Source organism: Lysinibacillus telephonicus (assembly GCF_039654155.1).
GTDB classification, from domain to species: domain Bacteria; phylum Bacillota; class Bacilli; order Bacillales_A; family Planococcaceae; genus Ureibacillus; species Ureibacillus telephonicus.
In genome coordinates this window covers 1,903,358-2,826,103 of record NZ_CP155468.1, presented here as the reverse complement: position 1 = coordinate 2,826,103, position 922,746 = coordinate 1,903,358, and the positions used below count along the sequence as shown (strand labels likewise).

922 protein-coding genes, 1 tRNA gene, 18 pseudogenes, 11 riboswitches and 6 other annotated features are annotated in these 922,746 nt (G+C 34.5%); of the genes and pseudogenes, 595 read left to right on the top strand and 346 right to left on the bottom strand.

Annotation, left to right across the window (positions count from 1 at the left end; all coding sequences use genetic code 11):
- Window positions 1-236: 236 nt before the first annotated feature.
- Window positions 237-2,069 carry a translation elongation factor 4 gene (gene lepA / locus MKY04_RS13655; RefSeq protein ID WP_346234589.1) on the top strand — a complete coding sequence of 611 codons (1,833 nt, stop codon included), beginning with the start codon at window positions 237-239 and terminating at the stop codon, window positions 2,067-2,069.
- 210 nt (window positions 2,070-2,279) lie between these two features.
- Here lepA and MKY04_RS13650 read toward each other — a convergent pair whose 3' ends face one another.
- Window positions 2,280-2,540, bottom strand: a complete 261-nt coding sequence (locus tag MKY04_RS13650; RefSeq protein ID WP_126292789.1) for a hypothetical protein — start codon at window positions 2,538-2,540, stop codon at window positions 2,280-2,282.
- An 816-nt stretch (window positions 2,541-3,356) separates the two neighbouring features.
- Here MKY04_RS13650 and MKY04_RS13645 point away from each other — a divergent pair.
- The 10 genes from MKY04_RS13645 to MKY04_RS13600 all read left to right on the top strand — a co-directional run bounded on the left by MKY04_RS13645 (window position 3,357) and on the right by MKY04_RS13600 (window position 13,899).
- Window positions 3,357-3,683, top strand: a complete 327-nt coding sequence (locus MKY04_RS13645) for a hypothetical protein (RefSeq protein WP_126292788.1) — start codon at window positions 3,357-3,359, stop codon at window positions 3,681-3,683.
- Window positions 3,684-4,097: 414 nt separating this feature from the next.
- A complete protein-coding gene (gene hemW / locus MKY04_RS13640; protein WP_346234588.1) occupies window positions 4,098-5,237 on the top strand; it encodes a radical SAM family heme chaperone HemW in 1,140 nt (379 codons plus the stop codon).
- A gap of 94 nt (window positions 5,238-5,331) precedes the next feature.
- Complete coding sequence (gene hrcA, locus MKY04_RS13635; RefSeq protein ID WP_126292836.1) at window positions 5,332-6,366, top strand: heat-inducible transcriptional repressor HrcA; 1,035 nt, start codon at window positions 5,332-5,334, stop codon at window positions 6,364-6,366.
- A gap of 13 nt (window positions 6,367-6,379) precedes the next feature.
- Window positions 6,380-6,952, top strand: coding sequence for a nucleotide exchange factor GrpE (gene grpE, locus MKY04_RS13630; protein WP_126292786.1), 573 nt, complete (start codon window positions 6,380-6,382; stop codon window positions 6,950-6,952).
- Between the two features lie 86 nt (window positions 6,953-7,038).
- The gene (dnaK, locus tag MKY04_RS13625; protein WP_126292785.1) at window positions 7,039-8,874 is read left to right on the top strand and encodes a molecular chaperone DnaK; all 1,836 of its coding nucleotides are present in this window, start codon (window positions 7,039-7,041) and stop codon (window positions 8,872-8,874) included.
- A gap of 1,001 nt (window positions 8,875-9,875) precedes the next feature.
- Window positions 9,876-10,997, top strand: a complete 1,122-nt coding sequence (gene dnaJ, locus MKY04_RS13620) for a molecular chaperone DnaJ (RefSeq protein ID WP_126292784.1) — start codon at window positions 9,876-9,878, stop codon at window positions 10,995-10,997.
- A gap of 54 nt (window positions 10,998-11,051) precedes the next feature.
- A complete protein-coding gene (gene prmA / locus MKY04_RS13615; RefSeq protein WP_126292835.1) occupies window positions 11,052-11,990 on the top strand; it encodes a 50S ribosomal protein L11 methyltransferase in 939 nt (312 codons plus the stop codon).
- Window positions 11,991-12,072: 82 nt separating this feature from the next.
- Complete coding sequence (locus MKY04_RS13610) at window positions 12,073-12,816, top strand: 16S rRNA (uracil(1498)-N(3))-methyltransferase (protein WP_126292783.1); 744 nt, start codon at window positions 12,073-12,075, stop codon at window positions 12,814-12,816.
- A 274-nt stretch (window positions 12,817-13,090) separates the two neighbouring features.
- Window positions 13,091-13,273, top strand: a complete 183-nt coding sequence (locus MKY04_RS13605; protein WP_126292782.1) for a hypothetical protein — start codon at window positions 13,091-13,093, stop codon at window positions 13,271-13,273.
- 11 nt (window positions 13,274-13,284) lie between these two features.
- Window positions 13,285-13,899, top strand: coding sequence for a GNAT family acetyltransferase (locus MKY04_RS13600; RefSeq protein WP_126292781.1), 615 nt, complete (start codon window positions 13,285-13,287; stop codon window positions 13,897-13,899).
- A gap of 20 nt (window positions 13,900-13,919) precedes the next feature.
- On the opposite strand, the gene MKY04_RS13595 is transcribed toward MKY04_RS13600, so the two are convergent.
- Complete coding sequence (locus MKY04_RS13595; protein ID WP_346234587.1) at window positions 13,920-15,848, bottom strand: recombinase family protein; 1,929 nt, start codon at window positions 15,846-15,848, stop codon at window positions 13,920-13,922.
- Between the two features lie 327 nt (window positions 15,849-16,175).
- Between MKY04_RS13595 and MKY04_RS13590 the strand changes: the two genes are divergently transcribed.
- From MKY04_RS13590 to MKY04_RS13380, 43 genes are all read left to right on the top strand, one after another.
- Window positions 16,176-16,412, top strand: coding sequence for a hypothetical protein (locus MKY04_RS13590; RefSeq protein WP_346234586.1), 237 nt, complete (start codon window positions 16,176-16,178; stop codon window positions 16,410-16,412).
- Complete coding sequence (locus MKY04_RS13585) at window positions 16,409-16,723, top strand: hypothetical protein (protein WP_126292778.1); 315 nt, start codon at window positions 16,409-16,411, stop codon at window positions 16,721-16,723. The genes MKY04_RS13590 and MKY04_RS13585 overlap by 4 nt, the downstream gene beginning before the upstream one ends.
- Entirely contained in the window at window positions 16,723-18,189 is a 1,467-nt protein-coding gene (locus MKY04_RS13580) for a phage tail sheath family protein (RefSeq protein WP_126292777.1), read from the top strand. Before MKY04_RS13585 ends, MKY04_RS13580 begins: the two co-directional genes overlap by 1 nt.
- Before the next feature lie 2 nt (window positions 18,190-18,191).
- Entirely contained in the window at window positions 18,192-18,710 is a 519-nt protein-coding gene (locus tag MKY04_RS13575) for a phage major tail tube protein (RefSeq protein WP_126292776.1), read from the top strand.
- A gap of 19 nt (window positions 18,711-18,729) precedes the next feature.
- Window positions 18,730-19,029, top strand: coding sequence for a phage tail assembly protein (locus MKY04_RS13570; protein WP_126292775.1), 300 nt, complete (start codon window positions 18,730-18,732; stop codon window positions 19,027-19,029).
- A 175-nt stretch (window positions 19,030-19,204) separates the two neighbouring features.
- The gene (locus MKY04_RS13565) at window positions 19,205-21,865 is read left to right on the top strand and encodes a phage tail tape measure protein (protein ID WP_126292774.1); all 2,661 of its coding nucleotides are present in this window, start codon (window positions 19,205-19,207) and stop codon (window positions 21,863-21,865) included.
- Between the two features lie 12 nt (window positions 21,866-21,877).
- The gene (locus tag MKY04_RS13560) at window positions 21,878-22,087 is read left to right on the top strand and encodes a tail protein X (RefSeq protein WP_126292773.1); all 210 of its coding nucleotides are present in this window, start codon (window positions 21,878-21,880) and stop codon (window positions 22,085-22,087) included.
- Window positions 22,087-23,109 (top strand): phage late control D family protein, encoded by a 1,023-nt coding sequence (locus MKY04_RS13555; protein WP_346234585.1) that lies wholly within the window; start codon window positions 22,087-22,089, stop codon window positions 23,107-23,109. The genes MKY04_RS13560 and MKY04_RS13555 overlap by 1 nt, the downstream gene beginning before the upstream one ends.
- Complete coding sequence (locus tag MKY04_RS13550; protein WP_126292771.1) at window positions 23,110-23,544, top strand: phage baseplate assembly protein V; 435 nt, start codon at window positions 23,110-23,112, stop codon at window positions 23,542-23,544. It abuts the gene before it with no gap.
- A gap of 8 nt (window positions 23,545-23,552) precedes the next feature.
- Window positions 23,553-23,951 (top strand): phage tail protein, encoded by a 399-nt coding sequence (locus tag MKY04_RS13545; RefSeq protein ID WP_126292770.1) that lies wholly within the window; start codon window positions 23,553-23,555, stop codon window positions 23,949-23,951.
- A complete protein-coding gene (locus MKY04_RS13540; protein WP_126292769.1) occupies window positions 23,951-24,250 on the top strand; it encodes a hypothetical protein in 300 nt (99 codons plus the stop codon). The genes MKY04_RS13545 and MKY04_RS13540 overlap by 1 nt, the downstream gene beginning before the upstream one ends.
- Entirely contained in the window at window positions 24,240-25,409 is a 1,170-nt protein-coding gene (locus MKY04_RS13535) for a baseplate assembly protein (RefSeq protein WP_126292768.1), read from the top strand. The genes MKY04_RS13540 and MKY04_RS13535 overlap by 11 nt, the downstream gene beginning before the upstream one ends.
- Window positions 25,402-25,968: a phage tail protein I gene (locus MKY04_RS13530; protein WP_346234584.1), complete on the top strand. Its 567-nt coding sequence runs from the start codon at window positions 25,402-25,404 to the stop codon at window positions 25,966-25,968. Before MKY04_RS13535 ends, MKY04_RS13530 begins: the two co-directional genes overlap by 8 nt.
- Before the next feature lie 2 nt (window positions 25,969-25,970).
- Complete coding sequence (locus MKY04_RS13525; RefSeq protein WP_346234583.1) at window positions 25,971-26,597, top strand: phage tail protein; 627 nt, start codon at window positions 25,971-25,973, stop codon at window positions 26,595-26,597.
- Window positions 26,597-27,163 (top strand): hypothetical protein, encoded by a 567-nt coding sequence (locus tag MKY04_RS13520; RefSeq protein ID WP_346234582.1) that lies wholly within the window; start codon window positions 26,597-26,599, stop codon window positions 27,161-27,163. The genes MKY04_RS13525 and MKY04_RS13520 overlap by 1 nt, the downstream gene beginning before the upstream one ends.
- Window positions 27,164-27,178: 15 nt before the next feature.
- Complete coding sequence (locus tag MKY04_RS13515) at window positions 27,179-27,385, top strand: hypothetical protein (protein ID WP_346234581.1); 207 nt, start codon at window positions 27,179-27,181, stop codon at window positions 27,383-27,385.
- A gap of 14 nt (window positions 27,386-27,399) precedes the next feature.
- Window positions 27,400-27,567, top strand: a complete 168-nt coding sequence (locus MKY04_RS13510; RefSeq protein WP_346234580.1) for a hypothetical protein — start codon at window positions 27,400-27,402, stop codon at window positions 27,565-27,567.
- 109 nt (window positions 27,568-27,676) lie between these two features.
- Window positions 27,677-28,111, top strand: a complete 435-nt coding sequence (locus tag MKY04_RS13505; protein WP_346234579.1) for a phage holin family protein — start codon at window positions 27,677-27,679, stop codon at window positions 28,109-28,111.
- Entirely contained in the window at window positions 28,108-28,866 is a 759-nt protein-coding gene (locus MKY04_RS13500) for an N-acetylmuramoyl-L-alanine amidase (RefSeq protein WP_346234578.1), read from the top strand. The genes MKY04_RS13505 and MKY04_RS13500 overlap by 4 nt, the downstream gene beginning before the upstream one ends.
- A gap of 398 nt (window positions 28,867-29,264) precedes the next feature.
- Window positions 29,265-30,386, top strand: a complete 1,122-nt coding sequence (locus MKY04_RS13495; RefSeq protein WP_346234577.1) for an endospore germination permease — start codon at window positions 29,265-29,267, stop codon at window positions 30,384-30,386.
- 10 nt (window positions 30,387-30,396) lie between these two features.
- On the top strand, window positions 30,397-31,860 hold the full coding sequence (locus tag MKY04_RS13490) for a spore germination protein (RefSeq protein WP_126292759.1): 1,464 nt from the start codon (window positions 30,397-30,399) through the stop codon (window positions 31,858-31,860).
- Window positions 31,853-32,992 (top strand): Ger(x)C family spore germination protein, encoded by a 1,140-nt coding sequence (locus MKY04_RS13485; protein WP_185807618.1) that lies wholly within the window; start codon window positions 31,853-31,855, stop codon window positions 32,990-32,992. The genes MKY04_RS13490 and MKY04_RS13485 overlap by 8 nt, the downstream gene beginning before the upstream one ends.
- Window positions 32,993-33,192: 200 nt before the next feature.
- Complete coding sequence (mtaB, locus tag MKY04_RS13480; protein ID WP_346234576.1) at window positions 33,193-34,542, top strand: tRNA (N(6)-L-threonylcarbamoyladenosine(37)-C(2))-methylthiotransferase MtaB; 1,350 nt, start codon at window positions 33,193-33,195, stop codon at window positions 34,540-34,542.
- A gap of 250 nt (window positions 34,543-34,792) precedes the next feature.
- On the top strand, window positions 34,793-35,461 hold the full coding sequence (deoC, locus tag MKY04_RS13475; RefSeq protein ID WP_126292756.1) for a deoxyribose-phosphate aldolase: 669 nt from the start codon (window positions 34,793-34,795) through the stop codon (window positions 35,459-35,461).
- Window positions 35,462-35,571: 110 nt separating this feature from the next.
- Window positions 35,572-35,745 carry a 30S ribosomal protein S21 gene (gene rpsU / locus MKY04_RS13470; protein ID WP_004227078.1) on the top strand — a complete coding sequence of 58 codons (174 nt, stop codon included), beginning with the start codon at window positions 35,572-35,574 and terminating at the stop codon, window positions 35,743-35,745.
- 274 nt (window positions 35,746-36,019) lie between these two features.
- A complete protein-coding gene (locus tag MKY04_RS13465) occupies window positions 36,020-37,351 on the top strand; it encodes a nodulation protein NfeD (RefSeq protein ID WP_346234575.1) in 1,332 nt (443 codons plus the stop codon).
- A complete protein-coding gene (gene floA, locus MKY04_RS13460; protein WP_126292754.1) occupies window positions 37,348-38,346 on the top strand; it encodes a flotillin-like protein FloA in 999 nt (332 codons plus the stop codon). Before MKY04_RS13465 ends, floA begins: the two co-directional genes overlap by 4 nt.
- 36 nt (window positions 38,347-38,382) lie before the next feature.
- Window positions 38,383-38,877, top strand: coding sequence for a hypothetical protein (locus MKY04_RS13455; RefSeq protein ID WP_126292753.1), 495 nt, complete (start codon window positions 38,383-38,385; stop codon window positions 38,875-38,877).
- A gap of 90 nt (window positions 38,878-38,967) precedes the next feature.
- Window positions 38,968-39,222 carry a hypothetical protein gene (locus MKY04_RS13450; protein WP_126292752.1) on the top strand — a complete coding sequence of 85 codons (255 nt, stop codon included), beginning with the start codon at window positions 38,968-38,970 and terminating at the stop codon, window positions 39,220-39,222.
- Complete coding sequence (locus tag MKY04_RS13445; protein ID WP_126292751.1) at window positions 39,206-40,330, top strand: sporulation protein YqfD; 1,125 nt, start codon at window positions 39,206-39,208, stop codon at window positions 40,328-40,330. Before MKY04_RS13450 ends, MKY04_RS13445 begins: the two co-directional genes overlap by 17 nt.
- Before the next feature lie 3 nt (window positions 40,331-40,333).
- Window positions 40,334-41,290, top strand: coding sequence for a PhoH family protein (locus MKY04_RS13440; RefSeq protein ID WP_126292750.1), 957 nt, complete (start codon window positions 40,334-40,336; stop codon window positions 41,288-41,290).
- A 315-nt stretch (window positions 41,291-41,605) separates the two neighbouring features.
- A complete protein-coding gene (locus MKY04_RS13435) occupies window positions 41,606-43,723 on the top strand; it encodes an HD family phosphohydrolase (protein ID WP_346234574.1) in 2,118 nt (705 codons plus the stop codon).
- A 14-nt stretch (window positions 43,724-43,737) separates the two neighbouring features.
- Window positions 43,738-44,223, top strand: coding sequence for an rRNA maturation RNase YbeY (gene ybeY, locus MKY04_RS13430; RefSeq protein WP_126292748.1), 486 nt, complete (start codon window positions 43,738-43,740; stop codon window positions 44,221-44,223).
- A complete protein-coding gene (locus MKY04_RS13425; RefSeq protein ID WP_126292747.1) occupies window positions 44,210-44,560 on the top strand; it encodes a diacylglycerol kinase family protein in 351 nt (116 codons plus the stop codon). The genes ybeY and MKY04_RS13425 overlap by 14 nt, the downstream gene beginning before the upstream one ends.
- A gap of 181 nt (window positions 44,561-44,741) precedes the next feature.
- Window positions 44,742-45,164, top strand: coding sequence for a cytidine deaminase (locus MKY04_RS13420; RefSeq protein WP_185807617.1), 423 nt, complete (start codon window positions 44,742-44,744; stop codon window positions 45,162-45,164).
- Window positions 45,142-46,056 (top strand): GTPase Era, encoded by a 915-nt coding sequence (gene era / locus MKY04_RS13415; RefSeq protein ID WP_126292746.1) that lies wholly within the window; start codon window positions 45,142-45,144, stop codon window positions 46,054-46,056. The genes MKY04_RS13420 and era overlap by 23 nt, the downstream gene beginning before the upstream one ends.
- Before the next feature lie 146 nt (window positions 46,057-46,202).
- The gene (locus tag MKY04_RS13410) at window positions 46,203-47,288 is read left to right on the top strand and encodes a zinc-binding dehydrogenase (RefSeq protein ID WP_126292745.1); all 1,086 of its coding nucleotides are present in this window, start codon (window positions 46,203-46,205) and stop codon (window positions 47,286-47,288) included.
- A 97-nt stretch (window positions 47,289-47,385) separates the two neighbouring features.
- Window positions 47,386-48,156: a DNA repair protein RecO gene (recO, locus tag MKY04_RS13405; protein ID WP_126292744.1), complete on the top strand. Its 771-nt coding sequence runs from the start codon at window positions 47,386-47,388 to the stop codon at window positions 48,154-48,156.
- A gap of 260 nt (window positions 48,157-48,416) precedes the next feature.
- Window positions 48,417-49,562: an acyl-CoA dehydrogenase family protein gene (locus MKY04_RS13400; RefSeq protein WP_126292743.1), complete on the top strand. Its 1,146-nt coding sequence runs from the start codon at window positions 48,417-48,419 to the stop codon at window positions 49,560-49,562.
- A complete protein-coding gene (locus tag MKY04_RS13395; protein WP_346234573.1) occupies window positions 49,559-50,635 on the top strand; it encodes an acyl-CoA dehydrogenase in 1,077 nt (358 codons plus the stop codon). Before MKY04_RS13400 ends, MKY04_RS13395 begins: the two co-directional genes overlap by 4 nt.
- On the top strand, window positions 50,628-51,434 hold the full coding sequence (locus MKY04_RS13390; protein ID WP_126292741.1) for an enoyl-CoA hydratase/isomerase family protein: 807 nt from the start codon (window positions 50,628-50,630) through the stop codon (window positions 51,432-51,434). Before MKY04_RS13395 ends, MKY04_RS13390 begins: the two co-directional genes overlap by 8 nt.
- Before the next feature lie 21 nt (window positions 51,435-51,455).
- Window positions 51,456-52,610, top strand: coding sequence for a CoA transferase (locus tag MKY04_RS13385; protein ID WP_346234572.1), 1,155 nt, complete (start codon window positions 51,456-51,458; stop codon window positions 52,608-52,610).
- A 52-nt stretch (window positions 52,611-52,662) separates the two neighbouring features.
- A complete protein-coding gene (locus tag MKY04_RS13380) occupies window positions 52,663-53,433 on the top strand; it encodes an IclR family transcriptional regulator (RefSeq protein ID WP_126292740.1) in 771 nt (256 codons plus the stop codon).
- A gap of 85 nt (window positions 53,434-53,518) precedes the next feature.
- Here the strand turns inward: MKY04_RS13380 and MKY04_RS13375 are convergent, their stop codons facing one another.
- Both MKY04_RS13375 and MKY04_RS13370 read right to left on the bottom strand, forming a co-directional pair.
- Window positions 53,519-53,998: a hypothetical protein gene (locus tag MKY04_RS13375; RefSeq protein WP_126292739.1), complete on the bottom strand. Its 480-nt coding sequence runs from the start codon at window positions 53,996-53,998 to the stop codon at window positions 53,519-53,521.
- A 263-nt stretch (window positions 53,999-54,261) separates the two neighbouring features.
- Window positions 54,262-55,650: a glycine--tRNA ligase gene (locus MKY04_RS13370; protein ID WP_126292738.1), complete on the bottom strand. Its 1,389-nt coding sequence runs from the start codon at window positions 55,648-55,650 to the stop codon at window positions 54,262-54,264.
- Between the two features lie 407 nt (window positions 55,651-56,057).
- Between MKY04_RS13370 and MKY04_RS13365 the strand changes: the two genes are divergently transcribed.
- The 9 genes from MKY04_RS13365 (at window position 56,058) to MKY04_RS13325 (ending at window position 65,351) form a co-directional block, all read left to right on the top strand.
- Window positions 56,058-56,696 carry a helix-turn-helix transcriptional regulator gene (locus MKY04_RS13365; protein WP_126292833.1) on the top strand — a complete coding sequence of 213 codons (639 nt, stop codon included), beginning with the start codon at window positions 56,058-56,060 and terminating at the stop codon, window positions 56,694-56,696.
- An 11-nt stretch (window positions 56,697-56,707) separates the two neighbouring features.
- Window positions 56,708-57,520, top strand: coding sequence for a pyruvate, water dikinase regulatory protein (locus tag MKY04_RS13360; RefSeq protein ID WP_126292737.1), 813 nt, complete (start codon window positions 56,708-56,710; stop codon window positions 57,518-57,520).
- A 317-nt stretch (window positions 57,521-57,837) separates the two neighbouring features.
- Window positions 57,838-59,658 (top strand): DNA primase, encoded by a 1,821-nt coding sequence (gene dnaG / locus MKY04_RS13355; protein WP_126292832.1) that lies wholly within the window; start codon window positions 57,838-57,840, stop codon window positions 59,656-59,658.
- A 31-nt stretch (window positions 59,659-59,689) separates the two neighbouring features.
- On the top strand, window positions 59,690-60,817 hold the full coding sequence (gene rpoD / locus MKY04_RS13350; RefSeq protein ID WP_126292736.1) for an RNA polymerase sigma factor RpoD: 1,128 nt from the start codon (window positions 59,690-59,692) through the stop codon (window positions 60,815-60,817).
- A gap of 207 nt (window positions 60,818-61,024) precedes the next feature.
- Complete coding sequence (locus tag MKY04_RS13345; protein ID WP_126296222.1) at window positions 61,025-61,582, top strand: hypothetical protein; 558 nt, start codon at window positions 61,025-61,027, stop codon at window positions 61,580-61,582.
- Between the two features lie 124 nt (window positions 61,583-61,706).
- Entirely contained in the window at window positions 61,707-62,849 is a 1,143-nt protein-coding gene (locus tag MKY04_RS13340) for an acyl-CoA dehydrogenase family protein (protein ID WP_126296223.1), read from the top strand.
- 146 nt (window positions 62,850-62,995) lie between these two features.
- Complete coding sequence (locus MKY04_RS13335) at window positions 62,996-63,364, top strand: c-type cytochrome (protein ID WP_126296224.1); 369 nt, start codon at window positions 62,996-62,998, stop codon at window positions 63,362-63,364.
- Between the two features lie 171 nt (window positions 63,365-63,535).
- Complete coding sequence (locus tag MKY04_RS13330; protein ID WP_126296225.1) at window positions 63,536-64,243, top strand: tRNA (adenine(22)-N(1))-methyltransferase; 708 nt, start codon at window positions 63,536-63,538, stop codon at window positions 64,241-64,243.
- Window positions 64,230-65,351 (top strand): Nif3-like dinuclear metal center hexameric protein, encoded by a 1,122-nt coding sequence (locus tag MKY04_RS13325; protein ID WP_346234571.1) that lies wholly within the window; start codon window positions 64,230-64,232, stop codon window positions 65,349-65,351. The genes MKY04_RS13330 and MKY04_RS13325 overlap by 14 nt, the downstream gene beginning before the upstream one ends.
- Before the next feature lie 179 nt (window positions 65,352-65,530).
- Here the strand turns inward: MKY04_RS13325 and MKY04_RS13320 are convergent, their stop codons facing one another.
- Both MKY04_RS13320 and MKY04_RS13315 read right to left on the bottom strand, forming a co-directional pair.
- Entirely contained in the window at window positions 65,531-66,784 is a 1,254-nt protein-coding gene (locus MKY04_RS13320; protein WP_126296227.1) for a dicarboxylate/amino acid:cation symporter, read from the bottom strand.
- 282 nt (window positions 66,785-67,066) lie between these two features.
- Window positions 67,067-68,128: a DctP family TRAP transporter solute-binding subunit gene (locus MKY04_RS13315; RefSeq protein WP_126296228.1), complete on the bottom strand. Its 1,062-nt coding sequence runs from the start codon at window positions 68,126-68,128 to the stop codon at window positions 67,067-67,069.
- 94 nt (window positions 68,129-68,222) lie between these two features.
- On the opposite strand from MKY04_RS13315, the gene MKY04_RS13310 reads away from it, so the two are divergent.
- From MKY04_RS13310 to MKY04_RS13295, 4 genes are all read left to right on the top strand, one after another.
- A complete protein-coding gene (locus MKY04_RS13310) occupies window positions 68,223-69,821 on the top strand; it encodes an ATP-binding protein (RefSeq protein ID WP_126296229.1) in 1,599 nt (532 codons plus the stop codon).
- 15 nt (window positions 69,822-69,836) lie between these two features.
- The gene (locus MKY04_RS13305; protein ID WP_126296230.1) at window positions 69,837-70,538 is read left to right on the top strand and encodes a response regulator; all 702 of its coding nucleotides are present in this window, start codon (window positions 69,837-69,839) and stop codon (window positions 70,536-70,538) included.
- 240 nt (window positions 70,539-70,778) lie between these two features.
- A complete protein-coding gene (gene vrrA, locus MKY04_RS13300; protein ID WP_126295631.1) occupies window positions 70,779-71,276 on the top strand; it encodes a VrrA/YqfQ family protein in 498 nt (165 codons plus the stop codon).
- Window positions 71,277-71,366: 90 nt separating this feature from the next.
- Window positions 71,367-72,335: a 4-hydroxy-3-methylbut-2-enyl diphosphate reductase gene (locus MKY04_RS13295; RefSeq protein ID WP_126295632.1), complete on the top strand. Its 969-nt coding sequence runs from the start codon at window positions 71,367-71,369 to the stop codon at window positions 72,333-72,335.
- Between the two features lie 305 nt (window positions 72,336-72,640).
- Here MKY04_RS13295 and MKY04_RS13290 read toward each other — a convergent pair whose 3' ends face one another.
- Window positions 72,641-73,114 carry a hypothetical protein gene (locus tag MKY04_RS13290; RefSeq protein ID WP_346234570.1) on the bottom strand — a complete coding sequence of 158 codons (474 nt, stop codon included), beginning with the start codon at window positions 73,112-73,114 and terminating at the stop codon, window positions 72,641-72,643.
- Window positions 73,115-73,263: 149 nt separating this feature from the next.
- Here MKY04_RS13290 and MKY04_RS13285 point away from each other — a divergent pair, with 149 nt between their 5' ends.
- The 4 genes from MKY04_RS13285 (at window position 73,264) to MKY04_RS13270 (ending at window position 78,246) form a co-directional block, all read left to right on the top strand.
- Complete coding sequence (locus tag MKY04_RS13285; protein ID WP_126295634.1) at window positions 73,264-74,562, top strand: DEAD/DEAH box helicase; 1,299 nt, start codon at window positions 73,264-73,266, stop codon at window positions 74,560-74,562.
- Between the two features lie 67 nt (window positions 74,563-74,629).
- Entirely contained in the window at window positions 74,630-75,517 is an 888-nt protein-coding gene (locus MKY04_RS13280; RefSeq protein ID WP_126295635.1) for a deoxyribonuclease IV, read from the top strand.
- A gap of 298 nt (window positions 75,518-75,815) precedes the next feature.
- Complete coding sequence (gene dacB / locus MKY04_RS13275) at window positions 75,816-77,246, top strand: D-alanyl-D-alanine carboxypeptidase/D-alanyl-D-alanine endopeptidase (protein ID WP_126295636.1); 1,431 nt, start codon at window positions 75,816-75,818, stop codon at window positions 77,244-77,246.
- A 502-nt stretch (window positions 77,247-77,748) separates the two neighbouring features.
- Window positions 77,749-78,246: an SRPBCC domain-containing protein gene (locus tag MKY04_RS13270; RefSeq protein ID WP_126295653.1), complete on the top strand. Its 498-nt coding sequence runs from the start codon at window positions 77,749-77,751 to the stop codon at window positions 78,244-78,246.
- 406 nt (window positions 78,247-78,652) lie between these two features.
- On the opposite strand, the gene MKY04_RS13265 is transcribed toward MKY04_RS13270, so the two are convergent.
- On the bottom strand, window positions 78,653-79,930 hold the full coding sequence (locus MKY04_RS13265) for an IS110 family transposase (protein ID WP_126296408.1): 1,278 nt from the start codon (window positions 79,928-79,930) through the stop codon (window positions 78,653-78,655).
- Between the two features lie 481 nt (window positions 79,931-80,411).
- Here MKY04_RS13265 and dacB (MKY04_RS13260) point away from each other — a divergent pair, with 481 nt between their 5' ends.
- Window positions 80,412-81,851, top strand: coding sequence for a D-alanyl-D-alanine carboxypeptidase/D-alanyl-D-alanine endopeptidase (gene dacB, locus MKY04_RS13260; protein ID WP_346234569.1), 1,440 nt, complete (start codon window positions 80,412-80,414; stop codon window positions 81,849-81,851).
- Between the two features lie 548 nt (window positions 81,852-82,399).
- Here dacB (MKY04_RS13260) and MKY04_RS13255 read toward each other — a convergent pair.
- Window positions 82,400-82,648 (bottom strand): DUF2624 family protein, encoded by a 249-nt coding sequence (locus tag MKY04_RS13255; protein ID WP_126295638.1) that lies wholly within the window; start codon window positions 82,646-82,648, stop codon window positions 82,400-82,402.
- Between the two features lie 142 nt (window positions 82,649-82,790).
- Between MKY04_RS13255 and MKY04_RS13250 the strand changes: the two genes are divergently transcribed.
- The 15 genes from MKY04_RS13250 to ltrA (MKY04_RS13180) all read left to right on the top strand — a co-directional run bounded on the left by MKY04_RS13250 (window position 82,791) and on the right by ltrA (MKY04_RS13180) (window position 95,554).
- A complete protein-coding gene (locus MKY04_RS13250) occupies window positions 82,791-83,537 on the top strand; it encodes a metal ABC transporter ATP-binding protein (protein WP_126295639.1) in 747 nt (248 codons plus the stop codon).
- Between the two features lie 16 nt (window positions 83,538-83,553).
- Window positions 83,554-84,405 carry a metal ABC transporter permease gene (locus MKY04_RS13245; RefSeq protein WP_126295640.1) on the top strand — a complete coding sequence of 284 codons (852 nt, stop codon included), beginning with the start codon at window positions 83,554-83,556 and terminating at the stop codon, window positions 84,403-84,405.
- A 6-nt stretch (window positions 84,406-84,411) separates the two neighbouring features.
- Complete coding sequence (locus MKY04_RS13240; protein WP_126295641.1) at window positions 84,412-84,822, top strand: Fur family transcriptional regulator; 411 nt, start codon at window positions 84,412-84,414, stop codon at window positions 84,820-84,822.
- 85 nt (window positions 84,823-84,907) lie between these two features.
- A riboswitch (cobalamin riboswitch) is annotated at window positions 84,908-85,082 on the top strand.
- A gap of 140 nt (window positions 85,083-85,222) precedes the next feature.
- On the top strand, window positions 85,223-86,161 hold the full coding sequence (locus MKY04_RS13235; RefSeq protein WP_126295642.1) for an ABC transporter substrate-binding protein: 939 nt from the start codon (window positions 85,223-85,225) through the stop codon (window positions 86,159-86,161).
- 111 nt (window positions 86,162-86,272) lie between these two features.
- Entirely contained in the window at window positions 86,273-86,839 is a 567-nt protein-coding gene (locus MKY04_RS13230) for a bifunctional adenosylcobinamide kinase/adenosylcobinamide-phosphate guanylyltransferase (RefSeq protein WP_126295643.1), read from the top strand.
- Window positions 86,840-86,873: 34 nt separating this feature from the next.
- A complete protein-coding gene (gene cobS / locus MKY04_RS13225; RefSeq protein WP_126295644.1) occupies window positions 86,874-87,647 on the top strand; it encodes an adenosylcobinamide-GDP ribazoletransferase in 774 nt (257 codons plus the stop codon).
- Window positions 87,620-88,219 carry a histidine phosphatase family protein gene (locus MKY04_RS13220; protein WP_126295645.1) on the top strand — a complete coding sequence of 200 codons (600 nt, stop codon included), beginning with the start codon at window positions 87,620-87,622 and terminating at the stop codon, window positions 88,217-88,219. Before cobS ends, MKY04_RS13220 begins: the two co-directional genes overlap by 28 nt.
- Entirely contained in the window at window positions 88,171-88,584 is a 414-nt protein-coding gene (locus MKY04_RS13215; RefSeq protein WP_126295646.1) for a bifunctional adenosylcobinamide kinase/adenosylcobinamide-phosphate guanylyltransferase, read from the top strand. Before MKY04_RS13220 ends, MKY04_RS13215 begins: the two co-directional genes overlap by 49 nt.
- Before the next feature lies 1 nt (window position 88,585).
- Window positions 88,586-89,080 (top strand): ECF transporter S component, encoded by a 495-nt coding sequence (locus MKY04_RS13210; RefSeq protein WP_126295647.1) that lies wholly within the window; start codon window positions 88,586-88,588, stop codon window positions 89,078-89,080.
- Complete coding sequence (locus MKY04_RS13205; protein WP_126295648.1) at window positions 89,077-89,757, top strand: hypothetical protein; 681 nt, start codon at window positions 89,077-89,079, stop codon at window positions 89,755-89,757. The genes MKY04_RS13210 and MKY04_RS13205 overlap by 4 nt, the downstream gene beginning before the upstream one ends.
- Window positions 89,758-89,829: 72 nt before the next feature.
- A riboswitch (cobalamin riboswitch) is annotated at window positions 89,830-90,012 on the top strand.
- A 131-nt stretch (window positions 90,013-90,143) separates the two neighbouring features.
- Window positions 90,144-90,374 carry a glutaredoxin family protein gene (locus MKY04_RS13200; RefSeq protein WP_126295649.1) on the top strand — a complete coding sequence of 77 codons (231 nt, stop codon included), beginning with the start codon at window positions 90,144-90,146 and terminating at the stop codon, window positions 90,372-90,374.
- Window positions 90,371-90,739, top strand: a complete 369-nt coding sequence (nrdI, locus tag MKY04_RS13195; RefSeq protein WP_126295650.1) for a class Ib ribonucleoside-diphosphate reductase assembly flavoprotein NrdI — start codon at window positions 90,371-90,373, stop codon at window positions 90,737-90,739. The genes MKY04_RS13200 and nrdI overlap by 4 nt, the downstream gene beginning before the upstream one ends.
- A gap of 2 nt (window positions 90,740-90,741) precedes the next feature.
- The gene (gene nrdE / locus MKY04_RS13190; protein WP_126295651.1) at window positions 90,742-92,835 is read left to right on the top strand and encodes a class 1b ribonucleoside-diphosphate reductase subunit alpha; all 2,094 of its coding nucleotides are present in this window, start codon (window positions 90,742-90,744) and stop codon (window positions 92,833-92,835) included.
- On the top strand, window positions 92,823-93,821 hold the full coding sequence (gene nrdF, locus MKY04_RS13185; RefSeq protein ID WP_126295652.1) for a class 1b ribonucleoside-diphosphate reductase subunit beta: 999 nt from the start codon (window positions 92,823-92,825) through the stop codon (window positions 93,819-93,821). Before nrdE ends, nrdF begins: the two co-directional genes overlap by 13 nt.
- A 602-nt stretch (window positions 93,822-94,423) precedes the next feature.
- Complete coding sequence (gene ltrA, locus MKY04_RS13180) at window positions 94,424-95,554, top strand: group II intron reverse transcriptase/maturase (RefSeq protein WP_421662332.1); 1,131 nt, start codon at window positions 94,424-94,426, stop codon at window positions 95,552-95,554.
- 127 nt (window positions 95,555-95,681) lie between these two features.
- On the opposite strand, the gene MKY04_RS13175 is transcribed toward ltrA (MKY04_RS13180), so the two are convergent.
- Both MKY04_RS13175 and MKY04_RS13170 read right to left on the bottom strand, forming a co-directional pair.
- Window positions 95,682-96,278: a hypothetical protein gene (locus MKY04_RS13175; RefSeq protein ID WP_346234568.1), complete on the bottom strand. Its 597-nt coding sequence runs from the start codon at window positions 96,276-96,278 to the stop codon at window positions 95,682-95,684.
- Window positions 96,279-96,679: 401 nt separating this feature from the next.
- Window positions 96,680-98,062: an L-cystine transporter gene (locus MKY04_RS13170; RefSeq protein WP_346234567.1), complete on the bottom strand. Its 1,383-nt coding sequence runs from the start codon at window positions 98,060-98,062 to the stop codon at window positions 96,680-96,682.
- A 195-nt stretch (window positions 98,063-98,257) separates the two neighbouring features.
- On the opposite strand from MKY04_RS13170, the gene MKY04_RS13165 reads away from it, so the two are divergent.
- A complete protein-coding gene (locus MKY04_RS13165) occupies window positions 98,258-98,908 on the top strand; it encodes an alpha/beta hydrolase (protein ID WP_126296145.1) in 651 nt (216 codons plus the stop codon).
- Window positions 98,909-99,217: 309 nt separating this feature from the next.
- Here the strand turns inward: MKY04_RS13165 and MKY04_RS13160 are convergent, their stop codons facing one another.
- The 4 genes from MKY04_RS13160 to MKY04_RS13145 form a co-directional block, all read right to left on the bottom strand.
- Entirely contained in the window at window positions 99,218-99,646 is a 429-nt protein-coding gene (locus tag MKY04_RS13160; protein WP_126296144.1) for a hypothetical protein, read from the bottom strand.
- A 381-nt stretch (window positions 99,647-100,027) separates the two neighbouring features.
- Window positions 100,028-101,305 (bottom strand): IS110 family transposase, encoded by a 1,278-nt coding sequence (locus tag MKY04_RS13155; RefSeq protein WP_126296408.1) that lies wholly within the window; start codon window positions 101,303-101,305, stop codon window positions 100,028-100,030.
- A 440-nt stretch (window positions 101,306-101,745) separates the two neighbouring features.
- Complete coding sequence (locus tag MKY04_RS13150) at window positions 101,746-103,896, bottom strand: EAL domain-containing protein (RefSeq protein WP_346234566.1); 2,151 nt, start codon at window positions 103,894-103,896, stop codon at window positions 101,746-101,748.
- 185 nt (window positions 103,897-104,081) lie between these two features.
- Window positions 104,082-104,579, bottom strand: coding sequence for a 23S rRNA methyltransferase (locus MKY04_RS13145; RefSeq protein ID WP_126296142.1), 498 nt, complete (start codon window positions 104,577-104,579; stop codon window positions 104,082-104,084).
- 187 nt (window positions 104,580-104,766) lie between these two features.
- On the opposite strand from MKY04_RS13145, the gene MKY04_RS13140 reads away from it, so the two are divergent.
- Entirely contained in the window at window positions 104,767-104,895 is a 129-nt protein-coding gene (locus tag MKY04_RS13140) for a hypothetical protein (RefSeq protein WP_281274644.1), read from the top strand.
- A 76-nt stretch (window positions 104,896-104,971) separates the two neighbouring features.
- Here the strand turns inward: MKY04_RS13140 and MKY04_RS13135 are convergent, their stop codons facing one another.
- From MKY04_RS13135 to MKY04_RS13120, 4 genes are all read right to left on the bottom strand, one after another.
- Window positions 104,972-105,553 (bottom strand): hypothetical protein, encoded by a 582-nt coding sequence (locus MKY04_RS13135; RefSeq protein WP_346234565.1) that lies wholly within the window; start codon window positions 105,551-105,553, stop codon window positions 104,972-104,974.
- Between the two features lie 17 nt (window positions 105,554-105,570).
- Window positions 105,571-106,677: a flavodoxin-dependent (E)-4-hydroxy-3-methylbut-2-enyl-diphosphate synthase gene (gene ispG, locus MKY04_RS13130; protein ID WP_126296140.1), complete on the bottom strand. Its 1,107-nt coding sequence runs from the start codon at window positions 106,675-106,677 to the stop codon at window positions 105,571-105,573.
- 389 nt (window positions 106,678-107,066) lie between these two features.
- Window positions 107,067-107,402 carry a hypothetical protein gene (locus MKY04_RS13125; protein WP_126296139.1) on the bottom strand — a complete coding sequence of 112 codons (336 nt, stop codon included), beginning with the start codon at window positions 107,400-107,402 and terminating at the stop codon, window positions 107,067-107,069.
- A 51-nt stretch (window positions 107,403-107,453) separates the two neighbouring features.
- On the bottom strand, window positions 107,454-107,963 hold the full coding sequence (locus MKY04_RS13120) for a DUF1189 family protein (protein ID WP_126296138.1): 510 nt from the start codon (window positions 107,961-107,963) through the stop codon (window positions 107,454-107,456).
- 162 nt (window positions 107,964-108,125) lie between these two features.
- Here MKY04_RS13120 and MKY04_RS13115 point away from each other — a divergent pair, with 162 nt between their 5' ends.
- Window positions 108,126-108,605, top strand: coding sequence for a DUF456 domain-containing protein (locus MKY04_RS13115; protein WP_346234564.1), 480 nt, complete (start codon window positions 108,126-108,128; stop codon window positions 108,603-108,605).
- Window positions 108,606-108,818: 213 nt separating this feature from the next.
- Window positions 108,819-109,424: a superoxide dismutase gene (locus MKY04_RS13110; protein ID WP_126296136.1), complete on the top strand. Its 606-nt coding sequence runs from the start codon at window positions 108,819-108,821 to the stop codon at window positions 109,422-109,424.
- A 137-nt stretch (window positions 109,425-109,561) separates the two neighbouring features.
- Here the strand turns inward: MKY04_RS13110 and MKY04_RS13105 are convergent, their stop codons facing one another.
- On the bottom strand, window positions 109,562-110,383 hold the full coding sequence (locus MKY04_RS13105; RefSeq protein WP_126295751.1) for a uroporphyrinogen-III synthase: 822 nt from the start codon (window positions 110,381-110,383) through the stop codon (window positions 109,562-109,564).
- A 242-nt stretch (window positions 110,384-110,625) separates the two neighbouring features.
- On the opposite strand from MKY04_RS13105, the gene nirB reads away from it, so the two are divergent.
- The 5 genes from nirB to MKY04_RS13080 are packed head-to-tail and all read left to right on the top strand — an operon-like array spanning window position 110,626 to window position 115,809.
- Window positions 110,626-113,043: a nitrite reductase large subunit NirB gene (gene nirB / locus MKY04_RS13100; protein ID WP_346234563.1), complete on the top strand. Its 2,418-nt coding sequence runs from the start codon at window positions 110,626-110,628 to the stop codon at window positions 113,041-113,043.
- 18 nt (window positions 113,044-113,061) lie between these two features.
- Entirely contained in the window at window positions 113,062-113,382 is a 321-nt protein-coding gene (gene nirD / locus MKY04_RS13095; RefSeq protein ID WP_346234562.1) for a nitrite reductase small subunit NirD, read from the top strand.
- 57 nt (window positions 113,383-113,439) lie between these two features.
- Complete coding sequence (locus tag MKY04_RS13090) at window positions 113,440-114,291, top strand: formate/nitrite transporter family protein (protein WP_346234561.1); 852 nt, start codon at window positions 113,440-113,442, stop codon at window positions 114,289-114,291.
- Window position 114,292: 1 nt separating this feature from the next.
- Window positions 114,293-115,063: a uroporphyrinogen-III C-methyltransferase gene (gene cobA, locus MKY04_RS13085; RefSeq protein WP_126295755.1), complete on the top strand. Its 771-nt coding sequence runs from the start codon at window positions 114,293-114,295 to the stop codon at window positions 115,061-115,063.
- The gene (locus MKY04_RS13080) at window positions 115,063-115,809 is read left to right on the top strand and encodes a sirohydrochlorin chelatase (RefSeq protein WP_346234560.1); all 747 of its coding nucleotides are present in this window, start codon (window positions 115,063-115,065) and stop codon (window positions 115,807-115,809) included. The genes cobA and MKY04_RS13080 overlap by 1 nt, the downstream gene beginning before the upstream one ends.
- A gap of 508 nt (window positions 115,810-116,317) precedes the next feature.
- On the opposite strand, the gene qoxD is transcribed toward MKY04_RS13080, so the two are convergent.
- Genes qoxD through qoxA form a run of 4 tightly spaced genes read right to left on the bottom strand, consistent with a single transcriptional unit; the run spans window position 116,318 to window position 120,132 of the window.
- The gene (qoxD, locus tag MKY04_RS13075) at window positions 116,318-116,599 is read right to left on the bottom strand and encodes a cytochrome aa3 quinol oxidase subunit IV (protein WP_126295757.1); all 282 of its coding nucleotides are present in this window, start codon (window positions 116,597-116,599) and stop codon (window positions 116,318-116,320) included.
- 1 nt (window position 116,600) lies between these two features.
- Complete coding sequence (qoxC, locus tag MKY04_RS13070; RefSeq protein ID WP_126295758.1) at window positions 116,601-117,197, bottom strand: cytochrome aa3 quinol oxidase subunit III; 597 nt, start codon at window positions 117,195-117,197, stop codon at window positions 116,601-116,603.
- Entirely contained in the window at window positions 117,163-119,145 is a 1,983-nt protein-coding gene (qoxB, locus tag MKY04_RS13065) for a cytochrome aa3 quinol oxidase subunit I (protein ID WP_126295759.1), read from the bottom strand. Before qoxB ends, qoxC begins: the two co-directional genes overlap by 35 nt.
- Before the next feature lie 60 nt (window positions 119,146-119,205).
- Complete coding sequence (gene qoxA / locus MKY04_RS13060; RefSeq protein WP_126295760.1) at window positions 119,206-120,132, bottom strand: cytochrome aa3 quinol oxidase subunit II; 927 nt, start codon at window positions 120,130-120,132, stop codon at window positions 119,206-119,208.
- 963 nt (window positions 120,133-121,095) lie between these two features.
- Here qoxA and MKY04_RS13055 point away from each other — a divergent pair.
- The 4 genes from MKY04_RS13055 to MKY04_RS13040 all read left to right on the top strand — a co-directional run bounded on the left by MKY04_RS13055 (window position 121,096) and on the right by MKY04_RS13040 (window position 123,650).
- Window positions 121,096-121,656: a hypothetical protein gene (locus MKY04_RS13055; RefSeq protein WP_126295761.1), complete on the top strand. Its 561-nt coding sequence runs from the start codon at window positions 121,096-121,098 to the stop codon at window positions 121,654-121,656.
- Window positions 121,657-121,776: 120 nt separating this feature from the next.
- A complete protein-coding gene (locus MKY04_RS13050) occupies window positions 121,777-121,950 on the top strand; it encodes a hypothetical protein (RefSeq protein WP_185807804.1) in 174 nt (57 codons plus the stop codon).
- Between the two features lie 132 nt (window positions 121,951-122,082).
- Window positions 122,083-122,964 carry a patatin-like phospholipase family protein gene (locus tag MKY04_RS13045; protein WP_126295762.1) on the top strand — a complete coding sequence of 294 codons (882 nt, stop codon included), beginning with the start codon at window positions 122,083-122,085 and terminating at the stop codon, window positions 122,962-122,964.
- A 230-nt stretch (window positions 122,965-123,194) separates the two neighbouring features.
- A complete protein-coding gene (locus tag MKY04_RS13040) occupies window positions 123,195-123,650 on the top strand; it encodes a hypothetical protein (RefSeq protein WP_346234559.1) in 456 nt (151 codons plus the stop codon).
- 36 nt (window positions 123,651-123,686) lie between these two features.
- Here the strand turns inward: MKY04_RS13040 and MKY04_RS13035 are convergent, their stop codons facing one another.
- Window positions 123,687-124,736, bottom strand: coding sequence for an NAD(P)/FAD-dependent oxidoreductase (locus tag MKY04_RS13035; protein ID WP_346234558.1), 1,050 nt, complete (start codon window positions 124,734-124,736; stop codon window positions 123,687-123,689).
- 321 nt (window positions 124,737-125,057) lie between these two features.
- Here MKY04_RS13035 and MKY04_RS13030 point away from each other — a divergent pair, with 321 nt between their 5' ends.
- Both MKY04_RS13030 and MKY04_RS13025 read left to right on the top strand, forming a co-directional pair.
- A complete protein-coding gene (locus tag MKY04_RS13030; protein ID WP_126295765.1) occupies window positions 125,058-126,323 on the top strand; it encodes a M48 family metallopeptidase in 1,266 nt (421 codons plus the stop codon).
- Window positions 126,324-126,725: 402 nt separating this feature from the next.
- The gene (locus tag MKY04_RS13025) at window positions 126,726-127,826 is read left to right on the top strand and encodes a 5-methyltetrahydropteroyltriglutamate--homocysteine S-methyltransferase (protein ID WP_126295766.1); all 1,101 of its coding nucleotides are present in this window, start codon (window positions 126,726-126,728) and stop codon (window positions 127,824-127,826) included.
- A 111-nt stretch (window positions 127,827-127,937) separates the two neighbouring features.
- Here MKY04_RS13025 and solA read toward each other — a convergent pair whose 3' ends face one another.
- Window positions 127,938-129,050, bottom strand: coding sequence for an N-methyl-L-tryptophan oxidase (solA, locus tag MKY04_RS13020; protein ID WP_346234557.1), 1,113 nt, complete (start codon window positions 129,048-129,050; stop codon window positions 127,938-127,940).
- Between the two features lie 150 nt (window positions 129,051-129,200).
- Between solA and MKY04_RS13015 the strand changes: the two genes are divergently transcribed.
- The 13 genes and pseudogenes from MKY04_RS13015 (at window position 129,201) to MKY04_RS12955 (ending at window position 141,881) form a co-directional block, all read left to right on the top strand.
- Complete coding sequence (locus tag MKY04_RS13015; RefSeq protein WP_346234556.1) at window positions 129,201-129,740, top strand: sigma-70 family RNA polymerase sigma factor; 540 nt, start codon at window positions 129,201-129,203, stop codon at window positions 129,738-129,740.
- Window positions 129,733-130,491, top strand: coding sequence for a hypothetical protein (locus tag MKY04_RS13010; protein ID WP_126296363.1), 759 nt, complete (start codon window positions 129,733-129,735; stop codon window positions 130,489-130,491). The genes MKY04_RS13015 and MKY04_RS13010 overlap by 8 nt, the downstream gene beginning before the upstream one ends.
- A gap of 208 nt (window positions 130,492-130,699) precedes the next feature.
- A complete protein-coding gene (locus tag MKY04_RS13005) occupies window positions 130,700-132,913 on the top strand; it encodes a penicillin-binding transpeptidase domain-containing protein (RefSeq protein WP_346234555.1) in 2,214 nt (737 codons plus the stop codon).
- A gap of 182 nt (window positions 132,914-133,095) precedes the next feature.
- A pseudogene (locus tag MKY04_RS13000) lies at window positions 133,096-133,473 on the top strand (transposase family protein); the annotation flags it as partial.
- Window positions 133,469-133,645: pseudogene (locus tag MKY04_RS12995) on the top strand (transposase); the annotation flags it as partial. The pseudogenes MKY04_RS13000 and MKY04_RS12995, both read left to right, overlap by 5 nt.
- 588 nt (window positions 133,646-134,233) lie before the next feature.
- Entirely contained in the window at window positions 134,234-135,211 is a 978-nt protein-coding gene (locus tag MKY04_RS12990) for a PstS family phosphate ABC transporter substrate-binding protein (protein WP_126296160.1), read from the top strand.
- 297 nt (window positions 135,212-135,508) lie between these two features.
- Window positions 135,509-136,456, top strand: coding sequence for a phosphate ABC transporter permease subunit PstC (gene pstC, locus MKY04_RS12985; RefSeq protein WP_126296161.1), 948 nt, complete (start codon window positions 135,509-135,511; stop codon window positions 136,454-136,456).
- A gap of 1 nt (window position 136,457) precedes the next feature.
- Entirely contained in the window at window positions 136,458-137,336 is an 879-nt protein-coding gene (pstA, locus tag MKY04_RS12980) for a phosphate ABC transporter permease PstA (RefSeq protein WP_346234553.1), read from the top strand.
- A 52-nt stretch (window positions 137,337-137,388) separates the two neighbouring features.
- Window positions 137,389-138,195, top strand: coding sequence for a phosphate ABC transporter ATP-binding protein PstB (gene pstB / locus MKY04_RS12975; RefSeq protein WP_221766342.1), 807 nt, complete (start codon window positions 137,389-137,391; stop codon window positions 138,193-138,195).
- 16 nt (window positions 138,196-138,211) lie between these two features.
- Window positions 138,212-138,871 carry a phosphate signaling complex protein PhoU gene (gene phoU / locus MKY04_RS12970; RefSeq protein ID WP_126296164.1) on the top strand — a complete coding sequence of 220 codons (660 nt, stop codon included), beginning with the start codon at window positions 138,212-138,214 and terminating at the stop codon, window positions 138,869-138,871.
- A 179-nt stretch (window positions 138,872-139,050) separates the two neighbouring features.
- Window positions 139,051-139,306, top strand: a binding site (T-box leader).
- A gap of 229 nt (window positions 139,307-139,535) precedes the next feature.
- A complete protein-coding gene (gene trpE / locus MKY04_RS12965) occupies window positions 139,536-140,924 on the top strand; it encodes an anthranilate synthase component I (protein ID WP_346234552.1) in 1,389 nt (462 codons plus the stop codon).
- Window positions 140,921-141,508 (top strand): aminodeoxychorismate/anthranilate synthase component II, encoded by a 588-nt coding sequence (locus MKY04_RS12960; protein ID WP_126296166.1) that lies wholly within the window; start codon window positions 140,921-140,923, stop codon window positions 141,506-141,508. Before trpE ends, MKY04_RS12960 begins: the two co-directional genes overlap by 4 nt.
- 10 nt (window positions 141,509-141,518) lie before the next feature.
- The gene (locus MKY04_RS12955; RefSeq protein WP_185807828.1) at window positions 141,519-141,881 is read left to right on the top strand and encodes a DUF5071 domain-containing protein; all 363 of its coding nucleotides are present in this window, start codon (window positions 141,519-141,521) and stop codon (window positions 141,879-141,881) included.
- A gap of 133 nt (window positions 141,882-142,014) precedes the next feature.
- Here MKY04_RS12955 and MKY04_RS12950 read toward each other — a convergent pair whose 3' ends face one another.
- Window positions 142,015-142,485, bottom strand: a complete 471-nt coding sequence (locus MKY04_RS12950; RefSeq protein WP_126296168.1) for a glutathione peroxidase — start codon at window positions 142,483-142,485, stop codon at window positions 142,015-142,017.
- Between the two features lie 18 nt (window positions 142,486-142,503).
- A complete protein-coding gene (locus MKY04_RS12945; RefSeq protein ID WP_126296169.1) occupies window positions 142,504-143,718 on the bottom strand; it encodes an MFS transporter in 1,215 nt (404 codons plus the stop codon).
- 135 nt (window positions 143,719-143,853) lie between these two features.
- Between MKY04_RS12945 and MKY04_RS12940 the strand changes: the two genes are divergently transcribed.
- The gene (locus tag MKY04_RS12940) at window positions 143,854-144,792 is read left to right on the top strand and encodes a LysR family transcriptional regulator (protein WP_126296170.1); all 939 of its coding nucleotides are present in this window, start codon (window positions 143,854-143,856) and stop codon (window positions 144,790-144,792) included.
- Window positions 144,793-144,838: 46 nt separating this feature from the next.
- Here the strand turns inward: MKY04_RS12940 and MKY04_RS12935 are convergent, their stop codons facing one another.
- Both MKY04_RS12935 and MKY04_RS12930 read right to left on the bottom strand, forming a co-directional pair.
- Window positions 144,839-145,369 carry a hypothetical protein gene (locus tag MKY04_RS12935; protein ID WP_126295608.1) on the bottom strand — a complete coding sequence of 177 codons (531 nt, stop codon included), beginning with the start codon at window positions 145,367-145,369 and terminating at the stop codon, window positions 144,839-144,841.
- Window positions 145,366-145,785 carry a hypothetical protein gene (locus MKY04_RS12930; protein WP_126295609.1) on the bottom strand — a complete coding sequence of 140 codons (420 nt, stop codon included), beginning with the start codon at window positions 145,783-145,785 and terminating at the stop codon, window positions 145,366-145,368. The genes MKY04_RS12935 and MKY04_RS12930 overlap by 4 nt, the downstream gene beginning before the upstream one ends.
- A 340-nt stretch (window positions 145,786-146,125) precedes the next feature.
- On the opposite strand from MKY04_RS12930, the gene rpmG reads away from it, so the two are divergent.
- The 4 genes from rpmG to MKY04_RS12910 all read left to right on the top strand — a co-directional run bounded on the left by rpmG (window position 146,126) and on the right by MKY04_RS12910 (window position 149,532).
- Complete coding sequence (gene rpmG, locus MKY04_RS12925; RefSeq protein ID WP_008408521.1) at window positions 146,126-146,275, top strand: 50S ribosomal protein L33; 150 nt, start codon at window positions 146,126-146,128, stop codon at window positions 146,273-146,275.
- An 89-nt stretch (window positions 146,276-146,364) separates the two neighbouring features.
- Window positions 146,365-146,946, top strand: a complete 582-nt coding sequence (locus tag MKY04_RS12920; protein ID WP_126295610.1) for a 5-formyltetrahydrofolate cyclo-ligase — start codon at window positions 146,365-146,367, stop codon at window positions 146,944-146,946.
- 3 nt (window positions 146,947-146,949) lie between these two features.
- Entirely contained in the window at window positions 146,950-147,165 is a 216-nt protein-coding gene (locus MKY04_RS12915; protein ID WP_126295611.1) for a YqgQ family protein, read from the top strand.
- 462 nt (window positions 147,166-147,627) lie between these two features.
- The gene (locus MKY04_RS12910) at window positions 147,628-149,532 is read left to right on the top strand and encodes an LTA synthase family protein (protein ID WP_126295612.1); all 1,905 of its coding nucleotides are present in this window, start codon (window positions 147,628-147,630) and stop codon (window positions 149,530-149,532) included.
- 112 nt (window positions 149,533-149,644) lie between these two features.
- Here MKY04_RS12910 and MKY04_RS12905 read toward each other — a convergent pair whose 3' ends face one another.
- Window positions 149,645-149,824, bottom strand: a complete 180-nt coding sequence (locus MKY04_RS12905) for a DUF2759 domain-containing protein (RefSeq protein WP_126295613.1) — start codon at window positions 149,822-149,824, stop codon at window positions 149,645-149,647.
- Between the two features lie 163 nt (window positions 149,825-149,987).
- Between MKY04_RS12905 and MKY04_RS12900 the strand changes: the two genes are divergently transcribed.
- Entirely contained in the window at window positions 149,988-150,635 is a 648-nt protein-coding gene (locus MKY04_RS12900; RefSeq protein ID WP_400194672.1) for an MBL fold metallo-hydrolase, read from the top strand.
- A gap of 120 nt (window positions 150,636-150,755) precedes the next feature.
- Here the strand turns inward: MKY04_RS12900 and MKY04_RS12895 are convergent, their stop codons facing one another.
- On the bottom strand, window positions 150,756-150,998 hold the full coding sequence (locus tag MKY04_RS12895; RefSeq protein WP_126295615.1) for a DUF2626 family protein: 243 nt from the start codon (window positions 150,996-150,998) through the stop codon (window positions 150,756-150,758).
- Between the two features lie 124 nt (window positions 150,999-151,122).
- Window positions 151,123-151,824, bottom strand: coding sequence for a helix-turn-helix transcriptional regulator (locus MKY04_RS12890; RefSeq protein ID WP_126295616.1), 702 nt, complete (start codon window positions 151,822-151,824; stop codon window positions 151,123-151,125).
- A 300-nt stretch (window positions 151,825-152,124) separates the two neighbouring features.
- Between MKY04_RS12890 and comGA the strand changes: the two genes are divergently transcribed.
- The 7 genes from comGA to MKY04_RS12855 are packed head-to-tail and all read left to right on the top strand — an operon-like array spanning window position 152,125 to window position 155,861.
- Window positions 152,125-153,138: a competence type IV pilus ATPase ComGA gene (gene comGA, locus MKY04_RS12885; protein ID WP_126295617.1), complete on the top strand. Its 1,014-nt coding sequence runs from the start codon at window positions 152,125-152,127 to the stop codon at window positions 153,136-153,138.
- Entirely contained in the window at window positions 153,119-154,186 is a 1,068-nt protein-coding gene (comGB, locus tag MKY04_RS12880) for a competence type IV pilus assembly protein ComGB (RefSeq protein WP_281274633.1), read from the top strand. Before comGA ends, comGB begins: the two co-directional genes overlap by 20 nt.
- A gap of 5 nt (window positions 154,187-154,191) precedes the next feature.
- The gene (gene comGC, locus MKY04_RS12875) at window positions 154,192-154,506 is read left to right on the top strand and encodes a competence type IV pilus major pilin ComGC (protein WP_126295619.1); all 315 of its coding nucleotides are present in this window, start codon (window positions 154,192-154,194) and stop codon (window positions 154,504-154,506) included.
- A gap of 52 nt (window positions 154,507-154,558) precedes the next feature.
- Entirely contained in the window at window positions 154,559-155,002 is a 444-nt protein-coding gene (locus MKY04_RS12870; RefSeq protein ID WP_246020444.1) for a prepilin-type N-terminal cleavage/methylation domain-containing protein, read from the top strand.
- Window positions 154,995-155,306 carry a hypothetical protein gene (locus MKY04_RS12865; protein WP_126295621.1) on the top strand — a complete coding sequence of 104 codons (312 nt, stop codon included), beginning with the start codon at window positions 154,995-154,997 and terminating at the stop codon, window positions 155,304-155,306. Before MKY04_RS12870 ends, MKY04_RS12865 begins: the two co-directional genes overlap by 8 nt.
- Window positions 155,279-155,740 (top strand): competence type IV pilus minor pilin ComGF, encoded by a 462-nt coding sequence (comGF, locus tag MKY04_RS12860; RefSeq protein WP_346234551.1) that lies wholly within the window; start codon window positions 155,279-155,281, stop codon window positions 155,738-155,740. The genes MKY04_RS12865 and comGF overlap by 28 nt, the downstream gene beginning before the upstream one ends.
- Window positions 155,718-155,861, top strand: coding sequence for a hypothetical protein (locus MKY04_RS12855; RefSeq protein ID WP_346234550.1), 144 nt, complete (start codon window positions 155,718-155,720; stop codon window positions 155,859-155,861). Before comGF ends, MKY04_RS12855 begins: the two co-directional genes overlap by 23 nt.
- A 73-nt stretch (window positions 155,862-155,934) precedes the next feature.
- On the opposite strand, the gene MKY04_RS12850 is transcribed toward MKY04_RS12855, so the two are convergent.
- The 5 genes from MKY04_RS12850 to MKY04_RS12830 all read right to left on the bottom strand — a co-directional run bounded on the left by MKY04_RS12850 (window position 155,935) and on the right by MKY04_RS12830 (window position 160,837).
- Complete coding sequence (locus MKY04_RS12850) at window positions 155,935-157,146, bottom strand: tyrosine-type recombinase/integrase (RefSeq protein ID WP_346234549.1); 1,212 nt, start codon at window positions 157,144-157,146, stop codon at window positions 155,935-155,937.
- Window positions 157,147-157,229: 83 nt separating this feature from the next.
- Window positions 157,230-157,718: an ImmA/IrrE family metallo-endopeptidase gene (locus MKY04_RS12845; RefSeq protein WP_346234548.1), complete on the bottom strand. Its 489-nt coding sequence runs from the start codon at window positions 157,716-157,718 to the stop codon at window positions 157,230-157,232.
- Window positions 157,719-157,802: 84 nt separating this feature from the next.
- The gene (locus MKY04_RS12840; protein WP_346234547.1) at window positions 157,803-158,654 is read right to left on the bottom strand and encodes a DNA adenine methylase; all 852 of its coding nucleotides are present in this window, start codon (window positions 158,652-158,654) and stop codon (window positions 157,803-157,805) included.
- A gap of 51 nt (window positions 158,655-158,705) precedes the next feature.
- The gene (locus MKY04_RS12835) at window positions 158,706-160,373 is read right to left on the bottom strand and encodes an AAA family ATPase (protein WP_346234546.1); all 1,668 of its coding nucleotides are present in this window, start codon (window positions 160,371-160,373) and stop codon (window positions 158,706-158,708) included.
- A gap of 95 nt (window positions 160,374-160,468) precedes the next feature.
- Window positions 160,469-160,837 carry a helix-turn-helix transcriptional regulator gene (locus MKY04_RS12830; RefSeq protein ID WP_346234545.1) on the bottom strand — a complete coding sequence of 123 codons (369 nt, stop codon included), beginning with the start codon at window positions 160,835-160,837 and terminating at the stop codon, window positions 160,469-160,471.
- Window positions 160,838-160,991: 154 nt separating this feature from the next.
- Here MKY04_RS12830 and MKY04_RS12825 point away from each other — a divergent pair, with 154 nt between their 5' ends.
- The 67 genes from MKY04_RS12825 to MKY04_RS12495 all read left to right on the top strand — a co-directional run bounded on the left by MKY04_RS12825 (window position 160,992) and on the right by MKY04_RS12495 (window position 202,011).
- Window positions 160,992-161,210, top strand: a complete 219-nt coding sequence (locus tag MKY04_RS12825; protein WP_346234544.1) for a helix-turn-helix transcriptional regulator — start codon at window positions 160,992-160,994, stop codon at window positions 161,208-161,210.
- An 11-nt stretch (window positions 161,211-161,221) separates the two neighbouring features.
- The gene (locus MKY04_RS12820) at window positions 161,222-161,980 is read left to right on the top strand and encodes a phage antirepressor (RefSeq protein WP_346234543.1); all 759 of its coding nucleotides are present in this window, start codon (window positions 161,222-161,224) and stop codon (window positions 161,978-161,980) included.
- Between the two features lie 48 nt (window positions 161,981-162,028).
- Complete coding sequence (locus tag MKY04_RS12815; RefSeq protein WP_346234542.1) at window positions 162,029-162,262, top strand: hypothetical protein; 234 nt, start codon at window positions 162,029-162,031, stop codon at window positions 162,260-162,262.
- Window positions 162,263-162,442: 180 nt separating this feature from the next.
- Window positions 162,443-162,730, top strand: a complete 288-nt coding sequence (locus MKY04_RS12810) for a helix-turn-helix transcriptional regulator (RefSeq protein WP_346234541.1) — start codon at window positions 162,443-162,445, stop codon at window positions 162,728-162,730.
- Window positions 162,721-162,972: a hypothetical protein gene (locus MKY04_RS12805; protein ID WP_346234540.1), complete on the top strand. Its 252-nt coding sequence runs from the start codon at window positions 162,721-162,723 to the stop codon at window positions 162,970-162,972. The genes MKY04_RS12810 and MKY04_RS12805 overlap by 10 nt, the downstream gene beginning before the upstream one ends.
- A gap of 263 nt (window positions 162,973-163,235) precedes the next feature.
- The gene (locus MKY04_RS12800; RefSeq protein WP_346234539.1) at window positions 163,236-163,520 is read left to right on the top strand and encodes a hypothetical protein; all 285 of its coding nucleotides are present in this window, start codon (window positions 163,236-163,238) and stop codon (window positions 163,518-163,520) included.
- Between the two features lie 280 nt (window positions 163,521-163,800).
- The gene (locus MKY04_RS12795; RefSeq protein WP_346234538.1) at window positions 163,801-164,043 is read left to right on the top strand and encodes a hypothetical protein; all 243 of its coding nucleotides are present in this window, start codon (window positions 163,801-163,803) and stop codon (window positions 164,041-164,043) included.
- Between the two features lie 66 nt (window positions 164,044-164,109).
- Complete coding sequence (locus MKY04_RS12790) at window positions 164,110-165,048, top strand: lambda-exonuclease family protein (RefSeq protein WP_346234537.1); 939 nt, start codon at window positions 164,110-164,112, stop codon at window positions 165,046-165,048.
- Window positions 165,049-165,051: 3 nt separating this feature from the next.
- Window positions 165,052-165,864 carry a recombinase RecT gene (locus MKY04_RS12785; protein WP_346234536.1) on the top strand — a complete coding sequence of 271 codons (813 nt, stop codon included), beginning with the start codon at window positions 165,052-165,054 and terminating at the stop codon, window positions 165,862-165,864.
- A gap of 38 nt (window positions 165,865-165,902) precedes the next feature.
- A complete protein-coding gene (locus tag MKY04_RS12780) occupies window positions 165,903-166,781 on the top strand; it encodes a phage replisome organizer N-terminal domain-containing protein (RefSeq protein WP_346234535.1) in 879 nt (292 codons plus the stop codon).
- Window positions 166,666-167,562: a DnaA ATPase domain-containing protein gene (locus tag MKY04_RS12775; protein WP_346234534.1), complete on the top strand. Its 897-nt coding sequence runs from the start codon at window positions 166,666-166,668 to the stop codon at window positions 167,560-167,562. Before MKY04_RS12780 ends, MKY04_RS12775 begins: the two co-directional genes overlap by 116 nt.
- Window positions 167,563-167,565: 3 nt before the next feature.
- A complete protein-coding gene (locus MKY04_RS12770) occupies window positions 167,566-167,820 on the top strand; it encodes a hypothetical protein (protein WP_346234533.1) in 255 nt (84 codons plus the stop codon).
- Entirely contained in the window at window positions 167,817-168,011 is a 195-nt protein-coding gene (locus tag MKY04_RS12765) for a hypothetical protein (protein WP_346234532.1), read from the top strand. Before MKY04_RS12770 ends, MKY04_RS12765 begins: the two co-directional genes overlap by 4 nt.
- Complete coding sequence (locus MKY04_RS12760) at window positions 167,992-168,147, top strand: hypothetical protein (protein WP_346234531.1); 156 nt, start codon at window positions 167,992-167,994, stop codon at window positions 168,145-168,147. Before MKY04_RS12765 ends, MKY04_RS12760 begins: the two co-directional genes overlap by 20 nt.
- A 1-nt stretch (window position 168,148) precedes the next feature.
- Window positions 168,149-168,379, top strand: a complete 231-nt coding sequence (locus tag MKY04_RS12755; RefSeq protein WP_346234530.1) for an IDEAL domain-containing protein — start codon at window positions 168,149-168,151, stop codon at window positions 168,377-168,379.
- Window positions 168,376-168,612, top strand: a complete 237-nt coding sequence (locus MKY04_RS12750) for a hypothetical protein (RefSeq protein WP_346234529.1) — start codon at window positions 168,376-168,378, stop codon at window positions 168,610-168,612. Before MKY04_RS12755 ends, MKY04_RS12750 begins: the two co-directional genes overlap by 4 nt.
- A complete protein-coding gene (locus MKY04_RS12745; RefSeq protein ID WP_346234528.1) occupies window positions 168,609-169,004 on the top strand; it encodes a YopX family protein in 396 nt (131 codons plus the stop codon). Before MKY04_RS12750 ends, MKY04_RS12745 begins: the two co-directional genes overlap by 4 nt.
- Entirely contained in the window at window positions 169,001-169,522 is a 522-nt protein-coding gene (gene ssb, locus MKY04_RS12740; RefSeq protein WP_346234527.1) for a single-stranded DNA-binding protein, read from the top strand. The genes MKY04_RS12745 and ssb (MKY04_RS12740) overlap by 4 nt, the downstream gene beginning before the upstream one ends.
- Window positions 169,523-169,535: 13 nt before the next feature.
- Window positions 169,536-169,937, top strand: coding sequence for a hypothetical protein (locus MKY04_RS12735; RefSeq protein WP_346234526.1), 402 nt, complete (start codon window positions 169,536-169,538; stop codon window positions 169,935-169,937).
- A 2-nt stretch (window positions 169,938-169,939) separates the two neighbouring features.
- Entirely contained in the window at window positions 169,940-170,569 is a 630-nt protein-coding gene (locus MKY04_RS12730; RefSeq protein ID WP_346234525.1) for a dUTP diphosphatase, read from the top strand.
- A complete protein-coding gene (locus MKY04_RS12725; protein ID WP_346234524.1) occupies window positions 170,569-170,817 on the top strand; it encodes a hypothetical protein in 249 nt (82 codons plus the stop codon). The genes MKY04_RS12730 and MKY04_RS12725 overlap by 1 nt, the downstream gene beginning before the upstream one ends.
- Window positions 170,818-170,860: 43 nt before the next feature.
- Window positions 170,861-171,010 (top strand): hypothetical protein, encoded by a 150-nt coding sequence (locus tag MKY04_RS12720; protein ID WP_346234523.1) that lies wholly within the window; start codon window positions 170,861-170,863, stop codon window positions 171,008-171,010.
- A 78-nt stretch (window positions 171,011-171,088) separates the two neighbouring features.
- Window positions 171,089-171,409: a hypothetical protein gene (locus MKY04_RS12715; protein WP_346234522.1), complete on the top strand. Its 321-nt coding sequence runs from the start codon at window positions 171,089-171,091 to the stop codon at window positions 171,407-171,409.
- A gap of 30 nt (window positions 171,410-171,439) precedes the next feature.
- Window positions 171,440-171,700, top strand: a complete 261-nt coding sequence (locus tag MKY04_RS12710; RefSeq protein ID WP_346234521.1) for a hypothetical protein — start codon at window positions 171,440-171,442, stop codon at window positions 171,698-171,700.
- An 89-nt stretch (window positions 171,701-171,789) separates the two neighbouring features.
- The gene (locus MKY04_RS12705) at window positions 171,790-172,212 is read left to right on the top strand and encodes a RusA family crossover junction endodeoxyribonuclease (protein WP_346234520.1); all 423 of its coding nucleotides are present in this window, start codon (window positions 171,790-171,792) and stop codon (window positions 172,210-172,212) included.
- A gap of 13 nt (window positions 172,213-172,225) precedes the next feature.
- Entirely contained in the window at window positions 172,226-172,498 is a 273-nt protein-coding gene (locus MKY04_RS12700; RefSeq protein ID WP_346234519.1) for a hypothetical protein, read from the top strand.
- Between the two features lie 33 nt (window positions 172,499-172,531).
- Window positions 172,532-172,834, top strand: a complete 303-nt coding sequence (locus MKY04_RS12695) for a hypothetical protein (protein ID WP_346234518.1) — start codon at window positions 172,532-172,534, stop codon at window positions 172,832-172,834.
- Window positions 172,835-173,083: 249 nt separating this feature from the next.
- Complete coding sequence (locus MKY04_RS12690) at window positions 173,084-173,491, top strand: hypothetical protein (RefSeq protein ID WP_346234517.1); 408 nt, start codon at window positions 173,084-173,086, stop codon at window positions 173,489-173,491.
- 37 nt (window positions 173,492-173,528) lie between these two features.
- Window positions 173,529-173,684, top strand: a complete 156-nt coding sequence (locus MKY04_RS12685) for a hypothetical protein (protein ID WP_346234516.1) — start codon at window positions 173,529-173,531, stop codon at window positions 173,682-173,684.
- A 1,012-nt stretch (window positions 173,685-174,696) separates the two neighbouring features.
- Complete coding sequence (locus MKY04_RS12680) at window positions 174,697-174,870, top strand: DNA strand exchange inhibitor protein (RefSeq protein ID WP_346234515.1); 174 nt, start codon at window positions 174,697-174,699, stop codon at window positions 174,868-174,870.
- Window positions 174,871-175,151: 281 nt separating this feature from the next.
- On the top strand, window positions 175,152-175,427 hold the full coding sequence (locus tag MKY04_RS12675) for a hypothetical protein (protein WP_346234514.1): 276 nt from the start codon (window positions 175,152-175,154) through the stop codon (window positions 175,425-175,427).
- 67 nt (window positions 175,428-175,494) lie between these two features.
- Entirely contained in the window at window positions 175,495-176,334 is an 840-nt protein-coding gene (gene terS, locus MKY04_RS12670) for a phage terminase small subunit (protein WP_346234513.1), read from the top strand.
- Complete coding sequence (locus MKY04_RS12665) at window positions 176,327-177,598, top strand: PBSX family phage terminase large subunit (RefSeq protein ID WP_346234512.1); 1,272 nt, start codon at window positions 176,327-176,329, stop codon at window positions 177,596-177,598. The genes terS and MKY04_RS12665 overlap by 8 nt, the downstream gene beginning before the upstream one ends.
- A 10-nt stretch (window positions 177,599-177,608) precedes the next feature.
- Window positions 177,609-179,057, top strand: a complete 1,449-nt coding sequence (locus MKY04_RS12660; RefSeq protein WP_346234511.1) for a phage portal protein — start codon at window positions 177,609-177,611, stop codon at window positions 179,055-179,057.
- A complete protein-coding gene (locus MKY04_RS12655; RefSeq protein ID WP_346234510.1) occupies window positions 179,044-180,573 on the top strand; it encodes a minor capsid protein in 1,530 nt (509 codons plus the stop codon). The genes MKY04_RS12660 and MKY04_RS12655 overlap by 14 nt, the downstream gene beginning before the upstream one ends.
- 1 nt (window position 180,574) lies before the next feature.
- Entirely contained in the window at window positions 180,575-180,793 is a 219-nt protein-coding gene (locus MKY04_RS12650) for a hypothetical protein (RefSeq protein ID WP_346234509.1), read from the top strand.
- Window positions 180,794-180,872: 79 nt separating this feature from the next.
- Window positions 180,873-181,163, top strand: coding sequence for an ImmA/IrrE family metallo-endopeptidase (locus tag MKY04_RS12645; RefSeq protein WP_346234508.1), 291 nt, complete (start codon window positions 180,873-180,875; stop codon window positions 181,161-181,163).
- 111 nt (window positions 181,164-181,274) lie between these two features.
- A complete protein-coding gene (locus MKY04_RS12640) occupies window positions 181,275-181,871 on the top strand; it encodes a phage scaffolding protein (RefSeq protein ID WP_346234507.1) in 597 nt (198 codons plus the stop codon).
- 15 nt (window positions 181,872-181,886) lie between these two features.
- Complete coding sequence (locus MKY04_RS12635; RefSeq protein WP_346234506.1) at window positions 181,887-182,201, top strand: hypothetical protein; 315 nt, start codon at window positions 181,887-181,889, stop codon at window positions 182,199-182,201.
- A 36-nt stretch (window positions 182,202-182,237) separates the two neighbouring features.
- Entirely contained in the window at window positions 182,238-183,290 is a 1,053-nt protein-coding gene (locus MKY04_RS12630) for a major capsid protein (RefSeq protein WP_346234505.1), read from the top strand.
- Window positions 183,291-183,305: 15 nt separating this feature from the next.
- A complete protein-coding gene (locus tag MKY04_RS12625; protein ID WP_346234504.1) occupies window positions 183,306-183,602 on the top strand; it encodes a hypothetical protein in 297 nt (98 codons plus the stop codon).
- An 11-nt stretch (window positions 183,603-183,613) separates the two neighbouring features.
- Window positions 183,614-184,009, top strand: coding sequence for a hypothetical protein (locus tag MKY04_RS12620; protein ID WP_346234503.1), 396 nt, complete (start codon window positions 183,614-183,616; stop codon window positions 184,007-184,009).
- 47 nt (window positions 184,010-184,056) lie between these two features.
- Window positions 184,057-184,365: a hypothetical protein gene (locus MKY04_RS12615; protein WP_346234502.1), complete on the top strand. Its 309-nt coding sequence runs from the start codon at window positions 184,057-184,059 to the stop codon at window positions 184,363-184,365.
- Window positions 184,365-184,796 (top strand): HK97 gp10 family phage protein, encoded by a 432-nt coding sequence (locus tag MKY04_RS12610; protein ID WP_346234501.1) that lies wholly within the window; start codon window positions 184,365-184,367, stop codon window positions 184,794-184,796. Before MKY04_RS12615 ends, MKY04_RS12610 begins: the two co-directional genes overlap by 1 nt.
- Window positions 184,786-185,217, top strand: a complete 432-nt coding sequence (locus MKY04_RS12605; protein ID WP_346234500.1) for a phage tail terminator family protein — start codon at window positions 184,786-184,788, stop codon at window positions 185,215-185,217. The genes MKY04_RS12610 and MKY04_RS12605 overlap by 11 nt, the downstream gene beginning before the upstream one ends.
- Window positions 185,218-185,221: 4 nt before the next feature.
- Complete coding sequence (locus MKY04_RS12600) at window positions 185,222-185,449, top strand: hypothetical protein (RefSeq protein ID WP_346234499.1); 228 nt, start codon at window positions 185,222-185,224, stop codon at window positions 185,447-185,449.
- Window positions 185,449-186,759 carry a phage tail sheath subtilisin-like domain-containing protein gene (locus MKY04_RS12595; RefSeq protein WP_346234498.1) on the top strand — a complete coding sequence of 437 codons (1,311 nt, stop codon included), beginning with the start codon at window positions 185,449-185,451 and terminating at the stop codon, window positions 186,757-186,759. The genes MKY04_RS12600 and MKY04_RS12595 overlap by 1 nt, the downstream gene beginning before the upstream one ends.
- Window positions 186,760-186,773: 14 nt before the next feature.
- A complete protein-coding gene (locus MKY04_RS12590; protein ID WP_346234497.1) occupies window positions 186,774-187,286 on the top strand; it encodes a phage tail tube protein in 513 nt (170 codons plus the stop codon).
- Between the two features lie 59 nt (window positions 187,287-187,345).
- The gene (locus tag MKY04_RS12585) at window positions 187,346-187,774 is read left to right on the top strand and encodes a phage tail assembly chaperone (protein WP_346234496.1); all 429 of its coding nucleotides are present in this window, start codon (window positions 187,346-187,348) and stop codon (window positions 187,772-187,774) included.
- 250 nt (window positions 187,775-188,024) lie between these two features.
- On the top strand, window positions 188,025-188,549 hold the full coding sequence (locus MKY04_RS12580) for a hypothetical protein (protein ID WP_346234495.1): 525 nt from the start codon (window positions 188,025-188,027) through the stop codon (window positions 188,547-188,549).
- 57 nt (window positions 188,550-188,606) lie between these two features.
- Entirely contained in the window at window positions 188,607-190,727 is a 2,121-nt protein-coding gene (locus MKY04_RS12575; RefSeq protein ID WP_346234494.1) for a tape measure protein, read from the top strand.
- Complete coding sequence (locus MKY04_RS12570; RefSeq protein ID WP_346234493.1) at window positions 190,720-191,385, top strand: LysM domain-containing protein; 666 nt, start codon at window positions 190,720-190,722, stop codon at window positions 191,383-191,385. The genes MKY04_RS12575 and MKY04_RS12570 overlap by 8 nt, the downstream gene beginning before the upstream one ends.
- Window positions 191,378-192,340, top strand: coding sequence for an XkdQ/YqbQ family protein (locus tag MKY04_RS12565; protein ID WP_346234492.1), 963 nt, complete (start codon window positions 191,378-191,380; stop codon window positions 192,338-192,340). Before MKY04_RS12570 ends, MKY04_RS12565 begins: the two co-directional genes overlap by 8 nt.
- Window position 192,341: 1 nt before the next feature.
- Complete coding sequence (locus MKY04_RS12560; RefSeq protein WP_346235881.1) at window positions 192,342-192,647, top strand: DUF2577 domain-containing protein; 306 nt, start codon at window positions 192,342-192,344, stop codon at window positions 192,645-192,647.
- Between the two features lie 4 nt (window positions 192,648-192,651).
- The gene (locus tag MKY04_RS12555; RefSeq protein ID WP_346234491.1) at window positions 192,652-193,059 is read left to right on the top strand and encodes a DUF2634 domain-containing protein; all 408 of its coding nucleotides are present in this window, start codon (window positions 192,652-192,654) and stop codon (window positions 193,057-193,059) included.
- Entirely contained in the window at window positions 193,059-194,147 is a 1,089-nt protein-coding gene (locus MKY04_RS12550) for a baseplate J/gp47 family protein (protein WP_346234490.1), read from the top strand. The genes MKY04_RS12555 and MKY04_RS12550 overlap by 1 nt, the downstream gene beginning before the upstream one ends.
- Window positions 194,140-194,685 (top strand): putative phage tail protein, encoded by a 546-nt coding sequence (locus MKY04_RS12545; RefSeq protein ID WP_346234489.1) that lies wholly within the window; start codon window positions 194,140-194,142, stop codon window positions 194,683-194,685. Before MKY04_RS12550 ends, MKY04_RS12545 begins: the two co-directional genes overlap by 8 nt.
- Window positions 194,685-196,721 carry a hypothetical protein gene (locus MKY04_RS12540; protein ID WP_346234488.1) on the top strand — a complete coding sequence of 679 codons (2,037 nt, stop codon included), beginning with the start codon at window positions 194,685-194,687 and terminating at the stop codon, window positions 196,719-196,721. The genes MKY04_RS12545 and MKY04_RS12540 overlap by 1 nt, the downstream gene beginning before the upstream one ends.
- Before the next feature lie 14 nt (window positions 196,722-196,735).
- On the top strand, window positions 196,736-197,089 hold the full coding sequence (locus MKY04_RS12535; RefSeq protein ID WP_346234487.1) for a hypothetical protein: 354 nt from the start codon (window positions 196,736-196,738) through the stop codon (window positions 197,087-197,089).
- Entirely contained in the window at window positions 197,090-197,230 is a 141-nt protein-coding gene (locus MKY04_RS12530; protein WP_346234486.1) for a hypothetical protein, read from the top strand.
- A 123-nt stretch (window positions 197,231-197,353) separates the two neighbouring features.
- Window positions 197,354-198,127, top strand: a complete 774-nt coding sequence (locus MKY04_RS12525; RefSeq protein ID WP_346234485.1) for a DNA-methyltransferase — start codon at window positions 197,354-197,356, stop codon at window positions 198,125-198,127.
- A gap of 51 nt (window positions 198,128-198,178) precedes the next feature.
- A complete protein-coding gene (locus MKY04_RS12520; protein WP_346234484.1) occupies window positions 198,179-198,424 on the top strand; it encodes a hemolysin XhlA family protein in 246 nt (81 codons plus the stop codon).
- Between the two features lie 12 nt (window positions 198,425-198,436).
- Entirely contained in the window at window positions 198,437-198,700 is a 264-nt protein-coding gene (locus tag MKY04_RS12515) for a phage holin (RefSeq protein ID WP_346234483.1), read from the top strand.
- Window positions 198,697-199,452, top strand: a complete 756-nt coding sequence (locus MKY04_RS12510; protein ID WP_346234482.1) for an N-acetylmuramoyl-L-alanine amidase — start codon at window positions 198,697-198,699, stop codon at window positions 199,450-199,452. Before MKY04_RS12515 ends, MKY04_RS12510 begins: the two co-directional genes overlap by 4 nt.
- 128 nt (window positions 199,453-199,580) lie before the next feature.
- Entirely contained in the window at window positions 199,581-200,180 is a 600-nt protein-coding gene (locus MKY04_RS12505) for a cupin domain-containing protein (RefSeq protein WP_346234481.1), read from the top strand.
- A gap of 142 nt (window positions 200,181-200,322) precedes the next feature.
- Window positions 200,323-200,712, top strand: coding sequence for a hypothetical protein (locus tag MKY04_RS12500; protein ID WP_346234480.1), 390 nt, complete (start codon window positions 200,323-200,325; stop codon window positions 200,710-200,712).
- 189 nt (window positions 200,713-200,901) lie between these two features.
- Complete coding sequence (locus MKY04_RS12495; protein ID WP_346234479.1) at window positions 200,902-202,011, top strand: hypothetical protein; 1,110 nt, start codon at window positions 200,902-200,904, stop codon at window positions 202,009-202,011.
- Window positions 202,012-202,355: 344 nt separating this feature from the next.
- Here the strand turns inward: MKY04_RS12495 and MKY04_RS12490 are convergent, their stop codons facing one another.
- From MKY04_RS12490 to MKY04_RS12480, 3 genes are read right to left on the bottom strand one after another with little or no spacing between them, the layout of a single operon-like run.
- Window positions 202,356-202,673 (bottom strand): hypothetical protein, encoded by a 318-nt coding sequence (locus MKY04_RS12490; RefSeq protein WP_346234478.1) that lies wholly within the window; start codon window positions 202,671-202,673, stop codon window positions 202,356-202,358.
- Between the two features lie 12 nt (window positions 202,674-202,685).
- A complete protein-coding gene (locus tag MKY04_RS12485) occupies window positions 202,686-202,976 on the bottom strand; it encodes a YolD-like family protein (RefSeq protein ID WP_346234477.1) in 291 nt (96 codons plus the stop codon).
- Window positions 202,977-202,991: 15 nt separating this feature from the next.
- Window positions 202,992-203,294: a DUF1827 family protein gene (locus tag MKY04_RS12480; RefSeq protein ID WP_346234476.1), complete on the bottom strand. Its 303-nt coding sequence runs from the start codon at window positions 203,292-203,294 to the stop codon at window positions 202,992-202,994.
- 523 nt (window positions 203,295-203,817) lie between these two features.
- Here MKY04_RS12480 and MKY04_RS12475 point away from each other — a divergent pair.
- The 4 genes from MKY04_RS12475 to gcvPB all read left to right on the top strand — a co-directional run bounded on the left by MKY04_RS12475 (window position 203,818) and on the right by gcvPB (window position 208,797).
- Complete coding sequence (locus MKY04_RS12475; protein WP_126295624.1) at window positions 203,818-204,342, top strand: shikimate kinase; 525 nt, start codon at window positions 203,818-203,820, stop codon at window positions 204,340-204,342.
- A 119-nt stretch (window positions 204,343-204,461) separates the two neighbouring features.
- Window positions 204,462-204,555: riboswitch (glycine riboswitch) on the top strand.
- A gap of 299 nt (window positions 204,556-204,854) precedes the next feature.
- On the top strand, window positions 204,855-205,958 hold the full coding sequence (gene gcvT, locus MKY04_RS12470) for a glycine cleavage system aminomethyltransferase GcvT (RefSeq protein WP_126295625.1): 1,104 nt from the start codon (window positions 204,855-204,857) through the stop codon (window positions 205,956-205,958).
- A 24-nt stretch (window positions 205,959-205,982) separates the two neighbouring features.
- Window positions 205,983-207,329: an aminomethyl-transferring glycine dehydrogenase subunit GcvPA gene (gene gcvPA, locus MKY04_RS12465; protein WP_126295626.1), complete on the top strand. Its 1,347-nt coding sequence runs from the start codon at window positions 205,983-205,985 to the stop codon at window positions 207,327-207,329.
- Complete coding sequence (gene gcvPB / locus MKY04_RS12460) at window positions 207,322-208,797, top strand: aminomethyl-transferring glycine dehydrogenase subunit GcvPB (protein WP_346234475.1); 1,476 nt, start codon at window positions 207,322-207,324, stop codon at window positions 208,795-208,797. Before gcvPA ends, gcvPB begins: the two co-directional genes overlap by 8 nt.
- Before the next feature lie 367 nt (window positions 208,798-209,164).
- Here gcvPB and MKY04_RS12455 read toward each other — a convergent pair whose 3' ends face one another.
- A complete protein-coding gene (locus tag MKY04_RS12455) occupies window positions 209,165-209,551 on the bottom strand; it encodes a rhodanese-like domain-containing protein (RefSeq protein ID WP_126295628.1) in 387 nt (128 codons plus the stop codon).
- Between the two features lie 102 nt (window positions 209,552-209,653).
- Here MKY04_RS12455 and MKY04_RS12450 point away from each other — a divergent pair, with 102 nt between their 5' ends.
- Window positions 209,654-210,487 (top strand): lipoate--protein ligase family protein, encoded by an 834-nt coding sequence (locus MKY04_RS12450; protein ID WP_126295629.1) that lies wholly within the window; start codon window positions 209,654-209,656, stop codon window positions 210,485-210,487.
- 256 nt (window positions 210,488-210,743) lie between these two features.
- Entirely contained in the window at window positions 210,744-213,317 is a 2,574-nt protein-coding gene (locus MKY04_RS12445) for a vitamin B12-dependent ribonucleotide reductase (protein ID WP_126295630.1), read from the top strand.
- A gap of 284 nt (window positions 213,318-213,601) precedes the next feature.
- Here MKY04_RS12445 and MKY04_RS12440 read toward each other — a convergent pair whose 3' ends face one another.
- The 3 genes from MKY04_RS12440 to MKY04_RS12430 all read right to left on the bottom strand — a co-directional run bounded on the left by MKY04_RS12440 (window position 213,602) and on the right by MKY04_RS12430 (window position 217,156).
- Complete coding sequence (locus tag MKY04_RS12440) at window positions 213,602-214,960, bottom strand: IS1182 family transposase (RefSeq protein ID WP_346235861.1); 1,359 nt, start codon at window positions 214,958-214,960, stop codon at window positions 213,602-213,604.
- Window positions 214,961-215,240: 280 nt separating this feature from the next.
- Window positions 215,241-216,005, bottom strand: coding sequence for a TSUP family transporter (locus MKY04_RS12435; protein ID WP_346234474.1), 765 nt, complete (start codon window positions 216,003-216,005; stop codon window positions 215,241-215,243).
- Between the two features lie 215 nt (window positions 216,006-216,220).
- The gene (locus tag MKY04_RS12430; RefSeq protein ID WP_346234473.1) at window positions 216,221-217,156 is read right to left on the bottom strand and encodes a DUF1385 domain-containing protein; all 936 of its coding nucleotides are present in this window, start codon (window positions 217,154-217,156) and stop codon (window positions 216,221-216,223) included.
- Between the two features lie 131 nt (window positions 217,157-217,287).
- On the opposite strand from MKY04_RS12430, the gene MKY04_RS12425 reads away from it, so the two are divergent.
- The 17 genes from MKY04_RS12425 to MKY04_RS12345 all read left to right on the top strand — a co-directional run bounded on the left by MKY04_RS12425 (window position 217,288) and on the right by MKY04_RS12345 (window position 229,789).
- On the top strand, window positions 217,288-217,740 hold the full coding sequence (locus MKY04_RS12425; RefSeq protein WP_346234472.1) for a hypothetical protein: 453 nt from the start codon (window positions 217,288-217,290) through the stop codon (window positions 217,738-217,740).
- Window positions 217,741-217,774: 34 nt separating this feature from the next.
- The gene (gene aroQ / locus MKY04_RS12420) at window positions 217,775-218,206 is read left to right on the top strand and encodes a type II 3-dehydroquinate dehydratase (RefSeq protein ID WP_346234471.1); all 432 of its coding nucleotides are present in this window, start codon (window positions 217,775-217,777) and stop codon (window positions 218,204-218,206) included.
- 13 nt (window positions 218,207-218,219) lie between these two features.
- Window positions 218,220-219,281: a Xaa-Pro peptidase family protein gene (locus tag MKY04_RS12415; RefSeq protein WP_346234470.1), complete on the top strand. Its 1,062-nt coding sequence runs from the start codon at window positions 218,220-218,222 to the stop codon at window positions 219,279-219,281.
- Between the two features lie 13 nt (window positions 219,282-219,294).
- Window positions 219,295-219,852, top strand: a complete 558-nt coding sequence (gene efp, locus MKY04_RS12410; protein WP_126294453.1) for an elongation factor P — start codon at window positions 219,295-219,297, stop codon at window positions 219,850-219,852.
- A gap of 234 nt (window positions 219,853-220,086) precedes the next feature.
- Window positions 220,087-221,301: an ISL3 family transposase gene (locus MKY04_RS12405; RefSeq protein ID WP_346234469.1), complete on the top strand. Its 1,215-nt coding sequence runs from the start codon at window positions 220,087-220,089 to the stop codon at window positions 221,299-221,301.
- 173 nt (window positions 221,302-221,474) lie between these two features.
- A complete protein-coding gene (locus tag MKY04_RS12400) occupies window positions 221,475-221,681 on the top strand; it encodes a stage III sporulation protein AC (protein WP_122971858.1) in 207 nt (68 codons plus the stop codon).
- A 7-nt stretch (window positions 221,682-221,688) separates the two neighbouring features.
- On the top strand, window positions 221,689-222,066 hold the full coding sequence (locus MKY04_RS12395) for a hypothetical protein (RefSeq protein ID WP_346234468.1): 378 nt from the start codon (window positions 221,689-221,691) through the stop codon (window positions 222,064-222,066).
- Between the two features lie 12 nt (window positions 222,067-222,078).
- A complete protein-coding gene (locus tag MKY04_RS12390; RefSeq protein WP_346234467.1) occupies window positions 222,079-222,990 on the top strand; it encodes a stage III sporulation protein AE in 912 nt (303 codons plus the stop codon).
- Window positions 222,987-223,124 carry a hypothetical protein gene (locus MKY04_RS12385; RefSeq protein WP_346234466.1) on the top strand — a complete coding sequence of 46 codons (138 nt, stop codon included), beginning with the start codon at window positions 222,987-222,989 and terminating at the stop codon, window positions 223,122-223,124. Before MKY04_RS12390 ends, MKY04_RS12385 begins: the two co-directional genes overlap by 4 nt.
- A 239-nt stretch (window positions 223,125-223,363) precedes the next feature.
- Window positions 223,364-223,768, top strand: coding sequence for a hypothetical protein (locus MKY04_RS12380; protein WP_346234465.1), 405 nt, complete (start codon window positions 223,364-223,366; stop codon window positions 223,766-223,768).
- Window positions 223,765-224,304, top strand: a complete 540-nt coding sequence (locus tag MKY04_RS12375; protein WP_346234464.1) for a SpoIIIAH-like family protein — start codon at window positions 223,765-223,767, stop codon at window positions 224,302-224,304. Before MKY04_RS12380 ends, MKY04_RS12375 begins: the two co-directional genes overlap by 4 nt.
- A 188-nt stretch (window positions 224,305-224,492) precedes the next feature.
- Complete coding sequence (accB, locus tag MKY04_RS12370) at window positions 224,493-225,002, top strand: acetyl-CoA carboxylase biotin carboxyl carrier protein (protein WP_346234463.1); 510 nt, start codon at window positions 224,493-224,495, stop codon at window positions 225,000-225,002.
- Between the two features lie 14 nt (window positions 225,003-225,016).
- On the top strand, window positions 225,017-226,390 hold the full coding sequence (gene accC, locus MKY04_RS12365; RefSeq protein WP_346234462.1) for an acetyl-CoA carboxylase biotin carboxylase subunit: 1,374 nt from the start codon (window positions 225,017-225,019) through the stop codon (window positions 226,388-226,390).
- 162 nt (window positions 226,391-226,552) lie between these two features.
- Window positions 226,553-227,530 (top strand): LLM class flavin-dependent oxidoreductase, encoded by a 978-nt coding sequence (locus MKY04_RS12360; RefSeq protein ID WP_346234461.1) that lies wholly within the window; start codon window positions 226,553-226,555, stop codon window positions 227,528-227,530.
- Window positions 227,531-227,681: 151 nt separating this feature from the next.
- Window positions 227,682-228,086 carry an Asp23/Gls24 family envelope stress response protein gene (locus MKY04_RS12355; protein ID WP_346234460.1) on the top strand — a complete coding sequence of 135 codons (405 nt, stop codon included), beginning with the start codon at window positions 227,682-227,684 and terminating at the stop codon, window positions 228,084-228,086.
- Window positions 228,087-228,293: 207 nt separating this feature from the next.
- Window positions 228,294-228,524 carry a small acid-soluble spore protein Tlp gene (tlp, locus tag MKY04_RS12350; protein ID WP_346234459.1) on the top strand — a complete coding sequence of 77 codons (231 nt, stop codon included), beginning with the start codon at window positions 228,294-228,296 and terminating at the stop codon, window positions 228,522-228,524.
- 332 nt (window positions 228,525-228,856) lie between these two features.
- Entirely contained in the window at window positions 228,857-229,789 is a 933-nt protein-coding gene (locus MKY04_RS12345; RefSeq protein ID WP_346234458.1) for a protein kinase family protein, read from the top strand.
- 31 nt (window positions 229,790-229,820) lie between these two features.
- Here the strand turns inward: MKY04_RS12345 and MKY04_RS12340 are convergent, their stop codons facing one another.
- Window positions 229,821-231,836, bottom strand: coding sequence for a VWA domain-containing protein (locus MKY04_RS12340; RefSeq protein WP_346234457.1), 2,016 nt, complete (start codon window positions 231,834-231,836; stop codon window positions 229,821-229,823).
- Window positions 231,837-232,215: 379 nt separating this feature from the next.
- Here MKY04_RS12340 and MKY04_RS12335 point away from each other — a divergent pair, with 379 nt between their 5' ends.
- From MKY04_RS12335 to MKY04_RS12195, 29 genes and pseudogenes are all read left to right on the top strand, one after another.
- Window positions 232,216-234,387, top strand: coding sequence for a transcriptional regulator (locus MKY04_RS12335; protein ID WP_126294461.1), 2,172 nt, complete (start codon window positions 232,216-232,218; stop codon window positions 234,385-234,387).
- A gap of 142 nt (window positions 234,388-234,529) precedes the next feature.
- The gene (locus MKY04_RS12330; protein WP_126294441.1) at window positions 234,530-234,955 is read left to right on the top strand and encodes a membrane-associated protease 1; all 426 of its coding nucleotides are present in this window, start codon (window positions 234,530-234,532) and stop codon (window positions 234,953-234,955) included.
- Window positions 234,956-235,041: 86 nt separating this feature from the next.
- Window positions 235,042-235,470 carry a J domain-containing protein gene (locus MKY04_RS12325; RefSeq protein WP_126294440.1) on the top strand — a complete coding sequence of 143 codons (429 nt, stop codon included), beginning with the start codon at window positions 235,042-235,044 and terminating at the stop codon, window positions 235,468-235,470.
- Between the two features lie 15 nt (window positions 235,471-235,485).
- Entirely contained in the window at window positions 235,486-236,049 is a 564-nt protein-coding gene (locus MKY04_RS12320) for an FHA domain-containing protein (RefSeq protein ID WP_185807719.1), read from the top strand.
- 28 nt (window positions 236,050-236,077) lie between these two features.
- Complete coding sequence (locus tag MKY04_RS12315) at window positions 236,078-236,617, top strand: FHA domain-containing protein (protein WP_126294439.1); 540 nt, start codon at window positions 236,078-236,080, stop codon at window positions 236,615-236,617.
- Window positions 236,618-236,622: 5 nt separating this feature from the next.
- On the top strand, window positions 236,623-237,462 hold the full coding sequence (locus MKY04_RS12310) for a PP2C family protein-serine/threonine phosphatase (RefSeq protein ID WP_126294438.1): 840 nt from the start codon (window positions 236,623-236,625) through the stop codon (window positions 237,460-237,462).
- Window positions 237,463-237,652: 190 nt separating this feature from the next.
- Window positions 237,653-239,419, top strand: a complete 1,767-nt coding sequence (locus MKY04_RS12305) for a serine/threonine protein phosphatase (RefSeq protein WP_126294437.1) — start codon at window positions 237,653-237,655, stop codon at window positions 239,417-239,419.
- A gap of 17 nt (window positions 239,420-239,436) precedes the next feature.
- Window positions 239,437-240,720, top strand: coding sequence for a normocyte-binding protein (locus MKY04_RS12300; RefSeq protein WP_126294436.1), 1,284 nt, complete (start codon window positions 239,437-239,439; stop codon window positions 240,718-240,720).
- A complete protein-coding gene (locus MKY04_RS12295) occupies window positions 240,717-241,406 on the top strand; it encodes an iron-dependent peroxidase (RefSeq protein WP_126294435.1) in 690 nt (229 codons plus the stop codon). Before MKY04_RS12300 ends, MKY04_RS12295 begins: the two co-directional genes overlap by 4 nt.
- Before the next feature lie 14 nt (window positions 241,407-241,420).
- On the top strand, window positions 241,421-244,066 hold the full coding sequence (locus MKY04_RS12290; protein WP_126294434.1) for a molecular chaperone: 2,646 nt from the start codon (window positions 241,421-241,423) through the stop codon (window positions 244,064-244,066).
- 20 nt (window positions 244,067-244,086) lie between these two features.
- The gene (locus MKY04_RS12285) at window positions 244,087-244,863 is read left to right on the top strand and encodes a DNA and RNA helicase (RefSeq protein ID WP_126294433.1); all 777 of its coding nucleotides are present in this window, start codon (window positions 244,087-244,089) and stop codon (window positions 244,861-244,863) included.
- A 301-nt stretch (window positions 244,864-245,164) separates the two neighbouring features.
- Window positions 245,165-245,806, top strand: a complete 642-nt coding sequence (locus MKY04_RS12280) for a hypothetical protein (protein ID WP_126294432.1) — start codon at window positions 245,165-245,167, stop codon at window positions 245,804-245,806.
- Window positions 245,806-247,437: a phage baseplate assembly protein V gene (locus tag MKY04_RS12275; protein ID WP_148103511.1), complete on the top strand. Its 1,632-nt coding sequence runs from the start codon at window positions 245,806-245,808 to the stop codon at window positions 247,435-247,437. The genes MKY04_RS12280 and MKY04_RS12275 overlap by 1 nt, the downstream gene beginning before the upstream one ends.
- Before the next feature lie 14 nt (window positions 247,438-247,451).
- Complete coding sequence (locus tag MKY04_RS12270) at window positions 247,452-248,549, top strand: pentapeptide repeat-containing protein (RefSeq protein WP_126294430.1); 1,098 nt, start codon at window positions 247,452-247,454, stop codon at window positions 248,547-248,549.
- Window positions 248,550-248,623: 74 nt separating this feature from the next.
- Window positions 248,624-249,127: a hypothetical protein gene (locus MKY04_RS12265; protein ID WP_126294429.1), complete on the top strand. Its 504-nt coding sequence runs from the start codon at window positions 248,624-248,626 to the stop codon at window positions 249,125-249,127.
- 99 nt (window positions 249,128-249,226) lie between these two features.
- Entirely contained in the window at window positions 249,227-249,625 is a 399-nt protein-coding gene (locus MKY04_RS12260) for a DUF4280 domain-containing protein (RefSeq protein WP_126294428.1), read from the top strand.
- A 30-nt stretch (window positions 249,626-249,655) separates the two neighbouring features.
- Window positions 249,656-255,136, top strand: a complete 5,481-nt coding sequence (locus MKY04_RS12255; protein ID WP_126294427.1) for a DUF6531 domain-containing protein — start codon at window positions 249,656-249,658, stop codon at window positions 255,134-255,136.
- 20 nt (window positions 255,137-255,156) lie between these two features.
- Window positions 255,157-255,768, top strand: a complete 612-nt coding sequence (locus MKY04_RS12250; RefSeq protein WP_126294426.1) for a hypothetical protein — start codon at window positions 255,157-255,159, stop codon at window positions 255,766-255,768.
- Window positions 255,769-255,842: 74 nt separating this feature from the next.
- Window positions 255,843-256,169 carry a DUF5713 family protein gene (locus MKY04_RS12245; RefSeq protein WP_221766327.1) on the top strand — a complete coding sequence of 109 codons (327 nt, stop codon included), beginning with the start codon at window positions 255,843-255,845 and terminating at the stop codon, window positions 256,167-256,169.
- A 312-nt stretch (window positions 256,170-256,481) separates the two neighbouring features.
- A complete protein-coding gene (locus MKY04_RS12240) occupies window positions 256,482-258,428 on the top strand; it encodes an RHS repeat domain-containing protein (protein WP_126294425.1) in 1,947 nt (648 codons plus the stop codon).
- 16 nt (window positions 258,429-258,444) lie between these two features.
- Window positions 258,445-259,254 (top strand): hypothetical protein, encoded by an 810-nt coding sequence (locus MKY04_RS12235; RefSeq protein WP_126294424.1) that lies wholly within the window; start codon window positions 258,445-258,447, stop codon window positions 259,252-259,254.
- Between the two features lie 232 nt (window positions 259,255-259,486).
- On the top strand, window positions 259,487-260,467 hold the full coding sequence (locus MKY04_RS12230) for an RHS repeat domain-containing protein (RefSeq protein WP_281274605.1): 981 nt from the start codon (window positions 259,487-259,489) through the stop codon (window positions 260,465-260,467).
- A complete protein-coding gene (locus MKY04_RS12225; protein WP_126294422.1) occupies window positions 260,455-261,096 on the top strand; it encodes a hypothetical protein in 642 nt (213 codons plus the stop codon). The genes MKY04_RS12230 and MKY04_RS12225 overlap by 13 nt, the downstream gene beginning before the upstream one ends.
- 715 nt (window positions 261,097-261,811) lie before the next feature.
- Window positions 261,812-263,125, top strand: a complete 1,314-nt coding sequence (locus MKY04_RS12220; protein ID WP_185807718.1) for an RHS repeat domain-containing protein — start codon at window positions 261,812-261,814, stop codon at window positions 263,123-263,125.
- Window positions 263,126-263,137: 12 nt separating this feature from the next.
- Window positions 263,138-263,281: pseudogene (locus tag MKY04_RS12215) on the top strand (RHS repeat-associated core domain-containing protein); the annotation flags it as partial.
- Window positions 263,282-263,368: 87 nt separating this feature from the next.
- On the top strand, window positions 263,369-263,626 hold the full coding sequence (locus MKY04_RS12210) for a GIY-YIG nuclease family protein (RefSeq protein ID WP_126294458.1): 258 nt from the start codon (window positions 263,369-263,371) through the stop codon (window positions 263,624-263,626).
- Between the two features lie 20 nt (window positions 263,627-263,646).
- Entirely contained in the window at window positions 263,647-264,507 is an 861-nt protein-coding gene (locus MKY04_RS12205; protein WP_126294421.1) for a hypothetical protein, read from the top strand.
- Between the two features lie 368 nt (window positions 264,508-264,875).
- On the top strand, window positions 264,876-266,378 hold the full coding sequence (locus MKY04_RS12200) for an RHS repeat-associated core domain-containing protein (protein WP_346234456.1): 1,503 nt from the start codon (window positions 264,876-264,878) through the stop codon (window positions 266,376-266,378).
- Window positions 266,379-266,406: 28 nt separating this feature from the next.
- A complete protein-coding gene (locus MKY04_RS12195) occupies window positions 266,407-266,910 on the top strand; it encodes a hypothetical protein (RefSeq protein ID WP_346234455.1) in 504 nt (167 codons plus the stop codon).
- Between the two features lie 35 nt (window positions 266,911-266,945).
- Here the strand turns inward: MKY04_RS12195 and istB (MKY04_RS12190) are convergent, their stop codons facing one another.
- Entirely contained in the window at window positions 266,946-267,698 is a 753-nt protein-coding gene (istB, locus tag MKY04_RS12190; protein WP_126296391.1) for an IS21-like element helper ATPase IstB, read from the bottom strand.
- Entirely contained in the window at window positions 267,698-269,242 is a 1,545-nt protein-coding gene (gene istA, locus MKY04_RS12185) for an IS21 family transposase (protein WP_221766347.1), read from the bottom strand. The genes istB (MKY04_RS12190) and istA (MKY04_RS12185) overlap by 1 nt, the downstream gene beginning before the upstream one ends.
- 29 nt (window positions 269,243-269,271) lie before the next feature.
- Here istA (MKY04_RS12185) and MKY04_RS12180 point away from each other — a divergent pair, with 29 nt between their 5' ends.
- The 10 genes from MKY04_RS12180 (at window position 269,272) to MKY04_RS12135 (ending at window position 278,684) form a co-directional block, all read left to right on the top strand.
- On the top strand, window positions 269,272-269,724 hold the full coding sequence (locus tag MKY04_RS12180; RefSeq protein ID WP_346234454.1) for a hypothetical protein: 453 nt from the start codon (window positions 269,272-269,274) through the stop codon (window positions 269,722-269,724).
- A gap of 69 nt (window positions 269,725-269,793) precedes the next feature.
- Window positions 269,794-270,297, top strand: coding sequence for a DUF6630 family protein (locus MKY04_RS12175; RefSeq protein WP_126294418.1), 504 nt, complete (start codon window positions 269,794-269,796; stop codon window positions 270,295-270,297).
- Between the two features lie 131 nt (window positions 270,298-270,428).
- Window positions 270,429-272,339 (top strand): DNA/RNA non-specific endonuclease, encoded by a 1,911-nt coding sequence (locus MKY04_RS12170; RefSeq protein WP_126294417.1) that lies wholly within the window; start codon window positions 270,429-270,431, stop codon window positions 272,337-272,339.
- A 47-nt stretch (window positions 272,340-272,386) separates the two neighbouring features.
- A complete protein-coding gene (locus tag MKY04_RS12165) occupies window positions 272,387-272,926 on the top strand; it encodes an SMI1/KNR4 family protein (protein WP_185807717.1) in 540 nt (179 codons plus the stop codon).
- 404 nt (window positions 272,927-273,330) lie between these two features.
- Complete coding sequence (locus MKY04_RS12160) at window positions 273,331-273,570, top strand: DUF5713 family protein (protein WP_428833882.1); 240 nt, start codon at window positions 273,331-273,333, stop codon at window positions 273,568-273,570.
- A gap of 161 nt (window positions 273,571-273,731) precedes the next feature.
- Window positions 273,732-274,292, top strand: coding sequence for an SMI1/KNR4 family protein (locus MKY04_RS12155; protein WP_126294415.1), 561 nt, complete (start codon window positions 273,732-273,734; stop codon window positions 274,290-274,292).
- Window positions 274,293-274,744: 452 nt separating this feature from the next.
- Window positions 274,745-275,230, top strand: coding sequence for an Imm26 family immunity protein (locus MKY04_RS12150; protein ID WP_346234453.1), 486 nt, complete (start codon window positions 274,745-274,747; stop codon window positions 275,228-275,230).
- 173 nt (window positions 275,231-275,403) lie between these two features.
- Window positions 275,404-275,901, top strand: coding sequence for a hypothetical protein (locus MKY04_RS12145; RefSeq protein ID WP_126296374.1), 498 nt, complete (start codon window positions 275,404-275,406; stop codon window positions 275,899-275,901).
- 258 nt (window positions 275,902-276,159) lie between these two features.
- Window positions 276,160-276,306, top strand: a complete 147-nt coding sequence (locus MKY04_RS12140) for a hypothetical protein (RefSeq protein WP_185807848.1) — start codon at window positions 276,160-276,162, stop codon at window positions 276,304-276,306.
- A 656-nt stretch (window positions 276,307-276,962) separates the two neighbouring features.
- Entirely contained in the window at window positions 276,963-278,684 is a 1,722-nt protein-coding gene (locus MKY04_RS12135; RefSeq protein WP_346234452.1) for an RHS repeat-associated core domain-containing protein, read from the top strand.
- On the opposite strand, the gene istB (MKY04_RS12130) is transcribed toward MKY04_RS12135, so the two are convergent.
- Both istB (MKY04_RS12130) and istA (MKY04_RS12125) read right to left on the bottom strand, forming a co-directional pair.
- Complete coding sequence (gene istB, locus MKY04_RS12130; protein ID WP_036180664.1) at window positions 278,655-279,380, bottom strand: IS21-like element helper ATPase IstB; 726 nt, start codon at window positions 279,378-279,380, stop codon at window positions 278,655-278,657. The genes MKY04_RS12135 and istB (MKY04_RS12130) overlap by 30 nt on opposite strands.
- The gene (istA, locus tag MKY04_RS12125) at window positions 279,373-280,803 is read right to left on the bottom strand and encodes an IS21 family transposase (protein ID WP_346234451.1); all 1,431 of its coding nucleotides are present in this window, start codon (window positions 280,801-280,803) and stop codon (window positions 279,373-279,375) included. Before istA (MKY04_RS12125) ends, istB (MKY04_RS12130) begins: the two co-directional genes overlap by 8 nt.
- A gap of 597 nt (window positions 280,804-281,400) precedes the next feature.
- On the opposite strand from istA (MKY04_RS12125), the gene MKY04_RS12120 reads away from it, so the two are divergent.
- From MKY04_RS12120 to MKY04_RS12100, 5 genes are all read left to right on the top strand, one after another.
- A complete protein-coding gene (locus MKY04_RS12120; RefSeq protein ID WP_126295047.1) occupies window positions 281,401-283,584 on the top strand; it encodes an AHH domain-containing protein in 2,184 nt (727 codons plus the stop codon).
- 7 nt (window positions 283,585-283,591) lie between these two features.
- Window positions 283,592-284,170, top strand: coding sequence for an imm11 family protein (locus tag MKY04_RS12115; RefSeq protein ID WP_148103519.1), 579 nt, complete (start codon window positions 283,592-283,594; stop codon window positions 284,168-284,170).
- Window positions 284,171-284,525: 355 nt separating this feature from the next.
- The gene (locus MKY04_RS12110; RefSeq protein ID WP_346234450.1) at window positions 284,526-285,668 is read left to right on the top strand and encodes a GH-E family nuclease; all 1,143 of its coding nucleotides are present in this window, start codon (window positions 284,526-284,528) and stop codon (window positions 285,666-285,668) included.
- Entirely contained in the window at window positions 285,665-286,105 is a 441-nt protein-coding gene (locus tag MKY04_RS12105; RefSeq protein ID WP_126295053.1) for an ankyrin repeat domain-containing protein, read from the top strand. The genes MKY04_RS12110 and MKY04_RS12105 overlap by 4 nt, the downstream gene beginning before the upstream one ends.
- 397 nt (window positions 286,106-286,502) lie before the next feature.
- Window positions 286,503-287,693 (top strand): RHS repeat domain-containing protein, encoded by a 1,191-nt coding sequence (locus MKY04_RS12100; RefSeq protein WP_185807759.1) that lies wholly within the window; start codon window positions 286,503-286,505, stop codon window positions 287,691-287,693.
- Window positions 287,694-287,870: 177 nt separating this feature from the next.
- Here MKY04_RS12100 and MKY04_RS12095 read toward each other — a convergent pair whose 3' ends face one another.
- Window positions 287,871-288,644 (bottom strand): DUF1266 domain-containing protein, encoded by a 774-nt coding sequence (locus MKY04_RS12095; RefSeq protein WP_126295057.1) that lies wholly within the window; start codon window positions 288,642-288,644, stop codon window positions 287,871-287,873.
- Window positions 288,645-289,451: 807 nt separating this feature from the next.
- Here MKY04_RS12095 and MKY04_RS12090 point away from each other — a divergent pair.
- Both MKY04_RS12090 and MKY04_RS12085 read left to right on the top strand, forming a co-directional pair.
- Complete coding sequence (locus tag MKY04_RS12090) at window positions 289,452-289,790, top strand: DUF3221 domain-containing protein (protein ID WP_126295059.1); 339 nt, start codon at window positions 289,452-289,454, stop codon at window positions 289,788-289,790.
- A gap of 248 nt (window positions 289,791-290,038) precedes the next feature.
- Window positions 290,039-291,073, top strand: coding sequence for a trypsin-like serine peptidase (locus MKY04_RS12085; protein WP_126295061.1), 1,035 nt, complete (start codon window positions 290,039-290,041; stop codon window positions 291,071-291,073).
- A gap of 283 nt (window positions 291,074-291,356) precedes the next feature.
- Here the strand turns inward: MKY04_RS12085 and MKY04_RS12080 are convergent, their stop codons facing one another.
- Complete coding sequence (locus MKY04_RS12080) at window positions 291,357-292,055, bottom strand: hypothetical protein (RefSeq protein ID WP_346234449.1); 699 nt, start codon at window positions 292,053-292,055, stop codon at window positions 291,357-291,359.
- 92 nt (window positions 292,056-292,147) lie between these two features.
- Between MKY04_RS12080 and nusB the strand changes: the two genes are divergently transcribed.
- The 10 genes from nusB (at window position 292,148) to MKY04_RS12030 (ending at window position 302,400) form a co-directional block, all read left to right on the top strand.
- Window positions 292,148-292,531, top strand: a complete 384-nt coding sequence (nusB, locus tag MKY04_RS12075) for a transcription antitermination factor NusB (protein ID WP_126295064.1) — start codon at window positions 292,148-292,150, stop codon at window positions 292,529-292,531.
- Between the two features lie 22 nt (window positions 292,532-292,553).
- Window positions 292,554-293,414, top strand: coding sequence for a bifunctional methylenetetrahydrofolate dehydrogenase/methenyltetrahydrofolate cyclohydrolase FolD (gene folD / locus MKY04_RS12070; protein WP_126295066.1), 861 nt, complete (start codon window positions 292,554-292,556; stop codon window positions 293,412-293,414).
- Window positions 293,415-293,548: 134 nt separating this feature from the next.
- Window positions 293,549-294,898, top strand: a complete 1,350-nt coding sequence (xseA, locus tag MKY04_RS12065) for an exodeoxyribonuclease VII large subunit (RefSeq protein ID WP_126295068.1) — start codon at window positions 293,549-293,551, stop codon at window positions 294,896-294,898.
- A gap of 3 nt (window positions 294,899-294,901) precedes the next feature.
- Entirely contained in the window at window positions 294,902-295,132 is a 231-nt protein-coding gene (locus MKY04_RS12060) for an exodeoxyribonuclease VII small subunit (RefSeq protein WP_126295069.1), read from the top strand.
- 2 nt (window positions 295,133-295,134) lie between these two features.
- Entirely contained in the window at window positions 295,135-296,019 is an 885-nt protein-coding gene (locus MKY04_RS12055) for a polyprenyl synthetase family protein (RefSeq protein ID WP_126295071.1), read from the top strand.
- A gap of 223 nt (window positions 296,020-296,242) precedes the next feature.
- The gene (dxs, locus tag MKY04_RS12050; protein ID WP_126295073.1) at window positions 296,243-298,147 is read left to right on the top strand and encodes a 1-deoxy-D-xylulose-5-phosphate synthase; all 1,905 of its coding nucleotides are present in this window, start codon (window positions 296,243-296,245) and stop codon (window positions 298,145-298,147) included.
- Complete coding sequence (locus MKY04_RS12045; protein WP_126295074.1) at window positions 298,144-298,962, top strand: TlyA family RNA methyltransferase; 819 nt, start codon at window positions 298,144-298,146, stop codon at window positions 298,960-298,962. Before dxs ends, MKY04_RS12045 begins: the two co-directional genes overlap by 4 nt.
- A 122-nt stretch (window positions 298,963-299,084) precedes the next feature.
- Window positions 299,085-299,534, top strand: a complete 450-nt coding sequence (gene ahrC, locus MKY04_RS12040; protein WP_126295075.1) for a transcriptional regulator AhrC/ArgR — start codon at window positions 299,085-299,087, stop codon at window positions 299,532-299,534.
- Between the two features lie 13 nt (window positions 299,535-299,547).
- A complete protein-coding gene (recN, locus tag MKY04_RS12035) occupies window positions 299,548-301,251 on the top strand; it encodes a DNA repair protein RecN (protein WP_126295076.1) in 1,704 nt (567 codons plus the stop codon).
- A gap of 198 nt (window positions 301,252-301,449) precedes the next feature.
- Window positions 301,450-302,400: a SpoIVB peptidase S55 domain-containing protein gene (locus MKY04_RS12030; RefSeq protein ID WP_346234448.1), complete on the top strand. Its 951-nt coding sequence runs from the start codon at window positions 301,450-301,452 to the stop codon at window positions 302,398-302,400.
- A gap of 68 nt (window positions 302,401-302,468) precedes the next feature.
- Here MKY04_RS12030 and MKY04_RS12025 read toward each other — a convergent pair.
- A protein-coding gene (locus MKY04_RS12025; protein WP_428833881.1) for an IS3 family transposase occupies window positions 302,469-304,042 on the bottom strand; the annotation gives its coding sequence in 2 pieces (ribosomal slippage) (window positions 302,469-303,400 and window positions 303,400-304,042; 1,575 coding nt in all).
- 325 nt (window positions 304,043-304,367) lie between these two features.
- Here MKY04_RS12025 and spo0A point away from each other — a divergent pair.
- The 20 genes and pseudogenes from spo0A to MKY04_RS11925 form a co-directional block, all read left to right on the top strand.
- On the top strand, window positions 304,368-305,159 hold the full coding sequence (gene spo0A / locus MKY04_RS12020; protein ID WP_126295080.1) for a sporulation transcription factor Spo0A: 792 nt from the start codon (window positions 304,368-304,370) through the stop codon (window positions 305,157-305,159).
- A 186-nt stretch (window positions 305,160-305,345) separates the two neighbouring features.
- Window positions 305,346-306,317: a tyrosine-type recombinase/integrase gene (locus tag MKY04_RS12015; protein WP_428833906.1), complete on the top strand. Its 972-nt coding sequence runs from the start codon at window positions 305,346-305,348 to the stop codon at window positions 306,315-306,317.
- Between the two features lie 606 nt (window positions 306,318-306,923).
- Window positions 306,924-307,319 (top strand): hypothetical protein, encoded by a 396-nt coding sequence (locus MKY04_RS12010; protein ID WP_346234446.1) that lies wholly within the window; start codon window positions 306,924-306,926, stop codon window positions 307,317-307,319.
- Between the two features lie 13 nt (window positions 307,320-307,332).
- Window positions 307,333-308,193 carry a hypothetical protein gene (locus MKY04_RS12005; protein ID WP_346234445.1) on the top strand — a complete coding sequence of 287 codons (861 nt, stop codon included), beginning with the start codon at window positions 307,333-307,335 and terminating at the stop codon, window positions 308,191-308,193.
- Window positions 308,183-308,710, top strand: coding sequence for a hypothetical protein (locus MKY04_RS12000; protein WP_346234444.1), 528 nt, complete (start codon window positions 308,183-308,185; stop codon window positions 308,708-308,710). The genes MKY04_RS12005 and MKY04_RS12000 overlap by 11 nt, the downstream gene beginning before the upstream one ends.
- A 4-nt stretch (window positions 308,711-308,714) precedes the next feature.
- Window positions 308,715-309,002, top strand: coding sequence for a hypothetical protein (locus MKY04_RS11995; RefSeq protein ID WP_346234443.1), 288 nt, complete (start codon window positions 308,715-308,717; stop codon window positions 309,000-309,002).
- 12 nt (window positions 309,003-309,014) lie between these two features.
- Window positions 309,015-309,266, top strand: a complete 252-nt coding sequence (locus tag MKY04_RS11990; protein ID WP_346234442.1) for a BhlA/UviB family holin-like peptide — start codon at window positions 309,015-309,017, stop codon at window positions 309,264-309,266.
- Between the two features lie 2 nt (window positions 309,267-309,268).
- Window positions 309,269-309,733, top strand: coding sequence for a hypothetical protein (locus MKY04_RS11985; protein WP_346234441.1), 465 nt, complete (start codon window positions 309,269-309,271; stop codon window positions 309,731-309,733).
- A 32-nt stretch (window positions 309,734-309,765) separates the two neighbouring features.
- On the top strand, window positions 309,766-310,647 hold the full coding sequence (locus MKY04_RS11980) for an SU10 major capsid protein (RefSeq protein ID WP_346234440.1): 882 nt from the start codon (window positions 309,766-309,768) through the stop codon (window positions 310,645-310,647).
- Window positions 310,648-310,724: 77 nt separating this feature from the next.
- Window positions 310,725-310,898 (top strand): XRE family transcriptional regulator, encoded by a 174-nt coding sequence (locus MKY04_RS11975; RefSeq protein ID WP_346234439.1) that lies wholly within the window; start codon window positions 310,725-310,727, stop codon window positions 310,896-310,898.
- A gap of 156 nt (window positions 310,899-311,054) precedes the next feature.
- A complete protein-coding gene (locus MKY04_RS11970; RefSeq protein WP_346234438.1) occupies window positions 311,055-311,912 on the top strand; it encodes a hypothetical protein in 858 nt (285 codons plus the stop codon).
- Entirely contained in the window at window positions 311,913-312,122 is a 210-nt protein-coding gene (locus MKY04_RS11965) for a hypothetical protein (RefSeq protein WP_346234437.1), read from the top strand.
- A 75-nt stretch (window positions 312,123-312,197) separates the two neighbouring features.
- Window positions 312,198-313,601 carry a hypothetical protein gene (locus MKY04_RS11960; protein ID WP_346234436.1) on the top strand — a complete coding sequence of 468 codons (1,404 nt, stop codon included), beginning with the start codon at window positions 312,198-312,200 and terminating at the stop codon, window positions 313,599-313,601.
- 67 nt (window positions 313,602-313,668) lie between these two features.
- Window positions 313,669-314,064, top strand: a complete 396-nt coding sequence (locus MKY04_RS11955; protein WP_346234435.1) for a hypothetical protein — start codon at window positions 313,669-313,671, stop codon at window positions 314,062-314,064.
- 11 nt (window positions 314,065-314,075) lie between these two features.
- A complete protein-coding gene (locus tag MKY04_RS11950; protein WP_346234434.1) occupies window positions 314,076-315,644 on the top strand; it encodes a terminase large subunit domain-containing protein in 1,569 nt (522 codons plus the stop codon).
- A 21-nt stretch (window positions 315,645-315,665) separates the two neighbouring features.
- Window positions 315,666-317,042 (top strand): phage portal protein, encoded by a 1,377-nt coding sequence (locus MKY04_RS11945; protein WP_346234433.1) that lies wholly within the window; start codon window positions 315,666-315,668, stop codon window positions 317,040-317,042.
- An 835-nt stretch (window positions 317,043-317,877) separates the two neighbouring features.
- Entirely contained in the window at window positions 317,878-318,216 is a 339-nt protein-coding gene (locus MKY04_RS11940; protein WP_346234432.1) for a hypothetical protein, read from the top strand.
- Window positions 318,217-318,292: 76 nt separating this feature from the next.
- Entirely contained in the window at window positions 318,293-319,369 is a 1,077-nt protein-coding gene (locus MKY04_RS11935; protein ID WP_346234431.1) for a hypothetical protein, read from the top strand.
- 116 nt (window positions 319,370-319,485) lie between these two features.
- The gene (locus MKY04_RS11930; RefSeq protein WP_346234430.1) at window positions 319,486-320,376 is read left to right on the top strand and encodes an SHOCT domain-containing protein; all 891 of its coding nucleotides are present in this window, start codon (window positions 319,486-319,488) and stop codon (window positions 320,374-320,376) included.
- Window positions 320,377-320,719: 343 nt separating this feature from the next.
- Window positions 320,720-320,815 (top strand): annotated as a pseudogene (locus MKY04_RS11925) (sporulation initiation factor Spo0A C-terminal domain-containing protein); the annotation flags it as partial.
- 323 nt (window positions 320,816-321,138) lie between these two features.
- Here the strand turns inward: MKY04_RS11925 and MKY04_RS11920 are convergent.
- The 3 genes from MKY04_RS11920 to MKY04_RS11910 all read right to left on the bottom strand — a co-directional run bounded on the left by MKY04_RS11920 (window position 321,139) and on the right by MKY04_RS11910 (window position 323,570).
- Complete coding sequence (locus MKY04_RS11920; RefSeq protein WP_346234429.1) at window positions 321,139-322,320, bottom strand: MFS transporter; 1,182 nt, start codon at window positions 322,318-322,320, stop codon at window positions 321,139-321,141.
- Between the two features lie 20 nt (window positions 322,321-322,340).
- Window positions 322,341-322,811, bottom strand: coding sequence for a MarR family transcriptional regulator (locus MKY04_RS11915; protein ID WP_126295082.1), 471 nt, complete (start codon window positions 322,809-322,811; stop codon window positions 322,341-322,343).
- 408 nt (window positions 322,812-323,219) lie between these two features.
- Complete coding sequence (locus MKY04_RS11910; protein ID WP_126295084.1) at window positions 323,220-323,570, bottom strand: hypothetical protein; 351 nt, start codon at window positions 323,568-323,570, stop codon at window positions 323,220-323,222.
- A 333-nt stretch (window positions 323,571-323,903) separates the two neighbouring features.
- On the opposite strand from MKY04_RS11910, the gene MKY04_RS11905 reads away from it, so the two are divergent.
- Window positions 323,904-325,475 (top strand): DUF342 domain-containing protein, encoded by a 1,572-nt coding sequence (locus tag MKY04_RS11905; protein ID WP_126295086.1) that lies wholly within the window; start codon window positions 323,904-323,906, stop codon window positions 325,473-325,475.
- The gene (locus MKY04_RS11900) at window positions 325,475-326,200 is read left to right on the top strand and encodes a glycerophosphodiester phosphodiesterase (protein ID WP_246020379.1); all 726 of its coding nucleotides are present in this window, start codon (window positions 325,475-325,477) and stop codon (window positions 326,198-326,200) included. The genes MKY04_RS11905 and MKY04_RS11900 overlap by 1 nt, the downstream gene beginning before the upstream one ends.
- Window positions 326,201-326,391: 191 nt before the next feature.
- On the opposite strand, the gene MKY04_RS11895 is transcribed toward MKY04_RS11900, so the two are convergent.
- On the bottom strand, window positions 326,392-326,655 hold the full coding sequence (locus MKY04_RS11895) for a DUF2627 domain-containing protein (protein WP_126295087.1): 264 nt from the start codon (window positions 326,653-326,655) through the stop codon (window positions 326,392-326,394).
- Between the two features lie 267 nt (window positions 326,656-326,922).
- On the opposite strand from MKY04_RS11895, the gene bcd reads away from it, so the two are divergent.
- The 10 genes from bcd (at window position 326,923) to MKY04_RS11845 (ending at window position 339,809) form a co-directional block, all read left to right on the top strand.
- On the top strand, window positions 326,923-328,017 hold the full coding sequence (gene bcd / locus MKY04_RS11890; RefSeq protein ID WP_346234428.1) for a branched-chain amino acid dehydrogenase: 1,095 nt from the start codon (window positions 326,923-326,925) through the stop codon (window positions 328,015-328,017).
- A gap of 70 nt (window positions 328,018-328,087) precedes the next feature.
- Complete coding sequence (gene lpdA, locus MKY04_RS11885) at window positions 328,088-329,506, top strand: dihydrolipoyl dehydrogenase (protein WP_346234427.1); 1,419 nt, start codon at window positions 328,088-328,090, stop codon at window positions 329,504-329,506.
- A gap of 118 nt (window positions 329,507-329,624) precedes the next feature.
- Window positions 329,625-330,635 carry a thiamine pyrophosphate-dependent dehydrogenase E1 component subunit alpha gene (locus tag MKY04_RS11880; RefSeq protein WP_346234426.1) on the top strand — a complete coding sequence of 337 codons (1,011 nt, stop codon included), beginning with the start codon at window positions 329,625-329,627 and terminating at the stop codon, window positions 330,633-330,635.
- On the top strand, window positions 330,635-331,618 hold the full coding sequence (locus MKY04_RS11875; RefSeq protein WP_126295092.1) for an alpha-ketoacid dehydrogenase subunit beta: 984 nt from the start codon (window positions 330,635-330,637) through the stop codon (window positions 331,616-331,618). Before MKY04_RS11880 ends, MKY04_RS11875 begins: the two co-directional genes overlap by 1 nt.
- A gap of 19 nt (window positions 331,619-331,637) precedes the next feature.
- Window positions 331,638-332,927, top strand: coding sequence for a dihydrolipoamide acetyltransferase family protein (locus tag MKY04_RS11870; protein WP_346234425.1), 1,290 nt, complete (start codon window positions 331,638-331,640; stop codon window positions 332,925-332,927).
- A gap of 119 nt (window positions 332,928-333,046) precedes the next feature.
- Window positions 333,047-334,750, top strand: coding sequence for a methylmalonyl-CoA mutase family protein (locus MKY04_RS11865; protein ID WP_126294073.1), 1,704 nt, complete (start codon window positions 333,047-333,049; stop codon window positions 334,748-334,750).
- Window positions 334,747-336,897, top strand: a complete 2,151-nt coding sequence (gene scpA, locus MKY04_RS11860; RefSeq protein ID WP_346234424.1) for a methylmalonyl-CoA mutase — start codon at window positions 334,747-334,749, stop codon at window positions 336,895-336,897. The genes MKY04_RS11865 and scpA overlap by 4 nt, the downstream gene beginning before the upstream one ends.
- Window positions 336,897-337,979 carry a methylmalonyl Co-A mutase-associated GTPase MeaB gene (meaB, locus tag MKY04_RS11855; protein ID WP_346234423.1) on the top strand — a complete coding sequence of 361 codons (1,083 nt, stop codon included), beginning with the start codon at window positions 336,897-336,899 and terminating at the stop codon, window positions 337,977-337,979. Before scpA ends, meaB begins: the two co-directional genes overlap by 1 nt.
- Before the next feature lie 131 nt (window positions 337,980-338,110).
- Window positions 338,111-338,551 (top strand): BrxA/BrxB family bacilliredoxin, encoded by a 441-nt coding sequence (locus MKY04_RS11850; RefSeq protein WP_126294070.1) that lies wholly within the window; start codon window positions 338,111-338,113, stop codon window positions 338,549-338,551.
- A gap of 265 nt (window positions 338,552-338,816) precedes the next feature.
- Window positions 338,817-339,809, top strand: a complete 993-nt coding sequence (locus tag MKY04_RS11845) for an aromatic acid exporter family protein (RefSeq protein WP_126294069.1) — start codon at window positions 338,817-338,819, stop codon at window positions 339,807-339,809.
- 14 nt (window positions 339,810-339,823) lie between these two features.
- Here the strand turns inward: MKY04_RS11845 and prli42 are convergent, their stop codons facing one another.
- Entirely contained in the window at window positions 339,824-339,916 is a 93-nt protein-coding gene (gene prli42 / locus MKY04_RS11840) for a stressosome-associated protein Prli42 (RefSeq protein ID WP_153062698.1), read from the bottom strand.
- Window positions 339,917-340,041: 125 nt separating this feature from the next.
- Here prli42 and mce point away from each other — a divergent pair, with 125 nt between their 5' ends.
- The 5 genes from mce (at window position 340,042) to MKY04_RS11815 (ending at window position 344,828) form a co-directional block, all read left to right on the top strand.
- Entirely contained in the window at window positions 340,042-340,455 is a 414-nt protein-coding gene (gene mce, locus MKY04_RS11835) for a methylmalonyl-CoA epimerase (protein WP_126294068.1), read from the top strand.
- Window positions 340,456-340,458: 3 nt separating this feature from the next.
- Window positions 340,459-342,006 (top strand): acyl-CoA carboxylase subunit beta, encoded by a 1,548-nt coding sequence (locus MKY04_RS11830; RefSeq protein WP_126294067.1) that lies wholly within the window; start codon window positions 340,459-340,461, stop codon window positions 342,004-342,006.
- Window positions 342,007-342,181: 175 nt separating this feature from the next.
- Window positions 342,182-343,141 carry a hypothetical protein gene (locus tag MKY04_RS11825; RefSeq protein WP_346234422.1) on the top strand — a complete coding sequence of 320 codons (960 nt, stop codon included), beginning with the start codon at window positions 342,182-342,184 and terminating at the stop codon, window positions 343,139-343,141.
- Between the two features lie 68 nt (window positions 343,142-343,209).
- The gene (locus tag MKY04_RS11820; RefSeq protein WP_346234421.1) at window positions 343,210-344,322 is read left to right on the top strand and encodes a M20/M25/M40 family metallo-hydrolase; all 1,113 of its coding nucleotides are present in this window, start codon (window positions 343,210-343,212) and stop codon (window positions 344,320-344,322) included.
- A 20-nt stretch (window positions 344,323-344,342) separates the two neighbouring features.
- On the top strand, window positions 344,343-344,828 hold the full coding sequence (locus MKY04_RS11815) for a chemotaxis protein CheW (RefSeq protein ID WP_126294064.1): 486 nt from the start codon (window positions 344,343-344,345) through the stop codon (window positions 344,826-344,828).
- Between the two features lie 85 nt (window positions 344,829-344,913).
- Here MKY04_RS11815 and MKY04_RS11810 read toward each other — a convergent pair whose 3' ends face one another.
- Window positions 344,914-345,570, bottom strand: a complete 657-nt coding sequence (locus MKY04_RS11810; RefSeq protein ID WP_126294063.1) for a VTT domain-containing protein — start codon at window positions 345,568-345,570, stop codon at window positions 344,914-344,916.
- A gap of 314 nt (window positions 345,571-345,884) precedes the next feature.
- Here MKY04_RS11810 and MKY04_RS11805 point away from each other — a divergent pair, with 314 nt between their 5' ends.
- From MKY04_RS11805 to MKY04_RS11790, 4 genes are read left to right on the top strand one after another with little or no spacing between them, the layout of a single operon-like run.
- Window positions 345,885-346,244, top strand: coding sequence for a fluoride efflux transporter FluC (locus tag MKY04_RS11805; protein WP_185807689.1), 360 nt, complete (start codon window positions 345,885-345,887; stop codon window positions 346,242-346,244).
- Window positions 346,232-346,576, top strand: coding sequence for a fluoride efflux transporter CrcB (crcB, locus tag MKY04_RS11800; RefSeq protein ID WP_126294061.1), 345 nt, complete (start codon window positions 346,232-346,234; stop codon window positions 346,574-346,576). Before MKY04_RS11805 ends, crcB begins: the two co-directional genes overlap by 13 nt.
- A gap of 31 nt (window positions 346,577-346,607) precedes the next feature.
- A complete protein-coding gene (locus tag MKY04_RS11795) occupies window positions 346,608-347,099 on the top strand; it encodes a nucleoside 2-deoxyribosyltransferase (RefSeq protein WP_126294060.1) in 492 nt (163 codons plus the stop codon).
- Window positions 347,099-347,563 carry a DUF4064 domain-containing protein gene (locus tag MKY04_RS11790; protein WP_126294059.1) on the top strand — a complete coding sequence of 155 codons (465 nt, stop codon included), beginning with the start codon at window positions 347,099-347,101 and terminating at the stop codon, window positions 347,561-347,563. Before MKY04_RS11795 ends, MKY04_RS11790 begins: the two co-directional genes overlap by 1 nt.
- Before the next feature lie 62 nt (window positions 347,564-347,625).
- Here MKY04_RS11790 and MKY04_RS11785 read toward each other — a convergent pair whose 3' ends face one another.
- Window positions 347,626-348,141 carry a methylated-DNA--[protein]-cysteine S-methyltransferase gene (locus MKY04_RS11785; RefSeq protein WP_126294058.1) on the bottom strand — a complete coding sequence of 172 codons (516 nt, stop codon included), beginning with the start codon at window positions 348,139-348,141 and terminating at the stop codon, window positions 347,626-347,628.
- Window positions 348,142-348,389: 248 nt separating this feature from the next.
- Between MKY04_RS11785 and MKY04_RS11780 the strand changes: the two genes are divergently transcribed.
- From MKY04_RS11780 to MKY04_RS11750, 7 genes are all read left to right on the top strand, one after another.
- A complete protein-coding gene (locus MKY04_RS11780) occupies window positions 348,390-350,297 on the top strand; it encodes an FUSC family protein (protein WP_126294057.1) in 1,908 nt (635 codons plus the stop codon).
- Between the two features lie 168 nt (window positions 350,298-350,465).
- A complete protein-coding gene (locus tag MKY04_RS11775) occupies window positions 350,466-350,894 on the top strand; it encodes a MarR family winged helix-turn-helix transcriptional regulator (RefSeq protein WP_126294056.1) in 429 nt (142 codons plus the stop codon).
- A 124-nt stretch (window positions 350,895-351,018) separates the two neighbouring features.
- Window positions 351,019-351,627 (top strand): NADPH-dependent FMN reductase, encoded by a 609-nt coding sequence (locus tag MKY04_RS11770; RefSeq protein ID WP_126294055.1) that lies wholly within the window; start codon window positions 351,019-351,021, stop codon window positions 351,625-351,627.
- 538 nt (window positions 351,628-352,165) lie between these two features.
- Window positions 352,166-352,732, top strand: coding sequence for a GNAT family N-acetyltransferase (locus MKY04_RS11765; RefSeq protein ID WP_126294054.1), 567 nt, complete (start codon window positions 352,166-352,168; stop codon window positions 352,730-352,732).
- A gap of 17 nt (window positions 352,733-352,749) precedes the next feature.
- Window positions 352,750-353,538, top strand: a complete 789-nt coding sequence (locus tag MKY04_RS11760; RefSeq protein ID WP_126294053.1) for an ABC transporter ATP-binding protein — start codon at window positions 352,750-352,752, stop codon at window positions 353,536-353,538.
- Window positions 353,539-353,619: 81 nt separating this feature from the next.
- Window positions 353,620-354,177 carry a signal peptidase I gene (gene lepB / locus MKY04_RS11755; protein WP_126294052.1) on the top strand — a complete coding sequence of 186 codons (558 nt, stop codon included), beginning with the start codon at window positions 353,620-353,622 and terminating at the stop codon, window positions 354,175-354,177.
- A 162-nt stretch (window positions 354,178-354,339) separates the two neighbouring features.
- A complete protein-coding gene (locus tag MKY04_RS11750; RefSeq protein WP_126294051.1) occupies window positions 354,340-354,828 on the top strand; it encodes an SRPBCC family protein in 489 nt (162 codons plus the stop codon).
- 398 nt (window positions 354,829-355,226) lie between these two features.
- Here the strand turns inward: MKY04_RS11750 and guaC are convergent, their stop codons facing one another.
- Window positions 355,227-356,210, bottom strand: coding sequence for a GMP reductase (gene guaC / locus MKY04_RS11745; RefSeq protein ID WP_126294050.1), 984 nt, complete (start codon window positions 356,208-356,210; stop codon window positions 355,227-355,229).
- Between the two features lie 291 nt (window positions 356,211-356,501).
- Between guaC and MKY04_RS11740 the strand changes: the two genes are divergently transcribed.
- Both MKY04_RS11740 and MKY04_RS11735 read left to right on the top strand, forming a co-directional pair.
- Window positions 356,502-356,735, top strand: a complete 234-nt coding sequence (locus MKY04_RS11740; RefSeq protein ID WP_126294049.1) for a hypothetical protein — start codon at window positions 356,502-356,504, stop codon at window positions 356,733-356,735.
- 110 nt (window positions 356,736-356,845) lie between these two features.
- Window positions 356,846-357,061: a hypothetical protein gene (locus tag MKY04_RS11735; RefSeq protein WP_126294048.1), complete on the top strand. Its 216-nt coding sequence runs from the start codon at window positions 356,846-356,848 to the stop codon at window positions 357,059-357,061.
- A 46-nt stretch (window positions 357,062-357,107) separates the two neighbouring features.
- Here MKY04_RS11735 and pdxA (MKY04_RS11730) read toward each other — a convergent pair whose 3' ends face one another.
- From pdxA (MKY04_RS11730) to MKY04_RS11715, 4 genes are all read right to left on the bottom strand, one after another.
- Window positions 357,108-358,103, bottom strand: coding sequence for a 4-hydroxythreonine-4-phosphate dehydrogenase PdxA (pdxA, locus tag MKY04_RS11730; protein ID WP_126294047.1), 996 nt, complete (start codon window positions 358,101-358,103; stop codon window positions 357,108-357,110).
- 1 nt (window position 358,104) lies between these two features.
- The gene (locus MKY04_RS11725; RefSeq protein WP_126294046.1) at window positions 358,105-359,394 is read right to left on the bottom strand and encodes a four-carbon acid sugar kinase family protein; all 1,290 of its coding nucleotides are present in this window, start codon (window positions 359,392-359,394) and stop codon (window positions 358,105-358,107) included.
- Window positions 359,395-359,469: 75 nt separating this feature from the next.
- Window positions 359,470-360,459, bottom strand: a complete 990-nt coding sequence (locus tag MKY04_RS11720; protein WP_126294045.1) for a 2-keto-3-deoxygluconate permease — start codon at window positions 360,457-360,459, stop codon at window positions 359,470-359,472.
- A gap of 167 nt (window positions 360,460-360,626) precedes the next feature.
- Window positions 360,627-362,300, bottom strand: a complete 1,674-nt coding sequence (locus MKY04_RS11715) for a sigma-54-dependent transcriptional regulator (protein WP_346234420.1) — start codon at window positions 362,298-362,300, stop codon at window positions 360,627-360,629.
- A gap of 272 nt (window positions 362,301-362,572) precedes the next feature.
- Between MKY04_RS11715 and MKY04_RS11710 the strand changes: the two genes are divergently transcribed.
- From MKY04_RS11710 to MKY04_RS11670, 9 genes and pseudogenes are all read left to right on the top strand, one after another.
- On the top strand, window positions 362,573-363,412 hold the full coding sequence (locus MKY04_RS11710) for a 3D domain-containing protein (RefSeq protein ID WP_281274601.1): 840 nt from the start codon (window positions 362,573-362,575) through the stop codon (window positions 363,410-363,412).
- A 676-nt stretch (window positions 363,413-364,088) separates the two neighbouring features.
- The gene (locus tag MKY04_RS11705) at window positions 364,089-365,387 is read left to right on the top strand and encodes an ammonium transporter (RefSeq protein ID WP_126294043.1); all 1,299 of its coding nucleotides are present in this window, start codon (window positions 364,089-364,091) and stop codon (window positions 365,385-365,387) included.
- A gap of 75 nt (window positions 365,388-365,462) precedes the next feature.
- A complete protein-coding gene (locus tag MKY04_RS11700) occupies window positions 365,463-366,425 on the top strand; it encodes a DUF294 nucleotidyltransferase-like domain-containing protein (protein WP_246020268.1) in 963 nt (320 codons plus the stop codon).
- A gap of 27 nt (window positions 366,426-366,452) precedes the next feature.
- Window positions 366,453-367,172, top strand: coding sequence for an exonuclease domain-containing protein (locus MKY04_RS11695; protein ID WP_126294042.1), 720 nt, complete (start codon window positions 366,453-366,455; stop codon window positions 367,170-367,172).
- A gap of 362 nt (window positions 367,173-367,534) precedes the next feature.
- Window positions 367,535-368,275 (top strand): GTP cyclohydrolase II, encoded by a 741-nt coding sequence (locus MKY04_RS11690; protein ID WP_126294041.1) that lies wholly within the window; start codon window positions 367,535-367,537, stop codon window positions 368,273-368,275.
- A gap of 11 nt (window positions 368,276-368,286) precedes the next feature.
- Window positions 368,287-369,396, top strand: a complete 1,110-nt coding sequence (ribD, locus tag MKY04_RS11685) for a bifunctional diaminohydroxyphosphoribosylaminopyrimidine deaminase/5-amino-6-(5-phosphoribosylamino)uracil reductase RibD (RefSeq protein ID WP_126294040.1) — start codon at window positions 368,287-368,289, stop codon at window positions 369,394-369,396.
- On the top strand, window positions 369,393-370,475 hold the full coding sequence (locus MKY04_RS11680; protein WP_126294039.1) for an FAD-dependent monooxygenase: 1,083 nt from the start codon (window positions 369,393-369,395) through the stop codon (window positions 370,473-370,475). Before ribD ends, MKY04_RS11680 begins: the two co-directional genes overlap by 4 nt.
- 17 nt (window positions 370,476-370,492) lie before the next feature.
- The gene (locus MKY04_RS11675; protein WP_126294038.1) at window positions 370,493-371,050 is read left to right on the top strand and encodes a 5' nucleotidase, NT5C type; all 558 of its coding nucleotides are present in this window, start codon (window positions 370,493-370,495) and stop codon (window positions 371,048-371,050) included.
- 42 nt (window positions 371,051-371,092) lie between these two features.
- Window positions 371,093-371,423: pseudogene (locus MKY04_RS11670) on the top strand (YybH family protein).
- A gap of 224 nt (window positions 371,424-371,647) precedes the next feature.
- Here MKY04_RS11670 and MKY04_RS11665 read toward each other — a convergent pair.
- A complete protein-coding gene (locus MKY04_RS11665) occupies window positions 371,648-372,199 on the bottom strand; it encodes a biotin transporter BioY (protein ID WP_410799071.1) in 552 nt (183 codons plus the stop codon).
- A gap of 209 nt (window positions 372,200-372,408) precedes the next feature.
- Here MKY04_RS11665 and MKY04_RS11660 point away from each other — a divergent pair, with 209 nt between their 5' ends.
- The 3 genes from MKY04_RS11660 to MKY04_RS11650 all read left to right on the top strand — a co-directional run bounded on the left by MKY04_RS11660 (window position 372,409) and on the right by MKY04_RS11650 (window position 375,032).
- Window positions 372,409-373,656 carry a DNA polymerase IV gene (locus MKY04_RS11660; protein ID WP_126294075.1) on the top strand — a complete coding sequence of 416 codons (1,248 nt, stop codon included), beginning with the start codon at window positions 372,409-372,411 and terminating at the stop codon, window positions 373,654-373,656.
- Window positions 373,657-373,683: 27 nt separating this feature from the next.
- Entirely contained in the window at window positions 373,684-374,622 is a 939-nt protein-coding gene (gene rnz, locus MKY04_RS11655; protein WP_126294037.1) for a ribonuclease Z, read from the top strand.
- 116 nt (window positions 374,623-374,738) lie between these two features.
- Window positions 374,739-375,032, top strand: a complete 294-nt coding sequence (locus MKY04_RS11650) for a hypothetical protein (protein ID WP_126294036.1) — start codon at window positions 374,739-374,741, stop codon at window positions 375,030-375,032.
- A 304-nt stretch (window positions 375,033-375,336) separates the two neighbouring features.
- On the opposite strand, the gene MKY04_RS11645 is transcribed toward MKY04_RS11650, so the two are convergent.
- From MKY04_RS11645 to fdhF (MKY04_RS11635), 3 genes are read right to left on the bottom strand one after another with little or no spacing between them, the layout of a single operon-like run.
- Window positions 375,337-376,383, bottom strand: a complete 1,047-nt coding sequence (locus MKY04_RS11645; protein ID WP_126294035.1) for a P-loop NTPase — start codon at window positions 376,381-376,383, stop codon at window positions 375,337-375,339.
- A 15-nt stretch (window positions 376,384-376,398) separates the two neighbouring features.
- A complete protein-coding gene (locus MKY04_RS11640) occupies window positions 376,399-376,875 on the bottom strand; it encodes a DUF1641 domain-containing protein (RefSeq protein ID WP_346234419.1) in 477 nt (158 codons plus the stop codon).
- Window positions 376,876-376,890: 15 nt separating this feature from the next.
- Window positions 376,891-379,815, bottom strand: a complete 2,925-nt coding sequence (gene fdhF, locus MKY04_RS11635; RefSeq protein ID WP_126294033.1) for a formate dehydrogenase subunit alpha — start codon at window positions 379,813-379,815, stop codon at window positions 376,891-376,893.
- Window positions 379,816-380,428: 613 nt separating this feature from the next.
- On the opposite strand from fdhF (MKY04_RS11635), the gene MKY04_RS11630 reads away from it, so the two are divergent.
- The 3 genes from MKY04_RS11630 to moaA are packed head-to-tail and all read left to right on the top strand — an operon-like array spanning window position 380,429 to window position 382,630.
- Window positions 380,429-380,776 carry a DUF2294 domain-containing protein gene (locus MKY04_RS11630; protein WP_126294032.1) on the top strand — a complete coding sequence of 116 codons (348 nt, stop codon included), beginning with the start codon at window positions 380,429-380,431 and terminating at the stop codon, window positions 380,774-380,776.
- Window positions 380,777-380,788: 12 nt separating this feature from the next.
- The gene (gene fdhD / locus MKY04_RS11625) at window positions 380,789-381,592 is read left to right on the top strand and encodes a formate dehydrogenase accessory sulfurtransferase FdhD (protein ID WP_126294031.1); all 804 of its coding nucleotides are present in this window, start codon (window positions 380,789-380,791) and stop codon (window positions 381,590-381,592) included.
- A gap of 21 nt (window positions 381,593-381,613) precedes the next feature.
- Window positions 381,614-382,630 (top strand): GTP 3',8-cyclase MoaA, encoded by a 1,017-nt coding sequence (moaA, locus tag MKY04_RS11620; RefSeq protein ID WP_126294030.1) that lies wholly within the window; start codon window positions 381,614-381,616, stop codon window positions 382,628-382,630.
- Between the two features lie 41 nt (window positions 382,631-382,671).
- Here the strand turns inward: moaA and moaC are convergent, their stop codons facing one another.
- From moaC to MKY04_RS11605, 3 genes are read right to left on the bottom strand one after another with little or no spacing between them, the layout of a single operon-like run.
- Window positions 382,672-383,154 carry a cyclic pyranopterin monophosphate synthase MoaC gene (moaC, locus tag MKY04_RS11615; RefSeq protein WP_126294029.1) on the bottom strand — a complete coding sequence of 161 codons (483 nt, stop codon included), beginning with the start codon at window positions 383,152-383,154 and terminating at the stop codon, window positions 382,672-382,674.
- Window positions 383,147-383,737, bottom strand: a complete 591-nt coding sequence (mobA, locus tag MKY04_RS11610) for a molybdenum cofactor guanylyltransferase (protein ID WP_126294028.1) — start codon at window positions 383,735-383,737, stop codon at window positions 383,147-383,149. The genes moaC and mobA overlap by 8 nt, the downstream gene beginning before the upstream one ends.
- On the bottom strand, window positions 383,734-384,228 hold the full coding sequence (locus tag MKY04_RS11605) for a MogA/MoaB family molybdenum cofactor biosynthesis protein (protein WP_126294027.1): 495 nt from the start codon (window positions 384,226-384,228) through the stop codon (window positions 383,734-383,736). The genes mobA and MKY04_RS11605 overlap by 4 nt, the downstream gene beginning before the upstream one ends.
- A gap of 122 nt (window positions 384,229-384,350) precedes the next feature.
- On the opposite strand from MKY04_RS11605, the gene MKY04_RS11600 reads away from it, so the two are divergent.
- Genes MKY04_RS11600 through moaD form a run of 5 tightly spaced genes read left to right on the top strand, consistent with a single transcriptional unit; the run spans window position 384,351 to window position 387,855 of the window.
- Complete coding sequence (locus tag MKY04_RS11600; protein WP_126294026.1) at window positions 384,351-385,367, top strand: thiazole biosynthesis adenylyltransferase ThiF; 1,017 nt, start codon at window positions 384,351-384,353, stop codon at window positions 385,365-385,367.
- A gap of 13 nt (window positions 385,368-385,380) precedes the next feature.
- Window positions 385,381-386,670: a molybdenum cofactor synthesis domain-containing protein gene (locus MKY04_RS11595; RefSeq protein ID WP_346234418.1), complete on the top strand. Its 1,290-nt coding sequence runs from the start codon at window positions 385,381-385,383 to the stop codon at window positions 386,668-386,670.
- A complete protein-coding gene (mobB, locus tag MKY04_RS11590; protein ID WP_346234417.1) occupies window positions 386,634-387,155 on the top strand; it encodes a molybdopterin-guanine dinucleotide biosynthesis protein B in 522 nt (173 codons plus the stop codon). The genes MKY04_RS11595 and mobB overlap by 37 nt, the downstream gene beginning before the upstream one ends.
- Complete coding sequence (locus MKY04_RS11585) at window positions 387,152-387,625, top strand: molybdenum cofactor biosynthesis protein MoaE (protein ID WP_126294023.1); 474 nt, start codon at window positions 387,152-387,154, stop codon at window positions 387,623-387,625. The genes mobB and MKY04_RS11585 overlap by 4 nt, the downstream gene beginning before the upstream one ends.
- A complete protein-coding gene (gene moaD, locus MKY04_RS11580) occupies window positions 387,622-387,855 on the top strand; it encodes a molybdopterin converting factor subunit 1 (RefSeq protein WP_126294022.1) in 234 nt (77 codons plus the stop codon). Before MKY04_RS11585 ends, moaD begins: the two co-directional genes overlap by 4 nt.
- 209 nt (window positions 387,856-388,064) lie before the next feature.
- Here the strand turns inward: moaD and MKY04_RS11575 are convergent, their stop codons facing one another.
- Window positions 388,065-388,286, bottom strand: a complete 222-nt coding sequence (locus tag MKY04_RS11575) for a PCI domain-containing protein (RefSeq protein WP_126294021.1) — start codon at window positions 388,284-388,286, stop codon at window positions 388,065-388,067.
- A gap of 247 nt (window positions 388,287-388,533) precedes the next feature.
- Between MKY04_RS11575 and fdhF (MKY04_RS11570) the strand changes: the two genes are divergently transcribed.
- The 4 genes from fdhF (MKY04_RS11570) to MKY04_RS11555 are packed head-to-tail and all read left to right on the top strand — an operon-like array spanning window position 388,534 to window position 392,396.
- Entirely contained in the window at window positions 388,534-391,515 is a 2,982-nt protein-coding gene (gene fdhF, locus MKY04_RS11570) for a formate dehydrogenase subunit alpha (RefSeq protein ID WP_346234416.1), read from the top strand.
- On the top strand, window positions 391,490-391,987 hold the full coding sequence (locus tag MKY04_RS11565; protein WP_126294019.1) for a DUF1641 domain-containing protein: 498 nt from the start codon (window positions 391,490-391,492) through the stop codon (window positions 391,985-391,987). Before fdhF (MKY04_RS11570) ends, MKY04_RS11565 begins: the two co-directional genes overlap by 26 nt.
- A gap of 17 nt (window positions 391,988-392,004) precedes the next feature.
- A complete protein-coding gene (locus MKY04_RS11560) occupies window positions 392,005-392,214 on the top strand; it encodes a heavy-metal-associated domain-containing protein (RefSeq protein ID WP_126294018.1) in 210 nt (69 codons plus the stop codon).
- Between the two features lie 35 nt (window positions 392,215-392,249).
- Window positions 392,250-392,396, top strand: a complete 147-nt coding sequence (locus MKY04_RS11555; protein WP_346234415.1) for a hypothetical protein — start codon at window positions 392,250-392,252, stop codon at window positions 392,394-392,396.
- Between the two features lie 254 nt (window positions 392,397-392,650).
- Here MKY04_RS11555 and modB read toward each other — a convergent pair whose 3' ends face one another.
- Complete coding sequence (gene modB, locus MKY04_RS11550) at window positions 392,651-393,331, bottom strand: molybdate ABC transporter permease subunit (RefSeq protein WP_126294017.1); 681 nt, start codon at window positions 393,329-393,331, stop codon at window positions 392,651-392,653.
- Entirely contained in the window at window positions 393,312-394,127 is an 816-nt protein-coding gene (gene modA / locus MKY04_RS11545) for a molybdate ABC transporter substrate-binding protein (protein WP_126294016.1), read from the bottom strand. Before modA ends, modB begins: the two co-directional genes overlap by 20 nt.
- Window positions 394,128-394,576: 449 nt before the next feature.
- Here modA and MKY04_RS11540 point away from each other — a divergent pair, with 449 nt between their 5' ends.
- The 5 genes from MKY04_RS11540 to MKY04_RS11520 all read left to right on the top strand — a co-directional run bounded on the left by MKY04_RS11540 (window position 394,577) and on the right by MKY04_RS11520 (window position 398,451).
- Window positions 394,577-395,299 (top strand): helix-turn-helix transcriptional regulator, encoded by a 723-nt coding sequence (locus tag MKY04_RS11540; protein ID WP_346234414.1) that lies wholly within the window; start codon window positions 394,577-394,579, stop codon window positions 395,297-395,299.
- 69 nt (window positions 395,300-395,368) lie between these two features.
- The gene (istA, locus tag MKY04_RS11535) at window positions 395,369-396,913 is read left to right on the top strand and encodes an IS21 family transposase (protein ID WP_221766347.1); all 1,545 of its coding nucleotides are present in this window, start codon (window positions 395,369-395,371) and stop codon (window positions 396,911-396,913) included.
- Complete coding sequence (gene istB / locus MKY04_RS11530; protein ID WP_126296391.1) at window positions 396,913-397,665, top strand: IS21-like element helper ATPase IstB; 753 nt, start codon at window positions 396,913-396,915, stop codon at window positions 397,663-397,665. The genes istA (MKY04_RS11535) and istB (MKY04_RS11530) overlap by 1 nt, the downstream gene beginning before the upstream one ends.
- Before the next feature lie 58 nt (window positions 397,666-397,723).
- Window positions 397,724-397,966 carry a substrate-binding domain-containing protein gene (locus tag MKY04_RS11525; protein ID WP_346234413.1) on the top strand — a complete coding sequence of 81 codons (243 nt, stop codon included), beginning with the start codon at window positions 397,724-397,726 and terminating at the stop codon, window positions 397,964-397,966.
- A 254-nt stretch (window positions 397,967-398,220) separates the two neighbouring features.
- Entirely contained in the window at window positions 398,221-398,451 is a 231-nt protein-coding gene (locus MKY04_RS11520; protein WP_126294014.1) for an acyl-phosphate glycerol 3-phosphate acyltransferase, read from the top strand.
- Between the two features lie 271 nt (window positions 398,452-398,722).
- Here MKY04_RS11520 and namA read toward each other — a convergent pair whose 3' ends face one another.
- Window positions 398,723-399,736, bottom strand: coding sequence for an NADPH dehydrogenase NamA (gene namA / locus MKY04_RS11515; protein ID WP_126294013.1), 1,014 nt, complete (start codon window positions 399,734-399,736; stop codon window positions 398,723-398,725).
- A 69-nt stretch (window positions 399,737-399,805) separates the two neighbouring features.
- Window positions 399,806-400,612, bottom strand: a complete 807-nt coding sequence (gene proC, locus MKY04_RS11510; RefSeq protein ID WP_126294012.1) for a pyrroline-5-carboxylate reductase — start codon at window positions 400,610-400,612, stop codon at window positions 399,806-399,808.
- Between the two features lie 86 nt (window positions 400,613-400,698).
- Window positions 400,699-400,916: a binding site (T-box leader), on the bottom strand.
- Window positions 400,917-401,063: 147 nt separating this feature from the next.
- Between proC and MKY04_RS11505 the strand changes: the two genes are divergently transcribed.
- Window positions 401,064-402,005, top strand: a complete 942-nt coding sequence (locus MKY04_RS11505) for an MBL fold metallo-hydrolase (protein ID WP_126294011.1) — start codon at window positions 401,064-401,066, stop codon at window positions 402,003-402,005.
- A 90-nt stretch (window positions 402,006-402,095) separates the two neighbouring features.
- Here the strand turns inward: MKY04_RS11505 and hmpA are convergent, their stop codons facing one another.
- The gene (gene hmpA / locus MKY04_RS11500) at window positions 402,096-403,268 is read right to left on the bottom strand and encodes an NO-inducible flavohemoprotein (RefSeq protein ID WP_126294010.1); all 1,173 of its coding nucleotides are present in this window, start codon (window positions 403,266-403,268) and stop codon (window positions 402,096-402,098) included.
- Window positions 403,269-403,471: 203 nt separating this feature from the next.
- Between hmpA and MKY04_RS11495 the strand changes: the two genes are divergently transcribed.
- The 6 genes from MKY04_RS11495 (at window position 403,472) to MKY04_RS11470 (ending at window position 409,766) form a co-directional block, all read left to right on the top strand.
- Window positions 403,472-403,909, top strand: coding sequence for an RrF2 family transcriptional regulator (locus tag MKY04_RS11495; RefSeq protein ID WP_126294074.1), 438 nt, complete (start codon window positions 403,472-403,474; stop codon window positions 403,907-403,909).
- A gap of 82 nt (window positions 403,910-403,991) precedes the next feature.
- A complete protein-coding gene (locus MKY04_RS11490; protein ID WP_126294009.1) occupies window positions 403,992-404,741 on the top strand; it encodes an SDR family NAD(P)-dependent oxidoreductase in 750 nt (249 codons plus the stop codon).
- 251 nt (window positions 404,742-404,992) lie between these two features.
- Window positions 404,993-406,207 (top strand): argininosuccinate synthase, encoded by a 1,215-nt coding sequence (locus tag MKY04_RS11485; protein ID WP_126294008.1) that lies wholly within the window; start codon window positions 404,993-404,995, stop codon window positions 406,205-406,207.
- Window positions 406,208-406,275: 68 nt separating this feature from the next.
- Complete coding sequence (gene argH / locus MKY04_RS11480) at window positions 406,276-407,646, top strand: argininosuccinate lyase (protein ID WP_126294007.1); 1,371 nt, start codon at window positions 406,276-406,278, stop codon at window positions 407,644-407,646.
- A gap of 403 nt (window positions 407,647-408,049) precedes the next feature.
- On the top strand, window positions 408,050-409,264 hold the full coding sequence (locus MKY04_RS11475) for an ISL3 family transposase (RefSeq protein ID WP_136292374.1): 1,215 nt from the start codon (window positions 408,050-408,052) through the stop codon (window positions 409,262-409,264).
- 160 nt (window positions 409,265-409,424) lie between these two features.
- Complete coding sequence (locus tag MKY04_RS11470; protein ID WP_246020521.1) at window positions 409,425-409,766, top strand: DUF3889 domain-containing protein; 342 nt, start codon at window positions 409,425-409,427, stop codon at window positions 409,764-409,766.
- Between the two features lie 61 nt (window positions 409,767-409,827).
- On the opposite strand, the gene MKY04_RS11465 is transcribed toward MKY04_RS11470, so the two are convergent.
- Entirely contained in the window at window positions 409,828-411,093 is a 1,266-nt protein-coding gene (locus MKY04_RS11465) for a glutamate-5-semialdehyde dehydrogenase (RefSeq protein WP_346234412.1), read from the bottom strand.
- A gap of 34 nt (window positions 411,094-411,127) precedes the next feature.
- Window positions 411,128-412,213 (bottom strand): glutamate 5-kinase, encoded by a 1,086-nt coding sequence (gene proB, locus MKY04_RS11460; protein WP_346234411.1) that lies wholly within the window; start codon window positions 412,211-412,213, stop codon window positions 411,128-411,130.
- A 764-nt stretch (window positions 412,214-412,977) separates the two neighbouring features.
- Here proB and MKY04_RS11455 point away from each other — a divergent pair.
- Together MKY04_RS11455 and MKY04_RS11450 are read left to right on the top strand one after the other, a co-directional pair.
- Entirely contained in the window at window positions 412,978-413,361 is a 384-nt protein-coding gene (locus MKY04_RS11455; protein ID WP_126296352.1) for a VOC family protein, read from the top strand.
- Between the two features lie 172 nt (window positions 413,362-413,533).
- Window positions 413,534-413,830 (top strand): DUF5316 domain-containing protein, encoded by a 297-nt coding sequence (locus MKY04_RS11450; protein ID WP_346234410.1) that lies wholly within the window; start codon window positions 413,534-413,536, stop codon window positions 413,828-413,830.
- A gap of 113 nt (window positions 413,831-413,943) precedes the next feature.
- On the opposite strand, the gene MKY04_RS11445 is transcribed toward MKY04_RS11450, so the two are convergent.
- The gene (locus MKY04_RS11445; protein ID WP_185807609.1) at window positions 413,944-414,081 is read right to left on the bottom strand and encodes a hypothetical protein; all 138 of its coding nucleotides are present in this window, start codon (window positions 414,079-414,081) and stop codon (window positions 413,944-413,946) included.
- A 413-nt stretch (window positions 414,082-414,494) separates the two neighbouring features.
- On the bottom strand, window positions 414,495-415,373 hold the full coding sequence (locus MKY04_RS11440; protein ID WP_126292616.1) for a DMT family transporter: 879 nt from the start codon (window positions 415,371-415,373) through the stop codon (window positions 414,495-414,497).
- A gap of 214 nt (window positions 415,374-415,587) precedes the next feature.
- On the opposite strand from MKY04_RS11440, the gene MKY04_RS11435 reads away from it, so the two are divergent.
- The gene (locus MKY04_RS11435) at window positions 415,588-416,289 is read left to right on the top strand and encodes a YetF domain-containing protein (protein ID WP_126292615.1); all 702 of its coding nucleotides are present in this window, start codon (window positions 415,588-415,590) and stop codon (window positions 416,287-416,289) included.
- A gap of 106 nt (window positions 416,290-416,395) precedes the next feature.
- Here the strand turns inward: MKY04_RS11435 and MKY04_RS11430 are convergent, their stop codons facing one another.
- Window positions 416,396-416,578 (bottom strand): hypothetical protein, encoded by a 183-nt coding sequence (locus MKY04_RS11430; RefSeq protein ID WP_126292614.1) that lies wholly within the window; start codon window positions 416,576-416,578, stop codon window positions 416,396-416,398.
- Between the two features lie 119 nt (window positions 416,579-416,697).
- On the opposite strand from MKY04_RS11430, the gene MKY04_RS11425 reads away from it, so the two are divergent.
- On the top strand, window positions 416,698-417,135 hold the full coding sequence (locus tag MKY04_RS11425; RefSeq protein WP_126292613.1) for a hypothetical protein: 438 nt from the start codon (window positions 416,698-416,700) through the stop codon (window positions 417,133-417,135).
- Window positions 417,136-417,364: 229 nt separating this feature from the next.
- On the opposite strand, the gene MKY04_RS11420 is transcribed toward MKY04_RS11425, so the two are convergent.
- Window positions 417,365-417,829 (bottom strand): MarR family winged helix-turn-helix transcriptional regulator, encoded by a 465-nt coding sequence (locus MKY04_RS11420; RefSeq protein WP_126292612.1) that lies wholly within the window; start codon window positions 417,827-417,829, stop codon window positions 417,365-417,367.
- A 102-nt stretch (window positions 417,830-417,931) separates the two neighbouring features.
- Here MKY04_RS11420 and MKY04_RS11415 point away from each other — a divergent pair, with 102 nt between their 5' ends.
- The 26 genes from MKY04_RS11415 (at window position 417,932) to MKY04_RS11290 (ending at window position 443,798) form a co-directional block, all read left to right on the top strand.
- Window positions 417,932-418,723: a nitrilase-related carbon-nitrogen hydrolase gene (locus tag MKY04_RS11415; RefSeq protein WP_126292611.1), complete on the top strand. Its 792-nt coding sequence runs from the start codon at window positions 417,932-417,934 to the stop codon at window positions 418,721-418,723.
- A 148-nt stretch (window positions 418,724-418,871) separates the two neighbouring features.
- Window positions 418,872-419,258, top strand: coding sequence for a retropepsin-like aspartic protease (locus MKY04_RS11410; protein WP_126292610.1), 387 nt, complete (start codon window positions 418,872-418,874; stop codon window positions 419,256-419,258).
- Between the two features lie 109 nt (window positions 419,259-419,367).
- Window positions 419,368-420,039, top strand: coding sequence for a GNAT family N-acetyltransferase (locus MKY04_RS11405; protein WP_126292609.1), 672 nt, complete (start codon window positions 419,368-419,370; stop codon window positions 420,037-420,039).
- Between the two features lie 330 nt (window positions 420,040-420,369).
- Window positions 420,370-421,434, top strand: coding sequence for a branched-chain amino acid aminotransferase (locus tag MKY04_RS11400; RefSeq protein ID WP_126292608.1), 1,065 nt, complete (start codon window positions 420,370-420,372; stop codon window positions 421,432-421,434).
- Window positions 421,435-421,651: 217 nt separating this feature from the next.
- Window positions 421,652-422,401 (top strand): SDR family NAD(P)-dependent oxidoreductase, encoded by a 750-nt coding sequence (locus MKY04_RS11395; RefSeq protein ID WP_126292607.1) that lies wholly within the window; start codon window positions 421,652-421,654, stop codon window positions 422,399-422,401.
- A 128-nt stretch (window positions 422,402-422,529) separates the two neighbouring features.
- Window positions 422,530-423,186, top strand: a complete 657-nt coding sequence (locus MKY04_RS11390; protein WP_126292606.1) for an MOSC domain-containing protein — start codon at window positions 422,530-422,532, stop codon at window positions 423,184-423,186.
- 1,027 nt (window positions 423,187-424,213) lie between these two features.
- Entirely contained in the window at window positions 424,214-425,149 is a 936-nt protein-coding gene (gene gnd, locus MKY04_RS11385) for a phosphogluconate dehydrogenase (NAD(+)-dependent, decarboxylating) (RefSeq protein ID WP_126292605.1), read from the top strand.
- Between the two features lies 1 nt (window position 425,150).
- The gene (locus MKY04_RS11380) at window positions 425,151-426,113 is read left to right on the top strand and encodes a sugar kinase (RefSeq protein WP_346234409.1); all 963 of its coding nucleotides are present in this window, start codon (window positions 425,151-425,153) and stop codon (window positions 426,111-426,113) included.
- 10 nt (window positions 426,114-426,123) lie between these two features.
- Window positions 426,124-426,777 (top strand): bifunctional 4-hydroxy-2-oxoglutarate aldolase/2-dehydro-3-deoxy-phosphogluconate aldolase, encoded by a 654-nt coding sequence (locus tag MKY04_RS11375; protein ID WP_126292603.1) that lies wholly within the window; start codon window positions 426,124-426,126, stop codon window positions 426,775-426,777.
- Entirely contained in the window at window positions 426,767-427,915 is a 1,149-nt protein-coding gene (gene dgoD / locus MKY04_RS11370) for a galactonate dehydratase (RefSeq protein ID WP_126292602.1), read from the top strand. The genes MKY04_RS11375 and dgoD overlap by 11 nt, the downstream gene beginning before the upstream one ends.
- Window positions 427,909-428,592, top strand: coding sequence for a ribose 5-phosphate isomerase A (gene rpiA, locus MKY04_RS11365; protein WP_346234408.1), 684 nt, complete (start codon window positions 427,909-427,911; stop codon window positions 428,590-428,592). Before dgoD ends, rpiA begins: the two co-directional genes overlap by 7 nt.
- A gap of 172 nt (window positions 428,593-428,764) precedes the next feature.
- Window positions 428,765-429,826 (top strand): TRAP transporter substrate-binding protein, encoded by a 1,062-nt coding sequence (locus tag MKY04_RS11360; RefSeq protein WP_126292600.1) that lies wholly within the window; start codon window positions 428,765-428,767, stop codon window positions 429,824-429,826.
- 50 nt (window positions 429,827-429,876) lie between these two features.
- Window positions 429,877-430,449 (top strand): TRAP transporter small permease, encoded by a 573-nt coding sequence (locus MKY04_RS11355; protein ID WP_126292599.1) that lies wholly within the window; start codon window positions 429,877-429,879, stop codon window positions 430,447-430,449.
- 24 nt (window positions 430,450-430,473) lie between these two features.
- On the top strand, window positions 430,474-431,739 hold the full coding sequence (locus MKY04_RS11350) for a TRAP transporter large permease (RefSeq protein WP_126292598.1): 1,266 nt from the start codon (window positions 430,474-430,476) through the stop codon (window positions 431,737-431,739).
- 21 nt (window positions 431,740-431,760) lie between these two features.
- Complete coding sequence (locus MKY04_RS11345; protein WP_126292597.1) at window positions 431,761-433,956, top strand: dihydroxy-acid dehydratase; 2,196 nt, start codon at window positions 431,761-431,763, stop codon at window positions 433,954-433,956.
- 13 nt (window positions 433,957-433,969) lie between these two features.
- On the top strand, window positions 433,970-434,731 hold the full coding sequence (locus MKY04_RS11340) for an IclR family transcriptional regulator (protein ID WP_126292596.1): 762 nt from the start codon (window positions 433,970-433,972) through the stop codon (window positions 434,729-434,731).
- A gap of 24 nt (window positions 434,732-434,755) precedes the next feature.
- Complete coding sequence (locus MKY04_RS11335; RefSeq protein ID WP_126292595.1) at window positions 434,756-435,631, top strand: fumarylacetoacetate hydrolase family protein; 876 nt, start codon at window positions 434,756-434,758, stop codon at window positions 435,629-435,631.
- Window positions 435,632-435,643: 12 nt separating this feature from the next.
- The gene (gene gucD, locus MKY04_RS11330) at window positions 435,644-437,089 is read left to right on the top strand and encodes an alpha-ketoglutaric semialdehyde dehydrogenase GucD (RefSeq protein ID WP_126292594.1); all 1,446 of its coding nucleotides are present in this window, start codon (window positions 435,644-435,646) and stop codon (window positions 437,087-437,089) included.
- A gap of 15 nt (window positions 437,090-437,104) precedes the next feature.
- A complete protein-coding gene (locus tag MKY04_RS11325; protein WP_346234407.1) occupies window positions 437,105-437,365 on the top strand; it encodes a dihydrodipicolinate synthase family protein in 261 nt (86 codons plus the stop codon).
- A gap of 40 nt (window positions 437,366-437,405) precedes the next feature.
- Window positions 437,406-438,017, top strand: a complete 612-nt coding sequence (locus MKY04_RS11320) for a dihydrodipicolinate synthase family protein (RefSeq protein ID WP_346234406.1) — start codon at window positions 437,406-437,408, stop codon at window positions 438,015-438,017.
- Window positions 438,014-438,976 (top strand): U32 family peptidase, encoded by a 963-nt coding sequence (locus MKY04_RS11315; RefSeq protein WP_126292591.1) that lies wholly within the window; start codon window positions 438,014-438,016, stop codon window positions 438,974-438,976. Before MKY04_RS11320 ends, MKY04_RS11315 begins: the two co-directional genes overlap by 4 nt.
- On the top strand, window positions 438,966-439,925 hold the full coding sequence (locus MKY04_RS11310) for a C-terminal binding protein (protein WP_346234405.1): 960 nt from the start codon (window positions 438,966-438,968) through the stop codon (window positions 439,923-439,925). The genes MKY04_RS11315 and MKY04_RS11310 overlap by 11 nt, the downstream gene beginning before the upstream one ends.
- A 396-nt stretch (window positions 439,926-440,321) precedes the next feature.
- On the top strand, window positions 440,322-441,746 hold the full coding sequence (locus tag MKY04_RS11305) for a DHA2 family efflux MFS transporter permease subunit (protein WP_346234404.1): 1,425 nt from the start codon (window positions 440,322-440,324) through the stop codon (window positions 441,744-441,746).
- Between the two features lie 128 nt (window positions 441,747-441,874).
- A complete protein-coding gene (locus MKY04_RS11300; RefSeq protein WP_346234403.1) occupies window positions 441,875-442,957 on the top strand; it encodes a sorbosone dehydrogenase family protein in 1,083 nt (360 codons plus the stop codon).
- Window positions 442,958-443,013: 56 nt separating this feature from the next.
- Window positions 443,014-443,409 (top strand): metallophosphoesterase, encoded by a 396-nt coding sequence (locus tag MKY04_RS11295; RefSeq protein ID WP_346234402.1) that lies wholly within the window; start codon window positions 443,014-443,016, stop codon window positions 443,407-443,409.
- A complete protein-coding gene (locus MKY04_RS11290; RefSeq protein WP_346234401.1) occupies window positions 443,409-443,798 on the top strand; it encodes a hypothetical protein in 390 nt (129 codons plus the stop codon). Before MKY04_RS11295 ends, MKY04_RS11290 begins: the two co-directional genes overlap by 1 nt.
- A gap of 161 nt (window positions 443,799-443,959) precedes the next feature.
- Here the strand turns inward: MKY04_RS11290 and MKY04_RS11285 are convergent, their stop codons facing one another.
- Window positions 443,960-444,349, bottom strand: coding sequence for an RDD family protein (locus MKY04_RS11285; protein ID WP_126292586.1), 390 nt, complete (start codon window positions 444,347-444,349; stop codon window positions 443,960-443,962).
- A gap of 421 nt (window positions 444,350-444,770) precedes the next feature.
- Here MKY04_RS11285 and MKY04_RS11280 point away from each other — a divergent pair, with 421 nt between their 5' ends.
- On the top strand, window positions 444,771-445,229 hold the full coding sequence (locus tag MKY04_RS11280) for a helix-turn-helix transcriptional regulator (RefSeq protein ID WP_126292585.1): 459 nt from the start codon (window positions 444,771-444,773) through the stop codon (window positions 445,227-445,229).
- 332 nt (window positions 445,230-445,561) lie between these two features.
- Here MKY04_RS11280 and MKY04_RS11275 read toward each other — a convergent pair whose 3' ends face one another.
- The gene (locus tag MKY04_RS11275; RefSeq protein ID WP_126292584.1) at window positions 445,562-445,726 is read right to left on the bottom strand and encodes an aspartyl-phosphate phosphatase Spo0E family protein; all 165 of its coding nucleotides are present in this window, start codon (window positions 445,724-445,726) and stop codon (window positions 445,562-445,564) included.
- Between the two features lie 582 nt (window positions 445,727-446,308).
- Here MKY04_RS11275 and MKY04_RS11270 point away from each other — a divergent pair.
- From MKY04_RS11270 to MKY04_RS11250, 5 genes are all read left to right on the top strand, one after another.
- A complete protein-coding gene (locus tag MKY04_RS11270; RefSeq protein ID WP_126292583.1) occupies window positions 446,309-446,758 on the top strand; it encodes an SRPBCC family protein in 450 nt (149 codons plus the stop codon).
- A 226-nt stretch (window positions 446,759-446,984) separates the two neighbouring features.
- Window positions 446,985-448,505 carry a DEAD/DEAH box helicase gene (locus MKY04_RS11265; protein ID WP_346234400.1) on the top strand — a complete coding sequence of 507 codons (1,521 nt, stop codon included), beginning with the start codon at window positions 446,985-446,987 and terminating at the stop codon, window positions 448,503-448,505.
- Between the two features lie 173 nt (window positions 448,506-448,678).
- Window positions 448,679-449,461, top strand: a complete 783-nt coding sequence (locus MKY04_RS11260) for a YqhG family protein (protein ID WP_346234399.1) — start codon at window positions 448,679-448,681, stop codon at window positions 449,459-449,461.
- Window positions 449,462-449,688: 227 nt separating this feature from the next.
- On the top strand, window positions 449,689-450,507 hold the full coding sequence (locus MKY04_RS11255) for a carbonic anhydrase family protein (RefSeq protein WP_346234398.1): 819 nt from the start codon (window positions 449,689-449,691) through the stop codon (window positions 450,505-450,507).
- A 143-nt stretch (window positions 450,508-450,650) separates the two neighbouring features.
- Complete coding sequence (locus MKY04_RS11250; protein WP_346234397.1) at window positions 450,651-450,995, top strand: DUF378 domain-containing protein; 345 nt, start codon at window positions 450,651-450,653, stop codon at window positions 450,993-450,995.
- A 107-nt stretch (window positions 450,996-451,102) separates the two neighbouring features.
- Here the strand turns inward: MKY04_RS11250 and MKY04_RS11245 are convergent, their stop codons facing one another.
- Complete coding sequence (locus tag MKY04_RS11245; protein WP_346234396.1) at window positions 451,103-451,750, bottom strand: hypothetical protein; 648 nt, start codon at window positions 451,748-451,750, stop codon at window positions 451,103-451,105.
- Window positions 451,751-452,014: 264 nt separating this feature from the next.
- On the opposite strand from MKY04_RS11245, the gene MKY04_RS11240 reads away from it, so the two are divergent.
- Entirely contained in the window at window positions 452,015-452,416 is a 402-nt protein-coding gene (locus MKY04_RS11240) for a hypothetical protein (protein ID WP_126292577.1), read from the top strand.
- A 124-nt stretch (window positions 452,417-452,540) separates the two neighbouring features.
- Here the strand turns inward: MKY04_RS11240 and MKY04_RS11235 are convergent, their stop codons facing one another.
- Window positions 452,541-452,759, bottom strand: a complete 219-nt coding sequence (locus tag MKY04_RS11235; RefSeq protein WP_126292576.1) for a hypothetical protein — start codon at window positions 452,757-452,759, stop codon at window positions 452,541-452,543.
- Window positions 452,760-453,035: 276 nt separating this feature from the next.
- Between MKY04_RS11235 and MKY04_RS11230 the strand changes: the two genes are divergently transcribed.
- The gene (locus tag MKY04_RS11230) at window positions 453,036-454,514 is read left to right on the top strand and encodes an aldehyde dehydrogenase family protein (RefSeq protein WP_126292575.1); all 1,479 of its coding nucleotides are present in this window, start codon (window positions 453,036-453,038) and stop codon (window positions 454,512-454,514) included.
- Window positions 454,515-454,584: 70 nt separating this feature from the next.
- On the opposite strand, the gene MKY04_RS11225 is transcribed toward MKY04_RS11230, so the two are convergent.
- The gene (locus MKY04_RS11225) at window positions 454,585-455,409 is read right to left on the bottom strand and encodes an EcsC family protein (RefSeq protein ID WP_126292574.1); all 825 of its coding nucleotides are present in this window, start codon (window positions 455,407-455,409) and stop codon (window positions 454,585-454,587) included.
- 334 nt (window positions 455,410-455,743) lie between these two features.
- On the opposite strand from MKY04_RS11225, the gene MKY04_RS11220 reads away from it, so the two are divergent.
- The 3 genes from MKY04_RS11220 (at window position 455,744) to MKY04_RS11210 (ending at window position 458,152) form a co-directional block, all read left to right on the top strand.
- Window positions 455,744-456,211 carry a DUF3291 domain-containing protein gene (locus tag MKY04_RS11220; RefSeq protein ID WP_126292573.1) on the top strand — a complete coding sequence of 156 codons (468 nt, stop codon included), beginning with the start codon at window positions 455,744-455,746 and terminating at the stop codon, window positions 456,209-456,211.
- Between the two features lie 174 nt (window positions 456,212-456,385).
- Complete coding sequence (locus MKY04_RS11215; protein WP_126292572.1) at window positions 456,386-457,042, top strand: reverse transcriptase-like protein; 657 nt, start codon at window positions 456,386-456,388, stop codon at window positions 457,040-457,042.
- Between the two features lie 153 nt (window positions 457,043-457,195).
- Window positions 457,196-458,152: a TRM11 family SAM-dependent methyltransferase gene (locus MKY04_RS11210; protein WP_246020125.1), complete on the top strand. Its 957-nt coding sequence runs from the start codon at window positions 457,196-457,198 to the stop codon at window positions 458,150-458,152.
- A gap of 492 nt (window positions 458,153-458,644) precedes the next feature.
- Here MKY04_RS11210 and MKY04_RS11205 read toward each other — a convergent pair whose 3' ends face one another.
- The 3 genes and pseudogenes from MKY04_RS11205 to MKY04_RS22285 all read right to left on the bottom strand — a co-directional run.
- Complete coding sequence (locus MKY04_RS11205) at window positions 458,645-459,808, bottom strand: MFS transporter (RefSeq protein ID WP_126292571.1); 1,164 nt, start codon at window positions 459,806-459,808, stop codon at window positions 458,645-458,647.
- 159 nt (window positions 459,809-459,967) lie between these two features.
- Window positions 459,968-460,270: an ArsR/SmtB family transcription factor gene (locus tag MKY04_RS11200; RefSeq protein WP_126292619.1), complete on the bottom strand. Its 303-nt coding sequence runs from the start codon at window positions 460,268-460,270 to the stop codon at window positions 459,968-459,970.
- Window positions 460,271-460,457: 187 nt separating this feature from the next.
- Window positions 460,458-460,523: pseudogene (locus MKY04_RS22285) on the bottom strand (transposase); the annotation flags it as partial.
- A gap of 226 nt (window positions 460,524-460,749) precedes the next feature.
- Between MKY04_RS22285 and MKY04_RS11195 the strand changes: the two are divergent.
- Window positions 460,750-461,283 (top strand): dihydrofolate reductase family protein, encoded by a 534-nt coding sequence (locus MKY04_RS11195; RefSeq protein WP_126292570.1) that lies wholly within the window; start codon window positions 460,750-460,752, stop codon window positions 461,281-461,283.
- Between the two features lie 77 nt (window positions 461,284-461,360).
- On the opposite strand, the gene MKY04_RS11190 is transcribed toward MKY04_RS11195, so the two are convergent.
- Complete coding sequence (locus MKY04_RS11190; RefSeq protein WP_126292569.1) at window positions 461,361-461,540, bottom strand: small acid-soluble spore protein H; 180 nt, start codon at window positions 461,538-461,540, stop codon at window positions 461,361-461,363.
- 187 nt (window positions 461,541-461,727) lie between these two features.
- Between MKY04_RS11190 and MKY04_RS11185 the strand changes: the two genes are divergently transcribed.
- Together MKY04_RS11185 and MKY04_RS11180 are read left to right on the top strand one after the other, a co-directional pair.
- A complete protein-coding gene (locus tag MKY04_RS11185) occupies window positions 461,728-462,492 on the top strand; it encodes a YqjF family protein (protein WP_126292568.1) in 765 nt (254 codons plus the stop codon).
- Window positions 462,493-462,586: 94 nt separating this feature from the next.
- Complete coding sequence (locus MKY04_RS11180) at window positions 462,587-463,366, top strand: alpha/beta fold hydrolase (protein WP_126292618.1); 780 nt, start codon at window positions 462,587-462,589, stop codon at window positions 463,364-463,366.
- Between the two features lie 117 nt (window positions 463,367-463,483).
- On the opposite strand, the gene MKY04_RS11175 is transcribed toward MKY04_RS11180, so the two are convergent.
- Window positions 463,484-465,229 carry a B12-binding domain-containing radical SAM protein gene (locus tag MKY04_RS11175; protein WP_126292567.1) on the bottom strand — a complete coding sequence of 582 codons (1,746 nt, stop codon included), beginning with the start codon at window positions 465,227-465,229 and terminating at the stop codon, window positions 463,484-463,486.
- Window positions 465,230-465,571: 342 nt separating this feature from the next.
- On the opposite strand from MKY04_RS11175, the gene MKY04_RS11170 reads away from it, so the two are divergent.
- Together MKY04_RS11170 and bioB are read left to right on the top strand one after the other, a co-directional pair.
- Window positions 465,572-466,168 carry a biotin transporter BioY gene (locus MKY04_RS11170; protein WP_410799034.1) on the top strand — a complete coding sequence of 199 codons (597 nt, stop codon included), beginning with the start codon at window positions 465,572-465,574 and terminating at the stop codon, window positions 466,166-466,168.
- Window positions 466,165-467,175 (top strand): biotin synthase BioB, encoded by a 1,011-nt coding sequence (gene bioB / locus MKY04_RS11165; RefSeq protein WP_126292566.1) that lies wholly within the window; start codon window positions 466,165-466,167, stop codon window positions 467,173-467,175. Before MKY04_RS11170 ends, bioB begins: the two co-directional genes overlap by 4 nt.
- A gap of 52 nt (window positions 467,176-467,227) precedes the next feature.
- On the opposite strand, the gene MKY04_RS11160 is transcribed toward bioB, so the two are convergent.
- Window positions 467,228-467,833, bottom strand: a complete 606-nt coding sequence (locus MKY04_RS11160; protein ID WP_126292565.1) for a methyltransferase — start codon at window positions 467,831-467,833, stop codon at window positions 467,228-467,230.
- 219 nt (window positions 467,834-468,052) lie between these two features.
- On the opposite strand from MKY04_RS11160, the gene MKY04_RS11155 reads away from it, so the two are divergent.
- The 3 genes from MKY04_RS11155 (at window position 468,053) to MKY04_RS11145 (ending at window position 469,734) form a co-directional block, all read left to right on the top strand.
- Entirely contained in the window at window positions 468,053-468,745 is a 693-nt protein-coding gene (locus MKY04_RS11155; RefSeq protein ID WP_126292564.1) for an AIM24 family protein, read from the top strand.
- A gap of 227 nt (window positions 468,746-468,972) precedes the next feature.
- Window positions 468,973-469,401, top strand: coding sequence for a VOC family protein (locus MKY04_RS11150; protein WP_126292563.1), 429 nt, complete (start codon window positions 468,973-468,975; stop codon window positions 469,399-469,401).
- Window positions 469,402-469,506: 105 nt separating this feature from the next.
- Complete coding sequence (locus MKY04_RS11145) at window positions 469,507-469,734, top strand: YdbC family protein (protein ID WP_126292562.1); 228 nt, start codon at window positions 469,507-469,509, stop codon at window positions 469,732-469,734.
- Window positions 469,735-469,910: 176 nt separating this feature from the next.
- Here MKY04_RS11145 and MKY04_RS11140 read toward each other — a convergent pair whose 3' ends face one another.
- Window positions 469,911-470,051 carry a hypothetical protein gene (locus tag MKY04_RS11140; protein ID WP_185807608.1) on the bottom strand — a complete coding sequence of 47 codons (141 nt, stop codon included), beginning with the start codon at window positions 470,049-470,051 and terminating at the stop codon, window positions 469,911-469,913.
- Window positions 470,052-470,227: 176 nt separating this feature from the next.
- Between MKY04_RS11140 and MKY04_RS11135 the strand changes: the two genes are divergently transcribed.
- Entirely contained in the window at window positions 470,228-470,743 is a 516-nt protein-coding gene (locus tag MKY04_RS11135; protein ID WP_126292561.1) for a hypothetical protein, read from the top strand.
- 95 nt (window positions 470,744-470,838) lie between these two features.
- On the opposite strand, the gene MKY04_RS11130 is transcribed toward MKY04_RS11135, so the two are convergent.
- Complete coding sequence (locus MKY04_RS11130; protein ID WP_126292560.1) at window positions 470,839-471,039, bottom strand: hypothetical protein; 201 nt, start codon at window positions 471,037-471,039, stop codon at window positions 470,839-470,841.
- A gap of 171 nt (window positions 471,040-471,210) precedes the next feature.
- On the opposite strand from MKY04_RS11130, the gene MKY04_RS11125 reads away from it, so the two are divergent.
- Window positions 471,211-471,606 carry a gamma-glutamylcyclotransferase family protein gene (locus MKY04_RS11125; protein WP_126292559.1) on the top strand — a complete coding sequence of 132 codons (396 nt, stop codon included), beginning with the start codon at window positions 471,211-471,213 and terminating at the stop codon, window positions 471,604-471,606.
- Between the two features lie 169 nt (window positions 471,607-471,775).
- On the opposite strand, the gene MKY04_RS11120 is transcribed toward MKY04_RS11125, so the two are convergent.
- On the bottom strand, window positions 471,776-471,952 hold the full coding sequence (locus tag MKY04_RS11120; RefSeq protein WP_185807607.1) for a hypothetical protein: 177 nt from the start codon (window positions 471,950-471,952) through the stop codon (window positions 471,776-471,778).
- Window positions 471,953-472,097: 145 nt separating this feature from the next.
- On the opposite strand from MKY04_RS11120, the gene purU reads away from it, so the two are divergent.
- The 8 genes from purU (at window position 472,098) to MKY04_RS11080 (ending at window position 480,735) form a co-directional block, all read left to right on the top strand.
- Complete coding sequence (gene purU / locus MKY04_RS11115) at window positions 472,098-473,003, top strand: formyltetrahydrofolate deformylase (protein WP_126292558.1); 906 nt, start codon at window positions 472,098-472,100, stop codon at window positions 473,001-473,003.
- A 173-nt stretch (window positions 473,004-473,176) separates the two neighbouring features.
- The gene (locus MKY04_RS11110) at window positions 473,177-473,380 is read left to right on the top strand and encodes a small acid-soluble spore protein Tlp (RefSeq protein ID WP_126292557.1); all 204 of its coding nucleotides are present in this window, start codon (window positions 473,177-473,179) and stop codon (window positions 473,378-473,380) included.
- A gap of 144 nt (window positions 473,381-473,524) precedes the next feature.
- Window positions 473,525-473,956 carry a DinB family protein gene (locus tag MKY04_RS11105; protein ID WP_246020123.1) on the top strand — a complete coding sequence of 144 codons (432 nt, stop codon included), beginning with the start codon at window positions 473,525-473,527 and terminating at the stop codon, window positions 473,954-473,956.
- 73 nt (window positions 473,957-474,029) lie between these two features.
- A complete protein-coding gene (locus MKY04_RS11100; RefSeq protein WP_126292555.1) occupies window positions 474,030-475,022 on the top strand; it encodes an NADPH:quinone oxidoreductase family protein in 993 nt (330 codons plus the stop codon).
- Window positions 475,023-475,157: 135 nt separating this feature from the next.
- Window positions 475,158-475,724, top strand: coding sequence for a DNA-3-methyladenine glycosylase I (locus MKY04_RS11095; protein WP_126292554.1), 567 nt, complete (start codon window positions 475,158-475,160; stop codon window positions 475,722-475,724).
- Between the two features lie 136 nt (window positions 475,725-475,860).
- Entirely contained in the window at window positions 475,861-478,002 is a 2,142-nt protein-coding gene (locus MKY04_RS11090) for an S-layer homology domain-containing protein (RefSeq protein ID WP_126292553.1), read from the top strand.
- A gap of 231 nt (window positions 478,003-478,233) precedes the next feature.
- On the top strand, window positions 478,234-478,974 hold the full coding sequence (locus tag MKY04_RS11085; RefSeq protein WP_126292552.1) for a glucose 1-dehydrogenase: 741 nt from the start codon (window positions 478,234-478,236) through the stop codon (window positions 478,972-478,974).
- Between the two features lie 255 nt (window positions 478,975-479,229).
- Window positions 479,230-480,735, top strand: coding sequence for a succinate CoA transferase (locus MKY04_RS11080; protein WP_126292551.1), 1,506 nt, complete (start codon window positions 479,230-479,232; stop codon window positions 480,733-480,735).
- A gap of 300 nt (window positions 480,736-481,035) precedes the next feature.
- Here the strand turns inward: MKY04_RS11080 and MKY04_RS11075 are convergent, their stop codons facing one another.
- Complete coding sequence (locus tag MKY04_RS11075) at window positions 481,036-481,425, bottom strand: hypothetical protein (RefSeq protein WP_126292550.1); 390 nt, start codon at window positions 481,423-481,425, stop codon at window positions 481,036-481,038.
- Window positions 481,426-481,974: 549 nt separating this feature from the next.
- On the opposite strand from MKY04_RS11075, the gene MKY04_RS11070 reads away from it, so the two are divergent.
- The 13 genes and pseudogenes from MKY04_RS11070 to MKY04_RS11010 all read left to right on the top strand — a co-directional run bounded on the left by MKY04_RS11070 (window position 481,975) and on the right by MKY04_RS11010 (window position 497,170).
- Entirely contained in the window at window positions 481,975-484,224 is a 2,250-nt protein-coding gene (locus MKY04_RS11070; RefSeq protein ID WP_126292549.1) for an S-layer homology domain-containing protein, read from the top strand.
- Window positions 484,225-484,375: 151 nt separating this feature from the next.
- A pseudogene (locus tag MKY04_RS11065) lies at window positions 484,376-484,843 on the top strand (GTP-binding protein); the annotation flags it as partial.
- A gap of 108 nt (window positions 484,844-484,951) precedes the next feature.
- Complete coding sequence (locus MKY04_RS11060; RefSeq protein WP_126296408.1) at window positions 484,952-486,229, top strand: IS110 family transposase; 1,278 nt, start codon at window positions 484,952-484,954, stop codon at window positions 486,227-486,229.
- Between the two features lie 450 nt (window positions 486,230-486,679).
- A complete protein-coding gene (locus MKY04_RS11055) occupies window positions 486,680-488,083 on the top strand; it encodes an elongation factor G (RefSeq protein ID WP_346234395.1) in 1,404 nt (467 codons plus the stop codon).
- An 87-nt stretch (window positions 488,084-488,170) separates the two neighbouring features.
- Window positions 488,171-488,271, top strand: a riboswitch (TPP riboswitch).
- 69 nt (window positions 488,272-488,340) lie between these two features.
- Window positions 488,341-488,440: riboswitch (TPP riboswitch) on the top strand.
- A 121-nt stretch (window positions 488,441-488,561) separates the two neighbouring features.
- Window positions 488,562-489,245 (top strand): thiaminase II, encoded by a 684-nt coding sequence (gene tenA, locus MKY04_RS11050; RefSeq protein WP_126292547.1) that lies wholly within the window; start codon window positions 488,562-488,564, stop codon window positions 489,243-489,245.
- Window positions 489,232-489,990 carry a hydroxyethylthiazole kinase gene (gene thiM / locus MKY04_RS11045; RefSeq protein ID WP_126292546.1) on the top strand — a complete coding sequence of 253 codons (759 nt, stop codon included), beginning with the start codon at window positions 489,232-489,234 and terminating at the stop codon, window positions 489,988-489,990. Before tenA ends, thiM begins: the two co-directional genes overlap by 14 nt.
- Window positions 489,981-490,808, top strand: coding sequence for a bifunctional hydroxymethylpyrimidine kinase/phosphomethylpyrimidine kinase (thiD, locus tag MKY04_RS11040; protein ID WP_126292545.1), 828 nt, complete (start codon window positions 489,981-489,983; stop codon window positions 490,806-490,808). The genes thiM and thiD overlap by 10 nt, the downstream gene beginning before the upstream one ends.
- Entirely contained in the window at window positions 490,795-491,424 is a 630-nt protein-coding gene (gene thiE, locus MKY04_RS11035) for a thiamine phosphate synthase (protein ID WP_126292544.1), read from the top strand. The genes thiD and thiE overlap by 14 nt, the downstream gene beginning before the upstream one ends.
- A 162-nt stretch (window positions 491,425-491,586) precedes the next feature.
- Window positions 491,587-492,801, top strand: a complete 1,215-nt coding sequence (locus tag MKY04_RS11030) for an ISL3 family transposase (protein WP_346234394.1) — start codon at window positions 491,587-491,589, stop codon at window positions 492,799-492,801.
- Window positions 492,802-493,045: 244 nt separating this feature from the next.
- Window positions 493,046-493,303: a DUF3953 domain-containing protein gene (locus tag MKY04_RS11025; RefSeq protein ID WP_126292543.1), complete on the top strand. Its 258-nt coding sequence runs from the start codon at window positions 493,046-493,048 to the stop codon at window positions 493,301-493,303.
- 342 nt (window positions 493,304-493,645) lie between these two features.
- Window positions 493,646-495,370 carry a methyl-accepting chemotaxis protein gene (locus MKY04_RS11020; protein WP_346234393.1) on the top strand — a complete coding sequence of 575 codons (1,725 nt, stop codon included), beginning with the start codon at window positions 493,646-493,648 and terminating at the stop codon, window positions 495,368-495,370.
- Between the two features lie 168 nt (window positions 495,371-495,538).
- Window positions 495,539-496,351, top strand: a complete 813-nt coding sequence (locus MKY04_RS11015; RefSeq protein ID WP_126292541.1) for an MBL fold metallo-hydrolase — start codon at window positions 495,539-495,541, stop codon at window positions 496,349-496,351.
- Window positions 496,352-496,429: 78 nt separating this feature from the next.
- Window positions 496,430-497,170, top strand: a complete 741-nt coding sequence (locus MKY04_RS11010; protein WP_126292540.1) for a hypothetical protein — start codon at window positions 496,430-496,432, stop codon at window positions 497,168-497,170.
- 210 nt (window positions 497,171-497,380) lie between these two features.
- Here MKY04_RS11010 and MKY04_RS11005 read toward each other — a convergent pair whose 3' ends face one another.
- Window positions 497,381-499,372, bottom strand: a complete 1,992-nt coding sequence (locus tag MKY04_RS11005; protein ID WP_346234392.1) for a methyl-accepting chemotaxis protein — start codon at window positions 499,370-499,372, stop codon at window positions 497,381-497,383.
- A gap of 291 nt (window positions 499,373-499,663) precedes the next feature.
- Window positions 499,664-499,898: a binding site (T-box leader), on the top strand.
- Window positions 499,899-500,053: 155 nt separating this feature from the next.
- Here MKY04_RS11005 and proS point away from each other — a divergent pair.
- From proS to MKY04_RS10985, 4 genes are all read left to right on the top strand, one after another.
- Window positions 500,054-501,490: a proline--tRNA ligase gene (proS, locus tag MKY04_RS11000; protein ID WP_126292538.1), complete on the top strand. Its 1,437-nt coding sequence runs from the start codon at window positions 500,054-500,056 to the stop codon at window positions 501,488-501,490.
- Between the two features lie 426 nt (window positions 501,491-501,916).
- On the top strand, window positions 501,917-502,903 hold the full coding sequence (locus tag MKY04_RS10995) for a TAXI family TRAP transporter solute-binding subunit (protein ID WP_126292537.1): 987 nt from the start codon (window positions 501,917-501,919) through the stop codon (window positions 502,901-502,903).
- Complete coding sequence (locus tag MKY04_RS10990) at window positions 502,887-503,363, top strand: DUF1850 domain-containing protein (RefSeq protein WP_126292536.1); 477 nt, start codon at window positions 502,887-502,889, stop codon at window positions 503,361-503,363. Before MKY04_RS10995 ends, MKY04_RS10990 begins: the two co-directional genes overlap by 17 nt.
- Window positions 503,360-505,387: a TRAP transporter permease gene (locus MKY04_RS10985; RefSeq protein ID WP_126292535.1), complete on the top strand. Its 2,028-nt coding sequence runs from the start codon at window positions 503,360-503,362 to the stop codon at window positions 505,385-505,387. The genes MKY04_RS10990 and MKY04_RS10985 overlap by 4 nt, the downstream gene beginning before the upstream one ends.
- Before the next feature lie 184 nt (window positions 505,388-505,571).
- Here MKY04_RS10985 and serC read toward each other — a convergent pair whose 3' ends face one another.
- Window positions 505,572-506,669 (bottom strand): 3-phosphoserine/phosphohydroxythreonine transaminase, encoded by a 1,098-nt coding sequence (gene serC, locus MKY04_RS10980; protein ID WP_346234391.1) that lies wholly within the window; start codon window positions 506,667-506,669, stop codon window positions 505,572-505,574.
- 314 nt (window positions 506,670-506,983) lie between these two features.
- Between serC and MKY04_RS10975 the strand changes: the two genes are divergently transcribed.
- The 5 genes from MKY04_RS10975 to MKY04_RS10955 all read left to right on the top strand — a co-directional run bounded on the left by MKY04_RS10975 (window position 506,984) and on the right by MKY04_RS10955 (window position 510,656).
- Window positions 506,984-507,751, top strand: a complete 768-nt coding sequence (locus tag MKY04_RS10975; protein WP_126292533.1) for an NRDE family protein — start codon at window positions 506,984-506,986, stop codon at window positions 507,749-507,751.
- Window positions 507,752-507,982: 231 nt separating this feature from the next.
- Window positions 507,983-508,132: a YjcZ family sporulation protein gene (locus tag MKY04_RS10970; protein ID WP_126292532.1), complete on the top strand. Its 150-nt coding sequence runs from the start codon at window positions 507,983-507,985 to the stop codon at window positions 508,130-508,132.
- Between the two features lie 146 nt (window positions 508,133-508,278).
- Window positions 508,279-508,398, top strand: coding sequence for a YjcZ family sporulation protein (locus MKY04_RS10965; protein WP_126292531.1), 120 nt, complete (start codon window positions 508,279-508,281; stop codon window positions 508,396-508,398).
- 162 nt (window positions 508,399-508,560) lie between these two features.
- Window positions 508,561-509,343 carry an SDR family NAD(P)-dependent oxidoreductase gene (locus MKY04_RS10960; protein WP_346234390.1) on the top strand — a complete coding sequence of 261 codons (783 nt, stop codon included), beginning with the start codon at window positions 508,561-508,563 and terminating at the stop codon, window positions 509,341-509,343.
- 200 nt (window positions 509,344-509,543) lie between these two features.
- Window positions 509,544-510,656 (top strand): toxic anion resistance protein, encoded by a 1,113-nt coding sequence (locus tag MKY04_RS10955; RefSeq protein ID WP_246020129.1) that lies wholly within the window; start codon window positions 509,544-509,546, stop codon window positions 510,654-510,656.
- A gap of 63 nt (window positions 510,657-510,719) precedes the next feature.
- Here MKY04_RS10955 and MKY04_RS10950 read toward each other — a convergent pair whose 3' ends face one another.
- Complete coding sequence (locus MKY04_RS10950) at window positions 510,720-511,028, bottom strand: CotD family spore coat protein (protein ID WP_126292528.1); 309 nt, start codon at window positions 511,026-511,028, stop codon at window positions 510,720-510,722.
- Between the two features lie 362 nt (window positions 511,029-511,390).
- Between MKY04_RS10950 and MKY04_RS10945 the strand changes: the two genes are divergently transcribed.
- From MKY04_RS10945 to MKY04_RS10925, 5 genes are all read left to right on the top strand, one after another.
- Window positions 511,391-512,323 carry an alpha/beta hydrolase gene (locus tag MKY04_RS10945; RefSeq protein ID WP_126292527.1) on the top strand — a complete coding sequence of 311 codons (933 nt, stop codon included), beginning with the start codon at window positions 511,391-511,393 and terminating at the stop codon, window positions 512,321-512,323.
- 259 nt (window positions 512,324-512,582) lie between these two features.
- A complete protein-coding gene (locus tag MKY04_RS10940; RefSeq protein WP_346234389.1) occupies window positions 512,583-513,377 on the top strand; it encodes an N-acetylmuramoyl-L-alanine amidase in 795 nt (264 codons plus the stop codon).
- A gap of 187 nt (window positions 513,378-513,564) precedes the next feature.
- Entirely contained in the window at window positions 513,565-514,464 is a 900-nt protein-coding gene (locus MKY04_RS10935; RefSeq protein WP_126292525.1) for an ABC transporter ATP-binding protein, read from the top strand.
- On the top strand, window positions 514,457-515,692 hold the full coding sequence (locus MKY04_RS10930) for an ABC transporter permease (protein WP_126292524.1): 1,236 nt from the start codon (window positions 514,457-514,459) through the stop codon (window positions 515,690-515,692). Before MKY04_RS10935 ends, MKY04_RS10930 begins: the two co-directional genes overlap by 8 nt.
- 234 nt (window positions 515,693-515,926) lie before the next feature.
- The gene (locus MKY04_RS10925) at window positions 515,927-516,541 is read left to right on the top strand and encodes a transglutaminase-like domain-containing protein (protein WP_126292523.1); all 615 of its coding nucleotides are present in this window, start codon (window positions 515,927-515,929) and stop codon (window positions 516,539-516,541) included.
- A 68-nt stretch (window positions 516,542-516,609) separates the two neighbouring features.
- On the opposite strand, the gene MKY04_RS10920 is transcribed toward MKY04_RS10925, so the two are convergent.
- A complete protein-coding gene (locus MKY04_RS10920) occupies window positions 516,610-518,340 on the bottom strand; it encodes an S-layer homology domain-containing protein (RefSeq protein ID WP_185807605.1) in 1,731 nt (576 codons plus the stop codon).
- 254 nt (window positions 518,341-518,594) lie between these two features.
- Here MKY04_RS10920 and MKY04_RS10915 point away from each other — a divergent pair, with 254 nt between their 5' ends.
- The 7 genes from MKY04_RS10915 (at window position 518,595) to MKY04_RS10885 (ending at window position 525,971) form a co-directional block, all read left to right on the top strand.
- On the top strand, window positions 518,595-520,355 hold the full coding sequence (locus MKY04_RS10915) for an ABC transporter transmembrane domain-containing protein (RefSeq protein ID WP_346234388.1): 1,761 nt from the start codon (window positions 518,595-518,597) through the stop codon (window positions 520,353-520,355).
- On the top strand, window positions 520,348-522,117 hold the full coding sequence (locus MKY04_RS10910) for an ABC transporter ATP-binding protein (protein WP_126292520.1): 1,770 nt from the start codon (window positions 520,348-520,350) through the stop codon (window positions 522,115-522,117). Before MKY04_RS10915 ends, MKY04_RS10910 begins: the two co-directional genes overlap by 8 nt.
- Before the next feature lie 158 nt (window positions 522,118-522,275).
- Window positions 522,276-523,199, top strand: coding sequence for an EamA family transporter RarD (gene rarD, locus MKY04_RS10905; protein ID WP_126292519.1), 924 nt, complete (start codon window positions 522,276-522,278; stop codon window positions 523,197-523,199).
- Between the two features lie 117 nt (window positions 523,200-523,316).
- Window positions 523,317-523,937 carry a hypothetical protein gene (locus MKY04_RS10900; protein ID WP_126292518.1) on the top strand — a complete coding sequence of 207 codons (621 nt, stop codon included), beginning with the start codon at window positions 523,317-523,319 and terminating at the stop codon, window positions 523,935-523,937.
- A gap of 213 nt (window positions 523,938-524,150) precedes the next feature.
- Window positions 524,151-524,861 (top strand): cytochrome c biogenesis CcdA family protein, encoded by a 711-nt coding sequence (locus MKY04_RS10895; RefSeq protein ID WP_126292517.1) that lies wholly within the window; start codon window positions 524,151-524,153, stop codon window positions 524,859-524,861.
- Between the two features lie 54 nt (window positions 524,862-524,915).
- Complete coding sequence (locus tag MKY04_RS10890) at window positions 524,916-525,287, top strand: response regulator (RefSeq protein WP_126292516.1); 372 nt, start codon at window positions 524,916-524,918, stop codon at window positions 525,285-525,287.
- Window positions 525,288-525,479: 192 nt separating this feature from the next.
- Complete coding sequence (locus tag MKY04_RS10885) at window positions 525,480-525,971, top strand: CcdC family protein (protein WP_126292515.1); 492 nt, start codon at window positions 525,480-525,482, stop codon at window positions 525,969-525,971.
- A gap of 56 nt (window positions 525,972-526,027) precedes the next feature.
- Here MKY04_RS10885 and MKY04_RS10880 read toward each other — a convergent pair whose 3' ends face one another.
- Window positions 526,028-526,459 carry a DUF2621 domain-containing protein gene (locus MKY04_RS10880; protein WP_126292514.1) on the bottom strand — a complete coding sequence of 144 codons (432 nt, stop codon included), beginning with the start codon at window positions 526,457-526,459 and terminating at the stop codon, window positions 526,028-526,030.
- A gap of 122 nt (window positions 526,460-526,581) precedes the next feature.
- Here MKY04_RS10880 and MKY04_RS10875 point away from each other — a divergent pair, with 122 nt between their 5' ends.
- The 5 genes from MKY04_RS10875 (at window position 526,582) to MKY04_RS10855 (ending at window position 528,571) form a co-directional block, all read left to right on the top strand.
- Window positions 526,582-526,800: a DUF1659 domain-containing protein gene (locus MKY04_RS10875; RefSeq protein WP_126292513.1), complete on the top strand. Its 219-nt coding sequence runs from the start codon at window positions 526,582-526,584 to the stop codon at window positions 526,798-526,800.
- A gap of 39 nt (window positions 526,801-526,839) precedes the next feature.
- Window positions 526,840-527,064: a DUF2922 domain-containing protein gene (locus MKY04_RS10870; RefSeq protein ID WP_126292512.1), complete on the top strand. Its 225-nt coding sequence runs from the start codon at window positions 526,840-526,842 to the stop codon at window positions 527,062-527,064.
- Between the two features lie 94 nt (window positions 527,065-527,158).
- Window positions 527,159-527,287: a YvrJ family protein gene (locus tag MKY04_RS10865; RefSeq protein ID WP_126292511.1), complete on the top strand. Its 129-nt coding sequence runs from the start codon at window positions 527,159-527,161 to the stop codon at window positions 527,285-527,287.
- Between the two features lie 117 nt (window positions 527,288-527,404).
- Window positions 527,405-528,019, top strand: a complete 615-nt coding sequence (locus MKY04_RS10860; protein ID WP_126292510.1) for an SCO family protein — start codon at window positions 527,405-527,407, stop codon at window positions 528,017-528,019.
- 120 nt (window positions 528,020-528,139) lie between these two features.
- Complete coding sequence (locus MKY04_RS10855; RefSeq protein WP_126292509.1) at window positions 528,140-528,571, top strand: CBS domain-containing protein; 432 nt, start codon at window positions 528,140-528,142, stop codon at window positions 528,569-528,571.
- A 192-nt stretch (window positions 528,572-528,763) separates the two neighbouring features.
- Here the strand turns inward: MKY04_RS10855 and MKY04_RS10850 are convergent, their stop codons facing one another.
- The gene (locus MKY04_RS10850; protein WP_126292508.1) at window positions 528,764-529,870 is read right to left on the bottom strand and encodes a methionine biosynthesis PLP-dependent protein; all 1,107 of its coding nucleotides are present in this window, start codon (window positions 529,868-529,870) and stop codon (window positions 528,764-528,766) included.
- Between the two features lie 310 nt (window positions 529,871-530,180).
- Entirely contained in the window at window positions 530,181-530,567 is a 387-nt protein-coding gene (gene mscL, locus MKY04_RS10845) for a large conductance mechanosensitive channel protein MscL (protein ID WP_126292507.1), read from the bottom strand.
- Between the two features lie 115 nt (window positions 530,568-530,682).
- Between mscL and MKY04_RS10840 the strand changes: the two genes are divergently transcribed.
- A complete protein-coding gene (locus MKY04_RS10840; RefSeq protein ID WP_126292506.1) occupies window positions 530,683-531,399 on the top strand; it encodes a lytic transglycosylase domain-containing protein in 717 nt (238 codons plus the stop codon).
- Between the two features lie 115 nt (window positions 531,400-531,514).
- Here MKY04_RS10840 and MKY04_RS10835 read toward each other — a convergent pair whose 3' ends face one another.
- On the bottom strand, window positions 531,515-531,772 hold the full coding sequence (locus MKY04_RS10835; RefSeq protein ID WP_126292505.1) for a GlsB/YeaQ/YmgE family stress response membrane protein: 258 nt from the start codon (window positions 531,770-531,772) through the stop codon (window positions 531,515-531,517).
- A gap of 1,093 nt (window positions 531,773-532,865) precedes the next feature.
- Between MKY04_RS10835 and ilvD the strand changes: the two genes are divergently transcribed.
- The 8 genes from ilvD to leuD all read left to right on the top strand — a co-directional run bounded on the left by ilvD (window position 532,866) and on the right by leuD (window position 543,178).
- Window positions 532,866-534,536 (top strand): dihydroxy-acid dehydratase, encoded by a 1,671-nt coding sequence (gene ilvD / locus MKY04_RS10830; protein ID WP_126292504.1) that lies wholly within the window; start codon window positions 532,866-532,868, stop codon window positions 534,534-534,536.
- 418 nt (window positions 534,537-534,954) lie between these two features.
- The gene (gene ilvB, locus MKY04_RS10825; protein WP_126292503.1) at window positions 534,955-536,718 is read left to right on the top strand and encodes a biosynthetic-type acetolactate synthase large subunit; all 1,764 of its coding nucleotides are present in this window, start codon (window positions 534,955-534,957) and stop codon (window positions 536,716-536,718) included.
- On the top strand, window positions 536,715-537,230 hold the full coding sequence (ilvN, locus tag MKY04_RS10820) for an acetolactate synthase small subunit (RefSeq protein WP_126292502.1): 516 nt from the start codon (window positions 536,715-536,717) through the stop codon (window positions 537,228-537,230). Before ilvB ends, ilvN begins: the two co-directional genes overlap by 4 nt.
- Window positions 537,231-537,303: 73 nt before the next feature.
- Window positions 537,304-538,317: a ketol-acid reductoisomerase gene (ilvC, locus tag MKY04_RS10815; protein WP_126292501.1), complete on the top strand. Its 1,014-nt coding sequence runs from the start codon at window positions 537,304-537,306 to the stop codon at window positions 538,315-538,317.
- Window positions 538,317-539,861, top strand: coding sequence for a 2-isopropylmalate synthase (locus MKY04_RS10810; RefSeq protein ID WP_126292500.1), 1,545 nt, complete (start codon window positions 538,317-538,319; stop codon window positions 539,859-539,861). Before ilvC ends, MKY04_RS10810 begins: the two co-directional genes overlap by 1 nt.
- 185 nt (window positions 539,862-540,046) lie before the next feature.
- A complete protein-coding gene (leuB, locus tag MKY04_RS10805; RefSeq protein ID WP_126292499.1) occupies window positions 540,047-541,144 on the top strand; it encodes a 3-isopropylmalate dehydrogenase in 1,098 nt (365 codons plus the stop codon).
- Between the two features lie 15 nt (window positions 541,145-541,159).
- The gene (gene leuC, locus MKY04_RS10800; protein ID WP_126292498.1) at window positions 541,160-542,569 is read left to right on the top strand and encodes a 3-isopropylmalate dehydratase large subunit; all 1,410 of its coding nucleotides are present in this window, start codon (window positions 541,160-541,162) and stop codon (window positions 542,567-542,569) included.
- An 18-nt stretch (window positions 542,570-542,587) separates the two neighbouring features.
- On the top strand, window positions 542,588-543,178 hold the full coding sequence (gene leuD, locus MKY04_RS10795) for a 3-isopropylmalate dehydratase small subunit (RefSeq protein ID WP_126292497.1): 591 nt from the start codon (window positions 542,588-542,590) through the stop codon (window positions 543,176-543,178).
- 137 nt (window positions 543,179-543,315) lie between these two features.
- Here the strand turns inward: leuD and tnpA are convergent, their stop codons facing one another.
- From tnpA to MKY04_RS10775, 4 genes are all read right to left on the bottom strand, one after another.
- Window positions 543,316-543,789, bottom strand: a complete 474-nt coding sequence (tnpA, locus tag MKY04_RS10790; RefSeq protein ID WP_346234657.1) for an IS200/IS605 family transposase — start codon at window positions 543,787-543,789, stop codon at window positions 543,316-543,318.
- Window positions 543,790-543,970: 181 nt separating this feature from the next.
- Window positions 543,971-545,839 carry an asparagine synthase (glutamine-hydrolyzing) gene (gene asnB / locus MKY04_RS10785; RefSeq protein ID WP_346235859.1) on the bottom strand — a complete coding sequence of 623 codons (1,869 nt, stop codon included), beginning with the start codon at window positions 545,837-545,839 and terminating at the stop codon, window positions 543,971-543,973.
- A gap of 180 nt (window positions 545,840-546,019) precedes the next feature.
- Window positions 546,020-547,129, bottom strand: coding sequence for a radical SAM/CxCxxxxC motif protein YfkAB (yfkAB, locus tag MKY04_RS10780; RefSeq protein WP_126296098.1), 1,110 nt, complete (start codon window positions 547,127-547,129; stop codon window positions 546,020-546,022).
- Between the two features lie 125 nt (window positions 547,130-547,254).
- Complete coding sequence (locus MKY04_RS10775) at window positions 547,255-549,177, bottom strand: right-handed parallel beta-helix repeat-containing protein (protein ID WP_126296097.1); 1,923 nt, start codon at window positions 549,175-549,177, stop codon at window positions 547,255-547,257.
- Between the two features lie 262 nt (window positions 549,178-549,439).
- Here MKY04_RS10775 and MKY04_RS10770 point away from each other — a divergent pair, with 262 nt between their 5' ends.
- The 7 genes from MKY04_RS10770 to MKY04_RS10740 all read left to right on the top strand — a co-directional run bounded on the left by MKY04_RS10770 (window position 549,440) and on the right by MKY04_RS10740 (window position 559,653).
- Entirely contained in the window at window positions 549,440-550,273 is an 834-nt protein-coding gene (locus MKY04_RS10770) for a DUF2785 domain-containing protein (protein ID WP_126296096.1), read from the top strand.
- A 21-nt stretch (window positions 550,274-550,294) separates the two neighbouring features.
- Window positions 550,295-550,849, top strand: coding sequence for a hypothetical protein (locus MKY04_RS10765; RefSeq protein WP_126296095.1), 555 nt, complete (start codon window positions 550,295-550,297; stop codon window positions 550,847-550,849).
- Between the two features lie 217 nt (window positions 550,850-551,066).
- Window positions 551,067-553,769, top strand: coding sequence for an aconitate hydratase AcnA (gene acnA, locus MKY04_RS10760; protein ID WP_126296094.1), 2,703 nt, complete (start codon window positions 551,067-551,069; stop codon window positions 553,767-553,769).
- A 592-nt stretch (window positions 553,770-554,361) separates the two neighbouring features.
- Window positions 554,362-555,636: a group II intron reverse transcriptase/maturase gene (ltrA, locus tag MKY04_RS10755; RefSeq protein ID WP_346235040.1), complete on the top strand. Its 1,275-nt coding sequence runs from the start codon at window positions 554,362-554,364 to the stop codon at window positions 555,634-555,636.
- Window positions 555,637-555,860: 224 nt separating this feature from the next.
- Window positions 555,861-558,095: an S-layer homology domain-containing protein gene (locus tag MKY04_RS10750; protein ID WP_126296093.1), complete on the top strand. Its 2,235-nt coding sequence runs from the start codon at window positions 555,861-555,863 to the stop codon at window positions 558,093-558,095.
- A 250-nt stretch (window positions 558,096-558,345) separates the two neighbouring features.
- The gene (locus tag MKY04_RS10745; protein WP_126296092.1) at window positions 558,346-558,615 is read left to right on the top strand and encodes a hypothetical protein; all 270 of its coding nucleotides are present in this window, start codon (window positions 558,346-558,348) and stop codon (window positions 558,613-558,615) included.
- Window positions 558,616-559,053: 438 nt separating this feature from the next.
- Window positions 559,054-559,653, top strand: coding sequence for a nitroreductase family protein (locus MKY04_RS10740; RefSeq protein ID WP_126294843.1), 600 nt, complete (start codon window positions 559,054-559,056; stop codon window positions 559,651-559,653).
- 332 nt (window positions 559,654-559,985) lie between these two features.
- On the opposite strand, the gene MKY04_RS10735 is transcribed toward MKY04_RS10740, so the two are convergent.
- Entirely contained in the window at window positions 559,986-560,279 is a 294-nt protein-coding gene (locus tag MKY04_RS10735; protein ID WP_126294842.1) for a YxcD family protein, read from the bottom strand.
- Window positions 560,267-560,728, bottom strand: coding sequence for a hypothetical protein (locus MKY04_RS10730; RefSeq protein ID WP_126294841.1), 462 nt, complete (start codon window positions 560,726-560,728; stop codon window positions 560,267-560,269). The genes MKY04_RS10735 and MKY04_RS10730 overlap by 13 nt, the downstream gene beginning before the upstream one ends.
- A 220-nt stretch (window positions 560,729-560,948) precedes the next feature.
- Between MKY04_RS10730 and MKY04_RS10725 the strand changes: the two genes are divergently transcribed.
- From MKY04_RS10725 to MKY04_RS10715, 3 genes are all read left to right on the top strand, one after another.
- Window positions 560,949-561,212, top strand: a complete 264-nt coding sequence (locus MKY04_RS10725; protein WP_126294840.1) for a YhdT family protein — start codon at window positions 560,949-560,951, stop codon at window positions 561,210-561,212.
- On the top strand, window positions 561,212-562,651 hold the full coding sequence (gene panF, locus MKY04_RS10720; RefSeq protein ID WP_346235880.1) for a sodium/pantothenate symporter: 1,440 nt from the start codon (window positions 561,212-561,214) through the stop codon (window positions 562,649-562,651). Before MKY04_RS10725 ends, panF begins: the two co-directional genes overlap by 1 nt.
- Window positions 562,652-562,737: 86 nt before the next feature.
- The gene (locus tag MKY04_RS10715; protein ID WP_346235858.1) at window positions 562,738-563,325 is read left to right on the top strand and encodes a hypothetical protein; all 588 of its coding nucleotides are present in this window, start codon (window positions 562,738-562,740) and stop codon (window positions 563,323-563,325) included.
- A 44-nt stretch (window positions 563,326-563,369) separates the two neighbouring features.
- On the opposite strand, the gene MKY04_RS10710 is transcribed toward MKY04_RS10715, so the two are convergent.
- Entirely contained in the window at window positions 563,370-563,741 is a 372-nt protein-coding gene (locus MKY04_RS10710; RefSeq protein ID WP_126294845.1) for a nucleotide excision repair endonuclease, read from the bottom strand.
- 234 nt (window positions 563,742-563,975) lie between these two features.
- On the opposite strand from MKY04_RS10710, the gene MKY04_RS10705 reads away from it, so the two are divergent.
- The 11 genes from MKY04_RS10705 (at window position 563,976) to MKY04_RS10655 (ending at window position 577,273) form a co-directional block, all read left to right on the top strand.
- Complete coding sequence (locus MKY04_RS10705; RefSeq protein WP_346235857.1) at window positions 563,976-564,398, top strand: hypothetical protein; 423 nt, start codon at window positions 563,976-563,978, stop codon at window positions 564,396-564,398.
- Between the two features lie 127 nt (window positions 564,399-564,525).
- Window positions 564,526-564,945 (top strand): acyl-CoA thioesterase, encoded by a 420-nt coding sequence (locus MKY04_RS10700; protein WP_126294836.1) that lies wholly within the window; start codon window positions 564,526-564,528, stop codon window positions 564,943-564,945.
- 297 nt (window positions 564,946-565,242) lie between these two features.
- Complete coding sequence (locus MKY04_RS10695; RefSeq protein ID WP_126294835.1) at window positions 565,243-566,745, top strand: malate:quinone oxidoreductase; 1,503 nt, start codon at window positions 565,243-565,245, stop codon at window positions 566,743-566,745.
- A 189-nt stretch (window positions 566,746-566,934) separates the two neighbouring features.
- Window positions 566,935-570,711, top strand: coding sequence for an AAA domain-containing protein (locus MKY04_RS10690; RefSeq protein WP_246020346.1), 3,777 nt, complete (start codon window positions 566,935-566,937; stop codon window positions 570,709-570,711).
- 18 nt (window positions 570,712-570,729) lie between these two features.
- Window positions 570,730-571,491: a hypothetical protein gene (locus MKY04_RS10685; RefSeq protein ID WP_126294833.1), complete on the top strand. Its 762-nt coding sequence runs from the start codon at window positions 570,730-570,732 to the stop codon at window positions 571,489-571,491.
- Between the two features lie 66 nt (window positions 571,492-571,557).
- Window positions 571,558-571,667: riboswitch (SAM riboswitch) on the top strand.
- A gap of 104 nt (window positions 571,668-571,771) precedes the next feature.
- Window positions 571,772-572,710, top strand: a complete 939-nt coding sequence (metA, locus tag MKY04_RS10680) for a homoserine O-acetyltransferase MetA (protein WP_126294832.1) — start codon at window positions 571,772-571,774, stop codon at window positions 572,708-572,710.
- Between the two features lie 253 nt (window positions 572,711-572,963).
- The gene (locus MKY04_RS10675) at window positions 572,964-573,470 is read left to right on the top strand and encodes a sigma-70 family RNA polymerase sigma factor (RefSeq protein WP_126294831.1); all 507 of its coding nucleotides are present in this window, start codon (window positions 572,964-572,966) and stop codon (window positions 573,468-573,470) included.
- Window positions 573,467-574,792, top strand: a complete 1,326-nt coding sequence (locus tag MKY04_RS10670; protein WP_346235856.1) for a DUF4179 domain-containing protein — start codon at window positions 573,467-573,469, stop codon at window positions 574,790-574,792. The genes MKY04_RS10675 and MKY04_RS10670 overlap by 4 nt, the downstream gene beginning before the upstream one ends.
- A gap of 75 nt (window positions 574,793-574,867) precedes the next feature.
- Window positions 574,868-575,722: an MBL fold metallo-hydrolase gene (locus tag MKY04_RS10665; RefSeq protein WP_246020344.1), complete on the top strand. Its 855-nt coding sequence runs from the start codon at window positions 574,868-574,870 to the stop codon at window positions 575,720-575,722.
- Window positions 575,723-575,869: 147 nt separating this feature from the next.
- A complete protein-coding gene (locus MKY04_RS10660; protein ID WP_126294829.1) occupies window positions 575,870-576,310 on the top strand; it encodes an Rrf2 family transcriptional regulator in 441 nt (146 codons plus the stop codon).
- 63 nt (window positions 576,311-576,373) lie between these two features.
- A complete protein-coding gene (locus MKY04_RS10655; RefSeq protein ID WP_346235855.1) occupies window positions 576,374-577,273 on the top strand; it encodes an NAD(P)/FAD-dependent oxidoreductase in 900 nt (299 codons plus the stop codon).
- A gap of 100 nt (window positions 577,274-577,373) precedes the next feature.
- Here MKY04_RS10655 and MKY04_RS10650 read toward each other — a convergent pair whose 3' ends face one another.
- Both MKY04_RS10650 and MKY04_RS10645 read right to left on the bottom strand, forming a co-directional pair.
- The gene (locus tag MKY04_RS10650) at window positions 577,374-578,768 is read right to left on the bottom strand and encodes a hypothetical protein (RefSeq protein ID WP_126294827.1); all 1,395 of its coding nucleotides are present in this window, start codon (window positions 578,766-578,768) and stop codon (window positions 577,374-577,376) included.
- 214 nt (window positions 578,769-578,982) lie between these two features.
- Window positions 578,983-579,603 (bottom strand): phosphatase PAP2 family protein, encoded by a 621-nt coding sequence (locus MKY04_RS10645; RefSeq protein ID WP_126294826.1) that lies wholly within the window; start codon window positions 579,601-579,603, stop codon window positions 578,983-578,985.
- Window positions 579,604-579,992: 389 nt separating this feature from the next.
- Here MKY04_RS10645 and MKY04_RS10640 point away from each other — a divergent pair, with 389 nt between their 5' ends.
- A complete protein-coding gene (locus MKY04_RS10640) occupies window positions 579,993-580,202 on the top strand; it encodes a hypothetical protein (RefSeq protein ID WP_346235854.1) in 210 nt (69 codons plus the stop codon).
- A 12-nt stretch (window positions 580,203-580,214) separates the two neighbouring features.
- Entirely contained in the window at window positions 580,215-581,093 is an 879-nt protein-coding gene (locus MKY04_RS10635) for an alpha/beta hydrolase (RefSeq protein WP_346235853.1), read from the top strand.
- Window positions 581,094-581,299: 206 nt separating this feature from the next.
- On the opposite strand, the gene MKY04_RS10630 is transcribed toward MKY04_RS10635, so the two are convergent.
- Complete coding sequence (locus MKY04_RS10630; protein ID WP_126294823.1) at window positions 581,300-581,719, bottom strand: helix-turn-helix domain-containing protein; 420 nt, start codon at window positions 581,717-581,719, stop codon at window positions 581,300-581,302.
- A 355-nt stretch (window positions 581,720-582,074) separates the two neighbouring features.
- Between MKY04_RS10630 and MKY04_RS10625 the strand changes: the two genes are divergently transcribed.
- The 11 genes from MKY04_RS10625 (at window position 582,075) to MKY04_RS10575 (ending at window position 598,462) form a co-directional block, all read left to right on the top strand.
- On the top strand, window positions 582,075-582,284 hold the full coding sequence (locus MKY04_RS10625) for a helix-turn-helix domain-containing protein (RefSeq protein ID WP_126294822.1): 210 nt from the start codon (window positions 582,075-582,077) through the stop codon (window positions 582,282-582,284).
- A 744-nt stretch (window positions 582,285-583,028) separates the two neighbouring features.
- Window positions 583,029-583,739, top strand: a complete 711-nt coding sequence (locus MKY04_RS10620; RefSeq protein ID WP_346235852.1) for a PAS domain-containing protein — start codon at window positions 583,029-583,031, stop codon at window positions 583,737-583,739.
- 253 nt (window positions 583,740-583,992) lie between these two features.
- Window positions 583,993-586,071: an EAL domain-containing protein gene (locus MKY04_RS10615; RefSeq protein WP_126294820.1), complete on the top strand. Its 2,079-nt coding sequence runs from the start codon at window positions 583,993-583,995 to the stop codon at window positions 586,069-586,071.
- A gap of 35 nt (window positions 586,072-586,106) precedes the next feature.
- On the top strand, window positions 586,107-589,334 hold the full coding sequence (locus MKY04_RS10610) for a response regulator (protein ID WP_346235851.1): 3,228 nt from the start codon (window positions 586,107-586,109) through the stop codon (window positions 589,332-589,334).
- Window positions 589,335-589,356: 22 nt separating this feature from the next.
- Window positions 589,357-590,208: a CheR family methyltransferase gene (locus tag MKY04_RS10605; RefSeq protein WP_126294818.1), complete on the top strand. Its 852-nt coding sequence runs from the start codon at window positions 589,357-589,359 to the stop codon at window positions 590,206-590,208.
- 268 nt (window positions 590,209-590,476) lie between these two features.
- Window positions 590,477-592,489, top strand: coding sequence for a methyl-accepting chemotaxis protein (locus tag MKY04_RS10600; protein ID WP_126294817.1), 2,013 nt, complete (start codon window positions 590,477-590,479; stop codon window positions 592,487-592,489).
- Between the two features lie 246 nt (window positions 592,490-592,735).
- On the top strand, window positions 592,736-594,268 hold the full coding sequence (locus tag MKY04_RS10595; protein ID WP_346235850.1) for a spore germination protein: 1,533 nt from the start codon (window positions 592,736-592,738) through the stop codon (window positions 594,266-594,268).
- Between the two features lie 2 nt (window positions 594,269-594,270).
- A complete protein-coding gene (locus MKY04_RS10590; RefSeq protein WP_346235849.1) occupies window positions 594,271-595,392 on the top strand; it encodes a GerAB/ArcD/ProY family transporter in 1,122 nt (373 codons plus the stop codon).
- Window positions 595,379-596,494 (top strand): Ger(x)C family spore germination protein, encoded by a 1,116-nt coding sequence (locus MKY04_RS10585; protein WP_346235848.1) that lies wholly within the window; start codon window positions 595,379-595,381, stop codon window positions 596,492-596,494. The genes MKY04_RS10590 and MKY04_RS10585 overlap by 14 nt, the downstream gene beginning before the upstream one ends.
- A gap of 121 nt (window positions 596,495-596,615) precedes the next feature.
- Complete coding sequence (locus MKY04_RS10580; protein ID WP_346235847.1) at window positions 596,616-597,572, top strand: VanW family protein; 957 nt, start codon at window positions 596,616-596,618, stop codon at window positions 597,570-597,572.
- Between the two features lie 239 nt (window positions 597,573-597,811).
- Window positions 597,812-598,462 (top strand): glycoside hydrolase domain-containing protein, encoded by a 651-nt coding sequence (locus MKY04_RS10575; RefSeq protein WP_126294812.1) that lies wholly within the window; start codon window positions 597,812-597,814, stop codon window positions 598,460-598,462.
- Between the two features lie 49 nt (window positions 598,463-598,511).
- On the opposite strand, the gene MKY04_RS10570 is transcribed toward MKY04_RS10575, so the two are convergent.
- Entirely contained in the window at window positions 598,512-599,405 is an 894-nt protein-coding gene (locus MKY04_RS10570) for a 3-hydroxyacyl-CoA dehydrogenase (protein WP_346235846.1), read from the bottom strand.
- Between the two features lie 179 nt (window positions 599,406-599,584).
- On the opposite strand from MKY04_RS10570, the gene MKY04_RS10565 reads away from it, so the two are divergent.
- The 4 genes and pseudogenes from MKY04_RS10565 (at window position 599,585) to MKY04_RS10550 (ending at window position 603,597) form a co-directional block, all read left to right on the top strand.
- Window positions 599,585-600,145, top strand: a complete 561-nt coding sequence (locus tag MKY04_RS10565) for a flavodoxin family protein (RefSeq protein WP_126294810.1) — start codon at window positions 599,585-599,587, stop codon at window positions 600,143-600,145.
- Window positions 600,146-600,345: 200 nt separating this feature from the next.
- A complete protein-coding gene (locus tag MKY04_RS10560; protein ID WP_346235845.1) occupies window positions 600,346-600,828 on the top strand; it encodes a DUF2798 domain-containing protein in 483 nt (160 codons plus the stop codon).
- A gap of 167 nt (window positions 600,829-600,995) precedes the next feature.
- Window positions 600,996-603,058, top strand: a pseudogene (locus MKY04_RS10555) (thioredoxin domain-containing protein).
- Window positions 603,059-603,228: 170 nt separating this feature from the next.
- The gene (locus MKY04_RS10550) at window positions 603,229-603,597 is read left to right on the top strand and encodes a hypothetical protein (protein ID WP_346235844.1); all 369 of its coding nucleotides are present in this window, start codon (window positions 603,229-603,231) and stop codon (window positions 603,595-603,597) included.
- Between the two features lie 168 nt (window positions 603,598-603,765).
- On the opposite strand, the gene MKY04_RS10545 is transcribed toward MKY04_RS10550, so the two are convergent.
- Window positions 603,766-604,059 (bottom strand): HesB/YadR/YfhF family protein, encoded by a 294-nt coding sequence (locus MKY04_RS10545; RefSeq protein ID WP_126296233.1) that lies wholly within the window; start codon window positions 604,057-604,059, stop codon window positions 603,766-603,768.
- Between the two features lie 38 nt (window positions 604,060-604,097).
- Complete coding sequence (gene plsY / locus MKY04_RS10540) at window positions 604,098-604,700, bottom strand: glycerol-3-phosphate 1-O-acyltransferase PlsY (RefSeq protein ID WP_346235843.1); 603 nt, start codon at window positions 604,698-604,700, stop codon at window positions 604,098-604,100.
- A 390-nt stretch (window positions 604,701-605,090) separates the two neighbouring features.
- Here plsY and parE point away from each other — a divergent pair, with 390 nt between their 5' ends.
- From parE to MKY04_RS10525, 3 genes are all read left to right on the top strand, one after another.
- The gene (parE, locus tag MKY04_RS10535; RefSeq protein WP_346235842.1) at window positions 605,091-607,070 is read left to right on the top strand and encodes a DNA topoisomerase IV subunit B; all 1,980 of its coding nucleotides are present in this window, start codon (window positions 605,091-605,093) and stop codon (window positions 607,068-607,070) included.
- A complete protein-coding gene (gene parC, locus MKY04_RS10530) occupies window positions 607,067-609,508 on the top strand; it encodes a DNA topoisomerase IV subunit A (protein WP_346235841.1) in 2,442 nt (813 codons plus the stop codon). Before parE ends, parC begins: the two co-directional genes overlap by 4 nt.
- Window positions 609,509-609,887: 379 nt before the next feature.
- A complete protein-coding gene (locus MKY04_RS10525) occupies window positions 609,888-610,781 on the top strand; it encodes an EamA family transporter (protein WP_346235840.1) in 894 nt (297 codons plus the stop codon).
- Between the two features lie 160 nt (window positions 610,782-610,941).
- Here the strand turns inward: MKY04_RS10525 and MKY04_RS10520 are convergent, their stop codons facing one another.
- The 20 genes and pseudogenes from MKY04_RS10520 to MKY04_RS10425 all read right to left on the bottom strand — a co-directional run bounded on the left by MKY04_RS10520 (window position 610,942) and on the right by MKY04_RS10425 (window position 630,366).
- On the bottom strand, window positions 610,942-612,486 hold the full coding sequence (locus MKY04_RS10520; RefSeq protein WP_126296373.1) for a solute symporter family protein: 1,545 nt from the start codon (window positions 612,484-612,486) through the stop codon (window positions 610,942-610,944).
- Complete coding sequence (locus tag MKY04_RS10515) at window positions 612,486-612,809, bottom strand: DUF485 domain-containing protein (RefSeq protein ID WP_346235839.1); 324 nt, start codon at window positions 612,807-612,809, stop codon at window positions 612,486-612,488. The genes MKY04_RS10520 and MKY04_RS10515 overlap by 1 nt, the downstream gene beginning before the upstream one ends.
- Before the next feature lie 960 nt (window positions 612,810-613,769).
- Window positions 613,770-614,174 (bottom strand): annotated as a pseudogene (locus MKY04_RS10510) (GNAT family N-acetyltransferase).
- 244 nt (window positions 614,175-614,418) lie between these two features.
- Window positions 614,419-615,195 carry a TerC family protein gene (locus MKY04_RS10505; protein ID WP_126296403.1) on the bottom strand — a complete coding sequence of 259 codons (777 nt, stop codon included), beginning with the start codon at window positions 615,193-615,195 and terminating at the stop codon, window positions 614,419-614,421.
- Window positions 615,196-616,246: 1,051 nt separating this feature from the next.
- Complete coding sequence (locus MKY04_RS10500) at window positions 616,247-617,230, bottom strand: DUF3231 family protein (protein ID WP_346235838.1); 984 nt, start codon at window positions 617,228-617,230, stop codon at window positions 616,247-616,249.
- A 214-nt stretch (window positions 617,231-617,444) separates the two neighbouring features.
- Complete coding sequence (locus MKY04_RS10495) at window positions 617,445-618,152, bottom strand: ZIP family metal transporter (protein ID WP_346235837.1); 708 nt, start codon at window positions 618,150-618,152, stop codon at window positions 617,445-617,447.
- A 157-nt stretch (window positions 618,153-618,309) separates the two neighbouring features.
- A complete protein-coding gene (gene istB, locus MKY04_RS10490) occupies window positions 618,310-619,062 on the bottom strand; it encodes an IS21-like element helper ATPase IstB (protein ID WP_126296391.1) in 753 nt (250 codons plus the stop codon).
- Entirely contained in the window at window positions 619,062-620,606 is a 1,545-nt protein-coding gene (istA, locus tag MKY04_RS10485; protein ID WP_221766347.1) for an IS21 family transposase, read from the bottom strand. The genes istB (MKY04_RS10490) and istA (MKY04_RS10485) overlap by 1 nt, the downstream gene beginning before the upstream one ends.
- A 461-nt stretch (window positions 620,607-621,067) precedes the next feature.
- Window positions 621,068-622,975 (bottom strand): endonuclease MutS2, encoded by a 1,908-nt coding sequence (locus MKY04_RS10480; RefSeq protein WP_346235836.1) that lies wholly within the window; start codon window positions 622,973-622,975, stop codon window positions 621,068-621,070.
- A gap of 638 nt (window positions 622,976-623,613) precedes the next feature.
- Window positions 623,614-624,096 carry a CBO0543 family protein gene (locus MKY04_RS10475; protein ID WP_126295897.1) on the bottom strand — a complete coding sequence of 161 codons (483 nt, stop codon included), beginning with the start codon at window positions 624,094-624,096 and terminating at the stop codon, window positions 623,614-623,616.
- The gene (locus tag MKY04_RS10470; RefSeq protein WP_126295896.1) at window positions 624,086-624,589 is read right to left on the bottom strand and encodes a CBO0543 family protein; all 504 of its coding nucleotides are present in this window, start codon (window positions 624,587-624,589) and stop codon (window positions 624,086-624,088) included. The genes MKY04_RS10475 and MKY04_RS10470 overlap by 11 nt, the downstream gene beginning before the upstream one ends.
- Window positions 624,590-624,820: 231 nt before the next feature.
- Entirely contained in the window at window positions 624,821-625,597 is a 777-nt protein-coding gene (locus MKY04_RS10465) for a sulfite exporter TauE/SafE family protein (RefSeq protein ID WP_346235835.1), read from the bottom strand.
- Window positions 625,598-625,678: 81 nt separating this feature from the next.
- The gene (locus tag MKY04_RS10460) at window positions 625,679-625,906 is read right to left on the bottom strand and encodes a sulfurtransferase TusA family protein (RefSeq protein ID WP_126295894.1); all 228 of its coding nucleotides are present in this window, start codon (window positions 625,904-625,906) and stop codon (window positions 625,679-625,681) included.
- A gap of 88 nt (window positions 625,907-625,994) precedes the next feature.
- Window positions 625,995-627,122, bottom strand: coding sequence for an MBL fold metallo-hydrolase (locus tag MKY04_RS10455; RefSeq protein WP_346235834.1), 1,128 nt, complete (start codon window positions 627,120-627,122; stop codon window positions 625,995-625,997).
- Between the two features lie 81 nt (window positions 627,123-627,203).
- Window positions 627,204-627,599, bottom strand: coding sequence for a DsrE/DsrF/DrsH-like family protein (locus tag MKY04_RS10450; protein ID WP_126295892.1), 396 nt, complete (start codon window positions 627,597-627,599; stop codon window positions 627,204-627,206).
- Window positions 627,600-627,627: 28 nt separating this feature from the next.
- On the bottom strand, window positions 627,628-628,191 hold the full coding sequence (locus tag MKY04_RS10445) for a sulfurtransferase TusA family protein (protein ID WP_126295891.1): 564 nt from the start codon (window positions 628,189-628,191) through the stop codon (window positions 627,628-627,630).
- A 50-nt stretch (window positions 628,192-628,241) separates the two neighbouring features.
- Window positions 628,242-628,538 carry a rhodanese-like domain-containing protein gene (locus MKY04_RS10440; RefSeq protein ID WP_346235879.1) on the bottom strand — a complete coding sequence of 99 codons (297 nt, stop codon included), beginning with the start codon at window positions 628,536-628,538 and terminating at the stop codon, window positions 628,242-628,244.
- A 9-nt stretch (window positions 628,539-628,547) separates the two neighbouring features.
- Window positions 628,548-628,895, bottom strand: coding sequence for a rhodanese-like domain-containing protein (locus tag MKY04_RS10435; RefSeq protein WP_126295890.1), 348 nt, complete (start codon window positions 628,893-628,895; stop codon window positions 628,548-628,550).
- 62 nt (window positions 628,896-628,957) lie between these two features.
- Entirely contained in the window at window positions 628,958-629,221 is a 264-nt protein-coding gene (locus MKY04_RS10430; protein WP_126295889.1) for a metal-sensitive transcriptional regulator, read from the bottom strand.
- 704 nt (window positions 629,222-629,925) lie between these two features.
- The gene (locus tag MKY04_RS10425; protein WP_346235833.1) at window positions 629,926-630,366 is read right to left on the bottom strand and encodes an SRPBCC family protein; all 441 of its coding nucleotides are present in this window, start codon (window positions 630,364-630,366) and stop codon (window positions 629,926-629,928) included.
- Window positions 630,367-630,802: 436 nt separating this feature from the next.
- Between MKY04_RS10425 and brnQ the strand changes: the two genes are divergently transcribed.
- Window positions 630,803-632,155 (top strand): branched-chain amino acid transport system II carrier protein, encoded by a 1,353-nt coding sequence (gene brnQ, locus MKY04_RS10420; protein ID WP_346235832.1) that lies wholly within the window; start codon window positions 630,803-630,805, stop codon window positions 632,153-632,155.
- A gap of 533 nt (window positions 632,156-632,688) precedes the next feature.
- Here brnQ and MKY04_RS10415 read toward each other — a convergent pair.
- From MKY04_RS10415 to MKY04_RS10330, 18 genes and pseudogenes are all read right to left on the bottom strand, one after another.
- Window positions 632,689-633,741 (bottom strand): DUF3231 family protein, encoded by a 1,053-nt coding sequence (locus MKY04_RS10415; RefSeq protein ID WP_346235831.1) that lies wholly within the window; start codon window positions 633,739-633,741, stop codon window positions 632,689-632,691.
- A gap of 365 nt (window positions 633,742-634,106) precedes the next feature.
- On the bottom strand, window positions 634,107-634,481 hold the full coding sequence (locus tag MKY04_RS10410; RefSeq protein ID WP_346235830.1) for a hypothetical protein: 375 nt from the start codon (window positions 634,479-634,481) through the stop codon (window positions 634,107-634,109).
- Entirely contained in the window at window positions 634,459-635,184 is a 726-nt protein-coding gene (istB, locus tag MKY04_RS10405) for an IS21-like element helper ATPase IstB (protein ID WP_036180664.1), read from the bottom strand. The genes MKY04_RS10410 and istB (MKY04_RS10405) overlap by 23 nt, the downstream gene beginning before the upstream one ends.
- Complete coding sequence (gene istA / locus MKY04_RS10400) at window positions 635,177-636,607, bottom strand: IS21 family transposase (protein ID WP_346234451.1); 1,431 nt, start codon at window positions 636,605-636,607, stop codon at window positions 635,177-635,179. The genes istB (MKY04_RS10405) and istA (MKY04_RS10400) overlap by 8 nt, the downstream gene beginning before the upstream one ends.
- 91 nt (window positions 636,608-636,698) lie before the next feature.
- Complete coding sequence (locus tag MKY04_RS10395; RefSeq protein ID WP_346235829.1) at window positions 636,699-637,019, bottom strand: hypothetical protein; 321 nt, start codon at window positions 637,017-637,019, stop codon at window positions 636,699-636,701.
- Between the two features lie 315 nt (window positions 637,020-637,334).
- Window positions 637,335-637,778 (bottom strand): YfmQ family protein, encoded by a 444-nt coding sequence (locus MKY04_RS10390; protein WP_126296048.1) that lies wholly within the window; start codon window positions 637,776-637,778, stop codon window positions 637,335-637,337.
- A gap of 251 nt (window positions 637,779-638,029) precedes the next feature.
- The gene (locus MKY04_RS10385) at window positions 638,030-639,460 is read right to left on the bottom strand and encodes a PLP-dependent aminotransferase family protein (RefSeq protein ID WP_346235828.1); all 1,431 of its coding nucleotides are present in this window, start codon (window positions 639,458-639,460) and stop codon (window positions 638,030-638,032) included.
- Window positions 639,461-639,921: 461 nt separating this feature from the next.
- Window positions 639,922-641,355: an MFS transporter gene (locus MKY04_RS10380; protein ID WP_346235827.1), complete on the bottom strand. Its 1,434-nt coding sequence runs from the start codon at window positions 641,353-641,355 to the stop codon at window positions 639,922-639,924.
- Window positions 641,356-641,502: 147 nt separating this feature from the next.
- Window positions 641,503-642,126 carry a nitrite reductase gene (locus MKY04_RS10375; RefSeq protein ID WP_346235826.1) on the bottom strand — a complete coding sequence of 208 codons (624 nt, stop codon included), beginning with the start codon at window positions 642,124-642,126 and terminating at the stop codon, window positions 641,503-641,505.
- 98 nt (window positions 642,127-642,224) lie between these two features.
- On the bottom strand, window positions 642,225-644,651 hold the full coding sequence (locus MKY04_RS10370; RefSeq protein WP_346235825.1) for a heavy metal translocating P-type ATPase: 2,427 nt from the start codon (window positions 644,649-644,651) through the stop codon (window positions 642,225-642,227).
- A gap of 75 nt (window positions 644,652-644,726) precedes the next feature.
- Window positions 644,727-644,933, bottom strand: coding sequence for a copper chaperone CopZ (copZ, locus tag MKY04_RS10365; RefSeq protein WP_126296053.1), 207 nt, complete (start codon window positions 644,931-644,933; stop codon window positions 644,727-644,729).
- 74 nt (window positions 644,934-645,007) lie between these two features.
- The gene (locus MKY04_RS10360) at window positions 645,008-645,328 is read right to left on the bottom strand and encodes a metal-sensitive transcriptional regulator (protein ID WP_126296054.1); all 321 of its coding nucleotides are present in this window, start codon (window positions 645,326-645,328) and stop codon (window positions 645,008-645,010) included.
- A 491-nt stretch (window positions 645,329-645,819) separates the two neighbouring features.
- Window positions 645,820-646,062 (bottom strand): annotated as a pseudogene (locus MKY04_RS10355) (VOC family protein); the annotation flags it as partial.
- Window positions 646,013-646,975: an MFS transporter gene (locus MKY04_RS10350; RefSeq protein ID WP_346235878.1), complete on the bottom strand. Its 963-nt coding sequence runs from the start codon at window positions 646,973-646,975 to the stop codon at window positions 646,013-646,015. The gene MKY04_RS10350 and the pseudogene MKY04_RS10355, both read right to left, overlap by 50 nt.
- A 117-nt stretch (window positions 646,976-647,092) precedes the next feature.
- Complete coding sequence (locus MKY04_RS10345) at window positions 647,093-647,683, bottom strand: TetR/AcrR family transcriptional regulator (RefSeq protein ID WP_346235824.1); 591 nt, start codon at window positions 647,681-647,683, stop codon at window positions 647,093-647,095.
- Window positions 647,684-647,951: 268 nt separating this feature from the next.
- A complete protein-coding gene (locus MKY04_RS10340) occupies window positions 647,952-648,119 on the bottom strand; it encodes a hypothetical protein (protein WP_185807821.1) in 168 nt (55 codons plus the stop codon).
- Window positions 648,120-648,222: 103 nt separating this feature from the next.
- Entirely contained in the window at window positions 648,223-648,597 is a 375-nt protein-coding gene (locus MKY04_RS10335; protein WP_126296056.1) for a peptidylprolyl isomerase, read from the bottom strand.
- A 535-nt stretch (window positions 648,598-649,132) separates the two neighbouring features.
- Window positions 649,133-650,173 carry an NAD(P)-dependent alcohol dehydrogenase gene (locus MKY04_RS10330; protein ID WP_126296057.1) on the bottom strand — a complete coding sequence of 347 codons (1,041 nt, stop codon included), beginning with the start codon at window positions 650,171-650,173 and terminating at the stop codon, window positions 649,133-649,135.
- A 310-nt stretch (window positions 650,174-650,483) separates the two neighbouring features.
- Between MKY04_RS10330 and MKY04_RS10325 the strand changes: the two genes are divergently transcribed.
- Window positions 650,484-650,894 carry a MerR family transcriptional regulator gene (locus MKY04_RS10325; protein ID WP_346235823.1) on the top strand — a complete coding sequence of 137 codons (411 nt, stop codon included), beginning with the start codon at window positions 650,484-650,486 and terminating at the stop codon, window positions 650,892-650,894.
- Window positions 650,895-650,959: 65 nt separating this feature from the next.
- On the opposite strand, the gene MKY04_RS10320 is transcribed toward MKY04_RS10325, so the two are convergent.
- From MKY04_RS10320 to MKY04_RS10230, 19 genes and pseudogenes are all read right to left on the bottom strand, one after another.
- Window positions 650,960-651,538 carry a sugar O-acetyltransferase gene (locus MKY04_RS10320; RefSeq protein ID WP_346235822.1) on the bottom strand — a complete coding sequence of 193 codons (579 nt, stop codon included), beginning with the start codon at window positions 651,536-651,538 and terminating at the stop codon, window positions 650,960-650,962.
- Between the two features lie 524 nt (window positions 651,539-652,062).
- Complete coding sequence (locus MKY04_RS10315) at window positions 652,063-652,830, bottom strand: amidohydrolase family protein (RefSeq protein WP_346235821.1); 768 nt, start codon at window positions 652,828-652,830, stop codon at window positions 652,063-652,065.
- A 9-nt stretch (window positions 652,831-652,839) separates the two neighbouring features.
- Window positions 652,840-654,060: pseudogene (locus MKY04_RS10310) on the bottom strand (SLC13 family permease); the annotation flags it as partial.
- A 305-nt stretch (window positions 654,061-654,365) separates the two neighbouring features.
- Window positions 654,366-655,088, bottom strand: coding sequence for a GntR family transcriptional regulator (locus MKY04_RS10305; protein WP_126296404.1), 723 nt, complete (start codon window positions 655,086-655,088; stop codon window positions 654,366-654,368).
- A gap of 392 nt (window positions 655,089-655,480) precedes the next feature.
- Window positions 655,481-655,942 (bottom strand): hypothetical protein, encoded by a 462-nt coding sequence (locus tag MKY04_RS10300; RefSeq protein WP_346235820.1) that lies wholly within the window; start codon window positions 655,940-655,942, stop codon window positions 655,481-655,483.
- 1,193 nt (window positions 655,943-657,135) lie between these two features.
- The gene (gene aspA, locus MKY04_RS10295) at window positions 657,136-658,554 is read right to left on the bottom strand and encodes an aspartate ammonia-lyase (RefSeq protein WP_421664586.1); all 1,419 of its coding nucleotides are present in this window, start codon (window positions 658,552-658,554) and stop codon (window positions 657,136-657,138) included.
- A 419-nt stretch (window positions 658,555-658,973) separates the two neighbouring features.
- On the bottom strand, window positions 658,974-660,182 hold the full coding sequence (locus MKY04_RS10290; RefSeq protein ID WP_126295912.1) for an RtcB family protein: 1,209 nt from the start codon (window positions 660,180-660,182) through the stop codon (window positions 658,974-658,976).
- A gap of 60 nt (window positions 660,183-660,242) precedes the next feature.
- A complete protein-coding gene (locus MKY04_RS10285; protein ID WP_346235818.1) occupies window positions 660,243-660,845 on the bottom strand; it encodes a hypothetical protein in 603 nt (200 codons plus the stop codon).
- A 68-nt stretch (window positions 660,846-660,913) separates the two neighbouring features.
- Window positions 660,914-662,743: a hypothetical protein gene (locus tag MKY04_RS10280; RefSeq protein ID WP_346235817.1), complete on the bottom strand. Its 1,830-nt coding sequence runs from the start codon at window positions 662,741-662,743 to the stop codon at window positions 660,914-660,916.
- A gap of 135 nt (window positions 662,744-662,878) precedes the next feature.
- Window positions 662,879-663,451: a delta-aminolevulinic acid dehydratase gene (locus tag MKY04_RS10275; RefSeq protein ID WP_126295907.1), complete on the bottom strand. Its 573-nt coding sequence runs from the start codon at window positions 663,449-663,451 to the stop codon at window positions 662,879-662,881.
- Between the two features lie 64 nt (window positions 663,452-663,515).
- Window positions 663,516-663,950 carry a hypothetical protein gene (locus MKY04_RS10270; RefSeq protein ID WP_126295906.1) on the bottom strand — a complete coding sequence of 145 codons (435 nt, stop codon included), beginning with the start codon at window positions 663,948-663,950 and terminating at the stop codon, window positions 663,516-663,518.
- Between the two features lie 244 nt (window positions 663,951-664,194).
- On the bottom strand, window positions 664,195-665,931 hold the full coding sequence (locus MKY04_RS10265; RefSeq protein WP_126295905.1) for an ABC transporter ATP-binding protein: 1,737 nt from the start codon (window positions 665,929-665,931) through the stop codon (window positions 664,195-664,197).
- A 703-nt stretch (window positions 665,932-666,634) separates the two neighbouring features.
- A complete protein-coding gene (locus MKY04_RS10260) occupies window positions 666,635-667,411 on the bottom strand; it encodes an AraC family transcriptional regulator (RefSeq protein WP_346235816.1) in 777 nt (258 codons plus the stop codon).
- A 25-nt stretch (window positions 667,412-667,436) separates the two neighbouring features.
- Window positions 667,437-668,017 (bottom strand): annotated as a pseudogene (locus MKY04_RS10255) (LysE family translocator).
- 381 nt (window positions 668,018-668,398) lie between these two features.
- Window positions 668,399-668,980: a pyridoxamine 5'-phosphate oxidase family protein gene (locus tag MKY04_RS10250; protein WP_126295903.1), complete on the bottom strand. Its 582-nt coding sequence runs from the start codon at window positions 668,978-668,980 to the stop codon at window positions 668,399-668,401.
- Between the two features lie 445 nt (window positions 668,981-669,425).
- Window positions 669,426-670,259 carry an SPL family radical SAM protein gene (locus MKY04_RS10245; RefSeq protein ID WP_246020476.1) on the bottom strand — a complete coding sequence of 278 codons (834 nt, stop codon included), beginning with the start codon at window positions 670,257-670,259 and terminating at the stop codon, window positions 669,426-669,428.
- Window positions 670,260-670,523: 264 nt separating this feature from the next.
- Entirely contained in the window at window positions 670,524-671,972 is a 1,449-nt protein-coding gene (locus tag MKY04_RS10240; RefSeq protein ID WP_126295902.1) for a UDP-N-acetylmuramoyl-L-alanyl-D-glutamate--2,6-diaminopimelate ligase, read from the bottom strand.
- Between the two features lie 221 nt (window positions 671,973-672,193).
- A complete protein-coding gene (gene tyrS / locus MKY04_RS10235; RefSeq protein WP_126296265.1) occupies window positions 672,194-673,408 on the bottom strand; it encodes a tyrosine--tRNA ligase in 1,215 nt (404 codons plus the stop codon).
- Between the two features lie 84 nt (window positions 673,409-673,492).
- Window positions 673,493-673,744 (bottom strand) — a binding site (T-box leader).
- Between the two features lie 229 nt (window positions 673,745-673,973).
- Complete coding sequence (locus tag MKY04_RS10230) at window positions 673,974-675,320, bottom strand: amino acid permease (protein WP_126296266.1); 1,347 nt, start codon at window positions 675,318-675,320, stop codon at window positions 673,974-673,976.
- 81 nt (window positions 675,321-675,401) lie between these two features.
- Window positions 675,402-675,651, bottom strand: a binding site (T-box leader).
- A 215-nt stretch (window positions 675,652-675,866) separates the two neighbouring features.
- A riboswitch (TPP riboswitch) is annotated at window positions 675,867-675,978 on the top strand.
- A gap of 99 nt (window positions 675,979-676,077) precedes the next feature.
- Here MKY04_RS10230 and MKY04_RS10225 point away from each other — a divergent pair.
- On the top strand, window positions 676,078-676,839 hold the full coding sequence (locus MKY04_RS10225) for a 3-oxoacyl-ACP reductase (protein WP_126296267.1): 762 nt from the start codon (window positions 676,078-676,080) through the stop codon (window positions 676,837-676,839).
- Window positions 676,840-677,059: 220 nt separating this feature from the next.
- Here MKY04_RS10225 and MKY04_RS10220 read toward each other — a convergent pair whose 3' ends face one another.
- A complete protein-coding gene (locus MKY04_RS10220) occupies window positions 677,060-678,016 on the bottom strand; it encodes a proline dehydrogenase family protein (RefSeq protein ID WP_346235815.1) in 957 nt (318 codons plus the stop codon).
- Window positions 678,017-678,908: 892 nt separating this feature from the next.
- Window positions 678,909-679,124: a hypothetical protein gene (locus MKY04_RS10215; RefSeq protein ID WP_148103528.1), complete on the bottom strand. Its 216-nt coding sequence runs from the start codon at window positions 679,122-679,124 to the stop codon at window positions 678,909-678,911.
- Between the two features lie 246 nt (window positions 679,125-679,370).
- Between MKY04_RS10215 and MKY04_RS10210 the strand changes: the two genes are divergently transcribed.
- A complete protein-coding gene (locus MKY04_RS10210; protein WP_126296270.1) occupies window positions 679,371-680,045 on the top strand; it encodes a response regulator transcription factor in 675 nt (224 codons plus the stop codon).
- Window positions 680,042-681,079 carry a HAMP domain-containing sensor histidine kinase gene (locus MKY04_RS10205; protein WP_126296271.1) on the top strand — a complete coding sequence of 346 codons (1,038 nt, stop codon included), beginning with the start codon at window positions 680,042-680,044 and terminating at the stop codon, window positions 681,077-681,079. The genes MKY04_RS10210 and MKY04_RS10205 overlap by 4 nt, the downstream gene beginning before the upstream one ends.
- Window positions 681,080-681,265: 186 nt before the next feature.
- Here the strand turns inward: MKY04_RS10205 and MKY04_RS10200 are convergent, their stop codons facing one another.
- Window positions 681,266-681,667, bottom strand: coding sequence for a DUF6157 family protein (locus MKY04_RS10200; RefSeq protein WP_346235814.1), 402 nt, complete (start codon window positions 681,665-681,667; stop codon window positions 681,266-681,268).
- 407 nt (window positions 681,668-682,074) lie between these two features.
- Here MKY04_RS10200 and MKY04_RS10195 point away from each other — a divergent pair, with 407 nt between their 5' ends.
- From MKY04_RS10195 to MKY04_RS10175, 5 genes are all read left to right on the top strand, one after another.
- The gene (locus tag MKY04_RS10195; protein ID WP_346235813.1) at window positions 682,075-683,586 is read left to right on the top strand and encodes a tetratricopeptide repeat protein; all 1,512 of its coding nucleotides are present in this window, start codon (window positions 682,075-682,077) and stop codon (window positions 683,584-683,586) included.
- A gap of 296 nt (window positions 683,587-683,882) precedes the next feature.
- On the top strand, window positions 683,883-684,533 hold the full coding sequence (locus MKY04_RS10190; RefSeq protein ID WP_346235812.1) for a hypothetical protein: 651 nt from the start codon (window positions 683,883-683,885) through the stop codon (window positions 684,531-684,533).
- Window positions 684,534-684,702: 169 nt separating this feature from the next.
- Window positions 684,703-685,446: an RNA polymerase sigma-I factor gene (sigI, locus tag MKY04_RS10185; protein WP_126296262.1), complete on the top strand. Its 744-nt coding sequence runs from the start codon at window positions 684,703-684,705 to the stop codon at window positions 685,444-685,446.
- Window positions 685,443-686,357: an anti-sigma factor domain-containing protein gene (locus MKY04_RS10180; protein WP_346235811.1), complete on the top strand. Its 915-nt coding sequence runs from the start codon at window positions 685,443-685,445 to the stop codon at window positions 686,355-686,357. Before sigI ends, MKY04_RS10180 begins: the two co-directional genes overlap by 4 nt.
- Window positions 686,358-686,629: 272 nt before the next feature.
- Window positions 686,630-688,021: a nucleoside-diphosphate sugar epimerase gene (locus MKY04_RS10175; RefSeq protein WP_126296260.1), complete on the top strand. Its 1,392-nt coding sequence runs from the start codon at window positions 686,630-686,632 to the stop codon at window positions 688,019-688,021.
- A gap of 50 nt (window positions 688,022-688,071) precedes the next feature.
- On the opposite strand, the gene MKY04_RS10170 is transcribed toward MKY04_RS10175, so the two are convergent.
- Window positions 688,072-689,742: a putative bifunctional diguanylate cyclase/phosphodiesterase gene (locus MKY04_RS10170; protein WP_346235810.1), complete on the bottom strand. Its 1,671-nt coding sequence runs from the start codon at window positions 689,740-689,742 to the stop codon at window positions 688,072-688,074.
- A 338-nt stretch (window positions 689,743-690,080) separates the two neighbouring features.
- Window positions 690,081-690,251, bottom strand: a complete 171-nt coding sequence (locus MKY04_RS10165; RefSeq protein ID WP_126296258.1) for a transcriptional regulator — start codon at window positions 690,249-690,251, stop codon at window positions 690,081-690,083.
- A gap of 594 nt (window positions 690,252-690,845) precedes the next feature.
- Between MKY04_RS10165 and MKY04_RS10160 the strand changes: the two genes are divergently transcribed.
- Window positions 690,846-692,204, top strand: coding sequence for an IS1182 family transposase (locus MKY04_RS10160; RefSeq protein WP_346235867.1), 1,359 nt, complete (start codon window positions 690,846-690,848; stop codon window positions 692,202-692,204).
- Between the two features lie 159 nt (window positions 692,205-692,363).
- Here MKY04_RS10160 and MKY04_RS10155 read toward each other — a convergent pair whose 3' ends face one another.
- Window positions 692,364-692,792: a GatB/YqeY domain-containing protein gene (locus tag MKY04_RS10155; protein ID WP_126294413.1), complete on the bottom strand. Its 429-nt coding sequence runs from the start codon at window positions 692,790-692,792 to the stop codon at window positions 692,364-692,366.
- Window positions 692,793-693,124: 332 nt separating this feature from the next.
- On the opposite strand from MKY04_RS10155, the gene MKY04_RS10150 reads away from it, so the two are divergent.
- Window positions 693,125-694,153 carry a PTS sugar transporter subunit IIC gene (locus MKY04_RS10150; protein ID WP_346235809.1) on the top strand — a complete coding sequence of 343 codons (1,029 nt, stop codon included), beginning with the start codon at window positions 693,125-693,127 and terminating at the stop codon, window positions 694,151-694,153.
- Between the two features lie 120 nt (window positions 694,154-694,273).
- On the opposite strand, the gene MKY04_RS10145 is transcribed toward MKY04_RS10150, so the two are convergent.
- Window positions 694,274-695,128 carry a patatin family protein gene (locus MKY04_RS10145; protein WP_346235808.1) on the bottom strand — a complete coding sequence of 285 codons (855 nt, stop codon included), beginning with the start codon at window positions 695,126-695,128 and terminating at the stop codon, window positions 694,274-694,276.
- 11 nt (window positions 695,129-695,139) lie between these two features.
- Window positions 695,140-696,033 (bottom strand): tyrosine-type recombinase/integrase, encoded by an 894-nt coding sequence (locus tag MKY04_RS10140; protein WP_346235807.1) that lies wholly within the window; start codon window positions 696,031-696,033, stop codon window positions 695,140-695,142.
- Window positions 696,034-696,267: 234 nt separating this feature from the next.
- Between MKY04_RS10140 and MKY04_RS10135 the strand changes: the two genes are divergently transcribed.
- Window positions 696,268-697,059 (top strand): enoyl-CoA hydratase/isomerase family protein, encoded by a 792-nt coding sequence (locus MKY04_RS10135; protein WP_346235806.1) that lies wholly within the window; start codon window positions 696,268-696,270, stop codon window positions 697,057-697,059.
- A 44-nt stretch (window positions 697,060-697,103) separates the two neighbouring features.
- Here the strand turns inward: MKY04_RS10135 and MKY04_RS10130 are convergent, their stop codons facing one another.
- A complete protein-coding gene (locus tag MKY04_RS10130) occupies window positions 697,104-697,907 on the bottom strand; it encodes an ATP-binding protein (protein WP_346235805.1) in 804 nt (267 codons plus the stop codon).
- A 209-nt stretch (window positions 697,908-698,116) separates the two neighbouring features.
- On the opposite strand from MKY04_RS10130, the gene MKY04_RS10125 reads away from it, so the two are divergent.
- Window positions 698,117-699,280 (top strand): aminotransferase class I/II-fold pyridoxal phosphate-dependent enzyme, encoded by a 1,164-nt coding sequence (locus MKY04_RS10125; RefSeq protein WP_126294408.1) that lies wholly within the window; start codon window positions 698,117-698,119, stop codon window positions 699,278-699,280.
- Window positions 699,281-699,407: 127 nt separating this feature from the next.
- Here MKY04_RS10125 and MKY04_RS10120 read toward each other — a convergent pair whose 3' ends face one another.
- Window positions 699,408-700,634: an AI-2E family transporter gene (locus MKY04_RS10120; protein ID WP_126294407.1), complete on the bottom strand. Its 1,227-nt coding sequence runs from the start codon at window positions 700,632-700,634 to the stop codon at window positions 699,408-699,410.
- Window positions 700,635-700,706: 72 nt separating this feature from the next.
- A complete protein-coding gene (locus tag MKY04_RS10115; protein ID WP_126294406.1) occupies window positions 700,707-701,660 on the bottom strand; it encodes an LCP family protein in 954 nt (317 codons plus the stop codon).
- 177 nt (window positions 701,661-701,837) lie between these two features.
- Between MKY04_RS10115 and msrA (MKY04_RS10110) the strand changes: the two genes are divergently transcribed.
- The 4 genes from msrA (MKY04_RS10110) (at window position 701,838) to MKY04_RS10095 (ending at window position 703,432) form a co-directional block, all read left to right on the top strand.
- The gene (gene msrA / locus MKY04_RS10110) at window positions 701,838-702,362 is read left to right on the top strand and encodes a peptide-methionine (S)-S-oxide reductase MsrA (RefSeq protein WP_126294405.1); all 525 of its coding nucleotides are present in this window, start codon (window positions 701,838-701,840) and stop codon (window positions 702,360-702,362) included.
- A 193-nt stretch (window positions 702,363-702,555) separates the two neighbouring features.
- A tRNA-Val gene (locus tag MKY04_RS10105) sits at window positions 702,556-702,628 on the top strand.
- Window positions 702,629-702,849: 221 nt separating this feature from the next.
- Window positions 702,850-703,020, top strand: a complete 171-nt coding sequence (locus MKY04_RS10100; protein WP_346235804.1) for a hypothetical protein — start codon at window positions 702,850-702,852, stop codon at window positions 703,018-703,020.
- 37 nt (window positions 703,021-703,057) lie between these two features.
- Complete coding sequence (locus tag MKY04_RS10095; protein ID WP_185807716.1) at window positions 703,058-703,432, top strand: hypothetical protein; 375 nt, start codon at window positions 703,058-703,060, stop codon at window positions 703,430-703,432.
- Between the two features lie 637 nt (window positions 703,433-704,069).
- On the opposite strand, the gene MKY04_RS10090 is transcribed toward MKY04_RS10095, so the two are convergent.
- Together MKY04_RS10090 and MKY04_RS10085 are read right to left on the bottom strand one after the other, a co-directional pair.
- Window positions 704,070-704,771 (bottom strand): hypothetical protein, encoded by a 702-nt coding sequence (locus tag MKY04_RS10090; protein WP_126294400.1) that lies wholly within the window; start codon window positions 704,769-704,771, stop codon window positions 704,070-704,072.
- A gap of 179 nt (window positions 704,772-704,950) precedes the next feature.
- Window positions 704,951-706,165 carry an ISL3 family transposase gene (locus MKY04_RS10085; protein ID WP_346234469.1) on the bottom strand — a complete coding sequence of 405 codons (1,215 nt, stop codon included), beginning with the start codon at window positions 706,163-706,165 and terminating at the stop codon, window positions 704,951-704,953.
- Between the two features lie 223 nt (window positions 706,166-706,388).
- Between MKY04_RS10085 and MKY04_RS10080 the strand changes: the two genes are divergently transcribed.
- Window positions 706,389-706,598: a hypothetical protein gene (locus MKY04_RS10080; RefSeq protein ID WP_346235803.1), complete on the top strand. Its 210-nt coding sequence runs from the start codon at window positions 706,389-706,391 to the stop codon at window positions 706,596-706,598.
- Between the two features lie 423 nt (window positions 706,599-707,021).
- Here the strand turns inward: MKY04_RS10080 and nhaC are convergent, their stop codons facing one another.
- A complete protein-coding gene (gene nhaC, locus MKY04_RS10075) occupies window positions 707,022-708,398 on the bottom strand; it encodes a Na+/H+ antiporter NhaC (protein WP_346235802.1) in 1,377 nt (458 codons plus the stop codon).
- 485 nt (window positions 708,399-708,883) lie between these two features.
- Here nhaC and MKY04_RS10070 point away from each other — a divergent pair, with 485 nt between their 5' ends.
- From MKY04_RS10070 to MKY04_RS10055, 4 genes are all read left to right on the top strand, one after another.
- Window positions 708,884-709,057: an asparagine synthase gene (locus tag MKY04_RS10070; RefSeq protein WP_126294397.1), complete on the top strand. Its 174-nt coding sequence runs from the start codon at window positions 708,884-708,886 to the stop codon at window positions 709,055-709,057.
- Between the two features lie 876 nt (window positions 709,058-709,933).
- Entirely contained in the window at window positions 709,934-710,971 is a 1,038-nt protein-coding gene (locus MKY04_RS10065; RefSeq protein ID WP_126294395.1) for an AbrB family transcriptional regulator, read from the top strand.
- A 49-nt stretch (window positions 710,972-711,020) separates the two neighbouring features.
- Entirely contained in the window at window positions 711,021-711,605 is a 585-nt protein-coding gene (locus tag MKY04_RS10060; protein WP_126294394.1) for a GNAT family N-acetyltransferase, read from the top strand.
- A 403-nt stretch (window positions 711,606-712,008) separates the two neighbouring features.
- Window positions 712,009-713,367, top strand: a complete 1,359-nt coding sequence (locus MKY04_RS10055; RefSeq protein ID WP_346235867.1) for an IS1182 family transposase — start codon at window positions 712,009-712,011, stop codon at window positions 713,365-713,367.
- Window positions 713,368-713,545: 178 nt separating this feature from the next.
- Here the strand turns inward: MKY04_RS10055 and MKY04_RS10050 are convergent, their stop codons facing one another.
- Window positions 713,546-714,358 (bottom strand): CAP domain-containing protein, encoded by an 813-nt coding sequence (locus MKY04_RS10050; protein WP_346235801.1) that lies wholly within the window; start codon window positions 714,356-714,358, stop codon window positions 713,546-713,548.
- A gap of 516 nt (window positions 714,359-714,874) precedes the next feature.
- Between MKY04_RS10050 and MKY04_RS10045 the strand changes: the two genes are divergently transcribed.
- The 3 genes from MKY04_RS10045 to MKY04_RS10035 all read left to right on the top strand — a co-directional run bounded on the left by MKY04_RS10045 (window position 714,875) and on the right by MKY04_RS10035 (window position 716,175).
- On the top strand, window positions 714,875-715,189 hold the full coding sequence (locus MKY04_RS10045; protein ID WP_346235800.1) for a metalloregulator ArsR/SmtB family transcription factor: 315 nt from the start codon (window positions 714,875-714,877) through the stop codon (window positions 715,187-715,189).
- A 79-nt stretch (window positions 715,190-715,268) separates the two neighbouring features.
- Window positions 715,269-715,697: a DMT family transporter gene (locus MKY04_RS10040; RefSeq protein ID WP_126294391.1), complete on the top strand. Its 429-nt coding sequence runs from the start codon at window positions 715,269-715,271 to the stop codon at window positions 715,695-715,697.
- Window positions 715,698-715,710: 13 nt separating this feature from the next.
- On the top strand, window positions 715,711-716,175 hold the full coding sequence (locus MKY04_RS10035; protein WP_126294390.1) for a DMT family transporter: 465 nt from the start codon (window positions 715,711-715,713) through the stop codon (window positions 716,173-716,175).
- 242 nt (window positions 716,176-716,417) lie between these two features.
- Here MKY04_RS10035 and MKY04_RS10030 read toward each other — a convergent pair whose 3' ends face one another.
- Entirely contained in the window at window positions 716,418-717,626 is a 1,209-nt protein-coding gene (locus MKY04_RS10030) for an iron-containing alcohol dehydrogenase (protein WP_346235799.1), read from the bottom strand.
- A gap of 628 nt (window positions 717,627-718,254) precedes the next feature.
- On the opposite strand from MKY04_RS10030, the gene MKY04_RS10025 reads away from it, so the two are divergent.
- From MKY04_RS10025 to MKY04_RS10015, 3 genes are all read left to right on the top strand, one after another.
- Window positions 718,255-718,674 (top strand): HXXEE domain-containing protein, encoded by a 420-nt coding sequence (locus MKY04_RS10025; RefSeq protein ID WP_126294388.1) that lies wholly within the window; start codon window positions 718,255-718,257, stop codon window positions 718,672-718,674.
- A gap of 157 nt (window positions 718,675-718,831) precedes the next feature.
- The gene (locus MKY04_RS10020) at window positions 718,832-719,014 is read left to right on the top strand and encodes an aspartyl-phosphate phosphatase Spo0E family protein (protein ID WP_346235798.1); all 183 of its coding nucleotides are present in this window, start codon (window positions 718,832-718,834) and stop codon (window positions 719,012-719,014) included.
- A gap of 137 nt (window positions 719,015-719,151) precedes the next feature.
- Complete coding sequence (locus MKY04_RS10015; RefSeq protein WP_126294386.1) at window positions 719,152-719,487, top strand: L,D-transpeptidase; 336 nt, start codon at window positions 719,152-719,154, stop codon at window positions 719,485-719,487.
- Window positions 719,488-719,860: 373 nt separating this feature from the next.
- Here MKY04_RS10015 and MKY04_RS10010 read toward each other — a convergent pair whose 3' ends face one another.
- The 11 genes from MKY04_RS10010 to ahlS form a co-directional block, all read right to left on the bottom strand.
- The gene (locus tag MKY04_RS10010) at window positions 719,861-721,429 is read right to left on the bottom strand and encodes a 2-isopropylmalate synthase (RefSeq protein ID WP_346235797.1); all 1,569 of its coding nucleotides are present in this window, start codon (window positions 721,427-721,429) and stop codon (window positions 719,861-719,863) included.
- Between the two features lie 55 nt (window positions 721,430-721,484).
- Window positions 721,485-721,725 (bottom strand) — a binding site (T-box leader).
- A 162-nt stretch (window positions 721,726-721,887) separates the two neighbouring features.
- Window positions 721,888-723,033 carry a UxaA family hydrolase gene (locus tag MKY04_RS10005; protein WP_346235796.1) on the bottom strand — a complete coding sequence of 382 codons (1,146 nt, stop codon included), beginning with the start codon at window positions 723,031-723,033 and terminating at the stop codon, window positions 721,888-721,890.
- A 14-nt stretch (window positions 723,034-723,047) separates the two neighbouring features.
- A complete protein-coding gene (locus MKY04_RS10000) occupies window positions 723,048-723,347 on the bottom strand; it encodes a UxaA family hydrolase (RefSeq protein WP_246020310.1) in 300 nt (99 codons plus the stop codon).
- A 34-nt stretch (window positions 723,348-723,381) separates the two neighbouring features.
- On the bottom strand, window positions 723,382-724,497 hold the full coding sequence (locus tag MKY04_RS09995) for a UxaA family hydrolase (protein WP_185807715.1): 1,116 nt from the start codon (window positions 724,495-724,497) through the stop codon (window positions 723,382-723,384).
- Window positions 724,490-725,647, bottom strand: a complete 1,158-nt coding sequence (locus MKY04_RS09990; protein ID WP_126294381.1) for a 2-keto-3-deoxygluconate permease — start codon at window positions 725,645-725,647, stop codon at window positions 724,490-724,492. The genes MKY04_RS09995 and MKY04_RS09990 overlap by 8 nt, the downstream gene beginning before the upstream one ends.
- A 147-nt stretch (window positions 725,648-725,794) precedes the next feature.
- Complete coding sequence (locus MKY04_RS09985) at window positions 725,795-726,580, bottom strand: IclR family transcriptional regulator (RefSeq protein WP_126294380.1); 786 nt, start codon at window positions 726,578-726,580, stop codon at window positions 725,795-725,797.
- Between the two features lie 454 nt (window positions 726,581-727,034).
- Window positions 727,035-728,792, bottom strand: a complete 1,758-nt coding sequence (gene recQ, locus MKY04_RS09980) for a DNA helicase RecQ (protein WP_346235795.1) — start codon at window positions 728,790-728,792, stop codon at window positions 727,035-727,037.
- A 136-nt stretch (window positions 728,793-728,928) separates the two neighbouring features.
- Complete coding sequence (locus tag MKY04_RS09975; protein WP_346235794.1) at window positions 728,929-730,272, bottom strand: MmgE/PrpD family protein; 1,344 nt, start codon at window positions 730,270-730,272, stop codon at window positions 728,929-728,931.
- 10 nt (window positions 730,273-730,282) lie between these two features.
- Window positions 730,283-731,410 (bottom strand): zinc-dependent alcohol dehydrogenase family protein, encoded by a 1,128-nt coding sequence (locus MKY04_RS09970; RefSeq protein ID WP_126294377.1) that lies wholly within the window; start codon window positions 731,408-731,410, stop codon window positions 730,283-730,285.
- 14 nt (window positions 731,411-731,424) lie between these two features.
- Window positions 731,425-732,861: an aldehyde dehydrogenase family protein gene (locus MKY04_RS09965; protein ID WP_346235793.1), complete on the bottom strand. Its 1,437-nt coding sequence runs from the start codon at window positions 732,859-732,861 to the stop codon at window positions 731,425-731,427.
- Between the two features lie 71 nt (window positions 732,862-732,932).
- Entirely contained in the window at window positions 732,933-733,766 is an 834-nt protein-coding gene (gene ahlS / locus MKY04_RS09960) for an AhlS family quorum-quenching N-acyl homoserine lactonase (RefSeq protein WP_346235792.1), read from the bottom strand.
- Window positions 733,767-734,408: 642 nt separating this feature from the next.
- On the opposite strand from ahlS, the gene MKY04_RS09955 reads away from it, so the two are divergent.
- Window positions 734,409-736,013: an ABC-F family ATP-binding cassette domain-containing protein gene (locus MKY04_RS09955; protein ID WP_126294374.1), complete on the top strand. Its 1,605-nt coding sequence runs from the start codon at window positions 734,409-734,411 to the stop codon at window positions 736,011-736,013.
- Window positions 736,014-736,245: 232 nt separating this feature from the next.
- On the opposite strand, the gene MKY04_RS09950 is transcribed toward MKY04_RS09955, so the two are convergent.
- Entirely contained in the window at window positions 736,246-736,884 is a 639-nt protein-coding gene (locus MKY04_RS09950) for a type 1 glutamine amidotransferase family protein (protein WP_346235791.1), read from the bottom strand.
- A gap of 317 nt (window positions 736,885-737,201) precedes the next feature.
- Between MKY04_RS09950 and MKY04_RS09945 the strand changes: the two genes are divergently transcribed.
- Window positions 737,202-738,560, top strand: coding sequence for an IS1182 family transposase (locus MKY04_RS09945; RefSeq protein WP_346235877.1), 1,359 nt, complete (start codon window positions 737,202-737,204; stop codon window positions 738,558-738,560).
- A 153-nt stretch (window positions 738,561-738,713) separates the two neighbouring features.
- Here the strand turns inward: MKY04_RS09945 and MKY04_RS09940 are convergent, their stop codons facing one another.
- The 3 genes from MKY04_RS09940 to MKY04_RS09930 form a co-directional block, all read right to left on the bottom strand.
- Entirely contained in the window at window positions 738,714-739,676 is a 963-nt protein-coding gene (locus tag MKY04_RS09940) for a YafY family protein (RefSeq protein WP_346235790.1), read from the bottom strand.
- A 259-nt stretch (window positions 739,677-739,935) separates the two neighbouring features.
- Window positions 739,936-740,841: a S16 family serine protease gene (locus MKY04_RS09935; RefSeq protein ID WP_346235789.1), complete on the bottom strand. Its 906-nt coding sequence runs from the start codon at window positions 740,839-740,841 to the stop codon at window positions 739,936-739,938.
- 340 nt (window positions 740,842-741,181) lie between these two features.
- On the bottom strand, window positions 741,182-741,616 hold the full coding sequence (locus tag MKY04_RS09930) for a hypothetical protein (RefSeq protein ID WP_346235788.1): 435 nt from the start codon (window positions 741,614-741,616) through the stop codon (window positions 741,182-741,184).
- Between the two features lie 231 nt (window positions 741,617-741,847).
- On the opposite strand from MKY04_RS09930, the gene MKY04_RS09925 reads away from it, so the two are divergent.
- Window positions 741,848-742,267, top strand: a complete 420-nt coding sequence (locus MKY04_RS09925; RefSeq protein WP_346235787.1) for a DUF3888 domain-containing protein — start codon at window positions 741,848-741,850, stop codon at window positions 742,265-742,267.
- A gap of 215 nt (window positions 742,268-742,482) precedes the next feature.
- The gene (locus MKY04_RS09920; protein ID WP_126294368.1) at window positions 742,483-743,067 is read left to right on the top strand and encodes a hypothetical protein; all 585 of its coding nucleotides are present in this window, start codon (window positions 742,483-742,485) and stop codon (window positions 743,065-743,067) included.
- 495 nt (window positions 743,068-743,562) lie between these two features.
- Here the strand turns inward: MKY04_RS09920 and MKY04_RS09915 are convergent, their stop codons facing one another.
- The 3 genes and pseudogenes from MKY04_RS09915 to MKY04_RS09905 form a co-directional block, all read right to left on the bottom strand.
- A complete protein-coding gene (locus tag MKY04_RS09915; RefSeq protein WP_346235786.1) occupies window positions 743,563-743,919 on the bottom strand; it encodes a hypothetical protein in 357 nt (118 codons plus the stop codon).
- A gap of 590 nt (window positions 743,920-744,509) precedes the next feature.
- Window positions 744,510-744,974: a phage tail protein gene (locus MKY04_RS09910; protein WP_346235785.1), complete on the bottom strand. Its 465-nt coding sequence runs from the start codon at window positions 744,972-744,974 to the stop codon at window positions 744,510-744,512.
- 22 nt (window positions 744,975-744,996) lie between these two features.
- Window positions 744,997-745,474: pseudogene (locus MKY04_RS09905) on the bottom strand (GyrI-like domain-containing protein).
- A gap of 111 nt (window positions 745,475-745,585) precedes the next feature.
- On the opposite strand from MKY04_RS09905, the gene MKY04_RS09900 reads away from it, so the two are divergent.
- A complete protein-coding gene (locus tag MKY04_RS09900; RefSeq protein WP_126294365.1) occupies window positions 745,586-746,545 on the top strand; it encodes a helix-turn-helix transcriptional regulator in 960 nt (319 codons plus the stop codon).
- A 253-nt stretch (window positions 746,546-746,798) separates the two neighbouring features.
- Here the strand turns inward: MKY04_RS09900 and MKY04_RS09895 are convergent, their stop codons facing one another.
- From MKY04_RS09895 to MKY04_RS09885, 3 genes are all read right to left on the bottom strand, one after another.
- Window positions 746,799-747,119: a MazG nucleotide pyrophosphohydrolase domain-containing protein gene (locus tag MKY04_RS09895; protein ID WP_126294364.1), complete on the bottom strand. Its 321-nt coding sequence runs from the start codon at window positions 747,117-747,119 to the stop codon at window positions 746,799-746,801.
- 257 nt (window positions 747,120-747,376) lie between these two features.
- Window positions 747,377-748,351 (bottom strand): alpha/beta fold hydrolase, encoded by a 975-nt coding sequence (locus MKY04_RS09890; protein WP_126294363.1) that lies wholly within the window; start codon window positions 748,349-748,351, stop codon window positions 747,377-747,379.
- Window positions 748,352-748,502: 151 nt separating this feature from the next.
- Complete coding sequence (locus MKY04_RS09885; protein WP_126294362.1) at window positions 748,503-749,321, bottom strand: hypothetical protein; 819 nt, start codon at window positions 749,319-749,321, stop codon at window positions 748,503-748,505.
- Between the two features lie 1,324 nt (window positions 749,322-750,645).
- Between MKY04_RS09885 and istA (MKY04_RS09880) the strand changes: the two genes are divergently transcribed.
- Both istA (MKY04_RS09880) and istB (MKY04_RS09875) read left to right on the top strand, forming a co-directional pair.
- Window positions 750,646-752,076, top strand: a complete 1,431-nt coding sequence (gene istA / locus MKY04_RS09880; protein ID WP_346234451.1) for an IS21 family transposase — start codon at window positions 750,646-750,648, stop codon at window positions 752,074-752,076.
- Complete coding sequence (gene istB / locus MKY04_RS09875) at window positions 752,069-752,794, top strand: IS21-like element helper ATPase IstB (RefSeq protein WP_036180664.1); 726 nt, start codon at window positions 752,069-752,071, stop codon at window positions 752,792-752,794. Before istA (MKY04_RS09880) ends, istB (MKY04_RS09875) begins: the two co-directional genes overlap by 8 nt.
- Window positions 752,795-752,955: 161 nt before the next feature.
- On the opposite strand, the gene MKY04_RS09870 is transcribed toward istB (MKY04_RS09875), so the two are convergent.
- From MKY04_RS09870 to MKY04_RS09860, 3 genes are all read right to left on the bottom strand, one after another.
- Window positions 752,956-753,468: a hypothetical protein gene (locus tag MKY04_RS09870; RefSeq protein ID WP_346235784.1), complete on the bottom strand. Its 513-nt coding sequence runs from the start codon at window positions 753,466-753,468 to the stop codon at window positions 752,956-752,958.
- Window positions 753,465-753,632 (bottom strand): hypothetical protein, encoded by a 168-nt coding sequence (locus MKY04_RS09865; RefSeq protein WP_185807710.1) that lies wholly within the window; start codon window positions 753,630-753,632, stop codon window positions 753,465-753,467. The genes MKY04_RS09870 and MKY04_RS09865 overlap by 4 nt, the downstream gene beginning before the upstream one ends.
- Window positions 753,633-754,319: 687 nt before the next feature.
- The gene (locus MKY04_RS09860; RefSeq protein ID WP_346235783.1) at window positions 754,320-754,715 is read right to left on the bottom strand and encodes a carboxymuconolactone decarboxylase family protein; all 396 of its coding nucleotides are present in this window, start codon (window positions 754,713-754,715) and stop codon (window positions 754,320-754,322) included.
- A 118-nt stretch (window positions 754,716-754,833) separates the two neighbouring features.
- Here MKY04_RS09860 and istA (MKY04_RS09855) point away from each other — a divergent pair, with 118 nt between their 5' ends.
- Together istA (MKY04_RS09855) and istB (MKY04_RS09850) are read left to right on the top strand one after the other, a co-directional pair.
- The gene (istA, locus tag MKY04_RS09855; protein WP_221766347.1) at window positions 754,834-756,378 is read left to right on the top strand and encodes an IS21 family transposase; all 1,545 of its coding nucleotides are present in this window, start codon (window positions 754,834-754,836) and stop codon (window positions 756,376-756,378) included.
- Complete coding sequence (gene istB / locus MKY04_RS09850; protein ID WP_126296391.1) at window positions 756,378-757,130, top strand: IS21-like element helper ATPase IstB; 753 nt, start codon at window positions 756,378-756,380, stop codon at window positions 757,128-757,130. Before istA (MKY04_RS09855) ends, istB (MKY04_RS09850) begins: the two co-directional genes overlap by 1 nt.
- A gap of 162 nt (window positions 757,131-757,292) precedes the next feature.
- Here istB (MKY04_RS09850) and MKY04_RS09845 read toward each other — a convergent pair whose 3' ends face one another.
- On the bottom strand, window positions 757,293-757,487 hold the full coding sequence (locus MKY04_RS09845) for a DUF6366 family protein (protein ID WP_126296031.1): 195 nt from the start codon (window positions 757,485-757,487) through the stop codon (window positions 757,293-757,295).
- A 262-nt stretch (window positions 757,488-757,749) separates the two neighbouring features.
- On the opposite strand from MKY04_RS09845, the gene MKY04_RS09840 reads away from it, so the two are divergent.
- Together MKY04_RS09840 and MKY04_RS09835 are read left to right on the top strand one after the other, a co-directional pair.
- Window positions 757,750-758,592, top strand: coding sequence for a hypothetical protein (locus MKY04_RS09840; RefSeq protein WP_126296030.1), 843 nt, complete (start codon window positions 757,750-757,752; stop codon window positions 758,590-758,592).
- 150 nt (window positions 758,593-758,742) lie between these two features.
- Window positions 758,743-759,246, top strand: coding sequence for a DinB family protein (locus tag MKY04_RS09835; RefSeq protein ID WP_126296029.1), 504 nt, complete (start codon window positions 758,743-758,745; stop codon window positions 759,244-759,246).
- A 301-nt stretch (window positions 759,247-759,547) separates the two neighbouring features.
- Here MKY04_RS09835 and MKY04_RS09830 read toward each other — a convergent pair whose 3' ends face one another.
- A complete protein-coding gene (locus MKY04_RS09830; RefSeq protein WP_126296028.1) occupies window positions 759,548-760,093 on the bottom strand; it encodes a TetR/AcrR family transcriptional regulator in 546 nt (181 codons plus the stop codon).
- Window positions 760,094-760,306: 213 nt separating this feature from the next.
- On the opposite strand from MKY04_RS09830, the gene MKY04_RS09825 reads away from it, so the two are divergent.
- The 3 genes from MKY04_RS09825 to MKY04_RS09815 are packed head-to-tail and all read left to right on the top strand — an operon-like array spanning window position 760,307 to window position 762,427.
- Complete coding sequence (locus tag MKY04_RS09825) at window positions 760,307-761,062, top strand: carboxymuconolactone decarboxylase family protein (protein WP_346235782.1); 756 nt, start codon at window positions 760,307-760,309, stop codon at window positions 761,060-761,062.
- 56 nt (window positions 761,063-761,118) lie between these two features.
- Complete coding sequence (locus MKY04_RS09820; RefSeq protein WP_126296026.1) at window positions 761,119-761,982, top strand: aldo/keto reductase; 864 nt, start codon at window positions 761,119-761,121, stop codon at window positions 761,980-761,982.
- A gap of 37 nt (window positions 761,983-762,019) precedes the next feature.
- Window positions 762,020-762,427 carry a cupin domain-containing protein gene (locus MKY04_RS09815; protein ID WP_346235781.1) on the top strand — a complete coding sequence of 136 codons (408 nt, stop codon included), beginning with the start codon at window positions 762,020-762,022 and terminating at the stop codon, window positions 762,425-762,427.
- A 322-nt stretch (window positions 762,428-762,749) separates the two neighbouring features.
- Here the strand turns inward: MKY04_RS09815 and MKY04_RS09810 are convergent, their stop codons facing one another.
- Window positions 762,750-762,950 (bottom strand): cold-shock protein, encoded by a 201-nt coding sequence (locus MKY04_RS09810; RefSeq protein WP_036179813.1) that lies wholly within the window; start codon window positions 762,948-762,950, stop codon window positions 762,750-762,752.
- Between the two features lie 255 nt (window positions 762,951-763,205).
- Window positions 763,206-763,478 carry a DUF1033 family protein gene (locus tag MKY04_RS09805; RefSeq protein ID WP_126296024.1) on the bottom strand — a complete coding sequence of 91 codons (273 nt, stop codon included), beginning with the start codon at window positions 763,476-763,478 and terminating at the stop codon, window positions 763,206-763,208.
- A 228-nt stretch (window positions 763,479-763,706) separates the two neighbouring features.
- On the opposite strand from MKY04_RS09805, the gene MKY04_RS09800 reads away from it, so the two are divergent.
- The 3 genes from MKY04_RS09800 (at window position 763,707) to MKY04_RS09790 (ending at window position 765,862) form a co-directional block, all read left to right on the top strand.
- Window positions 763,707-763,985, top strand: coding sequence for an acylphosphatase (locus tag MKY04_RS09800; protein WP_126296023.1), 279 nt, complete (start codon window positions 763,707-763,709; stop codon window positions 763,983-763,985).
- Between the two features lie 141 nt (window positions 763,986-764,126).
- Entirely contained in the window at window positions 764,127-764,774 is a 648-nt protein-coding gene (locus MKY04_RS09795; protein WP_126296022.1) for a 5-bromo-4-chloroindolyl phosphate hydrolysis family protein, read from the top strand.
- Window positions 764,774-765,862 carry a toxic anion resistance protein gene (locus tag MKY04_RS09790; protein ID WP_126296021.1) on the top strand — a complete coding sequence of 363 codons (1,089 nt, stop codon included), beginning with the start codon at window positions 764,774-764,776 and terminating at the stop codon, window positions 765,860-765,862. The genes MKY04_RS09795 and MKY04_RS09790 overlap by 1 nt, the downstream gene beginning before the upstream one ends.
- Before the next feature lie 52 nt (window positions 765,863-765,914).
- Here MKY04_RS09790 and MKY04_RS09785 read toward each other — a convergent pair whose 3' ends face one another.
- The 4 genes from MKY04_RS09785 to MKY04_RS09770 all read right to left on the bottom strand — a co-directional run bounded on the left by MKY04_RS09785 (window position 765,915) and on the right by MKY04_RS09770 (window position 768,960).
- The gene (locus MKY04_RS09785; RefSeq protein ID WP_126296020.1) at window positions 765,915-766,112 is read right to left on the bottom strand and encodes a DUF6501 family protein; all 198 of its coding nucleotides are present in this window, start codon (window positions 766,110-766,112) and stop codon (window positions 765,915-765,917) included.
- 339 nt (window positions 766,113-766,451) lie between these two features.
- On the bottom strand, window positions 766,452-767,186 hold the full coding sequence (locus MKY04_RS09780) for an amino acid ABC transporter ATP-binding protein (RefSeq protein ID WP_126296019.1): 735 nt from the start codon (window positions 767,184-767,186) through the stop codon (window positions 766,452-766,454).
- Between the two features lie 21 nt (window positions 767,187-767,207).
- Complete coding sequence (locus MKY04_RS09775) at window positions 767,208-767,939, bottom strand: amino acid ABC transporter permease (RefSeq protein WP_126296018.1); 732 nt, start codon at window positions 767,937-767,939, stop codon at window positions 767,208-767,210.
- 169 nt (window positions 767,940-768,108) lie between these two features.
- Window positions 768,109-768,960: a transporter substrate-binding domain-containing protein gene (locus MKY04_RS09770; protein ID WP_126296017.1), complete on the bottom strand. Its 852-nt coding sequence runs from the start codon at window positions 768,958-768,960 to the stop codon at window positions 768,109-768,111.
- 101 nt (window positions 768,961-769,061) lie between these two features.
- A riboswitch (Lysine riboswitch) is annotated at window positions 769,062-769,248 on the bottom strand.
- Between the two features lie 474 nt (window positions 769,249-769,722).
- Between MKY04_RS09770 and MKY04_RS09765 the strand changes: the two genes are divergently transcribed.
- A complete protein-coding gene (locus tag MKY04_RS09765) occupies window positions 769,723-770,703 on the top strand; it encodes an alpha/beta hydrolase (protein WP_346235780.1) in 981 nt (326 codons plus the stop codon).
- A gap of 53 nt (window positions 770,704-770,756) precedes the next feature.
- On the opposite strand, the pseudogene MKY04_RS09760 reads toward MKY04_RS09765, so the two are convergent.
- The 7 genes and pseudogenes from MKY04_RS09760 to dapF form a co-directional block, all read right to left on the bottom strand.
- Window positions 770,757-771,960 (bottom strand): annotated as a pseudogene (locus MKY04_RS09760) (ISL3 family transposase).
- 211 nt (window positions 771,961-772,171) lie between these two features.
- Entirely contained in the window at window positions 772,172-773,311 is a 1,140-nt protein-coding gene (locus tag MKY04_RS09755) for an IS110 family transposase (RefSeq protein ID WP_346235219.1), read from the bottom strand.
- Window positions 773,312-773,672: 361 nt separating this feature from the next.
- Window positions 773,673-774,929 carry a 2-oxoglutarate dehydrogenase complex dihydrolipoyllysine-residue succinyltransferase gene (odhB, locus tag MKY04_RS09750; protein WP_346235779.1) on the bottom strand — a complete coding sequence of 419 codons (1,257 nt, stop codon included), beginning with the start codon at window positions 774,927-774,929 and terminating at the stop codon, window positions 773,673-773,675.
- 108 nt (window positions 774,930-775,037) lie between these two features.
- Window positions 775,038-777,836 carry a 2-oxoglutarate dehydrogenase E1 component gene (locus MKY04_RS09745; protein ID WP_126295592.1) on the bottom strand — a complete coding sequence of 933 codons (2,799 nt, stop codon included), beginning with the start codon at window positions 777,834-777,836 and terminating at the stop codon, window positions 775,038-775,040.
- A 231-nt stretch (window positions 777,837-778,067) separates the two neighbouring features.
- Window positions 778,068-779,465, bottom strand: coding sequence for a HAMP domain-containing histidine kinase (locus MKY04_RS09740; protein ID WP_346235778.1), 1,398 nt, complete (start codon window positions 779,463-779,465; stop codon window positions 778,068-778,070).
- Window positions 779,462-780,142, bottom strand: coding sequence for a response regulator transcription factor (locus tag MKY04_RS09735; protein ID WP_346235777.1), 681 nt, complete (start codon window positions 780,140-780,142; stop codon window positions 779,462-779,464). The genes MKY04_RS09740 and MKY04_RS09735 overlap by 4 nt, the downstream gene beginning before the upstream one ends.
- A gap of 132 nt (window positions 780,143-780,274) precedes the next feature.
- Window positions 780,275-781,240, bottom strand: a complete 966-nt coding sequence (dapF, locus tag MKY04_RS09730) for a diaminopimelate epimerase (protein ID WP_346235776.1) — start codon at window positions 781,238-781,240, stop codon at window positions 780,275-780,277.
- 341 nt (window positions 781,241-781,581) lie between these two features.
- Here dapF and MKY04_RS09725 point away from each other — a divergent pair, with 341 nt between their 5' ends.
- Window positions 781,582-782,130: a GNAT family N-acetyltransferase gene (locus MKY04_RS09725; protein WP_126295596.1), complete on the top strand. Its 549-nt coding sequence runs from the start codon at window positions 781,582-781,584 to the stop codon at window positions 782,128-782,130.
- A gap of 98 nt (window positions 782,131-782,228) precedes the next feature.
- Here the strand turns inward: MKY04_RS09725 and MKY04_RS09720 are convergent, their stop codons facing one another.
- The 4 genes from MKY04_RS09720 to MKY04_RS09705 all read right to left on the bottom strand — a co-directional run bounded on the left by MKY04_RS09720 (window position 782,229) and on the right by MKY04_RS09705 (window position 787,545).
- Window positions 782,229-783,308, bottom strand: coding sequence for an undecaprenyldiphospho-muramoylpentapeptide beta-N-acetylglucosaminyltransferase (locus MKY04_RS09720; RefSeq protein ID WP_346235775.1), 1,080 nt, complete (start codon window positions 783,306-783,308; stop codon window positions 782,229-782,231).
- A 602-nt stretch (window positions 783,309-783,910) separates the two neighbouring features.
- Entirely contained in the window at window positions 783,911-784,795 is an 885-nt protein-coding gene (locus MKY04_RS09715; RefSeq protein WP_126295598.1) for a CAP domain-containing protein, read from the bottom strand.
- Window positions 784,796-785,028: 233 nt separating this feature from the next.
- Complete coding sequence (locus MKY04_RS09710) at window positions 785,029-785,931, bottom strand: CobW family GTP-binding protein (protein WP_126295599.1); 903 nt, start codon at window positions 785,929-785,931, stop codon at window positions 785,029-785,031.
- An 84-nt stretch (window positions 785,932-786,015) separates the two neighbouring features.
- Window positions 786,016-787,545, bottom strand: a complete 1,530-nt coding sequence (locus MKY04_RS09705; RefSeq protein ID WP_346235774.1) for a S41 family peptidase — start codon at window positions 787,543-787,545, stop codon at window positions 786,016-786,018.
- 616 nt (window positions 787,546-788,161) lie between these two features.
- Between MKY04_RS09705 and MKY04_RS09700 the strand changes: the two genes are divergently transcribed.
- On the top strand, window positions 788,162-788,500 hold the full coding sequence (locus tag MKY04_RS09700; protein WP_126295601.1) for a hypothetical protein: 339 nt from the start codon (window positions 788,162-788,164) through the stop codon (window positions 788,498-788,500).
- A 370-nt stretch (window positions 788,501-788,870) separates the two neighbouring features.
- Here the strand turns inward: MKY04_RS09700 and deoD are convergent, their stop codons facing one another.
- Entirely contained in the window at window positions 788,871-789,575 is a 705-nt protein-coding gene (gene deoD, locus MKY04_RS09695) for a purine-nucleoside phosphorylase (protein ID WP_126295602.1), read from the bottom strand.
- A gap of 116 nt (window positions 789,576-789,691) precedes the next feature.
- On the bottom strand, window positions 789,692-789,913 hold the full coding sequence (locus tag MKY04_RS09690) for a YozE family protein (RefSeq protein WP_126295603.1): 222 nt from the start codon (window positions 789,911-789,913) through the stop codon (window positions 789,692-789,694).
- A 124-nt stretch (window positions 789,914-790,037) separates the two neighbouring features.
- Between MKY04_RS09690 and MKY04_RS09685 the strand changes: the two genes are divergently transcribed.
- From MKY04_RS09685 to MKY04_RS09670, 4 genes are all read left to right on the top strand, one after another.
- Window positions 790,038-791,855, top strand: a complete 1,818-nt coding sequence (locus MKY04_RS09685) for a methyl-accepting chemotaxis protein (RefSeq protein ID WP_246020440.1) — start codon at window positions 790,038-790,040, stop codon at window positions 791,853-791,855.
- A gap of 117 nt (window positions 791,856-791,972) precedes the next feature.
- Window positions 791,973-793,097: an endospore germination permease gene (locus MKY04_RS09680; RefSeq protein ID WP_126295605.1), complete on the top strand. Its 1,125-nt coding sequence runs from the start codon at window positions 791,973-791,975 to the stop codon at window positions 793,095-793,097.
- Window positions 793,098-793,107: 10 nt separating this feature from the next.
- Window positions 793,108-794,562 carry a spore germination protein gene (locus tag MKY04_RS09675; protein WP_126295606.1) on the top strand — a complete coding sequence of 485 codons (1,455 nt, stop codon included), beginning with the start codon at window positions 793,108-793,110 and terminating at the stop codon, window positions 794,560-794,562.
- Window positions 794,552-795,697: a Ger(x)C family spore germination protein gene (locus MKY04_RS09670; protein WP_185807791.1), complete on the top strand. Its 1,146-nt coding sequence runs from the start codon at window positions 794,552-794,554 to the stop codon at window positions 795,695-795,697. Before MKY04_RS09675 ends, MKY04_RS09670 begins: the two co-directional genes overlap by 11 nt.
- 150 nt (window positions 795,698-795,847) lie before the next feature.
- On the opposite strand, the gene MKY04_RS09665 is transcribed toward MKY04_RS09670, so the two are convergent.
- The 6 genes from MKY04_RS09665 to MKY04_RS09640 all read right to left on the bottom strand — a co-directional run bounded on the left by MKY04_RS09665 (window position 795,848) and on the right by MKY04_RS09640 (window position 801,387).
- Window positions 795,848-797,206, bottom strand: coding sequence for an IS1182 family transposase (locus MKY04_RS09665; RefSeq protein WP_346235867.1), 1,359 nt, complete (start codon window positions 797,204-797,206; stop codon window positions 795,848-795,850).
- Between the two features lie 278 nt (window positions 797,207-797,484).
- Window positions 797,485-797,913 (bottom strand): peptide-methionine (R)-S-oxide reductase MsrB, encoded by a 429-nt coding sequence (gene msrB / locus MKY04_RS09660; protein ID WP_346235773.1) that lies wholly within the window; start codon window positions 797,911-797,913, stop codon window positions 797,485-797,487.
- Window position 797,914: 1 nt separating this feature from the next.
- A complete protein-coding gene (gene msrA, locus MKY04_RS09655) occupies window positions 797,915-798,439 on the bottom strand; it encodes a peptide-methionine (S)-S-oxide reductase MsrA (RefSeq protein WP_346235772.1) in 525 nt (174 codons plus the stop codon).
- Between the two features lie 12 nt (window positions 798,440-798,451).
- Window positions 798,452-799,027: a YpmS family protein gene (locus MKY04_RS09650; protein ID WP_346235771.1), complete on the bottom strand. Its 576-nt coding sequence runs from the start codon at window positions 799,025-799,027 to the stop codon at window positions 798,452-798,454.
- A gap of 87 nt (window positions 799,028-799,114) precedes the next feature.
- A complete protein-coding gene (locus MKY04_RS09645) occupies window positions 799,115-800,026 on the bottom strand; it encodes a GDSL-type esterase/lipase family protein (RefSeq protein ID WP_346235770.1) in 912 nt (303 codons plus the stop codon).
- 518 nt (window positions 800,027-800,544) lie between these two features.
- Entirely contained in the window at window positions 800,545-801,387 is an 843-nt protein-coding gene (locus tag MKY04_RS09640; protein WP_346235769.1) for a DegV family protein, read from the bottom strand.
- 200 nt (window positions 801,388-801,587) lie between these two features.
- On the opposite strand from MKY04_RS09640, the gene trhA reads away from it, so the two are divergent.
- Complete coding sequence (trhA, locus tag MKY04_RS09635; RefSeq protein WP_346235768.1) at window positions 801,588-802,229, top strand: PAQR family membrane homeostasis protein TrhA; 642 nt, start codon at window positions 801,588-801,590, stop codon at window positions 802,227-802,229.
- A 220-nt stretch (window positions 802,230-802,449) separates the two neighbouring features.
- Here trhA and MKY04_RS09630 read toward each other — a convergent pair whose 3' ends face one another.
- The 4 genes from MKY04_RS09630 to MKY04_RS09615 all read right to left on the bottom strand — a co-directional run bounded on the left by MKY04_RS09630 (window position 802,450) and on the right by MKY04_RS09615 (window position 806,021).
- On the bottom strand, window positions 802,450-802,794 hold the full coding sequence (locus MKY04_RS09630; protein ID WP_346235767.1) for a hypothetical protein: 345 nt from the start codon (window positions 802,792-802,794) through the stop codon (window positions 802,450-802,452).
- A 406-nt stretch (window positions 802,795-803,200) separates the two neighbouring features.
- Window positions 803,201-804,706, bottom strand: a complete 1,506-nt coding sequence (locus tag MKY04_RS09625; RefSeq protein ID WP_346235766.1) for a flotillin family protein — start codon at window positions 804,704-804,706, stop codon at window positions 803,201-803,203.
- An 11-nt stretch (window positions 804,707-804,717) separates the two neighbouring features.
- The gene (locus MKY04_RS09620; RefSeq protein ID WP_346235765.1) at window positions 804,718-805,257 is read right to left on the bottom strand and encodes a hypothetical protein; all 540 of its coding nucleotides are present in this window, start codon (window positions 805,255-805,257) and stop codon (window positions 804,718-804,720) included.
- A gap of 287 nt (window positions 805,258-805,544) precedes the next feature.
- Window positions 805,545-806,021: a dihydrofolate reductase gene (locus tag MKY04_RS09615; protein WP_126295918.1), complete on the bottom strand. Its 477-nt coding sequence runs from the start codon at window positions 806,019-806,021 to the stop codon at window positions 805,545-805,547.
- Between the two features lie 156 nt (window positions 806,022-806,177).
- Between MKY04_RS09615 and MKY04_RS09610 the strand changes: the two genes are divergently transcribed.
- Window positions 806,178-806,984: a hypothetical protein gene (locus MKY04_RS09610; protein WP_346235764.1), complete on the top strand. Its 807-nt coding sequence runs from the start codon at window positions 806,178-806,180 to the stop codon at window positions 806,982-806,984.
- A gap of 135 nt (window positions 806,985-807,119) precedes the next feature.
- Here MKY04_RS09610 and MKY04_RS09605 read toward each other — a convergent pair whose 3' ends face one another.
- The 3 genes from MKY04_RS09605 to MKY04_RS09595 form a co-directional block, all read right to left on the bottom strand.
- The gene (locus MKY04_RS09605) at window positions 807,120-807,908 is read right to left on the bottom strand and encodes a 4-hydroxy-tetrahydrodipicolinate reductase (RefSeq protein WP_346235763.1); all 789 of its coding nucleotides are present in this window, start codon (window positions 807,906-807,908) and stop codon (window positions 807,120-807,122) included.
- Between the two features lie 110 nt (window positions 807,909-808,018).
- A riboswitch (cyclic di-AMP (ydaO/yuaA leader) is annotated at window positions 808,019-808,142 on the bottom strand.
- Between the two features lie 128 nt (window positions 808,143-808,270).
- The gene (locus MKY04_RS09600; protein ID WP_346235762.1) at window positions 808,271-809,410 is read right to left on the bottom strand and encodes a zinc-dependent alcohol dehydrogenase; all 1,140 of its coding nucleotides are present in this window, start codon (window positions 809,408-809,410) and stop codon (window positions 808,271-808,273) included.
- Between the two features lie 155 nt (window positions 809,411-809,565).
- Complete coding sequence (locus MKY04_RS09595; protein ID WP_346235761.1) at window positions 809,566-810,546, bottom strand: thymidylate synthase; 981 nt, start codon at window positions 810,544-810,546, stop codon at window positions 809,566-809,568.
- Between the two features lie 228 nt (window positions 810,547-810,774).
- On the opposite strand from MKY04_RS09595, the gene MKY04_RS09590 reads away from it, so the two are divergent.
- Entirely contained in the window at window positions 810,775-811,896 is a 1,122-nt protein-coding gene (locus MKY04_RS09590; protein ID WP_346235760.1) for an NADH-dependent flavin oxidoreductase, read from the top strand.
- Window positions 811,897-812,010: 114 nt separating this feature from the next.
- On the opposite strand, the gene MKY04_RS09585 is transcribed toward MKY04_RS09590, so the two are convergent.
- Together MKY04_RS09585 and MKY04_RS09580 are read right to left on the bottom strand one after the other, a co-directional pair.
- On the bottom strand, window positions 812,011-812,232 hold the full coding sequence (locus MKY04_RS09585) for a cold shock domain-containing protein (protein WP_346235759.1): 222 nt from the start codon (window positions 812,230-812,232) through the stop codon (window positions 812,011-812,013).
- A gap of 82 nt (window positions 812,233-812,314) precedes the next feature.
- Window positions 812,315-813,514 (bottom strand): GGDEF domain-containing protein, encoded by a 1,200-nt coding sequence (locus MKY04_RS09580; protein ID WP_346235758.1) that lies wholly within the window; start codon window positions 813,512-813,514, stop codon window positions 812,315-812,317.
- A 619-nt stretch (window positions 813,515-814,133) separates the two neighbouring features.
- Here MKY04_RS09580 and MKY04_RS09575 point away from each other — a divergent pair.
- Window positions 814,134-815,594: an IS1182 family transposase gene (locus MKY04_RS09575; protein WP_346235190.1), complete on the top strand. Its 1,461-nt coding sequence runs from the start codon at window positions 814,134-814,136 to the stop codon at window positions 815,592-815,594.
- Window positions 815,595-815,744: 150 nt separating this feature from the next.
- Here the strand turns inward: MKY04_RS09575 and MKY04_RS09570 are convergent, their stop codons facing one another.
- The 7 genes from MKY04_RS09570 to MKY04_RS09540 form a co-directional block, all read right to left on the bottom strand.
- Entirely contained in the window at window positions 815,745-816,887 is a 1,143-nt protein-coding gene (locus tag MKY04_RS09570) for a BMP family ABC transporter substrate-binding protein (protein ID WP_346235757.1), read from the bottom strand.
- A gap of 94 nt (window positions 816,888-816,981) precedes the next feature.
- Window positions 816,982-817,911, bottom strand: a complete 930-nt coding sequence (locus MKY04_RS09565) for an ABC transporter permease (protein ID WP_126295817.1) — start codon at window positions 817,909-817,911, stop codon at window positions 816,982-816,984.
- Window positions 817,912-817,955: 44 nt separating this feature from the next.
- On the bottom strand, window positions 817,956-819,074 hold the full coding sequence (locus MKY04_RS09560) for an ABC transporter permease (RefSeq protein WP_126295816.1): 1,119 nt from the start codon (window positions 819,072-819,074) through the stop codon (window positions 817,956-817,958).
- Window positions 819,052-820,611 carry an ABC transporter ATP-binding protein gene (locus MKY04_RS09555; RefSeq protein ID WP_342774126.1) on the bottom strand — a complete coding sequence of 520 codons (1,560 nt, stop codon included), beginning with the start codon at window positions 820,609-820,611 and terminating at the stop codon, window positions 819,052-819,054. Before MKY04_RS09555 ends, MKY04_RS09560 begins: the two co-directional genes overlap by 23 nt.
- 29 nt (window positions 820,612-820,640) lie before the next feature.
- Complete coding sequence (locus MKY04_RS09550; RefSeq protein WP_126295815.1) at window positions 820,641-821,168, bottom strand: (2Fe-2S)-binding protein; 528 nt, start codon at window positions 821,166-821,168, stop codon at window positions 820,641-820,643.
- On the bottom strand, window positions 821,159-823,417 hold the full coding sequence (pucD, locus tag MKY04_RS09545) for a xanthine dehydrogenase subunit D (protein ID WP_126295814.1): 2,259 nt from the start codon (window positions 823,415-823,417) through the stop codon (window positions 821,159-821,161). Before pucD ends, MKY04_RS09550 begins: the two co-directional genes overlap by 10 nt.
- Window positions 823,407-824,312, bottom strand: coding sequence for an FAD binding domain-containing protein (locus MKY04_RS09540; RefSeq protein WP_126295813.1), 906 nt, complete (start codon window positions 824,310-824,312; stop codon window positions 823,407-823,409). The genes pucD and MKY04_RS09540 overlap by 11 nt, the downstream gene beginning before the upstream one ends.
- A gap of 324 nt (window positions 824,313-824,636) precedes the next feature.
- Between MKY04_RS09540 and MKY04_RS09535 the strand changes: the two are divergent.
- Window positions 824,637-824,732 (top strand): annotated as a pseudogene (locus MKY04_RS09535) (cyclic pyranopterin monophosphate synthase MoaC); the annotation flags it as partial.
- A 601-nt stretch (window positions 824,733-825,333) separates the two neighbouring features.
- Here MKY04_RS09535 and MKY04_RS09530 read toward each other — a convergent pair.
- The 6 genes from MKY04_RS09530 to MKY04_RS09505 all read right to left on the bottom strand — a co-directional run bounded on the left by MKY04_RS09530 (window position 825,334) and on the right by MKY04_RS09505 (window position 831,615).
- The gene (locus MKY04_RS09530) at window positions 825,334-826,113 is read right to left on the bottom strand and encodes an ABC transporter ATP-binding protein (RefSeq protein ID WP_126295812.1); all 780 of its coding nucleotides are present in this window, start codon (window positions 826,111-826,113) and stop codon (window positions 825,334-825,336) included.
- Window positions 826,110-826,823, bottom strand: a complete 714-nt coding sequence (locus MKY04_RS09525) for an ABC transporter ATP-binding protein (protein WP_126295811.1) — start codon at window positions 826,821-826,823, stop codon at window positions 826,110-826,112. Before MKY04_RS09525 ends, MKY04_RS09530 begins: the two co-directional genes overlap by 4 nt.
- A 4-nt stretch (window positions 826,824-826,827) precedes the next feature.
- Window positions 826,828-827,655, bottom strand: coding sequence for a nickel transporter permease (gene nikC / locus MKY04_RS09520; RefSeq protein ID WP_126295810.1), 828 nt, complete (start codon window positions 827,653-827,655; stop codon window positions 826,828-826,830).
- Window positions 827,656-827,662: 7 nt separating this feature from the next.
- Window positions 827,663-828,592: a nickel ABC transporter permease gene (gene nikB / locus MKY04_RS09515; protein WP_126295809.1), complete on the bottom strand. Its 930-nt coding sequence runs from the start codon at window positions 828,590-828,592 to the stop codon at window positions 827,663-827,665.
- Window positions 828,593-828,601: 9 nt separating this feature from the next.
- A complete protein-coding gene (locus MKY04_RS09510) occupies window positions 828,602-830,149 on the bottom strand; it encodes an ABC transporter substrate-binding protein (RefSeq protein WP_126295808.1) in 1,548 nt (515 codons plus the stop codon).
- A 197-nt stretch (window positions 830,150-830,346) separates the two neighbouring features.
- Window positions 830,347-830,540: riboswitch (cobalamin riboswitch) on the bottom strand.
- A gap of 88 nt (window positions 830,541-830,628) precedes the next feature.
- Window positions 830,629-831,615, bottom strand: coding sequence for an arsenic resistance protein (locus tag MKY04_RS09505; RefSeq protein WP_346235756.1), 987 nt, complete (start codon window positions 831,613-831,615; stop codon window positions 830,629-830,631).
- A 594-nt stretch (window positions 831,616-832,209) separates the two neighbouring features.
- On the opposite strand from MKY04_RS09505, the gene MKY04_RS09500 reads away from it, so the two are divergent.
- The 3 genes from MKY04_RS09500 (at window position 832,210) to MKY04_RS09490 (ending at window position 836,621) form a co-directional block, all read left to right on the top strand.
- Window positions 832,210-832,530, top strand: coding sequence for an ArsR/SmtB family transcription factor (locus MKY04_RS09500; protein WP_126295806.1), 321 nt, complete (start codon window positions 832,210-832,212; stop codon window positions 832,528-832,530).
- 11 nt (window positions 832,531-832,541) lie between these two features.
- On the top strand, window positions 832,542-834,986 hold the full coding sequence (locus MKY04_RS09495; RefSeq protein ID WP_346235755.1) for a heavy metal translocating P-type ATPase: 2,445 nt from the start codon (window positions 832,542-832,544) through the stop codon (window positions 834,984-834,986).
- Window positions 834,987-835,262: 276 nt separating this feature from the next.
- Complete coding sequence (locus MKY04_RS09490; RefSeq protein WP_346235867.1) at window positions 835,263-836,621, top strand: IS1182 family transposase; 1,359 nt, start codon at window positions 835,263-835,265, stop codon at window positions 836,619-836,621.
- 213 nt (window positions 836,622-836,834) lie between these two features.
- On the opposite strand, the gene MKY04_RS09485 is transcribed toward MKY04_RS09490, so the two are convergent.
- Window positions 836,835-837,731, bottom strand: coding sequence for a LysR family transcriptional regulator (locus MKY04_RS09485; protein ID WP_346235754.1), 897 nt, complete (start codon window positions 837,729-837,731; stop codon window positions 836,835-836,837).
- A gap of 172 nt (window positions 837,732-837,903) precedes the next feature.
- Between MKY04_RS09485 and MKY04_RS09480 the strand changes: the two genes are divergently transcribed.
- Both MKY04_RS09480 and MKY04_RS09475 read left to right on the top strand, forming a co-directional pair.
- The gene (locus MKY04_RS09480) at window positions 837,904-838,863 is read left to right on the top strand and encodes a threonine ammonia-lyase (protein ID WP_126296034.1); all 960 of its coding nucleotides are present in this window, start codon (window positions 837,904-837,906) and stop codon (window positions 838,861-838,863) included.
- A complete protein-coding gene (locus MKY04_RS09475; protein ID WP_126296035.1) occupies window positions 838,860-839,231 on the top strand; it encodes a RidA family protein in 372 nt (123 codons plus the stop codon). The genes MKY04_RS09480 and MKY04_RS09475 overlap by 4 nt, the downstream gene beginning before the upstream one ends.
- Before the next feature lie 222 nt (window positions 839,232-839,453).
- On the opposite strand, the gene MKY04_RS09470 is transcribed toward MKY04_RS09475, so the two are convergent.
- The 3 genes from MKY04_RS09470 to MKY04_RS09460 all read right to left on the bottom strand — a co-directional run bounded on the left by MKY04_RS09470 (window position 839,454) and on the right by MKY04_RS09460 (window position 841,622).
- Window positions 839,454-839,780, bottom strand: a complete 327-nt coding sequence (locus tag MKY04_RS09470) for an antibiotic biosynthesis monooxygenase family protein (protein WP_126296036.1) — start codon at window positions 839,778-839,780, stop codon at window positions 839,454-839,456.
- 197 nt (window positions 839,781-839,977) lie between these two features.
- Window positions 839,978-840,583: a nucleotidyltransferase family protein gene (locus tag MKY04_RS09465; RefSeq protein ID WP_346235753.1), complete on the bottom strand. Its 606-nt coding sequence runs from the start codon at window positions 840,581-840,583 to the stop codon at window positions 839,978-839,980.
- Window positions 840,576-841,622, bottom strand: coding sequence for an XdhC family protein (locus MKY04_RS09460; RefSeq protein WP_126296038.1), 1,047 nt, complete (start codon window positions 841,620-841,622; stop codon window positions 840,576-840,578). Before MKY04_RS09460 ends, MKY04_RS09465 begins: the two co-directional genes overlap by 8 nt.
- 959 nt (window positions 841,623-842,581) lie before the next feature.
- On the opposite strand from MKY04_RS09460, the gene istA (MKY04_RS09455) reads away from it, so the two are divergent.
- The 5 genes from istA (MKY04_RS09455) to MKY04_RS09435 all read left to right on the top strand — a co-directional run bounded on the left by istA (MKY04_RS09455) (window position 842,582) and on the right by MKY04_RS09435 (window position 848,977).
- Window positions 842,582-844,012 carry an IS21 family transposase gene (istA, locus tag MKY04_RS09455; protein ID WP_036176596.1) on the top strand — a complete coding sequence of 477 codons (1,431 nt, stop codon included), beginning with the start codon at window positions 842,582-842,584 and terminating at the stop codon, window positions 844,010-844,012.
- Window positions 844,005-844,730, top strand: coding sequence for an IS21-like element helper ATPase IstB (gene istB / locus MKY04_RS09450; protein ID WP_346234634.1), 726 nt, complete (start codon window positions 844,005-844,007; stop codon window positions 844,728-844,730). The genes istA (MKY04_RS09455) and istB (MKY04_RS09450) overlap by 8 nt, the downstream gene beginning before the upstream one ends.
- Before the next feature lie 278 nt (window positions 844,731-845,008).
- Window positions 845,009-846,292: an IS21 family transposase gene (gene istA, locus MKY04_RS09445; RefSeq protein ID WP_346235252.1), complete on the top strand. Its 1,284-nt coding sequence runs from the start codon at window positions 845,009-845,011 to the stop codon at window positions 846,290-846,292.
- Between the two features lie 8 nt (window positions 846,293-846,300).
- Window positions 846,301-847,053 carry an IS21-like element helper ATPase IstB gene (istB, locus tag MKY04_RS09440; RefSeq protein WP_346235865.1) on the top strand — a complete coding sequence of 251 codons (753 nt, stop codon included), beginning with the start codon at window positions 846,301-846,303 and terminating at the stop codon, window positions 847,051-847,053.
- A 463-nt stretch (window positions 847,054-847,516) separates the two neighbouring features.
- Window positions 847,517-848,977, top strand: coding sequence for an IS1182 family transposase (locus MKY04_RS09435; RefSeq protein WP_346235190.1), 1,461 nt, complete (start codon window positions 847,517-847,519; stop codon window positions 848,975-848,977).
- A gap of 476 nt (window positions 848,978-849,453) precedes the next feature.
- Here MKY04_RS09435 and MKY04_RS09430 read toward each other — a convergent pair whose 3' ends face one another.
- Window positions 849,454-851,022 carry an IS1182 family transposase gene (locus tag MKY04_RS09430; protein WP_346234597.1) on the bottom strand — a complete coding sequence of 523 codons (1,569 nt, stop codon included), beginning with the start codon at window positions 851,020-851,022 and terminating at the stop codon, window positions 849,454-849,456.
- Window positions 851,023-851,122: 100 nt separating this feature from the next.
- The gene (locus MKY04_RS09425; protein ID WP_346235752.1) at window positions 851,123-851,455 is read right to left on the bottom strand and encodes a hypothetical protein; all 333 of its coding nucleotides are present in this window, start codon (window positions 851,453-851,455) and stop codon (window positions 851,123-851,125) included.
- 223 nt (window positions 851,456-851,678) lie between these two features.
- On the opposite strand from MKY04_RS09425, the gene MKY04_RS09420 reads away from it, so the two are divergent.
- A complete protein-coding gene (locus tag MKY04_RS09420) occupies window positions 851,679-851,954 on the top strand; it encodes a hypothetical protein (RefSeq protein WP_346235751.1) in 276 nt (91 codons plus the stop codon).
- Window positions 851,955-852,300: 346 nt separating this feature from the next.
- Here the strand turns inward: MKY04_RS09420 and MKY04_RS09415 are convergent, their stop codons facing one another.
- Window positions 852,301-853,410, bottom strand: coding sequence for a hypothetical protein (locus tag MKY04_RS09415; RefSeq protein WP_346235750.1), 1,110 nt, complete (start codon window positions 853,408-853,410; stop codon window positions 852,301-852,303).
- A 624-nt stretch (window positions 853,411-854,034) separates the two neighbouring features.
- Between MKY04_RS09415 and MKY04_RS09410 the strand changes: the two genes are divergently transcribed.
- Complete coding sequence (locus tag MKY04_RS09410) at window positions 854,035-854,280, top strand: helix-turn-helix domain-containing protein (protein ID WP_346235749.1); 246 nt, start codon at window positions 854,035-854,037, stop codon at window positions 854,278-854,280.
- 148 nt (window positions 854,281-854,428) lie between these two features.
- Here the strand turns inward: MKY04_RS09410 and MKY04_RS09405 are convergent, their stop codons facing one another.
- From MKY04_RS09405 to MKY04_RS09245, 33 genes are all read right to left on the bottom strand, one after another.
- Window positions 854,429-855,160, bottom strand: coding sequence for a peptidoglycan recognition protein family protein (locus MKY04_RS09405; RefSeq protein WP_346235748.1), 732 nt, complete (start codon window positions 855,158-855,160; stop codon window positions 854,429-854,431).
- Window positions 855,160-855,438: a phage holin gene (locus MKY04_RS09400; RefSeq protein ID WP_346235747.1), complete on the bottom strand. Its 279-nt coding sequence runs from the start codon at window positions 855,436-855,438 to the stop codon at window positions 855,160-855,162. Before MKY04_RS09400 ends, MKY04_RS09405 begins: the two co-directional genes overlap by 1 nt.
- A 33-nt stretch (window positions 855,439-855,471) precedes the next feature.
- A complete protein-coding gene (locus tag MKY04_RS09395) occupies window positions 855,472-855,696 on the bottom strand; it encodes a hemolysin XhlA family protein (protein ID WP_346235746.1) in 225 nt (74 codons plus the stop codon).
- Between the two features lie 111 nt (window positions 855,697-855,807).
- Entirely contained in the window at window positions 855,808-856,335 is a 528-nt protein-coding gene (locus tag MKY04_RS09390) for a hypothetical protein (protein WP_346235745.1), read from the bottom strand.
- A 115-nt stretch (window positions 856,336-856,450) separates the two neighbouring features.
- Window positions 856,451-856,591: a hypothetical protein gene (locus MKY04_RS09385; RefSeq protein WP_346235744.1), complete on the bottom strand. Its 141-nt coding sequence runs from the start codon at window positions 856,589-856,591 to the stop codon at window positions 856,451-856,453.
- Window positions 856,592-856,963, bottom strand: coding sequence for a hypothetical protein (locus MKY04_RS09380; RefSeq protein ID WP_346235743.1), 372 nt, complete (start codon window positions 856,961-856,963; stop codon window positions 856,592-856,594).
- A gap of 10 nt (window positions 856,964-856,973) precedes the next feature.
- Window positions 856,974-859,121 (bottom strand): hypothetical protein, encoded by a 2,148-nt coding sequence (locus tag MKY04_RS09375; RefSeq protein ID WP_346235742.1) that lies wholly within the window; start codon window positions 859,119-859,121, stop codon window positions 856,974-856,976.
- Between the two features lie 14 nt (window positions 859,122-859,135).
- Entirely contained in the window at window positions 859,136-859,783 is a 648-nt protein-coding gene (locus MKY04_RS09370) for a hypothetical protein (protein WP_346235741.1), read from the bottom strand.
- Window positions 859,776-860,954, bottom strand: a complete 1,179-nt coding sequence (locus MKY04_RS09365; protein ID WP_346235740.1) for a baseplate J/gp47 family protein — start codon at window positions 860,952-860,954, stop codon at window positions 859,776-859,778. The genes MKY04_RS09370 and MKY04_RS09365 overlap by 8 nt, the downstream gene beginning before the upstream one ends.
- Window positions 860,947-861,300 carry a DUF2634 domain-containing protein gene (locus tag MKY04_RS09360; RefSeq protein ID WP_346235739.1) on the bottom strand — a complete coding sequence of 118 codons (354 nt, stop codon included), beginning with the start codon at window positions 861,298-861,300 and terminating at the stop codon, window positions 860,947-860,949. Before MKY04_RS09360 ends, MKY04_RS09365 begins: the two co-directional genes overlap by 8 nt.
- Complete coding sequence (locus MKY04_RS09355) at window positions 861,300-861,677, bottom strand: Gp138 family membrane-puncturing spike protein (RefSeq protein WP_346235738.1); 378 nt, start codon at window positions 861,675-861,677, stop codon at window positions 861,300-861,302. The genes MKY04_RS09360 and MKY04_RS09355 overlap by 1 nt, the downstream gene beginning before the upstream one ends.
- On the bottom strand, window positions 861,674-862,474 hold the full coding sequence (locus MKY04_RS09350; protein WP_346235737.1) for a phage protein: 801 nt from the start codon (window positions 862,472-862,474) through the stop codon (window positions 861,674-861,676). The genes MKY04_RS09355 and MKY04_RS09350 overlap by 4 nt, the downstream gene beginning before the upstream one ends.
- Window positions 862,467-862,784 carry a phage baseplate plug family protein gene (locus MKY04_RS09345; RefSeq protein WP_346235736.1) on the bottom strand — a complete coding sequence of 106 codons (318 nt, stop codon included), beginning with the start codon at window positions 862,782-862,784 and terminating at the stop codon, window positions 862,467-862,469. Before MKY04_RS09345 ends, MKY04_RS09350 begins: the two co-directional genes overlap by 8 nt.
- 6 nt (window positions 862,785-862,790) lie before the next feature.
- Entirely contained in the window at window positions 862,791-863,348 is a 558-nt protein-coding gene (locus MKY04_RS09340) for a LysM peptidoglycan-binding domain-containing protein (protein WP_346235735.1), read from the bottom strand.
- 41 nt (window positions 863,349-863,389) lie between these two features.
- Window positions 863,390-864,361 (bottom strand): hypothetical protein, encoded by a 972-nt coding sequence (locus MKY04_RS09335; protein ID WP_346235734.1) that lies wholly within the window; start codon window positions 864,359-864,361, stop codon window positions 863,390-863,392.
- Between the two features lie 27 nt (window positions 864,362-864,388).
- On the bottom strand, window positions 864,389-865,903 hold the full coding sequence (locus MKY04_RS09330) for a hypothetical protein (RefSeq protein ID WP_346235733.1): 1,515 nt from the start codon (window positions 865,901-865,903) through the stop codon (window positions 864,389-864,391).
- 180 nt (window positions 865,904-866,083) lie between these two features.
- Complete coding sequence (locus MKY04_RS09325) at window positions 866,084-866,365, bottom strand: hypothetical protein (protein ID WP_346235732.1); 282 nt, start codon at window positions 866,363-866,365, stop codon at window positions 866,084-866,086.
- A 98-nt stretch (window positions 866,366-866,463) separates the two neighbouring features.
- A complete protein-coding gene (locus MKY04_RS09320) occupies window positions 866,464-866,856 on the bottom strand; it encodes a phage structural protein (protein WP_346235731.1) in 393 nt (130 codons plus the stop codon).
- Between the two features lie 16 nt (window positions 866,857-866,872).
- Window positions 866,873-867,430 carry a DUF3383 family protein gene (locus MKY04_RS09315; protein WP_346235730.1) on the bottom strand — a complete coding sequence of 186 codons (558 nt, stop codon included), beginning with the start codon at window positions 867,428-867,430 and terminating at the stop codon, window positions 866,873-866,875.
- A 13-nt stretch (window positions 867,431-867,443) separates the two neighbouring features.
- The gene (locus MKY04_RS09310; RefSeq protein ID WP_346235729.1) at window positions 867,444-867,890 is read right to left on the bottom strand and encodes a hypothetical protein; all 447 of its coding nucleotides are present in this window, start codon (window positions 867,888-867,890) and stop codon (window positions 867,444-867,446) included.
- A 3-nt stretch (window positions 867,891-867,893) separates the two neighbouring features.
- Window positions 867,894-868,373 (bottom strand): phage neck terminator protein, encoded by a 480-nt coding sequence (locus MKY04_RS09305; RefSeq protein ID WP_346235728.1) that lies wholly within the window; start codon window positions 868,371-868,373, stop codon window positions 867,894-867,896.
- Window positions 868,370-868,729 carry a hypothetical protein gene (locus MKY04_RS09300; RefSeq protein ID WP_346235727.1) on the bottom strand — a complete coding sequence of 120 codons (360 nt, stop codon included), beginning with the start codon at window positions 868,727-868,729 and terminating at the stop codon, window positions 868,370-868,372. Before MKY04_RS09300 ends, MKY04_RS09305 begins: the two co-directional genes overlap by 4 nt.
- Window positions 868,729-869,208, bottom strand: a complete 480-nt coding sequence (locus tag MKY04_RS09295; protein ID WP_346235726.1) for a hypothetical protein — start codon at window positions 869,206-869,208, stop codon at window positions 868,729-868,731. The genes MKY04_RS09300 and MKY04_RS09295 overlap by 1 nt, the downstream gene beginning before the upstream one ends.
- Before the next feature lies 1 nt (window position 869,209).
- Window positions 869,210-869,539: a DUF4054 domain-containing protein gene (locus MKY04_RS09290; protein WP_346235725.1), complete on the bottom strand. Its 330-nt coding sequence runs from the start codon at window positions 869,537-869,539 to the stop codon at window positions 869,210-869,212.
- Window positions 869,540-869,552: 13 nt separating this feature from the next.
- On the bottom strand, window positions 869,553-869,891 hold the full coding sequence (locus MKY04_RS09285; protein WP_346235724.1) for a hypothetical protein: 339 nt from the start codon (window positions 869,889-869,891) through the stop codon (window positions 869,553-869,555).
- Entirely contained in the window at window positions 869,891-870,790 is a 900-nt protein-coding gene (locus MKY04_RS09280; RefSeq protein WP_346235723.1) for a DUF2184 domain-containing protein, read from the bottom strand. The genes MKY04_RS09285 and MKY04_RS09280 overlap by 1 nt, the downstream gene beginning before the upstream one ends.
- Window positions 870,791-870,804: 14 nt before the next feature.
- The gene (locus tag MKY04_RS09275) at window positions 870,805-871,257 is read right to left on the bottom strand and encodes a structural cement protein Gp24 (protein ID WP_346235722.1); all 453 of its coding nucleotides are present in this window, start codon (window positions 871,255-871,257) and stop codon (window positions 870,805-870,807) included.
- Window positions 871,258-871,271: 14 nt separating this feature from the next.
- Window positions 871,272-872,348 carry a DUF2213 domain-containing protein gene (locus MKY04_RS09270; RefSeq protein ID WP_346235721.1) on the bottom strand — a complete coding sequence of 359 codons (1,077 nt, stop codon included), beginning with the start codon at window positions 872,346-872,348 and terminating at the stop codon, window positions 871,272-871,274.
- Window positions 872,349-872,431: 83 nt separating this feature from the next.
- Window positions 872,432-873,523 (bottom strand): PIN domain-containing protein, encoded by a 1,092-nt coding sequence (locus tag MKY04_RS09265; RefSeq protein WP_346235720.1) that lies wholly within the window; start codon window positions 873,521-873,523, stop codon window positions 872,432-872,434.
- 66 nt (window positions 873,524-873,589) lie between these two features.
- Entirely contained in the window at window positions 873,590-874,372 is a 783-nt protein-coding gene (locus MKY04_RS09260) for a phage minor head protein (protein ID WP_346235719.1), read from the bottom strand.
- A complete protein-coding gene (locus MKY04_RS09255) occupies window positions 874,365-875,705 on the bottom strand; it encodes an anti-CBASS protein Acb1 family protein (RefSeq protein WP_346235718.1) in 1,341 nt (446 codons plus the stop codon). Before MKY04_RS09255 ends, MKY04_RS09260 begins: the two co-directional genes overlap by 8 nt.
- Window positions 875,706-875,715: 10 nt before the next feature.
- Window positions 875,716-877,179, bottom strand: coding sequence for a phage terminase large subunit (terL, locus tag MKY04_RS09250; protein WP_346235717.1), 1,464 nt, complete (start codon window positions 877,177-877,179; stop codon window positions 875,716-875,718).
- Window positions 877,157-878,086 carry a terminase small subunit gene (locus MKY04_RS09245; protein WP_346235716.1) on the bottom strand — a complete coding sequence of 310 codons (930 nt, stop codon included), beginning with the start codon at window positions 878,084-878,086 and terminating at the stop codon, window positions 877,157-877,159. The genes terL and MKY04_RS09245 overlap by 23 nt, the downstream gene beginning before the upstream one ends.
- A 141-nt stretch (window positions 878,087-878,227) precedes the next feature.
- Here MKY04_RS09245 and MKY04_RS09240 point away from each other — a divergent pair.
- Window positions 878,228-879,585, top strand: a protein-coding gene (locus tag MKY04_RS09240) for an IS3 family transposase (RefSeq protein WP_428833898.1) whose coding sequence is annotated in 2 segments (ribosomal slippage) — window positions 878,228-878,714 and window positions 878,714-879,585 — 1,359 coding nt in all. Because the reading frame shifts where the segments join, the coding sequence is not laid out codon by codon here.
- Window positions 879,586-879,879: 294 nt separating this feature from the next.
- Here MKY04_RS09240 and MKY04_RS09235 read toward each other — a convergent pair.
- Window positions 879,880-880,164: a hypothetical protein gene (locus tag MKY04_RS09235; RefSeq protein ID WP_346235714.1), complete on the bottom strand. Its 285-nt coding sequence runs from the start codon at window positions 880,162-880,164 to the stop codon at window positions 879,880-879,882.
- Window positions 880,165-880,972: 808 nt separating this feature from the next.
- Here MKY04_RS09235 and MKY04_RS09230 point away from each other — a divergent pair.
- Window positions 880,973-882,025: a beta family protein gene (locus tag MKY04_RS09230; protein ID WP_346235876.1), complete on the top strand. Its 1,053-nt coding sequence runs from the start codon at window positions 880,973-880,975 to the stop codon at window positions 882,023-882,025.
- Here the strand turns inward: MKY04_RS09230 and MKY04_RS09225 are convergent.
- The 5 genes from MKY04_RS09225 to MKY04_RS09205 form a co-directional block, all read right to left on the bottom strand.
- Entirely contained in the window at window positions 882,001-882,885 is an 885-nt protein-coding gene (locus MKY04_RS09225; RefSeq protein WP_346235713.1) for a sce7726 family protein, read from the bottom strand. The genes MKY04_RS09230 and MKY04_RS09225 overlap by 25 nt on opposite strands.
- Window positions 882,886-883,025: 140 nt before the next feature.
- Window positions 883,026-883,436: a LuxR C-terminal-related transcriptional regulator gene (locus tag MKY04_RS09220; protein WP_346235712.1), complete on the bottom strand. Its 411-nt coding sequence runs from the start codon at window positions 883,434-883,436 to the stop codon at window positions 883,026-883,028.
- Window positions 883,437-883,512: 76 nt separating this feature from the next.
- A complete protein-coding gene (locus MKY04_RS09215) occupies window positions 883,513-883,773 on the bottom strand; it encodes a hypothetical protein (RefSeq protein WP_346235711.1) in 261 nt (86 codons plus the stop codon).
- A gap of 13 nt (window positions 883,774-883,786) precedes the next feature.
- A complete protein-coding gene (locus MKY04_RS09210; RefSeq protein ID WP_346235710.1) occupies window positions 883,787-884,209 on the bottom strand; it encodes a RusA family crossover junction endodeoxyribonuclease in 423 nt (140 codons plus the stop codon).
- Between the two features lie 85 nt (window positions 884,210-884,294).
- Window positions 884,295-884,555, bottom strand: a complete 261-nt coding sequence (locus MKY04_RS09205; RefSeq protein WP_346235709.1) for a hypothetical protein — start codon at window positions 884,553-884,555, stop codon at window positions 884,295-884,297.
- Window positions 884,556-884,959: 404 nt separating this feature from the next.
- Between MKY04_RS09205 and MKY04_RS09200 the strand changes: the two genes are divergently transcribed.
- Window positions 884,960-885,511 carry a DUF3231 family protein gene (locus MKY04_RS09200; protein WP_346235708.1) on the top strand — a complete coding sequence of 184 codons (552 nt, stop codon included), beginning with the start codon at window positions 884,960-884,962 and terminating at the stop codon, window positions 885,509-885,511.
- Window positions 885,512-885,571: 60 nt separating this feature from the next.
- Here MKY04_RS09200 and ssb (MKY04_RS09195) read toward each other — a convergent pair whose 3' ends face one another.
- The 8 genes and pseudogenes from ssb (MKY04_RS09195) to MKY04_RS09160 all read right to left on the bottom strand — a co-directional run.
- A complete protein-coding gene (gene ssb, locus MKY04_RS09195; protein ID WP_346235707.1) occupies window positions 885,572-886,111 on the bottom strand; it encodes a single-stranded DNA-binding protein in 540 nt (179 codons plus the stop codon).
- Between the two features lie 88 nt (window positions 886,112-886,199).
- Window positions 886,200-886,637 (bottom strand): ASCH domain-containing protein, encoded by a 438-nt coding sequence (locus MKY04_RS09190; protein WP_346235706.1) that lies wholly within the window; start codon window positions 886,635-886,637, stop codon window positions 886,200-886,202.
- Complete coding sequence (locus MKY04_RS09185) at window positions 886,634-886,828, bottom strand: DUF6877 family protein (RefSeq protein ID WP_346235705.1); 195 nt, start codon at window positions 886,826-886,828, stop codon at window positions 886,634-886,636. The genes MKY04_RS09190 and MKY04_RS09185 overlap by 4 nt, the downstream gene beginning before the upstream one ends.
- Window positions 886,825-887,067 (bottom strand): hypothetical protein, encoded by a 243-nt coding sequence (locus tag MKY04_RS09180; RefSeq protein ID WP_346235704.1) that lies wholly within the window; start codon window positions 887,065-887,067, stop codon window positions 886,825-886,827. Before MKY04_RS09180 ends, MKY04_RS09185 begins: the two co-directional genes overlap by 4 nt.
- Window positions 887,058-887,519: a hypothetical protein gene (locus tag MKY04_RS09175; RefSeq protein ID WP_346235703.1), complete on the bottom strand. Its 462-nt coding sequence runs from the start codon at window positions 887,517-887,519 to the stop codon at window positions 887,058-887,060. The genes MKY04_RS09180 and MKY04_RS09175 overlap by 10 nt, the downstream gene beginning before the upstream one ends.
- A complete protein-coding gene (locus MKY04_RS09170) occupies window positions 887,519-887,674 on the bottom strand; it encodes a hypothetical protein (protein WP_346235702.1) in 156 nt (51 codons plus the stop codon). The genes MKY04_RS09175 and MKY04_RS09170 overlap by 1 nt, the downstream gene beginning before the upstream one ends.
- Window positions 887,655-887,849, bottom strand: coding sequence for a hypothetical protein (locus tag MKY04_RS09165; RefSeq protein ID WP_346235701.1), 195 nt, complete (start codon window positions 887,847-887,849; stop codon window positions 887,655-887,657). The genes MKY04_RS09170 and MKY04_RS09165 overlap by 20 nt, the downstream gene beginning before the upstream one ends.
- 4 nt (window positions 887,850-887,853) lie before the next feature.
- A pseudogene (locus tag MKY04_RS09160) lies at window positions 887,854-888,306 on the bottom strand (DnaA ATPase domain-containing protein); the annotation flags it as partial.
- Between MKY04_RS09160 and MKY04_RS22280 the strand changes: the two are divergent.
- Window positions 888,293-888,424 (top strand): ImmA/IrrE family metallo-endopeptidase, encoded by a 132-nt coding sequence (locus tag MKY04_RS22280; protein ID WP_428833905.1) that lies wholly within the window; start codon window positions 888,293-888,295, stop codon window positions 888,422-888,424. The pseudogene MKY04_RS09160 and the gene MKY04_RS22280 sit on opposite strands and share 14 nt — an antisense overlap.
- Window positions 888,379-888,675, top strand: a pseudogene (locus MKY04_RS22275) (tyrosine-type recombinase/integrase); the annotation flags it as partial. The gene MKY04_RS22280 and the pseudogene MKY04_RS22275, both read left to right, overlap by 46 nt.
- A gap of 149 nt (window positions 888,676-888,824) precedes the next feature.
- Here MKY04_RS22275 and MKY04_RS09155 read toward each other — a convergent pair.
- From MKY04_RS09155 to MKY04_RS09135, 5 genes are all read right to left on the bottom strand, one after another.
- Entirely contained in the window at window positions 888,825-889,436 is a 612-nt protein-coding gene (locus tag MKY04_RS09155; RefSeq protein ID WP_346235700.1) for a YpjP family protein, read from the bottom strand.
- Between the two features lie 784 nt (window positions 889,437-890,220).
- Window positions 890,221-890,658, bottom strand: coding sequence for a hypothetical protein (locus tag MKY04_RS09150; RefSeq protein WP_346235699.1), 438 nt, complete (start codon window positions 890,656-890,658; stop codon window positions 890,221-890,223).
- 336 nt (window positions 890,659-890,994) lie between these two features.
- Window positions 890,995-892,584 carry an S-layer homology domain-containing protein gene (locus MKY04_RS09145; RefSeq protein WP_346235698.1) on the bottom strand — a complete coding sequence of 530 codons (1,590 nt, stop codon included), beginning with the start codon at window positions 892,582-892,584 and terminating at the stop codon, window positions 890,995-890,997.
- Between the two features lie 257 nt (window positions 892,585-892,841).
- Window positions 892,842-893,633 (bottom strand): class I SAM-dependent methyltransferase, encoded by a 792-nt coding sequence (locus MKY04_RS09140; protein ID WP_346235697.1) that lies wholly within the window; start codon window positions 893,631-893,633, stop codon window positions 892,842-892,844.
- Window positions 893,621-894,052, bottom strand: a complete 432-nt coding sequence (locus MKY04_RS09135) for a BrxA/BrxB family bacilliredoxin (protein WP_346235696.1) — start codon at window positions 894,050-894,052, stop codon at window positions 893,621-893,623. The genes MKY04_RS09140 and MKY04_RS09135 overlap by 13 nt, the downstream gene beginning before the upstream one ends.
- A gap of 481 nt (window positions 894,053-894,533) precedes the next feature.
- Here MKY04_RS09135 and MKY04_RS09130 point away from each other — a divergent pair, with 481 nt between their 5' ends.
- Both MKY04_RS09130 and MKY04_RS09125 read left to right on the top strand, forming a co-directional pair.
- Window positions 894,534-895,091: a hypothetical protein gene (locus MKY04_RS09130; protein WP_346235695.1), complete on the top strand. Its 558-nt coding sequence runs from the start codon at window positions 894,534-894,536 to the stop codon at window positions 895,089-895,091.
- Between the two features lie 171 nt (window positions 895,092-895,262).
- The gene (locus MKY04_RS09125; RefSeq protein WP_346235694.1) at window positions 895,263-895,415 is read left to right on the top strand and encodes a uroporphyrinogen-III decarboxylase; all 153 of its coding nucleotides are present in this window, start codon (window positions 895,263-895,265) and stop codon (window positions 895,413-895,415) included.
- A gap of 170 nt (window positions 895,416-895,585) precedes the next feature.
- On the opposite strand, the gene MKY04_RS09120 is transcribed toward MKY04_RS09125, so the two are convergent.
- The gene (locus tag MKY04_RS09120; RefSeq protein WP_346235693.1) at window positions 895,586-895,822 is read right to left on the bottom strand and encodes a hypothetical protein; all 237 of its coding nucleotides are present in this window, start codon (window positions 895,820-895,822) and stop codon (window positions 895,586-895,588) included.
- Between the two features lie 247 nt (window positions 895,823-896,069).
- Here MKY04_RS09120 and MKY04_RS09115 point away from each other — a divergent pair, with 247 nt between their 5' ends.
- Genes MKY04_RS09115 through MKY04_RS09105 form a run of 3 tightly spaced genes read left to right on the top strand, consistent with a single transcriptional unit; the run spans window position 896,070 to window position 898,840 of the window.
- On the top strand, window positions 896,070-896,981 hold the full coding sequence (locus tag MKY04_RS09115) for a helix-turn-helix domain-containing GNAT family N-acetyltransferase (RefSeq protein ID WP_346235692.1): 912 nt from the start codon (window positions 896,070-896,072) through the stop codon (window positions 896,979-896,981).
- A 19-nt stretch (window positions 896,982-897,000) separates the two neighbouring features.
- Complete coding sequence (locus MKY04_RS09110) at window positions 897,001-898,263, top strand: MFS transporter (RefSeq protein ID WP_346235691.1); 1,263 nt, start codon at window positions 897,001-897,003, stop codon at window positions 898,261-898,263.
- Between the two features lie 46 nt (window positions 898,264-898,309).
- Window positions 898,310-898,840, top strand: a complete 531-nt coding sequence (locus tag MKY04_RS09105) for a hypothetical protein (protein ID WP_346235690.1) — start codon at window positions 898,310-898,312, stop codon at window positions 898,838-898,840.
- Window positions 898,841-898,924: 84 nt separating this feature from the next.
- On the opposite strand, the gene MKY04_RS09100 is transcribed toward MKY04_RS09105, so the two are convergent.
- Both MKY04_RS09100 and MKY04_RS09095 read right to left on the bottom strand, forming a co-directional pair.
- Complete coding sequence (locus MKY04_RS09100) at window positions 898,925-899,296, bottom strand: hypothetical protein (protein WP_346235689.1); 372 nt, start codon at window positions 899,294-899,296, stop codon at window positions 898,925-898,927.
- Window positions 899,296-899,517, bottom strand: a complete 222-nt coding sequence (locus MKY04_RS09095) for a transcriptional regulator (protein WP_346235688.1) — start codon at window positions 899,515-899,517, stop codon at window positions 899,296-899,298. Before MKY04_RS09095 ends, MKY04_RS09100 begins: the two co-directional genes overlap by 1 nt.
- 246 nt (window positions 899,518-899,763) lie before the next feature.
- On the opposite strand from MKY04_RS09095, the gene MKY04_RS09090 reads away from it, so the two are divergent.
- Window positions 899,764-900,294: a GNAT family protein gene (locus MKY04_RS09090; RefSeq protein ID WP_346235687.1), complete on the top strand. Its 531-nt coding sequence runs from the start codon at window positions 899,764-899,766 to the stop codon at window positions 900,292-900,294.
- 121 nt (window positions 900,295-900,415) lie between these two features.
- On the opposite strand, the pseudogene MKY04_RS09085 reads toward MKY04_RS09090, so the two are convergent.
- Window positions 900,416-900,499 (bottom strand): annotated as a pseudogene (locus tag MKY04_RS09085) (YjcZ family sporulation protein); the annotation flags it as partial.
- Window positions 900,500-900,921: 422 nt separating this feature from the next.
- Here MKY04_RS09085 and MKY04_RS09080 point away from each other — a divergent pair.
- Both MKY04_RS09080 and MKY04_RS09075 read left to right on the top strand, forming a co-directional pair.
- Window positions 900,922-901,170, top strand: a complete 249-nt coding sequence (locus tag MKY04_RS09080) for a hypothetical protein (RefSeq protein ID WP_246020326.1) — start codon at window positions 900,922-900,924, stop codon at window positions 901,168-901,170.
- 354 nt (window positions 901,171-901,524) lie between these two features.
- Window positions 901,525-901,794 carry a Parvovirus coat protein VP1-like protein gene (locus MKY04_RS09075; protein ID WP_126294612.1) on the top strand — a complete coding sequence of 90 codons (270 nt, stop codon included), beginning with the start codon at window positions 901,525-901,527 and terminating at the stop codon, window positions 901,792-901,794.
- 227 nt (window positions 901,795-902,021) lie between these two features.
- Here MKY04_RS09075 and MKY04_RS09070 read toward each other — a convergent pair whose 3' ends face one another.
- From MKY04_RS09070 to MKY04_RS09010, 13 genes are all read right to left on the bottom strand, one after another.
- Entirely contained in the window at window positions 902,022-902,678 is a 657-nt protein-coding gene (locus MKY04_RS09070) for a potassium channel family protein (RefSeq protein ID WP_126294611.1), read from the bottom strand.
- Window positions 902,679-902,703: 25 nt separating this feature from the next.
- Entirely contained in the window at window positions 902,704-904,041 is a 1,338-nt protein-coding gene (locus tag MKY04_RS09065) for a TrkH family potassium uptake protein (RefSeq protein ID WP_346235686.1), read from the bottom strand.
- A gap of 138 nt (window positions 904,042-904,179) precedes the next feature.
- Window positions 904,180-904,319, bottom strand: a riboswitch (cyclic di-AMP (ydaO/yuaA leader).
- A 65-nt stretch (window positions 904,320-904,384) separates the two neighbouring features.
- Window positions 904,385-905,362, bottom strand: a complete 978-nt coding sequence (locus MKY04_RS09060) for a D-glycerate dehydrogenase (RefSeq protein WP_346235685.1) — start codon at window positions 905,360-905,362, stop codon at window positions 904,385-904,387.
- Window positions 905,363-905,485: 123 nt separating this feature from the next.
- Window positions 905,486-906,544: a tartrate dehydrogenase gene (locus MKY04_RS09055; protein WP_346235684.1), complete on the bottom strand. Its 1,059-nt coding sequence runs from the start codon at window positions 906,542-906,544 to the stop codon at window positions 905,486-905,488.
- A gap of 23 nt (window positions 906,545-906,567) precedes the next feature.
- The gene (locus MKY04_RS09050; RefSeq protein ID WP_346235683.1) at window positions 906,568-907,332 is read right to left on the bottom strand and encodes an SDR family oxidoreductase; all 765 of its coding nucleotides are present in this window, start codon (window positions 907,330-907,332) and stop codon (window positions 906,568-906,570) included.
- A gap of 26 nt (window positions 907,333-907,358) precedes the next feature.
- Window positions 907,359-908,804 carry an aldehyde dehydrogenase family protein gene (locus tag MKY04_RS09045; RefSeq protein ID WP_346235682.1) on the bottom strand — a complete coding sequence of 482 codons (1,446 nt, stop codon included), beginning with the start codon at window positions 908,802-908,804 and terminating at the stop codon, window positions 907,359-907,361.
- Entirely contained in the window at window positions 908,788-909,270 is a 483-nt protein-coding gene (rpiB, locus tag MKY04_RS09040) for a ribose 5-phosphate isomerase B (protein WP_126294605.1), read from the bottom strand. The genes MKY04_RS09045 and rpiB overlap by 17 nt, the downstream gene beginning before the upstream one ends.
- 13 nt (window positions 909,271-909,283) lie before the next feature.
- Window positions 909,284-910,129, bottom strand: coding sequence for a phosphogluconate dehydrogenase C-terminal domain-containing protein (locus MKY04_RS09035; protein WP_346235681.1), 846 nt, complete (start codon window positions 910,127-910,129; stop codon window positions 909,284-909,286).
- Window positions 910,113-910,946 (bottom strand): sugar phosphate isomerase/epimerase family protein, encoded by an 834-nt coding sequence (locus tag MKY04_RS09030; RefSeq protein ID WP_346235680.1) that lies wholly within the window; start codon window positions 910,944-910,946, stop codon window positions 910,113-910,115. The genes MKY04_RS09035 and MKY04_RS09030 overlap by 17 nt, the downstream gene beginning before the upstream one ends.
- 16 nt (window positions 910,947-910,962) lie before the next feature.
- Window positions 910,963-911,733, bottom strand: a complete 771-nt coding sequence (locus tag MKY04_RS09025) for a triose-phosphate isomerase (RefSeq protein WP_346235679.1) — start codon at window positions 911,731-911,733, stop codon at window positions 910,963-910,965.
- The gene (gene dhaL, locus MKY04_RS09020; protein WP_126294601.1) at window positions 911,726-912,418 is read right to left on the bottom strand and encodes a dihydroxyacetone kinase subunit DhaL; all 693 of its coding nucleotides are present in this window, start codon (window positions 912,416-912,418) and stop codon (window positions 911,726-911,728) included. The genes MKY04_RS09025 and dhaL overlap by 8 nt, the downstream gene beginning before the upstream one ends.
- Window positions 912,419-912,420: 2 nt before the next feature.
- Entirely contained in the window at window positions 912,421-913,419 is a 999-nt protein-coding gene (locus MKY04_RS09015; protein WP_346235678.1) for a dihydroxyacetone kinase subunit DhaK, read from the bottom strand.
- Between the two features lie 147 nt (window positions 913,420-913,566).
- Window positions 913,567-914,352 carry a DeoR/GlpR family DNA-binding transcription regulator gene (locus MKY04_RS09010; RefSeq protein WP_126294599.1) on the bottom strand — a complete coding sequence of 262 codons (786 nt, stop codon included), beginning with the start codon at window positions 914,350-914,352 and terminating at the stop codon, window positions 913,567-913,569.
- Window positions 914,353-914,711: 359 nt separating this feature from the next.
- Here MKY04_RS09010 and MKY04_RS09005 point away from each other — a divergent pair, with 359 nt between their 5' ends.
- From MKY04_RS09005 to MKY04_RS08990, 4 genes are all read left to right on the top strand, one after another.
- Window positions 914,712-915,722, top strand: a complete 1,011-nt coding sequence (locus MKY04_RS09005) for a DctP family TRAP transporter solute-binding subunit (RefSeq protein ID WP_126294598.1) — start codon at window positions 914,712-914,714, stop codon at window positions 915,720-915,722.
- 31 nt (window positions 915,723-915,753) lie between these two features.
- Window positions 915,754-916,236 (top strand): TRAP transporter small permease, encoded by a 483-nt coding sequence (locus MKY04_RS09000; RefSeq protein ID WP_126294597.1) that lies wholly within the window; start codon window positions 915,754-915,756, stop codon window positions 916,234-916,236.
- Complete coding sequence (locus MKY04_RS08995) at window positions 916,233-917,507, top strand: TRAP transporter large permease (protein ID WP_126294596.1); 1,275 nt, start codon at window positions 916,233-916,235, stop codon at window positions 917,505-917,507. Before MKY04_RS09000 ends, MKY04_RS08995 begins: the two co-directional genes overlap by 4 nt.
- Window positions 917,508-917,863: 356 nt before the next feature.
- Entirely contained in the window at window positions 917,864-918,901 is a 1,038-nt protein-coding gene (locus tag MKY04_RS08990) for an alpha/beta hydrolase (protein WP_346235677.1), read from the top strand.
- Between the two features lie 152 nt (window positions 918,902-919,053).
- Here the strand turns inward: MKY04_RS08990 and pdxA (MKY04_RS08985) are convergent, their stop codons facing one another.
- The 4 genes from pdxA (MKY04_RS08985) to MKY04_RS08970 all read right to left on the bottom strand — a co-directional run bounded on the left by pdxA (MKY04_RS08985) (window position 919,054) and on the right by MKY04_RS08970 (window position 922,628).
- The gene (gene pdxA / locus MKY04_RS08985; protein ID WP_126294594.1) at window positions 919,054-920,073 is read right to left on the bottom strand and encodes a 4-hydroxythreonine-4-phosphate dehydrogenase PdxA; all 1,020 of its coding nucleotides are present in this window, start codon (window positions 920,071-920,073) and stop codon (window positions 919,054-919,056) included.
- Window positions 920,063-921,373: a four-carbon acid sugar kinase family protein gene (locus MKY04_RS08980; protein ID WP_126294593.1), complete on the bottom strand. Its 1,311-nt coding sequence runs from the start codon at window positions 921,371-921,373 to the stop codon at window positions 920,063-920,065. Before MKY04_RS08980 ends, pdxA (MKY04_RS08985) begins: the two co-directional genes overlap by 11 nt.
- Window positions 921,374-921,859: 486 nt before the next feature.
- A complete protein-coding gene (locus MKY04_RS08975; RefSeq protein ID WP_126294592.1) occupies window positions 921,860-922,087 on the bottom strand; it encodes a thymidylate synthase in 228 nt (75 codons plus the stop codon).
- Between the two features lie 16 nt (window positions 922,088-922,103).
- Window positions 922,104-922,628: a tubby C-terminal domain-like protein gene (locus MKY04_RS08970; RefSeq protein WP_126294591.1), complete on the bottom strand. Its 525-nt coding sequence runs from the start codon at window positions 922,626-922,628 to the stop codon at window positions 922,104-922,106.
- Between the last annotated feature and the right edge of the window lie 118 nt (window positions 922,629-922,746).

The window sequence follows — 922,746 nt, the reverse complement described above, 5'->3', positions numbered from 1 at the left end:
GGTGTACGTTCACGAGCAGACGCATTTTTTTGGGGCGGGCTTACGCTTTTCTAAGTAGGGTTTTAACAACATGAGTTATAAGTAACAGTAATTGAAATATTCAGCAGTGCTGACTTTATACTGATGAAGGTTAAAGCCTCCAGCGTATGCCTTTGACTGTTATCACCTAAAAGGCATTAATTCTACAATTTTTAGTAGAATACGCGGAGGCGTATTTGATTAGGAGTGGACACGACATGAATCGAGAAGAACGTTTAAAACGACAAGAAAACATACGGAATTTTTCAATCATTGCACATATCGACCATGGGAAATCTACTTTAGCTGACAGAATTTTAGAGAAAACAAAAGCATTAACAGCTCGAGAAATGAAAGCGCAGCTATTGGATTCAATGGATTTAGAACGCGAACGTGGTATTACAATTAAGTTGAATGCCGTACAGTTAAAATATCAGGCTAAGGATGGACAAACATATACTTTCCACCTAATTGATACACCAGGACACGTCGACTTCACATATGAAGTATCAAGAAGTTTAGCTGCATGTGAAGGAGCGGTACTGGTCGTCGATGCGGCACAAGGAATTGAAGCACAAACTTTAGCAAACGTATATTTAGCTCTAGATAATGATCTTGAAATTTTACCTGTAATTAATAAAATTGATTTACCAGCAGCAGATCCTGAACGTGTACGTGGTGAAGTTGAAGATGTAATCGGCCTTGATGCATCTGAAGCAGTACTTGCATCTGCAAAAGCAGGGATTGGCATCGATGAGCTGTTAGAGCAAATTGTCGAAAAGATTCCTGCACCAATGGGAGATCCTGATGCACCATTACAAGCTCTTATTTTTGATTCGCTATATGATGCTTATAAAGGGGTAGTTACTTCTATTCGAATTGTCAACGGTACCGTAAAACCAGGAGACAAAATTCGGATGATGGCAACTGGTGCTGAATTTGAAGTAGTAGAGGTTGGTGTACATACTCCAAAAATTACTCCGGTGGCGGAATTAACTGTAGGGGATGTTGGATATTTAACTGCCTCTATTAAGTCTGTAGGCGATACACGAGTAGGGGATACTATTACTTCGGTAATGAATCCTGCAAGCGAACCATTGCCAGGTTATCGTAAATTAAATCCAATGGTTTACTGTGGTCTTTATCCGATTGATACTGCAAAATACAATGACTTGCGCGAAGCCCTTGAAAAATTGGAATTAAATGATTCGGCTCTGCAATTTGAACCTGAAACGTCTCAAGCACTTGGCTTTGGTTTCCGCTGTGGCTTCTTAGGATTGCTTCATATGGAAATCGTTCAAGAACGTCTTGAACGGGAATTTAATATTGATTTAATTACAACTGCTCCATCCGTTATTTACGATGTAAAATTAACTGATGGCACGTCTTTAAGAGTGGACAACCCTTCAATGATGCCGGATCCACAAAAAATTGATCATATAGAAGAGCCTTATGTAAAGGCAACAATTATGGTGCCAAATGATTATGTTGGTGCGGTAATGGAATTGTGTCAAATGAAGCGTGGAACTTTTATTGGAATGGACTATATTGATACAACGCGTGTAAGCATTCAATATGAAATTCCACTTTCAGAAATCGTATATGATTTCTTTGATTATTTAAAATCAAATACAAAAGGCTATGCTTCTTTTGATTATGAATTAATTGGCTATAAACCATCAAAATTAGTAAAAATGGATATCCTGCTAAATAGTGAACAAGTCGATGCTTTAAGTTTCATCGTACACCGTGACTTTGCATATGAAAGAGGTAAAGTTATTGTTGAGAAGCTAAAAGAACTCATTCCACGTCAACAATTTGAAGTACCTGTTCAAGCAGCTATTGGGCAAAAAATTATTGCACGCTCAACAATAAAAGCGATGCGTAAAAACGTGCTTGCAAAATGTTACGGAGGAGATATTTCACGTAAACGTAAACTTCTTGATAAACAAAAAGAAGGTAAAAAACGTATGAAGCAAGTAGGTTCCGTTGAAGTTCCTCAGGAAGCATTCATGGCTGTGTTGAAGATGGATGACAATAATAAAAAGTAATATACCAAGGTTTTATCGAGTTTTCACTCATTTAAATATTTCTAAGGCAGCGGATATATCCCGCTGCTTTATTAATTAAGGAATTAATAATATCGGCAGTTTTCTATTACCATCCTATTAGATAAATGGACATAGCAATCTTCAGTTACAGTTGATTTGCTATGTCCAAATTTTTTATGTACGGTTTTATTTTTATACCATTTTATACATTTAAATTCCCATGCTTTCAAGTCGCTTCTTTATTTGTTTTATTTCTCTAGAGAGATGATCAATCTGCGATTGAAGATTGCTATTATTATTGTTATTAATGTTTTGGTTACTTTGCTGTGCTTCCTGTATTGCAAGGGCGGCAGCAACTGTTGCAAGGCCATCACCAAGAGTAGTTATTAATGCTGCGATTAGTGCAAGTTGTGCAGCTTGACTTTCAGAATTAGTATTTTGAGTTTCTTGGTTAAAATTTTGATTTTTCATTGAACATCCCCCATAACCCAAATATATAGTCATCATATTCAATCAAACTTTTTTTTAGTGGGTGATTCACCAGGGAATAGCGAAACAGTTGGATAATCAAATCAAGTACATTAAATAATGGTAAAATATTATCATATTTGGTTTAGTGGGAGTGCAGTAGTTAAGACATTTATGCTTGAAGTTCATATCAAGGGGTGACTATTGATGCTGGCATTATTGACCTGCAAAGAAATAAACAATAAGACCGCCTTATCCAGCGGGAGGAGCGGTCTTTTGGTAAATAGTCAAACGTCAAATTATTAATTTGAATCTTCTCCAGTTCGAAGGAGTACATAAATCATAAGAACAAAAAGACTTAGAAGTATTAAAGTTATAATTACAATAAATATTACTGTCCCATCCATCCTAAACACCTCGTTGGAATTAATCCGAAATTTTTAGCCACTAAAAGCTGCTATATTTATTCTTTGCAATAATAAGTCCTAATTAAACTATTTAATTATATGACAAAATCAGTTGCCAAATAATAAAGGGCTATCATTAAGAGTTAGTAGAAGTTGAAAAATAATACTATAAAATGGTGGCTCATTACTTTTGAATTAGGTGGAATGGGAAAACATTGAGATAGGTTGTTTTTTATTGCAACACATTTATAAAATAAGGAAAAAGTGTAGTAAAAATCGTTTAAATATTGCCCTTCTAAAGGAGAAAGTATTGTAGTAAAATATATCTAACAAAATCAACTATTTTACTAAGGAATGTTTAATCTTGGTTTTTTAATACTTCATAAAATTACAGCCAAGGAGATACGAAACGATGAGAAAAAACATTGAAGTCAATATTCCAGAATGGTTTAAACAAGACGAGTTATTTGTACTTAATACAGTTGTTGATGAGGAAAATGAAGCAATTGGTGTTTTATTTGCAAGTGATAATTTTGAACAAACACGGCCATATAATCCAGTAGTAAGAGTTTATTCTATTCGTTTAAACAATGGACAATATGAACTTGAACGTGAAATTAGTGCATTTTCATTTAAATCAAAAGCTGAGGCCATTGCATTTTCGAAAAATGTAGTCTCTTATTCAGCAACAGAATTATTATTAGATATACATAAAAATCAAGTAAAAGCAGTGATTTAACTTATTGCGCAAAGTATTTTAAAGCAAACTATCCGGCTCTATTAAATATTTTAATATAAAGGGGTGCCCAGAAAGATTGATTTTCTGGACATCCCTTTTATTCTATGGTTAAGTGAATGTTTAGACAAAGTCCTATTGAGATTTCTCACACTTAACAATATTATCATCGTCTTAGAAAGGCCTTTAGCTTTGTGCGGTAAAATTGAATTTTTAAACTGAAAGGGTACAATAGAGGGAAAATGATATAATATTCGTTTAGCAGTTCGTCAAATCCGTGCGACAACGGATAACTTATTAGTACCATGCTGATCTAAAATAAAGTTGAAACGAAAGAAAAGTGACAGATGCGATAGAACTTCTGTACGAAAGTGAAGCGACAAGCATAAATGATTAAAAAGAAAGAAGGGATTACACATGGCGCGAGGTGTCTACATACATATTCCTTTCTGTCATCAAATTTGTAATTACTGTGATTTTAATAAAGTATTTTTTAAAAATCAGCCAGTTGACGAGTATATTGAAGCAATTGGAAAAGAAATTGCTTTGGCAGTTCAACAAATGCCAGAACAATTTAACGAAATAGAAACAATCTACCTTGGAGGTGGAACTCCAACAGCACTATCTGCAAATCAAATCACAAGGCTTTTGCAGCTTATAAATACATTTTTACCGACAAAACAGCTGATTGAATTTAGCTCAGAGGCAAATCCGGATGAATTATCAGAAGATAAATTACAAGCTTTAATAAATGGCGGTGTGAATCGCTTAAGTATGGGAGTTCAATCTTTTGATCAAAGTTTATTAAAAAAGTTGGGTAGAACACACTCCAATGAGCACGTTTATGAAACGATTAATAAAGCAAAACAGGTTGGTTTTCATAATATAAGTATTGATTTGATGTATGGTTTACCAGGTCAAACATTTGCTCAATGGGAAGATACTTTAGAAAAAGCGTTGCAATTAAATTTACCGCACTATTCGGCGTACTCATTAATCGTCGAACCAAAGACCATTTTTTATATACAATACGCAAAAGGGAGGTTAAACCTACCGACAGAGGATTCTGAAGCAGATATGTATGACTTATTGATGAAAAAAATGGATGAAAAGGGAATTCGTCAATATGAAATTAGTAATTTTGCGTTAGATGGACATATTTCAACACATAATAAAATCTATTGGGATAATGATGAATATGCGGGCTTTGGAGCAGGAGCACATGGCTACTTGAACGGGATTCGCTATTCAAATCATGGTCCAATAAAAAGATATTTAGAGGCGATTACAGAAGGAAAAAGACCTGTCATACATTCCCACCAGGTTTCTCAAGAAGAAAAAATTGAGGAGCAAATGTTTTTAGGGTTGCGAAAAAACGAAGGGGTATCTTTTAAAGAATTTGAAAATAAATATCTAATCCCTATGAAAAGCATTTATGGAGATATCATTCGCCAACTTGTAAATGATGGATTATTAGTTGAAGATGAAGCAGGAGTGAGACTAACTCGAAAAGGGCGCTTTGTAGGAAATGAAGTCTTTCAACATTTTTTAATGTAGAATGTGCGATTCCGTTGACATAATATGAGAGATTTGATAATTTAATTATAGCATTAGCACTCTGAACAAGAGAGTGCTAACAGAGGTGATGACAATGTTAACAAATCGACAATTGCAAATTTTGCAAGTTATCGTTGATGATTTTGTTTTTTCAGCTCAACCAGTTGGATCACGCCAAATTTCAAAAAAGGAATGGATCACATATAGCCCTGCAACGATAAGAAATGAGATGGCTGATTTAGAGGAATTAGGTTTTTTAGAAAAAACACATACTTCTTCTGGTCGTGTCCCATCAGAAAAAGGTTATCGTTTTTACGTTGACCATTTATTGCAGCCAAAAACGATGTCTATTCAAGAGATTGGATTAATTCAATCTTTATTTCAAAATCAAATTGTTGAAATGGAGCAAGTGATTCGTGAATCTGCTAACATTTTATCAGATTTAACATCTTATACTACGATATTACTCGGACCAAATGTAGGTAAGCATCGTGTAAAAAGATTTCAAATTGTTCCATTAACTGAACAAACTGCGGTTGCAATTATCGTAACGGATAACGGTCATGTAGAAAACCGTACGATTACGCTACCGAAAGGGTTTGCTCCGTCAGATATTGAAAAAACGGTTAATATATTAAATGAGCGTTTAGTAGGAGCTCCTTTAATAGAGCTGCAAAAAAGATTGGAATTAGAAACTTTTGAAGTGTTAAGACAGCATATTAATACGGCGGATTCCATAATCCAGTCATTAAAAAATGTTGTAACCGTTCAAAATGAAGGGAAAATTTACTTCGGCGGAAAAACAAATATGTTAAACCAACCCGAGTTTCACGATTTAAATAAAGTTCGCGCACTGATGGAACTAATGGATAAGGAAAGCCAAGTAATTTCATTATTCCACCCTGGTGATACTGGAATCCATATTCGAATAGGGTCTGAAAATAATCATTTAGCAATGGAGGATTTAAGCGTCATTACAGCTACTTATTCAGTAGGCAAAGAGCAGGAGGGTTCCATTGCAATCATTGGACCAACTCGGATGGATTATCAACGGGTAGTTTCGTTGCTGGATATTATTCGTAGCGGACTTTCTCGTGTGCTTTCTAATAAACTTAATGATGGGTTATAAGGAGGAGACATTCGTGTCTGAGACGACAGAAAACAAAGAACAATTAGAAGAAGTAACTGAACCAACTAATGAAGAGGTTGCTGAAAAGGTAAATGAGCAATCAGAGCAACAAGTTTTATCTGTAGAAGAGGAATTACAGGCGAAAATTAAAGAACTTGAAGCAAAACTGGAAGAAGAAGAAAATCGCTTTTTACGTCTGCGGGCAGATTTTGATAACCTGCGACGCCGTTCTCAGCTAGATCGCGAAGCGGCGGAAAAATATCGTGCACAAAAACTGCTTACAGAATTACTTCCTGTTCTTGATAATCTTGAACGTGCACTGCAGGTTGAGGTTACTTCTGAAGATGCCGTTTCATTATATAAAGGAATTGAAATGGTATATCGTACATTTATTGAAGCTACAAAACAAGAAGGTTTAGAAGCAATCGCTGCAGAAGGTGAAACTTTCGATCCTACTGTTCATCAAGCCGTAATGCAAGAATCAGATTCTGATAAAGAATCAGGAATTGTATTGCGCGAGCTTCAAAAAGGTTATAAATTGAAAGACCGCGTGCTACGACCTTCAATGGTTTCAGTAAACGAATAATAAAGCCTTTGGCTGATTTCGTAAATGTGTAATTGATAGTAAACAACACTAAATGGTGTTTAAATAATTAGGAGGCAAAATTTAATATGAGCAAAATTATTGGTATTGACTTAGGTACAACAAACTCTTGTGTTGCGGTATTAGAAGGTGGGGAACCAAAAGTAATCCCAAATCCTGAAGGTAACCGCACTACTCCATCTGCTGTTTCATTTAAAAACGGTGAACGCCAAGTAGGTGAAGTAGCAAAACGCCAATCTATTACTAACCCAAATACTATTTTGTCAATTAAATCAAAAATGGGTACTTCTGAAAAAGTGAAAATTGAAGATAAAGAATATACTCCACAAGAAGTATCAGCAATGATTTTACAATATTTAAAAGGTTATGCTGAAGATTATTTAGGTGAAAAAGTAACAAAAGCAGTTATTACTGTTCCAGCTTACTTTAACGATGCACAACGCCAAGCAACAAAAGATGCTGGTAAAATTGCAGGATTAGAGGTAGAACGTATTATTAACGAGCCTACTGCAGCTGCCCTTGCTTATGGTTTAGATAAACAAGATCAAGACCAAAAAATTCTAGTATTTGACCTTGGTGGTGGTACATTTGACGTATCTATCCTAGAATTAGGGGATGGCGTATTCGAAGTACTTGCTACTGCAGGTGACAACAAACTTGGTGGAGATGACTTCGACCAAAAAGTTATAGATTATTTAGTACAAGAGTTCAAAAAAGAAAATGGCATTGATTTATCTAAAGATAAAATGGCAATGCAACGTTTAAAAGATGCAGCTGAAAAAGCGAAAAAAGATTTATCAGGTGTAACTTCTACTCAAATTTCATTACCATTCATTACAGCAGGAGCTGAAGGTCCACTTCACTTAGAAGTAAACTTAACTCGTGCTAAGTTTGATGAAATTACACGTGATTTAGTAGAGCGTACAATTATCCCAACTCGTCAAGCGTTATCAGATGCTGGTCTTTCAGCTTCAGATCTTGATAAAGTAATTTTAGTTGGTGGATCTACTCGTATCCCAGCAGTACAAGAAGCTGTGAAAAAGGAAACTGGCCAAGAACCACATAAAGGTGTTAACCCTGACGAAGTTGTTGCAATGGGTGCAGCAGTTCAAGGTGGCGTATTAACAGGTGATGTTAAAGATATCGTATTACTTGACGTAACTCCACTTTCACTTGGTATTGAAACAATGGGTGGCGTGTTCACAAAATTAATTGAACGCAACACAACAATTCCTACTTCAAAATCACAAGTGTTCTCAACTGCAGCTGACAATCAGCCAGCAGTAGACATCCACGTACTGCAAGGTGAACGTCCAATGGCTGCTGACAATAAAACTTTAGGACGCTTCCAATTAACAGATATTCCACCAGCTCCACGTGGTGTACCTCAAATCGAAGTAACGTTCGATATTGATAAAAACGGTATCGTATCTGTTAAAGCGAAAGACCTTGGTACTCAGAAAGAACAAACTATCGTAATTCAATCAGATTCAGGATTAAGTGATGAAGAGATTGAACGTATGGTTAAAGATGCAGAAGCTAATGCAGAAGCAGATGCGAAGCGTAAAGAAGAAGCTGAATTACGCAATGAAGCTGACCAATTAGTATTCCAAGTTGACAAAACAATTGCAGATCTTGGAGAGCAAATTACTGAAGAAGAGAAAAAATCAGTTGAAGATGCTAAAGAAGAATTGAAAAAAGCATTAGAAGCTGGAGAAATCGAAGCAATCAAAACATCTAAAGAAAAATTAGAAGGTGTCTTACAACCACTTATTATGAAAGTGTATGAACAAGCAGCAGCTGCTGCACAAGCTGCACAAGGCGGTCAAGACGCTGGTTCTGAGAAAAAAGAAGACGGCGTAGTAGATGCTGACTTTGAAGAAGTAAAAGACGACAATAAATAATAAGAAAAGCGAAGGCGGCTCGCTAAACTCCGACAGGCACTGGAGACTTCCGCCAAGCGTGCTTGCACGCGCAGAAGAAAGTTGAAGTGACCGAGGAGTTAGCCGCCGCAGCTAGACAATAAGAAAAGCGAAGGCGGCTCGCTAAACTCCGACAGGCACTGGAGACTTCTGCCAAGCGTGCTTGCACGCGCAGAAGGAAGTTGAAGTGACCGAGGAGTTAGCCGCCGTAGCTAGACAATAAGAAAAGCGAAGGCGGCTCGCTAAACTCCGACAGGCACTGGAGACTTCCGCCAAGCGTGCTTGCACGCGCAGAAGGAAGTTGAAGTGACCGAGGAGTTAGCCGCCGTAGCTAGACAATAAGAAAAGCGAAGGCGGCTCGCTAAACTCCGACAGGCACTGGAGACTTCCGCCAAGCGTGCTTGCACGCGCAGAAGGAAGTTGAAGTGACCGAGGAGTTAGCCGCCGTAGCTAGACAATAAGAAAAGCGGAGAACGCTCGTTAAGCTCCGACAACAACTGGAGGGGTTGGCAAAAGGGCTCGTTTTGCCCTTGTAGCCAGCACCGAAGTTGTCGAGGGGCTAGCGTTCATAGCTAGACATTAGAAAAGCGAACGAAGGCGGCTCGTTAAGCTACGCGTCGACGAAAGCCACACTTCCTTGTGGCACTCGTCGACAATTCATCTGTATCGAAAGCGAAGCGTCAGATGCATGACTCACATCGTGTGAGCCCCAACAACTGGTCGGCTATTTTGTGATTACTCGTCGCAAAAGGATTTTGTGGCAATGTCGACACAAGCAAATCCAAGTGTGTCGAAGGTACGGACGTTGTTAGCTTAAAAATTAGAGGAGCGGGTAACCGCCGACACTAGAAATGTATTTGCACTGTATAACTAAGAAAAAGAAAAAGTCAAAGACCGTTTCTCGGCTTTGACTTTTTCAATGTACAGACCTAATTGTATATGTGGTACAATATACGTTATGTAAAAAGAGCGGAGTGTGAGCGATGAGTAAACGCGATTATTATGAAGTGCTTGGAGTCAGCAAAAGTGCCAGCAAAGATGAAATAAAGAAAGCCTATCGTAAGCTTTCAAAACAATATCATCCAGATCTTAATAAAGAAGCTGGTGCTGACGAAAAGTTTAAAGAAATTGCAGAAGCATATGAAGTATTAAGTGATGATAGTAAACGTGCTCAATACGATCAATTTGGACACGAAGGACCAAATCAAGGCTTCGGCGGTGGCGGATTTGGCGGAGCTGGATTTGGAGGATTTGAAGATATTTTCAGCTCATTCTTTGGCGGCGGTGGACGTCGTTCAGACCCGAATGCACCAAGAAAAGGGGATGATCTTCAATACCGAATGAATATTTCCTTTGAGGATGCAGTATTTGGGAAGCAAACTGAGATTGAAATTCCTAAGGACGAAACTTGCGATACGTGTAGCGGCTCTGGTGCAAAACCGGGCACAAGTCCTAAAACATGTTCAACATGTAACGGCTCTGGGCAAATTAATCAAACCGTTGATACGCCGTTTGGTCGTATGGTAAATCGACGTACATGTAGCACATGTCGTGGTACAGGTAAAATTATTGTTGAAAAATGTTCAACATGTCATGGAGCTGGTACAGTTCAAAAACGCAAGAAAATTAAAGTTACCATTCCTGCAGGTGTAGATGATGGCCAACAACTACGAGTTTCTGGTCAAGGTGAACCAGGCATAAATGGCGGCCCTGCTGGAGACTTGTATATCGTCTTCAACGTGAAAAATCATGAGTATTTTGAACGAGACGGCGATGATATATATTACGAATTAAAATTAACATTCCCTCAAGCTGCACTGGGCGATGAAATTGAAGTTCCGACGATTCACGGTAAAGTCAAATTAAAAATACCAGCAGGAACGCAATCAGGTGCTCAGTTCCGTATTAAAGATAAAGGTGTTAAAAACGTTCATGGATATGGAACAGGACACCAGTATGTAATTGTGAAAGTAGTAACACCTACTAAACTAACAGAAAAACAAAAACAATTATTACGTGACTTTGCAGAAATTAGCGGTGATATACCAGAAGAACATGGTAGCTCACTATTTGATAAAATAAAAAAAACATTAAAGGGTGAATAAATGGATACGATTGTTATCCATTTTGACAAAATGAATAAGAGGAGCTGATTGCAAGTGAAATGGACGGAGTTGTCATTTTTAACAACTAACGAAGCGGTTGAAGCGATTTCAAATATTTTTCATGAAGCAGGCGCAAGCGGTGTTGTCATTGAAGATTCAACAGAAATAAACAAAGAAAGAGAAGATCAATTTGGTGAGATTTATGAACTAAATCCAAATGATTTTCCATCAAAAGGTGTAGTGGTAAAAGCATATTTGCCAGCCTCTAGTTTTTTAGCTGAAACTGTTGAAGAAATAAAGCTTGCAATCGCAAATCTTATCAATTTTGATATTAACCTTGGGGAAAATATTTTTACAACTTCTGAAGTAAATGAAGAAGATTGGGCTACTGCATGGAAGCAATATTATCACCCTGTAAAAATTTCTGAACGCTTTACAATCGTTCCGACTTGGGAAGAATATACACCTGTAAGTACGGACGAATTAATTATCGAATTAGATCCAGGTATGGCATTTGGTACGGGTACACATCCAACAACTGTTATGTGTTTGCAAGCTTTAGAAAAGGTTGTCAAAACAGGTGACGTCGTTGTAGACGTTGGAACAGGCTCTGGCGTATTATCCATCGCAGCAGCTTTGCTTGATGCGAAAAAAGTGCATGCACTAGATTTAGATGAAGTAGCTGTAAAGGCGGCACGTGAAAATATTGAATTAAATCAAGTCCAAGATATAGTGGAAGTTTTCCATGGAAATCTATTAGATACTGTTAAAGAGCAAGCTGATGTTGTCGTGGCAAATATATTAGCTGAAATCATTATGACATTTACAGATGATGCCTTCTCTATTGTTAAACCAAATGGATTATTCATAACATCAGGTATCATCACAGCGAAGAAAGACGACGTCAAAGCAGCGCTTGAAAACTCAGGCTTTACTATTGAGGAAGTATTAATGATGGAAGATTGGGTTGCGATTATTGCTCGCCGACCATAAATGCGAGGAGTTGTCCTATAGGAGGTCAACTCCTTCTCATTTTATTTATATAATTTAATTTAAATCTCCTTGGAGGTATAAAATGCAGCGTTATTTTGTACAGGATACTTTTAATGAAAATAATGAAGTTACGATTACGGGTGACAATGCCCGCCATATTTTAAAAGTAATGCGAATGCAAATAGGCGATCAAATTATTATTGTACAAAATGGAATTGCCCATATATGTGAAATTGCCGAAGCAGGTCAAGAAGTGGTAGCAAAAAGCACTGGGGAAACGATTCCATCACCGGAAATGCCAATTAAAGTTGATATTGCGTGTGGCCTTCCAAAAGGTGATAAATTAGATTTGATTACCCAAAAAGGAACAGAGCTTGGAATGCATGCTCTAATCCCATTTGCGGCTGAACGTTCCATCGTCAAGTGGGATGATAAAAAAGGTGTAAAGAAGACAGAGCGGCTTCAAAAAATCGCTCAAGAAGCGGCTGAGCAATCCCATCGTACACATATTCCCGAAATTATGAATCCCATTTCGTTTAAAGAATTAATATCCATCTTTTCAAAATATGATGCAGTTTTTATTGCAGATGAAGAGGATGCTAAAAAAGAAGAACGCACAAGATTTGCGGATAAACTAAAAAAAGTGTATGATAATGAATCGAAGTCTATTTTATTAATTTTTGGTCCAGAGGGTGGTATATCTCGTAAGGAAGCACAAAGCTTTATAGAAGCCGGTGCAATAACAATGTCTTTAGGACCTAGAATATTACGTGCAGAAACAGCTCCACTTTATGCGTTGTCTGCAATTTCATATGAATTTGAATGAAAGAGGTGTACTAGCCTTGTCAACGGTGGCTTTTCATACATTAGGCTGTGCGTGAGTAAATTATATTATGATTGCGTACAAATTCAATGAGGACAAGGTTTGAAGGCTTGGGCAATTTCTTTAAATAATGAATTGGATTACAGATATTTAGCCATATGTATTGCAAAATTACCACTTTTATTGTTTAATTAAACGTAAGTTAAAGTTATATTTACCAAAATAACCCGAATTTTATTTTTAATATTACGTATACTATTTATGAGGTGAAGCGGGTATGGCAACTAAAAGTTTTCTTACTGAATTTAAATTTTCAGCTAAGTCAGGCAAGAAAATAGTTGATGCAATTGAAAATTCTAAAACACGTGAACATGTTTTGCAGCAAAAAGTAGAGATAGTACGAGACACTGGATCTATTAACAATTTAATGGACTCTTTTTTAGGTGCTCGTAAAAACTAGGTGATGTTTAAGTGGCATTAGAAATTGTTCAATTGTATGATATGCTCCGATCCGGTAGAAGAGAGGAAGAAATTAAACAAATTCTCCTCTCTTTTTGTTCACTTCGGAACGGCGATCAAATACACGACGTTGAAGACTTTTTACATAATAAAGCAATAGAATTTGAAAAAAATGATATTGCTAGAACGTATTTAGTATTTTCCTCATATAAAGGTTATCCAGTATTAGTTGGATACTATTCACTATCCAACAAACCATTGATTATTTCAAAAAGAAACTTCTCTAAATTCAGTACAAGCCTTAAGAAGAGATTATTAGGGTTTGGTCATAAAACTGAAAGAGAAAATTATGAAATAAAAGGATATTTACTAGGTCAACTGGGGAAAAACTATTCTGAAGATGCTATAGCAACGAGAGCAGTTTCAGGAAGAGACTTGTTGGCATTAGCCACTGAATCAATGCTCCAAATACATAAGCTTGCTGGTGGACGGATATTTTACTTAGAATGTGAAGATATAGAAAAACTAAAGCAGTTTTATCATGGAGAAGGATTCCGGGAAATAGAAGATTATAAATCTGAAAATGGATACTGTATTTTTATAAGAAGAATCCATGATAAAAAGTAGATTCCTAATATTAAAGGAATCTACTTTTTATTTATAATAAAATACCTTATAGCAACAGAATTTCCACGTTTCTCAACTAAATTTTTCTCCATCAATTCATTAAGAAGTGCGAGCGTGCTGCTGCGTTTCATATTGGTAAGATTTTCGATTTCAGTACGACTGGCAGAACCATGCTCTCTTAAATAATTAAGTACTACTTCCTCGTATGACTGATATAAAAATTTCTCTCGTCCGTGTGCTTTGCGTTCCTGAAGTGGCTTATAAGCAAATTTATGAGTAATCCCATTCTTGAATGTAATAGCGGCCACTTTTTTATCTTTAATAATGATTCTATCGATAACTGATTGAACGAAATCTGCCAACACTTCAATTCCAACTACATCTAACATTTCGCGATAATCAACATCTCTACTTTGTTGTAGTTCTTGTGTGATTAAGAAATATTTCGCGTTATCAACAAATTTATTATGGGTTTCGTTCACTGAATTCTGATATATTACGTTTATTTCTGCATCTAATTTTTCTACACGATCAATTAATTCGCGTTTCTTAAAAATATAATCCTTTTGACTAATCCCCTCATCGCTAAATAAATACAAATCTTCTAGGCGGCTAAGAGCCTTTTCGAATTTGGCCTTTTCTTTTTTTAATTCTTCGAGTTCAAAATTGATATTTATGGATTCACTAGTTGAGTTTTGAGAGTACACTTGTTTGCTTGAACTGTTTATGAGTATAGTAAGTGTTTCTTTTAATGCATCTTTGTCAATTCCTAGTACATCCACAAAAGCTCCGCCTCGTAGCAACGCTCTTTCCATATCTTTTACGGTGTGTTTAGGTGTCGCTTTATCCTGAAACCTAATGAGATTAGATATATAATTCAATATAAAAGGAGTAATTGTAATATCACTCACGAAGTTGTTACAGTTGTGTATGTTTTCTACTTGTTTATTTGTTGAACAAGTATACCTTGAGGGGCGATAACCATCTTTTCGAGCAACGTCTAAACCAGAAGTGAGTAACATACCACATTTACCACAATAGAGCATTTTCGAAAAGATATGAGTATGAATATTTGCTCGCTGTGCATCTCCAATACCTTTGTAATTATCATCTAGCATTTTATTTACACGATAGTATTGTTCTTTAGAAACAATGGGTGTATGATTATCCTTTTTAACTACCCACTCTTCTTTATCTTTTAAGCGTCTGCTACCTTCACTCTCTCTTTTGTTATATTCGTATGTTCCGATGTAAAAAGAGTTCCGTAGAACATCCCTAACAGCCTTGGCCGTCCAATTACTACCTTGTTTAGTCGTGATTTGTTTGTTATTTAGTACAAAAGCCACTTTTGATGTAGAAGCAAGTTTTTCGTACAAATTAAAAATATAACGAACAACAGAAGCTTCTTTTTCACAAACAACTGGGAATGGCTTCTCGTTATCACCTTCGCTTACACTCGGTAATTCGTATCCGATAGGTACAGAACCACCGTTCCACAAACCTTGTTCAGCACGGGAAAGCATGATAGAAAATACACGTTCAGCAGTTATTTTACGTTCCAATTCTGCGAAAACAAGAATAATTTTAAGCATTGCTTCTCCCATCGCTGTAGAAGTGTCAAATTGCTCGTTTTTCGAAACAAAAGTAACTTTATATTTTTTTAATTCATCGTACATCTCTGAAAAGTCTTTTAAATTCCTCGAGATCCTATCAATCTTCCAAACTAGCAAATGAGAGAATTCGCCTTGCCGAATACGATTCATCATTTGCTGGTATTTAGGTCTATCCGTATTTTTTGCGGAATACCCAGCATCCTCAAATATTTCACACTGATCAATACCCAGAGCGTACTTAGCATAATTTTGCAACTCCTGACGTTGGAAAGGCAAAGAATCTTTGTCGATTTGGTGCATCGTACTTACACGGACATATAATGCTGCTTTCTTCATTGTTTCTACCACCTTAATAAGAAAAGAGCGAGACTTGTTTGTCTGCTCCTTTTGCGAATTTTAGTAATTATTTTAGAGTGTTTTAGATTTGTTTCTTAACCTGCGTTCCCTTTTCGCTCTTCGGAAGCTAATGATGTTACCCCTTTTGCTCTGCTTCTAGTTCTAGCCGGTAGCTTTCAAGTTCTTCGTTAATATACTCTTCTTTCGTATGATTTTCATAAAAATAAAAGCACTGATGTATCTCTATATCCATATCTTTGCATACGATTTGCGGATGTAGAAGGTTTAACAGAAAGTGAACCAGGTCAAAGTAGGATACTTTTCATAGTGGGGGTATTTGATCGTTCTGAAGATAATCAAGGGTACACAGATGCACTAACTGTTATCCAAAAAGTTTATGAGAGTCTAATTAGAAATCCCATAATAAAAGATCAATTTCAATTAGTGTACCCAATTCGTGCAACCTATCAAGAAGAGGACTCAGCTCCTTACTATTTTGCAGGTCTTGAAACCAATTGGGAGGTACCTATACCATTACGAGAGGATGTTGAACATCTAATATGAATAAAAATGAAACAATACTAAAAAATGCAAAGGCAACTACTGAGCAAGTGTCTAAGGTTTTATCTAAACCTAAGACACTTATTTATTGTGGACCCACAATAAATAACGGGGAAATTTCACAATATGCTGTTTTTCAAGGGAATTTACCTGAACATGTAAAAAAACATCTTGAAGCAGAAGCAGCAGTTAAAGAACTTCTAATTCCTGTACAAGATTTTGCTGCAGTAAAAAACAGAATTTATCAAAAGGGCACTCGAGAACAACTATTGTTCGAAAAAGCTCTTAATTATGCAAATGGAGGTAATAAATAATGGTCTATCAACACGGTATTGGGGTTATTGAAAAGCCAACTTCCATTCCACAACCGGAAGAGTCACTTTCTGCAGTCCAAGTGGTTTTCGGGACAGCGCCAATCAATTTAGTAGAAAATCCAACTGATGTATGTAATAAACCGTTACTAATTCGAAGTTTTGATGAAGCAAAAGAAAAACTCGGATATTCGGACAATTGGAAGGATTTCACTCTTTGTGAGGTTATGGACGCGAGCTTTAAGAAATTCAAAGTAGGACCTGTTGTATTTATTAACGTGTTAGATCCTTCAATTCATAAAAAGAGCTCTGAACCTACTTCAATTAAAATTACCAACAAAGAAGGATTAATCGATAAAGAAGGTGTTCTTTTATCCACGCTAGTTGTTAAAAGCGCGGACGGAGCGACTACTTATATGAAGGGCCAAGATTATTTAGTCTCTTTTAATCAAAATGGAAAACCTTTAATTTCTGTGCTGTCATCTGGACAAATGGCGAATGTAACAGAAATTCAGGTAACGTTCGATGAGTTAAATCCGAGTGCAGTAACTAATGCCAACATTATTGGAGGTTATGATGCTGCTACGAATAAATATAAAGGATTTGAGCTTATCCAGACGATTTATCCAACATTAGGTGTTGTTCCAAATACTTTGTTGGCTCCTGGATTTTCACAGCAAGCCGAAGTAGGAAACGTATTGGTTGCAAAATCTACTAAGATTAATGGAAGTTTTAATGCCACTAATATTTTAGATGTGCTTGGAACAACAAAAGAAATTGCAGGAGAAAACAAAAAAGCCAACGGATTCAACGATAAAACATCAATCGTTTGTTGGCCAAAAGCAAAAATAGGAGAAAAAACATATCGATTTAGCACGATTGTTGCAGCAGCTATTGCAAAAAGAGACTCAGAAAACGAAAACGTTCCGTATAAATCACCTTCTAACTTAAAAATCGCTATTAGCGATATGGTGAATGATAATGGCGATTCAGTATTTTTAGACCAAATTCAAGGAAACGTCTTGAATGGTATGGGTATTGTTACTGCTATTAATATGGGCGGTTGGAGAACTTGGGGTAATAATACAGCTGCTTATTCGTTTGACCCTAACGACTCGAGTGTGATGGATCCTAAAGATCGCTTTATAGCTGTACGACGTATGTTCGATTGGTGGGGAAATTCTTTCATCCAGGAATACTTCGATAAAGTCGATGATTCTACTAATTATCGTTTAATTGAGAGTGTAGTAGACAGCGAGAATATTCGAGCAAATGGATTTAAGGCGAAAGGGCAAATTGCCGGAGCTAAAATTGAATTTAACCAAGAAGAAAACTCAATTTCAAATATCCTAAATGGGAAAATTAAATTTGTTCAAAAAATGGCGTTTTATACACCTGCAGAATTAATAGAAAACGAATTAGAATTTGATCCTAATATGCTTAGTGAAGCAATTTTCGGAGGTGAGTAATAATGAGTAATCCAATTCCAGAGAAAGTCCATAGTTATAACGTATATGATGATACAGAAAAATTAGTTGGAGTATCTGCAGAAGTTACATTACCGACATTAGAGTTAATGTCTGAAGCTGTTTCGGGTGCAGGTATGCTAGGTGAGTATGAAAGTCCAACCCCTGGACACTTCGGTAGTATCACGATGGAAATTCCGTTTAGAACATTAACGGATAAATCATTTAGTCTTCTAAAAAATAAAGGAAGATCTATAGTACTAAGAGCTGCACAACAAAGTTACGATGTATCCGGCGGAGGTATACGACAAAGAGGTTTAAAAATTACCATTAGAGGTATTCCAAAGGCCTTGGAATTAGGAAAGTTAGCGGCAGGTACTCAAACAGAAACTAAAAATACCATTGAGGTTCTTTATCTAAAAGTAGAAGAGAATGGAAAAGTACTTTTAGAACTGGACAAGCTCAACTCTATTTATATTGTAGACGGCGAAGATCTACTTGCTGATGTTAGAAATCTAATTTAAGAAGGAGAATGATTGAATTATGAACGCAGTAAATGAAAATATGAAAGTTGTATTTAAAAAACCTGTTTCTTTTGAAGGAAAAGAGTATACAGAAGTTGATTTAAGTGGCCTTGAAAATCTAACTACGAGTGACTTAATTGAAGCTGATAAACAATTTAGTACGTCTGGACAGTTTTCTGTAATGAATGAAGTAACAATCGGATATGCCGTAATTGTTGCTGCAAAAGCTTCAAGTAAGCCAATAGAGTTCTTTGAGCATCTTCCGGCAAGTGAGGGCTTAAAAGTGAAAAATATGGTGATGGGTTTTTTGAACGCCTAGGAATTATAAAAAGAGAAGGGCACAAATATATAAAGCAAATTGATGGACGAATGTTAAGGAAACTTTGCATTCGTCTTTCTATTTCTCTAAAAACGAGCTTGGATTACTTTGTCAAAATGAATTTCTTTGAACTCGGAGAAACCATTGAAGATGCAGAGGCGGTGTTGAAGAAAAAATGAGTAATACAACTACTTATCAAATTGCTTTTCAACTCGGCGCTTCAATGAATTCATCCATGAGAAAAGCTTTTGCTAATACTACCCGTAACTTTCAAAATACCCGAAATGAAGTTAATGATTTAAACGGTGGTTCGGTAAAACTTAACAAAACCATGGGAGTGTTAAGTGCGACAGCGATTGCTGCTGGCGCAGCTTTTGTAACCTTATCAGCTGGCATAGGAGCTGCGATTTCGGCAGCAAGTGAATACGAAGATGCCATGAGGCAAGTAGAAGCTTCAACTGATGTTTCAGCGTCTAAGATGGCCGAAATGAGAGAAATATCAAAGAATCTTTATAATCAAAATCTTGGTGAGAATTGGGAAGATATTGCTCAAGCGATTTCTACTGCAGAAAGTGTAACAAAGTTAGCTGGTAAAGAATTAGAAACTGCAACAGCAAATGCGATTATCTATCGGGATGTCTTTGGAGAAGAAATCAATCAATCTATCAAAGCTTCAGACACCATGATGCGTAACTTTGGAATTACTAGCCAACAAGCTTATAACTTACTTGCTCAAGGTGCGAAGAATGGTCTAAATAAATCAGATGAATTGATTGATTCAGCAAATGAATATGCACCATATTTTGCGAAACTAGGCTTTAATGCAAATCAAATGTTCGACATTTTTTCAACAGGTTTAGCAAATGGTGCATTTAACCTCGATAAAGTTGGAGATGCAGTAAAAGAATTCGGTATACGGTCCAAGGATGGATCCAAAACGAGTATGGAAGCCTTTGAAATGTTAGGAATGAGTGGAGAAAAAATGACTCAAACCTTTGCTGCAGGAGGCCCAGCGGCACAGAAAGCATTTAATCAGGTAGTTGAAGCAATAAAAAAAGTGAAAGATCCGGCAAAACAAAATGCTATCGCAGTCGGTTTATTTGGTACTCAAGCAGAAGATTTGGAAATGAACGTAATTACTTCCATGGCCAACGTCAGAAGTCAGTTTGATATGACGAAAATGACAATGGAACAAATTAAGAATATCAAATACGATTCGTTAAGTTTGGCATTTCAAGGGATAAAAAGGCAGGTAGAAACGGGTGTATTAATACCTATTGGTCAAAAATTATTACCAGTGCTTACCAACGTTTCAAAAGGATTCGCAACCCATATGCCTAAAATCGAAAAGTTTGTGAAAGGTTCTTTAGACAAAGCTGGGAAAGCATTTTCAAAATTTTCAAGTTTTGCGGGTTCGATAAGCAATATATTACCTGACGCAAGCAAAATACAGGGAACTCTCTCTAAAATTAAAGACGCATTTTTGAATACTGTAAGCAAATTAGCGCCGATAATTAAATCTATTGCGGGCATTATAGGTCCTATTTTATTAGATGCAGTTAACTTTTTTACTAGTATATGGGGGCAAATACGAGAGTTTTTTGAAAAAGATGGTGCCCAAATTGTCAAGGCTGTCCAAAATGTTTTTGGATTTATAGCAAAAGTTGTTCAAGTTTTAGCTCCTATAGCTCTTTTTATCCTGAAATCTTTATGGGCAAATGTAAAAGGGGTAATCCAAGGAGCTCTAAACGTTATCCTTGGTCTGGTTAAGATTTTCGCTTCCTTATTTACAGGTGATTGGTCTGGATTGTGGGAAGGAGTGAAGCAACTTTTAGGTGGAGCCATTCAATTACTTTGGAATCTATGGAATTTACTTATTGTTGGTAAATTAATAGGTTCCATTAAAGCGTTGGCCAAAACTTTCTGGGGTTTCTTAAAAGGTTTAGGACAAAAAATAGCAACCAATGTTCAATATTACTATCATCAATTTGTTTCAGGATTTTATAGAATTGCAGGAAATATCGTTCAAACCATATTTAAAGCCATTGGAAAAATGATAGGCATAGTAAAAAATGGAGTCACTTTATTTATTCAGGTGTTCAATATAGCGCGTACTTTTGGAGTAAATATTTTTATGTCTATTGTTAGTGCCGTTAGAAATGTCTTTGCTGCGGCTTTTGGAGCAATTCGAAATGTTTTTGGTAGTTTAGTTTCTACAGTAGGTGGATTTTTCGGCAAGATATGGAGCTCCTTGCAATTATTATGGTCCAATATTGTTTCGATTTTTGGACAACTAAAATCAGTGATGTCAAGTCCATTCTCTTCCCTAAAATCTATCGTAAGTACGATTGTGAGCTTTATTTCTGGATTAATCCGGGGAATGTTTAACGGTGTGGTTTCGGTAGGCCGTGGAGCCATAAATGGTTTAATTTCGGCTGCTAATACTGTAATAGGTGGGTTGAATGATTTAAGTGTAGACATTCCAGATTGGGTACCAAAAGTCGGAGGTAAGTCATTTGGATTGAGCATTCCGAAAATCCCAATGTTGGCGAAAGGCGGTATTACAACAGGTCCAACTTTAGCAATGATTGGGGAGGGGGCAGAACAGGAAGCTGTACTACCACTATCCAAATTAGATGCCCTTCTAAATGGAGGCAATAAAACAGGAGATTCATACAGTGATAGCGATGAACGATATGAATTTCATTTTCATTATCATGGTAATGGGAAAATTGATGAATCGGAAGTTAAACAAGCTGCAAGGATTGGCTTTAATGAGTTTAAAAAATTTATGAAGCAATACGAGGCAGAAAAGAAACGTTTAAAATTTAGCTAGGAGGTAATTGTATTGGGTACTTATACAACGGTTTCCGGTGACACATGGGATTCAATTGCCCATTTTCAAATGGGAGACGCACTTCAGACAGCTAAGTTAATGCAGCAAAACATCGATTATGTACATTACACAATTTTCCCTGCAGGTATTACGTTAATCATTCCGGAAATAGAGGCCTCGATTTCTGAAAATCTACCTCCTTGGAAGCGAGCTGTTGATTAATGGATGCTAGAAAATCGTATATAGAGATAAATTACTCCGGCATTGACATAAGCAAAGAGGTGTCGTCGGATCTTATTAGTTTCTCTTATACCGATAATGCATCGGGTGAAGCTGATAATATTAGTATTTCGCTCAAAGATGAGAAGAAAAAATGGAGTGGACCCTGGTTTCCTACTAAAGGGGATGTTATCAACACTGTTATTCACACAACTAACTGGAGAAAAAACGGCGACAAGCAGCATTTACCTTGTGGTCGTTTTTTTGTAGATGAACCAGAGTTCTCTGGTCGACCAAGAGTTATAACTATAAATGCGATATCTTCACCACTAAACAGTAACTTTTCAAATACAGAGCGAAGTAAGTCGTGGCGGAATATTACTTTAAAAGCCATTGCTACAGATATTGCGAAACGGGCAGGTTTGACAGTTCAATTTATTGGTATCAATAACCCTCGTTATCCAAGTGTTCAGCAAACAGAAAAAACAGATTCTGCCTTTTTATCTGAGTTGTGCGAAAAAGAAGGTTTGGCCATGAAGGTAACTGATCGCAAAATCGTTATCTTTGATGAAGAAGAGTTCGAAAAAAGAAAGGCTGTTGCTACTTATGATGAATCCAGCTCGACAGTGTTGGATTATTCATTCAAAACCACTCTTTCCAACACAGCCTACGCAGGTGTAAATGTAAAATACTATGATTCGAAGCTCGGTAGAAATATCGAGTTTCTTTTTAGTATTCGTGACATTGATAAGGAAAAGGACAAGGTATATCAATTAAATGCCAAGGTAAGAACCGGAGATGAAGCTAGAAGGTTAGCACAGAAAACTCTCAGAAAATTAAATAAAACAGAGTATACAGGCTCACTTTCTGTAACATTAAATATTGAATTGCTCGGTGCTTCTTGTATCAATTTAAAAGGATTTGGAGTCTTTGACGGAAAGTATTACATTACCAAGGCAACACATAACGTTGGTGGTGGATCAACAACAGATTTAGAAATCAGAAGAGTATTGGAGGGTTATTAATTGAGTAATGAAGCCCTAGCGTTAGTTAGAAATCTAATTAGAGTAGGAAAAATCAATTCAGTAAATGCAGTAGCAGGTACTGTAGATATTCTCTTTGAAGATAAGGACAATCAAATCATTAGTGACTTACCTCTAATGGCGTCTGATTATGATATACCTGAAATTGGTCAACAAGCATTATGTCTCTTTTTAGGCAATGATATTGAACAAGGTTTTTGTCTAAAGACCTTTTATTCGGATGTTCATCATCCCCCTGTAGCAAATGAAAAAATATATAGAAAACAGTTTAGCGATGGAACATTTATTGAATATAAGAAGGATTCTAGTGAACTGATTATCCAATCGAGTAAACCACTCACAGTAAAAGGGGATTTTAATGTAGAAGGAAATATTGTTGCCACTGGGACCGTCAGAGCAACCAATATTGGAAGTTAGGTGATTTTATGATTGGATTTTATGGAGATATAGTTTTTGAAACAAGTAACTCTCGTATTTTAACTTTTTCGGAATTACAGCGAAGTACTGCCAGTAGGTGGGCTAAACATGAAGTTATTGGGAAAAAGCCGACATCTGAATTTATAGGTCCGGACTTAGATACGGTTTCATTTACGGTAAACCTCAATGGGCAATATGGAGTACATCCACGCGATGAGATGAATAGATGGTTAATTAAGGCTAGATCTGGCACTGCTGAAACGTTTGTCATTGGAAATAAAAGGATAGGTGTTGATAAATGGGTAGTGAAGTCTGTTTCTCAAATGTGGGGAGTCATACTGAATAAAGGTGAAGTTGTCACAGGCAAAGTTGATATCGAATTAGAAGAGTATGTGGAGAGATTATGATGATAGATTATACATTGGTAAATATAGATTTTGGAGCTGAGGGAAATACGGAAATCTATCAAAATTTAAAAACACTTTACACAACTCCGGCAGGTACTGTCCCATTTGATAGAGATTTCGGCATAAACATAGAATTGTTGGATGCACCAATACCTCTTGCTCAAGGTAGATTGATAGTCGAATATACGGAAAAAACAGAAAAATATGAACCGAGAGCAAGTGTAAAAGAGGTGAATTTTGAGGTTAATCCTAAAAACGGCAAGATTTTTCCTAAGGTGGTGATTGAAATTGTCCCTTAATCTTAACGATTTACCAGAAGTGAATTTTATTGAAACAGATGTTAACCAAATTCTTAATGATGCAATTGCTGGTTATGAAGCTGCTTATTTTGAGCAGACGGGGGAAGTGAAAAAACTTTACCCTGGGGATCCGATTCGAATTTTTTTGTACTCACAAGCATTAAAAGAAATGCAATTGAGAGTTATGCTGAATGATACAGCTAAACAAAATCTATTGAAATATGCTCGAGGAGCGAACTTAAAGAACCTTGGTGCTTTTTTCAGAACTGATCAACTAGAAGCGCGAGCTGCTAAAGTTTTAATGCGATTTGTATTAAGTAGTGCGCGGCCGACTGATGAAACAATCCCTGCAGGTACAAGGGTAAGTCCTGGTAATGAGATATATTTTGCTACGAAAGAGAATACTGTTATCCCAGCAGGTGCAACGTTTGTTGACGTTTTAACAGAGTGCACTCAGCCAGGAACTATAGGAAATGATTTCACCCCAGGGCAAATTAATATTTTAGTAGATCCTTTACCTTACAATGCAACTGTTGAAAATATCGAAACTAGTGGCGGTGGAGTAGAGGAAGAAAGTGAAGAAAATTATAAAAATAGAATTCATCTTGCTCCCGAAGGTTTTTCGACAGCTGGTCCAGAGGGGGCATATGAATATTTTGTAAGGCAATATAGTCCGCTGGTTGCAGATGTTAAAGTAACTTCCCCTAGCGATGGTGTTATAGATATTCGAGTTCTTTTGCAATACGGTCAAATTCCCGATCAAACATTTTTAGATGGACTACTTGAATATTTAAGCGCCAAAAACAGAAGACCTTTAACTGATAAAGTGCAGGTAGGGGCACCGGAGATTGTCAATTACGATTTAGATGTGGTTTACTATCTTAACTCTTCAGATATCAGCGTAGAGCAAGATTTGAGAAATAGAGTGGAAGCTGCAACTGATGACTACATCATTTGGCAACGCTCAAAAATAGGAAGGGATATAAATCCATCCGAGGCAATAGCAAAAATGATTTTTGTAGGTACACAGGATAATAAACAACAGCGAGGAGCTAAACGAGTTGAAATTGTTTCTCCAACATACATGACATTGAACGATAATCAAGTGGCCGTGGCCAATATAAAAACAGTGACATTTGGAGGTTTTGAGGATGAGTAAAACCATTTATGAAGTTCAATTAATGGACCTTCTTCCTGAAAGTCTAAAAAATAATCCTGATATTATTGCTGCTTCAAAAGCGGTGGATTTAGGTTTCTCTGTGGTTGTAAATGCTGTTGATAAATCTTTGATTTTACCTCGAATAGATCAGTTAGAAAGTGACGTGTTAGACCACGTTGCTTATTTTTTTCATGTCGATTTTTACGATAGATCACTAGATATCGAGACAAAGAGAAAATTAATTAAAGAGAGTGTCTATATCCATCAAATTAAAGGTACACCTGCAGCAGTCGAGATTTTAATAGAAACGCTCTTTGATGAAGGCACTGTCGAAGAATGGTTTGATTATGGCGGTAATCCGTACCGATTCAGAGTAGTCACAAGTAATCAATCTGTAACTCAAGAGCGAGCTGAGGAATTTTTACGAGCATTGAATACTGTGAAAAATACTAGATCGCATTTAGATAGTGTTATTATTCTTCAAACTGAGCAGATGGACTTTAAGCTTGCTGGAATAGTACACCAAGGAATACATGAAGTTTATGGGCAGGTGAATTAAGTATGGGGGCATTCGGAGGATTAATTTTTACTAATAAAGGTAAACTCCTTCAATCAAAAGCTCAAACAGGTGTTAATTTACACTACACAAGAATCGCAATGGGTGATGGTCAATTAGGCTCTACACCAATTTTGGCTTTGAACGGACTTATAAGTGAAAAGAAATCACTAAGCATTTCAAAGCTAAAAGTACAATCGGATGGCAAAGCTACAGTCGGAACGACTTGGTCCAATAATGATTTGACTGAAGGATTTTATTTTAGAGAAATCGGGGTATTTGCCCAGGATCCAGATCTAGGAGAAATTTTATACTGTTACGCAAACGCAGGTGCACTAGCAGAATATATTCCTGCAGGTGGCGGAACGGACATTATTGAACGTAACCTAGATATTGTTACAATTGTTGGTAATGCAACAAACGTCACAGCAACAATCGACACTTCTTTGGTATTTGCAAGCGTAGCTGAATTGCAAAATCTAGAGAGAGAAATATTATTACAGATAAATGAGATAAAACAAGAAATAAAAAATATTAACACATTCGTGCATGAAAGTGTGTTATACCGCTGGGGATTTTCTTTATCAGCAGCTGGCGAACCACAAATTTGGTACGAGGAGGTTGTTGAGTAATGGCTACGATTATTGATTTGGCGACAAAAGCAATGCAAGATGCCATAAAAGCTGTAGTCGATGCAACAAAAACGGTTGTTGATGGAATTAAGACCAAAACAGAAACTATTGATACACGTACCAATACAATGAACACCAATATAAATACCATAAATACAAACGTCTCTACAGCGAATGCAAATATAAATACAATAAAGTCCGATGTAGCAACAATTAAAGCTAATAATAGTCCAAGAAAAAGAACAATGTTTTATTCAGGGTCGAAGGCGTCTAGTCTTGATACGGGAACATGGTCTGTATTAAAAATAACTGGTTCTGGTAAAGTAACAGTATTAAATACAGAATATATAGGTACTACAAATCCGAATTATGTAAGGATGGAATTATATATCGATGGTATATTAATGGGTAAACTCCAGGATTTATTCGGGGGATTTAGTGGGAATTTGGTTGATGAAAGGGCTGTCGATATTTCATTCACATCGAGTTTAGAATTAAAATACACAGTTATTGAGGCTGGCACTCCCAGAGGCGCTACAGCTAAAATTGCAGTTCAATTTGATTAGAAGAGAGGTATTACGGTGATGGAGGAATTGAGAAGATATATAGAAGGCGACTATGAGATAATAGAATATACAAAAGACGGTGAGACAGTATCACATAAAGTTGAACAACGTATATCTGCGGAGCCTGTTCCAATAATGGAGCCTGGTACAACTGTAGTAGAACTAATTTACGCAGAAACAACATATCAAACAGCATTGTTAGAAGTAATGTCATTAGGGTAAAGGAGAGAGTGTAAATGAAAATATGTGACATTTGGAAGAAAATTATCAGTGCACAAACTTATTCAAAAGAGGTTTGTGAAACTCGAGTAAATACTATTTACACAGTAGGACAATTAAGCGATCCAGAGTATACAGAACTAATTACCCTTATTAATTCGACGTACGGAAGCACTAAATCGTAAAAGGAAAAACGCAGCATAAAGCTAGCGTTATTTTTTATGCATTTTTTACATTATGTAACAGCAATGCACTGTGTCGAGCAGTGCTATTTTTATTTTATGAGGTGAGAAAATGGAGAATAAAATAGCTTTAGCATCAGGAGTTTTAGGTGCAATAATTTCATATATGTTTGACTTAGTGGGGGTTGCAGTGTCAATCCTCATTTTATTTATGCTTGCAGATTATACAACAGGCCTTGTAGCTGCAGGAATAAATAAAGAACTTAATAGTCGTGTGGGCTGGACTGGATTTGTTCGAAAGCTTTATATCTTGTTGCTTATTGGCATGATATATGCACTAGAATTTATGACAAGGCAATATGTAGATTTTGATATATTCGGTGGTTACATCGGTGATGGTGCAGCCTTTGCTTATATTGCAATTGAGTTTATTTCAATTGCTGAAAATGGAGTAAAGATGGGCGCTCCAATGCCTCCATTCGTTAAAAATCTCTTAAAAATAGTTAAAGAAAAAACAGGTATCAATGAGGAAGGAGAATTAAAATGATAACAATTAGTCCAGGACACTGGTTGCCGGGCACAGGGGCAAGTGATTTAATCGATGAAGTAACAGAAGCGCGAAAAGTAGTTAAAAGAGTCGTAGAAATACTACGAGTAAATAAAATCACAACTAACCATGTTGTAGACGACTCATCGAAAAATCAATCCCAAAACCTAAAATATCTGGTCAATGAGCACAACTCAACTAGTCGAGAACTTGATGTATCGGTACATTTTAATTCATCCAGTCGTACTGATAGAGGGGTAGGTGTTGAGGTACTTTATCTAACAATAAAAGATGTTGCTGCTAAAATTTCAAAAGCGATTAGTGATGTAAGTGGATTAATCAATCGAGGAGCTAAATTGCGTAAAGACTTAGCCTTTTTAAATGGGACGAACAAACCAGCAATACTTATCGAAGTATGCTTTGTATCCTCTACAGCTGACACAGCCATTTACAAACGGAAATTCGAGGAAATCTGCTATGCAATTGCCGAATGTTTAGTGGAATTCGTTGGTAAGTCTTTGAACGCAAATGCAAAGGAAAGCGATGAAATAATGGCATTTAGTAGCCCCTCTTTAAAAGCTGAAACAGAATTAACGCTAAATAGTAAAGCCCGCTTAACTATGATTGTGGAAGCCGCTATTAAAGCAGGTGCTCATGAAAGTTGGCGTCAAAAACATGAAAATCGTGAAATGACAGAAGACGATTACAAAGGACTTGCGTTAAAAGCAATCATTGATCCGCAGTTAAAAAAATAACCAAATCAGACCGCCTTTTCCATCGATTGTGGAGGGTGGTCCTTTTTCATTTATTCATCATAAGGTCTGTACTTAGAATGTAACTCTTTTGATTCATCTTTACGACGCTCTACATCTTTCCTCAAAAATAACTTATCACGACTTAATTCTATAATTGGAGCGAGTTTACCTCACCTTTCTTCTTGAATAGGTGCTTAAAAATTATTTAAAAAGCATCACACATTCCCACAACGTACGTTTCTTTGAAGTTTCTTCCAAAATAAAGTACCACGAGCTTTTTCTTATCTAAAAAAAGGATGTTTTTTGCTTTGTCCTGACTTTTCATCTCCAAATTAATACTAATTTTCTGCAATTATGTCAAAACTAATAATTTAACTAATTAGTTTTAGGGGGATTGTATGAGTAGGGTTGGGAAAATTAGTATTTTACATGTTGTTTTTTTAGTTATGACATTTATTGGGTTGAAAAATCACGTGACCATCCTACCACCTATTATAGACAATGTAAAAAGAGATGGATGGGCTTCTGTTATATTGGCAGTTTTATGTATGTTACCATGGCTATTTTTAATTATCTATATACAAAATAAATCAAATCAGCAACCAATTAAGCATTGGTTAAAGGAAAAAATAGGTCAAATAGGCTCATCTATTATTTTATACAGCACTGTGCTATTTCTATTTATTTTAGCTGCATTCACGATGCGTGAAACCGTTTTATGGATTTCTACAACATTTTTAGTTCAAACACCTCCCCTGTTACTATTATCGATTTATATAATTGTTTGTCTATTACTCGTTTCTACAAACATTGTAACACTTGTTATTGTGAATGCTTTTGTATTATTTTTTGTTGTGGTCTTTGGTTTTTTTGTCGCTTTTGCAAATATTCAAGTGAAAGATTACAATTACCTGTTTCCTTTATTTGAAGATGGTTTATTGCCTGTCATAAAAGGAATAGTGTATCCGGTTTCTGGATTTATTGAGTTAACTTTACTTCTTTTTCTGCAGCATCATTTTAAACAAAAATTCAAATGGTATCATCTTGCAATTATGGTCTTTATTTTAATGGGGTTAACATTGGGACCACTCATAGGTGCAATTACAGCATTTGGACCAGAAGAAGCAACTAAGCAACGATATCCTGCTTATGAAGAATGGTCACTTGTTACAATTGGTCGTTTCATTGAACATATGGATTTCTTATCAATTTATCAATGGTTAACAGGTACATTTATTCGAGTTGGGTTATTATTATTCATTGCAGCGGACATATTAAATATAACTGGAAACAGAAAAAAAATATGGTCTTATTTAGCTCCTCCTTTTTTCATTATTAGCTTAATCATCTTTTTATTAGATGACAATTTGTTTATTGATTTAAACAGTGGTGGAATGCTAATTACAACATTGATTTATTTCTTTACTCTTTCTCTTATATTAGGAGGAATTGCTGCATTCAGTAAAAAGAATAACAAAAAGACTCGTCCAACGTCCAAGATAAAACTAAACAGAAGGTAGTGAAACATTAATGAACACAGCTGGACAATCATTACCAATGGTTACAAAATTGAAGCAACTTTTTCAAAAATCTGAAGATGTAATATTCCAAGAATACTTTTTTCAACAATCAAAGGTTTTTACAATAAAATGTGAATCAATGATTGATCAGCAAATTTTATATACTGTCGTTCTTCCTAATATTGAAAATCTTTATCTAAATTCTTCAAATCAAACAATCACTGAAGAAGCTATTGAGCAGTTACCTATTCCAGAAATAAAAAAATTAACTAAAAATGATGATATCATTACAGCTGTTTTCAACGGTAATCTCATCCTATTTTTCGAGGAATCTCAGTTGTTATATTCTTGCAATATAGCACAAAAACCGAATCGTAATCCCGAAGAAACAAATATGGAAGTAATGGTGAGAGGGGCTAGAGATAATTTCATCGAGGATCTCGCTACAAATATTGCGCTCATTCGGAAACGTATTCCAACAAATTCATTATGTGTAGAAAAAATGGAGCTAGGTAGACGTTCTAAAACGAAAATTGCCCTGCTCTATTTTGACGATATTGCCAATAAGGATATTTTAACTGAATTAAAAAAACAGTTAAAAAAAATTGATACAGATATTATTATTAGCGCTGATTCATTAATGGAATTTGTAAACGAAAAAAATTGGCTATTACCGGCTACAAACTATACGGGAACACCTGACTTTGCCATACAATCATTAATTCGCGGAAGGTTTTTAATTTTAGTTGACGGTGTAGCATATGGCGTTATTACACCTGTAAATATTTTTTATTTATTAAAAACAGGGGAAGATTACGAAAGCTCAATTATTTATGGGACATTTGAAAGATTTATTAGACTAATTGGTGGTATAGTTGGAATTCTCCTCCCTTCATTTTGGCTTGCATTGACACATTTTCATCAAGATCAATTACCTTTACAATTACTTGCAACAGTTGTTATAACAAACATTGGATTACCGTTTCCAGCAGTTTTAGAAATGCTTATCATTCTTATGATGTTTGAAATACTCCGAGAAGCTGGTTTACGTCTCCCATCAAAAGTTGGCGGCATTATCGGTGTGATTGGCGGACTAATTATTGGGGATGCTGCAATTCGTTCTGGTATTACAAGCCCGGCATTGGTAGTAGTGATCGCAACTTCAACAATTGCATCCTATACCCTAGTAAACCAACAATTTGAGAACTTTGTTATCATAATACGAATACTTTTTATAATTGTAACCGCATTTTTAGGATTGTTTGGATTTTTTATTTGTTTTTATCTTTTCATTCTATATGTCGCGAATACTCGTGTATTTGGAGTACCATATTTAAATATTTCAGCAGATTTAAGCTTTAATAATTTGAAAAAAACTTTATTCAGACTTCCAAAGTATAAATATAAATTTAGACCTAATTTTTTAGACCCTCAAGATGAAAGTCGTAATAATGAGAGGAACTCCAATGACTAAAAAATATTTACTTGTTATTTTAATCCCCTTTTTACTAGCTGGCTGTTGGGATTTGGATGAAAACGAACGTATGTATTATGTTTTCGGTGCTGGTATCGATTTTAAAGATGGAGAATATAAAGCAACGATTCAAATTATTAGTTTTGCAAATGTCGCCAAAACAGATCAACCTAATCAAGATCTTTTTCAATCACAAGTGTCATCTGCATCAGGAAAAACTTTTGATGAAGCACTTTTCAAACTTTATCACGGAATCGATGAAAAGGTTTATTGGGGACATTTTTCATTTATTATTTTTAGTGAATCGGCTTTAAAACAAGGGAGAATTGACTCTGTTATTAATACAATAACTGGTTTTAGTGATACGAGGTACAATATTTGGCTTTATTGTACAGATGAACCTTTAGATGAATTTTTGCTTGCACTTCCATTATTAAAAAAATCGATTACATTGACGAAAATTGCAGATCCTTTAAATTCTTTCGAACAGGAATCATATATAGAACCTTTAGATATAAGAAACTTAATTATTAATCTTAACGAGCCTGCTCACGAAGCGAATATTCCATATATAAAATTAAAGGAAGACTGGAAAACTCAGAACGAACCGCTTTCTTCCGTTGAAATAAGTGGTATTGGCATTATTACACCAAATGAATTTAAAGGTTATATTAAAGATGATCAAGCGAACGGTCTTCAATGGATATCAAATAAAACGATAAGAGGAGAAATTACAACCATTTATGAGGAAGATAAATATTTTTCTGCAGTTCTTCGCAATGTAAAAGTAAAAATAGATCCTATTATTAATGGAAATGATGTCAAATTTGATATAAATGTTCGCTTAACGGCCTCATTAGGAAGCTTTGAAGGGAATTTAACATCTGATAAAATTAAGAATCTTATTATGAAGAAAGTAAAAAAAGAAATTGAACAAACCTACCAGACTGCTATTGAAATGAATGTCGACGTTTTCAAATTATCAGAAATTTTATATCGTAAGGAAATAAAGACATGGAAGAAACTACAAAAAGATGGTCAGATTGAATTAGATGAAGATTCAATTAATATAAAAATAAACATTGAGAAGCTAACATCGGGTAGAAAGAACTTTAGGGACACAATTGAATAAGAGAATGGGATAAAATAGATTTTTTAAAAAATTGCTTATACCAGTAATAATAATCAGATACGGATACTTTAACCAGAAAACAGAACGAGTAATAGGGTTTTCTTTTAAAATGATGCAAAAGTAGGCTCAACACAAAATTTTATGTTATTATTAAAAACGTTATTATTTGTAGGTGAACTATTGAAAGGATGATATAGATTATGAGTTACGAGCGTCCGAAAACCGTATCTCTATATACTTTAGGTTGTAAAGTAAACCATTACGAAACAGAAGCTATATGGCAGCTTTTTAAAGAACAAGGATATGAGCGTACTGATTTTGAACATCAAGCAGATGTTTATGTAATCAATACATGTACTGTAACTAATACAGGAGATAAAAAATCACGTCAAGTGATCCGTCGTGCAGTTCGTCAAAATCCTGATGCTGTAATTTGCGTAACAGGGTGCTATGCACAAACATCTCCTGCAGAAATTATGGCAATTCCAGGTGTTGATATTGTAGTCGGCACACAAGATCGTCAAAAAATGCTTGGCTACATTGATCAATATAGACAAGAACGCCAACCAATAAATGCAGTGCGCAATATTATGAAAAATCGTGTTTACGAAGAATTAGATGTACCTTATTTTACAGACCGTACACGAGCATCACTTAAAATCCAAGAAGGATGCAATAACTTCTGTACATTTTGTATAATCCCTTGGGCACGTGGTTTAATGCGTTCACGCGATCCACAAGAAGTGATTAAACAAGCACAGCAACTTGTAGATGCTGGTTATTATGAAATCGTCCTTACAGGTATTCATACAGGCGGTTATGGCCAAGATCTTAAAGACTATAATCTAGCGCAATTGCTTCGTGATTTAGAAGCAAATGTAAAAGGTTTAAAACGTTTACGTATTTCATCGATTGAAGCTTCCCAATTAACAGACGAAGTAATTGAAGTATTAAAAAATTCAAATATTGTTGTTAGACATTTGCACATTCCAATTCAATCTGGATCAGATACAGTGTTGAAACGGATGCGTCGCAAATATACGATGGATTTCTTTGCTGAACGTTTAGAACGTCTAAATGAAGCTTTGCCTGAGTTAGCTATTACATCTGATGTAATTGTTGGTTTCCCTGGCGAAACGGAAGAAGAATTTATGGAAACGTATAATTTTATAGCAAAACATAAATTTGCAGAACTTCATGTATTCCCATTCTCAAAACGTACAGGAACTCCTGCAGCACGCATGGAAGACCAAGTAGATGAAGAAATTAAAAATGAACGCGTACATCGTTTGCTAACATTAAATGATCAATTAGCAAAAGAATATGCTTCTCGCTTTGAAGGAGAAGTACTAGAAATAATTCCTGAAGAGCAATATAAAGAATCCGATCAAGACAATCTTTTCGTTGGCTACACAGATAACTATTTACGTGTTGTGTTTGAAGGCAATGAGGAGTTAATCGGAAAGCTTATTAAAGTGAAAATTGTAAAAGCTGGCTATCCATACAATGAAGGTCAGTTTGTAAGAGTTTTAGAAGAACAAGTTCAATAAAAAACTAGAAAATTCTTAGCTTCATAAGTTGAGATTATCTATTAAAAACAATTAGATTACTACTAAAAACAGGTAAAACCGAATTATGGTTTTGCCTGTTTTTATGAATAAAATTATTAATAAGCGTAAAGGTTGTCATTAGAACTAGCTTATTTAATTTCTTTTAAATTTCTGTCATTTCGCAATTCTATAAAATAATGGTATTATAGGAGAGGTACGGACAACTTAAAAATAAAAAGGAGTAATATCTATGACTCAAAATTATGCTTCAATGATCGATCATACACTTTTAAAAGCAGATGCAACTCGAGATCAAATTGAAAAATTATGTGAAGAAGCAAAAAAATATGAGTTTGCTTCAGTTTGTGTAAATCCAACTTGGGTTAGTTTAAGCTCGCAGCTATTAGCAAATACAAATGTAAAAGTTTGTACTGTTATTGGCTTCCCATTAGGTGCGACAACGTCTGAAGTAAAAGCGTTTGAAACAAAAAATGCAATTGCCAATGGTGCGCAAGAAATAGATATGGTTATCAACATCGGCGCCTTGAAAGATAAAGAATTTGAAGTCGTTCGTGATGATATTAAAGCTGTAGTAGATGCGGCAAATGGTACTTTAGTGAAAGTAATTATTGAAACTTGTTTACTTACAGATGAAGAAAAAGTAAAAGCATGTGAACTTTCTGTAGAAGCTGGTGCTGATTTTGTTAAAACTTCAACAGGGTTTTCAACTGGCGGTGCAACTAGTGAAGATGTAGCGCTTATGCGTAAAACTGTTGGGCCAGAACTCGGTGTTAAAGCTTCTGGTGGAGTGCGAAGTCTAGAAGATATGCAAAAAATGATAGAAGCAGGTGCTACTCGAATTGGTGCAAGCTCTGGTGTAGCAATCATGAATGGCTTAACTTCCGAATCTAACTATTAAATCGAATTCTTACTATTGACTGTAGGTAGAGGATACGATATAATTCTTTAGTACACAAGTAACCAGAGTTTTTTGTGTATTGACGTGTGTTCGGAGGGAGGGAAAGAGAGATGTCAAAAACTGTCGTTAGAAAAAACGAATCGCTTGAAGATGCTCTTCGCCGCTTCAAACGTACTGTATCTAAAAGTGGTACAATTCAAGAGGTAAGAAAACGCGAATTTTATGAAAAACCGAGCGTAAAACGTAAAAAGAAATCAGAAGCTGCACGTAAACGTAAGTGGTAATTTCCTAGACAATCCCTACGTTCATAACACGCAATTTTATGATTCACTAAGGAAAAAAATGATATACCCTAGTATTTGTAGATCTACAGATACTAGGGTATTTTACATTTATGGAAAAATTAAATGATTGATCTTTTTATAGATATATTATAGATAATTTTAGAATTTATATTGAAAAATGTATAAAATAAAGTAAGATAAATACTTTTTGAAACCTTTTCAATTTTAATCCGTAAATAAACTATCAGCGGGTTTCTATGGAAGGAGGGTGGAAATGAGACATTCAAAAGGCATACATTGGATTATATTATTATTTATTTCTTTTTTATTATTATCACCAACCTTAACTGCTCATGCAGATGGAAAAGTTTATCATGTTAAAATTGAGAATGAAGTTGAAAAAGGTTTAAAAGCTTTTTTAGAAAGAGCTTATAAGGAAGCGATTGATTCGAATGCAGAAACAATTGTTTTAGAAATACATACCCCTGGCGGCTATGTTGATGCTGCAGAAGACATTGCAAAATTAATCGATGAAGCTGATATTGAAACTATTGCATTTATTAATTCGAAAGCGTATTCAGCAGGTGCCTTCTTAGCTCTTCATGCTGATGAAATTTATATGGTGCCAAATGGAACAATTGGTGCAGCTGCAATTATTGATGGACAAGGAAATACTGCACATGAAAAGGCGAATAGTGCATGGATTAGTGCAATGGTAGCAGCAGCAGAATCCTCAGGGAAAGATACTAGATATGCTCAAGCAATGGCTGATAAGTCAGTGCATTTGCCTGAATATCGTGCTCCTTCAGGAAAACTTTTGACATTATCAGCAGAAGAAGCATTTAAAGTAGAATATTCAAAAGCAACTGTTGCAAATTTTGATGAGCTTCTTGAAAAAATAGGGCATTCTAATAGTGAAATTGTGTCCATTGAACCGACCTTTGCAGAAAAATTGGCAAGATTTATAACAAACCCTATTGTTGTAACAGTTCTATTATCAATTGCGAGCCTTTGTTTAGTAATTGAATTGTTTTCTCCAGGGTTCGGTATACCCGGACTAATTGGACTTTTGTCTTTCGCTGCATTCTTTTTTGGTCATACAGTTGCTGGGTTTGCAGGATATGAATCTATTTTAATATTTGTTATTGGGTTTATATTGCTTATTGCTGAATTATTCGTACCAGGAGGAATTATTGGTATAATTGGCGGGGCGCTTATGATTATTAGTTTATTATTTGCAGGTGAAAGTGTGGTTCATATGGCGTATTCAATTTTAATCGCACTGTTTATTGCAGTAATAGGGATGGTGATAATAATGAAGTTTTTAGGGAAAAACTTACATGTCTTTAATAAGCTCATTTTGAGGGATGCTACAACTACTGAGGAAGGATATGTTTCCAATGTGAATCGTATCGACTTGCTAGGAAAAGCAGGCACAACAATAACACCTCTTCGCCCAGCGGGAACGATTGTAGTTGATAATGAAAGAATCGATGCAGTGTCAGAAGGAAGCTTTATCGGTTCCAATAAAAAAGTTGAAGTGATTCAAGTAGAAGGTTCACGCATTGTAGTAAGAGAAATAAATAAGGGAGTTGAAGAAGAATGATTATCGATGCAGCAGCAATTAGTTTAATTATAACAATCGTTTTAATTATCATTGTATTATCTGTAATCCTAACATTTGTTCCAATTGCACTATGGATTAGTGCTCTTGCAGCTGGTGTGCGAGTTAGTATTTTCACATTAATTGGGATGAGATTACGTCGTGTAATTCCAGCACGTATAATTAACCCATTAATCAAAGCACATAAAGCAGGTTTAAATGTTACAATAAACCAATTAGAATCACATTATTTAGCTGGTGGTAATGTAGACCGCGTAATTAACGCTTTAATAGCAGCTCAGCGTGCTAATATTGAATTATCCTTTGAGCGTTGTGCAGCTATAGATTTAGCTGGACGTGATGTATTAGAAGCTGTTCAAATGTCAGTAAACCCAAAAGTAATTGAAACACCTTTTATTGCTGGTGTAGCAATTAACGGGATTGAGGTAAAAGCTAAGGCTCGTATTACAGTACGTGCAAATCTTGACCGATTAGTTGGTGGTGCTGGTGAAGATACAATTATTGCTCGTGTTGGTGAAGGTATTGTTAGTACAATCGGGTCATCTGAAAGTCATTCCAAAGTATTAGAAAACCCAGATTTAATTTCACAAACTGTTCTATCGAAAGGTTTAGATTCTGGAACAGCTTTTGAAATTTTATCCATTGATATTGCAGATGTTGATGTCGGCAAAAATATTGGTGCAGAATTACAAATAGAACAAGCGCAAGCAGATAAAAACATTGCACAAGCAAAAGCTGAAGAACGCCGAGCAATGGCTGTTGCAAAAGAGCAAGAGATGGTTGCAAAAGTTCAGGAAATGAAAGCAAAAGTAGTCGAAGCTGAAGCTGAGGTTCCAATGGCGATGGCAGAGGCATTGCGTTCTGGTAATTTTGGAATTATGGATTACATGAATTATAAAAATATTCAAGCAGATACTTCCATGAGAGATTCAATTGCAAAGGTAACGAACGATAAACCTGATGCACCTGAAAAATAATCACAATACACACCTTTGAAGGGAGTGTTTAGCGAGATGGGAACTATATTGTTAATGGTGGCGCTTTTTGTCATTAGCTCTTTATTAAGTGGAAATAAAAAGACGAAACAGCAAAAGCCTATGCCTCCATTTAATAATAAACCAAATACCCAAATGTTCGATCAACCGAAACAAAAAGAGACCGGTCGAACGACAACAAAGTCGCTCGAGGATTTTGCCAGTGAAATTTTTCAGAAGCTAAGTGATACGACAAATACACAAACTTCTGGAAAAGCAAAAGAAAAACTGGAGGATGCAAAATCTCATAATTCCTTCAATGAAGTAGAATCGAATCAAACTAGATCTGTTACTAGACCAACACTTGATGTTAATCGTTCGGTTCGGTCAACGAAAGAAGCACCTTCAAATCATTCATTGGATAAGATTAAACAGAAAGAAATTGGAAGCATTGTCCCAACTACAAGAGAAGCATTGGTGCAAGCAATTATTACTACAGAAATATTAGGTCCTCCAAAGGCAAAGCAGCGGTAATGATGAAGAGGTTTCGAAACTATTATTTACATTATTAAATTCATGCCCCCCTTTTTCAAAGCATATACTTTGCGAAAGGGGGCATTTTAATTGAAAAAGTTATTTCAAACTGATCCATTAATTGAAATGATAAATTGTCGCCAATTGCGAATAATTGGAACATATAAATTTCTGGAGGCTTCAGAAAAACATTGTTCATTTCTTTATGAGGATTTTTCTGTGTTAATAAAAGCAAAACGTGTACATATAGATGTGTTAAAAGAAGAAGAATTTATAATACATGTAGAAGAGCTGTTAAATATTGAAATGAAACGACAGGTGAGTCCATATGAAAAAATACGATAATCGTCCTGTTGAAATAAGTGTTACAAGAAAAGGAGCAGCAAATGCTTTTATACAGCATCTACATTCAAAAAAAGTTAAAATTAAAAATATAACACATCTAGAGAATGAGATAAAATTTGAAATTGCGAGAAAGGATCTTTCAATCGTACGTGCTTCAAGAAAAAAGTATGAACTTAAGGTTAAAATTCGTTATTTACAAGTATCTCGAATTTTTCAAAAAAATAGCTGGACAGTAATTGGATTATTATTGTTAATTAGTATTCCGATTATTTGTTCACAAATTGTTTGGAAAATAAGTGTTGAGGCAGAAACACCTGAAATGAGAGTTGCGGTTGAAGAGGTTATTGAAGAGAAGCTAGCTTTAAAAGGGCCTATTTTTAAACATCAAGTGAAGTCGGATTTTGAAATTAGACAAACTATTATGGAAGAGATTAGAGATCTATCTTGGGTGCATATTCTAAAAAATGGCAGCAGCATGACGATAGCACCACAGCTCGCACCAATAACTGATAATAAAGATAATATAAGCAATAAGAAAAATCATTTAGTGGCTGCAAAAAGCGGTGTTATTACACATTTCGAAATTTCTAGTGGAGAACGTCGCGTTTCACCGAATACAACTGTATATGAAGGGGATACACTTGTTTCAGGGGTAATTACAGTTGGAGATAAATCTATAGTAGTTGGTGCTGAAGGTGAAGTGTATGCTGATTACTGGCTAGAAACAGAATTTACGATTCCTAGAACTGTAAAATTCATTTCAGCTAGTAATAGAGAGTGGACATTTGATTTCAAAATTAATAATGAAAAGGAGCAGGGAAAATCGTTTCAAAAAGTCGATTTACCAGAATGGCTTTCAAGATTTATCGAAATCAAAAGGACTCAAAAGTATATTGCTGTTACGGAAGAGATAACAGAAGAACAAATCGAATCGTTTATCTTGCCACTATTGCACGAAAAAATTTTAAAATCTTTACCACCGAAAACGGTTATAAAAAAAGAAAACATTTTGCACGTTACATTCGATGATGATAAAGTTAAAGGGAAAGTCCTATTTTTGGTAAATGAAAATATTGCGAGAAATTACCCAATTGACCAAGGAGATTGATTTATGTCAGAACAATTATCGGAATTACAAGTTGAAAACCCAAATGAAGCAGTAATGTTACTTGGTATGTCTGATGCGAATTTAAAACTAATTGAAGAAACATTTCATGTTCAAATTATTACTCGTGGTGAAGTAATTCAAATAGCTGGAGAAGAAGCTCATAAGCAGCAGGTTACCGAACTTATGCTGGCACTGCTTAAAGTAATTCGAAAAGGAATTAATATAGATTTGCGTGACGTTGCAACCGCAATTGAAATGGTGAATAAAGGGACAATTGAATATTTTGCTGAATTATATGAGGAAGAAATAGCAAGAAATCATAAAGGAAAGCCAATTCGAGCAAAAACAATTGGTCAGCGCGAGTACATAAAAGCGATTCGTCATAATGACCTAGTTTTTGGTATCGGTCCAGCAGGTACAGGAAAAACGTATTTAGCTGTTGTAATGGCAACACAAAGTTTGAAAAATGGCCATGTTAAACGAATTATTTTAACACGACCTGCTGTAGAAGCAGGGGAATCACTAGGATTTTTACCAGGTGATTTAAAGGAAAAAGTGGATCCTTATTTACGTCCCCTATATGATGCGCTGCATGATATATATGGGTCAGAACAAACACAACGGCTAATAGAACGTGGAACAATTGAAATTGCACCACTTGCTTATATGCGCGGCCGTACGTTGGACGATGCATTTGTTATTTTAGATGAGGCACAAAATACAACACATATGCAAATGAAAATGTTTTTAACACGTTTAGGTTTTGGCTCAAAGATGGTCATTACGGGAGATAAATCACAAATTGATTTACCAAAGAATACCGAATCAGGCCTAATTGTTGCGGAACGTACATTGAAATATGTAAAGGATATACATTTTCAAACTCTCGAAGCTGGAGACGTTGTTCGTCACCCACTCGTAGCAAAAGTAATCCAAGCCTACACAGAGCAGGAACTATAAAATTAAAATGAAGCAATCCAAGATTTTGAAATGGGTAATCAAATAAGTCCAGTTCAAAAAAATTACAAACTCGTTAATAAGAATCTGCTCATTCTAATTATGGAGAAATGAGCAGATTTTTAATTATTGTTAATAAAATGCAGCGAATTTACATGACAGTACCTTTCAATTTAAGTAAATGTGATATTAAAACAAAAATTCAAAAAGCAAAAAAGTACAATTTATATAAGTCTCTTTTCACTTTCTGTCAACTATCCATGAAATTATCCTCATAAATTGGTAAACTAGTACATATAGACTTGGTGGGGGTGCACAATGAACAGGCACTTTAATAAATTAATGAATATGTTCAGTTTTAGAACTTTAATAATAATCGTTCTTTTATTGACTGGATTACTGCAATTCTTTTTAATGCTAGGAAATGTGCGGAGTACTACATATGATATTCAACCATTTCAGCTTGCACCTGAAACAATACGAGCAGTAAAAACAGTAGAAGATACTGTGAAAACAGAAGAAGAACGGAAACAAGCTGAAAATGCAGTGGAGCCTGTTTACGTGTTCAATGAAGAAACAGCAGGGCATCGAGTTTCACTTGTTGAATCACTTTTTGATATAGTAACCGATGTTCGAGAAGATATAAAATCTAAAGAAAAAGAACCGACACTGGAAGAGCAAGTCAAACTATTGCAAGAAAAATTAAAAGATATTACAGATAGCCAATCACAACTTATTTTTACAAAAAGCCAATTACAATCATTATTAACTGCAGATGAATCAAGTTTAACTAGTACAAAAAGTATTCTTGTTAATCTTGTAGATACGTTATTATCAGAATCTATTAGGGCTGATGAAGTAACACAAAAACGAAATGAAATAGAAACAAAAATCCGTCAAAATACATCGATTGATGAACATATTTTAAATTCTGTAATTGTTATAGGACGAGCTGCAATTACTGAAACAGAGGTTTTAGATAAGGTAAAAACGGATGAATTAATACAACAAACCCGTGAAGAAGTTGAACCAACTCGTATTTTACAGGGGCAAATTATTGTTCAAGAAGGGGAATTAATTGACCGTGAAGTATATCGACAGCTTGAATTATTAGGATTGCTTAATAACAATACGACAAATGAACCACTTATAGGGCTAGTAATATTCATTATTTTACAAATGATCTTTTTGTATATTTTATTTGATCGTTCGGAAATGGATATTACGAAAAGAAGAAATGCCTTGTTTGTTACAGCTATAGTGTATTCTATGTCCATTATTCTTATGAAGATATTAAGCATGTTGTCCAACGAATTCGATACTACGATTGCATTTTTATATCCGACTGCATTAGCAACGATGCTTTTACGACTTTTAGCAAATGAAAAAGTCGCAATATTAGTGACGATATTAACAGCTGCTTCAGCAGGTGTTATTTTCCATCAAGGTTACGCTGCGGTACTGCAGATGGATATTGCACTTTATATTATTTTTGGTGGGTTGGCAAGCATTTTCTTTATGAGAAGTATTGAGAAAAGATCGGATTTATTAAAAGCCTGCATTATAGTATCCATTGTTAACACATCATTTATTGCATTTTATCTTTTAATGGCACAATCAGATTTTGAAGTATTTGAACTGCTATTTTATGGCATTGCGGGTATTACGTCTGGTTTATTATCTGGCGCCTTAACAATGGGATTATTGCCATTTTTTGAATCAGCATTTGGATTATTGTCGACAATGAAGTTAATCGAATTATCGAATCCAAATCATCCGTTACTAAAAAAATTATTAACGGAAACTCCAGGAACTTACCATCATAGTGTCATGGTTGCAAACCTCGCAGAAGCTGCTTGTGAGGCGATCGGAGCTGACGGTTTACTTGCTCGGGTAGGCTGCTACTATCATGATATTGGAAAAACGAGAAGACCTGCGTTTTTCATTGAAAACCAAATGTCTGGCATAAATCCGCATGATTCTTTACCGCCGGAAAGAAGTGCAGAAATCATCATATCTCATACTACAGATGGGGCGGCGCTATTACAAAAACATAAAATGCCTAAAGAAATTGTAGATATTGCATTACAGCATCATGGAACAAGTACATTAAAATATTTTTTATTTAAAGCAAAAGAACAGGGAAAAGAGATTGACGAAAGTAAATTTAGCTATCCAGGACCAAAGCCTCAAACAAAAGAAGCAGCTGTAATTAATATTGCTGATAGTGTTGAAGCTGCAGTTCGATCTATGAAACAGCCAAATATCGAAAAAATTCAGGAACTTGTACATTCCATCATTCAAAGTCGTGTACAAGAACATCAATTTGATGAATGTGATGTATCAATAAAAGAACTAAAGATTATTGAAAAAGTACTATGTGAAACATTAAATGGAATTTTCCATTCTCGAATTGAGTATCCGAAAGAGGATTAAATTAGGAGGAAGTCATGTTAAATATTGATTTTTTAGATGAAACAAATGAAGTAAAAGAAGAACATCTCGAACTGGTTGAAAAACTTCTTCAACATGCAGCAGACACTTTAAATATTGAGGATGGAAGTGAAGTATCAATTACATTTGTAACGAATGAAGCGATTCATGAAATCAACCGTCAATATCGGGATAAAGATCAGCCAACAGATGTTATTTCATTTGCTTTAGAAGAATTAGGGGAGGGTGAAGTGGAAATCGTTGGAGAGGATATTCCGAGAATATTAGGAGATATCATTATTTCGACTGATCGCACAAAAGAACAGGCAAACGAGTATGGACATTCTTTTGAACGAGAACTAGGCTTCCTAGCAGTTCATGGTTTTCTCCACCTTTTAGGGTACGACCATATGACACCAGAAGATGAGAAAGTTATGTTTGGCAAACAGGATGAAATTTTATCTTCATTTGGTTTAGGCCGTGATTTTAATGGACGTTCGTAAACTTTTTAAGTCTTTTGGTTATGCACTTTATGGCATTTTTTCAGCAATGAAAGAACAGAATATGCGCATTCATATTTTAAGTGCATTTATTGTTGTAGCAGCAGGGTTAGTTACTGGGTTAAGCTATTTAGAGTGGCTAGTATTAATTATTATCATTGTCTTAGTTATTGGCGCTGAGATGATGAATACTGCTATTGAGAGTATAGTCGATTTAGCTTCACCTGAAATTCACCCACTTGCAAAACAAGCAAAAGATATTGCGGCAGGCGCTGTACTTGTATTTGCGCTTGCAAGTGTTATAATCGGTTTACTTATCTTTCTTCCTAAATGGTTCTAAGAAAAGCGGGAAGCGTCTGATTAGCAATAAGTTGGTGCAAGTGTCACGTGTGCCGTTGTTGGTACATGCACATCCATGTGCGGATAAAAGCCCGAATCGATAAGCTTTCCACCCGAGATGGCTGGGTTCTTGCGCTAACATCTAAAAATAAAGAGTTTATAAAGAGGGGGTATCCATTATTATGACAGTGGATATGAAATCATTAATTGAGCAATCTAAAATAGCACGACAAAAAGCTTATGTACCGTATTCAAAGTTTCCGGTAGGAGCAGCTTTATTAACTGAGGATGGACAAGTTTATCTTGGCTGTAATATTGAAAACTCTAGTTATGGTTTAGCAAACTGTGCAGAAAGAACAGCTATCTTTAAAGCAGTTTCCGAGGGAGTAACTAAATTTACTGGGCTTGCAGTCGTAGCAGATACTGACCGTCCATGTTCCCCATGTGGTGCATGCCGACAAGTGATTTCAGAGTTTTGTTCACCAGATATGCCGGTTTACTTAACGAACTTAAAAGGAGACTTACAACAAACGACAGTGGGCGAGTTATTACCAGGCGCCTTTACACCGGAGGATTTAGATAATGCAGGAAAACAAAAGCTTTAAATCAGGGTTTATTTCCATTATTGGTAGACCGAATGTCGGTAAATCAACTTTTTTAAATCGAGTTATTGGCCAAAAAATTGCCATAATGTCAGATAAACCTCAAACAACAAGAAATAAAATTCAAGGTGTTCTTACACGTGAACATTCTCAAATGATATTCATTGATACACCTGGGATTCATAAACCAAAGCATAAACTGGGTGAATTCATGATTAAAGTATCAAAGGATACTTTAAGAGAAGTTGACTTAATTATGTTTATGGTTAATGCTGAAGAGGAACTTGGAAAAGGTGATGAGTTCATTCTTGAATTACTACAGGGAACTGAAACACCTGTTTTTCTCATAATAAATAAAATCGACCAAATTCACCCTGATGAGATTATTCGCATCATTGAAACATATAAAGAAAAGCTTCCTTTTGCAGAAATTATCCCTATTTCTGCACTACAAGGAAATAATGTGGAAAACTTATTAGAAACAATTGAGAAATATTTGCCTGAAGGGCCTCAATATTACCCATCAGACCAAGTAACAGATCATCCCGAACGTTTTATTATTTCGGAGTTAATTCGTGAAAAGGTTCTCCATTTAACACGTGAGGAGATTCCACATTCGATTGCTGTTGTTATTGATAAAATTAAACGTGATGAAGAAAATGACAACAAGATCCGAGTACAGGCAACAATCATGGTAGAACGGGACTCCCAAAAAGGAATTGTTATTGGAAAACGTGGTGCACTATTAAAAGAAGTAGGTACACTTGCACGTAAAGATATAGAGATGCTTCTCGGCTCAAAAGTATATTTGGAACTTTGGGTAAAGGTTCAAAAAGATTGGCGCAATAAATCTACGTTTTTACGCGACTTTGGCTATAGAGAAGATGAATACTAAAAATTAAAAGAAAGTCTCAAAAGTTTGGAATGCATACTTTTGAGGCTTTTTTTGTTGAACAAATCTTGAAGTATATCTACTTTGAAAAATAATTGTTTCATTTCATTCATATGTTAGAAGAAAGACTATTGCATGGGGGTATGGGAATGAAAGGGAAAGTTGCAGTAATGACTGAGCCGGAAAAAATGATTTTTGAGGAGTATGATCTGCCAAAAGCTTCAAAAGGTTCTGTTTTAGTGAAAGTAATTAGAACAAATGTATGCGGTTCAGAGCTTCATATTTGGAAAGGGTTTCATCCGACAAAAAAATCAGGTGTAATGGGTCATGAAATGGTTGGCGAAATTATAGAATTAGGTGAAGATGTAACGACTGATTATGCTGGACAACCTATTAAAGTGGGAGATCGAATAGCAGCCGCTTATTTTTTAACATGTAAAAAATGCAAAAATTGTCTGCAGGGATATTTTAATATTTGTGACAATGCATATGAATATTGGAGCAAAGAAGCTCATGAATATCCTCATTTCCATGGATCTTTTGCAACACATTACTATATCCATCCATACCAATATTTTTACAAAGTACCGGATAATATTCCAAATGAAGTAGCAGCTAGTGCCAATTGTGCGCTGTCTCAAGTATATTATGGAATTGAACAATCCGGGTTGAAATATGGAGATACAATTGTCATCCAAGGGGCAGGCGGATTAGGGTTGAACGCAACCGCAGTAGCAAAGACTTTTGGAGCAAATGTTATTGTAATTGATGCAGTCGAGAACAGACTAGAATTGGCGAAAAAATTCGGTGCGGATATAACTTTATCCATGACAGATTACTCTTCATTGGAAGAACGTGTCGAAAAGGTATTAGCATATACAAATAACATTGGTGCGGATGTAGTCATGGAGCTCACAGGTGTACCTGCTGCTTTTGCAGAGGGAATCCATTTAATTAAATCTGGTGGTAAATATATTTCTATAGGGAATATATCTCCTGGGAAATTAACTGAATTTGATCCGGGTCTTATGACTAGAAAAGGCGTAGAAATAAAAGGAATTATTCGATATCAGCCATGGTATTTATATAAATCATTGCAATTTTTGAGTAACAATATAAACCAATATCCATTTAGTAATATTTTAAATTGCAATTTTACCTTGGATGATATTTCAGAAGCATTAGAGGCATCTTTCAATAGAGGAGTAACTCGCGCCTCAATTGAAATACAATAACAAAAATAATTAATAAATATGAATACCTGAATTTCTTGCAGGTGTTCTTTTTTATGTATAATAGAAAGTAGAAATTCAATTGAAGGAAGTGCCGCCAATGCTAAACAAATGGGAAGGCATTGTATTAAAATCCCGTTCCTATGGGGAATCAAATAAAATCGTTACGCTGATGACGAGAGAGGCGGGCAAAGTTGCAGTAATGGCGCGCGGAGCAAAAAAGCCGACAAGTAGGTTAGCTGGTATAACGCAAACCTTTATGCATGGAATGTTTGTCGTTCAGAGAACTAGTGGTATGGGGACGTTGCAGCAGGGGGAACATATTAGCTCCATGCGCAATATACAAACAGAAATTATGGCAACCGCCTATGCGAGTTATATTGTAGAACTTATGGATAGACTAGTAGATGAGGGAAGTCCGCAGCCTTTTGCTTTTGAAGTATTACAGCAAGCACTACATGCTATTGAAGAAGGTTATGATCCAGAAGCAATCGCTCTTTTTGTAGATTGGAAACTGTTGCCCTACACAGGTGTTCAACCAGTTTTGCATGCATGTGCTTCATGTGGACAAGTAGAAGGTGAATTTGCCTTTTCGTTTTCTCAAGGCGGTTTTTTATGCCATCGATGCTTTCACTTAGATCCATATATTATTCGATTAACCCCAACACAATTAAAATTAATCCGAATGTTTTATACTGTACCAATTGAACAGGTTGGCAAATTAGATTTAAAAAAAGGAACGAAGCATTTTATTAAAAAAATTGTTACAACAATTTATGAAGAGCAAACCGGAATTCGATTAAAATCCCGCTCCTTTATTGAACAGCTGGAACGCACACCGGAATTACAAAATAAGAAGAATGATAATTAGTAAAAAAATTTATAAAACAACCAAAACATCACTCACTTTTGTGAGGTTATCGCCCTGATTTGTGGCAATATCGCCCTCATTTGTGAAGTAATCGCCCACATCTCAATTAAGAAGGAAAAAAGCAATTCAGATACATACTGAATTGTTTTTTTATTTTGTAAATGATTCTCATAAAACTGAAAATTTACTTTGGTGACATAAATCAAAAATATACGCATATATAATAATAATTACCGTAATCGTGTAAAGGGGATGTGGAAATGAAGTTACCGACAGTTCAGTTTACTGAACAACAAGAGAAATTTCGTTTAGAGGTTCGATCTTTTTTAAAAAAGCAAATCGAGCTGGGAACATTTAATACAAAATGTGATTCATGGTTAAGTGGAAGTGATCCTTCTTTCTCCAAAATAATTGCTAAACAGGGCTGGATTGGAATGACATGGCCGGAGGAATATGGTGGAGGGGGGAGAAGTTCAATTGACCGCTATATTTTGACAGAGGAATTTTTAGCAGTTGGTGCACCAGTAGCGGCGCATTGGTTTGCAGATCGTCAAACAGGGCCACTTTTATTGCGATTTGGAACAGAAGAGCAGCGAAAGTTTTTCCTGCCAAAAATCGTAAAGGGTGAATGTTTCTTTGCCATTGGTCTTAGTGAACCAAATAGCGGCTCTGATTTAGCATCAGTCAGTACTCGCGCAACAAAAGTAGAAGGTGGTTGGCTTGTAAATGGTGCAAAAACATGGACGAGTAACGCACATGATGCACACTACATGGTGACGCTCGTTCGTACGGAACCTCTTGATCCAGAGAAAAAGCATAAGGGGCTTAGCCAACTTATAATTGACTTACATGCAGACGGGGTAGAAATAAAACCGATTCGTTATTTAACTGGCGAAAACCATTTCAATGATGTATTCTTTGAAAACGTTTTTGTGCCAGATAATATGGTTGTTGGAACCTTAGGAAACGGGTGGGTGCAGGGTTTAGCGGAGCTTGCCTATGAACGAAGCGGTCCTGAACGAATTTTAAGTACTTTCCCTCTATTAAATGAATTAGTAGAAGAGCTAAAAAAGCAAGGAGATTTGATTGGGCTAGGGGAAGCATCAAAACTAATTGCTGAAATGTGGGGATTACGAAATTTATCAATTGGTGTTGCAAAGATGTTAGAGGAAGGCGGCGAGGTTGCAATTCCAGCAGCACTTGTTAAAAGTATTGGCACTAAATTTGAGCAAAAAGTTCCTGAAGTGGCACGTTTGCTAGTTCAAACAATGCCATGTTTAGAAGCACATAAAAATTTTGACCGATATATGGCTGAAGCAATTTTACATTCGCCTGGATTTACAATTCGTGGAGGTACTTCTGAAGTTTTATATGGCATAGTAGCGAAGGGAGTTGTCGCTGGATGAGTGAAATGAAAGATATGCTTATTGAAGTAATTGATAAAATTTTTAAAGATTGTGCTGATAAGGAAACAGTTGATTTACTTGAAGAAGGAAAATGGGCAGAAAATTTATGGGAGCTATTGGCTGAAAATGAAATGCTGAATTTCGCTCTTTTAGAAGAGCATGGAGGGGTTGGAGGGGACCTCGATTGCATTTTTAATGTTTATAGATTAGTAGGAAGGTATGCAGTTCCTATACCATTTGTTGAACATACATTAGCTAATTTCACACTTGAAACTAGCGGGTTATCACCTATTACTGAAAGAGCTACGATACTAATCGATGAAGAGCAGATGTTAGAATTGCAAGAAGATCGTCTATCAGGTCTGCTGCACAATGTACCATGGGCTAGGCATATGCAGCAACTTGTTACTGCCGCGAAACAACAAGACGATTACTATATCGTTCAAATACCTTTAGAAAATGCAGCCATAACTAAACAAATCAACCTTGCAGCTGAACCTAGAGATAGCATTACATTTAATAATGCTGCAGTTATTCAAAAAATTGTTGTGCCATATGAGCTCATTCAAAGCTTAAAGAAAATTAATACAGCAGCAAACATTGCGAAAATGAGCGGTGCCCTTGAAAAAGCAAATGAATTAACCGTGCAATACTCAAAAGAAAGACAGCAGTTTGGACGTCCAATACATCGCTTTCAATTAATTCAACAGCATATTGCGATTCTAGCAGGAGAAACAGCTATCACAAATACTTCCGTAGATAATATGATTAGTGCGTTAGCAGAAGGTAGAGAAGAATACGAGGTTGCTTTAGCGCGCTTACGCATCGATGATTCCAGTAGAATTGTTGCAACTTCCGCACATCAAGTACATGCAGCGATTGGTGTTACACATGAGCATAACTTACATTACTATACACGAAGATTGTGGTCATGGCGTGAAGAAGGCTATACATCATACTATTGGAAAAAAGTCTTAGCTCAAACTCTATTGCAATCAGAGATGGATTTATGGGAATTCATTACAAAGTCCAATAATGTGATTCAACCAATAGGAGGAGAAACAAATGGCTGATTTATTATTTGAAATTAAGGATTATGTTGCCACGATAACATTAAATAGACCGGAAAGTATGAATGCATTTAGCGAAGAAATGATTATAAGCTGGATTAAAGCGTTGGAAGCTGTGCGAGATTCTGACGAAATTCGAGCACTGATTGTAAAGGGTAACGGCAAATGCTTTTGCGCTGGGGGAGATGTAAAAGCAATGGCTGCCGGGAAAGGTTTTTACGAAAGTTCAGAAGACATTGCATCTACTGCTCTTGCACGCAAAAATTCATTGTGGAAAAAAGTTCAACGTGTACCCCTTTTACTTGAAGAGATTGATAAGCCGGTTATAGCTCAAGTACACGGATTTGCATTTGGGGCAGGACTCGATATGGCGCTTATGTGTGACATTCGGATTGCAGCAGAGTCTACCAAGTTTTCGGAAAGCTATATCAAAGTAGGTATTGTACCTGGAGATGGTGCTGCCTACTTTTTACCGAAGCTCGTTGGTATTGACCAGGCTCTCGATATGCTTTGGACAGCACGGGTAATAACAGCCGCAGAGGCGAAAGAAAAAGGCTTGGTTACATTCGTCGTTCCAGATGGTGATCTCGAGCATTTCACACAAGAGTATGTAAAAAAATTAGTTCAAGGTCCACAAACTGCTATTCAAATGATTAAACGTGCAGTTTATCAGAGTCAAACGATGTCACTGCGTTCTTCTCTAGATTATATTTCTTCAAACATGGGGTTAGTTACAGAATTGCCGGATTATAAGGAAGGTGTTCAGGCTGTACTTGAGAAAAGAAAGGCGGAATTTAATTAGAATAGAAAAGGTAGTGATACGATGCCACAACCAATAGAGGATATTCGTATTTTGGATTTATCAAGAATTTACGCAGCACCTGCTGGCTCAATGATTTTAGGTGACTTGGGTGCTGAAGTGATTCGGATAGAGCATCCAGATGGATCAGATAGCATGCGTGACTGGGGCCCATATATGAATGGTCAAAGTACGTATTATTTATGCGCAAATCGAAATAAGAAATCAATTTTGCTGAATTTAAAAGATGAGAAAGATGTTCATATATTCCTAGAACTTATAAAAGACGCGGATGTCGTTTTGGAAAATTTTAAAGCAGGCGATATGGAAAAAATGGGTTTAGGATACGAAGTGTTAAAATCGATAAATCCGCGCATCATTCATTGTGCTGTTACGGGATTCGGACAATCAGGAGCACTTTCAAAGGAACCGGGATTTGATCCTGTTATTCAGGCAATGAGTGGGCTTATGTCTGTCACAGGTGATAAGGACGGAGAGCCGATGAAAGTAGGTATTCCAATCGCAGATATTTTAACCTCTCTCTATGTAGTGATTGGTATTTTATCTGCACTTAGGATGAGAGATATTACAGGTAAAGGTCAATTTATCGATATATCGTTGCTAGATGTACAAATTAGTAGTTTAGCGAATGTCGCAAGCAGTTATCTAAATGGTGGATTTATTTCTAAAAGACTCGGCAACAGTCATAATAATGTGGCGCCATACCAAGTATTTGAGTGTGCTGACGGACCGTTAATGGTATGTGTAGGTACAAATCGACAATTTGTTCAGTTTTGCAACATGATTGATCGAACAGATTGGATAGAAGATAAACGATTTTACACCAATATAAAGCGGAAGGAAAATGAAGACGAACTTATAGGTTATATTTCTGAAATAATGAGGCGAAAAACACGAGATGAGTGGATTGAGCTGCTAAGGGATCATAAAATTCCGGCTGGCCGAGTAAATACAATTGAAGAGGCTCTTGCCCAGCAACAAGTTGAAGACCGAAATTTAATAGGTGAAATTGAACATTTACAATATGGAAAAATGAGGTTTATAAAAAATCCATTACAATATTCAGACCTAAACATTCAATATAATCGAGCTGCACCACTGCTTGGAGAAGATACGAAAGATTTTTTAGCTTGCTATCTAAACAAAGATGGTAATTAACTTAAAACTTTTTTATGGAAATAAAAAGCTGGTAAATAGACAGGGTGAGAAGATGGATCAAATAACCTTCCAAAAGAACTATACAATGCAATCAGTTCATAAGGCGATACATGTGCTGCGTGCATTTAGCAAAGAGCAACCAAGACTGTCCTTAACTGAATTGCATAAAAAAACAGGTATTGGTATTTCAAGTTTACAGCGGTTTGTTTCGACTTTAGTTTACGAAGGTTTTTTGCATAAAGACGAAAAAACAAAAGAATATCAACTGGGCCTTTCACTATTGTATTTAGGTTACTTAGTAGAGCAGGAATCCAGTTTACTAACAATTTCTAAGCCAATTTTACAGAGAATCAATGATGAGACCGGGGAGAGTGTTTGCATAAATATTATTGATGGTGATGAACGTAGGTGTATATTCAACCTTGACACTACACATCCATTAAGTGCAAAAACATTTGTTGGCCATACATCACCTCTATATGCAGGCGCTTCTGCAAAATGCTTATTAGCATGTTTAACAGACCAAGAGTTGAACGAATACTTTGAACGCGTTCAATTAATTCCGATTACCAATCAAACAATTATTGATGTGGATGCATTAAAAAAAGAGCTGACAGCCATACGTAGTCAAGGGTATGCATTATCCCGCAGTGAACGTGTTGTAGGAGCGTATTCTGTAAGTACAGCAATTTTGCTGCCAACAAACAGGCCTCTTGCTTCGATTTCAATTGTTATTCCAGAAGCTCGGGTTGAACAATATTCAGAGAGACAATTAATTGATTTGATTTTAAGTGCAAAATTACAAATTGAACGACAGTTATAAAAAAGCGTAACACCTATGATCAATCTTTAGGTGTTACGTTTTCATAGCAAATACCTTATTTTATTTGTTGTGTAATGAATACTTGTTATCTCAATTCAGCTAAAATTGGCATTATATCTTCTTTTATTGCATACCAAAATTTTTCCTCTAAAAATGGTAGTATATGTTGGTTATTAAACTCTGTTATTTCTTTCGAAAGTTTTTCTATAAAATGTTCTTTAAACGATAATCGGTGGTTTATTTGCTGCCGATTTTCTTCTATATTTAGAGAAATATAAGCATCAACTAAAAGCTGTAGCTGATTAAAATATTTGAACGTTTCTTCATAAGCCTCTTTATGGTAAACACCTACTGCTGTTGTAAGAGTGATATGTTTGCGATGGTATGAATAGGTGATTCTTAGCTGTTCGAGTTTCATATTTGCATGATATAACAAATGATGCATTGTATTTGAAGATGGAACTTCACGTTTGAGTAGAATGTTGACGATTGTTTGTAATTTCTCAAATGAATCGCAACTTTTTTTATTTTCTTTTTTAAGTTTTGAAGCAGATTGAAAGAACATCTCTTTATCCCCCTTTTTTATGATCCCCCTACCAGTAGTATACAAAATTGAAAAAAAGTAATCATTAAAGGAATAGAATGGAGACTAGAATTTTCGGTCACAATAAAAAAAGAGCTTACCTCGCACAGCGAAATAAGCTCCAAGTCATACTAAAATTGTAAGTGTTTTTCTGTAAATGAAATAGCTTCGGATAAAGCGGGATTTGCACCTGTCGCTTCACTTTCGGTGCAGAACTCGCATAGCTATATTAAAAATTATAACTTTTAGAATTGAAGATGTTTTTCAATATACGCTTTAACTTCCGAAATCGGCATGCGAGTTTGTTCCATGCTGTCGCGGTGGCGTACTGTTACTTGCCCGTCTTCTTTTGAGTCGAAGTCGTATGTGATACAGAATGGTGTACCGATTTCATCTTGACGTCGGTAACGTTTACCGATTGATTGTGATTCATCATAATCCACAGGGAATGATTTACGTAATTCAGCCCAAACTTCGCCTGCTTCATCAGCTAGTTTTTTAGATAATGGCAATACAGCTGCTTTGAATGGTGCTAGAGCAGGGTGGAAGCGAAGTACTGTACGTGAGTCGCCGCCTTCTAGCTCTTCTTCATCATATGCATCACATAAGAATGCTAATGTAACGCGGTCTGCTCCAAGTGATGGCTCGATGCAGTATGGTACGTAACGCTCATTTGTTACTGTATCGATATAAGTGAAATCTTCACCAGAATGTTCCATATGCTGTTTTAAGTCGTAATCTGTACGGTCTGCAATACCCCACAATTCACCCCATCCGAATGGGAAGCGGAATTCAATATCAGTAGTTGCATTAGAGTAATGAGATAATTCGTCTTGCTCGTGGTCGCGAAGACGAATGCTGTCTTCTTTCATTCCTAAATTTAATAACCAGTTTTTACAGAATTCTTTCCAGTAGTTTTGCCATTCTAGATCTTCTCCAGGCTTACAGAAGAATTCAAGTTCCATTTGTTCGAATTCACGAGTACGGAAAGTAAAGTTACCTGGTGTAATTTCGTTGCGGAATGATTTACCGATTTGGGCGATACCAAATGGTGTACGTTTACGCATAGAACGTTGTACGTTTTTGAAGTTTACGAAAATTCCTTGTGCAGTTTCAGGACGTAAGTAAATTTCATTTGTTGAGCTTTCAGTTACACCTTGGAATGTTTTGAACATTAAATTGAATTGACGTATATCTGTAAAGTCGCTAGCTCCACATTCAGGACAAGTAACAGAAAGTTCTTCCATTTTCGCTTTCATTTGGTCGAAACTCATTCCATCTACAATGATTTCTTTACCTGTTTTTTCAAGTGATGCTTCCTCGATTAATTTATCAGCGCGGTGACGAGCTTTACATGATTTACAGTCGATCATTGGGTCGTTGAAGTTACCAACGTGGCCTGATGCAACCCAAGCTCGAGGGTTCATTAATATTGCAGCATCTAATCCAACGTTATATTCAGATTCTTGAACGAATTTTTGCCACCATGCTTTTTTTACATTGTTTTTAAGTTCAACACCTAATGGACCGTAATCCCAAGTGTTTGCAAGACCGCCATAAATTTCAGATCCAGGGAAAACAAAGCCTCGATGTTTCGCTAAGTTAACGATTGTTTCCATTGATTTTTGTGCCATGAAAATGCCTCCTAGTTTTGTATAAAATAATAAAGCACCCGTCTCCGGGCTTTTGAACGCCCGGGGACGAGTGCGTATGTACACCCGCGGTTCCACCCCGCTTGATTGTTTGGTTGAAGTTAAGCGCTCGCATTCTGCGAAACATATCATTTGCCAAACAATCCTCTTTTATCTAAAATGGCTCAAGGGTGCCGTTTCACTTTTCATGTAGGCTTTCACCAATTCCTACTCGCTGGTGTTGAAAAGATACTTATTGTCCTGTCATTGCCTTATATGAAGTTCTATATGATATTTTATGGTAAGCACCATAAGTGTGTCAATATTGTAGCATGTAGTTTATTTCTTCGCAATGAGCTTTAAAATAGTATATAATATTTTAGTATTCAGTATAACACTATTTGAAGCGGGTGAGTCCAATAGAACTCAATAAACGTCAGGACACGATTCTGCAAATCGTTAAGGAGAATGGTCCAATTACAGGTGAGCAAATTGCAGAACGTCTAAATTTGACCAGGGCTACTCTACGACCAGATTTAGCAATATTAACTATGGCAGGGTTTTTAGATGCTAGGCCGCGTGTTGGCTACTTTTATTCTGGTAAAAAATCGATGACATCACTAACAGAGTCAATGTTAAATTTAAAAGTAAAAGATTTCCAGTCATTGCCTGTTGTTGTATCCGAAAATATGACAGTTTATGATGCAATTGTTCATATGTTTTTAGAAGACGTCGGTACACTTTTTGTAGTTGATGATAATTCTTTTTTACAAGGTGTATTATCACGTAAAGACTTGTTAAGAACAAGTATTGGAACGCAAGCATTAACTACAATTCCTGTTCATATTATTATGACGCGAATGCCTAATATTGTGTATTGTCATAAAACAGATTCATTAATTATGGCTGCCAAAAAGTTGATTGACAGACAAGTAGATTCATTGCCTGTTGTTAATGAAACAGAAAAAGGCCTTGAAATAATTGGTCGATTAACTAAAACGAATATTACAAAAGCATTTATTTCTTTAGCAGAAACGCATGATTTATAAGGAGTGCTAATTTGAAAAATTTAAAAATATTTGTTGTTTCCGATTCAGTTGGAGAAACTGGTGAGCAAGTTGTAAAAGCTGCTGTATCACAATTCCGTCCAGATTTCGATAACACAATTATTCGAAGATTTCCTCATATCGAAAATAATGACCATATTGAAAAAATTGTAGAAATAGCCAAAGTACAAGATGCAATAATTGTGTTTACTTTAGTTGAAGAAAAGAAGAGACGATTACTAATAGACTATTGTCATCAACAAAATGTTTCATATATTGATTTATTAGGTCCAATCATTGAGCTTTTTGAGGAAAAGCTCGAACAAAAGGCGCTAGAGGAAGCGGGAATCGTTCATAAATTGGATGAGGACTATTTTAAAAAGATCGAAGCCGTTGAGTTTGCAGTTAAATATGACGATGGGCGTGATCCTAGAGGACTATTATTAGCTGATGTCGTTTTAATTGGTGTATCAAGAACATCAAAAACACCTTTATCTCAGTATTTAGCCCATAAACGATATAAAGTAGCAAACGTTCCGCTTGTTCCAGAGATTAATCCGCCTGAAGAATTATTTTTAGTAAATCCTAAAAAATGCTTTGGATTAGTCATTTCACCAGAAAAGTTAAATATCATTCGAAAAGAACGATTAATCGCATTAGGTTTAAGTGATGATGCAAGCTATGCAAAAAAATCTCGCATTGAACAAGAAATAGCTAATTTTTATAAAATAGTTGAACAAATTGGTTGTACAGTAATAGATGTAACAAACAAGGCCGTAGAAGAAACGGCAAATGATATTATTGAAAAAATAGAACAAAATAAATAAACTTGAAGGGGCTGTCTAGAAAAGTGAAATTTCTACACTGCCCCTATAGTACGTTCGTAAGAAAATACTATCAAAAATAAATTTTCATGGGAGCCTTAATTATTCCTAACTAGTAACTGTGTACTATGAAAGAACTTTTTTATATTTTTTTAAAAAAAGTGGAAATTTTCATCTAGTTGTTTTATAATAAAAAAATTGTGGTAAAAATATTTTTAAGAGTTAAATTTGATAAAAATCATTATTTTTTTGTCGTAATTTAAAGGATTTTTTTTATTTATCTCGAATTGTGTTATTTAGCAATTGAAGTTGGTGATAAAGTGAACCAGAAAATACCTGAAGAAACGATCGAACAAATTCGTTCTCAAGTAGATATAGTCGACTGTATTAGCGAGTATATTCAATTAACTAAACGAGGGCGAAACTGGTTTGGATTATGCCCATTTCACGGTGAAAATACACCTTCTTTTTCAGTGTCTCAAGATAAGCAAATTTTCCATTGCTTTGGATGTGGTGCTGGTGGTAATGCTATTACTTTTGTCATGGATATTGAAAATATACCATTTCCAGATGCTGTTGCTAAGTTAGGCGAACGTGTCGGTATACATTTAGATATCCAAAGCAATAGTATGCAAAACTCTGGCCCATCTTATTCAAAAAAAGAAGAAAAAATGCTTGAGGCACACGAATTTGCTGCCGATTTTTATCATCATTTGTTGGTGAATACGGAAGATGGTGAACTTGCTTTAAATTATCTTCTAAAAAGAGGATTTACAAAGGAACATATCGAAACGAATGGTATAGGTTGGTCTATGCCAGCATGGGATACTCTGTCTGTTTTGTTAAAGAGAAAAGGCTTTTCACTAGAGGAAATGGCTGAGTGCGGACTCATCATCCATAGGGAAAGTGACCATACTTATTATGATCGCTTTAGAGGAAGAATCATGTTTCCAATACGAGATGAAAATGGAAAGGTGATTGCATTTTCAGGTCGTATTATCGATTCAGCGGATGAGGCTAAATATTTAAACAGTCCAGAGTCGCCAATTTTTCATAAAAGCCAGGTACTTTTTAATTTGGACAAGGCAAGAACTTCAATCCGAAAAAATCGTCAGGTTATTCTGATGGAAGGATTTATGGATGTTCTTGCAGCCAATCAAGCTGGTGTATATAACGCAGTTGCAACAATGGGTACTTCTTTAACAACCCAGCACATCACAAAGTTAAAGCGCTTGAGTGAGCAAATTATAATTTGTTATGACGGTGATAATGCTGGTTGGGAAGCAGCAAAACGTGCAGCTGAAATGTTATATGTGGAGCGGTTAAAAGTTGAAGTCGCTCTTTTGCCAGAAAAATTAGATCCCGATGAATACATTCGTAAATACGGATCGGAATCTTTTGTTCAGCAAATTTTAGACAAGCCACATGCATATATCACTTTTATGATGATGCATGCGAGACGCAATAAAAATTTTCAATTTGAAAATGATGTGTTGCAATATATCCAGGAAGTACTTGAACAACTTGTTGGCAGATCTTCACCAATAGAACGGGATTTATATATTAAACAGCTTGCAAGTGAGACGAATATTTCTGAGGAAGCAATTTATGCACAGTTTCGAAAATTCGAAGCTAATAATGCCAAGAATTTTAACCGAGTAGAACAAAGAAATCAAACAAAACAAATTGATCTTCAACCGAAAAAAACTTTATCTGCAACTGAAAGAGCAGAACGATTACTATTATCACATATGCTAAACAATTTCGAAATTGTAGATAGAGTATTGAAAAGTGATGAACCTCAACCATTTGCCCGCGACGAATACGCAGCAGTATTTGTGCGTTTAATCGGTTTTTATGAGGAACACGCTTCTCCTGATTATCACCGATTTTTAGAAATACTCGAGGATCAGGAATTAAGAAAAATTGTGATGGAAGCTGCGTTAGTAGAAAGTGATCCAGATCATGCCGAAGCTGAAATCGCGGACTGTCTGAAACAATTAAAAAAATATCGCATTGAAGCTGAAATAAAAAAATTGCTTCATGATTCACAGGAAGCGGAAAAAATGCATGAGCATAAACGTGCACTTGCAATCGCCCAACAAATCATTCAATTAAGAAAATCATTATCGGCGATTTAACCCGATTCGGTTGTTAGAAGGAGGAAGTTTTATGGCGGACAAGTCAGAACAGTCAAAAGATGTATTAAATGAGCAATCAGTTGAAGAAGTAAAAACACTTCTACAACAAAAAGCAAAAAAAGATAATGAAATTTCAATGAATGAAATTTCAAACAAACTTGCTCCATTCGAGTTGGAAAATGAAGAAATTTTTCATTTTGCAGAAGATATCGAGAAAAGCTTCGGTATTCAAGTGGAAGGCAAAGAAGAGTTTGAAGATGAAGTGTTATCTAAGCAAGAAGAGAGCGAAGAAGCATTTGATTTAAACGACTTAAGTGTTCCTCCTGGAGTAAAAATTAATGACCCTGTTCGAATGTATTTGAAAGAGATTGGTCGGGTAGATTTACTCACTGCTGATGAAGAAATTCAACTAGCTGAACGTATTGAACAAGGTGATGAAGAAGCACGTAAACGTTTGGCAGAAGCCAACCTACGACTTGTTGTATCCATTGCAAAACGGTATGTAGGTAGAGGGATGTTATTCTTGGATTTAATTCAAGAAGGAAATATGGGGCTTATTAAAGCTGTTGAAAAATTTGATTATCGTAAAGGCTTTAAATTTTCAACATACGCTACTTGGTGGATTCGTCAAGCTATTACTCGTGCAATAGCTGACCAAGCACGTACAATTCGTATTCCAGTACACATGGTGGAAACAATTAATAAATTAATACGTGTTCAAAGACAATTATTACAAGATTTAGGTCGTGAGCCATCTCCAGAAGAAATTGGGGAAGAAATGGATTTAACACCTGAAAAAGTGCGTGAGATTTTAAAAATAGCACAAGAACCAGTATCTCTTGAAACGCCAATAGGGGAAGAAGATGATTCTCACTTAGGTGATTTCATTGAAGACCATGAGGCGCAATCACCATCTGACCACGCTGCTTATGAATTGTTGAAAGAACAATTAGAGGATGTTTTAGACACATTAACAGACCGTGAAGAAAATGTACTTCGCCTTCGTTTCGGTTTAGATGATGGTCGTACTCGTACTTTGGAAGAGGTTGGGAAAGTATTTGGGGTAACACGTGAACGTATTCGCCAAATCGAAGCCAAAGCCCTAAGAAAACTACGCCATCCGTCTCGTAGTAAACGTTTAAAAGATTTCTTAGAATAAAACTAAAATTGAATTATTAATAAAGCTAAGGCATCCTTTTGAAGGGTGCCTTATTTACTTAAAATTATCGAAAATAAAATTGAAGTTGGCTTACATAAAAAAGTAATTCTAAAGCTTGAGTAATACTTTCTATGGATGTGTTTTCATGATTATTAAGTTAAAATATAAATATACATACAATATTAAACAATTTTGGAGAAAAAGCTTATGCCAAATCCGCGAAAAAAAATAATTTTAAATGAAATACTATTTTGGAAACAAAATAAACTATTACCTGATCAATATTGCGACTTTTTAATGACACTTTATTCAGAAGGCAATGAGCTTGAGTTGGAGGAAGAAGTAAGTTATAAAAAAGCAGTTAAAGCAAAAGAAAAGCGAAATAATAATATTTTTCTTATTAGTATTAGCATCATTATAATCCTACTTGTTCTTGGGCTATTTATGACAACAGAATTTGTATGGCTCATCGTATTATTTGTTGGCATTATTGCTCTTGTACTTATGTTAAGCGCCTTTACGTTTGCAAAAAAACATGGCTTAATTGCACCTGTTTTACAAATAGCAGCTGCTCTCTTAATATTCGCTCTTTCAGTTAAAATTAGCCTTGAATATTTTGCAAATAATACTGTCGTTTTATTTTCATTGCTAATTTCAAACTGTGTAATTTGGTTAATAACTGGATTAAAATTGAAATTATTATATTTTACCTTATCGGGTTCTTTAGGTCTTGTAATTTTAATCGGATATCAATTTCTATACTAAAATAATATTTCGTTATCGTTTGTATTAAATCATTTCAATGGTCGCTCCAATAAAAAGCTAATTTTTCATCACTTACAAGAATATATCTATGATGATATGGAAAATTTCGAAATGGGGTGTCCAGATGAATTTTGATTTAACTGAAGAACAAAAGATGCTTTATAAAATGATAAGAGAATTTGCTGAGGAAGTTGTTGCTCCTGGTGCAATAGAAAGAGATCGCACAAAAACATTTCCGATTGACGTGTTTAAACAACTTTCTGAAATGGGTATTATGGGATTACCGTTTCCAGAAAAATACGGTGGAGCTGGAGCTGATACTATTAGTTTCACTATTGTCACTGAACAGTTAAGCAGAGCCTGCGCATCTACCGGTATAACTTATTCTGCCCATATCTCTTTAGGTGGTGCACCAATTCATTTATTTGGCACAAAAGAACAAAAAGAAAAATATTTAATTCCAATTTGCACAGGAGAATCTTTTGGAGCATTCGGCTTGACTGAACCGAATGCTGGCTCTGATGCTGGAGGAACAGAAACGAAAGCGCAACTACAAGATGGTCACTTTACCATCAATGGCACGAAAATTTTTATAACCAATGCTAGCTTCGCTAAGCATCTAGCATTAACAGCTATTACAGGAGTTGAGGACGGTAAAAAAGAAATAAGTGCAATTATCGTTCCAACAGATTGTGAAGGATTTACTATTAACTGTCCATATGAAAAAATGGGTTTAAATGCTTCAAATACAACAGAACTTATATTAGAAGATGTGAAAGTTCCTGAGGAAAACTTACTCGGAAAAAGAGGCAACGGCTTTAAACAGTTTTTAACAACTTTAGATGGTGGAAGAATAGGAATTGCTGCAATGGCTGTAGGAATAGCGCAGGCAGCTTTTGACAAAGCTCTTGCCTATTCTAAACAAAGAAAACAATTTGGGAAAGCCTTATCTGATTTTCAAGCCACACAATTTAAACTCGCAGATATGGCAGTAAAAATTGAACTTGCAAGGAATATGGTGTATAAAGCTGCATGGTTGAAAGATGAGGGAAGAGTTTTCAGTAAGGAAGCATCGATTGCAAAATACTATGCTTCAGAAGTAGCGATGGAAATTTGCGACGAAGCAATACAAATTCATGGTGGATATGGGTATATGAAAGAGTTTGAAGTGGAAAGATATTTAAGGGATGCAAAGTTGTTAGAAATAGGTGAAGGAACGTCCGAAGTACAAAAATTAGTAATTGCCCGCCAAATTTTACAACTTTGACTTAATATTGTCGAATTTGTTACAAACCTCATAAAAGATGTCGTTTAGGGCTTTTCGTTTTTCGGATAATGCAGTACAATAATGATTGTTGACTAGATTCTATATTAATAGATGTAGAAGAATGAAACTAAAAGGGAGGGTAACCTATGAAAAACAATCCAATTATTCCTTATATTCTTATCATGGCATTCGGTATCGGACTCATCTTTTTCATGTCATTAGAAGGTGTAGGAAATAAAGAAGAAATTGCGCAACATGGTGAAGAGGGTACTACTGAAGAAGAAGGCGGCGGCGCTACTGCTGAAGGTGCTGGCGGTGAACAATTAGTTAGCACATGTATCGGCTGTCACGGTGGTGACTTAACTGGTGGTATGGGGCCAAGCCTTGTTGATAAAGATGCTGAACATATTGTTGATGTTTTAGTAAACGGTATCGAAGGCACTCCAATGACTCCAGGTATGAAAACTCCAGAGGAAGCTCAAGCAATCGCTGACTATATTACTTCATTACAATAATATTTTCTCAATCCTTAGCCGTTAGACGACTAAGGATTTATTTTTTTTCGGATAGGAAAGTATAAGTTTATGGATATCCACATAAGTAAGCATTGATTTTCGCATGATTTTCGACAAATCGTGTTTTTTTAATATAATATAATCGACAAATATAGAAAAAGGCGGTAATTTATGAACGCGCAAAAGTTATCAAAACGTTTAGAAGCGGTAGCATCATTTGTTCCAACTGGGGCGGTAGTAGCCGATATAGGGAGCGACCATGCATACTTGCCGTGCTATTTGATTCATCATGAAATTATTAATAAAGCGGTTGCAGGTGAAGTGGTAAAAGGTCCGTATGAATCAGCAGTTCGTCAAGTGAAATCAGAAGGTTTGGATAAACAAATCTCAGTTCGTCTTGCTGATGGACTAAAAGCAATTGAAGAGCAAGATAAAGTAGATACGATTACAATTGCTGGCATGGGTGGACCTTTAATTGTTTCAATATTAGAAAAGGATCCACAGGCATTAAAACACGTTACACGTCTTATTCTTCAACCTAATATCCATGCAAAGACTATTCGGCAATGGGCCTTAAAAAATGGATGGGCGATTTTAGATGAAGTGATACTAGAGGAGGATGGAAAAATCTATGAAATCCTCGTACTGCAAAAGGGAGTAATGACATTAACGGAAGCTGAGATACTGTTAGGCAAATTTTTAATCGCTGAGAGATCAAAGGTATTTATAGAAAAGTGGTCAAGGGAAATCGAAAATTGGAAGCGAGTTTTAGCATCAATACAAGACGCAGAGCAAACATCCGAAATTGTTGCAAAAAGAGGAGAGCTATTGCATTTAATAGGACTTGTTGAGGAGGTATTAAATAATGAAAACCGCTAATGGACAAGAAATCATCCAACTGTTTGAGAGCTGGTCGCCTAAAAAAATTGCCTGCATGGAAAATGACCCTATTGGACTTGCTATCGGTACATTAAATAAACCGATATCCAAAGTGCTTGTAACACTCGATGTAAATGAACAAGTTGCTGATGAAGCTATTGCAAAAGGGTGTGAACTAATTATTGCCCATCACCCTCCAATTTTCCGTAAATTGTCAAATATTCGAACAGATACACCTGCGGGAAAATTATATGAAAAGTTAATAAAAAATGATATCGCGGTTTATGCAGCTCATACGAATTTGGATGTTGCAGAAGGCGGTGTAAACGATTTATTAGCAGATGCACTGCAGCTTGAAAACCGTCAAATACTAGAAAAGACGTATCATGAAAATTTAATGAAGCTGGCAGTTTTTGTACCTGATGATTATGCAGAAAAGGTTCGTTTTGCATTAGCAAAAGCGGGAGCTGGACATATTGGAAATTATGATTCATGCAGCTTTTCAACAAATGGTCAAGGGCGATTTAGAGCACTTGAAGGGGCAGATCCTTTTATCGGCAATATTGGAGAAATGGAAAAAACGGATGAAGAAAAAATTGAAGTTGTTTTTCCGCACTCTTTAAAAAACAAAATTTTAAAAGCGATGCTAAACGCTCATCCATACGAGGAACCAGCATATGATTTATATACACTTGCAGTTGAAACGAATGAAATGGGTTTAGGACGCGTTGGAACTTTAAAACAACCAATGACATTAGAACAGTTTGCACAACACGTTAAAACTCAATTAGACGTACCATGTGTTCGTGTAGTTGGTAATGTGGCAACAATGGTTTCCAAAGTAGCGGTCGTCGGCGGGGATGGCAATAAATATATCTATGCTGCTAAAAGGGCTGGGGCAGATGTTTTTGTAACAGGAGATATGTATTTCCACGTTGCACAAGATGCACAAAGTATCGGGTTAAACATTGTAGATCCAGGTCATCACGTTGAAAAAGTTATGATAAAAGGTGTTGCTGAAAAAATGACAACACTATGTGAAAGTGCAAAAATATCTGTTCAATTTATACAATCTGAAATTAATACAGAACCTTTTATTTTTATTTAAGACTAAATTGGGATTTATGAGCAGTTTTTATTATAAGCCTTAAGAGTAGGTACATGTCTTTTGTGCGATTTTCTGAAATTTATGTGCGATTTTTCAAGGTTTATGTGCGAAATTAATACCGGATTAGCAGTGACCACAAAAAAGCACAATTCAGATCATAATCTGAATTGTGCTTTTTCTTAATTTGAATGTGCCGCCATTACTTTCTCGTTTACTGATTCGTCAAATTCTTTTTCTGATTTCGAAACAACAACAGTTGCAACACCATTACCAATTAAATTAGTCACAGCGCGGGCTTCTGACATAAAGCGGTCAACACCAATTAATAATGCGATACCTTCAACAGGAATCATTGGGAAAGCCGCAAGCGTTGCAGCTAAAGTAATGAAACCTGAACCTGTTACACCAGCTGCACCCTTTGAAGTAATCATTAAAATACCAAGAAGAGTGATTACTTGAATCCATGTTAAATCTACACCGTAAGCTTGTGCGATAAATAAGGCAGCCATTGATAAGTAAATAGCCGTACCGTCAAGGTTAAATGAATAGCCAGTTGGAACAACCAAACCAACTACCTGTTTAGAACATCCGAATCTTTCTAATTTACGCATCATTGAAGGTAATGCAGATTCAGATGAAGACGTACCAATTACTAAGAAAATTTCATCTTTAATATAGGCAATAAATTTAAAAATATTGAATCCGTAGAATTTAGCAATAGATCCTAAAATAACAATAATGAATATAGCCATTGTTAGGTAAACAGAAGCCATTAATAAACCTAGGTTACCTAATGATTCTAATCCAAAGTTGCCAATTGTATATGCCATAGCACCAAAAGCACCAATTGGCGAGAATTTCATTACCATTCCAACGATTTTAAAGAATATTTCTGAAACCTGTTCAAATAATTGAATAACTGGTTTTGATTTTTCCCCTAATGAAGCTGCTGCTAAACCGAATAATACAGCTGCAAATAATGTAGGTAATAATTCACCATTAGCAAGTGCTCCGATAAAGTTATCAGGTATAATACTTGAAATGAAAGCTCCAATACCATGTTCAGATTCTGCTGCAGCAGTCGTATATTGTGAAATATCTGACTCGCCAGCATGTGAAGTATCTAAGCCACTACCAGCATGAATAATAAGTGCAACTGCAATACCAATTGCTAAAGCGATTGTAGACACAATCTCAAAATAGATTAATGCCTTACCACCGATTTTACCAACTTTCTTCATATCTCCCATGCTGCCGATACCGATAACAACAGTTAAGAAGATAATAGGAGCAATTAACATTTTAATTAATTTAATAAATAAGTCTGCTAATATTTTTAAACCTGCTCCGAATTCAGGCCAGATTGCTCCGACAATAATACCTAAAATGATAGCAGTTATAACTTGAACTGTTAAATTTTTAAATATTTTCATTTCTATCCATCCTCCTTATTTCCTTGCTGCGAAAAATAATGTTATCGCTTTCATTGAAACTATCATAACTGATAGTTTTCAGAAAAAGCTGTTTAGTTTTTAAAGTTTATATCGTTCATTTCGTTCAATATCATGCGACTGCATTTGAAAATGTTATAATATCAAGCTTTCAACTGTTATATTACTGCTTTAGAAGGGGTGATTTTTGTTATAGTACAAAATAAAAGTGACATAAAAAATACTGCCTAATTAAAATAGGCAGTTAAATTTTGTTCATTTAGTTCATTTGGATAGAAAAGTATCTTTATTTAGTTCATGTAATAATTCATCTAAATACTCACCATTTACTTCATTATTATATATTTCATAAATTGGTTGTAATTTGGCTTGCCATTGATGTTTATGCGCATCGGTCAATTCATAAATTTGAATCGAGTCATCCATTTCAAGCAGCTTCAGGTTTTCCGTATTTATTTTTTCTGCTTGGTCGTATTGCCATTGCTGCATTTCTTCAAGTGATTCTATGATGATCTCTTGGATTTGTTCATCCAAGCTATTCCAAAAATCTTCATTCATCATCACTGCATAGCAAAGTATTCCATGGTTCGAAAGAGTAATATGATTTTCCATCGTGTGAAATTGTTTAGAGTATATATTTGATATAGTATTTTCTTGTGCATCAATGATTTTATTTTCCAGGTCATAATATACATCACCGAATGAGGAAGCATAAGGCTCTGCACCGAGCAATCTAAATTGCTGTCTTAGTATACTGCTAGGCATCATTCGAATGCGTTCTCCTTCAAAATCTTCAACTTCAGTAATTGGTTGATTTGAAGCAATCTGTTTAAAGCCATTGCTCCAAAACGTTAACCCCTTTATATTCATTAATTCTAATTCATCTAGTAATTTTTTACTAAGTGGTCCACTTAAGACTCTTTTTAATTCATCATTATTTTCTATGATAAAAGGTAAATCAAGAACTTGCCAATTTGGTAGAGAGTTTGTCATCTTAGAGAAAGTAGGTGCTATCATTTGGATTTCATTATTTAATAGAGCTTCTACTTCATTATTATCGCTATACAACATTCCATTTGGATACACTTGTACAACAACACGACCATTGCTTTTCTTTTCCACAAGCTCAGCAAATTTTTCTGCAGCCATCCCTTTTGGTGTATTCTCTGCTACAACATGACTAAAATGGATAGTGATTTGATCTTTTAAACCTATTTGTTCATCATCATAAGGCATTTCAGATGTTGAAAAAATATTTTGACGATACCCGAATAGTACGATTAATATAATGATGGTAATAAAGGAACCAGTTAGAAAGTATTTCATAGACTTCACCACAAGATTATCAGATTTAATATATATTTCATTATAAACAGAAGTAAAAGGAAGTAACAATTTATTAATGATAGGGAGGATGAAAATGAAAAAACAAAGACTATCTGTGAATGGTAAAATAATGTTTTTAACATTTTTCATCATTGCCTTTTCATTTTTAGTGGCAGGTACATTTGTAATGGGGAGTTTATTAAAGGAAAATGAAGAAAATATCGGCCAAAACGCAATGCTTGTTGCCCGAACTGTCGCATACTTGCCCGAAATAAAAACTAATTTGCAGAGTGAAGATGTTGCAGAAGCATCCCAAAATATAAACAATATTATTGAAGAAATACGCTATATTAATAAAGCGGATTATATCGTCATTATGAATATGGACCGTGTGAAATATTCTCATCCTTCAAAAGAACAGATTGGTGAAATTAGTAAATCTACGGATATCAATGCTGCATTTGCTGAGAATTACTATTTATCTAAAGCACAGGGTGCGGAAGGAACAATGATTCGTGCATTTGTTCCGATTATGAATAATCATAATAAGCAAATTGGAGTAGTCGTGGTTGGCTTCTCATTACCATCCTTTATCCAAATAGTGGCTGATTATAAAAATGAAATAATTATTACGATTGGAATATCAATCCTCTTTAGTATATGGGGTGCCCATACATTAGGGCGGCATATTAAGAAGCAGATGTTTGGATTAGAGCCTCATGAAATATCGAAAATGTATGTCGAAAGAACTGAAACATTTAACGCCATGCATGAAGGAATTATTGCAATTGATAAAGATTTTAATATTACAATCTTTAATAAAAAGGCGAGTGAACTTTTAGGAGTTGCTGGTGATCCCGCTAAAAATATAGGTAAAAATATTTTCGATGTATTGCCCGATACAAGATTACCGGAGATTGTCATATCCGGGCAGCCAGTTTATGATCAGGAACTCTACGTAAATAACCATAGTATTATTAGTAATCGAATCCCGATTATTGTTAATGGCAAAAAAGTAGGAGCACTTGCAGTATTTAAAGATTTAACCGAATTTAAACAGCTGGCGGAAGAACTTACTGGAGTTAAAGCGTTTGTACAAGCGTTACGTGTACAAACACATGAGTATAAAAATAAACTTCATACAATTGCAGGACTTCTACATTTAGGCCATACAAAACAAGCTTTACAATATTTATCACAAGTAAAAGATGAACATGATAGTGTAACGAAATTTTTAAATGAAAGAATTTATAATGAAAATATATCTGGTTTACTTTTAAGTAAAATAAGCAGAGGCAAGGAATTGGGAATAACAGTAACGATTGATAAAGAGAGCAGGTTTACAAAATTTCCTGCAAAACTTGATCACCATGACTTTGTTGTTTTATTTGGAAATTTAATCGAAAATGCCTTTGATTCGTTAGTTGCTGTTGATAAAAAAGAGAAAGAGATTACTATTTCAATTGATGATAATGATGGAATATTGGCGATATTAGTAAGTGACAACGGAATAGGAATGTCCGAGGAAGTGCAATCTCACATTTTTGAAAGCGGATTTTCTACAAAGGCAAAGGAAAATAGAGGGATTGGTCTATTTTTAGTAAACGAAATTGTAAATAAAGGAAACGGTACGATTGAAGTCATAAGTGAACAACATAAAGGGACGACATTTATTATTACATTTGAAATATAGTTAGGGGAGTAAAAGTTGGATAAAATTAAAGTACTACTTGTAGAAGATGACCCTATGGTAAGAGAAGTGAATAGGCAATTTATTGAACGGGTTGATGACTTCCAAGTGATTGCGATGAGCAGTAATGGGGTGGAAGGATATAAAAAAATCGTTGAATTAAAGCCCGATTTAGTAATTATGGATATTTTTATGCCAGAGCAGGATGGTCTCAATACACTTCGGAAAATTCGTTCAAATAACTTGCCGGTAGATGTTATTACAGTAACTGCCGCTAATGATATGCAGACTATTCAGCAAATTTTACATCTTGGTGTATATGATTATATTATGAAGCCATTTACCTTTGAACGTATTCAACAAACATTGTTAAATTATTATAAATTTAAGTTAAAGACAAAAGATGTGCAGGATTTAACCCAAAAGGAACTGGATGAAATGATTCACCCCTATTTAGTAGAAATAGATGAAGCTGTTGAAAGTAACACAGTTCTAATGACAGACTTGCCGAAAGGATTTAATCGTTCGACTTTAGATAAAGTGCTGAAATTTGTAAAAGATTCAAAAGATGGCGCATCTGCAGATGAGGTTGCTGCCGGAATCGGCGTTGCGCGGGTGACAGCACGACGTTATTTAGATTTTCTCGAAAAGCACAATTTCATTAAAGTTGATGTACACTATGGTGGAGTAGGTAGACCTATAAATCAATATTTTGTTTAAGTATTAAGAGTCTTTCCAGAGAATAAAATCTGTGAATAGACTCTTTATTTTATTAATAAGTATTTGGATAAATGTATAAACCTTACTACCTTAAACACCACTATCTTTTCAAAAAATGTAAGCCAAATTATGGACGTCACCTTCACTTTTAAATACTTCTTTTGTACAAAATTAAGCCCATTTGCATATGATAGATTTTAGAATAACCTTCGACAAAAGTATCGAAGAAAGGAGTATCATATGCGTCCTCAAAGTTTTAGACCACCAATGCCACAAGGTCGTCCATTTAATAGTTTCCCTGGTCCGATGCAAAACTTTGGATATCAACAGCCTCCTCAGTTTCCACCAAATATGGGTCCAGGAATAATGCAGGGTGTAACACAAGGTATGCAGGGAATACAAGGCATGCAAGGTATGACGCAAGGCGGATTACCTACCAGAGGCTCTACACCTAAACTTGACTCATTTATGGAAACGGCTAATCGATTTTTATCAACTGCACAAAGCTTTCAACCATTAATTCAACAGGCAACACCAATGTTCAGGAATTTACCTGCTATATGGAAGTTATATAAAGGTTTTCAAAGTTTACCTAAATCACAAGGCAGTCAAGAACCATCTAGGAAAAGCGAAAAGACTTCTACATCAGTAAAATCAAAAGATAAATATAGACCTGAACCACTCACTACACGTCCTTCAGTTCCACGTATTTATCAACCACCTTATAATTTTGATTAATGCTTTTAGTGAAAAATTAGTAGGAAGTTTTGTATAAACCGTGTCGCTCCGTTATAATAAATTTATGTAACCGCAAAAGGAGTTGACATGATGCAAGTCATTAAGATAAATCCAAGAGGCTATTGCTATGGAGTAGTCGATGCAATGGTGATTGCACGCAATGCCTCATTAGATAAAACATTGCCAAGACCTATTTATATATTAGGAATGATTGTACACAATAAGCATGTTACGGATGCTTTTGAAAAGGAAGGAATCATCACATTAGATGGTTCTGACCGTAAACAAATTATTGAGCAAGTTGACAAAGGTACTGTAATTTTTACAGCCCATGGAGTTTCACCTGAAATTCGTGAAATTGCTAGAAAGAAAGGGCTTGTTTCAATAGATGCCACTTGTCCAGATGTTACAGTAACTCATGATTTAATTCGTGAAAAGTCTGCTGAAGGTTATGACATCATTTACATCGGTAAAAAAGGGCACCCAGAACCAGAAGGGGCAATAGGTGTTGCGCCAGACCATGTTTTTCTAGTTCAAAACATGGATGATGTAGATGCACTAGAATTAAAGAATGATAAATTATTAGTGACGAACCAAACTACGATGAGCCAATGGGATGTAAAGCATATAATGGATAGCTTAAAGGAGAAGTTTCCACATATCGAAGTTCATGAAGAAATTTGTCTTGCAACCCAAGTTCGTCAAGAAGCCGTTGCTAATCAAGCTGGCTCAGCAGATTTATTAATCGTTGTAGGGGATCCAAGATCAAATAATTCAAATCGATTAACTCAAGTGTCTGAAGAAATTGCCAATACACCTTCTCACCGTATTGCAGATTTATCTGAACTAAAATTAGAATGGCTAGAAGGGGTTGAAACAGTTGCTGTAACTGCAGGAGCTTCAACACCAACGCCAATTGTAAAAGAAGTCATTTCGTTTTTAGAAAAATACGATCCAAAAGATCCATCAACACATGAAATCAACAGAACAGTTACATTAGACAAAATCCTACCGAAAATTAAAGAACCAAAGCCGGTAGAGAAGATTATGCCTTATTAATTTAATTATCCGAAAGTACAATTCAACAGCTAGATTGAATTGTACTTTTTTGTTTTAATAAATTACATTGGAGTATTTATAATGATTTATAGTGTAGGGATGTGAGCGGGCTAAGCACATAAGCCGCAGCGCCACGTTGTATCTGTACGACTTGTTTTTGTGCTTTGTGTAATGCCTGCTCACCAAATTAGCCGTGCTTCTAATTCTTCTAATATAATTCGCAGCTCACAGTGGGATGCTGCGTTTACTTATATTTCTTAAAACTACTTTGACAAAAGAAATAACATTTTGTTTAAAAATATATGTTAGATGCCTTTTCCTATTTCGATAATTTCAACTGAAAATGTATTAAGACCATTTTCTTTTGAAATTGTATTAATAATGTCGTTAATTTTAAGTATATTTTTATCATCAATGTCTTTGCTTGGTAATGAAATTGTAAGGACTTTTTCATCAGAGGAGTAAACTGTATACTGTATTCTTCTTTGTGGAGAGTAACCGCTTTTTATTAACTCATAAATTATTTTCTTAGTTAATTTAACTTCTTCAATTTTCGTGTATATTTCTTCAATTTCCTTTAATTCCTCAGCAGTAGCGTAAGAAGGGAGATTCTCATTTTTTTGATCGTAAGGGAAATTTAATAAAATAATAATGCCGATAATAATTAAAAAGGCTAATAATATGTAATATCTTCTCGTTTTAATTCTTCCTTCTTTAAAAAGTATGATAATAAGTTTTTTTATAAAACATTTTTTTATAAAACAATATTTTAATTGCAACTTCACTCTCTTCAATAAGGTATATTTTGCATAACCTGAATTAATTAAATATTCTAAAAGCCTTGCGTTTATTGGGCTTCGGCAGTGGATTTGTTGTGCTTTATATTACCAAGATGATACAATATGAAGCATATTAGGAGGTACGAAATATGTCGAAATATACGGATTATGATTTTAAGCCATTTTTAAGAGATGCAATAGCGAAACTTGGCTTTACAGAACCCACCCCTATTCAAAAGGAAATGATTCCGCTTATTTTAAGAGGAAAAAGTGCGATTGGACAGGCACATACGGGAACAGGTAAAACACATAGCTTTTTATTGCCAATCGTGCAACGTATTAACGAAGAGAAACAAGAAGTACAAGCAGTGATTACATCACCAACTCGTGAATTGGCTCAACAAATATTTGATGCATTAAGTCAGCTAATTGAAGAAACAAACATCCAAGCGAAATTATTAATTGGTGGTACGGACAAACAACGAACAATCGATAAATTAAAAACACAGCCACAAATTGTTGTTGGAACACCTGGACGTATTCGTGATTTAGTTGCTGAAGGAGCATTGCTTGTCCATACGGCGCCAATTCTAGTTGTAGATGAGGCAGACTTAGCATTTGATATGGGTTTCATCGAGGATATTGATGGATTTGCTTCACATATGCCTGAGAATCTTGAAATGTTTGTATTCTCTGCAACGATTCCAGTTAAATTACAGCCGTTCTTAAAAAAATATATGGAATCTCCAATTCATATTCATATGAATGATAAAAAACCAGTGGCAGAAAACATTGATTTTGTATTAGTTCCAGTTCGCTCGAAATCACGCAATCGTAGGTTATTGGACGTCATTGAGGCGATTAATCCTTATCTTGCTGTAATCTTCTGCAACACGAGAAAAACAGCAGAATCAGTAGCTGGATTTTTAGCAGAACAAGGAATTCGAGCTGGTCAAATACATGGTGATTTAAGTCCGCGTGACCGTAAAAAAATGATGAAACAAATAAGAGATCTAGAGTTTCAATATATCGTTGCAACGGATTTAGCAGCACGCGGTATTGATATACAAGGGATTTCTCATGTTATCAATTATGAAATTCCAGATGATCTTGAATTTTTCATTCACCGTGTGGGTCGGACAGCTCGTGCTGGCAATAGAGGAACTGCCATTACTCTTTTCCAGCCAGAGGATGAAGATGCATTAATTCGAGTTGAAAAAATGGGTATACCATTCGAACAAAAAGACGTAAAAAATGGTGAATGGATTGAATTAAAAGAACGCCACGCCCGAAAAAATCGAGAAAAACATGAAAACGAGATAGACGTTATTGCAAAGGCAAAAGTTCGTAAACCAAAAAAGGTAAAACCTGGTTATAAACGAAATATGCGTTGGGAAATGGAAAAAATTAAAAAGAAAGAACGTAAAAAAAGAAATCGTATGAAATAAAAGCTTTGAGGATGCTTAAGGCCTAATATCAAAAAAGCATACGAAGATAATGGGAGGAAACTTGAGAATGTTGATTGGTTCACACGTTTCGATGAGTGGGAAAGAAATGCTTCTTGCTTCAAGTAAAGAAGCAGCTTCATACGGTGCATCTACATTTATGATTTATACCGGTGCGCCGCAAAATACTCGTCGTAAACCTATTGAAGAATTAAATATTGAAGCAGGCCTTGCGCATATGAAGGAGCATGGGCTTTCAAATATTGTAGTACATGCACCATATATTATTAATATTGCGAATACAACAAAGCCAGAAACATTTGCACTTGGCGTTGATTTTTTACAAAAAGAGATTGAACGTACAGCAGCAATTGGCGCAACACAAATAGTATTACACCCAGGAGCCCATGTTGGAGCAGGGGTTGATGCAGGTATTGCGAAAATAATTGAAGGCTTAAATGAAGTGTTAGCTACGAATCATCCTGTACAAATTGCACTAGAAACGATGGCGGGAAAAGGCTCTGAAATTGGGAGAACATTTGAGGAATTAGCACAGATTATTGATGGTGTAAAAAATAATGAACGTTTATCCGTTTGCTTTGATACATGTCATACACACGATGCTGGTTATGATATTATTAACGATTTTGATGGAGTATTAGAGCAATTTGATAAACTAATAGGGATAGACCGCATTAAAGTAGTTCATGTAAATGATAGTAAAAATGTTTGTGGTGCTGCAAAAGACCGCCATGAAAACATTGGGTTTGGACATATTGGATTTGAAGCATTATATAATATCGTTCATCATGAACAGTTTAAGGAAATCCCTAAAATTCTAGAAACACCTTGGGTTGGAACTGACTCAAAAAATAAAAAAGCACCTTATAAATATGAAATTGCCATGCTTCGTACAGGCAACTATAAACCTGAAGAAATTGAAGCATTAACTGTTTAACAAAAAATGCACTGAGCAAACTAAGCTTAGTGCATTTTTTTATTAGAAAAGCGTAAGCGCCCCGTAAGCCCCGTGCCGCCTCTTGTCGCGTCCATGCGACAGGCGGCATGATTCACATCGTGTGAACCTCAAGCGCTGGCCGACAAAAACGCCACATCGTGTGGCATTGTCGGCACTTGCACATCCGTGTGCTTCGGAGGGCCCTCTGTCGAAAGCATCTTTTTAGCTTTCGACAGAGGGGCAGACCGCGACCTCGAGGGGCTGGGCGCTGGAGCTAGACCTTACTCAGGAGGATTAGGTGAAAAAGAAATTAGTCGTCATTTTACTTCTAACACTTTTACTTATTAATCATGACAAGATTGTTTCTGCAAATTCGAACTTAGAAAACATCGTTCAATCACAACTCGGGAATGACAATATTAGTGTTTCTGTAAGAAGTTTAGAAACAGGGGAAGTCATATATATGAAAAATGGAGATGTTGGAATGAAACCTGCTTCTACTTTAAAGCTTCTTACTGCAGCGGCAGCACTTAATGTTCTTGGTTCCAACTATCGCTTCGATACGATGGTTTATATCGATGGTTTGGTTGTGGATGGTGTATTAAGAGGAGACGTTTATATAAAAGGAGGAGGCGATCCAACTTTACAAAAGAAAGATTTTGTTGCCTTTGCAGACACGTTAATGCATCAAGGTATAAAAATGATTGATGGAAATTTATATGGGGATGATACTTTGTTTTCAGGCCCACAACTAACTCCAGGTGTAGCAAGTGCGGATGAAAGTTATTATTTTGCATCAAGAACAGCAGCATTAACGATGTCGCCTGACAATGATTATGATGCTGGTACAATAATAATTGATGTATCTCCGTCTTCAGTAGGAAGGCAGCCTATAATAAGTGCTAGGCCGAATGAAAGCGGGATGATCATTCAAAACAATGCGGTAACTGTAAATGCGAACCAGTCAAACACAATACAAATTGAGAGGCAATACCGAACAAATACTATAGTTGTTACTGGGAATATACCGATTGGCAGCTCCTTTAAAGACTGGGTAACACTTTATGATCCAACGATTAATACTCTTCATGCGATTAAAAATACATTTAGACAACGTGGTATCGATTTTTTAGGTAATTCAGCAGTAGATCGAAAAGAAGTGCCTGCTGATGCTTCAATGATTTATACTAAGCATTCTTTACCGCTAAAGGTTTTGATTAATCCATTTTTAAAGCTTAGTAACAATAGTATTGCAGATATATTAATAAAGACTCTGGGCAAAGAAGCTTCTGGAAAAGGTACGACTGAAGCTGGAGTAAGTGTTTTAAAAGATTATGGAATAATGCTGGGTCTGGATGCAAATCAATGGTCGCTCGAGGACGGATCGGGAATCTCACATAATAATCGAGTCACTGCAAATGAGCTAACAAAGCTTTTATTTAAAATGCAGGGGGAACCCAACTATAAAGAGTTTTATGCAGCTTTGCCAATAGGAGGAGAGAAAGATCGTTTACAAGGTGGTTCACTTAGTAAACGATTTAATTCAAAGCCTTATACAGAGCGAGTTGTTGCGAAAACAGGGAGTATTTCCGGAGTATATACGTTGGCAGGCTATGTAAAAGCAGCTAGTGGGCAAACCTATGCATTTGCAATTATGACACAAAATCAGTCTTCAATAGCAATCCCTTCAATTGATGAAGTTGTAAAATATATGATTAATTCGTACTAAATTAAGTAAAGAGTGAGTAAAGTCGTTATTAAAATGACTTTTCTCACTTTATTTTTTAAAATATTTTAAGCACTATACCTAAATCTTAACAGTTATTTGCGTTTCGAAATTAGGAAGCTGCGTTTTCACAAAGGTAGTTGTAGTTTTATAAAAGAAATTAATCATTTAAAACAAAATTAGATTAAAAATATAGAGTTTTTTCTTATTTCACAAACATCCAGACATCTCTGTGCACTTAGTGAATCTGGACTCGTCTAGGTGAAAACATGCTAGTCGGCGAAAATATAAGCTTCGGCAGCATCCATTCCAAAATCTAGATCATTAGCAGGAGTTTTTCTATAGTGTCTGGTATGAAAGAATTCAATGCCTTGGATTATTATTTACATAAATTGCAAGGAAAAGTCTGATATTGTGACGAAATAGATTACTACGGAAAAGAAGTACTTATTACAAAAATATAGTAGGAGGAATTGAAGTGTCCGAAAACAAAGTAACAAACGGTATGACAACTAACGTAGAAGGGCGAGTTCTTGTCATAGAACGAGTCTTCAACGCGCCACGAGATCAAGTATTTAAAGCGTTTTCGGAACCTGAACGCTTGGAGAGCTGGTGGGGTCCAAAAGGATGGCAAACGGAAAATCGCAAATTTGATTTTAAACCTGAAGGCGTATGGCACTATTGCATGCGTTGTACAGATGAGAACCAAGGTGAGTTTTTTGGCCAAGAATCATGGGGGAAATTTGTCTATCAAGAGATCATTGCACCTGAGAAGATTGTCTATACAGATGTTTTTGCAGATCAAGAAGGTAATGCTGTCGATGGTATGCCAGAGATGCTAATTACGGTGGATTTTGTTGAACATGAAGGAAAGACAACACTTATTACACGTTCTCAATTCGCGTCAATCGAGGCTCTTCAGCAGGTAATGGATATGGGTGTAGTCCAAGGTATGGCCTCACAATTTGACCGCCTCGATGATCTTCTAAAAGAGCTACAGTAGATAAGATAACAAGTATTAGGAGTTGTTAAGTCAACTCCCTCTATAAATGTTGATATATCAACGGTTTGACCCGTTTTATCTAATAGAAAAAATATTTTTTAAAGAATAATATTTTAGTATTTTACAATACTTCAATTCATTTACAGTTTGAGGATACGCTTCGCTAAAGTTAATTGGTAGTAATTAACTTTCCGTTCCAATATGTGATGCACAATTGGATCTCTGCAATGCTTATGATGACGTACCCTCCCATGTCTCTTGGCGTCTAGCGCATACATTCCTTCGTTCGGTCTATTCATAAGGCAGAGGCTGGCGATGCTCCTTTAGGGACTCGTAGTCGGATGGAATAAATAATGCCGGCTTCTCCGTGTCATCCTTTTGTAATTTAATCGAGCTAAGGTGTAGCTTAGGCTGCCTCTACGAGACAATAAAGGTCTTTCATCATAAGTTGTTCATCAAACTGTACTTTCTTCTTGCATAGAGCGTGTAAAATCTTCAGTAACTTACCACAAAGGACAACCATCGATTGCTTCTTTCGAAGTGGATTAACTGTGCGTGTGGTGTAATATTCATGTAATTGCTTAAAGGCTTCATTATGGCGAATCAACGGTATCATAACTCGGAATAAGAGAGAACGAAGCTTTCTTCTTCCTCGCTTTGAAATGCGTTTCTGACCTTTGTGTTGCCCAGATGAGTTTTCACGTAATGTGAGTCCCGCTAGTTTGATTAATTGGCGTGGATGCTCATATTGAGTGAAGGAACCAATCTCTGAAAGAAGATCGACGATTGTTACATCGCCAATACCAGGCACAGTGGCTAGATACTCATAATCCGTCATTTGTTTCGTTAATTCAATTAATTGTTCTGTTAGACTATCGAGCTGTTGTTGCATCAATTTGCGTTGACTAAGGAGTGTGGCAATTTCTATTCGTGCCATCGTAAGACCTTCTGTCAACCCGATTGAAGATTGAGCAGCCTCGACTAATTGTTTTGCCTTCGGCAATTGAGGTGATTTTAATCCCTCTACCTGACGGTATAAAAACAATAATTCTTCGGGAGATTTACCGAGAATATCAGCGGGTAGAGGTGTCTTTTCAAGAACCGCATACGCCATCTTTCCGAAACTTTTAAAAACAGACATAAATTCTGGGAAAAAGCGATCCAACCATCGAATGAGACGATTTTGTAATGCATTGAGATCTTCTTGTATCTTTGAACGTAACGTGGCACCGTTTCGTAATTCCGCTTCCACGCCTTCTAGAATACGTGGATAGCTAAAACGTCCATCACGTATTAGACGCGCAATTACAAGTGCATCCTTTTGATCGTTCTTCGTTTGGAGATTATCGTCCAATTCTTTGGATTTGTTCACATGGCTCGGATTCACCATGATAAACGGAATCCCATGTTCAAAAAGATAGACAGCGAGATTCATCCAGTAGTGGCCTGTAGGCTCAAAACCAACTAATATTTCGCTTTTATCATGCGTAGTAAGTAAAGTTAATAACTTTTCATAAAATGCATCAAACCCATTTCTTGATTGCGTGAAAGGGAATGACTTTTGAAGCACACGGCCTCGTTCATCAATTGCGCAAGCATAATGTTTGTGCTTAGCGATATCGATACCTACGACGAGTGTATTTTCAGTGACTTGATTAATTTTCTGGTTCGTATTAAAATTCATAGACGGAGTCCTCCTGTGTGATGATGGGTCAATGGCTGTTGACACTCATGCATCATACTAGAGGGCTTTTTTTATTTCAAGACCCTGAAAATCCTTCTAACAGGAATGCTCCTTTATTATTTTTCTAAAAGGTTTAAATAAGAATAAAAGTTTTATAGAGACATTGATCTTCAACAACAAGGCGCATTTGTGCAGCAACAGCATATTAAATGATCCAATTTTAAAAATCTCATATATAAGTAAAATAAAAAACTCCATTTTGATCAATCTTTTATCAAAATGGAGTTTGCATTTACTGTTAAATAAGAATTGAATAGCATTTTTAAGCAAATTTTATTCCAAGCCAACTGCAGTCTGTTGCCTTTCTTCTAATGTTTTAAAAATAGTAGTCTATTAATTATGTTAAAAATATGCTATAAGAGTAAATGATAGCACTTTTATAATAAACTGATAGTTATTAATAGCTATATTGGAGGCATCTATGAAGAACAAAATATTCACATACATATTAATTTTTACTCTTATTGTTAGTAATTTTATATTTTTACATTCAGCCTCAGCAGCATCAAGCCTGGATCAAACAGTACAATCCCAATTAGGAAATTCGAATATTGGTGTGTCATTAAGGTCATTAACAACAGGTAAAGTGTTATATGAAAAAAACGGGGACATTGGAAGAAAACCCGCATCCACTTTAAAGCTATTAACAGCATCAGCAGCACTAGACGTTCTTGGTCCAGACTTCCGTTTTGAAACACAAATATATATTGATGGGGATATACAAAACAACATATTATATGGTGATTTATACATAAAAGGTGAAGGCGATCCAACACTTAATAAAAATAATTTCTTAACTTTTGCAAAAGTTTTAAAACGTAATGGCATTCATAAAATAACAGGAAATATTTATGGAGACGATACTGCATTTTCAGGTTCTCAGCTTACTCCAGGTATAGCTGTTGAAGATGAAAGTTTTTATTATGCAGCACGAACAACTGCTTTAACTATGTCGCCAAACAGCGACTATGATGCAGGGACAATGATTGTTAATGTTAAACCGACAAAAGTAGGGCGCTCCCCACAAATAAATGCTGAGCCTAATACGAGTGGAATGCGTATTCAAAATCGCGCAAAAACAGTAAGTAAAGGTCAGAGGAATACAATTAATATTGTACGAAGATATAATACGAATCAAATTATTATTACCGGTAATATTCCAATTGGAAGCTCAGCGAAAGAATGGGTAACATTATTTGATCCAACAATTAATACGCTGCATGCATTAAAATTAACGCTTGCCGGTACTGGTTTAAAATTTCCTTCTACATCTACAGTTAAACGGAAAAAGGTTCCAGAAAGCGCTGAGCTTATATATACTAATCAATCCATCCCATTGAAGACCCTTATGAACACTTTTGTAAAATTAAGCAATAATAGCATTGCAGATATTTTAGTTAAAACAATGGGTAAAGAGGTATATGGCAATGGCCATATAAATGAGGGATTGAAAGTAATAAACGAATATGGTGAATCACTAGGATTACATATGGATCAGTGGAGCTTTGAAGATGGCTCTGGGATGTCTCATAAAAATCGTGTTACTCCAAATGAGCTAACTTACTTGTTATTAAATGTAAGAAACGAACCAAATTATCGTATTCTATATTCAAGTTTACCAATCGGTGGTCAGCAAGATCGCTTAATAGGTGGTTCTCTTAGAAAAAGATTTACCTCAACAGCGCTGCAAAACCGTGTTGTCGCAAAAACAGGTAGTATTACTGGAGTCTATACATTAGCGGGATATGTAACAGCAAAAAGTGGAAGAACATACACCTTCGCGATTATGACGCAAAATCAAACATCAAATAAAGTGGACGAAATCGATCAAGTTGTCAAAAAAATTATAAATGACTATTAATAATTTATAGGCTTCAAAAAATAGAAAAAGAACATGTCTTGAATATTAAGACATGCTCTTTTTAATTTAATAAAAACTAAGAATTTGCTAATTTCTATTTTTATACTTTAGAATACTGGACCATATTACATATATAATAATAGTATCTAATATCAAATACAAAACATTAAATAAAATACCCTGTATTCCGATTTCAAAAACTTTTAGAAAACTGATTCCTTCACCTTTATATTGAATCCATTTTAAAGGTAATCCTAAAATAAATGCTATTATAAAACTGGCTAAAATCCTTGTATTTTTAGTCATCATATTCCCCTAATAACAGTTTATATTCATTGCCACAATTTAAATATTTATTTTGAGGAGCATATTATTTTAATGAATTACTAATATTCCTAAAAAGAAAAGTTTAGAAAAATTTATATATAGTATTGAACATTTTAACTGATTACGCAATTAATTCCTTTTTGTATTTTGACTCTAAAGTTTGTTGAGTAGTTCATTAGTTACAACCCAAATAATAGATATAAACTATTAAGAAAGATAGTCTATTGTGTATATGAATCATAAAGTTTCAGTAGCTTCTTTAACTTTTTCTTACCAATAATTTTTTCAACTTCTTTTAAAAATGCTTTAGGTATACCTGTTATAATCCAAGTAAAAGAAGCTTTATCTACTAGTGGACGCAATTTTCGAACTTCATCAATAGATAAATCAACATCGTATTGCTTTGCATATTGAATAATTTCCTTATCCGATTTTGATAAGAACGCTTCAATAAATTCAATCTGTTTCAATAAATCATCCTTTCAATACTAATCAATTAAGAATTCTTCCACACCCAAGATTTCAAGCTTGCTCACTTTACATTTTGCTATGAATCAACTATACTAACAAGTTGTAAATCGTAATGATTATGAATTAGAAAGAAGAGAAAAAATGAGCGAAACAATAATCGAAATGAAAAATGTATCTTTTCAATATGAATATACACAAGTATTGAATGATATTTCCTTTCAAGTTAAAGAAGGAGATTTTCTTGCCATCCTTGGCCCTAATGGCTCTGGAAAATCTACCCTTCTAAAATTATTACTTGGTATAATTAAACCGATGGCTGGAGAAATCAAATTGTTCGGTCAGCCTAATGATTCATTTCGTGAGAGGGAATGGATCGGCTATGTTTCTCAAAAGTCCAATGCTTTTAATTCAGGTTTTCCTGCTACTGTCGAAGAAGTAGTGAAAAGTGGATTATCAAAGAAAGTTGGTTTATTTAAACGAATGCCAAAGGATGCAAAAGAAAGAGTACATCAAACATTAAAATCAGTAGGAATGGAAAAGTTCAGCGACCGCAATATTGGCCAGCTTTCCGGCGGGCAGCAGCAGCGTGTTTTTATCGCACGGGCACTTATTTCAGAACCTAAAGTTTTAATTTTAGATGAACCTACTGTTGGTATTGACCATGAAAATGTTCAATCATTTTATGATATGTTAGCAACATTAAACAAGGAACAAAATATAACAATTATTTTAGTAACACACGACGTTGATACTGTGTCAAATCGAATTAGCCATGTTGCTTGTTTAAATCAAACGATTCATTTCCATGGATATAAGGAAGATTTCGATTCAATATCACAAGAACAGCTCGACAAGTGGCAAGGCCATGCAGTAAGAAAGATTCATTAAAGAGGAGAAGGCATAAATGATCGCAGCTATATTAAATTATGAATTTTTACAAAATGCCTTTTACTCAGGGCTTATCATTGGTGTGATTGCACCTGTTTTAGGGGTATTTATCGTTGTTAGGAGAATGTCTCTAATCGCCGATGCACTTTCTCATGTTACGCTGGCTGGTATTGCAGGAAGCTTATATTTAAGTCAATCGATTTCTTCACTTGCATTATTAAATCCAATCTACCTTGGAATTGCTGCTTCAGTTAGCGGCTCAATATTGATCGAACGCTTAAGGAGCCTGTATAAGCACTATGAAGAACTGGCGATTCCAATCATTATGAGCGGTGGTATTGGACTGAGTGCGATTTTTATCTCGTTGGCAAGTGGATTTAATACTGATATGATGAGTTATTTATTTGGCTCTGTTTCTGCAGTATCAAGGCATGATTTGTGGATTGTTATTTTTATCGCAATTGTTGTTTTTGTATTTCTATTTACATTTTTCAAGGAAATGTTTGTATTATCATTTGATGAAGAATATGCAAAGGCAAGTGGATTGCCTGCAAAATGGATTCATTTGCTATTTATGATTGTAGTCGCATTAGTTATTGCAGCAAGTATGCGTATTGTCGGCATTTTATTAGTTTCTTCTTTAATTACGCTTCCTGTTGCAGCAAGTATGCGTATAGCAAAAGGGTTTAAGCAAACGATATTTTATTCGATTTTATTCGGGGAAGCAGCAGTCATCATTGGATTGGTGAGTGCGTTTTATCTTAATCTAGCTCCAGGTGGTACAATAGTCGTAACATCAATTATCATTTTATTTTTAGTTATCATCGGTAAAAAGAGCGTATTAAAAATAAAGGCGGAAAGGGGTTAGTTTTTTGTGAATCTTTCGCGAGCTTGGGAAAAATTAAAAGAAAACGGTTATAAAAAAACAGATAAACGAGAGCTTATCTTAAATATGTTTGAAGAAACTGATAAATATTTAACTGCCAGGGACCTATTGACAGTTTTGAAAAAAGATTTTCCTGGAATGAGCTTCGATACAATTTATCGTAATTTAGCAACATTTGTTGACTTAGGAATATTAGAAGAAACAGAGCTCAATGGTGAAAGAAACTTTAGAATGCAGTGTGAATCAGAACACCACCATCACCACTTTATATGTATGGAATGTGGAAAAGTAAAAGAAATACCTATTTGTCCAATGGAAATGATTAACGAAAAGTTGCCAGATTGTACAATTGAATCTCATAAATTTGAAATTTACGGTAAATGTGCAAATTGTAAATAATACTTTTATTTTGTTGCAAACTACTAGTAGCCAAAAATAACTATTCAATTATTGAGGGCAGTATGGTACATTGCATATTAAGTGAATAAGTTTGCAGGGAAAAGACGCGCAAAAAACGCTAAATTGGGAATTCGGTTAAAGGCCGAAGCTGTGTCCGCAACTGTAAGTGTAGTTTTTAAGGGTGTGCTCTTAGTCAAATTAGAAATCATCTATTAGAAAAACACACAAGCCAGGAGACCAGTCTTTTTCTGATCGTAACAAACCTCTTCGGAACTAAAGAGAATGTACGGCAAAATTTGTTGAATATCCATGTGAATATTCTGTAAGTTAATGCCATCCATTCTCGGATGGCTTTTTTATTGTAGAAGGCTCTTTAACGACAAAGAAATGAGGAAGTAAGATGAAATATTTTAAAAATTTATGGTTTGCACTACTTGTAATATCATTATTATTAGTTGGGTGTGCATCTAATGAAGAAACAACGACTACACAAAAAGATAGCAAAAATGAACAACAACAGTCTTATACTGTGGTTGATGATCGAGGTATTGAACTAACATTCGATAAAGTACCTGAAAAAGTAGTATCGTTATTGCCAAGTAATACAGAAATTTTATTTGAACTAGGTGCTGGGGACAAAGTTATCGGTGTAACACAAAATGATACATATCCCGAAGAAGTACTTGAAATTGAGCAAGTAGCTGATTTTGAAACAGTGAATGCCGAGCGAATTGTAGAAATGAATCCGGATATTATCTTTGCATCTAGCAGTAATGAAGGACAAATTGAGCAATTAGAAAGTACAGGGCTTAAAGTATTCGTCATCGAATCTGCCCTTACAATTGAAGATGTTTATGGAGATATTCAACAAATCGCACAAGTTATGGACGTAGAAGAACAAGGACAACAAATTGTAGAGACGATAAAATCACAAATTGCCGCGGTACAAGAAAAAACTGCAACTATTGAAACAAAGAAAAAAGTATACTTTGAAATTTCACCAGCTCCAGAAGTATGGTCAGTTGGTTCTAATACATTCCAACAAGAGTTGATGGATGCTGCTGGTATTGAAAATGTATTTTCAGAGCAAGAAGGTTGGTTTTCAGTTACAGAGGAAGATATCATTAATGTAAATCCGGAAGTAATTCTTACTACAGTAAATTATGCAGAAAACCCAGAAGCTGAAATATTATCACGTGCAGGCTGGTCAACAATAACAGCAATCCAAAATAAACAAGTTTATTTAATAGACCCTGATATTGTTAATCGCCAAGGTCCACGAATTGGTGAAGCAATTGAGTTAATGGCAAAAACCGTATATCCGGAATTATTTAAATAATCATTTGATGGTGAGCAGAGCCGTTTCAATAAACTGAGACGGCTTCTTAATTACGTCTAAAGGACAATCCTAATTAGTCCATAACGCAGGATCTTGAATAGGAGATTTTCCATGGGAAGAGTACTTTTTATTACAGGTGGTGTTCGAAGTGGTAAAAGTGCATTTGCAGAATACTATGCTAAAGAATTATATACAAAATATAACAGCAGCCATTTAATTTATATTGCGTCTGGTGTTGCATTCGATGAGGAAATGAAAAGTCGTATTACAAGACATAAGCAAGATCGTGAAGTTTCAGAAATAGAGTGGATAACAGTGGAACTTGCTGATGAAGTTCCAACAAAACTCGACAAGTTTCAAAATAATTCTATCGTTTTATGGGATTGTATTACAACATGGTTATCCAATGTTCTATATAAAACACAAGGTTTAAATAAAATAAATCGTTTAAATCAAATAGAACACCATTTAAATGAATTTAAACAACAAATTATATCATGGAAAGGCCAAGATATAGTTGTAATTTTGGTGTCAAACGAGGTGTTGGATGAACAGCTTTCCGACTTTTCTGAAGTGAATTTATATCGACAAATTTTAGGTGATTTACATCAATGGATTGTAGCAATTAGTGATGAAACTTACGAAATAGATTACAGTTTAAAACGACAGTGGAAATAGCAGGAGAAAATTCAAACAACGGGGAGGCAGCTTTTTGAAAAACAGTTTAAATGGTCTTTTATTATCCTTTCAATTTTTTACATCCCTTCCGATTCAAAAGCAACTCCCGATGAATAAAAAATCTGTGACGGCAATGTATGTAACAATGCCCATATTAGGTTTATTAATGGGTAGTACAATTGCTATTATTATTTTTATAAATGAACATTTTCTGCAGTTTTCCAGTTTATTATTAGCAGTTTGTATCGTTGTAGCAAATATCGTTATGACTGGCGGCCTTCATTTGGATGGTTGGATGGATATGGGGGATGCCTATTTTTCATATCAAGCCAAAGAAAGACGACTGGAAATTTTAGAAGATTCACGGATAGGTGCATTTGGTGCAATTTCCTTAGTTGTGCTTGTCCTATTAAAGATTGCTTTTATTTATGAAGTGTTAAACAAGTTGGAATCCGTCTCCTATCTATTTTTTATTTGTATTCCATTTTTAAGTCGTATTGCAGTACTCATCTATTTTCTCAGTACTGGACCTGTAAAAGAAAAAGGGCTGGCCGCATATTTTAAAGCACAAGTAATACATAGGAGAGTATGGATTTCGATTGCCATTTATATTTTATTGTTAATTCTTGCATCCTATTTTTTTTCTACTAGCTGTTTACTTATCCTCTTTGGTGCTATGCTATTCTTCATATATTTATATCGACAGTGGACAAACAGAAATTTTGGTGGTATGACAGGGGACTTAATTGGTGCACTTTATGAGGGGGCTGAATTGTTTTTATGGGGCATTCTGTTACTGTGCATTTAATTCGACACGAAAAAACAGCTGCAAATATAGAAAGAAAATATATTGGCTGGACAGATGAATCAATTGTTATAAATAAATGTGAATATCAGCTTCCAATACAGCCTGCAAATGTATATGGAAGCGATTTAAAGCGTTGCAAGGAAACTGCCAAGCTTTATTTCCCAACAGCTTATTTTCATCCATTGGAAAAGTTTAGAGAAATAAATTTTGGCGATTTTGAAATGAAGACATATGAACAATTAAAAGAAAACCCGATGTATCGTCAATGGATTGATTCTCCGGAGACAGTCATCCCCCCTAACGGAGAATCATTTGCTAATTTTACCGAAAGAATAGTTCATCAATTTCGTCAAATTGTATCAGCAGCTGGCGACTATTGTTTTATTGTTCATGGAGGTGTGATTCGAGTTTTACTTTCAATGATCGGTCCAAAAGAAGAGTCTTTTCAACAAATTGATGTCCAGCATCGTTTGATTTATACATTACAATGGTCAACTTGGGCAAATTTCGAAGGGGGAGCAAGATGCGAGTCATTATCGGTGGAGCCTATAATGGAAAAAGAAAATTTGTAAAAGAATATTTGGATAAGTTAAACGTAAAAAATCGATATGTTTTTGAAGGCGAAATACCAGTTTCAACCTTTTCGCAAGAAGATTATGTTATCATAGGGAACTTTGAAAAAATAATTTTACAATCAATTGAGCTAGATGAAGAGGAACATGCTGCAAAAATTTTCGATAAACTATCAATATTAGATAAACAAACAAATGTCATTTGTATTTGTACGGATATTGGAAGAGGTATTGTACCCCTTGAAAAGGAAAATAGAAAACTTAGAGATACATGCGGAAGATTGTATCAAAAATTATTTGCTGAAAGTGAACAGGTTATTAGAATTTGGTATGGGCTTCCTGAAATACTAAAAGGTGGGGAATAAGATGAAAAAAAATAATTTAAGATTCATTACGCTTACTGCTTTAATTTCAGCAATATGTGTAATCGGGAGCTTTATTAAAGTTCCAGGCTTCATCACAACAGCAGCTTTAGATTCTGCACCTGCATTTTTAAGCGTTGCCTTTTTACCGCCTCTTTTTTCCGGTATTGCAGGTGGACTAGGTCATCTTGCCAGTGCTTTAACTTCAGGTTTTCCTTCAGGTCCACTTCATATCATAATCGCCATTGAGATGTTTATTATCGTCTTTATTTTTAATATGTTACATAAAAAAGGCTTCAATATTATAAAATGGTTGTTTCTAATTGTGGCAAATGGAATACTGTCCGCTATCCCATTTTATTTTATAATATCACCTGCATTTTTTATCGGTGCAGTTCCAAATTTGTTGGTTGCAACAGTCATTAATGCTGTTATCTCAATGCTAGCAATGCCGATTATTGCTAAAGTTTTTAATGAACGAAAGGTTTCGAATGTATGAGAAATGCCATCAAAATTGATCATAACACGGTTGTAACAATTGATAATGCAGGATGTATTGGTGAGAAAGAATTTGATATTGTTAATGTGTCTAATAGTTTGACTGCTTATTATACTGCGCGTGTAGCAATACTAGAGCAATGGTGCGCGGGAGCACATCCTACTCATATTTTTTTATCAAACTTTACAGGTGATGCTGCATGGAGTGATTATGAGAAGGGAATTCAACAAGTATTTGAGGAAATTGGGGAGAACTTGCCGCCTATAAAAGGCTCAACTGAGTCTAATTTTGAATCAATGCAATCAGCCTTAAGCATTATGATGATTGGAAAAGTTGCATTTGAAGTGAGTACAAATCATCTCTATCACTGGTTTGTAGTAGGGAAGCCATTAGTAGGTCAAGAGGTAGTGGAGCAAGCACAGCATGTAGCTAAGTTGCACGAGTTATATAAACTATTAAAATTAGGTATTGCAAAACAAATATGGCCAGTTGGATCAAAAGGTATCGCTGCAGAATGTGAAAGAATTTTCGAAGGAAAACATTTCTCCTGTAAGTTGCCTTTAGAGAAGACAAGTGGACCTTCAACCTCTGTAATCGTCGCCGTAGATAAAGAACAAGTTCATCTATTCAAAGAAATAATGACTGTACATTATGAAGCAATCCATATAAAACTCTAATATTTATATGAAATGCTAGTTTTTTCTTGTTAAGTTTAATTCAATATGATAATATGATGACATATACAATATATAGTGTTTTGTTTATATTGGTTCTACTATATGTAGATTAAAAGGGAAATCAGTGAAAATCTGATGCTGTCCCCGCAACTGTAAATGTGAACGAAAGTCGGATACCACTGTGCTGCCAGCATGGGAAGGTGATGAGTAGGAAGAAGCATAAGCCAGGAGACCTGCCAAATAAACAAATTCTACATTTCTTCGGGGACTGGGAAATGGAGGCAAGCTGGGTATAAATAGTACCCGTCTGTTTCCGTTTACATAAAAAGCTATCCCTAGTCAATTAGGGGTAGCTTTTCTATTTATATAAGAAAGGGAGAACATAGATGAAATTATATACAAAAACAATTTGTCCTAAATGCATGTTAATGAAATTCGAACTAAATAAAGCTGGTTTTGAAGGGGATTATGAAATCATTAATATCGAACAAAACGAGCAAGCTAAAAATAAATTAGTAGAAGCTGGTATTCTATCAGTTCCAGTATTAGAGATTAATGGACGACTAATTCAAGACATAACTGAAATGAAAGATGCCATCAGCAGGATTTTAGTATGATAGCATTCGCAAGTCGAACAGGCAATGTTAGGTATATTATAAGTAAATTAGGTTTGCCCAACATTGAAATTTCACAAGGGTTAGTAGTCAATCAACCTTTTTTGCTTTTTACCTATACAGATGGGTTAGGTCAAACACCTAATATTGTTGAACAGTTTCTTTTACATAATTCTCAATTGTGTAAAGGAGTTATCGCAAGTGGGAATTCAAATTTTGGACAAGCAGTCTTTTGTAAACCAGCAAATACAATTAGTGAAAAGTATAATATACCAATTGTACGAAAAATTGAATTGCGGGGATTCCAAAGTGATTATGATGCAATAATTGAATTCTATAACAAAGTTATTGGATTGGTGGGAGTTTAGAAATGAATGAATACTTAAACTTGAACAATAAAGTTTTAAATACGTATAGCACTACAGGCGTGCTAGATTTAGAGCAAGATAGAGAAGCTACCCGCAAATATTTCTTGCATAGCATCAATGTGCGAATGCACAACTTTAATGATTTAGAAGAAAAAATAAACTATTTAATTAATGAAGGCTATTATGAAAAAGAATTCCTAAGCTTATATACGATGGATTTTATTAAAAAAATATATAAAATCGCTTATTCATATAAATTCCGTTTTCCTTCCTTTATGAGTGCAAGTAAATTCTATGAGGGGTATGCGCTGAAAAGCCGCGATGGAAAGGAAATTCTTGAGAGATATGAGGATCGAATTGCAATTATTGCACTTTATCTTGCACAAGGTGATACAAATTTAGCAGAAAGTGCTGTTCGCCATATGATGGAAGCCTACCAACCAGCAACTCCAACTGCTTTAAATAGCGGAAAGAAAGCTCGAGGAGAATTAGTAAGCTGCTTCAAGCTTTCAATGGATGATTCAATGAATTCCATTGCAGAAAATATCGGCTATTGCTTAGAATTATCTCGGCTAGGAGGAGGGGTAGGAACATTACTTACAGACATAAGACCTTTAGGAGATCCTATTAAAGGCATATTAAACCGTGCAAGCGGCGTTATGCCAGTTGCAAAGTTACTTGAAAATGCATTTTCTTATTCTAATCAGCTCGGTCAACGTAATGGCTCAGGTGTTGTCTATTTAAATATTTTCCATGCAGATATTGAAGAATTTATTTCCTCAAAAAAGCCGAATGCAGATGAAAAAATTCGACTAGCTACTCTCTCAACCGGCATTATTATCCCTGATATTTTCTTCGGGTTAATGAGAAAAAATGAAGATATTGTATTGTTTAGCCCTTATGATATTTACAAAGAATATGGACTGCGAATGTCAGAAATTAGCATGACAGAAATGTATTACGAGCTATTAGATAACCCAAATATTCGTAAATTGAAGAAAATAAATGCACGAAAATTATACACAGAAATAAAGAAAACTCAATTCGAATCAGGCTATCCATTTGAGATTTTTGACGATAATGTAAATAATCATCATTCACTAAAGGGCGTAGGCAGAGTTAAAATGTCTAACCTTTGTACAGAAATTTTACAAGTTCAAACAACAAGCAATATTACTGATATGGACCAGCCAAACGAGTATGGCTTAGACGTTTCCTGTAATTTAGGGTCTCTTGATATTCATCGTGCAACAAAATCAACTAGCTTTGAAGATCTTGTAGATACTTCAATGCGCTTGTTAACGAGTGTTTCCGAAATGACAAACATCGTTAACGTTCCATCTGTTGTAAAAGCAAATAATCTTATGCATTCAGTTGGATTAGGTGTCATGAATTTGCATGGCCATTTAGTAACAGAAAACGTTGTTTACGGGTCACCTGAATCAATCGAATTTATTGACGCCTTCATGGAGGCTTTAAATTATTATTCATTAAAAACATCCATGACTATTGCAAAAGAAAAAGGGATTTGTTTTGAAGGATTTGAAAAAAGTGAATATGCAAATGGAAATTACTTTGAAAAATATGTTCAAAAATCTAATACAACACCTTCCGATAAAGTAAAAAAAGCATTAGGAAACGTACCAATTATTACTGCAGCCATGTGGAGTCAATTAAAAGAAGATGTAATGAAATATGGAGTTTACAATGCATATCGATTAGCGATTGCGCCAACTGGCAGCATTTCTTATATCAGATCATGTACTGCCTCTATTCAGCCGATCACAGAACGTGTAGAAATTCGTGACTATGCGGATAGTAGAACAATTTATCCAATGCCATTCCTTAATAATGACAATATGCATTTATATGAGGAAGCATATAATATCGATCCATATAAATTAATAGATTTGTATGCAGCTGCACAGAAGCATGTCGATCAAGGAATATCTATGACATTATATGTGACAAATAATTGGACTACTGAAAACTTGGCGAAAATTTATATTTACGCTTGGATGCGCGGAATCAAGTCTGTTTATTATGTTCGTCAACGTTTACAATCATTGGAGGATTGTGTATCATGCTCAATTTAAAACAATTTGAAGCAATCAATTGGAATAAACCAACTAGTGAATTAGCAAAAATTTTTTGGGACCAGCAATGGAAGCAAATGTGGTTTCCAGAAGAAATTGCAGTAAGTAAAGATATTAAGCAATGGAAAGAGTTTGAACATCAAAATACTTATAAAAGAGTGTTTGGTGGACTTACATTACTTGACACGATTCAAACAAATATTGGCATGAATGAAATTGCTAAATATAATCCAGACCTTCAGGAAAAGGCGGTACTTACTGTATTTGGTGCATTTGAGGCTATTCATGCAAAATCCTATTCCTATATTTTTACGACACTATGTAACAATGATGAAATCGATGAAATATTTGAATGGGTAAAAACAAATGAATTTCTTCAATTTAAAGCAAATCGCATAAGCGAGATATACGAAGGTATACAAGAAAATGACGAAGAATCATTGTGGAAAGCGATGTTTGCTTCTGTTATGCTAGAATCCTTTTTATTCTATTCCGGATTTTTCTATCCATTATATTTAGGTGGTCAAGGTATTTTAAGAAATAGTGCTGAAGTAATATCGCTTATTTTAAGAGATGAATCCATACATGGAGTAGCAACCGGCTTCTTTGCACAAAATCTCTTTAAAAAGCTGTCAGGGGAAAAGCAGGAAAAATGCAAAATTTGGGGCTATGAACTTTTATTAGAACTTTATGAAAATGAAATGAACTATACGGACGATCTATATGCAGACACTGGCTTAAGTTCGGAAGTTAAAGCATATGTCCGCTATAATGCCAATAAAGCATTAATGAATTTAGGGCTAGATACGATGTTCCCAGAGGAAGAAATTAATCCAATCGTCATGAACGGTATACGTAATGAAGGTTCAACCTATGATTTCTTTTCACAAAAAGGCTCGACATATACACTTGCGAAGGTAGAACCAATTACAGATGATACGTTTAATTTCAGTCAAATTCTATCCTTTAAAGATGACTCAAAGTAATGATTTGATGTAAGTAATAAAAAATCCGCAATAGTGCGGATTTTTTTTATAGGCGTGCGCCCGGCATGCGTATGAACTATAGGGTGCAAGTCCCGAACTCCGAAGACAGAAGTAGAGGTTAGCTAAGAGCAAGGGTGTCCGTGGCGACGCGGAATCTGAAGGAAGCTGGAGGCAAAACACCGGTCCGAGGAACACGAATCTCATATAAGGCTAGGTATGATTGAATGAGTTTGCGCTACAAAACAAAGTTCCTTCTGTCGAAGGTCATATCAAGTAAATGAGGCGGATAGATGGTGTGAAAGTGCATGCGCTTACCCGGGGAGGTCTGACAGAAACGTGAAGTACCCTTCATAACCTACTTGGAGACAAGTAGCTGAACTGTCAGAAGTCAGCAGAGGTCATAGTACGAGTAGGTCTAGAATTACTCGGAAGGACTGAACAATTGAGAGAGATTAGCCCTTGGCTTTCCATCTAGAATGAATAAGCACAGAAAACAGAGAAACCTCACGCTTAGAAAGTAGTGGTGAATCCCACGAGGGTATTTGCGGAGGGTGGAGTTCAGATGGGCATAAGAAGATAAGCTAATCACGGAAAGGAACGAAATGGTGATGTTGGATCAAATTCTCGAACGGCAAAACATGATACAAGCGCTAAAGCGAGTTGAAGCGAATAAAGGAAGCCATGGAGTAGATATGATGCCCGTACAAACCTTACGACAGCACATTCTCGAAAATTGGGAAAGCATTAAATCGCAGATTTTGAATGGAACCTATGAACCGCAACCAGTACGTCGAGTCGAAATCCCGAAACCAGATGGTGGTGTGCGTTTACTAGGTATCCCAACCGTGACAGACCGTTTGATTCAACAAGCTATCTCGCAGATTTTATCGAAGGAATATGACAAAACATTTTCGGACCAGAGTTATGGATTCCGTCCAAACAGGAGCGCCCATGACGCCGTTCGGAAAGCAAAGGGTTATATAAAGGAAGGTTATCGATGGGTGATTGATATGGATTTAGAGAAATTCTTCGATAAGGTCAATCATGACCGACTAATGGCAACATTAGCGAAACGAATTTCAGATAAACCTTTATTAAAACTTATTCGTAAATACCTCCAAGCCGGTGTCATGATAAATGGAGTGGTTTCAAGTACAGAAGAAGGAACACCACAAGGTGGACCTTTAAGTCCTTTACTTTCAAACATAGTTCTAGATGAACTCGATAAAGAGTTGGAGGAACGTGGACATAAATTCGTTCGATACGCAGATGATTGTAATATTTATGTGAAAACAGAACGTGCGGGACTAAGAGTAATGGCGAGTGTACAAAGATTTATCGAAGGAAAACTTCGTTTAAAAGTAAACGAAAAGAAATCAGCAGTAGACCGTCCTTGGAATCGGAAGTTCTTAGGTTTTAGTTTCACGAATCATAAAGAACCAAAGGTTCGTCTTGCGAAAACAAGTTTAGTTCGAATGAAGAAGAAAATACGAGAGATTACCTCAAGAAAGATGCCATACTCCATGGAATACAGAATCGAGAAGTTAAACCAATATCTAATGGGGTGGTGTGGTTATTTTGCATTAGCAGATACGAGTTCCATATTCAAATCACTAGATAGCTGGATTAAAAGAAGATTAAGGATGTGTCTATGGAAGAATTGGAAGAAACCTCAAACAAGAGTCAGAAATCTTACTCGGTTGAAAGTTCCTATTGGGAAAGCCAAGGGCTGAAAAGTCTGAAAGTTCGTTACGAAACTTTGCGTTATTCATCTTAATTGAACCGCCGTATACGGAACCGTACGTACGGTGGTGTGAGAGGTCGGGAGTTAATCACTCCCTCCTACTCGATTCTTATTTGTTAACTTTTTGACTTTAAAAACTTTTCCTTATATAAAAAATAGGCGTCGTCACAGCATTTTTTAATAGTCTCTGACAATGAATTCGTTGATAATTCCATTACTGCTGCTTTAACAAACTTTGCTTGATCAACGATAAACATTTCGATTTCTTTTTCAGTTCGCTTATGAGCATCAAAATATTTACTTTTTTTCAATCTATTTAACATTTCTATTAGATTATATTTTTTTAAAACTAACAATATCCATTCATTGATCCCTGTTGCTATATATAAAGAAGATAGATAAAATAACTCGGGAGTAGCATCTTTTCTATATTTTAAGTTTTGAAAGTGAACATCCTTTTTTACAGCATTATAAATGAGAAAGTTTGCTGAATAATATATCATTTTATCAACAGATTGAATAATATGATATTCATCTGGCAGTAGCATAAGCCAGGCATTAAAAGCGATAATCCATGCATCCTCTTTACTAATGGCGCCTTCTTTAACGAGGTAACTATACTCATCCAATTTTTTTGCTATTGATTGGAAAGTGTCAACATGATGCTGTTCGATGTATAATAAGCTCCGGTCAACTGTAATTTCTTTATACATCACTTCAACACTCCTTTAGAACCATAATAATAGAATAGTATCTTTAAATATTATATTTGGATCTTATAATTAGTTTATCGAAATATTCAACATTTACAATCGAAATATTTGAAAAAGTCCAAAATAGATAAATTTAGTAAAAAAGAAATGGAATCATTTTGTGACTTAAGTATATAAACATATTTAAAATGAGACTGTACAGAGAGTAAAACTTCTGTACAGCCTCTATATTTCATAGAAGGTTATATTCTTAAAAATAATAGCTCGATTTATACATACCGAGCTTTGTCTTAGAGGAATGCCTTTTTGATTCTTCGATCCCTCCTTGCAAGATAGGGAAATAAATACAAATAACAAATACTCCTATACAAAATCGTCCATTTCAAATTGATTGACATTTTTTACGATTCACCTAGTTCTTTTAAAGCAGGATTGCTATATACACTTTTATTTAAATCACCTGTTATTCTTGAAGTTGCAACGCCAGCAACCATTGATCCACTAACATTTAAAGCAGTGCGTCCCATATCAATTAGAGGTTCTACGGAAATTAAAACACCAGCTAGTGCGACTGGCAAATCAAGTGCTGATAACACGATAATTGCTGCAAAGGTTGCGCCACCACCTACACCAGCTACACCAAATGAGCTGATTGCAACAACAACAATAACTGTTAAAATAAAACTAGGTTCAAATGGATAGATGCCAACAGTTGGTGCAATCATCATCGCAAGCATTGCTGGGTACACGCCAGCACATCCGTTTTGACCGATTGACAGACCAAATGAGCCTGCAAAGTTTGCTATGCCGTCTGGAACGCCTAATCGATTAACTTGTGTTTTTAAATTTAATGGCAATGTCCCTGCACTAGAACGAGAAGTGAATGCAAACAATAATGTTTCAGCTGTTTTTTTAATATAAGTAATTGGATTTAAACCAGATAATGTAATAATGAGTAGATGGATAATGAATACGATTATTAATGCCAAGTATGAGGCAATTACAAACTTCCCTAAATTATAAATTGCATCAAAATCACTTGTTGCTACAGTGCGTGCCATAATTGCTAATATTCCATACGGGGTTAACCGTATCACAATTGTAACTACGCCCATTACTAAAGAATAAATTGCATCGATTGCTTTTTTTATCGTTTTGGATGTTTCTTCATCTTTACGAACAACTCGTAAATAGGAAAATCCTAAAAATGCAGCAAAAATAACGACAGCAATTGTTGATGTAGAGCGAGCCCCTGTTAAATCAAGGAAAGGATTAGCTGGGAATAGCTCGATAATTTGCTCAGGCAACGAAACAACTTCTGCAGAACTTTCCTCTAAAGAAGCGCCACGTTCTTTTTCCGCTACCCCCTGAACAAGCTCAGAAGCATCTAGATTAAAGAGTGAAGCTGAAAAAATACCAACAGCTCCAGCAATAGCAGTTGTTCCAACTAAAATTAACAATATCAGACCTGCGATTTTTCCTAAATTATTGCCTAGCTTCATCTTCGTGAAGGCTGATAATATAGAAATAAAAACAAGAGGCATGGCAATCATTTGTAAAAGCTTCACATAGCCCGTCCCAATAATATTATACCAAAGCACAGTGTTTGTAATTTCGTCTGAAGTTGCACCATAAAAAAGTTGCAGTACCAGTCCTAAAAGTATTCCTAAAGCTAAGCCGATAAAAACTCTACTTGAAAATTTGATATGTTTTTTATTGAGGTAATACAAAAATACTGCCAACAATAGTAAAACAGCAACATTTATTACTGTATAGAACGCCATATATAGTATTCCTCCTAAGAAAACCATGAATGTTTGTGTTTCAGTAGTAATTTAAATGATAAAACTATTTTCCTTATGTTGAGGAATTAATATGTTTTTATTCATACAATTGAGGAGACATTTTAAGATACATATAGACTAAAATTTTGATACAATGTTCTGTATGATGATTTTCATTTAGAAAGGAACAAAAATATGAACTCACCTTATACATTTAAACACCTTACTCCTTCTATGAATAATGGGAAAAGTCGTCCCGCTATTTTTTTATTTCATGGATTAGGAAGTAATGAGGATGATTTACTGCAGCTTGTTGAAGAATTTAAAGACCAATGTCATATATTTAGCTTAAGAGGTCCCATTACACATCCACCAGGATATGCTTTCTATACATTTGAAGAAGAGGGAAAACCGACAAGAGAAGTATTCGACAAAGTGATTGTGTTTACTCAAAGTTTTATTATGGAAGCGATTAAAACATTCAATTTAGATAATGAAAAAATATATTTAATTGGATTTAATCAAGGAGCAGTTGTTGCTGAAACTTTATCTCTAGTAATGGGGCAAATGATTCGAGGAACTGTTGCATTGAGCGGCTTTTTACCCGATTTTGTTATAGACGAGTATAAAAAAATGCCCATGGATCGCTTGAAGATATTCATTTCTCATGGCGAGTATGATTATGTCTATCCAATTCAATGGGGACAAAAGAGTCAAAAAGTTTTTACTGACTATGGTGCAACTGTTACATATAAAACATATCCGGATGGCCACGGTGTTACCCAAGATAATCTAAGAGATTTAGTAAACTTTATCGCAGAGGATTTAATTGACAAAATAAATTAAAAAACTCCGCATGGATAAGAAATTTGTTATCCATGTGGAGTTTTTTTAATGAATAAGAGAGTGTTCAGTGCGAGCCACCTATAGCTTTGGAGTATAGATTGATTAAAAATATCCCTCAATACTTATCTAACAGTAACTTCAAAAACTCTATTTTGAAAAAATAGTTCAAAATGGAAATAGTCTTTTTTAATAAGTATGAGATTTTTATAAAAAACTTTGATCATTTTCCACCTATGTTATTCAAGAATCATCCCTATTGTTAAATAAGAAATAATAACATTTATTCATAAAGGATATTCCCAGTGTTAATCATACTAAATTGGGTTTCTTAAGTGAAAATACAGCGGCAATAAACATCATCAAAGATAACGATGATATAATAATCGATGTTATTATGAAATTATCTACCAATAGTTCAATTCCATAAAATTGAGTTAATAACAGTGCTACAAAAGGTGTTGCCCAGTCAACATTAACCCCTGTCACATTAACAAAACCCGTTAAAATAGTGAAAAGTAGTGTTAGTAACCAAAACGTTGAATAGTACTTCATAACCCTACGATTCTTACTCTTTAAAGTAATTATTAAAATAAAAATCCAAATTGTGAAATATACAAACGTGACAATCAAGTTCTTAACGGTTGCTGGACTACCCATTAGAGATTCTTGAAAGTTCAATACAAGACCAACAATAATAGAAAAAATAGGAACGATAATAAAAATGACTTTATTCTTCATTTTTTGTCCCTCCCTCTATAAATGTTGATATATCAACGGTTTGACCCGTTTTATCTAATAGAAAAAATATTTTTTAAAGAATAATATTTTAGTATTTTACAATACTTCAATTCATTTACAGTTTGAGGATACGCTTCGCTAAAGTTAATTGGTAGTAATTAACTTTCCGTTCCAATATGTGATGCACAATTGGATCTCTGCAATGCTTATGATGACGTACCCTCCCATGTCTCTTGGCGTCTAGCGCATACATTCCTTCGTTCGGTCTATTCATAAGGCAGAGGCTGGCGATGCTCCTTTAGGGACTCGTAGTCGGATGGAATAAATAATGCCGGCTTCTCCGTGTCATCCTTTTGTAATTTAATCGAGCTAAGGTGTAGCTTAGGCTGCCTCTACGAGACAATAAAGGTCTTTCATCATAAGTTGTTCATCAAACTGTACTTTCTTCTTGCATAGAGCGTGTAAAATCTTCAGTAACTTACCACAAAGGACAACCATCGATTGCTTCTTTCGAAGTGGATTAACTGTGCGTGTGGTGTAATATTCATGTAATTGCTTAAAGGCTTCATTATGGCGAATCAACGGTATCATAACTCGGAATAAGAGAGAACGAAGCTTTCTTCTTCCTCGCTTTGAAATGCGTTTCTGACCTTTGTGTTGCCCAGATGAGTTTTCACGTAATGTGAGTCCCGCTAGTTTGATTAATTGGCGTGGATGCTCATATTGAGTGAAGGAACCAATCTCTGAAAGAAGATCGACGATTGTTACATCGCCAATACCAGGCACAGTGGCTAGATACTCATAATCCGTCATTTGTTTCGTTAATTCAATTAATTGTTCTGTTAGACTATCGAGCTGTTGTTGCATCAATTTGCGTTGACTAAGGAGTGTGGCAATTTCTATTCGTGCCATCGTAAGACCTTCTGTCAACCCGATTGAAGATTGAGCAGCCTCGACTAATTGTTTTGCCTTCGGCAATTGAGGTGATTTTAATCCCTCTACCTGACGGTATAAAAACAATAATTCTTCGGGAGATTTACCGAGAATATCAGCGGGTAGAGGTGTCTTTTCAAGAACCGCATACGCCATCTTTCCGAAACTTTTAAAAACAGACATAAATTCTGGGAAAAAGCGATCCAACCATCGAATGAGACGATTTTGTAATGCATTGAGATCTTCTTGTATCTTTGAACGTAACGTGGCACCGTTTCGTAATTCCGCTTCCACGCCTTCTAGAATACGTGGATAGCTAAAACGTCCATCACGTATTAGACGCGCAATTACAAGTGCATCCTTTTGATCGTTCTTCGTTTGGAGATTATCGTCCAATTCTTTGGATTTGTTCACATGGCTCGGATTCACCATGATAAACGGAATCCCATGTTCAAAAAGATAGACAGCGAGATTCATCCAGTAGTGGCCTGTAGGCTCAAAACCAACTAATATTTCGCTTTTATCATGCGTAGTAAGTAAAGTTAATAACTTTTCATAAAATGCATCAAACCCATTTCTTGATTGCGTGAAAGGGAATGACTTTTGAAGCACACGGCCTCGTTCATCAATTGCGCAAGCATAATGTTTGTGCTTAGCGATATCGATACCTACGACGAGTGTATTTTCAGTGACTTGATTAATTTTCTGGTTCGTATTAAAATTCATAGACGGAGTCCTCCTGTGTGATGATGGGTCAATGGCTGTTGACACTCATGCATCATACTAGAGGGCTTTTTTTATTTCAAGACCCTGAAAATCCTTCTAACAGGAATGCTCCTAATAGGTTTAATAACAGCGTTTTTTTCCTATAACTCTTCTGTTCGATAATTTAAGTGCATTAATACAAAAGCTCAGTTAAATTTTAACATAAATGTACTTTTTTAAATACCTATGTTATTCAATTAAATGGCCCGAGTGAATAAATAAAAATCCTGTATTTCAACACAGGATTTTTAATCAAACTTTATTAAATTATTAGTCTTTATTTTAAACTATCAAATTTTATTTTAAATGATCAATCTCTTTTATAAAACTACACCACCCAGTTTTCATCGTCGCCTGTCGTCTTGCTATCGAAAGAGGGGGAAGAGGGGAGCTTGTTTACCTTATTTTATAGAATTTAATAGCTTTTTAGCATCTTCAAAGGACATGGGCTTATGGAAATAATATCCTTGCCCAGTACGACAGCCCATCTTTTGCAGCAAAACAAATTGTTCTAAAGTTTCAATTCCTTCTGCAACTGCATGCATATTTAGATTTGAAGCGAGTTGAACGATTGTTTGTACAACTGCATACATTCCTGAGTCGTTAATATCGTTAATAAAGCTGCGATCGATTTTTATTTCTGAGAATGGAAGTTGCTGCAAATAACTTAAGCTTGAGAAGCCAACGCCAAAATCATCAATTGAGCTTTCGTATCCAAACTGTTTTAACTCAAGTAGTATTTCCTTTGCCTTTTGAAAATCAAATAACTCAACACTTTCTGTCACTTCAATTTTGATAAATTGTGAGCTGACATTATATTGATTTACCAGCGTAATAAAATCATTTACAAATGATTCGTGATAAAAATGTACAGGGGAAATGTTCACTGCAATTGGTACCATTTTTAACCCCTTCATCTGTCTCTCGTTTTGGAATTGCAGTACCTTCTTTAAAATTATATTGTCTAATTCACGTATTTTACCTGCTTGTTCAGCAACTTTAATAAATTCTGCAGGAGAAACGTTGCCTAAAACAGGAGAATACCATCTTGCAAGGGCTTCAAATCCTTCAATTTCAGCTGTCATTAAATTAACTTTAGGTTGTAAATGTACGGTAAATTCTTCATTCTGAATACCAAATCGTAGCTGATTCAATATGTCGAGCTCCCGTTGAATTTCTCCATCTGTTTCAGCTTCGAAAAAGGAAACAACTGCCCCTTTTTGATAACGTGCTTTCGTTAGAGCAGTATCTGCGCGGCGAACGCTTTCATCAATAGACATTGTATTGTCAAAAGGGGAGATGCCAATTTTCAATGTAATAAATATTTCACGGTTTGCAATAGGGATAGGTGCTGCTGTAACTTGCAGCAATTGACTTATAAATTGATCCAGTTCATACTCTGGCAGTGTCACAGCTAATATAAAGGAAGAGTTAGAAAATCTCCCGTATATTACTTGATTTTTATTATTTATGAACGGTTCTATTCGATTGATTAGTTGGCGTATTAATTCATCTCCAATTTTCCTGCCATATAAATCTACAATGCTTGAATATTCACTTGGTTGAATTAGTAATATTGACCCCTCAATATTTTTCTCCACCCACTGGGTTAAAGTATTATGAAAATAGTTGAAATTTGGAATTCCTGTACTCATATCAATATATGCAAGCTGCTTTAGTTCCTGTTGCTGTTCAACATACTTCATTGACAATGCAATAATGGGTGATAGTTTTTTTAAAAATTCAAGATCTGCACTTTTCAATTCAAAATAATCTTTTATATAAATTGAAAAGTAGCCTAGCAATTGCTTTTCTTTATTAAAAATCGGCTTCGACCAGCAGGAAGTAAGGTTATATTTTTTAAAAGAATCACTTAATGCTAAATTTTTAATATACACTGCACTTTGGTTATAGGCGGTAACGGTACTTATTTCGATATCATTTATCGAATCGATTACGGCTAATGGTAGGGAACCACTTGCAAGAGCTTTTAGTTGATAATCGGGTTGAAGAACGTGAATTGCACAATAGATGTCCCGTATATAATATTTTTCAACTTTTTCTGTGATAAGTTGTAAAATCGTATTTAACTCTCCACTTTTTTCGAGTTCAAGATATACTTCATGCTCCAATTTAGAGAGCATTTTACTTAACATTTGCTCTGTAATATCTTTACAATGAACTATAGCAAATGTACGCTCCCCATCATCCCCTTGAATCGGCTGACATGTAATACTATTCCACAAAGCACTACCATCCTTTTGATAATGTAAAATGTTCAGTTCAAATGGGGATTTAGTAGAAAAGTGGTATCTTATTTCCATATCAATTTCAGCGTCTGTTTTGATGCCGTTGAATGAGCTTATAGTTTTGCCGATTAATTCATGTTCTTCATATCCAGTTAGTATTGAAAAAGCTTTATTCGTATAAACAATTGGATAGTCAGGATGTTCCAAATTAATCATGGCGACGCCTGTCTGATACTGATCACTTATACTACAGAGAAATCGAAATAATTTTTCCTTTGTTAGGGACTTTATTTTATCGAACATTCTCGTTTCCACCTTATTATTGTCAGTTCTTTATCTACTAGTAAGTATATCAGAATTATGTATTTATGGAGAGTATTGTTTTTTTAGGAGGAAATTTTATTCACAGGTAACTATTTGAAAATAATTGACTTTTTACCGTGAACAATTAATTGAAATGTTGATGCTATTTAACGAAAGTCTGTAATTTAAAGTGATGTATAATAGTCAAGTAAATAAATATATGCTTTTTCACCATTTTCTTCAACAATCGTTTTGTTATTAAGAGTCATACTAAAGGAAGTAGATTCAGGATTAATTTGTCCATTAATAAATTCAAGCTCAATTGTTACGTTTCCATTCTCATCAAGCCCAGATTTTTGTATATCCGAATTTATATAGCCTTCAAAAAGGGATTCCTGCCATTTACCATTAACTTTTAAACTTTGTATAGTGTCTATTTCATCATATTCCCATTGTACATCGCGTAAAATGGTTATAAAAAGATCATTAATTGTAAAAGTCTTATTATTGTGGTCAAGTTCAACTGCTCGAATCGTATGTGCATCTAAGGAAATTGCTTTTGCAGCCTTTTCTGCTGTCGCATCAATCTCTAAAGCAGCTTCTTTAATTTCGTTTAGCTTATCCGAGCAGCCACTTGCAATTTGTAAAAATACAAGCATTACGAAAATAGTTAATAGTCGCATTATAAAAGCCTCCAATTCAACAACATTCTTCACATTTCATCTTAAAGAAAAATTCACATATGAAATATGATATTTTTCACAGTGTTTATGAATATTTTGTAAAAACTACTTCGTTTTCTTTAAAAATGTACAAGTTAACGGTTTTAAGGCAATGAGTAGTAAATTTTTACGGTGAAGGGAAGATGGAATGAAAATTGATGATGACATTTTAGAGCGATTAGGAGTCTATTTTGTTTATCATGAAATTTATGAACGTTATGGAATATCATTTGAAATATTTGTTGACCGATGGAGCAGGGGAATATTAGAAATTTGATTATATGGACAAGCAAGGGACCGTCCCAAATACTATTCGGAACGGCCCCTTTACTATTAGATAAAAAAGTATAAAGTTAAAAATTGTTTTTAATCCATTGATTTGCTTCCAACCAATTGTTTATTCTTACAACATTGGATGGTATAGGTTTTCTATTATATGGAGTATCAAACAAAAGAACTGGAATTTTTAATTCTTCTGCCAACATGACAGCATTATCATGTTTATCCTCAAAGAAAACATCTACATTATATTTTTTTGCAGCACTAAGTTTGTCGTGGTTTCCAATTAACTCAATATGGTGGAAGGGGACTTTATTTTCTTCAAACCATTTTTGAGTTATATGATATACATCTGCGTCACGGGCAGATATATAGTAAAGCTCATAATCATGCTGCCACGTATTTAATATGAATTGAGCGTCCTTCGCAATGTCGCTTACCGAATACATATGTGCTTCATTTTCCTTAAACCAGCGTGAAAATTCATTGCGGTCGACTGGTTGGGGAAAAGCACATAAAAAATCATACTCAATCACATCATCTAATACAATATTCGTGTTATAGCGTTTGTTAATATGCGGAATGAGTGTATCGGGTGTAGTGACTGTTCCGTCAATATCTATCCCAAAGCGAGGCTTATTATTAGACGATGTCATTTTAAAAACCTCCTAGCTTAGAGATTAGTTTCTTGTTTTGCCCGTTCTTCAGCCATTTCAGCGGCTAATTTGTCGATTTCTTTTTTCAATTCTTCTACCATTGTTTCCTCAGGTACTTTTCGTACTGTTTTACCTTTCATGAATAAAAGGCCTTCACCGCGTGCACCAGCAATACCGATATCAGCTTCACGCGCTTCTCCAGGACCGTTAACAGCACAACCTAAAACCGCAACTTTTAAAGGTACATTTAATTTTGAAATATATTCTTCAACTTCATTTGCAATTGAAATTAAGTCAATTTCAATACGACCGCAAGTTGGACAAGAGATTAAAGTTGCCATATTTGATGCAAGACCAAATGATTTTAATAATTCACGAGCAACTTTTACTTCTTCTACTGGGTCTGCGGATAATGAAATGCGCAACGTGTTGCCAATTCCTTTTGATAGGATTGCACCAAGACCAGCCGCAGATTTTACAGTACCAGCAAATAATGTACCAGATTCTGTAATACCTAAGTGAAGTGGGTAATCAAAAGCTTTTGCAGCTTTTTCATAAGCTTCGATTGCTAAATTTACATCAGAAGCCTTCATTGATACGATAATATCATGGAAATCTAGGTCTTCTAATATTTTAATATGGTGTAGTGCAGATTCAACCATACCATCTGCAGTAGGGTAGCCATATTTTTCTAAAATGTGGCGTTCTAAGGATCCTGCATTTACTCCAATACGAATTGGAATCCCTTTCGCTTTAGCGGCATTGACTACTGCTTCTACTTTTTCACGGCGACCAATATTCCCTGGGTTGATACGTACTTTATCAATCCCATTTTCTATCGCCTTTAGTGCTAACTTATAATCAAAATGAATATCCGCTACTAACGGAATATGAATGCGTTTTTTAATATCAGCAATTGCATTTGCTGCTCGTTCATCTGGAACGGCTACGCGAACAATTTGACAACCAGCTTCTTCTAATCGTAAAATTTCAGCTACTGTTGCTTCTACATCATGTGTTTTTGTTGTACACATACTTTGGATGAATAGTTCATTACTACCACCTATCGTTAAATTACCTACACGAACTGGACGTGTTTTTGAACGGTGAATAAGTTCACTCATGAAGATTCTCTCCTTTAAAAAGGTACGTAATAAATTCGAATCGTACCATCACATAGTTATTTTATCAGTGTAGGAAAGTAAGGACAAGGAAGAAACTCTATTTTTTTATTTCTACAAGTTATTACTATAAGTATTTTTAAGAATTCTGAAAAAGTATGTGTGGTGAGCGGGCAAAGGGATTAATAGGAAGTTCGTTAAGATGACAAGACATACGATGCAGAGTTTTTGTCACCGACTTTGTGTAAGACTCGCTCACAAAAAGGATATGCTTCTAGTTCTTCTTGTATTGCGCAGCTTATTGATAAAAAGAGGAGGCTGCGCCTTCTTTATATAGTTTAATCAAATGGATGGAACCATTTGGGATTAATATTAATATTTTAACCTTATCGTTATGAGCAGTTACTTTCTGCTTCGTCATAGATTGGTATTTTTACTAGTTCACCTGGTATCATTGCTTGTTTTATTAGGTGAGGGTTGAGCTCGTAAAAATGTGCCATTCTTTCAGGGAGTGAAATGTTGATTTTTGATGGATATGCTGCAAATAAACTTTGTACAGAATCTCCATCAGTTGTAATGACTGAAACTGTTCTTACTGCTATTTGCTGATTACATTCTAATTCCTCTTCACCATTAAAGGCTGCTAATGGAACAGTACCTTCCGTTAAATCTATTTTAATAACAGCTGCTATAAGAAAAAAGACAACCGTAAAAATTAGAAATCTCAAAAAAATCCCTCCTTTCTCTCACTATATGAAGAGAAGAGGGATTCATGCATATTATTTCATTGGTATTTTAGGATATTTTGTTACTGCTAAACTTAATATAGCAATGGTAGTTAATATTCCTATTATAGTAGAAATGGATGAAGGGACATTAACAATAGAAAATATTACTGTTAAAAGAGTGGACCAGGTGATGGCAAGAGAAGCAGTTCGCCACATATGTCTATATTCTCCACGACGCTTCAATATTTTTAATAGAACAATTCCTACTAGCGCATAGAGACTTATTCTTATAAAAAGTAAAAAGGTTGATGTTATAGTTAATAGAAGAAGCGCAAATGGGTATAGGAGCCATTGTATATCTTTTACGTACTCTGTTAATCCTACTAATTCTACGGAATTCTCTGAGACACCTGTTATAAATTGAATAAATGAAAAAATTGTAATAACAGCAATTAATAGAAAAACATATTGAATAATTTTGCCGATTGATAATAAACGGTATGCTGCTAATTTTTTTGGATGTATTAGACTATCAATAAAAAGTTGCGAGTGTTTGACCATATTTTCTCCTCCAAAGGAAAGTGTATCATGAAATATACACAGCGAAAAAGAGACTAGTTGTATTTTAAAAGGTTTTATTTATAGGAAATTATAGAAATGAGTGAAACGTTTTATTAAATATTTACGTATAAACTTGTAATAATGAATTAGGAGATGTTGTTTTTGGAAATAATTGCTTGGATACTAATTATAGCTAGTTTTGTAATTGCGTTTATTGGTCTGGTTTATCCAATAATCCCATCTGTATTGTTTATTTTGCTCGGGTTCATCATGTATGGTCTATTTTACTCATTTGCAGACTTAGGATGGTTGTTCTGGGTAATTGAAATTTTATTTGTCGTACTTTTGTTTGCTGCAGATTCGGTTTCAAATTTAATAGGTGTTAAAAAGTTCGGCGGAACTAAGGCGGGCATGTGGGGAAGTACAATTGGGTTAATTGTTGGACCCTTTATTATTCCGGTTGTAGGTATTTTAGTAGGTCCATTTTTAGGGGCGGTTATTGGAGAACTACTAGTAACGAAAACAGGTTTTCGCCAAGCTGTTCAATCTGGGCTTGGTTCTCTTGTAGGTTTTTTAACTTCAGTAGTAACAAAAGGGATTATACAAGTTATTATGATAATTATTTTTATAATAGCTATTTAAATTGTAATGAAAAAATGTTTAATTATCATACTAAATGTGTAAAGTATAATCGTGGGATATGTACCATTCTATTAATTGAAAGTAATTTGCAGCTAGTTTTTCCGTCTAAAGGCTGAATTGTAATTGTTTTGGATTAATTGATTGAATGGTTTACTTAATTTTGATAACCTAGAAATGTAATCAAGATTACTTATTTTGAGGGAGGAAATTTCAATGGCTTTTGAATTACCAAAATTAACTTATGCATACGATGCATTAGAACCAAACATCGATGCAAAAACAATGGAGATTCATCATACTAAACATCACAATACTTATGTAACAAACTTAAACGCAGCTGTTGAAGGCACTGAATTTGCAGGTAAAGATTTACTAGAATTAATTTCAAACATTGACGCTCTACCAGCTGACAAACAAACAGCTGTACGTAACAATGGTGGTGGACATGCTAACCACTCTTTATTCTGGGAAATCCTAACTCCTGGTGGTGCTACAACTCCAACTGGCGAATTAGCTTCTGCAATTGATGCTAAATTCGGTAGCTTCGATGCTTTCAAAGATGAATTTGCAAAAGCTGCAGCTGGACGTTTCGGTTCTGGTTGGGCTTGGTTAGTAGTAGATGGTGGAGAACTTGCTATCACTTCAACTCCAAACCAAGATTCTCCTGTAATGGAAGGTAAAACACCAATCCTAGGCTTAGACGTTTGGGAACACGCATACTACTTAAACTATCAAAACCGTCGCCCTGACTACATCGCTGCATTCTGGAATGTAGTGAATTGGGACGTTGTAGAATCTAAATATCAAGCTGCTAAATAATTCAGCTGAGTAAACAAATGAATTATTTCTACGACAAAAGCGAAACAGCAGTCGTAAAATTAGTTAAAAAAGGCAAAATCCAATTTTGGATTTTGCCTTTTTGTTATCTTTCAAACTTTATATAAAAGAGGTGGTAATCAATTTACTCTTACATTTGATTCCTTATAATATTTGTTTAAAGTCATCAGCGCACTGCCAATTCTTTCATCCTGGGGAACTAGCATTCTATTGACTCCTTGCTCTTTCAATGCATTACCTGTTACTTTCCCTATTGGGAGTGCAATTACATTATTTTCAAATGCGCTTAGTAGTTCATATTTTAAATTGCGTTGTTTTGCATATTTGAATAAAAACTGAACTTGTTGAATACTTGTAAAACTTACTGCATCTAGTTTTTTGTTAATCACTTCATTCAATAGTTGTTCTAAAACATCTTTGTCGGGTGAGATATGTTGATATGGAATAATTTCTTGGTAATTTGCTTCTTGCACCTTGAGCCAATTGATTAATTCAACTGAAGGAGCTCCATATAATTGGACCGCAACGGATTGATTTTTCAAATTATGCCCGGCAAATGCTCGAATTAGTCCAGCAATACTCCCATCATCATCCCGTACTATAGGTGTTAATCCTCTACTTTTCAAGGAATTCATCGCTTTATAGCCTCGTACTGCTATGTTCATATTAGAAAGTGCTAATTGCAGATCCTGTTCATAGTCCATTTCGTTTGCAATCTCAAATAATTTTTCTATTCCAATACCAGTTGTAAAAATTATCCATTGAAAACTCCCGTTAATCATCTCCTTAATTTCAGTTCCGATAAAGCTAGAATCGAAGAAAACTGTACCTTGGGCAGGACGATGTACGGCAGTTCCCCCAAGCTGTCGGATGATATTTACTTGTTCCTCGATTTTTCTTGTTCCTAATAATGCAATGCATTTATTATCTAATCCACCCATTTGAGCTCCTCCTTAATAATTGTTACCTCTATTTTAACAGAAATGAAGATAAAAGATGTTTTATGTTAGAAAAAATAACATAAATAACATTAAAAATTGCGAAAAGTTTGAAAAAACGACTAAAGTGAAACCGTTTACTTTAAAAAGACGAAAAAAGATGCTTTACAAATACATCTTATGTGATATTATCTGACATATGGAGTTTTGAATTTTCAGTCAATTTAAATTAGAGGGGGATTACGATGAGTAAAAAGCGATTAGTTCTTGTAGGCAATGGAATGGCAGGAGTAAAAACGATAGAAGAAGTGCTAGAAATCTCAAAAGATTTGTTTGATATTACGATTATTGGAGAAGAGCCATATCCAAATTACAATCGAATTTTATTATCAAAAGTACTACAGGGTGATACTACGGTAGAAGATATAACGTTAAACGACTGGTCTTGGTACAAAGACAATAATATTCAATTATATACAAATGAAAAAGCGGTTCAAATTGATATAGAGAAGCGAGTAGTAGTTACAAATACTGGGACATTGATCTCATACGACAAACTAATTTTAGCAACAGGATCAAGGCCTTTCATTTTGCCAATCCCAGGGACTGACAAAGAAGGCGTTACAACATTTCGCGACATAAAGGATACAGATGAAATGCTTGCAGCTTCCAAACTTTATCATAAAGCAGCGGTAATTGGTGGTGGTTTGTTAGGATTGGAAGCTGCAAGAGGGTTATTGAATTTAGGAATGGATGTTACGGTTGTGCATTTAGGGAGCAGTTTAATGGATCGACAGCTAGATGAAACGGCAGCAGCTTTATTAAAAGCAGAATTAGAAAATCAAGGGATGAAATTTTTACTTCAAAAAAATACAACTGAAATACTTGGTGATGAACGAGTTAAACGGTTAAAATTCTCAGATGGCGATGAGTTGGATTGTGATTTAGTCGTTATGTCGGTCGGTATATTACCTAATATCGAGCTAGCAAAAAATACCGGTCTAGCTGCAAATCGAGGAATTATTGTAAATGATTTTTTACAAACGAGCGAACCTAATATTTATGCAGTTGGCGAGTGTGCGGAACATCAAGGAATTGCTTATGGTTTAGTTGCTCCCCTTTTTGAACAAGCAAAAGTGCTTGCTAAAGATATTTGTGGACTCGAAACCGAACCGTATAAAGGGTCTATAGTATCTACTCAATTAAAAGTGTCGGGTGTTGAAGTTTTCTCTGCAGGTGAATTTATAGAAGATGGGAACAAAAAAGCTCTACGTGTATTTGATGAACAAGATGGTATTTATAAGAAAATGGTATTCTACGAAAAGAAATTGGTTGGGGCTGTGTTGTTTGGTGATAGTAGAGAAGGAAATCGTCTGTTTTCAATGATTAAAAAACGAGCAGATATTTCGGATACAGTAAAGGTGAGCTTGCTTCAGCCAGTTAGTGGAGAAACGGGTGAAAGTATTGTTTCTTCAATGGCTTCAGATGAAATCATTTGTGGTTGTAATGGAGTATCCAAAGGTAAAATCGTTCAAGCAATCCACGAACAAGGTTGTACATCGGTAGAAAGCATTAAAGCATGCACAAGTGCTTGTAGATCATGTGGCGGTTGTAAATCAATGATTTCAGAACTACTTGAAATAACACTCGGCGACAACTTTGATGCTAGCGCACATAAAGAGACGTTATGCGGCTGTACGACTTTATCTCGTGACGAAGTAGTTGAAGAGATTCGAGAGAAAAAGTTAATGCACACTCGAGAAGTAATGAACGTATTAGGATGGAAAACGAGTGATGGCTGCTCAAAATGCCGTCCCGCACTGAATTATTATTTAGGAATGATTCATCCGTTGGAATATGAAGATGAAAATGAGTCGCGATATGTAAATGAGCGTTTGCATGCAAATATACAAAAAGACGGATCGTTCGGAGTAGTACCACGTATGTATGGCGGTGTTACAAGTTCAGATCAATTACGAAAAATTGCAGACGTTGCTGATAAGTATAATGCGAAACTACTTAAAATTACAGGAGGTCAACGGATTGATATTTTCGGAATAGAAAAAGACGATTTACCAAAAGTTTGGGAAGAACTTGATATGCCTTCTGGGTACGCTTATGGAAAAACACTTCGTACTGTAAAAACATGTGTTGGTGAAACGTTCTGCCGCTTTGGTACACAAGATTCTATGAGTTTAGGAATTGCTTTGGAGAAGCGTTTAGAACGTGTTGGTTCTCCTCACAAATTCAAAATGGCAGTTTCAGCCTGTCCGCGTAATTGTGCTGAATCTGGGATTAAAGACTTTGGTGTTGTTGGTGTTGAAGGTGGCTTTGAAATGTATGTTGGCGGAAATGGTGGTACACATCTTCGTGCTGCGGACTTACTTGGCAAAGTAAAATCAGCTGAAGAAGTCATTGAATATGCATCAGCATACTTCCAATATTATCGTGAAACAGGCATTTATTTAGAACGAACTTCAAAATGGTTAGAGCGCATGGGCTTAGAAAATATTAAAGCAATTATTGAGGACCAAAAACAACGAAAAGAATTAAATGAGCGTTTGGATCTGGCTTTATCAGTTCAGGAAGATCCATGGAAAAAGATTATTCGAAGTGAAAAGTTAAAAAATGAACTGTTTGAAAGAGTAACAGTACAACAATAACAAATTGGAGGGAAAGCGATGAAACAAGTTGCAGAACGTGTAAAGCTAGTTAAAGTTGAGGATGTTGCAAAGGATTTTGGAAAGACAGTTAGAATTGGTGAATTAGAAATCGCATTATTTCGTTTAAAAAACGGTGAGTTTTATGCGATTGAAAACCGCTGTCCGCATAGAGGCGGTGTACTAGTAGAAGGTTTAATTAGTGGTCAGCATGTCTTCTGTCCAATGCATGATTGGAAAATTGATATTACAACAGGAAAAGTACAAGAACCGGATCATGGATGTGTAAAAACCTTTGAAGTCGAAGTTGATGGCGATGATGTTTACTTACTTCTTCCTTAAACAGAACAGGAAGATAATCCCGAATATTTAAATGAACCCGTTTAGGAGGATGCACATATGTCATATGTAAAACCAAAGCAAGTAATAGAAAATATGATTCAGGCTGGAATTGACAAGGCGAAATTACCTGTTAAAGATATGGTAATTCGGGGAATTTTATCTGGTGCATTATTAGGGTTTGGAACCACATTAGCATTTACAGCTGAAATGCAAACAAAACTGGGGATAGTGGGGGCGCTTCTGTTTCCAACTGCCTTTGTCATTATTATTTTATTAGGACTTGAACTAGTTACAGGAAATTTTGCATTAATACCACTTGCTGTACTAGAGAAAAAAGCAACGGTAAAAGAAATGTTTAGTAATTGGTTTTGGGTTATTGTTGGCCATTTAATCGGAGGTTTTATTTACGCAATATTATTTGTTATTTCAATTACTAATTTTGGCGCTACTACAGACAGTGTTGTAGCCCAAAAGATCATTGCTGTAGCTGAAGCTAAAACGCTTCATTACCAAGCGCTAGGTGCTTCAGGGTTTATCGTTGTTTTTATAAAAGCAATCCTATGTAATTGGATGGTGACACTTGGTGCAGTTATGGCGATGACTTCACAATCGACTATTGGAAAAATTGCTGCCATGTGGCTGCCGATTTTAATCTTTTTTGCTCAAGGATTTGAACATGCTGTAGTGAATATGTTTGTGATTCCAGCAGGTATGCTGCTTGGTGCTAATGTTAATGTTTTTGACTGGTGGATATGGAATCAGATTCCGGTGCTATTTGGAAATATTGTTGGGGGACTTATTTTTACAGGTTTAGCACTATATTCAACGTATCAAACATTACCAAAGAACCAACTAGAGCTTGCAAAACTAAAGCATAAAAATAATATAAGCGAAGCGGAGGGTGTCTAGTATGGGAATCGTTTATATTGTTGGTGCTGGTCCTGGAGATATAGATCTCATTACGATGAAAGGGCTAAAATGTATTGAGCAAGCAGATATTCTTTTATATGATCGCTTAGTTAATAAGGAACTGTTGAAATATGCAAAACCAGGAGCCGAATTAATTTCATGTGGGAAATTGCCGAACTGTCATACGATGCAGCAAAATACGATTAATCTTGAGTTAGTTAAGTACGCAAAGCAAGGTAAAATTGTTACTCGCTTAAAAGGTGGAGATCCATTTATTTTCGGACGCGGTGGAGAAGAAGCTGCTGCATGCCAGGAGGCCGGAGTTCCTTTTGAATTAGTACCGGGAATCACTTCTGGCATTGCGGCTCCGGCTTATGCAGGAATCCCTATTACCCATCGAGATTATAGTTCATCCTTTGCTATGATTACTGGACATCGCAAGGAAGGGTTAGAGGATAATACGGATTGGGAGTCTTTAGCTAAAGGTATAGATACATTAGTAATCTATATGGGAATAAAAAATTTGAAATATATTACACAACAACTAATCACTTCTGGAAAAAGTAAAAACACACCTGTCGCTCTTATTCATTATGGAACGACAATAAATCAACGTACTATTACTGCTACTTTAGAGACAATTTATGAAGCGGCCGAACATGAACAAGTGAAAAACCCGAGTATAATTATCATCGGAGAGGTAGTTCGTCTAAGGGAACAGTTAAAGTGGTTTGAACAAGACAAAGATTTACTTGCAGCAGGTGGAATGTAATGGAGGCGGTACTTTATATTTGCCATGGCAGCCGCATTAAAAGTGCGGTTTCTCAGGCGATTGAATTTGTTGAAAGTTGTAAAAGTTTAAGAAATGAACCAATTCAGCAATATTGTTTTTTAGAACTATCACAACCAACAATAGCTCAAGCACTTGAGAAATGTGTGGCTCTTGGAGCAACACAAATTCGTGCAATCCCAGTTCTACTATTAACAGCTGCTCATGCAAAGATCGATATTCCGTTAGAGTTAGAAAAAGCAATGCAATACTATTCGCAAGTAAAGTTGCAATTAGGTAAACCAATTGGGGTAAACAATGAATTAACAAATCTTTTATATGAAAGAATTCAGCAAACATATCAACCGATTACTGCAAATTCTAAAATACTGCTGGTAGGGAGAGGTTCTTCTGATTTAGATGTGAAAAGGGATTTATCACTCATTGGAAAGCTATTAGAACAAAAAATAAATCACCCTGTTCATATTTGTTTTTTGACAGGGTGTAAACCTTATTTCAGAGAACTAATCGCGGAACTTAACGATTCAGAAATAGACCGTATATTTATAGTTCCTTATTTTTTATTTACGGGCTTATTAATAAACGGAATAAGAAAAACTGTTAAAGAATACTCACAAAAAAATAATACCAAATATGTTCTTTGCGATTATTTAGGAAATGCATCGGTTGTAGTACATGCACTAAATAATCGAATTAACGAAATTAGTTTTAATAAAGTATTGTCATAGAGCTGGTTTTTGATTTCTATTGTAAGGTTTATATAAATGCGGAGTAGAAGCTAAAATGCTTTTTCTCCGTATTTTTTTGTCAATAACTACTTTGTTTAATTATTGGGGGTCTTAAAATGGAATCAATTAGTTTTTTGAAAAATGTAGAAAAAAATGTAATATTCGAAGAAAAATGAGAAAAAATAGAATTTGTCTATTGTGTGAACTTTTTTCATACTCTATAATAAAGACAAATAGTTCGATTATGGGGAGGGGTTAAGATGTTCAAGTTTTTTACAAACATTTCTATAGTGCTTTGTATTTTAGGTATCATTCTTTTCACTTCAAGCTTTTTTGTAAACGTTTCCATGTGGTATGGAGTTGAAATAATTAAAGCTGCGGGGTGCCTATTCATCTTTGGTCTCTTTATACGCTTAACCGACAAAAATTTAGTGAATTCCAGTAATAATTTAAACAACTTTTAATAAAAAGAAAAAGCTTGAGAGGTTACTCTCAAGCTTTTTTGTTACTACATATCCCAAATCAGTATCAATAATGAACCGAATACAGTTACAACTGCGATAATGACACCGTAAAGGATATTTGTATATATCGCTGTACCTTCTTTTGATTCACCGGCATGCATGAATACAACAAGCTGTAAAAATGCTTGTATAAAAGCGGTAACTAACAAGATTGTCATACCGACTGCGAATGACATATCTGTGTAGTAAACTAACAGGGCAATAACAGTTAGAATTAATGAAAAGACAAAGCCCATCACCTGTTTAGCAGGAAATAATTCTTTCATATTACATCATTCCTTTCAGATAGATGAAGCTAAAGATAAAGATCCAAACTACATCTAAGAAATGCCAGTAAAGAGAGAAGATAAATGCTTTATTCGCTGTTTGTGGCGTTAACCCACGTTTAATTACCTGGATGATAATAAATGTTCCCCAGAATAAACCTAGTGTAACGTGGCCACCGTGTGTTCCTAATGTTGTCATTAGGGCAGCTGTAAAGGCACTTGTTTGATAAGTTGCACCAACATGGTAGTAGTGCATGAATTCAAAAACCTCTACTCCAAGGAAGACTAACCCAAGAAGAAGGGTAATCGCAAAGAAAGAAACCATCGCATTTTTACGACCAAGTCTCATTGCATGAATCCCTAGACCAATTGTAAAACTACTTGTTAAAAGCACGAATGTTTCAATAAGAACAGGCGTGATTTCAAAAATTTCCGCTGGAGTTGGTCCACTACCTGTACGGTGTGATAGCGTGAAATATGCTGTAAAAAGTGTTGCAAACAGCATAATTTCGGCCCCAAGGAAAATCCAAAAACCTAAAATATTTAACTGATTTTGATCAGTACTATACTCGAGTGGTTGTGCGTGGTCGATCTTCACTGTTTAGCACCTCCCCATATTTTGCTTCTGTTTCTTTAATTTCTTTCACATGAATATGGTATCCGTGATCTTGTTCGAACGAACGAAGAGTCATACATACGAAAACGCCGATTAAAGCGATTACTGCTGGAACCCATAACGCAAAGACAAATGAGAATCCTACGATGAAGAAAATAATACCCATTACGAACGGTACTCCGCTCTTATTTGGCATATGGATGTCTTCAATTTCACCTTTAAATAATGCATGACCATTTTTCTTTGAATCCCAGAAAGTTTGGCTTGAGCTAATTTGTGGAACTCTAGCAAAATTGTATTCTGGTACTGGTGTATGAGTAGCCCATTCTAATGAGCGAGCATCCCAAGGGTCACTACCAATATTTCTTGGTGAATTTTTGAAACTATAGTAAATGTTATAGACGATTGTAACAAAACCAATGGCCATTAATGCTGCACCGACAAACGACACCATGTTTAATGGTCCAAATCCAGTTGCTTCAGAATAAGTGTACATACGACGTGCTTGACCGTCTAAACCAGTGATATACATTGGGAAGAAGGCAAGTACAAAACCTACAGTAAGTAACCAGAAAGTTAATTTACCAATTTTTTCATTTAATATAAAACCAAAGAATTTTGGCCAATAATAAGTTAAACCAGCTAGCATCGCAAATACGACACCAGGAATAATTGTGTTGTGGAAGTGAGCTACCAAGAACATTGTATTATGGTATTGGTAGTCAGCTGCTGACATCGCAAGCATTACCCCAGTAACCCCACCAATTGTGAAGAGTGGGATGAAGCCGATTGAGTAAAGCATAGGAACAGTAAAGCGGATTTTCCCTTTCCACATTGTAAATAACCAGTTAAAGATTTTAACCCCTGTTGGAACAGCAATCGCCATTGTTGTAATAGAGAAGATACTGTTTGTAAGGGCACCTTGACCCATTGTAAAGAAGTGGTGTGTCCATACTAAGAATGATAGTAGGGAAATAAGCACCATCGACCAAACCATGGATTTATAACCATAAAGGTTACGGCCTGAGAATGTTGAGATAATTTCACTGTAAAGACCGAATGCAGGCAAGATTAAAATGTATACCTCTGGATGTCCCCAAACCCAGAAGAAGTTTGCCCAAAGCATATCCATACCGCCGTTAGCAGTAGTAAAGAAATTTGCACCAAATAATCTGTCAGCTGTACCCATTAATAGGGCAACAGTTAATACTGGGAACGCAAATACAACAATAATGTTCGCAATGAAAGCTGACCAAGTAAACATTGGCATTTTCATTAATGTCATACCAGGTGCACGCATTTTTAAAATAGTCGTACAGAAGTTAATACCTGTCATTAATGAACCGATACCTGAAATTTGAATAGCTAACATGTAGTAGTTCGTTCCGACTGATGTGCTGAAATCATTCCCTGCAAGTGGGAAATACGATGTCCAACCTGCATCAGGAGAACCACCAATTACGAATGAAATGTTAAATAGCATAGCTCCGGCAAAGAATAGCCAAAAGCTTAGTGCGTTTAGGCGTGGGAATGCTACGTCACGCGCCCCGATTTGTAAAGGAACAATTAAGTTCATGAAAGCAAAGATAAATGGCATTGCCATGAACAGGATCATAACAACCCCGTGTGTTGTAAAGATTTCATTATAGTGTTGTGCATCTAATAATTTAGCTTCCGGCGTAGCAAGCTGTGCACGCATCATAATTGCGTCTGCGCCACCACGGAAAAGCATAAGTAGGGCAGAGATTAAGTACATAATCCCGATTTTTTTATGGTCGACAGTTGTAAACCATTCATGCCATAAATAGCCCCATTTTTTGAAGTATGTTAAGCCAACAACAATTGCGATACTAACTAGCGCAATAGCAACCATTGAGGCATAAATAGCTGGACTTGGATGAGGTATGGCAAATCGTTGAAAGAATTCCATCCTTTTTTCTCCTTTCAAGAGTAAAAGCTAGTTTATTAAACTAGTTTATTTCTTTTAGATTTAATGACTACTGTGGTCAGTATGTTCTGCATGACCTTCATGTTGTGAATGATCATGTGTTTCTGATTCAGAATCTACTTCTGTATCAGATTCTGCATGGTGCTCGTGTTCTGGAGCAGGACTAAATTCTAGATGTGTACCAGTGAATGTCATTTGTCCAAGATGACCTGGTTCTAATAATTTTTCAAATTCGTTTTCTGTAATTGGTTCTGCAGTTTCGTGAACTTCTTCAACCCATTCATCAAAATCAGCTTGTGACATTGCTGTTACATTGAATGTGTTTTCTGCAAAACCTTTACCGCTAAAGTTAGCATTTCGACCCATATATTCACCCGGCTCATCAGCTGCTAAATGTAAAGTAGTTACCATGTCCGCCATAGCGTACTTTTGTCCACCAAGTTGTGGAATCCAGAAACTTGTGATTGGTCCATATGAGTATAGTTTAAATTCAAGTGGACGATCAGTTGGAATATACAAGTAGTTCACTGTTTCGATACCTTCTTCAGGATAGCTAAAATGCCACTTCCAATCTGATGAAGAAGCGTATACTACTAACGGTTCTTGATCTTCATACCCTACTGGGGCAGATTCAACAATATAGTTACTTTTTACAGATACAAATGATAGGTAAGCAACAATTAATACAGGAACACCTACACAAATTGCTTCTACAATATGATTTCCCTCAATATGAGGTGGTTCGTAGTCATCACTTTGATTTGAAGCTCGATACTTAATTAATACATAGGCTAAAATTGCCATGACTACGACTACAATAACTGCCATAATGCCAATGGATAACATAATGTCACTTGCTTGTCTTTCAGCTTGTGGTCCTTTTGGGTCTAATACTAATAGAGGCTCACAGCCAGAAAGTAAAAGAACAAGTGCCATCATGGACGTTAAAAATGCCCATTTTTTTTTCATCTAGATTTTCACCTTCCCTTATTTGTTGAAAGAACATTACTTGTTTTTCGTCCGTTCAACAATATAACTCTATTTTAATCATTAGTATAGTAAAAACATTATTTGTGAATTAGATTTCACAAAAGGTTTATAAGTTATTCAAAAGTTATTCACGAAAGGTTCACGAAATAGCAATAATTAGTAAGTTGAGGGGATATGTGGATTAAAATTTTCTGCTTAAATAAAAGGGGTGAACGATTAAATACTATTTAGTCAAAATGAATTTATTATATTAGTAAAAAATATTTGTGGTTAGAAATATTTGTTATAAACGATGGAAAGTTGAGTTTGTTCGAGAAGTAACATTGGAGGATAAATTTTTTTTCGAGCATATTTTTCTAGGAAGTATGGAGAGTATCAATACTCTTTATCATAACAACTATATAATGAAAACACTTTATTTTCTTTCATCCATCAGTTTATAACTTCATAAAGGTGTGTAACTGAAAATTCACAATTAAAATGAATGTTAGTTGTTGACAACATTGAATATGTAAAAAACATAAAGAAAAGGAGATAGGAATGACAAATAGTTTCAGCCTAATCAATTAAAAAATCGGCAATTTGTTAACCTTAATCTGGCTCGACCTTAAAAATAACTTCATCTAAATATGCTTTTCCCTCTTCAAACTCATAATCGAATATTTAGTTCGGTGGTTGAATACAATAAATAGTCTTGAAAATAATAACTTTTGCTGCATTTTATAATAGAGATAGAAAATTTAATTTACATGCAGAAGGCAGGGTCATTTCAACAGTTGTCCTTTCAATTAATTTACAAGAATTATTAGTTGATTTTTTTCTCATTTCTCCGGCAAGCTTGACAACTCTATTCTTCCCATCATTAAAATTGGTCACTGGATTCAAGAAATGTTCGAGAAATTAAAATCAACATAGCGTATTAAGTGATTGGAGTGGAATATTATGGTGGTAAAAGCTAGTTTTCTCATCATAATAATGTTGTCATTGTTATTAAGTTCTGTTTTTCGAAAACAATTTAAAGAAAGTCATATTTTAAATTGTTTAGCCATGTTAGTGGCCATGACAAAAAGTACGCTCATTGGGTTAATTGTAGCCATTTGGATTCCAGATATCGTTTTTTCAACGATTATTGCAATGTTATTGAGTATCATTTTTGTCAGTTTAGTAACCTATCAACTATCAATAAAGGTTTTTGTAGAAAGCTTAAGTGCTTTATTTATGGGTTCCATGATGGGAACAATGCTTAGTCTAATGACAACTAAATATGAACTTGTCTGTATTTTATTTTTCACATTATTATATATCATCAGTACAATTACAGCAGCCGCATTATTGAATAAAGAAAAATATCAAAAACTCCTTAAAGCAATTCCTATTAAAGTTGTGATTATCTCTATTTTTGCTGTCCTGTTGCTTGTTATATCTACGTTTTTAGATACTGTTTTATTTAATGAGATCGAATCAGAAAGTGATATAAACCATGATCACCATAACCATGAATAGAGAATTGATTAATGCATGGGGCAAACGCTTTATGCATTTTTATTTTTTAATCAATTTTTCGATTGCAAGCATAATAGAACGTTAAATCGTCCACATTAGAATTGACGGAGGTGAAATGTTTTGAACAATAAAAAGAAAAATAATGTTGATCGTGAAGAATACGGGCATGGGTTTGATTTAAACCCGGATGACTTCGACGTAATCGGACAAAATGATCAAGCAAAAAAACAAAACCAAAATGAAAATAAAGACAAGCCTGATAATAAACATAATCCTTCAAGATTAAACGAATAAATGATGCAAAGTATTTAGTATAGAAACTTTTGTTTTTATACTGAATACTTTTTTTATTTTCCTCGACAAAAAGTTCTAAATTCCTTTTGTTTTTCTTAAAGTATAATGAGACAAACTTGAGGGAGAGGGTACATGCTTATTGATGGTGTGTTTTCCGGCGGCGGAATAAAAGGCTTTGCTTATGTAGGAGCACTTCAAGTGTTTGAAGAAAAGGGCTACCGTTTCAAACGAGTAGCAGGAACAAGTGCAGGTGCAATTCTAGCTTGTTTTATAGCTGCAGGTCATAGTGCCAAGGAAATAGAAGACATACTTGATGAACTTGATTTAAAATCATTGCTTGATCCTCCAAATTTGGCACGTACTCTTCCATTTTTAAAATGGGTAAATTTATATTTTCGACTTGGTTTATATAAGGGGAAAGTGTTAGAAAAGTGGTTTTATAAAAAATTAGCTGTCAAAGGCATATACACGTTTAATGATTTACCTAAAGGATCATTAAAACTTGTTGCATCGGATTTAACGAATGGTCGAATGATTGTTATTCCTGATGATTTAGCATCATACGGCATTAATTGGAGAACATTTTCCGTTGCCAAAGCATTGCGTATGAGCTGTGGAATTCCATTTTTCTTTGAACCTATAAAATTAAAGGGAAGAGATGGTGAAAATATTATCGTCGATGGTGGAGTCCTAAGTAATTTTCCGTTATGGATTTTTGAAAATGGTCATAAAGAAAGACCTTTAATTGGATTAAGTCTAAATAATCCACGAGAAGATATGGAGCCGCAAAAAATTTATAATGGACTTAACTTATTTGAGGCTCTTTTTATTACGATGAAAAATGCTCATGATAAGCGTTATATTTCTCGAAAACATGAAAAGAATATCGTTTTCATTCCCGTCGAGGATTATAGTGCGACACAATTTGGTATAGATGAAGAAACTAAGAAAAAATTAATGCAAATTGGTAGAGAACGTACAGTTAAATTTTTAGAAACATGGAATCCACCTTAAAAAAGAATGGATAGAAAAACAGAGCTGTTTAGAGTAGTAAATCTAAGCAGCTTTATTATTTTTATATACTTCACTCCAGACCATTAGAGTTATTAAGGAAATAAACAAAATCCACCGAAAAATAATAATTCGTAATTAATGGCTGTTAAATATATGGAAATATTTGTTATGATATTTTTATAGTTAGAAATAGGTAAAGGGAATAAAGAATATTGAAGGAGGATAATTGGGTGATGAATCGTTTTTTTATCTATGTAAATCTTACAGAGACAAATGTTGACTTTCATAATTATAAATATTGGTTCTTTTTGATTGACTACTTCATTAAATTTGCAGATTTTATAGAATTTCACATATGGAATGAAGAAGTTGAAATTATTGAAGAATTAAGTTTAAAAACTGATCTTGAAAAGGGTAGTTTACATCCTATAGAAATGGTCTGTTTTCAAGGAGAAGTAAATCAACAATTAATGAACTTCATATTAAATGAAAGTTTAAATGAACTAGGAGAAATTAAATGGTTTTCAATCTTTCTGAAAAAGAAGGATTATACCTTCTTTGAATCGTCTCATTGGGGTTCAGAAATATATATTGAAGATCTTAATGAACAGGAAATTACATTGATTAAAAGTAAGATGCCGGCAAATGCGAGTTTTCATCATTTTAATGAAAAACAGAGTGAATAAAAATCACTCTGTTTTTTTATGAATAATTATATTATGTTATTGTACTAGCATTTGCTTAATAAGCTGACGATTTTTTTCTTGGAATTTCTCGTTGTGGGAGGATACCATACCAATTTTGTCAGCAGTAGGCTCAATATAAGTTTTAGCACTGTTTACGGCGTTTACCGCATCTTGAAAAGCACCTACTAATAAATTAACTTTACCCTCATAAGAAAGGATGTCTCCTGCAGCAAAAATTCCTTCTTGTGATGTTTTTCCTGTTGCAGTGCCTTCATAATAATAATTGTCTTTTAATTTTAAAGCAGAATTATTTGCAAATTCTAATGAAGCATCGCGATTATATCCATGACTTACAATGATATGGTCTATCCCATGAAGCAATGTTTGGTCTGTATCATGTTTTTTTAGTACGACTTGCTTTACTTTTGTTTTTTCTTTATTTGCAATAAGTCTTTCAATTGTTGTGTTTAACAAGAACGTAACTTTTTTGCTTTCTTGTAGGCGTACAACCTGTGCTTCATGTGCAGATAATTGATCTTTGCGGTAGGCTACGATGATTTCTTCCGCAATATCTAATAATTCAACAGCCCAATCAATTGCACCATTACCGCCGCCGGAAACTAATACACGTTTGTTATGGAATTGTTTAAGGGATTGTACTGTGTAATGTAAATTGGCCATTTCATATTTTTCAGCGCCCTCGATTTCTAATTTTTGAGGATTAATAATTCCGCCGCCGTTTGCCATAATAATTGATTTTGAGTAGTGTTTTGATCCATCGTTTGTCGTAATGACAAACACATTGTTCGAATCTTTTTCAATAAAGTCAACTTTTGTGTTAGTTAATATTGTCGGGTGGAATGTTTTTGCCTGGTTAATTAACTGTTCAGCAAACTTATGTGCCAAAATAGGTGGTTGGCCGCCAGCATCCCAAATCATTTTTTCCGGATATAGTAAAACCTTTCCACCTAATTGGGCTTGGGATTCAATTAATTTTGTTTTCATATTTCGTAAACCACTATAAAAAGTAGAGTATAATCCCGCAGGTCCTCCACCGATAATCGTAACATCAAATAATTCTGACATCCTATTCTCTCCATTCAAAGGATTCGTTTTATTAAAATATATATAAATTTAAATTAAACTTTTCTGTTAATAATTATAACTTAATTGAAAATGATTATCAATATTGAATGGACATTAAACAGAAAAACTTGGACTTAATTACTTATGGTGTTTTTCATTTAAAAAGTTTTCTAAAATCTATACTTAAGTTATTCGCTTAGCCTTTCATGGCACAAAAGGGGCCAACTAAAACCATAATCCTTATAAAAAGTAGAAAAAATGAGTTCTATCTTGTCCATTTTTTCTTACACTAGAATATAGAAAAGATTTGAGGTGGAAGCTTTGACAAGAAAATTAGGATTCATATCCATATTATTATTTATCATTTATGCTGTTGGAATGTACTATTACATATTTCATGGGAATTCAGGCGGGATACCTGATGTATTGAAAGGAACAGTGGCAGATCCAGAGACATTTATGACTGAGAGGGAATTGTTGCTAAGTGAAGAATATTCCAAAATAAAGAACTTTATATTCTTTGTTGCAACACCTTTAGAATGGGTTTTGTATATTTTTATTTTACTTACAGGTCTTTCTCGCATATTTGAAAAATGGGCTGATTTTGGAGTGAAATGGAAAGTTTTTAAAAACGGTGCTTATGTATTCTTATTATATTTATTTACAGCCTTAGCTTTTTACCCATTGGACTTTTACCGATACTATTTAAGTAAAAATTATGGAATTAATACGCAAAATTTTTCATCTTGGATGAGGGATTATGTAATTGATTTTTGGATTAATTTTGGTACAACCTTAATTATTGTCATCGTTCTTTATTGGCTAATTCAAAAAAGTGTGAAAAGATGGTGGATTTATGCATGGCTTTTGACCATTCCATTCGCTATTTTTATGATGTATATTCAACCTATTGTAATAGATCCGCTTTATAATGATTTTTATCCTTTAAAAGATAAAGAACTTGAGGAAAAAATAATATCTTTAGCAGAACGGGCAAATATACCTTCTGATCATGTGTTTGAGGTCAATATGGCAGAGAAAACAAACGCATTAAATGCCTATGTAACGGGAATAGGAGAAAATTCAAGAATTGTTTTATGGGATACAACATTAAATAGTTTAACAGATGAAGAGATATTATTCATAATGGCACATGAAATGGGGCATTATGTCGAGAAGCATATTTATATTGGTATAGCCTTATATATTGTTTCCATGCTGGTTGGTCTATGGTTAATAGCAAAGTTGATGCCTTGGCTGATATCTAGATTTGGAACAGTATTGAAGATTAATAAAATGAAGGATATTCATTCGTTGCCTTTACTATTGTTAATAGTATCCTTTCTTTTATTCTTTTCAAATCCGATTTCAAATTATATATCAAGATATCAAGAAACAAGAGCCGACCATTATGCAATGCAATTAATGAATAATCCGGAAGCAGCAGTTAGTACATTTCAAAATCTTTCAAAGTCAGGATTGAGCGAAGTAAATCCACCGCTTCTAGTAAAACTGTTCCGTTTTTCTCATCCACCTATGCTGGAGCGGATAAATAAGGTAGCGGAATTTTTAGAGGAAGAACAATAAAGAGAAGTGTCATGCTAGTGATGATTTGATCATTGCTAGCTTTTTTCGTGAATTTCGTTGTCAAAATAAAATAATCTAACCTTTTATAAAAACTAAACTTTAAAACGAGTAAAAATTATATGACAAAACTAAAGATGAGGAATAGGAGATATTTGTTTATTGAATTAAGAAAAAAAGGAAATATACAAAAATAAATATTTATCTGCATGGAAATAAGAGATTTTTGTAAAAATTCATTAATATTATTTTCCGAATACTTCGTTTTCTCAAACGATTTTATGTTATATTATTATTTAAAAAAATAAAAAGATATAGGTAAACTTATATTTATCAATCAGTAAAAGGTACGGATTTAAAATTCCTATAACTTTGACTGCTTTTTATGAAGAAGGAGTAATAAGCATGACAAAACAATTAACAGCGCCATTTCGCTATGACCATGTAGGTAGTTTCTTAAGACCAAAAGCTTTAAAAGAAGCTCGTACAAAATTTCAAAATAATGAAATTACATATGATGAGTTAAAAAAAGTTGAGGATGAAGAGATTATTCGTCTTATCGCCAAAGAAAAAGAAGCGGGTGTTTTAGCTATTACAGATGGAGAATTTCGCCGTAGCTGGTGGCACTTTGACTTCTTAGGCGGTTTAGAGGGAATGGAGTATTATGAAAAAGAGCGTGGTTTGGATTTTCATAACCTTGAAACTCGCAAGGAAGGGGTTCGTGTTGTAGGGAAAATTGATTTTGGCAGCCATCCTTTTTTAGATCATTTTAAATTTATTCGTGAGCATGCTGGAGATTCAACGGTGAAATTTACAATTCCAAGTCCCAATATGCTTCATGCACGAGCGGATAAAAATCCAGAAATATATCCAGATGAAAAAGAATTAGTGGAAGATACAATTAAAGCTTACCAAAAAGCAATCCAAGCATTTTATGATGCAGGATGCCGCTATTTGCAGCTAGATGATACTTCATGGGCAAGCTTATTCTCTGAAGAATCACGTGCAAAATTAGTTGCTGAAGGGAAAGACCCGCAACAATTTTTAAATACATTACAATATGTAATTAATGAAACAACTAAAAATAAACCAGCAGATATGACAATTACAATGCATATTTGCCGCGGTAACTATAAGTCAACATTCTTCTCAAGCGGCGGCTATAATTATGCTGCTGAAGTTATTTTCGGTGGCTTAAATGTTGACGGTCTATTTTTAGAATTTGATGATGAACGCTCAGGCAGCTTTGAAGTTTTAAAACACGTTAATCGTCCGGATTTAAAAATCGTGTTAGGGTTAATTACATCTAAATTTGGCGAGCTTGAAAATAAAGAGGCTATCAAAGCTCGTATCCAAGAAGCCGCAAAATATGTATCTTTAAATCAGCTTTGTCTAAGTCCACAATGTGGGTTCTCTTCTACTGAAGATGGCAACATCTTAGAAGAAGAAAATCAATGGCAAAAACTTGCCCTTGTTAAAGAAATTGCTGAGGAAATTTGGGGATAATCGACTTAAACAAATGAGAAAGGGGCGTCCAGAAGTTTCTGGATAGCCCCTTATTTCAGTTTATCCTTAAAAGATTTCTGCCACAGTACTTTGTAAACTTCGATTTACCTGTTAAAATCTCATTAATTTAAATAAACTAATATCCAGCTCACTTTTACCATTCAATACTAATTGCGATAGTATTTCTCCAATAACACTCCCAAATTTAAATCCATGTCCTGAAAAACCGGCTGCAATATAGATATTGTCATGGAAAGGGTGGGAATCGATAATAAAATCTTCATCTGGTGTTTTTGAATAAAAACATGTTTTTCCATATTTTAGAGTGCCAACCTGATGCATAATCTTTTCATTAAATTGTACAAGTTCAGTTGCATCAGCTTCGTCAAATTCTCTAATAACATCATCTGGCGACACTTCATCTCCAGTATCATGGCGTCCTACCTTAAAGCCAGCACCATCAATACTAGGAAAACCGTAATATGAACTGTTTTCATCCTCATATGTAAATGCTGGAAAATGGCTTCCATAAACTGCTTCATCAGCATTAAACCAGGCGAAAGTTTTACGCAATGGTGTAATTGGCAATGTCAAATCAACTGATTTTAAAATGTCATTTACTCTAGCACCTGCAGAAATAATAATCGAATCAGCTATAAAAACTTCTTCCTCAGTATGTACAGATACTTTTTCACCAGGGACAATTTTGACAACTCTAGTATTTGTTTTTAAAGTTGCACCTTCACTTAATGCAGCTGTTTTATAGGCATCAATACAAGCCTCTACCCTCAACACCCCTGCAGAAGGTTCAAAACAACCAATAAATCCTTCAGGTAACGTAATACCAGGCCATTTTTTATTCACTTCTTGTGCACTATAAACATCTACCGAAAGATTAAAGTCTTTTGCACTTTCAATGACATTCTGTATAAACGAAAGATCTTGTGAGCCAATATTTAAAACGCCGGTTTTTAAAAATAATTGTTTTCCACTTATCTTCTCTAATTCTTGCCATAAATCTAAAGCTCTTAATGCCAATGGGACATACGCTTTTCCTTCGCCATATGCAAAACGGATAATACGTGTTTCCCCATGATGACTTCCTTGATCGTGAGGGGGATTAAATGCATCCAGTAGGAGCACGTTTTTTCCCTGTTTGGCTAAGAAATATCCCGCAGCCATCCCCATTGTACCAGCACCGATAATAATTGTGTCGTAGTGCATCAGCAACACCTCCCAATAATTTCTGATTATACCACCTTTTAAGTATAGAAGATGACAGCTTCATAATAAAAATAAGTTTTTCCAATTTTTGAAACGTAAAGGCTTTCGAGTCCGTCTAAGGTGTAGATAAAAAATAAGGGGTGCATTTATGTGTTTGTAACTGATTTGTTGTCACAGGCTGACAATGCTTCAGATCTATTTGAAGAACTTATTGAAACACATGCTGAATCACTAATTCAAGTTGCCTACTCATATGTGAAAAATAAGCAAATGGCTGAGGACATCGTGCAAGATGTTTTTATTAAGGCTTTTGAGAAAAAAGAGCAATTTCGAGGGGATTCATCATATAAAACATATTTATATAAAATGACGATTAATCGAAGTTATGATTACTTACGAAGCTGGTCATATCGAAATCATTTATTTACGAATAAGTTTGCTAGTATTTTAGGTTTTCAAAAATCAATTGATGATTTCGTCGTTTTAGAAGATGAGAAAGCAGTAATAGGAAATGCAGTTTTATCATTAACTCCTAAATATCGAGAAGTTATTATTTTGTATTACTTTAAAGATTTAAAAATAGATGAGGTCGCAATAATTTTAGATTGTTCTGTAAATACGGTGAAAACTAGACTTAGTCGGGCAAGGACGATGTTGAAAAAAAGTTTGGGAGGAATTCTTGATGAATAAAGAAAAAGTAAAAGAAAGCCTTCAATATATCTTTAAAGAAAATAGTGTTGTAGATAGTAGTACAAAATCAAGAATTCTCTCTAAAATGATCACTTCGTCAAAGAAGAAAAGAATAGTTTTTATGCCAATCGCTGTAATGATTTGTTTATTGTTAGGCACTGCTGTTTGGAGTGCAACTATGTTTTCAAATAATAATACACAAAATGCAGTTACGACCGAGGTTCAACAAGAAAATAATGAAAATCAATTGCAGGAAAACATTAATGAAACTAATAAAATTGCAGAGCTTGAATTTGAAATTAGCAGATTTGAGGAAGAAAGAGAGTATTATCATAGTGTAATCGGTCGGATGATGTCGAAATTAAATAATGAAGAAATGCTTGAATTGGCAAAAAGTCATTTTTCTTATGATATAAAAGTAAATCAACAACAACTTCCGAACAACGGCCGAATAGAGGTCGATCCCGGAGAGGTAGATGTTCTCTTAACATTTAGTATGTCACCGCATTATAATGTTTTATCTGAAGAATGGTATGAAAAAGGTATGATTAGTGGAGATTATTTTAGTCATATTACTCATGTAACGCCAAATAATTGGGAAGAAATTTATGCTGATGGCAGTAATGTAACAGCGAGAGGTTACAAATTTAAAAATCTAAAAAGTGGTTCAATCATTATAATGTCAATCTCCGAAGAATTGAAAGAAAGATTATCTCTTGATACAACTAATATTGAAATTGTCGTTAAATAATTGGAGTAGCGAGGACTTTTTATCAAGTCCTCCTTATAAATGAAATATTTTTTATAGAAAGGAACCATTTTCAAAATTTACCGTTACAAATCAAGAAGTTGTACTTGTTTCACTTTTTTATCAATCGAGCAAATGATATACTAGAATGTATGTATTTAATGTATGTATTTAATCAATGACAAGCAAACTATAGGAAAGGGGAAATCGAATGCGAAAAAAAGTAAAAACTCAACGTGCGTCTAGTGTAAAGGCAAAATATCGCGCTAGTTTATCGTTTCGTATGAACGTCCTTTTCTTTTCTATCTTTATCTTATTTTCAATGTTAATTTTTCGACTTGGATATTTGCAAATTGTTAAAGGCGAAGAGTATGTTAAAGAATTAGAGAGAAAGGAAGAGGTTGCGGTCAATACAAGTGTGCCACGTGGCCGCATTTATGATCGCTATGGCAGAATTTTAGTTGATAACGAGCCTGAAAATGCTATTACATATACAAAAATGCAAACAACGACTACTCAAGAGATGCTTGAGATTGCAGAACAGCTCGCGATGTTGATTGAACAGCCAACAGATCGTGTTACTTTTCGTGATAAACAGGATTTCTGGATTTTAAAAAATAAAGATGCTGCTTATGCAAAAGTTACAAAAGAAGAAGAGGATGCTTTACGAGCAAATGAGGAGTTAGAAGATAGTGAAATTCAAGCTGAGATTGATCGTCTTGTACGTGAACGAATTACAGAAGATGAATTAAATCAATTAACTGAATTTGATTTAGAGGTATTAGCGATTTATCGTGAAATGGCCTCCGGTTACAATTTATCCCCACAAATTATAAAAAGTGAAAATGTAACAGATGCTGAATTCGCACGAGTATCAGAAAGACTTTCTGATTTGCCAGGCGTTAATACAACAACAGACTGGAAGCGTGTAAAATTATCGTCGGTTTCTATTTTAGGAAGAACGACTGTGCCTAGTAAAGGAATTCCAAAGTCAAAACTAGACTATTATTTAGCTAGAGACTACTCACGTAATGACCGGGTAGGAGAAAGTTACTTTGAAGCCCAATATGAGGAATTATTGCAAGGTCAAAAATCGGTAGTTAAAAATATAACAAATAAACGAGGAGAAGTTGTAGATACAATTACAACATATGAAGGAGAACCTGGCAGTGATTTAGTTACTACACTTGATATTGAGCTTCAAGCAGAAGCTGAAAGAGTTGTTGAAGAGAAATTACTGGAACTAAAATCAAAGAGTCATTCCAAACTCCTTGACCGCGCATTCTTCGTGATGATGAATCCGAATACGGGAGAAATCCTTTCAATTGTTGGGAAAAAAATAGAGAAAGACAGTGAAACAGGTAAAAACTATGTTGTTGATTATTCCTATGGAACATTTACAACAGCTTATGAGGTAGGTTCAACGGTAAAAGCAGCTACATTATTAATGGCCTACTCAGAAGGAGTTATTAAACCAGGTACTCATCTAGTTGACCAACCAATTAAACTTGCTGGTACAGAACCAAAAAGCTCGATTTTCAACCGTAACGGAAGCATTCCTATGGATGATATAAAAGCGTTAGAGCGTTCATCCAACTCCTATATGTTCCAAATAGCAATGATGATTGCTGGGACGAGATATAGCTACAATATGGGGTTAAGAATTCAGCCAGATACATTGCAAACAATGAGAAATGGCTATGCTCAATTTGGTTTAGGAGTAAATACCGGAATAGATTTGCCAAATGAATTCGCGGGCTTCCAAGGTGAATTGGACAACAACGGTAAAATTTTAAACTTTGCTATTGGACAGTTTGATACGTATACACCAATGCAAATGGCACAATATATTTCTACAGTTGCAAATGGAGGATATCGTATTCAACCTCGCTTACTTAAAGAAATTCGTGAGCCTTCTGCAGATGGAGAAACGTTGGGACCATTAGTTGAAGAAGTAACACCAAAAATTTTAAATCGTATTTCAAATACTGAAGATGAAATTAATCACGTTAAAAAAGGGCTTCGTCAAGTATATGTTGGTTCTCAAGGGTCTGCTCGTGCCCAATTTGCTAATACACCATACACAGCAGCGGGGAAAACCGGTACAGCAGAGGTTGTTTATTATGGACCGCTTCGTGAAGAATTTGGTACAAATACGATTAACATTGCCCACGTAGGGTTCGCACCTTATGATAATCCTGAGGTAGCATATGCAGTATTAATTCCTTGGGCAACAACAAATTTCGATAGTCATTTAGGAGAAGCGAACGAAATAGCAAGAGAAATGTTAGATTATTATTTCGAATTGAAAGAAAAATATTCGAAAAATGGTCTATCAGCTAGTGCTGTTAAACAAGAAATTTTGCCTCCAACAACAGATGAGAAAATAGATGAAGATACTGTTGAAGAAAAGGTTACAGAATAAATAATGAACATACAGAGTGCAGGACAAAGTCTCAATTGACTTTGCCTGCACGCTTTTTATTTATAAATATTTAGGGCTCTATAATATTTGTTGGGAAATTTCATAAATAAAAAAGCACGTAATCACCGATTTCTATATACTTGAATTGTCGAGAAACAAGCAATGAAAGGTGATACGTGCAAATGAATTTTAACATGAATATTCCAGGATTAAAAGGTGTAACTGTTCATAAGGTGGAGGAGATGGGGGAACGTATTGTTCTACACGTTTCCATACCAAAAAAAGAACATCAATGTCCAGCATGCAAGAATATAACATCAAAAGTCCATGATTATCGAATTCAAAAAATTAATCATTTAAAATGGTTTGAACGATTAACCGTCCTTTTTTATAAACGTCGTCGTTATGTATGCCAATGTGGGAAACGTTTTTCAGAAAAATCCCCTTTCGTGGATAAATATCAACGTTTCTCGAAAGAATGGAATCAAGTTGTACGAATCCGTTCAATAAAGGCAAAAACATTTAAAGAAGCAGCTGAAGTACTTGGTAATCAAGCAAGTTGAAATTTTAAATAGTTTAAGTTTTGGATATTCAAATGGTTTTTTAGAAGGAATTAATAATAAATCAAAAGTTTTGAAGCGCAATGCTTATGGTTTTAGAAGCTATGAACACTTTAAAGCGAAAATTTTATTAAATAATTTATCTAAGAAAATTGGGATTCATTTAGGATAATCGGGGTGCCGTGTAATATCACTTCACCCCAACATTTGACATAGAACCATATTTAGTAGCACCAGTCAAATTATTTTAAAATGCTTATCAGAAAGTAAACTCTGTTTCGAAAACGAAAGGCTAAGCATCTGGTATGGTCAATTTGACAGAAAATACCGATCGAGCTAAGTTAAGAATAAAATTGTCATCTAAAGGAGTTACTAGGTTGGCATGTACTTTTGGAGGGCAAGTAGATGCCATGGGTACAAAGTAGTGTGAAGAACTTTGTAAATATGTGATGAATTTTGAGGAGTTTGTTTAGAAAATAGATTTTCTGAACAACTTCTCTATTTTCTTTTTAATATATTCTTAAAACTATAACTCCTGCAGTAATTAAATTTTGAAGTTCAAATTATTCTTGTCACAAAAGAGTTGTTCAAAGTTTAAGGGGACGATCTAATTCTATACAATCTATAATTCTCATCCATTTACAATAGAAAACAACTATTTACAATCTCTTTACAATTCGTTTATATGACGTCAACAAACTACTATTATAGTTTTACATGTAAGACAAACTTACTATGAAAGTGATGGAGGAAATAAGAGATGAAAAAGTGGAAGTACTTAACTATGACAGCGGCTCTAGGCTCAGCTTTACTATTAGGAGCTTGTGGTTCAGAAACAGAGACAGAGACAGAACAAGGCACAACAACTGGCAGCGAAGCAAATGAGCCAGCAGATACTGGCGAAGCACAATTAACTGGTTCCGTTTCAGGTGATGGTTCATCAACTGTAGCACCTATCACAGAAGCTCTTGTTGAGGAATACGGAGCTGTTCAATCAGGAGTACAAGTATCAGTTGGTGTATCAGGTACAGGCGGTGGTTTCGAGAAATTCATCGCTGGAGAAACTGACTTCTCAAATGCTTCACGTCCAATTAAAGAAGAAGAAAAAGCTAAATTAGAAGAAGCTGGAATTGATTATACAGAATTTCAAGTTGCATTCGACGGTTTAACAGTAGTTGTTAACCCAGAAAATGACTGGGCTACTGAATTAACAGTAGATCAATTAAAACAAATTTGGATTGAAGATGGCAGCACTAAAAAATGGTCTGATATCGACCCATCTTGGCCAGATGAAGAAATCGTATTCTACTCACCAGGTACTGACTCAGGTACTTACGATTACTTCGATGAAGTTATTTTAGAAGGCGAAGCATTAGTTAAATCTGCAACATTATCAGAAGATGACAATGTGTTAGTTCAAGGTGTTGCTGCTGATAAAAATGCTATTGGTTTCTTCGGTTATGCATACTACTTAGAAAACCAAGATAAATTAACTGCTGTATCAGTAGACGGTGTTGCCCCAACTAACGAAACTATTGAGTCTGGAGAGTATACTCCACTTTCTCGCCCATTATTCGTATATGCAAAAAATAGTGCGTTAAAAGAAAATGAAGCATTCTATGATTTCATGAAATACACATTAGAAAACGCAGGTGCAATGGCTGAAGCTGTTGGTTATGTAAAATTACCAGATGAAAAGTATCAAGAAGGTTTAACAACTTTAGAAGGATTAAAATAATTCATTACATCAAGTAGTTACATCAAGTAAATATATGTGTGGGGCCCATACCTCATAAAATTGGTGGGTGCTTCACACATTTTCTAAAATGTCTAGACTAAAGCGCTCGTCCCCTCGAGGTTGTTTCGGGATATCCATAGTGTGTCAATGTCAACTGTACACATTAAGATTCACCGAAAAACAAGGATGTGCTAATGCGGTATTGCCACAGGGAGTGGTACTATTGCCGTTCAGCGCTTAACGGGGCTAACCTAGCACTTTAGTCTTTTCTCACGTATATTGAAGGGAGTTTGTATTATGGCTTCTCATGGTTTAGAGAAGGGTCAATCAGTACAACAATTGATTGCACAATCTCGCAATAAAAAAGGAAAAAAAATTATAGAAAAATCTATGCCGATATTGTTAATTATTACTGCTTTAATTTCAGTTTTCACAACAATTGGCATTGTTTTCACGCTAATTTTTGAAACGTTTGAATTTTTTCAGAGGGTATCAATTACCGATTACATTTTCGGAACCGAATGGATGCCTTTCTCAGGTAATGAACCAACATATGGTATTTTACCTTTAGTACTAGGTACATTAAAAGTTTCGGTAATCGCAGCACTTGTTGCAGTACCATTAGGGATTGCTGCGGCAATTTACTTAAGTGAATATGCATCAGATAAAGCACGTCGTATCATTAAACCAATATTGGAAGTTTTAGCAGGTGTGCCAACAATCGTTTATGGATTTTTCGCTTTAACTTTCATTACACCAATATTACAACAATTGATACCGTCGCTGAAAATATTCAATGCACTGAGCCCAGGGATTGTAGTTGGTATTATGATTTTACCAATGGTTGCATCTTTATCAGAAGATGCGATGAGTTCAGTTCCGAATTCAATTCGTGAAGGGGCGTTAGCTTTAGGTGCGACAAAATTAGAAGTATCTTTAAAAGTCGTGTTGCCTGCAGCTTTATCAGGGATTATTTCTTCTGTTGTTTTAGCAGTTTCACGTGCAATTGGTGAAACAATGATTGTATCCCTAGCTGGAGGAGCTACACCAAGATTTGACTTTAATGTAACTGATTCGATTCAAACGATGACTGCATATATCGTTCAAGTATCATCAGGAGACGCAGGTTACGGTACAACAATTTATTATTCTATTTATGCAGTAGGTTTTACATTATTTATTTTCACATTATTAATGAATCTATTAGCACAATACATTTCGAAGCGCTTCAGGGAGGAGTATTAAGATGAAATATATAAATAATACTGTAGTAATGAAGCGTATGAAGACAAGATTAAATCTAAATAAAATCTGGAAAATGATTTTCTTATTTGCAACATCATTGGCATTGCTTGCTTTAGTACTGTTATTAATTCGTATCATTTCACAAGGTACTGGCTATTTAAACTGGGACTTCTTAAATAATTTTGGTTCCCGTTTCCCTGAAAAAGCAGGAATAAAAGCTGCATTAGTTGGTTCGTTCTATCTAATGCTTGTTATCGCTCCGGTATCCATGTTTATTGGTGTTGGAACTGCGATTTATTTAGAAGAATATGCAAAGAAAAATAAAATTACAGATTTTATTCAAATGAATATTTCGAATTTAGCAGGTGTACCATCGATAGTTTTTGGATTACTAGGGTTAACGATTTTCGTTCGTATGTTTGCACTAGGAAAAAGTATTTTAGCTGCTGGCTTTACGATGAGCTTATTAATTTTGCCAGTTATTATTGTTGCTGCTCAAGAAGCTATTCGTGCAGTCCCAAAAGAGCAAAGAGAAGCTTCTTATGGTATGGGTGCTACAAAATGGCAAACTATCACAAGAGTTGTATTACCGTCTGCAATACCAGGGATTTTAACAGGAAGTATTTTGGCTCTATCCCGTGCAGTAGGTGAAACAGCACCACTCGTTGTATTAGGTATTCCAGTAATATTACAATTCTTGCCTGATGGTTTGTTAAGTCAATTTACAACACTGCCATTGCAAATTTTTGATTGGGCGAAACGACCACAAGAAGAATTTCAGTATGTTGCAGCTGCAGGTATTATTGTACTGATGATTTTCCTTGTGATTATGAACTCTATTGCGATAACTATTCGCAATAAATTCCAAAAACGATATTAAGGGTGTGTAAAACGTGGTAGATCTAAAGACTAAAAATGAAAATGAAAAATTAATTATAAAATCTCCTTCACAAGTTGATCGTGAGGCTTCACCTTCAATAGAAAAAAGCACTGTATTCGAAACGAAAAATTTCGATCTATGGTATGGAGACCATCATGCATTAAAAGATATTAATTTAAGTATTAAAGAAAATGAGGTTTCTGCTATTATCGGACCTTCTGGATGTGGTAAATCTACTTACATTAAAGCATTAAATCGTATGGTAGAGCTTGTACCTTCTGCAAGAACAACAGGTGAAATTATTTATCGTGGACGCAATATTTTTGATGCATCATATGAGGTTGAAGAATTGCGTACACGTGTTGGGATGGTGTTCCAAAAACCAAATCCATTCCCAAAATCAATTTACGATAATATTGCATACGGTCCGAGAATTCATGGGATTAAAAATAAAAAAATCCTTGATGAGATTGTAGAAAAATCGTTACGTGGAGCAGCAATTTGGGATGAGGTAAAAGACCGTTTAAACCAAAATGCATACGGTTTATCTGGTGGTCAACAACAACGTATCTGTATAGCACGCTGTCTTGCAATCGAACCTGATGTTATTTTAATGGATGAACCAACATCTGCTCTAGATCCAATTTCTACTTTAAAAGTGGAAGAACTTGTTCAAGAGTTAAAAGATAATTATTCAATTGTAATTGTTACACATAACATGCAGCAAGCAGCTCGTATTTCTGATAAAACTGCCTTTTTCTTGAATGGTGAAGTTGTAGAATTTGATAATACGGATAAAATTTTCTCAACCCCAACTGACCAACGTACAGAAGATTATATATCTGGCCGCTTCGGATAAGAAGGGATGGAAGCATATGGGAATTCGTGACCGTTTTGATCATGAAATTGATGAACTGCAAAAAGATTTTCTTATTCTTTGTGATTGTAGTATCCAAAATCTAGAAGACTCATTTGCTGCATTAATTGAAAAAGATATCGAAAAGGCGCAAGAAATTATTAATCGAGATGTCGAAATAAATCGTATGGAAGAATCCATTAATGATCGTGTTATAAAGCTAATGACTAGACAACAGCCGGTTGCTACTGATTTGCGTCGGCTTGTTGTACTATTAAAGGCTGCAGCAGATATGGAACGTGTAGGAGATTACGCAGTAAATATCTCAAAGGAAACCATTCATATTGGAAAAGAACGATTTATTACTTCAGTTGAACTACTCGAAGATATGTTTTTTAAAACTACAACAATGTTAAGACAAATTGTAGAAGCTTTTCTAGAGGAAAATATAGCAAAGGCAAAAGAAGTTGCAGAGCTTGATGATCAAATAGATGAGATGTACGGTAGTATGATTACTCATTTAATGCGATTAAGCTCAGTTGTGCCTGAAAGCATTTCACAAATTACTTATTTATCCTTCGTAAGTCGACACATTGAACGCTGTGCAGACCATGCGACAAATATAGCAGAGTATCTTTTATATTTAAAAAAGGGTCAACGTTATGATTTAAATAATTAATTCAGTGATGAGATATGCTTTGGAGTAATTGAATATAATTTGAATAGACATTATGTTAATTAGTTAGCCTTTGTCGCGTATATGTGGCGAAGGCTAGCTTTTTAAATAGATTATAAATAAGTTTTTTGCGAAATTGTTTGAATAGCAGAAAAATTTATAATAAAATGATTGTAATCGAATACGAAGCGATGATGAAAAAGAGTAGTATTATGAAGTGGCAAAGAGAACTGGCGGTTGGTGTAAGCTAGTGCATGACATAATATGAATGGGTTTTCTAGCTCTAGTATTGAAAGATTAGTAGGTACTAGCGTTTGTTTACGTTACAACAGTTGAGTGGACTAAATCGTATGTTCTTATGTTAGCTAACAACAGAAGAGCAATTGTATTTTGAGATTTAGTCAATGAAGGTGGCACCACGGCTTTTCCGTCCTTTTGTGATGGAAGGCCTTTTTTATATTTCTAGATTACGCTATCAAAGTCCCTCGAAGTGGATTTGCGTCCAATGGAATGCTGGAAGTCTTATCGATTCGGGTATTACTTTTAGGGCTTAAATAATGTGAGTTATGTCGAGAGTACGAAGCGGTATTTTCAACGATGAGCAGTTATGGGGGTTAGCGTATTCTTAGGTGCATAGAAGAGTTGAGATGAGAAGGAGAGAGTTGAGATGACTGTTGAAGTGAAAAATTTCGTCATTCATGAGTTGCAAGGAGACATGATGACCCCAATATCTATTTTTGGGAGTTTAAAAGGGAAACATAAGGTACTATTTGAATCGTCCGCAAAACACGAAGAAAGTGGTAGATACTCATTTATTGCGGTAAATCCAATTGCAGAGTTAAAAGGGGACAATAATCAATTCTACTATCAGTATGAGAATAGTGAGCTCAAATTTGAACAAGGTTCTGTATTAAAAAAATTACGTGATATGATACAGATTCAAAATGGGCAATACCCATTTTCGTTTTTTGGAGGAGCAATAGGTTATTTTGGTTATGATACAGCTTTTTACAATGAAAAAATAGGAGATTCATTGCAAGATGAACTAAATATGCCAGATGTGCATGTTTATTTTTATGATACGTTTATTGTATTTGACCATCTACTACAAAAAGTATTTATAGCAGCAATTGATTTATTTCAAACAGGCCGTACTGAAGATGAAATGAAAAATGCAGTTAGCAAACTTGAGAAGGAAATAAAAACGGGCATAACCTTTACAGAGGATCAGCCAATTTCTATACAATTTGAACCATCAATAGAGAAAGAACAGTTTATCCAAATGGTTGAAAGGGCAAAGCAGCACATTGAAAGAGGAGATATTTTTCAAGTAGTACTGTCACAGCGCTTTAAAGCGAATTTTACTGGTAATCCATTTGCGCTGTATAGAAAATTGCGTACTTCAAATCCATCACCATATATGTTTTATGTTGAATTTGATGATTACACAATTTTAGGAACTTCTCCGGAGAGCTTAGTGAAGGTTAAAGATCGAATGGTTACAACAAATCCTATTGCAGGAACAAAGCCTCGAGGCAATTCCATAGAAGAGGATTTACAGCTTGAAGCGCAGCTTTTAAAAGATGAAAAAGAAGTGGCAGAACATCGTATGCTTGTAGATCTAGGACGAAATGATATCGGTCGCGTGAGTAAAATAGGGTCTGTAAATGTAAGCAAATACATGATAATCGAGCGATATAAGCATGTAATGCATATTGTTTCAGAAGTAATCGGTGAATTGCGTGAAGATGTTCATGTAATTGATGTGCTAACTTCTTGCTTACCTGCAGGAACTGTGTCAGGTGCACCAAAAATACGTGCGATGCAAATTATTAATGATCTCGAACAATCAAAACGTGGAGTTTATGCCGGCGCAATCGGCTATATTTCTATCAATGGCAATATGGACCTTGCCTTAGCAATACGGACAATGATTGTAAAAGATTCGAAAGCGTATGTTCAAGCTGGTGCTGGAATTGTTTATGATTCCGTTGCACAATCAGAATGTGAAGAAACGCTAAATAAAGCAAAAGCACTATTGGAGGTACAAAGATGATTTTACTTATCGATAATTACGATTCATTCACATACAATTTATATCAACAAATTTCAGGTTTAGGAAAAGAAGTTAGTGTAGTAAGAAATGATGCATTAACAATTCATGATATACGCAATTTAAATCCTGAAGCTATTGTTCTTTCACCTGGGCCGGGCACCCCTTCTGAAGCGGGTATTACGGTGTCTGTAGTTAAAGAATTATATAAAGAATTTCCGATTCTTGGAATTTGCTTGGGCCATCAATCGATTGGCGAAGCATTTGGAGGCAAAATTGTCCGTGCGGAAAACATCATGCATGGTAAACTTTCAAACTTGGACTATAAACAAAAAAGTTTATTTAAACATTTGAATGAGGATCTTTCAGTAATGCGTTATCATTCACTTGTAATAGATCCTTTAACATTGCATGAGGATTTAGAAGTTATCGCAACTTCAAGTGATGATGGGGAAATTATGGCTGTTCAGCATAAACAGTATCCAACTTATGGGTTGCAATTTCACCCTGAATCAATTGGTACGAAAACTGGTACGAAAATGATTGAAACATTTTTAGATGAAATATATCTTACGAAAGCAGTTTGAGGAGAAACATATGATCGAGGCTGAAAAAATATTGAATCATTTAACATTAACAAGCGACAACGCTGAACCTCATCTTTTACAGCTTTTTCAATTGTTAAAGGATGGAAAAATTTCATTAACAAATCAAATTGCTGAAGTAATGCTTCGATTCCCAACAGAAATAACACCATTCCTTTTTGATGTTTTTGGAAATCTTGAAGAGTCTGTGGATTTAAAGGCAGCATGTTTACAGCTCTTAGTTCCTAACGTGCCGTTCTTTGTGAAAATAGCGTTGGAAGATGAACTACAGCGCATCGCAAACAATCCTACAGAGGAAGAAAAGGGCATTAACCTAGATAAAAAAGCGCATGAAGTTTTGAATGGTTTTATTTAAAGCAAGGGAAAATGCTCAGTACTGATGAAACATAGCTTATACAAATTTATTGTTTAATGATTATTTATTAAAAAAACCCCAATTGTTAGGCTTTGTATCTAACAATTGGGGTACATTACTTATTGCGTCTTTTTTATAGATATTTTTGAATTTCATCTTCAAATTTAAAAGGCTTGTCGGCGGGGGCAAACCGTTTAACTGCGTTTCCATCTCTGTCTACTAAAAACTTCGTAAAGTTCCATTTCACTTTTTTCCCGAATAGACCCTTTGTTTCTTCTGTTAAGTAATTGAATAAAGGGTGGGCATTTTCTCCATTTACTTTGATGATTTCATGCATTGGGAAAGTAACACCGTAAGTGAGTCGACAAGCTTCAGCTGCTTCAACGCCAGAACTTAACTCTTGTTTAAATTGATCTGAAGGAAAACCAAGAATAACAAGTCCTTGCTCTTTATACTTTTTATAGAGCTTCTCTAATTCATCAAATTGGTTTGTAAAACCGCATTTTGAAGCAGTATTTACAATTAGGAGCACTTTCCCTTCATAACGCTTTAAGGAATAGCTCTCACCATTTTCTGTAAGTACATCAAAGTCATAAACTTTCATCTAATCCCTCTTTTCCAACTAATATTGTAAGTGGTTTTCGAGTGTTTCAGTTTTCCGATTTAATACTATAAGTGTAACAGCTAGTGTAAAGGAAGTAATCAAAAAAGCACTAATAAAAGCGATTACACCGTTCCAACCCCAGCTTGACCAGAAAAAACCAGCAGTTGTACCGCCGACACTAGAGCCAAAATAGTAGGCAAATAAGTAGAGGGAGGAGGCTTGCGCTTTATCTTTTTTAGCGCGGAAGCTTACCCATCCGCTTGCAATTGAATGTGAACCGAAAAAACCGAATGTAAAAATTACTATGCCGATAATCTTAATAAATAGGTTTACTGGTAAAGTGAGCAAAGCACCTGTAAACATAATGCAGATGCCGGTAAGCAGTACCTTTTGTCGACCAAATTTATCTGAAAGACTACCGAACCAAGTAGAGCTGAATGTTCCTACTAAATAGACGATAAAGATCCAACCAACTACACCAGGACTTAAATTATACGGTGAACCTAATAGCTTATAGCCGATATAATTGTAGAGTGCGACAAATCCTCCCATAAGTGTAAAAGCTACACCAAATAAACAAATTAAACCTGGATCCTTTAAATGGAAAAATAGCGATTTCGTTAATGCTTTAAGATTAAGCTGTCTTGCTATGAAATTTTTTGATGAAGGCAATGCCCAAACAAAGTAAGCACTAACTGCCAAACTTAGTAATCCGATCGTGATCATGCCAACTTGCCAGCCAAAAAAATCTGTCATTGTTCCCATAATAATTCGACCAGCTAGACCTCCAACAGAGTTGCCGCTAATGTAAAGCCCCATCGCTACACCTAAACTAGAGGGCTCGACTTCTTCACCTAAATATGCCATTGCAATTGCTGGAACGCCGGCAAATACAAACCCTTGGGCAATACGCAACAATAATAGCATTTCAAAGGATGGAGAAAAGGCAAGTGCAACGGTTAAAATGGATGCTGCAAAAATAGAAAACGTCATTAACCGTTTTCGGCCCCATGCCTCGGATAAGGAACCAAACAATATTAGACTAATAGACAAAGCTACTGTTGATAAAGAAAGCGAAAGACTCGCGACTGCGGGGGATACATTATACTGTTCGGAAAACTGTGGGAATAATGGCTGTGTTATATAAAGATTAGCAAATGTAATAAACCCGGCTGCAAATAAAGCAAGGTTAGCTAATTTAAATTGCTTCGTACCTCTTTGTAAATAGCTCATGATGATTTCGCCTCTTTAAATTTTTACATCTTTTTGAACTTCATTAGTAACTTTATTATAATAAAAAGACCTATATAATGATAATTCATTGTTTTTATCTGTCTTATAAATAAAAGTAATAAGGGAGAACGTTAAATGGATTTTAATTCATTGCAATATTTTAAGGTAGTAGCAAAGTATGAGAATATGTCACGTGCTGCTGAAGAATTGCATATAACACAACCTGCATTAAGCAAATCGATTTCATTATTAGAGCAGTCTCTTGGTGTCGATTTATTTGATCGGCAAGGACGTGCTATAAAATTAAACAGATATGGTAAATTTTTTTTAGAGAGAGCAGATTTTATTTTAAAAGAATATGAACGTGCAAGGGAAGATCTTGCAAATTTAGTGTCTCCGGGTCATGGTGAAGTGTCAATTGGCTTTATGCATACATTGGGGCTTGAAGTAATTCCATCCCTCATGACAAATGTCAAGAAAGTATACCCACATATGAAGTTTCAACTAACTCAAAGCAATTCTAGCTCCATTTTAAAAAAACTCGAACTGGGGGAGCTAGATTTATGTTTAATCTCCTCATTAGATACTAATGGTGACGTTATTTGGGAAAAGCTTTGGGATGACAAATTATTTTTAATTGTGCCAGAAGGCCATCCATTAAGTAAGAGAAAAAATGCAAAGGTAGTAGACTTTGCAAATGATCCATTTATTTCAATTAAAAAAGGCAATTCATTACGTAAAACTGTAGATGAATTGTTTAAAAGAGAAGGATTTAAATTGAATGTTGCATTTGAGGGGGAAGAGGTTCATACAGTTGCAGGGTTGGTTGAAAGTGGTTTAGGGGTTTCTTTAATACCACATATTAAAGGACTTGATCAATATAAAGTTCATATTATTAATGTTGATGGGGAGGATTGTAAGCGGGAAATAGGTTTAGCTTATTTAGAAAATCGATTCAAAAGCGCAGCGACGGAACAATTTGCGAATTTTATTCGAAGTTATTTTAGTGAAGGGTACGACCGACAAGATATTTTGCGACTGAATCATCACCTTAACCCTTTTAATGCTAAATAAATAAAGGACTGTTCAGATATTTGCTTTTCTGGACAGTCCTCATCTTTTATTCAGTTTTTTTACCAGTAATCATATTTGCGATTTCTTCAATAGTCATTGATGAGTTTAAATTATATTGACCTGTTTGAAGAGATCTTGCATATTCGGGCTGAGCCAAAAACAATTCCATTTCGACACTGTTGTTAATAACACCTAAGTCTTTTATTTTTTTGGCAACCTCAGCAGGTGTCAAGCCTGAATATATGTATAGAGTTCCTGTAACGATATCTTCCGCTGGCTGTTCCTCGATGGCAGTAGACTGATTTGTTTGGTTTTCTTCATTACTGCTCTCTGATTTATTTTCACTTGAAGCAGCTTGTATTTCTTTGGTTTGAGTGTTTAGTTCAAGTGATTTTATTTTTTCTTCTGCTTCTTTTAATTGTAGTTCAAGATTCGTTATTTTTTCTTCGTATTGCTTAATGCTTTTATCACTGTCGTTACTTAGGCCTAAGGGAATGTGAAATAGATTAGAAACTGTAAGCAATGCTCCGATTAAAAAACAAGCAATCCCAAAAGCGCGAACGGATGACCTTTTCATCGATTGCCTCCATTATGTATAATACTTACAACTTGATCTTTTGATAGAGTAGACATTTTACTAATTTTTTCAATTGAATAGCCTTGTCTGTTTAATTCAATTACTTGACTTACTAAAATTTCATTAATTTGCTTCATCTTGACATTACTTGTTTTATTTAATTGTTCTGCAAACACTGTACTTTTAGATTCTATTGGCTGCTTAGTGGCAGCTGGAGATTTGACAGTGAAATTTGGTTCAAGGAACAGTTCTTCTTCTACTACTTTTAATCTTTTCTTTAATGTATTTGTTTCTTGATAAATACTAATAGATAATTCTTCTAAATCTTTTTCCAATTTTTTTGATGAATCTTTTAGGAAAAATGATAGTATGATACAAGCAATGCCGATGATTAATAAAATAGTTGATAATCCCACTTTTGTTCCTCCACATAGAGCTTTTTTACTGATAAACTTTTGAATGATACAAGCCTAAGTCCGCTAGCTTTTTTAGTTGACTATATGTCCCGCGGTCGAAAGCGGAAAATTCAGACCTTCAGAATTTAAAAGACATGTACTAATGCCGACCAGTTAGTAATAATACGATAAAAGTCGTGTTGGCTACTAATGCAGCTAGCAATTTAGCTTAACTTATTTTAACATACGAAAAGTTAATAATAAATGATGCTAGATTTTTTTTCAGATTATGTTATAATGATTTAGTCGTATAAATCATGCTCAAGATTACAATTATCGATATAGAGTGGGAGGGTTAATAATGCGCGTAAACATTACATTAGCTTGCACAGATTGTGGCGAACGTAACTACATTTCTAAAAAGAACAAACGTAACAATCCAGAGCGTCTTGAACTTAAAAAATATTGCTCTCGCGAGAAGAAATATACTCTTCACCGTGAAACTAAGTAAGCATTATTGCCAAAACCACAAGTGGTTTTGGCTTTTTAATTATTGGTTCCATTACCTTTTTACTTATTAATGATTAGGGAATGATTAATGTGGATAAAAAAGAACTGCGTAAAATAGTTAGACAGTATTTAAATAGGATGTCGAATCAACTTTATTATCAATCCTCATTTAATATAAAAAAACAATTATTAAAAGAGCCTTCTATAATAGAAGGAGATACGATTGCTATTACGATTTCCAATAAGCCAGAGGTTGATACAAAAGAGATCATTGAATCCTTATGGAGCAATAATAAAAAAGTTGTCGTTCCAAAGTGTAATCCAAAGGAACGTTCAATGGATTTCTATGCGATACAACATTTTCAACAACTGGAAAGTGTATATATGGATTTGCTAGAACCAATCCCAGAGGTTACAGAACATGTCGCCGCTGAAGAAATTGATTGTATAATCGTGCCAGGAATCGTCTTTGATTGCTATGGATATAGAATTGGTTATGGCGGTGGCTATTATGACCGTTATTTAGAGCAATTTAAAGGTCCTCTTATTTCATTAGCATTTGACATTCAAATAGTTGAATCTATACCTTATGAACCGCATGACTTGCCCATTGATCTAATTATTACTGAAAGCAAACGAATCGATTGTGCTAACAACCGAAAGGAAGTGTAAGAAATGAAATCAATGAAAGATATCTATGACTTATTAAAACAATACGGAACTTACATATATACTAGAGACCGAATAGGAGATCTTATTCTAATGGAAGATGAAATCCGTGAATTATTTAAAGCAAGGGTAATTGATGTGAAGGATTTTCAAATGGCGATACACCTTATAAGACAAGAGGCTTCCAAATTAGAAATGCAGGAAAAAAATGCAGAGTCCTAAAAGTATTAAGCTGGTAAAAATATTTAATTAAAAAGTTATTAATTATAATACGTGGATACAGGAAAAACACAAAAAATTCATTTTGTGTGGGAAGAATGAAGCATTTATTATTAGAAATTGTTTCAATTAGTTGATAAAATTCCCTTGTTCGTATAAAATTTTCAAAAATGTAACATTAACTGATATTGGAAATAGAGCAGTGGACATCTACATCCACTGTTTTCATTTGGGAACCTTTTTGTAAATAAAACGTAAATATATCTAAGGACTAGAAAAGTTTGTAAATTTTATTTCTGTACTGCTAATTTTCTGCATATTTATGTTTTGTTAAGTTTTTATTGCGTGCAGACGGAAAAAGGCTTAAGATATAGTTTGCTTCTTGTTTTAGCATTAATTTACTGTAAATTTAATTGAATTAATTATTTCAACTTTATATTAATTAAGTAGAAAGGGATGTTAGGAATGAAGTCTTTTAAGTGGCCTAAACATTCGATATTAGCTATTGCCATACTCGCGACTTGGATTAAAACAGTGATTGTATATCACACAAGTTTCGAGATGGATATTGAAAATTCAATGCAAGAATTTATTTTAATTATAAACCCATTAAGCTTCCTACTGTTTGTATATGGCTTATCGCTATTTTTTAAATCAGAAAAAGCACGCAACCGATATGTAATATCAATAAGCGTATTTTTATCGATTGTGTTATTTGCGAACGTTGCGTTTTATCGGTTCTATAATGATTTTATAACATTGCCGGTCTTATTCCAAACAAGTAATTTTGGTGAATTAGGCACATCGGTTGGTGCAATTATTACTTGGCTCGATATTTTATATTTTATTGATGTTATCATTTTAATTGCAGCAGTTAAGTTTTTACCAAAAGTAAAAGATCAAATGCCGGTTCGAAAAGAATTTCGTCGTGCTTACTATGTACTTTCAATTGCTGTTTTATTCCTAAATTTAGGATTAGCAGAAACTGAACGCCCACAGCTATTAACACGCAGTTTTGATCGTGAGTTATTAGTGAAAAATATAGGAACGTATAATTATCACTTATATGACATTTATATTCAGTCTAAATCTTCCGCTCAACGTGCATTAGCAGATGGCAGTGAACTTGTAGAGGTTGGCAACTATGTTCAGGCAAACCAAGCATCAGTTAATGAAGAAATGTTTGGCAAATATAAAGGTCGTAATGTAATTGTCATTTCTTTAGAGTCATTACAGAACTTTGTCATAGGCAATACAATGAACGGAGAAGTTATTACACCGTTTTTAAATTCATTAGTTAATGATAAAGATACTTATTATTTCAGTGATTTTTACCATCAAACTGGATTAGGTAAAACATCAGATTCAGAATTTATCGTTGAGAACTCGTTATTTGGTTTAGGACGCGGTGCAGTTTTCTTCACTCATGGTGGAAATACGTATAATTCAATGGCAGAAAAGCTTGGCGAAAATGGCTACTTTACTAATGTAATGCATGCAAATAACAAGTCATTCTGGAACCGTGATATGATTTACCAATCATTGAATATTCAAAAATTCTATGATATCGATTCTTATGATGTGAATGAAGAAAATTCAGTGAACTGGGGATTAAAAGATATTCCATTCTTTGAGCAATCTGCTGAACTAATGACTGAAATGCAACAACCATTCTATTCAAGAATGATCACTCTAACAAATCACTACCCGTTCTATTTAGAAGAAGAAGATATTATGATTCCAGAATACAATTCTAATTCTGGCACATTGAATCGATACTTCCAAACAGTACGCTACTTAGATGAATCAATTAAAGTATTCTTCGAACAGTTAAAAGAAAAAGGCTTATATGATAATTCAATCATTGTTATGTACGGAGATCACTATGGTATTTCAGAAAATCATAATAAAGCGATGGCAATGTATTTAGAAAAAGATGAAATTACAGCTTATGATAGTGCATTACTTCAATCAGTACCATTATTTATCCATATTCCTGGCTCTGGTGAAGGTAAGGTAATGGATGAAGCTGCTGGTCAAATTGATATTAGACCAACAATTTTACACCTTTTAGGGATTGATACATCAAACGATATGCAATTAGGTGCAGATCTTTTCTCTAAAGAGCATGAAGATTTTGTTATCTTCCGTGATGGTCGTTTTGTAACGGATCAATATGTTTATGCTGGTGAAGTATGTTATGATCGTGATACTGGCGAAGAAATCGATATAAAAGCGTGTCAACCGTATATCGACAGAGCAAATGTTGAGCTTGAATATTCAGATGAAATCATTAATGGAGATCTATTGCGTTTCTATGATGATGAATCAATAAATTTAAGTCAGGAACAGAATGCTGTTAAAGAATAAAAAAACGGCGTAGCCAATTGTGCTGCGCCGTTTTTGTTGAATTGCAAGAATGTTTATTAGTAAATAACGAAAAAACGAGATACCATATTGATACCTCGTTTTTTCAATAAAATTAGTGTAATTTTGGTGGATAGCCTTGATTTAAAACTGTCATGACTACGAACCAACCAAAAATAGCAGCAGTAGCAAGACTAAATACTAAAGAAAGAATGTTCTTTTCTTTAATTGCTTGGAATATGTTCACTACTGCAAAAATTGCCACTAAAGCGAAAATAACCATTAATAAGTTCATTAATAAGACACTCCTTTCGACATCAGAAAATGAATGTCGCAAAACAATATTCCTTCTTTATTGTAAAGCACCTTCAACAGTTTGTCGAGAAGAAATAATGGACATTGTTTGAACGTAGAATGTACTTTTCTTCTAATGCATGTATAATATTCAAGAGGTGATAATGGTGTTGAATGTAAAAGTTTTTAGCTTAGGACCAGTACAAACTAACTGCTATATTGTAAGTAATAAACAAAAAGATTGTCTTATTTTTGATCCAGGTGAAGAGGCGTCAAAAATAATTAAAGTAATCCGTTCCAACAATTTAAAGCCAATTGCAATTTTCTTAACTCATGCACATTTTGATCATATTGGTGCCGTTGATGAACTAAGGGAAATATTCAATATTCCTTTATATATTCACGAAAAAGAAGTAGATTGGTTAGGCGACCCGATGAAAAATGGTTCAGGAAGATATGCAGAGCTTCCAAATTATATTGTAACCAAACCGGATGAAGAACATGTAATTAGAAGTGAACAAAAATTTGAGCTTAATGGATTTGCTTTTCAAGTTGTATTTACTCCTGGACATTCTCCTGGCAGTATTTCTTATATTTTTGAGGAGGATGGATTTGCAATTGTAGGGGATACATTATTTGAACAAAGTATCGGACGAACAGATTTGCTTGGAGGTTCAATGGAAGTTTTACTAAAGTCTATCCATGAAAAGCTTTTAATTTTACCAGAAGAGTTTATTATTTACCCGGGTCACGGTTCTTATACTACTCCTGGAGCAGAAATGGATAGTAATCCGTTTTTAAACGGTTTTTAATTAGTAAGTAAGAGGGCATGCTCATTTTCGAGCATGCTTTTTTACTAAGAAATTACGTTAAAAGTGTGTGTTTTGAGAAAATAAAAAACATCGACTGAATATGCCAGTCGATGTCGTTTATTAATGACCTGCACCAGGTACATGGATAAAAGTAGTATAATACGTAAATCCAGCGAAGAATATAGTTAAATAAGCTCCGAAAATGTACATGTACATGCGTTCTGTTAGGTTTAAAAAGCCTAATAATAAGAATAATACAGTATTACCTACAAATAATAGCGAAACCTCGTACATATCACCTAGATAGAACATAACGGCAAAAATACCTGTCCAGAATGCCATAACTTTATACATGTTACTCATGAAGAATCCCTCCTTTTACCACGCGATACAATAATCTCAACTTTTATTATAAATGATTTTGAACAATAATGTAAACTGCTACTTCAATTTTGTTTGTGACAATCAAGTGGAAATTATTATACATTTATTTTAATATATTAATTTCGTACTTACAAAGGTCACAATCATGAATCATGCTTTCGAATTGGATGAAATCATTTTGTTGAAATAGTGCGTCGATTTGGCCTCTTAAATAAGATTCATGTAGCGAGCAGACAATTTCATTATTTGTAGATATTTGATTTTTAAACGGACAATTATAAATTGTAAATAGAATCTTCTTTCCGTTATTTGTATTTTCGATTTGAGGGATATATCCAATCATCGATGCTGATGAAGATAGTATCGCAAGTTTTTCTTCGAAGTCCATTAAATAATTTACTTTTTGTTCTCTAGCAAGTAAATTTTTCATTTGCTCATATCCATCGTCATAGCTAATTTTTTTTACAGTTTCTATTGCGCTTGGACCAAGTTGTTCGATCAGTTGTAAAGTCCATTTTAATAATTTATGATCTTCTCGTTTTGGAAAGCTTAAAACAACACCTTGCTCAGAAGCTTTATAAACTCTACCTGGGCGGCCGCCTTTACCAGATTTCACAAAATCAGCGGAAATAATATTAATTTCTGACAGCTTAGTTAAGTGTAATCTAGCAACATTTGGATGAATGTTAAATTGATCAGCGATATCCTGAACAGTGAAAGGCTTTTTTTGTTGCAGCATATATTCGTATATCTGATATCTCGTTTCATCTGCTAATGTACTCGTAACTTTTAACGGATGAAGCATTAAAATCACCTCTTATGTTATATTTTGGTACTTTATTTATATTTTAGCTATTCTAGCTTTGAAATGATAGTAGAAATGAAAAAAACTACTTTTAGTTTTTAAACTAATATGGAAATTTTATTTTTCGATTCATAAAAAGCTATTTTCTGCAAATTTGATGGGGAATTTTAAATATTAAAGGGAAAAATGCCTCCAAATAAAAATGTTGGGAAAAGGGGTTTTCCTTTTTAAAAAGGCATTATATACTGTGTTTAATTAATTTGCGGTCACTAATATTACTACAGAGAAGAGGTGTTTTTTATGGACATTGAATCGGTAGTAGAAAATAAAAGTATACAACTTTTATTAAAAGCATTGCATTTCGGTGCATCTGACCTCCATCTATTACCAACAAACGATAACTATGCAATTTATTTTCGAAAATATGGAAAGCTGTTTCCTGCTGGAAATATCCCATTTGAATTAGGAGAAAGAATGATATCTTACTTTAAGTTTTTATCTTCTCTTGATATCAGCGAAAAAAGAAAGCCTCAAAGCGGGTCCTTTCAGAGGGAATTTCTAAAAAGATTATTTGCTTTCCGTGTATCCACACTGCCATCTGTTTTTAGAAGAGAAAGTCTTGTCATTCGCCTCATGCTTCAAAACTCTCGTCATCCTATTTCTTCACTTTGCTATTATCCAAAGTTCTCTGAAAAGTTAATTGGATTAGTATCCAACAAGCAAGGCCTCCTGTTATTTTGTGGTGCTACAGGATCTGGAAAAACGACAAGTCTATATTCACTCGTTCATTATTGCAGTAAAACACTTGCTCGTCATGTTATTTCTTTAGAAGATCCTGTAGAAAGTAATCAATCACATTTATTGCAAATTCAGGTGAATGAAAGGGCAGGGGTAACATACGCTGTCGGTTTAAAAGCAATTTTAAGACATTCGCCAGATGTTATTATGATTGGCGAAATAAGGGATCAAGAAACAGCGAACATTGCAGTCCAAGCAGCCTTAACTGGTCATCTTGTGTTATCAACTGTTCATGCAAAGGACACGGTTAATTGCTTATTCCGATTAATGGATCTTGGTGTCTCGATTGAAGAGATGAGACAAGCACTTCTTGGAATTGTTGCTCAATGTTTAATACAGGTAGGCAATACAGAAGAGAGAAAAGCATTATTTGAAATATTAAGCGATACTTATTTGGAAGAAGCGATAGCTGCCACTATTCAAGGAGAGGAATATGTACTGCCAAGCTTTGAAACATTGTCCCATCAAATGAATCGTATAGAGGTGAATGAGAAACATGTTTCAACTACCTTTTGAGTTGAAAAAAGCCATTCGATTTCGAAAGGGTAATGGGAAAGTCAAACAAATTCCTTCCCTTTTTAATAGAATGAGTTCTTTGTTAGAAGAAGGCTATACATTTTCGGATTCCATTAATATGTTGCTGCCCTACCATGTGGAAAAAGTGGAATTTTGGCGTGGCAAAATTCAGGAAAATCTACGGGAAGGTGCCAATGTAGTAGATATTTTGCAAAGTCTAGCAGTGCCTAACCAATATTTAATGCCAATTAAAATCGCAGAAGAGAATGGAGAAATGGCATTGGCACTAAAAAATGCTGCAATGCAAATGGAGTTTAATGAAAGGATGCGGAAAAAACTAATCAATTTATTAGCTTATCCACTGCTTTTAATAGTCATTTTGACAAGTGTATTTATTGCCTTCCGTAAGTACTTCCTTCCTAATATTACAGAAATAATAACTTCAAATACAAATGAAAATTCATCTAGTATAAATGTATCGATAATTTTTCTTCATTTGCCGGATTTTCTTTTTATCATTGCAGGAATCGCTGTTTCCATTTCAATTATTTTCTCCGTTTATATAAAAATGCAAAGAACACAAAAACAAATAAACATTCTATTAAAAATTCCTATAATAAGTTATTTTTATAAATTACAACTTACGAGACATTTTTCTAGCGTTCTTGGAGGACTTCTTGTTGCAGGCTTTTCACTTCAACAAGCCTTAGCTGTTATTCAAGAACAACAATTGAACAAAACACTTTCATACGTTACAACAGTCATTGAAAAAAATGTGAAGTATGGAGACTCCCTTTCAAATACGGTGTCGATTATGGCTGTGTTCTTTCCAAAATTTGAAGACTTTATAAAACATGGAGAAAAGAGTGGTTATCTTGGACGGGAACTGCTTATTTATTGTGAACTGTTAGATGAGAAACTTCAATCCATTATTAAAACTGCTATTGCATTTGTACAACCACTATTTTTTTTAATTATTGGTATATGTATTGCGGTGGCTTATTTAAGTATTTTGCTGCCAATGTATGAGTTAATCGAAATTATTTAAAAGAGGTGAAGTTTTTGAAAGCAAGTAATGAGGATGGATTTACATTAATAGAGATGCTAATTGTCCTTCTAATCATATCCGTGCTTATTTTAATAACGATTCCGAATGTGACAAGACATTTTGAGTCTATAAATGAAAAAGGTTGTTCCGCACTTGTTCAGATGGTACAAGGACAAGTGGAAGCCTATAAAATCGACTTTAAAACAACGCCTACTATTCAGGATTTAGTCGACAATGAATATTTAAATGATGACAAAACATCATGCCCCAATGGTGATGAGATAGTCATTCAAAGTGATGGAAGTGTGAGTGTCAAATAACAATGACGGAAATAAGGATAAGCAATAAGCGAGTAGGATGTAATACAGCGTGATGAAAGGAATTTTGAAAAATAATAATGGCTATACACTGATAGAAATGTTGATAGTGCTTTTTATCGTAGTGACAATCAGTTCGATTGTGTTTCAATTTACGATTAAATTAACTGAGAAGCGTGTTGTCGAACAATTTTTTAACCAAGTAATGTTAGATTTACAAAGAGTCCAGGCGCTTGCTATTGAGGAGGATAGAACTATTACTTTTGTATTTATAGACACCAATACGTATAAAGCATATTACGAGTTAGGTGGAAATAGTATTTTGGAGAAAAGTTTTCCGAAAGGAATTGAATTAAATATATATAGCAATTTAAAGAAAATCGAATTTTATCCTTCGGGAGAAATCGGGAAATTCGGAACTGTATTATTTAATACCCCATTTGGAGAAAAACGGTTAATTGTCAATATGCAGAAAGGTAGATTAAGACTCAATGAATAGTAAAGGTATTTCATTTGTTGAAACTTTGCTTTCAATCTCTATTTTGTTTATAATAGCAGGATTGCTAATTCCACTTAGTCATAATATGAAAAGTTTATTATACAATAAAAAGCTGGAGCTTCACGCTTCAGAAACTGCATATGAAGCGGCAAAAATAATTCATAATGATTACAAGACAAGTGGCGTCAATGTTATTGATGATGTCGAATATTATTGGTTTTACGACGGAAGGAAAATTTGTATTGAATTTAAAAACTTAAGCGGAGAAAGGAAGAAATGTATCAATCAACAAGGAGAAGTTTAAAAAATTCACAGGGCTATACATTGATGGAAGCCCTTTTTCAAGTTGCGGTGTTTGTATTATTCAGTCATTATTTAATCCTAATATATTTCTGGATTAGCCAAATGAACAATTCACTACTTTCTAATGAGCACGTGGCTTGGGAATTGTTCGTTCAAGATGTTCAAAAATACTTTCTTAATATTGAAGAAATAACAGTTTCAAAAAGAATGGATGAAGTCGAGATAAAGCAGATTAATTCCACTGATAGAAGACAATTAGATCGTTATGGTGATATTATTAGACTTCAAACAAACAATAAAGGATACATCGCCATGATTATAGGAATAAAGGATGCTAAGTTCGAACTAAATGAGAGTTTTCTTACCATTAAAGTTGAATTCCAAAATGGTTTAAAAAAGGAGAGAACTTTTTTTGTTGAACTATATAAAGAATGAAGAAGGTGCAACGTTTGCGGTTGCAATAATGCTGCTCTTTTTAACTACCATTTTTATTACCTATTATGTTATTTCGTTTGAAGCTCAAATAAAAACATATAATTCGTTGGTAAAATTCTAAACTACTAGTTATATCAATAGTTTAAGAGGGTACAAATTCGAGTGTACCCCAATTTGTACCCCAAAACTTAATTTTAAAGCAAAATTTTGTCGAATAACTCAACTGTCTCTTCTTCAGTTTCCTGCAAAGAATGTGCATATACATTACTCACAGTCATCGGATGATCTCCAATCAACTTAGCTACAGTAACAACTGGAACTTTGTTCGCAATTAATATGGATGCATAAGTATGACGTAAACCGTGTGGAGTTATATCTCGTAAGTCGCTATTTTCTAATACACTGTCTAATGCATCATTTATATAAGTTTCACTGATTGGATTACCATAAAATCTATCGATAAATACATAATCGTTTTTTTCAAGTGTTTTTCCGATTGACCATTTTTTCTTAATACACCAAGCTTTATATTTTTTTAGTTGTTCAATTAATTTATCATTAACCTTAATTGTTCGATATCCATTATCACTTTTTGGTGGACCAACTTTTTTATTTACCCTCGATCTCTCAATGGTAAGCGTGTTTTGATTGAAGTCTATATCGCCCCAGCGTAATCCTGCTAATTCTCCTTTACGTATTCCTGAAAAGGCTAGAGTTAGGAAAATCGTATAATAAGTAGTTGAATCATGTTTATAAGCCAACTTTAAAAATTCGTTCAGCTCTTGTTGGTTATAATAGTTATCTGATTTTTTAGATGGAGCTTTACCGTAATCAAGCTTAGTAATTAGATTTTCTTTTAGAATACGTTCTTCCACAGCACTGTTCAAAGCTGATATGACTGTACGTGTTATATCCTTTACAGTTTGTCGAGATAAGCCCTTTTTAAATAGGGGATTCACCAACTCTTGTTGTAATACCATGTTGGTTAATTTATTTAGCTTTCGTTTACCAATAAGAGGGTTAATGTGTTTTTTGAATCGTCTCTCATATAAATCCAAAGTACCAGGACGCCATTGATTTTTATTTACAGAAATCCATATTTCAGCCCAATTCTCCACTGTATAATTATCTGATTCAACAAAACTCTCATTACCATCTAAAATATCAGCTTTAACTTCAATTAAAGCACGTTCAGCTTCAGCGATTGTAGCAAAACCTTGCTTCGTTTTTTCACGTCGTTTTTGAAGTTTATCGTAATATTTATATCGATATGCGTATTTAGTAGTGCCATCCGACTCTTTATATTCGTATATGCAATCCTTTTTAGTTTTTATTAATTTTTGTCTTGCCATTTCGATTACCCCTTTCGCACGGGCAGGTGCTAATTTTCGGCAATCGTTATGCATCACCCCCTTTAAATTTTCGAATGTTCATTCTGTTTTAGTGTGTTAAAAAAGCCCCTTACATTTAAATTTCTCAAATGTTGCAGCTATTTTCCATGCGAATATTGAATAAAACGTTTATTTTGCATATATTGTGTTAACCTTTTTAAAGCAATCTCATACTCAACCTGAAATAGTTTTGAAACTCTTAAAACTGTTGAATAAAAATAATCATTAATAGCTAATTCGTTTAACATGAAAGTTGGAATACACGCATGATACATAAAGCTGTTTGCTTTCAATTCTTGATACTCAATAAATAGGGGAGGTAATCGGTTTTGATGACCGCAATGCATTAAAACGTGAGCTAATTCATGACAAAAATCTTGCCATTGTTGTTGCTTGGTTAAACGGTTATTTAAAAATATGTACGGATTCCCCCTTAAAAAAAGGGCGCGACTTCCTTCGTTCCAATATAAAACATTTACTCTGAGACTTTTTGCGATAATAGAAATCTGAAGCTGTTCAGGCACCAAAATATTTATTCTCGTATACATTTCTTTAATAAAATCTTCCATATGATTTGTGTAACGCATATAACCATCTCCAATTCACTAAAACGATAGGAACGTATGTTCTATTTTAGTATAAAACAAAACCCCACTATTTGGTAGTGGGGTTTAAATGACATTTAAGAACAATTCAATTGGTCCAGGTTCAATTTTTTTAGAATAAAAGATAAACTCTTGTCCTTGCGTTGGTTTAGCTATTGAATAGTTAAGATAATATTTATGCGGATTGTATTTACTATATAGTTTCTCAATAGCTTCAGCTATATCATATGTTAATATCCAATAGCGATTATTCATTTGTCTTTGAATAGTTTTGGCTAATTCGACATGATCTTCATGGGTATAAAAATTAGTATATAAATCTGGTCCTTTACTATAATATGGTGGGTCAAAAAATGTTAAAGACTTTTTAGTTGTTTTAATAACTTTGTTAATAAAATCTTTAGCATCCATATTATAGACCTCTATTTGGTTAGCTCTCGATGCAATATCTCTAATGCGTTGAATAATTTCTGTTTTATTAAAACGGCAATCAAGTTTGTAATTTCCCGTTTGTTCTTTTCCACCGATAACTCCTGCTTTTATAATTCCTGAACGATTAGTACGATTCAAAAATAGAGTTGAAAATGCTAGTGAAAGTTCATCTGTTGAGTTTTTATTTTTTTGAACCTCTTTTTGCTTATACCATTCTTCCATCGTTATGTCTGTTAGTTTTATTAAACGAACTAATTCTTCCGAATTAAGCAAAATAGTATTCCAGAGTGCATAAATACTTCTGTCATAATCATTTATTATTATACGTTTTACATCACCATTAAAAAGGAGTCTTAAGGCAACTGCTGCTCCACCAGCAAAGGGTTCGATGTAAGTTGAAATATTGTATTCTTGTACTAAATATTGAACATATCGATAAGTTTTATCTTTACCTCCTGGATAGCGAAGGGGAGACAAGTTGGCCATTCTATCACCTCAAATTTAAGAATATCAAAAGATATAAAATTTGGCCATATATTAATCCACAATTGGTGGTAGAGACTTAGATTTTAATCTATTGTTTAATAGTTTAATGAAATTTGATTTAAAATCTGCTAATAATTCTTCATTATTTCTAATATAGAATGTGATAAATTTTTTAAATTGTTTGATATCGGATTCTGCCCAGTTCTTATATGGAGTAACAGAACATTTCTTATAATCAGTTTGATTTAACTGAATATCATAGTCAGTAAAATCACTAAGGAATTTATCTTTTTCTTCATTGAACTCCCTGAAAAAGTTATGATTCCCTGGAAGATCTAAAATAAATTTAACAATTCTTTTCTCTATTGGTAAGTTATCAGGGTCTGGTAATTTTATATAGTAATCAAATTGTTTAATTTTATCTAATTTTTCTTGAGGTACATCCGCATCAAAAACTACTATACAATTTTCAAGTAACTTAGGACCATTAATACAAAGACTTGCTAATGCCGAGTATGAATTACCTTTCATGCCATCTGAAAGGTTTGTTATGTAGTTTATGTACTTCTTGATGTCTCTACTTTTTAAGATTTTATCAATAAAATCTTTAGCAATATCATCTTCACATATAACATCAATACGATGAATTTCTTCTTCTGATGTATTTGAATAATTTTTTAATGTTAATTCTTTATATGCAAACTCATAAGATGGATTTTTTATAATATTAAAATTGTTATTCTCAACGTATGCAGTGCTAATCATATTAATAACAATATCATTGTTATTAATTTCATTTTGTAGAGTTAAAATATGTGAGATTAAGTATAGAGAATGAGTAGATAATATAATTTGAACGTTATATTTTCTTGCCCAATTTAATAAAAAGTTAAACAATCTTACTTGTACAACAGGATGTAAGCTAGCTTCAAATTCATCTATACAAAGTATTCCATTTGACAAGTTATTACTACTAGTTAAATTTCTCATAAAACCCAATAACTTATTTATAATATGGCCAAGGTTATCCTCACCAGATGAGATTGATTCATAATCATAATATGAATTTGCAGGGCCAAGTGTAGATTTAATAGAAGTATCAGCTATTGCTTCAACTGAGCTGAATGACTGTTTTTGCAATAACTTAGAGTAAAAATCGGCAATAAAAGTTAATTCAGCATTAGAATATGTGATAGAATTTATAGGTTTAGAATTTGTATCAACCATAGGAAATAATCTTTTTAAATTTATAAAAGATGTGTTAAGCGGAAAATTACCATCCCCTTTATTTCTTCCACTTGGAACTAATCTAAAGCGACTATCACTTTTATTATAGTATAGATTTACTGGTTCTCTTAAGATCCTATCATCACTCAGTTGTAATGAAATATAATACTTATATTTTTCTATGTCGTATTTTACCGAAAAATTAAATACATCACTGAAATCAGTTTTCAATTTATTTCCAAAAGGGTCCTCACTTTTACCAATGGAATCAAAAGGATGAGCTATTAACCCCATTAATGTAGATTTCATTGTACCGTTTTTACCACTCACTACAGTGATATAATCACCCAATTCAAATTTACGATCCTTTAAAGACCTAAAGTTTTCAATTTCAATATTTTTTATCTTTTTTATTGCTACATCTTTATTAGAAGAAATACCCAATGCTTTTTTTGATAGATGCTTAATTTCTACTTCCTCGACTATAACCATTACTATACCTCCACCTTAATTACTTAAACATGTAAAATGTATACATTTCAAATTTTTAAGAAACGATAATTATCATGTATAAACATAGGGGTGAATTACGGTGTTTTTTTATCATTCTTAATCATTTCCCAAATAGTCCTTAATTTCCTTAATTCTTCTTCATCTGATTTTGGAAGTTCTTTGTACCACATCTCAAGTTCTGGATCGTTGATAAATGCTTGGAATTCAGCTTCTTCTTTTTCAGATTGAGATTTATGTGATAATTTATTTTCCCGTCCTAATATGTAATCTGTTGAAACTTCAAAAAAATCGGCAAGTTTTTTTAATGTATCAAAATCAGGTTGAGTAGATGACGTTTCGTATCTCGCATATGTTGATCTATTTATATTCAATCGGTCAGTTAACTCTTTTTGAGAAAGACCGAGTTTTTCTCTTAAATTTCTTAACTTGTCACCGTATTGCATCTATTCACAACCTTTCATACTAAACTTAATTATGTATATTATAAGTGAAATTCTTGCACATTAAATATTTTGTGAAAAAAATACACAAATTTACTTGACTGTGCAAATAATGCACTATATACTATGTGTAATAAATGCACAAGGTGGTGATTAAGTGTTTGGTAAAATTCTAAAAGAACGTAGAGTTCTCTTAGGTTATTCTCAACAAGAAGTAGCAAAAAAAATTGGTATTGAACGTTCCTATTACTCTAAAATAGAAAATGGTCTACGTCCAAGCGTTAAAGTTGCACAAAAAATAAGTGAAGTATTAGATGTAGATTGGACTATTTTTTTTACTAAAATTTGTGTAAAAAATGCACAAAAAACCGCATAGGAGGAACTAGAATGAATCAATTGCAAATCTTCAACTTTGAGAGTAATGATATCCGGGTTGTAGAAGTTAATAAGGAACCTTGGTTTGTCGCAACAGATGTTTGTAAAGTTTTAGAACTATCGAATCCAACAATGGCAGTAGGTCGATTAGAAAATGATGAACGGTCTAAGTTCAACTTAGGGCGTCAAGGTGAAACAAATATAGTAAATGAATCAGGTTTGTATGAATTAATTTTCGCTAGTAGGAAACCGAGTGCAAAACTCTTTAAAAAGTGGATTAAGCAGGAGGTTTTACCTTCTATCCGAAAACATGGTGCATATATGACACCAGATACAATCGAAAAAGTTCTATTAAATCCAGACACAATTATTCAGCTCGCTACAAATTTAAAAGAAGAGCAAGAAAAACGTAGGGCAGCAGAACTAATTATTGAAGAACAAAAACCAAAAGTTTTATTTGCAGATTCGGTAAGTGCAAGTAATTCATCAATTTTAATTCGAGAATTAGCAAAATTAATAAGTCAAAACGGTGTACCAATCGGAGAGAAAAGATTATTCGAATGGTTAAGAAATAATGGTTATTTAATCAAAAAGCCTGGTTCAGATTATAACTCACCAACTCAGCGATCAATGGAATTAGGTCTCTTCGAAATTAAGGAATCTACAATCAATCGTTCTAACGGAGTTCAAATTATGAAAACACCTAAAGTTACTGGACGAGGGCAATTGTATTTTATTAATAAATTTTTAGCACAGCAAAAAGCAATATAGAGGGAGGCTGTTGGGCAAACAGCCTTTGAATTAGGAGGGCAAATAAAAGTGGGGGTTAAAAAGACTGAGGTTAATGAACAAGATGATGTCCTCTTTTACGAATTAGAGGACCTCATCCGAATCACTAAATTTAAAGAGGATATGTTAAAACAATATTTTTTACACGATCCACGAGTATTACGTTGGCAAAGACGTGGAAAAGAACGAGGCAAGCGAATATGGCTTGCGAAAGAAACTCGAGAAGCTATTCGAGAAATCGTATTAAATGAATGGACAAGTTAAATAAGATAGCACGGGCAGGTGCATAGTCGAGGGCAATCGACAAGGGCAAGTACCATTCATTTCAAAAAGAGGTAACAATTACGTCTGTATCTCTATATTAATCTCAACCAAGTTAACTTGGTATTCACCAAAAGAATATATTCCAATTCGGAATATTTGGAAGTGGAAGGGGTGAGGAAAATGCAAATAACACAGGAGTATCACAAGATGCTCAAGTTTTTCCGAAAGAAAGCGAAAATGACGCAAGAGGATATTGCGTATGAGCTAAATATGACGCAATCCACTGTTAGCAAAATGGAAAGTGGAAGACACATTATCGATATCGGAACATTTATGAACTGGATACGTGTAACAAATTCGGAAATACACGCAGCATCGATGATGTTTGGAACGGATGTAATAAACAATGCAATGCAACTAATGCAGGCAGTACCTATGTATATTGGAGGATTTGTTTTATGGATTTAACAAAATTAAATAACGAAATTCAGCGAGAAAAATCGTGTATTGATGATCTAATCAAGATGATTGGCATGCATACGCAAGAAAATCGTCTAGAGGAAGCTGCACAACTTGGTCGAGACTTACAAAATTCAATAGCAACAATCCAAAAGCTAGAACAACAAAGGAATTTTTACATAACAGCGAAGAGACTAGCTAAACAAGGTGTTATATGTGGGGTGGTGAAGCGTTTTGCGGAAAAAGTTTAAATGGAGCAAGTTATCACTCAAGGAACGACTTATTTCAATTCGAAAGTGGTGAGTAGATGAAACGTATAAATCATTATTTTTTCGGAGGAGATGCACACTGGTCAGATTACGTTTGGTTTTACGGAGCATTATTATTCGGGTTCTTAATGGTGGTTCTGGTAATCAAATAAAAAACTGCTTAATCGCGCCAACGATTAAACAGCAAATGTAAATCAATCTATTAACACGATTATACCATAAATCGTGAAATAAGGAGAATAAGAATGCAAAAATATTATCTTCTATCACTTAAATGGTCGAAACAAAAAGATCAATATACTTGGTGGGGACCAAATAATAGTGGTTATACAACGGATATTCAAACAGCTGGTATTTACACAGAAGAAGAAATAAACAAAAGGAAACATTATTACTCAAATACTGGTGTAATGCCAATACCTGTTGAGGTAGTGGGGCATGCAAAGAAACAAGTCGTAATTCCTACTATAAACGAAAACTTTAAATTATTCGGTATAGACGAGCATTTAAAAACAGCAAAAGAATATTAAATTGGGTTGCGAGCAAGTCTCGCTCCTATCCAGCAGTTTATAAACATTTCATTGGTCGGTTAGCCATAGAAAGTTAAGTTTATAGGCTGCTTGATGGGACTAGCAATCTATCTATAATACCGAGCACAGTACGCCAAGACCTCTTTGAGCGAGCGACAGTTACAGCGTAGCCCCAGTTGCGAAGACAGTATTGTAGATAGATTGGTGGGAAGAATGGTGCAACGGCAATGCTAATAGTGTTCGGCGTTGTACCTGACCTATCGGAAAGGAGGAAATTAAAGTGAATTTTCAAGTAGAGAATCCATTTGTTCTTGGTCGAATCGAACGTTGTAAGGTTCCGAAACTTGTCGTAATTGATACATCCGACAATAACAACATCGAAAATCCTAACTATGATGTTTTCGGACAAGTCATTGTATCAAACGATGAATATTACGTATTCGGTGAACATGTGATCCACATCGAAAATCTACCAAGGTACTTCGAAGATTACTTGAAAGCTGAATACAAGGTAAAAAAATAAACCACTGCTGCAACAGTGGCTCAGAAAACAATTATTTACGGAAATTATAACACAGGAGGTAAGGGAATGGTACTAGCTAAAATATCGACTCTAGATATGGAGCGTGAGGATTGGTTAGAGGAACGTCGAAAAGGTATTGGCGGTTCCGATGCTGGGGCGATTATGGGCTTCAATAAGTATAAGAGTGCTTATCAAGTGTTTCTAGAAAAAACAGGTCAATACTCCGAAGAAGTTGACAATGAAGCTGTTTATTTCGGAAATGCTTTAGAAGATTTTGTTGCTCAAGAATTTGCAAAAAGAACAGGCAAAAAAGTTCGTAGAATGAACAAAATGCTAGTTCATCCAGAACATAGCTTTATGTTTGCCAATTTAGATCGAGTAGTTGTCGGTGAAAAGGCGCTTTTGGAATGTAAAACAGCTTCTGAATATGTAAAAGGTGAATGGGATGGTGAGGACATCCCGGCTAGTTACTTATGCCAAGTACATCATTATTTAGCGGTTACTGGCTATCAAAAAGCATATATAGCAGTTCTAGTAGGAGGCAATAAATTCGTTTGGAAGGAAATCCAACGAGATGATGAGTTTATTTCAATACTTATTGAAAGAGAAAGGGATTTCTGGACTTATCATGTTTTAAAAAATGAAGCACCACCAATAGATGGTTCAGAAGCTACTACAGAATTACTGAAAAAAATGTATCCAGAGGATGACGGAACAGCAGTAATGCTATCAAAGGAAGATGATATTTTACTTGATGCACTTGAATCTATCAAACAAGAAATAAGTGTGTTAGAAGAGCAGAAGAAAGAGTATGAGAATAAATTAAAACTCAAACTCAAAAATGCAACAGAAGGGCATTCTGTACGTCACAAAGTCACATTTAAAACGATAGTTTCTAATCGTGTTGATAGCAAGAAATTAAAATCGGAAGTTCCTGAAGTATATGAGAAATTCGTAAAACCATCAACATCTAGAAGACTAAATATTACTAAATTGGAGGCTTAATATATGGCAACTACAACTGAATTAAAAGCAAAAGCACAAAACCAATTGCAAAAACAGGTGTCCCCAGAAGCATCATTAAACGGACTTTTAAAACGTATGGGTCCAGAAATACAACGTGCATTACCAAAACACATGGATGCAGACCGTATCGCTCGCATCGCACTTACATCAGTTCGACAAAATCCAAAATTACTTGAATGTGATCAAATGAGCTTTATTGCTGCACTAATGCAATCTGCACAATTAGGTGTAGAACCGAATACAGGGCTCGGGCAAGCTTATTTAATCCCATACGGAAAGCAAGTACAGTTCCAACTCGGTTATAAAGGATTAATCGACTTAGCGGTTCGTAGTGGTCAATATAAAGCTATTTATGCTCATGAGGTTTATGAAGAAGACGAATTTAGATATGCCTATGGATTACACAAAGACTTGATTCATGTCCCTTCTAATAATCCTACTGGAGAGCCAATTGGTTATTACGCTGTATATCACTTAAAAAATGGCGGCTACGACTTTGTTTACTGGACAAGAGAACGAATTGAACAACATGCTCATAAATTCTCTCAAGCAGTCCAAAAAGGTTGGACTAGCCCTTGGAAAACAAATTATGACGCGATGGCTAAAAAGACAGTACTGAAAGAAGTACTTAAATATGCTCCAAAATCTATAGAACTTCAAAAGGTAGTAGAAGCAGACGAAACGATTAAAACAGAAATTGCAGAAGATATGAGCACTGTTATTGATGTTACAGACTACTCGATTATTGAAGAAGGGCAAGAACAAAAAGAAGAAACGCAGGGTGAATTAGTTTAGGTAAGGGGAGCATTCCCCTTGCTTTAGGAGGGCAGATAATGGGCAAAAAATACTACTGGTTGAAGTTGAAGGAAGATTTCTTCAGGGATAAACGCATAAAGAAATTACGCAAAATTGCCGGTGGAGATACCTACACAATTATTTATTTAAAAATGCAGTTACTTAGTCTAAAAGATGAGGGCATCTTGTATTACGAAGGTGTAGAAGATGATTTTTATGAAGAAATAGCTCTTGAGATTGATGAAGATCCTGAGAATGTCAAAATCACAATCATGTTCTTAATTGCCAATGGCCTACTTGAAGAAGTTGAGAAAGATAAGTATTTATTACCTGAGACAATGAAGTCAATCGGTAGTGAAAGCTCAAGTGCTGCAAGGGTTAGAAAGCATCGGGAAAAAGCTAAAGCGTTACAATGTAACACCCAAGTAACAGATGGTAACGCACTAGTAACAAACGGTAACACAGAGATAGAGACAGAGAAAGAGATAGATATAGATATAGAGAAAGAGACAGACATAGACAAAGAAAAAAATGTCGGTCAGTCGTCTGGTCAGTCTCCAGTCATTGATATGAATCTTTTAGTAATTCAAGATATGTTCCGAAAAATGATTCGGGAACCAAAGCCTCAAGATTTGTCCAAAATGGTAGAAGCTCTTGAATTCTATGAACCTAGTTTAATCTTAGAAGCTATAAAAGAGGGGTCTAAAAAAGGGAAGTCATTCGCTTATGTGCTAGGGATATTAGATACCTGGCGAATTGAAGACAAAATTAGAACCTACGATGAATGGATGGTGAAAAAAGGTGCAAAGTCTCAAAGCAGTAACAACAAACAAGGAATTCGAGAAAATCATGCAGTCAATGGAAGCACGATCCCAAATGACATCAGAGAAAAACTTAGAAATTTCTCCAGCCGATGAATCAGAATACTTCTGTCCTAAATGTAAGGATGAAGGTGGCTATATCGAAAGAAAGAGAGCTGGTGAAACAACATTAGTACGTGTTGAAAACCGTTTTGAAGAAGTTAAATTGAAGCATGATACTGATGAATGGATTGAATGTGAATGTGTAGAAATGCGACGTATTCAACGAATCGTTAATGCAAGCTCTATTACTGACAAATTTAAAAACAGAGGATTTAAGAATTTCATTATTGATGGTAAACCCAAAGTAATTGCTGAAATGAGACAAATGGCAATCGATTATTATAGAGCATTTGATGAAATTAAAAATACTGAACAAAACAGCATTATGTTCAGTGGACAACCTGGTTGCGGTAAAACACATCTCTTAATGGCTATTACAAACGGCCTAATGAGAGAAAAAGTTGTACCAGTCGCTTATTTCCCTTATCAAGACGGTATGAGAGAAATTGCTTCAAACAACTTTGAAAAGAAAGATGAAATCGTCAATAAGATGTGCCATGTTGATGTTTTATTCATAGATGATCTATTTAAACCAATTGGCAATGAAGTGAAAGTTCATAAGTGGCAGGGAGATATTGTAGCAGAGGTTACAAACTACCGTTATTTAAATGCTAAACCGATGTTAATAAGTACTGAATTATCACCTTTAGAATTACTTGTTTCATTCGATGAAGCTGCTGCATCTCGAATGATTGAAATGGCTAGTGATTACACAAAAACCATCGAAAAGGATATCAGTTTAAATCATCGATTACGGAAAGTTGTAGGAGGGTGAATAGTGATGGGACATTACAACCAGAAGACCACACTTGCTAGTTTGAATCGGAAAATGGCCTTTACTAAACGTAAATTAAGAGAATGCGAGTTTGATAAGCAACAGTTAGAAAAAGAAAATGCTCAATTACGTGAAGCGCTTGAGTTTTATGCAGATACAAAAACGTATTTTCCACAGGAAGATAATGTTTGTAGTCATATAACGATGGATTATGGTGCAAAAGCCCGTCAAGCTCTAGGGTTGGAGAGTGGCTCATGAACGAAAATTTTATCATCAACATGCTAGTGTTAAACGCCTTCAACCACCACAAGTTCGGTGACGAGCAGTACAAAGAGGCATATACAAACTGGATGTACAAGCTACAGCAACATAAGAACTTTAGCACCCTAGAAGAAGCTTGCAATTATTTTCTTGCAAAGGGTGAAGAGGATGAAAAACTTTCAGCATAGTTTTAAACGGATGTTTTATATCGAGCAGCTTAAACAACTAAAAATTACAGAGGTTAATGGTGTACCGGTGCAAGATTTATCTGATCAAGAATTAAAGCGTGCACTAACAATCGCTAGGTTAAAGGAGGGGGCTTGAGATGTTCTCTGATGACTTAATGAAAATGTTCTTACAAAGCTTATTCAAAGAAGCAAAAGAAGAATTATTTCGAGAAGGGCGCCTAGTGAATGAAGATGGCGTTATCCTTTCCTCTGAAACAATAAAACTAGTAAATGAAATCGAAGAAACACAACTTCAAATGGCAATCGATAAAGCACTTGATGAAAGAGACGAAGTCACATTCCGAAAGCTGGTGGCTCAATGCAAATGACGAAAAACGGCATTCCAATCGATATCCCTAGTCAACGTAAGAAAGCACCGACAACTAATAAATTTAATGCTCACAAAGATTTTTACAAGTTTAAGAGATTCGCGACGATGGTCGGTTATGAGGACGGATGTAATGTTATTGCAACTGTACCAATGGGGCATCCAGAATTTAAAGCATTATTAGCTCAAGGATATCAAGTGATTGATATTTGGGATAGGAGGGATATTGCGTGAGAGAACCTAAATTTAGAGGTTTTAGCCTAGAAACAAACGAATGGGTATATGGGTATGGGTGGCATGAAACAGATTATACAGATGATTTTCTTAGAAGCATAAATCAGTCGAGACAAGATGCAGTTTTATTTACTAAAACATTCCCGATAACTTGTGATATTGAGTCTATGGGAGAGTTTACGGGTTTATTAGATACAAATGGAGTTGAGATTTATGAAGGCGATATCGTCAGACACGCAACAGATGAAGGTATTTACAAAGTCATATTTGATGATGGTGGATTTTATGTAGAAAACTTATTTGAATATGATTTTCAAACAATAGATGAATATCCATTAGAAGTTATAGGCAACATCTATGAACACAAACATCTATTGGAGGAAACAGCATGATTAACAGTGTCGTATTAGTCGGCAGACTCACAAAAGATCCAGAATTACGGTATACCCCTTCTGGAGTTGCAATGTGCCGATTCACAGTTGCCGTAAACAGAGCATTTTCGAATGAACAAGGAGAGCGTGAAGCTGACTTTATTCAATGCCTAGCCTGGAGAAAACAAGCAGAGAATCTTGCGAACTTCATGAGGAAAGGTAGTTTGATAGGGATTGAAGGTCGAATACAAACTGGTAGCTTTGAGGGGCAGGATGGTAAACGTGTGTATACGACTGATGTTGTTGCAAACTCAATACAGTTTTTAGAACCACGTGGCACGTCAGATGGCTCAAATTCAGCTCCAAACTACCAAGGTAATACAAATTATCAATCTAGTAATCAAAACGCAAATACAGGGCAATATGGCGGTCAAAATACTCAACATAACTATGTTGGCCAACCTACAAATTATGGTGAAGATCCGTTTGCAAACTCGAAAGGACCAATTGAAGTAAGTGGGGATGACTTACCATTTTAAAGGAGGATAAACAATGATTGAAAAACTATTTAAAGCAAAATTCACGACAACTGGTAAAACAATTGAACAACTTAAAGCAGAATACACGGATTTTCTGCCATCGGACGAAAAATTACAAGCACTTCTTGAGGCTTACCAGAACTTAGATGGTGTTGAAGTAATAGTGTATGAACGAAGATTCGTTGGTGAAAACAATTACGGCGTTTTTGCATGGGATGAAAGTGATAAATCAATCGATGATAAGATTCGCGATTTCATTTATCAAGCAGAGCAAGATGACATGTTTGGTTCATACATCGACGATCGCGAAGAGTTTCTAGCAGATTGGGAATCTGGAAATTATAGTCCGTCAGGTTCCTTAGCTTTTGAAAAAGCAGATATAGAAATTATCGAAGAATTGAAGAAAGGGGTTTGATTATGAATCTACAAAAATTATTCGAGGCACAACAAGTGCTGGATGAACACATCATGAACGAGCACCCAGTGCAAGAAAATGAAAGTCGATTAGCAAAGAAAATACTAGCTTTACAGGTTGAACTCGGCGAATGTGCAAATGAGTGGAGAGGGTTTAAGTTTTGGAGTAAGGACCAGGAGCCAAGAACAGCATTTGAAGAAATTTGTGAATGTCCTCATTGTGACGGTTTCTGTTCTAATAATGATGATCACCCACGAAATTACGTGTTAGAAGAATACGTTGACTGTCTTCACTTCATTTTGTCGATTGGATTGGAAGAATTTACTTTCACAGAGTTTGGAGAAACAAATACTTTGCCAGTACGACTTGAATTAACAAAACAATTCCAATCTATAAAATATCGAAATATTTCAACACAGTTCTTGTATCTCTTTAACTCTATCGGATACTTGACCGATTCAATTTTAGAAAATGAAATGACAATGCCTAGTGAAGCGTTTGGCTATTATGTTGAAACAGTGAGAATGTTTGTAGGATTGGGAGAAATGCTCGGATTCACTTTGGACCAAATCGAAGCTGCATACTTCGAAAAAAACAAAGTGAATCACCAGCGGCAGGAGGAAGGGTACTGATGAAAGTGAAATCTGTTCCAAGTTTCACATCATTAGACGATATTGCTGATAGATTTGAAAAGGTTACATCAAAGATCCAGTTCGAAAATCGCGAATATAAGTACCTGAAAACAGTTTTTGAAGATGAGATTAACAAATTGATTTATCGTTGTGAAGAGGAGCGACACAATCTCATTATCTCTATGATGGGTGATGTTGTTGTAGTTGATGTCGAAGGTGTATATAGCGTTGGAGATGTTGCAATCTGATATGTGTATTTGAATCAAAATTGCGAAGTAAGGAGGAATTAACTTGTCAAAGAGTTTACATGAAAGATTAGATGAAATTTGGCTTAATGCATTGAAAAAAAGCCCTTGTAAATGTGGTAATGATGCTAATTGGAATCAGGATATCAAAGGTTTTATCAGATGTACAAAATGTAAACAGGTTGTTGTTGATTAAGTAAAACATAACATGCTGTACATTACGCAAAAAACAATTCAAATGAACAATATTGTGAAATAAAAGGGAGGAATGAAAATGGCTAAAATTTTTAAATTAAATGATTATGATTGGGTAGCTGCTGAAACTATGGACGAAGCGATTGAGTGGTATAAAAATGAAACTGGATTATCAGAAGAAGATGCAATTGATTCACCTTATGAGATTACAGAGCCAAACAAACTATTAATAACTATTGAAAGAGTAAACAAAGATGAAGCCGAGTATAAGCGCTATGAAAAACTTCAAGAAAAATACATGGAACATGAAGAATCTAGCGTGTTCAAAGTTCCAGCAGACGAATTATTAGCAGTGGAATGGGAAGGTAAACCATACTTGCTTTGCAGTACAGAATACTGAACAATTCGCAAAAAGAAAGGAGCAAGTGAAATGAATTTTAAAGTATTTTCAGTAGGACTAGATTGGGTTGAGTATATCGCAGCAGAAACAGCAGAGGAAGCTTTAGCGGAACATTTAAGACGTGCAGATTATAAAGAACATGAATTACAAGATATAACAGTAGAAGAAATACCATTTGAGACGGAATACCGTTTTGAAAATGAACAAGGTACATTTGATGAAATGACTTTTGCAGAATGGTTAAAAGACTTTAAGTATGAAAAACCAAAACTTTTATGTTGGCAAGAATAAACAACATTCCGCAAAAAGAATAACAAAATTCACACCCTTGCACATAGATACCTTAGTAATATCTTATGTGTAAGGGAAAGGAGGGCAACATGGGCAAAATACAATTTGAAATACCAGGAGATGTACAAGCACAGCAACGGCCGAAGTTTTCTCGCATGTGCAAAGGTGTGAAAGCTATAGATCCAAAAGAGAGTCGAGACTATAAATCATTCGTGAGATTAGTTGCTTCACAATACGCACCTGAAACACTAATTACAGAACCTATTAAATTAACAATCGATGTATATCGCAAAATTCCAAAAGATAAGCAAACGGGACCAAAAATGAAGCTTATTCATGAAGGTAAATTACGACCAACAACTAAACCAGATATCGATAATCTTGCAAAGGGTATTAAAGACGGTTTAAGCAAGGTTTTATGGCATGACGATAGCCAAGTTATTGAACTTGTTGCTAGGAAGTGGTACTCAGACAGTCCTAAAGCTGTGGTGACGGTTGAATGGGTATCTTAAAGGAGGGTTAAAAGTGAGTGTAAGAGGTAGGGGCAAACCGAAACACGCTAAATATCTTCTGTTCACTGGTGAAAAGCATGAGAATTTAAAGTTTGATTTTACTTATGATCAAATTCAAGTCTTTATCGAGATGTGGAATGCCGGCAAGTCTATTAGTGAGATTGGTAAAAGGTTTTCAATTAGTTCGGCAAATGTTGCATTGGTAATCATGGACCTTGAAATGGCTGGGAAGATTAAGCCGAGACCTGGTGGGGTTTTTGGGAGGTCTAGTAAAGAAGTATCGTAGCAGATTAAGTGCTACCTAAGAAAGGGTGGTTTTTTGGAAAAATATCTTGAACGAGCAGAAGAACTAAAAGAAAGTGTTGCAGGGAACTACGAACATTCAACAGATATCCAAGACTGCGAATTAGTCGAATGGCTTATAAAACAAGCCGAGAAGGCACAACTTTTGGAGCAACAATTAAAACGGTTTGAATATTTAGCTTCATACGAATACAGTCATCAAATCGACAATGTAAAAGGGAATAAAAGTAAATATCAACAAGGTGCTTTGGAAGGTATGGAAAATTACAATCGTAAATGGAAAGAGGCTACTGGAAGAAAAATTGAAGCGATGTGGTAGCCTGATATCGCCAACTATCAGGCACTTAGTTCCTTTTAGGCCTTAATCATTCGTTCTAAAATACGTAAACCAATAGCACAACCTAAAGCGATGGAAAATAGCATAGTAAAACCCATATAGTCACCTTCTTTCTTTTTTACCATTTTATAACACATTGATAGTTTTTGAAAAGAAAAAAGACTGCAGCTCTCGCCACAGCCCTCGACATATACAAATCTATTATACCACAAATAATAGGAGGGCGTGTAAATGGGCAAAGGGCAGGTAAATAAGTATTTGTTGGATCAATGGATTAAAGACTATCGTTGGATGATAAATACGATTGAGGAACTTCAATCAGAATTGCCGATTAAAGGGGCAAAAACGGCACAGTATGGCATTGAAGCAACTCTTCCAAAGGCGAGTGGAGGTACGAGTGATGTCGTATTCTCAGAGATGGCAAGACGTTCAAACCATTTGAGAAAAATCAATGACTATATTTATAAAATTCAAGAGGTTCAAAAACGTATCGAAAAGGTAACGGAACCAAGAGAAACAGAAGTACTGTTTTGGTTACTGGAAGGGAAATCTTTACGTTGGATTGGTCAACATATGGCGCTTAGTCATGTGACGATTAAGAATATTAAGGACAGTGTTGTTGATAGTATGTTGAAGTGAGCGAATGAACAAAATGCGAAACAAGGGAGTTAGAATAATGGAAAGGGTTAAAGCAAAAGTTGTGGCTAATGCCACAGTGGAATTGATTGTAACACTTAGAAAATACAATGATGGTGATATTGAATTAGATGAAGTATTGGAGATTTTAGAGATTGATGATATAGAGGATATTGAAATTAAATCGGAATTTTAATGCACAGTTTGTAAAAATTAATAGTTAACAAACTTACCAAATTTAACACTTTTAACAGATTTAACGGATTTCGTGTTTTTAAAAACTATCTGTATACTGTGAGGTAGGACGGAGCGGTTAATATTTCGGTCTTACCAAAATCTTCTTCAAAAAGGAGAAAGACAAGACGACCGACGACACGCGCCGAAAGTTATACATCGAAGAAGCGACAACACGATCGTCCCAGTATCTGAGAGGGGTGGTTTTTATGAAATAATATATATAAACATATTTAATTATTATTTAATATTTATAAAGCGAAAAATAAAAAATTCAATATTATTCTTTGATTATTATATTCACAAATTTTCAATTGGAAAGGCAATTGCTAAATATATCGGTTTTTACTACAACACAATATCTGTTCTATGAGCAAAGCGACCACTTTGAGGAAGGTGGTTGCTTTTATATTATAACGAGACAGTGGCGGAATAGGTAGACGCTTATAACGGAATTAACAGTACGTTAGACAATTCGGTAAGGTTAACTTTGCTATATCAACGCCGAGCAAATATGTCGCACCTAAATGGTAAGAAGACGACAGGCGCAACCGAATGAGATGTTAACCATACAAGGTGCAAATCCTTGTCTGTCTCACCATTATGCTTATCTCGTCATAAGCAACTGACACTTTTAAGTGGTTTTGACTTGCGATTTACTTATAGTAGATTGCCTACAAAGGTTTTGTTCGTTGTACCGTAAACAACATTCACTCACTACGGCGGTGAGTATAAGGTAGCCGAATATAGGATTAGGAACGTCCGTACTTTTGCTATGGAAATGACTCTTCGGGAGATTGGGGCGGACACGACTGTCAAAGTGGTTTATGGCAGTCAAATTATTTAAGTCACATCAATTACGATGTGGCTTTTTATTATGCTTTGAAAACTGCATCAAACAGCCATCTAATAATAGCGAACTAATAGGGCGGAGTTTGGTGCGATTTTGAAAACATAAAAAGGGGATGGCAAGTATGTGGTTCGATTTAAAAATTAGATATAAACATTTACAGATTATTAAACATGCTTTGCAGCATTACCTCAAACGAGAGGGAGCTACACAAAAGGATTTGCAAGATGAACAAGTGTTGTTAAATAAAGTTGAAAGCCGAATAAATGGAATTAAAGAACGTTATGGGATTAGGTGAAGAAATGAGATATGTATTACAATGCGAGAAATGCAAACGTCCTGCGGACATAGATAAAGATAAAAGTAAACCTGGAAACAAAGTTTATAAAAGCACTTGCAATTGTGGAGGCAAAATCAAACCAATGCTAGACTGATTTATTTTGAGCAGTGAGCATTATCGAGTGTCACCCCTTCGCTCAGATGATAGTGCTTGCTGCTGAAGGTATATCAAAAATGTGTTAAATACAATTTTCTCCTTTTGATTTAAAATTAGCTTTATTAAAGAAAGGGGAGATAATAGTGGAGTTAATTTTAGTAAAATTTATCGAGTTTGGTGGCTCTTTATATCGCTATGAGAAGTATTATGATAGTGAGAATGTTCCTTTTATCCCGAGGAAAGGGGATATGTTAAAAGATGAAGGCTTGTTTGAAGCAGAGTCATTAGTATCATCTGTAGAAATCAGTATAGAGGAACAATATATCGTAATAAATCTTGAAATAGATAAATTTGATAACGGAAAAGACTTCAATAAAGCAATTAGCAATTTAGAAGATAATGGTTGGAAAGAAAACTAATAATTCAAAGTCACGTTGAAGAGACGTGGCTTTTTATTTTGTCAATACGGAGGTGGTGTTATGAGATATGGCTAGAGCAAGAGATCCTAATCGTGATAAAGCGTTTGAAATATATAAAGAGCATGATGGTGCAATTACTAACCGAAAAATCGCTGAGATATTAGATGTTCCAGAAAAGACTATTTCAGCTTGGAAAAGTCGTGATAAGTGGAATGTAGTACTACAAAATGGCGAACGCAGTACTACAAATAAAAAATGCAGTACTACAAAAGAAATTGATGATAGCCAAAACACTGTTGAAGTCATTAATGATGAGCCTCCGAAGAAGGATGGACGAGTAAAAAAGCGTAGTGGTAATCCTAATCCGCCAAATCAGTTCACCAAACGGAACAGAGCTGCGATGATTCATGGTTTAAGAAGTAAGTTCTTCTTTCCGGAACAAATCGAAATCATGGAGGCTTTACAAGAGTTCGACATTGTGGACCAGATATGGTTGCAAATTGAAATCAGTTTCTCAGCAATAATTCGGGCACAAAAAATTATGTGGGTAGAAGATCCATTTGACCATTTAAAAGATGTCAGTGGAGAGATGTCTGCTGAAGGTCTTGAAAAAACAGATTATAAAGTTGTTTATGCTCATGAACGTTTTGAATCATATATCAAAGCACAAGCAAGAGCCATGGCCGAACATAGAAGTCTAGTAAAACAATTCCTAGATTTAACTACTGAAGATGATGAACGAAGATTGAAGCTTGAACAAATGCAATTGAATATCGAACGAACTAATAAAGAAATTGAACTTCGGAATATTGCAATTCGTAAGGAAAATGGAGACGAAGGAGAACAATACGAAGATGACGGCTTCATTGAGGCGCTAAAAGGAACGGAAGTGAACTGGGATGAGTAAAAAGAAACGCCCAGCATTGTTTAAATTTAAGCCCTTTAGCGAAAAACAACTCAAAGTCCTTAAATGGTGGCAAGATGGTTCACCACATAAAGATAAAGATGGTTTAATCTGTGACGGATCAGTTCGTGCTGGGAAAACTGTTGTAATGTCCTTATCTTTCGTCATGTGGGCGATGGAGACATTTGAAGATGAAAACTTAGGGATGTCTGGTAAAACAATCGGTTCATTCCGACGTAACGTTTTCAAACCACTTAAACGAATGCTCCTATCACGTGGTTACAAAGTAAAAGAATATCGTTCTGAAAACATGTTCACTGTCACTCGTAAGGGCAAAGTGAACTATTTTTATATATTCGGCGGTAAAGATGAAGCTTCACAAGATTTAATTCAAGGGATTACCCTTGCGGGTATGTTCTTCGATGAGGTCGCCTTAATGCCTCAATCCTTTGTTAATCAAGCAACAGCTCGATGTTCTGTTGATGGTGCTAAATTCTGGTTCAACTGTAACCCAGCTGGACCGTATCATTGGTTTAAGCTTGAATACTTAGATCAACTAGAAGAAAAGAACATGTTACATCTTCATTTCACAATGGATGATAACCTATCTCTTTCTGAAAAAGTAAAAGAACGATACAAGCGCATGTATCATGGCGTGTTCTATAAACGTTTCATTTTAGGTTTATGGGTACTTGCTGAAGGTATTATTTACGACATGTTTGATGCAGCAAAGCATGTTGTTCAAACAATTGATAGATCCTATTCCAAATATTATGTTTCCGTTGATTATGGAACACAAAACCCGACAACGTTTGGTTTGTGGGGTTTTTATGATGGCGTCTGGTACAAGGTTAAAGAGTACCATTATGATGGCCGTAAAGAAAATAAGCAAAAAACTGACCAAGAATATTATGAAGAATTAGTTAAGTTCATAGGGAAAGTTCGTGTAATAGCAATTATTGTTGACCCTTCTGCTGCATCTTTTATAGCTGTTTTGAAGAAAAATGGGATGACGGTTAAAAAAGCGAAAAATGATGTGATTGAGGGTATTCGTAACGTTGCAAATGCTTTGATTAATGAATTGATTAAATATAACGATTGTTGTAAAGAAACTTTTCGTGAATTTAGTTCTTACATGTGGGATGAAAAAGCAGCAGATCGTGGTGAAGATAAACCTATTAAACAGAATGACCATCAAATGGATGGTGATCGATACTTTGTAAATACGATTATTTTCAAAGGTAATGGTGTATCTGTATTGAAATGAGGTGCGAATTATGTTGATTGAAGACTTGTATAGAGCGCCTTGGCATGAAAGTGTAATGGAGGTGATTAAACAAATGGCAAATCAAGGCATGTCTCTTGATGAATTTTTGATTATGGAAATAACTGATTGGGAGAAAAGTGACAAGTATAAACAAATGGTTGAAGGTGGTAATTATTATCGCCACAAAATGGATATTGATAAAAAAGAACGAAAACTTAAAGTAATCGACCAAAGCAACCAGAAGCTAAAACATAACTTTGTAAAAAAGTTAGTTGACCAAAAAATCGGTTATCTATTATCGAACGAGCCAACCATTGGAACGAGAGTAAAGGAATATACAGAAATGCTAAATGAACGGTTTGATTACAACCTTTTGAAAAAATTGAAATCTGCTGGACGTGAGGCAATTAATAAAGGTATTGCTTATTTACATCCTTACATTGATGAAGAGGGTAATTTACAATTTAAGCGATATAATTCGGAAGAAATTATTCCTTTTTGGAGGGATATAGAAGAAAACTTTGCCGAAAGTTTTATTCGAGTATATCAAGAAGAACGTATTATTAATAAACAAAAAAAGAAAGTTAAATGTGTTGAATATCATTATAGTGAAGGTATTCAATATTATACGTTGGAATTAAATCAATTGAAACCAGATGACTTAAAAGGAATTGAGCAAAGATTCCATTTCACGATTGATGATAAACCTTATTTGTGGGAACGTATCCCGTTAATCCCAATTCGCTATAACGAGTATGAAGAACCATTAATTGTGTCCATTAAATCGCTTGTAGATAACTATAACGCTCAAACTAGTACTCATGCAGATTTACTATTAGATATACCAAATGTCATTATGAAATTAAGAAACTATGGGGGGACTGATTTAACACAATTCCTTCAGGAACTAGCAAGGTATCGGGTAGTTAAATTAGATGATGATGGTGACTTAGAATCACTTAAAAATGATGTAGCAACTGATTCTATTGAGAAAGAGCTTGACCGTGAACGAAAAGCTATATATGAGTTTGGTCGAGGAGTAGATACAACTGAAAACGAAAATTTAGGTAATGCTTCAGGTGTTGCGCTTAAATTTCGTTACACAGATTTAGATTTAGATTGCAATGATTTCGAAAATGAATTCCAGGCTTCACTAGAACAAATTTTTTGGTTCATAAGTCATTACATCTTGATTACAACAGGTAAAGATTATACGGAAGAACCAGTTAATTTTACCTTTAATCGTGCTGTGATTATTAACGAAAATGAAAAAATTACAATGGCAAAAGACTCAATTGGTATTCTAGATGATCAAACCATTCGAGAAAACCATCCCTGGTATCATGATGGTGTGGAAGAACGCCTAAAACAACAACAACAAGAAGAAATGGATCTTTTGGATAACTATGAAACGACATTCAATAAATTGAATGGCGGTGGAGCAAATGGTCAAGAGTAGGGAGTATTGGCAAAGGCGTTTTGAAATACTAGAAGACGCACAGCATAAAAAAGCAATGTCCTATTACAGAGACCTTGAAAAAGTATATATTCTAACAATGCGAGCCATTGAAGCGGATATTGCTAAATGGTATAACCGATTTGCTAAGAACAATGAAATCACTCTTGATGAAGCTAAAAGGTTATTAAAATCAGATGAATTAAGAGAGTTTCGTTGGACTGTTGAAGAGTATATCGACTATGGTAAAAAGAATGCAATTAACCAACAGTGGATAAAACAACTCGAAAATGCCTCTTCTCGCGTCCATATTTCACGTTTAGAGAGTTTGCAATTACAACTTCAACAACACGTTGAAAAGTTGTATGGAGGGCAAATTGAAGGTTTTGAACGCTTGATGAAAGAGGTCTATCATGACCAATACTATCACTCTATTTTTGAAGTTCAAAAGGCGTTTGAAATAGGGTTTACTGTACAAGTGCTTAATGAGGAATTACTTACAAAAGTCATTAGTAAACCTTGGACAGCAGACAATTTAACTTTCTCCGCTAAAATTTGGCGCGATAAAAACTTACTTATCAACACTTTACACACAGAATTAACACAATCATTTGCTCGTGGTAAAGGTCCTCAAAGAATAATTAGTGCTATTCAAAAGAAAATGAATACTTCAAGATCCAACGCTGCTCGATTAGTACAAACAGAGCAAGCGTTTTTTAGTGCTTCAGCACAAAAAGAAGCTTATAAAGAGTTAGATGTAGAACAATATGAAATTGTTGCAACTCTGGACCATAAAACGAGTAGTATCTGTAGGGCAATGGATGGTAAGGTTTTTAAAATGAGTGACTATGAGCCTGGTGTAACTGCTAACCCATTTCATCCACGTTGTAGGACAACAACAGCACCTTATTTTGAGGATGATTATGGCTCTCGAATTGCACGTGATTTAGACGGTAAAACATATCATATACCTGGCAATATGAAATACGAGGAATGGTATAAAGAGCAGGTAGAAAAGTATGGAACCGATAAAATAAGTCTCACTAAAAAGATGGAACGAAACGTTTCTAAAGATAGGGAGCAATATAACGAATACAAAAAGGTTCTTGGGAATAATGCTATTAAGTCTTTTGATGAATTCCAACAAATTAAGTATACTAGAGACAATGAATGGAATAAGATTCAAGATAATTTCTATGTAAAATCAAGATTAAATGATGGTACCTTTGGTTCAAAAATAAATCCGGAAAAACAGGAACCTCATATGGAATCCACTCGTAAAGAAGGTAGAAGTTACTTTTACGATAATATCGATGTTCAACAGTTATTTAATAAATACGCAGGTACTGGTGAAGTCGAAAGAGACAAACAAGGTAGAAGAAAAAATACCGAACGAATTAAAATAACAGAAGATATAGGAGTAGCTGTTAGTTTAAACGGAACACATAAAGCCAATTTTATAAAAATACATCATTCTAAAAATAGAACTCATATAGTACCAATATGGAAGGAGGAGTAAGATGTTTTCAAAAATATCTGCATTAAATTACAAGAAAAAAGTTAAAGTAACTTTTGTTGATGAAGAAGTCTTAATCGGTATTGTTGACCATTGGACTTCTCCTGGAGATAGTGAAAATGGTGTGGAAGAATTAACGATTATCCCAACTGAAGGGAAATTAAAAGGTCAATATATTAATTTTGATGAAACAGAAGTAAAAAATATCGAAGTCATTGAATAATAGCACTTAACCAATAATAAGAGGTTGAGTGCTTTTATTTTGTCGTCCACCTGATTATTTTGTTAAGGGGGGGTAAGTTATGCAAATTCCGAGTGAAGTGATGGTAGCTGGTATTGTATATAAAGTAGATGAGGTTAGTGGATTACATGACAAACATGAATTATTAGGACAAATTCTATATGTACCTTGCACTATTGAAATAAATGCTGAATCGTCTAAGGAAAGAAAAGAGCAAACATTTATTCATGAATTGACTCATGCAATTTTCCTTGAAGCGGGTATTGAAGAACAAGATGAAGACATGATTAATCGTGTTGGTAAGGTACTTTATCAAGTTTTAAAAGATAATTCGTTTGATTTTAAGTCGTAGCAATACGGCTTTTTATTTTCGCCTTTTTATTGACTAACTTGTAGGCGTTAAACAATAAAGCGGTCTAACTCTATCGTGTCGAACACGTAAAAAACGTAGGAGGAATTAAAAATGAAAAAAGAAGATTTAATTGCATTAGGTTTAAGTGAAGAACATGCGACTGCTGTTGTTAATAAATACGGTACTATGATACCGAAAGAACGTTTCGATGAAGTGAACGATGCTAAAAAAGCGCTGGAAACTCAAATAAAGGATCGTGACAAGCAGTTAAAGGATCTAGAAGAAAAGGCAAAAGGTAATGAAGAATTGAGTGCAAAAATTCAAGAGTTACAAGATGCAAACAAGCAAGCGAAAACAGATTACGAAAAGCAATTGAAAGATGTTCAATTATCTACTGCTATTAAACTAGCACTTACAAATCAAGTACATGATACCGATTTAGTTGCTGGGCTAGTAGACAAAACAAAAATTGAACTCAATGAAGATGGAACAATTAAAGGCGGTCTAGATGACCAGTTAAAGACTTTGAAAGATTCGAAGTCTTTTTTATTTGTGCCTGAAAAGGAAACAAAACCAAATATTAAGGGTGCTGTGCCGCCAAGTAATCCTGGTGGCGGTAGCGATCCAATTAATGTTGGTGCTGATTTCGCCAAAATGTTAAACGAAAGAGGAAAAGCACCAAGCACTGAAAACAATCCATGGGGATAAAAGGAGGAAATTCAAATGCCATATGTAAAACCAGTGGAAACAGCAAAACGTATAAACTTTTTAGCTTCTTCAAAGGTACAAGCATTTTCGTATCAAGTTAGTGATGAGGGTGTAAGTGCTGATGAGAAAGGTCGAAAAATTGTTAAGGCTGGTACAATACTACCTGCAAATGACGCGACAGCTCAAGGTATTCTTTACACAGATGTAGATGTAACAGAAGGACCACAACCTGGCTCACTAATTGTTGAAGCTTACATCCTTGAAGCACGTTTACCTGAAGCTGCCTCTGCAGAAGCAAAAACTGCATTAACTAAAATTACATTCAGATAATATTAATCTATTTGAAATGACAGGAGGAAAAACAATATGCCAGATGTATTAGAACTTTTTGATTCCAAGACGGTATTAAATTATTTGAAAGAGCGTCAATACCAATCCTACACTATTGGGGAATCTTTATTCCCTGAACAAAAATATGATACTTTAGAATTTGAATATTTAGTAGGAGCAAATGAATTGCCTGTAGTTGCAAAAGTACATGCATTTGATACTGAAGCAGAAATCGGTTCAGTAGAGGCTGCTAAACAGGCGTTAGAAGCTGCTTATATTAAGAAAAAATATCAAATTAAAGAAAAAGACTTGATTGCTTTAAAAAATCCACGTACCCAACAAGAACAGCAGTATTTAATTCAACGCATTTTCAATTTAATCGATAAAGCGGTAGCTGATGTTCGTTCACGTGTTGAATTAATGCGTATGCAAGCAATTTCAACAGGTACGTTAACACTTGAATTAAACACCGGGAATACAACACCTTCAAGTATTACTGTTGACTATGGTGTCCCAACAGATCATAAAGAAGCGTTATCTGGTACTGAAATTTGGGGGACTGGTACAGAAGATATTCTTGGAGATTTAGAAAAATGGGCCGATGCTTTAGATATAGTTCCAACACGTGCTCTAACTTCTAAGAAGATTGCTGGTATAATGCTACGAAATACGAAGCTCATCGGTTATTTATATGGAACGGGTTCTGGCCGAGTTGCGAATCTAGCAGATTTAAACCAATTCTTACTTCAACAAGGATTGCCTGCTATCGCTGTATATGAATCTAGCGCAAACACAAAATATCGTGTGCAAAATGCTGATGGTACTTATACTACTCATAGTTACTTCCCTGAAAATAAATTTGTTATGTTCGGTGATGGTCCATTAGGTGAAACTTTATATGGTCCAACACCTGAAGAATCGCGTATGTTACTTAAAGGAAATGAAGAAGTTTCAGAAGTAGGAAAAGTAATTGCTATGATTTATGAAGAAGGATTAGATCCTGTTTCAACTTGGGCTAAAGCTGCAGCAACTGCAATCCCTTCATTCCCAGAAGCAAATAACGTATTCCAAGCGCAACCAATTGCGTAGAAAGGGGCATAATTTATGACAAAACTTTTAGTTTCAGTAAAAAAAGGTTCGTTCCCTGTTCGTTATAACGGTGAACGTTTTTCTGTTGGCGAAGAATTTATGATTGATGAAAAACACTTAAACAAAAATATGATGGAAGTCCTTGAAACCATCGAAGAAAACGAAGGTGGAGGAAAACAGCCAAATGAATTTGAAGGGAAATCAGTTGAAGAGCTAAAAGCTTATGCTGAAGAACATGGAATTGATATTGGTAAAGCTACTACAGAAGAGGGCATTATCAAGAAGATCGAAGAAGCTCAAAAAACAGAATAGGGCGTGATTAAATGCTCGAAGATGTGAAAAAAAGATTAAGCTCACTAGGTATTACGGTATCTAGTGAGCCTTCCAGTTCGGATAATGTTATTTTGTATTTTACGATTGATAAAGTTACAAACCATATTAAAAATCAAACAAACCTATCAAGTATTCCAAACGGTTTAAAAGAAATCGCAATCGATATGGTAGTTGGAGAATTTCTTCTTACGAAAAAGTCTATGGGTCAATTAGATATTGCAACATTAAACTTTGATTTAATGGCAAAACAAGTCCAAGACGGGGACACGAATGTTACATTCGCAGTAAATGAAAACACCACTCCAGAAGCTCAATTTAATACATTTTTAAATTATTTACGTCATAACGAAACTGATTTTGCTCGTTATAGGGTGTTAGTATGGTAACCACTAGGCGTAAAGCTTTAGAAATGCTTTGGAGAGGTACTTGTACGGTGAAAGCATGGCGAGAGGTAAAAAATCCAATTACACATATTACAAAGCACGATGAAGTTACCCTCTATAAAAATCTAAAATGCAAGTTATCTCATAAAACATTGACTGCTGCTTCAAATACTGGTGGACCTGCAGCGATAGTAGAAGAAATCCAATTGTCATTAGGTAATGAATATGACGTACCTGCAGGCTGTAAAATCATTGTCACACAAGATGGTGTAACAACTGAATATACTCGTAGTGGTAAACCTGGTATCTTCATGGATCATCAACAAATCCGATTAGAGTTATTTAAGGAGTATGCATAATGGCTAAATGGGGTAAGGTTAACTTTCGACAATTAGAGCAATTATTTAAGCGTACTACTAAACTTGAAAAACAATATGAACAGTTTCTTGAGGGATTAGTTAAAGAAATAGCAGCTCGCATGTTGAGAAAGGTAATAAAGCGAACTCCAGTTGGTCAATATGAAGACGGAACGGTTGGAGGAACTTTACGTAGAGGTTGGACGATAGACACTAACGTTACCAAAAAAGGGAATGTATACGAAATTACTATATTCAATCCAGTTGAATATTCTCAATATGTAGAGTTTGGTCATCGAACAAGGAATCATCAAGGTTGGGTAAATGGTCGTTTTATGATGACTATATCTGCTGATGAAGTTGAAAGAGAAGCACCTCAAATCATAGAAAAGAAAGTCACTAATTTATTGAAGGAGGCTTTCGGTGGAAATTAACGACATTATTGCAGCTATCTCCATCAAGCTTCACAACATATTTGGAGAGGGCTATACAAATTATATTGATGAAGTACCGCAGGGGTTTACGCCACCTGCTTTTTTAATTTTGTTTTTATCATTAGAAAACATTCGACAAATCGGTAATCGTTGGAGAGTAACTACGCTTTTTAATATTCAATATTTTTCAGCTTTATCTGAAAACAAACGTACAGATGCATCTAACCATGCTTTAAAGATACAACAAGCACTTAGTGAAATTACGTTGCTAAATGGTGCTATGATGCTCGGCACAGGTGCAAACAGCGAAATCGTAGACGGTAACGCACATAACTTTATTCATTTCAATTTCTTTTTACAAGAAGTTGAAGCGAAAGTATTTATGGAATCGTTAGAACAACACTCTACTCCGAAAGGGTGAAAACATGGCAGTTGAAAAAATCAAAGAAAAAGCAAAGGCGACTACTGAACAGGTTACAAAAGTAATCGAATCAGTAGCGTCTTTAAAATTCACTAAACAACAGCTTTTAAAAAGCAAAAAGTATGTTGATCGTCGCGATGTACTTAATGCATTACTTAAAGATCACGTAACATACACACACAAAGAAGTGGAGAAGTTACTCAACGAATTTTATAAAGGAGGTAAGAAATAATGCTAGGTGGAGGAACATTTGTAACGCAAAACAAAGTACTTCCTGGTACTTATCAAAACTTCGTAAGTGCAGCACGTGCATTTGTAAATTTATCAGATCGTGGCTATGTGGCACTTCCTATGGAACTTGATTGGGGTATTGATGATGCTGTGTTTACAGTCACTGCTGAGGATTTCCAAAAGAACTCATTAAAGATTTTTGGCTATGATTACACACATGAAAAGTTAAAAGGTTTACGCGATGTATTCAAAAATGCGCATACAGCATTTGTTTATAAAGTAAATGAAGGTGCTGTTGCAGCTTCCAATACTTATGGTACAGCAAAATACAAAGGTGTTCGAGGTAATGATTTAAAAACTGTTATAACTGCTAATGTAGATGATCCAACAAAATTTGATGTTCAAACCTATTTAGGAACATTATTAGTTGATGAGCAACTGGCTATAGAAAGTGCGGCAGATTTAGTTGAAAGTGATTATGTGATACCTAAAACAGATGCGACTCTTGCTGAAACAGCCGGAACCAATTTTGCAGGAGGTTCAAATGGAACAGCACCAACAGGTACGCCTCACCAAAAGGCGCTAGATGAATTCGAAGCTTATGGTTTTAACGTACTTGCTTGTCTATCTACTGAAACGGCAATCAAAAATTTATATATTGCATATACAAAACGCTTACGTGATGAAGTGGGTGCTAAATTCCAACTTGTTGGTCATGCTTTAGGTGCTGCTGATCATGAAGGGGTTATTGATATCCATAATAAAGCAACAGAAGTTGATTATGGTTTAGTATTCTGGACAGCTGGAGCCCAAGCAGGTGTTGATGTAAATAAATCCAATACAAATAAAACCTATGATGGTGAATATACTGCTGATTTTACTGGTGCTAAAACTCAAAATGAATTAACAACTTTAATTAAAAATGGTAAATATGTATTCCATCGAGTAGGAATTGAAACACGTGTATTAGAGGATATTAATACATTTACGTCATTCACAACTGAAAAGAATGAGGATTTCAGTTTAAACCAAGTCATTCGTGTTCTTGATCAGATTGCGATTGATACTGCTCAATTGTTTAATAGTAGATACTTGGGGCAGATTCCTAATGATCAATCTGGCCGGGTTTCTTTATGGAATGATATTTTAACTCACCGATTAGAGCTCCAGAGATTAAGAGCAATAGAGAATTACGATAAAGAGGCTTTGGCTATATCTGAAGGAAATACTAAAAAATCAGTAGTTATGAATGAAGTTGTGGACGTCACAGTTGCTATGTCTCAACTTTATATCACTACGACAGTAGCTTAGGAGGGAATGGACTCATGAAAAAAATGAAGATGTTATTACCGTTGAATATTCAATTCTTTGCTGAAACAATGCATGCGAGAGATTCAATCAGTGGCTCTCAAGGTGAAGCATTTGTGACTATTAGAAACCAACGTTATAACTTCGCTCAGTTAATTAATATTCAAGCGGACATGGCCAAAACTAAAACGCAGGTTCCGATTTTAGGTAAAGTAGGTAAAGGAAATAAGTCAACTGGTGCTGAATACACTGGCAGTGCAACATTCCATTTTAACACTTCAATCTTCCGAGATATGTTGTATCGATACAAAGAAACAGGGGAAGATTTATATTTTGATATTCAATTAACGAATGAAGATAAATCTTCTACAGTTGGTCGACAAACAATTATTTTAAAGGATTGTAACTTAGATGGTGGAATATTGGCTTTGTTAGACGCTGATGCAGAATACTTAGAAGATTCATTCGAATTTACATTTGAAGATTGGGAAATGCCAGAACAATTTTCAATTTTAGATATTATGCAATAAAAAAAGCTCACTACGGTGGGCTCTTTTTAATTCCAAATTTGAAAGGAAATGATGAGAATATGAGTAACTTACAAGCTTTCTTTGCACAAAATGTTGAAAAGGTAACAATTGAAGAACATGTAATTTCTAAGCGTTTTAAAGATGAAAACGGAAACCCGATTCCGTGGAAATTCGGTGCAATTGATGGAGAAGTGGATGCAGCAAATAGAAAAGCATCTACAAAACGTATGCCGGTGCCGGGTAAAAAGGGTTTAATGATGCCTGAAATTGATTTTGAACTATATTCATTAAAAAATGCGGTAGCAACAATCAAATACCCTGATCTAAACAATGCAGAACTACAATCATCATATGGGGTGATGGGAGCAGAAGCTTTACTCAAAAAAATGTTGCTTCCTGGTGAACTTACGGAAGTAAAAAATATAACTCAAAAAGTAAACGGCTTTGATGTAGATATGGAAGAACTTGTTGAAGAAGCAAAAAACTAATTGATGACGGTGATAGCGAGGCAAACATTGCTCATTATGCTTTACATAAATTGAGGCTATTACCGTCACAATATTTAAACCTTCCACGTCTTGAAAAGGCTTTTGTTATAGCATCTATACAAGTCAAAATTGAAGCCGAGAAGAAACAAGCTAACGAGGCAAAACGAAAAGGTTCGAAAGGAAAGGGTAGGAAAAAACGGTAGAATACTATTATCCTTTTCTGTATATTTATGGTGAAGGAGGGGTATTGATGAAAAAATATATTCTACCATTACCATTATTATTCATATTGCTTCTGTTTGGTTGTGGAAATGAACAAACTAAAGTAAACGAAGAAGACGTAATAATCGATGCCGAACAGTTTTCAAACATTACTTCATCTGAGTTAATTTCTATTTTAGGTGAACCACAATCTGTTGAACCATATGAATGGAAAGTACCTAGCACTAACCAAAGTATTGTTGGAGATTTGTATACCTATGAAGAAGGAAAATATGAATTTATTCTATTTGACGATAATGTTGTTAGATTGAGTATCAATTCAGGATCATATTGGGGTTATGATGAGTCGACATTTGGGTTTATTGATAACGAATCTATTCTACAACTATTCGGAATCTCTGATACTTACGACGACATGAGAAAAACTGAAGATAATGGTCTTATGCAAAGATACGAAAGAGTAAGTGAAGGAGTTTCAAGAGTAGAAATATATGAGATTCAAAACGATACTTTCGGATTCGCTAGAATAACATATAACGAAAGTTATTATTAAAGGATGCAAGCACTCACCTTAGAGTGCTTTTTATTTTGTCAAAAAGGCGGTGAAACAATGGCTACTATAAGAACCGCAATACAAATTAACGATATGATGTCCAAACAATTCAGAGCTATGAATATGGCCATGATGACGGTTATAGACAGTTTTCAGACGTTGGAAGATGTAACGGGCAATGCCGTTGATATATCAGCGCTAAACGCTGCCCAACGAGAACTACAACAGGTTGAGGCAAACTTTAATCAAATCGAAAGAGAAATAAAACAAGCTGAACATGCACAAGAAAAATTAAATCAAGATATTAATAGAGCAGATAAGCTAGCTAGTAATTTGTTGGGCACTATCGGTGCTATTGCGGGAACATATTTCACAATCCAAGTACTAGGTAATGCTATATCTATATCTGATGAAATGACAAATACTACAGCTCGTTTAGATATGATGAATGATAAATTACAAACAACAGCAGAACTCCAACAAATTATTTATGAAAGTGCTCAGAGGTCATATAGTTCATATTCAAAAACAGCTGATATGGTAGCAAAACTCTCAATGAATGCTGCAGAAGCTTTTGATTCAAATAAAGAAGCTGTTATATTCGCAGAGTTGCTGAATAAACAGTTTAGTATTGCAGGTACGAGTCAAGAAGAAATGAACTCAGCTTTATTACAATTAACTCAAGCACTAGGATCTGGTGTACTAAGAGGAGAAGAACTAAATGCAGTATTTGAAGCTGCTCCAAATATAATTAGAACCATTTCTAATTATTTAGATGTCTCAATATCAGAAATACGAGAATTGGCAAGTGAAGGCAAAATAACTGCCGAAATTGTAAAATCGGCCATGTTTTCTGCTGCAGATGATATAAATGAGAAGTTTAACAAGATGCCAGTTACATGGTCGCAAATATGGACGTCATTTCAAAATGAAGCCTTGTGGGCGTTTCAAGAAGTTCTCGTAGAATTAAATAAAATTGCAAATAGCGAAACTTTCAAAAGTTTTGTCGATGATGTTAAGAAATCTCTATATATTCTTGCACAAGTGACGCTAAGTGTTATTCAAGTATTAGCTTCAATTGGTGGGTTTATTTATGATAATTGGAGTATTATTGGTCCGATAATATTAGGTGTCGGAGGAGCTTTATTAGTGCTTGTTGCAGCACTTACTTTAGCTAGGACATGGGCATTATTAGCAACCGTTGGAATGTGGGCTTTAAATACTGCTCTAGCTGCTAATCCTATTGTTTTGGTAATCGCAGCTCTAGTATTATTAATCGGCTTATTTTACGCAGCAATTGCAGTAATCAATCACTTCGCTGGTACATCGATAAGTGCAACTGGAATAATTGTTGCGGGATTTGCATTTATGTATTCAACCTTCTATAACGTTATTGTCTTTATGCTGAATTTAGTGCTTATGTTCGTGGAGTTCTGGGTAAACGTCTGGAAAAATCCAATTTATACAGTTAAGCGATTGTTTGGGAATTTAGCTATAAACGCACTCGATATGGCTAAAAGTATGATTGGATCATTTGATAGTGCAGCTACAAATCTTGCTAACATGTTCATTGAGGGGGCAAATTGGGCTATAAAAGGTCTTAACTGGCTTATTGAAAAGCTTAATGAGATTCCTGGAATTGAACTTGGAAAATTTGGGGAGATAAGTGCTAGAGCATCTCTTGTAGGTGATTATAGTCAAATGACAGACAAGATTAATGAATGGGTGGGAGAAGCCCCAGAAGATTACTGGGAGGCGCCTAAATTCGATTATACTTCACCATTTGATAATGCGATGAACGCTTATGATTGGGGAGCGAATTTGTTTAATTTTGATCAACCAAAACAAGATGATTCTTGGCAAAAAGACCAAGAGGCATTAATGAAATCGATTTTAGATTCGCTGGGATCAGGTAATGACTTGGCAGGAGATACGGCTGATAACACTGGCAAATTAAAGGACTCGGTGGACATGGCCACAGAAGACTTAAAATACCTTAGAGACTTGGCTGAACGTGATACAATCAATCGCTATACAACAGCTCAAATCAAGGTCGATATGCGAAATGAAAACCATATCAATTCTGAGTTAGATATTGATGGTGTAATCGATCGCTTTGGAGAAAGAGCAGAAGAAGTTGCAGAAATGTTAGCAGAAGGAGGCAACAGCATTGTATAACTTTTTTTTAGATGGTGTGCAATTACCTGTTGCCCCATCTAGTATGACATTGAAAATAAATAATAAAAATGAGACGATCACATTAATCAATGAAAGCGAAGTAAATATTTTAAAAAAACCTGGTTTAACAGACATCGATATTGAAGTAGAGTTTCCGAATGTCAGATATCCCTTTGCTATTTATCCAAACGGATTTCAACCTGCATCTTTTTATCTAGAAAAAATTGAACAACTTAAATTATCACAAGAGCCATTTCCATTCATCGTCAATCGAATGAAGCCGAATGGTTTTTTACTATTTGATACGAATATGACCGTTTCTATTGAAGATTATGAGATTGAGGAAGACGCAGAAAATGGCTTTGACATCGTTGTAAGTATCAAATTGAAGCAGTATCGTCCTTACGGAACCAAGCGTTTAAATCTAAAATCTAGCACATCCAACAACACCACAAAGCAAAAGGTTACTGTTGAGAAAAAAAGAGCAACTACGAGAAAAAACACACCGAAAACACATAAAGTACAATCAGGAGAAACGTTGTGGATAATTGCGAAACGTTATCTTGGAGATGGGTCGAAATATACAGAGTTAGCAAAGCTCAATAAACTATCAAACCCAAATTTAATCAGAGTAGGGCAGGTGATTAAGCTTGGCTAAAAGTCGATTATTGATTATTTCTCAAGGGCGTATCTTTGAATGCGCTGTTGAAGAAGGTATAGTTTGGGAGACTCATAGAAAAGGTTCTCCTGGAAAACTTACTTTCGACGTTATCAAAGATGAGATGCTAGGTTTCCATGAAGGGGATGCTGTACGTTTTGACTACGATGGAAAGCAAATTTTTCTAGGGTATGTATTTACCAAGAAAAGAACAAATAATCGAATGATAAGTGTTACGGCATATGATCAACTTCGATATTTTAAAAATAAAAATACGTATATTTATCGAAATAAAACTGCAGGTCAACTTTTATTGAAGATTGCGAAAGACTTCCATTTAAAAACCGGCATTGTAGCAGATACAAAACACGTCATAGCTTCGAGAACTGAAGATGATCAAGAGTTGTTTACGATTATGGATAATGCTTTATCTGACACGACCAAAAACACTAAAGAAATCTATGTTTTGTATGATGATTATGGAAAGTTGTGCCTTCGTAACATTAAGGAATTGAAGTTAAATTTATTAATCAATGAAGACTCTGGTGAGACATTCGAATATACAACATCTATTGATGAAAATACGTATAACCAGATTAAATTGATTCGTGAAAATAAGGAAGCTGGTAAACGTGAAGTGTATATTGCTAAAGATAGTGACAATATAAATAGTTGGGGAGTCTTACAATATACAGATAAGCTAGAAGAAAAAGAAAATGGAAAAGCAAAAGCTGATGCTCTTTTGTCTCTATATAATCGTAAATCTCGCAAACTACACATCAATAAAGTATTTGGTGATATAAGAGTACGTGGTGGGTCTCAAGTAGGTGTACAGATGTACCTTGGTGATTTAACTGTTGCGAATTATATGATAGTTGAATCAGTAAAACATACTTTTTATGAATCAGATCATCGAATGGACTTATCATTGATTGGCGGTGAATTCATTGCGTGATATGAATGACTTTCTAAATCTAATAAAAAAAGTTGCAATCAATGCTGTAAACGCACAAAAGTTATCAACTGTTGTTTATGGTACGGTTGTTTCAGCAAACCCTTTTAAAGTGCAAATTGATCAGAAATTTGTACTAGAAGAAGACCATTTAAAGTTAACTAAAGCTGTAAAGGATTATGAGGTTGATATCACAATTAATGGTTCTAAGCAAAGTTGTACTGTTTATAATGGCTTAAAGAAAGATGATAAAGTCACAATGATTCGGGCACATGGTGGCCAACAATACATCATCATTGATAAGGAGTGATGAGATGATTCCGCAACAAATTGTAAACGATGGGCTAGAAGTTGATTTCGAAGAAGAAGTCCAACCCTCAAAAACATATAAATTAAATTTAGATAAAAATCGCTGTGTCGGCTTTGTAGATGAATTACAAGCTGTACAACAAGCGATTTTTTTAATGCTTAGCATTGAACGTTATGACTACCCTATATACTCATGGAACTATGGAGTGGAGTTTAAAGATTTAATAGGACAACCTACTGCCTATGTTGCTAGTGAAGCGAAAAGCCGAATACGAGAATGTCTAATGCAAGATGATCGCATTACAGAGGTTGATAACTTCGAAGTAACGACTAATAAAAATAAAGTTCATGTAACCTTCACAGCCCATACGATTTTTGGTGACATTACAGCTGAAAGAGAGGTGGATTATTAATGGCCGAACCAATTGATTTAAATACAAGCTACGAGGATTTGATGGCTCAAAAGTTAGCTGGAATTGATGATTCTTTGGACAAGCGAGAAGGTGGCATTATTTATAATGCAACGGCAGCGAACAGCGCTGAAACTGCTCAAATGCTTGTCACGATTAAGAATAATAACGATATGATGTTTGCTGATACAGCTCCAAGAGAGTTTTTAATTCGTAGAGCAGCTGAACGAGGACTTGCTCCTTATCCAGCAACCAACGCAAAGCTTAAAGGTGTCTTCAATATGGATGTGCCTATTGGTAGTCGATTTAGTTTAGATGATTTGAATTATACAGTGATTGAACAAATCACAACTGGAGAGTTTATTCTTGAATGTGAAACTCCAGGAAACATTGGTAATTTGTATCTAGGTACATTAATACCAATCGAATACATTGACGGACTTCAAAGTGCCGAGTTAACTGAAGTACTTATTCCAGGAGAAGATGAAGAAGATACAGAAGCCTTTCGAACACGCTATTTTAATAGTTTTGAATCCGTTTCTTTTGGTGGGAATAGAGCTGACTATAAAGAGAAAGTTGGTGCGCTTAATGGTGTAGGTGGTGTACGAGTTTATCGAGCGAAATATGGTGCTGGAACAGTTGGTTTAACAATTATTAATTCCCAATTTGAAAAACCATCCCAAACGTTAATAGATGCAGTTCAACAAGCAATTGATCCACTTGAAATGCAAGGAGAGGGAGTTGGGCTTGCACCGATTGACCACGTTGTCACGGTGTCGCCAGTCGAGGAAACAACTATTGATGTCACACTCAACATCACCTATCAAACTGGGTGGACATGGGCAGATATTCAAGCGAATGTTTTACAAGTCATTGACGGTTATTTAAAAGAATTAGCTGAAGAGTGGGCAAAGGCTGCTACGTATGAAGAGGATCACCAAGGAGTGGTTGTTCGAGTTTCACAAATCGAAACAAGGCTCTTGGGTGTAGCTGGTGTGTTGGATATTGCAAACACTCAGTTAAATGGACAATCCTTAAACATTGAATTAGACAAAGAAGCGATCCCGATTAGAGGTGTTGTAGTTGGCTAAAGAAGTTGATTTATTAAATTATTTACCGCCAGTACTTCATGAAATAAAAGAAATTGTTGAGATTGCTAATATTGAAAAGAAACCATTAGAAGGTACGTGGCAAGCAATTGAAGACAGCTTGAATAATCAATTTATTGTCACGATGAACGAAAATGGGGCAAGTCGGTATGAAAAAATGTTAAAAATGAATGTGCCGGAAATCGATACACTTGAAACGCGAAGATTTCGAGTATTGTCTCGGTACCAGGAACAACTTCCATATACACATTTAATGTTAAAGCAACTATTGAATAGTTTGTTAGGGGAAGGAAAGTACGTCCTGATTCGTGATACAGCCAATAAAAGTCTGACGATAAAAATCGAATTAACCGTTAAAGGTCAATTTGATGCGGTGTTTTTATTGCTCGAACGTATTACACCGCAAAATATGATACTAACTGTCGAATTGAGATACAACCAACACAGCAAACTTGCTCAGTACACACATGCTCAACTTTCGATTTATACACATAAGTCATTAAGAGAGGACGTGATTTAATGGCGACGAATACAACGAATTACAACTTAATCAAGCCTGATGTGGATGATTTTTATGATGTTAATCAGTTTAATCAAAATGCTGATATTATCGATACTCAATTAAAAAATAATGCTGATAGTATTAAAGCGATACTCACTAATGACTTGACGGCATTACCACCAGTTGACGCAACATTAAATAGTGGCGAGAACACACTCACAACCGAACACGACAGCACGGCAAGAGTAACAGCTTTTGAAGGTGATACGATTGTTAACGATATTGGAGCGCTCTTTGATAGTGGGGCATGGGGCTTTTCTAGTGATTTCGTTGTAAATTCACCTTCAAAAGTAACTTTGACTGTTTCAGACGGAGCTAATCATGGTCATTATGTTGTTTTTCCAGTTAAAGCTAACACTGATTACACATTCAATGTAAAACACAATGCCAGCATTGCTATTTATAAAGTTGATGGAACGCCAATACAAAACTATACAAGTGACCAAGTTATAACATTTAATACGGGTACAGAAACTAATATTCGAATATATTTCAGAAACCCAAATTTAACAAATGGTACTTTTACTTTTGAAGAACCTATGTTAAATGAAGGTACAGAACCAAAACCTTTTGTCGCAAACGTTCAAGGCATAACAAACCCAACAATCGACAACCCAACAACGGGCGATTCTATCACGCTTTTAGGTACGTTCCATAAAGGTGATGTTGTTTCGGAGGATAAAGGGCAGTACAGTGTGTTGAGAGCAAAGAAAGAAGTTTCGTTAGGTGGAAGTGAAGGTTGGACATATAGCACTAAAGGTGCAACTGGATGGAAAAGAGTCACAACCCCTATAAGTGGAGGCGTTTATGGAAGTCAAAAAGTAGTTAAATATAATGGTGCTATATTATCAGATTTACCGATAGGCGGAACATGGGAAAATGCTGATTCAACAGTGCTTTTTACTGATAACTTATTATACATTTCTATAGCCAACACTGATAGTGGTTGGGGTGATTCATACACACCTACAGCAGACGAGATTAAGGCGTATTTCTTAGGTTGGCAAATGTCCTCAACCAATACCGCTTCACCTACACCGTACAATGGTACGGGGACAAAGTATTGGAGAGCAATATCGGTTACACCCGTAGACGGAAACCAATACACAACAACGTTGCCAACAACACAAGCTCCAATAAGTGGTAAATGGCAACCTTACAAACTAGTTTTTGACCTAGCAAGCCCAGTTAGAGAGCCTATACAAGCAATCAACAGCGTGCTAAAACTAGCAAAAGGTGATAACGCTTTACAAGTTTCAGAAGGGCGGATTGTGAGAGAGAAAGCAAATGTAGCCTATGACAGTAACAACGCTTTTATAAACAGTATACATCCGGGGTACGAACAATCTAGGTTGAAATACAAGACTTCTAAAATTCTATCAGTTTATAAAAATGGCGAGCTAGATACTAATTGGATACACCAATCAGATTCAGTGACATATGGCAATGACAAGGTTTATATACCTATTGCTAACTTTGATAAAATAGCAGTTTACACAGTAGACTACGAACCGTTATATCCATTTGAGGTTACAGCACCAACCAACCCGATTACGATTGAATATCAATCTAATCTAGCAAGTGTAGTTGGTCAAAATGTCGAGGACATCGTTGAACTAAAGAATGATGTTGCAGTTATTGAGCGTGATATGGTGCGTAAGGGTGAAGGGGTTGAGTGGTTAACGCCGGTATTGTTAAACGGGGTGACGGGTGATGTCAAAATATCTAAAGACGTTAATAATATTGTTGAAATTAGAGCGCAGTTGACATTACCGGGAGCTTTATCAACTTCTACGCCATTATTCTTTGTGCCGAAAGAATTTAAGCCTCCTACTGTAGTGCCACAGTATTTTAATTGTATAGAGTACACAACAAATACAGACTCAAAGACTACTGTAATAGGAATTAGTCCGAACGATGGAGGTATAAGACCGGGATTTGCAACAACGAAAAACATTTTAATTATTAATGCTAGATACAGAGCCGGACAATAAAAGGAGGGGTTGATATGTTAATAGTTTACAAGCAACTCGAAAACGGCGGCATAGATTTTAGTGACGGTATTACCGTTGATTCAGTTGAAAATATCCCCGATGGATATATTCAACTTGACACAGACCAAACCAACAACCCGGAAACAAATGTGCGTTACAAAGACGATGGAACACTAATGACACAAGAAGAAATTGACGCAATTAAAAATGCGCCTGTTGAACCCACAGAACTTGAAAAACTTCAACAAGAAAACGAGCAACTAAAAGCTTCCGTTATTGAATTAACGACATACACTGCAGCACAAGAAGAACGCTATAACCAAGCAATACTTGAACTATCACAATTAATTGCAGGAGGTAATGTGTAAATGTTTACAACACAAAGTGCACTTGTAGCAATATGGGCAGAAGCTGTTCAAGAAGGAAAATACACACGTGAACAGGTACCGAAGTTAAGTAATCTTCAAGAATGTGTTTATACAATATTAGATGAGGAAAACGCAGCATAAAGCTAGCGTTATTTTTTATGTCAAAAAGAGACCTGGGTAACTGTAACCCAAGCCTCTTAATCAAAAATAAGAACATTTGTTCCTATCCGATATTCATTATATTACATCGGGAGGAAGAAAGATATGAAAATTCGTAAAAACACTATTTATAACATGGACTGCCTAGAAGGTATGAAATATATACCTGACAAGTCAATTGATATGATTTTATGTGATTTGCCTTATGGAACGACAAATTGCTCATGGGATACAATCATCCCATTTGAACAGTTATGGGAGCAATATACACGCGTGATCACAGATAATGGAGCAATTGTGTTAACAGCAAGCCAACCTTTCACAAGTAAATTAATCGCTTCTAATTTTAAATTGTTTAGATATGAGTGGATTTGGAAAAAAGGTAATCATGTTACAGGCTTTCCAAACGCTAATCGAATGCCTCTAAAAAATCATGAAAATGTGTGTGTATTTTATAAGAAGCTACCAACTTATAATCCACAAGGTGTAGAGTACGTTAAACCAAAAGTTATCATTAAAAATTCACCTAGAATGAAAGTTTTAGGCAAGAATAATGAAACATTGAAAAATCCACATGTTGTTACAAAGAAAAATTTCCCTAAGTCTGTGGTCAATTTTCCTCGTGACAGCAAAACTTGGCACCCAACACAAAAACCGGTGAGTCTGTTTGAGTATTTGATAAAAACATACACAAATGAGGGTGATACTGTTTTAGATAATTGCATGGGTGCTTTTACCACGGCAGTAGCATGTGATAATACTAATCGTAACTGGATTGGATTTGAGCTGGAAGAGGAATATTGCCTTAGGGGATTAGATCGAATAAATAATAACAGAGTTGAAAAAGGGCTAGATTTAGTCAGCATAATCAAAAGTTAAGAAACGCACTGTGCCGAGCAGTGCTATTTTTATGTAAAAGAAGGTGTTGGAATGGGTGAGGATTTAGTTAGAAACATATATGAGCGATTAGGGGCAATTGAAGCAAAAATTGATGATGTAAGGGATATTCGGTTGACTGCAGAAAATGCGGAAGATATTGCAACAAAAGCTTTAGAGAGTACAAAAAGCGCTCATCATCGTTTAGATAAAATCGACAAAATAATTTGGTGGGTATCAACTACAGTCATTGGTGCAGTTATTTTAGCCTTACTAGGACTAATTATTAAAATGAATTAGGAGGAATGTTAAATGAAAATCAATTGGAAAGTACGTCTACAGCATAAACAATTTTGGGTATCACTAATTGCATTATTACTCGTGCTTGCTAATCAAATAGCGGGCATTTTTAATTTTGATATTACTATTTATAATGATCAAATCACGAATATATCGGAAACAGTATTAAGTATTTTAGGTTTACTAGGTATTATCGTAGACCCAACAACAAACGGTGTTTCTGACAGCTCTCAAGCCCTTACTTATGTCAAACCGAAAAAGGATGATGTGAAATGATAACAATTAGCCCAGGCCATTGGTTGCCAGGTACAGGAGCAAGTGATTTAATCGATGAAGTGACCGAAGCTCGAAAGGTTGTAAATAGAGTAGTAGAAATACTAAGAGCAAATAAAATTACAACAAACCTAGTAGTAGACAATACGTCAAAAAATCAATCCCAAAACCTAAAATATCTGGTCAATGAACACAACTCAACTAGCCGTGAACTTGATGTATCGATTCATTTCAATTCATCCAGTCGTACTGATAGAGGTGTAGGTGTTGAGGTGCTTTATCTAACAATAAAAGATATTGCTGCAAAAATTACAAAAACGATTAGTGATGTAAGTGGATTAATCAATCGAGGAGCTAAGTTACGTAAAGACTTAGCTTTTTTAAATGGCACGAATAAGCCTGCAATCTTAATTGAAGTATGCTTTGTGTCCTCCGCTGTTGATGTAGCAATTTACAAACGAAATTTCGAGAAAATCTGCTATGCAATTGCTAAATGTTTAGCTGAATTCGTTGGTAAGTCTTTGAAAGAAGGTGAATCTAAATTGGAATTCTCAAGTAAAGCAATGCAAGGGAAATATGAAACGCGTACAAATTCCCCAGCTACTAAAAAATTACTTTTAGAAACTGCCCTAAACATTGAAGAATTAAAACTCGATAGAGCGTATTGGGAAGAACAGTACAAGAAAGGTAATGTTAAAGAAGGCGACTGGAATGCATTTGCGTATGAGGTAGCCGTCCATTTAGCTAAAAAATAATGAAACGTAACCAGGTATTCACAGTGAGTAAAGCCTGTTTTTTTGGTTTTTTACATTAAGTCATTTAAAGGCATTTCTCTAAGAAGAGCATATAATAATACGATGTATTTAGGAAAGGATTGAATAAATTGTATTATTATCCGTATGGTTATCCATACCATAACTTATATTACGGTAATTCTCAAATGAATAATTTTGGTGGCGAAATACATTACTATCCGTATTACGATGACGTAGTGAGTAGAAATCATTTAAATTATAATCATCCTTTTAGTAATAGTAATAGTAATAGTAATAGTAATAGTAATAGTAATAGAGTGGCTTTAAAGGACTATGGTCCAAATCCTTTTGTTATTAATATTAATAAAGCATCGAAGCGAAATAATGCGTATCGTACTGTTTTATGGACGGGTAATCATTTACAGGTTGCATTAATGAGCTTGAATCCAGGTGAAGATATTGGACTAGAAATGCATCCTGATGTTGATCAATTTTTACGGATTGAACAAGGGCAAGGATTTGTGCAAATGGGGAAGAGTAAAGATAATTTAGCATTTAAAAGGAACGTATACGAAGATTCAGCAATAATGGTACCTGCAAGAACATGGCATAACGTAACAAACATTGGTAATATACCACTAAAACTCTACACGATATATGCTCCACCTAATCATCCATTCGGAACTGTGCATTCTACAAAAGCAGATGCAATTGAAGCTGAACATTAAAGTTAATAAGTTAAAATGACCGTCTTATCCAATTGTGGAGGATGGTCTTTTTTATTTGATAATCTTTTATTAGAATTCCCACAAAATAGTAAACACTAAAAAATGTATTTTGGTATAATAATTCCCAGGAGGTGAATTTAAAATGAATGAAATTAATTGGTTAGCAGCTGATCTAGTACCAGGGAAAATTATTCAATTAAGTATGTTTCCAAACATTCCAGATAATGATGAAACAATCTCGCATAAAGTAATAGAATCATCTTTAATTGAGACAAGAAGTGGATTATTAATTACTATTAAACTTGAGAATACTGACACTAAGGAAATTTATACTTATGTTTACCCTGATGTTGTAAAAGTAGAAATGCCTAGCAATTTTAAGTATTATCTTTATTCTATTGATCGTTCTAAGTTACCTGAATTTAAAACAAAAAAAGTCAGGGAACTCCTAGAGGATAATAAAAATACTGATGATTACGATTTTTATAGAAATGGTCCAACTTTCATCAGTCGTATATTAATTATTAAATAGTAAGTAAAAAACCGCCTATTCACATTTAATGTCGACGGCGGTTTTTTATTTTGTGATTTTTGGGTTGAGCTACATAAAAATATAAACTAGTTATTCACTTTTATTGTTACGCTAGATTTTTTTAGGTACAATTTATTAAACTACTAAATTTTACTATTCAGTTAAAAAATTCACTTTGGGGGATGCTAGATGGAAGATTCTGTAAACATTTTACACATTCCAGATGATATAGGATACTGGCTTGTTAGAGCGGATGGAGGGAAATATTATGATGATTTTCTTATAAATAATTTTATTGCAGTATCAGATAATGAAATAACCTTGGAAGCTATCAAAAGTAGAGATTCCGACAGTATAGCAGGTACTACTATAGAACATTATAAGGCACTTTATAGTGAAATATTTAAGGGATGGAGCTCTCAACAAATCTCACATGGAGCTAGTAGAACAAATAAATTTGTAAATGAAATGAAAATTGGCGATATAATTCTAGTTCCTTCAAAAAAGTCGACTCATTTTATTATAGGAATCATTACTAGTGAAGTATACGAGATACCAAAAGAAAAACTAGAATCAAAAATTGAAGTTCAGTATGCAGTTACTCCTTATTTAAAACGGAGAAGTGTACAGTGGATAAAGGAAGTACCTAGAAATGAAATATCAGAAAAACTTTATTGGATTTTATCTGCTCATCAAACAATTTTTGATTTAAAAGAGCAAAAGGAATATATAAATCAACTATTATCACCAATTTATATACAAGAAGGTTTTTGTCACGGCACCCTGAAGATTTCTAAAAAAGAAGGACTTAATCAAAATGAATGGTATGATTTATATTCTGTCATTAAAAATCACACAGATAATAAGGAAGAAGTTATAATCAAATCAAATGTACAAAGTCCTGGTCTTATTGAATTGGTTACAGCTAATCCGATTACCACAATTGCAATTATGATTGCTTTAAGTGGTGCAATATTCGGGGAAATTAGCATAGGTGGTATTAAATTACAAGGTATATTACCTTTTTACCAATCTTTCAGAAAAGGTGAAGTGGACATCAAAAAAGCTAAAAAAGAATTAGAAATCATGGAATTAGATAGAAAAGCGAAAGAAATAGGAAATGATCGGGCGCAATTTGAGTTAGATAAAGAAAAAAGCCAATGGGAAAAAGAGACAACAAAAAAAGAAGCCGAACTGGTCAGAGAACGACTTCAAATTAGTAATTTCGATGCAGGAAAGGTAATTCGATCCGAAACGCAAATGGATAGTGTAGACGTTTCGGATGAGGGTGAATCCTGAGAAATAAAATCGTGAATACTAATAAAAACACGAAAAAATAAACAAATTCAAATGGAACAATTAACGAAATCCCCTTAGTAAGAAGGTAAACAACAGACATTAGCAACATGTAACCGTATATTACCTGAACAAATTTCATAATAGTTCCAACCCTTTCCTTTGATTACATTTATCATCGCATTTTATTTTACATTTTTCAAGAAATAAAAGTCCTATTCCATACTAATATATGTACCGTTAGCGATATGATTAATATCATTTGACCATTTTTATTTATTTCAACTACTTCCTTCCATTAATACTCAATCCGTATACGAGAGCTTTCCTAATATGGGACCAGGTATTCACACTAATGTGAGCCTGGTCTCTTCATATTCTGCGGTTGCTATATAATTATCAGCAAAACCAAATAACTCGTCATCGGCATATTTCATAAATGGCAGCATCGGTTTCCAATTAATCACAGAATTTTTTACTAACTGTTGTAATTCTTCATTATTAACTGTACATAAAAGGTCTATATTATCCATACCTTCTTTAAATCGCTCTTTTAATAACAATGTCCTTTGCGGATGTGTGACAAAGTAAGGCTTACTCCACATCGACAAATCTTCATTCAATAGATAAACACCTTCGATATGAGCCCATAAGTAGACTTTCATATTTTTTTACCCTTATTCAACTTCTGAAATAGTTAGTATATCTAAAAAGTGAATTTTATGTATCTGATGCATTTGGTCCTTAATGTGAATGAGTTTTGTATTGCCATCCATTTTAGTAACTATACCTTTTAATGGCCTTTCTTGTTTATAGATTGTGAATACTTTTATACTTCCTTGTTCCAGAGCTTCGGATAGTATGTATGCAATTTCCTCTAATTCAAATTCATCTCGCGGTAAATGTTTCTGTTCTTTGGATTTTTTTGTAGATCCAGGTTTTTTAAGAGGATTAATAGTATTACTCATTATGAAAATCTCCTTTCAATTTACAAAAGAATGTTGTTTTTCTTCAATATGAATATGAATAATCCCGTTACCATTAATAAAAAACTCTGCACTATCGATTGAGGATTTCATGAAATTAGAAATGATATAACTTATTTCCATTTCTGTGATTGCCCGTACAGCATTTGATATACTTGCATGCTTTATTGGACCAGAAACAGAATAGATGATAAAAGTATCTTGATTTTGAAAAGCTTGAATTTGTGAAGATGGAGGTAATGTGCTTCTTACTAGTTCAACTCTATCAATATTTTCTTTGGTAACATCCTTAAATTCCAAAATGATATCCCCTTCCTAAAAAAGTGAATGCTTGTTCTTTTTCTGTTATAAATATAGAACAAATGTTCTTATTTGTAAATATTTTTATATTGTAAAAATGGAAAAATAAAAAGCCACTCATTTTTAGAAATTAAATGAGTGGCTTTCTTCAATTATAAATAGCACCTACCCGAAGTTTTGAAATAATTTGGTATAAATATTGTTGTACCCCACTAGTACCCCAAAAGTACCCCAATTGAGCAGTAATCAATCGGGGAAAATCGTGCTTATTTAAATTGTATATTCGTACTATAAGTTAATACTTAAGCTTAAGATAAATAACTTGGAATATTGATATATGTGTATTTTCAATGATTATAGTTCAAAATATAAAAACATATTAATTTTTTTGCTAATTTATATCAAAGGTATTAAATAAAAACATATAATTCATTGGAATTCGCCAATGTTCGTGCTACGATAAACCTACTAGAAGAAATTGGTGGTAAGTAGAAACATTTTTGGTAGTAAAGAAGGTGACAGCATGAGAAAAATATATTTAGTTGGTTTCATGGGATGCGGCAAAAGTGTAATCGGACGTCGATTAAGCTTTTTTTTAAAAATGCCATATTACGATATGGATCATGAAATTGTTCGACAACAAGGAATGTCGATACCGGAAATATTTGAAAAATTCGGTGAACCATATTTTAGAGCGCTGGAAACAGAGTTTCTGCGTAATTTTCGAAATGAGGCATGCATCATCTCGACAGGCGGCGGTGTATCGATGAATGAAGAGAATCGTAAAATTATGCGTCGTACGGGATTAGTGTTTTTTTTAGATGCGACGTTTGAAGATATTTATACTCGAATTAAAAATGATAAAAATCGCCCTATTGTTCAACGTTCTACTAAAGAGGAGTTAGAACAGTTGTTTCATTCAAGAAGGAAGTTTTACCGAGCAGCAGGTCATATTCGAGTATTAACAGAAGGGCGTCCAATTAGACAAATAGTTGAATATATTGCTTTTCAAGTAAATCGACTAAAAGGCGAACAATCTGTTAGATAAAAGTTTTATCATTCGTGTATAGGTTAATTTTAAAAAAAGATTGCCTTTTCATTATGTTCAATGTTAGGATATGGCTAAGAGCAGACTTATTTGTACATTGAATTTTGAATCATGAGCGGATGATTGTACGGGGAGAGAACGTGAAAAGCGTCGCCGAAGGAGCAAGTAGTAAACCACTATGAATCTCTCAGGCAAAAAGACTCGTACAGGACGCATCTCTGGAGAGTGCTGTAATTATTACTTCATCAAGCTGATTGAAGTGTCGTTTTATAATTTACAGCCACCAAAGGGGAAAGCCGATTTTCGATGTTGCGTATTATAACAAATGAATCGGTGTAACTTTCAGGTGCAAGGACAGAGGATTCCTCAAATTTGAGGGATTCTTCTGTCCTTTTTTATGTCTTAGTTATGAATTACTGAGTCAGAGATCCCTTGCTTTTTGATTTCAGTAATGCACTTGTATGAATGACAATGTTTAATTAAGAAGATTTGCTTTAAAGGAGGAGTATGTGTTGGGTACTGAATTAAAACGAACGCCTTTATTTGAAGAATATGCAAAATATGGAGGCAAAACGATTGATTTTGGTGGTTGGGAATTACCTGTTCAATTTTCTTCCATTAAAGAAGAACATGATGCAGTTCGCCACCGTGCAGGGCTTTTTGACGTATCACATATGGGTGAAATTTTTGTAACAGGCAGTGATTCATTACAATACTTACAAAAGCTATTAACAAATGACATTTCTAAAATTGCCATTGGTGGTGCGCAGTATAACGCAATGTGCTATGAAAATGGTGGAGTTGTAGATGATCTTCTTGTTTATTATCTTAAAGAAAATCATTACCTCCTATGCGTAAATGCAGCAAATATTGAAAAAGACTTTGAATGGATGAAAACCCATATTGAAGGCGATGTTACCGTAACTAATAAATCAAACGAATTCGCTCAAATTGCACTGCAAGGTCCACTTTCTGAAGAAGTTCTTCAAACCTTAACAGAATTTAATTTATCGCAATTGAAATACTTTAGATTCGAACAAGATGTTCCAGTTGCAGGTCAATCTGTATTAGTTTCACGTACTGGTTATACGGGTGAGGATGGTTTTGAAATTTACGGTGAGCCTTCCGCAATTATTGTTATCTGGACAAAAATTCTTGAGGCAGGGAAAGAAAAAGGTGTTGTCCCAGCTGGGTTGGGAGCCCGTGATACACTGAGATTTGAAGCATGTCTTCCACTATATGGCCAAGAATTATCAAAGGATATCTCGCCGCTTGAAGCTGGCATTGGCTTTGCTGTGAAATTACAAAAAGAGAGCGATTTTATTGGTAAGGCAGCATTAATTTCTCAAAAAGAAAGTGGCTTACCTCGACAATTAGTTGGTGTCGAAATGGTCGATAAAGGTATACCTCGACATGGCTATAAAGTATATAAAGATGGTGTTGAAATAGGAGAAATCACAACTGGTACACAATCACCATTAACAAAACGCAACATTGGTTTAGCTCTAATTGATTCAAAATTCAAAGAATTAGGTACAGAAGTAGAAGTTGAAATTCGCAATAAAAAAATAAAAGCCTTGACAGTAGCAACACCTTTTTATAAACGTTCAAAATAAACCGGGAAAGAGGGTTACTAAGAAATGAAACATCGTTATCTTCCTATGACGGAACAAGACAAAAAAGAAATGCTTGCCACGATTGGTGTTGAAAGCGTTGATGAATTATTTTCAGATATTCCTGAAAGTGTACGATTTAACGGCTTGTATAATATTAAAGAAGCAAAATCTGAATCGAGCTTATTAAAAGAATTAAAACAGCTTGCTGCGAAAAATCAAGATACAGAAGCAAATGTATCCTTTTTAGGAGCAGGTGTTTACAACCATTATAGACCTGTTATTGTTGATCATGTCATTTCTCGCTCAGAGTTTTATACAGCTTACACGCCTTATCAACCTGAAATTTCCCAAGGTGAGCTGCAAGCAATTTTTGAATTCCAAACAATGATTGCGGAGTTAACAGGAATGGATTTAGCGAACTCTTCGATGTATGATGGCGGTACTTCATTAGCTGAAGCTGGAATGCTCGCAGCAGGTCACACTCGTCGGAAAAAAATCTTTGTTTCTGAAGCAATTCATCCGGAATATAGAGATGTTGTTGCAACGTATGCTTATGGACAATCAATTGAAATTATCCAAATACCGACAAAAGATGGCGCCACAGACATTGAGGCTTTGAAAAATTTGGTGGATGACGAGACTGCGGCTGTAATGGTGCAATATCCAAACTTCTTCGGTCAAATTGAGGATTTAAAAGCAATCGCGGATGTCACTCATGAAGCAAAAGGGTTATTCATTGTTTCTGCTAACCCGTTAGCACTTGGCATTTTAACTCCCCCTGGAAAATTAGGTGCTGATATAACAGTAGGGGACGCACAAGTATTTGGTATACCGGAAAGCTTCGGGGGACCATATTGCGGATATTTCGCCACTACAACAAAATTAATGCGCAAAGTTCCTGGACGTTTAGTTGGGGAGACAGTCGACCAAGAGGGACGCCGTGGATATGTATTAACTTTACAAGCACGTGAACAGCATATTCGCCGTGAAAAGGCGACTTCTAATATTTGTTCAAACCAAGCATTATTAGCTCTTGCTGCATCGGTTGCAATGACTGCATTAGGGAAACAGGGAATTCAAGAGATGGCAAAGCAAAACATCGTAAAAACACGTTATGCAAAAAATGCTTTTGAAACAGCTGGTTTTGTTATTCCGTTCCAAGGTGCACATTTTAACGAAATCGTAGTAAAAACAAATAAATCTGTAACTGAAATAAATAAAAGATTGCTAGAAAAAGGGATTATTGGTGGGTTTGATTTAGGACGACTATATCCTGAACTTGAAAACCATGCATTAATCGCTGTAACAGAGTTACGCACTAGAGAAGAAATTGACGCATTCGTTGCAGAAATGGGGGCTTACAATGCATAACGAAAACCAATCACTCATTTTCGAATTATCAAAAGAAGGTCGTGTAGGATATAGTTTACCGGATTTAGATGTACCGGATTTTGATTTATCTGAACTATTGCCAGAAGGGTATGTACGTGAAGAAGCGGCACAACTTCCGGAAGTTGCAGAACTAGATATTATGCGTCATTATACTGCGTTGTCTCGTCGTAATCATGGAGTTGATTCAGGCTTTTATCCTCTAGGTTCATGTACGATGAAATACAATCCAAAAATTAATGAAGCGGCTGCTCGACTTTCTGGATTTGCAAACATCCATCCGTTGCAGGATGAATCTACTGTTCAAGGTGCGATGGAGCTTCTTTACGACTTGCAAACTTCTTTAGTTGAAATTACTGGAATGGATGAAGTAACACTTCAGCCTGCTGCTGGAGCCCATGGGGAATGGACGGCATTAATGATGATTCGTGCCTTCCACGAAGCAAATGGCGAAGGTCACCGTAATAAAGTTATCGTTCCTGACTCTGCTCACGGTACAAACCCCGCATCAGCTACTGTAGCCGGATTTGAAACGATTACAGTTAAATCAAATGATGATGGTTTAGTAGACTTAGAGGATTTGCGTCGTGTTGTAGGTGAAGATACAGCTGCGTTAATGTTAACAAACCCAAATACTTTAGGTTTATTTGAAGAAAATATTTTAGAAATGGCCGAGATTATTCATGGGGTAGGCGGAAAGCTTTACTATGACGGAGCAAATTTAAATGCGGTAATGTCAAAAGCTCGTCCAGGTGATATGGGCTTTGACTGTGTCCACTTAAATTTACACAAAACGTTTACGGGTCCTCATGGTGGCGGTGGCCCAGGTTCTGGTCCTGTAGGGGTAAAAGCGGATTTAATTCCATTCTTGCCGAAGCCGGTATTAGTGAAAAAAGAAGATGGCACATTCCACTTTGATTATAATCGCCCACAATCAATTGGTCGTGTAAAACCTTATTACGGAAATTTTGGAATCAATGTTCGTGCATACACATATATTCGTTCAATGGGTCCAGACGGTTTAAAAGCAGTTACTGAATATGCTGTTTTAAATGCAAATTATATGATGCGCCGCCTGGAACCATATTATGATCTTCCATATAACCGTCATTGTAAGCATGAATTTGTATTGTCAGGCCGCCGTCAAAAGAAACTCGGCGTTCGTACATTAGATATTGCAAAACGTCTATTAGACTTTGGCTATCATCCACCAACAATCTACTTCCCTCTGAATGTAGAAGAAGGAATGATGATTGAGCCGACGGAAACAGAATCGAAAGAAACGCTGGATGCCTTCTGTGACGCAATGATTCAAATTGCAAAAGAAGCTGAAGAAAATCCTTCAATCGTTCAAGACGCTCCTCATACAACCGTTGTAAGCCGTTTAGATGAAACTCGTGCAGCCCGTACACCGGTATTGCGTTATAAAAAAGAAGAATCGTTAGTATAAAGCAAAAAGAATCTATGGGCGTAAACCATGGATTCTTTTTTTAAAAAAATATTCGAATAATAAAAAATAATTTTATAAAACGATATAATTTTTATTTAAAGTAAAGAAGTATTATAATGAAAACTTAAAAATATAATAGGAAACTAAAATTTTTATATATGAGTTTCTACTATAGTATAGTAAAAAAGGATAATACAAAACTATAAAAAAAGTCCTTAAGTTGCTAAATAAAAATAACTTAAGGAACTTTTTTATGATTGTTAGGACTAAGGTAGTGTTTTAAAAAAACAATAAATGATAATTATTTTCTTACCTAACTTTATCTGTTTTGCCTATACAGACTATAGTAAGAAAATATTTCATCAACTTATGCTTTTGTTTTTATTTTACCTGTCCAAGTTTTGAATCCGCCTTGTAATTGGTAAAGCTGATTGTAGCCTTTTTTCTTTAGGAAAAGTGCAGCACGTGCGCTGCGCCCTGAATTTTGGCAGTATAAATATACTGGCAAATCAGGTCGAATTTCTTTATAGCGTTGGCGGAGCTGTGTGGAAGGAATGTTGCGTGCTCCTAAAATATGCCCTGCTTCAAATTCTTTTACTTCTCGGACATCGATTAGTTGGGCTTTTCGGTACCCTTGAATAAATTGATCTTGAGTTAAATTTGACACTGCTTTTTTAAGTCGCAGCGTATTTACTAGAATGTATACGATAATAACTCCTAGTATAATCGCAATTGTAATAAGTACAGACGACATTGCATATTTCTCCTTTCATTCTACGTATTCCATTATAAAAGAGAAAGTAGCGATAGTCCAATCAGTTTGATAAAATGATATTCAGTGTGAGGAGATGAGATCATGAAATCAAAATGGTATTTTATTAATTCTGGACCGTGCAGTCCTTCTTATAATATGGCGCTGGATGAAGCGTTGCTTGATTTACATAGTGCAGGTGAAATTCCACCTGTTATACGTTTTTATGAGTGGAATCCAGCAACACTATCAATAGGTTATTTCCAAAGTGCTGAAAAAGATGTGAACATTCAAGCGATAAAGGAACAAAATCTCGGCTTTGTTCGACGACCTACTGGTGGACGAGCAGTGTTGCATGAAAGTGAATTAACTTATAGCATCATCGTATCGGAACAATATCCAAATATGCCAGCAACAGTGACAGAGGCTTATCGAGTATTGAGTGAAGGTTTACTAATCGGGTTTCAAAATCTAGGTCTGAATGCGTATTTTAGCATTCCAGATACGGAAGAAAAGCTTGCTGATTTAAAGAAACCAAAAAGCGCAGTTTGCTTTGATGCTCCTAGCTGGTATGAACTCGTTGTGGAGGGGAAAAAGGTAGCTGGTAGTGCCCAAACACGTCAAAAAGGTGTTATTTTACAGCATGGTGCGATTTTGCTTGATCTTGATGAAGATAAACTATTATCAGTTTTTAATTTTTCATCAGCAGAAGCAAAAGAGAGAATGCGAAAAAAATTGCCGGAAAAAGCAGTTGCAATAAATCAATTAACTGACCGTCAAATTACAATTCCACAATGTGTAGATAGCTTTAAAGCTGGATTTGAAAAAGCGCTGGATATTGAATTAGTACCGTATGAATTAACAGAAAAACAACAACAATATGTGAAAATGCTAGAAGAAACAAAATATTTAAATGATGAATGGAATTTTAGAAAATAGTAATAAGAACGTTTGTTTCTTTTGTTCGAAAAAATTTTTTAAATTGTAGAAAGCTAGTAACCAAGCTATTTGGAGTAAATTTAAAAAAAATCAACCCTTGCATTGATAATTTTTATGAGGTAATCTTTTCTAGTGAATATAAGAAAACAACATCTAGTACTATTTATATTACTGATACACAATATGTTGTGTGTGTCGGTAGAATGAATAGTACTAGGTGTTATCAAAGAATAATATTAGCAAGGGAGGCTGGCAGATGGTAATGGCTAGCGGAACACAAACAACCATCCTCATAGAACAGCTTAATCAAGATATTGAAAAATTTCCTCAAGTACATCCAGTTACACCTGATATGCATATCACACATAAAGGTGTTTCCAGATTAGTAATGATTGACCGATATTCATTTAAGGATACGGAAAAGAAAACATTAAAGCCTGGAGATTTTGTTGTACTAACAATTAAGGAAGATCCAAAATTTCCTGCTCGAGGCTTAGGATTTATTCAATCAATTGATATGGAAGCAAAAAAAGCGGAAATTTTAATTGAAGAAGAATACCGCCATGTATTAGAAAATCCAACAGAACAAGAAACAGGTGTTATTGTTCGTTCCTTAGATGTAATCGAAAAACCTCTTGAAGTTTTTTATGAGCAAATTGCAAAACGCAACGCTTTTGGATTGGCTGCTGTTGAAGAAACAGAAGAAAATAGACAAAAGTGGTTTAATAAATTTTATGAACAACTCGTATCTTTAAAATTTATTCCAGCTGGACGTGTACTTTATGGAGCAGGTTCCCAAACAGATGTAACGTTCTTTAACTGTTACGTAATGCCATTTGTACCTGACAGTCGTGAGGGCATTAGTGATCATCGTAAGCAAGTAATGGAAATTATGAGCCGCGGTGGTGGTGTTGGTACGAATGGTTCAACGCTGCGTCCTCGAAACACACTTGCGCGTGGTGTTAATGGAAAATCAAGTGGTTCTGTATCGTGGCTTGATGATATTGCTAAGCTAACACATCTTGTAGAGCAAGGTGGAAGCCGCCGTGGAGCACAAATGATCATGTTGGCTGACTGGCATCCCGATATTGTAGAATTCATTATTTCAAAGATGCAAAACCCGCGTATTCTTCGTTATTTAATCGAGAATACAAACGATGAGTCAATTATTCGACTAGCTCAAGAAAAGTTAAAATTTAAGCCTTTAACAACTCAAGAAGAAGCAATGTATCAAGGCATTGTAAATTATAAAAACATACCTGGACTAGGTGGCTTTAACGAAGCAATTATTAAAGAAGCTGAATCAAAACTTCGTGACGGCGGGACATATAGCGTCCATAATCCAGAGTTCTTAACTGGTGCCAATATTTCCGTAACATTAACAAAGGAATTTATGGCAGCAGTAGAAAATGATGAAGACTATGAATTGCGTTTCCCAGATGTTGCAAACTATACTCCTGAAGAAATGGCTATTTACAACGAAAAATGGCATGAAGTAGGGGATGTACGAGAATGGGAAGCAATGGGCTATAGAGTCCGTACGTATCGCAAAATTAAAGCAAAAGAATTATGGAACCTAATTAATGTATGTGCAACTTATGCAGCTGAACCAGGTATTTTCTTTATCGACAATGCAAACGATATGACAAATGCTCGTGCATATGGACAAAAAGTAGTTGCTACAAACCCATGTGGTGAACAGCCGCTTGCACCATTCTCAGTTTGTAACTTAGCTGCAGTGAATTTAGCTCAATTTGCAGAGAAGGATACGAAGACAATCAACTTCGATGCTCTTCGTGAAACGGTACGCATTGGAGTTCGTATGCAGGATAACGTAATTAATGCAACTCCATATTTCTTAGAAGAAAACCGTAAACAAGCTTTAGGCGAGCGTCGTGTTGGTCTTGGTGTAATGGGACTAGCGGATTTACTAATATATTGCGAAAAAGAATATGGATCAGAAGAAGGAAATATTCTTGTTGATAAAATCTTTGAAACAATTGCTGTAACAGCATATGAAGCATCAATTGAACTTGGAAAAGAACGAGGCAGCTTCCCATTCCTTCAAGGCGAAACAGAAGAAGAAACAAGACGTCTTCGTAAAGCCTTCATTAATACAGGTTACATGAAAAAGATGCCTGAACATGTTCGTCTCGGTGTTCTAGAAAATGGTATCCGTAATTCACATCTATTAACAGTTGCACCAACTGGATCAACTGGAACAATGGTAGGTGTTGCAACAGGTCTTGAACCATATTTCTCATTCACATATTACCGCTCAGGCCGCCTTGGTAAATTTATCGAGGTGAAAGCAGAAATTGTACAGGAGTATTTAAATGCCCATCCAGAAGCGGATGAAAACAATTTACCGCACTGGTTCATCTCTTCAATGGAATTAACGCCAGAGGCACACGCGGATGTACAATGTGTAATACAACGTTGGGTAGATTCATCGATTTCTAAAACGGTAAACGCACCAAAAGGCTACACTGTAGAACAAGTACAACAAGTATATGAGCGTCTATATAAAGGTGGAGCAAAAGGTGGTACGGTTTACGTAGATGGAAGCCGTGACTCTCAAGTATTAACATTAAAAGCTGAATCTTCCCATGATGAGCAATTAGCATTTGATGAAGTGTTAGAAGATAAAGTTAATGAAAAGCAACCAGTAGTGTTGGTGGATACAATTGCACCGCTTACAACAACAAATGTTACAATTGGCTCAGAAGTAGGGAATACTTGCCCAGTTTGCCGACAAGGTACAGTTGAAGAATTAGGCGGCTGTAATACTTGTACAAGCTGTGGAGCTCAGTTAAAATGCGGATTATAAGAAATGCAATGCGTAAGCATATTGGTTAATCCCGACAAGAGCTTGAATGCACAGGTTGCGAAGCTTATTGGCTTTCGACCGAGAGCCAAGTAGCGTTCGCAAGCATAAAAAGTTATAAAGTTTCCAATTATAAAAACGGCAATCTGCATAATAGATTGCCGTTTCAGGTTGTTGACAAAAGACCTTCAGAATGGGCTTATTCTGAAGGTCTTTTGTAATTTTAATAGATTATTGGGTATTTAACCGACTTATTTGGGGTAAAAACACTCTTCGAGTATTATATTTTAGGCCATTTCTGAAGCTTGCCACGTCCAATTAGCAAGCTTTTTTAAATTCATGGCAGCAAAAGTAAGCATCGCCTGCATAGACAATTTTTTAATTCCACGTAGGGTTGTCCATCGCATACCATGCTTTTCTTTTGCATCTGCAAAGACACGTTCAATCGTTTCTTTACGTCTAGCATATATTTGTTTGATATCACTTTGATGACGAAGATGATCCGCTTCCTCTACATGATGTGCCCAAATATGACGTTCAATGATTTTTCTGTGATCCTTACTACTTGTACATTGAGTAAGTAAAGGACAGTTTACACACTGAGTAGGGTTTGATTTATATTGGCGTTTCCCATCTTTAGTCGTTGTCGCATATTTAAGGACTTGCCCTTCCGGGCAAAGATAGCAATCATAATACTCATCATAGACATATTCATGTTTGCGTAAAAATCCATCCTTTGTTTTTGGTCGTGTATAAGGAAGTGCTGGTTGAATATCATGTTCAAATAAGAATTTAGTAATCGCAGGTGTTTTATAAGCAGCATCGGCAGCAACAGCAAGTGGCTTTTTCACTTTTTCCATTACCTTTTCAACAAGTGGTTGAAGCATATGACTATCATGAACATTACCAGGTGTCACAATTGATCCGAGTATAAATCCATAGCGGTCAGCTGCCGCATGAAATGAGTAAGCAAACTGCTTAGTTCGTTCATCTTTTACATAGTAGCCACTTTCAGGGTCTGTCGTACTTTCTTTAATTTCCTTTATCTCTTCTTTTTCAAATTTATCTGGTGGGAATGGTTTCTTCCCATGATCAATCCGATCTTGATTCAATTCTTCTTGAAGTTTAGCTTCATATGCCCGAGTCTCTTTACGTACCATCTTCTTCTCGAATTTACGTTTATTCGCACTCGCTTTAACATGCGTTGAATCGATGAAAACATGGTCAGCACTTAGTAATCCTTTATCAGCAATTTCTTTAAGTATTCGATAGAAAATCTGTTCAAAGATATCTGTGTCTTGAAAACGACGTTCATAGTTTTTACCGAAGGTTGAAAAGTGTGGTACTTCTGAATGGAAGCCAAATCCTAAAAACCATCGATACGCCATATTCGTTTCGATTTCTTTTATTGTTTGACGCATTGAACGGATTCCAAATACATATTGAACAAATGTCATTTTGATTAATACGACTGGGTCAACACTCGGGCGACCTAATTTAGAATACAGCGGTTCTACTAGTGGATAGATGAAAGAAAAATCAATGGCTGATTCAAGCTTTCTAACAAGATGGTCTTTTGGTACAAGTTCTTCAATCGTAATCATCTCAATTTGATCGCGTTCATTTATTTGATTTTTCGACATCATTTCCATTCACCTCAACGTATATTTAGAAGTAGTTGATTGTAGTGTAGGCGGCGACTCCTGCGGGAAAAGCGTGACGGCCGATACCCCGCAGGAGCGTAGCGACGAGGAGGATTGGCCCACGCCCGCGGAAAGCGTCCGCCGAAACGGAAATCAACTAACTTATTCAAAAAGGGTTATTAATTTTATTTTAAAAGAAAAAAGACTGTAGGCAAACTCGAATTTTCGAGTTTGTCTACAGTCTGAAACGGCAATCTGCATAATAGATTGCCGTTTTTTGATTTTAAGAAAAGAAGTAATCATAAATATTTTTTGCAATGAGAACAGAAGTCATGATTATAAATAGCATTCTGACGAATTTAGTCCCTCTATTTAAGGCAAATTTTGTTCCAAAGAATGCACCAGCAATCATGGAAACCCCCATAATTAAACCGTATGTAAAAACAACTTCTCCTAAAATTAAGAACATAATGAGTGCAGCAATATTACTCATAAAGTTTAGTACTTTTGCATTCCCAGCAGACTGCAAAAAATCAAATCCCATTATTAAAAAAATAAAAATAATAAATGATCCTGTACCAGGACCGAAAAACCCATCATAAAAGCCTAGTAGCACCAATCCACCAAAAAACAGAATGCCCCGTTTCCAATTCAATGGTTTTCGTTCTTCGAGTTTTCCCCAATCCTTATTGACTAAAGTATAAATTAAAACAGCAATTAACATGACAATGATTAAAGGGGTTAGTAATTCCGAATCCATTAAATGAACAGTCCAAGCACCCAACATAGAAAAAGCAAATACGAAAGGTAAAACGGGTCCTAATAGTTTCATATCGATTTTTCCAGCTTTTAAAAATGTCAGAGAACTTGTTAAATTACCCATTGATGCTGCAAGTTTATTTGTTGCTATAGCTGCTGAAGGGGGAAGACCGACAGATAAAAGAGCAGGTAAAGTAATTAAACCTCCGCCTCCCACTGTGGCATTAATGAAGGACCCGACAAAACCGAAAAATACTAGTAAAAAAACTTTAAAAATATCAAGTTCCATATGTTGAAAGACTCCTAGATTGTTATTATGGCAATATTATCGGAATTGTCGGAGAATGTAAATGTTTACTGGTAAAATAATTGAAAAAGTATGGAAGTTCTAAATATAAAATGTCCATCTAAAAGAGGTTTTGGGGAACAAGATGGAATAACGGAGTAATTAATTTTAAAATGGAAGGGCTACCCAGAAATTCACATTCTGGATAGCCCTTAAGTTTAGTCGTGATGTAATTCCATCGCTACTTCTGGATTTTTTTCAACCTCGTGAAGTTTGTTGAACGAAGCGATTGCCACTTCGACCATGTCATCCTTTGGTTCCTTAGTTGTTAATAGTTGCAGCCAAAGACCAGGATAGCCAAGATATCTTAACACAGGAATATTTCTTAGAGCATTTGTACCTTGAAGTACTTCAAATGAAATTCCAAGAACTACTGGAATTAATAAAATGCGAATAACAACTCGCAGCCATAAAGGGTCTGTTGGGAAGAAGAAATAAACAAACATCCCGATAATAACAGTAAATAATATAAAGCTGGATCCGCATCGGTAATGTAGTCTTGATTGTTTTTGGACATTTTCTACGGTTAAATCCATGCCAGCTTCATAACAATTAATCACTTTATGTTCTGCTCCGTGATATTGGAAAACACGTTTAATGAGCGGTGTCATCGATATGACGTATAAATATCCAAGAAGTAATATTAGCTTAAATCCTGTTTCTAAGAAAATTTGCGGGTATTTACCTGAGATCCAAGGAGAAAAAAGATTTGCTAAAAATACCGGTACTAAAGTGAAAATAAATTTCCCGAATAAGAAGGAGAGCACCCCAACAACTGCAACACCTAGAATCATTTGCAGCTTGGATGTTTCTGCTTCATTTTCTTCTTCTTCACCAGGATTAACATCATATCGTTCGCTTGCAAATTGTAAGTGCTTTGCGCCAAGCCCAGAAGACTCAATTAATGCAATAACTCCACGAACAAAAGGAATTTTCTTTAACTTTTGGAAAATTGGTTTTTTCTGTTTTTTAGCATAGTAATATTCTATTGAATTATCGTTTCGACGGATTGCTGTCACGGTATGATCTTTGCCGCCGAACATAACACCTTCTAATAGTGCTTGACCTCCGTATACAGGTGCTTCATTGCTCAATTATGTACACCACTCTCTCAAAATATAAAACTAGTAACTAGTCCATTGTACTAAATTTTACTCAAAACCTCTACGTTTACGCATACGAAATGTAAAATTTGGCGAAAATTAAATAAAAAGAGGTGTTGGGTTTGATATATTTAGCTATCATTACAAGTTTATGTGCTTCTATTTTTTTAACATTTTCGTTAAAAGTATTATCTTATCTTCATTTTATTAAATGGAGTCCAGTCGGCTACACTAAAAGATTAGATATTCTTGAATCAAGTCATCCACTTATTCAATGGCTATTTTTAGCTATTGTTATTTTTTTGATTATACTTATTCTCTATTTTATCATGCAGTTTGTTGAACTTGTCCCTGCATTTATAACATCAATAGTAATAGGAGGAGTATTAGCTTTAATTTGTGAATGGGTAATTTACGACCTACCTGCAGAACTGAAGTCATTTAAGAAATTATCGATTCCTTTTATTGTAACTGTGATTATTACAGCTAGATTCGTTTTTGAAACTGCAGCCTATCATTACAAAGCCCATAACGAACGAAATAAGTTGCCGTATAATGACTCTATGATAAAATAAAAGTGGTAAATTTCGTAAAAGGGGAGAATGACGAATGAAGCTGTTAGTGTTGAATGGTCCAAATTTAAATCGTTTAGGGAAGCGTGAGCCTGAAGTTTATGGCACTGAAACGTTAGATGATGTAAAAGAAAAATGTTTATCTATTGTAACACAATTTAATGCAACACTTGAATTTAAACAATCGAATCACGAAGGGGTATTAATTGATTGGATTCATGAGGCGGAAGATACTGGAGTAGACGGGATTGTTATTAATCCTGGAGCTTTTACACATACAAGTATCGCCCTTCGTGATGCGATTGCAGCTGTAAACGTACCTGTTATTGAAGTGCATATTTCAAACATACATAAACGTGAATCGTTTCGTCACGAGTCTAAACTAGCAGCTGAATGTGTCGGACAAATTTGCGGACTAGGTACTTTCGGATATGAACTTGCTTTAAGAAAGTTTTTACAACAATCATGAGAGGGGCTTTCATATGTTAAAATTGGAAAAGTTGCGCAAAGCTCTTGAAGAAAATAATCTTGATGGTTTATTAATTACTAATGAATATAATCGCCGCTATATAACGGGCTTTACCGGGTCCGCAGGGGCAGCAGTTGTAACGAAGGAAGATGCTGTTTTTATTACTGACTTCCGCTACACAGAGCAAGCTAAAAAACAAGTGCAAAATTTTCGTATCATCAAGCATGAAGGTTTAATTTTTGACGAGGTTGCAAATCAAGTAGAATTGATGGGTATTAAGTCTTTAGGTTTTGAGAAAGATACGATGACTTACGGTTTGTATGAAACGTATAAATCGCTCATTAAAGCTGATTTAGTACCGCAATCTGGGTTAATTGAAAAAATTCGCTTGATAAAGACCGAACAAGAGATTAATATTATTAAGGTTGCATGTGAAATTGCAGATAATGCATTCACACATATTTTAAAATTCATTAAGCCAGGTGTAACTGAGCTTGAAGTATCGAATGAATTAGAGTTTTTCATGCGAAAACAGGGTGCAACAGCATCATCCTTTGACACGATTGTTGCAAGCGGAACTCGTAGTGCACTGCCACACGGTGTCGCAACTGACAAAGTGATCGAAAAAGGAGATTTCGTAACACTTGATTTCGGCGCAATTTATAATGGATACGTTTCTGATATTACTCGCACCATTGCTGTAGGGCAACCTTCAGAAAAATTAGTTGAAGTGTATAATACTGTTTTAGAGTCGCAGCTTCTTGCATTAGAAAAAGTAGGGCCAGGTATGACTGGAATCCAAGCAGATGCTGTAGCAAGAGACTATTTAGCTTCAAAGGGTTATAAAGAGGAATTTGGTCATTCAACTGGCCATGGCATCGGCTTAGAAATACATGAAGGGCCGGCACTTTCATTCCGTTCAGGGGCAGTATTAGAACCAAATATGGTTGTTACAATTGAACCTGGTATTTATTTACCTGGTATTGGTGGAGTACGTATCGAAGACGATATTTTAATTACAGAAACAGGAAATGAAAAATTAACACATTCGAGCAAAGAATTAATTATTTTATGATGGAGGAATACTCATGATTTCAGTTAATGATTTCCGTACGGGTCTAACAATTATGATTGATGGCCAATTATACCGTGTAATGGACTTCCAACACGTTAAACCAGGGAAAGGTGCAGCGTTCGTACGTTCAAAATTACGTAACCTTCGTAATGGTAACGTAACAGAAAAAACTTTCCGTGCGGGTGAAAAAGTAGAAAAAGCACAAATCGACAACCGTAAAATGCAATACCTATATGCTCAAGGTGATTCACACGTATTCATGGATATGGAATCATATGAACAAACTGAGCTATCAAGTGTTCAAATTGAAGAAGAATTAAAATACCTTCTTGAAAATATGGAAGTTTACATCCAATCATATCAAGGCGAAATGTTAGGAGTAGAATTACCTAATACAGTTGTTCTTGAAGTTAAAGAAACTGAACCAGGTATTAAAGGTGATACTGCTTCAGGCGGTTCGAAACCAGCTGTTCTTGAAACAGGATTAGTTGTTCAAGTACCATTCTTCGTAAACGAAGGAGATAAACTAGTTATCAATACATCTGACGGATCGTACGTTTCAAGAGCATAATTTTCTTAAAGATTAATTTAATTATTCATAGCACTCATTTATGGGTGTTTAAGAGTGTAGACAAAGTGAATTTCGACTTTGTTTACACTCTTTTTTTATTTCCAGATTTATGAGTGTTTTTTATGGCTCTATAATATTTGTTGGGGTTTGAAAAAATTTCATAAATAAAAAAGCACGTAATCACCGATTTCTATATACTTGAATTGTCGAGAAACAAGCAATGAAAGGTGATACGTGCAAATGAATTTTAACATGAATATTCCAGGATTAAAAGGTGTAACTGTTCATAAGGTGGAGGAGATGGGGGAACGTATTGTTCTACACGTTTCCATACCAAAAAAAGAACATCAATGTCCAGCATGCAAGAATATAACATCAAAAGTCCATGATTATCGAATTCAAAAAATTAATCATTTAAAATGGTTTGAACGATTAACCGTCCTTTTTTATAAACGTCGTCGTTATGTATGCCAATGTGGGAAACGTTTTTCAGAAAAATCCCCTTTCGTGGATAAATATCAACGTTTCTCGAAAGAATGGAATCAAGTTGTACGAATCCGTTCAATAAAGGCAAAAACATTTAAAGAAGCAGCTGAAGTACTTGGTACATCAAGCTCAACAGTGATTCGTCGCTTTAAAGAAGTAGTAAAGGAACAATTAAATGAAGGGGTTCATTTACCAAAATGTATCGCGATTGATGAATATAAAGCAGATACCGATGCGGGAACTTATCAATTAATTATTGCCAATGCGGAAACACATGAACCAATTGATATTTTACCAAATCGTAGAAAAGAAACCATTAAGGATTACTTGATGAAATACGGTGCAGATGTAGAAATTGTGGTTATGGACATGAATCCAAGCTTTAAAGCAGCAGTTAGGAAGGCGTTAAATCGCCCGATTATTATTGCGGATCGCTTTCATTATTGTCGTTATATTTACTGGGCACTAGATGAAGTACGTCGAAATGTTCAAAAAGAATGGCATGCATATGATCGAAAGAAATGTAAGAAAATGCGTCACGTACTATATAAACGATTTGATAAGTTAACAGAAACGAATCGTTGGTACTTAAATCGTTACATAGGAATGTCGAAGGAACTAAAGCAAGCCTATGAATTAAAAGAAGCTTACTGCGAATGGTTTGATTGGGCAAAAACTTCAAATGATTTGATAGAAATAAAAAAAAGATTAGAAGCCTTTTACCGAAAGGTAGAAGAAGCAAATATTCCGGCATTTTTAAAGGCTATTCAAACGCTAAAAAATTGGCAAGTTGAAATTTTAAATAGTTTAAGTTTTGGATATTCAAATGGTTTTTTAGAAGGAATTAATAATAAATCAAAAGTTTTGAAGCGCAATGCTTATGGTTTTAGAAGCTATGAACACTTTAAAGCGAAAATTTTATTAAATAATTTATATAAGAAAATTGGGGTTCATTTAGGATAATCGGGGTGCCGTGTAATATCACTTCACCCCAACATTTGACATAGAACCTTTTTTATTGCCTACATTCTGTAAAATTCTGCAAGCTTTATTATAGATTCAAATATCTTTTTCTAGATTGTAGGTCTATTTTTTGGAACAAGCTCATATATTGCCTTACACAAGGAGGCGTCGTAATGGAGTTGCAGGACGTTTTACGAGTAGCAGGAGTCGGGCTCATCATAGCTTTGCTTCATGTTTTCTTCGAGCAAATCGGCAAAAAGGAATTTTCATTCTTTATATTTTTCATCGCATATTTATACATTACAGCAGAACTAATACGATTTTTACGGCTTTTCTTTGACGACATTCTTACATTTTTCCAATGGCTAAATTTAAACTAGGTAACCTATGACATTTTTAATTTATACTGTTATCTTAATTCTACTTCTAATATTTATTAAAGAAACAATTCATAAACTACATGCGCTAATAGTCATCATTTTCTTTTTCATACTACTTTATTTCCTACTGTCGATGCTTGCCATTCCTTTTATAGAACAGCTCCTTTCATATGTACAAACAGTGCCCTATGTACCTCAAATTGTGTACTCAGCACTTTTTTATCAGATAGGATTGTTCTTCCAGTCATTGTGTGAGGAAGAGGAATATGAAACATTTGGCGGACTCGTTATGTTTTCAATACGCATCGTTTTGTTGATTTATTGGAGCAGTGAATTTGCAAAAGTACTTTCGAATTTCTCGTCAATTTTAGAAAAGCTTCAATAAGGGGCTTTGACCATGGATAATCTACTAAATATTTTTTTGGATCCATTGAAAATAGCAGGGCAATCCATCATTTTAATTTTTACGTATACGGTAATTTTTTTAATTATTGAAGCATTTGTACCGCAATTTAAAAAATGGATTGATACTTTGTTTGTAGTTGTCCTCGTTTTAACACTTGGACAGACAGTGATGGAAGCATTTTCAACAATGGGTCAACTTGTAAATATTGCATCTGATTTCTTTTTAGCCGTTACGCCAATTTTAACGTCAATTTTAGTTGTTTTAAATTCTGTGTTTTCATTTATAGCTTGGAGTCCGATTATTCTCTTCATTTTTGAGATGCTCATGCTACTGTGCAAAAAAATCTTAATTCCAGCAGTAACTGTTGCGCTTATTCTTGATTTTTGTACAAGGTTTATTCAGGATATCTCTTTTTCTAAAGCATCTGATTTAATTCGTGGAACAGTAATGACATTAATTACTGCTTCACTACTGGCAATGGTAACTGTACTTTCTTTTACTGGTGTTGCATTTTTTACAATTGACCAAGCTATTGCGAGTCCTGTAAAGAAAGTAATCGAACAAACGATACCGATTGTTGGATCGCTTATTGTTGAAGGTTTTTCTATCTTTCATAAATACCAATCAACAGCTACAACGATTGCGGGATTTAGTGCAATGACAGCATTTTGGATTGCTGCATTTTATCCAGCAGGAAAATTACTCATTCATGCATTAACATTTAAATTTTTAGCAGCAGTTGTTGAACCATTTACAGGTGGCACTGTAAGTAGTTTGCTAGATGACGTTGGAAAATCTTTGCTATTACTATGTGCTGTTGCGATTTTGTTGGGAATAGCCTTTGTGTTCATATGGTTAATCTTAATGGTCATTATGCAACTAGGGGTGGGGAAAAGTTTTTGATAAAGTTAATCGCTATTATTTTAATAGGAAAATGTTTACTACTTCTAGCAGATGAAAAGGACGTTCTAGTTTATGTAAAACTAGCAACCTTACTTATTTTTTTAACAACAATGTTAGATTTTCTTAAACTCTAAAGCATAGACTTGGGACTAGCTTCATACAATGTGGTGATACGTTAAACTTTGTTCAGTAAAGACTGCTGCATCAAGAACCATGCGAAATTGGATTGAATTACTGTACAAAAAAACTGAACAAAGTTAAAGAGATGTCACAGATTTTGTAAAGGTAGTTAATTGTAACAAGGACGATTCAAAATCTGGACCCAAACACGCCAAGGCGTATTTGAAAGAAAGGGGGCGCAAAAGAACGTGAGGTGGAAAAGAAATGGACAAAACAAAAACTAATATTCATTCCGATTGCAATTTTAGCGTTCATTGCGTACATTTCTGTAACGTTTAATGATCCAAAAGATGAGCAATACGATACGACTTCTGAAGAAGGTAGACTTGAACGAGCCCTTAGTGAAATTAAAGGAGTTGGACAAGTAAAGGTCTATTTCCATTATGAAACATCTTCCTCAACGGGCTCAAACAAAGATAGTTTACTATTTAGCTCGAGTGACATTAAACCAGCCGTATCAGGATTGCTTGTCGTATCGGAAGGGGCGTCTGACCCAGCAATTCAAAAGAAACTGTTAGAAACAATTAGTCGAGTAATGCAAATGCCTACTCACAGAATTATGATTGTACCGATGGAGAGTAAAGGAGATGAACAATGAAAGTAAAAAGAAGAACAGTATGGCTATTAACGCTACTAAGTTTAGCGGCCGTAATTTCAGTTTACTATGTATTTGAACCAGATCGTAATGTGGATTTGGCAACAATTTTTACAGATGACACATTACAGGAGACAACATTGACAGGTGTAGATGACGAAGAAATAACAGCAACAACATCAGAAAGTTATTTATTTGATGAAATGAGAATGGAAATTAGCAACGAAAGAAGCCAGTTAAGAGATCAATTAACTCAAAAAATTGCATCAGATCAATATACTGCAGAAGAAAAAAATGAAGCGTTCAATCAAATGAATGCATTAATTGAGCAAGAATCCTCTGAAGCAATGCTTGAAATGTTAATCGAATCGCTTGGTTATTCAGATGCGCTAGTTCGAGTGAACGATGACAAAGCTCAAGTTACTGTATTATCAGATGAAATTTCAAAACAACAAGCAAACGAAATTATTTATGTTGTAAGATCCGAGTTGGAAGAAATTAGTGATGTAACAGTAAATGTTCAATCAAATTACTATTAAAATGTTATATTAGAATAATAAAATGATGTAATAAATAAGGTGCAGAAATTACGCAGTGCGTTCGTTTTTCACAACGAAAGCACTGTTTTTTATGATACTTGAATAAAATTTAAAATTATGTGTTTCAAAATGTGCGAAAAAAATATAAAATGGTAATTGTAGTTAATAAAACATGAGGGGTGTCAATAGTGTTTAAAGTACAAGAATTAAGAGAAATTATTAAATTAGTTGATAACTCATCTATCGATGAATTTGTCTATGAAAATGACGGAGCTAAAATTAAATTGAAAAAAAATAATGGAGTAATTACTGAAGTCGTTGCTCCGAAAAAAGAAGAAGCAGTTGCAGCTCCAGTTGTAGAACAATCTCCTGTACAGGAAACACAATCAGTACAAGTTCAAAAAGCTGCAGAACCTGTCGTTGAAGAAAAGGCTGCACCAGTTGTTGCAGATGCATCACTTCACAAAGTAACATCTCCAATGGTGGGTACTTTCTATCAAGCTCCATCTCCTGATGCAGCTCCATATGTAAAAGTTGGGGACAAAGTTGGAGAAGAAACGATTGTATGTATCGTTGAAGCAATGAAACTGTTCAATGAAATTGAAGCAGAGATTAAAGGTGAAATTGTTGAAGTACTAGTGAAAGACGGTCAATTAGTAGAATACGGTCAACCACTATTCTTAGTGAAACCTGAGTAAGGGGTGGTTCTAAAATGAAAAAAGTATTAATTGCTAACCGTGGGGAAATTGCGGTACGTATTATTCGTGCTTGTAAGGAACTCGGTATTGAAACTGTAGCTGTATTCTCTGAAGCTGACCGTGATGCGCTTCATGTCAAATTAGCAGATGAAGCCTACTGTATTGGACCAAAATTGTCAAAAGACTCATACTTAAGCTTTCCAGCAGTATTAAGTGTAGCTGAAAAAACTGGAGCAGATGGAATTCACCCAGGTTACGGATTTTTAGCTGAAAATGCTGATTTTGCTGAGGCTTGTGAAAATGCTGGCATTAAATTTATCGGTCCTTCATCAGATTCGATTAAAATAATGGGTATTAAAGACGTTGCACGTAGCACAATGGAAGAAGCTGGTGTTCCGCTTGTTCCTGGTACAGGCATCGTTCCAGATATTGAAACAGGGAAAAAATGGGCGAGTGAAATCGGTTACCCGGTTATCATCAAAGCTACTGCTGGAGGTGGTGGTAAAGGTATTCGTGTCGCTCGTACAGAAGAAGATCTTGTTAAAGGAATTGAAATTACACAAAAAGAGGCTGCTGCAGCATTCGGCAACCCAGGCGTATATTTAGAGAAATTCATTGAATATTTCCGCCACTGTGAAATTCAAGTATTGGCTGATTCATACGGCAATGTAGTTCATTTAGGTGAGCGTGATTGTACAGTTCAACGACGTATGCAAAAATTAGTTGAAGAAGCACCTTCACCTGCATTATCAAGTGAGCGACGTGCTGAAATGGGAGCTGCTGCGGTAAAAGCTGCTCAAGCTTGTAATTATGAAGGCGCAGGTACAATCGAATTTATTTATGATTACCAAGCTGATAAATTCTACTTCATGGAAATGAATACTCGTATTCAAGTAGAACATCCTGTTACTGAATTAATTACAGGTGTTGACTTAGTTCAACAACAACTAAAAATAGCGGCTGGTGAAAAGCTTCCATTTAAACAAGAAGATATTAAAATGAATGGTTGGGCTATTGAATGCCGCATTAATGCTGAAAACGCATATAAGAATTTCATGCCATCAGCTGGTACTGTAGAAACTTATGTAACACCTGGTGGAAACGGTGTGCGCATTGATTCAGCTGTTTATGCTGGCTATACAATTCCGCCGTATTACGACTCAATGGTAGCAAAACTAATAGTTCATGCAGATACACGTGAAGAAGCAATTGCTAGAATGAATCGCGCTTTAAGTGAATTTGAAGTAGCTGGACCTGGAATCCATACAACAATTCCATTCCACCAAGCTTTAATGAACAATGAAGTGTTCCAGTCAGGCAAATTTAACACAAAATTCTTGGAAGAAAACGATATTTTAAATACGAATAAAGAAAAAGTTGCAAAGTAACTTTTTAACTAATAATAGGGGCTGTTCAGAATATTAATTTCTGAGCAGTCCTTACTTTATTAGGTGATTAACAGAACGTATTTTTTTATTCCGAGCTAAATAAATGAATCCTTCTTCCAATAGTTCTATACTAAAACTATGGAATGAAAGGAGAGAAACAATTTGTTACCAAAGTTATCAGTACTGGATTTAGCACCTGTGTTAGAAGGTCAAACACCTGCCGAATCCTTTCAAAATAGTCGTGAATTAATTCAGCATGTAGAAAAAAACGGGTATTATCGGTATTGGGTTGCAGAACATCACAATATGCAAGGCATTGCTAGTTCAGCAACTCCAATTTTAATTTCATATTTATTAGGAGCGACAAATACGATTCGAGTGGGGGCAGGTGGCATTATGCTGCCAAACCACTCACCATTAATTGTTGCAGAGCAATTTGGAACATTAGAATCAATGTATCCAGGTCGGGTAGATTTAGGATTAGGAAGAGCACCTGGATCAGATATGTTAACAGCCCGAGCATTAAGACGCGATGATCGAGGAGCCTATGAATTTGACCGATTAGTTGATGAATTAATGGGGTACTTTGAAGATGTTGAGCGCCCTGTAATTGCAGTTCCGGGAAAAGGCATGAATATACCAATTTGGCTATTAGGTTCAAGTCTTTATAGTGCTCAATTAGCTGGTAGATTAGGATTGCCTTATTCATTTGCAAGTCACTTTGCACCTGATTTATTGGATGATGCATTAAATACTTACAGACGAAATTTCAAACCTTCAGATGTACTTGAAAAACCTTATGCCATGATCGCGGTTAATGCGATGGTCGGTGAAACGGATGAAGAGGGAGAATTTTTAGCAAGTACAATTTTCCAACAGTTTTTAGGAATGATTCAAGGTAAGAGGGGAAAAACACAACCGCCAAGAGATATGTCCACTTTATGGTCGGAACAAGAAAAGCAGGTTGTGCTGCAACAATTAAAATATACATTTTACGGTTCACCTCAGACTGTTTATAACAAGCTGACTGAATTAATCAGCACTCGAGAAGTAGATGAAATTATGATTAATAGTGCGATTTTTGACCAAGAAAAACGAAAGAAATCATACGAGCTTCTTGCACAAATATGGAAAGATTAATCCAACACTCTTACAGACTAAATAAATATTGTTTAGAACCCTGTTTTATGTAAAAAATGGTGTATAATAAAATCAAATATTAAATATAGTTTTCTTTGTGAAATCTGTAATTTTTGTCAACAGCTTCACAAAGTAAGAGAGGATGAAGAAGATGGCTGAGAAAGTAACAAAAGCTTTCATACAACCAACTCCTTCTGGCAAAGAAGAACTTGGTCAAATAGAAGTGGCTTCTGAAGTAATTGAAGTAATTGCTGGAATTGCGACGACTGAAGTTGAAGGAGTTGCTGCAACACGCGGTAATTTCGCATCTGGTGTAGCAGAACGATTTGGGAAGAAAGTACACTCTAAAGGTGTAAAAGCAACAATAGATGACGAAGGACAAATTGCTATTGACGTATACTGTTCAGTGAAATATGGGTATTCAATACCTAAAGTAGCAAAGGAAATTCAAAACGTCATTCGTCAAGCCATTTTTAATATGACTTCAATAGATACGAATGAAGTGAACGTCCATATTACAGCAATTCAATTCGACAATTTAAAAGATGATGAGTAATTACAATTAAAAAAATCTGTTTAGGGACTGTCCAGAAAGTGAAGATTTCTGGATAGTCCCTTTACTGCTTATATCCTCCCTTTTTAAAGAGATTTGCTGCTTTCAGACGATACCTTTAATAAAACTGTAAATGAAAATATGTATAAACATAGTAAATAGAACCAAACTAAAGCCGTAATGTCAAAAATATTATAGGAGGAAAATAAAATGAATCGTCAAAAACCAAATCCAGATGATCGCTCAGATAACGTAGAAAAGTTACAAAGTATGGTACAAAACACAATCGAAAATATTGAAGCTGCTGAGGAAACAATGGCTTTTTCAAGTCCTGAGGAAAAAGCAAAAATTCAGGCGAAAAATGAGAAACGCAAACATGCAATTGAAGGTTTTAGAGAAGAGATTAAGGATGAGGCATCTGCTAGAGAAAGAGAACAATAATAATTATAAGAAATGGACTCGTAAAGAAGTCCATTTTTTATTTCTAATAGAAAAAGAGGGAAACTTCGTTAAAGTCTTTAAATTTACTAATAAAAATATTGGAACAAAGATTTCTTCTTGGAAGATGCACATTTTGTTGTGTCCTTTAAATCCAGTTGGAGCTGTAGAGCAACCTTCTGCTATGTTGCTTTCTAATAGTAAAAACCTTATACATAAACAATTTTTATAAAATATATACTTATTAAAAATAAGCGCAGCATATTTTTTTATTTCCATTTAATTAATTCACTTGATAAGATATAATTATTAATTCTGAAAATGAGGGGTATGTTTTGGAAGAGATAATTTATGACACTAGTCTTAATGAGAATGTACAACTAAATCAAACATATAAAATTCTATCGACGATATCTTCTAGTGATTTATCAATTGTCTATTTAGCACAAACAATAGAAAGTGGAGAACGTGTGGTCATTAAAGAGTTTTATCCAAAAGCACTTGTCATTCGAGATTTAGACGGAAAAACTCTTGTTTGTGGGTATTCAACAAATAAAAAAAAGCTCAATACATTAAAGCAATCCTTCTTGGAAGAGGTTCATTTTTTAAAAATCCTTACACATCCAAACATTATAAAATACATTGACCATTTTGAAGAAAATGAAACGATCTATCTAGTGATGGAGTACTGCGAAGGTTATACTTTAGAGAATTATAGACAGCAAGATTCATTCCAAATATCGGCGTTTTTAAAAGAAGTATATTTGCCCTTAATAAATACACTTGATTATGTACATAATCAGGGAATTATTCATCGTGATTTAAAGCCAAAAAACATAATAATTGATAAAAACGGCACTCTGAAAATGATCGACTTTGGTTCAGCTGCATATATTGAAACAAATTCTGATCGTAAAATATTCACAACAAAAGGTTATTCCCCTATAGAGTTTTATTCGAATCAATCAAAGCAGGGTACTTATTCAGATATATATAGTATGGCTGCAATTTTTTATTATATTTTAAAGGGCAAACCACCAGCAGATGCCCCTTCAAGAGTAATAGAAGATAGCCTAGAACCGCTAAGCAGTAAAGATTACTCCATCTCTCCTTGGTTATTGAAGAAAATAATGAAGAGTTTGTCATTACAAGCTGCTGAAAGACCGAATTCCATCGCTTCATTTACTCCGTTAATTAAGCTGGAATATATTCTAATAAAGTTAAAAAATAAAATTCAAAAAGTAGAAAAAAAGCCCGATTACCAGTAGTACACTGAATCGGGCTTTTTTCCTTAATTTATCAGCTTGAGTAAGAATATTGTTTGAGTATTTCGTGTTTTTCCGCTGCTTTATATAACAATTCGACTTCCATTTTTCCATCTTCAAATGTGATAAAGAGTTTTTCATTGTTTCTTAAACTTATTTTTTGATTTCTAGGTACTATAGTTCCACCTTTAAGGATGATACATTTGGAGTCATGTTTAATCGTTAGAACCCCGTTACTACCTGCTTGCAAAATAATTCTTTCTGCTCCTGGTATTAATGTTTCCTCGATATCTAAGCGGGAAAATAACTCTAACAACGTCAATTGTTTTTTAGAGTTAAAGGAAGCGAGGGACCAGTATTTTTTTGAAAGGAAAGTTTTCCCTTCTGTATGATAAAAGACTCCCTCAATTCGTCCAACAAATGAGTAATTTTTACGAACCAACCATAAAGTAATTAGTCCAATACATATAAAACCAGCGGCGACTCCTGCCATGATGTAGGTTGGATTCCATCCGCTTTCAATCGAAATATGCAATGTGGAGAGTATACTTTTGCCAGACTGATCCACCGCACGAATATCAATGGATGTTTTACCTTTTTCAATAGGTGTTATAGTTAAAAGATTTTCCTTTATTGTTGCAGTTATCTTTTTGTCATCACCTATCGCTTTAATTTCATAAGTGAGCTTGTCCTGGTTAGGACCGGAGAAATACCCACTTAAGTTAATGGATGTATCTTCCTTCCATTTATTAATTGTGATAGGTTCGGATTTCACTATCAATGGCTGTGAATCAATTAATTCAAAAGATTTAGGTTGTGTTTCGATTTGGAAGTTTTCCCCTTTTATTAATGCTTTTGCCTCATAGATCCCTGGCAATGAGAAAGATTGTTCAAGTTCAAAAGAGGTTCCTGTATTTTTCATAGGAAGCCGTAATTCTGTCCCTGTTTTTAAATGCTTTACAATCAATTCACCACTAAGATCAGCTGCAAGTTTAGAAGGAGCGCTATTGCCATTTTTTATAAGCGTTGTGCGAATTAATAGCGGCTCATCCTTCACTAATTCTCCTTCAGGTAATTCAAGGGATGGCAAAAAATCATAATTGCCAAGAAAGCTCACCTGCACCATGTCCCCTATGACGCCTTTAAAGTTCAATGATAAAGATTTTCCAGTAATTTGTTTCATCTTTAGTATTGTGTAATGGTTTGATCGATGCTGTTCACTTAGAGTAGCTTGTCCATATAAAATCGTTTCATCAATTGGGTATTGTGAAAGTAGGGTGATGGTTCCTTCAGACATTCCGTATGGGATATCAATATTCACTACTTGGACCTTTCCATTCGTAGTTACCGTTGCGATTGGAAAGTGAGTCGTCGATGGACTTAGTTTGACAAAAATGCTTTGAAATATTTCTGGAAGTTCCACTGCATTTTTTGCTTCAAAATGAGATCCTCCAGTCTCTACAGCTATTTGCTCTAGCTCCTTTTTACCTATATTTCCTGCACCAGCTAAACTTACAGAATAGATAGGATACTTATCTTGTTTAGCCTTTTTTATTACTTTAGTAATATCATTTTGTGATTCTTCCTTTGTTCGTTTCGAACCTTGTGGTAAATCAATTTCACCATCAGTTAAGAAAATCATTGCTTTTTTAGTTTGTTCATCATTATTTTCAAATAACTCCTGTCCTTTTTTTAGTCCAAGTCCAGGGTCTGTATAACCTGTTCGAGAAATTGAATTGAATAGATCCTTCAGAATAGATTTGGCGTTTCCTTCTTCTAGAGATGTTAGCGGCTGTGAAGCTACAATCTTATCATTATAGAAGACAAACCCTACTTTTGTTTTTGTGTTTTCATTTAAATCCATAAACATATTCAATACTTCTGTCGAAATTCTCTCTTTATCGGTAGTCCGCATTGAGTAACTAGTATCAATAACGAATACAACCTCAACCTCACTTGGCTCACTTGCATAAATAGTTGCATCACTATTAGGACTGATAAAGAAACTCAGTATAAAAAACAACAATACAATCCACTGTACTTTTCTCACTTTTCCACACCCTTTTATTTTATTGAGATAACAATAAATACATAGCTTGATTCATTCGGCTCCTTTTTTTGTAAGTAACATTTTGTGAAGCAATAGAATACATCTTTAGAAATAGGAAAAATTAGTAAATTAGTATCAAAATTTGAAAAAAATGGTTCTTATTATTCAATTTTTACCAATTTATAGTTTCGATTGGAAAAATTATGTATAATTCAATTGCGATATTTTACTGAACTTACAATTTATAACTTTAATGGCAAATAATTATATGTCAATACTCAAACTTTTTAAAGGTTATTAATAGAGAGGAGGAGCCATTTTAAATTTGCAAAAAACTTCATAGAATGACTAGAATGCAAATTATGTGGCGAGTAAAATTATGGAAATTATTTATCAAACAAACAGAACCATGCTTTTTGAGGAAATAAATCCAGAAAAGTTAGATTTACTTACACTTGTAGGAGATGTAAAAGGAATTGATAGTTTAAGTGATGACAAGGTAAAGGAAATTAATGAAAGTTTACTTGTTAAGAGCTTTGATGACTTTTTAATTAAATTTTCACCTACTGTTTATTCCTTCTACAACGCAGCTAACCAAAAGGTTGTTTATACATTAAGAAAACCAGAAGGGATATCTGAGGAATTAATATCAGAAATAAAAATCGATCAAAATAATGATTTTCTAAAAATGTTATTTACACTGATTGATACGAAACGAAGTCAAGGAATCGCAAACGTAGATTTTAAATTTGAAAACTTACTTGATATGATTTCGCCAAAAAAGGTAATGGAGGATATTCGCCAAGTTCGAAAAGAGATTCACTATTTGCATGATGAGTATGAAAAACTAGACGAAGGCGATCCGAAACGACTTGATATTGGTGATAAATTGAATATGAAATTTGAAGAGGCAAGTCAAAATTACAATAATGTGATGGCAATGCTGCCTCTTGCAATCGAAGACATAAAAACGAGACTGTTGCTTGGTGCTTCTCAAAATAATGATGAATCAGAGGCTTTACAGATTGGAGTTTTATCCATCGGTGATGATGGTGAGCTAAAAATCATTGAAGCTCCAAAGGAAGAAAGTAAAGAATTACTTGTGTTGGATGAAAATAGCCAAATGAGATTAGAAGCAGTATTTGAAGAAGACTATGAGGCAATTACAGAGACACCTTCTGCATATGTAAAGGATTTAGTTGTACGAACATTTTCTCCGCTTCCAGCTGTAAGAAATGAAGTTGATGTTGAGTTAGAAGTACAAAATTACAATACGTATTTGGAATTTTATAAGAATGCGAAAGATGATTTTGTAAAAACCGTGAAGCCTCTTGTGGAGAAAATTCTTGGGGTAAAGCTTTTCTTCGATCAGTACGAAACGAAAAATCGAGGGATGCAGCCTAGCTTATTAGTATTAAATACTCGATTAGACATGTTAATTAAAAATAGCAATAGACTAGAGGCGTATTTAAATACTGTCAATACAAAGAACGACTTTACAGACACAGTTTGGTTCGGCATTGTTCCAATGATCGAATGGGAGACGAATGGCAAGGCGCCGATTAGAAGACTTCGTTTCCAAGGGAATGAAGCAGCCGTTAAAAAAGATAGCAATCGGATGGAGTCTTTATCGACACTGCTTGAGATTGCGAAAAATTATCGAGTACAGCTGTTCTTTAGCTTTGAATCTGGAGAGGAAACAACATTTAACAGTGTTGCAACGACAGGCATCGATCGATTTATTGAAAAATGTGCTGTCCTTCAGAGAAAGGAATATAGTGAATTTGCCATTCCTTGTTTACCGAATTTTACAATTATTCCGAAAGATAAGTCTGGAGTTATTATTGATAGTCGAATGCAGCAAACGGAAAATGGTGTTCAACTATCAAAGGATAAAGAAGATATCCTAAAATTGTGGATTGAAGGTGTATATGTGGAAGCTGCTTACATTGCGGCGGGTATTGTTGCAGCTTATCAATGTCCTCAGTATCTGAAGGACAAGTTCCGCAATGTAACAAGGGAATATCCAGGTGTACGTTTTGACATAGAAGCAGAAGATCATAATTTACACGCAACAACAACAATGGCTAAGGAAATTTCTGGATTTACGAACTCTATAAAGGATGCAATTAACCAAAAAAGCTTTGGCTTTATTTTCTCGTCAGATAATGCACAAGTGGATAAAAAAGATGTTACGAGAATTACAGTTTATAAGGCTAGAAGTTTAGCTGCATCCATTGATGACGGGGTTGGCTTTGATTCGATTTATAAGACACTAGTGAGTACATATATCGAACGTGTCCTTAGATTCCAAACAAGCGATTTCAAATATGATAATATCGTGAAATTCTTTAGCAATAACCCAAGCAGTCAAAAGAGCAAATGGCTAAAATCCAAAGAATATGTTAACTCCATTCTTCAAGACGGAGATGACATAAGCTATACAATTGATGAACGCAATAATCTATGTCAAATCGATATTGCCTTCAATGGAAATGTGAAAAACCTTGAAGTTACTATTACAAAAGCGACATCTGCGGTCAAGTCGTAGATTACTAGAGTCAGATGACAGAGCAATAAAACATTATTTACAGATGTTAAAAGGCGTGGTTACTAAACCAGTCCTTTCAACATAAATATCACAAGCAAAATAAGCTTGTAAAAAGATTAATATCACTAAGGAGGAACTTTGTATGGGATTTAGATTAAGAGTAGAAGGAGCAGGAGAAACAATTGAGCTAGGCATTCGCAATATTGAGGAGGCAGTGTTTGGCACTGATACTCCAGATGATACGAATGCACGTTCAACAGATGTTGGTGCAACGCTAAAAATTAAAGGAAAAATCCTTACTGCAACAACAGAAGACGGAGCTGACGACACAATTAAACTAGCAGAATGGTCTACAGTTCCAGCAGAGAAACTTGAGGCTTATCGTGAAGTTACTCTAGAAGTAGAAGCAGCAGGACAAACTGTACGTAAAATCACTTTACCACACGCATTTGTTGTAGATTATCGTGAGATTTTTGGAGATTCCCAAGGTATTGGGCGCTTTGAGTTATTAATTAAACAGAAAAAAGACAAAACAGACGAAGTGGCAATCGACGGAAACTTCCAATAATAGCTTGAAGAATGACAATAAGAGGCGTATAGCCTCTTATTGTTCCATAAAAGTGGTTTGACTAAAAACTATAAGGATTTGAACTAATGAACAATTATTATGATCGACTAGGTATTAGACATAATGCAACAAGGGATGAAGTAAAAAATGCCTACAGAAGGCTAGCCAAAAAATACCATCCTGATGTCAATCATGGAAATCCAGATGCAGCTGAACGTTTTAAAGAGATAAAAGAAGCCTATGAAACATTGTATTCACCCGAGCTAAGGGAAAAATACGATGCAAAACTTGGAGTAAAAAACAGCAACGAACAGAGGGAAAGTGGTCAGTCAACAAAAGTGCATGGTGAAACTTATCACCAAGGATTTGACCCATCTGCAGTACATCAAACCTTTGAACAGTTTTTTGGTTTTAACCCAAAAACGAAACAACCAACTCGAAATAAAAATGAGCAACAAAAGAAAAATCCATTGGATACATCGGATATTTTTAACCAGTATTTTGGCAGAAGATAAATGGAGGGTTGAGTAATGAATTTAGATGGTTCTTCCCATGAAAAAAAGAATAAACCTGGGGTAGTCATTGTTATTGATTGCCTCATCATAATGACAATCATCTTTGCTCTTATTTATACATATATCATAAATTCTCAATTGCCATTTAAAATTCTTGTTTCCATTTTGCTAGTCATCTCACTTGCTTGGTTAATCATGAAGAATACCAAGAAAAGTCCAAATGATGAGTTCAATGACACAAAGATCAATAAGCTCGTGTTGTTAGATTATGACGGCGAAAGTTTAAAGGAATGGTATATCCAAGGTATTCCATCGATGTTAATTGGGAAAAGTTCCCCTGGCCACGAGGTAGATATTGACTTGTCAGATGTCGAGTATGCCTCACTGATAAGTAAAGAACATGCGGTCTTAAACTACTCATCAGGAAGCTGGTTTATCGAAGATTTAGAGTCTGAGAATGGGGTTGGTATAAAAAGGCTTAATGAAAGTACACCACAGAAAATACAGAGTGATAAGCCAAGTGAAGTTCATTTTGGTGACATGATCTACCTAGCAAATACACGAATTTTAGTGAAATGAATGATACTTCGGAAAAGGGTGATAAAAGATGAGTTTAACACGTTGTAAAAATGGTCATATGTTTAGTTCTAGAAGACATGGAAGTTTGTGTCCTTACTGCAATGTAGCAGTTGAAACAAATTTGAATCCAAGTAAAGTTGCAGCAATGAATTCAAGTGCAAGTGAAGATGAAAAAACTATGCCTTATTTGGGTGAAACAGAGGGTGTTGAGCCAGTAACTGGATGGTTAGTTTGTATTGAAGGCCCACCACTCGGCCAAGATTTTAAAATTTATGCGGAGAAGAACTTCATTGGCCGTTCTGATGAAATGCATATTCGGATTTTAGGTGATAATACCATTTCTAGACGCAATCATGCTGTGATTGTATATGATCCGAAACAGCGAAATTTTTACCTTTTACCTGGTGATGCATCAGGACTTGCCTATCACAATAATCAGGCCGTCTATTCTCCAGTAGAACTTCAAGGCTATGATGTGATTCAGCTTGGGCGCAGCAAGTTTATTTTCTTGCCCCTTTGCGGTGTACATTTTGAATGGGAACATCACCATCAGCACCAGGAGGCTTAAGACAAATGTTTGCTGAACAAACTTTCACTCCGTATATCGTATTACTAAGTCTAATTTGTATTATTTTTGTATTATTTTACGTCAGACGACTAGTTCTAAAGCCAGATTTACAGGAAGAACTATTAATTGGCAATGGTCAAACAATCGGAAAAAGAGAAGAGCAAGATGATTATTTTTCAACTGTTATCTCAGAAGGGCATACACTGGCCGTTGTAGCGGATGGAATTAGTGGATTAGCAAATGGAAGAATGGCTAGCACACTGGCTGTAACAACCTTTGTGAGGGAATTCATGAAACTGGAGCGTTATATAAAGCTTCAGGACTTTTTTTCTCGGGCAGCAAAACAAAGTAATGAAGCAATACTAAAAAATCTTAGTGGGGCAAGCGGTGGAACAACATTAGCCTGTGCCATTATTTCATATAATCAGTTGCATTGGGGAGCGGTTGGCGACAGTATCATTGCTTTATACCGAAATGGACATTTAGTCAATGTCAATGAGAAGCATACATTAAGTTCGCTATTAGAAGAACAATACTTAGCAGGGCAAATTACGAAACAACAAGCAATGGAAAACCCAATGCGTAAAAGACTCATCAACTATTTAGGGTTCGAGGGATTCAAAAGCATGGAAATTGGAGAACCCATTTCTTTGAAGAAAGGCGATAAAATCATTCTTTGCACTGACGGTGTTTATAACAGTTTAACAGAACTTGAGCTGTGCGAAATCCTTGAAAAACCATTGTCGCCAAATGATGCAGCAGAAGAAATTATTAATAGAATTGATGCTAAAAGGCTTAAGCATCAGGATAATGCAACAATCATTATTTTGGAAAAGTTATGGTAAGCCCTGCTGTGTATTAACTTCATTCAGTTGGAGTTTAATCTCCTCCCACTGAATGAAGTTAATGCCTCCGGCGGACGCCACAGATTTTTAAATGTAATTTATCGAGCATGCTCGATAAAATCTGGGCACAATTACGCCAAGGCACATTTGATAAACAGGGAGTCTGGAACGAAAGGAGCTGGAGGTAACATTGAGAAAGGAAAACAGCAAGTTTGAAACAGCGTTCCTGTCCGAAGCAGGGAGTTCCATTCAGAATAAGGATTATTTTGCCTTTGTTGAGCTTGATGACTTTGCCTGCTGGGTGATGGCAGATGGACTTGATACAGATCAAGAAATTGAAAGCGCAGAGCTTGTCGTGAAAAGCATTATTGGTCAATTTCTTGAAAAGCCAACGATGTCGAGACGTAAACTTAAAAATTATATGCGGAAAGCACATAAACAACTTCAAATCGAAAGTAAACGTTTCCGACTAAAAGCTAGTGTCACTGTTGTTGTTTCAAATTACTCAAAAATAGTTTGGGCAGTTGCAGGTCATACCCGTTTATATGTTTACCGTAATGACGTTCTTCATTTAAGAAGTGATGATTTAAGTCTTGCACAAACATTTGCCAATGAAGAGAAAATTTCTTTGGATCGTATCGACACGCATGACGAAAGATACAATTTGCTTACCTATATGGGGATGCCGAACAAATTCAACCCTTTTGTATCAAAGAAAATGCGGTTAAATGATGGGGACATCCTTTTATTATGTACCGCAGGACTTTGGGAAAATGTCGAAAGTACTGAAATGTTGGATGCAGTAACTGAGGAAAAAGATGGGCAAAAGCTTGTTGATACACTTGAGGAGATTGTCCTAAGCAAGCAAAAACAAAGGATCCCAAACTACACAGCTGCTGCCATTATGGTCAATAAAGTATTTCAGGAGGACCCAAAGAAACGGACAAAGATTTTCAAAAGGATTGCGCTTGCCCTTATTCCAATCCTTTTATTGGGAGGAATCGGGACATTTTTTATCGTGAAAGATATAAAGCAAAAAGCTGAATGGGCTGCTGATATGGTCGAATATAGCAACAATGGTGATACATATGTAGAAGATGGAGACTATGCAGCTGCATCGAAGGAATATAGCGAAGCAAAAAATGCAGCGAAAAGGATAAAAGACATTGTACATCGCGAATTATATGCGAAAAAACAGCGCATCACCCACTTAATTGCACAAGGGGATACGATGCTCGGTGAGGGCGATTATGTAAAGGCAATCGAATTTTATGAAAAAGCAAAAAAGGAATCGAAGGCTTTAGAGCAATTTAGCAAGGAAGATTTGGATAAAAAAATCGAACAGGCTTCCGCTGTGCAGGGGGTACTCGATGCGATGAAAGATGCAGAGCTAAAGCTTGCAGCAAAGGATTATGTTGCAGCACTTGCTATTTTTGAAGAAGCAAAGAAAGAGGCAATTGAAGTGTCCTATACGAGTGGTCAGGAACTCATTCAAGAGAAAATGACAGAAGCTGAAACAAAAATAGCAGAAATAGAACGTGAACTAAGAATTCTTGATGCCGAAAAGCTTGAAAAAAGCGGAGATCAAAATGAGAAAATGAATAATCTTGCAGAAGCAATGACTGATTTCGCAGGTGCGCAGGAAATTTATCAGGAAATCGATATGCTAGAAAAAGTGTTAGCGATGGAACGTAAAATAACAAAAATTCAGGAATTAATGCAATCAGAATTGTCAGAGCAGCAGCAAGAAACGAAGGTATCAGATGCAGATCGCCTAGAGCAAAAAGGGGATAAATTTTTAGCCTCTCAAAATTATGGGCAGGCAATCGCTTCATTTTCTATGGCACAACAGCTTTACCAAGATGCCAACCAAATTGATAAGGCGATGGCTGTTAGTGAAAAGAAGGCTTTAGCTGAACAGGAGCAGACTCTTCAACAAGCTAGCAAGGAAGGTTAAGGAAAGGGGGCTTTGAAATGTCATTAAAGGATATTGTACAAGATCGACTAAATCGTATGGAAGACTTAGAACAGAGAAGAGAATTAAAGAATATTGTGTCAGGATTGTTTACGAATCTCGCTAACTATCAAGAAGAAATGAAAGTGAAATTAGAAGAGCGAATATTCAGTGAAATTGATACTTCTGAAGAAATGTTAAATATTTATGTAACAATTTGTCCTCGGGAAGATATTGATCCGATTCATGATTATCTTTTTCCAATGGTTGAAGAGGATTTAGTTGCACCGGTCTTTGACACAAAAAGTGCCATTACGGCATTGAGTGGAAAACGGGACGTGTTTTTATATACTCTTTTCCTTGCCTGTGATTTTCCTATGCTTCAGAAGTTGATTTCAAGAAAGCCCTCATTCCACGGGAAAATGATGACAAATAAAGGTGTATATAACATTGAGGTTGAACTGCAACAAAATCGTAAATATGTTGATGAAATCGAAAAATTATATGTTTCTTTTATAAAAAATGATCTTTCCTGGAGAACAGTTCATCATCCATATGCCAATAAGTTTTTTGACGTTTATTTGACAAGTATCGATGGAGAACTACAAGAGGATGAAGTTGTCCTAGAGATTTCAGCTCATTTTCAAGAATGGGAGCCATATAAGCGAACAAATGTTATACCAATTTGGAATATTCAGCGTTTGGACGTTCCAACTACTGGGTTTCCATATCCTGCACTCGACCGAATCAATTATGAGCATACTTTATCACTTCATAAATACGGGATAGAAAACGGCTTCTTAATTGATGGTACTGAAACAAACATAATGTATACGAAACGGCTGCAAGATTCTTTAGTAGTTGTCTCTCCGGAAGAGGAATCAAAAAAGTGGAAAGTACTTAAAATTGCCCAACCAAAAGAAACAAGTGAGGGGAACTATCCTTATAAGCTTGTTTCAAACAAGAGGAAGGAAACTTTTATTAACCGTTACGCAAGTCTACAGTCACGTACCATTAGAACAAAAGGTGAACTGTTCAGATTGGTCGATTCTTTCGAGGCAGCAACACGGATTGAACTAGTTGATATGAAAATTTTGGATAGAGGGGAAAAGGAATCTTTTACATATGATATGAATCCCTTTGTGATTGAAAACATTCGAGTCAATCAGCATAAAAAAGTGCTCCAGATGGCATTTAAAACGGACGAAGAGGGCGATTATCTTATTTATGATTTGATTAGTTTCCTTGTTTCAGAGGTTCAAAGAGTTTTCCCGGAGTATCGTTGTGAGGGTGTCTTCATATGAATTACATTTGGGATCTAGTCATTAGGGCAGAGAATGCTGGATTTAAAAAGAAAGACCTCCGCTTCTCGCCCGCTGCAGTCTATTCACCATATATGGAACTTAGCTATGAAGATTTAAATACAAAATTAATTGAATTACACATAGAAATCAATCCATATTATCGTTTTCATTCCATATTCCATGGATTACTGGATATTAATGCTAGTGGGTACGAGGAGCTTAAAAGAACACTATTTGATATAGTCAGTCATTTGCTTGCAGAAATTGATGTGATGCAAGGGATGAATAAAAGAGAATTCTATATCCACTTTTTAATAAAAGATATTGAATCAGGAGCTTATGGAGAAGAAGTAAAGAAGAGCTTTATTTATTTCCAGAGGCCTGAGAAAGAGATCATTGCGATTAATATTCTTCGTCTTCATGAAACAGGCGAGACAGTTTATTTATTAAAAGATACGATCAATAAAATCTTCCCGAAATCAACTGTATATGCCAATTGCACTAAAAAAGATGAATTGCTTATTTATATTGGTCAAAAAGAAACAGAAGAGGCATGGGCAAAAATTAATTTAATTCTGGATTTGTTTTTACCGGTGTTTTTTCATATCGAAATTTATTGGCAATATCATTTTGGAATCATTGATGTTGAGGAAACGATGCGAATAGATCGAATTGCGCTTTATTAGGGGAGGATTTAAAGATGGGTAGCTATTCATACAAACTGTATCAGGGAGCAGAAAAAAGAACAAGTAATCTAACGTATACACGTGAAGAACTAGAGGAAATGACGACCTTTCATCTTCGGAATATTTGTCATAAAGAAAAACTTGTCGTTGGGATGATCTACAACTTAGATCGTAATGCATTAATCGAGACGATTTTGAAATATTTAGGGGCGAAGGATAATCTCCTAATTAAAGACTTTAAAGAAGACGGCTTTCAAAACCTTGAACAGGCGTTAAAAAATTATTTGCGAACTCCAATGTCAGATAATCCGAACATTCAAGTACCTGCCAAGCTAATTTTATATAAGGGATTAAAAGTGGATAGAAGAGATCAATATTGTGTTGAGGCAGGCAGTGGAATTGGCGAGTCAAATGTATTAATCATCAACGAAAAAATGGAGTTATGTGGGATATTAAATCTTCTAAAAGATGGGGAGAAGCCAGGACGCTTTGTACTTGTGACTTCTGGGCAATTAGAAATGAAAGAAACAAATAATCACCAGTATCGTTTGCTTTTCTTTCGGAAAGAGGATTCCGATTACTTATACAAAGCCTATTATCAAGAACGTGTATTGCCGCCTACAAATCTACGGTATTATCAAATTCCTGTCGAAGAACTCGAAATTCGCCAGCTAGAGCCGACAAAAGCTGTTCTTGCGATTGACTTTGGCACTTCAAATACGACAGCAGGTGCATACATTGATGATGATTATGTAAACGCTCCAAGTGAACATGATCTCATAATGGGAAGAATACGACTAAATGCAATTAATTACATTTCCTTCCCACAAACAACTGAGAAAGAAACCGAATGGATTGAGTTATTGCCAACAGTAATTGCAGTGACGAATTGCGAGGACCCCAACAATATTCAATATAGTTATGGGTTTGAGGCATTAAAAGCAATGAAGAAAAATGGCTTCAGTAGTCATGCAACCGTATTCCATGGAATAAAGCGTTGGGTAAATGATTACATGAGGGAAGAAGAAATTATGGACAGCCAAGGCAATACAGCAAAGGTAACCCGTAAGGAACTACTTCGCTGCTATCTGAAGTACATTATTGAAACGGCCGAACATCAACTAAAATGCCGCTTTAGTCATTTGCATATATCAAGCCCAGTAAAACTGAAATCACAATTTCTAGATATGTTTCAACAATTATTGCCTGAGTATACGATTGAAACTGACCATGCTTTAGATGAAGGAATGGCTGTTCTCTACAATACGATTGCCAATCAAATAGAGAAGAATCAATTTTTAGATAACGAGGAATATCACGCCCTCGTAATAGATTGTGGTGGCGGAACAACAGATTTATCCTCATGCAGATTCCAAATTCGTGACAATCGCATTTCATATAAACTTGATATTCAAACAACATATGAGAACGGAGAAACGAATTTTGGGGGCAATAATATTACCTACCGTATTTTTCAATATTTAAAAATTACTTTTGCCCATTATTACACTGCAAACCGAAATGTATTGGACATCGATCAATTAATAGAAATTCCAGGTGCAGATATATTCCGACATGTGGATGAATTCGGTGTAAGTTCAGTATACGAAAAACTTGAGCAGCAGTATCAGCTAGTGGATGAAATTTTACCTACAAAATTTAAGCTTTATGAAAATCGAAGCCGTGAAGAATATCAGCGTGTTCGCCATAATTTTTATTTTTTATGGGAGCTGGCTGAGTCTATGAAGAAGGAATTCTTTAGAAAAACGGGCGTTGTTCGAAACCGCTTCTATTCGGAACAAGTCGATTCGCAGGAAAATGATCTGCGAGTGACTGCCGTTGATCGATGGTTCCTATCAATTTATGATAATGGTCAATTTAAAGATGTCTATGACTACCCAAATCTTGTCTTTAATATACAGGAAATGAATCACTTAATTAAAGCAGATATATATGAAATCGTCCGAATGTTCTTAGATGATTTCTTCCAAGAAGGCCGACTACAGCACTACTCCATCATTAAATTGACTGGACAATCATGCAGAATCGATGTATTTCGTGAAGCACTGAAAGAATTCGTTCCTGGGAAAATCATCGAGTTTCGACAAAAATCTGAGGAGCCAGGACAGGTTCCAGAATTGAAATTAGCCTGCCTTCGTGGTGCAATTCGGTATATTAGCGATCGCAAATTAGGAAAAATTGAAGCAAATATTACAAACGAAGCTCCTATCACTCCTTATTCGGTCTATGCTTATACTCATACACAAATAGAAAAGGTATTAATCAGCTCACTAAAACGAATGAACCTTGTGAGAGGGTCAATATCAAGACCGATGACTGTGAAAGAAGTGGAGTTTTTCCTTCGCGGCAATGAAGGGGATATCAGACGGAAATTTATTTACTGGAATGATACGAAAAGCTATACACATGTTCTTTATGAAGAAATCGAAAAAATTTACGGCGAAAAAGTCCCTCAGGAAGAAACAGACACGATTGGAAACGGCGAGGTAAAGTTCTTTGTCTTTGCAGATGAAAATAATTGGGGCTTCCATGTCCTCCCTATCGCTAGGAAAGACGAACAGCTCTATTGGGCAAAGAAACATTATTTTGCTTTTGAAAATGAATTATCTGAGCTTGATTTCTTTAATGGGATGAAGTAAGTGCAGGAAGGGGGAAAAGCGTGCCAATCAATTGTTATCCTACCTTTCAAAAAGGACGGATTTTGAAACTAGAAATGCTTGAAAACTTACGAGACTATCCACGACATATAATGGATATTTATGTCCAGGACTACTCCGATGGAATACTTACAGGAGCCAATGTCATTGTCAATGATGGAAGTCTTACAGTTACAAGGGGAATCGTCAAGTTACATGGTCATCTCTATTATATAGAGCAAGATTGTAATATTGCCTATGAAGAGTCAGGGAATGAAACGATTGTAAAATTACGCTGTTACCCTGAAAAACAGGAGCAGGATTTTCTGCGATTTGATACCGAACTGCTGTTGGATGACAACACAGAGATTCTACCAAATGAACTTGAGCTTGCCCGTTTTAAATTAAAAAAAGGTTCTCGCCTACGTTCGGACTATCAAAATTTTGAGGACTTTGCTACTGAATTTAATACCCTTAATGTGATTCATACTCATTATGCTGGCATCGGTCAAAGCACTATTCATCCATCGATTTTGCGCTACTTTGCAAAAGAAGTGCTAACAATCGGAAGTAAAGGGATGGAGGATACGATGTTTGCCATGCTTTGCTTAAATAATGCAACCGTTGAAAGAGAGCTTTTACTTCATTATATAGCAAATCGCTTTGAGATGGACTACAAGGACTACCCAAATTGGCAGCTCCACCGTTACTTAGTAAGTATTTTACAGGAGTTAATGGGGGGAAGCTCTACAAGATCCGATAGGCGTGGAATGGGAAGAAAAACAATTCTAGTTGATTGAGGGTCAATTCTACTAAAATGCACCTGCGACAAGATGGATGGCATGATGAACATTAATGGCCATCCCATCTTCTACTGTCACGTAACACCAGCATTAGATTTATACCTCTATCAAGATTTCACCTTATGAGAAGGCTCATTTACTGGTAAATTTCCCATGATAAAAAACAATTACAATTGCCAATTTGGAGGGATTGTGATGAGTGAGAGCTAACAAAGGTGTCTAGCTAGTAAGGAAGCAAATACTAGGTTTTGAGAAAACACGATTAATAGATATTAATCGGAACAAAGGAGTGTCAAAAATGGATTTTATGGATGAACAAGTTGCCGAGATGACGAAACATGCAAGGCAGAAGAAACGAATGGAGAACATCGAAAACCAATTGTTACATACTGACATTGTCAAAGCGATCAAAGATGGTCAGCTAACGATCGAGGATGAAACGATGGAGTTTGTAAAAATTGGTTTTTATGACGATCAAATCCTGATGTACATCCCCACAGCATTTGAAATGATGACACCTGAATTGATGGATATTAAATACCCATCAAGCCGTAGACCCGAGTATATCTATACAAGTGAAAGTACATCAATCAATGTCACGATGAAAATGATGGAACAAGAAATTAAACCGGAGGAATTAGAAGATTTCACTCACAACATGATGAATATGCTTCGGAAATTACAGCCAAACGCAGAAATGTTAGATATCGGCATGAAAGAAGTAAATGGCGTACAAATTGGCTATTTTGATTTCATCACGCCAGCACTAGATAGCAAGATTTATAACTTAATGTTTTTGTTTATGGTAGGCGAGAATGTAACGATGGGCTCGGTAAATTGTTTGAAAAAAGAGATGAATATTTGGAAGCCACTTGCTTACGGCATGATGGAATCTATCTCGATTGAAAACAAAATATTAGATGGAGAAGGTGTTGTCTGATGGACCGGATGGATACGAAAAAACTTGCTAATCATTCGTTGGATGGAAACAGTGCAAAAATAACTGCTGGGGCAAATCAGAAAGAATCAGTAGATAAGGTATACAAAACAAGCGAAAATGGCAATCAATCTGGGAAAGAAACAGCCTTAACTTATAAGGATATTATTGTGATGCCCTATAATATTCGCGTCCATCAAATTGAAATAACACAACAAATGAATGAGCATGCTACGTTGCATTTAACGGGTCTGATTCCAAGTGAACTCGAAGATAGTTATGTATATACAACAGATGTAGAAACAGCTATTGAAGTATTGCAAATTGTCGGTGATGGAAAAGCGGTTCCCATTTTTAATGGGCTGGCGTTAGATGTACAAGTGAAATCGATAATGAATAACTATTATTTAGAGGTAAAAGCAGTTTCCCATACGTATGTGTTAGATGTGAAAAAGAAGAACCAAACCTACCAAAATGCAAGTATGACCTACAATGAATTAATAGATGCATGTATTGCCGATCAAAAAGGTGCAGATTTCATAGATTGTGTAACCGAAGGGGCTAAACTTGGCAATTTTACGATGCAATATTTAGAGACAGATTGGGAGTTTCTTAAACGAATGGCATCGCGATTCAATACAGGATTAGTGCCAGAAACGGTTTATCCAGCACCGAAGTTTTATTTTGGTGTACCTTATCAAGCTGAGGGTGCAAAGGAAATCGATGCAATCAATTATCGAGTCAAAAAGTCAATCGGCAACTACCTTATCTCCAGTGAAAATTATCTTCAAGGGATTAGCGATAGTGACTACATGTACTATGAGGTTGAATCGACTCAACCATTCAAAATAGGCAATGAAGTGACTTTCCAATCAAGAAAACTGTATGTATATAAAATCTTCTCGACGATCAAAGACGGTTTATTCAAACATATTTATACGTTAACTCCTGAGAACGGCTTTAGTGTCCGCACTACCTATAATCAAGCGATTATTGGTGCTTCTATTCAAGGAAAAGTAATTGATATTTCAGGCGATAAAATTCGTATTCACGTCGATTTCGATGCGAATCAAGATAAAAATACTGCCTACTGGTTCCCGTATTCAACGATTTATGCTTCAGAGGACAATACAGGTTGGTATGTGATGCCAGAGTTATCTGATAATGTAAGAATCTACTTCCCAAGCAATCGTGAGGATGAAGGGATTGCGATTAGTTCAGTAGCTAAGGCGCCGCCACAATCTGGTGCGATGTTAGCAGAAAGCAATCAAGCAAGCCTTGGTGGCGGTGGCCAATCAAGTGCTGCACCAGCAATGGATAGTCGCCAAGACCCAGGGCGAATGGTTGATCCAGATGTCAAAACACTCCGAACAAAGCATGGAAAACAAATTCTACTTGCACCAGATCGGATTGTCATATCTGGTGGAGGATTAATGATAACACTTATGGATGACAATGGCATATCAATTATAAGTGATAAAAATATTAACTTAAAAGCAACAGAGAAGGTCGTCATTAATGCTAAACAAATTATGATTAATGCGAATGAGAAAATTGAGATGACTTGTAAAGAAAATTCCATCAAGATGGAAGACAAAATGGAGATTAAAGGAACAGAAGTACGAGCAAATTAGTGAGGGCATGAATCATGAAACGAGAAGAAGCGTTACAGCATTTTATGGATGAATGCGTGTCAGTTCATGTTGGCAAGGTGCTAGAGAAGGTAGATCAGCAGTTCCGCCAAGAGAAGAAAACGTTGCTGCAGCCAATCATTGATTCACTTGCACAGCTGTTTGCGAAAATTAAAGACCAGCAACAACAGGAAGTGTTAGCGCCAGTTGCCTTTATTCATCTATCCTGCCTGAGAACATCATTACTAGAAAACAAGTGTACTTATTTGTTAGAAGCATATGGCGAAACATGGTATTACGATTTGGTAGAATGCACGGCACAGTTTGAAGCGGAATGGCTTAGTGAGGCGATTATAGAGTTACAAAAAACGCTTGAAAACGAAAGAAAACCGTATCTTACCATCCAAACTGCTGACATTCGTTGCATCATTCAACAAACAGTGATCCTGTTTCATCAATATATTATTCAATTGGTACGCTATCTCTTTCGCTATAAAAAAGAATGCGTACCTGAAATGAATTTCAAACGAGCGGCGTGCTTGAGATTCCGTGTCGGTGAATATAAAGGGTTTAGTGAAGATGTTGCGATCTTTGACGAACGGGAACGGGTGGAAAAAAATCTTGTTTCATGGTTGGAGCAAAGGGAGCCTAATAAAGCATATACGTTTGAAAACTTCTCAAATCTACAATTACAGCATAAACATTTCAACCAACTGGACTTTTCCTATGCGAATTTTAACGGCAGTGACTTAGAAGGTGCTTTATTGAAACAAAGTGTTTGCGTTGGTACTAGTTTTGTAGATTGTCAGTTATCGAATGTTGACTTTTCTTATGCAGTCATTCAAGATGCTGATTTTCGAAATGCCAATTTAGTAGGCGCTAATTTTACTCACGCACAGGGGAAAACGATGAGGCTTTCGGGTGGTGAAGTTGCGTGCTACCTTGGTACTGATTTTCGAAATGCCAATTTGGAAAATGCTAGGTTTGAGTTTGCGCAGATTACAGGTGCCGATTTTACAGGCGCGAATTTAAAAGGGGCTACCTTCTTTAAACGAGATCAACATAAGGTTCAATTTAGCCCAGAACAAATAAAAGACATTCATTGGATTAGTTAACTTTGATCGCATATGTGATTTGGGGCAAAAAAATATTAGATACGCAAAAGTGATGGTGGTAAAAGGAGGAAAAGATGGAGTATTTTATTCTTCGGCAAGATCAAAGTATACAAAATCCAATTATTCCTTTAAAGACAAGTGAAGCATTCGATGATGATTTTGTCTATTCGTCTGTATTCGCGGAAGTAGTAGAGAAAGAGAATGCACTATATTTGGATTATTTAGATAAGCCCCAAAGAATTGTGTCGGATGATTTGAAAAAGCTGTTAGTGAAATACGAGGATAACATCGATTTTACAGCCATTGTGTTTACGGATGTAAAGAAAGGAACACAGCGTTTGTATTGGCTTATAGATATTGTGAAGAAGAACTGTATTTCCCATGAGACGACTTATACTCCGGACGGATTAATTAAAGAACTGGTGATTAGTCCAAAGAAAGTGGAACTTGATTGTATTTTTCAAGTCGACACCGATAAGGAATCTTTCACAATTGTCAATTTAGATGTGGCAGAAAGTATGTTACGACGACCATTTCTAGGATTCCAGCTGCAAAGAGTAAGGCTAGAAAAACAATAGTTCATGTTTGCTAAATAATGATAAATTACTGCCTGCTAGTTTTTAGGACAGTGTCAATATGTAGTTATTCACAGTTCGATACGAAAGGGAGGATATCTAATGGCTAAAGTTGTGGAAAATTTGGAGACTGAGAGTTCGGATCAGGAGCAATTTAGTTATGTAGTACATGGAGCAATCATTTCCTGTGAGCATGGAAGCCATCTGAATTATTTAAATTTGCCTCAAGATCATGGCGTTTATATTAAAGGGAAAGCCATGATGAATGTAGGAGATCGAAATCCTGAAAACATCCCGACATTCGGTGTGTGCCTGAAATTGAAAAAACCGTGTACACCAGTATGTTCCATTGATTGGATCGATGGGATGGAAAATGTTCATATAGAAGGGAAGCAAGCGTTATTAAACCGCTGTCATACTCAATGCTCCTCAGGTGGAGGGAAAATCGAAATTGTCCATGACGGGCAAGAGGATTTGGACATACCGAAACAAGGTTTTTAAATAATCAAATTGATTGAAAGGAGGTAAGTTATGAAGTCACCAGGAGAACAAGAAGTACACATGGTCAGTACTTATGCGGATATTGATCTCGTATGGCCTTATCCACTTGTTCGTTTAGATAAGTTAACAATTAAACATAGAGGCAATGACCATGCGAGATTGTATTTTACTGGAATAATTGAACAAGAGCAAGCTCAAAACTACATTCAACGGGTTAGTAATACAGATGAAGTCGTTGTGAAATTTGGACGGGATCGAGACATATTATTCTCAGGAAGAATTGAAAATGCGGAGTTACAGGCATCACAAGGGGTGCATTATGTCACAGTTGAGGCTGTATCGTTTACAGCAAATATGGATATTGTGAAGCGCTCACGTTCTTTTCAAGATGCGAGTATGACGTATGAGCAGTTAATGGATACCATTGTGGAAGCCTATCCTCATGGGGATTACATCGATAATGCTTCTGATGATCAAGCGATTGGTCATATTTCGATTCAATATATGGAAACAGATTGGGCATTTATTAAAAGAATGGCATCTTATTTGCATGCGGTTGTTTTTCCTGATCTACAAGGTAAGGGTCCTCGTTTTTGGCTTGGTCCACCTCAAAGTAAGAAAAGTGTAACCATCGACCATTTGCCTTATCAATTACGTAAGGATATGGATGCGTATTGGTTGATTACTGAAAATGATGGCACAGATGTGAGCGAAGCAGATTATATCTTTTGTGAGTTTGAAAGCACGGAAGCCTATGAGTTAGGCACGCTGGTACAATTAAAAGGAAGAACCTATATCATAACGGTTCGAGAAATCAACCTTGACGTTGGTGTGCTGAAGTTTCAATATACTGCTCAACCAGAGAGAAGTATTCGTCAGCGATTGGTACGCAATTTAGATTTTATTGGTGCAGCATTTACAGGTAAGATTATTGATGTAACACAAAATACTGTCAAAATCCATTTAGATATTGATGAAAAACAAGATAAAGAAAAAGCACATTGGTTTGCTTATTCAGCAGATGCCAATAGCGTCATGTATTTAATGCCTCAATTAGGTGCACGTGTCCAATTGCATTTTCCAAGTGCCGTTGAAGAAGAAGCAATTGTCATCAACTCAGTACGTGTGGATCCAGTCACACCTGAGGGGAAGCAAAAAGCATCGAAAAAAATGGCGGATTCTACCGTTAAGTCGTTAGCAACCAATTTCGGGAAAGACATGACATTAGGTGTGGGAGATATTACTTTCAGTGCGGTAGATGGGGTATTGGAATTAAAAATGGATGATGGCGAAGGAGTTACATTTCTAAGCAACAGTACAATTATGCTAGCAGCGGATGAAACTCTCGAAATGAGTGGAATGAAAGAGCTATCTATAGAAGCGGAAGAATGGATAGCCGTGTCAGCGCAAGAAAATAGTCATGTAATCCTTGCGGCTGATACCCAATTAATGAGTACGCTCATACATCAAGAAGGGACCGAGAAGCAAAGTCAACCTCCAAAATTAAATCAAGAAGCGATTGAAGCGACGCAAAAAGTTGACGTCATCATCCCACAAAAGAAAGAGAAGAAGAAAGAAAAGAAAGGCTTGTTTAGCAGTATTTTAGATGGCGTTAGTTTAGCGCTCGATGTCGCTGGGCTTATTCCTGGTATAGGTGCGATTGCGGATGTTGCAAATGCAGGACTTAGCTTGGCACGAGGAGATTATGCAGGTGCAGCCATGAACTTAGTGGGTGCTATCCCAGTTGTTGGTGATGCGGCCAAAACAGCCTATAAGGTCAACAAAGCGGCAAAAGCAGCAGAGAAAGCAAGTCAAGCTGCAAAAGCTGTGGATAAGGCAGCAAGTGCATCAAAAGCAGCAGTTAAAGGCATGAAAGCTGCTTATGAAAAAGTATCTAAAACGCTAGATAAAGTCACGGAACTAGCCAATAAAGCATCGAATCCCGTGAAAACGGCTGCAGATAAAGTCGCTAAAATGATGGATGAAGTACAAGCCGTTTCGAAGGCGCTTGATGGTATGAAAAATATTAAAATAGCTAATGCCGCTTTAACGACTTTTAACCACAAAGTATTAAAGAAGTTTAAGAGTACAGAAGGATTAAGTGAGAAATTCTGTAAATATGGTTTTGAACCCGTTGATTTAATCACAGGGCGTATGGTTTATGAGGGCGTCGATTTTGAACTGCCTGGTCCCATCCCACTTTCATGGGAACGTGTTTGGTACAGCGATAGTGGTCGGATTGGCTTGTCAGGTCATGGGATGCATTTTAAATATGATTTAGCTTTAGAATTGTTTGAAGAAGAAGACTTAATTGGGATTGTTGTACCAGATGGTCGTGCAGTAGGCTTCCCGATGTTGCCTATAAACTTGCCGTATTTTAATAAACGAGAAAGAATGACGCTAACAAATACAGGTGAGGAGTACCATTTGTTTGAGCATGATACTCGATTGATTTATGTATTTGAACAAACAACCGAGACAACCTACCGATTAAAAGCGGTAAGAAACGAACAAGATCATCAAATTCACTTTGCATACAATGATCAAGGCAACTTGTCTCAAGTAACCGACAGTGTAGGTAGAATACTTGAGGTGACGACGAATGAGGCAGGCCGAATGACTGAAGTCGCCCTGTGTAAGCAGATGGAGCGAAAAATATTAGTTCGTTATGGTTACAATAATGAACAAGATTTAGTCGAAATCCAAGATGCGTTAGGGCAAAGCACGACTATCAAATATAACAACCACTTAATGACGCAAAAAATAGATCGCAATAACAACTCCTTTTTCTGGCAATATGATGGCCCGACAACAGGGGCACGCGTGATCAAAACTTGGGGCGATGGCAATGTACTAGCGGGGGAGCTTTCTTATCACGAGGGCTATAACGAAATTACGAATAGTTTGGGCCATAAGAGTTTTTATTATTTTAATGAAGATAATCTCTGTACGAAAATAGTGCATCCAGATGGCAGTGAAGTCAGCTATGAATATAATAAAGACTTTGAATTACTGCAAGAAGTAGATGAGGATGGTCGTGTAACAACATACAGCTATGATGAATGGGCCAATCCAGTGACGATTACACTAGCAGACAGTACCCTTTCCTATCAATACGATGAGAAGGATAGACTGATTCAAGCGGTGAATGCTGAGGGCGGATGTCGTCAATGGTTGTATAATGACAATGGGACATTACAAGCAACGATTTTAGAAGATGGCACGAAAACGGAATACTCCTATAATGAGGATCATTTAATTGACACAGTAACGAATGCGCAAGGTCATATGGTAAGCTTAACTTATGATAAGCATCTAAACTTAAGTAAAGTGACATTGCCAGATGGAACAAGTTCCACATGGGAGTATGACGATCGTGGGAATTGTATTGCGACGACCAATCCGTTAGGAGCCACTGAGAAGTACCGTTATGATTACCTAAATAGGCTTGTCCAAGCAACTCTTTCAGATGGGAACAACGTTCAGTTGCAGTATGATGGCTATGACGATGTGGTTTTTGCGAAAGACAATCATACGCAAGTTTCCTTTGATTACACCATTCTTGGCAGCTTGAAGTCCCGAGAACAAGGCGGGAAGAAAGTTCGATTTGCCTATGATACAGAAGAGCAGTTAATTGCTGTGTTCAACGAAAAAGGCGAAGCGTATCAGTTTGAACGGGATGCGAAAGGGAATATCATCAAGGAAATTGGCTTTGATGATATGACAAAAACGTATGAACGAAGTCTAGCAGGATTGGTTCAGAGAATTAATCGACCTGGTAATCGCTGGACAGCATATCAACATGACAATCTAGGAAATGTCATTCGAGCGGATTATTATGACGATACTTGGGAAACATTTAGCTATGACAAAAATGGTTTGTTGCTAGAGACGGCAAACGACCATGTGACGGTCAAGCTCGAGCGCGACGCATCCGGCCAAGTCATCAAGGAGTGGCAAAACGACCATTGGATTGCGAGTAGCTATGATGAACTTGGCAACCGTTCTCAAATTACGAGTAGCTTAGGCGCAAACATTACAGTCGCTCGTAATGAAATGGGCAATGTCATGCAAATGACCGCTTCTCACTCCGACCAAAGCCAGTGGACGGCTTCCATGCAGTACAATGAACTAGGTCAAGAGATTGAGAGAATCCTACCTGGAGATGTTATCAGTAAATGGCAATATGATATTTCAGGTAGACCAACACACCATCGGGTAAGGAGTCAAAACCGCGATACTCGAAGACGTGTTTATCATTGGGATGTCAATCACCGATTACGCAGTATGGTTAACGAATTAACGGGTGTAAAAGTGACTTATGGTTACGATGAATTTAGTAACCTCGTATGGTCTAATCAGGGTGGTCAATTTGATTTCCTATACCGCAGTGTCGACGATGTCGGCAATCTATATGAAACAAAAGACAAGTCAGATCGTGTCTATGGTGCTGGCAGTAGATTACTTGAAACAAAAGATTCCAAATTCTCTTATGATGAAGAAGGAAATCTCATCGAGAAAGTCGAAAACAATGGTGATACGTGGAAGTACGAGTATTATGGGAATGGGATGTTGTCAAAAGTCATCCGACCAGACAAGACACAAGTTTCTTTCAAGTATGATTCACTAGGCAGGCGGATAGAGAAGTGTTCTGATGAGAAGACAATGAGATTCGTGTGGGATGGGGATACGATTCTCCATGAGTATGACTCGCAGAATGATGCAACAGAACTAGAGAGTGATAATCTAGTCACATGGGTATTTAATGATGGCTTCGTCCCTTCAGCTAAAATCACGAGTGAAGGTCATTATAGTATTATTAGTGATTATCTTGGTACCCCCGTAGAAGCTTATGATGATGAGGGTAATAGAATTTGGTCGGCTAAGCTTGATATTTATGGACGAGTGAAAGAATTTACAGGTGAGAAAGACTTTATTCCATTCCGTTATCAAGGGCAGTATGAAGATGTGGAAATAGGATTGTATTATAATAGATTCCGATATTACTCACCAGCTGAGGGTATATATACTCAGATAGATCCGATTGGATTGGCTGGTGGAAATCCAACATTATATGCTTACGTTATTGATCCTAATATTTGGATAGATCCATTTGGATTAAATGTAAGTACAGGAGCTGGGAGAACACATATTACTTATGAGGGTATAAGAAATGGTAAGCGGTATACAGGTTACGCGAGTATGCCGGGAACTGGACGAACTGCTCTAGAAGTACTTAATTATCGTTATTCTGAAGGATTTAATCCCTCAAATCCTAAAGTTCCAGATGTTCGTCCTGAAATTGTATATCACGGTGAAGGTGTAGAAGGTAAGAATACAGCACGTGGCCTTGAACAATATGGATTCGAGGAAAATGTTAAAAAATATGGTAGAGATCAAGTTGATAACAAGCAAAGTCCCGTAGGAAAAAATAATCTCAAAAGAGACAAGTATAAAAAAGCCGCAGAAGCAGAATTGAAAAAACGAGCGAATATTCAAACCTGCAAATAAAGATAAGAAAGGATGTTAGTATGTTAAAAAGGTTTAGTTGGAAGAAAAATGATGTTCATTCAATACAATTAAAAGAAAATTTGTATACCATTGCTCAATTATTAGATATTCCGTACGTTGCATTTTTTAATATCTCGAGTGAAAATAATAATTTTAACGAGAAGTCACTCGATTTAAATAATTTGAAACCTTTTGGGGTATGTATGGTTCTAAACGATTTTTTTAAAAAGTGTTCTGAGGGGAAAGTAAAAAATGTACAACCTAACTTGAATATTCCTATACCGGAGATTTTTATTAGTAGTGACAGGGGACAGTGGGGGAGTCGGTCAGAAATCAGTGATGATAAACTAATATATAATTTGGTGAAAATTGATCCTATAGTCGGTGATAAGGGTATTATGGGTAATGAAATTATTCAATATAATATTGATAGAAATGACTCAAATATCATAAATAACTATGAAATTATTGGATACAATACTGGTTATGAATTGGTGCGTCGCTTAATTTTATCGATTGAGAATAGCCGTTGGATTGATCCATTAAAAGAACTACGATTGCTTGGTGTAGATAATTATCCGTTAAAAACAGTAGAAGAAATGTGGCACTATGGGGTTCCGAAATATGAGTAGGTAATAGAATAGATAAAAATTTTTCTAATAAACATTAGCTTAGACTCTATTGATTACATCGAGGAGGAACCATTGTGAAGAAACTTGATTCTGAATTTAAATATCTAGTGGATATGTACAAAGATCCTTTTTTTCCAACGTTTTTAGTAGATAAACTTAAATTGCATATTGTTAAAGTAGTTCATTTTATTGAGGAAAGCACTCATACAATAGAAGAGATTCAGGAAAAGTTAGATGAAATGACTATAGCTATTAATGAGCTACAGAATGAGTTTTATCAAAATAATAGTGAAATTGAAACGGTTGCACGGGATTCAATTGGAGAAACAGTAGAAGAAATTTTACAATATTTTGAGCTTGATATCGATACTGAAGAAGCTATTAGAGAAAGAGAATGGTAAAAAATTAAATAGACAATGTATCTTTATACGTTACAAACTGCCTCGATATAACCATTCTGTTTATGCCAGGACTTGTATTACAACCGATTCTTTATTATACACTTGATAAAAAAGCTGATTATTCTAAAACATATGTAAAGAAGACATCATAAGTTCTTTCTTTACATATGTTTTTTTGTTAGAAATAGAATTGTTTTTTCGTGTTTTTATTTTCTATATAGATGGTAATGATGACCAATTGCAGTATGAAAGCTATGACGATGTGATTTTAATCATACGCAAGTTTCCTTTGATTACACCATTCTTGGCAGCTTGAAGTCCCGAGAACAAGGCGGGAAGAAAGTTCGATTTGCCTATGATACAGAAGAGCAGTTAATTGCTGTGTTCAACGAAAAAGGCGAAGCGTACCAGTTTGAACGGGATGCGAAAGGGAATATCATCAAGGAAATTGGCTTTGATGACATGACAAGAACGTATGAACGAAGTCTAGCGGGATTGGTTCAGAGGGTAAATCGCCCTGGTAATCGCTGGACAGCGTATCAACATGACCATCTAGGAAATGTTATTCGTGCGGATTATTATGATGATACTTGGGAAACATTTAGCTATGACAAAAATGGTTTGTTGCTAGAGACGGCAAACGATCATGTGACGGTCAAGCTCGAGCGAGACGTATTTGGCCAAGTCGTTAAAGAGTGGCAAAATGACCATTGGATTGCGAGTAGTTATGATGAATTGGGCAACCGTTCACAGATTACGAGCAGCCTCGGCGCAAACATTACTGTCGCTCGTAATGAAATGGGCAATATCATGCAAATGACCGCTTCCCATTCCGACCAAAGCCAGTGGACGGCTTCCATGCAGTACAATGAACTCGGTCAGGAGATTGAAAGAATCTTACCCGGCGATGTCATTAGTAAATGGCAATATGATATCACAGGTAGACCAACACATCATCGAGTACGCAGTCAAAACCGCGATACTCGAAGACGCGTTTATCATTGGGATGTTAATCACCGATTACACAGTATGGTTAACGAGCTAACAGGTGTCAAAGTGACTTATGGTTACGACGAATTTAGTAACCTCGTATGGTCTAATCAGGGTGGTCAATTCGATTTCCTATACCGCAGCGTCGATGATGTCGGGAATCTATATGAAACACGTGAAAAATCAGATCGTGTTTACGGCCCTGGCAGTAGACTTCTAGAAACAAAAGATGCCAAATTCTCCTATGACGAAGAAGGAAATCTCATCGAGAAAGTCGAAAACAATGGTGATACGTGGAAATATGAGTATTATGGCAATGGGATGATGTCAAAAGTCATTAAGCCAGACAAGACGGAAGTAACTTTCAAATATGACACGTTAGGTAGACGGATAGAGAAAAGTTCAGTTGAAAAAACGATGAGATTCGTGTGGGATGGGAATACGATTCTACATGAGTATGATTCGCAGAAAGAATCGGCTGAACCTGATCTAGTCACATGGGTATTTAATGATGGCTTCGTCCCTTCTGCAAAAATCACGAGTGAAGGTCATTATAGTATTATTAGTGATTATCTTGGAACACCTGTTGAAGCCTATGATGAGCAAGGTAATAAAGTTTGGTCTGCAGAGCTTGATATTTATGGCCGAGTAAAGGGGTATGAAGGAGAGAAAGACTTTGTTCCATTTAGGTATCAAGGGCAGTATTCAGACGAAGAAACAGGATTATACTATAATAGATTCCGTTACTATTCACCTGAAGAGGGTATGTATACACAGCAAGATCCAATTCGCTTAAACAGTAGAGTCTATAATTTTTATCAGTATGTTTCAAATTCTAATAACACTGTTGACCCATTTGGTCTCGATTGGAATTATCGTTTGATTGATAGTTCTGGAAATGCATATTACCATGGTCGTGCATCAGATAATGCTTCAATGTTTGATGTAGGAAGACGTCATGCAGCTACAAAGGGGGCAGATGGCTATAGATTTGGAGCAGGAGATAAACTTGAAGTAGTTACTCCAAAAGGGACAGACTATGATACGGTAAGAGGTATTGAAGAACGAGGCATTCAACAAAAGAATGTATTAGGAAGGCAAAGCCCAAATGTTCGTGGAAACAAAATTCATGGTATATCAGAAGCGAAGCAATCAACAATTATAGGAGAACGTAGATTAAATGCAGCTGATAAGTTACTGAATGGTCGAAGTGTAAATAAGCTACCGACTTTAGATGAATTAGAATTTGAAAAAATAAAATGTACCTAAAGGGGTATTCTGAAGAATGAATTATAATAATAAAGCTTTAAAAATTTTATTAAATTATAGCTTGTTGAATCCAGAGAAAACATTAGAGGAAGATTTTCAGTATGCTAAAACTGCAGGTTATATGTTTGACAAAATTGAACAGACGCATAATGAAGCTATTGAGAATGCAATTACTGAATTGAAACAATGTTCTAAACGTTTCACAGTGGATTTGTTTCTAGCAAGTTTAAGTAACCAACATTTAGATTGGAGATCGGGATTACCAGTATATGTGATTATGAAACAATTTCCTATCCATGATTTTAAAAGTGATTTTATATCTTGTGAAATATGTGGAAATAATCCCGATTCTTTGGTGGACCTTACATTTGTTAACAAAATTCGTTTCGGTATTGGTGGAATTATTTCAGGTAACATATATGATTTTTCATTTATACTTCAACAGCATAATAAGCTTCCCCATGTAAAGCCGACAAAGAAAGATTTTGATATTTTTAAGTTTATTATTGAGATTATTAGAAATGCAGAAACTAATGATACACCATCTAAAGTTCAAAAAAAGATTGGAAAAATTAAAGGTTTTAAATCAAATGAAGAACAAAGAAAAGCATTGCTTGAGACGCTTGGTTTCTGTAGTATTTTAGAAACAGAAGAGCATAAAGGTTTTTTACATCAATTCATAAATCTTGGTTTAGCCCCAAGATCTAGACATAGCTCAGATTGGTTATATCCCGTCGATTGGTGGAAAGGGAAAGATGGGATAAATGAAGACGCACTAAAATATTGGTTTGGAGAATATGAGGAATTACAAGATTTGTTTATGTAAAGAATATAAGTATTTGGCTTATATTAAGTGTTTTTCAGATTACTAAAAAAAGTCTTGAATCGAAAGTAGTGAATAATTGTTCAAAAGCGGCCTGAGCCTTGAATTCTAAAGGGCTCAGGCCGTTTAAACTTTTATAGTATTGATAGTGATTAAAAAATGGATATAGTATCTCATAGAGAAAGTCGAAAAGAATAGTGATACGTGGAAATACGAGTATTATGGCAATGGCATGATGTCAAAAATCATTAAGCCAGATAAGTCGGAAGTTACTTTCAAGTATGACTCACTAGGTAGACGAATAGAGAAGAGTTCAGACGAAAAATCGATGAGATTTGTGTGGGATGGGAATACGATACTTCATGAGTATGTTTCGCAGAATGATTCAGATAAAATTGAAAATCTAGTGGAGAATTCTAACCAAACAGATGCTGATATGGCAGACAATCTAGTCACATGGGTATTTAATGACGGCTTCGTCCCATCTGCAAAAATCACAAGTGAGGGCCATTACAGTATAATTAGTGATTATCTTGGTGCACCTGTCGAAGCTTATGATGATCAAGGTGATAGAGTTTGGTCGGCTGAGCTTGATGTCTACGGTAGAGTGAAAGATTATACAGGCGAGAAAGGCTTCATTCCATTCCGTTATCAAGGGCAGTACGATGATGTCGAAATCGGACTGTATTATAACCGATTCCGATACTACGACCCAGAGCAAGGGAATTATACTCAGATTGATCCAATTGGACTTGCGGGTGGGAATCCAACACTATATGGATTTGTAAGAAATACAAATAATTCATTTGATCCATTTGGTTTGTGGTCATATTACCAGTTAAAAGATGATCTTGGTAATATAGTTTATCATGGTATAACCGATAGACCAATACAAGTGAGGCTTATAGAACATGCTAATGGTAATGGGAATACTTCAAAAAAATTATTTAGTCAAGTAAGTTATTTAGATGCCCTTCCAGACAGAATTGCAGCAAGAAATCTTGAGGGGTCAGCATTGTATCATGCATTCAAAGCGGATGCTAATTTATATAATGCTACAAGACCTGTTTCAGAAGGGTTTTATCATCAATATAATGGTCCTGACAAAATTGCTAAAGGTAGGACTTTCTTAACACAGGCAGAAATAGAAAGTCAAATGAAGAAAGCAAAAACAGTAAATGTTGATAGAGGAGGTAAAATAAAATGTCCAACATAAAGAAATTAGAAGCAGTAACAAAAGCACTTGAAGATTTGTGTGATTCTACTCCAGAAAATCCACTATCATTGATTAAAACTATTGAAAAAGCAACTAGATTAGAGACTGGATCACCAATTTCAGAATTTTTATCTAATCCAGATTTCATACGAAAATTAATTAATGTTGGGTATCGGTATGAGTCAGATGAAAAGGTTTTAGAACAAGTACTATGGTCATTAGGTCAAATTTCTGGTAGAGTTTTTTGGTCTATGCGACAGCTTTATAATGAATTTGAAGCGAATACCCAAGATATTTATAATTTTTTTCTACAATTTATAAATCATGATAATAATAAAATTAGACTTGCAGTAGCGACAGGATTTATTAAATTACCCCAATTTGACGAGTATCCAAATAAATGGAACTATATTATTTCAATGGCGAGCATACCTCCTAAAATAAAGTCTATGAGATTATTTAGATGGGTTGTAAACGCTAATATAAAAAATATACCGAGTGAATTTAAATATCCTATTTGCAAAATATTAAATGAGTATCTTCATGAATCAAATCTAGATATTGATACTCAAAAACTCTATAAAGAAATAATTGTTCAGTTAGATGATAACTTTTTAGAGGGTGTCTAACTTGCAAAAAGCTTTTACCTTTTTCAAATATATTATTAAAATGCAATAAATTCTTAATTTTATGGGTTGTTGCCCTTCTTAATACTATATTTCTGAACTTTAATCTAAAAACGTTTATACAATTTACAACAAGAACCAGGAATCAAACCAAAAAACAGTACTAGTTAGGATTGATATAAACCAAAGTAGGAATAACGTTCACCTACCAACAGGTTACCTCCTGCTATTAAGGTGAAGGATTTCATGTGGCTTAATTAAAAAATCAGCTACAGTAAAAAGCATTGAATCCGTTGCAATATAAAAGCAAGAGGGATTGCTTAAAACTATTTCTGTAATTTTTGTTCAGCACATCAAATTATTAAAATATGTAAAATATCTATCTTTAAATAATTTGAATCTTATTGTTAATTACACAAAGTAAAAAATATAAATTGGCTTGAGCATAGAATTCTAAAGGGCTCAAGCCATTTACTTTTTTCAGGTTTTGTATAAAAATGGATACACTTGCAATTTTTAGAATTTAATTTTCAATATAAATAGTTCAGATGGCAACGACGTTCAATTACAGTATGATTGCTACGACGATGTTATTTTTGCGAAAGACAATCATACGCAAGTTTCCTTTGACTACACCATCCTTGGTAGCTTAACATCTCGAGAACAAGGTGGGAAGAAAGTCCGTTTCGCCTATGATACAGAAGAACAGTTAACCGCTGTGTTCAACGAAAAGGGCGAAGCGTATCAGTTTGAACGGGATGCGAAAGGGAATATCATCAAGGAAATCGGCTTTGATGACATGACAAGAACGTATGAACGAAGTCTAGCGGGATTGGTTCAGAGAATTAATCGACCTGGTAATCGCTGGACAGCATATCAACATGACAATCTAGGAAATGTTATTCGTGCGGATTATTATGATGATACTTGGGAAACATTTAGCTATGACAAAAATGGTTTGTTGCTAGAGACGGCAAACGACCATGTGACCGTCAAGCTCGAGCGTGACGTATCCGGTCAAGTGATCAAAGAGTGGCAAAATGACCATTGGCTTGAAAGTAGCTACGATGAACTAGGCAACCGTTCCCAAATTACAAGTAGCCTTGGCGCAAACATTACAGTCGCTCGGAATGAAATGGGCAATGTCATGCAAATGACCGCTTCCCATTCCGACCAAAACCAGTGGACAGCTTCCATGCAGTACAATGAACTCGGTCAAGAGATTGAGAGAATCCTACCTGGCGATGTCATTAGCAAATGGCAATATGATATTTCAGGCAGACCAACACACCATCGAGTAAGGAGTCAAAACCGCGATAGTCGAAGACGCGTTTATCATTGGGATGTTAATCACCGATTACGCAGTATGGTTAACGAGCTAACAGGTGTAAAAGTGACTTATGGTTACGATGAATTTAGTAACCTCGTATGGTCTAATCAGGGTGGTCAATTTGATTTCCTATACCGCAGTGTTGACGAAGTTGGCAATCTATATGAAACACGTGAAAAATCAGATCGCGTATACGGCCCTGGCAGTAGACTACTAGAAACAAAAGACGCCAAATTCACCTATGACGAAGAAGGAAATCTCATCAAGAAAGTCGAAAATAATGGTGATACGTGGAAGTACGAATATTATGGCAATGGGATGATGTCAAAGGTCATCAAGTCAGACAAAATAGAAGTTACTTTCAAATATGATTCTTTAGGTAGACGGATAGAGAAAAGTTCTGACGAAAAAACGATGAGATTCGTGTGGGATGGCAATACGATTCTACATGAGTATGATTTGCAGAATGGTTTGGCTGAACTAGAAAGTGAAAATTTAGTCACATGGGTATTTAATGATGGCTTCGTCCCTTCAGCTAAAATTACAAGTGAAGGTCATTACAGTATTATTAGTGACTATCTAGGAACGCCAGTGGAAGCCTATGATGACGAGGGTAATAGGATTTGGTCAGCTGAGCTTGATGTTTATGGACGAGTGAAAGAGTTCTTTGGTGAGAAGGATTTCATTCCGTTTAGGTATTAGGGGCAGTATGATGATTTAGAAATTGGATTGTATTATAACCGATTCCGATACTACGACCCAGAACAGGGGAATTATACTCAAATTGACCCGATTGGACTTGCGGGTGGGAATCCTACGCTTTATGGGTATGTAAAGGACCCAAATATTTTATATGATGCTTTTGGATTAGCCCCTACAAATCCGGTTGATAGAGCGTATTTAAAAGAAATATTGGGAGAAAGTAAAAAATCCGGTGGAGCATATATGTTTAGGACAATTGATGTAAGAGATGGTATTACTAAATGGTATGTTGGTAAGGCTAATAATTTATATACAAGATTAAGACAACATTTAGGTTCAGGAAAATTATCATCTTATCAATTGGAGTCCTTACAGGTACTGGTAGTTCCACATGGTAAAGAATTAGATTTTTTCAAAACAGAAGCTGATATAATAAAAGCTTTTGAAGATGCAGGAGAAGATCTTGCAAATAAAATAAAAAGTCCTGGTTGTAAAAAATAAGGAGATCGAGGAGAAATTTTATGGTTTTTGACAAAGTTTATTTCGATAGAAGTTTTAGATTTATTAACATAAATCCAGATATAGAGGTAATTGATGTTGAGGATATAAAAATGCAAGAAATAGACAGTGTGTCAGTTTCACATGATAGTATTAATCATAAGTTTGAGAGTATAAAAAATCTTAATGGGATTTCAGATATTAGAGGTCTTAGGTTAAACTCTTATAACTATAACTCCTTAAAGGACTTGAAAAATTATAGTTCACTAGAATATTTTAATTTTTTGGGGAAAACTGATGAAGTAATTCCTTTTGAGGAGTTAGTTTCATTGTGGTGTGTTTACTTAAATTACGATAAAAAAACTTGCAGCTCAATTTTCCAAAACAAGAATATAGAGTATTTATTTATTGATAATTATAGTGATGATTCATCTGAAAAGTTCAATATATTTACTAATGCTAAAAGAATTGGCCTTGTAAAAACTAAAATAATTGAATTCGAAGCTCTTAGGTACATGCCTTTTTTAGAGCACATAGGAATAGGTTATAATTCAAAAATGACTTCTTTGAAGTGGATTGAGGAAGGAAAATCATTAAATTCAATAGGTTTTCAAAATTGTAAGAATATTAAAGATTGGAGTTCGATTGGAACTGTCTCTACCATAGAAAAAGTAATAATAGAAAACTGCGGTGAAATACCCTCATTAGATTTTCTACATCAACTACCTAATTTACAAGAAGTTCGTATAATTGGAACAACAAGTATTAAAGATGGTAAAATAAAACATCTTTTGAACCATAAAACTTTAAAATATTTATTTCTACCTATTAAGAAAGATTATGATATCAAACTAGCCGATTTAGAGAACTTTAACAATAGGTAGAGAAATTGTTATTATGCTACAAGTATTTAAAAGTTTCAATGAAATTTATTGTAATATTTTTGAAATTCCCTAACCTCAAATACTAGAAGATAGGGAATAATGTAACGTATCTTATAAAGTGTATAGTACTGAGTAAGCGGTTTGAGCCTTGAATTCTAAAGAGCTCAAGCCGCTTTTTAATTTTTACATATTGTTAGGGATTGAAAAATTGATGCTTGTTTACCCTTCATAATAAATCGTTGAAATCTAACAACCTTCAATTACAGTACAATGCGGTTATTATGATGTTCTAGGCAATCACTCCCAAGTCCGAGCAACCTAGGAGTAATATCCATGTCGCACGTAATGAAATGGGCAATGTCATGCAAATGACGGCTTCCCACTCCGACCAAAACCAGTGGACAGCCTCCAAGCAGTACAATGAACTAGGTCAAGAGATTGAAAGAATCCTACCTGGAGATGTTATTAGTAAATGGCAATATGATATCACAGGCAGACCAACACATCATCGAGTGCGCAGTCAAAACCGCGATACAAGAAGACGCGTATATAACTGGGATGTCAATCACCGCCTCCGCAGCATGGGCAACGAACTAACCGGTGTCAAAGTCACTTACGGTTACGACGAATTCAGTAACCTCGTATGGGCAAACCAAGACAGTCAATTCGATTTCCTATACCGCAGCGTAGACGATGTCGGCAATCTATATGAAACACGTGAAAAATCAGATCGCGTATACGGCCCAGGCAGTAGATTACTAGAAACGAAAGATGCTAAATTCTCTTATGATGAAGAAGGAAATCTCATAGAAAAAGTCGAAAACAATGGTGATACGTGGAAGTATGAGTACTACGGCAATGGGATGATGGCGAAGGTCATCAAGCCAGACAATTCGGAAGTAACTTTCAAGTATGACACGTTAGGTAGACGAATAGAGAAGAGTACTGAAGAGAAGATGATGAGATTCGTGTGGGATGGGAATACGATTCTACATGAGTATGATTCGGCTAAACTAGAAAATCAAGTTGAATCAGAGAACAAGTCTGACACAACGGATAACCTAGTCACATGGGTATTTAATGACGGCTTTGTCCCTTCGGCTAAAATCACGAGTGAAGGTCATTACAGTATTATTAGTGACTATCTGGGAACACCTGTCGAAGCTTATGATGATGAGGGAAATAAGGTTTGGTCAGCTGAGCTTGATGTTTATGGTAGAGTGAAAGAATTTACAGGTGAGAAAGACTTTATTCCATTCCGTTATCAGGGTCAATACGAAGACACTGATACAGGGCTTTACTACAATCGTTTCCGATATTACTCACCAAGTGAGGGAATGTACACGCAGGTTGATCCTATTGGACTTGCAGGTGAAAATCCGACTTTGTATGGGTATGTGCAGGATACAAATGTTTGGCTTGATGTGTTCGGATTGAATACGGCAAAAGGTGATGCTGCTGAGAATGCGTTTGAAGCACTTCTGAAAAAACGAGGTTACAATATTTACATGACCATAAAAAATAATTCAAATCATGGAACAGATATTATAGCTCAGAATCCATTTACGAAAAAAGTATTTGTGTTTGAAGTAAAAGCCAATACTGCAAGATTATCGAAAAAGCAAAAAGGTAATAATTATATCAAAGATATCTTTGATGAAGTTTATAATAGACGTACTTTAAGAGGGCAAAAAATTGATCCGAAAATTGTATCAACTGTAAAAACTATTAGAGATGATATAAACAAATATGGTATGTCAAGTTTTGAAGTTAAATATAGTGTTACTCATGGTAGTAACGGCTATACAGCTAAACTAAAAAAATTAAGACATGGTGCCAAAATAGACCCTAAAAAGGAATTTCTCTATTGAGAAATGACATCAAAAAAGGAGTGAAAGAATGTATACAAACAAATACTGGAAGTATTTTAATCGATCTATAAAAGAGTACAAAAAAAACGTGATTTCAGATGAAGAAGTAAAAGAAATACTAGATGAACGACTAAATGAAATGAAAGACTTAATGCAAAAAAATGAAGCAAATCATTTAGCTGACAGCTTAGGTTTTTTAGTAGGAGTTCACCTAGAAATGAATGCGAAAAATAGAATACTAAATGGAGAATCATCAGCATGGATATTATTAGAGCAGCAACTTTTTTGGTTAGTTCAAATGATCAAAAGTAATCCAAGTAGAGGAGATGTATCAGACAGGCAAATAGGGGGACTTATCGGGCTTTCTTTATTGTGGGGTTATGAGGATATTGCAGAGATAACATACAAGTATGCAACTAATATGTTCATGAAAGATCCAGGTTTTTATTCTGAGAATAAAACTCATCATGTTTTCATGACATGTCTATATCATAAATGGAAAACTGGAGAAATGCCTGTATTTCGCAAGTAAAAATTGAGCCATTTATTAATTAAAAACTGAGCCACTTAAACCTGACTATTTTCCAACCATTCCTTTGTGTCTAATATTCGATAAGATGGTCCTACCATGTCTACCATATATGCTCGATGTGTTAGTCGGTCCGTTAAAGCTGCTGTTAAAACTGGATCATGAAATATTTCTTCCCATCGATCAAATGATAAATTACTCGTAACGATGGTGGATGCTCGTCCTGCCCGAAGGGAAAGATGAGTAAATAATAACTCGGCTCCTTCTTTATCAAAGGAGATATAACCTAATTCATCAATGATTACTAAATCATATTTTTCAAACTTCAGTTCAAATGAACGTAACGTTCTTTCAGAACGGCTCTCTTTTAATTGGTTTACTAGAGATGATACCGTTGTAAAAAATACTTTATATCCTGCCAAACAAGCTTCAATTCCTAAACCTATTGCTATATGGGTTTTACCTGTTCCAGGTGAGCCAATTAATAAGACGTTTTGTTTTTCTTGAATAAAGTCCAATTTCCTTAAATGTGGGAGGCGAGAGGCCGCATTTTGCGGTAATCTCTCAAACTCTAATTCAGTTAATAGTTTCTTTTCAGGGAAATTTGCAGATCGAATGCGATTCGCTTTTGCTCGCACTTCTCGATCTTCCATTTCTTGCACTAGTGCGTGATATAAGAAATCTTCTGCTGTCTGATATTGTTTCCACATATCATCTTCTTGAATAAATCCCCGAATGCTTGGTAATCGAAGTTCCTTGCACATCTCAATCATTTCTTGTCTTTTATCCATTAGTGAAGCACCCCTGTCTTTTTCGTTTCAAATAACGCCGTTATGGCTGAAAGATTTTCGAGAGATTGGGTGGTGACCTCATTTTTGGAATGTACAGTTTTATGGATGTATTCGCCTTGACTAGCTATGAAAATAATTTTTTCTGTTGTTATTTGAACCATAGGGTTCTTTTCGAGTTGTTCAATCGCTGCTAAGACTTTTTCTAGATTGTTATGTTCTTTTAGATAAATAAGTAACTCTAGAAAATCTCGCTCATTTCCAATATAATAATCTTTGTATAATTTTTTTATTTTTGTTGGTGCTTGACTCAAACATTCACTTTGAGCCAATGCACCTTTTTTCTTTTCAAATGTACGTAAGTAATGATAAATATCCATAATCCATTGATGGATCTGCCAACTTCGCTTATGTGTCGCGATACAGGCATTTTCACTAAAAATAAGAATTTTTTCCGCACTCGCTTTTACTTTCACCCATTCTCCAACATGTCCTTCTGGAACAGAATAACGATTTTGTCTATAAGTAATCGTGCTATATTTGTCCACTCTAAATTCATACAACTCAGAGGCATCAAATGGAATAATTTCTGCGCTTACTTGCCTAGCTATACGCTCTTCTAGCATTAATTCATGGTGCGTTTGGTTTTTCTTATAATGCTTACGAGAGTTTAATTTCATGATAATTTCTGTTAGATAAGCCTGAGCTTCTTCTAGACTTGTAAACGTATCTCGATGGGCAAATGCTTTCCGGCGGATGTATTCTACACTTCGCTCTACATGCCCCTTCTGATTTCCTTTTCTCGGTTCACATAGTCGTATTTTAAAATGATAATGCATCGATAGATTTTTCATACCATCGGTAATCTCACGTTCAGTCCCAATAAAGTTCTTTACAACTGTCCGCATATTATCGTAGGTAAAAACTTCTGGTACAAAGCCTAAATAGTCAATACATTTTACATGAGCATCTTGTACGCACACCATTGTTTCGGATTCATATAAATATGCAATTCTTTCATTACTATATGGTAGGGTAAAGACCGCCATTGAAAGAGAACGTAATGTTTGATCAATGATTAATTTTACTTCACCCCAGTCAAATTCAATCTCATGACCAGCAGTTGCCTTTTGACGAATAAACACTTCTTTTTGACGTTTCTCCTCACTATTTACAAAATTTCTAACAGTGGTATAACTAATTTCAAAACCTTCATCTAATAACTTTTCATGAATATCAATCATTTTTAGTTGTTGCTTGTGCATCTGATGTTGCCGTTTATACTCATTATCTTTTAACATTTTTCGGATACGTTTCATCACCGTAGGTGTTAATGCTCTTTTATTGCCTTTTCGTTTCTTATACGACGGAGGCGTTACATAGTTATCTGTAATAGGTAGTTCTCGAATATCTTGCTTTCTTTTTTCAAGATCCTCTTCAATATATTTTTTTACAGTATTCCGAGAAATACCAAGCTCCTTCGCAATTTGACGCTGACTTTTATCATCTTGATGAAAGGCAATTAGCACTCTCTGTTTCTTTTCCAATGAAATCACCTCTATACGCTCCTAACTCTATGAAGTTAGGATTATTTTCATATAAAAGTGGCTCACTTTTCAACTGCGATGGTGGCTCAGTTTTAGCTTATCAAATACAAATGCCCGAATTATTTAATATTTTACCAGAAGATCATGTCTACCAAAAATTAATGAGCAGTTGGAACGATACAAACGATTTTGGAGAGCATCTTTATGAACTTTGTGATTTTCACATTTATAGTCTAAGCGACACGCCACATAAATCAAGTGAAATATTATCATTTGATTGTATACCTTACGATTATTATTGTATTCAGTTAATAAGAGAAAAAGAGGGATTAACCACACCTAAAATAGAGCATCCGTTGCTACAAACACTCTTAGCTGATATTCCAAAGGATAAGCCAGGATATAAACTCGAAGAGGATGAGGTATTGCAATTCGTAATTCAAAATGAAAAGGTACCTGATTCACAACGAATTATAAGTTAAAGTATTCTATTTCGAATCGCACAAAATAAAGTATCAGCTACTTCAAAAGTTAGGAAAAGGAATGAGTGTATGAATGCATTATTGTTACTTGTGCAAAAGCTTTCCTGTGATATGGAGGAACAAATTTTTTCAGAGGTTTCATTAGCTAAAGAAAAGCCAGAAGCATATTTCGAGAAGTTCAAAGACCGACTGGATGAAAGAGGAATAGACAGACCGATTGATCAATTGGCGTGGATTTCTTTGGTTGATGCACTTCTTGAGCATGATTTAGCATTTGAACTCGATTGGAAAGAATCTGGGTTATATATTTGTGATGTTGTTGATGAATTGCTAGATAGAAAAAAAATGGCGTGCATGAATTGGGAGGAATTTGAAGATGGAGAGTTGGATAATCTGACAACGACCCAATGTTTAAATGCCATTTCAGAAAAATTAAAGGAACAGGCAATTTCATTGGCAAGTTTAGATATTGATAGTGATTGTTACGTTTTGATCACCGTTCCATCATCTGACATTGGTGACATTAAGAAGTTGGCACAAGAAGCGGGTTATAGAATTCAAGATTCTTTCTAAATTTATGAGCCCTACTACAATTGAACGAGTAGAGAATATTTACGAAATAACTTTTCCAAACATAGGTAAGAAGAAGCTATTGGCACTTCTTTACCTATGTTTTTGTGTATTAGAGAAAAAATTAACCGTTTATGTTCAATGAAAAAGGTAAAGCGTATCAGTTAGAACGTGATGAGAAAGGCAATATCATCAAGGAAATCGGCTTTGATGACATGACAAGAACGTATGAACGAAGTCTAGCGGGATTGGTTCAGAGAATTAATCGACCTGGTAATCGCTGGACAGCGTATCAACATGACAACCTAGGAAATGTTATTCGTGCGGATTATTATGACGATACATGGGAAACATTTAGCTATGACAAAAATGGTTTGTTGCTAGAGACGGCAAACGATCATGTGACGGTCAAGCTCGAGCGAGACGCATCCGGCCAAGTAATCAAAGAGTGGCAAAACGACCATTGGATTGAAAGTAGCTACGATGAACTAGGCAACCGTTTCCAAATTACGAGTAGCCTCGGCGCAAACATTACTGTCGCTCGTAATGAAATGGGCAATGTCACGCAAATGACCGCTTCTCACTCCGACCAAGCCCAGTGGACTGCTTCCATGCAGTACAATGAGCTAGGTCAAGAGATTGAGAGAATCCTACCTGGAGATGTTATCAGTAAATGGCAATATGATATTTCAGGTAGACCAACACACCATCGGGTAAGGAGTCAAAACCGCGATACTCGAAGACGTGTTTATAATTGGGATGTCAATCACCGATTACGCAGTATGGTTAACGAATTAACGGGTGTAAAAGTGACTTATGGTTACGATGAATTTAGTAACCTCGTATGGTCTAATCAGGGTGGTCAATTTGATTTCCTATACCGCAGTGTCGACGATGTCGGCAATCTATATGAAACACGTGAAAAATCTGATCGTGTTTACGGCCCTGGCAGTAGACTACTAGAAACAAAAGATGCCAATTTCTCCTATGACGAAGAAGGAAATCTCATAGAGAAAGTCGAAAACAATGGTGATACGTGGAAATACGAGTACTATGGCAATGGGATGTTGTCTAAGGTCATCAAGCCAGACAAGACTGAAGTTACTTTCAAATATGACACGTTAGGTAGACGGGTAGAGAAGAGTTCCAATGAAAAGTCGATGAGATTCGTGTGGGATGGCAATACAATTCTACATGAATTTGATTCGCAAAAAGATTCGGCTGAACCTGATCTAGTCACATGGGTATTTAATGACGGCTTCGTCCCTTCAGCTAAAATCACAAGTGAAGGTCACTACAGTATTATTAGTGACTATCTTGGAACACCTGTCGAAGCTTATGATGATGAGGGGAATAAGGTTTGGTCCGCTGATCTTGATGTTTATGGCAGAGTGAAAGAATTTACAGGTGAGAAAGACTTTATTCCATTCCGTTATCAAGGACAGTACGAGGATCAAGAGACAGGTCTTTATTATAATCGATTCCGATACTACGACCCAGAACAAGGGAATTATACTCAGATAGATCCGATTGGACTTGCGGGGAATAATCCAACGTTGTATGGATATGTTAGTGATCCGAATATATGGCTCGATTTGTTTGGGTTAAATAGTACAGGTGGTCACATAATATATGGTGAATTAGATCACTTAGGCCGCCCAACCGGTGTATCAGCGACGATTACTTCAGATATGATTGGGACAGGTTCTCCTGCAAGTTTTCATATTAGACCCCCTGGATTCGGAGGGCAAAAATCTGGACATGCACGTGGACATTTATTGGCAAAAATACTAGGTGGTTCAGGGAAAGATTCTAGAAATCTAGTGACGTTAATTCATAATCCAGTTAACTCGCCAGTTATGAGGGACTTTGAGTTAGCGGTAAGAGATATAGTAAAAAATGGTCAAACAGTTTCTTATAGAGCAGTACCTATTTATGATGGTTCTGATTTAATGCCTAGGGGAGTAACACTGTCAGCAAAAGGAACAGGTGGATTTTCATTAGATGTTACTATTGTGAATAGAAAATATAGTTGTAAAAAATAGTCTGATGTTATGTAAAGAATATTACAAAGTGATTGGAGAGATTAAATGTGTCTTTAGAAAGACTAAAAACTATTTTACCTGTACCTGAAAAAATTTATGGTTCAGGAGATATATCTCAATGGAAAGAAGCCGAGAAGGAGTTAGGTTCAAAATTCCCAGCAGATTATAAAGAATTTATTTCTACCTATGGAACAGGTGGAGTTTGTGGCTTTTTGTGGATTTATTCACCTTTTTCTGATAATGAAAACCTTAATTTTTTTATAAGGTCAAAAGAAGAAAATGATGCATATATTATATCAAAGCAAAAATTTCCTGATGATTTCCCACATAGTTTATTTCCTGTAGAAGGCGGTTTGTTACCTTGGGGAGTAACAGATAATGGAGATGTATTAAATTGGATTACTTCTAATAACCCAGAAGAATGGTCTGTATTGGTGTATGATGGTGGAACTGGAGAATCCTATGAATATAAAAATTCATTCTCTGAATTTATTTTTGATATCTTGAACGGAAATATAAATTGTAATTTATTCCCCGATGATCTATTAGATATTGAAATTGAATATGTAGTAGGAGATGCAGATTAAAACTTGATATAAATTTTTGATTAAAATTAGATTGCTTTTCCAAAATGAGAAGATTTCATATGGTAGTCATACATGTAAATTAATATTTCATTTAGAGTAGCGTGAATTCTGGACTTTGGAGTTTATTGCTACTCTTTTTGTTACCGATCAAAACCAAAGAATAGCCACGATACACAACGAACTAGGTCAAGAGATTGAGAGAATCCCACCCGGCGATGTTATTAGTAAATGGCAATATGATATATCACGGGCAGTTCAACACACCATCGAGTAAAAAGTCAAAACCGAGATACAAAATTAGGGGGAAATCAAAGCATAGTGAAGAAACTAGATTCTGAATTCAAATACCTATTGGATATGTACGAAGATGCCTTTTATCCAACGTTTTAGTGGATAAAATCAAATTGATAATTACTCAGGTAGTTCATTTTCTTGAAGAAGGTAAGCATTCAATTGAAGAAGTTCAACAAAAGCTAGATGAAATGACGATAGCAATTAATGAATTACAGAATGAGTTTTATCAAAATGATAGTGAAATTGAAACTGTCGCGCGGGATTCTATCGGAATAACAGTAGAAGAGATTCTACAATATTTTGAGCTTGATATTGATATCGAAGATGCTTTGAGGAAACGGGAATGGTAAAGCTGTAATAGTCTGAAAATACAGAGTTTAATACGTGGGCTAATAAATACATAATTCGTCCTTAAAGCAAAAAATACGAATTAACTAAGGATTTGTACAACCAGTACGAAAGAATCCTATACGAACAATGAAGTTGATTTGTAAATAAAGGATGTGATGTTATGAATAATGTTTTATTAAGTATTGAGGAAATAACCACAATTTTAGATACAGATTTTATTCCTTTAGAACCAATTGTTACGGGTTTAAGATTAAAGAAACAAGTTGGGACGAAAGATAACATTGAAGATGTAGAGAGAAGGATTGGGGTGAAATTCCCTGCAGATTTTGTAGATTTAATTTTAAACTATGATTTTGGTGATTTTAGTATTTTAGGAGTACATTTTGGTAGTAATACAGATTATCTAGAAAAATTAATAAGTTACCAAGAAGATTTGTCAAATGAAGATGTAAATAGTCTTTCAAATCAATTTTTATGTATTGCAATGGGGGATTATTTTACATTCATTATGGATGTCAATTGTGGAAATATTTACGTTTATGGCTCAGAGACGCCATTTAATAAAAAAATTAAAGTAGCAGAATCTTTTACTAACCTTATTCAAGCGTTAGGAACAGCATATTTTCACAGATCTCAAAACACCCAATCAGAGTTTTTAGATATAGTAATTAATTCATTTGACTCCGATAGTATAGAAGTTTGGAAAGAAATTGTGAAATAGGAAATTACATACCGTACTGTTAGTGATGAACATCAAACGATGTGGAAGCGTTGGGTTTAAATTTAGGATATGACTAGTTCTCTACTAAGCTAGGGGTAGTCCAATGACTTTGGCGAGGATCATTGATTTTTCAAAGGATAGGGTGCCTAGGGTGGAAACTAATGAAAAATACAGCTCTTTGGATTGAACAAGGTTATTGTTCCAACCAATTAAAAAATGCACATTTGCAATCTAAAAGCTTTAAATTAGAAATTCCTTTTATATGAGTATGGAAGTGAGTCGGATATTTGTAGGTTTAAATTGATTGTTGAAGAAGTGAAAAATGAAAAACAATTATTGTTTTCATGGGTATAACAAACAGAGTCTTGTTCCAAAAACGATACATTTTTATACATTACTTGTGCTACTTTTTCACCTAATATACTCTTTCATTTTTGGGATTCCGCTGTAAAATGTCGAAAAACACTTTTAATATTTGGGGATGGGATAAAAAAAAAAGAACTATGATCCGTTTTATTAAGACTGGAGATATATTTTGTTTTTTGAATGAAAAAAATACTTACTGTTTCGGTAGGATTCTGTCTAAAGTTTCAATAGGGAATGTTGCAGAAATTTTAGATTTTGTTTCACCTACACCTGAAATAAAAGTAAATGAAATAGAACAATCAAATAGGTTAATTGAGCTAGTAATCTTAGACTCCTACACTTTATTCGATAGAAAAATTGAAGGTGATTGGAGAATAATTGGTCGTCATATAAATTATATTCCTACAGATTTCGAGAATACGTTTTTCACTTACGGTGTTGGTGATTCATGTCGCAAAGTTGATATTTTTGATAATGAAGTTCCAATTAATGAATCGCAAGCAAAGGGATTAACAGACTATAGCCCATTAGGAAATTATGATATAAATGATTTAATTAGTGATAAACTCTAAGGAAATAAGTGGAAAACACGATTTCACAATAATGATTAATTATGTCCTATAAATATTAAAAAGTTTTTTGACCAACTAAGAAATACAAAGGGGAATCGATTCTTGTAATAAATCTTTAGTGTTAAGAAATTTAAACTTCAAATTATATGTGCTTTGTGAAAAGAGGGAATATTATGCAACAGAAAAGAAGTTTTGATGAAGTAATTGTAAATTTAGAATACCGAGATAGGATTCCCAAAGATTGTGAGTTTACGAGGAAAGATTGTTTATTTTTATATGAAAAACTTGCCGATAATAAAATTGAAGAAGATCATGTATTTTTATCTTATGAAAAAGCGAAAAGATACAATGACGAGTATCATGAAGATTTTAGTGAATTTAAAGAAAGTCATTGGATATTCGCCGAAACTGGTAGAGGCGACTTTTGGATAATTGATCTTGATGATATGGAATCACCACCAACAGTATTATTTTATGATCATGATCTTGAGGATTTTAGTCCAGAAAACATGTTGAATATGTCAATAAATATTTTAGAGTGGTTTGAGTTAGCTGATTTAATATCTCAACTTCATAACCCAGATTTTTATGATAAAGATTTTAGGTTAAAGGAGCATTGGAAACAAAAAGCGATAGAAGAAATAGAAAAGATAAAAAAGGACTTTCAATAAAATCCCCCTTCCAATTATTCTGAATAGTTAAAATAATACGTGAGTTGAGGGTCTAAAATAAAGCATTAAATGTAGGGTGTTTATATTTAGACAGATTTAACAAGGGTATTAGCTCAGAAGATTTGAGTTACTTTTTAGCAAATATGACTCCTTAGAAATGTTCTAGATAAACCTTATGTAATAAAAATAGTTTCTTCAAGTGAGTTTATTCCAACTAGTAAAAGGCATTACCCAGAGGATGATGTTATTTGGGAGGAGTTGGAGGGAAATATTAGTAATGAATGGTATCTTTTTGCTGAATCTGAACAAATAAACCAATACATTAGTATTGATATGAACAAGTCTCGCTTAGGTTATTGCTATGATAGTTTCTTAGAAATCCGTTCAGCACCAGGGGAGAGTTAGATAATTGCCAAAACTTCACAGAACCGTTAGAGTGATTATACTCCAGAAAAGGTAAAAATTAGTTTTGTTATCTGAAACTTTCGAGTCTTATGGAGATGCTTATGAGGGAATGTGAAAATAGATGAACTGGAATATTTGCTAGCTAGATCGTTGGATGACTCTAATAATATGATAAAGCTAATTACAGATTCTAAAAAAATATGTAAAGAAGAAACAATATATCTTCTTTACATATTTTTTGGTTAGTAAGCCTGATAACATGCATTAAGAGTATTTCGACATTGCAACGGAATCATTTACTCTTTATATCCGAAGATTGCTAAGCAATTTAACTAGCAGGTACTGACCCTCCGCAAATTTTGGCACTAAATACTTAATCAAAGGTCGATGAGATTTAATCGGATGGCTTAGGTATAGTTGACTCTAACCTTAATGTGAATTTGTCGGCGGTTTTAAAGTAGAATTATATTAGCGCCAAAATACAATATGAATAAATAATTGTAGATAGTTTTTTTAGAAAAGACTTTGAAAATATTATTTCAAAGTCATTTTCTATTTTGAAGATGTGTTGCCAAATAAATCGATTCTTTACCAACCGAATAATAATTGCTTATGTATGTAATAGCTATAGGTATCTATCAGATAGCTATGACGATGTGATTTTTGCGAAAGACAATCATACGCAAGTTTCCTTTGATTACACCATTCTTGGCAGCTTGAAGTCCCGAGAACAAGGCGGGAAGAAAGTTCGATTTGCCTATGATACAGAAGAGCAGTTAATTGCTGTGTTCAACGAAAAAGGCGAAGCGTACCAGTTTGAACGGGATGCGAAAGGGAATATCATCAAGGAAATCGGCTTTGATGACATGACAAGAACGTATGAACGAAGTCTAGCGGGATTGGTTCAGAGAATTAATCGACCTGGTAATCGCTGGACAGCGTATCAACATGACAACCTAGGAAATGTTATTCGTGCGGATTATTATGACGATACATGGGAAACATTTACTTATGACAAAAATGGTTTGTTAAAAGAGACGGCAAACGACCATGTGACCGTCAAGCTTGAGCGCGACGCATCCGGCCAAGTGATCAAAGAATGGCAAAACGACCATTGGATTGAAAGTAGCTACGATGAACTTGGCAATCGTTCACGGATTACGAGTAGCCTAGGCGCAAACATCCATGTCGCTCGGAATGAAATGGGTAATGTCATGCAAATGACCGCCTCACAATCCGACAAAAACCAGTGGACTGCTTCCATGCAGTACAACGAACTAGGTCAGGAGATTGAGAGAATCTTACCTGGGGATGTCATTAGTAAATGGCAGTATGATATTACAGGTAGACCAACACACCATCGAGTAAAGAGTCAAAACCGCGATACAAGAAGACGCGTGTATAACTGGGATGTCAATCACCGCCTCCGCAGCATGGTCAACGAACTAACTGGAGTAAAAGTCACATACGGTTACGACGAGTTTAGTAACCTCGTCTGGGCGAATCAAGACAGTCAATTCGATTTCCTATACCGCAGTGTTGACGAAGTTGGCAATCTATATGAAACACGTGAAAAATCAGATCGCGTATACGGTCCTGGCAGTAGACTACTAGAAACAAAAGACGCCAAATTCACCTATGACGAAGAAGGAAATCTCATCAAGAAAGTCGAAAACAATGGTGATACGTGGAAATATGAGTATTATGGCAATGGGATGATGTCAAAAGTCATTAAGCCAGACAAGACGGAAGTAACTTTCAAATACGACACGTTAGGTAGACGGGTAGAGAAGAGTTCCAATGAAAAGTCGATGAGATTCGTGTGGGATGGGAATACAATTCTACATGAATTTGATTCGCAGAATGATCCGGCTGAACCTAATCTAGTCACATGGGTATTTAATGATGGCTTTGTCCCTTCAGCTAAAATCACAAGTGAAGGCCATTATAGCATTATTAGTGATTATCTAGGAACACCTGTTGAAGCTTATGATGACCTAGGTGATAAGGTTTGGTCAGCCGAGCTTGATGTTTATGGTCAAGTGAAAGTATTTACAGGCGAGAAGAATTTTATTCCCTTCCGTTATCAAGGGCAGTATGAAGATGTCGAAATTGGATTGTATTATAATCGATTCCGCTATTATGACCCAAGCACTGGAACGTACACACAAATTGATCCGATTGGGTTAAGTGGTGGAATGGCTTTGTATGGATATGTAAAGGATACAAATACACAATTTGACCCGCTTGGATGGATAACTGTTTATCGAGCATTGACTGGTGTATTTTGCAAGATAAAAATGCAGAGAATTGCAATGAAAAATACAGAGTGTTGCCACCCAATATTTTTACTGTTTTCTCGACAACGCATTGGCTAAACGGAAGCTCTGTCCCGTATAAGAAATAATATGGGCATGGTGAATCAAACGATCCACCAGAGCTGCCGTTAAACGTGAATCTGAAAAAATACGATTCCACTGACTAAATTCTAAATTTGACGTGATAATCAAACTCTTCTGTTCGTAAAATTCAGAAATGATTTGAAAAAGTAACTCCGCTCCTTCTTTACCAAATGGAAGATAACCCATTTCATCCAATATCATTAAATCAATTTTCTCTAATTTATTTCGAAATTGCTTTAATTTCCCCACATGTAAAGCCTGTTCCAATTCTTCTACTAAATGCGAAACTCGATAAAAACGTACTTCAAAACCTTGCTCACAAGCTTTTCTACCCAGTGCTGAAGCTAAATGTGTTTTACCAGTTCCAGGCGCCCCTACTAGAATTACATTCTCTTTTCTTCGAATAAAATCGAGCTGCACTAGTTCTTCTTTCGATAGATGACTAGGTAAACAAATATCTTTGTGCCATTCGTAGCCCTCTAATGTTTTCGTATCGATAAATCGGGCATTCTTTAAGTTTCTTGCGATCCTTGCTTGTTCCCGACCATCTTGTTCTTTTAATAAAAGTTGGTAAATATATTCTTCAGGTGTTGTAAATGGAACATCATGTATTGCTTCAGCGATATGAGCTAACCGCAATTGCTTACACAATTGTAAAATGGCATTATTCATGACTTGAAGCCTCCATTCCTTTAGGAGATAGCGCATCATAATCAGTCCATTTTACACCGTAAGGATGTTCTTGATCATCGCTATTTTTTCCAATAAGTTCATAAAAATTCTGGTCAATTTCTTTCATATCATGAGTCACTAAAAGAGTGAGTAATTCATTTAGACGCTGTTTCCTTAATGCCAAGGATGGAACTGTTAAATACTCCTTTATACGAGTCGGTAAATAAGGGGTATAACGTGAATGCCCAATAACACGAGGCTTTTTTAACCAATCTTTTAAAATATCTTTCCATGGAATGAAACGTCGTTTCTTCATATAAGGTCTTGCATCTGATAATAAAATTTCTCCCTCATTTGTAATCACTTTGAATGAATCCCAATACGTAATGCAATATAACTGCACATAGTTACGCGCTCTAGGCACATGAATAAAATGCTTGTCTAACTTAAACTCATTATACTTATTAAACTTAATCGGAAACTGCTTAAATACTGGATACGGATCTTCTGGTAATTTTATTAATTGCTTTTGCTCTTGCTGCCATAAATCCTCAATGAGTTCTTCTTTTTCATAATGTGGTCGGTCACGATCTTCCTTCAGTTGTTGCTTTAATTGTTCCGTTAAATCTTCAAAGTCTTTTATGACTGGTGGTAAGCTAAAGAAGTTATATCGTACATAGCCTACTTTATTTTCCACATTTCCTTTTTCATTACCTCTGGATGGATTGCACACTTGCACTTTAAAGCCATAATAGTTTTGGAAATGGCGAAATGCTTCTGTTAATTCAGCTTCTGTATCACCTTTGCGTACTTTTTTGACCGCAGGTGTTAAATTGTCAATTCGAATACTAATTGGCACTCCACCAGCTTGCTTAAACAGCTCTTGTAACCCACCTAGGAAACACTCCAAATTTTCTCCAGGCATCGGTATCGCAAAACCAGTATTACTAGCTGGGAACGTCATAACTAAAACATGAACATCGACAATCTCTCCGTCTTGAACAGCCTCCATTACGCCAAAATCTAGTTGCGCTTCACCTTCTGGATGTTGTAATCGCTCATGCCCTTTACTTACTTCATCATCTTCTGTCGCACGCCATTCTTGAATAAAGTTACAGACCGTTCGATACGATCCTTTAAACCCCATCCTTTTTAAATCCGCAACTATTTTTTTATTTGTTCGACGTAGTTTTTTCTTTAGTTTGAGATCTTCTTCAAGCCAGTCTATAACGATTTCTCCCCATTTTTCTTCGTACATCATCCCTTTTTTAATATGCTTTTTTTCTTGAGGTAACTGATTGCCATCACCATACTTTTTGGCGGTACGCCAATTTACATTCATAGTTTCTGCAATTTTAGAAATAGACAATCCTTTTTCATTTCTTAAAGTTTTGATACAATTAATTTCAGACATTGCTAGCATCCTTTCAAACCTCCACTGGTAAAATTCGACACTTTAACAGTAGAGTGACTTGGGGTGGCTGGCAAGTCTATTTTTTTGCACTAAAAAAGTGCTAGACTCTGTACAAATTCGTTGCACTAGTCTGCACTTTTATTATGCAATACACACTTGGATTGATAATTCAAAATTAAAAGGATTAGTCGATTAAACAAGCCTCTATGATATTATGTACACAGGCTTATAATAAGCCATTTAATATACTCCTATATTCTTGTAGCTATAGGAGTAATAAATTCCATAGTATATGGATTTTTTTCTCTTTGCTTTTAATGAAAATGACTGTTACGTTCTGATCGTTGTTTTCTTAATAGAATTGATGAAATTAAGAAGTTGGCACAAGAATCAGGTTATAAAATTCAAGATTCTTTTTGAACTAGTGAGCCTACTGCTAAGGTTAGTAACAGAGGAACTCAAGATTATAGCGTTTCCAAACAACATAGGTATGAAGATGCTATTAGCACTTCTTTACCTATGTTTTTGTGTTTTTAGAGATGAAATTAATGTGTCGTGTATTTAGTGTTTGATCCATAAGCTGATCAATACTTATTTCAACTGACATTGCCAGATGGCACAAGTTCCACATGGGAGTATGACGACCGTGGAAATTGTATTGCGACGACCAATCCGTTAGGAGCCACTGAGAAGTACCGTTATGATTACCTAAATAGGCTTGTCCAAGCAACTCTTTCAGATGGGAACAACGTTCAGTTGCAGTATGATGGCTATGACGATGTGGTTTTTGCGAAAGACAATCATACGCAAGTTTCCTTTGATTACACCATTCTTGGCAGCTTGAAGTCCCGAGAACAAGGCGGGAAGAAAGTTCGATTTGCCTATGATACAGAAGAGCAGTTAATTGCTGTGTTCAACGAAAAAGGCGAAGCGTATCAGTTTGAACGGGATGCGAAAGGGAATATCATCAAGGAAATTGGCTTTGATGATATGACAAGAACGTATGAACGAAGTCTAGCAGGATTGGTTCAGAGAATTAATCGACCTGGTAATCGCTGGACAGCATATCAACATGACAATCTAGGAAATGTCATTCGAGCGGATTATTATGACGATACTTGGGAAACATTTAGCTATGACAAAAATGGTTTATTAATAGAGACTGCCAATGACCATGTATCTGTAAAGCTAGAGCGAGACGTATCTGGTCAAGTGATCAAAGAGTGGCAAAATGACCATTGGATTGAGAGTAGCTATGATGAACTAGGCAACCGTTCTCAAATTACGAGTAGCCTTGGCGCAAACATTACAGTCGCTCGTAATGAAATGGGCAATGTCATGCAAATGACCGCTTCTCACTCCGACCAAGCCCAGTGGACAGCCTCCATGCAGTACAATGAGCTAGGCCAAGAGATTGAGAGAATCCTACCTGGAGATGTTATCAGTAAATGGCAATATGATATTTCAGGTAGACCAACACACCATCTAGTAAAGAGTCAAAATCGCGATACTCGTAGACGCGTATATAACTGGGATGTCAATCATCGATTACGCAGTATGGTCAACGAGTTAACCGGTATCAAAGTCACTTACGGTTACGACGAATTTAGTAACCTAGTGTGGTCTAATCAGGGTGGTCAATTTGATTTCTTATACCGCAGCGTCGACGATGTCGGCAATTTGTATGAAACAAGGGAAAAAACAGATCGTGTCTACGGTGCCGGAAGCAGATTGCTAGAAACGAAAGATGCCAAATTCTTTTATGACGAAGAAGGAAATCTCGTTGAGAAAGTCGAAAAGAATGGTGATACGTGGAAGTACGAGTACTATGGCAATGGCATGATGTCAAAAGTCATCCGACCAGACAAGACAGAAATTACTTTCAAGTATGACTCACTAGGTAGGCGAATAGAGAAGAGTTCTGAAGAGAAGACAATAGGATTCATGTGGGATGGGAATACGATTCTACATGAGTTTGATTCGCAAAATGATTCGGCTGAACCAGATAGTGATAACCTAGTCACATGGGTGTTTAATGATGGCTTTGTCCCTTCAGCTAAAATTACGAGTGAAGGTAATTACAGTATTATTAGTGATTATCTTGGAACACCTGTTGAAGCATATGATGAAGATGGTAATAGGGTTTGGTCCGCTGAGCTTGATGTATATGGACGAGTGAAAGAATTTACAGGCGAGAAAGACTTTATTCCATTCCGTTATCAAGGGCAGTATGAAGATGTAGAAATAGGATTGTATTATAACCGATTCCGATACTATTCTCCAAGTGATGGAATGTACACACAGATTGATCCAATTGGACTTTCTGGTGGTAATCCTTCGCTTTATGGTTATGTATATAATCCAACTATTGAAACAGATCCATTTGGGCTAGCGTTTGGTAAGTCAATGCCAGCAAGTGGGTGGAGTTATGGAAATATGCCTAAGCCTAAAGGATATCAATTACATCATATTATTCCGAAATCATTATATGATGGAGCAAATCCTCATGAAATTTTTAAATTAAGTGGATATGATGTAAATAATATACGTAATACGATATATCTACCTACTAGTAGAGATTATCATTCGACTAGAAGTGTCCATAGAGGATATAATAACCATCATAAAGCTTATAATGAATTTATGCGTGCGGAGTTAGATAAATTAGTACAATTAGGTCAATCAGGCGAATGGACTTCTAAGCAATACCACGAAGCTATGCAAGATATAATAAATAGGGAAAGAAAAAATCTTAGGACTGGCAAAACCAGACTACATTGTGAAGGATGAGTATAAGATGAGTTATTTCAGATTGTTAGCTTCTTACAAACGAGATGTATATTTCTTTTATTCTGATGAAAACAAGTATAATAGATTTGATTTGGAAAAAGGAATACCTTATTCTCAGAGTGAAAAACTTTTATACGTGGTAGATAGGTTCGATCCATATCTAGAACAGTATGATATCTTACCAACAGTCGGTGGCAAATTAGTAAGTTTAAAGTTAAAAAGGCTAATAGAAAGATTAGGTTCAGATTGTGAGTTTATTCCTGCAATTATAAAATCTACAGAAACCGGAGAAATAAATGATTCATACTTTGTAATGAATGTTTTAAATCTAATTCCTTGTTTAGATCATAGTAGATCAGACTATGAACCACTAGTTAAATCCATACCTGATGGGCCAATTAGTTTAAATTTTATTGCTCTTATTCCAGGATCCCTTAATGGATATCATATAGTAAGAATGAAAGAATCAAAAGAAGAGATTGTTGTAGATGAAGTTTTCGTGGATGCTTGCAGAAAAGAAAAAATTAAAGGTGTTCTATTAGTTAAAGAAGGAAATGTACGTAGTCCGGAATTTGTTGATTTATAATACTGAATTGGAAGTAGAAAGATAGTGATACTAAAAGGGACACTTAGTACTGTCCCGCACCCCTAAAGTTAGAGTCAATAATTCTAACTTTAGGGTGTTTTTTTTATATGGTGAAATACAATGAATAACTCAAAATAAATGTGGTGAAAGAATATTAAAGGTCCTTTAAGTTAGCAATTATTACCGAAGAATATGATTACCAGGAGATGTCATTAGTAAATGGCAGTATGATATCACAGGTAGACCAACACATCATCGAGTAAGTAGCCAAAATCGCGATACACGAAGACGCGTTTATAATTGGGATGTTAATCACCGATTACACAGCATGGTTAACGAGTTAACAGGTGTAAAAGTGACTTATGGTTACGATGAATTTAGGAACCTCGTCTGGTCTAATCAGGGTGGTCAATTTGATTTCTTATACCGCAGTGTGGACGATGTTGGGAATTTGTATGAAACGCGGGAAAAAACAGATCGCGTCTATGGTGCTGGAAGCAGATTGCTAGAAACGAAAGATGCAAAATTTCCCTATGATGAAGAAGGAAATCTAGTAGAGAAAGTCGAAACCAATGGTGATACGTGGAAGTACGAGTATTATGGCAATGGGATGATGTCGAGGGTCATCAAGCCAGATAAGTTGGAAGTAACTTTCAAGTATGACACTCTGGGTAGGCGGATAGAGAAGAGTTCTGACGAAAAAATCAAGAGATTCGTGTGGGATGGGAATACGATTCTGCATGAGTTTGATTCGCAGAATGATCCGGCTGAACCTAATCTAGTCACATGGGTATTTAATGATGGCTTTGTCCCTTCAGCTAAAATCACAAGTGAAGGCCATTATAGCATTATTAGTGATTATCTAGGAACTCCTGTCGAAGCTTATGATGATGAGGGGAATAGAATTTGGTCAGCCGAGATTGATGTTTATGGTCGAGTGAAAGAATTTACAGGCGAGAAAGATTTCATTCCATTTAGGTATCAGGGACAGTATGAAGATGTGGAAATTGGATTGTATTATAACCGATTCCGATACTATGACCCAGAACAGGGGAATTATACACAGATTGACCCGATTGGGCTTGCGGGGAATAATCCTACGTTGTATGGGTACGTAAGCGATCCATTATTTGAAGTTGATGTATTTGGTTTATTAAGACGACCTTATATTAGAAAATCTACTAGAATGGCAATTGAAAAGAAAGCAAAAATAAAAAATGGCCGTTTTTTAGATAGCAATGAGGGTACACCTATACCTGGTGGAAGACGACGAAGTTATAGTATTGCAGATGGATTGTATGATATCGGTCATAAACCAGGTCATGAGCACTGGCGTGAAGTTGCGAAAGCCGAAGCTGAAGGTTTAACGCAAAAAGAATTTAATGATAGAATGAATAACCCTGATTTGTACCACATTGAGGACCCAGTGTTAAATCAATCTCACAAGAATGAGGATAAATCAGGTAAACCGTGTAGGGGAGGAAAGAAGAGAAGATGAATAAATTCGATGATACGCAGTTGTATAAATTAATAAATGAATCAAACTTAGAAAATATCAATGATTTTTTACAAAAATATGGTTTAGATAGTGTCGATAGGGATGGCCGTACGTTTTTGATGTCCGCAATCGTTGAAGGAAAGGACGATATTGTTATTTATCTTGTAAATAAAGGATGTAATGTTAATGCTAAAGATAAATTTGGATTAACCGCACTACATTTTGCAGCTATTTATGACAGATGTAATATTGCAAAGGTTCTTATATCGAATGGCGCTGAAATTGATGCAGTAGATAACATAGGTAATACTCCATTATGGAGAGCGATAATGGAGAATAGTAGTGAAACACCAACGATTAGATATTTATTAGAGAATGGAGCAGATCTCAATAAGGCAAATAACCGTGGGATAACACCAAAAGATTTACTTGAATAGTGTAGTCTACATCCGATTTTGTATTATTAACTGGATGATATTTGTAATATTATAATTTTATTTCCAAAACATATGTGAAGTAAATAAGCTCTACTTTACATATGTTTTTAGTTAGGAATTGTAGTAGGTATATTTATTTACTTAATCTTCCGCTAGAACAGGGTTAATGAAAGTGTTAATTATAGATATTAAGTGCAATATATAGATGGAGAAGTAGTATTTTTTAAATTTAGGGTTAAACTTATAAATATGTAAAGAGGAGTCTTTAAGCCCTTTCTTTACATATTTTTTTGCGTTAGAAATGGAATTGTTCTTCATTGTATATAAAACGCTAATTAAGTGATTAGTACTGCATGGTCTTACACGTGCAAAGCTATCAGATGGCAACGACGTACAATTGCAGTATGATGGCTATGATGATGTTGTTTTTGCGAAAGACAACCATACCCAAGTATCCTTTGATTATACGATTCTTGGTAGCCTTACATCCCGAGAACAAGGTGGGAAGAAAGTCCGATTCGCCTATGATACAGAAGAGCAGTTAACCGCTGTGTTCAACGAAAAAGGCGAAGCGTATCGGTTTGAACGGGATGCAAAAGGCAATATCATTAAAGAAATCGGCTTTGATGAGATGGAGAAAACGTATGAACGAAGTCTAGCAGGCTTGGTTCAGAGAATTCAACGTCCAGGCAATCGCTGGACAGCCTACCAACATGACAATCTAGGAAATGTCATTCGAGCGTATTATTATGACGATACATGGGAAACATTTACTTATGACAAAAATGGTTTGTTAAAAGAGACGGCAAACGACCATGTGACCGTCAAGCTCGAGCGTGACGTATCCGGTCAAGTGATCAAAGAGTGGCAAAACGACCATTGGATTGAAAGTAGCTACGATGAACTAGGCAACCGTTCTCAAATTACGAGTAGCCTTGGCGCAAACATTACAGTCGCTCGTAATGAAATGGGCAATGTCATGCAAATGACCGCTTCTCACTCTGATCAAAACCAGTGGAATGCTTCTATGCAGTACAATGAACTAGGTCAGGAGATTGAAAGAATCTTACCGGGCGATGTCATTAGTAAATGGCAATATGATATCACCGGCAGACCCACACACCATCGAGTAAAAAGTCAAAACCGTGATACGCGAAGACGCGTGTATAACTGGGATGTCAATCACCGCCTCCGCAGCATGGTCAACGAACTAACCGGAGTAAAAGTCACTTACGGTTACGACGAATTTAGCAACCTAGTGTGGGCCAACCAAGACAGTCAATTCGATTTCCTTTACCGAAGTGTAGACGATGTCGGCAATCTATATGAAACACGTGAGAAATCAGATCGCGTATACGGCCCAGGCAGTAGACTACTAGAAACAAAAGATGCGAAATTCTCCTATGATGAAGAAGGAAATCTAGTAGAGAAAGTCGAAAACAATGGTGATACGTGGAATTATGAGTTTTATAGGAATGGCATGATGTCAAATTCACTCGTCAAGACAAGACAGAAGTTTACTGAGTTTGACTCACTAGGTAGACTAATAAAGAAGAGTTCAAACGAAAATAACGGTAGACTATCTTAAATGATGGGAAAGGGATACCTAAGAAATAACGGAATTATGTGGGAGAACAATATCATAAGTAAAGGCGAAAAATTGGGAGAACAGGGCAAGAGGTCTGTGAGAATAGGTAATCTAGCCCAATGGTTGGTGGCTCTTATGTATAGCAGGGCAGCAAACTCTCTCAGACCTTGTCCAATCCTAAATTACTTGGCTTTTTGTTTTGGATCGTTTAATGCTAAATTCATTCCAGATTGAGTCCTTTTCATTCAGCAGTTTTTGTCCATTCCAAAGTATATCGTAAATGTCACCCTCGTAAGCAATGGCTCGGCCAAATGCAAATGAAATAAAATAGTCCTTCCAGGATTCGAACAATTGGCTAGCAGCATCAGCAGCTCTCTCTATATAGCCCCATGCCTGTTCTTCAGTTAGATAACCAAGTATGTAGCTCCATCTTGCAATATTTACAGCTCGGTCAAAATCCCAGGCAGCGATGGTGTCTATCTGATCAAAATCGGACGTCGTAAAGGAAAGCTTTTTCATTATTACTTCTTGGGCTGTTTCATAACATTCCTGCGATTTCCCAACTTCATCCTCCGTAAAAGTTTGGCCAGCTTTTAACGCTATAAGAAGCTGATCATATCTCGTACGATGCCCTTCCGTAAGTAGCCATTCCAGGGTTTGTACAGCCTCCTCCGTATTACTAACGTCCCAGGATGCAGAAAGCCCTTCCTTCAAAGTCTCATAATCTACCTTCACTGCAAGTATGCGTGGCGACTCAGAGCGGTAAAGAGAGAGATTGGCACCGTAGGCAAGTAAATGCTGTTTCTCCTTCGGCAAAGTGTTAGCCATTTCCATTTCTTCTCGTAATTTTTTATTCTTTTTCTCAATTCGTTTGCTTGCTGTAATCAAACCTATGATAAGTAAAATTACAATTGCCGCAATAATTCCTACAATAATTAGTAAAGTCTTCAAACCATCACGTCCCTCTCGATGTTATTCTTTGGCTCAGTTAAATGGCCATGTTTTTTAGTATTAACTTTTTCTTACATTTTGTATGTCATTATAACACAAAAATTGGTAGGAAAAACCAATATTTTACATAATGTACACTTTTTTGGAATGTTGTTACACACATATGACTTTATAAATGAAAAAGAAATAATAAAGTGCCAGTCCATTTTATTTGTAGGCTGACACCGTTAGTTTAAGTTGGATATTTGTTGCATGATGTTATTTTTTAACAGATAATTTAAAAATATAGGGCAGTATAACAGTGGTTTTTCTAGAGAATGTAAATAGCTTATTAGCTGAGGAACTATCGCCTAATTCGGTTTATCGGCATCTTATAATGGATATTCCCGATTTCTTTTAAACACTTAAAAGAGTACTTCCGGACAATGCCTATGACGATATTGTTTTGCGAAAGACACTGGATACGCAAGATTCCTTTGATTACACCATTCTTGGCAGCCTTAACGTCTCTTGCAAGTCAGGACTGATGTTGTCGGCATGGTACCAGATATGAGGATTGCGACCAGTGTAGTCAATGCAGGTTTACTATTTATATCGCTAGCAGTTAAAGGAATAAAAGGAATTTAGTACTGAACTTTTGCACATTATGAAAAATGACCTTAATTATACAATAAACATGATGTACTATTAAACTAGTCTGAAATTAATAGAGGGAAATTTATTATAGGAGTAATTATATATGAAGAAAAAACTTAAAAGTTATTTTAAAAGCCTGCCTTTATGAAATAAAAAAACGGAGGTAAATTGATGGGGATAGTTAAGGTTACAAAATCACTATTTAATCCAAAGTTAGTGATTATAGTGTTATTGTGTTGCTTATTAGTTGCTTGTAAATCAGGAAGCGGCGATAAAGAAGTGAAAGCTACATTTATCGGGACAATTGAAGAATTATCTAGTAATGGTGCGCTTGTTAATGTTGAAGAATCAACAGGAACGAAATTATCTGGCACTGTGTCTATAGATATTCCTGAAAACACTAATGAAACATTTAGTATTGGTGATAAGATAGAAGTTGGATATAATGGCGAAGTTATGGAAAGTGCTCCAGGCCAAGTTATTACTATAACCGTAGAAAAAATAGAATAAAATATACAAGGAACCTTTTTATAAAGAGGATGAAGAACTGTATTTACGAGTTTTAAACCTGATTATTTGGTATGTACCTCCATTTAAAGGTGAATGTATTTCATAGAAATTCTGTCATCATCTCGGATGATTTTTCAAAGTTAACATGTTAAACAACACGCAGGAAGTGAATGAGATTTCAAGATTTATATAACTTACATTTATATGTGAAGAAATATTTATGTATTTGAAAGAACGGAGTAGAAATAATGCTAAACAAAAAAGGATTTATATTCTTTCTAAGTTTTTCAATAATAATAGGTAGTTTATTTATTTCGAATAAGAGTAATGCGGAATCTTTGGAAAAAGATACACCAGTTTCTAATAACGAAAATTTAGACCTATTACTTCCTACTACTAGCTTAATAACTAAAAATTCCCTTGAAGTAAAATCAATTATTCCGAAAGAATCAAAAGTTTATAATATTTCATCAGATTTTAATGAAACAGTAAATGATGAGGTATTAGAAGATGAATTAACATATGAAATAACTTTCTCAGATAATGAAGGGAAGCTTCTGAGTAATAAACAAGAGCAAATAATTTCACCATATGGTCTTATTGCAACAAAAGATAGAAGAGTTCAAAATACAAACACAACTATTCCCCCTTATAATGCCATTTCCTATTTATTTGTTAGGTGGCCAGATGGTAAAGCTTCTCGATGTACAGGCTTTATAATAGATAGAGATTCAGTATTAACAGCAGGACATTGTGTATATAGTAAAGGGAATGGTGGATGGGCAACTGGGATAACAGTTAGACCTGGTGCTAATGGCTCAAACAATTTCCCGTATGGTGCATTTGAATCAGAAAATCTTTATTCTGTAACAGGTTGGACGGAATATTCAGATAGAAATTACGATTATGCTGTTATTAATATATCTGGAACCTTTCCCTCAACTATTGGTACTTTCGGTTATGGAGTAGCTACTAATTCAAATTTTGGTGGGGAATTCGCAAGGGTTACGGGATATCCGGCTGATAGAGATGATCTCGATGCAAATAAACCATTATATACACAATGGTATCATTCTGGAACAATTAAATTACCCCCGTTAAATTCAAGAGCAGTTTATTATGATGCAGATACAAGTAGAGGTCAAAGCGGATCACCAGTGTATATACCAGGTGAAAACATTGCAAGAGCAATACACACTGCAGAACATAAGAATAATTTAAATCGCGGGACACGAATAACGAAGACCGTTTTTGCTAATATTCAAAATTGGGCTGCACAGTAAAATATTTAATTATATTTAAAGAAGTAAGCCCTATAGGGGGATATGGAAAATGCCTTTTTTGTAAAAATCAAAAGCTAAATACTGGGATCTTGAACATAAATTTGAACCGATGATTGATAAAACAACTAGAGACAATCTTAATAACATGTGGTAAAAACTGTAATGGCAGTACAAGTGTTTAAGTAACATTTTATTCGTATGCGGGAAAAAGAGCATATTCTATTTATTCATTTGAACATGCTGTTGTACCTTTATCCTCGCAGCTACATGTGATTCATTACCTTCACTTACGCATTTGATTAAAAGAATAAATGATGCTTAAACGTTGAATTCCTCTAGTTGAATGAATCGCATTATTTGCATGTTTCTCAAATGCATCAGCGTCATTTTTACTGATAGCTATAGCAGCACGAATAGCCTCTTGCATCCAAGGTTTCGAAGGAGTATTTGAAAGTGCTTCATTTTCTTTTCCCATTTTAGCGAGCACAAGCGCCTTGCTATAACCCATTAAAGGCTCCTTGCCAATTTTATTTGCTTCGTCCAGTGCGAGCTCAAGGTTATCCTTTAAATATTCTTGAATACAACGATAGTAGTGAGCAATATGTTGCTGTTTATATTTCTTTAAAATAGCGTCTATTGCTATGATCTGATCTTCTTTTTTTCCAAATCCTTGTGAATATATAAATGCATAGATTGGCTCTTTTTTCTTTTTTATTATAAATTTCTCAACTCTATTTATATTCGTTGTACCATATAAAGTAAACAATACATCACCTATCATTATGAATGATGCAAATATTAAAACAGCGATTGCAATCCAAAATGGCCATTGAAACATTGCAATTAATATGCCAAGAATAAATGCCATTGAATAAAACACAATCCATTTCCACAAAATTACCACCTCGTTTCCATAACCATCATAATGAAATACTAAAACATTAGTCAATATGGTAATAATTGATTTATAAAGCTTCTTCATTCAAATTTTCACTTGAATTGTTTGAAGCGGTGTAAGAATAGCTAAAATATGTTATTATAAGACTTAATGTTATTAAAGAAGGAGATTTATACATGAAACGACATGACGCACGAGAAAAAGCGGTGCAAGTACTGTTTCAGTTAGATAACACAGATCTAACATTACAAGAAGCGATTGGCCACGTATTAAACGAAGATGAATCCGATCCATTCTTTGAGCAGTTAGTTCACGGTGTTACTGAGAAGCAACAGGAAATTGATGCAGCATTAGAAAAAAACTTGGATAATTGGTCACTGGGACGACTGCCAAAAATAGAAAGAACAGTACTGCGTATTGCAATATACGAGCTACAATATATGCAAGATACCCCTAGCCGTGTCGTGTTAAATGAAGCGATTGAGCTAAGTAAAACATTTGGCGATGAAAAATCGAGCAAATTTGTAAATGGTGTTTTATCAAAATTCACACAACAATAGTCGTAAGAAAGGGAGTAACGAAATGGCAAGTAGCATTATTAACGGAAAAGAAATTGGTCAAGAAATTCGAAAATCCGTAGCCGAACGAGTAGCACAATTAAAAGAAAAAGGTGTTACGCCAGGCCTAGCTGTGATTTTAGTAGGAGACAATCCAGCGTCTCAAACATATGTAAGAAATAAACAAAAATCATGTGAAGCAATTGGCATTTTCTCTGAACTAGTTAAACTGCCACAGGAAGTTTCAGAACAAGAACTTCTTGAACAAATTCGTTCTTTAAATAATCGCAATGATATTCACGGTATTTTAGTACAATTGCCTTTGCCAAAACATATTGATGAAGATAAAGTAATCGCTACGATTTCACCTGAAAAGGATGTAGATGGATTTTCTCCAGTAAGTGTTGGGAAAATGATGTTAGGTCAAGATACATATCTGCCATGTACTCCATTTGGTGTTATGAAATTACTTGAATATTCAGGAATTGATGTTGCCGGCAAGCATGCAGTAGTAGTTGGGCGCAGCCACATTGTTGGTAAGCCAATGGGACAACTTTTACTTCAAAAAGATGCGACTGTTACATATACACATTCTAAAACACCTGATTTGCCATCCATTACAAAACAAGCAGATATTATAGTTGCAGCTGTAGGGCGTCCTAACTTTATTACAAAAGAACACGTGAAACCTGGAGCTGTTGTAATAGATGTAGGGATCAATCGTGATGAAAATAATAAGTTAATCGGTGATGTGAATTTTGCAGAGGTTGAACCGATTGCCTCACATATTACGCCGGTTCCTGGTGGTGTTGGTCCGATGACAATTACAATGTTGCTTTATAACACAGTTCAATCAGCGGAAAATACATTATTACAGGACAAATAACCTAAAAACATGTAAAATAAAAAAGACAGAAGCTGTTTTTCTGATGAGAAACAGCTTTTATATTGGAACGAAATCGCAATCCTTAAAAGAAATCATACATATTAATTCTAAATTCAATTGAAGGAGTCGTGCTCATGACATCTTCGTATTTAACAGTTAAAGCATTAACGAAATATATAAAACGAAAATTTGATGCAGATCCCCATTTACGTGAGGTATATGTAAAAGGTGAGCTTTCAAATGTGAAAATACATAGTTCAGGGCACATTTACTTTACTTTAAAGGATGATTCGGCCCGTATTACTGCTGCCATGTTTCGAACTCAAGCGAGCAAACTTAAATTTAAGCCAGAAGAAGGCATGATGGTCTATATCCGCGGTGAAGTAAATGTTTATGAAGCATCAGGTATTTATCAGCTTTATGTTCAAACGATGGAGCCTGATGGTGTTGGTGGTTTATATGTTGCTTTTAATCAATTAAAAGAACGATTACAGCAAGAAGGATTATTTAATCCAAACTTTAAACAACCAATTCCAAATTTCCCAAAAACAGTTGGTGTCTTAACGGCCACTACTGGAGCTGCCATTCGAGATATTTGCATTACAATTTCAAGGCGCTATCCATTAGCCGAAATTATTGTATACCCAACGATTGTACAAGGAGAAAATGCTGCGCCTAATATAGTTGAAAATCTTCGTTTAGCGAACAAACAACAGCTTTGTGACGTCCTAATTGTAGGACGCGGAGGCGGATCGATAGAAGATTTATGGGCATTCAACGAAGAAATTGTGGCTAGAGCTATATTTGAAAGTAGAATTCCTATTATAAGTGCAGTTGGACATGAAACAGATACTACAATTGCAGATTTTGTTGCAGATTTACGTGCAGCAACACCAACAGCAGCCGCCGAATTAGCAGTTCCTAATCAGCAGGAGTTGTATCAACGAGTATTGACGAGTAAATCACAGCTTCATCAAATTATAACTGCAAAGTTAACTTTTGAACGTAGTAGATTAAAGAAGCTTCAAAATGCATATCCATTAGCAACACCCGAACGAATTTACCGACCATTTACTGAAAAATTAATTCAGCTGGATATGCAATTAGGGCGCTCATCCCAAATGTACTTAATGAAAAAACAAAATGAATTGCAAAAATTAGATGCTGCAATAAAACGACATTCACCAAAGCAAACAATTCAGTATTATGATAAACAATTAGAACAATCTATCAACTTATTAACTCGTTCCATTTATACTATATTAGAGAAGAAAAAGGATGCCCATCATTCAATCATTAGAACATTGCAGGCACTGAACCCACTGGCGATTATGACAAGGGGATATAGTGTTGCATATAAAGATGGGAAAGTCATCAAGTCCATTTCGCAAGTAACAGAAGGTGAGGAAATTTCAATTCATTTCCACGATGGCCAAGCTCAAGCGAAAATTATGAATACGAAGGACAATGAAGGAGGGGAGTAATGGATGGAAAATAAACAATCATTTGCAGATGCCATGACTGAACTAGAAGAAATAGTCCGCAAGCTAGAACAAGGTGATGTACCTTTAGAAGAAGCGATTGATTTATATAAAAAAGGGATGGAATTATCTCATTTTTGCCATGAAAAATTACAAAGTGCTGAAAAACAGTTAATATCAATTGTGAACGAAAATGGAGAAAAGCAGCCATTTGATCCTACAAACGGAGTGGATTAGTTATGACAAATAATTTAAACCAGTTTATTACTGACAATTTACCAATTATCGAAAGTGAGCTATATTCTTTAGTAGAAAAAATTCAAGCACCCAACCAATTAAAAGAATCAATGTTATATTCATTAAAAGCGGGCGGCAAAAGAATTCGTCCACTTTTTGTAGTAGCAGTTTGTCATTTGTTCCATAATAAACAACATGAAGCATATACTGTTGGGTCTGCAGTCGAGATGATTCATACATATTCACTTATTCATGACGATCTGCCAAGTATGGATAATGATGATTTAAGACGCGGCAAACCTACGAATCATAAAGTGTACGGTGAAGCGTTGGCGACACTTGCAGGGGATGCATTAAATACGTTAAGTTTTGGTGTTCTGGCAAGAATGGACAACGTTTCAGCAGAAAATCGAATAGAATTAATTAATTTATTAAGTATTGCAGCCGGTGCAGAAGGTATGGTTGGTGGACAGGTGTTAGATATCGATGGTGAAAAGCGTTCATTGAATTTACCAGAACTTGAGCATGTTCATATTAATAAAACAGGTGCTATTTTACGCTTTAGCATTGAAGCAGGGGCTGTTTTATCAGGTGCAACTGCTAAAGAACGTGAGGCATTAGTTGAATATGCACATCACATTGGACTTGCATTCCAAATTCAAGACGATATTCTTGATATTGTTGGTACTTCTGAGGAGCTTGGCAAAACTGCTGGCAAGGATGTTGCTAGCCAAAAAAGTACGTACCCAGCATTATTAACTCTTGAAGGAGCAAGGAAAAAGCTTGATGAACATTATCAATTAGCGCTAACTGCACTAGATAGCATTGATAAAGATACATCAATTTTAAAAGACTTTGCTCAATATATAGTGCATCGGCATAATTAATTTTATTTTCATTTAGAAAGAAATAAGTGAACTTTTGTTACAACATAATTTTTGTAGCAACATCTGAGTGACCAACATCTTGCTGACCTAAATACGAGTTCGAAATCCGGAAGCTGGTTAGCCAAGGCGAAATTGATAATATAAAAACTTTTGAATAAGAGTTTTCACTGTTATAATGGTAAAAAGCTATGTTTGAATAATTACATGAAAAGGTGTGTGAGAGATGGATTTAACCAAAATCACTAGTCCATCCTTTTTGAAAAAAATGAATAAAATGGAGTTAGAATCTCTAGCAAGAGAGATTCGCTCTTTTCTTATTGAAAAATGTTCAATAACGGGGGGACATATCGGTCCAAATTTAGGTGTCGTAGAATTGACAATTGCTTTACACAAAGCATTTAATAGTCCAAAAGATAAATTTTTATGGGATGTTGGCCATCAAGCATATGTTCATAAAATTTTAACTGGGCGTGCAAGTCAGTTTGATTCATTGCGTCAATATAAAGGACTTAGCGGTTTCCCAAAGCGTAGTGAAAGTGAGCATGACGAGTGGGAAACTGGCCATAGTTCAACATCTCTATCTGCTGCGATGGGGATGGCCATTGCACGTGATATTAAAAAAGAAAATAATTACGTTGTACCAATTATTGGTGATGGTGCTTTAACAGGTGGAATGGCACTTGAGGCACTTAACCATATTGGACATGAAAAAACAAATATGATCGTCATTTTAAATGACAATGAAATGTCAATCGCGCCTAATGTCGGAGCTCTTCACAATATTCTTGGTCGACTTCGTACAGCGAAGGAGTATTCAAAAGCAAAAGAAGAGCTAGAGTCACTAATGAAAAAAATTCCTGTCCTTGGTGGTAAAGTTGCAAGTACAGCGGAACGAGTAAAAGATAGCTTAAAATACCTAGTTGTCTCCGGCGTATTTTTTGAAGAAATGGGCTTTAAATATTTAGGACCAATTGATGGCCATGATTTTGAAGCATTAGATAAAACATTAGAATATGCTAAAAAAGTGAAGGGTCCTGTCATTGTTCACGTCATTACAAAAAAAGGAAAAGGGTATAAACCAGCGGAGGAAGATACAGTTGGAACATGGCATGGTACAGGTCCATATAAAATGGAAACAGGCGCATTTGTTAAATCAAATGCCAAAGGACCAGCATGGAGCAGCTTAGTTTCAGAATCTGTTCGTAAATTGATGAGGGATGATCAGCGAATAGTTGCTATTACACCAGCTATGCCTGTTGGATCAAAAATGGAAGGAATTCAAAGAGAATTTCCAAACCGCTTCTTTGATGTGGGCATTGCTGAACAACATGCTACAACAATGGCTGCTGGAATTGCAACGCAAGGAATGAAACCTTTCTTAGCAATTTATTCTACGTTTTTACAAAGAGCGTATGACCAGGTTTTGCATGATATAGCACGGCAAAATTTAAATGTTTTTATTGGAATAGATCGTGCTGGGCTTGTTGGAGCTGATGGGGAAACACATCAAGGGGTTTTTGATATTGCCTTCTTGAGACATATTCCAAATATTGTTTTAATGATGCCTAAAGATGAAAATGAAGGTCAGCATATGGTCAAAACAGCAATTGAATATAATGACGGTCCAATCGCTTTACGCTACCCTCGCGGAAACGGATACGGCGTCCCAATGGATGAAGAAATGAAAACGATTCCGATTGGTTCTTGGGAAGTTTTACGAGAAGGGCAAGATGCAGCTATTCTAACATTTGGCACAACGATTCCAATGGCATTAGAGGCTGCAGAGGAGCTTTCTGAGAAGGGCATAAATGTAAAAGTAGTAAATGCCCGTTTTATAAAACCACTTGATGAGGCTATGCTGCATGATTTAATGTCCAAAAAGATGCCTATCTTAACGATTGAAGAAGGTGTATTGCAAGGCGGTTTTGGCAGTGCTGTTCTTGAATTTGCAACGGATAATGACTATCGTGATATCGAAATTGACCGCATCGGAATTCCGGACCAATTCGTTGAACAGGGTAGTGTGGATTTACTTTTAGAGGAAGTTCATATTACAAAAGATGAAACGGTTGCCCGTATTGAACAGATGCTAAAGAGTAACAAAACAATAGGAACTAAGATGGTATGACAAAACAAATAAAGGAAAGAGTGGATATTTTACTTGTAGAGAGAGGGTTGTGTGAAACTCGTGAAAAAGCTAAGCGTTCCATCATGGCTGGACTTGTTTTTTCAAATGAAACGCGCATCGATAAGGCTGGGGAGAAAATCCCTGTTGATGCCCCTCTACAAGTAAAAGGCTCACAACTTAAATACGTAAGCCGCGGTGGATTAAAACTTGAAAAGGCTTTAGAAGTATTTGATATGTCAGTGGAAGGAAAGCTAATGCTGGATATCGGATCTTCAACAGGAGGCTTTACTGATTGTGCGCTGCAAAATGGTGCAAAACATTGTTATGCACTTGATGTAGGCTCCAATCAACTTGCATGGAAAATTCGCTCGGACGAACGTGTAACAGTAATGGAAAAAACAAATTTCAGATATTCAAAGCCTGAAGATTTCACTGCCGGCTTGCCTGAATTTGCTACAATCGATGTCTCCTTTATTTCGTTATCGCTTATTTTGCCTGTATTAAAAACAATTTTAATACCTGGTGGAGATGTCATGGCATTAGTGAAGCCACAATTTGAAGCCGGCAAGGAAAATGTAGGGAAAAAAGGGATTGTTAGAGATCCAAAAATACATCTTGAGGTACTCGAAGAAACGGCGAAAATGGCTACTGATATTGGGTTTGTCGTAAAAGATGCATCCTATTCACCAATTACAGGTGGAGAAGGCAATATCGAATTTTTATTCCATCTAGTAAACCCTAAAGAAGGTCAGGAAATTGAGCCGTTTACAAATTTTAAAGGTGTAGTTGATACAGCTCATAGTGAGTTGAAATAGTGAATTGTAATATTCCATGTATAAGAGGATGTGGCAAATTACGTCATATCCTCTTTCTCTTGTGGTTTTTACTTTGAAATGTTAGTATAAATATACATATATATTCATAAGAGGTGACGGAAATGAATAAAGGTCAACGCCATATGCGCATTCGTGAAATCATATCAAATAATGAAATCGAAACACAGGATGATTTAGTTAATCGACTTAAGCAAGCAGGTTATAATGTAACGCAGGCAACAGTTTCTCGAGATATTAAGGAATTGCATTTAGTAAAAGTTCCTCTTCAAGATGGCCGCTATAAATATAGCTTGCCAGCAGATCAACGATTTAATCCGCTGCAAAAACTACAAAGAGCGTTGTCAGATTCATTTGTCAGCATTGACGGAGTTTCGCATTTCTTAATGTTAAAATCATTGCCTGGTAATGGTAATGCGATTGCAGTACTACTAGACCATTTAGAATGGAAGGAAATATTAGGAACACTATCAGGTGATGATACAATCTTAATCATTTGTCGTAGAGAAGAAGATCGTGAAGTTGTAAAAAATCGATTACTAGATTTACTTTAAGAGGTGGATATTTTTGTTAAAAGAGCTTAGTATTCGTAACTTTGCAATAATTGACGACTTAACTGTAAATTTTTCTGAAGGTCTGACAGTGTTAACGGGAGAAACTGGTGCGGGAAAATCTATTATTATCGATGCTGTTCATCTTCTTGCTGGTGGACGAGCATCACATGAGTTTATACGACATGGTGCTACAAAGGCCGAATTGACAGGGCTGTTTTTAATTGCGAATGAACAACACCCTATTTACCCCAAGCTAGAAGAAGCGGGCATTGAGAGTGAAGAAGGAACAATTATCTTACGCAGAGATATAAATGAAAAAGGAAAAAGCGTTTGTCGTATAAATGGAAAATTAGTGCCTTTATCAATTTTGCGCGATATTGGTTCTACATTAATTGATATTCATGGTCAGCATGAGAGCCAAGAGCTAATGGATGAAAGACAGCATATTCATTTACTGGATTACTTTGCTGCTAATGAGATAAAAGTTGTGAAAGAAGAGTATGTGCAGTGCTACCAAGCTTATCGTGACTTTAAACGCGAAGTAGCAGAATTAAACATGGATGAGCAGCGTATTGCCCAGCGCATAGATTTATATCAATTCCAAATTAATGAACTTGAAGAAGCAAATCTTAAAATTGGTGAAGAAGATGCACTGCTCGATGAACGTCGCCGTCTATTAAACTTCCATAAAATATTTGAACGGGCAAATTTGGCATATGAAGCAATTTCAGGTGATTTAAAAAGTCTTGATCATTTAGGAAATGCGATGAATGCACTAGAAGATATTGTCGAGCTTGATGAACAATTTAAAGAATCTGCTGAATTGGTCGCAACATCATTTTACGCATTACAGGACGCTTCCCATCAAATTAAAAATGTGTTGGACGAGCTTGAATTCGAGCCTGACCGTTTAAATGAAGTAGAGCAAAGGTTGGCGCAATACCAGTCAATGAAACGTAAATATGGCACGACTGTTGAGGAGATACTGGATTATTTCGAAAAAATAAAAGAAGAAATTATTCTTTTGCAAAACCGCGATGAAATCATTCAAAATAACGAGAAAAAGCTTGTAGAAATGGAGGAAACACTCCATAAGCTTGCTCTGAAATTAACAAAAATTAGAAAACAATGCTCTTTAAAATTAAGTGAAGCAATTATGAATCAGCTTCGTGATTTACATATGGAAAAAGCAAAATTTATCGTAAATTTTGAATCCTTACATAGTTTTGATATGAATGGGAAAGACTATGTATCATTCTATATATCAACAAATGTTGGCGAACCGCCTAAATCATTACCGAAAATTGCCTCTGGCGGAGAATTATCTCGAATTATGCTTGCATTAAAAACCATTTTCTCGTCTTCTAACGGTGTAACGTCCATTATTTTTGACGAAGTAGATACTGGAGTTAGTGGACGGGTAGCTCAAGCTATTGCCGAAAAAATTGCTGCAATTTCCATTCAGTCTCAAGTGCTCTGTATATCTCACTTGCCACAAGTTGCTGCTATGGCAGATCAACATTATTTAATCCGAAAACAAGTAGAACAAAACCGTACGTACACAACAGTCTCTAATATAGATGCAGCTGCTCGAATTGAAGAGGTAAGTAGAATGATGAGTGGATCTGAAATTACTGATTTGACCCTACAGCATGCATCAGAGTTGCTTAAATTAGCAGACATACGAAAACAAGAAATGAAAAACATTTTAATTTAGTTTAATCATTTCAAAAAAATTAATGAGACAATAAATTAATTTTTCTGTTTCGCTTATTAAAGAGAGCAGTCTCGAATATCGAGACTGCTTCTTTATCCATATTTTTGTAATGTGAAACTCCTGACGACAAATATTTACCTCTCATTAATGATGTACAACTGACACATAGTAAATGTACAAATCTTAAGGAGGTGGACTATGAAATGCCATTTGCGTAATCTGTTAACTTTGGTTTTACTTACTGTTTTTATTTTATCGCCAAGCGTTTATGCATCGGCGAAAAAATTAATACCGATGGGTGAATCAATAGGTATACAGTTGCAATTGCCATTTGTATACGTTGCACATGATGTTTTACTTCCGAATGGACAGTGGCTAAAAAAAGGTGATGTAATAACAAAAGTGAACGGATTACCTGTCACATCCATTGAAAAATTAAAACAACATTTCACTACAAATGATTTAACAATCTCGGTAAAACAAAAAACGCAACAGCAACGTGATATTTCATTGACCAATGAACAGGCAAATAATATTTTGCCGTTTATAAAAGATGAGACAGATGGCATAGGTACATTAACTTTTATAGATCCAGAATCGAAACAATATGGTGCATTAGGTCATCAAATAATTGATGGTGTACTAAAGGAGCCGCCAAGTTTTACTGATGGATCAATTTTTTTAGCCTCCATAGAACAAATTAAGAAAAGTAAACCAGGAAATCCAGGGTATAAAATCTCTGTTATTGAAAATAATAACATCCGACTAGGGAATGTTAAGTCTAATGACTTATACGGAATTTTTGGCAATTGGGAAAGTGATTTAAAACAAAGCATGCGCAAGCCAATCGAAATTATGCATGAGGAAGAAATTGAGCTTGGTCAAGCTGAGCTATATACAGCAATAGAAGGTTCCGAAGTAGAAGCATTTGCAATTGATATTGTAAAAATCGAGGATAACTTTTTGCAATTTATTGTGACGGATAAAGAGCTGTTGCAAAAAACCGGTGGAATTTTGCAAGGAATGAGCGGTAGTCCTGTTATTCAAAAAGGGAAATTCGTTGGAGCGGTTACTCATATGTTTGTTGAACAACCATCAAGAGGTGCAGCCATTACCGTAAATGAAATGTTAAAGAAAGAACCGAAATAAGGAGAAGGGGGTCGTCTGAAAAATGAACTGCTCCCCGTCAAGTAGACAGTATAAATAATAAAAAGATTTTAAGCGGCTTGAGCTCGGAATTCTAAAGGGCTTAAGCCGTTTAATTTTTTTGTGTAACGATAATGATTATAAAAATGAATATACTCATCAATCGCTTGTTTCAGTGACTCATATGTATGGTATTTCTTTAAATAATATTTCTCGCACTTTAATGTACCCCAGAATGATTCGATTGGGGCGTTATCAATACAACGTCCAACTCGAGACATACTTTGAGTCAGTTTTGCTTCGTCAATGATTTCCTTAAACTTCTTTGAAGTATATTGGAACCCACGATCACTATGTATTAATGGATGTTCACCTTCACGTAAGGTTTTTATCGCTTTTTTAATCGTCTTAAATACTAATGCATTATTGTTTGAGTGGCCAAATTCATAACTCACAATAGAACCATCATGTAAATCAATAATTGCGCTTAAATAGGCTTTTTTTCCATTCCCATATTTAAATTCTGTCACGTCAGTACACCATTTTTTATTAGGTTTATCAGCTGTAAATTCTCGGTTTAACACATTTTCTGCCACATGATGAACAGGGGATTTCTTATACTGCTTTCGTTTTCTACGGATGACAGCTTTAAGCTGATCAATTTCCATTAAACGATAAACACGTTTTTCATTAATTGGCGGTAAATTCGTTATTTTTCTGTAACGATTAATTGTGATTGTTATACGACGGTAACCATAAGTCCCAGATACTTGTTGGTAAAGTCGTCGAATTCCTTCTAATAGCGACTGATTTAAAGTTTCTCGAGCAGTAGGTGTTCGTTTTAACCACTTATAATAAGCGGCGCGTGAAATACCTGCGATGTCGCATAATAAAATAATCGCTAATTGTTCTTCTTCATGTAGTTCTTGAATTGCTTCATAACGCTGTTGTAAACGAACTTGTGTTATCGACGCCTCCTTTCGATCGCCTCTAACTTTTTTAAAAATAAATTTTCTGCGCGTAAACGTTCATTTTCACGTTCAATTCGTTTAATTTCTAGTTTCAATTTTTCTTCTACTGTTAATTCAGCTTCTTCTTTTGTACGACCTCGACGATCATGTAACGCCTCTTCACCATTCGCTTCAAATTTCTTCACCCATTGATACACCTGTTGATAGGAAACATCGAATGTTTCCGCTGCTAATTGATAGTTTTTTTGATGCTTTAAACAGTAGTCGACAATTTGAATTCGCTCTTCAACTGTTGTTTTTCGTCCCTTTGTCATAGTTTGGCTCATTCCTTTACCCGAATCATTTAATTCACTATGACTAGTATACTTTTTTACCCAGTTCATTAAAATGGTTCTACCCGAAATTTGATGTTTTTTCATGAGCTCCAGTAATGAATAATGACCAGATAGATAATCTTCCACCACCTGGTACTTCTGTTCTTTTGTGTACTTCCGTTGCGGAAAACCATGCTCAAAAACCGCTTCACCAAATACTTCATATTTTACATACCATTCTTTCAAGGTACTTTTATGAATTTGAAATTTTTGCCCAAGTTTTTCAAATGAGTAGTCGCCTGATAAATAAAGTTGAATGATTTTTAACATAAATTCTTTTGGATACTTATAAAAGGTCATAAAAAAAGCCCCCTATTAGGTAGATGAATTTTTATTTTTTCATCTGTCTACCTAATAGGGAGCATATCAAAATTAAAGACAACCCCATTCCTTCTTTTTTTTATGAAAATAAATTATAATAAATTATACCAGAACTGGAATAATGAAAAATATGTCGATAAACGATGAAACTCTAATACTACATAATTATTTTTTTTTTATGAAAAGGTTTTTTTAAAGCAATGTCGAAAATAAACTTGTCAAGTATGTAAAAACTGTGACGTAAATTGAGAGGAAGTACAAAAAAAGTAGAAAGCTAGTAAGTATAATCAAAGGAGGAATTTTTTTGGCGAAAGTAAAAGTGGCAATAGCCGACGATAACCGGGATTTAGTAAGAACGATGGAACAATATTTTGAAAACCATCCAGATATTGAAGTTGTTGCAACTGCATCGAATGGAAAGCTTTGTATTAAAATGTTGGAAGATTATCAACCAGATGTTCTGCTCCTTGATATTATTATGCCTCATTTAGATGGATTAGGGGTTCTTGAGGCAATGTACAGCGATGACCGGCTCGCAAAAACACAAGTCATTATGCTGACTGCTTTTGGACAAGAAGATGTTATGAAGCAAGCAGTAACTTATGGTGCCTCTTATTTTATGTTAAAACCGTTTGAATTTGATCAACTCGTTCAAAAAATCCTTCATTGTGCTGGCCAAAAAACGGAAAGTGTAAAAAGACAAAGCATCTTGCAGCCTGAAGGACAAGCAAAAGTAAATCAACGTCAACTCGATACAACAATTACTTCAATTATTAAAGAAATCGGAGTTCCAGCTCATATTAAGGGGTATTCATACTTAAGGGAAGCAATTCAAATGGTATATTATGATATCGAATTATTAGGTTCAGTAACGAAAATCTTATACCCAGAAATTGCAAAAAAATTCGGCACAACGCCTTCACGTGTTGAGCGTGCAATTCGTCATGCCATCGAAGTCGCATGGAACCGTGGAAACTATGAATCTATCTCTCAAATGTTCGGCTACACAGTACATCATTTAAAATCAAAACCAACTAACTCAGAATTTATTGCCATGATTGCGGATAAAATTCGTATTGAGTTGATTGCTTCTTAAGGTTGGTGTGAGTGCATTTGTAGATGGTTGGTATTGTCTTTACACCTAAAGAATTTACCAATAAACTTCTTTTCAGACCTATAAATAACTAAATAAATGTCTATAAATTTTGGACACGTTCAATTTATTGGTTTCAAAAATAATTAATAAATTGGAGGTGTCTTTTTGCGTTCTTTAGAAAGAAATATCACTGAATTAGATTTACAACTAGATTCATTTTTACTGTATTGCGATTCGAAACACTTATCAAAAAAGACGTTAAAAAGCTATGAACAGTCACTAACATTATTCCTTAATTATTTGAAACAGGAGTTAGGTGTTGATGACGCTTCAAAAGTAAAAACATCCCACATTAGACATTACATCAAATACCTAAGGGAAAGAGGGAAGTATACTGTAACCACTACGGAAAAGTCATTATCTATCAATCATCCCGAAAAAAGAACAGATTATAACAAACAAATAAGCGACACAACCATTGCAAATTATTTAAGGAATATAAGGGTATTTTTTAACTTTTTGATGAAAGAACGAGAAATTACCGTAAACCCAACAGAAAATATCGAGAAAATTAAACCGAAACGGAAAAAGAAACAATTACTAAATGAACAAGAATTGAAATTACTGTTTGGCAGTTTTGATTTAACAAAATTCCATGAGTACAGGACATGGGTTCAATTACGAATTATTTTAGATACAGGAATTAGAGCAAACGAATGTTGTGAGTTAATGCCAGAGGATATAGACTTTCGTACTAAATCAATTCTAATCAGAAAAACAAAAAATGGTCATGAGCGTTATGTATTCTTTGGACACAAAATGTCGGTTGATTTGAAACGTTGGATTAAGCATAGAGATAGGTACTCAGATTCTGACTATCTTTTTCCTACAACAAAAGGGACAAGGTTAGATGTTACGAATTTTGAAGGAACTGTTAAGAAAAAAGGTAAGATTATAGGCTTAGAAGTTCATCCTCATTTATTAAGAAATAATTTTGCAAAGTATTATCTATTGGAAAATGGTGATTTTGCTACATTATCACGTTTACTTGGACATTCAAGTGTAGAAACAACCATGAAAGCATATCTTGATTTTACAGATGAAGAAATTGGTCGTAAGTATCATAAGCATTCACCACTGAACAACTTAGATATATAGGGGGATTGAATTTTGAATATAGACGATAATCTTCATGTAGCATAAAAGCAGAAGAACATCAAGCAATAATAAGACGTAAAGAATTAAATTTATAAAAATGAGAAATCAGTACGAGTGCTTCTTTCATCATTTTTTAGTATAATAAAGATGTAAAAATCGAAAAATATAAAAATAAGTACAAGTTCTAAATGATGAAAAAATTGTATGTATATGTACATAAATTTTTATCGTTCTGAAATATAATGTATGTATACATACAAAAATCGGACAGTAATGAGATAATAAAAAGAGAAAGATTAGAAAGAGAATTAGGACTTAAAAATATCAGTTTGCCAAAAAGGTGTAACTTTGGGTGTCAGAATCACTTTAATGAATATAGGGGAGTAAATATCAGTGGGTGATATTTACAACCTGTAATTTTATCTAAGCAAATAACTGCAACAACATAGACCTCCTAAAAATTCTATGTTGTTAATTTTGTTACTTCATTCATTAGGAAGAAATTTCTTCCTACTTTTTTATGATTATAATTCAATTTTTGTAATGACAAGGTACTAGCCAAATGGTTAGTACCTTTTTTAATCCAATCAGAAAGGAATGATATTGTTGGCAGAAATTAAAACAGCAGGTTATCAAGCGATTAGAGATTATATTCAAGCAAATTGGAAGTTTATTGAACTTCGAGATGACAATGGTGTTGCTGTTCTTAGAGCAGATACAACAGACAGTAGAGTGACATTTACACATCAAGCAGGTTCACAGACATTAGAATTACAGATTGTTGTTACTGGTTCTGATAGCGATATCACATTACCTCAAACATTTGCTTCATGTGCAATCTATGATGTAGCTGTTGATGGTACAGCTTTTTCAGAAGAAAACTTTACATCATTCACAATGGAAGGAACAGGCGACCAACTAACAGTAAAACACCAAATACAGATTCCTCAAGTTGTTGTTGAAGAAGGTACTGGTGGAGATTCTGGTTGGGGTGAATGGTAAGGAGTTGAGTTAAATGTTAGGTACTGGAACAGTAAATGACCCTTATCAAATAACAACTAGAGCAGATTTAGAAGCAATTAATAATGATTTGACTGCTTGTTACAAGTTAATGGATGATATTGATTTATCTGATTCTGAATGGACACCTCTTTGTAATGGTGGAGTATTCACTGGTCAATTAGATGGTAATGGCAAGAAGATTTCCAACATGAAGATTAGACATGCTGTTGGAGTGAATGTTAGAACTGGTTTAATTGATAGAACAAATGGTGCAATCATTAAAAAACTTGGTATAGAAAATGCAGACATTATTACTAACTATCATTATGCAGGTGTAATAGTTGGTTCAAGTTACAACACTAGATTTGATGAATGCTATACAACTGGTAGATTAGAGCAAGTTGGTGGTTTCAGATATGCAGGTGGATTTACATCTTATGCAGGAAGTGGTGCTACATTCTACGATTGTTGGTCAGATGTTGATTTAATAACTGGTACATTAGATTACTATGGTGGCTTTGTTGGCTATCCTGTTTCTTCTGGTGGTACAAAACCAAAAGATACACAGTTTCACAGATGTTTTGCAATAGGAACAATTACTGCAAATAATGGGTGGAATGGAACTGGTGGTTTCTATGGAAAAATATCAACTTCCATTGGTTATGATGCAGTATTTAGTAATTGTGAATACGACAAAACAACATTAGGAAGAGTTACAAGCACAACAACTGGTGTATTACCTAGAGATACTGATTACATGCAAACAGCAAGTAATTATTATTATCTATCAAATGATATATGGACAGTTAAAGATGGTGCATACCCTTCACTGAAAGCTTTTGAAGAACGAGTAGTAGTTGTTATTGAGGACTAGAAACGTAGTTTCTTACATGGACAATGTTAAATCTAGTGTAATGCTAAATAAAGTAGCAAATCAAAAAATAGTTTCTTCTATTAATAGGCTTTCGGCAGACACACAAAAAATAATCAAATCAGTTAAAGTAGGAACAACATTTGTTAGGGATATTGTTTCTGGTGTTAGTAGAGAAATGCAGATTGTTAAAGTTGGAAACGAAAAAATCTCATCTTATATTTTACCAATTACATCAAATATTGAAGTAATTAAGCAACAAGTTAGATTATTGGAAGAAACAGTTACATCTCATATAAAACCTATAACAAGTGATGTTCAAAGAGAAATTAAGTCATTAAGACAATCATTATCATTTGTTGATGTGATTGTTGGTAGAGCAATAACACCTAATCTAAAACCAGAAGAAATAAAAGCAATCGTAAGCCATCTAGAGAATGGTACATTGTCACAATATTTATCAAATCAATATGGATTGAATGCTTTAGAAAATGAAACTCTTGTGGAGGTGAGAGAGTAAATAAATGGCTTTAATTGGCGACACAATACGCTTGATAGTTCGATTTAGAAATTTTAGTGGTAATCTAGTAAATCCAATTGATGTAAAATTACGAATCTTAGATGGCGATTCATTTGAAGAAATTGAAAGTATCACTGTTACAGATGAGAACAAAACAGATGTTGGGGTTTATGAGTATGATTATGTTGTTCCAGAAGGCGATTCAAAATTTTTAGTTTATGAATATTCTGGCACATACAATGATAAACCAGTCCTCACAAGAGGAAGTTTTCACAGAGCATTTATCAATTAGGGAGGTGGTTCAATGGAACATTTACCTTTAGATATGTTTGTTTCGCAAGGCATATTTGCAGTGTTATTTGTGTGGCTCTTAATCAACTCTCGAAAGGAATCTAAGGAACGAGAAGATAGATTAATGACACATTTAGAAAAGACAACAGATACCTTAGAATTACTAACTACTCGTATGGAAACAATCGGAACTAAAGTGGAAAACATAGATAATAGATTAACTGTATTTGAAAGTGATGTTAAATCAATGAAAGGGGATATGTAAAAATGGAAGATGTTAATAAAGATGAAGTGTTTGAAAAGGTTGAGGAAAAAAAAGATGAAGTTGTTGAAACAGAAGAAGCTGTTGAAGAAAAATTAGGTGAGAAAACAGAACGCTTAATTGAAGAAATGAAGCAACAACTTGAAGAGTTGAAAGCAAAAAATGCAGAACCTTCACCAGAAGATGTTGCAAGAGAAGAAAAAATGAAAGAACTCTGGAACAAGGAAGTCAACCTTGAATTACGAATGGCAGGGTTAGAGGACTTTGCAGAGTTTATTAATGTTGAAGAACACAACAGCAAACAATTACAAGAGAAGATTCAAAAGTTTCAAGAAGTTTTAGGTAAACGAGAACTATCTAGTGGATATGTGCCACAGAATCATAGACAAACAGACAAGTATTCTTTGGCTGAAAAGAACAAAGATACAAAATCTATGATTGGTTTAAAGTTGTCTAAGTTTTTCAAATAATAATGATTGATTAATAAAGGGGAAATGATAATATGTTAGATTCTACAAAATTAACTACACAAGAAAATATTAGTTTAGGTAAAGAGATTGCAATGGTCGCTCCAATCGACACACCTTTCGCTACATTATTATTAGCAAATGGTCGTCAAAAAGACGCTACTGCTAAGATTCATACTTGGAGAGAAAAATCTTTAGACCTTACTGATGATGTATCAGTAGCAGAAGGTTCAGAAGCAACTAACTTTTCTCAAGGTGTTCGTGCTGAACTTAACAACGTGATGGAAATCTTCATGAAGTCTGCTAAAGTTTCTGGTACAGCACAAGCAACTAGTGCTGTTGGAGATTTATTTAGTTCTGAAATTAATGACAGATTAGCAGAGTTAAAAGTAAATATTGAGAAGCGCCTTATAAACGGTGTTAAGGATAATGGTGAAGTAACTGGAATCCGTAAAATGGATGGTATTCTACAATTTGTCCATGCTGACAATAAAATTGTTGGAGCTACAGCAGGAGTTATTACAGAAGCGGAAGTTAAACAACTTGCTCGTAAGTTATGGGAACAAGGTGTTGCAACAGGAGAAGTTTACGCTCTTGTCAATGCAGATTTAAAAGAACAAATTGATGAACTGTACAAAGATAAATACAACTATGTTGCTACAACAAACGAGTTTGGTCTAGTTGTTCAAACAATCAACACTAACTATGGACAATTAAAGTTCGTGTTAGACAGACATGTTCCTACTGATAAGATTGTAGCGTTTGATTTAAATGCTCTAAGCGTTGCATATTTACGTCAACCTGTATTTGAGTTGCTAGGTAAAACTGGTGATAGTGTGGCAGGACAAGTTGTTGCTGAAGCAACTTTAGAAGTTGCTACGAAAAAAGCAATTGCAGAGTTTACTCTAGGTGCTTAATAAGTGAGGGTGGGATTTTTCCCACTCTTTTTTAATTGGTGTAAATTCAACTTTTTGTAAAGGTGGGATAAATAAAAATGAATGAGAAAGATGTTTATGTCATCAAACGTAGAAAGAAAAAAATTAGATTAAGAGAAATAGCTAATTTTATAGATTGTTCAATTTCGCTACTTTCCAAGTATGAAAATGATTTGTGGGAAATGTCGGAAAATAAAGTTGCAAAATATAGAAAATATATAGATTCAAAATAGTTAAAATGAAAGGCTAGGTGACATAAGTGAAAAGAAAGACATAGAAACTCCTTTTACCAATGTGGAGTAAAAGGAGAGTATGCGAGTAGGTAAAATTCGCATTTTATTTATAGTTTTAAATTTTAATATTGCAAGTTTTTATTGGTGAAAAGATGAGTGAGATTTTTCGCTTTCACGAATCTTATGAGACAAGATATTCGAGAGAAAATGCCTAGTTGGATAAATGATACAGATGGAAGTCAATATCAACTGTGTATGTCAGATGATATTGACTCATGGTTAAGTTGCAAAGTTCTGGAGCAAGTAAAAGGCTATGAGGTTAATTATTTTTACTCCTTTGATAATTTCTATGTAATGGATTCAGACGAACAGAAGCAAGCCATAGGAGTTGATATTCCTTTGTTGAAGGGTAAATGTTGGGATAATCATGTGACAATGTTGTCAAGCAGAGATAACATAAACAAGCAGTCGGCAAACCTTAACACAATATTTAAAATCAACAAAACCAACTATACAGAAAAATGGGCGGGTTCAACACTATTACAAGTGTGGAGTTATTATAATTTACCTTTACCAGAATCAGATGAAGGTAAGATGATACTATTAGCGATTGATTCATCATACAAAGGACATTACATTAAGAAGTTTAAGGAAACACAAAATGCTTGGCTTAAAATGATAGACTTTGATGAATTGATTGAGTTGCAGGAACGGTACACTCAAAAAGATTTTGAGCAAATCAGTAAGAAGTACAAACTAAATGAGAAGATAATTATAAACAAGGATGGATATTTAGAAACTGATATATTGTTAGAGGAAATCGACAAGATACTAGGATATGACCTATCATTACCACAAGGTAAGTTTACATTGAAGAAGAAGTTCAAGAATGATAGAATTGATATGATGGGGAAATATGTGTCTAGTAAAAAGAAACTCAAAGGAAAAGTATTCTCTTTGGCTTTAACGAGTGCTAACCATGTCAGTTATTCTACTTTACTAGGAGATGATTAAATGTTTGATGAAAGAGAATACTTTTACTGTTATTCAACAAATTTATTTAAGTATTTAAAAATGGAAAAAAAGTTTAATTATATTTGTTGTGGTCTACATGAAAAAACATTCAGTAAGTTCTGGCAGTTTAAAAGAACACCAGAGATTGAAAAAGCACTACAAGAATATCGTGATAGAGGTAAAGAAATCAAAGCAGATAAAATGGCTTAGACAACTGCCATTGTTTAAGCCATGCCCCCTTTATTACCAAGCCAAATTGATAAATGTTAAAAGGAGTTAGATGTTATGAGTAATTATATAGATAATGATAGCACAAATGATGTGTTAGGTGAAGTAGAACATAAGGAAGAATTTAAAAAAGTACCACCATATTATAGATTACCCAACGTATCAAGAGCATACGATTCAGAGTATTATCTTACTGATGTTGAGATTGCTGTACTTGTACAAATTGGTGTTAATGTTACTGCCTTTGACACAAATATCACAAAGACAAATGTTGATATGTTAAATGCAGAATTACAGATTGATAAAAACATAAGTAGAGGTAGAGATAAAGTAAGTGAATCAATCGAATCTCTACAACAAAAAGGATATATTAAAGTAGATTATATTGGTAAGGATATTAAGGATTCACCATTTCTTACTATCCATATCTTACATGATTTAAAAGATGTTTTAGCAACCCAAGATGGAATTAAATTCACTGGATATACACCAGTTACTAAGAAAGTTTTAGATTTAGCCAAACAAGGTAAGCCAATAAAGTTTGGTCAAAGATTAAAAGTGCTTACTCATATTGCATGGAGAAGTGAACTTGAATTACCTTCTGGTAAAAAGTATTCTATTTCATTTAAAGAATGGGAGAATGTATTAGGTGTTGTTCCTAGTACAGCAAAGAGTAACATCAAGAAGTTAGAAGAAGAAGGTATCATTGAAATTCTGCATGGTGAATATAAAAGAAATGAAGATGGTTCTTTATACTATGCAGAAGATGGCAGACCTCGACAAGAAAGAAATACTTATTTCTTACAAGGTGAAATGCCAGAGGTTGCAGAAGGTTATAGACCATCTGTACTAGGTAAAACTGCTAGAACGAAAGCAATTGAGAAAGCAACTACTACTATTATGTCAGAAGGAGAACCAAGAATCAAAGAAAGACCACAACTCATATCAAATGGTAGTAAGTTATCTGTTGAAGATATTGAAATCTTCCTTACAACTGAATCTCCAACACTTGATAAAATGTCTAGAGAGAAGTTCGCTAAGATGATGGGTGGAAATGATAAACAAAAACGAGACAATGCTAGACAAATGTTATTAAGTCGGGAAAGAGAAGTGTTAGAGTTGTTTAAAGGTGGCAACGAACACAAGATTAAACGTAGTATCTTTAACTTAGGTAATGATAAACTATCTAAGAGAGAACAAGAGATGACACCAGATGAATTACAAAAGAAAGTTGATATAGTTGGTTATGACCTTGACGAAGAAGATAATGCGTATGCTTATGAAATTAATACTGATGAAGAAATCAAATCAATTGTTGATGGAATAGAAATAGAAGAAGAAAAAATTCCACACTACATGACAGAGGAATTTAGAAGCAAATTTGCAGATGATAATGAAGAAGATGAGACAGATTATTTATATAAACAAGAGCAAGACATTGATTCATTACCATTTGATTAAAGAACAAGGCAACCATTCAGTTGGTTGTCTTTTTTATTTGAAATTAAATCAAAGGAGAAGATGTTAAATGAATATACACGAAGCGTTGAAGTCAGTCCAATGGGATAGAGCAGAGTATTTTAAATACAAATTTCCACAAGTAAGGTTTGACCAATCGAAGCCACAGAAATCAGAAGAAGAATTTCTTAAAGTGGTTGGTAAAAAGACCATGAATCCTTACACTCGTTGGGAGAAGTCAGAGGAATATAAAGCCCTCGTTTCTCTTATGTTACAAGGTCGAAGTGCTGATGACTTACAAGAAGTATATGAAGTTGTTGTTGCTAATGCTAAAACAGGTGATGACAAGGCAGTTAAATTGTTTATGGCATTACAAAAAGAAATTGATAGTTATGCAAAGATGGCAATTAAAAGCATTGAAGTTAAGGAAGAAGATGAAGATGCTGATGATTTAATACTAGATTAGAGGTGATAAAGATGGCAGTAAAAAAGGTAGACAAGTTAAAGATAATCAATGACAGTCCGAAGTTATGGCTACAAAACTTTGTCAGAATCGTTGATAACAATGGTGATTTAGTTCCATTCAAGGTCAATGAGCAACAGGAGATGTTTATTAATGACATGGTTAAGTTTAATATCATAGCCAAAGCCAGACAGATAGGATTCTCTACGCTGTCATTGGGTTTATGTCTTTACTATGCTTGTTTAAATAGGAATACAAACTATCTGCTAGTATCGTATAAATCGGACTCATCTACATCTTTATTCGAGAAGTTAAAGATGATGTATGATTCACTTCCTCATGAAAAATATACATTCCCTAAGATTAAAAGAAGTAATAGAGATGAATTTGTTTTAGATAATGGAAGTAGGATTCAATGTGCTGTAGCAGGGGTAAAAGATATCGGAAGGGGAACCACGTATCAATACATTCTTTTGTCAGAGTTTGCTTTCTATCAAAATCAAGAGAAGGTGCTGTTATCTGCTGAACAGGCACTTGCAAAGAATGAATCAAGTCGAATTGTAATTGAAACAACATCAAATGGATTCAATCACTATCAAAAGATATTCATGAATGCATTTAAAGGGAAAAGTAAGTATAAAGCCTTCTTCTTCCCATTCTATTCAAGTGCTTATATTAAACAATTCAAACACGAATATGACCAAGCAGAAGAATGGTACAGGACAACGAATCGAGGACAAAGGTTAAGACCAGATGAATTAGACCAAGACGAAAAGATTTTATATGAGAATGGTGCTAGTTTAAAACAACTTATGTGGCGACAATGGAAGTTACTAGATATGTCGATTCAAGAGTTCTATCAAGAGTTCCCATCTAATCCAATGGAATCATTTATCAGTAGTGGTTTCAGCGTTTTTGACCAAAGCAAAGTGTTGGAGAGAATCAATAGACTACCTAGAGCATTAGACAAAAGTGAATTAAAAGGGATTCCAGACCTCTTGTTACGTTATGTGAATAAGGGGCTTTTTATTTATAAATTACCTAAACCCAATGTTAAATACTATGGTGGTGTCGATACATCAAGCGGTTCTGGTGCTGACAATTCGACAATTTCGATTATTGATTCAGATGGTGAACAGGTTGCTAGTTTCTACAATAACAAAGTTCCAGTTTATTTATTTGCAGAGATTATTGATTGTATTGGAAAGTTTTATAATTATACCTTTATGGTTGTAGAACGTAACTCATATGGATTGCCATTATTAGAGAGATTAAGAAAAGAGTATGAGTATTTGAATCTATATAAGCATAAGGTATTTAATCAACAAACAGGCAAGAAACAAATGAAATTAGGTTGGCAGACAAGTCAAGTTACGAAATCAGTATTGATAAGTGATTTCAAAGAGTATTTTGAACAAGGAATGGTCATGATTAATTGTCGTGAAACATTAGCGGAAATGCAGATATTTGTAGAGAGTGATGGAAAGACAGGGAATAAGAAAGGTGAGAACAACCATGATGACCTGGTTATCTCATTTTCATTAGCAGTACAAGGTATCAAAGCAAATAAATGGTATGTATAAATTTGAAGGAGAGTGTTGTAAATGGACATTCAAGAATATATAGCTAAAACTCACAATGGTAATGATAAGTGGTTTGTAGAGGAAGTGTCTATGCCATATCATCAACAAAGGATAAAAGATATATTAGACAAGAAAGATTATTTAAGTGGTCAACATGCAATCTTGAATAGAGGTACAGAGCAATATAATGGTAAATTATATGAACCTAGAAAGATTGTTCTGCAATATAGTAAAACCATTCTTAACTTTCAGACAAGCTATCTATTAAAGAATCCAGTTAGTTTAACTGGTAACGAAGATATAGTTGCGGAATTTAAGAAAGTTTATAAGAAAGGTAAGTACAATAAGATTGATTTTGACATTTTAGATTCTATTGTAAAGTATGGTAATGCTTATGAATATATCTATGTTGAAGATGGTGTTATTAAAAGCAAATTAATTGCATCAGAAGATAGTTATCCTGTTTATAACTATAAGAATGAATTAATTGCATTCATTGAATATTATGTTGCTGATTACAGTGATTACTATACTGTATATTATGACGATCGAGTAGAAACCTATACAAATGCAGGTACAGGAGAAGATGAGTTCTACTTGTTGGAATATAAGAAAAATGTGAGTGGACTCCCTATCTGCTATAAGAATGTAAATGAATTAGATTCAAGATTTGGTAGAAGTGATTTGGATGACTTTATTGGAATATTGGATAACATGGAAGATATATTAAGTAAATTTGCTGATTCATTCTATAAACATCATAATCCAATACCTGTTGTAACTGGACAGCAGTTGAAAGGTGATGGATTGCCTAATCACATCGTTGGTGGTGGGATAGTATTAGATGATGGTAGTGACTTCAAGATGGTTAGTAATCAATTAGATTATCAGTCATTTGAAACAATTTATAAGACATTGAAACAAGCTTTGTTAGATGTATCTAATACACCTGCTGTTAGTTTGAATAATACTGATGTAAGTAATCTTAGTGAAGTGTCTATGAAGCTATTGTTCCAACTGGCTGACATTAAAGCAGGTCTTAATGAAAGATATGTTAGAGAAGGAATGGAACGTAGATTTGAAGTGATTGCAAAGTTGTTAAGTAAGATGGGGATTGTTATTGATGGAGAAGCATTTGATTCACTTGATATTGTATTCCAATATAGTAGACCAACTAATGAGAAGGATATTATCGAGAACTTGAAAGCATTGAGTGAGATTGGTGCTATTAGTATTGAGAGTATCTTAGAAAACAGTCCATATACGAAAGATGTTGCTCAAGAAATGGAACGATTGAGTGGTCAGAGTGAGAGTGAATTCAAAAAAGTGAATAATAAGAGTATGAATATTGAAGATAAAAATGAAGAGACTTTTGAAAGAAAAGAAGTAGCAGTTTAATTTCTAAGTAGGAAATATTTAGTGATTAAAGTAGAAAGGTATGACCCGTAGTCACCCGCCTGTACTACTTAATAGAGAAAGTCTTTGGGGGATATGTTAAGTGTCTAAAAAGAAAATAATTGTATATATGTCTCGTTTTAGGGTTCAAATATCCGTTTAATTGGTGGATATTGACTGAGAGTGAAGGTTATGCAAAAATTATACAAAGTATATAATATTAGTACAGTGGTCGGAACTAAGGCGTAGTACTTTAAATTAGAGCCGACTTGGCATTTTTTTAAATGAAAATTGTATTTTAGATAGAACCACAATTTGTATATGGACAAGAATGTCCGGACATTTATCTTTAATATTATACTTGTTATCATAGCAAATAAAATAAATTTATCCGGAGATTCTTGTCCGAAATGTCTGTAGATTCTTGACCATGTACACAATTCTATATAAAGTTGTCTGCTAGTTATTATACATTATTTTATACAATTATATATGTCTAGTAGACATAAGATTGATTATCGGAAGTTGTTTTTTAGTATAAATATTCATATTTATGTATCAATATACTATTGAGGGTAGGGAAAAATCAATGTTTTCATTAATATATAGGAATGAATATACAGTTTGCGATACCCCGAACAAATGTTTATGTCGCTAGTAATACCCCTTTACACATGAGCAAAATTTTTGTAAAACCACCTCATAACTATTTTCATCAATTAAACACTAATAATTTCCCTAATATCATAAATCAACGAACATCTACCTCATATCAATAGAGGTCAGATGTTTTTTATATCTATTCATAAATTAATCTAACTTTAAGGAGAGTGTTTTCATGAATAATCTACAAAGATTACAATTAGAAACGCAAGGAATTGAACTAACACATGAAGAATTTCGAGTGTACCTTGCTGAAAATAGTCTTAACCACTATGACGAATATAATCCAAATTCAAATAAATCGAAAAGAGCAATTTACCAAACTGCTCTAGCAATCCTCGAATCTGTTGCAAACAATCCAGAACTAATGAAGGATTATAAACAAGATGATATGACCATTTCAGCATTCCATGAGAACCTAATGGCTCGTATAGACCAACTAGAACGCAAAATTAGAACAATGCCTATTTCTGATGATTCAAATGATAGTAACTTTTTCATGCTGTTTCAATAAAAATTAATGAGGAACTCGGCAATCTTAGTCGAGTTCTTTCCTTTTTTTATAAAGGTTATACGAAAGGAATGATAAAATGAAAGTAAATATATTAGGTGTTCAAGATAATGATTTTAAAGTCTTTTTAGATAGAGCAGGAACAACTATTAAAGTCAATAACATTGAGACCGAAGCAATCATCTCTAATACACCAATGAATGAACTTGATGATAAATATGTATCTACAATTACAGAATTAAAGCGTGGAGACCATATCATTTATAATGGCAAAGATTATTATGTCATCAACCAAGTGAAAACAAAACGCTATGAATCGTACAAAGCAATTATTCGCTGTGCAGAGCATTATATTAAGTTTAATCTGTCTATTAAAGATAGAGAAAACTATAAATATGTAGCATATGATATAAAACAAGTACCTTGCATTGTTCAAACAACAACTGATTTCGGATTAGATGAAGGTAAACAAGTTGTCTTAGCAGAAGGGGAATTGGCTTTATTTGTTCAAGACAATGCAACTACTAGAGCAATCTACAAATCATTTACAGATATTATAACCAAGCATGATATTATAATTGATAATAGGCAATATGAGTATACTGGCTTTGACTTCATCAAAAAGGGACTAGTTAGAATCAATGTAAAAGTAACAAGTACAAGTAATCCAAATGACAAAGATATTGCGTGGGAAACGAATTTAAATCACTCTGATTATGATGGTACTGTTGATGATTCATTTTATAATAATGATGGAATTGAGCCACCAGAAGAGCCAGAAGAACCACCTGTTGAGCCAGAAGAGCCAGCAGACCCTAACAGAACATTTACTGATGTAGGAACTATCACATATACTACTGTACCTGCTACTGATGATGTTGCTGATGGTCAAATAACTTTTAATTGGATAGCAGACCCACTAGCAACACAAGGCTATAACGTTAGGTTGAAAATAGAAAACTACTTTGACATTGTACGAGAAGTAGAAGTTACTGATACAACTATAACATTTACTAATTTAGAAGCTACTGGCGGTGCAAATGATTATGTTGTAGAAATTTCATCTAAATCTGATGAAGGATATTTAATTAGTCAAGTATTAGGCGATGTTTATCTACCAAAAGATTCCGGATGGGGAGATGGATGGGGGAGTTGATAATTAGAAGTAAAATAAGTTTTAAATTGAAAATAATAGTTTTCCAACTAGTTTTTATATATTAGTATAAATATTAGAGTGTTAAAAACTTATATTTATATTGGAGTGGTGATATTTTGAATTATTCAATGATAGGTTTAATATCTTTACTATTTTCAATAATTACTTATTTTGCTTTGATAGGTAGTTGGATTTCTCATGGTAGTCCATTCCCAGACAATTTTGGAGGTTGGATAATCTTTATTGCTGGGGCGGTTGTAGCACCGATAGTAGTGTATTGGGCAAATAAAAAAAATGAAGAAGAAAATAGGCAAGCAGAATGGAGAAAGCAATATATTATACGTGATACCATAAAAGGCATTGAGGGTTTTAACCAAACACAAGAATTTACCTCAATGAACGGAAATGAAAAATTACTTATAGATGAAAATTCAAAACAAATATGTTTCTATTGGCATGAGAAATCCCCTAAAAAGTATAGTTTTAGTGATATTCTAAAATCAGAAGTTATAATTAATGGAGATACTATTACATCTACTAGTAGGAGTAGTCAAATTGGTGGAGCGCTTTTAGGAAGTGTTTTAGCAGGTGGAGTTGGTGCAATCATAGGAGGGTTATCTGGGAAGCAGACTACTAAAGAAAATATAAGTGAAATAAAACTTCAAGTTATTGTAAATGATACTAAAAGTCCAGTACAAACTATTAATTTTTATAAATCAAACATTTCTCATTCAAAGGATTTATTAAAAAAAGAAATTGATTCTGCAAATTACTGCCATAACTTAATTAGTGTCCTAATTAAACAAGCAGATGAACACGATTCAGAAATGGATGTAAAAACTAAAGATTCAGATTTAAAAGATTTCTCAAATAAACCTGTTTTTATCGAAGAAACTGTGGATAATACTTCATTGACTGAAGAACTCGAGAAGTTAGTTTTACTAAAACAAGAGGGGTTATTAAGTGATGAAGAGTTCTCGAATGCAAAGAAGAAAATAATTGGATAAGTATATAGGTCGATTTAAGCCGTGTTACCAATTAGGATGCTCTATCAATCTGTTACTTTGACATTTACTAGAATGATAATGCATCTCTGAATACAATGTTCATTCTAGCTTCCATTCTAAATAAAATCCAAGAGTAGAGGGCAGAAATGCCTTCTTTATTTTTTTCAAATCGTACAACTTCTTATACATGTAGATTTAATTGACAACATTTGCAAATTGTTAAATTTACCATTATACTATTCATATACAGTAGAATTATTAAGCAATAAATACTGTATACTGAAACCAATAAACACTTGAACATTTTAGTTAATTAAAGTGTCTGAAACCTTGATATATCAACGGCTACACAGTACATCATTTAAAATCAAAACCAACTAACTCAGAATTCATTGCCATGATTGCGGATAAAATTCGTATTGAGTTGATTGCTTCTTAAGGTTGTTATATAAAGTTTAATCAAGCAAGCAATAAACTACTTTTCAAAGCAATAAATTTCTAAATGAATATCTAAAAACTATCAAGCACGTCTATTTATTGGGTTTATATCAATTCAATCAATGGAGGTGCTTTTTTGTGCAGTTAAAAAGGAATTTTATTTCAACAAAGTAAAATACGTAAAATCGTGTGCTATATTACTTCTAAGCACCTAAAGACTATTGGAAATCCTAAAAACCTTGATAAGTTAGGGTTTTTAGTTTTTTCTTTATTAAGAAGCAGATTGTTTATTCATAAAAAATTATTTTTCAAAAAACATATATATTAGGAAAATCTATTCTTTAAATTTCGATAATGTAATATTGAAGCGAGAAATAGAGAGATTCCCAAAAAGAAGAATACGGAAGTACTAGGCAAGATATTATACAATCCAGTAAGCATTCCCCCAACTGCCATTCCTAGATAACGAATAAAATTAAAAAGACCTAGGGCGGTTCCTCTGTTTTCACTGTACTCATTACTTATAATAGTTGAAAATAAGGGAGGGGAAAATCCTACTGTCATGCCATATCCAAATAATATTATGCTTAATCCAATGATTGATTTAGTATGTAGTAAACTAAATAATATTACTTGTAATGGCATTAATAATAAAACAGCTATAAATAATATAGTTAATGATAATTTTTTCTGTAAATTTTTGAATAACATACTTCCCAAAATCATACTAACAGTTAACGGTAAGTATAAAAAACCAATGATTTTCAAAGGTACGTGATAATGATCATTTAGTAATATTGGCAGATACACAAGAATTGCAAAGTAAATAAAGAATACGAAGAAACTTACAATTATTATACTTACACCTAAATAATTAGAAAAAATAGCAATATAGTTTTTGAAAAAGCTGATTGTTTTTCCTTGAGCATTATTTTTCTCATCATCTGGAAGGAAGTAAGCAATCAAAATAAGCAATGAAACAGAAATTAAAAAGAGGAATAAGAAGATTCCTCTGTATCCATAATACTGTCCAATTAATCCCCCCAATATTGGAGAAATTGCTGGAGCGAGTGTTAGCAATATTTGATACGTTCCCATAGCTCTTCCTCTTGCTTCACCTTCGAATAATTGTGCAATCATGTTTATTGTTACTAAAGGAATAATTCCAGTCCCAATAGCCTGAATGATTCTAGCAATCATAAAGAGTATAAAATTAGGAGTATAAGCGCATATTATCGTTGAAATACTGATAGTAACTAGGCTAATTAATATTAATCTTTTTTGATTTTTAGAATCAATTACCGTTCCTAAAATGATTTGCATCATAGCAATAATAAAAATAAAACTGCTAACAGTAAAGTTTACCCAATTGATTGAGACGCTGAAAGTATCCCGAATAAGTGGGATAATTGGTGTATAAATGTTTTGATTCAATGAGGCAAAAAAAGTGGCTATACTTAACAAATACAACACAAATACTTTGATATGAGGTATATTTATTGGCATATTCTTTCTCCTTAGGGCATTTAATTTTGCTTTATATTTTCGGTAATAGTATTTAAAAACTTAATAATAATTTCTAATTCGTCCGTATTAAAATTATCCAAAATACTTAAATAACGATTTCTTGCTTGTTCATGTAATTGATCATGAAGTAACGCGAGCTCCTCCCCAGATTTTGTAAGAAGATAATAAACTTCTTTTTTATTATCTTCTTGCTGTATTTTTACAAGGATATTATGTTGTAACAACTTTCTCACAGCTTTAGTTATAGCTGGCTTTGATAACTTTAAGCTTTCAGAAAGAGAGGTATTGTTAGCTAACCCTTTTTCTTTGATTGCTGCAATGATATGTAATTGAGTAAGTGTATAGCCTGACACTAATGCTTCTTCTTGACTTGCTTTATTTATTCTTCTTTTCTTTTCAGCTGCTTCTCGCTCTGTAATTAAATGTTGTAGAGCCTCTAATGCTTCTTCTTTTTTATTAACACTATCCATTATTCTCACCTATCTTTAATAAATATTTTTAAAAATTATCGTTAACCGGTTAACAATAATTATATGGCATTATTTTCTAATGTCAATCCTTATTAAAATTGTTTATAGGGAAAGCTGTATTTGTACTTCGTTTTAATAAAGAAATCGAAAGAAGTAAAAAGGAGAGTACAGAATTGGTGTAGTTTGTAGATTTATAGATATAAGGTAAGGAAGTAACTTTTGGGTAAAACTTTGAAGCTTGGAAATTTTTGAGTAATTAATAAATCTTTGTGAGTGAAATCGGTGATAAGACTTGATATAGCTAGGAAGGTAATAAATTACTAGATATAGCTAGTACTTTAAAGCGGAGTGATATAAATTGCAGCTAACAAACAGAACCTCTCTAAGGGATTCTCCTAACTAAATCTATCATTTAGATAATTTCCAAGCAGGAATTAAAGAGTGGAATTTGAAAAAGAAGCTCATGAAAACGTGTATAACTGAGTAAAAAGCTAATGTCATCAAATATGTAATAAACCATATTTGGACAGGTTCATCTAAAAATAAGAAAAGTATAATCATTCCAATTGGGAAGGGTACTAAGATAATTAACCATATAGGGGCTTTTAGTGCTTCTGTAACAGCACCTAATAACACTACAGCACTACCAATAATAAAGGCATGCAACAGAGAAAGGCCATTGCTAAAGAGGCAGCTGCCGACGAAGTAAGATAAAGAAGTTAAGACAACCGCTAAAAGAAAATCAAAATAATACCTCATGAATACACACACCTTTCTATAAAAAGATTTCGTATATTTTATATTTTACCATTATTTTGGAAGGAGAAGATGAATAGTTTGTAATTGTCATATTAAGAAAAACTGCGAAAATACAAAATCATTGTGATAAACATTGACAACATTCGGAAAGAGTTGATCGCTTCTTAAATTAGAAGACAATTTAATGATCTAAAAGTTTAAAAAATACAGAAAAAAGGGTATTTAGTTTCATCGACTGGTTGGAAAATAGTCCTAAAAATTTCATTATTACGTAAATTGCCTCTCAACAAATTTATTTCGATTGTTTATACTAAAAACAAGGGGGGATTTAGGGTGATAATTTTTACAAACGATTTAGTTGAAATTACAGAAGAAAATGAAAAAGTATTTATAAAAACTGTAAAAAGTGGATTTCCATTAAAGGATTTCGACGCAATTTTACGCAGTAATCCTCGTATTAAACTAACGAATTTTGCTTTATTAAAAAGCGCACTAAATAAAGAAACGATTGAACCTGTTGAAATTGGCTACTGGCTTCCTAATATATCGGTTGAAATTTCAAAGGATAAAATGACTGCTTCACTATTTATCCACGAAACAATCGAAATGATACGTGAAAATAAAGAGAAATTGACCTCCCAAATTAACGAAGCTCTTTCAGAATATAATATAACCCATGGTATTCTTGAATTAGATGTGAATAAAATTGTTCCAGGGAAAGCATATCTAATTGCAGAAGGAACACCTCCGATAAAAGGTGAAGATGCAGTCGTTAAATATCTTGAAATCCCTGAAAGAAAACCAATTATTCGTGAAGATGGCAAGGCTGATTATTTTGAAATGAATTTTATTTACGAAATTAAAGAAGGCGACTGGCTAGGTGAAAAAATACCGGCCCAGCCTGGCATCGAGGGAAAAAATATCCATGGAGAAAGCATTCCTGCTCTTGCTGGCAAAGATGTACCTTTAAAATATGATCAAAAGTCCGCTTATGAAGTTGAAGAAAATGGCAAAATGATACTATATGCTAAAACAAGTGGAGTAGTTGAACAGCGTGAAGGTGTTATTTCTGTGAATAACCACTTACCGATTGAAGGTGATGTAGGAATTGAAACGGGAAATATTAAGTTCGATGGCTCTGTAACGATTAAGGGGACAGTAATGAATGGTTATTCGGTCATCGCCACTGGTGATATTTCAATTGAGGGCGCGGAAGGAATTTCAGGTGCAAAATTGATTCAATCAACAGAAGGTGACATCTTTATAAAAGGCGGCATTTTTGGAATGGGTGTAACAGAAGTTGATGCTAGCGGCAGTATTTTTGTTAAACATGTCAACGATGCAAATCTATTTGCCAAAAAAGATATCGTTATAGGGAAATATTCACTTGGTTCTTATTTAGTTGCAAATTCCATTTTGCTCGATGAAAATAAGGGGAAAATAATAGGCGGGAAAGCGGTTGCAAAAGATATGATTGTTACAGCGGTTGCTGGAAACAAAATGGAAAGAAAAACTGAACTTATCATTGAAAGTTTAAATAAAAAAGAAGCTTATGAAATTATACAAAATAAGGCTGCATTATTAAAATCAATACAAGAGGAAATCATCCAATTAACTTCCAAAATAAATCAAATCATACAGTATAAAGACCGTTTAAATGATGAACAGCTTCGAGGCTTGGATCAATTAGAATCGGAAGTGGCAAAAAAAGAAGAACATGCACAGCATATCGATTTTGAAATTAAAGAATTAATGCAAAACCTAAAAAATGTTGGAAAAGAGCAAATTGTAGTGAAAAAGGAAGCCTATCCTGGGACATATATTCAAATTGGTAATAAATCTTCAATACTTAGTCGAATAACGCAAGGTACATTTTTATTAGAGTTTGGAGAGTTGAATATTTAATGATAAAGAGGATACCGATATTTGCACATCGGGGAGCATCGGGTTATACATTGGAAAATACAATGAAAGCCTTTGAAAAAGCAAGAAGGCTTGGGGCAGATGGAATAGAGCTAGATGTACAATGTACAAAAGACAATGTGTTGGTTGTGTACCATGACTTTAATTTGTTTCGATTAACTGGTGTAAAAAAGAATATTATTGAATGCACTTATGATGAATTATCAAATTTTACATTAGGGAAGCCACTATTAAGAAGATTTTCAAAGGAACGTATACCAACATTGAAACAAGTTATTGATTGGGCTAATACGTATAAAATGCCTTTAAATATTGAATTAAAGGAATCGTTATTAAATAATCAAAAGCCGCTCATTGACATGCTTCAAAGGATGGTTTTACCTGAAGGCAGTCATTTTTCTTCATTTCATGATGAATTAATACGAATTGTAAAAATGCAAAGACCGGATATTGAAACCGCTTTTATTGTAACAAAAGCATTTAATTGGAATGATTTAATAACTTCAACTCATTTCGACGCAGTCCATGCAAATAAAAAGTATTATAAAACTAAGTATTTAGAAGCATGTACAAAAGCAAATAAAGGAATAAGATTTTATGCAATAAATGGGACGGAATCTTTTCTATTTGATCCACATTCATTAGTGATTGGGTGGATTACTGATTTCCCAGATCGTGTTGCAAAAATCGAAAAAAAACATAAATAAAACAGACGTTCAATTGGGTATGGCAAATGAAAATCCTCTTTGAACGTCTGTTATCTATTTTATTAGAAGCTATAATACTTACTTTTGAACAGTGTCTAGCTCCATCGCCCAGCCCCTCGAGGTCGCTGCCTGCCCCTCGGTCGAAAGCTGGAAAGACGCTTTCGATTCGGGCCTTCCAGCGCTTGTCGGGGCTAAGCAGGGCGATTACGCTTTTCGTTTGAGCTTTTTTGAAATTTTGGAGCAACCTTTCCTCTTTTGCGGTCCCGATGTAATAAAAAGCCTGCAAAAAACCCTAAACCAGCAACAAAGAAAACTATCCCAATTGCAAATTGCAGCCATAACCATGGAAAAGGTTCAAGCAGCTTCCCAAATAATGTATCTCGCATAAATTTAATACCTGCTCCAGCCATTAAGGCAGGGATTAGCATGACGATAAAAGCTAACATTCTTGCCATTTGTCTTACCCCCTTACAACTAATTATTATTGTACAACTGCCTAATTGAAAGTCAAGAAACACCGCTAAAATACTTAATTCAGAATAATATTTTAAATAATTAGAAAATTCTTAAAAACATTGAATTGAACATTATTAGTTGCGTAAACCGAGTTTAGAAAGTATTGTAAAATTAAACGGATAAATTGTTAGCAATATAATGTTTTTTTTAGCTAAAAACAATCTATCCGATTAAGAAAACGCTTTCAATTTAAGGGGGAATTGTTTGTGGAAATTTTAAAGTATATGGAGAAATATGATTACGAACAACTTGTTTTTTGCCAAGACAAAACATCGGGTTTAAAAGCCATTATTGCTATTCACGATACGACGCTTGGGCCAGCTTTGGGGGGAGCGAGAATGTGGACATATGCTTCAGAAGATCAAGCAATTGAAGATGCATTACGTCTTGCTCGTGGTATGACTTATAAAAATGCAGCTGCAGGTTTAAATCTTGGTGGAGGTAAGACAGTTATTATTGGTGATCCATTTAAAGATAAAAATGAAGAAATGTTTCGTGCACTAGGCCGCTTTATTCAAGGTTTAAATGGACGTTATATAACAGCGGAAGACGTTGGAACAACCGTAACGGATATGGACTTAATTCATGAAGAAACAGATTATGTAACGGGAATCTCTCCGACTTTTGGCTCATCAGGTAATCCCTCACCAGTAACAGCATATGGGGTATATCTTGGAATGAAAGCTGCAGCAAATGAAGCTTTCGGTTCTGATAGCCTCGAAGGACGCACAGTAGCTGTTCAAGGATTAGGAAATGTTGCGTATACGCTATGTGAATATTTATATAAAGATGGTGCGAAATTAATTGTTACGGATATAAACAAAAAAGCTGTTCAAAGAGTTGTAGATGATTTTGGTGCTATAGCAGTTGACCCTGAAGATATTTATAAGCAAGATGTTGATATTTTTTCACCATGTGCTCTAGGTGCAATCATTAATGATGATACAATTCCTCAATTAAAAGCTAAAGTAATAGCAGGTTCGGCAAACAATCAATTGAAAGATTCAAGGCATGGTCAAATTATTCATGAGATGGGTATTGTTTATGCTCCAGACTATGTTATCAATGCAGGCGGGGTAATAAACGTTGCAGATGAGTTATATGGCTATAATAGAGAGCGTGCAATGAAGCGCGTTGAAACAATTTATGATAGTATTACAAAGATATTCGATATTTCAAAACGAGATAATATCCCAACCTATTTAGCAGCAAATCGTCTAGCAGAAGAAAGAATTGAACGTGTATCAAAATCCCGTAAACAATTCTTAAAAAATGGAAAAACAATTCTAAATGATAGATAATTGAAGCATTAAATAAAATGGGAAGTAAAGAAATTCTTTGCTTCCTAATTATTTGTTAGGAGTGATTTGTTTGGCTCATGAATATGATCTGGTTATCCTTGGTGGTGGAACAGGAGGATATGTGGCTGCAATACGGGCCTCTCAACTAGGTTTAAAAACTGCAATTGTAGAAAAAGAAAAAATTGGTGGAACATGTTTGCATAAGGGCTGTATCCCAAGTAAAGCAATGCTTCGCAGTGCGGAAGTTTTTAGGCAATCAAAAAATGCACAACAGTTTGGAATTGATGTTTCAGATGTTAAAATAAATTTTTCAGCAATTCAAAACCGAAAACAAACTATTGTTGATCAGCTGCACAGCGGTGTGAAAAGTTTAATGAAAAAAGGGAAAATAGATGTTTACTATGGAACTGGCCGCATTTTAGGTCCATCTATTTTTTCACCAATGCCAGGCACCATTTCGGTTGAAATGGAAGGGTTGGAAAATGAGATGCTGCTTCCGAAAAATGTCATTATTGCTACTGGTTCAAGACCTCGCAATATTAATGGCATAGATGTTGACGGTGAAACAATCATGTTTTCCGATCATGCACTACAATTAGAAACATTACCGAAATCAATAATTATTGTTGGTGGTGGAGTAATTGGAATCGAATGGGCTTCCATGCTTGCAGATTTTGGTGTTGAAGTTACAGTTGTAGAATATGGAAATCGTATACTACCGACTGAAGACTTAGAAATCTCTAGTGAAATAGAGAAACTATTGAAAAACAGAGGAATAAATATTGTAACAAATGCCCAAATCACATCCGATTCAATTAAAATTGAAAATGGAATAACTGTATCGGCAACTGTCAATAATGAAGTACAGACTTTAGAAGCTGAAAAGATGCTAATTTCTATTGGTCGTGTTGGGAATATCGAAGGAATTGGTTTAGAAAATACTGAAATTGAAACTGATTCTAGCTTTATTAAAGTAAATGATGCTTATCAAACAAAAGAGAAACATATTTATGCAATTGGGGATGTAATAGGCGGCATGCAGCTTGCACACGTTGCTTCGCATGAAGGAATTGCGGCAGTGGAGCATATTGTTAATGGAAAAATATCTCACTTAAATAGTCAAAATATCGCTAGATGTATTTATAGTTATCCTGAAATTGCAAGTATTGGTTTGACAGAACAGCAAGCTACTGAATTAGGTCATGGGATAAAAGTAGGGAAGTTTCCATTCAAAGGAATAGGGAAAGCTTTAGTATATGGAAACTCCGAAGGATTTGTAAAAATTATTGCAAATAAAGATACAGATGACATAATAGGGGTTCATATGATTGGGCCTGATGTTACTAATATGATTTCTGAAGCAGCACTAGCAATGCTTTTAGATGCGACCCCATGGGAAATAGGAGAAACAATTCATCCTCATCCATCGTTAAGTGAAATAATTGGTGAAGCAGCATTGGCTGTAGATGGTCGAGCGATTCATATCTAAAGGTAAAAGTTTAATAGATGTTTATAAGGTTTACATGGCTGTTAAATAGTAATGAATTTTCCTCAATTTGAAAATCTAGTTAAGTTATAATGATAAAGGAATGAAAGGGGATGATTCTATGACTAACGAGAAGTTACATCATGAAGCATTAGGGTTGTCTAATGAAGAAGTTTTACAAATGTACGAAACAATGTTAACAGCGAGAAGGCTAGATGAGAGAATGTGGCTCTTGAATCGTGCAGGAAAAATTCCGTTTGTTATTTCTTGTCAAGGTCAAGAGGCAGCTCAAGTTGGTGCAGCATTTGCATTAGACAATACTAAGGACTATATTGCCCCATATTATCGAGATATGGGTGTAGTTTTACATTTCGGCATGACGCCAAGGGAATTAATGTTATCAGCATTTGCTAAAGCAGAGGATCCGAATTCTGGAGGACGTCAAATGCCTGGTCACTTTGGCCAAAAGAAAAATCGAATATTATCAGGTTCTTCACCGGTTGCGACTCAAGTACCGCACGCTGTTGGTGTGGCACTTGCTGGAAAAATGCAAAATAAAGATTATGTTTCTTTCGTAACACTTGGAGAGGGTTCTACCAACCAAGGTGATTTCCATGAAGGAGCTAATTTTGCAGGAGTTCATAATCTACCTGTCGTTATTATGGTAGAAAACAATCAATATGCTATTTCAGTACCTGTTGAACGCCAATTAGGCTGTGCAAAAGTATCTGATCGGGCAATTGGTTATGGAATGCCTGGGGTTACGGTAGATGGCAAAAATCCTCTTGAAGTGTATCGGGTTGTAAAAGAAGCAGTCGATCGTGCACGAAGAGGAGAGGGACCAAGTTTAATAGAAACCGTTACTTATCGTTTAACAGCACACTCATCAGATGATGATGACCGTCAATATCGAACAGCTGAAGATATCGCTGAAGGAAAAGCAAATGATCCAATCAAATTATTCGAGAAATACTTAATAGAAACAGGCGTTGCATCAGATGAAACAATTGTTGATATTAACAATAAAATTGCTGAAATTGTAAACGAGGCTACTGATTATGCAGAAAATGCCCCTTATGCAGCGCCAGAGCATGCATTGAATTTCGTGTATGAGAAAGGAGATGAAGCTTAATGGCAATTATCTCTTACATTGAAGCGATTAACTTAGCAATAAAAGAAGAAATGGAACGGGATGAAAACGTTTTTATTTTAGGTGAGGATGTTGGGAGAAAAGGCGGAGTGTTTAAAGCAACAGCTGGCCTATATGAGCAATTTGGTGAATATCGTGTTTTAGATACTCCACTTGCAGAAAGTGCAATAGCAGGTGTGGCAATTGGTGCTGCGATGGTAGGAATGCGTCCGATTGCAGAAATGCAATTTGCTGATTTTATCATGCCTGCAGTAAACCAAATTGTTTCTGAAGCCGCGAAAATGCGTTATCGTTCAAATAATGATTGGAACTGTCCAATAGTCGTGCGAGCTCCTTTCGGTGGAGGAATTCATGGCGCACTTTATCATTCTCAATCAGTGGAAGCATTATTTGCAGGAACACCAGGTTTGAAAATCGTCATTCCTTCTACACCATATGATGCAAAAGGATTATTAAAGGCGGCAATTCGAGATGAAGACCCAGTTTTATTCTTTGAACATAAGCGAGCTTACCGATTAATAAAAGGGGAAGTTCCTACAGATGACTATGTGTTGCCAATAGGAAAAGCGGATGTAAAACGCGAAGGAGATGATATTACAGTCATCACATATGGCTTAGCTGTCAATTTTGCAATACAAGCAGCAGAAAGAATTGCAGATGATGGGATTCAAGCACATATTTTAGATCTTCGTACAGTTTACCCGCTGGATAAAGAAGCAATTTGTGAAGCGGCAAGTAAGACAGGGAAAGTCTTACTAATCACGGAAGACAATAAGGAAGGAAGCATCATGAGTGAAGTTGCAGCAATTATCGCAGAACATTGTTTATTTGATCTTGATGCACCTATTCAACGTCTTGCGGGGCCAGATGTACCAGCAATGCCCTATGCACCGACTATGGAAAAATATTTCATGATAAATCCTGAAAAAATAGAGCGAGCAATGCGAGATTTAGCAGCGTTTTAATAAAGGAGGTTGAGGGAATATGCAGATTCAAAACATTTTGATGCCCCAGCTTGGTGAAAGCGTAACTGAAGGAACAATCGAAAAATGGCTCGTAAAACCCGGCGATAAAGTGAACAAATATGATCCGCTTGCTGAAGTTGTAACTGATAAAGTGAATGCGGAAATCCCATCTTCTTTTTCCGGAACAATTAAAGAACTGATTGCGAATGAAGGGGAAACTCTACCGGTTGGGGAAGTTGTATGCTCAATTGAAGTAGGGGAATTGCTTTCAGAAAAAACAAATATAAGCGAAGCCATTCGAAATGCAGGGGGCACTGATCCTCTTCCACAAGAAAGTGTTGAAGTTGTAATTGGTACACGTCAAAGTGAACCTCAGCAAAAACGACGGTATTCTCCAGCTGTTCTTAGACTCGCAAATGAGCACAATATCGATTTGCAGCTAGTAGAAGGAACTGGATTAGAAGGTAGAATAACGAGAAAAGATATTTTAAAACTAATTGAGTCTGGTATTCCACAAAGTAAAGCAACACCTGATACGAAGAATCCTAGTTCAGAAGTACAATCCAGCGAAATGGCGAATGAAAAGCCAACTGTTAAAAGTGCTATTGGCGATATCGAGATTCCAGTTACTGCTGTTCGTCGTGCAATCGCAAATAATATGGTTAGAAGCAAACATGAAGTTCCTCATGCTTGGATGATGATGGAAGTCGATGTTACTAATCTTGTAGCTTATCGTGATGACATTAAAAGAGAATTCAAAGAAAAAGAAGGATTTAACGTAACGTACTTTGCATTCTTTATTAAAGCAATTGCACGTGCGCTAAAAGAATTCCCGATGATGAATTCCGTTTGGGCAGGAGATAAAATTATCCAGAAGAAAGAAATTAATATTTCAATCGCAGTTGCGACAGAAGATGCTTTATTTGTTCCTGTTATTAAAAATGCTGATGAAAAATCCATTAAAGGGATTGCTAAAGAAATTCATGAGCTATCTATCCTTGCCCGTACTGGTAAATTAAAATCAGAACACATTCAAGGTGGAACATTTACGGTAAATAATACAGGTTCATTTGGTTCTGTACAATCAATGGGTATTATTAATTATCCTCAAGCTGCAATTGTTCAAGTGGAATCAATCGTGAAAAGACCGGTCATTATGAATGGCGGCATGTTCGCTGCTAGAGATATGGTAAACTTATGTCTATCTTTAGATCACCGAATTTTAGATGGATTGATTTGTGGGAAATTTCTAAATAGAGTGAAAGAAATTCTCGAAAACGTAAATAAAGAAACGATGTCAGTCTACTAAGAAGCTAGGAAGCCTTATGAAATAGGGCTTCCTTCTTTATTTTGTACTTTAATGGTAACGTTTTCTAAGGTAAAATATGAAGTATAAACAGTTAAAGGGGGAAGCTTTTAAGCGAGAATATGTCAAATAAAATGAAGGATATTCAGTTTCCGTCTGTCAATTATGACGATTGGAAAGAACAAGCAATAAAAGCTTTAAAGGGGAAACCGTTCGAAACACTTTTCTCGAAAACAATTGAAGGAGTTACATTAGAGCCACTTTATACTCAAGAAATGTTAGTTGAGAAGATGGGTGGACAACTGGAGAAACAAATTTCAACAATTCGTTCGTTGAAAATGTCAGCTACTTTCTTAGCTGCACAACAGATTTATGGAAAAACTCCAGAACAATTTTTTTCAAACATTCAAGATAGTTTAAATAGGGGAAATGATGTACTTACAATAGATAGTCGTATGCCATTTGAATGGAATGATGATAGTCTTAGTCAATTGGTGAACTACATATCTGAAAATTCGTTCAAATTTTATGTGCAAAATGAAAATGACTCGCTATTAAAGGTTTTTAACAAAATTGATGACAGCAACAAACAAAAGATAAATGGCTTTATTATTTCGGAAACTCCAGTAACTTTAGAAGGATTTGAAAAGGTTCGTACTTATTCAGCTAATACAGTTACTTACCATAATGATGGAGCAAATGCTATTCAAGAGCTGGCAATCGCCCTGGCATTAGCAGCGAAATATGCCCAGCTAGAAGAGAACTTTGAAGACTTTACAAAAAAATATTTCGTAAATTTTGCAGTAGATACACAATTTTTCTCGGAAATTGCAAAGCTTCGTGCTTTTAAAGTATTATGGAAAGCGTTTTCATCGGCGTATGGTTTTAACAACCCATCTGCAATCCCGGTATTTGCTGAAACATCTCTGCGCAGTTTCTCAAAATTAGATGTTTATGTAAATCTATTGCGTGCAGGAAATGAAGCTTTTGCAGCACTGATTGGCGGGGCTGATTTAATAACGGTTCACCCACATGATGTATTATCTGAACCTACTGAACAATCCATTCGAATTGCACGGAATGTTTTGCTGGTATTAAAAGAAGAATCATTTGTTGCAGATGTGCTGGACCCTTCAGGAGGTTCATATTTTATTGAATCATTAACAGCAGAATATGTAGAGAAAGCTTGGCAATTGTTTATTGAAATAGAGGATGCAGGTGGAATTGATGCATTTTCTCAATCAGGTAAATTACAAGCAGCAATTGAGGAAGTTTATAATAGTCGATTAAAGGCTGTCGAAACAAGAAAACACTCATTAATCGGTACAAATATTTACGCAAACCCAGTCGACGAACTTCCACTTGCAACGAATCCACAGCATTCACAAATAAAGCGATTAGCTATTCCGTTTGAGAATCTGCGCGAAAAATATAATGAAGTTCAACCTAGCATTGCAATTTTAACTATCGGAAAATTGAAGAATTTTAAAGCCCGTGCAGATTTCGTCGCAGGATTCTTTGCAACTGCGGGAATTATCCTTAAACAATCGGGTGAAATTGAAACTATTGAAGATGCAATTGGATGGCTAAAACAAGTTAATTACGATTATGTGATTGTGGCGGGAAATGATGAAGATACGAAATCGTTAATTCCTTCTATACTAGCTCAAAAACCTAAAAACTTAATTTTAGATGTAGCTGGCAAGTTTAAAGAAGAAGAAACAGAATGGTTAAATAGCGGCTTAAACGGCTTTATTTTTGCCGGCCAAAATTTAATTGTAAAGCTTAAAGAGGTTTTGGAAAGCTTGAAGGGGGTTCAACGATGAGTAAACCAAATTTTAATTCCGTTGCTATTGAAAAAGTTTTGCTAGATGAAAAGTTGCAGCCAAACCGTTCTTTTTTAACAAATGAAGGAATTGAAGTTAGTGAATTTTATACGAAAGAAGACATACAAGGTGCAAATCATTTAAATGACGTTGCTGGAATTGCCCCAAATACCCGTGGACCATATCCAACGATGTATGTTGTCCGTCCTTGGACAGTTCGTCAATATGCAGGGTTTTCAACTGCAGAAGAATCAAATGCATTTTATCGCAGAAATTTAGCAATGGGTCAAAAAGGGTTATCTGTAGCATTTGACCTAGCTACTCATCGCGGCTATGATTCTGATCATCCACGAGTCAAGGGGGATGTAGGGAAAGCAGGAGTTGCTATTGATTCGATAGAGGATATGAAAATTTTATTTAATGGCATCCCACTAGATCAAATGTCCGTTTCGATGACAATGAATGGTGCAGTATTACCTATTATGGCATTCTATATTGTTGCCGCAGAAGAACAAGGTGTTTCGCCAGACAAATTAGCGGGTACAATCCAAAATGATATTTTAAAAGAATACATGGTGCGCAATACGTACATTTATCCTCCTGAAATGTCCATGAAAATAATTGCGGATATTTTTGAATATACGAGTAAATTTATGCCGAAATTTAATTCCATTTCTATTTCTGGGTACCATATTCAAGAGGCTGGAGCAACGAATGATATTGAACTAGCCTATACGTTGGCAGACGGGCTTGAATATGTTCGAACAGGTTTAAAAGCTGGTATTGATATAGATTCGTTTGCACCTCGTTTGTCCTTCTTCTGGGCAATTGGAATGAATTACTACATGGAAGTAGCTAAAATGCGTGCTGCACGGCGTATTTGGGCGCAAATGATGAGTACGTTTAATCCGAAAAATCCGAAATCACTTGCGCTGCGTACACACTCACAAACGTCAGGGTGGTCATTAACAGAGCAGGATCCATTCAACAACGTGACAAGAACTTTAATTGAAGCGAACGCAGCAGCAATGGGTCATACTCAATCTTTGCATACAAATGCTCTTGATGAAGCAATTGCACTGCCAACAGACTTCTCTGCACGTATTGCTCGTAACACACAATTATTCCTGCAGGAAGAAACGGGTATGACAAAGGTAATTGATCCATGGGGCGGCTCATATTACATTGAAAAATTAACTGAGGAGCTTACAAATAAAGCATGGACTTTAATCGAAGAAATCGAATCACTTGGCGGCATGGCCAAGGCAATTGAAACAGGTTTACCGAAGATGAAAGTCGAGGAATCTGCTGCAAAACGTCAGGCTAAAATTGACTCTAAAACAGAAACAATTGTTGGTGTAAATAAATATTTGCTGGATGTTGAAGAGCCTATTGATATTTTAGATATCGACAATACGATAGTTCGCCAAAATCAAATTGAACGATTAGAAAAGTTAAGAGCAACACGCAATGAAGAAGAGGTTCAAAAGCATTTATCCCGCTTAACCCATGCTGCCGAAACGGGTGAACAGAATTTGTTGGCGGTTGCAATTGATGCTGCCCGTGCACGTGCTTCAATAGGCGAGATTTCAGATGCAATCGAAAAAGTTTCTGGACGCCACAAAGCGATAATCCGTTCGATTTCAGGTGTCTATTCTTCAAATTTCTCAGACGATGAATTAATCTCTGAAGTAAAACAGATGACTGAGGAATTTTTAGAAAATGAAGGTCGCCGCCCACGTATTTTAGTTGCAAAAATGGGTCAAGATGGGCACGATCGTGGTGCTAAAGTAGTTGCTACAGGATATGCCGATTTAGGATTCGATGTTGATATTTCTCCATTGTTTATGACACCAGAAGAAGCAGCTCAAATGGCAGTGGAAAATGACGTACACTGTGTAGGAGTGTCTTCACTTGCTGCAGGTCACAAAACATTAGTGCCGGAACTTGTAGCTGAGCTGAAAAGATTAGGCAGAGAGGATATTATCGTAATTGTTGGTGGGGTAATTCCAGCTCAAGATTACCAATTCCTATATGAGGCTGGGGCGGTTGCAATCTTTGGTCCTGGAAGCGTGATACCTGTTTCAGCAATGAAAATTATCGAGGAAATTTACAAACGTTTAGGCTATGAGGAAGTGTCTGAATAATGGAGGAGCAAAACAAAGGTATAAATAATAGTTCTCTTAACGTGATGGCAGGTGTTGAAGGTGGTCATGACGGACTAAATCCTATTACACCTAAAAAGTTTCGTAAAAAAAAACAACAGGCTATAGATATTAAAAAATTAGCTTGTGAGGTGCGCGAAAGCTTACGCACTTCCTTGTCAAAAGCCATTACGCTTATCGAAAGCGCTAGCAGCGAGCATAAAGAACAGGCACAGCAACTGTTACAGGAGTTGCTGCCTTATACTGGCAATAGTATTCGCATTGGGATAACAGGTGTACCGGGTGCGGGGAAAAGCTCATTTATCGAAGCCTTTGGTACACTTCTTTGTAATATGGGAAAAAAGGTTGCAGTACTTGCAATTGACCCAAGTTCTTCTTTATCAGGTGGAAGTATTTTAGGGGATAAGACCCGCATGGAAGAATTAAGCCGCAACAAAAATGCCTTTGTAAGACCATCTCCAAGCGCAGGTACTCTCGGTGGTGTGCATAAAAAAACACGAGAAACAATGCTGCTTTGTGAGGCTGCTGGATATGATGTCATTTTAATCGAAACAGTTGGGGTAGGACAAAGTGAAACTTACGTTCGCGGAATGGTTGATTTTTTCCTCTTACTTGTCCTAACAGGTGCAGGGGACGAGCTGCAAGGAATGAAAAAAGGGATTATGGAATTGGCAGATGGCATTATCGTACATAAAAGTGATGGTGATAATGTTCGCAAAGCACAAAAAACTGTTCGTGAATATAAGCAAATTTTACATTTCCTTCAACCTTCAACACCGGGCTGGATGAGTAGAGCTATCCCTGTATCATCCCTTCAAAAAACAGGTTTAACAGAAGTATGGGACATGATCTGTGAATTTGAAACAAGTATTAAAAAATCATCTTACTGGGATATAAGACGTCTTGAACAGACGAAAGAATGGTTCCATTCAATGATTACAGATCATTTAATCGATTCTTTTTTTAATGATGCTAGTAAAAAAACGAAGGTTAAATCAATTGAAAGTGCGATTTTGCAAGGTGAAATAACCGTTACACAAGGAGTAAATAAGTTGTTTTATTAAAGTGGGGATTTCTTTTACATTGATTAATAGTTAAAGCAATCCTGTTTTAAGGAAAGTTGAAACTTAAGCTTTTAAGTCATTAAAATTTGTCTCTTTGTGATAAAATGGGTATTTGAAAGGAGCGATAAATTATGAATATGGATTTCGATTTATTTATGGAAGAAATTAAAAGAACGGCACGTGCTGAAATGGAAGCTGCAGGTTATGAGCAATTACGCACTCCTGAAGAGGTAGAGGAAGCCTTTGCACGTCCTGGTACAACTTTAGTTATGGTGAACTCAGTATGTGGATGTGCAGGTGGTATTGCAAGACCAGCAGCAGCAAACGCTATTCATTATGATAAACGACCAGATCATTTAGTGACAGTTTTTGCAGGTCAAGATAAAGAAGCAACTGCAGCAGCTCGTCATTTCTTCGGAGACAATCATATTCCTTCTTCACCTTCCTTTGTATTATTAAAGGATGGAAAAGTTGTAGCAGATATCGGACGACATGAAATTGAAGGTCATGATCCAATGTCTGTTATTACAAATCTACAAGCAAACTTTGAAGAATATTGTGAAGAAGTGTAATACACACCAATAATTGAACACGTCCTTAGTGCTTTATCGCTCTAGGGACATGTTCGTTTTTTACAAAATAATTTAGAAATCATAAAGTTTTTTAGTAATATCTAGCACAAGCTACTCTGTTCTTCATGGTAATTTACATCTCTTTGGCGAAAGCTGGAAAAGCTTCGCGTTAATTCGAGTCTATAGATTAGGTTTCACTCGGTGTATTTATTAACAGATGAACAGCTAAAGAGCTCTTGCGCTTTTCCTAAAGGAGGAAGTCGATATAAAAAAGTTTAAAATCGGCTATCGAACAATAAAAACAGCTGTCGGGGCTGGCTTAGCAATTGTAATCGCAGAATATTTCAACCTGCAATTCTTTTCCTCAGCAGCTATTCTAACAATTCTTTGCGTTCAAACAACGAAGAAAAAATCTTTGCATGCTGTTTATACAAGGCTTGTAGCAAGTATCATTGGAATGGCTTTTTCATTTATTGCTTTAGAATTTTTTGGATATAATCCTCTAGTATTAGCGCTAATGATTTTAGTTTTTATTCCGACAATTGTGTCTCTTGGTGTAGCGGCAGGTTTTGTATCAAGTGTAGTTATTATTATGCATATCTATTCAGAAGCAAATTTTACTTACGATTTACTTCTTAATGAGTTAGGATTAATGGCTATAGGTTTTGGAACAGCTCTTGCTGTTAATATGTACATGGGTGATTTTCAAAAGGAAATGGATCAATATTTGGAGCAAATTGAGGAGTTATACCGCTCGATATTTTCAGAAATTGTCAAATATTTGCGCAATGGAGATGCCTCATGGGATGGAAAAGAGATTATACTCGCAGCTGAATTATTAAATAAAGCAAAGTCTCTAGCGTATAAAGATGTAGAAAATCATTTCACTAGAAAAGAAAATCTCTATTATTTGTACTTTGATATGCGCGAAAAGCAGCTGGAAATTATCGAGAGGGTTTTGCCTAAAATTACAACATTACCTGTTATGGTACAGCAAGCAAGTTTAGTTGCCGACTTTATGCAGGAATTATCAGAAAATGTGCATTCTGGCAATACGGCTAAACACTTTAGAGAGAAGCTGGAAACTGTAAAAGAAGTGTTTGCTAAAATGCCGTTGCCTGAAACGCATGAAAAATTTTTAGCGATGGCATCCTTATATCAATTTATTGAGGAAATGGATGAATATTTAATGATTAAACAATCGTTTAAAGGATTGAAAAGTAAAGATAAAAAGAAAAAGATTACAGACAAGCTGTAATCATAAAAAGCGTATTAGAAGAATGATAGACCGAATGCTAAAGTTGAGATTACCATAATTGCGATCATACAATAAACTACTATCTTTTGGAATTTTTTATTACTCATATTCTCGTTCTCTCCTTCTTTTCTTAAACTAAGTTTATCAAATTTGAAAATTTTCTCAAGTGCATAGCTTATTGTTTTTAAATTCGTTACAATATATATGTACTATAACAGAAGGGGTGTTATGATTGGAGAAAGTGGATCATATTGGTATTGCAGTAAAAAACCTAGATGAACGAATTTCATATTATACGGAAACATTGGGCTTGAAATTACTGAAAATTGAAGAAGTTCCTTCTCAAAATGTTCGAGTAGCTTTTATAGATGCAGGAAATGTGAAATTTGAGCTGCTAGAGCCGACTAGTGAAGAAAGTGCAATTTATAAGCATATCGAGAAACGCGGGGAAGGAATACAACATATAGCATTTGGGGTTACTGGTATTCGAGAAAGAATGAAGGAATTACGCGATAAAGGTATACGTATTCTTTCGGACGAACCAAATCCAGGTGCAGGAGGCGCTGAAGTAGCTTTCTTACACCCGAAGGATTCTTTTGGTGTTTTATATGAATTATGTGATAAAAGCGGCAAAGGGGATATGTAAATAATGGATATGTTCGATAAAATTAATGAGATGTATGATTTGAAACGTGAAATTGAGCTTGGCGGGGGAGACAAACGTATCGAGAAACAGCACGAGAAGGGGAAATTAACTGCTCGTGAACGAATTGATTTATTGTTGGATGAAGGAACTTTTGTTGAAATTAATCCTTTTATTACACATAGAACTACCGATTTCGGAATGGACAAGCAAATTGGACCAGGCGATGGAGTTGTAACTGGCTTTGGTAAAGTAAATGGACGCAATGTCTATTTATTTGCTCAGGACTTCACAGTTTTTGGCGGTGCTTTAGGTGAAATGCATGCAAAAAAAATCGCTGCAGTAATGGATTTGGCTGCGAAAAATGGAACTCCTTTTATCGGTATTAACGATTCAGGTGGTGCACGTATTCAAGAAGGGGTATTATCATTAGACGGATATGGGCATATTTTTTATCGTAATGCAATATATTCAGGTGTTATTCCACAAATCTCGGTTATTATGGGTCCTTGTGCAGGTGGAGCTGTTTATTCACCAGCCATTACAGATTTCATCTTAATGGTAGATAAAACATCCCAAATGTTCATTACTGGACCGAAAGTTATAGAAACAGTGACAGGTGAAAAAATTTCTTCTGAAGATTTAGGTGGTTCTAAAGTACATAATTCAATTAGTGGAAATGCCCATTTCCGCGCGCCATCTGAAGAAGAATCTATTGAACAAATTAAAAGATTGCTAAGCTATTTACCACAAAGCAATAAAGAAAAAGCGCCTAAACTTCCTCGTCCTGAAGGGGATGATTATCGTCCTGATATTATCGACTTCGTACCAATTGAACCTACTAAACCATACGATGTTCGTAATGTAGTAGAACAAGTAGTAGACGAAGGATCTTTCATGGAAGTACATTCTGAATTTGCGAAAAATGTTGTAGTTGGGTTTGCGCGTATTGCAGGGGAATCCGTTGGTTTAGTCTGTAATCAACCAAAGGCGCTGGCTGGTGGGTTGGATATCGATTCATCTGATAAAGCATCAAGATTTATCCGTACATGTGATGCATTTAATATTCCAATTATTACGTTTGAGGACGTTTCTGGCTTTTTCCCAGGCGTAAAACAAGAACATGGCGGCATTATACGTCATGGAGCGAAAATTTTATACGCATATTCAGAAGCAACTGTTCCAAAAATTACAGTTATTCTTCGTAAAGCATATGGTGGTGCATACGTTGCATTAAATTCAAAGGCCATTGGAGCTGATTTAGTCTTTGCATGGCCAAATGCAGAAATTGCAGTAATGGGAGCAGCAGGAGCAGCAAATATTATTTTTGCCAATGAAATTGCGAAATCTGAAGATCCAGAAAGTACACGTGCTGCGAAGATTGAAGAATATAAAGAAAAATTCGCAAATCCATATGTTGCTGCATCTCGAGGAATGGTTGACGATGTAATTGATCCGCGCGATACACGTATCAAGCTAATACAAGCTTTAGATATGCTGGCAAATAAAGAAGAATCACGACCAAACAAAAAACACGGTAACATCCCTCTATAAGAAAAGAGCAAGTGCTATGCTTAACAATAGGTCATCTAAATTTTATTTTCTACAAATAACGAGTTGTCCAAAAAAATGGACGACTCTTTTTTGTATGTAGGGAAATTTATAGTTTACCAGTTATTTGAAACTATTTAACACTGTAACCGTAATAAAATTAAGGGAGGAATGGAATATGGATTGGGAACGATTACAAGTAGAACAAGAAAGTATTTATTTGCAGTTAAAAAAACTAGAAAAACTTAAGGTGAAGGAAAAAACATTAACAGATCAGATCTTAAAAACTGAGCGTGAGATTAAAGAATATACTGAACAATTACAAAGTAAAAAAGAAAAACTTCAATATTTGGATAGTTTTTCATTTATCAACCTGTATCGAAATTGGACTGGAAAACAGGATGAGCTTCGGGAAGAAGAAAGTAATAAGGCGGTAGCTCTTGAATTAAAATTAAATGAAGCCAAGCTTATGAATCAAGACTTATCCAATGATTTGGAGTATACAAAACAGGAACTAAGCCAGTTGAATGAACAAAAATTAAAACAGCAGCTTGAAATGGTAATTATTAAAAAAGAACTATGGTTAAAAGAAAATCAACCAGAAAAAGCCTTCGAGCTCCAAGGGCTTATGGATGCTGAATTGAACTGTAGAAATTTACTAATTGAAATAGAGGAAGCGAAGTCAGCTGGAGAGATTGCACTTAATAAATTGTATAACGCACAAGATTCTTTGAATTCTGCAAGTTCTTATTCTACATGGGATACATTTTTTGGTGGTGGTTTCATTGCAACACATCTAAAACACGAAAAATTGGATGAATCAGAAAACAATATTCATCATGCACAAATTGCTCTACAAAGATTTAAAAATGAATTATTAGATATAGAACAACTAGATGCAAAGAATTTACAAGTGAACACGGATGGATTTGTAAAATTCGCAGATTACTTTTTCGATGATATTTTTTCAGCCTGGTCAATTCATTCCAAAATATCTACATCTAAAGATCAAATAACAAGGGTAATTGGAGATGTAAGAAATACGCTTATGAAATTAAAGAAAAAGCAGGAAATTATTGAAAAAGAACAATCCGCTATAAAAGCTAAAAAGGATGAGATTTTGCATATAATAAAGTAGTTTGGTTGTTTTCACTAAAACGGAAGCGTAAAATAAGTAAATATCAAGCATGATAAGGAGTTTTTAGTATGAACAGCCGTTTAGTAAATGAATTTTTAGAATTAGTTCAAATTGATTCAGAAACAAAGCATGAAGAAGTGATTGCACCGATTTTGATTAAAAAATTAGAGGAAATGGGCTTTGATGTTTTTCAAGATGATGCCCATACACGTAACGGTCACGGTGCAGGAAATATTATTGCTACATTAAAAGGTACTAAGAATGTTGAACCAATTTATTTCACGGTTCATATGGATACAGTAGTACCGGGTGTTGGCATCAAGCCTGAAATACGAGAAGATGGCTACATTTATTCAGATGGCACAACAATATTAGGTGCAGATGATAAAGCAGGAATGGCTGCTTTATTTGAAATGGCGCGACGTTTAAAGGAACAAAATATTAAGCATGGAACAATCCAATTTATTATTACTGCCGGTGAAGAAAGTGGCTTAGCTGGTGCAAAGGAACTTGATTCAAGCAAAATTATTGCTAAATATGGATTTGCAGTAGACAGTGATGGAAAAGTTGGCGGCATTGTAACAGCAGCACCATTCCAAGCAAAAATTGAAACGAAAATTTTCGGTAAGACAGCACATGCAGGTGTTGCTCCTGAAAAGGGAATATCAGCGATTACGTTAGCTTCAAAAGCAATTGCTAAAATGAATTTAGGTAGAATTGATGAAGAAACTACAGCTAATATTGGCCGCTTTGAGGGCGGTAAAGCAACAAATATTGTTTGTGATGAAGTCTATATTTTAGCTGAGGCTCGTTCAATCAAGAAGGAAAAATTAGATGCACAAACTGCACATATGAAAGAAATGTTTGAACTAGTAGCACAAGATTTAGGCGGTAGAGCTGAAGTCGATGTAAAATTAATGTATCCTGGATTTTCAGTAACAGAGTCTGACCGAGTAGTACAAGTTGCCATGGAAGCAGCGCGTAATGTCGGACGCGAACCGCTGTTGGGTATTTCAGGAGGCGGTAGTGATGCAAATGTAATTGCAGGATTCGGAATACCGACTGTAAATTTATCTGTAGGTTATGAGGAAATTCATACTACAAAAGAACGAATGCCGATTGAAGAATTAGAAAAATTAGCCGATTTATTAGTTGAGGTAGTAAAATGCTCAGCTAAATAAACTAAGCAGGGGTGAAATGAATGGCATTTGATAAAACAGTCATATTTCGTTGTGGTAATGAGGAATACGCAGTACCAGTAGAGCAAGTAGTATCAATTGAAAAGCTTGGTCACATAACTCCTATCCCACATTTACCAAATTATTTACTTGGATTTACTAGAATCCGTAAAGAGTTAATTCCTATCATTGACTTCAACCGCATCCTTTATAATAATGCAGTTGATGGAGAGCAGTCCCGAATTATCGTACTAAATACGGATGTTGTAAATTATGGTTTAGTAGTAAATGAGGCGAAGGAAATATTGAATTTTACAGAAAGCGAAATTCAGCAAGTTGGGCTCGTTAACTACTCAAAAACTCGCTACTTTACAGCAGTAGCAAACTTAGAAAATCGCGTCATTACTTGTGTTGATCCTAAAATTTTAGTAAATTCTTTAGATGGAATAAAAGAAATTATTGAGTATTTACATAAAATGCTGGAGGATGAAAACAACGTAAACGCATAAAAAAAGAAGCTATTTGGAAAATGCTAATTATCCGATTAGCTTCTTTTTTTCTGTATAATATTTTTAACTAACATTCTGCAATTCGTTAATTGCTTTTTGTAATGGAGGCATTTTTCTTTTTAAGGTGCGTAAAAAAACCATAAATGGTTGGAATGAACATAATGACAGTAATCAATGAAAGTGTAAACAATAAGTTGTTTTCAACCCATGGTAAATTCCCGAGGGCGAAGCCAGTACCTAACCATACAGTTGTCCAAATAAGAGCACCAATGGAATTATAACTTACAAAATTACGATATGGATGGTTTGTAAAGCCTGCAACAAAAGGTGTTAAAGTACGCATTAATGGAATAAATCTTGAAAATGTAAGCGCGATTTTATCATATTCAATTAAAAAATCACTTGCTTTCTCTATAGCTGATTGCGGGATAAGCTTCATAATGTTTTTAGATGAAAATTTATTCACTAATCGTCCTATTAAGTAATTATTGCTATCTGCTAAAGTAGTTGCAATGAAAAATAAAATAAACAAGAAAAATACATTTAATTTATCCAATGCGGCAATAGTGCCACTTGCAAAAACGAGGGAATCTCCAGGTAAAAAGGTAAATACCACAAAACCTGTTTTTCCAAAGACAATTAAGAATAGTAACAAGTATATATACATACCATATTTGTTTATGTAAGTGTACAGCTCGGAATCAAGCATACGCAATAATTCAAACAGCTCAGATATATCCATAAAGCTTAACCCCAATCTATCCAATCTACCCCATAGTTTACTAAAATAAGTGCATGAATTAAAATAATTAACTTATCGTAAAATTTTTAGCAATATTGAAACTTTCCCTTTGATTGATTCGTATTGATATTGCGAACAACAAATTTAAGTTATGTTTACATAAGCCATCAATTTTTAAATATATTACCACCTTTTGTCAGCTAGTAAACAAGGAATTTAGTTGACTTCATGGATAACTAAATATTTTTGAATAGGTATTAATTGTATTTTATAATGTAAAAGATATTAAAAAGGTTATATTGATGGTGACTATTATGACAAATTGGTTGCAAGTATTTATAGGAGGTATGGTTGGAGCGATTTTGCGTTTTACGGTGCAAACTTTAACATCTACTTCTATTATGCTATGGGTTGTAAATATTTTAGGCAGCTTTATATTAGGAAGTTTAAATGGTTATTTTGAGAAAAAAGAAAGTACTTATAAACTATTTTTTACAACGGGTTTGTTAGGTGCATTTACAACATTCTCGACTTTTTCTCAAAACTGGTTTTTATTTTTGCGAGATAATGTAATATTTGGAATCGTTTATGGAATTGCCATGACAGCTGTGAGTTTTATAGCTGCTTTTATTGGATATTTCCTGAATCGAGGTAAAAGTCTATGGAATGGTTAATGGTAGCTGTTGGAGGCGGAGTTGGTGCTTCCTTAAGGTATGGTGTCCAGCAAGTAATCTCTAAAACCCGGCTTGCATCCTATTGGGCAACTGTAATCGTAAATCTGTTAGGATCATTTTTCTTAGGTATTGCAAGTCAAGCTGCATTAGAACAATGGAATGTTATTTCATTTTTAACGATTGGTGTATTAGGTGCATTTACAACTTTTTCAACTTTTTCTTTTGATTTTGTTAAATTGATAGATGATAAGCAATGGTTGAAAGCAACTATTTATAGCATTGCTAATTTGATCGGCGGCTTAGCTTTATTTTGGATTGGATGGCTACTATAGTAGTTTAATACATAAAAAAGGCGGTTTTAATATGAAGGCATATTTAGCAAACGGTTTATTTTCAATAGGGGATCGTTTATTAAATGAGTTATTAGCAAAGGAATTGCGAAGTGCAATTCCTACGCTAGATTTATATGTACCACAGGAAAATGATGCGATTAATGACAAGCAGGCATTTGCTAATAGTTTAGCGATTGCAGATGCAGATATGGAAAAACTGCGAGACAGCGATGTGTTAGTTGCTGTTCTTGATGGAATAGAAATTGATTCTGGTGTTGCAGCAGAAATTGGAGTATTTTCTACTTACAATCGTCCAATTATTGCTTTATTTTCAGATGTCCGACAGCTTGGACGTGACAATCAACAAAAAATTAATGCATTGATTGAAGATGGAACAGAAAATCAATTCATTTATCGCAATTTGTTTGTTGTTGGTATTATTAAACGCAATGGAGTGATTGTCAGCACAATTGAAGATGTAATTGAAAATGTGAAAAAATACATTAACAAGGAGGAAGTATAATGATAAAAAGAACAGCGGAAAAAGTATTAGGCATTATTTCTGTCGTACTAAATTTATTATCAATCGGGATGATCGTATTAATGATTTTTGGCAGTAATTTACTTGTGAATGATCCGCTATTTGAAAGTGAAATCGAACGGTCGATGTATGGTACAGGATTGACAGATGCTGAAATACAAGAAGGTGTGACTTTTACGCAAGATTTCATTATGATTATAAGTAATCTCGGTTGGATATTTGTAGTGTTTGGTGTGATTAGTATTATATTAGCTATTGTGGGCGCTGTTAAAGTAAATGGTAACCCAAAATTGGCTGGTATCCTGTTTATTATCGGTGCTGTTACATCAGGAGTAGTTTCATTACCAGGTATTTTATTAATTATCGCGGGAATTTTATGCTTTGCTAGAAAACCAAAAATAGCAGCGCCTATTCAACAAACAGACGAAAATGGATATATCGTATAACTAAAAAAAGCTGTCCAGAGTATAAAAATTTCTGGACAGCTTTTTTACTTGTAAACTTTATTTCATACTTTGTACTGTATACCTTCATGATTCAATAATTTTTCTTTCACATCAAGCCCACCGCTATATCCTGTTAATGTTCCGTTTTTGCCAATAACGCGATGACAAGGGATTGCAATAGATACAGGATTTGCACCGATAGCCGTACCAACAGCCCGAACAGCATTTGGCTTTCCAATTTCATATGCAATATCTGAATAGCATTTTGTTTGCCCAAAAGGAATATCGCATAAAGCTTCCCAAACTCTCTTTTGAAATGCGGTGCCGTTTATATCAAAGGAAAAGGTAAACTGCTTTCTTTTACCCTCGAAATATTCTATTAGTTCCTTTTCATAAGGTATTAACTTCTCTTTATCTTCTATTATTTCACAATGTGGAAATTGCTTATTACAGAATTGTACTAATTCTTCAAAGGATGAATGATGCATCCCGATAAAACAAAGTCCTTTAGTTGTCGCAGCTAAATACACTTTCCAATCTTTATATAGAAGCAATGATGAATAAATGAGCTGTCCCATATAATTTCCCCCCATTTTCTATATTTTATCATTAAAAAGTTAATTTTTAACATGTTTTTCTACTTGTTAAAATTGTATATTAAAATAGTGTTATAATAAAAATAAATACATAGAAAATCTTGCGGTTCTATAATAGCTATTTAACGGTATAAGAGCAATTTCATTTTCCTAATTTTCTTGTTTATGGTTAAAGGGTATAGGGGAATATGGAATTAGCTTCTTTATTTATGTTTTAAGGAGAGAATTTAATGGGGGAAACAACAAAATTATCAACTATCTTAATGGAAGCAATTAAAGTAAATAAAAAGCCATTCCCCTGGTTAAAAGCATTTAAGGCAGGGGTAGCAGCAGGGCTTCCGGTCTTTATTGGTATTTTATTTGATAATCTCCAATACGGTTTGATTGCAGGGTTAGGAGGCTTTGCTTTTCTATATACTTTTCCTATCCCGTATGCCCAATTAGCAAAAAAGTTAACATGGGTAGTTCTTGCGATTACTGCATGTGTATTTTTAGGTACAATCGCAGCTCCGTATCCAATCGCTGCGGCAATTTTAATGGGGGTGATTGGTGCCACGGCCACATTTGTTTTTGGAGCTTTTAGGTTAATTGGTCCTTCAGCACTTTTCTTCGTACTAATCTTTGCTATGACAACTGGTATGCCGATTGCACCAGAGGAAGCCTTTATTAGAGCGGGATTAGCATTTCTTGGTGGAGTTTTTTCTTGGTTGCTTGCTATGAGTGGTTGGTTTTTTAAGCCACACGCTTCAGAAAAAAATATTGTTAAAAGATCCTATATTGAACTAGCCAATTTTATCGACTCAATTGGAACTGACAAAGAAATTGAGTTTCAGTACCGCGTCATGGCCACATTGAAGGAAGCAGAACAAACACTTGTATCTGGGTATATCCCTTGGAGAACAACTAATTTTTATCATCACTTATATGTTTTATATAATTATTCAAATAAACTATTTTTACAGGTTGTGGAACATTTTATCAATCAGCCAAAAATCCCTCCAGAAATAGGAGAATCTTTAAGAATTATCGCTCGAATTTTAGATTCAAAATCAATTCAAGATGCAGCTATTATTCAGTTGCCCCAACCAAATGATATGGATGAAAAGACAGCACTACTTTATAAGGAAATTACTGAAGCAAAGGATAGTCTATTAAAATCTAATAATGATATTAAAGAACAAGTTCATATCGTATCTCCTTCAGTTAAACGAGTAATATTGGGGGAGTTTGATAAAAATTCAATTATTTTTATCAATTCATTAAGGTTTGGAGCCTTTACAATTTTGGCAGCAATTATTGCCTATGAGTTTCACTTTGCCCGCTCGTTTTGGATACCTCTTTCCTGTGTAGCGGTTATGTCAGGAGCAACTGCTGTAGCAACATTTCATCGCGCTATTCAACGAAGTTTTGGAACAATTTTTGGAATTATTATTGCGAGTCTAATTCTCGTACTCCATCCAACTGGCTATACAATCGCTTTATTAATTTTCCTCTTAACTTTCATAACAGAACTGTTCATTGTAAAAAATTATGGTCTAGCTGCGTTATTCTTTACACCAAATTCTTTAATAATGGCCGAAGTTGCATCGGTAAATAATTATTCGTTTTCTTATTTTGCATCAGCGCGGATTATTGATGTTGCAATTGGAGTGATAATTGGTTTAATTGGAGTTTGGTTTGTTGGTCGAAAATCTGCTTCCAGCAGGCTGCCACATTTAACTTCCAAAACAATACGAAGCCAGGCTCAAGTATTATACGCGCTATTTTCAAATGAAACTTATAGTAAATCCAATAAATTTAATAAAATGAAAACGAACATAAATAACTTAAAAACTGTATATGATACGGCGGTTGGTGAAATTCCTAAAGATAAAAGTGCAATAAAATATTATTGGCCGATTATTTATACCATCCAGGAGTTGGAATTTTTATTAGACAAATGCTCGAGGTTGAAAAAGCGACCTGTATTAGATGACGAAGTACTTGCAAAATATTTATTAGTTTTTGAATCAATCGCAAATGCATCAGAACATAGAAGTCATACATCAGTAAAGGAAATTCCTAAAATAGAAGGGTATCCACGTATCAAAGATACAATTGAAAGGTTACAAAAAAGCATTCTTAGTAAAAATGACTAGATATAGGAATGTATTGATTCATCTCTAAATTTTTTGAGATGAATCTTTTTTTAATTTTTGTACAAATTAGAAAGTAATGATATTTGACTTCATTAAAATCATATGATATATTTTATCTCGAAATAAAGATATTTAGTTTCGAGGTATTAGCTGGGAGGAGACAGTGATATGTCTTTAGAAAATAGAAAGCTCAAAGCCTTCACAGTATTACTTCGTTCTGCACAATCAGTTCAAGAAGCAACAAAAAAAGATTTTGCAAACTATAGCCTAAACCAAACTGAATTTGCAGTTTTAGATTTGTTGTATCATAAGGGCGATCAGCCAATTCAAGTAATAGGCAAGAAAATATTAATTGCTAGCAGCAGTATCACCTATGTTGTTGATAAACTTGAGGAGAAGGGATATGTCTCAAGAAAAGCATGTCCAACTGATCGGCGAATTACCTATGCTAGTATTACAGAGTTAGGTAAACAATTAATGAATCAAATTTTTCCTGAACATGTAAAGAAGATTGAAGAACTTTTTGAAGTTTTAACTGATGAAGAGACTGATAACATGATTTACCTATTGAAGAAGGTTGGTTTTAATTCAAAGTAAATATAAAGTATTCATATAATCTAAGTTTATGATTATTCTATTACACTTTTAGATTGAATATTTTACGACTTTGAAGGAAAAAGTAATATTGTTGTAAAAGTTCTTTAATATGGAGGACAATTTAATGGGTTTTTTTAGTAAAGTTTTTGGAAGTAATAATAAAAAAACTAATAAAGATGGAGGGAAAGAAATGTTAAAAATCGGTATCATTTTAGGGAGCACACGTGAAGGAAGAGTAAGTCCGCAAGTGGGACAATGGGTAAAACAAATAGCAGATAAACGCGGGGACGCAACCTATGAAATTATAGACATCGCAGATTTTAAATTACCATTCCTAGGTGAACCTGGTGGGGATGCATCGGGAGTTTCAGGATGGTCATCTAAAATTAACGAATGTGATGGTTTTGTATTTATTGTACAAGAATATAATCACTCGATTACAGGTGCATTAAAAAATGCATTAGATTTTCTGCGTGAGGAATGGAACAATAAAGCTGCTGGTATCGTAAGTTATGGATCTGTTGGTGGTGCTCGTGCAGCTGAACATTTACGTGGAATTTGTGGTGAGCTTCTTATAGCCGACGTTCGTGTTCACCCTGCATTGTCCTTATTCACAGATTTTGAAAATGGTATAGATTTTAAACCAAAAGAAGTACAAACACAATCTGTAAATGATATGCTGGATCAAGTTATTTCTTGGAGTACGGCATTAAAAACAGTACGCAACAAATAATACAAAAAAGACTGGCACAAAACAAAAACGTCATTTTTCTTCATAGGAAAAAAGACGTTTTTTTGACACCAAGAAAATTGATTTCCGTTCCGGGGACGCGCATTCAGAGATGGCCCAGAGCCTCCTCGGGCCAACACGATGTTGATCACGAAGCCGTTGCCACATGGATGTGGCGCTCCTAGGCATGTTCCTTGAATGCTCCTGCGGGGTCTCGAGTCACCGGCTGTTCCTGCAGGAAGCTTTGTACCTGACGCTTCTCTTTCGGTACAGAACAACATTGCTCTGTAGCGAAAGGCGCAGCTGACAGCTATACTCGCCCTTCACTCCTATCAATTTTCAAAAGTTATCCCGATTCTTATTAATAATATAAGCGAATTCTTTCAAAAAGTTCACTTATGTCCCCGTCTCTTTATTCGTCTTGTTTTCTTTAATTAACGACTTTTTTAAGTATTTATAAAATTCCCTCATTTTTAAATTTAACGGTGTAGTTAATTTTGGTAATATTAGTATAAAAAATAATATTGCTAGGGGAGTTATTATGGAACAGTTGCAAAATCATATTGTTACGTTAAAGCCGATGGAAATAGAAGATGTAGAGGGCATTTTTACTGCCGCTTGCTATAAAGAAATATGGACACATATGTCAATCGTTGTTCAAAGCAAGGAAGATATTATGAATTATGTCCAAGATGCATTAAGAGCAAAGAGAGCAGGTAGTGAATTTCCTTTTGTTATTATAGATTCAACAACAAATCAAATTATTGGTTCTACCAAATTAATGGATATACATAAAAATCATAAAAGGGGAGAAATCGGCTTTACTTGGCTTACTCCCAGTTATTGGAGAACAGCTGTAAATACAAATTGCAAGTATTTATTATTAACCTACTGTTTTGAAGTGTTGGGCTGGCAGAGAGTACAGATTAAAACGGACCATGAAAATTTCCGTTCACAAAAAGCAATTGAAAGAATTGGGGCAACAAAAGAAGGAATTCTTCGTCATCATATGATAAGAAAAGATGGTTCAACAAGACATACGGTAATGTATAGCATTACAATTGAAGAATGGCCTGGCGTTAAAAAACATATAGAAGGTTTATTATAAAAATGGGGTGTCATAAAATGATTTCGATACAGCAATTAAATGTTCGCAAGAATAAAAAGGATATTTTAAAAAATATAGATTGGAATATTAATAGAGGGGAACATTGGTCGATACTTGGATTAAACGGTTCAGGAAAAACAACCTTATTAAATATTATTAATGGATATTTGTTTCCAACCTCAGGAAAAGTTGAAGTTTTAGGAGAAGTTTTTGGAAAAACTTATATACCTGATTTACGAAAGAACATCGGATTAATTAGTCACTCTCTTCAAATGCAAATGAAAGATTTTGAAAGTGTTTTAAGCATTGTCTTAAGTGGAAAATTTGCTTCAATCGGTCTATATGAAGCGGTTGAAAAAAAAGATGTTGAACTAGCTCAACACTATCTAGAACTGCTAAACTGTTCTCATTTGCAAGATTCGCAATACGGTATTCTATCGCAAGGAGAGCGTCAAAGGGTATTAATTGCAAGAGCGTTAATGGCTACACCCAAAATACTTATTTTTGATGAACCGTGTAATGGCTTGGACATTATTGCCCGTGAAGAGCTTCTTCAATTTATTGAAAAAATTTCAACCGAACCAGATTGCCCAACATTTATTTACGTTACACATCATGTCGAAGAAATTTTGCCATGCTTTACACATACATTATTGTTGAAAGAAGGACAAGTTTTTGCACAAGGCCCTTCAGCTGAGATGCTGACAGAGTCAAATCTATCCGCATTTTACGACCGCCCTGTATCGGTTCTTGTTGAGCAAAAACGTACTTGGATTGCATTGAAGGATAATTTGCAACATAATTAAAGAAGAGGGTCTCTTCATTTGAGCGTAAATATTTTAAAAGCGATTTTTGAAAATGTAAAAAATAAAAATAGATAGGCGGTAATAATCGTGAATGAAGTCTCAAAACCCAAAAATGATTTTTTATCATGGCTGGTAGTAATTCTTTTTGGAATTGTTATTGCTTTTGTCTGTCGAGAATTTCTCTTTTCTCCTCTTATAGTAAAAGGGGCTTCTATGATGCCTACTTATGAGAGTGAAGATGTTATTATTGTTAGCAAAGTTAGTGAAATTGACCGTTTCGATCATGTTGTTTTTAAGGCGCCTTATGAGGATGAATATTATATTAAACGGGTGATTGGTCTTCCTGGTGATTCGGTAGAAATGAAAGATGATGTTCTAATTATAAATGGGGAAGAATATGAAGAACCATATGTAAATAGGAATACTGAAAATCCTTTTCAAAGAAGGGTAACGGAAAACTTTACATTAGAAGAGATTACAGGTGAAAAAGTTGTACCTGAAGGATATCTATTTGTTTTGGGTGATAATAGATTAAGAAGCTCAGATAGCCGCCACTACGGACTAATTCCAATTGATTCCTTGCTGGGGGAATCTAAAATAAGAATATATCCACTTAATCATTTAAAGTTATTTAATTAACCATTTTTAGTTTAAAACGATTTCATATTTAAAACGTCTATCCTTTATGATGGACGTTATTTTATTGTTAAGGCTGCATCGAAAGTGATAGCGACAGATGCAGGGCGCTTGGGTTTTTCTTGTTGGAAATTGTTTATAATGAATAGAAAGGAGGGATGTATATTGTTAGCATCTATAACAAAAAGCAACAATGAGTATATTGCAGTTTATGAACGGTCATTTAATCAACCGGTTGAAGTTGTGTGGGGAGTATTAACTAAAAATGACCAGTTGACGAAATGGATGAGCCATCTCGAAATAACAGATTTACGAAAAGATGGACAGATTATTTTTAACTATAATGATGGATCTAATAATTTTGAAAAAATGAAAATAACTGATTTTGAGGACCAATCAGTCATTGAGTTTGAATGGGGAAAGAATATTGTTCGATTTGAAGTTCATCCTACTGAAACGGGATCTATTTTATTATTAAAAGAATTTATAAAAGAAATTACTAATCATACACCTAAAGACTTGGCTGGTTGGCATATGTGTTTAAATGTTTTTAAGGATGTAGTAAATGGTACAGCAAATCAATTGCCTAATAATGATGAGTGGGAGAAATGGTATAAGGAATATATTCATATAGTAGGAGCAATTGAAAAGTAGTGACAGATTAAAATCAAAACCTCAAAGAAGCAGAATAGCATCGTTCTTCGAGATATGCTTGTGTCTATAATCTTTTTACTTCGATAGGAGCTAAGGTGAGAAAATGAAGTTTCTATAACGTTGAAGAAGTTACGAAAATATAAAAAGAAACGAGTAGATTACATGGAATGAAAATCTATTCGTTTCTTTTCACTTACTAGGAAATTTTAAAATTTTCACTTGTGGATAAAATGTCTAGCACACAATCCAGCTTCATCGAGATTGCGGTATGCCCCCGGTTGAAAGCTGGTAAAGCTTCATGATTCGGCTTGTAGAGTTACATTGATGTATTAGTACCGACAATGTCATAAAAGTCCTTTTACGACGAGTAAGGGTAGAAGCAGCGCTAACATTTTCTTTTAATAAACCTTATCACCGTTAAAGATTGAATTTTTAACAATTACGTAATCAACTGTACGGATAGCATCAAGCTTTTTGCCGCCTGCATATGAAATAGAGGATTGTAGATCTTGCTCCATTTCAACAAGCGTATCCATCAATGAGCCTTTATGTTCAACATACATTTTTTTGCCTTCAACGTTTTTCTTTTCACCTTTTTGAAATTCTGAAGCAGAACCAAAGTATTCCTTAAACTTTTTGCCGTCTTTTTCAATTGTTTGACCAGGAGATTCTTCGTGGCCTGCAAATAGGGAACCAATCATTACCATTGAAGCTCCAAAACGAACTGATTTTGCAATATCACCGTGTGTACGAATTCCGCCGTCAGCAATAATTGGTTTTGTTGCTGCCTTTGCACACCAGCGAAGTGCAGCTAATTGCCAACCGCCTGTACCGAATCCTGTTTTAATTTTAGTTATACATACTTTACCTGGTCCAATACCAACTTTTGTTGCATCTGCTCCAGCTTGCTCAAGTTCTCTTACTGCTTCAGGTGTTCCAACATTACCTGCAATAACAAAACTTTGTGGCAAATGTTTTTTAATATGTTTAATCATTTCAATTACTGCATTTGAATGACCGTGTGCAATATCAATTGTAATAAATTCAGGAATTAGTTCTTCTTTTGCCAATTGTTCGATAAAGTCATATTCTTCAGACTTAACACCGACAGAAATTGATGCAATTAATTTGCGTGAATGCATATTTTTAATAAATTCTGCACGTGTTTCTGGATTGAAACGGTGCATGATATAAAAGTAACCGTTTTCTGCTAATTTAATTGCAATTGATTCATCAATAATTGTTTGCATATTAGCAGGTACAACAGGCAGTTTAAATTTATATCCACCAAATGTTATAGAAGTATCACATTCAGAACGACTGTTTACAATACATTTATTTGGAATTAGTTGAATATCTTCATAATCAAATACGTTATCCATTTAAAAGCACCCCTAAATCACGAATATTTTTTTATATGTCAGGCTAAATGTTCGCCCTTTGGTAATTTACCTTATTTTTAAGTTGATGTCAAAAGATTTTATAAAAAAAACTATTATTTATAATTTGTCCGTTATATCTACAAATATAATTAATTGAAATTTGTATAGGAATTAATGATTTTCCGGAAGAGAGTATGCTCTTTTTTTATGTTAGAACATATAACGTGTAGAAGTTTTTTTGTATAAAACGGATTCTTGGTAGTTATATTAAAAACAAAGGAGAGGATATGTTTGCCTAGAAATTCAGAAAATCAACATGTAGAAGCAACACCGCATTTCGATGGCCCAAAGGAAAGTATTGTGAACGATTCAACAGCATCTGCTGGGGACAAGCTAGGTATGTTTATAGAAAAGAAAACATCATTAGAGATTGGTATGGAGAAAAATCCTTTTAAATTTACACCAAAAAAAGATCCTATGATGGAGCGTTTTGAAAAATTAATGAGAGGTACTAAAAAGGAGTAATATAAAACGATAATTCCTTTTTTAATTGTAATGTTAAGTTTTCTGTCACGACATTCGCACAGTGATTAAACTTTTTCCTTCATAAAATAGATGAAGGAGGGAGCTAATCGATGCTTGATAAAATCAAATTGTTAATAGGTCAGCCGATTGGCGTATCGTTCAAAAATGGGCTGAGTGTCTCAGGAGTATTATGTAATGCAAATGAAGACGAAATTTGTTTAATGGAATATTTATATCAAGCTAAATTTGTACAAAAATATTATGATTATGAAATGATCCAAGGAATATATATATTTCCTAGCTATGATAAAGATCTTTTAAATTGAAATAAATATAAAAATCCCCTTGAAAAAACAAGGGGATTAAGTTTAATTAAAATTTCGGAGCTAGTTCGATAGCTGAATTGATTGCGGCAATCATGCTTTTTTCACCAGCTATATTTTTCCCAGCAATATCAAATGCAGTACCATGGTCTACTGATGTGCGGATAATACCGCCTTTTAAACCTACTGTAATATTGACACCATCTTCAATACCCATTACTTTTATTGGAGCATGTCCTTGATCATGATAACAAGCTACTACAATATCAAAGTCACCGCGGCCTGCTCTAAAGAATAGCGTATCCGCAGGAAGGGGACCTGTTACATTAATCCCTTCATCTTGAGCTTTTTTAATGCCAGGTTCAAGTTTTTCTTCTTCTTCTCCATAGCCGAATAAGCCATTTTCTCCTGCATGTGGGTTAATACCGCAAACAGCTACTCGAGGATTTTCAAAGCCTGCATTTTTAAGTGTATCGTGAGCTAATTTTACAACTGTATACGTTCTTTCAGGTGTAATGCTGTTAATTGCATCAATTAATCCAATATGAGTTGTTAAATGGATAACACGTAAATTAGGTGTAGTTAACATCATAGAGAAATCTTCTGTATCTGTTAATTTTGCCAATATTTCCGTATGTCCAGGGTACATATGACCACCTAAATGCAATGCTTCCTTATTTAATGGAGCAGTACAAATAGAGTTGATTTTTTTCTCCTTTGCAAATTCGATTGCCTTTGCTAAAAACTGAAATGCCGCATCACCAGCTTTAGCATTTACTTCACCAAATGGTAAATCAGCAGGCAATAAATCTAAATGTATACAATCAATTGTTCCAAACTCGTATTTTGCATCTTTAGGATCTTGAATGGCATGAATAGTAGCTGAAGAACCAACGATTGGAACAACCCTTTCCAGCATTTTAGCATCTCCAAAAACTAATGGTTTACAAGTTTCGTATAATTCCTTATAACCTAAAGCTTTTACGATAATTTCTGGTCCAATACCAGCTGCATCACCCATTGTAATTCCGATAATTGGTTTCATTTTATTGTTCTCCCTTCAACTTTTGTAATGCATTAATAAAGACTTGTTCAGTCCCGAATCCGCCTGCTTTTGTTATTACGTATACATCATCAATTCCGAGAAACTTTGAAATTGGTACACCGATTTCAATTTCATCTAACAGTTCAAAGCCCTTTATATCACTTAGCAGACAAAATTGTTTAGCCGTATCTCCACCGGTTAAAGAATAACCTTTAAATATTCCTTCTTTTAGTAAAGAGGAACAAATTGAGCCTAAAGCTTTAACAATTTCATTACTAATTTCTGTTTTACTTAGATTTTGTTTATTGCCAGTTTTCCATGCTTTTTCAATGTCTTCTTTTTCAGCAGTTGAATAAATCACAATATCCAAGCCTTCACTAGCTTTTTGTATTGCTTCATTATAAACTCTTTCAATTTCTTCGATGCGTTCAATTTGAGAAGAAACAGCTTTAAAAGATTCAAATGCGATTGAGTGCAGATTTGGCTGATCTAAAAGATTCTTCAATTGAGATCTAGAATTTTTATTAACACTTCCAATGACAGTTAAAATTGGACCTTCATTGTTAGGAATGTGCAAAGTTTGTGTTGTTTCACGAATTTCATAATAAGCAGGAAGATAATTTGCAATACCAGCAGATCCTGCCCATGCAAAGTGATAAGGTAAATCTTTCGTATCATTAAGTATTTGCTGTAAATGAGCTTCTTCAGTTGAATCGACAATAATATATGGAATTTTCTCATTGTAGAATTTTTTCAGCATTTCTTCTATATGATTTTTACCTAAAGCAAGGTCATTTACCGTAATTGTTTCTATTCGCTGAGCTGTTTGATTTTCTAAAAGTTCAGTTAAGGAAGAAACAGTTACTGGCGTTTTAGGATCCTTTGCAATTTCTGATTCTCCCAATGGAACACCGTTTAAATAATGGACAGAGTTTAAAATAGTACGATTATTTTTCGGGTAACCAGGAGCAATCATGACAAAGTCAGGTATTAGTACATCATAAACTGCATCGATTTCGGCACCGATATTTCCACGCATAGTGGAATCCAGCTTTTTAAAGATATTTGTAAAGCCTGCATTTTTTAAAGATAGAACTACTTGTTTTACTTTGTTGTAAGCCTCCACTTTATTAATGGAACGACTATCTGTGTCATATACAACAGCCTCATAGTTTTTTACATTTTTCTCGTCTATATCAAATAATACTGCTGTTTTTAATCCGTGACGAGCAAGTTGAACTCCACTATCATTAGCGCCCGTTATATCATCAGCTACGATCGCTATTTTCATTTCTTTTTTCCTCCAATTCTTGCTGTCTTTAAGTAGAAAAGGAGAGAGGCTGCATGGAGCTCTCTCTCTAATTTTTTATTGTACTTTTGGTTCGTTGTATTTTGCAACACCGCCAGATTTTTCTAACCGTTTAACTAAGAACCCAATAAAAATAGGCAGTAATATTGCGGTTGTTACAACACTTGCCGCTACTTGAACTGTTGCAATTTCAGCAACGGGTGCAAATGCTGCATTTGCCGCTGCGATTGCTGCCGGTGTTCCTACAGCATTGCCGGCTGTTGAACCTTCAGCAGCTCCGACAATTGGGTTCCAACCGAATGCTTTAAATACAAAATAGCTTATACCGCCTGTAAGAAGTACTGTTAATACCCCAAGAGCGATACCGCCTAATCCACCTTCGATAATTGCCGAGAAGTCGATACCCATACCAAGTGAGAAGGCGAAGAATGGAACTAACATATCGCCGCCTTTTTGTAGCCAAGCACCCATTTCGTGGTCTAGGTTTCCGATAACAACCCCAACTAATACAGGTACTAACACAGCGATAAATGAAACGGGCGAGAATAGACCGTTAGTGAATCCCATTGCGCCAAAAATTGCTAAAGCTACCATTGTTAAAAATGGGCCATCATTTAAGGCTAGGATTGGATATGCCGCTTTATCATCTTCTTTCCCATATTGACCAACAAGTGCTACATATAAACCACCGTTGGAGTTTGTCATTGCAGCAATAATCGCAATAGGGGCTAAACCTAAAAATAAACCTGTTTCATCGTCTGCAAGGAAAATAGCAATTAACCCGACAGCTGCACCAATTAGCCATTTAATGATTAAAAGAGTTGTACCTTTTTTAATTGAAGATCCAGCCGATTTCAAAGTAATTTGAGTACCTGCAATTAATAAGAATAATGCAATTAATGCGCTTGAGCTATTTACAAATAATGCTTCTGTAAATCCACCAATTCTAAGAGCGTTTGGGAAGAAAGTATTGATTGTAGCTGCAAGTAGTAGAGGAACAACCATCATTCCGCCTGGAATCTTGTCAAGAGTGCGTTTAATTTTCATCTTATTTACTCCTTTTTAGGTTTTGTTTAAAAATAAAGCGTTTTCATTAAGTATATTTTACTAGATTGTGTTATAAAACACAACACTATTTTTCTAAATTGATAGATTATTTAGTTAGGTGTTTAAAAATGCAAAAGTATAAAACTAAAAAAGCGAAAACTTAAAGATTACTCTTTAAGTTTTCGCCATAAAGTTGCCCGATTAATACCTAATCGTTCAGCTGTTTTAGATTGGTTATAATTTTCTTCTTTTAAAACTATTTCTATAATTTCCTTTTCAATTTCCTTTAAAGTACCCTTGAAAGAAATTGATTTTAATGAAGCTTTTTCTTGTTGCAATACTTCTTCAACAGTTTCTTGATGTATAACATAATCATTTTCTGCAAGAGTAATTTGCTTCACTATATATTTCAAATCGTCAATGTGAGAAGGGTAATTAGCTTTTTGTAAAATACTTAAGGATTCGTTTTTAATTTTTATTGCACGAGTTCCAAGTTGTTCATGATTTTTGGAAATAAAATAATGTACAAATGGTTCAAAATCTTCTTGCCTCTCCAGTAGGGGAGGTAATTGAATTTTATTTAAATGTAATGGATTAAAAAGTGAAGTGTTTATATCTTTTTCAGACATTATAAATAGATGGATATTTAAATTCATGCATTTTTTTATAAATGGAATTATGTTATTTACATCCTTCACTGTATCTATACGGATAAATTTAATGGTTCTAACATTTTGCAGTGGGATTGTATCGATATGGTCTACATCAAATAATTCGAAATCAATTGTTAAAAGTAAACCGTCAATCTCTTTTTGTTGATGAATAAAAGTAGAGATAAAATCTTTCCCTGTCCCTTTTTCTCCAAGCAACAAGATTGGTTCATTCTGCTGGAAATAAGTTTGTAGTTGGTCAAAAACAATTCGCATTCGTTCGGATTGTATTATTAAAGGTTCAAAGGAATGACTTGTCATTACGGATAAACCTTGTTGATTAAAGTTTTTTAATGGATGTTTTTTAAACGTAAAAAGTTTATATTGATTTCCTTCGAAAAAATAACCATTTATTTCAATGATATAACCATTGGTAACATATTTCCTTGAACCTTCATTTTTATTAATTTCAATAGCGGTTTTTAATATGTTAACTTGTTCCGCGATTTCTGGCTCCAGCACCATGTTTGTGAAATGCTCGTAGACGACTTCATTTCTCTCATCAAGCATTAATAAATTGTCGTATTTTTTTAAAAGCATTTGTTCAAAAATAGTTGACGTATTGTTTCTTTTATTCAAATAACTGTACAGCTGTTTGGCGTTTTCAAGTGCATTCATAATGGATTCTTTTCCTGATTGAATTAGCAATCCTTTAAGACCATACGCATTGCTTGTTTTATAAGTGATGAAATCGCCAACGATTTGTTGATAGCCTTTATTTTTCAATTCTACAATTAAAGGGGCAACCTCCTCGGAGTTTTGTACTGTATAAACTGATAAGGGCAATTCCATTAAGTCTATAATTGATTGTGCAGCAGAAGTAATATTTGAGAATCCAACAATGGCTGTTTTATTCGATAAATTAGAAGCTAATGTAAGGGAACGCATCATGTCATAGCCTGATACTTGCATATCCAGTACAGGAATGTTTACTGCCGCTTTAATTAACTTTGCTGTTCCGCCTCGACTGATAATAATGTCAGTATCCTTTTGTTCATCTAATAATGCAATTTTTACACCATTCTCCAAATCTCCGACAGATACTCTAATAGTTAATTCAGGAAAGTAGGGAATGCAATCGTTGATAATTGGGATCATTGCTTCATAAGGGGTTATTATGTGTATGTTCATATTCACTCCAACTTTCTAAAGACCTAAAGGGTGTTAATAAATTATAAAAAAGCTCCAAAAACCACTATATTCTTATATAACAGTCTACTATAACTTTTTGACAGAGTGAATCTTAGAATACTTGCGTAAGGGAATAATCCTCACTATTTTTTAATGGTTTAATCAGGTGATACTTCTATTTTTATATTATTATGTATAAATATGTAAATTTTGGGACAATACTTAGTCATATTCATACAAATTTCTAGTTTAATTGTAAGGAGGACAAAGTATTGAAAATAAAAATTACACTATTAAGTTTAATCTTCACGCTATTATTAACATCCAATGCCTATGGAATGGAATTATTCCGCTCGGCTATGCATACAGGAGAAGAAAATGATTTCTTTTATATTAATAATTTAGGAATGGACAAGGTTTTTGATGATGCATTGTACCGAGATAGGATATTTTATAAAACAGCGGAGCAGCCAAAAACGTATACCGTTGAAAAAGGGGACAACCTATTTAGAATTGCAGTAAATCACAATATTTCGTTAAATGAATTAAAAACTTTAAATAATTTAACGACAGATGTTATTCATCCAGGGGATGTTTTGGTGGTAAGTGAAGATGAAAAGCAAAAACCTATGAGCGTAGTAGCGGATGCATCCACAACTATAAAATTTCTTTTAAACAATATTATTGTAGAACAACCTGAAGAGAATGAAGAAGCTGTTAAAATTGAGCAACCAAGCCAACCAGAACGAACAAAAATAACCAAAACGCAACCAAAGCAACCTACTGTTGTTTTAGATGATGGGGCAGAACCAGCAGGCGCAGAGGGAGAAATGCTAGTTACAGCAACTGCATACACTGCGTACTGTGAAGGATGTTCTGGTACAACAGCTATTGGCATTGATTTACGATCAAATCCAAATCAAAAAGTAATTGCTGTAGATCCAAATGTTATTCCACTAGGCTCGAAAGTTTGGGTAGAAGGTTATGGAGAAGCGATAGCTGGTGATACTGGTGGAGCAATAAAGGGCAATAAAATAGACGTATTTATTCCTTCCCATGATCAAGCGATGCAGTGGGGCGTTAAAAAAGTAAAAGTGAAGATATTGAATTAAATAGGTCGACAAAAAGGTATTCAGAGAGATTTCATTCTGAATGCCTTTTGTAATTTTTTATAAATTTTTGGGTAGTTAATAGACTATTTGATAGTTAGAGAATAATCATCAGGTATTTTTTTAAACTATCTTGGGAAAATTGATGAGTTTCTTTCGATTCCTGGTGCATAAATATCTCCTGTATAAAGGATTTTTTAATCCCTCGCAAGATCGGCCATCGAATCCATATTTTCTTAAAATTTCGAGTTTGTTTATAGTCTGGCTGACTAATTGGTTTATTTTTTCTAAAAACAAAATAATATTATCACGGTGTAACAAAATGTTACATATAAGGTTGGGTTTTGGAAACTGTAATTCTTTAATAAAAGGTTCCCTTTTTACTATATTACAATCGTTCCTCCTCATTAGACGTAAGATAAATTTAATGAAAATTTATGAAATCGTATACATTATCCCCGATTATTTATGATGCTTGAACTTCTTTATACCTATTTTCCTTTTGCTCTAAGAGTTATGTCATATTTTCTGACATCTTTGAAAATAATTTATGAAAATCTTATTGACATTAAATAAATATGCGATACAATAAATGTAAATAAATCATGTTACATTTCCTTACATTATTGAATAATATAACGTAACATGTTGATTTTTATTTGAGAAGGGAGAATGATTTATGGAAGCTGTTCAAGTACTTATGGATAACCTGTGGGTAGCGATTGGTGCAATTTTAGTATTCTTTATGATAGGTGGATTTATTTTACTCGAAGCAGGTTCAACAAGAATGAAAAATGCTGGCCATGTTGCCGGTAAAACAATTTTTACAGCTGGTATTGGTACTTTAGTATTTTGGGCTGTAGGATACGGATTTATTTATGGTGATGGGAACGCATTTATTGGATTATCGAATTTCTTTTATGGTGATGCCTCGGCTGCTGATGGTGGATTAACACCAGCTGTGGATTTCTCTTTCCAAGTAATGTTTGCGTTAGTTTCTCTAACGATTGCATTTGGTGGTTTTGCTGAACGAGCAAAACTATCAGTCTATGTAATTTTCGCTGTATTATTCTCTGCTTTTATCTACCCTGTAGTTGCTCACTGGATTTGGGGGGGCGGATGGTTAGCTGAACATGGTAAACAAGACTTTGCAGGATCGACAGTAGTTCACTTAACAGGTGCAATGGCTGCTTTAGCTGCAACGATGATCTTAAAACCACGTATCGGTAAATATAATAAAGATGGTTCTTCAAACGTTCTTGCAGGTCACAACCAAGTTTATACTACTTTAGGTGTTCTTATCCTTTGGGTAGGGTGGTTTGGATTCAATGGTGCAAGTACTTTCGGAGTTGCTGATGGATTCTTAGGATTTGTCATTCTTAATACGCAATTAGCGGCAGCAGCTGGTGCGGTTGCAGCAATGTTTACAGCTTGGGCTAAAACTGGTAAAGCTGATGTGCCAACTACATTAAATGGAGCTCTAGCAGGTTTGGTTGCTATAACAGCTTCCTGTGGATTTGTAGCTCCTTGGGCTGCTGTTGTTATCGGTTTAATTGGCGGTATTATGGTAGTATTCAGTATGCAACTATTTGAAAAACTTAAAATTGATGATCCAATCGCTGCATTGTCGGTTCATGGTACTGTAGGTGTTTGGGGTACACTTTCAAACGGTTTATTCGCATTGCCTGCATTATCAACTGATATTGACTGGGGGCAAGCTGGATTATTCTATGGCGGCGGCTTTACACAGTTAGGAGTTCAAGCATTAGGCGTTGCTGCTTCAGGTATATACGCTTTTGTTGTTGCATTCATTATCCTAAAAATTATGGATAAAGTGATGGGTGGTCTTCGTGTAACAGAAGAGGAAGAAATCATGGGCTTAGATATAAGTGAACATGGAAGCTATGGTTACCCAGAGCAAATGGCATTAGAGGAAGCAAAATTAACGACAGCTGCTACTAAAGAAAAATTTTCATAATGTACTTGAAAACTTTATACTATAAGAAAAAAGCCTCTGGGAACAGAGGCTTTTTCTATAAAAGGAAGTGTGATAGTGGAAACGTATGAATCTATTAGAAAATGGAAAGATGAAGCACTGTCCTCCTTCATGAATACAAGTATTTCTCTTAATAAATTTCATGACCAAGTAATGCTTAAAGTACTTGAAGTTGCTAAAGGCAAGATGAAACAATCAACCCCGCCGTGTGAATTCACCTGGTTTATTACTGGTAGTGGGGGGCGTTTCGAACAAGGGTTAATTAGTGACCAGGATCATGGCTTAATCTATGAAATTTCAAATGAAGAAAATGACATATACTTTAAGGAACTTGGTGAAGAGATATCTTATGGTATGAATTGTGTTGGTTACCCTTATTGCAATGGAAACATTATGAGTTCCAATCCAACATGGCGTAAATCGGTAGAGGAATGGAAAATACAATTAATTGAATGGATGAAAAATGAAAGATGGGAATCTATACGCTATTTGCAAATCTTTTATGATGGAAGAGTATTGTACGGAAATACCGAATATCTTAGTGACTTAAAATCTGTTATTTTTCATTATCAACTACAGCATCCAACTTTATTGCAACGTTTTATTGCAAATGTTAAACATATAAAAAATGTCATTGGACCAATGGGGCAGTTACTTGTAGAACAACATGGAGTATATCAAGGGTGTGTGAATTTGAAATATTCAGCTTTCTTGCCATATGTAAATGCAGTACGGTTATTATCTATTAAAGAAGGTATTTTTGAAACCTCAACGATTGATAGAATAGATCGTCTTAAAGGAAAGGATGAATATAAAGAGATGCTTCGTGATTGTAAAGAGAATTTTATAACGCTTACTAAATATCGGCTTTCACTATTAAATGCACAAAATTACGATGATACCCATTATTTAAATATAAAAATTCTATCTAAAGAACAAAAAAAAGAGATAAAACAAATTTTAAAATGTGGGAAACGACTTCATGATGAAGTCATTGAACTAACATTAGCTAAAAATTAATGTTTTTATTAGAAAAGGGTGTTAATAATGGCGTTTGAACCATTCATGCAACTATTAAGGGGAATACAAGGAAGACGAGCTCAAGGAATTGGTGGTATACAAAACTCACATCAAATGGCATATTTAAGACATCTGCAAAAGGAAATAAACAAAGAAGATGCTATGCATGTTCCCTTAAATGGCTTAAATGTTGTTGTATTTGATATTGAAACAACTGGATTTTCTCCTGAAAAAGGAGATAGTATTCTCTCTATAGGTGCGATAAAAATGTGTGGTGCTAAAATGTTAGAAGAGCAAGAATTTTACTCTCTTATTCAATATGACAAAGAGATACCACCAAATATCGTACAGTTAACAGGGATTACAAATGAACAGGTAAGTACTGCGCCGCCATTAGCTGATATTTTAATTAAATTTTTTGAGTTTATTGGAGATTCTACTCTTGTTGCACACCATGCAACACATGAAAGAACTTTTATGCAGTTTGCAAGTGCTAAATTATTTAAAACATCCTTTAAACACCGAATTGTTGATACATCCTTTCTTTATAAAATAGTAGAACCACATTTTCAAAACGTAGCGTTAGAGCGGCTTTGTGAACATAACGGTATTCCAATTGTTGACCGGCACAATGCTCTTGGAGACGCAAAAATGACGGCAATGCTTTGGAGTATTTATCTTGAAAAATCATTAAAAATAGGCTGTGAAACATTAAATGATGTTTACAATTACTTTGCTAGAATGTAATTTTACAAACTTTTAATATAGAAACTTAAAGGACTGTTTAGAAAATAATATTCTTAACAGTCCTTTTACAATGTAAATATTAAATAGATTCTTTTTCCCTAAAGTAGTAGTTATAAACCTCCTTGTCGTAAGAATGCCTATCCCGTTTAAATTTTTGGAATGCGCCTTTTATTGTTAATTTTCGTTTTAAGTTTTTTGTGTGCATGCACAGCTTTTGATTTCATCAATTACATAAGCTATAGTTATATTACAGAGAAATAAAACTTATTAACTTAGTAGGTTTTTCTTTGGAAAATAACGGCTATGATAGTAGTTTTATGATGAGTAGTAGAGTGCAAACTAACGACGGATAGGTGATATAGATGAAAGACTTTTCAAATACGAAAGAAATACTTTTTAATAAAATGACATTAGTTCCATTTAATGATAATGAAAATTTATGCCTTGTAGGCCCAGTGAAATTGCCTATTAAACAAGGAGATTTCCAAACAACGTTTCAGTGGTATACATGGTTAAATATAGATAAAAAGCTTTCAAAGGAAATGGTTCTTGATGCCATTACAAATGACAATTTAGCAGTAAAACAGCAATCATCAGTTCTAGTATACGGTGATTTTACTAATGCGGAAGATGCGATTATTCGAATGCATAGTATTTGTCATACGGGTGATATTTTTGGCAGTCAAAGATGTGATTGCGGCTACCAGCTTCATGAATCAATGAAAATGATAGCTGAGCACGGCTGTGGCGCTATTTTTTATTTAGCGAACCATGAAGGTCGAGGTATCGGTTTGTTTTCAAAATCATTAGCTTACCTATTACAAGAGGAAGGCTATGATACGGTTGAGGCAAACAATGCATTAGGCTTTGAAGATGACACAAGAAATTATGAAGAAGCAATTAGTGTCCTTGAGTCATTACGTTCAAAGCCAGTAACATTAATTACAAACAATCCGAAGAAGCTGGCTGCGTTAAAAGAACACGGTTTACTTGCCCATAATCATATTCCATTATGGGGTGGCTTAACTGAGACAAATCGTCATTATCTTGAAACAAAGGTGAAAAAATCTGGCCATATTCTAGAAAAAGAATTAATTGTTTAAGGAGCACGTATATGAAAACCGATCGTGAATATATGCAGTTAGCATTAGACTTAGCTGCTTCAGCAAAAGGTAATACAAATCCGAACCCAGTAGTTGGAGCAGTCCTTGTGAAGGATGGATTAATTGTTGGGACTGGCCTTCATCGAAAAGCAGGAGAGCCGCATGCAGAAGTCCATGCCTTTAACATGGCGGGTGAGCATGCAAAAGGTGCAACATTGTATGTTACATTAGAACCTTGTTCGCACTTCGGAAAAACACCACCCTGTGCCAATTTAGTAAAGGAATCTGAAGTTAGCCGTGTAGTAGTTGCTACAATGGATCCAAATCCATCAGTTGCTGGACGAGGCATCAGACTACTACAAGAAGCTGGCATTCAAGTTGAAGTTGGTGTATTAGAGGAAGAAGCAAGAAAGCTAAATGAACGATTTATTCATAATATGTTAACAAGTCGACCATTTGTTATTTCAAAATTTGCCATGACGTTGGATGGTAAAATTGCAACACATACGGGCCATTCAAAATGGATTACTAGTGAAGAAGCTCGACTCCAAGTACATGAATTACGCAATGAAGTAGATGCAATTTTGGTGGGAATTGGAACTGTGTTGGCTGATAATCCTTCCTTAACAACAAGACTTCCCCACCGAGAAGGGAAGAATCCGATACGTGTTATTTTAGATAGTGAACTAAAAACACCGTTAGATGCTAATATTGTCAATACAATAGACGCGTCAACAATCATTGTTTGTGGTCCTAATGTGGAAGCGGCAAAGGTAAGTCAACTACAAGAAAAAGGTGTTAAGGTTATTTCTGTTACAAAAAACGATCATGGCTTAGATTTAGAAGAAATGTTAAATGAATTGTATAAAAATGGAATTACAGATGTATTAGTTGAGGGTGGTGCAGAAGTTAATGCATCCTTCCTAAGAGCAGGTTTAATTAATAAATTTCTAGCTTACGTTTCTCCTAAAATACTTGGAGGGCGCAAATCAAAAACACCATTTACAGGTATAGAAGTGGATACTATAGATGAAGCTCTTCAGCTAGAAATAGATTCAGTTGAAAAAATCGGACCTGATTTATGTATTACAGCATACCCTAAGCTTGGTAAAACGAAATGAAATTAACAACGGATGTATGTATTGTTGGGGCTGGACCTGGAGGAGCTTTACTTGCTTATTTATTGGCGAAACAAAATATATCTGTAATTCTATTAGAACGTTTTAAAGAAATTGCAAAAGAATTTCGCGGAGAACATTTAAATGAAGAAGGCGAAGAGATATTAAAAAAGTACGGTTTGTTTGAGAAAATAGAGGAGCTTGGTCTGCTGCGGATGGAAAGATTGGAGTATTGGGAAAATGGGGAATTATTCAAAACGGTTTTACCTGCCCCCAATATAGGACATTTAGGTATCCATGTTCCGCAATCCTATCTACTTGCCGTACTTATTAATGAAGCAAAAAAATACTCGCAATTTTCATTAATGACAGGTACAACTGTAACAGATTTAATAAAAGACGAAGAAGATTGTATAAAAGGTGTTAAAGCGAACAAAGAAGGAAAAGAAATTTTTATTGAAAGCAACTTAGTCATTGGCGCAGATGGACGTCATTCAATAGTTCGAAAAAGGGCTGGAATTGATGTAACAGTCCGAAAACATGGTTATGATTTATTGTGGGCAAAAATACCTGCACCGCAAAATTGGGAGCCAGCAATAAAAATGGCTTTAATAGATGGAATGCAGCTCTCTTTGTTTACTCAAGCAAAGGGCTATATTCAAATAGGGTGGAACATACCTGAAGGATCATTTCCTGCTCTTCGAAAACAGCATTTTACTCCATTTATCGATAAATTAGCCAAAGCATTTCCACAGTTAGAAACGACTGTGCGGAACCATATAAAGTCATGGAGTGACTTTGTGTTGCTTGACGTTCAAAGTAATTCTACTGATTGTTGGGGAAAAGATGGCTTAGCTTTAATTGGAGATGCTGTCCATACGATGACTCCAACAGGGGCCTTCGGATTAAATAGTGCAATGAAGGACGCAGATACATTGGCAACAATCTTAACAAAACAAACAATTTCTACAGTTGATTTGATGAATTGTGCAACAGAACGCAAAAAGGCAGTAGAAAAACTTCAAGCTATTCAAATTGAAAAGGAACAAACATTTGCAACACAATTTGTAATTTATTCATAAGGAAAGTAGGAGCTTTTGTGAAATTTGGCTTTGATATAGATGATACTCTCATTAATCTAAGGGAACATGCATTTCATATTTATAATCAAAAATTAAACCTGAATGTTGGTTTAGAAGTTTTTCGTGAATTAAAGACAGTAGAAATACACGAAGCATTTGGTTTAGACAAAGAAGAAGGCGGCAAAATGTGGTCAAATCTTCTAGAGGAAATTTATTTTACAGATTGTCCGGCTTATGAGGGAGCAATTGAATTTTTAAATAAGCTTGAAAATGAAGGGCATGAAATTTATTACATTACTTCACGTCCAAAGCAATATTGTTCCCAAACAAGACAGTGGATAAAAGAAAAAGGTTTTCCTGTAAAGGACGATCATTTTTACTGTGGTATGCAGGATCATGAAAAAACAGATATTATAAAAAAATTAAATTTAGATTATTATTTTGATGATAAACCAGCTGTTCTTGAAACACTAGAAGACGTTTCAACAAAAGTGTTTGTTAAAGATCAATCATATAATCAGCTTGTTGGAAATCAAAGGGTATATAATTGGACTTATTTTTCGATTAAATATTAAAAAGCATTATTCCTAGTTATCGGCCATATAAGGAGGCTATAGTTGGAACACGAATTGAAAGAGGTTATTAAGAATGTGACCTTTCGATAAAGCAAGAGGATTTTGATGGGTTGATGAATTACTATACGGAGAATGCAATCTTAGTCGTAAAACCAGGTACAATTGCACAAGGTAAAGATGAAATCAAAAAAGCATTTATAGCAATATCAAAATACTTTAACAATACTCTTGAACCAACACAGGGAGAAATGATTATTTTAGAATCAGGTGATACAGCTTTAGTAATTTCCCAAACCTCCTAGAAGCCGATAATATGGATAATCAATATTCAATGGATAGAAGTGCAACTTATGTATTTAAGAAAAATTTATAAGGCGAATGGCTTTGTGCGATAGATAACTCGTATGGAACAGAATTAGTTAATAGTATTAAATGAATTGGGATGACAAGTTTTTTTGTTGACATGAATTAAGACTTGTTTTGCTCAGCTTATACTTTTAAAATGTGATTTTCAGAGTTCGTCTCAATTAAAAACGAACTATTCGTTTTTTACGAGTAGTTCGTTTTTTATCGTATAAACTAGAGTAAAATAAATAATTATGCTAGCTGCTGAAGTAATTGTGCATTTAATAAACGTTTGCGAATAAGTACGCCGAGCCAAGCGGCAGCAGCTGCTTTAATAATTCCTACAATAATAAACGGAGCAGCCCCTCCCATAAAAGCAGCAGTCCAAGACAAGTCACCAACAATTTTTAACCATGTTGTTCCAAATGACAATGTTATAACCATTCCAATGATGTTTGCAATAATTGCTTGAGGGTAAGTTACACCGAACTTAGCCAAATACATTCCCATTATTAATGCTGTTGGGACGAATCCTACGATATAACCACCAGTCGGACCTACTAATATTGAAAGTCCACCTGAGAAACCAGTAAATACAGGTACACCAATTGCCCCAAGTAAAATATATAAAATAACAGAAAGAGTTCCATACCTTGTACCTAAAATTGTAACGACAAGGCCAATTGCCAACGTTTGCCCTGTAATCGGAACAAGTGGCAGTGGGATTGTTACTTGTGCTAATACCGCTATAATTGCTGCACCCATTGCTGTAATAGCATAGGCATAAGTTTTTGATTTCAAAATACACCCTCCTTTGCGTTAACCTAAAATTATAATAGGTTTACAGAAAGAGGATATAATAGTTGCATATCTTTGTCAATCACATTTTTAATAGAAATTGGAAAAAATTTTTTCATCATACGGTGATAAAATAAATAACCTTTGTATAAGAAAATAGAGTAAATACTATGATAATATCTAATGTAGACATCGATTGTTTTAAAGAATGGGGGATGAAGGTGTTGTCAAAAGGACGAATTATATTTCATGTTGATATGAATAGCTTCTATGCTTCAGTTGAACAGGCGCATAATCCTGAATTGAAGGGAAAAACGATTGCAATTGCAGGAAATCCTAAGGAGCGAAGAGGGATTATTGTTACAAGTTCCTATGAAGCCCGAGCAAAAGGTATTTATACAACAATGAATGTTGCTGAAGCTTTGCGAAAATGTCCTGATTTAATTCTACTCCCACCAGACTTTCCAAAATATCGTGCTGCTTCAAAAGCAATGTTTTCTATTTTGAGAGGTTATACAGATTTGATAGAACCAGTATCAATTGATGAAGGCTATATTGATATTACAAAGAACACCGATAATCGTCACCCAATTGAAATTGCAAAGGAGATTCAGTTAAGAATCTTAAATGAACTAGATTTGCCTTGTTCGATTGGTATTGCACCAAATAAATTTTTAGCAAAAACTGCTTCTGATATGAAAAAGCCTATGGGAATTACAGTGTTAAGAAAACGGGATATCCCTACAAAGCTATGGCCGCTGCCTGTTATTGAGATGCATGGTGTAGGTGAAAGCACTGCAAAAAAGTTGGCATCTATAAAAGTTAATACGATTGGGGATTTAGCCCATATTGAGGAGCATGTGATTCGCCAAGCTTTAGGGAAAAATGGTGTTCGTTTACGAGCACGAGCAAATGGTGAAGATAATCGTGAAGTAGACCCGAATTCGATTTATGAAACGAAAAGTGTAGGTAATTCGACAACACTTCCGAATGATGAAACAGATAATGAAATATTGGAAAAGACATTTGACACGCTGGCTAGTAAAGTAGCGGAACGTTTAGATGCGAAAAAATTATGCGGGCCAACATTAAGCATTCTCATTCGTGATGCGGATTGGCAAAATCATACGAGAAGCAGAACTTTCCATAATCCAATTTATCATAAGGATGTCATTTATGAAGAAGCGGTAAAACTATTTTATAAAACATGGGATGGTGCACCGATTCGTCTCCTTGGCGTCACAATTTCAAATGTTATCGATCGCAAACAATCTGTTGAACAACTTTCGATATTTAATTTTGAGGATTTTGCGAAGCAAGAACCAATTTATGATTTAATTAATAAAATTCAAAAGAAATTCGGTAAAGGTGCTATCCAAAAAGGGATTGAAATCGGCAAGAAGTCAAATTATGCTTCTAAAACTAGCTTTAGTAAAGACTTTTTGGATGATTTGAAAGAGTAAAGATAATGAGTAGAACGGAGGCTACTAATGCAGCTACAATTTTTAGGAACAGGAGCAGGAATGCCTTCTAAAGAACGAAATACAAGTGCTCTAGCGTTAAAGCTTTTAGATGAGCGTGGAACAATTTGGCTTTTTGATTGCGGGGAGGCAACTCAACATCGTATTTTACATACATCCATTAGACCTAGAAAAATAGAAAAAGTTTTTATAACACACTTGCATGGAGACCATATTTTTGGGTTGCCTGGATTTTTAAGCTCTCGTTCTTTTTTAGGTGGTGAAGACACGCTAACTATTTATGGACCTAAAGGGCTAAAAGAATGGATTACAGCCTCATTTGAAATCTCAAAGACGCATTTAACATATCCGCTTGAATTTGTAGAAGTTCAAGAGGGGGTTGTGTTTGAGGACGATCAATTTAAAGTTGTTGCCAAGGAACTTGAGCATGTATTACCTTGTTATGGATATCGTATAGAACAAAAACCTTTGCCAGGAGAATTATTAGTCGAAAAAACACGTGAACTTGGCGTCCCAAAGGGTCCCTTACTAGGAAAATTAAAAAATGGGGAAAATGTGACACTTGAGAATGGTACTGTTGTTTATAGTGAGGAAGTAACGGCAGCACCTAAAAAAGGTTTTATTGTAACGATTTTAGGAGATACAAAATATTGTGAAAGCTCGAAAACTTTAAGTACAGGTGCGGATATTATAGTTCATGAAGCAACCTTCGACCATGATACAGCACATCTTGCAGCTAGCTATGGGCATTCAACAAATATTGAAGCCGCAATGGTAGCACGAGATGCAGAAGCTAAAAACATTATTTTAAATCATATAAGTGCTCGCTTTTTACCTTATGATCTACAAAGTTTATTAAATGAGGCGAAAGAAATTTTCCCGAATACGTTTATAGCAAATGACTTTTCAGTTTTTACATGGAAGAATGATGAATTGATGGAAGAGTAATATTTAATTTTAAATGAAACAGCAATCATATGAACGCTATTCGCCAAAAATTAGACAATAAAAAACTTTTATATTATATAGAAAGAACTCAATAACTAGAAGGATGGATAACAATAATGAACGAGCAATTAATAGATTGGATTACGCGTTTTCAAAGGGAGAAAGATATCGACGCTCTTGCAAATTTAAAAGACTATTGCAAAGATATGATTGAACCTTTAATTATAGAATTTACTGAGAAATATGGTGAAGATGCAGGCGAATTGCTACGTTTAAAATGGGATAAAAGATTTTATTTTATTTTTACGAAGTATCAATTGAATGTTGGTTTGCCATTAGACACTTTTGTAAAAAATACGTATCGCTTTTATTTTATGCAAGTTTTAAGAAGAGCTGGTTATATAAATTAATAGGATTATGTTAGTGAATACCACTCAACATATAATACGTGTTCATTTTTTAATAATAGATAAATAATAAACATCTTCGGTTGAATTAGGGTCTACATACCTAGAATTCAATTAGAAGGTGTTTTTTTATGGAAAATAGAAATAATGTAGGCAAAATTAGAGGGGGAGTAGTTAAGTAGTCATTCAATATTTAATAATGAGTAAATACAATTAAAATGAAACAACCAGTTGCAGGGTTAATCCTACAACTGGTTGAATGCTTGTCTTATATGGAAGCGGTCTTATAACCGAACCATTTTTTATATTATCGATAAATAATATCTTCTGCTAGATGAGTAAATACTTCACCAACAACTGAGTCTTCGTCATAAACCGAAGAACCTGTGTTTTCCTCCGGCTTAGCAAATGGTACTCGAGCAATGATATGTGTATTAAGTTCATCTGCCAATTTCTCTGCTCCACCTTGACCGAATAGATAGTTCTTTTCACCATCTGCATTTTCAAAATAAGCCATATTTTCAACAACACCTAAAATCTTATGTTTCGTATGTTGAGCCATTAGACCTGAGCGCGTTGCCACATGGGAAGCGGCATTGTGCGGGGTAGTCACAATGATTTCTTCTGCTTGTGGAATCATTGCAGCTACATCGATGGCAACATCTCCTGTACCGGGTGGTAAGTCTAGTAGGAGATAATCTAATTCACCCCAGTGAGTGTTGGCAAGGAAATTGCGAATCCATTTGTTAAGCATTGGTCCGCGCCACATAACAGGTTGATTATCCTTAGAGAAAAAGCCCATCGACATGACTTTCACACCATTGCTCTCAACTGGAATAGCTGTTTGGTCAATCATTGTTGGTTTTTGATCAATTTTCATCATAGCTGGAATACTAAAGCCATAAATGTCTGCATCGACAATACCAACTTTTTTTCCAAGACGGGCAAGGGCAGTTGCTAAATTAATTGTAACAGTCGACTTGCCGACACCGCCTTTACCACTCGTAACAGCAATAAATTTGACACCGGAATTAGGTTGCAGCATTTTAGGCATCCCTTGATCTGTTACGTTTTGAGCTTTTAGGGTAGCTGTTAGTGTGCGACGTTCTTCATCCGTCATAGAACCGAATTGAAGGGAGACGCTTGTAGCTCCAATATTTTTTAAAGCTTGTTCAATATCTTGTTGAATCTTCGCTTTTAACGGACAACCTTTGATTGTTAAGATTACGTCAAGAGAAACATGGGTGCCGTCAATTTTTATATTGCGAACCATATTTAACTCAACAACGCTTTTATGAAGTTCTGGGTCTTCAACATGCTTTAGTGCATTTAAAATGTTATCGTTTGTTAACATTTCATACCCTCCTTTCTATTTTAAGCCTTTGCCAAGTCCTTTTAAGAAGTGAATGCCAAAGTTCATGGCACGATTCACATCAGGATCATTTAGCATTTTTGCAAGCTTGAAGACACTGACTTTTTCGTCAGTGTCTACCGCTTTGTTTGCTTCATCTAAGCCAGTAGTTAAACTCTCGATAAGTTTTGTTGTTTTTTCTGGGTCCATTGCCGATAAAGCACCGGCAGCCCCCATTAAGTTGTTGATGATATTTGTAACAGGCTTACGAGTTACCTGACCTAATACAATATGAGCAACTTCTTCTTTTGCTTCAAGTAGTTTTGTCACAGCTTCAAGAGCACCGATAGCATTTAAATCTCCTAAAATCGAAAAGATTTCATTTATTGTATCTTCATTTTCGGAAAGAAGTTGTTTTAAGTTCTCTAACTTCTGCTCTTTAATTTGTTCTTCTGTTAATTGTTGTTTTTTAACCGTACTAATTGGTGCAGCCATTCTTTCACTCCTTCATTAATTTGTTGTTAAGTGAACGTAGCCCGGACGATTCCATTTCCGTTGTACTTCAACACCATTTTGTGGGTGACGTTTTTTATTTCTTGGGTTTGTTCTAGGAAGTGGTGATTTTCCTTTTGCTTTCAATACTTCTACTCGAACTTTTGTTTGTTTATAAGCAGGTGTTGATGTATTCACATCGGCACCTCCACCAGTTAAGAAGTTGATCGCTGAATCTTTGCTAGTAGAGTTCATTGGTAAGAATAGTTCGTTACCTTGAACACGATCTGTTACTAGGGCATTTAATTTTAATGCGCCATATGGAGACACTAAACGTAATAACGTTCCATCTTCAATGCCACGCTCTTTTGCCATTTCAGGCGATACTTCTACGAAAATTTCAGGTACTTTCGATTGAATACCTTTCGATTTATTTGTCATGTTACCTTCGTGGAAGTGTTCTAACATACGTCCGTTGTTAATATGACAATCGTACTCTGGTTCATATTCAACAGGTTTCATCCAATCGTCTAAAGCAAAACGAGCTTTTTTGTCAGGGAAGTTAAAGCCATCTTCATATAGTAAAGGTGTATCTTTACCATCGTGACTACCCCAGTTGAAGCTGCCCCATCCTTCTAATACATCGTAGTTCGCTTGAGAGAAAATTGGAGAAAGGCTAGCCATTTCGTCAAAGATTTCGCTTGGGTGACTGTAGTTCCACTCTGCGCCTAAACGATTAGCAACTAATTGAAGGATTTCCCAATCGGCTTTTGATTCACCAAGTGTTGGTAAAACTTGATACAAGCGTTGAACACGACGTTCTGTATTCGTAAATGTACCTTCTTTTTCTAGAGATGGTGCTGCTGGTAAAACAACATCTGCATATTGAGCTGTTCGTGATAAGAACACATCTTGAACAACAAAGAAGTCTAATGATGAAAGAACTTTATCTACATGGTTCGCATCAGCGTCCACTAACGCCATATCTTCACCAACTAAATACATAGCTTTCATTTTACCTTCCATAATCGCATCTAACATTTGTGGGTTATTACGACCTGGTTTCGGTTGAATTTTCACACCATATGCTTTTTCAAACTTAGCACGTGCTTCATCATCTGTTACTTTTTGATAACCTGGTAATAGGTTTGGTAATGTACCCATGTCACAAGCACCTTGAACGTTATTATGACCGCGAAGAGGGTAAGCTCCTGCACCTGGGCGACGATAGTTACCAGTAGCTAAAAGTAGGTTCGAAATAGCAGCTGATGTATAAGAACCACCTGTATTTTGTGTAACACCCATACCCCAAAGAACACATGTACCGTCTGCATCACGAATCATTTCAGCAACATTGATTAACGTTTCTTTAGAAATACCTGTTACTTCTTCTGCATAGTCAAGTGTGTATTTTTCAAGTACAAATTTGAAAGCTCCAAAGTCATGGACATTTTCTTTAATGAAGGCTTCATCATGCCAACCTTGATCGATGATGTATTTTGTTACGGCCATTAACCAAACTTGGTCCGTACCTTGTTTTGGACGCATGAAGATATCAGAGCGTTCAGCCATTTCATGCTTACGAACATCGGCAACGATTAATTTTTGACCGTGTAACTTATGAGCACGTTTTACGCGAGTCGCTAATACCGGGTGACCTTCTGTAGGGTTTGCCCCAACAATAATAACAAGTCCAGCTTTTGCAATGTCTTTAATTGTTCCAGCATCCCCACCGAAACCAACAGTACGTAATAAACCGTCTGTAGCAGGAGATTGACAATAGCGTGAGCAATTATCTACATCGTTTGTTCCAAATAATTGACGTGCCATTTTTTGAATTAAGTAGTTTTCTTCATTCGTAATTTTTGAAGAAGAGATGAAACCAACAGAACCAGGACCAAATTCTTTTTGAATACCACCAAGTTTAGAAGCAATTAAATCTAATGCTTCATCCCATGTTGATTCAACAAATTCTTCGTTTTTACGAATTAATGGTTTTGTAATACGTTCTTCAGAGTTAACGAAGTCCCAACCAAATTTCCCTTTAATACAAGTAGAAACCGCATTTACAGGACCGTCAGAAGGTTGTACTTTTAAAATTTTGCGGTCTTTTGTCCAAACTTCGAATGAGCAGCCTACACCACAGAACGTACAAACTGTTTTTGTCTTTTTCGTACGTTTGCTTCGCATAGCAGCTTCGACTTCAGAAATAGCGAAGATACCGCTATAACCTGGTTCAACTTCTTTGATTAAATCGATCATTGGATCTAACGTATCTTGTTTCAAGCCAGTCATAAAACCAGCTTCCCCAAGCATTGATTTTTCCATTAAAGCGTTACATGGACAAACAGTTACACATTGTCCGCAACTTACACATGAAGAATCATTAATGTTAACGCCGTCATCCCAAATAACACGTGGTCTTTCTGCTTCCCAATCGATGGATAATGTTTCGTTAACCTGTAAGTTTTGGCAAACCTCTACACATTGTCCGCAGGCGATACATTGGTTCGGATCATAACGGTAAAATGGGTGGGTCATGTCCACTTCATGTGGTTCCACTTTTGGTTTGAAAGGATATTTTTGATGTTCAATTTCCATCATTTCTACTGTGTTATGTAGTGTACAGTTCCCGTTGTTATTATCACAAACAGTACAATATAACATGTGATTTTCTAGTAGACGGTCCATTGCTTCTGTTTGTGCTGCTTTCGCTTTGTCTGACTGAAGTTGGATATTCATGCCGTCTAGTGCTTTTGTTGAACAAGAACGAACTAATTGTCCATCTACTTCAACGATACAAGTATCACAAGTTTGGATAGGGTCAACTGATGGCACATGACAAATTTGTGGATGCTCAATGCCATTTTGATTAATGATATCAAGGATTGTAGCTCCTTCTGTTAGTTCATAGGATACCCCATTAATGTTAATTTTAGTCAAGGTAAATTCCTCCTTTTGCTATTTGACTATTATATGACACTAGGTTAATCCTTATGGTAAAGCCGAAAAGAGTATGTTGAGATGGTTATTCCCGATAATAAATTGTAAGAATGGTCTAATTAATCTCTTCTCTAGACTTATCGTGTCGTGTCCCTATTAAGTGATAAAGACACTCATTAACAAAGTGATCATATTGTTGACATGCTCAAAAAAATAAAAAAATCCACCATGAAACGGCATGAATTTTACATGCTGTTTATTCACGGTGGATAAAATTCTTAGCAAGCCGTGCTAAAAACTCAATCTACTTTTATTTTTTTAGATTTAATAATAGAATTCAATCATTATGATTCTTATGCGAATAGTTCAACCTTAATTTGGTAAAACAGTCACATATGAATCAAAATAAATCAATTCCATTTGTAACCACCCTATTATAACGTTTACATTCAAAATGGACAATATTTATCATGCATTTTGTTAATAGTAATAATAATCAAAAAATACTTTCACTTTAAATTTTTTAAAAGTTGCTATATTATTAACAAACTGTAAGGGTGGTCTCCGATAATAAAAATAAAAAAAGTTTAATTACGTAAGGGGAATCGTCAAAATGTCAAAAAAAGTGCATGAATTTAACGACATTATTCGTAAACTGCGCAAAGATTTATTTGGTAAAGGACCGGAGCGTATTCATACTGTTTTTGTAGAAAACATGGCAGTTTCAACATTGTATGGCAATCTGACACCAACAGAAAGATTTATTGCCAGTAAACCAGAAGGGTTAAAAATGGTTCATGCTTCAAGGACAAGTATGATTCAAGAGCTATACTCGAGAAAAACTCCAGAAGGTATGGAAGAATTGATGGGTACAAAACTGCTCCATTTATTTTCAGATATTAAAGTTGAAGAAGATTTGGCTATTTCAGTATTTATTTTTGAGGATAAAATTAGTGAATAAAGAGGAACCTTTATGGAAAAAATAGTAAACCGGGAAATTATACGGATTGAAAACAATAAAATGTTAGAAGTAGAGGATAGCGTTGTGACAGAACACGCTGTCACAGTTAAGATTAATCAGCAAGAATTTGTTACGATGGTTTGTACACCGGAGTATGTAGAAGATATGGTTGTAGGATATTTAGCGTCGGAGCGAATCATTAGCAGTTTTGATGATATTGAAGATATTTGGTATCAAGAAAAAGAAGGGTTTGTGCATATTAAAACAAAACGTATTAATCCTTTCTATCAACAAATTCAAAACAAGCGTTACATCACTTCTTGTTGTGGTATGAGCCGACAAGGTTTTGTTTTTGCAAATGACGCATTAGCATCGAAAAAGATGGAAGATGTTCATGTTCGTATTACACCAGATGATTGTTTTCGTTTAATGAGGGATATGCAAGAATCGGCTGCTACATTCCAAAAAACTGGTGGAGTGCATAATGCATCGCTATGTGATGTAAATGGGATTGTGTTAAGTCGCATGGATATCGGACGTCACAACGCTTTAGATAAAATTTACGGATATTGCTTACGAAATGACATTAGCATGAAAGGTAAAATTATCGTATTCAGTGGAAGGATTTCGTCGGAGATTTTACTAAAAGTATCAAAAATTGGGTGTGAGATTGTATTATCTAAATCGGCGCCAACCGAGCTAGCATTGCAATTGGCAGAGCAACTAGGTATTACGACGGTTGGCTTTATTCGTCAAAATACCCTTAATATTTATACACATAAAGAGCGTATTATATTACCTGAACCAACCCATTAATATGAAAGAAGGAGATTAAAAATTACTAATCTACAAGATCAATTTCAAAGACCGCTAAGAGATTTAAGGATATCAGTAACAGACCGTTGTAATTTTCGCTGTCAATATTGCATGCCTGCAGAAATATTTGGCCCAGATTTTGCTTTTTTACCTTCCGAAAAAATATTGAGTTTTGAAGAAATCGAACGATTAGTAAAGATTTTTGTCTCATTAGGTGTAAAAAAAATACGGATTACAGGTGGTGAGCCTTTACTGCGTCGTGATTTGCCAACTTTAATTGAACGCATTAATCGTATTGATGGAGTAGAGGATATTGCTTTAACAACAAATGGCACTTTATTGAAAAAATATGCACATGATTTGGCAAAAGCAGGATTATCGAGAGTTTCAGTTAGCCTAGATTCGCTAAATGAAGAACGTTTTTTCGAAATGAATGGTCATCGCGGAAAAGTGAAAACCGTATTAGAAGGTATTGAAAAGGCCGCAGAAGCAGGCTTACAAGTGAAGATTAATATGGTTGTTCAAAAAGGAAAAAATGAACAAGATATTGTTACAATGGCCCAATTTTTTAAAGAAAAACAACATATTCTTCGTTTTATCGAATATATGGATGTAGGCAACTCAAATGGTTGGAAAATGGATGACGTTGTGTCGAAGAAGGAAATTCTTGAACAAGTGCAACAAATTTCTCCATTGAAACCTGTTGAGCCTAATTATAAAGGGGAAGTTGCAACCCGTTTTCAATATCAAGATAATCAAGGTGAAATCGGTGTTATATCATCTGTAACCGATTCTTTCTGTTCATCTTGTTCACGTGCCCGTATTTCAGCAGAAGGAAAATTATATACTTGTTTATTCGCAACAGATGGAACAGATCTACGCGAATTATTAAGAAATGGGGAAGATGATGCATCCATCATCCAATGCATTTCAAATGTGTGGGAAAATAGAACTGACCGCTATTCAGATGAACGAAATGAACAGACGATGGAAAAAAGGAAAAAATCCAAAATCGAAATGTCGCACATCGGTGGTTAAAAACAAAAAAAATCGGCAACAAAATGCCGGATTTTTTTTGTTTATTTACGGGTAAAGGTGCCGCTTTTTCCACCCGTTTTTTGTACAAGATATGTTTCTTTAATAACCATATTTTTATCAACAGCTTTACACATATCGTAAAAAGTCAATGCCGCAATGGATACAGCCGTTAGAGCTTCCATTTCAACGCCTGTTTTACCACTACATTTTACAGTAGCTTGAATGTGTAGTTCATATCCAACGTCGGCTTTGCTATATTCAAATTGGAAATCTGTTCCTTGCAACATAATCGGATGACACATTGGGATAATATCAGCCGTTTTTTTGGCGCCCATTATCCCAGCAATTTGTGCTACTTGCGTAGGATCACCTTTTTTGATGCCGCCTTGTTGGATAGCTTGATAGACTTCATCGGATAAAGATATTGTACTGCGAGCAATTGCTGTACGTTCTGTAATTTCTTTTTCTGAAATGTCGACCATTTTAGGACGACCTTCTTCGTTCCAGTGGGTAAATTTATTCATAATTAGACTCCTTTTTAACTGTTTGTGCCCAATCTAGTTGAGTATTGATATTGATAAATGTTGAGTTTTCTTCTTCGAATTCAACATAACAAACTCGCACTTGATCTAACAAGGCTTTCATACTTCTTTTGTTTTGTTGGATTAATAGATTTGCTATTGGTAAAGCAGTGCGACGATAAAGAGCAGCAAGAGGTTGTAATCTTGAATCTTGTTTAGGAACAATCGCATCATATCGGTCATCGATATATGTAAGCATAGTTTGGACAAAATCTGCATTCATATAAGGCATATCACTGGCTACTACAAAAAACCATTCATTATCTGGAAAATTTGTCATGATGTTTTGCAATGCAGACAGTGGTCCTTGATGAGGCTGTTTTTCAATGATCATTTGGGTGTGTTCTTCTGCAAACTTCTTTTGCAAGCTAGCATTCGTAGCGATAATTAAAGGTTCTAGCCGACTGTGTTGTAAGGCAATGAGACTGTTTTTATACAAAGGCTGACCAGCGAACAATTCAAACATTTTTGGTTGGCCATACCTTGAAGATTGACCGCCAGCTAAGACAACTCCAGCAATTTTCATAGGCGATTCAACTCACCAACAAAATGTTGAACAGTCGGAAGAATTAGTTTTGTCATAGCAAGTGTCACTGCATTGACGGAACCTGGCAATACATAAATGGCGGATTTAGCGCGACTGCCGGCTGTGGCACGGCTGAACATAGCTTTTGGACCGATTTCTTCATAGCTTAATGAACGAAACAATTCTCCAAACCCCGTCATTTCTTTTTCAAAAAGGGGGACAATGGTGTCGTAAGTTTGATCTCTAGGTGTAAATCCTGTGCCACCTGTGATGATGATTGTATTGATTGTTTGATTTTCACACCATTTTAATACATGCTTTGATATATCAGATGGTTCATCTTTTGATATTTGGTAGTCCATTACTTCAAATGAAGCTTCTTGAAGGAGCGATTGAATTCGTTGACCACCGAGATCATCCACCTTTGTGCGTGTATCACTTACTGTTAAAATGGCAGCCACTATAGGAAGTTGGTTATGTGTAGGGTGCAAGGCAAGGGACCTCCTTTTTAAAGAGTTAAAATTTAGTGTTTATTGAAAAACAATGCTTTTATTATAATGCTATAAATGAAAAGGTCAAACGAAAATTCATAGAAAGAAAGGCAAAATACTTTATGGATAATAGATATTCTAGACAACAATTATTCAGTCCAATCGGTGAAAAAGGACAGCAATTACTAAAAGAAAAGCATGTTTTAATCATAGGTGTCGGTGCATTGGGCAGTGCCAGTGCAGAAGCTTTAGTTAGAGCAGGCGTTGGAAAGTTGACGATTATTGATCGTGATTATGTAGAGTGGAGTAATTTACAAAGACAGCAACTGTATACCGAACAAGATGCCAAAGAAAAAGTTCCAAAAGCCATCGCTGCAAAAAAAAGGCTTCAAAGTATTAACTCAACTGTGAACATTAACGCATTGATTGTTGATGCAAGTACGGAGCAATTACAAGAACTGCTTGAAGATGTAGATATTATGATAGACGCAACGGATAATTTTGATGTTCGCTTTATGATGAATGATCTTGCCCAAAAATATCAAATTCCATGGGTTTATGGGTCTTGTGTTAGCAGTTATGGTGCGACTTATACGATAGTGCCAGGCAAAACACCTTGCTTACATTGTTTGCTAAAAGTGATGCCCAACACAGGGATGACATGTGATACGGTAGGGATTATAAGTCCAACTGTTCAAATCGTAGCAGCGTATCAAGTAGCAGAAGCATTAAAACTTTTAGTAGGTGATGAAGATGCAAGACGAAAATCCTACTTAACTTTTGACGTTTGGAAAAATCAACATTATGAAATAAATGTGGAAAAAATGCGCAATGATGATTGTCCCTCTTGTGGTCATAACCCCACATTTCCGTACTTATCCTATGAAAATCGAACAAAACTAGAAACTTTATGTGGTAGAGATGCCGTACAAATTCGTCCACCTAAACCTACTCACTATAATTTAGAGCAGCTCGCTGTTCAACTTCGCCCTTATGGTGAAATACAAATAAATCCTTATTTACTCTCTTGTCAAACACCAGATTATCGGGTGGTCGTTTTCCAAGATGGACGAGTGGTCATTCATGGTATACAGGATATACAAAAAGCTAAAAGCATTTATTATCGTTTATTAGGATAAAGGAGTGTACCTGATGTTAGAAAAAAGAAAACCAATCGCAGTAGGGGAAGCTGTTCAACGTGTGATGGAATTTGCATTTCAAGAAAAAAAAGAAATTGTCCCATTACTACAAGCCCATGGGCGTTTTCTTGCAGAAGATGTCGCTGCAGATGCTGATGTTCCAGCTTTTGATCGTTCACCTTATGATGGATTTGCTATTCGTTCAATCGATAGTCTAGAAGCAAGTTCAGATCATCCAGTAACCTTTAAAGTTGTTGGAGAAATTGGTGCAGGCTTTGTTTTTGAAGAAACAGTTGGTTACCTAGAAGCAGTTCGCATAATGACGGGTGCCCCTATCCCAAAAGGGTGTGACGCAGTTGTCATGCTAGAATTAGCACATACCTTTGAAGAAAATAACGAGATGTATATGTCCATTAAACGGACTTTTGAAGCAGGAACAAATATTTCCTACAAGGGAGAGGACGTTCAAAAAGGGGCCATCCTTTTAGAAAAAGGACAATATATTAATCCAGGTGCTATAGCTTTACTTGCTACTTTCGGTTACGATCAAGTTCCTGTTTTTCGAAAACCGATTGTAGGTGTCATTGCAACCGGGAGTGAGTTGCTCGAACCAGCGGAGTCTCTACAACCAGGCAAAATTCGAAATAGTAATGCGTATATGATTATGGCTCAAATTGAACGTGCTGGAGCAAGCGCCAAATACTTTGGGAAATTTGGCGATGATTTGAATGTATGTATTGATGTTGTTAAAAACGCCTTACAGGAAGTAGATCTATTAATTACTACAGGAGGCGTTTCTGTAGGTGACTATGATTACTTGCCAGCAATTTATGAAGCAATTGATGCGAAAGTATTGTTTAATAAAGTAGCAATGCGGCCAGGGAGTGTAACAACTGTGGCGGCTAGAGACGGGAAAGTTTTATTTGGACTTTCAGGTAATCCTTCCGCTTGCTATGTTGGTTTTGAATTATTTGTTCGTCCAATAATTCGCACAGCATTTAGTAATAAGCAGCCACATTTACGGAGAGCGTCGGCTGTTTTAGGTGCCGATTTTACAAAAGCGAATCCATTTACTCGTTTTGTCCGTGCAACAGTTTCATACGATAATGGACAATTAGTTGCAGTTCCTTCTGGTTTTGATAAATCGAGCGCGGTTTCTTCCTTAGTGGAAGCGAATGCCTTTATTGTACTGCCTGGAGGATCCCGGGGATACGAAAAAGGAATGCAAATAGATGTGTTATTGTTGGAAGATTTGCAAGGAAGTGAGTGGCCTTGGAACAACATCATAAAATCATACAAGTAGTAGGTTATCAAAATAGTGGAAAAACGACGCTAATGGAACAACTTATTAGACAAGCTACTGCTGAAGGTCTAAAAGTAGGAACAATAAAGCATCATGGACATGGTGGTATTCCTATGAACGATTCAAAAGATAGCGTTCGTCATGAGAAGGCTGGGGCAAGGATAGCAGCAGTTGAAGGAGATGGTACTTTGCGTATGAGTATTCATCGTAGCAACTGGCAACTTGACGAAATACTAGCAATTTATGCTTCTTTTAAAATGGACATCATATTGATTGAAGGATATAAGAACGAACACTATCCAAAGGTTGTCCTTTTGCGAACAATAGAAGATCAAGTTTTACTTCAAAAAGTGTCCAATATCAGCTGCGTAATCTATTGGCCAACCTATCCACTAGACAAGTCACTAGATTACCCAACTTTTTCAATTCATGATAAAGCACAGTATATGGAATTTTTAATGGCAGAAATGAGGGGGAAAATATGAGTATATCTTTTTTTGAAATCGTAGATAAACCAATTGACGTTGAGGAAGTTAGACAAAAAGTTGTAGACCGAAACGCTGGTGCTATTACGATTTTCATCGGAACAGTACGCGAAATGACGAAGGGGAAGAAAACACTCCATTTGGAATATCAAGCCTATCCAGAAATGGCAATTAAAATGTTTGAGCAAATCTCTAAAGAAATACAAGAAAAGTGGCCGGAAGCAATCGTTGCGATAACACATCGCGTTGGTTATTTAGAAATTTCGGATATTGCCGTAGTTATTGCGGTGTCATCACCACATCGTAAAATTGCCTATATGGCGAATGAGTATGCGATTGAGCGCATTAAACAAATCGTTCCTATTTGGAAAAAGGAGTATTGGGAAGATGGAACAGAATGGATTGGCGATCAATTAGAAAATGTTCCATATCCGGAAAATCTACCTACCAAGAAAGGAGAACGCTCGTGATTAATATATTATTATTTGCTCACTTACAAGAAGCAATTGGTAAATCAGAGTTGAATATTGACCTGTCAGATTATACTGTTGGTCAAATTAAACAGTGGATGGAAAATCAATATCCACAACTTTCTTTGCAAAATATGATGGCAGCTGTAAATGAGGAATTTGCAACAGATGACATCATTGTAAAAGATGGAGATACACTAGCCTTTATCCCACCTATTAGTGGAGGGTGAAAAGAATCAGTTGGTACAGCTCACTTTGAACCGACACATCTTTAAAAACATACCGAGCCAATCTAAAAAAGTCGATTCCTATTTGTATAGGAATTCGACTTTTTTTGTTATCATTCATATACGATTGTTGGTGATACATCTTTAGGATGAACTTGCAATCCCTTTTATACCAAGTAAAAATTATAATGGTTTAAAATATATTCTCCTCGCTATTGGGGTAATTGATAGATTTCATAATTTGGCGGCTCAGGCAGCGTTGATTTATTTAAGCGCCCTTCTTTAATTAATTCCTCCAATCTTTTTTCAACATCCTCAGACTTTACACCAAATATATCTGCAAGTTTTACTGTAGAGAGGGCAGTATATTTCGGCTTTTTAGTTGAAGAAACAATCATATTTTGAACACGTTCATATAATACTTCCTTATCCATTTTTTCAAACCTTCCTTTTAATGAATTTCAAAAATGAATTAAATAAAGTATCCCTTATAAGATTAACCTTTAATCCTTTTTCTTATGCCTATTGATTTATAAAAATGATAAGAGTTTAGCTGCCGTTTTTTAATAGTGTAGGTAAATATAAATGATTATCCCTTTATTTATTGGACATACTTTGGAGGAAAACTGTTTTGTAGGAGCATCCATAATTATTTAAATATTGTAAATAAGGAGTAATCATATGAAAGAAACTTCATTTTCCATCCAAATTAATGGGCAAGAATTTACTGTCCATTCTGAACAAACGATTTTGGAAGTGGCACAGGCAAATGAATCCTATATACCGAGTATCTGTTTTCATCCCAATCTTGGAACCATTCAAACTTGTGATACATGTTTTGTCAATGTTGATGGAGAAATGGTTCGTGCATGTGCAACCAAAGTACAACCTGGCATGAATGTAGATACAAGTTCTAAAGTTGTAAAAGATGCTCAATATGAAGCAATGTCTAGAATATTAAAGAATCATGAGCTGTATTGTACAGTCTGTGACAATAATAATGGGAACTGTGTCGTTCATAATACAGCTGAATATTTGGAAATTGAACACCAAAAATATGAATTCGAAGCAAAGCCATACCCACCAGATCATTCACATCCATTTTACCGGTATGAGCCAGATCAATGTATTTTATGTGGAAGATGCGTGGAGGCTTGTCAAGATTTACAAGTGAACGAAACATTAACTATTGACTGGAACCGAGAGAAACCACGTGTCATTTGGGACAACGATGTACCTATTGATGAATCATCCTGTGTAAGTTGCGGACATTGTGTAACGGTTTGCCCATGTAATGCATTGATGGAGAAATCGATGCTCGGTGAAGCTGGTTATTTAACAAATATTCCACCAAAAATTTTAGAACCAATGATTGATTTAACAAAAGAAGTAGAACCAGGCTACAAAGAAATTTTTGCGATTTCCGAAATGGAAGCGGCGATGAGAAAGGCAAGAATTAAACGCACGAAAACGGTATGTACGTATTGTGGGGTCGGATGCAGCTTTGAAGTTTGGACAAAAGACCGTAAAATTTTAAAAATTGAGCCCCAGGAACATGCGCCAGTAAATGGGATTTCTACATGTGTAAAGGGAAAATGGGGTTGGGATTATGTTAATAGTGAAGAACGCTTAACAAAACCTTTAATTCGTAAAGGAAATGAATTTGTGGAAGCAACCTGGGACGAGGCCCTTAAATTAATTGCGTCAAAATTAACAGGCATTAAAGAACAATATGGACCTGATTCCATCGGATATATTGCATCATCTAAATGTTCCAACGAGGAAAATTTCCTATTCCAAAAATTTGCCCGCGCTATTATGGGAACAAATAATGTTGATAATTGTTCAAGGTATTGCCAATCCCCAGCTACAGCAGCTCTTTTACGTACAGTTGGAATTGGAGGAGATTCTGGAACAATAAGAGACATTGAAAAATCAGAATTGATTATAGTTATTGGCGCTAATCCAGCTGAATCCCATCCTGTTCTTGCAACGCGTATTAAACGTGCTCATAAGCTTCACGGACAAAAACTTATCGTTGCAGACTTAAGGGAAAACGAATTAGCGGAGCGTGCGAACTTGTTTATTCATCCGAAACCTAGTACAGATCTTATTTGGATATCCGCTGTAACAAAATATATTTTAGATCAAGGCTGGGAAGATAAAGAGTTCTTAAAAAACCGGGTAAACGGTTTGGATGAATATATTCTATCTTTAAATAAATACACACTCGACTATGCTGAAAAGGCAACAGGTCTATCAAAGGATGACATGATTCAAGTAGCTACTATGCTCCATGAATCTAAAACAGCCTGCATCCTTTGGGCGATGGGTGTTACGCAACATAAAGGTGCAACAGATACGAGTACTGCAATCGCTAACTTGCTGCTCATCACTGGAAATTTTGGACGGCCGGGAACAGGAGCTTACCCGCTAAGAGGACATAACAATGTTCAAGGAGCTTGTGATTTCGGTACAATGCCTGCATGGTTGCCAGGATATGAACCTATTCAAGATGACAAGGTTAGAAAACGTTATGAAGAAGCATGGGGAGTTACATTACCGAAGGACCCAGGTTTGGATAATCATCAAATGCTGGAAGGGGTTAAGGAAGGCAAACTGAAGGCTTTATATTTATTCGGTGAAGAGATGGCATTGGTGGATTCAAACGTAAATTTTGTGGATTCTATGCTTGAGAAATTAGAATTTTTTGTTGTCCAAGATGTGTTCTTTAGTAAAACTGCTCAATTTGCTGATGTTGTTTTACCAGCAGCTCCGAGCCTTGAGAAGGATGGTACCTTTGTAAACACAGAACGTCGAATTCAAAGGTTTTATAAAGTGTTTGAGCCTATTGGAGACTCCAAACCAGATTGGATGATATTCCAAGAACTTGCGAATATTCTTGGAGCGAATTGGAACTACCAACATCCAAGTGAAATCATGGATGAAGCAGCAAGCCTTGCGAAATATTTTGCTGGTGTAAGTTACGAAAGACTGGAAGGTTTCAACAGTCAAATTTGGCCAGTTTCTAAAGATGGTACGGATTCACCACTTCTATACGAAAAAAAATTCGTTTTTCCAGATGGCAAAGCGCGTCTTGTACCAGTTGACTGGACGCCTCCTTTTGAAGCAGGAGATGAATATGATCTACACCTTAATAACGGTCGATTGTTAGAACATTTCCATGAAGGAAATATGACGTACAGATCTGAAGGGCTTACACATAAAGTTCCCCATCCTTGGCTTGAAATTTCACCGGAACTTGCAAAGGAAAGAGGCGTTGAAGATGGTTCTTTAGTACGACTTACATCCCCTTATGGTCAAGTTAAAGTAAGAGCCATTGTCACGGACCGTGTAACAGGAAATGAATTGTACTTGACGATGAATACACGGGAAGATGTGGAAGCTGTTAACCGTCTAACGAGTAGTTATCATGACTTAATTACCCATACACCGAACTATAAAGAAATGGGTGTCAAAATGGAAGTATTGGAACAAAAGGGAGAACCGCCGTTGCCAAAGGTAAATCATCGATTTGGAAATCGTATGCCGCAAATTAGTGTACGAGTGGAAGAGAAGTGGAAACGGGATGATTTTACCCCAATCACGGAATTGTTCGAAATAGGAGGAGACCAATATGGCGGAAGCAATCAAGCAAATTAGAAAAGAGATTCCTACTCCGGAACAGGAACAATCACAAGCAATTGCAGATATTATTGCTGCACTAGCAAGTAATCGAGAAGCGATTATATCAACAATCGGGATTATAAAACATCTCCAAGATATGGGTGTCTTAGACGCTCTAAATGGGTTGCTTGAAAAACGCGTTGATGTAGGAGCAATTGCTATACAGCAAATCAATCAGCCGGGCATGCATAATATGATAAAAAATGGCATGAACACTATTAAATTCCTTGGTCAATTGAATCCTGATGAATTGCAAATCATGTTGGATGGAGTATCTCGAGGTCTAGAAAAATTAGGGGAAAGAATCGATAAGAATGAAAAAGTCAGCTTATGGCAACTTGGAAATAGTGTTCGAAACGAAGAAGTAAGAACATCACTTTTTACTATGTTAGGTTTATTAGAAGGTATGGGTGAAGTATTTCAGAGGGATAAGCGAGAGCTACATTAAAAAGGAGATCGGGTAAATTGGAAAAAGGAAGCATTAAAATAGAAGGATTAGAAAATGAGGAAGATGTTAATAAAGTCCTTCAAGCACTAGAATCGGTATGGGGAGTTCGCGAAGCAGAAGTAAGTTTGGCAAACAAAACAGCTACCTTTACTTATGATGACAAGGCTGCCTCCCATGTAGACTTTCTTCAGGCTGTTAAAGATATAGGATTTAACGTGATGAATTAGCATATGTCGGAAAGATTATGTTAGGGAGGAGGAGCATGATGAAGGTATGTGAAGTTTGTGGTTATGAAGAAACAGAGGAACTTGAGGGGAATGAACAGAATAAAACAAGAATACTTCATATATGCGAAAACTGTAGAACTGATCGTGATATTCCATATTTTGAACATGAGGAATTACAGTAACCAGCGATAAAAGTAATATAAAGGTGCTTGTAGTTGGATTACAACAAATTGGCTTAACTTCCGTTCTTACTTATATGTGGTGAAATGGATTAATAAAGAAGTTAGAGCCCGCCATAAAATAGAACTTGTATTATACATTCTATTTTATGGCAGGCTTTTTGTTTTTTTAAAAGGAGAGTTTAAAATGGGAAGAAAGCATAAGTAATGAAGTACAACAGTAATACTTTTTAAGAAATATAAACTCACCGATTACATTATTCTTGTTTTACTCGGACTGTCAGCAGCATTAAAAAAGAAATAATGACGATTGAAATGACCCACATCCATGCCATATTCATATTACCAGAATCAATAGCTATATAAATTGCTGTAGGAATCGTTTGTGTTTCTCCAGGAATGTTGCCAGCAAACATTAGGGTGGCACCAAATTCACCTAATGCTCGTGCAAAACTTAAAATACTTCCAGAAATAAGAGCCTTTGAAGCTAGAGGGACCGAAATAAACAAGAAAACCTTCCACTCACTCGCTCCATCTAACCTAGCTGCTTCTTCAATCTCAAGATCGATACCTTGAAAGCCTGATTTTGCAGACTGATACATAAGCGGAAATGCTACAACAATTGATGCAATAACAGCAGCCCACCAAGTGAAAATGATAGGTTGATTAAAAAGCCATTCAATAGCCTGTCCAGCTATACTATTCCTTCCAAAGATGACAATAAGGATAAATCCAACAACTGTAGGAGGGAGAACCATTGGAAGCATAAGAATTGTTTCTAAAATGGCTTTTCCCCTAAAAGATTTTCTAGCAAAAATTCGGCCAATCAATGTTCCAAGCAAGATAACGACAATACCTGATATAGTCGCTATCTTGATCGACAACCAAATTGGGCTCAAAAATTCTTGCATAAAATCTTTATTTAATAGTAAATCCATATTCCTCAAACACCTTTAACGCTTCGTCGCTTTGTAAATACTCATAAAATTCCTTTGCTGCTTCATAATGTTTAGAATCGTGAATGATTCCGACAGGATAAATAATAGGTGTATGGGTTGCAGGGTCTGCAGATGCAACAATTTCTACTTTATTTGAAACCAATGCATCTGTTTTGTACACAATTCCAGCTTCAACATTACCGGTTTCAACATAGGATAATACTTGCCGAACATCCTTTGCATACACTACTTTTGACTCAATATCTTCCCATATATCCTTATTTTCGAGAAATTCCTTGGCGTATTTTCCCGCAGGCACTGTTTCAGGGGTTCCAATTGAAATTTTATCTGTTTCTGTAACAAGATCTTCGAATCCTTTAATGGACTGATTCTCTTTTGGAACAACTAGTACGAGTTCATTTCCAAGAAGATCAATTCCATCTTCTTTTGCTATCGTTCCCTCATCAACGAGTAAATCAAACTTATCTTCTGCAGCTGAGAAAAATAGATCAACCGGCGCTCCTTGAGAAATTTGTTGCTGCAATGAACCAGAACCCCCAAAGTTGAATTGCAACGTAATTTCAGGATGTTCCTCTTCGTATGTATGTTGAATAACATCCATTGCATCTTTTAAACTAGCTGCTGCTGAAATAGTTAATTTCTCATTTTCCTTACTTTCAGACGCTGTTTGTGTTTTATTGTCTGAAGATTGATCTATACTCTCGTTATTAGAACATGCTACCGTAAACAAAAGTAAAAATAAAAAAATGCTGACGAATTTAAAGCGATTTTGCATTTTTTAGCCCCTATCATCCTTAAGTGGATATTATTTATAATTAATTATAACTATTTATATCTTATTATAATTAACTATAAAAATAAATAAGTGAAAAAAATAAAGGGTGAGTTTTGGAAAAAACAACAACTACAACAACATCGTTCATACTTTCTCCATCCATTTAGAATAAGGCATTGTACGGAATCTTCTAAGCCCGCTACAAGATGTAAAAGGGGAGATTTTAGCAGACTTAAAGCCCAACTAAAACAAAAAATCTTTATCTTTAATTTGCTTTGATAATTGTGTTGATTTTAAAAAAATAAATAAGCACAATTAAAATATACATATTGCTGGATAGTATCATTCATAACTATTTATATCTTATTATAATATAATTGGTAGGGATCTAATGAAAAAACAATCTTCCATATTCAATATTCAATTAATAATCTACTAGGAGAGATCGAATGAATAATAACCCATCATATACTATAGAAGAGGTTTCTAAATTACTAAAGATATCTAAATTAACAGTTTATGATTTAATCAAAAAAGAGGATCTAGTCGCTTATAAAGTGGGCAGGCAAATGAGGGTGGACCAACAAGAGCTTGAAAGATATAAATTGAAAAATAGAACTGGGATTGTTCAAGAAGAAAGCGATTCCTCGTGGGAATATAAGGAGTATAATAAAAACCAAGTAGTGATTAGTGGTCAGGACATTGTGTTAGATATTTTAAGCAAATATATTGAAAAACATACATCTCTTATTCCTTTAAGATCATACAATGGCAGCTTGAACAGTCTTATTTCGATGTATAATGGTGAATGTGATGTTGTGAGTGTCCATTTGTATGATGGCGACACAGGTGAATATAATCTCCCCTATGTTAAACGTGTATTAGTGAACCATCCTTTTATACTTATTAATTTAGTTAGTAGAACAGCAGGGATTTATGTAAAAGAAGGAAATCCTCTAAACATAAAAGGGTGGAAGGATTTAGCTCAATCTAAGGTTACAATTGTTAATCGTGAAAAAGGTTCAGGAGCAAGGGTTTTACTAGACGAGCAACTTAGAATAAATGGCATCACTGCAGATTCACTAAAAGGGTATAACAAGGAATTAGCAAGTCACTTTTCCGTAGCTTCAGCTGTATTTGATAAGCTAAAACTGAGCCACCATCGCAGTTGAAAAGTGAGCCACTTTTATATGAAAATAATCCTAACTTCATAGAGTTAGGAGCGTATAGAGGTGATTTCATTGGAAAAGAAACAGAGAGTGCTAATTGCCTTTCATCAAGATGATAAAAGTCAGCGTCAAATTGCGAAGGAGCTTGGTATTTCTCGGAATACTGTAAAAAAATATATTGAAGAGGATCTTGAAAAAAGAAAGCAAGATATTCGAGAACTACCTATTACAGATAACTATGTAACGCCTCCGTCGTATAAGAAACGAAAAGGCAATAAAAGAGCATTAACACCTACGGTGATGAAACGTATCCGAAAAATGTTAAAAGATAATGAGTATAAACGGCAACATCAGATGCACAAGCAACAACTAAAAATGATTGATATTCATGAAAAGTTATTAGATGAAGGTTTTGAAATTAGTTATACCACTGTTAGAAATTTTGTAAATAGTGAGGAGAAACGTCAAAAAGAAGTGTTTATTCGTCAAAAGGCAACTGCTGGTCATGAGATTGAATTTGACTGGGGTGAAGTAAAATTAATCATTGATCAAACATTACGTTCTCTTTCAATGGCGGTCTTTACCCTACCATATAGTAATGAAAGAATTGCATATTTATATGAATCCGAAACAATGGTGTGCGTACAAGATGCTCATGTAAAATGTATTGACTATTTAGGCTTTGTACCAGAAGTTTTTACCTACGATAATATGCGGACAGTTGTAAAGAACTTTATTGGGACTGAACGTGAGATTACCGATGGTATGAAAAATCTATCGATGCATTATCATTTTAAAATACGACTATGTGAACCGAGAAAAGGAAATCAGAAGGGGCATGTAGAGCGAAGTGTAGAATACATCCGCCGGAAAGCATTTGCCCATCGAGATACGTTTACAAGTCTAGAAGAAGCTCAGGCTTATCTAACAGAAATTATCATGAAATTAAACTCTCGTAAGCATTATAAGAAAAACCAAACGCACCATGAATTAATGCTAGAAGAGCGTATAGCTAGGCAAGTAAGCGCAGAAATTATTCCATTTGATGCCTCTGAGTTGTATGAATTTAGAGTGGACAAATATAGCACGATTACTTATAGACAAAATCGTTATTCTGTTCCAGAAGGACATGTTGGAGAATGGGTGAAAGTAAAAGCGAGTGCGGAAAAAATTCTTATTTTTAGTGAAAATGCCTGTATCGCGACACATAAGCGAAGTTGGCAGATCCATCAATGGATTATGGATATTTATCATTACTTACGTACATTTGAAAAGAAAAAAGGTGCATTGGCTCAAAGTGAATGTTTGAGTCAAGCACCAACAAAAATAAAAAAATTATACAAAGATTATTATATTGGAAATGAGCGAGATTTTCTAGAGTTACTTATTTATCTAAAAGAACATAACAATCTAGAAAAAGTCTTAGCAGCGATTGAACAACTCGAAAAGAACCCTATGGTTCAAATAACAACAGAAAAAATTATTTTCATAGCTAGTCAAGGCGAATACATCCATAAAACTGTACATTCCAAAAATGAGGTCACCACCCAATCTCTCGAAAATCTTTCAGCCATAACGGCGTTATTTGAAACGAAAAAGACAGGGGTGCTTCACTAATGGATAAAAGACAAGAAATGATTGAGATGTGCAAGGAACTTCGATTACCAAGCATTCGGGGATTTATTCAAGAAGATGATATGTGGAAACAATATCAGACAGCAGAAGATTTCTTATATCACGCACTAGTGCAAGAAATGGAAGATCGAGAAGTGCGAGCAAAAGCGAATCGCATTCGATCTGCAAATTTCCCTGAAAAGAAACTATTAACTGAATTAGAGTTTGAGAGATTACCGCAAAATGCGGCCTCTCGCCTCCCACATTTAAGGAAATTGGACTTTATTCAAGAAAAACAAAACGTCTTATTAATTGGCTCACCTGGAACAGGTAAAACCCATATAGCAATAGGTTTAGGAATTGAAGCTTGTTTGGCAGGATATAAAGTATTTTTTACAACGGTATCATCTCTAGTAAACCAATTAAAAGAGAGCCGTTCTGAAAGAACGTTACGTTCATTTGAACTGAAGTTTGAAAAATATGATTTAGTAATCATTGATGAATTAGGTTATATCTCCTTTGATAAAGAAGGAGCCGAGTTATTATTTACTCATCTTTCCCTTCGGGCAGGACGAGCATCCACCATCGTTACGAGTAATTTATCATTTGATCGATGGGAAGAAATATTTCATGATCCAGTTTTAACAGCAGCTTTAACGGACCGACTAACACATCGAGCATATATGGTAGACATGGTAGGACCATCTTATCGAATATTAGACACAAAGGAATGGTTGGAAAATAGTCAGGTTTAAGTGGCTCAGTTTTTAATTAATAAATGGCTCAATTTTTACTTGCGAAATACATTCAGCTGTGGCGAGTGGACAAGCTGATGCAGGTGTAGGGATTGAAAATGTCGCTAAAATGGTTAATGTCGATTTTATACCAATGATCAAGGAGCAATATGATTTAGTTATTTTAAAGACAAAGGAAAACCAAGAATTGCACAAAGTAATTATAGAATCTATAAATTCTAATGAGTTTCGTTCTGAACTAGAACAATTAAATGGATATGATCTAAGTTTTACTGGAAAAGTGATCTATAAATCATTTTAAGTAAAATTCAATAGTAATATATAATGATTAAAGCCAAATTTCTTACTTACATTAGCATGAAATTTGGTATTTTTATTGAAAATATCTAAGACGTTGAAAACCATATGTTCCTAATAGTACTCCTAAATACTTTATATATAAGTTATATTATTCTAACTAAAATTGAAAATATTCCACTTAAAGCAGAAATATGAAGAAAAATATAGAATTATTGTGTAGTTTTGTTGTATGATCAATTGGGGGAGGGGACTACAATGAATCAAACGAGAATAAGTCCTGCTGTTTTGCGTTTGCTTGTTATTTTTCCAAATGTGTTAAGCTATATATTGCTCATTGGGATAATCATTTTTATTGCTACGAATTATGAAGGTTTAAAAGCAGCAAATGCCTTAAATCTTTGGCTAATAATTGCTGCAGTTCTTGGTCCAATGGCTTTTTATACAACCTATTCCATTGTTAAAAGAATACGAGCAGGAGTTTTATAAAAATATTTCTGCCTAAAACATGGGATGTAAAACGAATTGATGCACTGAATGGCTTAAACTAGAGGCTTCCCAAAACTTTATACTAATTCAAATATAAAAACGCGTGTGCATATCTCTACAATGCACACGCGTTTTAACGCGAAAAAAAGAGAAAAGTGTAAGAAAAAGAAACATAAAATAGGAAAAATTACTCTTTTCGACAACGTAAAATAGTAAAAAATGACATTTACTAGGAAATATTTTGTTTTAAAAAGAATATTTCAACAAATTCTTACCATCCGCGTTTGTAGGAATCGTTTGGAGCTTCAATTGCTGCATCTAATTGCTGGGCTGCTCGATATGGGAAATAAGGGTCTCGTAGTAATTCACGAGCGATAAAGATTAAATCCGCTTTATTTTGTTGTAATATTTGCTCTGCTTCTTCACCAGAAGTAATGAGGCCAACAGCACCTGTTGCTACCTCTGCACCGTGTTTAATTGTTTCTGAAAATGGTACTTGATAAAGAGGGAAAGACTCGACTGGCACAGGGACATTCCCGCCTGAACTAACGTCGATTAAATCAACCTCCTGCGATTTCATCCAACGAGCAAATTGAATAAAATCTTCAGGGGTTAAACCACCTTCAGCATATTCATTTGCTGTAATTCGGACAAATAATGGACCTTGCCATTTAGCACGAATAGCATCAAGAATTTCCCGAAGAAAACGGTAGCGGTTTTCAGGTGCACCACCATATTCATCTGTCCGCTTGTTTGTAAGAGGTGATAAGAATTCGTTAATTAGGTAACCGTGAGCAGCGTGAATTTCAATGACATCAAACCCAGCTTTTGATACACGAACTGCAGCATTCGCAAATGCTTCCACAACTTTCGAAATATCCTCTTTTGTCATTTCAATAGGTGTCTTATACGTATCATTAAATGCAATTGCTGAAGGTGCATAAATGTCGCCATTAACTGTTGATTTTCTTCCAGCATGTGAAATTTGAATACCTGCTTTTGCACCATAAGCTTTTATATTGCTCACTATCTTTGATAAGCCTTCAATGTGTTCGTCGCTCCAAATTCCAAGATCGTTTTCACTAATACGTCCTTCTGGAATAACTCCTGTAGATTCCAAAATAATAAGTCCTACTTGACCAACAGCTCTTGAAGTGTAATGTGTTATATGGAAATCTGTTACGAATCCATCATTTTTAGCTTGGTACATACACATTGGTGACATAACAATACGATTTTTTAGTTCTACATTACGTATTGAGTATGGTTCAAAAAGTTTTGCCATGACAGTCTACTCCTTCGAATTTCTTATTTTGAAGTAAATTATTACTGTTTGCCAAAATTCACGGCATCGTTATTCACCTTTAGCTAGTTCTCTGGATCTTGCTTCTGCACTTTTAATACAAGCAAAAACGGCTTCATTAAAGCGGTTATTTTCTAGTGCAAGTATACCAGCTTCAGTAGTTCCACCTGGACTCGTTACTTTTTTACGTAGTGCAGTAGGCTCCTCTTTTACAGATTGAAGCATTGCAGCTGAACCTGCAATTGTTTGGACCATCAGTTTTCGAACTGTTTCCTTGGTCAAGCCAAATTCAGTCCCGACTGATTCCCAAGCCTCCAGCAAATAATATAGATAAGCAGGACCGCTGCCGGAAAGGGCAGTGACAGCATGTAATTTATCTTCTTCTACTTCTATAACAATGCCAATTGCTTCTAGCATTTGCAAGTAAAGTGTTTTTTCGATATCCGTTACTTGAGAATTAAATGCGATGCCGCTTGCTGACATACCGATAGTTGCAGAAGTATTTGGCATTACACGTGCAATTGGCCTGTTTCCCAAACCATTTTCAATTGTATCGATGGCAATTCCTGCAGCAACAGATAAAATTGCTGCATCGGGAGAAATATAAGGCCGAATTGTTTCCATTGCTTCTTTTACATCCTTTGGCTTCATAGCAAGTATAATTAAGTCCATGTTAAAAATGTCTTCTATCATTTCTAAAATGTTTACTTTGTATTGAGATTTTAGAAATTGAAGTCTATCAGCATTAGAACGATTTGTTACGTATAAATGGTCAGCTGGTATTACTTCCTGCTGTATCCATCCTTGAATTAAAGCCTCTGCCATTGAACCAGCACCAACAAATAAAATTTTCTGCATGTAAAATCGCCTCCGTTTAAATGATGTTATGTAATAAGTTGAACATTATCTAAGGACGAATAAAAAAGCGCCTTCCATCCTTACTTTATAAGGACGAAAAGCGCTTGTTCGTTTCCGCGGTACCACCTTAGTTTGCCATTAATTTAGCACAACTCTAGTTCTCATTATCGCTGAGATGACGGTCATGTTTTCATGACTGCTCCGAAGTAGGTTCAATGAATAAATTGGGCTATGCTACTCGCACCAAGGTGTAGCACTCTCTTTAACCATATATCCATTTACTTGGCTTCATCAACGCATATTTACAATTTCGAATTATCAAAATTATATGCACACTTTTAAAATATGTCAACTTTGCTACGTGACGAATTACAAAAAAAGCGATAAAATGAGTGAATAGCTATTCATTATCGGAGAATAAGTTTTTTTCATAGTTTGAGGGGGATTTTTAGTGAATATACATAAAATTGTTTTACCAACACCATATCCAATAGGGGACGTAAATGCTTTTTTAGTAAAAGGCGATACATTGACTCTTTTCGATGCTGGTCCTAAAACACAGGAAGCCTACGAAGCATTAAAATGGGGTATTAATGAAGCTGGTTATAATATGAAAGATATCGAGCAGGTTGTTCTAACACATCATCATCCAGACCACGCAGGGTGGGTAGATGCATTCCCAAATGCTGATATTCTTGGACATGAATATGTTGATCACTGGATGCGTAAAACTGAAGAGTTTATTACATACCGAAATAATTTTTATCATAAGCAACTGAAGTTGCAAGCAGTTCCAGAAAAGTATATTGAAAAAATTGTACAAGTACGTGGAGAAATGGAGTTGTTTGGTACGACGCCATTAACAGCATTTATTAATGATGGAGATGAAGTGCCAGGACATCCTGGACTAAAAGCTGTTTATACTCCAGGTCATGCACAAAGCCATTTAATATTTTTAGATCAATCTACAAATGAAGCAATCGGTGGGGATTTATTACTAGAGAATGTGGCGTCCAACCCTCTAGTAGAGCCTCCAGTCGATTTATCTGAAACTCGTCCAAAATCACTAATCCAATATCAGGATTCTTTAAAGATTTTACATGATTTACATGTTTCTAAAATATATACTGGTCATGGAAATGAAATTGAAGACATTGATCGATTAATAACAATTCGTCTAGAAAAGGATAGGCTTCGAGCTCTGCAAGTATTAGAAATTTTAAACAAGCCAAAGTCAGTGCTTGAGGTAACAATGGAATTATATGCCTCAGTATATCAAAAGCAGCTAGGTTTAACACTATCAAAAACATTAGGGCAGCTAGACTGCTTAGAAAGAGATGGATTTGTAACCCATGAGATTGTGGATGGTATAAATATTTATTCACGTATATAAACAAATTCCCCGAGCAAAGGAAAGGTAAGCCTTTGCTTGGGGGTAATTTTTAGTGATAGAAATGATTAAGGTTTTTGTGTCACTTTTCGTTTAGTTTGCGTTCGCTAATGCTTCTAAAGACATTGCTGGTCCGAAGAATTCGAAGTGAATGTTATCACCTGGTACTCCTAAATCTCTTGCAATTGAGATAACTGTTTCCATAAATGGTGCAGGACCACAGATATAAACCTCTGTGTTTTCCTTTATATAAGGCGCTAAATCTTCTTTTGTGATGTATCCTTCAGTATCGGAATATTTAACAAAGTATGAACCATTTAATTGTTCAAGTTTCTTTTGAATCTGTTCTTTAAATGCAACCGCTTTCTCGTTGCGTGCAGCTTGAACAAATGCAACTTGTCGGCCAAACTCCATCGTTTGAAGCATCGTGTTTAAAGGTGTTACACCAATCCCTCCGCTCACAAATAGAACAGGGTTGCTGTTTTCCTCAAGAGTAAATAAACCTGCAGGTGCACTTACATCAATTAAATCACCCTCATTTACATCTGTGTGAAGGTAGTTTGATACAACACCATTTGGGTCACAGTCAATTTCACGTTTAACTGAAATCCGGAATTCATTATTATTTGATGGTTGTGATAATGTGTAGTGACGGTTAGAAGTATATTCGTCTCCAGTTACCGTTACACGCACTGTAATATATTGACCAGGATTGAACTCTGGCAATTTCGATCCATCTTCAGGTACTAAGTAGAAAGAAGTAACTAAGTCGTTTTCTTTAACTTTTCTCGCTACCTTGAAAGGTTTAAATAATCTCCAGCCACCGTCTTTTTCAGCTTCTTTATATAGATCCTCTTCCACTGAAATAAATACATCTGCTATTACACCATAAGCTTCTGCCCATGCGTTAATGATATCATCAGTAGCAGCATCTCCTAATACTTCTTTTATTGCACCTAGTAAATTTTCTCCAACGATTGGGTAATGTTCAGGTAAAATACCAAGACCACGGTGTTTATGAGCAATTTGCATTACTGCAGGCACAATAGCTTGTAGATTGTCAATGTGTGCTGCTGCTGCATATACAGTATTAGCTAAAGCAGTTTGTTGACGGCCACGAGCTTGGTTAGCGCGGTTAAAATAATTTAGAAGTTCTGGGTGTTTTTCAAACATGTTTTTGTAAAAAGTTTTTGTAATTGTAACGCCATGTTGCTCTAATACAGGAACTGTTGATTTAATAATGTCGATTGTTTTTTGTGATAACATATTGTTCACGTCCTTTCAAAAGTCACTATACTCCCGGTTAATAATAAAAGCAATATTTGAAATATATGTTTAACAAATCAGACACAAATGCAGTATTTAAAATACTTCTTTTTTAATACTTGAATTTTGAAAAATTCGAATCAGATTGTAAAAATCATGCAAAAAAAATGGTATAATTATTTATGAAAGTGTGGTGTATGATATTGCGTTTAACTTTATATACAGATTATTCATTGCGTGTATTATTGTATCTTGGTGTTAAAGGTAAAGACCGTTTATCGACTATACAAGAAATTGCAGATAATTATCATATATCGAAGAATCATTTAATGAAGGTCACATATGATTTAGGTCAACTAGGATTAATCGAAACAATTCGAGGACGTGGAGGTGGAATTCGTCTAAATGTGAATCCTGAAGATATTAATATTGGACAGGTTGTTCGACATACAGAAGAAGATTTCCATCTAGTTGAATGTTTTGATGAAGCGAACAATATGTGTAAAATTTCACCTGTTTGTCAGTTGAAATTTGCATTAAATGAGGCTTTGACCGCATATTTACAAGTGTTAGATCGATATACATTGGCTGATTTCCTTTTATCAAAAGATGAAATGTATAAACTTCTAGGTATCGATTAAGATTAGGGTATAGAATTTATCTATACTCTTTTTTAAATTACCCACTTATATTTTGGAAGTGTGAAGGAGAATATACATAGCAATGAATAAAAAAAATATTTTTATAACAGGAGCAACGAGTGGTATAGGACGGATAATTACAGAAAAATGTATAAAGCAAGGATTTGCAGTCTATGCTACTGGACGTAATGAGACCGCACTTGCTCAACTTTCAAGCCTAGGTGTACATGTTTTTAAAGCCGATATAACAAATGTAGAGGAAATTGATAAACTATGTAATCAACTTCCTTCTATTAATATCGCCATTTTAAATGCAGGGGTAGGGGTGTTTCAAAACGCTTTTGATTTAGCAGATGGCGAAATTGATGAAATGATTGATGTAAATGTAAAAGCACCAATTTATTTAGCAAGCCGGCTCTCAAAAAATATGATCGAACAAAATTTTGGCCATATTATTTTTATAGGATCTCAAGCGGGGAAAGTTGCAACGAAGAAAGCAAGTGTATATGCTGCCTCGAAACATGCAATTACTGGTTTTGCCAATGGCTTACGTATGGAATTAAAACCTTATAATATCAAGGTGTCAGTAGTATATCCGGGTCCTATTGATACACCATTTTTACAAAAAGCCGATTCAACCGATAATTATAGAAACTCTATTGAAAAATTCTTATTAAAACCGGAAAAAGTAGCAGATGAAGTTATTAAGTTGATGAATAGGCCTGTTCGAGAGGTAAATTTGCCCCGAGTAATGGCAATTACAAGCAAGCTTTATGCAATTGCACCAAAGTTCGTTGAACAGATTGGAAGAGGTTTTTTTAATAAAAAATAAATAGACGTCGTTTACTAGGCAGTTAAAATTTATAAACTGCAAGTCATTTATTTGAATAGTTTCTTTACAGTTTTCCGCAAAGGGGAAGTACTTAAATAATCTTTTAAGGCTTCCCCTTTTTACTTATTTTAAAAGTCTAAAATTTTATAAAAATACACTTGTATTTATTTTTATTCCATGTTACTATTCGTGTATAAAGTTTTAATGTTATGTATAAAAATACATACCGGAGTATCGGAGGCGGATTTTCAATGGCAAATAAAAAAGTAGTTTTAGCTTATTCAGGTGGTCTAGATACATCTGTTGCAATTCCTTGGTTAAAAGAGCAAGGTTGGGATGTTATCGCTGTTTGCTTAGACGTTGGTGAAGGTAAAGACCTTGAATTCATTAAAAATAAAGCACTTCAAGTTGGTGCGATCGAATCATATATGGTAGATGCAAAAGACGAATTCGCTGAAGAATATGCACTTATTTCTCTACAGGCGCATACTTGGTACGAACAAAAATACCCGTTAGTATCAGCATTATCTCGTCCATTAATTTCTAAAAAATTAGTTGAAATTGCAAACCAAACTGGTGCAGATGCAGTAGCTCATGGTTGTACTGGAAAAGGGAACGACCAAGTTCGTTTCGAAGTTTCAATTAAAGCATTAAATCCTGACTTAGAAGTTTTAGCTCCTGTTCGCGAATGGGGATGGAGCCGTGATGAAGAAATAGAATATGCTCAAAAACATGGTGTACCTGTTCCTGCAACAATTGATTCTCCATTCTCTATCGATCAAAACCTTTGGGGGCGTGCAAATGAAGCAGGTGTAATGGAAGATCCATGGGTAGCACCACCAGAAGAAGCTTATGGTTTAACAGTATCAATTGAAAATGCGCCTGATACACCAGAATTCATTGAAATTGAATTTGTAGAAGGAAAACCAGTAGCATTAAACGGTCAGGAAATGAAACTTGCCGATTTGATTCAAGAACTAAATAAAGTTGCGGGAGCTCATGGTGTTGGTCGCATCGATCATGTTGAGAACCGTTTAGTTGGTATTAAATCTCGTGAAGTATATGAAATTCCAGGAGCAAAAGTCCTCTTAACTGCTCATAAGGAATTAGAAGATATTACGCTTGTAAAAGAGATGGCTCACTTCAAGCCTGTTATTGAGAAAAAACTTTCTGAAATCATCTATGATGGTCTTTGGTTTAATCCAATTCGTCCAGCATTAGAGGCATTCTTAAAAGAAACTCAAAAATATGTAAATGGTACAGTTCGTGTGAAATTATTTAAAGGTCATGCAATTGTTGAAGGGCGTAAATCGCCAAACTCTTTATATAGTGAAAAACTTGCTACGTATTCTAAAGCTGATCAATTCAACCACGCATCGGCAGTAGGCTTTATTGAATTATGGGGTCTACCTACAGTAGTAGCAGCAGAAGTAAATACAAAGAAACCCGCTACAGTAGAAAAATAATTCGAAGATATTACTAAGCTGAAATAATGATTGACTATAGCAGCTTAAAATAAGGTTAGGTGTGTAACATGACGAAATTATGGGGTGGACGTTTTCAAAAATCGGCTGAAAATTGGGTTGATGAATTTGGAGCATCCATTGGTTTTGACCAGCAGTTAGTATTGGAAGATATTGAAGGTAGTGTTGCACACGTAACAATGCTGGGCCATCAAGGAATATTGGATTCTAAGGATGTAGAACAAATTCTAGGCGGCTTGCATGAGTTAAAATCGAAAGCAGAGGCTGGAGAACTCGAGTTTAGTGTTGCAAACGAAGATATTCATTTAAATATAGAAAAAATGTTAACGGATCTAATCGGTCCAGTAGGAGGAAAGCTTCATACTGGACGCAGCCGCAACGATCAGGTTGCAACTGACATGCATTTATTCTTAAAAAAACGTGTAGTTGAAGTAGTTGGGTTAATTGAAACTTTCCAAAAAACAATTTTGGATAAAGCGGAGCAACATGTTGAAACAATTGCGCCAGGTTACACTCATCTGCAACGTGCTCAACCAATTAGTTTTGCACATCATTTAATGGCATACTTCTGGATGTTAGAACGCGACAAGGAACGTTTTAATGAATCAATGAAACGTATTGATATTTTACCATTAGGTGCTGGTGCAATGGCAGGTACAACTTTCCCAATCGACCGTGAAAAATCTGCTGAACTGCTTGGTTTTAGTAAAGTGTATGCAAATTCAATGGATGCTGTAAGTGATCGTGATTTTATCGTAGAATTTTTATCGAATTCATCATTATTAATGACACATTTATCACGATTTGCAGAAGAAATTATCATTTGGTCTACAGATGAATTTAAATTTATTGAATTAGATGATGCATTTTCTACTGGATCATCGATAATGCCTCAAAAGAAAAATCCTGATATGGCAGAACTAATTCGCGGCAAGACTGGTCGCGTTTATGGGAACCTAATAGGGTTGTTAACGGTTCTGAAGGGAACACCATTAACTTATAACAAAGATATGCAGGAAGATAAAGAAGGAATGTTCGATACAGTTCATACGATTATCGGTGCATTGAAAATCTTTGAGGGTATGATTCGTACAATGACTGTTAACACGGAAAGACTTCATTCAGCAGTTCATAGCGATTTTTCAAACGCAACTGAACTCGCAGACTATTTGGCAACAAAAGGTATGCCATTCCGTGAAGCGCATGAAGTTACAGGAAAGCTAGTCTTTACATGTATTCAAAAAGGAATCTATTTATTAGATTTACCGATTGAAGATATGAAAAAAGAAAGTAATCTGATTGAAGAAGATGTCTATGACGTATTGAAGCCTGAAGCTGCAGTTCGTCGCCGTCATTCTTTAGGGGGCACAGGCTTTGATCAAGTTCGTTTGCAACTTGAAAAGGCAAAAGCTTGTCTATAAGAAAGCGGGAGCGCCCTTAAAGGACTGGTGGGTACTGTATCCAGACATAATTGAAAATTTTTAAATTTACTTTAATTTTGCTATGCAAACCTTTAAGGATTTGTTATAGATGCAACTATTAATGCTGTACAGCGATACACAATAGTTAGCAGGCTTTTATCCACAAGCCAGAGGGTGACTGGTTAAAAGATCAACTTTATAAGGAACGATTCGCCTTATGCGTGTGTCGTAAACATATAAAGTTACATAAACCGTCTCGGGGTCGCGAGGCGGTTTTTTTGTTATTATTTTTGGGCTCTATAATATTTGTTGGGGTTTGAAAAAATTTCATAAATAAAAAAGCACGTAATCACCGATTTCTATATACTTGAATTGTCGAGAAACAAGCAATGAAAGGTGATACGTGCAAATGAATTTTAACATGAATATTCCAGGATTAAAAGGTGTAACTGTTCATAAGGTGGAGGAGATGGGGGAACGTATTGTTCTACACGTTTCCATACCAAAAAAAGAACATCAATGTCCGGCATGCAAGAATATAACATCAAAAGTCCATGATTATCGAATTCAAAAAATTAATCATTTAAAATGGTTTGAACGATTAACCGTCCTTTTTTATAAACGTCGTCGTTATGTATGCCAATGTGGGAAACGTTTTTCAGAAAAATCCCCTTTCGTGGATAAATATCAACGTTTCTCGAAAGAATGGAATCAAGTTGTACGAATCCGTTCAATAAAGGCAAAAACATTTAAAGAAGCAGCTGAAGTACTTGGTACATCAAGCTCAACAGTGATTCGTCGCTTTAAAGAAGTAGTAAAGGAACAATTAAATGAAGGGGTTCATTTACCAAAATGTATCGCGATTGATGAATATAAAGCAGATACCGATGCGGGAACTTATCAATTAATTATTGCCAATGCGGAAACACATGAACCAATTGATATTTTACCAAATCGTAGAAAAGAAACCATTAAGGATTACTTGATGAAATACGGTGCAGATGTAGAAATTGTGGTTATGGACATGAATCCAAGCTTTAAAGCAGCAGTTAGGAAGGCGTTAAATCGCCCGATTATTATTGCGGATCGCTTTCATTATTGTCGTTATATTTACTGGGCACTAGATGAAGTACGTCGAAATGTTCAAAAAGAATGGCATGCATATGATCGAAAGAAATGTAAGAAAATGCGTCATGTACTATATAAACGATTTGATAAGTTAACAGAAACGAATCGTTGGTACTTAAATCGTTACATAGGAATGTCGAAGGAACTAAAGCAAGCCTATGAATTAAAAGAAGCTTACTGCGAATGGTTTGATTGGGCAAAAACTTCAAATGATTTGATAGAAATAAAAAAAAGATTAGAAGCCTTTTACCGAAAGGTAGAAAAAGCAAATATTCCGGCATTTTTAAAGGCCATTCAAACGCTAAAAAATTGGCAAGTTGAAATTTTAAATAGTTTAAGTTTTGGATATTCAAATGGTTTTTTAGAAGGAATTAATAATAAATCAAAAGTTTTGAAGCGCAATGCTTATGGTTTTAGAAGCTATGAACACTTTAAAGCGAAAATTTTATTAAATAATTTATCTAAGAAAATTGGGATTCATTTAGGATAATCGGGGTGCCGTGTAATATCACTTCACCCCAACATTTGACATAGAACCTATTTTTGTTGAACATTAGCTTAAGTAACATTGTTAATTAAAACATAAAGACAAAAACGAATATCCTTCTCAAAACAGAAAAGACTAACAAAAAGAGGAGGCTTGATATCATTTGAAAGTTGCAGTATCGGTCATGTTAATTTTAAGTACAATTGTGATCGGAAAAATTTTAACTGTACCTGCAAATAATGAGGCAAGTGCGCAAGAAATTGCTCCGGCTTATGCAAAATGGGGAAAACTTGCAATGCAAAAGATCATGGAAAAATATCCAAGAGCAGATGTCGTTGATTATCTTCATATGGGACGAGAAGCAGGAGCTGTTACATCTATTGAAAAATTTAAGTTTTGGTTAAGAACAAAAGATAAGCGGGAGTTTGGTGTTTTTGTTGATATCACCTTTAACAACCAGACAGAGGAAGTAGTTGACATAAAATATACAGTAACAGATAAATAAAGATACCAGGTACATTTCCAATTCCGAATAATTCGGATTGCTTTTGTACCTGGTACATATCTTAAGCTCGTATTTGTCCGTTGCCATAAATAAAGAATTTTGAGGAGGTTAAAGCAGGTAAGCCCATTGGACCGCGAGCATGCAACTTTTGAGTACTTATCCCAATTTCGGCCCCATAGCCATATTCAAAGCCATCTGTAAAACGGGTTGAGGCATTATGATAAACTGCTGCTGCATCTACGCTTGATAAGAAAGTTTTAGCAGCTATTAAGTCCTCAGTTATAATTGCTTCCGAATGTTTTGTACCATATTTATTAATATGTTCAATGGCTTCATACACATTCTCAACAACTTTTACACTCAATGTTAAGCTTAAATATTCAGTAGCATAATCTTCCTCAGTAGCTAATGTTGCACTTGCTAATACTTTACAAGTCGCTTCATCTCCAATTATTTCAATTCCAGAACAATCAAGTTCATGCAGCAATTTATTTCCGTGTTTTTCGAACCATTCTCGCTGAATTAATAAGCTCTCAGCTGCGTTGCAAACAGAAGGGCGTTGTGTTTTAGCATTTATAATAATCTTTAACGCCATCTCAAAATCTGCAGTTGTATCCACATAAATATGGCAGTTGCCTGCACCGGTTTCAAGTACTGGGACAGAAGATTCACGAACGACTAAATCTATTAACGCTTTCCCTCCACGAGGAATTAATACATCTAAATATTCATTTAAATGAAACAGTTCTTTTGCAGTTTCATGGTTTGTATCCTCAATAAGTTGAACGGCATCAATAGGAAGCCCCGTTTTATGAAGTGCACGATGAATTGTATCAATAAGAACTTTATTTGAATATTGTGCCGAGGAGCTGCCGCGCAAAATAACCGAATTACCAGTTTTTAAGCTTAGAGTTGCCGCATCAACTGTTACATTTGGCCGCGCTTCATAAATCATGCCAATTACGCCAATAGGAACCCGTCTTTTTTCGATTAGTAGACCATTTTCTTTAGTGGTTGATTCAAGCAGCTCACCAACTGGATCATTTAAAGCAACAAGTTCATGGATTGCATCCGCCATTGCTTTAATACGAGATTCATTTAGCATAATACGATCAAGTGTGGAATCTGGTAAACCTTTTTCTTTTCCAGCAACTAAATCCTTTTTATTTTCTTCAATAATGTTATCTTGATCTAATAGCAATTGTTCTGCAATTTTAATTAAGGCAGCATTTTTTTCATTCGTTGTTTTTAAATTCATAATATGGCTTGCTTCTTTAGCTAATCTCCCTTTTTGTCTAACTTCACTTTCAGTCGTCACTTTCATCATGCTGATTCCTCCTTAATATTTATTTAAAAATTTTTTAAGCTTTTACCCATTTGTCTCGATGTATAACTTCAGAGGTTGTTCCACCAATTTCATGTGTTCTTTTTCCTAATGCACAGCTAAGCTCATTACTTGAATACAGTACCTCACCACGCCCTAAAAGTTTTGAACGTCCATAAACTTCAACTACATCACCTTTATAAAATTCTCCTTCAATCTTATAGATTCCAGCAGGAAGAAGGCTTTTACCATTTATCAGGAGCGCTTCTTCAGCACCTTCATCGATATACAGCTTTCCAGATACCTCAGTTAACAATATCCATTGTTTTTGATTCGGTACAATGGCATGATTCTCACTATTAACATAAGTACCGTCACCGAAACCTTGCATTATATTAATTAATTTATTTGCACCTTTGCCATTCCCAATAAACACGTTTACTCCTGATTGGAGGGCAGTTCGTGCAGCTAAAAGTTTTGATTGCATTCCACCAGTTCCAATTTTTGAGCCAGAACCAGCAGCATTTTGTAAAATCTCATCGGTTATTTCTGTTAGACAATTTATACGTTTGGCATTAGGGTTTTTGATAGGATTGTCATCATAAAGACCATTAATATCCGTTAAAATTATCAATTGGTCGGCATGGACAAGTCCACTCACTAAAGCCGATAACATATCGTTATCACCAAAAGTTAATTCTGTTACAGAAACCGTATCATTTTCGTTTATTATTGGAATAATGTTGCGTTCTAACAATTCAGTAAATGTTGCGTAAGCATTTTTATATCGTTCTTTTTTTGAAAAATCGGTACGTGTTAATAAAATTTGTGCAGCTGTAATTTGGTGAGCTGAAAAATACTCTGAATAATACTGAATAAGCAAGCTTTGGCCGACAGCTGCTGCTGCTTGTTTTCCTTTTAACGTAACTGGCCGTGATGGGTATCCAAGTTTACGGAATCCAGCTGCAACGGCACCCGAAGATACAAGTACAACATCATGACCTTGGTGTTTTAGTGTGGCAAGTGCTTTAATATGGTCTTGTAATTTGTTGTGATCAATTTCTCCTTTTGAATTAGTTAGTGAACTGCTCCCGATTTTGACCACAACTCGTTTTTTCTCCATTGGTATTTCCTCCTAACCCAAGGGCGGCTTAAAATATTATTTTGTGTACATCATAATTTCCTTTTAGTTAAAATCACTAAGTCAACATAGCAATTTTGTTGAAAATAAAAAACCCTCTCCGCCCTAAAAATTAGGACGAAAAGGGTTGCTTTCCGTGGTACCACCTACATTGGATTTTACATAATCCCACTTAAATCTCATAACGCTTGAGTCTGCGTCTAGTTTTGCTAGAAGCTGGCGAAGTAGGTTCCGAGGTCCTTTTTGCACGATGCCTTTCAGCCGATGAACATCGCTCTCTTTTCAAAAGGTATTCCAAGTACTAATCTTCGTTACGCTAAATAATTAATTTTCATATAATATGCAATAAAAATTAAGGATTGTCAATATAATTATAAGAATGTTCGAAAATTTTAATTTAATTGTTTTCAGTATATGTCGAGTCCCTACGTGAAATGAAGGATTTCTTACTACTATTATCGAATAAAATAAATAGGGAGCAACGACAAGAAATTAATATTAATATACATTTTAAGAGAGGGGACTAATATTATTTTATCGGGAAGAAGTAAAATGATACAAAATGTAAAATGGTCTTTTGTTTGTTCATTCATATTCTTTGTTGCTTTACTTTTTGATGATAAATTCCCAATATTAAAATTTATTGCTTTCTTAGCATTGGTGTTTTTTTACATCTTTTCCTTTAAAATATTATTAATACTTGTCAAATCTATGTTGAGAAAAATAAAATCAAGGGGGAATACATAATGGTAATTAAAAAAATAGAACATACAGCAATTATTGTGAAAAATTTAGAGGAATCCATTGAGTTTTATGAGAAGTTCTTGAATTTTAAGGTACGCACTACAGTGAATACAGATAAACGAAAATTAGGTTTTTTATATGTTCAAAACCAACCGAATGTTGAAATTGAATTAATTGAAGAATTAACTGATATAAAAAATCCTGCAACGAATGGTGTAGTAGATCATCTAGCTTTTGCGGTAGATAATTTAGAAAAGACAATTGAAGAGCTTGAATCAAAGGGAATCGAATTTCCGGAACCACCACGTATTTCAGCGGCATCAGGGGATAAAACAATCTTCTTTAACGGTTTAAATGGTGAGCTGCTGCAATTAATAGAGAGATAATTGTCAATTGAAATTTAGCACCCTGAAGGAAAGTTATCCGTATCTTTCCTTCAGGGTGTTTTTTAACAAAGAAAAAATCTAATAGACGTGTTCATATATTTCTTTTCTGTTTATTTAACTACCATTGAAACTAACTTAATATTCAGTCGTATAAAAAGAGAGGGGGGAGCTCATGAAATATTTATTAGTTGGAATTCTTTTATCTCTAATAGCTACAATAGTCTCTTTTGGAATATGGGATGTCCAAAAAGTTTCTGCTATTACAAGTATTATTGGACTTTTCTTTATAGGAGTTTCTTTAATTACTTCTGGTGCAATGGTTAGTGGAGATCGAATGCGAGCAAATTTTACAACTGAATCTGATGAAGGTAGAGTAAAAAGACAAAATATCAGTTTGAACTCATTTTTAATAGGACTCCCAAACATTCTCGTTGCAATATTGTTTTATTATTTATTGAATAACAGTTAAACTTAAAAATTTACTTGGGGTGAAATATTGAAGAATTGTTTGCTTGAGTCAATATTGTTTTTCACATAAAAGAGGGCTAATCAGATTATTTTCTGATTAGCCCTAATATTATTTTACGCAGCTAAAGTTAATTGAGTATAGGAAAGAATTGCTGGTTTTTCTATTTTCTGAAGTAAATTTAAAGCTTCTTCTTTTGTTTCAAATTCAAAAATACGGTATGCTTCTTGTTCAAATACTGTTACTACCCACATTAAGGGTCGCCTCCTTAAGTTTTAATATAGGAACTTATGTCAAACCTAGAAACTTTGTTATATAACACTGAATGGGTGTTTCAAATAAACACATCGTGTTATATATCATTGAGACCATTCTACACCCAAAATTATCAAATTAAAATAGTTAGTGAATTATTTCACATATTGTTCATATTGATTGCGTTTACAGTAAAAATTACAAAAAAAACATACATATTTTAAAGTTTAAACAAATAATATCAAATTTTTATAAATGATATTTTCATTCGTTATAAGTCAGTTGAACATTATGATAAAGCATATAAGCAAATGATAATCTTAAGCTATCACATTTTTGCCTTTGTTTCTCGATAGTTTAATTTATAAAAAATAGAGTGAAGAATTACTAAGGATTCTTCACTCCATGTTATTTAATGTGGAATATTTTTTCTATTAATCATATAAATACTGCCTAATATAAGAACCATGCCAATTAGAAGTGAATATGTAAAAGGTTCATTTAAAAAGAGTGTACCGATTAGGACTGAAATAAGTGGTACTAGAAAGGTAAACGAACTTACTTTACTAGCTTCACCTGCACTCATTAACTTATTATAGATAACAAATGCTAACGTAACACCAAAAACAGCACCATAAAGAAGCGTAGCGATAAAAGGTAAATTCCAATCAATTGAAGTTATATCTTCTGTCCCCATCCCTATAATAATAAAAACAATACCACCAATTATGTTTTGCATTGCTACTAACCATAATCCATTGACTAAACTACTTTTCTTCTTAACATATACAGTCCCAATAGCCCAACCAATGCCTGTAATAAGAGCTAATAAAATTCCGATGGCTGATACTTTTCCTGTGATGCCATCAAAGCTGACAAAAATCACCCCTAAAAAGCCAATAATAATGCCTGATATTTTCATTGTAGTTAAGGGTTCTTTTAACCAAAGCCAAGCAAGTAAAACGACAAGCACCGGCTGTAAATAAACTATGACTGAGAAAAGTCCTGCAGGTAAATATTGAAGACCTATAGATTGAAGACCATAAAAAATAATTACATTAAATATGGCGGATATTATGAAAATATGCCAAACTTCCTTAAAACGAATTTCTCTCCACTTTGGAAGTAAAAAGGCAGAAAATAAAAGTCCTCCAAGAATAGATCTTAATCCTGCGAATAAAATGGGAGGCGCATAATTTAAAGCTATTTTGTAAATTGGCCAAACAGTGCCCCAAATGAGCACTACGATTGCTACTCCAGCAATTACTTTTAATCTTGATATATTTCCCATATTATTTGCCTCCTTATGTAAAATAAATTTATGCCTAAATCAAGGTAACACAGTAATTTATTATTGTATAGAAAAACTTAAAGTAGCAAATTTATTAAAAAATTAGTTGAAGATTAATGATCCAAAACAAAATCCAATTATTGTATATTAATTGATTTGATATCCAATAATATAAATACTTCCTCAACAATGGAAAATTACGGAGGTATTATGAATGCCTGAATTTTTATTAATATTGCTGCGTTCAATTACAGCATTTATTGTTTTGCTTATTCTGACAAGAATAATGGGGAAAAAGCAGCTTTCACATCTTACATTTTTCGACTATGTTGTAGGAATTACAGTAGGATCAATTGCTGCAACGATGTCTATAGACAAAAATATACACATATCAGATGGACTTATTGCATTAGGTCTATGGGGAATTTTTCCGATCATCATGGGGTTTTTAGGATTGAAATCGAGGAAATTCTTGGAACTTACTGATGGAAAGCCTGCGATTCTCATTAAAAGTGGAAAAGTGTTAGAAGAAACAATGAAGAAAAATCAACTTGCGATTGATGAACTAATGAAGCTATTACGTGAAGAAGGGATTTTTAAAATTGAGGATGTAGAAATGGCCATCTTAGAGACAAATGGTGAACTAAGTGTAATGAAAAAATCTGATCTTGAGCCAATAACACCTCGCTTATTGGGTTTAAAAGTGCAAATGGAGCACGCACCAAGTTTATTAATAGTCGATGGTCATATTTTGGATAAAAATTTAACGATTTTAGGTTACTCAAATAATTGGCTCCAAAATGAAATTCAAAAACACGGAGCAAAATCGACAAATGAAGTATTCCTAGCTCAAATTGATGCTAATGGAAATTTATTCGTTGACTTATACTCAAAAAAGCAGAATGAAGAAATTTAAAAAGGCGAGTATATAGCCCTCACCTTTTATGGATATATTTGGTCTTGCCTAGATAAGAAGATTTTTAAGAATATTTATACGCATTATTTTATTTAGATATCTTATCTTATTTATTTTTATAAGTTTGTTGGTTTTTACTCGTCATAATATTTTTATCCTGCAACTCATCGTCAAAATCAGCTGCAAATTCTTCGTTTCGTTTTTCATCTTTGTCATTACTATTGCAATTATAAATATCGAAACTGTTATGAGTTCTTACATTGATTGTTCTTTTATTATTTTTGCTCATAATAATCACCTCCTAAAAAGTAATGTGCACATTTAAAATAGTTTTATTCTAAATGCACATTCCATATAATGGATCATCAAAGTCCCTTTTTGGTAATAGAAAATGGAGGCGTATTTTAAGTGAAAAAAATTCAAATTATTATGTTGCTCCTCATAATGGGAGTTAGTATAGGAGCCTGTTCCGATGAGGCTGACCCTCATTTAACGAGGGTTGATATACAAAAAATAGATGAAGATGAAATGTATGAAGAAGAGGTTATCCTTGTGGATCTTATAACATTGGATTCATTGAAAAGTATATTTAATGAAGTAAAATGGAAGCCGAATTCTTCAAAAGAAATGTCTGCAAAGGAAGATCTACAACTTACTCTATTTTTTACATATGAAGAAAATATGTCCGAAAAGCTTTTTCTCTATCGAATTTGGTTTGAAGATGACGATGAGGTAATTATTATTAGCAATAATGAAGAAGAGGGGTATGGCAAATTGGAAGGTGATAATGCAGTTAAACTGAAAAATATTTTAATTGGTCAATTTTTGGAGGAAGAAATGGAATGAATAAGGAAAGGTCAAGCACGTACCTAAATTAATCTCCAAATTAAATTCTATTTTACGTGGTTTTTGGTAGTTATTACACGTTTTTATATTATATTTATGCATTTTTTCTGCTTTTTTCTGCGGTTTCACGTACTTTTAACGCGGTTTGGAATTTCAACTCAGTTTCGCGCATTTATTACGGGTTTTCATATAATATTTACACACTTTTCCTGCTTAAGCTGGAGACTTTTTACTTTTCTAATCCGCAATTGGTTTTTAAGATTTCAATCAATACTTCAAACTTATCTTGACCAATTTTTTCACAAATTTCTTTCTCAATCTTCTCCATTAAAACTTCATATTGTTCAAAACATTGTTCTCCAAGCTTTGTTAACTGAACACACTTTTCCTTTTTATTATTTTGTATGTTCTTTATCTCAAGTAAACCTTTAGTTTCAAGACTTTTTATAAATTTATGGGTAGCCTGGCGGGAAATGTTTACTCTCTTTGAAACATTTGAAATTGTAGGTGAACTTTTAAAAATTATCTTAATGATTAACCATTCAGAGTTTGAAATATAAATATCGCTTTTTTCATTCCAAAGTCTTTCTTTCATTTTATTTATTTGAAGGTGATATTCATTCAATAAATCTATGAAATACTGATTATTCAAAATTATCACGCCATTCTTTTTAATTTTAATATAACGAAGCATTTTTTTAACGTCAACCTAGTTTAAATTGATCAAATAAAAGATATGTAAAATTATCTCAATTTGTACATACTAATTTTAAATATTTAGAAACGAGGTCTTCATATGAAGATTGCAGCTATTCAAATGGAATCGATTTCAGGACAAATTGATAAAAATAGAGAAAAAGGGAAAAAATTTGTATATGAAGCGATAAAAAAGGGTGCTCAATTAATCGTATTACCAGAGCTTTGGTCAAGCGGCTATCATCTTACAAAACCAGTATTTGCAAAATTGCAGCAAGAAACTAAGGACATTGTTGAACAGTTTAGAGCTATTGCAAGGGAACATTCTGTAGTACTTGTCGTGCCTTTTATTGATAAAAAGGGAGAAGATTTTTTTATTGCACTATCAGTAATTGAGAGCAATGGTGAAATTCTTAAAACATACCATAAATCCTTTCTTTGGGATAAAGAACAGCTTCATTTTAAACATGGTGAACGTAAGTATGACCCTATTCAAACATCGATAGGAAAGATTGGGACATTGATATGTTATGATATTGAATTTCCTGAGTTAAGCAGAATATTAGCATTGCGCGGTGCACAATTGATTATTGTTTCTTCAGTGACAAGACTTGCATCTGAGAAACGATGGGATATCCAGCTTCCAGCGCGTGCCTTAGATAATACGGTTTTTGTATTGGGAGCAAACACAGTAGGTGAAGGAAGCTGTGGCAAAACGAAATTGATTGATCCTAAAGGAGCAATTGTTCACGAATGTTCGAGAACAAAAGAAGAGATTCTTTTATGTGATTTAGATTTTAGCCAAATAGATAAAGCAAGATTAAAAATTCCTTATTTAAAGGAATTTGATTATTCTTTAGTACCTGGACTAGTTGAAACAAAACTTTATTAATTTTATGCAAATTATTTCGTCTCTAAAAAGGAGATGTTTTTTGTATTGTTGTACAAAAATACCTGAGTGTTGATTGAAGTAGTACAAGCATATATTGGTGAAAAATAATCGTCTATGTATGAAGGTAGATGGGTAGGTGTGCTCAGTAATGAAAAAGCTGACTATTGATAAAGGTTTATTAATTACAGATATGGAAATATTGTTTAAAGGTCAAACGGTGCTTCTTAAACGAGTGCTAGTCGACACTGGTTCTGCAAGTACAATCATTTCATGCGATTTAGCGGAGTCTATCGGAATAGTTGCTGAAGAGAATGATCCAATTTACAAAGTTTATGGGGTTGGTGGATCAGAGTTTGTCTACTCTAAAGTAGTGGACTCAATTAAAATCGGTAATATGAGAGTAGATAACTATCAAATTGAAATCGGTGCTATGAATTATGGCTTTACGTTAGATGGAATACTTGGGCTAGATTTACTGCAGCAAATGAAAGCTATGATTAACATAAACAATTTGTCTTTACAATGGAAGTGTTAAAGGTATAGTTTTCTCTTATCATTAACAACTTTAGAAAAAATTTCTTTCTTTGTGTATAAAGATTAAGTAATATGATAGAAAAAGTACAAAACATAAAGGAGAATAATAGATGGATTATATCAGAATTACAAATATAGAAGATCCGTTATTTGCTAAAATGCATACATTGTTAGGTGAAGTATTTCCTCCAGAAGAAGTATTAGAATTTGATCTTTGGAAGGAACCTCTGGAGGATCCAAGCATTCGAGTTTTTGTTGCAGTCCATAATGATGAAGTAGTAGGAGCAACTGAGTATCGTTATTATCCTCAATGGAATATTGCTATGACAGACTTTACAATTATTGGCCGCCCAGGACTTTCTATTGGTAGATTTTTAGCTAACAACCGCCAGCAAGACTTGAACCAGCTTGCAAAAGAAAATGGTAAAGTGTTATTCGGTGGTTTTGCAGAAATTTATGATCCATACGAAAGAGAAGACTTTGAATTTGGCGGAATTAAGCCAATGAATCCATTTGTTCGTCGTGAAGTATTATCACATCTTGGTTACCAACGTCTTGATTTTCCATACGTTCATCCATCTTGGAAAAATGATGGGGAAGCAGTGAAAGGATTAGATTTTTGCTTTATACCAACCGACGATAAAGTTACAGAAATTCCAGCCAGCTTAATTGTAGATTTCTTAAAAGATTATTATTCTGTATTATCTAACAAACCACAAGAGTGGCTGCAAATGATTGAGGATTTACAAGCAAAACAAACAGTGAAATTGCTTCCTTTATAGGGATGCACATTTCAATTAAAAAGTTATTGAACGTTTTGAATTTAAATTAATTCAAAGCGTTTTTTTATATGAATGTACCTTATAGTAAGTTGGAGAAAGGGAAGCTAAAAAAGAAGTGAAATTTGGAATATTTGTAGGTTTCACAAATAAACTATTTTTCATATAATAAATTTATTAAAATTTGCAATTTTCATATTTTATTTGATGTATTATTTTTAGAATTAAAGTAAAATAGTAGAATAACGATATGGAATTGTTTAAGGATAAACAAAAGGTTATTACCGTCCTTAATTTCAGAATTTTCAACTTGTATTATTTGGAGGCCAGAAAATGTTAGATATTACTACACAGTTAACTACAAATCCGAAACAAAAACCAGCACCTGATGAATTAGGTTTTGGACATTACTTCACAGATCATATGTTTATCCTTGATTATACAGAGGGAATCGGATGGCATGATGGACGCATTGTTCCATATCAACCGATTTCATTAGACCCGTCAGCAATGATTTTCCATTACGGTCAATCTGTATTTGAAGGTTTAAAAGCTTACGTAACAGTAGATAATGAAGTTCTTTTATTCCGTCCAGACCAAAATTTTAAACGTCTTAATAATTCAAATGATCGTTTATGTATTCCAAAAATTGATGAGGAATATGCGTTAGAAGCATTAAAACAATTAGTTTCAATTGACCGTGAATGGGTACCGAATGCACCAGGGACTTCACTATATATCCGACCATTCATTATTGCTACTGAAGCAAATTTAGGAGTGCATCCTTCAAATCGCTATCAATTTATTATTATCATGTCTCCTTCGGGTTCTTATTACAAAGAAGGCATTAATCCAGTTAAAATTATGGTGGAACAACAATTTGTTCGTGCTGTAAGAGGTGGAACAGGTGCAGCAAAAACAGGAGGAAACTATGCAAGTGCTTTAAAAGGCCAGGAAATTGCAAGTAAAGAAGGCTATGCTCAAACATTGTGGCTAGATGGTAAAGAAAATTGTTACGTTGAAGAAGTAGGAAGTATGAATATCTTCTTTAAAATTGACGGAAAGGTTATTACACCTGCACTGAATGGAAGTATTTTACCAGGGATTACACGCGACTCGATGATTCAAGTATTAAAGTCTAAAAATATTCCTGTTGAAGAGCGCCGAATCTCTATTGAAGAAGTTGTTGAGGCACATAATAATGGAACATTAGAAGAGGTATTTGGTACTGGTACAGCTGCAGTAATCTCTCCAGTAGGAGAATTAAAATATTTAAATGATAAATTGATTATTAATAAAGGTGAAATTGGTGAAGTTTCACAAATGCTGTACGATACATTAACAGGCATCCAAAATGGCTCCATTGAAGATACTTTTGGTTGGACGATTAGATTATAATGCTAGATTAATTAAAAATAGCTTCCTTTTATACTTTGTTAAAAATCTCCCTAACAATTTTTTGTTAGGGTTTTTTTATGGCGTAATATGTAAACACCAATCCCATCGATTATTTTAAGCAATAAATTATGATTATTAGAAATCTGTTTATACTAAAATAGGTTTAATTTTCAATCTTAGTCACACCATGTCAAGTACTAAATTGGAGGTATTAGTGATGAGTAAAGTTGCTATTATTACTGGAGGAGGCAGCGGGTTAGGACAAGCTACTGCTGTTCGCTTAGCACAAGAAGGAGTCAATATTGTGGTGGTGGATGTTAGCGAGAAGGGCGGACATGAAACAGTTGAAATGGTTAAGAAACTAGGTGTCGATTCCATTTTTGTTAAAGCGGATGTATCTAAACAAAAAGAAGTGAAAAATTACGTTGAGCAAACTGTTAAACAATTTGGTTCCATCGATTATTTCTTTAATAACGCGGGTATTTCAGGCAGCGGTAAATTTTTCTTAGACACGACATCAGAAGAAATTGATCAAATTGTTGGGATTAATCTTCTAGGAGCACTATATGGTGTTCGCTATGTTGCTGAAGTAATGATAAAAAATGGTGGGGGTTCAATTGTCAATACGGCTTCAAGTGCTGGTGTAATCGGACAAGACTCTGTTGTTACTTATTCTGCAACAAAGCACGGAATTGTTGGTTTAACAAAAAGTATGGTTGCAGAATATGCAAAGGATGGATTAAGGGTAAATGCTATTGCACCTGGGCCAACAGAAACACCAATGGTAAAAACCTTTTATGAAGCAAACCCTGAAATGAAAGAAAATGCAACTCGCGGAATTCCTCAAAAACGTTTAGGAACACCTGAGGAAGTAGCAGAACTCGTTACATTTTTATTAACATCGAAAGCAGAATATATTAACGGTGAAGTAATTCGTATTGACGGTGGTTTTACGAATACAAAATAGCTTATTATATTCTTTAAAATAAATTGTTTAACTATTTGCATCTAGACAATTCTGTTTAGATGCTTTTTTATTCATTGTTAAACTTTGCTATAATAAGAAAAGATTATAAGAGAGAAGGCGAGGACTCTGTGGTGATTGAACTAAAAACTTTTTCAATTGGTTTACCAAAACAAATGAAATATAGCAATGATCAACTTCTTTCTACTGCAATTTGCAAGGAAACAGTAGAAGAAGCTTTCTTAACAAAAGAAGGGTTTATAGGGGATGGAGTAGCAGATAAAAAGCATCATGGTGGTCCTGACCGTGCAGTATGTGTTTATCCATATGAACATTATTCTTTTTGGGAAAAGGAAATTGGAGAATCATTACCGACTTCTGCCTTTGGGGAAAATATTACTTCAACGAATATGTTAGAAAGCGATGTTCATGTTGGAGACATATTTAAACTAGGTGAGGCAGTTATTCAAATAACACAGGGACGTGTTCCATGTAGTACGATTACAAAAAGAATAAATAATCCTCATATTTTAAAAAGAATTGTTCAGACAGGCTATACCGGATATCTATGTCGAGTTTTAGAAGAAGGAATGGTAAGAAAAGATTCTAATATTACATTAATAGAACAACATCCTAAACGCGTATCCATTCTTTTTGGAAATGAAGTTTATTTTCATAGACCAAAAGATATTGAAGCAATAGAACAACTTTTGGAAGTAGAAGAGTTGGCTGAAAAATGGAAGGAAGAGCTCGGAAAACGGCTGTATAAAATAACAAGTCTTTCGTAAATCGATTAATAGAGGAGCAGTGAAAAAAGATGATGCCATTTTGGTTTCATCTTTTTTAGTTAGAAAATTTTATAATAGGGCTAAAAGAGGGTTGTAATTTTTAAAAAATTATTTTCAACAATTATTTCAGTCGTTTCTAAAGTGGGAAAAAACGTCTTTTTGTTTTACTAATACAAACTTGTCCAAGAAATTATCATTCAAAGATTATATTGTATTTCCTAAAATTATAAGATAAAATTTACGAAATCCAATTTGATACCATTTTTCTGTTTAATGTATAATTAATTCTCTTATTTATAATAAAATTCTATCGGCACATAAGTGTTATTCTAACGAGGAGAGGGTTAAATTGGATTACTAGATTATTTTTTGCAGCCATTAGGTTGGAAATTTAGTAGGGGGGAGGATTATTTTCATTATCTACAATGCTGTTTCTAGGATTACCTATTCACTCAGTAATCGTAGTAGAAATGTAACTGCTGCTAAGTAGTTCGATTAATTTCATCTACATGTTAAAAAAGAATTTTAGTTGGTTTTTATTAGAATTAATAAGCGGGATTTGTGGGGGCATTTTTCTATTCAAGTAAGAGAGTTTACTTGAACAATTACGATTTTTATAAGGGGACTTGCTTTAAATATCTCATTTCTAGAAACAATGAATTTTTGTAATGCTTCGAAAATAGAAATAAAATTGGACTTTGACCTTTTTAGAGTTGAATTTTATGCAGGAAATTTAGGAATAGGAACCAGCACAAAATCTCTTTATGTATTATCTAGTCAGAATATTCAGTATACGAAAGTGTCATTTATACACGTACTAGTTTACTAGCTTAGTGTATAGCAGTTTTGATATCCAATGTAACTAATGGAAAATCATTTGGCTATTGCAGCTACACCTTCTATGGATGCATTAATTGGTGGTCAATTGGATTAAAAACGACCTATTTTTAAGAAAGAAACGAGTTCTGAGAATTGTAACAGTTATTTTGATGGATCAATTAATGATTTAAACACAAGGAGAATGTTTATGAAAATAGGGATTGTTGGATTAGGAAGAATGGGATTTAATTTAGCATGCAATATGCTTGAGAACAATATTGATGTAGTCGGTTACGATATTGATCATTCGATAATGGATAAAATTCAGTGTAATTCATTGTTTAAAAAAAGAAACTTTATGTTTTTTCATAGTTTAGTTGAATTTGTAGAATCTCTTTCACCAACAGATGCTTTATTTCTATTGGTGCCACATGGGGAAGAAACTGAAAAGATGCTGGAAGAATTATTAAACAATTTGCCAAAGAATATAATCGTTATTGAGGCTGGAAATTCTCATTATAAAAATTCTCAGTATTGGTATAAACGTTATAAGGAGAAAGGAATTTACTTTCTAGATTGTGGAACAAGTGGTGGATTGAAAGGAGCAAGACATGGATTATGTTCAATGATAGGAGGAGATAAGGAAGCTTTTGACCGGATTGAACCTATACTAAAAAAAATTAGTTCTGAAAATGGTTACTTATATACAGGTCCAGCTGGCAGCGGGCATTTTTTAAAAATGATTCATAATGGAATTGAATATGGAATGATGCAGGCAATTGCTGAAGGCTTTGAAATTCTCCACGAGAGCGAATTTGAGTATAGCTATAAAGAGGTAGCAACATTATGGAACAGTAGTTCTGTAATTAAATCCTGGCTAATGGAGCTAATGATTAATGTATTTAGTGAAGACCAATCATTAGAGAACATCTCAGGTGAAATGCATGCATCGGGAGAAGCAAAATGGACAATTGAAACTGCTCTAGACTTGAATGTACCCGCTCCAGTTATTGCTCTATCTCTTATGATGCGTAATCGATCCTTACGTCATGATACTTTTGCAGGTAAAGTTGTAGCTTCCTTGCGTCATCAATTCGGAGGTCATGCTGTAGTAAAAAAAGCGAATTTTAAAGAGGGGGAATAAAATGCAGCCTATTCGGGATGTTTTGACAATTGGTGAAACGATGGTTATTTTTCAATCGAACCAAATAGGAAGCTTAGAAAATACAACAAGCATATTTCCTAAAATTGGAGGTGCAGAATCTAATTTTGCAATTGGACTTGCGCGGTTAGGGGAAACAGTGGAATGGATAAGTAAGTTAGGGAATGATAGTTTTGGTTCTCTTATTTTAAAAAGAATCAAGGGAGAAGGAGTAATTACTAATAACACTATTTTTTCAGATGAAGGACCAACAGGCTTATTATTTAAAGAGCAAATTACTCCAGATCAATTAAATGTATATTATTATCGAAAAAATTCAGCCGCTAGCTTTATGTCAAAAGAACTTCTAGATAATATTTCGTTTGAAAATTTAAAATTTTTACATGTTACTGGCATAACCCCTGCATTAAGTAAAAGTTGTTATGAGTTAACAATGCAAGCTATTAAATTAGCTAAACAAAATAACGTAAAAATTATATTTGATCCAAATATTCGATTCAAACTATGGTCAAAAGAAAGAGCATTTCAAGTACTTCATGAAATCGCTTTATTATCAGACTATATATTAATTGGTGAAGAAGAGGCTATTTTTTTAACAAATTTAACTGATCGATTAGCTATGTGTAAAAGCTTGTATTCACAAAGTAATAAGGTAATAGTTTTGAAGTGTGGTGCAGATGGAGCATACGTTTTCAACGGCCAATTGCATCATGTGCCAGGATTTCCAGTGAAAACGATTGTAGATCCAGTAGGTGCTGGTGATGCATTTGACGCTGGATTTACTCATGGTTTGCTACAAGGCAAAGAATTAATAGAATGTGCAAGAATTGGCAATGCAATGGGGGCATTGGTTATCCAGCAGTATGGTGATATTGAAGGCTTACCGACTTCTGATGTTTTGTACAGATTTTTAGAAAATAGAATTGAAACAGATGTTATACGCTAGGGGGGATTTTATGAGGAAATGGGATAAATTAAAATTCATCGAACAAAACGGTATTGTAGCAGTTATTCGAAAGATTGATCCTTCTATTTTAGAACAAGTAGTTCGTGCATTAGTAGATGGTGGAGTGAAAGTGATAGAGATTACAGTTGATAGTGAAAATAGTTATTATTTTATTGCGAAATTAAAAGAAAAATATGGGGATGAATTATTAATTGGAGCTGGTACGGTATTAGATGCCTTTACAGCCAAAACGGCAATTGATGCAAATGCTGATTTTATCTTTTCTCCTACCTTTAACAAAGAAACTGTTCAACTAACAAATCAATACGGTCGAATATCGATTCCAGGAGTTTTAACCCCTACTGAGATTTTAAATGCATACTCAGCCGGTGCAGATATTTTGAAAGTATTTCCAGGTGCAGCTTTAGGAGCGATTTACTTTAAAGATGTTCTCGGGCCATTAACACATATTCCATTAATGCCCACAGGAGGAATCAATTTAGAAAATCTAAATCAATTTTTAAGTAATGGTGCGATTGCTGTTGGGATAGGTGGAGCTTTAATAAATAATCAGTTAATTGCAAATCGTGATTTTGATGGGATTAAATCATTGGCAAATAAATTTTCGAGCACATTTAAAGAGGTGAAAGGTATTGAAAATTAAACAAATTGAAACATTTATTGTACCACCACGCTGGCTCTTTTTAAAAATTACAACGGATGATGGATTAGTAGGTTGGGGAGAACCCATTGTTGAGGGAAGAGCTTTTACAACAGAGGCTGCAATTCATGAATTAAGCGAGTATATTATTGGCAAAGATCCAATGCGTATTGAAGATATTTGGCAAGTATTGTATCGCGGAGGCTTCTATAGAGGCGGTCCTATTCATATGAGTGCAGTTGCAGGTATTGACCAAGCACTCTGGGATATTAAAGGAAAATATTATAATGCGCCTATTTATGACTTGATGGGTGGTGCATGTCGGGAAAAAGTTCGTGTTTATTCTTGGATTGGCGGTGATCGTCCAAGTGATATATTAAAACAGGCTCAAGCAGCAAAAGATAATGGATTTACTGCAATAAAAATGAATGCAACAGAAGAGCTTCAAATAATAGATTCTCATAATAAAATAGATGCTGTAATTGAACGAGTAGCAATTATTAGAGAAAATTTAGGGAAGGATTTTGGTATAGGTATTGATTTCCATGGCAGAGTGCATAAACCAATGGCTAAAATTTTAGCAAAAGAATTAGAGATATATAATCCTATGTTCATTGAAGAACCAGTCCTTCCAGAGAACAATGAGGCTTTAAGAGAAGTTGCACTACATTGCAATATACCAATTGCTACAGGAGAAAGAATGTTTTCTAGGTGGGATTTTAAAAAACTTTTACAAGATGGCTATGTAGATATTATTCAACCTGATTTATCTCATGCTGGTGGTATTACGGAATGTAAAAAAATAATTACGATGGCAGAAGCTTATGATGTAGCAGTAGCGCCGCATTGTCCTTTAGGTCCAATTGCACTAGCATCGTGTTTACAAGTGGATGCTTCTTCGTATAATGTCTTTATCCAAGAGCAAAGTTTAGGGATTCATTATAATCAAGGCAGCGATTTGTTAGATTACTTAGTAGATAAAACTGTATTTGAGTATAAAGATGGGTATGTTTCAAATCCAACGAATCCAGGTTTAGGAATTGAAATAAATGAAGAGGTTATAAGGGGGAAACAAAAAATTGGACATAATTGGAAAAACCCTGTGTGGCGGCATGAAGATGGGACTGTTGCAGAATGGTAAATTTTTTTGATAAATCTAAAAACCTTGAGGATAAGAAAAATATTGCAAAAATTGGTGCAGCACACGTAAAAGATGGAATGACAATTGGGTTAGGTTCTGGTACTACAATGGCTTATTTTGTGGAAGCGGTTGCAGAACGAATTAAAGATGAAAAATTAAATGTTCAATTTATACCTGCATCTAAGTTCATTGAAAAAATAGCATATGATTATAAATTAAAATTAGTATCAATAGATCAAATAAACGAGATTGATTGTGCGGTTGATGGTGCAGATAGAATTATTAATAAAAAAATATTAATTAAAGGCGGAGGAGGTTCTTTATTTAGAGAGAAGAAAATTTTATTAAATGCAAAGAATTGTTTAATTTTAGCGGATGAAAGTAAATTTACAGATATAATAGATGATTTTATTGTACCAGTTGAAATCGTACCTTTTGGCTTTACAAAGACTGTTAGAGCAATAGAAGAAATGGGAGGCTATTGTTTTATTAGAAAAAATAAAGAAAAAATCTTAGTTACTGACAATCAAAATTATATAGTTGATGTAAAGTTCTCAAATGTAAATGATTTAGTACGGGTGCATAAAAAACTTAAACTGATTAATGGGGTAGTAGAGACGGGAATTTTTTACAATTTAGAGTTTGAATTTATAACGCCGAGTGAGAAGGGATGGTGAAATGTATCGAAAATACTCGAAAAGTTTATTTTTATCTATAATATACAAAAATTAACTTGACTGTCTAAATATTCAGATAATATAATTCTGTTAGGCGATGGAATAAAGCGCTTTCATTTTTTAAGTAAAAATGAGAACAACGTTTTATATTATAAAACAAAGGGGGATAAAAATGTTTAAGAAGAAAAATTTTTTGTTCACGTTATTGCTTTTATTAATCGTGGCAGTTTTAACAGCTTGTGGGGGAGGCTCGACAGAAGGTACTACAAGCTCAGGGAGTAATGGGGAATCCTCTGAAAGTAGTGGAGAAGCAAGAACATTGCGCATTAGTTTAGGTTTAAATGACCAACATCCACTTTATCATAGCTCTATGAAATTTAAAGAGTTGGTTGAAAGTCAAACAGATACACTAAAAGTAGAAGTTTATCACTCGGGGCAAATAGCGGATGATCGTTCAGCAATTGAAATGCTTCAATTTGGAACTTTAGAAATTACGATACCATCATCTGCACCTTTTGTATCATTTGTTCCAGAGTACGGGGTATTTGATTTACCATTCACACTTACAAGTACAGAAATGGTTGATGCTATTTTACAAGGTGAATTTGGGGAGAATTTAGCGGCTAAAACTGAAGCACAAGGGATTGTTCAATTGGCATGGTGGGAAAATGGTTTCAGACAGCTTACAAATGATACAAAACCTATTAATACATTAGAAGACTTAAAGGGTTTAAAAATACGTGTAATGGAAAATGAAATGCATATTGATACTTGGAAAGCGTTAGGTACTAATCCAACACCAATGGCATTTACGGAATTATTTACGGCGATGCAGCAAAAAACTGTTGACGGTCAAGAAAATCCTTATCCATCAATTCTATTAGAAAAATATCCTGAAGTACAAAAATATTTAACTGAAACAAATCATGTATACTCACCATTTTTATTCTTGGTTTCTAAGAAAATATGGGATGAGTTATCAGCTGAGCAGCAAGAAATTATTCGAAGTGCAGCAATCGAAGCAGGGGAGTACAATAGGGAGCTTACTCGCCAAACAGCTAATGAAGCTTTAGAGGAACTTAAAGGTCAAATGGAATTTACAAAAATTAGCGATGAAGAATTGGAAAGATTTAAAGAAGCGGTAAAACCTGTAATCGAGCAGTACAAGGATCAAGTGGGAACAGAAATAGTTGAGCAATACTTAAGCGAAATTGAAAATTTCTCAAATAAGTAACTAGATAGCTGGTTTATCCAGCTTTTCTAGTTTTGGAAGGAGTTGAATGTATGAAAATCATTAAATGGTTGGATGACAATATTGAAAGAATGATTTTATTAGTATTGTTTGTGGCGATGACAGTCATTACAGTCCTTCAAGTATTTATGAGATATGTTATGCAAAATTCATTAACATGGTCTGAAGAGTTTGCACGCTTCTGTTTCATTTGGCTTATTTATATTGGAATAAGCTACGGGGTAAAACGTGCTAAACATGTTCGCGTTGAAGCCGTTTTATCATTGTTTAAAAGTCGCGGTAAACTGATTATTAATCTAATTGCCAATGTTTTATTTTTATATTTTGCTATTTACGCAACTTACTATGGTTTTACTATTATGAATGCAATCCAGAGTACAGGTCAAGTCGCTCCTTCTCTAGGGGTGCCAATGTCAATCATGTATTTAGGAATGCCAATTGGAATGTTACTAACAACGATACGTTTAATACAAAGAAGCATCTATGAAATAAAGCTGTTTAGAGAAGGTAAAGATAATGAAAGTCCTCTTGAAGATGAACAACAAAAGCTTAATCAGGAGCAAGATCAGCATCAAGACAACAACAAAGAGGTAGGCATTTATTAGTTTAATGGAAAGGAGCATAGTTAAATGGCGATTACATTATTCACATCTTTTGCATTATTGCTAACATTTGCAGTTCCCATTGGAATAGCGCTTGGATTATCCGTCATGATTGCACTGTTAGTTGATGGAGCAATGCCTTTAGAATTTTTAATGAAAGAACTTACTACCTCTGTTAACTCATTTCCCCTCTTAGCAATTCCATTTTTCATCTTAGCAGGTGAAATTATGGGGCGTGGAGGCATCTCTAGAAGATTAATTAATGTTGCTGAATCTCTAGTTGGGTCAGTAGTTGGTGGAACAGCACTAACTGCAATTGTCACTTGTATGTTTTTCGCAGCAATTTCTGGTTCTGGTCCAGCAACTGTAGCAGCGGTAGGAGGAATCATGATTCCAGCTATGGTCAGCAAAGGATTTGATCGCAAATTTGCTACAGCAGTAGTTGCATCTGCGGGGTCAATTGGAGTAATTATACCTCCTTCTATCCCTATGGTAATGTATGGTGTTACAGGAAGTGTATCCATAGGAGATATGTTTATTGCTGGTATTTTACCTGGGATTTTAGTTGGTATTGGGTTAATGGTATACTCATACTATTTTTCAAAAAAGAATGGTTATTTAGGAAATGGTAAAAAGATTTCGGTTATTAATATTTTAAAAGAAATATGGAATGCAAAATGGTCCTTATTAATCCCTGTAATAATTTTGGGTGGAATTTATGGTGGTGTTTTTACACCAACTGAAGCCGCTGCTGTTGCAGTATTTATTGGGTTTATTATCGGTGTATTTTTCTACCGCGAACTAAAATTAAAAGAACTTGCTGACATATTTATTGAGTCGGCTTTAATGACAGCGACAATTTTAATTATAGTAGGAACTGCAACTGCTTTCGGTAAATTACTTGCTATGGAGCAAATTCCAAATAAAATTGCAGAAAGTTTCTTATCTATCTCATCTAATCCTACAGTTGTTATTTTATTGATTATATTATTACTTTTAATAGTTGGCTGCTTTATGGATACTATTGCAGCAATTATTATTTTAACACCTATTCTATTACCAGTTGCGAAGTTAGTAGGCTTTGATCCGATTCATTTCGGAATTATTATGATTGTTGCGCTTGCAATCGGTTTTATTACTCCACCTGTTGGAGTTAACTTATTTGTTGGTGCCGGAATATCAGGGTTGTCTTTAGAGGCATTATCTAAGGCTATTATACCTTTCATTGTTGCTATGGTCATTGTGCTTTTAATTATTATGTTTATTCCAGCATTATCACTAATTCTTCTATAAATAACATCGGGGGGATGTAAATTGTTATTTCCTAAAATTGAAAAGGGCATTAACCCTTATTCAGCAAACGTACAAGGAAAGGCTAATGAACCAATAACAGTAGCAGGATTATTGGATCGTGCAAAACAAATATTAGGCCCACTTTATGAGGGAGGGGTACCGGATTGGACATTAGAAGAAATTTATAATCGTTTAGAAAGCAATGCTCCTCGTATAGCAATTATCGGAGGTTCGGCCGATCATCCTGCACATATTATGGATTATTTGACATCATCAAGAGCAGCTATTCGTATTTGGCAAAATGGCGGGGTACCATTTTATTTTTCTACACCGGTAATGTGTGATGGTACAGCTCAAAGTAATCAAGGGATGAGCTATTCATTGCAAAGTAGGAATGCAGTTGCCCAAATGATTGTAAATCAACTGGAAGCGCATAGTTATCATGGTGCATTTGTTATTCAAGGATGTGATAAACAGCCTTTAGGTGTAGTAAGTGCGCTTGCTCACTTAGATCGATTACGTAAATCACGAGGAGATGCACCTTTTTTTGCAACATTTGCACCAGCGCATGTATTGCAAGGTGGTACGATACCTGAAGATGTTATTGTTAAATTGAATAAAATGTACGATAAAGCAGTAACGATGGGTCATCAGGATATTGCAGATGATTTAAAAGATACGATGAGTTATATATTACAATGTTCTTCAAACACAGCCTTCCAGGGTGTTTTTGAAAGAGCAGTAGATAGAAAGATTATTACAAAGGATGAACATAAATATTTTGAAATGAGGTTAGCTGTCGCAACATGTGATAGTAAAGGAGGAGTTTGTGCATTTAATGGTACAGGTAATAGTTCGCGTCACTTAGTTGCTGGATTGGGGTTGGTACATCCAGCTGTTGAATTATTAACACAGCCGCCAAATCAACAACAAATAAATGAAACAATAGATGCACTTGCATTATTAATTAATAAACCGGAGTTTGGAGTTGCTGATATTGTTCATGCAAATATTAAAAATGCAATTCGTATTCATAGTGCTTCTGGTGGTTCAACTAATTTGATGATGCATATGGTCGCTGCAATGATTTATGCGGGATATCAATTTACATTATGGGATGTAGAAAAAATTCATAAAGAGCAGCCGATTCCAGATTTATTTGATTATAGTCTTACAGAGGGGCGAGATATATTTTCATTAGCAATGCAGTGCTGCAGCGGTAATAGTCGAGGCATGGAGACATTATTTTTTGAATTATTAAACAACGGAGTAGAAATGGATCAGGATGCATTAACGGTTACTGGAACATCCTGGGGTACAAGATTAAAGTATTCCGATTCTTTACCTGCTAAAAAAGTGAAAGAAAATCCTATTATTTTGACTAAACCAAGACGCCCTTTCAGCGGGGTTGATATTTTACGCGGTAACTTTTTTGAAAGTGCAGTAGTAAAAATCAGCGGAATGCCAACCCCTCAATTAAACCAGTTTGATGATAAACTTGCTTTTGTTCTTTATTTTGAAAATGAAGATCAAGCAAATGAAAGCCTGCTAGATTCTCTTTTAATAGAAAAAATCAAAGAAAATCATTTATTTGATCAAAATAAATTAATTCAAACATTAAAATACAACGCCCCGGATCGATTTGAAGACTTAAAAGATGCCGCTTATAATGAAATGTTTGATGTATTGGCGAAGGAAGGAATTTTAAAGATTGCTGTTATTATTGCGGGTCAAGGTCCTGTCGCTTTTGGTATGCCAGAAATGTTCACTCCTATGCAGCATATAAATGCCAATCGAATTCTAAAAAGAATATGTACAATCATCAGCGATGGACGTTATTCAGGTGTAACTTATGGTGCAGCAATTGGTCATATGACACCGGAATCAATGGAAGGTGGAGGTATAGGATACTTAAAAACGGGGGACATTTTGCACTTGCAATTAAGAAATAAAAGAATCGACTTAGTTAATAGTAATGAGTTAGTGAATGGAAGCAATTTAATATATGTAGAAGATTTAAAATTAGAAAAGGATCGCCAAGAATTATATCAAGATCGTTTATCTAAAATTAAACAAAGACAAAAGTTGGTCGCAGCGGTAAATAGAATGGTTGGACATACGGATGCTTCACGAGGAGTAGTACCTATTCAAGTTTTTGAAGAAGCAGAACTGTTTTACAAACATAATTCTCACGATTCCCACGCGCTGCTTCCATAAGGAGTTGTAATATATGCCGATTATTCAGTCAGTATCAAGAGCTCTAGCAATATTTGAACTTTTTGATGAAACAAACCGTGAATTATCAATTAAAGAAATAAGTCTGAAGTTAAACTTAAATAAAAGCACAGTACATTCATTATTAAACACGCTAAAAGAGTATGGATATATTTCTCAAAATAATGAAACAAATGAATACTCACTTGGCTGGAAGCTTTATGAACGAGGCTATTTAATCGTTAGCCAAATGGATATTCGAAATGTTGCAAGACCTCATTTAGAAAAATTAAATAAGGAAACAAATCAAACGGTTCACTTAGTAACGCTCTTAGGAAAAGAAGCAATTTATATTGATAAAATTACTGGGACTTCATCACTGGTCATTTATTCAAGAGTGGGCAAACGAGTGCCCTTGCATTCAAGTGGTGTTGGAAAAGTATTGGCTGCTTTTCTTAATGAAGCTCAATTAAATTCAGTTATAGACGGCTATGTATTTGAGAAAAGAACTGAAAATACACTCGTGTCACATGAAAAATTTCTAGAAGAAATTAAAGCTGTTAAAAAAAATGGCTATGCAATAGATTACGAAGAAAACGAACCTGGCATTATTTGTATTGCAATGCCTGTCTATGATTATTCAGGTGAAGTGATAGCAGCTGTCAGTATTTCAACACCAAAATCTTTCTATAATAGTGAAGTTGAAAAGTTAAATTATGATTGTTTAAAAAAATGTGTCGAAGAATTATCACATGATTTAGGTTACCAAAAAAAATAAAAGTTTGAAAGGGAACGAATTCAGATGAAATTTATTCGGTTCAAACAAGGGGAGTTTATTAAATCTGCGTTGATAACTACTAATAATGAATTTGTTGAGATTGGCAATATTGATTATATTACTTTCTTTAATAGTTTAAAAACAAATCAATACTCTGCTGAAACTTTTATACAGAAAAATAATCTAACACGACATACAAATGTTGATATTGATTCACTCCAATTAGTAGTACCAATAGAAGCTGAAGAAGTGTGGGCGTCGGGAGTAACCTACTTACAAAGTAAAGATGCACGAAACTATGAAGCGACAGAAGGAAGACTTGATAGTGAAACATTTTATGACAAAGTTTATGATGCGGTAAGGCCAGAGATATTTTTAAAATCTACTAAACGGCGTACTGTAGGTCCAGATGAAGAAGTTTACATTAGAAAAGATTCAAATTGGCAAATTCCTGAACCAGAGCTAGCACTAATTATTGGAGAAGGTGAAGAAATTATTGGGTATACATTGGGTAATGATATGAGTTGCCGTGACATCGAAGGAGAAAATCCACTTTATTTGCCGCAAGCAAAAGTGTGGAAAAAGTCCTGTGCCATTGGTCCAGCCATATTAATGCCTGAAGCAATTGATGATCCATATTCAATTGAATTAAATTGTAAAATTTATCGGAATAATATAGAGCTATTTTCTGGAAAGGCTTCTGTGAATCAACTTAAAAGAAAACTTGATGAATTAGTCCACTATCTAGTAAAAGAGAATGATATTGTTCCAGGTACAATTTTAATGACAGGAACATGTATTGTACCACCAAATAATTTTACGCTCCAAGTTGGAGATGAAATCTATATTTCAAGTGCTCAGATTGGTACTTTGAAAAATAAAGTTAATCAAAACCACTAGGAGGAAAATAGAATGGCAGATTTATTCTTAAATTATATTAACGGTGAGTGGCGAGAAAGTGGAAGCGGACAATTAATTGATAGCATTAACCCTGCAAATCGTGAGGTTATTGGGTCAGTGCAATCTTCTACAATAGAAGATGTTAATGATGCAATCCAAGCAGCAAATGATGCTAAAAAAAGTTGGCGTCAATTAGGACAATATAATCGGGGACAAATTTTGTATAAGGTTGCAGAAATACTTGAGAAAAATTTAGAAGATGTTGCACAAAACTTAACAAAAGAAATGGGAAAAACTCTTCCTGAAGCAATTGGTGAAACTCAAAGAGGCATTTCAATTTTAAAATACTATGCTTCCGAAGGTACACGTAAGGAAGGAGATGTGATTCCTTCTTCTGACAAAGATGCGTTGATGTTTACAAAACGAGTTCCATTAGGGGTAGTAGGCATTATTACACCATGGAATTTTCCAGTTGCTATTCCTATATGGAAAATTGCACCTGCTCTAGTCTATGGAAATACAGTGGTCTTTAAGCCTGCTTCAGAGGCAGCAGTTACTGCTGCTAAAATTGTGAAATGCTTTGATGAGGCTGGGCTGCCACCAGGTGTCCTGAATTTTATTACTGGCAGTGGATCAAAGGTTGGAGATGCACTTATCAATAGTAAAAATATTCATGGTATTACATTTACAGGTTCAGAAAATACAGGAGCTTTAGTAGCAAAAGCTGCATCTGCAAATGGCGTGAAGTATCAATTAGAAATGGGCGGTAAAAACCCTGTAATTGTATTAGATGATGCAAATCTAAATAGTGCAGTTAGTGCAGTATTAAGCGGTGCTTTCAAATCAACGGGTCAAAAATGTACTGCATCGAGCCGAGTAATCGTTCAATCAGGTATTTACGAACAATTTAAATCCGCCTTGCTTGAGGAGACAAGCAAAATTACAATCGGCGATGGATTATTAAGTGATACTTGGATGGGGCCTTGTGCAAGCGAAAGTCAATATAATACAGTTCTTGAATACATTCAAATTGGTAAAGATGAAGGTGCAAATGTTATTTTCGGTGGTAAACCAGTTGAAACATCTTCAAGTGGTTTCTATGTAGAGCCAACTATTTTTGAAAATGTAACTTCAAACATGAGAATAGCACAAGAAGAAATTTTTGGACCAGTGATTGCGTTAATCAAAGTTGATTCAACTGACGAAGCAGTAGAAGTTGCAAATGATACAAGATACGGACTAAGTGCCTCATTATTTACAACGAATATAGGTTCTGCATTAACTTTTATGGATGAAATTGAGGCTGGTTTAGTTCGAGTTAATGCTGAGAGTGCTGGAGTTGAGCTGCAGGCGCCATTTGGAGGGATGAAATCTTCAAGCAGTGGAACGCGTGAACAAGGGGAGGCTGCCAAGGAATTTTATACGTCAATTAAAACGGTATTTGTAAAAGCAGAGTAACGAGGAGATGCGAAAATGTTCAAAGGTATTATCCCACCTGTTGTTATCTTTTTTGATCAACAAGGAGAAATAGATTTTGATCTAAATAAAAAACATATGGATTACTTAATTGATTCAGGTGTTGACGGTGTTCTTTTATTAGGAAGCTCGTCAGAATTTTCATCTCTTACTTTATCTGAAAAAAAACAATATTTAGGTAATTTAATCCCTCATATTAATAATAGAATACCAGTTTTGGTTGGTGTGGGAAACACTGTATTAAAAGGAATCGATTGATTTAGCGAAATACGCTGAAAGTATTGGTGCACAAGGAATAATGGCAGTCAATCCTTATTATTGGAAACTATCAAATGAGCAGATGATTGAGTATTTTAGTGAAATCGCAAATGCTGTATCAATTGATACTTATTTATATAATATTCCACAATTAACAAAACAGGAGATTCCATTAGAAGTTATTACAGCATTAGTTGAAAGTCATAGGAATATTCGAGGTATTAAAGAGACTGTTGCTGATTTTGGTCGAATTCGTAAAGTGGTAAATGTAATTCAAGAAAGGTATTCAGGCTTTGCTGTTTTTACAGCATTTGACGAGCATCTTGTTAATGGTTATATGATTGGTGCTGCTGGAAGTATAAACGGTACTGCTAATTTTTTACCTGAAGTATCTGTAAATTTATTAAAAGCTTTACAAACAAGTGATTTTAATACAGTTCAAAAGCTGCATCGTCAACTATCATCGTTAATGGAAATTTACGATATTAATACATCATTATTTTCTACCTTTAAAGAAGGGGTATATTATCGATGGTTTAATGAGCAATCAACTGGTGTACGCAAACCATTTAGCATATATGAAAAGGAAACGCGGAAAAAAGTAGGAAAAATTATAGATTCAATTATTGAACAAGGGGTGTTTAATGAATGAATGAATCTCAAAAACTATTAGAAAAATTAGGTTATCCATATACAGATTTTACTGATTTGCCTTCTTCAAAAAAAAGATTTCCGGATGGTGCACAATATCGTATTGAATTGCCGAGTGTCGAAGGTCCACTGGCTTTAAAAGAAACATTAAAGGCGATTGATGAGTACAACTTAACAATACATCGAGTTTCACAAGGCAGTGGCATTATGCTGCAGACAGATGATGAAATAATTGAAATGTGTAGACTAACAGCTGAAAGAGGGATGGAGCTTAGTTTATTTGTTGGACCAAGAGGAACATGGGATATTAGCGCTGGGCCACTAACAGATGCAGGAAAATCCCAGGCTTTACGACATGAAGGTGCAAACCAGTTAGTATATGCCATGGAGGATTTAAAACGTGGTGCAGATTTAGGGTTGCGGGGTGCATTAATTGCTGATGAGGGACTGCTTCTAATGTCCAAAAAGATGAAAGAGGAAGGTTTACTACCTAAAGATTTCGTGGTAAAGGTTTCAGTTCAAATGGGTGCATGTAATCCGGTTTCAGTAAAACTAATGGAAGACATCGGGGCAGATACGTATAATGTTCCATCATCCTTGACTTTGCATAAATTAGCGGCCATACGACAAGTGGTTGATATACCAATTGATATTTACGTAGAGGTTCCTGATAACTTTGGTGGATTCCTCAGATACTATGAAATTCCGGAATTAATACGAGTATTAGCCCCTGTTTATATAAAATTTGGTCTTCGAAATCATCCGGATGTTTATCCTTCTGGACAACAGTGGGAAGCGATGAATTTAACATTAGTTCGTGAACGAGTACGCCGAGCTGCAATTGGTATGAATATTATTAAACGATATTGTCCTGATGCAGTAATGTCTGAACTAGGCGCAGAGGGGTTAGGAATTGCAAAAACTGAGATTAACAAAGGGAGTCTAAGTTATGGCATTTAAAGTTGTAATTACTGACTATGAATATCATGACCTGCTTATTGAAGAAGAAGTTTTTTCTAATTCACCATTAGAAATTGAATTTGTGAAGGCACAATGCAAAACATCGGCAGAGGTTATTGAAGTTTGCAGAGATGCAGATGGAATAATAAATCAATATGCACCTATTAATGCTGAGGTTCTTTCGAGTCTAGAAAATTGTAAAGTTATTTCAAGATATGGTGTAGGCGTTGATACTATTCATCTTCCAACAGCCCATGAAAAGGGAATTATCGTTGCAAATGTTCCTGATTATGGCATTGAAGAGGTGTCAAATCATACAGTGGCGCTTATGTTGGCATGGTCACGCAAAATTGTGCAGCTAAATGAAGCTGTGAAAAGTGGGAATTGGGACTTTAATATTGCAGCACCTATTTATCGCTTTAGCAATAAAATTTTTGGTGTATTAGGTTTTGGTAAAATTCCGCGCAGAGTTATTGAGAAAGTTAGTACATTTGGCTTTGAATTAGTAGGATACGATCCATTTGTTAGCAAAGAGGAGATGGCGAAATATCATGTAAAAAAACTTGAATTAGAAGAGATTATTCAAGTCTCAGACATTTTATCGATTCATGTTCCATTAAATGATAGTACGTACCATCTAATTAATAAAGAAAGTATTGCTAATATGAAGGATGGTGTATTAATTATTAATACCGCTCGTGGACCAATCATACAAGAATCTGCTTTAATTGAAGGTCTTAAAAGCGGGAAATTTGCTGGAGCTGCTCTGGATGTAACTGAAATCGAACCGCTCCCTTCCTCAAGTGAATTAATCAAATTTCCTAACGTTTATATTACGCCTCATAGTGCTTTCTATTCGGAAGAGGCAATTGTTGAACTGCGAACGAAAACGGCAAAAAACATTGTTCAAGTATTAGAGGGGAAATCAGTTGATTATTTAGTAAGATAAACACAATTCTGCTAATCCAAAGAGGATGGGACAAAACTAAAAGACGCCATTTTTCTTGATGAGAAAAATGACGTTTTTTTGCTAAGTTGAAAATTATCAGATTCTTATTAAGGATAAAAGCGAATTCTTACAAAAAATCCACTTATGTCCCAGCCCCTTTTGCGCCGAAAGCGAAGCGACAGGTACAAAAGGTAATTTAAAGTATTTTCATAAAAAGAAGACTGTCCCAGAAGTTTGTATATATAACATCTGGGACAGTCTCTTTTTTGGGCTTCTTTTTACTTTTGATAAATATATTATAATCTTAATAAAAAATTAATGTTGATAGACTATTCAAAATCATTTATTTCTGGTAAGTTGTATAACGAGACTTTTTTTGGAAAGAAAGGGAGTATAATGGAACAATTATATAAACAACGAAATAAGATTATTGCTGCGTTTATTATCGCAGCGTTTATCGGTTTATTTAACGAAACGGCTTTAAATATGGCTTTTGTTCAATTGGGAGTTGATTTTGGAAAAGAAACGTCCACTATTCAATGGCTTACAACAGGGTACTTATTAACACTTGGAATTCTAGTGCCAGTGTCTGCATTTTTAATGCAACGTTTTACAACGCGTCAATTGTTTACAGCGTCATTAGTATTTTCTATAGCTGGAACAATCATTTCCGGAATTGCACCGATTTTTAGTATTCTTTTTATCGGCAGAGTTGTGCAGGCTATCGGAGCTGCAATTATTATTCCGCTTATGATGAATGTCATGTTATTAATCTATCCAATTCATAAGCGTGGGGCTGCTATGGGAAAAATCGGACTTGTTATCGTATTTGCACCAGCAGTTGGGCCAACAATTGCAGGTGTCATACTAGACCGGCTATCATGGCATTGGATATTTTGGGTTGCACTACCATTTTTCTTCATTTCATTGTTTGTAGGTTTAAAATTCATTCAAAATGTAAATGAAGTAAAAAAAGTGAAATTTGATATTGTCTCATTTATTTTTTCATCAATTGGTTTTGGCGGCGTTGTTTATGGCTTTAGTATTTCTGGTGAACTTGGAACATTTGCTACTACAGAAGTATTAATTTCAATTATTGTAGGTGCTTTAGCGCTTATTATTTTTGTCATTCGCCAATTAAAATTAGATCAGCCAATGCTAAATTTACGTGTATTTAAATATCCAATGTATATACTTGGATTAATTATCGTATTAGTAGGCATGATGACAATATTATCCACAATGGTTATCCTGCCAATCTATTTGCAAAAGGTATTATTGTTGGCACCGGTTTTTGCTGGACTTATATTGTTGCCAGGCGGCATAATTAATGCCATCATGTCAGTTGTTGCTGGTAATCTATTTGATAAATTTGGACCAAAACAGATGGTGCCAGGGGGGTTGATTTTAGTAATTAGTTCCCTTTTTGTTTTACGTGGAATAGATGCTAATACTTCTTCCTATTTAATTATCGCATTACATATCATTTTGTTTGTAGGAATTTCGCTTGTCATGATGCCTGCTCAAACGAATGGTTTAAATGAATTACCACGCAATCTCTATGCAGATGGCACTGCAATAATGAATACATTGATGCAAGTAACGGGAGCAATAGGTACAGCAATTGCAGTAACAATTATGTCAATCAGCTCGTCTGATTCAAGTGGAAATGCAGTAAATGGCATGGTTGAAGGGGTTCAACATTCGATTACATTTGGATTAGTTATTGCTATTATAGCCTTCGTTTTATCTTTCTTTATAAAAAACGTTCGGGAAAGCAAATCAATAGAAGTGAAAAATTCTGTAAAGAATGTCCATTAGAAAAGGAGCTTGTTCAGAAAATTATTTCTGAACAGCTCCTATTTTATTTTAGAAATTTTACTTATTATGGAATCCTTTATAATTGTGAATACTGCTCATGTAACTATAAAAAAGGGGTATGATACAGGTTGAAACATTTTGTTTTATTTATGTCGATTACAATTTTTTTGACGGGCTGTTCTATTTTAAAACAAGAAGAATCCCAAGTCGTTTCTAAAAATAATACTATGATTAGTGTGAGTAAACCGATTGAAGGTCTTGAAGTCATGGGAGAGGAATTTAATATTCCTTGGTCAATTAATAAACATGAACAAACTTTTTATCTTTCAGAAAGACCAGGAACGATTGTAAAGATTGAAAACGGTGAGGCGGTTCGTCAGCAAGTTGACCTTAAAGAGGAGCTTGCAACAGCTGCTGAAGCAGGTTTATTAGGTTTTGTTCTAACACCTAATTTTTCTGAATCGAATGAGGCAATTGCTTACTATACGTATGTTGATAGTTCAGGACAATTTAATCGCATCGTTACTTTACGGTTAGATAATAATAGATGGAAGGAAGACCGTTTGCTTTTAGATAAAATTCCAAGTGGCCGTTATCACCATGGTGGAAGGCTTGAAATAGGGCCAGATGGAAAACTTTTTGCGACAACAGGCGATGCATTACAATCATCCATTGCACAAGACAGATCCTCCTTAGGTGGAAAAATATTAAGATTAAATCTCGATGGAACAATACCAAACGATAATCCTTTTCCAAATTCGTATGTATATAGTTATGGTCATCGTAACCCACAAGGTATTAGTTGGGCAGAAGATGGAGGAATGTATGCAAGTGAGCACGGAAATAATGCAAATGACGAAATAAACAAGATCGAACCAGGTCAAAATTTTGGTTGGCCAATTATTGAAGGATTAGAAAAACAAAATGGTATGGTTACACCATTGTTTACTTCCGGACAGAATGAAACATGGGCTCCATCAGGAATGGACTATTATAATGGCAAATTATATGTAGCTGCACTAAGAGGAAATGCTGTGCTGGAATTTAATTTAGAAACAGGTGAACAGCGTGAAATTATAACAGGGCTTGGTAGAATTCGAGATGTATTTATTGAGGATAATTTCCTTTATTTTATTAGTAATAATACTGACGGACGAGGAGAGCCGCAGCAAAATGACGATAAATTATATCGAGTACCTCTTCTAAATTAAATGACACAGAATCGAAGAAATATTTTGAAACCATAAGCAAAAAGGGAGACGATTTTTTGAGAATCGATGTAGGAAATGGGCTTGATTTTATTGGAGATATTCATGCTTGCTACGATGAGTTTCTTGAACTTCTATCAAAACTTGGTTATCAAAAAAATGATAATGGATTGTACACACATCCGAATGGTAGAAAAATTGTTTCATTAGGAGATGTGATGAGCAGGGGACCTGAATCGATTAAATGCATGATGTTTTTTTTAGAACATGTAAAAGCTGGACTTGCTTATATGATTGATAGTAACCATGGATGGAAAATTGCGCGCTGGCTTGATGGTAGAAAAGTACAACTTCGACATGGGGACGAAAATGTCGAAATTGAATTTATGGAATATGAAAAAAAGTATGGAAAGCAAAAAACGGAAACTTTAAAAAAAAATTCAAAACATTATTGATGGAATCACCTTCTCATTATATTTTTACACAAAATAATAAAGACAAGGTTGTTTGCACGCATGCAGGCATTAAAGATGAATATATAGGGAAAGAAAACTCGCAGATAAAGAATTTTTGCCGTTATGGCGATGTCTCGGGTATGGATGAAACAGGGAAACCTATTAGAAAAGACTGGTTTAAAGAACATAAAGGAGACTTACTTATTATTTGGGGGCATGACCCAAAGCCAGAGCCGTTAATTGTAAATAATACAATTAATATTGACCAAGGGGTTGTCTTTGGTGGTAAACTTACTGCTTATCGCTATCCAGAACAAGAATTTATCTTTGTAGAAGCAGCAAAAAACTATTCAGGCAGAGAGATAGATAATCCTATAAATAAGCATTGAGACAAAAAATGATAGGGACTTATTCAGAAAATGAATTTCTGAATAAGTCCCTATATTTGATGTGTAGCTTGTCCCAAAAAGGGTTTATTACTGTTTCGGTAAACCAATCCTCAATGATAAAATAGAGCCTCTCTAATAACTTTAGGGAAGTGCATTCTACTTTACACTTCCTTTACTATAGTACGAGCAACACGATCATGAGGTAGTATTGTTCCTTCATTTATCTCAAAGGATTCACGATTTTTAATATAATCAAAAGTACTAATAAAATCACGATAGAGCATACGTTTTGCAATTTGGCATGAAGATAAAGGTGTACCATCCTCATTTTCTAGTGCCAGTCCTAAAGCTTTATAGCCAACTGTTTGTCCATTTTTGCGCAGCTGGGCGTATTCGAGTCCCCACATGACAACGGTAGGAGTTACTAATGTATGAAAAGCTTCATTTTTTATCTTTTTACGTAATACATATTCAATCCCAGAAGCCACTACTGTTGAAATTACTTGGTCAATGATAAATGCCTTTGTGCGCTTTTTTGTTATAGATTTCATTAAAATCCTCCCTCATTTTCCTTTTCTATTATTATACGAACTTATTTAATTAATAGTTTCAAAGCATATTTTTATTTTAATTTAAAATACAGAAGTGTAATATTACTGAATACATTAGTCGTATTTGTGGGAGGCAATAGATTTTGACGTTGAATTAAGAAAAGATAGTTTTTAAGTGTAATTGTTTTATTGTTTCTATAAAGTAAAGGTATAAAAATGCAATTATCATATTAGCTCAACGATTTTTATGTATAAAAAACTTAAAATTGAGGTAATATCAAGTATGAACTTCAGGTGCTTTCTTACAATCCTTAAAAACGGCACTTCGTAACTTTTTAAAGAAAAATACGTCTAATTATTTAAAAATTATATTCGGATATGGAAATTACTGTATAATATGTGTGGTGAGGTGTTTTCAGCAATGGATAAAGATTTGATTATACAGATTACTTCAGAAAATTTAAAAGAGATTCGAACTGAAAATCAATATACACAAGAAAAAATGGCAGAAATTTTAGGAATAACGAAAAAAATGCTAGTACATATTGAAAAAGGCAAAACACTTTCCAATTGGACTACGGCAATAGCTATCTGTGCGTTATTTCGTGATAGTCCCACATTACATAAACAAATGGGTGCAGATCCAATGGAAATGATTGAACTAAGTATTTATGATGTCGATATAAAACCAATGAATAAGACTATGGGCGGTGTTATTTGGTGGAAAAGTGTAAAAAAACACCGAGGTTTTAAACTTCAGCAGCATACTTTAACAAAGCATTACCGAATTTTAGATGATGAGAACTATCGAGTAATTAGTACTTTTGATCAAAAAGTAGCAAAAGAAAAGTGGCTTGATATTGTAAGAAAATATAAATAGCATTTTAAAAGGAATTACATAGTACTACAAAAACTTGTTTATTTATAATAGAAACATTAAGAAATACTTAAAAGTTTTATGTCTAGAACTTTTAGGACATTTCTTTCGTTTCATTCAAATAAAATTAAAAAATTTAAATTTTTATGTTTAATTTAGATTCCTTAGGGTATATCAATAGTGCGAGCAATTTAGAAGTATTTGAAATTCATTCATCGTTGTTGTATTTAACAAATAATTTCATTTCAAAAAAAAAGTTAAGCAGATTTTACTCTTGCCTAACTGGGGTCATCGTCATAAGCGATATGTAAAGTATGAATATAAATTCCTCCTCTTTATGCTGCTTGATGAGAATAAATATTTAATAATGCATCTAGTTCTTGACTACAAGTTACAGTTTCAGGATGTGTAAAACCTAAATTATGTGCCTTTTTATACATATCTTTTCTTTTCATTTCAATTAATAGTTTTAATATTTGTTTATAAAATTTACTTTTCATCAGTTAATCCCCCATAATTTTGTATTATAGTAAATTTCCTACTAAAATTTGTAGTGGCTTTAGCTATTGTATACTAGAAAATATAAAAAAAATGTCGGTTTGTGGTTAAAAAGTATAAATTCACAAAATTGTCACAAATATAAGGAATTTTATGACCAAAATTATTTCTTGTTGTAAAATGAAAAAAATTTGTTCAGCCGAAGCCAATATTCATCGTAAAAGGTAAGACGAATGGAATATTCAAGACTTGTTTTAATAATTAAAATATCCTTATCATGATATTCCATTAATTGGCAAAGAGGCATCGACAAAACCTCGAAAATTGACGAGTTTTTTAGATTGATAGAAATGAACAAGTCGAGTAAATAACTGTTAAGTAGTTTGAAAATTTGAAAATTAAGGGATTGTATATAATATAAATATAATTTTTAATTAATTATAAGTTGAGATGTCTATGCTGCTAGGTAGTCTTTTTATTAAAAGGATTTTTTAGTGGTTTTCTTATTTTTTATGGGAAAAGTTTATTAGGTTACTTTACAGATTAATGGTTACAATTAGGGTATATGCTTCGGAGGTATTCGAATGAAGTCCTGGACAAAAGAAATTGTAATATCAGCGCCAATTGAACAAGTATGGAAGTATTTTGATGGCAATCTAGAGGATATGCAAAAAATTATGCCTCAGGTTGTAGCCCATGAACCAATTAAGCTAACAAAAGATAAGATTGGCAGTGTTTATCTGCAAAAATATCGCGAAGGTAAACAGTTACAAGAATATGAAGTAAAAACATTACAATATGAGAATGAGCCTAATTTTAAAAAGTTAAAAATAGAATTTAATCTTGCTAAAATGTTTGAAATAACTTCCCAATACGAGCTAAGAAAAATTAATGGCAATACAACACTTTTTAAATATATGACAACCAATCTGCCATTAAAATGGTTTTTAAAACCTATTGTAATGCTTGCATCTGATAAAGTAGTGATTCAATTTGTTGAAAGAGTGAAAAAAGTAGCCGAAGCTCAAAAATAGGAAGGAGAAGGCAGTCAAAGAAATTTGCTGCCATTTTTTATTTTGCGTTATTAATTTAGATGTTTTTTGATTGCGGACTGAGGATTTATACATAAGTAATAATACATATTTAAAATATGTCCTAGTTTTAATTGTTTTTTTTCGCAATACAAGTTTGAATTGATTTATTATTCATATGTTTATCATTTTTGGACAAAATAATAGGTACCAAAAGTGAGGTGACGTCATGATAATTGAAAGGTCGTCTAATTGGAGAGAAAATTTTATTGAACGATTTGACAATGATGGTCCGTGGGATAGCTGGACACTTTACAAAATGAGTTATGATATTGAAAAAATGAATTTAATTCCTGAATTTTCAGGACTTCAAGCTCCTAAATTTTTAACTAATTTGCAATTACTTCCTCACCAAGTAGAAGCTGCTCAAACTGTTATCGAAAAAATGAACGGCAAGGCGATACTAGCTGATGAGGTTGGACTTGGTAAAACAATTGAAGCTGGGTTAATTATGAAAGAATACATGATACGGGGGTTAGTGAAAAAAGCACTTATTCTTGTCCCTGCATCCTTGCAAAATCAGTGGGTAACTGAATTAAATGTACGTTTTTTTATTCCCGCAATTTCATATAGAAAAAATACTCCTATAGAACAATATGATGTCGTTGTAATGAGCATGGATACAGCCAAAAAAAGTCCACATAGGGAAAAAATCTACGAGCAAGATTACGACATGATTATTATTGACGAGGCACATAAATTAAAAAATCATAAAACACAAATCTATGAGTTTGTACAAAGTTTAAAGAAGAAGTTTTGTTTACTATTAACAGCCACGCCAATTCAAAACGATGTATTTGAAATATTTTATCTAGTATCATTGCTTAAACCAGGACATTTAGGAAATTATGAAACATTTCAATCATCATTCTCTACTACTAAAAACAGCGAAGATGAAAAATATTTAAAAGAACTTGTAAATCAAGTTATGGTTAGAAATCGAAGACAAGATACTGGAATTGAATGGACAAATCGCCAAGTGGAGACAATCCCAATTCAGTTTACTCAGGAAGAACGAGAAGTGTATGATATGCTCTATGAATTAAAATCGATATCATCCGTATTTTCTAGTTCTTTTACAATGGTTACTTTATTAAAGGAAATGTGTAGTAGTAAGGAAGCAACTTTCTTAACACTTAATAAAATGCTTCAAAAATGTATAACTAAGGAAGAGTCAGACTACATTGAAAAAATTATTGAAAAATTAATGAAGCTAGAAATCAATGCAAAAGCTGAAAAAACATATGAAATTATAAATAGAGCAAATGATAAAGTAATTATTTTTACAGAATACCGTGCAACACAAGTTTATTTACAATGGTATTTATATACAAAAGGGATTACGAGTGTTTTATTTAACGGTAAATTTAGTAAAAGTAAACGTGATTGGGTTAAACAATTGTTCAGAGAACGTGATCAAGTATTAATTGCTACTGAATCAGGTGGGGAAGGGATTAACCTTCAATTTTGCCACCATGTAATTAATTATGATTTGCCATGGAATCCGATGAAGCTGGAACAGCGTATTGGGCGTGTACACCGCCTAGGACAAGAGTCAGATGTCCACATTTATAATTTAGCAATTGAGGATACGATAGAACAAAAAATTCTCAGCCTATTAGGTGAAAAAATTGATGTCTTCGAAAAAGTCGTAGGAGATCTAGACGACATATTAACAAGAAAAGCGTAGACGTACGCTCTGCCACGAAAAGCGCTGGAGTTCCCGAATCGAAAACATTTTTTCCGTTTGCGACCGAGGGAACGAAGCGACGCGAGCGGCAAACGTGTGAAGCTAGACAGAAAATCATAGCACGATTCGTAACTAGGGAGAATTTGTTATGAACGAAAGGAGAATTGCATTAAATGTTTGCAGCACAAGTTCATGACTATTTATACACTTTTTTTAAAGAAACCAATTGTGACATTTTATTAGATGAAGAACATTATTTAACAGTTCAGCTAACAATTGATATAGATAAAAAAATAATGAATAGACCTTTTTACTGGAAATATATCGAAAGTACAAATAGTGAACCTAATCCAGCAAGGCTTACTTTGATTACAGATCGAACGAAAGTTGAAAAACAATTATTTGGAGAAGTAATTCATTTTGGCTCAGCTCGTTTAAATCAAATATTTAAAGCGACAAAGGAACTTGGCTCATTTGTACAAATGTATGAAAAAGAAGACTCCTCAAGTGGGAAGTTTACTACATTAACACCATATTTCTGTGTAAATTACAAGGTTTCTTATTATTGTGATCAAACGAAGGAAAGGCTTTATTCACTAGGGATTAATTTAATCAATGGAGCGATTGAGGATAATTTCCATGAATCAATTTGTGAGTTGAATTTAGATCCAAAAATGCCGGAAGATGCATTTTGTTTACAATATATTATAAAGCCAAGTCGTGCACTTGAACGACTAGATTTAATGATCCAAAAAATTATACAACAAGATGACCATACGTGGGCTGAAGATGCCAAAAAACGTTGGATAAGAGAACAAGAGGTATTAGATTATTTTTATGAAGGGGAAGAAACGAGACCAGAAAGCTATGAAATCGAAAAAAAAGCACTAGAAGAGCGATTTAATCCTAGAATAAAAGTTGAAATTATTAATGGTGGATTATTTTATTTGAAATAAATTTGTGTACAAGGATTTTCCGTAAAATATATGGAACGTACACTGCTTCAAAAGAATGATGATCGTGGGCTACTATACATTCATATATTTATTGCGAAATAAGAGGGCTGTTCAGATAATATACGTTCTGGACAGCCCAATTTTTAAAATTTAATTATGATTTATTGAATAGAACTAAGTGTTTATTGGCTAATTTGTTAGAAAAGAGCATTAAAAGGAGAAGGATCATGAGAAAAAACTACGTTTATGCTTTTTTAGCAATTATAATTGTTTTTACGATTGTAGGCTATTATTCAATCAACAAGCCAGTACAAACATCCTTTGAAAATGAAGAACAATTAACAGCTACTGATGTATATTGGTCCTATGAGGGTGCAAACGGCCCTGCTGAATGGGTCAATGTAGATTCATCATATGAGGCTTGTGGAAGAGGAGAGTTGCAGTCACCAATTAATATTGAAGTTGCTAAAACAGCAAAACAAAAATTGAATGAAGAAATTCATTTAAATTACGAGGAAGCTATTTTTTCTATTGAAAATAACGGTCATACAATTCAAGCTAATTCTACTTCAGTGGATAATTCACTATTGATTGAGGATGAAAAATATGATTTAACTGCAATTCACTTCCATTCTCCAAGTGAGCACCAGTTAAATGGTCAATATTTTGATATGGAGGCACACCTTTTCCATGAATCAGAAAATGGTGATTTGGCGGTAATTGGATTGTTTATTAAAAGTGGGGAAGAGAATAAACTTTTAGCTGAAATGTGGGAAGAAATGCCGGCAGATGGGAATGAAGCTGCTAAAATCCTTCAAAATCCAATTAATTTACAACAGCTTTTACCTGAGGAAAAAAGTGTCTTCCAATATGTTGGTTCATTAACAACTCCTCCTTGTACTGAAGGAGTTAATTGGTTTATTCTAGAACAACCAATTGAAATGTCAAATGAACAAATTAATCAATTTAGCTCCATCTTCTTACAAAATAATCGTCCAATTCAAAAATTAAATGATCGAGATGTCTATAGAATCGAATTAAACTGAATAAAAACAAATGAAAACGCAGCTTAATACAGGCTGCGTTTATTTGATTAAATTTGCAGTATAAAAGAAATATTAATTGAGAATAATAAGAGAACACAATATGCTATTGAGTAAAAATTTTGAAGATTTCAGGAGGTTCTAATATGGGAATTGTTTATCGAATTGCTTTGGTCCTAGCAATAATTGGTGCAATTAATTGGGGACTTATTGGATTATTCCAGTTTGACTTAGTTGCTGCGTTATTTGGTGGGCAGGATTCAATATTATCGAGAACTGTATATAGCCTTGTTGGTCTAAGTGGTCTATTATGTATACCTTTATTGTTTAAGGCATTTGAGGAAGACGATGTAGAAATTGCAAACAATCAATTTAGCAATGCATTTACTAACACAAATTATCAAACTGAATTTGGTGAAGAAGAAGAGTTTTCAGAAGTGCAAAAAGAACGTGCCACTGAATTATATGATAATGATGATAAGAAGAAATAATTAAAAAATTAGTCCCAAAAGTTTACTTATGTAGACCTTTGGGACATTTTATTTTTCAGTTAACAAAAATGTCCGTCCCAAGAGAATTTCTTAAGACGGATACCTTATTAATTTAAAAAATACTCGTATTTTTTAGGGAAGGTAACTCCGATTTTTTCAAATTCAGATTTAGCTTCTTCAATACGGGATTTTACTTTTGCTTTTGCTTCGTCATCTAACTTATCATAACTTTCATGCATAGGATGTTTTGGAATTTCTATACCTAGTTTAGCTAATTGCTTCTTTCCCTCTTCTTTTGATATTGACCCATCTTTCATTTGTTTGAAGATCTTTTTGGCTTTTTCTTTAGTTTTGCTATCTAAATTTTCAAAAACGCTGCATTTTCCATGTTTTTCAGGAAGTGTTACCCCAAGTTCCTTTAATTTTTTATTTGCTTCTTCTTTTGTTAATTTTCCATCTTTTAATTCTTTAATAATATTTTCAGCTTTCTCTTTCGTTTTATCATCTAAATTTTCAAAACCATTATGTTTTCCTTTATGTTTAGGTACTTCAACACCTAGAGCAGTTAAATCTTCTTTTAGTGAGCTTAGAATATCATCGACCTGTTGTTTCGTTTTTATGTCTAGCTTTTCATATTCATCTTTAAACTTATGATGGTCTTCATTAGCATAGGTTGTAAAAGAAAAGCTATTTATTACTGCAAAAATTAGGAAAGCTGCAATGGTATAAGCTAATAAATTGATTTGTAGTTTCATCTTTATTCACTCCTAGTAAAGTAATAAGTTTTAAAAAGTTATGTTGCTGTGAATTTGCTTAAGTACACCACCTTTTATCATTTAAAGCAAAAAAACGACGATTTTTGCCACCTTATACAATTAATATTTTATGATGGAAACAAAACTTTATACTTATTTTAGTGATACATTGAGTTCAAAAAGAATATAGTTCTTTTATGGAATAATTTCCAAATATTTAGGGGAATATAAAATTAAGGAAATTAATTTTTGAGAGGTTTTTTTATGAATTTTCCATTCAGTTTAATTTTATGTATTGTGTTAATGGGAATAATAGCTTGTTTTTTATATTATTTAGGAAAAAAAATATCATATAGCTTTATACTTTATAATCCATCAATTACCTTAGGATTTAGTGTAATTTTCTTTTTAGTGAAGATGATATTTTCACAACAAAATCAATTAGAATATTCGATTGATGTGATAATAACTGTTATTTTACTATTTGTCTGGATAGTAGCCCTATTAGAAGCGGTCATAATCGATATATTTGAAAATGGTGAGGAAATGCTTAATGATATACGACTAGTAATAGGAAAAGAACTAAAAAAAGAGATGAAAATATTAGTAAGTACATCCTTTCAAAATTGGAAACGTATAATAGTAAAAAGTAAAAATACAACATAATAACAACAAAAAAGGGTTCGTCCAAATTGTTATTTTGGAACGGACCCTTTTCGACGTGGATGTATGTTTTAATAGGACTTTTTTTGAAATTTTTATTGAGAAATAATTGTATCGAATCAACAAATTATCTTTTTTTCTTTTTATCAATAGAACTTAGAGTAGTTTGTTTTTTTACTGCTTCTAACTCTACTTGAATATGAAATTTATTTTCATCAATTTCAGTTATGCTGACAATTTTCCCCTTACGACCTTTAATTTTAATTTCAGAATTAATAGAAGGTACTTGATTTAAGAGTTGACTTAATAGTAGGTTATTTTTTTCATAAAAATGTACAGCGAACATCCATTCATCTCCCTTTAAATTTAATTAATCCATTTTATGTTGAAAAAGAGAATATAGAATTAGTTGAAGTTGGTGATAAAAGATTTCTTTTAGCAGATTATAAAAACAGGAAGTAATGAGCTTATTCTATTCAAGTAGTAAAAATCCTAAATAGAATAGCATTTTATAGAGCTGTGTATCGCTTTTAAATGACACAAAGAAAAATAGTATATTCTAGAAACCCAAAACCATACTAGAAATTGATTGATAATTAAAATAGGTTATGGAGGGTTTGCTATGACAAATGAACCAATTACGGTATTTGCTATTATAAATGGCGAAAAAGTGGAGACTGAAAAAAAGCTGCCTCGTGAAAATCCCACTCATCCAGATGAAATAGTAGGTTATGCTCCAATTAATACAAAGGAAGAAGCAATTCGTGCTATTGATTCTGCTTACAATGCATTTAAAGATTGGGCATGGAGTGACGTTGATGATCGAATCGCAAGAATGAAGAGAGCAATTCAGAAAATTAAAGATGCTACACCCGAAATTGCCGAATTACTGTCAAGAGAACATGGCAAAGCTTTATATGATTCTCAAGGTGAGATTGCAATATCACTTATGTGGATGGAATTTGCTTGTGACCATGTAAAAAACGTTATAACACCTCAGGAAAAAACACATGAAAATGGCAGAACAATCATAACTTTTGATCCAATAGGAGTTGTTTCTGCGATTACTCCTTGGAACTATCCCATTTCTTTATCAACAATAAAGATAGCTCCGGCACTTTTAACTGGAAATACAATGGTTTTAAAGCCAAGTCCGTTTGCACCTTTAGCTGTCAGCCGTGTTGTGGAAATAATAGCTGATGAATTTCCACCTGGAGTACTTAACCTAGTCCATGGTGAAGCTGATGTTGGAGTGGAGCTTACTTCAAATGAAAAAGTGGCGAAAATTGCATTTACAGGTGGAACAAAAACTGCAAAAAGCATAATGAAAGCTGCATCGGATACTATTAAAAAGATGACGCTGGAATTAGGAGGAAACGACGCGGCCATCGTTTTAGAAGATTTTGATGTAAATGATGAACGCGCTCTACGCAGGATGGTTATTTCGAACTTCCTTACAGCAGGTCAAATTTGTATGATAGCAAAACGTGTATATGTACATCGTTCCATTTATGATGCGTTCGTTGAAAAATATATTGAAGCTGCAAATAAATGGATTCGGGTTGGAGATCCTTTTAATCCAGATGTTACAGTAGGTCCTGTAAATAACAAAAATCAAGTAAAATATGTACAAAGCCTCATTGACGATGCAAAAAGTAAGGGCGCAGAAATTGTCAAATTAGGAAAAGTATTAAATCCAGAACTTATGGAAAGTGGCTATTTCCTTCAGCCAACATTAGTTTTAGGGGCAGATTATCACGATCCAATTGTAGTTGAAGAACAGTTTGGCCCTACTGTACCAATTCTTCCATTTGATGATGAAGAACAAGTGATTGAATTGCATAATGAAAGCATATATGGACTAACTAGTTCAGTATGGGGAGAAGAAGAGCATGCTATTAAAGTAGCTCGCCGTATAGAGGCTGGTACAACGATGATAAACACAGCTGCAGTACAAGGTTTAGATGTTCGTTTCCCATTTGGGGGAGTCAAGCAATCGGGTGTAGGTCGTGAGTATGGAGAAGAAGGGTTAAAATCCTATACAGAAACACATGTCATTAATATACCAAAGAACTTAGAATTACCTTATATTCCAGAATAAAAAATAATTTAAAGTAAACAAGAGTAATTGGAGTTAATAGCTTCAATTACTCTTTTTACCTGTCAGCCCTTTATTCGAAAATGCTATTTTCTTGTTCCTCTAGGCTTTGCAGCTTTTCATAAATGCGTCTTTTACGGTATAACATGATTCCCGCTTGGGAGACGTCTTCAATCATCGCTTTGTTTGAAAATGCACCAAATATCATTCCTGCAATTGGGACCATTTGAAATAGCTTTTTCCAACCGAATTGGTCACGGTATGTAAAAAATACTTCTTGCCATCCTTTAAGTTGACTAATCATACTTTCTGATGAATCTCTTTTCTCATTTATCTGTGAAAGTTCTTTTAAGATGGCTTCTTTCCCAACGATATCAGCAGAAGCAAATTGCAGGCATTTTACAATGAATACACGTTCCTGCTTTTCATTTGGATCATATCCATGAATGATTGCAATTTCCTGCAATGTTTTTAATGCGATTCCTAAAATAACAGGTATATCAACAACTAAAGTAAATATACCACCAATCCCAGTGGAAGCACCTTGTACTGTCGCTAATTTCATCCGCTCATTTTGCAATCTCTCACCTAGGGAAATCATATTTTCTAGCGGCATACTACCGATATCTTCTATCGATTCAATTGGATATAAGGTGCTTTCTTGTATTTTCTTAATCATGGATTTTTTATTAATTAAATATTTTCCACCAGTTTGAATGTAGTTGCCCAATTCAGAAACCAGTATCCCAAGCTTTTCTTGAATAAATTTCGGTGTTATTTTATCAAGTAATTTAAAAGGAAGGCGACCAAGCTTTTCCCAGAAAAATAAACCCTTTTGATCCTCTTCCCACTTTTCAATCTCTTGTAAATAATTCATTAATTGTTCTTTTGATTCCAATTGAAATTCTCCTAACTTATTCAACATTGATAAATATACGATTTAAACTTTCAAAATGTTTCATCAAAAGTATGAGCAAATATTAATATTTATATAATAATGCTACATTTTAATGTTTCTAATGGCTGTTGGGATAAAAAGCTTAAAGAGGGTAATTTGTCACCTATTGAGTTTGCCAAACTATTACTTTTTAATATAACCTTAACTTTATAAAATTAGCGAAAAACTGGCAGGGAATAGTGTAATCACGTTAACAATTTTGTTTAATAGTAATTGGTTAAATCTTTCTTGAATATATGTAGTTAAAAGTAAATCAAGAGATGGAGAGATAAAGATGGCTTTTGTTGCGATCTATACAATTGGTAGGTTGAAATATCCTGACGAACATCCAGCTTCTCGTGAGTTTTTCGAAGTCGGCTATAAGGTAATACGACAGGCTGATCTATCAGGAAATCTTGTAAGGGAGTTTTCACCATATGGAATAGCATTCCCTGAGGAATTGATTAAAGGAGAAGGAGCGCCTATTCTTACACTAACAGTATGGAAAAGTCTTGAATCCTTATATCGATTTACATACTCAGGTCAGCATATGAGAGCATTAAGAGATAGGAATAAGTGGATTGAATCACATCATGAGAAACAACCTTCATTTGTGGTGTGGTGGACTGAAGAGGTAAAAGAAGTATCATGGGAAGAGGCTTACAAAAGATATACCTATTATCTTCAGCATGGACCTACTCCTTATGCATTTGACTATAAGAATGCGTTTAACGAGAGAGGCGAGTTGTATTTGTTTAAGTAAGTAGCAGCTGCCTATTCTGTCTGTTTATTCATTAGTACAGTGGTACACAAACTTCTATAAGTAAATTAGTTTTTCTGTAAAACAACAAAGAAAAAGTTTGATACGAATAATGAATAAGAGGGTTATACTATGGCTAATTAGACATTTGATGTACAAAACCTAGGAGGTCCTTTTATGAAAATTACAATTGAATGGACATATAAAACAAAAAATGGTGCAGAAACAGTCTTTCGTTCTGAAGAATTATCTCCTGCCCACGCTTTAACAATAGCAGAAGATATTGAAAAAACTGGACGAGCAAAAAATATGACACTTATTGATGAGCATGATAGTACATGGATGATGAAAGAATTAAAAAAATATATTAAGGAAATTGAGACTGAACCGCATAATGTCCGTGTTTATTTTGATGGTGGTTTCGATATTCAAACAAGTTCTTCAGGATTAGGCATTGTTATTTATTATGAGCAGAATGGCAAGTCATATCGATTGAGAAGAAATGCTCCAGCGTCAGGGCTTACATCAAATAATGAAGCTGAATATGCAGCATTGCATTTAGGCGTTGTAGAGCTTGATTTATTAAATGTGCACCATCAAACTGTACAATTTATAGGTGATTCCCAGGTAGTCATCAATCAAATGAATGGAGAGTGGCCAGCATATGAGCGTGATCTAGCAGATTGGGCAGATCGAATTGATGGCAAACTAAAGGATTTAGGAATTACAGCAGAATACGAACTTGTCCCTCGTAAATTAAATGCAGAAGCTGATCGACTTGCTTCTCAGGCGTTAAATAGGGTGGATATAACAGGGCAAATTGAGCTCCAATAAAATTAGGAAAAGAACAGTTTTGAATTCCTTTCTATTTTTAGTGTATAATTTATTGTTATGAATGAACTGCAAAGTTTTAATTCCAAGTATTATTTCAGTATAAAGACAGTCGTAAAATCGGCTGTCTATTTTTCTTAAAAGGATGATAATTAATTGAGTAAACAACGAAATAGTAAATTCAACTATATTTATACATATGTACATCATAAAGATGAGTACGAATTATGCAGAATGGAGATGCGTTCATTTTTTGGCTTCGATACACAATTGAACTATTTATTTAGCAATATTGATATCGATCCAAGCCGCAGTCCTTTTATTCGCGAACAAATTGAAGTGTTATATGAAGGCGACAGCATTGTTGACATTAAGAATTTGGTTAAGGAAATGAAAATAAGTGTAGAAACATATAAAGTTGTATGCTTGAACAACATAGATTTTGGAGAAACAAAGAAAATACCTCATCCAGAGCGTCGAACAATTGAGCGTGAAATAGGAATATCCATCGATGGAGAGCCTGACTTGAATAATCCAGAAGCAGTGTTTGGTCTTATACAGATTGACGAACGCTGGTATTTTGGCAAATATACGATAAGTGAATCTATTTGGAGGAAGCACATACATAAACCAAATAGTTATTCAACAGCACTTAATACACGAGTTGCTCGAGCAGTTGTGAATATTGCAATTCCACAACCAGTAAATATAAAAGCAATAGATCCTTGCTGTGGCATAGGTACAATATTAGTTGAAGCTCTTTCAATGGGGATTGATATAGTAGGCAGAGATATTAATCCTCTTGTATGCGTTGGCTCAAGAGAAAATATTGCCTATTTTGGCCTTGTGGGTATGGTAACTAAGGGACCCATTTCAGAAGTAACAGAACATTATGATGTTGCTATTATTGATTTGCCTTATAATCTTGCGACCCATATTTCACCAGAGGAACAATTTGATATTATTAAACATGCCCGTCGTATTGCAAATAAAGTTGTTTTTGTTACGATTGAAACGATTGATGAAATGATTGTAGATGCAGGTTTTGTAATAAAGGATCGATGTATTGCAAGAAAGCATCTATTTGAACGCCAAATTTTATTGTGTGAGTAAATTCTCGTCAAAGCTTCCTGCATAGTAGGAAGCTTTTAGTCTTATGACTAGCTGCTATTTGGAAGTAATCAGCTTTCGGGATAAGTATCTTAGATAAGAGTTAGAATTTTATATCATAGATATAGAGGATAAAAATTTATTAATGCAAAATTTCTAAAAGATGTAGCTTTAAAATAAAAATTAATTAAAAAAGACCCTTCAATACTTATTTAACAGGACATACCAAAACTCCATTTTGAAAAAAGATTGATCAAAATGGAGTTACTCTTTTTATCTAATTATAAATTTTTTATAAAAAAGTTTGATCATTTCCATAATCCATATTTCGCAAACTTCCTTATTAGTTGTAGAGGAAATTTATTTTTACCTTGGATTAAGCATATCATTTTACTTATCAATTACTCTTCATTATTCCAGTTCATAAATAATTTTTTATTCTAATTTATTATTTTAAACCTGGTTTCCTAATAACTAAGGGGTTATGATTTTTTTTTACTCTTCTGGCATCTTGCTTAACTGTGCTCGGGAAAGTGCCAAAGTTACTACAATAGCTATTGTAACTCCTAATGCGCCTATCCAGGTAACTGAAGAAAGTGATACTTTCTCAACAAAAATACCTCCAATTCCTGCACCAGCCGCCATTGCCAATTGCATTACTGACTGATTTAAGCCTAATAATATACCTGATGACTCTGGCTCGATTGTAGCCAAGTTATATTGTTGTGTTGGTCCCGATGACCATGCAGCAAATGACCATAGTACTAATATTATTAAAACACTAATATAAGAATTTGTTACAAGAGATAATAATATTAACATAATGACGTGTAACGACATTCCACCTAACAATGTTTTTTGAACTCCCCAACGATCTGTACTAAATCCACCAAATTTAGAACCGAATAAACTTGCTATACCAAAGATTAGCAATACACCACTTAAAAGTTTTTCCTCTATTCCTGATACATTTAACAAGTAAGGTGAAAGGTAAGTGTAAGCAATTGAATACCCTCCAAGCCAGAAAAAAGTAATTGCTAATCCAATTGTAACCCTTCTTTTCTTAAGAAGAGCCAACTGTTTAACTAGTCGTACAGGCTTATCACCCTTAATAAGGGGAATAGATGCTCTAATTATTATCATTGCAAGAATTCCCAGCAGTGCTATTCCACCAAAAATAACTTTCCAACCTAATAAACTAGAAATAATTCTTCCAAGAGGTACTCCTATGATTAATGAAGCCGTAAACCCCATAACTACTGTAGCAATAGCGCTACCTTGTTTACCTTCTGGTGCTATCTTTGCAGCGATAGTTAATGCTGTAACAACAACCATCCCTGCCCCGAGTGCCATAACTATTCGAGCTACTACAAATAATCCGTAACCTGGTAGGATGAATGCCAAGATATTACCTATTACGAACAAACCTAATGAAAAAATCATTAATTTACGTCTGTCAATACTAGATGTTATTCCCATAAGAATAGGTGTAAATATTGCATATACAAGTGAGAATATTGTAATTAATTGACCTGCTGCAGCCAAAGTTATTTCAAGTGAATCTGCAATCGTATCTAAAATTCCCGAAATAATATATTCGGAAGTTCCTACTAAAAAACTAACGATTGCCAAGATATAAATCTTCAAAGTATTAGACAAATGATGTCACTCCTTATAATTTCGTTTTCATATCGATATATCGTTAATTATCGATATGTTTATTCAAAAAAATATATTGCATGAATACTAACTATGTATTCTAGCCGAAATGAAACTGAATCCTCCCAAAGAATTCGTAAGGAATTCAGTTTCACTCAGTTATCTCTTTTGCTTCAAGAACTCGGCGATCCCATTGATGGCATCTTCATTTCTTTTGTAATAAGTATACTTACCTATACGGTTAGCCTTTATAAGTCCAACCTGTAAGAGCATCGAGAGATAATGAGATGCCGTCGATTGCGTCATTTCCAATTTTTCTGTAATTTGACTAACGCATACCCCGGTTTTGTTCATATCAATCCCTTCGTGGGGAGTGAAATGGAGATCGGGTTCCTTAAGCCATTCTAAAATTTGCAGCCTTGCTTCATTAGATAATGCTTTAAAAATATCAACTTGTTTCATACAAATCATTGTATCGAGAATTATCGAATTGTCAAGTGCGCACTCTTTCTTCGAAGCCATATAGGATTAATCCTCAACATAATTAATATTATACAATTCATTATATCGAGAATTGTCGATACGTCAAGTGTGAGCGGTATAACTTTTTATAAACAATTCAACTTTATTTCAAAATCAAACTTGAATCTTTTAACCAAGGCTTATAGTCTACTCCAATACCTGAGCCTCGACCTTCTTTAATCCACTTTTCAATTTTAGATGTTCTTGCTCATTTAGACATAAAAAACACTCCTTTAGACAACTACAATCTAAAGGAGCATTTCATCGCGACTTTATTTTAAACATCGTATCTTTTTCATAAACACCGCAACTTTATTTCAAAGAAACAAAAGAAACTAGTATCTTTAAAATATATTTAAGTAACAAAGTTTGTTAAAATATAGACGAACATACATTCTTTTTGAGGGGGAGGGGAAATTATGAGCAATAAACGAAAATTATTATTATTTATTGCTGCCAGTTTAGATGGGTACATTGCAACAAAAGATGAGTCACTTGATTGGCTTTATCAAGTTCAAGGAGAGGGGGATAATGGATTTTCCGAGTTTTATGAAACAGTAGATACGGTTTTGATGGGAAAGAGAACATACGATTGGGTAGTGAAACAAGATTTAAAGGAATTCCCATATAAAAACAAAGAATGCTATGTGTTTACTAGATCTTTTTCTGTGAACACAGAAGATGTGGAATTTATAAATGATGATGTTGTTAAATTTATAAATAAACTAAAAAGCCAAGATGGGAAAAATATTTGGATTGTTGGTGGAGGAGAACTATTATACTCATTTTTACAAGAAAAGTTGGTAGATGAACTTATCATAACAGTTGCTCCAACTATAATCGGAAAAGGAGTTCCGTTATTTAGAGAAGGAGATTATCACTTAGAGCTATCATTGAAAGGAACTAAAAAATTCAATCAATTTGTTGAATTGCATTATGAAGTAAAAAAGTAATACTTTTTAAAATGAAAAATTTAAAATACGTAGAAACCACTTGAATGCATTTCCAAGTGGTTTTTTTTAATTACGAATTAGTGCTCTCTTAAATCTGATAAAGCAACTTCTTGTTCATTCTCTGTATCATCAATTGGAAATATTCTAGCTGTACCTTTATTTTCGTCGACGTTTTGGATGTATACGCGGACTCCATTAAATGTTACGTTCGCTAAAGTAGGTGACTCTGCTATTTCTTGTGCTCTTTGAACATTCATCTAAAAAGCCTCCTTTTTTTATTTTTTCTACAGATACGTTTCCACTTTTAATTATTATCATTTTTTAACTAAACGATTCCCGCATATTAATACATGCATCATTTTTCATACAAAAATGTCTATTGAGGGACTTTTTGGAGAAAGCTAACATTAGCGATGACTAAAATACTGAAAGGGTAGACTTGACATGGATGAACGTTTCACTACAAAAAAGGCTTCTCATAATTATAATACTCGAAAAAGAGACCTCCCATCATTGCCATATATCATGAAGCAGACATGGACCGATTCTCTGTTTATACATTACCCAGTAAACCAACAAGTTTTACAAAAATATGTTCCAGATGTTTTACCTATAGATACATACGACGGGATGGGGTGGATTTCAGTTGTGCCTTATCTCACTAGCTCCATGAAACTGCGAGGTTTTCCATCAATACCTGGTGCAAGGCAATTTCCAGGTTACAACGTTCGAACATATGTAATCGTAAATGGGCGGCCAGGTATTTATTTTTTTAGTCTTACAGCTGCAAACTTAATTGCCTCTACTGCGGCGAGGTTTTTTTTCCGTTTACCTTATTACTATTTAGAAATTTATATGGATAATCATAATGAACTAGTGAACTTTCACAGCAAATCCATAAAGAACAGTGGTGCACAGTTGATATGTAATTATAAGCCAATTTCTAAACCAAATCCTGCCGCGAAAGGTTCATTGGATGAATGGCTTGTGGAGCGCTATTGTCTTTTTACTATTACTAAAAAAGGTGTTCCATTAAGATGTAATATTTTACATCGTTCATGGTTATTACAAGATGTCGAAGTAGAAATTCATAAAAATACGATATTATCCGCATTAAATATTTCACCTGCAACTAATGAAGTGATTATGCATTTTTCAAAAAGGGCGGATGTGAGTATATGGCCTTTAGTGCCAGCAATTTATTCTTAATGTTTAATAAATTTATACCGAAAAATATAGAGTCATTGTTCCATCTCGAAACGAATATCTTAATGTTGAAACTATAAGAATGATTGGGGATGAAATGGGATATTTTGTACCGGTAGAAACAGGTGTTAATATCTATGTAGAGGATGTTAACCCCGGAGGCGAGAAGGTTTTTTTGTTTATTCATGGCTGGCCATTAAACCATAAACAATTTGAGTACCAATTTAATATTTTGCCAACGTTAGGATATCGGTGTATTGGAATAGATTGGCGTGGCTTTGGTAAATCAGATAAACCTTTTCACGGCTATAATTACAATAGATTAGCAGACGACCTTTATATCATCATTCGTTCTCTTCAGCTTCAAAATATAACACTTGTTGGACACTCTACAGGCGGAGGAATTGCAGTTCGTTATTTGTCCCGTTATCAAGGGTATGGTGTGTCAAAGCTTGTTTTACTTTCTGCCGCAGCACCTACAGGTTTTACAGCAGAGACAGCAAAGCAGCTTTTAGATGAAACATTAAATGATCGTGCTAAAATGATGCAGGGTGTGACTGATCAATTTTTCTTCCAGTATATTACAAAGGGATTTTCAGATTGGTTTTTCCAAATAGGGATGGAAGCTGCAAGCTGGTCGACTGCTGGGGTCATTAACTTATTAAAGAATGAGAAGCTGTATGAGGATCTGCTAAAAATTAATTGTCCAACATTAATTGTTCATGGTATTCATGACAAAGTAATTCCGTTTTCACAAGCAAAGGAAATGAATGAGACTATCAGAATTTCAAGGCTTGTGCCATTTGAATATAGCGGCCATGGCTGTTTTTGGGAAGAACGGGACAAATTTAATAAGCTATTAGCTAAATTTAGTTAATTATGAAGAAGTTACGGGTGATTTCAATGGATAGGGAATCACCTTTTTAAATTGATATAAATAGTCAAGTGGACGCTCCAAAAATTTTTGGACGACCACTTGAATAGCATTACCTTTTTAATTCTTTTGAAGTTGTAATGTTGCAAAATAAGGAGTTTGTCCTTGGCGGAAATATGTTAGTAAAAACGTGTCTTGCGCAACAATTTGTCCATTTTTATATGCTTCGTAGTCAAAGGCAAAAGGAGTAATAAGGGAATGTTTAAAGAAGTCTCTTTCGCTAACATTCATTTCTGCGAATTCTCTACCAGCTAATGAAGGCGTCTCTTTCAGAGCTTGATAAATATTTTTTTGCTCTTCCTCAGAAAGTCGCTCTTTCCACCATATTTTTCTTGGTTGGAATTGCTGCTTGGATAAATAATCAAGCTGCATTAGACTCCGAATAATTGGCAGCTGCTCTACGTTTTGTGTATATAAAAACTCTTCGAGCCTTGTAAATAAATCTTCAAGTTGGTGTCCAATTCTAGACCAGCCTTTTTCTTCCCAATAAGTACCGAAGTTTTGGAAAAAGTCAAATGGTGTTTCAAATATCTCGGTAACTAAGTATTCAATTGTATTGTCCATACGATGGTCATTCCAGTACTTTTCCAGCACATCTTCAGCTTGTTTTATGCGAATGATTTCATCAAAAGTTAAAACATTATTTGAAAAGATTTCATATGGTGCAACATCGACATATTTGTAGCCATACTCTTTTGCTTGAATTCGAAGGCCTGTCCCACGCAGAAGCTTTAAGAAACCAAGCTGTAATTCTTCAGGCCGCATTGCAAACACATCATTAAACGTCTGACGGAAGCTGTTATAATCTTCCTCTGGCAGTCCAGCAATTAAATCAAGGTGCTGATCAATTTTACCGCCTTCTTTTACCATTGTTACAGTACGTTTTAATTTTTCGAAGTTTTGACGACGTTTTACAAGTTCATTCGTTAAATCATTTGTTGATTGAACCCCAATTTCAAATCGGAAAAGCCCTTTTGGTGCGTTGTCATTCAAAAATTGGATAACTTCAGGGCGCATAATATCTGCCGTAATTTCAAATTGGAATACAACTCCTGGTACATGTTCATCAATTAAAAATTGGAACATTTCCATTGCATAGCTTCGACTTATATTAAATGTACGATCGACAAATTTAATTGTTTTTGCACCATTCGCCATTAAGTAGCGAATGTCTTCTTTTATTTTTTCACGATTAAAATAGCGAACACCTACTTCAATTGAAGAAAGACAAAATTGACAGCTGAAAGGACAACCACGGCTTGTTTCGATATATTGAATTCGTTTCCCTAGGTGAGGAAGATCCTCTTCAAAGCGGAATGGACTTGGCAGCTCACGCAAGTCAATTTTTGGAGGCTGAGCATGAATTTTTATTTTGCCTCCTTGCAGGTAACAAATCCCAGGTACGTCTTCGAGTTCAATGTCCCCATTAAAATATTTTAGTAATTCTTTAAAAGAAGTCTCACCTTCACCCATGACGATGAAATCAATTTCTTCTATTCGACGAAGCCAATCATGTACGTCATAAGAAACTTCAGGTCCACCAAGCACTATTTTCGTTTGTGGGGACACGACACGAAGCATGCGAATTACTCGAATCGTTTCTTCAATATTCCAAATGTAACAACTAAATCCAACAACATCAGGTTTATGCTGAAAAATATCCGAAACGATATTGAATGCAGGGTCTTTTATTGTATATTCAATAATTTTTGGATTGAATTCAGGCTGAGCAGCTGCTTTTAAACAACGCAGCGCCAGATTTGTATGGATATATTTTGCATTTAGTGTAGTTAAAATAATATTCATTTATGGATCTCCTTTTACATACACGGTAGCTAACTATATGATTTTAGCAGTAATAAGGGATTCACGCCACTACTGTATAGTCGAGATTTATTAGATGATCATACAAAATAAAAAACTTAAAGTAAAAAGTTATGAAATTTTGCAGGTAATTGGGAAATTGAAAACTATTTTCATATAAGAACTTTCTCTAGTACTAAGGCGATTCTTCAAACTGAAGGATTGTCTTTTTTTATTTTGATTAAAAGAGATTTGTGTTAACCGTAAATCAAAATAGGTTGACACAAAAGTGTATTTTCTTCTAATATATATTTTGTAATACAAAATCTTACAGGGGTGGGAGATTTGGAAACAGGAACAGTCAATTCAAGAGTAAAAATGAAAACAGTCGATTTAGTCTATTGTGGAATCTTTGCCACGCTAATGATGATAGGAGCCAACATAACATCCTTTGCTCCATTTATGGTCGTAGGGGGTGTACCTATCACCTTACAGGTGTTTTTTGCGATATTGGCGGGTCTAATACTAGGTAGCAAACTAGGTTCGATCTCTATCACAGTTTATATGCTGATAGGTTTGGCTGGAGCACCTGTCTTTGCAAGATTTAGTGGCGGGTTCTCACAAATTTTAAGCCCAACTTTTGGATTTATCGTCACCTTTATTTTCGTTGCTTATGTAGTTGGGAAAATGATTGAAAAGAACCCTTCAAAGAAAATGTATATTGTTTCAGCTCTAACCGGAACAGTTATTAGTTATCTAATAGGTACGAATTGGATGTATATAGCCTATATGTTATGGTTCGGAGCGCCGGATGGATTTTCGTATTCCATGGCTTGGCTTTGGATGATGCCACCACTACCAAAGGATTTAATCTTAGCTGTTTTTGCTGGAGTCTTTGGATATAGAGTGCAAAAAATATTAAAGGTGGGGAATTTGAGATGAATTATATGTCTATAGCAAATAAGGTATTGGAAGGCTATGAGATAACAAATGAAGAGGCATTAAAAATATTAGAAAGCCTGGATGAAGATTTGTTGTCATTGCTTCATGCAGCTTATAAAATTCGAAAAGCGTATTTTGGAAATAAAGTAAAATTAAATATGATTATTAATACAAAATCAGGACTTTGCCCCGAAAACTGTGGATATTGCTCGCAATCTATCGTTTCAAAAGCACCAGTTGAGAAATATGCGATGATGACGAAGGAAGAAATTGTCGCTGGAGCTGAACGTGCAGCATCTTTAAATGTCGGTACGTATTGTATTGTTGCAAGTGGTCGTGGTCCAGTAAAAAGGGAAATTGATATCGTAGTAGATGCTGTGAAGTCAATTAAAGAGAAATATAAAGATATGACTATATGTGCATGCCTAGGAATTTTAAAACCAGAACAAGCACAAAGACTTAAAGAAGCTGGTGTTAATCGTTATAATCACAATATTAATACTTCAGCCAATCATCATGCGAATATTACAACATCACACACTTATGATGACCGTGTAACAACAGTTGAGTTAGTGAAAGAAGCTGGAATTTCTCCATGTTCGGGAGTCATTGTGGGGATGCGTGAAACGAAAGAAGATGTTATTAGTATGGCTAGAAGTTTACGTGCACTTGATGCTGACTCAATACCAGTAAATTTCTTGAATGCCATCGATGGTACTCCGCTTCAAGGGACACGCGAATTAAACCCACGATATTGTTTAAAGGTATTAAGTTTATTCCGCTTTATTAACCCAACAAAGGAAATTCGAGTATCTGGCGGTCGTGAAGTCAACCTTGGTACATTACAACCATTAAGCCTGTACCCTGCAAACTCAATTTTCCTTGGTGATTACTTGACTACAGAAGGTCAACCAAACGAACAAGATAAAAAAATGCTAGAAGACTTAGGGTTTGAAATTGATATTGAGCCTCTTAAACAAAAACAATTACAAAATATAAATAATTAATTTATATGAAAAGAGTATTGGGAATGTCCCATGCTCTTTTTTATTATATATTCTAAGCAAGACGATAAATTAAAAATCTTTCATAGCTGTCTTTTTCATAGTGCCCAGGAAGAGTGATCTCTTTATAAAGATTAAATAATGTATTAGTTTCTAAGAAATGTTGATAATCATCTGAAGCATAATATAGAATTAAGTCAATTTCACGTTTGCTTTGTTCAACTGACAGCAAAATGTTGTTTACGACTTTTATAAAAATTTGTACTGAAAAAGGATTAAAAAAATAGAATCTATTGTCCTTAGGTTGAATTACATAGTCTTCTGCATAACAATTGAGAAATTGAATTAACCCTTTATGCTTTTTGAATTTCCTAAAATAACTATTTTGATTTTGAATGGCTTGATTAAAAAACGTTTCATTCATTTCAATTCCAGTGCAAACTGCATTAAACGAATAATTTATATAGAAATTCAACCGTCCTTTTCCACATCCGAAATCTACAATGTTGTCAGTCATTTTTACTTCATAATGTTTAAATAATACTTCAAGTGCACTATATGGAGTTGGCTCATATGGATGATAAACAATCGAATTGTTAATATCCATTTTGCTCCCTTGGGTATGTATATTCATCAATTTATCATAATAATATTCTTTCATTTTGTTGTCCTCATTCCGTAATTCATCATTCTTTTCTATTATACATAGGAATAGTTTCTAACAAAAATGTATATTGATTACTATCTAGTTTATTGGAATAGCAAACTTCACTTGATTGTTCATTATATTTTCCTGCAAATTACATGTATTTCAAAATTTTTGAAACCATACGCTTGTGTGCAACGTATATGTTAGAAATGAAAGGGTGGGGTGTTTATTATGAATAAATATTCGATTGCTGAATTTATAAAAAATACTGAGCAAGTGGATAAAGGTGAAGGGTTTTTTGAATTAGAAACTCCTCGTATGTTAGAAGTAAACCTCGATGGTCTTGTATGGGCAAAAGCGGGTTCAATGGTCGCTTATAATGGAAAGATTAAGTTTGAGAGAGAAGGCGTTTTAGAACATGGCATTGGAGCGATGTTTAAAAAGGCATTGACAGGTGAAGGCGCTTCCCTTATGAAAGCTAATGGGCAAGGCAAATTATATCTTGCTGACAGTGGGAAGAAAATCATTATTCTTCATTTACAGAATGAAGCAATCTATGTAAACGGAAATGACCTTTTAGCATTTGAGCCATCTATTAAACATAATATTAAGCTTATGAGAAAAGTAGCAGGTATGATGGCGGGCGGTTTATTTAATGTTCGGTGTGAAGGGACCGGTATGATTGCCATTACATCTCATTATGAACCACTCACATTGCGTGTAACACCAGGAAAACCAGTTATTACAGATCCAAATGCGACTGTAGCATGGTCGGGCAATCTCCAACCTGAATTTCAAACGGATGTTTCACTCAAAACATTCATTGGTAGAGGCAGTGGAGAATCTATACAAATGAGATTTGAAGGAGATGGCTTTGTTATCGTTCAACCATATGAAGAAGTCTATATGCAGGCACAAAGTTAATAGATTTTAATCATTGAGTGAGATTATTAATAAATAAGGCATTTTTCAGACAGTGAGAAATGCTTTTTTTGTTTTGATTGTACAACAAGCTCATAAAGAGTATTCATTTTCCTTAATAAAACTAATGCGGTATGAAATTACACAGTTAAAAATTAAAAGAAAAAATAATTGATTAATTGATTAAATTAACTTTTAATATAGAGGATTAATTGAAAAGGAGAAATGGGATGAAGCCACGAATATCAGTCATTACAATTGGGGTAGATGATTTGGAGAAATCTTTGAAATTTTATCAAGAAGGACTTGGCTTACCAACAGATGGAATGGTTGGGCAAGAGTTTGAACATGGGGCAGTTGCATTTTTCGACTTGCAATCCGGATTAAAACTAGCTCTTTGGAAACGAAAAGATATTGCACATGACACGAAACTTATCCAAACACAAAAAAGTCCAACTGAATTTACAATTGGGCATAATGTGAGTAGTAAGGAAGAAGTTGATTTTGTAATGGATCAGGCAGAAAAAGCAGGTGCAGTCATTACAGTTCCACCTCACAATACTTTTTGGGGTGGCTATTCGGGCTATTTCCAAGATCCTGATGGTCATTTATGGGAAGTCGTTTGGAATCCACAGTGGGAGTTTGCGGAATTAGAATAGGCTATATAAATATTAACATCCGTATGATTGTAAAAAGAGAATTCTTTGAAAAAAGTTGATCTAGCTGTAGTGATTGTTAAATATAATTAGAAAGGTCGTAAAAAGATGGCAGAAGTTAAATATGAAATTATTAAAACCGTTGGCGTAATATCGGAAGGTAGTACTGGATGGAAAAAAGAATTAAATTTAATCAGTTGGAATGATCGTGAACCGAAATATGATTTACGTGATTGGTCAGACAATCATAGCAAAATGGGGAAGGGTGTTACGTTCACTCATTCCGAATTAAAGGCATTAAGGGAAATATTGATTAATATGACTGATTTAGATTAATTTAATGATTTTAAAAGCTTAAACTTAATTTTAAACCTTTATTTTTAAATAAAAATATTGCTTTGAGGAAGGAAAAGATAATACATGTCCACTTCAAGCACATTTACAATGCTTCAAATCTAATGCCAAAGATTTGAAGCATTTTTATTTACATAATTTTTCAATTGTACACCAAACTAATCATTAATCTTATTATCTTGATATTCAATTTTCTTCAAAGCTCGCTCATAATTTAGCTCTTGTGAAATTTCTTCGCGGTTGTTCTTTTTCTTAGGTTTCTTCATTTTTCTAAATGTTGTTTTTTCTTTTTTTGCCATTCTTCATCACCTCCAATTTTATTTTGCTCATCTTTAAAAAAGAAATGCTTGAGAACTTTATTGAAAAGTAAGTGAAGGGATGTAAAAACATTTATAACTTACTAAATTTTTGTTTTGGCTAAGAGCCCTCACAAGCTGTCCCCTAAAAACATCTATTAGTAGGAGGGGGCGGTAAAATGGGAGAGCCGAAGAAATCGAGTGAACCATGGAATGATGGTGGAAAAATAGGGCGGATTGAAAGTGAGATAGTGATTGATCGAAATTCTCTAATTATTAATCAAAAATTTTGTGTAAATGCGATTGTTGGTGCAGAACAGAAGCTAATTATTGAAGAGGTGCCGAATCTTGATGAAGAATGGGAATTAACTGCTGAAGAAGATTCCTTTGATTTTCAAGAAGAAATTGAGATAACTGAAAATATCCCCATTCGCCAAGACTATACTCTCATTTATGCATCACCCTCTAGTCCAATACGGTCGCCACTTTTAATGACCGTCATTGCGCGTAATTTGTCAGAAAATGATGTGCTGGTAAGTATTGAGGATGATCAAGATGCTTTAGTAGAAGAGGTTGTACCAGCAAATTCAGAACTTGCTTTAACTGCACAAAATGCAAATTTTATTAGAGCACTAGCACTTGCCCCAAGCCATGTCCAGTTTTTCATTAATGTTTTTCATCCAACTGGTCCATAATTTTTTATATAGATTTAGAATTGATGTATTTAATTTTTAGAGATATAAAAAAACTGCAGAAAACTATTTTAGTTTTCTACAGTCTTAGAGTACATCTATGCTGTTTCTGTTTGATTTTTTCTAGCAATATCGTGTTCCATTAGTTGCATAAAAAGACCGAAAATAAATAAATAAACGCTACCTTTTACCATTTCAATCCCAATCCAATGGGAAATATTTGTGAAAAAGCTAAGACCAAAAAGAATTAAACCAATTGTTAAGATTGTAGAACAAAGATAAATGAAAAATTTATACATTTCGTAAACCCTCCCCGATGTACGATTTATAATATATATTTATTCTATCATAAAATGAAAGAAAAGTTCATAAAAAATTCATATTTTGTTCAAAAAATCGTCAAAACTCTATTACTTTATGAAAAATGTTAAAATATCATTTTCGATATAATCTATTAGGAGGTGGCAAAAGTGATAAAAGTTTTCGTTTATGGAACCTTAATGAAAGGAGAAGTAAATGCTCATTTATTAACTAACGCTACGTGTATAGAGACCAGCTGTTGGACAAATGGCTTATTATATGACACGGGTTTTGGTTATCCAGCAATGGTTCCTTCATTACAACATAGAACTTACGTGGAACTGTATGTTGTAACAGAAAGCGAAATAAAGCTGCTAGATGAATTAGAGGATTATAAGGAGAATGGAGATAACAACTTATACAATCGGGTTAAACAACTAATCTACACAGATAACAACTCTACATATGCCTATGTCTATATTGCGAACCAGGATAATTTATTAGAAAGAAAAGTCCCTTTTGGTGATTGGAAAGCATATAGAACAAATAATTGTAAAAAATTATAAATGTCATTGCTGCCAAAATAGAGGAAGCTAAGTAAAAACGAAAGAGAGATTAAAGACCTAATTCAAGAAAAATGCTGAACTAGGCCTTGGAATTTGGTTATTATTTTTTAATAATTAATGGTGTGATTAAAGATTGGTCTAACCATTTGGCAACTTCACATTACATAACTTATTGGTTGTTTCCTTTTTTATTAGTTGAATTCTTCTTAGAGAATAGGCTTTTAAAATTTTTCTCTGTCCCATACTCCTCTTTGTTAGAACGCCCCATTTGCGGTGCAGCTTTACCATGTTGGATATCCCTGTCATCATAATTTGAGTATTCATCAAATTCTTTTTTGTCGTACATGTTGTCATCTCCTTTTAATGATATTATGGGAATGTTTCATTAACTTTATGTAAACAATAAATCATCAGTGAAAATTGTTGCTCATTTTCTGAAAATAATAGATAATTAAAAAATTAACAGAAATAGATTAGGAGTGTCGTTTGTAATGCAAGTTGAGCAAGTGAAAAATGTAACAAAACAACAAGATCTACAGCTTAGTAATCGAGCAAGATTGTTAGTAAAATGTCCAGATAAACCAGGAATTGTATCGGTTTTATCTACATTTTTATATAAGCATAATGCGAATATTATTGAATCAAGCCAATACTCAAGTGATCCTGAAAACGGAAAATTTTTTATTCGCATAGAGTATCATTGCGAACATCTTCAAGATAAAGCACAGGAAATGGAAAAGGAATTTGAACAAATTGCACGCGACTATGAGATGACTTACAACTTCTATTATCGCAATCAACGCCAACGTACTGCAATTTATGTATCAAAAGAGCTTCATTGCTTACTGGAATTATTATGGGAGTGGCAAAATGGCGACTTGGATACTGATATCGCTGTCATCATAAGTAATCATGAGGAAGCACGTTCAATTGCTGAGTCTTATGGCATCCCATTCCACTACTTACCAGCAAACAAAGATATTCGTAAAGAAGTTGAGGCACAACAAATCCAACTAATGAAAGAATATAAGGTAGATTTATTAATTTTGGCACGTTATATGCAAATTTTAACACCAGATTTTGTCAACCATTTTGAAAATCGAATTATTAATATTCATCATTCATTTTTACCTGCATTTATAGGTGCAAACCCATATGACCGAGCACATAAGCGAGGCGTTAAATTAATAGGTGCGACTTCACATTATGTTACAAATGATTTAGATGAAGGTCCTATTATTGAACAAGATGTTGAACGTGTCGACCACCGTGATGATGTGCCAACATTAAAGAAAATTGGTCGTCAAATTGAACGCCGTGTTTTAACAAAAGCTGTTAAATGGCATCTAGAGAATCGTATCATTGTTGAAGGAAATAAAACGATTATTTTCCATTAGTAAATAGCCATCTAATAATTTTTAAGAGACGTGTAATAGTCGATTTAATCTCGACTTATTACACGTTTTTTGTCAAGTTGTGTTTTTTACTTAGAGTAGGCTTCAAGTATAAATGAAAAAAACAATTACAAACTAAGATAGTAAATAAAAAATAAACATAGGAGGTTTTTGGAATGAAACAAAACCCACAAGAAGTAGCAGGCAGACCGAAAAAGTTTATTAGCAAAGAAACAATCATAAAAAATACAGAAAAAAATATCCGTGAGTCAGAAATTGGATTGGAATTTGGGCTTCCTGAAGAACGAGAAAATATTAAGGATAAAAATGAACGTAGAAAACATGCTATTCAAAGAATGAAAAATGAGCCGCTAAGTTAGTTCGGATAAGGTTGTGTTAAAGTGAAAATTTAACACAATCTTTTTTTGGAATTAATAAATTTAGCAATTTTGACGGATATATGTAAAAATAATGTATATCAAGAAGTTTAAAAGGAGTGGTTTTATATAGAAACTATTCAAAAAATGTTTGAACATTTAAATTGGGCAAATATACGTATTCTTAAAACACTGCAAAATGCGGAAGTAGAAAACCAAGAAATAATCCGATTATTTTCTCATATTTTATTAGCAGAAAAAATTTGGTTTACTAGACTGCAAGGTTTAGACAGTTCGAACGTTCCTATTTGGACAGAAGTTGATTTAAAAGTCTGTTCACAATTAGTTGAAGAAAATCAAGAAGTTTCAACAAAGTTTCTTTCCCAACTAAACAATACTGACTTAGATAAGATAGTTTTTTATAAAAACAGTAAAGGAACAGAATTTAAAAATACAATTAGAGAAATTCTTACTCATATTGCATTACATGGACAGCATCATCGCGGACAAATTAATATAAAACTTCGAACAGATGGAATTGAACCAGTGGGTATTGATTTTATTACATTTGTTAGATAGGTTTACTATATAATCTTATAAACTTGTAAAACTAGAAAGTTAATTTGAAAAAAGAGTAGAGGGATGAATAATTATGATTCAACAATTTAACGCACTAGTTGTAAATAAAGAGGAAGAACAATTTACTGTAAAACCACAGCAGATTTCACTTCAAGATTTGCCAGAAGGGGAAGTGTTAATTAAAGTTCACTATTCTGGTGTTAACTATAAAGATAGTCTAGCTGCTATACCAAATGGCAACATTGTAAAAAATTATCCTTTTGTTCCGGGTATTGATTTAGCTGGAGTAGTTGTTTCATCTGAAGATTCCCGTTTCCAAGAAGGGGACGAGGTTATTGCAACGAGCTATGAAATCGGAGTTTCACACTTTGGAGGCTATAGCGAATATGCTCGCATCCCGGCTAACTGGATTGTTCCTCTTCCAGCAGGTCTAACATTAAAGGAAGCGATGACTATAGGTACGGCAGGTTTTACAGCAGCGTTGTCTGTTCTACGATTAGAGGAAAATGGAGTTTCTCCAGAGAAGGGGAAGGTGCTTGTAACAGGGGCTACCGGTGGTGTAGGAAGTTTTGCTGTGTCGATTTTATCAACTCTCGGTTTTGAGGTTGAAGCAAGTACTGGTAAGGAATTCGAGCAAGAATATTTGAAAAATCTCGGCGCTACATCGATAGTTTCACGTAAGGAAGTTTTCGATGGAAAGATTAGAGCTTTAGGAAAGCAAAAATGGGCTGCTGCGATAGATCCAGTTGGTGGTGAACCTCTCGCATCCCTATTAAGCCAAATTCAGTATGGTGGCTCAGTTGCAGTTAGTGGATTAACAGCAGGAACAAGTGTTCCAACTACTGTTTTTCCATTTATCTTAAGAGGTGTAAACCTACTAGGAATTGATTCGGTATATTGTGAAATGGAAACACGATTAAAAGTTTGGAATCGTTTAGCAACAGATTTCAAACCGTCCAACTTAGAAGATCTAATTTTACAAGAGGTTACTCTGGAACAGTTACCAGATGTTCTGCCTACACTCCTTAAAGGGGATGCAAGAGGAAGAATTCTTGTAAATCTATAATAAAAAGGTGGCGGGAATAAACTCGTCACCTTTTGCTATATATTATTTAATTATGGAGATTTATAGTACTTGTGTCTTGAGGATTCTTTAAATAGAATAAAAATTTTAATTAAAGATTAAAAGAGGATGTTGCAAATGGATAATCGATGCAATTGGGTAATATTAAAAGAGCCATTATATATTGAATATCATGATAAAGAATGGGGAGTTCCTGTTTTCGACGATCGCCTGTTATTTGAAATGCTATGTCTAGAAGGAGCGCAGGCAGGACTTAGTTGGTGGACTATTCTACAAAAAAGAGACAACTATAGAAAAGCTTTTGATAATTTTGAAGCTGATAAAATTGTTCAGTATACAGATGAAAAATTACAATCATTAAAAGAAAATACCGGAATTGTAAGAAATAAGTTAAAAATTCAAAGCGTTGTAACAAATGCGAAAGCATTTTTAAAAATTCAACAAGAATATGGTTCTTTTTCGAATTATATTTGGAGCTTTGTAGATAATAAGCCGATTATAAATTACTGGGAAACTGTGCAAGATGTACCTACTACAACTGAAATAAGCGATAAGATGAGCAAAAAACTAAAAAAAGATGGCTTTAAATTCGTTGGGAGTACGATTTGTTATTCCTATATGCAAGCGATTGGAATGGTAAATGACCATACTTTAAATTGTTTCTGCCATCCATCTAACAAATAACAGCAATGTTAACGTTTGGAACTAATTTTCCAAGCGTTTTTTAAATTTATTAATCTAAGTGCATCGTTATTTGTTGAATAAAGCAAGACTATGTATAATAAAAAAGAATTAAAAATTAACATACGGAGGACTGACAGTGCAAAAGTATGTAAAACATATATTTCTTATACTCATCGCAGTACTAGCATTTGCTGCACCAAGTAATGCACAAGCAGCAAATGATGACATTAAAATAATTGATATTCCCCAAAACCACCAATCAAAAAATCAAATTGCTGCATTACTTGAACTAGATATTTTGCAGGTGGATCCGGACTTCCAGTTTCGTCCAAAGTCAAGAATAACGAAAGGCGAAGCAGAACAGGCAATTAATAGAGCGCTCCAAATCTCTCAATCTTCAAAGAGGTATAAAGAAGTAAAAAATCTTTTCCAAAACAGGGAGATAAACACTGAAAGTAATACAATGCCAATTACATATAAAGAGTTAACAGGTGAGCTTGTACAGGGTTATTTAATTTATACATATAACGAGAATTTAAATGTAGATTTTATAAATAATATTATTATGTCAACTAATAATGAAGACAATTCTCAATATGTTACTAGAGCTGAATTTGCTTCTGTATTATATAACTTTTTAAATGAGATACATAGAATTCCTGAAACTGAGAAATTATTGGTAAATGAAACGAATTACTCGCCATCCTTTCAATTAAGTAATGACACTGTTTATTTTGCAAAAATTCCGGCATTGGTAGAAGAAGATATATATCTGCGTGCACCAGAGCAGCTAAAGTTAATTAGTGAAGACAGCATAGATTTTGGACATGCAACTGACCATCAATTTATTTACTTAGTGGGAACAATAGGTTCAAAAGCAACTGTTACAATTCGTACATTTAATAATGGAGACTATTTTGTTTTCACTCGATTTGATAATCTAACTGGATATCATCAAAAAATTGATTTAATTCAAATTGAACAAAACGTTCAAACAAATCATTTATATAGGTACGATCGTTATCCAATTATTCGTGATGATGAAACGGTTTTTGGACAGGATATTACTTCTTATCCTACGGGCTTGCTTCGTATTACTAAAGAAGATGGCTCAATTGAAGAACAAATGATTGGCAAAGCATACAAATCAGTACAATTATCAATGGAGTATGAGGATGGCGGAAAAAGCTTAATGCGCAATCTATTAGCTGAATCTGAATCATTGTCGTTTGCACAAGTTGGCAATTCATTTTTATCCATCAATACACTTTCTTCATCAGGACATGATATTGTCGAACATTGGGTTATGAATTCGGATAATGCATTATTTAAGACGGATAGTCATAGAGAAGAATGGATGAAAGAAACAGCAGAGTACTATATTAAACGTAATAATTGGTATACTGCAGAAGGACCATTAAATAAAATGGCTACATCAACAGAACCATTACCAAAAAGTGGACATGGTTATGGTCGAAACTTATTACTTGTGAAAGAGGATCGCGCATTAGCACTTTATAAGCAACAAGGTGATCGTTATTTTGAAAATCTTGTGCACAACTCTTTTGTTAATTTGGATATCTTCAAAGGAGACCGCACATATTGGCAAACCGAAGTAACAAGTACGTACTTAAAAGGGTTATATAATATTACAGCACCATTCATAGATACACGTTTCAACGAACAAATCGCACTGTTTTACTATAACAGCGGTGAATTATTTAACGTTAAAGACTATAAAGAGCCATTACGGAACTATGCAGATTTACTAGTTTCCCAAAAAGAACAGGGTCATATAATTGAAGTGGATGAAGACTCCTTCTATATTTCAGATTACTTTCCAATAATACAAAAAGTGACAACACACTCCTCCATGAACCATGTATTGGGTGGAATGAACTTATTATTATTGGCATATCAAGAGTTCGGCGACGAAAAATATTTAGTAACAGCACGAGCTATTATGACGGCAATTGAAAAAGATCAGCATAAATGGATTCGGGATAATGGGGATATTTGGTATAAGATATCTTCAGATGGCACTCTTGTAGGAGATGACTATCAACATTTAACACTTGAAGATTTGATCAATGCCTATAAATTTTGGTCTAAAATTGATCCAACTTACTTAACGACAATTGAAGAAATGATTGCTTCGAAATCTTCTTATCTTTCTAGTGAAACTTTAGGCTATACAACTAAAATCTATAACGGTTTAAAAGATATTGGAATGCTGCAATACTTGCCAAAAGGTGAGGAACGAACAGACGCGAAATAAAAACAAGCCAGCTCTTTGAAATAAAGGGCTGGTTTTTACTGTTTCCACATTAAAAATGGATTACAATTTCTATAAAAATTAATTTTGATTCATTGATAATCACAATACTTTACTAAACAATATCTTTCTATAAAAAAATATTAAAATTACCTGTTATCATATTTTATTCTACTTCGAATAGGATGAATTGTAGAATTTCTACTAATTCAAATAAAATGGAGTGAATGTTAAATGGGCAAATTTGATAACAAAGTTGTGTTAATTACAGGTGGTTCACGTGGACAAGGTGCAGCTCACGCTCGGGCATTTGTTGAGGAAGGTGCTAAAGTAGCTATTACGGATGTTTTAGTCGAAGATGGACAAGCATTAGCTGCTGAACTTGGTGATAACGCGACATTTTTAAAGCATGATGTAACATCAGAATTACAATGGACAAGAATTGTGGAACAAACTGAGGAAATCTATGGTCCAATCAATGTATTAGTAAACAACGCTGGGATTGTCATCAGTAAACCTTTTGAAGAGCTTTCAGAGGCAGAATATCGAAAAGTAATCGACATTAACCAAGTTGGTGTATTTTTAGGAATGAAAGCTGTGGTGCCGTCACTTAAAAAGTCTGGGAATGGTGTTATTATTAATATTTCATCGATTAACGGACTACGTGGCAGTGCGGGAACATTAGCTTATGATGCCTCAAAATTTGCAGTACGCGGCATGACAAAATCAGCTGCAATTGAACTTGCCCCATATGGAATTCGTGTAAACTCCATTCATCCAGGAGTTATTTTAACACCAATGGTAAGTCAATCAGATGTAGCGGATGTTGCCGATCAATTAGCTGAAAATGTTCCATTAAAACGTGCAGCACAACCTGAAGAAGTTTCCAAACTAGTATTATTCCTAGCAGGGGACGCAAGTTATTCAACAGGTTCAGAGTTCATCTTAGATGGCGGTTTAACAGCTAAATATTAATTTATATATAGCCAGTTTGGAAATCCTAATTTCTGACTGGTCTCTTTTCGTTAGGAAATATACTTCTCCGAATTAGGCATTTAAAGTGTCATTTATCTTTCGTAACGGCTACTCTAAATATTTTCAGAAAATCCCATCCTGACAGTTTTACGAATTTTTCGATAAAATTGGTTCTATTTTCCTTGTTTCTTGCATAAATAGAAATGGTGGAGGAATCTAGCATTCTAATAACCAAATAGAATAGGAGGAAAGGAAATGGAACAAGTAATTGAAAAAAGAATCGGAATAAGCAGTTTAGTAAACAAGATTGTTTCGGCAGAAGATGCAGCGGCATTAATTCAAGACGGCGATATTGTTGGAATGAGTGGATTTACACGTGCAGGGGATGCAAAAGTTGTACCACTGGCTTTAGCACAGAGAGCAAAAAATGAGAAAATTAAAATTGATGTATATACGGGGGCTTCATTGGGGCCTGAAGTAGACCAAATTTTAGCTGAAACAGGGGCAATTCGTAAGCGGGGGCCATATCAAGGTGATCCTGCAATTCGAAATTTAATTAATAAAGGTGAAGTACTTTATGTAGATGCTCACCTCTCACATAATGCAGAATTGGTTCGACAAGGTATTATTGGACCGATTAATTTTGCCATAATTGAGGCGACAGCTATCACACAAGACGGATTTTTAGTTCCAACAACATCAGTTGGGAACTCTCCGATTTTTGCTCAATATGCAGAAAATCTAATTATTGAATTAAACCTTGCTCACTCTGAATCACTAGTCGGTGTACATGACATTTATATACCTGATGCTCAAGGTGAACGTAAACCAATTCCTATATTAAACCCAACTGACCGTATTGGTGACATCGGCATTAAAATAAATCCTGACAAGGTTAAAGCAATCGTTATTTCAAATGAACAAGACGCTCCATCTTTAATTGTCGAGCCTGATAATGAAACGCAGGATATGGCAAACCATTTGCTAGATTTCTTTAGAAGTGAAATTAAAGCAGGCCGACTAACGAATAAATTGGCTCCGTTGCAATCCGGTGTAGGATCTGTAGCAAATGCTGTATTGGAAGGATTTAAGACTTCTGAGTTTGAAGATTTAATTATATTCTCTGAAGTTTTGCAAGATGCCGTGTTTAATTTAATTGATGCTGGAAAAGTTTCATTTGCATCTTGTACATCAATCACTATTTCGGAAGAGCTGCAAAAGAAAGTATATGGCAATATCGAAAAGTATGCCGATAAAATTATTATTCGTCCTCAGGAAATCTCCAACCATCCAGAAGTGATTCGCCGTTTAGGGTTAATTGCTATCAATGCAGCATTAGAGGTAGATATTTATGGCAACGTAAACTCTACTCATGTTGGCGGTACTCGCATGATGAACGGTATCGGTGGATCAGGAGACTTCACTCGTAACTCACGATTAAGTATTTTCGTAACGAAATCGTATGCAAAAGGCGGTAAATTGTCATCCATCGTGCCAATGGTTGCACACCACGATCATACAGAACATGACGTACATGTCATCGTTACTGAGCAAGGTGTAGCAGACTTACGTGGATTAGCACCAAAAGAGCGAGTTCCTTTAATTATCGAGAACTGTGTTCACCCTGACTTTAAACAACAATTATGGGATTATTATAATGAAGCCGTTGAATTAACAGGCAATGCACATACACCACACAATCTAGAAAAAGCGCTTTCATGGCATGTCAACGCAGCAAAAGCGGGTACGATGAAGTTTTAAAAAATTACGAACATAAGAGTGGGGACTCAGAGGGTTTAAGCTGCCTTTTGGGTCTTTTTGTTTTAACTAAGCGGATTTTATAAAATGGTCATACTCTTTCTATAAAAATAGGTGTTTATAAAAATAATTATTTTGATTTTGAAGGAACGGAACCGATTTTCTATTTTGAATGGAGTAGATATTGGAGGTAAATTTAAATTTAAAAATTTATTAAACAACTAAATGTAGATATTTTAAAAGATGAGGTTTAAATCAACTAAAAAAGAAACCAAGGAGAGATCCCCCTGGCTTCGTCAACTACTAACGACATCTTACCAATGTGTAAGTGATGAACTCACCTTGTTGTGTGAATGCTTCAATTTTAAAGCCTTTGCCAGATAGACATGCAATCGCCGCAGCAGCGCTATCTCCTGGGCTTAAAGGACAATCGAAGATAGAGTTGCTTGTAGTTGCTAGGACAATTTCATGGTCGTTTCTAGTGAAAGTTAACACTACAGCATCACATTGATTGCCGTTATTTCCGTTATGGTCGTGTTTTTTCTTGTCGTCTATTTCGTCAAGAATTTTCTTTAACAAACGAATGATGCGCTCTAATTCGTCTTTATCATGTTTATGACCGTGGTTGTCATCGTGTCCACAACCGCAATCGTGAAAAAGATCTGAAACTTTGCGTTTACTATATTGTGACATTATTTTCCCCCCTTTCATTGTTGATACTACAGTATATTAAGGGGTGCATTAGTGAGAAAGGCGATAATACCAACGTTTAAAAAATTTATAGTAATTTTTTATCTTTATTTAAAATTGATATTTTTACCCATAAGCTACAAATTATTAGATAATCATTACTTATTTCAATAGGCTTTCTACTTAGTTTTGGATTAGACTTTTGCCTTTGTTATGTAGTTAGTTGAAATATAGAAGTTTATTATACTACTTAATAGTAAATATTAATAAATTTAGGTAGGAAATTGTGTAATGAATATTTCATTTTGATAGTTATGATATGGAATGTGCCAAAAATTACTTAGACCTTGTGACATTATTTTATTACCATTCAAAATGGTTATAGGTGGATAAACAGTCTTAAGTTTTGAGATTAATAATACTCATATCGAAATTACCTATTAAAAAATACAAATAATCCCAACTTAGGAACCGTTACTGGCTTTTAATTTACTGTTTTGGATATAATTTGGTAAGATAAAATTACAGTATTTAAGGAATGGGGAACATGCAGTGAAAAAATTCATAATTAAATTATTAGTAACATTTATTATTATTTTTTCAGTAGCAGGTACTACCGCCTCTGCGGAAAATATAGAAGAAAAGTCAACAGATATTGGATTATTAGATATACCTAATACATATTGGGCAAAAAATGAGATTTTTCAACTAATGGAATTGGGGATTATAGAAGCGGATCGCGATTTACAATTTCGTCCAGATGTCGTTATAACGAAAGGTGAGGCTGCCATTGCATTAGCAAAAGCTCTTAAACTTCCGGATATCCCTTTTAATCCTATTTATAATGATATAACGGAGGAAACAAAAGATGCCTCAAAAATTCTTGCTGCGTTAGAAATTGATTTAGTTCCGAGCAATAGTGAAAATGTCTTCGGACTTAACGATAAAATGACACGGGAACAATTTGCCTATGCGCTTATTCAGGCTTTTAAATTAGAAGCAATTAATGAGGAAATTGTGATTAGTGATCAGGCCGCAATTAATGACAATTTTAAAGAAGCTGTTCAAATTGCTTTACAACATAAATTGCTTTTTACAAATAACGGAGAGTTTAAACCATCTAACTCCGTTAAAAGAGTAGAATTTGCAAGTGCACTTTACAAAGCATTGGTGTTAACAGGGAAAATTTCTGGGGAAGAGTATGAGTATAAATTACAAAATATTGAGACTTCTAAAAACTTTAGCATTATACCTTCAGAAGTAAATTTAATTAAATTGTCCTTTGATGAACATCCGATATATATCCGTTCGAAAGATGAATTAATTTATACTGGCCATGAACGGATTGATAATGGTTTTTCACGAGACAATATTTATACTTATTCAGTTGCGCAAGACGCAAAGTTAACAGTAACAGTTAGATCATTTGACAATGGCGACTATTTTTTATTTTCCCAGTTAGTTAATCCAAATTCGAAGACTGTTATCGTAGATATACTTCAAAAAGAAAATGATGTAGTCGATTTTTCTTTGGCTCGTTTTGATAACTATCCTATTAAACGCAGTGATACAAGTAAGGGAACTGACATTACGAGTTATCCAACAGGTTTATTAAGTTATGTAAAGGATGATGGTTCCGTTGAAGAACGGATGGTTGGAAAGGCATATAATTCAAAGCAACTAACCCTTGATTATGAAGACGGTGGAAAAAGTACCATGCGCAGTTTACTATCTGAAACAGAAGTTCTATCTTATGCTAAAATAGGTTCAACATTAATGTCTGTCTATAGATTGCAATCTGTTGGCAATGACATTGTCGATCATTGGTATGTAGATTCGAGCCATCCGTTATTTAAATCAGATTTAAATCGCGAAAGCTGGATGCAGGAAACAGCTAGATATTTTAAGAAACGAAATAACTGGTACACTGCAGATGGACCTTATAATAAAATGGTTTCTACAACTGAACCAATGCCAGAAAGTGGGTTAGGTTATGGTAGAAGTTTATTGCTTGTAAAAGAAGATCGGGCACTTACTTTATATAAAAATCAACAAGATCGTTATTTCGAGAATCTTGTCTATAATTCATTTGTAAATTTACAAAACTTTAAAATGGGTAAAGAGTATTGGCAAACGGAAGTTACTAGCACTTACTTAAAAAGTTTGTATAATATTACAGCTCCTTTTATTGATACACGCTTTAACGAACAAATCGCACTCTTCTATTACAATAGTGGGGAACTATTTAATATTCCAAATTATAAAGAGCCTTTGAGAAATTATGCGGATTTATTGGTTTCAAGGAAAGAGGAGGGACATATTATTCAAGTAGATAATAATTCATATTATATTTCTGACTACTTTCCTGTGAACCAAAAAGTCACAACACATTCATCTATGAATCACGTTCTTGGAGGGATGAATATTTTATTAATGGCCTACTTAGAATTTGGTGATGAAAAGTATTTAGAAACTGCAAGAGCTATTCAAACAGCAATAGAGAGAGATCAAGATAAATGGATACGCGATAATGGTGACATTTGGTATAAAATTAGTCCAGAGTATGAGTTTGTAGGGGATGACTACAAACATTTAACGTTAGAGGATTTAATCCAATCCTATAAGCTTTGGTCTCAAGTTGATAAAACATATTTACCAACAATCGAAAAATTGATTGCTTCGAAAGCATCTTACTTATCAAATGAAAATCTCGGCTATACAACGAAAATTTATAATGGATTAAATGATATTGGTTTATTGAAATACTTACCTGAAGGCCCAGAACAAACAGATGCTTTATAATAAGACAAAGTTACATCTCTTTTATTTTATTTAGTTTTTCATCTGTTGCTTATAACACTGCGCTTTTAGAAAAATGATCCGTCTCATAGGTGAGGCGGATTATTTTTTGATACAATACTTTTATTATTGTAAATAAGAAGGAAGTAATAATATGTATAAAACTTTTGGCGTACTTGCCCATGTAGATGCTGGCAAGACAACCTTTTCTGAGCAGCTGCTTTACCATACGGAGAGCATTAAAGAAAGAGGGCGTGTTGATCATAAGGACGCATATTTAGATAATCATGCGATTGAACGTCAACGTGGAATTACCATCTTTGCTGAGCAAGGCAGAATTCATTATAAAGGAGATACTTATACTTTAATTGATACACCAGGACATATGGATTTTTCACCAGAAATGGAACGGGCAATTAGTATAATGGATTACGCTATTCTATTAATCAGTGCAGTTGATGGAATTGAAGGACATACTGAGACAGTTTGGAATCTTTTAAGGAAATACCATGTTCCAACATTTATTTTCATTAATAAAATTGACCGTGAAGGGGCAGCTGTTGAAGAGGTAATGCAAAGCATTAAAAAAGAATTTTCAACGGATGCTTTATTATTAAAGGAGCATTCCTGTTAGAAGGATTTTCAGGGTCTTGAAATAAAAAAAGCCCTCTAGTATGATGCATGAGTGTCAACAGCCATTGACCCATCATCACACAGGAGGACTCCGTCTATGAATTTTAATACGAACCAGAAAATTAATCAAGTCACTGAAAATACACTCGTCGTAGGTATCGATATCGCTAAGCACAAACATTATGCTTGCGCAATTGATGAACGAGGCCGTGTGCTTCAAAAGTCATTCCCTTTCACGCAATCAAGAAATGGGTTTGATGCATTTTATGAAAAGTTATTAACTTTACTTACTACGCATGATAAAAGCGAAATATTAGTTGGTTTTGAGCCTACAGGCCACTACTGGATGAATCTCGCTGTCTATCTTTTTGAACATGGGATTCCGTTTATCATGGTGAATCCGAGCCATGTGAACAAATCCAAAGAATTGGACGATAATCTCCAAACGAAGAACGATCAAAAGGATGCACTTGTAATTGCGCGTCTAATACGTGATGGACGTTTTAGCTATCCACGTATTCTAGAAGGCGTGGAAGCGGAATTACGAAACGGTGCCACGTTACGTTCAAAGATACAAGAAGATCTCAATGCATTACAAAATCGTCTCATTCGATGGTTGGATCGCTTTTTCCCAGAATTTATGTCTGTTTTTAAAAGTTTCGGAAAGATGGCGTATGCGGTTCTTGAAAAGACACCTCTACCCGCTGATATTCTCGGTAAATCTCCCGAAGAATTATTGTTTTTATACCGTCAGGTAGAGGGATTAAAATCACCTCAATTGCCGAAGGCAAAACAATTAGTCGAGGCTGCTCAATCTTCAATCGGGTTGACAGAAGGTCTTACGATGGCACGAATAGAAATTGCCACACTCCTTAGTCAACGCAAATTGATGCAACAACAGCTCGATAGTCTAACAGAACAATTAATTGAATTAACGAAACAAATGACGGATTATGAGTATCTAGCCACTGTGCCTGGTATTGGCGATGTAACAATCGTCGATCTTCTTTCAGAGATTGGTTCCTTCACTCAATATGAGCATCCACGCCAATTAATCAAACTAGCGGGACTCACATTACGTGAAAACTCATCTGGGCAACACAAAGGTCAGAAACGCATTTCAAAGCGAGGAAGAAGAAAGCTTCGTTCTCTCTTATTCCGAGTTATGATACCGTTGATTCGCCATAATGAAGCCTTTAAGCAATTACATGAATATTACACCACACGCACAGTTAATCCACTTCGAAAGAAGCAATCGATGGTTGTCCTTTGTGGTAAGTTACTGAAGATTTTACACGCTCTATGCAAGAAGAAAGTACAGTTTGATGAACAACTTATGATGAAAGACCTTTATTGTCTCGTAGAGGCAGCCTAAGCTACACCTTAGCTCGATTAAATTACAAAAGGATGACACGGAGAAGCCGGCATTATTTATTCCATCCGACTACGAGTCCCTAAAGGAGCATCGCCAGCCTCTGCCTTATGAATAGACCGAACGAAGGAATGTATGCGCTAGACGCCAAGAGACATGGGAGGGTACGTCATCATAAGCATTGCAGAGATCCAATTGTGCATCACATATTGGAACGGAAAGTTAATTACTACCAATTAACTTTAGCGAAGCGTATCCTCAAACTGTAAATGAATTGAAGTATTGTAAAATACTAAAATATTATTCTTTAAAAAATATTTTTTCTATTAGATAAAACGGGTCAAACCGTTGATATATCAACATTTATAGAGGGAGGAGATTAATGATCAATCGATTCCGGAAAGTATTTTAGAATGGATTGCGGAACGTGATGAGAAGCTGTTTGAGCATTATATGGAAGATAATATAGACATATCGCAATATTTTTCTGCGCTATTGAAGATGATTCAAAACGAACAAGCATTTATTTGTATGGCAGGTTCAGCTTTAAAAGATATAAAAGTCAAAGAATTTTTTAACCAATTTGCAATACTTACAAAAACTAAATTTGACAATGATGCACCTTTCCAAGGAAAAGTGTTTAAAATTCGCCATGATGAACAAAATCAGCGAATTACATTTATAAAAGCGTTAAGTGGAACGCTAAAAGTTAGAGATGAGTTTCAATTTGAAGATTTAACTGAAAAAGTAACAGAAATTCGACTTTATAATGGAACTCAATTTAATATAGTTCAGCAAGTTAATGCTGGTGAGATATTTGCAGTAAAAGGACTTACATATGCAAAAATTGGGGATGTTCTAGGTGACAACGCAAATCTTAATGAACAATTTGAACTTGTCCCAACCTTACAGGCAAAAGTTGTCTACAAAGGGGCAGAGCATATTAAGGAAATATTGCGTATTTTTCGCTTACTTGAATCTGAAGAGCCAACATTACAAGTGGTTTGGAGCGAGAAATTTCAAGAAATACATGTGCATGTTATGGGAATCATTCAGCTTGAAGTTTTAGAAGATATAGCAAAAACACGATTTAGTATTGATGTGCAATTTGAAGAACCGAAAATTTTATATTTAGAAACAATTCAAAATACCGTTACGGGTTACGGACATTTCGAGCCACTAAAACATTATGCTGAAGTTCATTTGAAAATGGAACCTGCTCCGAGAGGTTCAGGTATTCTGTTTGACAATGCTTGTCACGCAGATGACTTGTCAATTGGGCATCAAAGACTAGTTGAGAAGCATTTATTTGAACGGGATCACCATGGCTTATTGACGGGATATCCAATTACGGATATCAAATTTACATTGTTAACTGGCCGTGCACATAACAAGCATACTGAAGGGGGAGATTTCCGTGAAGCAACCTTCCGAGCATTACGGCAAGGTCTAGAACAAGCTGAAAATATATTGCTCGAACCCTATTATCGTTTTAAGATGAAAGCTCCCTTAGATTTTATTGGAAGAATAATGACAGATATTCAACAAGCTTTTGGCACTTTTGAACCTCCAATTATGTCAGAAAATCAGGTAACGATTATTGGGAAAGCACCTGTCTCTACCTTTATGAATTACAATACTATTTTTTCGGCATACACAAATGGAAAAGGTGCTTTATCGATTCAATTTTCTGGCTACGATATTTGCCATAATTCTGAAGAAGTAATTGAACAAATTAATTATGATAAAAATGCTGACCCTGAATATACATCATCAAGTATTTTTTGCGTGAAAGGAAAAGGCTATGTTGTCCCATGGGATGAAGCAGAAGAAGCAATGCATTGTTTAAAAAAGTAGTATTAATGGTATAAATAGTTGATTAATTTATCTGAAACTTAATCCTCTTGAATATTCAAAAAAAACTGCTAGAATATTATTAATTAGAATATTTGCAGGGGGGGTGCTTTTGCGCCTGAGAAGGTTAAAACCTGACCCTTTGAACCTGTTCAGTTAATACTGGCGTAGGGAGCAAAGTACATTACAAGTGAAAATTTCGCTTATTTGTGCTGTAAAAATGCTCTCCATTTTGGAGAGTTTTTTATTTGCTAAATATCTCTAATTGCAGGGGGGGTGCTTTTGCGCCTGAGAAGGTTAAAACCTGACCCTTTGAACCTGACAGTTAATACTGACGTAGGGAGCAATTAAACCATTTTGGGAAGAATTCGCTGATTACCTAGCAGTGAAACCACTTTCTAATAGGAAAAACGCTCTTTTTGTCATAAAACAAAAAGAGCGTTTTTTTCTCTCTTACGTCCACCAAAAAAGGAGGACATTCATGATATTTTGTGAAGAAGTAAGAACAGAAACGGATCTTTATTTTGAAGGGAGCTTTAATCATCCATTTGTAAAAGGTATAGTAGATGGTTCACTGCCTATTGAAAAATTTAAGTATTACATGATGCAAGATGCTTACTATTTAAAGCACTACACTAAAATTTTAGCCATTGCTGCATCTAAGGCAGAAACAAATGATGATATTGTATTCTTTTTGGATTCTTGTAGTTATATTAATGAATCTGAGTTAGTTTTACACCGTACTGTTTTTAAAGAGTTAGGTGTAACTGAAGATGAAATAAATAATTTTGAACCCGCACCATCTACCTACAATTATGTTAGCCATATGTATAATGCAGTACACAATGGTGGTGTGGAAGAAGCTTTCGCAGCAATTTTACCATGTCCATGGATTTATCAGGAGATTGGGGAGAAATACAAAGATTCAAAACCTGGAGTGAAATTGTATCAAGAATGGATAGACATATACAGCAGTCCTGAACTTAAAGAAAAAATCGACTTTCAAAAAGCGATGATGAATCGCTTTGCAATAGAACACCCCTTAAAGATCTACCTTCTTAAATCTCATTTTAAAAAGAGCTGCTATTATGAATGGAAATTTTGGGAGATGTCCTGGACGTTAGAAAATTGGAAGAAAGAGGTGGAATATTATGAGTATGTTTAAAATACGTCAAAAAAATCCGTTAGTTCATTGTATTACAAATTATGTTGTTGCTAATTTTACAGCGAATGGAATGTTGGCAATTGGTGCTTCTCCTGTAATGGCAGATGAAATGGATGAAGTACAAGAAATGGTGTCCATTGCCAACGCTTTATTACTTAACATTGGTACATTAAATCAACGAACACTAGAAACGATGAAACTTGCGGGAAAAAAGGCAAATGAATTGAATATACCTGTTGTACTAGACCCAGTTGGTGTAGGTGCTACAAAATTCCGCCAAAATGCTGTAAATGAAATTTTAAATAGTATTAATATCCAACTTATTCGTTGTAATGCGGGGGAACTTGCCACTATTGCAGGTGTTAATTGGCATTCTAAAGGTGTAGATAGTGGAGAAGGGAGTATGGATGTAGCTTCAGTTGCTAAACAGGTTGCCCATCAATATAACTGCCTTGTTATTGTTACAGGTGCTGCAGATTATGTAACAGATGGGAAAAATGAAGAGTGGGTACCTGGTGGAAATGAACTAATGACTCAGGTTACTGGAACTGGATGCCTGCTTAGTGCAATTTGCGCCGCCACATTAACATTAGAGGGAAACAAGATTCAAAATTTACAAAACGTGTTGACAGACTATAAAAAAGTAGCTGAAAATGCCTCAAAGAAAAAATTATTAGGGTCATTCCAAATGGAAGTTATTAACGGAATCCATGAGGCTTCTATTGGAGGAGAGCAATGGACGTAGTTTTGACAATTGCAGGCTCCGACAGTGGCGGTGGGGCTGGCATTCAAGCAGATTTAAAAACTTTTCAGGAATTAAAAACATTTGGAACATCTGTTATCACTGCTCTTACAGCTCAAAACACATGTGGGGTTCAAGGAATATATCCGACTACACCTGAATTTGTAGCGCAGCAAATGACGTCAGTTTTTCAAGATTTTAATGTTAAAGCTTTGAAAACAGGTATGCTTTTTTCTACTGAAATTATTGAAACAGTAGCAAGAATTTTGCAGCAACAAACAGCACACATAATTGTAGATCCTGTGATGATCGCAAAAGGCGGTGCAGCACTATTGCAAGACGATGCTGTTCATGCATTAAATACAAAATTACTACCACTTGCTACTGTATTGACACCAAATATCCCCGAGGCAGAAGTAATTAGCGGCGTAAAAATTCGTAATGAACAGGATATATTTAACGCCGCCAAACGTATTTTACAACTTGGTGTAAAGTGTGTTGTGATGAAGGGTGGTCATTTTGAAGAAGCTGATACTGCTACTGATACTGTCTTTTTTGAAAACGGTTCATCATTTTCGATGGAAACGAAAAGAATTAATACGAAACATACACATGGAACTGGATGTACGTTTTCATCAGCAATTACAGCATTTTTAGGTAGAGGATTTACTCTACATGAGTCAATTGTAGAAGCAAAAAAATTTGTACAGCTTGCAATAGAACATCCGTTAAATATCGGACATGGTCATGGTCCAACAAATCATTTTGCCTACCAAGAGCTGCGGGGCATTTATGAGGTGATGGTTCATGAAACGAAGTGATCTAGAGGTCTACTTTATTATGGGAGCAGAAAATTGTAAGGAAGATCCGCTAATTGTATTAGAAGAAGCGTTAAGTGCAGGTGTAACTTTCTTTCAGTTCCGTGAAAAGGGAGACAAAGGATTAAAAGGCAATGAATATATAAAATTTGCAAAGCAATGCCAGAAATTATGCAAGCAATATAATGTGCCTTTTATAGTAAATGATGATGTTGATTTAGCACTTACATTAAATGCAGATGGTGCTCATGTTGGGCAAGATGATCTGCCATTAAAATATATTCGTAAGCAATTTGAAGGAAAAATTGTTGGTGTTTCAGTGCATACAGAGGAAGAAATGTACGCTGCAGTTCAGGGTGGTGCAGATTATGTTGGAATTGGCCCTATTTTTGAAACAATATCGAAACCAGATGCAAAGCCGGCAGCTGGGGTATCTTTTTTATCAAGGGCTCGATACAATTTCCCTAACTTTCCAATCGTCGCAATAGGTGGTATCACTACTGAAAATGCAAATGAAGTAATAAGAGCTGGTGCAGATGGAGTTGCGGTTATCTCTGCGATTAGTCAGAGCAGAGATCGAAAAGCAACTGTACAAAAATTTAAGAAATTAAAAAAATGAACCTGATTATAAAAATCACCTCTTTAGGTATTCCTTTAGTGGTGATTTTTTTGGCTCTATAATATTTGTTGGGGTTTGAAAAAATTTCATAAATAAAAAAGCACGTAATCACCGATTTCTATATACTTGAATTGTCGAGAAACAAGCAATGAAAGGTGATACGTGCAAATGAATTTTAACATGAATATTCCAGGATTAAAAGGTGTAACTGTTCATAAGGTGGAGGAGATGGGGGAACGTATTGTTCTACACGTTTCCATACCAAAAAAAGAACATCAATGTCCAGCATGCAAGAATATAACATCAAAAGTCCATGATTATCGAATTCAAAAAATTAATCATTTAAAATGGTTTGAACGATTAACCGTCCTTTTTTATAAACGTCGTCGTTATGTATGCCAATGTGGGAAACGTTTTTCAGAAAAATCCCCTTTCGTGGATAAATATCAACGTTTCTCGAAAGAATGGAATCAAGTTGTACGAATCCGTTCAATAAAGGCAAAAACATTTAAAGAAGCAGCTGAAGTACTTGGTACATCAAGCTCAACAGTGATTCGTCGCTTTAAAGAAGTAGTAAAGGAACAATTAAATGAAGGGGTTCATTTACCAAAATGTATCGCGATTGATGAATATAAAGCAGATACCGATGCGGGAACTTATCAATTAATTATTGCCAATGCGGAAACACATGAACCAATTGATATTTTACCAAATCGTAGAAAAGAAACCATTAAGGATTACTTGATGAAATACGGTGCAGATGTAGAAATTGTGGTTATGGACATGAATCCAAGCTTTAAAGCAGCAGTTAGGAAGGCGTTAAATCGCCCGATTATTATTGCGGATCGCTTTCATTATTGTCGTTATATTTACTGGGCACTAGATGAAGTACGTCGAAATGTTCAAAAAGAATGGCATGCATATGATCGAAAGAAATGTAAGAAAATGCGTCACGTACTATATAAACGATTTGATAAGTTAACAGAAACGAATCGTTGGTACTTAAATCGTTACATAGGAATGTCGAAGGAACTAAAGCAAGCCTATGAATTAAAAGAAGCTTACTGCGAATGGTTTGATTGGGCAAAAACTTCAAATGATTTGATAGAAATAAAAAAAAGATTAGAAGCCTTTTACCGAAAGGTAGAAGAAGCAAATATTCCGGCATTTTTAAAGGCTATTCAAACGCTAAAAAATTGGCAAGTTGAAATTTTAAATAGTTTAAGTTTTGGATATTCAAATGGTTTTTTAGAAGGAATTAATAATAAATCAAAAGTTTTGAAGCGCAATGCTTATGGTTTTAGAAGCTATGAACACTTTAAAGCGAAAATTTTATTAAATAATTTATCTAAGAAAATTGGGATTCATTTAGGATAATCGGGGTGCCGTGTAATATCACTTCACCCCAACATTTGACATAGAACCATTTTTTTATTACCTTTTAATTAACGTTACGAATCTGGAACTTTAACATAAGTATGAAATAGTTGTAGTTGGTTTACATTTTTTTCTATAAATGGATAGCAATAACATGATATAATCACTTTAATATTAAATTCAGATATATGTACTTTTAAAAATTAGTGTGCTGGTTAATGGTAAGCATTCAAGAGGAGAAAAAATGAAGAATAGAAAATTTGATATTTACTTGTTACTTCAGCTTATTCTTACAGTTTTAGTCATTGGAATTAGTAGTTATAGTATTGTAACTGATGACTTTCGTTTTAATCAATTATCACTAGCTTTATTGAGTGGTATATTTATTATCCTTGGATTGAGGGAATATAAAAGCACGCAAAAACGATTGTGGTCTATCTCTTATTTTGGTGTTGCAATATTTTTAATATTCGCTGTATTTCTAAGTATTTTAAATGGGTAGCCAATGTAACCATTGATCTATAAATATCTCCTAATGGAAATTTGCGTAAAGGTGATTTTCATAAATCATTTAATTACCGTAAATTTATTATGTAAACTAAAATGATAAATCGATTTTAGATATTATTCTCCAGATAAGTAGTTATAGTTATTCTAAAATAGTAGTTTTAGAAAATATTAAACAAATTGTAGCTTCTATATAGCAAAGTTCCCATTATGTCAATAAAAATACCATCTTAATACTAAAAAGTAAAAAATTTTCAAACATAGTTTCTCTATACATCTTTTCATAGTATGATTATGACAGTTGTGTTATTAGTACTATAGGGGGCTTTCTAATAAAATGAACAAAAGAACTAGTAAGATTAGACACACTTTAACTTTTCAACTAGGCACTATTATAGCGGGGATACTTGTGGTCATGATTTTAATCACTTCCATTGCTACTTATTTTACAGCCTATGATAAATTATATGAGGCTGCTGGAATAGAAGCTTATGGATGTGCTAATATAACTACTGGCCTAATAGATACAGAGGAATTAGCAGGTGCTATAGCTGGAAATTCTGAATTACAAATGAAAATAGGAGAACAATTAAATTGGACTACTGCTCATAAAGATATATTTGAAGCTCAATATATATTAGATTTAAATGGTAATTTAATAGCAGTTGATGAAAATCTTAGAGAACAAGGACTAGAACCCGGAGATGCTTTTCAAATAGATGAAAAAGCCATTTCAGCACTATTAGAAATGGGGCATCCAACATATTCAGAGCCATATGATTTTGCAGGAATGGAACGTTTATCAGGATATGCACCTATTTACAAAGACCATGATCCAGCTAAGGAAATTATTGCTATTAGCGCAATAGATTTTAATGCAGACATTGTTACTGAAAGAACTTGGGGTGTTGTAAGTAAAGGAATTCTGCTTAGCTTAATTCCTATGTTAATAGCATCACTTGTAACAGCATTATTAATTGGTCGAAAAACAAAACCTATCTCACAACTAATAAAGCAAGCAAAGGAAATTGCACAAGGTAATTTAATGGTTGAAAAAACTAATGTAAAAAGTAAGGATGAAATTGGTAATTTAGCTGATACGTTAAATCAGATGACGCTGAATTTACAAAATATGATTTCAACGATGAGTCAAACTTCCCATCAACTTACATTAAACGCAAATGAAACAGCAAGTACTTTAAAAGAAATGAATGATACTGTTCAAGAAGTTGCAAATAGTATTGAAAATGTTACCGTCGCCATGACGGATGGAATGCAACATGCCGATAATGCTTCAAATGTTTTAACAACATTGGCAGATGACTTGCAAAATATGAAAGGAAAGGCAGATCTTTCAGTAATCAACTCAAATAAGACAATGAAAATTGCTGCAGAAGGGGAGCAGCGTGCTAAAGAAATTAGCAGCGACATGGAAAAAATAAAAAATGGTTCAGAAGAAGTAAGCGATACTATTAAGCAATTGGTAGAATCTACAACAAAAATTCAAACAATCACAACTACTATTTCAACCATTGCTTCTCAAACTAATTTACTAGCATTAAATGCATCTATTGAAGCAGCTAGAGCTGGAGAGCACGGTAAAGGTTTTGCAGTTGTAGCAGAAGAAGTTCGGAAACTTGCCGAGCAATCAAATTCAGAAGTATCTGAAGTAGAAAAACTTATAAAAGATATTATGGAACGAATTGGAAACGTTATGATTTCTTCTTCTGAGAGTAATAAATATATAGAAAAGGGTGCTGAAACAGTCGAACAAACAACAAAAGCACTTCGGAATATTTCTATCGCTGTGGATCAAACAGTGAATGAAATTAAAAGCATTTCTAATCTACTTTCAACTGAAACAGAAAAATCAAATAAAATTGTAGAAATGATCAATGAATTTACACATTCGATTCATGAGATTGAAAATACTATGAACAATATTTCAGCTGCTGCAGAGGAAACAACAGCTAGTATTTCAGAAATATCAAGCCGTTCCAGTGAATCAACAGAAATGGCTGAAAAGCTGGAGAAGTATGTTAAAAACTTCAAATTAAAATAACTAAGCAAAAAATGGGCGTCTTAGAGTATAGACGTCCATTTTTCTGTACTGTAAAGGGAGGCAGCAGGTACAAATAGAGTTTTAACTATAAAAAAACTGTTTTAAAGTTTAAAATACTAATTCTAGGAAAGGCATCTGAAAATAATATGAGTTATTGGGGGAAGAATATTGATTCAATTTCAAAACGAACAAATTACAGTGTTTCAAAGCGAACTATATAAAACCACGTCATCGGTCATACAAACAGAAGACGTATTATTGATCGTGGATCCAAATTTACTTCCGAATGAAGTAAAGGAGATTCAGGAACATGTAAATAAAGTGAAAGGAAATCGGCCTATTTATCTGCTATTTACTCATTCTGACTGGGATCATTTTATAGGATATGGTGCTTTTTTAGGTGCAACTGTAATTGCAAGTAAAATTTTTAAAGATAGAGATAATAAAGAAGAATTATTAAATCAAATAAAACAATTTGATGATCAGTATTATATAGACCGTGACTACCCAATCCTTTTTCCTCCTGTCGATATAACAGTCAATAACGATGGCCAAGTACTGAAAATAGGTAAAACTACTTTAACATTTTATAAAGCCGAAGGACATACGAATGATTCTATCTATACAATTATCGAACCACTTGGAATTTGGGTAGCAGGGGATTACTTATCGGATTTGGAAATTCCGTTTATTTATTTCAGTAGTGAAAAGTATGAGGAAACACTAAGAAAAACAGATATAATATTATCAAAACATAAAATTAATATGCTAATTCCAGGACATGGACATATAGCGGAAACTAGTAAAGAAATTATTATTCGTAATGATAAGTCACTGCAATATATTCAAGAGCTAAGAAAATCAATAAAAAATTACTGGGATTGCAGACATTTATTGAAAGACTATAAATACAAAAATGGTCAATTTGAAGACCATAATGGAAATATTTCATTAATTAAAAAGGAACTTAACATCGAATAGAGGCTAGACCTAGGAAGTAGCCTATATAGAATATTTGCATAAACTATATGAGGCGAATATAAGGGGGTGTAGTCATCAATGGGAATATACATTAATCACCCAGGAGTGTATATGAACGATAACGAATTAGTTGAACCGAATCAAATGGAATTTAAAAGAGATTACTTATCCGATATGCTTGAACAACATCGAGCTTCCATTCAAACCGTACATCAAAAAGTATCACGCATACAAAATTCTCAACTTCAATGGAACCAGCAACAATTAATGAAATGGGGGAGCTTTGATCTTCGTTTCAGTGAATTAAAAAATCAGGTTAAGAATTCCATAGAAAAAGTTGAAGCCCAAAACTTAAAATTCGAGCAGATTTTAAATCATGAACAGCAAATAAATGATAGTTTATCTAACCAAGTAAATTCAATTAGTAATTCTCAAAAGGAAATAGTTAAAAACCATGCTTTAATGGAAGATAAGCAAAGGGAAGTCATTGAATTATTAAAAGAATTGGCTGTTATAAACGAAGCAATGATGAAACGAATTGAACAAGTTGCATTTATGAATGAACAAATGAAAGAGAAATTAGATGAACAGTACCAATTGAACGATCAGATGGTTAGTCAAGTTTCATATATAGAGGAATCGCAAAAAGATGTATTAAATCGAGTAGATTGTAACGAGGGATTAATGGAAAAAATAATCCGTCAAATTGACCATTTACGTACCATTTTATTTGAACGCTCCAATTTCATAGAAGAAAAGATTGAAAAAGTATATCAAAATTCCTCAGATTATATAGAGAAGTTGAAAAATGGAATATAACAAAAAGAGGGCGTCTCAAAAGGGTGTGAGACGTCCTCTTTGATATACCGAAAGCGAAGCGACAGATACAAATTCATTCTGTATCGAAAGCGAAGCGACAGATACAAATTCATTCTGTATCGAAAGCGAAGCGACAGATACAAAATAAATAAAGAAAACTGCCCTAAAAGTATGGAGTACATAGTACTAGGACAGCCTCTTAATTAACTATTAAATCTTAAATTTACTTACCGCAATAGACAATTCTGTACTTAAATTATTTAATTGTTCAGAAGCATCTGCTACAGAATTAATTGCTGTAAGCTGCTCATCACTTGATGCACTAACTTCTTCACAAGCTGCAGCAGTTGATTGTGCTGTAAGTGCCATAGTTTCAATAGTTTCAACAACACGATCTTTATATTTTACAATATCTTCAATTTCAGTTGTGATATTAGTAAATGTAACTTCCATATTATTGATCAAATTCGAAATACTAGCAAAAAGAGCACCAGTATCCTCGACAACTATTCCTTGATCATTAAATGTATTTTCCATTTCTTTCATTTGTGATGTAACTTGATGTGACTTTTGCTGTAATTCAAGGATTGTTGTTTTTACTTGTTCTGTTGCAGATGCAGATTGTTCTGCTAGTTTACGAACTTCTTCTGCAACAACTGCAAAGCCTTTGCCATGTTCTCCTGCACGAGCTGCTTCAATACTTGCATTAAGGGCAAGTAAATTAGTTTGTGCGGATATCTCTGAAATAGTATCCATAACTGATCCAATTGCTGCAACTTTTTTCTCTAATGTAGAAACTGAAGCAGTCATTTCATTTAATTCGCCTTTAGATAAGTCGAATGAACCAAGTAAATTTTTCATTTTTTCTTGCCCAATTTCGTTTAATTTTCCAGCTTCTAAAGTAATATCATGCAAGGCCTTTGACTGTTCCTGCATTCCATTAATTTTATCGCCAAGCTTACTTGATGATTCTGTAACAGCATCAGCATTTTCAGAAGATGTGGTAGCACCGACTGCAATTTCATTTACTGCTTTTGAAACTTCAATGCTGGATGCACTTGTTTCCTCAGCTAGGGCACTTAAATGATGAGAGCGTTCTTCAACATTTAGAGAAGAGTCTTTTACAACTCCAATAATTCGTTTCATATTATCTATCATTTCATTAAAGTGATGACTTAAACGCCCGATCTCATCTTGAGATTTTACATCTATATGAACTGTTAAGTCGCCGTTTGATACTTGACCCATTAAAGAACTTAATGTAGAAATTGGTTTAATGGTTTTAGTAATAAAGAAATATAGAACAATAAATGTAATAATTAAGATGACAATTGTAAATAAAAGAATAATATGTTGAATACTTTGAGCATTTTCTTGTAAATTATCTACATTATAAATAGCCGCAACAGTCCAGCCAATTTCAGGGATTTTATTATAAACTAATACCGATTCTTCATTATCAACAGATGTTTCAAGATTACTTGTTTGATTTGAATCAGCAAGGATTGATGCAACATATTCTTCTGAACTTAAATTTTCACCGAATTTAGATGGATGAACAATAGCTGTACCACTTGCATCAAGAATAACAGGATATCCTTCAAAACCTAAGTCAATTGAAGAAATCATTTCTGTTAAGCTTGATAATAGAATATCAACGCCTAATACACCTACAACCTCATTGCCTTCTTTTACAGCTATTGAACCAGCAATTGCATATTGACCGGTAGAAGAGTCGATATATGGAGCAGACCAAATAAAGGAATCTGGATTAGCAATTGCATCATTGAACCATGAACGGGAATGAACATCTAAATCAAAAATTTCATCAAAATGTGGTTCAGTAATAATTTTATCACCGTCTGTGAAATAAATCGAAGAGGCTCCATTATAAACAGAAAGGTATGTAGCTAGCTCGCTTCGGAACTTTATATCCGCTGCATCGTTATATGTAGTAGAGTTTTTAAAATAATCTAGCACTTCTGGCGAAGCAGACATTTTTTTCATGCTTTGTTCATATCCATCCAAAAAAGTTGTAATAGAGTTTGATAACTGATTAACTATAATCCCACTCTGATTTACAACACTTTCTTCTGTTTTTGAAGAAATTGTTAATGAACTAATAGTTGCTAAAGAACCTAGGCCGAGTACAATAATTACTAGTACAATTGCAATAATTCGCCATCTAATTGATAATTTCAATAATATACACCTCCCATATGTTTTCGATATAATATTACCATTTCGTATGAGTCTTATTAAATATGACTTCAGAAGTATAAATTATAGTGAAAATTAAAATATTTGAAGATCAATATAATACTTTATTACATATAATTTACTATTATTTGGGAATAGCTTTTTAAAGGATTTAATATTGTTTATGGTTGGTAACTTTATTTGATAGAAATTAAAAGTTTCCATTAATTTTTTGATAAAAATTCTTTTACCAACATTGTATTATTCTTCTTTATTTGATACATTATAAGAAATATAAAATCAATGATGTGACCAAGTAAATAAGAATTGTGAAACAGAAAATGTAGCAGTTGCTGAGAGCTATATCACCGCTTCTTATTGAACCCTATCACGGAGAAGTTAGAAAAACTAACCGAGTCGTTACCGTTACATAACGATAGAGGGCCATAAGCGCTATCTTTTTAATTGAAGAAAGCAATGGCCGAACTAAGGTGGTACCACGTCGATTCAGCACAAAGACGTCCTTTGCTTGAGGACGCTTTGTGCTTTTTATTTGCTTACGTTTAATAGCAGTGAATATGGTGAAAATAAGACTAACTACCAATTTTATGAAACGACTATCTTTATGCTTTAAATAGGGTAATGAAAGGTCTAAATTGTAAAAAGTTTTTAGGAGGAATAAATATGTCTCAACAAACAAATGATTTTTCAAAATGGTACATTGATACAATTCAAAAAGCAGATTTAATGGATTACACACCAGTTCGCGGTTGTATTGCCTTCAAACCAGATGGCTACGAATTATGGGAACATATCCAAGGGGAGATGGATCGCCGTTTTAAAGAAACTGGTCACCGTAATGCATATTTCCCAATGTTAATACCTGAATCTTTCTTCCAGAAAGAAAAAGATCATATCGAAGGATTTTCACCAGAACTTCCTTGGGTAACAGAAGCAGCAGGAGAGCAATTAGAGGAACGTCTTGCTCTTCGTCCAACTTCGGAAACAATGATCGGGCACCTATACTCAGATTGGATTAAAAGCTATCGCGATCTTCCACTGTTAATTAACCAATGGGCAAACGTTTTCCGCTGGGAAAAGAAAACTCTTCCATTTATCCGAACTTCTGAGTTCTTATGGCAAGAAGGACATACTGCTCACGTGGATGAAGAAGACGCTCGTAAAGAAACAATGCAGATGTTAAACATCTATAAAGAAGTAGTAGAAGGTTTCCTAGCGATTCCTGTATATGATGGTCAAAAAACACCATCTGAACGTTTTGCAGGGGCAGTTGACACATATTCAATAGAAGCAATGATGAAAGACGGGAAAGCGGTTCAAGCAGGTACATCTCACTATTTAGGTACAAAGTTTGCTGAAGCCTTTGATATTAAATATTTAAACAAAGAAAATAAACATGTTCATGTTCATACAACTTCGTGGGGAACTTCAACACGTTTAATCGGTTCAGTTATTATGGTTCATGGTGATGAACAAGGTCTAGTTCTTCCACCAAAAATTGCTCCAACACAAGTTGTTTTAATACCTGTTGGGCCATGGAAAAAGAACCCTGCAATTATTGAGAAATTAGACGAAATTTTTGCAGCATTAAAAGCGAAAGGTATCCGAGTTCGTCTTGATGATTCAGACCAATCGCCAGGTTTCAAATTTAACGAGTGGGAATTAAAAGGTGTACCGGTACGCATCGAGCTTGGGCCACGTGATTTAGAAAACAATCAAGTATTATTAAAAGCTCGTGATGAAGCTGAAAAGCAAACTGTTCAGTTAGCTTCTGTGGTTGAAGCAATCGAAAAAGAGCTTGAAGTTATGCAAACACGTTTATATGATAAAGCTAAAGCATTCCGTGACGCTAACTCACATACTCATATTGATTCTTTAGAACAATTACAACAACATTTAACTGATTCTGAGAAAAACGGAACAATTCCAGGTTGGGTTTTAGCTGGATGGTGCGGTGATGATGCATGTGAAGAACATGTTAAAGAAGAAACTAAATTCACAACACGTAACATTCCATTCAACCCACCAACTGAAAAACATACTTGCATCAATTGTGGAAAAGAAGCAAGACACACAGTATGGTTTGGAAGAGCTTATTAATAAAATTAAGCAGAAGTATTTAATAAATATAATAGAGAGAAGGGGAGTGTCTTGGTTCCCCTTCTTTTTTTAATGCAGATTTTTAATAATATTATTATGTAAACTAATGTAGTATATGTGATTCTTATAAAATTGGAGTAAAACGAGGGAAATCATTAATCTACTAGACTTAAAAAAATAATATAAATCAACTAAAACTCAAAAATAATTATCAAAAATAGTGTTATACTATCATTATATTTCTTTTATATTATTCAAATTGTTTTAATTTTTAAAATATAATATTGATTTTCAGTTTCATATATCTTATATTTTAGTTACTCAAAAATTTCACAATTTGTTAACATTACTGTAAAATTTTTGATGAATGGGTATTATTTTATCATATTTTGTATCCGTTTTCATTCAAACAAGGGGGGCTAATATATGAAAAAATCTGCATTATTTTCATCAATAGCATTATCAGTATTTTTAGTAGGATGTGGTGGTGATTTTGGCACTACAAATGAGCCAAGCACTTCAAATGAAAGTTCAGGGGATGGGTTAGAAACAAATATTGTGACAATTGCTACTGGTGGGGCGTCTGGACCCTACAATATTCTGGGTACAACTATGGGGGAAATTTACTCAACTGAATTCGGTATTAACTCAAGAACTCAAACTACTGGGGCATCTGTAGAAAATTTAAATTTGATGTCTCAAGAAAAAATTGAAATGGCATTTGTAATGAGTGATGCTTTATCACAAGCAATTAATGCTGAAGAAAGTTTTAAAGAGCCAATTGAAAATGTTTCGCAGATTGCGAATTTATATCCAAACGTAGTTCAAATTATTGCCAAAAAAGATTCTGGTATTGAAACAATAGAAGATTTAGTTGGGAAACGTGTTGCGGTAGGTGACCAAAACTCAGGTGTTGAATTAAACGCCCGCGCTTTATTGAATGGACATGGTATTACTTATGATGATATTCAAGTAGATTACTTAGGTTATGCTGAAGCGGCAGATGGATTAAATGCTGGTACAATTGACGCGGCATTCTTAACAAGTGGTCTACCAAACGCTTCTGTATTAGAACTATCTGAAACAACTGGAATTACATTAGTGTCAATTGAATCTGAAAATGTTGAAGAAATTGCAAAAGAACATCCATACTTTATCTCTTATGAAATTCCAGCTGGAACATACGGAAATGAAGAACCGATTAAAACAGCTGCTGTTCCAAATGCATTAGTTGTTAGAAATGATTTAAGCGAAGACGATGTTTACAAATTAACGAAAGCATTCTTTGAAAACTTAGATAAGTTAGCAAACTCTCACCAAGCTGCAAAAGAAATTACATTAGAGAAAGCTCAAGAAGGTTTAATCGCTCCTTTACATCCAGGAGCACAACGTTACTATGACGAACAAAAGTAATAAGAAAAGATGGTTATGGGGTATAGGGGTCCTTATACTCCTTGCCATTTTTTTTATAAAGATTCCTGTATTTGTGTTCGAATTTGAGGACCGAACATATTTTTTATTAGAAGATTCGTTTCAATTAAAATGGATTCACTCTGTTGAGAAAGAAGAATGGATCGAAACATATGAACAACAAGGGAATGAAATACTTTTATTGGAAACCCACTTTAAAACATTTGGTGCAGGTGTACCGAGTATAGCTAAAGATACAGAACTAACAGATGGATTTGTCAAAATGAAAATGGACATACGCTATCCAGAACTATATTTAACTGTTTCAGAAAATGTTGAAACAACGATTATTAGTGAGGATCGTGAAATTCCCATTTATAATTATGCAAATGATTATGACGTTGTACATATCACAATCAGACGAATTTATCTATGGGAATTATTATTGGGAGGGAAGTTATGAGCGTTGTAAAAGATATAGAATCAAAGAAAGTTTTCGTTGATGAAATTTCGGAAGAAAATGTTAAAAAAGTATTAGAAAAATATGATACAGATTCTAATGTTCGAAAATTTAATAATAAAACAATTGTTATTTTTATTGCTGCATTAGGAATATTATTTTCCTTATTCCATGTATATACAACATACAATCCTCTTCCAACATTATTACAAAGGACAGTACATTTACTCATTGCATTAGCTATTTGTTTTTTAATTTATCCAACATATAAAAAACAAGATCGAACAAAAGTTCCATTTTATGATTGGATTCTATTTGCACTTAGTATTTTATCATGTGTATATTTATTCGCCCAATATGAAGCAATTATGACTGAAAGAGGGGGAATTCCAAACACAGTCGATATTATTATGGCGATTTTAACTGTCATTTTGGTATTTGAAAGCGCAAGACGTGTAACTGGTTGGGTATTGCCAATTCTAGCACTTATTTTCCTTTCATATCCTTTTTTTAGCCATGTTTCATGGCTTCCAAATATGCTAATGACTCGCCCCTTCGATCTTGGTGATATTTTCGGTCAATTATATTTAAAAACAGAAGGCTTGTTCTCAACAGCTATTGGTGCTTCTGTACAATATATCTTCTTATTCATATTATTTGGTGCATTTTTAGCGAAATCCGGAATGGGACAATTTTTCAATGATTTAGCATTAGCGCTTGCGGGACATCAACAAGGTGGTCCGGCTAAAGTAGCAGTTATTTCAAGTGCATTTATGGGTAGTATTAATGGTTCCGCAGTAGCAAACGTTGTAGGAACAGGTGCATTTACCATTCCATTAATGAAAAAAATAGGTTATGAAAAGAACTTTGCCGGTGCCGTTGAAGCAAGTTCCTCCATAGGTGGACAAATCTTACCGCCAGTAATGGGTGCTAGTGCATTTATTATGGCTGAAACTACTGGTATTTCTTATGGTACCATTGCTCTTGCTGCAGCACTTCCAGCAGTTCTATTTTTCTTAGGGGTATTAATGCAAGTACATTTCCGCGCAGGTCGCTCAAACTTAAAAGGTATTCCAAAACCAGATCTGCCTCGTGTAAAAGAGGTATTTAAAGAAGGAGGACACTTACTAATACCTTTAGTTGGTCTCGTTATATTCCTTGGTTCTGGTGTTCCTGTTGCATATTCTGCCTTATATACAATTGTGTTAACTATTGTAGTTGCAGCGTTAAAAAAGAATACTAGAATGTCATTTAAAGATATCTTATCTGCCTTGGAAGATGGTACAAAACAATCTCTATCAACAATTGTTGCCTGTGGTGTTGTAGGGATTATTATTGGTGTAGTAAACTTAACAAGCTTTGGTTCAACGCTTACAGCTGCTATTACAAATCTTGGTGCAGGATCATTATTCTTAACTTTGTTCTTAACGATGATTGCATCGATTATTTTAGGAATGGGTCTTCCATCTATTCCAGCTTATATTATAACAGCAACAATGGCAGCGCCATCACTAGCTGAATTTGGCGTTCCAATTCTTGTCGCTCATTTATTTGTATTTTACTTTGGTATTTTCGCTAATATCACGCCTCCGGTAGCACTTGCTTCATTTGCTGGCGCAGGACTTGCAGGGGGAGATCCGATGAAAACGGGTATGATTTCTGTTCGATTATCGTTAGCAGGCTTCATAGTTCCTTATTTATTTGTTTATGAACCTGCAATGCTAATGATTAATCCATCTGGTCTTCCAATGAACGCAGTTGATTTCCCGATGGCATCCATAGCAGATATCATCATCGTATCGTTGACTTCAATTGTTGGTGTAATAGGTATTGGAGCTGCAATTGAAGGATATTTCGCAACACATTTAAATATGATTATCCGAATAGTGCTTGGAGTTGGAGCACTATTGATGCTAATACCAGAGCCAATTACAGATATTATTGGTACTGTAATTGTACTTGCGGTTTTTGTAATGAATTATGTTCAAAATAAAAAGATAAAAAAGAAGACAGTTTCCGCTGCTTAAAAGAGATTGAATTAATTAAACTTAGAAAAATGCAAGAATGATAAGTATAGTAGTTCTTGAAAAATCAATAGCAGCTTCAAGCTTTGTACAAGTTATTCAATCGTAAAAAAAGACTGTAGATAATCTCAAAATTTTCGAGCTTGTCTACAGTCTGAATCGACTCAAACGTGAGTCGATTTTTTTCTTATTGATGTTTTCTTTGGAAATCTAACATGAAGTTTGCAAGTGCTTGGCATGCTTCGAATGGAACTGCATTATATGTAGAAGCACGGCATCCACCAACAGAACGGTGACCATTTAACCCTACAAATCCAGCAGCTTTTGCTTCAACTAAGAATTGTTTTTCTAATTCTTCATCTGCAACTCGGAAAGTAATATTCATTAATGAGCGTGATTCTACAGTAGCATGACCTGTATAAAAACCATTACTATTATCAATTACATCATATATTACTTTTGCTTTTTCCTCGTTATGCTTCTCAATCGCTTCTAGTCCGCCTATTTCTTCAATCCATTTTAAAACTTCGCCTAACATGTAAATACCGAATGTTGGAGGAGTGTTATATAAAGAATTTGAATCGACATGAGTCGTATATTTCAGCATTGTCGGTATATTAGTATTTGCTTTTTCAAGTAAATCTTTACGGATAATAACAACTGTTACACCTGAGGGACCTAAGTTCTTTTGTGCACCAGCATAAATAATTCCGAATTTGCTTACATCTACTGGTCTAGAAAATATATCGCTAGACATATCCGCCACTAATGGTACATCTCCAGTGCTCGGAAATTCCTTCCATTGAGTACCGTAAATAGTGTTGTTAGAAGTGATGTGAACATATGCATCATCAGAGTTGAATTTAATCTCTTCTATTGATGGAATATTACGATATTTATTCTCTTTAGTACTAGCTGCTTCTCCAGTTTGTCCAAATAATTTCGCTTCTTTTAGCGCCTTTTCAGACCATGAACCGGTTAATACATAGCTAGCTGTTTTATCGGCAGTTAAAAAGTTCATTGGCACCATTGTAAATTGTAGGCTTGCTCCACCTTGTAAAAAGACAATTTCATAATTATCTGGAATTGCAAATAATGATTTTAATCGAGAAATCGCATTGTTATGAACCGCCTCATAATCTTTGCTGCGGTGGCTTAATTCCATAATTGACATACCAGTGTCGTTGAAATTTACTAATTCTTTTTGTGCTTTTTCAAGTACTTCTAGTGGCAACGCAGAAGGACCTGCATTGAAATTATAAGCACGATTATTTGTTATATTCACATTGAACACTCCTTGAAGAAAATAATCTATATATTTGATTATATACTCTTTTCCGCACTAGCGGTTTAAAATTTATACAAAATGATGAATTATTTGATATTTTGAATTTCTTTGTACGTAAATGAAGAATTTTTTAACAAAAAAATAAATCAAAAAAGATAGTCTATAAAAATTTGATGATTTAAATTAAAAGGGAGAAAAGAATAGCATGTATGTCAACTTTAAAATATTGGTTTATTTTTTAGTACTCTTCCTTACAGGAGGAGAGAAGTGTTATATTAAGAGAAATTTAGCCATAAGGGGATATAGAACATATGTGTCTTATTAATTTTCATTTTCAGGATCATCCATTGTATAAATTAATTGTAGTTGCAAATCGGGATGAAAGCTATGCTCGACCTACAAAGAGGGCTGGGTTTTGGGATGATGAACCAAATATTTTAGCAGGACGTGATTTATTGCAAATGGGGACTTGGCTCGGTGTTTCGAGACAAGGTAGATTCGCTGCGATAACTAACTTTCGTGATCCCAGCCTGCCTGAAAGAACTAAATCTCGCGGAGAAATCGTTAGAATGTTTTTATCAGAGTCTCGTTCAAATAAAGAATTTATAGATGAATTAAAAAACAGTAGAGAACTATATGGGGGCTATAATGTATTAGTTGGTGATGGAAATCAACTAATGCATTACAACAATATATTAGACGAAATTAATGAAATCCAACCAGGAACTCATAGTTTAAGTAACTATTCTTTAAATACATCTTGGCCAAAAGTTGTTAAAGGGAAACAGAGGTTATATGAATATCTTCAATCAAATCCAGGACGTATAGAGTGTGAGGAGTTATTTAAAATTGTTGATGATATAACAGTAGCCAATGATGAGGATTTGCCTGACACAGGAGTTGGTATTGAACTAGAAAGATTATTATCGCCAATATTTATTAAAATGCCTAACTATGGAACCCGATGTTCTACAGTCGTACTTATTAATAAGAACAATGAAATTACGTTTGTTGAAAAAACCTTTCAAGAAGGAAAATATCAATTTGAAACAAAATATGAATTTAAAATTAAAGAGTAACGATTAACACCTTTACTTTCGAGGTTCTTTTTTTATAAAAATAATTTCATAGTAAACGAATATCATCCTTCAACAAAAAAGCTTCGCATTTATTATAAAGGAACTAAAAAATAACTGAATAAATAGAACTTGTCACACTATTTTTCTTAATAAAACTACATTCTTGTCCAATACATGGTTCAAAATTCAACATAAAATAGACTAACTTAGAGGAAAGGGGGGGAATATGTAATGGGTTACTCAAATGTTGGAGGAGCAGGCGATTATTACAATGGTGGTTACAACAACAATCGTAATGGCTTCGCATTACTTGTTGTTCTATTTATCCTATTAATCATCGTTGGTACAGCATTTTTCAACAACAATGGTTTTGGATATTAATTAAATAAAAATGGATTCTCTCTTTTGGGAATCCATTTTTATTTTGCTTAAATTTAAGATTTAAAACCATAAAAATTGTACATTTGTCCCCTATGAAGGCAATTCGCCTAACATATATTGTATTAGTAAAAAAAAGGGGGAAATACATGCATTACAATGGATGTTATCAAGTAGGAGGATACTCAGGAAAATTTAACTACGAATTTGTTTTACTTGTTGTATTATTCATTCTTTTAATCATTGTTGGTGCGTACTTCTGTAAATAAAAGTCAGATTATTAATTAGATTTATCTTTAAAAACACTGTTGGAAAAACTCCAACAGTGTTTTTTGATTTTGTCGAATGTTAAAATGTAAAGATTGAAATTTCACACAATTCAAACTTTATCTTATATAATTTATTTAACTTAATAAAAAGGAGACAAAAACATGGAATTAGGATTAAAAGATAAGGTTGCGATTATAACTGGTGGAAGTAAAGGGATTGGTTTGTATACAGCGTTACAGCTCGCAAAAGAGGGGACAAAAATCGCCATTGCTGCACGGAATGAAACTACACTACAAGAAGCAAAACAACTTATTGAACAACAAGTTAAAACTGAGGTTTTTACGATTGTCGCAAATGTTTCAAAAGAAGAGGACTGTAACCGTATCATCGAAGAAACGGTTGCCCACTTTGGAAAATTAAACATACTGATTAATAATGCAGGTACTTCTTCTGCAAACTCGTTTGAAGAAGTTGATACAGATCTTTGGCATTCTGACTTAAACTTAAAATTGTTTGGGGCGATTCATTGTTCAAAGTTTGCATTGCCTTATATGAAAGAGCAAAAAGGTGGTTCTATCGTAAATATAACGGCAGTAATAGCTAAAACTCCACCTGAATCAAGTTTGCCAACAACAGTAAGTCGTTCAGCTGGACTAGCATTAACGAAAGCTATGAGTAAGGATTTAGGTAAATACAATATTCGTGTAAACGCGGTTTGTATTGGTCTTATTCGTAGCAGACAAATCGAAGAGCGCTGGCAAAATGCAATGCCTGAGAAAAGTTGGGAAGAATACTCTAAGGAAGTAGGTAAGACGATTCCACTAGGTCGTATAGGCGATACAGAAGAAGCAGCGAATGTCATCACATTTTTAGCATCAGATGCAGCAAGCTATGTTTCTGGCTCTGCTATCAATATTGACGGCGGCTCAGGTGAGGCACTTTAATCTTTTTAAAACTGTCTTATTCTAAATGAATGAAACTTTTCGATCGCCTATTTCGTATGTTTTATATAAGAATATTTGTAAAATACTTATAATACGCAATTTAACCCAAATAGATGTATTAAAGGTTTTACCCATAATTGAAATAGGAGCGGGGGATACTTATGTCTGACTTCAAAAACTCATTATTCGAAGACTTAGATATGAAAAATAGAGAAGATATCAATGAACTTGTTGACAAAACTAAACCACAACAACTTATATCACAAGAAGAAATGTCTCAAATAAAAAAACGACAGCTTGCTTTGAAAAAAGAACCCCAAGTACAAGCACTAGCTGAAAAAATCGATATAAAAGACCAAATTGCTGTTCTCGAATTTGGCAGCGAGACAGCAACAGCTATCTCTAGCTTTTCAGATCGAATGCTGGCAACAATTAAAACAAGTAAATTGGAAAAATCAAGTGCGCTAATTAATAATCTAAATAAAATAATGGATCGTTTTGATCCACAAGATTTTAAAGAAGAGAAAAAAGCAGGTTTTTTAAAACGCTTATTTAATAAAAGTAAAGAGCAGCTTGAACGTATTTTATCTAAATATGACACAATGAATAAAGAAGTTGATAAGATATACAATGAGATACAAAAATACGAACAAGAGATGAAACAAAATACGGTCGAGCTTGAACAAATGTATGATCAAAATTTAAACTATTTCCAAAGTTTAAGTGAGCATGTTGCTGCAATTGAAGTAAAACTTGAACAGCTTCAACCACAAATTATACAACTAGAAAATAAAGCTAATGAAGGTGATCAGGAAGCAATAATGGAACTTGAAACAGTACGCCGCTCAATAGAGTTATTGGAACAGCGTCGCTACGATTTAGAAATGGCTCAACAGGTTTCATTTCAAACTGCTCCACAAATTCGTATGATTCAGCAAGGGAATAACCATTTGATTGGGAAAATTAATTCTGCATTTGTTACAACAATACCGATTTTTAAACAAGGGCTTATCCATGCTGTAACAATTCAGCGCCAAAAGCTTGTTGCAGATTCGATGGAGGAGCTTGATAAACGCACAAATGAAATGCTAATTCGAAATGCTGAAAACATTCGTTCGAATAGCGTAAACATTGCTCGTTCTGCAGGAAACCCAAGTATAAAAATTGAAACAATCGAAACTACTTGGCAAACGATTATGGCTGGCATAGAAGAAACAAAACAAATTCAAGCTGAAACTGTTAGAAGTCGTGAGGAAGGTAGAAAAAGAATTGAAAAATTACAGCTTGAGTATGAAAAATTAAAGAGATTATAAACAAAAAGTAGATTACCTAACCGCTTTAAAGGCACAGGTAATCTACTTTTATATTAGAAAAAATTAATAAAATCTTCTACGAATAGGGAAGCAATTTGGGTTAGGATTTTCTGGTGTACCACAATTCATTTGAGTTTCAGCAAACTGGTTTACAACTGAATTTGTACGTGGGAAGTAGTGTTGGTTGTGTGCAATATGTCTATTTACTGTTGTCACGTGCACAGGGTGGATATGAGGTACAACTGTGTTAATAATATTAGTTCTTACTACTTCTTGTGTGGGTGAAACGCGTGCTGGTGCTACTTGAGTTGGAAGAACATTAGGTGGACAGCAAATCGGTTTTCTTCGGCGACCCATTTGTCTATTAAACATGAACGATTTCTCCTCCTTTGTATTATTTAATGCATTATTAACATATGTACTAAAAAACACTTGAACTAGTTGTACACCTAGTATTTTCAAAAGAAATAGTATTAGTACAAATTAATTAAAGCCTATTATTTCTTAGTTCATTAAACTATGTACAGGATGTTTTTTTTAATTTTTACAACCGCCTACTTATAGTTTTACCCAACAAAAACAAATAATTAAAAATAATAAATGACAGTTTAGAAATTTTTCCCTTTGGACAAGTCCTTTCTTATTGATAAATACCTATCTTTATACTTATAATAAAAACATACTAAATAGGTGGGTATTATATGAATTAGAAGTAGAAAGGATTTGTGGCTAGCATGGCTAATTTATTAAATGTTTCAAAGCAATATTTAGATATCGTAAATAAACAACCTGCATTACATACAATGACACCCGCAGAAGTGCGTCGGTTACGACAGACTAATTCAAAAAAACAGTTAGAACGTAATGTTCAACTAAAAAGTATTGAAGATAAATTTATTTCCATGCGAGATGGAGAAACAATAAAAATTCGTATATATACTCCACTTGGCAATGGCCCATTTCCAATTATTGTTTATTATCATGGCGGCGGATGGGTATTAAATAGTATTGAGACTTGCCATGAATCTTGTCAGTTACTTTCATTTGAAACAAATTCAATTATTGTCTCAGTCGACTATCGTTTAGCACCTGAATACAAATTTCCAATACCAGTTTATGATGCATATGATTCCTTTCTTTGGACTTATAAGAATGCGCAAATGATTAATGGTTTAGTAAATAAAATATCCGTAATGGGAGATAGTGCAGGCGCGAATTTAGCAACAGTCGTAACATTAATCAATAAAGAGCTTCAAGGACCTAGTATTCATTCCCAAGTTTTGCTCTACCCAGTGACGGATTTATCATATGAGTCTGAATCATACGAGCAATTTAAAGTTGGCTATGGTTTAGAGAAGAAGGATATGGAGTGGTTTGGAAGATACTATTTGAACAATGAAAATGAAAAGACACACCCTTATGCAGCACCATTAAGAGCTTTTGACTTAGGCAACTTACCACCGGCATGTATTATCGTTGCAGAAAATGATGTTTTAAGGGATGAAGGAAATGCATATGCTAAACGATTGAAAGATTCGGGTGTTAACGTTGATCTACATACTGCGGCAGGACTCGTTCATAGTTTTTTTACAAAGAATGAAATTTTCACAGTAGAAATAGCAGATACAATAGCTTTCATTAAGAACTATTTAAAGCAACTTATTTAATAGTTGGAATAGATTATATTTTTAATTAAATTACGTCTCCTTTTTATTATTTAAAATATATAGTTTAAGTAAACATATCTTTTCTTAATCGGAGACAGTAAGAAAACACTGCAACTTATCATAGTTTAATAAATTAGCCCGTCTCTGAAAGAGTTTTAGGCATACTATACAAATAGTCACCCTTAAGATATTGCAAACTATAATTCCACTCCAACAATTATAGATATGAAAAGTCTTATGGGATGGAGGTGTTTGGATAATGAGCTTAATAACAATAAGCCCGGGACACTATGGAATAGGGACAGGTGCTCGAGATATTATAGATGAGGTACGAGAGGCGAGAAAAGTAACAAATCGAATAGTGGAAATATTAAAGAGTGAAAAAATTGGGGTGACGAAGATAGAAGATAATACTTCTAGAACACAATCACAAAATTTGAACTACTTAATATCTCGACATAATGGCACAACTAGAAAAGTGGATGTGAGTATTCACTTTAATGCTTCTGGAGAGAGGTTAAATTCTGCTAAAGGAACAGAAGTTCTTTATTTAAGCGATAGTAATAAAAATCTTGCTGAAAAAATAAGTAAGGCAATTTCTTCTGCTAGCGGTTTAAGAAATCGGGGAGCTAAAAAAAGAACCGATTTAGCTTTTTTAAACCGTACTTTGAAACCAGCAATTTTAATAGAAGTTTGCTTTGTGGATTCAGTAACAGACGTTAATTTATATCAAAGGTATTTTGAAGTAATTTGTAAAGCAATCGCTAATCAACTAATAAACTACGTACTTGATGGACAATCACGACCAGAAGAAGGTGAAAATGGATTGAGCCTTATTGCTAATAACGGAAAGATTAATTCAGCAATTTCAAGTCCAACTTTAATCGATGTTTTAAATAAAGTTTTAAAAGATCAAAATTCAGTAAAAGAAATAATAGAGAAAGGTGTTTCACAAAAAGCGATTAGTAAAGAATGGCTAAATAAATTAAATAACAAAACACTTACGACTGCTGATTTGCTAGGCCTTTCCGTACTTATCGTTCAAAGACTATAAAGTAGGAAGTAGACCTGTAATTACCGAATCATAATGGTAATTACAGGTGTTTTTATTTTTAGGAAAATAAAGGATGTTGAAACTTATCGCAAATTTACCCGTATAACAGTATATACATATCAAAATACTTGTTCTCCATATATATGTTTGGAAATAGATTACATTAGTGAGAAGGGAGATAGAGGAAATGACGTTAACCTTAGAACACGTTGTTAAAAAGTATAAAGATTTTACAGCTGTTAACGATTTGAATTTTTCAATTGGGAAAGGTGAAATATTCGGCCTTATTGGTCAAAATGGTGCAGGTAAAACAACTACCTTTCGAATGATTCTTGATTTACAAGAACAAACTTCAGGAAATATTACTTGGGATGGTGCACCAATTAAAAAAATAAATCGTGATTTGCTTGGATATTTACCTGAGGAACGAGGTATTTTTCCTCAAATGAAGGTGGAGGAACAATTAGTATTTTTTGGCGAACTAAGAGGAATGGATCGTAAGGAATTAAAAAGTGAACTTGATTTTTGGATAAAAAGATTCGATATTGAGGAAAAAAGATACGATAAGGCAGAGACATTATCAAAGGGAAATCAACAAAAGGTTCAGTTAATTGCAAGTTTTATTCATAAACCAAAGTTTTTAATATTAGATGAACCATTTAGTGGTTTAGATCCAGTAAATCGTGATTTATTAAAAAATGCAATATTGCTCTTAAAAGAACGTGGAACGACTATTTTATTTTCAAGTCACCAAATGGATAATGTAGAGGAATTATGTGACCACTTATGTTTATTAAAACGAGGTGTTTCTCTATTTTCGGGTAGTTTGTTGGAGCTGAAAAAACAGTATGGAAAAACAAAATTAACAATTCGAACTGATTACCCCATTGAGAAGTTAGAGAAAATGACAGGTGTATTAGAGGCTAAGGAAGAGCGTGATGAATATGTGCTGAAATTAGAAAATGAGTCTTTTGCACAATCAATTTTTGAAGCTGTTTCGAATGGCCTCTATATCGAAAAGTTTAGTTTAGATTACTTATCGCTTGATGAAATTTTTAAACATAAAGTTGGTGGCGACAATGAATAAACTGTGGATCTTAATCAAATCGTTGTATAAACAAAAATTACGTCAAAAATCTTTTATTTTAATGACTCTACTATATATTGCAGTAATTGCAGTTGTTATGTATTGGTCTGAAATAAAATCAATTTTTATTAACGATGAGGCATTACAAGTAGCTCTTATAAATGAAACAACTATTGAATTAGATTCAATTTTTTCGTCAAATAACGATATAGCGTTTACTTATCCAAGTGAGTCAGAAAATATTTATAAGCAACTGGAACAGGAAGAGCTAGATGCCGTTGTAAAAATTTCTGAAGAAAATAAAAATTTGAAGGCAAATATTATTACTTATACACCATTGAAATTAACTGATCAATCTACCATCTCATCACTTATAGATTACGCATCGAAAATTTATGGGATACAGCAATTAGAAATTACAGCAAAAGAGGCTGAACATTTACTGGATACCGAACCGATCATTATCAATACGAATTTAAATGAGGATTTAGCGGATGGGAAAAGTGAAGATGAAAAGCAATCAGGTTTATGGGCTTCATATTTCGTTGGAATCGTTATTTACTTTTTCCTAATGACGTTTTTATCTATGATAACGACAGATGTTGCATCAGAAAAGGGTTCAAGAGCTTTAGAAATGCTGCTTGTAAGTGTTAAACCTGGCATACATTTTCAATCAAAACTAATTGGTGTTTTTTTAATAGCTTTAACACAATTTGCTATTATTTTCGGAGTAATATATGGATTCCTGCGATTTACAGACGGAGGGGCAAAATGGGAAATAGTTAAATCTTTTGTAAATGAAATATCCTATTCCTATGTATTATATGTAATTGTATTTTTACTCCTAACAATTTTCTTATATTTAATTATGGGTGCCCTCTTTGGTTCACTTGTTTCAAAGGTTGAAGAAGCTTCTCAAGTAATGACTCCGGCCATTTTAGTCATGTTAGTTGGATTTTACGTCATGATATCTGGCATTGGGAATCCCGACACAATGTTAATCAAAGTGTTTTCTTATATCCCTTTTACTTCAGGTATGGTAATGCCTATGCGAATTGGTGCAACCGATATATCAACAATTGAGCCAATCATTTCATTATCTATTCTTTTTATAACTGTGGTCGTTGCCTATGTTATAAGCCTTTCATTTTACAAGCGAAGTGTATTAACCTATAGCACAGGCGGTATTATTCAAAAAATTAAAACAGTGTTTAAAGTGACAACATAAACGTATTAAGAAGGGACTATCTAGTACTAAAGATAGTCTTTTTTTATTTTTATCACAACGTTTATATCTTTAGAACTAGTCGAAAGACATTGTTCGATTTAATTAAACATTTTTCGATTACCTTTCTATCAAATTTCCAAAATATAATATTACCTACTAGTAATTATATTTTTCTTAGATGTATAATAAATACAAATTTAGTTAACATGTATATGTTTGGAGGTGTTTGGTAATATGAATTTGATTGCAGAATCTATAGAACTAGGGGACTATCTAAATGAGCTACCTGTTGTTGACTTTTCACATGAATCTATTAAACAAAAAACGACAATGTTATTTTCTGATGAACAAGATGATGTTGAAAAAGTAAGAATAGCTTATGAGTATGTAAGAGACGAGATCTCTCAATCGCTAGATATCGAAAGTCAATATGTTCCTTGTAAAGCATCTGATGTTTTGATTTATGGGGAAGGGGTATGCTTTGCAAAAGCAAACCTGCTTGCCGCAATCTTAAGATCACAAACGATACCAACCGGATTTTGTTATCAACGCCTCTTAATTCATGGAAATAATCAGAACGGATATGCATTACATGCTCTAAATGCGGTTTTTATTCCATCTCTAAATCGTTGGATTCGCCTGGATGCTCGAGGGAATCGGAAAGGTGTTATTGGGGAGTTTTCAATAGAAGAGGAAATTTTACCATTTAAACCAAATGAAAAACTTGGCGAAAAAGATTATCCAATCATTTATACAAAACCAAATATAGATGTAATGAGGGTTTTAGAAAGAAGTACGGATGCACATAAGATGTATCGCTATGATTTGCCATCAGCCTTAAAAGTTTAATAAACAAAGTGAAAAAGGTCTATCAAAAAGTATAATCGCTTTTTGATAGACCTTTATTTGATTACTTATTAATAATAAAATTCCTCATCGACTTCAACTAATTTATAGCCATTAGATGTTTGTTGAATTTCATAGTAATATTCGCTTCCATCTTCATCTACAATAACTATTAGCGAATTAACTACATCAAAGCCAACTGCAGTTGCTAAAATTTTGCCATTACTTTGTTTTTCTAAGATGACATCACCAAATCCATAAATTTCACTATTTGTTAAATCCATTGGTGGTTGTAATTCAAAGGTATATTTTTCAAAAAATCCATCGTATTCCGATAAATCAAGAGTACCATACACATTTTTATTTTCATCGATAATTAAAACATACTTACTTTTGGTAAAATCAAAGTTTTTCTTTGTTCCATCTGTTTGATAGAATGCTAAAATTTCATCAATTGTTGCATCATTTTGGAAGGTAGCAAAATCCCAGTAAGTGTAAGATGGAACTGGTAAATAATAGAATGTTCTATCCTTTATAACTTCATCATTAAAGAAAATGTCACCGCTAACCGTATTATAGTAACGATAATCTAATGTAAAGTTTTGTGCTGATTGATTTAATACGATATTACCAGCAAAATCTATATAGTATTGAATTGTATCAGTTACTGTTTTACTTCCTGTATTTTGAACAACACCAGTTAGGGTCAATTCCATAATTTCATTAGTATTCGTATTTTTGCTAACGGAGTATACGGAACGATTCACAAAATCTTGAGTGACTGGTTCACGACTTCCGCTTATTGATTTGAGCGTTGCTTTTGTAAAGGAATCCATTAGCAATGCTTGTGCTGGTAAATTCTCTGAAATCGTATTTTTTTCAATTGCTACTTCTAACTGTAATTTTTCATTCAACTGTAAATCAATGGAGACGAAGTGTTCATTGCCAAATAGATCTTTGCCTTTAAGGTCGACCCATTCGAAGAAAGTATCAAAATCATCAGGAGCAAAATCCCCTGAAATTGTAATTTCGGTTGTTGAAAAATTAATATTTAATGATGTTTCATTAAGGTTTGTTACCTCAGAGAAGCTTGAAAAACCTAATTCACTTGCATTTAATGTAATGGTAGACTCAGTATAGTCTGGTGCCATATATTGCATAGCTTTTGATAAAAATGTGGCAAAATGAACACGTTGTACATTGCCTTTTGGATTAAATTCCGTCACATTTGAAATGCCTAAAGCATTAAGAGCACGGATTGCTTCTTGAGCTTCTTCTTTCGCATCAAATAAATCAACTACATTATCTTCTGAAAAAATAGCGATATCTACTAAAGATTTACCACGCATGGCTTGAGTTGCACGATCTAAAACAAGTGCCATGTTTTCACGTGAAATTGTACCCGCACTATCTAATGATCCATCAAGCTTACCATTAAATACACCTGTTGATTTCACAACCGCGGCATATTTTAACAATTCACGATCTTTAGCTTGTGGAGAAATGTCGATGAAGTATTGAGTTGTTTCCCAATCATTAGGAACAGTTGCAATTCCGCTATTTACTAAAAAACGCCCAAGCATTTTTACTACTTGTCCACGAGTAATTTCCTCTTTTGGAGCAAAAGTTGTAGGTGTAACACCATTAATAATTTGCTTTTCTACTAGATTAGCAATATGCTGCTGTGTTTCTAAAGAATAGGATTGAATATCTGTGAAATTTGTTGTTGCTGCTTCAACAGTTGGAATTGGTGCAATGATTGCTGCTACTGCACATGTTGTAAAAAATAATCTGCTTTTCATTGTTGACTCCATTCTATGTATTTTGTTTTAATTCTTTACTATTATAGTAGTTAATGAAATTTATAAGAATACATTAAAATTTACCAATTGCATAGTCTATGCTATGGTCTTCAAACTGATTTTTCCGTTTTTAAATTACTTATATTTACACTTCCTATATTTCTCAATTTTTGCTAAAATGGGTAAGCTTGCTTAAATGACTGAAAATTTAAGAAAGTGAAAGCCTTATATGATTACAGAAAGTTGGTGAAGTTATGAAACTATTTTGGAAGCTCGATTGGTTTTTTAAAGAGAGGAAAAAAGAATATATAATTGGACTCGTTATGTTAGCCTTTGTGGCAATTTTAAATCTAATTCCTCCAAAAATAATTGGCTATGTGATTGATGAAATTGCATTTAAAGAGCTGACTTTACAATCATTAATCAAGTGGATTGTCGTAATTGCAGTGGTTGCAATTGTTATGTATATTCTGCGTTACTACTGGCGCTTAATGATTTTTGGATCATCTAACTATCTTGCTAAAACTCTCCGTGAAAAACTTTTTCGTCACTTTACGAAAATGAGCCCATCTTTTTATCAGAAACACCGTGTTGGAGATTTAATGGCACATGCTACAAATGATGTTTCTGCAGTACAGCAAACAGCTGGTTCTGGAGTACTAACATTATTTGATTCAATTACTACTGGTGGGTTCGTTATTATAGCCATGGCTTTTACAATAGATTGGAGACTAACGTTAATCGCGCTAATCCCCATGCCGATCATGGCAGTAACTACTAATTATTATGGAAAGCTATTGCATGAGAGATTTCACCAAGCCCAAGCTTCATTTTCTAATTTAAATGATAAAACACAAGAGAGTATATCAGGGATAAAAGTAATTAAAACTTTTGGTCAACAAGAAGAAGATATTGAAGATTTCACCAAGCTTTCAAACGATGTCGTAGATCAAAATATGAAAGTTGCTCGTATAGATTCATTATTTGATCCCACTATTAGTTTAATTATCGGGATCAGCTTCTTATTAAGTCTTGGCTTCGGGGCAAAGTTTATCTATGAAGAATCCATGACAATTGGGGACTTGGTTGCCTTTAATACGTACTTAGGCTTACTCGTTTGGCCGATGCTTGCATTTGGCATGTTATTTAACATTATGGAGCGCGGCTCTGCATCGTATAACCGAATTGAACAATTATTATCTATTCCTGTTGATATCGATGACAAAGATAGTGCATTGGATATTCTACCAGAAGGTGATATCTACTTTCACGTTAAGGAGTTTAAATTTCCTGATGGTTCAAAAGCTGCATTGAAAAATGTCCATTTTGAACTTAAACGCGGTGAAACGTTGGGTATTGCTGGGAAAACAGGTTCCGGCAAAACAGCAATATTAAAATTATTACTTCGAGAATTTGAAGGTTACGTAGGCGAAATTAAATTTGGTGACCATAAAATCGATGATTATAAAAAGCTATGTTTACGAGAGGCGATTGGTTATGTGCCACAAGATCATTTCTTATTTTCATCAAGTGTTTATACGAATATCGCTTTTGCAAATCCTACAGCTGCTTATGAAGATGTAGAATACGCTGCTAAACTAGCTTACATACATGAGGATATTTTAAGATTTGCAAATGGCTATAAAACAATAGTGGGGGAACGCGGTGTATCCTTATCTGGAGGACAAAAGCAGCGAATATCTATTGCACGAGCTTTAATGATGAAACCAGAATTACTTATATTAGACGATTCATTATCCGCTGTAGATGCAAAAACAGAAGAAGCTATTTTAAAATCTTTAAAGACAGCTAGAGCTAATGCTACTACTATCATAACTTCACATCGACTAAGTGCCATTGAGCATGCAAACTTAATTATAGTGCTGCAAGAAGGGGAAGTTGTCGAAAAAGGTACACATGAAGAACTAATGAAACTAAAAGGCTGGTATTATGAAACGTATCAGCTGCAACAGCTTGAAAATTTAGTTGAAAAGGGAGGGGAACTAAATGAATAAACAACCTACCTTTTCAAATAAAGAACAACGAAAAATTATAATAAGGCTTTTAATCTATATAAAACCTTATAAAAAGGAAGTATCAATTGCATTATTTTTACTTTTCCTTACAGTTATCGGGGACGTTTTAGGACCATACATTATTAAAGTGTTTTTAGATGATCATTTAGCAATTAATCATTTTGAGTTAAAGTCAATTCTCTTTTTAGCAATATCTTATTTGATAATACAATTACTTAATGTAATTTTTTCCTACTTTCAATTGGTGAAATTTCAAGAAATCGCACTAAAAATTATTCAACAGCTTCGAATTGATGTGTTTAAAAAGATTCATCAGTTAGGGATGCGCTATTTTGATGATACTCCAGCAGGAACAATTGTATCTCGTGCTACAAACGATACAGAAGCAATAAAAGAGTTATTTATTTCTGTATTAAGTTCCTTTGTGCAGGCGGCATTTCTCATTATAGGAGTTTATGTTGCAATGTTTTTATTAAACCCAATGCTTGCAATATTTGCTCTCGTATTGCTGCCACTTATCTTTCTAGTTATTCATTTTTACCGAAAGCATAGTTCCGTAGTTTATATGACTATGCGAGAAAAACTAAGCCTATTGAATGCAAAATTAGCAGAAACATTATCTGGCATGGGTATTGTACAAACTTTTCGCCAAGAACAGCGCTTTAATGATGAGTTTGATGAAATAAATAATGAGCACTTTATATCAATGATGGATAATACTAAGTTAAATAGTATTCTATTGAGACCCGTTATTGATTTAATCTACTTTACAGCGGTTGTCATTATACTATTTTATTTCGGGATAACCTCTTTTAAGACAGCTATTGAGGTAGGTGTTATTTTTGTATTTATTACGTATATAAGTCGCTTTTTTGAACCTATTAATCAAGTAATGGAGCGTCTGGCACTATATCAACAGGCTGTTGTAGCAGCCTCCCGAGTTTTCAAATTATTAGATGAAACAGAGATAGAACCGAAACAAATGGATGTAACCGACGATATACAAAGTGGATTAATTGAGTTTAAAAATGTGACATTTAGTTATGACGGCAAAACGGATGTTTTAAAAAATATTTCCTTTACAGTGAATCCTGGTGAAACTGTAGCGCTTGTCGGTCATACAGGCAGTGGTAAAAGTTCAATTATTAACTTGCTTATGCGTTTTTACGAGTTTGAGCAAGGCGAGATTTTAATTGATGGTAAATCAATCAAATCTTATAGCAAAAATGTACTGCGAAAAAAAATAGGCTTAGTGTTGCAGGATCCGTTTCTTTTTTACGGTACGATCAAAACAAATATTGCACTTTTTAATACGGATTTAACCGATAAAGATATTCAAGCTGCCGCTCAATTTGTCCAAGCAGATGAATTTATCGAACAATTACCAAATAAGTATGAGCAGAAAGTAACAGAGCGAGGATCTACTTTTTCAAGCGGGCAAAAACAATTAATCGCCTTTGCAAGAACAATTGCAACAAATCCAAAAGTGCTTGTATTAGATGAAGCAACTGCATCTATTGATACTGAAACAGAGGTTGCAATTCAACAATCATTAGAAAAGATGAGAAAGGGACGGACGACTATTGCAATCGCACACCGCCTATCTACTATACAAGATGCTGACCAAATTTTAGTTCTGCATCTTGGAGAAATTGTTGAGCGTGGTACTCATCAAGAGCTGCTTGCTCAAAAAGGGTTATATCATAAAATGTATCTATTGCAAAATGGCATTGTTGAATAATTTTATCTACACGTAATCATTTATTGGTTACGTGTTTCTTAATAACTTATAATAATTCTAATATTCAGAGAGGTATTTGAAAAATGCATTTACTTCAAATTTTTCCAGTACTATAATGGGTGTAGCTTTAAGCAAACTTTTATAAGAAGGTGTAACAAATGAATAGTGAACGAAAAGGGCTTCTTTTTGCCTTTGCAGCGTATGGAATATGGGGAATGTTCCCGCTTTATTGGAAGATGCTGGAGCACGTGGACAGCATGGAAGTATTAATAAGCCGAGTTATTTGGTCATTTATCTTTACAACTCTTTTTGTTCTACTAATTAGACAAAGAAAGCTGATAATAGAAGACTTAAAAACATTGTGGTCAAATAAAAAGTTATTTTGGTCGTTATTAGCTGCATCATTTGTTATATCATGCAACTGGTACTTGTACATTTTTGCTGTATCACATGATCATGTTGTAGATGCGAGTTTAGGTTATTATATTAATCCACTAATTACAGTATTGTTTGGGATGATTTTCTTTAATGAAAAATTATCAAAAGTACAATTATTTTCAGTATTTATTGCCTTTGCGGGTGTGCTAGTATTGACGATTAGCTATGGCAATATTCCTTGGCTTGCATTACTTATCGCTTTAAGCTTTGCTGTTTACGGTGTGTTAAAAAAGAAAATTACAATAGATGCAACCCGTGGTCTAGCGATTGAAACATTATTTACATTGCCATTAGCTTTAGTTTATTATATTTATCTTATGTCAACTAACAAGATGACATTTTTACATTTAGATTGGCAAACCGATATATTATTAATTCTTGGGGGAGTTGTAACTGCATACCCTCTTATATTATTTGCAAAAGGAGCAAAATTGCTTCCTCAGTATTTAATCGGGTTTATGCAATATTTTACACCTACCATTGTTTTAATTTTAGGTGTTGCACTTTATAAAGAACCGTTTACAAAAGCGCAATTTCTATCTTTCGGAATTATTTGGCTTGCAATTTTATTATTTACAGCTTCTACGATTATTGAATCTAGGAAACGTAATCATATATCGGATACTGTTAATTTAAAGATCTAAAAATTGTCTTTAGTCAATATTACTAAAAATGGAGGATTCTAAATAGTTTTGTAGAATATACATTTAAATATCAATTATTCGAAGTCATTTACTTACAATAATACAGGGGGAGTATGAATGTATGTAAAGATAGGGGACAGGGAGTTTTCTTTTTACCGTGTAGATTTAGATATTTTGAAAACTGGAATTCAGGATATATTTTCACATTTTGACAAAAAAACTATCCGTGAACTACTACTGCAGCCAAGATATAAGAATATAAAGGATATTTTTGAATCTAACTATAAACAGTTTTTAGATTATCCAGCTGGGGAAGTATTATTTACATTAAAGAAAAATAAAGATCCTGTTTATAAACTTTTTTTGAATAACTATGGGGATTTAGTTTATTCACAATTTGTTGTAAAAGGAAATGAGTCGCTCCTAAACAAATCGGGACTCTATATGATTACTGTAGATGAAGAACTTGTTTTTGCAGGAGTTTGTGCAAACTCTTTTAAGCTGCGTTTTAATCAGCATATTGGAAATATTTCACCTAAATGCTGCTATAAAGATGGTACAGCAACTCACTGTCATGTTAATGCGAAGATAACAGAGTCGCTTCCAAAAGGAAAAGTTTACTTTAAAATTTGCCCAATGAAAAATATGGATGAAACAAAAAAAGTTAAAAATGCAATTATTAATCGCTTTGAGCCAATTTGGAATTTACGATTTGGTAGAGAGGAATTATATAGTTAATAGGTAGACTCTTTTAGGGCTAATAAGAAGTGAGAAATATTATCCTTTTAATTACATAGAATGTATTATTTATGATATTCTAAAACAGATTGGTCTTACATCTGACTTCTTTACATCTAAAATTCTGTCAATAAATTTTCACAATGAAGTCAACGCTTTTTTGCGAAATATTTGGTACGATGGAGACATTAATTGTAAGGAGCGAACAACATCATGTATTCAGATATTAATGTCTTTTTAGCATTCGGTGCTGGATTTTTAAGCTTTATTTCACCATGTACTTTACCACTCTATCCGGCCTTCTTATCATACATTACAGGTATGAGCTACGATGAGCTCAAAAATGAAAAGGGCATGCTGCAAAAACGAGCAATATTACATACTCTATTTTTTCTAATTGGCTTTTCTATAATTTTCATTGCAATCGGTTTCAGTGCATCGTTGGCAAGAGAATTTTTCTTAAATTACCAAGATTTAATTCGTCAAATTGGTGCGATATTAATTGTTGTATTTGGTTTAATGATTGTAGGATTACTTCAAATTGATTTTTTAATGAAAGATCGGAAATTCCAATTTAAAAATCGTCCATCAGGATATTTTGGTTCTTTATTGATTGGTTTTGCTTTTGCTGCAGGCTGGACACCTTGTACAGGCCCGATATTAGCGTCTATTATCTTCCTTGCTGGTTCAAACCCTGAATCGGCTATGTGGTACATGCTTGCATATTATTTTGGTTTTGCTATACCATTTTTTGTACTTTCTTTCTTTATCTCGAAATTAGGCTGGATACGTAAGAATAGTCAAAAAATTGTTAAAATTGGTGGATATATAATGATTCTAGTGGGTGTTCTATTATTTTTTAATGGATTAGAATATATCACTCGTATTTTATTGCCTATTTTCGGTGGTTTTACTGGTTTCTAAAAATTTTTATTTACATTTTATCAATAGTTTGAAGTTAATGAAGGGGAATGAATAATGCCTACAGTATTGGTAGTAGATGATACACTTTTTATGCGAGTAACGGTTGGCAATATGTTCAAAGAATGGGGTTTTGAAGTTGTAGGTGAGGCTTCAAATGGTAGAGAAGCTGTAGAGCTATATAAAGAACTGCAACCAGATCTTGTTACAATGGATATAACAATGCCCGTTATGTCGGGTATTGATGCGGTGAAGGAAATCATTCCGCAATATCCAAATGCTAATATTATAATGGTAACAGCACTAGGTCAGCAAAGAATTATTGTAGAAGCGATTGAAGAGGGAGCAAAAGATTTTATAACAAAGCCTTTTGAACCGAATCAATTAAAAAGAGTTGTCGATAATATTTTAGGAACTTATGAACCTTAAAAAAATCTAAAAATCCTGTTCGATAAGGGGAATCTTTTCGGCAGGATTTATTGTTTTTTAATGAGAGTTAGAAGAGTTTTTAATGATACCATTGCGATGTAATTGATAATTTTATGTGGAAATTATATGATAAATGAGGTATTATCAATACGTTATTTATTTAAGAGAGAATAAAAGAGGAGGGAAGAATCCATGCTCGCAAAGATTCCTTCTCATTACTTAATTATTGGTTCTACATTTTTAGCAATATTTATGGGAATGTTTGTTATGTTTGTCCGTGTACGTTCTCAAAAAAAACCGGTAAGTGCAAGAAAAATACTAATCCCTCCGATTGCAATGTCGACAGGAGCATTAATGTTTATTTTTGAGCCATTTCGTGTGGCACCAATTAGAATATTGGAAGCAGTTATTGTGGGAATTATATTTTCAACAGTATTAATTGCGACATCAAAATTCGAAGTTCGTAACAATGACATTTACTTAAAGCGCTCCAAGGCTTTTTTCTTTATTTTGGCTGGTTTATTAATTATTAGAATTGTTGCAAAATCTGTTATGTCTAGTTCGATTGATGTGGGAGAGCTAGGAGGCATGTTTTGGATACTAGCATTCTCTATGATTTGGCCATGGAGAATGGCGATGTTTATTCAGTATAAAAAAATTAAAAAATCGCACTCTATTGCTTAAAAAAGATCGCCTCGACATCGAGACGATCTTTTTTTCGTTCACATTTTGAATTTTTATTACTCAAAATAACGTTCGTATGGCGTGACATCAATGCTCATTTCATTAAGTTTTTTTCGTAAAAATTTATGGTCGCGTTTAGGTGTAGCTAGAATGTATCCTCTAATAATTAAATCGTTAGTAATTGATTTAGCACGTTCCTTTAGAGCAATTTCTCCTATTTTTCCTGCTATTTTCTCTTTTGCTACTTGTCTAAATAATTCAGGAACAGGGCTGACTAATTCATTTAATAAATCTTTTTCATGCTCTCCCCATAAGTGAATGGTTTTTTCTAAATAATAATTTTGCCAGTCTAAATCAGACTTTCCATCTTGTTTTGGTAGTGCTTTCAAAAACTTCCGGAACATGAAAAATCCGCCGATACCCATCAGAATGATTAGGATAAAAACCCAAAATAATATAAACCATAAAAACCAACCTTCTAAGTTCAAAACGCTCACCTCTTTAACTTCGCTAGTAACTATTATAAAAGGAACTCAAGAAGTTTTCACTAGTAATGTCCCTTTTTGCTTGTAAAAAAGATATATAACTAGGTGAAAGGAGGTGGGGAATCATGGCAGCATTAAACTTTGAAAGTGCAACATTAAAACTAAGCTATGAGACTGGAGTTGATAAGTTAGGCAAGACTGTACTAACATCAAAAACTTATCGAAATGTTCGTCCGGATTTGGATGCTAGTCAACTAGCTTCAGTCGTACAAGCAATCTCAGGCCTTTCTAGCTATCCACTTCATGAAGCACAGCAAAATCAAACACAATCAATTGAAATGTAATGTTTTGTAGTTTACTAAAAAAGAAAGGAGGAAAAATCAGTGTCACAAGTTTTAGAATTAAAATTTAATACTGCAAATGGGAAAACAATGACTATATCGGTAAATGATCCTAAACAAAATTTAACTGCTTCTGAAATTGTAACTGCCATGCAAACAATTATTAGTGAAGATGTATTTCATAATGAAGGACATGGTTTAGTAGCAATCAATGAGGCGCGAATTGTTGATCGCAATGTTTCAGAAATTGATTTATCTCAAAGCTAAGCTTAATTTGACAATTTGATTAAAGGCCGGCAATCTCCAGTTATATTGGAATTTGTCGGCTTCTTCTATTATCAGTTGGAAAGGGGAGTTAGTGATGGAGGAATGGGTGATGCTTGTTCAAGAAATAGGTTTTCCAATACTCGTCTCATTTTATTTATTGTACCGTATTGAGGCTAAGCTTGAGGCAATTCACACAGCGCTCTTATCAATCAACCAAAATTAATTATATAAAATTGTGAAATTTAGTTTCACAAATTTGTACTTTAAGTTTCATTTCGGATGGTTGTACTATTTACAGTATTTCGATAAGATGAGAATAGTACTAGAGGGAGTGAACATTATGAAAAAAAAATTAATTTGTCTTATCGGAATACTTTTTATCGCAACCATTTTAGGTGCATGCAGCAATTATAAATTTAAAGGTAATATTAACTATAAAATTGAAGATTTTAAAGCCACAAATCATCGTGGTGAAACAGTAACGCTTGAAAGTTTAAAAGGTAAACCATGGATTGCCATGTTTATGTTCACAAACTGTACAACGATCTGTCAGCCAATGACATTTAATATGACGACAATTCAAGAAAAATTGGCAGAGCGGGGTATTGAAGACTATAATATTGTTGGTTTCTCAGTAGATCCTGCAAATGATACACCAGAAGTTCTATCTGAATATTTAAATCACTTTTCTGTTCCAGATGAGTCAAAATGGAATTTAGTAACTGGCTATGATCAAAAATTTATTGAACAATTTTCTGTTAATTCTTTTAAAGCAATAACAAAAAAGCCTGCAAATGATGATCAAGTTATACACAGTGCAAGGTTTTATATAGTCGATGAAAACGGAATTGCTGTAAAAGATTATTTAGGCTATGATGAGAACCCAGAAGGTGTTCCATACGATACTATTGCGATTGATATGGAAACTTTAATTGAAGAACGACTTGAAAAATAGAATTATTATATTTAAAACTGCTAATAAGGAATATTATCCTTACTAGCAGTTTTTTTATGAGAATAATTTATTTAAATTTGAAGAAAATAATAAAGTAAATTACAAAAGGAGGTAGATATTATGAAAACTGTTTCTGACATTATGTCAAGAGATATTAAAGTCTGCACACCACACGATTCTGTAACTGAAGCTGCAAAGATTATGCGTGATATTGAATGTGGTTCAGTTCCAGTATGTGAAGGTAAAAAAGTAGTCGGCATTGTAACGGACCGAGATATCGTGCTTACTGTAGTAGCAGAGGGCAAAGACAGTAATCAAGTACATTGCCATGATTGTATGACAACTAATGTTATTACTTGTACTGCAGATACTGACATTCATGAGTGTGCTCGTCTTATGTCTGAAAACCAAATTCGCCGCATACCAGTAGTTGAGAATGGTGAGATTGTTGGTATTTGTGCAATGGCTGACTTAGCAAGAGAAAATATCTTTGTAAATGAAGCTGGAGAAGCTCTAAGTCAGATTTCAGAGCACTCCCAATACGATCATTAACAAGAATCGCGAAGCCGCCCGTATGCGACGGAAGCCCTAATAGGATAGGCTTTTCTTGCTGTCTACTTAAGGACAGACCAAGTATCGGGGGCTGGGTAGCTTTCGCTAGACATATATTCACATATTGAAGCAATAGAAAAACGTCGACAAAGTTGATTACCTTCTTTGTCGACGTTTTCAGTTATATAAATTTTAAAATTCGTTTCTTAATTGATCAAAAACTTGTTTTAAATCTGCAATGATATCTTCTGCTTCTTCTACACCTACAGAGAATCGTAAAAGACGATCATCTACGCCGCGAGCTAGTCGTTCCTCGTAAGGAATATCAGCGTGTGTCTGAGTAGCAGGGTAGGTGATAAAACTTTCAACTCCGCCTAAACTTTCTGCAAACGTAATTAATTTCATTCTTTGTAAAAACGGGTTAACCATTTCAGGATCTTTAACTCGGAAAGATAACATCCCACCTTTTCCCGTATATAACACATCAGTTACAAGAGGTTCACTCTCTAAATAAGCAGCAACTTTTTTACCGTTAGCATCATGCTGCTTTAAGCGAAGATGTAAAGTTTTTAAGCCACGGATTACCAGCCAGCTATCCATTGGAGAAAGTACAAGTCCCATTCCATTATGAGAGAATGCTAATCTCTCACAAAGTTCTTGTCCTTTTGCAACAACAAGTCCTGCAAGTACATCATTATGACCTGCAATGTATTTTGTCGCACTATGTAAGACAATATCTGCACCGTGATCGATTGGACGTTGGAAATATGGTGTATAAAAAGTATTATCTACAATGAATAATAAATTGTGTTTTTTGCAAATTGCAGCAAATTGATCTAAATCAAATTCCAGCATAAGTGGATTCGTTGGTGTTTCTAGGAAAATTGCTTTTGTATGTTCATTAATTAAACTTTCAATATTTTCAACAGAAGAAAAATAGACTGGACGAATATTGTAAGTCTCACTAAAAGTTTTTAATAAACGATAAGTTCCACCGTAAATATCGTCTGGCACAATAATTTCATCACCTGGTTTAAATAAGGATAAAACTAGTTGCACTGCCGCCATACCCGAGCTGCAAGCATAGCCTGCATCACCATTTTCTAAATCAGCAATTCCACGTTCAAGAATTTCGCGTGTTGGGTTCTTTGTACGGGTGTAATCGTAGCCTGTAGATTGCCCGATTCCTTCATGTTTATAAGCAGTAGACATATGAATTGGCGGGTTTACTGCGCCGGTTCTTGGATCACTTAAATTCCCTAATTGAACTAATTTTGTTTCAATTGATCGATTTGTCACTATACTCACTCTTTCTTCTATATATGTACATTTAACGAAACATTAAGAATGAATCGATTATTTATACAATTTATCATGTAAATATTCTAAAAACAACAGTATCAGGTAATAAAATTAAGCACTTTTCAAATTGCCCTTGCTTATTTGAGCTATAAATAAAAAATGACTTACTATAAAAATAGTAGGCCATTTTTAAAAAGGTGCGTAAATTGACTTGCTTTACTGTGTAAATTCGTAGAAAAAGTAATGTTTAACAGCAAAAGCCGTAGCCAAAAAAGTCCTTTCACGGCAGAAGCACGTGACATCATTACTATTGTTTTTCTTTTAATAAGTCACGAATTTCTTTTAATAGCTCTTCCTTAGGATCTAAATTAGGAGAAGGTTCTTCTACAACTTCAGATTCTTTCTTCTTACGGCTAAGTTTAGAAAGTAATCGAAGTGCCATAAAAATTGAGAAGGAAATAATTAAAAAGTCAATAATTGATTGTAAAAAGACACCAATTTTCAAATTACCTTCTGGTCCAAAAATAAGACTATTAGTTAAATCAATGCCCCCAGTAACAATCCCTAACAACGGAACGATAACATTTTCTACTAATGATGTAACGATTTTGCCGAATGCTCCTCCAATTACTACGGCAATAGCTAAATCTAGTACATTTCCTTTCATTGCAAATTCTTTAAAATCTTTTAACATAAAATTCATCTCCTTGCAGAATTATATTAAATTAGTATAGATTGGTATTGTAAAAGTTTTTCTAATTGAATTACAACTGTTTTGTTTTATTTAAATTTAAGTATAGGTGGCATTTATGACAAAATCGAAAAAGAAACCCAAAAAACCTCTTATTAGTCCAGGAGTAAAATTATTTTTAATTATACTGCTTATCCCTGTATCTATCACGATATATTTTTTCTCATTTTTAGCCTGGCAGGAGCTAAAAAATATCCCGCTTATAAATGAAATTGTTAATAATGACCATGGAGATATTCAAGCTAACTTTGATATAGCTATACCAGAAGAATACATCCCCATTTATATATCAGCCCAAGAGAAGTATGGAGTACCGTGGACACTGCTTGCTGCACATCACCGTGTTGAAACAAGATTCTCAACAATGAATACATTAGTTTCTCCAGTTGGCGCTGAAGGTCACATGCAATTTATGCCCTGTACTTTTGTAGGCTGGGATCATCCTTCATGCAGTGGTCTAGGAAAAGGAGAAATATCCGATTCCGAAAAAAAAGATCCAAAAGTAATAAAACGTTTTGGGGGATATGGTGTCGATGCTAATGGAGACGGTATTGCTGATCCATTTGATATAGAAGATGCAATTTTCAGTGCCGCGAATTACTTATCTAAGGCTGGAGTATCAGAAGGAGAACTAAAGAAGGCTATTTATAATTACAATCACAGTGAACAATATGTTGAGGACATTCTATATTATTATCATTTATATAATGATGTAAGTGAGGAGCTGGAACAGGTCGCTCTTGCAAAAAAAGAAAAAGAGCTTAAAGTAGACTAAGGAATTAAAAAAGAACCCACCATACCTTTTTTGAGGGGAACATAAGCTTTGTAAAGCTTATAACTCAGAGGATAAGTGGGTTCTTTTATTTTCATTATAATTTTTTTAATACTATTTAGGTTGCTTTTCTCATTGAACGCATAATTACACTAACAATGAAAATTAAAGCAATTGCACCGAGTAAAGCAGGGAATACATAAAAGTCTGCAACTTCCCAACCCCAGTTACCAAGTATTGCACTTCCAATCCAGGAACCAACGATCCCTGCTATAATATTTCCTATAATACCTCCAGGAACATCTCTGCCTATAATAACTCCTGCAAGCCAGCCAAGTACACCGCCGATAATTAAATACCAAATAAAGCTTATCATATTAAACGCCAACTCCTTTTCATTTTACGATAGCCTGTACTAACTTTACCCAGTCGTAAAAAATAATTATAAAAGCGCTTCATTGTTTAGTTAATACAGCACTTCACATAGTTAATATGCTCCAAAGAGCTAACTTCAATGCACAACATGAAAACAAATCTAAAACAAAAATTCACAAAATGTTCAAATTCCTTTGCATTTTTTATAAAATAGTCATATAATTGTCACAAGTTATACAAATTTAAAGTTAATGAGGTGGATTGTATGGATAAAATGAAAATGAAAAAACTAAACCGACAAGGAATATTATTTGCTTTTTTACACACGGTCATACTATTGAACCTCACAGCTGATTTTTTACTAACTAAAATAAATTAAAAATAGAGAGGACTGTCCAGAAAGAATAATTTTCTAGACAGTCCTTTTACTATTAAGATAACAATAAATATTAAAACAATGAGTCGATCCGAAATAACATCTCGAATTGACTCTTTTTACTATTTAGAAGAAAGAATAAAAAATTTGAATAGTATAGTTAGAATAACCAACTGCACAAGATAATTTAATATTCAAATAAAAAGTCCATGGATACCTTTTATTAAGAATTTTAGCTATTAGAACTAAAATGAAGGATGTTTGGACTGATGTCACCACAAATAAAGTATAAATTGCATAAACTTTTATTACTATGCATGCAAATAGTATTGATAGTAAAAGAGTAGATGGAAGTAACATTTTCATGATAATTAGTCTGTAAAATCGGGTGTACTTTTATATAAATTGAACAGTAAGTTTTTTATAATTTCTTTAAAATTTGAATTAGATAAATTTTCAAATAAATTAGTTGAAGCAGAAAATTACTTACTCTATTAAGAGTGAAAACGATTACAGTTAAATTCGACTTTTTTAAATTGTGCAAATAATTCAAAAATACTGTTGACGTAATTACCATTTATGTACTATGATAACAACAATTTAAAAAGTTCACAGCTTTAAGTGAACATAATCACGTAACTAATATTTAAGTAGTTGCGTAAATAAAATCTACTTTTAGTTTAATAATGTAGTAGGGAACATGAGGGGCGTTTCAATTATGAGAAGTGATATGATTAAAGTAGGAGTTGATCGTGCTCCTCACCGTAGTCTTCTATATGCTACGGGAAAAGTAAAAGCAAAAGATCTGGGAAAACCATTTATCGGTGTATGTAATTCATATATCGACATCATTCCAGGGCATGTGCACCTACGTGAGTTTGCAGATGTTGTAAAAGAAGCAATTATCGAAGCTGGCGGTATTCCATTTGAGTTCAATACTATTGGTGTTGACGATGGCATTGCAATGGGTCATATTGGCATGCGTTATTCATTGCCTAGCCGTGAGTTAATTGCAGACTCCGCTGAAACTGTAATTAATGCACATTGGTTTGATGGTGTATTTTATATCCCAAACTGCGACAAAATTACTCCAGGTATGCTAATGGCTGCAGTTCGTACAAATGTTCCATCTGTATTTGTTTCAGGTGGTCCAATGGAAGCTGGTAAATCGGCATCTGGTAAGCAATTGTCATTAACATCTGTGTTTGAAGGTGTTGGTGCATATAAATCAGGAAACATGACTGAAGAAGAATTTAAAGATATAGAGAATAATGCATGTCCAACATGCGGTTCCTGCTCAGGCATGTTCACTGCAAACTCAATGAACTGTTTAATGGAAATGCTAGGTGTTGCACTTCCTGGAAATGGTACAATTGTAGCAACGAGCGAACAACGCCATGAACTTATTCGTGAAGCAGCTAAACAATTAATTCGCATGGTTAAAGAAGATATTAAACCTCGCGATATTATTACGAAAGAGGCCATTGATGATGCATTTGCATTAGACATGGCAATGGGAGGATCTACTAATACAGTCCTTCATACTTTAGCGATAGCTAACGAAGCTGGAATTGAATATCACTTGGAAGACATTAATAAAGTAGCAGCTCGAGTGCCATACTTGGCGAAAATTATGCCAGCATCTGATATTTCAATGGATGATATAAATAAAGCTGGCGGGGTAAGTGCAATTATTAATGAATTAACTAAAATTCCTGGTGCGATTCATCCTGAACGAATTACTGTTGCAGGTAAAACAATGGGTGAACTTGTGAAGGACCATAAAATTACAAATGATAATGTTATCCGTACGAAAGATAATCCATATAGTCCAGTTGGAGGATTATCAGTCCTATTCGGCAACATTGCACCAGAAGGTTCTGTAATTAAAGTTGGCGCAGTTGATCCGTCAATTCAAACATTTGTCGGTGAAGCAATTGTTTTTAATTCACAAGATGAAGCACAAGCTGCAATTGATGATGGCACTGTAAAAGAAGGGCATGTAGTTGTTATTCGCTATGAAGGACCAAAAGGCGGCCCAGGTATGCCTGAAATGCTTGCACCAACTTCAGCAATAATGGGACGAGGATTAGGCACAAAAGTGGCATTGATTACGGATGGACGTTTTAGTGGTGCATCACGTGGCATTTCAATTGGACATATTTCACCTGAAGCAGCAGAAGGTGGTCCAATTGCACTAATTGAAAATGGCGACACAATCGTTATTGATTTACCAAATAGAACAATTAATCTTGAAGTATCTGATGAAGTTTTAAATGAACGACGTCAAAATCTGAAACCATTCGAACCAAAAATTAAACATGGTTGGCTAGCAAGATATTCAAAACTTGTAACAAACGCTTCTAAAGGCGGAATCATGAAAATATAATATTCAGCATGAATGTTAAAAAATGAAATTTTTATAAAATAATCGATGATGAGGTTAAAGGATATAGAGCATTGTATCTACCAGAGAGTCGGTGCAGCTGGAAGCCGATGATACAACTATATCCGACATCCCCTCGGAGTGAGCTATTAAACGCAAGTTTGCAATTAGATAGCTCCGGGCATATTACGAAATGCTCGTTATTAATGAATAGTGTATTCATCTAGTTGCACATCGAATATTCTTATTATTTGGAATGTTCGGTGGAGATGAATAATTCCCGCTATTCCGGAGGTAGCTTATGCTACGAACAAGGGTGGTACCATGAAAGTCTTTTTCATCCCTATGCAAAGGTTTTCTTTGCGTTGGAGAAAAAGACTTTTTTATTTTCACTTTTTTATTAAAAAGGAGGAGTAAACAAATGACTGCTAATATGTCAACAAGTGAAAAAATAGATGCCAATCCTCAACATCAAATCGAAGAAAAAAATAAGCCAAGAAACGGTGCTGATGTTTTAATCCAAGCACTTCACGAACAAGATGTTGATATTGTCTTTGGTTATCCTGGTGGTGCAGTACTTAATCTTTATGATGCAATGTACAAAAATCCAATTCGACATATTTTAACTAGACATGAACAGGGGGCTATCCATGCAGCCGAAGGTTATGCTCGTGTTTTAAATAAACCTGGTGTAGTAATTGCAACATCTGGTCCTGGAGCGACGAATTTAGTAACCGGTATTGCAGATGCAATGATTGATTCAATTCCATTAGTTATTTTTACTGGTCAAGTTGCAACATCTGTAATTGGTTCAGATGCTTTCCAGGAAGCGGATGTTATGGGCATTACAACACCGATCACTAAACATAATTATCAAGTGCAAGATGTTAATGATATTCCACGCATTGTAAAAGAGGCGTTTCATATTGCTAATAGTGGCCGTAAAGGTCCTGTATTGATCGATTTCCCTAAAAATATTTCTGCTTCAATTTTTGATGAAGCATTAGGTGAAGCAAGTCGTAATGAAGAAATCTATTTGCCGGGATATCAACCAAACTATAAACCTAATTATTTGCAAATTCAAAAAGCAATCCAAGCGATTAGCACAGCACAAAAACCTCTAATATTAGCGGGTGCAGGTGTACTATTTGCAGAGGCACGTGAAGAATTGACTGAATTTGTAGAAAAATACAAAATTCCAGTAGTTAATACGCTTTTAGGGTTAGGAAGTATTCACGGCAACCACTCTTTAAATTACGGAATGGCAGGAATGCATGGTGCTGTTGTAGCAAATGATGCAATTCAAAATGCAGACCTACTTATTAATATTGGTGCTCGGTTTGATGATCGTTTAACTGGCGATACAAGATTATTTGCACCAAATGCAACGATAATTCACATTGATATCGACCCGGCGGAAATTGGGAAAAATATCCCTACCGATATTCCGATTGTGGCTGATGCAAAAGAAGCATTAAAAGCATTGCTTAAAAAGGAATTCCAAGCACCAGATACAGCTGCATGGATTGATTACTTAAATCGAAAACAAAATGACTATCCATATTGGTATGAAGAAGATGGTCAGGAAATCCTTCCACAACAAGCAATTCAAATGATTCATACCATTACAAACGGTGATGCAATCGTAACTACTGATGTTGGTCAACATCAAATGTGGGTTGCTCAATATTACCGTCAAAATCATGGACATAGATGGATAACATCAGGTGGTCTAGGGACAATGGGATTCGGCTTCCCAGCAGCAATAGGTGCACAATTTGCACAGCCCGATAAAAAGGTTGTAGCCATTGTCGGTGATGCTGGATTCCAAATGACAGCCCAAGAGCTAGCGCTTTTAAAAGAATTCAATTTACCAGTTAAAGTTGTTATTCTCAATAATTGTGCATTAGGAATGGTTCGTCAATGGCAGGAGTTATTCTATGAAAACAGATATTCACATTCACTTATGCCTGTACAACCGGATTTTGTTAAACTCGCAGATGCCTATGGACTTAAAGGATATCGTATCAATACTCTTGATGAAGCAGGAGCTATTTTTGAAGAAGCTTTAAATTCAGATGAACCAGTTTTAATCGACTGTCGTGTTAAGCAGCTTGAAAATGTTTATCCAATGGTCCCTACTGGTAAAGCACTACATGAAATGATTGGGGTGAAAAAACCTTGAAGCGTGTAATTACAGTTTCCGTAATAAATCAAAGCGGCGTTTTAAACCGAGTTACCGGTCTTCTTATGAAGCGCCAATTCAATATCGAATCTATTACTGTAGGACATTCTGAGCAACAAAATATTTCAAAAATGACCTTTGTTGTTAATGTCGAAGATGAAGTAAAACTAGAACAACTAATTAAACAACTATCTAAACAAATAGATGTTTTAAAAGTTAATGATATAACTGAAAAGTCTATTGTCCTAAGGGAGCTGGCACTTGTAAAAGTAGTTTCACCAGCAAACTTAAGGCTCGAAATGAATGCAATTGTTGAGCCTTTCCGACCGCAAATAATTGATACATCTAAAAATGTTGTAACGTATCAAGTTGTTGGTCATCCAGACAAAATCGATGCTTTTATTGAGCTTATTCGACCATATGGCATTAAAGAATTAACGCGTACAGGTGTTACTGCAACTGTTCGTGAATCACAGCCATCCGACACACCGCAGCTTTCTATTCTTAAGTAAGTTCTCTTACAAGATAGTTAGTCTATATATCTTTTAATCAAACAAAAAAACTAATTTTAGGGGGAAAATTAAAATGGCAAAAATGTATTATCAAAACGAAATTAACGAGGCAGTATTAAAAGAAAAGAAAATCGCAATTATCGGTTACGGATCACAAGGTCATGCCCATGCACAAAACTTAAAAGAATCTGGTTTTGACGTAGTAGTTGGTGTACGTCCTGGTAAATCATTCGACCAAGCAAAAGAAGACGGTTTAGATGTTAAAACTGTAGCTGAAGCGGCTAGTGAAGCAGATATTATTCAAATCTTACTTCCAGATGAAAGACAAAAACAAGTTTACGAAGAAGAAATCGCTCCAAATTTACAACCAGGCAATTCATTAATGTTTGCTCATGGTTTCAATATTAACTTTGGTCAAATCGTGCCTCCAGCTGATGTTGACGTATTTTTAGTAGCTCCAAAGGGTCCAGGACACTTAGTTCGTCGTACGTACGTTCAAGGTGCTGGTGTACCTGCATTATTCGCAATCTATCAAGATGCTACTGGTGAAGCACGCGATCTAGCATTGGCTTACGGTAAAGGTATTGGTGCTGCTCGTGCTGGTATGCTAGAAACGACATTTAAAGAAGAAACTGAGACTGATCTATTTGGTGAGCAAGCAGTTCTTTGCGGTGGTACAACTCAATTGGTAAAATATGGTTTTGAAACATTGGTTGAAGCTGGTTACCAACCTGAGCTTGCTTATTTCGAAACACTTCATGAATTAAAATTAATCGTTGACTTAATGTACGAAGGTGGGATGGCGACAATGCGCTATTCAGTATCTGATACTGCTGAGTGGGGAGACTATGTATCAGGTCCACGCATTATCGATGAGTCAGTTAAAGCTCGTATGAAAGATGTTTTAACAGATATTCAAAATGGTACATTTGCAAAAGATTGGATTAAAGAAAACGAAACAAATCGCCCACGCTATACAGAGTACAAACAAGCAGGTGCTGACCACCAAATCGAACAAGTAGGTGCGAAATTACGAGAAATGATGCCGTTCATTAATGAAGGTAAGAAACAAGTGGTGATTAAGTAGTGCGAAAGATAGATATTTTTGATACAACACTTCGTGATGGAGAGCAGTCAGCTGGCATCAATTTGAATACTGCAGAAAAAATTGAGATTGCAAAGCAATTGGAGCGTCTTGGCGTCACTATTATTGAAGCAGGTTTTCCTGCTTCAAGCCCCGGTGATTTTGAAGCAGTAAATCGTATTGCCGGTACAGTGAAAAATTCCATCGTTACAGGTCTTGCACGCTGTGTACAAAAAGATATCGATACGACTTGGGAAGCTATTAAAATAGCTGAACAGCCTCATATCCATGTATTTTTGGCAACAAGTCCAATTCATATGGAGTACAAATTAAAAAAATCTCCTGATCAAGTTGTAGAGCAGGCTGTAGAAGCTGTTAAATATGCGAAAAAGTTCTTCCCGCTTGTACAATGGTCTGCTGAAGATGGGTTCCGTTCAGACCGAGACTTTTTAGTACGTATCATCGAAAAAGTAATTGAAGCTGGTGCTACGACAATAAATGTTCCTGATACAGTAGGATATGCATCACCTCAAGAATATGGTGAATTATTCTCATTCCTTCGCGAAAATGTACGTGGCGCAGATAAAGTTAAATTCTCAGCACATTGCCACGATGACTTAGGTATGGCTGTTGCAAACTCAATTTCAGCAATTCAACATGGTGCAGACCAAGTAGAATGTACAATTAATGGTATTGGAGAGCGTGCTGGTAATGCTTCACTTGAAGAAATCGGTGTTGCAATGCATATTCGCAATGATTTATATCAAGTTGAAACAGGTTTGAATCTAAAAGAAATTAAACGTACTTCGCAACTTGTAAGCCGCTTAACTGGTGTTGTAATTCAACCTAATAAAGCGGTAGTTGGGAAAAATGCATTTGCCCATGAATCTGGTATTCACCAAGATGGTGTATTAAAACATAAAGAAACATATGAAATCATTTCACCTGCGTTAATAGGTGAGGGGGAAGTTCCTTTAGTTTTAGGTAAACACTCAGGACGTGCTGCATTCCGCGATCGTGCTGAAAAAATGGGCTTTGAATTATCTGATGAGAAATTAAACAAAGCTTTCCAAGAGTTTAAAAAATTAGCTGACCGTAAAAAAGAAATTACAGAAGAGGATTTAATGACGCTTCTTACTGAGCAACAAGTATCAGTTGAAGATGTTCAATTATACGAATTAAAATCAGTTCAAGTTTCTTACGGTACGGAAAACATTCCGACAGCAACAGCATCTGTAATTACTCCAGAAGGCGAACTAAAGACACTTGCTGCAACTGGGGCAGGTTCTGTTGAGGCAATTTTCAATACACTTGAGCAATTAGTTAATGCGACAGTTAATATCCTTGACTTCCGAGTTAAATCTGTAAGTAAAGGTCGAGATGCATTAGGTGAAGCAGTTGTAAACTTGCGTTATAACGGTTTTACTTCAACGGGTCGAGACGCATCTCAGGATGTACTAGAAGCAACTGCTAAAGCATACTTAAATGCGATTAATCGTCATTTAATTCAGGAAAGTATTCGTACAAAACAACCAACTGAAGTTTAATTGTACTACTATTTGCAAATCAACAGTAAAATGCCATCAAATGTTAATACGTTTGATGGCATTTCTATAAATCATCTTAGAACGAAGCGTTATTAAATAGCGTATTTCTCGAAAATGCAAAACATAGTTTGCTAATTCGCTGACATAACGCGAAATTAGACATCAAAAAGAAAGGTGTTTTTTCAATGGAAAAGAAAATTACAGTGCTACCAGGCGACGGTATTGGGCCAGAAGTTGTTGCTGCTGCAGTACGAGTATTACAAGTAATAGGAAAACGATATAAGCATGATTTTCACTTAGCATATGCTGCAATCGGCGGGGCAGCAATCGATCAATTCAATAATCCTCTTCCTGAAGAAACAATTGAATTGTGTAAGGAGAGTGATGCGATTCTTTTAGGAGCAGTTGGAGGACCAAAATGGGATAACAATCCAGCAGAGTTGCGTCCTGAAAAAGGCTTGCTAAAAGTTCGCAAAACATTTGATTTATTCGCAAACCTTCGTCCAGTAAAAGCATTTCCAAGCTTACTTGATGCTTCTCCATTAAAACGCGAAGTTGCGGAAAATGTTGATTTGATGATTGTTCGTGAATTAACAGGTGGTATTTACTTTGGTGAGAAAAAACGTACGACAACTGAAGCAAGCGATTTAAATATCTATTCACGTGGTGAAATTGAACGTATTGTTGAGAATGCTTTTGAACTTGCAAGACTTCGCAGAGGAAAGCTTTGCTCTGTCGATAAAGCTAACGTTTTAGAAACTTCAAGACTATGGCGCCAAATCGTAGAAGAAAAGAAAGAACAATATCCGGACGTAAAGGTGGAACATAATCTAGTAGATTCAGTTGCAATGAAACTAATTACGAACCCAGGTTATTATGATGTTGTTGTTACAGACAATATGTTCGGTGATATTTTAAGTGATGAAGCTTCAGTTATAACGGGCTCATTGGGTGTACTTCCTTCAGCATCAATTCGCAGCGATAGTTTCGGTTTATACGAACCAGTCCATGGTTCGGCACCTGAAATTGCAGGGCAAGGAATTGCTAACCCAGCAGCTACTATTTTATCAGTTGCAATGATGCTCAAGTATTCATTTGGTTTAAAAGAAGAGGCAGCAGAAATTGAACGTGCAGTAAGTGCTGTATTTGATGATGGCTACTTCACTGCAGATTTAGTAAAGGACAGCAGCCGTGCTTTAACTACTGATGAATGGACGGATAAAGTCATAGCTGAAATCGATACTAATTTCGTAGCTGATAGCATTATGGAATCTTATATTTAAGGATTGGTGAAGATTATGGCAAAGAATATTATTGAAAAAATTTGGGATTCACATGTAGTTTATCAAGAAACTGGTAAACCAGATTTACTATACATCGATCTTCATTTAATTCATGAAGTTACATCACCGCAGGCTTTTGAAGGTTTAAGACTAGCAGGTCGAAAGGTTCGTCGTCCAGATCTATGTTTTGCGACAATGGATCACAACGTCCCGACAAAAAATTTACCAACAATTAATGATCCAATTGCCAAAAAACAAATTACAACTTTAGCTGAAAATGCTAAAGAGTTTGGCATACAATTAGCTGATATTGGGCATCCAGATCAAGGAATTGTTCACGTAATTGGTCCTGAACTTGGGCTAACACAACCAGGGAAAACGATTGTTTGCGGCGACTCTCATACATCAACTCATGGTGCTTTTGGTGCACTGGCATTCGGTATCGGAACTTCGGAAGTTGAACATGTATTATCTACTCAAACATTATGGCAAAATAAACCAAAAACTATGGAAATTCGTGTAAATGGTAAGCTTGGTGTTGGTGTTTCTGCTAAGGATATTATATTAGCCATCATTGCTAAGTGGGGAATTGGTGTTGGTACTGGGCATATCGTTGAATATACTGGGGAAGCAATTCGTTCGCTTACAATGGAAGAGCGAATGACAATTTGTAATATGTCAATTGAAGCAGGAGCAAAGGCAGGACTTATTTCTCCTGACCAAACAACAGTTGATTTCTTACGTGGACGCCGTTATGCACCAAAAGAAGACAAATTTGAGGAAGCGGCTTCCTACTGGTTAAGTTTAGCTTCTGATCCAGGAAGTACTTACGATATTGTTCTAGAAATCGATGCAGAAGAAATTGAACCTATTGTTACTTGGGGAACTAATCCTTCAATGGGTACAGGTGTTTCAAAAACAGTTCCTACTGCTGATGATTATAATAACGAATCAGATAAAGCAGCCTTGAAAAAAGCGCTTGCTTATATGGACTTGGAAGAGGGCCAACCAATTACATCTATTAAAATTCAACATGTCTTTATCGGTTCTTGTACGAACTCTCGTCTATCAGATTTACGTACAGCTGCTAGTATTGTAGAGGGTAAAAAAATATTCCCGGGTGTAAAAGGAATTGTAGTGCCAGGTTCTTATTCTACTAAAGCAGCAGCAGAAGCTGAAGGATTGGATAAAATCTTTAAAGAAGCCGGCTTTGAGTGGAGAGAATCAGGATGTTCAGCTTGTCTTGGAATGAATGAAGACATTATCCCTTCAGGTGAACGCTGTGCTTCAACTTCTAACCGCAACTTTGAAGGACGTCAAGGTGCCGGGGCCCGCACTCACTTAGTAAGTCCTGCAATGGCAGCAGCAGCAGCTATTGAAGGTCATTTCGTAGACGTTCGAAAATACGTAAAGCAAGAAGTATAAGTTTTTAGGAGGGGTACGATGGAACCTATTAATAAAGTAACAAGTGTCATAACACCGTTAGATCGTAAAAATGTCGACACAGACCAAATTATTTCAAAAGAATTTTTAAAACGAATCGAACGTACTGGATTCGGGCGTTATCTTTTCTATCATTGGCGTTTTGATGAACAAGGAAATGAAATTTCTGATTTCGTCTTAAATAAACCACAATATAAGGGCTCTCAAATTTTAGTTGCCCAGGATAATTTCGGATGTGGTTCATCTCGTGAACACGCTCCGTGGGCAATTTTAGATTATGGCTTCCGAGTTGTAATTGCACCTAGTTTTGCAGATATATTCCATAATAACTGTTTTAAAAATGGAATTTTGCCTATTAAACTTACAGAACAAGAGTGTGATGAGATTTTACAAAAAGGACAGGAAAAACCATATAGTGTTGAAGTAAATCTAGAAGCACAAACGGTAACAGGAGAAGACGATAAAGTTTATCAGTTTAGCATTGATCCGTATTATAAAGAAATGCTGCTAAATGGCTGGGATGAAATTGCGTTGACATTTAAATACGAAGAACATATCGCAGTTTATGAAGCAAAAAGAATTGCATTCTAATTCAAGTCAAAACCACCAGTATAACTGGTGGTTTGCTCTTCGCGTGAAACGCTGGGTTACTGGCTCCTGTCTAAAGACATTCTGAAAGGTCCGCCAACCGCACTTCGCTTCCTCACTTTGCCGCTAAAGCGGCTTTTTTATTTCTTTCTTCGATTGATTTCTTCTCCTGTGAAAGGGTCAATGAATTCTTTCATTGTCATTTGATCTTCCAGGATATCTTCTTGTAATTGATTTTTGATATATTCTTGTATTGTTTTTTTATTTCTTCCTACTGTATCCACATAAAATCCTCTGCACCAAAATTTTCTGTTTCCATATCGATATTTCAGATTGGCGTGTCGATCGAAAATCATTAAACTACTCTTCCCTTTTAAATAACCTACAAATCCTGAAACACTTAACTTCGGTGGAATACTTACTAACATATGAATATGATCGGGACATGCACTTGCTTCTATGATTTCCACGCCTTTTCTTTCACACAATTGTCGCAGGATTCTTCCTATATCTGCCTTTATTTGACCATAAATCACTTGTCTTCTATATTTCGGTGCAAACACAATGTGATACTTACAATTCCACGTTGTATGTGCTAAACTTTTCTTATCCATTTTGGAGCTCCTTTCGTACGAAGTCGGTTGACCAGACCTGACTTTATTGTACGACTGGAGTTTTTTTTATGTCCATAGCTATAAGCTTTCCGGAACCCCCTGCATAGCAGGGGGTTTTCATTTATACAACAAAACAAGCCGAAAAATCCACTTGAAGGATTTTTCGGCTTGTTCATTATTATTACACTGATAATGGTTTAGGTAATTCCTTGTTAGCTTGTTCATTTGATTTAACAAAGTATTCATCATACCAAACTAAGAACATGTAAATTGTCCATATCTTACGTTGGTGATTATGTTCTCCAGCTACATGTTCATCAAGTAATTGCAATATTTTATCTTGATTAAAGAAAGAATTTGCTGTTTGGCTTAGAAAAGCTGTACGAACTTGAGAAACAAATTGTTCATCACGAAGCCAATGGCGAATTGGAACAGGGAATCCGATTTTTTTACGATTCGCCCAAGCCTTAGGTAATGTACTGTTCGCAGCCTTCCTAAAAGCAAATTTTGAATTTTGTTCATTTACACGGAAGCGAGTAGGAAGTGTTGATGCAACATCCATCACTTCGCGGTCCAATAGAGGAACGCGTAGTTCTATGGAATGTGCCATCGACATTTTATCTGCTTTTAATAAAATATCGTCTACTAACCATAAATGTAAATCAAGGTATTGTTTTTTTGTTACGTCATCATATCCTTTAGCTTTTTCGTAGATTGGCATCACAATATCCTTTACAGAAGGTGCTTGCAAGAAATCTGATTTTAAAATTTCAGCCGCTTCATCTTCTTCAAAAATACGTGCTTGTCCAATAAACGTTTCTTCAACAGTGGAATTGGCACGTTTAATAAAATGAGCAATTCTACTATTTGGCAGTATAGATGGGATGAGTGAACCAAATGCTTTCACAAAAGCAGGTAAATTTTTATATTTTTTCATATTTGGAGTATCTGAATATAAATCATAACCACCAAAAAGTTCATCTGCACCTTCACCGGAAAGTACAACTGTTACATGCTCACTAGCTAAGCGAGCTAAATAATACAATGGAATAATCGATGGATTTGAGTGTGGCTCATCCATCATGTATTGAATTTTATTTAGATCATTAAAACATTCTATTGGATCTAATACTTTACTTACATTTTCAATGCCAAGCTCATTGGATAATTGTTTAGCATTGTCTATTTCAGAAAAATTCTCTGTACTAAACCCAACTGTAAATGTTTGATCTGGACGCAAAATTGATGCCACATAGCTTGAATCGACTCCACTTGATAAAAACGAACCTACTTTAACATCTGCAATTGTATGTGCTTTTACAGACTCTCGAACTACATCATCTATCTCTTCAACAAAGGAATCTAACTCTTTTTCTTCAGGGTTAAACTGTGGCTCCCAGTAACGACTTACAGTTAATTTTCCTTTTTGATATGTTAAGTAGTGAGCAGCTGGAAGTTTAAAAATTCCTTTAAAGAACGTTTCTTTTAACACTGGATATTGGAATGTTAAATATGGTTTTAATGCCTGCTCATTAAGTTCCTTCACGAAATTTGGATGGGGAAGAAAACTTTTAATTTCTGAACCGAAAAATAAAGTTCCATTCATTTGACCATAGTAAAAAGGTTTAATGCCAAAATGGTCTCTAGCAGCAAATAGTGTTTGATTATTTCGATCCCAAATGACAAATGCAAACATACCACGAAGTTTCTTTACTAAATCCGTTCCATACTCTTCATAGCCATGTAGTAATATTTCACTATCAGTATTTGTTTTAAAAATATGTCCCTTTGAAATAAGGTCTTCTCGTATTAATTGAAAATTATAAATTTCACCGTTAAAAATTAATACTAACGATTGGTCTTCATTATACAAAGGTTGCGAACCGTTGTGTAAATCGATAATACTCAGTCGGCGAAAACCTAGAGCTGCTTTCCCTTCAATGAAACTGCCACCACTGTCAGGACCTCTATGTATAATTTGATTCATCATGTTTTCTAAAACAGTAGAAGCATTTTCTACTTCGCCTATAAATCCTGTAAATCCACACATTATAATAATTCTCCTTACTTTTTCCTGATGTAAATATGACGATTATATTACAAAAAAGTTACAATTAATTTAAATTATTTTATTAGAATAATTTATAGCTTTTCATAGTTTAGTAAAAGAGTACAGAAAAGAAGAATAGATAAGATATATTAGAATATCTTATCTATTCAAAAATTAAAGTTATTTTACCGAACCACTTTTAAACTTTGAATCTTGATAATACATATTTTTAACTAATACATTTGGACCTAAGCATTTTACGGCAGGACAATGGCAGTTTAACGACTTTGCTAAATCAGTGTCAAGCCATTTATCAAATGCATCAGTCAGCGATTCTGTTTTAATATTCCCTAAAGCAGGTGTATCACCAAAATCTGTTACAATAACATCTCCTGTGAAAATATTTACATTTAATCTTGAACGGCCATCTGGATCGTTACGTAATGTAACATTTTTAGCATCACGTAAACGTTTTAATAAAGCTAAATCCTCTTCACTTTGACTACAAGGGTAAAATGGGAGCGTGCCAAAGAGCATCCATACAGATTCATCTCGTATGTCTAGTAAATGATGAATTGCATCACGCGTTTCTTCTAATGAAAGTGAAGTAAGACTAGAAGCAAAATCAGATGGATACATTGGATGAACTTCATGACGTGCACATTTCATTTCGTGTACAATTTGATGATGTATATGTTCGATGTATGGAATAGTTTTTTTATTTAACATTGTTTCAGCTGATACCATAACACCTTGTTCAGATAACATGCGAGAATTTTCAATCATACGATCAAAAAGGGCAGCACGTTGGTTGAATGTGGGTTTCCGTTCCATCATCGCAAAACCTGTTTCAACGAATTCCTCAATCGTACCCCAGTTATGAGAAATATGCAGCACGTCCAGATATGGTGCAATTTCTAAATAACGTTCCCCGTCAATTGTTAAGTTTGAATTCATCTGAGTTCGGATGCCACGTTCATGTGCATATTGTAAAATGGGTTTCACATAATTAGCAACAGATTTTTTGCTTAACATCGGTTCGCCGCCAGTAATGCTTAATGTTTTTAAATGAGGAATCTCATCTAATCTTTTTAAGATTAACTCTATAGGCAAACCTACTGGATCCTTCGGTTGTAATGTATAGCCTACAGCACAATGGGCACAACGCATATTACATAAAGTAGTTGTTGTGAATTCTATATTACTAAGAGTTAATTTTCCGTGTTGTTCTATATCTAAGTAAGCTTCCCATGGGTCAAACTTCGGTGTAATTTTTTCTAAAGTCGTCATAGTTTTCGATCTTCCTTTCCAGAAATTCATTTTCTCATACAAACATCTTTTCGAAAACTACTTTTGCTTCATTTAGAACATTTTACCGTGAACGGGGTAAATGAAACAAATTTCTAGCGGAATAATCAAAAATCTAACTGTTTTATAAAACTATGATTTTCACTGTAATAGACGTCTCCAACTTTATTTTCAACTATCGTTCTTGATAATTCGATTTTTGAAAAGTTAACAGCTTGAATATTATATCTAGACTTATTGTTCCGAATCATACTATCCGAAACAAAAACAGATGATTGATTTTGCGCAAAAATATCTGAATGATTTCCATCTGTTAATTGTACGCTTTTTAAATCGACAATAGACTCAAAATCAACCCATATTTGATGCTGGATATGTTTTGATATAAAACAATCCTGAATATATACTTCGCTATGATTTTGTATAAAGAGGGCATTACGACAGCCATCAAACAGTTCGCTATTTTTCAAAATTACAGAGCTGTCATTTACTACTATTTGTGAAAGCTCATGATTAAAAATTTGGCTATCAAATAAATAGAAGCTGGAGTTTCGCAGCACTTTTACTCCATATGAATTGCCATTATATATTTGACAATGCTCAAATCTTGCTGTTGACTGGTCGCAAATTTCAACTTGTACATTATGACTATCATAAAATTGACTATTTATCGCAACCACTTCGCAATCATTTACTATAAACAGACTTTTTCCATTAAATAATTCACTTTGTGCAATTAAAAGATGAACATTGGATTTACATGCAATATGGGGCATTTCATTATCGTAGAATTTACAAGAATCTACATCAACTTTTGAATCTGACATCGCTAGTATGCCATTGCCGACATTTTGAGTTAATACCGATTTAAAGACTATTAATTCTGATTTGAAAACTGTAATAGCAGAGTTTGCATTATTTGTAATTTCACTTTCTACGATAGCACAGTTGCCGAAATCTTCGATGCAAATACCTACATGATACCCTTCTTTTATTTTACTTTTTTTAATGGAGCAGATTGATTGATCAGAAATTGTTAACTGTGTGGAGCGATGACCGGTAATTACTGTTTCTAGAATATTGATAATTGATTCTTTGCTAATTTGAATCCCGAATCCTTCGCCTCCATTTATATGACAAAATTCTATATTCATTCGTGATTTTTTTGTAGCTTGAACATTGGCTTTTTTATGATCTGCTACATCACAATAAGAAATCTGTGCATCGCCATTGTCTCGAACGGATATTCCTACATCATTTCCATTCTGAATCGTACATTTTCTTGCAGTTAAATAGCCGCCGTGTGCGCAAATTTGGGAAAGGGCATTAGAGCGGAAAAGTGTCGATTGCAACGATGCTTCTCCAGCTTGTAATATTTGTAGACCAATGCCTTTTCCGTGCTCGATTGTACTTTCATAATCAAAGTACTTGGATTCCTCAACTATTATTTGGGTACTCAAATGATGATGTACATGGATGTTTTTCGATTGTAAAAGCGAGTAGTTTTTTATCCAAAATGCATGCTTTGCTTCAGAAAATGTACATTTCTCAACGCAAATTTGAGAAGACTCTGATAAAATTTGGACCTTGCCGTTTTTGGAGAAGGTACAATGTTCAAATATCGCTTTACTATTATTAATGACTGATACTGCCATTTCCTTTGCCTGCTCAAATACACAAGCATATGCATTTAACTTACCACCATCTACAGTAACGAGTACATCAGCTTTTTTTCCAATAAAACGACAATTATTTAGAACCGCGTCTCCTTCAATATACATTTGTGCTGTTGCTGCAATTGTTATATTTTGAATTGTTACTGATACATTTTTGGGAACAATAATTAATCCTTCAATAACTGTTTCTTCATTTTGATCGCCTGCAAGAACCATATTTTTTTCAAAACGTATTGATTCCTTGTATCTCTTTGGTTTTAACTGAATTAATTTTCCTGATTTTGAACCTTGCACCATCCGTTGTATTGTTTTATTATTTGAAAAAATTTTTGAAAAAACTTTTAATATTACCATCAATGGGCCCCTCCTAAATCTTTGTGAATATTCCTATTTTCACTAAAAAATCAAAATCTTAATCGTTATTATTAGAAAAAGACACCTTGCAAAAAAAGAACCCACGAATACTGAATACTTTTTAAGTAGGATTAGGTGCCTTTTTTATAAGGATTAACTTTTAATCTTTACAAAAAGAGGAGGGTGGAATACTTTCCTAGTAAAATAGTGATTCGAAGTTTACAATTGAAACGATATGTTTGATTTTTAGGAGGATTTTTAATTGAAAAACACATTACTAGAAATACTAAATATGAATATTAATGAACGTCAGCAATATATGGTTAATAATGGCAATGAATTGCTGCAAAACATGCTTTTACATATTGGACATCCAGATGATGAACTTAGAGATAAATTAAATTATCGTTTATTTATTGAATTATTATCGGAACAATTAATGACAATGGAACAGATGAAGCAGCTTTCCCTCACACTTTATGGAAAAGACTATTTATATTGTTCAATTGGAGAACGACATACGGATACGGTATTTACTAGATCATTTTCTGCTTTATGGCTTTCTGTTTTACTCCGTGTTGATAGTCAGCTGCACTTTTTGTCAAACGAAGAAGCTTGCCATATCTTAGAAGCTTGTACGCCATATTTAATAAGTGAAATGGATGTGCGCGGTTTTGTTGGAGAAGAACAGGGGTGGGCACATGCAATCGCACACGGTGCGGACTTAGCGAATGCGGTAGTAAGCCATCCATCATTCGATGTAAGACTTGCTCCAAAACTTCTGCAAGGCATTAAGGATAGTCTCTGGAAGGAAGCTGTTTTTGTTGATGATGAAGAAGAACGGTTAGTAGCTATTTTTGAAAAATTAATGATTCATGACTTTCCAGAAGAAATTTTAGTTGAATGGGTAGAACAAGTATTTGATAAGTTGCAATTTTATTTAATGGAAGTGGGTTATACTCCACAATACTTTAGAGCACGTACAAACACACTTCATTTTATGAAAACATTATATTTCACATTGAAATTCTCTAATAAAATGCCGCAGCTAAATGGTGTAGTTTCATTATTTATTGCTAAATGGATGAAACAGTAAAAACGAAAGAGGGTTAATTAGATGCGAAGTCGTTTTACAAGAATTATATATTTTGTTGCTGCTATTCTATTATTAGGTTACTTATTCAATTTATATTTTGTTCACTTTTCGGGTGATGGAAAGGATTCACCCCAAGAAGCATTGCCAACAGACGCTGATTATGAGTGGATTGAGGGACCAAAAACAGAAAAAGAACAGCGATACTTCTTTTTGTCGAATGGCAATTACTTTGGTACAGGTGTTGTTATAAAAAATTTAAAAGGGTGGAGTGAAGGAGATGGTTCATATTCTCCTTTACCTGATCCACTAGATGAAAATAAAATTACGGCTGCCTATTCAGACAGTAAAATATTGTTTGGACTCATTAAACCAAATGGAGAAGTCAAAATAAAAGTCAATGAAAAATATGCTGACATGATCGACTTATCTACACTTTCAGAGGATGTATTAAAACTGTATAAGGTTGAAGGATACTATATTTGGTTTATCGAACGATCAAAATTAGAGGAAAACAATCACTTTAACATTAAAGTTCTGGATGACGACGGGAATATACTAAGTGACTTAACAATTTAGCTTTGGCGATAATAGAGTTTAAGCATAACTTCTTTTGTTTTTTAGCAACTTCGGATATACTGATTTTTGCTGAGTGAATTACAAGGTCATAAAAATAACTTATCACAAAAGATAAAATTAATGTAATTTACTTATGTATATAAATACGATATGATGGTCATTGGAGAAAAGAAGCTTTGTTAGCCTTTTCGAATTATTAACTAGGGGGAGTACACAAATGGCAAGCAACTTACACAACAGCCGTTCGTCATTCGAAGTTAATGGTAAAACATATAACTATTACCGTTTATCTGCGATTGAAGAAGCTGGTATCGCGAACGTATCACGCCTACCATACTCAATTAAAGTATTATTAGAATCTGTATTACGTCAATATGACAACTATGTAATTAAAGAAGAACATGTAAACAACCTTGCAAAATTTGGCAACGGTGCAGATCCAGAAGGTGAAGTACCATTCAAACCTTCTCGCGTAGTATTACAAGACTTCACTGGGGTTCCAGTAGTAGTTGACTTAGCTTCTTTACGTTCAGCTATGAAAGAATTAGGTGGAGATCCAAATAAAATCAATCCAGCAATTCCAGTTGACCTTGTAATTGACCACTCAGTACAAGTTGACAAATATGGTAATGCTTCAGCATTACAAGCTAACATGGATTTAGAGTTCGAACGTAACGCAGAACGCTACAACTTCTTAAAATGGGCTCAAACTGCATACGATAACTTCCGTGCTGTACCACCAGCAACAGGTATCGTACACCAAGTAAACTTAGAATATTTAGCGCCAGTTGTTCACGTTAAAGAAAACGAAGATGGCACTTTTGAAACTTTCCCAGACTCAGTAGTAGGTACTGACTCACACACAACTATGATCAACGGTATCGGTGTTCTTGGTTGGGGTGTTGGTGGTATTGAAGCTGAAGCAGGTATGCTTGGACAACCTTCATACTTCCCAATTCCTGAAGTTATCGGTGTTAAATTAACTGGTGAACTTCCAAACGGTGCTACTGCAACTGACTTAGCATTAAAAGTAACACAAGTATTACGTCAACGTGGCGTAGTAGGTAAATTCGTAGAATTCTTCGGTCCTGGTGTATCTAAATTACCACTTGCTGACCGTGCTACAATCTCAAACATGGCTCCAGAATATGGTGCTACATGTGGTTTCTTCGCAATCGATGAAGAATCATTAAACTACATGCGTTTAACAGGTCGTGACGAAGAGCACATCGCAGTAGTAGAAAACTACTTAAAAGCAAACAGCTTATTCTTCGATCCAGCTCTAGAGCCTGTATACACAGACGTATTAGAAGTTAAATTAGATGAAATTGAACCAAACCTTTCTGGTCCAAAACGTCCACAAGATTTAATTCCACTTTCAGAAATGAAAGCTCGTTATCATGAAGCTGTTACTGCTCCAATGGGCGTACAAGGATTCGGTTTAACTGAAGATGAATTCTCAAAAACATCTACAATTAAATTTGCAGATGGCGATGTAGAAATGCCTACAGGTGCTGTAGCAATCGCTGCTATTACATCTTGTACAAATACATCAAACCCATACGTTCTTTTAGCAGCTGGTTTAGTTGCGAAAAAAGCAGTAGAAAAAGGTATTCAACCACCTGCATGGGTTAAAACTTCATTAGCTCCTGGTTCTAAAGTAGTAACAGGTTACTTAGAAGATTCAGGTTTACAAACTTACCTTGACCAAATCGGTTTCAACACTGTAGGTTATGGTTGTACAACATGTATCGGTAACTCTGGTCCATTACTTCCAGAAATCGAAGAAGCTATTAAAGAAAAAGATTTATTCGTTACTTCAGTTCTTTCTGGTAACCGTAACTTCGAAGGTCGTGTACACCCACTAGTAAAAGCTAACTACTTAGCTTCACCACCATTAGTAGTTGCTTACGCTTTAGCTGGTACTGTAGATATCGACCTACAAAAAGATTCTTTAGGTAAAGACAAAGATGGCAACGATGTATTCTTCGCTGACATCTGGCCTTCAACTGAAGAAGTTAACGAAGTTTTAAACAGAGTAGTAACTCGTGAACTATTCCAAAAAGAATACGAAACTGTATTTACTGCTAACGAAAAATGGAATGCTATTGAAACATCAACTGAGTCTCTTTACACATTTGATGAAAAATCAACATACATTCAAAACCCACCATTCTTCACTGGTCTTTCTAAAGAGCCTGAAGCAATCAAAGGTCTTGATGGATTACGTGTAATTGCTAAGTTCGGTGATTCTATTACAACTGACCATATTTCTCCAGCTGGTGCAATTGGTAAAGACACTCCAGCAGGTAAATATTTACAAGAAAACGGTGTTGCAATCCGTGACTTCAACTCTTATGGTTCTCGTCGTGGTAACCATGAAGTAATGATGCGTGGTACATTTGCAAACATCCGTATCCGTAACCAAGTAGCACCAGGTACAGAAGGTGGATTCACTACTTACTGGCCAACTGGTGAAGTTGAGTACATTTACGATGCAGCTATGAAATATCAAGCTAATGGCACTGGTTTAGTTGTATTAGCTGGTAACGACTATGGTATGGGATCTTCTCGTGACTGGGCTGCAAAAGGTACTTTCTTACTAGGTATTAAAACAGTTATTGCACAAAGCTACGAACGTATTCACCGTTCTAACCTTGTAATGATGGGTGTATTACCACTTCAATTCATGCCAGGTGAAAGCGCAGAAACTTTAGGCTTAACAGGTAAAGAAGAAATCTCTGTAAACATCACTGACGATGTAAAACCACGTGATATTTTAACTGTTACAGCTAAAGCTGAAGACGGAACAGTTAAAGAATTCAAAGCTCTAGCTCGTTTCGATTCAGAAGTAGAAGTAGACTACTACCGTCATGGTGGTATCCTTCAAATGGTACTTCGTGCAAAAGCAGCTGAATAATAATAGGGAAGGTAATCGTACACTGAAAAATACTTTTAGTTTACAATTATCCGTCCAAAAAAACAGGTTGACATGTTCAACCTGTTTTTTTATGTGTGCCAGGCATGGCAACTATCTAGGTGGTGAAAGTCCACTGTGGAGGTACACATCGACCAACCACTAAGGAAGCGCAAGGTACTTATCGCGAGATAAGGGCTGGAGGAAGCGTGGAATAAAATCTTGGCTCGACGAACAGAAATCTGATACCAAGGCTCTACAAAGGGATAAGACTCCATAACAAGTTAAAGTCCAAAAGATGTGCGTAACTTTGCAGAGTAAATCAGGCGAGTAAAAGAGGAAAGATAGTTGTCTTACCCTGGGAGGTCTTGCGGATGTACATAGTTACAGTCGAAAACGGTTAGTCGCAAGAAGTCAGCAGAAGCCATAGTAATGACCTTTGGTCATGAAGGGCTGAACAATTTATAGTGTTTCAACGCCACAAATGCGTAAGTAACGGACTCCGAATGTGTTAATGGTGAAAGTATGAGCGTATCTCAAATGATAACCAAAATGGAGATATTACTTACTACGTAAGAGGAAAGGAGAAACGAGTGTGCAACTATTAGAAAAGATTCTAAGCAATCAAAATATGAATGAAGCCTACTTACGTGTCTATAAAAATAAAGGTGCAGGTGGAGTCGACGGAATAACGGTTGATGAACTTAAAAAGTATCTGAAAGAGAACAAGGATGAGCTACGTCAGCGCATCAGAACCAAAAAATACCAACCACAAGCTGCCTTACGAGTGGAAATCCCAAAAGAAAATGGAAAGATGCGCAAACTGGGAATACCAACAGTAGTGGATAGGGTAGTTCAACAGGCAATTCATCAAGTACTCAGTCCGATATTTGAAAAAGAGTTCAGTGAATACAGTTACGGTTTTAGACCAAATAGAAGTTGTGAGATGGCAATCATAAAAAGCCTCGAATTTCTGAACGATGGATATGATTGGATAGTGGACATTGACCTTGAAAGATTTTTCGACACAGTCAACCATGATAAACTCATGCGAATTATATCCAAAACAATCGATGATGGAGATGTCATTTCTTTAATAAGAAAATACTTGGTCAGTGGGGTCATGGTAAAGGGGAAATATGAAGAAACACCGATTGGAACCCCACAAGGAGGAAACCTTAGCCCACTGCTAAGTAACATAATGTTGAATGAACTGGACAAGGAACTAGAAAATAGAGGACTCCAATTCGTGAGATATGCGGATGACGTTCTTATCTTTGTGAAGAGTGAGAAAGCTGCAAACAGAGTAATGGAATCAGTCGTGAAATTTATAGAAAAGAAATTAGGGTTGATTGTCAATACAGAAAAGAGTAAAATCGCTCGTCCAAAAGACTTGAAATTTTTGGGGTTTGGATATTACTACGATTCAAAAGATAAGAAATATCAAGTCCGACCACATCCAATTTCAGTACAGAAATTTAAAAGGAAACTTCGACAACTAACAAAACGAAACTGGAGCATTCCGTTAGACTACCGAATACTGAAACTAAAACAAGTAATATTTGGTTGGGTAAATTATTTTAGAACTGCAAACATGAAAACGGCTATGCGTAAAATTGATAAGAAACTACGCTCAAGAATAAGGGTAATCATTTGGAAACAATGGAAGGTACCAAGAAGACAGATAAGGTCGCTAATCCAATTAGGTATACCCGAAGAAGAAGCCAAAGGCTTAACATTCTGTAGGAAAGGTTATCGATTTATCGGATTATCGAAAGTTGTTCATAGAGCAATCTCTAATAAAAGACTAAAGCAGAGGGGAATACCCTCTGCTTTAGAACGTTACTTAGAAGTTCACACTGTGATATAAATTGAAACGCCGTATACGAGACCCGTACGTACGGTGTTGTGAGAGGGGCGAAAATAAGTCAACTTATTTTTCCTCTACTCGATTTTTATAAATAGTACAAAAGAATTATTTTCAGAAATTACATAATTTTAACATTATAATAGTTAGTATTTTTTAATTCTTTCTTGTAAAATAGTTAATAGGAATCTGTTTCTAAATTCCCATAATATTGGAGGGCTTATTGAATGAATTTTGACAAAAATCGAAACAAAATTTACACTGCAACTGTAGCATCTTCTATTGTTGCTTCTGCTTTACTATTAACTCCTGTTCAAGCGGAGTCCATTTCATTTAAAGATGTATCTACATCTTCCTCTTACTATGCTTCTATTAATCAACTAGTAGAATTAGGAGCAATTTCTGGTTACCCGGATGGGACATTTAGACCAGATGAATCTCTAACTCGTGGACAAGCAGCTAAAATTATTGCTCAAGTTTTACAACTTGATGGGGCAACTGCTACAGATCCTAAATTCACTGATGTTCCAAAATCACATCAATATTACAAAGCAATTTCAGCATTAGCAGAATCTAAAATTATTGGTGGATACGACGATAATACGTTCAAAGTAAACAATGTTATTACACGTGGACAATTGGCAAAAGTAATTGCTCAAGCATTTGAATTACAACCAAAAAATAATGAAGAATTGCCTTTTACTGATGTAACTGATAGCTATAAGCCATTTGTAAAAGCCCTTTACGATAATGGTATTACAACAGGCACTTCTGAAACTACATTTTCATTAAATAAACCTGTTACTCGTGGACAAGCAGTAACTTTAATTACACGAGCTTTAAACTCTGTTAAAGATACTGAACCTGATACGACTACATCTGATACTGCTACATTCGATTTAACAATTATGCACAGCAATGATACACATGGACGTGTTGAAAATGCTCCAAAACGTGCTACTGCAGTAAAAGAAGTTCGTGCAGAAAATCCTAATGCTTTATTGCTAGATGCAGGTGATGCAAATAGCGGGACTCTATATTCTAATGAATTTAAGGGACAAGCCGACCTTGCCTTCCTAAATTATATGGGATATGATTTCATGACTTTTGGAAACCATGAATTTGATTTAGGATCAAGCCCTGAAGGCCACCAAGCATTAGTTGATTTTATTGAAGCAGCTAATTTCCCATTTGTATCTTCAAATGTTGATTTTTCAAAAGACTCCAAGTTTACTGGATTATTTAATGATTTAATTTCTAGTGAACCTGAAAATGGAAAAATTTATAGTGGTATTGTAAAAGAAATTGAAGGAGAGAAAGTAGGTATTTTTGGTTTAACAACTGCTGAAACAAAAGATATCTCTTCTCCAGGAAGCATCGTTTTTGAGAATTATATTGAAGAAGCTGAGAAAGCGGTAAAGGCATTTGAAGATTTAGGTGTGGATAAAATTATTGCTTTAACTCATATTGGTTACGATGACAGTGCTGACTATGATAATGACTTAATTTTAGCTCAATCTGTTGAAGGCATCGATATTATAGTAGGCGGTCATAGTCATACTAAATTAGAGGAACCAGTTGTTGTTGATACAAATACAACGGGTGAAGCAAAAGATGCAACGTTAATCGTACAAGCATACCAATATAGTGATTACTTAGGTACACTTGATGTAACATTTGATGATAAAGGTGTAGTTGTTGATTTCGAAGGTAAATTATTAGAGTTAGCAAACTATGCGGATGATCCTAAAGCATTAGAAATTTTAAAACCATATAAAGATCAGGTAGATTCAGTACAAAATGAAGAAATCGGTGTAAGTGCAATCTCTGCATTAGAAAACCCACGTGTATCTGATGAAGGAAATACTGATCAATTAAGTGTCCGCAAGAACGAAACTGCACTTGGTAATATTATTACTGACGGTATGCTTTCTAAAGCAAAACAATATACAAATAAAGAAGTTATTATGGCTGTACAAAATGGTGGTGGAATTCGTGCAAGTATTGGCGAAGGACCAATTACTGTTGGAGAAGCGATAACTGTACTTCCATTTGGTAATACATTAGCGATTATGGATGTAACAGGTGCAGAGTTAAAGGCAGCATTTGAAGTTAGTGTTGGCAGCTATCCAGATGAGAATGGAGGTTTCCTACACGTATCTACAGGAACTAAAGTAGAATTCGATTCTTCAAAACCTGCTGGAGAACGTATTGTATCAATTACTTATAAAGATGCAAGCGGTAATGATGTTCAAATTGAAGATGATAAAACTTACACAATTGCTACTAATGCATTTACTGCTAAGGGTGGCGACGGCTATGATATGTTTGCTGTTGCCTATGCAGATGGTCGTGTAACAGACTTAGGTTTATCCGATTGGGAAAACCTTGTAGAACATTTAAAATCAATTGGTGATATTACACCAACAGTTGAAGGCCGTATTGTTGATGTTGCAAAATAATTTTATGTACTAATAAAATGATTATATAAAATAGCTCATAACCTATTTGATATTCATTTTAGTTCAGGAACCGAGATCGTCTAAAATGACGATCTCGGTTTATTCTACATCCTTAAGTGAGTTTTTATGATGCATCATGAAAAAACGATAATATTACATATTATAGAAATTTTTTATTGGAAAATTTACATACTGTTAATTAAAATAAAATAAGTATATATATGATAATAGAAAAGTATAGGGAGGAATTATGAAGAAAAGATATAGCATTTTTGCAAAGTTTCGAGATGGCCGTTACTTTTATTTAAACTTCAATGATCCAAAAATATTGGATTGTTTAAAACAAGTTCCTCCTCCAGAAGGATTACTAGCAATTGCTAAATGGCCAATCAACACTCATGCAGAAATCGAATTTTTTGTTGAATTAATCAATGGCAATATTAGTTATTATTTTTTAAAAGACTCCATTACTAACATAAGAGAAACTGTTACATTTAATAATACAGAGTTGGATAATTAATTATTAACTATGTATCAATTATTTTATAGATAGTGAAGGGGCTGTATTAAAGCTCTGTTCGTAAAAAATATTAGTACTAATCTGCTCATGATAGTTTTTAGAAGAGCAGATTTTTTTATTATAAAAGTAAAGTGAACGGTTTTCCATTGATTGCAAAATGAAGAGTGATTCTAAGCAATATTTTCACTTATAACGCTTACCATATTGGATTAAATCGTCCAAATTCTGCAAAAAAGTAGGCAACCAATACAAGATGAAATAGTAAGACATTTTATATTACGCCCTAAATAAAAGTGTGCTTCACAGAAAAAAGGTGTTCTATCGTAGTATTATTTTAAAAAATAAGAGGAATATTACTATAGGAGCCAAATATGTGGATGAACAATTCTACTAAAGAGCGTACAAGTAATTTAATGAAAATTTAGGAGGAAGTAAATTATGAAGAAAGATTTTTACACTGTACTTAAAGAAAGACGTTCTTACTATGGGATTAATAAAGATGTACAAGTATCAGAAGAAAGAATTAAAGAAATTGTAGAATTTGCTGTAAAATTCACCCCGTCAGCTTTCAATTCTCAATCTGCACGTTTAGTTGTATTATCAGGTGAAGCACATAATAAATTATGGGATATTACAACTGAAACATTAAAAAAAGTAGTTGGAGAAGGAAATTTTTCAGGAACTCAACAAAAAATGGATTCTTTTAAAGCTGGTTATGGGACTGTTTTATTCTTCGAAGATGAAGCAATAGTTAAATCACTTCAAGAACAATTTGCTTTATATGCTGAAAACTTTCCAATTTGGTCAAACCAAGCATCAGGTATGCATCAATTAGTTGTATGGGCAGCATTAGAAGCAGAAGGATTAGGTGCATCTTTACAACACTATAATCCGCTAATCGATGATGAAGTGAAAAAAGAATGGAACATCCCTGATAATTGGAAGCTTATTGCACAAATGCCATTTGGTAATCCAACAGCTACACCAGGTGAAAAGGAATTCCAACCACTTGAGGATCGTGTGAAATTTTACAAGTAATTAATTATGAAATAATTTTAAACCAGTATCCTCACGGAGCTGGTTTTTTTGATGATAAATCATTGTTCTTGTAGATGTTATGAAATTCCAGTATGTAAATCCAATGAAGGGTATTAGGTTTAACCTAATAGGATTGATACTATGTACTAGGTTAATAAGCAAATAGACGAGTTGTAATATGTTTCATAATAATCAATCAATGTTTAAATACTGGAAAAATGCTATTTATACTAAAGATTTTCAAGTATTTTCACAGAAACAGAAAGAAAATAACAATAAAGAGGGGACCAAAAATGATAAGTTTTTGATCCCCTCTTTCAGTAAGTAATTTATTACCACTCAATATTCGCAATAATTCCTTCATCATCATGCAAGTCTAAAACAATACGTGCTGATATAGAATCACGATTTAATTGTTCATCAATATATAAACGAATAGCTGTAATAAAATTAACTGTATTATAAAAATCCATTTGTCCATTTACATAAGCTTCAGCAGTAAACCCTGAAGCATCGTCATACATTAATTCGACTTCAACAGCTTGTGGTTCTACATTTCTAAACTTTGCATGAAACAAACAAAGTGCATTAATTACTTCTTGTTCTGATAATGTTATCTTTTCCAAGTGTCTGTTACCTCTTTATTCTTTCTACGAGTCAACATTTGATAAATTTTTATACAAATAAATACGATGAAAATAATAGCAAATGCATTAATTGCAAATCCTAAAATATTACCGATTAACCCCATATCCGAGAATAGACTACCAAATAGCAGCCCAGCTATACCACCAACAAATAAGCCTTTCATAAGACCGCCAGTTGTGAAGCCGCCCGCTTTTGTAGTGCTAGTATTCGATTTATTTGTTGTAGTAGTGGATTTATTCACTGTTGAATTTGTTCCGGAATCGTTGTTTTGCATATAGTTACTTGAACCTGTATTATTGTTATAGCTTTTCTTTCCAGACTTGTACGATTTTGCTTCTACCGTTTGAACATCATCTAAAAGAATAACTGTTCCTACACTTGAGAAAGCTAAAGTGAAGGCGATAAATATTGCTGAAAGTTTTTTCATTAAGTAATTCCTCCATTTATCTAATTACACTATAAGTATATCAAATTATATTAAATGAAAAAAATAAATACTCTGTTTGTTCAATGTTTTACGTATTTCGTAACAAAATGAGAAAGAAATGAACTTATTAGAAAATCTTCCATTTCTATATGTGACAAAGTATGATAGAAAAGTGAATAAATTCTATAAAAGTTTTTAGGAAATGAAAGGATGAAATAGGTTGCAAGATAAACGTTTTAAAATTGCAAACCGTGAAGCATTGATTGGTATAGTGCTTGTCGTGATTAATTTCGCAATTTGGTTTGGGTTTGCCTATGGTTTGGGTTCAGGTAATCCAACTGAATATACGTATGTTTTTGGTTTTCCTGCCTGGTTTTTCTATAGCTGTTTTGCGGGCACTATTTTTATGATTGTCCTTATTTGGCTTGCAATCAAATTGTTTTTCAAAGATATTCCATTTGACGATGAGGAGGAGCACCTATGATTCATTGGCAAGTGATTATCCCACTTTTGATTTTTTTAATTATTATTTTTTGTATAGGCTTTTGGGCTAACAAACATGTACGCTTATCCAAATCCTTTTTACAGGAATATTTTCTAGGCGGTCGTGAAATGGGCGGCTTTCTATTAGCTATGACTATGATGGCTACATATGGCAGTGCTTCAAGCTTTATTGGTGGACCTGGTGTGTCTTACAACTTAGGTTTAGGCTGGGTTTTACTTGCAATGGCACAGCTGCCAGCGGGATATTTTGTATTAATGATATTAGGTAAAAAATTTGCCATCCTCTCACGTCGTTATGAAGCGATTACATTAATAGATTTTCTTAAAAAAAGATATGAAAGTAATACTGTAGTAGTACTTTCTGCAATCAGCATTATTGTATTTCTATTTGCTTCCATGACTGCTCAATGGGTTGGGGGAGCAAGATTAATTGAATCGTTGACTGGCTTAAGTTATACAGTGGCGCTGCTTATTTTTGCGGTGACAGTACTAATATATGTTATTATCGGCGGATTTCGTGCAGTAGCATTAACAGATGCAATGCAAGGGTCAGTTATGCTAATTGGAACAATTATTTTATTAATCGGAACAATTATAGCAGGTGGGGGATTAGATAATATTATGAATTCCCTAGTAAATGAAAACCCACAGATGCTGTCTCCTTTTGGATCTGATGGATCACTTACGCCACTTTATGTTTCTACTTTTTGGATATTAATTGGTCTTGGTGTAGTAGGATTACCACAAATTGCAGTTCGTGCTATGAGTTATAAAGATTCAAAAAGTCTACATCGCGCGATTCTTATAGGCACAATTGGCATTGGAACGATAATGTTTGGGATGCATGTAATCGGAGTTCTTGCACGTCCGGTAATACCAGGAATTGAAATTGGTGATAAAGTAATGCCTATGCTTACACTTGAAGTATTGCCGCCGTTACTAGCTGGAATTGTACTTGCTGCTCCAATGGCTGCAATTATGTCAACTGTTAATGCATTGCTTATTTTAGTCAGTTCAACAGTAGTAAAGGATTTATACTTAAATTTTATTCACCCAAATGCGACAGATAAGCAAATTAAGACAAGAAGTTTTTGGGTTACAACAATAATAGGACTAGCTGTTGTATTCTTCGCAATGAAGCCTCCTGAATTTTTAATTTGGTTAAATTTATTTGCATTTGGTGGTTTGGAGTCTGCCTTTTTATGGTCAGTTGTATTTGGACTTTATTGGAAAAAAGCAAATAAATATGGAGCTATTGCTTCCATGATTACCGGCCTAGTTTTGTATATTTCTATTGATCGATTATCTCCGCATATTTTTGGGATGCATACTGTAACGATACCTGTATTTGTTTCCTGTATCGTTTTTGTTATTGTAAGTCTTGCAACTCATCAAAAGTCAGAACTTGAGAACATCTAACTTTTAATTAATCTCTTCAAATTTAATTGGGAACTTTCTTGAGGGAAATGGCTCAAAAAATAAAACTTGGAAAGGGGTCATTTCATATGGCAAATAAAGCTACGAAGCAATATAACGGAATGATTTTATTAACAGGCTATTTACAGCGGCTATTTGTTGCAGAAACTATTTATCGTAGGCTTAACGAACCTCATGATCCAGAACGCTTTGAAAAAGCGAAATCTTTATTAGATGAAGCATATACAATTGTGCAAGTATTTGAGAAAACTCAATCCTTAACATATGAGCAAAAAGAACAGCTATTATTGATTGTTAAAAAAACAGAAAACCTCATGGCATCTTACTTTAAAGAAGAAACAACTTACTCCTTTCCACAGAAGATTGCTATAGTGGGCTCTTCTTTATATGCAGAGCAGCATGTCAATTCAGGAATTGTGCGTTTAGGAGAGATATTTAAAGTTGAGGTTAATAGAGATTTCCACATGCGAATTAAATTCTATGAACAAAGAACAAAGGTAATCGACTATTTAGTTTATTCAATTGAAAACAAAGAACAGCCTGTAGAACAAATAATGAAAGCTATTGATTCATGGTTTAACGATGTAATGAGAAACAAAGAGTTTATACTGAATGATTTAAATCAAATACCACAAATGCTTGAGCATGAAAAATAATAAAAAAGCGAGTCGAAAATTTATTTTCGATTCGCTTTTGAATTTTAATAAAACACTTTATCAATATTATATTTTGCGCGGAATGTATTAATTGCGTAGGTTTCGTATATTTCACGTTCCATTGGGTCTTCAATTTCATACACTTCGATTTTATAAATTTCATCACGATGATTTTTCATCGGTGATACATTATCTTCGAAGTGTTTTTTAATACGCTGACGAATCTTCCGTGCTTTTCCAACAAAAAGCAGCTCGTTTGCCTTATTATAAAAGAAGAAAATGCCGCCTTTATCACGAGTAATTTTATGGAAATCTATAAATCCGTGGAAAGGTGTAATTGGCACATCGCCTTCTTTTAATTCTTGTTTACGTTGATAAATGACAACATCGGGTTTTGGAAATTCAATTTTAATCAAGCTAATTTCACGTCCTTTATTTGTATAGATTTTCATGCTACCATAACTTCCAATGAATTGCTAGAAAGGAAATATTCTATAGGCTATAATAAACCTTCTTATCATTAGTTTCTCACATTTTTTATATTTATATGTGTAAATCGCTTTATGACTTTATAAACAATCCACATTAGGTTCTTTTATTTAATTGTGTGTTAATATAAATTAAAAACCAAATAATGGGGATGGGTATAAATGGCAGTTTTAAATGATAGATTTTTTAAGGCTTCTAAAACTAGCTTGGAGTTTAAAATAATAGAAGTCGAGTCCTTATCGAGTAAAATAAAAATTATATTTAATAGCGGGGAACACCAATTAGAATTTGAATTTTTAACCTTAAGAGAAGATGTTGAGATGATTTATGAATTGATTTTTAATCACTGGGATGAATTATTAAAAGGTGGCGTGTGGGATGCAACTGATCCTTCGTTTTCATTTTCGATTTTTGAAAATAAAAGTGAAATAATTAATGATAAAATATATCGATTTCAATTTTGGATTGACGCAGGTGAATTTAATTGTAGAAGATCTACCGGATCAGGCATCGGGATAACGATATATCAAGATAGAGAAACTATTGAAAAATTTGCATTACAGTTAAAAAAAGAATTAGGATAGAATTTAAATTTTTTTGTAAAGACTAGTGGTCCTAATTATTAAAATTGATAAAGATACATACAAAGACATTTAAAAAAATCCCAATAAAACAGTTATTGCGCTATACTAATAATTAGAGGTGAATAAAATGTTTGTAAGTGAAAAACAGATAGAAATTCGTTATGCAGAAACAGATCAAATGGGTGTTGTGTATCATGCAAACTATTTAGTTTGGATGGAAATTGGGCGTACTAAACTCATTCAAGATCTAGGGTTTGACTATGCCGGATTAGAGGAACAAGGCTACTTATCACCAGTACTTGATCTATCGATTCAATATAAGAAAGCAATGAGATATGGACAAGTAGCTACTGTTCGAACTTGGGTAGAATCACATTCAAAGCTTCGCACTACATATGGCTATGAAATATTGCATGAAGACGGATCAGTTGCTGCAACTGGTACTTCAGTTCATACATTAGTGAAAAAGGATAACTTTAGACCTTATCCTTTAAGTAAAGTTGATCCTAAATGGGAAGCGAAATATTTAGAAATTGCACACACATAACTAAATTTTTAAGCAATTTTTCGATATTGGACATTACAAAACCTTATCCTAGCACATTCTTTAGGATAAGGTTTTTTCGTTAATTACTAGGTTGTGTTATATTATTTCTCACTATTTACCACTTTTTAATTACCTTATATATATCATATAATAGTATATATTTTAATCTATAAATAAATGTAGTATACTATAGAATGGTTATAAAACGATACAGAAAAGATGTGTTCCTAAGCTAGGCTTTGATTAGGTGGGATACCTGCATCTTTGCTGCAAATTTAGGGGAAAAGGTTGGTAAAAATGAGCAATAGAAAAACTAACACAGACGTCATTTTAATTGGCGCCGGAATTATGAGTGCTACTTTAGGTACACTGCTAAAAGAGCTAAAACCGGAATGGGATATTAAAGTTTTTGAATCGCTCGAAAAAGCAGGGGAAGAAAGCTCTAACGAATGGAATAACGCAGGTACTGGACATGCTGCTTTATGTGAGCTTAACTATACTACTGAAAAATCAGACGGATCTATTGATATTAGCAAAGCGGTTAATGTTAATGAACAATTCCAAGTTTCAAGACAGTTCTGGTCTTATCTTGTAGATAAAAAATTGATTAATAATCCTCAAGACTTCATTATGCCATTACCTCATATGAGTATGGTGCAAGGCGAAGAAAATGTTCAATTCTTAAAGAAACGCCATGAAGCAATGGTGAAAAATCCTTTATTTAAAGGAATGGAATTTTCTGATGACCCAGCAAAATTGATGGAGTGGATTCCACTTATCATGAATGGCCGCAAAGATAATGAGCCAATTGCAGCTACAAAAGTTGATTACGGTACGGATGTTAACTTTGGTGCTTTAACACGTATGTTATTTGAACATTTAGAGTCTAAAGGTGTAGAAGTTAACTATAAACACAAAGTTCAGAAACTTAAACGTGCTAATGACGGCTCATGGGAAGTAGTAGTACATGACCTTGATGGCTGTAAAGCAAAATACTATAATGCTAAATTCATTTTCCTTGGAGCTGGAGGCGGTAGCCTTGAATTACTACAAAAAACTGGTATTCCTGAAGGAAAACATATCGGTGGATTCCCTGTAAGCGGTTTATTTATGGTATGTAATAACCAAGAAATAGTAGAGCAACACCACGCTAAAGTTTACGGTAAAGCAAAAGTAGGTGCTCCACCAATGTCAGTACCGCACCTTGACACTCGTTATATTGATAATAAAAAATCGCTGTTATTTGGACCTTTCGCAGGATTCTCACCAAAATTCTTAAAAACAGGTTCAAATATGGATTTATTTGCATCAATTAAACCGCATAACCTTACAACGTTATTAGCAGCAGGGGTTAAAGAAATGTCATTGACAAAATATTTAATCCAGCAAGTGCTATTATCAAAAGAACAACGTATGGAAGAGTTGCGCGAGTTTATCCCTAATGCTAAATCAGAGGATTGGGATATTGTAATAGCAGGTCAACGTGTACAGGTTATTAAAGATACAGAAAAAGGCGGTAAAGGAACACTGCAATTTGGTACTGAAGTAATTACTGCTAGTGACGGCTCAGTTGCAGCATTACTTGGTGCTTCTCCTGGTGCTTCTACGGCTGTTCACGTTATGCTTGAAGTAATCAAGAAATGTTTCCCAGATCAACATAAAGAATGGGAGCCAAAAATTAAAGAAATGATTCCTTCATATGGCTTAAAGCTTATGGATCACCCAGAGCTTCTACAAGAACTTCATAATTCAACAGCACATACTCTTGGGTTAAGTGAAAAAGAACCTGTTCTTAGCTAAAAGCTATAAACTATAATTAGTATTCATATATTAAAGTATAAAGAAGAACCTTTGATCTAAGTTTGTTTGGATTAAAGGTTCTTTTTGCATTACTTTATATTTAACGTTTTGTCAAAACTACCGCTAACTTAAGAAACTTGATATAATGACGTTTGTGAGAAAAATCGAAAGAGAAATGGAGGTATGTTCATGGTACAAAATGCAAAAGATTCAGTAAAGTGTTTTATTGTTTTAACCAATACTGCTCGTGAAGCAATAAAGCAACATTTTCAAGATGAACATGCCTTTTTTAATTTACAAAAACCATTCGAAGTATATTTAGAAAAACAATCAATCGAACAAACTTCTATTTCATTAACAATTTATTTTGATAATAAAACAAATGAAAAACTCGCTAAGAAATTTGGCGAACGCGTTGTTATAATGGATTGCGTATTCGATTTAAAAAATGGACTCGTCGCAAAAAGTTTTCGTACACGAGGTAAAAACACACCAATAAAAACTAACCGTCGCCAAAAAATGCGCATTCATTTTGTACCTTCCCGCATTAATGGCCATACATATTCCGAAAAGTTTATCTCTTGCATAGCAGAACTTCCTGTTGCCCAAGAACGCTTTGACTATGTCAACAAGCGAATCACAAGCTGGGAAGGCTATTTAAAGGTGCTTTATAAAAATGCGTCTGTGGACGATATTGATGCAACTTTTGATTCGGTCAAGTTCAGTCACGACTTTTCAACTGTTACATTGCGCTGTAAAGGTATTGATAATAAAGAGTGGAAACAACTTAAAGGCTTAAGTGTTTATACGAAAGGATTCCCAAAAGAAATTGGGGAAGTCGTAAAAGTGAATCGATCTGATTTTACTGTAGATATTGAACTTAATCCTAGACTTGCAAAAGATGTTCGTAATCATAACTTCGATTTCGCTTCGGAGCATATTACGTTTAGCAATGCCTCCACAAAATCGCAATTAAATCGTCTCCTAAAAGGATTTGAACGACTAAAAGATGGTCTAGCAGCAAATCCAAATTTAGAAAATATTCTGTTCGAAGATAAGCCAACTATTGCTGAACGGAAAAATAATATCGAGCTTGAGTTTCATAATAATTTGAATGAATATCAAAGAGATGCAGTAATTGGGGCAATGAGTGCAGATGATCTATACGTTATACAAGGTCCTCCAGGTACGGGGAAAACGACTGTTATTTCTGAAATTTGCTACCAAAATGCAAAAGCTGGTTTAAGGACTTTGATTGCCTCTCAATCGAATTTGGCAGTAGACAATGCACTAAGCCGATTATTATCAAATAAAGATATACGTATTTTAAGATATGGCCGTACAGAAAGTATTGAAGAAGAAGGAAAAAAGTTTATTGAAGAAAATGTTGCACAGTACTGGAAGAAACAAACATACGAGGCTATTATTCATGAAATTAACCATCATCAAACAAAAGAACAAGAACTAAAAGAAGAAATCACTCAATGTAAAAGTCAAATTGAGTTATTAAAAAATAGAGAATTAAAATTACTTGAGGACATTGAAAAGAAGCAAAAAGCAAAAATAGAGCTTGAAGAAGTGGCAGAAAAGATTTCACAGCTCAAAAAACAAATCATTCCACTAAAAAAAGAACGTGAGAAAACAGAACAAGGAATAGAAACATTAACAAATTCTCTAGAAAAATTAACAGCAAAAATAAATGAACTAAATGAACAACTAACATCAATTGGTTCATTACAATCAATAAATGAGGAAATACAAAAAGCAGAGGAAAAAATTCAAAAAAGTAAACATACCATCGAGTATTTACAATTAAAAGAGCAATTAGATCAAGTAGAAAAACAACGAGAAAATATTCGAAACCGATTAGAAAAATTAGATTTTAGCTCTGATAAAGTGGAGAATACGGTAGAACAAATCCAATCGTTGAAAAAAGTTTATGAAGTTGAACAGATAATAGAAAAACACCAGCTACGCCGCGGATATGTTTTGAATCAACTGTTCGCTGATATGGAAAAAATCCATACGCAGCTAATAAAATTTAAACCATTAAAAGAAATAATGAATCGATTAGAAAAAGCAATTGAATATAGTCATACTACCCTTGGAATACAAGTGCAAACTGTAGATTTGCCGCCAAATCACCATTATTCTTTAGATGAGATAAATGACTTTTTAACTAAACTAAGCTATGCCTTCGCTCAAAAGAAGATTAATAAGGAAAATGGATTGCGTTCTATTCAAGGGTTATATATGAGAAAACGCTTCCTAGATCAGTTATCATATCGATATCGGGCGCTAATTGATGAATCTCTCCTCGTTTTTTCAAAAATAAAAGAAGAAGTAACCGATCAAATTATGGAGAAAACCGGAGTAGATCAATCTTCCATTAATTCATTAAAAGTACAAGAAGATAGCTTGAACCAAAAGATTGAACAATATCATAATCGTCTAGAAGCATTTCATCCTATTTTAGAAGGCTCGGTCATTCCTTCAACAAGTGAGCTGCAATCAGTTTGTACTTTACTTGAAGAAGATATTAAAAAATTACAACAAGATAAAGAACGGTTACTAGAAATTGACTCGCAATTAGAGAAAAAAGTAAATGAAAAGCAAAGTATAGAGACTGAATTATTAAATGGTCAACAGCTATTAAAAGAAACAATTGCTGACTTAAAACAACTTAATTTAGATGGTTTGCTCCTTGAAAAGAAATATGAACAATTAGAGCAAATTACAAAACTAAATCCTGAGCTTGAACTAGAAAAAACTAATGAAAAAATAAAAAGTCATCAAAAAGAAATAGAGAAACTGGATTTAAAAATTTCAATGCTTCCAATCACGCAAAGTTTACAATTACAGTGGAAAGAATTGCTTGAACAATCTACTGATCACGATTTAGATGAAATTCGCAAATTATATGTAAAACATGCAAATGTAATTGGGACAACCTGTGTTGCATCTGCAAACAAAGAATTTATGGATAATTACCCGATTTTTGATGTTGTTATTATCGATGAAGTGTCGAAGGCAACACCACCAGAACTATTGCTGCCAATGTTAAAGGGTAAAAAGATCGTATTAGTAGGGGACCATCACCAATTACCGCCATTAATAGGCGATGATACATTCGAAGAAACTTTAGAAACGGTCATAAAAGAAAGCGATACATTTGAAGAAAAACGAGAACTAGAAAAACTGCTTGAAGAATCATTATTTGAACGGTTATATAAAAACTTGCCGCGTTCGAATAAAAAAATGCTCGCCATTCAATACCGGATGCACGAAAATATTATGCAAACAATTACGTCATTTTATAAGAGTGAAAATGACTCTCTTCAGTGCGGCCTAACGGATTCAGATGCAGTGAGAGACCATAAATTAAATAGCAAATTTGTAAATCGCAGCGAACATTTACTATGGTTCGATATACCGAATAAGCCGGCATTTTTCGAGGAAAGGATGAAGGAAGGCTCAAGTTTATTTAACACAGCAGAACTTGATATGATTCGCAATATGCTCCTTGACTTAAATGATGCAACTGAACAAGCAAAAGAACAAGGCATTATAGAACAAGACACTTTAAAATCAGTTGGTGTAATAAGTTTCTATGCTGAACAAGTAAAACGGATTAATCGATTAATCGAAGAAGAATTGCATCTTCCTCACCTGCATATTAGAACAGGATCTGTTGATAAATTCCAAGGCATGGAGATGGATGTTATTTTGGTCAGCATGGTTCGAAACAATGACAATAAGTATGGTGATATTGGTTTTGCCAAGGATTATCGCCGTTTAAATGTCGCCCTATCACGTGCACGGGAATTGCTCGTATTAATTGGCAGTACAGAAATGTTTACACGACGTCCAAAGCACGAAGAAACACGAAACATGTATAAAAATTTATTAAATGTAGTTAAAAACCAGAACGGCTATAGAGAATACGAAAAAACAGTTATTAATTAATGTTATAAAGGAGGAGCGATGGAGCTACAATTATTACAACAGAAATTATTAGAGCAGCTTGAAAGCAAAACTACTGGAACGATTGTTCAAAAAGACATTTGGTGCTTTCCTGTTCATACAATAAACGTTTCATATAAACCAGTACTTCGTACGAAAATGGACATTTTAATGAAAATGCTGCTTATTTCATTACAAAAAGCGAAATTTAAAAATAGTGAGCAATTAAGCGAAATTCTTTTAGTAGAAGAGCTCTTTGTACAAGATTTATTATCCAAAATGCATAAAACAGGGCTTATCACTAAAGTTGAGGATTGTTATCAATTAACTGAAAAAGGGTTGAAACAATTAGCAAATGGCGTTTATGAAGAAGATCAAGATACAACTTCCGTAGAGCTTTTATATAGCCCAACTCATCAGTCATTTTTTAGTGGGGATATTGAAGAAATTTTGGATTTTGAAGATTTTCCTGAAAAAATATATCGATATAGCTCACATGAGGAGGAGCTTAATATTGATAACGACAAGATTTTACCTGAAATACGAAAGCTGCAGCACAATTATGAAGACGATCAGCAATCAGATCAATTGTTCATTACATCAATCGATGCTATTGAAAATGTACAAATCAATGATATCCCATGTTTAGAGTTTATTATTTTTGATAAAGAAAAAAGTTCTTTTCATGCTCGAGTTTGGAACACACTGCTGGATTCTTGGGACACTACTCTTGAGTATCAATTACAAGAAAAAGAACAATCTATGTGGCAAGAAAAATATTAACAAAAAAATAAATCTCGAATATTGCAAATATTAATTTTCCATGTTAGTATTAGCTTAATTTCATCTTTCTTATCAAGAGAAGCAGAGGGACATGGCCCTATGAAGCTTCAGCAACCTCTAACAGCAGTTAGAAAGGTGCTACTTCCAGCAAGACGTTATGTCTTGAGAGATAAGAGTGCGCGTTTACATTGTACCTCTCATTCTCATGCTGGAATGAGGGGTTTTTTATTTGATTTAAAAGAGAGATGAAAACGGCATTATAAGAAATGGGGGAACAAGAATGCCTATAAATATACCAAAGAATTTACCTGCTGGAGAAAAATTGCGACAAGAGAAAATTTTCGTGATGGAAGAAGACCGCGCGAGAACGCAACAAATTCGTCCACTAAACATTTTAGTTTGCAACTTAATGCCAGAAAAAGAGAAAACAGAGCTGCAACTATTACGTTTATTAGGGAACACGCCTTTACAAACGAATGTAACGTTTCTAAACACAGCAACATATGCGTCGCGAAATGTTTCAAAATCGCACTTAGACACATTCTACAAAACATTTAATGAAATTAAGCACCGTCGTTTTGATGGCATGATTATTACAGGTGCACCAGTAGAACGTATGGAGTTTGAAGATGTTAACTATTGGGAAGAAATTACAGAAATTATGGATTGGGCAAAAATTAACGTAACATCTTGCATGTATATTTGCTGGGGAGCACAAGCTGCACTTTATCATCATTTTAATATCGGCAAATTTGAACTGCCAAGAAAATGTTCTGGCATTTATTCGCATGTCATTACAGATCTTACGGTTGATTTAGTAAGAGGATTTAGTGATGAGTATGTTGCTCCTCATTCAAGACATACTTCTGTATCTATTGATGATGTACGCAGCCATCCTGACTTAAGATTATTAAGCTACTCTGAAGAAGCTGGACCATTTATTATCCAATCAAAAGATACAAAGCATATTATGATTACTGGCCATTTAGAATATGATGCAACAACGTTGGCAGATGAATATATTCGCGATGTTGAAAAAGGGGAGCCAGTAGATATTCCAGTAAACTATTTCCCGAATAACGATCCATCAAAAACACCAAAAAACACATGGCGTGCCCATTCACATTTACTTTTCTACAACTGGTTAAACTACTACGTATACCAAGAAACACCATACGACTGGCATTTTGTCGATGACATGATTGAGTACCATATATAGAAAGTGTAACGGTTACTTAAGAATTTTCAAAATATAAATACAATTTATGTTGGGGTTGTTTAGAAATTAAAATTTCTGAGCAGCCCCTCAACTGTTTGTAATCAGCAACTTCTTTAATAATCGTGTCATTTTCATCAGTAGGCTCATCCTAAAATGGCTTCAAAAGCAGCCCCTTTTTTACTTTATAGAAAAAGTTATTAATTAATGAACGTTTTTTTATTATAGAAAGTCTAATGATTAAAGGGGGAGACATATGCAAAACTTTGAACGCGAGAAAAAAGCAATTGATGGTGATAAATCAGCCTTCCTCGAACTTTTAGAAATGTACGAAGATACGCACTATAGGATTGCTTTTAGTTATTTTAAAAATGAATATGATGCACTTGATGCCATACAGGAATTTACTTACCGCAGCTTAAAAAAACTCCATACTGTTAAAAAGCCGGAATATTTATCTACTTGGCTTATTCGAGTGTTATTAAATGTATGTCATGATATGCAGAAGAAAAAGAAACGTTTGGAATTACATGAATCAATTGAAATCGGACAACACAATGATTGTTCCTATTTAGAACTTTCCGAAGCAATTTCTAAACTATCGCCAGAACAACAACATCTTATTTACTTAAAATATTTTCAGGATTTAAAAAATGAAGAAATTGCAAGTGAAATAAATATCCCAGAAGGAACAGTAAAATCTCGCCTACATAATGCACTTCGGAAATTAAGATATTTTTTTGGGGAAGGAGGTCAATCATGAGTAATTTTAATAAGCAAGATTTTGAGAAATTAAAACGGGAGTTAGAAAAAATTGAAATCCCTAAGGAGAAAATACAGGCAGCACGGCAACAGGCATATGCAAAACACCTCCATTCAAGAAAACGTCAAATAAAAACATGGAAACAAGTGTCGATTGTTATGCTTCTCCTTATAGCATTTGTTACAACCGTACGTGTTTCACCAGCATTTGCACAAACAATCGCTAAGATCCCAGGGTTTGCTCCACTCGTTGAAATGATTACACAGGATAAAGGGGTAAAAGATATATTAGATAATCAATATTATGAAGAGCTTAATATTGTAGAAATAAAAAATGACCTTATATTAACTATTCTCGGAACAATAGCAGATGAATCCGGAATGATTATTTTCTATCAATTAGAAGCGCCTTATGATATTTCAGAACTTGAAACGAAAAAATTTAGACTTACACAAAATGATAAAGACATCGAGGCAGCTACAACTTATTCTTGGGCAGCAAAAGACTCAACGAAAATAATAGAAGAAAAGCTAGAAGTCGTTGCAACAAATAAAATAGATTATTCAAATCCAAACTTTCAGCTTGAACTGACATTTGACGATGCCAATAATACTTCCTTTACCGTACCTTTTACATTGAAAAAAGAAATTGTACCGACTAAAACCTATGAGATAAATCAACAATTGGAGATTGACGATCAAATTATTCATATAAAATCCCTTAAAATTTCTCCATTGCGTGCAGAAGTACAGATAACAGCGGATGACCAAAATACAATGCAAATATTACAAATCAATAAGTTAAAGGTTTTAGATGAAAATGGTGAAGAATGGGGCAAAATAACGAATGGATTCTCCGGTTTTGGAGGATTTAGAGAAAATGACAATAGTATTTTTATTCAAAGCAATTATTTTAGAGAACCACAAAGCTTAACACTTGTTATCGATGAGGTCGAGGCTTTACCTAAAGGGGAAGACTATATTGAAATTGATTTCCTTAAACAAGAAATTTTAAAAATACCTCCTCTCAAAGACTTTGAGTTATCCTTAAGAGACTTTGATATGTTCGATGTATCATATAAGTCGCCGCAAAACGATCATAAGCAATTGTTAAGTACTGTTATTGATGCAAATGGAAATAAATTTTATAGTGATGGACATTCATTTAGATATAGAGAAAATAGCACAACAGCAACTTATTCGTTTGATTTAAAAGGTGCAGTTAACCCAGTACGCGTCTATTTCAATAGCTATCCGAATTTCTTGGAAGGATCTGCTGAAATTAACATACCACTGGATGATAAATCAGACAGCTCACAGTGATGTGAGCTTTTTCTATTTCTTTGAATAATCAATTTCTATATAGAGAAACTACCTTTAAAAGGAGGTTGTTTAAAATTGAGTGAACAAATGAATTATGGTGAAGATTATAAATATATTCCAATGACCTCACTGATGAGTGGAATCGGAATTGAGGTAACACCAGATATTTACGCTTATACAATTCAAGTGGTTAATCTATGTATGGTTGGAGAAAAGGGGAAAGCAACAGGCTGGACATTAATTGATGCAGGGATGCCTAAATCAGCTGAAGCTATTATTAAAGAAGCCGAAAACCGTTTCGGTGAAAATGCACGTCCAAATGCAATTGTATTAACTCATGGGCATTTTGACCATGTTGGAGCAATAGTCGAATTAATTGAGCATTGGGATGTTCCCGTGTATGCACATGAAGCAGAAATACCTTATTTAACAGGGAAAAAAAGCTATCCTGAACCAGATTCTACTGTTGAGGGTGGACTTGTTGCAAAAATATCCCCTTACTTTCCAAATGATCCAATCAATCTAGGAACCCATGTTAAACCATTGCCCGTAGATGGAACAATTCCGCCATTAAAAGATTGGGTATGGATCCATACACCTGGACATTCGCCGGGACATGTATCATTCTTTAGAGAATCCGACCGTTCTTTAATTGTAGGGGATGCATTCGTTACCGTTAAACAAGAATCCCTTTTTAAAGTGCTGGTCCAAGACAAGGAAATTAGCGGTCCTCCAAGATATTTAACTACAGATTGGCAGCAAGCATGGGATTCAGTGAAAAAGTTAGAATCATTAAAACCAGCTGTTGCAATTACTGGCCATGGTGCACCAATGGAAGGTGATGATCTCAAACTTCAGTTGCAATGTTTAGCTATTGATTTTGATACAGTTGCAATTCCAACTCATGGTCGATACGTTAATGGTAATTAAAGAAAATGCATGACGAACCAAAAACGTCATGCATTCTTATTTGTAGGGATTAACTTTTATTTTAAAAAGGGAGCTTAATAAATTGACTTATTTAATTATTAGAGATATTATAGACTCATTAAATCTACAATAATAGAGGTGAAAAAATTGAAGTACTCAAAGGCAACTAATTATGCATTACATACAATTGTTTATTTAGCACTTTTACCTTCCCAAAAAACAATCGGGGTAAAACCTTTAGCTGAAGTTCAGAAAGTATCGCCCACATACCTCTCTAAGGTGCTAACTAACTTAGTTAAAGCTGGTTTTATTGAATCTGTTACAGGGGTTAAGGGTGGTTATAAATTAATAAAGGATCCAAAGGATATAACATTCTTAGATGTTATCGACGCTATTGAGGGGACTTCTTCATTATTTAATTGTAGTTTAGAAAATAATCTTCACGATCGACAAAACTGTTTCATTGAAAAAGTGATGAATGAAGCAGAACTAAAAATGGAAAATTACTTAAGAACACAATCTATTGAAAATGTTATTCAAAAAGTTAATGAAAATACAGTAAATCAAATCAAATCTATGGCTAATTAATTTTTTTACATCAATTAAAGACTATAAATATCTATAATATCTATAATTAAGAGGTGAAGAAAAATGATTTTAGATTGTGCAATAATAGGCGGCGGCCCTGCTGGGTTAAATGCTGCTCTCGTACTAGGTAGGGCAAGAAGAAGCGTTATTCTATTTGATAATGATCAAGCGAGAAATGCTGTTACTCAGGAATCACATGGATTTATTACTAGAGATGGTGTTTCTCCAAGAGAATTCAGAGAGTTTGCTTATCAGGATATAAGTAAATATCCATCAGTAAAAATAAAAAAGCAAAAAATTGTAGAAATAAAAGAGGAGAATAGCTTTTTCAGACTAACTACGGAAGAAGGTAATTCCCATTTAAGTAAGAAAATAATCATTGCAACAGGATTAAAAGAAACTTTGCCTAATGTTGAAGGGATTAAAAATTACTATGGGAAAAGCTTATTCAGCTGCCCATATTGCGACGGCTGGGAACTAAGAGATCAACCTTTAGTTTTAATCTCTGAAAATAAAAGGGCTGCACATGCAGTAATGACGATTTATCAATGGAGCAAAGACTTAGTTGTTTGTACAAATGGCAGTAAAATAATTTCGGATGCTGAGGAGCAGTTATTTAAGAAAAAAGGCATTCGCGTTATAGTAGAACGAATAGCAAAGTTAAGTGGGGCAAATGGGAAATTAGAAAAGGTGATTTTTGAGAATGGGGAAGAGATTATTAGGACAGGAGGCTTTGTTTCGACAGAACTTGAACAACCGAATCATCTTGCAAATTCATTAGGGTGTGAGATGAATAGTAACAGTGGAATTATTATGGACGAGTTCTGTAGAACAAATGTAAAAGGCGTCTACGCAGCAGGGGATATATCATTTGGTCCATCACAATTAATAATTGCTGCTAGTCAAGGAAGTCGTGCTGCAATTGGGGTTAATAGTGACTTGATAACAGAAGAATTTAAGTAATTTATAATAAAATGCATGACAAGAGATAAAATGTTGTCATGCATTTTTATTTAGTGGGTTTTTACTAAGATTTCATTCAAGTAAACCTTTGCTTTAAGCTTTAAAGAATAAACATCGCCACAATCGTAGTTACTATTAACCCGATAACAACAGGCAATAAATTTCGGCGAGCTAATTCAAAGGGACTTACATTACAAATTGCAGCTGCTGGAATTAATGCCCAAGGAACTAATGTACCTCCGCCAACCCAGATGGCAGCAATTTGACCTAATGCCGTTAAAGTAGCAATTCCTTCACCGAGAGCACTACCAAACAAGTTAGCTACTGAACCGGCCAATGTAATACCTGAGAAACCTGAACCGTCTAAACCGGTAATCGCACCAACGCCTGTTAACGTAACAGCCGCTACTTCAGAAGTTAAAGGCACAACAGATGCTAATGCAATGCCGAGGTCATTGACGATTCCATGAGAGTCGGATGGAAGATATTCCCCAATAATTGTTAAGAATCCTGAATCTCCTAAATAGAAGAATGCTGCAATAGGAATGACAGGCCCAAATACTTTAAACCCAAATTGAAAGCCCTCGATTAAATAACTTGTAGTCTTTTCTAGACCATCATTTTTATGTGCAAATAGAGCTAATAAGATTAGGATGAAAACGGTTGTGCCGCCAATGAGCGCAGTTGCATCTCCCCCTGATAGGTTAAATAGAGACATGGCAACAACATCGAGCGCAAATGCAATTGGAATTAGGAAGGCAAAGAACTTTCGTTGTCCTAATGAAAGTAAATTTTCATTTACTTTATCTACTTTAGTTTCTCCTTCAAATGTACCAACCATTTCCATCGAGCCACGTTTCATATCACGACGCAAGAAAATAAACGCTACGATTGTTGTTACAACACCCATAACGATAACTAGGGGTATACTTGCAGATATAACATCACTTACTGGAATACCAGCAGCATCCGCTGTTAGCTTTGGTGCACCTTGAATTACAAAATCACTTGATAGTGCAATCCCGTGGCCAAATAAGTTCATCGCCATTGCAACTCCAAGTGCTGGCAATCCAGCGCGAATAGCTACTGGAAGCAATACTGCCCCTAGCAGTGCAACTGCAGGTGATGGCCAAAAGAACCATGAAATAATCATCATTAAAATCCCGATTGTCCAGTAGGCAAGTGTTGGATTTTTAATGATTTTTGTAAAGGGAGCAACCATCACTTCGTTAATACCTGTTTTCATTAAAATACGACTCATAGCTACAATAATTGAAATGATTAATATAGTCGATAAGAGCTCGGTAATAGCAAAAACAAAGCTATTGAAGACTTTGCTTATAGAAGAAGTAAAATCTCCTGTTGCGACAATCGCTAAGACAAAAATACCTATTATACAAATAAGTGAAGTATCTCGACGCTTCACCATAAAGCCAATGATTAACACAATAAACACGACATATATCCAATGAAGAGCAGTTAATTCAACACCCATACAACATCCCCTCGTTTCCTTTAGACCTAGAATATGAGGCGATTGACTAGATGGTTCGTGATGGGAAAACAGTACCTTTTGGGTGGAAGTGAAAAAAATTTTTTATTTAAATCTTATTTTTAATTTGCCTAAACGAAAATTAACTTTAAGGATAATAAACGGAACCTACAAATTAGTGAGATTCTTTTGGAATTTCGCTATACATTTGAAAACCCTAAAATTTCTTATTCTTCAAAGGATTCCCTTGTTCATACCACCATACACTTAAGATAAACCAACTATAACCAAGCATCCAGCCGGCTAATACATCAGAAGCATAGTGACGACCTTCTGTTATTCGAGACAGTCCAATAAATAGAATGAGTATAATTGCAGTTATCCAAACGGTTCGCGAATTTTTTTTAGAATTGATAACTCTATCAGAGGTATGATCAAATACATATGCGATTGTTAATAAATATACTAGACCGTGTAAAGCATGGCCTGAAGGAAAACTAAAGGTTGAAAATTGATCTATGATATCAGGGCGAGGACGTTCAATTAAGTATTTTAAAAATTGATACAATCCAAATCCAATACCTACATTCATAAATACAAAAAGCATCAATTTATAATCACGCTTTCGAATCCCAATAAATATTAAAACAATAAATGAAATAACAAAGATAAACTTTGTCTCGCCGAAATAGTGAAACATCGTAATCCAATGTACTCCATACAATAAATTAGATGCTAACGTGTCCAAAGCTTGGATAAATGGTGATTCATAAGTCATCCATAGGATACAGAATATAATGAAGGTACAAAACGCGACCATAAGATGTCTTTTATTCATTTTTATATCCTTTCCATTACAGGAATAAGTTGACTAGGGAGTTCACTAGTAGAGAATAAGGGAAATAACAACATAAAAAGTGTAAAAGGGCTCCCGATGCTGCCATATCTTTTATTATTTTAGGCGATAATATTTTAGTTTAAAACGCTATTTTGAACACCTTTGTATGTATACGATTTGCCTTTATTTTGTCAGGTTATTTATAATGCATAAAGTTCTCTATTATTGGCAATAGAATCATGAACTAACAAGCATCGAGATAATTATAATTACTGTATTATTGATACATAACAATGATAAAGTCGCTTGTATTAATTAGTAATAAGGATTTTTCCATTGGTTATGCTAAATATTAAGAAAATTTTCTTATATTTTGGGGGTCCTTTTTAGTGCAGGAATTTAAAGTTACTTATTTTTTTGACGAACACCATTACGTAAGAAGATTTATCTATGTCGAGTCTCAACAAATGGCTGAACGACTTATTCAAAGTGAACGTGATCAATATATTTCGTTTACTGATAGTAGAGGAATTTATCATGAACTTAATACAAAAAATGTCCGAGTCATACAAATATCGGAATATCATCGAAAAAAGTAAAGGAGTAATGTTATGCCGCTACATCATTATATAGAGCAATATTTTCAACAACATCCTGAAAGTCGAAGTAAAGGAATTTCTATAGAAAATTCCCCATTAGAAAAACGACCGAAAATATTTAAAGTAGAGGATAGTAATGTCAAAACTGCTCCACAAATTCCTATCAGAATATATACTCCCTCTGAAGAAAAAAATTATCCATTATTAATATTTTTTCATGGCGGAGATCTTCTTCAAGGTAATTTAGAAACACATGATGTTTCCTGCCGTCTTATTTCAACATTATCTGGATATAAAGTTATTGCTGTCGATTATCAAAATACATCAGCACAATTCTCTGATAGTTACCTTGTTACAAAATGGATAGTAGAGCATGCAGAAGAATATAAGGGGAAATCAATCGACATTGCTATTGGTGGGGCAAGCATAGGTGCTAATTTAGCAGCAGCTATCGTATTAAAATCAATTAAAACAGGAGATTTTAAATTATCTAAGCAGATACTTTACTATCCTATTACAGACATCAATAATCAAATAAAGGGCAGCGAATATCAATCGCGGGAATTATATAACGCAAAGTACGGACTCGATATTTCAAATGCAGAAAATCTTTCGCTTTACAACGAAAATGAGGAAACTGACTATATTTCGCCTATAAAAACTAGTAAAAAATACTTAACTAAAATGCCTAAAACTCTTGTTTTCACAGCTGAATATGATCCATTATGCGATGAAGGGGAGCTTTACGCCCAAAGATTAAAGGAGGCGGGAGTTGAAGTCAGACTAGTTAGATTCGATGGAAATATACATGGCTTTATGCAAAGTTTTCCTGGTTCTCCTGATTATATGCGCGGCTATGATATTACGACAGAATTTTTAAATAGTGATTAACGAAAACAGTACGAATCCACCAATGGTGTTCGTACTGTTTTAATATTTTAGATTTTAAATAAAATATTCAGAAAAATTATGACAAATAATTATGCAAGGAATTTTTCTAAGAAACCAAGCGGGGGTATATTATATGTCTTCCTTGCACAAATAATTAAAGAAAGAAGGGGGAAAGAAGATAAATAAGTTAATCATTTTAACGAAAACTAAGCCGTTTCAGTCGTTGCGGATTCTTCTCCATTTATTAATAAAGATGAGTTTTTATTTTTATTTTGTGATAACTCTTTTGAAATGAGAATACCGTCAATTATACCTTCGATTTTTAATCTTTCGTCGTAATTTAACTTTTTTATCTTCTTCACAAGTTCAATTTCATCCTTAATTATACTTATATATTCACTTTGTTCTATTTTTAGAACTACTTCATCTGCTCCGAATAGGAGACTGTCAGCAGAAATATTAAATACCTTGCATAAGGCAATAATTGTCTGTGCTGAAGGTTCAAATTTATCATTTTCATATCCACTAACATTACTTTTGGTCTTTTCAATTAATTCAGCAAGTTTATCTTGTGATAATCCGTGTAGCTTTCGTAGTTTTCTTATTCTTTCGCCCATTGTACTCATATTAGAACCTCCGTGCTAAATTTGTTTCAAAAACAATAACTTTGTTATTGATTTGTTTCAATATTGGAACTAAAATTAAGATATGAAAAACAAATTCATCAACTAGAGTTTATCACAACGTAATCCATTACTATACACTACTATATTTATTTATGAACATTGACAAGTAAATAGAAAGGAATGATCTGATATATGATTAAATTAAAAAATTGAATGACTATGTTTAACTTTTGTTACTGTAATCTCGAGTGTTTTTAGCTAAAATTTAATGAAGAACATCAGCGAAAACAAAGAGTATTTAATGCCTAAATAACAAGAAATCACCACCTTGATAATGCAGAAAGGAGTAAAGAAGATGAAACAAAGACAACTGACTCCATTAGGCAAAAAAATTGTCAAACGTCTTGTGGACCTGAACCAAACTCAAGTATGGCTCTGTGAAAAAGTTGGTGTAAGTAAAGTTTATTTAAACTTCATATTACACGGTGAACGTAGCGGGAAAAAGTATATGGATAAAATTATTGAAGTACTTGGCTTAGATGAGGAAGAACAACAATCAGCATAAAAATAACAAAGTATAAAAAAGCACAAAGCAATTGCAATTCCAGTGCAAATAAACAAGGTTTAATTTCAGTATACATATTAAATAAGTAGCAGGTGTTCTTCTAAAGTTGGAGTTTTTATTTATATTGATGTTATTATACATGTATTTGTTGAAAAATGAATGGGGATGTAATGTCCTAACCGCTACATTTTTCTGTAAGTGCTATAGTTTATAGTATGTCTAACGGGATTGTCTACGGATGCAACCTAGAGTTATTAACTGTGTCTTAGGTATATTGTACCACATTCTCTATTCTTTGATATTCTTAATTATAGATTTTGAATAATGTTAATAATGCAGAAGATGATATTATATAAACTAAATAGGTAGAATTAGCCAATAATTTGTTCTATTAAATTTTAATTGCACATGAAAATTACCTTTAAAAATCTCCATTAACCGAAAGGGCTGACTAAAATATAAATTTTCTAACAGTCACCACCTTGCTTTTGAAATAAATTTTCCTCTATGGTTAATTGTTACGTCATATCTAAAGGATCGTCCAAAATTTTGGAAGGTCTTTTTTACTTTACTCCCACTATGAATCCCAATGCACAAATATAGATAATTGGAAAATTAGGAAGCGTCTCCTATAAAAAATAAGAAGTATAGGTGATATATATTTTGAGTTTTTAAATCTATTATAAATTTATTCAATAAATTTAGTAGGACTATTTGAAGTTTAATAGAGAGGAGATACACTTTATGTCTCTTACTATCAATAATTATTTATCAAAAACTAATTCTGAAAATAACAAAGAAGGAATTTTTATATTAGATTCAGATGGATTCTTTTTGCAAGCTAATGCTGATATGGAAAATATAATTGGTTATATTCCATTTGATTTAATTGGTACTAGTCTCGCTCAATTAATGCCTATTCAGGAAATTATAAGAACAAGAGAATTATTTAAAGATGTCATGAATGGGAATATAGTTCAATTTGAAACCGTGTTAATTCATAAAAATGGTCACAAAGTTTATGTTTGTGTAGAATTTACCCCTCATATGTTTAATGGCAAAACAATGGGGGTATTAACAACTGTAAGAGCCATTGCAAATGAAAATGATATTCCTAACGAACATTCGAAAACGATTATTCAAATATTGGATAATAAGGGGGAAATCAAGTATGTTTCCTCAACTTTAGAAAAGATTTTAGGGTACTCCATTCAACAGATAATTGGGAATTCATTTTTAGATTTTATCCATCAGGATGATCAATATAAAGCAAAAAATATCATCCAAGAATTAAAAACGATTAGAAAAAAAATAAGAGTTGAACTTAAACATATACATCAAAATGGCTATTCAATAATCTTAAGTTCTGAATTCGCATCTGTTTTTTCATCAAGTGGAGATATTGAAAGAATCATTATCAGCTATGATATGAAAGGATATACATTGTCTGTGTAACTATTTATCAGTTCCACCAAAATATAATAAGGCAGAAAAATATTATAGTTCTGATTACAAATATTCAATAAATAATTTGTAATCAGAACATTTTTTTGATTTTTATAAAATATTATGAATAGCTTTTAATACTAATTATTCATTATGTATTTGTAAATTATCTACAAACTTCTCCCAAATATAGGATTATTATGGTATGCTGATATTAAATATTTGAAAATTCCAAAATCTAAACAGGATGTGATCTTGAACTATGGAAAATGAAAAAATTAATATTCTCTTAGTAGATGATCGCCCAGAAAATATAGTGGCTTTGGAAGCAATAATTGAACGAGACGAATATAATTTAGTGAAAGCATATTCTGGTGAAGAAGCTCTTAAATATTTATTAAAGTATGACTTTGCAGTAATTTTATTGGACGTACAAATGCCTGGAATGGATGGATTTAGTACTGCTAAAATTATTAAAGCTCGTGAAAAAACAAAAAATATTCCAATTCTATTTATAACTGCAAATAATCAAGACTCACAATATATTTTCATGGGTTATTCTGTTGGAGCTATTGACTATATTTTAAAACCTTTTGATCCTATAATTTTAAAATCGAAGGTGGAGAGATTCGTAGAAATTTATTTATTGCGTCAAAAGCTTATTTCTCAGTCAAATGCTCTTGAAGAAAAAAATAAACTCATTGAGTATATGGCTTACCATGACGGTCTAACAAACCTACCAAATAGAAGAATGTTCAATGATCAACTTGTTGCGAAAATTTCTAAAGCTAAACAAACAAATGAAACCTTAGGAGTTATGTATGTAGACTTGGATCGTTTTAAATACATAAATGATTCCCTCGGTCATTTAGTCGGTGATAAGCTCCTTCAACAAATAGCAATAAAACTTTCTTCAATAATAAGGGAAGAGGACTTTATTGCAAGGGTTGGGGGAGATGAGTTTATTATTTTACTCCCAAATAGTGGAACAGAAGATTGTCTAGAAGTTGCTGAAACCATTATTAAACAATTTAAAAAGCCGTTCTATATTGATCAGTACGAATTTTATATGACAACCTGTATAGGGCTATCAATTTTTCCATATGATGGGGAAGATTCTGACACCATTATGAAAAATGTAGATGCTGCGCTTTATCGAGCAAAAGAACAGGGCAAAAACAATTATTCTGTCTATCATTCTGGTATGAATATTAAATCATATCGAACGTACCTTCTTCAAAATGATTTGAGAAAAGCAATTGAACACAATCAACTTACATTAATGTACCAGCCGAAAATTCATTTATCAACAGGTAAAGTGTTAAGTGCGGAGGCCCTTATAAGATGGAACCATCCTAAATGGGGGACAATTTCTCCAGCTGAATTTATTCCTCTTGCCGAAGAATCTGATTTAATTATTGAAATTGATCGATGGGTATTGATAAACGTATGTAAACAGATTAACAAGTGGAAGGAAAGTCATAACATACCATTGCGAATCGCCATTAATTTCTCAGCTCAACATTTCATCCAAAGAAATTTAATTAAAGAAATAGAACAAATATTAAAAGATTATAATGTAGATCCGCATCTTATCGAAATTGAAATAACAGAAACCTCGCTTCTAGGAAATGAAGAGGCAGTGAAACAAACGTTGCTGCAATTAAAGGAAATGAATATTAAAATAACCCTCGATGATTATGGAACAGGCTATTCTTCCTTGCATTATTTAAGCAATTTTCTATTTGATATTGTAAAAATCGATAGGTCCTTTATTCAAGATGTGGCTAACAAAGAGAAAAATAGTCGAGCAATTGTCGAATCGATAATTACGCTGGCACGAAATTTAGATTTAAACGTTGTTGCAGAAGGTGTAGAAACTGTTGAACAGCTAAATGCCCTAATTGATTTACAATGTGAGGAAGTACAAGGATATATTTTTAGTCGACCGCAATTACCAGACAATTTATTAAACTATATCCTTGAGTGCGAGGAAAAAAATAAACTATTTTCTAGCAATTCCTCTTCCTTTTCATCATACCAAAATGAAAATGTCATCCTTCTTAATAAAAAGAATGAAAATGAACTTAACCAAGATGTAATTCAAATAGCTATACAAAATATTAAAACACATCATGCACTATCTACACGTGAATCAGAAGTTTTTTCATTAATTGTAGACGGCCTTAGCAATAAAGAAATATCTGAAAAATTATTTATAAGTGAACATACAGTAAAAAATCATATTACGAACATCCTTTCAAAATTATGTGTATCTGACCGTGTACAAGCAATCGCATTGGTCTATGAAACATGCATGAACAAAAAGAATGTTCTATAATTATCGATTCTTTCTTTTGATCGGAGTGTAACACAATGAAGGTTCGAACAAGGATGTTAATTGCACTAAGCACATTACCAATTTTACTTTTACTTTTAATTGGAAGCGGTTGGATACAAATTTCTTTTCTGAATAATGCAAGCAATGATATTGAAAGAAATTTTAATTTATCAGTATTAGCTAGTCAAATTCAATCGGATATAAAAGATAAAGGGATTATTTTAAGAAACTTAGTTAACTATAGTGATGACATAGCGATAAGAAAAGAAATTGCTGAATTGCAAATTAAAACTGACAACATAAAAGAAAATCTTTATATGATACAGGAAAATGCCGAGACAGATGAGCAAAAAGAATTAGTTGATACATTGAATAATACGATTAATGATTTTGAAATTTATAGCAACCAAGTCATTTCACTTATAAGTGAGAATAAAAAGGATGAAGCCAGAGCCTTAATTGGTGAAAATTCTAATTCGATTCACGAAGATTTCTCTAAAATTCTAAATGAAATCCATTTATCATATAACAGAAATCTAGAGAATTCATTAAAAATGATGTTGACAGAAGTTCAAAATAACATCATTTTATTTGGATTTATTTTAGTAGTTATTATTATTGTAGTTATGTTGATTATTGTTAAAAGTATATCTTCCATAACAAGCCGTATGACTTCAATGGCTAAACTGATGAGTGATATTGCAAATGGGAAAATAAATCTTACGACAAAAGTTGAGATGAAAGCAAATGATGAATTTGATGAAATCGCTAGATCATTTAATCAATTGACTGATACATTAGATAAGAAAATTGAAAAAGAAAAGGAACTAACATGGAAAAAATCAAATATAGCCAAAATTTCCGCTCATTTAACTGGTTCACACGACCTCGAAACATTAGGAAATAGATTACTTTCGGATATTGTTCCGCTAGTAGACTCAAGTCATGCTGTATTCTATGTAAAAAGTTTAGATGATCGAAAATCTAAACAATTTAATCTCATATCTGCCTATGGTTTAAAAGAAAATAAACGCATTCGTCATACACTTAAACCTGGAGAAGGATTAATTGGACAAGCCATTATAGAAAAGACACCCATCCTTTTAACAGAAGTGCCGCCTGATTACATCCGTATTGTTACTGGACTTGGTGAAACGGCACCAAGTCAGGTGTTTATATTGCCGATTATTTTTGAGGGTGAGGTAAACGCACTTTTAGAAATTGCATCACTTAAGCCAATAAGTCCAGCTCAGCAAAGCCTTATAGAAGAATTTGCTGATCATCTAGCGATAGTTATTGAGAGTGTGGTTGGACGAATTCAATTAACACAATTACTCGAAGAATCTCAATTACTCATGGAGGAAATTCAAGCTCAAGCAGAAGAATTGCAAAATCAACAAGAAGAGTTAAGGGCGACAAATGAAGAACTTGAGGAACAAACCCAGGCACTTCGTCAATCTGAACAAAAACTTCAAATACAACAAGAGGAACTTGAACAAACAAATACTGAGTTAGAGGAAAAGGCAAAACGATTAGAAGAACAAAATATTAAATTTGAACAAGCAAATCGTACTGTTGAAAAAGCGAAAGCAGAACTTGAAATAAAAGCGGAACAGCTTGCATTAAGTTCAAAATATAAATCAGAATTTCTTGCAAACATGTCCCACGAATTACGAACTCCCTTAAATAGTCTTATTATTTTATCTAAACTGTTAGCTGATAATCCAAAACAAAATTTAACAGAAAAACAAGTTGAGTATGCAAAAACAATCTATTCATCTAGTAATGACTTATTAATTTTGATAAACAACATATTAGATTTAGCGAAAATCGAATCAGGTAAGACCGAAATTATTCCAGGTACAGTCTACATTAGCCACCTGGTTGAATTTGTTCAAAATAATTTTAAGGCTATCGCAGAAGAAAAAAATGTGATATTAACGGTTGAAGTAAAAGAGGGAACCCCAAATACGATTTATAGTGATGAAGTAAGGATTCAGCAAATACTTAACAATTTGTTATCAAATGCATTTAAATTTACTGAGCAAGGTAAAGTTCATTTGGAAATTGGGCTAATTGACAACAGCCAAAAACCAATTTATGCGTTTTCCGTACTTGATACGGGAATCGGCATCTCGAAAGAAAAACTTGACTTAATTTTCGAAGCTTTCCAACAAGCGGATGGAACTACAAGCCGTAAATATGGAGGTACGGGGCTAGGCTTGTCTATTAGTAGAGAGCTTGCAACACTTTTAGGAGGAGAACTTCTAGTAGAAAGTGAGGAAGGCAGGGGAAGCAAGTTTACTTTATTTATCTCGGATTATATAGAAGAGAAAATAGAAGTGATTGACACTGCAAAAAATGAAGCAGCAGCAACAATTCCCGAAGAAATTGCTAAAGCAAACTTATATTTTGAAGAGAAACCAATGGATAATGTACAAAAAAATCCACCTGAAAATGGCCATATAAAACGCCTATTAATTGTTGATGATGATGTAAACCAACGTAATAGCTTAATGGAATTAATCGGAAATATGGATTTTGTCATTAAGGCTGTATCGTCAGGAAAAGAAGCGATCGAATTATTAAAATTAGATCATTTTGACTGCCTTATCTTAGATTTAGGATTATCTGATAAAAGTGGTTTTGATTTATTAGCAGAAATTAAGAATACCGAAGCTTATGAACAGCTAAAAGTCTTTATTTATACAGGACGTGATTTAACAAGTAAAGAGGAAATTGAGTTAAATAAGTTTGCACATACAATTATTATTAAAAATGAGCATTCTCCTGAACGTTTGGTTGCAGAGCTTGAACTTTATTTATCTGAATTGAAAACTAGTCAGGATAATGAAAGTTCAACTACCGAAAAAATTAGCTCAACGCATCAATTGGAAGGTAAGAAAGTACTACTCGTTGATGATGATATCCGAAATGTATTTGCCTTATCTAGTGTTCTTGAAATGATGGGAATGGAAGTTGTTTTCGCTGAAAATGGTCTAGAGAGTCTAAGAATACTTAATGAAAATTCGGATATTGACCTTGTATTAATGGATATTATGATGCCTGAAATGGATGGCTATGAGGCGATTGAAAAAATTCGATCCAATACTGAGTTTGAAAGACTTCCGATTATTGCACTAACAGCAAAAGCAATGAAGGAAGATCGTTTAAAATGCTTAGAAATCGGTGCATCAGATTATATTGCAAAACCAGTTGAACCGGAACAATTAATTTCCTTAATAAAGGTATGGCTATATTAAATCTAAAGGGGATTTTTAAAGAATGAACCGAATCAACGCATATGAGGTAAATCTTGAAGATGAATTAGAAAAGATTGAAATTCATTTGTTATTAGAGGGACTGTATTTAAAATATGGCTACGATTATCGAGATTATGCATATCCTTCTATCAGAAGGAGAATTTGGCACCGTGTACATGCTGAAAACTTAAAGACAATTACAAGCTTACTTGATAAGGTATTACATGATTCTAGTTGTTTACAAAGATTAATTGCGGACTTTTCGATTAATGTAACTGAAATGTTTCGTGACCCTTTATTTTTCAAAGAGTTTAAAGATAAAATTGTTCCTTTGCTAGGAACATATCCATCCATTCGAATTTGGCACGCTGGCTGTTCGACTGGTGAAGAGGTTTATTCAATGGCAATTTTTCTTCATGAGGTGGGTCTTTATGAAAAGACAAAAATCTATGCAACGGACATTAATACGAAGGTATTAACATCAGCTAAAAGTGGATGCTTCCCATTAGAGTATATGAAAAAATATACTAATAACTATTTACAAGCTGGTGGGGAACGTGCATTTTCTGATTACTATAAAGTCACAAATGATGGAGTGAAATTCCATTCATTTTTATCAAAAAATATTGTATTTGCCCAGCATAACCTTGTAACCGATAGCTCGTTTAATGAATTCCATGTGATATTATGCAGAAATGTATTAATTTACTTTAATAAAATACTTCAAAATAAAGTACATCAACTTTTCCATGATAGTTTAGGAAAGTTCGGTGTCCTTTGCCTTGGAAATAAGGAATCAATCAATTATACAGATTTTGTTGATTATTATGAAGTAATAAGCCCTGTTCAAAAAATTTATAAGAAATTTAAATGATTTTTATGTGACCCATTATAGTTTAAGTATAATGGGGTTTTTTCGCAGTCGAATCCAAAACGATCCAACAGAATTTCCACAATACTTTTGATACAACTCATTACATTATTAATATCAAGACTATTTTACTATATATCTTTTATTAACTTTAATTCCTATTACTTTATGTATATAATATATTTGGTAAAGGTATGGGAGAAAAGGATGGTGAATTTTTTATTTACAGTTTAATTATGTTTATTCATTAACAACATTGGGGGGTTTTTTAGTGGGTTCAATACAACAAAAGAAGCAAAAAAAGAGTAGCATTCGAACTAAATTTAGTGCTCTTTTTTTACTTGTAGCAATTATTCCATTACTCGTTGTATCTCTTTTTATTCAAAACAATAATAGTAAAATTTTAATTGCAAAAGAACAGGAAGCAATGCACAATCTTGTATTAAGTAAGGCACAATCAATTGATCAGTGGTTTACTTCCCGTATGTCAGAAATGGAGATTTCGGCAGCTAGTGATATTATGAAATCAATGGATTCAAATCGGATTATACCATATATTTCAATGCTTGAAAAACGTTCTGATGTATTCGAAACAATGTTTGTCGTTGATCGCAAAGGGACAGTAATTGCGCATACAATGGCAGACAGTATTGGGTCAGATTATAGTGACCGAAGTTATGTTGCCGCTGGATTAGGTGGTAAATCTAATTATTCTGAAGTATTAACATCAAAAGCAACAGGGAATCGTATTGTTGTTTCTGCAACTCCTATTGTAGATAATAATGGAGTAGTTGTTGGGGTTTTAGCTGGATCAGCGACTTTTGAAGTATTGGTTGATACATATTTAAAGGAATCTGAACAGTCTGAGAGTTCTGGCAACATGATTACTTTACTTGATCAACAAGGATTTATTCAAGAGTCTCCAATGGAGGAGCTAATTGGTGTCCATGTTAAAAAAGCAGAAATTGGGGACTTAAGTTCCTCTCTACAAAAAAGTATGGAGGAAACAGGTATTTCAAGTTTTAAATACGGTGGCGAAAATTATATTATTACTTATGCACCAATTAATTCAGTTGGCTATGGTTTAAGCATTTACACACCTGAAGATGTAGTGCTTGCAGACTCAAAAACAATTCAGAATACAACATTTATTATTATTGCGATATCAGCTATCATAATCATCCTTTTATCTATTGTTATTGTAAGAACTATAACGAAACCGATTTTAGCAGTTGTAGAAGGTATAGGTAAAGTATCGGATGGTGATTTAACGATTGAAAAATTGCATGTTAAAGCTAACGATGAACTAGGGCAACTTGCAAATAATTTCAATTCTATGATAGACAATATAAAACATTTAGTAACTGAAATAAAAACTGCTTCAGATCAAGTCCATTTATCCTCCGAGGAGCTATCAGCAAGTTCTGAAGAAACTGTTCAAGCAGCTGAACAAATTTCAGCTTCTATACAGGCAATTGCATCAAATACAGAAACACAGATAAACTTTACTGATGATGCTAAAAAAGTAGTAACGAATATATCAAGCGGAATTACTGCAATTTCAGATAACATTCAAAAAACAAATGAGTTAGCAAACGATGCAGTTGAAGCCGCTGAATCAGGAACAGAAGTAATAGAACGTACTATTAGTCAAATGAAAACTGTAGAGCAAAAAACAAATATTGCCTCTTTAACAATTAATAGTCTAGGAAAAAAATCATCTGAGATTAATGAGATTATTTCTGTTATTACAAGTATTGCTGATCAAACTGATTTACTTGCATTAAACGCTGCCATTGAGGCTGCAAGAGCTGGTGAATATGGAAAAGGCTTTGCGGTAGTAGCAGATGAGGTAAGAAAGTTAGCAGAGCAGTCGAGCCAAGCATCAGGGCAAATTAGCGAGCTAATAAAAGAAATTCAAAAAGAAATTGCATCATCAATCGAAGCAATGAATGATGGGAAAATAGCTGTCAATGATGGTCAAGCTATTGTTGAAAGAGCTGGCATCGAGTTCGATAATATCACTCAATCGGTTGAAAAAGTATCTAATCATATGCAAGAAATATTATCCGAGAGTCGATTAATTAAGACTAGTTCAGAAAAAATGGTTGAAGATATTACCCATATTTCAGAAATTTCAATAGAAGCAACAAGTAATACACAAGAAATTGCCTCAGCCTCTGAGCAGCAAACAAGTTCCATGGAAGAAATTGCAGCTTCTGCTGAAACTTTAGCAAAAATGGCTCAAGAATTAAAGTATGCGGCAGAAAAATTTAAATTATAAACAAATAAAAGGGAATGGGGTTGTCCAGATAAAATTATCTGAACAACCTCTTTTCTTTAATTTTTAGTATTCATTTAAAAGCAATGCTACTATAATGGTCAGATTAAAATTCAATGTAGTAAAGGTTCCCTCCAACATATTTTTGAGGGGACCTTTCTTTTATTTTGATAAGAATTTTTTGTATAGATACTTCCTTTAAAGCTAAATATAAGTAACAAGATACTATCTGGAGAGAATGTGAAAAGTATGAAAAAAAACTTAAAGAAAAAATTGGCTGGGATAAAAGATAAACAACCAAATCAGCAAAATCAAGAAAACCAAGAAGATTTACCAATATATCCTAACAAAAACGATTTTATTAAATCCGTAAAAGATAAAACACATTCACCAGCAGATTTAATTATTCGCTATGTTTCGCCAACGATTACAATTGTCTATATTGATAATTTGGTGGATGTACAAAGCTTAAATGAATTAGTATTAAATGGATTAAAAGATAAAGAAAGTATTACACCTAGTGAAATTCATTCAATATTACCAATACCTGAGATCAACCTATCGATCAAATTAAATAAAAGTATTAATGAAATGTTAATTGGGGCAGCGTTAATCCATATTGTCGGACAGCCTGAAGTTGTTATTGCTAAAATCTCTTCTTATCAATCACGGGGATTAGCAGCTCCGGAAAACGAATCTCAAGTAATTGGAGCGCAAATTGCTTTTAATGAAAATATTAATACAAATCTATCCCTTATTCGCAGATATATTACAAACCCCAATTTATGTAATGAAAAATTCACCCTAGGTAGACATACTCAAACAACAGTATCTATGCTCTATATCCATGGAATAGCAGCAGAAACTCATGTTAATACAGTGAGACAACGAATTTCAGACCTAAATATAGCAGATTTAATTGATAGTGCAGTACTTGCAGAATTAATAGAAGATAATTCATTTTCTATTTTCCCTCAAATGCTTTTAACAGAACGGCCAGATCGTTTTTCTGATGGATTATTAAGTGGAAAGGTTGGAATTGTCGTAAATGGAAGTTCAATGGCTATTCTTTGTCCCTATACTTTTTTTGAGTTTTTTCAAAGTAAAGAGGACCAAAATTTACGATGGCCAATCACTACATTTGTTCGTTTACTACGATTCGTTGCTGTATTTTTATCCATTTTTTTAACGCCGATATATGTTGCATCTCTAACATTTCACTATGAAGTAATTCCACAGCCTTTGCTAGTTCCTTTAAGTGAATCGAGGGCAAAAGTTCCGTTCCCACCAATAATTGAGGCGCTTTTTTTAGAATTAATAATTGAACTACTGCGAGAAGCAGGTTTAAGATTGCCAACAAAAGTTGGTCAAACAATTGGTATCGTTGGAGGTATTGTCTTAGGAACTGCTGCGGTGCAAGCTGGAATAACAAGCAACATTCTAATTATTATTATCGCATTATGTGCATTAGCGTCGTTTACAACACCGAACTATACAATGGGTAATGTTATCCGGGTGTTGAGATTTCCGATAATCGTATTGGCAGGTTTTTGGGGTTATTATGGTATTATGCTGGCATTTTGCATATTATTGATTCACTTATTAAAACAATCAAGTCTAGGTGCACCTTATACTGCTCCTTATTATCCACCGAGATTTAAGGATTGGCCAGATAGTATTATTAGATTGCCTTTGCCACTAATTAAAAGAAAATCAGTCAACACTAGAGATGGAAATAATGAGCACCCAATAAATGAACAAAATGGCGGGAAGAAGGTGTAAGGTTGAAAAACTCTTTACATATAAGTGTTAATCAGAAGATTAATGCTTTCCTTCTCATCATTATTGTTAATGCTTGTCAAATTGGAGTCGGCATTCACGGGTTTCAACGAGTAGTCTATCAAGATGCAAAGCAGGATGCATGGATAGCAGTCATACTAAGCTTTATATATGCGCATTTTGTTGCCTTTATTATGATAAAGACGTTGAAAATGTTTCAGGACCAAGATTTATATGGCATTCATCAGATGATCTTTGGAAAGCATTTTGGTAATTTTCTAAATACCTTATATGTGTTATATTGTTCTTTCGCTTTTGTATCAATAATAATAAATTATAAAGAAGTTATAAATACTTGGGTGTTTCCACATCTCGCTTCATCTTTCCTATACATTTCACTACTTATAATTGTAATATATACTTTTACTGGCGGTTTCAGAATTATTATAGGTATTAGTACAATAAATTTTCTTTTTACTTTAGCTATTCCAATTATTTTATTAGTTCCATTAAAATATGCAAATATAAATTCCCTTCTACCAATATTAGACAACGATATGATTAATTTGTTAAAGGGCGTATACTCCATGACGTTTACAATTGCAGGATTTGAGTTAATCAATTTTATTTATCCGAATGTAAAAGAAAAGAGTAAAGTTGGAAAGTATGTTCACATCGGGCTGCTTACCACTTTATTTGTTTATCTTACAACAATGCTTATTGCCTTAACGTATTTTAATGGTGAACAGTTAAATAAATTGATTTGGGCAACTTTATCAATGCTTAGTATGATCAAGCTACCATTTTTTGAAAGAATTGAAATTCTCATAATTTGTGGGTGGATGATTATTATACTTCCGAATCTGTGTATATATTTGTGGGCAGCTTACAGGGGGGTAATAAGAATTAAAAGCATATCTCCCAATAAATTTGTTTGGAGTTTCTCAATTGTTATTTTTATTTTGACCCTATTTATTAACACACGTTCACAAATTGAAATGGTTAATAATATTTTCTCAAAAATCGCTTTTATTATTGTTTTTATTTACCCTTTTATTTTGTTTATATTTGCCTTAATTAAAAAGCTCTTTACGAAGCGAAAGGTGCAAAACGATGAAACAATTTAAACTAATAGTCTCATTGCTATTATCCATTGTCTTAGTAATCGGCTGTGCAGACCCTAAAATATTAGAAAGAGTAGGAATAGTTACATTAATAGGGTATGATGCCGGAGATGAGGATAAAGTAACAGTAACTTCTGTCGTTAGACAAGTAAATCCGGATTATCAAAGCACGGTTAATACACATACTGAAACAGAAGCAACAGGCGAAAAAACCCGTCTAAAAGTGAACCTTGAATCATCTAAAAAAATAGTGGCTGGTCAAATGAGGGTCGTATTATTCGGTGAGGATATTGCAAAAGAAGGTTTGGATGAAATGCTTCATGCTCTTATTATGAATTCAGAAATAAGCACCAGCATTTATGTAGCAGTAGTAGAAGATAGAGCACAGACTTTAATTGAGGGACAATATACAAATGTTACAGATATTGGACAGCATATCTATGGTATTATTGAGCATAATATAGAACAGCAAAATGCAGTTTCTTCTACTTTACATGAAGTAGTACGGGATTTTTATAGTCCACTTCGGGATCCTCTAATACCAATAGTAAAAAAAAATGGTGAGAATATAGAAATTTCAGGAACTGCTCTTTTTCATAAGGGCGCGATGGTAGGCGAGTTTCCAATTGAAGACACTCTATATTTAATGATGGCCAGGGGTAAATTTAGGCACGGAACTCTAGAACTAGAATTGCCAAGTGAGGGTTTATCTGCAAAAGATGACCTTGAAACAATTCCAATTTCAATCGACTCAATTAAATCTTATAGACAGATGAAATTAGTAGATCCTGCTGTACCTGAATTTGATTTAAAAGTAATAGTCCAATGCCGTCTTCTAGAAATTCATTCAAGCATTTCAACAGCTGATCGAACAATAGTTGAAAAACTTGAAAAAGGCATTAATAAAATATTAGAAAGTGAAATTTCAAGAATTGTTAACAAGAGCATTGAATTACATTCAGATCATTTTGGTTTCGGTGAAAAATATAGAGCAGATACTAGAAATGCAAAATTAACAGAAGAAGAATGGCATGAGATATATAAAAATTTGAAAGTAAATGTTAAAGTTCAGTCAACAATCGTTCGAGACGGAGTATTTGAATAAAGATGTGCCACCTTGTACATATCAAAAAAGTACAAGGTTTTTTTATTTTCATAAATGATGATTTATGGGGCACGATAAGTTATAGAAATTACATCTATCAAAGCGGATAAGGTTGGATTATATGGAAATGATGATGAAGAAAGTATGTTTATTATCAATCTTTTTAACAATAAACAACATATATGAAATCGATTCTAACGCAACAGCATTTGAAACTAAACCATTTGAGAAGGAATTAGAAACTCAAGGTACAATAGAATTAATTGATCCAGTTACGGAAAATGTAGTAAAAACCTTTGAGAGAGAAGATTATAGAATAGAAACTGAATTCGAAACATACTTAAAGGAAATAACTGAATGGGTTCACAGCTTTGCTAACGGGTCCGAAACAAAAATTGGTTATAACAAACCAATAATATTAGATCGCATTGATGAAGATGGCAGTATTATAAAGGGGAAGTCAATGGTTGTAATTAATGAAAAAGAATTGGTAGAAAAAATTGTTGAACGCTTATTTACCGGGGGAAAAATAGAACTTCCTTTGCTCTATATAAAAAGTGGATATGATGCTGAGGATGTCCCGCATTTACATGAGGTAGCACTAGCATCCTATACCACATACTTTAATGGAGCGAATATAGGTAGAAGTAAAAATATTGAGCTGTCTTCAATTGCAATCAATAACGTAATTGTGGGGAGCGGAGATATTTTTTCTTTTAATACTACAGTCGGTCCAAGAGATGTTACTACAGGCTATCAGGAAGCGCCTGAGATTGTTCGAGGAAAATTAGTAATGGGGATTGGCGGTGGTATTTGCCAAACTTCCTCTACACTTTTCAATGCAATAGATCAGTTAGATGTAAAAACAATTGAAAGACATCATCATTCGAAAGATGTTAAATATGTTCCGAGAGGGAGAGATGCTACAGTCTCATTCGGTGGATTAGATTATCGTTTTCAGAATACAACTGGAATTCCATTATTAATCAAAACTTACTATAGTAGAGGCTCCCTAACAGTGCAAATTAAAACTTCAAAAGAATATGCGGATTTATTTAAGTATGAGTTGAGAAATTGACGCCAACAAATTATCTTATTGTGCAGGTGATACAAACTAAAGGTATCGCCTTTTTTATTTGAAAACATATCCCCATATTACCTCCTATCACTCATTGTTCACACACTTCCTAACAGTTTCATATAAATAGATGGAGATTTAAAATCGAGGTCATTTACCTAATTAATATTTAAGAGGGGTTTTGCTGAACTTTAAAGTGAACTTTGACAATTAAAATCATCAAGAAAAGAGGTACTTAAATGGTTACTTATCATTGGGGTGTAGACTCTTCACAGGCGATAACAGGAGAGCTATATAACTCTGTATTAAATAATTATGGGAAACCTGAATTTTGGGGAAGGTATTTAACTAGAGTTGAAGGAATGGCAGAGGGTTTAACAAGGGAAGAGATTAACCTTCTTCATAATAGTGGTACTAAACTGCTCCCAATATATAATGATTTCCGACGGGCAGTGGGCGAAAGTCATGCAAAAGTAGTGGCAATGAATGCTGCATATCATGCCAAACGACTTGGTATACGTAAGGGTACACCTGTTTTTGCAGCTATAGGCAGCTCTATTGATGTAGATAGTGCATGGATAAAAGGGTATGTAGATTATTTATTTAATACAGATTATAAACCTGGTTTTTACCACGATCCGACTGAAGGTGAGTTTGTTGAAGCTTATTGTGAAGCAGCAAGTCAAGATAGACGAGTAGCGAATCAGGCTGTGCTGTGGAGTGCCAAACCAGAATTAGGTGTTACAAAAGCAAAGGATGCACCTAAATTTGAGCCGATTACACCAGATTGTGATGCAAATGTTTGGGCGTGGCAATATGGGCGGAATGCTAATGACCTTCCAATCAATACAAATTTAGCCGATAGTCGACTGTTTACAATGCTGGATTAATTTCTCTAATGCGGGCGACAAAGGTGTCGCCCCACATTATTTTTGATTTCTACTCAAGAAAATCTTTATTTAAATAGCTTGGGTCAGGATAAGTGTAAAAGCCTTCCTTCGTTTCTGCACCAAGTTTTCCTTTTTCGATATACTCCGATTTCAACAAGTTAGCTAATTTTTTAAACTCTTCTTGACCAGCTTCTCCTTTTGCATTTGCAATATTATATGCAGTATTTATACCTACAATATCTAAGATTGCAAAAGGCCCTTTAGGAGCACCTGTAGCAATCATCCAAGTTTTGTCTATTGTTTCAACATCAGCAACTCTTTTTAATAGCAACATTTGTGCTGCTTCTAAAAAGGGTACTAATAATGAATTTAAAATATAGCCCGGCTGTTCTTTTTGTAGTGGTAACGCAACCATTCCAATAGCCTTAGCAAAGTCAATGACATCTTCAAATACTTTTTTATCAGTATTCGGGTGCTTCATGATTTCTGCCGTATTATTTAACCAAATTTCATTAGCAAAATGCAGAGCTAAAAATTTATGAGGCCGCCCTGTACTTTCGGCGAACTGGCTAGGTAATAGAGTGGATGAGTTTGTTGCAAAAATGGTTTTTTCGGGAGCAACTTGAGCCAATTGATTGTAAAAATTTGTTTTAATATCTACGACTTCAGGTACTGCTTCTATTACTAAATCTGCATCCTTAACAGCCTCAGATAAATCCGTAAAAAAAGCCATTCGATTATATGCTAAATTAACATCCTCCTCTGCTGCATCTAAGTCTTGTTGGTACCGAACTTTTAAATTCATAATTCTGTTTTTGGCACGATCAATTGCTTCTTCATCAATATCATAAACAGATACTTTAAATCCTTTAAATGCAGTCTGGAATGCAATTTGACTACCTAAAACTCCACTTCCAGCTACTGTTATATTTTTAAAATCCATGTCTAATCTCCTTACATATTTTTGTACACAAATGAAAAGGTTTTGTGTTCATTTTTATGATACACATGCTATTATTTTTTAATCAGATGATTTCAATTACATTTGCATTTTAAGCAAATCTTATTTAGTTCTTACATTAAATGATTTTGAATAACATGCTATTAAAGGAGAGAAGTGATATGTCCATAGCGGTTATATATGGTAGTACTCGAGAGAATGGGAATACGGAATGGTTGACGGATCAGGTTATTCATGGAATTCCTGTTGAAAAAGTTTATTTAAATGAGTTTGAAATACTACCGATTAAAGATGAACGACATTCAGAAGCAGGGTTTCAAGAAGTTTTCGATGATTATAATACCGTCTTAGATAAAGTTTTAAAGCATGACATTCTTGTCTTTGCAACGCCTGTTTACTGGTATAGCATGAGCGGAACGATGAAGTTGTTCATTGATCGCTGGTCACAATCCTTAAGAGATAAAAAATACCCGAATTTTAGAGCAGATTTAGCAAAAAAGAAAGCATTTGTTATTGTGGTGGGAGGGGATAATCCTTCAATTAAAGCATTGCCATTAATCCAGCAGTTTAAATATATATTCGACTTTTTTGGCATGTCCTTCGAAGGATACTTAATAGGCAAAGCTAGTAAACCTGGAGAAATTCAACATGACAAAAAAGCAATTGCAGCTGCAATTCATATGCAACAGCAATTGAAAGAACAGTTGAAATCCAATAAATAAAAACGAGTTGATCTAGTGATTAAAACTCGTTTTTATTTATTTAAGAAGTGCCTATATAATGCCCGGTTAACTAATATCTCCAAATAATAAAAAGGCAGCATTTATAAATTTAATTTTATCGCTGTCACAAAATGTACACTTACGAAGCGCTTATTCAACTCTTTATAATACTCCTTGTGAATAGAAAGGAGTGTTGACTTATGCCAACAACAAGAAGAGAAAGTCTGTATTTTGGTATGATTATGTGCTTTGGAATGGTGTTAATTATGACCTTATATAATTTTTATCTTAATGGCACTTTGGGAAAAATGACTTTCCTAGAAGGAATATCTGACTTTTTAATTGGGTTTATTATTGCATTAATACTTGACCTGTATATAGTAGGGCCAAATGCTAAAAAAATAGCACTGAAATTAACAGCAAATACAACAAAAGTACTGTATAAAGTCCTAGCAATTTCGACATGTATGGTTATTGGTATGGCTTTTTTCATGTCGATTTATGGTTTAGCCACAACTTATTTCCACAATGGTTTTAACTCAAATTTAATTGTATCACAGTACTTATCAATATTTGGGAAAAATTTCATTATGGCATTACCTTTACAAATCGTTGTCATGGGGCCAATAGTGCGTTACATATTCACCAAGTATATTAAAACGACTCGAAAAGAAATGGCTTAGTAAAAAAAGAATTTTATTTCAATCTAATGTTAGAAACCATTTAGATAAATTTTCTTAATGGTTTCTTTTTTATTTGTAAAATATACAGTTAAAGTTTCCATTATTTTTTGATTCTGCTTATAAGGAAATGGGTAAAGTAATAGTAAATACAAGAAGAAAGTGATTCTATGACAACAAATAAAAAACCCAATCGATTAATTGCTGAAAAATCACCTTATTTGCTTCAACACGCTTATAACCCGGTAGACTGGCACCCGTGGGGAGAAGAAGCTTTCGAAAAAGCAAAGAAAGAAGGCAAACCTGTATTTGTTAGTATCGGATATAGTACTTGTCATTGGTGTCATGTAATGGAGAAAGAAAGCTTTGAAGACGAGGAAGTCGCTAAATTATTAAATGAGAGGTTTATTTCTGTAAAAGTTGACCGTGAAGAACGTCCTGATATTGATTCCATTTATATGACTGTCTGCCAATTAATGAATGGACATGGTGGATGGCCACTGAATGTTTTTTTAACCGAAGATAAGGTCCCATTTTATGTAGGAACTTACTTTCCAAAAGAAAGTAGACCACAGATCCCCGGTATTAAAGAAGTAATTATACAGCTATATAATCTTTATAAAAATGATGCGAAACAAATTGAAGATGTTACAAAACAAGTACACAGAGCTCTTCAAAGTACTATGCAAGCTAAAGAGGAGGATATACTATCTAAAACTTCGGTGCATAATGGATTTCGTTCCTTCTTAAGCATGTTTGACGAGTCTTATGGAGGATTTGGTTCGGCACCGAAATTCCCTACACCTCATCATTACATGTTTTTACTTCGTTATTATCATTACACAAATGATGAACGAGCTCTTAATATGGCGGTAAAAACACTAGATGCCCTTGAAAAAGGAGGAATCTATGACCATATAGGCTTTGGTTTTGCAAGATATTCCACAGATGATGAATACTTAGTACCACATTTTGAAAAAATGCTCTATGATAATGCGTTATTAACTATTGCTTATACAGAATGTTTTCAAGTAACAAATTCTGAAGACAATAAAAAAATTGTAGAAGGAATCATAACTTACGTACTTCGAAAGCTTGCTTCTCCAGATGGTGGATTTTACTCGGCAGAAGACGCTGATTCTGAAGGGGAAGAAGGCAAGTTTTACCTATGGTCGTTTGATGAAGTTATTTCAGTACTTGGTGATGATCTTGGAATGCTATACAATGCAGCCTACGGGATAACAGAAGACGGGAATTTTGATGGTAAGAATATCCCTAATTTAATCGATTCATCATTTCCACAGCTTGCAGAGCAAAATGGATTAACGATAAACGAGTTATTAGAACGCCTTGAAAGTGCCCGTAAACAATTGTTTGAATATCGTGAATTACGCGTGCACCCACATAAGGATGATAAAATTTTAACTGCATGGAATGCACTTATGATTGCTGCCCTTGCCAAAGCTTCTAAAGTTTTTAATAATAACAGCTACTTAGAAGCAGCACTTAAAGCTACACAATTTATTGAAACCACATTAACTGTGAATGACAGGCTTATGGTGCGATATCGCGATGGGGAAGTAAAGCAGGAAGGATTTATTGATGATTACGCATATATGTTATGGGGCTATATTGAATTATATGAAGCGACCCACAATATTTCTTTTTTAAAAAAGCAAAGAATTTGACTAAACAAATGTTTGAATTATTTTGGGATAAAACCGATGGAGGCTTTTACTTTTACAGTTCTCATTCAGAACAATTACTTATTCGTCAAAAAGAGACTTATGATTCAGCAATGCCATCTGGAAACAGCGTAGCGGCTCTGCAGTTGCTCAGGCTCGCACGGTTAACTGGAGATTCTGAATTAGAAGAGTCGGTTTATAAAATATTCGAAGCGTTTGCATTTCAAATTAACGATTATCCGATGGGCCACTCTTACATGTTAATGGCCTATTTAACAACGCTAATGAAAATGAAAGAAGTAGTTGTAGTCGGTGAAATTACTAATAAGCAACAACCATTTCTAACTGAGTTGCACCATGGCTTTCATCCAGAAATTACGTATTTAGTATGTAAAGATCCTCAAGAACTAAAAGATGTTGCACCATTTACTATGAATTATAAAAAATTAAAAGGAAGCGCCGCATTTTATATTTGTGAAAATTTCATGTGCCATCAGCCTATAACAGAAGTAAATGAGGCGATTGAGCTTGTTAATAAAAACAATTAACCCCCAAAAGAGATATTACTCTCTACTGGGGGTTTACTATTTTTTATATGTATAGAAGTATTGTAGTTTTTCATAAATGTTTTATTTTATTAAAAGTGATAGTATAGAGTATGACAATACATTTATGTTTTTAAAAAAGTTATTAATATTTAAGAAAGGTCGTAATATTTATGAATACAGAAGAAATGATTGTTCAACAAGCGCGGAATGTACTTAATAGTATGAAAGATTTAAAACGGTTGGCTCATAAAAAAGGGAAGGAGCGCTCTGACCTATTTGAGAGATTTTTTGCCAACAAACATTCATTTCAAATTTATTCAAATATCGATTCTGCAATAAAGCAATTAGACGAGGTTCAACTATTTTTACAGAAGTTACAATCCTTTAGTAGTGCATTCGAACCTGCACGCTATGATTTTGAAGGGGAGGTAGATGAAGCCCTGGTTGAATCATCCTATCCAGAAGTTCTTGAAGCCTACAATAATATGGTAACAAAACTTGGTTTTGAAAAAGAAATTATTAATGTGAAACGATTTTAAAATTCGCCATAAAGTAAAAAAGGGGTGATCAGAAAGGATAATTTTCTGAACATCCCTTTAATTTTATTAAACTTAAAAACTTAAGCAAATTATCTTTCGCAGAAAACCTTATTCATTCCCGTAATAAAAAGCGGCCGTCGTAAAAGTTAGTTCAAACGGCCGTAATTTTTATTCTTTTATATAATCGTATTTAAGTTCATCCATCATTACATCTAATTTCACATGTAAATTATGATCATTGAAAAACCATAAATCATCTTTTTCAATATAAAAATGTATTCCTTCTTTGACCGTTTCAACACCAATGTCATGCGGCTCATCTTGAGTCATCCCAAGTGAAAATGCCTCATGGAAAGGGGAAGATCCACCGTATCTCGCATAAAAACGAATAGATTTCCCTTGTACTACTTCCATTTCTCTTTTAAACCATTGAAAAGCCTCATCAGAAATTATTAATTTCATGTCGATTGCATCCTTTCAGAACTTGTCTTAGTTCAAATCTATAACCATTTAACTTTTGGCTCTGTACCATCTTTAATTCGTTTAATATTTGCTCGATGGCGATAGAAAATAAATGATGCTAATATGATGACTAATACTAATAAAGAATAATCACCTGTAAGAAAGGCGTAAATAATGCTGTAAATTACACCAATAATCGATACAACCATTGATGATAAACTAACAATCTTCGTGATTTTTAATGAAATAAAGAAACCGATAATTAAAATGATAAACAACGGCCAGGCATACCCTAATAAAACACCACCGGAAGTTGCCACTGCTTTGCCGCCTCTAAAGCTAGCAAATATAGGGAACATATGTCCAACAACCGCAACTGCTCCTAAGATAAGCGGATGTATTTGTGTTTCAGAAAAATATGGAATCAGTGGAAGTAGGGTTGCTGCAGTCCCTTTTAATATATCTAAAATGGTAACAGCGAGACCTGCTTTTTTGCCTAATACACGAAATGAATTTGTCCCGCCTAAATTTCCACTGCCATGTTCACGTATATCCATTTTATAAAATATCTTGCCAATCCATAAACCGGATGGAATTGACCCGATTATATAAGCACAAAGTATAATAATTGCATTAACCATAGGCTTAATCCTTTCAAAAATTAATAGTTGGTACTAGTATGTAGCAATAACAATTTTACACTTTTTTGTGTACATACGAAAGTATAATTTCTAGTATTTATAAAGTCATTACATTTATCATAACAGATATTTTTTTAATAATATGAATGAAGTTGAAGGAAAAAGCAAAAATTATCGTGAATAATTGTACATTAAGCATTTTTCTTATTTACTCAATTGTTAAATAATAGGTAAAATAAGTTTCAATTAAAGTTTGTTTGTGCAACTTGACTTTAGTTTGATACAATAAATAAGCTTATCCTGACATGCGAAATATTGACAGAAAAACCTATTGTCAGTACGATTAAAACAGAAACAGAACGGACGTTTGTATTTTGGAGGGGATTTGATTTGGCAATAAATCAGCCAGGCATCGCTTATGATGACGATGCAATTCAGGTATTAGAAGGATTAGAAGCTGTTCGAAAACGGCCAGGGATGTATATTGGTTCCACAGATAGCCGAGGCCTTCATCACTTAGTTTATGAAATAGTAGATAATGCAGTTGATGAAGCTCTTGCTGGATTTGGATCACATATCATCGTTAAGATTCATGAGGATGGGTCTTTAAGTGTTCGAGATTTTGGACGAGGTATGCCAACAGGTATGCATAAAATGGGCAAACCAACACCTGAAGTTATTTTTACAATACTTCATGCCGGAGGTAAATTTGGACAAGGTGGATATAAAACAAGTGGTGGTTTACATGGTGTAGGTTCATCAGTTGTAAATGCCCTTTCAAAATTTTTAGAAGTAACAATCTATCGTGATGGACAAGTATTCCGTCAACGTTTTGAAAATGGCGGCAAGCCTGTTACTACATTAGAAATTTTAGGTGCAACAAAAGAGACTGGAACACAAGTACACTTCCTGCCGGATCATGATATTTTTTCTATTACAAAGTTTAATTATGATACTTTAGCAGAACGTCTACGTGAATCAGCCTTTTTATTAAAGGGTTTAAAAATCGAATTAATTGATGAGCGCGGAGAAGGAAGAGCGGAAGTATACCACTACGAAAACGGTATTGAAGCATTCGTTACATATTTAAACGAAGAAAAAGATGTGCTGCATCCTGTGAAATACGTAGAAGGTAATCAAGATGAAATTGAAGTTGAATTTGCATTTCAGTTTAATGATGGCTATTCAGAAACAATTCTTTCTTTCGTAAACAATGTACGTACTCGGGACGGTGGAACACATGAAACGGGTGCGAAATCTGCCATGACGCGTGTATTTAATGAATACGCTCGAAAAGTAGGCTTATTGAAAGAGAAAGATAAAAATTTAGAGGGGACAGATATACGCGAAGGACTTGCGGCGATTGTTTCCGTACGTATTCCTGAGCATCTGCTTCAATTTGAAGGGCAAACTAAAAGCAAGCTCGGAACAAATGAAGCACGCTCTGCAGTTGAAGCAGTTGTTTCTGAGCAGCTTTTATATGTACTAGAGGAAAATGCTGAGTTATCAGCTTCGCTAGTACGGAAGGCAATTCGCGCTCAACAAGCAAGGGAAGCAGCGCGTAAAGCACGCGAAGATGCCCGAAACGGCAAAAAGAGTAAAAAAGCAAGCACTATTTTATCTGGAAAATTGACACCCGCTCAATCAAGAAATGCAGCTAAAAATGAGCTGTATCTTGTTGAGGGCGACTCGGCAGGCGGTTCTGCAAAACAAGGTCGTGATCGTACATTCCAGGCGATTTTGCCACTGCGCGGGAAAGTAATAAATACGGAAAAAGCAAAGCTTGCCGATATAATGAAAAATGAAGAAATATCTACAATTATCCATACAATTGGTGCTGGAGTAGGTGCAGATTTTACAATTGAGGATGCTGCATATGACAAAGTAATTATTATGACGGATGCCGATACAGATGGTGCACATATTCAGGTGCTTCTTTTAACATTCTTTTATCGATATATGCGACCACTTATTGAGGCTGGAAAAGTATATATTGCGTTACCACCTCTATATAAAGTTTCAAGGGGTGCTGGGAAAAAAGAAGTAATCGAATATGCATGGACGGAGAAAGAATTACAATCAGCAATTAAAAAAGTTGGAAAAGGCTATATTCTGCAACGCTATAAAGGTTTAGGCGAAATGAACGCTGACCAATTGTGGGAAACAACTATGAACCCTGAAACACGTACGTTAATTCGTGTAACAATCGAAGACGGTGCACGTGCAGAACGTCGTGTTACAACACTAATGGGCGACAAAGTTGAACCACGTCGTAAGTGGATAGAATCAAATGTTGACTTTGGAATGGAAGATGATTTGAATATTTTAGATAGCGAATTCATCCAACATGAGGAGGAACTAGAAGTATGACGGCAACCGAACGTTTTCAAGAATTACCACTAGAGGAAGTGATGGGCGATCGGTTCGGTCGTTATAGTAAATACATCATTCAAGACCGTGCATTGCCTGATGCAAGAGATGGTCTTAAACCTGTACAAAGACGTATATTGTTTGCAATGTTTAATGAAGGCAATACGAATGATAAACCATTCCGTAAATCCGCTAAAACAGTCGGAAACGTAATTGGTAACTACCACCCACACGGTGATTCTTCTGTGTATGAAGCAATGGTTCGTATGAGTCAGGATTGGAAATCCCGCCATATGCTAATTGAAATGCACGGTAATAATGGTTCTGTTGATGGAGACCCACCCGCTGCGATGCGTTACACTGAAGCGCGTCTGTCAGCTATCGCAGCTGAAATGTTGCGCGATATTACGAAAAGAACAGTAGAGTTCGTACCTAATTTTGATGATCAAGATATGGAGCCGACTGTTTTACCGTCAAGGTTTCCAAATCTTCTTGTAAACGGCTCTACCGGAATATCTGCTGGATATGCAACGGATATTCCCCCACACAATTTAGCAGAGGCGCTGGACGCTGTATTAATGCGCCTTGACAACAGAAACTGTACTGTTGACGAGCTTATGACTGTACTAAAAGGACCTGATTTCCCAACAGGTGGTATTATTCAAGGTATCGACGGCATTAAAAAAGCATATGAAACGGGAAAAGGAAAAATTATTGTCCGTGCAAAAGCAGCTGTTGAATCAATCAAAGGCGGCAAAGAACAGATCGTTATTACTGAGCTTCCTTATGAAGTAAATAAAGCGAATTTAGTAAAAAAAATTGATGAGCAGCGAGTCGATAAACGACTAGAAGGAATTGCGGATATCCGTGATGAATCAGATCGTACTGGATTGCGGATTGTTATTGAGCTTAAGAAGGATATTCAAGGGCAAGGAATCTTAAATTATCTATACAAAACAACAGAACTACAAATCAATTACAATTTTAATATGATTGCGATTCACAATCGTCGACCAACATTAATGACCTTGCCGCTAATGTTAGATGCGTATATAGACCACCAGAAAGAAGTGGTGACAAAACGATCAAGCTATGACCTTCAAAAAGCAAAAGATCGCTTACATATTGTTGAAGGTTTAATTAAAGCAATCTCTATTTTAGATGAAGTAATTGTGACGATTCGTTCATCAAAAGATAAACGTGATGCGAAAATTAATTTGGAAACTAAATTCGGCTTTACCGAAGTGCAATCTGAAGCAATAGTAAGCTTGCAACTTTACCGATTAACAAATACAGATATTACAGACTTGCGTGCTGAGCAAGATGAACTACAAAAATCGATTGCTAAGTTAAATGATATTTTAGAAAATGAAAAGCAATTAATTAAAGTAATTAAATCTGAGCTTCTTGAAATTCGCAAAAAATTCGCTGAACCACGTCGTTCAACAATTGAAGCTGAAATAGAAGAGATTAAGCTTACACTTGATGTATTAGTGCCAAGTGAAGAAGTGGTTGTCACAGTGACAAAAGACGGTTATGTTAAACGAACAAGCATCCGTTCTCACGCCGCTTCAAATGGACAAGATTTCGCCATGAAGGATTCTGACTATCTGTTATACGAGCAAACGTTAAATACACAGCATCATTTATTGCTATTTACAAACAAAGGCAACTACATTTATCAGCCAGTCCATGAATTGCCAGATATTCGATGGAAAGATCTTGGCCAACATATATCAAGTATTGTTCCAATTGATAAAGACGAGGAAATTATTGAAGTAATAGGAATTGAGCAATTTGAACAAGATGACGTATTCGTATTAACGGCTACTAAAGAAGGGCAAATTAAACGCTCTTTGCTTTCTGAATACGCTGTCACTCGCTACTCAAAACCGATTAAGACAATGAATATAAAAGCCAACGACGAAATGATCTATGCAGCTCTAGTCTCATCGAATAATGAGATATTATTAACAAGCTACTACAGCTACAGTATTCGTTTTGATGTTGAAGAAGTGCCAGTTACCGGAGTGAAAACTGGTGGTGTAAAAGCAATTAACTTAAAAGATGGGGATTTCTTATCAGCTGTAAATGTATTAAAGCAAGGCGATGGACAAGATGTGATTATTGTGACACATCGAGGTGCAGTAAAACGTATGAGCATAGCTGAAATTGAGAAAAGCGGTAGAGCTAAACGGGGAGTAGTTGTTTTGAAAGAATTAAAATCAAATCCTCACCGTATTTTTGCTGTGAAAGCTGTTGAAGTAGACGATGCTATTTTGCTTGAAACAGAAAAACAAATTCAAGAATTAGTAGAAGTAAAATCTCTTTCTAAAGCTGATCGATACTCAAACGGATCTTTAAAAATAGATATTTCTAACGATGGTGAATTAGCACTTGTCAAAGTAATACCAAAACAAGAAACTGAAAGTAAGTAAAAAAGAAAAGCGCAAGCGCCCTGCATCTGTTGCTATCGCTTTTGATGCAGAATAAATTTACGTAGCCCCGACAAGCGCTGGCCGACAAAAACGCCACATCGTGTGGCATTGTCGGCACTTGCACATCCATGTGCTGCGGAGGGGGTCGAATCGAAAGCATCTTTCCAGCTTTCGACCGAGGGCAGACCACGACCTCGAGGGGCTGGGCGCTATCCACAAGTCGAAATTTCTTAACAGTAAAAAAGATACGTAAAAACAATCTCGTTTTTACGTATCTTTTTTACTGTCTGTCATTTTTTAAATATAAAAAATTATTGAAATTAACGTGAAAACATACTAACATTACATTGTTTTACTATTATTTTAAGGAGTAAGAGTTATGATTCTTCAAGATCGTACTAAAGGGATAGTACTCGTATTAACTGCTGCTTTATTTTGGGGCATTTCAGGCACTGTCTCTCAATATCTATTTCAAGCCTTGCAAATAAGCACGGAATGGTTAACGACCGTCCGATTATTATCTGCAGGTATTTTGCTTACCTTAATTGCCTATAAAAGGGAAGGCACTCGCATTTTTGATATATGGCGGCATAAAGCAGATATAATAGGTGTTACTATTTTTGGGATTGTTGGAATGATAGGGGTTCAATATACATATTTAGCTGCAATCAAACATGGTAATGCTGCAACTGCAACCGTATTGCAATATTTAGGACCTGTACTAGTAACTAGTTATTTTATTTTAATTGCAAAAAGACTACCGACAAAAAAGGAAATTACAGCAGTTGTTTTGGCATTATTCGGTACCTTTTTACTCGTAACACATGGTAGGATAAATACATTGTCTATTTCAACAGAGGCTTTTTTATGGGGAATCCTTTCGGCATTTGGTCTAGCATTTTATACGATTCAACCTATAAATCTCTTAAGAAGATGGGGTTCAACGATTGTAGTAGGTTGGGGAATGATTATCGGGGGAGTTGTTTTTAGTTTTATCCACCCACCATGGCAATTTGAAGGAGAATGGTATCTTTCTACAAATTTCGCTTTTTTATTTATTGTGATATGTGGCACCGTGTTATCCTTTTATAGTTATTTAGAAAGTTTAAAGTATTTAACAGCCTCAGAAACAAGTTTGTTAGCTTGTGCTGAACCGCTATCAGCAGCTCTCACTGCAGTATTATTTTTAGGGGTATCCTTTGGCTGGGTTGATTGGCTTGGTACAGTGTTTATTTTATTAACCATTGTTTTACTGTCAAGGAATAGGGGATAGTACCGTACAATAATTTCAGAAATAAAAAAAGGGAGTGTCTATCTTGAAGAATTTCAAGATACTTCCTCTATATCAATTATTAATGAGAATTTTAAGAGCATAATCTCCTCGAAAAAGAAAAAGCCGTTCCAAATGACTTTTGGACGGCTTCTTGATTATTTTAGTGAGAAACATCATGTACTGAAATACCAGTTTGAGCTTTAACATCAACTTCGCGATATTTCGCTTCATCAGTTTCTTTAGATAATAGTGTACCAATCAAACCACCTATGAATCCAAGTGGAACAGATACAATGGCAGGGTTAGTTAAGAAAATTAATGGTTCCCCAACAAAGATTGCTTTACCAGCTTCTGGATTCCAAACGTTCGGAGAGATTGCCACAAGTATTAGTGCTGAAATTAAACCTGTAAGCATTGCTGCTACTGCACCAGTAGTATTGAAACGCTTCCAGTAAATTGTATAAATAATTACTGGTAAGTTTGAAGAGGCAGCGATACAGAACGCTAATGATACTAAAAACGCTACGTTTAAACTTTGAGCTCCTAATGCTAAAACGATTGATATAACTGAAATAATAATTGATCCTACACGTGCAGCAACAACTTGTTCTTTTTCAGTTACATTACCTTTTTTAATAATTTGACCATAAATATCATGTGATAATGCTGAAGCACCAGAAAGTACAAGTCCTGCCACTACGGCTAAAATCGTTGCAAAAGCAACCGCACAAACGAAGGAGAATAAAACATCTCCACCTAAAGCTTGCGCAAGAAGTGGGGCAGCCATGTTACCTGCAGCATTTGCTTCTATAATAGTTTCTTTACCTACAAAAGCAGCAGCACCGAATCCTAAGAAGATAGTTAATACATAGAATATACCTACAATCCAAGTAGCCCAAATAACAGATGAACGTGCTGTTTGTGCGTCTTTAACAGTAAAGAAGCGCATTAAAATATGTGGAAGTCCAGCAGTCCCTAGTACTAAGGCAATCAACATTGAAATTGTATCAATACCATTTGTATATTTTAATCCTGGGTTTAAATAAGCTTGACCAGCATCAGTTGCTGTTGTCATATGTGAGAACATAGTTAAAATATTGAAATTAAATTTAGCTAATACTAAGAATGAAATAATTACTGTACCAAGCATCAATAAACAAGCTTTAATAATTTGAACCCAAGAAGTTGCAGTCATTCCACCGAAAAGAACATAGATTGTCATCATGAAACCTACAAGAAGTACTGCAATCCAATAATCAATACCTAATAATAGTTGAATAAGTGCACCTGCACCAACAAGTTGTGCAATCATGTAAAATAATACGATAACAATTGAACTTAATGCAGCAGTTCCACGGACTTTCTTAGCGTCAAAACGTGCAGAAATCATATCCGCTAAAGTAAATTTACCAAGGTTACGTAATGGCTCTGCAACAATGTATAAAACCACTAAGTAAGCTACTAAATATCCTAGAGAGAAGAAGAATCCATCAAATCCTGTTAATGCGATAGATCCAGCAATACCTAGGAAAGAGGCAGCTGATAAATAGTCACCCGAAATAGCTAGTCCATTTTGCCAACCTTTTAAACCACCACCAGCAGTATAGAAGTCGGTTGCAGTACTCGTTCTTCTAGAAGCCCACCATGTAATAGCCAGTGTTAAACCTACAATTGCCAAGAACATAACAACAGCAGTAATACTCATTAATTAACACCTCTTTCGTACTCATCGATAATCGATTTTGCTTCTTTATCGTATGAATTTGCTTTTGATACATAAAGGTGAGCAAGACCCCAAGTCATAATAAATAGACCTGCAGAGTAGATCCATACCCAAGTAATTTCACCAATTGCTTTTTGGTGCAAAATTTGAGTATACGAAGTTAGAACAGGAAGTAACAAATAAGCAATAAGGAAAATAGCTGTTAGTGACCATAAAAAAGTATTTTTCCTCTTTGATAGCTGTTTGAACGATTCCATCTCCGCGATTTTGTCATAATCAATATTCGGTTGTTGATTATTCGCCATAAACATACCCCCATTTTCTGTTTAAATTTACTGCTTAATGATTGCAAAATTCTATTTTAATAGATTTTACAATTTTCATTTTATTTAAGCGTTCACAAAATTGCAATACTTTTTCTACAAATTATTCGAAAAAATATTTTTAAAAAATTAGATTAATAGAGAAATTATTTTAAAAAACGATTAAATAAGTGATTTTTTAACTAATCAGTATAACAATCAGCATATTACCAAAAGAGAAAATATGGACATAATTGATGGTTGACATACCTAAAACGCTTTAAGAAGGAAGATATTTACTGAAGGGATTTGGAATGGAAACTATATTGTAATAAATAAATTGGAATTTATATGAAATCGATTAGAAATGAAATTAGTTGGAGTAAATAATATTGCTACAGTGAAAAAAGATGAATTATGAAGTCCAGGACGATTTTTGGAATCTATTAAACGCTGCAAAAAAATAGAGTTGAAATATAATGTAAATTTAGATGAAAAAATAAGATATTAAGTTGATTTTCAGTTTCTGTCTCACTATTTGAAGTATACTTTTGAAACGAGACTCAACTTCATATAATTTATATTATGTAAACTAGAAAAATTTCAAATAGACCAATAACTAATCACTTATCTTCCCATAATAATTTTTAAATATTTTCAAATTGCAATGATTTAAGAAATTATTCAATTAATTTTAATTGAGGATTCCTGATTAATTTAGCGAGCACTCTTTTAAATCTTATATTGTTTAACCATTTAACAAGTGCATTTGCTTCATAATTAGTGTAAATTCTTTTCCATTTTCTAAAGCCCAATATTCTGTATTCTTTTCTTCATCAAAAATCCACTCTATATAGTCCCACTGAACACAGTTTATCTACCTACTTTGGATGAACAAGAAATATCTTGAATAAAATTCATCACCAAAGTCGTTTTTAATAAAGAAACTTATTTCCAAGTTCTTTAAATCTTATTTAAGTAATAATGTTTAAATTCTCGACCTAAATTATCTAACTTCCGAATACTTGATAACCATGCTTTTTATAAAAGTCCAATGCTTGGAAACTCAAGGTATGAAATCACATTCTTTTTCAAAAGCTGTTTTCTCAATTTCTTTAATAAACTTCCATACCCTAATTTTCTTATTTCCTCATCGATCATAAATATACGAATCTCTAACCAATTCCAACATATTTCATTAAGGATTCCTCCACGAACAATTCCATCATCATCCCTAAGAAATAGACAGATTTCTTCATATATACCACCTAAATCTTTTGGAAAATACTGAAGATTAATTCGATAAAGTTCATCGTCAATATACTGTTTGCCTCTCTTATTTAATTCTTTACTAATATGAAGTATCATTGTAAATTTCTCATATTAATTTTTTTATTTCAAAAATCTTACAATAAATTTATTATAACTTTTTCTCTAAACTACACTCTTAATTTTTAGTAAATATTTATGATATTTAAGATGTTATTGCAGAAAATGATCCTTTCCATTAAGAAAGACGCTTTCCTTATTTCAGAAACAGAAAAGCGCTTTTAACAGAACAATAACTATAAAAGATAATAGTAATCATCTTCAATTTTGATACCTTTGCTACCTATAACGTCTCTTTATTTTGTTTTGACTTATTGTTAGGAGCAAACCAACCGATTAAAGCAATACCTACTAATACTCCATAGAAAATCAGGGTCCATAAAGTACTGTGAGGGAAATGAGGATCCAAGATACCGATATCTTCGTGGGCAAGAGTAATTATTGCCAGTTTTACACCAACCCAGGCAACAATCGCATATGCTGTCGTTTCCAATGCCGGTCGTTTATCAAGTAGTTGCACAAACCAAGTTGCTGCAAATTTGATCAATATAAGTCCAGCAATACCTCCAAGAACAACAACAATAAATTGCCCTCCATCCATTCCACCAAAATCGCCAAGAGGGGAATCCGGAAGACCAAGGGCAAGAGCAACAGCAGCTAGAATTGAATCAACTGCAAAAGCGAGATCTGCTAATGCAATCTTGCCTACTGTTGCACCAAAACCTTTGCCAGCAGATTCTTTTTCGTCGTCCTTATGGATATTTTTGTTGTCTTTCCCGAACTTCGCCTTAATGACATGCTTTAACCCCAGATAAAGAAGATAGGCTGCTCCTATTGCTTGTATCTGCCAGACATTTGCGATAAAGGAAATTGCAAAAAGCGCAGCAAATCTGAAAACAAAAGCCAAAAGTATTCCGTAATTTATAGCTCTTTTTTTCTGCTCTTCGGGTAAATGCTTGGCAATAACCGCAAGTACTAGGGCATTGTCAGCGGATAATAACCCTTCTAACCCTATTAGAATTAGCAATGTCCAGGCATACTCTAACCATAGTGACTCCATTTATTAATCCCCAATCTATAAATATAATTATGTGTAAAAGTCTCTACAATTATAGAATTTCCTAATTAACAACGAGGTATTCTTAGGGAATATAGTAAAGAATATTTAACCAATTAAGGATTATTTGTATTTTATAAATTACCCCTTCAACTTAATTGCCACTATTGTTTTAATGTAATCCTTCACAAGACCATACTAGTAATAACCATAAGCTTCAATTTTCACGAGATTCTTCTCCCATTAAATAGCTCTTTAATGGAAAAAGCACCTTCCTTATTCAAGGAAAGCACCCCTTTCTGGAATAAGGAATTAGATGTATTTGTACAAATATTTTATAGGATTTCTGAATCCTAAACTTCCAGCCAATGTTATAGATAATTTATTATAACTTTTACTGATAGCACAGGAAGTTTATTTACCAAAACAATCTTGTTATTTTTCTTCCTCAAAAAAATTATTTTCTTGTTTAATTTGCTCTATTCGTTTTTTCCCCACTCATCCACAAACGTTCTGCCTTTAACCTTCACCTCTAATATCACACAGTCATTGAAAAAAGCTTTTCACGATTTAGTTATAATCGTGCTCTTTAGTCATTCGTAAGTCGAGATTTCATCACAGAGAATGAAAAGAATGGCAGCCGGATAAATTATAATGAACTTCATATCATCTATAAGGATGTACTAAAATTGCAGACATGTCCCCTACTCGGTTTTTGTTACACTATCTACGTCATGTACTACGACGTTGTTATTGCAACAAAAGAGTGTAGAAATAGCAACCCCAGAGAAAAAACTATATGTTCGATTTGTAATTAACTCACCTCTTCCCTCCATAAAAAAGGCATTTCTTCTTCCTAAAGAGTTCCCTCCATTAGTAGAAGTATATTTCCCAACTCATAAAGAAAGAGCACAATTCCCTATAATTGCGCCCATTTTGCTGGAAAAATTAGTTTATTATATTTTAAGGGCTTTGTCTCGGTGTAAAAAACACCGGGAGATAATCTACAATTTCAAGCTAAATACGCTCTTATCCTATCTTACATCCAAAAATTTTATAAATCCATTTTTGGTGGTTCTTCAAACCATCCTTTAGACATCATTAGCTTAATACCGTTCAGCTGATATTGATATATGTCTTTAGCAAATATTACATTTTTAGTCTGTAGATCTTTACGTAAACTAAAGCCCGCGCTGAAGCCACCGCCTCCAAGGGAAAATGCACTCAACAGGTAGTTACAGAACATCATTAACTTTTCTGAAAAAGGAGCTATTGTTGAGTTTATAACGGTTCCTCCAGGTGTTGCAGGTGGTTGGATACTATCTTCAAGAAGAATGTTAGAAGACTCGCGTAAAATTTCCTTGGAAAGCTCTATCCCTTGAATAAAATACTTTTTTACATCTTCGTCTATAGAAGTTTGGATGAAACCATTTAACAGTTGCATACCAGTAATATTTGTTTCAATTGTACGATATAGATTGCCAAACTCAACAGTATTTAATGTACGCTTGTTTCCAAAAATATTAGATCCTTTTGAATAATCTTCATCCGATATATAATTGGTTGATGTTGGCATGGAGACATAAGTCGGGCGTGTATAGAGGTTATTATCAAGCAAATACTGTGTGAAATGACCATAAAAGGTTTCTGTGATTTCAGACATATCCCTGTAAAGTTTTATAATGTCTTGACGGTAAGACATCGTTAAGTGGAGTACGTACATCCCCATACTTATTTCTTTTAGTACTCGGCAAAACATAATGTCAAAACCATTCTCCCATAACTTTGGCGCTTCTAAATTAACATCCTTTTTAGTAAAACCATCTGGAACAGCCGCCCCCTCATTTTCAAGGGTAGTTTTCATTTCAATAATCATTGGATGAAGCTGATTCCATAGCTCAGACATGAGATCCTTTGCTCGTTGATCATCCGATTTCACAATAAAATATTCCAATATCCGTAAAATCATTGATTTTTTTTGATATGTCATCCATAATGCTCCAAGTTCAGAGGAACTCATTTTAGGTTTTTCAATCATTAGATTATACACTCCTAAATTCCGTGTGTTTTTTCACTGAAAATAGTATCTGTATTTGTATGAAGGTTATACATTTACCTACAAATAATAGGAAAAGTGATGTTATTCATAACCATTCAAAAGCATTTGCTAATTTTACAGTATAATTTTAAATTTAAGGAGCATTTCAGAATGGATTGAACAACTGTCTAATCCCTAAAAACTAGGATACTGGTTAGAATAATTTAATATATAACCCTATTATCCCAAACCCGATTAAAGTAAAGGTAATTATTTTTAATGGAGACGATTTTAATAATGCTGGATATAATATTTCTGATACTGTGACCATTAAAATTATTCCTATCGTTATGCTAATTAAGAACGCAGAGAAATATTGGTGGTTAAATCCTAATACCCCCCCAATATAAACACCTAGGAGGACTGGACTGGATATAATTAAGGTGATTAAAAATCCAAGGAAAACATTTATACCCGCCATAATTAAAGGGGTAAATAAAATAATTCCTTCGGGGATACTATGGAATAAGAGTGTTTGTAATAGGGAAATTGTAAATTCCTTTTCTTGACTAGCCCCTAGAGTAATTCCCATCGGTAAATTATGAACCGCGAAACTAATTAATAATAATAAACCTGAACGAATATATATATTTGAAGTTTTTTTAAACACTTGAATATAGTGCAATACATTATGTAATAATCCGAATAAAATCATCCCTACAGTAAATCCAACTATAGTAATTAACCATCCTCCTAATTCAATCGCTTCTGGAAAAATTTCAATACTAATTAAGCCCAAAATAATCCCAGCACAAATGCCATAAACAAGATCGATTTTCTGTTGTAATCCTTTAAATAACCAAGCAATTGTTCCACCGATTAATATTCCTAAAGAAGTGCATAGAAACCCGAATAGCCACATTTCACATTAACACCTTTCAGTAATTATAATTAGTGATATGGCTTATCCAGGAAATTTATGAAAACTTCTAAAGTCTAACGCCTTACCTCCAAAAACAAATTTCCTATGTATTTCGCAAGTAAAAATTGAGCCATTTATTAATTAAAAACTGAGCCACTTAAACCTGACTATTTTCCAACCATTCCTTTGTGTCTAATATTCGATAAGATGGTCCTACCATGTCTACCATATATGCTCGATGTGTTAGTCGGTCCGTTAAAGCTGCTGTTAAAACTGGATCATGAAATATTTCTTCCCATCGATCAAATGATAAATTACTCGTAACGATGGTGGATGCTCGTCCTGCCCGAAGGGAAAGATGAGTAAATAATAACTCGGCTCCTTCTTTATCAAAGGAGATATAACCTAATTCATCAATGATTACTAAATCATATTTTTCAAACTTCAGTTCAAATGAACGTAACGTTCTTTCAGAACGGCTCTCTTTTAATTGGTTTACTAGAGATGATACCGTTGTAAAAAATACTTTATATCCTGCCAAACAAGCTTCAATTCCTAAACCTATTGCTATATGGGTTTTACCTGTTCCAGGTGAGCCAATTAATAAGACGTTTTGTTTTTCTTGAATAAAGTCCAATTTCCTTAAATGTGGGAGGCGAGAGGCCGCATTTTGCGGTAATCTCTCAAACTCTAATTCAGTTAATAGTTTCTTTTCAGGGAAATTTGCAGATCGAATGCGATTCGCTTTTGCTCGCACTTCTCGATCTTCCATTTCTTGCACTAGTGCGTGATATAAGAAATCTTCTGCTGTCTGATATTGTTTCCACATATCATCTTCTTGAATAAATCCCCGAATGCTTGGTAATCGAAGTTCCTTGCACATCTCAATCATTTCTTGTCTTTTATCCATTAGTGAAGCACCCCTGTCTTTTTCGTTTCAAATAACGCCGTTATGGCTGAAAGATTTTCGAGAGATTGGGTGGTGACCTCATTTTTGGAATGTACAGTTTTATGGATGTATTCGCCTTGACTAGCTATGAAAATAATTTTTTCTGTTGTTATTTGAACCATAGGGTTCTTTTCGAGTTGTTCAATCGCTGCTAAGACTTTTTCTAGATTGTTATGTTCTTTTAGATAAATAAGTAACTCTAGAAAATCTCGCTCATTTCCAATATAATAATCTTTGTATAATTTTTTTATTTTTGTTGGTGCTTGACTCAAACATTCACTTTGAGCCAATGCACCTTTTTTCTTTTCAAATGTACGTAAGTAATGATAAATATCCATAATCCATTGATGGATCTGCCAACTTCGCTTATGTGTCGCGATACAGGCATTTTCACTAAAAATAAGAATTTTTTCCGCACTCGCTTTTACTTTCACCCATTCTCCAACATGTCCTTCTGGAACAGAATAACGATTTTGTCTATAAGTAATCGTGCTATATTTGTCCACTCTAAATTCATACAACTCAGAGGCATCAAATGGAATAATTTCTGCGCTTACTTGCCTAGCTATACGCTCTTCTAGCATTAATTCATGGTGCGTTTGGTTTTTCTTATAATGCTTACGAGAGTTTAATTTCATGATAATTTCTGTTAGATAAGCCTGAGCTTCTTCTAGACTTGTAAACGTATCTCGATGGGCAAATGCTTTCCGGCGGATGTATTCTACACTTCGCTCTACATGCCCCTTCTGATTTCCTTTTCTCGGTTCACATAGTCGTATTTTAAAATGATAATGCATCGATAGATTTTTCATACCATCGGTAATCTCACGTTCAGTCCCAATAAAGTTCTTTACAACTGTCCGCATATTATCGTAGGTAAAAACTTCTGGTACAAAGCCTAAATAGTCAATACATTTTACATGAGCATCTTGTACGCACACCATTGTTTCGGATTCATATAAATATGCAATTCTTTCATTACTATATGGTAGGGTAAAGACCGCCATTGAAAGAGAACGTAATGTTTGATCAATGATTAATTTTACTTCACCCCAGTCAAATTCAATCTCATGACCAGCAGTTGCCTTTTGACGAATAAACACTTCTTTTTGACGTTTCTCCTCACTATTTACAAAATTTCTAACAGTGGTATAACTAATTTCAAAACCTTCATCTAATAACTTTTCATGAATATCAATCATTTTTAGTTGTTGCTTGTGCATCTGATGTTGCCGTTTATACTCATTATCTTTTAACATTTTTCGGATACGTTTCATCACCGTAGGTGTTAATGCTCTTTTATTGCCTTTTCGTTTCTTATACGACGGAGGCGTTACATAGTTATCTGTAATAGGTAGTTCTCGAATATCTTGCTTTCTTTTTTCAAGATCCTCTTCAATATATTTTTTTACAGTATTCCGAGAAATACCAAGCTCCTTCGCAATTTGACGCTGACTTTTATCATCTTGATGAAAGGCAATTAGCACTCTCTGTTTCTTTTCCAATGAAATCACCTCTATACGCTCCTAACTCTATGAAGTTAGGATTATTTTCATATAAAAGTGGCTCACTTTTCAACTGCGATGGTGGCTCAGTTTTAGCTTATCAAATACATTCCTAGATTATATCAAACCTAATTATTGGTGGTTTAGAAGTTAGTTTAATCACAAACTAACTCAAATGCTCTACTTAAGATTAATTAAAAAGAAAGTATTTTAATCAAAGTTTGATCAAAATACTTTCTTTACCTATACCTTAAGGAATTTTATTGTTTTACTAAAACATCCGTTGGTTTGGCAAAAAACTTTATATACTGATACGAAACACAATACGATAATTATTGGCTATATTTCCTCGATGAACAATAGTACCTTATCTTTTCCCAATTACGTAAAGTAGCAGAAGATTTTTGCTTTGTTGGACATCTCTCCGATAGTGGAAGATCAACTTCATACAATTTAGACAACTATTCTAGATTTTTTCTATTTCTAATCTCCTTTTGAACCTTTCGCAGTGCCTTTTTCGAACCTCTCTCCAGATCATGCTGCAGCTTCCTATCTTGAAAATTGGTAAATAAGGTGTTTATATCATACCCTTCAGGATATAATTGACTTGCTTTAATGTCTAATTGAATCCGCTTGATATTTACTTCCAATACTTCACCTTTATAAAACAGTTTAATGTTATTAAATTTATCTCTCGGTTCAAAGACGATTGCATAATCATCCTGGCTAATTAATTTTACCCGGTCACCTATTTCATATTGATATACCTCTAATGGCTGATTCACTTCATGTACCGGTTTTTTTATTTTGTTTTCATTTATTACTTCCAAGTTATAATTTTTATTTTCTATATACAATTGAGCCCGCTTCAAAACATTTTCACGGATATTCATCCTGCTTGAAATCCAAAGTGCATTACTGTCTCCTGATTTCCCTATTAATAACTTATACATCGGCTTCAATTCAGCACTATTAAATAACATGGCCGCATTCATAAAATCATCGTGCATTTCAGAATACCGTTTAATTTCTCCATAATGAGTTGTTGCAATTGTAATACATCCCATATGATAAAACTCTTCCAAAATTGCGATTGCTAAGGCAGCACCTTCATTCGGCTCCGTTCCACTTCCAATTTCATCGAATAAAAGCAGAGTATTATTATTAGCATTATTCACGATCTCTGAAATATTCTTCATATGGGAGGAAAAAGTACTTAGGGCGTTCTCTATGCTTTGATTATCCCCAATATCAACAAACACGTGATCAAAGATGGCAATTTCAGTCCCTTGTTTGGCCGTAATATGAAACCCTGACATGACAGCTAAAGTAAGAATTCCAATGGTTTTTAATACGACGGTTTTCCCACCCGCATTAGGACCTGTAATAATCAAGCTTCTATAATCTTCACCGATTTCAAAATCCAACGGGACAATGTTGCCTTCTAATAATGGATGTTTACTATTAATTAATTTTATATATCCATAATTATTGATTTTCGGTTCAATTGCGTCGGTACTTTTACTATATTTGGCTTTCGCAAAAATCATGTCGTACTGACTGATGCATTCAATATTAATACCTATTTCATGAAGCGATTCATGAATTGCACCGGTTAACGTTGCTAATATTTGATATTCCTCTACGGATTCTTCTGATTTCAAACTCACTAATTCCACATTAAGCTTCGAGACAGCCTCAGGTTCAATAAATACTGTAGATCCTTTAGAGGATGTTTCAATAATCGTTCCAGCTACATCATTCTTAAAGGATGCTTTAATTGGAATCGTAAAACGATCATCTTTCTTACTGATATAAAATTCTTGGATATATTCTTTATTGGCTCCATTTTTCAAAAACTTATTCAAACGTTCTTCGATTTTCTGTTCTGTTTTCTCTATCTGATTCCTAATTCGTTTTAACTCTTTACTAGCTCCAGAATCAACTCGATTTCCTCTAATTGCAAATAGGATATCCTCTTCGATATCTCGAAAATCAGTTATAGAAAGTGCATAGGAGTAAAGTACAGGCGCAAAAAATTCTTTATCCGCCATAAACTTTTTAATTTTTCTACAGCCTCTTAAAAAATCAGAAATGGCTAGTAACTCTGCTGGTGTTAATACCATGCCCTTTTCTATTTTTTCAATATGGCTAGTTATATTGGTAATGCCGGTTAATGGCAAGTGCTTTTCAGCGTCCAATAACTCTCTCGCCTCACTCGTTTCATTTAAACGATTACGAACGACATTTATATTCGAGCTTGGCTGTAATCTTTCTATTAACTCTTTACCTAAACTGCTAACACAATGGTTTTTAACTTTATCTTTTAATTCGTGGTAGTGTAATTTTTCAAAGGTCATATTATTCATTTTATCTTCCTCATTCCAAATAAAATAAGCCCGCTAAAGCCTTCCCTACCTTCCAATTTAGACAACCAAATTGGACAGAAAGCTTCCGCGGGCATAACCTTGCTACAAAACAAGGTCATATCTCGAATAGGCATGAATAAATAAGACCTAAATAAATTAAACATGACAGGATAGAATCCACCCTCAAAGCTTAATGTCTTACATTCTACACTAAACGAATATATGGAAATAGAAGCAGTCTGATAGCAGGTATTCAAAAATGTTAAAGAAACATGTTTGAAAAAAGGCATTCTTAATAAACTGGCATTGACCAGAAAATAAGCACCTTATTCAACTAATAACAATTAGTTGATACCTACTACCGACATAATTCACCACACCTTTTTGTAATATGGAAATAATGTACCATGGAAAAACAGTTTCGTCAAACAGCATTGAGAATTAAATAATAAGACTGAACCCTATTTGAGGTAGCGCTAGGAAACCGTACTAACAAAATAAAATTGCAGGTATAAATAAACTTGGAGTTGCAACTTTACTTGAGTAATGGCCATAATAGTCTTATGTTGACAGGATTGGTAATCAAATTATTTTTAATTAATTTCTTTCTTAAATAAATGTTCAATTTGTAACTCAGCCTATGGTTTCATTGAAGCAAGTCTGCCCTTTTTGAAAAACCATATACAAAATAGACGCGTAAAATAAAATGTAAGACATAATGTTATCCAAGAATAATACCACTCCCAGTTGACATACTTGATGAGATTAGTATGTTTTTCCATAATGACTTCAAGGATAGTCAAAATGGAACTATATACAACATAATATCCCCATTGGATAAGCGTACTCCGACCATTTGGATACCATACATTAAAAATTGCACATACTATTGGAAAAAAAAAGTACTCAAAAGTGAAGCTCGTCCGATTAATTGAAGGGAATAATCGCACTGGATATTCAATCAATACCAACTCTACAACCACTAATCCAAAAAGAAAAGTAATAACCTGTTTGAACAAAAAAGCCACTACTGCAAGCCGAATTTTATTTTTCGGTATGAAGAAAAGAAGTCCTATTCCCACAACGTATGCCGATAATAAGATCCACCATTCAATTCTCATTTAATCTCAGCTGCTCCGTTTGAAATAATGATTTATCCTTAAAGAACCAATTACAGCATACTTGACTAATAAAAAAGAGAAAGCCAATGTACATCCACATCCCATACCAAGTTAAGAATCCATATTCTAATAAATCTGTATATCTCTCGATTACATTATCAAACAAAGTGACGATAAAGACCCAAACAAAAAAGTAGCCAAATCTAGACCAGAAACTCCATTCTACTCTTTTATGGACATAATATATGGAAAATAATACGGGATAAAATAAATAACTGATTGTAATTGCGAGATCAGTCGCTTTTGGGAACTCCCGGACTGGAGCACTTAACAAACCATAATTAAAACTAAACATATTACAAAGCCAGGTGATTGATTGAAAAATCGAAAATGCCATGAATCCTTTTCGCAGGTCTTTGCGTGGAATAAACAAAATAAAGCCAACAAAGCCAAACAGCCACATTGCTACCAGAATTAAACGCTCCATCAGCATGTTTTAGAAACTCTCCATTCCGGTAAGGTGATTAAAAGTTTTTACTAACAATAAAAGTATCAACAATTTCCTCAAATCATATTCAGTACTGTCTTAATACGCTTTTAACATTTCAGGGTCTAACAATTTTTATATAAAAAAGCATAGATCCTTTACTCTGGAAAAGAACTCAATTGTTTAATAAAATAATCCTAATTTCTTTTTAATAAAAGTCTCGTTGTTACGCATCACCTATAAAATATCTATCCAGATTTTTAGTGTTGTACCTAAAATTAAAACAGCTAAAATAGCTTGTAATAGATTTGTATTCATTTTTTTACTAACTTTAGTACCAAATGGTGCTGCGATTAATCCAGCAATTATCACAATAATAGCTGGAAGATACTCCACTTGATCTGTTGTTATTTTACCGAGTGATCCAGCTATAGATGAGATAAGCGTAATTGCTAGGCTTGATGCAATTGTCATTCGTGTAGGAATACGTAGAATTAATAACATAATTGGAATTAATAAAAATCCCCCACCAGCCCCAACGATACCAGAACCAATTCCAACAATGAATGCTAAACTAGCTGCAAGCGGCCTATTATAGCTCACTTTATCAAATTGGATATCATCAAGTTGTTTTTTAGGAATAATCATCATAATTGCAGCTAGTAATGCTAAAATCCCGTATACAATGTTTATTTGAGCTTCCGATAATTGTTGAGATCCGAAACTACCTATAAATGTACCAATTAAGACGGATATACCCATAGTGATAATTAACGATTTATTTAAATATCCCCCATTCCGAAACCCTATAACACCTGCTAGGGATACAAATAAAACATCTAGAGCACTAATACCCGAAACTTCATGTGCAGTTAGAGCCTGAAATCCAAACAGTGGTGGAATCATCAACAGCATGGGGTATTTTACAATCGCACCACCAATTCCGAGCATTCCAGAAAGAAAAGACCCGATAAAACCGATTGCGAACAAAAGTAACATATGGAAAATATCCATGTTGTTTTCCTTCTTTCAAATAGACTGTATCAGCTACTACTGAATCCCAGTGGAAAAAGTGAGTCGAAAAACAACTTACTTTTAAGCTTTTTTAATGAAGAACTTTATTACATTTGCTTCTTCTTTTTGATCCACAATCGTATGTCCCGCAGCGTTTGCCCAAGCAGGCATATCCGCTAAAGATCCTCTATCGGTAGCATGAACTTCCAAAATTTCGCCTGAATGTAAAGTGTCCATTTCTTTTTTTGTTCGTACAATTGGCATTGGACATGACATTCCTTTTACATCTAGTATTTTTATAGATTCCATTTTAAATTCTCCTTTTAAAGGATCCATACTATCCCCTAATTGTATTTATTTGCATGTAATAATAACGTTAATATTCATAAACTTATGTTTACCGTACCGCGCATCGATTTGGACCGATTTCCATTTCAGTTTGTTCATCATTGCTAGGGTTGATTTTACCCATGTTTACTTGACGAATTTGTTGATACGAATTTGGTTGTGGTGGTAAATTATCTGTTACTATATGACGAAATTCATCTTCATCGTGTATGTTTAGTCCATGATTTTCTAAAAATAGATCACCTAAACTTTTTGCAACTGTTCCGTCTTCATTCAGCTCATCGATGATCATAAAATGTGCAGGTAAAACAATTAAGTCTTCTGTTAATTCACGATAACGGCGGTATAGAGTTTTTCGAAGATCACCTACCCAATCTTCTGCAAGTCCTGCTAAGTCTGGCCGTCCAATTGAATCGATGAATAAAATATCCCCTGTTAATAAATACTTTCTATCAACGATAAATGACGATGAACCAATTGTATGTCCTGGTGAGTAAAGGGCATCCACCTCAATTTGAGAAGCACCAATTTTCACTATTAAACCATCTTCAAGTGGTGTGTAATCGAATACTACTTCTTCTGCATCTTTTGGTGGTAAGTAATAAGCAGCCCCTGTTGCTTGTGCAAGTTGACGTCCTCCTGAAATATGGTCAGCGTGTAAATGTGTATCAAAAACATACTTAATTTCTACATTTTTCTCTTTTGCGAAGTTTATAAAAACGTCTGTAAAACGAACTGCATCAACAATGGCAGCTTCTCCTTCTGAGATCACCATATATGAAAGACAACCTTTCCCAAGACGAACAAATTGGTAAAGTTCACCGCCTCCAGTTAAGTTCCCTACTTTAATTGGTTCAAGATATGAACTCCAAGAATCCATACCACCTTCGAGATAGAACACATCTCGTCCTTCTTCCGAAATCATTTCTGCGATCATTAGCGAAGAACCTTCTTTTGCACAAACAACTAACACATCTCTATCTGTTGGAAGTTTTGCTAAGATTTCTTCAACACCGTCTAATAAATCAAAATAAGGAACATTTAAATAATCAAAGTTATGTCCTTCAATTTTCCAGTCTTCATATGCATCACGATTTCGTACATCTAAAATAAATAACTTTTGATTTTCAATAACTTTACGCGCTACTTGTGCTGCTGTCATTTTAATGAATGCCATATCAAATTACCCCCGTAGGTATTAATTATTGTTTTTTAAGTGGAAGGGCATATCCCTTCCACTAGTTTCTAAACTATCTAGTTAGAATGTTAGAGTTGGTGCTGCATCTTTCGCAAATTCAAGGAATGTTACAGCGCCTCCAACTTCAATACCATCAATAAAATCCTCTTTCGCTAAACCCATTACGTCCATCGTCATTTGACATCCGATAAATTTCACACCCATTTCCTGTGCCATTTCGACTAGTTGTGGAATGCTTGGTACATTCGCTTTTGCAAACCCTTCTGCAAAATGTTCACGACCTGCTGGCATTGGTAACTGATGCATTGCTTGTTTATGAATTAAGTTCAGCCCTTCAAAAGTAAAAAAGATGGCTACCTCTTTTTCAGTTGCGGCTGCTGCCGTTGCGATATTAAATACCTTATAAGCGTCAAATAAACCACCGTTGCTCGCGATAATAGCTACTTTGTTAGACATAATAAAATTCCTCCAATTAATTTAATTTTTATATTTTTTTAGATAAATCCCCATGCCAATAACTGATTCCTGGTAAAACGTTAAACACTTTCTTGAATCCTTTTTCCGATAGTTTACGTGCAGCTAAATCACTGCGTGTTCCTGTACGACAAATTACATAGATTTCTTTCTCCCTATCTAATTCTTCTAGGCGCTCTTCTAACTCACCTATTGGAATAGACAACGAGCCGGCAATATGACCAAATGCATATTCAGCTTCTTCACGAACATCAAGAATAATTCCACCATTAACAGCACGGTCGATTATTTCTTCATTAGCAATCGTATTTTTAAAATTCTTTTCTAAACCAATATCATCGCCACTTTTACGGATGTAATGATGTAATACACCATCTTCTTCAGTAGAACCTATATATTGGTGGCCCATACTTTCAGCCCATGCCTTTAAGTCGGCAATTGAACCCTTGTCTGTAGCTTGTACTTCTAAGATTTGACCTTCATTTACATCAATCATCGCTTTTTTTGTTTTGATGATTGGCATAGGGCAAACAAGACCTTTTGCATCTAGCTTTACATCTGCTTTTAATGTCATTTTAAAAACCCCCTAAATACCCAAGTGGGTATTATTTTATTTTAAAAAAATTAATCTACTTTCCTTCCCCAAGCAAGCATACCGCCAACCATATTTGTTACATCAAAACCTTGACTTTGTAAATATTGTGTTGCCTTGCTACTACGAGCGCCTGAACGACAAACGATAATATACGGCTTGTTTTTATCAAGTTCATGTGTACGGAATTCAAGTAGTCCAAGTGGTATATGCGTAATACCAGGAATATGACCTGCTTGCACTTCATCTACCTCACGAACATCGATTAAATTTAACATTTCTCCATTTTCTAAACGTTGTTGAACTTCTATTGCTGTAATTTCTTTCATTTTCTTCACCTATATTCTCCATTTACTCATGCCACCACGAACATTTGTGACGTTTTCATATCCTAATTTCTTTAATTGTTTACAAGCTTGCGCGCTACGCATTCCACTTTGACAAATCACGATAATTTCCTTGTCTTTTGGAAGTTTTGAAAAATCAGATCCTAAAGGGATGTTTTTGAACTGACGAATGTTATGTGAATTATATTCACCTGGTGTTCGAACATCCACAAAAACTTTATTTTTATCATTTAAGATATCTTTTAGCGTAGCTGTTGTTATTGTTTTTGTTCCTTTTACTGGCTTCATACGCCAAATAATAAAAATAACTGCTAATGCAGTTAGCAACCAAGCTTCCATTTATCTCCCCTCCTTATACCGGTATGGGTATATTTTTATTTAAAACAAAAAGTCGATAATAGTTAACGACTTTTAACAAACAGATTCACAGCTTCTTGAATTGATTGATTCACAGCTTCTTCGTCACCTTCTGCTTCTCGGATACATTCAAGTAGATTTTGACTTACAATTAAACCTATCGTACGATCGACGCCTGAACGAACAGCAGAAAGTTGAGTGATGACATCTTTGCAATCTTTTCCTTCTTCCATCATTTTTACTATACCGCGAAGCTGACCTTCTATTCGCTTAATTCGATTTTTAACTTTATCGTCATATGAATTCAAAGTACTGCCTCCTTACAGTAGTTTTTGCTGATAGACCCATCATATACCCCGATGGGTATAATGTCAATAAAAAAATCAAGATTCAACATTATCAATTTGGTAATTTTAATGAGTTTTCAATCAGATAGTTTAAACACAAGAAGTCTTCCTCTTCTGATAAGTTTTTTTCTTCTAGCTTCTTTTCATTTGTCTCACGAATATTTTAAGGAGCCACCTCCCTTTTTTCCTCTATCGATTGTTTTTTGGCTAATGCTACAAAAATTTCTTCCTCAATTTTATTTAACTCTTTACCAGGAGACAATCATCTTCCAGCAGATTTGCAATCGTTGCTCGAAATCCTTGTGGAATCACACCTACTCTCTAATATTAATAATCACAAATTTATTACTGAACGTATTTGTCGGATTATCTTGGTCGTAATTTGAAAGGCATTCACTCTACACTAATCCAGTATTTTCAAGTACCTCCATGATTTTTCTGCTTTCAGTTGGATTTATATTTACACTTTCTCCTAAAAACTCTGAAGTGCCTGTTCCACAATATCTAGAATGTCTCTTCACTTTGATCTTTAACTTTTTAATATCCCTATTATTAAAAAGTTTTAGTATATTATGAGTAGTACATCAAAAAAAGAGGCCGTCATTTTTTGACAGCCCCTTTCAACTTGGCATCTCCAAAAAGAATTGCCTTCCAATATAAGGAAATTAAGAAAATACTGCAATTTTACGTGCAATAGATTCTGTTAAACGAGAAGTTACTTTAGGAACAGCCCATTTAATAATTGGTGTCAACACCGCACCAGATAATCCTCCTGCCTGGACTTCCACGGTACAAGTCATTGTCGTTTTCCCATTAACATCTTCTGTAGTAAAGTGTCCACTTCCTGTAAAGTTATCAGATAACCCTTTCAGTTCAAACTTAATATTTGAAGGTTCATTCCATTCGGTAATATCTACCTGTGCTTGTATTGTTTTTTTAATACCTTTCACACTACCTTCAAATGTCCAAATAGATTGTTTTTCATTTATTATTTCATGTTCTTTATAGGCTGGTACTGTTGTTGCCCATTTTTCAAGATCACTGACATAATCCCAAACTGCTTGTACATCTATTGGAATTTCTACTGTATGTGTTCCCGTTGCCATTATGATCCCCACTTCCACTACATATGAATTTTAATCTTACAATTATACAAATAATTATTACATAAAAAGTATATATGTACCAACAAAAAAAACAAATTCTACTGATAGGAAAGAAATAATAGCAATTACTTTTCGATTCTCTTAGAATTCAATAATTCCAGATACTAAAACCATTATCCCTAGAAGTAATAGTGTATAAGGTCATCAATACTCTCTCCTTCTCATTATGATTATTTTATCATCAATTTCATATCTTCCCTCCATCAATATTTAATCGGTTTTTCCTGTTATGAAAAGAATTACTTCCTCTAGGTATTAGTAAAGCAAGAAATCAAATCCACTTCGGTTAAACACATCCTTTATTTATTTTATTGCTATAGCTTATACATAAAAAAGGTGATAGAATATACGATATTCATCTAGAAGGAGCACAAGTATGGAAAAAAAAATATCATTTTCTACCTATGCCATCATTGGCACAATGCTGTTTGGAATGTTCTTTGGTGCAGGGAATTTAATTTTCCCAATCCAAATGGGACAACTTGCTGGAACTAATTTTTGGCCAGCATTAATTGGCTTCCTGATCACCGCAATCGGGCTGCCATTTATGGGGATTTTAGCCTTTGGTTTATCGGGGAGTAGTGGATTACGAGATTTAGCAAGTCGTGTTCATCCTTTATTTGGAGTCATATTTGCCGTGGCACTTTACCTAACCATTGGACCATTTTTTGCAATTCCACGAACAGCAACGGTCCCTTTTGTAGTCGGTTTTGAACCGTATATCAATCCAGTACATAGCAGTTTATACCTCGGGTTATTTAGCCTTGTATTTTTTGCAATTGTCTATTATTTTTCTCTAAATCCAGCAAAAATTATCGATTATATCGGCAAATATTTAACTCCTGCATTTTTAGTATTTTTATTCATGTTAATTGTCATTGCCATTGTCAAACCAATGGGTCATTTCGATATTCCAACTGGTGACTATAGCGACCTGGCATTTATAACGGGCTTTAAAGAAGGGTATAACACGATGGATGCTCTTGCGTCTCTCGCCTTCGGTATCGTGGTTATAAAAGCAATTAAGGGACAAGGTATCACTAATCCAAAAGAGATTGCGAAAGCTACTTGGAAATCAGGTATTTTTGCCATGATACTAATGATGCTGATTTACGGACTCATTACCTATATGGGTGCTTCAAGCGTATCAACTATCGGAACATATGATAATGGCGGCTTAATCTTTGCTGCAGTGGCTCAGCATTATTTCGGATCATTCGGCGCCATTTTATTAGCGATTATTATCGTACTCGCCTGTTTAAAAACGAGCATTGGACTTATTACGTCTTGCAGTGAGTTTTTTAATCATATTTATCCGAAAATAAGTTATAAATTATTTGTTCTAATACTCTGTCTTCTGTCATTTTTTATTGCCAACTTCGGTCTAAACAATATTATTCAATATGCAGTACCCGTATTAATGTTACTGTATCCTTTAGCTATAGTTTTAATCTTATTAGCCCTTTGTTCATCTTTCTTTAAACTTAAGCAGAGTGTATACGCCACAGCAATGTTTTTCACTTTTTGTGTAAGCTTCTTCGATGGATACAGCACGTTAGTGGATACTTTACCTGGCGCGTCATTACCTCTATTCGAATCCATTAAGTTATTTTTCATGAATAATTTACCACTTTACGATATTGGGCTTGGCTGGATCATACCAGCTCTACTTGGAACATTTATCGGTTATTTATGGCCAACTAGGGCTAAAAAGACTGTTGTTCAATAATGCTAGTTGTAGACCAGCTTAGGATATTCCCCTAAGCTGGTTTTTTCTCTTCTAACCTCAGTAATTAAATTCTTTGTGTAAAAAAACTCATTTACTAGAAATAGAGTTCACCACTAGTAAGTTACTTCGACTAAATGCTCATAACCCCCTCACTGAGTGCTTTTCATTACCGCGATTTAAAGCCCATTGAAGATTGTAAAGGCTATGTTCTATTATGTATTCTTGGAATAAAGTTTGATTAAAAATGTCCGTGAATAGCCATTTTTTACGGTAAATTAAAAGACCCTCTTTAAAAAGGAAATTGATAAAAGAGAGTCTTATTCAGCAGATTTAAGTTTGATTAATATAAAATGTTTTATTTACTTCCTAATATTATTCGATAATCTCGCTCGAATCGAATAACGATTAGCATGTACAATCACTTTTTCAATTTCTTTAATAAAAACTAGATATTCCATAACACCAGTTCTTTTTTATTTGCCACATTGTTCTATTCCCTTCCTAGATTCTTTTGACAAGGAGGTTTTAAAAATTTAACTTCTATCAAATGCTTTTGGTGGTGATTCCAGCCATCCTTTATCAATTAAGATATTTGCAGCATCATCAACAAATAAGCCATTGTTAATTAGTGCTCTTCCATATAACGCGCTTATATCTCTTCTTCCATTAACCGCAATTGAATTTCCCATTGTTCTTATCTTTATAGAAAACATGTCAAATTTATGGAATAACATTATTTTATCTGAAAAGGGAGAAATAGTGGATGTTGTAACTAAATGGTCTATATATGAAGGTGCTTGTAAGTTTTCAATATGGAGCTTTTCAGTAAATTGCTTCACCGCCTTATCAGTCATTTCTAAACCTCGTTTAAACAAAGTCTTTATCTTTTCATCTTTAACGGTCTGATAAAATCCTAATAACAACGCTTTACTTGTTGTATTATTTTCAATGTTATCGTAAAGGTGAATAATTTCCAATGCATGTAGTGGTCTAACATCTCCAAACCAACCATTTAGATAGCTTTGATTAGTTATAAAATCGTTTTTTTCAGGTGTTGGAATAATTGGAGGTTTTACAATTAATTTCTTGTCAAATAAAACATTATTTATTTGTCCTAATAGAATTGTGGTACATTGACTTGCATAAGCGAAAAATTCTCTTATATCCTCCCTCATGACCAATGGAATTGCTACTGCGTAAATGCTCATGCCCGCCTTAGCTGCATATTTTAAATAGTGAACATAAAATTCATCTTTGTATAAACGTGGAGCATCTAGATTTACATCCTCTTTAGTTATTCCTAACGGTATATGGAAATTTTCATTTTTAAAAAACTTTTCAATTCTCTGTAAAAAGTCCTTAGTTAATGCTAAGCCATTTTCCAATAACGACTTAATCTGTTGATCCTCACAATGTTGAAGAAAATAAGTTATAATTTGGCTTGACATACTGTTTCCCATATAAGTAGTCCAAAGTTTACCCATTTCAGTAACCGTAAAAGGTTGAGATTCATCTAATTCTTGTGTACTTAAATTAAGTGGCTTCATAACATTCATTGGATTTAATATTTTATCGGCTTGTTCCATAAAACTACCTCCTATTTTAATAAGTAAGAATAATATTCCCTCGATTAGAAAATTGTATGTATGAATGAACGACCTGTACAATACATCAAATAAAAAATGATACTTTATCCTTTCAAATATTCATTCAATACTAGATTTCCCCTTAGATTTATTTGCTTAATTCTTAATCTTATCTTTATTTAGGTTTAAGTATATTAATTTCCAAGTAACCAAGTTATGCTAGAATATACCCTTAAATTAAAAAAGACGCATTTCTTATAATAGAAATGCGTTCGATTGTTGAAGGATTTTTTATGGCTGGTTTCGTACAATGAGCTAATAAATGTGAATTGTATATTATTTCCAAAAGTACATTTTAGTTTATATTAGTTTTCAGTATCATAATTTATTGAATTCGCTATCTGAACTAAGATTTCAGGTGTTACTTCATCTACTCTGTTATCAATATGCAACACATATTGCCAGTTACCATTTTCGAATGCTAACATTTTGAAAGGAAAGTTTGGTTCCATATACAGAGCATCATTCCCATTATTTAATTTATAGACTTTTAATACATATTTATCATCAAATTCTATTTTATATTTTTTAGAACGAACATAAATTTTATAATGATTTTCTGGTATTTGATCATTAATATATTTCACTTCTGTATTTTGCAAGATAAAAATGCAGAGAATTGCAATGAAAAATACAGAGTGTTGCCACCCAATATTTTTACTGTTTTCTCGACAACGCATTGGCTAAACGGAAGCTCTGTCCCGTATAAGAAATAATATGGGCATGGTGAATCAAACGATCCACCAGAGCTGCCGTTAAACGTGAATCTGAAAAAATACGATTCCACTGACTAAATTCTAAATTTGACGTGATAATCAAACTCTTCTGTTCGTAAAATTCAGAAATGATTTGAAAAAGTAACTCCGCTCCTTCTTTACCAAATGGAAGATAACCCATTTCATCCAATATCATTAAATCAATTTTCTCTAATTTATTTCGAAATTGCTTTAATTTCCCCACATGTAAAGCCTGTTCCAATTCTTCTACTAAATGCGAAACTCGATAAAAACGTACTTCAAAACCTTGCTCACAAGCTTTTCTACCCAGTGCTGAAGCTAAATGTGTTTTACCAGTTCCAGGCGCCCCTACTAGAATTACATTCTCTTTTCTTCGAATAAAATCGAGCTGCACTAGTTCTTCTTTCGATAGATGACTAGGTAAACAAATATCTTTGTGCCATTCGTAGCCCTCTAATGTTTTCGTATCGATAAATCGGGCATTCTTTAAGTTTCTTGCGATCCTTGCTTGTTCCCGACCATCTTGTTCTTTTAATAAAAGTTGGTAAATATATTCTTCAGGTGTTGTAAATGGAACATCATGTATTGCTTCAGCGATATGAGCTAACCGCAATTGCTTACACAATTGTAAAATGGCATTATTCATGACTTGAAGCCTCCATTCCTTTAGGAGATAGCGCATCATAATCAGTCCATTTTACACCGTAAGGATGTTCTTGATCATCGCTATTTTTTCCAATAAGTTCATAAAAATTCTGGTCAATTTCTTTCATATCATGAGTCACTAAAAGAGTGAGTAATTCATTTAGACGCTGTTTCCTTAATGCCAAGGATGGAACTGTTAAATACTCCTTTATACGAGTCGGTAAATAAGGGGTATAACGTGAATGCCCAATAACACGAGGCTTTTTTAACCAATCTTTTAAAATATCTTTCCATGGAATGAAACGTCGTTTCTTCATATAAGGTCTTGCATCTGATAATAAAATTTCTCCCTCATTTGTAATCACTTTGAATGAATCCCAATACGTAATGCAATATAACTGCACATAGTTACGCGCTCTAGGCACATGAATAAAATGCTTGTCTAACTTAAACTCATTATACTTATTAAACTTAATCGGAAACTGCTTAAATACTGGATACGGATCTTCTGGTAATTTTATTAATTGCTTTTGCTCTTGCTGCCATAAATCCTCAATGAGTTCTTCTTTTTCATAATGTGGTCGGTCACGATCTTCCTTCAGTTGTTGCTTTAATTGTTCCGTTAAATCTTCAAAGTCTTTTATGACTGGTGGTAAGCTAAAGAAGTTATATCGTACATAGCCTACTTTATTTTCCACATTTCCTTTTTCATTACCTCTGGATGGATTGCACACTTGCACTTTAAAGCCATAATAGTTTTGGAAATGGCGAAATGCTTCTGTTAATTCAGCTTCTGTATCACCTTTGCGTACTTTTTTGACCGCAGGTGTTAAATTGTCAATTCGAATACTAATTGGCACTCCACCAGCTTGCTTAAACAGCTCTTGTAACCCACCTAGGAAACACTCCAAATTTTCTCCAGGCATCGGTATCGCAAAACCAGTATTACTAGCTGGGAACGTCATAACTAAAACATGAACATCGACAATCTCTCCGTCTTGAACAGCCTCCATTACGCCAAAATCTAGTTGCGCTTCACCTTCTGGATGTTGTAATCGCTCATGCCCTTTACTTACTTCATCATCTTCTGTCGCACGCCATTCTTGAATAAAGTTACAGACCGTTCGATACGATCCTTTAAACCCCATCCTTTTTAAATCCGCAACTATTTTTTTATTTGTTCGACGTAGTTTTTTCTTTAGTTTGAGATCTTCTTCAAGCCAGTCTATAACGATTTCTCCCCATTTTTCTTCGTACATCATCCCTTTTTTAATATGCTTTTTTTCTTGAGGTAACTGATTGCCATCACCATACTTTTTGGCGGTACGCCAATTTACATTCATAGTTTCTGCAATTTTAGAAATAGACAATCCTTTTTCATTTCTTAAAGTTTTGATACAATTAATTTCAGACATTGCTAGCATCCTTTCAAACCTCCACTGGTAAAATTCGACACTTTAACAGTAGAGTGACTTGGGGTGGCTGGCAAGTCTATTTTTTTGCACTAAAAAAGTGCTAGACTCTGTACAAATTCGTTGCACTAGTCTGCACTTTTATTATGCAATACACAACTTCAAAAAAATCGTTGAAATCACCATCTAAGTCGTGAAATATCCCAAACTGATGGGTAAAACTTATTGGAGGTACTCTAAGCGGTAAGTTAGGCTTTTGTTTATAATGTTGTTCAAAATTGTCTAATGCATCCTCAACTGTCTTATACCCTCCTTCTGTAAAAAATTCCTCAAAAGATGGAGGGACGTCTGTTTTTCCACAAACCTCTGCATGATATATTCCAAAAATTAAGATACTTGACAGAAAAAGAGTACTTTTGTTCAACTCTATCACCCCTAAAGAATGTTTAGGGTATATTTTTTCCAAGTTGTTTACAATTATCCTTCATTTAATAAACTGGCTCCTTTACATCCAGAAAATAGACTAATACAAAAAGAAGAGTGCATTTTCACTCCGGAATGCACTCTTACTTTAATAATTACTATTCTTAAATCCACATATATTAACGAATCCGTTAGAGTTTGTTAAAACCTCATAATCAATATAACTTAGTATTACTTTTTTCAAAGTATTTCTCTTTTTTGAACCGCGGATTCTTTTTATCGAAATCCCTTAAATAGCTTTATAGAGCATTTTCTTTTATACCTTTATGCTATTTGTAATAGAAAACTCTTGTAAATACTCAGAACTCAGACTATAAGAAGCAATTTTCTTCTTCCGCTGCTTAACTACATCCACATGGTCATCGTGACTGTAAACAAAGAAATTTACTTCTTTTTTTCTTCGTTTTACGTTGATAACAAATGGAATTACATTCGTCTCTGGGTGTAGAAAAATTTCTTCATTGCCTGGAAATATATGATATCTCTCTAAAAATAACGCTTCATTGAAATTGTTAATCAGTTTATTTTTTTCTTCCTCGTCTAATTGCTTTCCGTTAAATGTTATAGTAGCGTATTTTGAATCTAGTTTTGGGTGAAGCGCAAATCTACTTACAACCCATCCTACAACTGCACTTGGAGGACTCGTTAACAATTTTAGAAGGATCCCACCTACAATTAGAAGAACAGCTGTCCACGTCATATATATCAACTCCTTGTGTAATTTCTGGTTGTCTTATTTAACTACATAAACTATTAAGTATCAATAGAAAGAAAAAATTAAAACTGTTAAACAAGAATCATGTATTACATTATCTACATATCCATCATAAAGATTCTTAATTTTTTATGCCCATCCAATTCTATACTTTTTTGACCATCCATTTACTATAAAAAGAAAAGGAATCATGAACAACTAATGATCCCTTTACAATTCGGAAATATCATTGTTACTTAAAGAAAATGAAGGGCCTCTGAAAAGCGTTTAATGCCTTCATCAATTGATTTTTCATCTTCCCTAGCGAAAGTGAAGCGAGCATACCCTTTTTTAGATCCCATTGTTGAACCTGGAACGTAGATTACACCCCTTTTAATGGATTCCTCAAGCAATTGCATCTCATTACAATCTTTTTTTAACTTGACCCAAATATGAATGCCACCTTGTGGAATAGAAAATTCCACCTCATCCTTTAAATAAAAGTTAAGGCTTGCTACAATTTGATTTCTCCGTTTTTCTAATTGTTTTGCCAATCCTTTAATATGAAACTGAAAATTTTCAGATTCCAAAAAATCATTGGCAATCCATTGTGTAAAGCTGGAATGACCAAAGTCAATTTGTTGCTTTGCATCAGATAATCTTTCGATTACTGATGTTGGCCCAATAATCCAACCAATTCTTAACCCTGAGGCGACAATTTTAGACAAGGAGCTAATATATAACACATTTCCATTCATATCTATTGATTTTAGTGTAGGGATTTTGTCACCAGTAAAAGATATTAAACTATAGGGATCGTCTTCTACTACAGGAATTCCATATTCGGAGGAAATCTCTAAAATTGCCTTCCGTTTTTTTTCGTTCATTAAAGTGCCTGTAGGGTTATGGTAAGAAGGATTTAAAAAAATCATTCTTATCCGATGTTTCTTATATAATGACAGTAAATCATCAGGATTTATACCATCTTTACCGACAGGCAAATAATAAATCTTTAAGCCAGCTGATTGAAAAATTGGAAGATTATAATTATATGAAGGATCTTCAATTGCAACTGCATCTCCAGGTTTTAACAAACACTGTACGACTAGGTGCAGCGCTTGTTGTGCTCCAGATGTAATAAGAATTGAAGAAGATTTAATTTCAATCCCTCGATACTTTTTTACATGTTTTGTAAGAGTATTTCTTAATATAGCACTACCTTGTGGGTGATCATACCCTAGGCTTCCAATAAAACTTCGTGTCGAAGTAATTTCTCTTAAAAATTTCACTGGAAAAAGATCTTCCGACAATTCACCGCTAGCTAAATTAATTAGCTTATGTTCAACCGCTTCTTTTCTAATTCTTTGCGTAACTGGTAGATTTGGCAAAAAAGACCCTGCCTCGATATACCGATTCCAACTCGGAATACGTTTCTTGGCAATACCCCATATATCTTTACTGATTGTAGTCCCGCTTCCTCTATTTCTTTGAATAAGTCCATTTGCTTCCAATTCGTCATAAGCTGCAACTACAGTACTTCTGTTCAAGTTCAGCTCCTTCGCTAAATACCTTTCAGATGGTAAAGGTTTATCGGATGGAAAAGTACCATCTGCTATTCCATTTTCAATATACTCGGCAAGTTGTTTATATATAGCTTTTTTTGCTTTTCGGTCTGGTCTCCAATCCACCTATAACAGTCCTTTTCATTTACTTAGCAGATCATTTTAAATAATCTTATTTTAAGTTAAATCTATTCATTAGAAACCATCCAATCACTCATTATTTTAACCATCCACCTTTTTATTTAAGCTCCTTCCCTATACCTTTTTACAAGGTCAAAATCTTTAGAGCAAAGATTCTTCTTTACAAAAACCCATATTGTATAGACTTATATATGTAAAATTTTACGATAATTTATAGAGTTTAATCTAAAAATCTATATGATGCGAAAAAATTGCATGATACATAAAAAAACGAGCGCAATTTTCCTACTGGACTTACGCTCGTTTGTCGTAAAAAAGTTATACAGTTTACGCATAGTACTGATACTAAGGAATGGCAAAAACTACTTTATATATCATGTATTTGCCGTACTTCATTTTTACCCATTTTCCCATATATTTGTAAACAATAGGGAATATTAAAAACTTTATCTTTGAGCTGTTTGCCTATCTTGCTTTGGTAAGCGTATAAACAGAATTGCCAAGATTGCACCTACAAATGCAACTACTCCACCCCAGAAAAATGCACGCTGATAGCCTTCGTTTAGAGCGATTAATGGAATTTCTGTACTTGCAGCGGCAGTTGCAGCAGCAATGGATACTAACATAGCTAAACCGACTGCCGAGCCAACCTGATATGTTATATTATATAAGCCAGAAGCAAGTCCAGATTCTTCTGACTTAACCTCCGATACTGCTGCAGTGGTTGCGGGAAGATAGGCAAGCGCATTACCGAGAGCAGCCAATAGTAAAGCGATGAACACATCACTCCAATATTTCCCGTCAACCGTATTTCCAGAAAATAAGAGCCCGGAAATACCAAGTAAAACAAATCCAATGGCCATCGTAACTTTCATACCAATTCTCGCCATTACTCTTTCTGCAAGAACAACCATAAATATGGCCATTAGAATTGGAGCCGGTAACATACCCATTGCGGCCATAAAAGGTTCAAATTTTAGAACCTGCTGTAAATATAGAATAAGAAAATAAATAAGTGGAAACCAAGATGCTGATAACAAGATAAGTGAAACATTACCTGCTGCTAAGTTTGGTGTCTTTAAAATACCAAGTGGCATCAGTGGTTCTTTTCTAAATAATTGAATAAGGATAAAAATGATGAACAAAATGGCTCCGATTGTTAAAGGTAATATAGTAGAGAGTGCTTGCCAGCCATTTCGCTCTGCAGTTACAATCCCATACACAATCATAATTAATGATGCTGTAACAGAAATTGCACCCGCATAATCAATTTTGCCTTTTTTCTTTGTGCCTTTCTGCAGGAGTTTTGGCGACAATATCAAGACTAGTATACCAACTGGGACATAGAATAGTAGCGTCCATCTCCAGCTAAGTAATTGTGTAAGGATACCGCCAAGAACAATACCAAGCGAACCACCCGCTGCTCCGGAAAGACCCCAAAATGCAAGTGCCTTTCCCATTTCTTTCTTATCTGCACTAAACAAAATCATAATAATGGAAAGTGCAGCTGGTGCTATCAACGCGGAACCTGCTCCTTGCACTGCTCGCGCTACATTAAGCGACACTTCATTCCAAGCTAAACCAGCAAATAAAGATGATACGGTTAAGATTGAAACCCCCCACATAAAAATTCTTCTGTGGCCGAATAAATCCGATAATCTTCCTCCTAAAAGCAATAACCCTCCAAACAAAATAAGAAAGGCGTTCATTACCCATTGTAAGTTTGCCTCCGTATATCCTAGAGTATCTTTGATAGACGGCAAGGCAACCTGGATAATAGCACTATCCATCATTACAAGGAAATTTGCAAAGCACAACAACGCTAGTGCTTTCCAGCGCTTCGGATTTGGTTGCGTCATCATATGTGAATGTTTTGACATAAAGGAATCTTCTCCAGTTTTTTTATTTACTTATTCTTTTTTTGAATGTTGATTAATTCATGTAATACTGTCATAAAAGCAATGATAAATGGTATCTCAATTTTCTTGATTTAACTACTTAATCATAATTAAGAAATGGAATTTAATTTATTGATTGCCCATTAATTGATCTCTACCAATTCTCTTTAAAAACTTATGGAATGTCTCCCGCTTTTTCCCCATTTCGGAATAGACATCGATAATCTTTTCAACTGTTTCATACAATTCTTCTGGCGTTAAATTCTCCATCAATAGAGTACCAACCTCGGCGTCCTTCCCTTTGGCTTTTCCACCAACATATAAATTGTAATGGTCTCTAATTTTCATAATACCTATATCGCTTAACATAGGTTCACCGCAGCCAATGGGACAACCTGTATAGGCAGCTTTTATAGTAAATGGCACTGCCTTTCCTGCAATTCGGCGATTTAACTCTTTTGCTACTGGCATTCCTTCCTCTTCTTCCCCTTTGCAAAAATTACATGTTCTCAAGCTCTTTACGAAGTTTCCAACTGGATAACATGCTAATCCAACACGTTGAAATTCTTCTAAAATATCTTCCTTTTTATCTTTTGGGATTTCAATATAGAGTTGTTGGAATGTAGTTAACTCTAGTTCCTCGTCATCGTTCATATATTTGGAGATTGTCATAAGTTGTTTGGAGTTGAGTTTTGCTCCGTACCCTATTCCCCCATTTATGGCAATCTTAAATTTATTGCCACTATCTTTCATATAAATTTCCCCCTTTAATCAACTACCATACAACGGTAGGGTATATAACTTGCGAAATAATTCTAGGTACTAATATAGTAACAAGTGATATCAACATTTTATTTTTTTAATTTCACTCTTTGTAAACGTAAGGCGTTTAAAACGACTGACACGGAGCTAAACGCCATTGCTGCACCAGCAACCCAAGGTGCAAGGAAACCTGCTGCGGCAATTGGAATCCCTATAGTATTGTAGGCAAATGCCCAGAATAAGTTTTGCTTAATATTTTTCATCGTTTTGCGACTCATTAAAATCGCATCGGCAATACTATTTAAATCTCCTCGAATGAGTGTAATATCTGCAGCTTCCATTGCAACATCTGTACCTGTACCAATGGCCATCCCAATATCAGCTGTAGCTAGTGCAGGTGCATCATTAATACCATCACCGACCATTGCTACTTTTTTGCCCTGCTGTTGTAGTTTTTTCACCTCTATTGCTTTCCCCTCAGGAAGCACCTCTGCAACAACTGCATCAACGCCTACCTCATTACCAATTGCTTGTGCTGTACGTTTATTATCACCTGTCATCATGATTACTTTGATGCCCATTTCTTGTAATCGGCGTACAGCTTCACGAGAGGTTTCTTTAATTGTATCTGCTACAGCAACTAGACCAGCATACTGGCCGTTAATTCCAGCTAGCATTGCTGTTTTGCCGTTTTTCTCCAATTCCTCCATTACTGGAAGCACTGATGTAATATCAATACCATATTGTTGCATCAGTTTACGTGTACCAATGACAACTCCTTGACCTGAAATCGTCGCTTGCACACCGAAACCTGGAATTGCTTCAAAAAATTGAATGTTGCCAAGTTCAATACCTTTTTCTTGAATACCTTGAACGATTGCTTGTGCTAATGGGTGCTCAGATTGTTTTTCCGCTGCTCCAATCAATGATAAAAATTTCTCTTCATCTTGACCTTGTGCTACTAAAACGTCTGTTAATACTGGTTTACCGTGTGTAATAGTGCCTGTTTTATCGACTACTACTGTGTCAATGCTTTGTGTTTGCTCTAGATGCTCGCCGCCTTTGAACAAAATACCAAATTCTGCTGCGCGGCCTGAACCTGCCATAATAGAAGTTGGTGTCGCTAAACCAAGCGCACATGGGCAAGCAATAACAAGTACTGCGATTAACACTTCAAGTGCAGGCGTAAATTCACCTGGTTGAACCCATATAATCCAAACTAGGAAAGTAAGTAAGGCAATCCCCACAACAATTGGTACAAAAATACCTGAAATGTGGTCGGCTAGACGTTGGATTGGTGCTTTTGAACCTTGGGCATCCTCCACTACTTTAATGATTTGAGCTAATGCTGTGTCACGTCCAACTTTTGTTGCTGTCATTTTAATGAAGCCATTTTTGTTAATCGTTGAGCCGTATAATACGTCACCACTCTTTTTATCTACTGGTAAACTTTCACCTGTTAACATTGATTCGTCAACAGCAGTTGTTCCTTCTAATACCTCACCATCAACTGGAATTTTTTCACCAGGTTTCACTAAAATTGTGTCACCGATTACGACTTCTTCTAACGGAACTTCTTTTTCAACTCCATCACGTACAACAATGGCTGTTTTAGCTTGAAGCCCCATTAATTTTTTTATCGCTTCTGATGAACGCCCTTTTGCTTTTGCTTCAAATAATTTCCCTAAGAGGATTAGTGTAATTAGTACCGCACTTGTTTCAAAATATAAGTGTGGACCGTGGTGTGTTCCAGCCGTAACAATCGCTTGATAGACACTATAAAAATATGCCGCTGAAGTACCCATGACAACAAGGACATCCATATTGGCACTGCCATTACGAAGTGCTTTATAAGCGCCTACATAAAACTGTTTCCCGATTATAAATTGTACCGGTGTTGCCAAAATCAGTTGTATCCATGGGTTCATTAAGAAATTTGGTACATATAAGAACGATGTAAATGAAAAGTGACCGACCATCGTCCATAATAATGGCAGTGATAAAATCGCCGAAAGTATAAATTTACGTTGTTGATCTTTAATGTGCTTTTCACGGTGGTCTACCTGTTCTTTATCCTCTTGTTTTTGATGTGCACCGTAACCAAGTTTTTCAACCTTAGCAATGATATCTGCAATTGTTACTTCCGAAGGATTAAATTCAATCGTTGCTTTTTCAAGTGCTAAATTGACGTTTGCACTTGCAACACCATCCAAGTTATTTAATCCTTTTTCAATGCGCGTTGCACATGCGGCGCAAGTCATTCCTGTAATATCAAACTCTGCTTTTTGTTTCACGACACCATAGCCAAGTGCCTCGATTTTCTTTTCAAAATCTGCTTCACTCAATTTTGACGGGTCATATTTAATCGATGATTTTTCTAGAGCTAAATTGACAGATGCCTGTTCGACACCATCCATTTTATTTAATCCTTTTTCAATGCGTGTCGCGCATGCTGCACAAGTCATTCCTGTGATTTGAATACTCGCTTCTTTTACTTTACTAGCTTCTGTACTCATAATCTTTTCCACCTCTCCTTTATACCTAGATGGGGTATATATTAATGAAAATGAGAGAGTGCTATTGAAGCACTCTTATTCTACATCATATCCTTGATCTACAATTGTTTCCTTAATTTTATCCAGGGTTACTTGAGATTCATCGAAAGAAACATCAACTAAAGCTTCGTCTAATTTTACGTTTACTTGGTTAACCCCTTCTAATTCACCAACGCTTCCTTCTATAGCTTTTACACAATGTCCACAAGACATCCCTTGTACGTTTAAAGTTACATTTTGCATCGTAATTTCTCCTTTTCATACCTTATTATTTTTGATAAAAATACACTACCGGGGTATATTTGATCTAAAAAAATTTACTTTTTCATTAATTTTTGGATCGTAACTATTAATTCATCAAGTACAGCATCATCACCTTCTGAAAGACGATCTACGACACAACCCTTTAAGTGACCTTCTAAAAGAATTTTAGCAACACTATTTAATGCAGATTGTGTGGCAGAAAGCTGTGTAATTACATCATCACAGTATACATCTTTTTCAATCATGCCTTTAATGCCTCGGATTTGACCTTCTATACGATTTAATCGAGTAGTTAAATCCTTTTTTACACGTTCTGGATGATGACTTTTTCGACAAGACGAACCATCCTCTACATGGAAAGCTACTTCATCCATAAGTTCAACCTCCTATCTTGATCACATACTACCATACCCCTGTGTGGTATGTAAAGTAAAAAATTTAAATTTTTTAGGATAGGGACTTTCTAAATCTTCAACCTTCTTTACGTATTTTTATTTGAATCTTATTTTAGAATCAGCAATTTTTACAATTTTATTCTTCTTGTAAAAGAGCGCCAAATAAACAACATAAATTCAATATGCAAGAAATCTTGGCTTGTAGTGATTGCACTCTACCAAGGTTAATTATGTTAGAACAAACTTTGTTATATTAATGACCAAATCATAATGAAGTGTTGCGGGTTTTAGTTTTCACAATACCATGCTTTAGAATAATAACAACAGCTTTAATTTTAGACCCTTGAAAATTTATAACCCCATCCAAACAGTGGATAGGGTTAACAATAAGTTATTTTATTTTCGGTATTTTTACCCCACTTAGAACTTGCCGATAATGCCATTTAGTGCTACTTAACTATGTTATGAAATTATTGCTGAATTATTTGAATAAAGTTTCCGCACGTATCGTCGAAGATAGCTATTGTGTTTTCACCCATTTTTGTCGGCTCCATTATAAACTTCACGCCTAGATTCAGTAACCTTTCGTATTCTTTTTGAATATCCTCCACACCAAACATAGTTACTGGTATGCCGTCTTCATATAATTTCTTTTGATACTCTTTAGCAGCTGGATGTTGATTTGGTTCGAGTAAAAGCTCTGTACCTTCTTGCGAATAACGTTGATGTACCCTTTAAATCTGCTATCTTTCCACCTTGCCTATTTAATAAAGCGGTTGTTGCTGCGGCCGGTACCATTGCCACCCCTATCAAATTAACCGGGAGATTTTGAACATCTGCTAAAAACAAAGGAGTTAAAAAGAATAATGAATAACCAATTCCAGTTACAAAGAACGCCAATATTAAATAAGAAATATAAGTTTTATTTTTAAATAACTCAGGTTGAATAAAAGGATACTTTGCTAAACGAATGCGATATATAAATAGAACGAGTGCAACGATTCCACCAATAAACCACATCGCATTATTTGTTACACCTAATAAAATTTGGGCAACGCTTAGAGCTAACAGTCCACCTCCCAACCAATCAATACTTGTATTTGTACCTTCCTCATCGCCTAAGTACTTTAAATAAAACGGCAATGTCAAAAGAAGTAATAAGGGGATGCAAAATAACCATCGCCAGTCTACAACACTAACAACTAACGAAGAAACAATTGGCCCAAGCGCACTGCCAAGAGCAGTACCAATAAACACAGTCCCCATTGCTGTTCCTCTTTTTTCAAGAGGGAAATATCGGATTGGGACTAGAGTAGCTGTAGCTGGAATTGTAGCTGCACCTGTCGCTTGTAAACATCTTGCCACTAATAATACCCAGTAAGAATTAGAAAAGAAGCCTAGTAATGATGCAATTGCAAAGAGTAATAAACCAAAAATTAATAAGTTTTTAAGCTTATATCGATCTGCAAGTTTTCCGTAAATTGCCGTACCAATCCCATATAAAAGTGTGTATGCTGAAGTAACCCAGCTTACCTGTGAATTAGTAAGCTGAAATTCTTTGCTTATTTGTGGTAGAACAAAGTTGAAAAACAATATACTCATGGATGAAAGGGTTACAGTAAGCATCATGATAATCAATAATTTTTCATTTCCTTGTTTTTTTAACACTTGATTCATTCTCGATTTCTCCTTTTTTTGTAAAATGAACGTCTGTACTGACTGACATTTAAGGATAAAAACATACTAGAGGGTTAATCCTCTAGTAAATAATGCCACACTATCATTTAGAAGCTTTTCAAACTCCCCTTCCACAAAGGCGGAATCACCGTTCATCCTTGCATGGGCAAATCCAAAATTCATGTAAAGAAAAGTAATAGCCATTTTTTCCGCATCAATCGGGATAATTTTTTTTCGATTTTTCATCTCTTCAAAATAGTTTGTTAAAAACTCCTTCAATAACTCTGGATGCCTGTGAGAATATTGGTGCAAACCAGGCACATTCTCTCCTATTTTCATAAGCATTTTAAGGAGCTTTCTGTTTTGATGCATAATTCTATGGTAATTTTGGCTAATTAAATCTAGATCGTCTTTCAAATTCCAGACGATCTTACTTTCAAAAATAGAACGCATTTCCTCGCCATAATGGTATCGATCGATGGCTTTTTCCAATAAATTTTGTTTGCTTTGAAAATGTCGAAAAAGCGTTTTTTCACTAAAACCGGCTTCCCTTGCAATTTCCTCTGTTGTAACTCCGTTATATCCATTTTTAGAAAAAAGATCGATTGCTACTGTTATAATTTTTTCACTTGTCTCTTGTTTACGATTTGAAGCCATAATTAATAATTTACCCCCAAAGGATTGTCAGTACTTACTGACATTAATATATTCTTTTTACATTTTTTTGTCAACTGGTAAATGATGATTAAATTTTACACGAAGTTACAATTTTTTTGTTGCGGGTAATTCAAGAAAATGATCCGATACATAAAGAAAAAACGCAATTTCCCCTTTGGAATTGCGCCCGATTGTTAAATGTCTGTTAATTAATTATCTTGCTAAAGCTCCGTAGTTATGGTAGATAAATACTGCAAAAAAGCTACAGCTAGTCAATTTTCTCCTTATTAACTTTTAATATCTCCTTTAAAGTAGAATGAATATTTAGAAGGCTTATTAAAATAAATCCAAGCATAATAAATGTTACTATTTCTCCTGTAAATATAGAAACTATCGCTAATATTACTGCATATAAACCATATATCCAACCTTTCATTTATACCACCTCATCATTTATAGGCATCTAGAGGACTGTCTCATTTATAGAATGATGCTCTAAAATTGATTCATTTATAATATAATAAAACATTCGGAGTTACTTATAGACTTGTTACAACTTCAAAAGGCATTTCTTCACCATTAACTAGAACTGTTATTACATCAAGTTCTGGATCTGTTGTTAAATAATATGTATATTGCTTTTCAACATCATCCTGTGAATTTGATACATCAAAATTTATTGTTACCTTATCCCCTTCTGTTTTAACATCAGTTCTTTCTATATCGCCTCTTGAGTGAAAAATTATATATTTACCTTTTTCACCATCATTGATTAATTGAAGATTTAAATCGGAATTAATTTTTTCTTGCACATTATTAGGTACATTTTCAATTTCACTAAAACTTAATGTTGATGAATTACAAGCTGATAAAATCATTAAAACTAAAATTACTGATACAAGTATTTTCTTCAATACATTCACTCCTTCTAACCTTAACTCTAATACGGTTGAAGTAAATAAAAGTTCCATATTATGCAAATTTTTAACGAAAAATATAAATAGTATTTTGTTGATTAATCAAAAAACTAGCCCGATCAAAAAAGAGCACAATCTTCCCTCTAGAATTGAACTCAACTAAGCCCTTAGTTAAATAATTCAACAAAATAGACCGTTAAATCAATACCATCCAGTAGTACAATGATTATATACAAAGGACATAATGTAAGTCTTTTGTTCTCAGAAATGGATTATCATTTGAGATGGAGCTATCCAAATTCATTCTTAGTATTTTTCCAGCTAGTGTAGTAGGGTCTTTAGAAGTACACCTATCATATGAATTTTTCTGTAAAATTAGAGTTCCATGAAAACATCACCATTCTTATTAAACTCAAAACCTATAGCAAACTCTAATGCAAGGGTATAATTTATATTTTAGTATTATTCCAAAAATAAAATAGATGCCCCTAAAGTAGAGCTTTCATCCTTGAAAAATTACTATTTACTTAACTTACATTGTACTTATGTCAATTACAAATCGATACTTTACATCTGAAGCTAATACTCGTTCGTAGGCTTCGTCAATTTGGTCGGCCGAAATGACTTCAATTTTAGGAACAATGTTATGTTCTGCACAGAAATCCAACATTTCTTGAGTCTCACGGATTCCACCAATCATTGAACCTGCAAATGAGCGGCGATGACCGATTAAATTCATCACGCTTAGTGATAATGGTTCTGCTGGTGCCCCGACATTTACCAATGTGCCATCAAGAGTCAGTAGTCCTAAATATGCATCAAGGTTAATTTTTGCACTTACAGTATTAATAATTAAGTCGAAAGTTCCAGCAAGTTTTTCGAATGTTTCTAAGTCACTTGTGGCGAAATAATTATCTGCGCCAAGTTTTAAGCCGTCCTCTTTTTTGTTCAATGTTTGTGAAAGAACAGTTACTTCAGCACCCATGGCATGTGCAATTTGGACAGCCATATGTCCAAGACCACCCAAACCAATAACCGCTATTTTCTTACCAGGGCCAGCATTCCAATGATTTAATGGTGAATATGTAGTAATACCAGCGCAAAGTAATGGTGCTGCAACGTCAAGCTCTATATTATCTGGAATTCTAAGTACGAAATCCTCTGTTACAACAATATGAGTAGAATAGCCACCTTGAGTAGGTTCGCCATATTTATCAACTGCAGCGTAGGTGTCAATTTTTCCATTAAGACAATACTGTTCTTCTCCTTTACGACAATTCTCACATTCGCCGCAGGAATCAACCATACACCCTACCCCTACTCGGTCACCTACTTTATATTTAGTTACATTAGGTCCTATAGCAGTAACAACCCCTGCAATCTCATGTCCGGGAACAAGCGGGTAGTTTACTGGACCCCACTCGCCATGAGCAGTATGGATATCAGAATGACATATCCCAGCATATTTAATTTCAATAAGAACGTCATGGGAATCAAGATCGCGCCGTTTAATTTCAGCTGGTCGAAACGGCTTATCTGGACCGTCTACAGCTCGTGCCTTAGCAGTTATCATAAAATAACCTCCTATAACCAATATTCATAAGAAAGTACTTACTTAGGTATAAATGAAGACCGAGTTTTTCATACTCCTTCCTTCAAGTACATCCCTGTTTATCTCTCTTATAAATTAATGTTAATACCTATAGTTAACTCTAGGTCAAGTGATTAATTTATTTTTCTTTGATCTTCATAACTATCAGTTTTCACATCTTCTATCAATCTAGCCGATACGTATAAGGTAACTTTGACATTGAGAATATTGCGTGATAAAATCTTTCGCAATAATAGAGTTAACTCGAGGTCTAAAAATAAGGAGAAAAGTGATGAAGACATATTCTATCAGCGAAGTTGCAAAAAAATTGAATCTTACTGTATACACTTTACGTTACTATGATAAGGAAGGACTTATGCCTTTTGTTGAACGGACATCCAGCGGAATACGAATGTTTAAAGAATCTGATATCGATGCTTTAAAAGTTATAGAATGTCTGAAATCAGCGGGAATGCCAATTAAGGAGATTAAAAACTTCATTGATTGGTGTTCTGAAGGGGATTCCACATTGCAGCAAAGATACGACATGTTTATTGAAAGAAAGGCTAGTGTCGAGGCACAGATGGAAGAATTGAAGAAAACAATGGAACTTATAGAGCACAAATGTTTCTATTACAAGACTGCATTGGAAGCTGGAACGGAAGATATTCATAAAAATAATAAAATAGAAATTCCTCATTAATAGGAGCCACCTGTATTCATAAATAATTTAATGTATTACAGGTGGTCTTATTTATATCAATAGAATTATTGCTGGCTAGTTTCGATTTCCTTTAAAATTTTCGCAGGAACTCCCCCTACAATAACATTCGGAGGTACATCCTTGGTTACAACTGCACCAGCTGCAATAATAGCACCATCTCCAATATTTACACCGGGAACGACTGTGGCATTTGCTCCAATCCAGACATTATGACCGATCGTAATAGGTGCAGGATACATATTGCTGCGTTTTCTAGGATCAATGTCGTGATTAAGGGTAGCCAGCACGACATTATGCCCTATAAGAACGCCATCTCCAATTGTAATGCCTCCCTGATCTTGAAAGCGGCAACCTGAATTAATAAACACATTCTTGCCCACTTTGATGTTTTTCCCACAATCCGTATAAAAAGGGGGAAACATAGCAAAGGTTTTATCTACTGGTTTTCCAATCAACTGAGAAAAGAGTTCTTGAATTTCTTCTGGTGTATGATATTTTCCATTTATCACAGATGTTAGCTTCAATGCTTCCTGTGAGACATTATGCATCATTTGGTGCATTTCTGAACCACCTTCAACTGCTTCACCCCGATTTAAATGCTCTAAAAATTCTTGGATCTCCATTTAAATACTCCTTAAGATATGACTTTTAAGTTCTTTATTCGTTTTTCACATAACTCTTAACTATTGGATGATCAAAAAAATAATGTAATGACTTTAATCCATGCAACTCTACCCCAACTTCATAAAACAATCTTTATTAACAAAATCTACTATATCTCCTAGAGTTAACTCCAAGTCAAGAGAAATTATAATTTATATTCGATATCTTACAAGCGTAATAAAGGTTTATTGCCCTCCGTTGCTGATTACTATAAATATCAACTGTCAACAGCAAATCCACTTTCCACCAATCGAGTAGATAAATAGTATTTGAAGCACTAAGTCAACCGCTTTTTAGTTTAAATTTTTTCTTCTAAAGTTTACCCCAATGTAATATCTTTTTTTATTAATGCTGCCTTAATTAAAAAAATCCCCTCCTAGTAAAACAGAAGCATTTATCTGCCTACTATTAGGGGAAATATTACAATACAGGAATATCTATAAGATGTTCATACTCTAAACAGCAATAAATAATCTTGTTCAAGTTATTTATCTAAATACCAATTCTCCCCATTTTGGAAGAAGATTCTATCTTGTGCTTCTTTACCTACTGTTTCTTTAATTAATTGTATATCATTATATGAGAATCGATAATTTGCTCGAGTTGAAGGCAAATCACTGCCGAACATAAGGCAGTTTGGATTTTCGCCATATAATATTGTAATTAGTTCTCTGATTTCATCACGTTCATAGCCCACCCGTCCAAAACCTGTTACACGAATAGGAATATTTGCATTAACTATTTTTTTTAACCTATCAATTGAACACTTATGCATACCAAGATGATCAATGGACACTTTAGGCAATGCGAAAATTAATTCTTCTAATTCCTTATTAATTGTTTGCAAATTAAGATAAAGCTCTGTCTTCCAATTACACAATTTATAAACTCTCTCTGACAGTTCATTAATCTCTTTTGCTGAAGCTGATAAACCCCTGTATAAGTTAAATCTTATTCCTTTAATTCCTATATCGTTTAATTTTAAAATGTCTTCGTCGGTAGTATCGAATGGAAGTTGAGTAATACCTACAAAATTATTGCCTAAATCTGAAATTGCCTCTGCAAAATACTCTTGGTGATACCCTTGAAATGAACCTGACACAATGGCTCCACCAGTTACTTCAATCGACATTTCTTTTAATTCCTTTAAATAATCATCCACTGTATAGTAATCAGGGACAAATCCTTGATTTTCTACAAGAGGAAACTTTGGATCAATAATATGAAAATGAGCGTCAAATATTTTTTGCATAACTATCTCCTAATATATAAACATTAAAATTAAAGTAGCAACAATTGCAAACCCTAACCCTAAAGGCGTTGCTTTATAAAGTAAATCATTATAAAATTTCTTAGAATCTTCTTCGCTTAAACCACTGTTGCCAAGTATCAAACTACCACCTGTAGAGAACGGCGCTAAAGCTGTTGATTGGGCGCCGATAATAATTGCAACTGCAATTAGCGAAGCACTGTAACCTGTAGGTTCTATTATACCAGCAATCATCGGGAACATAAGCGGTGCAACAACTCCCAACGTACTACTAAAGATTGACATAATACCCGCAATTATTGTAACAGCAATAGGAACTATAAAGGACGGCATATTATTGATCATAGATGCTAATAAATCAATTGTACCTGCTTCAACTGCTACATCAATTAACATTCCTACCCCTGAAACTAGCCACAACGTATTCCAAGGAATTTTTGCCATTACTTCTTTTGGTTTATCCTCAGCTAATTTTAATAAGTATGCTGCAATTGCGAACACAACTGCTAGTAAAGTTATGTCTGTACGTGAGTTAATAAACTGAATCGTTTCATTTTCTGGCATAAAAGTAGCAAGCATCGGTATGCCTAATACAATTACCATAAGAAGAATTATTAAAGAAATATTTACTTTTTGCTTTTTTGAAAACCTTTCTGGCTTATCAATATTTAATTCAGCAATTTTGTTATTTTTTCTATCAAAAAACATCAAAATCAACATGATAAATATTGGATAGATAAATGAAACGACAAAGATATCTCTTGTCAGAACATTCGCCTGTGCTGCAACAGCTGTTTCACTTAACAAGGAGTTAAAGAGCACTCCATGGGCACTGTACATGAAATTTGCACCAGAAAGGGAACCTAATGAAACTGCGAATGATGCATGCAATTTATTCATTCCTGATGATTTACATAAGGCCATTGCAATCGCGCCCATTACTGCCACAGAAGTAAAGAAACCAGCACCCATTCCTGAAACTAACGCAGTAACAAAATACAAAATTAATGGCAGCCATTTTGTATGTTTTTGAAATCTATAAAGTAATAAATGAGCAATTTTCTCTAAAGTACCATTTACTACAGCAAAATTAAAGAAAAGCGCTAAAGTGAAAATAACTAAGAATAATTTTGTTGGGAACGTTGCCAATAAATCATTAATAGACATTCCTAAAACAAAACAACCAATAATATAAGCAAATGCTAACGCTACTAAACCAGTATTTTATATCAAGCTTTTCACCCAAATAGATTGCAATTATAATTGCTAGTATTATTAAAATAGAATAGAACATAATTTCCTCCTTTTTATATATCAATCATCTGCATAATATGTATTTATGGTTTTTTCTGAGAATAATAGTTTTCAAGTTTGAATTATAAGATTTAGTGATAGATTCAATTTTCATCCTTCTTACAATATCGGGCATGTTTGTTTTTTTCTAACTAAGACAAATGGAAGCACTTACAAAATGGGATAAACTAAAAAACCACCACCTCTTATCGATTCATTTTTTCTTATTCTAAACTTAAGACTGATTTATATTTATACATGTCTCCACGATAGGAAGAAGCACCTGTTAAAACACAATCTTCTTTTACTTTTAAGTCAACACTTCTATATAAAATTGGAGAGCCTACAGAAACACCAAGGATATTTGAAATCTCTTGACTGGCAAGAACTGCTTCTATTTCAATTTCTCCTTCGGTAAGGGACATATTAAACTTATTTAAAAACAAATGGGAGAATGAATAATTCACATACTCTTCATCCGTAATTTGTTCACCATACTTTTTTAATAAGTAGCGGTTATCGATAACAATTGGGATACCCTCTGAAAGACGTAACCGTTTTACTTGATAAACTTCTTCTCCAGGTTTTACCCCCAATTTCACATCTATTCCTTCTGGACATGGTACTGATCCCCTAAAAAGTAATTCAACGTTAAAGTTTTTTAAGTACCACCCTCGAAAAAAAGTATCCAATTTAGCAATATCTGTTTTTAATTTATCTTTTCGAACAATAAATGTACCTTTTCCTTGGATACGTTGTAAAAGACCTTCTTCCACAAGCAATTGAACTGCCTGACGAATAGTCATTCTAGAGACATTAAACATATTTATTAGTTCATCATCGCTTAAAAATCTTTCTCTACCTTCTTTGTACATCTCATCTACTTTTTTTCTTAAGCTATCTGCAATTTGGACGTATTTTGGAATATGAGAATTATAATTACTCATGTCTACCCTCCTATAGATATTTTAAAAAGATACCATTCTATTTCATCTATACATCTAGATGACTTGTTTTTTTATTTTATAGTACTAAAAGTTAAGAGTCAATATAGTTTTCTGAATTTTCAATACCCCTTTAATATTATCAACTAATAATATCTATATTTTCCTCTTTTTACAGCTTGATAAAATACACTAATATATGGAACCACTAAAACTTTGATAAACACACTCTGTAATGGTGTTCTACTTTTAACGATTGCCACTATTTTAGATAGACTTTGCGTGAACCTAGAACATCATAAATCACTGTACATATTTTAAAACCGTAGAACTTTTTTCATAGTCACAAAAAAACAGTTTGCCATTCATACAGCAAACTTTTTTTATTTTATATTTTAACGAGTTACTTCCTCGTAGGCAGTTTTCATTTGTCTATATAAATTAGTATTGTTAAAATCCTGCATAGTAATGTTAAGTTGCACGCTCACTTCATACAAAAAATATAGCCATTCCAGATCTTTATCTTCAACAGCATTGAAGCAAGCATCTTCTAAATATACGCTATTTACATGATGCTCTAAGCTTTTGAGATACTCTAAAGATTTTAATGCACCTGGCCAATTCATATCCTTAAATAATTCATATAACTTAGGTAAAGCTGTCTTGTTTTCTGGATAGCCAATGGAGATTACTACGTCTACTGCATTTTCCCAACATTCTTTCGCATATTTTTGAAATATAAGTGGTAATTTTTCTTTTGGAATTTGATTAAGAAATTCCTTTGCTTCATTTTGAGTAACCTTTGGCAAATTCCAATTCAAATTATATGAATAATAAACTACTAAATCATCTTCCATAAAGAATTCCTCCCTTCTTCCCCTATACTTATTTAACCTTAACAGAAAAACCTTGAGGAATCTTATATTAATATGGATTGTACGTCTAAAGAGGCATTGTTCCACTAAATGGTCCTTAATGGACTAGATGAGACAAGTTAAGGTAAACAAAATATTTCGTCCTATTTTTACAAAATAATACAATACTACAAAAACATTTACATAAAATTGTAAAAGATATATTTTTTGTAAAAAACTACCTCTATATAAAATAATAGTCATCTAAAATTTAATATGCCTAATAGACTCTTATTAGAAGATTCTTGTAGTAATCTTAGAAGATGAAAGTTTAGAGATTGTAAAGTCTTAATTCATGACGGTAAGGTGAGTAGTACTAGATGGAAGGAAAAGTTCAAGGCAGAAATAATATATATGAAGAAAAAAAAACACCGTACTCACTAAAATGAGTACGGAAGTATAGTAAAAAATAATAACCATAAAGAGATCCCAATTTCCTTCAGGAATGCGTTATATAAATAAACAATACCTTTTATTACTTCTTAGAAAAATAAAATTTTGCATTCACAAAAAAGATGGTTCCTAGGAGAAATAAGAAGACTATTAACCAACTTGCAATTGCTGAATAATTATCTTTAAGGATAAATACACTTGTCAGATTAACAAATACAATTATTGCCACAACAATATACAGACCTATTAAATACTTCATTGTATTGACCCCCACTCCATCTTTAGCTATTTAAGTATTGCGCCCGTGTTCAGCAGCAATTTCTATTTTTTATATAAATTCAAACCTAATCTAAAAATCAATGCTATTATAATTAAGGCAATTAAAATACCCACTATTCCCCAATCTATTCGACCATTGCGAATGAAACTCACAACTATTACTCCTATGAGCACACCTACAATGCCGAAAAGAAAGGTCTTCATTTTCCTCATCCCCTATCTCTTTACAAATTCGCACTAATAAAGTCGAATTGAAGTAACTCAATGCAATCAATAAAAATAAACATGAGTTATCTGTTAATATATTTTTCAAATAAAAAAACCTTTATGATGAGTTGGTGGTAGTAACCTGTTCCAAATCCAAAATAAAGGTAATTTTTTGGCAATCTGCCTTAGTTTCAATTATGCATATAAAAAGTTCTATCCCTTAATGCTTGTTTGATTTAACTCTCATACTCGTAAACTTACTTATTTATTAAAGATCTGCCACCAGCAATGCCTGGGTGTGTCATTTCGTAAGGATCTAATATTTTATCTAATTGTTCTGCAGTTAACGCGCCTGACTTAATGCAAAGCTCACGTACAGATGCCCCTGTTGCTATTGCCTCTTTTGCAATCTGTGCAGCAAGTTCATATCCGATATGAGGGTTTACAGCAGTGATAATCCCAACACTTTGTTCCACATATTGTTTTAAGTGTTCTGCATTTGCTTTAATTCCTAGCACACATTTCTCTGTAAATACAGTAAATACATTGTTCATGATCGAAATTGATTGAATTAAATTATAGAATAGGACTGGTTCCATTACATTTAATTCAAATTGACCTGCTTCAGAAGCTTGTGAGATCGTTAAATCATTCCCCATTACTTGAAAAGCAACTTGGTTTACTACTTCCGCCATAACCGGATTTACCTTGCCAGGCATTATTGATGAACCTGGTTGACGAGCTGGAAGCATAATTTCAAATAATCCATCACGTGGTCCAGAAGCCATTAAACGTAAATCGTTTGCGATTTTTGACATATTGATCATACAAACTTTTAGCGTTGCAGATACTTCTGTATAGCAATCCGTATTTTGAGTTGCATCCACCAAATGTTCTGCACGACTTAAAGGCAACCCACTTAATTCATTAAGATTTTGAACAACCGCATCAATATATGTTGGATCTGCATTTAAACCTGTACCAACAGCCGTTGCACCCATATTCACTTCATATAAATGTTGGATTGATAGTGACATTCGATCAATGTCACGAGAAATCACTCTAGCATACGCCTCAAACTCTTGCCCAAGTAGAATAGGAACTGCATCTTGAAGGTGTGTACGTCCCATTTTTATAACACCAGCAAACTCTTTCGCTTTCAAAACAAATGCATTTTGCATTTTTTTAGCTGATTCAAGTAATTGGTTCATTAAGCTAAGTACTGCGATATGGGTTGCGGTTGGGAAAGCATCATTTGTTGATTGCGACATATTGACATGGCTATTAGGGCTTATAACTTGATAATTTCCCTTTTCTTCTCCCATTAGTTCAAGCGCACGATTTGCAATGACTTCGTTTGCATTCATATTGATGGATGTGCCTGCACCACCTTGAATCGGATCGACAATAAATTGGTCATTCCATTTTCCAGTAATCACTTCATCACAGGCTTGAAGAATGAATTGCCCAATTTCTTTCTTTAACATGTCAGCTTCCATATTTGCTAATGCTGCAGCTTTTTTCACGATTCCCAAAGATTTAATAAGTTCAGGATGAATTCGATAACCAGTAATGGGAAAGTTTTCAACAGCCCGCATCGTTTGAACTCCATAATAAGCATCCTTTGGTATTTCCTTTTCTCCTAAAAAATCTTTTTCAATACGAAATTCTGTCATTACCATAATACAAGTCTCCATTTCTCGGTCTAATCAAATAAATGTACGTTACATTTATATTTTATTTACATTACAAACCTATCTCTAGATTAGCACAATATCATCTCATTTTGAGATATAAAATGCAGAAAAATTATTCACGAAATATTTCGTGAATTTTCAATAGAAGTACGGGAATGTCATTGTAAATAAGATAATTAACACGCAGCAGAACTTGTTTTCAGAAAGAGCAGTACAATTTTAAATTTTAAAGGTGCAGATAAAAGGAAATATGGTGCAGTATTAAATTTGTATATCACAACAGATAACGTTCTTTGAATTGTTTTATGTAATTTTGTCTAATGTTCTTTAAATGTACTACTATTATGTTATTACTTTATGTATAGAGACGATAGGTTAATTACCCAGCACCTCTATTATTATCTCCTGAATTTGTCACTTGCTTTGAAATTATAAACAGGCTTAATAATTTTCATAATATCTACTGTATTCTTAACATTGTCGATGATCTCCGTCATTGGTTTATATGCCATTGGTGCTTCGTCAAGGGTTTCTTCGGTTACAGATGTAGTCCAAACATCAACCATAGAATTTTTATATTCTTCCATCGTTAAATTTTTCATTGCTTGTGTACGTGAGAATAATCTTCCTGCTCCATGTGGTGCAGAATAATTCCAATCTGAATTCCCTTTACCGATACATAACAAAGAGCCATCTTTCATGTTCATCGGAATAACTAATTGTTCCCCCTTATTAGCACGAACTGCACCTTTCCTTAAAGTCATTGTTTCTGTTTCAATATAATTATGAATCGTATCAAACTGTTCTTCAAAATCCCAATTCATATGAGCGGATATAATGCTTGAAATCGTTTCTCTATTTCTTTTAGCGTAGTTTTGAGCAATCCTCATATCGTGAATATAATCATCGAAAGCACTGTCTTCTAAATACGCTAAGTCATTTGGAATTCTTGGATTCTGTAATTTGAAATTAAGAATCTCATTTTGAATTTCACGATCTCTTCCCTCTTGTTTAAGTTTGACAATTATCTCTTTTACATCTGCATTTTTCAGATTTTCAATTGCTTTCTTTTGATGGTATTTTGCAACTTTTGCACCTAAATAGCGTGAACCTGTGTGAATTAATAAATAGTAATTTTCATTGTCATCTTTTGCTACCTCAATGAAATGATTTCCACCTCCTAGTGTTCCTAAAGAGAGATTAGTTAAGTCATCACTCAATCCATTAGCAATAAATTTGTCTGCAGTAAACTCATGAATATCTTTAAGAGGTTGATAGGAACTGTGTAGGTCTGCTCCACTTGGCACATAATTTCTTATAGTGTTATCCAATTTTTGAAAATCAATATCGTTTTTATTAATCTTTGAAACTAGCACTCCACACCCAACATCTACCCCAACTAAATTAGGCACTACTTTGCCATTTAATTTAATAGTTGTTCCAATTACACAGCCTTTTCCTGCATGATAATCAGGCATTATTCTAACTTTTGTTCCTTCCATAAAGGGTTGCTCGATTAACTCTTTAATTTGTTCAATTGCGCTTGGCAATGGATTATTTGTGTATATTTTTGCTGAAGTATACTTACTATTTAAATCAATAGTCATTGGATGTTTCATCCTTTCTTTGTACATAATTCTTTTTAGTACAAATCCCTGTTATTGAAATTATTCTAAGCACATTACAATCTCAAGGTCTGTTGGTTTTTCCTTTAAATTATCATTATATTCCTTAAATACAAAATCAAAACCTGAAATTTCATCAGGCAACGGTGGTGTAACAATAAAACTATATGAATAATAACCCTGCCGTCCCCCTGCTCTACCTTTTCGACAATCGTATTCCTCGCTTATAAACAATTCAAAATTACTATTTCGACATTTACTAATTAAATCTATTGATGAATCATCTGGCTCATCCCAATCGATATGAAGTTGTATTACACTTGCATTTTCATACTGTTTAATAACAGTAACAGTATATATACGTTCACCAACTTCAACAGATTTTAAAACTGATAGATTCTTTCTAAATCCTGTAGGTTCAATTCGAGATTTAAATAAATTTTCATATTTCATAGTTCCGAACAACTGATATAAAAAGTCTTCATATAGCTCATATTTTAAAGCCCACTCAGAGATAACATCATCAGATGGAATTCCAGGGTTATTTGAAAGGCCCTTTCTTAGCTTTAATAAAGCACAAATATGTTCATCAATGTGGATAAGATTTTCATCATAATGATCTGTTGGGCGAGGTTTTCGTTTCATTGTAATCCTCCTCTTTCACTAAAAATAAAAGATTATGTTCATAATCCCTCGGGTGTTCCCCTGCTGCATTATGAAAGTAAATTCTTTGCTAGTTGGCGGTTTTCTTTCTCTTTCGACTTATTTGCGATTTTTTGGATTACATCGATAAAGTCCGGCCGATCCCAATGTCTTTTATCTTGTTTTTCTAGTGTATTTAAAGCGAAGTATTGGAAACTCGAATCATCTGAACGTAAACATTTTTCAATAAAATGAAGCCCCGTCCCTTCATATTCCCCTAATGCCTCTAGTAAAGAAATAATAATAAAATGTTCATCTTCTGTTAATTTTTCGAATGATTCAAAACGATCCATAAATGTCACTAATGCTTCAATTGCCTTTCGATCTTTTGTGGCAATAATAGCCATATGATAATCTAAATTATTTGGGTCGTTTTTTAGTTTTTCAAACAAAAGCTCTGTAATATCCAGTTTATAATACTGGGCAATCGCTAATGCATGTGTATCTTTCTTATTTCCAGAATGAAGTATTGACGATGTCTGTTGTATCCAAATTGGATCTTTAGCAATTTCTAAAATTGCCTCTTTTACAGCCTGTCGTTCATGAGGCTTCCAATTTGTTGCATATCGTTCATTCCATGTTTCCTCATCTTCGCTCATATATTTAGCAATACGAGTTAGTATATAAAAATGTTCGAGCCCACTACAATGTGTTTTCGCATGATATGTATAACGCATAAGTACCTGTCCAGAATATTCGTATTCATCAATTGCTTGATGTGTAACTTCCCCTAGTAAGCCTAAAATAATTTCACCGGCACCGATAAATAACTCTTTTGAGATTTCTGACTCATGCAGCATAATATCAAGTTTCCCTTTTTCAGCACAAATAAGGGAAGAATAATGGTTCATCGCATTATTTTTTGTACCTTCCGTTAAAATCCAAAGCCGAATTTCCTCCGTATTGGGTTCCAAAAAGTTAATCGCCTCAATTTTACCCCAACCGCTTACAGACTTCGCAATTTGCCAAATTGAATCATTCGAGTTGCTTGTCCCATTTTTTAATGCAAAAAGAGCAACTCCAGTAAATTCTTCATGTAAAGCAAGTATTTTCACGCGTTCCTTCATACTTTCACAATCTGTGCACCCTAAAATTATTATGGCAAATTTCACTACTTCTCGATGTGCTGCGTGTTCAAGTAGCCAAATAGCTTCTTGCTGCACCCGTTGTTCATCTATTTCCTCCAGAACAAATAGCTCAAGAAGTTCGTGGAAATAACTGATTACTTTCTCTTCTTTGATTTTCTCATAGGTCGCTTTTCTTGTTTGAGTTGTTGGATTTTCTACTTGCTCCATAAATAATTTGAGGAGCTTTTTCGTAAAAAATGGAGTCACCCCTTCGGAAACTAATTGATCAGATAAGCCAGGAGCCAGTTTTGGGTGGTTTTCATCTACTAAATAAGCATCGTCAGGCAAATCTGTATTAATAATTTTATGATGTTCTTTTATTTGCTGCTCGAGATACGGAACAATAAATTCTTTATTTGACCATGGCAAAAATTCAAGAGTTATTGCTTCTTTGAATATAACGCGTCCATCGACTTTAACTACAATATTTAAACGGACTAATCCACCTATTTTCACAAATACTTTATGGTGCTTACCGTCTTCTGTTTGAAATGTACCCGACAATGTAGAATAAGGCATCAAGTGTGACCAAATGGACTGACGTGTGTTGCTAGCAACAATCCGACCATCAACTTTTACTGTTTCTTCAAGCATTTTATTATGAATCTCTATTTTATAACCTTGAAAATCAATGGCCCAATATTTATCAACTTCTTTCGCTGCATCATTTTTGATATTACGCATCTCTCGTTTAAATTCTTCTTTAAAACTCATCAGAATCTCCTTTTTATTTAACCTTATAGTTTTTCTTCTTATTTATATACGAAGAAAAAAGTTAATTATTTCAAATTTCCATATATCCAAATATAACCCATAAGAACAAGAAAAGGGCTGCTTAGAGCACCCTCATTATCTATTCTTGTCCGATTCATTTAAATACAATCTATACAATCTAGTTTCGTCATCAATGGATTTTGCAATTTCAAATGCTTCTTTTTGACTTTTCTTGTTATTAATCACTTCATACATAAACGCAATTAAAAACATTAATGCGGAATTTCCATCGATATAATCGTTAGGTCCAATGTAAGATTTACAACCGCAATCGAGAAAAGCTTTTGCTAAATTTTCATCTCCTAATGTACACCCATTGGCGATAACATTTATATTCTTTAATTTTGTATATTTCCTTACTTGATGATAATCAAAAAACTTCCCACGAGGTTCATCTGGCTCATAAACTTCACTATCCAATTCCGTCATATAAAGACGTCCCTCATCACCGTGAAAATCTAATATTAGATAGTCGCATGGATTATCTAAATAGGAACCTGAAAGAATATCGATTAAATCATTTGGTCTACCTATCCAATGTACATTAACTTTTGCCCCGAAATATTCAAGTGATGAACGAAGAGCAAATGCAGACATATCACAGTTTTCCCCTACTGCTAAAGTAACAAATAACTCAGGTCTACTCATTATAAAATTCTCCTTTTTGACATTTTATACTTCTTTAACAGTAACTCCCTATTGACTAATCAAATTATTTATCTGTTCTCGTAATGATGTGCATTGTAAGAGTTACACTAACTAAAATAATCAATAACAACAATGCCAGTTCGGTATTTCGCATATCAAAACCGTCAAATCCATACCAAATTAAGAAATAACCAAAACAGCTTACCGAATTTAATGCGAATAAAATACCCCAAGCATATACTTTGATAAGCTTAAAAAATCCATTACCTGTAAAATACTTCGTATACAAAAAACAAATTGCACAAAGACCTATCACTAGCAATAGTGACTGAATAAAAGCTGATATTGAAGTTGTGATAGTAATTGGAACTTCCCCAGGCGTATCAACATAAATAACGTTGGCTAAATTAATGAAATTATAAGATAAGACTAATAGGAGAACATAAAAATATAGAATCCATTCACCAACATAAATAAGTGGTATTATTACCTTTTTCAACATGCTTCTCCCCACTTTTTAGCTTTATTTTACATAACTAAAAAGTTTAACGAAGAAAAATGGAAAAAGTTTCAAATTATTGATCGCTTATTCATTGTTTAAATTTTTAGAATGAGACACAATCTAAATCGATAATAAACTCCTGCTATTATCCTCGGAAAATTACTCTCTATTTACCGATTAAAATCTTTCAGAAGAAATTCTTTATATCACGTCTACAGAAGTGAAATTGACCATTAATTTTTTATGTTAATTGTTGTTCTGCAAATTCTCTATAGAGGGAATGTGTTTTTACAAGTTGCTGATGTGTACCTTCTCCTGTTATTTGCCCTTTTTCAATAAAGATGATTTTATTTGCACTTACAATTGTTGATAGACGATGTGCTATTATAAATGTTGTTCTTCCTTCCATTAACCGCTCTAAGGCATCTTGTACGAATCCCTCAGACTGGCTGTCCAAACTTGCGGTTGCCTCATCCATCAATAAGATTTTAGGATCTCTTAGGAATGCCCGAGCAATAGCAATTCGCTGCCGCTGACCACCTGATAGCTTAATTCCCCGCTCCCCAACTTCTGTATCAAGTCCATTTGGAAATTCCTTAATAAATTGTTCTGCATAAGCCATTTTTGCAACTTCCCATAGGCGATCATCATCTATATTTTCACTGTCTTCTAAACCATAACAAAGATTTTCACGTATCGTTCCTACCATCATTGGGCTATCTTGTGAAACATAGCCAATTTGTTTTCTCCAGCTTGACAAGGATAGCTCTCGAATAGGAGTATTTCCGATTAAAATTTCCCCAGAAGTCGGTTCATAAAAACGTTCGAGAAGGGCAAACATTGTTGATTTACCTCCACCACTTGGTCCTGCAAAAGCAACCATCGTTCCAGGTTCTACTTCAAAGGACAAATTATTTAAAACGGGTTCTTCTTCATTATAGGAGAAGGAGACATCAACAACATGAATTCCTTTATTAGAAATGTCCATGTCTTTCCCATTTTGACCCGGTTCTGCGTTTAACTCTAAAATTTCAATAATTCGTTCCGTTGCTCCCTTTGCCTTCTGCAGTTGAGTGAAAAACATTGTAAAAGATGTAATAGGATAAATGATTTGAAAAAGATAAAGCAAAAAAGCAACAAGTGATCCAGTTGTCATCGAACCATCAGCTACCCGGATTCCTCCGTAACCTAATAAAATGACAATAACAACCATGACGACAAGATACATAAGTGGACCAATTAGAGAGAAAATTCTCCCTTCCCTTAATCCATATGTAAACAGTTTTTCAATTCCACTTAATCCTTTTTGTTGTTCCGTTTTTTCCGCATTTGAAGCCTTCATTAGTCTAATTTCACTAAGGGTTTGTTGAACGTTTGCCGTAAAACTGGCTGTTTCATCCTGTAAGTTGCGCGATATTTTGGACATCCTACTTCCAAGTGGAACCATAAATAAAACCGTTATTGGAATAGCAATAAACATTAATAGGGTCATTTTCCAGTCCATAATAAACAAAATGATGACAGAACCTATAATGGTAATGATTCCACCAATAAATTGAGGGAAGTGCTGTGAAATTAAGTCTTTTAGTACACCAGTATCATTTACAACACGACTGACAGTTTCTCCACTTGTATTTTTATCAAAATAATGAACCGGTAAGTGAAGTAGTTGATTCCATAATCTTTCACGTAGCCGAGCAACCATTTTCTGACCAACGTATGTTAATGCATAAATAGAGATGCCATCGATAACTGCTTGTATAATAAAAACAAGTATAATCACAAAAATTAGGAAGCTGTTTAAAGATTCAATTGAAAATCCATCTACCATCTCTCTTGTTAATAATGGAATAGAAAGCCCTGCAATTGTCGTAATAAGGCTGGCAATAAGTCCAATCGCTAGTGGGATCTTTGGAATTTTTGTAGAAAGAATAAGAGAGAGAAATGGATTCCGCATGTTTTTTTGTTTTTGTCCCATGATTTCACTCCTTTTCATAATTTTTACGATTTTGATCATTTACAATAACAAAAGTGGAAGTTTCCAAACTAATCCTTTTACATAGCGCACTTATAAGTATGTAGTAAAAAGACTGTTTTTCTTTGCCTTAATGTTTTATGTAATAAAGCAACAAAAAAATAGCAGCTAATATTGTGAAATTTATAATCACGACATTCCCTGATTTATTTTCTACTCTATATACGGACTAAATTACAAAAGGTTACAATTTGTTATATTTAAGTTTCCAATTCACAGTTTGAAGAAAAAGAGTGCAGACAGGATATAAAGAAGAGCTTTTCTATAATGCGGTAATAAAGTGACCAATAAACTAAAAAACATCGATTGAGAGCTTAAATATAATAAAAATATCTACTAACATTAACGCAGTTACTTTTTATATGTTATCGCATAAAACAAGGTATACTTTCACTTTTTACCAAATGTGCCCAAAATTTGCTGTAACCAACTTCAAAATTAGAGAAGTAACTTCATCATTATCCCACCTCTATATTAAGTTTAACGAAAATAGTGGTTAAAGGTTACACAAATGGTATATTTAAACTATTCTGTTTTGTTCAGCAAAAAAAGCGTTAAATCCTCGTTGGATCAACGCACCCGTTACTTTAAATGAAACTGTTCAACAATTTTTTTAACAATCTACAATTTATCCAGTTATATATCCTCAAGTTAAATTCGACATATATTCAAAAGCAGTCGTTCCATAAACACTTTTAAAATGTTTATTTAGATGAGTTAAATCAACAAAACCGCACTCTGCTACTGCTGAATAAATATCTCGATTCTTCTCGATTAACCGTTTTGCTCTTTCAATCTTGCAGTTAAGATAGTATTGATAGGGTGTTATTCCCGTTTGAGCTTTAAATAATCTAATAAACTGGAATTTTGATAAATTCAGTTCTTTACTAATCTCATCTAGTTTAAGGACGCTCTCTAAGTTAGAATGCAGCATATCCTTAGCTTTTCTTACTAGGGCGTTATGGTTTTTATTGTTTGTAGAAATAGTTGATCGAATAAGACTATCGGTAAGTGATATAAGTAACTCACTACATAGAGACTCATCCTTTTCATTAAATATTGCATTAGAAAGATTTAATATTTTTTGTTCTAGAGCACGATCGTACACAATAGGAGTTGAAAAACGTACGATATCTTTTTTTCCAGTAATATCTAAAAACAATTGGGGATCAATATATAGCATCACATAATCAAGGCCACTCTCATCATGTGCCATTCCGTCATGCGTCTGTTCAGGATTGAAAAGCATTACACCATTTTGATAGGATAATTGTAGGCTGCCATCCAAGTGATAGTGTTGTATACCACGCAAGGTTACACCAATTGCATATTCTTGGTGAGCGTGCCTTTTATACTTAAAATCAGTAATACTTGCTGATAATGCAGTAATACCAGCAGATTTCTTATAGATAAATTTATCCATCTAATTCACCTCTTAAAACCTTCTCTTATATCCATATCATGATTGTGGCATAAACTAAACCTAATGCCATGATGACATTTACAATTTTTTTGTGCTTTTGTAAAAAATGCTTGAAAATTGTACCGAATAGAACCCACGTTATGAATGCAAAAAATCCAATGATTGTTATCACTATAACACTAATGGTTACAGCTGGCGCGTCAGTATAATTGGGCAAAACAAAGCTAGGAATAACCGTGATTGTAAATAGTACAACCTTTGGGTTTAGAAATTGCATAAAAAAACCCGACAGTAATGTTCCTGTTTTGTTGTCAGTTGATGATTCTGATGTATCCATTCTGTAAATTTGATAAGAAAGATATAACATATACATTGTTCCAATTAATTGCATACCAAATATGATTTTTGGTATAAATGTTATCATGACCGTATTCAACATTGCGCAGAGATGGAAAGTAATAAACCGAAGGCAATTGTTGCTCCGTACGTGTATTCCATTGCTTTTTTTGCACCATAATTATGTACCGTGGATAAAATAACTATATTGGTTGGTCCCGGTGTAAATGTGACAATAAAACAATATATAATAAAAGATGTAATATCCAAGATATAACACTCCTCTTTATGTTATATCTAATTATTACACCTTTTAATATCAAATCTTATAGTATATTATTGCAGAGATTTACAATAAAACCAGAACAGCGCATTGAATTGAACCAACGCGCTGTTTATTATTCTATTTAACTCAAGGTTGATTATAGTATAACTATTGACATGTTTATGGAAGATTTTCAAGGTCTAACTCTGGTATTTCTACTCATTGATATCGGAAAACTTTTTATAGTCACAGTAATGTTCGATTGGAAGATCAAGTCATTCGGTGCTACAAAATTCAGAATTACCAGTATCAAAGAAATCCAACAACCTATTTAGTAGCAGCAATTGGAACAGGTTTTTTAATTATCCTTGCTGTTGTTAATACAACTAGGATTCTTTAATCTTATTGATGTTTCCAAAACTTTCTCCAATCGGTGTAACTATGCCATCCATACTTATTGAATTTTTCTTTTTTCGATAATCCTCTAAGTCTTGTTCACTTTTATTGTGAGCCCATTGTTGAAGAGTATCTCGTTCACCATCATATGAGTAAAACGGTACACTAAACCCGCAGGATGTTTTTACTGTTTCAATCTTTGCATGAATAATTTGACGAGAACCAGGAAGAATGTCAAAATGTTTAGCCATATTATCCCATTCTGGTGTACCAGGTAGTATAACGTTTCCTTTTCCATAAAGCCGTAAAATCATAGGAGGTCCTTCAAAAGCTAAGAACATAAAAGTAATTCTACTGTTATCTTTTAAATGTGCACTTGTTTCATTTCCACTACCTGTCAAATCTAAGTAAGCTACCTCATTGGGAGAAAAAATTCTTAATACATCATGACCCTTTGGTGAAATGTTAACATGACCGTCTGAAGATAGCGGTGCTGAACCTACGAAAAATATCCGTTGTTTTCTTATAAATTCCTCATGTTTTGGAAGTAAATGTGAATAAACTGTTCCCATAAAAAAACCTCCTTATCCAATCAAATGTTAAATTTAAAAAAGCTATCATCTCATAAGAGACGATAGCATTTCACCTCCGTGGCAGTCACTAGTTGATTTGCTATTAAGGTAAATCCATTCTATGACCGATTACGGATGTCAATGTCTAACACTAAATTTTCAACTTTTCACTCATTCGGCGAGTTTGAGTGTTTAATGACATGTTTTCATCAATCAGTAGCTCATAACAACCACCATTACTTGCATTTGTTATAAATTTGTAATTTTCTCAATTTTATAAGGTGTAATATATAAAATCAACCCACAATTTACATGCCCTTTTTCTCTAAAAATTGCTCCGTTTGCTTTTCACTAAAGAAAAATGATTAAAGTCAGAATTGTAATTAATTGCGTATTTGCTCTAGCTAGGAAAAGCGATTATCTTATTAGATAGCATAATGCATAATTAATTTAAAAAAGCTTCCTGTTTAGAAACGCGCACCATTTCAATAGGAAAATGTTTTTTAAAATATTTTTCCACTGCTACGTGGATATCCTTTCGATACCACTTTGAAAATCCATGTTCCTCAAACATTCTAGGCATACCCAATCTCTCAGATCGTTTGCCCATCGCCCCATCACCAATACTTAAAGTATCTATCCATATATGATCAACAATCCTCTTAAGAACTATTGGGAATTCAGGAGTAAATGGTAATACAGGTGAGATTGAAGCTTGTGTGGTAATTCCTGCAGAATGAATTTCCTTTAGTACCTTTAAACGTAATTTAATTCCCGGTGCATAAGGAGAAAAAATTTGCTTTACGTCCTCTCTATCAGTTTCTATCGTCATCGATACAAGAACTGTACATTTTTCTTTTAATTTTACTAATAGATCTATATCTCTTGAAATGAGTGGACTTCGAGTTTGGATATGAAGAAAATCTGGTGGATATTCAATCATTTCTTCTAATATCCCCCGTGTAATATTTACTTTACGTTCTATTGGTTGATAGGGATCTGTTGCAGATGACATAAAAAGATTCACAGGTTTATTTCTTCTCCGTAGTTTTATAATTTCATCTCGGTAATTTTCTGCAGCATTTGTTTTTATGTCCACCCATTCTCCCCAAGGAATTTCTTTAAAACGTTGAATCGGCATTTCTCTTACATAACAATAACTACAAGAAAACGCGCAACCACTATATGGATTTAGCGAATGTGTAAAACCAACATCTAAATAACCCTTTGCTTCTGTAAGGATTTTCTTTGCAATAATTTCTTTTATTTCAATACCCACATACATCGCTCCACTTACTGAATATTTAATCACTTAATGTGTTCTCAGCCCATTAGAATATCTTTATCAACTTAATAGTAAATATAAATTTATCTTCCCATATATTCATTTCTAAGTCGATGGATAACTAACTTCTCTTGCCTGTTCAGTAGTAATCAAATTGCTATCAGAAAAATAGCTAAAAGGTACCCTAAGAATTTTAATATTTAACCATTAAAAAAAACTCGTCAAGTGACGAGGATTTTTGTGATCTCATGAACTTTTTTATTTTTCTCCATTATCGATATATAAAACTGTCTCTGTATCTGAAGTAGTTGGTATACTGAAATTTTGTTTGTAAATTTCATGCCCTTTACCTGTAATTAGTATCCAATCATCTTGTTCACTGTTTTCAATTGCCCATTTTATAGCGCTGGTTCGATCCGGCATAACAATCCCTTTATTGTTGGCATAATGGTTATTTAGTTTATATAATGACTCAATCATTTCATTTATTGGAACAGAATTTAAATCATCAAGAGTTAAAATAAATTCATCACTAAACTCTGAAGAAACCGCAAGTATTCTTTGTCTTTTACTTTCATCCCTATCTCCTCGAAAACCAAAAATATGGGTAATCTTTTTTGCCCCGTACTTTTTTGAAGTAGTTAAACAATGAAAAACTGCATCAGCAGTATGTGCATAATCCACAACAACTGTGGCACCATTATGTAGTTTTAATATTTCAAATCTACCCTTTACCCCCTGAAAAAGTTTTATTGAATTCAAAATGTTATCATTTTCAATACCTATTAGTTTTGCTGTGATGTATGCCATAGCAGTGTTATATATATTGTGAAGCCCTATTATAGGCGATGAAAGTTGAACAGATTCATTGTCCTCTGTTAATTGGACAACAGAATTTTCGAAATCGAGGTCTAATATTTGAAATTTATTGTCCTCAGATTGCCCTAAAGAATGAACATAAATATTTTTATCTTTTAACTTCTCAGCTAATTTCTTACCCCAAACATTATCGGTATTCACAATTGCTTGCCCATTTTTCTTCAAATAACTGAATAATGACAATTTTGTTTGAAAGTATTCTTCCATTGTTTTATGATAATCCAGGTGTTCTTGATCAAGATTCGTAAAAAGGCAATAATCAAATGTAATTCCTTCAATTCTAAATTGGGATAATCCATGTGAAGAAACTTCCATAATAACTATTTCATCTTTACTTTCAAATAAAAGCTTTTGCAAAACTAATGAACTAGGAGTAGTATTTTTACTATCATACACTTCCCCGTTAACAATATTTTGAATGGTACCAATTAAAGAACATGTATGGCCATTACTTTCTAAAATATGTTTTAAAATATAACTTGTAGTTGTTTTTCCATTAGTACCAGTAATTCCAATCATAATTTTTGATTTAGAAGGGTGATGATAAAAATTGCTCGCAATGATTCCTAAAGCCCTTCTACTATTAGCAACTTTTATATATGGAATAGGCAATGAAACAATATCCATCTCGCCTACTATAACACAGGCCCCTCTCTTAATTGCATCATCAATAAAATCATGTCCATTCGATTTAAATCCTTTAATAGCTACAAATAAATAATCCTTTGATACGTCCACCGAATTATCCGCTATTCCTTTGATTGTGAGATTTGCTATTTCAGGCTTTATTTCAGCTTTAAGAGCATTTAGTAAATGTTTTAATTCCATGGATGTTAACTCCTATTAATTGGATTTGACCATTTGATGATTACATGATTGAAAAAATTACATCCTCACTTGCTTTTTTATTAATTTGCTCATTCGGTTGAGAAATATAATAAAAAATAGTACAAACCAAAAGTTGGTTTGTACTATTTTTTAAGAGCTGTTTATTATTGTTCCTCAGTAAACTTTTTTAATTAGATTCTTCTTGGAAACATCTTATTAAGTTATTTAATTAAACGAATAAATCTTTTTTTGCCAATTTGTAGTACCTCTTCGTTCATTAATACACGATCAAATTCATCTTCACTTAATTTTTCTTTATTTATTTGAACACCGTTTTGTTTAATTAACCGTAAAAATTCGCTTTTGCTTTTAATGAATCCTTTATCAATTAGTAAAGGAATGATATCTTGCACCGTTTCAGCTCCAATTTGAATTACTAATTCCGGGATATTATCTGGTATTTCCTTTTTGCTGAAAGCAGTTTCATAAAATGATCTTGCTTTTCGCATTTCATCTTCACCACAATATAATTTTGTAATAATTTCAGCCAATTCGAGTTTAATATCTCTTGGATTTTCGCCTTGTTCAAGTCGTTCTTTTATTTTGTCAATTTTGTCAGGATGTTCATCCGTTGCTAACTCAAAGTATTTAATTATTAGACTATCTGGTACTTCCATTACTTTTTTAAACATCACTTCTGCTGGTTCATTAACCCCAATATAATTGCCAAGACTTTTACTCATTTTTTCAACACCATCAAGACCTTCAAGAAGTGGCATAAAAATAGCAATTTGCTTTTCTAATCCCCAATGCTTTTGTAGTGTACGTCCCATTAAAACATTGAAAGTTTGATCGGTGCCACCTAGTTCGATATCAGCTTGGATCTCAATAGAATCGTATCCTTGCATTAGCGGATAGAAAAATTCATGAATACCGATAGGAATTTGATTTTTATATCTATTTTGAAAATCATCTCGTTCTAATATTCTTGCAACAGAAGTAGTTGCTGCCAATTTAATGACTTCCTCAAAGGTTAACTTCGATAGCCACTCGCTATTAAAACGGACTGTAGTTTTATTTGAATCTAGCACTTTAAAGATTTGTTCAAAGTACGTTTTTGCATTGATTTTAACCTGCTCATCACTTAGAGCTGCTCGGCCTTTTGCTTTTCCTGTTGGGTCCCCAATTCGACCAGTAAAATCACCTATGATTACGACAACTTCGTGTCCTAAATCCTGCATTTGTTTCATTTTTCTTAGTACAACAGCATGTCCTAAGTGAATATCAGGGGCAGAAGGATCAAGCCCTAATTTAATCGTAAGCGGAGTTTGTGAGCGATAGGATTTCTCTAGTTTCACCAATAACTCCTCTTCATTTACTATTTCTTTAATACCTTTCATGATGATCTTTAATTGTTCTTCTGGTTTTACAAACATACTAACATCTCCTTGAAATATTATTTCTAATATTGCAAGTTCTATAAGAAACAAAGGATAAAAAAAACGCCCTTTTGGATATACCAAAAGGACGATTCATCTCGTGTTACCACCTTTAATTCATAAGCAATTCACATTGCCTACCTTAACAAGTACAGTCTAATGACGATACTTTAGCACATGATTACGGGTGCTAAGCCGGTGTAGCCTACTAAGGGATCCTATTCGGTACACAGCTCCAAGATGTATTCACAACCGTTCAACATGCACCTCTCATCAACCGGTAACTTTCTGTCTGTTTACATGATTGCTACTCTTTCTTATCATAGCCTTTGCTCTTATACTCCGAAATGTTTAAACAAATCTTCGTTATGCAGATATTAATTGACTTTTATTTTATATATTTATTTTAAATTGTCAATAATGAATTTTTATAACCGAAAAAGGCTAATTTTTTTTGTTTATACTATCTTAAAATTATGTTCTAAATTAAAGATTCAAATTTTCCCATATGGAAAAATGCCCTCATAAGCCTCGAAATCTAATATTTTCTCCATGGATACTCTTAATTTTTTATTTTATATCCTATGTAAAGTATTAAAAACCACACAGGTGCTACAAATAATGCGATGCGCATATCCGGAATAAATGCCATTAAAATAATGACAAACGCTAAAAATATTAGTGCCAAATAGGTAGATAATGGATAGAACGGTATTTTAAATTTAATTTCTTCTATCTCTTTTTTTGTTTTTGATTTTCTAAATTTTAATTGGGCAATTAGGATAATAGTCCAGCTAGTAATTACTGCCACTGTAGCAACAGCAGAAATATACAAAAATACTTTTTCAGGAACAATGTAATTTAAAACGACTGCAATTAATAAAAACAATGATGAGAACAAAATTCCACGTCTCGGACTCCCATTCTTGCTAAGCCTTTCAAAATATTTCGGACCATTATTTTGCAGTGATAGATTGTACAGCATTCTTCCTGAACCAAATAACCCACTATTAAAAGCTGATAATGCTGCTGTTATTACAACAAAGTTAATAATATGGGCAGCTCCAGGAATACCGACATTATCAAAAATTAATACAAATGGGCTACCATTCGTTCCTACCTCATTCCAAGGATATAAAATCATCATGACTCCCAATGCACCAATATAGAAAATTAGAATCCTCCATACGACATTGTTGATGGCTGATGGAATCGACTTTTGTGGATTTTTTGCCTCTCCAGCTGTAATCCCAACCAACTCTACTCCACCAAAGGAAAACATAACAAGAACGAGTGACATGATAATCCCCTCGATTCCATTAGGCATGAAACCTCCATGGGCCCACAGATTGTCAAAACCAATTGGCTGTCCCCCGTTGCCAATCCCAAATAAAATAATGCCTAATCCAAGAAGAATCATTCCAATAATCGCTACAACTTTAATCATTGCAAACCAGAATTCAAATTCTCCGAATGCTTTTACATTAGCTAGGTTTACTATAGTAATTACAATGAGAACAGCAAGCGCCGTCAACCATTGCGGAATTTCTGGAAACCAGTAATTTACATAGACACCAACTACAGTTATTTCCGCCATTCCAACAACTATCCACATAAACCAATAAGTCCAACCAGTTAAATATCCAGCAAAAGGACCTAAATAGCGATTTGCGTATGTACTAAATGAACCTGACACGGGTTCTTCTACTGCCATTTCTCCAAGCGCCCTCATAATGGTGAAAATAACTAATCCCCCTATTAAATATGATAGCAAAATAGATGGACCAGCCATTTGAATGGTAGCACTAGAACCGTAGAACAATCCAACTCCAATGGAACCTCCAAGAGCAATTAACTGAATATGTCTGTTGTCTAAACCTCGTTGAAGTTTCTTATGATCTTTACTCAATCAATTTTCCTCCTTAAATTTTTTCTAATATTGCAAGTTCTATAAGAATCAAAGATAAAAAAAACGCCCTTTTGGATTAACCAAAAGGACGATTCATCTCGTGTTACCACCTTTGTTCGTATGCAACTCACATTGCTTACCTTAGTAAGTACGGTCATTTGACGATACTCTAGCACATGATTACGGGTGCCAAGCCGGTGTAGCCTACTAGGAAATTCTTTTCGGTACACAGCTCCAAGATGAATTCACAATTGTCAACACGCACCTCTCATCAACCGGTAACTTTCTGTTTGTTCACATGATTGCTACTATTTCTTATCATAGCCTTTGTTCTTATACTCCGAAATGTTTTAAACAAATCTTCGTTATGCAGATATTAATTTATATTAATTCTAACTATTTATTTAATTTTGTCAATGCTGAATATTCTCCTACAAAAATAATTCATTTGTTTAGTCGGATATGTTCAAAAACGTTTTATTTATTTCTATTGACTATTACTTTATGAAGGTTTAGGATAAGCATTAATATATTTAATAGAATAATTCTTTCTACTAGGGGAGCCTGTATTTCAGGCTGAGAAAAAAGTGAGTGAACTTTTTGACCCTCAGGACCTGATCTGGATCATGCCAGCGTAGGGAAGTAGTCCTTTTTAAACTATGACTAGGTCCTTTTTTGGCGCCTAGTTTTTTTGTTTTTATGCCTACTTGGATGAAAACTATTAAATAGATACATAGATAATTAGGAGGAGAATTGAATGAAATTAAGTAAACAAACAGTTTTAATTACTGGTGCAAGTAGAGGATTAGGGTCAGCTATAGCAACTGCTTTTGCAAAGGAAGGAGCAAATGTTGTCATTAATTATTTTAACAGTAAGGAAAAAGCACAAAACCTTGCCAAAACATTAGGAAATCATGCTATTGCCATTCAAGCAGATGTTAGAGATAAGGAACAAATTAATGCATTGGTTGCTGAAGCCAAAAATCACTTTAATACGCCGATTACAACTATTGTTAACAATGCATTAATCGATTTCCGTTTTAATCCAGTTGCTCAAAAAAATGCTTTCGAGCTTGAATGGGACAATTTTAACACTCAATTTGAAGGAAGCATTAAAGGTGCATTAAATACAATTCAAGCTTGTTTAGGAGATATGAAGGATCTTGGGTTTGGTCGTATTGTCAACATTGGCACTAATTTATTTCAAAATCCAGTAGTTGCCTACCATGAGTATACTACTGGTAAGGCTGCGTTACTTGGATTTACCCGTAATATGGCAAAAGAATTGGGGCAATATGGTATAACAGTAAATATGATTTCAGGCGGTCTATTAAAACAAACTGATGCTAGCAGTGTAACGACTGAAGAAGTGTTCAATATCATTAAGTCTACTACTCCTTTACAAAGAGTAACAACACCGGAAGAATTAGCTGATGCAGCATTATTTTTCTCATCACCTTGGGCAAGAGCTGTTACTGGCCAAAACCTTGTTGTAGATGGCGGCTTAGTAATGGATTAAGTGAGGTTACTGTAAATTTTATCGAATGACGACATTAACTCAATAAAAAACAATAAAAAGGCTTTGTTTAAAGAAGCCGTTTTTTATAGATAAGTACGTTCCCCTTTTGAATAGCTCCTTTTAAGGTAACAGATTTTATAAATTAATCTACTTTAAGGGGAGCGTATCACTTTTTTCGGAAAACGTACTTCTTTTAAAATACTTGAAAAAAATATTCTATTTAGTATCCGTTCATTCTATCGTTATTCTGTTCAATTATATCTGTTATAAATGTATAAATATTTTGTGGATATTCTGCGATACGATGTACTAAATATAAGTACCATTCAGTCCCATATGTTACATAAACTTTAGTCTGTATTCCCTCTTCCTTCAAAGTTTTTAAAAGACTCGGGCATACCCCATCCAACATTTCTACTTCAGTATTCAAACTAGTAAGCAATCCCCTTGCTTTTAGGTCCATTAGTAAGTGTTCATCATGAGTAGCAATAGAAATTGGATGTTCATTTTCTATACACATTGAGGTGAATTCAATGTAGCGCTCATTTAACTCTTCAGATCTAGGTATAGATATCTCCGCTGGCTCTTGATAGGCACCCTTCACCAAACGAATTTTCCCCGGTAATCTCAATAGCTCTTTGAGATCCGATAAAGATCGATGTAAATGAACTTGTAATGTTATACCAACATTCGTGTGTATTTTTGAAATATCCTTATAGATAGATAAGATTTTATCCGTCTTATCAGATTCCTCCATACCTAATATTAAATTGATATCATTTTCTTGTGCGGCTATTGCAACTTCCTCTAAATGTGAATATGCTAACGAACTGGAAATCATCATTCCTATGTGGGAAAGGTCTAAACATACAGTCCCTCTTATTTGATTTGCTCCAAGTTCTTTAATTATTTCTATAAATTCACTTTTGGCAAGTCTACATTCACTTTCCGAAATTGTATTTTCTCCGATAAATTCTAATGATACTTGATACCCCTTGCTATATAAGTGACTAACCCGTTCAATCCCTTCTTTACGTGTTTGTCCTGCCACAAATCGATTAATACCATTCTTTAATAGTGGATAAAGTTCTTTTGAATTTTGAACAGATCTTTTTATTTCCTGATTTCTTGCAATTGACTTTAAAGCATTGGAAAATCGAATTTCTTCAGCAACCATTAAAAAATCACACCCTTTAAATATAATTATTTTTAACTCGTTCTCAAGGTAAAAATGGATAAACCCCTCACTGTTAGCTAAAAATACCATGACAAAATGGTTTACTGTAAGTACCACTAATATGATTATTTAATAGTGCCAATTTAAAGGTCTTAAATATGTCATTGATAAGCTAATGTTATAAGCATTTAGAACAAAAATTTTTAAATAGGGATTTTTGCAGGATATAGACTACGTTCTACTCGTCAATAGTCAGAAATACTGGAGGTTCCTCGATTGGTTTTTTTAGAGGCTTACGAACAGTTATTTCCAGAAGATTTTCTAGAAGGAAAAAATGAGTTGAAACAGTTGCTGTTTATGGATTTTCTCTAAAAGAAGTGGTTTCAAAATGCAATATTATAAGAGGAAGTAACCTAATCACAAAAAGACCGATTCTTACCAATTATGTATCCCTGAATTGGAGGATTTATATAAAACATTTGGGTCAGTTTGCAATACATATATGCAACGAAACCGACCATTCTCTTTTTCTATGATTTACTGGAAGATTTAATTATTTAAAAAATACCCTAGCCAATTATTTATTTCCGACAAGAGGTGTTGAATGCCACTAGAAAAAAACTGATTATAACACGGTGCAATCCAATATGAATGCAATTATTTCCCCTCCCCCTTTTACAAAAAAATTACTTTAAATTCGAGTCAATAGGATTATTGGTAACTTGTAAATAACCATAAATAGGACCGTTGTTCAAAAACTTTCTTTATTCTAATCTGCAATGACAATCTCAGCAACACTTATAAAGTTGTTGCTTTTAAACCCCCACATATTAACATCTCCAATAAATTCATAATTTAACTTTATTAATAATGCTTCCAAGCTTTCTTTATTCTAATCTGCAATGACAATCTCAGCAACACTTATAAAGTTGTTGCTTTTAAACCCCCACATATTAACATCTCCAATAAATTCATAATTTAACTTTATTAATAATGCTTCCAAGCTTTCTTTATTTTCCTTAAGGGGAAGTTTATATTCATCTATCAAGCGTTCTTCTTCTCCTAAAATTTCATATTGACTAAATAAAATTGTATAAAACACGTACACATACTCTCCCTCTATTCAAAATTACTATTGTAATTCTTCTATAATCTTTAGTAACTTATTAGCAATAAAAGTTTTCTATTAATTACTACTCTCTTATAAAACATAACTACCATTATTATTTTGGCTATAGTGTATCATTAAAAAGTAAACTGAAAATAAACTTGAACGTATAATTGATTTTCAGTTTACATTGCGATGGTAAAATTTTTTATGTAATAATAAGTTTTATTGGAGGCCCAGCTTTATATGTTTAAAATATTAGTGGTTGAGGATGATATAAATACTAGAAAGCTAATGTGTACCGTATTAAAGCAAAACGGTTACGAAACATACAGTGCAGAGGATGGTATTTCTGCACTTAATTTAATGGAAAAGCATTACATAGATCTAGTTGTTCTTGATCTAATGATGCCAAATATGGACGGATATGAATTGACTAGGCAGCTCCGCCTTTCATGGGAGCATCTACCAATCTTAATGGTTACAGCTAAACAAGAACCTCAAGATAAACGGAAAGGTTTTCTTGTTGGGACAGATGATTATATGACAAAACCTGTAGATGAGCAGGAAATGGTGCTGCGCATTAAGGCACTACTTCGCAGAGCTCAGATTGCCAATGAACATAAGCTTAAATTAGGTAAAGTTGTACTCGATTATGATGCGCTTACTATATCACGTGAGGAAAAAATAATTACTTTGCCACCAAAAGAGTTTTACCTTTTATTTAAGCTGCTCTCTTATCCGAACATGATTTTCACCCGTCTTCAATTGATGGAGGAAATCTGGGGAGTAGAATCCGAAACCGATAATCATACATTAAATGTTCATGTTAATCGCTTGCGGGACAGATTTCGAGACTGGCCAGAGTTTGAAATAGTGACAGTTAGAGGACTTGGCTATAAGGCTGTGAAAAAAGTATGAGAGAATTTTTTAAAAAGAGATTAAGTCTTGCTATCACATTGGTAATGTTTGTTTTCGGTGTCTTAGTGGCAACATCTCTGGTAGTCGGAGTAATTACAATACTATTACAGTATTTAGGAGTAATAAGTTTTAAAGATTTCCCTGCAAAAATTTCATTATTCGGTTTTTTAGGTTTCTGTATTCTACTTGGGACTTCACTTACTGCCTTTCTTAGTAAAAAAGCTTTAAACCCTATCAGTACATTAATTAATGCTACTCATAAAGTTGCTGACGGCGATTTTAATGTACAGGTAAATATTAAAGGTATCGGAGAATTGGAAGAGCTCTCTCATAGCTTCAATAAAATGACACAGGAACTTGCAGGTATTGAAACACTCAGGAGAGATTTTATCAATAACTTCTCCCATGAATTTAAAACACCCATTGTCTCTATTAGAGGCTTTGCAAAATTACTCAAGGAAAATAATTTAAGCGAAGAAGAGCGACAGGAGTATCTTGACATCATCATAACTGAATCGGAGCGTTTAGCAGTTCTTTCTACTAATGTACTAGCCCTTTCAAAATATGAAAACCTTGAGATTATTACCGATAAAGCTCCATTTAGGCTAGATGAACAAATTAGAAAAACAATTATTTTAATGGAGCCTAGATGGACTTCAAAAGAGATTACAGTAAATGTGGAACTTAATAAGATTATTTATAACGGTAACGAAGATTTGATCCAACAAGTCTGGCTAAACTTATTAGATAATGCAATTAAATTTTCATATAAAGGTGGCTTAATAAATATAACCCTAGAAGCTGTAAATGAAGGAGTACGTTTTGCAATTCAAGATGATGGACCTGGTATGGACGATCAGACACAGGTACATATTTTTAATAAATTTTATCAAGGTGATATATCACATTCCAAAAAAGGAAATGGGTTAGGACTTGCTCTTGTAAAACGAATAGTGGAATTATGTGGTGGCGAGATTCAGGTACAGAGCGCTAAAGATAAAGGTAGTATATTTACTGTTACGTTGCCAAATTAAATGAATTTATTACTATATATTAAGTAAATAAAGTTCCTGCCCCGCCATTAATAAAGGACGGGGCTATGTTTTTTAATGCATTTCTAATCCTTTTAACTTTAGCAACTGCCCTACTCTAATACTTAAAAGAATCTCAATCCATTAATCTAGTTTCGACATCAAACTGTTCCCTCTTTATTTTAATATCTATTTTCTTTTCGAACGCATACCTTTTAATTTTGTTATGTGATCCTCATTGAGTAATTGGTTATATTTTTCACTATTAACTTCGAATATAGCAATTTTTCCGAACTCATCATAGTGTATTCCCCAACCATAATTTTTTACTAAAGGAGAGGCTCTAAAGCATGCTTTTGGTTTTGAAAAAAATTGTTCTCTAAGTTCATCAACATTCTCTTCTTCAATTTGATTCTTTATTAGATACGTTTTAAATTGAACATCTTCTTGAGTATATTTATAAGGGTTATTCTTAATTAAATCGTACTCAATCGATGCAATTGTTGGTTTGCCATTTCTTAAAGAAGGTACAACAGCAGCTACTGCTTTTGAATCTTCGGAAATAGTAATAAGTGTATTTTTATAGCTCATAATAACCTCCTTAGTTATTAATACAATAAACTAGTTCGGATATGACTTATAATTCCCCTGCTATTTAAACAATATAATCATTCAATATGCCACTTTTTGATAGTTTCATTATTAAGGTTTTACTTATTTAGTTGTTTATACTTTATTTCCAATTTATACAGTTTAAAAGGTGTATTAATCCCTTGTTAGAAAAAAACTAAATACTCAACAGTTTTTTAAGTTTACACAGGAATTTATACCTATATAATTTTAGCGAAATATTTTTATAACAGTTTTTTTCTTGTAAAATCAAAAATATATCAACTTTCAATTATATATGATTCTCAATTTCCTATTTTCCAAAATTCTTCAAATTTATAATTCAACTTATGATATATTTAGGAAAAATTATATAAAGGGGAAAATATATGGAAGATAAGATGAATGAATATTTACAGGAGGAGGTTAATGAACCTACGGAAGAAACATTTAAAATAACATGGTTTTCTTTTTTATCCCATCCTATCAAAACATTAGAAGCTTGGGGTCTTCAAAGAGTAAGCTGGTATTTTATTATCATTATCTCGATAACCGCTGGATTCTCTCGATTATTATCACAGTTTAGTACTAAAAGTTTTGGAGAAATTTTGGAGCTATCCCAAATTCTTTTTATCACTATGCTTTTCGGTCCAATATCTGGTCTTATTTTTTTAATGCTAAGTACTCTCTTCGCTTGGGGAATCGGAAAAATATTTAGGGGAAAAGCGACATTTAATCAAATTCTGAATCTAAATATACTAGCCTCTTTCCCACTTTTTCTCTTTTTACCTATATGGGTTATATATATTTATGTCTTCGGACTAGACCTATTTAAAGAAGAAGTATTTCCTTCAATAGATAGCTTAAAAAAAGTGCCTCTTTACTTGTTGCTCTCTTTTTTAGAAACATTAATTTATTGTTGGAGTGTATTGGTTTTTGTTATTGGCTTTTGTAAAATTAATCAGTTTAAAAAAGCAAAAATTTTCTTTTACTCATTTACAAGCCTTTTTCTTATTTTATTATTCGGTATTTTAATTTTTAGCTCCGTTGAATTATTAACGGTCAAGAAAAGTACTATTATTTCAGATCAGAATAACCAAGCTTATGAATTGCTTGAAAAAGAAGAATATGATGAAGCCTTAGTATTATTAGATTCCGTTTTAGAAAAGGAATCGGAAAACGACACAGCACTAGCCAACAAAGGCTGGATATTGTTAGAAACTGGCCGCTATGAAGAAGCTGTCAAACTATATAAGAAATCTTTAGAAATTGAACCGAATGACACAAGTGAATATATTTTTCTCGGTAATGCTTATTATGGATTAGGAAAATATGAAGAAGCAATAGATACATATAAAGAAGTTCCTAAAATTGGAGTTAATAAAGATAATGCGATTGTTTACTATCAGCTTGGTGTATCATACTATGATTTAGAAAACTATGCAGATTCCATTTTTAATTTTAATCAATATCTCAAATTTATTCCCTATGATTTGGATGCATATTGGTATTTAGTATACGCCTATGAATATAGTGGAAACCTTAAATTGACTCTTGAATATCTTGATAAATTAATTGCAATTGATCCTTCTATTTCAGGGCCTATTTATAAAGGAGATTTACTTTCCTATTATGGTAACTATTCAGAAGCTTTAGCTGTTTATGAAGAAGTAATTGAAAATTTCCCGCAATTTCCTGATGGATATTATGGAAAAGCACAAATATTATCCGTCTATAATCAACCTAATGAATCTGTTTCATATTTACATGAAGCATATAAAATTGATCCTTCCTATACTGAATATGTAATAGAAGATCCAATGTTTGACTCTATAAGAGAGACGCAAGTAATGAAAGAATTTTTGAGCCATTACGCAACTACAGATATTAATATGTATTAATTCAATAACTTCTTACTTCATTTAAAAAATGAATAAAATATAAACATTCCCCTGAGATTAATTGGTTAAAAACTATTTATCTTTGGGGATCTTTTCTTACCTTAAATTAATCAGACAACCCCTTCATTTTTTGAACCTTCCCATTAAATTTTATAAGTAAACAGTTATATTAAAGATGTAATAGTTTTGTAATCTTTATTTTTTATATTCGACCCCCAAAAACAATCTAGTATTTTACGAATAATAGAGTGTCCGGAACAATAGTCGGACAAAATCTAACCATGAGGTGACGAAACATGAAATTCAAAAAAACAAGTGCAGCACTATTAGTAGCAACATTAGCAGTTACAGGATCCAGCTATGCATGGGCAGACGAAACATTATTCCAAGCAGATGAGAAATCAACTGAAGAAGCAGCTGTTGCTGCATCACACCAATATGGAAAAGCTATTACTGTTACAACTGATGACTCTGCAACGGTAAATACAGGTACAACAACAGATACTGCTTTCCCTGAAATTCCAGAAGGTTACCCTTCTTCTAACTTAGTAGCTTTAAAACAAGCTTATGAAAATGCTGGAAATGAAACAGCAAAAGCTGCAATTTTACGTAATGCTGAAAAAGCTATTGCAAAGTTTGAAGCAAAACAAGAAGCATTAAAAGATGAAGAACAAACTGTTGCGGAAGATAACAAAGAAGTTTTCCAAGAAACGCAAACTGAAGAGCAAAAAACAACTGAACAACCAGCAACAGAAGCGCCAGTAGTCGAAAAATCTACGAAAGAAGTTCGTAAAGCTCTTCAAACTGAACAAAAAGCTGAGCAAAAAGCACTTCAAGAAGAACAAAAAGTTGAACGTAAAGCTCTTAAAGAAGAACATAAATCAGAAAAACAAAACTTAAAAGAGCAACAAAAAGAAACAAAAGAAAGCAATAAAGAAAACAAGTAAAAATACGTAAAACGTCCAAAAAACCAAATTCTCATTTCTATATTTCATTTCCATGAACATTTTAATAGTGAAGTTAAAATAATATTTCAAAATATCAAAACTACTTTTCATTTTCCAAGAAGCCATATAAAATCAAAGGCATTCGGATTTGTGAAAACGGAGGGTATATATGCTTTTGTCAATTATTCAAGGAATTTTTAAAACAAAAACAAATATAAGTGAGCTTGCAAAAAGGGCAAAAGCAGGCAATGAGGAGGTTATGAATGACCTCCTTTTTGCTAGTACCCCATTTCTAAAAAAAACTGCAACTTTTGTTTGTAAACGTGCCATTGATGAACACGATGAAGAATTTAGTATAGCCTTGGATGGATTTCATGAAGCGATAATGGCTTTTGACCCTACTGAAACAGCTTCTTTCCAAACTTTTGCTCATTTAATTATTAAACGTCGGCTAATCGATTACATAAGAAAAGAAACTGCAAGAACAGAAAAATGGGTACTTTTAGAACCCGACCCAGAACAATCATCTGGTCAACATTTCATCCTTGATGAAAAATCAATACATACATATACTGAAAAACAGCAATCTGCATCTAGAAAAGAAGAACTGCTGCACTATAAAAAATTACTTAAGGAATTTAATTTAACTTTTGAGGAGCTAACCAAATCTTCTCCAAAGCATTCAGATGCAAGAAAAACTGCATTTCAAATTGCACAAATTGTTGCCGATTCAAAGGAACTTTATCAGTATTTACTTGATAATAAAAGATTACCATTAAAGCAACTCGAATCATTGGTAGACGTATCGAGGAAAACTATAGAACGTCATAGAAAATATATTATAGCCGTTGTGTTACTTTTAAACAGCGACTTCATTTTTATTAAAGATTATGTTAGAGGAGAAATTATATGATGCGCACATATAGAGGGATTGTATGCGAAAAGAAAAATAATAGAATCATTTTTTTGACTGCTGATGGCGAATTTCTAAGCGGGATCCCCCTACTTGTCAACCCTGAGATTGGCGACGAGGTAGAATTTTATTTAGCAGCAACTTCCCTTCCTCAAAAGAAAAAGTTCAAGACTTATATCTTTGCGCCAGCTCTTGCTGCGGCAGTACTACTGATTTTCCTTATAGCATCACTCTTGCCTCAACCGGATAGTGCCTACGCTTATATCCAATTAAAAGCCGGCCAATCAATTGAATTGGGGATTAGTGAAAAGGGAACTGTTATTTCCGTTCAATCACTTGACGAAACGTCTATAAGTGAGGAGGATTGGCAAGGTTTGTCCATTGAAAATGCCCTCTCAAAGGCTTTCGATGAACTGGCATCTAATAATGAAGAAATTGAGATTTCGACAGAATTTGAAAAGGAAAACTCCTATGAATTAAAACAACAAATCGACAAATTTGTTAAAGATATACAAACTAAACAAACAAATCAATCTACTACAACAGATGAAACGAATCAAAAAAATATGACGGATAGTCAAAATAACAAAAAGATTCAAAAGATAGAAGAAAAAGAACAGTTACCCGCAGTAGAAAATAAGCAAAAAAATTCTACTCCAGTTCAAGAATCAACAACGAAAGATGTAGATCAAAAACTTCCAATGAAAAACGAAGCAAAACAAACAAATCAGCAACAACAAGAAAACCAAAACAAAATTAGGAATGAAAAAGAAACACCCGCTTCTGAAAAATCCAATAAAAATGAAGCAAAGGAAAGTAATACAAAAGATCAACCATCTCCAGCTTCCCAGCATAAAAATGAACCAAATCACCAGAGCAACCAAACAAATCCTGAAAAAACAATTAAATAGAAAAATAACAAGGTTGGGGGTCATATGATATTTATGGTCCCTATTTTCTTCTTATTTCTTAAACCAATTTAGTTCTATATTTCACATAGTCAAAATATTATTGTAAAGTGGGCGTATTTTGCTTCCAAATCTTAAAATAAAAGCATCTTTAATGACCTTTCGACAAATCAAAGCTTTCTTATTGAAATATATGTAATAATACTTATTTATCGACACTTTTTACTGCTGTTTTTCGTCTGAAAAGTATATAATAGTTTTATTGGAGGTAAAGCATGCTAAAAATTAAAAATATTGAATTTATTAAAACAGTCTATGATGAATCTCTATCACATAATATTTTTTCTATCGCAAATATACAATTCTCAAACTATCCCCCTATCAATGGGGCTCTATTATATTGGAAAAAAAACACGTCACGCTCTGAATTTACTCCAGAAGGCGATTATAAGTTTTTTTATGATATGGCGAATATTACGTACTATGCGTCTGTTAAATTTCCAAAAAATATAAAGTTAACAAGAGATCAAAAACAAGAATTAGCATATATTTTACTTGATGAACGCGGTTCAATCGGCACATATAGCTTTAAAACAAACCGTAGTAGAAGAAAAAAATTCAACCCGAAAAAAACGTTAGAAAAGCTGAATTTTCCAGAAGGGTTTTCCGTTGACTGCATCCCATCATATGTAGGACCAATTATTGATGAACTTGATATGAATCAGATCCTTGATGCAAATCCACATTTGACTAAGAAGTTTATTCATGACTATTGTTTTTGGCGCTATAACCTTGTAAAGCTCCATCCATCAGAATTTGAAGCATATCTTGATTATGTAGATTTTGCTTATATTTGTTATGCTTGTGATCAACTAACCGAGAAATACTTAATTGATCATCTAGATAAGGTTGATGTTTCATCTTTGCAATATAACTACCCTGTTCTATCTCGTCTTTCTGCTTCATTTAAAAAATATATTGTTGATGAATTAAAACGACAAAAACTAAAAATCAATGAACATTTTGAAGAAGAAATAGAAATGTTTATCGAAGATGAAACATATTTTAGCGAGTATAGTACAGTGCATCTTTTAGATGACGAGGATGATAATGAAGAAGAGGAAATTCTTGATTACCAATTTTTCGAATATGATCGTGGTCAATACAAATGGTATGGCAGCGAACATATGGTGAAAGGAATTCCATCTCTAGCAAGCCAAATATATGATGATTATGGATTTAAAAAACATACCAATAAAGAGATGGATGTAATATTTAATCAATATACCAAACAGCAAGTTTCTCTCATCAGTGCTGTACTTGAACCTCATTGGCTGCACCGCTACCGTGAGAAATTAGATTGGACAACAGCATGTCAATATAATGCATACTTAACGGAAGATTTTCTCAATGAACATTTACATTATATTGATTTTGAAGCTCTAGGCTATAATTTATGGTGCGAACTTTCTGAGGCATTTATAAAAAAACATATGAATCAATTTAATCATAACAAACCAGTCCCTATCATCATTCGTCATTTAACAGAAGAGCTTTACTTAAACTTTAAAGATACAATAAAAGTTGATTCTGATTTACTTTACCAATATTACGATTTTGTTGGAAACGAAGAATATGAACGGCTTCAAAATTTATTAAGTGAATAATATAGGTGAAGGTGCCGTCGTAAAACGACTTTATGTACGGCACCTCTTTTTTATATCGAAATTTTTTGTTCCAGTTTTTTAGTAAAATCTGTCGTATTTAATGGCTTACTAAAGTAGTAGCCCTGTACATATTCACAATTATATTTTCTTAAAATTTCCAGTTCACTTTTCAACTCTACACCTTCAGCGACAACTTCCATTTTTAAAGCATGTGCTAAAGAGATAATAGCAGCAACCATTGCAATACCTGATTCCCCTTCTCTCATATTAACAATGAATGATCGATCAATTTTTAATACATCAATAGGAAACTTCTTCAAATAACTTAATGAGCTATAACCTGTCCCAAAATCATCAATGGCAACTGTGAGTCCTAATTCCTTCATTGTCTTAATTTTATGAATAAAATCATCATTATCCATTAAGGTTAATTCTGTTATTTCAATTTCTAAAAATGATGGATTTACATTTGTTTCTTCTAGGATATTAATAAGTCTTTCTATAAAATTTGGCTCCTGAAATTGAATTGGTGAAATATTGACGGCCACTTTTAAATTTTGATGGTATTGTTCATTCCATTCTTCGATTTGCAAAGATGCATTTCGCAGCACCCATTCCCCAATATCACAAATCAAACCGCAATCCTCAGCAAAGGGAATAAATTTATTTGGAGGGATACTGCCTAAATCATCATCGTACCAGCGAAGCAATGCTTCCATTCCAACCATCTTTTCAGACTTCGTATCTATTTTAGGCTGATAATGAAGCTCTAATATATTATTTTTAATTGCTTGATGCAATTTTGTTTCAAGCATCAAAGCATGGTCATTCATACCATTATTATTCTTTTTATAAACCACGTATTGATTGCCTCTTTTATTTTTACCAGCATACATGGCCATATCAGCACTAATAAATAAATTTTCAATATCTGTACCGTGATCTGGAAAAATACTTATACCAATACAAACACTTGTATAAAACTCATAATTATTAAAATGGAACGGCTTTTCAAATAATTTCATTATTTTTTGTGCCATATTATGTATTTCGTCTATATTTTCTAGTATAAATACAAATTCATCTCCGTATAACCGATAAAAGGAATTTTTTGATGGATCGATGGACTTAAAGCGTTCTGCTACTTCAACTAAAAATAAATCACCAACATTATGCCCTAATGCATCATTTATTTTGCGAAAACGATTCACATCTATAAAATATACAGCAAATTTGGTTTTGTTGTGATTGCAAATTTCAATTTGCTGACTGATTCTTCTTGATAAATTTCGACGATTTGGTAATCCTGTTAAATCATCATGATTTGCATAATACGTTAAAAGTTTAATATTTTTCTGTGCTGTAATATCTGTTCGAATTGAAATATATTGATATGGCTTTCCCTTTTCATTAAAAAAAGGAACAATCGTTGTTTGAACCCAATAAAGTGAACCGTCTTTTGCACGATTGCAAATTTCACCGTGCCATGTCTTTCCACTGCCAATTGTTCTCCACATTTCTTTAAAAAAATTTTTTGGATGGAAACCAGAGTTTAAAATACGATGGTTTTGACCTATTAATTCATCTCTAGCGTATTTAGAGATTTCACAAAAGCGTTCATTAACAGCAGTTATATTACCTACTGAATCTGTTACAGCCAGGATGACAGATTCATCTAGAGCAGCTTTTATGTCTTTTAATTCTTCACAACTATATTCCAACGATGTATTTGTTGAACCATTTTCATATTTCCTCCATCACCAATTACTTAGAGTATGCAACTCGAAAGTATTATATTTAAAATATTATAATACTTAAAATAAATATATAATAGACAATTGTCGAAATTTGCAATAAATAGTTGAGATTTAAGTGCTCATATAGATTTAATAATTATAGGAAAGCTCTTGTGATATTAAAAAACAACCTTGCCATATTTAGAAGGCAGGTTGTTAAAGAATATATCTTTCTTATTCAAAACCAAGTCCCCTTTTCTATTCGGCTCGTTTGATATAAGAATATATCAGGATATCAAATCATTTTTTAAATTGCGGCATTATTAACCTTTGAAACATTGAATTCTCCCTTGCAATTCTTTAGCTTGTTGGTTAAAAGCATCAAGCTGCTCCTGAGATAATAGTTGTACATAATAGTAAAAATTGATTGGTTGCAATCCAAAATCCTCGCACTTAGAAACATAATATTCATAGCCTTCTTGATACATTGACATAAAGATCTTCCTTTCTCAGTTGTACTATAACAGTTTGGCATTTATGAAATTAATATAGTACAGTTTGTTTTACTTGTCAAACATTTTTCTGAAAAATTTAAAAGATTAGTAATCTTTTGCTGTGCTGTCGGTTAAACAATCAATTTACAATGTGTTTTCCCCATAATATCTGCAAATTCCGATCGACATTTTTGCCTAAACCTTGTGGTAAATGCCTATACTAGATAAGCTTTTTAGCTCAGAAACCCATCTCCTTTATGACGAATAGTACCTGGAATATTGGTGCTGACATCTTTCTATTCAAATTATTTACTTTCATAAATAGAAAAAAACTCACGCATTTGCATGAGTTCAGACTGTAGACAAACTCGAAAATTCGAGTTTGCCTACAGTCTTTTTTCTTTTAAAATAAAATTAATAACCCTTTTTGAATAAGTTAGTTGATTTCCGTTTCGGCGGACGCTTTCCGCGGGCGTGGGCCAATCCTCCTCGTCGCTACGCTCCTGCGGGGTATCGGCCGTCACGCTTTTCCCGCAGGAGTCGCCGCCTACACTACAATCAACTACTTCTAAATATACGTTGAGGTGAATGGAAATGATGTCGAAAAATCAAATAAATGAACGCGATCAAATTGAGATGATTACGATTGAAGAACTTGTACCAAAAGACCATCTTGTTAGAAAGCTTGAATCAGCCATTGATTATTCTTTCATCTATCCACTAGTAGAACCGCTGTATTCTAAATTAGGTCGCCCGAGTGTTGACCCAGTCGTATTAATCAAAATGACATTTGTTCAATATGTATTTGGAATCCGTTCAATGCGTCAAACAATAAAAGAAATCGAAACGAATATGGCGTATCGATGGTTTTTAGGATTTGGCTTCCATTCAGAAGTACCACACTTTTCAACCTTCGGTAAAAACTATGAACGTCGTTTTCAAGACACAGATATCTTTGAACAGATTTTCTATCGAATACTTAAAGAAATTGCTGATAAAGGATTACTAAGTGCTGACCATGTTTTCATCGATTCAACGCATGTTAAAGCGAGTGCGAATAAACGTAAATTCGAGAAGAAGATGGTACGTAAAGAGACTCGGGCATATGAAGCTAAACTTCAAGAAGAATTGAATCAAGATCGGATTGATCATGGGAAGAAACCATTCCCACCAGATAAATTTGAAAAAGAAGAGATAAAGGAAATTAAAGAAAGTACGACAGACCCTGAAAGTGGCTACTATGTAAAAGATGAACGAACTAAGCAGTTTGCTTACTCATTTCATGCGGCAGCTGACCGCTATGGATTTATACTCGGATCAATTGTGACACCTGGTAATGTTCATGATAGTCATATGCTTCAACCACTTGTTGAAAAGGTAATGGAAAAAGTGAAAAAGCCACTTGCTGTTGCTGCCGATGCTGCTTATAAAACACCTGCGATTACTAAATTCTTATTTGAACATGATATTCAACCAGCACTTCCTTATACACGACCAAAAACAAAGGATGGATTTTTACGCAAACATGAATATGTCTATGATGAGTATTATGATTGCTATCTTTGCCCGGAAGGGCAAGTCCTTAAATATACGACAACGACTAAAGATGGGAAACGCCAATATAAATCAAACCCTACTCAGTGTGTAAACTGTCCTTTACTTACTCAATGTACAAGTAGTAAGGATCACAGAAAAATCATTGAACGTCATATTTGGGCACATCATGTAGAGGAAGCGGATCATCTTCGTCATCAAAGTGATATCAAACAAATATATGCTAGACGTAAAGAAACGATTGAACGTGTCTTTGCAGATGCAAAAGAAAAGCATGGTATGCGATGGACAACCCTACGTGGAATTAAAAAATTGTCTATGCAGGCGATGCTTACTTTTGCTGCCATGAATTTAAAAAAGCTTGCTAATTGGACGTGGCAAGCTTCAGAAATGGCCTAAAATATAATACTCGAAGAGTGTTTTTACCCCAAATAAGTCGGTTAAATACCCAATAATCTATTAAAATTACAAAAGACCTTCAGAATAAGCCCATTCTGAAGGTCTTTTGTCAACAACCTGAACTCACGCATTTGCATGAGTTCATTATTTATAAATAATTTATGAAATTAATTCTTTTACAACTTTTGAAATAGTTGCACCATCAGCTTTGCCAGCAAGTAATGGTTTTGCAATCTTCATTGCTTCCCCCATATTCATTCCTTTTACAACACCAGCTTCTCCTAGAACTTGAATTATTTCTTCTTCAGATAATTGCTTCGGTAAAAAACCTTTTAAAATCGATAATTTTAATTCTTCCTTTTCAATTAAGTCTTCACGGTTTGCCTGTTTAGCACCATCCAATGATTGATTTGTTTGTTTAATTTCACGATTAACAACAGCCACTTCTTCTTCTTCTGTTAATTGTGTACCCTTTTCCTTTTCTGCTTTATCCAGAGCCGACTTCAATAGAGTAAGGACACCCTTGGCTACAATATTTTTTTCCTTCATCGCAATTTTTAATTGTTCAAAAACAGTTTCTTTTAACATAATTGATTCTCTCCTTATATATCTTTTCACATATTATTTTACCTTTTTTGCAAAACAATATTAACTATATACTTTCTTTTCTATTCATTCCATTAGAAAACAGTTAAAAATAATTTAAAATATTATTATCTTTCTATTTCGATAAGAACTTTTCGTTATTTTAATTATAAAGTTATATTCTATTTGAAAACGTCATCATTCGCAAAATAGTTCTTTTTTCCTCACTCAATATATTTATCAGAATATTAACAGTTGAATTAATCTTCTAAACTTATATAATAATTTTTACTAACATTTGACGTTAACATCTAAGAGAGGAATTGAGATTTGTTATGAAAGAATTTTTTAATAAGTTATTAACAGGAATGAGTTTAGGTATTGTTGTATGTTTAATTCCAAATGCTCTCGTAGGTGAAATATTAAAATTAATTATTCCTTATGCACCATTTTTACAAACCGTTTTAAACGTATCGATTATTGTAATGAGTTTACTTCCTGTAGTTATTGGTGTAATGGCCGGTATTCAATTTAAATTAACTCCCATCCAAACATGTTCGGTTGGATTAGCAGCCTTTATCGGAAGTGGAGTTACTACTATTACAGAGGATGGCACATTCACAATTGCTGGAATCGGAACAGTTATAAATATAGCGATTACAACTGCAATCGCTATACTATTCGTGCAATTCTTAGGTTCAAGATTAAAGGAATGGACTTTACTTGCCATGCCTGCTTTAACTATTTTCATACCTGGTATCATTGGTCTTTCAATACTTCCATATGTAAAAAACGGTTCTTTACTAATTGGTGAAGGAATCATGTATTTAACAGATTTACAGCCAGTGATCATGGGTGCTTTGATTGCTATGATTTTCTCGGTGTTAATCTTATCACCTATTTCTACTATTGGCGTTGCAACAGTTATTATGCTTTCAGGCATCGGTGCTGGTGCTGCAAATTTAGGAGTTTGTGCTTCTGGAGTAGGAATGTGTATTGCAAGCTATCGTGCAAATAATTTTGGTACAGCTATCGCACATATTGCATCTGCTAAAATTCAAATGCGTAATTTCTTTATGAAACCAAAAATTGCATTTCCAATGATTCTTACTGCTGCAATTCTAGGTGCTCTTGGTGGAGTATTCGAGGTTATTGGAACACCATACAGCGCTGGATTCGGACTAGCAGGTTTTGTTGGACCACTTAAATACTTAGACTTAGTTGGTTGGAATTTAGAAAGTATTATCATTTCATCAACATTGTTCATTGCATTACCAGTAGTTTTAAATTTAGTATTTTTAAAACTATTTGAGGTAAAATTACGTTGGTTGAGCTCTGAAGATTATAAAGTAAATTATGAATAATAAAAGCAAATACTTCAGCTCATCTATTATGCTGCTTGTACTGATAAACATTTAACAATATTTACTATCTTATTCTAAAAAAATAGGCATGTGCCAACCATTACTAGCACATTCCTATTTTTATTTATTAATAAAGTTCATTAACTGATCAACTCGTTCATTTCCTAGCCTATAACCCATGTTATAGTTTTCCTTCATAATATCTACATCTTTTTCCAAGCTATTCATTGCATATTCTGGACGAAAGATAAACGCCTTCCCCTCTTTTTCTAATTGTTCACAGTAGTCTAATGTCTCATTATATTTATCAATGCGATCCTCTATTAAATCAGCAAGCTTAGGATATTTTTTCTTTAATAGCCGCATAGCCCATTTACTTTGGCGATCTAACTCCTTACGGTATCCATTAGGGCGCGTTAGTATTATCACATGCTTTTGATAGCCATCCTCAATCGCCTTTTTTATAGGAATTGGATCAGCTAAACCACCATCAAAATATGGAATATTATTTATTTTTATTTCAGGAAAAAGAATAGGAATTGCACATGTTGCACGCAATAAAGTACACTCATGATCCATTTCCAATGCATTCATGTACTCTACTTCACCAGTTAGCGCATTTGTTACACCAACCAATATGGTACCTTCATATTTTTGATATGTATCCCAATCAAATAACTCTAATTGATTTGGTATGACGTCATAAGCAAAGTTTAAACCAAATATACTTTTTTCTTTTAAGAAATTTCGAATTCCCATATATCGTTTATCGTGTCTATAATCAACAAACACACGCAACGTTCTTTCTTTTTGCTTTGAAATATAGGAGCATGCATTAATAGCCCCTGCAGAAATTCCAATTATGTAAGGCAGCATTATTTCATGATCCAACATAGCATCAAGAATCCCAGCTGTATAAACTGTACGAAATGTACCGCCTTCTAAAATCAAACTACTACTATTTAAATTAACCATTTTTAAACCTCTTACTTTTCTTTTATATTATTAGATTCATTTTTTGTAAATCTTTTAACCCTGTCTACCAGGACACTTTTTCGGGAGTATCCAAATTCATTATATAGCTCATCTAGATTTGCATCTGATTTTTTTGTTATTTCATTATTTATTGTTGAATACCTCAGCATTGTTGCTGTAACTTTAAAGCCAACTTCTCGTGAAATTGCTTGAAACAGTCGCTCAATTGTTTTAATAGTAATTGGTTCGTTTTGTTTATTTCCAATACCTAACCATATAAAATCAATCTCTGAACTAGCTGGCAACAAATCCTCTGCAGCTTTTTTATAAATATAGAGCCATTGTAACATCGCTATCGAGAGCTTTACTCTTCTAGATCTTTTTTGATTAGTAATTCTAATACCCTGATCATTTATATGTGACCATTTCATTTCAACAACTTCTGAAGGCTTTAAACTAAGTTCAGAAATGATGCGAACAATACAAAAGTTTCTAAGTGCAATCCATTTGTATACTTCATCGTCACTTCGTCTATACAAATTTAACCAATAGTTAATCACCTTTTTCATTTGCTCTTCTTGTAATGTTTCAATATTATGTTCAACTAATTTTTTAGGAATTAAAAGCTCAGTCGGTATTTCTTGAATTACATTACGTGATTTTAAAAAAAATAGAAAATGTTTTAAGGAAGCTATTTTACGATTAAAACTCGATACGGAACGATACGTATCACTCAAAAAAACTATATAATGTTCTACAGTGGAATCAATCCTATTTTCAAATGACAAATTACATTTATCAATATAGCTAATAAATTGTTCAATATCGATGCAATACTGTTTGATTGTATGAGGCGATTTGTTTAAAGATACTAAGTAAGCCTTGTAAAATTCCAAATAACTCACATAATCACTTCCTTATAGACTAATGCGTCATTTTTCATGTGTTTTACTTTAAGTTTAGTGCGTGAGGATGTAATTTTTTATACTATATAGTGTCGGATAATATGTAACTGTTGTCAATAACATATGGAAAATTTAACTATTGTTTATCGAGATTTTGTAAAAATTTCCCGAAAATGTGTGAGTAAAAGCTATTCTAGTATATACTATTGGAAACAAACTAAGGGGGATTTTTGCATGCAAGTTCGTACAATGAGATTAGAAAAGGAAGATGCAAAAATTATTTATCAAGAAACTGCAGGACTTGCGATTATTACCATTCATAGACCACAGCTTAAAAATGCATTAACTGCAAATATGTGGACACAGCTTTCCAAAATTGCATTGCAGGCGTTGGAAAACCCTAAAAACAAAGTGCTTTTGCTTCGTGGTTCAGGGGAAAACTTCACAGCGGGATCCGATATAAAAGAATTCAATTCTATTTCTTTAGAAAAGGCAGAAGAAGCATTTATTCATATGGAAAAAACGATCTCTACAATTGAAAATTTGCCTATTCCTGTTATCGGTATAATCAACGGTCCTGCAATGGGAGCTGGACTTGAGCTAGCACTCGCATGTGATATACGAATTGGTTCAGATAAAGCTCGTATGGGGATTCCCGTTGGCAAGCTAGGAATAACTATAAACAATAAATTCGCTAAACGTCTAGTTGATTTAGTCGGTCCATCAGCTACAAAGGATTTAGTTTTTACCGGAAGAATTTATAAAGCTGAGGAAGCCTATAAAGCAGGCATGCTTAATTACTTAGTTGCAGAAAAGGACTTAAATAAATTTTCTATCAGAATGGGAAAATTAGTAGCAGGGATGTCGCCTGCATCACTTCTTGCGATTAAGCGCTCTGTAAAAGAATGTGTTGATTCTGTCCCTGTTCTATGGGAGGGCTCTACACCCTTTGTCGATCCTAATGATTTCCCTGAAGGTGTCCGCGCATTTGTCGAAAAGCGTAAGCCACAGTTTACGCGTAATTAAAGCATGGGAAGTCATCACAAAATCATGACTTCCCTCCCGTAAACTTACTGTATACCTTTTACAAAAATTCGAATATCCTGCGGTTCAAATTCAAAATGCTGAATAAATTGATCACCTATTGCTTGCTGTAATCCGCGTATTTTATTAACGAGATGATAATTCACAGGCCCTTTAACTATTAATGATATATAGATGATTGGATTAAATTGCTTCATCGTAAATTGAACAGTTTCAGCTTTTAATACAACACTGCATTGTGCAACTGTATGCTTGATTAAATCAACATAAACATTCCTTGAAATATTAACTACCTGTTTATGAAAATCAGGTTGAACAATCGTTGTTTCTCCGAGCTTTACCTTTGTTTTTGAAAATATATCAAAGCCTCTTTGAATAAATCGCTTAAAGAAATTTTGCTCCACCTGTTTATAAGGAACAGGCATGACATGTTTGCCCTGCGTCCCTCTGACAAACTTAGCCATTTGTATTTCTTTATTCGTTCTTATTTCTTCTATATGATGAAAATAATGAATTGGCGCTATTTCAAGACGACTTGCAATCTGTTTTGTCATTTTGTCGGATGTCCCAATGATTAGGATAGATTGTACTTTGTGCTGGTGAATCGCGTCGATTACTTCTTTTTTATGATTGTGATCTTGGAAAATGGCGCGTCTTACTGCGGTAATTGTATTTTTTTCAAATTTTGCTGAAGTACCTGCTTTCTTTTCACCATTAATAATGAGTAATCCGTCATCAATAATAGCTTCAATTTGATGCTCGTATGCAAATTGTATGGCACTAGTACTCTTCCCTGTCCCACTTGGACCGCTTAATGAATGAACAATCATCTAACCACTCCAGCGTTTTTCCTCAGTTTATACCAAACTGAAAAAACAATCTATTGTTTACTAATTATTAACTGCTTCTCTACCTTTATTTCTCTTAACATTCGCTCTATTTCCTATATTTTTTCTTTTTTCTGATTTTATAGCGAATTTTTATTTTTCCTATGTTAAAATGTGATTTATATTTGTAAGTTTATAAGGAGTGTTCCACCTTGAATATTGTTCCATCGAAGAAAATGTCATTATTTCAGCCTGCAATTTTTAGCGATTTAAAAAAATATGCTAAGCAGCAGCAAGAAAAAGGACTTGAGCTAATTGATTTAAGTTTAGGCAGCCCTGATATCCCACCGCATGAAATGCTGCGCAACCATATGTCAGAGTTAAGTAAACTCCCCTCTTCATACGGGTATACACTAACAGCATCTAAGAAATTTAGAGAAGCCGTAGCGAATTATTATAAACGTTGTAATCAAGTAGAATTAGATCCTGAAACAGAAATTGTTCAAACTATTGGTTCACAAGAAGGCTTAGTTCACTTGCCTGTTGCGTTTTGCGATCCAGGTGATATCGTACTAACAACAAATCCAGGCTATGTTGCCTATGCAGCAGGAATTAGTTTAGCAGGAGCCGAGCCTTATTACATACCTCTGGATACTGACAGAGGATACGTTCCAAATTTGAAGGCAATTCCTGAAGAGATTGCACAAAAAGCAAAGTTGCTAATTTTAAATATGCCTGGTAATCCAGTGCCAATGTCTCCATCTACTGAATATTTCAGTGAAGTTGTTGAGTTTGCAAAAAAATACAATATTATCGTATTGCACGATGCAGCATATTCTGAATTTTACTTTACAGGGGAAGGCCCTATAAGCTTCCTAGCTACTCCTGGAGCAAAAGAAGTTGGGTTAGAGATTAACTCGCTTTCAAAAAGCTTTAGTTTAGCTGGTGCTCGTGTAGCTTATATTGTGGGAAATGCTGAAATGATTAATATCATTCAACAATTAAAATCAAATTTAGATTTTGGTATTTTTGACCCGATTCAATCAACTGCAGCCCTTGCACTTGATCACGCTGAAGAAATTACAGCAAATTTACGAACAACATTTGCAAAACGTCATCATACATTAATGTCAGGCTTGATCGACCTTGGATGGGAAGTAGCTCCTTCAAACGGCGGTATGTTTGTATGGGCAAAATATCCATATAATATTGACAGCGTTTCCTTTGCTTATAAAGCCATTGAACAAACTGGCGTTATTATGGTACCTGGTACGACATTTGGTTCTGAAGGTGAAGGTTATATGCGCTTAGCACTTGTTCAACCAGTTGAATTATTAGAAAAAGCTGTCGAACGTTTAAAAACAATTTCTCTATAAGAAATGAGTATACTTTGTTAGCAGCATTTGCTTGCTTTAGAGTCTACGATAAAAATTTAATTTCATATGAAAAGGCTATTCATGTTATCAACCATGAATAGCCTTTATTTTGTATTAGCCTAAATGTTTAAATTTCATATTTATTTACAGGATCTTTCTCAAAGCGATTGTAACGCTTTTTAAATGTAGTATAAAGGTGCGTAACTAGAACTTTTAATAACGCATAGCCCGGAATACCTAGAATAACCCCTGCCACGCCGAATAATGAACCTGCTGTTAATAAAACGAAAATAATCGTAATCGGATGAATCGATAAAGATTTACCCATAATATTTGGTGTTATAAATTTCCCTTCTATTAACTGAACAACTGTCCATACAATAATAAGCTTTACTAGCATAAATGGTGAGGTTACAATAGCGATGACAACTGCTGGTGTTATTGCAATTGCTGGTCCTAAATAAGGAACCACGCTTGTAATCATAGCTAATATACCAAGTAAAAAAGCATAGTCAAGACCGATGATTAAAAAGCCAATTGTCATCATAATTCCTATACATATCGAAACTAAAATCTGTCCAAGTATGTAAGAACTTACTTGCTTATCCATCTCTTTCATTACTTGCCCTACTTCATTTCGCATACGAGGTGGGAAAATACGCAAAATAAATTTCGGAAGTTTTTCACCTTCATATAATAAATAAAACAGAATAAACGGTACCGTTATTAGGGACAACAGGATACCTGTTAATGTTGAAACAAAACCTGTTATTCCTGAAGCAACAGTGGATGCAATATTTGTAAATGTCTCTTTTACAGTATCTACAAGATCATTCGTTACATCGGTTAATACTTTGTCATAATTTAAATCAAATTTGTTAAATAATTCATTAAAGCTTGAATTATTTAAGTAAGTAACAACAGTTTCTATTAAAGACATAAAGTAAATTGGAAACTCTTGCACTAAATTCATAAACTGGTCACGTAAAAATGGATATACGAGTAAAACGAGTAATGTAATTAACGCAATGACAATCACATAAAGAATTAAAATGACTAGTGCACGAGGCACCTTCCCTTTTCCGCCTTTTTCAGCGAGCCTAATAAAAGGCCGCAGCAGATAGTAGCCAATAATAGCTAAAATACCTGGTAAAATGACAACCTCGAATAAAACTTGAATCGGATAAAAGATAAAAGAGATTTTATCAAAAACAAATATTACTAACCCCAATAAAAGTAAAGCACATAGTGAAAATAATAGATTTTTCCCGCCTAAAAATCGTATAAATCTCGATGAAGAAAATAATGATTTATTACGCGGTAATCGGTCATCATATCCATTTTCTCTTTCCAAAAAACCACCTCGTTAAACTATGAAAATTTATAATTATCTTTATTTTAGCACGGAACATGTTTAGATAAAACTTTACTCACCCTCTAATTGTAAAAATTGGTGAAGCAATTCTTTATTTTCCTCTTTATCAATTTCTATTACAGAGCCTGCATGACTATAGGAGCCATAGCTAAACGTTCCTTCTGCTGGAATAGTCATTTTTTCTATTTCGACACCTCCTCCTGCAACTACCGATAAAACAGTTTTTAATTCTTCTGCAGCTGTTAAATCCGTAGTAACATATCCTTGTGCTGCTCCAACTAGTTTCGGTAAGTTTGGCAGATTTTTAGGTGATAGAAGCTCGTCTTTTAAAGCTTCAATAACTTTTTGCTGACGTTCTACACGTCCAAAATCCCCTTCTTCGTCATGACGGAATCTAGAATAGCCTAAAAGCTCTTGTCCATTTAAGTTTTGAACACCTTGTGAGAGTGAGACGCCAATATGCGCTGACATATCTTTTTCTACATCAATTTCAACTCCATTTGGAGCCAAAATATCAATAAGCGATTCAAAATTTTTAAAATCAATTAATGCATAATGATGAATCGGTATATCAAACATATTGTTTAGGGTATCTTTTAATAGTTGAACTCCACCTAAGTAGTAGGCCGTATTAAGTTTATAAGATTGATATCCAGGTATTTCTGCATATATATCCCGCATGAAGGATACAAGCTTCATTTCATTTGTATCTTTATTCCATGAAAGAAGCATCATTGTATCGGATCGTGATTTTTCTTCCCCTCTACTATCTACTCCAATAATTAAATAGTTTGTAATTGTATCCTGTTTTTCATCTGCAACAAATTCCTCCTCAGGCAACTTCGTTTCATCTGCAAGTTTTAAGCCGCTGCGATATTGATAAATTGCAAAAATTGAGATACCGACTACTAGTAGTAATAATGTGGTGAATAATAGCCTTCCCTTTCGTAACTTTCTCTTTTTATAACGAGACTGACGCGTTTCGTGTAATTGATTTTCTTCCATAATAAATTACTCCTTTACCCTTGCAAATTACGAGACGAAAGTAACTTGAGAAAAGTTCGTTTTTCCATTATTATACTACGACAGAAGTAAAGAAATCTTGCATTTATCCTTTGAATTGTGTGATTATTACTATCATGATACAATACTATTTATTTTAAGCATTGGAGGCGTAAAAAAATGGAAAAAGCAACATTTGCAGGTGGTTGTTTTTGGTGTATGGTAAAACCATTTGTTGAATGGGATGGAATACATAAAGTAACTTCAGGTTATATGGGTGGTACAGTTGATAATCCAACATATGAACAAGTTAAAAAAGGCGATACAGGTCATTTAGAGGTTGTACAAATCGAATTTGATCCTGTTATTTTTCCTTATGAAAAATTGCTAGAGGTTTATTGGATGCAAATAGACCCTACAGATGATGGCGGACAATTCCATGATCGTGGTGAATCTTATAAAACTGCAATTTTTTATCACTCGAATGAGCAGCAGCAGTTAGCTGAGAAATCTAAGCAACAGTTAGGTGAAAGCGGCCGTTTCAAAAAGCCGATTGTAACTGAAATTAGACCAGCTACTACATTCTATGAAGCAGAAGACTACCATCAAGATTATTATAAAAAGGAAGAAGCACATTACAAAGAAGACCGCGCAAAATCCGGCCGTGATGAATTTATTAAAGAGCATTGGGAAACAAAACAGTAAGTTAAGCACAAAATTAGCCGACAAGTTCTTGTATCAGACTTGTCGCATTTTTTCATAAAGTAAAGATTTTTATGGCAAGAGCAGGCCCAATCTGCAATAGGATCTCCCTGTAAGAAATAATTGTTAGGTATTTATCTCCAACCAATCTTATGTTAAAATTCAATTACAAATAATAACATTTTCATTCTAAATCGGTCTTGTAGCTCAGTTGGGAGAGCACCACCTCGACAAGGTGGGGGTCGCAGGTTCGAGACCTGTCGGGACCATATCGCTGAAACCCTTTAATATCAACGGGTTTCGGCTTTTATTTTGTTGTTATTAAATATAAATATATCTATTTTTTCAATCTCCTGTGACCGCGATGTGACGAATTTTAAAAAAAGGTGTTTTGCATAAATTTGATATATTATTTAAAATCGATGAAGTAAAATGTTTATGAACAGTAATAGAATAGTATTTCATATTTTTGAAATATGTAGGTGATTTTATGAGAGTCTATTTATGGGCTCATATCGAAGGCGTGTATCTATTAAATGAAGATCTAACCATGTGGAGCAAGCCTTACTTTGTCACACATCAGCAAAGGACATTAGTTTTGAAAGACCGATATGCAGAGGGAATAAATAAAACGGAGCTACTTGTATCAGATTCATGGTGACCAGCTTTTAATACAGTTGCAGATACATCATATTTAGATGCAATTTGTTCTTCAATCTCAGTACTTACATCACCCATTAGCATCTTTTAACAAATTTAAAGGTTATATTGAGAATTATGAAAAATATATTATTGATAGTATGGAAGCAAATACTTTCTCAGTAGTTTCAAGTTGGGCATTGTTAATTGCTAGTTTTGCAGTGATTGTTAAAAAAGATTTATGGAAAGGTCCAAAAGGTTGGGTTAATGCAATGGCTGCTGCCGTTAGTGGAGTATCTCTATTGGCTACTTTTACAAGTACTATATATGCAACTACAGCACGTGCTAAATATAGTAAAAAAGCTCAACAGTATCTTGTTAATGCACAAAACCAAATGAATTTAAAAACTGGTCTGATTATTCTGCTTCGTTAGTTAGTGGCTATTATTGCAAGTGCTGTTACAAAATTTGTTTCCAGGTTTGCTTTTTCCTTTATCTAAGTCCGCAGGACGTTTGCATTTCTCGCAAGATAACACATAATTCATAGACATTCTCCTCATTTCAAAACATAATAAAAAGCAACCACCTTCCTCAAAGTGGTCGCTTCACTCATAGAATAGATATTGTGTTGTGGTTAAAAACTGATATACTTAGCAATTGCCTTCTCAATTAAAAATTTGTGAATATAATAATCAAAGAATAATATTGAATTTTTTATTTTTCGCTTTATAAATATTAAATAATAATTAAATATGTTTATATATATTATTTCATAAAAACCACCCCTCTCAGATACTGGGACGATCGTGTTGTCGCTTCTTCGATATAACTTTCGGCGCGTGTCGTTGGTCGTCTTGTCTTTCTCCTTTTTAGAAGAAGATTTTGGTAAGACCGGATATTTTACCGCTCCGTCCTATCTCACAGTATAAAGTATTAGTAGTGATTTTGTGTAATTTGGAAAGTGTGGCAAGTATGGCAACTATTAATTTTTAGGACATTATTAGAAAAAGCCACAACTCGTATGAGTGTGACTTTACATATTCACCAAAAATTAAGGTAAACGTTTTTATATCAATATCCTATTTTCATTAAAACATACATATCATGATATGGTGCGTAATTTACAAAGAGAACAGGCATTACAGGAATATTAAGAGATAATTTTTGACCAGCTCCATAATAATAAGCTTGCCATACAATTAACGAGCAATAAGTAGTATTTAAACTAAGTGTTTTTGTTAAATCTTGGTCTATTGTTACTTTATAAGTTTTCTCTGCACCATCACCCCAAATATAATAATCATAAGCCCACTTAGCAGCATTTGAAGCCTTGGTAGAATTTTTATGTCTCACAACTACAGTTTTAGGATATTTAGTAAACCAAGAATTTAAGGATATTGATTTAGGTAAATAACCAGGTGCCTGAATATGAGTTACAGTTCCTGTAGAAGGATTTACTATCCCAACATGACCAGTAATCCCTTTACAAGTTTCACGGTTATCATCGTTACATTGTGTACTAGGAGTATATAATATATCACCAGCTTGCGGATTATAACTACTAGGATCAAGAGCATTAGTGGTAATATCATTACCTGAATATGTTCCATTAGGTACACTTTCTATAATTTCTTGAAATATTTTTTCTTGTTTTTCTTGTTCAAGTAGATACTCATCTTCTTGAACATTGGCATGAGAAGTAGAAACGTTAAAGGCGAAAATTAATATCAAGGTTGTGAAAAATAACATTGTTGTTTTTAATGGTCTTTTCATTGATAGAACACTCCTTTTATTGTAAAATATTTACAAAAGTAACGATATAGTATATCGCCTCGTTTTACAACTATTAATCTATTTTTTTAACATTATTTACAAATTTAGGGGGTGGAAGAGTTGAAAAAAAGGGTTCTATGTCAAATGTTGGGGTGAAGTGATATTACACGGCACCCCGATTATCCTAAATGAACCCCAATTTTCTTATATAAATTATTTAATAAAATTTTCGCTTTAAAGTGTTCATAGCTTCTAAAACCATAAGCATTGCGCTTCAAAACTTTTGATTTATTATTAATTCCTTCTAAAAAACCATTTGAATATCCAAAACTTAAACTATTTAAAATTTCAACTTGCCAATTTTTTAGCGTTTGAATAGCCTTTAAAAATGCCGGAATATTTGCTTCTTCTACCTTTCGGTAAAAGGCTTCTAATCTTTTTTTTATTTCTATCAAATCATTTGAAGTTTTTGCCCAATCAAACCATTCGCAGTAAGCTTCTTTTAATTCATAGGCTTGCTTTAGTTCCTTCGACATTCCTATGTAACGATTTAAGTACCAACGATTCGTTTCTGTTAACTTATCAAATCGTTTATATAGTACATGACGCATTTTCTTACATTTCTTTCGATCATATGCATGCCATTCTTTTTGAACATTTCGACGTACTTCATCTAGTGCCCAGTAAATATAACGACAATAATGAAAGCGATCCGCAATAATAATCGGGCGATTTAACGCCTTCCTAACTGCTGCTTTAAAGCTTGGATTCATGTCCATAACCACAATTTCTACATCTGCACCGTATTTCATCAAGTAATCCTTAATGGTTTCTTTTCTACGATTTGGTAAAATATCAATTGGTTCATGTGTTTCCGCATTGGCAATAATTAATTGATAAGTTCCCGCATCGGTATCTGCTTTATATTCATCAATCGCGATACATTTTGGTAAATGAACCCCTTCATTTAATTGTTCCTTTACTACTTCTTTAAAGCGACGAATCACTGTTGAGCTTGATGTACCAAGTACTTCAGCTGCTTCTTTAAATGTTTTTGCCTTTATTGAACGGATTCGTACAACTTGATTCCATTCTTTCGAGAAACGTTGATATTTATCCACGAAAGGGGATTTTTCTGAAAAACGTTTCCCACATTGGCATACATAACGACGACGTTTATAAAAAAGGACGGTTAATCGTTCAAACCATTTTAAATGATTAATTTTTTGAATTCGATAATCATGGACTTTTGATGTTATATTCTTGCATGCCGGACATTGATGTTCTTTTTTTGGTATGGAAACGTGTAGAACAATACGTTCCCCCATCTCCTCCACCTTATGAACAGTTACACCTTTTAATCCTGGAATATTCATGTTAAAATTCATTTGCACGTATCACCTTTCATTGCTTGTTTCTAGACAATTCAAGTATATAGAAATCGGTGATTACGTGCTTTTTTATTTATGAATTTTTTCAAACCCCAACAAATATTATAGAGCCAAAAAAAGTGGGCTTTTAGCCATTGTTTTCTTTTTCCTTTTCATAGGAACTCTAATATATTTCAACTATCAAAATTATAAGTTTGGAAGTAGAGAAGATAGAGAAGAGTTATTAGTGGCTGTTATGTTTGATATAATTGAAAATCGGTCTATTTCAGAAGAGGAAGTGAAAGAAATAGAAGTTTTTCGTTCACAAGCAGGAGTTTATCCCTTTTTTTATAATGTTCAAGTTACATTGAACAATGGAGATAGAATACTTTACGCGTGGTCCAATAAAGAAAAAAGTAATCTTAATATTACAGATTACCCCAATAAAAATCAGTAAACTAACACTTTGACTTCAAGGAAAAAATCCTTTCAGTTCCTTTTAAGTGTTATATGAAATCTAGTAGGGCCATTTATATTAATTCTACATAGTTTTCAACACTTATAAAAATAGATACAATGTACCGAGCAACCATTTGGCTGCTCTTTTTTACATGAAAATATGCAAGATTCTATGCAAAAAGTGTCAAGGAAAAGTCCATACCACTCCCTTTGGGTCTAATACCCACTAAACCCACCCAATCCGCTTCGTCTACGATATTTTCTCATTCATAGAAATCACCTTTATTCAAATAACCACAAATTTCTACTCACTCAACTATTATAATTAATTTATCATTTGCTTAACAATACTATCCTTAATGTTCTGAATATTGACTCAATCCCACCATGGCCTTGGTTTGCACTACTAATGTTAGTATGTTTATTTTTTTGATATTGTCAGATTTAACCATCCAAATATTATAGTAAGTACTGGACTCAATAAGCAAAAGAACGCAAAAGGCAAATAGTCGGTCACGGAAACGTCAAGCATCGAGGCAATAAATAAACCACAAACACTCCACGGGACAAGTGGATTAATAACTGTACCCGCATCTTCCATCACTCGACTCAAATTTTTCGGATGTAAGCCCAGTTCTCTATATTTTTGCTTATAGGTCTCACCTGTTAATAAAATCGATAAATACTGCTCCCCAACTAATATATTAATACCAATCGCTGTAAAAGCAGTACCTGTTATTAGGGCACCGACTGACTTTAGCAATTGGTCAAATTTGCTAAGTAATGTTTGGATAATACCTAAAGCAAATAATAACCCACCCATGCTAAGGCTAAGGAACACAAGCATAATCGTGAAGAACATACTACTAATTCCACCACGAGTTAAGAGTGAATCAATCACTTCTACCCCTGTTTCAGAAACATATCCACTATATAAAATTTTACAGTAATCCATAAAGGATAATGAAGTATGAAAGATTGATAACAGCAGTGCTACAAGTGAGCTTACAATAAGTGTTAAAAACGCTGGCATCTTTATGAATGTACAAATAATCAAGACAATTAGCGGCACAATTGCATACCAATGAACAAAATTAGTTGCTTGTAAACTAGCCTTATAGGACGTAATGGCCGTATCATCTAATCCCGAAATAGAAGGAGATAAAACAGAGTATAAGACAGCGCTAAGGAAAAACGCAGGAACAGTTGTCCAACTCATATTTTTTATATGTTCGAATAAATCAATATTGACGATGCTCGCAGCTAAATTAGTTGTATCTGATAATGGCGACATTTTATCACCAAAAAATGCACCGGATACGATAGCGCCGGCCGTCAAGACAAGCGATGCATCAATAGCACCTGCAATACTTATAAAAGCAACTCCGACAGTCGCTACAGTTGTCAGTGAACTGCCAATTGCTGTACCGATGATAGCTGTAATTATAAATACTATTGTATAAAAGAAACTTGCTGTTACGAGGGATAAGCCTATATATAAAAGTGTTGGTATTGTTCCGCCTACAATCCAACTACTAATTAGTATCCCTATTAAAAAGAAGATATAAATTGCACCTATTCCTGAAATTGCACCGGATTTCATACTATCTTCTAGGATATTAAATGGCACACGTTTTAGTAGCCCGTAAAAAATTAGAAGAATAATAGATAACAAAATAGGAATATGTGGTGTAGCACCAAGCTTTCCTATCGCAATAGAAATTATTGAAATTACTATTATTACAATGAATAATGCTTCGAATACTGACGGTTTTGTTTTTGTCTCAATAGAAAACATTTTGTTTACTCCTAGATGATATAATTCACGCTTTAAACTTCAACGCTTCAACGCAATGAAGTCATTTATCATTCTAGCACGTACTTGCTAAATGTCAATAGTGCGAGAAGTTTTATAAAAGAAGTAGATTTTTTCCTAAATAAACACGTCCAATTGTAATTAAAGACTTTTAAAGGGTCATGTTGGCATTCAAAATTTATTTTTAAATATATTTCTTACTGAATATCGTCCTTTTCCTAGGATAGTATCAGTTTTTTTAGTTTATGAGTTGAGCTTTGTGCAAATCTTTGAAGATATCTTTCCAGTACATGATAGCCAGGTCCAAAGCTGCCTTGCCCATGTCACTCTCACTCCCCTTAAAACTAAGATATAACAATGCTATATGTATAATGCTGTTGTTTTCTAAATACTGTATATATATTTTACTTTTAAGGAACAATAATAACGGTGTGATTACACCAACTAACATGATGGAGGGATTTCTAATGAACGTTCGTGAAGGTTTAATCCCAACTTTACTAGGTTCGGCTGTTACTGCTGCCGGGTATGCGATGAAACAAAGGAATAGCTCGAACAAAGCGTTTGCAAACACTATTTTTGGTTTCGGATTAGCACACATTGTTCTAGGTGCAATTGACCTAGTAGAACATCGTCGTTAGTTTAGGAGAGCACAATTTAGTGCTCTTCTTTATTTTTTTGGATTGTGCAGTTTGATAATACTTTAATGGTTTAAAATCCCAATTGTTTATGTTAATCTTTTATTGTAAATGGTTTACATATGAAGGAGGAATTAAAATGACTCGTATTTTTATAACCACAGTTACTGCTCTTTTATTTGTTATTCTTGTTCTTATGAACTTCTTGGGATACTGGACAGCAAACCATTCAATACAGATTCTATTTTTCCTGATAATGGTTGTCTCAATTTTCAACGCAGGTATTGAAACCAGTAAAATTCTAAAAAACAGAAGCTGATTGAAATTTTTCAATCGGCTTTTTTGCTGCACAATTTTTTCGAAGTATTTAATAGTTTTATTCCAAACAAAGCTTTATTTTATTTCCAACACTTTATTTTTACCTATCGAAAGGGTCAATTGCTATCGAACAATAATTTTGTTCAAATACTCAGCAAACTGAGCTTAGTCGATTATCATTTTTATCCACCCGTTTATAGACCTCACTGTTATAAAATCGAATCGTTTTAGACAGCACTCCACGTTCTTTAGATTTTCATTTAATGTTCCAATCGCCAACATCTGCTCACCATTGTGGAGAGCAGATTTTTCTTCCGCTTTTAGCACCATAGTATCACCTCAATAGCTATTTTCTTGACGTTGATGATTCTTTTTCTCGAATTTATTGGCTTGCAGTGAATCCAATTTTATAGTATTAAAATCAAAATTTACGATATTAATTTTTCGCACTAGAAACCACTTACTATCCCCTGCCCTCATCCCTTGATTCATTGCAACCCTTTAAAAAATTGGATGAATATGAAATAATTAAACAAGTTTTTATGAATTGAGGTATTCTTTATGGCAATAACAAAAAGCTATTTATTAACTACAGTACTTGGTGTCATTGGCGCCTTTGTTTTTCAATTGTTACATATCCCAATGCCTTGGCTTCTCGGTCCATTGCTAACGGTGCTAGTTTTACAATTAACAACGCCACTTCCTTTAAAATGGAATAAACACTTTCGGAATTTTGGTTTAGTTATTGCTGGATATTCAATTGGCCATGCCTTTACTCTTGAGGCACTTGCAGATATTCGACTTTATTTACCTGTAATGATTTCATTAAATGTCCTTTATATCCTTTTATTTATTTTCATCAGCTGGGTAATAGTTAAACGTGTGATGGTTGATCAACTTAGCGCACTTACTAGCTGTGTGCCTGGTGGTATGACACAAATTGTTGCCTATGCCGAGGAACAGGGCAGTAAAAATATTGCGATGATTACGTTTTATCAAGTATTGCGTGTACTCTGTATTATCGGCTTTGTGCCATTACTTATTGCAGGTAGTAGCAGCAGCTCGAGTACATCTGTTTCAGATACACAATACAATTTTACGTTTTTACTGTTTTTTGCTTTAAGTTATATTGCTGGCTTTATAGCAATGAAAATAAAAATCCCTACTGGCTATATGCTTGGTCCAGTATTTTTATTTATTGGCTTACAACTTGCAAATATCGAAATTCCTGAAATTCCAGTGAGCGCACTTCATATTGCACAAATTGTGATGGGGATATACATCGGACTACTTTTGAAAAAAGAAAATCTTCACTTATCGAGAAAGTTGATTTTCTACGCGTTCGTTTCTTCATTTCTATATATCGCAAGTGCGTACGGCCTTGCTCTATTAATGATGCAATTTTATCCGCTCGACTTTAAAACGAGTTTTTTAAGTATCGTGCCTGGTGGTCTCGATCAAATGGGGATTATTTCTACGTCAGTTCATGCTGACAGTACCGTTGTAACAGCGTTTCAATTGTTTCGCGTTCTAGTTGTCTCTATTGCGATTATTCCATCTATTAAATATTTCACGCGTAGGAATGACCAAATGGTTTAAACTTAACAATTGAAAAAATATATAAAATAAATATGGAGAGTTGATACTTATGATTAGAATGGCAACCCAAAAAGATAGTTTGGAAATTGCAAAACTTTTATGGGTAATATTTGAGGATATGGAGTTACCTTTACTTAAGAAGATTTCTAAGAATAAATTACTTGATATGGTTGCAGAATCCGTTGGAGAACCTACATATCGATTTGGTGTGAACAGAGGCTTAGTATATGAGTTAAATGGAGAAATTGCTGGGGTCATTTTTGGATATCCCTCAGCAGAAGAACCTATCATTGATGAACCGTTTAAAAAAGTATTAATTAAAAATGGCTTCGATCCTAATGAAAATTTATTTATTGATAAAGAGACACTTCCTGATGAATGGTATATAGATTCCGTAGTAGTAAACAAAAAATTTAGAGGATTAGGCATTGGTTCCGCATTACTTAACGAGATGAGTGAAACAGCGAAGAAGGCAGGTTACCATACGATAGGCCTAAATGTAGATATGGCTAATCCGAAAGCGAAAAAATTATATTGTAGTTTAGGATACAAGAAAGTTGCTGATTTAGTTATTAGTGGTCATCAATATGAACATATGTGTAAAAATTTAATTGACAATCTACATGTAAAATAACAACAAGTCTAATACATCTTGAATTAACTTAATATGTTTTCAGTTAAAATTTAAAAAGAAAAATCACGTAGTAATAATAATTTTAAACTAATTAAAAACCCAAAAGCACAAGTAATTAATACAAAAAAGATGGTCTTAAGCCATTGACTTAAAGACCATCTCAGACTGTAGACAAACTCGAAAATTCGAGTTTGCCTACAGTCTTTTTTCTTTTAAAATAAAATTAATAACCCTTTTTGAATAAGTTAGTTGATTTCCGTTTCGGCGGACGCTTTCCGCGGGCGTGGGCCAATCCTCCTCGTCGCTACGCTCCTGCGGGGTATCGGCCGTCACGCTTTTCCCGCAGGAGTCGCCGCCTACACTACAATCAACTACTTCTAAATATACGTTGAGGTGAATGGAAATGATGTCGAAAAATCAAATAAATGAACGCGATCAAATTGAGATGATTACGATTGAAGAACTTGTACCAAAAGACCATCTTGTTAGAAAGCTTGAATCAGCCATTGATTATTCTTTCATCTATCCACTAGTAGAACCGCTGTATTCTAAATTAGGTCGCCCGAGTGTTGACCCAGTCGTATTAATCAAAATGACATTTGTTCAATATGTATTTGGAATCCGTTCAATGCGTCAAACAATAAAAGAAATCGAAACGAATATGGCGTATCGATGGTTTTTAGGATTTGGCTTCCATTCAGAAGTACCACACTTTTCAACCTTCGGTAAAAACTATGAACGTCGTTTTCAAGACACAGATATCTTTGAACAGATTTTCTATCGAATACTTAAAGAAATTGCTGATAAAGGATTACTAAGTGCTGACCATGTTTTCATCGATTCAACGCATGTTAAAGCGAGTGCGAATAAACGTAAATTCGAGAAGAAGATGGTACGTAAAGAGACTCGGGCATATGAAGCTAAACTTCAAGAAGAATTGAATCAAGATCGGATTGACCATGGGAAGAAACCATTCCCACCAGATAAATTTGAAAAAGAAGAGATAAAGGAAATTAAAGAAAGTACGACAGACCCTGAAAGTGGCTACTATGTAAAAGATGAACGAACTAAGCAGTTTGCTTACTCATTTCATGCGGCAGCTGACCGCTATGGATTTATACTCGGATCAATTGTGACACCTGGTAATGTTCATGATAGTCATATGCTTCAACCACTTGTTGAAAAGGTAATGGAAAAAGTGAAAAAGCCACTTGCTGTTGCTGCCGATGCTGCTTATAAAACACCTGCGATTACTAAATTCTTATTTGAACATGATATTCAACCAGCACTTCCTTATACACGACCAAAAACAAAGGATGGATTTTTACGCAAACATGAATATGTCTATGATGAGTATTATGATTGCTATCTTTGCCCGGAAGGGCAAGTCCTTAAATATACGACAACGACTAAAGATGGGAAACGCCAATATAAATCAAACCCTACTCAGTGTGTAAACTGTCCTTTACTTACTCAATGTACAAGTAGTAAGGATCACAGAAAAATCATTGAACGTCATATTTGGGCACATCATGTAGAGGAAGCGGATCATCTTCGTCATCAAAGTGATATCAAACAAATATATGCTAGACGTAAAGAAACGATTGAACGTGTCTTTGCAGATGCAAAAGAAAAGCATGGTATGCGATGGACAACCCTACGTGGAATTAAAAAATTGTCTATGCAGGCGATGCTTACTTTTGCTGCCATGAATTTAAAAAAGCTTGCTAATTGGACGTGGCAAGCTTCAGAAATGGCCTAAAATATAATACTCGAAGAGTGTTTTTACCCCAAATAAGTCGGTTAAATACCCAATAATCTATTAAAATTACAAAAGACCTTCAGAATAAGCCCATTCTGAAGGTCTTTTGTCAACAACCTGAGATGGTCTTAAGCCATTGACTTAAAGACCATCTTTTATCGTATATATGAATCTTAAATTATTGTTGAATAAATTGTTGTGTCCAGTAGTTACCATCTGCAACGTAGCCAACACCGATATGTGTGTAGTTTCCGTTTAAAATGTTTGCACGGTGACCTTCTGAATTCATCCATGCCTGTACTACTTCTTCAGGTGTTCTTTGACCTTGTGCAATGTTTTCACCCGCTGAACGATATGAAATACCTGCAGCTTTGATTTGATCAAATGGACTTCCGTAAGTTGGGCTTGTATGTGAGAAATAATTATTTTTTGCCATATCTTCTGATTTTGCTTGAGCTACATTCATTAATGGATTAGAGATTTGAAGCGGTTTAAGACCTGCTTTTGCACGTTCCGCATTTGTTAAATCTACTACCTGTTTCTCAAATTCAGAGACTGATTGACTAACATTTGTAGAAGGTGTTTTTGCTGGCGCTTCTACTTGTTGGTTATTAGAATTTGTTGGTGCTGTAGTTTTGTTGTTGTTCGTTACATTAGTTGACTTTGCTGGTGCTTCTGTGTTCGTTTCTTTGGAAGCATTATTTTGATATACTTTTTTACCTTCTTTAATTACTTTTTGAGCTGCTTGATTATTTAACGATTTATTGACTAATTCTTTGAATTTATTAAAATCGAACTCTCCATTTTGTAACGCAATTTGATCGATTATTTTTAAAGCGATTCCTTGAACTTGATCGCCTTTAATTACTTGAATATATGAATTTGAATCACTCTTAACTTCTTCATTTAACCCTGTTGCACCTGCTGTTGTAAAAGATGCCCCAAATAATGTTGCTGCACATAATGATGTTGCTAACCATTTTTTATTCATTTTGTATTCCTCCTCTTTGTTTACAACCCCTATGTTACAGTACAAATTAAGTAATATAGGGTCCATAAACTGGAAGGAGATGCAAATTAAAACGAAACTCTAATAGACTAAGAGATACATCACAATTCATTTCATAAAACATTCCAAACAAAAATAATTTTGCCACTGAAAACCTATTGACAGGTATTTAATTCTGTATTTCAAGGAAATTAAATTAATCTATTTGTAACAAAAGTAGATGTTGTGTAATAAGAGTCTCCAATTTATAGAAGCCCATATTAACTTCATCTGTTTTCGTTGAATTTGTTCAAACAATCGGTTTTAGAATAAACATTTCGTCTAAGCTCTTAGAGTAACATTGAGAATTTACAAAATAATTGTCTATTTCTTAATCCGAGGAGTACTCCCTACTAACCAATCGTTTCTGAAAATGCGACGATCCTTTAAACAATCTCGTCAGTTTATTCATTTTAGTTCAATTGACATATCGAGAAATCCAGATATATAATTACAGTCATGGAACCTATTGATGTATTTAAAGCGTTATCGAACGAAACAAGACTCAATATCCTAGAGTGGTTGAAGGAACCCGAGAAACATTTCCTAAAACAAGGCGCTCACCTGCCGAAGGAGGTAAGTTACAAAGGTGGAGTATGTGTTGGGGATATTCAAGAAAAGGCCAAAGTTTCTCAATCTACGGTTTCTAGCTACTTAAACATGATGCAAAAAGCTGGTCTACTTGAATCAATTCGACATGGGCAATGGACTTATTACAGACGTAATGAAGAATTTATTCAACAATTAGCTGAATATTTTAAAACAGAAATCTAATTTTTGTTGATTTCTGTTTTTTATCAAGATTTATATCTATATTTCTAGATATACAATTATATAAAAAAGGAGATATTATATGCGATTTATATCTTATATACTAGCCCTATTGGCTGGGGCAGCACTTAGCTTTGAAGGAGCTATCTATGCTGAATTAGGAAAAACGATTGGACAAATAGAAACAAGTTTTTATAACTTCTTTATGGGATCTATAATTATGGGGCTATTATTGCTCTTTTTTGGAAAAGGAAAGCTTTCCTATACATTTGAAGCACCTAAATGGTCATTACTTGGAGGCGTTTTGGGTGTTGTTTATTTAACATCTATTGTTGTCAGTGTCCCATTCGTAGGTGTTGGTATAACAATGGTTGCTGTAATTATAGGACAACTAGTAATGAGCATGATTATTGAACATTTTGGATGGTTAGGCAGCAAGAAAACGAAGATTAATAAAGAAAAGATATTTGCAGTTATTTCAATGATCATAGCACTTATATTAATAAACTAGGAGGTCTTATATAATGGGATTATTTATGATTTTATTTACATTGATTGGTGGTATCACATTAAGTGCTCAATCATCTATCAATGGTACATTTAGTCGAAAAGCGGGAACAATTGAAACAACATTTTTAACCTTTCTTACGGGGACAATGTTTCTTACTATTTTCATATTCTTTTTTGGTAACGGAAATGTGATTGCACTTTTAGAAGTACCTAAATGGCAATTAAGTGCAGCGTTTTTAGGGACTATGTATTTACTATTAACTGTTATGGCAGTTCCTAGAATTGGAGTTATCGCAACTAATATTGCCGGAATAGCTGGTCAACTTGTGATTGGTGTAGTAATTGATCATTTTGGATGGTTCAATAGTTTAATCATAGAATTAGATATTAAACGTGTATTTGCATTATTATTTATGATTATTTCTCTTTATTTTATCTATAAAGGTAATAAACGCTCAAGCGAAGAATCAAAAGCATAGCATATAGATAAAAAAAACGCTGCTTAATTGCAGCGTTTTTATAATGACTTTTTTATAAACTCCGAATATTATTCAAGTAAATTGCCCCTATCGATTTTGTAGTCTCTTCAGACCTAAATTGAGAATGTATACCTCAATTATTTCAAGGGTGTTGTTCATTAATCTAGCACGATTGTCATCTTATATAAGAGCAATACAGACTAGCTGTTTACTCTTTTGTCAGCAAATTTTTTATATTGAACTTATTTAACTGAATTGAACTCAGTTATATTTCCTGAAAAATCATAATCATAACAATAATTGTATAGATCTATTATTTCTTGTTTAGTTGGCACTTTCGGATTGTTTGCAGGGCTTCCACTTGCTATTGCGTCCGTAGCCATTTTATCAAGTACTTGTCTAAATTTTTGTTCATCAATTCCCCATGTTTTCATATTGGGAATATTTAAGTCGCGACAAAGTTGTTTGATTTTATTAATAGTGATATTGGCTAATTCTGAATCAGTTAATGTAGTTGATTCAGGAGAAATCATACGTCCGATTGTTGCTAGTTTATCAATGGCAGATTCTTTCGTAAATTCAAGCACTCCAGGAAGCAGCATGGCATTTGAAATACCGTGTGGAACATGGAACAACGCTCCAATTGGACGTGACATTCCATGAATTAGAGTAACGGAAGCATTACTAAAAGCTATTCCAGCCTGCATTGAAGCAATAGCCATTTTTTGCCTTGCATCTGTATTTTCTCCTTCTTCATATACTACCTTTATATTATTTAAAATAGCTTCTATTGCCGAAAGAGCCAGCGTATCTGTTAGCGGTTGTGATAGACGTGATATATAAGCTTCTATTGCATGACAGAGAGCATCAACTCCAGTTGCAGCCGTAACGTTTGGTGGAGTTGAAGTTGTAAGCATTGGATCCACTATTGCAACTTTTGGCAGAAATGCTGGATGTTTAATCATCATTTTTATATCTTCTTTAGTATTAGTAATTACAGTGGCATTCGTTACTTCTGATCCAGTTCCAGCCGTGGTTGGAATTGCAATGAGTGGAATAGGGTTCTTTTCAATTGATGTCCTATTACCTATATAATTCCCAATATAACCACCATTTGTTGTTAGCACAGCTACTGCTTTAGCGGCATCAATACAACTTCCTCCACCAATGGCGACAATAACATCACATTGCTCTTTTAAACACAGTTGAAGTGCTTCGTCGACATGTAAATCTGTTGGTTCGGTGTTAACATCGAGATATGAGATGTAAGAAACATCAACCTCCATTAGAATGTCCTGGCATGTTTTTACATGACCTATTTTTTCTATTATACGATCACTAATTAAAAGTACTTTCTTTCCATAAGCCTTCACTTGTTCTCCAAGCTCGGATAAAGAATTTTTACCATAAAAAACGGAATTAGGTATACAAAACTCCGAATATGCACCCATATATTTCCCCCCTACTTTCTCTTTTTTTATCAAGACGAAGTATTTATTAATAGGTCATTTTCTTCTAAAGTATTAATCTAATTTAAATTTTATGATTCATCTATTAATAATTGGAATTTAAAGTACTCTTGATTTAATTAGGAGACTCCTGATAAATTCACAATCGACCTTATTTATTTAAAGTAACTAGAGGTTTATAAGTTATTGATCGTTTTTATATTAACCTTTTTCTTATTACTTCTTTTCAAACGCCTCCCGCTTTTAAAGCTAAACCAAATCAATATATCTGAAGGCTTAGGTTACAAGTATCTGCTTATGAATATACGTGAATCTTATGTCAATAAAAGACTTGTAACTACTATTAACCTTAGATAGTAAAGGCTTTTTCCCCTGCTAGCTCACAGTAGTGCATATAAGTTTTCTACCATTTCGAATTGTATTTCGGTTTGACCATGTTGCCATTTTCCTTATATATAAGATACAACTAAGTTAAATTTGTGAAATGGTGTTGGTTTTGATTCAATACTATAAATGATTCTTTAATAGTCTTTGTAAATATTACTAAAAAATGAAACTTATGATATTATCGGAAGAAAATATTTTATTACTTTTTTGGAGGTTTAACTTAATGTTCGCACTTGAAATACATAATGCAATTTGGCTTTTTCTAGTGATATTTATGTTACACGATTTTGAAGAAATAATTAGTGTTGAAAATTGGTCACATAAAACGGCACACTTAGTTGAAAATACTAGTAATCATTTTCAGCTGCTAATTTGGAACTTTTGGAAAATAGACTCACATTCTTTTGCTAAAAGAGATGTTCTAATATTTTTAGGCTGTTCCATAATCGTATTCCTTAAGGTTCAAACTTTACAAAGTGGTTGGTCAGATATCCTATTTTTAACTTTTTTGAGTTTTGTACTATTACATAATCTTGTTCATATTATACAGACACTCATTTTAAGAACTTATACTCCTGGACTATACACAGCTATCGGACTTGTTACACCATATACAATTTATTTACTTTATAGGTTACTATAAAAAAACATTTTTACTTTGCTTCACAATATTTTTTAATGAATAGGTTTCCTTTCCGAACAAAATCCACTAAATTGTCACTTTTACTAAAAAAAAGTATCTACTCTAAAATTTGACATTTTGGTATATTTATCCTAAATAAATAGGAGAAAGTACTGATATGCTCTTTGATATTGATAAGGATAAAAGACCGTATGAAATAGAAAGAGTTAGAACTAAACTAATAAATACTGGTATGAAGCTAGGTCTAAATCATCCGATTACTATAAAAATTAGTCAAGATCTCGATAAATTGTTAAATGAATATTCCGCAAATAAAGGTTCGAAAAGCTTCTACAACTAAATAGAGGCTTTTTACTATTTCGACAAAATAGAAGCTAAAATAATACAAGTACTTTTTGGTCAAATGTTAAATTCTTGTCTATTAATAAAAGCTTCAATTGCCTCATAAAATATTTTAAAAATGGGGTGGATTTATACATGGTAAAATGGATTAACGTTTCTACTTCAAAACATGAATTAAAACTTTTTGATGGAAGCAATCTTATAAAGACCTATCCTATTGCAGTTGGAAAAATATTGTCACCGACACCTTTTGGATCGTACAAGATTATTAATAAACAACCTAATCCAGGTGGACCTTATGGTGCTTTTTGGATGGGATTGTCAAAACCTCATTATGGTATACACGGAACAAATGACCCCTCTTCAATTGGTAAAGATGTCTCACTTGGATGTATTAGAATGTTTAATCATGATGTCCTGGATTTATCATCTAGAGTTCCAATTGGTACTGATGTTGTTATTCGTAAATGAGTTCTTAAGCTGTCATAATTAACGTATCCTTCACATAATTCAGGATTATTTTTAGCATTTGCATTTAGCATTCTTCACAATAGACTGTGTATAGTAACTCCTGCCTTTTGAGTATTTTAAAATAGTCTTGTTATTTACGAAGTCCATTAATATCACCTTTAAAAATAAATTAAATTTATCCTGCTCTAAATTTTTTAATCGAAACGACCCCATACACATAAGAAGTAACTAAATTATCTATGTGTAAGGATTTTTTTGGGGTAGCAGATTGGAGCCCTATCAAAACCATCCATCTAAAAAAGCCACAACTCCTTACATTTAAAGGGTTGTGGCTTTGTCAATACTTCCTAGAAAATTACAATTAGAGTGTTTTCTATACAACTGGAAGCAATTTTTCAACTACAATACTGTTTACCGCGCTGATATAGGCAAATGCACTAGCTTTCATAATATCTGTATCTGTTGCCTTAGCAACATACTTTTCTCCTTTATGCTCGACTTGTACCTTTACTTTCCCTAATGCTTCCTTGCCTCTTGATACACTGCTAATTTTGTATTCAATCAACTTGATATCTAAATCACATACTTCTGTAATAGCAGAATACAAAGCATCTATCGGACCTGATCCAACTGCACTGCTTTCTAATATTTGATCGCCCTTTTTAATCTTTACACTTGCGGAAGGGAAATTTGTATTACTAATCACTTGCAAGTCTATTAATTCATAGAAATTGTCACTATAATGTATCATTTCCTCACTAGGAGTATCATTTTTTGCATAATAATTCTCAACGATTACATATAAATCATGATTATATACTTCCTTTTTCACATCTGCCAATTTAAGAAAATCTTCAAATATTTCTTCAAATTGTGTCTCAGTTAACTGATTAAAACCAAGCTTCTCAAGGGCATTTTTCACCGCATGTCGACCAGAACGTGCAGTTAAAACTAGTTCCATATCATCTAAACCGACATCAATTGGGCTTATAATTTCATAGGCATCTCTTGATTTTAGTAAACCATCTTGGTGAATCCCAGAAGAATGTGCAAAAGCATTATCTCCTGTAATTGCTTTATTTACTTGGACATCAAGCCCCATTAGACTACTAACCAATCTAGATGTATTCATAATTTCTTTCGTATTAATATTTGTATATGCGTTATAAACTGATGAGCGCGTATTAATTGCCATGACAATCTCTTCTAATGCAGCATTACCTGCTCGTTCACCAATGCCATTAATCGTACATTCAACTTTATCCGCACCATTTTTAATTGCCGCTAACGTATTCGCTGTTGCCATGCCAAGGTCATTATGACAATGAGCACTTAAAAGTACTTTATCATTTAAATTCTTCAAACGATCATTTAATTTAAAGATTAGTTCGCCAAACTCTTCTGGCTCGGCATAGCCAACTGTATCGGGCACATTAATCATAGTTGCTCCTGCCTTCACGACAGCTTCAATTGTTTTCCATAAATATTCAAAATCGGAGCGAGAGGCATCTTCTGTTGAGTATTGCACGTCTGGCAGAAGAGTTTTTGCATACTTAACTGCTTCAACCCCAATATCTAAAATTTGATCTTTCGATTTTCTAAATTTCTTTTCCACATGAATGTCCGAAGTGCCTAAAACCATATGAATTAACGGTTTTTCGGCATATTTTACACTATTATAAACAGCATCAATATCTGCCTTTACAGCTCTTGCCAACGCTGTAATCATGATATCGTCTGTATTTCCTACTTTCATGGCAATTTCCTTCACAGCATTAAAATCACCAGCTGAAGACGAAGGAAAACCTGCTTCAATGATATCAACTCGCAGTTTCTTTAGCTGCTGTGCTACTTCCAGCTTTTCATACAAATTCAGTTTTGCCCCTGGAACTTGCTCACCATCTCTTAAAGTCGTATCAAACACCCAAATTTTTCTCGTCATTTCAGAAACACTCCTTATCATTTAATTTATAAAAAAAGCCCCGTCTCTATAAAAATATAGAGACGAGGCATTGCTCGCGGTACCACTCTAATTGATTAATCATTGCATAATTAATCCACTCATTTTCGGCAGCTATCACCACCTATCTATATAACGGTAGAAACCGACCTCCCCTACTTAACGTTCAGGTAGTAGCTCTTGGACGAGTTCAAAGGCAATAACTACCGATTCTCACCAACCACCGGCTCTCTGAAAAGCTTATACATCCTTTTACTATTTCCAATCTTTGCTTTTTGGTATTTAATTATTAGCTATTTTATATCCATCAAATCTGGTTGTCAACTTTATTTTCGAAAAACAAATACTATTCGGAATTTAAAGTCCATTTTTAAAGCAGAGTTCTACATATGAATTCTTATTTTTAAAAATGTAGTAAACCATAAAAATACATTTTCTTATTAAATACTTTGAGCAAGCCGCCAAATGGCAAATTCTTGGTTTCGATGCTGTTCTGCCTTTGTTTTTTCACCATTTGCAACTTTTAATACTAGGTTATAAATTTCTTCCCCTACATCTTGTAAAGTTTTCTTTCCTTCTACAATTGTTCCTGCATTGACATCAATATGCTCAGACATTATTTCATACAGTTTTGGATTTGTTCCTATTTTAATTACTGGTACAATAGGAGAACCTTTTCCTGTAGAGAATAATACAATTTGACATCCCCCAGCCGCGAGTCCTGCTACTGATTCCACATCATAACCTGGTGTATCCATAAAGACGAATCCTTTTGCAGAAGGCTTTTCTGCATATTTTAGCACCTGTTGTAACGGTGCATTCCCGCCCTTTTTTATACAACCAAGAGATTTTTCCTCAAGGGTAGTAAGGCCACCCACCATATTCCCAGGAGTTGGATTTGCAGAACGAATATCCTCTCCAGTATCTAAAATACGGTTCTCATAATTTTTGACAATTGTTAAAAAGTCTTTTGCAACTTGTTCATTTATTGCTCGTCTAGCTAAAATATGCTCAGCACCAATTGCTTCTGTTGTTTCAGCTAGAATACTTGTCGCTCCATCATCTACAATCATGTCGGAACAGACACCAATTGCAGGGTTCGCTGTTATTCCTGACCAAGCATCTGATCCACCACATTCTAACCCGATTGTGAGCTCTGTAATTGGCACATCTACTCTTTTATCTTCAAGACTTTCCTCGTATACTTTTTGTAACCAAGCTCTGCCGTCTACTAACAGTTTTTCAAGAGAAGTACTTTTATTAATTACAATCGCTTTTACCTTACATTGTTGTTCTCTAAGTTCTGCCGCGATTTGCTCAGCGAAATCATCTTCACCCATACCCAATATTAAAGCAGCATTAATATTTGGATGACCTACTGTTCCTTTAATTGTACGGATAGTTTGCATTGAGTCTTCAGGAAATTGTGAAGTACCGCCTTGTTGAATGACGGGCACTACACCCGGAACTAAATCTGCTAATCTATTGGCTACTCCTGCAAGTTCTCCTACCGTATTAATTACAATCACATGATTACGAACACCAAACGTTCCATTTGGTCGTTTATATCCTTTAAAAGTCTTCATACTTCACTCTCCTTTTACGCAAAGTCTACGACAGACACTAGCCTTTCCGATTCCTTAAGTCCACGGACATTGTGTACATGAACATGATGCCCTACTTTAATATCATTTGTTGCAATCCCCATACATTCACCATACTTTAATATTTTTTCACCCTTTTTAATCTCTTGTATACAAACTTTGTGTCCATATGGGATTTTATCTTTTACTTCTTGAACTAAACCAATTTCATCGATTAAAATATGTTCACCAACCTCTAACGAATTTAGTGCAACCACTACATTGTCAGATGGATGTAATTTAATTGCATTATTCACTTTCAAACCGTTAAACTCCCTTCCATCAAGTTTATTAAAACGTTGTACCAATATGTGAAATAGCAAATTCTTCTAGTTTAAATGTTTCTAGTTTTGTTAATTTTCCTGAAGCCACTTCAATCATCTCTTCAATTAGCTGAACTGGAGTTGAATCCCTATTAATTACGTAATCTATCATTTCCATACTTACATCTTTTTTCTGTTGAATTCCTACTGTCATACAGGGTACTGCAATTGTACCTGTAAATATTGGACGAATGGTTAAGAAGATAATTAAATTACAGCCACTAGCCACTAGATTTGAAGCGCTTTCAATAACATTGTTCGGCATTAGTGCTAAATGAAGTCCGCTGCTCTTAGGTATTTCTGCATATTTAACAATTGATTGAATTGGAACGTCTTTAATAAATTCAAGCTCTGCTTTTCCTAATGCTAAATCTGCCTCATTATATTTGAGATAGTTACTCTCATTAGGATTGACTTTGTCCCAAGTTTGCCTTGTTTTACTAGAACTAATTGCAAGTAATTGTTGCTTTACTACTTCGTCATTCGCTTGATGTTGAACATTTTCTAATACTCTTTCCATTTTATCTGTCATGCCTAATACGACTGTTGCTTTTTGTTCAACAAGTGATTGAATAGTAGCCAAAATTGTTTTCGATGCGAAAACATAGTCTTCAACTGTTAAATCAATAGGGAGTATACCTAGTTTCAAGTTAGAAATAGGTATTTCTGTGCGTTGTAGTTCTTTCAAACTATTTGACCATTCGCGAACAATTTTCGACCCTTGTTGTAATGTATTTGTTCCACCAGCCATTTGTTGAATGCTGAAACCAGCTTTAGGCTTTGAATCTATTGTTTCATCTAATAGAATTGAAACTTGGTTTGTTTCGCAACCTAAGCCTACTAAAAGTGATGCATAAATATTTGGATTTGCAACAACCCCTTTTAATGTATTTTTCGTTAATTTAAAGTCATCTCCTAATTGAGCGCAGCCGTTTGCATGGACAACAGGGATTCCTTCGGGTATTGTTTTCGCAATATCCCTTGTTACAACACTTGAACAAACAACTGTAGAAATGACACCTATATAATTTCGTGTACCTACTGAATGGTTATCACGGACATATCCCTTGAATGTTTTACTCACCTTGCACACCCCCAAGTCCTCTTTCCGGAACCGATTTAACAGTATTTTGTCGTTCTAATGATTTCCGTAATTCATCGTCTTCTAACGTTCCAATAATGCCTCTTTTTCTTTGATATTTGTCAGCTAGTATAACAGCGAATGGTACTAAAAGAGCTGTTGTAATAGTTGCAACTGAAATTTGCGCAGTTGCGATGGCTACAATATCTTGATAAACTTGCGCCTCAGCGGCAGTCATTAATCCCGTTCCACTGGCTACTGTTGCAGCAGCGGCAATAGCTGCTGGAGTTGCCACGGCATTACCGGCAGTTGATGCTTCAGCCCAAGGTGCAATATAGCTTTTTTGTTTGAAGATTTTAAATGCTATTACCATAAAACCACCAGAAATAATTATTGTCATTAAAGCTAATACAAGACCTGCTAATACTACTTCAGAATTGAAGAAATTCTTTAAATTCATATTTGCACCTAAAGCAAATGCGAAAAATGGAATAACTATATTTTCAGCAGGGGCTAAAAAGTCTCGTACTTTAGGATCAAGATTGCCTAATAGCATTCCAATCGCAATTGGTAAAAGCACAGCTACAAAAGCAATGATTGGAAATTGCGACCCCATCATTCCTAGTGCCATTAATGTAAAAAATGGTCCGTCATTTAATGAAAGTACTGCAGTTGCACCTACATCAGAACGATTTCCATATTGTCCAGTTAAAGCTGCATACATACCACCATTCCCATTTGTCATTGCTGCAATTATCGCCATTGTAGATAACCCAAGAAATCCGCTAACAGGGTCAGATAATATACCCCAAATAAATCCGATTGTAATTCCTGCCGCATATTTTGATGTTGTTAAAATAACTCCCTTTTTAAGAGCAATTCCTCCCACTCGAAGATTCATCTGACTGCCAGCACAGAATAAGAAAAGCGCACATAACGTATTTGCCCCATTTTTAAATAAAGCTTCAGAAAATCCTCCGATTCTTAAAAACTCATAATGCCCATCTGCTGTCGGAGAAACTCCAAGCGACTTTAAAAATTCCATAATAAACGGTAGATGTAATTGATCCACTGTATTAATCAAAGCTCCTAAAAACAATGGAACAATCATTAAGCCCCCCGGGATACGATCGATCGTATCTTTAATTTTCATCTAAATTTCCCCCTTTTAAGAAATAAAAAATAGACACCCCTTATGAGAACGCTTACAAATTATTGAATACTGTGAGCGTGATCACTCTTCGTTTGACAGCCCCCCTAACCCTATTCATCGTTAATATAATTCTATAAAGCTACCATTTTAAGCTAAATCCCTCTTTGATATTGAACATTCGGTATATCCCAATTCCTTAGATATATAATCAACGCAAAGTTTCAAATACTTTTTATTGCTTTCCGCTATCTCTTCATTAAAGATTGCTTTGGGAGTCGAGACACTTACTGCCGCTGTTACTTTTTTTGTATAATCTCGAATTGGTAGTGCATAACAAATGACGCCTTCTTCATTTTCTTCATTATCTATGGCAAAATGATTCATTCTTACTTTTTTGATTTCCTCTAAAAATTCTTCCATGGATTCAATTGAACGTTGTGTTCGCTTTATAAATTGATAGCCAGAGAAAATTTTATTGAAGTCTTTTTCATCTAAATGTGCTGCTAATACTTTCCCAACCGCAGATGAATGTAACTGAACTCTTTTTCCTATGCGAGATTGGACAACTAAAGTTCCTGTTCCATTAATTTTGTCAATATATACAGCTTCATTGCCTAATAGTTGTACTAAGTGGACTGTATTATTTGTTTGTTGATTCAACTTTTCTAAATGTTTTCTAGCTATTGCCCGTAAATCAAGCTGACTCGTCACCAAATTTCCTCTTTCATACAATTTCCATCCAAGATGATAATCGCTAGTTGTTGTATTTTGAGCGATATAACCGTAATGCATTAATGTTTTTAATAAGGAATGCACGGTACTCTTATGCAAATCAAGCCTATTACTAATTTCTTTAATTGAAAGTTCACGAGTGTTTTCATCAAATAATTCGAGTATTTCTAAAGATCTTGCTACGGATTGAATAATTGGCAAAACAATGCACCTCTTTGATTTGATAATGTAAAACAGCGTTTTTGCTTTTAGTTAAAAAAAATAACTTTTATTATTTTGATGCTTTATTAATCTAAAACACTATGTCTAAAATCTAAAAAATTTTTGTGTTTTATAATATCAAACGTCATTTTATAGTTATCGCTTACTAAAATACATCAATTATTATATTCTATTTTTTATTCGAGCAAATGATAAATTATTCTTAATTAATGAATAAAAATTCTAAAAAATAACTTAAATTCTTATAATATAAAATTTCATATGTATTGAAATAAAAAGAAGCCGCGATATTTAATAATCACGACTTCGTTTAGGGTATAGTTGCTACGACTATTACAAATAAAATATACAATCCACTGATTCATTCGATATAAATCGCCACCCTGTATATCCTAATTTTTAGCATTCATAAATTTAAAACCGTTATATAAATTTATGAAACAAATTCTCTTATAGCTTCAATAAACACTTCCCCATATCTTTCTAGTTTATTTTGTCCAACTCCACTTACGTCCAAAAATGATTCTTCATCTATCGGTTTCTTTTCGCACATGTCTCTTAATGTTTTATCGGAAAATACTACAAACGGTGGTACGCTCTCTCGATCTGCTATTTGTTTTCGAAGGGCACGCAAATGTTCAAATAATGGATCATCTTTTATAACGACTTTCGGCTCCTCACTTAATCGTCTTAATACTTTTCTATCACCCATTAATACTTCTTTTCCTTTTTCTGAAACGTAAATCGTAGGATATTGACCTGGTTTAACAGATAAAAGCTTTTCGGCAATTAAAAATTCGATGAATCTTGAAACTTCCTTTGAAGACATTGGCTTTAATATGCCATATGTTGATAAATGCTTAAAGTCTACAACCTTTTTATTGCGTGCTCCTGCTAATACATCTGCAGTAATTGTCTTGCCAAACTTCTGACCCATTCTTACAACGCAGGATAAAACCTTTTGAGTCTCTTCTGTTACATCTGTTTTCGGACGTTCATCAGTACAATTGCCACATTGCCCACATTCTTGTGATACTTGTTCTCCAAAATATTCAACAATGTATGCTTGTAAGCAATGTTGTGTATGACAATAATCTACCATTGTTTGTAATTTTTTTAATTCAAATGGAATCCGAGAACGGTCTAGTGATTGATCGATTAAAAAACGTTGGGTCTGCTCATCTACAGAGCTATACAACAAAATACATTCACTCGGTAAGCCATCTCTTCCTGCCCTGCCTGCTTCTTGATAATAGCTTTCCATATTTCTCGGCATTTGATAGTGAATCACGAAGCGAACATTCGTTTTGTTTATACCCATTCCAAATGCATTCGTAGCAACAATTATTTGAACCTCATCATTTAAAAAACGATTTTGTTCTTTCGTTCTCTCTGTTTCAGTCATACCCGCATGATATTTTGCAACCCGAACCCCTGATTTTAATAACATTTCATATACACTTTCTACCGATTTTCTCGTTGCAGCATAAATAATTCCTGTCTCATTTGGATAGCTTTGAATGTATTTTTTGACATACTTATCCTTATCCACACCAACTAATACTTTGAATGATAGATTTTCACGGGAAAAGCCAGTTATGTAGACATCCTCTTCATCAATAGCTAACAATGAACAAATATCATCGATTACAGAGGGTGTAGCGGTTGCAGTTAATGCAATCAATGTTGGTTTTTTGTTCCATAGGGATACGAGGTTAGAGATGATTCGATAACTCGGTCTAAAATCATGTCCCCATTGCGATATACAATGTGCCTCATCTATCGCCACAAAAGGGACGTTTAATTGGGAAAGTTCTTTACAAAATGATTCGTTTTCTAGCCGTTCAGGTGCAATATAAAGTAGTTTAGTTAATCCATTGCGAACATCTTCCATTGTTTGGTCAATTTGACTGTACGTTAAAGAGCTATTAATAAATGCTGCTGGAATCCCATTAGAACGTAAAATGTCTACTTGGTCCTTCATTAAAGAAATAAGCGGTGATATGACAATGGTAGTTCCATCTGAGCATAGTGATGGAATTTGATAGCATACTGATTTCCCACCACCAGTAGGCATAACACATAATGTATCACGCCCCTCTAATACATTTTGTATTACTTGCTCTTGTCCGATTCTAAATGAATCATAGCCAAAATATTGTTTTAATACTTGTCTTGCTTGTTGTAACATATTGTACCTCTCAGTTTTTTTGTTATCACCATTATACTAGAATGAAGCTAGACAAACACGGAGATATAATTACTCATTATAAAAACCTACTGTCGAACCAAAAATTCGACAGTAGGTTAAAAAAATTGTTAATTATTTAACTTGAAATGGCATCCATTAAATCACTGGATTTATATTCATCAAGATTCAATATTATTTCTATTATTTTATCTCTTTTATTTCCACTATAATTACTTGCTAATTCGTGGAATTTTAATAGCAATGTTTCTTCGTTTACTGGATTTTCAGGATCTCCTACTGGATATTGACTTGTCATTTCATCTATTTCACCATTACTCCAATAAACTTTAACTGTAGCCCCCCATTCAATCGGGTATGCCTCATTAATTTCCTCATGAACATATACTTCAATTTTTTTCATGAGTTCACGTATAGAAGAATCCTGCAGTGTTTTTTCATTAAAGCTATTATATCCCCCTGAACCTGTTAGGAGTGCTAAGGCTGCACAAAATTGCAAGCTAAATTTTGCTGCATAAATCGTATTGGGATTTGGATCATCCGTTATATTTAAAGCAACTTCATATGTTCCAATTTGGATTTTTTCAATTGTGGCAATGTCTTTCTCTTTTACTTTTTTATAATAACTCACAAGCAGATCCATAACAGAATGAGTATGGCGGCAAGAAGCATGCACTTTAAATGAGTTTTCGATAATTTTATATTGCTCACCTAAACCCATCGTCATTTTTGTTTGGTCATATTCATCTGCCATTGCTTCAAAAAATCCTCTACGCCCTTCAAAAATTTGCTTCGCTCCCGTAAATCCTTTTTCTGCTAGAAAACAGCTTAATACTCCATGCATTGCTGCTTTTCCAGGATGCAGCTGCTTGCTCATCGCACCATCTTCGATAAACTCCCAAAGCCCGGCCGCTTGTGTTCCAGCAGATCCTAAAGCTTCAATTATCTGAATTTCTGATAAGTTTAATAGCTTTGCAACTGCGACAGTAGCACCAAACGTTCCACACGTAGCAGTATTATGGAAATAGTAGTAGTGAGATGGAGATACAGTTTCTCCTACCCGAAAGGCAATTTCATAACCTGCAACAATTGCCGTAATTAATTCTTTTCCAGAAAGCTGTTTCCATTCTGCAACTGCTATTGCAGCAGGCATAATGACAGTTGCCGCATGGACAATCGATGCTTTATGAATATCATCTAATTCAATCACATGACTAGCACCACCGTTGACAAACGCAGCATTTGCTACATTTGTTTTCAGCCCTGTTATCGTGGTTGCCTGCGTGGTTCCACCAAGCTGTTGAACAACTTCGCTCATTATTTGTACCGGTCTGGCATCCCTACCTTTTATTAGGGAAGAAAAATAATCTAAAATACAAAGCTTTGTAAACTTTACAACTTCTTCAGGTAACTGATCATATGATAGTGCTGCTACGTATTGTGCTATTTGTTTGCTAATCAATTAAAACACCTCAGTCCATTTTTATTATGATTCGTGAAGAGTCGCCTTTTGCTAATAAATCGAAACCTTCATTAATTTCTTCTAGCGAAATAATATTTGATAATAATTTATCAACTGGTAAACGACCTTGTTTCATCATATGAATAAAACGAGGGATATCACGTTTCGGAACACAACTGCCGATATATGAGCCCTTTAACGTTTTTTCTTCTGCAGTTAATGATACATATGGAAATGCGAATTTATGTTCTGGGTGAGGTAATCCAGTAGTTGTTGTAGTACCTCCACGTTTTGTAATTGCATATGCTACGTCCATTGCTGCAACAACACCAGCAGTTTCAAATGCAAAATCAACTCCGCCATTTGTATATGCTTTTACTTGATCAACAACATCAGTATCTCTAGAGTTGAACACAGCGGTAGCACCCAATTCTTTTGCTTGCTTTAATTTATTTTCATTAATATCGATGGCTATTACCTCACGAGCACCTGAAGCAATTGCTCCCAGCAGCGCACTTAATCCAATTCCGCCTAAACCAACAACTGCGACAGTACTGCCGAGTTTAATATTGGCTGTATTGACAACAGCTCCTACCCCTGTAATAACCGCACAGCCAAATAAAGCAAGCTTTTCAAATGGTAAATCTTCATCTACTTTTACGAGGGAATTTTCTGATACAACAACGTATTCTGAAAAAGCAGAAACGCCAACATGATGGCCAATATCCTCTGTTTCAGAGTGAATGCGAACTCCACCGCCCAACAATGTACCTGCTCCATTCGCCTCTGCACCAGGCTCACAAAGTGCTGGACGTCCTTCTGAGCAAGGAATACAATGTCCGCAGCTAGGAACAAACACACAAATTACTTTATCCCCCGGTGAAAAATTTGTTACCCCTTCGCCTACTTGCTCTACTACTCCAGAAGCTTCATGACCCAATGCCATTGGAAGTGGACGTGGACGGCTTCCATTAATAACGGATAAATCTGAGTGGCAAAGACTTGCCGCTTTTATTTTTACAAGGACTTCTCCTGCTTGAGGCGAATCAAGTTCCACCGTTTCAATTTGAATTGGCTTACTTTCTGCATATGGATGCTGTACTCCAGATGAACGTAAAATTGCCGATTGAATTTTCATTTTCCATATCCCCTTTATGGTAAAATTTTAATTCCAATAAATTTGATATCTGTCATTTCTTGAATGGAATAATGTATACCTTCCTTCCCCATTCCACTTTGTTTTACTCCCCCATATGGAATGTGATCATAACGTTTTACAGATACTTCATTAATCCAAACGCCGCCCATTTCCAAACGGTCTGCAATTTTTAATGCGCGGTTAATATCATTTGTGAAAACACCTGCCTGAAGCCCATATTGTGAATCGTTTGCCAACTCAATAACCTCTTTCTCGTTAGTAAATGGCATAACGGCAATAATTGGTGCAAATACTTCCGCGCAAACAACTTTCATTTCTCGAGTTACTTTTTCAATAATAGTAGGTTCTAAAATAGAGCCATTTCTTTTGCCACCTGTTCGTACGATAGCCCCACCTTGAACTGCTTCATTAATCCATTGCTCCGCTCGAATGGCTGCATCCTCGGTAATCATCGGACCTAATTGTGTGGACTCCTCCATAGGGTTTCCGATTTTTAACTGTGAAACTCTATCAATTATTTTTTCTAAAAATGTATCGTAAATAGAATGATGGACGTAAATACGTTGTGCTGAAACACATGCTTGCCCAGCAAACGTATAACCTCCCATTAAAATTGCATTTACTGCATTGTCGATATTAGCATCTTCGAATATGATATTTGGTGCATTCGAACCTAGCTCTAACGTTACCTTCTTGCCCTTAGCCATCTCTTGGATTTTCCATCCCACTGCCCCACTTCCAGTAAAAGTTACCTTTTTAACAAGCGGATGTGTCACAAGTGTTTCAACTAAATCAACACCAGCACCGTTTACGATATTTAAAGCACCAGACGGTAAACCGGCTTCCTTTAATAGTTCATATAATGAAACTGAAGAAAATGGCGTTTTTTCAGCAGGCTTTAAAACAATCGTATTACCAGCAGCAATAGCAGGCGCTACTTTATGCAGTACAAGATTTAGTGGAAAATTAAATGGTGTTATCGCTGCAATCACACCGATTGGTACTCTTTTTGCTAAGCCTAATTGGGATTCCCCTCCAATGGCATTATCTAGTACAATTTGTTCTCCATTTAAACTTTTGGCACCTTCAGAAGCAAACTGCAGTACTTGGATTGCTCTACCTACTTCTCCACGTGCTTCGACGATTGGTTTACCAGCCTCTTTTACAAGCAGCTGTGCAAATTGTTCTTGTCTTTCCTCTAAAAGTACTGCAGCTTTACGTAAGATTAAGCTTCGGGCATGTGCAGGCATTGTTTTCATTGTGTTTTGAAATACTTCATGAGCATTCTCAACCGCAAGAGAAACTTCTTCCTTTGTCGCGCTAAGTATTTCACCAATTTTGTTGTGATCATACGGATTCAGTACTTCTATTATTTTTCTTTCTCCATTTTTCAGCTCTTCATTTCCGACAAAAGAACCGTATTGAAGCATACAAACACCTCCTACTATTGTTTGAAAAACACCCTAAGACAAAATCTGCCTTAGGGATCAATTGCAAACTATTATTCGTAATATCCTTCAGTAGATTTAATAAATGTTTTAAATTGGTTTGCATCATGGCCAAACCAAATTGTCGAATTATGCTCCTCTGCATATTTTCGAATATATTCAACTGTTGTGTTATAACCAACAGAATCGTATAAAATGCCAGGTGGTTTTACAGGTGGACCAAAGCTTTCTGCCGTATAAAGCGCATCAGAAGCAAGCAATAAATTTCCTGCACCAGGCAGCTCAATATGAAGTCCTAACATTCCATAGGCATGTCCAGGTCCAAAATTAATGATTTTTATTCCGTCTACTAATTTCACTTCTTTTTCATGAGGTTTTATCGTACGCCAGCGAAGTTCATTTTTAATCCAAGCCATGACATCTCCCCAAATATATGCTCCCATGTCACGTGTCAGTGCAAACGTTTTCATTACGTTCGATAGTTCTGAATCATGTACGATAATTTCTGCGTTTGTGAATAGCTCTAAGCAGCCTGCATGATCCAAGTGAAGATGAGACGCCACAACATATTTAATATCTTTTGGGCTAACTTTTAATTGCTCTAAGCGGTTAATTAAATAACATTCCTCACTAGCAAAGGCAGGGAATAATTTTTGAACTCCTTCTGGCCAGCGCCCATTTTCACCCATTCCTTCAGGATTGCAGCCTGTATCAAATAAGATTTTGCCATCTGGGTGATCAATTAGTACCGCATAAACTGGAAATTCAACAAACTCTGAAGGTGGATTTGGATTATCGATACTTGCAGGAGTATGCATAGCAATCATATAGTTTTTATCCATCTTCATCGTACCCGTATCAAGCACATACACTTTTTTATTACACATTTTTTTCCCTCCTAATCTTGTTTAATAAAAATATATGTTTATTCCTGTTGTTCACTAATTGAATACATTCATCACTTAGAGGTTTTCAATCTTTTCGACACTTTTCCCCCAAACATTGGAGAAGGTTTTTAAATTTTTAGATAAGAAAATTTGTAAATGAGCTGCGTATTTAGTTTGTGATAAGAAAATTTTACTTTAAGAAATACATTCTCTAATTGATTGAATTTTACCTGCCTGTATGTATTCCTTTTTAATAATGCTTGTACAAACTTTAATAACAAGCATTTAAAATCCTAACAAACTTGTGTATTTTGCATTTTTCTATACTTTATTTTTATAGACAATTAAACTCATAAAAGAATATGCATTTACTCTCCTTAAATAGAACGATATTGATGGAAAATCACTAAATCTATACATGTACGAATGCTCCTTCGCTAAAATGTTAAAAATACTGTAATTTTGCCTACTTTTGATTTACTACCGAAAGCAGTAATTAGCAATAAAATAGAAGGTAAATAGACCTTGCTCATTGTTTAAAATATTATAACTACGTGCTATAATAGAAACATTGTGTACAAAAGAGAAATATCTTTTACAAACAATCGTTAAAAGCAAAAATGATATGAAGGAGGAACTTACATGATTCAAGTTAGTAATGTAGGTCTTCGTTATGGCGATCGTAAACTATTTGAAGACGTAAATATTAAATTCACACCTGGCAATTGCTACGGTCTTATCGGGGCAAATGGTGCTGGAAAATCTACTTTTTTAAAAATATTGTCTGGTGAGATTGAGCCTCAAGAAGGCCACGTTTCAATGGGCAAAGATGAGCGTTTATCAGTTTTAAAGCAAAACCATTTCGAGTACGATGAATTTACGGTACTTGATACAGTAATTATGGGAAATAAACGTTTATATGAAGTAAAACAAGAAAAAGATGCTATCTATATGAAAGAAGATTTTTCAGATGAAGATGGCATGCGTGCAGCTGAATTAGAGGGTGAATTTGCTGAATTAAATGGTTGGGAAGCAGATTCTGAAGCCGCAACTCTTTTAAATGGTCTTGGCATCGGTGATGAATTCCACTATATGTTAATGAAAGATTTAGAAGGTTCAGATAAAGTAAAAGTATTACTTGCTCAAGCTTTATTTGGTAAACCTGATGTATTACTTCTTGACGAGCCGACAAACCATTTAGACTTAAAAGCAATTCAATGGTTAGAAGAGTTTTTAATTAACTTTGAAAACACAGTTATTGTTGTATCCCATGACCGTCACTTCTTAAACAAAGTATGTACGCATATCGCTGACCTTGACTTTGGAAAAATCCAACTTTATGTAGGGAACTACGACTTCTGGTACGAGTCTTCTCAACTTGCATTAAAAATGGCGCAAGATCAAAATGCGAAAAAAGAAGAAAAAATTAAAGAATTACAAGCATTCATTGCTCGTTTCTCTGCAAATGCATCTAAGTCAAAACAAGCGACTTCACGTAAAAAAATGCTTGATAAAATCGAACTGGATGATATTAAACCATCTAGCCGTAAATATCCATTTATCAATTTCCAAATCGGGCGTGAAATCGGTAATGACGTATTAACAGTTGATGGCTTATCAGCTTCTCAAGATGGCGAAGTGTTATTTAAAGATATCCGCTTTATGATGAATAAAGAAGATAAAATTGTTTTACTTGGGAACCCACACGCAAAAACGGCTTTACTAGATATTTTAATGGAGCAACGCGAGCCAGATAGCGGTACATTTAAATGGGGCGTTACAACATCACAAAGCTATTTTGAAAATGATCATGACAAATATTTTACTGGAAATGAAAAAACATTAGTAGAATGGCTTCGTCAATATTCTCCAGAAGATGAAACTGAGTCTTTCCTACGCGGATTCTTAGGACGTATGCTATTCTCTGGTGAAGAAGTGAAAAAATCCCCTTCTGTACTTTCAGGAGGAGAAAAAGTTCGTTGTATGTTATCTAAAATGATGCTTTCAAATGCAAACGTATTATTATTAGATGAACCTACAAACCACTTAGACTTAGAATCAATTCAAGCTCTAAACGAAGGATTAATTCGTTTCAAAGGCGCAATGCTGTTCACTTCACATGACCATCAGTTTATTCAAACTATTGCAAACCGTGTCATTGAAATTCAAGAAGACGGTTCAATTTTAGATAAACAATTAACATATGATGAATTCTTAGAGTGGAAAGAAGCTCAAGGAATTAAATAATTGAAATGAAATGCCACGGCTCTCTTGAGTTTGTGGCATTTTTTTAACAAGAATTGCTTTGAAATAAAGGTTAATCAAACTAACTTATTTACAGTAAATAAGAATAATGCATTTTGAAAAATTCAATTAAACAGATTCTTCTTCTTTACCTTTACATAGCCGATACAAGAAAAAGCGCAATTTCTATTCTGAAATTACACTCTTTAATAGAATATAAGCTATCACTAAAGTATTATTCATAACCATTTATTGAATTCATTAACTGGAAGAAGTATTCAGGTTGATGAGTCTTATTTAGGTAATACCATGAATGCAATGTATCTGGTGTAAAGACATCTATTATTTTCAGTACTTCCATTGCAAATTCCAAAGGTGCTACTCCTGAAGCTGTAACCAAATTTCCATCAGATACTACAGGCCCCTTCTCATATAATTTTTCTCCTTTATAATTAGGACAGGCCATTTTAAAATACTCTAAGTTATTGCTTGTATGCTTTCTGGAATCCAAATATCCAAAATTCGCGAGACCTTCAGTTGCACCACAAATTGCAGCAACAATATTGCCTTTCTTTAAAGCTTCGCCAACTTTTTTCAGGATAGGTTGATGAATATCTTCTCCCCAAGTAGTCCCTCCCGGCAAAACTAATAGATCTTTACTTTCAAAAGTACATTCATCAACGGACATATCTGGTTTTATGCTTAAACCACCCATCGTCGTAATTATTTCTTTATTAACACCTACTGTCACTACTTTTAATGGTGCTAAATCTTTTTTAAAATACCTTCCTGTGTTTAGTTCAGCAATTAAATACCCATATTCCCAGTCTGACATTGTATTAAAAACATAAAGATAAGCTTTTTCTGTTTGCATCCAATAACACTCCAATCACAATTGATATAGCTTATTATAATAAAACTTCCCTGACAGCTAACGTCAGGGAAGTTTCAGACTGTAGACAAACTCGAAAATTCGAGTTTGCCTACAGTCTTTTTTCTTTTAAAATAAAATTAATAACCCTTTTTGAATAAGTTAGTTGATTTCCGTTTCGGCGGACGCTTTCCGCGGGCGTGGGCCAATCCTCCTCGTCGCTACGCTCCTGCGGGGTATCGGCCGTCACGCTTTTCCCGCAGGAGTCGCCGCCTACACTACAATCAACTACTTCTAAATATACGTTGAGGTGAATGGAAATGATGTCGAAAAATCAAATAAATGAACGCGATCAAATTGAGATGATTACGATTGAAGAACTTGTACCAAAAGACCATCTTGTTAGAAAGCTTGAATCAGCCATTGATTTTTCTTTCATCTATCCACTAGTAGAACCGCTGTATTCTAAATTAGGTCGCCCGAGTGTTGACCCAGTCGTATTAATCAAAATGACATTTGTTCAATATGTATTTGGAATCCGTTCAATGCGTCAAACAATAAAAGAAATCGAAACGAATATGGCGTATCGATGGTTTTTAGGATTTGGCTTCCATTCAGAAGTACCACACTTTTCAACCTTCGGTAAAAACTATGAACGTCGTTTTCAAGACACAGATATCTTTGAACAGATTTTCTATCGAATACTTAAAGAAATTGCTGATAAAGGATTACTAAGTGCTGACCATGTTTTCATCGATTCAACGCATGTTAAAGCGAGTGCGAATAAACGTAAATTCGAGAAGAAGATGGTACGTAAAGAGACTCGGGCATATGAAGCTAAACTTCAAGAAGAATTGAATCAAGATCGGATTGATCATGGGAAGAAACCATTCCCACCAGATAAATTTGAAAAAGAAGAGATAAAGGAAATTAAAGAAAGTACGACAGACCCTGAAAGTGGCTACTATGTAAAAGATGAACGAACTAAGCAGTTTGCTTACTCATTTCATGCGGCAGCTGACCGCTATGGATTTATACTCGGATCAATTGTGACACCTGGTAATGTTCATGATAGTCATATGCTTCAACCACTTGTTGAAAAGGTAATGGAAAAAGTGAAAAAGCCACTTGCTGTTGCTGCCGATGCTGCTTATAAAACACCTGCGATTACTAAATTCTTATTTGAACATGATATTCAACCAGCACTTCCTTATACACGACCAAAAACAAAGGATGGATTTTTACGCAAACATGAATATGTCTATGATGAGTATTATGATTGCTATCTTTGCCCGGAAGGGCAAGTCCTTAAATATACGACAACGACTAAAGATGGGAAACGCCAATATAAATCAAACCCTACTCAGTGTGTAAACTGTCCTTTACTTACTCAATGTACAAGTAGTAAGGATCACAGAAAAATCATTGAACGTCATATTTGGGCACATCATGTAGAGGAAGCGGATCATCTTCGTCATCAAAGTGATATCAAACAAATATATGCTAGACGTAAAGAAACGATTGAACGTGTCTTTGCAGATGCAAAAGAAAAGCATGGTATGCGATGGACAACCCTACGTGGAATTAAAAAATTGTCTATGCAGGCGATGCTTACTTTTGCTGCCATGAATTTAAAAAAGCTTGCTAATTGGACGTGGCAAGCTTCAGAAATGGCCTAAAATATAATACTCGAAGAGTGTTTTTACCCCAAATAAGTCGGTTAAATACCCAATAATCTATTAAAATTACAAAAGACCTTCAGAATAAGCCCATTCTGAAGGTCTTTTGTCAACAACCTGAAACTTCCCTGACAGCTAACGTCAGGGAAGTTTTTATATTTTATGAAATTCTATTAATTCCGACAGCACTTCAACCAGCTTTTTCTTAAGACTAACGGGTTCAATTACTTGAATGGATTTACCATATGGTAAAAGTAAATACGGTACAACTGTATGTATCATATTTCTTTCAAGAAGAAATACTGCTTGATTTAAATTTCGTTCTTGTAAATAATGTCCTAAAAACCAATGTTGGCAAATATCCCCCAATGTTCTTGAATTTCCGTTAATAACTAAAGAAATACTCTCTTCCGCACCCTCTATAGTTGGAAGGAGGTTTCTCATAAAAAAGTCACGTGCTAAAAAAGTTTCTGGCCGTTTAAACTTATTTTCGGTTAGCATTAAACTTTCAATTCGATCTAACCTAAAACTACGGATATCATTTCTAAGATGACAAAATCCAATCATATACCATTTATTATTCCAATAAATAATTTTGTATGGATCAACTAATCTATCCTTTGATTGTTCTTTACCACTATTATCGTATTGAATTTTTGCAGAGTACCCTTCAGATACAGCCTGCTCCAATTCCTTTAAAACAGGATCTACGGAGAGGGAACCTAAACCACTTATTACTTCAAGACTGGTTATATGTTGGTTTATCTTTGTTTCTTGTTCTTGATTTGAATATTTGCTTAGCTTTGAAATAGCCCTATTTAGTGCTTCACCACCATAATATCCTGCTTCTTCTGCAAAAACAGCTGCATGTATTAATGAAGTTTGCTCCTCAAAATCAAAAAAAAGAGGAGCTTCAATATAATTATTCAATAAAGTGTATCCACCCTTATGTCCTGCCTCTGAAATGATAGGTACACCACTTGTTGAAAGGGTATCAATATAACGATAAACAGTCCTTATATTAACCTCTAACTTTTCTGAAATTTGTTTCACAGTAACTTTTTCACCTGAGCTAAGCATCCAAAGAATTGCTAGTATATTGTCAATTTTAGGCATCCAAATCCACCCCTATAGAATCAAAAGTTTGTATTCTTTAATTAATAAGTTAAAGTTAATTTACCATTTAAATTAAACAATTAAAAAAAGCAACTCCATTTTGATTATCTTTTTCAAAATGGAGTTCTTAAATTTAATATAGGCTGAAGTGATTTTTTTAATCTTTATTCTAAAGCTACATCAAATGTTGTCGCTTTTCATTCTTGAAAAAACTTATTTTCATTGTAATTGAAGAACAATTACTTTATGAATCACAACCTTAACGTTTTTCATTTAAGTCTCGTATTAATTGAACAGCTTCATCGACATGTGACACGTCGAAAATTTCAACATTTGCCTTTAGTTCTTTTTGTATTTCTGCTACTTCTTCAGCATTTTCACTTGGGATGATCATAAAAGGAATACCAGTTTTTTCAGTAATTTGTATTTTTTCTTTTATATTCACAACTCCAAAAACCTTACCATTTTCATTTATTGAACCTGTCACAGCAATGGGGATTTGATTTTGGAAGTCACCCTGTTTGATTAGACCAGTTAATACTAAACTAAGCCCGGAACTATCGCCTTCAATATTTGGACGACCAAGGAAAGTTTTAAGCCATTCATCTTCACGTCCTAAATATAGTGCCACATTCTCCCTTGTCTCTTCTGGTGAATGTTCTTTTAGAAGATGAAGCCACTTTAATATTTGTCTATTTTTAATACCATATATCGTTTTATTATTAACTTCAATAACTGACAATACATCTACATGTTGTTTAGTCAAAAGTTCTTCAACCGCCTGTTTACTTTTCCCATTATTTAACGAAAATTGATCTACCCCTATCGAATAGATCCCAGTCCCTTTTAATGCCTCAGTGGGTTCCGAATAAGCGTAAGCAAGGTGTGTTGGTGATGTGTAGTATCCGATTAATGGGACTTCATAGCAAAATAGTACAAAGATAATTAGAGTTGCAATTGCGATTTTCTTTTTTGCAACATATTTTTTTCGAAACACTACATATATAAACAGCATTATAATTAAACTTACTAACAATATAATTAAACTCATTAACAATATAATTAAAAAAAGAAACTCATCGATGATATCTTGAATATATAAAAATAGAAATAGAAGATAAAAAAGAATAGATAATATACCAATAACGATACTTGATTTATTCATTTAGCAACGACGCCCCCTGTTTGTCAGTTATGAATTTTCCCTTTAACTAATTTGCTGCTTTATTTTATTTGATTTACTGGAGTTCTATATTTAAGGTAAATTTTCTAACCGGAATTCTAAAATCTATTTGTTAACTAAACTGCGTCGTTACTTTAAATAGAAAAGTTCACAATTTCTTTTAAAATTTAAACAAAGAAATCCATTTTTCATGTTGACTGTTAAATGCCTTAAAAAAACAAATGGAGCATTGCACTTACAACAAGAAAGAACCTAACTTAAAATCATTAAATAATCATAGGTATAAAAAATTACTTAAAATTTAGTTGTAGCTCATTTTCTTTTAATCTACATTAACATCAAAAACAAAAATTTGTTTTCCATTAGTCCATAATGTTGTAATTTCATAAATATAATATCCACTTTCTGATGGCATAATTATTTCATTATCTTTCATTTCAACAATATCACTTGTACCATCTTCATTTAGTTTGGCGATCGAAATGGAAGAAGGATTTTTATCAATTTCTAATTTTAATGTATCGCCTTTATTGACTTCTAGTGTTTCGAAAAGTTCAGCTAATTCATTTATACTGGGAGTACTTTTTGTACTAATTTCAATGCTGTCTTCTTTCCACTCGTAATCACCCGGCATCATTGTATATTGTTCCTCATCTACAATCACTTTGCCCACTGGTTGACTTATAGTACCGTTAGGAAATCCAATGCATCCAGACAAGAAAATTGAAATGAATATGGAGAAAGCTATTTTACTCATTAAATTACACCCCTTATGCTTCGCTCCCGCCTTTTTGTAAGTGCATTATTTCAAGAATTACCTTTTATTTTAACATAATTATCCAAAATAAGAATATGATCCTATTCAAAAAAGTGCGCATTTCATACTCCTAAATTTCATATTGCCTTCGATTACGTCTAGTTAGTACATACTTTATTCATTAAAGGTAACAATACAATTAATTATTTAACTAGAGGTGTATTGAAGATAATGAAAAAGATGTTAACCATTTTTATATTATCACTTGTTCTTATTACTACTTTTCAAACAATTACCGTATCATCAGCTAAACCAACTCAAGACTCTGAAGAGCTTAGGCTACAGGATATGCTTATGAACATGCTGACTCCTTATATTGAAAAAGATTTGAATAGCTATTATTATCCGAAGATAACAAAGGATTTTTCACCTGCTGTCGTTCCATGGAAAATTGAACTGATTGAAACAAGAAGACTTAATGGTTTCCGTGGTTTTATATTGGAATTAACATTTGAAATTGAGCCAACCGATGGGGGACACTGGATTCCAATAGGAAAAGACAGAATGACCTACGAAATTTCTTCAGGGCCTACAATTATATTGAAAAATCATACACACTTGAAAACTTATAAATTACCTTCCGAAAAATAAATTACCTTCCACTAAACTGCCATCTTCGTTTAATTCCATTTTATGGGATTAAACGAATTTAAATTTACTAGAAAAACTTCCAATATGGAATTGTGTTTGAATTAGAAACAATTCCCTATTCTGGGTTTTCTATAAAAAAATATGTTATTATGTTCTAAAATACAATATGCTTGACTTAAACTTGATTCGCTCTAAAAAGGAAGGTGTGTTTCTTTATGCAAATGACAATTGCTCGTGCTATGACACGTAAAAAAACCATAAAAGCGCAATTGGATAAAATTACAGAAGATATTTCTAAACACGGTGCCATTAATAATAAAAGGTTGCATATCTTATCGAACGAAAAGTCGGATATTAAAAAAAATCATCGTGAAGCTACTGAAAAAGTTAAAGCATTATTTCAACAATTTCATGATTTAAAAGATAACTATATAAAACTAACGTTAGCCATTAACAAAGCTAATTTAGAAACAGAGATTATCGTTGCAGGCAAGACTTTAAAAATTGCTGAAGCATTAATTTATAAAAATGACATACAACAATATCTTTCTAATTTGAAAACCGCTTATCAACATGCTGTAAAAAAAGCGACACGCGAAGTAGATACGTTTAATCAAAATTTGAAAACAGAAGGTTTATCTGAACAGGTAAAAAAAGAAGTTCTCGCAGATGTGTTATACTTAGTTCCTATAGAAAAAATGGATGAACTAGATTCATTTTTAGTTGAGTTTATGACAGAAATTGATGGTACTTTAAATGAGGTAAACGCTAGGACATTAATTGAAGTAGATATTGATTGATTTCAATTTTGCTTGCGTATCGTTGTAAACCACTAAAATCAGTCACACTTAATAGGTTTGCCAAAGAAGGTAAACAATTACAAATCTAATGAAAATTAGTGTTTAGTAATGAGTGTTCAGTGTTTAGTGTTTAGGTAAATTAGTATTCAGTGTGAAGTATTTAGTATTCAACAAATCCTACCATACAACTTTGAAGTTTTCTTCGAGGTAAATGACTGTCCTTGTGGTTTCATAGGTAGGCTGGTTCGTAAGCAAGATACATATAGCAGCATAAAGCCAAAAAGATGTGTGAAGCAGATCATTTCTTTCACACATCTTTTTTTGGCTATCAATACATCATTACCTTACCCACCAAAATAAACTTAAACAAACATAAACCTGTTCAAATTTAGAACGGGTTAATTTAGTTTTTAATATAAGCTGCTCCGTAATATAGCAATACAGGGTAAATAGATACCGTTCTTAAACAACCTATCCAAAGACAAGTTTAATACTTTACTTAAAACTATTTTCATATATATCGAAAAATTGAGTTATTTCACTACCTTGTTTTCGAATACTTTCTACATCTGTTGTTAATTGCCAACCAAAAATTTTATAGCTTTCCCAATTTTCACTGTTCACTGGATCTAAATTAAATTCTTCCTGAATAGCTATAAACCCGTTTTCGTAATCAATAAGTGCTTGTTCAAAAGCTTTGTTTGTATCTTTAAATATTGGCATTCCATCTTTATTTGCCCCGATTGAATATGCTTCATTATTTTGATTAAAATCATTGCTGAGTTTACTAGTATCATATTCTCCAAAAACTTGCCCAGGAGAATCTTCACATGCTGCAAGAAATAGCATCAAACTGATAACCCATAATGAAATCAAATATCTTTTTATTAGTATCACCTCGTGATCATTTATCCTTTCTCATCTCACCAATTAGCAGGTGCAATTGGTACAGCAATTGTCGTTACAGTTTATACAATATCTCAGATAATGTCTATGCTTTCATATCATTCTTGCCTTTTGTCGCACTAATAATCGTTTCATTCTTTTTCTTAGGCAAGTTAAGCAAGATAACTTGCCTAAGAAAAAGAAACTTAATAAAAAAATTAAAGCAGTTTCATAAAATACAAATTCATCACATTATCTGCGTAAGATATCCGAAATTATCCGATATGTTCCATTATTCTTAATTTAAGTTAAAACTTCGCCATAATTGGATAGTTAAGACTGCTACTAAGAAATAAGTTGCTCGTAATACCTAAATCTAAAACATTTTTGGAATGCCTCAATAAAAGAAGCTTTCCACCACTCCCATCATCCCCTATTTACAAAGTAAAAAGTTACCATGGAAAAGTGGTGGTTCCATTGGGCTTATGAAACACAATTTTCACCTTAATAATAGAAAAAGAATGATTAAGTACAACAAAAAGCGGCTTTCACTTACCCTAATATTCCCCTTTAATCACAAAAAACGAGCCTCTAATTGTTCCAGCAAGTCTTGACTTCTGCCTAGCAAACTTAAACTTTCCTTCTAGTTCCTTTGGTACCTCCATCCCTTCAGAAAGCTTAAAACCAACGGCTCGCTTCTTAGGGTCATCAACTGTATACATAACGTTGAGCGCAAGACCATCCTCATAAAAGACGTAGGCAAATTTAATATTTTCCACTTGAAAACGCGATGTTTCCAATGGTTTTGCCGCAAACTCAATATCCCGTTCTTCTTTCAAAATACGATTCACATATTCAAGTGTGTCACAGGAATCACTAGCGGGTACTACCGTAAATTCATGCTTGTATTTGTTCATAAAATAACGGGCTTCATTAGCACGTAAACCAGCAAGTGCATCTGCCACCGGTGAAGACTCTAAACCAACCGTAGACACATTTTTAAAATCAACGATATAAGACATGTCCATCCCTCCAGTTAACCCTTTATTTCCTAACAATAGGAATCCACATTTCACCAAATACTAAGCCGTTTCGCAGTCCCATTTCAACTGTTGCATTTGGTCCACCAACATAGGCAAAATTCTTTGCTTCTGGCAAGATTTGACCAAAGGCAATGCCAGTTAGCTTATTACTCAATTCTTCACTCGTCGTCCCTTCTCCTTTAACAACTAGGTATTCTCCCTTAGGAAATTGGATAACCCTAGTTGCTTCTGGCAGGGATTCCTCTGTCATGACGCCGGCATAATGCATCATTTTGCCATTCACCGCTTCATTTACTGTAAAAATATAGTCATTTGTGGCTAAGGACTTTAGTGTATCAAGCCTTCCATCTTGTTTAACTGCCGACCAAAACTGCCTTTTCCTTATTTATGCCTGCATAGTCTGTGTAGTCGCTCTTAAGCTCAGTTCCAATACCTAAAACCGTAAAGCTGTCTTTTTCTTCTAAAGTATAATCTGCCATATTCAAAACCTTCCTTTTTTTAGATTAATCAAATGATTTTGACTTAATTCACTTGATATGTATATGATAGACTTAAATCATGTCAAAAAATGATACTGTTTAGGAGTCCATATGAAAAAAGTTGAACGGATTAATACCATTATGCGTTATATAAACAACCGCGCTCATTTTACGATTACTGAAATTATGCGTGAATTCAATATTTCTCGTTCGACAGCCATTAGAGATATTAAAGAAATTGAAGCTATGGGGATGCCTCTTGACGCTGAAGTTGGAAGGGACGGGGGTTATTTTGTCATGCATAACTCTGTCCTTCCCGATGTTCGCTTTACTGATAATGAGGTCAAAGCTCTTTTTATTGCCTTTATGGCCACGAGAAATCAACAACTTCCCTACCTAAAGAGTCGCCAATCTTTAGCTGAAAAATTACTTGGCTTAATCTCAAATAACCAACAAGATGATCTTGTTCTTTTAAATCAAATTTTACTATTTGAAGGGACTAATCCAAATAATCCTGACTTACTTGAACTATCAGATCTTCCCCATCCCATGTTAGAAAAGCTCATCCAAATCATACTATTGGATAGCTATTTATTGATTACTATCAAAGAAGAGAAGGAAATAAAGTCTTGTCCAATTTATCTCTTACATCTTTATCAAGAAAAAGGCATTTGGATGATTGAAGGTTTTAACTTAAAGGAAGAAAAGAAGGAAATTATCCCTGTCGACAATCTTACTGATGTCATAGCCTACCCTACAAAAAAGAGACTAAGTAAAAAAAAGATTTTAGAAAAACTAAGAAAGCAGGAAGAAGTATACAACCTTGTCCTTGAACTTGGCCCAAAAGCGATTGCCCAGTTCAAAAAATATCACCCTTTAAAAGTTTCAATTTCCTATACAAATCCTTACCAAACCACTGCCATTTTAAAAACTTTTATCAATATTAATAAGTCCGAGGAATTAACCGAAATAACAAATTGGCTTCTTTTTCTTGGTGAGGATATCAAGGTAAAAGAAGTGCCAAACGGAGTTTTAGAGAGTATAAAAGCGAGATTATACTTATACCATTAAGGAGTAGTGCAGTTAAAACCAAATAATTATAGTTTGTTATCAGATTGTCCCCTATTTTAGAGTACATAGAAAAAATTTTTTACTAAGATTATTAAATCTCTTGCAATAATAGCTCCAAGTCATTTATCAAGTTACTTCTTGTCTCTTTATAAAATTTTCCCACGTACTTCTTGAATAGGGTATTTAATTATTTATTTTCACAGTCTTTAAATGGAATTTCATTGAATATAAATTTCGATATTAGGAATGTAATCTAATCATTTGAATAGCGTTGTGAAAGTTTCTTTTTATGTGATTGAAAAACTTCTTCAAGTGAAATATTGTACTTGTTAGCGATTACAATTAAATTACCTAGTACATCTCCTAATTCTTCAGTTAACTCTTGTTTATTTTCTTCATACGTTCCTTTAACTTCATCTGGTCTATCCCTACCTATCTCAATGGCTCTTATAGCTCGTGCCACTTCACCTGTTTCTTCTGCTAAAAAACCAATACGAATAAAAATGTCTAACTCAGACCAGCCTCTACTTTCATAATATCTCTTTACCCATTGTTGAAATTCAGTAACATTCATTTTCATCTAACCTCCAATTTTCTACCATAATTTTAACAAAAAATGATAGTTTATATAATCTCAAATGGTGGACCTATGTTAGAGTTGTAGAGGCTTTGTTCACGATAGCTACCACAAAAACTATAAATTTTCACATTATTTTAACCACAATAAATTTCTTTTATATGATTATGTCATTATTTATCTCGGCGTTCTGCCCGATATATAAATAAAGAGCGTAATTTCTGTTCTGGAATTACGTCCAATTGTAAAATATCTTATTCTTTTGGATTCAATATATTATAAGATTTATTAATTTTTCGAGATATAATGTTCACATTATCCATGACAATCCTTGGATGTAGCTCTGGAATCATATGACCGATATTTGGAATAATATTTAATACTGCATGAGGAATATCTTCTTTTAAACGTCTCGCATGATCAATTACTCCAAATGGATCATCTTCTCCCACTACAATAACAACGGGAACTGTAATTTCCTTGTATCTTTTGGACAGGTTTTTAGAGGTTTCAGGGAACATAAGAACATCTTCCCTATTTGCTCTAAAGTGACCTGGGCGGAATCCTATTGCATACAGCTCTTTTGTATAGTCTTCCGGAACCTGTTCAGGTGCAAATGTTTCCTTGACCATTGAATATGCCATACCTTTTGATAAAGGTGTCTTTAGTAACATGTTTAAAATAATACTTCCTATAATAGGTTTTGTAACCACTTTGGATAATAAATCTCCGTTTTCTGCTGCATAGCCTTCTTTATACATAGCTCCTGCCAATGTCACTATTCCTGCAACCTCACTTGGAAACTGTAGTGCATAGGAAAGTGTCATGGTACCACTCCAAGAATGACCAACTAAAATAATCGGTTGATCTATTCCAAGCTCTTTTAACGCTTTATGTATAATAGTAGCTTGAGTAATTGGACTAATTTTTCTGTTTTTTTCCCTCTCACTATATCCATAACCAGGTCTGTCAAAGGCTAATGCCTGATAGCCTTGTTGAGCTGCCATTTTAACGGTTTCCTTAAAATCACTGCTAGAAAGGATTCCCCCATGGAGAAACACGATAGGCGGACCGTTTCCTTCAGTTATAAAATGTAACTTTATACCATCTACCGTAATAAATTTACCTGCTGGCTGATATGATTTCTCTGCTTTTTTAAATTGCCACTGATTATAAATGAACAGCAAACCAATCGATACAATAACTATCAATATTATCGAAGCAGCCATTTTATCCCCCTTTCTTTGCTTCTAAATTTATTATTATTTACGATTAAACCTAGCAAAAGTTTCAATATATTGGAGTTTTTGTTATTACTAGCTAGATTTTTGACGAAGTAACTTGACAATTTAATATCGTTAAACAGAAGACGGCAGTTGTTTAAATATATTCAGATAATCGACTAGCTTCATCAATAAGCTTAATATTAATCATTGCGTCAATCACTGTTTTATTTAGTTTTTGGTTTTCTTGCAAAATATAATTGAGTTGAATATCCCTAAGTACTGCATGTCGTGAGGCAATTGGTGCAGAATAAAGGTATTCCTGCAACCAGTCTAAATTAGGTTCTGTGTCCTTGTGAATCGGGAATGGTATGTGTTTTTCACCTTGAAGAAGCGGAGTAGTAACGCCCAATCCATCTTGAGTTTTGATACTTATTATTCTTTGCCGCTCTAGGTCTACTTTTTGAACATAACGATACGGATTTTCAATGATAGGAATTCGGATATTCTCATTTAGAAACTTTGTAGCTCTCTCTCTTACCAATTTTTCATATCCAGATGGCTGGTCAGTCTCAGCAATCCATTGATTTTTTGCTACTAAATAGCTCTCTTCACTATCAAACTGATTATAGAACAGTTCACCGTCAGTTAAATTAATTCTTAAAAATTCACATAGATTGTTTGCAACGATACGAGTTGGACGATCAAAATTCATTGGACTAACACAAACAATAGGTGCTACCTCAAGATCCGTTACAGTACCAAAGTCAGTAAGGAATCCATAATGAACACCATCTAAACCAATATTGCCAAATACGACCACATCACTTGGTGTGTTAAAATATCTAAAATTCTCAAGAGAAAGGTAAAAATTAAGACCAAGATAAAATTTTTCAGAGTCACCAAGAACATTTTGTAAGTCTATTAACCTTTGGAGTGTAGGTGGTACATCATATTTACCAAAATTACTCCCCATAAAGCTGCCCCCTTAGCGTGTTTTAATAATTTTACATTTTCACTTCAACAAAAAACATCCTTTACTCCATTAAATTACTCTATCTATAAATAAAGAGCGCTACTTATACATTTGCGCCGATTGTTGGAAATATTAAATGAACATTTGCGCGTGCTAAATAAAAGTCATTCCTTGAAACAAGAAAAAAATACTCTATTTCTTAACCGATGTTGTATCCTCTGATTGGTTTAAAATATTATCTATTATTATTGTAAAAGAATATCAGTTTAAAACCTTTACGATAGGATCCTTAAATTGAGATTCACCGAGTTCTGAAAATAAAAATATTATTAATCTAATTTTTTGATTCTGGGAATATAACTTTGGATAGCCAAGCACTAATAAAAGCAGTTAAAACAATAAGAATTTGAATAATATATCTCAAATCATTATTAACTCTCAGCAGTATTACACCAATAATACTTGTAACAATTACAACTATTACACAAAATATTGTTTGCCTTTTGTTTAGTTTTAGCAGATTCATAAATCTACTCCTTATTTTAATTATTTCCATTACACAATCGTGCCCAGCTTTTTAAGAACAAAGGTTGTTGAAGCTAGTTCATACTAAATTTAATTTTATTCCTCGTTGCTCAACTATAATCTTCAAAGTTTTTTGAAATATACAGCAAAAAGTCTTATAAAGGCATAAGTAACGACATTTAAAAGAAGTAGGACAATCAATTGCAATGAGATAAATATCGATAAAAATAAAAGCAAATCAAAATTAGCTTCACCAGGCGGAAAATCTTCAGGAGTACCCTTTATAATATTTTTGATATACTGAATGATTAAATAGATAAAAACGGACGAAAAAAATCCTAAGTATATGTAGATCCAGTGCTGATAAAATTCCATTTTGTAATTTTGAAACCAAAGAAATAGATTAATAAGTCCAATAATCAGTGGGAAATAAAAAAACTGGAAAACTAATATATCAATTTTGTCATTCAATAATAAAAAATATAGAGACAGAGCCAAATAACTGAAAATGATGTTTGTAAAAGCTACTACAATGGATATTCGGGTATTTGTATACACTTTTTTTATCCTCCTATTTTGAAATAAAACAAAGCTTTTCCTGCTCTTTGAAGAAACTACTCAGCAATTTAGAAATTTGATTAACCGATTACGACTGTGTATTGCATAATAAAAGTGCAGACTAGTGCAACGAATTTGTACAGAGTCTAGCACTTTTTTAGTGCAAAAAAATAGACTTGCCAGCCACCCCAAGTCACTCTACTGTTAAAGTGTCGAATTTTACCAGTGGAGGTTTGAAAGGATGCTAGCAATGTCTGAAATTAATTGTATCAAAACTTTAAGAAATGAAAAAGGATTGTCTATTTCTAAAATTGCAGAAACTATGAATGTAAATTGGCGTACCGCCAAAAAGTATGGTGATGGCAATCAGTTACCTCAAGAAAAAAAGCATATTAAAAAAGGGATGATGTACGAAGAAAAATGGGGAGAAATCGTTATAGACTGGCTTGAAGAAGATCTCAAACTAAAGAAAAAACTACGTCGAACAAATAAAAAAATAGTTGCGGATTTAAAAAGGATGGGGTTTAAAGGATCGTATCGAACGGTCTGTAACTTTATTCAAGAATGGCGTGCGACAGAAGATGATGAAGTAAGTAAAGGGCATGAGCGATTACAACATCCAGAAGGTGAAGCGCAACTAGATTTTGGCGTAATGGAGGCTGTTCAAGACGGAGAGATTGTCGATGTTCATGTTTTAGTTATGACGTTCCCAGCTAGTAATACTGGTTTTGCGATACCGATGCCTGGAGAAAATTTGGAGTGTTTCCTAGGTGGGTTACAAGAGCTGTTTAAGCAAGCTGGTGGAGTGCCAATTAGTATTCGAATTGACAATTTAACACCTGCGGTCAAAAAAGTACGCAAAGGTGATACAGAAGCTGAATTAACAGAAGCATTTCGCCATTTCCAAAACTATTATGGCTTTAAAGTGCAAGTGTGCAATCCATCCAGAGGTAATGAAAAAGGAAATGTGGAAAATAAAGTAGGCTATGTACGATATAACTTCTTTAGCTTACCACCAGTCATAAAAGACTTTGAAGATTTAACGGAACAATTAAAGCAACAACTGAAGGAAGATCGTGACCGACCACATTATGAAAAAGAAGAACTCATTGAGGATTTATGGCAGCAAGAGCAAAAGCAATTAATAAAATTACCAGAAGATCCGTATCCAGTATTTAAGCAGTTTCCGATTAAGTTTAATAAGTATAATGAGTTTAAGTTAGACAAGCATTTTATTCATGTGCCTAGAGCGCGTAACTATGTGCAGTTATATTGCATTACGTATTGGGATTCATTCAAAGTGATTACAAATGAGGGAGAAATTTTATTATCAGATGCAAGACCTTATATGAAGAAACGACGTTTCATTCCATGGAAAGATATTTTAAAAGATTGGTTAAAAAAGCCTCGTGTTATTGGGCATTCACGTTATACCCCTTATTTACCGACTCGTATAAAGGAGTATTTAACAGTTCCATCCTTGGCATTAAGGAAACAGCGTCTAAATGAATTACTCACTCTTTTAGTGACTCATGATATGAAAGAAATTGACCAGAATTTTTATGAACTTATTGGAAAAAATAGCGATGATCAAGAACATCCTTACGGTGTAAAATGGACTGATTATGATGCGCTATCTCCTAAAGGAATGGAGGCTTCAAGTCATGAATAATGCCATTTTACAATTGTGTAAGCAATTGCGGTTAGCTCATATCGCTGAAGCAATACATGATGTTCCATTTACAACACCTGAAGAATATATTTACCAACTTTTATTAAAAGAACAAGATGGTCGGGAACAAGCAAGGATCGCAAGAAACTTAAAGAATGCCCGATTTATCGATACGAAAACATTAGAGGGCTACGAATGGCACAAAGATATTTGTTTACCTAGTCATCTATCGAAAGAAGAACTAGTGCAGCTCGATTTTATTCGAAGAAAAGAGAATGTAATTCTAGTAGGGGCGCCTGGAACTGGTAAAACACATTTAGCTTCAGCACTGGGTAGAAAAGCTTGTGAGCAAGGTTTTGAAGTACGTTTTTATCGAGTTTCGCATTTAGTAGAAGAATTGGAACAGGCTTTACATGTGGGGAAATTAAAGCAATTTCGAAATAAATTAGAGAAAATTGATTTAATGATATTGGATGAAATGGGTTATCTTCCATTTGGTAAAGAAGGAGCGGAGTTACTTTTTCAAATCATTTCTGAATTTTACGAACAGAAGAGTTTGATTATCACGTCAAATTTAGAATTTAGTCAGTGGAATCGTATTTTTTCAGATTCACGTTTAACGGCAGCTCTGGTGGATCGTTTGATTCACCATGCCCATATTATTTCTTATACGGGACAGAGCTTCCGTTTAGCCAATGCGTTGTCGAGAAAACAGTAAAAATATTGGGTGGCAACACTCTGTATTTTTCATTGCAATTCTCTGCATTTTTATCTTGCAAAATACATACGACAAAATAAAGCCTTTTTTGCTAATAAGAAGTATTTATATAGACTTAAACTTTCACAAGATTCTGCATAATAGGTATACCTTAGATAATCTTATTTAATTGTTATTTCTTTAACATTTATTTTAAGTCGCCTCGCACAACCCATTATCATAGATCTAACTGCTTGTTTGTCATTAGAATTCGAAAATTTTATTTGAAGAAGTACTTCTCCTTTATAATCTTTAATATTCTCTACTTCTGCCTTAAAGTTTTGAATAAGGCTATTTAAAAAAATTGTTACTTTCTCTTGCTTCCTTTTTCCAACAAAAAATATAATCTTAATCTTATATTTTTTAATTGAAAGTAAAGACTGATTCAATGCCCAAATATAATTATCTTTTTCAACATCATAATAACTAGGGTCACCAAAATGTTTAGCCTTGCCACAATATTGACAAATTGCTACATAACGAACATGACGAACTCCGATACCCGGTTGTTCAACATTCACAATAACTTCATAGGGAGTAAACACATCATTTGAACAAAATTGGCAGTTGATAGGTTCATTAAAAATAGTAATACGACTTTTTTCGGGACGTAAAGATTCATCCATACCACTCATTCTTTTATCACTTCCGAGCATTCAATAATAGATATATGTTTTTCCAACATGTGGTCATATCGATTTTTTTCTTGAAACATCTGAATATCACCACATGACGTACAGCTAAATGACTGTAATGTTAGCTGATGCTTCACCTCTTCACCTAATGGCATCAAATCCATGTAGATTTCTCTATGCAGAAACCGATTATTTTGACAAAATGGACAAATAAGCTGCTTATCACGAATTTTTATTTCATAGATTCCTTTTCTTCTAACCATTCTTTCACCCCGTAATCAAAATTCCAGCCTTTTATTCTTATCCCTCAATTAACTGTACAAATTTTATAAAGTAAGAATATTTCATTTCTAAAAAAAAGTGCTTGTTCAATGGAAGTGTGTTTTGATTCGGGCACACTATTTACAATTTTATCTATATTTTAACACCTTTATCCAATTTGCGGATTGTTCTTGAAGAAAATGGCCCGAAACATAAAGAAAGAGCGCAATTTCCACAGGAAATGCGCCCAACTGTAGGTATATATCAATGGTCATATAATATTTTCCTTTAGACTCTTTTAGTACTTCCAATAGAAACAGACTGGTCTAGTTAAATGCTTTTAATTCTTATTCTTGCTGAAAGTTGCTGTTACATTTTTGCAATTTTTTAAAACTCCACCCTGGATATATCTAAGCTTTGATTCATCACCTAATATATAAGGTAGTTGAAAATTTAAATTTTGGAATTACACCAATTATGGAAGCTCGACAACTTAAAAAATCTCAAATTTGAATCTGAATCTATGATGTTTTTTAACGTAGGCTATTTTCCCCTCAATATTTAGCTAACTTAATTTAGAGGAATCATTTTTAAGTTGCTATATTTCCCATTGAAATAGAAATTCTATTCCAACTGTTAATTTGATTAATTATCAAAACAAGGTCAACATACTGTTTTTCGTCATAGTGTGCACGTACTCGTTGAAAAAGATCATCTGGAACACGTTTTGTCGGGATTAATGTGATATGCTCTGCCAATTCTAAAGCTACTTTTTCTGCTTCTGTATAGAATTCACACTCTCCCCAAGCACTAACACAGTAAATTCTTTGTTCTGTTTCACCCATTTTCCGCGCATCTGCTGTATGTATATTTATGCAATATGCACAGCCGTTAATTTGAGAAACACGAATTTTAATAAGTTCACGAAGTTTTCGATCGATTGCAGTCGTTTTCATGTATTTTTCCATATCCATCATAATTTTCATGCCATCGGGTGTATTTGATAAGCTAAAACTGAGCCACCATCGCAGTTGAAAAGTGAGCCACTTTTATATGAAAATAATCCTAACTTCATAGAGTTAGGAGCGTATAGAGGTGATTTCATTGGAAAAGAAACAGAGAGTGCTAATTGCCTTTCATCAAGATGATAAAAGTCAGCGTCAAATTGCGAAGGAGCTTGGTATTTCTCGGAATACTGTAAAAAAATATATTGAAGAGGATCTTGAAAAAAGAAAGCAAGATATTCGAGAACTACCTATTACAGATAACTATGTAACGCCTCCGTCGTATAAGAAACGAAAAGGCAATAAAAGAGCATTAACACCTACGGTGATGAAACGTATCCGAAAAATGTTAAAAGATAATGAGTATAAACGGCAACATCAGATGCACAAGCAACAACTAAAAATGATTGATATTCATGAAAAGTTATTAGATGAAGGTTTTGAAATTAGTTATACCACTGTTAGAAATTTTGTAAATAGTGAGGAGAAACGTCAAAAAGAAGTGTTTATTCGTCAAAAGGCAACTGCTGGTCATGAGATTGAATTTGACTGGGGTGAAGTAAAATTAATCATTGATCAAACATTACGTTCTCTTTCAATGGCGGTCTTTACCCTACCATATAGTAATGAAAGAATTGCATATTTATATGAATCCGAAACAATGGTGTGCGTACAAGATGCTCATGTAAAATGTATTGACTATTTAGGCTTTGTACCAGAAGTTTTTACCTACGATAATATGCGGACAGTTGTAAAGAACTTTATTGGGACTGAACGTGAGATTACCGATGGTATGAAAAATCTATCGATGCATTATCATTTTAAAATACGACTATGTGAACCGAGAAAAGGAAATCAGAAGGGGCATGTAGAGCGAAGTGTAGAATACATCCGCCGGAAAGCATTTGCCCATCGAGATACGTTTACAAGTCTAGAAGAAGCTCAGGCTTATCTAACAGAAATTATCATGAAATTAAACTCTCGTAAGCATTATAAGAAAAACCAAACGCACCATGAATTAATGCTAGAAGAGCGTATAGCTAGGCAAGTAAGCGCAGAAATTATTCCATTTGATGCCTCTGAGTTGTATGAATTTAGAGTGGACAAATATAGCACGATTACTTATAGACAAAATCGTTATTCTGTTCCAGAAGGACATGTTGGAGAATGGGTGAAAGTAAAAGCGAGTGCGGAAAAAATTCTTATTTTTAGTGAAAATGCCTGTATCGCGACACATAAGCGAAGTTGGCAGATCCATCAATGGATTATGGATATTTATCATTACTTACGTACATTTGAAAAGAAAAAAGGTGCATTGGCTCAAAGTGAATGTTTGAGTCAAGCACCAACAAAAATAAAAAAATTATACAAAGATTATTATATTGGAAATGAGCGAGATTTTCTAGAGTTACTTATTTATCTAAAAGAACATAACAATCTAGAAAAAGTCTTAGCAGCGATTGAACAACTCGAAAAGAACCCTATGGTTCAAATAACAACAGAAAAAATTATTTTCATAGCTAGTCAAGGCGAATACATCCATAAAACTGTACATTCCAAAAATGAGGTCACCACCCAATCTCTCGAAAATCTTTCAGCCATAACGGCGTTATTTGAAACGAAAAAGACAGGGGTGCTTCACTAATGGATAAAAGACAAGAAATGATTGAGATGTGCAAGGAACTTCGATTACCAAGCATTCGGGGATTTATTCAAGAAGATGATATGTGGAAACAATATCAGACAGCAGAAGATTTCTTATATCACGCACTAGTGCAAGAAATGGAAGATCGAGAAGTGCGAGCAAAAGCGAATCGCATTCGATCTGCAAATTTCCCTGAAAAGAAACTATTAACTGAATTAGAGTTTGAGAGATTACCGCAAAATGCGGCCTCTCGCCTCCCACATTTAAGGAAATTGGACTTTATTCAAGAAAAACAAAACGTCTTATTAATTGGCTCACCTGGAACAGGTAAAACCCATATAGCAATAGGTTTAGGAATTGAAGCTTGTTTGGCAGGATATAAAGTATTTTTTACAACGGTATCATCTCTAGTAAACCAATTAAAAGAGAGCCGTTCTGAAAGAACGTTACGTTCATTTGAACTGAAGTTTGAAAAATATGATTTAGTAATCATTGATGAATTAGGTTATATCTCCTTTGATAAAGAAGGAGCCGAGTTATTATTTACTCATCTTTCCCTTCGGGCAGGACGAGCATCCACCATCGTTACGAGTAATTTATCATTTGATCGATGGGAAGAAATATTTCATGATCCAGTTTTAACAGCAGCTTTAACGGACCGACTAACACATCGAGCATATATGGTAGACATGGTAGGACCATCTTATCGAATATTAGACACAAAGGAATGGTTGGAAAATAGTCAGGTTTAAGTGGCTCAGTTTTTAATTAATAAATGGCTCAATTTTTACTTGCGAAATACAATCGGGGGCAATTTCATAGTAAGAAACTCTTTGGCTCATTAAGCAAAACTCCTTTGATTTAGTAAAAAGTATTATACCCTTCAAGAACATCCGTGCCCATATGTGCGCCTTTTATTTGAAGAAAGATAAGTAGATTATGATACCTACTATTATTAAAAGGATGAGTATTCCTGTACCTTTCCACCCCATATCCCCAATTAAATCTTGAAGTCCTCCTCCACGAATACTTCCTGCCGGGTTTCTTTTTAATTCTTCTTGTCTTAGCCTTTCTCTTCTTTCTTCTGGAGTTTCTTTATCTATGTTCAATGATTACACCTCCACAAACATTTAACCATCATATTTACCTATTGAACTAACTGCCAGATCTTTAATGTTTCATAATCTTATTTACATTTTAACATAAATATCCAAATTACTTTCTCAATGTTATTCCAAAAGTTGAACTTACATAATAAAGAAGGCTAATTCTTGCAGAAGAATTGTGCTTTGATGTTGAGGAAAATAAAGGAAACTTAAAAGAAATAGCGAATCATGTTTATATACAATTAATTTCCAGGAGTGAATTTGAATGGATAATAGTATTAGAAAAATCTATGGGTCATATGAAATACCTGATGAAATTTATAAGCTATATGAATTAGAAAAAGAACTAAACGACATTGATTTATCACTTGATATGATAGGATTTCGCCCTAGCATTCATGATGATTCTTATTCAATTACCCCTCCAGATCTAATTCCTTTCGCAAACACTGGAGGCGATGGTATACATTTTGGTTTCTTGACTGATTTTGGCAGCGTACCTGCATTAACAGAAGCACCAATCGTTTGTGTAAGCCCTACAAACGATCCACCCATTCGGTATATGGCAAATAATATAAAAGAATTTTTTGATTTAGTATCGTCCGTTCCACACGCAGAAATGTTAGAAAGTATTTGGTCAAATCCTAATGAAGACTTTATCCAGGAAGTGAATTTTGAATTTTCCAGGGATATTTCCCCAGATTGGAAAGAAAAACAAACTAAGATCTCCGAATGTTTAAAAAACAAATATTTATCAAGCCAAGTGAGTATAGGTCATTACTTACAAAAGGTACAGAATGATCGTTCTAATTCCGTCTCCATTTCTACCTTGGATGGGTTAGGTGTAATAGGCAGCGAAGAAATTAATAACTCCTACAAAAAATATCAATTTGATTTTAATAAATCATTAGATGACAACGAACTAAAAAGAATGAAAGATTATTTAAATGATAGTAGTAGAATTGAAAAGCTTGCTTTTATACGCGATGCATTCTTTTCCTTCGTGTTAACTCCAGACTACGAAGAAAATCTCTTTTATTTGATTATTGAACTAATGCAATCTATGAACCTTCATGATGAAGTGCAAAGATTACGTTTAAGAGAGTAATTCGTGTTATTGAATCCAACCGCAGGATAAGGGTTGTATTAAAACAGGAAAAATTAAACTTTTTGTAAAGTTATAATCCTATTCCACTTAATGGAGAATATAATTAAACTAAAGATGTATAGAAAAAAGTTATTTTTGAGGAGGATTTTTATGTTCCAAACCTTAGAACATTTTTTGATATCTTGGAATTTTGAAGCTGATGCTACACAGAAACTACTAAATAATCTAACTGATGAATCACTTAAACAGGAAATAACATCGCAAAATTGGACTTTAGGACGTATTGCTTGGCATACGGTTACTGCTATTCGTATTATTACTTCAAATACAAACTTAACGTTCGAAGCTCCTAATAAAGATTATCCCGTACCTACTTCGGCTCATTTTATAGCGGACAGCTATCACCAAGCTAGTAGTGCATTTGTTCAGGCATTAAAAACACAATGGACTGACCATACAATGAATGAAGAAATTGAATTTTTAGGTCAACAAATTCCAAATGGTTCACTACTAATGTTTTTAATCCAACATCAAAGCCACCATCGAGGACAAATGACCGTTCTAATGCGACAGGCAGGTTTAGTTGTTCCAGGTATTTACGGTCCGTCAAAAGAAGAATGGGCTAAATTTGGTATGGAAGCCCCACAAATGTAGTTCAACAAAACAAGCCCAAATATTAAAATTTCTTTAATGTTTAATTTGTACCCAAAAGTTATTGAATCTATTTTAATATGCTTTTTTAAGATAGATTCCTTTCTTTTATAAGATGTTACTGATTATGACTATTATTATAGAGTGTTATTTAATATGGAAGATAAAGCAAATCACTACCTTAATATTATCAACGGTATGATCCAATAAAAAATGAACAAGCTGATTTTCTTTTGAACAATCAGCTTGTTTTAAATCGTTAAAAGAATACCCCCACACTTTAGCTAAAGTTTTTAGAGACCTTTTATAGATTCCTATCCAATAATATCCCCACTTGTTCTGCCACGACCTCAGTTGGTTCAGATAACCCATTATTGAACCACGCTTCTACTATCTCTACTATGGCTGCTCCAAAAAATTTAAGAATTAAATCCTTGCTTAAACCTTGATTTTTACCCTCGGTTACATTAACGTCGCTCTTTAATTCTTCAATGACAAAGTCTAAGAAGCGACTTCGAAACAAAGGGGCTCCTTTACTTGTTAACATGGTTGAAAAGAAAGTATAATTGCGTTCAAAATATTCAAACCAAATGAGGTTTCCCTCAGTATAACTTAATTCAGATGCTGATTGACACAGTATCCTTAATTCATTGATATGTTCTTCGATAAGTTTATCCAATAAGTCATATTTATCCAAATAATGAAGATAAATAGTTCTACGGCCAACATTTGCTCTGTCGGAAATATCCTGCATAGTTATTTCATCCAAATTTTTTTCAGACATCAGTTCAGTAAAAGCATTTTTTATTCCTTCCTGAGTTTTAATTATTCTTCTATCTACCTTAGTCATAACGAGAATCACCAAATTTCCTTATAATAATGCTCAATTTTAATGAAAATGTGTATAAATACACGAATCGTAAGCAATTGGTCATTGAAGACATACTCTTTCCTTTTATAATTATACACATATGAGTATTAATGCATATATGTAATTTTTCATACTTTAATGTCTATCCTCGAAACATCTTAAAGTATTTGAAATCGAACAGGAGGTTTGTTTATGGATCGTATTGAAAAGAGCAAGGAAAAGTTCAGTCAGCTATTTGGAGAGGAAGCAACTGGCGTACATAATACAGATCCTGATTTTCAGGAAATCCTGAACCACTTTATTTTTGGGGAAGTTTTTTATCAAGGTAATCTTGATGACAAACTTCGTGAGTTAATCACTTTAGTAGTACTCACTGTCAATCAAACATTGCCGCAGCTTAAAGCACATGTATACGCTGCGTTGAATGTTGGACTGACACCGGTAGAGATTAAAGAAGCTGTATACCAATGTGCTCCATATATTGGGTTTGCAAAAACTTTAAATGCTATTAATGAAGTCAATGAAGTTTATAAAGCGGAAAATATCGCTTTACCAACTAAAAGTCAAAAATCGGTAGATGAAGGTAATCGTTTTGAAAAAGGGCTAGCAGTTCAGGTAGAAATTTTTGGTGAAGTAATTGCAAAAATGCGGGAAAATGCTCCGGCAAATCAAAAGCATATCCAGGACTATCTTTCTGCTTTCTGTTTTGGAGATTTCTATACCCGTGGTGGACTTGATTTGAAGACACGTGAGTTGTTGACACTTTGTATCGTAAGTGCATTAGGTGGTGCAGAAGGTCAAGTGAAGGCTCATGTTCAGGGTAACGTAAATGTGGGCAATGACAAAGAACTATTGATTACAGCCATTACCCACTGTCTCCCATATATGGGGTTTCCAAGAACACTTAATGCATTAGCTTGTGTCAATGAAATTAATCCTGAAAATTAAGAATTGAAAATGACAATGTATTATAAAAAATTAAACAATGCAAAGGAGACAAAAATATGTTTAATGAAGTTACTAAATTATCAAATGGTGTAGAGATTCCTAAGTTAGGTCTTGGTACATGGCTGCTTGACGACGCACAGACAGCACAGGCAGTTCGTGATGCAGTAGCTATTGGATATCGTCATATTGATACCGCTCAGGCTTATATGAATGAAGCTGGTGTTGGTGAAGGAATCCGTTCTTGCGGAGTCGCAAGAGAAGAACTTTTCATCACGACAAAGGTAGCTGCGGAAGCTAAGACCTATGACGCAGTTACGCAGTCCATTAATGATTCTTTAGCAAAGATGGGATTAGATTACATTGACCTTCTGATTATCCACAGCCCACAGCCTTGGAATGAATTCCGTGAAGAGAATCGTTACTTTGATGAAAACAAAGAAGTATGGAAAGCAATGGAGGATTCATATAAAACAGGAAAGGTAAAGGCAATCGGTCTTTCCAACTTCCTACAAGACGATATAGAGAATATTCTTGAAAGCTGTGAAATCAAGCCTATGGTAAATCAAATATTAGTACATGTGAGTAATACTCCGTTTGAACTAATTGAATATTGCCAGAATAAAGACATACTTGTAGAAGCATATTCTCCAATTGCACACGGTGCGGTTCTTGATAATGCAGAGGTTAAATTAATAGCTGATAAGTATGGTGTATCTGTTGCTCAGCTTTGCCTACGTTATGATATCCAACTTGGTCTTGTAGTAATTCCTAAGACAGCAAAACCAGAACATATGAGAAACAATGCAGAGCTCGAATTTATTATTAGCGATTCAGATATGCAGACTCTAAATAATATAGAACGCATTCAGGATTATGGTGAGCATAGTTTCTTCCCGGTATTTGGTGGGAAATTAAAATAATTAGGTCATCAATTGGAAGTTAATTGGAGGAATGAAAATGGCAAAGCATGAAGAACTAAAAAATGGCGTTATTTTCCCAATCGGAGAAAAAAATGAAGCATTTGCACAATATTTTGTAGGGCAAAGTTATCTTAAAACATTAATTGCGGATTCAAAGGTAAATGTTGGTGTTGGAAATGTAACCTTTGAACCGGGCTGCAGAAATAACTGGCATATCCATCGTGATGGATTCCAACTTTTATTAGTAACTGGTGGCGAAGGTTGGTATCAGGAAGAAGGAAAACCTGCACAATTCTTAAAAGCTGGTGATGTTATTGTCACTCATGACGGTGTAAAACACTGGCATGGTGCTACAAAAGACAGCTGGTTTGAACACATTGCCATCACTGCAGGTACGCCTGTATGGTTAGAACCTGTTGATGATGAGACGTATAATAAATTATAAAACAACGCATCGAATCAATTGATTCGATGCGTTTACTTATTAGCAATGGGCGATTCAAAGAAAAGTGAGGAAACTTCCAAATCTCCCCTGCTGCTTGGGCGTTATCTACTTTTCTCACCTTAAAGTGAATTACTGTTTTTTCTTGCATTTAAAATTATATTATTAATTTTTCTTTTCGTAATATTTTAGTTTACATAATAATAATATAGTTAAATTGAAATCCAATATATTTAAATTGAATCTAATAGTTGTTAAAACAAAAAGAGACATCCCTAAAAAAGGATGTCTCGGATTAACGAATGAAGTTTTAATTAGCAATTAATTAAAGTTTAACAACGTTAGCAGCTTGTGGTCCGCGGTTGCCATCTACAACTTCGAATTCCACTTTTTGACCTTCGTCAAGAGTTTTAAAACCTTCGCCTTGGATAGCTGAGAAGTGTACGAATACGTCGTTTTCACCTTCAACTTCGATGAATCCAAAACCTTTTTCTGAGTTAAACCATTTTACTGTACCTTGTTTCATTTAAGAAAACCTCCAAAAAAATAAATGTTAACAATATGTGATTGTTTACCGAAATAAAAATTCACATATTACGAAGAGTACCGACTGTAACACCGATCACTCTTTGTAATATGTGAATCATTTGTACCCGGTCAAGCAATTTTATTGTTACTCTTAGTATACCATCATATTACAATTTGTCAAACACTTTATACAACCTTTTTTATAATTTTCTCTTATTTCTGTAAATTGATCGGTCTTACTATAGTATATTCCCTATTTTTCAATAATTATACCGTGATAAATTTGTAAATCATCATCACACGCTTCACAAAATTCGCATTCAGCATCTGTCCAAAATGCATAATACTTATCTTCTCTACTCGCTTCGTGTTCATATTTAGCACGAAATTTTTCTAAAATGGTATTTAAACCATCATTTAATTGCTCTTCTGTTTCATACTCATTTATAGATACAATGTTAGATTCCCAACCCTCGAATTGCCACCATGGTTCATAATCAGCTTTCATATATATTAATTTAAACATATAGCCACATATCCTTTCTTCAATATGTATTTTAGATAAAGACTATTTAATTGTCTATTTATACATTCTCGTATATTCTAAAATTACAGTATCTGTTAAACATTAAAAAAGCTAAATATCCCTATTATAGTTCCAATATAATACAATAACAATAAAAAAATTGTTTGTATTTGTTAAAGATTTTCTCTATTTTTAATGATTTACTTTAATTAAAAGGAGGATATTTTAATGAAACGAGCACATATTATTTTTTTCGGTGATGTTACGGGTACTGGCTACCGTTTTTTTATTAAACAAAAAGCAATTGAGCTCGGTTTAAAAGGATATTGTAAAATAAATCACCATAAACAAATTGAACTTGAAATTGAAGGAAAAAATAATTCTATCGATGAATTTTTGAAATTTGTTGAAAAAGGAGTAAGTTTACAAGCTAAATCAAATTCATTTACAGTTGAAATTTATGATGATCTAAAAGGATTTATTACGATGGATTCGGATATAGTATAACCTAGTTCTGTTCTACTTTTTGGTTATATTTATTTAAAGAAGCGTGAAAAAATTGTAAGATTTGAACTAGAAATCAACATTATAATGAAACTTTTTACCACAAATATACGTATTAGAAATATACAACTAGGAGGTACGAATATGCTTGGAGCTATGAATTTTATTACTCGACATGCACTTAACTTTTTATTTAGTTTTACAGTATTCGTTGTAACAATTATTAATTTTGAACTTGGCATTATTTTCGTGCCGATTATCACCCTTGCGACTTACTTTATTAGTAATAAGACGATAAAGGCAGTTCAAAAAATGAAAAAATCGAAAGAGCTAGGGCTTACACGCTCCGAATATAAACATATTGAAGCTCAGCTAAAAATTGCAAAAGGCCATGTGAATTCTTTAACTCAGCAATATGTTCGTGTTCGTTCTATTAGCTCTTTTAAATTATTAAATGAAATGACAAAACTTTCGAAACGAATCATTAATATCGTTCAGGCGAATCCACAAAAATTTTATTCTGTGGAAGATTTCTTCTACTCCCATTTACAATCTGCTGTTCAGTTAACAACTACGTATTCAATGTTAACACAGCAGCAACTAAAGGATATCGATGTTCATTTGGCATTAGAAGATACTCGTAAAACGTTAAAAGAGCTGCATGGAACAATGGAAGCAGACTTAAGATTAGCTCTTGAATCTGATTTAGAGTCTCTAAAAATTGAACTTGATTATGTAAAACACGAAAATGAAAAAAAACGTCAGCAAATTGAACTTTGGGGTGGCAAGTAATGACAGAAAATAAGAGCTCAAACAAATCCTTTGAAAACGCTTTAAACAAGGAGAGCTCTTTTTTTGTTAAAACAACATCTCCTACTTTCGCTGCGTTGAAATCCGAGCAACAATCGCATGCATTAATGCTCGCCAGTAAACTTGATATCTCTGATTATGAAAACGTTCTTCAATTTGGAGCAGAAGTCCAGCAAACATTAAAAAATTTTACACATAATATGCTTGTTACTGTTCAAAGAAATGATACTTCCCCAATTCGTGAGATACTTAATAAATTAATGGAGCAATTAGAACAAATTAATCCTGAAGATTTAATTGAAAATAAGAAAGGTTTTTTCAGCAATATTTTTAAACGCCAAAAGTCATCTATTCAAGAACTGATTTCACAATATAACCGTCTCAGCAAACATATTGATAGATTAAGCATTCAATTACAACATGCGCAAAAAGGGCTTTTAGCTGACTTAAATATGCTCAATGAAATGTATCAATTAAATGAAGATTATTTCCATAATATCAACATTTATATCGCTGCTGGTGAATTGAAAAAGCAAGATTTATTAAATAATGTGCTGCCTCAAGTGGAACAATCAGTTGTCGAATCAAAAAATCTAATGGACAAACAACGTCTAGTTGACTTAAAAAATTCAATTGAATGGTTAGATAAACGACTATATGATTTGCAAATATCACGTGAAATTGCTATTCAAGCAGCACCACAGATTAGGCTTATCCAACATACAAATCAAATGTTAGTAGAAAAAATCCAAGCATCCGTAATGTCAACAATTCCATTATGGCAATCACAAATATCGATGCTCATTCAAATTAACAATCAAAGACGTGCAAATATGGCAAGTGGGCGTTTGATGGAAGCCCATGATAGTATGATGAAAAAGAACGCAAAAATGATAGAAGCTACAGCAGCTGATTCGAAAAAATACAAAACCCTAACACATGAAGATATTGATTCATTTAAAGAAACACAATTACAACTAATTGAATCTATTGAGGATACTTTACGTGTACAAGCAAAAAGCAACGAACAACAAGCTTTTATTGAAGCAAACATTACACATTTTAAATAAAGAAATAAAAAAAGACGCAATGACTCAAAATTGAGTATGCGTCTTATATTTTCTATTCAAAATAATCTTTATAATAACCACCGACGTTTCCTGTGTTGTCGATTACAAAAAGAAACTCTTCAGTTTCATTTTTCACTTCATATTCTTTTCCAACAGTTAAGACATTTGAAACTAAATATTTTTCAGCATTTGTGTTTACACACTTAACTTTACGAATTGTTGGAGCATCTTTCCATTTTAAATTCAACATACAATTAACCTCACTTTAAACTTTGTATCATGTCGTTTTATTATATACGATTTCAGCTTTTTTGTGGAAATAAATCTAATATTTCACCAAATGTTATTTACTGTTTTTTTCATTACTATATAATGATACCATATATTTAAAAGGAGTGTTTACATATGCCCATGTCCTTCGGCGGCGTTCCAATGTGGTTTTTTATAATTGCTATCATTTTTGCAATTGTATTCATTGTTATATCAGAATGGAATTCAAGAAGTTAACCATTCTATAGTTCATATCAACTTAAGGTTAATTTATTATAAAAAAGATAAATCCCATTATATTGGAATTTATCTTTTGAAATTATTTTAGAGTACGTTTTAAAAACTCTTTCGTTCTATCATGTTTTGGATTTACAAGCACCTGATCAGGATGCCCTTCTTCAACGATAACCCCTTTATCCATAAAGACAATTCGGTCGGAAACTTCTCGTGCAAATTCCATTTCATGCGTTACAATTAGCATTGTATTCCCTTCATCTGCTAGTTTACGCATTACTTTTAACACTTCCCCTACCATTTCTGGATCTAGTGCTGAAGTAGGTTCGTCAAATAACATTACTTCTGGATCCATTGCAAGAGCTCTAGCTATTGCTACTCGCTGTTTTTGACCACCAGATAGCTGTCTTGGCTTTGCATTAATATACTGGTCCATCCCAACAATTTTTAAGTATTTTAACGCATTTTGTTTTGCTTCTTCCTTAGAGCGTTTTAATACCTTTTGTTGTCCAACCATACAATTTTTTAGCACATTATGATTATCAAACAAATTAAACTGCTGGAACACCATTCCTAAGTGTGTACGATATTTTTTAATATCATGTTTTTCATTTAGAATATTTTCGCCATTGTATATAATTTCTCCACCACTTGGCACCTCTAAGAGATTAATACAACGTAATAATGTTGACTTCCCTGAACCTGAAGAACCGATTAGACAAACGACTTCCCCTTTATTCACTGTAAAGTTTACATCGCGCAGTACTTCATGATTGCCAAATGATTTATTCAAATGTTTGATTTCAATTACTTTTTCCATCATTTTTATCTCCTTACGCGATTAAAGCATTTGTTCTTCTCTTCGTTGTTCTACTTTGTATGCATCCTGACCATCCATCTTCTTTTCGATAATGCGCAAGATTCGAGATGCAACAAATGTCATAATTAAATACATAATACATGTAATCACATATGATTCTGCAAAACGGAAATTCGCTCCAGCGATTGATTTCGTAGTAAAGAATAATTCAGTAACACTAATAACACTTAACACTGCCGAGTCTTTAATGTTCATAATTAATTGGTTCCCTGTAGCGGGAAGAATATTGCGGAATACTTGAGGTAAAACGATATGAATCATTGTTTGCAAGTGACTCATTCCAATCGCCTCAGCTGCCTCGTACTGCCCTTTATCAATAGACACAATTCCCCCACGGACATATTCAGCCATATATGCACCCGTATTTAAACCTACAACAACGATTGCTGCAACAAAGCGATCCATTTCATATCCATAAGAAGCGATACCATAGAATACAACCATTGCTTGTACAATCATTGGTGTACCACGGAAGATTTCAACGTAAACAGTTAATAGGAAGCTAAAGATTTTTAAGATAATTGACTTAAACGACCTTTTACGAAGAGGAATTGTATGCATAACACCAATAAATAATCCGATAAGAGCACCAATAATTGTACTAATAATTGCTATTAGCAACGTCATATATGCGCCACGTAAATAACTTGGCCAATTCTCTTGTAGAATTGAGAGTATTATATCAAAACTCATAAATATCCTCCTAAACTAATACACAACGAATGTTGTTAAGAAAAGCGTAAGCGCCCCGCTTAGCCCCGAAAGGCGCTGGAGCTAGACATCTTCAAAAGTTTTTATACTTTCTTATTAAGTAAAAAAGTTATCACTGGCCTAAAAATAGACCAGTGATAAGTTCACTGCGTTATTGAGCAGCAGGTTGGTTAGCAATTGCTTGATCCATAATTTCTTGACGTTCTTCTTCAGAAATTCCAGCTAACACTTCGTTAATTTTTGCTAAGCTTTCATCACCTTTGCGTAAACCAATAGCAACTGAAACATCTGCTGGATCTACTTCAAAACCTTCTTCAAGTTCTACAAAAGTAAAGTTTTCATTTGCAGCAGTAGATGAAACAGCCTCTGGTCGTTCAGCAACATAACCATCAATTACACCTGATTCTAAAGCAACACGCATATGAGAAAAACTTTCCATAGCAGTTTCTTTTTGAACATTAGGAATTTGATCGATTACAGCATAATTTGTTGTGTTTAACTGAGAAGTGATTTTAGCTCCTGCAAAATCATCTAAACTTTTAGCTTCTGCATATTTGCTATCTGCTTTTGTAACAATAACGAAATTACTAGTATAATAGTTTTCAGTGAAATCAATTACTTCAGCACGTTCTGGAGTCGGACTCATACCAGCTATAATCGCATCGATAACATTTGATTCTAATGCAGGTAATAAACCGTCCCATTCAGTTTTTACAATTACTAATTCTTTACCTAAAGCATCTGCTACACGTTTAGCGATTTCAACATCATAACCGCCGGCATATTCTTCTGAACCTTGAATTTTAACAGCGCCGTTCGAATCATCTTGTTGAGTCCAGTTGAACGGTGGGTAAGCTGCTTCTAAACCAACTTTCAAAACCTCCTTTTCTTCTGTTGAATCAGAAGATGATGCAGTATTTCCTTCTTCTTCTGAAGTACCACACGCTGCAAGAACCATAATCGCAAATAGTGCAGTTATTAAAAGTTTTAGCTTTTTTGACATATCCATCTCTCCTTACTTATCATCTACTAAGGTATACAAAAAGCGACCTAAGATGAACTCAGGTCGCCTATATACAATAGCCCAAATCCTCTTTCGTTCCCGTTTGAGATAGCACACCTCAGTTGGTTTGGGAGAACCAGCTGAGACAGTCCTGCAGTTATTCACTGCAGACCCAGCATGAAGTAGTGAGCCTACTTTCATACTTCGGCGATATTTCCTTCTTTCTTAGATCATTGTTCGCTCTATACTCCCTAAGAAACTAATAAATAACGCACCTCTACCTCACTCGTAAACGTGAGGCATTCATATTAAATTTCTATTAAAATAGTACTATAGGAATAAGATGATGTCAACACGCATTTTTTAGACAATAGCATTTTACTAAAAGTCCCAATTTAAAGTAAATCTAAGTAATTATACTGCTAACCTATTTAGATTTTAATAAATACAATACAGAAAAATAAGTAGTTTTCTAAGTTTTTTTCAATTGACCGTTACAACAAAGCAGCTTTCTTTTTAATAATATAGGTCTTCTGAATAAACCTTTTCCCAAAATCATTAATACATATACTCATTCAAAAAAATAAGGCTTCATTTTATTGTTATAATCTAGATTCTTTTTAGATTGAATGCAACCTATTTGATAAGTTACAAGAATGTCTTAGTTAGGACAAACATATAATCTAATAGATAATTATGTCTTTGGCATAATTGCGTTAGACAAGAGTTTAACTATCAATTATTTTGAAAGGAGATTTGTTAATGCGTAATCGCGAAAGAGTAATACCAGAGCTATTGGAAGTACTGGACAATTTTCCGGAACTAAGTTTGGAACAAGAAATAATACCACAAGTAAGAGAGGCTATGAAGAATGGAAATGAGCCTGTTGATCAAACTGATGTTTCAATCGAAGTTATTGCAATTCAAGCATATGATAACGAAGAAATTAATGTGCGAGTTTATAAACCTAGAAAATTAAATGGTGATTTACCTGGTTTATTATGGATTCACGGTGGTGGTTATGTCTTAGGTGCAGCGGAATCTGACGACGCACTATGTGTAAGATATGTAAAGGATATAGGCTGCATCGTTGTCTCAGTAGATTATCGTTTAGCACCAGAGCATTCATACCCAACACCTCTCGAAGATTGTTATAGTGCATTATGCTGGATGGTAAATAATGCTGAACTATTATCTATAGATATTAATAAAATTGCTGTTGCTGGTAACAGTGCAGGCGGTGGGTTGACTGCTGCATTGACTTTACTTGCTAGAGATCGAAAGTTTCCGAAAGTACATGTTCAATTGCCTTTATATCCAATGATTGATGATTCAAATAATACACCATCCGCCAACGAAATTACAGAAGGCATGATCTGGAATCAACAATTGAACGATTTGGGTTGGAAATTATATTTAGGTAAATTATACGGGTCTGATAATATTCCACCTTATGCGGCTCCAGCAAGGGCAACAGATTATTCCAATTTACCATACACATATACCTTTATAGGCCAATTGGATCCTTTCAGAGATGAAACATTAACATATGTTACAAAATTAGCTCAAGCTGGTGTTGATGTTGAATTCCATTTGTATCCTGGCGCTTATCACGCATTTGAAAGTTTAAATCCACATTCATCTGTTGCACAATATGCAATGAACGAGTATATAAATGCAATTAAAATTGGATTTGATCGAATTTCAGGTAGTTTAAAAGAAGCGAAAGAAACGACAGCTTAAAAATCGGTTCTATGTCAAATGTTGGGGTGAAGTGATATTACACGGCACCCCGATTATCCTAAATGAACCCCAATTTTCTTATATAAATTATTTAATAAAATTTTCGCTTTAAAGTGTTCATAGCTTCTAAAACCATAAGCATTGCGCTTCAAAACTTTTGATTTATTATTAATTCCTTCTAAAAAACCATTTGAATATCCAAAACTTAAACTATTTAAAATTTCAACTTGCCAATTTTTTAGCGTTTGAATAGCCTTTAAAAATGCCGGAATATTTGCTTCTTCTACCTTTCGGTAAAAGGCTTCTAATCTTTTTTTTATTTCTATCAAATCATTTGAAGTTTTTGCCCAATCAAACCATTCGCAGTAAGCTTCTTTTAATTCATAGGCTTGCTTTAGTTCCTTCGACATTCCTATGTAACGATTTAAGTACCAACGATTCGTTTCTGTTAACTTATCAAATCGTTTATATAGTACGTGACGCATTTTCTTACATTTCTTTCGATCATATGCATGCCATTCTTTTTGAACATTTCGACGTACTTCATCTAGTGCCCAGTAAATATAACGACAATAATGAAAGCGATCCGCAATAATAATCGGGCGATTTAACGCCTTCCTAACTGCTGCTTTAAAGCTTGGATTCATGTCCATAACCACAATTTCTACATCTGCACCGTATTTCATCAAGTAATCCTTAATGGTTTCTTTTCTACGATTTGGTAAAATATCAATTGGTTCATGTGTTTCCGCATTGGCAATAATTAATTGATAAGTTCCCGCATCGGTATCTGCTTTATATTCATCAATCGCGATACATTTTGGTAAATGAACCCCTTCATTTAATTGTTCCTTTACTACTTCTTTAAAGCGACGAATCACTGTTGAGCTTGATGTACCAAGTACTTCAGCTGCTTCTTTAAATGTTTTTGCCTTTTCGTACAACTTGATTCCATTCTTTCGAGAAACGTTGATATTTATCCACGAAAGGGGATTTTTCTGAAAAACGTTTCCCACATTGGCATACATAACGACGACGTTTATAAAAAAGGACGGTTAATCGTTCAAACCATTTTAAATGATTAATTTTTTGAATTCGATAATCATGGACTTTTGATGTTATATTCTTGCATGCTGGACATTGATGTTCTTTTTTTGGTATGGAAACGTGTAGAACAATACGTTCCCCCATCTCCTCCACCTTATGAACAGTTACACCTTTTAATCCTGGAATATTCATGTTAAAATTCATTTGCACGTATCACCTTTCATTGCTTGTTTCTCGACAATTCAAGTATATAGAAATCGGTGATTACGTGCTTTTTTCTGTGAAAATAATTAATCCCTTCGGTCTTTGAATACTATTAATCAAATATGTTTATTCTTAAATTGACCGAAAAAAGCCAATAAGAAAGCAGAGCTACCTGTTGTGGGGTAACTTTGTATATTACTTTTTGGTTTTGGTTAAGTTATGACATTTGGGGTTCTTTATAAGGCTCCTTGTTTAATAACATGGAGTAAATAACCCGAAGCATTCGATGCGAGATCGCAACGAGTGCTTTTTTCTTTCCTCTTCGTGCTGCTAATGACCAATATTTGTTTGCCAGCCATCGATTTCGACTTCTTGAAACAGCCCACGCTGCTTCACACATAGCGGATTTTATATGAGGATTTCCTTTCACTGTACGTGTACTCTTCCTTTTCCCAGCACTTTCGTGATTCCCTGGTGAAACTCCTGCCCATGATGCAAGATGTTGAGATGTCGGGAACTGTTCCATTTCTACTCCTATTTCTGCAATAATTACAGCTGCAGTATCTTTACTTATTCCTGGTATGGTAATTAACAACTGTAGTTCTTCTTGATAATTTTGAAGTAGTTGATCCACCCGTTCTTCGATTTCTGAAATTAAGGTTTCTAAGTATTGAATATGTTGCCAGGACTGACGAATCAGGAAGATTTGATGCTCATTTATTGTTCCAAATAAGGAATCTGTAATCCATTGCTTTTTCGGAATCAACTTCCCATGAATATCTTTTTCTACATCCGTTTCGTCGACATAGCCTTGTTCAATTAATCGATTTAATAGTTTTCGACCTGATACACCAAATACATCCGAGATTACTGTACTTAGTTTGACATTTGAACTTTCTAATACCTTTTGGATTCGATTTTTCTCTGAAACTAAATGACTAATCCACTTTTTACGTAGTCTCGTTAAATCTCGGAGTTCACGAATATTTACAGGGGGAACAAAGCTCTTTTCTATCAAACCATGACGTAATAACTTCGCTATCCATTCTGCATCTGAAACATCTGTTTTTCTTCCGGGTACATTTTTAATTCGCTGGGCATTAGCTAACGTGATATCAAAGAAATCTTCTAAGATGTTAAATACAGGTTTCCAATACACACCCGTACTTTCCATTGCAATATGTGTAACTTCATGTCCCTCTAACCATTTTAAAAGCCTAAATAAATCTTTTGTGAGTGTTGGAAATGTTTCGGTCTCTATATACATTTCGTCTTCATGATTACCTTTAATAACACAAGCTACAATCGTTTCTGAATGTACGTCTAAACCTGCACACTTCTCAATAAATACTTCCATGAAATCACTCCGATTCATTAAGATCACAAACAGTGAGTGAATTTGAAGATAAGCATTTTTCTGTACGTAGTCATCCTACTATCAAGTGGAGCTAACAAAGGGTTGAACACCAAATTCACTCAAACAGTTTATTTTACAGGGTCAAAGCCACCAAAAAAAGCCACGTCTTACATCCTGTTTGTGTCATTACCATTATGAACCGAAGGTACTTATTTTCATGCCAGGGTTGGGTGTAAAAAACTCATGATTGTTTATTTATGAAATTTTTTCAAACCCCAACAAATATTATAGAGCCTAAAAATCAAGAACTTAAGGCATTATAAAAAACCTAGCGAGTTGTCGCTAGGTTTTTTAAATATTATTATGAATTTAAAAGTAAATCTTCTGGGTTTTCGATTAATTCTTTAACTGTTTTTAAGAAGCCAACAGAATCTTTACCATCGATAATGCGGTGGTCATATGAAAGAGCCACATACATCATTGGGCGGATTTGTACTTCCCCATTTACAGCAACTGGACGGTTTACAATCGAGTGCATACCTAAAATACCAGCTTGTGTACCGTTCATGATAGGTGTAGACATTAATGAACCAAATACTCCACCGTTAGTGATTGTGAATGATCCACCAGCCATATCGTTTAAACCTAATTTTTTGTCGCGTGCTTTTTGTGCTAAATTAGCGATATCTTTTTCGATTTCAGCAAAGTTTTTGCTGTTTGCATCGCGAACTACTGGTACTACTAAACCTTCTTCAGTTGAAACCGCGATACCGATATCGAAGAAGTTATTTAAGTGAATTTCATCACCTACGATTTGTGCATTTACGTATGGGTATTTTTTAAGTGCCGCAACAACAGCTTTTGTGAAGAATGACATGAAACCAAGTTTGATGTCGTTTGCTTTCACGAACTCTTCTTGTTTACGTTTACGTAATGCCATAATGTTTGTCATGTCAATTTCATTGAATGTTGTTAACATCGCAGTTGATTGTTTTACTTCTAGTAAACGTTTAGCAATCGTTTGACGACGACGGCTCATTTTTTCAATTGTTACACGATCAGAATTAGCTGCTGGTGTGAATACCACTGGACCACCTGTTGTTGGTACTACTGGTGCTGCTGCAGCTGCTGGTGCAGTACCATGAGCAGCAACGTCTTGTACACGTACGCGACCTTGTGGATCAACTGGAGAAATTGCAGCTAAGTCAATTCCTTTTTCACGTGCTAGTTTACGTGCTGCTGGTGAAGCTACAACACGGTCATTAGAAGTTTCTTCTACAACAGGAGTTGCAGCAGGTGCTGGTGCAGCAGCTTGAGCTGGTGCTGGTGCAGCTTCAGCTTTTGGCGCTTCTTCTGCAGCTTGAGGTGCAGGAGCTGCTCCTTCTCCAGCTTCTACAACAGCAATTACTTGTCCTACAAGAACTGTATCGCCTTCTTCAGCAAGAACTTGAGTTAAAACTCCAGCTTCTTCTGAAATGATTTCTGCATTTACTTTATCAGTTTCTAATTCAACGATGAATTCGCCTTTTTCAACGCGATCACCAACTTTTTTCACCCACTGGGCAATTGTACCTTCTGTAATTGATTCTGCTAATTCAGGGACTTTAATTTCAGCCACTTTAATATCCTCCTTTGAATATCATGTGTACCCAGAGTTTGGGTACACATGGCATCGCTACCGGCTAACAGTAGACAATTTTAATAAATGATTGAAATAGAATTGTTATTATGCAAGAGCTTCGTCAATGACTTTTGCTTGTGCAATTTTATGTGAATCCATGTCACCTTCAGAAGTTGAAGACATTTCTGGACGTCCAACATATTTAATTTTCTTACCATCAGCCAAGTCTAATAAATATTCTAACACATATTTCCAAGGACCTTGATTTTTAGGCTCTTCTTGTACCCAAACAATTTCTTTTACATTCGGGAACTTCGCGATGATATCAGATATTTTTTGTGATGGGAATGGATAAAGCTGTTCAACACGTACAATATGAGTATTTTCAAAGCCTTTACCATCTTGTACTCGATCAGCTAAGTCAATTGTTACTTTACCAGATGCTAGTAAAATCCGTTCAACTTTTTTCGGATTTGTACCTAAACCTGGTTGTTCAATTACTTCTTCAAATTTGCCTTCTGATAATTGTTCTAATGTAGCCGCAGCTAATGGGTGACGAAGTAATGATTTTGGTGAAACTACAACTAATGGTCTAATTGCTTCTGTACCTAGCATTTTAGCTTGGCGTCGAAGTAAATGATAGTAGTTTCCAGCATTTGAACAGTTTGCAACAATCCAGTTATTTTCTGCAGAAAGTTGTAAATAACGTTCTAAGCGTGCAGATGAATGCTCTGGGCCTTGTCCTTCAATAGCATTTGGCAATAATAGAACTAATCCAGATTTTTGACCCCATTTAGAGCGTGCTGCAGAAATAAAGTTGTCGAACATAACTTGTGCCATATTAGCAAAGTCACCGAATTGAGCTTCCCAAATAGATAATGCTTTCTCGTTTTCTAAGTTATAACCATATTCATATCCTACAATTGCTGCCTCAGTTAATGGTGAGTTATATACAGCAAATGAAGCTTTAGAACCTGAAATATGGTGCAACGGAGTATATTCTGAGCCATTATTTTTATCATGTAATACTAAGTGGCGTTGTGAGAATGTACCACGTTGAGCATCTTGACCAGTCATACGGATTGGATTGCCGTCTCTTAAAATTGTTGCAAATGCTAATGTTTCAGCATGACCCCAATCAATTTTACCTGTGTCTAATGCTTCAACACGTTTCTTTAAGATTTTTGCTAATTTATTTTGTGGTTCAAAACTTTCAGGCCACGCAAGTAGGTCTTCATTGATTTGAACTAATTCTTCTTTTGAAACTGCTGTTTCTACTTCTGGGTAGTCGTTTTTCACAGCTTCAGGCATTTCAATTTCAAAATGTCCTTTTTCTGCACCAACCGCTTTAACATGATCATAAGAAGCCTGCATTTCAGCATAAATTTCTTCATCAAGTTTTTTCACTTGTTCTTCAGAAACAACGCCTTCTTTTGCTAATTGCTCACCATACATAGCGCGCACAGTAGGATGACTTGTTACAATTTTATATGTTAATGGGTTTGTTACAGTTGGATCATCAGTTTCATTATGTCCGAAACGACGGTACCCAATTAAGTCTATTAAAATATCTTTGCCGAATAGCTGGCGATATTCGAATGATAAGTGGGCAACTTGTACAACAGCTTCTGGATCATCAGCATTTACGTGGATAACAGGAATTCCATATCCTTTTGCTAAATCAGTTGTATAGTGAGTTGAACGTGAATCAGTGTGCTCAGTTGTAAATCCAATCATGTTGTTAGAAATGATATGAATTGAACCGCCTGTTGAGAAACCACTTGTATTTGCATAGTTAAAAGTTTCTTGAACGATACCCTCACCTGCAAATGCAGCATCACCATGAACAAGAACTGCTAATGCTTTGCTAGCATCTTGTGATGGTAATCCAGGTTTTGTAGTATCCTCTTGAGCTGCACGTGTAGAACCAGTAATAATTGGGCTTACAACTTCTAAGTGTGATGGGTTATAAGCTAATTTTACTTTCATTCCTGATTTTTTTGTATGAGTAGCACCCATGTGATATTTCACGTCACCAGTCCAACCTTTAGAAATTTCTAAAGATCCGTCTTCTGGGAAGAAGTAGTCGTTCGGTACGTGTGCAAAATCAGCGAACATCATATCGTATGGTTTATTAACAACGTGAGTTAAAACATTTAAACGTCCACGGTGTGCCATACCGATTTGTAGGTAATTCATTTTTTCTTTGTCAGCAGCTTTTACAATTTCATCTAGTAGTACGACTAAAGTATCTAAACCTTCTATAGAAAATCGTTTTTGTCCAACGAATGTTTTATGGATGAATTTTTCGAAATCTTCTACTCGAGTTAATCGTTCTAATAACGCTTTTTTCTCTTCATTTGTTAAGCTGATTTTAGACTTGCCAGACTCAATTTTATCTTGAATCCATCGGCGTTCTGCATCATCGACATGAGAATATTCGTAAGCAATTTTCCCAGTGTAAATTGAACGAAGATAGTCGATAGCTTGTTTTCCGTTGGTAACGTTTACAGGAACATTATTAAAGAATAATGAAGCAGGCAACGAAACTAGATCAGCTTCAGTTAAATCATAAGATGCTAAATCAATTCGAGATGTATCTAATTGACGATCTTTTAGAGGATAAACATCCGCAGCTAAATGTCCTTGAGAACGGATTGCTTCTGCCAATTGAACAGCAGCAAATACTTTTTTCAAATTACCTGGTTGGTAACTTGCACCTTCTGCTCCACCTTGCTCTCCTTCAGTAAATGGAGAACCGAATTGTTGGAATAGTGCAACTAGTTCTGGTTCTACTTGTTCTGGAGATTGTAGAAATAAATCATATTGCTCCATAACATAGCCTAAGTTAGGACCAGAGAATGCTGACCAAGGGGAACCAGCAAATAATACATTGTTCGACATGAGAATAACCTCCAAATTTTGCCCTAGGGCAGTTCCATTGTTGTTTTACTAAAACATTATTTCATATTTTGCCATTCTTCGACAATATAAAAAGACATACTTTATTAGTGAAGAACGTTTTTTTCCATTTCAATCTTACTACTCTTCACAAAAAATACAACTATTTTTCACGAAATTAGCATTTTTTTTTGAGAATCAATCGTTTTAAGGAATAATTTTTATTTTTTTTCTCTAAAGTGAGAAATTTAAGGTAAATGTTGTTCCTTTTCCAACACTACTTTGAACGTCTATTTCTACATCATATTTTTCTGCTAGCATCTTCGTTATACTTAACCCTAACCCAGTCCCCCCTCCTGTACTCTCTCTTGAAGCATCGACGCGATAAAAGCGATCAAAAATATGCGGGAGATGCTCTTTTGAAATTCCTATACCATTATCCTTTATCATTATTACTACCTTATTAGATAAATATTGAACATCAATATCAATAATTGGTTTTCTATCGTTATATCGTATTCCATTTTCAATAATATTTCGTGCAATTTGACCTAATGCATTTTCAGTAATATTTGGCAGCAGAGGTTCGCCAGTAGTCGATATATGAATGCTTGCATCCGTATAAATCACTTCCAACTCTTCCTTAACGGAATATAGTACTTTTTCAACATTTGTCACAGCATGTTCATCACGTTCTTCTTTTCTTGCTAAATCAAGTAGTTCCTCTATCATTTTTTTCATTCTTGTAACTTCTTCTAATGAAGTTGAGATTGATTCCTCTAAAATGTCAGGGTCGTTTTTCCCCCATCGTTTTATTAATGATAGATGCCCTTCAATTGCTTGGATTGGTGTCCTCAGCTCGTGGGATGCATCTGATACAAACTGCTGCTGTTTTGCAAAAGTACTTTGTAATTCTGCTATCATAGTTCGATAAATCTTTAATAAGTCACCAATTTCATCATCAGCATTATATGCAAAATTAATTTCTTTATCAAAACCTTTATCACGAACAGACATCATTGAGTCGCGCAAATCTTGTATTGGTTTAATTAATAAATTTGCTAAATAATAGCCGATAGAAACCGCTAACAGTATTGCCCCTAAACCAGCTATAAGCATGGTAGTTAACACATATTGCATCATTGATTGAAAAGTTGTTAATGGGTGTATTAATTGCATGACGCCATGGAAGCGGCCAATATTGACAAACTTATTTACAACAAATACATCTTCATTATCAATCACTTCTTTTGATATCACAGTTTTTCTAAGTTGATCATATGATAAAACAATGTCTGCTGCTGAGGATTTATTATTAATTCTTAGCACTTCATAACCATCTTGGTTAAAAATGTAAACTGTTTGATTTTGATTCACTATCGCTTTGAATAAACCTGTATTGCCTTGAAACTCACTAATTGAAATGGACTCATTTTGCGAATTAAAAAAAGATGTTAAGTCATCTGCAGTTCGAATTGCATTATTTTCTTCATTTTGCAAAAGCCATGAATAGAGTGCGAGATAAATAACGGTACAAATTGCTGCATAACTTATAAAAATAACAATCGCAGTCGACATGATCCATTTCTTTTTTAATGATTGGTTAATAACAATATACTTTAGGTTCTTCATTCTCTCACCACATAGCCTACACCACGAACTGTTTCTATGTACGGCTCGCATTGAGTCTTTAATTTTGAGCGCAGATGCCTAATGTAAACATCTACTACATTTGTTTCCACCTCTGAACTATACCCCCAGACAGATTGTAAAATCATGTCCCGTTCACAAACGCGGTTTTTATTTTCACATAATAATTTCAATAAATCATATTCTGTTTTCGTTAATTCCAGTTTGTTATTTTCAAAATAAACCTCGTATGATTGAGGCTTAATAATTAAATCCCTAACTTGAATAGTTTCTGCCACTTCTTGATTTTCAGTATTGCCAACTCTTCTTAAAATGGAACGAATTCTTGCTAATAATTCTTCTATAGCAAAAGGTTTAACGATATAATCATCCGCTCCTGCATCTAGACCAGCTACCCTATCCATTACTGCGTCGCGTGCAGTAATCAGAATAATTGGCACATTTAGTTGTGCACGGATGCGTCTGCATACTTCAATTCCATTTAAACCTGGCAACATGACATCAAGTAAAATGCAGTCAAACTTATTTTCCAATGCCTTGCTTAGCCCTTCTCTTCCATCATGTGTTACTGTAACTTCAAATTGTTCGTATTTTAGTTCAAGTTCGATAAAACGTGCAATATTTTTTTCGTCTTCTACCAGCAAGATTCGTTTATTCATAATATCACCCTTTATTAGAAAAGCGTTAACGCCCAGGTTAGCCTCGAAAAAATTTATATTTTTATTCAGATAAAAAGCCTCGTTCTAAGTTTAACTTAAAACAAGGCAGCCATAAAATGTAACACTTTAATTTCAAGCTGAAAACGATGAAGTTTCCTTTTTGACTAATTCAATACATTTTTCGTATTGTTTTTGCTCTTCTGTATCTTTACGATTTAAAATTTTATATTGATTATCATTGATTTCAATCGTGTACTCTGCTGTTACTGTAGCATTTCCAATTAGAGTTAATTGGTACTCCCCATTGTTTTGTTTTACTTCACATTTTACAAATCCACCTGGATTATAAACCGTAATTAAATCAGTATCTACAAGTCCATTTAACTTTGATACAAGTGCAGATGCTGTCATCGCGGTACCACATGCATTTGTAAAACCAACACCTCGTTCAAATGTTCGAACAAAAATTGTGTCATTTTTCATTGGGTAAACATAACTTACATTTACGCCGTCCATACAAAATTCGTTTTCACTATTTAGAAACTCAGAAAGCTGTTGTTGATGTGAAGCATCTTCAATATATTGTGCATCCACAATTCCAATAAGATGTGGATTGGGAACAGATACTGCTGTAAATTTAATTGTTGGTGAAAATTCCTCAATAATTTGATGGCGGATTACTGTTTGGTTTTTATATTTCATTGGTAAACTGTTAAGCTCAAAAGAAACAGGTGATATTTCAACAGCATATGTTGGAATCGTTCCAAAAATCGAAGCTTCATTTCTAACATGCAGATTTGCTTTCATTGTTTCAATAATTGCTTCATCTTTACCAAGTTTTTCGCAAACAAATCTCGCTACAGTTCGCAAGCCGTTTCCGCACATGGATGCTTCTGAGCCATCCGCATTAATCACTCTCATTTTTGCATCTGCAATGGTCGAAGGCAAAACAAGCAACAAACCATCTGCTCCACCATCGTTATCCTTTAAACATAGCCATTTCGTTAAGCTGGGCCAATCAAATTCATTTTCATTGTTAGAATTATATAAATAAAATGTATTGCCAGATCCATGTACTTTTAAAAAAGTTCTTTCCATAGGTATACTCTCCTATTACTATTTATTTCTATCATAATTGTAAATCAATTATGAATCAACCTAATTGAAATCATCTTAAATTATAAATTCTTTTAACATTTTTCAATAAGAATAAATTCTATTTTTACATTAAAATAATTGTATCAGTTCGATTCTTTATTATATGATATATTCATGTAATTTCTTTATAAAATGGTTATTTTCTGACTATTTTGGGTAAATAAAAAAAACAACTTTATTTATTGACGTCTTGCCCCTTTAGGTTTATTATTTTGAACTGTTGCCCTGTGATATCTTATTTGAGTGTGTTATGCAACTATCCTAAAAAGGAGGCGTTTCAAATGTTAAAATTTCGAGACCTTTCAGAAACTAATGACTTATATGAATTAATGATCCATCCGTCAGTTTTTCCATATGTTCGTCAAAAAGCTGCTTCCTCTGAAGAATATTTATTTATGACAAAACAGCTTTTAGAAGAAGAACAATTAGGAAAAACGATATCGAGAACAATAACCGATGACTGGGGTCAACCAATTGGTACCATCAGTCTTTTTGATATACAAGATGGAGCAGGCTTCCTAGGAACTTGGATAGGTGCACCTTTTCAAGGAAAAGGATACAATCAAGCTGCTAAAAAGCAGTTTTTAACTGAACTGTTTTTTGAAAAAGATATCCACACTGTATTTCTACGTATTAGAAAAGATAATTTAAAATCGAAACGCGCAGCACAAAAATTACAATATGTTATATGCGCAAAAGATTGTCATCCAGCATTATATGAGGAAATAAACACTGGTGAAATTAAATATGATTTATTTAAAATTCCAAAAGATTTATTCTATATCGTCACAGCCAACGAAAATTCAAAAGAAGAAGAGCAAGCAATGTAAACTTTAAAAAAAGCGACCCGTTTTTCAGTCGCTATTAATTTCAACAATACAAAAAGAAGTCTCAACGCAATAGGCGCTAGACTTCTTTTATTTTTTGCTTAACCTTTTTCATATTGAGTAATTAATTTTACCATCTCTATTGGTGTTTTTGGACTTTCAGCATTTTTCATTGCATCTAAAATTTCGTTTTTCTTTTTTTCTAATGTATTCACAGCTTTTATAAACGTGTTTTTAGTTAGCAATTCTTCCTCCAAGGTTACTGCAAATCCTTGTTTTTCAAAAATTTTCGCATTTAATATTTGGTCCCCACGGCTTTTTGATGCAGAAAGTGGAATTAAAAGCATAGGCTTTTTCAAAGCTAAAAACTCAAAAATAGAATTTGAACCAGCTCGGGATACAACAAAATCCGCCGCATGTAATAAATCTGGTAATTCTGTTGTTACATAATCAAATTGTTTGTACCCTTTTAAGCCCTCCAATGACGAGTCAATGTTTCCTTTACCGCAAAGATGAATCACTTGGTATGCTTCTAATAGTTCTGGCAAATTACTTCGCAAGGCCTCATTTAGAACCACCGAGCCTAAGCTCCCTCCCATAACAAGGAGAACCTTTTTACTCGCATCAAATTGACACAATGACAATCCTCGAATTTTTTTTCCGTCAAATAGTTGTTCACGGACAATTGATCCAGTACATGTTGCTTTATCACTTGGTAAATATTTTAATGTGTCTTGAAAAATTGTAAAAACGTGTGAAGCAAATGGCAGTGCAATTTTATTTGCTAACCCTGGTGTCACATCTGATTCATGAATTACAACAGGGATCCCAGCCAATTTAGCAGCAATTACTACAGGTACAGAAACGAAACCACCTTTTGAGAAAACGATTGATGGTTTTACTTTTCGCATTACCGCAAATGCTTGCCCGACACCTGCCAACACTTTAAAAGGATCAGTAAAGTTTTTTATTGAGAAATAGCGTCTTAATTTACCGCTTGAAATGCTATGATAAGGAACATTTGGAAAGCTTTGAGTAATTAATTCTTTTTCAATTCCATCATGTGAACCTATATAGTGTACTTTGTATCCTTCTTGGATAAGAGAAGGAATGACAGCTTGATTTAATGAAACATGGCCTGCTGTTCCGCCACCTGTTAAAATAATTGATTTTTGACTCACAGAAATCTCCTATTCTAAATACATAATGTATTCTCTAAGTATATATGATAACGAAAAAATATTAATGAGAAAACTTTCCCACCACGAGATATTCAGTCAATATTGTACCATAATTTATCTTGTTCACAACGCGATACTCAAAATTCATCATATTGTAAAAGATTAAACGCCAAAAATCATGGTTTACCTTTAAAAGCGCATATTCCACTACAGGCTGGACACTTTCCACGGGCTCGGATTGAGCCTCCTTCTTCGCTTCGCTCATGCGGGGTCTTAATGCTTCTGTTGCTTCGCTTTCGTTGCAAAAAAATAGCACACGCTATTCCCACAAGAAGCTTTGCACCTGTCACTATGTTTGGTTCAGAAAACATTGCTCTGCATCAAAAATGTAGCGGCAGATGCACTGCGCCTTCCGTTACGTGTACTTTATATTCATAGTTTTAAATAATAATTAAGTCGTAGAGACATATATAACATGACTCTGCGGCTAGTGTGCTTAGCCTGTTCACCTACTTCATACTAATTTAAAATTATAAGCACTTTCTAATTCTAGTAGTAAAAAACCGAGCAACGTTGGTTAGTTACTCGGTCTTAATCACACATTATAGTTGAATAAATTGTTGTGTCCAGTAGTTGCCATCTGCAACGTAGCCAACACCGATATGAGTGTAGCTTCCGTTTAAGATATTTGCACGGTGTCCTTCTGAATTCATCCATGCTTGTACTACTTCTTCAGGTGTTCTTTGACCTTGTGCAATATTTTCACCTGCTGCACGATAAGAAATACCTGCAGCTTTCATTTGGTCAAATGGGCTACCATAAGTTGGGCTTGTATGTGAGAAGTAATTTTTCGCCGCCATATCATCAGACTTTTGTTGTGCAACTTTCATTAATGGCTCGTAAATTTCTAATGGTGCAAGACCTGCTTTTGCACGTTCAGCGTTTGTTAACTCCACCACTTTTTTCTCAAACTCTGAAGCTGATTGAGCTGGTGCAGTTGGAGTTTGCTGTACATTATTATTCGAACTAGGTTTCGATGCTTCATTATTATTTGTTACAGGTGTTGAAGGTTTATTTACAACCTCTTTTTGTTCATTGTTAGTTGGAGTTGCTGGTTTTGCTGGTTTTGGTGATGAAACTGGTTTTTCATTCACAACCTCTTTACCTTTTTCTACATTAGTAGTTTGATGATTTGCTTTATTATCATTCACATTTTTGTACTCATTTAATTTAGAAATTAATAATGATTCTAATTGTTTGTTGTTAAATAATTTATGTGAAAAATCTTTGAAGCTAGCTTCATCTGTAATTCCTAATCTATGAATAGTTTTGTAGAGGGCATTTTCGTAATGCTCCCAGTTCCCGCTATTTACAATTATATTTTCAGCTTGCTTATTTCCCTCTTCATTGTTAGAAGCAGCATTTGCCTCTGGAACTTGTGTTGCGATTAAACCGAATGCACAAAATGTTATAAACCATTTTTTCATTTTGTTATTCCTCCTCTCGCAACTAATCATAAGCGAGAAAAGTTGAAAAAAACGGACCATAAGTTGGAAGTAAATCCAATAAAACTTCTTTTCTTTATATCTATGAACTTATTAAACTTTTTTTATCTAAATATTTCCTCTATACGAAACAGTTACTACCAAAATAGTATTGACAAATTTACAACATTGATTTATAATTCATTTCTTTTACTTTTATTACGTTTAGATTACGTTTATTCCTCTCCGATAACGGCTATATTTTCAACATTTTCACCAATCATCACAATTTTAGAAGGCATTTGAATATATTCAGGCATCCATTGAACTAATCCATATGCATATTGGAAAAGCATCGGATTTTTTACTCCTGCAATCGGTACATACCCTTTCATACGATAAATTGTATTCGGTAAAGAACGTACCCATTGTTCAAATTGCTCTTGTGAGAAGCTTGATTTTAATTCAATTAACCGAGAACTTAAATGTAAATGCGATCCTAGTTTCGCAGAGTTAATATCTCTTTTGGAAATTTGCGCAGATGCTTGCAGTTTTTCAAGTAAATTAAGAGGAACACGTCCATTTGTTGTTTGTAAAATAAATGCATTAGTATTTACATTTTGCATTTCAAAAACTACTTTTGCTTGCTCTACCTCTGTTAACAGATCCATTTTATTAGCAAGTAAAAGATGTGCATGACGAATTTGTTCTAAAAATAAACTGCGAACTTGCGGTGTAAGACTTTCACGATCTAACCAAAATCTGCTGTCTGCAACGGTAACAATCCCTTTTATATTTAACTGCTCAGCAAATAAAGGTGAATATACTGCGTCTAAAGCTTCAACTGGGTGAGCCGCACCTGTTGTTTCAATAATAAGAACGTCAAATTGAGAATCTGCTAGAAGCGATTGAATTTGAGCTTCAGTTTTTTCACTGCCAGAACAGCAAATACAGCCCTCCAACATTTCTTTTAAGGGTACATCCTCTTCAACAGCCTGTGAGTCAAATGGAAGCTTTCCTAGTTCATTCATGATTACAGCAGGTTTTAATCCTTTTTCTTTTAATTGTCGAATTACATCGGTTAACATGGAAGTCTTTCCGCTTCCTAAAAAACCGCTAAATAAATATACATCCTTCATTAAATCATTCTCCTTTTTCTTAATTATAGAAGAAAGAGCTACGGCTGTTCAAAATTCGAACAACAGTAGCCCTTTGCAGTATTTTTATTGTCCTTCACTTGCTGATTTTTGCTTATTAGCAGATTTATCAGTAAGCAGTTCGATTGCTTTTAAAACATGTGGATCTTCTTTATCTATTTTTTCTCTTAAAGCATCCATCAAGGCATAAGTTGTGTCTCCTACAATAGTTCCTGTTTGCTCCAACTCATGTTGTGCTTGGAATTCTTTAACAGCATCTGATGTCGCTTCATCGAACTTATCATCGATTGTTCCAGGGTCATACCCTAATGCAGATAGCATTCGTTCAGCAGAATTTACAGCAGCTGAAGCACTTTCCACTTTTAGCTCCGTTTCTGGATCAATATAAGTCAATGTAGCGTAATCAGGATACTCAACAACTACATCCGGCTTAATACCCTTTTCATTTATCCAATTGCCGTTTGGCGTTAACCATTTACCAGTTGTATATTTTAAATTTGAACCATCTGGCAAGTAGCTTACTGTTTGTACAGTCCCTTTACCGAATGATGTAAGACCTACAATTTTTGCTCCATATGACTCGCTTAACGCACCAGCTAAGATTTCCGAAGCGGATGCACTTCCATTATCAATTAATACAACAACTGGCAGCTTATATTTTTTACCGCCTTCAGCCAGCATTACTTCTGGTCCACCCTCGCGAGATTGCAATTGCACAATTGGTTTACCTTCATCAATAAAAAGATTTGCAATATCAATTGCTGAAGTCAAATAACCGCCAGGATTTTGACGAACATCTAAAATAATACTTTTCATACCTTCTTTTTCGTACTCTTCAAGTATTTTTACGATTTCATTATATGTTTGTTCACTAAAGGATGTAATTTGAATGTGGGCTATTTTATCCTCACCCATTTCACCATAAACCGTTTCGATTGGTATATCATCTCGAATGATTGTCATTTCAATCGGCTCTTTTGAATCCCCTCGTTGAATCGTTAATGTAACTGGTGTACCTTTTTCTCCACGAATCAGTAAGACAGCTTCAGTAGCGCTCATACCTTGGATACTTTCTCCATTAACCGTTAGGATAATATCTTCTGGTAAAATTCCAGCTTTTTCTGCTGGTGAATTTTTTATAGGTGATACAACCACTATATTACCATTGCGTTCTTGAATTTCTGCCCCTATTCCTTGGAAACTAGAGGATAAATCAGAATTAAATTGTTCTGCCTCCATTTCATCCATAAAATCAGAATATGGATCTTCAAGAGCATCAAACATTCCATTAATTGCCCCGGAGATTACAGCATCTTCATCAATTTCAACATAATATTTTTCTTTTAATTCATCATATGCTTCATATAATTTTGAAAATTCTTCTCTTTCAACAGGAGGCGATACTTCAACTACTTTTTCTTCACCAAAAGTTAAAGCAAAGATTGTTAAACCTGCTGTCAGTAGAATTGTTAAGCACATTAGCATAATAAACGTAAAAGGCTTTATACGTATAAACTTTTTAGCTGGTTTTACTTGTTCCTCTTGCTTTTCAATTTGTTCTGTTTGCTCATTTCCTTGTTGGTTTTGATCATCCATTTTATTCACCACTCTCATTTACACTTACTTCAGAAAAGTGTTAGGTGCACTACTTAACCCCACGTCGGTGAAGACATTACATTACATATTGCTGCCAACCGTGACTTCATGTTGCACTTTAAGCTGCTCCTCTGACAAGATGGCATTTCTTAGCAATGGAGCAGACCACAACACGATAGGTTAAATTATGTCTAGACACTCTTCATAACTTTATACTTTCTTATTTAGTAAAAAAGACGTTATTTACATATTAACAGTTTCACAACCAAACGAAAAGAAAAGACTGTCAATAAATAGACAGCCTTTCTAAATGAATATGCAAATTTATTGCTTTTCATTTTTATTTTTGAATAGCTTCTAATGCAACAACAATCATAACGTTAAATGTCTGGAACTGTATGTAAATTTAAGATACTTTAAAAAGCTTGATATTGCAACATTTTTTCGCAACTCAAACTTTATCATGGTATAATTTCATTACCTTTTTTACCTAATTTTAATAATTGTTGAATGAAAGTTATAAACGAATTAAATCTTATAACACAATCAACAGACATCTATTTTTCGGAAAATATTACTTTTCCCCCTAAATTTTAGCCATACACTGGAGGAATAAATGATTAAAATAATGACTTTGGAAAATTTAAATGGCAGGAGCGATGTTATTGAATTTATGAAAGGCAAGTTTAAAAATGAACATTGGCACAAATCTTCAATTTTTTTAACAGAAGAAGCTTTTGATTTTTTACATTCACACGTAGAAGATGTTTTACAAAATTTTAATTACTTTGGTCCAAACTCTGTTAGTTATGAGCAATGGAGTCAGATTGCTTTAAATGTACGTTCTTTTAATAATTCGGAAGACATCGAATTCATCCGATTTTTTAACAAGATAGATAATTGGGTACAAAAAAATTTCGAGGAACACACTTGTTTCTCAATTTGTGGCCCGTAGCTATTACATAAAAAATTTTTTATATTCCCCAAAACATAGAAAAACCAGGCTCATGACACGATAACTATGATAAAAATTTAAAAAACTGTATTTAAAATGAAGTTTACATGGATCTTAAAGTTATATAAGTATGTCAAATTCGTTAGAGATAGATTATTTTATGACAAAACTTGCCTTCTTTAAACTTTCATGACCAACGACATCCTTACACTTCTATAGTAAGATTAGTAACTTTTAAAATATTCCATGAGCCACTAGGACATTCAAACAGACACACACTTAATACTAAAAGAAAAAACAAGTGACCAATTAAATTGATCACTTGCTCCTATTTCACTTAATTGTGAAGTCTCTAAGATATATATACTGTCTATTCTTGAATAGCAGCTTCTAATGCTACGACGATCATATCGTTAAATGTAGTTTGACGTTCTTCTGATGTAGTTACTTCACCTGTAATAATATGATCTGAAACTGTTAAAACAGAAAGTGCTTTTCGACCAAATTTTGCAGCAAGTGTATATAATGCAGCAGATTCCATTTCAACTGCTAGAACACCATAGCGAGCTAATTTTTCGTTTTGGTTTTCTTCAGAGTAGAACATGTCTGCTGTAAAGATATTTCCTACTTTTAAATTTAATCCAGCATTAACCCCAGCGTTATAGGCTTTTAATAATAAATCAAAATCAGCAGTTGGTGCAAAATCAATTCCGTTAAAAATGATTTCATTCATCTTTGAATCTGTCGAAGCAGATTGAGCTAAAATAACATCACGAACTTTTACATCCTTTTGGATTGCACCACATGTACCTACACGAATTAATTTTTGAACATTATATTCTTCCATTAATTCTGTTGTATAAATTGAGATTGATGGTACACCCATGCCCGTTCCTTGAACAGATACACGTTTACCTTTATATGTACCAGTATACCCGAACATATTTCGCACTTCGTTATAACATGTTACATTTTCTAAAAAGTTTTCAGCTATATATTTTGCACGTAATGGATCTCCAGGTAATAAAATTACTTCTGCAATATCTCCCTGCTTAGCATTAATATGAATACTCATATACAATCCCTCTTTCCTTATTGGTTCAAATTCAAATATACTTGCTTTTCAATTATTGTGCAATGATTTCCCTGTTTATACATTATATTGTACTAGAAAATATTTATCCCAGCTTACTATCGATATTTTGTTTCATATATATCCCATAATTCATCAAATGCTTGTGTTGTCATATGTTCATCTGCCATTGTTTCAATATAGCTTGATAGTTCTTCAAAGGATGTACTTGTTTTAGGAAAGCTATGGTCTAAAAATGCACTTTCAGCAAACCGTGATTTTTTATCATTCCAATCCCCACCTCTAAAAGTGAGTACGAATAAGTAAAAACTTTTTTTCATCTAATCACTCCTTACTATATTTAGTATAAATAACTAGGACTTTTTTCTATCTGAATATGGAAAATTTTTAGAAAATAATGTAAACTTTAAAAATATTGATAGTTTAAGAAAGATGGTGATGGTATTGAGCAATCTTATAAAAGCCTCTAAAAAGAAGAAAATAACAATATCCTCAAAGAAAGAGAAACCACAAAAAACGTCTAAAGGAAATTCTAGGAAAAAAGAATTAGGAAAGTTACGATTTTACCATCTTATACGTGGAAAAGTAATTCTCATATTCAGCATTTTACTTGCAATTATTATTGGGATGCAAACATTATCCTATATTAGCATTTCAAAACTTCAGCAAAATTTAAATACCTTTGCAAACCAGAACCTCCAAGAGCAGATTCAAATTAATAATCTGGCTAGTAATATTTCAAAGCTTTCTAACTACGAGCAAGAATTTATTATACATGGTAATGAAGATACATTGATAAACTATAATACAACAAAAGAAAATGTTGATCGTATTATAAATGAGCTCCAAACTACTTTTGAAAATCGCGAGAAAGAAAAAGAGCTGCTCGCGTTAGTTAACCAATACTATGTAATCTATAATAACTACTCAACCGGCCTTATCGAAACTAGAGAAAAATTTGGTTTTGAAAATGCTCAAAAGATTATGGCTTCAAACGATTCGGAAAATATTAAATCATCCATTGAAAACTACTCTGAAATGTTAATTAATTTATTGGAAACGAAAAATGGTGAAACGATTAAAGAACTAGAATCATTTGCGAAAGCTTCTAAAATTACATTTTTTGCTTTATCCTTCATTGCCATTGTGTTGACAATAACTTTTGGTTATCTGTTATTTAAATCCATTAGAAGAAATACATTTAAAATTAATCAATCAATTTTAGAAATTGCAAAGGCTGGCGGTGATTTAACTCGTCGCGTTGAAGTAAAAACAAAAGATGAATTTGCACTCATTGCCAACTCAACCAATATTCTAATTGAATCCATTTCAAATTTAATTAAACGTGTAACTACTCTCGCAGAAAGCGTTTCGGGCAGTTCACAAGAATTAATGGCATTAGCAGAGGAAAATGCAAGAACAATAGATGAAATTGCAAACAATACACAAAGTATAGCTGCTGACAGCGACATAACACAAACCCGTACAAATGCCGTTATCTTAAAAATGCAAGAGCTCGAACAAGCTATGCACGAGTTGAATATTGAAGCAAACGAAGTACAAGCGTCTGCAGAACAAATGAAAAAAGCTGCCTCCAATGGCAGTCAATCAATGAATCAATCCTCAAATGTTATGATGTCAATCGAAGAAACTATTGCAAATACATCAACAACAGTAGAAGCTTTAGGAAAAAAATCAGATGAAATAACATCTATTATAGGAACCATTACTTCTATTGCGGAGCAGACAAACTTGCTTGCGTTGAATGCAGCAATCGAAGCAGCTCGCGCTGGTGAACACGGCAAAGGATTTGCAGTTGTTGCAAACGAAGTGAAAAAACTTGCTGAGCAATCACAAAGTGCTGCAAAAGAAGTAACACAAATTATTACCTCAATACAACAAGAAGTAAAATCCATTATTGAACAAAATCAAGAAGGTGTTGTAAACGTAATACGTGGTGTAGAGGTAACAAATGAAACAAATTCAATACTGGAAGACATCTTAGCTCAAACTAGCAAAACCACGAGCGTTATTGCATCGATGGCAGAAAAAATTATGTCAACTTTAAATACAAGCCATGAAGTTGCGGCTTCTTTCGTTGAGGTAAATTCAATTGCTGAAAATACAGCTATGCATACAGAAAGGTCTGCTTCAGCAGCACTACAAGGATCTGCCGCAATGCAGGAAATTAATGCTTCTGCAACCGAGCTTGCAAAACAAGCTGATGATTTACGAAGCGTTGTTAATGAATTTAAAATATAAATTTTAAACGTGAAGAAAACAAATTTGTTGTTCTTCACGTTTTTTATTTTGATTAATAATAATTTCAAGTAATTTTGTCAAAAATAAACATAAATTTTTCGATTGTTGAGGGATTATATGAATAAATTCGGGCAAATAAGTATTTTACATGTCTTGTTTTTAGTAATGACCTGCATTGGGTTAAAAAACCACGTTACCATTCTCCCTCCTATTTTAGATCATGTAAAAAGAGATGGGTGGGCATCCGTTATTTTAGCAGCCCTCTTAATATTACCATGGTTATTTTTAATTATTTATATACAAAAAAAATCAAATCGACAGCCATTAAAACATTGGTTGAAAGAAACAATCGGCAATGTTGGTGCTTCAATTATTTTGTATAGTACCGTAATTTTTTTAATTATTTTATCTGCTTTTACTATGCGTGAAACTATTTTATGGATATCTACAACATTTTTAGTGCAAACGCCTCCATTAATCCTTCTTAGCATCTATATAATTCTTTGCTTTTTGCTCGTATCAACGAATATTTTAACCATTGTCATCGTTAATGCTTTTGTTTTATTTTTTGTTGTTGTTTTTGGTTTTTTTGTAGCATTTGCAAATTTACAAGTAAAGGACTATGGATATTTATTCCCTTTATTTGAAAATGGTTTTAAGCCAATTGCAATAGGTACAATTTTTCCTGCTTCAGGCTTTATCGAGTTAATATTGCTGCTTTTTTTACAGCATTATTTTAAGCAGAAAATGAAATGGAATCATCTAGCGGGGATGGTATTTGTTTTAATGGGTTTAACACTAGGACCACTAATAGGTGCAATTACTGCATTTGGTCCAGAGGAGGCAGCAAAACAACGCTACCCTGCTTATGAAGAATGGAGCCTCGTTACGATTGGTGACTTTATTGAACATATGGATTTTTTATCTATTTATCAATGGCTAACAGGAACTTTTATACGAGTTGGGTTATTATTATTCATCGCTGCGGACATATTAGATATTACAGGAAACAGAAAAAAAATATGGTCTTATTTGGTACCTCCCTTTTTCATTTTAAGTTTGATAATTTTTTTATTAGATGACAACTTATTTATAAATTTAAACAGTCATGGTTTTTTAATTGCAACATTAATATTTTGTATTCTTCTGTCGCTTATATTAGGAGCAGTAGCGTTATTCTCTGGAAAAAAACAAAAAAACAGCGTCCAACAACGTCCTAGAATAAATCAAAAAAGAAAGTAGTGAAACATCAATGGACACATCTGGACAACCAACTTCAATTACAGAATTAAAGAAGCTTTTTGAGAAATCAGAAGATATTATTTTTAGCGAATTTACATTTCAACATTCTAAGGTTTTCTTAATTAAATGCGATTCTATGGTCGATGAACAAATGCTATATACTGTAGTTCTTCCAAATATTAAAAGTCTTTATCCTAAAAATCAAATTACTGAAAATCTAATAGAGCAATTGCCTATTCCAGAATTAAAAAAACTTAATAAAAAAAATGACATTATTACAGCAGCCTATAGTGGAAATGTCATAATTTTCTTTGAAGATCCCGGGCTGCTATACTCTTGCAATGTCCCTAAAAAACCAAATCGAAATCCTGAAGAAACAAATATGGAAGTAATGGTAAGAGGAGCCAGAGATAATTTTATCGAGGATCTTCCGACAAATATCGCCCTTATTCGAAAGCGAATTCCATCGAATTCATTATGTGTGGAAAAAATGGAAATAGGCAGACGTTCTAAAACTAAAATTGCTATTCTCTATTTTGATGATATCGCAAATAAAGATATACTTTCGGAACTAAAAAAACAGCTTGAAAAAATCGATACTGATATTATTATTAGCGGTGACTCATTAATGGAATTTGTAAACAAAAAAAATTGGTTATTCCCATCAATAAATTATTCGGGAACGCCAGATTTCGCAATTCAATCATTAGTTCGAGGAAGATTTTTAATTTTAGTGGACGGTGTAGCTTACGGCGTTATAACACCTGTTAACATTTTTTATTTATTAAAAGCGGGAGAAGATTACGAAAGCTCGATTGCTTATAGTACATTCGAAAGATTAATAAGGTTACTTGGCGTAATATTAGGAATTGCCCTGCCTGCATTTTGGCTTGCATTAACACTTTTTCATCAAGATCAATTACCATTGCAATTACTTGCAACAGTTGTTATGACAAATCTAGGCCTGCCATTGCCAGCCGTTTTAGAAATGCTATTAGTTCTTCTTATGTTTGAAATACTGCGTGAAGCAGGCTTGCGTCTTCCTACAAAAATTGGCGGAATAATAGGCATTATTGGAGGACTAATTATTGGCGATGCTGCCATCCGTTCTGGTACTACTAGCCCTGCCATGGTCGTAGTTATTGCAACTTCTACAATTGCATCCTATACCGTAGTAAACCAAACTTTAGAAGCAATTATTAGTATTTTACGTATTTCGTTTATTATTGTTACCGCATTTTTTGGTTTGTTCGGATTTTTCATTTGTCTTTTTCTTCTTATCCTTTATGTCGCCAATATTCGAGTATTTGGTGTCCCATATTTAAATATATCAGCAGATTTAAGCTTAGAAAATCTGAAAAGTACTTTGCTAAGGCCCCCAAAGTATAAATATAAGCAGAGACCAAATTTTTTAGATCCTCAGGATGAATCGCGAAATAATGAGGGAAAATCCAATGATGAATAAATTTCTTATTTTCATATTGTTGCCACTAATATTTTTAACTGGCTGCTGGGATTTAAATGAAAATGAACGCATGTATTATGCTTTTGGTGCAGGAGTCGATTTTAAAGATGGGCAATATGAAGTCACTATTCAAATAATTAGTTTTTCAAGAGTTGCAAAAACCGAACAGTTTAATCAAGATGTAATTCAATCGCAAGTCACATCAGCCACTGGGAATACAATTGATGAAGCATTTTTCGAACTTTATCATGCAATAGATGAGAGGGTTTTTTGGGGACATTTTTCATTATTAATATTTAGTGAAGGAGTCTTAAAACAAGGGGCATTTGATTCTGTAGTGAATACGATAACTCGTTTTAGCGACACTAGATACAGAACTTGGATTTATTGTACAGATGAACCTTTAGATCAATTCTTGCTTGCTCTTCCATTACTAAAAAAATCCATTACACTATCTAAAATAGGGGATCCATTAAATTCATACGAACAAGAATCTTTTATACAACCCATTGATTTAAGAAATTTAATCATTAATCTTAACGAGCCAAGCCACGAAGCAAATATTCCATATATTAAATTAAGGGAAGATTGGAAAACTCAAAAAGAGCCCCTTTCTTCTATAGAATTTGATGGAATCGGGGTTGTTACCCCTAAAGAATTTAAAGGTTTCATTAAGGACGATAAGGCAAATGGTCTCCAATGGATGTCAAATAAAACTATAAGAGCAGAAATTACAACAAGTTACGAAAAAGATAAATATTTTTCCGCTATTCTTAGAAATGTAAATGTAAATATAGTTCCTATTGTTAAAGGAAATGATGTCAGATTTGACATAAATGTTGGCTTGACTGCCTCTTTAGGAAGCTTTGAAGGAGACTTAACATCTGACAAAATTAAAGAGCTAGTAAAACAAACCGTAAAAAAAGAAATTGAACAGACTTATCAAGCTGCGTTAGAAATGAACGCTGATGTATTCCGATTATCAGAGATTTTATATCGAGAAGACTTAAAAAAGTGGAAGGAAATACAAAAGGATGGAAGAATAGAACTAGGTGAAGATTCAATACGCAACATTAATATAAACATTAACAAGTTAACATCTGGAAGGAAATCCTTTAGGGATACAATAGAATAAAAAGAATCCGCTTTGGATACAAGCGGATTCCAGGTTGTTGACAAAAGACCTTCAGAATGGGCTTATTCTGAAGGTCTTTCGTAATTTTAATAGATTATTGGGTATTTAACCGACTTATTTGGGGTAAAAACACTCTTCGAGTATTATATTTTAGGCCATTTCTGAAGCTTGCCACGTCCAATTAGCAAGCTTTTTTAAATTCATGGCAGCAAAAGTAAGCATCGCCTGCATAGACAATTTTTTAATTCCACGTAGGGTTGTCCATCGCATACCATGCTTTTCTTTTGCATCTGCAAAGACACGTTCAATCGTTTCTTTACGTCTAGCATATATTTGTTTGATATCACTTTGATGACGAAGATGATCCGCTTCCTCTACATGATGTGCCCAAATATGACGTTCAATGATTTTTCTGTGATCCTTACTACTTGTACATTGAGTAAGTAAAGGACAGTTTACACACTGAGTAGGGTTTGATTTATATTGGCGTTTCCCATCTTTAGTCGTTGTCGTATATTTAAGGACTTGCCCTTCCGGGCAAAGATAGCAATCATAATACTCATCATAGACATATTCATGTTTGCGTAAAAATCCATCCTTTGTTTTTGGTCGTGTATAAGGAAGTGCTGGTTGAATATCATGTTCAAATAAGAATTTAGTAATCGCAGGTGTTTTATAAGCAGCATCGGCAGCAACAGCAAGTGGCTTTTTCACTTTTTCCATTACCTTTTCAACAAGTGGTTGAAGCATATGACTATCATGAACATTACCAGGTGTCACAATTGATCCGAGTATAAATCCATAGCGGTCAGCTGCCGCATGAAATGAGTAAGCAAACTGCTTAGTTCGTTCATCTTTTACATAGTAGCCACTTTCAGGGTCTGTCGTACTTTCTTTAATTTCCTTTATCTCTTCTTTTTCAAATTTATCTGGTGGGAATGGTTTCTTCCCATGATCAATCCGATCTTGATTCAATTCTTCTTGAAGTTTAGCTTCATATGCCCGAGTCTCTTTACGTACCATCTTCTTCTCGAATTTACGTTTATTCGCACTCGCTTTAACATGCGTTGAATCGATGAAAACATGGTCAGCACTTAGTAATCCTTTATCAGCAATTTCTTTAAGTATTCGATAGAAAATCTGTTCAAAGATATCTGTGTCTTGAAAACGACGTTCATAGTTTTTACCGAAGGTTGAAAAGTGTGGTACTTCTGAATGGAAGCCAAATCCTAAAAACCATCGATACGCCATATTCGTTTCGATTTCTTTTATTGTTTGACGCATTGAACGGATTCCAAATACATATTGAACAAATGTCATTTTGATTAATACGACTGGGTCAACACTCGGGCGACCTAATTTAGAATACAGCGGTTCTACTAGTGGATAGATGAAAGAATAATCAATGGCTGATTCAAGCTTTCTAACAAGATGGTCTTTTGGTACAAGTTCTTCAATCGTAATCATCTCAATTTGATCGCGTTCATTTATTTGATTTTTCGACATCATTTCCATTCACCTCAACGTATATTTAGAAGTAGTTGATTGTAGTGTAGGCGGCGACTCCTGCGGGAAAAGCGTGACGGCCGATACCCCGCAGGAGCGTAGCGACGAGGAGGATTGGCCCACGCCCGCGGAAAGCGTCCGCCGAAACGGAAATCAACTAACTTATTCAAAAAGGGTTATTAATTTTATTTTAAAAGAAAAAAGACTGTAGGCAAACTCGAATTTTCGAGTTTGTCTACAGTCTGGAATCCGCTCTGGATACAAGCGGATTCTTTTAGTAATTAATCAAATAGCTTTAAAAACTCCCCATAGCCCTCTTCTTCTAACTTCTCTTTCGGTACAAACCGAAGAGCAGCTGAATTAATGCAATAACGGAGTCCACCTAACTCTTGAGGTCCATCTGGAAATACATGCCCTAAGTGTGAATCTGCTGTTTTACTTCGAACTTCTACTCTTCGCATACCATGTGATGTATCAAAATGTTCGGTAATTTCTTCTGATTCAATCGGTTTAGCAAAACTTGGCCAGCCACAGCCTGCATCAAATTTATCCTTTGAGCTGAATAATGGTTTACCTGAAACGATATCAACATAAATGCCTTCTTCAAAATGTTGATCGTATTCGTTTTGATACGGAGGCTCAGTACCTTGTTGTTGTGTCACATAGTATTGCATTTGTGTAAGCTGTTTTAGACGTTCTTCTTTATTCATGTTAATCCCCCCAATGTTCCTTTATAAATGCTGCACGTCCAGAGCCGATATGATAACGCTCATAGTGCAATGGATTTTTTTTATAATATTGCTGGTGATACTCCTCTGCAGGGTAAAACGGTTTTGCAGGTAAAATTTTCACTGCAATTGGTTTATTAAATTTTCCTGATTCTTCAAGACGCTTTTTTGATTGTTCGGCAATTTCTCTTTGTTCTTCATTATGATAAAAAATCGCAGTTGTGTACGATTCGCCTCGATCATAAAATTGACCTCCCGGATCTGTGGGATCAATTAATTTCCAATACGTTTCAACAATCCTTTCATAAGGAAAAATATCAGGATTAAACGTAATTTGCACCGCCTCTAAATGACCCGTTGTTTCAGAACAAACTTGCTCGTATGTAGGGTTTTCAACATGTCCACCTGTATAACCAGACACTACCTGTTCTATTCCATCCAACTGATCAAACGGTTTAACCATACACCAAAAACAACCACCAGCAAATGTCGCTATCTCTTTACTCATACACTTTCCCTCCTATTCATTTGGAATAATAACCTCTAACAAAATGCGATTATTTTCTAAATCAATTTCCTTCGCTCTCACTCTAGAACCAGAGAGCAATGTAAGCCTCGACAAATCAAGGAAAATTTCTTCTTCATTTGGTCGTACTATAATCCAGACTGGAAATTGAACCGCATCATTCATCAGTTTTAAAACGGTTATTGGTGGTATATTTAGTTTACCAACATTTACTTCAGTTTGCTTTAATTGAATATTGCCATCTTCATTTACAGTAGGTTCAAATTCCATTGAAAAGGGAACCGTTACCCCAAAAATAGTAAGCTCACTATTTAGTCTTATTGCTTTATCCACAATAATGTCTATTGGAAGGGACGGGTTATTTAACTCGTCCGTTAAGTACTTCATTGCAATTTTCTCAACATCTTCTGCTGTTGTTTCTACTAGAAAAACACTATCACTAGGGTTCACTGCATTTTCAGAAGGAATCGGAATTTCTTCTGATGGTGAAATCGCCCAAAATATAAATATTGTAATGAATAAAATAATTGACCCTATTAGAACAAAAAAGGCGACTTTCCATTTATTCATACCGGTTCACTCCTTGCTACCCAAATCCAATTAGAGTATGTATTTTGCATAAATGTGAAAAGGGATAATCTTATTGTTAGGATTATCCTAATGAAACAAGATTAACCCATTCGTAGGATCCTCAATATTACAATTCTTCATAATTGAAACAATTCGTTCCGTCATAATTGTATATCCATAACCATTTGGATGGAAGAAATCTGTATGATACACTAAATTAGCATTAGTATCAAATAAATCCTCCACATCAACAAAACAAGCATTTGGATAGTTTTCAGATACTTCTAAAATCGATTTGTTCCATTCTGATATAATGGACTCAAATTCTGTGATTTCATCTGTAATGACAGAAAAAGGATTATAGAGACCTATTAAAATGATTGGTACATCTGGATTTCTTAAACGAATTTCTTTTATTATTTTATCTATTCGAAGTTCAAATTCAACTAATTCATTATCAAATTCCTCTTTCTTTAAGTTAAAAATATCCTTTTTAACGACTTTCATAATATCATTGCCACCGATTGTAATGGTTATTAGTTGTGAATTCTTTATTTCATTATCATAATGTCCTTTTTCAAGTAAAGCTAGTAATTGATCACTTCTTCTACCCCGTTTGCCTCTATTATCCAACACCACCTCAGAAAAATCAGACCATTGTTCAATTTTCTCAGCTAATCTTTTAGTATACCCACTTTTCCGTTCTTCATCCCCTACACCACGAGTCAATGAATCACCAAGAGCTAAATAATAAATTTTTGTCTCTTCTTGCTCAACTTCTTGAGGTTCTGCAGTATCATCTAACATATATTCTTTTATTATCCCTTGAAATGGATAGGAATATAATTGATCGGCTTTGTCCAATACTCGACTTTCTTTTGTTTTATCTGAAATAGATAATGGTTGCATTGCATTTGATTTAATGTTGTCAGAATTTATTTTGGTAAATTCATTTAGGCCGTTTAACTGATTTATGTCATTTTCATTTACGAACTTCACACATCCAAGTAAAAAAAAGCTGCATAAAATTAAAACAAAAAACCGTTTCAGAAGTAAATCTTCCCTTCCACATTAATTTCTTGTTTTGATAAAATGTTTGATCAACAAAAAAGTAAAACTACTTTTATTCTATTTACATGAAGAACCAATTATTTCATTTATTGTAGAGTGGGTATCCTATCAAAGTTCTTTCTAGTTTACCCTTAAATCAACATTTCCTTCACATATCAAAAACGATTAACCAACCAGTTTCAAAATGGGGAGATCAATAAAATCGTTTGCTAGCTTCCCCCCTATTTTATACCCCATATATTCCCATTATATGCAACCTGCTGCTTACAAAGTTCTGTCCTATTTCAGCATTAGAAAAAGCGCCAAATCCTTATGCATAAGATTCTGGCACTCTTTTCGTTTGTTATTCATGTTTATAGCTGCAATAATTTCACTATCTTACAACTTATAGTTTGTAAGCGGTTTCTAATTAACGTGACACTAGAGGAAAAGATATTGTTTCTTGCTTATTCAGCAAAATAAATAAATCCAATGGCACCCGGGCCGGTATGTGTACTAATTATCGGAGAAGTAAACTTTATTTCAACTTCATTAAATCCGGTTGATTCAATTAATTGTTTTAATGGATTTCCGTAATTCGTCAAGCCATTTGCATGTGAAATCCCAACTGATTTTACAGTTTTCCCTTCAGTATCCTCTTTAAATTGTTTAAATAAATAATTAACTACTTGTTTATGGCTTCTTGCTTTTGAAACGGGTGTATATGCTCCATCGTCAAGTGTTGCAATTGGTTTTATATTTAATAATGAACCGATCATCCCTGTTCCCTTGCCAATACGTCCACCTTTAATAAGGTTTTCAAGTGTATCGACCACAACAAACAGCCTTGTATTTTTTCTTACCTCATCAAGACGGGCAACGATTTGTTCAACGCAAGCCCCTTCATCCCGCAATTTTATTGCTTCACGGATTTGGATTGCTAAACCGATAGCGATGTAGCGAGAATCAATAACTATTACGTCTGAATCTGTTAGTTCTGCGGCTTGTCTGGCAGAATCTACCGTTCCACTCATTGAACCAGTCATATGAATTGAAATAATTTGGTCACCGTTTTTACCAAGTTCATCATATAATTCCTTAAATTTTCCTGGTGCAGGTTGTGAACTTTTAGGTAGTTCCGGTGAATTTTTCATTAACTCCATAAATGCTTCTGGCTCAATATCAATACCATCTACATAAGTTTTTCCGTCTATCTGAATCGTTAAAGGTACCACTTTAATATCATGTTTTAATAACTCTTCTCTTGTTAAATCACAAGTAGAATCAGTAACAATATGAATTCGTCCCATATGACACATCCTTAAATAGCATAAACTAATTATAATTAGAATTATTTACTACTGTAAACATGACAAATGTAATCATAACTAACACAATTCCCGTTTATTATAAGGTTTCTCCATCTATAGTTTTGTGAAATAATGTGACAAATGACAATGTTTCTCGCATTTTCTTTCTTGTATAGTTAACCTTACAAGGAGTGAATTGAATGAATACAGAAACAGCATTTGATTACAAAAATTGGAAAGAGGAACTTTGGAATGCTATCACACATGGTGTGGGATTGCTAATGAGTATTCCAGCGTGTGTTGCACTTATTCTAATCGCCGTGCAATCTGGTAATAGCGTTGAAATTGTATCCAATTCAATTTTTGGAGCATCTTTAATCCTTCTATTTTTAATGTCAACTTTATTACACAGTATGCCCGAGAAATATAAAAAGATTTTTTCTATTTTAGATCATTCTTCTATATACGTTTTAATCGCCGGTACATATACGCCTTTTTTATTAGTTGCAATTGACGGTGTGTTAGGCATTGTACTACTATGCATCATTTGGTCAATAGCACTATTGGGTATTGTATTTAAGTGCTTTTTTATTAATAAATTTAATACGTTCTCATTAGCTTTATATATTGCAATGGGATGGCTTATAATCTTTGCAATAAAACCTCTTTATGAATTTTTACATTTCGATGGTTTTACTGTACTGCTGTCAGGCGGATTATTATTTACATTCGGTGCTATTTTTTATGCTTGGAGAAAGCTGCCTTTTAACCATGCTATTTGGCATCTATTTGTAATAGCTGGTTGTGCATGTATGGTGACTTGTGTTGCTATGTATTTATAAAAAATAACGGAAAATGAAAAAAGCTTGGGTAAATCTCCAAGCTTTTCCTTATCTTTAATTCGACCGAATCCTCTATGTAGAAATAGATTTTTTGCACGTTAAATATTCTTCTTTCTTTTTTTGATAAACACTAAATAGGTTAAAATTATAATCTCATTAACAAATAATTACCCAGAAAATGGGCTGAATTTGTCCTAATGGGCTACTGTCACTTAAGTATCTAGCTTATAGTTAAGCCTATTAGAACTAAGATAAGTAAAGCAATTAAAATACTTTTAACTTTATTTTTCTTCCATTGATCCACCACTATGTTAGTCCCCGCAACAATTATCAATGGAGTTCCCAATAATTTCATAATGTTTAGTGTCAATAAATTCCCTAAAGAATCAAGAAAAATGCCTGTTACCAGGAATCCAATAGTAAAAATAAAACGTGAAGATGTAAATTCTTTTATTACGTCATTTTTTTCTTCTTTGGTCATTTTTAAGTAGGTTATAAGCAACATAATTGCAGGTGTCCCCCACATAATAATAAAAATAATTAGTGAGTCACTGTTTATGTTCAAATAATCCCTCCCTCAAAAATCTAACTAAATCAATTGTAATCATCTTATTTCCGGTAACATATTTCCGTCCTAGTTTAAAAACCCAACCATTATTTTCAAAAGACAATTTCCCGGACTCTTTCCTGGGAAATCGGAAAGTTTCTTCTAATTCCGACTTGAAATCCCACGTTTTTCGCTTGTCCGACAATTTGCTGAACCTCCATTTCAATACTCAAACTTTCAATACTTATTAATAAAATAAAAAAATTCTTTATATCTATTTATTAGAATAAATTCCAATTAAAAATACTGCTTGAAAAACGACCAAATCACTATGCGATTTGGTCGTTTAATCCATCTGTTAATTTTATTAGTACTAGTAATAAATACAACTAATTACATTTTCATAGTTGTTTGAAGCTAACTTTTATACCAAATGCTCTTCTTTTTCTTTTTCAGTTATACTTTCAATTTGTGTAATTGTACTTTTGCCTGAAAAGTTTTCAATTAATTCTTTGACATCAATACCTGAGGAAGCTTTTAATGTTTCCTGTAACGATGCCATTAAGTTCGTTGCATAGGAAGTTACACGATTTGCACCGCCGCCTTCACCATTTCCTGTGTCAACAACTGTAATTTTGTCAATGTTCGATAAAGGACTTGCAACTTCTTTCGCATACTCAGGCATCATTCGAATAATCATATCCAATACAGCTGCTTGACCGAATTGTTCAAATGCTTCTGCAATTTTGCGTTTCGCTTCTGCTTCAGCTAAACCTTTTAATCTAATAATTTCAGCTTCTGTTTCCCCTTGTGCACGTTCAGAATCTGCTTTTGCCAACCCGTCTAAACGAATTTTTTCTGCTTCTGCCTTTGCTAAAGCTTCGATTCTATATTTTTCTGCATCAGCTTGAGCTAGCTCTTTCATTTTCACAGCTGCTGCATTTTGTTCAATTGCATAACGATCTGCATCGGCTTTTTTCTTAACTTCCGAATCGTATTGTTTCTCACGACGCAAAATTTCTTTTTCTTCCAACTCAATTTGTTTTTGACGTTCAATAATTTTTACTTGCATTTCTTGCTCTGTTACTTCTTGTTTCGCTTTTGCTGATTCCAGCTCATACGCTTGGTCTGCACGCGCTTTTGCTACATCCTGCTCACGGCGGAATTCTGCTACCTTTAATTGATTTTCCTTCTCAGCTTCAGCAATTTCTGTTGCACGCTGCAATTCTGCCTTTTGTGCTTCTTTTTCAGCTTCTGCACGTTTAATACGTGTTTCTTTTTCAGCCTCTGCTGTAGCAATATCTGCATCTCGTTTCACTTGCGCAATTCGAGGTTTCCCTAAAGAATCCAGATAGCCATTTTTATCACGCACATCCTTAATCGTAAACGACACAATGACTAATCCCATTTTGGCTAAATCCTGTGAAGCAACACGCTGTACTTCCTGTGAAAATTTATCGCGATTTTTATATATCTCTTCTACTGTCATCGAACCTAAAATGGAGCGTAAATGACCTTCTAATACTTCTTTTGCTTCATTTTCAAGCTCTGACTTATTTTTCCCTAAAAATTGCTCTGCTGCTGTAGCAATTTCAGAAATAGAGCCGCCAATTTTAATAATTGCAGTTCCATCCGCCATTACAGGAACGCCTTGTTCAGTATAAACTTCTGGTGTTGTTACTTCTAGTTTACTAGATAATAAGCTTAATGGTTCAGCTTGTTGGAATACCGGGAACACGAATGTCCCCCCACCACGAATAATTTTTATTTTATTTCCCGACTCATCTTTATGAACATTTTTTGAACCAAGTGCGCTTCCTGTTACAATGAGTGCTTCATCTGGACCAACTGTTTTATATTTCGCAATATAAACAGCAACTATTGCGATAAGGATAAATAAAACAACCCCAATTACGATTATTGTTGACATTCAAATTCCCCCTAAAATTTGTATTGTAATGGTGAATCATATTTCTTTACATAAACCGTTCCATCCTTCGCCTCAATAATAAGTACTTCCTCATCATAATCAATCGCCTCATTATCAAAGCCTGTTGCTCGTTTTGATATTATGCCATTTACTGTTTCGATGACTACTTCTCCAAAACCATCTGCTGGTATTGGTACAATCACTTTGCCTACTTGCCCTCCTAAAGAATCCTCCGTGTATGCTAGTGAGACTTCAGCTGCTTTTAATGGAACTAGTAAAAAGAAATAAATTAATGCACTTAAGACTGCTGAAATAAAGCAAGTAAGTATAAGGATATAAAGGCTTGATAATGGTGTGAGCTTTTCAAGTAAAAAGCCCCCGGCAGCTGCGATTGTAATAAAGGAAAGGATAACAGCAGGGTCGATAAATGGTATCCCTTCAAAAACGCCATCTAACATATCTGAAAAGAAGAGGTAAAGAAGAGTAATACATCCCACAATGATCAAAGTGAATAAGTAAATCGTTTCGATTTGATAGCCAAATATCAACAAAATTCACCTCCATTTCCAATTTAACCCTTATAGGCATATATACGGATGGTTTCTGTATAAGTTTCAAAATTTTTCAAAAAATAAAAAAAGTACTTAATTGTATCTAAACAATTAAGTACATAAAATAAAGATTTGTAATATTATTAGCAGTGATTGAAATACTCTTTCTTAGAGGTAGGTTAGCTTCTTTCCTAGGGATTGCATCTTTCAACAATGTTTTTGTTTTATTGTCATAATTTCTGTAATTATAGAAAAATCATTTTGAGCAATTCGATAATTATCTATAACTAGTTTCTCTCATATATGCAGTATGTAAAACTATAGCCTTCATCTGTTTCCACTTTTTCACTTTTCGATACCAGCTTCCATTCTTCTCCATAGGCTGGGAAAAATGTATCTCCTTTAAATTCATGCTCGATTAGCGTTATATAGAGTCTGTCGGCAATATCCAACGCAAGTTTAAATATCTGTTCGCCACCGATGATCATAATTTCTTCGACAACACCTGCTAATTGTATTGCTTCGTCTAAACTAGAAACAACCTCAATTCCTTCCGCATGATAGTTTTTATTTCTAGTAATGACTATATTTCTTCTTCCTGGCAGTGCCCTGCCAATTGATTCAAATGTTTTTCTCCCCATTATCATCGGTTTGCCCATTGTTTGTTGTTTGAAATATTGTAGTTCTCCTGGTAAATACCATGGCATTTTATTTTCATATCCAATAACGTGGTTTATGTCGTGTGCAACAATAAGTGAAATCATCATATCTCTCCTAATTTGTTTACTATGATTATCTTTTATATTTTATACGTTTTTAATCATAATTTTACATTTTTTTTAATATAAATAATTAGTAGACTTTTTTCAGCACTATTAGAGGTTTAATTGAAGCAAAAAAATAGTAAAGGACGTGACACTATGGCAACAATTACCGCGCAAAAACCATCGATACAATTAGAAGGATACCCTATTTATACTGAAATTAGTGATATAGTTTATGAGCAATTAGTCAATAGCAATAATAAATACGTTCAAATTGATTCATCAGCTCATTCCATCACTATAAAACGATCTTTTTTCAAAAAAAATAAACAAGTACAAAACGTCACTCGTTTTTTTATTGAAGCGAACGAGGAAGAAGTAATCATCTATTCGCCAATTAAAAATAGTGACATCCTATTAAACTCCAGTTTTGATGATTCTTTAATAGAATCCAATTTTAAAAATAAAACAATTTCTATTATATTGGAATCCCCGCACATTGACGAATATGAATCAAATGCAGAAAAATTAATCCCAATAGGACCTGCGCAAGGACAGACGGGTAAGAAAATTGAAAAAAATATTGAAAAACTAATAGAACGTTTAAGAGATTTTCATGTAATCGAAGATAATCATCTTTACCGAATTAATATTATAAATGCTGTTAACTTCCAAACGTCTCTTCACTATATTCATGAAAAGCCGCTTAATAATTATTACCGAGAATTGAGAGATAAAATTTGGCTAAAAATGTGGAGTGAAATTCCCCAAATTAAAAATGAATTTTTAAAACATACTTCATCGTTAAAGAAAGGGTCCATCATCATTAATGCATGCCCGAAATCACTAAAACCTTTCGTCAACCTAGAATTCATTCAAAATATGAATAAATACCATCTATTTGAAAGCAATCATCCTACATCTACTGAAAATTGGGTAGATAGTTTATTTAAAATAAATTGAATGATAGTGAAATCATTTAAACACAATAAAAACGTAGTATAAAAACTCTTTGCTGCTCTTCATACTACGTTTTTATTGTGAATAATGAATAATTTATTACTGAGTAAACTTAAAAATTAAAACTCTATATATTTTTTATAGCAATACTGTAGGTTCAAGCTCGTTATCTTTCGATCCGCTCATTATTAAAGACAAAGCCTGTTCCATACTATAGCTGCCTTTTTCTTTGCCCATTATCCACTTCGCAGCATATATTGCTCCTTGTCCAAAAGCTGCCCGATTATGAGATTCATGTACAATTCTTATTGTTTGATTAGGAAGTCCGAATACAACTTCATGTTTCCCAATAATTCCACCAACACGAATTGAATTTACATGCTGCTCTTTATCAAGACCTAATGCATCTGCAATACGAAGAGCTGTTCCTGAAACATCTTTTTTCCCTCTAAAATGTTCTTCAATTATTTCTATATCAGCATTTGGTGCAATTTTTTGTAAAAGTTTTGAGGCTTCCATTAAGAAATTAATTCCTATGGTAATATTAGGAGAATACAAAACGGCTGTTTGGAGAGACAATTGTTTTAATTGAATAATATTTTCTTCCTCATAGTTTGATATTGCCGATACAATTTTACTACCATATTTTACTGCTTCCTTGTATTCATTAACAGCACAAGAGGCAGAAAAATCGATAATTACATCTACATAATTATCTTTATAAAATTCATTAAAATCAACTTCATAAACGTTGTAAATTTTCCCTTCTTTATGGTCAAATCCTAATAATCGGCTTGCAAACTCTCCGATATTATTTGATGACTCACGCATTACCCACTTTAATTCACAATCTTTATCATTAATAATTTCATTTGCAACGACTGAACCTGTTTTACCAAAACCAAATAAACCTATTGATATCGTCAATAAGAAAACCCCTTCCCAACTTGTCTGATTTTAAATATAGATAAAAAATTAGAAAATAAAAAACTACAGACCATTATCTGTAGCATCATTTAACCTAACAACCATACAATACTAGTTCCTAGTGACGCTTACGAGATTAGCTGGCGGATTCGGACTATACTGCCCTACACTTACGTGATTCACCCCGAAAAATTGGTTCTCCCACTCCATTTCTGGATTCAGCGATTTGTATAATATTGTTAAACTTGTATTTTTTATCTATATATACAACGATAGCATAAAAAAAATCTCCCAACAAGGAAAATGTACCTGACACTCAAAAAACCAAAAATTTGGAGAATGAGTTCAGGTACATGAAAAAATTACGGTTTTAGGACAAACTTTATACTATTTTCTTCGTTATCGTGGAATAATCGATACGCATCGCTCGCCTGTTCTAATGACATACGATGTGTAATAATATCCGTTGGGTCAATTTTCCCATTAACAATCATGTCATAGAGCATTGGCATATAATGAATGACTGGTGCCTGACCCATTTTTAATGTTAAATTTCGTTCAAACAGTCTACCTAATGGAAACAAATTATATCTGGCACCATAAACTCCTGTTAGTTGAATCGTTCCAAATTTACGGGCAGCCTTTGCAGCAATTTCAATCGCGCTCAACGTTCCACCTTGTATTTTCAACTTTTGTTCCACTTTTTCTAATATATTTAGCTTTCCGTCCATCCCTACGCAATCAATTACAACGTCCACTCCGCCTTTTGTAATTTCACGTATTTGCATGCCCACATCTTCAAATTCATCGAGATTAAACGTTTCAACTTTATTTGTTTTCTTTGAATGATTTAGGCGGTAATTTAGTGCATCAACTGCAATAACTCGACTCGCTCCTTTCATCCATGCAAATTTTTGAACGAGTAGACCTACAGGACCAGCTCCTAATACAGCGACTGTATCTCCTTTTTTTACACCCGCGTTCTCAACACTCCAATAAGCGGTAGGTAAAATATCTGAAATAAATAAAAGGGATTCATCTTCTAATTCACAGGATTCAGGCACTTTAAATGGAACAAAATTACCATATGGAACCCTTAACAGTTCTGCTTGACCACCAGGGTAGTTGCCATATCTTTCTGTATAACCAAAAAACCCTCCTGAATCTACTTCAGGAAATTCATTCGAGTTATCGCATTGGCTTTCCATATCATGCTGACAAAAATAACATTCGCCACAGGATACATTAAAAGGTATAATGACACGATCCCCTTTTTTCACCTTTGTCACTTCTGGTCCCACATCTTCAACAATTCCCATCGGTTCATGCCCAATGACAAAACCTTTCGTCGTCGGCACACTGCCGCGATAAATATGCAAATCCGACCCACAAATTGCTGTAGAGGTAATCCGTACTACAATATCATCCGGTTTTTGAATTTGTGCATCTGGTACATCTTTTACGGCAACATCTTTAATTCCTTGATAAGTAACTGCCTTCATGTTATTTCCTCCTTCTTTATGTCTGTTTCTATTTTGACCAAAGACAGAAGAAAATAACGAACGATTCTTGGACAATAAAAAAACTCTGCAGAGATTTCTCTCAAAACAGAGTGTTAATGTGTTAAATTCAGAATTGTTTATGTACCAGGTACATTTTAAACAGCTACTGGAGCTTTAATAGCAGGATGTGGATCATAGCCTTCAATCGTTAAGTCTTCCAACTCGATTTCAAAAATTGATTGTTTATCTGGATTGATTTTTAATGTTGGGAATGGACGTGGATCACGTGACAATTGCTCTCTTACTTGCTCCATATGATTTGAATAAATATGAGCATCACCAATCGAGTGAACAAATTCACCAACTTCTAATCCACATTCATGAGCTATCAAATGTGTTAATAATGTATAGGAACTTACGTTATAAGGAACTCCCAAAAATTGATCTCCACTGCGTTGTGTAAGCATACAACTTAATTTTCCATCTGCTACATAAAATTGGAACATTACATGACATGGAGGAAGTGCTGCCTTGCTGTCCTTACCGCCTGCATTAATAACATCCTCTGGGTTCCAAGCATTTATGATGATTCTTCTAGAATCAGGGTTATTTTTAATTTGATTAATGGCATCACTTAATTGATCAATTCTTTCCCCATTAGTTGCTGTCCAATTACGCCACTGCTTGCCGTAAACGTTACCTAAATCACCATATTTTTCAGCAAAAACGTCATCTTCTAAAACACGTTGACAAAATGCTTTAAGTTCCTTTTGATATAGTTCATTAAAGTTCTCATCAACTAAACAGCGTCTTCCAAAATCCGTCATATCTGGCCCTTTATATTCGTCCGATTCTACCCAGCGTTTAAATGCCCATTCGTCCCAAATATGATTGTTATTTTGGAGCAAATAACGAATATTTGTATCACCTTTGATAAACCACAACAATTCACTTGCGATTAATTTGAATGCAACTCGTTTTGTTGTAAAAAGCGGAAACCCTTTGCTTAAATCAAAACGCATTTGATATCCAAAAACGCTCATAGTTCCGGTACCAGTTCGGTCTTCCTTTTTTATACCATTTTCCAATGTATATTTTAATAAATTTAAATATTCGTGCTCAGGATGTCTGTCCAATCTAATCACCTCTTCACTATTATAAAGGCAAAATTAAATTTTTTGTTTGAAAAATCGCTATTAATTCTTTTTGTTTTTATATTTTAGCTAGAGTTGTTTTAATATGCGTCTAACAACCTAATTTTCATGGTATAAAACAGATTGCTTTAAAAATAAACCAAAAATGGATAAGCTAATGTTTATAGAGCTAATTGGTTAGCTAGGAATTGAATGTAGGAGGAGAAATAGATGAACCAAAAATACAAAGAATTACTATCCCCATATACTTTTGCAAATGGAATTGAATTGAAAAATCGAATTGTGATGGCGCCGATGACGAACTATTCTTCAAATCCAAATGGAACTGTAACAGATGCAGAGGTAAACTATTATGCCCGCCGCTCAAGAGGTGTTAGCATGGTAATTACTGCTTGCGCTTATATAACACCAAATGGTAAAGGGTTTCATGGTGAATTTGGTGCAGACAATGATGAAATGATTCCGAGCTTGAAGCAATTAGCAGATGCCATCAAAGAACAGGGAGCCAAAGCAGTACTCCAAATTTTCCATGGAGGAAGAATGTGTCCCCCAGAGCTAGTGCCAAACGGAGAAATCGTAAGTGCCAGCGAAGTACCAGCTACAGGTTCAACAAATACTCCAAGAGCATTATCAGAGTCAGAAGTTGATGAAATCATTGATGCTTTCGGGGAAGCGACTCGTCGTGCAATTGAAGCTGGCTATGATGGTGTTGAAATTCACGGTGCGAACGGCTACTTAATCCAACAATTCTTTTCAGCCCACTCTAACCGCCGTGAAGACCGCTTTGGTGGAAGTTTAGAAAAAAGAATGACCTTCCCTTTAGCCATTGTAGATAAAATAAAAAACGTAGTAGCAGAGCATGCAGAATCGAATTTCATCATCGGCTATCGTTTTTCACCTGAAGAATTAGAAACGCCGGGAATAACAATGGCAGATACATTTGCGTTAGTGGACGCATTAACTGATAAAGGTTTAGATTATCTACATGTGTCATTGAATCAATTTTTCTCAACACCTAGAAGAGGGGTAGACGATTTATCAAAAACTCGTATAGACTATTTGCTTGAAACAATTAATAATCGAGTTCCCCTTATTGGCGTAGGTTCGATTCAGACTGCTGAGGATGCCAAAAAGGCCCTAGACACAGGAGTTTCGTTAGTCGCACTGGGAAGAGAAATCATTATTGATCCTGATTGGGTCCAAAAGGTTGCGGAAGGAAAAGAAGCCGAAATTGTTACGAAGCTTCAAAAGGACAAGAAAGAGGAATTGGTCGTACCAGATCCACTATGGAATGCAATTATAAATACGCCTGGCTGGTTCCCTATTGCATAATTAACAGAGCGGACTACAAGTAGTCCGCTCTCAATTTAGATTACCTCGAGTTTCTTATTCACTTTTTCCCTCACAAATGATTTTATTAGACCGTACTTTTAGCTGAATCTTATTTTACAATTTTCTTACATTTACAGCTCGACGTGACTGTTCTTTTAAATTTGGGTTTTCTTCAAGGTCAAATAAAACTTTCTCATCTTTGTTAAGTAATTTGAACCCATCCATTTGAATACTACTGAAATGCACCCAAACATCTGCCTCTCCTTCAATCGAAATCCAGCCCCAGCCTTCTTCTTCATAGAAAATTTTACATACACCTATTATGTTGTATCTCATATTAAAGCCCCCAATTTTAATTATATAAACTCATTAAGCAAAAATAAAAAGTGGATGTCTCAACTAAAAATGAAACATCCCATTAAACAACATGAACTCCATAACGATGCTCATAACTATTTCTACCATTATGCTTTACATAATATAGCGCATCATCTGCTTCATTAATGCAATCGGTAATATGACCAGGATTTGTAATTTCCATGGTACAAGCCCCGATGCTTACTGTGACAAACTCATTAATATGTGAAGAACAATGATCAATTTTTAGTTTGTTTACTTTCTTTCTAATTTTGCTGCAAATATTTTCTGTTGTCTCAACTGTTTGATTTACTAACAGCAATACAAATTCTTCCCCACCCCACCTCGATGAAAAACAACTAAATTCATCTGCAATATCATATAATAGTTGTCCAATTTTCACTAATACACTGTCACCTTGAGTATGACCATAGGTATCGTTGTATAATTTAAAACAATCAACATCTACCATAATCACTGATAAATTGTATGGTTTTTCCTTAACCCGTAATTGAAGATCTTTTAAATATTCATTATAGCCTCTTCGATTATATAAATTTGTTAACGGATCTAAGGAAACTTGCAATTCTAATTTTCGATTTGCTTCTCGAAGCTTTTTGGTCAAATTGCGTGAAAGACGTGCTTCCTTCATTAATTCGAGCTGAAATTTTATTGATCTCTCAAAAGAATAATAAAACGAACGTGAAATAAAGTAAGTGATTGGAGCTAACGATAAAAGGTAAATAAGCTGCAATTTAAAGTTCGAATCAATACCATTTTGCAAATAAAGCCCAATTAATAAGATGCTGCTCGAAATGGAGATTGGTACCGTAACTTGCATCGTTTTTAACACTAAAAATGAACTACAAACAAATAAGGTTAAAGTATAGATTAGTAGAGGATTATAAATATCGTAATTTGCAAAGGAAATGCAAGCGCCTATGGAAATAAACAAAATGACATATGCACTTACAAATATGTCGACTTTTTTTATATTTTCTTTCGTAACATGTATTTTTCGAATATCAAGTAAGTAAAAAATAAAAATATTAAAAATAAGAAATGTTAAATAATGAATAAGTCTTAATGAATTTGAACTATTAAAATTAAAAAAAGAAATATTTGATAAAATATTCATATTTAAAAATAAAACTACTATGAGAATAGTAAAAATTTTATTTATAAGACTTATTTTTTGGAGATTATGCTTTAATATTTCTATTTTCATTAATAACGAATCATTTTCCATGTCGTTATTCAAATGTTATATCCTCCTTTCTACATTTGTTGTTCATTACTAAAACATTTAATATGCAAAATCATTTAGAGGAAACCAATAACAATTATATAAAAACCGTAGCTATACTACGATTTATCCATCGTTTAATTAACAGCTATTTTATCATATATTGGTAAATATTACATTTATTTTAATAGGTTTTTGTTTTACTATTTTATGCATAAAGTACGATTTTTAGAACAAATAAGGAGTATTCAACCTAGACCAAAGTCTTGATTAAAAATATCTTTAAAGAAGGAAATATACTTATGATGATTAAAAAAACTACCCTACATTTAGAGGCCACTGAAAAAGTCCTTTCTGATTTTTGTTGCGAGTATGAGAACGATCAATTCGTTCTCATACTCGCTTTTTCATTTGAAGCCGTGGATTTCCGTTCCAGGCAGTCGCTTTCCGCGGGCACGGCTTCAATCTCCTCGTCACTTCGTTCCTGCGGGGCTTTCAGCTCGCGCTGTTCCCGCTGGAGTCGCTGCCTTCCACTCCAATCCACTATGTTCTCCTTTTTTAAGAGATTTTTCCGTTCAAAAAAGCAACTCCTTTCCTGTATAATTAAATGAAGTAAATGTAGGTGGTGTACCCAATGATTTCAAACCAAGAATCTCTCAATCTTAGCCCATTCATGGCCATATACGATATTGTGGTGCCTAAGGAAAATATGCTTCGAAAAATCAATGAACTTGTAGATTTTACTTTTATCCTCGAAGAACTGAAAACAAAATATTGTCTTGATAATGGTCGCAATGCAGTGTCACCCATTCGCATGTTCAAATATCTATTGCTTAAATCCATTTTTGATTTATCAGATGTAGATGTAGTAGAACGTTCTAAATATGATATGTCGTTTAAATATTTCCTCGATATGGCTCCAGAAGATTCTGTGATTGACCCAAGTTCTCTAACAAAATTTCGAAAACTCCGTCTTCCAGATGAGGGTTTATTAGATATGCTAATTGGGAAAACAGTTGAGATTGCATTGGAAAAAGAACTCATCAAAAGTAAATCAATCATTGTGGATGCCACACATACGAAAGCACGTTATAATCAAAAATCACCGAAAGAATTTTTACAAGAAAAATCCAAAACTGTTCGAAAAGCTGTCTATCAAATCGATGAATCGATGAAAACAAAATTCCCACCGAAAACTACTTCTAACGAAGTGAAGGATGAATTGAATTATTGTCGTCAAGTGATTACTGTTATTGAAACAGAACCACACATAGCTGAGATTCCTGCCGTTAAGGAAAAATTAAATGTGCTAAAGGAAGTAGTAGAAGATTACACAGAACAACTTAGCTATTCCAATGATCCAGATGCACGTGTTGGACACAAAACTGCCGACTCTTCTTTCTTTGGCTACAAAACGCATATTGCGATGAGTGATGAACGAATTATTACAGCTGCTATTGTGACAACAGGAGAAAAAAGTGATGGAAAATACCTACAAGAGTTAATTGAAAAAAGCCAAGAAACAGGGATGAAAGTGGAGACAGTCATTGGAGACACAGCTTATTCTGAAAAAGATAACATTCGCTATGCAAAGGAAAATAATTTTGAATTAGTATCAAAATTAAACCCGCAAATTACACAAGGCACTCGAACGAAAGAAGAAGAATTTGAATTTAATAAAGATGCAGGGATGTATGTTTGTAAAGCTGGTCATATGGCAATACGGAAAGCACGAACAAATAAGAAAAACGTAGGAAAAAATCAAAGACAAACTTATTATTTTGATATTGAAAAATGTAAAGTTTGTCCTTACCGTGAAGGTTGTTTTAAAGAAGGAGCGAAAAGTAAGACTTATTCTACGACAATCAAATCAATGGAACACAAAGACCAGGAAGTATTCCAAGAAACCGATGAATTTAAAAGAAAAGCAAAATCTCGCTATAAAGTTGAAGCGAAAAATAGTGAACTCAAACATAGACATGGGTATGATACAGCATCATCATCAGGTCTATTTGGTATGGAGATTCAAGGAGCTACAGCGATATTTGTAGTCAACCTCAAGCGAATACTAAAACTTCTGAGCGAAAAAGAGTAAAAAAGAGAGGAAGAAAAAGGCAAATTATCGTCCAAATAAGACGGCGATTTGCCTTTTTTGTATTGAATTTCATTTACACAACTAAAAAACGTAAGTTTTTCAGTGCCCTCTACATTTAGGATAGTTTTTTTAATAATTGTGATTGTTTTTTTATTTAGGAATTATTCCATTGACCCCTTGAACAAACCAATCCATTGCTAAAATTTCTTCAATTGTCATCACTTCCCCTTCAGCAACACGTAATTCACCAGTATTGTCGTAAATTGGACCAGTAAACACCTCTAAGTTTCCATCAAGAATTTCTTGTTTTTTCTCGTTAACTAAATCTTGTACTTCTTGTGGTACATTTTTACCAAATGGTGCTATATCAGCTAACCCCTCTTTTATACCACCTAAGTAAGAATGGGATTCCCAGGTACCATCAATCCAGCTTTGAACGACATCGACATAATAAGGTCCCCAGTGAATAATTGGATTTGTAATATACGTATCTGGAGCATATTCACTCATATCAGCATCATTCCCCATACCCCAAACACCACGTTCCGCTGCTGCTTGAATTCCTGCTGGAGAATCTTGATAGTTTGCCAATACATCAACACCTTGGTCTAGTAAGCTAATAGCTGCCTGTCTTTCAACGGTTGGGTCGAACCAAGTATTACTCCAAATAACAGATACTTCAGTATTAGGATTTACACTTTGTGCAGCTAATGTAAATGCGTTAATTGTAAAAATGACTTCAGGAATTGGAAATGCACCAACATAACCAATTTTACCATTTTCAGTTAATGAACCTGCAGCAATTCCGGATAAATAACCTGATTCAAAGCCCTTCACTTGATAAGTAGCAACATTATCTGCTGTTTTGTAGCCTGTTGCATGCATGAAAATAACATCTGGATACTTTTTAGCTACATTAATGGTTGGATTCATATAACCATAACTCGTTGTAAAAATAATATCATGATTTTGAGCAAGTTCTTCAATAACTCGTTCTGCATCAGGTCCTTCAGGAATATTTTCGACAGTAGTTGAAGTAATTCCAAATGTTTCATCTACCAATTGTCTACCTTCGTCATGTGTCATTGTCCAACCACCATCAGCAGGAACTCCAATATAAACAAATGCAACTCTAGGTACTTTTTCTTCTGCTGTTTCAGTTTGTTCAGTTCCATTAGTTGTATCCGCTTCAGCTTCGACAGGTTCTTCTTGAGGTTCTTCAGTTGCCTGAGAACAAGCTCCTAATACAAGGATTAACATTGAAAATAATGCTGCAAATATAAAGTTCTTCAAATTATTTTCCTCCTAACTCATCATATCTTTTTTATATTTAATACTTATAAACCGACCGTCACCTCCCTTTGTGATTTACGAGTCTAAAAGATTATTAAAGTCGTTGTTCACGGAAGTACGGATTTCCTAGGGATTTTGGTTCAACAGAAGGTTTATTTCTATTTTTCCAACCAATGAACATAAGAATAAAAATAGTAGCAGCGTATGGAATCATCTTTAAAAAATAAGATGGTATATTAAATTCATAAATTTGCATGCGGAACCCAAGCGAATCCAATCCTCCGAAGAAATACGCACCAAAAAGTGCATAGATAGGATTCCAGCGGGCAAATATGATCAAAGCAATTGCAATCCATCCTCTTCCGGACGTCATTCCTTCAATCCAGTTCGGTGAATACACCATAATAAGATAAAATCCGGCAACACCCATTAGCATAGATCCTGCTATTACATGAAAGTATCGATATGCAGCAACAGAAATTCCCATGGCATCAGAAGTTGATGGATTATCACCAACAGCTTTTAAATGGAGACCCCATGCCGTTTTATACATGTAAACGTATAGAATGATAGATAATGCAATACTAAGCCATATAAAAATATCTAGTCCGGAGAAGATTTGTCCTATAATAGGAATTGCATCCAGCCAGTCCAATTCAACTTTTGGAATAGAAACAGGAATTGGGACTCCCGCAACCGATTTCCCTAGATAAGCACTTAATCCCGTTCCAAATAACGTAATGGCTAATCCACTTACTGTTTGATTAGCACGCAATGTAATGCAAAGAAATGCATGAAGCAAACCAAGAAATCCTGTAGCAATTAACACAACAGCCAAGGTAATAAATAAATTATTTGTTTGAATAAAAACTATCGCTGACATTACTGCACCGATTAACATAATGCCTTCTGTTCCTAAATTAATTACTCCTGCTTTTTCATTTAAAATGCCGCCTAAAACCGCAAATAGTAATGATGTTCCTCCAGAAATTGCAGCTGCGATAATTAGTGGGATTATTTCCATCGAATCACCCCTTATATTTTCTGATAATTCTGACTTTTAATCTCCTAATCTACCTTTTTCAATTTAAATTTACTTAACATTTCCCCGCCGATTAAGCAAAATAAAATTGCACCTTGTAGCATGTTAGAAAAAGAAGATGGCAACCCAATTGTTTGTACACTATACCCTCCAACTATTAAGGAACCTATAAAAACAGAAGTAATAATCATCCCCCATGGATTTAGTTTAGCCAGCCATGCTACGATAATCGCTGTATAGCCATAGCCCGGGGATATTCCATACATCAAACGTCCCGCCACACCTGATACTTCTATCGCACCTGCAAAGCCGGCTAATCCCCCACTAATCATCATAACGATGAGAATATGCTTCGTAATGTTTATTCCTGCATTTTTTGCTGCAACAGGATTAGCACCAAGCAGCCTTAACTCATACCCCCAACGAGTTTTTGCGAGGAAAAAGGCAAATAGTATGACAGCTGCCAATGCGAAAATAAGTCCAAAATGCAACCGTGTTCCACCTAAACTCGCAAGCAGTTGATATGGTGTAAATTCCTGAGTTCCAGGAAAATTAAAACCTTGTGGGTCTCTCCATGGTCCGTAAACTAAATAGTCTAAAAGTAAAAGAGCGATATAATTTAACATTAAAGATGAGATTAATTCATTTACTTGAAAATATGTTCGAGGAATTGCTGTGCATAATCCCCAAATTGCTCCTGCAGCAAATCCGACAACCATCATAACTGGAATGTAAAGTGCTCCCGGTAGATTAGGTAAGAAAATCGTAACTGCAGTTGCACCGATTGCTCCTAAAATAAATTGTCCTTCTGCCCCAATATTCCAAATAGCAATTTTATATGCTATCGCCACTCCAAGCCCGCATAATAAAAGTGGGATTGCTTTAACAATCGTTTCACTAATGCCAAAGCTAGACCCGAATGCTCCGGCAAGCATTTTGCCATACACAGTAATTGGGTTCATTCCATTAAAAAGGATAAAGACTGCACATATCATAAGTGCAACAATGATTGAAATAATCGGTACCCACCAGCTTCCGCCTTTTTTGTGAGCATCATATTCTAATCGAAATGGAACATTTCCAAGTTTCTTGTTGTCTTGTTTCAGCTCAACAGGCAGCGGTTCAAACGACGATTTCTGGCTCATAGAATGCTCCTTCCTTATAGTTTAATCCGGCCATCAATTGACCGATAACTTCGCGATTAGCTTGTCCCCGGTCAATTACTCCATTAATCTTCCCATTATATAACACAAGAATTTTATCTGATAATTGCATAACTTCTTCTAAGTCTTCAGAAATTAATAGAACACCACTGCCTGAATCTCGTAATTGGACGAGCATTTCATGGACTGCTTTTGCAGCACCAACATCTAGCCCTTGCGTTGGATGTACCGCAATCATTAGTTTAGGATTTATATCAATCTCTCGTGCGAATAATAACTTTTGCTGATTCCCACCTGAAAGCTGGGCAACAGGACTAACCATATCAGGTGTACGAACATCAAATTTTTTTATTAGGTTTGCTGCCCATTCCATATTCTCTTTCTTTTTCATAAGACCAAACTTTGCACGAGCATTTGATCTGTAGGTTTTCATCATCAGATTATCAATTATTCCTAAGCTTCCTGCGAGTCCACTTTTCATACGATTTTCCGGTATATGTGCAATTCCTTTATCAATTAATTGTTGTACAGAAGGAGCTGTTAATTTTTCGTTATTAAAAACAATTTGACCAGAGTACAATTGCATTAATCCTGTTAACACTTCAGCAAGTTCTTTTTGTCCATTACCCGCTACACCAGCTACTCCAACAATCTCATATTCATGTACGGAAAAGTTTATACGATCAATTGCATTAATTCTCAGTTTTGTTCGAACTACTAGGTTTTGTACATCTAGGATTGGTTTGCCTTTTTCAATCACTTTAATGGAAAAGCCCTCGTCTGCCATGTTTTGGCCTACCATTAAGTTTGCAAGTGATTGAATCGTTGCCTCCTCCTTCGACATTTGAGCAATCATTGTTCCCTTTCTCATAACAGAAATCTGATCTGCTATTGTCATAACTTCTTTCAATTTATGGGTAGTAATAATCATTGTTTTACCGTTTCGCTTTAATTCCTGCATCGTTAAAAATAATTGTTCAACTTCTCCAGGAGTTAAAACAGATGTCGGTTCATCAAAAATAATGATTTCCGCACCGCGATATAACGTTTTTACAATTTCAACACGTTGCTGCTCCCCGACAGATAATTGCCATATAGGGACTTTGGTTGGAAATGTAAGCCCATACTTATCGGCAAGTTCTTCTATCTCCTCTATCTTTTTCTTCATCCAAGAAGAGCCACGCCACTTATTGCTTTTTTCTCCTAAAATGATATTTTCAACCGCTGTTAATGTATCAACAAGTCTAAAGTTTTGATGAACCATCCCAATCCCTAGTTCCATTGATTCTTTTGGAGACCGAATTCTGCTAAGCTTACCGTTAATATAAATGTCGCCGCTATCTGCACGATAAATGCCGCTAAGCATACTCATAATCGTACTTTTGCCAGCACCATTTTCACCGAGCAGCGCATGAATCTCACCTTTTTTCACTTCAAAATTGACATGGTTGCTCGCTACAACTTCTCCAAATGTTTTCACGATATCTTTCATTTCAATTACATTTGCAGATTGACTCAAAGGTCTGGCCTCCTTTCACTAATAAGTTATCACTCTTGTACTGCCACTTTAGATTTAGCTAAACTTTGAATTGCTCGTATAATTCCACCGTATCCTGTACAACGGCATAAATTCCCTGCCAATGCCTCTTTAATATCTGCCTCTGTTGGATCAGGATTAGTCGATAATAGAGATTTTACGGTCATAATCATACCTGAAGTACAATAGCCGCATTGAAAGCCTCCCTCTTTTAAAAATGCTTGTTGAACCTCATCAATCGTCACCCCAACCAATCCTTCAATCGTTGTAATATGTTTACCATTTACTTGATAAGCCATAAGCAAACATGCATTCACTAATACGCCATCTACAAATACTGAGCATGCACCACATCGGCCAATTCCACATGACACTTTTGGCCCTATCAAGTTTAGATGATCTCGTAATAGGTTAATAAGCTTTATTGTTGGATTAACCTGTAATTCATATTGTTCGTCATTAATAGTTAATTTTAGTGCTATCGTTTGGCCTTCATTTAAAGTAAAAGGATTATCGATTACCCTATTTTTCATATCCATTCAAGCATCCCCCTCGATTCAATGTGCTCAAGTATTTCCTCTGAAGAAATCGGCAGTTTTGATACCCAGCATCCAATTGCATCATGAACAGCTTTAACAATGGCAGGCGTTATGGCAATCGTTCCAATCTCACCAACACCTCTTGGACCATAGGAATCTCCCTCATACAATTCTTCTATGGCGTAAACATTTGTCTCAAACGGAACTTCTGCAATATTTGGAATTAAATAAGAATCAAAGTTTTGAGCTACATATTGTGCATCCTTCATTTTTGCTTCCTCTAAAAGTGTATATCCAAGCGACATTATTCCTCCGCCTTCAATTTGTCCTCGGTAGCCATGCGGACTTATAACAGGACCTGCAGAAACAACATGATCAATAGATAAAACCTTCACCTTGCCAGTTAGTAAATCCACCTCTACATCCACTTTGACTCCTCCAAAGGAATATAGGAAATGCCCGCCACTTATTGCATCAGGTGTTACAGGAAAATGAAAACTTGTTTCAACAGTATTATCTATTAATTGCTCCACACATTCTTTGTACGTAAGACAAGGACCAGCTTGCTTCTCAAAACACCAAACACCACCTGGTCCTAGGTATAAGCTTTGTTCAGGTAAATGAAGCATTTTACCTGCATGATGAAGTATTTTTTGCTTAAATGGATCTTTCAATTTTTGAAGTGATTGCCAAACGACGCTCGTACCGCGGGAAGCTGTTATCGAACCAGATGATGGAACAACTGCTGTATCGCCAATAACTATTTTTACATCTTCCTTACTACATCCAATCTCCTCGACAACTAGGTTCTCAATTACAGATAGGAGACCTTGACCACATTCTTCAAAACCGAATGAAATTTCAATTTGTCCTTCTTTATTTAATGAAAGTCTTCCCCCTGCACTATCCAAACGTCCAAAACCAAGACCACCACCGTGCATAGCTATGGCAATACCTGTTCCGTAACGCTTCCATTGAGAATTTGAATATTGCTTATTAGTTTTTTCATACAGCTTCTGAATACCGTTCAAAACTTGTGCAGCACCATCTGTAGGGGCAATACGCTGACCTAATGGACCTTTATCAGTAGCTTTTCTTAAGTTTATTTTTCGAATTTCAATTGGATCTATTTGCAATAACTCCGCTAGACGATCTAACTGGCTCTCTAGTGCAAAGGTTATTTGATTGCCGCCAAAACCTCTAAACTCACCAGACACGCCATTATTTGTAAATACTGAAACACCTTCTGTTTCAATATTAGGAATAATGTATGGACCAGCTGCATGTTCTATTGAAAAATCTAATACTGCAGGCCCTAAAGTTGTATAAGCGCCCTTATCAGCAATGATTTTTACTTGATGAGCCAATATTTTTCCTGTACGATTAGTTCCAGTTTTTACTGTAATTTTCATCGGATGTCGTTTGATGCTTGTTTTAAATGATTCCGTTCTGGAATTGTGGATTTTCACAGGTCTCTTAGTTGCTAACGCAAGGAGTGCAGCATAAGGCTGTATGTTCAATTCATCTTTACCACCGAAGGAACCGCCCATAGGACTAGACACAATTCGAATCATCTTTTCCGGCAACCCTAGTATTCTTGATAGTTGGAAACGATCTCGATAGCCGTGCTGCGTTCCTGCGTAGACTGTAATCGCACCGTCATTTTCTGGTACGACAACTCCACCTTCAGTTTCCATATAAGCATGTAATTGTCTAGGAACTTCATATGTTTCTTCTACTATAGCTTCACACTGTTCAAATGCTTGTTGTATATTTCCTTCGCTAAACATCGCTTGGTGGCAAATATTCCCTCCAACATGAAGCTTGAATGCTTGTGGTTTTAAAGCTTGTTCTGGAGAGTCAATTATCGGTAATTCCTCGTAAATTACTTCAATTAGTTTTAACGCATTTTCTGCCGCTTGAATGGAATGTGCAGCAACACAAGCAACAGCGTCTCCAATATAACGGACCTTATCTTCACAAAGTACAGGCTGGTCTGCAACAATAATTCCAAAACGGTTCATGCCTGGAACATCGTTATATGTAAGTACAGCTTCGACTCCAGGTAATTTTATTGCTTTATCTGTGTTAATCGAAATAATTTTGGCATGCGGATATGGGCTTCTTAACACTTTGCCATAAAGCATGTTCGGAAAAGTCAAATCCGTTAAATATTTTAGATTGCCTGTTACTTTAGAGTAGCCGTCAGGTCGTACTCTACCTTCTTTTTCAACAATGTTAGATTTCATATATATGACCCTCTCCTTGGCTACTAATTGTTAATTTGCTTTTTAGCTCAGCAACAATGAGATTAGCAGCTATTTTCTTTCGGTATTCACTTGATATAAAACTATCCTCAACTGCATTAAATTCATTTGTTATCGATGAATAAACTGCTTTCCAATTGATTTCTTCACCTGTTTTGCCATTTAGCAATTGCTCTGTTTTTTCCAATCGTTTAGGTTCGTTGTCTCCTCCCCCAACAGCAAGCCTTACAATATTTAAAACACCTTTTTCATCCCACTTGATTTTTCCGGATACTGTTAATATTGCTGCAGTAAACGTTTCTCTTCGACCTATTTTTCGATAAAATGAAAAGCATGTTTTTTCATTTACTTCAACTGGCAATTCAATCTTTACCAATAGTTCATTTCCTGTAATCTGTTTATTTTGCAGCCAATCCCAAAGGTCAACTATTATGGAACTATTTGGTCCCTGAATATACAATTTTGCTTCCATCGCTAATAACAAAGGAATTAGATCACCTATTCCTCCCATTACATTTCCTCCAATTGTTCCACGATTTCGAACAGCTGGAGCGGCGATTGTTTTCAATGCGTTGCATAAAATAACATTTTCTTTTATAAGTGAATTATTTTGATAGCTTCCTAAAGTTGTTAATGCTCCAATGGATAAAACATTATTCTTCAATTTAACTTCCTTTAATGAAGATATTTGTTCAAGACTGATAAGATGTTGGGCCATTTTCCGGCCATTCATCCATTGAAGTTGCAATAATGTTGCACCAGAAGCAAACTCCGCCTCTATACCAAACTGTTTTTTTAGGTCAATAGCCTCTTCGACAGTTACTGGCATCCAAATAAAAGGAGTTTTTGGTTCTAATCCATCAAATTGATATACCATTTGTGAAAACCTCCTCTAAATATGTATTTAAAACGTAATTGGATAAAATGATGTGATTCTAAGCTTGTAGGTTGAATTTGGAGTAAAAGAAGCGAAATTTTGGATGATAGGCACTATAAATGTAATTCATGTAACATTATCTAACATAATAACAAGGGGATTTTCAATTGTCATTAATATTTTTTCCCAATTTTCAAAATATTTTTAGTGAAAATAACTAAAAAGACAAATAGTTAACTAAAATGCGTTATAAAATCTTACACAAAATCTTATATCAATAAACAATCTATACTTATTTGCAAGCCTTTTACCTTTAGGTTTTGTATAACAAAATATTATAATTGCAAAGCTGCTAATAAAAACAGGATAATTGTTACTGAAAAAACAGGAGGAAAAAACGGAGACTATATTCGAGAATAACTAACGGGAAAGGAAGCCTAAATAGATTTTCCTTATTTTAAGAAGATGAGTTTCTGAAACAAGCATAAAAACAAACAAAGGGGCTGGGACATAAGTGGATTTTTTGTAAAAATTCGCTTTTATCATTAATAAGAATTTGATAATTTTTGAAAATTGATTGGAGTGAAGGGGCGAGTGTAGCTGCCGGCTGCGCCTTTCGCTACAGAGCAATGTTTTTCTGTACCGAAAGCGAAGCGTCAGGTACAAAGCTTCCTGCGGGAACAGCCCGTGACTCGAAATCCCGCAGGAGTGTAGCGACGAGGAGGCTCTGGGCCAGCCCTGGATGCGCATCCCCGGAACGGAAATCAATTTCCCACTTAGCAAAAAAACGTCATTTTTCTCATCAAGAAAAATGGCGTCTTTTAGTTTTGTCCCAGCCTCTAAAAATATACTCAGATTAATTGCACCATAGGTCACAATTTATTAAAGTAAATAAATTAATCGATTGTTGTTACATAACATTTAAGTAAAAATAAAGTTGTTAAATTTGAAATGCAATTAGTTATAACATATTCCCATTTTTTAATGTTATAGCTTGTATAATAATATATCTTCCTTTTGTTCAGAATGAGGTATTAGAATTATTCATTGTATCAAACAGTAGTTGTGAGTAAGGGTGAGTAAGTTGTTCACGTTCCCAATACGTGAAACTCTCTACAATTTCCCCTTGGTACATTACCGCTACACGATCACAAAATTGCTTAGTGGATTGTAAATCATGTGTAATAAATAGATAACTAAGCCCATCTTGGATTTGGATCCTTTTCAAAATTTCTAAAATCGACTTTTGTGAATTACTATCTAAACTTGCAATGGATTCATCAAAAATAATCAGCTCTGGCTTAACAGCTAACGCTTTAGCAATACATACACGTTGCTTTTGCCCACCACTCAATTGATTGGGAAAATACTTCAAATGTGACTTGTCCAAACCAACTAAATGCAATAGTTTAATACATTCTTCAAGCCAATCCCTTTCATCTGGAAAGAAATTTCGAATGGGCTCTGCTAGTATTTCTTTAATACACATTTTAGGATGCAATGACGCTGAAGAATCCTGCATTACCATTTGAATGTTTTTATACAACGTAAAATCTTTCAATTCTTTTGTATGGATGTTGTGCCCCTTCCATAGAACCTTTCCGGAAGTTATTTTTTCAATTCGCATAATACATTTTGCAATGGTACTTTTCCCGCTTCCACTCTCACCAACCAATGCAAGACACTCACCTTTTGAAATTGCAAAGCTAACATTTTTAACAGCGACTTTTTTCTTTATATTCCCTCTTCTTAATCGTAAAGGATATTCTTTTGTAACTTGCTTTAATTCTAGCAATGTCATAAAAGCACTCCTCCTTCATTCATATGAACGACACGGTCTGCATATTTATTCACACTGTTTTCATCATGTGAAATGAGAAGTATTGTTAATCCAAGGTTACACTGTAATTGTTTTAATAACTCTAGTATTTTTTCACGGTTCACTATATCAAGAGCAGTTGTTGGTTCGTCAGCAATTAGTATTTTCGGCTGTAAACTTAACATCATCGCTAACAATACTCGCTGCCTCATCCCTCCACTAAGCTCAAACGGATATGAATCAAGAACTTCTTCAGGTTCTTTGAAACCGACTTGAGTTAGCAAGTTAAGTAAAAGCTGTTCAACTTCTTTTTTTGAGCCTACTTTTCTATGTCGAATAGTTTCCAACATCTGCTTTTTTACTAACCTAATCGGATCTAATCCGTTTAATGAATGTTGAATCATCATCGCTATATTCTCTCGTCTTAAATTTTCGAATTGCTTCTCATTAAATTGTATAATATTTTTACCTTCAAATAGAATTTGACCTTTTGTTACACTTAATCCTTTGTCTAACAATCCAACTAATGCATGTGCAATAACACTTTTACCTGCACCACTTTTTCCAGTCATTGCAACCATTTCTCCTGGATATAACTTAAATGATACATCTTGTATAATTACTTTCCGCTGTTGTTTTTGTTTATATGTAACTTCTAAATGGTCAACCTTCAATAAGGGGCTTCTATCCAAAACCTCATACCTCCTTACTAAAAGTTATGTCGTGTTTCCCAAGTCTTTCACTTACTAATTGGCAAGATAAAACAAACAATACAATTGCTAAACCAGGAAAGAACATAACGTATGGGGAAATTTGAAAATAATCTGTCGCATCATTTAACATAGCACCCCATTCAGGCGTTGGCGGCTGAGAACCTAATCCTAAAAAAGAAAGGCTGGCAATATTTAAAACAATCTTTCCTAAATCTAGCGCACTAAAAACAAGAATAGGCATCGCTATTTGAGGAAGTATATAACGCTTTAAAATACGAAAATGAGAATTCCCAGCCATTCTAGCCGAGAAAATATAATCCTCTTGAGATATTTTTATAACAAGACTCCGAATAAAGCGTACATAGCTTGCCCAACGTACCACTACAATAGCGAAAATCATATTTACTAAGCCAGGCCCTAATAATCCCACAATGGCTATCGTTAGTACAATATCTGGAATAGCTAAAGTGCTATCGATGATTCGCATCATAAAATTATCTGAACGCCCTCGAACATATCCTGTTAACAGTGCGATTGGAACACTAATCAACATCGTAAAGAACATAATAATTAAAGCAGATGTAGCACTTATTCTTATGCCATATATAATACGAGATAAGATACAACGCCCTAGATGATCAGTACCGAAAGGATAAGTCCAACTCGGTGACTGTAATCTAGCAGCTAAATTAACTGCCAAAGGATCATGAGGCGCAATCCATGGTGCAAATAATCCCAACAAAGAAATACTTAATAGGATAACCAGCCCTACAAGCAAACCAATATTTACTTGCTTCAATCTCTTTAACATCACCTGGCTACCTCCTATTTAAACGTGGATCAATGATTAAATAGATAAAATCTACTAACATATGAATTGCTACAAATAATATAGCAGCAAAAACAACGTAACCTTGAATGACAGGATAATCCCGCATATTAATAGATTCAACAATATATCGTCCTAAACCTGGCCATGAAAAAATAGATTCTACAATAATACTACCCCCAAGCATGAATGCAAAGCTTGTACCAGTCATCGTTACAATTGGCAGTAAAGCATGCTTTAATACTTGAAATACTAAAATCCTATTTTTCGATATCCCTCTTGCCCTAGATGCCTTTACAAATGGTTGCTGCAACATTTCCAGCATATGCGTACGTAGTACACGTGCATATACAGTACCTAGACCTAATCCAAGGGTTGTTGCAGGTAATATTAAGTTTTTCCAACTACCTCTTCCCATTGATGGCAACCATCCCAGGCTAACAGAGAACAGATACATAAATAAGAATCCGAGCCAAAATGTAGGCATTGCTGAACCAAGAAGTGCTAAAACACGCCCTAATTTATCCACAACTCCATTTTCATAAATAGCCGTAGAGATTCCTAAAATTATCGTCACTGCTAACATAATGCCAAGCCCTGCTAATGCAAGTTCTATCGTAGCTGGCAATCTTGCAAACAACTCACTTATCACAGGTTTTTGGGAAACAAAAGACACACCCCATTTCCCCGTAAATATTTGCTGTATCCATTCAATATATTGTCCACCAATAGAATTGGTTAAGCCTAGTTCACTCCGTAAAGCATATATCGCTTCATCTGAAGCAGGAATATCGTTAGCTTTCAACATAATTGTTGCTGGATCTCCAGGCGATATTCTAACTAGTAAAAAAGTTACCGTTGCAACGCAAAAAACAACAATAAACAATTGTATAAGACGTTCTAATAAAAATTTAACCATAGCGTACGATTATTCTTTATCGATATTTGCATTATTATAGTAGTATTCGATTGGCAGTGCCTCAAAGCCTCTCAATTCTTTATTTACTGCAAATACGGTATTTGGATAGACAATATATGAATGAGGTACTTTTTTTCCAATTTCTCCTTGAATTTGGATTGCTAATTCAGTGCTTTTTTCTGTATCAGTTGTCTGATGTAATTCATTAATCAACGCATCGACTGTTTGTGATGCAAAATGGTTCATGTTTGATAGACTGTCTGATTTATAAAAAACCTCTAAGAAAAAGTATGGACTGCCAGTATGAGCTGTTAGCATACTGTACATTGCTAAATCCCATTCTTCATTTACTAGTGTTTCGTCTATATTTTCTACTTGGCGAATATTTACCTTCATCCCGTGTTCGAGTAGTTTACTTTGAATAACCTCTGCCATCACTGTTAGCTCCGGGCGTTGTGGGAATGTTAAAAAAGTAGCTTCAAAGACTTTTCCGTCTTTTTCCCACATACCATCCGTGTTTTTTGTCCAACCGTCTTGCTGCATTAATTGGTCAACTGATAGATCTTCCTTTGTTTCACTTAATTGTCCAAATGGTAATACTGGTGAAAACGGACCAACTGCTGCGGTTCCTTGCCCTTTCATAACAGAATCCACAATTTCTTGGCGTGGAATTAAAGAATCGACAGCTTTTCGTACAGCTAATTGCTTAAATAATGGAGATTCCATATTGTACATTACTAAATGTGTTCGTAATGATTGAGCTGTTAAAACTTCAAAGTTATCATTTTTTTCTAAGACTTCAATGTTGTCAACTGAAATATCTGTTGCTCCATCAACCTCTCCTGATTGTAAAGCCATCAAACGCGTATTACTGTCTGAAATAAACTTAATTGTTACTTCATCTAGTTTTGCCTTTTCTCCCCAATAATCTTCATAGCGCTTAACAATTAGAGATTCGTCTTGGTTAAATTGCTTTATAACATATGCACCTGTAAACGCTGGATAACCATCCTTATTATCTAGAGAATCCACATCTACGATAGTCGTGCCTGGGTCTGCTAAATTTGAGATTAGTGCAGCATTAATTTCCTTAGTTTCAATTTTTAGCTCTGACTCCGATACAACTTCCATTGATTTAATTTTTAATAAATCCTTTGTTCCTTGGTTGTTGTCAATGGCATGTTGTAATGAATTCATCACGGACGTTGCATCCATTGCTTTACCGTTATGGAATGTTACATTCTCCTGCAGTTGGAATAACCAAGTTGTATCATCCACTTGTTCCCATGATTTTGCCAACCATGGTGTAGGAGTTAAATCTTCACTTAATTTAATTAAAGTTTCCGCAGCACCTGACCGCATTATCTCCCAGCTATCGCCACTATGTGGATCTAAACCAGATGGACTCCAAGAAAACGCTAAAGTTGCGGTTTTGTCAGTTTCTTCTTTACTTGTTGCAGCTACCTGTTCTTCTTTTTTAGCTGAGCACCCTACTAACGCAAGAATGCATAGCGCCATGTAAAACCATGTAATCAAGCTTTTGTAGCATTTCTTCATTTTTTCTTCTCCTCCTAAAAATGAATTGTTTATAACAAGCTACTTTACATGTGTACAACTGTTAACAATTCAAAATAAAAAGCACTTCTGACAACTTAAGAGGTCAGAAATGCCTTGGAAAGATAAAAAGGTAGTGTCGAAAAAGCGACGAAGTATTATCCGCAAACCAACCACCTCCCTAATCTCCCGTAGGTCTCTCAGTGATATTTAAATAGGCAGGTCTCCTGACTTATCCTCTTCACAACCTACGCCTTCCCGTTTTGTTCAAAAAACAGTGGCATCAAGCAGGTTGCTCTGAATTACAGTGGCGGGAACCGTGTTGGATTTTCACCAATCTTCCCTTTTAAGCCATACTTAAAATATGTATAGCACCTATTAAAAATTCTGAAGTTTTCTATATACTACCATAAAATAAAACAATTATGTTAATTAATTTACTATTTTTGCAATTAGAATTAGCTATTGTAATAATAACTAATTTATCTCATATTATTTTTTGGAGAATCTTTCAATATCAAATTAGGTACTGCCTTCATATAGATTAATTCTCCCATTAACTCCACAATGGTTTGTGTTACAATCACAGCCGCTGCTATCTTTGCCCAGGACTCAGGTAAAGCTAATGCCAAAGGAAGAACAACAAGTGAGTTTCGTGTTCCAATACTAAAAATCAGTGCTCTCCCTGCATCCTTATCCAGTTTAAATATAAACGCGATTAAACGGGAAACAAATGGTGTGATAATTAAATACAGAAAATAAATTGGAATTACACGTACAATTACATCGAAATCACTATATACCTTACCTATTTGCGATGCCACAACAGCGATTAATACTAACGCCATAAATGGAACTGGCAGCCATGCTGTGGAATGTAAAACTCTTTCTCCTAGAACCTTCTTTTTAGCCCACAATTGAGTAATAACAGCTATTAATAATGGAGCAACTATTAATAATAGAAATGCTTCTAAAAATGGCTCCACGTGGACTATTCCCACCATATCTTCACCTATAAATAACCATAGATACAACGGCAGTAAAATCATTTGTACTACAAATAAAATAGGCGTAGAAGCTAACATTAATTTCTCATTTCCCTTACCTAGTTGAGTAAAGACAATTACATAATCGATACATGGAGTTAGCAAAACTAAATAAACACCTAATAATACTGGTGTCGACTGAGGAAATATTATTGTTAAAATCCAAACAATTATTGGCACTGCAATAAAATTCCCTACTAGCAACGAACCGATAAATTTAAGATTTGAAATAGCCTCACCCAGTTTTAAAAATGGAATTTGAGCGAACATTCCATACATTAGAACAGCAATAAGCGGTGAGATAATCCAATCTAAACTAGTTGCTAAACTCTCATTTGATAGGCCTATTACTCCTCCAAAAATTAAAGAAAAAACATATATACAAATTTGATGATTTTCGATCTTTTCTCTTGTCATCTTCACTTCATAATCCTTCCTTACTTATGATGCTTCATTCAAGTCTGCGATTTTTCTTTACAACATTAAATACCATGTTTTATACATGTTGAAGCCCTTCATAAGTAATAACCAGCGACTATCGCAACAAAAAAATAAATAATCGCGACTTGAGTAAAACTCCGACTATTTCATAATTTGTTGGGAAGCCATGACTCTCTCCTTCAAGTGGTTGTCCTAGTAATGCATCATACATTCTTGAAGTGAATAAAACGAAGCTTCATATCGGTTGATCCAATTTTAGCCTACTTCTTTATTAACTAAATTATAAAGCGTTGATTTTGTTGTTTTAAATAGCAACCACAACAAGACTTCCCCTCCTAAACTATAACGATTATTATACAAGCCACTTCAACGATAGATATTTTCTACTTAGTGAATTTTAGCAACAATACAAACTTGAATGAACTCATTCGTTTAGTAAAGTGAACTCCCTGTCACATTTGAATTTTCTATAAAATTGTTTGTTTGAATAGAAAATTTGACACACATATTAGTAAGAGCTAATATGATAATAGCATAACATATTCGTTTTTACTAATATATATTTGGAGTGATTCTATGCAAAATATTGATTATGATATGAAGGTTAAGTTAATTCATGGATTTTCAAACAAAACAAGAATTCAAATTCTTGAAAGTATAAAGGAAAAGGAAAAAACAGTTACTCAAATTGTTGAAGAACTTAAAGGAAATCAGTCAAATATTTCACAACATCTCGCTTGTTTAAAAGGCTGTGGAATCATTGTGGGTAGAAATGAAGGAAAATACATTTACTACAGCTTACGCAACCAACATATAAGAGATTTATTAACCATGTTTGATGTTGTTCTTGAAGATGTAGAAAATGACGTTGCACGTTGTGATCGTCATATAGATTAGGGGAGATTATATTGGCAAACGAATGCTGTAGCTCAAAAAACATATCTAAAACAGTGGATAATAATTGTTGTAGTTCTAGCCGTTCATCGCAAGAGGCAAATTGTTCAAGTACTTTAGAACAACAGTCAACTCCAAGTTCTTCTCTATCTGTAGAAAAAATGACATATCAAGTTCACGGAATGGATTGTGGTGCATGTGCAGTAACCATTGAAAAAGGATTAAGCAAACTTAAAGATATTGCTGAAGTTAAGGTAAATTTCAGCACAGGGAAAATGCAGGTTGCAGCAAAAAGTGTCGATGCATTAATACCAATTGAAACGGAAATCAAAAAACTTGGCTTTTCTGCAAAACCTTTAAACCAAAATAAAAATATAAAAACATTTAATATTGTTGGAATGGACTGTAGTAGCTGTGCCAAAAGCATAGAAAAACACTTAAGTACCCTTCCATCAGTGAAAAGTGTAGACGTAAACTTCTCTACGGGAAAAATGAAAATTGAACATTCGAATAGTGTTCAGGAAATTATATCTGAAGTTTCTAAAATAGGTTATAAAGCGTCATTATCAGTAAAGAATCAACCCGCGGCCCCAAAAAATATGTTTAGTGACAATGCTTCAGTGATTTTGTCGGGTGTATTGTTATCTTTAGGTTTTATCGGATCATTTACCGGATTCTCTCCTTTAATATCATCCATTCTATACGCCATTGCAATGGTGATTAGTGGAGTTAAGCCTGTTAGAAGTGCTTTCTATGCAATAAAAAGTCATTCATTGGATATGAATGTACTTATGTCTGCTGCAGCTATTGGTGCTGCTATTATCGGGGAATGGTTTGAGGGCGCAACCGTTGTTTGGTTATTTGCAATAGGGAACTACCTTCAAAATCGATCAATCGAGCGTACTCGAAATTCAATTCGTAATTTGATGGACTTAGCCCCTGCTGAAGCTTGGGTTAAAGTTGGAACTGAAATTTCAAAAGTTTCGGTTGAAGAAGTGAGCGTTGGTGATATTATCGTTGTGAAACCTGGCGAAAAGATCCCATTGGATGGTGATATTGTTCTTGGTGAATCTAGTATTAATCAAGCGCCAATTACCGGTGAATCAATTCCTGTAGATAAGACGATTGGTGATACTGTTTATGCTGGAACAATCAACGAACACGGTTCCCTTGATATTAAGGTAACAAAGTTAGTAGAAGATACGACGATATCAAAAATTATTCAATTAGTCGAAGAGGCACAAGAGAAAAAGGCACCAACAGAAGCCTTTGTCGATAAATTTGCAAGCATCTATACACCAATTGTATTCATTGTGGCATTAGTCATGATGTTACTTCCACCCCTTCTTAATTTTGGCACTTGGAATGAGTGGTTCTATAAAGGTTTGGAACTACTTGTTGTAGCTTGTCCTTGTGCTTTAGTTATTTCTACTCCAGTTGCCATCGTATCAGCAATTGGGAATGCCGCAAAAAATGGTGTCTTAATTAAAGGTGGAACGTTCTTAGAAAAAGCAGGTGCAATCACCGCCGTTGCATTTGATAAAACTGGTACGTTGACAGAAGGGAAACCTAAAGTAACTGAAATAAAAACTTTCAATAAATCTGAAGAGGAATTACTTTCAATTGCATTCACTCTAGAAGAATATTCCACACACCCTATTGCACAATCAATTGTGAATTATGCAAATGAAAAAGGGATACAACCTAAAAACGGTCATTCATTTAAGAATATTGTAGGTAAAGGGGTTCAAGCGACTATTCAAGAAGAGACTTATTACGCTGGAAATCTAAAATTATTTGAAGATCTCCATATACCACTTGATAATGTGATTGAACCTGTTCAAGACATTCAAAGGAAAGGTAAATCTGTTGTGATTATCGGTTCGCAACAAGGGATTTTTGGGATTATCGCAGTTTCTGATACACTCCGCGAAACATCTGCATCGACATTAAACACATTAAAACAAAGTGGTGTTAAGCAAACCGTCATGTTGACTGGAGATAATGAAGAAACAGCAAAATTAATTGCATCAGAAGCAAATGTTAACCGTTATTTTGCAGAGTTATTACCAGAGGATAAAGTAGAAACCATTAAAAAATTACAAACTGAAGGTCATAAGGTAGCAATGGTTGGTGACGGCATCAATGATGCTCCAGCACTCGCAACAGCAGATTTAGGCATTGCAATGGGTGGAGCTGGAACAGATACCGCAATGGCGACAGCCGATATCGTATTAATGGCTGATAATCTTGAAAAACTACCTCATACAATAAAATTAAGTCGAAAAGCTTTGCGAATCATTAAACAAAATATTTGGTTTTCTATTATTATTAAAGTCGCTGCCCTCGTCTTAATCTTCCCTGGAATCCTTTCACTTTGGATGGCCGTATTAAGTGATACAGGTGCTGCTTTAATTGTTATTTTAAATTCAATCAGAATACTAAAATTTAATGAATAAGTTGCAAAGAGATGTCTCTGGATAAGAGGCATCTCAGACTGTAGACAAACTCGAAAATTCGAGTTTGCCTACAGTCTTTTTTCTTTTAAAATAAAATTAATAACCCTTTTTGAATAAGTTAGTTGATTTCCGTTTCGGCGGACGCTTTCCGCGGGCGTGGGCCAATCCTCCTCGTCGCTACGCTCCTGCGGGGTATCGGCCGTCACGCTTTTCCCGCAGGAGTCGCCGCCTACACTACAATCAACTACTTCTAAATATACGTTGAGGTGAATGGAAATGATGTCGAAAAATCAAATAAATGAACGCGATCAAATTGAGATGATTACGATTGAAGAACTTGTACCAAAAGACCATCTTGTTAGAAAGCTTGAATCAGCCATTGATTATTCTTTCATCTATCCACTAGTAGAACCGCTGTATTCTAAATTAGGTCGCCCGAGTGTTGACCCAGTCGTATTAATCAAAATGACATTTGTTCAATATGTATTTGGAATCCGTTCAATGCGTCAAACAATAAAAGAAATCGAAACGAATATGGCGTATCGATGGTTTTTAGGATTTGGCTTCCATTCAGAAGTACCACACTTTTCAACCTTCGGTAAAAACTATGAACGTCGTTTTCAAGACACAGATATCTTTGAACAGATTTTCTATCGAATACTTAAAGAAATTGCTGATAAAGGATTACTAAGTGCTGACCATGTTTTCATCGATTCAACGCATGTTAAAGCGAGTGCGAATAAACGTAAATTCGAGAAGAAGATGGTACGTAAAGAGACTCGGGCATATGAAGCTAAACTTCAAGAAGAATTGAATCAAGATCGGATTGACCATGGGAAGAAACCATTCCCACCAGATAAATTTGAAAAAGAAGAGATAAAGGAAATTAAAGAAAGTACGACAGACCCTGAAAGTGGCTACTATGTAAAAGATGAACGAACTAAGCAGTTTGCTTACTCATTTCATGCGGCAGCTGACCGCTATGGATTTATACTCGGATCAATTGTGACACCTGGTAATGTTCATGATAGTCATATGCTTCAACCACTTGTTGAAAAGGTAATGGAAAAAGTGAAAAAGCCACTTGCTGTTGCTGCCGATGCTGCTTATAAAACACCTGCGATTACTAAATTCTTATTTGAACATGATATTCAACCAGCACTTCCTTATACACGACCAAAAACAAAGGATGGATTTTTACGCAAACATGAATATGTCTATGATGAGTATTATGATTGCTATCTTTGCCCGGAAGGGCAAGTCCTTAAATATACGACAACGACTAAAGATGGGAAACGCCAATATAAATCAAACCCTACTCAGTGTGTAAACTGTCCTTTACTTACTCAATGTACAAGTAGTAAGGATCACAGAAAAATCATTGAACGTCATATTTGGGCACATCATGTAGAGGAAGCGGATCATCTTCGTCATCAAAGTGATATCAAACAAATATATGCTAGACGTAAAGAAACGATTGAACGTGTCTTTGCAGATGCAAAAGAAAAGCATGGTATGCGATGGACAACCCTACGTGGAATTAAAAAATTGTCTATGCAGGCGATGCTTACTTTTGCTGCCATGAATTTAAAAAAGCTTGCTAATTGGACGTGGCAAGCTTCAGAAATGGCCTAAAATATAATACTCGAAGAGTGTTTTTACCCCAAATAAGTCGGTTAAATACCCAATAATCTATTAAAATTACAAAAGACCTTCAGAATAAGCCCATTCTGAAGGTCTTTTGTCAACAACCTGAGATGTCTCTGGATAAGAGACATCTCTTTTTACATAAAAGTGTTCTTTCTAGATAAAGCTACCCTCCCCTACTTTAAGTTTCTTGAACAAAATTTAACTATTACTTTTATTATTTATTTGTTCTTTTATATATACTTGTAATCGCCTGTTAAATTTTTGAATTGCAGCAACTCTGTCAGTACGTGGTTTTTTATGAGTTACAAAAAAACAAGAACGTTCTGGAGGAGAATCCGATATGTATGATAAATAACAATCTTCTGGAAGTAATGTGCTTGCTACAGACTCTGGCAATATCGCCCAATCTTCCTCTTCATTTAAAAATTCTACAGTAAGTTGCGCTAAATTCACCCGCAACTTTGCAAATCCAGGCTTCCACCAATAATCATGCCAACGATTGAAATCAGATCCAAAAAATTGATAAATCTCATTACCTGATTTTAATTCAGAAGGATGTACTAATTGAGAAAAGGAATCTTTGTTACCCTTTCTCATTACAACAAAATCTTCTTTAAATACCAGCTTTGAATTTAATTCCGGATAAGGTGCCTCCCCATTAGTTAATCCTATATCTACCTCTCGATTAGCAACCATTTCATAAGTTGGGTTTGAATCAGAAACTATGATTTCTAATTTCAAATTAGGGTTTTCTCGTGATAATTGTCTAAAAAAATCTCTCAACATATAAGAAGCCAAACTATCAGGAACAGCTACTGATAAATGTTGAATTAATTTATTTTCTTCTATTGAGTTCACTTCGATAGATAAAGCTAATATTTGTTCAGCTATTATTAAAAATCGTTCACCGGCTAGAGTTAACTGAACTGTGTCATGTCCCTTTCCTCTGGAAAATAGTTTGACATTTAGTTCTTTTTCCAACATTGAAAGTCTTCTGCTAACTGTTGATTGAGTTAAAAACAAAGTACGTGCAGCTGTACTAATATTACGACAATTGTTTATTTCCAAAAATATTTTAATATCTTTAATATCCATAGAACCAACCTAACTTCTTTTAATAAATTAACTTTTGTATATTTTACTATAATATCGATTTTCTGCATATTTAATTGCAAAAATAATCATTTTACATATATTCATTGGAACTGTAGTATTTAGATAGATTTAATAAGTTGTATAAAATATTCTGACGTTTGGAGGTTGAATCATGATTAGTATTAAAGCAATTCACGAAGCTCAAAACCGTATTGCTCCCTATATCCATAAAACTCCTCTCCTTCCATTGAATGACCTAGATGAATATTTAGGTTGTAAAGTATTTGCCAAAATGGAGTCTTTACAAAAAACCAATTCATTTAAAATCCGGGGTGCTCTTAATGCATTATTAGCCTTGCCGGAAGATGTTTTAGAAAGAGGCATTATTACAGCTTCATCAGGAAACCATGGAAAAGCGATTGCTTATGCGGCAAAACTGCTCGGTACGAAGGCTCACGTTGTCGTCCCAAAAAATACACCGAAAATTAAAGTTGAAGGAATTCAATCCTATGGAGCGGAAGTCATTTTCAGTGTTCCTTCAGAAAGATTTAATGTGGCTAATAAACTAAGTGAAGAAAATTATTGGAGTTTTATTTCACCATTTGACGATAATGAAGTTATTGCTGGCCAAGGCACTGCAGGTTTAGAAATACTGGAACAACTGTCAAATGTAGATACGATTATTGTGCCAGTTGGTGGAGGTGGATTACTTGCAGGTTTATCTACAGCAGTTAAAGAAACAAAGCCTCAAGTGAAAATTATTGGAGTGGAACCTACACTAGTAGCTCGCTATAGTAATAGTTTGGCAGTAGGTCATCCCGTTACATTGCCTCCAGAATCAAAGTCTGTAGCTGATGGGTTACAAACATTAAAGCCAGGTGAACGTAATTATCCTATTGTAGAAAAATATGTTGATGAGATTGTCACAGTAGATGAAGAAAATATTCTTAAAGCTACGAAGTTATTTTTAACGAAGGGAAAATTATTAGCGGAAATTTCTTCTTGTATCACCTTAGGAGCCTTCTTGCAAGGCAGCGTTAAATTTAATCCTAATGATAAAGTTGTGTTGTTTATTTCAGGAGGGAATATTGGAATGGATCAATTTAGTAAATTTGAGGAGATGAGTATATGAGAGCAGTTGCAAGTTCCTCACCCCGAGGTCATTACAGTCCTGCGATGATTAGTGGAAACACAGTCTATGTTTCTGGTCAAACATCAGCTGATCCTAACACAGGTATGCCTGTAATAGGAGGAATTGAAGCCGAAACAAAAATGGCTTTAAAGAAGTTGGAAACAGTTTTACATGATGCAGGTTGTACAAAGGAACAGGTAGTTATGTGCAGAGTATATATTATTACAGCTGATGATTGGGGCCCTGTAAATGTTGTTTACAGTCAATTTTTTGGTAATCATAAACCTGCACGCGCTATTATTCCAATACATGAATTAAGTAATGGATGTCGAATAGAAATAGAAGCCATTGCTGAATTGTCTAAGTAGGAAAAGGCAAAAATTTCTTATCCATCACCGATTATTAAATTATACTCGGTCTTTTTAATAAAATATTCTCGTAAACCACGATCTGCCCTGTTGATGAATGAATGCTCACATTTTCAAAATGACAAAAAACTCCACTTTTTAATTGAAAGTAGAGTTTTTTCTTTTTAGAAAGCTTTGTCATCCGTAATTCAAGGTCCACCCTATACTGAAGTAAAATAATTGTCACATTTCAAAAAAATCCTGCCTCTCAACTTTACAAACTCTAAGAGAAAAATTTTTATACCAATCTGTTTTCCCTTTCGTCTGCGCAACTTTATGGGCTGAATTTTCTTTCCAATTTTTTATGGCTTCTAACGAGTCCCAATATGAAACAGTTATTCCTAGTTTTTCATCCCTCGCACTTTCAACACCTAAAAACCCATTCTGCTGAGAAGCAAGTTCCACCATTTTATCAGCCATTCTTCCATAAGCTTTGTCTCCTTCAGTTCTTTGTGAGGAAAAAATTACTGCGTAATACGGTGGTTCAGGAGTTTTTGATATTCCACTCATAGGTTAATCCCCCTAAATTTCTTTTGAATAAAAGCGTTTATATACATCATAAAAAATTATATTCAAAAACAACATGTTTTAAGACAAGATCTTTATGTAGAAGTTCCAGTAGAATTAATTTTTCAATTACAAGTTTAACAATAGCTGTTGAACTAGTTGCGGAAAACATTATGGTTCCCTTGTTATCCCCGCTTTTTCTACACTCCTTTGATTAAAGCGTCATATTCTTCAGGCGTATCAATATCCGTTCCCCAAACTTTATTTGGAAAATCAATCAATTTCACATATTTTTTATTTGCTTTTATAATTTCTTTTCCTCCAATATCGCCCTGTAATAGCTGAAATTCGTGAAACAAGCAACTATCAAATAAAATTGGATGACCTTCCTGCCCCCCATATCGAGGTCGTATAATTCGAATACCTTTATGCTGGCTTATATGATATTCTTGAATAATTTTATGAACAACTTCGGTCGGTACAAATGGTTGATCCCCAAGGAAAACTAGTACAGCATCCACATGACTTTTCACCGTATTTATCCCTATTTTTAGCGAACTTGAAATACCCGTATCAGTTTTATCATTGTAAGCAAAGGTTACTTGTTTATTAAATTGACCAAGAGTGTTTTCCAAGTCATTCATATATTGACCCGTGACTAAAACGATAGGCTTTAATTCATTTTGCACAGCTAGCGACACAGGGTAATATATTAATGGAAGTTCATTAAAAGGTAGGAGTAATTTTGGTTTTCCCATTCTTTTTGAAAGTCCAGCTGCTAATATTATGGCGCCTATTTTATACATGGATTTTCTCTTTTCCATTCAACGATTGTGGTATACGACCCGCCCTTAAGCTCATAATCTCTGCAACTATACTAATAGCAACTTCATCTATCGATTCAGCACCTATGTCTAATCCAACTGGAGAAAAGATGGGTGCATTATTTAAAGTATATCCTATATTTTCCAGCATTTCGTTTGTTCGATACTTAGGACCAAGAACACCGATATAACGAGGTCGATTTTCAATAGCATATTTTAAACTTGCCTCATCTTTTTCCTGATGATGATTCATAATGACCCACCAACTATCCTTTAATTCGCTTGCTATTAAATTTTTAAGGTCAATTGTTAGATGTTTTGCGTTTGGAAAAAACTGTTGATTATTAAAATGGGATCTTTCATCTAAAACCGTTACAGAAAATCCTGCTTTGTATGCGAGTTCCACGACAGGAATCGCATCTTTTCCAGCACCAGCAACTACTAATCTTTCACTTGGCTTTACTACATCTATAAAGAAACGTTCATCATTATACGTATAAATTTCTGCACGTGTTTGTCGATTGAAAGCGAGGTAAGCATTTTCCAATATAGCTTTCGGGACGTTTTTTTCACCCGCTAAAGTATCTTCCATTTCAAGCATCGCTATATTTCCGTGTTCCATATCAATTATAAGAGTAAAAGGCTGTTCCTGGGCTAAAAGAACATCAATTATTTTCCAAATCGGATTTTTAGGATCTATCGGAAGGAATAAAAATTCTAAATTACCTTTGCAGCCGATTCCTAAACTCCAAATTTCTGTTTCACTTAAATCATAGCGGACATTCATTGGCTTATTGCTTTCAAATACTTTTTTTGCCCACTCAAATAAATCAGCCTCCAAACATCCTCCACTAATGTTGCCAGCCATAAGACCACTAGATGTCATTAACATTTTTGTTCCAGGCAACCGATATGCAGACCCTTTTACGTCTGCTAAAATGACTAAAACCGTTTGTTCATTATTATTCCAAGCATTTTTTATTTGGCAAAAAAGCTCTTGAAACTCTTGTAATCTAGACATTTTTTAAGCCTCCTTCACAAGCGAATGTATAAAGATTAATGCGTGGTTGAAAATATTAATGATTTATTGTAATGAGAAGTGTAATGAAGATAGCAAGGGTGATGTGAAGTTTTCTAACATGAATAACCTTTTAATATATTAACAAAATTCCGAATTGTTAGTCAACTTATTGTTTAGAAGATACGTAAGTTCATTGTGTAGTCTTCCCTCGGAATTTTAAAAGTTATAATCATAACGTCTATAACTGGATGGTTAAAAAGTAATTAAGTCTTCTTTTTTATTTTATTGGAACTTTTTCTAATTTTGTGCGTAAATATATAGAACCCCATTAAAGATGTGTACTAATTAAAAATAACATTTTAATGGTTGTAGCTATATGTGAATTCATAGCAATCTATTTTGATCGTAAAAAAGTATTAGAGTTACTGAAACGTCCAGTTATTTTGCCTCTGTAGCTATAGAAGGGAAGAGCGCCGGAAAACAATGTAGCAACCGGGTCGCAAGGCAAGGGTTTCAGAAGCACCGAAAAGCAAAATAGCTGAGGCAGGTGAAAGTCCTAGCCGGTGAAAGTCCGTAGGGAAGCGTGTTCCCCCTAGCCTATGCTTACGAAAGGAGTGCGGGTTCGAATCCCGCCAGAGGCATATATCTCCCCTACTCTATTTGTTGAAATAGCCTTTGTAATTTAAGGCGGTTCCTCACAATTTATAAACAACTCTTCATCTACTCTGAAATTCATTTGCTTCTCATTTCCACTTTGAATATTTCGTTAGTTATTTGTGTTAAATAGAGGGTTTTAAGTGTTTTTACTTTTGCTGTTTATTGCAAAATAAAAGTGCAGACTTGTGCAAAGAATTTGTACAGAGTCTAGCACTTTTTTAGTGCAAAAAAATAGACTTGCCAGCCACCCCAAGTCATTCTACTGTTAAAGTGTCGAATTTTAGCAGTGGAGGAATGAAAGGATGCTAGCAATGTCTGAAATTAATTGTATCAAAACATTAAGAAATGAAAAAGGATTATCGATATCTACAATTGCGGAAACTTTATCCATCAATTGGAGAACAGCAAAAAAATATGGTGATAAGGATCAACTACCTCAAGTAAAAACACAAATAAAGAAAGGAATGATGTATGACGAAAAATGGGGAGAAATCGTAAGTGATTGGCTTGAAGAGGACTCAAAAGTAAAGAAGAAATTAAGAAGAACTAATAAGCAAATGTATGAAGCCTTGGGAAAAATGGACTTCAAAGGTTCTTATCGAACAGTCTGTAACTTTATAGAGGAATGGAGAGCTAATAGAGATGATGAAATTTCCAAGGGATTTGAACGATTAACACATCCTGAAGGAGAAGCTCAAGTTGATTTTGGGATAATGGAAGCTGTTCATGAAGGGGAAATAGTAGATGTACATGCACTAGTAATGTCATTTCCAGCAAGTAATGTCGCATTAGGAATCCCCCTTCCTTCTGAAAACCAAGAGTGCTTTTTAAGTGGGCTGAAGAAACTTTTTAAACAAGCTGAAGGCGTACCACTTAGTATTAGAATCGATAATCTAACACCTGCGGTGAAAAAAGTGCGTGGTTCCGAAGGAGAAGCACAGTTAACTGATGAATTCATTGCTTTTCAAAATCATTATGGCTTTAAAGTTCAAGTTTGTAATCCCCGAAGCGGTCATGAAAAAGGAAATGTGGAACGGAAAGTTGGTTATATTCGATACAACTTCTTTAGTGTCCCTCCTGTAATGAAGGACTTTGAAGATTTAGAAAATCAGTTATCTGAGAGATTAGTAGAAGACCGTAAACGCATGCACTATCGCAAGGGTGAAATGATAGAAATTTTATGGGAGAGTGAACAGAAGCAATTATTAAAGTTACCTGAAAATGATTATCCAGTTTTTAAACAAATGCCAATCAAATTTAATAAATATAACGAATTCAAATTGGATCAACATCTCATTCATGTGCCAAAGGCGAAGAACTATTCGCAGTTATATTGCGTTACTTTTTGGGATCAGTTTAAGGTCATAACAAATAATGGTGAAGTAATTTTAAGTGATTCAAGACCATATATGAAAAAGCGTAGGTTTATACCTTGGATTGATATATTCAAAGACTGGCTACTTAAACCGAGAGTAGTTGGCCATTCAAGATATACAGAGTACCTACCGGTACGTATAAGGGAATATTTATTAGTCCCATCCTTATCTTTACGGAAACGGAGAATCGAAGAAGTTATTACCCTACTACTTCAGCATGATATGAAGGAAATTGATAGCCAATTTTATGAGTTAATAGCCAATAATGATAAGCTTTCTTCTCATCCTTATGATGTAGAGTGGTCACAGTATGATGCTCTACAGCCAGTAACATCGGGGGTGAGTGAAAATGAATGAAACGATCGAACATTTATGTAAGCAACTTAGATTAGCTCATATCGCTGAGGGGTTCGAGGAAATTCCATTTACAACACCAGATGAATTTGTCTATAAATTATTACTAAAAGAACGAGATGGCCGTGAACAGGCGAAAGCATCTAGAAACATTAAAAAAGCACGATTTTTAGATTACAAAGTACTAGAAAACTATGAATGGCATAAAGATATTTGTCTCCCCTCACATTTAACGAAAGAGGAATTGATGAACCTAGATTTTATACATCGCCATGAGAACATAATTTTAGTCGGAGCACCTGGAACCGGTAAAACTCATTTAGCCTCCGCTTTAGGCCGAAGAGCCTGTGAGATGGGGTTTGAGGTTCGATTCTATCGAGTTTCTCATTTAGTTGAAGAGTTAGAGGATGCTTTAAGTAGTGGTCGTTTAACAAGCTTTAGAAAAAAATTAGAAAAAGTGGATGTCATTATTTTAGATGAAATGGGATATGTACCATTTGGAAAAGATGGTGCAGAGCTGCTATTTCAAATTATCTCAGAGTGTTATGAGCAAAAAAGTTTGATAATTACATCAAATCTAGAATTTAGTCAGTGGAATCGAATATTCGCAGATTCACGTTTAACAGCAGCACTGGTGGATCGTTTGATTCACCATGCCCACATTATTTCATACACGGGGCAAAGCTTCCGTTTAACAAATGCTTTATCGAAGAAATTGTAAAAATACTGGGTGGCAACACTCTGTATAATTAATTGCAAATCTCTGCACTTTTTTCTTGCAAAATACATTTGCTAAATGATGTCATTTATAATTTGAAGCTTTAACTTTCTTATGCACAAAATTATTATGTTACAAAAGCTGTTAAATTAAATACATAGAGCAAATAATTAAGCAAATTTGGGGTACATTATAAATGCTAATTTAAATATGTACACTCTCGCTTGAATAAATATGTACAAAAATGCTCCTTCATTTCATACTAATACTGAGGTGTTAGTATGCATATTCAACTAGATATAGAGACGGAATTTACAATCAACAGTCTTTCAGACTTAGCAAATTTTAAACAAGTAATGGAGCAATTAAAGATGAAAATTAATAAAAGTAAATTAGCGAGAGACATGGGTGTAGATCGACGAACAATCGATAAGTACTTAAATGGCTTTGTTCCAAAAATAAAACGTAATAAACCTTCTAAAATCGATGAGTTTTATCCGATTATTGCAAGTCTTCTATCGGAAGATTCTAAGCAAGTTTTTTATTATCGACGTAATCTTTGGCAGTATTTAAAGGATAATCACGGTCTGAAATGTGGGCAGTCGACATTCCGTACATATATTGCCAATATACCAGAATTTAAAGCATATTTTGAGAAAGACGAGCGTGTTGCTTCTATTAATAACGGTATTCGGTTTGAAACCCGTAAAGGTAAACAAGCACAACTAGATTGGAAAGAAAGTATTCTTTATGAAACAAGTGATGGGGAACAAGTTGAAATTAATGTAGCAGTATTAGTACTGAGCCACTCACGAATGCGCTTCTTTTATATGAGTGTTTCAAAATCCCAGGCTGTTTTATGCTCGTTCTTAACAGAGACGTTTGAAAAAATGGGTGGAGTACCTGAAGAACTCATCACTGATAATATGAAAACCGTAATGGATGAGGCAAGAACAGAACGTTTTGTTGGAAAAGTAAATGCGAAATTTGCGCAATTTGCGAAGGACTTTGGATTTAAGGTTAAACCTTGTATAGCAGGTCGTCCTCGTACAAAAGGAAAAGTAGAGACAACAATGAAATTACTAGATGAAATTCATGCTTATCAAGGGAAATTTAATATGGCAGAATTACATAATTATATTCAAAATTTATGTAATAGAATCAATCATGAGGTTCATCAAGGAACCAATAAAATACCTATTTTAGAATTTCAAAAAGAAAAGAATCACTTACTCCAGCTACCAACTGAACGAGTAAGAGATTCCTACAGAATCAACCATACGTTTGTAAAAGTTAATGTATCTAACATGATTTCCTACAAATCCAATCAATACTCCGTACCAGCGGGGTATCAAGGAAAAAAAGTAGGTCTACAAGTATACGATGATCAATTATGGATTTATTATAACATGGAACTAATCGCACAGCATAAAATTAGTGAAGCAAAATTGAATTATCAAGAGGCGCATTACCGTGAAATTATCATAAAAGCGATGCCGGAATACCCTGACATTAATGATTTAGCAAAGCGAAATTTAGCAGCGATTGGAGATATGTATAAATGAATTCAATAATGAACACAAACTATCAGCAGCTACAACAAAACCTGGAGTATTTAAAATTAAAGCAAATGGGTCTCCATTTGAATGAAGTCATCGACTTCGGTATAAAGAATGAGCTCTCATTTATTGATACACTCATTAAATTGACAAACTATGAAATTGATGTGCGTGAGCAAAATATGATTCATGCGATGGTCAAAGTGGCTGCGTTTCCACATTTAAAGGAAATGAAGGATTTTGATTTTGACTTCCAGCCAAGCATAAATCAGCAACAATTACTTGATTTTCAAAGTCTTCGTTTTATCGAAGCAAACGAAAATATCGTATTTCTAGGTCCAAGTGGTGTCGGCAAGACCCACCTGGCCACAGCAATTGGCATTACTGCAGCAAAAAAACGAACAAGTACGTATTTTATTAAGTGCCATGACTTAATCCAGAATTTAAAGAAAGCATGGTTAGAAAACCGCTTAGAGAGCCGTTTGAAGCATTATACGAAATATAAATTATTAATCATTGATGAGATTGGTTATTTACCAATCGATCCAGAGGATGCGAAGTTGTTTTTCCAACTAATTGATGCTCGTTATGAGAAACGTAGCACGATTTTTACAACGAATGTGAACTTCAAATCATGGGATGAAATCTTTCCTGAACCAAAGCTAGCAAATGCGATTTTAGATCGCATTTTACATCACGCTAGCGTTGTCACAATCGTCGGCGAATCATACCGATTAAAGCATTATTTAGCCCCGGAAAACGAGTAATTTTGTACATCCTTAAACGAGCAAAAATGTACATATTGGTGTTGACATTTATAGGGTACATCGTATATATCATAATTTTTAAATGTTTTGTGAATACTTATATGTAACAAATAGAACCTTTATATATCAATGTTTTCCGAAAAAAAACACCCGTACTATATGAGGCCACTGAAAAAGTCCTTTCTGATTTTTGTTGCGAGTATGAGAACGATCAATTCGTTCTCATACTCGCTTTTTCATTTGAAGCCGTGGATTTCCGTTCCAGGCAGTCGCTTTCCGCGGGCACGGCTTCAATCTCCTCGTCACTTCGTTCCTGCGGGGCTTTCAGCTCGCGCTGTTCCCGCTGGAGTCGCTGCCTTCCACTCCAATCCACTATGTTCTCCTTTTTTAAGAGATTTTTCCGTTCAAAAAAGCAACTCCTTTCCTGTATAATTAAATGAAGTAAATGTAGGTGGTGTACCCAATGATTTCAAACCAAGAATCTCTCAATCTTAGCCCATTCATGGCCATATACGATATTGTGGTGCCTAAGGAAAATATGCTTCGAAAAATCAATGAACTTGTAGATTTTACTTTTATCCTCGAAGAACTGAAAACAAAATATTGTCTTGATAATGGTCGCAATGCAGTGTCACCCATTCGCATGTTCAAATATCTATTGCTTAAATCCATTTTTGATTTATCAGATGTAGATGTAGTAGAACGTTCTAAATATGATATGTCGTTTAAATATTTCCTCGATATGGCTCCAGAAGATTCTGTGATTGACCCAAGTTCTCTAACAAAATTTCGAAAACTCCGTCTTCCAGATGAGGGTTTATTAGATATGCTAATTGGGAAAACAGTTGAGATTGCATTGGAAAAAGAACTCATCAAAAGTAAATCAATCATTGTGGATGCCACACATACGAAAGCACGTTATAATCAAAAATCACCGAAAGAATTTTTACAAGAAAAATCCAAAACTGTTCGAAAAGCTGTCTATCAAATCGATGAATCGATGAAAACAAAATTCCCACCGAAAACTACTTCTAACGAAGTGAAGGATGAATTGAATTATTGTCGTCAAGTGATTACTGTTATTGAAACAGAACCACACATAGCTGAGATTCCTGCCGTTAAGGAAAAATTAAATGTGCTAAAGGAAGTAGTAGAAGATTACACAGAACAACTTAGCTATTCCAATGATCCAGATGCACGTGTTGGACACAAAACTGCCGACTCTTCTTTCTTTGGCTACAAAACGCATATTGCGATGAGTGATGAACGAATTATTACAGCTGCTATTGTGACAACAGGAGAAAAAAGTGATGGAAAATACCTACAAGAGTTAATTGAAAAAAGCCAAGAAACAGGGATGAAAGTGGAGACAGTCATTGGAGACACAGCTTATTCTGAAAAAGATAACATTCGCTATGCAAAGGAAAATAATTTTGAATTAGTATCAAAATTAAACCCGCAAATTACACAAGGCACTCGAACGAAAGAAGAAGAATTTGAATTTAATAAAGATGCAGGGATGTATGTTTGTAAAGCTGGTCATATGGCAATACGGAAAGCACGAACAAATAAGAAAAACGTAGGAAAAAATCAAAGACAAACTTATTATTTTGATATTGAAAAATGTAAAGTTTGTCCTTACCGTGAAGGTTGTTTTAAAGAAGGAGCGAAAAGTAAGACTTATTCTACGACAATCAAATCAATGGAACACAAAGACCAGGAAGTATTCCAAGAAACCGATGAATTTAAAAGAAAAGCAAAATCTCGCTATAAAGTTGAAGCGAAAAATAGTGAACTCAAACATAGACATGGGTATGATACAGCATCATCATCAGGTCTATTTGGTATGGAGATTCAAGGAGCTACAGCGATATTTGTAGTCAACCTCAAGCGAATACTAAAACTTCTGAGCGAAAAAGAGTAAAAAAGAGAGGAAGAAAAAGGCAAATTATCGTCCAAATAAGACGGCGATTTGCCTTTTTTGTATTGAATTTCATTTACACAACTAAAAAACGTAAGTTTTTCAGTGCCCTCTACTATATACGAGTGTTTAGGACAACCATTTCGGCGGTGTATTTTTTGACCAGAGTACAACTACTTTTATAATGTATAATTTCATATTTTTATAATTCAATATTCACATAGGTTTTGCCTTAATTAGAGGTTAATCATTTTTAGCATTTTAGTATATTTTAGCACATTGTTTTGGGGTACTTTTGGGGTACTAGTGGGGTACAACGTTTATTCTAAATTATTTTACATTTACAGGCAGATACTATAAACATAATAAATAAGGAAAAAGGGGCTGGGACATAACTAGCTTCAAATAAAGAGAAAGGTGAATTTGAGTTCCCTCAAATTCACCTTTCTCTCTTTTTTCACATTAGTTCTTCTGTTCCCTTAGTTAATGGCCGTGAATTTTCTTAAATTCACGGCCATTAACGCAAGACCCATTTCATTTTCAACCTTCGATTTTCCTCGCACAGAAAATCGAGTGAAACGCAAATTAGCCTTCAAGAATCCAAAAACTGGCTCCACATCGATTTTGCGTTTTCGGTAGATGGCACTCGTTTTCTCTTCTGAAAGCTTCATTCTTACATATTCTTTTTGTTGTTCCCATTTTTCATTTACTATTAATTTTCGATTGTTGCCTTCTTTTGCTTTTGTACACAATGAACGGAATGGGCATCCAGAACAGTCTTCGCATTCGTAGATTTTGAACTTCCGTTGGAAGCCTGTACGGTCATTACGGATAGAATCATATTGAAATTCAAGACGTTTCTGATTAGGGCATGTATATGTATCTGTTTCTTCATCATATTCCCAGTTGTCGGGATTAAATTTGTTCTGTTTGTACTTTTTCTTTTGTTCCTTCAAATACATGTTATACGTAATTAGTGCTTCTCGTTTTCTGTTCGAAAGGATATCATGATAATTTTGTTCACTACCATACCCTGCATCTGCGACAATGTATTTCGGTAGTTCGAAATAATGTTGCTCAATTTCATCTAGAAATGGAATTAACGTACGTGTATCTGTTGGATTTGAAAATAAACTATAGGCTAAAGCGTATTGTCCCTCTGTCGCGATTTGTATATTATAACCAGCTTTCAATTGCCCGTTTTGCATATAATCATCTTTCATTCGCATAAATGTCGCATCGCGATCTGTTTTAGAATAGCTATTACGTGCGCCAAAAGTTTCAAAGTCTTGTTGGTATTTCTGCTTTCGTAAGACAAAATCAATCAACTGATTACGCACTTGTTTCGGATATTTGCGTGCACTTCTTAAAATTTTTCGTTTTTGGACATCTGATGAAGCCTCAATTTCCTTATCATACTCGGTTACGATATCGTCAACTTGTTGAACCAAATGAGCGAGTTCTTTTAATGATAACTGTTCATCGCTTTCACGTTCGATTTCAGGGATAATTTCTTTCTCAAGTAATTCATTGTATAGCTGGTTGGACTTTTCAATTAAACTTTGATGATATTTCTCAATCGATTTCTTCCATACAAACGTAAATTTATTTGCGTTCGCTTCAATCTTTGTACCATCGATAAAAATGGCTTCTTGATGGATTAGTTTTTCTTCAATCAATTGGCACCGGAATTGGACGAAACATTGGCGAATCAATTCTTTTACTTTTGGATGGACACGAAAACGATTGATTGTACGGTAGCTTGGTTCATACCCTTGAGCTAACCACATCATCCGAATACTATCTTTTAATAACGCTTCAATTTTGCGTCCTGAGAAGACAGATTGTGTGTAGGCACATAAGATAATTTTAAGCATCATGCGTGGATGATAGGCAGGACATCCCTCATTTCGGAGAAATGGTTCAAATGCTTCTGGAGGAATACTTTCCACTAAATGATGCACGTGGTAAGCAATATCATTTTTTTGTAATTTTACTTCTAATTCTAAAGGCAAAACGATTTGATTCATGTTATAATTTTTAAACATAAGGATCCTTCTTTCTGTATAATTTTGTTGTGGTGACTTAATTTTATCAGAAGTGGTCCTTATTTTTTATTTAAAATAATCAAAGCCGGTGAAATTTTACTTATCGTAAAATTTCACCGGCTTTTTCATCAGAGACGGGTTTTGTCCCAGCCTCTTTTTCCTTATTTGCTTTATCATCCATTTTATCTCGTAACTTTTGTAATTGATTAATCACTACATCTAAACTTTCAATTTTATTGAATATAAATGTAACAGGAGCATCATCGATACCAATTATGCTTTTTTCATCAGCTTTAACATGCTCTCCTATAGGTAATGGATCGATTTCTACAAACTGCACAGCACCAAAACTTTTATCGCCCATACACCCAATCCGAACCGAAATGTCTCCTGTCCCAAATTCTATTTGAACGTTCTTATTTTTGATTGGCATTCTTTCCACTCCTTTGAATTTTATGGCGACTAAACCTTTTCATTTATAAAATAACGATTTACAAAAGGGAACTCTTGTTCTATATTCTATATTAGATTATATGTTCTTATTTTTAAAGTAGAAAGAGTATATAAGGTTAAAATAAATAGTTCATATTCAAAATGTGGGGGATTTATATGAGAGTTTATTTTTATGGGCACATATAGAAGGTGTGTATTTTCTATTGAACGAAGATTTATCGATGTGGAGTAAGCCGTACTTTATTAAACAACCGCAAAGGATACTGTTATTAAAAGATCGTTTTAAAGAAGGTATGGATAATATAGATCTTTTATGTACAGTTAATAATGAAGAGTTACAACGGTTAGTAAAAAACTCTGTAATTAATTGGAAACCTTTGCTGCCATTTATGAAATATGCCGATGTTGAGTTATTTGGGTTTGCTGAAAATTATATAGCAACAGCAGAATATGAAGAAACCAGGCTCACGTTAGTGTGAATACCTGGTCCCACTTGTATATAGGAAAGCGCTCATAAGGATTGTCTATCAATTGAAGGAAGTTGATGAAATAAATAAAAATGGTCAAATGATATAATCATATCGCTATTACTACATATATTAGTATGGAATAGGACTTTTATTTCTTGAAAAATGTAAAATAAAATGCGATGATAAATGTAATCAAAGGAAAGGGTTGGAACTATTATGAAATTTGTTCAGGTAATATACGGTTACATGTTGCTAATGTCTGTTGTTTACCTTCTTACTAAGGGGATTTCGTTAATTGTTCCATTTGAATTTGTTTATTTTTTCGTGTTTTTATTAGTATTCACGATTTTATTTCTCAGGATTCACCCTCATCCGAAACGTCTACACTATCCATTTGCGTTTCGGATCGAATTACCTTTCCTGCATCGAAATTACTAATTTGAAGTCGTTCTCTGACCAGTTCGGCTTCTTTTTTTGTTGTCTCTTTTTCCCATTGGCTTTTTTCTTTATCTAACTCAAATTGCGCCCGATCATTTCCTATTTCTTTCGCTTTTCTATCTAATTCCATGATTTCTAATTCTTTTTTAGCTTTTTTGATGTCCACTTCACCTTTTCTGAAAGATTGGTAAAAAGGTAATATACCTTGTAATTTAATACCACCTATGCTAATTTCCCCGAATATTGCACCACTTAAAGCAATCATAATTGCAATTGTGGTAATCGGATTAGCTGTAACCAATTCAATAAGACCAGGACTTTGTACATTTGATTTGATTATAACTTCTTCCTTATTATCTGTGTGATTTTTAATGACAGAATATAAATCATACCATTCATTTTGATTAAGTCCTTCTTTTTTAGAAATCTTCAGGGTGCCGTGACAAAAACCTTCTTGTATATAAATTGGTGATAATAGTTGATTTATATATTCCTTTTGCTCTTTTAAATCAAAAATTGTTTGATGAGCAGATAAAATCCAATAAAGTTTTTCTGATATTTCATTTCTAGGTGCTTCCTTTATCCACTGTACACTTCTCCGTTTTAAATAAGGAGTAACTGCATACTGAACTTCAATTTTTGATTCTAGTTTTTCTTTTGGTATCTCGTATACTTCACTAGTAACGATTCCTATGATAAAATGAGTCGACTTTTTTGAAGGAACTAGAATTAAATCACCAATCTTCATTTCATCTACAAATTTATTTGTTCTACTAGCTCCATGAGAGATTTGTTGAGAGGTCCATTCCTTAAATATTTCACTGTAAAGCGCCTTATAATGTTCTATAGTTGTACCTGCTATACTGTTGGAATCTCTATTTTTAATAGTTTCCAAAGTAATTTCATTATCCGATACTGCAATAAAATTATTTATTAGAAAATCATCATAATATTTCCCTCCATCCGCTCTGACAAGCCAGTATCCTATATCATCCGGAATGTGTAAAATGTTTACAGAATCTTCCATCAAGCATCCTCCAAAGTAAATTTTTTAACTGAATAGAAAAATTTAGTAGTTTAATAAATTGTACATAAAATAATCTAGTGTAACAATAAAAGTGAATAACTAGTTTATATTTTTCTAAATCAACCCAAAAGTCACTAGATAATTATAAAAAAGACCGCCCTCTACAAATTATTGAGAGGCGGTTTTTCATTGAAAAAATGTTAAAAAAATACACATTAACTATTGACACAAGTAAATAGATAGTGTATTATTAAAGTATAGAAAGGAGGTGAAAAAATGGAGGATTTAAGAAATATAGTCCTCATCATTGCCGGTGTTATCGCTAGTATCAAGGGGTCACTTGATATTATCGATTGGTTAAAAAAAGGCAATGACAAGGACTAACCCAAACGAAGGGGGCTGAAACTTAGCCCTCCTTCACTCTTAAATAATATCATATCCTCCATTATTTTATGAACAGAATATCCTCAACAGATTGGTTAGTTTTTATTTTAGTTGCAATCTTTTTGGTGGACCTTGATTTTAACAACATTGATTTTCTAAAATGGCTTGGTTTTGGTGTATCCATTCTTTGGCTAGTGTTATTTATTTTTAAGCACCTATTCAAGAAAAGAGGTTAAACTTTTGGAGTATCATATTCAAAATAGAGACGATTTTATTAAGTATGTAAAAAGTGAGGTCTTAACCTCATCTGAAGTATTAGAGGTATTAGGAGTAAGCCGCCAATCACTAAATTCATTAGTGAAACGAGGAAAACTCGTTCCAATTAAAGAATTAAGCCGTGATAAGCTATTTTTGAGGGAAGATATAGAGCGACGTAAAGAGGAATCCAAAGAATTACATTCTAAGTACAGACCATATGATGAATAAATTAAAAAAGACCGCCTTTCACAAAAATGGATAAGGCGGTCTTTTGAGCCATTAAAGAAGTGATCAACTCAAGTTAAGTTAACTTGATATTATAATCTATGGATTTCTAATGACCGGATAATGGATAAATGTTGAATTTTATAAAAAGTTATTTTTTTGCAAAATGAACAGCTACTTCATAAGCGAGTGCATTCCAATCACCTTCTTTAATATTGCCTTTTTCGTACTGCTCTTGCCAATGCACTCTATCAAGTTTTAATTCTTTAATGCTTAGAGCAGTTTCTAATAACAATTTTTTAGTAGCTGGGGAATTTGTACGTGTTTCATACTTTTCCTTCATAGCTTTGCTACTAAATGTCATGTCTTCTTCACCTACTTTTTCTTTTAACTTTTGAAAAGCAACTTCAATACGCTTTAAAACACTTGTCCAACGCCCCTCATCTAAAATTCTATGGGGGTAATATTTTCCGCTATAGTCCTGATGTTTCGAAACGCGTTCAGTGCCCCATCCATGTTCGTGCAGTAATTTAGCGATGTATTGTACTGCATTTTCTTCTGCAGCTTCATAGCGTATTCCACCCGATTTTGAATAGCATATTTCAACGCCGATTTTAGTCCGATTGCCACATTTAGAATCTATACCATCACCTGTGTGGAAGGCGTTACGATTGAATGGTATAGCTTGAATAACATCTTTATCATCAATAGCAACATGATAAGAGACGTAATTTATATTACTATGCATGTAAGCTACTTCGTTTTCTGCAGATGCATCATTTGCAGTGTTGTGGATGACAATTCCATTCGGAATCATTGTATAGGGACATTTATACTTTTCTTTTGCTTTAGGAACTAGATTTTGTTTGAAAGTATAACTCATTACTTATCACCCTTTGGCGCTTTATATGTTAATGCCTGCGAACTGTCTGACAACCCTTTAGTTGTTGGGTCAATTAAAAAAGTTGCAACAGATACAATCACTGTTACAACTACGTAAGGATTTAATACTGCTCGTTTTGCTAAGTCAAAAATCGCTGACCAAGTAGTTAAATCTTCAGCATTTACACCAAAATACGTACCAACTGGCGCTACAATTGCTAAAACTAATGCTACATAGAAATATGGGTTTTTAAGGCGTACTTTCCAATTGATTTTCATTTAATATTCCTCCTAATTCATCTTAATAATTAATCATAATAAGGCTAAAATAACTGCTCCAATGACAGTAGTTGATACCCACCAAATAATTTTGTCGATTTTATCTAAACGATGATGAGCGCTCTTAGTGCTCTCAAAAGCTTTTGTAGCAATATCTTCTGCATTTTCTGCTGTTAAACGAATATCCCTTACATCATCAATTTTTGCTTCAATTGCCCCTAATCTTTCATAAATGTTTCTTACCAAATCTTCGCCCATTTCAACACCTACTCTTATATAAAAATAGCACTGCTCGGCACAGTGCGTTTCTATAACTTTGATGTAAAATAAAAACCCTCCACAATTAGGGTGGAAGGCTGTAATTTTATTTTACTTTTTTTGTTTCTTTCTTCGCTTATGGTTCTTAATATTTTTCATCTTATTATTTGCTGAAGGTTTATCCGGTTTATTAACATTTATTACTTCTGATATTCTTCCAGCTGCAATAAATAATGACGACAAAACAAATAAACCATAGTGAATTTTCTTAGTAATAGCTGCTTGCTCATTGATAAGTTTATCATTAAATACTTGACCTTGAAGGTGGTTAGTTAATTTAAAATAATCTTCATTTAAATCCTCAATATCGCCATTGATTAAATAATCTTTTTTGTCACCTTCATAACTCCATAGAACTTTTAGCGTTTCATCTAACTTCGAGAATTCGCTACCTTTTACCATATCATCTGTACTATTATATATACCTGTCCATATTAATGATACAACTAACAAGAAGTACCCAAACATCTCAATATTACGAGCAGTTATTCTGTTCGCCTTTACGACCATTGTCAAGATAAAAAAAACACCTACTGAAACACTTAATAAGACAATAAACATAATAATCATTGTTATCAAAATCAAAGCCTCCAAAAATATGTCTATAATTATACTATCGTATAAAACATATTTTTGAAGCAGTTCTTAAAATAAAATTTCAAATCCGTTTTAAACATAAAAAATAACGTTAGCTTTATGCTGCGTTTTCCTCATCTAATACTGTATGAACACATTCTTGAAGGTTACTTAACTTCGGTACTTGCTCTCGTGTGTATTTTCCTTCTTGAACAGCTTCTGCCCATATTGCTACAAGTGCACTTTGTGTTGTAAACATTTACACATTACCTCCTGCAATTAATTGTGATAGTTCAAGTATTGCTTGGTTATAGCGTTCTTCTTGTGCTGCAGTATATGTCGTTAATTCAATAACGGAAGCTTTTAGTTGCTCGTTTTCTTGTTGAAGTTTTTCAAGTTCTGTCGGTTCTGTCGGAGCATTCACAATAGCGTCAATTTCTTCTTGTGTTAATCCTTCTTCCCATTCCGAACCGTTTAATTTAGCTCTGTAAAATCCTAACTGATTACCTTCTGAATCCCTAGGCAAATCAATGTCAGTATAGCCAGCAGGAACTTCTTCATCATCACCAATCCAAATATCTTCACCTTGTACAAGAAACTTGTTCTCATCAATTTTTAAACATTTTTTCATAGTTTCACCCCTAGTTAGCTTTGTACATTACATACCCATATAAACTTTTGTCAGCAACAAATCCACTGTTTGACTGGCATACAACACCTTTAAGATATTTAAACGCCAACACACCCGGTTGAATACTTCCATCCTCTCTAGCTAATGGTATGACCGTCGTATCATATGGCAAAAACCCGTCCGGCAACCTACATATTAATGTGTTTATACTCGGTACGGTAGGCGTTTTTACACTCATAGCTATATGGACATAGTTGTTTGAATCTTTAGCGAATCGTACATATCCAGTAAATCCATTTAACAATGTACCGTTCAACCAATTTAACCCCTCACCCTTAATCACCATATCACGTTGTATAACCGCAACATCTTCTTTAAGTTCAACAATGTCCTCGACATTTTGATTTACAACACTTGCTAGATTAGATTGATATTCAATGGTAATCGGGTTTGTAGGTGCTGTTACTCCGAATGTGTATAACGGTTCATAGTCTATTGAAAATTGAATTGTTTCGTCAACTTTAAATTCTATTGCGGCATACGCATATGGTTCTCCGTTAACTGTTTGATGTCCGATAAACCACTCAACCGGCTCGCCATCTGCGTATACTTGCAAAATATTGTCTGTTTTAATAGATGTCCAACTAGCACTCGCTAAACTTGTGTTACGGGCATTAATATATGACGTTTTTGTATTCCCATCATAATAAGCTTTCACAACTTCCCTAACAATTCGCCCTTCTGAAACTTGTAAAGCGTTATCGCCTTTTGATAGTTTTAGAACGGTATTGATTGCTTGTACTGGTTCTTTTACTGGACTTGCTAGGTCAAAAACTAGTTTGTAAGGTTGCCAACCTTGTAAATCATTACGTACTGTTGGCAATGTTAATGTACCAGTTGAACCTCTCCAACCATAAGGTGTAGTGTAGTCCATCTTAGCCCAACCTTTAATTTGACCGGTAGCGCCGTTATATTGAGGTAAATTACCACCGTTTTGAGGCGGTACTGTAGCATTAGCATCGTACATTCTCCAACCTAAGAAATACGCTTTCCACTCGTCTGCTGTAGGTACGTAATTAGGTCCAAATCCTGTGTCGGTATTAAGTGCTGAAATGTACAAAGTAGATACATTAGAAGTTGTCCATAATTGTACTTCATCACCTTTAGTCCAATCAGAACCAACAATAGGCAGTATTTTTCCGTTATATTTCACGACTTTTTCAGAACCGGCAACACCATTTATACCTAAATTTACAGACGCTATTTTATAATCAGTTCCAACATTGCTATGCACCCACGGTAAACTACCGTCTAATATCATTTCTTCTACCGCCTTAATTTTAAAGTACTGCCCTTTATCCTCCGAAACAACATCACCTTTATGGAAAGTGCCTAAAAACGTCAAACTGTCGCCCGTAGTTGGGTTGTCGATTGTTGGATTTGTTATACCTTGAATGTTGGCTACGAAAGTTTTTGGTTCTGTTCCCTCAACTAGCGTTACATTCTCATAAGTAAACGTACCTGCTTTTGTATTACTTAGATTAATTTGTATGGAAGCCGCATTACTAGAAGTAGTAAAACTTGAATTATTGGGTTTGACTGTACCTATAACATTTCCACTCAAATCATATTCACCCCAATCAACTAAAACACCATCACCTACCGCAATGACACCTAGAAAATAAGGCGTGTTAGGTTTAACGGACACTTTTACTAAATAGGTTTCATATGGACCTGTAGTAACCATGGTTATTTTGTTTGGGCTATCAATCGTAATTGTTGCGGCGGGGTTCTTAACCCACAATCCACTATCGAACAATGGCGCTAAATTAACAATTGTATCTCCCTCAAATGCTGTTACTCTTGCTGTGCTGTCGTGTTCGGTTGTTAGAGTTTGTTCTCCACGAACTAAGGTAGATTGTACTGGTGGTTCATTTGATAATTGATTTTCTATTATTGATACTGTTTGGGATAAGGTCGATAATGCTGTTAAATCTGCTTTGTTATTCTGTAAATCTTCTAGGCATTTATAAGCTCGATTAAAAAGCCAGTTCATGTGCTGTGCTGATGGTTTCATACCTGGTTGCCAACCATTTGTTTGTAACTCTATTGTCGGCTCAGTACCGATAGCTTGCCATTTAGGTAATTGTTCAGGCATTTTTATCACTCTCCTTAAATCGGCAATTCTTGATCTGTTGCTGGTGTAAATGCTGCACCAAGATAACCCCCAATATCAGGATTATTTATGTCCCCTAATCCATGGAATTTATCATAATTGTCATTAGCATTAGCATCGCCAAGTTCAAAGGTTCCGGTTAACTCGATAACATCAACCTTTACCCCTCCTGCAACTGTTCTTTGTACAATACGAGCAAAATTAATCGGGTCTAATCCTGTATCATTTAATCTATCTAAAGGCATTTCAATTACTTTAATTGCAGCTTCTTCCGGATCTAAATCATCATCCCATTTTTCCTTAATTTTTATTTCACTGTAGTCGCACGAAAGAGCGATGGCTAACACTCTAATGATTGTGTTGATACTCCCATCTGATAAATTTCGAGCAATTTTAGACTTTAATAAAATTCGATAGATATCATCAGTTGCAACACCACGAGGTTGGTTGATGTTAGTCCCAATATCATCTAAAGCAACTCCCTTAGCGTTATCAATATCACGCCAATCTCCAACCTTAGTAATAGTCGAATTTAAAGCTACCAACTCATCGCTAAAAATCCTCATTAATTTACTAATATTCGATGTTGGTTGCTTATCAAAGTAATCTGAGAAACGACTAACAATGCTTGTTAAATCAAACATTGCTGTTCACCTCTATGTTATTTGAACTTATTTGAGCAACCTCGTTTATTGCTATATCGATATTTGCACTGCTATAAGCAACGCCATCCTTACTTAGTTCAATATCAACGTCAACAATTCCAGGCACATTCATTGCAACAGCCTTAATACACTGAGAATAATAGACTTTTTCACCCATATTAAGCCCGGCGTATAACTGATTATTTGTATCAGCACCACCAATATATTTCACTATAGCGTTTTTTACTTGATTTTCTCCGTCTGCTTCAAAAGATGAATTTTTTGTAATCGTTACTCTTGCAAATAAATTTACTTCTTTAGCACGTGTGAAGCCAATTCTCTTTAAATCTCCGCTTAAGTCTGGAATTTGAACAAAGGTAGTTCCGTGTGGTCGAATTCCTCCAGCTTTTTTATTCAAAATTGCTTGAGCTACCTCTTCATCACTACCTCCTAATACAAATGCTTGTATAGAACGTATAGGAGTTCCAAATTCATCTGGTTCATCTCCATAATTTTCTATTACTCTAGCAGCTCGTACATCTGATATTTTTAACAATTCAGGACGAACTGAAGCAGTTGTACCACTCCCTTGCCCTTCGACAGTGATATTTGACCTTTCACGTGCCTCTAGATCAGTTTCCTTGTTACGCCCACCACTAGTAGCTTTTGCATTTGTAACTGATGTTACATTCGCATCGGTATTTACAATTTGCGTAATGCTATTAGCTTCGACATTACCGATTGGGCCAATTTCTGTACAAACAATTTCTACTGTGCCCTGGCCATTTACATCTAAAGTAACTGCTTCAATCGTTTCAAACTGTATATCGTCTTTAGAAACTAAAAAGCCACTTTCAACAGTATAGTTAGGGGTACCTGTTAAAGTGACTTCACCATAAGCATATTCTTCTAAATTTCTTGTTGTACCAGCTAAAGGGAGTAGCTTGTCTAGTTGTGCTCCTTCTGCAGATTTACGGTATGCAGCATGATAAACTTGTTCGATTGCCATCCAAGCTAATGATAAAAACCACGCCATTATGCGTATTAAGATACCTAACACAGCCCGTTCAGAGACATTGGCGTTAGCACCAAACATTTCTTTTGCTTTAGCAGACATATCCGTTAATAAATCATCGTAAGTCTTTCTTTTAAAGCCGTTTTCGTCAAGCACCTACTGACACCTCCTCGCTTAAAGTAGTGCCATCTACTAAAGTTACAGTGTATTTAATAGTTCGTTTTCGACTTTTATAGTCGTTTACGATTTCCAAACTATCAATTGTAGCAATGCGATCCTCTTTTGATAGAACCCGTAATACTTCTGCACGAGCTTCATCGTCTGTCGATTTTTCTAAGATTTTTGTAAAATCAAGACCTTCTTCTTCATTCAAAAACCATTCTTTCAAATTTGTACCGAATGAAATAGCGATACATTGAGCAATTTCTTCTGGACCTTCTATTAATACGAAATCCCCGTTTTCTAAATTTAAATCACCATTTAACAATCCCAAAGTTTTCATTAAAACAACCCCACAATCACAGCATCATGAATACTAAACATCCGAGAGGTTCCAGGAAACACGTTATTCCCCTTTTGCGCTTCGTCTAAAGCACGTTGACTAAATACTACATAAACTACTTCTCCTTCAGAATAAACAGGAGTGTAAGTTTGTACAGCGCCACCATTAACACGGAATTTTTGCTTTAATACTGGAACACCTTCTATTGCTGGTAAAGAAACAGGTTCCTTTCCAACTTCTTTTACCTTAAATAAAGGTTGAATTTTAGCTGTACAAGTTGTTTCGTTATAGCTTAATATCATTGCAGGCATTGCAGTATTGATATTAGTAAGTACTGCTTTCTTAATGTTTTCAAAAAATTGTGTTGCATTACTCACATGATCGCCTCCGCCTCTGTGTAAAATGATGAGCCATTATTGATATGCTTGCCTTTACGAATTCTCAATGTTGCTTTAACTTCTCTTGATTGTAGTTGAATAATAGAGGCTGTATTCATTCGATACTGTAATAATGATTTAAATTTATAACCCTTAACTAGCTTTCCGTTTTTTTCTTCCTCAAAGTACTCAGGTGAACCAATTAGCCCAGTGTCTGAATTTAGCACGAAATTATGATTATCTCCTTCTGTAATAGGTCGAATAAAAGCTTGTTGTCGGGATATATATGCAGATGCTCCACAATCTTCAGCAATATTTTGGATTGATTTTATAATTTCACCATCGATTGAATAACCCTTTTTAAAGACTTTGTTAGTAGGTAATCTTAAAGTCGCTACTTTTAATCCTAATGCTTGTGCAAGATCCTTTATAATCGCGTCTGCCTTTATATTATTTTTATATGACCGTTGAAGAGTCTTTGCACTATTGTAAGGTACTGAATCTAACACTTTAATAAGCGTTGCTCTATCTGCACCCTCCCATTTTGTTGAGACAGAACTAATTTCACCCGATTGAATTAATCCTTTATCATCACTATAACCAGCATTGATTGATAGCTTCTGACCTCTTTTCAGTTGGTTAATAGTTGTTTGTGATAGATTGTATACTGTTATCTCGCTCAAATTTGGCTCTAAATCGTCGTCGAATGGAATGTTAAAGTAAATGTCTAATTCATCATTATTCATCCTCACATTGCCGCTAATGACTTCTACAACACGTTTAAATAATCTATTCATAATTCATCACCACTAAGAAAACGGATTCGTTTAGATTATCCCAACTGACTCTCGATTCCTTTCCAGATTCGTCAATTGGGATAATAGTGGGTGCTGGATACCGAGTGTCATAAATTTCACTAAAAAGAGGTTCCCCGTAAACGATTTTTTCACCGTAACAAAGAACCTCTCCATCTTTATATAAGTCGATTGTAAAATAATCGCCTATTTGGTTGTATTGTATTTCTAATTCAAACAACTCAGCACCCAACTCAATTTCAAAACGATATGGAATGAGTGCCTTTTCTATTTCAATATACTCTTTATCCAATTACACTCACCCCACTCTCATTTTTACTCCCACTGGTATTCTTTTTGGATCGTATCTATTCCAACTTTGGATTTGTTGCCATTTCACGTTATATTTTTTAGCCAATCCAAAATAAGTATCGCCCCTTTTTACGGTATGGTAAATTGGAGAGGCTTTCTTATTTGCTGTCTGTTTTCGACCTGCTTGGGCTACTTTAGCAACAACTGCTTTAGTTTTTGGTTGTACATATGATGATTGAGCAATACGAACTTCAGTTAATGTACAGCTAAAATTGTAACCATTCATTACCTTTGAGTTTGCTTTTATACTTAAACCTTGAAGTAACATATTTTTATATATGCGTCTGCCCTCATAAGTTACTTTTTTACCTTCGGTTTCAATTTTCTTTAATTTTTGTATTAGACTTTCTACGCGTTCTGCAGTTGGCCTAATTAATAAACCTGATAATTTAATTACCTCAGGTAAGCGCTCAACATGATCTGCTAAATTGATGCCCTTCTCAACCTTATGGGTAGGGATATTAACGTCAAAATTTGCATCTTCATCAGTAACATGTACGAGCAAACCATTTATTTTTGATGTTCCTACTAATTCTTTAGCTATGATTATCCCTCCCTAGGTGTTGGTATGATGGTATTTAAATTTCCGAAGTATTCATCCAATGCATCTTTAATAGCTACCCCTGTCTCTTCGTTAGTGTTACCACCTTGAACTACGATATTTACAGGAGCTTGAACCACAGTACTACTAGTTGATGTTCCTCTTACTTGAGAAGTCTCAGCATAACTCTCTGAGCTTCCGAAATCCAACGTTGGACCTGTTCCATCCCCTTTTAATATACCTGCATCCCTTAAGAAGTTGGCCTCCTCTGCTGGAAGTACAGCCTCATCTTTGTGGAGCAAGGCAGGCATATCATCATAAGGGACTCTTCCTAATCCCACTTCAAATCCAGGGAGCCATCCAGTAACGTCTTCTACTCCCTTACTAATTTTATCGCCAATATCGAAGTTTTTAAGAGCATTCCCTAAAACTCCTACTTTATCTATTACCCATTCAATAGAATCAGCTATACCGTCAAACATATCAGCAATAAAACCTAAGACTGGCTCTAAAATTACCCATGCAGCTTCAATCGTAGCTGGGATAAGTGGGAATAAAGGAACTACTATTTCTTCAACTAAAAACTTAATTACGTCTGAAATACCAGAGATTAATGATCCAACTATCCTTAATATAGGTGAAATGAAATCCATTACGGTAGAGATAACATCCTGAGCAACTGGGAATAATGGAACTATTACATTTTCAATTACTCCACGAATTACTGTGGATAGGGTTTCAACTACGTTAATTACTCCTCCAATGATGTTACCTATAAACTCCATAGTTGGTCCTATCATTTCCTGAGCTTTAGGCATAAGAGGAACAATCACTTCATCCACAAAACTAGTGATAGCAGCTTTAATGGCTTCGAAGTTCTCTACTCCTATTTGAACATATTGAATTATACTGTCTACTGTCTCTGGAGGTATACCGAGATTTCCCCATATATCCCCTAAGTCCCCAGTTCCAGTCATCATGTGATTTAAGGTATTTAGAATAGCCTATCCAAATGGAGCTAATTGTTCCAGTGCTTCTCCTATAGTACCTCCTAATGAGGACAGTATAGGGGCAACATCACCACTTATGAAGGAGGTTACCTGTTCTAATCCTGCTAGAAGTACAGTACCGAATGGTGCAAGGAATACTAATAGATCTCCTACTACTCCGAAGATGTCTCCTAATACTCCCATAAGTAAAGGACCATTAGTAAGAGCATAATCCACAAACTGTTGGAATCCCTCCGAAGAAGATAAACTTCCAGCCCATTCACTGAATCTCTCTGTCATGGACAATAATCCACCCTCGAACTCGGTAGCTACTGGAGAAAATGCACTAAACATCTTCCAGATACCACTTAGAGTATTACTAACGATATACCCAAAATTTCGAAGTGAATCTGCACCATAAGTTTCTAGCCAAGTAAAGAAATTGTTTTCTCCTCCAGATCCTAAGGAATTATTGAAGCTATTTAATAACTCATCCATAACTTCTGCAGCGCTTTGCATAGCTGGAGCTAATCGAGTTAAGAGATTTTCGGTTGTCTCTAATCCAGTAGCAAATATATCGAATTTGGGTTCCTCAAATCGAGCTGAGAAATCCTTCCAGAAGTCTTTAAAGTCCTGTAGGGCAGTTAGAGCTCCTACTTCAGCTTCACTTAGTCCCTCCATAGCTTCGGTTAAGGCTTGCTGGGCTTTTACTTGTTCCTCATAGGTATCAGCATTGGCAAGATCTTCTTGTAATTGCTGTATTTCTGTAGCAGTTTCAAAGAAGCTTGTAAGTGTTGGAATGGCAATAGCTCCGAAGGCGGCGGCAGCTCCTCCAGCAGCTAATAATGAAGCCCCTAGAGCTCCAACCATTACAATTATCGGAGCTAATATTGCTGGGATTAAAGCTATAGCAGCAGATATACCAACCCCCATCGCCACTCCTTGTCCTCCAGTAACCATAAAGGAATTACCCAATAATCCTGTAGCAATTATAGCGTCTCTTTCTTCTTTGGTTATATCCTCTAAAGCTTCTTCCAAAAGACCCATCTGGAGAGTTGTCATCAGGACATCACTCTTTAATCCATCTAGAGTGACTTTTAAAAGGCTTATTTCTCTCCTTAATTCCTCAATCTCATCATTTAGTTTATCTACTCCTATAGCAGCTAATAAAGCATCTACCTGAAGATCAGTTAATCCAAGAGTATCCAACCCTAGAAGAGATCTTTGAACTTCATCCACATTCTGATCTAAATGTTCCATTTGTAAGGCCGTGGCCAAGGTATCAGCATTTAGTCTATTTAGAGGATTAATTGTCAATTGATCCAGGTCTCTACCTACTTCATCAATCTCGTTAGATAGTTCATTCATTCCCAAAGAAGCAAGGATAGACTCTCCTCTTATTTCATCTAATTCAGAAGTATCTATCTCAAAAAAGGACCTCTTAACTTCATCAAGAGCTTGGTCTAAGGTTAAAAGAGGGGAGCTATCTGCATCTATATCGATCTCTACAAATAGATCTCTTAAGCTCATACGCCTCCACCTCTTTTAGCATTTATTTTTTCAATCTGAATATCTAAGGCTGAGTTAGCCTCATGTAGCTTATGATGAGACATTTGTGAAGCCTCTGTATAGGTTAATACTCCTTCTATTACCGGTCTCCACATTAACCAATTTCTTTTGGCTCTAGCCTTGTAGTGAGTATCTTCCAGCTTATCGAAAGATGAAGGTTGAAGCCTTTTTCATTACTTCCGAGAATACTTCTAGAGAGTCGAATTGCTCAAAGTATTCAAAATCAACCTTGCATGGAGATCCTTCTTCCTCAACAAATACCGCATGATTTAAAATTTCTTTGTAAAGAGCCTTATCGGATAAAACCCCTTTGTCATTCTTAGCTCTTTCTCTCATATCTAGAGCTTCTTCTAGCCCTGGGTGTTGGAAAATAAATTTTTTACCTTGAATCGTCTCTTCGATTTGTTTGTTTTTTATAGCCATTCTTCTTCTCTCCCATTCTTTTCGTTTTAAATGATTTGTGATATGTCGTTTTTTCATGGCAAATTAAAAAGAGTAAGCCGAAGCCTACTCTCCTTTCTTTATTTCACTGTGTAATCTGTAACTTTAATCGTATAAACGCGATTACCTGCACCTTTACCAAATTCCTTGTCAGCTGGCTTTAATACAATAGCTTGCGTACCACCGGCAACTTCTTTTACTTCGTTATTCGAGTTAACCCAAACTGGTACCACTTCACCTGTAGTTGCTAATCGATCTAAGTAATTAATAGATGGTGATGTTCCATTTAGAGTAATTTCGATAGTTCCTAAGCTGTCTCCGTTTTTAGCAATTATCGGATTACCTTGTGCATCTGTAGATACTTCTGCACTATCATTATCTTTAGAAGCCTTAACCATTGTACTGTCGCCGTAACCTGTAATAAAGACACCACCAACTGTTGTAACGACTTTTCGAGCATCATAAACACCCATGTATTATTCCCCCCCCTTAAACTACCATTTCGCCTATAACAGTAGCTTCGTGGATAGCCCCTGCTAATTCAAGCGAAAATGATAATCCTTTATAGTGACGTTCTGCACGATCTTGAGCAGTTGACTCTGCACGTCCTTGAGCAGTTACTGTATAAAGTGGTTGACCGCTATCATTTTTTGCAATGATCCCCTGTTTACCAGCAACCTCTAAAATTGTGAGTGCTTCTCCTTCGATTTGAGGGATGCCAACATCGTCAAACGAAACCTTGTCATTGTTTAAAAACAATGTATTAATCGCTTGTTCCATATTTACCTTAACCCAGTCCTTGCCATGTATAACATCGATGTATTCACCGCTAAGCATGGTCCCCTCAGATGTTTGAGGATTACCATTCTTTGTTACATAAGCAAAGCCGTTTAAGCTATGAATTTGCGTTAAAGTGGTCGCATCATATGGTGCAGGATCTACTCCGATTAATTTTTTAAATTTATAAGTAATAGATCCAACTGGTTTCGAACCGTGACCTCCAATTAAAGCTAAATGAGGGTATTGTTCTATTTTGTCGTGCATCATTACAAATGTACGATCATATTTTTTTTGCTGATATTGTTGTTAAATCTTCAATACTATCAACAGTATGAGCTGCAGTCTTGAATCCTTTTCCTTCTACGACATCAGATACAGCAATGAAATCAGTGACTGCACCAGTTGCCAATGAAACAAAATACCAATCTTCATCAAAATATTTTTCTAAGGTATCTGCTGCTGTAATAGGCGTCGTAGCACCTGGATTAAATGTGGCAATCGCTACTTTTGATGGCCGTGTATCACCTTGTTCAAATACTTGTTTAGCCGCTTTATATGCATCTGTTGTATTAGCGAAGTCTTTCTCAACAGCTGTGATATCAGCATAAGATTTAAATGACTGTGTTGTACCTTCAGCTAAGATTAATGGTGTACCTAATCCAGTTAATCCAGTTAATCCAGATGGCTTTTTAATGTCGATAGTGACAGTGACATCTTTTAAAGGCATGTATTATTCCTCCATTCTTTCATTTATTGTTACTTGCTCAATTACACCAACCTCGAATGATTCGACTAATTTTGTACGTAATCGAACATCAAATCCTGCTCGTCTTTCATAATCAGTCGTTAAAAAAACATCACGATTATTTGCAGGCATAACGTCTACAACTGTGATGTTGTGATCAGATAATTCATAATGTCCTTGTCCAAGAAAATAATTTCTTGCTTGATTCGTTTTATTGTGAGCATCTTCAATTCTTTCTGCATAACAAGTAACAGAAATAACCGATTCTAGCGCTTGTGTAATGACTTTATTGGTTCCCTCTAACTTTTCCGATACCTGACCTACCCCTTGACCAAAAAGTGTAAATTTGATGGCGATAAATGGGTATGGTGGTTGTTTTCCCAAACCTTCAGCTTGAATCACTGGTATACCTAGAAAAGTTTCAAGTCCATTTTGAAGAGGAAACCAAATATCATCATATGTCATGGCAGTACACTTCCTTTTTCACGCCATTTCATAAGGTAAATGTGAACATCTGTATACTCTGTGTAATCTTTAAAGGCTTGTAGTGTATATTCATCGCCTTTGTACCTTATTTTTGTTCCGTTTTCGATAGATTCGGTAGTTAAGAGTTTCTTTTCTTTAACTGTGTAAGTACCACTCTCGATATATTTTAAATCGTCATTGCTAAGTGGTAGAATAACACCTGTTTTCATTTCTTCTTTTGGCACATTAGGAACCCATTTCCCATTAACGTATTGCCCATTGTTACTATCATTTAACACAGTAAACGGCACCGAATTTTCATCGATAACCTCTTTAAAAATCATAATTTCAGGCATTATCTTCTCACCACCTTGTAAGTGATACGACTACGTAACCCACCAGTATCTATTAACGGATTGCTAGAACCTTTTTTTGCAATAGTTGATGGTGCATTAGGTGGTGTATCTAAATCAGTTATCTTCTCTTGTATATCAGATACAATTTTTGCTCCTAAACGTTCCCAGAGCATTTTGGCTTCAATCTTAAATGTAATAACTAATTTAAGTTGATTCCTAACAAATTCCACCCATTCAGCATTTTTTTCGTCAAATGTAGTTCGGATAAATGATCGTTCAGGAATTACGATAGAACCTTTCTCTTTTTGTATAGTGACTCCAAATTCGTGTACGCTTGCAATCATTACATAAGACGGATTCGAGTTATCATCTTCCGAAAAGACACCAACTTCTAAAGCATAACTATCTAACTCATCTAAAACTCTTCTCAATTCAGGGATTCTATTTCGGTCTCTAATTCTAACAGTTACTCTTGCCATATCAGATCACCATCAAATTGATTGTTTTAGATAGTTTTTTTAGAATACGTTGATATTCTTGGCCATACGGAGTTGATAACAAACCTTCCGTTGCTCCTGGATCACTATACTGCCTTTCGATTACGTCTACCTTTTCTCTTATAACCTTTTTCGTATTTACACTTGCTAAATGAGCAGCTAAATACCTTGTTAAGCGTTCTTTTTGATTTTCCGGTACAGATAAAGAGGATACTTCAAGCGAAGCATCCTCAATATATATATTCAGTTGTTCGTCAGTCATGGAAGTAAACTCTTTTCCCATCAATCTGACCTTTTCAGGCGTAGTTAACATGTTTTACACCGCCTTATTGCTCGTCACCTTCGACGATTGATTTAATTTGAGCATCAATTGCTGTTAGCACTGTTTTACGCGTTTCGCTTTCCTTCAACTCTTCTAAGTATTCAACCGAAAAAGTATCTTTTACTAATTCAATTGCATCTTCAGCACTTAAATCTTTTAAAGTTTGTGCTTTCTCACTGCTAGATCCTTCTGGGACTACAATTTCTCCCTTGTTTATAAGGGTTTTAATAAGAGGATGCTTCGAGAATTTCTCGAAATCTGCATCCTCAATTGTATTAACTCCTGGAATCACCATTACACCAGCTGCATGACGTGTATAGTTACCTTTGTTATGCACTATCATTAGATACCCTCCCCACGAACAATAGCCATTGGATATCGTACAATCGCTCCACCAGTACGTTCTTCTAATGGAATTTTGTAATTAGGAAATTTATATTCTTGTGGATGGCGTGTAATATCCATCGTTAATAAGATCTCAACAACATCTGGAGAAGAATCAAATACTAGGAAGCAATCAGCTCCGGCAGTACCTTGGCCAGCGATATCCGATGTGAAATCAATACGACTGAACCATTTTTGAGATTGAATATATTCTAGTACACTTTGTTTAGTGTACTCATTGAATACTTTTTCAAGTTCTTCAAATCCATCTGGTGTCAAAATAAGTGTGTCTGCTGTATGTCCTGGAAGCTTATTTACTAGATTTTTAGCTTTACGGATGTCAGCAACAATCTCTTCACCCGTTTTATCTTTCCATTTCGTAGAAGTCCCAGCTTCGTTTGGATCAACAGCGAGTGTTTGAATCCCTGTTGCATTTACAACACCTTTAATTTTGTGTTTCTCGTCCCCAATCCACACAAGACGATTTTCTTTTTCAGCAATCGCTTTACGTGCTGTATCTGCCTTTGTAGTTTCGATAGGACGGCGTGCTAGTTGTGCTTGGCGAATTTCTTGTACAGATAAACGGAATGCAGCAGCAATAGAATAAATACTTTCTGTATGGCGCTCCATGTCAGCATCAACTAATGGAATATCATCTGCTCCAGGTGCTAAGATTTTTGCAGAACCAGAACGAGTGATTACATCATAAGAGTAAGTTTCAGCCCCTGCAGGTACATCTGTTTTTAAATTAAAGATTGTTCGAGCTTTAAGTTCCTCTTTTTTTGCTTCGTAAACCTTCTTATCGATGGCTTCTAAATCTATAGGACGGATTAAACCGTCTTCACGAAAGTTTGACATATGTTATTGCCTCCTTATGGTAAGTTGATTTCAATTTGTACTAATGAATCAGCAGTTGCTTTCGCTTTAAATACTGCTGTAGGGAATGCAATAGCCGTTTCACTTGTTGCAACAAATTTTCCTGTTGTAGGCTCTACTTTTACGGCATTACCTGTTACAACGTCTCCACCTGCAGTAACGAAGATGTTGCCTCGTTTAATAACAGCTACAGGTTGACCGACTAAATATTTTTGATCGTCAGCGTTCGTTACCCAATCATGAATTTCTTGTGCTAATGCAATGCCAATAGGAGTACCACCAGCTTTTAAAGGTGTAATACCTTCGCCATCAGCAGTTAATTGTACAGCTGCACCATATGGAATCACTTCTGCTGCAGCATACGAATCTGCAGAATAGTCTTGATAATTTGCTAACTGTCCAGCCTTACCAGCAATCGGCATGTATTTGTCATAGTTTGTAATAGGCATACTCGTTTTCCTCCTTATGAACGAAGGTTTAGGCGTTGAGCCTTCATTTCGTTGATATTTTTATTTGTTGTAGCAGCATCACCAGTAAATGCATTATTTTCGCCTGTTGATGAATAACCATTCGATTGAACTTGCTCAATTGTTGCATCAAAAAAAGCGTTGATATAGTCGTCTGACTTACCATCGCCTTTAAATTCTGATTTTGTTGTAGCAATGACCGCTTCTTTAATTTCACGATCTGTTTTCCCATTGAAGTCAAATGAATCACCTAATAACGGTTTTGCTGTGCTGATTAACGCAACACGCGCCTCTACCTGCTTATCTAATTCATCGGCAGAAAGCTGTTTTTCCTTCGCTTCTTTCAACTCATTTTCAGTGTTTTGTAGCTTTACTTCTAGCGCATCATAGCGACCTTGTAAAGCATCCACACTAGCAGCTTTGGTTTGTGCTGTTTCCAGTTGTGCTTCAAGCTTCTCAATATGTGCTTTTACCGCTGAATCTACTTCATATTCTTTTCCATCAATTTTGTACTTACCCACATTATTTCCTCCCTTTTCTTCAATTTGCCATGCATCACTATCAGAACGAATAGCCACTTCTGGACCTGCTCGTCCTTGATCTACGATAGCAATATGATTGATTTCAATATTTCGTTGGACATATTCATATTGCTGTCCGTTATATGTACCACTTTCCGCTACTACATCAGACATAAAGCCGATAGAGATTTCACGTTTGCCATCATAGATTTTTTGAATTAAATCTTTATCTGTGATAGTCAACGATACATAGAGTTTTAAATCTTCAACACGAGCGTCAGTATGGCTCATACCTTTTGCATATGTTTGGTAATTGTCGATGGTCACGGGTTCGTTTGGATGTTCATCCGTCACCGGTTTAGATCGAGCAGAACGAATTGTTCTATCACTAAAGATTTCATCCGGTAGCTTTGCTTCCATCTGAACCGTTCCATCTTGACATTGATAAGGAAAAACACCAGGGCGTGTAATCGGCACAGTGACCGTTAAATAGCCTTCTGGTGTTTCTCCATAGTCTTTTATATAAGACTTATCATAGCGTTGTAGTTTCAATTTATCATCACCTCCTTTTTGTAACAAAAAAGATCGAGAAATTATGCATCTCGACCTTCTTAGGATTATTGTTAATATAGTCATTAATTCTCTTCAAAAAATCCAAGGTTAATAGTGGTGTTTACAATTATTTTATCAACTTCAACGTGTTTTACCTCGGAGTTTTGATTATACGAAAACGTGAATTGTAGTTCTAGTTCAGTCTCACCACTACCAACATGATTATAATCATCATCATATCTTGAAGTCCGGTAAGAATTATATAAATAAACTTCAAGCTGTGCATTGATTTGTGCAGTACCGCTAACAAGAATTTCATCTCTGATTACTTCGGTTTCTACACCATCCACCCCAATAATGTCCATTGTCCATAGCTCCGCATAACCTTCTTCGTATGCATCTTCAACAAAATCATTAATATTACCGTTGAAAGTATAGTTTTGAATTGCACCAAATAAGATTTTAAATGTATTTGGTTCTTCCAAAATTCTTAAAACGTAATCTTCATTTATATTTTCAGTTATAACCCATTCTTCTAACTCTATAGTACGTATTAATGGCTCTAAAACCTTTTCTTTATCAAATAATTCTTTTACTGAAACATAGTGTTGAAATCGTTTAGAGTCATTTAGCAAATCAGGATGAATATTTCCTTTACCCTCACAAAAATCATTAACATTTTCTGTAATAAAAAAACAGTTACTCAATGTTTGTTTCTCTGCAAATGTTGCATAAGATAGCCAAGTAATTGCATCCCTAAATTCTTGCTTTTTGTTTCCAAACGGCTTTATTCTTTTTATAGATCTCTCAACTAGTATCGGCAATAAACTATTATCAAGTTCAATAATTTCAAGAATACCTTGATTAATTAAATCACTATAGAAGTCATCAAATTTAGCAAGAAAGTCTTCTTTTGTACTTTTAATTGTTGTTGCATTAAGTTGTGTTGGGTAATAGATATTTAAATCTTCTAAAGCAGAATCTAATGCCTGCATTTTATGTTTAATATTTTCTTCAAACTTATTTCTTGTTTCATCGTATACGACTCTTGACATATAAATTGGAAACCCATGATATTCCGCCCATTTTAGTAAATTTCTATTGAAATTATTTTTAAAAAACGGATCTTTAAATGTCATTGTTGTATCTAGAAAAATATTTACTTCGTCTGCCATTGAATATTCTCCTTTAAACGTTCCTGTACGGGAATATTCGACACCATTTCTTAAATTCCTTCTAAACTAGTAAAAAATTGGTATTGCAACACACCTGCAATGATAATCTTCTCCAGGAATTACTTTCCTTCCGTTTACTGTTGGAGGATTATCATAAGAAAATACTTTATTACTCAAGTCTCGATGCGATTCTCTTACTCTTTCATCCTTTGAAGTACGCCATTTAAACTTTAAAACACCCATTTCTTGATGTCTTTTCGCTGTCATTTGTCCTAAAATAGAACCAGTTTGGTCAACAGCAATAAATTGCGCGCGCCTTTCTGTCATTCCGATTCTTTCTACAAGCTGTTTTCGAATTTGTTTAGCTTCAGAACCTTTTTTAATGCCCTCTTGAACAATCTCCTCAACTTCATTCAAGTAATCTTCTTGAATTTTGGTAATGTAACCGACATTGTCCTCAATCTTTTCTTCCATAAACGTTTTAAGCCATGGTTCTGATTGAGTTGGATTAATACCAACTACTTTCGCCTGCTGACTGATGTTGTTTTTGTTGAAATTATTAAGAGTTTTTAGGAATCTTCTTACAGCATTTTCTATTTGAGTAGTAGAAAACACCTTGGATGCTTTATTTTTTAGTGATCTAAGCATTTTATTGATGTTATCGAACTGACCATCAACCAAATACTCTTGGCCATCCTGTCTATCTACTACAATTCCTGGTGCAATGTACTGATCAAATAATAATAAAGTCTCTTTCCCAAGTTCATTCACCATTTTTTTGATTGCTCGATTGTATGTGACAGCGACTGTATCTGGAAACCGTGTGTCTGGTACCTTACGTTTAGCCATTAGAACCACGTTCTTTCCATGCTGTATAAACTTCTTCCGCAACTTGTTTCCAATGCGCATCATCACCACTGAATTTAAACTCGTTCGATAAACCAAACTGTCCGAAACGTTTCTCTCTCAATTCATCAGCTTCAATAATTCCGTTAACCAAATAAATTTGGTCCGTTTCAGCAACAAGCTTACGTATTTCTGCATCTGTTTTAGAATCAACGTTCCAAAGTGGATTGAATTTAATCTCCCATTCTATTGAATCGGGATCTATTCGCCCCCCTAATTCCTTTTCAGACATCAGTAACATGCGAATGAGTTTTTCAAGATGAGGTTTCATTTCGTTTTCTTGGTCCGCAACAATACGAGAATAATAGTTCATAACGTCATATTGAGCACCGGTAATGGTACCTGCTTCTTGCCCTTTAATAACTGTCTTAGGCATTCGTGCTGCACCCGAAAGGTAGTCCCAAACAAAATCTAGTAAATCTTTAATGCCCGCTACTGAAGTATTTTGTTTAGTAAGTGATTCATCCTTACCAATCATGGCAAGTGCCTCAGTTCTAAACATAAAGTCCATAATCATGGAAAGTTGCTGCTTATCTTCGGTACTTAAATCCTCAATATCCTTCGACTCATACACTTTAAAAGTAAAGTCATGAAGTATTTGACCTACAGACCATAAAGCCGTATCAAACACCGTGAGAATGTCGTATAAAGGCTCTAATAACGATTGCCCTTGGCACTCATCTTCTAACCGCCTTGTCTGATCGTGTAGGAGCCTTGAAATGTGTACAGATGATTCAGATTCAACGCTTTGAATACCATTCCGAGAAGCTCGATTAATTCGTAATTGCTCTAATTGTCCATAACGAATATCAAATACATCTTCATTGATTAAGAACTCGTTAACTTTTAATGAGCTAAAGGCATGTAGGTAATCCACAGAATACAGTTTATTCATGTCCAATGAATCGCTTAACTTGAATTTATTAGCCTGTGTAACACCAAGAGAAATAAATCCATCGCCACGCAAACGCTCATAAGAACGCATTTTTTTGAACGCATTCTTCGCCTTTAAATCAGCGAGTTTACTCATAATATCACGTGCTAGTTGTTCATCTTTCATGCGAAGCGTAAACCAATTACGTGTCATATCCTCAGCTGGAATGTCGATGATGTTTTGCACAATCCGATTATCAGCGTACAAAGCTGTAATTTCATCATGAGATAATTTGCGACGAACACCAGGCACTTGTCTAGTCAATTTATCTTTGTTATTGGCTTTACCATGACCTTTCATAAAGTCGTTTCGCATTTCCTTTGCTCGTTCGAGAGAATTCATTTTGTATCACCTACTTTCCTAGTAACTTTTTATATCTATCAATAGGATTAGAATTGTTTGTGTACAGTTGATTCAATGCCTGAGTTGTCATATCTACCAAATCATCATGTGCAGCATTCGGGAAGCTTACTAACTCTTCTATGAGGTCCTCAACCCATGGACACATATTCGGATGAGGTAAATAAACATTCCCAGCCTCAAATAAAGGAGACACCGCATTAGCACGTGCCTCCTTACCACCATCAGGATTAACCGGAACAATACCGCTTATTTCATCTGACAACATCTCAATGATAGCAGTACCATTCGCTTTATCCTCGATATATTTACTTCTCGCTTTCGGCCACTTATCAGACATAGCACGAATAGCTTTCATAGTATCAGCAAAGCCCATACGTCTATGATCTACATCCAACAAGAAGTACTGAGCCTTTTTACGAGCCCAAACACCACCAGCTACATAATCACTCGTTTCAGATTCTTTAAACGTACAGTCCCAAGATTGAGCTTGCTTATCAAAGTGAATTGGCAATACCATTACATCATCACTCAAGCCCCACTCCCGTTTTTGCTCTTGCGTACGTACGTAGAATTTCATCCATTCACGTTTAAAGATGTTACCGCCTGCTGGAGCTGGTCTTTGTTGATAAAGTGAAACCCATGTTCTGGACCCAACCTCTGTTTTTTTATCCTTTGCCCACTGTTCATTAAATCCAAGTTCAGGACAAAGAGCTTCACCAATTTTGCGCCCTAATAAATCGTCTTCATCCTCTGCAATTGCTGGCAAACGTAATCGAATCCAATTACGTGGACTTCGAGCAAGTAAGCGTCCAATTAAATCATCCTCATGCCAACGAGTCATGATTACAATTACTGAAGCACCATCATGTAAACGTGTAGAAAGTGTCGCTTCCCACTCATCCCAAATGTTATCTCTAATAAGTTGAGACATTGCTTCCTTCATGTTTTTAATGGGGTCATCAATAATCATTAAGTCGGCACCTTGACCAGTGATAGCTCCCCCAATACCTGTTGCAATCATTCCTCCTGCCCTGCCTTCTACTCCCCAATCTTTAACAGCGGCATTTGATTCGGATAATTGAACATTGAATAGTTCTGGAGAGAACTCGTTAAATTTATTACGATTTAAACGTCCGAACTTTTTAGCAAGACCATCAGAATATGCAGCAGCAATTACTCGCTTATCAGGATTGCGACCAAGATAATACGATGGAAATGTTTCGGTTACAGTCATAGATTTACCATGACGTGGAGGCATTTCAATTAGTACTGACAGTTGCTCACCGTCTGCAATGCGTTGTAGTGTTTCACATATCAATTCTGTGTGTTTAAAGTGTGTATACTGCCCTCGATGAACAAATTCGACATAATCACGATAATTTTGACGGGCGAGTTCACGTTCAGCTTCATATGCTAGCGCATCTAATTGCTCATTGCTTATTTCTAGCTGCAAGTGCCCTCAACTCCTCTGTCGATAATTTACTTAGATCTACATTGCTCGCTTGTTGAACATTAAGACCTTTCGTTTCTGAACGAGTTTTAGCAATATCCGCTTTTGTTTTTTCTTCACGCAATCGCTTTAGCTCATTCTCATCCAACAAATCTGTATACCTTGCTAGGAAAGCTAGTGCAGCCATTTTATCGGCGAGTTTAACCTTAAACATCCCGTCTTTACCTTTAGATAATTCAGTAATGAGTGTCCCGTCAACCTCTTCTGAATGATGCATAGCAAACTTAGTGTACGTATATGGTACAACTTCTGTTTTCTCCGATTTTTTTGAACCATCCGAATTAAATTCAATCGTCGTTTCAGTAGCTTCTGCTTCTACTTGAGTAAAATCAATAAAATCGGTTATGTCTGCAAAAGCAATAGCCTTATACTTCTGTAACACATCCATTTTGTCTAAATCCTCTTGCTCCAAACGTTCGCGTTTCATTTCCGCAATCGTTGCTTTCACCTTAGCATTACTTAGCAGCCTACTTCCATTTGCCATTGCGGTTTGATAACTGCATTTATATACCTTTTTGTATGCACTTGTTGCATTTAATGAACGGACGTAATACATGCAAAAAAGCCTTTGTTTATCGGTGAGTCCGTCACTTTCGACTTCCTCAATTTCTACCGATTCAACGACTTCTTTTTTCGTTTTAATGTTCTGTTTTTTATTCGGAACGTTCCGTATTTTCGATTGGAACGTTCCATTAAGTTTTTGTTCCCATTGGTCTTTATTCTTCCAACCTCTTACAGTACCCTCTGAAACATCTAATTGAGCAGCAATATCTTTAAGCTTAATATTACCACCGTGCTCTTTATATAATTCAAACGCTTTATCACGATTAGGATCTCTTGCTCTAGCCATATCTCATAGCACCACCTCCAACATTGTTTGTTAGTTTAATCACCCCATTATGCTAGTTGCTTATTAAAATAAAAAAACACGTACAAGATGAACTGCCCTGTAAAAGTTAGACACTAATCTAATTTTTACGGGGGTTTTTTTATGGCAAAATTAACAGTTAAACAAAGAATTCAAGCGGTTGAACGATATGTAAATGGACATGAGTCCATGAATGAAATTGCGAAGGATATCGGTCTCACTCAACGGGTTATCAGTGACTGGGTCCGTCTTTACCAAGAGAATGGAAGAGAGGCATTCCTTAAATCCTATACAAATTATTCTGCTGAGTATAAAATGAGTGTACTAAATTATATGAACGAAACAGGTACATCCTCAATCGACACAGCTGCGATATTTAATATTTCATCTCCGGGCATGATTAGAAACTGGAAGAAGAAGTATGAAATTGGTGGTTATGATGCCCTTGTTTCTAAGAAAAAGGGGCGACCGTCGATGAAAAAGGATTTAACAAAAACAACGAAACCAGTACCGGCTGAAGGATCTGTAGAAGAACTAGAGGCACGGATTAAGCAACTAGAAATGGAGAACGCATATTTAAAAAAGTTGAACGCTTTAGTTCAGATGCAGGAAAAATTACAAACCAAATCAAAGCGCAAGTAATTTATGAACTAAAGGAAATCTATGAAGTGGTGGAATTAATCAAAGTCGCTGATATTCCACGTAGCACATACTATTACTGGGAAAAACGTTTAAGTCGTGCTGATAAATACGCTAATGTGAAAGCTGCTATTCAGACCATTTACCACGAACATAAAGGTCGTTATGGGTATCGTCGGATTGCTAAAGAATTAAAGAAATATGGTTTCAATCATGATCCAAAAACAATTCATAAATTGATGAATGCCATAGGCATTAAGTGTGAAGTACGAATGAAAAAATACCGTTCTTATAAGGGAAACGTTGGGAAAATTGCGCCAAATATTTTACAACGGGATTTTAAAGCAGAAAACATGAATGAGAAATGGGTAACTGATGTGACAGAATTTCATCTATTTGGTGAGAAACGTTATCTATCTCCTGTACTAGATTTGTGTAACGGTGAAATCATTGCCTACACGGTAATGAGTCGACCGGTGTATAAATTAGTTGATGAAATGTTAAAACAAGCGTTAACTCGTCTACAACCATGTGATCAAGTCATCCTTCATTCGGACCAAGGGTGGCATTATCAAATGAGCCAATATCAACGAACATTAAAACAACATAATATTACACAGAGTATGTCCCGTAAGGGCAATTGTTTGGATAATGCAGTCATAGAAAATTTCTTTGGCTTATTAAAATCTGAGCTACTATATCTACAAAATTTTGATAGTATAGAACATTTTGAGAAGGAACTAGAAGAGTATATTTACTATTATAATAACAAACGAATGAAGTCAAAATTAAAAGACCTAAGCCCGGTGGAATACCGAACTCAGGTTCTTGGAGTAGCCTAATTATATATGTCTAACTTTCTTGGGTCAGATCAAGACGTGTTATGGTTTTTTTATATATTTTTTCACATCATTATGTAGCTTTATTATGTCATTTTCTTTATCTTTCAAATAATCAGTGTTATAAGAATAGCTAATATATACTTCAAAAACATTTGATTGGATATATTTAAAATCGAGGTACCATTCCTCATCCACTTCAATGACTTTCTCAAGAATAGATTCTCCTCTGTCGCAAATTCTTCCTAAAGTCTCCCTACTACCGTCTAATCTGATAAATTTTAATAAATCATTAGTCTATTCAAATAAATCAAAAGTAATTTTATAATTTCTGCGAGCTCTTTTCTTCTTTTCGTTTTCTCTTTCAAGTTTAAATGCTAAGTATACGCCCAAAAAAGTCATTAACCCGGAAAATAATCCACCAATATATGAGCCCCAGAAACTTAACCATCCATTAACATCACCTTTAGCTATTCTTAACCATGGAACGAACATTAGCAATGAAATAATTATTGGTGTAAATAAAAAGATGGTTAACATAACCATTAATAAAAATTTATTTTCTTTTAAAAATTCTTTCATTTTTTATAACCTCCAACTTAACAATAAGAGAAAGGTTAAAATCTGTCATTAATACATTTTTGATATATCTTCAGCAGCAAGCACTATCCTATGAGCGAAGGGGTAGCACTCGATAATGCTCACTGCTCAAAATAAATCAGTCGAGCATCGGTTTGATTTTGCCACCGCAATCGCAAGTACTTTTATAAACTTTACTACCAGGTTTGCTTTTATCTCTATCTATGTCCGCAGGACGTTTACATTTCTCACAAGCTAATACATAATTCATAGATTTCCCTCATTTCAAAACATAATAAAAAGCAACCACCTTCCTCAAAGTGGTCGCTTTTCTCATAGAACATATTGTGTTGTGGTAAAAACCGATATATTTAGCAATTGCCTTTCCAATAAAATGTTTGTTTGTGAATATAATAATCAAAGAATAATATTGAATTTTTTATTTTTCGCTTTATATATATTAATAATAATTAAATATGTTTATATATATTATTTCATAAAAATCACCCCTCTCAGATACTGGGAAGATCGTGTTGTCGCTTCTTCGATGTATAACTTTTGGCGCGTGTCGTCGGTCGTCTTCACTTTCTCCTTTGTAGAAGAAGGCTTTGGTAAGACCGATTTTTAACCGCTCCGTCCTACCTCCCAGTTTAAACTATTATTTTTGATTTGCGAAAAGTGGCAAAAATGGAAAGTATGGAAAGTTTGGGGTTGTTATTACCATTTTAGTCAATATTTACTTGAAATATCATACTATATTAACATATCATTTCCATATGGGGGTATCTTTGTGATTATATAGAAAGGGGAAATTAGACTGTCAAATCTAACTTACGTACCAGTCTTTAGATACAGAGCACAAGAAAGAAAGGCATTAACTTCAACACCAATAAGTAACAAAATAATTCCACTAATTGAATTAATAACAAAGAAACTTAATAAAAATAGCAAAAAAGATTCTATTGATCAACTAGTGGAAGATATAGAGAATATAAACACAAGAATAATGTTAGATTTTCCTATGTATATAAGAATGAAAAATCAAACACAATCATCTGTTATCGGATTTTTAACTCCGATTCAAGCTGATCCAAACAAAAGAATTAGTATTTTAAAGGATCCTCGATTAGTTAATAATAAAGATAAAGTTATCCCGGTTGTAACATATAATCCAAATTCACCTTTCGTTCAGGGATATTTATCTAATCAAGAGAAACAATTAAGAGCATATTATGATCAATTGGCATTTAGAATTTATCCTCTTCATTTTGACGATGCCATAAACGAATTGCCTAATATTGTTAGAAATGGGGATATCGTACTATTAGATATTGATGAAAATTCTCCTACACACTCTACCTACCAACGAATGTATAAAATAATTAGTAACTTGTGTAATAGCATTGGAATTGATTGCGTTTTGATTAGATCTGCTATTCCAAGTACCATAAAAAATGTAGACTTACAAAACGGACAAATAATATTTGAGGCTGATAATAGCCTTCTTACTCAATACAAGAAATTAGGATTTACTGCTTTCGGTGATTATTGCGGAGTCAAAAAAGATGACTTAACAACTGGTGGTGTGATAAGTCCTGGCTATATTTTTTACTCGTGGAAGGATAATTCATATTACGGATTTAAGGGTGTATTAAAACAAGCTACTACCTTTGAAAGTATATTAGTGCCTGCTGTTTTAAATTCTAATGTTTGGAGTCAATATTTGAACGCACATAAAACTAACTGCCTTGGATGTTCATCAATCGAAAAGATAAGTCTAAAACAAAAAAAGGGTAATGCCCAACCTGAATGGAAAGGTTTTGCATGTGGACATTACCTCTATACTATGGAAGAATTTTTATAATATATCCAGTAAGGATCTGCTTGTGTTGAATAAAATACTTGTATATCTATAGGTAAAATTTGAACAAATTTATCACAAAGATACTCCCACTTTGTACTATATCTCCTTTTTAAAACTTTTTTAAATAATGTATTAACTTTTTGAGGATGGTAGTTATTACAAATTATCTTCTCTTTTTCAGCTCTATTTGATGGTACAACTATTGATTTAAATTGTTTTAAAACCCAATCTAATTCTTTTTTTGTCATCGTCTTTAACTGTTCAGAAGTGCATATATTTTTATTTTTCTCAGCCTTTTTTCTAAAAGTAAACTTACAACTATTATCTACCAAATTATAAGTAATTATCCCACAATGCTGAGGAACTATTTTCTTAACTTTCTCTAGATGATGTGGGTGAATAATTACATAGATATACTCAAAAACCTTACTATAATCATTAAGTTGTTTTTCTAACTTTTCTAAAGAATCAAGTTCTGTTTTTATCTCATAGGCTATTGACTTTCCGTTGACTCTTCCTATGTCTAAACGACTTGTTCCTATATTTAATTCAAATGTTGTAATTTCATCAAACTTATTTAAATAATTCTTAATGAAATGATACTTTATTGTAATTTCTCCAGGAAAATTCTTTAAAACCAATCCATTTACAATATCATGTCCAACTATTGAACTCTTGTAATGTTCAATTTTTTTGTAAACTTCAGTGGGGAAAACTTCCTCAATAACCGTCCATATCTTCTGGTCAAGTAAGAACGGATCATATAATCCATATAGAATGCGAGATATTTTTTTTATCTCTTCTCGATCAAGACTATTTTCAATTATATCCATACATTCGGTCAACATGTTCCAACTCACTCCCCCAAAAAACACTTTATATTATAATATTTCTAGTCATAGTTTTCTATACGCAATTCTCACAAAGTGTATTTGAATTAAACAAAACTGAAAATATCTAAACAACATTTAATACAAATCTCAATATTTAGTAATTGGAGCTATCCCATCATCTGCTCAACTATGCTAACTTTAATGTTTTGAACATGTGTATGAGATAACCCCATTACTTTTCCTATCCATCTCATTGACTTCCCATCCAACATCCAATCAAGCACCTGTATTTCACGAACTCCTTTTACTTTTTCAATGCGATATTGCACTTCCATCAATTGCATCTCGTACTCTTTTAAGCGTTTAATCTTTTTAGCACGACGGGCAACTTCTAATTCAACTGGATCGCTTGTATTACCTTGCCCTTTTGGTAATGTTGCTTCAATCCCATATTGAGCTGTTTTTGCCCCTATTCCTAATTCTGCACGAATTTCTTTTACAGCGTTCAACATCCAGTGGTAATCGGTAATCATTGCATCTAACGAAAATTTATTTACTGCTAATTGCCCTTTGCCCATTTACACGCCCTCCTATTATTTGTGGTATAATTGATTTGTATATGTCGGGCTGTGGCGAAAGCTGCAGCTTTTTTATTTAACTAGCTGTCCCAAAAACCCCACCAGGTCTCGGCCTAATCTTCCCAGCCATTTCAAGGTCCATAATTACCAATGCGACATTTGCTGAACTAATTGAAAACCTCTTACCAATCTCACCAATAGAGTTACCGGCATACCACATCTCGATAAAGACTTGTATCTGATTGTAAGTAAAATCAAATTTAAGATTCTCATGCTTCTCACCAGTGAACAGAAGATATTTAGCGTGTTTTGGTTTGCCCCTACCTCTTACACTCACTTTTATCCCTCCTTTACGATACCCATTCAACCGTCACCACAGCTTTAGGACTGTTTGAGTACCACTTCCTAGCAACCAGTTCAATAACTTGGCTATCGTCATGCCATAAAACCTTACTTAAACCGTCTTTAATACCCTTTGCAAGATTATCGATGTCTGGTTTAGTTGTTGGTCTTAATTTACCTTCATGAATGAGCTTCATTTTTGGTCCCGTCTGCTTATCTTTTGGAATTTTGCGATATACATCAATTGTTAATTTAATAGGTTCTGTAATTAGTGTTTCAGGTGCATAATGTGAAGCAACTAATCTCACGAATGATTTATAGTCTCGACTCTCTTTTGGATCTATAGCTTTCACACCTTTGCCCATGCGAGAAAACTTTGGCCGTTGCTGTGCTTGTACATCTCCTGGTATTTCGAATTGTATTTTACCCATGTTGCCCTCCTTTCCCTTATACATAAGATTTAACTAAGGTATCTATGTGCAAGGGTGTGAATTTCGTTATTCTTTTTGCGGAATGTTATTCTTGCCAACACAACAGTTTCGGTTTTTTATACTCAAAGTCTTTTAGCCATTCTCCAATAGTCATTTCATCGAATGTACCTTGTTCGTTTTCAAAACGATATTCCGTCTCAAAGGGTATTTCATTTACTTTTATATTTTGTAATTCATGTTCTTTATAATCTGCACGTCTTAAATGTTCCGCTAAAGCTTCCTCTGCTGTTTCTGCTGCGATATACTCAACCCAATCTGGTCCTACTGAAAATACTTTATAATTCATTTCACTTGCTCCTTTCTTTTTGCGAAATGTGCATTAGTCATTATTTTTTCTCAATAAATATTTGGTAAAGAAATGTATTACTTCAACTATTTCTATTGAACTTAGTGATGTATAAGAGTTATAGACTTTTTCAGGTACACATTCGAAACTATCGTTTAACTCCGTCAAGCTTTCTATAAAATTTATTCCATCATCATGTGATGCTACCCTGTTTAAATACTCATAAAGTATTGATTGAGACGTACTCAATTCGTTTACAAACTTTTTCAAAACAACACCTTCTTTTATGTCGCATTTTTGTTCTAAAGATCACTTAATTTTTTCGTACTGCACACTAATTTCTTCAAAATATTGAGGTTTTAAAAACTATCCTTATGTTAAGAATGTAGGTGGAGGTGAAACCGATGCCAAAACATGCATTCGAAGCATTGTTGAAGGTTTATCATAGTTTATTTGACGATGAACCTAAACCAGCTTTACATGTTGGCGAAGTAATGTCCTGTTGGACTTATTTAACCGTCTTAGAAGAATCAGTTGCTCTTGAGCAACTTGCTATTAACACAACCGTAGATAAAGAGCTGAATGATTTTCTTCATAAAACAATGGGTGGTGCTAGTTCACAAGCTACAAGGCTTAAGGATTTTCTTCAACAAGAAGGTATACCCTTACCTCCTGCTTCTGAACCTAAGCCTGTATCTGACCCAACTGCTATTCCTTTGGGAGCAAAAATGACAGACTCAGAAATCGCTAATCTTGTAAGTGTAAAGATAGCGTCATCAATTTCAATATGCGCGACAAGTGCAGCACAATCAGTAAGAAACGATGTTGGAATAATGTTCTTTGAATTTCAAACTGAAGTTATGAAATATGGTGCCATTCTTAAATCAATGATGAAAAAACGGGGGTGGCTCAAGATACCACCTTTTTATTACCCTCCTGGCAAACCAAACAGTTAATTATATGAGTCTCCTCAAAGGAGGCTTTTTTATTGCACAAATTTGTTCTTGTATGGCAAGCTATCCCACTTGCCGGTAATCAAAAGGGAGATCATCCTCCGTTACTTCAATAGGTCCTTTCGAATTAGCAAACGAATCTTCACCATAATTTGTAGGTTGGCCAACATAGTTAGGTTGAGTATTTTGACCGCCATATTGTCCCGTATTTGCGTTTTGATTGCTAGATTGATAATTTGTATTTCCTTGGTAGTTTGGAGCCGAATTTGAGCCGTCTGACGTGCCACGTGGTTCTAAAAACTGTATTGAGTTTGCAACAACATCAGTCGTATACACACGTTTACCATCCTGCCCCTCAAAGCTGCCTGTTTGAATACGTCCTTCCACTCCAATCAAACTCCCTTTCCTCATGAAGTTTGCTAGGTTCTCTGCTTGTTTTCTCCAGGCTAGGCATTGAATAAAGTCAGCTTCACGCTCACCTTGTTCATTCGAAAATGCTCTGTTTACTGCAACTGTGAATCTGCACATTGCAACTCCTGATGGTGTATATCGAAGCTCTGGATCTTTTGTAAGCCTACCGACTAATACGACACTGTTTATCACTTCTTCCTCATCTCCTTAATCTCGATGCTAAACATCATAAACGCTCCCCATGTTGCTAAAATAATGCACATGATGTTGAATGCTGTGTTCATGATGAATCACCATCCCACTCCCATAAACTAAGCTGGCCTTTTGCTGGAATTGGTGTTTTCAATACTTCTACATTTGCTAATTCCCAAGCATAACGACCTTTTGTGTAGTCACCAAATGCTACTTCTAAACCATTAATTGATTTTCCACTATCAAATACTGAAGCATAACCTAAAGTTGCCCCAACCCTATGACATTCGACTATTTCAGCAGTTGCAAGTACTACACCTATAGGTAACTGTTTCCAGAATGTAATTCCATGCTCTGCTAATACACCTTTAATCCAAGAGTCTTCACATGCTTCTTTATCCACCGACTTACCTGCATGAATCGCAATAGGACCACGATATTTCGTTTGCCAAGAGCGTGTTTCAAATTTTTTCTCACCTAATGCAATAAGAGTTGCCCAGGGTTGTTTAATTGTTATAGCTTTCATCCTGCAGCACCTACTTTCTTTTTTACATTTCCAACCTTTACGATATTTTGTAAGTACCGTAACTGTTGAGCAGCATAATGAACATCTCGACAATCATTTAACCTTTGGTTTACATCTTGCAAGACTTCTAAAGGAAAGTGGTAATTACTTATCAGACTAGTTATTTCTTCAGCTATCTCATCATGATTCACGCAATATTCCTCCTATCCCATACCTCGATTACTTTGAATCCTTTGTTAATGAAATTATTAAATTCTGGATGCCCCATTGGTACAGTTGCAATAACATTACATCCTTCCTCAAAACCGACCATCGTAGCAAATCTCTTAAACTTGTAAAAATCTTTAGGTACACTGAATTTACCGGTTGTTGGCGCTTTTTTACGTTGACTTGGTATATCGATTGGAATGCCGTTTTTCGTCATTTGCATTCTGGCACCTCCATCCGAACCATACGCTCAAACAATTCCTTGTCTCCCGTTTCTAGAGCACGATCAATCAGATTCTCACGGGCTTGTACTGCATGCGCTTCATGTAATTTGAAAATGCCACCCATGACATCATTCATCGTTTTTGGGTCTATCCAGCACTTTCGATTTTCTTCGATTAACGCCTTTTCTATTTTGCCAATTAGAATTTGTGCATTATTTCCGTAAGAGCAAAGTTTCTCAACCGTAACAATGATTTCTTTGCCGTGGATAAAGCTAAACTTTTTATCACCATCAATAATCGCGAATGTATCAGTTTCCAAATCGAACGAGGTACTTTCATAACTTGATAGCATATAATCACGACCATCCACTCGAATTTCTAATCGTCTAAAGCCGACTCTTGCTATCCTGTCCATTAGATGTATAACCGGTTCACAAATTACAATGTCCATCAAGCACCCTCCTTAAGCCTAGCAATTGTAAGTGCATGCTTTAATTCTTGATCAGATAAATCTTGTACCGGTACACCATCAACCTCTGTAATTTTTAGTTGTTTAAGCTGCTCAATATAAAACATACGTTTGAAACTATGCTGAAAGTTTTTCATCCTCTTCACCCTTTGCAAGATAATAATTGCAAGCTTCTTCTAGGGTGCTAAAGTTCTTATGTTGCTGTAGCTTGTACATCCAGTTTGTATATGCCTCTTTGTACTGCTCGTCACCGAATTTGTGGTAGTTGAAGGCGTTTAACACTAGCATGTTGATGATAAAATTTTCGTCCATCCGTTCACCCTCCTACAACATTTCGTAATCGGTAATTAATGTTGATATCGCGCCTAATCGTAACTGTAAAATTCTCCGCCATTTCGAATATCCGTGAAGCTGTTGCCTCGTCAATATAAAGCAATTCATCAAGAGATAATTCGCTAGAAATAAGTAATGGCTTGTTGTTTAAATAGCGATAGTTCACCACTTCAAAGATGATGTCAGCTTGCCATGACTTCACATCGATTTTTCCACCAATCGGTTTGAATAGATCATCGATAAATAGGACATCAACTTCTTTCATGCGTTCTAAGATGATAACTTTCTTTTCGAAGTTGTTAGCTGCCATTTCGTTCATGCCGTCTTTATAAGGGAAATACATTACTGGAATGACTTTCTTTTTAATTAAATTGTTTGAAGTTGCAGTTAATAGATGTGTTTTACCACTACCAGGTTGACCTATAAGAAGTACTCGATGGAAAAAACGGTTTGTGTGTGCTCATGAACTCGGACATGCTATTCAACATCCAGATTTAAACAAGGATATGTATTTGTTAATTACGCTGGCAAACCCCTTGGTGAACGATATTTAAAACGTATTATCGATTTAATATGTGATAGAGAAAATATTCCTCATTTCACTCCGCACTATTTTAGACACACCTTTGTTTCTATTCAATTATCGAAAAATATACCAATTACAACTGTTGCAGCACTTGTTGGTGATACTCCAGAAACAATATATAAAACGTATGCCCATTCTTTCGAAAAAGACGAAATTTTTGCTTCCAATATTATGGACGACATTATTAACTTAAATTCATTTGACGAAATTCAAGATTAAGCAAATTTGGGGTACATTTTGGGGTACAATAATTTATTCATAAGTTTTAAGTGTTTTGGGTACACTTTTTTAAAACGAACTAAATCTTAAGAAACGTTGATATATCAAGGTTTTCTAGATAAAAAAACACTCGTAATTTATACGAGTGTTTAGGACAACCATTTCGGTGGTGTATTTTTTGACCAGTAAATATCACCTAAAGAATGATGAGCAACAAAACGGTCTTCGAAAGTATGGTAGTGGAAATTATAATAATATCCTTCTTTTGGGCGTTTTTCTGTTCGCACATGGAAACGAATTAAATCTTTACCGCTTGTCCCATCGGAAATATTAAAGATTTTTTCACCATATTCACCGCTTGGATTGTTAGTAATTTTCAAATAATTTACAGACTGTTTATCCATTCTTGATAAAGTTAGTTCAATTGCTTCTTCTAATTTAGGAAAAATTCTTTCTTCAAACTCATCTCCAATGACAGGAGCAATACGAGGACCAAATTTTATGTAAGACTGCTCCTTCGCTGCGAGTAAAACCGATTCAACATGCTGATCATCCAGTGAACTTTCTTGATTCGACATTTGTTCTACGACAGTAGATAGTTGTTCTCTCGAATCATTATTATTTTGAAAATTGGAGTTCTGGGAACCGTTATTAGGTTGTCCATTCTCTAACCCTTCCCAAATCGCATGGTTTGGCGTAATTAATCCAAAGGTTAAGAATGCTACTGTAATAACAAGGGTTTTCTGAAGCCATTTTTTCATCATATTCACCTTCAATCTCGCACAAATTTGTTAAAACCTTCTATTAAGACATACGTTTTGGCAATTAAAAGGTTTCATCTTTTTATAATTCATTGTACAATAATAAAGTAAATAAAGCGTGCTTTTTTTATAAGGGAGGTTCTAAAGATGGCAACTACTGTTATTGGCGCTGGCTTATTTTTATTATTAGCGTATTTAACTTCAATGTGTTTCACGAACTAATAACTTTTTATAATTATTTTACCAAAGCTACTTAGATTAAGTAGCTTTTTTATTTTTATTTCCAATAAAAATTGGACAAGGGGCACCGAAGTTAATCGGCACCCCTTTAGCATTTAATAGGTAACGTATAAATAAATTAAGTCTCAACCCTATCTCCAGGGGAATTTTATAAGAGTTGCATATGTGCAACATGTAACCGCGGTAATAATTCCACTAAACGCTTTCTAACTTAAGCAACGCAAACCCTACCTACTTTTGCGTCCTTGCAAGCCCATACTTGCGCCAGTGTGAATAAGTATCTTCAAAAACTTTAGCGAAACGCCAAATTTATTTATATGCTACCTAAAATAGCACGGTATAAGTGTAACATAGGACGTGATAAATGTAAAATCGTTGGTATACTAAGCAATACACTTTCTCAACTTTGCATATTAATTAGATAAATAATAAATACCATTAATATAATTTGATTGATTTTCAAAGTTTTTATGTGAATAAAAAAGACCAGTTACACATTAATTAGTCAGTACCTGGATTTATGGAAATTATAAATTATTTTTATTTATATCTCTGTATAAGGTATTTTTATTCTCACAGCCAATTCTATTAAAGGTTTATCAAAAGAACTTGGTATCATTGGATTTTCAAGATCTCCATTATAATTTGCAAGTCCAAAGCTCGCTTCTGCAACTTGAATCCAATCCAGTATATTAGTCCCTTGAATCTCCCCGACAAAATGATAGTCAGCAGTATAAATATCATAACCATTTAAATTTGTTGCCGCTCTCCAAACTTCCGCTTCTTTAGTAGGATCAACACCAAATTGCTGGAAAAAGGTTAATACTTCAGAGCTTGCTTGAATAATACGATTAGCATAATTCTGACAATCTTCGCAACCACAATGAGACTTTTCAGAAACTTTTGGAAGAGCTTTATACAAATTAATATTTTTTTCTCTATCTACCTTTACAATATTGTTAATTAAAACAACTTCTTCCATAAACAACTCCCTCAAAATATTCTTTAGTTTATCGTGGAGCTACCCAATGACATATCCGTCATCTATTGAAAAAAGCTATAGCTTATCTTCTTTCCTTTCAGAATACTTACTATAATAACCCTCTACGTACACACCACAAATTCTTCATTTCTTTTGTTTTTCTAATCATCTTATAACAACTCACATCGGTGTATATAAAGCGGAAAATCCTAGTTATAATTCTCTAATAGCTACTTTCCGAGTATTATCTTAAAAGTTAATATTTCAACTGGCAACTTAAAAAACATAAAAAAGTTGCTGAAATTCCATTAAGAATATCAGCAACCTGTACGAATTTTATTTTTGTGGTGTAATGCCTTTTTCAAATAAACGATACATGAATGTTATTGCATGTGCACGAGTAATTGTTCCATTTGGATTGAAGTTATCATATGTTTTTCCTTTTGAAGGATCAACACCTGTCGTAATTTCATTATCATACAGCCATTGAACAGCCTCTTGTTCTGAAACGTTTTGACCAGTATACACTTTCATTAACATTTTAGCTACCGCACCACGGCGTAATGACTCTTTCGGGGCATTTGCTACACTAATTCCTTTCTGTTTTGCTAATGAATAGTAAGAATCGTACCAATTACCACCTTTAGAATCCTTAGCGTCATAAGCATATCGCAGTAACATCGCCAACCATTGAGATTCAGTTATATTTTTATTTGGATTTAAACGATTTGTTGTTTTATCTCCGTTAATAATATTGTTTTTAGCTCCCCACGAAAAAGCATTTGCCCAATATTGAGGTTGATAGTCTTTAAATGTTGTAATCCCTTCACCTGTTACATTTAAATTATACTCCCCATAATAATCATTTCCCTTAACAAGAAAATAATATGTTCCTGGTTCAAGTGTTTCCGTTGTTGTTAAAGTAGTAGGATTTGTTGGAGAACTACTATCGTAACTCCACCAAATAGTTTCATAATTACTATCTAATAATTCTGCTGAAGTTCTATCTGTTAAATATCCGTTAACTGTAAACGTAATATCTGTAGGTTTTGTAACTTTAATACTATAATAGTCTTTTTCATCATTTTGTGCGATAAACCCGTTTACAACTTCACCAAACTCGATAGGTTGTGCTTGTGCAGTTCCGTTATTAGGTTCTGCATATGATTCTGTTGCTTTTGTATAGTTGGCTGTTACAAAATACTCGCCAGTATATGAATCAGAAGCACCCTTGTTTATAGCAATATAGTAAGTACCTGCTTCAAGATATAAAGATTTATTTAATTGTGCTGGATTTTCAGCAGAACTAGTTTCGTAATTCCACCATAAAGTCTCATTATTGCTATCTAGAACTTCTGCGTTAGTTCTACCCGTCGTATAGCCTTCAACTTTTAAATCTACTCTACCAGCTTTTTCTAATGTAATAACATAGTAATCTACAAGATCGTTTCGTGCGATAAAGCCTTTAGTTCTTGTCCCAAATGACAGCTCTTGAGCTTCAGCCGTGCCATTATTCGGCTCTATATCACTGGAATTAGCAGGAGAATTATTAAGTTCAAGAGAATAGTCCCCTGAATACCCTGAGCTTACTTCAATAGTGTATGTATCTGCTTGCAAATGAAAGAAAGCATTAATTTTACCCGGACTTTCCTCACTTCCATCTTCACTTATAGTTCCAACTTCATTGCCATCACTATCTAGAATGGTTAACCAAGTATTTCGAAATTCTGTTTCACCTTTAAATGTTACTGTTCCAGCTTTGTCGAGTGTAAACTCATGGTAATTTTTTTTCGTACCATCTCCATCTGTCAATTTAAAATCATACTCTTTACCTAAGTCCATTTCTGAAGTTGCAGCTGATGCGTTATCTACAGTTGGTAATAACAAGGCACCAGTCGCAAGTGAAGCAACTAAATACTTTTTCACAAAAATCATCCTCCATAAGTAATTCGATATATAATACATTAAATAGTAATTATAACCTATCAAATAATACCATTAGCACATTTGTAATTCAATAAGATATATACTCAATAATTACTATTTTTCTTTAATTTTACTTTTATCATTAGGACTTTTCTCTATTTTTTCGACATATGATTAAACCCCAAGTTTTACAAGACAAAAAATGGGGCAAGTTCAACCAAGAACTTGCCCCAAACCAAGATAAATCTAAATATTTTTTATAGTATTTTCTCTTTAACACCATAATGGAACTTTGATGTTAGTCGGACTTCACGTTTAAAACCAAAATCATCAAATAAATTCGATTTATAATGAGCCTTTAAGACAACTCGTTTTTTTGCTACGCGAAAGGCTTCAGTCACCCATTTTTCTGTAAGTGAAATATGACTTCCAGCAGCCCGAAGCGCTTCAAAATTATTTGATTCCTCTATTACTTCTTCAAACATTGGGTCCATATAGACTACATCAAAAGAATCGTTTGGCTGCTCTTTTAAAAATTCGAAAGCTTCCGTATTAACGACTTTTATTTGACGCATGCAAGCAGTCAAAGGTAATTCTGATGTATCATATGTTCCCATACCACATTTGACAATAAATGCTACGTTTGGATCCGCCTCTAGCCCAACAACAGTCCCCGTCTTCCCTACTACAAATGCTGCTACCATTGCGTCAGAGCCTATCCCAAGGGTGCAATCTAAAAATGAGTCTCCTTCAAAAAGCTGGCATGCCTCAAGTAAAGGATCATGCTCCCCACGAGCAATACGTTTTAAGCGAAATGCCGCTGAATTTGGATGAAAAAAGAAAGGTACATTTGCACCTTTCGGATAATACTCATATCGATTTTTACCTGCAACAATTACATTTGCATTAAGCTCCTCGCTTATTTTAACTACTGAACGTTTTTTTCGCGGCTCGAAGCCAACTCCTAATTCATCACATGCCTTTTGTGCAAGCAACAAGGATATGTCATCAGGACGTCCAGCCGTAGTAACAACTGTTATTGTCCGCATGCCTGCTTTAATACACCTGTTAAATGTTCACGAATTTGCTCAACTGGGTAACCTTCAATTTGATCACGTGGGATGAAATATTCTAATTGACCATCTCTTAAAATGGCAATAGATGGTGAGCTCGGTGGAATTTCTTCAAAAAACCCGCGCATCGCTTCAGTTGCTTCACGGTCTTGTCCCGCAAACACTGTTACTAAGTGATCTGGCTTCACTTCTTTAATTGCCTCACGTACAGCAGGACGTGCTAAGCCTGCAGCACAGCCGCAAACCGAATTAATAACAACAAGAGAAACACCTTTTGTTGTCGCCATAAATTCATTTACTTCGCCAGCAGTTGTTAATTCTGTAAACCCAGCATCAACTAACTCCTGGCGCATTGGCTGAACAATGCCCTTCATATATTCATCGTAAGCGTTCATACTTTCGACCTCATTTCTTTTTATTCACATCCCTTATTATAACAGTACTTTTTGGGAAATTACAGAAAGTAGGCTTTCATATTTTTTCGCATACTTTCAAATTTTTTGTGACTTTTATGTGATTTTAGAGTTACCTTGTAAGACAGCACTTTTGTGCAGACCAAACCAGTACAAAGTTTATATTGTAAATAAATAATTATCGGTTATTTTAGAGAAAATCCCTACCTCTTCAACTAAATTAGCTTACATATCAAGTTTACAAAAAATAGGAATTATGTATCCTAATAAGTGAAGCATTTTATATTCCATTAATTCAGCTAAATCTTCACATTGATAATACAAATTTTTAATATTTTATCAGTTTGACAAAGAAATAGAAATGGAGAGTAACTAATGCTGATTTAAAAATGAAAATCAAGAAGTATTTTAGGGCGTTCGACAATGAATTATAGTAGTTTACTAAAATGGAGGACAGACTAATATGAAAAAAATATTGCTTTTAACGTATGGCTGTAACTTAGATCATTCAAATATTGCTTACTTAGTGAAAGACCGATTGAGACCTTTTGAAATAAAATGGGGCGAAATTCCTAGAAAAGTAGATCCTAAACGAGATGTATTATTCCAATATGATGTTTACGATGTAAACATGGAAATGAATAAAAGAAGTGGAGATGTATATTTTCACCAATATTTGATTAGTGAGGATCACCTGAGTGCTTTCGAATACTCTCTTTCTAAACTGAATAAAGGCATCCATACTCGTTGCCACCTTGATGCAAGGGGACATTTCTATGTTGAAATAGATAATGTAGAATACTCTGCTCGAACACTAATTCCATTAGACAAACAATCAGTATATGTTTTTCTAGATGAAGACTCATTTGCCAATACCTATATACGCTCTCGGCTACATCTTTTACCGTCTGAATTACATCACTTAATAATCGATTATAATTTAAGTTACGAAGAACAAGAGTTAAAAGTAAAAGCTTGGATTCAACAAATTTTACAACAATGTTATGTAACTGAAGTATAATATTTTAAAAGACCGCATTCACAGTATTTTAGTTGGTATCAATAATTGCTTTTGCGATAGCGTTAAATATTTTGTTTAATTGTTATTTTAACCCCCAAAAATTTGATGGTTAAATATAAAATCATTTTCACATACTTTTCTCGTAACTACTTTGAACAGGATGTGATATTAATGAATGAATCAAAATTTGCAAAGTTAGATCCAGAACAAATTCAAGAACTACAACAACTTGAAGAGAAATTAGAAGTGACTTTGCTCGCATATGACCAATCCATCAATGAAAGTTTTAACCAACAAAACAAAAGTGTGGAGTCTATAGACTAATCTGTTCTGTTAAAGTGCTTGGGTGCTAATGTACAGGCACTTTTTTATTTAATTTTCTTTCTCTAACGCGTTAATGGTAGTAACTACTTCCCCACTATCAACACTTATAAAATAAATTAAAGCTGGTGAATTAATTATATTGGGATATTCTTCAATATCTAATAGAACTTTCATGCTTCTACATCTTTATTATAAGCAGCTGAGTAAACATACACTTCTTGAGTCACAACATCAAACTCTTTCCATAAAGATGCCGTTTTGTACCCTTTAAATTTAGCATCTTCAAGAGCAATCTCTTCCGCTTCTTCTTTAGATATCTTCCCATAATTATCAAATACTTGTACCCCTAATAATACAATCGAAATAATAAAAGGATTGAAGGGATTACTAGTTTTTTCATCATACACCTTCTTTAACAAACTAGATTTAATAAATTCAAATTAACAACCACTTACTTCAATAAGTATATCAGTTTTTTACATCGTACCTACCTAAGTACAATTCCCCTATTTTCATATTACTTTATTCATCGAACGATAAACTGTCTATTAAGATATTATTCCCCAATCGAATTTATAAATACTTGACTAAAGCAAGTATTTGATGCAATAATTAAAATCTAATATTTCTAACAATTCAAAAAGAGGTGCTAATATGGATAATCAAGAAAATTTAGGAATCGAATTTAGAAAGTTTAATCGTTTTTATACTGATGTTTTAGGCTTTTTAAACGAACACATTTATGATAGTCCCTTTTCTTTAAGTGAAACTCGTATTTTATACGAAATTTATAATTCAAAAGAATGTACAGCTAAAAATATTCAAGAAAAATTAAATTTGGATGGTGGATATGTTAGTAGAATTATTAAAAAATTTGAAAAGGAAAAAATGATTTATAAAGTAAAATGCAAAGAAGATGGCCGTAATCACTTATTATTTGTTACAGATCACGGGAAAGTAATATATAAAGAATTAGAAAAAAAAGCAAATGAACAAGTTAATTTAATTCTACAAAATTTAGATTTTGAAAAAAGAGAAAAACTTATCTCATCCATGACTGTAATTCAGGAAATTCTTTCAGACTCACTGCTAAAAGAAGATAAGTCAACTTCTTTAAGAAGCTATTATATCTCAGAAGATATCAAAATGATGATAGAACAACAATGGAACTATTATCGTGATGTTTGTCAATGGGATGAGAGCTTTTTAACTTATTTACATAAAACTTTCGACGATGAAATAGAAAGAATCTGGATAGCTGAAATAGAGAGACAATTTGCAGGATGTATTGGTTTGGTAAATACCGGTAACCATATTGGTCAATTAAGATGGTTCTTTGTAAATCCACATTTTCAAAATAAAGGCATTGGAAAACTGCTGATTGAATCTATTATTCAATATTGCAAAAACCATAATTATAAAAAGCTTATCCTTTGGACCGTGAGTGATATGGGAAATGCTAGAGTCCTATATAAAAAATTGGGGTTTGAAATAACAATTGAAAAAGAAAGAACAAAGTTATGGGGAAAAGAATTAGTAGAAGAACGATGGGATTTAGAGATTTAATTTAGGAGTAAAATTTTTTATGAAAATAAAGTTTCATTATGCGTGGATTATTATTCTTATTACATTTTTAACGTTTTTAACAGTTCAAGGTATCCGCCTTTCATTTGGTGCTTTTATTGAACCATGGGAGAATGAATTTTCATTAGATAGAGGGACAATTTCTCTTATTTCTACTTTAAGTTTTATTGTTTACGGTAATTCCCAACCAATAATAGGAAGATTAGTAGATAAACTAGGGGCGCGCATTATTTTATCCTTTAGTACTTTGCTCGTAGGGATTAGTATCGTATTGGTAGCCTTCGTGAATCAGCCTTGGCAGCTATTTTTTCTCTATGGGGTTGTAGTATCTATTGGTGTTGGAGGAACCTCAAATGTAGCAGCATCCGTTATTGTAACGAACTGGTTCAATAAAAAACGAGGACTTGCTTTTGGAATTATTGAAGCTGGTTTTGGTGCTGGACAAATGTTGTTAGTTCCAGGTTCTTTACTTTTAATTGATATGTTGAGCTGGAAAGCTACTGTTATTATTCAGGGTGTTCTGTTAGTCATTTTAATCTTCCCCATCACACTATTATTTTTAAGGAATCATCCCATGGAATTGGGTTTAAAGCCTATTGGAGAAAATATAATAGATACATCTAAAGAAGATACTAAAAATATAGAAAAGACTTTTTCTATTTGGCAAGTTTTTTTAAAAAAGGAATTTTGGTTTTTAATTTTACCTTTTGGTATATGTGGTTTCACTACTACTGGATTAATGGATACTCATTTAATCCCATTTGCACAGTTATGTGGTTTTTCAACAAGTACAACAAGTTTTGCAATCAGTATATTAGCTGCTTTTAATATAATTGGCATTCTATTATCTGGTATTGTGGCTGATATTTGGAGTAGTCGAAAGTTTCTGATTGTATTATATACTTTTAGAGCCTTATCACTTTTTATTCTTATATTTAGCAGCGATCCATATTTATTTATTATCTTTGCTGCCATATTTGGTTTAGTTGATTTTGCAACTGTTGCACCTACTCAATTATTAGCAACACAATATTTTAAAAACTACTCTATTGGTTTTATTTTAGGCTGGCTATTTTTAAGCCATCAAATAGGATCTGCGTTAGGTGCCTACTTACCTGGACTTTTCTATAATATGACAGAAAGTTATATAAACTCCTTTTATTTATCAATCGTTCTATTAGGAATCGCCGCTTTTTTAAACTTTTTACTTCCTGAGCCTTTTAAAGCTTCTTTAAAAGAAATAAAATTAAAGAAGCATTCCTAATTGTACAGTGAATTTTATAAGGGAGTGATTCATGATAATAATTAAAATGACAAATCACGATTTTGATTTATTGCCATATCAAGATGTAAGTCTAAAATGCTTTAATCCACTTATTAAGATTTATAAAAGTAGAATTACAGAGGCAGCTAATGGTAATCATTCTGTTATTAAAGAAAACTTCTATAAAGAACTTAATGAAGGTCAAAGAGCATTGTTTATGTTTTATACTTTTTACAATCACGCTTGTAAATCGATATTAGAGTTTTATTGGTGGAGTGCATATTTTATGGCTCAATCTAAAAACTGGTCTGCCATCAAGGCAGGTATTAAGTTTTTCGATGATGAAGCTTTCCTTCAACTCCTTGAAGATATTGAATTAGAGCTAAAAAGACATCATCATCCTGTCACTTTAGAACAATTTCATGTTACACGTGATGATCTTGGACGAAATCAACAACTCAAATCAGCAATCGAATTGCTTTATATTAGCTTTGAAAAAACCTCTCCACTTTCGATTAATAAAATAAATAACTATATTGAACAAAATCTTCAACAATTTATTAGTATACAAAATTAAAATTCGTTTTTCTTGCAGCATCTACTATAAAGATGCTGTTTTTTTAATTTTTCAGCATTTTACATATGCTATTTTTATTTGGCATTACTCATGTGAATTGCCATTGAAAGTTCTGTATTCCAATCCAAGCAGCCTTTTGATTTCTTCTTCGACCCAATTACGTAATGCTATATTCATATACCTCTGAGTATAAATATTACCACGATCTATTATTACATATTCAGTTATTAATTGATCAACCTTGGTTTCGGATTGTATTTTGATGCCGCTCTTTAAAAGTTGACTCTTCACTTCTTTTAATTCTTGCTGTAATTCTTTTATTTTTTTATCAAACCATATTTCAAACGCAGATTGCATTTTCATATCACTTATATAATTTCTATCACGTTCGAGTGTTCTAATTGCTAAATTGTTAATAATGCATTTGTGTATCAATTCATTATTTTCGAGAAACATTAGATTACTTCACGCTCTCTATAGAATTCTGGAACTACTGCAAGAACATTATTAATTAAAAAAATTCGTTTTGCACGCTTTAGAAAACAATATGCTTGAAATGTATCATGAGACATTTTAGAGATCCTAATTCGTCTTTTTGTGATTTCTCCACTTTTAGACATATAAATTATTGCTACTATCTGATTTCGCTGAAAAGCTTTTAATAATTGTTCCCTCATTAACCTATCCTCCTTAATTACATTATAGAACAAACGTTCCCTTTTTAGTACAATAAAAAATTACCAGTTAAGCTATAAGACTGGCAATTGGATTTTCAAAAGTATTTGAACGATTAATTTCCAAATTTAAGCCAATCCAATTTCAAAATATTGTATAATGAAACTACTTAACCACGAAGGGACTGAACTATGCACAGATATCAATACTTTATTCCATATATAAAATAACATTCGGAGGTAAGGATATTGATAACAGATTTATACACTGAAAGATTACATTTAAGGAAAATGGACGTTTCTGATTCACAAACCTTATTCAAAATTTGGTCTGACCCAGATGTTACTAAATTTATGAATATCGAAAATTTTCATGATGAAAGTCAAGCTACTGAAATAATTACCTATCTTGATCAATTGGCCAGCGAAAATAAGGCTATTCGTTACTCCATTATTGAATTAGAATCTAATGAAATAATTGGATCTTGCGGGTACAATTCGTTAGATTTTGAGAACGATAAAACTGAAATCGGCTATGACATTGCTAAAAATTACTGGGGTAAAGGGTATGCTCCTGAAGCAATCTCTACCCTATTAAATTATGCATTTAACTCCCTCAACCTTAATAGAGTTGAAGCTAAGGTGGAGCCTGAAAATCTAAATTCAATAAAAGTTTTGCAAAAATTAAATTTTACTTTTGAAGGAACATTAAGGAAAGCAGAAAAATCTAAAGGCCGCTACGTCGACCTAAATATCTTTTCTAAACTAAAAACGGATTAGTAAAGACCGCAGTATTACAAGTATTGAATAAGTAAAAAGACTGTCCAGAATTATTACTTCTGGACAGTCCCTTACTTAGTTAAATCTTCGGGGGTGAACATTGATAAAAGCTATTTAGTAATTAATAATAGCCTTTATTGTTGAAGAAGGCTGTACCAACGATAATTAATAAAATAAACAAAACAACAATTAACGCAAAATCGTTTTTGTTGTCTTTTCGATCAAAAGCTCCTCCTACGTTATTATCACGTTTTTTATCATAACTTCCGCCTACGTTTTCGTATGACATACTATCACCTCCTTAATTAACATAACTTATGCATTTTTTTAAAAGTGGATTGTACAAAAGTGGAAAACAAAGAAAAAAAACGCCTTAATAAAAGTCGCTAATGCTGTTCAAAATATTTCATATTACATTGTATATACCACACTTATTGATGCTAGCCTTTTTTCATCCATTTATGAAGACAGCTTCCATTCGAGTCTTCCTTGACTCCCCTATATAGCTTTGCTTAAATTGCAATAGATAAAAGGATAAATATGTAAATTGACGGATATTAAAATTTTAACCGATTCCTCCTATTAAACATATAATTGATTGATGTTAACAATCTGGAGGTTACAACTTTGGAAAGCAAAAACAATCGATTGTTAAATAATGAAATGAACTCAGCTAAACTTGCCCTGATTGCAGGTGCATTTGCTACACTTGGTGAAGGATTATCAACTATTGCTGAAGCTCTAGCAATAGAAGAAGAAGATATCGCTATTGAAAGACAAAGTACGGAACTAAAAAATGAATTAAAAAATTTGCAAAAGCAAATTGATAATTTAACAAAAGAAGTAAGGCAACTAAGAAAGACGCTTGGCAGATAATTAACTCTTCGAAACTTTAACCCCACATCGTATTCCATTTATAATTTAAACAACCATAATTCTAGTAGAAGATTTTATAATACGTTCATTCAACTATTTTATTTCTATTATAAAATTTACATATTGTACAGTTTCTCTCGCATTATAATATACTATAACAATATATTTTTATATTAATTATCCAATTTTCGCCTTCCTATTGTCTTTTTAAAAGAATCTTAAGCTTAAAATATTAATTTAATCTCTATCTACTTTTTTTATTACACATGAATCCTCTTATTATATAAGCCTTTTCCAAATAACTAAAACTTCATACTATATAGTATCTAGTGTATATAAGAAAAGAGGGAGAAAATGAAAAGAAATAGACGTCGCAGACTAGGCTTATGTTATCCTGGGTATCGATATTGTGGACCATGGTGTACTGGTCCTGGTGAACCCATCAACCCCGTTGATTCATGTTGCAAAATGCATGATGAATGTTATTTAACTTATGGCCCATCAGCATATTGTGACCAACTATTTCAAAATTGCTTGAAACCATATATGAACCCTAATAGCAAAATGGGAAGGGATGCTGCATTCTTCTCCAAAGCCATAAAATTACGCAATTTCTTCTTTTAATTAGCCTTTATACTCTTTCAAGAAATTCCATCCTCTTGAACAAAAAATCAGCTTTCTTTTGAAAGCTGGCAAAATATAAATAGAGAGGCCGTTCAGAAAGTAAATTTACTGAACAGCCTCTCTATATGTCTAAAAGCCTCTCTCTTTTTACAGTCATGTTAACACCACAGCTCAAAAAGATAGAGTGCTTCCCTGAATGCCCTTTAGGATGCTTTTAAATTTTTCCATTATTCTATTCTTGAGAATTTAGCTAAATCATTTCTATTTCCAATCGTTACTAAAATATCATCTTTTTGCAGCAGCTCTTCTGGCGAGGGTGAAATAATAATTTCTCCATTTCTTAAAATTGCAATGACACTTACGTTAAATTTGGCACGAATATTAAGTTCCCTAAGGTTTTTTCCCTCCATTTTCGGCGGCAGAATAATTTCTTCTATATTATAATCTTTTGAGAGTTCAATATAGTTAAGCATATTTGGTGAAAGTAGCTGATTGGCTACCCGTTCTCCCATATCTCTTTCAGGATATATAATCCAGTGGATACCGATTGCTTCTAAAACCTGGCCATGCCGTTTACCAATTGCCTTTGCAATTATTTTTTTTATACCAAGATTTTTTAATAACATAGCTGTTAAAATGCTGGATTGGATATCATCGCCAATCGCGACAATTACACAATCAAAATTGTCAATTCCTAAAGAAGTGATGGCTTTCTCTTCGGTAGAATCAGCTACTACTGCATGTGTCACAAAGGGCTCAGCATTTTCAACACTTTCTTCGTCTATATCAATTCCCAATACCTCTTGACCTGCTTCATGTAATCTTCTAGCTATACTAGTTCCAAACCTTCCTAGACCAATAACAGCATATTGTTTTTTTGCCATCTCTATCTTCTCCCCGCTAAAGTACTTAACCAATCATAATTTTCCCTTTAGGATGACGGTAAGCTTCTTGTTTTCGTCTCTTCGTAATAGCAAACCCTAGTGTTAATGGACCTAACCTTCCAATAAACATCGTTATAATAATAAGGATTCGTCCAATAGGTGAAAGCTCTGGAGTTAACCCCATCGAAAGTCCTACAGTTCCAAAAGCAGAGGTTGCCTCAAACAAATACATAATAAAGGCGTGGCCTCTATCCGTAATACTAAGTAAAAATGTAACGACGACAACAATGAAAAGACCGCTCATTGCAACAGTAAATGCTTTTAATACTGTTTCTATTTCGATTCGACGTTTAAAAATAACAACATCTTCTTTTCCCCTAAGTTGTGATTTTACTGTTGTTACTAAAACAGCAAATGTAGAAACTTTTATACCACCGGCTGTTGACCCAGAACCTCCACCGATAAACATAAGAAAAATCGTTAAAAATAATGTAGCATGAGTTAAATCTGCAATAGGTAATGTGTTCGCGCCTGCTGTTCTAGGTGTTACACCATGAAACAATGCGCCCAACACCTTTCCCATTGGCGATAAAGAACCTAAGGTATTAGCATTGCCATATTCAAATATGAAAACTAAAACGACAGCACTAACTGTTAGAATAATTGACATACTTAATACAACCTTTGAATGTAAAGAAAGAACGCGTGTGTGTCGATAGTCATAAAGTTCGTTGATTACAAGAAACCCGAGTCCACCTATGATAATTAAGGAGCATACTGTCAACACGACAGTTGGATCATCCACATAATCAACAAGACTACTGTAATCTCCCATTAAATCAAATCCGGCATTATTAAATACTGAAATTGAATGGAAAAAGCCGAAAAAAATGGCTTGAGCAATTGGCATTTCAAATGAAAATCGAATCGCTAAAATAATTCCGCCAATCGTCTCCGTTATGGCAGTAAAAATTAATATTCTTTTAGCTAATCGAATCATTCCTCCTGGAGAAGCGGCATTGTAGGCTTCTTTTAATAATAGCTGCTCTTTAAAACTAATTCTTTTTCCTAAAAGGGCAAACAAAAATGTAGCAAGCGTCATAAACCCTAATCCACCAATTTGAATTAATATTAAAATGACAACTTCACCGAAAAAGGAAAAAGTATTTCCAGTATCCACAACAACAAGACCTGTAACACAAACAGCTGAAGTTGCTGTAAATAATGCATCCAAAAAAGGCAATGTAGTATAATTTTCCGTTGCAATAGGCATGCTCAATAAAAAAGCTCCAACTAAAATTAAAGAAGCAAAGCCTAGTACAAGCAATTTTGCAGGATCAAGGCTATCTTTTAATTTTTTCATAATTTCTCCTTAATGCCGAAATATAATATTTAGTTTTTATTAAGTAGTATTCATCAATTTTTTAGAAATATAAAAAGACCGATTTAATTAAACGGTATTTGAATTAAATACCGTTTAATCAAGGCGGTCTAACATATGACCTCCTCCGCTTTAGCCGACGAAGTTAGCTGACGGGTAGGATGGCGAAAGAGTCTTACATCCCTTCTGTAACTACAGAATTAACCCCAAAAAAGTGGGTCCTCCGTTCTCAAATTAATGAGATTTGGCCTGTGTTATTTATTTACTGGGATATTGTACTCCTTGATATGAAATTTGTAAACTTCAAAAATAAAAATATATTTTATTAATTTTTCACGTAAACTTCTGGATTTACTGTATAAAGCAGCTGTTCCCCACTAAGTCCATTTAGTATATTTCTCAATGTTATTTCTACCATTTTATCTCTCGTTTCAACGTTTGCACTTCCAATATGCGGTACAGCGATTACATTGTCTAATGTCAGCAGTGGATGACTTTGATCAATAGGTTCTTTTTCAAAAACATCTAGACCAGCAGCGAAAATTTTCTTTTCCTTTAAAATTTTGTACAAATCATCTTCATCTATTGTTGTACCACGGGAGGCGTTGACGAAAATACTTGTCGGCTTCATTAATGCAAACTGTTCATATTTCAACATATGGTAGGTTTCTTTTGTAGCTGGAGCTAACATTACGACGTAATCGCTATCTTTTAAAAGAGTTTCTAAATCCTTATATTGGACTTGCAATGTTTCCTCCGTATCAAGAACTCGGTTTCGGTTAAAGTAGGAAACGTCCATATTTAAACCTCGAGCCATTTTAGCTAATTCTTTGCCAATTCGACCCATACCAATTATTCCTAATTTTGCACCAGAAATTTTTTGCCCTGCAAATAAATATGGACCCCAGCTTTTCCACTCATCAGCCTTTATAAAATTCATAGATTCGACAACCCTTCGAGCACATGCAAACATTAAAGTTAGCGCAAGCTCTGCTACCGCTTCTGATAGTACATCTGGTGTATGTCCTACAGGAATGTTTCTTTTCGTCGCTGCTTTTATATCGATGTTGTCAAATCCAACTCCCATTGTACTAACAACCTTCAAGTTTTTTGCACAAGAAAAAAGCTCTTCATCAATTCGATCTGTCACGTTTGTAAAAATTGCATCGGCATCTGCGGCTTCTTTTAATAATAAATCTCGCGGCATTACACTATTTTCTTGCTCCCACATTACAACATCAAAACTTTCCGGAATTATTTTCATTACCTCTGTTTCAATTTTACGTGTTATTAAAATTTTCATGCATCATTTCTCCCATATTATAAATAATGAAAGCCCACTTACAGGAAGGTTTGATTCCCTTCTTGGCAGCAGGCTATTTCTCCTTGCAACAATTATACTCTTTTCAAAAAATTTATATCAACATTATTGTTTTTTTAATTTTTCAAATAATGCATCAATAAACTCTGTTGTTCCATAATTACCACCTAAATCTGGTGTTTTAACATTATCAACTAATAATTCTTCTATAGAATTTAGTAATAGATTGCCAATTTCTTCATACCCAAAATGTTCTAACATTAATTTCGCAGTCCATAATTGACCGATAGGATTCGCGATATTTTTCCCATAAATATCAGGAGCAGAGCCATGAACCGGTTCAAACATAGAAGGGTATTTTCCATTTAGATTAATATTGGCGGAGGGTGCAATACCGATGCTTCCCATAATTGCTCCACCTAAATCTGATAAGATATCACCAAACAAATTACTCGCAACAATCACGTCAAACGATTCTGGCTTCGTTACAAAAAATGCACTTAAAGCATCAATGTGTATAAGCTCTGTTTCAATATCCCAATATTTAGCTTTAGTTTCTGTAAAAACTCTATTCCAAAAAGGCATACTATGGTATAAACCATTCGATTTAGTTGCACTTGTCAGTTTATGATTACGGCCATTTGCTAATTGAAATGCAAAATCTATTACACCTTCTGTCGCTTTCCGTGTAAATACATTTGTTTGGATAGCTATTTCATCATTATCCTGATGTATTGTGCCACCGACTTGACTGTATTCACCTTCACTATTTTCCCGAACAACGATAAAGTCAAAATTTTTATCTCCTCTTAGAGGAGAGGTGATGCCTTTTAAACTTTTTACTGGCCGCAAATTAATAACCTGTTGAAATTCTCTTCTTAAGCCAATAACCGTTTGCCATAACGCGATATGATCAGGAACTCGTTTCGGATCACCAATCGCTCCTAAAAAAATAGCATCATGTTGACTTAGCTGCTGAAAGCCGTCATCTGGCATCATCTTGCCATGTTCTTCGTAATAATCGCAGCTATATGGATATAGTTTCTTTTCAAATTTAAATCCACCATGGATTTCGCTTAATAAATCTAAAATTCTTAAACTTTCTGGAACTACTTCTCTTCCAATGCCATCCCCTGGAATTACTGCGATATCAATTTTTCTCATACTGTTTCCCCTTTAAATATGAGTTATAAACCTCTTCCACCGTCAACGTTATATACTGCTCCTGTAATGAAGGATGCATCATCCGAGCTTAAATACGCGACCATTTTTGCGATATCTTCTGGTTGACAAAGTCTCCCAATTGGAACAGAATCCTCATATAGCTTCCGTCCTTCTACAGGATCCATATTGCCATAGAATTTTTCAAGCATAGGTGTTTCAGCTGGACCGGGGTTTATTACATTTACACGTACTCCAGTATGGGCAACCTCTAATGCTAAAGAACGAGATAATTGAACAAGGGCTCCTTTTGCAGCACAGTAAGCTGTTATTCCAGGTCGAGGCCGAACCGATGCAATTGAGGCAATATTTACGATACTTCCCTTACTATCATTGTTTTTCAAGTAAGGTAGTGCATATTTAGCTAATAAAAATGCAGATTTCACATTAATCGCCATTTGTTTATCCCAAAATTCCTCTTCTACTTCTTCAAGTGGTGTAAAGGTCATTGGAATTCCAGCGATATTTGCTAAAATATCAATTGTTTTGAAATCCTCAACTGTACTGTTGATAATATTTTGTACAGCTTCTTTTTGTGAAATATCGCCGATTATTACTTTCGTTGGTACGTTATACTCCTGAACAATTTTTTCCGTTTCCCTTGCCCCTTGTTCATTCAAATCTACAATTACGATAGTAGCTCCATCTTTAGCAAATTCAATTGCAGTTGCACGCCCCATCCCCGAACCTGCCCCTGTAATAATTGCTACTTTCTCTTTGAATCTGGCCATTTTTTCGTCTCCCCTTGTTTTAATTTTTACTGATAGTTAATAATAATTGCTTTTTCATCTGTCATTTCACGGATTGCGTAAATTGGGCCTTCTTTTCCTAATCCGCTATCTTTTATGCCCCCATATGGCTGCCAGTCAGAACGATATGTTGAAACATCATTAATGATGACGCCCCCGTACTCTAGTTCCATCGATGCCCGCATGACTAGATTTAAATCTGAAGTAAATAAACCAACTTGAAGACCAAATTTTGTATCATTTGCCTCTTTGATCACTTCATCGACATCTGAATACTCTATTAGATTAATAACTGGTCCAAATACTTCCTCACACATTACTTTCATTTTCGGTTTTAAGTTTGCTAATATAGTAGGATGCCAGAAAGCCCCTTCTCTAATGCCGCCTAATAAAATTTCAGCTCCATCATCAGCTGCTTCTTTTACCCATGCTTCAACTCTTTCTGCTTGCCGCTCAGAAATTAGTGGTCCAATATCAGTGGCAGGATCTTCTGGATCTCCAACTACCAAACCTCTCGCAGCTTCGATTAGATATTGTTTAAATTCTTCAAATATCTCTTTATGAACATATAGTCGCTGCACTGAAATACACGCCTGCCCATTAATTGTTGCTAAACCGCGCGTAGCACATAATTGAGCGATTTCCTTTAAATTTTGGGCATCTTTATGAACTATATTTGGTGCGTTGCTGCCAAGCTCTAAAGTTACCTTTCTTATCCCTACAGAATTTTTAATATGCTTTCCAACACCTACACTTCCTGTGAACGTGTACATATTGATTCGCTCATCATGAAGTAAAAATTCTCCAGCTTGATGTCCGTAACCGTTTACGACATTTATAAAACCTTTAGGAAGTCCAGCTTCCTCAAGAATTTCTACTAAACGCATTACTGTAATTGGAGCCAATTCAGCCGGCTTTAAAACAACAACGTTTCCAGCTGCAATAGCAGGAGCAATTTTATGAATAGCTAGTGTAAATGGCAAGTTGAATGGAGTTATAGCTGCTATAACTCCTACAGGCACTCTTACGGTATAGGCTATTTTCTTTTCAGAACTAGTTCTACTTGGCATTGGAATTCCTTCACCAAAAATACGTTTTGCTTCTTCAGCGGCAATTGTAAGTGTTTCAATTGCACGGTCAATCTCAACATAAGAATCCTTTAATGATTTACCAACTTCACGTGTAATCGATAAGGCTAATTCATTTTTTAAATCATCAATAATTGATGCGGATTTCATTAAAATGTCATATCGATTTTTTGCACTTAGCTTAATGCTTCGAAACGTTTCAACTGAATTAGCAACAGCTTCTTTTACAATTTCTTCAGTAGCACTGTAAACATTTGCAATATGTTCATTTGTGTACTTATTGAAGACCGGTATTACATCCCCTTCATATATCCGTTTTCCAGCGATAATATGACCTAGCTCAACAACCTCATTTTGTTGAATCATGTCCATCCTCCTTGCTTTTTAAATATTCCTTTTCCTTATCTATTATTTGCTGAACTTTTCTAGCCGAATTCCCTCCTGGAAAAGTTGACTCTAAGTACTTTTGAATCACTTGCTTAGCTAATTCAATTCCTATTACCTTGGCACCCAACGTTATAATTTGTGCATTATTACTTTTTTGTGCCCTTTCTGCAGAATACGTATCATGGCAAGTTGCGGCACGAATGCCTGGAACTTTGCTTGCAGCAATTGCCATTCCTAATCCAGTACCGCATAACAATATTCCTCTATCAATTTCCTTTGAAATGATGGCTTCCCCTACTTGAAAAGCGACTCCTGGATAATCTATTTCCTGACATGAAGCATCCCCTCCATACTCCATCACCTCATGTCCTAACGATTCCACGAAAGCTTTTATTTCTTTTTGCAATTCAAATGCATTATGATCTGACCCAATTCCAATTTTCATGAAATTCCTCCCGTCAGCTTAATTTCAGCATTTTATGAATTGTATAATCCAAATTTTCCTTTTCAAATACCTTTTTCCAATCGGGTTTTATAATCGCTTCCTTACCTAATTCAATAGCGATCATACAAGCATCAGAGAATGGATTTGTTCCTTTTAAGGCGACTGATAATGCAATTTGAATATGTCCATAAAGCATTGCCTTTGCTGCTTCTTCTGGAACACCTAATTTTTTTGTTTCCTCAAGACTTTCTTTTAATAAGGTGCCAACCATACAAGTAATCGTTTCTACTAAAGTTGGTTCTAATATCGCCATTTGCTCAACTGTAATGACATGGCATTTTTCAACTGGTGCATACATTAAGGAAATCAATTCAAGAGCGCTTTCTAATTTTGATTCATCCCCTTTATGAACTGCAACGACAACTTCTTGTCTTGCTGCTACCCCACCGAAGGCATCATCATATTCTTCCTTTGTATATTTTTCTAAAAATATGGACGGGTGGCATGGATGTGCAACTATCGATGTACAATGATCATTTACTATTAACTGATCTGCGTATGCAGCAGCTGGATCTAATGTAATTAATACCGCATCTTTCTTCATAAGAGGCGATACTTCCCTTGAAATTTTATGAATGTATATATCAGGTACAGCTAAAATAATAAAATCACTAAGTGGAACAACTTCCTCCATTGATGAAATGGTTAAATTTCTATCATTCATTGCTTTGATTTTTTCATCTGATTTCTCACATAAATTCAATTTAAACTCTTTACCTATTAAATTATTAGAAATTCGAGTACCCATTTTTCCACCGGCCCCGATGATAGATACAGTACAATTAGTTAAACTGCTCATCGTAGTTCCTCCATTGATCCATAAGATTTTCCTTAATAAAATCTAAGCTTTCTCGAATCCATTCTTTTTCGAGCATTACTGTTTCTTCAATTGAACTAGAAAATGGCAGCCAAAACTCGACTATCGCATTAATGTTCACATGATGTCGTCTTAAAGTTCTAATTAAGTCTTTTGTATTTAATAATCCTTTTCCAAATGGTGTTCCGATTAAAGAAAACCCTACCCAACCTTCTTTTCTCTCAAATTTAAAATCTTTTAGATGTAGATTTTTTACAAAAGGTGCTGCTAAAAGCATCACATCATCTGGGTATTCTAGATTTGCAATACAGTTAGCAGGATCAAGACAAATACCCAAATTTGAACTTGAAACTGTCTTTACGACATGAACCAAATCCTCTGTTTTTCTTTGTTCATAAGTTTCAAGTGCAATGGTAATTCCTTTTTCTTCAAACAAGGGCATCACTTCTTGTAAAAGAACGATTGCTTCCTCAATTGATGGAACAAAATCTGCGGAATTTAACATTGTTCTTAATGTTTTACTATTTAACTTTTCACAAATATATAAGAATTTTTCGAGCTTATTTTTTTCTATCCCCTTTGTTCCGACCTCTAATTCAATATTAAGCTGCCTTGCTCTTACAGCAATTTGCTCCAGCTCTTCATCTGTAAAACTTTCCAGCGGACCAAAATCGCAAATTTGAAACAAATGTATTCCATAACGGTTTGTTTCTTCCAACAAAGTCAAAATGTTCTGGAAATTAAAATCGTTAGAAATACTATGCCAATAAAATGAATACGTGCTTAATCCAATCTTCATTTTTTGAACCTCGCATTTAATTTTGAAGTTGTTTTACATGATTTAAAATTTCTTTAAATGAAGCTAAATTCCAAGCTGAGCGGCCTATAAATAATCCATTTACATGACGCAGTTGGAGTATAGATAGTGCATTTTCAATATTCACGCTGCCTCCATAGATAATAGGTATCGAAGAGCCTATTGATGGATACATTTTACTTAAAAGTTGTCGAATAAATTGATGAGAAGATTGAATATATTGAGGATCTGCACATTGACCTTTTTCACCTATTGCCCATTTTGGCTCATAAGCAATCATTACATCATCGGAGGATAACAGTTCAATTTTGTGGAGAATTGTTTTAAGTTGAATCGATAAGATTTCACTTGTTATCCCTATATCTTTCTGCTCTTTATTTTCTCCGATGCAAATCAATGGCTTTAGTCGATGTTTTAGTGCGGCTTTTACTTTATTATTTAAATCTAAATCATTTTCGTTGAAGTATTCGCGTCGTTCTGAATGTCCTAATTCAACTATTTGTACACCAATTTCACTTAAATGAATTGGAGAAATTTCGCCCGTAAAAGGTCCTTCATCTTCCCAGTGCATATTTTGCGCACCTAGTAATATTGGCGAATCTTTTAATATTTCTTTCATTTCTGTTAATGCTGTAAATGGGGGAATAATAAAAAGTTCAATATGATAAGGAAAGTTTATAAAAAATGACTTCAAAGCTGTAGTATATTCCCTAGCTTCCTTCAAGCTTTTATGCATTTTCCAATTCGTTCCGATATAAATTTTATTCATATTGAAGCTCGCCTTTATTTTGCAATTCGTTTACAAAAGTATATATAGCTTCAAACATAATTGAAATCGTCGTTGCACCGGCATCCTGATGCCCAATGGCACGTTCGCCCAACGATTTTGCACGGCCAAATTTAGCAATTAAATTTTTTGTATTTTCCATTCCATCTTGTGCTTTTTCGCTTGCTTTTTTTAAAGCATTTATTAAATCTTCATTTTCTTCTAAAGCTTGATGTAATGCTTTAACGGCAGGCTCTAAAGCATCGATCATTGTTTTATCTCCAAGCTCTGCTTTTCCCCTTGCTTTTACTCCTTCCAGTCCACTTTGAATAAAGGAAGCAAGTAGTTCTAAATTCAACTTATGGATGATTGGTTTATCTTTTACACTGGCAACAAATAACGTTCCAAATAAAATGCCTGATGCGCCACCCATATTGCTAATCATTGCTTTTCCTGTTTCCAAAAAAATAGAATTAACAGTTGTTAGGTTGTTGTTTTGCAATATTTCGGCTGCCTTTTTAAATCCTACTTCCATGCCGATGCCATGATCTCCATCCCCGATAGCACTATCAATACTTGTTAATAAGGGTTTAGATTCTATTACTTTTTGACCCATATAGAGGAATAGTTCTTTTACTTGATCAATCGTTAAATACGTTTTTAAGCTATCCCCATTAGATACCATCATCGTTATCTTCCCTTCTTGAAATAATAAGGAGAGTAGGCTGGTTTGTCGTAGTATTTTTTTAATTCTTCATCCAATTTCATAACTGTAATAGAAACGCCAGCCATTTCTAACGTTGTACAATAGCTATTTACATCTGCATCATATATGATAATGCCTTTATCTTCTAATATATTTGTAAGTTTGCGGCTCACAATAAACAGTTCCATTAAAGTAGTAGAGCCTAGGCCATTCACAAGAATGCAAACCTCATCACCTTTTTTTAGTTCAATATCCTTTAAAATATAATCCACCATAATTTGAGTTAATTCATCTGCACTTAATAGCTTTGTCTTTTGTATACCAGGTTCTCCATGAATACCCATACCAAATTCAATTTCATCCTCTGCAAGCTCAAATGTATACTTGCCTGTGCTTGGGATAGAACTTGGTGACAGAGCAACGCCAATAGAACGGATATTATCAACTGCTTTTTGAGTTATAGCTGCAACTTGTTCTAATGATAGGTTATCATTTGCAGCTGCACCTGCAATCTTGATTGCAAAAATATCTCCAGCAATCCCTCGGCGATCTTTAGCATTTTCTTTAGCAGCAGATGCAACATCATCATTTACTAGAACTGTTTTGGTCTTAATGTTCTCAAAATCCAGCAATTCAGCTGCCATATCAAAATTCAATACATCTCCCGAATAATTGCCGTATACATATAAAACTCCATGGCCACTATCTAATTCTTTTGTTACTTCAACAATTGTATCTGGTGGTGGTGCTGAAAAAACATTTCCAATTGCTGCACCATCCGCTAAACCTTCCCCAACCATCCCTATGAATAATGGTTCATGGCCGCTTCCTCCGCCTGTTATAATTGCTACACGATCCGGTTTATTTTTCACTATAACTCCATTTGAATTTAAAACCTTCTTGTAACCGTTTCCAAAAGTTGCAATAAATCCTTCTACCATTTCATTCACAACATTTTCAGGATTATTCATAACCTTTTTCACAAACATCCCCCTATTCCCTTTATTATTTGTAAAATATTACAAATTACTTTCATTTTGTTTTATTTCTTAAAAATTAAAAGTAAATGAAAAACTTATGAGTAAAGTATATTGTTAACATATACAAACTTATGCTTAATGATTACTAATCTAGTTATCAGGATAGAGGATTGTTAGTTTTTTATTATATAAATTGAGTTCTTGAGTTTGATTTCTTTCCAGCTCTTTATTCGTAATAATGACATCTATATCTTGTACAGAAGCAAATGTGGCAATAGAATTTTTATTCATTTTTGAATGATCTAGTAATGCAATCACTTTTGATGCATGCTTAATCATTTGTTTTTTTAGCTCAACTTCATATACACTAAAATCTTGAAGTCCATTCGCTGTTGTAAAACCGTTTGCAGATACAAAGAAACTATCAATATTAATTTTTTCTAAAATACCGACCCCCAAATTCCCTTCTAAAGCCATCGAAGATTTTTGTATAATTCCCCCTATTAAAATTACAGTTAAATCTGGATTATTATTTAATTCCATCGCTGTATTTATACCATTAGTAACAATTGTTAATCTTTTTTTCATATTAGCTAATAATCTTGCTAACTCTAATGCCGTTGAACTAGCATCTAACATAATACATTGATTGTCTGTAACTAGTTCCAAAGCCTTTTTGGCAATTTTATACTTTTCATCTTTGTTTTTTAATTGTCTAATGGAGAAATGATATTCCTTTTCAACCTCTTCCTCAAGAATCGCTCCTCCATGAGTTCTTTTTAAAAGGTTCATTTTTTCTAATGTAGTTAAATCATTTCTTAATGTAGCATCCGACACTTCGATTGCATTTGCTAATTCTTGTATTGTCACTCTTTTCTTCTCGAACAATATTTCTAAAATTTGCTTTCTACGTTCTTCTGCAAACATTTTACTCATCGGCTATCCCTCACTGAACAATTATAAATAAAATTACATATAATTCTTTCTACTCAAACATATACATTGAGAAAATTAAATTTTTCGATTATTTAAATAATATCGCTAGAAAACGAAAATATGAATTATTTTACTTTTTATTTCCTTTTATTTAAAAGAAAAATTCACTAACAAACGAAAAACAAGTTATTAGAAATCATTAGCGGACATAAAAATTAGAATATTCAGAAATCAAATGCATTTTCTTTCCTTTTATATTTGGCTTAAAGGAAATGTTTAGGGGGGCGGAGGAGGAAATTTAACAAAAAATGTAAGCGTTATCTTTAAATCATATTTTATTTTTACAAGGAGGAAATAAAATGAAAAAACGATTATTACTGCTTACAACTATTTTGTCACTAATTTTATTGGGCGCCTGTGGTGGTGGAGAAAAACAAGGTGAATCTTCTGGGGAATCAAATGACGAAGCTAAAAGAATTTCAATTGCAACAACACAAACAGAAGATTCTCACTATGGTGCATATTTAAATACCTTTAAAGAAGAAGTTGAAAAAAATTCCAATGGTGCTATTGAAGTATCGCTTCACTATAATAGCGAATTGGGAAATGAGCGCGATAATGTTGAATCTGTTCAAATGGGGACTTTAGATGGTGCATTTATTTCATCAGGTGTAATAAGCAACTTTGTAGATGAATTCAATGTACTGGACTTTCCATTCCTATTTGAAAACACTGAGCACGCACGTTCAGTATTAAATAGTGATATTGGTGAAGAATTTAATGCAAGTTTACTAGAAGTCGGCATTAAGAATTTAGGATTTGGTGAAAACGGTTTCCGTAATATTACTAACAACGAACGACCAATTGTAACTCCAAAAGATTTAGAGGGTATTAAAATCCGTACAATGGAAGTACCAATTCATCAGGAGGTATTTGCTGAGTTCGGTGCTAGTCCGACACCAATGGCTTGGAGTGAAGTATTCACCTCTTTACAACAGGGAGTGATAGATGCTCAAGAAAACCCAATTGCAATCATCTATTCTTCCAAATTAAACGAAGTTCAAAAATATGTATCAATGTCTGGTCATGTTTATTCACCAGCTGTATTTATTTTTAACAATGAGTTATTTGAATCTTTCTCCGGTGATTTACAGCAGGTCCTTCTAGATGCTGCCAAAGTAGCACAACAAGCAAATTATGATTTTATTGATCAAAATACCGAGGCTCAACTTGAAGAATTAAAACAATTAGGCATGGAGATTAATGAAATCGATTTAAAAGCTTTCCAAGATGCTGCTCAGCCTGTTATTGATAAATATAAAGGCGAATATTCAGAGCTATATGACAAAATTAAAGCTGCTGCAAACTAATAAATAGAAGAGTTGTTTTAGGAGGAACGCTATGAATACAATATTGAAATGTATTGATGGCATTAATAAGTTTGTAAAAATTTTACTTGCAATTTCTCTTATTAGTATGACCATCATTATGATTTTACAAGTATTTTCTCGATTTATTTTAAATTTGCCATTGAATTGGTCAGAAGAAGCAACTCGTTATTTAGGTATATATGCAGTATTTTTCGGAGCAGCATTGGCAGTAAGATATAATGAATTAATTTCAGTTGAAGCTGTTCCTGACCTGCTTCCTGAGAAAGGAAGAAAGTATTTAAAAATTATTGTTTTGCTAATTTGCATTGTGTTTTTTGCGATAGTACTCGTACAAGGATTTTCGCTCGTTTCAAATGTAAGTATGCAAAAATCCCCTGCATTACAAATTTCAATGTCTATTCCGTATTTTTCAATACCACTCGGTGCTCTATTACTAATTATTAATGCAATTGCAGCGATCATTGTTTTGGTAAAAGGAGGGGATAAAAAATGACAGCAGCATTAATGGGGTCATTAATGGGATTTTTCATTATCGGTGTTCCCATTGCAATCGCTTTAGGATTCGCATCAGTCGTGGCATTATTATATAGCGGCGACGTTTCTTTATTATTAGTTGCACAGCGCATGTTCACCGCCATTGACTCATTCTCATTGATGGCTATCCCCTTCTTTATTTTGGCCGGTAAGTTAATGGAAAATGGCGGTATTTCTAAACGGTTAGTTAATTTTGCTAACACATTAACAGGACATCATACAGGAGGTTTAGCAATTGTAGCAATTGTTACATCTATGTTCTTTGCGGCAATTTCAGGTTCTAGTGCTGCAACAGTAGCAGCTGTCGGTTCAATTCTAATCCCATCCATGATAAATAAGGGATATCACCGTAATTTTGCTGGAGCAGTGTCATCTGTATCAGGGGAACTAGGAATTATTATTCCCCCTTCTGTTCCACTAATTTTATATGGTGTAACGACGAATACATCTATTGGCGATTTATTCATGGCAGGAATTACACCAGGTATTGTTATCGTTATTTCATTAATTATTTTAGTTTATGTCATTGCAAAAAAACGTGGATATGAAAAAGAAAAGAAAGCAACCTTAGCAGAAACGTGGAAAGCATTTAAAGATGCCATTTTAGCTCTATTAATGCCTATTATTATACTAGGCGGCATTTACGGAGGGATATTTACTCCAACTGAAGCAGCAGTAGTTGCAGTACTTTACGCATTCATTATTGGAGCATTTGTCTATCGTGAAATTAAATTGAATAATCTATTTGAAATATTTGTAAGCTCAGGCATTACTTCTGCAATTGTATTGTTTATAATAGCAAATGCGGGTATTTTCGGTTTAGTTCTAAGTAGAGAAAATATACCTGCAATGGTTGCGAACTTCTTTGCGAACATTACGGATAATCCAATTATTTTCTTACTATTAATAAATCTATTATTAATTTTAGTAGGAATGTTTATGGAAACAAGCGCATCTGTTATAATTCTTGCACCATTATTAACTCCCGTAGCGATTTCTATGGGGATTGATCCTGTACACTTCGGAATTATCATGATTGTGAATCTAGCATTAGGTATGTGTACTCCACCACTTGGAGTTAATTTATTTATAAGCTGTCAAATAGCAAATGTAAAATTAACAAGCATAACCAGAGCTTTAATTCCATTTTATTTTGTCTTGATAGGGGTATTATTACTATTAAGTTATGTGCCTATTATTAGCATGTGGCTTCCAAATCTACTTAAATAGATATTAAAAGGGCTGTACCAGAAGTAGGTAATACAAACTTCTGGTACAGTTTCTTTATATGAAAATACTTTAACTTCCCTTTCGGTATAGATAAATTGCGACTTTCGGCTTTGCCTTTCGAAGAAGAAAGAGGCTGTTACATACTGGTTTCGAATAGAAAAGTGAAATTGAATGCGCTAAGGTATGGAGAACTACTTCCATCTATAGAAGCTTCGGTAAAATTGACCAACTTAACTTAAATAGGGGTGTGTTTATTCAAAAATTTAAATAAATTTCGTATTATAGGTTATAGAAATTGATTCACGATTTCTAAGTATGGAGATTATTAAGATGAAAATTAGATAAGGAGTTTGCATTTGAAAAGGAAAAGAAAGTTCCTCATTTTCTTTATAACAATAACATTGATCATAATAACTGCTCTTTTATTTCCTACTTGGACACCTAAAATTGAAGGAGTAAACAGCGTTGCCGAATTAAAATCAATTGAAATAAATGGTACTAAACTTGAAGTGATGATTAGAGGTGCCGATAAAAGTAATCCGATTGCTATCTTTGTGCATGGTGGACCAGGCAGTTCAGAGATACCTTATGTCAGGAAGTATCAAGATCTTCTTGAGGAACATTTTACAATTGTTCATTATGACCAGAGAGGAAGTGGGAAGTCATTTCACTTCTTTGAAGATTACTCGAATATAACCTCAGAACAACATGTGGATGATTTATTGGCACTGACTGAATATGTTAAAGAAGAGTTTTCTCAAGAAAAGGTCATATTAATTAGTCATTCTTATGGAACATATATAGGACTGCAAGCAGCTAGTAAATATCCTGAAAACTATGCAGCTTATATTGGTATTGGTCAAGTTTCAAATACTACAGAAAGTGAAATGGATAGCCTAGAATATATAATACACCAGGCACAACAAGCAGGAAATCAAAAGGATGTAGAGCAAATAGAATCACTTAGAGATTCTATTGAAAACGGTGAGGCGCATACACCCAGAAATATGGTCCGTAAATACGGAGGGGCAGCAAGGTTAATTGATGAAAATATGGACTATCTTCTAGGGTTTCTAACTAGTCCAGAATATAACTTACTTGATGTTATTCGTTATTTTAAGGGAATTTCAGCTACACAAGAAATATTATTAGATGAAGAAAAAGACAAAGATATTACAACAATTGTAAATAAAATAGATATTCCTTTATATTTCGTCATGGGAAAATATGATTATATGACATCTACAAATGCAGCAAAAAAGTATTATGATAACTTGGATGCTCCAATTAAGGATTTTATTATCTTTGAGTATTCTGCACATTATCCTCAATTCGAAGAAGAAAGACTTTTTGCTGATTGGTTGATAAAAACTTCTAAAAGTTTGGAGTTGTAGTTTAATATCCTTCTTTTATTAATTTTTTATGGTACACATCGTGTAATAATTTAAAAGTGGATTTTTGAAATCAATTTTGTTCATGTAAAAAAACGTCATTTCTCTTGTCAGAAAAATGGCGTTTAATTAGTTTTTTCCCCTGCTTTCTTTTTCTATTCAAATAGCTTTTCATCTTCTTCAAACTTATTTCCATATTCAGCAGCAAGCTTAATACATTCCTCCATTGAAACACTTGAAGCAATGTTTTTCCATGCAATATCAAAAGCCGTACCGTGATCAACAGAAGTTCTTAAAAATGGCAATCCATTTGTTATGGATACTGTTTTATGGAAATCCGTCATTTTTGCGGCAATATGCCCTTGATCATGATATAACGATAAAACCGCATCATACTTTCCTTGCAAAGCTTGATAAAATACAGAATCTGCTGGTACAGGACCATAAGCATCATAGCCCTTGCTTTGGGCTAATTGAATGCCTGGGGAAATCTCATCTATTTCTTCATTTCCAAATAATCCACCTTCTCCACTATGTGGATTTAAACCGGCAACTGCAATTTTCGGTGATGAAACCCCCAATCTTTGCAAAGCCTTAGTACAGCGAATAATATAATCATATATCCGTTTTTTTGTCATTAGATTAATGGCATCTTTTAATGATAGGTGCCGAGTTAAGAAAAAAATTCGTAAATTATTAACTTGGAACATCGTTAATGGATCATTTGAACGAGTTAATCCTTCCAACATCTCGGTATGTCCAATATATTCTACTCCGGCTGCCTTTAAAGATTCCTTATTTATCGGTGTGGTAGCAATAGATTTTACTTTTTTATTCAATGCAAGTTCAACCGCTTGTTTTACATATTCATAGGCAGCCCTGCCACATTGTGCTTGCACCTTTCCTTGCTGAAGTGTTTTAATGTCGATATTATCCAAATTGATTACATCAATTGTTCCAAAAGAATATTTTCCTTCCTGTGGAGAGATGATTTCATTTATTTTTAATGGAGTATTTGTTACTTCAATTGCTTTAGCTAAAACTGAAGCACTTCCTATTACTACTGGTTGGCAAATTTCATAGACTGTTTTGTTTGCTAAAGATTTTACTGTAATTTCTGGTCCTATCCCTGCTGCATCACCCATCGTAATGGCAACTATATTGTTATGATTCATTTGCGATAATCCCCTTTGTATTTATTGATTGCAAATACCTTAAACATTGATGCAATGTCGTTTTATTGCCAATCAGCCCCCCCTTTGTTATGATTGGCAACCGATCTAGTTTGCCATTTACTAATTCTCCATAGGCTATTAAACTTTCGACCTCTTCTATTAATTTAATAGCATCTGCACTAACAAAGTTACATAATGATGCAGTTACATCCCCGCCACAACATATGACCCCACCAACTGAAGATGGGTCTAGTAAAATTAATTGTGTTGTCACATTTGCAATCGCAGTTGTTAATTTTTTTGCTATTAATTCTTGTGATACATTTTGTTCCTGTGCAATTTCTCTTAAGTCAACGTTAGCTTCTGATGGATGTGTAGTCGATATGATAAAAATATTTTTTCTTGCAAATTGTTTAATAGCTTTATTAATTGCATTTTCTATAATGCTTTGTGCTTTACTTGGATTAAGTAATTTTATTGGATCTAAATAGATATATTCGCAATTCTGTTCCTTCTCTAATACATAGGCAAGCTGTTTTTTTGTTAAATCTGAAACACTACCAATTGAAAAAATATAATTTATTTTTGGATTATGGTTAAAATATTTTGCTCGTATAAATTCAAAAGTTAGTGGACCAGGATCTACTGGAAAACAATTGTAATTCATAGTTGCCATACCTCTTGCAACTATTTGAATATCTTCATTCGTAATCGCATCTACTATGATTATTTTGCAACCATTCTCAATCTTCTCTTGAAATATTTTTTTTACGTTCTCTTCTCCTAGTCGAATTTCGTGTAATCCAATATGTGCAACTAAATTTTTAGATTGACTTTGAACAATATTTGGAACATATGATTGATTTACAGGGTTCATCGGGTCTCTATTAAGACTTGTATTTTCAAGTAATTCATCATGCAGCAATAAATAACCACCGATTACTTTCCTGCCGGAGTCTGGAAATGCTGGAGATATTACGGCAATGCCATTCTTTCCTGCTGCATCTAACAGCAAGTCTGTAATGAATCCTATTCTGCCTCTCATAGTACTATCAATCCGATTTGCAATAAGTTCTGTTCCCCAATACTGCAGCTCGGTTATTGCTTCCCTTACTCTTTTTTCTACAATATCCTCATGCATATAACGACAATCCAAGTCCATACCAATTACATCAAAGTGAAGCGTTTGAGGGATAGTTGCTCCATTCATGACAGTTGCTGTTTGTAAACCTAATTTCTTTAACAGAACAGCTGTTGCATTTGAACCTGTTAAATCATCTGCAATGTACCCGACCTTCATAACCAACACCTACTTCATTTTTTTAAAACCTTTATATGTTTGTAAAAGTAAGTATTAAAATTTTTTGACTATTAGTTTAAAATTAATTTTCTATTAGTATGGTGATGTGAGCTACTCCATTGATTAGTGAATTTGTAATTATTTATGTACAATTTGAGCAATTAATACATTGAATTACATACTTAAATAAAAATATATTTTTATATTTTTAGTTGCTGCTTAAGGAAATAATATTGAACAGAATCTGGATGGTAAAGTTGGAAATGAAGAGGTATAAATTCGCTGAATTAACTAATGTTTTCGAAATAACATGCTTGTTTATCAAGGAATGACTATGAAATTGAAGAGGGTTGCCTAGCGAGAATCTAACTCTAACTTTTAAATGTATTACTTATTGAACATCAGCGTCTTGCATCCTATTCCAACAAAAAATTAAAAATCACATTGGACTTTCAGGAACAGGATGCAGCGCTGCTATGGATAATACTATAGAGATGTTAATTGCTGTAAATCTTCTTTTAAATAGATAACTAATTCTTGTCTATACACATCATTTTCTAAATAATGGTCTAATGTGTGGAAATCATACTTGAAACTTCCAAAGGGAAATGTAACATTTTCTCCCTTTACTGCAGCAAGGAGTCCTGCTACATCATTTGAAACCATCTCTAATACTTCTTCACCTGTTGCTGTTAATACAAAAATTACATTCATTTGAACTCCTCCTAAACTATGCTCCAACAAACAAAGCAGCCTGGCTTATGGCAATATAAAACTCAACGTTTTGTATTGGGCTATTTTCATCTATTTGTAATGTCATATAAAATTGATCATTTAAAAATTCAGCTTTCCATCGAGCTGCTAAAGTTTCTTCAAATAGAAACTCAGACCAATCTTCCATTTGTTTATTGACTTGAATTTTAATAACCCCATCGGTAATTGTTAGTTCAGGAATGGCCATTTTCCAATTTTCGTAAGTAATAATATATTTTTTACCGATTTTATGATCGAATCCCTCGTACCACAACTTGCCCCTTCTAATGACTTTTTTTATAGTGAAAGACTTTTCACCAGATTTATTGGAGACTTCATATTTTAAAAAATATCGATAGTCGAAAAATTGATCTAATGCCTTTTTTAGACGATTATCATATATTCTTTTTGAAATCGCTGCAATTTGCCCGTTGTCATCAAAAATGGGAACCTCTATTACTGATTCAATTTCCCTCGGATGTGTATATGTATAAATTTTCATATATTCTCCCAAATGTTGCGAATGCAAATATCTTTTAGATAATCATACTACAAATTCCTTCTAATCATTAAATAAAAAGGCGACGTCCTTAAAAAATAGACGTCACCTTTCTAATTAC

What these genes read in the sequence shown, in the direction of transcription:
- floA (WP_126292754.1), top strand. Translation starts at nt 37,348, where the DNA reads ATGATTATCGATGCAGCAGCAATTAGTTTAATTATAACAATCGTTTTA.
- MKY04_RS09295 (WP_346235726.1), bottom strand. Translation starts at nt 869,208, where the DNA reads ATGGCAAGAGTAACTGTTAGAATTAGAGACCGAAATAGAATCCCTGAA.
- ssb (WP_346234527.1), top strand. Translation starts at nt 169,001, where the DNA reads ATGATTAACAGTGTCGTATTAGTCGGCAGACTCACAAAAGATCCAGAA.
- MKY04_RS13150 (WP_346234566.1), bottom strand. Translation starts at nt 103,896, where the DNA reads ATGTTCGATAAAATAAAGTCCCTAACAAAGGAAAAATTATTTCGATTT.
- ispG (WP_126296140.1), bottom strand. Translation starts at nt 106,677, where the DNA reads ATGAGTGAACTTATTCACCGTTCAAAAACACGTCCAGTTCGTGTAGGT.
- MKY04_RS10190 (WP_346235812.1), top strand. Translation starts at nt 683,883, where the DNA reads ATGAAATTCAAAAAAACAAGTGCAGCACTATTAGTAGCAACATTAGCA.
- MKY04_RS11280 (WP_126292585.1), top strand. Translation starts at nt 444,771, where the DNA reads ATGGATAAAGATTTGATTATACAGATTACTTCAGAAAATTTAAAAGAG.
- MKY04_RS09870 (WP_346235784.1), bottom strand. Translation starts at nt 753,468, where the DNA reads ATGAGTGGTATGGATGAATCTTTACGTCCCGAAAAAAGTCGTATTACT.
- MKY04_RS12580 (WP_346234495.1), top strand. Translation starts at nt 188,025, where the DNA reads ATGAAAAAATATATTCTACCATTACCATTATTATTCATATTGCTTCTG.
- MKY04_RS10865 (WP_126292511.1), top strand. Translation starts at nt 527,159, where the DNA reads ATGGAGGAATGGGTGATGCTTGTTCAAGAAATAGGTTTTCCAATACTC.
- fdhD (WP_126294031.1), top strand. Translation starts at nt 380,789, where the DNA reads ATGGAAAAAATAGTAAACCGGGAAATTATACGGATTGAAAACAATAAA.
- MKY04_RS11060 (WP_126296408.1), top strand. Translation starts at nt 484,952, where the DNA reads ATGAATTTTAATACGAACCAGAAAATTAATCAAGTCACTGAAAATACA.
- proC (WP_126294012.1), bottom strand. Translation starts at nt 400,612, where the DNA reads ATGCAGAAAATTTTATTTGTTGGTGCTGGTTCAATGGCAGAGGCTTTA.
- MKY04_RS09540 (WP_126295813.1), bottom strand. Translation starts at nt 824,312, where the DNA reads ATGGTATATCAATTTGATGGATTAGAACCAAAAACTCCTTTTATTTGG.
- MKY04_RS09125 (WP_346235694.1), top strand. Translation starts at nt 895,263, where the DNA reads ATGAATGAATCAAAATTTGCAAAGTTAGATCCAGAACAAATTCAAGAA.
- MKY04_RS10200 (WP_346235814.1), bottom strand. Translation starts at nt 681,667, where the DNA reads ATGAGCTATAAAAATACACTTATTACTATTTCCGAAGATTCAAAAGCA.
- MKY04_RS11895 (WP_126295087.1), bottom strand. Translation starts at nt 326,655, where the DNA reads ATGGCAAGAATGTTAGCTTTTATCGTCATGCTAATCCCTGCCTTAATG.
- MKY04_RS13440 (WP_126292750.1), top strand. Translation starts at nt 40,334, where the DNA reads ATGTCAGAACAATTATCGGAATTACAAGTTGAAAACCCAAATGAAGCA.
- MKY04_RS12690 (WP_346234517.1), top strand. Translation starts at nt 173,084, where the DNA reads ATGGGCAAAGGGCAGGTAAATAAGTATTTGTTGGATCAATGGATTAAA.
- MKY04_RS13035 (WP_346234558.1), bottom strand. Translation starts at nt 124,736, where the DNA reads ATGTCAGAATTATTTGATGTTACGATTATCGGTGGAGGACCTGCGGGA.
- MKY04_RS10055 (WP_346235867.1), top strand. Translation starts at nt 712,009, where the DNA reads ATGATGTCGAAAAATCAAATAAATGAACGCGATCAAATTGAGATGATT.
- MKY04_RS11380 (WP_346234409.1), top strand. Translation starts at nt 425,151, where the DNA reads ATGCAGCCTATTCGGGATGTTTTGACAATTGGTGAAACGATGGTTATT.
- MKY04_RS13420 (WP_185807617.1), top strand. Translation starts at nt 44,742, where the DNA reads ATGACAGTGGATATGAAATCATTAATTGAGCAATCTAAAATAGCACGA.
- MKY04_RS10305 (WP_126296404.1), bottom strand. Translation starts at nt 655,088, where the DNA reads ATGAGTAATTATAATTCTCATATTCCAAAATACGTCCAAATTGCAGAT.
- MKY04_RS12400 (WP_122971858.1), top strand. Translation starts at nt 221,475, where the DNA reads ATGGAGTTGCAGGACGTTTTACGAGTAGCAGGAGTCGGGCTCATCATA.
- MKY04_RS09460 (WP_126296038.1), bottom strand. Translation starts at nt 841,622, where the DNA reads ATGTCTAGATTACAAGAGTTTCAAGAGCTTTTTTGCCAAATAAAAAAT.
- MKY04_RS10615 (WP_126294820.1), top strand. Translation starts at nt 583,993, where the DNA reads ATGGAAAATGAAAAAATTAATATTCTCTTAGTAGATGATCGCCCAGAA.
- MKY04_RS12810 (WP_346234541.1), top strand. Translation starts at nt 162,443, where the DNA reads ATGCAAATAACACAGGAGTATCACAAGATGCTCAAGTTTTTCCGAAAG.
- MKY04_RS13370 (WP_126292738.1), bottom strand. Translation starts at nt 55,650, where the DNA reads ATGGCACAAAAATCAATGGAAACAATCGTTAACTTAGCGAAACATCGA.
- MKY04_RS11120 (WP_185807607.1), bottom strand. Translation starts at nt 471,952, where the DNA reads ATGTACGACAAAAAAGAATTTGATGAATACTCAAATTATGATGACAGG.
- MKY04_RS10275 (WP_126295907.1), bottom strand. Translation starts at nt 663,451, where the DNA reads ATGAGTAGACCTGAGTTATTTGTTACTTTAGCAGTAGGGGAAAACTGT.
- MKY04_RS11305 (WP_346234404.1), top strand. Translation starts at nt 440,322, where the DNA reads ATGGAACAATTATATAAACAACGAAATAAGATTATTGCTGCGTTTATT.
- MKY04_RS11185 (WP_126292568.1), top strand. Translation starts at nt 461,728, where the DNA reads ATGGATGAACGTTTCACTACAAAAAAGGCTTCTCATAATTATAATACT.
- terS (WP_346234513.1), top strand. Translation starts at nt 175,495, where the DNA reads ATGGCTAGAGCAAGAGATCCTAATCGTGATAAAGCGTTTGAAATATAT.
- MKY04_RS11490 (WP_126294009.1), top strand. Translation starts at nt 403,992, where the DNA reads ATGAATAAAAAAAATATTTTTATAACAGGAGCAACGAGTGGTATAGGA.
- thiM (WP_126292546.1), top strand. Translation starts at nt 489,232, where the DNA reads ATGAGTATGTTTAAAATACGTCAAAAAAATCCGTTAGTTCATTGTATT.
- MKY04_RS12415 (WP_346234470.1), top strand. Translation starts at nt 218,220, where the DNA reads ATGTTAAAATTGGAAAAGTTGCGCAAAGCTCTTGAAGAAAATAATCTT.
- MKY04_RS12175 (WP_126294418.1), top strand. Translation starts at nt 269,794, where the DNA reads ATGAATGCATTATTGTTACTTGTGCAAAAGCTTTCCTGTGATATGGAG.
- MKY04_RS10575 (WP_126294812.1), top strand. Translation starts at nt 597,812, where the DNA reads ATGGTTACTTATCATTGGGGTGTAGACTCTTCACAGGCGATAACAGGA.
- MKY04_RS11640 (WP_346234419.1), bottom strand. Translation starts at nt 376,875, where the DNA reads ATGGCTGCACCAATTAGTACGGTTAAAAAACAACAATTAACAGAAGAA.
- phoU (WP_126296164.1), top strand. Translation starts at nt 138,212, where the DNA reads ATGGGAATTCGTGACCGTTTTGATCATGAAATTGATGAACTGCAAAAA.
- MKY04_RS10065 (WP_126294395.1), top strand. Translation starts at nt 709,934, where the DNA reads ATGGCAATAACAAAAAGCTATTTATTAACTACAGTACTTGGTGTCATT.
- MKY04_RS10570 (WP_346235846.1), bottom strand. Translation starts at nt 599,405, where the DNA reads ATGGATTTTAAAAATATAACAGTAGCTGGAAGTGGAGTTTTAGGTAGT.
- MKY04_RS10970 (WP_126292532.1), top strand. Translation starts at nt 507,983, where the DNA reads ATGGGTTACTCAAATGTTGGAGGAGCAGGCGATTATTACAATGGTGGT.
- MKY04_RS09095 (WP_346235688.1), bottom strand. Translation starts at nt 899,517, where the DNA reads ATGAGGGAACAATTATTAAAAGCTTTTCAGCGAAATCAGATAGTAGCA.
- bioB (WP_126292566.1), top strand. Translation starts at nt 466,165, where the DNA reads ATGAATTATATGTCTATAGCAAATAAGGTATTGGAAGGCTATGAGATA.
- scpA (WP_346234424.1), top strand. Translation starts at nt 334,747, where the DNA reads ATGAGTAAACCAAATTTTAATTCCGTTGCTATTGAAAAAGTTTTGCTA.
- MKY04_RS11105 (WP_246020123.1), top strand. Translation starts at nt 473,525, where the DNA reads ATGTTTGAACATTTAAATTGGGCAAATATACGTATTCTTAAAACACTG.
- MKY04_RS11235 (WP_126292576.1), bottom strand. Translation starts at nt 452,759, where the DNA reads ATGTTCGCTGTACATTTTTATGAAAAAAATAACCTACTATTAAGTCAA.
- MKY04_RS09035 (WP_346235681.1), bottom strand. Translation starts at nt 910,129, where the DNA reads ATGAGCAGTTTAACTAATTGTACTGTATCTATCATCGGGGCCGGTGGA.
- meaB (WP_346234423.1), top strand. Translation starts at nt 336,897, where the DNA reads ATGGAGGAGCAAAACAAAGGTATAAATAATAGTTCTCTTAACGTGATG.
- gnd (WP_126292605.1), top strand. Translation starts at nt 424,214, where the DNA reads ATGAAAATAGGGATTGTTGGATTAGGAAGAATGGGATTTAATTTAGCA.
- istB (WP_126296391.1), top strand. Translation starts at nt 396,913, where the DNA reads ATGGATAAAAGACAAGAAATGATTGAGATGTGCAAGGAACTTCGATTA.
- MKY04_RS12155 (WP_126294415.1), top strand. Translation starts at nt 273,732, where the DNA reads ATGAATAATGTTTTATTAAGTATTGAGGAAATAACCACAATTTTAGAT.
- MKY04_RS09615 (WP_126295918.1), bottom strand. Translation starts at nt 806,021, where the DNA reads ATGATTTCACTTATTGTTGCACACGACATAAACCACGTTATTGGATAT.
- MKY04_RS09405 (WP_346235748.1), bottom strand. Translation starts at nt 855,160, where the DNA reads ATGAGTTATACTTTCAAACAAAATCTAGTTCCTAAAGCAAAAGAAAAG.
- MKY04_RS11815 (WP_126294064.1), top strand. Translation starts at nt 344,343, where the DNA reads ATGGCATTTGATAAAACAGTCATATTTCGTTGTGGTAATGAGGAATAC.
- MKY04_RS11110 (WP_126292557.1), top strand. Translation starts at nt 473,177, where the DNA reads ATGAAACAAAACCCACAAGAAGTAGCAGGCAGACCGAAAAAGTTTATT.
- MKY04_RS13530 (WP_346234584.1), top strand. Translation starts at nt 25,402, where the DNA reads ATGAGTAAAACCATTTATGAAGTTCAATTAATGGACCTTCTTCCTGAA.
- MKY04_RS11240 (WP_126292577.1), top strand. Translation starts at nt 452,015, where the DNA reads ATGAATTTTCCATTCAGTTTAATTTTATGTATTGTGTTAATGGGAATA.
- istB (WP_126296391.1), top strand. Translation starts at nt 756,378, where the DNA reads ATGGATAAAAGACAAGAAATGATTGAGATGTGCAAGGAACTTCGATTA.
- MKY04_RS11995 (WP_346234443.1), top strand. Translation starts at nt 308,715, where the DNA reads ATGGCTTTAATTGGCGACACAATACGCTTGATAGTTCGATTTAGAAAT.
- MKY04_RS09155 (WP_346235700.1), bottom strand. Translation starts at nt 889,436, where the DNA reads ATGAAAAAATGGCTTCAGAAAACCCTTGTTATTACAGTAGCATTCTTA.
- MKY04_RS13110 (WP_126296136.1), top strand. Translation starts at nt 108,819, where the DNA reads ATGGCTTTTGAATTACCAAAATTAACTTATGCATACGATGCATTAGAA.
- MKY04_RS09950 (WP_346235791.1), bottom strand. Translation starts at nt 736,884, where the DNA reads ATGCAAACAGAAAAAGCTTATCTTTATGTTTTTAATACAATGTCAGAC.
- MKY04_RS10885 (WP_126292515.1), top strand. Translation starts at nt 525,480, where the DNA reads ATGCTCGCAAAGATTCCTTCTCATTACTTAATTATTGGTTCTACATTT.
- moaC (WP_126294029.1), bottom strand. Translation starts at nt 383,154, where the DNA reads ATGAATAAATTTACCCACTGGAACGAAGAAGGTCGTCCTAAAATGGTC.
- MKY04_RS10435 (WP_126295890.1), bottom strand. Translation starts at nt 628,895, where the DNA reads ATGGAAGCTTGGTTGCTAACTGCATTAGCAGTTATTTTTATTATTTGG.
- MKY04_RS09285 (WP_346235724.1), bottom strand. Translation starts at nt 869,891, where the DNA reads ATGATAGTGCATAACAAAGGTAACTATACACGTCATGCAGCTGGTGTA.
- MKY04_RS09600 (WP_346235762.1), bottom strand. Translation starts at nt 809,410, where the DNA reads ATGAAGGCAGTTACTTATCAAGGAATTAAAGATGTTGCCGTAAAAGAT.
- MKY04_RS12990 (WP_126296160.1), top strand. Translation starts at nt 134,234, where the DNA reads ATGAAAAAGTGGAAGTACTTAACTATGACAGCGGCTCTAGGCTCAGCT.
- MKY04_RS11325 (WP_346234407.1), top strand. Translation starts at nt 437,105, where the DNA reads ATGTTCAAAGGTATTATCCCACCTGTTGTTATCTTTTTTGATCAACAA.
- MKY04_RS10965 (WP_126292531.1), top strand. Translation starts at nt 508,279, where the DNA reads ATGCATTACAATGGATGTTATCAAGTAGGAGGATACTCAGGAAAATTT.
- MKY04_RS09800 (WP_126296023.1), top strand. Translation starts at nt 763,707, where the DNA reads ATGAAACGAGCACATATTATTTTTTTCGGTGATGTTACGGGTACTGGC.
- MKY04_RS12660 (WP_346234511.1), top strand. Translation starts at nt 177,609, where the DNA reads ATGTTGATTGAAGACTTGTATAGAGCGCCTTGGCATGAAAGTGTAATG.
- MKY04_RS13160 (WP_126296144.1), bottom strand. Translation starts at nt 99,646, where the DNA reads ATGAAGAATAAAGTCATTTTTATTATCGTTCCTATTTTTTCTATTATT.
- MKY04_RS12145 (WP_126296374.1), top strand. Translation starts at nt 275,404, where the DNA reads ATGCAACAGAAAAGAAGTTTTGATGAAGTAATTGTAAATTTAGAATAC.
- MKY04_RS10300 (WP_346235820.1), bottom strand. Translation starts at nt 655,942, where the DNA reads ATGGAAGATGATTTAGTAGTTTATTATTCATATAATTTGAATTGGAAT.
- MKY04_RS09815 (WP_346235781.1), top strand. Translation starts at nt 762,020, where the DNA reads ATGGCAAAGCATGAAGAACTAAAAAATGGCGTTATTTTCCCAATCGGA.
- MKY04_RS12390 (WP_346234467.1), top strand. Translation starts at nt 222,079, where the DNA reads ATGGATAATCTACTAAATATTTTTTTGGATCCATTGAAAATAGCAGGG.
- MKY04_RS10045 (WP_346235800.1), top strand. Translation starts at nt 714,875, where the DNA reads ATGGAACCTATTGATGTATTTAAAGCGTTATCGAACGAAACAAGACTC.
- MKY04_RS13135 (WP_346234565.1), bottom strand. Translation starts at nt 105,553, where the DNA reads ATGACATCGTCTAATAATAAGCCTCGCTTTGGGATAGATATTGACGGA.
- MKY04_RS10765 (WP_126296095.1), top strand. Translation starts at nt 550,295, where the DNA reads ATGCGAAGTCGTTTTACAAGAATTATATATTTTGTTGCTGCTATTCTA.
- MKY04_RS12530 (WP_346234486.1), top strand. Translation starts at nt 197,090, where the DNA reads ATGTTTACAACACAAAGTGCACTTGTAGCAATATGGGCAGAAGCTGTT.
- MKY04_RS12620 (WP_346234503.1), top strand. Translation starts at nt 183,614, where the DNA reads ATGCTCGAAGATGTGAAAAAAAGATTAAGCTCACTAGGTATTACGGTA.
- modA (WP_126294016.1), bottom strand. Translation starts at nt 394,127, where the DNA reads ATGCAAAATCGCTTTAAATTCGTCAGCATTTTTTTATTTTTACTTTTG.
- MKY04_RS09060 (WP_346235685.1), bottom strand. Translation starts at nt 905,362, where the DNA reads ATGAAAATTTTAATAACACGTAAAATTGAAACAGAGGTAATGAAAATA.
- MKY04_RS10155 (WP_126294413.1), bottom strand. Translation starts at nt 692,792, where the DNA reads ATGTTAAAAGAAACTGTTTTTGAACAATTAAAAATTGCGATGAAGGAA.
- MKY04_RS10115 (WP_126294406.1), bottom strand. Translation starts at nt 701,660, where the DNA reads ATGGAAGAAAATCAATTACACGAAACGCGTCAGTCTCGTTATAAAAAG.
- MKY04_RS11865 (WP_126294073.1), top strand. Translation starts at nt 333,047, where the DNA reads ATGTCAAATAAAATGAAGGATATTCAGTTTCCGTCTGTCAATTATGAC.
- MKY04_RS09640 (WP_346235769.1), bottom strand. Translation starts at nt 801,387, where the DNA reads ATGGGACGAATTCATATTGTTACTGATTCTACTTGTGATTTAACAAGA.
- MKY04_RS09330 (WP_346235733.1), bottom strand. Translation starts at nt 865,903, where the DNA reads ATGAGCTTAAGAGATCTATTTGTAGAGATCGATATAGATGCAGATAGC.
- MKY04_RS10290 (WP_126295912.1), bottom strand. Translation starts at nt 660,182, where the DNA reads ATGACTATTGATTTAAATAGTAAGTATACTTCAGCAAAAATATACACA.
- MKY04_RS12105 (WP_126295053.1), top strand. Translation starts at nt 285,665, where the DNA reads ATGAATAAATTCGATGATACGCAGTTGTATAAATTAATAAATGAATCA.
- MKY04_RS10940 (WP_346234389.1), top strand. Translation starts at nt 512,583, where the DNA reads ATGAGCTTAATAACAATAAGCCCGGGACACTATGGAATAGGGACAGGT.
- MKY04_RS10145 (WP_346235808.1), bottom strand. Translation starts at nt 695,128, where the DNA reads ATGGTTAATTTAAATAGTAGTAGTTTGATTTTAGAAGGCGGTACATTT.
- MKY04_RS12950 (WP_126296168.1), bottom strand. Translation starts at nt 142,485, where the DNA reads ATGAAAGTTTATGACTTTGATGTACTTACAGAAAATGGTGAGAGCTAT.
- MKY04_RS09935 (WP_346235789.1), bottom strand. Translation starts at nt 740,841, where the DNA reads ATGAATAAATCAAGTATCGTTATTGGTATATTATCTATTCTTTTTTAT.
- MKY04_RS12865 (WP_126295621.1), top strand. Translation starts at nt 154,995, where the DNA reads ATGAATAGTAAAGGTATTTCATTTGTTGAAACTTTGCTTTCAATCTCT.
- MKY04_RS09180 (WP_346235704.1), bottom strand. Translation starts at nt 887,067, where the DNA reads ATGCAAATGACGAAAAACGGCATTCCAATCGATATACCAAGTCAACGT.
- MKY04_RS12845 (WP_346234548.1), bottom strand. Translation starts at nt 157,718, where the DNA reads ATGCGTTACACAAATCATATGGAAGATTTTATTAAAGAAATGTATACG.
- MKY04_RS11350 (WP_126292598.1), top strand. Translation starts at nt 430,474, where the DNA reads ATGGCGATTACATTATTCACATCTTTTGCATTATTGCTAACATTTGCA.
- MKY04_RS09840 (WP_126296030.1), top strand. Translation starts at nt 757,750, where the DNA reads ATGGATAATAGTATTAGAAAAATCTATGGGTCATATGAAATACCTGAT.
- MKY04_RS10205 (WP_126296271.1), top strand. Translation starts at nt 680,042, where the DNA reads ATGAGAGAATTTTTTAAAAAGAGATTAAGTCTTGCTATCACATTGGTA.
- era (WP_126292746.1), top strand. Translation starts at nt 45,142, where the DNA reads ATGCAGGAAAACAAAAGCTTTAAATCAGGGTTTATTTCCATTATTGGT.
- MKY04_RS13380 (WP_126292740.1), top strand. Translation starts at nt 52,663, where the DNA reads ATGGATCAAATAACCTTCCAAAAGAACTATACAATGCAATCAGTTCAT.
- MKY04_RS11245 (WP_346234396.1), bottom strand. Translation starts at nt 451,750, where the DNA reads ATGAAACTACAAATCAATTTATTAGCTTATACCATTGCAGCTTTCCTA.
- pstA (WP_346234553.1), top strand. Translation starts at nt 136,458, where the DNA reads ATGAAATATATAAATAATACTGTAGTAATGAAGCGTATGAAGACAAGA.
- MKY04_RS12210 (WP_126294458.1), top strand. Translation starts at nt 263,369, where the DNA reads ATGTTTAGGACAATTGATGTAAGAGATGGTATTACTAAATGGTATGTT.
- MKY04_RS13585 (WP_126292778.1), top strand. Translation starts at nt 16,409, where the DNA reads ATGAATAAAAATGAAACAATACTAAAAAATGCAAAGGCAACTACTGAG.
- MKY04_RS12750 (WP_346234529.1), top strand. Translation starts at nt 168,376, where the DNA reads ATGACGAAAAACGGCATTCCAATCGATATCCCTAGTCAACGTAAGAAA.
- nrdF (WP_126295652.1), top strand. Translation starts at nt 92,823, where the DNA reads ATGCTCAATTTAAAACAATTTGAAGCAATCAATTGGAATAAACCAACT.
- MKY04_RS12310 (WP_126294438.1), top strand. Translation starts at nt 236,623, where the DNA reads ATGTTTGCTGAACAAACTTTCACTCCGTATATCGTATTACTAAGTCTA.
- MKY04_RS10995 (WP_126292537.1), top strand. Translation starts at nt 501,917, where the DNA reads ATGAAAAAATCTGCATTATTTTCATCAATAGCATTATCAGTATTTTTA.
- MKY04_RS11660 (WP_126294075.1), top strand. Translation starts at nt 372,409, where the DNA reads ATGAAGGTGTTGTCAAAAGGACGAATTATATTTCATGTTGATATGAAT.
- MKY04_RS11155 (WP_126292564.1), top strand. Translation starts at nt 468,053, where the DNA reads ATGAATAAATATTCGATTGCTGAATTTATAAAAAATACTGAGCAAGTG.
- MKY04_RS12625 (WP_346234504.1), top strand. Translation starts at nt 183,306, where the DNA reads ATGACAAAACTTTTAGTTTCAGTAAAAAAAGGTTCGTTCCCTGTTCGT.
- MKY04_RS09300 (WP_346235727.1), bottom strand. Translation starts at nt 868,729, where the DNA reads ATGCCTGAAATTATGATTTTTAAAGAGGTTATCGATGAAAATTCGGTG.
- MKY04_RS10900 (WP_126292518.1), top strand. Translation starts at nt 523,317, where the DNA reads ATGTATGTAAAGATAGGGGACAGGGAGTTTTCTTTTTACCGTGTAGAT.
- MKY04_RS09990 (WP_126294381.1), bottom strand. Translation starts at nt 725,647, where the DNA reads ATGAAAATTAAAGATACGATCGATCGTATCCCGGGGGGCTTAATGATT.
- MKY04_RS10605 (WP_126294818.1), top strand. Translation starts at nt 589,357, where the DNA reads ATGAACCGAATCAACGCATATGAGGTAAATCTTGAAGATGAATTAGAA.
- MKY04_RS11340 (WP_126292596.1), top strand. Translation starts at nt 433,970, where the DNA reads ATGCCGATTATTCAGTCAGTATCAAGAGCTCTAGCAATATTTGAACTT.
- MKY04_RS10475 (WP_126295897.1), bottom strand. Translation starts at nt 624,096, where the DNA reads ATGAGAATTGAATGGTGGATCTTATTATCGGCATACGTTGTGGGAATA.
- guaC (WP_126294050.1), bottom strand. Translation starts at nt 356,210, where the DNA reads ATGGATAACGTATTTGATTATGAAGATATTCAACTAATTCCAAATAAA.
- nikC (WP_126295810.1), bottom strand. Translation starts at nt 827,655, where the DNA reads ATGTTAAAGAGATTGAAGCAAGTAAATATTGGTTTGCTTGTAGGGCTG.
- MKY04_RS10645 (WP_126294826.1), bottom strand. Translation starts at nt 579,603, where the DNA reads ATGAATAAAAGACATCTTATGGTCGCGTTTTGTACCTTCATTATATTC.
- MKY04_RS11555 (WP_346234415.1), top strand. Translation starts at nt 392,250, where the DNA reads ATGATGAAGGTATGTGAAGTTTGTGGTTATGAAGAAACAGAGGAACTT.
- MKY04_RS09210 (WP_346235710.1), bottom strand. Translation starts at nt 884,209, where the DNA reads ATGGGTAAAATACAATTCGAAATACCAGGAGATGTACAAGCACAGCAA.
- MKY04_RS11950 (WP_346234434.1), top strand. Translation starts at nt 314,076, where the DNA reads ATGGCAGTAAAAAAGGTAGACAAGTTAAAGATAATCAATGACAGTCCG.
- MKY04_RS13310 (WP_126296229.1), top strand. Translation starts at nt 68,223, where the DNA reads ATGAAAAAACAAAGACTATCTGTGAATGGTAAAATAATGTTTTTAACA.
- MKY04_RS11315 (WP_126292591.1), top strand. Translation starts at nt 438,014, where the DNA reads ATGAATGAATCTCAAAAACTATTAGAAAAATTAGGTTATCCATATACA.
- MKY04_RS09820 (WP_126296026.1), top strand. Translation starts at nt 761,119, where the DNA reads ATGTTTAATGAAGTTACTAAATTATCAAATGGTGTAGAGATTCCTAAG.
- MKY04_RS09320 (WP_346235731.1), bottom strand. Translation starts at nt 866,856, where the DNA reads ATGGGTGTTTATGATGCTCGAAAAGTCGTTACAACAGTTGGTGGTGTC.
- ltrA (WP_421662332.1), top strand. Translation starts at nt 94,424, where the DNA reads ATGGTGATGTTGGATCAAATTCTCGAACGGCAAAACATGATACAAGCG.
- MKY04_RS12080 (WP_346234449.1), bottom strand. Translation starts at nt 292,055, where the DNA reads ATGAAGAAGCTTTATAAATCAATTATTACCATATTGACTAATGTTTTA.
- asnB (WP_346235859.1), bottom strand. Translation starts at nt 545,839, where the DNA reads ATGTGTGGATTTACAGGATTTATAGGCGAAGTAGAAAATGCTTCTACT.
- MKY04_RS11520 (WP_126294014.1), top strand. Translation starts at nt 398,221, where the DNA reads ATGAATCAAACGAGAATAAGTCCTGCTGTTTTGCGTTTGCTTGTTATT.
- MKY04_RS10935 (WP_126292525.1), top strand. Translation starts at nt 513,565, where the DNA reads ATGACGTTAACCTTAGAACACGTTGTTAAAAAGTATAAAGATTTTACA.
- comGB (WP_281274633.1), top strand. Translation starts at nt 153,119, where the DNA reads ATGTTTCAACTACCTTTTGAGTTGAAAAAAGCCATTCGATTTCGAAAG.
- MKY04_RS12445 (WP_126295630.1), top strand. Translation starts at nt 210,744, where the DNA reads ATGGTAATGGCTAGCGGAACACAAACAACCATCCTCATAGAACAGCTT.
- MKY04_RS09560 (WP_126295816.1), bottom strand. Translation starts at nt 819,074, where the DNA reads ATGAGCCAGAAATCGTCGTTTGAACCGCTGCCTGTTGAGCTGAAACAA.
- folD (WP_126295066.1), top strand. Translation starts at nt 292,554, where the DNA reads ATGGCAAGTAGCATTATTAACGGAAAAGAAATTGGTCAAGAAATTCGA.
- MKY04_RS09755 (WP_346235219.1), bottom strand. Translation starts at nt 773,311, where the DNA reads ATGGAAGTATTTATTGAGAAGTGTGCAGGTTTAGACGTACATTCAGAA.
- MKY04_RS10015 (WP_126294386.1), top strand. Translation starts at nt 719,152, where the DNA reads ATGGTAAAATGGATTAACGTTTCTACTTCAAAACATGAATTAAAACTT.
- MKY04_RS11375 (WP_126292603.1), top strand. Translation starts at nt 426,124, where the DNA reads ATGAGGAAATGGGATAAATTAAAATTCATCGAACAAAACGGTATTGTA.
- MKY04_RS10895 (WP_126292517.1), top strand. Translation starts at nt 524,151, where the DNA reads ATGTATTCAGATATTAATGTCTTTTTAGCATTCGGTGCTGGATTTTTA.
- MKY04_RS12945 (WP_126296169.1), bottom strand. Translation starts at nt 143,718, where the DNA reads ATGAGCTATTTACAAAGAGGTACGAAGCAATTTAAATTAGCTAACCTT.
- deoD (WP_126295602.1), bottom strand. Translation starts at nt 789,575, where the DNA reads ATGAGTATTCATATTAATGCTAAGCAGGGAGATATTGCAGAAGTAATT.
- MKY04_RS10445 (WP_126295891.1), bottom strand. Translation starts at nt 628,191, where the DNA reads ATGACATTAAAAGCAGATGTAAAGCTAGATGCAAAAGGTCTTGTTTGC.
- MKY04_RS11285 (WP_126292586.1), bottom strand. Translation starts at nt 444,349, where the DNA reads ATGAAATCTATAACAAAAAAGCGCACAAAGGCATTTATCATTGACCAA.
- MKY04_RS09860 (WP_346235783.1), bottom strand. Translation starts at nt 754,715, where the DNA reads ATGAAAATTATGATGGATATGGAAAAATACATGAAAACGACTGCAATC.
- MKY04_RS10515 (WP_346235839.1), bottom strand. Translation starts at nt 612,809, where the DNA reads ATGGCGAATAATCAACAACCGAATATTGATTATGACAAAATCGCGGAG.
- thiE (WP_126292544.1), top strand. Translation starts at nt 490,795, where the DNA reads ATGAAACGAAGTGATCTAGAGGTCTACTTTATTATGGGAGCAGAAAAT.
- metA (WP_126294832.1), top strand. Translation starts at nt 571,772, where the DNA reads ATGCCTATAAATATACCAAAGAATTTACCTGCTGGAGAAAAATTGCGA.
- MKY04_RS10220 (WP_346235815.1), bottom strand. Translation starts at nt 678,016, where the DNA reads ATGGTTGCTGAAGAAATTCGATTTTCCAATGCTTTAAAGTCAATTGCA.
- MKY04_RS13235 (WP_126295642.1), top strand. Translation starts at nt 85,223, where the DNA reads ATGAAATATTTTAAAAATTTATGGTTTGCACTACTTGTAATATCATTA.
- MKY04_RS13295 (WP_126295632.1), top strand. Translation starts at nt 71,367, where the DNA reads ATGCAAGTCATTAAGATAAATCCAAGAGGCTATTGCTATGGAGTAGTC.
- MKY04_RS10625 (WP_126294822.1), top strand. Translation starts at nt 582,075, where the DNA reads ATGAAACAAAGACAACTGACTCCATTAGGCAAAAAAATTGTCAAACGT.
- MKY04_RS11680 (WP_126294039.1), top strand. Translation starts at nt 369,393, where the DNA reads ATGAAATTAACAACGGATGTATGTATTGTTGGGGCTGGACCTGGAGGA.
- MKY04_RS12295 (WP_126294435.1), top strand. Translation starts at nt 240,717, where the DNA reads ATGAATTACATTTGGGATCTAGTCATTAGGGCAGAGAATGCTGGATTT.
- MKY04_RS09790 (WP_126296021.1), top strand. Translation starts at nt 764,774, where the DNA reads ATGACAGAAAATAAGAGCTCAAACAAATCCTTTGAAAACGCTTTAAAC.
- MKY04_RS09170 (WP_346235702.1), bottom strand. Translation starts at nt 887,674, where the DNA reads ATGAAAAACTTTCAGCATAGTTTCAAACGTATGTTTTATATTGAGCAG.
- MKY04_RS10910 (WP_126292520.1), top strand. Translation starts at nt 520,348, where the DNA reads ATGAATAAACAACCTACCTTTTCAAATAAAGAACAACGAAAAATTATA.
- MKY04_RS09465 (WP_346235753.1), bottom strand. Translation starts at nt 840,583, where the DNA reads ATGTATAAAATAGGCGCCATAATATTAGCAGCTGGACTTTCAAAAAGA.
- MKY04_RS10705 (WP_346235857.1), top strand. Translation starts at nt 563,976, where the DNA reads ATGGCAGTTTTAAATGATAGATTTTTTAAGGCTTCTAAAACTAGCTTG.
- MKY04_RS09665 (WP_346235867.1), bottom strand. Translation starts at nt 797,206, where the DNA reads ATGATGTCGAAAAATCAAATAAATGAACGCGATCAAATTGAGATGATT.
- MKY04_RS13490 (WP_126292759.1), top strand. Translation starts at nt 30,397, where the DNA reads ATGAACACAGCTGGACAATCATTACCAATGGTTACAAAATTGAAGCAA.
- MKY04_RS09235 (WP_346235714.1), bottom strand. Translation starts at nt 880,164, where the DNA reads ATGAAAGAATTTTTAAAAGAAAATAAATTTTTATTAATGGTTATGTTA.
- MKY04_RS10650 (WP_126294827.1), bottom strand. Translation starts at nt 578,768, where the DNA reads ATGGGTGTTGAATTAACTGCTCTTCATTGGATATATGTCGTGTTTATT.
- MKY04_RS10175 (WP_126296260.1), top strand. Translation starts at nt 686,630, where the DNA reads ATGCTAAAAATTAAAAATATTGAATTTATTAAAACAGTCTATGATGAA.
- MKY04_RS13520 (WP_346234582.1), top strand. Translation starts at nt 26,597, where the DNA reads ATGGCTACGATTATTGATTTGGCGACAAAAGCAATGCAAGATGCCATA.
- MKY04_RS11790 (WP_126294059.1), top strand. Translation starts at nt 347,099, where the DNA reads ATGATAAAAAGAACAGCGGAAAAAGTATTAGGCATTATTTCTGTCGTA.
- proB (WP_346234411.1), bottom strand. Translation starts at nt 412,213, where the DNA reads ATGGAGAAAAAACGAGTTGTGGTCAAAATCGGGAGCAGTTCACTAACT.
- MKY04_RS09945 (WP_346235877.1), top strand. Translation starts at nt 737,202, where the DNA reads ATGATGTCGAAAAATCAAATAAATGAACGCGATCAAATTGAGATGATT.
- MKY04_RS12680 (WP_346234515.1), top strand. Translation starts at nt 174,697, where the DNA reads ATGTGGTTCGATTTAAAAATTAGATATAAACATTTACAGATTATTAAA.
- MKY04_RS12935 (WP_126295608.1), bottom strand. Translation starts at nt 145,369, where the DNA reads ATGAAAAGGTCATCCGTTCGCGCTTTTGGGATTGCTTGTTTTTTAATC.
- MKY04_RS12440 (WP_346235861.1), bottom strand. Translation starts at nt 214,960, where the DNA reads ATGATGTCGAAAAATCAAATAAATGAACGCGATCAAATTGAGATGATT.
- MKY04_RS10020 (WP_346235798.1), top strand. Translation starts at nt 718,832, where the DNA reads ATGCTCTTTGATATTGATAAGGATAAAAGACCGTATGAAATAGAAAGA.
- MKY04_RS13315 (WP_126296228.1), bottom strand. Translation starts at nt 68,128, where the DNA reads ATGAAATACTTTCTAACTGGTTCCTTTATTACCATCATTATATTAATC.
- comGA (WP_126295617.1), top strand. Translation starts at nt 152,125, where the DNA reads ATGGACATTGAATCGGTAGTAGAAAATAAAAGTATACAACTTTTATTA.
- MKY04_RS11220 (WP_126292573.1), top strand. Translation starts at nt 455,744, where the DNA reads ATGGCTTTTGTTGCGATCTATACAATTGGTAGGTTGAAATATCCTGAC.
- MKY04_RS12195 (WP_346234455.1), top strand. Translation starts at nt 266,407, where the DNA reads ATGTATACAAACAAATACTGGAAGTATTTTAATCGATCTATAAAAGAG.
- MKY04_RS11465 (WP_346234412.1), bottom strand. Translation starts at nt 411,093, where the DNA reads ATGATGAAAGTGACGACTGAAAGTGAAGTTAGACAAAAAGGGAGATTA.
- MKY04_RS10390 (WP_126296048.1), bottom strand. Translation starts at nt 637,778, where the DNA reads ATGACGTGGACAGCTGTTCTTCTAATTGTAGGTGGGATCCTTCTAAAA.
- ribD (WP_126294040.1), top strand. Translation starts at nt 368,287, where the DNA reads ATGAAAACCGATCGTGAATATATGCAGTTAGCATTAGACTTAGCTGCT.
- MKY04_RS12705 (WP_346234520.1), top strand. Translation starts at nt 171,790, where the DNA reads ATGGGCAAAATACAATTTGAAATACCAGGAGATGTACAAGCACAGCAA.
- MKY04_RS13375 (WP_126292739.1), bottom strand. Translation starts at nt 53,998, where the DNA reads ATGTTCTTTCAATCTGCTTCAAAACTTAAAAAAGAAAATAAAAAAAGT.
- MKY04_RS10130 (WP_346235805.1), bottom strand. Translation starts at nt 697,907, where the DNA reads ATGATTGTTCATTCATTAAGCGGTCCAAGTGGGACAGGGAAGAGTACT.
- MKY04_RS11870 (WP_346234425.1), top strand. Translation starts at nt 331,638, where the DNA reads ATGCAGATTCAAAACATTTTGATGCCCCAGCTTGGTGAAAGCGTAACT.
- MKY04_RS12715 (WP_346234522.1), top strand. Translation starts at nt 171,089, where the DNA reads ATGGCTAAAATTTTTAAATTAAATGATTATGATTGGGTAGCTGCTGAA.
- MKY04_RS13565 (WP_126292774.1), top strand. Translation starts at nt 19,205, where the DNA reads ATGAGTAATACAACTACTTATCAAATTGCTTTTCAACTCGGCGCTTCA.
- MKY04_RS11100 (WP_126292555.1), top strand. Translation starts at nt 474,030, where the DNA reads ATGATTCAACAATTTAACGCACTAGTTGTAAATAAAGAGGAAGAACAA.
- MKY04_RS12490 (WP_346234478.1), bottom strand. Translation starts at nt 202,673, where the DNA reads ATGAAAGTCTACTTATGGGCTCATATCGAAGGTGTTTATCTATTGAAT.
- nirB (WP_346234563.1), top strand. Translation starts at nt 110,626, where the DNA reads ATGAGTAAAAAGCGATTAGTTCTTGTAGGCAATGGAATGGCAGGAGTA.
- recO (WP_126292744.1), top strand. Translation starts at nt 47,386, where the DNA reads ATGCTAAACAAATGGGAAGGCATTGTATTAAAATCCCGTTCCTATGGG.
- MKY04_RS11420 (WP_126292612.1), bottom strand. Translation starts at nt 417,829, where the DNA reads ATGCTTCGTTATATTAAAATTAAAAAGAATGGCGTGATAATTTTGAAT.
- istA (WP_346235252.1), top strand. Translation starts at nt 845,009, where the DNA reads ATGCATATTCAACTAGATATAGAGACGGAATTTACAATCAACAGTCTT.
- MKY04_RS12355 (WP_346234460.1), top strand. Translation starts at nt 227,682, where the DNA reads ATGGCTGAGAAAGTAACAAAAGCTTTCATACAACCAACTCCTTCTGGC.
- MKY04_RS09205 (WP_346235709.1), bottom strand. Translation starts at nt 884,555, where the DNA reads ATGAATTATAAAGTATTTTCAGTAGGACCAGATTGGGTTGAGTATATC.
- MKY04_RS10860 (WP_126292510.1), top strand. Translation starts at nt 527,405, where the DNA reads ATGAAAAAAAAATTAATTTGTCTTATCGGAATACTTTTTATCGCAACC.
- MKY04_RS11145 (WP_126292562.1), top strand. Translation starts at nt 469,507, where the DNA reads ATGGCAGAAGTTAAATATGAAATTATTAAAACCGTTGGCGTAATATCG.
- MKY04_RS12525 (WP_346234485.1), top strand. Translation starts at nt 197,354, where the DNA reads ATGAAAATTCGTAAAAACACTATTTATAACATGGACTGCCTAGAAGGT.
- MKY04_RS11595 (WP_346234418.1), top strand. Translation starts at nt 385,381, where the DNA reads ATGTTAGAAAAAAGAAAACCAATCGCAGTAGGGGAAGCTGTTCAACGT.
- MKY04_RS13385 (WP_346234572.1), top strand. Translation starts at nt 51,456, where the DNA reads ATGCCACAACCAATAGAGGATATTCGTATTTTGGATTTATCAAGAATT.
- MKY04_RS13510 (WP_346234580.1), top strand. Translation starts at nt 27,400, where the DNA reads ATGAAAATATGTGACATTTGGAAGAAAATTATCAGTGCACAAACTTAT.
- MKY04_RS13505 (WP_346234579.1), top strand. Translation starts at nt 27,677, where the DNA reads ATGGAGAATAAAATAGCTTTAGCATCAGGAGTTTTAGGTGCAATAATT.
- MKY04_RS12725 (WP_346234524.1), top strand. Translation starts at nt 170,569, where the DNA reads ATGAAAGTGAAATCTGTTCCAAGTTTCACATCATTAGACGATATTGCT.
- MKY04_RS10565 (WP_126294810.1), top strand. Translation starts at nt 599,585, where the DNA reads ATGTCCATAGCGGTTATATATGGTAGTACTCGAGAGAATGGGAATACG.
- MKY04_RS09135 (WP_346235696.1), bottom strand. Translation starts at nt 894,052, where the DNA reads ATGAACGCTTACGATGAATATATGAAGGGCATTGTTCAGCCAATGCGC.
- MKY04_RS11785 (WP_126294058.1), bottom strand. Translation starts at nt 348,141, where the DNA reads ATGGGACAGCTCATTTATTCATCATTGCTTCTATATAAAGATTGGAAA.
- MKY04_RS09900 (WP_126294365.1), top strand. Translation starts at nt 745,586, where the DNA reads ATGAAAAAAGTTGAACGGATTAATACCATTATGCGTTATATAAACAAC.
- MKY04_RS09930 (WP_346235788.1), bottom strand. Translation starts at nt 741,616, where the DNA reads ATGAGTAAAATAGCTTTCTCCATATTCATTTCAATTTTCTTGTCTGGA.
- MKY04_RS09745 (WP_126295592.1), bottom strand. Translation starts at nt 777,836, where the DNA reads ATGTCGAACAATGTATTATTTGCTGGTTCCCCTTGGTCAGCATTCTCT.
- MKY04_RS09380 (WP_346235743.1), bottom strand. Translation starts at nt 856,963, where the DNA reads ATGAAAAAATGTTTAAAAATTGATGAGAACAAGTTTCTTGTACAAGGT.
- MKY04_RS10340 (WP_185807821.1), bottom strand. Translation starts at nt 648,119, where the DNA reads ATGAAAGGTTGGATATATGGTTTATATGCAGTAATATTAGCGATAGTT.
- MKY04_RS10035 (WP_126294390.1), top strand. Translation starts at nt 715,711, where the DNA reads ATGGGATTATTTATGATTTTATTTACATTGATTGGTGGTATCACATTA.
- MKY04_RS12585 (WP_346234496.1), top strand. Translation starts at nt 187,346, where the DNA reads ATGAGTAACTTACAAGCTTTCTTTGCACAAAATGTTGAAAAGGTAACA.
- MKY04_RS12640 (WP_346234507.1), top strand. Translation starts at nt 181,275, where the DNA reads ATGAAAAAAGAAGATTTAATTGCATTAGGTTTAAGTGAAGAACATGCG.
- MKY04_RS12090 (WP_126295059.1), top strand. Translation starts at nt 289,452, where the DNA reads ATGGGGATAGTTAAGGTTACAAAATCACTATTTAATCCAAAGTTAGTG.
- modB (WP_126294017.1), bottom strand. Translation starts at nt 393,331, where the DNA reads ATGGATTTACTATTAAATAAAGATTTTATGCAAGAATTTTTGAGCCCA.
- MKY04_RS09275 (WP_346235722.1), bottom strand. Translation starts at nt 871,257, where the DNA reads ATGCCTATTACAAACTATGACAAATACATGCCGATTGCTGGTAAGGCT.
- MKY04_RS11915 (WP_126295082.1), bottom strand. Translation starts at nt 322,811, where the DNA reads ATGGATAGTGTTAATAAAAAAGAAGAAGCATTAGAGGCTCTACAACAT.
- MKY04_RS10225 (WP_126296267.1), top strand. Translation starts at nt 676,078, where the DNA reads ATGAAATTAAGTAAACAAACAGTTTTAATTACTGGTGCAAGTAGAGGA.
- MKY04_RS12960 (WP_126296166.1), top strand. Translation starts at nt 140,921, where the DNA reads ATGATTTTACTTATCGATAATTACGATTCATTCACATACAATTTATAT.
- MKY04_RS10690 (WP_246020346.1), top strand. Translation starts at nt 566,935, where the DNA reads ATGGTACAAAATGCAAAAGATTCAGTAAAGTGTTTTATTGTTTTAACC.
- MKY04_RS12170 (WP_126294417.1), top strand. Translation starts at nt 270,429, where the DNA reads ATGTTCAATGAAAAAGGTAAAGCGTATCAGTTAGAACGTGATGAGAAA.
- MKY04_RS10495 (WP_346235837.1), bottom strand. Translation starts at nt 618,152, where the DNA reads ATGTGGCTATTCGGGTTTCTATGCACTTCTTTAGGAATATTAATCGGT.
- MKY04_RS13165 (WP_126296145.1), top strand. Translation starts at nt 98,258, where the DNA reads ATGAACTCACCTTATACATTTAAACACCTTACTCCTTCTATGAATAAT.
- MKY04_RS10545 (WP_126296233.1), bottom strand. Translation starts at nt 604,059, where the DNA reads ATGAAATTAATAATTTCTGATGAGGCTTTTCAATGGTTTAAAAGAGAA.
- efp (WP_126294453.1), top strand. Translation starts at nt 219,295, where the DNA reads ATGATTTCAGTTAATGATTTCCGTACGGGTCTAACAATTATGATTGAT.
- MKY04_RS12395 (WP_346234468.1), top strand. Translation starts at nt 221,689, where the DNA reads ATGACATTTTTAATTTATACTGTTATCTTAATTCTACTTCTAATATTT.
- MKY04_RS09705 (WP_346235774.1), bottom strand. Translation starts at nt 787,545, where the DNA reads ATGGATGATCAAAACCAACAAGGAAATGAGCAAACAGAACAAATTGAA.
- MKY04_RS09005 (WP_126294598.1), top strand. Translation starts at nt 914,712, where the DNA reads ATGAAAAAACGATTATTACTGCTTACAACTATTTTGTCACTAATTTTA.
- MKY04_RS12250 (WP_126294426.1), top strand. Translation starts at nt 255,157, where the DNA reads ATGTTAAAAAGGTTTAGTTGGAAGAAAAATGATGTTCATTCAATACAA.
- MKY04_RS13485 (WP_185807618.1), top strand. Translation starts at nt 31,853, where the DNA reads ATGACTAAAAAATATTTACTTGTTATTTTAATCCCCTTTTTACTAGCT.
- MKY04_RS12315 (WP_126294439.1), top strand. Translation starts at nt 236,078, where the DNA reads ATGAGTTTAACACGTTGTAAAAATGGTCATATGTTTAGTTCTAGAAGA.
- MKY04_RS10675 (WP_126294831.1), top strand. Translation starts at nt 572,964, where the DNA reads ATGCAAAACTTTGAACGCGAGAAAAAAGCAATTGATGGTGATAAATCA.
- MKY04_RS12235 (WP_126294424.1), top strand. Translation starts at nt 258,445, where the DNA reads ATGAATTATAATAATAAAGCTTTAAAAATTTTATTAAATTATAGCTTG.
- MKY04_RS13575 (WP_126292776.1), top strand. Translation starts at nt 18,192, where the DNA reads ATGAGTAATCCAATTCCAGAGAAAGTCCATAGTTATAACGTATATGAT.
- MKY04_RS13580 (WP_126292777.1), top strand. Translation starts at nt 16,723, where the DNA reads ATGGTCTATCAACACGGTATTGGGGTTATTGAAAAGCCAACTTCCATT.
- qoxB (WP_126295759.1), bottom strand. Translation starts at nt 119,145, where the DNA reads ATGGAATTCTTTCAACGATTTGCCATACCTCATCCAAGTCCAGCTATT.
- MKY04_RS11715 (WP_346234420.1), bottom strand. Translation starts at nt 362,300, where the DNA reads ATGAACATACACATAATAACCCCTTATGAAGCAATGATCCCAATTATC.
- MKY04_RS13120 (WP_126296138.1), bottom strand. Translation starts at nt 107,963, where the DNA reads ATGGTCAAACACTCGCAACTTTTTATTGATAGTCTAATACATCCAAAA.
- MKY04_RS13465 (WP_346234575.1), top strand. Translation starts at nt 36,020, where the DNA reads ATGAGACATTCAAAAGGCATACATTGGATTATATTATTATTTATTTCT.
- MKY04_RS11810 (WP_126294063.1), bottom strand. Translation starts at nt 345,570, where the DNA reads ATGGATATATCTGAGCTGTTTGAATTATTGCGTATGCTTGATTCCGAG.
- MKY04_RS10265 (WP_126295905.1), bottom strand. Translation starts at nt 665,931, where the DNA reads ATGGGACAAAAACAAAAAAACATGCGGAATCCATTTCTCTCTCTTATT.
- MKY04_RS11650 (WP_126294036.1), top strand. Translation starts at nt 374,739, where the DNA reads ATGAACGAGCAATTAATAGATTGGATTACGCGTTTTCAAAGGGAGAAA.
- ahrC (WP_126295075.1), top strand. Translation starts at nt 299,085, where the DNA reads ATGAATAAAGGTCAACGCCATATGCGCATTCGTGAAATCATATCAAAT.
- MKY04_RS09010 (WP_126294599.1), bottom strand. Translation starts at nt 914,352, where the DNA reads ATGAGTAAAATGTTTGCAGAAGAACGTAGAAAGCAAATTTTAGAAATA.
- MKY04_RS12495 (WP_346234479.1), top strand. Translation starts at nt 200,902, where the DNA reads ATGGAAGATTCTGTAAACATTTTACACATTCCAGATGATATAGGATAC.
- MKY04_RS09690 (WP_126295603.1), bottom strand. Translation starts at nt 789,913, where the DNA reads ATGAAAAAAAGTTTTTACTTATTCGTACTCACTTTTAGAGGTGGGGAT.
- acnA (WP_126296094.1), top strand. Translation starts at nt 551,067, where the DNA reads ATGGCAAGCAACTTACACAACAGCCGTTCGTCATTCGAAGTTAATGGT.
- MKY04_RS09530 (WP_126295812.1), bottom strand. Translation starts at nt 826,113, where the DNA reads ATGACATTGCTAGAATTAAAGCAAGTTACAAAAGAATATCCTTTACGA.
- MKY04_RS11900 (WP_246020379.1), top strand. Translation starts at nt 325,475, where the DNA reads ATGATAAAGAGGATACCGATATTTGCACATCGGGGAGCATCGGGTTAT.
- MKY04_RS12515 (WP_346234483.1), top strand. Translation starts at nt 198,437, where the DNA reads ATGAAAATCAATTGGAAAGTACGTCTACAGCATAAACAATTTTGGGTA.
- MKY04_RS12225 (WP_126294422.1), top strand. Translation starts at nt 260,455, where the DNA reads ATGTCCAACATAAAGAAATTAGAAGCAGTAACAAAAGCACTTGAAGAT.
- MKY04_RS09770 (WP_126296017.1), bottom strand. Translation starts at nt 768,960, where the DNA reads ATGTCAAAAAAGCTAAAACTTTTAATAACTGCACTATTTGCGATTATG.
- MKY04_RS10370 (WP_346235825.1), bottom strand. Translation starts at nt 644,651, where the DNA reads ATGAGTACAGAAGCTAGTAAAGTAAAAGAAGCGAGTATTCAAATCACA.
- MKY04_RS11055 (WP_346234395.1), top strand. Translation starts at nt 486,680, where the DNA reads ATGGAAGATAATATAGACATATCGCAATATTTTTCTGCGCTATTGAAG.
- MKY04_RS12005 (WP_346234445.1), top strand. Translation starts at nt 307,333, where the DNA reads ATGTTAGGTACTGGAACAGTAAATGACCCTTATCAAATAACAACTAGA.
- MKY04_RS10550 (WP_346235844.1), top strand. Translation starts at nt 603,229, where the DNA reads ATGAATACAGAAGAAATGATTGTTCAACAAGCGCGGAATGTACTTAAT.
- MKY04_RS12805 (WP_346234540.1), top strand. Translation starts at nt 162,721, where the DNA reads ATGGATTTAACAAAATTAAATAACGAAATTCAGCGAGAAAAATCGTGT.
- MKY04_RS11180 (WP_126292618.1), top strand. Translation starts at nt 462,587, where the DNA reads ATGGGATATTTTGTACCGGTAGAAACAGGTGTTAATATCTATGTAGAG.
- MKY04_RS11765 (WP_126294054.1), top strand. Translation starts at nt 352,166, where the DNA reads ATGGAACAGTTGCAAAATCATATTGTTACGTTAAAGCCGATGGAAATA.
- MKY04_RS13345 (WP_126296222.1), top strand. Translation starts at nt 61,025, where the DNA reads ATGCCAAATCCGCGAAAAAAAATAATTTTAAATGAAATACTATTTTGG.
- MKY04_RS12055 (WP_126295071.1), top strand. Translation starts at nt 295,135, where the DNA reads ATGACAAATAATTTAAACCAGTTTATTACTGACAATTTACCAATTATC.
- MKY04_RS09490 (WP_346235867.1), top strand. Translation starts at nt 835,263, where the DNA reads ATGATGTCGAAAAATCAAATAAATGAACGCGATCAAATTGAGATGATT.
- MKY04_RS13200 (WP_126295649.1), top strand. Translation starts at nt 90,144, where the DNA reads ATGAAATTATATACAAAAACAATTTGTCCTAAATGCATGTTAATGAAA.
- MKY04_RS11720 (WP_126294045.1), bottom strand. Translation starts at nt 360,459, where the DNA reads ATGAAAATTAAACGCACTCTTGACAAGATTCCAGGCGGAATGATGGTT.
- MKY04_RS10670 (WP_346235856.1), top strand. Translation starts at nt 573,467, where the DNA reads ATGAGTAATTTTAATAAGCAAGATTTTGAGAAATTAAAACGGGAGTTA.
- fdhF (WP_346234416.1), top strand. Translation starts at nt 388,534, where the DNA reads ATGAAAGAAACTTCATTTTCCATCCAAATTAATGGGCAAGAATTTACT.
- MKY04_RS09575 (WP_346235190.1), top strand. Translation starts at nt 814,134, where the DNA reads ATGATTTCAAACCAAGAATCTCTCAATCTTAGCCCATTCATGGCCATA.
- MKY04_RS12890 (WP_126295616.1), bottom strand. Translation starts at nt 151,824, where the DNA reads ATGCTTCATCCGTTAAAAGTTACGAGTACATTAGCAGATGAAACGAGA.
- MKY04_RS12870 (WP_246020444.1), top strand. Translation starts at nt 154,559, where the DNA reads ATGAAAGGAATTTTGAAAAATAATAATGGCTATACACTGATAGAAATG.
- accC (WP_346234462.1), top strand. Translation starts at nt 225,017, where the DNA reads ATGAAAAAAGTATTAATTGCTAACCGTGGGGAAATTGCGGTACGTATT.
- MKY04_RS12895 (WP_126295615.1), bottom strand. Translation starts at nt 150,998, where the DNA reads ATGAGTAACATGTATAAAGTTATGGCATTCTGGACAGGTATTTTTGCC.
- MKY04_RS10620 (WP_346235852.1), top strand. Translation starts at nt 583,029, where the DNA reads ATGTCTCTTACTATCAATAATTATTTATCAAAAACTAATTCTGAAAAT.
- hrcA (WP_126292836.1), top strand. Translation starts at nt 5,332, where the DNA reads ATGTTAACAAATCGACAATTGCAAATTTTGCAAGTTATCGTTGATGAT.
- MKY04_RS09590 (WP_346235760.1), top strand. Translation starts at nt 810,775, where the DNA reads ATGAACCAAAAATACAAAGAATTACTATCCCCATATACTTTTGCAAAT.
- MKY04_RS11760 (WP_126294053.1), top strand. Translation starts at nt 352,750, where the DNA reads ATGATTTCGATACAGCAATTAAATGTTCGCAAGAATAAAAAGGATATT.
- MKY04_RS11290 (WP_346234401.1), top strand. Translation starts at nt 443,409, where the DNA reads ATGGAATCACCTTCTCATTATATTTTTACACAAAATAATAAAGACAAG.
- trhA (WP_346235768.1), top strand. Translation starts at nt 801,588, where the DNA reads ATGAATACAGAAACAGCATTTGATTACAAAAATTGGAAAGAGGAACTT.
- dapF (WP_346235776.1), bottom strand. Translation starts at nt 781,240, where the DNA reads ATGGAAAGAACTTTTTTAAAAGTACATGGATCTGGCAATACATTTTAT.
- MKY04_RS09825 (WP_346235782.1), top strand. Translation starts at nt 760,307, where the DNA reads ATGGATCGTATTGAAAAGAGCAAGGAAAAGTTCAGTCAGCTATTTGGA.
- MKY04_RS11825 (WP_346234422.1), top strand. Translation starts at nt 342,182, where the DNA reads ATGGATTGGGAACGATTACAAGTAGAACAAGAAAGTATTTATTTGCAG.
- MKY04_RS10580 (WP_346235847.1), top strand. Translation starts at nt 596,616, where the DNA reads ATGGAAATGATGATGAAGAAAGTATGTTTATTATCAATCTTTTTAACA.
- MKY04_RS13335 (WP_126296224.1), top strand. Translation starts at nt 62,996, where the DNA reads ATGAAAAACAATCCAATTATTCCTTATATTCTTATCATGGCATTCGGT.
- MKY04_RS10195 (WP_346235813.1), top strand. Translation starts at nt 682,075, where the DNA reads ATGGAAGATAAGATGAATGAATATTTACAGGAGGAGGTTAATGAACCT.
- MKY04_RS12850 (WP_346234549.1), bottom strand. Translation starts at nt 157,146, where the DNA reads ATGCATAACGATTGCCGAAAATTAGCACCTGCCCGTGCGAAAGGGGTA.
- MKY04_RS12780 (WP_346234535.1), top strand. Translation starts at nt 165,903, where the DNA reads ATGGGCAAAAAATACTACTGGTTGAAGTTGAAGGAAGATTTCTTCAGG.
- MKY04_RS10950 (WP_126292528.1), bottom strand. Translation starts at nt 511,028, where the DNA reads ATGTTTAATAGACAAATGGGTCGCCGAAGAAAACCGATTTGCTGTCCA.
- MKY04_RS13410 (WP_126292745.1), top strand. Translation starts at nt 46,203, where the DNA reads ATGAAAGGGAAAGTTGCAGTAATGACTGAGCCGGAAAAAATGATTTTT.
- MKY04_RS13330 (WP_126296225.1), top strand. Translation starts at nt 63,536, where the DNA reads ATGAACGCGCAAAAGTTATCAAAACGTTTAGAAGCGGTAGCATCATTT.
- MKY04_RS09050 (WP_346235683.1), bottom strand. Translation starts at nt 907,332, where the DNA reads ATGGCCAGATTCAAAGAGAAAGTAGCAATTATTACAGGGGCAGGTTCG.
- argH (WP_126294007.1), top strand. Translation starts at nt 406,276, where the DNA reads ATGACGAAATTATGGGGTGGACGTTTTCAAAAATCGGCTGAAAATTGG.
- MKY04_RS11130 (WP_126292560.1), bottom strand. Translation starts at nt 471,039, where the DNA reads ATGTATAAATTTTTCATTTATCTTTGTTCTACAATCTTAACAATTGGT.
- leuC (WP_126292498.1), top strand. Translation starts at nt 541,160, where the DNA reads ATGGCAAAGAATATTATTGAAAAAATTTGGGATTCACATGTAGTTTAT.
- gucD (WP_126292594.1), top strand. Translation starts at nt 435,644, where the DNA reads ATGGCAGATTTATTCTTAAATTATATTAACGGTGAGTGGCGAGAAAGT.
- MKY04_RS10360 (WP_126296054.1), bottom strand. Translation starts at nt 645,328, where the DNA reads ATGGATGAAGTAGCTTTCCATGTAGAGGATGGTTCGTCTTGTCGAAAA.
- MKY04_RS09430 (WP_346234597.1), bottom strand. Translation starts at nt 851,022, where the DNA reads ATGTTTAAAAATTATAACATGAATCAAATCGTTTTGCCTTTAGAATTA.
- MKY04_RS11255 (WP_346234398.1), top strand. Translation starts at nt 449,689, where the DNA reads ATGAGAAAAAACTACGTTTATGCTTTTTTAGCAATTATAATTGTTTTT.
- MKY04_RS12550 (WP_346234490.1), top strand. Translation starts at nt 193,059, where the DNA reads ATGGCCGAACCAATTGATTTAAATACAAGCTACGAGGATTTGATGGCT.
- MKY04_RS08980 (WP_126294593.1), bottom strand. Translation starts at nt 921,373, where the DNA reads ATGAAGGTCGGGTACATTGCAGATGATTTAACAGGTTCAAATGCAACA.
- MKY04_RS10695 (WP_126294835.1), top strand. Translation starts at nt 565,243, where the DNA reads ATGAGCAATAGAAAAACTAACACAGACGTCATTTTAATTGGCGCCGGA.
- MKY04_RS13245 (WP_126295640.1), top strand. Translation starts at nt 83,554, where the DNA reads ATGATCGCAGCTATATTAAATTATGAATTTTTACAAAATGCCTTTTAC.
- istA (WP_346234451.1), top strand. Translation starts at nt 750,646, where the DNA reads ATGCTAGCAATGTCTGAAATTAATTGTATCAAAACTTTAAGAAATGAA.
- MKY04_RS09925 (WP_346235787.1), top strand. Translation starts at nt 741,848, where the DNA reads ATGAAAAAGATGTTAACCATTTTTATATTATCACTTGTTCTTATTACT.
- MKY04_RS13010 (WP_126296363.1), top strand. Translation starts at nt 129,733, where the DNA reads ATGAATAAAGAAAAAGTAAAAGAAAGCCTTCAATATATCTTTAAAGAA.
- MKY04_RS13570 (WP_126292775.1), top strand. Translation starts at nt 18,730, where the DNA reads ATGAACGCAGTAAATGAAAATATGAAAGTTGTATTTAAAAAACCTGTT.
- MKY04_RS10525 (WP_346235840.1), top strand. Translation starts at nt 609,888, where the DNA reads ATGATTCTTCAAGATCGTACTAAAGGGATAGTACTCGTATTAACTGCT.
- xseA (WP_126295068.1), top strand. Translation starts at nt 293,549, where the DNA reads ATGACATCTTCGTATTTAACAGTTAAAGCATTAACGAAATATATAAAA.
- MKY04_RS10415 (WP_346235831.1), bottom strand. Translation starts at nt 633,741, where the DNA reads ATGGAACAAGCCGATAAAATATTAAATCCAATGAATGTTATGAAGCCA.
- MKY04_RS09220 (WP_346235712.1), bottom strand. Translation starts at nt 883,436, where the DNA reads ATGGGCAAAGGGCAATTAGCAGTAAATAAATTTTCGTTAGATGCAATG.
- MKY04_RS10440 (WP_346235879.1), bottom strand. Translation starts at nt 628,538, where the DNA reads ATGAAAGAAATTACAGCAATAGAAGTTCAACAACGTTTAGAAAATGGA.
- MKY04_RS11215 (WP_126292572.1), top strand. Translation starts at nt 456,386, where the DNA reads ATGAAAATTACAATTGAATGGACATATAAAACAAAAAATGGTGCAGAA.
- MKY04_RS13395 (WP_346234573.1), top strand. Translation starts at nt 49,559, where the DNA reads ATGAGTGAAATGAAAGATATGCTTATTGAAGTAATTGATAAAATTTTT.
- MKY04_RS11195 (WP_126292570.1), top strand. Translation starts at nt 460,750, where the DNA reads ATGAGCAATAAACGAAAATTATTATTATTTATTGCTGCCAGTTTAGAT.
- MKY04_RS11400 (WP_126292608.1), top strand. Translation starts at nt 420,370, where the DNA reads ATGTTAGATATTACTACACAGTTAACTACAAATCCGAAACAAAAACCA.
- MKY04_RS09675 (WP_126295606.1), top strand. Translation starts at nt 793,108, where the DNA reads ATGGACACATCTGGACAACCAACTTCAATTACAGAATTAAAGAAGCTT.
- MKY04_RS10700 (WP_126294836.1), top strand. Translation starts at nt 564,526, where the DNA reads ATGTTTGTAAGTGAAAAACAGATAGAAATTCGTTATGCAGAAACAGAT.
- MKY04_RS10610 (WP_346235851.1), top strand. Translation starts at nt 586,107, where the DNA reads ATGAAGGTTCGAACAAGGATGTTAATTGCACTAAGCACATTACCAATT.
- MKY04_RS10560 (WP_346235845.1), top strand. Translation starts at nt 600,346, where the DNA reads ATGCCAACAACAAGAAGAGAAAGTCTGTATTTTGGTATGATTATGTGC.
- pucD (WP_126295814.1), bottom strand. Translation starts at nt 823,417, where the DNA reads ATGAAATCTAACATTGTTGAAAAAGAAGGTAGAGTACGACCTGACGGC.
- MKY04_RS13220 (WP_126295645.1), top strand. Translation starts at nt 87,620, where the DNA reads ATGGGGCATTCTGTTACTGTGCATTTAATTCGACACGAAAAAACAGCT.
- ilvC (WP_126292501.1), top strand. Translation starts at nt 537,304, where the DNA reads ATGGCAAAAATGTATTATCAAAACGAAATTAACGAGGCAGTATTAAAA.
- MKY04_RS09350 (WP_346235737.1), bottom strand. Translation starts at nt 862,474, where the DNA reads ATGAATAGATTATTTAAACGTGTTGTAGAAGTCATTAGCGGCAATGTG.
- MKY04_RS10455 (WP_346235834.1), bottom strand. Translation starts at nt 627,122, where the DNA reads ATGGCATTCATTAAAATGACAGCAGCACAAGTAGCGCGTAAAGTTATT.
- ilvD (WP_126292504.1), top strand. Translation starts at nt 532,866, where the DNA reads ATGAGAAGTGATATGATTAAAGTAGGAGTTGATCGTGCTCCTCACCGT.
- MKY04_RS09415 (WP_346235750.1), bottom strand. Translation starts at nt 853,410, where the DNA reads ATGGAAGATTCTGTAAACATTTTACACATTCCGGATGATATAGGATAC.
- MKY04_RS10380 (WP_346235827.1), bottom strand. Translation starts at nt 641,355, where the DNA reads ATGTCAAAACATTCACATATGATGACGCAACCAAATCCGAAGCGCTGG.
- MKY04_RS10345 (WP_346235824.1), bottom strand. Translation starts at nt 647,683, where the DNA reads ATGGCTTCAAATCGTAAACAAGAGACAAGTGAAAAAATTATAACAGTA.
- MKY04_RS10920 (WP_185807605.1), bottom strand. Translation starts at nt 518,340, where the DNA reads ATGAAAAGCAGATTATTTTTTACAACATGTGCAGTAGCAGCAATCATT.
- MKY04_RS09100 (WP_346235689.1), bottom strand. Translation starts at nt 899,296, where the DNA reads ATGTTTCTCGAAAATAATGAATTGATACACAAATGCATTATTAACAAT.
- MKY04_RS09480 (WP_126296034.1), top strand. Translation starts at nt 837,904, where the DNA reads ATGATTAGTATTAAAGCAATTCACGAAGCTCAAAACCGTATTGCTCCC.
- gcvPB (WP_346234475.1), top strand. Translation starts at nt 207,322, where the DNA reads ATGCATAACGAAAACCAATCACTCATTTTCGAATTATCAAAAGAAGGT.
- MKY04_RS11940 (WP_346234432.1), top strand. Translation starts at nt 317,878, where the DNA reads ATGAATAATCTACAAAGATTACAATTAGAAACGCAAGGAATTGAACTA.
- MKY04_RS09775 (WP_126296018.1), bottom strand. Translation starts at nt 767,939, where the DNA reads ATGAGTTTTGATATAATACTCTCAATTCTACAAGAGAATTGGCCAAGT.
- MKY04_RS11695 (WP_126294042.1), top strand. Translation starts at nt 366,453, where the DNA reads ATGGCGTTTGAACCATTCATGCAACTATTAAGGGGAATACAAGGAAGA.
- MKY04_RS09830 (WP_126296028.1), bottom strand. Translation starts at nt 760,093, where the DNA reads ATGACTAAGGTAGATAGAAGAATAATTAAAACTCAGGAAGGAATAAAA.
- pstC (WP_126296161.1), top strand. Translation starts at nt 135,509, where the DNA reads ATGGCTTCTCATGGTTTAGAGAAGGGTCAATCAGTACAACAATTGATT.
- MKY04_RS13435 (WP_346234574.1), top strand. Translation starts at nt 41,606, where the DNA reads ATGAACAGGCACTTTAATAAATTAATGAATATGTTCAGTTTTAGAACT.
- dacB (WP_346234569.1), top strand. Translation starts at nt 80,412, where the DNA reads ATGAAGAACAAAATATTCACATACATATTAATTTTTACTCTTATTGTT.
- MKY04_RS10375 (WP_346235826.1), bottom strand. Translation starts at nt 642,126, where the DNA reads ATGAAAGATAGTGGCAATAAATTTAAGATTGCCATAAATGGGGGAATA.
- MKY04_RS11990 (WP_346234442.1), top strand. Translation starts at nt 309,015, where the DNA reads ATGGAACATTTACCTTTAGATATGTTTGTTTCGCAAGGCATATTTGCA.
- MKY04_RS11415 (WP_126292611.1), top strand. Translation starts at nt 417,932, where the DNA reads ATGAAGATTGCAGCTATTCAAATGGAATCGATTTCAGGACAAATTGAT.
- MKY04_RS11455 (WP_126296352.1), top strand. Translation starts at nt 412,978, where the DNA reads ATGGTAATTAAAAAAATAGAACATACAGCAATTATTGTGAAAAATTTA.
- MKY04_RS09245 (WP_346235716.1), bottom strand. Translation starts at nt 878,086, where the DNA reads ATGGCTAGAGCAAGAGATCCTAATCGTGATAAAGCGTTTGAATTATAT.
- MKY04_RS10070 (WP_126294397.1), top strand. Translation starts at nt 708,884, where the DNA reads ATGAACGTTCGTGAAGGTTTAATCCCAACTTTACTAGGTTCGGCTGTT.
- MKY04_RS12115 (WP_148103519.1), top strand. Translation starts at nt 283,592, where the DNA reads ATGAGTTATTTCAGATTGTTAGCTTCTTACAAACGAGATGTATATTTC.
- MKY04_RS11770 (WP_126294055.1), top strand. Translation starts at nt 351,019, where the DNA reads ATGGGTTTTTTTAGTAAAGTTTTTGGAAGTAATAATAAAAAAACTAAT.
- MKY04_RS12785 (WP_346234536.1), top strand. Translation starts at nt 165,052, where the DNA reads ATGGCAACTACAACTGAATTAAAAGCAAAAGCACAAAACCAATTGCAA.
- purU (WP_126292558.1), top strand. Translation starts at nt 472,098, where the DNA reads ATGCAAGTTGAGCAAGTGAAAAATGTAACAAAACAACAAGATCTACAG.
- MKY04_RS10285 (WP_346235818.1), bottom strand. Translation starts at nt 660,845, where the DNA reads ATGAAACGAAAACCTCGCCCAACAGATCATTATGATGAAAATCTTATC.
- hemW (WP_346234588.1), top strand. Translation starts at nt 4,098, where the DNA reads ATGGCGCGAGGTGTCTACATACATATTCCTTTCTGTCATCAAATTTGT.
- MKY04_RS11850 (WP_126294070.1), top strand. Translation starts at nt 338,111, where the DNA reads ATGAATATGGATTTCGATTTATTTATGGAAGAAATTAAAAGAACGGCA.
- MKY04_RS13265 (WP_126296408.1), bottom strand. Translation starts at nt 79,930, where the DNA reads ATGAATTTTAATACGAACCAGAAAATTAATCAAGTCACTGAAAATACA.
- MKY04_RS09805 (WP_126296024.1), bottom strand. Translation starts at nt 763,478, where the DNA reads ATGTTTAAATTAATATATATGAAAGCTGATTATGAACCATGGTGGCAA.
- MKY04_RS12595 (WP_346234498.1), top strand. Translation starts at nt 185,449, where the DNA reads ATGCTAGGTGGAGGAACATTTGTAACGCAAAACAAAGTACTTCCTGGT.
- istB (WP_346235865.1), top strand. Translation starts at nt 846,301, where the DNA reads ATGAACACAAACTATCAGCAGCTACAACAAAACCTGGAGTATTTAAAA.
- MKY04_RS12255 (WP_126294427.1), top strand. Translation starts at nt 249,656, where the DNA reads ATGAAGTCACCAGGAGAACAAGAAGTACACATGGTCAGTACTTATGCG.
- MKY04_RS11805 (WP_185807689.1), top strand. Translation starts at nt 345,885, where the DNA reads ATGACAAATTGGTTGCAAGTATTTATAGGAGGTATGGTTGGAGCGATT.
- MKY04_RS12790 (WP_346234537.1), top strand. Translation starts at nt 164,110, where the DNA reads ATGGTACTAGCTAAAATATCGACTCTAGATATGGAGCGTGAGGATTGG.
- lepA (WP_346234589.1), top strand. Translation starts at nt 237, where the DNA reads ATGAATCGAGAAGAACGTTTAAAACGACAAGAAAACATACGGAATTTT.
- pdxA (WP_126294047.1), bottom strand. Translation starts at nt 358,103, where the DNA reads ATGAAACCAATTATCGGAATTACAATGGGTGATGCAGCTGGTATTGGA.
- MKY04_RS09335 (WP_346235734.1), bottom strand. Translation starts at nt 864,361, where the DNA reads ATGACTGGAACTGGGGACTTAGGGGATATATGGGGAAATCTCGGTATA.
- MKY04_RS09955 (WP_126294374.1), top strand. Translation starts at nt 734,409, where the DNA reads ATGATTCAAGTTAGTAATGTAGGTCTTCGTTATGGCGATCGTAAACTA.
- MKY04_RS12540 (WP_346234488.1), top strand. Translation starts at nt 194,685, where the DNA reads ATGGCGACGAATACAACGAATTACAACTTAATCAAGCCTGATGTGGAT.
- MKY04_RS12610 (WP_346234501.1), top strand. Translation starts at nt 184,365, where the DNA reads ATGGCTAAATGGGGTAAGGTTAACTTTCGACAATTAGAGCAATTATTT.
- MKY04_RS13445 (WP_126292751.1), top strand. Translation starts at nt 39,206, where the DNA reads ATGAAAAAATACGATAATCGTCCTGTTGAAATAAGTGTTACAAGAAAA.
- copZ (WP_126296053.1), bottom strand. Translation starts at nt 644,933, where the DNA reads ATGCAAAATGTAACTTTAAACGTACAAGGGATGTCTTGTGGACATTGT.
- MKY04_RS11575 (WP_126294021.1), bottom strand. Translation starts at nt 388,286, where the DNA reads ATGGATAAGGAAGTATTATATGAACGTGTTCAAAATATGATTGTTTCT.
- MKY04_RS13495 (WP_346234577.1), top strand. Translation starts at nt 29,265, where the DNA reads ATGAGTAGGGTTGGGAAAATTAGTATTTTACATGTTGTTTTTTTAGTT.
- MKY04_RS13425 (WP_126292747.1), top strand. Translation starts at nt 44,210, where the DNA reads ATGGACGTTCGTAAACTTTTTAAGTCTTTTGGTTATGCACTTTATGGC.
- MKY04_RS09680 (WP_126295605.1), top strand. Translation starts at nt 791,973, where the DNA reads ATGAATAAATTCGGGCAAATAAGTATTTTACATGTCTTGTTTTTAGTA.
- MKY04_RS08995 (WP_126294596.1), top strand. Translation starts at nt 916,233, where the DNA reads ATGACAGCAGCATTAATGGGGTCATTAATGGGATTTTTCATTATCGGT.
- MKY04_RS09785 (WP_126296020.1), bottom strand. Translation starts at nt 766,112, where the DNA reads ATGTTGAATTTAAAATGGAAAGATGCTCCAACAATTCGTAAAGTTAAG.
- MKY04_RS09110 (WP_346235691.1), top strand. Translation starts at nt 897,001, where the DNA reads ATGAAAATAAAGTTTCATTATGCGTGGATTATTATTCTTATTACATTT.
- MKY04_RS10855 (WP_126292509.1), top strand. Translation starts at nt 528,140, where the DNA reads ATGAAAACTGTTTCTGACATTATGTCAAGAGATATTAAAGTCTGCACA.
- MKY04_RS12275 (WP_148103511.1), top strand. Translation starts at nt 245,806, where the DNA reads ATGGACCGGATGGATACGAAAAAACTTGCTAATCATTCGTTGGATGGA.
- MKY04_RS09965 (WP_346235793.1), bottom strand. Translation starts at nt 732,861, where the DNA reads ATGCTTCAATACGGTTCTTTTGTCGGAAATGAAGAGCTGAAAAATGGA.
- MKY04_RS12320 (WP_185807719.1), top strand. Translation starts at nt 235,486, where the DNA reads ATGAATTTAGATGGTTCTTCCCATGAAAAAAAGAATAAACCTGGGGTA.
- MKY04_RS09025 (WP_346235679.1), bottom strand. Translation starts at nt 911,733, where the DNA reads ATGAATAAAATTTATATCGGAACGAATTGGAAAATGCATAAAAGCTTG.
- MKY04_RS09585 (WP_346235759.1), bottom strand. Translation starts at nt 812,232, where the DNA reads ATGAGATACAACATAATAGGTGTATGTAAAATTTTCTATGAAGAAGAA.
- MKY04_RS10465 (WP_346235835.1), bottom strand. Translation starts at nt 625,597, where the DNA reads ATGGATATTTTCCATATGTTACTTTTGTTCGCAATCGGTTTTATCGGG.
- MKY04_RS11705 (WP_126294043.1), top strand. Translation starts at nt 364,089, where the DNA reads ATGGAAGCTGTTCAAGTACTTATGGATAACCTGTGGGTAGCGATTGGT.
- istA (WP_346234451.1), bottom strand. Translation starts at nt 636,607, where the DNA reads ATGCTAGCAATGTCTGAAATTAATTGTATCAAAACTTTAAGAAATGAA.
- MKY04_RS10925 (WP_126292523.1), top strand. Translation starts at nt 515,927, where the DNA reads ATGAATTTGATTGCAGAATCTATAGAACTAGGGGACTATCTAAATGAG.
- MKY04_RS12555 (WP_346234491.1), top strand. Translation starts at nt 192,652, where the DNA reads ATGATTCCGCAACAAATTGTAAACGATGGGCTAGAAGTTGATTTCGAA.
- MKY04_RS13005 (WP_346234555.1), top strand. Translation starts at nt 130,700, where the DNA reads ATGCGAAAAAAAGTAAAAACTCAACGTGCGTCTAGTGTAAAGGCAAAA.
- MKY04_RS09500 (WP_126295806.1), top strand. Translation starts at nt 832,210, where the DNA reads ATGCAAAATATTGATTATGATATGAAGGTTAAGTTAATTCATGGATTT.
- MKY04_RS12300 (WP_126294436.1), top strand. Translation starts at nt 239,437, where the DNA reads ATGTCATTAAAGGATATTGTACAAGATCGACTAAATCGTATGGAAGAC.
- MKY04_RS13500 (WP_346234578.1), top strand. Translation starts at nt 28,108, where the DNA reads ATGATAACAATTAGTCCAGGACACTGGTTGCCGGGCACAGGGGCAAGT.
- namA (WP_126294013.1), bottom strand. Translation starts at nt 399,736, where the DNA reads ATGGCAAAACTTTTTGAACCATACTCAATACGTAATGTAGAACTAAAA.
- MKY04_RS09190 (WP_346235706.1), bottom strand. Translation starts at nt 886,637, where the DNA reads ATGAAAGCTATAACAATTAAACAACCCTGGGCAACTCTTATTGCATTA.
- MKY04_RS11875 (WP_126295092.1), top strand. Translation starts at nt 330,635, where the DNA reads ATGGCAATTATCTCTTACATTGAAGCGATTAACTTAGCAATAAAAGAA.
- sigI (WP_126296262.1), top strand. Translation starts at nt 684,703, where the DNA reads ATGCTTTTGTCAATTATTCAAGGAATTTTTAAAACAAAAACAAATATA.
- MKY04_RS11230 (WP_126292575.1), top strand. Translation starts at nt 453,036, where the DNA reads ATGACAAATGAACCAATTACGGTATTTGCTATTATAAATGGCGAAAAA.
- deoC (WP_126292756.1), top strand. Translation starts at nt 34,793, where the DNA reads ATGACTCAAAATTATGCTTCAATGATCGATCATACACTTTTAAAAGCA.
- pdxA (WP_126294594.1), bottom strand. Translation starts at nt 920,073, where the DNA reads ATGAATCATAACAATATAGTTGCCATTACGATGGGTGATGCAGCAGGG.
- recQ (WP_346235795.1), bottom strand. Translation starts at nt 728,792, where the DNA reads ATGTTACAACAAGCAAGACAAGTATTAAAACAATATTTTGGCTATGAT.
- MKY04_RS11980 (WP_346234440.1), top strand. Translation starts at nt 309,766, where the DNA reads ATGTTAGATTCTACAAAATTAACTACACAAGAAAATATTAGTTTAGGT.
- MKY04_RS10135 (WP_346235806.1), top strand. Translation starts at nt 696,268, where the DNA reads ATGCAAGTTCGTACAATGAGATTAGAAAAGGAAGATGCAAAAATTATT.
- MKY04_RS10040 (WP_126294391.1), top strand. Translation starts at nt 715,269, where the DNA reads ATGCGATTTATATCTTATATACTAGCCCTATTGGCTGGGGCAGCACTT.
- MKY04_RS13205 (WP_126295648.1), top strand. Translation starts at nt 89,077, where the DNA reads ATGAGAAATGCCATCAAAATTGATCATAACACGGTTGTAACAATTGAT.
- MKY04_RS09000 (WP_126294597.1), top strand. Translation starts at nt 915,754, where the DNA reads ATGAATACAATATTGAAATGTATTGATGGCATTAATAAGTTTGTAAAA.
- MKY04_RS11985 (WP_346234441.1), top strand. Translation starts at nt 309,269, where the DNA reads ATGGAAGATGTTAATAAAGATGAAGTGTTTGAAAAGGTTGAGGAAAAA.
- MKY04_RS12270 (WP_126294430.1), top strand. Translation starts at nt 247,452, where the DNA reads ATGAAACGAGAAGAAGCGTTACAGCATTTTATGGATGAATGCGTGTCA.
- nirD (WP_346234562.1), top strand. Translation starts at nt 113,062, where the DNA reads ATGAAACAAGTTGCAGAACGTGTAAAGCTAGTTAAAGTTGAGGATGTT.
- MKY04_RS11025 (WP_126292543.1), top strand. Translation starts at nt 493,046, where the DNA reads ATGAAGAATAGAAAATTTGATATTTACTTGTTACTTCAGCTTATTCTT.
- MKY04_RS09795 (WP_126296022.1), top strand. Translation starts at nt 764,127, where the DNA reads ATGCTTGGAGCTATGAATTTTATTACTCGACATGCACTTAACTTTTTA.
- MKY04_RS13210 (WP_126295647.1), top strand. Translation starts at nt 88,586, where the DNA reads ATGAAAAAAAATAATTTAAGATTCATTACGCTTACTGCTTTAATTTCA.
- MKY04_RS13400 (WP_126292743.1), top strand. Translation starts at nt 48,417, where the DNA reads ATGAAGTTACCGACAGTTCAGTTTACTGAACAACAAGAGAAATTTCGT.
- MKY04_RS13610 (WP_126292783.1), top strand. Translation starts at nt 12,073, where the DNA reads ATGCAGCGTTATTTTGTACAGGATACTTTTAATGAAAATAATGAAGTT.
- MKY04_RS10410 (WP_346235830.1), bottom strand. Translation starts at nt 634,481, where the DNA reads ATGCGTTGTCGAGAAAACAGTAAAAATATTGGGTGGCAACACTCTGTA.
- MKY04_RS12260 (WP_126294428.1), top strand. Translation starts at nt 249,227, where the DNA reads ATGGCTAAAGTTGTGGAAAATTTGGAGACTGAGAGTTCGGATCAGGAG.
- MKY04_RS12685 (WP_346234516.1), top strand. Translation starts at nt 173,529, where the DNA reads ATGGAAAGGGTTAAAGCAAAAGTTGTGGCTAATGCCACAGTGGAATTG.
- MKY04_RS09400 (WP_346235747.1), bottom strand. Translation starts at nt 855,438, where the DNA reads ATGAAAATCAATTGGAAAGTACGCCTTAAAAACCCATATTTCTATGTA.
- MKY04_RS13540 (WP_126292769.1), top strand. Translation starts at nt 23,951, where the DNA reads ATGATAGATTATACATTGGTAAATATAGATTTTGGAGCTGAGGGAAAT.
- MKY04_RS11095 (WP_126292554.1), top strand. Translation starts at nt 475,158, where the DNA reads ATGGATAATCGATGCAATTGGGTAATATTAAAAGAGCCATTATATATT.
- rpiA (WP_346234408.1), top strand. Translation starts at nt 427,909, where the DNA reads ATGGTAAATTTTTTTGATAAATCTAAAAACCTTGAGGATAAGAAAAAT.
- MKY04_RS10840 (WP_126292506.1), top strand. Translation starts at nt 530,683, where the DNA reads ATGACAAAATCGAAAAAGAAACCCAAAAAACCTCTTATTAGTCCAGGA.
- MKY04_RS13545 (WP_126292770.1), top strand. Translation starts at nt 23,553, where the DNA reads ATGATTGGATTTTATGGAGATATAGTTTTTGAAACAAGTAACTCTCGT.
- MKY04_RS11935 (WP_346234431.1), top strand. Translation starts at nt 318,293, where the DNA reads ATGAAAGTAAATATATTAGGTGTTCAAGATAATGATTTTAAAGTCTTT.
- MKY04_RS10945 (WP_126292527.1), top strand. Translation starts at nt 511,391, where the DNA reads ATGGCTAATTTATTAAATGTTTCAAAGCAATATTTAGATATCGTAAAT.
- MKY04_RS09200 (WP_346235708.1), top strand. Translation starts at nt 884,960, where the DNA reads ATGCCAAAACATGCATTCGAAGCATTGTTGAAGGTTTATCATAGTTTA.
- MKY04_RS12710 (WP_346234521.1), top strand. Translation starts at nt 171,440, where the DNA reads ATGAATTTTAAAGTATTTTCAGTAGGACTAGATTGGGTTGAGTATATC.
- istB (WP_126296391.1), bottom strand. Translation starts at nt 267,698, where the DNA reads ATGGATAAAAGACAAGAAATGATTGAGATGTGCAAGGAACTTCGATTA.
- MKY04_RS10330 (WP_126296057.1), bottom strand. Translation starts at nt 650,173, where the DNA reads ATGATAACTGCTAAGGCACGAGCTGTAGACGGTCCAGATAAGCCGTTT.
- MKY04_RS12510 (WP_346234482.1), top strand. Translation starts at nt 198,697, where the DNA reads ATGATAACAATTAGCCCAGGCCATTGGTTGCCAGGTACAGGAGCAAGT.
- MKY04_RS10030 (WP_346235799.1), bottom strand. Translation starts at nt 717,626, where the DNA reads ATGGGTGCATATTCGGAGTTTTGTATACCTAATTCCGTTTTTTATGGT.
- MKY04_RS12835 (WP_346234546.1), bottom strand. Translation starts at nt 160,373, where the DNA reads ATGGTTATAGTCGAGGAAGTAGAAATTAAGCATCTATCAAAAAAAGCA.
- MKY04_RS10060 (WP_126294394.1), top strand. Translation starts at nt 711,021, where the DNA reads ATGATTAGAATGGCAACCCAAAAAGATAGTTTGGAAATTGCAAAACTT.
- MKY04_RS09370 (WP_346235741.1), bottom strand. Translation starts at nt 859,783, where the DNA reads ATGTTTGATTTAACAAGCATTGTTAGTCGTTTCTCAGATTACTTTGAT.
- MKY04_RS09115 (WP_346235692.1), top strand. Translation starts at nt 896,070, where the DNA reads ATGGATAATCAAGAAAATTTAGGAATCGAATTTAGAAAGTTTAATCGT.
- MKY04_RS11310 (WP_346234405.1), top strand. Translation starts at nt 438,966, where the DNA reads ATGGCATTTAAAGTTGTAATTACTGACTATGAATATCATGACCTGCTT.
- MKY04_RS11540 (WP_346234414.1), top strand. Translation starts at nt 394,577, where the DNA reads ATGAATAATAACCCATCATATACTATAGAAGAGGTTTCTAAATTACTA.
- MKY04_RS09310 (WP_346235729.1), bottom strand. Translation starts at nt 867,890, where the DNA reads ATGCCTTTAAAAGATGTCACTGTCACTATCGACATTAAAAAGCCATCT.
- MKY04_RS12730 (WP_346234525.1), top strand. Translation starts at nt 169,940, where the DNA reads ATGAATCTACAAAAATTATTCGAGGCACAACAAGTGCTGGATGAACAC.
- MKY04_RS09890 (WP_126294363.1), bottom strand. Translation starts at nt 748,351, where the DNA reads ATGGCTGCTTCGATAATATTGATAGTTATTGTATCGATTGGTTTGCTG.
- MKY04_RS09175 (WP_346235703.1), bottom strand. Translation starts at nt 887,519, where the DNA reads ATGGACATTGTAATTTGTGAACCGGTTATACATCTAATGGACAGGATA.
- tenA (WP_126292547.1), top strand. Translation starts at nt 488,562, where the DNA reads ATGATATTTTGTGAAGAAGTAAGAACAGAAACGGATCTTTATTTTGAA.
- MKY04_RS11410 (WP_126292610.1), top strand. Translation starts at nt 418,872, where the DNA reads ATGAAAAAGCTGACTATTGATAAAGGTTTATTAATTACAGATATGGAA.
- MKY04_RS12765 (WP_346234532.1), top strand. Translation starts at nt 167,817, where the DNA reads ATGAACGAAAATTTTATCATCAACATGCTAGTGTTAAACGCCTTCAAC.
- MKY04_RS09485 (WP_346235754.1), bottom strand. Translation starts at nt 837,731, where the DNA reads ATGGATATTAAAGATATTAAAATATTTTTGGAAATAAACAATTGTCGT.
- MKY04_RS12630 (WP_346234505.1), top strand. Translation starts at nt 182,238, where the DNA reads ATGCCAGATGTATTAGAACTTTTTGATTCCAAGACGGTATTAAATTAT.
- MKY04_RS13525 (WP_346234583.1), top strand. Translation starts at nt 25,971, where the DNA reads ATGGGGGCATTCGGAGGATTAATTTTTACTAATAAAGGTAAACTCCTT.
- MKY04_RS11780 (WP_126294057.1), top strand. Translation starts at nt 348,390, where the DNA reads ATGGGGGAAACAACAAAATTATCAACTATCTTAATGGAAGCAATTAAA.
- MKY04_RS10050 (WP_346235801.1), bottom strand. Translation starts at nt 714,358, where the DNA reads ATGAATAAAAAATGGTTAGCAACATCATTATGTGCAGCAACATTATTT.
- MKY04_RS09260 (WP_346235719.1), bottom strand. Translation starts at nt 874,372, where the DNA reads ATGGCTAAACGTAAGGTACCAGACACACGGTTTCCAGATACAGTCGCT.
- MKY04_RS12085 (WP_126295061.1), top strand. Translation starts at nt 290,039, where the DNA reads ATGCTAAACAAAAAAGGATTTATATTCTTTCTAAGTTTTTCAATAATA.
- msrA (WP_126294405.1), top strand. Translation starts at nt 701,838, where the DNA reads ATGGAAAAAGCAACATTTGCAGGTGGTTGTTTTTGGTGTATGGTAAAA.
- MKY04_RS09150 (WP_346235699.1), bottom strand. Translation starts at nt 890,658, where the DNA reads ATGGAAGAAGTTGTTTTAATTAACAATATTGTAAAGGTAGATAGAGAA.
- MKY04_RS09610 (WP_346235764.1), top strand. Translation starts at nt 806,178, where the DNA reads ATGGCAACAATTACCGCGCAAAAACCATCGATACAATTAGAAGGATAC.
- MKY04_RS11450 (WP_346234410.1), top strand. Translation starts at nt 413,534, where the DNA reads ATGAAATATTTATTAGTTGGAATTCTTTTATCTCTAATAGCTACAATA.
- MKY04_RS12655 (WP_346234510.1), top strand. Translation starts at nt 179,044, where the DNA reads ATGGTCAAGAGTAGGGAGTATTGGCAAAGGCGTTTTGAAATACTAGAA.
- MKY04_RS09715 (WP_126295598.1), bottom strand. Translation starts at nt 784,795, where the DNA reads ATGAAAAAATGGTTTATAACATTTTGTGCATTCGGTTTAATCGCAACA.
- MKY04_RS11150 (WP_126292563.1), top strand. Translation starts at nt 468,973, where the DNA reads ATGAAGCCACGAATATCAGTCATTACAATTGGGGTAGATGATTTGGAG.
- solA (WP_346234557.1), bottom strand. Translation starts at nt 129,050, where the DNA reads ATGCACTACGACACAATTATTATCGGTGCTGGTACAATGGGGATGGCT.
- MKY04_RS10350 (WP_346235878.1), bottom strand. Translation starts at nt 646,975, where the DNA reads ATGCTTACTGTAACCCTTTCATCCATGAGTATATTGTTTTTCAACTTT.
- MKY04_RS10025 (WP_126294388.1), top strand. Translation starts at nt 718,255, where the DNA reads ATGTTCGCACTTGAAATACATAATGCAATTTGGCTTTTTCTAGTGATA.
- MKY04_RS12330 (WP_126294441.1), top strand. Translation starts at nt 234,530, where the DNA reads ATGGGATTTAGATTAAGAGTAGAAGGAGCAGGAGAAACAATTGAGCTA.
- MKY04_RS12650 (WP_346234509.1), top strand. Translation starts at nt 180,575, where the DNA reads ATGTTTTCAAAAATATCTGCATTAAATTACAAGAAAAAAGTTAAAGTA.
- tlp (WP_346234459.1), top strand. Translation starts at nt 228,294, where the DNA reads ATGAATCGTCAAAAACCAAATCCAGATGATCGCTCAGATAACGTAGAA.
- MKY04_RS09725 (WP_126295596.1), top strand. Translation starts at nt 781,582, where the DNA reads ATGTTAAAATTTCGAGACCTTTCAGAAACTAATGACTTATATGAATTA.
- MKY04_RS09305 (WP_346235728.1), bottom strand. Translation starts at nt 868,373, where the DNA reads ATGACATATGATGATATTTGGTTTCCTCTTCAAAATGGACTTGAAACT.
- MKY04_RS13230 (WP_126295643.1), top strand. Translation starts at nt 86,273, where the DNA reads ATGGGAAGAGTACTTTTTATTACAGGTGGTGTTCGAAGTGGTAAAAGT.
- MKY04_RS09740 (WP_346235778.1), bottom strand. Translation starts at nt 779,465, where the DNA reads ATGAAGAACCTAAAGTATATTGTTATTAACCAATCATTAAAAAAGAAA.
- mtaB (WP_346234576.1), top strand. Translation starts at nt 33,193, where the DNA reads ATGAGTTACGAGCGTCCGAAAACCGTATCTCTATATACTTTAGGTTGT.
- MKY04_RS12435 (WP_346234474.1), bottom strand. Translation starts at nt 216,005, where the DNA reads ATGGAACTTGATATTTTTAAAGTTTTTTTACTAGTATTTTTCGGTTTT.
- MKY04_RS11920 (WP_346234429.1), bottom strand. Translation starts at nt 322,320, where the DNA reads ATGCCAATAAATATACCTCATATCAAAGTATTTGTGTTGTATTTGTTA.
- MKY04_RS09910 (WP_346235785.1), bottom strand. Translation starts at nt 744,974, where the DNA reads ATGTCTTATATCGTTGATTTTAAAAATGTGTCTACGGTTGGTTTAGAG.
- MKY04_RS11630 (WP_126294032.1), top strand. Translation starts at nt 380,429, where the DNA reads ATGTCAAAAAAAGTGCATGAATTTAACGACATTATTCGTAAACTGCGC.
- MKY04_RS12265 (WP_126294429.1), top strand. Translation starts at nt 248,624, where the DNA reads ATGGAGTATTTTATTCTTCGGCAAGATCAAAGTATACAAAATCCAATT.
- MKY04_RS11140 (WP_185807608.1), bottom strand. Translation starts at nt 470,051, where the DNA reads ATGGCAAAAAAAGAAAAAACAACATTTAGAAAAATGAAGAAACCTAAG.
- MKY04_RS11260 (WP_346234399.1), top strand. Translation starts at nt 448,679, where the DNA reads ATGTTTGCAGCACAAGTTCATGACTATTTATACACTTTTTTTAAAGAA.
- MKY04_RS09055 (WP_346235684.1), bottom strand. Translation starts at nt 906,544, where the DNA reads ATGAGAAAAATTGATATCGCAGTAATTCCAGGGGATGGCATTGGAAGA.
- MKY04_RS09710 (WP_126295599.1), bottom strand. Translation starts at nt 785,931, where the DNA reads ATGAAGGATGTATATTTATTTAGCGGTTTTTTAGGAAGCGGAAAGACT.
- MKY04_RS11775 (WP_126294056.1), top strand. Translation starts at nt 350,466, where the DNA reads ATGTCTTTAGAAAATAGAAAGCTCAAAGCCTTCACAGTATTACTTCGT.
- prli42 (WP_153062698.1), bottom strand. Translation starts at nt 339,916, where the DNA reads ATGAGTAATAAAAAATTCCAAAAGATAGTAGTTTATTGTATGATCGCA.
- MKY04_RS11395 (WP_126292607.1), top strand. Translation starts at nt 421,652, where the DNA reads ATGAGTAAAGTTGCTATTATTACTGGAGGAGGCAGCGGGTTAGGACAA.
- MKY04_RS10450 (WP_126295892.1), bottom strand. Translation starts at nt 627,599, where the DNA reads ATGTCTAACAAAGTAGCTATTATCGCGAGCAACGGTGGTTTATTTGAC.
- MKY04_RS10585 (WP_346235848.1), top strand. Translation starts at nt 595,379, where the DNA reads ATGAAACAATTTAAACTAATAGTCTCATTGCTATTATCCATTGTCTTA.
- MKY04_RS12915 (WP_126295611.1), top strand. Translation starts at nt 146,950, where the DNA reads ATGAAATCAATGAAAGATATCTATGACTTATTAAAACAATACGGAACT.
- MKY04_RS09165 (WP_346235701.1), bottom strand. Translation starts at nt 887,849, where the DNA reads ATGGACGAAAATTTTATCATCAACATGCTAGTGTTAAACGCCTTCAAC.
- MKY04_RS09105 (WP_346235690.1), top strand. Translation starts at nt 898,310, where the DNA reads ATGACAAATCACGATTTTGATTTATTGCCATATCAAGATGTAAGTCTA.
- istB (WP_346234634.1), top strand. Translation starts at nt 844,005, where the DNA reads ATGAATGAAACGATCGAACATTTATGTAAGCAACTTAGATTAGCTCAT.
- MKY04_RS12475 (WP_126295624.1), top strand. Translation starts at nt 203,818, where the DNA reads ATGAGAAAAATATATTTAGTTGGTTTCATGGGATGCGGCAAAAGTGTA.
- nusB (WP_126295064.1), top strand. Translation starts at nt 292,148, where the DNA reads ATGAAACGACATGACGCACGAGAAAAAGCGGTGCAAGTACTGTTTCAG.
- MKY04_RS09395 (WP_346235746.1), bottom strand. Translation starts at nt 855,696, where the DNA reads ATGGGCGAAGATTTGGTAAGAAACATTTATGAAAGATTAGGGGCAATT.
- MKY04_RS12955 (WP_185807828.1), top strand. Translation starts at nt 141,519, where the DNA reads ATGATCGAGGCTGAAAAAATATTGAATCATTTAACATTAACAAGCGAC.
- MKY04_RS10325 (WP_346235823.1), top strand. Translation starts at nt 650,484, where the DNA reads ATGAAGACATATTCTATCAGCGAAGTTGCAAAAAAATTGAATCTTACT.
- MKY04_RS11075 (WP_126292550.1), bottom strand. Translation starts at nt 481,425, where the DNA reads ATGTCACAATATAGTAAACGCAAAGTTTCAGATCTTTTTCACGATTGC.
- MKY04_RS11160 (WP_126292565.1), bottom strand. Translation starts at nt 467,833, where the DNA reads ATGAAAGAATATTATTATGATAAATTGATGAATATACATACCCAAGGG.
- MKY04_RS09650 (WP_346235771.1), bottom strand. Translation starts at nt 799,027, where the DNA reads ATGAATAAATGGAAAGTCGCCTTTTTTGTTCTAATAGGGTCAATTATT.
- MKY04_RS09700 (WP_126295601.1), top strand. Translation starts at nt 788,162, where the DNA reads ATGATTAAAATAATGACTTTGGAAAATTTAAATGGCAGGAGCGATGTT.
- MKY04_RS12755 (WP_346234530.1), top strand. Translation starts at nt 168,149, where the DNA reads ATGTTCTCTGATGACTTAATGAAAATGTTCTTACAAAGCTTATTCAAA.
- istB (WP_036180664.1), top strand. Translation starts at nt 752,069, where the DNA reads ATGAATAATGCCATTTTACAATTGTGTAAGCAATTGCGGTTAGCTCAT.
- MKY04_RS10875 (WP_126292513.1), top strand. Translation starts at nt 526,582, where the DNA reads ATGGCAGCATTAAACTTTGAAAGTGCAACATTAAAACTAAGCTATGAG.
- MKY04_RS09885 (WP_126294362.1), bottom strand. Translation starts at nt 749,321, where the DNA reads ATGGGGAGTAATTTTGGTAAATATGATGTACCACCTACACTCCAAAGG.
- MKY04_RS09895 (WP_126294364.1), bottom strand. Translation starts at nt 747,119, where the DNA reads ATGAATGTTACTGAATTTCAACAATGGGTAAAGAGATATTATGAAAGT.
- MKY04_RS13595 (WP_346234587.1), bottom strand. Translation starts at nt 15,848, where the DNA reads ATGAAGAAAGCAGCATTATATGTCCGTGTAAGTACGATGCACCAAATC.
- MKY04_RS12535 (WP_346234487.1), top strand. Translation starts at nt 196,736, where the DNA reads ATGTTAATAGTTTACAAGCAACTCGAAAACGGCGGCATAGATTTTAGT.
- MKY04_RS13045 (WP_126295762.1), top strand. Translation starts at nt 122,083, where the DNA reads ATGCTTATTGATGGTGTGTTTTCCGGCGGCGGAATAAAAGGCTTTGCT.
- mscL (WP_126292507.1), bottom strand. Translation starts at nt 530,567, where the DNA reads ATGTTAAAAGATTTTAAAGAATTTGCAATGAAAGGAAATGTACTAGAT.
- MKY04_RS10960 (WP_346234390.1), top strand. Translation starts at nt 508,561, where the DNA reads ATGGAATTAGGATTAAAAGATAAGGTTGCGATTATAACTGGTGGAAGT.
- MKY04_RS13455 (WP_126292753.1), top strand. Translation starts at nt 38,383, where the DNA reads ATGGGAACTATATTGTTAATGGTGGCGCTTTTTGTCATTAGCTCTTTA.
- MKY04_RS11485 (WP_126294008.1), top strand. Translation starts at nt 404,993, where the DNA reads ATGGCAAATAAAAAAGTAGTTTTAGCTTATTCAGGTGGTCTAGATACA.
- MKY04_RS10730 (WP_126294841.1), bottom strand. Translation starts at nt 560,728, where the DNA reads ATGAAAAAACTTTCAGCAATATTTATCGCCTTCACTTTAGCTTTCTCA.
- MKY04_RS09810 (WP_036179813.1), bottom strand. Translation starts at nt 762,950, where the DNA reads ATGAAACAAGGTACAGTAAAATGGTTTAACTCAGAAAAAGGTTTTGGA.
- MKY04_RS10915 (WP_346234388.1), top strand. Translation starts at nt 518,595, where the DNA reads ATGAAACTATTTTGGAAGCTCGATTGGTTTTTTAAAGAGAGGAAAAAA.
- rpiB (WP_126294605.1), bottom strand. Translation starts at nt 909,270, where the DNA reads ATGAAAATTGGAATTGGGTCAGATCATAATGCATTTGAATTGCAAAAA.
- comGF (WP_346234551.1), top strand. Translation starts at nt 155,279, where the DNA reads ATGTATCAATCAACAAGGAGAAGTTTAAAAAATTCACAGGGCTATACA.
- MKY04_RS11565 (WP_126294019.1), top strand. Translation starts at nt 391,490, where the DNA reads ATGGCGGAAGCAATCAAGCAAATTAGAAAAGAGATTCCTACTCCGGAA.
- MKY04_RS10740 (WP_126294843.1), top strand. Translation starts at nt 559,054, where the DNA reads ATGAAGAAAGATTTTTACACTGTACTTAAAGAAAGACGTTCTTACTAT.
- MKY04_RS09130 (WP_346235695.1), top strand. Translation starts at nt 894,534, where the DNA reads ATGAAAAAAATATTGCTTTTAACGTATGGCTGTAACTTAGATCATTCA.
- MKY04_RS10595 (WP_346235850.1), top strand. Translation starts at nt 592,736, where the DNA reads ATGAAAAAAAACTTAAAGAAAAAATTGGCTGGGATAAAAGATAAACAA.
- MKY04_RS13155 (WP_126296408.1), bottom strand. Translation starts at nt 101,305, where the DNA reads ATGAATTTTAATACGAACCAGAAAATTAATCAAGTCACTGAAAATACA.
- MKY04_RS12820 (WP_346234543.1), top strand. Translation starts at nt 161,222, where the DNA reads ATGAATCAATTGCAAATCTTCAACTTTGAGAGTAATGATATCCGGGTT.
- MKY04_RS11585 (WP_126294023.1), top strand. Translation starts at nt 387,152, where the DNA reads ATGAGTATATCTTTTTTTGAAATCGTAGATAAACCAATTGACGTTGAG.
- MKY04_RS10240 (WP_126295902.1), bottom strand. Translation starts at nt 671,972, where the DNA reads ATGGAATTAAAACATTTACTAAATGCTCTTAAAGCTGAAATAAAGCCT.
- MKY04_RS12520 (WP_346234484.1), top strand. Translation starts at nt 198,179, where the DNA reads ATGGGTGAGGATTTAGTTAGAAACATATATGAGCGATTAGGGGCAATT.
- MKY04_RS12840 (WP_346234547.1), bottom strand. Translation starts at nt 158,654, where the DNA reads ATGGCCAACTTGTCTCCCCTTCGCTATCCAGGAGGTAAAGATAAAACT.
- MKY04_RS10425 (WP_346235833.1), bottom strand. Translation starts at nt 630,366, where the DNA reads ATGGCAACGGGAACACATACAGTAGAAATTCCAATAGATGTACAAGCA.
- MKY04_RS10930 (WP_126292524.1), top strand. Translation starts at nt 514,457, where the DNA reads ATGAATAAACTGTGGATCTTAATCAAATCGTTGTATAAACAAAAATTA.
- MKY04_RS09030 (WP_346235680.1), bottom strand. Translation starts at nt 910,946, where the DNA reads ATGAAGATTGGATTAAGCACGTATTCATTTTATTGGCATAGTATTTCT.
- MKY04_RS12335 (WP_126294461.1), top strand. Translation starts at nt 232,216, where the DNA reads ATGGAAATTATTTATCAAACAAACAGAACCATGCTTTTTGAGGAAATA.
- qoxD (WP_126295757.1), bottom strand. Translation starts at nt 116,599, where the DNA reads ATGAAAGAATTATTTCCTGCTAAACAGGTGATGGGCTTTGTCTTTTCA.
- MKY04_RS09280 (WP_346235723.1), bottom strand. Translation starts at nt 870,790, where the DNA reads ATGTCAAACTTTCGTGAAGACGGTTTAATCCGTCCTATAGATTTAGAA.
- MKY04_RS09385 (WP_346235744.1), bottom strand. Translation starts at nt 856,591, where the DNA reads ATGTTTACAACACAAAGTGCACTTGTAGCAATATGGGCAGAAGCTGTT.
- MKY04_RS10635 (WP_346235853.1), top strand. Translation starts at nt 580,215, where the DNA reads ATGCCGCTACATCATTATATAGAGCAATATTTTCAACAACATCCTGAA.
- MKY04_RS13340 (WP_126296223.1), top strand. Translation starts at nt 61,707, where the DNA reads ATGAATTTTGATTTAACTGAAGAACAAAAGATGCTTTATAAAATGATA.
- MKY04_RS09375 (WP_346235742.1), bottom strand. Translation starts at nt 859,121, where the DNA reads ATGCCTGAACAATTACCTAAATGGCAAGCTATCGGTACTGAGCCGACA.
- MKY04_RS12500 (WP_346234480.1), top strand. Translation starts at nt 200,323, where the DNA reads ATGAATGAAATTAATTGGTTAGCAGCTGATCTAGTACCAGGGAAAATT.
- MKY04_RS09435 (WP_346235190.1), top strand. Translation starts at nt 847,517, where the DNA reads ATGATTTCAAACCAAGAATCTCTCAATCTTAGCCCATTCATGGCCATA.
- MKY04_RS13645 (WP_126292788.1), top strand. Translation starts at nt 3,357, where the DNA reads ATGAGAAAAAACATTGAAGTCAATATTCCAGAATGGTTTAAACAAGAC.
- hmpA (WP_126294010.1), bottom strand. Translation starts at nt 403,268, where the DNA reads ATGTTATCACAAAAAACAATCGACATTATTAAATCAACAGTTCCTGTA.
- MKY04_RS09970 (WP_126294377.1), bottom strand. Translation starts at nt 731,410, where the DNA reads ATGAAAATTCAATCGGCAATTTTACGTTCATCTGGAGTACAGCATCCA.
- MKY04_RS12905 (WP_126295613.1), bottom strand. Translation starts at nt 149,824, where the DNA reads ATGAACTTATTAATGGTTATTTTCGCTTTAGTGGCAATTTTTGCAGTA.
- MKY04_RS11975 (WP_346234439.1), top strand. Translation starts at nt 310,725, where the DNA reads ATGAATGAGAAAGATGTTTATGTCATCAAACGTAGAAAGAAAAAAATT.
- istA (WP_036176596.1), top strand. Translation starts at nt 842,582, where the DNA reads ATGCTAGCAATGTCTGAAATTAATTGTATCAAAACATTAAGAAATGAA.
- MKY04_RS11910 (WP_126295084.1), bottom strand. Translation starts at nt 323,570, where the DNA reads ATGAGGTATTATTTTGATTTTCTTTTAGCGGTTGTCTTAACTTCTTTA.
- vrrA (WP_126295631.1), top strand. Translation starts at nt 70,779, where the DNA reads ATGCGTCCTCAAAGTTTTAGACCACCAATGCCACAAGGTCGTCCATTT.
- MKY04_RS11135 (WP_126292561.1), top strand. Translation starts at nt 470,228, where the DNA reads ATGGGAGAGCCGAAGAAATCGAGTGAACCATGGAATGATGGTGGAAAA.
- MKY04_RS10955 (WP_246020129.1), top strand. Translation starts at nt 509,544, where the DNA reads ATGAAAAATAGAGAAGATATCAATGAACTTGTTGACAAAACTAAACCA.
- dhaL (WP_126294601.1), bottom strand. Translation starts at nt 912,418, where the DNA reads ATGATGGTATCTAATGGGGATAGCTTAAAAACGTATTTAACGATTGAT.
- gcvPA (WP_126295626.1), top strand. Translation starts at nt 205,983, where the DNA reads ATGAAACATCGTTATCTTCCTATGACGGAACAAGACAAAAAAGAAATG.
- MKY04_RS11010 (WP_126292540.1), top strand. Translation starts at nt 496,430, where the DNA reads ATGGGAATATACATTAATCACCCAGGAGTGTATATGAACGATAACGAA.
- leuB (WP_126292499.1), top strand. Translation starts at nt 540,047, where the DNA reads ATGGAAAAGAAAATTACAGTGCTACCAGGCGACGGTATTGGGCCAGAA.
- leuD (WP_126292497.1), top strand. Translation starts at nt 542,588, where the DNA reads ATGGAACCTATTAATAAAGTAACAAGTGTCATAACACCGTTAGATCGT.
- MKY04_RS11965 (WP_346234437.1), top strand. Translation starts at nt 311,913, where the DNA reads ATGTTTGATGAAAGAGAATACTTTTACTGTTATTCAACAAATTTATTT.
- rarD (WP_126292519.1), top strand. Translation starts at nt 522,276, where the DNA reads ATGAATAGTGAACGAAAAGGGCTTCTTTTTGCCTTTGCAGCGTATGGA.
- proS (WP_126292538.1), top strand. Translation starts at nt 500,054, where the DNA reads ATGTCTCAACAAACAAATGATTTTTCAAAATGGTACATTGATACAATT.
- MKY04_RS13390 (WP_126292741.1), top strand. Translation starts at nt 50,628, where the DNA reads ATGGCTGATTTATTATTTGAAATTAAGGATTATGTTGCCACGATAACA.
- MKY04_RS10480 (WP_346235836.1), bottom strand. Translation starts at nt 622,975, where the DNA reads ATGAATAATATGACCTTTGAAAAATTACACTACCACGAATTAAAAGAT.
- MKY04_RS12800 (WP_346234539.1), top strand. Translation starts at nt 163,236, where the DNA reads ATGCAAAAATATTATCTTCTATCACTTAAATGGTCGAAACAAAAAGAT.
- MKY04_RS13555 (WP_346234585.1), top strand. Translation starts at nt 22,087, where the DNA reads ATGGATGCTAGAAAATCGTATATAGAGATAAATTACTCCGGCATTGAC.
- MKY04_RS11190 (WP_126292569.1), bottom strand. Translation starts at nt 461,540, where the DNA reads ATGAATGTTCAAAGAGCACAAGAAATAGCAGAGTCACCTACTTTAGCG.
- MKY04_RS10715 (WP_346235858.1), top strand. Translation starts at nt 562,738, where the DNA reads ATGGCAAATAAAGCTACGAAGCAATATAACGGAATGATTTTATTAACA.
- MKY04_RS11250 (WP_346234397.1), top strand. Translation starts at nt 450,651, where the DNA reads ATGGGAATTGTTTATCGAATTGCTTTGGTCCTAGCAATAATTGGTGCA.
- MKY04_RS09075 (WP_126294612.1), top strand. Translation starts at nt 901,525, where the DNA reads ATGAAAAGAAATAGACGTCGCAGACTAGGCTTATGTTATCCTGGGTAT.
- MKY04_RS09315 (WP_346235730.1), bottom strand. Translation starts at nt 867,430, where the DNA reads ATGATGCACGACAAAATAGAACAATACCCTCATTTAGCTTTAATTGGA.
- MKY04_RS09565 (WP_126295817.1), bottom strand. Translation starts at nt 817,911, where the DNA reads ATGGAAATAATCCCACTAATTATCGCAGCTGCAATTTCTGGAGGAACA.
- brnQ (WP_346235832.1), top strand. Translation starts at nt 630,803, where the DNA reads ATGGAAAAAAAAATATCATTTTCTACCTATGCCATCATTGGCACAATG.
- MKY04_RS11820 (WP_346234421.1), top strand. Translation starts at nt 343,210, where the DNA reads ATGAACAGCCGTTTAGTAAATGAATTTTTAGAATTAGTTCAAATTGAT.
- MKY04_RS11445 (WP_185807609.1), bottom strand. Translation starts at nt 414,081, where the DNA reads ATGTGGGTAGTAACAGTATTTGAACAAGAAGCATACCGTATTTTTGAA.
- MKY04_RS11435 (WP_126292615.1), top strand. Translation starts at nt 415,588, where the DNA reads ATGCCTGAATTTTTATTAATATTGCTGCGTTCAATTACAGCATTTATT.
- MKY04_RS12940 (WP_126296170.1), top strand. Translation starts at nt 143,854, where the DNA reads ATGGATTTTAATTCATTGCAATATTTTAAGGTAGTAGCAAAGTATGAG.
- MKY04_RS12205 (WP_126294421.1), top strand. Translation starts at nt 263,647, where the DNA reads ATGGTTTTTGACAAAGTTTATTTCGATAGAAGTTTTAGATTTATTAAC.
- MKY04_RS13605 (WP_126292782.1), top strand. Translation starts at nt 13,091, where the DNA reads ATGGCAACTAAAAGTTTTCTTACTGAATTTAAATTTTCAGCTAAGTCA.
- MKY04_RS10500 (WP_346235838.1), bottom strand. Translation starts at nt 617,230, where the DNA reads ATGATTGAAAAACCTAAAATGAGTTCCTCTGAACTTGGAGCATTATGG.
- MKY04_RS10010 (WP_346235797.1), bottom strand. Translation starts at nt 721,429, where the DNA reads ATGACGAGAAAAATTTGGGTGTTTGATACGACTTTAAGAGATGGTGAG.
- trpE (WP_346234552.1), top strand. Translation starts at nt 139,536, where the DNA reads ATGACTGTTGAAGTGAAAAATTTCGTCATTCATGAGTTGCAAGGAGAC.
- MKY04_RS10505 (WP_126296403.1), bottom strand. Translation starts at nt 615,195, where the DNA reads ATGGAGTCACTATGGTTAGAGTATGCCTGGACATTGCTAATTCTAATA.
- MKY04_RS12600 (WP_346234499.1), top strand. Translation starts at nt 185,222, where the DNA reads ATGGCAGTTGAAAAAATCAAAGAAAAAGCAAAGGCGACTACTGAACAG.
- MKY04_RS09265 (WP_346235720.1), bottom strand. Translation starts at nt 873,523, where the DNA reads ATGGCAGACGAAGTAAATATTTTTCTAGATACAACAATGACATTTAAA.
- MKY04_RS13025 (WP_126295766.1), top strand. Translation starts at nt 126,726, where the DNA reads ATGACAAAACAATTAACAGCGCCATTTCGCTATGACCATGTAGGTAGT.
- nrdE (WP_126295651.1), top strand. Translation starts at nt 90,742, where the DNA reads ATGAATGAATACTTAAACTTGAACAATAAAGTTTTAAATACGTATAGC.
- MKY04_RS09045 (WP_346235682.1), bottom strand. Translation starts at nt 908,804, where the DNA reads ATGATTCAACAAAATGAGGTTGTTGAGCTAGGTCATATTATCGCTGGA.
- MKY04_RS09550 (WP_126295815.1), bottom strand. Translation starts at nt 821,168, where the DNA reads ATGGATATGAAAAATAGGGTAATCGATAATCCTTTTACTTTAAATGAA.
- rpsU (WP_004227078.1), top strand. Translation starts at nt 35,572, where the DNA reads ATGTCAAAAACTGTCGTTAGAAAAAACGAATCGCTTGAAGATGCTCTT.
- tnpA (WP_346234657.1), bottom strand. Translation starts at nt 543,789, where the DNA reads ATGGATAAGAAAAGTTTAGCACATACAACGTGGAATTGTAAGTATCAC.
- MKY04_RS10100 (WP_346235804.1), top strand. Translation starts at nt 702,850, where the DNA reads ATGAGAGTCTATTTATGGGCTCATATCGAAGGCGTGTATCTATTAAAT.
- istB (WP_126296391.1), bottom strand. Translation starts at nt 619,062, where the DNA reads ATGGATAAAAGACAAGAAATGATTGAGATGTGCAAGGAACTTCGATTA.
- MKY04_RS10745 (WP_126296092.1), top strand. Translation starts at nt 558,346, where the DNA reads ATGAAGAAAAGATATAGCATTTTTGCAAAGTTTCGAGATGGCCGTTAC.
- MKY04_RS09290 (WP_346235725.1), bottom strand. Translation starts at nt 869,539, where the DNA reads ATGTTAACTACGCCTGAAAAGGTCAGATTGATGGGAAAAGAGTTTACT.
- MKY04_RS11440 (WP_126292616.1), bottom strand. Translation starts at nt 415,373, where the DNA reads ATGGGAAATATATCAAGATTAAAAGTAATTGCTGGAGTAGCAATCGTA.
- MKY04_RS09780 (WP_126296019.1), bottom strand. Translation starts at nt 767,186, where the DNA reads ATGGAAAAAGTAATTGAAATCAAACATTTGAATAAATCATTTGGCAAT.
- MKY04_RS10260 (WP_346235816.1), bottom strand. Translation starts at nt 667,411, where the DNA reads ATGGATAAATTTATCTATAAGAAATCTGCTGGTATTACTGCATTATCA.
- MKY04_RS12375 (WP_346234464.1), top strand. Translation starts at nt 223,765, where the DNA reads ATGAAAGTAAAAAGAAGAACAGTATGGCTATTAACGCTACTAAGTTTA.
- MKY04_RS09670 (WP_185807791.1), top strand. Translation starts at nt 794,552, where the DNA reads ATGATGAATAAATTTCTTATTTTCATATTGTTGCCACTAATATTTTTA.
- MKY04_RS09325 (WP_346235732.1), bottom strand. Translation starts at nt 866,365, where the DNA reads ATGGCTATAAAAAACAAACAAATCGAAGAGACGATTCAAGGTAAAAAA.
- MKY04_RS11080 (WP_126292551.1), top strand. Translation starts at nt 479,230, where the DNA reads ATGGAACAAGTAATTGAAAAAAGAATCGGAATAAGCAGTTTAGTAAAC.
- MKY04_RS09835 (WP_126296029.1), top strand. Translation starts at nt 758,743, where the DNA reads ATGTTCCAAACCTTAGAACATTTTTTGATATCTTGGAATTTTGAAGCT.
- MKY04_RS11355 (WP_126292599.1), top strand. Translation starts at nt 429,877, where the DNA reads ATGAAAATCATTAAATGGTTGGATGACAATATTGAAAGAATGATTTTA.
- MKY04_RS11265 (WP_346234400.1), top strand. Translation starts at nt 446,985, where the DNA reads ATGATAATTGAAAGGTCGTCTAATTGGAGAGAAAATTTTATTGAACGA.
- MKY04_RS13140 (WP_281274644.1), top strand. Translation starts at nt 104,767, where the DNA reads ATGAAAATTGATGATGACATTTTAGAGCGATTAGGAGTCTATTTTGTT.
- MKY04_RS11600 (WP_126294026.1), top strand. Translation starts at nt 384,351, where the DNA reads ATGGATAATAGATATTCTAGACAACAATTATTCAGTCCAATCGGTGAA.
- rnz (WP_126294037.1), top strand. Translation starts at nt 373,684, where the DNA reads ATGCAGCTACAATTTTTAGGAACAGGAGCAGGAATGCCTTCTAAAGAA.
- MKY04_RS10165 (WP_126296258.1), bottom strand. Translation starts at nt 690,251, where the DNA reads ATGTCAATGTATCAAGAAGGCTATGAATATTATGTTTCTAAGTGCGAG.
- MKY04_RS12760 (WP_346234531.1), top strand. Translation starts at nt 167,992, where the DNA reads ATGAAAAACTTTCAGCATAGTTTTAAACGGATGTTTTATATCGAGCAG.
- MKY04_RS08975 (WP_126294592.1), bottom strand. Translation starts at nt 922,087, where the DNA reads ATGAATGTAATTTTTGTATTAACAGCAACAGGTGAAGAAGTATTAGAG.
- MKY04_RS11960 (WP_346234436.1), top strand. Translation starts at nt 312,198, where the DNA reads ATGAGTAATTATATAGATAATGATAGCACAAATGATGTGTTAGGTGAA.
- MKY04_RS12590 (WP_346234497.1), top strand. Translation starts at nt 186,774, where the DNA reads ATGAAAAAAATGAAGATGTTATTACCGTTGAATATTCAATTCTTTGCT.
- MKY04_RS12900 (WP_400194672.1), top strand. Translation starts at nt 149,988, where the DNA reads ATGGTGTTGAATGTAAAAGTTTTTAGCTTAGGACCAGTACAAACTAAC.
- MKY04_RS11175 (WP_126292567.1), bottom strand. Translation starts at nt 465,229, where the DNA reads ATGAATATTATTTTAACTACACTAAATGCAAAATATATCCATACAAAT.
- MKY04_RS12455 (WP_126295628.1), bottom strand. Translation starts at nt 209,551, where the DNA reads ATGTCGTCTGTACTTATTACAATTGCGATTATACTAGGAGTTATTATC.
- istA (WP_346234451.1), bottom strand. Translation starts at nt 280,803, where the DNA reads ATGCTAGCAATGTCTGAAATTAATTGTATCAAAACTTTAAGAAATGAA.
- MKY04_RS10090 (WP_126294400.1), bottom strand. Translation starts at nt 704,771, where the DNA reads ATGAAAAGACCATTAAAAACAACAATGTTATTTTTCACAACCTTGATA.
- MKY04_RS13325 (WP_346234571.1), top strand. Translation starts at nt 64,230, where the DNA reads ATGAAAACCGCTAATGGACAAGAAATCATCCAACTGTTTGAGAGCTGG.
- MKY04_RS13650 (WP_126292789.1), bottom strand. Translation starts at nt 2,540, where the DNA reads ATGAAAAATCAAAATTTTAACCAAGAAACTCAAAATACTAATTCTGAA.
- MKY04_RS09140 (WP_346235697.1), bottom strand. Translation starts at nt 893,633, where the DNA reads ATGCGGACAATAACAGTTGTTACTACGGCTGGACGTCCTGATGACATA.
- MKY04_RS09070 (WP_126294611.1), bottom strand. Translation starts at nt 902,678, where the DNA reads ATGGCAAAAAAACAATATGCTGTTATTGGTCTAGGAAGGTTTGGAACT.
- MKY04_RS13250 (WP_126295639.1), top strand. Translation starts at nt 82,791, where the DNA reads ATGAGCGAAACAATAATCGAAATGAAAAATGTATCTTTTCAATATGAA.
- MKY04_RS12290 (WP_126294434.1), top strand. Translation starts at nt 241,421, where the DNA reads ATGGGTAGCTATTCATACAAACTGTATCAGGGAGCAGAAAAAAGAACA.
- MKY04_RS11735 (WP_126294048.1), top strand. Translation starts at nt 356,846, where the DNA reads ATGCTTGATAAAATCAAATTGTTAATAGGTCAGCCGATTGGCGTATCG.
- MKY04_RS13285 (WP_126295634.1), top strand. Translation starts at nt 73,264, where the DNA reads ATGTCGAAATATACGGATTATGATTTTAAGCCATTTTTAAGAGATGCA.
- MKY04_RS12325 (WP_126294440.1), top strand. Translation starts at nt 235,042, where the DNA reads ATGAACAATTATTATGATCGACTAGGTATTAGACATAATGCAACAAGG.
- MKY04_RS10990 (WP_126292536.1), top strand. Translation starts at nt 502,887, where the DNA reads ATGACGAACAAAAGTAATAAGAAAAGATGGTTATGGGGTATAGGGGTC.
- MKY04_RS10280 (WP_346235817.1), bottom strand. Translation starts at nt 662,743, where the DNA reads ATGAGTTTTAAAGAAGAATTTAAACGAGAGATGCGTAATATCAAAAAT.
- ilvB (WP_126292503.1), top strand. Translation starts at nt 534,955, where the DNA reads ATGACTGCTAATATGTCAACAAGTGAAAAAATAGATGCCAATCCTCAA.
- MKY04_RS12665 (WP_346234512.1), top strand. Translation starts at nt 176,327, where the DNA reads ATGAGTAAAAAGAAACGCCCAGCATTGTTTAAATTTAAGCCCTTTAGC.
- MKY04_RS12060 (WP_126295069.1), top strand. Translation starts at nt 294,902, where the DNA reads ATGGAAAATAAACAATCATTTGCAGATGCCATGACTGAACTAGAAGAA.
- aroQ (WP_346234471.1), top strand. Translation starts at nt 217,775, where the DNA reads ATGAAGCTGTTAGTGTTGAATGGTCCAAATTTAAATCGTTTAGGGAAG.
- istB (WP_036180664.1), bottom strand. Translation starts at nt 279,380, where the DNA reads ATGAATAATGCCATTTTACAATTGTGTAAGCAATTGCGGTTAGCTCAT.
- MKY04_RS09065 (WP_346235686.1), bottom strand. Translation starts at nt 904,041, where the DNA reads ATGAAAAAATTAAAAGATAGCCTTGATCCTGCAAAATTGCTTGTACTA.
- MKY04_RS11645 (WP_126294035.1), bottom strand. Translation starts at nt 376,383, where the DNA reads ATGTTAACAAACGATAACATTTTAAATGCACTAAAGCATGTTGAAGAC.
- MKY04_RS10210 (WP_126296270.1), top strand. Translation starts at nt 679,371, where the DNA reads ATGTTTAAAATATTAGTGGTTGAGGATGATATAAATACTAGAAAGCTA.
- dnaK (WP_126292785.1), top strand. Translation starts at nt 7,039, where the DNA reads ATGAGCAAAATTATTGGTATTGACTTAGGTACAACAAACTCTTGTGTT.
- MKY04_RS12485 (WP_346234477.1), bottom strand. Translation starts at nt 202,976, where the DNA reads ATGAGTAATACTATTAATCCTCTTAAAAAACCTGGATCTACAAAAAAA.
- MKY04_RS11880 (WP_346234426.1), top strand. Translation starts at nt 329,625, where the DNA reads ATGACTAACGAGAAGTTACATCATGAAGCATTAGGGTTGTCTAATGAA.
- MKY04_RS12645 (WP_346234508.1), top strand. Translation starts at nt 180,873, where the DNA reads ATGCAAATTCCGAGTGAAGTGATGGTAGCTGGTATTGTATATAAAGTA.
- nhaC (WP_346235802.1), bottom strand. Translation starts at nt 708,398, where the DNA reads ATGTTTTCTATTGAGACAAAAACAAAACCGTCAGTATTCGAAGCATTA.
- MKY04_RS13270 (WP_126295653.1), top strand. Translation starts at nt 77,749, where the DNA reads ATGACAACTAACGTAGAAGGGCGAGTTCTTGTCATAGAACGAGTCTTC.
- istB (WP_036180664.1), bottom strand. Translation starts at nt 635,184, where the DNA reads ATGAATAATGCCATTTTACAATTGTGTAAGCAATTGCGGTTAGCTCAT.
- MKY04_RS09470 (WP_126296036.1), bottom strand. Translation starts at nt 839,780, where the DNA reads ATGAGTGGAATATCAAAAACTCCTGAACCACCGTATTACGCAGTAATT.
- MKY04_RS11690 (WP_126294041.1), top strand. Translation starts at nt 367,535, where the DNA reads ATGAAAGACTTTTCAAATACGAAAGAAATACTTTTTAATAAAATGACA.
- MKY04_RS10470 (WP_126295896.1), bottom strand. Translation starts at nt 624,589, where the DNA reads ATGCTGATGGAGCGTTTAATTCTGGTAGCAATGTGGCTGTTTGGCTTT.
- ybeY (WP_126292748.1), top strand. Translation starts at nt 43,738, where the DNA reads ATGTTAAATATTGATTTTTTAGATGAAACAAATGAAGTAAAAGAAGAA.
- MKY04_RS10655 (WP_346235855.1), top strand. Translation starts at nt 576,374, where the DNA reads ATGATTTTAGATTGTGCAATAATAGGCGGCGGCCCTGCTGGGTTAAAT.
- yfkAB (WP_126296098.1), bottom strand. Translation starts at nt 547,129, where the DNA reads ATGACGACTTTAGAAAAAATTACACCGAAGTTTGACCCATGGGAAGCT.
- MKY04_RS09510 (WP_126295808.1), bottom strand. Translation starts at nt 830,149, where the DNA reads ATGAAGAAATGCTACAAAAGCTTGATTACATGGTTTTACATGGCGCTA.
- MKY04_RS12030 (WP_346234448.1), top strand. Translation starts at nt 301,450, where the DNA reads ATGAAATGCCATTTGCGTAATCTGTTAACTTTGGTTTTACTTACTGTT.
- MKY04_RS09625 (WP_346235766.1), bottom strand. Translation starts at nt 804,706, where the DNA reads ATGTCAACAATAATCGTAATTGGGGTTGTTTTATTTATCCTTATCGCA.
- MKY04_RS13090 (WP_346234561.1), top strand. Translation starts at nt 113,440, where the DNA reads ATGTCATATGTAAAACCAAAGCAAGTAATAGAAAATATGATTCAGGCT.
- MKY04_RS12200 (WP_346234456.1), top strand. Translation starts at nt 264,876, where the DNA reads ATGACGGCTTCCCACTCCGACCAAAACCAGTGGACAGCCTCCAAGCAG.
- MKY04_RS11270 (WP_126292583.1), top strand. Translation starts at nt 446,309, where the DNA reads ATGAAGTCCTGGACAAAAGAAATTGTAATATCAGCGCCAATTGAACAA.
- MKY04_RS12150 (WP_346234453.1), top strand. Translation starts at nt 274,745, where the DNA reads ATGTCGAAAAACACTTTTAATATTTGGGGATGGGATAAAAAAAAAAGA.
- MKY04_RS12910 (WP_126295612.1), top strand. Translation starts at nt 147,628, where the DNA reads ATGAAGTCTTTTAAGTGGCCTAAACATTCGATATTAGCTATTGCCATA.
- MKY04_RS12180 (WP_346234454.1), top strand. Translation starts at nt 269,272, where the DNA reads ATGAAGTTAGGATTATTTTCATATAAAAGTGGCTCACTTTTCAACTGC.
- MKY04_RS12560 (WP_346235881.1), top strand. Translation starts at nt 192,342, where the DNA reads ATGAATGACTTTCTAAATCTAATAAAAAAAGTTGCAATCAATGCTGTA.
- MKY04_RS09735 (WP_346235777.1), bottom strand. Translation starts at nt 780,142, where the DNA reads ATGAATAAACGAATCTTGCTGGTAGAAGACGAAAAAAATATTGCACGT.
- MKY04_RS12735 (WP_346234526.1), top strand. Translation starts at nt 169,536, where the DNA reads ATGATTGAAAAACTATTTAAAGCAAAATTCACGACAACTGGTAAAACA.
- dxs (WP_126295073.1), top strand. Translation starts at nt 296,243, where the DNA reads ATGGATTTAACCAAAATCACTAGTCCATCCTTTTTGAAAAAAATGAAT.
- MKY04_RS09360 (WP_346235739.1), bottom strand. Translation starts at nt 861,300, where the DNA reads ATGAAAACTTTGGGATTGTTAAATGGTGATTTAAATTTAGAAAACGGG.
- qoxA (WP_126295760.1), bottom strand. Translation starts at nt 120,132, where the DNA reads ATGAAAAAAAAATGGGCATTTTTAACGTCCATGATGGCACTTGTTCTT.
- nikB (WP_126295809.1), bottom strand. Translation starts at nt 828,592, where the DNA reads ATGGTTAAATTTTTATTAGAACGTCTTATACAATTGTTTATTGTTGTT.
- MKY04_RS10180 (WP_346235811.1), top strand. Translation starts at nt 685,443, where the DNA reads ATGATGCGCACATATAGAGGGATTGTATGCGAAAAGAAAAATAATAGA.
- MKY04_RS10315 (WP_346235821.1), bottom strand. Translation starts at nt 652,830, where the DNA reads ATGCAAAAAATATTTGACGCTCATTTTCATATTATTGATCCAAAGTTT.
- MKY04_RS11200 (WP_126292619.1), bottom strand. Translation starts at nt 460,270, where the DNA reads ATGAAACAAGTTGATATTTTTAAAGCATTATCTAATGAAGCAAGGCTG.
- MKY04_RS09765 (WP_346235780.1), top strand. Translation starts at nt 769,723, where the DNA reads ATGCGTAATCGCGAAAGAGTAATACCAGAGCTATTGGAAGTACTGGAC.
- ahlS (WP_346235792.1), bottom strand. Translation starts at nt 733,766, where the DNA reads ATGTGTAATAAAAAAGTGTATGTGCTTGATACGGGTACGATGAAGATG.
- MKY04_RS10775 (WP_126296097.1), bottom strand. Translation starts at nt 549,177, where the DNA reads ATGGTAATATTAAAAGTTTTTTCAAAAATTTTTTCAAATAATAAAACA.
- MKY04_RS13080 (WP_346234560.1), top strand. Translation starts at nt 115,063, where the DNA reads ATGGAGGCGGTACTTTATATTTGCCATGGCAGCCGCATTAAAAGTGCG.
- MKY04_RS09940 (WP_346235790.1), bottom strand. Translation starts at nt 739,676, where the DNA reads ATGCCTAAAATTGACAATATACTAGCAATTCTTTGGATGCTTAGCTCA.
- MKY04_RS13145 (WP_126296142.1), bottom strand. Translation starts at nt 104,579, where the DNA reads ATGCGACTATTAACTATTTTCGTAATGCTTGTATTTTTACAAATTGCA.
- MKY04_RS08970 (WP_126294591.1), bottom strand. Translation starts at nt 922,628, where the DNA reads ATGAAAATTTATACATATACACATCCGAGGGAAATTGAATCAGTAATA.
- MKY04_RS12830 (WP_346234545.1), bottom strand. Translation starts at nt 160,837, where the DNA reads ATGCAATACGGTGACAAGTTAAGAAATTTAAGAGAAAAACTCGGTCTT.
- nrdI (WP_126295650.1), top strand. Translation starts at nt 90,371, where the DNA reads ATGATAGCATTCGCAAGTCGAACAGGCAATGTTAGGTATATTATAAGT.
- MKY04_RS10835 (WP_126292505.1), bottom strand. Translation starts at nt 531,772, where the DNA reads ATGATAAGCTTTATTTGGTATTTAATTATCGGCGGTGTACTTGGCTGG.
- MKY04_RS10520 (WP_126296373.1), bottom strand. Translation starts at nt 612,486, where the DNA reads ATGAGTATTACTGCTGTTGTTATGTTCTTGGCAATTGTAGGTTTAACA.
- MKY04_RS13280 (WP_126295635.1), top strand. Translation starts at nt 74,630, where the DNA reads ATGTTGATTGGTTCACACGTTTCGATGAGTGGGAAAGAAATGCTTCTT.
- MKY04_RS11360 (WP_126292600.1), top strand. Translation starts at nt 428,765, where the DNA reads ATGTTTAAGAAGAAAAATTTTTTGTTCACGTTATTGCTTTTATTAATC.
- MKY04_RS10975 (WP_126292533.1), top strand. Translation starts at nt 506,984, where the DNA reads ATGTGTCTTATTAATTTTCATTTTCAGGATCATCCATTGTATAAATTA.
- MKY04_RS11405 (WP_126292609.1), top strand. Translation starts at nt 419,368, where the DNA reads ATGGATTATATCAGAATTACAAATATAGAAGATCCGTTATTTGCTAAA.
- MKY04_RS10160 (WP_346235867.1), top strand. Translation starts at nt 690,846, where the DNA reads ATGATGTCGAAAAATCAAATAAATGAACGCGATCAAATTGAGATGATT.
- msrB (WP_346235773.1), bottom strand. Translation starts at nt 797,913, where the DNA reads ATGAATAAAGAAGAACGTCTAAAACAGCTTACACAAATGCAATACTAT.
- MKY04_RS09255 (WP_346235718.1), bottom strand. Translation starts at nt 875,705, where the DNA reads ATGAATTCTCTCGAACGAGCAAAGGAAATGCGAAACGACTTTATGAAA.
- MKY04_RS10750 (WP_126296093.1), top strand. Translation starts at nt 555,861, where the DNA reads ATGAATTTTGACAAAAATCGAAACAAAATTTACACTGCAACTGTAGCA.
- mobA (WP_126294028.1), bottom strand. Translation starts at nt 383,737, where the DNA reads ATGAAAATTGCTGGAGTTGTCTTAGCTGGCGGTCAATCTTCAAGGTAT.
- MKY04_RS11725 (WP_126294046.1), bottom strand. Translation starts at nt 359,394, where the DNA reads ATGAAAATAGCGATCGTAGCTGATGATATAACGGGCGCTAATGATAGT.
- MKY04_RS10630 (WP_126294823.1), bottom strand. Translation starts at nt 581,719, where the DNA reads ATGAGTACAATGGGCGAAAGAATAAGAAAACTACGAAAGCTACACGGA.
- MKY04_RS12635 (WP_346234506.1), top strand. Translation starts at nt 181,887, where the DNA reads ATGCCATATGTAAAACCAGTGGAAACAGCAAAACGTATAAACTTTTTA.
- MKY04_RS09475 (WP_126296035.1), top strand. Translation starts at nt 838,860, where the DNA reads ATGAGAGCAGTTGCAAGTTCCTCACCCCGAGGTCATTACAGTCCTGCG.
- thiD (WP_126292545.1), top strand. Translation starts at nt 489,981, where the DNA reads ATGGACGTAGTTTTGACAATTGCAGGCTCCGACAGTGGCGGTGGGGCT.
- MKY04_RS12280 (WP_126294432.1), top strand. Translation starts at nt 245,165, where the DNA reads ATGGATTTTATGGATGAACAAGTTGCCGAGATGACGAAACATGCAAGG.
- dnaJ (WP_126292784.1), top strand. Translation starts at nt 9,876, where the DNA reads ATGAGTAAACGCGATTATTATGAAGTGCTTGGAGTCAGCAAAAGTGCC.
- rpmG (WP_008408521.1), top strand. Translation starts at nt 146,126, where the DNA reads ATGCGCGTAAACATTACATTAGCTTGCACAGATTGTGGCGAACGTAAC.
- MKY04_RS10150 (WP_346235809.1), top strand. Translation starts at nt 693,125, where the DNA reads ATGAAAGAATTTTTTAATAAGTTATTAACAGGAATGAGTTTAGGTATT.
- MKY04_RS11020 (WP_346234393.1), top strand. Translation starts at nt 493,646, where the DNA reads ATGAACAAAAGAACTAGTAAGATTAGACACACTTTAACTTTTCAACTA.
- MKY04_RS10250 (WP_126295903.1), bottom strand. Translation starts at nt 668,980, where the DNA reads ATGGGAACAGTTTATTCACATTTACTTCCAAAACATGAGGAATTTATA.
- MKY04_RS13320 (WP_126296227.1), bottom strand. Translation starts at nt 66,784, where the DNA reads ATGAAAATATTTAAAAATTTAACAGTTCAAGTTATAACTGCTATCATT.
- MKY04_RS12450 (WP_126295629.1), top strand. Translation starts at nt 209,654, where the DNA reads ATGAAATCAAAATGGTATTTTATTAATTCTGGACCGTGCAGTCCTTCT.
- MKY04_RS12045 (WP_126295074.1), top strand. Translation starts at nt 298,144, where the DNA reads ATGACAAAACAAATAAAGGAAAGAGTGGATATTTTACTTGTAGAGAGA.
- cobA (WP_126295755.1), top strand. Translation starts at nt 114,293, where the DNA reads ATGGGAATCGTTTATATTGTTGGTGCTGGTCCTGGAGATATAGATCTC.
- MKY04_RS09425 (WP_346235752.1), bottom strand. Translation starts at nt 851,455, where the DNA reads ATGCCAATCAAAAATAAGAACGTTCAAATAGAATTTGGGACAGGAGAC.
- crcB (WP_126294061.1), top strand. Translation starts at nt 346,232, where the DNA reads ATGGAATGGTTAATGGTAGCTGTTGGAGGCGGAGTTGGTGCTTCCTTA.
- MKY04_RS12575 (WP_346234494.1), top strand. Translation starts at nt 188,607, where the DNA reads ATGGCTACTATAAGAACCGCAATACAAATTAACGATATGATGTCCAAA.
- tyrS (WP_126296265.1), bottom strand. Translation starts at nt 673,408, where the DNA reads ATGTTTGTAAAACCAGAAGAACAATTAAAGATCATCATGAAAGGTATT.
- MKY04_RS10460 (WP_126295894.1), bottom strand. Translation starts at nt 625,906, where the DNA reads ATGGAATCTATAAAAATACTAGATGTAAAAGGAATGTCATGTCCAATG.
- plsY (WP_346235843.1), bottom strand. Translation starts at nt 604,700, where the DNA reads ATGGTTAATGCAATTATTATACTTTGTGCTTATATAATCGGGTCAATT.
- MKY04_RS13055 (WP_126295761.1), top strand. Translation starts at nt 121,096, where the DNA reads ATGGTGGTAAAAGCTAGTTTTCTCATCATAATAATGTTGTCATTGTTA.
- aspA (WP_421664586.1), bottom strand. Translation starts at nt 658,554, where the DNA reads ATGACAGAATTTCGTATTGAAAAAGATTTTTTAGGAGAAAAGGAAATA.
- MKY04_RS11320 (WP_346234406.1), top strand. Translation starts at nt 437,406, where the DNA reads ATGGCAGTCAATCCTTATTATTGGAAACTATCAAATGAGCAGATGATT.
- MKY04_RS11955 (WP_346234435.1), top strand. Translation starts at nt 313,669, where the DNA reads ATGAATATACACGAAGCGTTGAAGTCAGTCCAATGGGATAGAGCAGAG.
- MKY04_RS10685 (WP_126294833.1), top strand. Translation starts at nt 570,730, where the DNA reads ATGGAGCTACAATTATTACAACAGAAATTATTAGAGCAGCTTGAAAGC.
- MKY04_RS11085 (WP_126292552.1), top strand. Translation starts at nt 478,234, where the DNA reads ATGGGCAAATTTGATAACAAAGTTGTGTTAATTACAGGTGGTTCACGT.
- MKY04_RS09865 (WP_185807710.1), bottom strand. Translation starts at nt 753,632, where the DNA reads ATGGATTTGATGCCATTAGGTGAAGAGGTGAAGCATCAGCTAACATTA.
- MKY04_RS10095 (WP_185807716.1), top strand. Translation starts at nt 703,058, where the DNA reads ATGCAATTTGTTCTTCAATCTCAGTACTTACATCACCCATTAGCATCT.
- MKY04_RS13215 (WP_126295646.1), top strand. Translation starts at nt 88,171, where the DNA reads ATGCGAGTCATTATCGGTGGAGCCTATAATGGAAAAAGAAAATTTGTA.
- MKY04_RS11945 (WP_346234433.1), top strand. Translation starts at nt 315,666, where the DNA reads ATGGACATTCAAGAATATATAGCTAAAACTCACAATGGTAATGATAAG.
- MKY04_RS13170 (WP_346234567.1), bottom strand. Translation starts at nt 98,062, where the DNA reads ATGGCGTTCTATACAGTAATAAATGTTGCTGTTTTACTATTGTTGGCA.
- MKY04_RS11430 (WP_126292614.1), bottom strand. Translation starts at nt 416,578, where the DNA reads ATGAGCAAAAATAATAAAAGAACAATCAATGTAAGAACTCATAACAGT.
- MKY04_RS10005 (WP_346235796.1), bottom strand. Translation starts at nt 723,033, where the DNA reads ATGAAGACTTTTAAAGGATATAAACGACCAAATGGAACGTTTGGTGTT.
- MKY04_RS10320 (WP_346235822.1), bottom strand. Translation starts at nt 651,538, where the DNA reads ATGGAGATCCAAGAATTTTTAGAGCATTTAAATCGGGGTGAAGCAGTT.
- MKY04_RS13105 (WP_126295751.1), bottom strand. Translation starts at nt 110,383, where the DNA reads ATGGGTGGATTAGATAATAAATGCATTGCATTATTAGGAACAAGAAAA.
- msrA (WP_346235772.1), bottom strand. Translation starts at nt 798,439, where the DNA reads ATGAGTAAAGAGATAGCGACATTTGCTGGTGGTTGTTTTTGGTGTATG.
- MKY04_RS11795 (WP_126294060.1), top strand. Translation starts at nt 346,608, where the DNA reads ATGAAGGCATATTTAGCAAACGGTTTATTTTCAATAGGGGATCGTTTA.
- MKY04_RS13175 (WP_346234568.1), bottom strand. Translation starts at nt 96,278, where the DNA reads ATGTATAAAGAAATTACAGTTGACCGGAGCTTATTATACATCGAACAG.
- MKY04_RS11275 (WP_126292584.1), bottom strand. Translation starts at nt 445,726, where the DNA reads ATGAAAAGTAAATTTTATAAACAAATATTAAAACTATTAATTGAAATG.
- parC (WP_346235841.1), top strand. Translation starts at nt 607,067, where the DNA reads ATGACGGCAACCGAACGTTTTCAAGAATTACCACTAGAGGAAGTGATG.
- MKY04_RS09920 (WP_126294368.1), top strand. Translation starts at nt 742,483, where the DNA reads ATGCAAATGACAATTGCTCGTGCTATGACACGTAAAAAAACCATAAAA.
- MKY04_RS11335 (WP_126292595.1), top strand. Translation starts at nt 434,756, where the DNA reads ATGAAATTTATTCGGTTCAAACAAGGGGAGTTTATTAAATCTGCGTTG.
- MKY04_RS10985 (WP_126292535.1), top strand. Translation starts at nt 503,360, where the DNA reads ATGAGCGTTGTAAAAGATATAGAATCAAAGAAAGTTTTCGTTGATGAA.
- MKY04_RS12230 (WP_281274605.1), top strand. Translation starts at nt 259,487, where the DNA reads ATGTCAAAAATCATTAAGCCAGATAAGTCGGAAGTTACTTTCAAGTAT.
- MKY04_RS11830 (WP_126294067.1), top strand. Translation starts at nt 340,459, where the DNA reads ATGGATATGTTCGATAAAATTAATGAGATGTATGATTTGAAACGTGAA.
- MKY04_RS10890 (WP_126292516.1), top strand. Translation starts at nt 524,916, where the DNA reads ATGCCTACAGTATTGGTAGTAGATGATACACTTTTTATGCGAGTAACG.
- rpoD (WP_126292736.1), top strand. Translation starts at nt 59,690, where the DNA reads ATGGCGGACAAGTCAGAACAGTCAAAAGATGTATTAAATGAGCAATCA.